Raw genomic sequence first — 922746 nt, 5'->3', positions numbered from 1 at the left:
TGGAGCTTATTTTTGCACCCGGCCACTCGCCTGCGCACTTATGTTTTTACGCCCGCGAAGAAAACTTTTTGGTGGGTGGCGATGTGCTTTTCAGAGGCAGCATAGGCCGCACTGATTTGCCTGGGGGAGATTTTAAAACCCTGATAGATAATATCGAACAAAAATTGTTTACCCTGCCGGATGATTGTATTGTTTATCCCGGCCACGGTGAAGAAACTACAATCGGCTTTGAAAAGGAGCACAATCCTTTTTTCATTTAATTTAAATCGACCATTGAATACATCAGTATATATAGCCCGGCGCTATCTTTTTTCAAGAAAGAGCACGCATGCTATTAACATTATTTCGGGCATATCGATGCTGGGTGTTTTTATTGGAAGCGCGGCGTTAATCGTCATTTTATCGGTATTTAATGGCTTTGAAAAGGTAATCCTGGCTCTTTATAACAACTTTAGCCCGGAGCTGAAAATTGAACCGGTACGGGGCAAAACCTTCGACCCTAATACGCCTTATTTTAATACCCTGCACAAAAATGCGGCCTTGTTTTCATTTGCCGAGGTTTTGGAAGAAAAAGCTTTGGTAAGATATGGGGACCGGCAGGTAATCAGTACCGTTAAGGGTGTAAGTACCGAATTTTTAAATAACCGGGGCCTTGATAGCACAATAATATCCGGATCTTTTACCCTGGAGTTGCATAAGCAAGCCGCGGCAGTCATCGGAACCATAGTACAGTCCAGTTTATCGGTCAATATCAAAGATGAGCTAACGCCGCTGCAAATCTATTCGCCGCGACGTGGCTTAGTGAATTCGGTTAACCCAATGGATGAGTTTATCCAGAAAAATATTTATCCATCGGGCGTATTCTCCATTCAACAGGACTTTGACGACATTGTGGTAACTCCGCTATCCTTTACCAGAGAACTGCTTGACGAACCGAATGAAGTATCTTCTATCGAACTGAATTTTAAGGATGGTACCGACCTTGATAAGGTACAGAATGAAATAAAGACTAAGATAGGCAATGCCTTTACCGTGAAAGACCGCTACGAGCAAAACACCTCCTTGTATCGAATCTTAAATTCGGAAAAGTGGGCGGTATTCAGTATCCTTACTTTCGTGCTGATTATAGCCATATTTAATATTGTTGGCTCTCTTACGATGCTGGTAATGGATAAACGGAAGGATATTGCTATCCTAAGCAGCCTTGGTGCAAGCAGAGGCTTAATAAAGCGTATATTTTTTGCCGAGGGCATGATGATATCACTGATAGGCTGCTTAGCCGGGGTTGTGATAGGTTTAGTGTTTTGCCTGCTTCAACTGCATTATGGCTGGGTAAAAATGGGCAGCCAAAGTAGCGTGATCGACGCTTACCCTATAGCCATCAACTTTACCGACTTTATACTGGTTTTTTTAACGGTCAGCGTTATCGCACTCATATCATCGGGAATAAGTGCAAGAGTTAGTGTGCAAGGATTGGACGAAATCAAACAGGATTTGTAAATTTGCAAAACCCATGAAAATAAATTCTATATTATTGGCCTGCGTTTTAGTGTTAGGTATATGCGGTTGTGGCGATTCGGATAAGAAGAATGCACCTGCTGTAGTATATAAAGGGGTTTACAGTTTAGGACCCGAAGTAAAATCGTTCAAGGATTGCGAAACCGGAAATGAGTTTTGGGTAACCGATAATTCATCAACCATGGAGAAAGAATATGCCGAACTCAATTTTCAAAAACCCTATGAGCCGGTTTACGTAGAAGTTGAAGGCAACAAGATCAAGGCCACCAAGGCCGATGCTCTCGACTCGCAATATGACAGTATCATTGTAGTTAAAAAGTTGATAAAAATAACAAAGGTGATACCGCAGGATATGTGTAATTGAAAAAATCCCTTTAAAGGATTATTTCAATCTATCGGGGCAGCAGGGTTTAATTTGAGTATTACAGTGTTTATTATTATTTCCACCATATTTAATAAAACCAGTAAACAAAGCATTATTGAAATAGCTTAAACAAAATAAAAAGCCACGGACGAGTAAACGCCGTGGCTCCAAATTTCATTCAACGTTTTAGTTTAGTATTGCCATAAGTTAAGTTCCCAATCCATTAACGATTTTTTGATGCGTTCTGATTCATAAAGTTTATCAATGCCTTGGGCATAATCTTTAATCCGCTCATCTTTTTCGTTGGATTCTTTGGTAATATAACTACTGAATATCCTTTTCAGGAACACCTGGTCGTAACTTAAATTAGTCGCGTCGTTGTTGCGCATAGATACTTCTTTAGCTGCCAGTATAGGCCGGGCTTCAGGGAAATAAATCCAGAAAGCCGGTTGATAGTCGAGTGTCTCCGCTCCTATTTTAATTTGGATCAACGGGGCTATACCGATAATTCTGGGCTCAAAAACAGATCGCTCTTTATCAAAGATCCAGTCTTCCTTAATCCTGAACTTAACGATACTATCAGGATTAAACTCGCCCATCCTCATTTCAGAGCTAATTTTATTCCCATCCTTATCTAACTTATCAACTAAAACGCTATCGGCCAGTTTGGCCATGGCCTGCTTTGATGTTAATGGAATTGCAAATTCATCGCCGTTAGGAAAGCCTTTACTTGGCGAGGCATCAAAAGCCCTCAACTCGTCGGCCTGTATTGCATCTACCAAAACATCTATTAACCTGGCTTTGGGCGATGCCATGTATTGGTTCATTTTCTCGCGCAAATCAATTTCACGCCAAATCCGCTTGGCAAAAATCACATCTGCCTGGCGCAACGTTGCATAAGCAACCGGCTGAGCACTTAAGGTATTCGTCTTTTTATAATAGCCGTCCAAAGGGCGATCCAAAACTGGCGCAACTACAGGCTTTTTATTGGTGTCAACCAAAGCGGTTTGTGTAACAGCAATAGTTGTATTGCTATTTGGCGCATTGTTGTTCACTGCCGCCGTTGTTGTTGCTTTTTTAGATCGTGTTCTGGCTTTCTTTTTTTGAGCGTAAGTTACACTTATAACACTCAAAAACAGTATAAGCAATAGTCCCTTTTTCATAACCACTATATCCTTTCTGTAAACAAAAATTATTGAGCCTTAAATATGATAGGATCTAAACCACGTTGAGCACCATCAGGGCCAACAGCTGTGATATCATCAAAGTAGATGGTTGTACCAGGAGTGATGGTTGCCAGGGCCGCGCGCTGCGTACCAGACAGTTCGCCACTTGAACTCGAAGAAACAACACCATCCTGGTGCGGTTTAGCCACAATCATTTTAAAGCTTCTGATCGTAAACTTAGCATCAAACTCAAAATTTTCGAGTTTTGCAAACAACCTGTCCTGCGACCTAAGGTTAACAGCACTGGTAGAGCCACCGCTTTTACCTGCAAACTGTGCTTTAGGATCCGGAATACGTTTGATACGGAATTCTGTTGAACCCAAAAGCTGAGTTTTACCAGGAGCAACCTCAGCACTGATAGATACTTTGGTGGTTCCGATAGAAGTTACTCTTGCTTCATAGTGACCTTTCGATCCGCTCAATGATCCATTCGACATCGATACTTTCAGCTTTTCAACAGCAATACCTGGCGCCGATACTGATAAGGGATTGGATACCCCGATATACAACACATTCATTTTATCAGGAGACACAACCGCTGACGGTTTGGCTACCTGGTAAGTTTGAGGTGGAGTTTCGTAGGTCTTCATGGTTCCGTCAGTCTGTTTAACACGAATTACACCCTTCCAGGTATAAACGCCTTCTTTACCGCTACCTCCAACGTAAGTACCCTGACCTTCTTTAGTAGGCAATTTACTTCCGTTTACAGATATATCCGGGTTTGAATGTGAATCAGAAGCGGTTAAAAATACCTGCGCTGTATAAGGCTGACCAACTACAACATAGCTGCTCGGCGCTACAGCCACAGCTGCAAATTTATCCAGGTTAACAACTGCCTGATCAAATTTGCTCAGGATCTTTTTGATTACTTCAGACTCTGCATTTTTCGCGTCGGATTGTATTTTGATCAAAGAGGTCATGGCAGCTCCCATTGGGATACCTTCGCCAAAGTAAGCCTGTTCCCAGCTTTTCTTCTCCGCATTCTTTGCAGGAATCGGATCTTCGGCAGTTAATGATACGTTAATACCGTTACGATCTTTAGGATCTAATAAAGCAATCAGCTTTTCGCGGGTATCATTGATATCCTTACGAAGCTCTGTTGCCTTTTTCTGATCAATCATGATATGGGGTGTTACGTCCATATTATCACGGCCGCGGTAATCACCGGTATTCTCATCCATACCACCGCTTTTTTCAATCAAGGTTTTCTTAAGTTCCTCAATTTTTGTGTTCAGCTTGCTGGCCAGTTCGCTTGCTTCCTTTGATTTGTTGTACAGAGGCTGCGCTTTAACGGGCTCATCTTTTAGGTGAGTTTTCTCAAAAGCCGAATAAGTATTGTTAATACCACTCTGCACATTTGATGTGGACGTGGCAAGGCTATCGCCTATTTTTTTAAATGCATCGAGCAAGCTATCAGGCACGTTGAGTGCTATTAAACCCAGTAATACCAGGTATAATATGTTGATCATCCGCTGCCTTGGGGTTTGTTTACCTCCAGCCATATGTTAAGGTTTTATTATTAAGGTTGAAAATTGGACACGTACTATTTAACAACCGGTTGGTTCATTGCAGTTAGCATATTGCCATAAACTGCGTTTAAAGAAGCAAGATTTTTTGACAAACGGCCAATCTCTTCTTTAAATTTCTTGGAATCATCCATCGACTCGTTAAAGTTCTGCATGGTTGCAGATAAATTCTGGTAAAATTTATTCATCGATTTTAAGTGCGTGCTTGAATCTTGTAACTCAAGTTCGTATACGGCATTTAAAGCAGATAAATTTTTAGCCAGCGATGTTACCTGATCATGATAAGCTTTTGAATCAACATTTGAATTTCCCAATTCAATTAAACCTGCAGATGCCTTGCTGAATGCAGTACTTAAGTTATCATAGCTTGCACTTGCAGCTTTGATTTTTGTTGTAAATTCTTGAGTGGCAGTACCAGCATCGGTAACTTTTGAAATAGTGCTTACTTTGTCACTAAAAGTTTTTAAACCTTCGCCCAGGCTGCTGATCAATTCCGGACCAATTTTAGCGTCAGTTATCATTTTGTCCAAACTAACAGCTGTAGATAATCCCGATTTAGTTGGTGCAACTACAGCCTTTGGCTCTGCTCCTTCACGCAATTCGGGGTATACCAGGGTCCAATCAACTTCTGTTGGCTCGTTTTGAAAACCAAGTAAAGCAAATAAGAACGCTTCCATACCAAGTCCGATAGTAATAAACCAAGTAGCGCCTTCCCAGTGTTGAATTTTAAATAATAAACCGATGATTACCACTGTTGCTCCCCAGGATACGATGTTGTTAATCCCGATTTTTAATTTCTGTTTGCCAGCCATACTGTTGTTGTTTTTAGTTTAAGTTTTTGTTGAAATGTGAACTATGTTATTTTGATTTGTGCCTGTAAAGAAAGCCCCGCTTAGTGCCTGTCTTTAATGTCGCGCCCTATAAAGCGGGTAACACAGCGGAAGCCAATATAGGCCTTGGCTGTGTCCTGATATTCATAAGAGCGGGTTGAATTTTGCAAAAAATAACCGATATCCTTAAATGATCCACCTCGTACAACTTTTCTTTTTTTAACCTCCGGATCGCTCGCCTTGGCATTATAGGTAAATGATGGGCTGAGATCGTTTACAAAGGAAGAGGATGCTTCATCGTACGATGATGAAGTCCACTCAGCAACATTGCCCGCCATATTGTATAAGCCGTAGTCGTTAGGCATATAAGCGTTTACTTTTACTGTAATAGCTCCTCCGTCATCAGTATAGTTACCGCGGCCCGGTTTAAAATTAGCCAGCAAACAGCCCTTGGCATTTTTAATATACGGGCCTCCCCAAGGATAGTTTGTTCCTATCCGGCCACCGCGGGCTGCATATTCAAACTCGGCCTCTGAGGGCAAATCGAATGGTAATCTCAATTGAGCAAGGTGCCTTGAATCGTTGGCTGCACCTTCATTTAAATGTGTACGCCAAACGGTAAAAGCCCGCGCCTGGCGCCAGGTAACTCCCACAACTGGATAATTCTGATAAGCCGGATGCGAAAAATAGCCCTGCGCATAGGGCTCATTAGCCGAATAAGAAAAGTTACGCAACCAAACTAAGGTATCGGGATAAATAGGAAGGCTATCACGAAGGATAAAATCAGAACGCTTTTTTGCTTTATTGGTATTGTTAGCCGCGTCGCGCAGCACCATAATGGCGTAGTTATATTTCAACAACCTTACATCCAATTCATTCCGGTCAAATACTTTATCATCACCCTGGTAATACATACCCTCCAGCTTACTTGCGTTGCTGCTCTGGCCTTTCTTGCCCCGCCAAGGAGAGTTTTTCGCAACGTAATCCCAATCGATATATTTCTTTCCACCAGAATTGTTGGTAGTTGCATTCTTGGGATGCATATAGTATTTATCATCATTCAGGTAAGTGGTAATGGCTATAGAGTCACGAACCCAATTTACAAACTGCTTATATTTGGCGTTGGACAGTTCCATCTCGTCCATGTAAAACGCAGGGATAGTTACCTGTTTGTTATCGCCTATTTGGGCAAATGTAATGTCGTGATCTACAGGGCCCATTAAAAAACTACCTGCGGGAATATAAGCCATGCCCAGCGGCACCTCCGATCGAAAAACACGTTGGTATACACCAACCACTTCACCCCGATGACTGCTTTGGCAACCAACTAAACCCATTCCCAAAAAAGCAAACACTATGAAATAGTAGAATTTCATTTATAATACATCCCCCTTTTTAATAACACAGCAACATAACGATCCGAATATAATGAAAACATTTAATCTTAACCAAAAGTTTTTACTATTCGCAGCGTTGTATTTTCCCTTATAACGGAATTTACTGACAAAGGTTATGCTTGAACGAAAATATTTGCTCGCCCGATAAATTGCTTTGTATATCACAAATAACAACTAATCGTTTCAATTTATTTATAATTAAATATTAAATAATAATGAATTAATTGTGTTATTTGTTAACAAGCTTAGTGTATTGTTCAATGGCCATCGTCATGGAGGGGGCTGCGGGCGTAGGTGCCACGATATCGATAATCAGTCCTGCATCTAAAGCTGCCTTATGGGTGGTAGCGCCAAATGCGGCTATACGGGTATTATTTTGTTTAAAATCTGGGAAATTTTTAAATAACGACTGAATACTTGAGGGGCTAAAGAAAACAATGATATCATAAAAAACATCGGCAAGATCAGACAGGTCACTGCAAACGGTACGGAATAATACGGCGGGTGTAAATTTATAACCATTATCCAGCAAAAATTTCTGCGTTTCTTCCGCTGCTACATCCGAGCAGGGATACAAGAACTTTTCAGCAGAATGTTTTTTTAGCACTTCGGCCAGATCAGCGGCTGTTTGCTTGCCAAAAAATATCTTACGCTTACGGTATTGAATATATTTCTGGAGATAAAGCGCAATGGTTTCCGACAGGCAGAAATATTTCATATCAGCAGGAACTTCAAAACGCATTTCTTCGCATATTCTGAAAAAATGATCGGCTGAATTACGGCTGGTAAAAATTACAGCGGTAAACTCGGCCAAATTAATCCTTTCTTTACGAAACTCTTTTGCGGTTACTCCTTCTACGTGTATGAAAGACCTGAAGTCGATTTTCAGATTATTCTTTTTAGCCAGTTCCGCGTAAGGATTTTTGTCTGTATCCGGTTTCGGTAAAGTAACAAGTATGCTCTTCACCTTTTTCTTTCTATCTTCCAATTTATACAGTTTTAATCAATTAAATCTTACAAATTTAGCGCCTTTACCAAAATCAAAACGGGGCAAATTTCGAGGGCACAAAGATAGATAAATAAATAGATTTTTGGAAAGGTAAAATTAGAAATGATACTTAAACTACTTCGCAGATATTGAATTGCGAAAACAATAAAAATCAAAACTACAGAAACCGTTAATAAATAAGGAGTTAACTTTGAAGGGAATAAGCTGAGACAAATTACCACGGGTAAAAAAACAAACGCCATATTGAAACAGGTTAGGTACAAAACATACACATATTCGCGTATTAACCGGCCGATATCAAAAATAAATCCAATAAAACGAAGCAGTATAATTTTCAAAATAAATATACCCAAAACATCAATTGAGCAGGTAATAAATAGCTGGAAACCATTAATGGAATAGCTCATCCGGTGATATAAAATTACCTGATAAACATATAAGCCCATGGTAAAACCAAATAATGCAAACAAGCATATAAAGGCCCAGGAGTTTAGTAAACTATCTTCGCGACTTAGTTTGGCCAGCGAGCGCTGGGCATAAAAAGCCTGGAAAACGTATACTATATCCTTGCCGATAAGCCGGTTTAAAACAGCAGTATAAATTAGTAAGACCAGTATAACGGCAATTACCCAGCGGGCGCGTAAAGGCCGCTCTTTTCCCATCTGTAAATGAGTTTTGGCGGTTACCGGATTTTTAAACAGAAAAGGATCAAAGGCGTATTGCTTCAGCAAAGTATCAATAAACTGGTTGTGCCTTAAAGAATCGGGCATCCTGATATAGGCCGATAATGTATCGGCAACAGGTTGAGGCTGGCTTAATGTTACCGGTTGAGAAAGGCGGGTAGTATCCGGCGACAATTTCAAGGTAGTATCACTTTGAGCCTTTATACCCGTACAAAAAACAGTAAAAAAAGCCAGGATAATTAAACGCATATTACTAAACCGCCTGTTTGAGCTGCAAATTTAGATGAATATATTGTTTTATGGCTATCGCATTAACGCTTTCATACTAAAATAATGATCAATAAACTGGTAAATGCAGTTGGTTGGCAGGGTTAAACAACTTGCCCTGCTAAACCTGGCGATATTTAAACCGCATAAATGCCCGTAAAGATCAAAAACGGGTCCGCCGCATTGATCAGCCTGAAGGATAGCATCGTGCGAGAAAACTTTTTCAAAGCCATCCCTTCTGATGCTCTTACCGCCGTTAAACAATTCTGCTGGATGATTAACTTTAGGGCTTGGCATTAACCCTAAAACAACTTTTTTTTCAAAAGCGGCGCCCCCTCTCCTCATTTGTAGCCTAACGGTATCGCCCGGCCAGTATTTTTGTAATACCTTACCATAATCCTCCGCCTTGCGCATCTCAATTCCATTGATAAATAATACCTCATCCGCTATTTGCAAGCCACTTTCGCTCGCCGGCGAATTGGGCTGGATACGGGTGAGTAACAAAGGGCCATCCTGGTAAGCGATGGCGGCTCCCAGAAAACCGTTACTTGATATTTTTGCAATACTAAACAGGTTACTGCCCGCTACACTGGCGATGCCCGCAGTATCAGGCAGAAGAGATAACAGGAATTTACCAGGCTTGATATCAGCAGGATCATGATCGATTGTTTTTAATTCGATGCCACCGTTAATTTCAATGTAAGGCCGAAGCAGCACAAGGTCATTTTGCTTGTCGCGTGTTAATACTTTTGCCTGAATCCTCTTATTACCGACTAATACAAACAGGGGCCCATAGCCTATCAACGAGTTTTTACCAACAATAACACTTTGATTTTTAACATTTTTGCTAAATGCCAAACCACTTAACGAAAACAATGTGCCCACTACCCGTTGTTGCTTTCCATTATCACTGACGGTAATGTAAATAGAGCTTTTTTTAAAGTGAGAAGATATGTCCGCAAAATTGGCATTCAGATGTTTAAGACCTGGTACTGTAAGGACTTTGCGTATAGGCCGTTCATCTTTAATCAGATCGGCGGTATCGGGCAGCCGGGTATAAATTTGGGGTTTGTTTAAGGCCGTCCAATACTTTTTATAAAGATCAACCGGGATCTCGTAATTCAAATCCTCGGGAACCTCGATAGCACTGTGCAAGGCTATTACCCGCCCTAATTCATCAAACAACGGCCCTCCCGAATCGCCCGGCTCCATTTTACAGGTAGATTGTACAAATCCTCTTTGATTAGTAGCCCGGGTAACCCATCCAAACCTTACCGTGGGCCGCGCCTGGTTCAGGCTTTCCGGATAAGCAATGCTGAGGCAAGGCTCGTATTCTTTTAGCGTAGATGAGATCCCCATCTCGGCATGCGGCCAGTTGCCTTTGGTAATGATTTTCATCAGGGCTACATCAGGGATGGTTTTATCATCGGCGTATTCGATCTTCCCCAATGCAACAGCAATGCACTTTCTACCGTCCGGAAACGTAACCTGATAAGTTTTACCGGGAATGGTAACGTGAGCAGCAGTAAGTATGTACCCCTCCTGAGTAACTACCACGCCGCTAAACTGGGCACTCATTTGCTGTTTAGATACGGTATCGAACCCCCAAATCCGCACACTGGCCGGATAGGCTTTGGCAATGGCTTTAAATACCGTTTGCTCCAATTGCCGCCCGCTGAATTGTTGGCTGTAAGCATCAGGATGAATAAATAGAAAAATTGTTAAGACAAATAACCGTGAAATATTCCGCATAAAGCCCCCTCTAAATCTCCCCCGGTAGGCATATGCGTCAACCTAAGGTAAAAAGGCAATATCGAAATCCTGTTCAAAATTGGGTCTGACTCTTTTATCGTAGGAGCAGTACCTGGCTAAAGTAATTAGATGATATCCTATCTTGCCCTTATAACTTTCTATGGCTTTAACGACCTGTATTATTTTAGAGGCATTTTTTATGAGATACCGGACTACTTTTATCATACTCAAGCCCCTTTTCTGATGTTTTTTGATGATCATTCTGGCAGGCGAAAAGATATACTGGATGTAAATGATGATCATGATAAATCTCGCATAAAGGATAAGTGACAGTTGTTTTTTCGAAACATTATGGATCTTAGAAAACTCCATGTTACTTTTCCAGGATTTGAATATGATTTCAATCCGCCACCTCAGGCTATATACTTTGAAAAGAAAGTTATAATCTGCGTCCTGTCTGGAAATGGTAGTCATAAAAATGGACCATGACATCAGGGCCAGGCACTCTTTACCCGGTTCCTTTTTGGCCTCTTTCTTAGCCTTCATCCTGCGCCTGTTTGCAATTTCGTCACTTACAGGCAAGGCGACTATCCTGATTTTTGTACCTTTTTCATTATTTAAAGTAACCTCAAAATCAAGCTGTTTTTTTGATTGTAATTCGGTGAGCAGGTTAATTCTTTCTTTTGTTTGGCTGTCTAAAAGTACTATATTACTCTGATGCCTGTATATGCAGTCCGCTTCTGCTGTCCAATGCCTCTCGATTTCTTTAAGGGTTAGATACCCCCTGTCCCGAATAACAAGGTCGCCCTTTTCTATCGTTAATTCGGGGGCGGCTTTCTGATCGTTCTTAGTATAAGAATCGATGGTAAAATAAATAAAGCTTTCAGTTATCAAATCGTAAACACACTGAATCCGGGCATTACAAACACTGGACTGGGCGTTGGAGACGCCCGAAAAAAAGCCAAACAACCTAAGGGGCAACTTAATGATTGTGCTGTCCTGCACTAAAACACGCTTAAATTTACCTGCCCTGCGCAATGAATCGATTTCTTCCTTTCCGATTCTACTGATAATAACAAGGGCCAGTATCTTTTTTAAAAAAAGCACACATGATTCTTTGCTTGTCTTTTTTGCAATTGCCTGCCTACTTACAGAAACAGTAGTTTCCGCATCTATTTTTGCCGCCAGATCATTAAAGCTAACCGTTCCATGCGTGGCCGCGCAGCAAATGGCATATAAAATATCGGCAGGCTCTATAAGACCTTTCCGTATCAGAAATCCGGTATCAATTGCTATTTTCTTTATTTGATCAGCACCAATGTTCATGGCATTTAGCAACGCTAAAAAATCGACCTTTTTCATTATGTCTTTTTGATTAATGGGTAAAATAATTTATATTTACATAGTATATATACTATGTAAATTAATCAAAAAAAATGGGATATAAAGTAAAAGTTCAAAAAGTTGAGCGAGGAGGCACCAAATCGTTTTATGTAAACTTCCCGGCAGCAGTTGCCGATGCTTGCCTGTTAGAAAAAGGCGAAGAAATGGAATGGTTGATAGAAGATAGAAATAGCTTCGTACTAAAACGTGTAAAGAAAGCCAAAACTAATCTTCCCAAACAAGAAAAAGACAAGTGAAATTAATCGCGCAAACATCTTCTCCAATAATGTAAGGTGTTAGGTTGACGCATATGCCCGGTAGGGGAGACTTTTTGTTTTTGTTTTGAATGTTGATTTAATTGTAAGTTTCTGCCCATGTAGTGTCAATCATAAAAGTCAGTTAGCCCCGAGTCAAAAGTAATTAATGCTCAATCGGGAACACCGAATTTGACTCAAGACTCCGGACTAAGTACTCTTGACTTAGCCCTACCGCCGTTCGTTGTAAACCTGAAATTCGGCAATAGATGGTTGTGCGGCATAAGCATCGATCAAGATCCGCACCCTGGTTCCTTTTACGCGTTCAAACCTGTGTACCTTAATCCTGTTTGAGTTTTGGCCGGCCAATATCGTTTTCCAGGCACCCTTTTGGTAAACTTCAAGGCGATAGCTTGAAATATTGGCCTTTTCTTCGGCAACCACAATGGTATTAAATGCCTGCTCCTGCTTAAAATCAATTTCGTACCAGGGCTTTTTTACCGTGGGATTTGAGATCCACGAAGTGCTAAAGTCGTCGTCGTTAGCAAAGTCCATAATATTTGAATCGTCGCTCCAACTCGAGTTGGCGGGTTGTCTTTTGGCAAGGTTATGCGAAATAATGGGCGCATCCAATTCGGGTAAAGTGGCCACCGGGCCGTCGTTATGCCAAAGTTCTCCTATCTTTGTGAGCGCCGCCAAGGCATTATCATCCATTAAGCCATCGCGGTTAGGGGCAACATTTAAAATAAAGTTACAGTCAACTTTGTTAAGCGGGATAATTTCTTCGTTCACCAACTTTACAGGATCCTTAACGGGCGTACCGGGATGGCTGATTTCCCAAAACCAGTTAGCCTGCAAAGGCAGGCAAGCCAATGCTGGCATGCGGTTACTTTGTTTAGATACCCGCTGCCCTGCCCCCATCTCATAAGTTTTAATATCGGTATAGTACATACCTTCCGCAGGGTATTTGGCTCCGTTTAAATCCATCAGCAGGCAGTTGGGTTGCAGCGATTTTACCAAACGGTAAATCTCCTCAAAAGGCACATCGTCATAAGAAATTCTGGACCATGGCGCATCCCATCCATCGATAATTAAAGCCTCGATATCGCCATAATGTGTCAATAACTCGGTGAGCTGGGCTTTAATCATTTTGATATGTTCGGGCGTTATACAGTTTGGCCTTAGGTGATGATGGGTATCCAGGATGGAATAATAAAGATATACTTTGAGGCCGTTGGCCCTGAAAGCGTCGGTAAACTCCTTCACTACGTCTCGTTTACAAGGGCTATTCATCACGCTGTAATCAGTAGTTTTAGTATCCCAGATGCAAAAACCACTGTGGTGCTTGGTGGTAATACAACCGTAGCTCATATTGGCAGACTTAGCGGCTTTAGCCCATTGATCGCAATTGAGTTTAGTGGGATTGAAAATGGCAGGCGATGCTTCTGGATCGGCCCAGTCCTGATTCATATAGGTGGGGATATTGAAGTGGATAAACATCCCGAAGCGCTGGTTAACAAACTGTTGCTGCAATTGAGCAAGATTACTTTTGTTTTGCGCTTTTAACAGAACAGGCAGCATGCAAAGAAGCAATGCTGTGGTAATTTTTAATTTATTGATATTTTTCATGATGATTGATCATTAAGAAGCTGATTATTAGCAAAGCACCTCTCTCCTACAGTCGTTGAGGAGGAACGACATTTGAAAGACATCTTAAACTATGTCATTGCGAGGTACGAAGCAATCTCTACTTAAGCAGGGCGACCGTGCAGTTTCGCCCTGTATAGCCTCAGCGATTGCAACGACACTTTTTTTTCAATACCCCCACACCGGCGGCTTATCCTCCGGCTTAGTTCCCCACGCTTTATTAGGCTTCGCGCCCATGGCAAATTCAAGCCTGCTTCCACTAACAATATCTCCTTGTGTGATATACGTTTTATGATAAGGCTTGCCATTAAGCTTAACAGATTGAATATAGGGATTGGCGGCCCCTGGGTTATTTACATCAACAGTGAATGTTTTCCCATCGGCCACGGGTATCTCCGCATGTTTTAGTACCGGCGAACCTATAGCGTAAACGCCATTAGCCGGGTTTACCGGATAAAACCCCATCGCGCTGAAAATGTACCAGGCCGACATCTGCCCACAATCCTCGTTCCCTGCGTAGCCGGATGACGAATTATTGTACAGGGTATTTAAAATCCGTGAAACATACATTTGTGTTTTCCAGGGCTGGCCCGAATAATCGTACAGGTAAGCAATGTGATGACTCGGCTCGTTACCGTGCGCGTACTGCCCAATAAAGCCTGAAGCATTGCCATTTTTTTCGGCACTTTTATCTTCGAGGGTAAAAAACTGGTCGAGTTTGGCATTGAATGCAGCATCACCCCCAACCAGGCCGATAAGGCCTTCTACGTTTTGGGGTACATACCAAAAGTATTGCCAGGCGTTACCTTCGGTATAGGGGTTGCCACCGTTGCCGCCGTATTGTAAAGGGTTAAATGGTTCCAGCCAGTTACCGTCTTTCTTCTTAGCCTGAAAAAAGCCGGTTTTGGTATTATACAGGTTTCTATAAAATTCCGACCGCTTTATAAAGCGGTTATAGTCGTCAGTTTTATTTAACTTTTTAGCCAGTTGGGCCACGCACCAATCATCATAAGCTGTTTCGAGTGTAATGGATACCGATTGCGACTGTATATCTTCGGGTATATACTGATATTTTTCCCAAGTGCTGAATGGCGAGCCGGGATGATCTGTAAGCAAAGAGGCTTTTACAGCCTGGTAAGCCTTTTCTACATCAAAACCCTTAATACCTTTAAATGCAGCGTCAACAATCACGGGAATAGCGTGATTGCCTATCATGCAGTAATTTTCATCGCCCCATAACTGCCAGATGGGTAAGTAGCCATAGCTGGTATACTGCCTCATCATGCTGTTGATAAAGGCCGCAGTTTTTTCGGACTGCACCAAAGTATATAAAGGATGTGCCGCGCGGTAAGTATCCCAAAGCGAAAACGTGGAGTAATGAGCTTTATCGGGCGCGTTGGCAATGCTAAGGTCGGTAGCCTGGTAATCGCCGTTTACATCAGCTATATTATTGGGCTGTGTAAAAGCGTGGTAAAGGCCAGTGTAAAATATCTCTTTCTGTGTTTGGGTACCGTCGATCTTTATTTTACTGAGTTCTGTTTCCCATTTGTTACTGCTTTGTGTACTTACCCGGTCAAAATCCCAGCCGGGCAGTTCGACGCTTAGGTTTTGCCTCGCGTTTTCCATACTCACCGGAGAAAGCGCCACTTTAACCAGCACCTGCTCATTATCCGTGGTGTTGAAATTCAGCGCGGCTTTTAAGTTGGAACCATTGATAACGGAAAGATCCCGGTGTTGGCTGCTGCCGCTAACGAGCGTAGCGCTATCAAAAGGTTTTGAAAACTCAGCGTGGAAGTACACCTTACGCAGTTTGGCCCAGCCGGTAATAATGCGGTATCCTTCGATGGTATGCTGATCAATAACCCGGATCTCCGCACCAATAATTTTACAGGCCCAGTAATCGCGTTTTTTATTCAGCGAGTGATTCAGGTCGATCAGAATATGCGACTGGCTATTTTGGGGGAAAGTATAACGGTGCATACCCACATGTACTGTCGACGTTAATTCAGCTTTTATACCGTAATCTTTAAGCATTACACTGTAATAGCCTGGCCCTGCGGTTTCTTCACCGTGGGTATAGGCAGAGCGGTATCCGCTGCCTTTTTGTTCGGCGTTGCCGGGTTCTGTTTTGAGTTCCCCGGTTGTTGGCATCAGCAATACATCGAACAAATCGGATACCCCGGTTCCGCTTAAATGCGTATGACTGAACCCAACAATGGTTTTATCATTATAATCGTAACCAGATGCCGGATCGTCAGGCCCATCCTGCGTATCCGGACTCAACTGCACAAAACCGAACGGCACAGTGGCGCCCGGGAAATTACTCCCCGAAAGGCTGTTTTTATCAACCGCCCCTGTGCCTATCAAGGGTTTTACATAGCTTACTAACCTGGCCGGACCGCTGTTTTGCGCGTAAGATAGCTGCTGCGATGCCGCTAAAATAACTAACAACGATTTTTTTATTACCCCGGCCAACTTGTTGTTTTTCATGATGTGTATTAATGTTTGAATATTTTTTTGAGTTGATCGTCGGTTTCTTCTTTGGCGGGGTTAATCGTTACTACCTTCCCTTCATCATCCAGCATCATTACAAACGGAACAGACGCTATCCCCAAAGATAACATTAAGGTGGAAGCATCCATCCCGGCATCGTAATGATCAATTACCTGGGGCCAGGGCATGGCTTCTTTAAGCATAGCGTTTTTCCAGGCCTTATTATTCTGATCGATGGATACGCTTAAAATTTCAAATCCATCGGCATGATACTTTTGATATAATTGTTTAAGATGCGGAATAGATGCCCTGCAAGGCATACACCACGATGCCCAGAAATCAACTAATACCACCTTACCTTTAACTGATGACATTTTGATAGCTGTGCCATCGGGCGTTTGCAAGGTAAATTGAGGAAGGGTTTTACCTATTGTGAGGTTAGGCTTGGTTAAGGTATCGGCCCCTATCGGGCCGGATGCTTTTGCCGCCTGGTTAATGTAAACAAAGGTGAAAACCAGCGATAAAATTCTGATGTATAATTTCATTTAAAGGATATTTTACCGACGATTATAAAACCTGCAATTCTACCATCTTTCTTTTAGGTGGAAAGCATTTGTTGTTATCACAAACCTGGTAATACAGCCCGCATTTAATTACCGAGCCTGCCTTTAATGCCGATGTACTGATCTCTGTTTTAAAGCTCGCCTGCTCTTCCCAAACAAACATGCCCTCGCCACCCGCAAAGGGAATACCGGCTGAACTTTGCCACTCGGGTAAACCTTTCGTCCCATCAGGCAGCTCCAATATCACTTCGGTTTGAATAAAAGGGCTGCCATCGGGCACGTAGGCGTAAATATGCCAGCCTTTTAAAATATGTGCATCAATTACAATCTTCTTTTTATCTTTTGTACTTCCTTCTTCCAGTTTAGCAGTCACAGCAACCGGGTCAGTAAGCGTGGGCCCTGCACTTACCGAAGCTATATTGGCCGGTGAAACCGGCCTTACCGCGGCCGTGGTATTTTTATTATAGGTGTTCACCATAAATTTAAAGCCGCCCGCTTCGGTATAAAATAAATTGGCTTTGTTTTTTGTGAGCCAGTTGCGCCATTCGGCAGCGCTGGCAAACTTTTCGGTAGTATAACGCTCCAATACCCTTTGGGCCAAAGCAGCATCTTCATTTTTTTCAAGCATCAGGATACATTTTTCCAGTATCTGCACTTTGCGGTTAGAGATACCCAATTTTTGCGCATCCGGATCTAACTGCAGCGAATAGGAACCTGAAGGATAGAAATATTCGTAATTATCGTGATAATATTGGTGATACAATTTGGTATTGGTGCCAAACCTGGCAAATAGTTCCTCGCCGTTGTAGCCTTTTAAGTAGTGCTCAAAGCTTTCCATATCGTTAGTTACGGGCATTTTTAGAAACATCTCGTTCCCATGGCCAATATCTTCGCCCTTGGCTTTTCTGTCTTTAAGCGCCTGTTGCAATTTAAGCAAACGGATGTTACCCTCCCGGCGGGAAACAAGGGCCTTTTGGTACAGCGCCTTATCCGTACGATACACCAGTTCGTCTATCAGTTCACGATTTTCAATCTGTACTTTTTTTACGATAGGCAACTGATGATCAAACTTCTTGATATAGCAAATGGCATTCACAAAAACATCCTTTGCCTCGTCCGTCATGTGATCGGGAGACGCCGAAAAGCCCCACATCAAATAATTGCCATGTCGGCCTAAGGCGACGGCCTCGGCATTTTTTAAACAAACCCCACCCGAGATGGCTTCCGCGTCGGGCGAATCATTAAAACCTTCACCATGGGCTACCATACCGATGATGTATTTCTCTTTTTCTCCGGGCTCTTCTTTAACCACTTTCCACATCGGCATTTGCTTAGGCGTAGTAGCACCCTGAAAACCGTTGTAGAACGAGCCGGGTGTTGGCCTGATTACCAGAGTAAGGTTTACCTTGTTTGGTGTGTTAAAAATCTCGTGTTTGGTGTTGATGTTTAGCGCGTCGTCTTCCAGGCACTGGCAGTACCAATCAAACTTGAGGCCAATGGGCATACCTACGTTAGGCGCCATTTCATGCAGTAATACCATAGGCCTGTCAAAATCAGCGGGTAACTTTACAGGCCCGGCATCTAAAATGGTTACGTCAAACTTGTCGGACATAGCCGCAGTATAATCCCTTACATCCACTACCTCGGCTTGAGCAAAGCGGGTTTCTAAAAAAGCCTTAAAATCGGCCATGCGCGTTTTATACGCTTTTTCAATTGCCCCGGCAGCGGTACTGTAATAATTGACATGAGCTGGCATAGGCTTTTCTGGGTTATAGCCTACATACAATACTTTAAGCGGCAATTTAGCGGCACCTGCTACAGGTGCCTTGTTAAATGCAACAGCCTGAGCCGTTGTAATTAACAATAGTAAAAACAAAAAAAATCTTCTCATCACATTAGGTTTTAGTTAAAAATTTCGGCAAGCTTTTTATTAAGCGGCTCGCCCCGTAGATCCTTCCCGATAATTTTGCCTTCGCGATCGATCAGGAAAAAAGCAGGCACGCCATTAACGCCATATACTCTGGCTGCCGCGTTGTTTGAGCCCTTCAGGTCCGACACCTGCAGCCAGGGTAAGCCGTCTTCTTCAATTGCCGCCAGCCACCGCTTTTTATCGGTGTCAACCGATACGGAAATGATCTCGAAGCCCTTATCCTTGTATAACTTATACTGGGTTTTCAGGTTCGGGCTTTCGGCACGGCAGGGCTCGCACCAGCTTGCCCAAAAATCAATCAGTACTACCTTACCTTTTAAATCGGCTAAAGAAACCGGCTTACCGCTAACATTATTCATGGTAAACAGGGGGGCCGTTTTGCCGAGAGACGTTATACTTACCGATTTTAAACGCTGGGCCAGCTTTACGCCTACATCCGTTGCCCTTAGTTTTTCATCTAAGGCATCATAAATGGGTTGCAGTTTAGCCACGTTAAAATGACCCGAAGCTTCAGATAGTGCTTCCAAGCCGAAATAAGAATGGGGATTGTTTTTTGCGAATTCAAATTGCTTTTTCGACCTTACCACCCAGATCTGGTTGTATTTATCACGCTGGGCCTTGATGTATGTGGTGTCTTTTTGTTGCTCTGGCGTACCGCGTGCAAATTCGGCATTAGCCGCCTTAATCAGGTCGATAAAATAACCTCCTATAGCCTTGTTGTAAGCCTGATAGTCCTCGTAAACTATCGAACCGCTAAATTTGGCGTTGCTCAACGAATCGTTTGAGCTGAGGGTTATCTTTTCTTTTCCAAAATCAAAATAAATAGCATCGGCATCACCCTTGTAAATGGCAGTATTTTTACCCTCACCCTGATGCGCCATCGCCATACGGGCGGTAGAAATGTATTTGATCGTTCCCGAAAAACTGAATGTGCCGTTAACAACAGCCGATGAATCTTCATGGCTAACGCCATTGTCCATATAATCCAGGTAAACCATTACAGGTTTATCCAGTTTGCCAATTTTACCAGTAAGGCTAAAATTGCTGGTTTGTGCCGCCGCCGCTATGGGCAGCAATACCGTAAATAATAAAATCCTGATTTTCATAGCTTCTGTTTTTAAGTTTTATGATTTTGTAAGCACCCTGTAATATGAGTATTGTATTTAGGAGCTGAAATGCGCCTTGCATCCTGGTTCTTACATCTTGATTCTTTTAGTAAGGGTATTTTACGTTTGGAAAATCCTCCTGCGCGTTTTTTAGTTCCTGCTCCCATGCCATATTCCAGCCGAAGGCTATCGTGGCCTGCGCCTTCAGGTTTACGCCTGCCGCGCCGCTCCAGAAGTGTATAAACTCACCAAATTTTAAATCGCGTGTGTACTCAAAACCATGAGCATTGGTTTTTTTAGGGAAATTTTGCGAAAGCAAAACAAAGTACTTGCTTAAAACTGCCGCTTTACCATATTGGTTATAGATGGGATAAAACCAGTTTTTAAACCATTGCGACCGCGAAGAAGGAAAATTATCATACTGCGTTTGCATCTGGTTAAAAACCTTAGCAGCCTCTTCGGGTCGGCCGATATTGATCAGTACATCATAGATGTAAATTTCCATGAACTTACTATCGCCCCAGATCACATCCGATGGCGAGCCTTTAACACCGTTATTGGCCCCGCATATAATGTGCCCGGTCTCGTGGATAGGAATATTCAGGTTATTATCAGATGCCACCGTCCAGTCCTGGCTGCCAACGTCAATCATATTGCGGTAATCGTGCGCGGCATCAAAATAAGATCCTGGGTGGCCTTCACCGGTATAAATACCCTGGTGCATGACCACATATAGCCTGGACGAATCGCCAAAGTTGCCATAAGTTTTTTTGGCGTAAGCCCATACTTTAGCAAAAACGGTATCGGGCCAGGTTACCTTACGATCCATCGCGTCATCATAATACAAAGCCTGGTTATTATCGTAAAAAACACGTTTTAACAGCGAGTTATGCTCAAACCAATGCTCCTGCCAGGTTGAAGGCGGCGGGCCGCCATAGGTGATAGCTGGCGAGGCGTTATTGGATTTACTACAAGCATTGAGCAGCATCATGATTAATAATCCCGATGCCAGGATGGTATATTGAAATGTCTTCATGGTTTTGTTTGAATGTTTTTTTAAGAAGGGTATCAAAAACAGCGCTAAGCCAAATGTTTCAATGATAACTTACAAACAGCTGTAATTAGAAATCATCATCTTAATCTTATTTGTGGGATAGCTAATAAAAAGCTAAAGCAACAGGCATGCAGCTGTAATTATAATCATACTATTGACCAAGGAGAGAAGCAGCCTCTATTCGCGGCTTCTCTCCTGATCATATCAATTTATTTCCTGATCACGATATCCACCGGCGTGCCTGGGATACCATTGATGGTTTGGGTGATCACTCCGTTTTTACCTACACTTACATCTAAGGTGATAACGCTTCCATCAACACCCGCCGTCAGGGTATTTCCGTCAACACTTAATTTTAACATGGTTACCTTTTTACCGCCAAAATTGGCATCAAGTGTACGCAGATCTTCATTTATAGGGTTGTAGCGGTATATTTTATCATTGGATGTGAAATAAAATATATCAACCGCCGACCGTTGCCATTTACTATCAGCCTGTACCAGGGCCGAGCCTTTAAATACGCGCTTGTATGTTGGCAGTATCTTTCGGGCGCTATAATCATCCATACTTAGCGTAAAGGCCAGCTCATAAATTGTTTCGCTGGCATCTCTAAAATAGGCATAAGATGTACCCGATACGGCCTGCATAAATACCAGGTCAGCCATCCCGATGTTTTTAGGATCGAAGGCGGAACCCACTACGGTATAATCGCTCCCCATATAGTTGCCGCCCCCATCAAACGATACAAAAGCTTTATATTTGGTATCAAACCCGAAGTAGAAATTAGCTGTATGTGTAAAATATTTAGACAAAGTGTAGTCGCCCGCCTGCGGGTTTGAAAACTTTCCAAAATCGGGAGCATACGGTGCTGTAGAAGTAATACTGATATAAAGCTTATTATTAATTACCCCAGTAGGCCACCCTGATGCACCTTCAAAGTAGGAAGGCACAATGGTTGCCGGCGGGCTAAAAAACTGCTCGTTAAAATATTTTTTTCTGAGCATGGTGCTGCCATTAATTATTACGCTGTTTTTTGTCGGATCCTGGCAAACTACCCAGTAATCATCAACCGTGTTGGGCTGATAAGCCAAAGGCTTTGCATAAAGTTGAACCGGGTTAGCTGGTAAATTTTCGCCATGTAAGGTGAAATATAAATTAGATAATACGGTTTTATCATCCGGTTTGATGAACGATAGCATGGTTACCCCATTTTGTACGCTTAATACGGTTTTTCCGGTTGAAAACTGCGTACCGCCCAAAATTTTAAACGGATAAAAATACTTGAGCCCGTTGCGGTTATCAGTAACGGTTAACTTGGCTGAACGAAGCCCAGGGCTTAGGTTATAAATCATTTTGAGCGGGTAACCGGTAATGCTCACGGTGCGCGCTTCTTCCGATACCGTTATTTCCCACAGGTAAGAAAGATCCTTCAGCGGGTCGGCATCAGCTATTTTAACCGTTGGCTTTAATATCAACGAGTCGCCTACCAGCGCGTTAAAGGTACTGTCGGTAAATTTGGTAACCACCGGTTCCGACGGGGGCGAGTAACTATAATTGCCAAGGTCCTTTTTGCAGCCATAAACAAAAGCCGCAAAAAGTATAAATATGAATATCCTGATATATTTCATGATCTTAGTTTTGATTTTTGATTATACATTGATCTGGTTTCCGTTCTCGTCGATGAAAACATACTTATTGGCCGCCTTAAAATATTTCAGATAAAACTTTTTGGTTGGCGTATTCACATTATAAAAATCATAATCGCCGGTACCGTCGTTTCGTGGAGTTAATACATAACCTTTAGCGGGGTTTTGTTGTACCCAATCAAACGGATAGTTTAAAAACACCCGCATGTTATCCACATAAAAAAGCGCGCGTGGTATTTGCAGATAGGCATCAGGCATGCTCAGGTCAACCAGGTTGGTAGTACCCGATGAGATTAAAAACAACTGATGCTTTACACGGCTATATTGCCCCAGCCAGTATTTCCACCAAGCGGGTTGCTCCAGGCGATTTGAAAAATAGATCTTCTTACTGCGAAGATCTTCAGGAAGACTTGAACCAAAATCGGTACCGCCTGATACCCGAACCACCAATACAACCGATTTGGAGGTAAGAGCGGTATCTGTATTTTTAATAATCACCGGGATATGTACCAAACCTGAATCCGCTGGCATGGTATACGATGGCTTTAAAGCCTCATAGTGCAGGTTACGAATAGCCGTACTGGAACCTTCAACTACGCTGAGCTGAAATTTCCGGTCGTGGTTTACCCGTTTGCCAGAGATGGTTATCGGGAGCCACACGGTATCCCTATCAACACCCTGTACGTATGCAAACGAATACACCAGGCTATCGGTAGTAGGATAATTAGGGTAATAAATGGCAATATTATCCTGAGAATTGTAAGTGAGCAGACTCTCTTTTTTACAACCAAACGCCAGGGCGCAAATTATAACGACAAAAAATATATTCCTTTTCATAAAATAACAATTAATTGTTTCTGTAAGCCAGTTCGTCGTTTGGCAGCGGAAATACGAATATTTGGTTACTTGGCGGCTGCACCTGCGTAACCGATATGGTAACCGCGTGGTTTAACCTCTTGTACATAAAAAATATCTGGCTCTCTCCGTAAAACTCCTTACGGGCATCGGTTAAAAGCAAATCGATAAACGTATTTCTATCAGTAACATTAGCTACTGTATAAGAGCCAATCCCCCTTTTTTGACGTAAGGTATTGAAGTAAGCAAGCGCTTGCGTAGGATTGGTATCAAAACTGGCTTCGGCCGCTATATAATACATTTCGCTCAAACGGATGGCGGGTGCAACTAATGGGTGCAGGTTGGTTGAAGGAGAAGTGTTTTTAATATACTTTTGTAAGATTGCCCGGTTAGGTGAATTATTTCCAGGTGACCTGGATAAAAACCATTGTCTAAGCCGCCAATCTTCAGAGCCCGCCTGGGCTTTTTCGTAAATATCATTTACCTGATCAACCGTAGCGCTTAAAGACGGGTTATCTCCGGTAAATAAGCCGATAAGCTCATTATTAATATCGTTATTATCAATATACCAGGCGGAGATGAGTTCCTTATAAAATATACGATCCACTAATGTTACATCGGTCGACAGGAAATCTTTGCTATCTGTGAACGGAAATTTTTGCGAGTTGATTACTTCCTGCGCATTTGCAAGGGCGTTTACCAGGTCGTTTTTGTAAAGATAGGCACGTGCCAATTCGCCGCATACTGTATAATAGTTCATGCGGTGGCGCCTGTTTTGCAAAAACAGATCGGAGTTTGTAGTTTCTGTAGACTTGGTATCAGCCGGAGCTGGGTAACCTACCACGTATGACGTGCTTAATATCGGGTCGGATGTTTTTAATAAAGCCTTGGCTGCAGTAAGGTCGGCTATAATTGAATTAAGCGCTACCGAAACCGTTGAGAACGGCGCGCTTTTAGTGCTGATCTCGGTAACATAAGGGATGCCCTTTAAGGTTGCTCCGTTTTTATAAGATGGCGCAAACATGCGGAGCAGATCAAAATGCAGGTAAGCCCGCACCGTTAAAGCCTCGCCTTTAATGAGCGCATAATTATTGCCTGTAAATAAGGCTTTATGCTGATCAATAGCGCCAAGAATGTAATTGCAGTTAGCTATACCGCGGTAGCCAGATCCCCAGATCTGGGCAATGGTATTCACAGTGGATGTTTGTGAATAGTCAAAATTGGCAATACTACGTGAGATCTGCAAATTGGAATCGCTGAATTCATAATTCTGACCAAGGATATCCAGCATGCCAAAAGTTAAATTACCTCCGTATAATGCCTGCGACGCACAATAAGTATAAACTCCGTTTAAGGCTTCCTTAAAGCCTTCCTCGGTACTAAACAACTGGTCGGCGTCAACTTGCGATTCGGGCTTTACATCTAAAAATTTGCTGCACGATGTAAGGGCCAGCATGGTTACGATGATGTATATATATTTCTTCATTTTGATTAAATTAAAATGTAGCATTTAAAGCACATGTTAAGCTGCGGGCATACGGATAATTAATGCCCCGCTCCATCTGCACGCTGGAAGCGTGGAAAATATCATTTGCCGTTAATGAAATCCTTAAGGACTGAAAGCCTATTTTTTTAGCCAATGGGCGTTTTAAATCGTAGGATAGATACAGCGATTGAAGCTCAATCAGGTTATCTTTTTCAACAAAGCGCGAGGTAGCATACGAAGTACCCAAATCGGCGATGTTTTTATACAAAGCAACATCACCCGCTTTTGTCCACCGTTGGCTAAGCGCCCGGCTATCCACGTTAAAGCGCGGATCGGCATTCTCAACCCTGTCAACCAAGGTTTGGTTAAACATATCGCCACCAAATTTGTAATGGAAACTAAAGCTGAATAAAAACTGCTTGTAGGTAATATTACTTCCAAAATACCCTTCTGCTTTGGGGGTAGCGTCGCCTACTGGTTGTGTATCGGCCACATCATATACATAAGTTAGCGTGCCATCCTTCTTCACTAATATTTCCTTTCCGTTTTCTGGATCAATCCCTAATGATTTTACAGCGTAAATGGTATTTAAAGATTGCCCTTCCTGAAAACGGAGCAACGGGGTTCCCTGCAGGTTGTTTTTGGTATTGGCCTGCGTTGTATCGGTTTTGTAGTTATAAGATTTTAAAGCATTGGATATTTTAACAATCTTGTTGGTATTATGCGCCAGGTTGGCTGTGATATTAATATTGATGTTCTTGGCTTTATAAGCGTTTGCAGTTAAATACAACTCATAACCCCTGTTTGCCATATCGCCCAGATTGGCTTTATAGGTACTATAACCGGTAGAAGGCGCTATGTTGATATCGGTAACTAAACCCTTGGTTAGCTTATAGTAGTACTTGGGAGTAAGTAAAATACGATCATGAAACAAACCAAGCTCAAGGCCCAAATCATAGCTGGTAGCTTTTTGCCATTGCAAATCCTCGTTACCATAAGCATCAACCAAAGCACCTAAACCGGTTGAATACCAGTTGGAAGTTTGGTAGGTATAAGTTGTTTTTGACAATGATGGCGGAAAATCTACCGACCCTGTTAAGCCAGCTGTAGCCGTTAACTTAAACCGTGATATGGCCGGGAATTGGTGCATAAATTCTTCTTTATGCATGTTCCAGCCTATGCCGCCCGACCAGAAAGGTGCAAATCTTTTATTTGCGCCAAAGGCCGACGAGCCATCAAGGCGGAAAGTTCCATCAAACAGGTATTTATCTTTATAGGAATAGCTGCCGCTGAAAAACGAACCAACCAGCCTGGTTAAAGTGATATCGCCCTGCGGCGCCGAATCAGGAGTGTAAGTTCTGGCGAAACCGATATTGGTAAATTCGTCATTAGCAAATCCGCGTGCCTGGAAAGCTTTATAATCGCTCCTGGTAGATGTAATATTTGATCCCAATAAGGCATTAATGGCATGGTCGCCAATCTGTTTATTAAAAACAAACCTCACGTTACCGTCTAATGCCAGCGTATTGGTGTTACTGTAATCGTAACTCCCCCTGTTTTGTATGTTTGAGTCAGTGTAATAGGTATTGCTGAAAGGTGAAACATACTTATCCGTCGAGTTTTTATTAATGTTAGCACTCATTAATCCTACAAAACGTAGCGCAGGTGTTATTTTCCAGTCTATCGAAAAAGCGTCAACAATTTCCAGGTAGGATGCTTTATCAAAATTGCCCAAACTTGCTTCGTAAAGCGGGTTATATACCGGTTCTGATTTATATTGCTGGGCTCCGCTTTGATGGGTATCCACTATCCAGTTGGCAAGCTCCCTAATCAGGTTTCCATTGGCGTCCCTGATGGGGTAATAAGGCTCCATCTTTACATAGGTTGAAAAATCGCCGTATTTTGAGTTTACCGAGTTTACCTGTGTAACAGTTACTTCGTTTTTAAATAAAAGGCTGCGGCTGGGGTTATAATTAAAGTTCATACCGCCGCTGTACCTATCGCGGGTAGAGCCCTTCATTACACCTGGGTTGGTTTGGTAGCGCAAATTAATGCCGTACCTAAACGAAGTATCGCCCCCTTCGGCATACAAAGAATGTTTTTGGCCGTAGGTATTTTGCAAGGGCTGTGCCAGCCAATACGTATTTACACCGCTTACCACGTTTTTTAACTTGGCGTTATATTCCTGATCTAAAACATCCTGGGTAGTACCGGCGCCGGCTTTGTATAAACCGGCCAGTTTTTCATACTGTAGCTTTTGAGTGGCATCCAATACGTGATAGTCGGACAGATCGGGCGCGGTAACGTTCAACTCATAATTGTAGGATAGCTGCAACTTACCGGCTACGGGAATTTTGGTGGTGATTACAATAACGCCGTTGGCCGCTCTTGAACCGTATACTGCCGTAGCGGCAGCATCTTTCAAAATGGTTACGCTGGCTATCCGGTTAATATCCAGATCGGTCACTTTTTGTAAAGTAACCTCAAAACCATCCAGGATAAACGTTGGCAAGTTATAGGTACTCGCCAGGTTATTACGGTCGATAAGATCGCCATTGAGGGATGGCAACGTAGTAGAACCGCGCACGCTGATTTTAGCAAGAGAATTAGGGTTAGATCCCGATAAGTTGTTATCCGCTATCCTGAAGGACGGATCGAACGACGCAATACTCTTGATGATATCGTTCGGGTTTAAGCGTTTTAAGTCGTCGCCTTTAATGGTGATGGCCGAACCTGTATAGTTGTCTTTTTTAATGGTTTGATAACCGGTAACCACTACATCGGCAATCACATTTACCTGCGGCGCAAGCCTCACCACGATTGGCTTGACATCAATCACCCTAACCTCTTTAGGCTTATAACCTACAAACGAGAATACCAGGATATCGCCGGGCTGGGCATCGATAGTAAATTCGCCTTTGCCGTTGGTTTGCGCGCCCGATGATGCTACATTCTTCACCCTGATGTTTACGCCTGGTATAGTGGCCAGGCTTACCGAATCCAATACCTTACCTGTTACCGGTATTTTGGCATTTACCGGATCGGTAAGCTTAGTATCGGGCACTTTATTTCTGATTACTACCGTTTTATCAATAATGGTATAAGTAAGATCATAATTTGATAAACAGGTATTGAGTGCCTCGGCCAGCGAAACATTATTCAATTTAACATTAACTGTTTTACCGGTGATATTTACTTTTCCGCTGTAAAAAAATACATATCCCGTTTGCTGTTTAATGTCTTTAAAGATGCTTTCCAGCGATGCATTTTTCCTGGAAATGGTTACATTTTGCGAATAAGTTGCCGCTGATAAATGCATAACGCCAACAAGCAATAAAATGGTAGTGAGTTTCATCACTAAGAGGAATTTGTACTTTACCCTCCGTATTGAGCATACGGCATTGTAAAGAAAAGTTAATTTCATACTTTTGAGTAAGATTGGGTTAATAAAATGCAGCGCTATGTCAACATCCTGCTGCCTTGACCTTTTTTGCGGCTGGAAGCGGTGAGAGGCTTCCGGCCTTTTTTGTCTTTTTAAATTATTGGCCTATTGTAGTTTTATTATCATAGTTATGGAGTTTTAAGGGGTTTAATAAATAGTTAATTAGTCAGTTAATTATTATAAGTTCAGATTATCAATCAGGGTTTGTTATAAGATACCTTTACCGTTTTGCCCTCAACATCAAACTTTACATTGTTGAGCTCCAATATTTCAAATACCCCGGCAAGGTTGCTGTTCCTCGGTATTTCGCCAAAGTACTTTTCGCTGGGCAAATTATCTGCGTAAACCACATTAATATCATACCAGCGGCAAACCTGGCGCATAACCGATTTGATATCATCATTATCGAACGAGAAAACTCCGTTTTTCCAGGCCGTTTCCTTATCCAGGTTGGCCTTACGTGTGATGATGGTGCCATTCCCGTTTCTATTGATAACAGCCTTTTCTCCCGGAACAATGATCCCTGAGTTTTTACCCGAAACAATTTTAACCGAGCCTTCCAATAAAGTTGTTTGAAGGGCGCTTTCATCCGCGTAAGCGTTCACATTAAAGTGAGTACCCAGCACCTCGATGGTTTGCAAGTCCGACTTTACCTTGAAAGGCATATCCGGGTTCCGGGCCACTTCAAAATAAGCTTCACCATTGAGCGTAACCAAACGCTCCTCACCATGAAACGATGCCGGATAACTTAAAGAAGACGCTGCGTTAAGCCATACCTTTGTACCATCGGGCAAAATCACTTTATATTGCCCGCCTCTTGGTGTTGTAATTGTATTTTGTAACCCGGCTGCGGTATTTTTATCGTCGGCCAATACGTTGTAAACAATCTGCCCGTCGGCCGTTTTGGTAATGCGTACACCGGCTTGTTGGGCAATCTCGCCTTGAGCTGCACCATCCAAAATGATTTTTTTTCCGCTGGCCAGCGTAAGCATAGCTTTATTTCCACCCGGTACAATGCCTTTATAAGCATTGGCCGCCATTTGCTTTTTAGCACTCTTGGGTACAAAAAAGAAAGCTGCGATTGAAAGAAAGATCAGAACCGAAGCCGCCGCCAAGTATTTTTGCCACATAGGCCTAGCCACCATATCAATTGATTTTTTTTGATATGGGCCTATCTGTACATCAATAATATCCTTAATCTGTTCTTTCAGGAAAAGGTAATCATCTTCATTTTCACTGGTAATCAGATCTTCATTTAGCTCAAACGTGTTATAGTATGTCTCTAAAAATTTAATCTCTTCTGTTGTGGCCGTACCTAAGCGGTATTTACTCAAAATTTGTATAAAGTATTGCCTTTGCGCGTAGTTCATTATAACCTCTTATACCTACATGAGTCAAAAAAATCAAAATAGCCCACGCTAATTAAAAATATTTTAACTTTTTTTTAACAAAAAGATATTTCAACCTTAATTAAGGTAACACTATGGCAATAAAATAGAAGAAACATTACATTCAGAACATATTAAACAAGCAATTGACAGAAGAAAAAGTCAATTTTTATTTTTGATGCAACAAAAACAGCAGATGCAACAAAATAAGCGAGTCTTTTAAGGTGGCGAGCGCCTTACCAATTTGATTCCGAACCGTTTTCGGGGAAATTTGCAACCTATCGGCAATTTCCTGGCTCGAAAGACCTTCATTAAACCGCAATTTAAATATAATAGCTTGCTGCGCGGGCAAAGCTGCTACCAACGCATCAAAAGCTTTTAAAAATTCCGCGTGCAACATTTTGGCATCCGGCCCACCGGCAGGGCTTTCCAGGTTGTTAACCGCATCGGGCAGGGCGGCATATTTGCCCTCTTTCTCCATGTACTTAAAAACCCCGTTACGGGCCGCCACAAACAAATAGGCCGGAAGGTTTTCTATCAACGATGCAGTACCCCTGATCCAGAGCTGAACAAAAATATCCTGCGCTATATCCTGCGCCTGCCCGGCATTGTTAAGCCGCTTATAGGCGGCATTATAAACCTGTTTCCAATATTTGCCATACAAAATATCAAAAGCCAGCTTATTGCCCCTACTTAATTGCAGCAAAAGTTCAGCCTCATCCGCGTTATCCAAATAATCCCGGCTCATGTAGCTTTAAATTGCTTGGATACCGAGCATAATATAGTAGCGTAAAATATCATGCAAATTAAATCAATGCTAAGTATCCGTAAAGATAATTATTTTATGACTGATTGCCGAAAGGGAATTAATGGGTTACCGATGGGCCTTACGTTACACAAGAAATACCATGCAGCGTTAGCAAAGTCCCATTGACGCTATGGCTGAAAAAACATAAATCATACGCTATCAAAACACTACAAACCATGTAAATATTGCATATATTTATCCGTATGAAGAAATTATACACCTTAATAACTTCATGATAACACTATAATTAACTTAACTTAATCATCAACAATAAAACCCCCTTATTCAATGAAAAAAATAATACTAATAGCCGCATTAATTATTAACGCAAACTTTGCCAGCGCTCAATGGACTACAGCGAGCACAACCGGTGATTATTGGCTCCCCACTGGTAATGCGGGTATTGGCATCTCCGCACCAACAACTAAACTACATGTTTTTGTTGAGAATAATGGCTTAAATATTATCGCGGGCTTGCAAAACCATACTGGCAACTCATCTGGTGGAAACGCTGTGGGAATTGGCTTTTTAAATGAAGTAGCCGGAAGCTATTGGAAGGCGGCCATTGTGCACGAAAGAACCGGCGGCTTTGGCGTTGGTAGCCTTAAATTTTTAGTAAGTAGCACTGTCGATGCCAGTATGGTTAGTTTAGCCGATACCAAAATGACTATATTACCATCGGGCAATGTGGGTATCGGTACAACAAGACCCCAAAGAAACCTTGATCTTTCAACTACAGGGCAGCTTACCTTTGGTGATAACCCGGTCACTAATTCCAACAGCGGTATGTATTGGAGTAGTGGCGATCGGTACGGCATATACCGCACAGCTGGCGAATGGCAAGGAAGCGCATTGCAGCAATTGCGCATTCAGTTTGACTCCGGTATTCAACTTGGTGCCGGAACTGGCAATAGCACCACCGAACACGACAAAAGTTATGTGGAAGTTGTAAATGGTAAAGGCCTTATGGTTTCTTCGGGCGGCCTTGGCATCGGCACCACTGCACCGTCAACCAAATTACATGTCTCAGTTAATAATAATGGCTTAAACATCGTCACAGGCTTGCAAAACCAAAACATCACCTCAAACGGTGGAAACGCCGTAGGAATCGGCTTTATAAATGAAGGCGCCGGCGCAACTTATTGGAAAGCGTCCATTGTGCATGAAAGAACCAATGCATACGGAGTTGGCAGCCTTAAATTTTTAGTAAGCAGCGCAACCGATCAAAGTACGGTTACTTTAGCCGATACAAAAATGACCATATTACCATCGGGCAATATTGGGGTTGGCACAACCGCCCCCGACCAAAAATTAACAGTAAACGGAACTATCCACTCCAAAGAAGTAAAGGTTGACCTGAGCGTGCCTGCTCCTGATTATGTATTTAATACCGGCTACAACCTGATAAACCTTAATGAATTAAAAAACTATGTAACCAAGTATCATCACTTACCTGAGATACCTTCGGCTGCGCAAATGACCAAAGATGGTATAGACCTTGGCGATATGAATACCAAGCTGTTAAAAAAGGTAGAAGAACTAACCTTATACCTGATTGAGAAAGAACAACAGGTTAAGGAGATTAAAGAAACGCAACAAATAGAGAATCAAAAACTACAGGAGCAGCTCAAAATAATGCAGGAGCAGCTTCGTAGTATCATTAGCAAAAAAAGCTAAGCATTAAAAAAGAAAGAGGTTTCACCCGCAGGTAAAACCTCTTTCTTTTTTTTAATACCATTCCTATTTACAAATTGAGGAACACTACTGCTGTAGATTAAAACGGCGGATAAGCTACATCTACTTTATAATAGCCGAATCTACTCTTATCACTCATAAACAAACTTATACCCAATACCCCTAACCGTTTGCAGGTATTGAGGCGAATCTGGATTGTTCTCTATTTTTTTTCGGAGCCTTACAATGTGCATATCCAGGGTACGGGTATTTACATCGGCGTTGTAACCCCAAACTTCCATCATCAGTTCTTCGCGGTTAATTACTTTGTTTTTATTCTTCAGGAAATAGAGCAAAATACGGTTCTCTAAAATGGTGAGCTCAATTTTACGGCCATCCCTTAACAAAGTATGCGTATTGGGATGATGCTCCATATTGGCAAACTTGTACGATTCGGATTTTTCGTTGTTCAGGGTAAACTTGATCTTGTTATCAATCATAGCCACCAAAACATCCATATTAAAGGGCTTGGTGATATAATCGGACACACCAAACTGGTAGGCTTCAATTTTATCCACGTCCTGCGCCTTCGCCGTCATCATAATTACCAATTTATCAAATCCCTTATCACGTATTGAGGTACATACTTCGGATCCCTGCTTCCCGGGCAGCATCCAGTCCAGCAAAACAATGTCGGGCATTTCTTCCATAATCATTTTTTCCGCCTTGTCACCATCTTCAGCCTCCAAAACTTTATAGCCTTCTAATTCCAACCGTTCCGCAACCAAAAATCTCAGATTTTCGTCGTCTTCTACTAAAGCAATTTTTATTTCCTTGTTCATATATCAGTTAATATGGCAGTACGATTTTAAACTCCGAACCCTCGTTAACCTTACTGCTTACGGATATTTCCCCGTTCATAAAATTAACAAGTTCCTTGCAGAAAGCCAAGCCTAAGCCCACGCTTCCATTCTGGTTATATTGGCTCTGTATCCTGTAAAACTTTTTAAATATGTTATCTATTTCGTTTTTGGGAATACCGATACCTTTATCCTTAAATAAAAATACGATATCTTTTCGTACGCGTTCCACCACAATATGCTGTTCCTTACGCTGAGGAGGCGAATATTTATATGCGTTCTCTATCATATTCTGAAAAATGCTCCCCAGCAATACCGGGTCCGATTCAAAACTTTTTACGTTTTTAACTTCGTAAGTCAGGTTAAAAGCGGGATATTTTATTTTAAAGGTATCAATATAACTCTGAACAAAAGGTTCAATCTCGATAGCTTCCTTTTTTAAATGTATCGATTTATTTTCAAGCTGCGTAAACGAGAGGAGCTTATTCATCAATTCGTTCAGCTTATCGGCCTCCTCATCCAAAATTTTACCGTAATGCATTCTTTGCCTGTCGGTAAGCTGAGTATCGCTACGCAAGTTTGACCCGGCAATTTTTATTACGCTAACCGGCGTTTTAAACTCATGTGTAAAATTATTTATAAAATCGTACTGCAGTTTAAATAGTTTGTGATTCACGTTCAGGTTGCGGTAAATAAGCCAGCCAATAACCACAATAAACAAATATACGGCCAAAACCAAACCTGTTACCGGTAAAAAACGACGAATAGTTTCTCTGGTGATAAAATTTTTGTCGGATTGGAAATAGAGTTTATAGTCGGAAAAGGTGCCAGGCAATGCAATCTCGGTAAACATCTCAGCGTCGTTATTGTCCAATGGATCATAAACCACCTGCCTGATGCTGATATGCTCATATAGTTCAGGATGGGTATTCTTAATCTGCAGACTAAATGGATTGAGATAAAAGGTCATCATATCCTGCTGGTAAATGGATGAGGGTGCCTTGCTGGTCAATAAATCTTTATAAATTTTAAGTTCTTCCCGTCGCGGGTTGTTGATATAGCTTATCTTATTGGGCTTAATATCATAAAAGGTTTTAAAAAGTTCGTCGGCGCTGTACACTCTTGATGTATCGGCCACTTTAATAAAGCTGCTCAGCTTTAGAGCCATCAATTTAAAATCCTCAATATTTTTGTCCGTATTAATCCTGGTACCTTTTAACTGATGATCAAGGCCAGGCGCAAAATTAAAAACACCCTTAACAGTGATACTTAAATTACCGCTTTTTACGGTAGCCTGCTTTTTATGATTGCTGATATCGAAATGATAAAAATCGATACTTTTTACAAACGGATAATTACTAAATACAGAATCGGCGTATTTGGATGCCGAGGCTTCGTTCAAAAAACCCTGATAAGCGGTAATTTCGGGAATCTTGTTTTGAAAAAAATCGTTATAAGGCAATATGGTTTTTTCCAGTACCTCAATTTTATTCGAATAAAATTCGTTTTCAACATATTTTCGGGTAAGGCCATAGGCTATCAACAAAGCTGCTATTAAAATAGCCGATATCAGCACAATAAATGCTATAATCAGCGAAAAGCTTTTACGGTATATACTTTCCTTTTTCGTCATCGGGCGGGCTGCCTCATTTCTTTCCGAGCAGGTTAATTTCCAAAAACTTCTCCAGTTCAGTATACATTTGCAACCTGTTACGCTCCCGCTGGCTATGATCGCCGTTCCTGGTATTGTTAACCAAGATGTAGTTTACGCTTACTTTTCGCTTTTTAAGTTCCCTTACAAACTGATTCAATTCGCTCATGTTAGCATGAGGGTCGCGGGCGCTTTGATAAATCAGCAGCGGAACTTTTATTTTATCGGTATTAAAAACCGGCGATATGGCCCTAAACATATCGGCATCAGTTTCGGGGTTACCTACTTTTTCGTATATCATGCTCAGGTATGGCTTCAGGTAAGGCGGAACATCCTTTACAAAGGTGAAAAAGTTAATAAGACCGTATTGAACAGCCGCGCAACTGTATAACCCGGGATTAAAGGATACACCGTACAGGGCAGAAAAACCGCCGAAAGCCGTTCCGAATATGCCGATCTGTTTAGGATTAGCTATTTTTTTAGCAATAAGCCATTTTACACCATCGGTTATATCTTGCTGCATTTTGCCACCAACCTGTTTAAAGCCTGCGCTGTAAAATTTTTTTCCATAGCCGGTTGAGCCACGATAGTTAACCTGAAAAACGCCGTATCCGCGGTTAGCTAAAAACTGCACCTCGGCGCTATACCCCCAGGTATTACGTCGCCAGGGGTCGGCGTGCGGTATAACTACAATAGGCAAATTTTCGGCGCGGCGCCCGGCAGGAAGTGTTAAATAACCATTAATTAAGGTACCGTCACTCGCCTTAAACGATATCGGCTTCATCTCGCAAAGGTCGGCCGGGTTAATCCGCGGGTCCCGGTCGTTCAATTTAACCAGTTTTTTATCCGCTACCGAGTACAAATAAAACAGGCCCGCATTGCGATCATTATAAGTACTGATTAAAAAATGGCTTTCCGAACTATCACGATCGATAATTCTGATTTCGTTGTCAGGCAACTGCTGCGAAACATCATCATATATCGCCTTAACTCCATCGTTTAAGAAGTGCTTTTGGGGCTTGGCTTCCGCCCAGGATACCATCTCAAGTCTGTGTTTTCTTTTAGAGTAAGATACATCTTCAATATCCGCATTGGCATTTTCATAAATTACCTTTTCCTCCTTACCATTTTCGGCATTAATTTCTACCAAAGCGGTTTTATCCCTGTTTACATTGGATAAAGCATAGAAGTAGTTTTTCGCCCCTGTAAAAGCCACAGGTTCAACCATATTTTTGAAATTATTTACAATGATCGACCTGAATTTCGAATCGTCATTTTCTCTGAAAAGTATGGTTTCGTTAACACCATCAGATGCTTTGGCCAGCCTGATCTTGCCATCTGCATCTGGAAACCACTCCGTGATGTTGCCAGGATTTTTGATGTACATTTTCAGCTCGCCGGTTTTAGTGTTCATCCGGTAAACGTCAATAGCCGACGAATCCCTCTTGTTCATGCTGATGGTAATGACATCCGGATTATTAGGATTTCGATTTAACAGCCTGAAATTAACTTTGCCGGTAGTGAGCAACGTGCTTTTTTGCAAGGTTGCCGCATTAATGGCGAACATTTGAAACTGGTTAAGCTCAAATATATTCTTGATGAGGATGATCTGGTTATTGTATGTCCAGAAATAATCGCGAACGGAGTAATCCAAAAACGATGTAGCCATACGTTCTGTCCCGTCGGCCAGGGTTTTGATATAAATGTTTTGCTTACCCTTAAAACGTTTTAGGTACGAAATGTATTTACCATCCGGCGAAATATGGAACACACTTTTATCCGGCGGATTAAAAAAATCGCCTATCGGTATTGGCGGCACCTTCTTATTATTGCATGAGCAAACAGCAATAATAACCGCAACACAAAAAAGCTTTTTAAAATGGTTTAACATTTAGATATACAATCCCCCCGTTTACTTTTACTAGATTTAGGTTAAATTATAAAATGTATTCGACTAAGTGCAAAATGTCACTACAATTTTACCGGTTTGCAATTTTATAATTTCTCCAAATACAAGCATACACAAAAAATCGTTTTAATACTTTATTTTTGATTATATGAAATATTCACTTGCCTTAATGCTTTGCTTATCATGAATATTTTATGCCGTACTATAGGTGCAGCTACCTATCAATTTTTATCCGGGGCCAATAAATTACTGCTTAGCATGGTTATTTTATTGAGCAGTTTAACGCTTTGTGCACAGGTTGAAGAGCTGCAACTGGCCCGGCAGTTTAGCCAAAACGGAGAGCCTCAAAAAGCGGCAGACATTTATCAAAAGCTTTATAAACAAAATAACGAGAGCTTTTATTCCTTTTACTACCAGAGCTTAATGAGCCTAAAAAAGTTTGACGAAGCCGAAAGCGTCACCAAAAAGATGATGCATAAGCATCCTGAGGATACTCAATATGCTATAGCGCTTGGAAGCTTGTATCATGAAAAAGGGAATCAGGATAAAGCGGATGCTATTTATAATGATGTGATTAAAAATCTGCCGGCAGATCAGTTCGCAATTAATAATACCGCCATGCAGTTTTACCAGGCCGAAAACATTGACTATGCCATCAAGGCCTTTTTACAAGGGCGAAAGATTTTGCATAATGATGATTTGTACAGTAACGAAATGGTGAGCCTCTACCGTTACAAGCATGATAAAGTAAACATGATTAACGAGTATCTGCGGCTGTTACTGAATCATCCCGATTATATCACACAGGCAAAAAACACCATGGCGATGTTGTTTGACGGCGCTACCGATTATGATATACTTAAAGTTGCCCTGTTAAAAGTCATACAACAATATCCGCAAGAAACCATATTTGCCGACCTGCTCACCTGGCAATATTTGCAACAAAAACAATTTGCCGCTGCCCTTAACCAGGCTTTGGGACTCAACCGTCGCCAAAATGACGGAGGTGCCAGCATATTTGACCTCTGCCAAACGCTGGTATCAAACATGGCTTATGATGAAGCTATACGCGGATACGAATACGTAATCAGCAAAGGCAGTAATCAGGAGTATTATATACCCGCAAAAATTGAATTGCTTAATACCAAAAATTTAAAAATAACCGAAGGCAAGTATACCGCAGCCGACCTCACCTCGCTTGAAAAGGACTACCTGGGTTTACTTACCGAATTTGGGCGCAACAGCAATACTGCATTTGCCATGCAAAGGTTGGCCAATTTACAGGCCTTTAAACTGCATCAATTAAACGATGCTCAAAAACTATTGGAAGAGACTGTTAATATACCCAACTTAAGGCCTAACCTGCTCGCCGCTTGTAAATTGGATCTGGGTGATGTTTACCTGCTGAACAACAGGCCATGGGATGCTACGTTAACCTACAGCCAGGTAGAAAAAGGCTATCCCGGCACTAATATTGGCCAGGAAGCACAATACCGTAATGCTAAACTGGCTTATTATACCGGCGACTTTACCTGGGCCAAAGGGCAACTTGATGTACTTAAAGCAGCCACATCACAATTAATTGCTAATGATGCCCTCAACTTATCCTTGTTAATTAGCGACCATACCGCTTTTGACAGCACAGGCAATGCCTTAAAAATGTATGCCCGTGCAGATTTGTTAATTTACAAGCAAGACCCCGACAAAGCAGTAATAACTTTGGATAGCATTGATAAAGTTTTTCCGGGTAATACTTTAACCGATGATATATTAATGGCCAAGGCCCGGATATTGATCCAAAAAAAGGATTACCAACTGGCTTTGGCACCATTACAAGATATTGAGAAAAACCATGCTTCGGGTTTATGGGCAGATGATGCTGTATTTATGCTGGGCGATATTTATGAGAATCATCTAAACGATAAAGCAAAGGCCCAAATCTGTTATCAAAAGATCATTACCGATTACCCTGGCAGCACCTGGCTGAATGAGGCCCGCAAACGCTTCAGAACATTACGTGGCGATTTGCCCGCAGGCTCTTAAAAATTTATATTTTTGCGCCATGATCATTTTAAATGAAACGATAATTATTGACCAGGATGTACATGCCGATTGGCTAAACTGGTTAAAAACCGTGCATATACCTGCGGTAATGGCAACCGGCCACTTTAATGGATACCGTATTTTAAATGTTTTAAACTCGCCTAACGAGGGGTTTACCTATTGCGTACAATATGATACCGATATGGAGCAGTATAATGTGTATCAACAAGCTGCCGCCAACCATTTCAAGAATATCCACCTTAAAAAATTTGAAAACAAATTGGTGCTGTTTGAAAGCATTATGCAAGTTGTAAACTAAATATATGAAAGTAACAAAAACCCCTATTGAGGGCTTGCTTATTATTGAACCGAGGGTATTTCCGGACGACCGCGGTTATTTTTATGAAAGCTATAACCAACAAAAATATATCGAAGCCGGTATAAACGTCAACTTTGTTCAGGACAATCAATCAAGCTCATCCAAAGGCACCTTACGGGGGTTGCATGCCCAGGCGCCACCTTACGGGCAGGATAAACTGGTGAGGGTAATTAAAGGCAGTGTAATTGATGTAGCTGTGGATATCCGTAAAGGCTCCCCTACTTACGGGCAATATTTAAAAATTAAACTGAGCGCCCAAAACAACCTGCAATTATGGATTCCGCAAGGATTTTTGCATGGTTTTTTCGCACTTGAAGATGACAGCATCTTTGCATACAAAATCACTAATTTTTATGATAAGGCATCTGAGATCGGTGTTAAAATTACCGACCCGGAACTGGGAATCGATTGGGGATTTCCGATAAGCGATATCACCCTATCGCCCAAAGACGAAGCGCTTCCTGATTTTAAATCATTTGTGAGCCCGTTTTAATTAGAGAGCAGATCCGGCCCGCCGGGGAAAAATAGGGTAACATTTTGAAGCTTATAGATTACCAGGTGCAGGTAGCTAAAGTGCGCAGAGAAAGTTGGAACTGGAATAGCGGGCACCCGGCGTATTTTACATACCATATTCGCTCGCAGAGGTCCCCACGCCGTGCTTCGACAGGCTTATAATGACGTCCATGTAAGTTATTGACTATCAGGCTGCTTTTTGAACGATCATACCGAGTTTAGCTGCATCTTTTTGCAGACGTGCTATTTTTCTTGCCTTTTGCTGTTCTATGTCTGGCTGTATCCGGGTGGCATCAAATGCTTGTTTATTAAGTACCATGTGATAAAAAATCACTGCCAGCTTGCGGGCGATAGCTTTGATCGCTTTTTTGCTCCCTTTTGTCGATGCTAATCTTCTGTACTGCTGCCCCATCGGACCTTTGCTTTGCCATAAACAATGCGCCGCCAACCGGAATGCTTGTGTTGCAGGATTATTGTTGTTACGTCTTTCATACCCTATTATTTTGCCTCCCGATATTTTGGGCCTCGGTGATAGATTTAACCAACTCACAAAATGTTCTGCCGTAGGCCATTTTTTCATATTCGTTCCCGTTACTGCAAGAATAGTTAAAAGCCCTATTTCATCCAGACCCTCTACCTCGGTAAGGTCTACTCCCAAAATTCCCAATAAATAATCTTTCAGATTAAAGCTGTACTGGTTCTTTCTTACCTTTTTTGTTTTCTGTTGGATAACTGTTGGCGCTTCGCCCTTACAAGCAAGAAGCTCCTTTAGGGTATGTTCAATATGACTTTCATAAACCTGCATTTGCTCCTTAAAAAAATCATAGCTTTTAAGCGTGATGGATAGAATATGAATATAATGTTGCTTATATTCTCCCTGTAGCGAGCTAAGCAGATCCTCCGGGCTGGCCTTTAATTTTGTTACATCAATGCGAGCCAGCAAGGTTTGCCCATCGCATATTCCTGAACTGATCGCCCGTAAAAGCTTCATACCTGCTACTCCCTCCACATCGCTGATTAAATGCTGAAACTTAATATTCATCAACGTCAGTGTTTTCTGCATTCGGTTAAGGCTATCGCTCTTATAGTTTTGGTATATTTCTCTTTCATGAAGATATTGCCTTAACTCCCGGTAAAGTTCAGGCGCTATGTGAGAATTGCGTATCAGGCCATGGGCCAGCAACTGATGCAGCCACTGTGCATCGTTGATATCCGTTTTCTGAGCCGATACATTCCGGTAATGACTTGGATTGACAAGGAACATCTCCATGCCATGCTTTTCCAAAATGTTGTAAAGTGATTCCCAATAAGGACCGGTTGCCTCCATGACTACCTTTTCAATGCCTTCTTTTTGCAGCAATTCCGCTAACTCATACAAACTGCTTGTAAAGCTGTCAAATTCACGCAAATTGATCATCCCTTCACGGTCGGTATAAGATACTACCATCAGCATGCTGCCGATATCTATGCCTGCTGAATGAGGATTTAACAATTCAAACCGTTCCATTTTTTTTGCGGTCTGCCCAGCGGTGGCACGCTTCTTTTTTTGCTATTTTTGCTCATGTTCTTATAATTATAAAAACTAGGCAAGCTCGGTCACTCTAAAGAATATTTAAGCTTAAAAGCATGGTAAACTCTTCCGGTCAGAATAGTTCCCGATAATGTTTTTTTCAAAGAGTGACAGTCCCAAACTCAACAGCGGGCTCTTAACGGCGCCAAAGCGTGAACGGGTTATGTAGCTTGCCTTGTTTTTTTGCAAAATGCAACTTTTTCAGCATAACTATCTTTATTGAAAAAACGTCATCCCTGTTTTTTCCGGAGCGACGCCCGGTGGGATACTCAGCATGACACCCTTAATTTGTGCGCGAAACTGAGTATCCGATCTGGCCAACCGGAAAAAAAGAGGGATGACGTTTGAAAGCTTACAGATTACCAGGTGCAGATAGCAAAAGTGCGCAGAGAAAGCTGGAAGTGGAACAGCGGGCACCCGGCATATTTTATTCACGGCATTCGCTCGCAGAGGCCACCACACCGTGCTTCGACAGGCTCAGCATGACACCCTTTATTTGTGCGCGAAAACTGAGTATCCGATCCGACCAGCCGGAAAAAACAGGGATGACGTTTGAAACTTATGGATTGTAAGGCGCAGGAAGAAAAGTGCGCAGAGGCCCGACTGCACGCCGGGCCGGGTTTGGCCTCGCGGGTGGAAGGATCGGGCAGTCTTGACTTTTTGGTCCCTTTTTGTCAAGAAAAAAGAACAAAGCCCTTCCCGCGGCGACTGAGCGGGCCGATGTTGTATATTAGGAATACTGTATATTAGAGCAAAATAAGCGATTGACAATCAGCGCACCCGATATACTGCATACTTATTGCGCGCAAAAGATCCCTCCCTCCGGTCGGGATGACATGATGGAGAGAGAAAGATTGATAATCAACAACTTACGAAGACATCATTATAAGAATGAAAATGGCTTGATCCCCACTTTGGGCACCTAACAAACAAAAAGAGGCTATTCAATAATGAAGTGAACCCCAAAAGTTAGACAAAAACTTTTGGGGTTTATTATTTATGTCAAAGCACACATTTGAAGAGAAACTTGATGTAGTTTCTCAAGTAAGAAAGGGAAAGCCGATTCTACGGATATCCCGCGAACGCCATATCCGTGAAGGCATGATATTGGAATGGGTTCGGAAATATGATCTTTATGGCGAAAGTGGGCTGCTCAAACAACCTAACGTCAAGCCCACGCCTGATTTCAAAGAAGAAGTTGTAAGGCTTGTCATAGAAAAAAAAGTACCTTTAAATCAGGTTGTTCTGGAATATAGATTAAGCAAGACTGCTTTAGAGCGCTGGGTAAGATCAGTACGGGTTGAGGGATATGCAGTACTATACCAGCAAAAGAATCCTGGACGACCACCTAAATGCATGGGAAGATCAAAGAAGCTTGAACCTGAAACAGAAGTAGAGAAGCTCCAGGCGGAAAATAGCCGTTTGCGGGCGGAGAACGCACTATTAAAAAAAGTCACGGCCTTAGTCAAGGAAAAAGAAGCCCGCGAACGCATGAGTGGGCAAAAGCCATCGAAGAACTAAGGCCCGAACATGATGTTTCAATTCTATTGGATTGCAAACAGATGGCTCGTTCTGTATTTTATTATCATCGCAAGCGCCTAAATGATGATAAATACAAGCATGAAAAAGAAGAGATCGCAAGTATATACCACTTGCATAAAGGCAGATATGGTTATCGGCGGGTCACCGCCGAAATGAAGAACCGGGGTTATAGCATAAATCACAAGACTGTCCAAAAATTGATGGGAACATTAGGCCTAAAATGCAATATCAGGAAAGTAAGTTATCGCTCATACAAAGGTGAGGTTGGTAAAATTGCCCCTAATGTACTTGAAAGGGATTTTGAGGCAAATCTGCCTAATCAGAAATGGGCTACGGATGTCACTCAGATGAACATTAAAGGGGAGAAGATCTATTTATCTCCTATAATTGACATGTTCAACGGGGAAGTCATTTCTTATAGTATTTCAAAATCTCCAAATATGCAGATGATAGATGAAATGTTATATGAGGCTTTTGATAAAGTGAAAGATATAAGGGGACTTATTTTTCACTCTGACCAAGGGTGGCAATATCAACATTATGGATATAGAAAGGCTTTGGAAAAACATGGAATTATTCAAAGCATGTCCAGAAAGGGAAACTGCTTGGATAATGCCTTGGCCGAAAGCTTCTTTGGGATCTTAAAGACAGAATTACTGTACAAACAGAGCTTTGAAACTGCGGAAGAATTTATAACTTCGTTAAAAGAATACATTCATTACTATAACAATGAAAGAATAAAAAACAGGTTAAATGGAAAGAGCCCGGTGGAATACCGAGCTCTCGTACAAAAAACTTAATTTTGTAAACTGTCCAACTTTTTGGGGTCACACCATAATGAACAGCCTCTTTTTTATTTTATTTAGAGATCAGGTTATACAACTCATCCAACCTTGGCGAGAGTACGATTTCTATCCTTCTGTTTTTAGCCCGAGCCTCGGGAGTGCCTGCCGGGTCAATCGGTTGGAACTGTCCCTTACCTGTAGCTGTTAAACGTACCGGATCAACCTTTTCCGTCTCGGTTAAATACCTGGTTACCGATGTGGCACGTAATACGCTTAAATCCCAGTTGTCTTTAATCTGCCCCAGGTTAATTACCTTTTTATCGTCGGTATGCCCTTCAACGGCTATATAGATGTCGGGTTCCTTATTTAACACAGCGGCCAATTGCTTTAAAGCCGATTTTCCTTTTTCGTCAATCACAATACTTCCGGAAGGAAAAAGCAATTTATCTGCCAACGACACATATACTTTTCCATTGCGGATATCAACCGTTAAGCCACTTTGCTGAAAGCCCAGCAAGGCCTTTTGTAATTTTTCTTTTAAGGCGTTGGTTGCCTCATCGCGCTTGCGCAAAATATCTTCTACCTCTTTCAAGCGGGCTTCCCGTTTTTGCAGATCTGTTGAAAGCTGGCTTACCTTTGATGAAGATGCCGTATACCTGCTATTGAGGCCGTTATACTTCTCATCGAGCGCGTTATAACGATCGTTCAATGAACTGAGGTTTGATTTCAGGTCGGCAATTTCGCGGTGCATACGTGCGCTATCCAACTTTAAAACCGAAAGTAAACCCTCTAAGTTAATGGCACGGTTGGTTAACGAATCCTGGGTAGCTAATAAGCCTTTATACTTCTTGGTAGACATTACCTGGCACGAGTGCATCGTTACACCTATTACCAATAAACACAGCAAATATTTCAATTTCATTTATAAGGGTTTGGGTTACACGTGCTCTAAAAGCTCTAAGTTAAGTAATAGCATTATTTAAAAAAACAGTAAGCGGGTAAATGTTAGCCAGTACGGCAGCAACGCGTTTGGGCGAATCATCTTTCAATAATTCCGCGTCGGTGAAACTGTGCATGGCAGCAAAACTTTTCAGTTTGATAAGGTCGATGTTATCGCCTGTCGGATCATATCCCCGGGGTACGCTTTTCAATTGCTCCTGGTTCCTAAACTCGCCGAAGAGCTTCTTAAAGCCGGGCTCATCGATAATCTTTTTCAGATCATCAGCATTATAATCAATTTCCTGGCGTATGGCTTTTAAATGCTCGGCTTGTGGCATCCAGTAACCACCGCCCGCAAACGAAGCTCCGGGTTGGATATGTACATAATAGCCTATCTCCTCGGATTTCACCCCCGAAGGCAATTTGCTGATGCCAAAGTTGTTTTTGTAGGGTGTTTTATCCAGGCTGAAACGAATATCCCGGTAAATACGCATTACGCATTTTTTGGGCTCAATATCGCTTGAAAGGGATGGGTCGGCGTTTTTTAATTCCTTAATCAATTCGCTGGTAAAAGCGATGACATTTTCTTTAGCAGCCTCAAAACGCTGCTTATTGTCCTGAAACCATTCCCTGTTATTATTCTGAGCAAGGTCCTTTAAAAAATCAAGAGTGGCTGACTGGATCATCTGTATCTAAATGTGGCTGATAATGTACTTTTGGAGATAACCAATAAAGCAGGAACACACGCGAGTACCGAAAGTTTATAGGCGACAGTAAAAAACATCCGCCTAATATAACAGATATATAAAGCCACGGCGATGTTGTATTGTGGGTTAGCATATAGGTAGCCGTCCAAAAAAAGCCAGCTTCGGCAACATTCAAGCTATAGCTCACATACATGGCCGCATAAAAGTATCCGGGTTCAATTTCAAAACGCATGCCGCAATGCGGACAGTACTCGTTGATCCGGTTTGGCCGTAAACTTAATAAGCTCCCGACAAACATATCGCCACGACGGCAACGCGGACATTTAGCATGGAGCATTGCCCAGGATTTGGGTGTTTGGGACATAGTTTAATCAGATAAAATAAAAAGTGCCCTTACCCTATTTTGTAAAGGATATTAATTAAGATGTAACTTCTCGCCACGCATTTTAATGCTCACGTTTTTACGGCGATATTTCTTATACCAAAGAAAACCAACAGCTGCAATAGCCAGATAAGGCGCTGCAAGCAGATACATAATGCCGTTGTTTAAGCCATTGGCTTGTGTACCTCCGTTTTTTGCATTGGTTTCTACATTGGTGCTGCAAACCGCACACTGCGCCATTACCGGGCTAATGGCACAAACAGATGTGCTGAGTATGATTAGAATTACTATGACTTTAAAGTATTTCATTGCTCAAATTTACCAAATAAAAATTAAAAACTGTAATATGGCGAAATCATCAAATACACAATTACACCTGTTACCGTAACATATAACCAGATAGGGAACGTCCATCGTACCAGTTTCCGGTGCTTTTCAACCTGCATCTGCAATCCACGGTAAAAACTCAATAATATCAACGGCAACACCCCTGCGGCCAGTATAATGTGGGTAATTAATATCACATAGTAAACATACCTCATGCTACCAGCGGCGGATACTTCTGTAGTTGATAATACCTTGTTACCGTCAAGATCGCCATACTTGGTTTCAGGAGCCAAATAATGGAAAAGGATGTACGATACCAGGAACAGCGACGACAGCACGAAGGTTAAAATATTAATGCGCTTGTGCATGGGGATATTGCCCTGCTTGATAAAGTAGAGCGACAAAAGCAGCAATACACTGCAAGTTCCGTTCAGTATGGCATTCAGCTTTGGTAAAAAATAAGTAAACGATGGTAATACGCTGGGTACGGGCAGTACCTTCATGCTTAAAACAACTACAACCAAAAACACAAATACCGATATGCCGGCAACGAAGCGAAAAATGAACTTATCTGTCATCATTATCAAAAGAATAATTTACTCAGCCCCCTTAATTTTACGAAGCTCTTCAGCAATCTGAACCTTGATTTCATCGTTCAGTTTAGTAATTTCCTTGCTATCGGTGCCTTCATAGTAGCCACGGATGCGCCCAACCGGATCAATCAATATCAACTTATCACTATAAATAAAATCATCCTTACCCGCCTTTAAAGCGTTTACCAAAAAGCTTTTACGGGCCAGGTTATATACCGTTGAAGTATCACCGGTTAAAAAACGCCATTTATCCGTTTTCAGTTCAAACTGTTTAGCATATTTCTTCAACACCGAAGCAGAATCCCTTTCAGGGTCAACCGTAATAGATACAAAGCTCAGCATTTTATTTTTGATGTAATTATGAGCAAGCAGGTCTACATTACTGTTAAGCTGCACACATACCGTAGGGCAATGCGTATAAAAAAAACTAACGATCAATATTTTACCTTCGAAAGTTTTTAAAGATACCTTTTGGCCATCCTGGTCGGTAAGGTTAAAGTCAGCTATATGATGGTAAATCGTATCCGGAATGGCCTTACCGTGGTATTTGTGGAAGGTATTAGCTACAACCTTCGGTCCATAGATAGCTAAAGGTTTGTACCTGTTTTTACCTTTGGCAGTAAGCAAATAATATAAAAATCCCGGTACTGCTAAGATGAGTACCAGGATTACAATTTTTTTGATGTTACCCATTAAAGGGAGCATTACAAGCCCAACAGATAGGCCCAGTGATGGCTTTCGTTTGTTAACACCAGTATCAAGCCTATGATAAAGATGATAGGAATGATGAGCGAGTAGATTAAGCCTAATCTCTCAAACTTAAGGTGCATAAAATAGGCTACGATATAAAAAGCTTTGGCCAACGTCAATACAATATATACTGGGTTAGCTGAATGATAGCTCATGTGATGCTGCGGTACCATATACAAAGCGATAAAAAATTCTACGCAAGTAATACCAAGTAATATTAAGAAGATTCGAACAATTGAACCACGGGTCATTGTTTCGGCATGAGCTTCGCCTTCGGCGTGAATATTTGATGGTTCTGATGACATAATAAAATCAGATTAGATAATTAAACTAAATAAAAGAATGTAAATACGAATACCCAAACCAGGTCTACAAAGTGCCAGTATAAACCAACCTTCTCCACCATTAAATAGCTGCCTCTTTTTTCGTAGGTGCCAGCCAAAACATTGATGAGGATAATGATATTGATAACAACTCCGGTAAACACGTGGAAACCGTGGAACCCAGTGATGGTAAAAAACAAGTTGGCAAATTGTTGCCCGTAAGTACCGTAGCTGGCTACTGTTCCGCCTTCCTCAAAAAACTCTTTCAGTTTTTCCATCGGAGGAACGCTGCCCCACCAAAAGCCTTCGCTATGTAAGTGGCTCCACTCTAATGCCTGGCAACCTAAGAACATAAAACCACCTATCACAGTTGCAACCATCCACCAGGCTACTTCTTTTTTGGCGTTACGGTGACCGGCCTCAACAGCTAATACCATAGTTACCGAGCTTAAGATCAGGATGAATGTCATGATGCCCACAAATACTAAAGGGGCGCCGCTTTCAATGGATGTTCCGGGAACAGACTGGAAAATCTTATCGGCTGCCGGCCAACTTGTAGAACTAAAACGTAGCGCTCCATAAGCGATCAATAGTGACGAAAAGGTGAACGCATCTGATAACAGGAAAAACCACATCATCAGTTTTCCGTACTCTACCGAGAAAGGTGACCTTCCACCCGCCCAGGGAGTTGTTTTAACTTCGTCAATTTGTGAAACTGCTGTACTCATTGCAATTAAAGTGTAAATTTTAGTATTGGTTCAAAAGTAAAAAAACATACAGATAAATCCATATAATATCGATAAAATGCCAAAAAATAGAAGCGAATTCCATTCTGAACAAATTTTTAACCTGCCCAATGTTTTTGTAGCTACCTGCGATAGCGTAAAACAATAAGCCAAGTCCGGCTACGATGTGCAACAGGTGCATACCCGTAAACACATAGATAAACGATTGCGATGCATTTGGATTTACAAAATGAACGCCCATGTTTACTAAAACACCCCAGGCGTAAATTTGGATAACAAAAAAGGCTATTCCCAGTAAAGCGGTAAGCCATAAAAATAACCGTTGCTGTGCAAACTCCAAACGCTTGGCTGCGCGCGCGGCCAGGTACAAAGTAACGCTGCTGATGATAATTACAAGCGTACTGTATTTAAACGCCTGTGGAAGAATAATTTTAATACCATGCGCGGTGCTGCCGCCGCTATAAACTATAAAGCCGCTTGTTAACGCCGCAAAAAACATAAATGAGGTAAAAACAAACAACCACATGTTAAATTTCCTGGGTGCCAGGTCAAGCTTATCTTTATCTTGCTGTAATTGAGCCATCATCCTATTAATTCTTTCCTATAAAATTGAACAATAAAACCATTTGTACTATGGGCAGGTAAAAAAACGAGCCGTACATCAACTGCTTTGCCGATTTAATTTCAAGGGTACGCACCAGACTAAAAGCCTGGTATAAAAATATTAAACTCATTACCGCCGAAACGCCACCCACTACATAACCACCAAACCCCATGAATGTTGGCAGTAAACTTACCGGCAACAAAATGAGCGTAAATATTAAAGCAAAAACAGCGCTTGTGCGGTTGCGGCTGCCGGTAGGCAATAACCTGAAACCTGCTAATTTATAATCATCATCCAGCACCCAGGCAATTGCCCAAAAATGCGGAAACTGCCAAACAAACTGAATGCCGAATAATACCAGGGCGATCTCGTCTATCTGTGGATGGGCGGCAACGTAGCCGATAAGCGTTGGAAACGCACCGGGTATAGCACCAACAAAAACGGCGATGGGGGATTTACGCTTTAGCGGTGTATAAGCAAACGCATACAACATAATGGAAAAAACAGATAAATAACCCGTTGTTAAATTCAGTTTGCCTAACAGGTAGGTACCGAATATACCCATGAACAAGCCAATAACCAACGCCTGCCCGGTTGTCATTTTCCCGGAAGGAATAGGGCGGTCCATGGTACGCTTCATCAGTTTATCCAGGTCCTTTTCTATAATCTCATTAAAAATATTAGCCGCGCCGGTCACCAAAAAACCACCTGCAATCAGCATTCCCCAGTTACTCCAATCAATTATGCCATTTACCTTACTTCCAATCAGAAAAGAAATGGACGCAGAAAATACCACCAGGAATGTTAGCCTGAATTTGATCAGCTTTGAAAAATCGCTCCACTTCATCCGTTACTTCCCCAAACTTTAGCACTCCTGTATAAATTAAGCATCAGGTAAAATTGTGCGCCAAAAACTAAACTTGCCAGCACAATATGTACCGCCTGCGCCGCCGGCGGCAAACTACCGTACGATAACACAATACCTGATACAATTTGCAGCATAATCATTAAAAAACTAAAACTCATTATCTGTTGCTGGATCGAATGCCTGTTAAATGTTTTACGTATCAACGCATATAAAACCACATTCACAAATAAAACAACCAACGCCAGATCCCGATGATTCGCAAAAACCATCCCCGCATCAGTTACCCAACTATCTCTCGACTGGCCTTGCAGCCTACCCGATATCGCATCGATCCGCTCCCTCACCTCCGTTCCGAAAGTGATCTGTATAATACTTAATACCAAAACAGCAATCATAATCAACCTGATTAGCGGCGTAGCAGCAACCTGGTTACTGTAATTATTAAGCCTTGCTGCGTGATAGGTATAAATACTCAAAGCCAAAATAGCCAAAGCCAACAGCATGTGTAAGGTTACTATCCAGGCAACCAGGTTAGTTGATACCACAATGCTACCCAGCCATCCCTGAAAGCCCACCAGTATCAAGTTAAAAATACTGGCTACAACTATCCTCTTCTTATCCTTTATATAAGCAAATGAATAAACGGCAGTTAGCAGCAATAAAATCCCGGATACAACCCCTACCAACCGGTTAATATACTCCGTCCATGTTTTGGCCGCGTTAAAATCCTCAGGCAGTAATATGGATTTATCGTTACGGATCCGGTTTGCTAAGTCGGTATAACCAAATATATCAAGCGTGTGGGCAAAACGTTTATTTTTCTCCAGCCGTTTGGTAACGTATTTTTCCTTGTAGTTCTTCGGTATCTGTGTGATGCTTGTTGGTGGCACATATTGGTCAAAACATTTAGGCCAATCCGGGCATCCCATCCCAGAACCAGTGCTACGTACTACTCCGCCCGCCAGTATCAAAACAAAAAGCACCATTACAGTTGCTGCATTTATCGTTTGAAACCTTTTTTTTTCGGGAGATACCTTCATTTAAAATATTGTTCTAAAAAGTTGGGGTATCTGTTTAGGAAAATTCCTGCTACAGATACCCCAAAAAATCAGACAGATTAAAATCTTATTTTACTTCTTCTCTGGGCGTGTTTGCTTTTTGCCATTGTGCATGAGCTTCCAAACCAGCTTCATTATCCTCAAAGTCATGTGGTAAATTTGAACTCATGGTTTGAGAGAAAGGTACAGTTTGAGGGATAAAATCCTCGTCATGACCAGGTTTGCTGTAATCATATGGCCAACGGTAAACGGTTGGAATCTCACCAGGCCAGTTACCATGGATGTGCTCAACAGGGGTAGTCCACTCTAAAGTGTTAGACTCCCAAGGATTTTGAGTTGCTTTTTTACCGAAGAATATAGAATAGAAAAAGTTGAACAAAAATGCTAACTGCGCTACAGCCGACATTATTGCCGCCCAGGTGATAAAGGTATTTACCGATAACCACTGTTTCATCGATTCAAACTCAGTGAAAGCGTAGTAACGACGCGGAACACCGTCCAGACCCATAAAGTGCATCGGGAAGAACACCAGGTAAGCACCGGCAAAAGTTAACCAGAAGTGCAGATAACCTAATTTTTCGTCCATCATACGACCGAACATTTTTGGAAACCAATGGTAAACACCAGCCAACATACCAAATATAGCAGCCGAACCCATTACAAGGTGAAAGTGAGCTACTACAAAGTAAGTATCGTGCAGGTTAATATCCAAAGCAGCATTACCCAAAAATATACCAGTTAAACCGCCGGAGATAAAGAAGGAAACCAAGCCGATGGCGAAAAGCATCGCTGGTGTAAAGCGAAGGTTACCGCGCCAAAGCGTAGCCAAATAGTTAAACGTTTTTACTGCCGATGGCACAGCGATAATCAACGTAGTGATCATAAACACGCCGCCCAGAAATGGATTCATCCCTGTTACAAACATGTGGTGACCCCATACAATGAAAGACAATACAGTAATACCTATCAGCGAGTAAACCATCGCATGGTAACCGAAGATTGGCTTACGGGAGTTAGTGGCAATAATCTCTGAAGAGATACCCAATGCAGGCATAATTACGATGTATACTTCAGGGTGGCCCAGGAACCAGAACAAATGCTGGAACAAGATAGGGCTACCACCTTCGTAAGGCATCACATGACCCGCTACAACAATATCTGACAAGTAAAAACTTGTACCGAAGCTACGGTCAAAGATCAATAATACCACGCCGGCAACTAACACAGGGAATGCTAATACACCTAAGATAGCGGTAAGGAAGAAAGCCCAGATTGTTAAAGGCATTTTCCAAAGGTCCATCCCTTTGGTACGCATGTTCAATACCGTACTTACATAGTTGATACCACCCATCAATGATGACGCAACAAACATCACCATACTGATTAACCACAAGGTCATACCCTCGCCGGAGCCGGGCATCGCTTTAGGTAAAGCAGATAAAGGAGGATAAATTGTCCATCCACCGCTGGCAGGTCCTTTTTGAACCATAAATGAACTTAACATCACAACGCTGGCTAAAAAGAACAACCAGTAAGAAAGCATGTTCATAAACGGAGATGCCATATCGCGGGCACCCAGTTGCAAAGGAATTAATAAGTTACTAAACGTTCCGCTCAAACCGGCTGTCAACACGAAGAATACCATGATGGTACCATGAATGGTTACCAGCGACAAGTAAAAATCGGGACTAATTTTTCCTTCAGGTGCAAAACGACCCAACAAAGTTTCCAACAAGGGGAACGATTTATCAGGATAAGCTAACTGAATACGGAACAGGATAGAAAGAATCATCGCGATAACCGCCATGGTAATACCTGTGATCAGGAATTGCTTGGCGATCATTTTATGATCCTGGCTAAAAATATATTTTGTTATAAACGTATCTTGGTGATGATGTTCGTGATCGTGATCTTGATGACCAACCTCATGACCGTGAACTGCTAATGTTGACATAATCGCTAATCTTTGTAAAATTAATTATTTAATGCTAATCTGTTTGGAGCCGCTTGCTTTGTCTGACCGTTGTCGGCCATCTTCAATTCCTTCTTCAACTGGTCATTTAGATAAGGCTTTTGCTTAGATAACCATTGGTTGTATTCAGCATCGGTAACAACGCGTACTACCTTTTGCATATTGTAATGGCCACCACCACAAATTTTATTGCAGTATAGCAGGTATTCAAATTTAGGGTTATCAACTTTGCTACGCATATCAGCAGTAGTAATTGTTGGGGTAAACTTAAAAAAAGTTGGCAATCCCGGAACAGCGTTCAACTGAAGGCGGAAGTGAGGCATGTAAACACTGTGAATTACATCCTGAGCCAGGATATTTAACCGGATTGATTTGTTAACCGGTATTACTAAAGTATCAGCGGCTAAATCATCAAAGCTATGTTTGTCCTGGTAATTTATACCTAACTTATTGGTGCCTGTAACTAATCTGTAGTTTTTTGCTCCTAACTTACCATCTTTACCAGGATACCTTAATTCCCAGGCAAACTGATGCCCGGTAACATCAATATCGATAGAGGCTGGCGAGCCTTTGGCGTCAACACTATTGGTGATCTCTTTCCAGGTGAAAAACCCGGTGATCACCAAGATGGTTAACACAATAGCCGGAACAACGGTCCAAATTTTCTCGATGGTGTTATTGTGAGGATAAAAATAAGCTTTACGTTTTCCGGTAGCGCGGTATCTGAACGAAAATCCAAATAAGAGGATCTGCGTAATTACAAATACGGTTACTGTGATTCCGAAAGTAACGTAGAACATGGTGTCTGTTTTAACACCGTGAATGGATGCTGCTTCGGGCAGCAACATAGCGCCTTGCACAGTAAACGACCAATAAGCGCCATATAATCCTACAATCAGGAATATAATGAACATGACACCCAAAATATTATTCCAGTTCATGGATTTTTTACCCTGGATCTGCTGCGTTAAATCGTACACACGAAGTATTTTACCAACTATGCCGATAATCACAGCTAATAATAAAACTAATAGCACGTAATAACCAACGCCTATCCACATCGCGCTTTTAGCCGCGTCATCTGTACTTAACGTGGTGGCTGTTTGCGCGGTATCCTGCGCCATCACCATGTTGGTTGTAAAAAGCAGCATAGCAGCAAACGCCGATGATAAAGTTTTAAAATTTATTAATTTTTTGAATGCCATTATATATTCTTTTTTGGTATTCTGATCAGGTGAATACAAAAGTAAACTAATTATTAAATGTGATGATGTAAGCTTTCCTGTAAAAACGGGTGATTTTTTGGTACCAGGTATTTAAACCTGCTTAACGAGGCTAACATCCCGAATACAAACAAACCACCAAATCCTATAGCTGTACCAATTTCAATTATTCCAAAATCACGGCCTTCACCACCTACTGTTCCCGGCATAATCATCATGTAATAATCCAACCAGTGGCCCAATAACAGTACGATACAAACGTATTTTAACCGGCTGGTTAAGCGCTTAGCATCGCGAGACATCAGCAGCAATACCGGCGTTCCAAAATTAATGATAATATTCAACCAAAACCATGGCTTAAATTCAGGTTCCCATCTTTTGTAAAAATATACAGCTTCTTCAGGTAGGTTGGCGTAGTAAATCAACAGGAACTGTGCGAACCATACATAAGTCCAGAATATCGAGAAACCGAAAATCAACTGACCTAAGTTATGTAAGTGATCTTGTGTGATCCAGCTAAAGTAGCCCGCCTGCCTTAACAAAATCAATACTAAAGTGATAGTAGCCAAACCGCTAACCCACATGGCAGCAAAGTTATACCAACCGAACATCGTAGAGAACCAGTGCGCCTCTAAAGACATGATTGTATCGAAAGCAAAAATAGGGCTGGTAAAACCAAGAATAACCAAAAAGATACAAGCCATTTTAAAGCTCTTCTCGTAGTTAGACATGCCGCCTATTTCATCTTCATTCTTGGAGTATTTAACAAGCAGGTAGCCAAATATGCTGTAGATGCCTAAAAAGCCTATTAAGCGGCCTAAAAAGAAAGGTATGTTTAAGAAAGAGTGTTTACCGGCTATAATAGCATCGTAAGTTTCGCTGCCCTTAACCTCAACACCTTTAATTGCCCACAATTTATATAAATAAGGCGCTACAACTTCTTTACCTTCTTCGTTTATAACTTTATGAGTCAGGCTTAAACCAGCTATGACAATCAGAACCAGTACTACCGCAGCGTAGGGTAATGTTTTAGCAAATGCCTGGGGGATGCGGATTAATGACGCTGACCACCCAGCCTGTGCCACATATTGCACAGCACAGAAAAATAAACCAGCCAAGCATACACAGGTAAAATAGTAACCCATCAGCAACAGGTTATCAAAGGTTCGTTCGGTATGGGTGTATAATCCAAATGCAACGCATATGATACCAATAACAATCGCAATTAAGCTGAAGGTTTTGGCCTTGCCCGCGAAAACGAACCCCTGGTCAAAATTATTATGAGTTTCCATCAATATAAATAATCTTATAAAGTTTGTAAATGGTGAATATACATCACTACTTTCCAGCGCTCATCAGGGTTAAGCTGTGATGCGTATGAACCCATCGCGTTTACGCCATAAGTGATAGTGTGGTATATTTTACCGTCGGTTAGATCTTTCATTGCTCCACCACGTGAAGATTGTCCTTTTGAATAAGAAGGAGGGTTTGGATAACCGTGTTGTGTCACCAGGCCATCACCCTGCCCCGTCTCTCCATGGCATGGTGAGCAATAGTGCATAAACAATACTTGCCCTTCAGCAAAGTTCTGTTTGGTTTGCGCCATTGGGCTTTTTACTTCCAAGCTTGCTTTTTCGTAGCCATCTTTGGTGTTGGGGTAATCAAACCTCACGAACCCTACAGGTATGGTACCTGCCGGCGGCACCTGGGCTGTTTTACCATCCTTAAAATTTGGATTTTTCTGATCCGGATCGTATGCAATATGTTCATACATATTAGGGGCATACTCCCATCCCGTGCTTCTTTTATCATGACCACATGAAGTGATCATCACAGAAGCAGCAATAGTTATAACTGTTGCACCTAATATTCTAAATTTATTCATAGCTAACATATTTTCTGTCGTTATGCTTAACTTCTACAGCACCTGCTTCTTTTAATATATTCGTAATATCCTCGTGAGGAACATTTCCCCTGGCATCAATAGCGATCACAAACCTGTCATCGGTAGCTCTCAGGTCCATTACCCTTGGTGCGCGACCCGGGAAAAGGTGTGTAGCATAAAAAAATGTTAACACCATACCAAATGCGGTGAACAATACAGTCCACTCAAAGGTGATCGGAACAAAATCCGGGATGGCGAAGTTGGGCTTACCTCCGATGTTATGCGGCCAATCCCAAACCAGCATGTAATAAAGCATGCTGAATGCTACCGTACCACCTGTACAGCCGAATATAAAGGCGGCGTAGCCTAAACGTGATTCTTTGATGCCCAATTTTGCTTCAATGCCGTGTATAGGCATTGGCGAATATACATCATAAATAGGAATGCTATTTTGTTGTAGTTTATGGATCCCGTCCAACATTTCGTCGGGATCTTCAAATAGGCCTAATATAAATTTTGTACTACTCATGTTTATATTTTTTCGTAATCTGCCAGTTCAACACTATCAAATTTCTCCAGTGCTTCTTTATAGAAGGCTGCTTGTTCAGGCTCAACATGTCCGCCAGCTAATACTTTCTTCTTGGCCTGCTCGCTTGAGCCTTTCAATAACAATTTCACCTCGGCCATAGCTACAGACGGTAACACACGGATGAACAGCAGGAACAAGGTAAAGAATACACCAATTGAACCGATAAAGATACTTACCTCAACCCAGGTTGGATAGAACATGGCCCAGCTTGAAGGAATATAATCGCGGTGCAGTGAGGTAACGATAATTACGAAACGCTCAAACCACATACCGATGTTCACGATGATGGAAAGGAACCAGGAGAAAGGAATGCTTAAACGCAATTTTCTGAACCAGAAAAGCTGAGGAGAGATTACGTTACACGACATCATGCTCCAGTATGCCCACCAGTATGGTCCGGTAGCACGGTTGATGAAAGCATATTGCTCATATTCAACACCAGAATACCAGGCTATAAAGAACTCAGTAATGTATGCCACACCTACAATTGAACCTGTTAAGATGATGATCTTATTCATTGATTCAATGTGGAACATGGTAATGTAATTTTCCAGACCTAATACTTTACGTGCTACAAGTAACAGCGTTTGCACCATGGCAAACCCGGAAAAGATAGCCCCCGCAACGAAGTAAGGAGGGAAAATGGTGGTATGCCATCCGGGCTCGAGCGATGTTGCAAAGTCCATAGATACAATGGTGTGTACCGAAAGTACCAGCGGGGTTGAGATACCTGCCAATATTAATGAAACAGTCTCAAAACGTTGCCAGGTTTTTACCGAACCTGTCCAGCCGAAAGACAGCACAGAGTAAATACGGCGGCGTAAACCAACGGCGCGGTCACGAATGGTAGCAATATCCGGCAATAAACCAGTGTACCAAAATACTAATGACACCGAAAAATAAGTTGATATCGCAAATACGTCCCAGATTAGCGGAGAGTTAAAGTTAACCCATAATGAGCCATATTGATTTGGTAAAGGTAAAGAGTAAACAGCCATCCAGGGGCGGCCCATGTGAGCCACAATGTATGTGGCCGCGCAGATTACCGCGAAGATCGTCATCGCCTCGGCCGACCGATTAATGGAGTTACGCCAGTTTTGGCGGAACAGTAACAATACGGCGGAGATCAGCGTTCCGGCGTGACCGATACCTACCCACCATACGAAACCCGTAATATCCCATGCCCATCCTACTGTTTTATTCAAACCCCAGGCTCCAATTCCAAACCAAAAAGTATAACTAACTGCAACCACCCAAAGTAAAGCGCCTAAAGAGGCTACGGTAAACCCGATCCACCATGCTTTGGTTGGTTTATTTTCAACAGGGAGTAACACGTCGTTAGTAATCTGGGCATAGGTGATATTCTTGCCTGTGATTAACGGTTCCCTTATTATCGACTCGCCATGAGATGCCATATTTTTATCTCTGTTATTTTGATGTATAAATTAAGCCTCTTGTTCTATTGTATTTCTAACCTTAACCTGGTAACCTATACCCGGTTGTACGTTTAATTCTTCTAATACGTAGTATGTTCTTTCACTTTTCAGTGCTTTTGCAACTTCAGATTCCGGATCATTTACGTTACCAAAAACGATAGCGTTTGTTGGGCAGGTTTGCTGACAGGCAACCTTAACGTCGCCATCTTTCAACGGGCGTTTTTCGATTTTTGCCTTTAACTTACCAGCTTGGATACGCTGAATACACATCGAGCATTTTTCCATCACCCCACGGAAACGGGTTACCACATCCGGGTTTAATACTAATTGTGTATGCTCGTTATTCAGGTAGTTATCAAAACGTGAATCGTTCCAGTAGTTAAACCAGTTGAAACGACGAACTTTATAAGGGCAGTTGTTAGCGCAGTAACGTGTACCGATGCAACGGTTATAAGCCATGTGGTTTAAACCTTCCGATGAGTGTACGGTAGCTAATACCGGGCAAACTGTTTCGCAAGGAGCATGATCACAGTGTTGGCATAACATCGGTTGGTACACCACGGATACGTTATCAAGGTTATCCATATGACTCTTGTCATCCTTCAACACATTGATCTCTTTTTCCTTGGTAACCGCACCATCAGCTTCGTTAAAACTGTAGTACCTGTCAATCCGGATCCAGTGCATTTCGCGACGACGGCGAACCTCGTCTTTACCAACAACCGGAACGTTATTTTCGGCGTTACAAGCAACTACGCAAGCTCCGCAACCTGTACAAGCGTTCAGGTCGATAGCCATTACCCAGTTGTATTGAGGGCGCTCATACTCATCCCACAAGGTATAAACCTTGTGTTCTTTAACACTACGGTTACCTGCTGCAGCGTCCTTTTTATATTTTTCGAAGGTGGTCTCCTGAATTACGCTACGACCTTCGTATGAGTGGTGTGTTTGTGTTTGAGCCAGGATAGATTTTTCACCTGTTTTTTCAAACGTAGCAACTGCCGATGTTTGAAAAGTTCCGTTACGGAAACTTTGGAAAGGGAAAGCATTTTGGCCTGCGGCATTACCTACCGGGCCTGCCAACGTGCGGCCATAACCAACAGCTACCGAAATAGTGCCTTGTGCTTGTCCTGGTTGAAATAACACGGGTAATTCAATGGTATAACCGTCAACGGTTACTTTAATCACCTGATTTTCTTCTATACCCAGCTTCTCGGCAAACTTAGGCGAAATGGCCGCAAAGTTTTCCCAGGTAACCTTCGAAACCGGATCTGGCAACTCTTGTAACCAGGGGTTGTTCGCTTTTTTACCATCACGTATTACCGAACTTTGATAAACCTGCAATTCAACTTGCGAATCGCCTTTTGCTGCCAACTGGCTGCTGTGGTTCAATATGGTTTGAGCTACTGCATTCAGATCTTTAGAGAAACTGTAAGTACCTGCTGGTTTTTCGGCTACCTTAACGAAACCTGTTTGTAATAAAGACTCCCATCCTGATTGACCTGAAAGACCACCTTTAGCTAATAAAGTTGTACTCCAGTTGTTACGCACGTAGCTGTAATAATCCTTAATAGCGTTATCGCTCCAAAGTAATAAGCTTTCTTCGGCCTGGCGTGTATTGTAAACCGGGTTAATTGTAGGCTGTACAATAGTATAGTAACCTTCAAGTACATTATCATCACCCCATGATTCCAGGTAATGATGATTTGGTGCTATTACATTACATAATGAAGATGTTTCGTCACCTATTACTGTAGATGATTCGCCATTTTTACCATGATCTGCGAAAGACACTCTCAATCTCACTTTAGCTAAAGCTGCACTGAATTCTTTTGCTTTAAAATAATCATACGCAGGGTTGGCATCCAGGAAGAAAACAGCGTCAACCTGACCGGCTTTCATATCGTTGATCAACTCAACCAGTTCAGAATCGTTACCGGCGTATTTGTTTGAAACATTATCCAGATCAATAGTACTACCGTAGCTACCCAATAAAGAGTTAATAGCGTTTACAAGTACTTGTGTGGCCACATCGTTTGAACCGGCAACAACCAAGGCCTTACCTTTAGCAGCCTGTAATTCTTTAGCTACTAAAAGGATTGATTTTTCGGCATTAGGATTAGCAGTCAGTTTTTGGCTTCCTGGTAATGTAGTACCTGCTATGGCATTGTATAAATTGATAATTGCAATACCTTCTTCTGATGGCTTAAGCGGTACGCGCACATCGGCGTTAGTACCTGTAAGGCTCATTCCGGTTTCAAACTGGATATGCCTTGACATTTTTTTATTAGCCAACGATTTTCCGTTCCGGTTAGAAACGTATTGGTTCATAAACTCAGCCTGTGATATCCATGAGCCTAAAAAGTCGGCGCCAAAGCTTACAATAACATCAGCCTTATCAAAACGGTAATGAGGTAAAACGGCTTTACCAAAGCTGTTTTGATTAGCCTGGATAATACCGGTATATGATACTGCATCGTAATTGATATGTTTGGTATTAGGGTATTGTTTGATAAAATCGTTTATAACAGCCAGTGTTGAAGGGCTGTGTACGGTTGAGGTTACCAAACGTATTTTTTTACCTCCTGCCTTAATAGCGGCAAGCTCAGATTTTACAAAGCTATCTATATCGCTCCATGATGACTCGCTGCCATCTTTCATCGGATTTTGCAGACGATTAACATCATACAATTCCAATACAGAAGCTTGGGCCTGGGCGTTCAAACCACCTTTAGATAATAAGTCGGCTGGGTTACCTTCAATTTTAATCGGGCGGCCTTCGCGTGTTTTTACCAAAATAGCATGACCATCATAACTTGAGGTGTAGTAATTAGCTATACCAGGAGTTACTTCTTCGGGCTTAATTAAGTAGGGGATAGATTTATGAACAGGAACTTTTTGACAGGCCGCTAATGAAACCGCACCAACGCCAAACCCTACCGCTTTTAAGAAACTACGACGAGGGGTTTTATTCATTAAACCGGTTCCGCTCAATATATCTTCAAATGGTATAGGCTCCGCAAACTCGTTTTTGTTTAATTCAACAAACTCCGGGCTATTGTTCAGCTCTTCTAAACCTTTCCAGTATTTCTTATTGCTTTCCATTTAAGCTATTAACTGTAATTGTAAGTTTAAATCTTTTTATTAATAATGACATTTACCGCACTCGATACCACCTAATGCTGCAGCGGTAACTTTCTCTCCGCGTTTTATCCTGTCGTGTACTTGTATCATGTTATCATAATACGCGTTGCCTTTGTAGTTAACTTCGGTACGTTTGTGGCACTGAATACACCATTTCATGGTTAGAGGCGAGTATTGCTTAACTTCCTGCATGGTTTCGATAGGGCCGTGGCAGGTTTGGCATTTAATACCGCCAACTTTTACGTGTTGTGAGTGGTTAAAGTAAGCCAGGTCGGGCAGGTTGTGTACCCTGATCCATTGGATTGGCCTTGCTTTGGTAGTATCATATTTTTGAGTTTGCGGATCGTAACCCAAAGCATCATAAATTTTATGAATTTCCGGCGATTCTGTTTTAACTACCTTATGGCAGTTCATACAAACGTTTAATGAAGGGATAGTTGCATTTTTAGATTTATAAGCACCACCATGGCAATACTGGCAATCAATCTTCATAGTACCGGCGTGTAACTGGTGCGAATATTTGATTGGTTGTACCGGTTGGTAACCTGTGTGCACGTTGGTGTTCCACAAGGTTGTCCATTGCCAGCTGGCTCCTGCTATAGTAAAGCTAAGTAAAAAAAAGAAAACCAGTTTCTTGTTTTTCAACAGCTTTTTAAAGGTAGCGGCACGCTCGGCAGCGGCTTTAGTAGTATCTTCCTCAGCTACTTCGGGTAATAATCCTTTTCTGTTCAGCAACAGGCGCTCTAAAGTTGCAATAACCCTGTTAAGCACCAGGATGATGATAAACGCAATAACGATTACGCCAAGCAAACCAAAGATAACCAGGTTGCTTGGGCCCGAATCAGCCGTTGCGCCACCGGTTTTTGAAGGATCTCCCTTCGGTGCAGCCTGCATGGTTTTCCAATCGGCACGCACGTAAGCAATGATATTGGCTACGTCACCGTCGGATAGCTCGGTAAACACAGTCATTGCAGCCTGGTTGTACTCGTTGTAGATTTTAACAGCCTTTGGATCTTTAGCGGTAATTAAAGCCTGGTTGTTTTGAATCCATTTGGTTAACCACTTGTCGTCGGTTTCCGATGTGATGGTTGGGCCCAAGGCGGGTCCGGTCATCCGGCTTTCGATTTTGTGACATGCGGTACATTTGGCTTTAAACAAAGCTTCACCTTTAGCAGCGTCTCCTTGTGCACGGGCAGAGAATCCCCAAACGGCAAGACCTGCAATAAGTAGTACCGACCTGGAAAATTGTTTAAGAATCAATGAGATATTTCTCATAAAGTGTATTTATGCTGAATAATATTTGTTTTAAAGATTTGAAATTGTTGAAAAGCGTATTCCATTATTTCAGTCCACAAAAGTATAATTTATTACATAATGGCTGACAAATAAATGACAGTTATATCTAATTTATAAACATTCTAAATTATTAGTAAAAACGCCGTAATTTTTATTAAAACGGCGTTTTTACTGGGATGGCTAATGTGATTGTTGTCACAATTGATAATTTTGGCATACAAAAACCAGCCTCCCATTTGGAAGTTATTTATTGTTTTAGTAGCCATGCAAAAATCAGCGGAGCTACAATTGTAGCATCTGATTCCACTATAAATTTGGGGGTGTTAATGTCCAGTTTACCCCATGTAATCTTTTCGTTTGGCACGGCTCCAGAGTACGAACCATAAGAGGTTGTTGAATCGGAGATCTGGCAGAAGTAGCTCCAGAAAGGGATATTTTCCATCTCCATATCCTGGTAAAGCATTGGTACTACGCAAATTGGGAAATCGCCGGCTATACCGCCGCCAATCTGGAAAAAGCCTACGCCTTTACCACCCGAGTTTTCAGGATACCAACCGGCAAGCCAGGCCATGTACTCAATACCACTCTTCATGGTTAAAGCCTTTATTTCTCCTTTAATCACGTATGATGCAAAAATGTTACCCATGGTAGAGTCTTCCCATCCCGGCACTATAATAGGCAGGTTTTTCTCAGCAGCAGCCAGCATCCAAGAGTTTTTAGGATCGATCTCGTAATATTGCTCCAACACGCCGCTCAACAACATTTTATACATGTATTCGTGCGGAAAGTAGCGTTCTCCAGCAGTATCTGCATCTTTCCATATTTTGTGGATATGCTTTTGCAACCTCCTGAAAGCTTCCTCCTCGGGGATACAGGTATCGGTTACGCGGTTGTAATGGTTTTCCAACAAGTCCCATTCGTCCTGCGGGCTCAGGTCGCGGTAGTGCGGTACGCGCTTGTAATGCGAGTGTGCTACCAAATTCATAATATCCTCTTCCAGGTTTGCGCCGGTACAGGATATGATGTGAATTTTATCCTGACGGATCATTTCGGCAAGAGAGATACCGAGCTCGGCGGTGCTCATGGCGCCACCCAGGGTAACCATCATTTTACCGCCTTCTAAAAGGTGGGTTTCATAGCCTTTAGCTGCATCCATCAATGCCGCAGCATTAAAATGCAGGTAATTTTTCTCTATAAACCGGGATATTGGTCCTCGTTCTGTAACGCTCATGGTATTATTAATTAATTTTTTCGATGCAAAAGTATGAAAATGTGCCGATGAGTAAATGGTACCGCCCTGCAAATTTTTGAAGGGAAGCAAACAAGCAATATTGAGATTTATTGATATTGATATTTTAACCCTCCATATTTTTTATAATTTTATTGCAACCAATTTACGTGTTATGAAATTTAAACGCTTGTTATCTGTACTCACTTTAATGGCAACCTCTCAATTTAGTATCGCTCAGCAAAAACCTATCGTACTGTATCCCGATGGGGTGCCGAATGCTAAAAAGGCACCTGCAAGTTACGTTGAGGAAATAGTAGACAACCGTGCCAGTAAAGTAACCGACCCGGTACTGATCCCCTATTTCCCGGATAAGGAGAAAGCCAACGGTACGGCCGTAATTATTTGCCCAGGCGGCGGATATGCCCGGTTAGCGATGGACCACGAAGGTTATGCCGTAGCCAAAAAATTTAACGAAATAGGTGTAACCGCCTTTGTATTGAAATACCGTTTGCCAAGCGACGAGATCATGGCTGATAAATCCATAGGGCCATTGCAAGACGCGCAACGATCGATACAATTGATCAGGCAGCGGGCCAGCGAATGGGGTATTAACCCCGCAAAGGTGGGCATCATGGGCTTTTCCGCAGGCGGGCACCTGGCCTCGACCGCCGGGACGCATTTTGATAAAGCGGTGATAGCCAACAAGGCCAACATCAACCTCCGGCCCGATTTTATGCTATTGCTATACCCGGTAATCAGCTTTGGCGAAATGGCGCATAAAGGATCAATGCATAATTTACTGGGCGCCAACCCCAGCCAGCAACAGCTGGACCTGTACTCGAACGAGAAACAAGTTACCGCCAACACGCCGATCACCTTTTTGATACAGGCCGAAGATGATAAAACCGTACCGGTACAAAACAGCCTGATGTTTTATAACGCGCTATTGGCGGCAAATGTAAAGGCCGAAATGCATATTTACCCCAACGGAGGCCATGGTTTTGGGCTCAATAATAAAACCACCAAAGATTATTGGTTTAACAGCGCCACCAACTGGATGGACGCGAATGGCTTGCTAAGTAAGGATTCGGTCGGCCCAAAAAAATAGGGATAACGATTGCAGTTCGCAGACTGTTAGGTGTAGAAAGAAAGGCGCAAAGGCCCGATTGCAAGCCGGGCCGGGTTTGTCCGGCAGTCTTGACTTTTTTCACCTGTTGTTTATTTTAAAGGTGTTAATGAACTCGGAATCAAAAAACACCTCGTACAGGGCCATGCCACACGTCCTTCGATAGGCTCAGGATGACTGCCTTTGCCCACTAAAAAAGCAACGGCATTAAAAGTAACGGATCCGACCAACCGCAAAAAAACAGTATGACGTTTGGAACTTCGGTAATTATTAAAGCACAGGTGAAAGTGGGCAAAGGCCCCGACTGCACGCCGGGCCGGGAGCTGGCCTCGCGGGCGGAAGGATCGGGCAGTCTTGATTTTTTTGGTTACTTTTTGTATCAAGACAAAAAGTAACAAGCCCTTCACGCGGCGTTTGAGCGTGCCGATGATGTAAATTAAGAATACTGATTGTCGGAGCAAAATAGCACATTGATAATCAGTGCACTCCACATGATGTATAAATACCGCTTTTAGAAGGTCCCTCCTGGCGTCGGGATGACATGATCGAGAGAAATTCAACGTCGTCAATCAACAACTTAACAGCACCTCATTATAAGCGGATAACGTATTGATTCGGAATGATAGAAGTTTTCCGGATACCCGAATCTGTTCCAAAATCCTATCATTCCTATCTCCTTAAAAATCAGGGCAAAGTGCTCTTAACTTACCCATATCAATCTATATCACCCAAAATCTCGTCAATCATGCCAAATGCTTTAGCTTCGGTGGCGGTCATCCAGTAATCACGGTCGGATGCATCGTGAACAGTTTGATAGTCTTGCTTACTGTGTTTTGAGATAATGTTATAAAGCTCTTTTTTTAGGATGAGCACCTGCCGGGCGGTAATTTCAATATCCGATGCCTGGCCCTGCACGCCGCCCAGGGGCTGGTGGATCATCACCCTGGAATGTTTCAATGCGGCGCGCTTACCTGCTGCCCCCGCACAAAGCAGTACAGCGCCGAAGGATAGGGCCATGCCGATACAAATGGTTGCTACATCGGGTCCGATGAGTTGCATGGTATCGTAAATGCCCAGGCCCGCGTAAACTGATCCGCCTGGCGAGTTAACATACAGTTGGATATCCTTTTTAGCATCAACCGACTGCAGGAATAACAATTGCGCCTGGATGATATTGGCTATCTTATCATCAACCGCTTCACCTAAAAAAATAATGCGGTCCATCATCAATCTCGAAAACACATCCATCTGGGCAACATTAAGCTGGCGTTCTTCGGTGATGTAGGGCGTCATCGAGGTAGGCAGGCTTGTGTTTTGAACCCTGGATATGAAACCATCCACATGCTGACTGTTTATGCGGTGATGCTTAACTGCATATTTGCGAAATTCGTGCTGATCGATATTCATTCTCGTTCTGTTTTACCTGTTTAAAAATATGTTCACCACCTTTTGCATAAAACCCTGATGCCTGGCATCGTTTAATAGCTGCTGATGAACGGCTTCTATTTCTTGTTTCAGTTGCAAGCGGCCGTATTGCCAAACTGTATGGTAGGCGCGTTGCTGCGCTGATATTTTATCACGCAATTGCGTGTCAAGTATGGCGCGGACCTCGAATAACAGAGTGTCGCCAATGTTATGGTGCCCCAGAAGATGATCTTCTATGGCTTTAATCTCATTCAAGGAAGTCCTCATAGGTCAATGATTTTTGTTTAACGGTATCTCTTACTTTTTCCAAACATTTGTATTTCTGCACGGTTGTCGAGTGGGGGCCCGAATAACCAAACAACTCGGTTACCTGCACAGCCGAAAGTTTATCGTAATAAAAAGCACGGAGCATATCCATGCATTTTTGCCCGGCAGTTTGCAGGTAAGTCATCAATTTAGCTGATGCATAATCCATTTCAATATCGCCGGTTATGGCATCAAGGTTAACTGCATCCAAAGGCAATTTTTTTGCGCCTTCGCGATAGGTTTTAAGCCACAAGTGTTTGGCTATACCCGACAAATAAGCCTTCTCGCTGCTTTTGAAAGTAATAGCCGATGTGAGCACCTTCTCATAATAAATCACGAGTGCATCCTGAAAAACATCCTTAGCTTCATCAAACGAGCCGCCCATTTTGCTGACATATTTTGCCACAGCAGGGAATGCCTTTTTATACAGGAAAATAAAAACCTGCTCCCTTTCTTCCTTAGTTTTGATCATGAGAGTTGCCGCCATAAAACTTAGTGTTTATTAGTAAGTGCGATTAAACAGCTATATATCACCCTAAAATTAAATTTTATTTTTTTGCTAACGCGATTTTTAAAATACTGTTGAAGAGCGCATTACAACTTCAAATAAAAGTTTAAAAGTAATGCCGATTGATTTGCTAACATCAATACTTTTAACAAAGTATGCTTCCGGCTCAAAAAAATCAGTATTTTGTTCTGGCAAACTACGGAGATAATTTATGAACAAAGGTCGTTTAGAAGCTTTTAGCGACGGTGTTATTGCTATCATCATCACTATTATGGTGCTGGAAATGAAGGTGCCGCATGGCGATACCATCGAATCAATCAAACCGCTTTTGCCTGTATTTTTAAGCTATATTCTCAGCTTTATATACATCGGCATTTACTGGAACAACCATCACCACATGCTGCAAGCCGCGCATACAGTTAACGGCGCTATTTTATGGGCTAACCTGCATTTGCTTTTCTGGCTATCGCTGGTACCTTTTGCCAGCGGCTGGCTTGGCGAAAATCATTTTACGGCATGGCCTGTGGCGCTGTATGGTATTGTACTTTTTATGAATGGTTTTGCTTACAGCATTTTAGCCTCGTTGTTAATACGGCACCATGGTAAAGATTCCTTTTTGGCCAGGGCCTTTGGTAAAGATTGGAAAGGCAGAATATCGGTTATTATTTACGCCATAGCCATTGGCACGGCCTGGCTATGGTCGTGGGTAAGCTTTGGCTTATACGTTGTTGTAGCGTTGATGTGGCTTGTTCCGGATAGAAGGATAGAGAGCAAATTACCTGTCGGTGGCTTAACGGAAGAATAAGGTTATAGCCGGGATACTAAGAGCGAAGTACGGCTTGAGCTAAGCTATTGTACTCATAAAAAAAGGTATGAAGTCAAAATTTCGGGGCACAATGCCTTCCAAAATTTTCCCTCATACCTTATCTATGTTTTAAATGTTAATTTTTCGGCCCGCCGAATTCCATTAAATAAGCTTTTAAAAACTCATCTAACTCACCATCCAATACCGCCTGGGCATTTGAGGTTTCGTAATCGGTACGTAAATCCTTAACCAGTTTATAAGGGTGCAACACGTAGTTACGTATCTGCGAACCCCATTCTATTTTCTTTTTGTTACCCTCAATGGCATCGCTTATCTCCATACGTTTGCGCATTTCGGCTTCATATAGCTGTGATTTTAATAAGCGGATAGCGTTCTCTTTATTTTGTAGTTGCGAACGCGATTCCTGGTTTTTGATAATGATACCCGATGGCTTGTGGTATAAACGAACGGCGGTTTCAACCTTGTTCACATTCTGTCCACCGGCACCGCCCGAACGGAAGGTTTCAAACTCAATATCAGCCGGGTTAACATCAATGTTAATCGTATCATCAACCAGCGGATAAACATATACCGAAGCAAACGAAGTATGGCGCTTGGCATTAGCATCAAAGGGCGAAACACGCACCAGGCGATGCACACCATTCTCGCCTTTCAGGTAGCCATAGCTAAAATCGCCGTCAAACTGTAACGTAACGGTTTTCACACCGGCCACATCACCTTCCTGATAATCAATTTCGGTAATTTTGTAGCCATTTTTTTGTGCCCACATCATGTACATGCGCATCAGCATACTGGCCCAGTCGCAGCTCTCGGTACCACCGGCACCGGCAGTAATTTGCAATACGGCACTCAGTTGGTCTTCTTCGGCCGAGAGCATATTTTTAAATTCCAGCTCCTCTGCTGCTTTAAGGGCGATATTGTATTGCTCCTGCACTTCCTCAGGGGTAGCGTCGCCACTCTGCTGAAATTCAAACATAATAGCGGTATCCTCTACAATATCTTCCAGCTTTTGGTAACCGTCGCTCCATACTTTTTTGGCTTTGATGGAAGCCAGTACTTTTTCCGCATCCTTGGGCCGGTCCCAAAAATCGGGACTCAGAGTTATGGCCTCTTCGGTGTGTAATTCATCAAGTTTCAGGTCAACGTCAAAGATGCCTCCTCAGGGAAGCTGTTCTATCCCTCAAATCCTGCAATTGTTCTTTAGTCATGCGGCAAAGATATAAAAAAAGCCTCACCTAAATCCTCTCCAAAGGAGAGGACTTTGAAAATCCACTGGCTTATCTCCTTCCACTCCCAAAGGAAAGGACTTTGAAAATCTACCGGCTTATCTCCTTCCACTCCCAAAGGAGAAGACTTTGAAAATCTACCGGCCTATCTCCTTCCACTCCCAAAGGAAAGGACTTTGAAAATCTACCGGCTTATCTCCTTTCACTCCCGAAGGAGGGGACTTTGAAAATCTACCGGCTTATCTTCTTCGCCTCCCGAAGGGGGCGACTTTGAAAATCCACTGGCTTATCTTCTTCCACTCCCGAAGGGGGCGACTTTGAAAATCTACCGGCTTATCTCCTTCCACTCCCAAAGGAGAGGACTTTGAAAATCCACTGGCTTATCTCCTTCCACTCCCAAAGGAAAGGACTTTGAAAATCTACCGGCTTATCTCCTTCCATTCCCAAAGGAGAGGACTTTGAAAATCCACTGGCTTATCTCCTTCCACTCCCGAAGGAGGGAACTTTGAAAATCCACTGGGTTATCTCCTTTCACTCCCGAAGGAGGGGACTTTGAAAATCCACTGGGTTATCTCCTTTCACTCCCGAAGGAGGGGACTTTGAAAATCCACTGGCTTATCTTAGGAAAAAGCCTCACCGCCGCATCTTCCTCCCTCTCCTTTGGAGAGGGCCGGGGTGAGGCCCAAACAAATATGGCTCATACATTAGCCCCTTGCGGAACCAAAGTATAAGCCATTATATACTGTAGCAATAAAAAGTTTAGCTTACGAAGCCAAAAGCATGTTGTTAACCAGCCCGCTCAGGTCGGCACGGTTGCCATTTAGTTTTGAGAACATGCTTCCCAAACCAAATTCTTTAGTTTCGCTTTTGCTTTGCTCTACCAACTGTATCATTACAGCGGGGATCAATTCATCGGCAACCACATAAGCTGAGTTTGGTGTAATACCGTAGTATTTATTTAGCCTGTTGGCAAATTTGTTAACCATACTGTTTACAATAGGGTTTTGAGCACCCGATAACTGGAAGAAGCTTACCAGGTCTTTCATTTTTCCCGTTTCAATCTGGCCTTTTAAAACATCAATGATGGTACTTGATGCTTCGGTAATAACAGCTTCGCGGTCTTTAGGTGCAATTTCAGGATTCTCGATAACAGCCTTTCCGGCATTGTTTTTTACGAGTAAAAAAAGTTTTTCAAACATTGCTAAACAGTTTAAAAGTGAATTTAAGAATTTTAGTGATTTTTGTCAATTTTTTTATTGATAACTCAAAGCTAACAAATATTTATTCTGAATATGTAAATATTTTGTAAGTTTTTTTAGAAAATTTTCAATTTGATGGTGTATGGTTTACACTAAGTTACAGGTGTATTTTAAACACTATCCTGAAATTTTTTTTCAATCTTTTTACCAATTCAATTGTATTAAGCTTAGGTTTACTTCATAAATTGGAACAAAACATTAACAAATATGCTGCCTAAAATAAATTTAACCGAAACCAAAGCTTACACCTACCTCTCGGACCATTTTGAAAAAATGATCGACACGGATTTGAAAGATCTATTTAAATCTGACAACGAGCGATTTAGTAAATTTTCCATCCTTTTTGAAGACATCCTGGTAGATTACTCCAAAAACCGGGTTGATGAAGAAACTATAGCTTTATTGATACAGGTGGCTAAAGAGTGTATGCTAAACGATGCAATTACGGCCATGTTTTCCGGAGAGAAAATCAACATGACCGAGGGGCGCCCTGTTTTACACATCGCTTTGCGCAACCAATCCAACACGCCTATTTATGTTGATGGCAAGGATGTGATGCCCGATGTAAACGCGGTGCTCAATCACATGCAGGAATTTTCGAACGATGTGATTTCGGGAACATGGAAAGGCTATACCGGCAAACCCATCAGCGATGTGGTGAATATCGGCATTGGCGGCTCAGACCTGGGCCCTGTGATGGTTACCGAGGCTTTAAAACCTTACAAAACTCACCTTAACCTGCACTTTGTATCCAACGTGGACGGCACCCACATTGCCGAAACTTTAAAAACACTGAATCCGGAAACTACGCTTTTCCTGATCGCCTCAAAAACCTTCACCACCCAGGAAACCATGGCTAACGCCCACTCCGCCCGCGACTGGTTTTTAGCCGCCGGAGCCAAAGAGGCTGATATTGCCAAACATTTTGCAGCGCTCTCAACCAACAGCAAAGGCGTAAGCGAGTTCGGCATCGATACCAAAAACATGTTTGAATTTTGGGATTGGGTTGGCGGCCGCTACTCGTTATGGAGCGCCATAGGTTTATCTATTTGCTTAAGCATCGGCTTTGATAACTTTAAAGAATTACTGGCCGGCGCACACGCCATGGATAACCACTTTAAAGAAACCGACCTGGAACAAAACATCCCTGTTATTTTAGCTTTGGTTGGTATTTGGTATAACGACTTTTTTGATGCCCAAACCCAGGCTATTTTACCTTACGACCAATATATGCACCGCTTTGCCGCCTATTTTCAACAAGGCGATATGGAAAGCAATGGCAAACATGTTGACCGTAACGGCAAGGATGTTGACTACGAAACCGGCCCAATCATCTGGGGCGAACCAGGCACCAACGGCCAGCACGCTTTTTATCAACTGATACACCAGGGCACCAAACTGATCCCTTGCGATTTTATAGCTCCTGCTCAAAGCCACAACCCGCTGGGCGAACACCATACCTTGCTGCTATCCAACTTCTTTGCCCAAACCGAAGCCTTAATGAATGGCAAAAGTTTAGATGTGGTTGTTGATGAGTTAAAATCATCAGGCAAAACACAGGAAGAGATTGACCAGATAGCACCGTTTAAAGTTTTTGAAGGTAACCGCCCAACCAACTCCATCCTGGTCAAAAAGATCACCCCGCGCAGCCTGGGTTCGCTTATCGCGATGTACGAACACAAAATATTTGTACAAGGCATTTTGTGGAACATTTACAGCTTTGACCAATGGGGCGTTGAATTAGGCAAACAATTAGCCGGAAAGATTTTACCTGAGCTAAGAAACGAAGATGAGGTTACCAGCCATGATGGATCAACCAATGGGTTGATTAATCGGTTTAAGAGCTGGAGGTAAGTTATATAATGCGCCAATTTAGCTTTGACAACTCTTCGAGAGTTGTCAAAGCTTTACGACGGTCTTGTAATCTACCTTATCTAATGAAGACACTCTGCCTTTTATTGTTCGTCTTTTTGGGGTTTAAATTTTCAGCCTTCGCTCAAGAAGATTTTAATTTTTCAAAACATTCTATAGAAGAGATACAACAGTTCGAAAATACAAAACATTCGACTTTCTTAACTACACTCCCGGATTTTGGCATTCTAAAAGATCCAATGCACAGTGTTTTTGAAATGAAAAAGTCAAAGGCGTTAATATTTAAACGCACTGATGATGACTTTGTGCCACAACTTCATCTTTGGTATTACTTTGATCAAAAAACAAATGGCTTGGTTGGAGTTCTGTATAATTGGGGGTTTTTCAATCCTGATTTCAATCCTACTAAAGAAAGAAAAAAGCTTGAAAAACTTACCCGCAAGGAACCTGCTTTCGTAGCGAAGTTTGACTCACTTCAAAATCATTTAACTAAATCATTAGGGCAACCTGTTAAAGTTGAAACGATTGCCGACAACGAAGCTAATTTGATAAAGGAGGTTTACTGGGACGATGATGATAAAGTAGTAACCCTATCAATAAACTTCCCAAGGAAACTGCATGAAATACGTGGGTTAATATTTAGCCGTTGTGAAATTCAAATAATGACTACATTTAAGTAAGTACCTACACATCAATAAGTAGATTGAGCCAGCCGAAAAAAAACAGGATAACGTTTTGAACCTCGTAGATTATTTGATACAAGATAAAGTGTGAAGAGGCCAGACTGCACGCCGGGCCGGGAGTTGGCCTTGCGGGCGGAAGGATCGGGCAGTCTTGACTTTTTTGGTTCTTTTTGTGTCAAGACAAAAAGAACAAAGCCCTTCACGCGGCGATTGAGCGTGCCGATGATTTAAATTAAGAATACTGATTAATGGAGCAAAGATAGCACGTTGATAATCAGCACGCCTAATATGATACTCACTGACCGCTTTTAGGAGATCCCTCCTCACGTCGGAATGACATGATATAGAGAATTAAGCATTGACAATCAATAACTTAGCAGACAGCAACTATAAGACCATCAAGCCCAGTTTAAAAAAAGGGCTTAATGGTCTTCAAAATCTTACTTCTTCACCCAACCATCCTTCAAAGTAACCGTCCGGTTAAACACCAGCTTATCAGCAGTTGAATACTTATCCAAACAGAAATACCCTTTGCGGATAAACTGAACGGCCTTACCGGTTGCCAAAGTCACCATATCGGGCTCAACATACGCGTTGATAACCTTTAAGCTATCGGGGTTCAGGTATTCTTTAAAGTCGCCATCTTCGTTTGATGGATCTTCTACCTTAAATAAACGATCGTACAAACGTACTTCGGCGGTTTTGGCATGCGCCACACTTACCCAGTGGATAGTTCCCTTCACGTTGATACCACTGGTATCACTTCCCGAACGGGATTCGGGGATGTACGAGCAATGGATCTCGGTAATATTGCCATCGGCATCCTTCACAAAATCCTCGCATTTAATGATATAGGCATTTTTCAACCTCACCATTAAACCCGGACCTAAACGGAAAAACTTTTTAGGAGCTACCTCCATAAAATCTTCGCGCTCAATCCAAATCTCCCTGCTAAACGGAATATCACGTCCACCATCTCCCCCTTCAACTTCGGGATTATTTTCGCCAAAATGGATCTCCTCCTGCCCTTCCGGAAAGTTGGTGATTACGCACTTCACCGGGTCGAGCACGGCCATGCGGCGCCAGGCGGTTTTATTCAGATCCTCGCGGATGCAAAATTCCAGCAAGCTCACGTCAATCATGTTTTCACGCTTGGCCACGCCAATCCGTTCGCAAAAATCACGGATGGAGTGCGGTGTATAACCACGGCGGCGCAAACCGCTAATGGTAGGCATACGCGGGTCGTCCCAGTCGTCAACCATTTTCTCGTTCACCAGTTGCAGCAACTTGCGCTTACTCATTACGGTATAAGTCATGTTCAAGCGTGCAAACTCGTATTGGTGCGAGGGGAATATATCCAGCTTCTCAATAAACCAATCGTACATGGCACGGTGGGGCACAAACTCCAGCGTACAAATAGAATGGGTTATCTGCTCTATCGAATCGCTTTGTCCGTGGGCAAAATCATACATCGGGTAAATACACCAGGTATCGCCCGTGCGGTGATGGTGAGCGTGTTTAATGCGGTACATAATCGGGTCGCGCATCAGCATGTTTGGCGATTCCAGGTCAACCTTGGCACGCAATACCTTGGCTCCATCAGGATATTTACCATCCTTCATTTCGGCAAACAACTGCAGGTTTTCGGCTACGCTGCGGCTCCGGTATTGGTTGGGTACACCCGGTTCGGTCGGCGTTCCTTTTTGGGCAGCAATCTCTTCGGCAGTGCTATCATCCACATAAGCTAATCCGGCCTCAATCAGTTTCAGTGCAAAACCATAAATGGTGTCAAAATAGTCCGACGCATATAACTCATTGGCCCAATCAAATCCTAACCAGCGCACATCAGCCTTAATACTCTCCACATACTCGGTATCCTCGGTTACCGGGTTGGTATCATCAAAACGCAAATTGGTTTTGCCATTGTACTTTTTAGCCAGCCCAAAATTTAAACAGATGGATTTGGCATGCCCGATATGTAAATACCCGTTAGGCTCGGGCGGGAAGCGCGTTAACACCCTGCCATCGTTTTTGCCGTTACGGATATCTTCTTCAACTATCTCTTCTATAAAATTTAATGATCGTTCTTCGCTCATAGTAGGCCAAAGGTAATAAATGTGAATAAACATGTAATATATTACTAACATATTACCTATTTATTCAAGTCCGGCAACAGGCCAATGTTGTTCATACTTAATTCTCAGTCCTTGTCTAAACCTTGGTCCCCTCGCATTTGGGCGTTCCCATGCGGGCCGGGCTATCCGCTCATACTACACAGGCATTAGCCACAGGCCGGTACCCGCTCCTATCCCTAACGCAATAAATTACTTATAATCAGCAATTTGGCATCTAACAGCAAACGGGCATAATAATGGCTGCAAAATTTCCCTTTAAAAAGATAATCCTTTTAAATTTTCCGCCTTTTACGCATATGCAGAATCTAACAATGCGTGCTATCCATGCATCATTCGTGAAATTCGCCTAAATTCGAATAATTAGTGCATAATCATTAGCTTCGAATAATTATACCTGCGTTATGAGTATCACTGAATTTAACCGCCCCATTCGCGTTCTGGTTGCCAAGGTGGGCCTTGACGGGCACGACCGTGGCGCACGCATTATAGCCACATCGCTGCGCGATGCCGGCATGGAAGTGATTTACACCGGCTTGCGCCAAACCCCCGAGATGGTGGTGAATACCGCTTTGCAGGAAGATGTGGATGCTATAGGCATCTCTATCCTATCAGGCGCCCACATGACGGTGTTTCCCAAGATCATTAACCTGATGAAGCAAAAAGGAATGGATGATGTTTTGGTTACCGGCGGTGGAATAATTCCGGAGCGCGATATGGAAGAATTGAATACAATGGGGGTAGGAAAATTATTTCCACCCGGCTCAAATACGCAGGATATTGCCCAATACATTAAAGATTGGGTTAAACTTAACCGTAATTTTTAACTATTCAATCCTTCAACATAATTTTTACGTATTTTGATGTTTAAACACTGGTTAAAGATAGACAGATACCTTTGCTAAAAATAAAACTATCCCTTTATTTTAAATTAATTTACCGACCATGACGAAAGGATTTAGAGTTGTAGAATACGCGGATGCCAGCGACGAAGTAAAAATTATTTATAACGAAACCATGAAAGAGCTTGGCGTTCCGTTTGTGCTCAACTGGTTTAAATGCCAGGGCAGCAACGCCACTATTTTACGCGGCAACTGGGAAAAACTCCGCTGTACCATGCTGTTAGGCAATATACCCTTTATTTTAAAGCAGCTTATTATTTACAATATATCTAAAATTAAAGGCAGCAAATATTGCGCTTATACCCACGGTGTTATTGCCAACAGCATGAGCAAAACCCTAACCGGCAACGATGATATTAAGCTTACCGAAAATATGGAGAGCGACTACGTTCCATCGGCATACAAAACGGCTATACAGGTGGTTACCAAATGCGCACTTGACCCTAAGGGAACAAGTGACAGCGATTTTGGAGCACTAAGGGATGAAGGATATTCCTTAGACGAGATCCAGGAGCTCATGGCCCTGGCCGACCTTACCAATATGCTCAACTCGCTTGCCGATATTGCGGGCATACAGATTGATAACGAACTAATGGAAGTACAATAAAGGTGGACCACAATTCTGAAATCTCACAAAATGCACAAAGGCTTCGGTATGAAGCCTTTTCGCGTTTTGCCACCAGCCTTAATAAGTGTACATCCTATCACGATATAGATAAGGTTTTATCGTCGCAGTTAAAATTCATAATTAATTTATTTATTTTCCGTGTTTACTATCAAAACGCCAGTTCGTGCATAGCCGTTCAGGGCTTTATAGGGCAGGATTTTTTCATTCAGCAGGATGGTGATATCATTTATAGTTTTGAAGAGCTGGCCCTCGCAAACGGCATTCCGGTGTCTTATCCGGTCAACGAGATCTTTTCCGACCCATTATTCGCCGATACCATATTCACCCATCAAAAAGTATTTTCCATCGTTACCATCCCGGTAATTTATACGGCCGAACACCGTATCGTGATGACTATCGCCACCACCGAGGATAAACAGCTCGCTAAGCAGGATTATAAATTTATTCAACTCATTAATGATTTGTTGGCCAATAAACTATCCCAGCTCATGGGTTTAGAGGCAATTGCCAAAAGCAACAAAATACTTGAAACAAACAACAAACAAATTACCCGCCTAAACCAATACCTTGACGCCACGGTTAAAAAACGCACGCAAGAGTTGATGGATGCCAACACCGAACTCAAAACCTTATTATACAGAACCACACACGATTTCAGGGCTCCCTTAGCCAATATTATGGGCCTATCCAACCTGGGTAAAACAATAACTGACGACCCTGAAATACTATTGCTTTTTGAACATAGTAAAAAAGTTGCCGATGGCATGGATAAAATGATCACCAAATTAAATGCCGCTATTTTAGTTGATGATGAGAACAACAAGCAGCAACCAATAGACTTTGTTGGTATAGTTGCCGGAATAAAGGATAAATACAGTGAGCAATTAAGGGCCTGGAACGGCAATATACTGGTTACCTGCCAGGTTGCCGAAACCTACTATTCCTATCAAAATATCCTGACCGTTATTTTGGATAACCTGGCTGATAATAGCTTAAACTTTAAAAGTCCGGAAAAAGCGCCTGAAATTACCATTGATATATTTACCGACACTGATTATTTAATTATTATTTTTAGTGATAACGGGCAAGGCATTGATGCCTTAACCCTGCCCCAAATATTTGATATGTATTATCGCGGTAATGCCACCTCTGATGGGCATGGGCTTGGCTTGTATATTGTTTTAAAGTTAATTAAATCGTTAAAAGGGGATATTACTGTTAAGAGTGCTTTAAATGAATATACTACATTTACTATAAAATTACCTTTACACTAAAATCTGCTGATATGAGCTTTCAAAACCTCCTGATAGACTATAAAGAAAGAATACAATACATTACCATTAACCGCGAAAGCAAGTTAAATGCCTTAAATATAGCAACACTGGCCGAGTTACATACAGCGTTAACGGAGGCATTTACCAACGCCGGAGTTGGCGGTATCATCATTACCGGCGCAGGTACAAAAGCATTTGTAGCGGGCGCGGACATATCCGAGTTTGCATCTTTCAATACAGAGCAGGGCCGCGAACTTGCCCGCGATGGGCATAAAAGCGTATTTAACCTGATAGCCGAAGGCCCTAAGCCAGTGATTGCCGCTATTAACGGCTTCGCCCTGGGTGGGGGTTTGGAACTGGCTATGGCCTGCCACATTCGTGTGGCGGCGGAGCATGCGCGTTTAGGTTTACCCGAGGTTACCCTGGGCCTGATTCCAGGTTATGGCGGCACCCAGCGTTTAACGCAACTGATTGGCCGCGGCAAAGCGTTAGAAATGATATTGTCAGCAGATATGGTTACCGCTGCCGATGCTTTTCAATCGGGTTTGGTAAACCATGTTGTTGCTGCTGAACAATTGCTGGCTAAAGCCGAAGAGATATTAAATAAAATTTTATTGCGTGCGCCATTAGCTATCGCATCGGCCATCACCGCCATTAATGCCTCGCTAAAAAACGATCAGAATGGTTTTGAAATCGAAATAAACGAGTTCGGGAAATGCTTTGGCACCGATGACTTGAAAGAAGGCGTAGCTGCATTCCTGGAAAAACGAAAACCAATATTTACAGGCAAGTAGACTGCGGTTTAAACCCATAACCGGAAAGGCATCATTAAATAAATGCCAATTATATTGGCGTTGAAATATTTTTTTCTCTTTTAAATGTGCCTTTCCGGGCTATTACCTGCTCTTATATCCTCACTAATTTGTTTTATTACATCAATTCGTTTTATGATTTCCCAGGCAAACTCACTTTGCCGTAACAGGAGCGTTCAACCTCATCTCCACTTCAAAACCGATCAGTTTTGTTAGATTTTTACACAGATCTGACTTTAATACCATATTGGTCAAAAATTAAAATACTGTTAATCAATCGATTGAATAGTGTTTACTTTTGGATGATAAATCGTATTGGATTTATGCTGTTAATTTGTTGCGTGATTTAAAAATAGCATCACAAATTAATCATCATTAACAAATGAAACCATCCGGAAAAATCGCTCAAGTTAAAACCCAAAGCAACCATCCGGATAGCTTCATCACAATTAAAACAAAAAATACAATGAAAACTACAATCAAAATCTCCGCCCTTGCCTTAGCATTTGCTGCATTTTCATTTGGCGCTAAAGCACAATCTACTACTGCTTCTACCACTACAAATTCTGGCGTACGTTTAAGTGTAGGTGTTGACGCCGGTATACCCGTAGGCAGTTTCAACGACACCCATAGCTGGACTCTTGGCGGCTCTGTTCAGGCAGATCTACCTGTTGCTAAACAGTTGTTTGTAACCGTAAATGCCGGATACGATAACTATTTTGGTAAAAGTATTTCAAACACCTCTTTAAACTATACCGATATTAAATTGATCCCGGTTAAAGCAGGTTTAAAATACTTCCTTGTTGAAAACCTTTACGTACAAGGTGAAGCCGGTGCATCTTTCCTTACTAACAAGAAAGACTTAGGCGCAACCAAATCAACCCTTTTTGCTTATGCTCCACAAGTGGGCGTACTGTTCCCTGTAGGCGGTAAAAGCTTTATAGACGCCGGTATACGCTTTGAAGGTAACAGCGCTTTAGTTGATAATGGCAAATCATTAAACCTGATTGGCTTACGTTTAGCTTATGCCTTTGGTTTATAATTTTTACAGACACACCTGATAATACGGGGGGAAAGGCGATGTCTTTTCCCCTTTTTTTATAAATAAATGATTAACAGATACGGCATTCTGGTATAAATATTATATTTTTAATAAATAGTGTAGAATTTATTTCCCAATTTACAAAGCATTCTGTAACTTCAAATAAATTTTCTACACTGTATGAAAAATATTTTAATCATTGACGATGAAGTTAATGTATCATTGTTATTGTCAAAATTTTTAACCCGTAACGGGTTTAACGTTACCACCGCCCCCTCGGGCTCTATTGCTTTTGAGCATCTCAAAAAAGAGTCCTTTAACCTTGTGCTTTGTGATTTCAGGCTGGAAGATACCGATGGAAGAGAAATACTTAAAAAAATAAAGAACGAATACCCGCAAACGGGAGTTATTATTATAACAGGCTATTCGGATATTAAAATGGCGGTAGAGCTGATTAAGCTTGGAGCTTACGATTATATTACCAAACCCTTATACCCCGACGAAATATTATCAACTATCAATAAGGCGCTCGAAATGCAATCAGCGCTGATGGACGATCCCTTCCAAACAAATTCGGCTACCACGCAGTCAAACGAACCCAAAACTTCAAAAAAACATTTTACCTCTCCGGATTTTGTTGTAGGCAGCAGCAGGGCATCAAAAGAACTTGTACATCAAATTGAATTGGTGGCGCCAACCAACTACAGCGTTATCATCATCGGCGAAAGCGGAACTGGCAAAGAGTCGGTTGCCAAAAGTATCCACCTCAACAGTAACCGCCGGGATAAGCCCTTTATAGCGATGGATTGTGGTTCGCTTACTAAAGAACTTGCAGGCAGCGAATTTTTCGGTCACGAAAAGGGATCGTTTACAGGTGCGCTCAATACTAAAATAGGCCATTTTGAAATGGCGAACGGCGGAACATTATTTCTGGATGAAATAGCCAACCTGTCGTACGATATCCAGGCCGCTCTGTTACGTACCGTGCAGGAACGCAAAGTAAGACGCATAGGTGGTACCAAAGAAATTGACCTGGATGTACGCATCATTGTAGCTACCAACGAAAACCTTCAGGATGCCATCCGCGCCGGAAAGTTCAGAGAAGACCTATACCACCGTTTCAACGAGTTTAGCATTCACCTGCCCCCTTTAAGAGACCGGGGTAAAGATATCCTGCTGATAGCAGATCACTTTTTGCAATTAGCCAACGAGGAATTGGGCCGTAATGTAACCCGGTTTTCGCCAGAGGTTATTGAGAGCCTGCTGAACTACAAATGGCAGGGCAATATTCGCGAATTAAAAAATGTGATCCGCAGGGCCACACTCTTAACTGAAGGCGAAGAGGTGCAGGCTAAAGCATTACCACTGGAAATTTCAACTTACACCAAACACACGCCCTACGAAAGCGCCCCAACAAATGCAACGGCGCCCGCAGCACCCCGTCACGATTTAAAAAACGCAGCAATGGAGGCCGAATACGAAACTATTTTGCGGGTACTGCGCGAAGTTAATTTCAACAAAACCAAAGCAGCCGAAATTTTAAAAATAGACCGTAAAACGTTATACAACAAAATGAAAGCAAATAACCTGGATAAATAGGCATGAGCAGTGATGAAAACGAAAAAGGCCCGGATATGCGCATGGTTAAACATGATATTAAAAACCAGCTCTCCAATATAACCCTGGCACTCGAACAACTTAAATATGAAATACCCGACCAAACCGATGATTGCCAGTATTATATAGAGACTATTTTTGCCAGCTGCAAAAACATCAACGCTTTAGTTAACAGTTTATAATTCCGCACAATAACCTGCTTTGAGAGCAAACATTAATGCTTAATTTTAGTTATCAAATATATCTCTAAAATTACCGCATGTCCATATTCGATTATAAGCAACGAAACCAAATCATACTGATCAGTATTATCATTTTGGGCTGCTTTTTAGTTTACGCCCTGCGCGGCCTGTCAAGCTCCATATTGGGAGCTATCGTTTTGTTCACCATCTTCAGGCCAGTATACTTGTATCTCGTGGAGAAAAAACACTGGAATAAGCCACTGGTAGCAATTATGATTATTTTAGTCTCGCTGATTGTTATAGTTATTCCATTTTTATCACTCAGCATACTGGTAGTCAATAAAATAAGCAGCTTAACGAGCGCCAATTTTCCTATACAAAAATGGTTGGCCGCAATTGATGCTTTTGCCGGCTCGCACCTTAACCAGCCGCATTTTGTTGATAACATCAATATCACTCAAAAAATAGGCACTTACGCCGCCGAACTTTTCCCATCTATATTAGGCAGCGCCGCCGATATTTTTCTGACCTTGCTGGTACTCTACTTTCTGCTTTATTTTATGTTTACGCAAAACAAAGAGTTTGAAGCCGGGCTGATTAAGTATGCACCTTTCAGGGAACAGCATGCACTAAAATTTGCCGATGAGTTGCGCATTTCAACTTACTCAAATGTGCTGGGGCAAGGTATTATCTCTATATCGCAAGGCATCATGTTCGCTATCGGACTACGGATAACAGGCGTTGAAGATCCGGTATTTTGGGGTGTTATAGGTACTTTTATTTCTTTTTTACCGGTAGTTGGCGTGCCAACGCTGGCCATTCCGTTCGGCATTATTTTACTACTGAATGATAAAACATGGCAAGGTGTTTTTTTATTAATCTATGGTGTTTTAATTATAGGATATATTGATAACTTTTTAAGATTTATCATTAACAAACGAATAGCTAACACACACCCGCTAATTACTGTGATTGGCGTCATTATTGGTATTCCATTATTTGGTATATTGGGCTTAGTATTCGGGCCGGTGCTACTTTCGTACTTTTTACTATTAGTTGAAATTTACGAAACCAACCGCCTGGCGGCAGATAGGCTGGAAAGGATACAAACGAGCATAGAATTGGAATAATTTTAAACAATATCCCTAATATAGGGTTTAACAAACAACCTGCTTTAAACTAAAAGTTAACATTATAATTTCAAAAACATGAACGATAACTCAAAAGTAGTAATAGCATTGCTTGCCGGACTGGCAGCAGGAGCAGCGCTGGGTATTTTATTTGCCCCCGACGCAGGAACAGAGACACGTGATAAATTAACAGAATCGTTAAAAAATCTGGGCGACTCTATTAAAGAAACGGCTGCAGCTGAGATCGACAATTTGACCGGTCTGAAGGATAAGGTGATCAATAACCTTAAAACAAAAATTAAAAGCGCCGAAGACGAGTACCAGGACGACGTAGAACACGCATAAAAATAGAATTGCATCCCGTAAACCTTACGGGATGCATTCCAATAACATCACTATGGAAAACAAAGAAGAGCAACCCGGGCTTACCGATCAGCTTAAACAATATATTGAAACCCGCATTAAGTTGGCCCGCTACCAGGCTATTGATAAGGGAACCTCATTTTTTGCAAACCTGGTAACCGAGGTTTTTGTGTTGCTATGCACAGCATTAACCTTCTTTTTCGCTACCCTTACCCTGGCTTTCTTATTAGGGCAGCTGTTAGGAGCAATATGGATGGGCTTTGGTTGTGTTACCTTGCTGTACTTGTTTTTGGCGATGATCGTTTCTGCTATTAAAGACAAGCACCTTGAGCCAAGGATCATCAACTTTTTGATCAAAAAAATATTTAAACCTAAAAAATAATGGATGCCGTTATTTACAACATCACAGATTTAAAAAATGAGATTGAGCGACTAAAAATAGCAAAACAAGAACAAGAGATTGTTCTTAAAAGTCATTTTAGCAGCCCATCGGCCATTTTTCATACGGTAACTTCGTTTTTTAAAGGCTCCTCTACTACCGAAAACGCGGGCGGCTTATTTGGCAATCAGGATATTGTGAGTCTTGTTTCAAGGTTTGTGGTGCCCTTTATATTGAATAAAACAATTTTCAGAAGTTCAAACTTTATCATTAAAGCCGCTGTGGGCCTGTTATCGCAAAAAGCCTCAGGGTTTATCAACGAGAACAGTGTTGTATCATTGTGGGATAAAATCAAATCGATCATCCCCCGAAAGAAAAATAAATCGCAAAAAAAAGCGGTAACCGCTGATTACGGTATACCGCCATATAGTGAAAGCTATTAGCAAGCAAAGCCTATTGCTTGCTTAAAAAATCCTGGTAAGCCAGTTGAATCCCTTCTGGCAGGTCTATCGTATGTTTCCAGCCCTTACTATGCAGCTTAGAAACATCCATTAATTTACGTGGTGTACCATCAGGCTTTGAGGTATCAAAGTTAATTTCGCCTTCATAGCCAATGGTTTTCTTAATCAATTCGGCCAATTCTTTAATTGATAAGTCTTCCCCTGTACCGATATTGATCAGGTTGGGTTCATCATAATTTTCCATCAAATAGTAGCAGGCAGCAGCCAGGTCATCGGCAAACAAAAACTCGCGTTTTGGCGACCCTGTTCCCCAGATGGTAACTGATGGTGTGCCATTAACCTTAGCTTCATGAAAGCGACGAATCAAAGCCGGCAGCACGTGCGAATTTTGAGGGTGATAATTATCGTTATACCCGTATAAGTTGGTAGGCATTACCGAGATATAGTTACAACCGTACTGTGCACGATAAGCATCGCACATTTTAATACCCGCAATTTTTGCGATGGCATAGGGCTCGTTGGTTTCTTCCAGCGTACCGGTTAACAAATAATCTTCTTTTAAAGGCTGTGGCGCCATTTTAGGATAGATACAGCTTGAGCCTAAAAACAATAATTTCTTTACCCCGTTTAAGTGTGATTGATGGATCACATTGTTTTGAATCTGCAGGTTATCGTACAAAAACTCTGCCCGGTAGGTATTATTGGCTACAATGCCACCTACTTTAGCGGCGGCCATAAAAACATAGTCGGGTTTTTCTTGCGCAAAAAAAACGGCAACTTGTTTTTGATCGCGCAGGTCGAGCGTATCCGACGTACGCGTTACAAAATTGGTGAATCCCTCTGCTACCAGTTTACGGTGAATAGCCGAACCGACCATCCCGCGGTGGCCTGCGATATAAATTTTAGCTTCTTTTTCCAAAATGAGATTATTTATTCAAATATATTCAATTTTACAATATCAGTAATAAATAAAAGTTATTTTTGCATTTTTAATAAAATTTGTGGGAAAAGATAAATTAAGACGTTTTGCTGAAATAGCAGAATTTGCAAATGTTTTGCAGTTGGACCAAGGTAAACCCATGTATGGCCAATGGAGTAAAGCCTTTTTTAAAAATGATAATCCGCTCGTATTGGAACTGGCCTGCGGTAAAGGTGAGTACACCGTTAACCTGGCTACCTTATTTCCGGATAAAAATTTTATAGGTATCGATTATAAGGGCAACCGCATTTGGCGCGGGGCCAAAACAGCCCTGGAAGAAAATATCGCCAACGTGGGCTTTCTGCGGATACAGATTGAAACCCTGCTTGACTACTTTGCCCCCGGCGAGATAGACGAGATCTGGATTACCTTTCCAGACCCTCAGCCCCAGTTAAGCCGTGAGAAAAAACGACTAACCTCGCCCCGCTTTTTGGATTTGTACAAACAAGTTTTAAAACCCGGCGGCATAGTTAATTTAAAAACCGACAACGATGGCCTACATGCCTATACTGTTGCCAAAGTTGATGAGCTGGGCTTAAAAAAACACATCCAAACAGAAGATCTTTACCATTCGGAATACGCAAACGAAGTACTATCCATCAAAACCTATTATGAACGGAAATACCTTAAGGATAACAAGAACATCAACTATGTTCAGTTTTCTTTTCTGTGATATTGACGCTCTATTTGGTAAATTTGATGTATGGCCGAAGAATCATTTTACGACAAAGTTTATGAGATAGCCCGGTTGATACCTTATGGCCGGGTAACATCGTACGGTGCCATAGCCAACGTACTGGGCACCAAAGGCACCGCCCGGATGGTGGGCTACGCCATGGGCCACTGCGGAGGCATTCACCCACCAGTACCCGCGCACCGGGTAGTAAACAGCCAGGGCATGTTAACCGGTCGATTTCATTTTCCATCGCCTAACCTGATGCAGCAAATGCTGGAAAACGAAGGCGTTGAAGTGGAAAACGACCGTGTAAAAAACTTCAAGAAGCTATTATGGGATCCAGCCAAAGAGTTATAATAAGCGCGGCAAACTTCTCCCATCAAAACAAATAACACATTAACCAATAAATCATTACACCATGGGAAAACTAATAGAGGATTTTGAAACCTATCGCACTAAAATGAACGACAGGATCATGGAATCGTCAAACACCAATATCAAACGTTTTTTCGCTTTAGATACTACTACCTACGCCGAGGGGCGCTGGACGTAAAAACCAAAGAAATGCTTGGCCTGGTAGCATCCATGGTACTCCGTTGCGACGATTGTATTAAATACCACTTAGGCAAATGCCATGAAGCGGGCGTAAAACATGATGAAATGAACGAGGTATTTATGATTGCCAACCTGGTGGGTGGCTCCATCGTTATTCCGCACTATCGCCGCGCTGTTGAATATTGGGCCGAGTTGAACGAGGCTTGACAAACTGATTAGTTTTTTATAGCTTTATATAAAACTAACATTGTGAATAAGTTACGACCATTACTTGTCAAAAATATAGCTGTTGATATGACGGCTATGTGCGATGTTGCAATGCTGTTACTTTGCTTTTTTATATTTACAGGCCGGTTTAAGCAATGGGAGCCAATGAAAATAAACATGCCTGTTGCCGCACCACGCATTTACGAACCCAACGATAACGTGGCCATTATCTACTTGGCCACTAATCGAGCGATGTTTCAGATTTTAGATAATAACGTACGCCAACAAACATTGTTAGCAATTGGCCGCAAGTATCATATTAAATTTTCAGCTGATGAACAAACCGAATTTTTAAATTCACCTATTATTGGAGCACCTATTTGCCAATTAAAACAATACGATTCGCAATACATGGATTGGGCAATCAGGCCAGATCGGCCAGGTATCCCATACGATGGTAACGATTGTCAGTTGTCCGATTGGATACTTGAGTCAAGGCGGGCACAACAGCAACTCAATAATCTTCCCCTTCGTATCATCATTAAAGCCGACAAGGATCTGGAATATCCTTTTCTAAAGAGGATAATTGCTATTTTACAAAATCAACAGGTAAACCATTTTTCGCTGCTGACCGCTTCCAATAACCGGGATATTTAACCCGCGGATTATCAATTAGCGTTTATCTTTGCGCTTTAATACCGATAGACTTATGGCGCAATCAAATACTGAGCTAAAACGTTGCAAATGGTGCGGAACAGATCCGCTTTACATGAAATACCACGATGAGGAGTGGGGCCGCGAAATTCATGATGATAAAACCCTGTTCGAGTTCCTGGTGTTAGAATCGGCCCAGGCTGGTTTAAGTTGGATCACCATTTTGCGCCGGCGCGAAGGGTACCGCAAGGCATTTGCCAACTTCGATGTTCATCAAGTAGCACAATTTACTACTGATGATGTGGAACGATTACTGCAGGACCAAGGCATCATCCGTAACCGTTTAAAAGTAATAGCCGCTATTAACAATGCCAAGCTGTTTATCGGTATACAAAAGGAGTTCGGCTCGTTCGATAAATATTTGTACAGTTTTATGCCCGATCAAAAACCGATCAATAACAGCCTGGATCAACATCATATCGTTCCCGCAAGAACCGAGATTTCCGATGCGATAAGCAAGGATATGAAAAAGCGCGGCTTTAAGTTTTTTGGCACCACCATTTGCTACGCGCACATGCAGGCCATGGGTATGGTTAACGATCATCACTTTGAATGCTTCTTTAAATAATCTGGATTACACCGATGTTTAAGTGATTTCACCGATTAAGATAGTTTGAGATTACACCGATATTGAATTGATTTCACTGATTTGGTTAATTTTCTTTATTACTTATTTTTTTTCGGACAGCTTTAATTTAGGAATGATCTTTTTGATTTTTTAGATAATGCTCATTTGTTAACTTTGGCAATGATGCACAATAGGTGAAATCATCATTTTGTTAGTGAAATGCACAACAATCAGTGAAATCACTTCAATATCGGTGAAATCCCAATAGAAAATTATGAAGAAACTATTCCTGTTAGACGGTATGGCCCTGATTTACCGGGCGCATTTTGCTTTAAGTAAAAATCCTCGTTTTACATCGTCGGGTTTCAACACTTCGGCTGTAATGGGCTTTACCAATACCCTGATGGAGGTTTTGCGTAAAGAGAAACCCACACACATGGCGGTGGTATTTGATACCGAGGCTCCAACCGAAAGGCATACCGACTTTGTAGCCTATAAAGCGCATCGGGAGGCTATGCCCGAAGATCTTTCGAAAGCCCTTCCGTATATTTTCAAATTAATTTTAGGTTTCAACATCCCCGTAATCACGTCGGATGGTTTTGAGGCCGATGATATTATAGGTACACTGGCTAAAAAGGCTGAACAAAAGGGCTACAAGGTATACTGCATGACCCCCGATAAGGATTTTGCCCAACTGGTATCTGATAACATCTTTATTTATAAACCCGCACGCATGGGCAATGATATGGAGATACTCGGCGTAAAGGAAGTATTAGCCAAATGGGAGGTTGAGCGTGTTGAACAGGTGATTGATATTTTGGGCCTTTGGGGAGATGCGGTAGATAACATCCCCGGAATACCCGGCGTAGGCGAAAAAACAGCCAAAAGCCTGATTAAGCAATACGGCTCAATGGAGAACATCATAGCCCACAGCCACGAATTAAAAGGCAAACTGCGCGAAAATATAGAAACCCATGCCCAGCAAGGCCTGATTTCGAAAAAACTGGCTACCATTATATTGGATGCTCCGGTTGAACTGGACGAAGCAGGTTTGGAAATGTGCGAACCAAGCCGCGAGCTATTAGAGCCCCTGTTTGCCGAACTGGAGTTCCGCACACTGGGCCGCCGTGTATTTGGCGATGGGTATAGCATCACGGAAATTAAAAACGTATCTATCCAACAGGACCTTTTCGGTAACGAAGTGGTTGATGGGCGTACCACCATGACGGTTGACGCGACAGACATTTACGAACCCGAGGTTGCTGCCGTAGCTAAAAACATTAATAATACCGAGCATCAATACCATTTAGCCGATACCTTTGAAAAGCGTGCCGAACTGATCAGGTTGTTAAGCACACAAAAAAGTATTTGCTTTGATACCGAAACTACCGGTACCGATGCCAACCAATGCGAATTAGTGGGTTTATCCTTCTCCATTAAAAAAGGCGAAGCCTGGTATGTTCCGGTGCCTGTAAACTGCGATGAGATACAGCCGATAGTTGACGAGTTTAAGCCGATATTTGAAAACCCTGCAATAGGTAAAATTGGCCAGAATATTAAGTTTGATATGCTGGTGCTCAAATATTACAACGTTACCATGCAGGGCGAGCTTTTTGACACCATGCTGGCCCATTATATTATAGACCCGGATACACGTCATAACATGGATATCCTGGCCGAAAATTACCTCGGCTACTCGCCCGTTTCTATCACCACGCTTATTGGCGCCAAAGGCAAGGGACAGGGCACCATGCGCGATGTAGAGATTGAAAAAATTAAAGATTATGCCGCCGAAGACGCCGATGTTACCCTGCAGCTTAAGGAGGTTTTTGAACCTAAATTACAACAGGTGGGCGGCACTAAACTGGCTACCGATATTGAGAACCCGCTGATATACGTTTTAGCAGATATTGAGTTTGAGGGTGTGAGGATAGACCATGATACGCTGAAAGAGTTTTCAAAAGATCTGGAAACCGATATCAGCAAATTAGAAAAAACGGTGTACGAAAAAGCCGGGGTTAAATTCAACATTGCATCGCCAAAGCAATTGGGCGAGGTGTTATTTGAAAAGCTGAACCTGGATGCCAAAGCAAAAAAAACCAAAACCGGCCAATACCAAACCGGCGAGGATGTGTTGCTGGCCCTGGCTAACAAGAGCGATATTGTGCGCGACATTTTAGATTTCCGCCAGCTGCAAAAATTAAAATCTACTTATGTTGATGCGCTTCCGCTTATGGTTAACCCCAAAACCGGCCGGGTACATACCTCATACAACCAGGCGGTAGCCGCTACAGGCAGGTTAAGCTCCAACAACCCTAACCTGCAAAACATCCCTATCCGTACCGAGCGTGGCCGCGAAGTGCGAAAGGCATTTATCCCACGTAATGATGACCACGTGATCGTATCGGCGGATTATTCACAGATCGAGTTGCGCATCATTGCCGAGATCAGCAAGGATGCCAACATGATGGACGCCTTTATACAGGGCATCGATATCCATACAGCTACTGCCGCCAAAGTTTACGGCAAAACGCTCGACGAGGTTGACGGTACCATGCGCCGCAATGCCAAAGCGGTAAATTTTGGTATTATCTACGGGCAGTCGGCTTTCGGTTTATCACAAAATTTAAATATCCCGCGTAAAGAAGCTGCCGACATTATCGACCAGTACTTTGCGCAATACCCGGGTATCAAAAATTACATGAGCGATACCATGAATTTTGCCCGCGAAAACGGCTTTGTACAAACCCTGATGGGCCGCCGCCGCTATCTGCGCGATATCAATTCGGCTAATGCTACTGTTCGCGGTTATGCAGAGCGAAATGCCATTAACGCCCCCATACAGGGCTCGGCTGCCGACATGATCAAAATAGCGATGATCAATATACACCGCGAGTTTAAAAAGCAAAAGCTGGATTCGCGCATGACGATGCAGGTACATGATGAGTTGGTATTTGATGTACACCAAAGTGAGATAGAAATAGTGAAACCCATTATTATGCAGAATATGCAGACTGCCTTTAAAACCGAAGTGCCCATTGTGGTAGAGATAGGCACCGGCGCCAACTGGCTCGAAGCTCATTAAAAACACACAGTAATGCCGTAAATATTTTACGGCATTATTTTTATTGTTAAATTAGCTTATACAATTAAGTTGTTATGCTAACCGATATACCCGCAACAGCAATCGACATTTACAGGATGCTGCCTGAAGGCACGAGGTGTGAAGTAGTTTTTAATGTACTAAGCATGTCGCCATCACCAACTTCGGAGCATCAGTTACTTTTGTCTGACCTCCATGCGCTGTTGTATAATTTTTTGAAGACGACAAAAGCGGGGAAAGTTATTCCCTCGCCTATGGATGTTTATATTCCCAATAGTTTGTCTGTCGTTCAGCCCGACCTGCTGATCATTTTAAATGAACATTTAAAACATATCAAATCAGACGGTGTATATGGCGCACCCGACATTGTGATCGAAATTTTGTCTCCCAATAACCGCTTGCACGATACCCAAAAGAAAAAAGCACTCTACGAGCAGGCTGGTGTAAGGGAATATTTTATTGTTGATCCCGAAAATAAGGAAGTGATCTTATTCACCTTAAACCCCTCCGGTATTTACGATCAATCCTATCAGCAAAAAAACAGCATCAAATCGGCATTATTAAACTGCACATTGGATTTTTAAGGCCGATCACCAATCGATACCAAACAAACAGTTAATATCTATTAGCTTAATAACTACACTAAGCTATTTGCGCAGCTATCAATAATCAAACAAAACCAGTAATATATTAAAGGGTTTCACGCTTAAAGAAGTATTTTTTTACGTCGAAAATAAAAATGCTTTTTAAAAACATTTTCGTTCAATTTGGTTATTAAGTTAAATTATGTTTTCCTAATTTAAGCCAATAATCCAAGCGATGAAGATTTTCCATTTAAGTGCCGAATGTTATCCGGTAGCCAAAGTTGGCGGATTGGGAGATGTGGTAGGTGCGCTTCCCAAATACCTCAACCAGGCCGGGCATCATGCCTCGGTTGTGATGCCTTTTTACGACAGAAAGTTTACCCGGGAGAACGAGTTCGACATTGTTTTTGAAGCATCGTCGCGGTTGGGAAACCACCGGTATGAGTTCCAGGTATTAAAAGAAAAAACCAATAAACTCGGTTTCGAATTATTCCTGATCAAAGTACCAGGGCTTATAGACCGGGAGGAGATTTACAGCTATCCTGACGAAACCGAGCAGTTTGTATTTTTCCAGCTGGCTTTTTTAGACTGGCTTAACTGGTCGCAGCAAACTGCCGATGTTATCCATTGCCATGACCACCACGCTGGCTTGATATCCTTTTTATTACAACACTCGGCGCTATACAGGCGCATATCAAAAATACCCACGGTATTAACCATACACAACGGGCAATACCATGGTGCCTTTGGATGGGATAAGTTTTATTACCTGCCAGAAATTGACGCTACCAAAACAGGCCTACTGGATTGGCGCGGCGGCATTAACCCGTTGGCAGCTGCAGTAAAATGCGCCTGGAAATATACGGCTGTATCCCCAAGCTACCTGCGCGAGCTCACCATTCAATCCAACGGATTAGAATATTTATTCTACCTTGAACAAGCTAAAGGCCAGGGTATCATCAACGGCATTGACACACAGGTTTGGGATCCGGAAACAGACCCCATGCTCCCTGCAAACTACGGCATCGAAAATGCCGAAGATGGCAAGCAGGCTAATAAAGAATTATTATGCGAGCGGTTCGGCTTATCCCCAGATAAACCATTGTTCACGTTTATAGGACGACTGGTGGTGGAGAAAGGAGCCGATCTTTTACCGTCAATCATCCGCCACTCTCTCAATGACCATCCTGGCGAGATCAACTTTTTAGTATTAGGTTCGGGAGATCGCCCGGTAGAACAGCAACTTACAGAACTAAAAAATCAGTTTGCAGGAAGATTTAATTCATTTATCGGTTATGACGAGGGACTTGCTCACCAGGTATACGCCGGGGCCGATTTTATATTGATGCCATCGCGCGTGGAGCCTTGCGGCTTAAACCAATTATATGCTTTGCGCTATGGCACCTTACCCATTGTACGGAGTACCGGGGGCTTAAAAGATACCGTGATAGACTTTGAAAGCGACCTTGGTTATGGCATTACTTTCAATAATAACACTATCGACGAAGCTTGCTATGCTATTTGGCGTGCATTAACACTTTATCAAAACACTGAGCTCTTGCAATTGTTACGTAAACGCATGATGGAGCTTGATTTCTCGTGGGATAAATCGGCAAACGACTACATCAAACTATATGAAAGCCTTAAAATATAAGATATGACCTCAAACGTAATCTGCATCGTACTTGGTGGTGGCCAGGGAAGCCGCCTTTTCCCGCTTACAGCCACCCGTTCAAAACCGGCTGTACCCATTGCCGGAAAGTATCGCCTGGTGGATATCCCGATATCAAACTGCCTCCATTCTGGCATTGACAGGATATTTGTATTAACGCAGTTCAATTCGGCTTCGTTAAACAAACACATTAAAAACACTTATCATTTCAGTAGTTTCAGCAGGGCTTTTGTTGATATTTTGGCTGCCGAGCAAACGCCAACCAGTGTTGCATGGTTTCAGGGAACAGCAGATGCCGTTAGGCAAAGCTTACACCACCTTGCGGTGCACGAGTTTGATTACGTGTTGATAGCTTCAGGCGATCAGTTGTACCAAATGGATTTTCAGGAAATGATCAACAACCACGAACACATGGGGGCAGATATTTCCATCGCCACTATACCGGTAGATGCAGCGGATGTTCCGGGGTTTGGTATTTTAAAAACCGATAGTGATAACTGGATAACGCAGTTTGTTGAAAAACCCAAAACAGACTTTGAATACCTTGCATCAGAGGTTAGCCCTGAAATGAAAGAACAAGGGCGAACCTATCTGGCCTCCATGGGGATTTATGTTTTCAATAGAAAAGTGCTTTTTGACCTTTTACAAGGTAACGAACGTACAGATTTCGGCAAGGAAATTATCCCGCAATCCATTGATGATCATAAGGTGTTAAGTTACCAATACGAAGGTTATTGGACAGATATTGGTACTATACCTTCGTTTTTTGATGCTAACCTTCAGCTCACAGACGATATACCCAAGTTTAACCTTTTCGACAAAAATCACATCTACACACGGTCGAGGATGTTACCACCATCCAAAATATCGGGGCCTAAGTTAACCAATACCATCATTGCCGACGGCTGCATTATTAACGCCAGCCAAATTACGCGCTCGGTTATCGGTATCCGTACCCGCATAGGCTTTGATACCATTATTGAAAACTGCTATATTATGGGCGGCGATAATTACCAAACCCTGGAGCAAATGGAGGAGTCGCGCCTGAACAACACGCCAATTATGGGTATTGGCGACAGATGCTGCATAAAAAATGCAATTGTTGATAAAAACTGTTATATAGGTAATGATGTTAAAATAAACTGCGGCGAACCACTGGCAAATGGTGATTACGACCGCTATACTGTAATGGACGGAATTGTGGTATTAAAGAAACGTGCTATCATACCTGATGGAACAGTAATTTAATTAAAACAAACCAATACGCTTTTAGTTAAATAATTATAGTACACTCAATTAAAAAAAACCTCTATGAAAAAAGTATGCTGCATGATTGCATTAGCTGCAATTACCCTTGGAAGTGTTTATGCTGAAGCGCCTGTAAAAAACAGCAGCTCGGTAACTGTTGGTGACACTACTAAAAAAGTGAAAGTGAAAAAGCATGTGATGAAAAAGAAAGTGAAGAAAGACACGACAACAACCAAAATGTAATGGTGTATTTCTAAAAAACTAAAGCCTCCTGGTATTAAATCAGGAGGCTTTTTATGTTTATATAGTCAATAATTAGAGCAATACACTCTCGCCGACAGCAGGTAACCTTAATACCAGTCCCGCTTTAATAAACTTCTCTTTAGCTTCTTCCTTATCTATTTTAATTACCGGGAAGGAATCATAATGCACACCCACTACGTTTTTGCAATTAAAAAACTGGGTAGCCCTAATGGCGTCATCAACGCCCATGGTATAATTATCGCCTATCGGCAAAATAGCCCAATCCAGGTTTTCGTCGGCCAGCAGTTTCATATCATAGGTGAGTGCGGTATCCCCGGCAAAGTAAATCTTTTTACCTTCAGCATAAATCACAAACCCGGCGGGGTTTCCGCCGTAAGATCCATCGGGCATACTGCTTGAGTGGACAGCGTTAACCATTTTAACACGGCCAAAATCGAAATTAAAGCCACCGCCAATGTTCATGCCATGTACATTGTCTACCCCCTTATTACCAAGCCAGGCTGCAATCTCGGCAATACAAATTACCTTGGCGCCACTATTTTTCTGAACGGTAAGCAAATCTGCTGTATGGTCGCCATGGCCATGCGATACTAAAATATAATCAGGCTTAAGGCTGTTAACATCGATATCCTTAGCCAATTGGTTATGCGTAATAAAAGGATCGAATAATAATTTTACTCCATCAATTTCAAGTTCAAGGCATGATTGCCCGTAATACGTTGCTTTCATCGGTGCTGATTAGTTTTTTACAACTAATAAACTACTTGTTTTTTAAATTGTTGAAAGCGGACGGAAGTTTTTTTAAAATATGACACAGCATAGAAACTTAATGTTTAAACATCAAATTAAAACAAAGAAAAAAAACTTGGGTAAACCCTATTGCAAAAACAGGTTTGCAGCATCACAGCTCGCCCAGGCAAACCAGGCTTTACTTGCCAAACAAATTCCCCATGTCGCCAAACATATTACGTGTCATGGCGGCCATTTCTGTTTGACTAATGTTTTCGGCTTGTTCAAGGGCCTGGTTTGTAGCTGTCAATATTACATCTTCCAGCATTTCAATATCACCTTCCTTTAAAACTACCGGATCAATCTTCACCGAGAGTATTTGTTTATTGCCATTAGCTGTAACAACAACTACGCCACCACCGGCAGAACCTGTTACAGTGATGCTATCTAACCGGCTTTTAACTTCGCCTGCCTTTTGTTGTGCCTCAAATAGTTTATCAAACATGGTATCGATATTTTATGAAAATAATATTATCCGCTTAAATTTTGCATAATGGCTAAGCACACGCAAAAATACAAATTAACCTGAACTAAGCTTAAAGTATGGTTACAGACGCTTATTTATTACTGATCTTCGTTTGTATCTCCGGCACCGTTGTAAGCGCTTTTACGCACAATAGGCATCCCGGCGGCTTTAAACAGATCGTCCAGTTTAAGTAAACTGCCATTCGCTAAATTAGATAACAATACAATGGTGACATCGTTTTTCAGATCGCGCAAATAAATATGCCTGAAACCATGCCACCAACCCGTATGATAAATAACCTGCTGGCCAGGTGCTTCAAACAGCCTCCAACCGTAGCCATAGCTAAAATGCCCGTGTAACAGTGGATTCCGCGGAACATAGGCCGAATCCATGGTAGCCTGTTTTAACAGCACACCCGAGCGCAAAGCATGGTCAAATAAATAAAGATCGCCTACTGTGCTGTAAATACCCTTATCGCCAACCGGCCCATCCAAAAAGTTTTGGGCTACCGAGTACTTCCACTGCCCCCTATCATGGCCAACCACATCCACCGGTATTTTATTATACACCGCTTTGGAGTAAACGGCGGTATGCTTCATCATGGCGGGGTCAAATACATTCTGCTTCATAAACTGGGCGTAGGGCATTCCGCTCACCTTTTCAACTATCGCCCCCAGTACCATAAAGTTGGAGTTATTATATAAAAACCGAACATCCGGTTTATTAAAGGGGCGCGGTTTGTATTGTGCTATCAGGTTCATCACATCCATATTGGTGATGCCTTTGCGCTGGTCGCGATGCTCTTTGCGCCATATGTCATCCACAAAATAAACGTAGTTCATCATCCCGGAGCGATGGGTAAGCAAAAGGCGGATGGTGATGCCATCGTAAGGAAAATTAGGAAAAAAATCTTTTACATCCTGGTTCAATTTCAGCTTCCCACGTTCCATCAGCATCAAAATAGCAGTGGATGTCATGGTTTTTGATATCGAGGCCAGCTCAAACTGCGAATTCAATTTCAAACTATCGCGGTGCAGGTAATCGGCCCAGCCTATCGCATTTTCATAAATTATTTTGCCTTTTTTTGCTACCAGCACGTTACCGTTAAAGCCACGTGTACGGTGCAATTCCTGCATTACAGCGTCGATACGTTTGTCGGCATTTTTAGAATCATACACTAAAATGGACGTATCCATTTTAACATGTTCGGGCGAACCAGGGGCGCTTTGCTTGCTGCCATGTGAACAGGATTCGAATAAAAAAACAACTATGCTGGAAATTAAAAAGCACTTGTAAAACAATTTCATAAATAAGAAAAATTCTATCCCGTAACGGGCCGTGAAACTATTAATTATCTATGGTATCAACATAAATAATTTCAAATAATTTCATTAGAGGAAATAAACTAAAGGATTGATTAAAGGCACGCGTATATCCAACGCTAGCTGGGAGATAGAATAAGTTGCCTGTAGCATTTGATATTGCTAACGCGACGAAACCGGTTCACTCCGACAGGAGTATCCTGTTTATAGCAATTTAGTGCAGAAATACAGGCCTCGTAGGCACCTCCTAACAGTTGACAATTAATTGACCTAACAGGCCTATTTGTTGTTTACCTATCAGAAAGGGCGAGTTTAAAATGCCCCTATGCCAAGTTATGATGTACTTTTTAATCGTCGGCAAAAAGCCTGGGCCAAAGCTTTATAACAATGCTAAAGCACGTGCGGACGCCTGGTCTTCCGGGATCAGGTTCGAAATCTGCTGTTTTTTTGATGCTACCTAATGAGTTGCCTTACGATACGACGTTACATCACCAAAGTTAAATTTAATCCCCACGCTAAACCCGCCAAAACGCTCAAAATCACGGTTGGTAAATTGCGGGTCAGAGTAACCGTCTAATCCGTAACCAAATACATAGTTCATCTGGTAACCAAGGTGAACCGATATGGATGGCTCATCATAAGAGTTATATATTTTAAATTGGTAGCCAACCCTAACTGGTACAAATACATTGTTGCTCCGGTCCGAGCCACCGTAAGTACGCGTTGAATCGGCATTAAACCTATTGACGGACGTTATATTATTATACAGCATACCAACACCGGTGCCTACGTACACATTTTTTACTACATTAGCTATAAAGCCGCCGTTTTCATAATCTATAAATTCGCCAAGCTGCACGTCGCCGTGTACAGCTATGCTCTGGTAGTTGTTATAATAATAACGCATGAACGGATCAATCATCTTATAAGCCACGGGTATTGCCGCGATAAGTAAAGGGTAATTAGCATCGGTAGCATTTAAGCCCTTTGAAGCTTTCTCATAAAAATCGCCGTAGCCGCCAGATAATCTTCCAAATTCGTACTCGAGCGAAAAGGTAGTGTAAGGCGTATAATTATAGTTAAAGTTAAAATTAACAGATGGATTTGACGTTTGATAAGGAACATCTGTTTTGGCTGTCACGTTAGTGTAACCAACACCCAAGCCATATTGGGCGTAATTGTAACCAAGTTGAGCTTTAGCAGTATAACCTAAAGCAGATAAAACCAGTAGCAGTAGTAATGTTTTTTTCAAAATAAAGTTAATTAGCCGGGCTGAAGTGTTTAAAAAGCATCAAACATTTTTTGCCTATGTTTACCAAAAATAAAGTTTCATTTGTTAATATCATGACTTCTTTTAAAAAATCTGATCTTAAATTTTCTGTTGTAGAACGTTTTTTGCGTTATGTAATTGTGGACACTCAATCTGATCCATCATCTTTAACACAGCCATCAACCCAAAAACAAAAAAACCTGGGCCAAATATTGGTCAATGAGCTTTTGGAGATAGGCGTTTCTGATGCGCATCTGGATGATTTTGGCTATGTGTACGCTACCATACCCGCTAATACTACCAAGCCAAATGTACCTATAATTTGCTTCTGCTCACACATGGATACTTCGCCTGATTGCAGCGGCGAAAATGTTAAACCCATCATCCATCAAAACTACCAGGGAGAAGACTTAGTATTGCCTGACGATAGTACACAGGTATTGCGTATGGCTGAGCATCCCGATTTAAAAAACCAGTTGGGGAACGATATTATTACCGCCAGCGGGACCACACTTTTAGGCGCTGATAATAAAGCCGGCGTAGCCGAAATTATGGATGCTTGCTACCAGTGGATGAACCATCCCGAAATAAAGCATGGCACCATCAGAATATTGTTTACGCCCGACGAGGAGATTGGCCGTGGCGTAGATAAAGTTGATATACTGAAATTAGGCGCTTATGCGGGCTATACCATTGATGGCGAAAGCGCCGGTACGATGGAGAATGAAACATTTTCGGCCGATGGCGCTAAACTGATCATCAGCGGCATCAGCGCCCATCCGGGTTTTGCTAAGGGCAAAATGCAAAGCGCAATTAAAATAGCAGGTGCAATTATAGCCGCGCTGCCTGATGATCTGTCGCCGGAAAGCACATCTGGCAAACAAGGTTTTGTACACCCTGTGGGGATTGAAGGCCACGTTGAACAGGCCACCATAGAATTTATTATCCGCGATTTTGAGGATGACCAACTGGAGCAACACGCCAACACGATCAGGCAAACTGCAGACAATATTTTAAAGCGGTACCCTAACGCCACCTATCGGCTACAGGTTAAACCGCAATACCGCAACATGAAGCAGGTGCTTGACAAGCACCCCCAAATAGTTGATTATGCCATGGAGGCTTTGCAACGTGCGGGTATGGAGGCCAGGTTACGCAGTATCCGCGGTGGCACCGATGGTTCCCGTTTATCATTTATGGGATTGCCATGTCCCAATATTTTTGCCGGCGAACATGCGTTTCATGGTAAACAGGAATGGGTATCGGTGCAGGATATGCAAAAGGCCGTTGAAACGATACTGCACCTGGCTGAAATATGGGAAGAGCGCAGTTAAGCAGATTGTAATACAGTAAAATCATTTTATCTGTGTATTTTGCGGGTAATGGCAAAATAGGATATCATTGTGCCACAGGTTTAAAATAAAATAACTTATTGCCTATATGGCATACTGATAAAAACTCTTAATTATTTATGGCTGATCGTATAGCAGAATCGGAACTGATCATTAACAACCGCGGGGCTATTTACCACCTGGACCTACGGCCCGAAGAACTGGCGACAGATATCATTACCGTGGGCGACCCAGACCGCGTTCAACAGGTGAGCCGGTATTTTGACCGCGTTGAATATCAACGCCAGCATCGCGAGTTTGTAACACATACCGGCTATATCGGCAAAAAAAGAATATCTGTAGTATCAACCGGAATAGGTACCGATAATATTGACATCGTGTTGAATGAATTGGACGCGCTGGTAAATATCAATTTTGAAACCCGCAGCATCAATACCGAACTTAAGCAATTAAACCTGATTCGGATAGGCACATCCGGATCATTACAAAAAACGGTGCCCGTTGATAGCTTCCTGGTATCCACCCACGGTTTAGGAATTGATAACCTGCTCAATTTCTATCAAAATTCTGCCAGCCAGGCCGAGCAGGAAATACTGGATGCGTTTACAGGCCAAACCCAATTAAACGTCAAGGTATCGGCCCCATACATCAGCGCTTGCCACGAGGGCTTGCTTCAGCATTTCCAGCAGGGCTTTCATCATGGTATCACTGTTACTTGCCCTGGCTTTTACGGGCCCCAGGGAAGGGTGTTACGTTTAGCGCTAAGCAATCCGGAATTTATCGAGAGCTTAACTCATTTTAGCTTCGGCACTCATATCATCAGCAATTTTGAAATGGAGACGGCTGGCTTGTACGGGCTTGGCAAGCTTTTGGGCCACAGGCTAATCAGTTTAAATGCTATTATGGCTAACCGCATTACAGGCGAGTTTTCAAAAAATGCTCAAGATACTATAGATAGCCTTATTGTTAAAACCTTAGGTATCCTGGATAATATTTGAAGATACATCTCTGGCCCGCTGCACGATAAGCGGAATTTACTTTACAAATAACTGGGGAACACGATGTATCGAATGGGCAAAATTATCCACAAAGTGGGGCATTTTACTTCTTATATCCCTTAAAAAACGCATTAGGGTATTATTATTTTAATTGGAACAACTTTTGTCCTTTAAATAACGTAATTCAATTATTTCGCTGAATATCGTAAATCATAACTTTACCCTCTAATGAAAAAAACACTGTTAGCTGCTGCTTTTTTGGGATTATTTGCAGTCACATCATGTAAAAAATCGGCCAACGGGCCCGATACCTCTACCAATACTGTCAATTCTATCAACGACATTGTAGTGCCTTCCGGTTTTAACTGGGAAAGCTCAAGAAACGTAACTTTTAATATCAGTGTTGCCGATACCCGTTTTGACACCCCAACAAAAAAAGCAACTTTTAAAATTGCCATTTATAATGCCGATCCATTTGCTGGTACTGCACTTACTCCGGTAGCTGTAGGATCAGCTTCTACTACTGCACCGTTTTCTACTAAACTTTATTTATCTACCCAGATCAATACGGTTTATATTATGAAAACCGCTCCCGACAATTCATCAATTGTTCAAAAACAAACTTTAACTTCTACCAGCGTTGCCCTAACGTTAGGCGCTGTTGATCCAACTTATGTGGTATCAAGCACTGCTGCCAGCAAACAAGTAACGGCTAACCCTACCAGCCCAGATTGCAGCAGCGGTAACCCCGTGAACATAACCGCCTCCAGAAGTGGATTAGATATGAACAGCGGCGATCTGTATTGCGTAACCGCGGATAACGTAACCATCGGTTTACAAAACGTAAACGGCGGAACATTAAGAATTTGTGGTAATAACGTTACCGTTACAGGTAACTTAGGAAGCAATGGCGCACTGGTAATTACCTCCGGACACAGTGCTACCTTCACCGGAAACCTAAACAGTAGCAACGCCTCGGTAACCAACTTCGGTACTTTAACTATACCTGGCAACAGGGCTGATGCAGGTGGTTTTTACAACTACGGCGTATGTAACATTGGCGGAGATTGCAACATGAATGGCGGCTCAACCTTTGTAAACGGCGGTACGCTTAATATTGGTGGCGGCTGGCAAGGCGGAACATCAAACACAGCTACCAACAATGGTACTATGGTTGTTAACACCAACTTCCAAACCAACGGAACTCCATTTATTAACAATTGCAGCTTATATGTTAAACAAAACTATTTACAAAGCTCAGCTACGGTTCAAAACTATAGCTTAATTAAAGTTGACGCTACAACCACTTTAAACGACAACGTTGAATTAGGCTTGTATAACGGTGCCATGCTTTTAACCAACAACATTATAGTTAATGGTAAAATAATTGGTTATGGTACTACATCATTAGTTAAAATAACAGGCACTACAGGCTTCCAAAATGGCGGCTCAGTGATTAGCAATGTACAAGTTTATGCAACACAGGATTTAAGCTCATACAGCAACAGGATTACAAGTGGAGCAACACTTGGTAACAGCGTTTATATTCCGGTAACGGGCTGTAACTCGGTAGGTAATGGTTCACCTGCGATAGTTGATACCGATGGCGACGGTGTTGCCGATAACCTGGATGCTTATCCTAACGACCCTACTAAAGCCTATAACATTACAGGCGCTACCGGTACCGTGGCTTTTGAAGACTTATGGCCATCAAAAGGTGATTTTGATATGAATGACTTAGTTATGGCTTACAATTATGCGCTTGTAACCAATGCAGCAAATAACGTGGTAACTGTTACTGGTAACTATACCTTGTTGGCTACAGGTGGTACATTCGGCAATGCGTTCGGTATTGAGTTCCCGGTTAGTGCGGCAAACGCAAGCGGTTTGAAAATAACCAACTCATCGGGCGTGCAAAGCTCTGGCTTATTTGAAGCCGGACAAAGCAAAGCTGTTGTAATTTTATTTACCAGCATGCGCAGCGAAATGCCGACATGGAATACCAAACCTGGTGATATTGTATCACCAGCTAAAACATACAGCATTACATTTAATGTAGCTAACGGAACATCAATCAGCTCATTTGGCCAGGATGCGTACAATCCGTTCATCTACAATACTACCCGCGGACACGAAATACACTTATCTGGCAAAACCCCAACTACACTGGCTGATGCAAGTTTGTTTGGAACAGCCGATGATAATACCAGTGTTGCGGCAAGCCGTTACTATGTAACCAAAACCGGCTTACCTTATGCTATTAACGTGCCTGCTACTTTCAACTATCCAACAGAAACTACAGATATTACTAAAGCATACTCGCACTTTGCCGACTGGGCAGTATCTGGTGGTGCATCGTATACAGACTGGTATAGCAATGTCGCTTCCGGTTACCGTGTTACTGGAAACATTTTCACCAAATAAATCAGAGGTTAATACCAATACAAAAAGGGGCCGGTTCAAAATTGAACCGGCCCCTTTTGTTTTATAGCAGTATGTTTAAATCCGCGGAACCATGACCCCCAAAATCAGGTTGCACACTTACTTAAAAAAGCGCTATCAATAAACACCCTTTTGTTTTAAAAGTGCTACTTCCTTAGATGTGATGTCCTCAATGGCATAGCCGGTAGCACCAGCTATATGTACTTCGTCTAATGTAGCAACCAGGTTATCATAAATTGAATGATCACTTGGCTTAATAATCACAAATAAATCTTTTCCGGTTGATGCAGTAACACGTTTAGCAGTTTCAATGATAGCCTGCCTGATGCCGCCTTTACCGTAGCCAGTAATCTGCGGATCGGTGAGCGGCTTATCCGTCATGCCGAGGTAAGACACTACCTGGTTGTTTTTGCCCAGGCAAATGGTCATCGTTCTTTTTTCTGAAATTGCTTCATCGCCAGGCTGGCTTTTATCTGGCATTGCCAGGCCAAACATTTGCGGTTTAAGTAAACTTGTGGTAACCATAAAAAAGGTAAGGAGCAGAAATGCAAGGTCGACCATTGCGGTAAGATCTACCTTGGCTGACAATTTTTTACGCGGAGTTCTTCCGGTAGCGTTTTTTTCGGGCGATGAGTTTAATTCGGCCATAGTTTTAAAGATTTTGGTTGATAAATTGGTTAGCAGAACTAATTGAAAGGGGACTCAATTATTTAACAACAACGCTATGCTGTGTAACTTTGTTGTTATTAACAATAAAATATTTATTTATTATTTTGCCTGTTCATCAGGCTGACCGCTTTAATTTGCAAGGTTGTTTATCAAAATTATTTGGACTCTTTACCCGTCAATTGGTCCAATATCAATTAAAAAGGCAATGCTGATTGATATAAGCTACCGGTTGATTTATCCAATTCATCACTCAAGCCAATAAAATATTCCGCCTTTATCTACATATTTACAAAACATTTAGTTGGAAGGTAAAATAAACTAACCTATATAAAGTACGTTTAATATATTAAACAAAAAGCAAATAAATTATAAAATGAATAATGGATTAAAAAAAATTGCACTTGTAATGCTTACGGGCATGATGGCAATTTCGTTGCAGGGCGAAGCACAACACCGCGGCGGTGGTGGTGGCGGCGGACATTCCAGTGGTGGTGGTGGACGCAGCAGTTTTGGAGGAGGTGGTGGTGGACGTAGCTTTGGCGGCGGCGGACGAAGCAGCTTTGGCGGTGGTGGTCACTCAGCGCGTTCTTTTTCTCCACGGCCATCTGGCGGAGGCGGTAGCCGTGCCGCAACGCACAGCAGCTTTGGCAGGCCATCGTCCATGGCCCATACCAATGGTTTCGGCAGGCCTTCATCATCCGTACACAGTAATGGTTTTGGCAGGCCTTCGTCTGTGGCACGTACCAATGGCTTCGGCAGGTCCTCATCTTCAATACACAGCAATGGTTTTGGCAGGCCATCGGTTGGTCGCGGCGGCTTTGGCAGGTCGGGCAACCGCACTATAGTTAATAACTACCACCGCACCACGGTTATTAACCGGGGTTACGTGCGCGGCGGCTATTACGGGCGCCCGCACATAAGCTATTACCACCCTGCACGGCCTGTATTTTTATTCGGGCATCCACATTATGGATACTTTTATCATCCCTACAGGCCCTATTACTGGGGCCCTACCTGGCATCCTGTTGGCTTTTTCTTAGGCTCACTGGCTTCGGCTGCCATTATTGTTTCACTTAACAACCACCCGTATCATTATTACAATGGTGTTTATTATGAGCCTTATAACGATGGCTACCGTGTTATACAGGCGCCTGTAGGCATTACAATTAATGATTTGCCGCCGGGCTATTCCGAAATTCCGGTTGAAGGTGTTAACTATTACTATTATGGTGGCACCTTTTATAAACGATATGGTTCAGAATACCAGGTTGTAGCAGCCCCTTACGGCGCCGTTGTATATAATTTACCCGAGGGAGCAGAGCAGGTTACCATTAACGGTAATCAATACATGTATTTTAACAATACCTATTATCAACCTTTTAATGATAATGGCCAGGATGCCTACGAAGTTGTTGACGTAAGGGAAAACTAATTTAATAACGTACATACATTAATTGAAAAACGGTTGAAGGTTATGCGCCTTCAGCCGTTTTTTTGTTAGTCCTTCACAGGCCAGGAGTACTAAAACTCGTAAATACCGCCGTCTTCAAACTGGTATAAAGTTTTAAGCTGTTTTTTATGTTGCTGTATCTGTGGTACGGTTAACAAAGCCGGATCGGGCAGGTTGTTAAACACCACTATATAACCATGCGGCTGTTGATCAAACTGCGCCATTTGTTTAGGTTCGGTAGGCTTCGGAATGTAAACAGAGCTTTTGCCCGTGAAAAAATAGAATGCCTCACAGGCGTTATTATAAATGGGATACCCGGGTTTAAACAGATCGGGGTGTGTTTTCATCACTTTAATCAGTTCTGATTTATTCCAGGTATCATCGGTATAGCCGGGTGTGCCATAATCGCTCTGATCGTCATAACGCTGCAAATCGGTGGTAACTTCCCCATAGCCAAAAAGCAGGGCAATCCCCAGGCTCAGTACCATCAAAATCCTGCGCAGCTTTTTATCCTGCTTCCGGATAACAGAAACTATCCAGTAAGTACATCCCAATAAAAGCGGTATAAACAACGGAGATAATAAACGATTGTTAATTCGCTCGTAGCGGGATATGGTGGCCGAGATGATCATGAAAAGGCCATAAACAATAAAAAAGGCTATAATGATGTTTTCATACGATCCGTATAGGCCACGCTTTTTAAAGGCGTGATACAGAAACGCGGCCACAAAACCAACAACCAGCAATAGCGTAATGGTAAAAGCCAGGTTATATTGATGGGGCGATAAGGTAAACCAATCGCACATTACGGTGCCAAAGTAGTGCATGTTTTCGCTTAGCGAGGTAAGCGATTTATAGCGTGGGCCGGTTCCGGTATGGGTAACCGCTGCGTTATGGATCAGGTTGGCGGCCAATAGGGAAATAGAGATCAAACCGAAAAGTAAAATCTGTCCTATTTTATTTTTAAGCTTCAGTTGCGGATCAAATAACAACAACATCCCACCGGTGCCTATCAGCGTTACACCGGCATAACGCGTTATACAAGCTAAAGCAGTAATACAGGCCACAATAATTAAAGCAACTACAGTATGGGTTTTGATATAATGCCTGTAGGCGATGATAAATACCAGAGTCCATACAATAAATAAGGTTTCGGACCATAGCATGGAATAGATCTCGAGCAATGAAGGGCTAAGCACAATAGCCAGCAGCACAAACCATTTATACCATTTGGAACGGAAAGTAAAGCGCTCTACCACAAAGCCTACCATCAAGATAAGCCCTGCAAATAATAACCCGTTTAATACAGGGCCGAGCACTACCGGGTCAATACCGGTAATAAATAAAAAGATGCCTAAAAATGTGGGATAAAAAAGCGGGAAGGCCACCAAAGGATCGTTATTGAAATAGGTGAAAGCCTTATGAGCGTTCATATTGCGTGCTCCGCTGATATACATCACGGAATCGGGCGAAATACCGATACCACTGTACCGTGTAAAAAACGTCAATACAAAAAAACCGGCGGCGGCCGCTATAAGTGAGTCTGCATGTTGTGCAAAAAAACCACGAAAGGTTAAGTTTTGGGGCATAGCATTCGAATATAGTTAACCTGAATGCGGCTAAGATAAATATTTTACTGTGTTAAACCCACAGCGATAGCAAACTGGGCTAATCATGGTTGACTATAACGTTGGTTTTAATCACCTAAAGATGAAACAATAAGATAATTTAATTTTCAATAATTACTGAAAATTAAATTTAAATCCGATATTTGTAGCGTCAATTGGAAATCAACAATCCATACTCATAGCAAAATAAACATCAATCAGCAAAGTCATGAAAACTTTAGCAAACCATACTATCCTTTACGATGCAGAATGCCCCATGTGCCATATTTATACTAAAGCATTTGTACGTACGGGTATGCTCGATGCCCATGGCAGGGAGGCTTATCAGCAAATGCCAGAAGACATTTGCCCTTATGTTGACAGGCAAAGGGCTGTTAACGAAATAGCACTGGTTGACAAAACCAGTGGCGAGGTAAGCTATGGCATTCAAAGCTTGTTTAAAATTATAGCATACTCTTTTCCATTATTTAAGCCCCTGTTACATTTTAAGCCATTTATATGGTTAATGAGCAAAGTATACGCTTTTATATCATACAACCGCCGAGTTATCATTCCTGTATCTTCAAATCATTCCGACATACAACCCACCTTTAAAAAGCATTATCGCATAGCTTATTTGTTGTTTACGTGGTTAATTACAAGTGTTATATTAAGCCATTATGCGCCCTTACTCAACGGCGTGGTTTCACCGGGGAATGGGTATCGCGAATATTTGATCTGCGGAGGCCAAATCATTTTCCAGGCTGCAATAATCAGCCTTGTAGCCCACAACAAATTATGGAAGTATCTGGGCAACCTGATGACGATATCTTTTGCAGGCAGCTTATTGTTACTGCCAGCCATCGCCGCGAGCAAGTGGTTGAACCATCAGCCACTGCTGTTTACAGGGTACTTTATGCTGATAGCGGCGATGATGTTTTTAGAACATATCCGCAGAAGCAAATTGTTAAATATCGGCTGGGGCTTAACCTGTACATGGGTAATTTATCGCTTACTGGTTTTAGTATTATTGTTGGTATAATTTGCCAGTAAATATTCAGCAACACGCATCGTGTTAAGTCAAGAGTACTTAGTCGGGAGTCCGGAGTCAAAATCGTAATTCCTGGTCAAGTGTTAATGCCTTTGATTAAATGATAACCGATATTTTATCGTTGACACGCCCCTAATGCAAATCATGGCAATAAATATTCTATGCCAGATAAGTTAAGTCAAGCCATTTCACTAAGTTAAATTTTCATCAAAAAACTATTAACTTTATCCCGACCTCTTTAAAAAATTAATTATCATTTATGAAAGTAAGTTCTTATTTATGGCTGGCAATTCCCTGCGTTATTGCCGCGTCATGCACTAACAAATCAACAAGCAGTTCGGCAGATGCGCCTGCGCGGACGGTGTTTTTTGATAAATCCGGAATGGATACTACCGTTAAGCCCGGCGATAACTTTTTCTTGTACACCAGCGGCGCCTGGATGAAAAAAACAGAGATTCCTGCTTCAGAAACCGGATGGGGATCCTTCTATACCCTGTACGACGAAAATCAAAAAAACCTGCGTAAAATATTGGAGGGCCTAACCACCGCTGATAGCCCGGCAGGAAGCAAAGAACAAAAGGTTGGCGACTTTTACGCCAGTGGCATGGATACTGTAGCTATCGAAAAATCAGGTTACGAACCCGTAAAACCTTTGTTAGCTAAAATAGACGCTGTAAAAGATTATAAACAATTAATTAGCCTTTCCGCTGAAGGATATAAAGACGGAGACGGTTTTTTATTGGGTTTTTATGTTTCTCCGGATGACAGGATCAGCACCAAGTATGCCGTTAATTTCACCCAGGCCGGTTTAGGTTTACCTAACCGCGACTACTATTTTAAAACTGACAGCGCCAGCCAAAACATCCGTAAACAGTATGTTAATTATATAGCCAAGCTATTTACCCTAACCGGCACCGATGCCGCTACTGCCGCTAAACAAGCCGACGATATTTTAAAACTGGAAACCGCTATTGCCGGTTCGCACTTAACCCCTGTTGAGCTACGCGACCCGGTAAAAAACTATAATAAATTTACCGTAAGCGATTTCCAAAAACAAATTCCAGACATCGATCTAAAGGCTATATTGGGCAAACTGGATGTAAAGGTAGATACCATTTTAGTAGGTCAGCCTAAATACTTCAAGGCTTTGGATGGTTTGCTTAAATCGCAGCCAATTGATGTATGGAAAAACAAATTAAAGTTTACCGCTTTAAGCGATGCATCAAACGCATTGAGTAAAAGTTTCAGAGATGCCAACTTTGAGTTTTTTGGCAAAACCTTAAGCGGACAAAAAAAGCAAAAGGAACGCTGGAAAAAAATGGCGACCAATGTGGATGGCAGCCTGGGCGAATTACTCGGACAGCTATATGTTGAGAAATACTTCACCGCAGATGCTAAAAAACGAATGCTCGACCTGGTTAATAACCTGCAAACTGTTTACCACTCGCGTATAGAAAAATTAGACTGGATGAGTGCGGATACAAAAAAACGCGCCATTGCTAAATTAGATGCCTTTACTAAAAAAATAGGCTATCCTGATAAATGGAAAAAATATGACGATGTTGAAATTAACAAAGGCACTTATTACAAAAATCTGCAATCGATAGCCAAACACGATTTTAAAGAGATGGTTGGTAAGTTAGGCAAGCCTGTGGATAAAACAGAATGGGGCATGACCCCGCCTACCGTGAATGCCTATTACAACCCGGCCTTCAACGAGATTGTATTTCCGGCAGGAATTTTACAGTTCCCTTTCTTTGATAAGGATGCCGACGATGCTATTAACTATGGCGCGATAGGCGCTGTAATTGGCCACGAAATGACTCACGGCTTTGACGACCAGGGCCGCCAATATGATAAGGACGGAAACCTGAAAGACTGGTGGACACCAGAAGATGCTGCCAAGTTTAAAACTAAAGTGCAAGTGGTAATTGACCAATACAATAAATATACCGTACTGAACGACCTGCATGTAAACGGAAGCCTTACACAGGGTGAAAACCTGGCCGATATTGGTGGTTTGGCTATTGCCTACCAAGCCTTTAAGAACACAGAGCAAGGTAAGAGCGATAAAAAGATTGACGGCTTCACGCCAGATCAACGCTTCTTTTTAGCCTTTGGCCAGGTATGGCGCATTAAAAACCGCGATGAACGCTTAAGAATGCGCATCAGTGTTGACCCACACTCACCTGAAATGTACCGCGTTAACGGGCCGTTATCTAATATGCCCGAATTTTACAAGGCATTTAACGTTAAGCCAGGCGATAAGCTTTACAGACCCGAAAACGAACGCGTTAAAGTTTGGTAGTTTAACCTGAGCGCAAGCACAAAAAAGCCTTGATCTGGATTCGGATCAAGGCTTTTTTTATAAAGCGAAATACATGCCGACAGATATTGGAAGTATCTGCTATTTTAGGAGTCAGAACGTAAAAATAAAAAGGCCGCCCCAATGAAGTGAACCCCAAAAGTTAGACAAAAACTTTTGGGGTTTATTATTTATGTCAAAGCACACATTTGAAGAGAAACTTGATGTAGTTTCTCAAGTAAGAAAGGGAAAGCCGATTCTACGGATATCCCGCGAACGCCATATCCGTGAAGGCATGATATTGGAATGGGTTCGGAAATATGATCTTTATGGCGAAAGTGGGCTGCTCAAACAACCTAACGTCAAGCCCACGCCTGATTTCAAAGAAGAAGTTGTAAGGCTTGTCATAGAAAAAAAAGTACCTTTAAATCAGGTTGTTCTGGAATATAGATTAAGCAAGACTGCTTTAGAGCGCTGGGTAAGATCAGTACGGGTTGAGGGATATGCAGTACTATACCAGCAAAAGAATCCTGGACGACCACCTAAATGCATGGGAAGATCAAAGAAGCTTGAACCTGAAACAGAAGTAGAGAAGCTCCAGGCGGAAAATAGCCGTTTGCGGGCGGAGAACGCACTATTAAAAAAAGTCACGGCCTTAGTCAAGGAAAAAGAAGCCCGCGAACGCATGAGTGGGCAAAAGCCATCGAAGAACTAAGGCCCGAACATGATGTTTCAATTCTATTGGATTGCAAACAGATGGCTCGTTCTGTATTTTATTATCATCGCAAGCGCCTAAATGATGATAAATACAAGCATGAAAAAGAAGAGATCGCAAGTATATACCACTTGCATAAAGGCAGATATGGTTATCGGCGGGTCACCGCCGAAATGAAGAACCGGGGTTATAGCATAAATCACAAGACTGTCCAAAAATTGATGGGAACATTAGGCCTAAAATGCAATATCAGGAAAGTAAGTTATCGCTCATACAAAGGTGAGGTTGGTAAAATTGCCCCTAATGTACTTGAAAGGGATTTTGAGGCAAATCTGCCTAATCAGAAATGGGCTACGGATGTCACTCAGATGAACGTTAAAGGGGAGAAGATCTATTTATCTCCTATAATTGACATGTTCAACGGGGAAGTCATTTCTTATAGTATTTCAAAATCTCCAAATATGCAGATGATAGATGAAATGTTATATGAGGCTTTTGATAAAGTGAAAGATATAAGGGGACTTATTTCTCACTCTGACCAAGGGTGGCAATATCAACATTATGGATATAGAAAGGCTTTGGAAAAACATGGAATTATTCAAAGCATGTCCAGAAAGGGAAACTGCTTGGATAATGCCTTGGCCGAAAGCTTCTTTGGGATCTTAAAGACAGAATTACTGTACAAACAGAGCTTTGAAACTGCGGAAGAATTTATAACTTCGTTAAAAGAATACATTCATTACTATAACAATGAAAGAATAAAAAACAGGTTAAATGGAAAGAGCCCGGTGGAATACCGAGCTCTCGTACAAAAAACTTAATTTTGTAAACTGTCCAACTTTTTGGGGTCACACCACAATGGGCAGCCTCAGTAAAGTTCAGCAAAAATTGCATTAAATAATCTCGAACGTTTTGGTTACGGTTTTCTTGGACAATGCGGTGGCTTTATCCGGCTGACTGCCACCAACGCTGATGGCTATCTTTCCAGACGCCTTTACCAGGTTACCGTTTAAATCCGTGATAGACAGATCAGCAGAAGAAAGCTTAAAAGTAATATCCTTGGTTTCGCCGGCTTTAATCAATGTACGCTCAAAACCTTTTAAAGCCCTTATGGCGGTTTTTTGTTTTATGCCGATGTGCGACAGGTATAACTCGGTAACTTCTTCGCCATCCATCTTACTCTTATTGGTTACCTTAACATGTACGGTTAATGCCTCACCTGCTTTTAAAGTTAAGGGTGCATCCAGTGGCGCATACTCAAATTTGGAATAGCTCAAACCATAGCCAAAGGCGTATAAAGGTTTTCCTTTAAAATAGCGATACGTGCGGTTATCCATCGAATAATCGGTAAACGAGGGCAAATCCTTATCGCTACCATAAAAAGTTACCGGAAGGCGACCGGCGGGGTTATAGTCGCCAAAAAGCACATCAGCAATAGCCGTCCCTGCGGCCTGTCCACCATACCAGGCATTTACAATGGCTGGCAGATTTTCTGCTTCCCATGGAGTGGCAATGGCCGATCCGGTCATCATCACAAAAACAACAGGTTTACCGGTGGCCTTAAGCGCTTTTAATAATTCGGTTTGCACGCCTGGCAATAAAATAGTACTGCGGTCGCCACCATGAAAGCCGGGCTTACTTACAGGCATCTCCTCCCCTTCCAGTTCCGGCGAGATACCGCCGATATAAATAATCGCGTCTGCATCTTTTACTTTAGCGGCCATAGCGGCATAATTATACCTGGCAGCCGAGTCGGCCACATAATCTACTGCTTTATCATAAATCACTTCGGTACCTGCTGGCAATTTGTTCTTGATACCCTGAAGCGCTGTTACTATACGCGATGGAGTGCCATTATAATTGCCCAGCACACTAACCGCGTTATCGGCATTTGGCCCTAATACGGCAATTTTTTTAAGGTTTTTACTTAATGGAAGCAGGTTACCCTCGTTTTTGAGCAATACGATTGACTGATGCGCCATTTTTAAAGCCTGCGCCCCATGTGCAGGAGCTTCCAAAGCATCTTTGCCAATCTGGTTGTACTTAACCGCATCGGCAGGATCAAACATTCCCAGTTTAAAACGCACCGAAAACAATCTTTTGAGCGATTGATCAATTTGTTTCTCGCTCAATTTGCCATCCTTAACAGCTTTCACTAATGATTTATAGGTTACATTTCCACATTCTACATCTGTGCCGTGCAGAACCGCATCGGCTGCGGCGCTCTCCGCATCCGGCTGTGTTTGATGTGTATTCTCCCTGTAAAAATCGTCAATACCACCGCAATCTGATGTAACATAACCTGTAAATTTCCACTTATCGTGCAAAATACTGTTCATCAACAAATCGCTTCCACAGCAAGGCTGGCCCTTAAACGCGTTATATGCACACATTACGCCGGTTACTTTGGCATCTACTACCAACTTGCGGAAAGCAGGGAGATAAGTATCCCAAAGGTCGTAGTCGCTGATATCAGTATTGAATTTATGTCTTAAATCTTCGGGGCCTGAATGTACCGCGTAATGTTTGGCACAACCAGCCGCTTTTAAATACCTCGGATCGTCGCCCTGAAGCCCCTTTACAAAAGCGCTCCCCATCTCGCCTGTTAAAAACGGGTCCTCGCCATAAGTTTCCTGGCCCCGGCCCCATCGCGGATCGCGGAAAATATTGATATTGGGTGTCCAGTAAGTTAGCCCCAGGTAAATGTCATGCTTATCATTTTTGATGCTCTCATTATACACAGCACGACCCTCTTCAGCCGTATAATCGCCCATCACATGCATCGATGTTTTATCCCAGGTAGCGGCCATAGCAATAGCCTGCGGATATACCGTTACTTTAAACGGTGTACGGGCAACACCGTGCAAACACTCGTTCCACCAATTGTAGGCGGGTACTCCAAGCCTTTCTATTGCCGGAGCCGAATTAAGCATCTGGCTTACTTTTTCTTCCAGCGTCATTCTGCCAACCAGGTCAGCAACCCGTTCGTCCATACTTAAAGCGGGGTTATTAAACGGATATTTGTAGGTATGATTTTGTGGTTTAAAGGAAAGAAATAGGATCAGTGTTAAAAAAAGCATGCCTAAACTCAGCGTGATTGATTTTTTCATTCTCATATAATGTTTGTTTCAATTGAATAGGTTGTTGGTTTATATCCGTAAAATAAAAGTTAAATACCCAGGCTGGTGCGGTATAACATGTTGCAGAAGTTTTTAGAAATTAATCCTTTAAGTACATTATGTCTTTGATTCGGGCGCAGCCCGATCAATAGTGCTTAGATCATCAGATGACGATAGCATAAACTTTGCGCTGGAATATTGCTCAGGTAAAACCGGCCGGGTAAGCTAAATTGCAAGGTAACTGCTCGGTAGCCTTACCGGTAAAAAAGGTTAGTATGAAACTGATTTGATGTGCAATTCCGGTAATCTTCCTAAACATTTTCTCGGTCTTTTTACTTATCTTTTTGCCAATGGAGGTTGGTTATCAACATTTAAACTCCACCAGTACAACTAATAGTTATTTATAATTGGTTTACAATTGACCAAAGCATTAACGCTGATCAATGAATAAATATACTACAATATTTAACAATGCAACCGATTTAAAAAATATTAAAGCCTGTTTTTCGACAAGGAAAAATGGTTATACTTTTTGACGATGCGGAAGAGGAAAACGGTTGGGGAAGTAAGATTGGCGCCTGGCGAGAGTTTTCAATAAGGTTGGCAACGGCCTTATTTATCGGGGTGTTGCCAACCGGGAATGCTTGGTATCGATTGCGCTATATGGTTGCAATGTAAAAAACTGCAATAAACCTGCTGATTTCCGAACGCAATGAGGGGCGCAGTTTAAATCATGTTGTTCAAGTAATCAATGCCGGTAGCATTTATGGTATCAATTCGTCTTTGCGCAACTGTTCAAACAGATCGTAAAACGACTCGTCTGTTTTTTGAAAAACTGTAAATCCAAGTTTGCGGCTCTTTGACATATCCGTCATTACCTCAATTGGCCGTCCAAGGTCCAGATCGGTGTGCCAGGCTGAGGCCAGCCGACTTAAATCAGCCTCTTTCAATTGGTATTTTTCGGCTATTTTTTTCCAGACCGGGCCATCGTTCGCAATTTCTTTTTCGAGTGGGCGGATTGTTCCTTCGTAGCCTATCGCTTCGATTCCAAAAAAAGCAGCCAATTGTTTCCATAACCAACTCCAGCGGAAAACATCACCATTAACCACATTGAATGCCTCATTACGCGCGGCCTCCGTAGTTGACGCCCAGATCAACTGTTCGGCCAGTACCCTGGCATCTGTAACATCTGATAAGCCATTCCACTGCGCTGCCGAGCCGGGCCAGATAAAAGGGCGGCCCGTTTCTTTACAAATTGTTGCGTACACCGCCAGGGTAGTACCCAGGTTCATCATATTGCCTACGGCCTTGCCAATAACAGTGTGCGGGCGATGAATGCTCCAGGTAAAGCCGTCGCGGGCAGCCGCGGCATATACCTCATCTTCCTGGGCATAGTAAAAGTTCTCTATGTTAAGCCTTGGATGCTCTTCGCGTAATGGGGTTTCGGGCAAAAAGCCTTCTTTGGCATAAGCTTCAAACGGACCCAGGTAGTGCTTTAAACCGGTAACCAGGGCAACATGTTGCACGGTATGCTTTGTGGATAATACGTTTAATAAATTACGGATCATCAAACTGTTCACCCTGATATTCTCAGCTTCGGTATCGTTCCGCATCCAGCTGGTGATATAAACATGAGTTGGATACACATCTGCCAAGGCGGCTTTAAGGCTATCTATATTTAAGAGATCGGCCGAAACCGGCTTTAAATCTTTGATGTCATGGTTGGGTTTCCGGGCCAAGCCGTAGGTTATCCATCCCTTGGCAATCAGGCTTTCGGCCAAATTACTCCCGGTAATACCGCTTGCCCCAACAACTAATGCTATTTGTTCCATAATGGTGCTTGTTAATTTTATTACGGACGCAAATTGCGTAATTAACCAGAACCGGCACAGGACATACCTCACAAAAACCGTGTGCGGTAGATCACACTGTTTTTTTATGCGCCTTGAGCAGCAATAGCATTACGTTTAACACTAATGTTCGGCCATACGGCTTAGCGTTTCCCGCGAAATACCTAAGTATGACGCTATCAGTGTTTTGGGCACACGTTGTGATAGCTGGGGATATAAATGTAAAAATTGATCGTATCGCTCTTTGGCCGTTTGGCTCATCAGCGATTGGATGCGCTTTTGGAGCGCAATGTATCCGGCTTGTGTTTTTTTCCTGAAAAAGAACTCCATCTTCCTCAACTCTGCACAAAGCTTTTCCCGGTTTTCTAATGTTATCATGTACACCTGAGTATCTTCCAGGCAGTCGATGTTCAGGGTTGCATTTCCGCCGTTGTGGTAGGCTTGCGGGTCGGATATCCACCAATCCTCCATCGCAAATTGTAAAATATGGCTCTTACCCGCTTCATCTAAATAAAACGACCTTAGCAAACCCTTCACAACAAAATGGTCGTTTAGTGTCGGATTTCCCGCCTGAACAACATATTGATGCTTTTTGAAACTCTTTATAGTAAAGTGCGACAATATAAAATGAAATTCATCATCCGTAAGTTCTACGATCTTCTCAATTTGTCTACGTAAAATTTCTTCTATCCCTTGCATCAGCAATAACGTTAGCCATAGTAAACATAAGTTTAAATCGGCAAAAAGTATAAATAAGATTGATTAGAGCATAGCTATCCTTTTATGATCAGCTTAACCAAACGATCTACTCTGTATATATGTCTCATGTGGTACACGAAGAATTAGAATTAACGCCACTGGCCCGGTTATAAGTCGGGCCAGCGGTGTCTCAATATTATTTGGTTGGATTTTAAAATTTGTAGCTCAGGCTGGCTATCACTTGCCTGAGCATCTGCGGATTAACCGTAGTATAACCTATCCAATACTCTTTATTGGTTAAATTGTTAACATTTACAGCCAAACGGTATTTTTCTTTATTATAGAAAACGCCAGTGTTCAACACCGTAAATGATGGCAGGGTAAATACCCCGTTATAAGCGTTATTAATCACCTGGTTATCGCCTGAGTAATTACCGCCAAAACCAAGGCCTAATCCCTTGGCATTTCCGGCTATTAGCGTATAGCTGGCCCAAAAGTTAGCCGAGTTAGCCGGGCCCGCCGTTTGCGGCCTGCGGCCATTATCATAAGTCGGGCTCGAATTAGTCATCAGGCTATTATTATGCGAATAACCGGCCACAATGTTAAGGCCTTTAACAGGGTTGGCAATTACCTCCGCCTCAAAGCCGCGGCTATATTGTGAGCCGTCCTGAATTGAAAAATTGGCATGGCTTGGATCGGCTTTGATAATATCCTTTACCTTAATATCATAATAGCTGATGGTGCTGCTTAGTTTGCCGTTAAACACATCCAGTTTAATACCACCCTCTAATTGGTTAGCCTGTTCTGGTTTAAAGCTTTTACCGTAAAAATCGGTTCCGGGCGTTGTATTGCTAAAACCGTTCATGTAATTGCCAAACAGCGAAACATGATTTTTCACCAATTGATAAACCAAACCAAACTTTGGCGACAAGGCTACCTGGTGGTAACTATTACTGCTGGAGCCCGTTGCCGGATTATCAATGGCTTTGCTATCAAAGTAATCAATCCTTAAACTGGCCATTGCCGATAGGTTATCGGTAATGTTCAATACATCCGATACATAGGCGCTATAGGTATAATTATTATAGCGGCTGTAAGTAGTTGATAAAGGCAAGTTTTGAAACAAAGAATCTACTTTGGCTTTATTAAAGTTATTATAGGTGGGTATAGGGCCTTTTAAATTAATCACATCAAAAGCATCAGAACCAGAATTAGGATCGCTGTATTTCAGGTTAGCGGTTTGCTTTAAAAAGTCGAGCCCTATTAGTAACCTGTTACGCAGGCCCGCAATTTTAAAATCACCTGCAAAATTTTGTTGTATTTGTAAAGTATTGACATTGCCGTCGATGGCCCAAACGTCGCGCGCGATTGAATTATTACCTGCCAACAGGTAGAAGTAAGGTTCATAGCCCGAGGAACTGCTATTGGTGGTAGAAAAAGAAGTTTGCGACTGCCAGCTATCGGAGATCTTGTAATCAACCTTACCGTAAAAATTTACATTGTCTGAAGTAGTGACCAGGTCATTGGCCTGATAGGCTCGTTTATAGTTGATATTTAATTGGTCGGCACTACTCACCCCCAGATCGGCAATGGTGGATGCAAAATAGAATATCGGCGGGGTTGTACCTGTTCCGTGGCTAATTTCGGCGTCAAAAGATAAGGTTAAGCGGTCGCTAACTTTATAGCTAAAGCTGGGGTCAAAAACAAAGTTTTTGTTAAAACCATTATCCTGAAAACTGCCGGTGCTGTTATACGCGCTATTGATACGTAACAGTGCTTTTTTAGCAGAGTCTATCGGGGTATTATAATCAACGCTGATACGGTTGAAGTTGTAACTGCCGCCTGCGTATGTAATTTCGCCTGCTGTATTTTCAAAAGGCTTTTTGGTAACCCTGTTAATTAAGCCCCCAAAAGAGATGAGACTGCTGCCGTAAAGCGTACCCGATGGGCCCTTAACTACTTCGAGTTTCTCCAAATTTGCAGCATCTACGGTATTTGTAACCAAGCCGCTAATGCCGTTTCGTAAAGAAGTTTGCACCGAAAAACCGCGTAACGTAAAATAACTCCCCCCATCACCGGCCCGGCCTGTAGGTGCCCACAATCTGGTTATACCCGGCACATTCCTGATCGCGTCGTCCGCAGAAAACACCGCTTGCTCCTGCAATAACTCTTTCCCCACACTGCTGTAAACCTGCGGATTCTCCAGGTTATCCAGCGGCATTTTAGCTACATCATCACTGCGCTTGCGTACAAACTTATTGGTTTTTTCGCCGTTAACGCTGATTTCGCGTAGTGAGCTTACATTTGCCGACACCACAATTACCGGAACTTGCGTAAGCCGCCCTGTAATTACGCTAACAGGCAATTCCTGGTTTCTGAGATTGACGTGGGATACTACCAGGGTATAACTCCCTGCCGGAACGCGGAACTGGAATTTACCGTCATCGTTAGTAACCGTACCGTAGTTGGTTCCTTTTAACACAACCGATACATTTTCGGCAGGTTCATTTTTATTCGTCACGATTCTTCCCCGAATAGTGCCCCGTACCTGTTGGCCGAGCGCGGTTAAAGAACAAACAAGCAGCAGAAGGAATGCCGATAAGGTTTTGAGGTAATTGTATTGCTTCATTTATTTAGACTAATTTTAAATAAGGCCAAAACTACAACCAGCAAACCTTAAAAACAAATTATTTTTATTTAAACTGGATACAATTAAAATTAACTGCCTTTTGCTTTAGTGACGCTACTTTTTTTTGCTCTTGGTCTCCACAACAAAATACATTGAGCTTTACAACAAAACCCACCCTTGCAAGCAGGCCTATCTTTGTGGTATAAAATTCAGATAATATGACAAAGATTTGGTTTATAACAGGCAGCTCCAGAGGATTGGGGCGCAGCCTTACAGAAGCAGTGCTGGCTAAGGGAGATCAGGTGGCGGCAACAGCCCGCAAGCCGGAACAATTAAATGACCTTGTTGAAAAATATCCGGGGCAAATTTATCCTATTCAATTGGATGTAACCCAGCACAACGAGATTGATCAAGCGGTAACCGACGCTATAGCCAAGTTTGGAAAAATTGATGTATTGGTAAATAACGCGGGCTTTGGTATCATTGGCGCGGCAGAAGCTTTTACAGATGACCAGGTAAAGAGCCAGTTGGAAACTAACCTGTACGCGCCTATCCAAGTTACCCGCGCGGTATTGCCCTATATGCGCAAGCAACGCTCAGGCCGCATTTTACAAATCAGTTCGATAGGTGGCCGGGTGGGCAACGCAGGCTTAACCATGTACCAGGCTGCCAAATTTGGATTGAGCGGATTTAGCGAAGCATTGGCCAAAGAGGTAGCGCCGCTTGGCATCCATGTAACCAGTGTTGAGCCGGGTGGTTTCCGCACCGATTGGGCCGGTGCATCCATGACTTATGCGCCACCGGTAGAAGGTTATGAATTAACAGTTGGCCAAAGAGCCGATTATATTTTGAGTGGTAAATTTGTACCGATGGGCGATCCGGAAAAGGCAGCCAAAGTTATTTTGGAACTGGCAAACCACCCTGAACCGCCGGTGCATTTGGTATTAGGCAGCGAAGCCATTGCCATACTAAAACAAGCCAATGCCGCCAGGCAGGCCGAGATGGAAAAATGGATGATGGTTAGCACATCCACGGATCATGATGAATCGTCAAACTTCTTGGAAACAGCATTGGGCAAGGCGATGTTGAAGTAGTATTGCGATGGGCGTATTGCGATGCCCATCGATTTGATCTATATGATGATTAACGTGCAGGTATTTTATACGATATATGGTTACCGGCAGAAAGCCGCCTTGATTATGTTATCTTTAAATATGCAAATGTCTCCATACTCCTATCTCAATACCCATATCTGATCACATGGAAGAATCGCCAAAAATCTTATATTCCTGCTATGCGCATATCAGCCGTGATGGTGAGCAGTTTATACCCAACCATGTGTTTAGCTACATCGTATCAGGAAGCCAGGAAATGCAGGTTGGCGATCAAAATTTTCACTTTAAAGCAGGGGATTTCAGATTTTTCAGAAAAAACCAGTTGTGCCGGTTTGAGAAGCAACCACCCCCAGGCGGGGAATTTATCTCGGTATCCATAGAGATGGACCAGGATACCTTACGCAGCTTCAGTGCCGAGCATAACCTGCATATGACAAATGCTTATACAGGAGAAAACACTTTGCTACTCCAGCCCAAACCGTTGTTAACAAACTACATCGACTCGTTAAGGCCTTACCTTCATCATACCGGCAAGCTCAACAAATTACTGACTACGCTGAAGGTTAAAGAATGTATTATGCTATTGCTGGAAACCAACCCGGCATTACAGGATGCTTTGTTTGATTTTAGTGAACCTGGTAAAATTAACCTGGAAGCCTATATGAACCAGAATTATAAGTTTAATGTTGATATTAATCGTTTTGCCTACCTCACCGGCAGGAGCCTGGCTACTTTTAAAAGAGATTTTGAGAAGATATTCCATATACCGCCCAACCGCTGGCTGCAACAAAAACGATTAGATGACGCCTACTATCTCATTAAAGAAAAAAAACGAAAATCGTCCGAAGTTTACCTTGAAGTGGGCTTCAAAGATTTCTCACATTTTTCGTTCGCATTTAAAAAGGCTTTCGGTATAGCACCGTCACGGCTAACAAGCCAACCTGTGGATAAGCGCTTTTAAAAAACAACCGCATAGCGCAGCGATGTACGTAGGTAAGAATAGCGCGAATTAACATCGTCCTGCAGTTTATACTTGCCGTTCAGCACAAAATATCCAGGTTCGGCACAAATAGAAAGCCCTTTAACAAACATATAGCTCAACTCGCCCGAAACGGTATGTAAAAAAGAATGGGACGAATTGCCATCAACGGTTTTGAGCCATCCGCCCCGGTAGTTGACGGTCATGAAAAGTTTATCGGCAAAGCTGATTCCACCGGTGCCGCTATAACTTAGGCCTGATCCGTAATCGTAATTTCGGCCTTTATAAAAATAAGGATCGGGCACGGCGGCCAATATAATTGGGCCTACTCCTACCGAAGTATTAACTTTCACTTTACTCGAGAGATTGAAGTTGGTAAACAGATTGAACTTAACACTTTGTCCGCTATAAAAAAACGAGCGATTGCGGATGTAATCGTAATTGGCAGATAATACCCCCACCTGCTGGTAATGATTATTTGAACCTATTTTCCAGCCAATCAACGAGCCGTACACGCTTATGATATTTACTTTTGAGCTATCATCTTTACCGAATTCTGTATTGATATAGATGTTGCTGAATGGCTCCTTATAGTTTTCGTAAGAGTTTCCGTACAAAAATTTAGCATGGCCGTACCAGCCGGGCTTACCATTATTACTTCCCTCTATACGCCTAAGCCCGGCATCAAATTCGGCGCTTATTTTGGTAGAATCTCGGCTTACGGGGTTAGCCGCTACCCTACCCCAACGGCCATCCAGCAAGCGCGATAAACCATTCATCGGATTAACCACAAAGCCCAAAACCTCGCTTACCTGCCTTTTAAAGCCCCGGGCACGGTTATTAATAATGCGGTTGGAAAGGCGATAGGTCATCTCGCCCAATACGATGCCGCCAAAACTGGTATTCACAAAATCATTGGGTGACGGTGCCTGGTTTTCGGCAGCTGTTTCCCAGATATAGCTCCCTACAAAAGCCGCAGGTGCGGCTTCCCAGAAAGTATAACCATTGGCCCTGAACGCGCTAAAAAAGTAACTACCATGGTAAGGGTGCCCAAACTGGTTAGTACCAAAAGGGTCATTATCAAACGCCCAGCTCCCGGGGTTTAGGTTATGCCCAACTGTTTTAAAAGAAATTTGGGCGTAATCGGCGTTCTTAATAAACTTATCAAATGTCCAGGGCAATACCTCCATTAACACTAAAAAACCCGCTGCCTTGGCAAATTTCTTTTGATGGGTAATGGTATCCGGCAAATCTGTTTTTAAAGCTCTTTTAGGCATGGTATCCATAGCCAACGGTTGCCCAATACCAATAATTTGCTGTGCAAAAAGTGCGGGGGGTGTACAAAAAATCAAACCTAATAAACAGGTTAGGGAGATTGCAATTAATTTAAATGTTTTTTGTTTAGTAAGGTGTAGCGCCATTCTCTTGATCAACAACTACAGTAACGATGTATAGCCATCGCCAACCGGTTGCTTATATTACACCATAAAGCAAGTTTTACAAAATTTTGTTTTGTAATTCTCGTCCATTAATCATGATTGAACCCATAATTGAATTATGGCTGTTATAAATCACATTATCTATGGTAGCTTATGGATTAACAGTCCGGCCATTTTAATCAGATAAGCAATTGATTAATAAACAATTAAAACAAAAACGGCTCTTATCACGAATAGTATGGGTAAATTGAAAAACAAACCAACAAATTACTGTTCATAATAACGAAATGCTAACTCATTGATTGTCAATGATAAATTCTCTAATTATGTCATCCCGACGGAAGGAGGGATCTTTTGCGCGCAGTAAGTCCACAGCATATCAGGTGCGCTGGTAATCAATGTGCTATTCTTGCTCCAACAATCAGTATTCTTAATTTTGAGCATCGGCACGCTCAGTCGCCGCGTGAAGGGCTGTTACGTTATTCACCTGTTGTTTGTTTTTGGTGTGAATGATTGCTAACGCAATTTGTCTTGACACAAAAGTAACCAAAACCGACCATAGGGAGCTCATGAACACCTTAAAAAAACAACCAACAGGTGAATAACGTCAAGACTGCCCGATCCTTCCGCCCACACGGCAACACCCGGCCCGGCGTGCAGTCTGGCCTTTGCGCACTTTGCCTGTGTACAAGAGAAGATCAAGGAGGTTCAAAACATCATCGCCATTTTTTTCGGCTGGCCGGGCTTGTTACTTATGAAGGTATAGGATATTGATAATCAATGGTTAAATTAAAAATAAGATCTTAAAAAAGTAGGGGAATTTCACGAAAAATATCATAGTAAAATATTGGCTTAGCCTATCACTTACAAATCGATTTTTTAGTACCCATACAAAGCGTCATAGAGTCACAAAAACATCCTCATAAACAATACTGTTTCAATGAGGATGTTTTTAAATTTAAAATAGCGAATAAGCTCGCCGTAAAACCTTACTCCGGTTTAACGTAAGCCCTTTAAGCGCTTATTTTTTAATGAGCCTTACTTCATATACACCGGCTGTCATAGAACCATCCGCCGCCTGGAACTTAACTTGAAGAACTCCATTGGATGATTTTAAAACATCTGCCGGGATAGGATAATCTTCGGTATAAAACCCATTGCCTTTACTGCCATCCGCGGTAACCTGTGCTACCTGCTGGTTGTTTACCAGGATAGAAAAGTGCCTGTCTATATCCCTGCCGAAATAAGTAACCCTAAGGCTGCCTGTCTCTTTATTTTTATCCTTGAGCTGATAACTGAACCAGCCCCTCGCATCGCGCCAATGGCGGTCGCGGTTAACGCCCGTGCCTGATTTTTCGCTTTCAATAAAATGGTCTGATTCTGGCTGTTGTTCCCCGGCGTTCACCATATCTATGGTTATAGCTGCAAGCCGCTGGGCGGCGGCATCTTCTTCGGCCATTTTTTTCTGTATACCGGCCAGACTTTCGGGTGTTTCCCTTTGCCAGTAAATCACATAACGGGCATCGTGAATTTTATAAAAAGGGATTAGTTTTAACGAACTGTAACGGGCCGGATAAATCAGCTTTTGTGCGCGGTAGGTTAATGGTTCTCCGGCAACGGGGTCAATTAATTCGGCATCATGCAGGCTGGCATTCACAAACATGGGCATATTTTGCAAGGGGTATAGTTTGCCTTGCGCTGCATGCCCCATCCTGCTGTCGTCGGCTAATAGCCCGCGCATGTTAGTGGTATCAAGCACAGCGGCCAAAACTATAGGGCCGTGCAAAACAGCCTCGTAATTTAAACCATCGGGCAATTGCTCGGTTGTAGTTTGCATGGGCAGGGTAACACCAATTACGTCTCCCTTTTTCCATACTCGGTTGATGCTTACATAGGCGGAAGATTTTGCACTTACTTTTATTGGTGTGCCATTAACCGTCACCTTGAGCGCTCCGGTGTGCACCCACGATGGATACCTGATATTGATGGCGAAGGCCCCTGGTCTAACCGCGTTAATGGTGATGGATGTTTTTTCCTCCTCCGGAAAATTGGTGTGCTGGGTAAGCACAAGTCCTTTTTGTTTCCAGTTTAAGGTAGATGGAATAAATAAATTAACAAACACGTTATTTTGATCGTGAGCGTAGATCATCTCGCCATACTTGGCATGGTTTTCCATGCCCGAGCCCACACAGCACCACATACTGGTTTGCGGCTGCGAGTACACCCGGTAATGACCGGGCCGCATTGGGGTGAAATAAACAAAGCCGCCGCCCGGCCGCTCTGTCGACAGGATATGGTTGTACAAAGCGCGCTCATAGTAATCGATATAACTAACCCTGGGATCCGATAGGTAAAGATCTTCGGTAAGCTTCAACATATTGTAAGTATTGCAGGTTTCGGGTCCCTGCTCAGTTGTTATCATCGACGAAAAATCGTTCGAGGGATTAAAATGCTCCCTGACGCTGTTACCGCCGATGGCCACTGTGCGGTGCTGCACTACCGTTTGCCAGAAAAATTGCGCCGCTTTGTTATAATTGCTGTCGGCAGTAACATCCGATATCCTTTTAAAACCGATCACCTTCGGGATTTGGGTATTGGCATGCAGGTTGTTTAATTTATCCTGCCCTTGCTCCAGCGGCTCCAGGATAGCCTGGTGCGAAAAACTATAAGCCGCGGTTAAATATTTTTTATCCCCGGTAAGGGCATACACATCTGCCAGTACTTCGTTAACACCGCCATGCTCTGTTTTTAACATTTCCTGCATTTTTTGCGGTGTGATACTGGTAGCGATCATTACAAACCAGTCGGCAAACTTAATCAGCATTACCTTAGCCGTTTCGTTCCCGGCATAGGTATAGGCATCACGAAGGCCGGCAAATGTTTTATGGATATTGTAAAATGGAACCCATTTTTTATTAATGGCGCCAACGTCGCCTTGCATTACCGCGGCCCAAAGCTCCTTACTACCCGGTACACCACCAACATAGCCATTGCCGTTTTTATCCTGGCATATCTTCAATTCGGCTATCATGTAATTAAGCCTGTCTAACGCTTGCTTATCACCAGTAGAGGCATACATCATGGCTAAGGCCGACAGGTAATGCCCACCAATATGACCGTCCAGACCGGAATTTTCCCAGTTGGTATAGCTCTCAGCCTTGGGTTTTAAGCCCGCTTCGCGAAGATAAGGAGCAAGCAATTTATCCGGCGATAACTGCATCATGTATTTAAGATCGGCATTTTCGGCATCGTTAAAAATACCGGGCAACAGCTTCACCTCCTGTAAACGAAATGTTTTAAGTTGGGCTGGTGATTGCGCGCAAAGCGAAACTGAAAGAAATAAATAGCCTGCAATCAAAGATAATCTCATACGCTTAATGGTTTATACTGCACAAATAATTTTTGAAGCTTTAGCCTGGCAAGCAAAGCATAAATTATAATTGGCTTTTGTGTGGCACTAATATCATAAACATTAATTGTAAAAACAACATTTAATATTATTTTAAAGATACTATAAGACTATATTTCGCAAAGTCAATTTGTCGCAGATTATTTATTTTGGGGGGGGGATTGTGACACATATGTAGAGCAGGTCATCATTTTGAGATAGCACACCTAACGGTTCAAAAGAATTGGGTTGTATTTGAATTAGGGATATCACCGCTTAGGGTCACTCTAAATTATGTTTTTTTGAATGGCATCGATTGACGTATTTGGCGCTCACATCACACTTGAGAATAATTAATTTAGTTTACTGTATAATTATTGTTGCCCTCAAGTTCAATTTGGTTCTGGTCGATGATTTTAAATGAATTGTAGCGGTAATATACGCTGAAGCCCAAAACTTCCGATTCGTACACTTTGGGTTAGAGGTTTTGTTCGCATCGCCAAAACTTACTTTCGGCGACTACCAGTACCTCATTAAGCCGTTTTAGCCCGTCATCAACTAAGATAATAAAACTATCTGCCCCAAATTCTCAGTAACCGATAAATAATTTTATTTTTACAGCCGTAAACAAAATACTACAATGGCATACAACTTATTAAAAGGTAAAAAAGGGATCATCTTTGGCGCGTTGGACGAAAATTCTATCGCCTGGAAAACCGCTCAAGCATGTCATGCTGAAGGCGCCGAACTGGTATTAACCAATGCACCTATCGCCCTGCGCATGGGTACTATCAATAAACTGGCTGAAGAAATTAACGCACCGGTTATCCCGGCAGACGTTACTATAACCGAAGATATTGAAAACCTGCTTACCAAAAGCATGGAACATTTTGGTGGCGGTGTAGATTTTATTTTACACTCCATAGGCATGAGCATCAATGTGCGTAAAGGCATTCACTATACCGAGAACAATTACGAGTTTACCCATAAGGGCCTTGATATATCGGCACTGAGCCTGCACCGTGTTTTAGCAACAGCCATGAAGATGGATGCCATTAACGAGTGGGGATCTGTAGTAGCCTTAACTTATATTGCTGCCCAGCGCGTATTCCCGGACTATAACGACATGACCGATAACAAAGCGTATTTAGAAAGTATTGCCCGCAACTTTGGCTACCAATATGGGGTTAAAAAGAATGTGCGCGTTAATACCATATCGCAATCGCCAACACGTACCACAGCAGGCTCGGGCGTTAAAGGCTTCGACGGCTTTATCAGCTATGCTGAAAAAATGAGCCCTCTTGGCAATGCCACCGCTCAAGAGTGTGCTAATTACTGCGTATCTCTATTTTCCGACCTTACCAAAATGGTAACTATGCAAAACCTCTTTCACGATGGTGGTTTCTCTTTTACCGGAGTTAGCCAGGCGGTTATTGAGCAAATGGAAAAATAGCTTAACAGCATACCACAAAAAAACCTCAGCCCATATCCGGCTGAGGTTTTTTTTGTGGTATAAACCCGGTTAATTTACAGAGCGGATGTTATCAAAACTATTTTAACAATAATTGAACCCGGCGGTGTAACGGTCGACACACCGTCAGAGGCCTGAATATCGATAGTAATTTTGCCTACGCTATGACTAAAACTGTAGGCAACACCGCTGTAAACTTCGGGTATTTGTTCGTAAGTTGTTCCGTCAAACGTAGCATAAACTAACACAGCTCCGTATTTATTAAAATAGTCATCAATTTCGGGCATGCTGATGGTGGTAGAATAAGTTTTACCGCTATCAGATGTAGCCCACGCACTACGTGCAATTGAAGTAACAATGGTTTGATTTGGAGTTACCTCTTGAACGGATTTGGTGCAGGATGAAAATAAAAGCAACAAGGGGATAAATAGAAATGATAAATAAAGCTTCATAGGTTTGATGGTTGCCGACTTATAAGCCGATTATGGAAAATGCCTCCGACAAAAATCAGAGGCATTTTATTTATTGATTAATATTTAAAAGCGATCAGTCCTTTTTCTCCTCTTCTTCCTGCTTCCGCTCGCCGCCGGTGTGTTTGCCAATTACTTTTATCTCGTTGGTTTCCTTGTCAAAATCAACATCCATAATTTCACCTTCAACTAATTCACCTTTCAAAATCTCTTCGGCAATCGGATCTTCCAGGTATTTCTGGATAGCACGTTTTAACGGACGAGCTCCAAATTGCGAATCGAAACCTTTTTCGGCAATAAATTCTTTGGCGTTCTCTGTCAGCTTAATATCGTAACCTAAAGCGTGTACTCTACCAAACAATGATGCTAACTCAATATCGATAATTTTGAATATCTCTTCTTTACCCAAAGAGTTAAACACGATGACATCATCAATACGATTTAAGAACTCGGGTGCAAAGGCACGTTTCAAAGCGCTTTCAATCACACCTCTTGAATGCGAATCAGCCTGATTTACCTTGGCAGCGGTGCTAAAACCAACGCCTTGCCCAAAATCTTTCAACTGGCGGGCACCAATGTTTGATGTCATAATCACGATGGTGTTTCTGAAATCAACCTTGCGACCTAAAGAATCAGTCAACTGGCCTTCGTCTAACACCTGCAACAGGATATTAAATACATCAGGGTGCGCTTTTTCAATCTCATCCAACAACACTACCGAGTATGGTTTTCTGCGTACCTTTTCGGTTAGCTGTCCGCCTTCTTCGTAACCTACATACCCCGGAGGCGCTCCTACCAAACGCGATACCGCAAATTTTTCCATGTATTCACTCATGTCAATCTGGATCAAAGCGTCTTCGGTATCAAACATAAAGCGGGCAAGCTCTTTAGCCAATTCCGTTTTACCAACACCTGTAGGTCCCAAAAATATAAAGCTACCTATTGGCTTCTTCGGATCTTTTAATCCGGCACGGGTACGCTGGATAGCTTTAGCTAATTTTTTAATGGCATCATCCTGGCCGATAATCTTATCGGCAACCTTTTCGGCCATGTTCAGCAGTTTCTGGCTGTCAGCCTGTCCAACACGCTGTACAGGTATACCTGTCATCATTGATACTACTTCGGCTACATTATCCTCGGTAACAGTATAACGTTTTGATTTGGTTTCGGCTTCCCAAACCGCTTTGGCTTGTTCAAGTTCTTCCAGTAAATGTTTTTCTGTATCGCGAAGCTTGGCGGCTTCCTCGTATTTTTGACTGCGGACTACTTTGTTTTTTTCGATCTTGATCTGTTCAATCTTCTGTTCAACATCCAATATATTTTGAGGCACATGGATATTGGTTAAGTGAACGCGTGATCCCGATTCGTCTAAGGCATCAATAGCCTTGTCAGGTAAAAACCTGTCGGTAATGTAACGGGCGGTTAAGGCAACACAAGCATTGATAGCTTCAGGAGTATAGGTAACACCATGGTGCTCTTCGTATTTTTCCTTAATGCGGTTCAATATTTCAATGGTTTCATCAGGTGTAGCTGGTTCAACCATCACTTTTTGAAAACGACGGTCTAAAGCGCCATCCTTTTCAATATACTGACGATATTCATCCAACGTAGTGGCACCGATGCATTGGATTTCTCCACGGGCTAAGGCCGGTTTAAACATATTTGATGCATCTAACGAACCAGAAGCTCCGCCAGCACCAACAATGGTATGAATCTCATCGATAAACAAAATTACATCCGGCGATTTTTCAAGCTCGTTCATTACGGCCTTCATTCTTTCCTCAAACTGGCCGCGGTATTTGGTACCGGCCACCAATGAAGCTAAATCAAGCGTAACTACACGTTTGTTAAATAATACCCTTGACACTTTACGTTGTACTATGCGTAAAGCTAATCCTTCGGCTATCGCCGATTTACCAACACCAGGTTCACCGATGAGGATAGGGTTATTCTTTTTACGACGGGATAGGATTTGCGATACCCTTTCAATTTCCTTCTCACGGCCAACAATCGGGTCAAGTTTGCCATCCTCGGCGGCCTTGGTTAAATCGCGGCCAAAGTTATCTAAAACCGGAGTTTTTGATTTAATGTCCGACACTTTCTTAGGCTGGCTGAACGATTCTTCCTCTCGGAAATCATCATCTCCGCCGGTTGAAGAACCAGGCATCTCGTCAGTAACGTCGTTTTTATGCGAATCCACTTCCCCTTTAAATATTTCGTAATTTACGTTAAACTGCATCAGTATTTGCGATGCAATATTATCTTCATCACGTAATATCGATAGCAGCAGATGCTCCGTACCAATCACGTCACTTTTAAAAATCTTAGCTTCCAGGTAAGTTATCTTCAATACCTTTTCAGCCTGTTTGGTTAAAGGTATACTGCCAATATTAACATTCGTTCCCGATGTTCCTTTTACAGCATCCTCTATTGCGCGGCGAAGGCGGGCGGTATCAACGGCCAAGCTTTTTAACAGCTTAATTGCAACACCATCACCATCGCGGATAAGCCCTAACAAAAGATGTTCTGTCCCTATATAATCATGGCCAAGGCGCAGGGCCTCTTCTCTGCTGTATGAGATGACATCTTTAACACGGGGCGAAAATTTAGCTTCCATATATAATACCTTTCAAGTGTTTGAACGTTCTAAGCTATAAAATAGTTTTTATTACCAGACCGTAATTTCTTTAACATATCAACAACGCTGCCAAGCTTTTTTGTGGTTTAAAAACAGACATTATAATGATATAACGTGCAATTATTACTAATTTAACCTTACAAACCAAATAAAAGCGGCCTACACGGTAAATATAAACAGGCATTTTGGTTAAAACAAGAAAGTGCGGCAACAATAATTTGATATAAAACAGCCTTTTATCAAGTAATCAGGGCCATTACAGGAAAATAAGTCACTATCTGCCAAATAGACAGGCCGACAAATAAACTTTAAAATCGCATCAAAATCAATTTAATTTACCTTTTATTAAATTAATTAAAACTTAAATATATCATTCTGAATAGCGTACAACACCAAGCCGGTTCTTGATTTGATCGTCAATTTCTGAAAAAGAGACTCACGATAATTATCAACAGTACGCGGGCTTACAAACATCAGGTCGGCTATTTCTTTATAAGTTAATTCGGAACAGGCTAATTTTAAAAATTCCATCTCCTTTTTAGTGATGTCTAAAACGGGTTCGTGTTGAGTAACCGAGCGAAGTAATTTTCCCGAAACGAGGTCGTTAATATACACTCCCTTTTGATGGATGGTTTTAATGGCCTCCAGCAAATCCCGCGGTTTAGACTCTTTTAAAACATAGCCGCCGGCACCGCATTTAATCATCTCAATTACAGCCTTATCGTCCTCAAACATACTTAGTGCAAGCACTTTAATTTCAGGATACCTCGCCCTTACCCACTTTGTGGCTTGATAGCCGTCCATCACCGGCATATTGATATCCATCAATATCACCTGGGGCAGTGGAGCCTTAGCCAGCATCTGTTGAAGCTGCTCGCCATTGCTGGCTTCAAAAACAACATGCAACTCATCAAACTCGCTCATTAAAGCGGCAACTCCTCGCCTAAAAAGGGTATGATCATCTACAATAGCGATATTAATCTGCTCAGTTTCCATTGCTTAAGGATATGGAATAAAAATAATAATTTGGGTACCTTCACCGGGTTGCGAAGTAATTTTTGCCTCACCCCCAACTATGGCCGCGCGCTTGTTGATATTCTGTAAACCCATGCCGGCCTGCTCTGCCGGTAAACTACCCGCGATAAATCCAATACCGTTGTCATTAATTTGCAACCTTAGCTGGCCGTCCAGGTAAGCCAGGCTGATATTAATTTGAGTAGCCCGTGCATGTTTGATAACATTGTTCAAGGTTTCCTGCAGGATGCGAAAAAGAACCAGGTTTTTGTTATGATCGCCGGATGCGGGAATGTCGCCGTTGCAAAGGTAAGTGATTTGATACATACCCGATTTTTCGAGCCAGTTAATCTGATGGCGGATGGCTTCAGGCAGGCCTAACATCATCAACTGATCGCCCTGTAGCAACTTGCCAAGTAACCTCATTTCCTTGATTGACTGTAGGGTGAGATCAAGAGCCGTATCGATTTTCTGCTGCGCCTTGCCGGGATTGATCAATTCGACCGAGCTTAATGTTAGCGAGGTCAGGCTTAACAACTGCCCGATGTTATCGTGAAGATCGGCACCGATGGTTTGCATGGTTTGTTCCTGAACTTCGCACTGGGTTTTTAGTATTTCGGCATCGAAAGCTATTTTCATCTGGGCTTTTTCTTCAAGATGTTTTTTTTTGCGATTATTATATACCAGAATATAAACGATGATAGAAGCCGGCGCCAATAAGAAGATGAGTGTTGTAATGATGATTAAACTTTTGATGTCAGCCATTTCCTGCAAATAAATGAGTAACTCCAGCAACCGTATAAAATCACATTAAGAACAATATAGATATAGTACGTTATGGCGTGCTTGGGCGTAATCATGATGCCTGCTAATTTTCCGCGAAACAAATTGATGGCCGTGTTGCCAAAATAAAAAAACAAAACGCCGCAAACCCACCAAAAATCAGCCGAATACTGGAGCCTGATATAGGTATCTTCTTGTAGTAATAAATAAAAATAAAAAAGAGAATAGACCGTAAAAAACACGGACATGGAATTGTAGCATAAAATATTAAATCGTAAAAAACCGTGTTGAAACAAGTCGTAAGCATAAAATAAAATTAAAACAACAAGCCCGCCGATTATCGGGGGCCTGTTGTTTTTATACTTACTTAACAGACTGGAAAACATAAAGCTCGTAAAAACGATATGGCAAACCAATAGAATGTTATACGGCCATTGGTTAGGCTGATGCTCCCGCTTTAAGTAAATTCCAATAAACTCAACTATACAAGTTATCAGAAGATAGATGGGTATAATCCTCCATGGCAACTCCATATCTCTCGACAAACAAAAGATCGCAACCAAAAAGCATTGTATCTCAAAAGCGGTAGAAAACGTAATATAATTTAACATTTTAATATTTGATAGTTGTTAATTGCAAACATCGGGGCATAGCTCCCCTTCGTCATATCCCCCACCATGAATGATAGGTGGAGGTGCAAATGCCTGAGTCTTCTGCATCTTCTCCTGTATGTTTTGAACCCCAAGTATCGTTTTGGTCTTCTGTACCTTTTTTGCCTTCTGTATTTGTGGCATCACCTGTACCTTTGCGGTATCACCGCAAAATCCATTAGGTAAATATTGTTCCAAACAGTCAGGGTAATCTCTATCCATTTGACCCGCGGATTGAGTGGGCATTAAAATAAAAACATCCCTGGGATTCTTTTTCTTCGCTTTTTTACTTACAAGGCCTTTGCCCTCGTAAATTCTTAAACCACTAAAATGATGACTGGCATCTGCAATTACACTAAAAAGTGAAGTTAAAAAACAATAGGGAAACCATTCGCTTTTAGTATTATAAACAGAGTCGTCTCTGTTACTATTATTCTCGCAACGGGCTTGTACCCATTTGTAAGCTAAACCGCTTGTAAGGAAGTGTCCGCTGGGATTTCCGCAAGTCCCCTCTGCTGGAGCATTGGCGTTATATAGAAAGCCGCCATGTTTCATAACCTGGGTTGCATTGCCATTAGATAATAAACCAGCTTCCACATTTAAAAAACTGGCCGTATGGGTATAATAATCCACATGTGTGCTAATAGTCGAATCGGTAAATGGCCTGCTAACTGTAGAAACCAGGAGTAATTTAGTTTTAAGTTTGGTAGTACCTGCTGCAGGTTTATCACAACCAAAATAAAAACGAACACCATCTGTATTTTTGCTGGCATGTTCAGCTATTAATAAGTTATTAATAGCACGTATTTGATCTACACTGTACCATACCGACAGGGACTTTGGACCAACATCCTTAAGATAATTACTATCAAAATTGGCAATCATTTGCCTGGCAGTTACTTCGTCAATGCCATTCAGCGTTTTGTTTACAGTTACTTGCCGGGTTTTTCTTTCCGGGGCGTTGTCAAAGCGCAGAAATAAAAACGCAACGCTAAGTAAAGCACACAATCCCAGTAATAGTTTTTTCATGGTGTTTAGGTTTAATAGTTAATTAATTGTGATTAAGTACCTCTAAAATCCGAATTAACATTCACAAATACAACGCGTTTACACTTATTTAATACCGTAAAAATACGGGTAAAAGAAAAGTTGGTTATACGGTGATTTGCTTTTGATATCGAACCGAAATTTGACGCTATCAACATTAAATAACCTTTAATCTCAAAACCATGAACACCAGCGAAATTCTAACCAACGCAAACAACATCAGCCTTGATACGGCAGCAATTGACCAAAACAAATTCTGCCAATTATGGCCGACAGTAAAAGAAGGCCTTGAAATACTTGCCGGATTAATCAAAAACCCGATTGTGAAATTAACTATTAACGGTATTATTGCCGCAGGCGACGCCATTATTGGAAAGATCTGTGGTTAACAATCACCCGGGTTTATTGCCTTAACAACGGCCACCTGCCCATGGCGTTATTCAATTACGATTTCTTGCAAAGGCGCTAACACACAATTTTATAAAGTTACTTTTTAGCGACTTACGCGCCTTTGCAAGAATTTAGGAAAGGTGATGTTTACCGGTCTGCATCGGTAAACATCACCTCCATTACTTTTAATCTTCAAGCGATCAATTTTCCGCCCTTTAACTAATCACTTATTTCCCGATATTTGAATCTCTCAAATATTGACTATGGCAGACGAAAAGATCATTTTTTCAATGGCAGGGGTAAACAAAATTTATCCGCCTCAAAAACAAGTTTTAAAAAATATCTACCTCTCTTTTTTTTACGGAGCTAAAATAGGCGTTATCGGTTTAAACGGCTCGGGTAAATCGTCCGTGTTAAAAATCATTGCCGGTTTAGATAAATCATACCAGGGCGAGGTTGTTTTTTCGCCGGGCTATACCGTAGGCTACCTGGCCCAGGAGCCAGAGCTCGATCCCAACAAAACAGTTAGAGAGGTGGTTGAGGAAGGTGTATCAGAAACCACTGCGGTTTTAAAGGAATACGAAGAGATTAACGAAAAATTTGGCTTACCCGAAGTTTACGAGGATGCCGATGCGATGGATAAGCTACTGGCGCGGCAGGGCGAGCTACAGGATATTATTGACGCTACCAATGCCTGGGAGCTGGATACCAAGCTGGAACGTGCTATGGATGCCCTGCGCTGCCCTGAGCCGGATGCCAAAATTTCGGTTTTATCGGGAGGAGAGCGCAGGCGCGTTGCTTTATGCCGCCTGTTGTTAAAAGAGCCCGATGTACTTTTGCTTGATGAGCCTACCAACCACCTGGATGCCGAATCGATCGACTGGCTGGAACAGCACTTAAAACAATATAAGGGTACAGTGATAGCGGTAACCCATGATCGTTACTTTTTGGATAATGTGGCTGGCTGGATTTTGGAGCTTGACCGCGGAGAAGGCATCCCCTGGAAAGGAAACTATTCGTCGTGGCTTGATCAGAAAGCCAAGCGACTGGCGCAGGAAGAGAAGACAGAAAGCAAACGCCAGAAAACTCTGGAGCGCGAGCTGGAATGGGTACGAATGGCGCCAAAGGCCCGCCATGCCAAATCAAAAGCACGTTTATCAAACTATGATAAATTAGCATCGGAGGATGGTAAGGAGCGCGAAGATAAACTGGAATTGTTCATCCCGCCAGGACCAAGGTTAGGTAACGTAGTTATTGAGGCTACCAATGTAAGCAAGGCTTACGGCGATAAAGTGTTATTTGATAACCTGAGCTTCTCGTTACCGCCAGCCGGTATTGTGGGTATCATTGGCCCTAACGGCGCGGGTAAAACAACCCTATTCCGCTTAATTACCGGCCAGGACCAACCCGATGCCGGAACTTTCCGCGTTGGCGAAACTGTGGCACTTGGCTATGTTGACCAGCTGCATGACGACCTGGATCCTAATAAATCGGTTTGGGAAAACATCACCGATGGCCTGGAAACCGTAATGCTGGGCAATCGGCCGCTTAACTCAAGGGCTTATGTATCCAAGTTTAACTTTAACGGCGCCGACCAGCAAAAAAAGGTGAATGTATTATCGGGCGGGGAACGTAACCGGGTGCATTTGGCTATCACGCTGAAAAAAGGTTCAAATGTGTTGTTACTGGATGAGCCCACCAATGATATCGACGTGAACACATTGCGCGCCTTGGAAGAGGCTTTGGAAAATTTTGCGGGCTGCGCAGTAGTGATCAGTCACGACCGTTGGTTTTTAGATAGGATATGTACCCACATTCTGGCCTTTGAAGGCGATTCGCAGGTTTACTTTTTTGAAGGCAATTATAGCGATTACGAAGAGAACCGTAAAAAACGACTTGGAGATATTGCTCCTAAAAGAATCAGATATAAAAAGCTGGCCGGGTAAAACAAAAAACAGCGATGAGAACAAAAATCTCATCGCTGTTTTATTTTAGCAATATATGATCAATGATAATGCCGGTTGGGTTGAGTCAATTCATTAATGCCAATGGAGAATATTACAATTCGGCTCAACAATCCGGAATATTTCCCTTGACCCAACATACAGCTATTCCTCTTACTTAACGCCAAAAGGCGCTACTAAAGCAACAACTTGTGCCATGGTTAAAGGCTCATCAAACGCCTCGGTGGCTGCATTTACAGATATGGTTGAACCTGCTGTGGCACCTGTTAGTTTGGTAATATCAACCGTAGCCTGTACAGTTAAATCCTCACCAGCGTAGTTGTTGGCAACGCCGGGAAAGCCCGTATCGTTGTTACCGGTAATCCATGATTTTGGCGTATTGCCACCGGCTAATTTTCTGCGCATAAAACGGATGTGCGACGCGTGACGAGCCTCAACCGAGTGAATATTAAGAGCGGCTTGCAAATAATCACTACCCATTAAGTTTGGAGCCTGCCCTTTGTAGGCGCGCACGCCTGTATCTTCAAAAGCGTTAGCAACAGTAAGAAAGGTTGCCCAATCTTTAGTCACAAAATAATTTGGCAAAGTGTTACCAGCGGTAAAGTCATAGATACCAGCGGTACCTTGCGAGGTTTGCGCTACAGCGCTGCTGCCCAATGCGCCTTTCAAAAAAGCTACGTGAGCGTTTTCGTGTGAGGCAATGGTGGCAATGGCTGCAGCATCTGCCGACGGTGCTATGCCTGTACTAACGCCCATGTTGTAAAACGCAGCTTCAAGATACTCGAGCTTTAAGGCAAAATTCAACACATCAATTACCCCTTGCGTAGGTGCTGCTCCGTAAGCCCGGTTAAACAAGTTACCTATAGCAAATGGCAAAGCGGCCAATGCTACTTTTGAGCCAAAGCTCGTTATATTTTTGATGGCGGCGCGGCGCGGGTTAAACCTGTCGTTCAATTCAGGATCAACCTTTTCTAATTCTTCTACTATACTGAAAATGTTCATGGCGATGTTGATTATTTAGGTAAACTGTTTGCAGAAATTTTTGTCTTTAAGTATCCATTAGCTATCACTACCACGGCTCCCGCGGTTAGTTGTTTATCAAGCGCATTCGAATCCAGGTTAGTGCTGTCGGCATAACTTCCGTAGCTGATCAAGTCGCGGATCAATGCAGCATGGCGAGCTTCAACTGAAACAATTTTACCCGCTATGGTTAAATAAGCAGCACTTGAAATTGACGAGCCTGCGCCATTGTAAGCAGATACACCTGTATCTTCAAAAGCTTTAGCAGCGCTTAAAATACCCAACCGGGTGTTAAAATCAATACTGCTAAAATCAGGAGTTAAAGCTGGGATAATACCGCTTGGCGCTGCTGCCGTAATAGCAGTTTTAAAAAATTCGCGGTGAGCAATTTCATGATCGCGGATATCTGTTAAATAAATCTGCTCCTGTGCCGAGAACAAGGTACTAAAACTTCCCATAGCAACAACCTGGGTGTAAAATGCTGCTTCTAATTGTTCCAAAGCATAGGCAAAATTCAAAATACCTACATCGCCGCTACCCACATCAATCGCAGATGGATCTGGAATTTCATCATGATGGCGTTTACAAGCTGCCAAAACCCCCACCGTGGCGGCGCCGGCACCAGCGTAACGCAAAAAGGACCTTCTTTGCATTTTAGCACTGAAAGTGCTGTTGTTTTCGATGAGCTGATCATCGTTTTTTGTTAAAGTTTCCATAGACGTTGTTTAATTTTTTTGAATAGATATTTTTTTAAATCCTGTTCAGTTAAATCAAATTACGTAGGAAATTTTAGCACGGTTTTTCAAATGCGTTAATTTTTTTAACAAATAATATAAACTTTTTAGTCAAATTTTTGTAAACATCGCGTAAAGCGCAAAACCAACACGCTCATTTTACCGTATAGCAACAAGAATATAAATTAAGTAAAACGCTAAAATACCTTTGCGGCTTTGACAAAAATTCGGCAAAAAAGCAAAGCTTGTGTTAGCTATTTTTACTATTTTCGCACAACAATTTCTATACAATTACGTTATAATCTCAATGTATATTTTAATTTTCTTTTTAGCCCATTGGTTTCTGTCGCTGTTCTTCCAGACTTTCTTTTTGCACAGGTATGCCTCTCATAAAATGTTCACTACCAGTAGGGTATTTGAGCGAATTATTTACTTATTAGACTACATCTGCTTAGGGTCTTCGTTTTTAAACCCGAGAGCTTACGCGCTGATGCATCGTGAACACCATGCTTATAGCGATACCGAAAAAGATCCGCATTCGCCACATTTTTTTACAGACGTATTCCAATTGATGTGGGCTACGGTGTTAACCTATGGCGACCATTTAAAAAGATTAAAAGAACCGGAATCACGGTTTACCGGAAATATTCCTGAATGGCCATTGATTGACCGCATTGGATCAAGCATTGCCTCGCGTATAGTTTTTGGACTTTTATACACCTGGTATTATGTTGCTTTTGCCACCGAGTGGTGGATGTATTTGTTATTGCCTATCCACTTTTTAATGGGCCCTATCCACGGAGCCATTGTAAACTGGTGTGGTCATAAATACGGATACGCCAACTTTGACAACAACGATAAATCAAAAAACAGTACTCCTTTCGATTTTTTAATGCTTGGCGAGTTGTTTCAAAACAACCACCACAAACATCCCAACAGCGCTAATTTTGCCAAACGTTGGTTTGAAATAGATCCGGTTTACCCCATCATGAAAGTTATGCATTGGGTTAGGCTAATTAAGTTAAGAAAAGCAGTTTAGCAGCAAAAATTGCAATATAATATACAAAAGGCAAGCAGCAATGTTTGCCTTTTTTGTTTAAGCTAATTAGCGGTAAACAGGTTAACCTTGTTCAACAAATCGTCTAATTCAAAGGGCTTTACAATATAATCATTAGCGCCGCATTCTTCATGAATTTTTTGAATATCCCTGTTCCCGGAGATCAGGATTACCGGAATGTGTTTCATATCGGGATGCGCTTTAAGCCATTTACAAATATCCCTCCGATCGGTGCCACTCAAACGAATGTCAAGTAAAATTAAATCGGGATGTTCAATAATGGGCGATTGAAATATTTCACCATCTACCGAACTCGATACATCAAATCCTTGCTCTTCAAGCACCATGCTTAATGCATCAACAATAAAGGCATCATCCTCAACAATCAAAATCCTTTTACGGCCCATATAAATAATCAATGTTAAAAAAGGCTGATCAATCATTTTGGGGAGGATTGATCAGCCTGGTTTCGCGCTAAGGTAACTAATTAATTAAACACATACCAGGAACGATAAATTTTCACAATATTGAAATACGCTCCAATGCCTTAGTTAAAACCAATATAAAAATTAAGGTTGTTGGCTATTAACCAAAGATGTCTGTAAAGCCCGACCGATGGCTTATTTTTTTTCGGGTGGAGTAGAAGTTATTTCGCCAAATTCATTAACATAAGCCATCATGCTATCTAAGTCGCCACCCGCAGAATTCTGCATGCGCTCTTGTTTGCGTTGTTCTTTATCTTCTTTCTTTTTTTGCCTGTTTTTTTCGAGTTGCTTCTTCATGAAGGTAGCCTGAGATTTAGCCATAATGCTGGTTTTTGATTAAAATATAAAACTTCTACAGTATTTGGCCCATCTGCTAAACATATCAGTTTAGGATTACTGAAAAAATTCGGATTGAATAATAGTTTTAAGTTCTTTACGCCTACGGTTTAGCAAAGAGAAAGAAAAATCCTGATCCAAAAAGCCTGTTAGCAGGCACCCAATGAGAGAAGTATGTAAAATACCGTACCATGCAAAGGTAAACAATTTAACTTTACAAATACTACCTGTATGTTTCGGTATTAATTTATAACTTGGTGTTATCTAACAATGATTTATGAAAACCTGCATCTTAGTTATGATTATAGGGGTGATTAACATCCTGGTAGCAACGGCTCAAACCATTTCAGCGCCCAGCAAAACAGATACAACGCATGTTATCCGGATAATCGATAAACCCTACCAGGGCCAGCATGCTCCTTTATATATCATCAGTTCACATAATAAACAATTCGCGTTAGACACCTTATTTGGCGCACAGCAAATCGACCCGAAGTGGATAGAATCCATCAATGTTTTAGTAGATCCCAAAGCCTGTAACACGTATGGCAGGCGTGCCAAAAATGGGGTGGTAATTATCACCATTAAAGAAGAAGAATACCCCGAAGCCTTTAAGGATTTAAAGAGGAACATGAAGCGAATAAAGCCCGCTAAAAAGCGTACCGGTAATTGACATCGAAAATAAATACCTGATGGCATAGTAGTTACCAGAAGCTATTGCAAGAATTTGCACTTTGATTTATTTGACGTGGTGCGAATACACTCCTGGATTATTGTACAGGATTATTGCTATAATAATACCAGCGATTAAGATACAGGCAAATGCTATTTTATAACGACTGAGCGGATAATTGCCTATCACTTCACCTGTGTTGGCATTGATGGTATATTGATAGGTCTTGTTATTGTAATTAAACGAACTTATCCAAACGGGTAGCAAAGTGTATTCAACAGAACTTTCAACGTACTCGGTATGTAAACCAGCTATTTTTTGTTCATCCCCACCAATATCCCGAAGAATTGAACGTTTCACATCAGCAGCTATTTCGGTTTCGGTAGCGCGGCGCCCATCCTCGGGGCTAAGCTGGTAGCTTTCGGCACCGAAACCGCTTAAATAGCACTCATCAAAAGGCACCATTGCCTCATAATCCCATGGCCCTAATTTATCAAGCGTTTTAGGGTTTAAGGATTGTGTGGCAGGTATTAACATGTTTTTGAAAGAATCGGTAACGGCCCCGGAAACGCTGGCCCAAGCTGTATGACGTTTACGCCTTGTTTTAGTTTGTTTATTGCTATCCACATACGTTTCGGTTGTCCAGTAATACTCTCCCCTGCTACCGCCGTACTGGCTCACAACCTGTGCATCAAAGATAAAATGCGGAAGATACCATCCTTGCAACAACGTGATTGAACTATTATTGATGGACTGAACCAGATCATCCGGTTTAAAAACAGACAAATGTTTTGCCCAATTATGAAATGCCGCCGCAGCATCCTCCCTATTTAAAGTGAAAGGTAAAATAGAATGCGGACGGATGTATCCGCGATGATGACGAAGATCCAGAACCAACGGAGATTGGCAAAACGGACATTGCTGCGCTATAATGTTTTGTGCCAGATCTGTAATGGAACCGCAACTTACACACTTAACAGCACCTGCATCCGCCGAATGCAAAAGAGCATTATTTTGTTTTACAAAGCTATCAAAGTTGTTTGAGATATCGGCATTTGAGGCTCCCGCCGGAATATCATTGACACAGCCACAGTAATCGCACTTTAGCTGGTGCCCGCCCGGAGCAAAATGGAGTTGGGCGCCGCAACCACTGCAAGCTAAGGATTTATTGATCACAGGCGCGTTTTTGCTTGGATTCATCGGCACAAATAATAGAGCATAAATAAGGTTGATACGATAGGTTACAATGGCAAGGGCGGCGGAATGTTATCAAAGATAGCTTTAAGCTCGGGCAGGGTATTTGCCGCAGCCCAGGCCGTCATGCCTTTTTTCCATACCATGCTATTGCTATCAATCATCCCGGTTAACTGGCCAATATTGTAAGGCCCCTCCGATTTACCGTTAACAGCCAGAAAATAATCAACCGCCACAGGTACCGGCGGAGGTGTTTGGGCCTGGTTTAAATTAGCTGTTTGGTTATTAAATTGTGTTGCTTGAAACGCGTTACTTAATTGGCCAGCCATTACCGCCCCCGCGCCAATAGCCATACCTGTAGCACCAAAGCCACCGGTGCCGGGGTTTGCTGCGGTTTCTTCAATAGCATTTGCTGCCTGATACTGTGTATAAGCGCCAAGGTTGCCTATAACACCCATTTCGCTGCGCTTATCAAGCGCCTGCTCAACTTCGGGTGGCAAAGAAATATTCTCGACTAAAAATTTCTTCAGGGTTAAGCCCAGCTCGGCAAAATCAGGCTGGATCTTTTCAGTGATCAGGTTGGACAGGGAGGTATAATTGGCAGTAAGGTCAAGCACTGCTATTTTTGATGCAGCGATAGCATCCATGCCTCTGGACATGGCAATGTTGCGCATTTGCTGGTTGATATCATCAGTTAAAAAATCGGGATTTGTTGCCGATATCTCTTTCAAAAACAACGCAGGATCGCTCACCGCAAATGAAAACGATCCAAAAGCCCTAAGCCTGACAGGTCCAAATTCGACATCGCGAATCATAACCGGATTCGGGGTTCCCCATTTTTGATTGGTAAACTGCCGGGTACTCACAAAATAAACGTCGGCCTTAAAGGGGCTGTGAAATCCGTAAACCCAGCCATTTAAAGTTGAAAGTAAAGGCATGTTTTGTGTTGTAAGCTGATACATACCAGGGCCATAAATATCGGCTATTTTGCCTTCGTTCATAAAAATGGCCATCTGCGACTCGCGCACGGTAAGCTTGGCGCCCATTTTTATTTCATTATCCGCTCTGGGAAATTTCCATACCAGGGTGTTGCTGGTATGGTCAACCCATTCAATAATATCTATATACTCGTTTATCAGCTTATCAAAAAGTCCCATAGGAATGCCTTGTGTTTATCAATAATTAAAAATATGAAATATTTTTAACCGGGATGCCTACCTCCGCGAAGATTATATTTATGAGTCTCGAATTCTTCGTTTAATTCCCAGAATAGCTTATCAATTGGATTGGCCGATAGTTTAAATTTAATCATACAATTAGTTATCGTTTTCTTTTTTATTAGAACCACTGCCAAGTGAAATTTCTTTTTTACTTATATGTTATTTGATTTGGCATTGGACATGGCCAGGCGACTATAAATAAACAAACGCCCAAAGACAAAATTCGGAGAGGAATGAGCTTTTCGCGGTATTACAGGCGTTTGAAAACCCAGATTGGACAGAGCCAAAAAACAAGGCATCGAACAAGATGAATATAATAAATCTTTAACCATCGCCAGTGAACTTAAAAAAGAAGGGCTGTCTATCGAATTTATTGCCAAAACTACTAAGCTATCTAAAGAAGAGATAGAAAGATTATCATAACTCCATTCCAACCAGGCGTAAATATGCGATCACTGCTTAAAACTTACTGACGGATACTTTAAAAGCTTTAGCTCCCCGCCAGTAATTCCTTTGCATTCTGCAATGCACTTTCGCCAGGATTGTTGCCACTTAACATTTTGGCTATCTCCACAACGCGCTCATTGTTTGATAATGGCTTAATACGGGTATAAGTTGTAGCCGCGCTATCATCCTTATAAATAAAATAATGGCTGTCGCCCTTGCTCGCTATTTGCGGTAAGTGCGTAATGGTAATTACCTGTAGGTTTTCAGCAAGTCTTTCCATTACCTGGCCTACCTTGTTGGCTACCTCGCCGGATACCCCTGTATCAATCTCGTCGAAAATAATGGTAGGCAGGGCGGTATTGCTTGCTATGAGCGATTTAATGCTGAGCATTAACCGGGAGAGTTCCCCTCCGGAGGCTACCTTGCTCATTTCGGATAAGGTATAGCCTTTGTTTGCCGAAAACAAAAAGCGGATGTGGTCTATCCCATTCTGATCAAAATTGCTTTCAGCCGAAATGGTATTTTCAATTTTCAGCGTGGCATTGGCCATTCCCATCTCGGCCAAGGTTTGCTGCACCTGCTTTTCAATAACAGGGATAGCCGCTGTACGGTTAACCGACAGTTGCTGGGCCAGTTTTTTCAATACTTCGGCCTGATGATTAATCTGCTGCTGCAATTCTTCGATCTCTTCGTCGCCAAATAATACCTGTTGTATCTTGTCCGATAGTTCTTGCTGAATCTGGAGCAATTCGGCATTGGTATTTACACGGTGCTTTTTTTGCAGGGCATAAATCAAGCTCAGGCGTTCGTTTATTTCAGCTACACGTTCCTCATTAATCAAAGTACGTTGCTCCATATTTTCAATTTCGGCGGCAATATCTCTTAGCTCAATAACCGTGCTGTTTAGGCGCTGGTTAAGTTCCTGTATCTGCGGGTTAAATTTTTCTAAGGCAGATAGCTGGTGGGCGGCATCGCGTAACTGGATCAATGCAGATGTTTCACCCTCTTGCATCAAATAATGAGCGCCTAATAAATTGCGTTTAATATCCCCTGCATTGTTTAAAGCGTATAGCTCCTGTTCCAGTTTTTCCTGCTCATCCTCACTCAGGTTGGCTTTCTCCAGCTCATCATACTGGAACTGGTGATAGTCTAATTCCGACTTAGCCTTCCCGCTTTCATCTTGTAGCTGTTTTAATTTGGCTGATGATGTTTTGAACAAGCGGTACGTAACCTGGTACTCATTTAAAAGCTCGGGATGTTTGGCAACAGAATCAATAACCAGCAACTGGAAAGCGGCATCATTAATTTCTAAAGTGGCATGCTGCGAGTGGATATCTATCAATCGCTCACCTAACTGTTTCAGCGTATTCAGGTTTACCGGTGTATCATTAACAAAAGCCCGCGATTTTCCATCTGCCGATATTTCCCTGCGCAATACGGTTTCAGCAGCATAATCAAGGTCGTTATCCTCAAAAAAAGCCTTGATATGGAACTCGCCGATGTGAAAAGTACCTTCGATAATGCATTTTTTTTGCTGATTAAAAAAGTAACGGCTTTCGGCACGCTGACCTAATATTAACGATAGCGCACCCAGGATAATGGATTTACCTGCGCCTGTTTCGCCCGTCAGGATGTTCAGGCCCCGGTTAAAGGTGATCTCCAGGTTATCAATCAGTGCGTAATTATTTATTTTGAGCTGTTGAAGCATAAAAAAGTATCCCCTTTATTGAGGATACTAAATTACAAATTCGGTGCTTACGCAAATCGTATATATTTTTAATTTTTTTGGAGCGCCTGGTATTTGTTCCCATTGGATGGGTCGGCTCCATTCAGAATATTATAGACCTTCATCTTAGTTTGAGGGTCGGCTACACTAAATACGGATACAAACTCATCGCTTTTAGCAGTAAAAAAAAGTTGTGGTAGCATAGTACCTAAACTTTGACGGTCAATTTGCGAGAGATCGGGCAATAAGGCAGCAATAGCCTTGCGGGCGTTTGCCGGATTATCCGCCATCAGGTCCAACCCGTTGCGGTGGTAGTTATAATTAAACTCGCGGATAATAAGGTAACGTTTGTTATTGAGGTTTTCGGCCAGCCAGTAGCGGTTATGGCTATTGTCAAAAGCGTTCCATCCTTTGTACGATGCCGATTGTGCCGCGTTAACAATGGTTTGGGCTTTGGCAAAATAAGGTGTGCCGGCATATTTAGAAAACGAATCATAATCCATGCCTATAATTACATAAGCGTAATAGGCTAATACCGATGTTAAATTGCTTTGAAAAGTTTGATCGTTATAATCCAATAACTGGCCCTCGGTATAGGTCCAGTCAAAATCTTTGTCGTTCACAGTTAACAGGGTACTGTTATAGGTTGATCCGTAAATGGGCCGGGTTGATTGTACCTGTAGTTCGCCGCTGTATTTGCTGCTTCCGTCCCAGGCGGTAATGTTTAAAACCAGGTTGCAATCAATCCTTTCCTGCGGTAAAATCTGGTCGGCGCTCCATTTGCGGTTATTCAAAAAATCTTTAATGGCATTTTCTAAAACCTGGAAAATCCGCTTATTGCTGGTTTGTATTTTAGGCGAAAGTACCTGTACCCGCGCATTTAAGTCCTGGGCTGCAACCAGGTTGGCCAGGATTAATAATATTACAATACAGGTAACAAGCTTCTTCATCCTTTTATCAGTTCAATAATCTTTTGGCAAATATCTGCGGCTACTTCCTCTTTGGTTTTAAGCTCAAAGCTTGTTTTACGTAGGTCACGGTCAATAATCGTTATTTTATTGGTGTCGGTTTTAAAACCCGCCCCGGCATCGTTCAAGGAGTTTAATACAATAAAATCCAGGTTTTTTTTCTGCAGTTTGTCTTCGGCATTTTTCTCCTCCTCGTTCGTCTCTAAGGCAAATCCAACCAGTAGTTGGCCCGGGCGCTTATCTGTCCCCAGCACCTTGAGTATATCAGTGGTTTTTTTGAGTTCGATGGTAAATCCGTCAGCCTGCTTTTTAATTTTTTGGTCGGCTACGGTTACCGGCGTATAATCGGCCACAGCCGCGCTCATTACACAAATTTGGGCGTCGCTAAAATACTGGCGGCAGGCATCCAACATTTGGGCGGCAGATGTAACGTTAACCCGTTTGATGGATTGGCGCCTGCTTTGTTGTGCCGATGGCCCCGAGATTAAAGTCACATCTGCGCCCAGCCTGGCCAGTTCGTCGGCAATGGCGAAGCCCATTTTTCCCGAAGAGTGGTTGCCCAAAAATCGAACGGGGTCAATGGCCTCATAAGTAGGCCCGGCAGTAACCAGCGCATTCTGTCCGTTTAGCGGAAGCGCCTTTTTCATTTCTTCTGAAAGATAGTTAACAATCTCTTCCGGTTCGGCCATGCGGCCCTCCCCAACTAAGCCGCTCGCCAGCTCGCCATAGCCGGGCTGTATAAATAAGTTACCGTATGATTTTAATTGATCAACATTTTGCAAGGTAGCGCCGTGTTTCCACATGTCCAGGTCCATCGCAGGGGCTATATACACAGGGCACCTGGCCGATAAGTAAACTGCTGTAAGTAAATTATCGCAAAGGCCCTTAGCCATCTTAGCCAGGGTGTTGGCAGTAGCCGGTGCTATGATCATCATATCGGCCCATAGGCCCAGGTCAACATGGTTGTTCCATTCGCCAGTAGCAGGTTCAAAATAATCAACCAATACCGGTTTTTTCGATAGTGTGGCTAATGTTAGGGGTGTTATAAATTGCACGGCACCGGGCGTCATTACTACCTGTACCTCGGCACCGGCTTTCACCAGCAAACGTACCAGGAATGCGGATTTATAAGCGGCAATGCTGCCGCAAACGCCCAGTACAATTTTTTTTCCTTCCAGCATAAAGCAAAAATATACTTTATCTGTCAATATATTGTTTCAATGTAAAGCCTTTACTTAATTTCAAAGGGCTTTTCTTTTTTATTATTAAAAGGCATCATCACATCCACTATGAGAATACCGTTTGAAATTTTACGTTCTGAATTTTTAAGAGTACTGCTGAAACTGAATATGAGCCAGGAACGTGCAGCACATTGCGCCAACATTTTTGCTGAAAATAGCCGCGACGGTGTTTATACGCACGGTTTAAACCGCTTTCCGGTTTTTGTTGAATTAATTAAGGATGGTTTGATCAAGGTTGATGCACAGCCTGCGCTGGCTAATCATATCGGTTTGATAGAGCAATGGGAGGGCAACCTTGCCCCCGGTATACTGAATGCCACCCATTGCATGCAAAGAGCCATTGACCTGGCTAAAGAGCACGGTATAGGCTGTGTTGCCATCCGTAACACCAACCATTGGATGCGCGGCGGTACATATGGCTGGCAGGCTGCCGAAGCAGGCTGTATAGGTATTTGTTTTACCAATACCATTGCTAATGTGCCACCCTGGGGCGGCATCGATCCGCGATTGGGTAACAACCCTTTAATTATCGCCGTTCCGCGTAAGGGAGGGCATGTGGTGCTGGATATGGCCATATCCCAATATTCGTTTGGCAAGCTTTTGCAATATCAATCCAATAACGAGGAATTGCCTTTGCCGGGAGGATATGATGATAGCGGAAAACTCAGCACCAATGCTACGGATATCATACAATCCAAACGGATATTGCCTATCGGTTTCTGGAAAGGTTCGGGTTTATCCCTGATGCTTGATTTATTGGTGACCATTTTGAGCCAGGGTCGATCTACCGAAAAGATTACCGAAAGCGGGAAAGAGGCCGGTGTATCACAGGTATTTATCTGCATTCATCAGCCAGATACGGATATTACCAGTCGCTTAATTGAGCAGATTATTGCCTATGCGAAAACCAGCCGACTCGAAAAAGAGGATGGAGCTATATCATATCCGGGAGAAAATACTTTAAAAACGCGAATAAAAAATATCAGGGAAGGCATCCCGGTGGATGAAGAAATCTGGAATAAGGTGTTAGCCCTATAAGCTGACAAACAAAAATGTTTGGAACGATGTATTTGTATAGCCGGAATTTACTTCCGGTTATTAACTGATTAAGCCATGTTACGTTACAAAAAACTAATAACAATAATTGGGCTGTTAACGTTCAGCAGTTCTTTGTTTTCTCAAAATCCAAAAAGATCATTCCCACAACATGTCCGTTATTTTGATGGGGTAATTAAGCCAAACCATGTTTCGCAAAAGGAGCTGGATAACAGCGTGCGCTCTTTTTATATTTTGTGGAAAGCGCGTTACATTAATACCAACTGTAATAACGGGCAGTATTACGTCTGGTTTGAAAAACCGGGCCAAAAGCAATCCGTATCAGAAGGGCAAGGCTACGGGATGATGATAGTTGCGCTGATGGCGGGTTATGATAAAAAAGCTAAAGCTACCTACGATGGCCTCTTTAAGTATTACAAGGCGCACCCCAGCAAACGCGACCCACATTTAATGGCCTGGGCACAAAATAATAACTGTAAGGATATCAGCGGAAGCAGCGCAACCGACGGTGATATGGATATTGCCTATTCGTTATTGCTGGCCGATAAACAATGGGGCAGTAAAGGCGATATCAATTATCATGACGAAGCCCGGCAGATGATCGCCTCCATCATGAAGCAGGAGATCAACCCCAAAACTTTCTCGGTTATATTGAGCAACTCGGTGGAGTATGATAGCCGGGATTATTTTGATACGCGCTCGTCAGATTTTATGCCTGCTCATTTCAGGGAATTTAAAACAGCCAGCAACAATGCAGGCTGGGATAAGGTGGTTGACCGTAACTACACGCTGTTTCAATTTTTGCAACATAAGTATAGCCCCGATGCGGGCCTGATTCCAGATTTTATCCAGCACATTAATAAAAAACCGGTGCCCGCCCGCGCCCACTACCTGGAATCGCCGTATGATGGTTACTATAACTATAATGCTTGCCGGGTGCCCTGGCGCATAGCTACAGATTATATTTTGTATGGCGATAAGCGATCAAAAGCCGTAGTGGATAAAATTAACACCTGGATACGCACTACAACCAACGGGAACCCGGATAACATATCGGCGGGTTATACCCTGCAAGGGAATGATTTAAAGGGGCGCTATTTTGAGGCCTTGAGTTTTATTGCCCCCTTCGCGGTGTCGGCCATGGTTGATCAAAAAAATCAGGTGTGGTTAAACCATGTATGGGATTACCTGCTGAAATTTGACATGGATGGCTTCGATTATTATGATAACAGCATCAAAATGATCAACATGATTATCTTATCGGGTAATTATTGGGCTCCGGGGAAATAGTTTTCTAAGTGGATCATAATCGAGTACTGTTAAGTTGTTGATTGTCAATGTTGAATTTCTCTCCATTATGTCATCCCGACGCGAGGAGGGAACTTCTAAAAGCGGCAAGTATGCATCATATTCGGTGCGCTGATTGTCAATGTGCTTATTTGCTCCGACAATCAGTATTCTTAATTTAGAGCATCGGCGCACCTCAGTCGCCGCGGGAAGGGGCTTGTTAAAGGCTGCCCAAATCATTGCCGCCTATAAAATTTACCACGGGCTACAGACCATCAACTATGGACTTTTTAATACTTTTGAAGAATGGAAACTATCACTTGGCACGATTTTGAAAAGGTTGAACTACGCGCGGGCACGATATTAACTGTGCTTGATTTCCCGGAGGCGCGGAAACCTGCTTACAAATTGCAGGTTGATTTTGGCGAGTTGGGCGTTAAATGGTCGAGCGCGCAAATCACAAGGCATTATACCAGGGAAGAGTTAGTTGGTAAACAAATTATGGGGGTCATTAATTTCCCTAAAAAACAAATAGCTACTTTTATGTCGGAGTTTTTGGTTACAGGCTTCGCCGACGAGAATGGGGATATTGTTTTAGCCTGTATTGATAAGCCTGTACCAAACGGGCATAAACTGATTTAACGGTTTAAAACAGCGGTTGCGATCTTATTAAAACTACGGCGCTTAAAACAGCAGCCTGATAACAAACAGCAATGAGATATTATAATTTTAGCGATGAGATACCTGCCATATCTCCCGACGACTTTTTTATGAAGGAGGCGCTTAAAGAAGCCAGGCTGGCATTGGCCGAAGACGAAATACCTATAGGTGCCCTTGTAGTTTGCAAGGGGCAGATCATCGGGCGCGGCCATAACCTTACCGAACGGCTGAACGATGTATCTGCACATGCCGAAATGCAGGCCCTTACGGCGGCCACCAATTACACTGGCGGTAAATATCTGCCCGATTGTACTTTATACGTTACCATGGAGCCTTGTGTAATGTGCGCGGGGGCATCGTATTGGTTCCAGGTGGGTAAAATAGTTTTTGGAGCTTATGATACCCGGCTGGGTTTTGGCAGACTGAACCAAAAGATAACCCATCCTAAAACTTTAATTACAGGCGGAATTATGGAAAATGAGTGTTCTGAGCTGGTTCGAGAGTTTTTTAGAAAGAAAAGGCTTAAAAGTTAACATTTATCTGAACAAAAAACGGTTTCATGCCTTTATATTTGTGTCGACACTTTGTCAAGACATTATTTAACCTTTAAAAATAAACTCACATGGCATTTGAATTACCAGCGTTACCTTACGCTACCGACGCTTTAGAACCACACATTGATAAATTGACCATGGAAATTCACCATGGCAAGCATCACCAGGCCTACGTTACTAATTTAAACAAGGCGCTTGAGGGCAAACCAGAGGCAAGCAGCACCATTGAAGATATCATCCACAATATATCAAAATTTCCGCCAGCGGTGCGTAACAATGGTGGCGGTCACTACAACCACACTTTTTTCTGGACCATTTTAACACCTAACGGTGGTGGCGAGCCAACAGGCGAATTAGAGGAAGCTATTAAGAGCACTTTCGGTTCGTTCTCTGAATTTAAAACCAAATTTTCCGAAGCCGGTGCAACCCGCTTTGGTTCTGGTTGGGCATGGTTAATTGTTACTCCTGATAAAAAACTGGCTATCACTTCAACCCCAAACCAGGACAATACCCTGATGGATATTGCTGAAGTAAAAGGTACCCCGGTTTTAGGTTTGGATGTTTGGGAACATGCTTACTACTTAAAATATCAAAACAAACGTCCGGATTATATTGCAGCTTTCTTTAATGTAATCAACTGGGCACACGTTGCCGATCTTTACAAAAAAGCAATAGCTTAAGCAATTAGTTTTTTTATTAAAACGGCAGAACTTTAAACTTCTGCCGTTTTTCTTTTTAAAACAGTTTTCTGTTAAGTATACATACAATGCCTTATCATTTGCCAATAGCATGGCAAATAACTCATAACCACTACCCATGAAAGCCATCGTACTCGAAGCTAACGAAAAAAACACCTTAAAGGAAGTTGAAAAACCTGTACTGCAAGCCGGTGAAGTGCTGGTTCAAATTAAAGCAGCCGCGCTAAACCGTCGCGATTACTGGATCACTATCGGTAAATACGCGGGCATTAAATACCCAACCATTTTAGGTTCGGATGGATCTGGAATAGTAAGCGAGGTTGGCCAAGGTGTTGATGCGGCCTGGATAGGCAAAGAGGTTATCCTTAACCCGAGCCATGATTATGGCGATAACCCCGATTTTCAGGGTAAAGATTTTAAGATACTTGGCCTGCCGGAGGACGGCACTTTTGCCGAATATGTAAAAACCAAGGCAGAATACTTATACACCAAGCCTGCACATTTAAGCTGGGAGCAGGCAGCGGCCATTCCGCTGGCGGGTTTAACAGCTTATCGTGCCCTGTTCACCAAAGGGCGATTAAAAGCGGGGGATAAGGTATTGATAGTTGGCGCGGGCAGCGGTACAGGTAGCTTTGCCATACAGTGGGCGGTTGCTGCGGGAGCTACTGTATACGTAACATCCAGCTCGGCCGAAAAGATAGCGCTGGCTAAAGGTTTAGGTGCCACCGCAGGCGTTAATTATAAAGATGCCGACTGGGCTGAGCAACTCCATGCCCTGGCCAGCGGCTTTGATGTGGTGATTGACAGTGCTTTGGGCGAAGGCTTTGCCAAACTCCCCGATATCTGTAATCCGGGCGCACGTATTGTAACTTTTGGCGGCACAGCAGGAGATTTCCCAGCGTTTAACGCGCGAAAGTTTTTTTACAAACAATTACAACTATTAGGGTCTATGATGGGCACAGCCGATGAGTTTAAGGCCATGCTCGATATGGTTGATACGCACCAGATAGTGCCCGTGGTTGATGAGGTATTCCCATTGGAACACGCTAACGAAGCGATAACCAAGATGGAAAAATCGAGCCAGTTTGGTAAAATAGTTTTAAAAGTTTCCTAACGTTTTATGCTCCAGCTCAAAGTAGAAGCCATTCGATGGGAAACCGGCGATACGGCAACTTTTTTTCTGAGTGAGCTTAACGGCGCCAGCATCACTTACCTGGCCGGACAGTTTATTACGCTCATTTTTGCTCATCATCAAAAAGAGATCCGGCGGTCGTATTCGCTGAGTTCGTCGCCGAACGAAAGTTTACTATCCATCACGGTAAAGCGAATGGAAAATGGCGAGATATCGCGTTTCTTGCTTAGCAAAACGCAGGTAGGCGATGTTTGGAATGCCTTAGCGCCAGCTGGTAAGTTTACGGTGACCGATTACATCGCGGCTAAAGATATCTTTTTTTTTGCGGCGGGTAGCGGTATCACGCCTTGCTACTCACAGATCAAGCATATTTTAGCACAGCCGGGAGATAGTCAGATCACCCTGGTATACAGCAGCCATCATTTAAGGTCGGCGTTGTTTTATGATGATCTTAACTTACTCGCTAATGCACATCCCAAGCGATTTAAAGTAATTTATCTTTTCAGCGTAAGCGAAAACAACTCTCCCGGCAAGCGTTTAAATAACGATGTTGTAGCACAACTGGTTGGTGAGCACCTGCATCATGAAGCGAACACGGCCGAGTTTTTAATTTGCGGCCCCTTCACCTATATGCGGATGATCAGGCTTACGCTGATTTATATGGGGTTTGATCCTATACAGATCCGTAAAGAAAACTTTGTGCTCGAAACTGTATCCGTAGTAGCCAACAGCCTCACTTTCCCACCCAGAACTATTAAGCTTGATATAAAAAAAACCACCTATGATTTAGTAGTGGGCGAAAATCAATCTATACTGCAAGCGGCGCTGCAAAATAATATCCAAATACCGTACAGTTGCCGTGCGGGTATCTGTTCTACATGCACGGCAATATGCCGCAGTGGCGAGGTAGTAATGTCTGCAAACGATGTATTGACAGATCAGGATTTGAATGCCGGATGGATTTTGACCTGTACGGGACACCCGGCGACTGACGATGTGGTGATTGAGTTTTTTTAGTTTCGCTTCGTAACTGTTTAGTCTTTTTGGTCTTCGATCCCTTGTTCACAGCGTTATCCAGCGGTTGGTCTGTAAGTTTCGCGAGGGTATAAGTTCACTGGGGCAACTTATCAATGACAAGAAAATCCTACTTTGACTCCTGGCTAAGTACTCTGGCCTTAGCATTCTAAACGGCAAGTTTCGCCCTTGGCTTTTTGTATCTTTTTTTATTGCGTTTACCCAGCCAGATAATAAAACCGGTTACGGGCAAACTTGCACAAATAAGGCTGGCCATAAAAGCGATTATTTTGCTGGTTAAGCCCAGTATTTGCCCAACGTGTAAATCGTAGTTCATGTTATTCATTTTCATACCTGGGCTTTTTTGAGTGTGAGGAAGCGCTTTGAGCAGTTGGCCGCTATATTGATCAAAAATGTAGGAGTCGCTCTTGTAAAAATGCATCGACTGGTGGTAGGCCGTTACCGATACTCCGCTCTTGGCTCGTTTACCTGCTTCGACAACAAAAAACATTTGGGCCTGTGGCGAATGTAATGCAGCATATTCAAAGGCCCTGTCGATAATCTGGCGGGTAGGGTCCATATTTTTTTTAAGTGAGTCCGATTTAACGATGCTGTTCTCAAAAGCGTGGGTTTTACCCAGGTTGGCGGTATAATAAATTCCTTTTTCAACCCAATCAAACGCCATGGAAAGCCCTGTTATGGCCAAAATAAGTGCTATACTGCAGGCATAAAACCCCAGCACATTATGCAAATCATAATTTACGCGGCGCCAGCGGCTCTTCCATTTAATGGTGAGGCTCCGTTTTCGGTCGGTTTTACGTTTGGGCCACCACAAGATGATACCGCTTATCAGCAGAAAAACAAATATTAAGATAGACACCCCTACAATGAGCCTGCCGATTGCCGGAGGCAGCAACAGGTAAAGGTGAATATATTCAACAACAATAAAAAAGTTACGGGCTACGTTTTCGTCGTGCAAAAACTGCCCGGTATAAGGATTCATAAATACATAGTGAGTGCCCAGTTTGGGTATGGCAACCATGGCAACGGCAGGCCTGTCATTGCCATAATAACCTATCAGGCTTACCTGGCCAAGCGGATACTGTTTAAGAGCCAGCTGTTTTACTTGCGAGGGTAATAGGTAGGGCTTTTGCTGTATCTCAACTTTTCGATAGCTGTAAAGCGCATCCTGTATCTCGTCCTGGAAAACAAAAATACATCCGGTAACGCTTACAATAAACACCACAAGCCCGGATATAAATCCGAGCCAGCGGTGCATAAATAGCATGGTTTTTTTAAATGACGACATCGCGTTTTTGTTGTCTATATCTTAGTTAAAACTTATAGGTAATATTAGCTACCATACTACGGGGTTGTTGTGGTTCAATCGTTGTCCAACCCTTGTAGTATTGCTTATCGGTTAGGTTATCAACCTTAATCCCTATCCTATACTTTTTTGTATTATAAAATGCGGTGGTATTCAACACGGTGTAGGCTGGTAAAGTAAACTCGCCAGTGGCAACGCTATTTGTTATGATGTTATCACTCGCGTAATTACCACCGAAACCTATGCCTACTCCGCTAAATTTACCTTTGGGCTGGGTGTAGCTTATCCACGCATTAACCAGGTTGGCCGGGCCTGCACTCACAGGTCTTCGGTCTAATACAGACGGATCTGACTTCGTCATTTTGCTATCGTTGTGGCTGTATCCAGTTACTATATTTAAGCCGTTAAAGGGGTTAGCTATCAAATCAAGCTCAAAGCCTTTGCTTTTTTGTGTGCCGTCTTGTATAGTTATATTATAGCTTTGACCGGATCGTACCAAAACATCGTTACGGGTCATGTTGTTTACGGATATATCATAATAACTTGCCGTAAAGGATAAATGATTTGTAAAAGCATCTACCTTAATACCACCTTCAATTTGATTAGCCTGTTGTGGTTTAAATACACCCGAAATATCCGCGAGCGGTTGTGTTACCGGGGCTACGTTTCGGAAACCATTCATATAGTTACCAAATATAGAAACCTGATTTTTAACCAGTTGGTATACTAAGCCAAATTTTGGTGATACTGCTGTTTGATTGTAATTACCTGTAGTAGCATTGGTTGCCATGGTATAGGTGCCTTTGTTATCAAAGCGATCAACACGTAAGCTTGCTGTTGCCAGTAATTGCTCTGTAATGTTTAATACGTCCGAAGCGTAAATACTGTAAACATTATTGATTGTTTCGTTTTTAGTGTAGGCAGCGGTAGATGCACCGATGCGTGCAAGTAGCGTGTTAGCATTAATGCCTGTGTAACGCGAATCATTACGGGAAGAGTTTACCTGATCAAACAAAATGTATGGCGAATTATCGTTATCTGTAATTTGGTTCAGAAAATCCAGGCCCACTACGAGGCGGTTACGCATATTGCCTATTTTAAAATCGCCTGTAAAATTTTGTTGCACATCAACAGATGTACTGGTTGAGTTGAGGATTGAAGCATATCTGTTTAGTAAAGTATCGCTCGCGCCGATGTACATAATATATTGGTAATAACCATCAGATTTTCGGTTACTGCTGGAAAAGCTGGTTTGCGATGTCCATTGATCTGACAATTTATAAGTAGCTAAACCACGTACATTGGTAGTAGGCGTTTTTAAGGTAAGATCATTACTTGTATAAGATCGTTTAAAATCAAAATTAAGTTCATCCGGTGTGCGGGCTATCAACTGTCGGCTACGGTTTAAAAACACCATTAAAGGGTTAGTGCCCTCGTAACTGTAAAACTCGGCATCTAAATTTAATTTCAATCTGTCGCTGGCGCGATATTCTAATGATGGAGCTATGAAGAACGATCTCCTGAAGCCTGCATCCTGAAAACTATTTTGGTAATGATAAGCGGCGTTAACGCGGGCCAAAAGCGTCTTGTCTTTATTAATAGGGCTATATATATCAGCGGTTAGGCGGCTCAAGCTAAAATTACCGGTAGAATAACCTATCTGTCCGCCTACGGTATCAATAGGGCGTTTTGTAATAACGTTTATTAAGCCGCCAAAATTAGTAAGTGCGCCACCAAATAAGGCGCCGGATGGGCCTTTGATCACTTCGATCCTTTCAATGTTAACAGGATCAAGGTCGCCGTTGGTTAAGCCGGCTATACCATTAATTAAGGTAGGCTGTATGGTAAAACCACGCAGTGAGTAGTAAGCTGCTCCATCGCCCGAACGACCGGTTGATGTCCAAAGTTTATCCAGTCCAGAGGTATTTTTTAAGGCATCATTAAAATTTGTATTAATTTGTTCAGTTAATAATTCTTTAGAAATAGTAGTGTAAACCTGTGGGTTTTCTAAATTATTGAGTGGCATTTTGGCAACATAACTACTTTGCTTTTTTGCAAACGGGTTTGTTTTGTTTTCGCTAACGGTAACTTCGCCCAGCGCGCTTGCAGATATACGATATATCCAGGGCTCCATTTTGGTGGTTTGCCCTACCTGTACGCTAACCTGCTTCACTTCGGTTTGGGCGCCAACATGCGATATCACAATGGTGTACGTTCCGGCGGGTACCTTGAAAGCATAGTTTCCATCTTCGTCTGATAGGGTACCATAGCGAGTGTCCTTTAACACTACGCTTACATTATCCACGGGTTGGTTATTGCTTGTTACAATTTTTCCTTTGATAACGCCGCGCGATGGTGACTGGGCAAGCGTTAAAAATGAGACAAACATCAGAAAAAATGATAATAATAAGCTGTAGTAACTGAGATGAGTTTTGGGTTGTTGTTTTTTCATATTTATTTAGACCGATTATAAACAGCGCAAAAATAGTAAAGCAAACCATTCTTGCCGAAATTATTTGTAATTAGTCTAAATAGCGGTGATTTATTGGATCTCCATCACCTCTTTCTTTTTCCTGCTGCGCATGCGTTTGGGTACAAACTCCAATATTTCAGTTTTCAGTGCCTCAATCATCCGGCGTTTTAAATAATTTTTTTGGATAATGATACTCACCTCCCGCACCGGTTCCGGCGATTTAAAATAACGCACTTTATCGAGTTGTTTTTCGCTCAGGTCAGATAGCGCCAACTCGGGCAATATTGTTGCTCCGCTATTCTGATCAACCATCCGTTTCAATGTTTCAACACTGCCGGTATTGTATTCAAAATGTTGAAAGCCTTTGGTTGAGCGCCTGCGCTGACAAATATTAAGCACCTGCTCGCGCATGCAATGCCCTTCGTTCAGTACCCAGATCTCTTCCATATCAATATCATCCGGACTGATGCTTTTCTTTTTAAACAGGCGGCTGGTTTTTGAGGCGTAGGCCACAAAGTTTTCATAAAAAACCGGTATCTCCAATAACGAGGCCTCATGCAAAGGTGTCGACAGTAAGCCACAATCAATCATCCCTAATTTTACCTGTTGGATAATCTGCTCGGTAGTCTGTTCCCAAACTATCAGTTTAACCTGAGGGTATTTTTCAATAAAGCGGTTAATTATCCTTGGCAATAAATAAGGAGAAATGGTAGGGATAATGCCAATCTTTAATTCGCCGGATAAATCCTTTTGCCTGTCGCTAATAATTTCCTTTATTTTTTGGCTCTCGCCTAATAATATCCTGGCTTGCTCAATAATCTCGATACCGATTTCAGTAGGTACAACGGGCTGCTTACTTCGGTCAAATATCTTTACACCCAATGTGTCTTCCAATTTTTGCACTTGCATGCTCAGTGTTGGCTGGGTAACAAAGCATTTTTCGGCAGCTGTTACAAAACTCCGGTAGCTATCAAGCGCTACAATATATTCCAGTTGTACTAATGTCATAAAATATAGATAAAATCTATACAAATATAATAATTATTGATTTTTTCTATAAATTAATTATTGCCAGATTTGATATAAACTAAAACCTCCTGTTATGGACGATCAAAAGAAAAAACTGACCACAGCTGCGGGTATCCCTTATGCAGAGAATGAAAATTCAATGACTATTGGTCCGCGCGGCCCCATTTTGCTTCAGGATTTTATCCTGCACGAAAAAATGGCTCATTTTAACCGTGAGCGTATCCCCGAGCGTGTTGTGCACGCCAAGGGATCGGGAGCCTATGGCACCTTCACCGTTACGCATGATATTACTAAGTATACCCGGGCTAAAATATTTAACACCATAGGCAAGCAAACCAAAGTGTTTTTAAGGTTTTCGACCGTTGGTGGCGAAAAGGGTTCGGCCGATACCGAGCGGGATCCACGGGGCTTTGCCATTAAATTTTATACCGAAGAGGGTAATTGGGATCTTGTTGGGAATAACACGCCGGTGTTTTTTGTGAAGGATCCTAAAAAGTTTGGCGATTTTATCCATACCCAAAAACGCGACCCTTATACCAATTGCAAGAGCGCAACCATGATGTGGGACTTCTGGTCGTTAAATCCTGAGAGTTTACACCAGGTTACCATTCTAATGTCCGACAGGGGCACACCCTACGGATACCGCCACATGGATGGCTTCGGCAGCCATACGTTTTCGTTCATCAACGCTGATAATGAGCGCTACTGGGTAAAGTTCCACTTTAAAACCCAACAGGGAATTAAAAACTTTACGGACGAAGAGGCAGGCGTAATGCGTGGTAAAGCACCTGATTTTGCGCAGCACGATCTGTTAACATCCATTGATAATGGCGATTTCCCTAAATGGAGCCTGAAAATTCAGATCATGACCGAGGAAGAAGCCCGCAACTACAAATTCAACCCATTCGATCTTACCAAAGTTTGGCCGCATGCCGATTTTCCGTTAATTGATGTGGGCGTACTGGAACTGAACGAAAATCCGGATAATTATTTTGCGCATGTTGAGCAAGCAGCCTTTGCCCCGGCCCATGTGGTTGATGGCATCAGCTATTCGCCTGATAAGATGTTGCAGGGGCGATTACTGTCATACCCTGATGCGCACCGTTACCGCTTAGGTGGCAACTACGAGCAGATCCCTGTAAATCGTTGCCCTTTTATGGTGAACAATTATCAGCGCGACGGGCAAATGCGGATAGATGGCAACCATGGCTCCAGCCCAAATTACTTCCCTAATAGTTTCGATGACATTGTTGCCGACCCAGCATATAAAGAACCCGCCTGGGACCTGCGCAACCAGGTGGCCGACTGGTACGACCGCAATGCCGAAGGAGAAAACGACCATTATACTCAACCCGGAAACCTGTACAGGTTAATGAGCGAAACAGCCAAACAGGATCTGATTAAAAACATTGTTAACTCAATGAGCGGTATTGATGGCCCTAAGAAGGAAATTATTGTAAACCGCCAGCTTTGCCACTGGTTTAGGGCCGATATGAATTTAGGAATGGCTATAGCGCAGGGGCTAAATTTAAACCTGCAGGAAACAATGAAGCATATGCCGGTGCAAGTTTAAGGTGTTAGCGATTTATTGCTTATAACTTATAAGGCGGCTATTAGCCGCCTTATTTTGTGAAATTTGGTTATTGGAACATGCAGACCGCAGCTTCTTCAAGCCATCACACCAACCTGTCATGCCGAGGTACGAGGGAACCTTTGCGGGTGCCAGATCAGCGGCGACCTTCTATTGTAAAGTTAGCATGTCATAGCGTGTAAGGCGGCCAATGGCCGACTTACTTTTTTAAAATGATTTGGATATCACATTACATATACGGTGTTGCCTTTAGCCAGCCGTTCATTACTTGAATCCGATTCCCCGTTTATTGTCACAGGATGCTAAGAACCTGGAATGGATTTAATAGCCCACCTTATAAATAGACGCAATGTTTATTTGAAAATATTTTTTAAATTTGATATATGAGATTTGTAGTGGAAGTTAAAGAAAGCAAGGCAGAAATGCTAATGGCTTTGCTGAATGACCTGCCGTACGTAAAGACTAAGCCGCTGACGCCTTATAAGGCTAAAGTATTGGAAGATATCAAGGAATCCGTAGAAGAGCTGAACCTGGTATTGGCTGGTAAGCTGGAAGCCAGAGATGCTGACGAACTATTAAATGAGCTATAGTGTTAAATTTATACCTAAATTTGAAAAGGAGCTAAAACGACTTGCCAAAAAGATCCTTCAATTAAGTCGGATTTTTCATTGCTTTTAGAGTCATTAAAACAAGATCCTACTCAAGGCATCCCATTAGGTAACGGATGCTATAAAATTCGGATGTCAATTACGAGCAAAGGGAAGGGGAAGTCGGGTCGAGGGTGATTACCTACTTTAAATACACCAGGGAAACGGTTTTTTTGTTAAATATTTTTGACAAGAGTGAGCAGGAAAATATTTCAAACAAAGAGTTAAACGAGTTACTTAAGTTTATCGACGATTAATTTTCTTCCTTTTTAATATCGCCTACCTGCTGTTTGAAGGTACTATGTGCATGAGGATTATGTATGCCTAAATTAACAGACGGATTTCAAGATGTAGATTTGAAACAGAAGCAGGCCTAAAAAGCATCCGCCCCTATCTCAAATCTGTCACCTCACATCTTCATATTACTCAACCGTAACCGATTTGGCCAGGTTACGAGGCTGATCTACATTGCAATTACGCATAACTGCAATATGGTAGGCCAATAATTGTAATGGTATAGTGGCAATCAATGGAACAAAGGCTTCATTGGTTTGTGGAATCTCGATCACATAATCAGCCATTTCTTTTACATCTATGTCACCCTCTGATACAATGGCAATTACCTTACCTTTGCGCGCCTTTACTTCCTGGATGTTGCTCACCACTTTTTCGTATGAGGAATTTTTGGTGGCGATAAACACAACCGGCATTTCCTCGTCAATCAGGGCGATAGGGCCATGCTTCATCTCGGCAGCCGGGTAACCTTCTGCGTGGATATACGAGATTTCCTTCAGCTTCAGGGCACCTTCCAAGGCAACAGGGAACGAGCTTCCGCGGCCTAAAAACAAGCAATTGTTGCTATCTTTAAACTTTTCGGCTATGCTTTTAACTTGCTCATTGCACTCCAAAGCGCGTTCAACCAGCTCAGGTATTTCGTTTAGTTCAGTAAGATACTCAATCAGTTTGCTTTGCGTAATTGCACCGCGTTGCTGGGCGGCATAAAATGCAATCAGGGTAAGCGCTGTAACTTGGGCAGTGAAGGCTTTGGTAGAGGCCACACCGATTTCGGGGCCCGCATGGGTATAAACACCCGCGTGGCTGGCCCTTGGTATAGAGGCACCTACCACATTACATACTCCGAAAATGGTTGCTCCTTTTTCTTTAGCCAGTTCAATAGCGGCCATCGTATCCGCGGTTTCGCCGGATTGCGATATGGCTATCACCAGGTCTTTTTCGGTTATTATGGGGTTGCGATACCTAAATTCGGATGCATATTCTACTTCAACAGGTATGCGTGCATACTCCTCAATCAGGTATTCGCCAACCAGCCCGGCATGCCATGATGTTCCGCAGGCCACAATGATAATACGGTCAATGTTTTTTAACTTCTCGGTATATTCTTTAATACCGCCAAGCTGTACTTTACCTGTTTTGGGGTATATCCTACCTCTTAAACAATCGCGTATGGAACGGGGTTGCTCATAGATCTCTTTGAGCATAAAATGATCATAACCGCCTTTCTCCAGCATTTCCAGCTTGATATCAAGCTCATGGATATACGGCGTTTGAATCGTATTGTCGATATTCTTAACCAGCAGATCGTCTTTGCGGATATAAGCTATTTCGTTATCATTTAAATAGATCACATTCCGGGTATACTCAACTATCGGTGTAGCGTCCGATGCTACAAAGTATTCGCCTTTACCAACCCCAATCACCAACGGGCTGCCTTTGCGCGCCGCTATTAGCTGATCTGGTTCATCGCTGCTCATAATTACTATGGCGTAAGCACCAACAACTTTGTTAAGTGCAACACGTACAGCTTCGCGCAGGTCCAGGCCTGTTTCATTTTGGATGTTTTCAATCAGGTGAACCAACACTTCGGTATCGGTATCGCTTTTAAACACATGGCCGCCGGCTATTAAAGCCTCCTTTATTACGGCGTAGTTCTCAATAATGCCATTATGTATAATAGTCAATTTACGATCGCCGGATGAATGCGGGTGCGAGTTACGGTCGCTCGGGGCGCCGTGTGTAGCCCAGCGCGTGTGGCCCATGCCTATCCTGCCTTTTAAATCAATGTCTTTAACAAAGTTTTCAAGATCACTAACTTTACCGGCTTTTTTGTAAACCTTTAAATCGGTATCAAACAGCGCAACGCCGGCACTGTCGTACCCCCGGTACTCCAACCTGTGAAGTCCTTTTATTACAATAGGATAAGCATCCCTGTAACCTATATAACCTACAATTCCGCACATAGAAATATTTTTATAATAAATAAAAAAAAAGCACCGCTTTTGTTGGACACAAAAGTGGTGCTAATATCTTAATTAAGACGAATAATTTATGATGATACTAACTACTATCTTTATTTTGATACTTTGTTATAGATGATGTTTAGCTTCATTTTATAAGCGGATGTTTTATCACCGCCTACAACTACCCGGGCGCCAACGTCGGCAGCATTAGACACACTGATTGTAGCGGAGCCCGATGATGATCCAACGGTATCTGTTGGTGCTATAAAAGTACCATAGTCAACCAATTTACTGCGCATCAGGTCTTCAATATAACCTGTAATTACATAATGATATGATTTGTGGTAGTTATCATAAAACCCACCGAAAGAGCCAACAGCAATATAATGCAAATCACCTGAATAAGCATCAGGTATTAACTGGCGCTGCAGGGCAATATCATACCTGTACATGGTTAAACGTGGCGTAGGCTGAAAAGGCACATAAGTACCCGTAACCGGGGTAACAACCAATTCCGCGCGGTTTAACACAATATCGGTGGTTGCGGTGGTTTGCGCCTTTAAAATATTTTTTAAATACGGGAAACTGATCTTCGCCCTTAAACCCGATAATCCTTGTAAATAAAGCGTACCATCAGATGGTTTGGGATTATCCAATTGAGCCTGTAAAGCTGTAGGATAAGTATGCTTGATTTGTACCGCATGCGGTGTACCCAAAGGCAGCACTATATGGGCAGTATCAATAGTACTGCCATTAACTACATGGTAGTAAACATCAAGGCTGGTAGAATCGCCCGCCATTTGGAAAAACATAATTCCGCCAACATTATTGGATTGATGCGCCTTATCCAAAGTTATATACAGCCCTTTGATGTAGTTTTGAAATACCGAGTTTGTATTTAACTGGTTGCTGGTGGCATTAAAAAACTTATTGGTAACAAACGATTTATCAAACGGGATACGTATTTGAGGCTTCACCCTCTTAGCTGTATCTGCGGCTCCGCTAACAATCTCATTTATCGTAATAGCTGTTTTTGGCCTTGGATAGAATGATAATGTCCCTAATAATGTTGAATTATAAGACCACACCTTTCTGTTGTAATACGATTTACTAAAAACGGGCTCTGCTAACTGATATACATTCACTTTATAATTGGTGTTTAACGAATCGCCGTAAAATCCGTCGGCATACTTCATAACGATCATGGCCGAATCAATAGTGATTGTTCCTGTAGGCAAGGTGTAAGCAGATGTGCTTGGCAAATTTAAGGCTGCCGCGATGTTGGTTTCGGTTGTACCCAAAATAGGATCCACAAAATACGCTAACGGTACCTTGGCTATATTGGTAGTCATTACACTATCATCCGGCACTGTGGTTGTAATAATTGTAGATGTATCGATCAGCGTGGTTTCCAACGCTTTGCTCGAGTCGATAGGCAAGCCTATACTATCAGGATTTTTACAACTGCCTAAAATAAAAAGACTTATTAACAGTGTCAATAAGTCTATTCTGAAAAATTTCATATATAGTTTTTTCTTATGCAACGTGTACCAATTCATCGTTGGTAATTTCGTCGTAAAAATTGTAATAATTTTCGAAATCTGAAGTGAATTCGTAATCTAAAGTCAATTTATTGCTGTTTTTAACATTATTTAACACCTCAGGGTCGATATTAGCACTACCTAAAACAATCCCGTCAGAATAATGGATGGCTCCGGCATATAATGATGAGTTTGTTCCCGGTTTATACACTTCGGTATTTGTCTCGGTCATATCGCTCATTACTGCTTTGCGTGCGAAATCAGAATCCAATGTTTCTTTAAAATCATTCTCATAAATAGAGTAAACTGTTTTTGAGTTTTTAAATGTTGGATCGTCTTTATAAGTTGTTTTTAAATAGGCGGGTACAAGCGCACTCATCCAACCGTGGCAATGTACAATATCGGGGGCCCAGCCTAATTTTTTAACGGTTTCCAGTGCGCCCTTGCAAAAGAAGATCATTCTCTCATCATTGTCGGCATAAAATTTACCATCCTTATCTCCAAACACTTGTTTGCGTTGGAAATACTCTTCGTTGTCTAAAAAGTACACCTGCATACGAGCTGCAGGTATAGAAGCAACTTTAATGATCAAAGGATTGTCATTATCGTTGATTATAATGTTCATACCCGATAACCGGATCACCTCGTGCAACCTGTTCCTGCGTTCATTAATATTACCGAAACGAGGCATCAGGATACGGATCTCAAATCCCTTATCCTGCATAGCTTGTGGCAGTTGCCTTGTAATTTCGGAAATTTTAGTGAGTTCTAAGAAAGGAGACATTTCATGAGTTATGAACAAAAGCTTAGATTTACCCATCTCTAGTCAGTATTAATTTTATGTAAAGAAGTCAAAAAATTTGAGTTTGCAAATATAAGCATTATCTTATGATATATCAACGATTTATGCAAGTAGTTTTGGTAATATTTAAGCAATTGTTAATCTTTGCCACCTTTTATAAAGTGTAGCCGTGAAAATCTTTACTACCAGGATCAGCCTTCAGGATTATTTGTCACAAAGGCATTCCGCCGGGAAAACATTTGGCCTTGTACCCACCATGGGAGCATTGCATAATGGGCATGTTTCGTTATTAGCCACTGCAAAAACTTATACCGATGAAGTGATTTGCAGCATCTTTGTTAACCCCACGCAGTTTAACGATCCGAAGGATCTGGAGAAGTACCCACGCCCAATTGAGAGTGATATTAAAAAGCTCAACGAGGCTGGTTGTGATGTGTTGTTTAACCCCACGGTTGACGAGATGTACGGCCCCGACGAGCACTGGCACCTGGATATAGGCCCACTTGAAAATATACTTGAAGGTAAATACCGCCCCGGGCATTACCAGGGTGTAACGCAGGTAGTTTACAAATTTTTCGATATCATCAAACCCGACTTTGCATTTTTTGGACAAAAAGATTATCAGCAAGTGATGGTGATCAGCCGGATGGTTGCACTGTTAAACCTGCCGGTTAAAATGGTGATGTGCCCCATCATTCGCGAGCCTGGCGGTTTGGCCATGAGTTCAAGAAACGTGCACCTGAGCGCGCAAGACCATGAGAACGCACAGGACTTGTCGGAAATTTTAACTCTTGTAAAGCAACAGTTTAGCCAGCACTCAACTGGCGAATTAAAGCAGATAGCTATTGATGCTTTAAAAGCCAACCCCAGCATACAGCTTGATTATTTTGAAATTGTTGACGCCGATACCTTGTTTGAGCCAAACCCTGATACCCAAAAATTGGTAGCCCTGGTAGCTGCAAAAGTAGGGAGCACCCGCCTGATAGATAACATTATTTTAGACTGACATTTGTATTAGGTTAAGCCAAGGCAATATTTATAATTTTGCAGCATGATAATTGAAGTTTTAAAATCGAAGATCCATCGGGTTAAAATAACACAGGCGGAGTTGAATTATGTGGGGAGTATTACGATTGATGAGGATCTGATAGAAGCAGCCAATATTATCCCGAATGAAAAGGTGCAGATTGTAAATAATAATAATGGGGCCCGTTTTGAAACCTACGTGATTAAAGGCGAACGTGGCACGGGTACCATCTGCCTTAACGGGGCTACGGCCAGGCTGGCACAGGTTGGCGATATTGTGATCATCATGTCGTACGCATACATGGAAATGGATGAGGCACGTCAATACCAACCGATATTAGTTTTCCCGGACGGGGATAATAGATTGATTAAATAAGTTTGTATTTTGGCATAAGTTATTTGTTCCTGCCATGTGTTTACGAATTTATTTTTTTCTCTTTTTTTTTCTATCTGTCTCATGGGCTGTTGCTCAAAATCAAAGTATTTTTTTTCTGAAAAATAATGGAGTCGAGGTTAAAACCCGCGATAGTGCTGATTTTATTAGAATAATAAGTGAGCCTGATTCGGGTACTACATTATTTAATATCAAAGAGTATTATGTCAATGGAAAAATTAAATTCATTGGAAAAGCTACTCAATTTGATAAAATTGTGTTAGAAGGCCCGTCTGTATCCTTTTATCCTTCTGGTAAAAGATCACAAATGGGTACGTATTATAGGGGTAATTTGGTTGGAGATGTTTACACCTATTATCCCAACGGAAAAATTTATAGAATTATTAATTATAACTACTTCAAGGCTCGCGGTCTCTTAATTTACAACGGCTGCCAAATTAAGACATCTAATGATTCTACTGGTAAAAATTTAGTTACTGAAGGTAACGGATATTCGATAACTTATGATGACGAATTCAAAAATATCTTTGAGGAAGGCCCTATCAAAAACGGTGTAAAAAACGGTATATGGAAAGGTAAAACTTTAGACAGTAATCAAATCAGTTATACGGAAAGTTACAGAGATGACAAATTAATCAGTGGCAAATCAACTGATAAAAACGGTAAATTTTATTCCTACAACATTCACTATAAATCAGCTACTCAAATTCATGATGATGGTTCTTTATTTAAAGCCCTTAATTTAGATAGTAAACAACCAATCAGTAAAAACCAAGGTGAAGTAACCTTTTATATAGATAAAGATGGGGCAGTACTTGACTTAAAAATAATCGGAAAATTAGATGATGTATCAAAGTCTGATATATTAACAGCTGTTAGCAGAAAATGGAGCCCTTGTCTATTATGTGGGGTGCCAATAAAAGCATTTATGTCATTTCCGATAAAATGTAAAGAAGATCATTAAATTACAAAAAAACTTTACAGCAAGCCATACAAAAACCTATCTTTGCATCCCGAATGCAAGAATCGGGAATTTCCCCCTTCAGCGCATAGCAATAAGTCCTCTGCTTTTTAACTGTTGACTTAGAACTTTAGACTTTTTTATAAAAAAGCCCTATGCCAAAAGACACCTCCATTAAATCAGTACTGATTATCGGTTCAGGACCAATTATTATTGGCCAGGCCTGCGAATTTGATTATGCCGGCTCACAAGCTGCACTTTCGTTAAAAGACGAAGGAATCTCCGTTTCAATCATCAACAGTAACCCGGCCACCATCATGACGGACAAGGTTATTGCCGATCATGTGTACCTGCTGCCGCTTGAACCTGAAAGTATTGAAAAAATTTTACAAGAACAAAAAATTGATGCCGTTTTGCCTACCATGGGTGGCCAAACAGCCCTTAACCTTTGCATTAGTGTAGCAGAACGGGGCATTTGGGAAAAATACGGCGTTAAAATTATTGGTGTTGATTTAGCTGCCATTGAAAAAACGGAAAACCGCGAGGCATTTCGTCAATTGATGGTTGACATTGGTGTAGGTGTAGCCACATCAAAAATTGCCAACTCTTTTTTAGAAGGTAAAGAGGCAGCCCAGCAAATCGGCTTCCCGTTGGTTATTCGCCCGAGCTATACGCTTGGTGGCAAAGGCGCGGGCTTTGTACACAAAAAAGAAGAATTTGATGCCGCTTTAAGCCGCGGCTTACAAGCCTCGCCAACACACGAAGTTTTGGTTGAGCAAGCTGTTTTAGGCTGGAAAGAATTTGAGCTCGAGCTGTTACGCGATGGTAACGATAACGTGATCATCATTTGCTCTATTGAAAACTTTGACCCAATGGGTATCCATACGGGCGACTCGATCACCGTGGCACCGGCCATGACATTGAGCGACCGTTGTTACCAGGATATGCGTAACCAGGCTATTAAAATGATGCGCGCCATTGGCAACTTTGCCGGCGGTTGTAACGTGCAGTTTTCGGTTAACCCGGTTAACGATGAAATTATCGCTATCGAAATTAACCCCCGCGTATCCCGCTCATCCGCGTTAGCGTCAAAAGCTACCGGATACCCTATCGCCAAAATTGCTGCCAAACTGGCCATAGGTTATAACCTTGACGAAATTGAAAACCAGATCACCAAAACCACATCAGCTTATTTTGAGCCTACCCTGGACTATGTGATTGTAAAAATCCCGCGCTGGAACTTTGATAAATTTAAAGGCGCCAACCGCGAGTTGGGTTTGCAAATGAAATCGGTAGGTGAGGTGATGGGCATTGGCCGCAGCTTTATCGAGGCTTTGCAAAAGGCTTGTCAAAGTTTAGAGATTGGCCGCGCCGGTATAGGCGCCGATGGCAGGCAAAGCCGCAACCTGGAAGAAATTATGCACAGCCTTGAAAAACCAAGCTGGGACAGGCTGTTCCATATCTATGATGCCATGAGTTTAGGCGTGCCGATAGAATCTATCCGTAAGGCTACCAAAATTGACAAATGGTTTTTAATCCAGATACAGGAACTGATTAACATAGAAGCCGAACTGCGCCGCTATTCGTTAAGCAACATACCCGAAGAGTTTTTCTTTACGCTGAAACAAAAGGGCTTCAGCGATATACAAATTGCATACATTTTAGGCAATACATCCGAAGAGGATGTTTACCAGCGCCGCAAGGCCTTGGGCATCAATAGGGTATACAAAATGGTTGATACCTGCGCCGCCGAGTTCCAGGCTAAAACACCATACTTCTACTCAACCTACGAGGGCGAAAACGAATCGATTGTTTCGGATAAAAAGAAGATCATCGTTTTAGGTTCGGGGCCTAACCGTATTGGCCAGGGTATTGAGTTTGATTACAGTTGTGTACATGGTTTACTTGCCGCTAAAGAGTCGGGGTTTGAGGCGATCATGATCAATTGCAACCCCGAAACAGTTTCTACCGATTTTAACATGGCTGACAAGCTGTACTTTGAGCCTGTTTTCTGGGAGCATGTACGCGAGATTATCGAACTGGAGAAACCCGAAGGTGTAATTGTACAATTAGGCGGCCAAACGGCCTTGAAGATGGCCGAAAAGCTGCATGAGCATGGCATCAAGATCATCGGTACATCTTATGACAATATGGATATCGCTGAGGATCGCGGACGTTTCTCGGATATGTTGAAAGACCTGGATATTCCTTACCCCAAATATGGGGTTGCCGAAAATGCTGAAGAAGCCATAGAGGTTGCTCATCATGTTGGGTACCCTGTTTTAGTTCGTCCCAGCTATGTTTTGGGTGGACAAGGTATGAGCATCGTAATTAACGATGAGGACCTGGAGACTGCCGTAGTTAACCTTTTGAAGAACCTTCCGGGCAACCGTGTACTGATCGATCACTTCTTGGACCGTGCCGAAGAGGCTGAGTCCGATTCGATCAGCGATGGGGAAGACGTGCACATCATCGGGATGATGGAGCATATTGAACCGGCCGGTATCCACTCGGGCGATTCTAACGCGGTATTACCGCCATTCAACCTGTCAGAGAACGTAACCAGGCAGATGGAAGAACATACGGTAAAGATTGCCAAGGCATTAAACGTTCGCGGCTTACTGAACATCCAATTCGCTATCAAAAACGAAATGGTTTATGTAATTGAGGCCAATCCACGCGCATCACGTACTGTTCCGTTTATAGCCAAGGCTTACGATGTTCCTTACATTAACATTGCAGCCAAAATAATGCTGGGTGTAAACAAATTAAAGGATTTTACCATCGAACGAAAACTGAAAGGTTACGCTATCAAGGAACCTGTATTCTCTTACGATAAATTCCCTGAAATAGAGAAAGAGTTAGGCCCCGAAATGAAATCAACCGGCGAAGCCATCCGTTTTATTCCGGATCTAAACGATCCTTATTTCAGGCACTTGTATAGCACTAAATCGATGTATTTGAGTAAATAAAGCATTGATCCGGGAGTTTTGAGTCCAAAGTGCGGAGTCGAGAGCCTTGAGTCAGGAGCCCATAGTCAGCAAATGATTATGGGCTCTTTTTTTTAATGGCGATGAAACTATGTTTATTCGCCGACTATAAATTATAAACCATGCTTAGCTACAATGAACCATCAATCATAAACTGAAAAACCATGTACTATGGTCTATCGACCATAGTACACCAACGACTTCCCTCACTCCTCTACCATCAGCCCTGTAGCCTCAAAAGTAAGGCGTTGCCGAGGATTAGTTTTTACCTGGTGTTGCTTCTTCCCTTTAACTGTGTCGCCGGCAAAGTGCTGCATATCATCTGCAATAAATTCCTTTTGGGCAACCCCCTCTATCATTACCGTTCTACCTTTTAAGGCGGTTGGTATGGTAATGTTATAATCTTTAAAATGTACCCGGATAATTTTGCCATTGCCTGCATCCATCCTGAACCATCCTCCTTTAGGATGATCAACCTTCAATACCTTGCCGGTTAATGTAGTAGATATGCGCGTTTTTTTACCCATAAAAGCTTCTACATTAGCTGCAGGTATATTCTGCCGCGAGTTAACCTGTTGCCCAAAGGTCATGCCATGAGGTAGTGGTGTATGTTTTTGCGCCAGTAAAATTACAGGCATCATTAACGTGGTGATTATACAAGCAATTTTCATTTCGTATCTTTAACATTAATTTGAAGTTTAAGTTTAGTTAAAAAGCGTTAAATTAATTGCAAATTCATCGAAAATTCATTTTTTATGGTGAGTTTTACACACGCGAGGTGCCTGTTAGGCATTGCAGATAAAAAGTAATGAAAAATAGAACTCAAGAAAATTCATTACAATTAAATAATTATATAAATGAAAAAACTATCTACCATTACAATTCTGTCCTTTATTTCGTTGATTGCCATTTTTGGTATCAGTTGTAACAAATCGAGCGATAGTGGTGTCACTGTACCTACTATTTCAACATATAGTGTAATAAGCGGAGTAACCACCACCGCCGCCCAGGCTTATGCAGCGGTAACAGGGTATGGCGGCGCTACGCTAACAGCTAACGGGCTTTGCTGGAGTTCAACCAACCAAACGCCAACCATATCTGATACTAAAAGCAGCAGCAGTGTTGATACCATTTTTTTCTCGGCTAATTTAACCAGCCTGACACCTAATACCACTTATTATGTAAGGGCCTATGCTACCAACAGTGCAGGCACTGGCTACGGAAATGTGGTGAAATTTAAAACCAATAGCGCTACGTTTGCCATAACAGCAACGGTAAGCACCTTTGCAGGAAATGCTAACGGTGGAGGTTTTGTTAATGGTACGGGAGTAAATGCCCAATTTCATAACCCGCAGGGTATTTGTACCGACGCACAAGGTAATATGTACGTTGCCGACTCGTATAACAACGTGATCAGGAAAATTACCGCCGCCGGCGTTACCACTACTTATGCCGGAACCGGAACTTTAGGCTATTTGGATGGCCCCGCAGCCACAGCCCAGTTTTACGCGCCAAAGGGCGTAGCCGCCGATGCGCAAGGCAATATTTATGTAGCCGATATGGGTAATAATATGATCAGGAAGATCAGTGCAGCTGGTGTGGTAACAACCCTTGCCGGAAAAGGTAGCGCGGGTTATGCTGATGGTACCGGAGCCGACGCAGTTTTCAAATCGCCGGCCGGACTGGCTGTAGATGCATCGGGTAATATTTACGTAGCAGACCAGGGAACTAATACCATACGCAAAGTGACATCGGCCGGTGTTGTAACAACATTAGCCGGTGCGGCAGCCTCCGGACAAGTTGATGCAACCACCAATACCGACGCACGATTTAGTTCGCCCAGCGGCGTAACTGTTGACGCCTCCGGAAACGTATATGTGGCAGACCTGGCTAATCATGCCATCCGTAAAGTAACTTCAGCTGGCGTAACAACAACAATAATAGGTAATCCTATACTTAGCAAAGTTGTCCCTTCTCCGTCAGGTATCTATGTTGATGCCTCCGGTAATTTATTTATAACTGATGCCAGCGGACAGGTGATGGAAATTAATGTCACCACCAATATCATCTATTCGTTAGCGGGTGTTGCTGGTACTTCCGGTTTTGCCAACGGAACAAACATCAATGCCTTGTTTAATGGGCCACAAGCCTTAACGCTGGACTCACAGGGGAATATTTACGTGGTTGACTACTATAATAACATGATCCGTAAAATCGTGGTAACAACACAGCAATAATCAATTAAACCGGGAGGTATGTAGATAAGCGCTTCCGGATACTGTTTATTTGCAATCAATAAAAAAATCACTTGTAACATGTTGGACACCACGGTAAAAAAGCCGGAGGATCCATGTGTTCCAAGTGATTTTTTAATGTGCAGCGCTTGCTTATAGCTTCTATTATAGCACTTGCAGCTTAATTACATTAATAGAATACGCATCAAAATTTTTAGTGAAGGTTTTACCCAGCCCGGTTATTTTAGATGTGTGCGGCACAATTTTATCCGGTTCTGTTATGGTATTGGTATCGCCGGGGCTGCTACCCTTTAAAGTGATCTGTACACCATCAGCAGATACTTTACTAATGCCTTTTAAATCAATTGTGATATCCTCCGCCTTGCCGGACGTATTCACTACCTTAATATAAAGCGTTCCGGTTTTGGTATCTTTACTCGCTACATAAAACAAAGCAGGGATAGGCTTAGGCATTGTACCGGCTATACTGTCCTTTTTGTTAGCGTTGCGTGTTTGGGTGGGGATATTTTCGCCGCTTACAGGCACCGTTTTATTGCCAATGTTGTTACCGAAAAGAACTTCGGCGTAATAAGATGGCGAGCCATAGCTCGATATAGCGTTGTAACCGATCAAGTCAGAACTCCATTGCATACCTCCCGGGTTAACGTTTACAAAAAGCGGTGCATAGCACGACATAATTACATGGTCGGCATTACGTTCCATCCCCGTCATCCAGGCGGCGTCGCCCAGGGCGGCATTCATATTAGGTGTTGGCGAGCCTTCGCGTGTGGCCCATTCGCCCACAAATATCTTGGGGCCTTTACGGTCGTAATCATCGTAATGGGCTGCATCTTCTTCCATCTCCCAGGCCGAGCGGTAATAATGTTCATCAATCACGTCGGGGCGGCGGGTTTTAATTTTAAACCTTTTACCCAGCCCATCGCGGCCACCGATGGTTGATATCAGTTGTAGTTTAGGATATTTGGCTTTAATAGCATCGTAAAACTGGGCAAAGCGGCCATCATAACTTCCGGATGCATCAAAACCATCTTCGTTACCAATTTCAATATAGTTTAGTTTAAAAGGTTTGGGGTGCCCGTCTTTGGCCCTTACCGCTCCCCATTTGGTATTAACATCGCCACTTACATATTCAATTTCTTCTAAAGCCTCATCAACAAAAGGTTTTAAAAAAGGCCCGGCTGGCAGGTAATCACCTTTTAAAACGTATCCGGCAAACACGGCCAAAACGGGTTCAATCTTTAAATCCTCGCACCATTCCAAATATTCCAATAAACCCATCCCGTCCGACGAGCGATAACCCCAGCAGCCGGGGTGGCCTGCGCGTTGGTCTATCGGCCCCAAAGTGGCTTTCCAGGGGAAACGGGTTGAAAACAGATCTCCCTCCAGGTAATTACCTCCAGGCAAACGCAAAAAAGCAGGTTTCATATCAGCCATCAGCTGCATAATATCCTGGCGGTTGCCGTTAGGCCTGTTGTTAAATGTTGGTGGGAATAAAGAAACCAGGTTAAACCAATAAGTGCCCGCACGGCTGGTTGATATTACAAAACGTGCCTGTGTTGTAGGTTTAACATCACTGGCAGTAGTAAGCGTCACCGAATACTTTTTCCAACCGCCTTTGCTTAGTACTACCTGTGCTGTGGCGTAGTTGGTAGCGCCATCATTGCTTTCAATGCTAACACTTAGCGGGCCAATTGCCGCATCCGTCCCTTTAGCGTAGAACGAGGCTTTATAGCTTGTTTGCGGTTTTACAGGTATTCCCCAGTAGCCTTCGTTAACTACGCCTGTTTGGCCTTCGCTTTTTTCAACCACTAACTTTAAGCAAACCGTAAGCGCATTGTTAACTGGGTTTTTAGTATCTAACTGGATATTACCTTTTCCGCCCGCCTGCTCCAAAACACTCCAGTTATTCGGGGCTTTGGGGTTATCTTTAAAAATCCGGTTCCTGATGAGTTCTGCATACAAGCCACCATCGTAGGAGTGGTTGATTTCTTCTGTCATAAGCCCAAACAGTTTCAGACTCACATCTGCACCCGGCTTGCTTAAATCGAGGGTAAGCTTGGGCGTTTGCGCTTTTAAAAAATTGGTGCTTAGCAATAGCACCAGTAGTGCAAGTTTTGTTTTCATAAAGGTTTAATCTGGTTAAAATGTCTGATTGACATTTATTAGCAATGGCTAATTTATATAAACAATACAGATATTGCAAATGCTTATTTTAGTGTACGATAGGTTAAATGTTTCTTCTAATAAAACAGGATCAGGAACGCTGCGGCGGAAACGGTAGCTTACGAAAAGCAGGCGTATATCCAGGCGGAACGCTGTGTGAACTTCCCACTCCCGACTAATCTTCGTAAATTTACGCTATGCAATCTGCACATCAAAAATACAACGCCAAATTTCAGGAGGCGCTCAATAATCTTAATCCGCAACAACTGGCCGCCGTAAATAAAATGGATGGGCCTGTGCTGGTAATTGCCGGCCCCGGAACCGGTAAAACGCAAATATTGGCCGCACGGATAGGTAAAATACTAACCGAAACCGATGCCCTCCCGCACGAAATTTTGTGCCTCACTTATACCGATGCTGGTGCCGTAGCCATGCGCAAGCGCTTATTCGATTTTATTGGCCCTGATGCCTACCGGGTAAATATTTATACCTTCCATGCATTTTGTAACGAAGTGATACAGGAAAACCTGGATTATTTTGGCAAGATGAACCTGGAGCCCCTGTCGGATCTGGATGCTGCCTTGCTTTTTCGCGAGCTGGTGGATGATTTGCCGAACGACCATGTATTGAAGCGTTTTACAGGCGACGTATACTACGATGTGCCACGGCTGAAGAGTTTGTTTTCAACCATGAAGCGTGAGGGCTGGGGCGTGGCAATGATACAGAAGGCTGTAGAAGAATATCTGACCGATATCCCTTTTCGCGATGAGTTTGTATACAAACGTGCCAATGCCAAAGCCGGTATTAAAATTGGCGACCCCAAGCAAAAGGATATTGACGCCGCTACCGAGAAGATGAAGAGTTTACTGGCAGCCGTAAGCGAATATCAAAATTACGATGCCAAGATGAAGCGCGACGGCAAGTATGATTATGATGACATGATTATCTGGGTATTGAAAGCTTTTAGGGAGGATGAGGAAATTTTGCGCCGGTACCAGGAACGTTATCAATACATCCTGGTTGATGAGTTTCAGGATACCAGCGGTTCGCAAAACGAGCTGTTAAAGTTTATGCTGGCGTATTGGGAAACACCTAACGTGTTTGTAGTTGGCGACGACGATCAATCGATATTTAAATTTCAGGGAGCCAACATGAAAAACATATTGGATTTTGCCAATGATTACGTAGCCACGCTTAATACCGTTGTTTTAAAGCATAACTACCGTTCTAACCAACATATTCTTGATATTTCAAGAGTGCTGATCGATAATAACAACGAGCGGCTAACCAAGCAGTTATCACTTGATAAAAACCTGCAGGCCGCACATCCCAGGTTTAAGGATCTGGTAGTTGAGCCAACTATCCAGGAGTATGCCAATCCCGATCAGGAAGTGGTAGATGTGGCTATGCAGATTGAAAAGCTGGTTAGCAAGGGCACAGAGCCTGGCGAAATAGCAGTAATTTACCGCAACCATAGCCAGGTAGATGAGCTGGTGCACTTTCTGGACCAAAAAAATATCGCGGTAAGCACCAAACGGAAAATTAATATCATTGAGGAGCCCTTCGGCGAAAAGATCATCAACATTTTGCGGTACCTGGCCATGGAGCTCGATTCGCCTTATAGCGGCGATGAGTTACTTTTCGAGATTATGCACTATGATTTTTTCAATATACCGCCCATTGAAATTGCCAAAGCAAGCATCAAGGTGTCTGAAGATAATTTCGGCACCTATAAAAGCGGCTTATCAAAAACATCCTTGCGCAGGCACATTGCCGAAATGCGCACACCTACGCAAACCGGTTTATTTGACCCGGTGCCCAACCTGGAAATGAAGTACCTGGTAAGCAATGTAGATTACTTGCTTAAAGCCGCTGTAAGCTTAACGCTGCAACAGTTCTTTCAGCAAATGATAGCCAAAACGGGCATCCTCAAATACATTATGCAGCAACCCAACAAAGGTTGGTATATGCAGATTCTCACCAGCATCTTCAACTTTTTGAAAGATGAGAGCCGCAAAAAACCGGATATCAGCGCTGCCGATTTTGTAGCCCTTATCGACCTGATGAAGAAAAATAAAATCAGCCTGGAATTGAACCAGGTAATCTTCACCGAAAACGGTGTTAACTTTATGACAGCCCACGGCTCTAAGGGATTAGAGTTTGAGCACGTTTTTTTAATTGGCTGCAGTAAAAAAATATGGGATGGCAAGGGCCGTAACATGGGCTTTAGCTATCCGGATACTTTAACGCAGGCCCCTGCAGATGATATCGCCCAAAAGGAAGAATCGCGAAGATTGTTTTATGTGGCGCTTACCCGTGCAAGGCAATGCCTGATGATATCGTACGCAGGTAAGGATAAAAACGGTAAAGACCAGGAAGCATCGCAATTTATAGGCGAAATATTAGCCGAAACGCATTTACAGGTAAAACACCCCCAGGTGGGCGAAGATGCTATGCTGGATTTTTATTCAACCCAGTTCAGCGAAGCCGATAAGCCTAAGGTAGAACTGATAGATAAAAACTATATTAACCAGTTGCTACAGGGTTATACTTTATCGGTAACGCACTTGAGCAATTACCTGGACTGCCCGCTAAGGTTTTATTTCCAGAACCTGATCCGGGTTCCATCGGGCAAAAGTCCGGCAGCTACCTTTGGGCAGGCGGTACACTGGGCTCTGAATAAGGCTTTCAGAAATCTGAAAGACAATAACGACGAATTCCCGCTAACTCAGGAATTTATGGACCACTACCGCTGGTATATGCGCCGCAACCGCGACTCGTTCACCAAAGAAGACTATAAGCTGAGGTTGGAATATGGAGAGCGCATATTACCTGTATATTACGAACAAAATATTGAGGTATGGAATAAAAACGCCATTACCGAAAAGGCTATAAAAAACGTGGAGATTGAAGGCATCCCGATTAAGGGTAACCTGGATAAGATTGAGTTTAACGGCAAGCAGGTAAACGTGGTAGATTATAAAACCGGCAAGTTTAAAAATGCCCGGTCGAAGTTTGACCGCCCTAACGGTGGTGACCCTAACGGCGGCGATTACTGGCGTCAGGCAGTTTTTTATAAGATATTGATAGACCATGACCTCACCAACGATTGGGACGTAATAAGTACCCAATTTGAATTTGTAGAACCCATTAGCGAAGGCGAATATCATAAAGAAAAGGTTGTGATAACGCCACAGGATGTACAACAGGTAGGGGAACAAATTAAAACAGTTTACCAGAAAATTTTAAACCATGAGTTTAGCGTAGGTTGCGGCAAAAAGGAATGCGACTGGTGCCATTTTGTAAGAAGTAATTTTGAACAGGTAGGCGATGTGATGCAGGAGGAGGAGGCATCTTAAAAAATTGTTTAAGCCAGTGGCCGAAAACATTGAACTCTGGGCTAAAGGCAATACAAACGATTAGTAATTAAGTCAGGAGTACTTAGTCCGGAGTCTTGAGTTAAAAAAATCGGAATTCCTGGTTAAGTATGAATGACTTTGATTAAATAATAACCAACATTTAGCCGAAGTTCAAAAAATCCATCGGATACTACTTCAACGATTTGGAGGGGGTGATGGAATCAGGGACATGGGCTTGTTTGAATCAGCCATTTCAAGACCCTATTCAACAAATAAAAATACCGGACTATTAATTCTATGTGATTGATATTGCTTGTTAATCTGATTTAGACTCCTTATTTTCTCATCACGCGCATATTTTCTGACTTAAAAAACAACTTTTATAAAACTAAAGCCGATAACTATAAGGCAATATAAACTTACTCTCCCCAGTTACTGCCATCCCTAAAATTGTATCAATTGGCCAGTTAATGACGATCGTCATATTTTAAGCCGCAGTATTTGCGGTTATTTGGCCATTTAATTTTCACTTAAATATGTGAATAAGGTTGAAAGGCCTTTAGGCAACTACCTTATCCAGACGAGCTATTTTTATGATCCTCTACAAACAGTTTACTTTCGATTCCGCTCATTTTTTATCGCGTGTACCTGATGGGCATAAATGCAAAGCCATTCACGGCCATACTTATCACCTCACGGTTTACGCCGAAGGTGATGTTAAGGAACAAGAGGGCTGGGTATTTGATTTTGGTGATATGACGAGTGTGGTTAAACCAATTATTGAAACCCTTGATCATGCCATGTTGAATAATATAGAGGGCTTAGAAAATCCTACTGCCGAATTATTGGCTGTATGGCTGTGGAAAAAAATCAAACCTGAACTCCCCGCTTTAAGTAAAATAGAGTTGAAGGAAACACCTACATCAGGAGTGATTTATGAGGGTGATTGAGGGGCAAGCTATTAGCCGAATTGACCGTTAATTTTTTGATTATTAAACGATACTGAAGGGGTATTGAACTAATGTTCGCTGAAAGGATGGAAGTTGTTGATAGCCATGCCCCTTAGTACCAAAAGATTCTACAGATGGATAAAAGCTACCCGGCTGCAAAACGTATGCCTTAAAAAAAATATTTCACATCATAGTCAGGCAAAGCAGCACTGGCAGATACTATCCCAAGATATTTATTGATAGAATTTTATATATAGTTAATGGTTAGGCGGCAAATTGCAGGAATCCCAAAACGCAAGTATCTGTAAATATGAATCTTACATATATCTCTATATATTAAAGATTAAATTAAAGCAGAACACATACAGTCTGGTATAGATTGTTTATTCGAATTACCCCCCTTAAAAGTACGAGTTAGCCCCCCGTTAACTCCATTTTGTTAGCTCATATTTGAATTATAATACCAATTATAATAAATAATTAGTTGTCGAATAAGATAGACTAAAAGATAACCAATACCGTAAAGACAAGGCTTAAGTTATTTGACTTCTTTGAGAATCATTCACTTGGAACTGGGATTTTTTGCCCAATCTGCTTAAGTGTCGATTTGACATATCGTCATCTAAACTATGGATACTTTGACCTTGTCAATTTTAAATAATGCAAACTTACCACACGCTTCGCGGTGGTTACTGATGCTTGTATAAAATTTAAAATGCGGTATAAAAAGGAATTATAACCACAAAACAATGTAAACCAATATAATATGAATGAAAATTCCTTAAAAATCCTCACAACTTCAAGGTTCATCACCCTAACAGCTTTTCAAAATCAAAGGCTTTTACAAACCACAACAATCATCCTATATCAATTATTAGCAACAGTATATAAGCCACACAAATAATTCCTTGCCAAGGGCCTATATCAAAACCTGATGCTAACGCATGTTAAAAGACAATAAGATAAGTTGAACGAAGAAAAACACCACATAGTATTCAACTGCACTATTATTTAAACCAATAACCATTATGAACAATTATTTAAAAAAAACAGGGATGGCTATAAGGTATGGCCTACTACCAGTTATTTTGATCTCGTTTATTTTCGCCTGTAAAAAAAGCGGAACAACGAGCAAAACTAAATACGATCCCAATTTACCTGTTCTGATCAATTCGTTTACGCCTGATTCGGGCGGCATCCGGACAAAAATTGTGATTTTCGGCTCCAACTTCGGCTCAGACAAATCTATCATCAAAGTTTTTTTTACCGACAATGAAAAAGACAGAGCCGCCACAATTGTCGGGGTAAACAATGAAATTATTTATTGCCTGGTACCTAAGCAAAACGGCGGAATCAATAATATTAAAGTAATTATTGGTACGAGTACAACTATTGCAAAAAAAACTTTCCAATACACAGTAGCGCAGAGTGTTTCTAATATAGTAGGTGTAACGGGTGTGGCCGGATCAATCAATGGCTCCCTTTCTGATGGCCGGATACAGCGAACATTTGGAATTGCTGCGCTGGGCAATGATGAATTAATCAGTTTTGAGACCCTCTCGAGCAGTGTGCGCTACATTTCTGTAACAGACAATAAGATCAGCACGTTACAAACAGGATTTGACGGTACACAACCTGCTCTTAACGCGGCCCGTACCAAAATGTACTCAATCGGCAGGGCCGCACCACATAAAGTTTATGCTTATAGCAAAAGCAACCTTTGGCAGCCCCAAATTCTATCAGCGCAGATTCCCGCAGCAGCAGGGTTAATTTTTTCGGCTGCTTTAGACGATACCGAACAGTGGTTGTATTTCAGAGATAAGAATGGAGTTTTTGGAAGGCTTGAAATTGCCAATCCAACAAATATCCAGGTGCTGAACCCTACCTGCGGTACCGCTGGCGGAACAGATTACTCCTACCTATGCTACAGCAAAACAGACGATTGCTTTTATCTTACAGTACAAAGTCTGAATGGGGTTTATAAGGTGAGCAAAGACGGTAAAACCGTAGAAACGTACGCCGGCTTTAACGGTTTGGGTCAGTTGGATGCAGCGAAAAACACAGCATCGTTTAATTCGATAGCCGGAATCTGCACGGATAGCGAGGGGAATATTTATGTGGTCGATTCAAACACTAATCTCGTCAGAAAAATAAACAGAAAATCTGGCTATGTATCTACTATAGCGGGTATTGCGGGTGTTTTCGGGGGCGCAAACGGTGTACCCAGGTTGTCGTCTTTCAATTATCCATACTGCATCCAGACAGACAATAACGATAACATCTTTATTGGAGAAAGTTGGGGATGTACCATCCGCAAGCTTGCAATTGAATAGTAGCAGGTACTTTAAAATCTAATAATATAAAACATTTAGCAAAAATGAATTCATGAAAAAAATAGTATACCTGATTTTTATTTTTTTAGTCAGTTTTAATGCCAGCTTATTGGCTCAAAATAGCTCCAAAATCACCATAACGGGAACTGTAATGGATGAACAGGGAAAAGAGCTTCCGGGCGTAACAATTTTCCTAAAAGCCAATCCGAAAACGGGAACCACCTCGGATATGGACGGTAGGTTCCGTATAGCGAATATTGACAAAAACAGCACCATTGTATTTACAATGATTAGCTATGAACGGTATGAGCTTACCCCTGGAGCATCCAAAGAAAAAGTTAAAATTGTACTTAAAGAAAAAATAACAAGCTTTAATGAGGTGCAGGTAGTGAGCTTAGGTACTCAGCGTAAAATTACTACTACAGGCGCAGTAAGTACCATTAATGTAAAAGATCTGCAAGTTCCGGCAACATCTTTGAGTAACATGCTCGGTGGCCGCGTTCCGGGCATTGTTTCAGTAACACGCAGTGGTGAACCGGGCAACGATTTTTCGGAGTTTTGGATACGAGGGATCAGCACCTTTGGAGCGAGTTCATCAGCATTGATCCTGATTGACGGTGTAGAAGGAAATCTGAATAATGTGGATCCATCAGATATCGAGAGCTTCTCCGTTCTAAAAGATGCATCTGCTACGGCGGTGTACGGTATCCGCGGAGCGAACGGCGTTGTGGTGATCAACACAAAAAGAGGAAAAGCAGGTAATTTAAAGCTCAACTTTAAGGCAAACAGCACCCTCACACAATCTGCCAGGATGCCTGATTATGTAGATGCAGGCACTTATGCACAACTTGCCAATGAGGCCCGGGTAGTTAGGGGTTTAACGCCGGTATATACCCCCACAGAGGTTACGCTTTTCAAAAGTGGTTTAGATCCCGATTTGTATCCCAATACCAATTGGCGCGACGTGATCCTGAAAGATTACTCCAGATATAGCCAATATAATTTAAACGCTTCGGGCGGCGGCACCAGTGCACGTTACTATATGAGCCTGGGATACATGAACAAGGAGGGGATCTTCAACCAGGACAAGTCGGCCAACAAATATGATGTAAACACCAATTATAATAAATACAACTTTCGTGCAAACATTGATATCGATTTAACCAAAACAACCAAATTGGCCCTGAATCTGGATGATGCCATCGTGCTGCAAAATGCTCCTGCCTATAGCTCTGACAATAGCTATTTATGGACATCACAAGCATCCATTACCCCTGTGAGCATACCGTTAAGGTACTCAAACGGCCAACTTGCTGCGTTTGGCAGCTCGGGCACCTCGCTTTCGCCCTACGCCTTGCTAAATTACACAGGTTTCAAAAAAACAAATTCCAATACCGTGAACGCGAAGTTAAGCCTACAGCAAGACCTTCAGTTTATAACACCTGGTTTAACAGCGAAGGGTTTATTCTCATGGACGTTTTATGGAACCAACACGGCCACTCACGGCAAAATAGGCGAAGCGGCTTATATTGCTAACGGCAGGGCAAACGATGGAAGCTTAATCACTACCAGAACGGTGGCCAGTTCTGATGCAGGCTATTCACAAAGTTCATTAATTACCCGCCAAATGTATATTGAGGGGCAGTTAAACTATAACAGAGTAGTTAACAAAGATCACACTTTTACCGGCTTGGTGCACGTTTACAGGCAAGAGGATATCACCTCTTCTGTTACAGCCTACGAGCTTCCTTACATGAGCATCATTCCACTGCGTTACCAGGCGCTTTCAGGGAGGGTAACTTATTCTTATAAAGACACCTATCTGTTCGAGGCAAACGCAGGCTATTCCGGGTCTGAAACTTTTAAGCCGGGTGATCAATATGGCTTTTTCCCAGCGCTATCCGCGGGATGGATCCCAACGCAATACGAATGGGTAAAAAACAACCTGCGGTTTATTGATTATTTTAAAATCAGGGGTTCATGGGGAAAAGTTGGTAACTCCCAGATAACCAACTCTAACGGGCTGCTGGTAAGATTTCCATACCAAACCATCTTAACTTCGGGCAGCAACGATTGGGGTACAACCCTTACCGAAAGTAAAGTTGGTACTGATGGGCTGAAATGGCAAACTTCAACCAAATACGATTTAGGGCTCGATGTAAAATTCCTGAAGGAAAAATTCGAATTAACAATTGACGGATTCCTGACTAAGGCCAAGGATATCTATCAACAAAGGGTAACTATTCCGAATGAGGTTGGGGTAGCGCAAGCCCCGTATCTTAATGTTGGCTCAATGGACAGCTGGGGCGCCGACGGTAACTTAAACTACCTGCAACCGCTGGGGAAAAATTTTACTTTGAATTTAAGGGGTAATTTTACTTTTGCCAGAAACAAGGTTACGCACTGGGAGCAAACAGGCATAAGCTACCCTTATCAATCGTACACCGATGTACCATACGGTGTACAGCGCGGGCTTATCGCTTTGGGTTTATTTAAAAATCAGGCAGATATAGCCAACAGCCCCATACAAACCTTCACCAACAATTATCAGCCCGGAGATATCAAATACAAGGATGTTAATGGCGATGGCGTAATTAATAACGACGATGTTGTCCCGTTGAACTATTCAAACGTACCGCGTGTAATTTATGGTTTCGCTGCTTCGTTAACCTGGAAAAAATGGACGTTTAATATCTTCTTTACCGGCCAAAACCAAGTTAGCTATTTCCTTGGCGGAGACGGTTATTATCCTTTTCAAGGTGGAACTACAGGAAATGTGCTCAGCATCGTAGCCGATCAAGGTAACAGGTGGACACCTGCTTCTTACTCAGGCACAACAGCCACCGAAAACCCGAATGCCCGTTTTCCAAGGCTAACTTATGGACAGAACCTCAACAATAACCAGGCATCAACTTTCTGGCAGGCGGATGCTTCGTTCCTGAGGCTCAAAAATGCAGAAATAGACTACCGTTGGGAAACACCATTCCTGAAACGTTATGGAATCAGTTCGGCTACCTTCAGTTTTGTTGGCGACAACCTGGCCGTTTGGGATAAAGTTAAACTTTGGGATCCGGAACAGGCATCCAGTAACGGCGCCGTTTACCCACTGCAAAGAATGTACACTTTGCAAATGTTTCTATCATTTTAAAAAGCACTCAGATGAAATCAAAACTCCACATACTATTCGCGCTCTTGTTTATAACAGGTATTATTTGCACCGGCTTAAACTCATGCAAGAAAGATTATCTTAATGTGAATGAATACCTATACGATATGACCAACATCGATAGTGTTTTTGTTGACCAGGATAAACTTTTAACGTATGTTAATGGTATCGCTTCCTATCTTCCTGATGAGGACAAGTTATGGACATCATCCTGGTCGCCATTCCAGGGGTCTTCAGATGAGAATTTTTCCTCCTGGGATGATGATCGTCATGCTGGTATTAAATTGTTGCTTGGCGAGATTACGCCATATACGGCCAACAGCTATTTCAACAATTATAGCACATGGTACAAAGGGATCAGGAAAGCCAATACGGTTATTGCCAAAATTGACCAGACAAGGGGCTTGTCTATCACATCAAAACGGCAGTATTTGGGCGAGATGTATTTCTTTAAAGGTTATTTTATGTACCTGCTGTTACAGGAATATGGCCCGGCTGTGATTCCGCCTGATAACGTTTTGGACGTTAGCTCCAACACCACAGAATTATCCCAGGAAAGAAACAGCTATGATGATTGTGTGAACTATGTAATTACGAATATGGAGTTGGCGGCCACTTATTTACCTGCAACAAAAGAGGCCTTGTCAGATATTTATCGTCCAACGTCTGGAGCTGCGCTTGCTACTCTTTCCCGTTTGCTATTGGAGGCGGCAAGCCCAATGTATAATGGCAATCAATCCTATTCGGGTTGGAAAAAATCGGATGGCACACCATTTATTTCGCAAACGAGGGATAATACCAAGTGGGGAAAGGCAGCTGTAATGGCAAAACGTATTATGCAAACAGGGCTTTACGAACTTTATACCTATCCAATTAGTGCCGACACCGACCCATTAGCTTACAACGTGCCTACGGCAGCCTACCCCAACGGTGCCGGTGGAATTGATCCGTATCGCTCCTATAAATATACTTTTATAGGTGAGGTACCGGCCAATAGTAACCGCGAAGTGATCTGGTGCACCAGGGTTAATCCAACCGCCGGCGATTCGCCCTTATGGCTGTCTACCCCTGCGCAATTGGGAGGCGGAAATGGCTTAAACCTAACCCAGGATCTTGTTGATTCATATAAAATGAAGGACGGCTTTGATATTAATAACTCAAGCACCACATTTCCTTACCCAGGCAGTAGCACCGCCTATCAGCCTATCGGAACTGCTAAAAACATCTCTGATGTACAATTAGTTTCAAACACGGCAAAAATGTACAATAACCGCGAGGCGCGTTTTTATGCCACTATCGGCTTTTGCCATTCTTATTGGAAGGGCACATCTTACACCGGATCCGGCGCCTACAAAAACCTCGAAGTAACTTACTACTCCGATGGCACTGCGGCTCCTACTGTTAACTATCCAAATGACTATAATCATACCGGATACACTTGTATCAAGTATAATCATCCGTTTGATAACATGCAGGCTACCGCTGCAATTACCAATAAAACTTTCCCGATTTTCAGATACGCGGAAATTCTTTTGAATTATGCTGAGGCGCTAAATGAATTGAACAGCTCATATACAGATGTAAACGCCAGCATTACAGTAGACAGAAATCTTGAAGAAATAAAATCTGCCTTTAACCGGGTTAGGTTTAGGGCCGGTTTGCCGGGATTATCTACAGCAGAGTTAGCCAGCCAGGAGAGCATCAGAAATGCGATTAAGTTAGAGAGGAAAGTTGAGTTTGCCTGCGAAGGCCGCCGCTATCACGATCTGAGACGATGGTTAGACGCGCCAACGGCCTATAGCAAACCGGTTACCGGTATGAATGTAAAAACAACAAGCACGCAAAGAGATAGGTTCTATACGCCAACCACGATAAGCGAACCGTTGACTTACAGGGCCTGGAGCTTTAAAATGTACTTCTGGCCCATACCTAAGGAATCAATTGACAAAAATGCCAAGTTAGTGCAAAACCCAGGCTGGTAATAGTTGCCACTGTAAGTTAATTAATTAAAAAAGCTGCTCAGGCAATGGCTCTATGAGCCTGGTATTTGCCGGTTAAAATCTATAGAAATGAAAAAATTAGACATCATCATAATCCCATTAATTGCCTTATCGGCAATTTTTAGTGGGTGCCAGAAAAAAAACCCACTCGACAACGAACAGTATATCAAACAGATATACATCGTAGGAGCAAACAATTCAAATAATGGGGGGCTTTCTATCATGACCCTACCCTATTCGCAAACGGCCGATCAGGAACAGATAGCCGATATCTCCGTAGCCACTTCGGGGAGCCAGAATATTGATCGTGATATAACCGCAACGCTGGCAGACGCCGGAACGGCTAATATAGCGAGATACAATTTTCTGTACCTTTATAAAACTACAGACATCAAGTATCAAAAGCTGGATCCTGCATTTTACAGCATACCCAACAAAACGGTGAAAGTTAATGCAGGCGAAACTTATGGCACTACTGCTTTAAGGGTTAAAACAGCTAATCTGCAACCCGACTCACTTTATGCGGTAACGGTTAAAATTTCATCGGTATCAGACCCCAATTATATTTCGATCAGGAAAACCGATACGGTGCTGATGATTTCATTCGCACTCACCAATGCCTATTCCAACACTTACCAGGTACAGGGGAAGTACTATAAATTGGGTACGAGCGGGCCCGGTGATACCGTAACCTTATCCCTTCCAAGAGTGATGAAGGCACTGGACTACAACACCGTTCGCTTCTATCATCTTTCAAATGCCGAAGCAGTAACCAATGCTATTCCGTATGGTGTAAAGGTAAAAGTTAATGACGACAATACCTTAACTATTACCCCTTATGGGACCTTGGTTTTAACAGGTGGCTCAGGGAAGTACGATCCGAAAACAGGCACTTTTACGATAACTTATAATTATACGGTTTCAGGAGTGGTTTATCAGTTTACCGGAACGTTTAAACGAAATAGCACGGGTAGTTAACCCTGGATTTACAATTTGTTGCTGGAACATAATTCGCAGCTACCTCTGTTAAACCAAGAACGCCAAAGCCCTGAATATGATGGGCTTTGGCGTTTTCAATATTAGATATTTCAAGATGTGATCTGATCAGAAAAAAAGGCATGGCTACTTACCTGGCCGACTGAGTAGGCCCAAGGATTCTTTTTTTACTCTTTATATTTTTTCAAACAAAACCTTTTGTGTGTTAAAAGTATAGGTAGCATCCATTAATTCCAGTAATTGTGGCCACTGAGCTACTTTCTCAAAATTATGGTTATATATCTTCGTTAATTTGATAGTTAACATATCACCTTTTACTCCTGCAACAACGGTAAATAAGCCTGCATCATTTTTACTGGTATGGTTCAATTCCTCAAAACCCTTAACCTGGTAACCTTTCGGGATGGAAATATTGATATCATAACTGAATGTACGGGCTGCTGGCATATAAACATCAACGCTTCTCTGCCTTTCTTTATCCTCTACTTTAGTGTAGGCGCCCATTAACTTGCCCGCCTCCAAAATATAATTATTGCCGGCGCGTTTTACAAAGTTATCCATCTCAAATGCTCCGGTATAGCTAAAAACAGGCGATGCACTGGTAACACCAACATTGGTTACTTTATAATCAGTTAAATTTTGTGGGTCCTGGCCAAACTCGCCCGATATTTCGTTCTTAAAGTTATCTGCCAGTTCCTCTCTTGCCTTAACGTTGGCATTGGCTCTTTCAATACTCAGTTTGGTTGTTTTTACCTTGTTCTCTTTTTTAACATCCGGAAAACACGCCGTTTTCAACACAGGCGAAATATCTGCAGTTAATAATAAATCGGCTTGGTTATCTCTCAAAGCTCCAGCTTCATTAACCGTGCGCTCAATTTTTACCTTTTGCATATTCGAGGGTAGCAATGAAACCATCAGCTTGCTACTCGAATAATTATCTTTACTTGGTGTTACCGGTATGGTAGTGTGGCTTAATTCAAAATTATCAAAGTTGCGTTTTTTGGGCGACAGCACTATAGCCTCCTCGCCCTGGTAAATCTCCGGGATTTCGTTAAACTGGGTAAATATGTCGTCAAAACACATGTACAGGTGTTTACTGCCATTATTGATCCTGATCATGGCATCCAGATCTCCTTCATTAAAAACGTTATCTAACGAACTGCTGTTGCGAGATGATGCTAAAAGTACATCAAAGTCTACCTCCATGTCAAACAAGGTATGCGCAATTTCCATTACGGCATACCGGTTAGGAAAACGGATCTTATTTCTCTCGGTGCCTACATATACCTGTTTGTCATTATCAACAGCAACAATGTACATGTTATATTTCCACTTATCGTACAGAATGCGCATCAGGCTATCTAAAGGAGCTGCTTTAAACTCTTTGGCTGAATCGTAATACTTTTTAAGGGCCGATTTGTAATCGGTATAAACGTACCTTTTACCCGTAGAAAAAAAAAGTTCATAGGTTTGCACAGCTTCATCTATTCTGGATATATCTTTTTTCTTGCTGAAAAATATTCCCCGATTTGTTTGAAGATTGGCGCTAAGCTCAATATACGGATATTGCCTCAGGGTAGAAGTCCAAAGTTGGCCTTCGTATTTAGGCAGATTAGTCATTTTTAAATTGTAAACTTTATCCCCGTTATCAGTTGTACTTTCTTTAAATTCAGGCGCTTTATTGGCACTAATATAATGCACGGTAACCTTACTGTTATATTGCAGGCTTAACTCGTAATTAAGAATGGGATATTCCCCCCTTAGCACAAACAAGTAATTGCTGTTGCCGCCCTTTGCGGCATAATCCTCAACAATTTCCACTTTGCAAACATAGTAATCCAGTATATCGCCAACTTCCAGACCCGGTATGGCCAATTTGCCTTGCTTATCTTTAGTTTCGTTTTTGGTAAGTACCTCTTCGCTGGTGTTAACTATAATCTCCCGTCCATCGGCCTTTATAATTTTAGCTCCTATGTAATTGTCTTTTTTGTCGTACGTTTTATTGATAAAACCTTGCGTTTTATCAAGGCTTTTTTGGTACGATAAAGTTGCATAATCCTCGAGCGCGGCTTTGTCGTTTATTTTTACCCGCTCGCGATAAGTGGTTACCCGGTTGGTGCGTGTTGCGCTGGTAGTCCTGGCAAAGGCAAATTTAAGGCGGCTGTTTGACGACTGCTCCACGTTTGTATATTTGGCAATGATAACCGCGCTTTCCTTTTCCATACCGGCAGGGATGGTTTTAATATCAAATGCAGGCTTTTGATCGCCCCATACTTTGGCATTAACATCTGCGGCCTTCTGCGCGTAAGTTAGATCTTTGTCTTTGTTTTGTGCAGATACCTGCATACAAACACCTAAGGAGAATAAAAATGATAAGGTAAAAATTTTCATGAAATTTTATTGGGCGGTTAAAACAAGTTGTTGGTTATAGGCTTCGGTAAGCTTGGCAATATCGTTGTTCCACAGGGCGAATTGCGATTTTGCAATACGCGTGTTTTTTAAAACGATGCTCTTTTTATAAAGCACTTTATCATTTTGTTTACTATATTGTATGGTAAACTCATAATTGTTGTTTTGTATAGCCAGGTTTGGTGGCAGGGATGTAACCCGGTATCCGGCAGGCACCGTTAGCTCTGTTTGGCGGCTGATGTTCATTTTATAATCAAACCAGTAATCGTTTGATCTCTGGGCGGTATCAATGTTCCAGCCGTTCAGCTCTTTCCTTTGATCCATATCAACATAATAATCCTTACCAAAGCGCGAAACACCATTTTTAAAAGATAAGGTGTAGCTGATGCTTAAATCCCGATCGATGTCGTTTAAATCCGATGTTATCAGGTTACTGATCACGTAATCACTATTGCGGTTTGACAGGTACTTATCCAGCGCCTCGCCCGATTTGTTTTTTTGCATATCGTTGAGATTTCCGAGCATGTATTCCTTTTCCTCACCCTTCCATACATGTTCTGCTATTCCCTGGATATCGGTACCGGCAATGCTGATGCGGCGCTTCTCACTATCCAGGTTCTGCGCAAAGGTTGTAGCGGGTACATGTGTCAGGATATATTGATCGCCGTTCTCAATTAAAACCTGGCGTCCCTGTATTCTTTCGGCGTACTCATCAAAACCGTTGTAAGTTTCGGTAGCATCCAAAAAGTATGTTTTCCCTTTAAAAATCAAAGCGCATATCATGTGATTGTCTACCGCGAGCGAGGGCGTACTATAATCATAAGCGATGTGGTTGGTGCCTATCCAGCACAGGCGGGCATCATAACCGAGGGCACATAACAACTCCTTAGTTAAATGTGCCATACCTTTACAGTCGCCATAATTTTTTCTTAACACTTCATCGGCTTTTTCGGGCTTAAAGCCTGCCATGCCATTTTCAAAAGCCAGGTAATGGATATTTTTCTGCATCCAGTAAAACACTGCCTTTATTTTATCCATATCGGCGGTTTTATCTTTTACTATCTCCAGAGCCTTAGCCTTTAGCACCGCTTTATCATTGCCCATATCTTTTGTAATTAAATGATACCAGGCATATTGATCTTTCAGCTCATTAAAATAGGTAACCTGATTACCGTTAGCCGACGACGATTTACATTGAATAAGCAGATGCGGTAAAACATAAGTTGGCCCCGGGCTATTATCTTCCTGTTCTTCGGCGGCAAGGTTATTGATGGTGAAGGTAATAACATCCGCATCGTTATGACTATCGTAACGGGTTGTTTTGGTAATATCTGCTCCGGCAAAGTTTAACTCCTTTATATCAACCTTCATCCAGCGCGGTATTTTAATCGTAACTTCTTTATGCAGCACCTTGTAATGTTCGGGGAAAAATATGCTCGTAAAGTATTTAGGGTCTTTAACGGTCTCTTCAAAAGTAACCTTGCCGGTAGCTCCTTTTTTTTCGAGTGCGAGGGGGAAGTAGCAAACGCGTTCGTCCGAGTAAAAAACATCCCTTATTTTGTAATAAGTGTATTCGGGCTTAATGGTTCTGTCGCGTCTGCCATCCACATTAAAATCTACATCGTCGATAGAAACCTGGTCGTTATACATCTCGGTTATGGGGATAACTTCCCTAAAACCATTACAATAGTAATTGGTAATTAATTTTTGTTTAATCTCAACTTGCTGGGTCTTAGCATTGAAAACAAACTCGTAACTCTGGTTGGAAGAAGAGATGGTAACGTTTTTATCTTTGGGTAAGCCAAGCACATTAAGCACCCCGAAAAAAAGAATAGTAGTTACCGCGAATGCAAGTTTAAACATTGTATTAAGGCAGATTGTAAGTTCCCTAATATAATAAAAGCATTATTTGAACTAAAATATATTTCAATATGATTTTGATAAACTGACCGGGGCCTAACGTACCACATTAAGTTATTTATTAAGCGAAAGCAGCGGATAGCATGAAAGCACAACAAAAACACTAATCACATTGCTGATTAGTTTAACATCTATGAGGAGAATTTAGAACGCAAAACAACTGATAACCCACAGCCCGACCGTATAATACCCATCGTAAGCTACAGGCTACCAGGAAAAATCAAGATGGATTATGCCTTACTGGGCATCATAAATAACCACCTTATCGAAAAACACACGGAACTCATCCAAAAAAGCTTTGTGCAATGGATGTACCTGATAAATATCGTGCGCGGCGAGATCGTCAAAAAACAAAATCAGGCTAAAGGTGTAGGTGGTATCTACAACGGCGCGCTCTATAGGTGCCGGTGTGCCGATATGGAATGTTTTAACAACTTCGACATTTTGAAGCGTTTGCAGGCTTTTATAAAATGCTGCTTTCTGCTCGCTGGAGGTATCGGCTTTTAGCCAGAATAAAACGTGGTGTGCTATCATTGAATTTATTTTCACCAAATATACAAATTGAGCCGTAACACTGTGAGGCTTGCTTTTACAAACAAATTTATTGGCGCAAACAGTCCTTTTAGCTTTCCGGTTTGTTACGCTCCTGCCAAAGTTTGCTGAATGATTTTGCTGCTACTTTGGGCATCTGCCTAAACTGCCCCCACGTTTTTTTGAAGAAGGTTTTAAGCAGCCAATTTTTAATTCCGCCACCCAAAAAGTCCGTTAGCTTCCGGCTCAGCATCGCCTTTTTCCATACGACCCAACCCCATTCTTCCTTTTGTTCGGCCAGTTTATCTTTCACCGCGTCTCGCCGGTTAAGCAGCAGCATTTTATGGATATCAATTTTTACGGGGCAAACTTCAGAGCAGCGTCCGCAAAGGCTCGATGCAAAGCTAAGATGTTTAAAATCTTCCATCCCACGCATGTGGGGCGTTATTACCGAGCCTATGGGGCCGCTGTAAGGTGTATTGTAAGTATGGCCACCTACATTTTTATAAATGGGGCATGCGTTTAAACAAGCACCACAACGGATGCAGTATAAACCCTGGCGCTGCTCTTTTTGAGCCAGCAACTTGGTGCGGCCATTGTCTAACAAGATTACATACATTTCGTCGGGCCCATCGGTTTCATCCGGCTGGCGCGGGCCGCTCAATATCGTGTTATATACCGTTAGGTTTTGCCCTGTTCCGTGGGTAGCCAGCATGGGCCAAAATAAATCAAGATCGGCAATAGAGGGGATAACCTTCTCAACACCTACGATGGCGATATGTATTTTAGGGAATGTAGTAGTTAAACGGGCATTACCTTCGTTCTCACTGATGGCGATGCTGCCGGTATCGGCTATTAAAAAATTGGCCCCGGTAATGCCGACATCCGCTTTTAAATATTTCTCTCTTAGCAGTTCGCGCGCTTTCAGTACAATCTGCTCTGATGTAGCATCTATGGGTGTGCCAAAACGCTCATTAAACAATTTGGCAATATCATCCTTAGACAGATGCATAGCCGGGGTAACAATATGATAAGGCTTTTGGCCCAGCAATTGTACAATATACTCGCCCAGGTCGGTTTCGAGCGATTCGATGCCGTTACTTTCTAAAAATTCGTTTAAATGAATTTCTTCGGTAACCATCGATTTTGATTTAACAACAGTTTTTGCTCCGGCCCTTTGCATTATAGCCAGAATTTCGCGCTGCGCTTCTTCGGCATCGTTCGCCCAGATCACTTTGCCGCCACGCTTTTGAAAATTGGCTTCAAAGTCTGGCAGAACCTTGTCGAGAGTTTCAATTACTTTCCATTTAATTACATGCGCCTTGCGTTTTGCATGCTCCAGGTTACTAAAAGCGGATAATCCCTTCTTAACAGCCACGTCATATTTGCCGATATTGTAATTAATAATACGGCGGTGATCTGTATCAAATACCTTATTCTCAGACGAAACTACAAATTCTTCCGCAATGGTTGTCATGTTAGCGAAATTAGCTATTATTTTTTATTGATTGGATGATTTATTATTGATCGGGATTTTAACGATTGCCGGGATCTATTTGATATCATCGGCTTTGATGATGAAATCCCTTTGCAAATTCAACAATACCAGCTATTCCTTCAATCCAATTAAAACTTTAGTCCCTTTGCCGGGCATGGTGTCAATATCCAATGTACCGTTATACACGCTTAACCTGTTTTTAATACTCGACAGTCCCGAACCAGTATAGGTTCTGTGGGTTTCAATATATATAAATCCCTTTCCGTCATCAATAACTTCAATAGCGATATGATTGTTTTTTTTTAGTAAGGTAATGTTGATAACGGTTGCCTGAGCATGTTTGATACTGTTGTTAACCAACTCCTGAACGATCCTGAAAATGCTGATTTCCATTGCCGGATCCAGCCTCTGCATTAGGCCGGCTAAGGTGGCTTTAATACTTAAAGTAGCCGTGCTTAACCGCTTGCACATCTCTTCGATAGTGATGGCTAAGCCAAAATCAGTTAAAACGGAAGGTGCCAGTTCAAAAGCGATATTACGGGTTTCTTGTATCGATAGCTCAATTAGTTGGTTAACCTTTTTTAACTGGTCGTTTTCCGGATGCTGGTTTTGAAGGTTCAGTTTAATGCCGTACAGCAACTGGCTCACACTATCGTGCAATGTTTCGCTTATCCTTTTTCTTTCGTTCTCCTGGGCTTGCAGCGTAGCTGCCATAATATTTTTTTGCTGACTCAGCCTGAGCTCGTCAGCCTCGTGCTCCAATTGCTTTTTCTGACTGATATCAATTAAAATGCCTACAAAATTACGCGTCTCAGTTTGTTCATTATAGCCCACGTGCCCTCGGGCGGCCACATAGCATATTTTATAGGCTTGACAAATTACGCGATACTCAATATCCAACTCTTTTTCCAGACTTAAAGCCTCCTGCAGTTTCTCTTCCACCATTTTACGGTCGTCGGGATAAATCGCGCTTAAAAAAGTTTCGGAGCGCCCGTCAAATTGTTCATCCTGAAAGCCGAAAATGTCCCTGCTAAAATTATCCAGAAATATTTCGCCGGTTTTAAGGTTAATTTCCCATGTGCCGGCGGCTGATGAGCTAAGCGCGATATTTAAACGCTCATTTGCGTTGCTCAGTTTTAACGCGGCATTAGTACGTTCGGTAATATCAAACAAAGCAATATAAAACCGGATATTTTCACCGGGATTTTTTGGTGTCGAGATCCCTTCCAGTTGCGCGTGAAACGTATCGCCACCATAGGTTTGTAAGGTTATCTGGCAGCTATGCTTGTAATCAGAAAAGCGCAGGCTCTGTAAAAAACTCGAAAATATTTCAGTCTCGTTTAAATAAACAAAATTTTGAAACCGCCTATTGATAACTAAATTTTTGGTAACGTTCAGCATCTGCAGCCCAATGGCATTTACTTCTTCAATGATACCAAAATGGTTCAATATAAAATAACCAACCGGGGCCAGGTCAAACAGCCCGGCAAATTTGGCTCTCTGAAGTTCAAGTTGCTCGTTTGATATCCGGAGCTCGTCGTTTTGCATCTCAAGCTCAATTTGCTGCACCTGTATGTTATGCAACAAATCGCTAACCTCCATCGACGAAAACTCGGGAGTCGGTATCCCACCCACTTTTGATATGGCTTTTTCGGCCTCTTTTCGCAATCGCGACAGGGCATCGCCAGCTTTATCATGAACCGTTTTTTTCGCCAAAATAATCCTCCTTCTAATTTTTTGTAAAAATTAAATTTACAAATATCTCTTTGCTGTTACGATCGGGGTAAGGAGATGCTGTTACAGTTAACTTTACGTTTTTTGCTTTGCCTGCACCATATTCAACCTCGGTGCTAACCGTTGTCTTGGTACATTGCTGTAACAGGTAGTCCATCTGTTTGCTTCGCCACTCAACTGGAATAACCTGGCTGAAAGGCAAGCCAACAATATCAGACTTATAGGCAGCCAGCATATCAACAGAGTGTTGATTAGCTCTAACAATAATCAAATTTTTATCAAGTATCACTACTCCATCTTCTATCACATCAATATAATGTTCCATATATTTCATAATCACATGCAAGGTGTTTTCCAGCTGCTTATATGGTGTAATACGGTTAATGGTTAAAACCGCGCCGTTAATAAAATTATCAATAGTGCGATAGGGCATTATCCGCAAGTTATACCACTCCTTTAATTTGGTTTTAATTTCCACCTCCTTAACCGTTAACCTTTCTATCACCTCGCGGATATCGCTTTCAATGGATGGATAGTCGGAATTAGATACAATATGGGTGATAGACCGGCCCACATCGCTGGGTATTACATTAAACAGCTTTTTTATTTGCGGGGTAAAACGCAATATATCCAGGTTGTTATCTAAAAAAATGGTACCTATTTCCGTATTGTCCAACATGTTTTTCATGTCGTTATTCAACAAAGTGAGTTGATCGGCCTTCATCTGGTATTGCATGTTGATGGTCATCAGTTCTTCGTTTAGCGACTGCATTTCCTCTTTAGTGGTTAAGGCCTCCTCATTAGTGCTTTGCAATTCTTCATTGGTACTCTGCAATTCCTCATTGGTTGATTTTAGTTCTTCAAGCGAGGTCTCCATCTGCTCTATGGTGGTATACAGCTGTTGTTTAGTATAAATCAGCTCCTTCTCCATTTCTTCCACCAGCGCATCGCGGCTGCTTAGCTTTTCCGGGGCATTTCGTTTGCTCTTTTTTAACTGGCCCTTATCCTCAAAAATCACTAATATTAAACCTTGTAGCGGCGTGTTTTCTAAAAAGTTAATTTTAATATTAACCAGCCTGATGTATTGCTCTTCTTTTAACTTAATATCGTTAATAGTAACAGGCCCTTTTTGTGTAACTGATTGATGAATAGCATTACTTAAAACGTATCTTAACTCCTCGCGGGCCATCTGATAGATATTCATCACGGCTTCGCCAGCAGGCAACTCAAGGTAACGGCCGGTTTTACCGTTGCTGTATACAATATCCCCTTTATCGTTAATTAATATCGATGTCGGTGTATAATGGTCTATCAGTACCTGATTAAATATTTCGCCTAATGTTTTTTTGCGGGGAGAGCTGTCAGTCATATCAACTTTATTGGGTATGATGGGCTGCCTGGCGGTATGAAAAGGAAAGTCGGCCATTTTGCCAAAAAAGGATGCGCCATCTTTGCGTTCAAATATCTTCCATTTAGAATCAATGGTTGTAAACATATCACTAAAACCGCCTAAGGTTTCAGCGGGGCCCATAAAATACAGCCCCTTTACGTTAAGCGAATAATGGAATACCGGAATAATTTTTTGCTGTAATTCGGCAGTAAGATAGATCATTACATTGCGGCAGCATAGCAAATCGAGCTTGGTAAATGGTGCGTCTTTTAAAATGTTATGCTGCGCAAAAACAATCATCTCACGCAGTTCTTTTTTTACAGTGTACCATTCCTCATTTTTAATAAAAAAGTTCTCAATCCGCTCGGGCGATACATCGGCCACGATATTGCTCCTGTAAATACCGGTACGGGCATGTTCAATGGCATTCATATCCAAATCGGTCGCAAAAATTTGCACTTTAGGGATGTGTACGCTGGTTAATGTTTTAATATATTCTGTAATCAGAATAGCTATCGAATAAGCTTCCTCGCCGGTTGAGCAGCCTGCTATCCAAACCCGGATTGGCTCGCCATCTGCTTTTCTGCTTAACAGCGGATGCAGGCTTTTTTGCAGGGCCTCATAAGCCTGTATATCCCTGAAAAACTTGGTAACACCTATTAATAGTTCGTGGAACAGAACATCAATTTCATGGGGGTTATCACGCAGGTAATTCACATATTGGCCATAGTTTGGCAGTTGATGAAAAGCTATGCGGCGATCAATGCGCCGCGTGATGGTACTTTTTTTATATAAAGAAAAATCGTGCCCGGTATGCGAGCGCAACAGCATCATAATCTTTTGTATCGAATTAGCATTTTTAATTTCGCTGATGGATTGCTCGTCAGAATCGTCGGCTAAAACCGGATGGTTGATATATTGTAAAAGCTTATCTGGCATTTCCTCTGGCGATAATACATAATCAACAAGGTTAGTTTCTATAGCGCTTACCGGCATGCTTGGGTATTGCGCCGTGTCCGGATCCTGCGCCATAGCCATACCCAATTTTTCTTTGATCATCCTTACACCGGTTTCCCCATCGGATCCCATACCCGAGAAAATAATAGCAACTGCCTTATTCCATTGATCTTCGGCAAGGCTCTGCAAAAAATAGTCTATAGGCATGCGGTACCCGCTAAGTTTTGCCGGTTTTAAAATCAATAATTTATGGTTGTGTATCCCCAAATCGGCATTCGGCGGAATAATGTAAACACTGTCGGGTTCAATAACCATCCCATCAACGGCCTCCAAAACGGGCATTGAGGTATAATTTTGAAATAATTGCACAATACTACCTTTTTGATTGGGGCCCAGATGCATAATGATAATAAATGCCATTCCGCTATCGGGGCGCATATGCTTAAAAAAGGTCTCGAACGCCTGGAAGGATCCAGCCGAACCGCCCATCCCGATAACCGGAAACAGCTTATTTTTATTTACTTTAGCCATGTAACCTATAGATATATTTCTTAAAATGATATTTTAATGTGCGTAAGTAAAATTATGTAAAACAATCAATAGGTTTGGATATTAATAGATAAAAGGCAGCAATTGATCAAAATAATTTTAGCTGAGGATCATAATATCGTACGGAACGGTATCAAATCCATTTTAGATAATGAAGCGGATATGGAAGTAGTTTTCGAGGCTAAAAATGGCAACGAGGTACTATCATGGCTTGCAGAGGGAAATAGTGCTACCCTGATACTAACCGACATGAACATGCCCGGGCTAAACGGCCTTGGCCTGATTAAAGAAATGAAAGCTAATATGCCTACCGTGATTCTGTCAATGCTTGATCATGAAAATTATGTAATCGAAGCCATTACCGCCGGGGCCCACGGCTACCTGCTTAAAAGCATCAATAAGGATGAGCTTTTGTTTGGGCTAAGGCATGTTGCCGACGGTGGCAAGTACATCTGTATGGAGCTTACTTTTAAATTGCTTGATAAACTCTCGGGATACTCACCCATTAACGAGCCTCATAAAACAATAATAGCTATAGAACTATCGGAAAGAGAGAAAGAGGTACTTGATTTAATATCAGAAGGTTATACAAACAACGAAATTGCCGATAAGCTATTTACCAGCAGGCGCACCGTAGAAGGGCACCGGCAAAACCTGATTGAAAAAACAGGCGTTAAAAACACGCCTTCACTAATCAGATTTGCCTTACAAAATGGTTTAATTAAATAACAAGAGGGGTTTAGATGCTAAAGAACGTCTTTAGGCGCCTTACTAAGCTTACGAATTTCTTCGTGGAGTAAAATCACCTGCTTTTGCAGGTTAAGTATCTGCTCCATATAGTTTTTAATACTCTCTTTGGCAGAGTCGAGCTCGTTAGCATCATTATTTCTAACAGACTTTTGAAATGATAGCAGCTCAACTATCGACATATCTAATATTTTAGCGATATTATTCAATCTTGATAAATGCAGATCAGTTAGTCCGTTTTCAATTTTTGAAAAAGCGGGTACAGATATACCTAACTTAGCTGCAAAATCACTTTGCGACCATCCTTTTTCGTGCCTTAGCAACTTAATGTTTTTACCCAGCTCCTGCATGGTTATGAAATTTAAGATTGGAATAGTACTTACCAAACGATAATTACCATTTGGTAAGATAAACATACTGATATATAACAAATATACAAAGTTAACCACGGGCTAAATATATTTCAGCAAGATATCATGTTGGTAAAAGGAGTAAGGACAGTTATTTTAAATACCCAGAAAGGCATCCAGAAAAGCTTTTTTGATTTCGATATTTAGTAACGACGTTAACTCATGACCACAAGCTTCACAGCTATGCTTTTCGGTAAGCAAGTTAACTTCAAAGGGCAAATCGGTAACTTTTGTTGTTCTCAGATAAAACACAGAACTTTTGCAATTACTATTAAAACAATAATAAGAAATTTTCCCGGCGGCTATTTGCATAACACTTTGTTTTATATAGATTATAAAACAAAAATGGGCGTATAGCTTTTACCTGTCAATGTAATTTATACGGATTTGCGGTGTTATAAATACGTGTTTTATATTATGGTGTAATACAGCTGCTGCCAAGCCCAACATCAGCTGTACTAACAAACCGTTTAGCTTCAAATCCTATCCAACGCGCAACTTTATTGCTTCCTGATCATGTAGCCCAAGCCAATATTAAAGGACACAAAAACTGCACTTTGTTTGTTACCGGGCCCGTTTGAAAGCGTGTAGCTATCTATTTTCCAATCGCCTGCCGAAGCATTAATATAGTAGCCGAGCCTTAAACCTACCGGGATACTCCTTTGGATCTGGAAACAATCCATTTGTTTGGTTTTCATCTTGATTAAATAATCAAAACCGGCACCCAGTTCAATACCAAAATTAGGCTGATAAAGGGTTTTGCTTGATGTACTGTTCAATAACTCCTGCGAAAAATCGTTTACATTTTCCTGGCGGGCCTTGTCCTGTATGTTAAGTACTGCCCCCGATAAATTAATGCCGGCAAAAGGGTACAATCTAAAATCTGCGTTTTTTGAGATATCATAACCCGCCCTAAAATATACCTGGTACTGGTTATATCTTGCCTTTATATTGTTAACTTCCGAGGTTGAAAGTGGTGTAAAGCCTATACCATCCTCAAATAGCCATTTTTGGTGAATATGGCTCATGGAAGCATTAATCCAGATGCTGTTTTCTGATAACGAAGGGAAACCATTTTTATTAAGCGCCGCATTTAACTGATTGAGGTTGCTTTTGCGGTAGGTTACCTGTATTTGTGCCGCTCCGGCTACGTTATGTTTAAACCAACTGTTGCTTTTTACGCTATCCGTACTTTGCGCTTTAGCTGCCAGCACCCCGGCAAGGGCGATGCTTAAAGTAAATATTAATTTTTTCATGGGTTTTACAATGTTTTGTACAAAATCATTAACAAAGCCTGATACACTTTGTTCTACCATCAATTACGTGCTAATAGCGTACTCTGGTTTTAATGCGGGCATAAAAAATAAAAGCCTTCAGATTTCTCTAAAAGCTTTTTCATTGTTAATTGGGTTTTGGGCTTGTGCTATCTTTGCTGCAATACAGAAAACTTACTGCTATAATCTTTCAACCGGGCATACAACTGTCCGCTTAATTGGGTTTCGTTATTATTTTTGGTGGTATCAACCATGGCGCTTAATAACGACATTGATATTTGTATATCCCGAATATTGAGCCCCTCCTGTTGATTATGCTGAAGCAGGGCGTAGTTATAATCCAGCTGATCGGTGATATAATCGTTAACACTTTTAATATACCTGCCGCCCAAGGCGGCATCATGCAGCCGGTAGGCAGTTTCGGCCAGAAAATATTTTTTGCTTGCCGTATCAATATCGGGATTAATATCTGGCATTTGCGCGTCAAATTGGTGCAAGGCATTGAGCGCCAGCTGCGGGTAGCCATCTTTAATCAACCCTTGCGCAAGGTTAATAAAGGTTGTTTCCATTACTTCGTAAAACTGCTGGGTTGATACATTATCGAGGTTACGGGCGTGCTTATAGTTACCGTATTTAAACTTACCCATCACGTTGTGATACATCACCAGGCTATTGGTTTTGCTATATTGATCTTGTACCGTGGTATCAGGCTTTAAGGGAATCAACCGGTAAGTAAAGCCCTCCTTATATAAATAGGGTTGCAGGCCTGCCATGCTCTCTGTGTTCATGGTTGCAGTAAAACAAATGGGCCTTTCCCAGTTATTATGCGCCAGTATATCCAATATGGCCAGGTTATCTTTGGTCAGGTAGTTTCCGTTAAACTTCCATTCCATCGTTTTAGCAAGCTTGTCTTTCTGATCCGGCTTAACTACGCCTTTTTTAATAAGTTCATCCGCGTTAATAGTCAGTTTTAAATTTTTGGTGGGCAGGTAATTCAGGCTCTCACCATTTTGGTATTCAACTTTAGTGCGGCTATCATCAGAGGTAATAAAATCAAAAACATCCTTCACCTCAACCGGCCCGGCTATGTGTGCATCGTTATAATAAATTACATCGCGTACGCCGTCCTTATACTGATCGAAGCTGAGGGTAATGGGTAGCGGGGCAGATTGATTCATTGTACCCTGCATCTGGTGAATATACCAATCACTACTAAACAAGCTCAGGCAAACAATGCGCACATCCGGCCTGATGCCTTCAACCTCCTGATCATACCACAACGAGTAGGTATCATTATCGCCATAGGTAAACAGGATTGCGTTTTGGGGGCACGATATTAAAAAATTATAGGCCATATCATGCGGTGTCATCTTGGTCGACCGGTCGTGACTGCGCCACTCTTTGGTAGCCAGCAATACGGGCACTATTAAACAAATTACAAAAGACCCCATTACCGCAAACCGTGCATTCATTTTTTTACGAAACATCTCGGCAAGTGCTATAACCCCCAGCCCTATCCAAATGGCGAAGGCGTAAAATGAACCTACGTAAGAGTAATCGCGTTCGCGCGGCTGCAAGGATGTTTGGTTAACATACAGCACTATGGCAATGCCCGTAAAAAAGTAAAGCAAGGCAATAATAAGCGCATCGCGTTTTTTCTGCCTGAAATGGTAAACCATCCCGAATATTCCCAACACAAACGGAACGGCATACAAAGGCGTATAGTTGATGCTATTGGTAACCGACCGGGGTAAATGTTTGCCGCCATCAAAAATACCACTGGTCCAGTTGCCGTTAATGGCCTTGGCATTCTGCTGCCCGTCCAGGTCGTTATAGCGCCCCACAAAGTTCCATAAAAAGTAGCGGGCATACATCTGGTAAAGTTGCCAGTTAAACAACCAGCTCATATTATCGGCAAATTTTGGCGATTGTCCATCGGCCATGCCCAAAAATTGTTTATAAAACTGTACGTTGGCAGCATACTGCGGGTCCTGCTCGGTGCTCCAGATGCGTGGCAGCAGGCTGATATGGTCGTAGGTATAGCTTACCCGTTTGCCAGCTTGCTCATATTTCGTTTTTCCCTTCCGGTAAATGGGGTTGCCTTCGGCCTGGTCAATAATCTTTGCGTCAAAGTATGGGCCCGATAACAGGGGTGTTTCGCCGTATTGTGTCCGGTTAAGGTAACTATACAAAGTAAAGGCATTATCCGGATGAGTATTGTTGAGGTTGGTATTGGCCGCCGCACGGATGGGAATATAGGCGAATGAACTGTATCCTAAATAGATAAACGCAATACATAATAAAGCCAGGTTTAGCATTGGTTTTTGGCGGCGGATGCTATACACAATACCGTATACTAATGCACCAATTAATAATACGAAAAAGGTAAGCGCGCCGCTGCCAAAAGCCATGCCGAGCGTATTTACGAAGAACAGATCGAAATAAGCCGCAATGTGGATAGTATACCCCCGCACACCAAACTGTACAAAGGCCAATATAGCAATACTGATTAAAAAAGCAACTACACCGCTTTTAAAATTAATCCGGCTGTACCTTCGGAAGTAATATACCATAGCGATAGCAGGGATAGTTAATAAATTAAGCAGATGTATACCGATGGATAATCCGATGATGTAAGCTATCAGGACAATCCATTTGTCAGAACCCGGCTCCGCGGCCTGAGCATCCCATTTTAAAATGGCCCAGAAAACTACCGCCGTGCAAAGCGACGACAATGCGAATACAATGGTCTCGACGGCCGAAAACCAAAAAGTATCGGTAAAGGTAAAAGCTCCTGCTCCTATCACACCGGCCCCCATAATCAGCATCGTATTAGTTTGACTTAGCCGGTGATTTTTTTCCAATATTAGTTTTTTTGCAAACGCCGTAATAGTCCAAAACAAGAACATAATGGTAGCGGCGCTGGCCAGCGCCGACATCAGATTGGTGCAATAAGCCACCTTGGTGCGGTCGCCCATAGAGAGCAGGGAAAAGGCTTTACCCAACATGGCGAACAGAGGGTATCCAGGCTGATGAGACACCTGTAATCTGAAGGCGCAGGAGATAAATTCGCCGCAATCCCAAAAGCTGACTGATGGTTCGAGCGTTAAAATGTAAGTAGCCGTAGCTATCGCAAAGCAAAGCCAGCCTAAGCCGTTGTTTATTTTTTTGTACCGCATTTTGGTTGAGCGTATAGTTTTACCATATTTTTATTGCAACCAATTTCAGTTTTATTCCGTTAAAGCACTTGATATTTAACACGTTTTAACAACATTTAACTAAAACCGGCCACCTTTTAACATTTGCACTATGCCCACATTAATAAGTAAAAAAAGTATTATTTATGTTGATAAGATGACAGTGTCATGGAAAAATCTTTTCCACAATTTACCATTTAATTTGTGTTGATAAATTAATTTATTAAACATACCTTTGCACCCACAAAACAATTTAGGATAGTTATACGTTAAACATACTAATTACATAAATTTTTAAAGCGCCCAATTCAGAAATTCAGCACGATTTTTCGCAGGGTTAATCAGGTAAGATTGTTTGTAAGCGGAGGGAATTATTCACGATTGTGTCAAATAGATAATAAGTGTTATTGGTTAAACAATTTTAATATAATTAATTCCGTTAATACTTCTATAATAAAAGTTATTTAGTACATTGTACAAACTATCAGGTACAATCAATTATTCATTTATTTTAACAAATGAGACAACTCAAAATATCCCAATCCATTACCAACCGCGAATCTCAGTCATTGGATAAATACCTGACCGAAATTGGCAAAGTAGATTTGATAACTGCTGATGAAGAAGTTATACTGGCACAAAAAATCAGGGAAGGGGACCAGGCGGCCTTAGAGCGCCTAACAAAAACTAACCTGCGCTTTGTTGTATCTGTAGCCAAGCAGTACCAAAACCAGGGCCTTACCCTGGGCGATTTAATTAACGAAGGTAACTTAGGTTTAATTAAGGCCGCCAAACGTTTTGATGAAACCAAAGGATTTAAATTTATTTCGTACGCTGTATGGTGGATCCGTCAGTCTATCCTTTCGGCCGTTGCCGAGCAATCGCGTATTGTGCGTTTACCATTAAACCAGATCGGATCATTAAACAAAATCCGTCAGGCATTCTCTAAGTTAGAGCAGCAATACGAACGTGAGCCATCGCAAGCCGAATTGGCCGATATATTGGAAACTACCGAAGATAAAATTTGCGATTCATTAAGCAACTCTGGCCGCCATGTGTCTATGGATGCGCCTTTTGTACAAGGTGAAGAAAATACCCTGCTGGATGTATTGCAAAACAACGAGCCTACAACCGATGATTACCTGATGGAAGAATCACTTTCACAAGAAATTATGCGCTCGCTGGTTACTTTAGCTGAGCGCGAACGCGAGGTTATTGTATTGTTCTTCGGTTTAGGTAATAACTACCCACTCTCGTTAGAGGAGATCGGCGAAAAATATAACCTTACCCGCGAACGTGTTCGCCAGATTAAAGATAAAGCCTTACAACGTTTGCGCCACACTTCAAGGAGCAACCTGTTGCAGTCGTATTTATAAATCAGTGATAACACAGATAAAAAAGAGCAGAAGAACATTCTGCTCTTTTTTTATGCACTGACCGTTAACCACTGATTTAAATGATTTGATATGATTACACTGATTGACTTGGCTTGCCGCATACTAATCTTAAACATCACAGGAATCAAAAATCAGCCTAATCAAATAAATCATTTAAAATCAGTGGTCAAAACATTCTGCTCTTTTTTATGTCCTGCTGATTGATTCGGCTTGTCGCACACTAATTTTAAACGTCATAACAATCAAAAAATCAGTGTAATCAAAATAATCATCCTCAAATCAGTGGTCATGGTTCATCAATTTTTAAAAAAACTGCTCGCCAAACCTATAGGCCGCTTAGCTGAGAAATATGATTCCAGGCCCGATGCCGGGCGTGTATTTACGGCATTAACCGAGCTCAAACAAAATATCCTCACCAATCCGGGAAAGAAAGGCCCTGTGATGAGTTTCGGCCCGCAGCAGCAGTTCATTATCTTCTCAGATCAACATAAAGGAACCAAAAATGGGTCGGATATTTTTGCGACGGCCGAACAAAACTACATTGCCGCACTGGAGTATTATAACCAAAACAATTTTACCTATATCAATTTAGGAGATGGCGAAGAACTATGGGAGAATAACATTGCCAAGGTAAAACGAAAAAACAGCCAGAGCTTTGCCCGCGAAAAAAACTTTGCAACCAGGAACGCCTTTGTGAAAATTTTTGGCAACCATGATCTTTATTGGGACAACGATCCGCTCGCACCCATCTTTCTCGAACGGATTTACGGGCAAAAAATAAACATTTACGAGGGCGCCATATTGCAAACCGATATTGATGGCAAACCGCTGCAGATATTTTTAACACATGGGCACCAGGGCGATTTGCAAAGCGATGGCAACTGGTTCAGTAAATGGTTTATTGCCAATGTGTGGGGCCCCTTGCAAATGTACCTGGAGCTAAACCTGAACACCCCATCCGTGGATGATCATCTAAAAACCATCCATAACAACATGATGTACCAATGGAGCGCCCGGCAACCCGGCTTGCTGCTTATTACAGGGCATACCCATCAACCGGTTTTTGAATCGTTAACACACTTGGAAAGGTTGTACAGGCAAATGGAACTGGCCCGGGCCAGCCACGATGTGGACGTAGTGAAAGAAATGGAGCAGGAGATTAACAAGCGCATCAGAAAAAATAGCCCGGCTCCCGATTTTTTGGGCTATAAGCCAGGTTACTTTAACAGCGGCTGCTGTTGTTTTGATGATGGCGATATTACCGGGATAGAAATAGCCGGAGGATACATCAGGCTGATTAAATGGGCATACCATAACCAGGTTCCGGTTAGGATAGTGTTGGAAGAGATTACGCTGAAAGAACTAATTGATTCGCTTTGAAGGAAGGCTTTTTCATTTCCATCCATCCATCCATCCCGATAACTTAGTCTCAACCAGAGAAATAAGATCGGTTTATACCAGCGATGATTTAAATGTCATTCGCTATCTTCGTTTATAAACATCTCCTCCCTTATGGATTTAAAAATACAATACAAAGTAGCCCTGGTATTAGCCGCCAGCAAAGGGCTTGGCCGTGCCATTGCAACTACTTTGGCCAACGAAGGCGCGAGTGTGGTAATTGGCTCACGCGATAAGCAGGAGCTGGAAAAAACAGCTGCCGAAATGTTTATACCAGCGATGATTTAAATGTCATTCGCTATCTTCGTTTATAAACATCTCCTCCCTTATGGATTTAAAAATACAATACAAAGTAGCCCTGGTATTAGCCGCCAGCAAAGGGCTTGGCCGTGCCATTGCAACTACTTTGGCCAACGAAGGCGCGAGTGTGGTAATTGGCTCACGCGATAAGCAGGAGCTGGAAAAAACAGCTGCCGAAATTATAGCTTCAACGCGGCAGGTTAACGTGATAGCCGTCCCGGTAGATGTAACTCAGCCCGATCAATTGCAAAATATAGTGATTGAAACCATTAAGGCATTTGGCACCATCGATATTTTGGTGAACAATGCAGGCGGGCCGCCCTTTAATAAATTTGAAAGCTTTGATGATGAGCAATGGCTGGCCACCTTTAACCAAAACCTGCTCAGTGTTGTACGTACCAGCCGCCTGGTAGTTCCGTACATGCGGCAGGCCGGTGGCGGGCGAATTATCAACATCATTAGCGCCTCGGTTAAATCGGTAATGGATAATTCGGTGCTCTCTACCAGTATGCGGATGGGCGTAGTGGGGATGGCCAAACTACTGGCCGACGAGGTTGCGCCTTATGGTATTACGGTAAATAATGTTGCACCCGGCCTTATCCTTACGGATCGCATCAAAGAAACCCTGCCCGCAGGTAACCCGGAAGAAGCCCTCAAACAAAAAACAAAAAATATCCCCGCCGGGCGCATAGGTAAGCCGGAAGAACTGGCCGCCGTGGTGGCTTTTTTAGCATCAGAACAAGCAGCTTATATTACCGGGACTACCATTCCGGTTGATGGTGGGAGTAATAGGGGGATTTATTAGGAGATGATACGGAACCTTTTACTCAGTTTGTTTTTGGGAATTAATACAACAATCAGTTTCGCACAAGATGAGCCTGTCAGGAAAATAAAGGTATACTTACCCGCATTTAACACTTATAAGATCGACAATATTTACACAGGTAAGGTAGCTACAATTGATTTTAAAAGCTATCCGAAAATGAAGCTTTACCGGACGGTGATCAGGAATGGTTATAAAAAGAACAAATTGAATTTTGCCGGGCACTATAGTTTTGTAGAGTGGGGATGCGGATCGGACTGCCGGGAAAGCGCGATCATTGATTTGGAAGATGGCAAAATTTATGATGCGCCATTCTCAAGTCGTGGTTGCAGTTTTAGAAGAAACAGTTTAATGGTGATTGTAAATCCACCACCCAAGGATCATTTACTGAATGATTACATGACGGCTACCACACCCGAAGTATGGGTGTTAAACGCGCAAACAAAAAAGTTTAAACAGAAAAAGGTCAGGTTTTATCCTAAGCCGCATTTTGGGCCCCGGGAAGAGTGAAATTATAACCCGGAATGACCAGAATTATCGTGATAAAAGGTTGTCGTGGGATTAGCATACTACAACCTCCGCCCCGCGTCTTTACGGAATTTTTGCAGTCGCTTGATGGGTAAAATGAGAAAGGGTACTGTTAGCCAAGGAGGCACCTCACGGAGCCTGGTTATATTGCGTTACTATAAACAGGATGCTCCTACGGAGCAAAAATCCAAAGTTCACTCCGTTAGGAGTGGCCTGTTTATAGCAAAAGGAAATTGTTTTTTTAAGCTCCGTGAGGTGCTCCCTATATACTACTTCTGTGGAACGGGTTAAAGCAAACTTGTAACGCAGGCGTCAAGCAATCGCACCTGAGCATTTCCGCTCTGTATAAATCGTTATTGGTTAATTTCTGTTATAACGCGTTTGCTTTATACTTTTTAAACCCGTCTCATTATTGCTTGGTTAAATGTGGCATCAGTATCCGGAGGGCATTTGGGTATTTTTCATCATTAATCGTAATAGCCATTCCCCCACCAACATACAACCCTGTTTTGCCTTTCGGATATATCATATCCACGCGGCTTACCCACAAAGGATTGATCAATTTAAGAAAATTCTTCCCTTTTTCGGTGGTATCCGCCAGGTATTCATTGTTGTATGATCTGATAATAATGACAAACCGATGTTTTTTTGTAGGCTTTGATGCATTAACGCTTTTTGAAACCAGCCCGGAACCAGCTGTTTTTTTACCTGACTGGGCAAAAGTTACTGAGCAAAGGGCCATTAAAGCTATAAGCATGACAACTATTTTCATTTAGGTAAGGTAAAATGTTGTACTTATTGTATAGCGATCCATCCCGGTAATCGCCTGTTTAAAATTCCTTTTATCCTAAACCTGATTTTTTTTCCGTGGCTTCAATATCACCGCTATCAGCCACAAAATTGAAAACAGCTGCACCAGCATACCCGCGCCAAATAATGTTCCGCCGGCGCTTACGGGCAACCAATGCATTACCTTGCAGGCCATACCGGCTACAACAGGTATAAAACTGGCTACAAATAAAATAAGCGGTTTGCGGTATTGGGGATTCATGGCGCAAAGGTAGTTTTTGGCGCCGAATTTAAAATATTCAATTTTGTTTTTGTTTTTGTATGCGGAGTTCTGCTTTTTTATTTCGTCTTCCTGCGTTAGGGATAGGAATGAGCCCGGAGCGGAGCGAGGACTTGTAATGGATAGCCCGGACCGAAGGCAACGCCCTAAACACTTTAATTGTTTGATAACCGATAAATGGTTAAGCCGTTGATGAACTATCGATCAATGAACCTGCAGACTGCCAAAAAACCATAAGCCGCACCAGCATAAACACCAAAAAACTTCCCCTTTTTATATTATATTCCTTAAATTTGCACCTCTTTAAATTTGACGTAAACGTATTGATGTACAAGGAATATAAGCAGCTAAATCTGTCGCAAATAGGTAACGAGGTTCTGGAATTTTGGAAACAGAACAACATATTCGAGAAAAGTATCAGTAGCAGGCCGGCCAGCAAGCCCTACACTTTTTATGAAGGTCCGCCGTCGGCCAATGGCATGCCGGGGATTCACCACGTTATGGCCCGTTCTATTAAAGATATTTTTTGCCGTTACAAAACGTTAAAGGGCTACCAGGTTAAACGTAAAGGCGGCTGGGACACCCACGGCTTGCCTATTGAGCTGGCTGTAGAAAAATCGTTAGGCATCACTAAGGACGATATCGGTAAAAAGATCTCTATCCACGATTATAATGAAGCCTGCCGTAAGGAGGTAATGCGCTATACCGACGTTTGGAACGACCTGACCGAAAAAATGGGTTATTGGGTTGACCTGAACGACCCGTATATTACTTACAAAAACGAATACATCGAATCGCTCTGGTGGATACTGAGCGAATTATATAAAAAAGGATGGCTGTATAAAGGCTATACGGTGCAGCCGTATTCGCCAAAATCGGGCACGGGGTTAAGCTCGCACGAACTAAACCAGCCCGGCACCTATAAAATGGTGAAGGATACCACCATTGTGGCTCAGTTCCATTTAAAGGCCGATCAGCAACATCCGCTGATGCCGGTATTGTTCAGCGAAGCCGACGAAGATACCGTGATATTGGCCTGGACCACTACACCGTGGACTTTGCCATCAAACTGTGCCTTGGCCGTTGGCGAAAACATCGACTATGTTAAAATAAAAACATTTAACCCTTATACCTACCTGCCCGTTAGCGTGGTATTGGCCAAGGTATTGGTGAGCAAATATTTTAAGGCCGAAGGCGAGAATGCGCCGTTTGCCGATTATAAGGATGGCGATAAAATTATCCCATGGACGGTTGAAGCTAATTTTAAAGGCAGCGACCTGGTTGGCTTACACTATCATCAGTTGATGCCTTATGTAACCAACGATGATCTGGAAAAAAATGCCTTCCGTGTTATACCCGCCGATTTTGTGACTACCGAAGATGGTACAGGTATAGTGCATACCGCTTCTGTTTTTGGCGCGGACGACTTTAGAGCCTGTAAAGAAAACAACGTACCATCGGTAATGGTGCACGACGAAACAGGCAAAGAAGTACCTTTGGTAAACAAGCAAGGCCGTTTTGTAGACGAAGTAACCGATTTTGCGGGCTTATACGTTAAAGAAGAATATTACACCAAAGAAGAACGCGAAGTTGCTGGATTTAAGCCGACTGATGTATTGATATCCATCAAGCTTAAAACCGATAACAAGGCTTTCGACGTTAAAAAATACGAGCACAGCTACCCGCACTCCTGGCGTACAGATGAGCCGATATTATACTATCCGCTGGATAGCTGGTTTATTAAAACTACCGCCGTTAAGGATAAGTTGGTTGAGTTGAACAAAACCATTAACTGGAAACCTGAAAGCACCGGAACAGGCCGCTTTGGTAACTGGTTGGAAAACCTGGTTGACTGGAACCTGTCGCGCTCACGGTACTGGGGAACCCCGCTGCCTATCTGGCGCGAGGAAAATGGGACGGAAGAGAAATGCATAGGCTCTATTGCCGAATTGAATAAAGAGATTGACGCTGCTGCGGATGCCGGTTTTATGCCGAAAGGATTCCGCCTGGAGGATATGCACCGCCCTTATGTGGATGATGTGATCCTGGTATCTTCAACCGGGCAAAAAATGTTCCGCGAGCCGGATCTGATCGATGTTTGGTTTGATAGCGGCGCCATGCCTTACGCGCAATGGCATTTCCCATTTGAAAACAAGGAGCAGTTTGCCGATGCCTACCCGGCAGATTTTATTGCCGAAGGTGTTGACCAAACCCGCGGCTGGTTTTTTACCCTGCACGCCATAGCGGTGATGCTGAGCGAAGCCAGCGATGAGGTAAAAGCGGTGAACACTCTGGTTGGCAACCCGGGCGTGGCCTTTAAAAATGTAGTATCGAACGGATTGGTGCTGGATAAAAACGGCAACAAAATGTCGAAACGTTTAGGCAACGCCGTTGATCCGTTTGAAACCATTAGCAAATATGGCGCTGATGCGGCCCGCTGGTACATGATTAGCAATGCCGCGCCCTGGGATAACCTGAAATTTAATTTAGAGGGATTGGATGAGGTGCGCCGTAAGTTTTTCGGCACGTTGTATAATACTTATTCTTTCTTTGCGCTTTACGCCAACATTGATAACTTCACGTACAGCGAAGCAGAAATAGCGCTGAACGACAGGCCCGAAATTGACCGTTGGATCATCTCCCTGCTCAACACTTTAACTAAAGAGGTTGACGACTTTTATGCCGATTTTGAACCTACCAAGGCAACACGGGCTATCCAGAATTTTGTGGATGAACATTTAAGCAATTGGTATGTACGTTTAAGCCGCCGCCGTTTCTGGAGGAGCGATAATTCGGCCGATAAGTTGTCAGCCTACCAAACCTTATATACCTGTTTGGTTACCATCTCCAAGCTGATGTCGCCGGTGGCGCCGTTTTTTGCCGAACGCTTATTTACCGATCTGAACAGCATCACCAAAAAGGAAACTGTGGAATCGGTACACTTAGCCGATTTTCCGGCTTATCAAAGCGATTTGGTTGATCAGGCGCTGGAAGAACGTATGCAGTTAGCGCAGGATGTATCATCGCTGGTATTATCGCTCCGCAAAAAAGTGGGCATCAATGTAAGGCAACCCTTAGGCCGGATTTTATTGCCTATATTAGATCAGAATTTTGAGCATCAGGTTGAATTGGTTAAAGAGTTGATCCTCTCGGAAACTAACATCAAAAACATAGCGTATATTAAAGATACTGCGGGTTTTGTTAAAAAGAAGATTAAGCCTAACTTTAAAGCATTAGGGCAAAAAGTGGGTAAGGATATGAAATTAGTAGCCGAAGCCATTAACAATTTCAGCGCCGAACAAATAGCAGAAATTGAGACCGAGGGTTCTATCGCAATACCCAATACGCAATACTCGATACTGTTAACTGATGTTGAGATTATTGCCGAAGACGTACCGGGATGGCAGGTTGCAAATTTAGGCAAACTAACCGTAGCTTTAGACGTTACTATAACAGACGAGTTAAAACAGGAAGGCACATCACGCGAATTAGTTAACCGGATACAGAATCTGCGTAAGGGAAAGAATTTTGAAGTAACGGATAAAATTAATGTTCGCTTAACAAACCACCCCCTGATCAGCGAAGCGGTGAAAAATAATTTATCCTATATTTGCGCCGAAATATTAGCTGACAGCTTAGTGCTTGATGATCAGATAAATGACGGCGACATCATCGTGATTGATGAAATTGAATTATTGATTGCTATAAGTAAAGTATAATGAAGACAGAAAACGAAAAAACCCGATATTCAGATTCGGAGCTGCAAGAGTTTAAACAACTGCTGCTGGATAAATTGAAGGGTGCCAAAGAAGAATTGAATAATTTAGCTTCATCGTTAAGTAACCCCAACTCTAACGGTACTGATGATACCGCCGGTACTTATAAAACCTTAGAAGATGGTTCGGCCACTTTAGAGAAAGAACAGATTAACCAGTTGGCAGCCCGCCAGAAAAAATTTATCGAACAACTGGAAGCCGCTTTGGTACGTATTGAAAACAAAACCTACGGTATTTGCCGCGAAACCGGCAAGTTAATACCTAAAGAACGTTTACGCGTAGTACCGCATACCACGTTAAGCATGGAAGCTAAACTTAAACAGTAATAAATGAAGGTAGCTTATATCAAACCTTTCTTTATTGCAGCCTTAATCATTCTGGCCGACCAGATCATCAAAATCTGGGTGAAGCACCATATGTATATAGGTGAAGAAATTAAGTTTATGGGCAACCGTGGCATGTTGCATTATACCGAAAATAATGGCATGGCCTGGGGGCTTGAACTGGGCGGCGACCTGGGTAAGCTGGCACTAACACTATTCCGCATTGTGGCTGTTTGCGGCATTGGCTATGGTGTGGTTCACCTGGTAAAGCATAAATACCACCGGGGCCTCATCATGAATGTATCGCTTATTTTTGCCGGTGCCATGGGCAACATTATCGATTCTACGTTTTACGGCGTTATTTATAATTACGCCCCTATTTTTCATGGCCGTGTAATTGATATGTTTTATTTCCCGCTCATCTCGGGGTACTTCCCAAAATGGCTGCCATTTTGGGGCGGCGAGGATTTTATATTTTTCAGGCCGATATTCAACCTGGCCGATTCGGCCATATCTATCGGTGTTATCCTGATCCTTCTGAATCAAAAACGCTACTTTAAACACGAAACGGTTGAAGAAAGCAGCATCAATAGTGAGATGGTAGAAGAATAATTGTTGTTGATATACAGATAACAATGTTTGAATACTTATTTATTGCTAATTGATTTACTCGTATATTAAAATTCGACAACCCTCTCAAGAGTTGTCGAATTTGTTTTCAAATTGCAGTTCATACGGGGCCTGTTACATTGGGGTTAGGTTTTCACCTTATTTTGAAAAGCTGAAAAATGACTATGCCGGATGCCTTACCGTAAAAACTCCGGTGGTTGCCCACGCTCCTATTCCCCTCTACCCTCTCCATAAAGTTGTTGTTTTTACCGCCAACCGTTAATTGTACCTGGAAGCTTTGGTGGCATAAAATCTATTAAAAATGCCGGGAACATTACCTCAAGCGAGTTCAAGGATGTGTAAGCAAAACAAATAACACCTCATTAGTATGTGAAAAACATAAAGTAATTTTACAAATACCATTAAAAGGTCTACTAAATATTTACAATTAAGCTAAGACCAATTCCGTTTTCAACCTTAAGTTGCTGCATGAACGCATCAAAGTTTGTGATTCTATCTTCCAGACTTTGAACGTAGCGGTTATGTCTTCTTTCACATATACCACCAAACTCATTCAATCGGATTGAGGTCCGGAGAGTAGGGCGGGAGATAGACGAGTTTTAAGCGATGCTTATTTCTTTCCAATATTGGCTTTAGTCTTTTGGCGTGATGATAAGGTACATCGTCCAAATCATAAAACACCTTTCGACCGTGATCCTGTTTGGCAACCAGTAACATGAAGCTAAAAAACTAACTACATTCCCTTTGTCTGCTTTGCCCGTAATAAGAATGGCTTTTCAAGTTCTATAAAGCCGAATAAAGTCTTTCTTTCTATTTTCAGTTGTTTTGATTTATTATTAGCTGCTTCCCTTTTCTAACCATATACAAAACCGTAGCTATATTTGATAAACTGCTATTGGATGACTATTTAGTATTATTTACCGTTACAACAAGCCATAAATAAATACCATCAGGGTCTTGGGCCTATGGCTTTCGAGATGCAGAGTAGCTTTACTAAAACAGCGCGACTTGGTAGGAGAATAGCCATTTACAATTGCCCCGAAAATCAAAACAAGACAGCGATAACCACTTGTTAATCAACAAAAAGCACACCCATCAGTTTTTCAGTATAAATAAACCGGCCCAAGGTTAATACACGATACGTTTAATAATGCTAAAACGAGTGATGTTTTGTTTAAACAGATTGCAAGCCCATCAGCAATTATTTTTTTTAAAATATTACTTTTTATTTACAAAAAATACCTAATTTAGTTCTTGCCTACACGGTAGGCTAAACCTAAATTATTTTATTAACCTAAATTATTTTATCACAATGGATGCTTTTATTGGAGAGATCCGGCCCTTTGCCTTTAATTGGGCCCCCCAAGATTGGTTGCTTTGTAACGGACAGCCTGTAAATCAGAATCAGTACATGCCTTTGTATAGTGTTATTGGCACCATATACGGTAGCGTACAAACTGGAAGTTTTAATTTGCCTAACTTAATGGGGCATGCCCTTATAGGGTCGGGCCAATCAACCGCCAGCGGCATAATTTACCAAATACCTACAAAGGAAGGTACCGAAGGCGTTACCTTATCTCAGTTGGAGATGCCAGCTCACACCCACACTTTTAATGGAGCCGTTGGTGGTGGAACGCTACGTAAAGATGCGCCTGTAGACAATACCTATTATCTTACCAATTATGCCCTTAAACCAACCGCTACAACCTTTACACCTGCGCAAGGATATGTTGCTAACCCTCCAAGTCCACCCAATATGCCTCTCAACCTCAATTCAATAAGCGTGGCAGGCGGAACCAATGGCATCACTGCGTCGCATGAAAATCGGCAGCCATTCCTCGGTATAGCATATTATATCTGTACTGTTGGATACTATCCTGTAAAGCCTTAAACTATACATTCAACCTAATTTATAAAATATTCTTATCATGACAGATAATTTTTTAGGGGAAATTCGTTTATTCTCCTGCAATTTTGCCCCTGATGGTTGGGCGCTTTGCAATGGTGCAATTCTTCAAATCCAGCAAAATACTGCATTATATTCTTTACTCGGTAAATCTTTTGGGGGTGATGGCATAAAAACATTTGGTTTGCCGGATTTACGTAGCCGGACACCTATTTGTACGGGCCAGAGTAGTGCTACAACTACAAACTATACAATGGGTCTTGCTGGCGGTGTTGAAACTGTTACACTCACCGCTCCTCAAATGCCCGCTCATAATCACTATTTTGCAGTGTATAATGGGCAAGGTTTAGTTAACGAGCCTAATGATATTTTGGCTATTCCACATAGTTCAGCTTCTCCGAGTGTTCAAATCAATACTTATAACAGCAATGCGACAACGCAAACAACTTTAAATACGGAGAGTATAGTAAACGTTGGAGGTAGTGAGGCTCATAACAATGTTCAGCCATTCCTTACATTAAACTTCTGTATTGCTATACAGGGGATTTATCCACCCAGACCATAAATTAAATACCTAACCTATCTAATCACTAATAAAAACTTACCAATATGGCAGATGCATATTTAGGAGAAATAAGGGCTTTCGCAGGTGCATACGCACCCCAGGACTGGTTAATATGCGATGGATCACTTTTGCAAATATCAAACTATAACGCTTTGTTTGCCTTAATAGGTACCACCTATGGTGGCGATGGAGTGCAAACCTTCAAGATACCCGATCTTAGGGGGCGCCTGGCAGTAGCCATGGGACAGGGTGCTGGTCTTACCAACAGGACAATCGGCTCCAATGGAGGTACTGAACAAGTGCAATTAACCACAGCTCAAATACCTGCCCACTCACATACCATGACGGTGAGTACCGTGACCAATCCACCTAGTGTAAACGTACCTTCAACAGTTACATATTTAGGTTCGGTTAGTTCCCCTACAGCTTCAGGGGTAGGTTATCTGCCTGGTAATGCGGCTGGTCTTACTGTTCAGGCATTAAATCAGTCTGCAATTACACCAGCAGGTAATTCGTCATTCCATAGTAATATAATGCCGGTTGCTGTTGTAAGCTACATGATATGTATGAACGGGTTATTTCCAACCCATTCATAGTTTGTATGTTTACACAGATAACCCCATTTAGTTATGCGTATAGGTGTTATTTCTAATACCGATTCCTTTATTCCTTTCGCTTATACACTTGCAGCCCAACAACTGCAAGTGTATGTTTTTTTTAGCCCACCTAAAGATGCTTTTGTTCATCAAAAGGTATTAGCCTTTGTTAAACAAGCTAAATTATCTTTTACAGAGGAAACGAATGCCAATAATGATCTGTACCATTGGTTGCAAGGGGGCAATTATGATATTTGCTTTATATTAGGTTATCCCCATCTTATCCGTTTGGATCGGCTAATAAAATGCCCTACGCTATTATTTAATATCCATTTTGGTCCGTTGCCTGGATTTAGGGGTCCCGTTCCTGTATTTTGGCAACTGAAAAACGGGATAGATAAAATAGGGCTGTCCATTCATAAATTGTCTTCTAAATTTGACGCAGGCCCGGTTGTCTGGGCAAAAGAAACTAACGATTTACCACATTATAATTATCAATTGGTTAATAAGCTGTTTAGTCAACTTTGTATAGAAGGCGTATTCTATATATTACAATTATTGGCACACCGGATGCCAATACCGGAAATTGATACAAGCAAATTAACGTCAGCCTATCATAAAAGGCCTGTATTAAGTGATGTATTAATCAATTGGCAAATAATGAGCTCCGTTGCAATATGCAACCTGGTGCGGGCTTGTAATCCGTGGAATAAAGGAGCTTTAACGTCTTTTAACGGACAGGAAATAAAATTGATAGATGCTACTATTGTTACTCAAGCAAGCAATTTAGCAACAAAAACTAAACCCGGCACTATTGTAGAAGCAGAACACAGGTTATTGATTTATTGTAAGGATGATAACCTTATTAATATTAACATGCTGTTTTATAATGAGTGCTTTATCCCTGGATACCAATGCAAATATTTAGGTTTAAATAAAGATACAGAATTAGGATAACTTATTAGCAAAATGCAAGTTTTGATGATCTTTGCTTTTAGGTTACCAGATACCAATCAGGTTTATGTTTTTATTAAAAAAACTGTTTTTTGCCCCCATATTTTATATAAAATAAATAAGCTATGAGTGCTATTTTTGGAATCATTGATAAAACAGGGCGCAATACAAATGATGAAACTATTGCAAAAATACAAAACACATTAGCCCATAGAGCAGTAAATAGTTCTGGTCAATATCACCAAGCCAATGTTTTTTTGCGCCACCATAACTTAATTACCAATATTTACCAGAAAAATGAGCAATTGCCTTTTGAAGATGAACGATTTGTTGTTGTTAGTGATGCGAAAATATATAACAGGCGTGCATTGTCTCACACGTTAGGTTATGAAAAGAAATATGCCTTTTTACACGACTCTAAGATAATTTTAGAATGTTACAAAAAGTGGCAGGAAAAATGCACTGATTATCTTGAGGGTGAGTTTGTATTTGTTATTTGGGATAAACTATCAAAGCAACTCTTTGCGGCCACAGACCACATGGGTTTTAGGTCGTTGTTTTATTACGATTCGCCACAGTTGTTCGTATTTTCATCAGAAATCAAAGGTATAGTTGATGCCAATTTCACCAAAAAGATATTTAATTCAGATTCAATTGTAAGGCATTTTAAAAGGGCATATAAGGGTGCTACATTTGATACCGAAATATTTGAATTAATAGCTGCAAGTCAACTTTCTGTAGGTGTAAATAGACCTTTGATAATAAAAAAATATTGGTTTGTAAAAGCTATAAATAAATACAAATTTAAGAAACATGATGACTGGAGTGATTGCTTAAGAGAGTTACTAACTCAGGCCGTTGCAAACAGGCTTGAAACAGATCAAAATGTAGGTGTGCTATTAAGTGGGGGCTTAGATTCTTCATTTGTTGCATCAATTGCTGCTAACATCCTTGCAAAGCAAAATAAAACGCTTTACTCTTTTTCTTCTGTACTCCCAGAGCATCACATAGGTCCCGAAAAGGATGAAAGGCACTATATAAAGATAATTGGTAAGCATTTTGAGAATATGGATCAAACTTTTGTTTGGCCCGATGCCAATATAGGCCCATTTAGCCATTTGGAAGACACTTTTAATAAATACTCAACCCCTCCGTTTCAATATCACTATTTAGATAACGCTTTATTTTCTGAAGTAAAGAAGAGAGACGTAAATATCTTATTGTCTGGCTTCGGAGGGGATATGACAGTGTCTAACAGAGGTATTGATTCAATATATGAATTTATCATACGTGGAAATCTATTAAAAGCGTATAAATACTTCAATTTAGAGAAGGGGAAAGGAAGTCTTTTTGAAATCACTAAATCTCGATCGTTGCTGCAAGCTATTAAAGCTGAGATACTGGATAATACCTTGTTTTTTAAACATGTTTATAACCCACTTCGTGCTGTTGTAAAAGATGAGTATGTGTTTAAAGACCACATTAATTTAAAAATCAATAATAAGTCGAGTTATGGGCATCCATATAGAAAAGATCTGATCAAAAATATAGACTCGGGGGTAATAGGCAAATTTTTTACTACGATGCATTCTTATGGAACTTATTATAATACTGAGTACAGCGCCCTGATGATGGACAAGGGGCTGACAGAATTCTTTTTCGACGTTCCTCCCGAACAGTTTATTCTTGATGGGCAAAGTCGTAGTTTGTTAAAAAGAGCCATGGAAGGAATTGTGCCTAACGAAATTATAACCCGTGATGATAAAAGGGCATACACGCCAGATTTTTTCAGGCGTTTTCTTTCACAAAGATCAATTGCAGAGCGCTTTATAAATAATACAGACGATGATAATGAACTCGATTTTATGTTTATTGACAAGAAAAAAATGAGTAATTGTAGTAAAGAGCTTTTTGCCACAGAGCCAGGTCTTCGTTTCCCTGTAAAAAGCTTGATGCTTGCACAAGCTATCATATTTGAAGAGCATACCCAGTGGTTGATAAAAAAAGGGTATCAATATTTTTAGTTTTCATACAATGAATATTAAAAAAAAACATTATTTTTGATTATAACCAATAAAGTAAAATTATGGAAAACACAACGGACAAAAAGAAAACCTGGGAATGCCCCCAAATTGTAAATATTGATAAAGAGTTGATCCAGCTTAATTCAGGTCCAGGATCTGACGCAGGGCCAGGAAGTACTCATAGTTAATATAAGCCATACTTAATTAACAATAGTTATACAACTTCATTAATTCTTCATTTTCATGAAGAATTTTTTGTATTTGGCTATTGTGTAAAATCTCTTTCCAGTTATCCTTCTTGCCATCATTGAAAAACATTTTGGCTTTGGCTGGTTTTTCTATAAAACCACTCGCCTGCTCTTGTTTTTTTAGTTTGAAAAAACTGCTTGCTTCAATAGCCTTGTTTATCTGTTCGTTTGTGAATTTTAAATCCAAAAGGTTTAATGCTCTTGAAAAGGTTTCCAGTGGCTTATCTAACATGTCTTCATATCTAACTACAGCTACCGGAAAATTTGGCAATCTGGTCCAGCTTTCTACATGCAATCGCCACGATTTTAATAATTGCTGAAACTGCGTTTTAACATTCAGGTTGTTTTTTTGTTCGGCAATAACATAATGATGATTATTCATCATTTCAATGCTTTCGTCAATGCTAAAATCATAGTGCCTGGCTAACGATATTGACACATCTAATGGATTCCGTATTAAATATATAGCTCCCATTGTTACTTGCTCCGGAACAATGGGTTCACCGAGCAAGTTAAATGTAAAGGCATCATGTATTTTAAAGTAGCTAATATCCGGCCTGTCTAACGCGTATTGCTGATACACCTCCGGTAAAAGGCATTTAATTTCTGAATCATAAAAATAATCAGGCGAAAAATCAGTCATTTTGCGAAAAAAGCCTTTATACGAGAAATTAGAACAAATTTCATTCAGCCTATTAATATCAACAGATACATCAGTTAATAACGCATATAAAAATGATCTGAACCAGGTGTTTCCGCTTTTTGGGTAGGAAGCAAGCCAAACTATATTTTTTTTCATAAATCAGCTGCAATTGATTTGATAAGCGCTACCATTCGGGTTGTTGTATTAAACTGAACAGACCGGACCATCTTATATACCGGCTTGTTCTCAGCCAGATATGCAGCAATAGGCAACAGGGTGGCTTTTTTATTCATACTCTGTAATTGAAACGGTCTATAGCAATTTCTTTGTATTTCTACAAAAGCCTGCATCTTATTAAGCTTGCTTAAATTGATCTCATCAAAACTATCTACGGTGTCTAATACAAAAATACCACGGATAGGATATGATTTTGTTTGAAACTTGTCGTGGTAAAAATTAGCATATTTAGGAAGTTCAGAACGAATTCTTAAAGAATTATCCGGTACATCAAGCCCAATCTTATCATAGCTATCCTCCCATAATTTCAGCATGGGATAAGATGAATAAGCTACAACATCATTACTTTTGCTCTTGTTTAAAACACAAATATCATCAGAGAAAATTTCAAAGCCATCTAAATTAAGCGCTTTTAACAAAGTAGATTTACCAGCTTTTGAATTCCCACAAATTAAAATAAGGCCGTCGTTAGCAATAATTGCAGAAGCATGCAAGGGTACAACACTACGTTGATGAAGTATAGCAGCAAAAGCATTACTTAACAAAAACAAACGAACGCTTTTTTCATCTACATCATCTAATGGCTCTATAATAATTTTGTTCCCGTTGGCGGCATAGTAACTGGCAATACCAAGCGTTTTTAATAAATATTCATTAGGGCTCATAGATACTCTTACCCTATGTACAACATCATCGCCTTGTAGTGTTTCAGGTGTTTTCCCAAAACGGATCGTAACATCAGGCACATCAAACTCAAAAGGCAATAATTCCGGAAATTCAATCTCCGATAGGATGTGTAGTCCAAATCCCCAGTAGTGATACATTTTATAATAGGTTAGTATTACAAATAAACAAATTAAAATATGATGATCGTATTAGTTTTTAAAGTTTATGATACTTTGAGGGTTGAAAACTATTATTAAGAATTATATTTGTTATCAACAATTATAAACTTTTTCTTGAATGCTCAACTTACAATCTATACTCAAAACGTAATGACGTCAATTTTTTAGCCAATCAATTGATAACAAAACCGAAATCATGGATATGAACACCCGTGATTATTTAGGCCTGAAGCAGGGCTGACGCACTAAAAAGGGAAAAATCGGAGGTTTTGCACAAGAAATATTGAAAGGAAGCAAAACTGAAAAGGGCTGAAAAGTATTGTCAAAATCGAATCAACCAAGGATGTTAACGAGAAAATCGGTCAGCAAACCCGCTATTATATCTCCAGCCTAACAGTTGATGCCGCCTTTTTTAACGAATCGATACGTAAACACTGGGACATTGAAAACAACCTGCATTGGCAACTCAATGTTAGTTTCGGTGAGGATTACACCAGGGCAAGGTCCGGACAAGATGCTGAGAATCTTGCCCTGGTCAGAAAAATGGCGCTTAATATCCTTAAGGCCGAAACATCAAGCAAAAGAAGCACCAAAGGAAAAAGGCTTAAAGCAGCTTGGGATAACGACTACCTTCTCAAATTATTAACTATTCACGATTTCTAATGCGTCAACTGCCTCCGGCCTTTATGCTTATACCACAATACGAAAATTTGTTTTACGTTTGGTGCTAATGATATTATCGCATGCGAATAGGCATTGTTTCTAACTCAGATTCTTTTATCCCAATGGCGTATACACTTGCAATGCAACAATTGCAGGTGCATATTTTTTTGAGCCCTGCCAAAGATGCTTTTGTGCAGCAGAAGGTAAAAGCTTTTGTGCAACAAACCAAACTACCCTTTACAGAAGAACGCAATGCTGATAAAGACCTCTATACCTGGCTGCAAAAGGGCAATTATGATATTGGCTTTATATTGGTCTACCCGCATCTGATACGGCTTGAACGGCTAAAAAACCACCCTGCCAGGCTATTCAATATACACTTTGGTGTTTTACCCGGCTTCAAAGGTCCGGTACCTGTATTCTGGCAATTAAAAAAAGGGCTTGATAAAATAGGGCTTACCATCCATCATCTGTCATCTAAAATTGACGATGGGCCAATGGCGTGGACTAAAACAACAGACAATCTCCCTCATTACAATTATCAACTGGCCAACCAGGTATTGAGCCAGTTATGTATAGAAGGCGTGGTCTTTGTATTGCATTTGTTCATAAACAAACTACCTATTCCGGAAATACCCACCAACCCCAATGATACAGCTTACCAGAAACGCCCGCAGTTGAATAATGTACTTATCAACCGGCAAACAATGAGCGCTATTGAGATCTGCAACCTGGTACGTGCCTGCAACCCATGGAACAAAGGTGCCCTTACCTGGTTTCAACAACAGGAAGTAAAGCTAATGGATGCCCAGGTTATCAGCGCTATTGATAGCGCTGATAACCTGCAGGCCGACACCATAATCAACGATGATCAATCTTTACATATCCTGTGTAAAGACGGTAAACTAATCAATGTAAACATGTTATTCCTGAATGACTGCTTCGTACCCGCCTATGATGCCAGGCAGTGGGGACTAAACAAAGGCATACAGTTTGGCTTGCAGGATTTAACTTTTAAACAATAACATGGGCGCGATATTTGGTATAATCAATAAGGATGGAAAACCCATAGAGCAGGCGGACATCAGCGACATGCAAACAGCAATGCAACACAGGGCTGTTGATGGCTCGGGTGTTTATCATAGCAAACAGGTAATAATAGGCCATCAACAACTCATCACCAATATTTTCCAAATAAATGAACATCTTCCCTATGAAGATGATACCTATGTGATTACGGCCGACGCGTGTATCGACAACCGCAAAGAGTTGGCGCGCATCCTGGACTATGCAGGCAAATACCCATCCCTGCACGATTCATTGATTATCCTGGAAGCTTATAAAAAATGGGGGCCACAATGTACAGATCGCCTGGATGGAGAATTTGCCTTCGCTATCTGGAATAAACAAACACAAACCTTATTCGCGGCCACTGATCATATTGGCTTTCGGCGTTTTCATTACTACGACACACCCAGCCAGTTTATTTTGGCCACTGAAATAAAAAGCATCCGTGCCGTTAAACAAACACCCGCTGTTTTTAATGAAGACGTATTGATAGAATCCTTCACCCGGCATCATTCCGGTATCACCTTTGATAAAGAAATATTTTTTTTACCTGCTGCCAGGTATCTCCTGTTGGAACCTGGCAAACCGCTTTTAAAAAAGCAATACTGGCAGATACAACCATCAGGGAAATATAAATTCACCAAAGCTGAAGACTGGGTTGAGTGCCTGCGCGAATTGCTTACTCAATCTATACAGAACAGGTTGCATACTGACCATGCAGTAGGTGTTACCCTCAGCGGCGGGCTCGATTCTTCATTTGTAACAGCCATCATGGCGGGCATATTGGCCAAACAAAACAAACCACTGTATGCATTTTCCGCTATTCAACCCAAAGGATATAATGGACCTGAGAAAGATGAAAAATTTTATATTGAGGCCATGGGCAAGCGGTATAATAATATTGTACAAACTTTTGTACGCCCTTCAGCAAGCATAGGGCCGCTGAATAATCTGGAAGCAGCCTTTGATCAAACAGAACAGATCGTTAATTCATTTCATTACTTAGACAAAGCCTTTTGTGAAGCTGCGCATGAAAAGCAGGTTCGTATCTTATTGAATGGCTTTGGAGGGGACATGAACATCTCGAACCCTGGTAAAGATGTCATCTATGCATTGCTCATGCAGGGGAAATTAAAAAAAGCCCTGCATTATCTTCAATGGAAACGTAGTGTAAAGAGAACACAATGGGATGTAAATTCCAAACCACTTTCGCTGGCACAGCTTATTAAAGCAGAAATACTTGCCAATACTCCGTTGCGCACCTTGCAACACCAGATAAAAGGCTTTAAAAAACAAGATATACCGTTAGCCGATCACTTGCTGCAAAAAGCCAAAGCGATAACCCCCAACCATTTAAGAGTATATCCCTATAACCGCTATTTTCAGCAACGGATCAACTCCGGTTCGTTAGGCTTTACCATCAATTCTTTTGCTGCCTTCAGCCCTTTTTATCAGCTGGAAACGCACATGCCCCTGCTTAATAAAAATATCAATGAATTCTATTTCGATCTGCCGGCAGAACAATTGATCCTGCAGGATCAGCAAAGAAGCCTCATTCGCAGAGCCATGAAAGGATTAGTACCTGACGAGATCATCAGCCGAACAGACAAGAAAGCGTATTCACCCGATTTTCTTAACCGCCTGATTACCCAGCAGGCCCATCTTGAAAGGTTTCTGAATTATCACAATAATAACGATTGTTTCAATATCAAAATATTACAAAAGCACTATAATGATATTATTGCCAATAACGACTTTGGGAAAAGAACAAATGCACTTTATCTTACTCAAGCAGGTATCGCCGATGCTTTCTTAAAATGGGCAAATGATTTATGAGGCTATACGACATATTCCAATCATTTTAGTTATTTTTACCTCATTAAAACACTCCTTATGGATTCAACTCAACAACAAGCAGAAACTACGACGGCTAAAAAAGAATGGCAAGCTCCCGAATTAAATACCATTTCTAAGAAAGATGTACAAGGGGGTAGCGGACAAAATTATGACGGGCACTCTGCCGCAAGCTAATTACTACTTTAAACTGTAACAACAGCCTCCTGTAATCTAAGCCCCAGTAATAGGGGCTTTCTTTTATGGATAGTACTGAAAGGTTTCCATGAGTTGGGCATGATGCTCCCGGATTGACTCAACCTGTCTTTCCGTCAGGGATTCCCTCCAACCACCGGGCTTGCCCTTGTTAAAAAAAGAATAGTTATTATGTACCTTCTCTACAAACCCTTTTCGCTGTTCCTGCTGCTTTAGTTGTGTAAAGCCAGATGCCTGTACAGCAAGCAATATTTCATCATCACTCACACTTGAATACCCTAAGAATGTAATCGCTTGTTTAAATGCCTTAAAGGTATCAGCATACATATCTTCGTACCTTAAAAACAGTACCGGAAAGGCACTAACCTCCATCCAACTTTGCAGATGTCCGCTCCACGAAAGTATTGCCTGTTGTAACTGGATACGCCAGCATTTATTAACACTGGGCCTTGATAGCTGGCAATCAGGGGTATTCAACATCACAATAGCTTCTTCTACCGTAAGACTATAATGATTGGCCAATGAGCTTACCACATCTAATGGGTTTCTGACAAAATAGATAGCGCCGACAGTACCCTCTGTAGGAATGATAGGCTTTTGCAGCCGGTTAAAACCATAGGCATCATGTACTTTTATAAAAAGTCTTTCTTTTGGATGCTCCACGGCCATTTGGTTAAAAACCTGTGGCTGCAGTATCTTCACCTCCTCATCTGTGAGCTCTGAAGACTCAAGGCCGGTATAGGCTTCAAAAAAGATCCTGGAAGAGAATATACCTTCTGTTTTCAGATCATTGATATCGACTACTCCTTTATTAAACAATGCCGACAGGAATGCCCGGAACCATGTATTGCCACTTTTAGGATAAGAGACCAACCATACTATCTTTTTAGGTATCTCCATTCTACATCAACCTGGAAGTAATTAATTCAATTAATTGTTTAACAGAATCATTATTATCCGGCCTGCTGATCTTATAGATCATGGTTGATGCTGCCAGCGAAGAAGTAAAAGAAAAATGAAGTTTCCTTTTACCCATGGCATCTATATGAGCAGGACGATATGCGTTAGCCTGAAGTTTCTCAAAAGCTTCCAATTTGCTTAACCCTGTCAATTCAGCATTAGTTATCTGGGCAGATCTCTCCAAAACAAAAACCGCCTTCACCGGCAATGAATCTGTAACAAAAGAGTCATGGAAAAAACGAGCGTATTTTGGCAGTTGTGGTCTTATCCTGTTTTCCTCTGTAGAAGTTATCCCTATTCGGGTAAGGCTGTCAGCCCATAATTTCGCCATCGGATAACTTGATGTCGCGTTAATGGAACCATCAGACTGTGGATATAAAACACAAACATCATCTGTGAAAATATGATGGCCTTGCTGCTGTAAAGCAGTGACCAGTGTAGATTTACCTGCACCACTCTGACCACAGAATAACACCACGCCATTTTTATGAAAAATACCGGAAGCATGCAACGGAATTAAATTCCGCTGATGCAACACTGCCGCCATGGCGCTGCTTAACATAAACAGCCGTACACTTTTTTCATCTGCGCCAGGAAATATTTCTACCAATACCTTCTTACCACCACTTACATAATAATTAGCTATATCATGAATTTTAAGCAAGTACTCATTAGGGCTCATGGATATTCTTACCCTATGTACCACGTCATCCCCTTCCAATGTTTCAGGTGTTTTCCCCAACCGGATCGTAACATCAGGCACATCAAACTCAAAAGGCAATAATTCCGGAAATTCAATCTCCGATAGGATGTGTAATCCAAATCCCCAGTAGTGATACATTTTATAATAGGTTAGTATTGCAAATAAACAAATTAAAATATGATGATTGTATTAGTTTTTAAAGTTTATAATACTTTGCGGGCTAAGAACTATAATTAAGAATTATATTTGTAATCAACAATTATAAACTTTTTCGCGAATGGTAAATCTACAATCTATACTCAAACGTAATGACGCTAATTTTTTAGCCAGTGAATTAGGTAACGAAACCGTAATAATGGATATAAATACAGGTGATTATTTAGGCCTGAACGAAGTTAGCACCGATATATGGAAGATGCTGCAACAGCCACTCGCCGCCAATGATGTTGTTGATAATTTACTGGCCTTATACAACGTAAGCAGGGGAGAATGTGAAAAACAAACACTTGCATTTCTTAATCAAATGCTTGAGCAGCACATGATCAGCATTTCTGTTTAACACTATGCTGATCAAAAAACTGGCACGGAAATACAAAACATTTGTTCAAGTACCATTGCATACAAAATGGCTGTTTATTGAAGCTTTATATACATCTGCGTGGGTTAAGCTAAGCCTTTGTTTTTTCCCGTTTAAAAGGGTAATGGCCTGGCTTGGCACTGTTAACATTGAAACCATAAACACCCCAGATGTGCAAACACTTAATACGCGCATGCAGGTAAAAAAGGCACTTGAGCTTTGCAACAAATATGCTTTATGGCCTACCGAGTGCTATACGCTGTCATTAACCGGCAAACTTTTGCTAAAACGCAGGCATATCGGCAGTACGCTGTATATCGGGTTTAAAAAAGATAATAGTATGTATAAGGGGCATGCCTGGTTGCGTGCTAAGGATACCTACATTACCGGCTTTAAGCAATCGATAGGTTTTACCATACATTCCAGATTTAGTTAATCAATTATTGACATACAAAAACAAACTTTAAACTGCTTAAGCAGGCAAACGCAATATTTCGGCTTTTGCGTATTAACCTTTCATCATGGTAATTATTTAAGCCAATGCTCGCAAGTTTGCTTGTGAAAGCAGTATATTGAATCCTTCTTTCGCACGACCCAAAAATGACCGAACAAGAAAAACCTCAAAATCAGGCCAATTTATTTTATCAAGCCAGTAAGGTTACCCGTAGGCAACGCGAAACGGTAAACCAAAACGCCGCGTTCACCATTTGGTTCACTGGGCTATCGGGGGCCGGAAAATCAACCATCGCGACCGAATTAGATAGTTGGTTATTTGATAACCATTACTATTCGTATGTATTGGATGGCGATAATACACGCATCGGCATCAACAAAGACCTGTCGTTTAGCAGGGCAGACAGGGGCGAGAATATCAGGCGGGTAGCCGAAATTTGCAAACTCTTTAACGATGCCGGTATAATTTGCATAGCTTCATTTATATCGCCCTTTGCAGACGACAGGCAGAAGGCGCGCGACATTATAGGCCCCGATAGCTTTATAGAGACTTTTATAGATACATCGATTGAGACTTGCAAGCAACGCGATACAAAAGGCCTTTATCAATTGGCCGAAAGCGGGATGCTACCTGACTTTACTGGCATCAGCAGCCCTTTTGATTTGCCTTTGAATCCAGACATCCATATCAAAACAGATTTGAAATCGGTTGATGAATGCGTGAACGAAATTATTATCACGCTTGCGCGGGTAAAAAAAATCAGAGAAATAAATTTGAAAACCTTACCAACAAGCGCTGATAAACATTAATTATAACACCAATGCTCTCAATCCCACAACTTCAAAAAATATATACAGCCGAAAAGGTTTTAGTGGTATTAATTTCTCGCGTTTATTTTAAAAATGCGGAAACAGAACAAGTACAAAACTTTATAGCCGAAGCTGATGTTGACTGGGATTTGCTTTATCGGATTATACGGGCACACCATATACGATCGTTTATCTACCACACCATCGCTACCCGGGGGCTAAAGGTTGACTCCGGCTTTGAAGCCCGGCTTAAAAAAGATTCGCTCGACATCAATGTTCAAAATCTGCATCAATTACATTTTACAAAACAACTGCTCAACGATTTTGCCTCACTTGGTGTAAAAGCTATACCTTATAAAGGGATTAATTTTGGTTCGAAGTATTACGAATCCATATCAATCAGGGAGAGCAGCGATATAGATATGCTGGTCGACAGAAATTCTGTAAAGCAAATGCGCAAATATTTTCATGAAAACAAATTCGTTGCAAAAGCAGATATACCTGATAGATATTTAAATTATGCCTTATTTTTCTTTAAAGAACTGGCTTTTAAAACACCTAAGGACAAACTTAACATCAATTGCTCTGTAGAAATACAATGGAGGCTGATCGATTTCTTTCTCGGCAAATTTGCGGGTTTTGATTATTTTGAGAAACAGTTAGGTAATAACGCGATAGATGCTTTAAAAGCACTCAATCCCACTAACGATATGATTTGTATGGCATCGCATCACTTCATCAGGGAGCCGCTTACCAGTTTTAAATATGTAATTGATGCAGCCTGCTTGTTGAAAACCAGCGCCCAGGAAATTGATCATGAAGAGATAACTAAACTATTGAAAAGATACAATTATCAAAACTTTTATGGGGTAGCACTCTTAACCATAAACGATCTGCTCGGCGTAGACATCAGTACAAAACCATATCAAACTGAATACAAAAATAATAAAGTCCTATTGAATAGCTGCCTGGCTTTCCCGCCGCTAAAAAAAGTGAGTTTACCCAATAAAGCTAACTTAATATTAATCTGGAACCGGCACAACCTTAAAGGTAAAGCAGATATGGCATTGAGGCTTTTTTTTTACGCTTTTTTACCATCGCCCTATGATCTAAATAAACTTAACTTACCTCTATTTTTACTACCGCTGGTTGTTATTTTTCGGCCTTTCAGGCTTTTAATTGGTTTTATAGCTAAAAAATAATACCAGGTAACATCTGTTCCGCCTACAACTTTTGCGCATCGTACATTTTTTTGAAGGGGCCGGTTCTGCTGATGAGCTCTTCAAAAGTCCCATCCTCGGCAATCTGGCCATTTTCCATCACAAATATCCTGTCGGCAATTTTCAGATTGTACAAGCGATGGGTTATCAATATAATCATTTGGCTATTGAGGCCATTTTTCAGGTTGTTAAACAACTCAAACTCGGCTGTTGGATCCAATGCGCTGGTGGGTTCATCAAGCACTATCAGCTGCCTGTCTTTATAAAACAACCTGGCCAAAGCTAATTTTTGCCATTGGCCGCCACTAATCTGTTCGCTCCCCTCAAAAAGCCTGCCCATGCGGGTTTGGTAACCTTTAGCTAATTTGATAATGAAGGGATGAGCCCCCGATAACCTGGCTGCATTTTCAACCGCTGGTGCTGCTGTATTGGTATGATCGTCACCTATCGTGATATTTTCGGAAATAGTTAAAAAATATTTCTCAAAATCCTGAAACAAGAAAACAGATTGCCGACGAAAATCATCAGCCAACAGATCGCCAATATTTTGCCCGTTGATTTGTATACTGCCGGTTTGAACGTTGTAAAGGCGGGCTAATAATTTAATTAGAGTTGATTTGCCCGAACCATTTTCGCCTACGATGGCAATAATTTCTCCTGGCTGGCAAGTAAGCGATATATTGTTTAATACCTGGCGGTTGGTTTGCGGGTAGGTAAACGATATATTGTTAACAACTAAGCCTTCGCCGGCAGATTGATAAGGCTTATCGCCGTTACCGGGCACCAAATGCTCAATATCGAAAAAAGCAAAAAGGTCTTTGAGGAAAATACGCTGCTGAACAAGTTGTACCATTGCCTGTAAGAAACCCCTTGATGTGCTTTGCAACCGCTGAAAGCCTTGTACATAAATAATAAACACACCTATTGTAATGCTTTTATCGAAAGCTGATTTTGCTAATAAACTAAAAATAGATACCATCGCTATAATTTCTACAGTCTCGGCAATTAAACTGTACCTGATTAACTTTGCGTGCAGTTTTGTTTTTTCGGTATGGATATGATGCCTTATAACGTTAAATTTATGAATAAACCTTTGCCCGAAATTAAACACCCTAACCTCTTTAGCATATCCTACACTGGTTAAGGTATGATGCAGGTAAAATGCTTCGCGCTCCAAGGGGGCAAATTTTTGTTCCATTCTTACAAGTGCAAAACCAGAATACCATTTAATAACCACCAATGGTATGGAGAGCAGCATGAACAACAATGCGAATACCGAGTGCAGTGTAAAAAAGAAAGCGATGAGAAACAGTAATGACAGCCCATTTAATAACATAGCGTTAAAGCTGGTTAATATGAGCGTTGCCTTGAATAAGGATTGCTGCTGGGCAAGGTGCAGGGTATCGTGATAGTCGGGGTTCTCATAATATTCATAATCAACCTCAATAGCCTTGCTTAAAACCTGTGCCGAAAGATGATCGGTAAGCGTTTGCTGGTGGATGGTGTTGATATAGCCGGCATATTGTGCTGCCAATGCCGATACAAATTGCACCAGGCCAAATTCAATCAATATAGTGATAACACTCCCGAAATGTTCATTGCCCTTTACCAGAGCCTCAACCAGAGCCTTTATAAAATACAACGATAACACAGGCAATAATGCCTGCACGAACTGCAACCCGATATTAATAAGCGCGGTTTGCTTATCGGCCTGCCATATCAGTTTCAGTATCCGTATCAGGTCGCGTTGCAGATAGGCTATTTTTCCTTTAAAATTCATGGAATAGCTAAGTTCGATATTTATACGGGTATGCTCCTAATAAAAAATTCAGGCTACCTATCCAGTACCCTTATCTTCATTTTCGCTATCTGTAAATTTTTATTTAGGCCAAAACCGTCAAGCAGACGTCCAATAGCTTTGTGAGCTTCAATTTCCATCAAAATGTTTCTCACACCAAATCTATTTTTCTTTCACCTCCATCCGGTTAAAATCCACAAAAAAGCATCGTGCAATAGTACTTCATAACGTGCTCAACAAAGCGAGAGCGAAACAATTAATATCTTAAAAAAATAATAACCAGCACTTTAACTTTTAAAATGAGCTTTAAAAGCGATCCCAAACACGCCTCTCCGTTTTTCACCCAGTTGATGTTTTTATTTAACTTTTACTTTACGTAGCTTGTTTAATTTTGGAGCATGCAACAATGTGACAATCCAACGGCCGACCCCGAACTTTTGGAAATGCTAAAGGAAGACAATACCATTGCTTTTGATGTATTGTTTAACCGTTATTGGAAGTTGCTTTTTGTTGCAGCACATACCCGCCTGAACGACGAGGAGGCCGCAAAAGACCTGGTACAAAACTTGTTAATTGAGGTATGGCAAAAGCGAAATGAATTGCAAATTAATACTACGCTCGAGCAGTATTTGTTTGGGGCTGTTAAACTTAAAGTATTACATCACTTCCGCTCAGAATCCATCCGGCAGAATGCCATGGATAACGCCTTGGCACGCATGGCCGACCTTATCGATGGAGCAGAAACGCTGTCTTCATATTTTGATCTGGAAAAAATTGTAAGCCAGGAGGTAGAGGAAATGCCGGTCAACATGAAACGCTCTTTCCTGTTGAGGAGTGATAGCTATACGGTAAAAGAGATAGCCGAAAACCTGAACCTTGCGGAGCAAACGGTATCAAACAATATTACCGAAGCACTCAAGCGTTTAAAACGCCGCCTTAAAATGGAGTATCCCGACCGTTATATGAACTGTTTTATTTGCCTCGCCATCTTGTTTACACAAACCTAACATAAACTTGATGTAAAATAGAAGTAGTAAAGGGGGTTTTGTGCAACATACCTGTAAATAGCACAGAACTGGATGGATTCTTCGGAGCTTAAAAATTTAATTGACCGCTACCTCAAAAATGATGTTACCGAAAAGGAGCGTGAGCTTCTGGACGCATGGTATAAATCGTATGATGATATTCATCAGCAACTACCTGCCGCAAAAGAACAACAGTTAAAAAGCGAAATTTACAGCTTTGTAAAAGAGCGCATAGATACCCGCCCACCAAAAGCAAGGGAATTAAATGTACTTCGATATGCAGCCGTTGCAGCCGTCGCTATTGTGCTGCTCGTTGCTGGCCTGTTTGTACGCAGGGATAATTGGCAAGAGCAAAAAACAGCATTCACCATTTTTAAAACTAACACCGGCCAGGTAAAAAAACTGGAACTGCCCGATGGATCTATCGTGTGGCTTAATGCCATGTCACGCGTCAGGATAAGCGAAGGTTTTGAAAAAAAAGCCACCCGCAATGTTTATTTAGACGAGGGAGAAGCATTTTTTGAGGTGAAAAGGAATCCTTCCCGTCCGTTCCTGGTGATTACCAATAGCATCACCACCCGCGTGCTGGGTACATCGTTTGATGTTAAAGCTTACAAACGGTTAAACTATGCCTCGGTAACGTTAAGAACCGGCCATGTGGCGGTAACAGACAGGCAAGGTAAAATGGCACTACTGCTGCCTAACCAAAGAGCCACCTATCTCATCAATGAACATACTTACCGCCTAAGTTCATACAATGGCGAAAAAAGTAAAAATTGGGTGGAAGGCCGAACCGTACTAAGCAATGCTTCCTTCCAGGAACTGGCGCTGGTTGTCGAAAATATTTACGGCGTAAAATTAACCAGCAACAACAAACTCACCAATACCTATAAATACAATATCGTGATCAGCCAGCAACACGCTGTTGACGAAACCTTGAAGTTGATCTGTTCAATCCACAAAAACAATTACAGGAGGAAAAACAATGACATAACCATTTATTAATAAAAAAGCCGGTCTGTAGCAGATCCGGCCATAGTTTGCGAAGCATAATAGATTGAGCCCTATTTGCTTATGCCCTTAGTTTCACTGTTAAAAATTCACTAAGAACCCAAAAGTATGAAAAAAAAACTACGTTGCTTAACTAAAGCCATGCGTATCACTTTTCTGATTTACACCATGATGATTGTCGGCGCGGGTGTATTGTTAGCCGCCCCAAGCACCGGACAGGTTTTTGAGAAACGCGTTAGCGTTTCCCTTTCAAACGAAACGCTGTTAAGTTCCATAAAAAAAATCGAAATAGCAGGCCATATTGATTTTGCCTACGACCCAAAATTGATTGCCCTTGCAGATGTTCAAATCAAAAATCAAAGTTTTAACAATGAGCGTTTAGCTGATGTATTAAAAAAACTGTTGAACAGCAGTATCATCGGCTTTAAAGAAGAGGTAGCAGGCACTGTTACCCTGTACAAAAAAGACTCGCAGCCCAAAGCGGTGCCCGGCAAAATTACCGGTAAAGTTGTTGACGAAAAAGGCGACCCGCTAATAGGGGCTACGATTATGTTGATGGAGACACGCCAAGGGACACAAACCGATGTAAATGGCGACTTCAGCATAGCTACCAACGAGGGTACCTATACCTTAACGGTAAGTTTCATTTCGTTCGAATCAAAGCGTATACCTGCCATTAAAGTAAAATCGGGCGAGAGCACATTGCTTAAACCGATTACGCTTGCGGCGCAATCGGGTACCATTAACGAGGTGCTTGTTGTTGGTTACGGAACACAAAAAAAGCAAAACCTGACGGGCGCTGTTGATCAGATTACTTCAAAGGTACTTGAAAACCGGTCGCTTCCTAATCTTACCCAAGGCTTGCAGGGGCTTCTACCCAACCTTAACCTTGTTCCGCTGGATGGTAAACCTATTCAATCCCCATCTTACAACATCCGGGGTACCACATCTATCGGCCAGGGTGGCAGCGCCCTTATTTTAGTTGATGGTGTTGAAGGCGACCCGAGCCGCATTAATCCTAACGATGTGGCTACGGTATCGGTACTTAAAGATGCTGCTTCGGCCTCCATTTACGGTGCAAGGGGTGCCTTCGGCGTTGTACTCATCACCACCAAAAATCCCACTAAAGAAAAAAACAGCGTTAGCTATTCTTTCAACGAATCTATTAAAAACCCAACCACGGTACCTCAATTTGTTACCGATGGCTACACCTTTGCAAAAATGTTTAACGAAGGATGGAGCGCCTGGAATGATTATGCACAAACACCGCAAAACATCAATAAAACGGTGAAGTTTTCGCAAGCCTATTTAGAGGAGTTGAGAAAACACGATGCCGATCCTTCCTTACCATCAGTAATAACCAACAGCGCCGGTGAGTACGAGTATTACGGCAATACCGACTGGTATAAGCTACTATACAAAGATCATAACAAAGCTCAGGAGCATAATCTGTCTGTATCGGGCAACAGCGGCAAAGCCGATTTCCTGATCACTGGCCGCTATTTTGCACAGGATGGCTTGTTCAGGTATAACTCCGATGATTACAACGTTTATAATTTAAGGGCTAAAGGCTCATTGCAGTTGTATCCATGGTTGAATATCTATAACAATGCCGATTACTCTAACGTGAAATACCATAACCCGCTAAACGTGGGTGAAGGCGGCAGCGTGTGGAGAAACCTACAGGACGAAGGCCACAATATGGTGCCTTTATTTAATCCTGATGGTACGTTAACTTATTCAGCCGCTTATTCGGTAGGCGATTTTTTTTACGGCAAAAACGGTATCAACTTTGATAACCGGGTATTTAGAAATACCACAGGTTTTGTAGCCCAGTTTTTTGATAACGTATTTCGTGTTAAGGGCGATTTTACTTTCCAAAATACCGATAACGGCCAAAACCGCAAGCGTGTGCAGGTACCTTATAGCCGCAAACCGGGCGTAATTGAGTATGTAGGTACTGCTTACAACGACCTGGAAATCTATAGCCAAAGCACACAGTATATTGCCACCAATACTTACGGCGAGTTTGAGCCTAAGTTAAGTAATGGCCATTACTTTAAGGCATTGGCTGGTTTTAACTTTGAGCAGTCGACATCAAAAAAGCTTGATGTGGTACGTAATGGATTAATTTCTGATGATGCTACTGACATCAACCTTGCTTTAGGTCAATCCATAACTACTGTCGGTGGTTGGGATCAATGGGATATTGTTGGTGGATTTTACCGTTTAAATTATTCATTTAAAGACAGGTACCTGGTTGAGGCCGACGGACGGTACGACGGGTCATCAAAATTTCCGGCCAATCAGCGTTACGCATTCTTTCCTTCAGTATCTGCAGGTTGGAAAATTTCGAACGAGCCGTTCTGGAAGATATCAAAAAGCCTGATCACCAATTTAAAAGTGAGGGCATCATACGGTTCATTGGGTAATGGCAGCATCGGTTCTTACGCGTTTCAGGAGAAATTCAGTATTTCCAAGTCAACCAGGATACTCAATGGGATACTACCTCAAAAAACCAATCAGCCAAGTGTGTTGCCTGATGGCTTAACCTGGGAAACTTCCACTACGCAAAATATCGGTTTGGATTTAGGCATGCTATCCAATCGCCTTACCATCTCCGGCGATGCGTACATCCGCAAAACAACCAATATGTTTACCACTGGGATGACATTGCCTGCCGTTTTTGGCACCAATGTTCCGAAAGGGAACTATGCCGATTTGAAAACCAAGGGCTGGGAAGTAAGCGTGGCTTGGCGCGACAGACTTAACTCCACCGGCAAGCCGTTTAACTATGGTTTAAGGCTAACCTTGGCCGATTATACAGCTAAAATTACCAAATACAACAACCCGGATAAAAGGCTAAATGATTATTACGCCGGACAAACCGTAGGCGAGATTTGGGGATTTGAAACAGCCGGTTATTTTACATCTGCCCAAGATATTGCTAACTCGCCAAAGCAAACTCTTATTAAGGCATCAACAAGCGGGCAGCTTTTACCGGGTGATATTAAATTTAAAGACCTGAATAACGATGGTGTGATTGACTACGGCGACCAAACCGTAAATAAACCCGGCGACAGGCGTGTAATTGGTAACTCCACCCCAAGATATACTTATGGCATAGGGCTGGATGCGGACTGGAACAATTTCTTTTTCTCGGCCTTTTTTCAGGGTGTAGCCAAACAGGATTGGTATCCGGGTTCGGAAGCCAGTGTTTTTTGGGGCCAGTACAACAGGCCATACAACAAGGTGCCTGTATCGCAATTGGGTAAAATATGGTCGGAGAGTAACCCTGATGCATACTTCCCAAGGTATCGTGGTTATGTAGCACAAAACGGATCGGGCGAGTTAACCCAGGCGCAAACCAAATACCTGCAAAACGCAGCCTACCTGCGGATGAAAAACGTACAGGTGGGTTACAATTTACCACTACAGTTGATACAAAAAATTAAGCTTGCTAATCTGCGCGTGTTTGTTTCGGGCGAAAACCTACTCACCTGGTCGCCACTTTACAAAGTCACCAAAGATATTGACCCTGAAAGCATCAATGGATCTGATAGGGTGCTTACGGATGGTAACAGCGGTAACGGTAACAACTACCCCATGTTAAAGAGCGTAACCTTAGGTATAACCGCCACATTTTAATCAACTACCATGACAAACAATTTAAAAAGCTTAAATATGTTTTCTCTAAAATCAACATACATCAATTTAGCGGTAATCATGCTTTTTTTGAGCATGATTACGGTTAGCTGTAAAAAATTAGACCAGGTACCGCAGGATACAGCCACCAATTCTGCAGTGTTTGGGAGCGTAAATGGCTTGCAACTTTATGCCAATTCCTTTTATACCATTCTGCCCGATTCCGGAACTGCCGTACGGGGCGATGCCATGTCTGATTTTGCCGCACGAACATCCGTTCCTGACTTTTTAAGGCCGGGCGCTTTTGGCCCGAGGCAAAGCAGCGGCTGGACCTGGACCGGCTTGCGCAACATTAACTATTTTATTGAAAACTGTAATAACCCTAACATTTCGCTCAGCCAGCGCCAGCACTTTATTGGCCTTGCGCGCTTTTTCAGGGCCTGGTTTTATTTCGATAAGCTGAAACGTTTTGGTGATGTACCCTGGATTGGTAAAACAATGAAGATTGATGACCCCGCGCTATACAACGGCCGGGATAAAAGAACACTGGTGGTCGACTCGATCATTGCCGATCTTGATTATGCCGCCCTTCATATCAATACCACAGATAACACCAGGAGCTTGATTACCAAATTTACCGCTTACGCTTTTAAATCGCGGGTTTGCTTGTTTGAGGGCACCTTCAGAAAGTATCATGACGAGTATGGCCTGCAGTCGTCCGTTAACGGCCTGCTTAACCAGGCTGTGGATGCTGCGCAAGCAGTAATAGCCGGAGGTGGTTTTAGCCTGAACGTAGCCGGCGGAACGGATAAAGCATACAGGCAACTATTCACCAGCCAGGTACCCGTAGCTTCGGAAGTAATCCTGGCCGTAGTAGTAGACCCAGCCCTGGGTATTTATAACGATTCGAACTGGTATTGGACCAGTGCCACATACGGCGATAGGGTGAGCTTGATCCGCACCTTTGTCAATACCTATCTTAATATCGATGGCACTCCTTTTACCGATAAGCCGGGGTACAAAACAATGCCTTTTGCACAAGAGGTAAAAGGCCGCGACATGCGCTTGCAACAAACCATCCGCATGGGTAATTACACCCGTTTAAACGGAGGAACCCAACAGGCGGCCCCGCCGGTTTTTTCATATACCTATACCGGCTACCAGCCCATCAAGTTAACGCAGGATGATGCATCAATGGATGGCGGAACACGCAATACCAACTCGATACCTATTATACGTTACGCCGAAGTGCTGTTAAACTACGCAGAAGCAAAGGCCGAATTAGGTACACTTACCGATGCCGATTGGAACATGACGATAGGCGCTTTACGCAGAAGGGCGGGCATAACCGGCAATACAAGCACCAAGCCTGTAATTGCAGATCAATACCTGCAAACCAACTACTTCCCGGCTATATCCGATCCGTCTTTACTCGAGATCAGGCGTGAGCGTGGTATTGAACTTGCCTTTGAGGGTTTTAGGTTTAATGATATTGTAAGATGGAAAAGAGGCGAACTGATGGATCAAATCTGGAATGGTTTTTATGTACCCGCCCTGAATGTTCCGCTTGATTTAAATGAAGATGGCGTACTCGATGTTTGTTTCTACACCACCCTGCCAACAAACCAGGTTGCTGGCGTCACCTATGTAAGCGTGGCCGAAACCCTTACCGGCGGAGCAGCAAACCCGCAGCGGCTTAGCAGCGCAAACGAGCTAACCTGGCTAACCACCATTACCCGTAAATGGGATGACAAATATTACCTTTACCCTATCCCTGAAACCGATAGGTTACAAAACCCCAAATTGGGTCAAAACCCTGGCTGGTAACAATTACAATTACATATATTATGAAAATCAAACTGCATTTATTTACCGCATTATTTGTTTTAATGGCTCTGCAAGGCATGGCTCAGCATTTAATTGTGGGCACTTTTAATTTAAGATTCGATAACCCTTCGGATACCGGTAATTTATGGGTTAACCGTGCACCGGTTGCTACGGCATTGATCCGCTTTCACCAATTTGATATTTTCGGCACCCAGGAGGGGTTAAAAAATCAGTTGAATGATATCAGCAATGCTTTGCCCGAATACCAGCGGTATGGTTTAGGACGGGATGATGGCAAGGACGGCGGGGAGCACTCGGCCATCTTCTTCAAAAAATATCGTTTCAAGCTTTTAAAAAAGGGAGATTTTTGGCTGTCGGAAACTCCGGATAAGCCCGGTTTAGGCTGGGATGCCACCTGCTGCAACCGGATCTGCTCGTGGGTATGCCTGCTGGATAAAGTGAGTAAAAAGAAATTCTACTTTTTTAACGCGCATTTTGATCACCAGGGAAAAATTGCCCGCCAGGAAAGCGCCAAACTGGTTTTGAAAATGATAAAGCAAATTGCCGGAAACGAAAAAGCGATATTTACCGGCGACCTGAACGGCGACCACGAGAGCAGCTGGTACCAGCTCTTAGCCTCCTCCAATTATTTGGTTGACACCTTTGCACAGGCTAAGCAGCCATACACGTTTAATGCTTCTTTTAATGGGTTTGGGAAAGAGCTTAACGGCAACGGTATCATCGACCATATTTTTACAACAGGTAAAGCAGATGTGAAAAGATGGGGCATTTTAACCGATAGCTATCATGGCAAATATCCTTCGGATCATTTCCCGGTACTGGCTGAAGTAAATTTGTAAAGTATTTAATTATTAAATGCAAAGGGAGCTTTTTAAAGGCTCCCTTTTTTGTTTTAGATATACCGAGAAAAATAGTTACATGCTGCTTGGTTTGGCACAAAAAATGGATAACCTGCTAATTAACATTAACAGTCACTGTTTGTCTTATATCGCGAGATGATGACCCAACCATTAGCTTATATTCACCGGGTTCAACTACCCATTCCTTTTTTTCTATGTTGTAATAGGCTAAATCTTTTACTTTCAAAGCCATTGCTACCTTACTGATTTTTCCGCTTTCAACGTTTACTTTGGTAAAAGCCTTAAGCTGTTTTTCGGGCATCATCACTTTAGCATTTGGCTTATTGACATATAACTGCACAGTTTCTTTCCCGGCTAAGAGCCCGCTATTTTTTAAATCAAGAGAAACTATAATTTTATCGTTCAGGTTATACTTTTTTTTGTCTGTTTTTAAACCGGCATAATTAAAATCAGTATAAGATAATCCGTAGCCAAAGCAGTACAAGGGTTCAATTTTCCTGGTATCAAACCAGCGGTAACCAACCAATATACTTTCCTTGTAGTTAGCGGTTAAGTCGTCGCCGGGATAAGTATTCAGGGCAAAAGCAGGTGAATCATTAAGCGAAGCAGGAAAAGTAAAAGGCAATTTACCTGATGGGTTTACTTTCCCGGTAAGCACATCGACCAGCGCATTACCACCCTCAGATCCATTAAACCACGACCATAGGATGGTTTGGTTGTTCTTTTTGATCTTGTTCAGGTCGTAAGGAGCCCCTCCTATCACCACGATAATGGTCTTGGCATTTGCAGCCGTAACGGCATCAACCAATTGCTGTTCGCCAAAAGGCAAATCAAGGTTTTTACGGTCGCCGCCTTCACTTTCGTACTCGCGGTTTGAGCCTATGAAAAGAATAGCGACATCTGCACTTTTGGCCACGGCAACCGCCTGGCTAATCAACGCGGTATCGGGCTTGTCCGATTGGGCATTCTGTTCGGGCGTATTAGCGGCCAGGTAATTGGCCTGGTAGCCTTGCGCATATTTGATATCGATGTTAGCATTCAGCTTACTCCTTAATCCGGCAAGCGCCGTAATCTCGTACTTCGCCTTTACCCCGGCGCCAAAGCCGCCTTGTGCAAATTTGCGTGTAGCATTGTCGCCAATAACGGCTATGCTTTTAATATTAGCTGTTTTTAGCGGAAGCATATTGGCTTCATTTTTTAAAAGTACGATGGATTCCGAGGCGATATTATACGCCGCCCGGGCATGCGCTGCCGTACCTATTTTTCCGTCTGGATGTTGGGTGCTCATGGAAGTATGATACATCACCCATAATATCCGCTTAACTTTATCATCAATCAATTTCTCATCCACCTGTTTATTTTTTACGGCAGCCAATAAAGGCGCAGCAAAGTACCATTGATTGTATGGTCCGGAGCTCCCCATTTCAATATCAAGGCCGGCTTTTGCCGCGTCAATGGTTGAGTGTACGCCTCCCCAATCAGAAATAACGGCGCCTTTAAAACCCCACTCCTTTTTCAATGTTTTATTTAGCAGGTAATCGTTTTCAGAACACCATTTGCCGTTTACCTTATTATAAGCCGACATGATGGTATAAGCGTTGCCCTGCTGTATGGAAGCCTTAAAGGCCGGGAGATAGATTTCGTGTAAGGCCCGTTCGTCAACTACAGAATTTACGGTGTTGCGGTTAGCCTCCTGGCTGTTTACCGCAAAGTGCTTTACGCAGGCGGCAACATGTTGGCTTTGTATACCTTTTACCGCCTGCACAGCCAGTTGAGCATTTAGCAGCGGGTCTTCGGAGTAATATTCATAGGTGCGGCCATTAAGCGGCACACGGCAGATGTTAAAGGCTGGCGCAAGCATCACTATTTTTTTCCGGGCATTTGCTTCTTCTCCTATCACGATGCCATATAATTTGGCCATAGCCGGATTCCAGGTGGCGGCTATGGCAGATCCATTAGGCATAAAGGTCGCGGAGTCGGTAGTCCAGTTGGCCGACTTCCAATCAAAACGCAACACTTCTTCGCGTACGCCGAGCGGCCCGTCGTCGCAGGTTAATTCGGGTATGTTTAAGCGCTTAACGCCAGCCGATGAAAACAAAGCATTGCCATGCAGCATCGCTATCTTTTCGGCCAGGGTCATTTTTTTTACTATCAGGCCGATCTTCTGATCAATTGCTGCTTCGTTTTTATTTTGGGCACTTGTTTGGTTTGATGCGCATAGCAAGGCCAGGCAGATCATCACGTAATTAACAGATTTTCCTTTGATCATTTTTATAACTCGTTATATAGGAGAGGCTTTTTAAATTTCTCCTAATATAGTTTCAGTTAGCATTGGCCACGGTGATGCAAATGTTACTGATTAGTGTTAAAAATGTTTCCAATTGATCAAAAACAGTCCGAATACGCTATTTTAAAAATGGTATGTTATTTCTCTGCCAGTTGAGCGTCTTTTTGTTTTTGGAGGGAACGGTAGTCGGTTGGAAGGGTGCTAAACTCTTGTTTAAAAGATTTGGCGAAATACTTAGGGTTATTGAAACCCACCTTATAAGCAATTTCAGCGATATTGAGATTGCTGTTTGCGAGCAATTGCGCCGCCTTTTTAAGCCTGCATAACTTAATAAACTCAACCGGGGTACGCTCTGTCATCAGCAATGTTTTCCGGTAAAGCGTTACCCTGCTCATAGCCATATCCGAACTTAACTCTTCAACAGAGTAATCGGGGTTATCAATATTTTTATCAATAAACTTCACAATATCAACCATAAACTTATCGTGATTGATATCAACAGAACTAACCGCAGTATCCAGGTCAATTTGTTTTTGATAGGTTTTTTTTAAAGTAGACTGCTGGCTAAGCTGATTCTTGATTTTTGATAACAGGATCTCAAAATTAAAGGGCTTGGTTAAATAATCGCTCGCACCGGTTTCCAGTCCCTTCAGCTGTTCTTTTTGGCCGGTTATGGCTGTCAGCAGTATCACCGGAATGTGCTTGGTACGGCTGTCGTTCTTTATTTTATGGCACAAATCAATGCCGTTCATACCGGGCATGCTGATATCGCTAACTATTAATGATGGATGTGTTGCCAATACCTTTTGCCACCCATCTATGCCGTCCACAGCTTCTGTTACCCGGTAATGTTCCTTTAAATTATCTTTCAAATAAAATCTAAAATCCTCATTATCCTCTATCAGTAAAACCAAGGGCTTTTTAATATCGCTCTGCTGCTTTTTTTCGGTTTGTTCATTATTGGTAACGGCAGTTTCGTCAATCAAAGCGCCGGCATCACGATTAATAAAAATATTTTTATCTGTATCCTGTAAAACATGGGCCGGGTTAACAGGTAACAAAACAACAAAAGTGCTTCCTTTATTTACCACACTTTTAACACTAATGGTCCCATGATGAAGGTTTACAAACTCTTTGGTTATAGCGAGGCCAATACCGCTGCCCTGGTTAACCATAGAGCCGGGCGTATCGTTTTGAAAAAAGCGATCAAATATCTTGTCAAGCTTGTCTGCCGGAATACCAATCCCATTGTCTGTCACTTCAATTTTTAACATTTTGTCCACCGCGAAAAAATCATCAAACGATAGTTTAACCTCTATTTTTCCGCCCTCATTGGTAAACTTAAAGGCGTTGGATAATAAATTAAATAATATCCTTTCAAACTTATCCTCATCAAAACTGGTGATGATTGATTCTATCTGTGTATTAAAGCAAAGTGTTACCTTTTTGCTTTCCGCGATATCAGAAAATGAATAAGCTGCATCTTCTATAAATTTAACAATGTCTGCCCTTTTACTGTGAAGCCTGAGCTCATTAACCTCCATTTTTCTGAAATCAAGCAGCTGATTTACCAAATTAAGCAAACGCTTGCCGTTGCGGTTAATCATGTGCAGGTGCTTGTTAATTTCCGCATCGGTACTTTGCTTCAAAAGTTTATCTACAGGCGCCAGTATCAGCGACAATGGTGTACGGAACTCGTGGCTAACGTTGGTAAAAAATTTAATCTTCATCAAATCAAGCTCACGCATTTGCTGTACTTCCTGCCGCTCCTGCTGTATCACAAAATCGGCCTTCAGCTTCCTGATACCGCGTTGCCTTATTAAAAGCAGGGTGCCAATACCCATTAATATATAAAGCAAACATGCCCATGCAGTACGCCATATTGGTGGTAAAACCGTTATTTTAAGTGTAAGCGGTTTTTCGGTCCACCTGCCGTCTTCGCCCGCCGCCCTGAGCTGAAATGTATAAGTACCGGGGTCAAGGTTGGTATAGCTTGCTTTTCGTACCCGGTTGTCGGCAATATTCCAGTTCTTGTCAAACCCGGCCAACTTATAGGCATGTTTAATTTTAGCAGGATTAAAAAAATTAACGGCGGCAAACTCAATTGAAAATACATTTTCGTTGTGGCGGAGCGTCAACTCGTGGGTTTCGGTTATCGAATGGTTAAGAATAACATGGCCTTCAATCTTTTCGCCCGAACTGATACTCTTATTGAATAATTGTAAATCAGTAAGCACCAATACAGGTTTTTCTCTTGTTGATTTTACATTATCGGGTTTAAACAGATTGAATCCATTGGCGCCGCCGAAAATCAATTCGCCACTACGGGTGCTTAAAGCAGCATCTTCATTAAATTCCTTTCCCTGGAGCCCATCGGTTTGGTCGTAATTTTTAAACTCAAAATTATAGCCACCTTTATTTTTAGGCGTAATAATCAGGTTTGAAAGCCCGTTGAGGGTACTCATCCACAAATTATGAGCCTTATCCTCAACAATGGTCAGCACGGCATTGTCTGGTAGCCCTTCGGCTTGCTGAAAATTTTTAAACTTACCAATTTTCGGATCAAACATGCTTAACCCTTCGTTAGTAGCCACCCAGATCAGGTTACGGCTATCTATCATCAGGTTTGATACGTTATCATTACTCAGGCTTTCCTTGTCGGCCTCGTTGTGTTTGTAATATACAAACTTGTTTGTTTTGTCAATCAACACAGCCAGGCCTCCGTAAGTGGCAACCCATATATTACCTTTATTATCCTCAACAAGGCCCGAGACATACTGGTGCGGTACTGAATTAGGCCTGCCTGGCAGGTAATGGGAAAAATTACGGTGTTCGCGGTTAAACAGGTTTAAACCGCCGGATAAAGTACCAATCCACAGCCGTTTTTTGGAGTCTTCCAGAATCTCCCAAACACTATTGTCCGACAAACTGTTATCGTCAGATTGGATATGTTTATAGTGTGTAAAGTTCTTTCCGTCAAAACAATCCAAACCACCAAAATAGGTACCTATCCAAAGCTTTTGTTCATGATCAAGGTAAAGGCTTGCTATCACGTTATTACATAAACTATTGGGGTTGGCATCATTATGCAGGTAGGTAGTAAAAGTTCCTGCAGCTCTGTCAAAATAAATTAATCCGCCGCCGTTGCTGCCAATCCAGATGTTTCCTTTTTTATCCTCAACAAACCGGTTAACATCATCGTAGCTTAAACTATTACTTGTAGACGATTGATGCCTGTACAATGGGAACTTGATAATATCGCGATGATAGTAGCTTACGCCTTTTTTAAAAGTTCCCAGCCAAATGATATTGGCGTTATCTTTAAAAAGCGATACAATACAATCCTGGCCCAGGCTCCGGTTATCATCAGGCCTGTTGGTAATGGCCTGTTTTACTGTGAAGGTTTTTTTATCTAACAGGTTTATTCCGCCATGGTCGGTAGCTATCCATATCAGCCCCTTATCGTCCTGAATGACGTTGAATACGATATCTGAACTGATTTTAATACCACCGGTAGCTTTACCAAGGTGCTTGCAAGCTACCTTATCGCAAACAAAAAACACGCCGTTTCCACGGAACGGAGCATAAGCCCATACATCATTTTGCTGGTCGACCGATAAATGATACTCAATGGTTTCGGTGGGATAAGCTTTATTTATTCCAAAAACGCGACTGGTTACCCGATGTGTACGATAGTCTAATTTTTCCAGTATGCCATCGCTGTAAACTACCCAGATATTGCCATTTCCGTCGGCGGCAAAGTCCGTGCCGTTACCCGCATGTACAGACGAGGTGTCTGCGGATGAATGCGTTAAATGTATTGATTGATTTACCGACGGCATATATTCGTATATACCCTTGTTGGCATGTAAAAACCAAAAATTCCCGAAACGATCTTTTGTGAGGGCCGTAATCATCGAATCGGGGATGTTGTAACGCTGCAACGCCGCTTTAATATGATGATCAAAGCCATCGGTTGACGGATCGTAAATATTAAAGCCGTTGCGGGTTTTCACCCATAGCTTCTGGTTAGGTCCGGTTGTTATGCTAATGATATAATCGTCGTTGATGGACGTTTGATTATTTAAATTGTGCTTAAAAACTTTAAACTTGTAACCATCATACCTGTTAAGGCCAGATTTGGTACCGAACCACATAAAGCCCCTTGCATCTTTGTAAATGCAGGTAACCCGGTTATTCGACAGGCCATTATCAATATTAAGGCGAGAAAACTGATACTGATCGCCCTGCGCCAATACCAAATTACAGATGCCCGAACACAATAAAGTTAGTACGGGTACAAGCGTTTTGATATATTTTTTCATTGTTGAAAACAACATAAATTATACAACGGCGGTAACGTGATTATTAAAAAATTAAAGTATTTTCAATTTATGGCGGGGAAAACCAGGTTTATTGAATTTATAACGGTATGTAAATTTAACATTATAAATTTCAATAACAAGTTGAAAACCAATTATTATTGTTTGATGGCCGTATCTAAGTATGGTTGAAATCTACAGTTTTAATTTTTTTATCATGTATTCCGTTACCTTTTTACCCTGATCGGCACCTGCATTTACACTGTTGATATAGTGAATACCGCCGTAGAAACGGCTTATGGATGCCTCGTTGGCTGCCTGTATAAAGGAGTTAAAGTGCCGCTGCATGCCTATGTAGTGCAGGTCGCTGGTATCCTGAAAAGCAAAATTTTCGCCGAACAAATGTGTCAACATTACCGCTGCCGACCGTGTAATAGTACTGTGACCGCTGGGATACTCCGGAAATGGCGGTGTTTGCAACATAGGCAGCCAGGTAGCATCAATTTTATCGTTAATTACGGTAACGGGGCGGATATATGATGACCGGTATTTTTCTTGCCAGCAACTTATAAAAGCATCAAACATAGCAACCGCAGTAAGCGCGTAAGCCTGGGCTGTTTTAACAGCATCGGCATGTGTTTTTTTACAGGCAATGGCTGTAATGCCAATCCAATGCCCGCCGGGCGTTATTTTTTTATTTGCAAACATCATGTGCCCCGAATGTTGCATCACAAACGGATTATCATCCCAATACCGGGCTATGTTTTTTTGCTCGGCAGTAAGGTGTTTACTTTGATCGTACACCCGGAAATTTTGCTGAAAATATTCGCTTTTTTTATCATTACTAAATGGTGGCGGCGGTGGTGGCGCAAATTGCGCGGACGAATCAAGCACCAGGGTTTTCATTGTTCCCCAGCAATATTCCACGCCATCTAAATAATCTGGAGGCGTAGGGTGCCATTTACCGGGCTCGCTACTCCCTAAAAACTTAGGTTTAGCCCGTGTTTGCGGGTAATTGTCGGTGCTGGCCCGCTTTAAAATAACCTTGCCTATTTTTTCGCCAAAGGCAACGGAGCGCGCGTATGTCGAATCATCAAGCTGGCTTTTAAACCGGCTATAAAGACCGTCTTCATAAGAATTTAAAGAATCAACAGAAAAAGTAACTTTCCGGACCACCGTAAAAAATGCCTTGATGGCCGAGAGCGTAAAATTATATTCTTTTCCTTTTATGGGAACAGGTGGCGCATTAAACCCTTTTAAATCAACAATTATTGATTTGTATTGCGGATTCTGAAAACGGATGGCTTCGTATGAAGCCAACGACGCGTAAGCATAGATACGGCTTGCCACCGGTGGTGTAAATACATCATAAATAATAAGGTGTGTAAGTTTATCCTCGTTTTCGTGAATGATGTCGCTATCTGCCGGCATGGAAACTTTGCGACTATCACAAGACATAATTAAACATGCCATTAAAAGCAAAAGAGATTGATGTGAACGGAGCATTTTGATATTTGGTTTAGTTTTTTTGAAGAACCGTTGATTAGTTATTAGCTGTATTACAGATGGCCACTGCGGGTTTATCAAAATCAAGCCTGATTAATTGATACGGAGTTAATTTGTCCACCCCTTCTTTAATTTTGATATTGTTACCCTTTTTGATGTTGTTAAAGTATTGTGTTTTGCCCGTAACGGGCCAGGTAATAGTGAGCGTATCAATCTGAAGCGCTTTACCTATCCCTATATGTTGCAACAACGGGTTAGAGCCAAAGCTGCCACCGGAATTGACTATCCTATAAACGCTTCGCCTTATTCCATTATCAGTAAACGTCAGTTTGAGCCGGGCACCAATGGCCAGTTTATTTGACGTTGTCCCTTCCAGCAAAATATTCACCCAATGGTTATCGTTATTTTGGCCGGGATTGATAAATAAAGCGTTTTGATAAGCATCGCCGGGATAAGCTCCCCCCTGGTTGATAAATATATCTTCGTTGCCGTCATTGTTTAAATCGGCAAAAGCCACTCCGTGGCCCTTTTGCAGGCTGCCTACGCGGGCCGGTATGGTAATGTCTGTAAACTTTTGGCCCGCCTCGTTTTTAAACAGCTTATTGGGTATCAATGATGAAAACAGCGGATTGCCTGTACCAAGGTAAAAATCCAAAAAACCGTCATTATCAATATCGCCAAAGTTTGCACCCATCGCAAAGCTTACGTTATTAAGCTGCACCTGTTGTGATACATCTTTAAAAGTACCGTTGTGTAAATTACGGTACAAAATAAGTTTGCCGTTACTGCCCTGGTACCGGTGTAAAGCTTCGGCCCCGGCAATGCGGGCGATGGGAATATTGTTGCCATAGCCGCAAATCAAAAGGTCTTGAAAACCGTCATTATCATAATCCCAAAACCAGGTGGTAAAGGTTCCGTAATTCCTGGTATCCAATTGCGCCTCGCGGGTAACATCTTTAAACTTTACCGGACCATTTTTCTGGGTGATGTTTTTGAGCAGGATATTATCCCCATTCATAGTAGAGATAAAGATGTCTGTGCGCCCGTCATTATCATAATCACCAGATGTTACTCCCTTTACAAACAGCTTGACAGCCGCCCCCGCGCTTAACGCCGACTCGGTAAATGTTCCGTTTTTGTTATTGATAAATAATTCACAGGCATTTACATCGCTGGCTGTACTTTCATTCCCTATAAACACATCAAGCCACCCGTCGTTATTAAAATCGGCCCAGGTTGCTGTTTGTGTAGGATGAAAGGATAGCAGTCCGCTCTGCTTGGTTACATCTGTAAAGGTTCCGTCGCCGTTGTTTCTCAATAACGAGTTTGGCTCTTTGCCAAACTTGCCTTTCCATGCACCGCGTAACACAAAAATATCTTTGAGCCCATCGTTGTTATAGTCGGTCTGCATGATATTTAAGCCTCCTGTAAACTGGCTTAAGCCTGCCTTTTGTGCTATGTCTGTAAAAGTTCCATTCTTATTATTTACAAAATAATGGAGCGGTTCTTTCAAATTGCTGCTACTCGTGATGATATCATCATAACCGTCATGATTAAAATCGTCAACAATACTGCCGCCTCCCATTTTTCTGATCGCTAAACCCAGATTCATGGCCACGTCTGTAAACGGTTTAACGCTGGTATGCACTATGGTATCGCCTATTTTTAGCAGGTACCGAGGGGGCACCTGCTGCGGATAACCGCCAACGGTCATGTAGGCAATGTTGAGCAACCACAGCGATTCATAATCGTCAGAATTATTTTTCAACAGCTGCTGGTACAAAGCTATCGCCCTCTCCGATCCATTTTTATCGGTATGGATACCCTTGCCCCGGATGGGAAAAATACAGGCTTCGGCAGCGTGGTTGTTGATGCAATTATAACGCTCGCCTAAACGCATGCAAGCAATTGCTAAACCTTTTATAAGTGCTTCGCGTTGCAAATAGTCAGGTATAAAGGTATGATTCAGGCTATCTAAAATAGCTACCGCTTTTTGTTCCTGCCCCAGTTGCAGCAAGGTTGTAGCCTTGTCCATATAAACCTGTAGCAGGACGATACCGGGTGCCGTATGCTCAATTATTGAATCCTGTTGCTGTAACACCGCTGCCGGGGCATACATATTGGCCGCATTATTTTCAAAGCGGTCCTGGTATTGTAACAGTTCAACCATTTCCTGGTTACTATCTGTTTGGTGCCTGCATGCGGCAAACAGCAACGCAACAACAAATAATATAGTGGCTATAATTTCCCTTCTCATAAGCTTATTTCAATTTCGCCTCGTAGCTGGTGCCGTCGTTGCGGAAGATGGTAATTGCAGATACATCTTTTTCTACGTTTATAAACCTGGCCGACTGTGATAAGAATGATGATCCGTAATAAAATTCCTGCTTTAAAGATGTCCCGTTGGCATAATGGATAAGCGCACTCTGGTCTGAAGATCCTGGGGTAAACGTGCGCGATTTGCTTTTCAATTCAAACAATTTCAATACATCGTTATGCTGACTGGCTGCTAACAGATATTTACCACTGTTACCATGCAGCTTAACCAGCGCCTTGCCATTGCCGGGAATATAAATACCGCTTTTAAGTATTGACAATGGTGTAAAGTTACCTTTGCCATCTCCTTTGAGCACCAAGCCATTTAGAGCGTCGTACCGGCCTATAGAAACATCCGTGCCATAATCGTTCCCGTTGATCATCACGTCCAGGTTACCATCATGATCATAGTCATCCACAGCCATGCCGTTAAGCGCCGATACCTGAGCCTCTTTGGGCAAGGGGAACATGGTAAACTTGCCGTTGCCATCGTTACGTAAATAACAGGATTGCTGTGTGTTTGCCTTTAACCGAATTGCACCTTTCAACTGCGCAGGCGTAAGCAAATCTTGTAAAGTTGCCGTGGCGTAAGATTTATAATTAGTAAACTTTTTACGCAGACTGATTAGTTGTTTTACGGCATCGTCCCTTACAAAAGCAGGGTACTCGTTTTTTCTTCCGTCCGTACCAGGTAAATACAGGGAGGGGAAAGCATCTAATCTTCCACGTTTGTCAAAATCGCCGGCTGTAATATAGGCGGGATATTGATCGCTCACCTGGTATAATGTATTCTGCCCTACATTTCCTACAATATAGTCCATGCGGCCTGTGTGCCTGAAATCGCCTGCTATAATACTATTCCACCAGCCAACTTTGTTGCTTAAACCTGTCGAAGCCGTTTCGTTGATATATTTGCCTCTGTTGTTTTTGAGAAAAGTTACCGGCATCCATTCCCCGGCAATGACCAGGTCGGGCCAGCCATCGTTGTTGTAATCGGTAAACAAGGCATCGCATACCAACCCGATATTTTTAAGTGCCGGTGCCACTTCGTTGGTTACATCGGTAAACTTCAGATGGCCTTTGTAGCTATCATTCCTTAAAATGGCGCTTGATACCGGCTTGGGGTAGCCCCAGGGCTCCACGCGCCCTGATATAAACAGGTCCAACTTGCCGTCTTTATTGTAGTCAACAGCCCTTACACATAGCTTGCTGGTAAAATTTGGAGGCAAAGCACCTGCGGCCAGTTTAAAGTTGCCTTTACCATCATTCAGGTATAGCCTATCCAGGTATGCGGAGCTTCCGGCTTCATTTTCAAAACCGCCACTGGCTATATATAAATCAAGTTTACCATCGCCATCCGCATCAAATAACAAAATGCCCTCATCTGTTATATTTCCAGTTTTAGTAGTTGCCGGAGGCAGCAGGTTGCGCTGCACAAATTTACCGTTGGCCTGTTGCAATAATAGTTGCGCAGGATACCTGGACGAGCCCCCTACTACAATATCATCTAAACCGTTGCCATCTACATCGCCAACGGCAAGCGCGGGTGAATATTCGGACAGCTTATGCGGCAGTAACTTTTGGATGTTAAAATCAACAAAATCATCTTCCTGATGCTTGTAATGAACACCAGCGGCTTTAGTTATCTCCCTAAAAAGGCCCTGTGTATTTTTAACCGGTTTTTCCCACGAATAGATATCATGGGCGTTCAGCACATTGGCTGATAATACCTGATCTGCCTTAACGCCGGTTAATGTTTGTTTTTTGTTGTTTGGCCAACGGATAATCACCGAGTCCAATTGCGTTGTTTTGCCAAGGCCGAAGTGGGCTATATTTTGTATGGACGACAGGTAGCCGCGGTAGGGGCTGTTTTCGTAAACCTGGTGTTTGCCATGATCGTAATAAATATCCGCCCAGGCACCAATTCCATTTTTGTTGTTGGCATCGCCCGCAAACTTAATCTGAAGAAAATGTGACGCATCTTTGTGGAGGCTACGGGCGGTATTTTTATAGATAAGAGCTTCATCATTGATGTTGTTGATGATTAAATCTAAACTGCCATCATTATTCAAATCGGCGTAAGCAGCCCCGTTTGAAAATGTAGGTATATCCAGTCCCCAGTTTGCCGTAACATTGCTAAAAGTGAGGTCGCCATTGTTTTTAAATCCGTAATTATGAAGTTTTACGGCGGGCAGTTGCTCTATGAGCTTTTTTTTGGATGCTGTTGAATAGGGATTATCACGAAAAGTAATAAAATCATGATCGGTTACGTCTTTAGGATAGCCGTTGGTTACAATTAAATCGCGGTAGCTGTTGTTATCAAAATCAGCTATCATAGGTGTCCAGCTCCAGTCTGTTTGTGCTACTCCGCTTAAAAATCCAATTTCGCTAAATGCCGGGCTGCCTATAGAATCATTTTGACCTACCCGCGGGCCCTGATTTATCTGCAACGTATTACGCGCATATTGATACTGATACCCGTAATGCTCAATGAGCTGAAAAGACTGGTAGCTGGTAGGCATCATCATCATTTTTTTCCGATAATTATCTTCCGGAGCCATATCCAGCTCAAATACATCAGCCAAGCCATCATTATTGATATCCTCAATATCCTGCCCCATTGCGTTAAACGAGGTATGTTTGAAATACTCTTTAGAGCGATCTGTAAAGGTGCCGTCGTGATTGTTGATATACAGTATATTGGCCGAGAGGAAATCGTTTGTTACATAAATATCTTTCCAGCCGTCGCGGTTAATATCTACAATACTTGCGGCATGGCCGTAGCCTTCAATCAATATCCCGGCCTGCCTCGATACATCCTTAAAAACCGGATGGCCGAGCCGGGCATCCCAAACATTTTTATATAAACGCCCCGTGCTTGGGCTGCTGCCATCCTTAATAATCGGCCTGAAATTATTAGCATAGAAAGAAGGATTAGGCTCATTCACGGTAAGGTACATATCCAGCCGACCATCATTATCAAAATCAAAAAAGCTGGCCATGGTAGAGTGGGCGTGTAAATCCAAACCATACTCATGAGCCTCTTCTTTAAAATGCGGCATGCCGTCATTGTCAATTCCGGTGTTAATGTATAAAAGGTTAGCCCTGCTTAACGAGTCTTTGAGTAAGGAGTTGCAAACATACAGATCAAGTAAACCGTCATTATTGATATCGATCACCGCAATACCCCGCCCCCAGCGCCCCATACCCCCTACACCAGCTTTTTCGGTAATATCCTCAAACTTAAAATCTCCTTTGTTCAGATACAGTTTATTGGATACCATGTTACCTGTAAAGTAAAGGTCGGGAAGGCCATCATTATTAAAATCGCCTACGCCAACCCCTCCCCCGTTGTAGATGTATGCATTGTCGATGGGATTAATGGAATCGTTTTCGGTAATTACGTTGTTAAAATGAATGCCCGAGTGAAAAGAAGATATTTTTTGGAACAAGAGCGGCTTATCATGGCGGCATGAAGATAGCGTGTAAACAAAAACGCCAAGTAAGATAAGGTAATTTTGTTTCATAAGGTTTAATATTGGCGCTTTACATATCCAAGCGGCTATTGTAGCAAAAGGCAGGTAACAAATTACTTGATGTAATTTATTACCTGCACGTTAAGGTACTGAAATGCAGCACAGAATTTACTTGCTGATATTATAACTTAGGATTATTATCAATTTCGGATTGCGGAATCGGTAAAAACTCAAGCGATGCGTTGTAATAAGGCAGCGGTTCGGTAGCGAAATAACCTTTGCGCCTCCAGCGTAAAATATCTACGTTACGTACCTCTTCGCAAGCCATTTCAGCGGTTTTTTCATGTATAATGGCCTTAACAACATCTGCTTTAGTTGTAACCGGAAACTGCGCGGTAGGATAAGCCGGCATAGCTACGCTTGGCCTTGCCCTTACCTGGTTTAAATAACCAACAGCGGGGCCGGTATTACCCAATTCATTTTCACACTCAGCCAGCATTAACAGTACTTCAGCATAGCGAAGTATCCGCTGGTTATTGCTGCCGGGATGGAAACTGGCAGTAGCCCTATCTTCTTTATAAATCAATTGAAATTTACGCCACCCTGTTTTTATTTTAACCCCATGTACAGTAGATGAATTGCCGTTTTGATCGGCATCAACCAATGTTGATGTGTTATTATTGAAAGTATCACCTGTTTGGTAAATTGTAAATGAATACCGGGGATCGGTTTTGGCTGCGCCGGTTACGGTACTTTCAAACTCGTTCAATACCCTGTCAGAAGGAATAAGGTTACGCCAGCCTATCGGGTTATACTCCTGGTTCCGTATGGTGGTTTGCTCAGCTGCGGCACCATCACCTGTACCGCTACCCCAGTTAAAGTTATTGTCGCCTTTATCGGCATAAATCATTTCGAAAATGGATTCATTGTTAAACTCGGTTTCCTCTTCAAAATTGTCAAGATACCGGGATGTAAGCGAATAACCGTCGACACCGGAGGTAGGTATTTTCAGCAAAGCGGCCTTAGCACCTGCATAATCTCCGGTTTGCATTAATACGCGCGCCAGCATGGCGTTTGCTGCCGATGCTGTTGCACGCCCGAGGTCTGTCGTGGATTTACCGGGTAATGCTGCAGCTGCGGCAGTAAGATCACTTACAGCCTGTGCGAAAACAGCGGCGACCGCCGATTTTGAACGATAGTCGTCCGGCGATTTCACCTGGGTAGTATAGATAGGAACACTACCCCACTGGCTTGCTAACTCATAATAGGCCCAACCCCTTAAGAAAAGAGCTTCGCCAACCCGGTTTTTAACAAGGGCGCTATTATCGGTAACGTTGGCTGCGTTATCGGTAACGGTACAGGCCCTGTGGATAACTACGTATAATGAATTCCATACAGCATTCATTACCGGGTTGGCCGGATCAACTACACCGATCAATATCTGATTTCGGGGTGCCTCTAACTGGCTGCCGCCGGTGGCTACGTCATCACTACGCAAGTCGTGTAAAAAAAACCATTCGCGCGCTACCAGGTTTGAAGCATGCCAGGCCGAGTACACCGCGTTGGTGGCCTCGGTTAACTGCGATGAGGTGTTAAAATAGCTGGAACTTGCTACCGAGTTAAGGTTAGTTTTATCTAAAGCGCTTTTGTTACAGGATATTGTTATTAAGGAGGCAAATGCAAATGTTGCTATGCCCGCAAAAACTATCTTTTTTTTCATGTTGCTCTGTTTAATATTTTACTTTTAAAAACCTGCCTGGATACCAAACTGGAATGACCTGGCAGTGGGGTATTGGCCAAAGTCGACACCATTTGTTAGTGTCCCGTTTTTAGATCCGATTTCCGGGTCTAAACCTTTATAGCCAGTTATGGTAAACAGGTTTTGTGATGATACGTATAAACGCAATGATTTAACGCCAACCTTTTGGATATTACTGATTACAGACGGAGATAATTTGTAACCAAGCATTACGTTTTTCAAACGTAAATACGATCCGTCTTCAATCCAACGTGAAGACAAACGGCCGTTACGGTTAGGGTCTGAATTGATGGCACGCGGCATATCTGTGCTGGTGTTAGATGGTGTCCAGGCGTTTAATACAGCTGTACCGGCGTTAAATAACCTCGGCATTCCTTCTAATATAATGCGTTCCGCGTTCAAAACTTTGTTTCCTTGTACCCCCTGGAAGAAGATTGCGACATCAAAATTTTTGTATGACGCGCTATAGTTTAAAGAATAGGTGAAGTTTGGCAGAAAACTACCCAGGTTGGTACGGTCATAGTTGTCAATAACTCCATCCGGTACGCCATTGGGGCCGCTGATATCTTTAAATTTAATATCGCCCGGAGCTGCGCCCACCTGTTTGGGGCTACTGGCCACCTGAGCTGCGTTTTGGAAAATACCATCAGTTACCCAGCCGTAAAAGTACTGGACGGATTGACCAGCAACGGTATTGGTAAAGGCGTCGCCACCACCAAAGTCGGGGTCGTTGCCCGAGGGGATTGAGGCGTTAGGCGTATTTAAAGATACTATTTTGTTACTAACAGCACTGATTAATCCCGTTACATCGTATTTAAAGTCGCCCTTGGTTTTATGATAACCTAATTGAAATTCAAAACCCGTATTGCGCATAGCGCCTATGTTTATTAATGCCCCGGTTCCTAAAAAGCCGAAACTTGTAGGTGTTGGCACATTTAAAATCAGGTTATCTGTTTGCCTACGGTAATACTCAGCAACGATGGTGAATTTATTTTCAAGTATACCTAAATCTAAGCCGATATTGGCCTGTTTGGTTCTTTCCCAGTTCAAATCAGGATTGGTTAACCCATTGGTGTACGAGCTGTTCGCGTTTCCTGATGCACTTGCGTTTCCGACAGGATAATAGGCCTGGTTAATTTGCACCAGCGATACAGAGGGATAATTACCTACCGAACTCGGATTAATCCCGGTAACGCCATACCCTCCTCTCAACTTGAATTCAGAAATATAACGGTTATCCTTTAAAAAATTCTCTTTATTAATATTCCACCCAACTGACACAGCAGGAAAGTTTGCAGATTTATGGGAAGGTGCCCATACCGACAAACCATCCCGGCGAATTGAGGCGTTAACGAGGTATTTCCCCTGGTAATCATAGGTAAGCCGGCCAACCAATGATTGTAAAAAATTGTCCTCATTGGTATTATTGGCAGCAATGTTACCCGCGCCGTTTAATGTTTGTACCTGGTTGGTATTTTGAGTGCCCGATTCAAGTTGATTGATGTAATGTAATGTTTGTTGCTCATAAACCGCCAGGGCTGTAATATGATGATTACCAAAGGTGTTGTCAAAAGTTAACTGTTGGGTTCCCAGCCTGGTGAAATAGTTTTGACGCTGGTAAGCTACAGAGGCCGATGAAGCATTTAATGTACCTCCATCATTGTAAATAGGTGTATAATTACTGGTGTAATTGCTGAGGTAGTTTGCGCCAAAAGTCGACCTGAACCTAAGCCAGGACACTATGTTAACATCAACATAAGCCGTACCGAATATATTGGTTGAATTGATCTGGTTATTACCTATCAAAGCGGCCTCTACCGGGTTGGTTGGATCTGAACCATCAAAACTACTGATAGGCCCCTGGAACCCTCCGGCCGTGGTTGGATCATGCAGAGGGATGTAAGGCAACATACGCACCACATTTGTAATTGGGGTACGGTTGCCCTGAGTGGCATCATAATGCTGCGTTGACCCGGCGATGTAAAGATTCTGGCCGAAGGTGAAATATTTACTAACTATATGGTCTGAATTAATGCGGTAGTTTAAACGTTCGAAGGTTTGCGCCTGGGCTATACCATTCTGTTTGTAATAACCTATGGCCGAATAAAATCTCGAAACATCATTGCCGCCACTTAACGAAAAACTATTGGTTGTTATTAACGCGTTTCTTACAAAATATTCGTGTTGCCAGTCGGTATTAGTTTGCGCGTAGGTTTGCGCCGCACCGGCATAAATCGGCGCGTTAAAATTAGCAGGCTGCAAACGTGGCGGCAGGTTAGTGCCATCAAGCGCGGTGGCGTATTGAACGTACTGGTTGGTGTTTAATAAGTTATAGTATTTTGCCGGGCTTTGAACACCTGCCGAGGCATCGAAATTGATACTTATCTTCCCATTCCTTGTCCCTTTTTTTGTAGAGATCAGTATCACGCCGTTTGTTGCCCTCGATCCGTAAATGGCCGCGGCACTCGCGTCTTTTAATACCTGTACGTTATCGACGTCTTTTGAATCGAAACCATTTAAACCTCCCGCCAACGGAAAGCCATCAACAACATATAGAGGATCACTGCCAAAACTGATTGAACTGATACCCCTGATAGACACCACCGGCGATGAACCCGGGCCACCGTTGCTGGTTACATTTAAACCTGCCACGCGGCCCTGCAATGCGCCGTCAATACTGGCTACCGGCAATGCAGTTAACGTAGCAGCGTTTACAGAGGATATTGCACCAGTGATGCTTGCACGCCTTTGTGTGCCGTAACCCACAACTACTACTTCGTTTAAGCTTTTGGAAGAAGGTTTAAGTTGCACTTTTAGTAACCTAAGACCGCGAAGAGGAACCTCCTGTACATCGTAACCGATAAAACTGAACACCAGAATACTGTTTGGATCGGTTACAGTTAATTTAAATTTGCCATTTCCGTCAGTGGTTTTAGCAACCGCGGTTCCTTTTACCTTAATAGTTACTCCAGGTAAAAGTATCCCGGCTTCGTCGGTAACGGAACCTGTCACAGTTATCTCCTGAATTTTAGTAACAATTGCCAACCGCGGCTCACCAACATTGCTGGCAATGATTGCATGCTGCCCGCCATCGGCAAATGCATGGCCTGCCATGCATAATACCGGAATTATTGGCAGCCGGTAAATTTTGATTGTTTTAAGTAAATGATACATCATAGAATGGTTTCTTGATTTTAGGTTGAGGGATGATTTATTGGTTAATTGCTATTTATTGTACTTGGTATTTACAGATGAGGTATCAACAGATCCATCTCGATGAGTAAGCTATTATTTCAATACCGCACACATCAATACAATCGGTTGCCTAACTGATATTAACTTTTATTATAATTGGTTTATTAGGGGAAGTATAATATTTACATCAGCTAATTTAGCCTGATAATAAATGGCCAAAGTATCACTGATGTTACAATTTAGTAGTTTAGATGTTGCTATTCCGCCACCAAACACCAACAATCGACTGTATACCATTTTTATGCGAAACATTAAAGCCCCTGTTGGGTATAATTTTATACTGTGATAATTGAGTATGACAGCTTACTCAATACAATACTCCAAGCACCCCTGACCGTGACGCAAAATTGAACAGTATTGACAATAAATTTCAATCGATAGCATTGACTTATGATGCTGATGATATTGTAATGAATTTGCCAAAATGCTTTTGGCCAGTGGATAGCCTTGTTAATATCAGGCAATAACCAAGAGATCAGATTTTAATGGCCGTGCACCCTATCGTTTTGAAATCCTTAGTGGACTGCAAAATATCATCTGCAAAAAGAGTTTCATGCAGACCCACGCAAAACAGGTCTTTTATTTTTTATGGCAATGGATACCGAAATCAAAAGGCAGGGACAGCATCAACCACCGTTTGCAAACATCCCGACAGAAAATTAACAAGGCTGGCCTGCTAACCACAGGGTTTACAGCTACACGAATAGTGGTATAAATAGTGCGTGGTATGCGGCGGAGGGGAATTGATGCGTCATTTGGCAGCAATGAGTTGGCGCGGAGTGGATGGCACCAAAAGCTATAAAGCATAAAACGAGATAAGCCGCCATAATCAGCAGCTTATCTCGTTTTACAGTATAGTAATTCAGAAATTTATTTTACCACTCCAGGAGTAGTGTAAGGAATGTTTTGTGGATCGTAAGATGCCCAACCTGTAGACCAATCAGTAGTTCCGAAAGCGCCTCTGTAAGCCACTTTTTCAAAAAATGAATCGGTGTATTTTGCGTTGGTAAACACAGCGCCGGTTAAAGCAACTGCACCCGATTTCAAAGTAAAGTTCGGCGTTCCGTAATTAGCATTTGTTGACGCTTTGAAGTCAGTTCCGTATTTTAACGGATCAGCTAACAAGTCAACAACTGATTTTGTAGCATCAAATGTATTTGTTGCACGCATTGCAGTTTCAAACGCAGCCTTGTTTTGACCTTTTACTTCGTTGCCTTTAGCATTACAGTTATAAATGATGTTATCTGTAAATACGATGCTTCCGCTTGTGTAATTAGTTGTAGTTGCACCAGCTGTAACAACTGTACCCTCATCAATATAAATACCTTCAAAATAATTGGTAAATAATGAGTTGGCAATGCTGATAGAAGAGTTACGACGGATTTGCGCCGCATGTTGAAAGTTAGCATTCAGGTTAGACAAGCTACCACCGGAAGCGGTAACTGCTAATATCGGGCCAACAATGGTCATGTTAGAAAAAACCGCTTTAGTTTGTGGTAAGTTATTTGAACCCGAACCATCGTTATCTGATTCAAAGCCGTTTGAACCCGAAAAATCGGCAACTACCTGTGCACGTTGGGCTAAACCAAACTGAACTTTACCTGAGTAACCAAAATCGGTATCAAAATCATCATCAGTAGTACCAATGGCCAATAAGTGCTTCGCGTTAACAGTACCGCCAAACCACTCGAAAGCGTCATCGCCAGAACGGTAAACCTCAATATAATCTAAAGTAGTACCAGAGCCAACACCGCCCATGGTTAAACCGTTGATCTCGTTATCTGGTGAAAAAGGGATACCTGCGTACTCAATGCGTACATAAGAAAGTGTACCTGAATTATCGGCAGCATCGGTACCACCGTATTGGATGTACTTAGCCACATCGCCGCCATTGGTTGGTACTAAACCACCCTCAATATTAGGTGTAGCAGTTGGATTTACAGGTGCTTTACCCAAAAGGATAACTCCACCCCAGTCACCGGCCGAACGGCCACCCGCTGCAACGTTAGATGTAAAAACAATAGGGTTAGTTGCGGTACCAACAGCCATAATTTTTGCGCCCCTGGTAACAACCAAGGTACCTTTTGTAGGTTTGTCACCTTTAACAATTGTACCTGCGTTAATGGTTAATGTAGCGCCATTAGTTACATAAACAAAGCCTTTTAATAAATAAATTTTGTCTGAAGTCCAGGTAACGCTGGCAGAAATATCGCCGGTAACCTCAACTACATTGGCGTTGTTTACAACAGGTGTTTCATCGTTGCTATTTTTTGTACACGCGGAAAAGAAAAGTGCCGCAATGAACATTACAATTAGTGAATGCTTTTTCATATTAATTTTCGTTTTTTTTTAAATTGATTTTGACCTTTTTATTACTTGATTTCGATATATGAATGGTTAAAAGGTATAGGAGTAGGATAAGGTAAATGTTGAGCCGGTTTTATAGCGGTTAAGAATGGATCCCTGGGCCAGGCTATAGGTAGCTACGCTCTCTTTATAATAAAATAAAGTATTTTGGTTAAGCAGGTCGCTGGCGTTGAGCTTAAACTCGCCTTTGTTTTTGAATACCTTATATGCTAACTGTACATCGAGCACATCTCGCGGGTTTTCATAAACGGAAGGGTATTGGATGCCTGCCGCAAAAATTCGCTTACCAACACGATTATATAAAACATTGGCACTTAATTTATTATTGAAAGCGGTTTGCAATAGCCCCATATTGATCACGTAAGGTGCCTGGCCAACCATAGGGCGGGAGCCGTTAGGAAGCTTGCTTTTATTATCGTCGATAACTTTTGAACTAATTAAAGCCAGATTGGTATAAAATGTTGTATTTTTTAGTGAAGGTGATATAAAATCGAGCGTTTTGCGCAATTCAAACTCCACCCCCAGATTGTTGGCCCGTTGCACGTTAAAATAACTGATAATTGGCGTAGATACCTGGTCGTCAATAGTTTGCTCAATTGCGTTGTTAAAGTTTTTATAAAAACCAGATATAGATATGATCTGCCCTGCGGATGGGTAAAGTTCGTACCTGATATCAAAATTTTGGATCTGGGTGCTTTTTAAAGTTTTTGAGCCTATTACAGTAGCTAATAATTCAAAGTCAAAATATCCGGTTTCTGATAACTCCCGCAGCTCAGGCCTTGCAACCGTGCGTGAGTATGACAGCCTGAAATTAGATTTTGGGGTAATATTATAAGTAAAGTTAGCTGATGGCAAAAAATTCAGGTCGTTAAGTCTTGTTTCGGTTGTGGTAGCATCTCTATCATTCAAATGCAGGTCAAATTTCTCCACACGTAATCCCCAAACCAATCTCGTTTTATCGCCAAACTTATTATCAAGCATGGCATAACCTGCGTTGGTGAGTGTATTTGCCGTATAAGCATCTTTTAAAGATGTGATCTCAGTTAGCTTATAGTAGCCTTTGTCTATTACGCTTTTACTGAATATTTGATTAAGTGGCAGGTCGCTGGTAGCTAAAGCTTCAGGATCACTGCTGTTGATATAAGGGCCGATAAATCTCGGCGTAAACGATCTATCGCGATATTGTGATGCTGCGCCTAATTTAAAAGTGGCTTTTTGTTTAAAAAAGTTAACCGGTAAACTGTAGTCTGCCTGGCCAGATATGATATTTTCATTCAGATCAGCAAAGTAACGCGCGTTTTGCTTACCTACAGAACCATTATCCGCCGAGTAAACATTACCTTTTAATGCATAGTTGGTTTTGCGTTGATCGGGCTGATTATTAGTGAAATTACTAAAACTTCCTACCCAGGTCAGTTTTGAATTTCCGGCTAAACCATGATCACCTTGCAGGGTACCTTTATATAACCCTTTTTCAACAAGGTCGAACGCAGTGAAGTGGTTATCCGGAAACGAAGTACTTTCATTGTACCCGGTGCGGTATAAATACAAATCGTCAAAAGTACGGTTGTATATATTTTTAAAGGTTATACGATTTTTGCCATAACTATAAGCGAAATTGGCCAAAGCACCTACACTGGTAGAAAACTTGTATTTAGTATCGTTGTACTGATAAACATTGTAATCGATTGTTCCATTCTGGATGGTTTGCAGCGAATTACGATAAGTTAGCGCAAAAATGGCACCGAAACGGTTTCCATTTTTACCTATATCCTTAACCAAGCCCGCTGATAACTGGTAATTTTGGTTAGGAGCGGCAGTTAAATGGTAAACATTAAAATTAGAATTAAGTGATTTTAAAGGTGCGATGCTCTGTTGATTACTTAAGCCGTTAGTGCTTGTTAAAGTAGCCGTTGATGGAAAGTTGGAAGGCAGCTTTCTGGAACCATTATCAAAGCCAAAATAATCAGAAAGATTTCGGTATCCGCTTTGAAAATCTTTAAAGGTAGTGTTGGTATTATAACCCAGGCCAGCGTTTATAGAAATGAAATTCTCATCGGGAATATCTTTGGTAACAATTTGTACCGCGCCGCCTGCAAAATCTCCGGGAAGGTTTGGTGTAGCGGTTTTATTGATAATAATATTATCGATCAGGTTAGCCGGAACGATATCAAATGAAAATGCTTTGCGATTGGGCTCGGTGCTGGGCAGTGATGTGCCATCCAGCATCGCGTTATTATAACGGTCGCTCAAACCACGCACTACAACAAACTTATTATCTTGAATGGTGGCGCCGCTAACCCTGCGTAACACTTCAGACGCACTTTTATCCGGTGAACGCTTAATGGTTTCAGCGGTTATACCATCGGTTACAGCTGCGTTATTTTTTTGGGCAGCATATAATGAGTTCACAGACTCCTGTTTAAAGGTTGCCCTGATGGTTACCTCATTTAAGGTTTGCGATTTTGATTCGGCTAATACAACATTCAAATTAGTTACTTTGCCTGCAGCAACTTTTACATCTGATATCAGCTTGTTTTGGTATCCAACATATTTAACCATTAAGGTGTAGGTGCCAGCTGGTAATGTTAAAATATATTCGCCATCAACATTAGCCGAGGCACCTTTGCTATTTAACTGTACTAAAACAGTGGCGCCTATTAAGCTTTCTCCCGATTTTTGATCGGTTATTTTCCCGGTAATTTTACCTGTATTTTGAGCGTAGCCTGCGTTATATATAAACACAGTAATTAGGAGAGCTACAATAATTAAGTATAGTTTTTTCACGCTTCTTTTGTTGGTGCAAAGTTACCCTGCCCTAAAGTTCGAAACGATTTTCGCGGGTTATGATACCAATATATGTTCCTTAAACCAGCATTACCAATAGTTGACTGATTGAACTATTGGTAATATTTATGCGTATTAATCAAAGCCCTGGTTCTTTATATGGTTAAAGTTTTCGCTTACCAGTTTCAATGCCCTAACACAATTATGCCGCTCCTGCCAGGTGAGGTGCTCGCCCATTGCTTCTGTAAATTTCTCCATCTGGTTGGTAAAACTATCGGCAATTTCTGTAGCCCGGGCTGTTAGGTTGATCTGGTTGCTGCGCCTGTCTTTATGGCTAACTCTTTTTAAGATGTAACCCTTTTGCACCAGTGCATCAATAATTTTAACCAGGTATGATTTTTCTATCTGCAGGCCTTCGCAAATTTGTTTTTGAGTGCAACTGCCGCCAATCCGGTTGATAAAAACAATGATCTGCAAGTGTTGATATACATCGATATCCTGAAATGATTTTAATAAAAACTGATGATAAGCTTTATGAACAAGCATAACCTGCAAGCTCAGATCTTCTCCAAAATTCATAATAACAATAAGTTACCGGCCCATCAATATCAATGGCAGCCGATGATGAATAAATTGACAACTAAGAGTGTTGATGGCTAAAGCCAGGAGAAGGAAAAAATCAGACGAGGATTGCCCGATGTAAAATGTATTTAAGATATACAGGTAATGGTTCGCTTTCTTTAATTGCGTACCCTATTTGCGAGCGAACACTTTTTACGCTTAGTACTAAAAACGAAAAAATAAACGCCAGTTGAACAACTGGCAATATCCGTACTTTGGTTGGAAGTGGTGGGCGCGAAAGTTGTTTGTTTTTTATAATGTCCCAGTGGTGCTTGAAAGTTTCATGATCGATATGTGACTGATGACAGGCATGTCCATTTTGAACTGAAAAATGATGTGTACGCCGTGGCGGTGAAAATGCATGCGGCCCGATAACCGGTGAGGATATAAGCAACATTACAGCTAAACCATATAAAAATTGCAGAACTCTATGCCCCATTTTCCAATTGATCACAAGTCAAATTTAATGGAATTTTAATGCGAAATATGCGTTGATTTATTTAGTTATAATTATTTAACCTATAATTAACACCAAAACCCTCTCTCACTTCGTAATGAAGCTGTACCTTGTATCATAACTCTCGTCCCCGGCATCTTTCCACGGATCTTTATTCTGTTCATATTTTAAGTTGCCTTAGCCAATATTCCTGTTAATCCCCTATTACTGTTACCGGATACCCTAATCCTTCAATAAAATGGCTGAGCAATCCCTTGTAAGTTTCAATCTGCCGAAAACGCAGTATGATGGGTAAATCAAACATCTCCCCAGGCTTTACCGCATTCATATCCCGGGCAATAATAACCTTATCGAAAATTTGTTCAGCTTTTTGTAACACATCATGGTGCTCTTGCTGAAAAGGATCAAAACTACCGGGATATACAGCAATGCGCGGCTGCCTGACACGTACATAATCCATCAGGTGAACAAGGGCCGGGTTATCTACCTGTTGGCTTAATTGCTGCAACACCTTTAAGCGGCCAGCCTGGTAAGCCAGAAAATCGGCGAACTGAAATTCTTTAAATATCTGGTGTTCGTATTCAAGCAAACGGTCGAGTGGTTGCCTCAATATATTCAGATCCATTTCGCTAAAAACCGCCGAAAGCGCCGTAGTCGGCTGATGTGTTTTGGTCTCGTTTATTATGCTTGTAATCTCCGCTCTTAATCCAGTACTTCCGTTAAAATGGCAATTGAATAAAGCGGCAGAATCCTCTTCGTTGGTTGCTGATTTAGGATCATAAATTGCATCGTGGTATACAACCGCCCACAATAAAGCATCCTCGTGCTGCAGGTTGCGCTTCACAATCTGCTGTAACAAATCATTTAAGTGATCTGTAGTGTGGTAAAAGCGGTGGGGTTCGTTATATCGCTCATATACCTCGCCGGGGATATTTAACCTGCTCAATATTTCCTTAAAACTTATATTCATCATTGACCTTGTTTTTATTGGTTAGCCATTATATGGAACGTGAAACAGATTGATCTTAAATTCTCATATCAAGTTCCATTCGTCTCTTAGTTAAGCAGGTAGTACGCGCCCTTCGTATTGGGATTTATGTTTTACGGATGATGCTTAAAAATACAGGTGTAATACCTAAATAGGAGGCAATGTGCTTCTGCGCTATTCTTTGTTCTAATTTGGGATATTGTTTCTCAAATAGCTCATACCGTTCTTTGGCCGTTTTTGAAAGGTTCAATGTAGTACGCCGCTGGTAAAGGTAGAATCCATTCTGCACCAGGATCCGGAAAAAGCGTTCCAACTTAGGTACCTCCGTATAAAGTTTCTCCAACACATGGTAACTTAAATAAAACACTTCGGTATCCTCCAGGGCCCCTATGGTATAAAAGGCTGGGGTTTGTTCTGAAAAACTGGCAATATCTACAGCCCACCAGTTTTCCGGGCAGAACAGAACATTGTGCTCTTCGCCCTCTTTGTCAGTATTAAAAACACGCAGGCATCCTTTGTTTACAAAATAAACGTTCCGGCATATCGCCCCTGCATGTAGCAATATCGAATTCTTTTTCACTGCTTTATGCTGCAATTCAGCTTTGATAAGCTCCGTTTCCGCCGTATCAAGGTTGATGTGCATTGCAAAATTGGTCAGAATGAGCTCGTACATTTTATGTTTTTGGTAAAGATAAAAATGTACAAGCTCATTTATCGGGCGCCGGCTCCAATTTATCTCAAGCCGGTATTAAACTTGTGCCGCCTATTTTAAGGGGCCAAAGAAGCTCACCAGTCGGGTAATCTTGTTTTCGTCGTTAAACTCAAAGTAATCAAAGCCTTCTTTGGTTTCTTCAGGCAAAACAACGTTCCAGGTGTAGCGGCCAACGTTGTGGTGGTAATCGGGCAGGGCCAGCACATTGAATGTGCGGACCGGAATTTTTCGTAAGGAACCCTGGGCAAGTTCGGCAATCCCATCCACACCTTTTACCAGCGCAAAATTGGGGTCGGTGTAAGTGGCATCAATAGCCCAGCACTTGGCAAATTCAGCCCTAAATTCGTCCAAGCCCTTCCCGTTCCAGGCGGCTACATACTGCTTAATCATTTCTTCAACTGATATTATCATTTTGATTGAGTTTAATTAATACAAAGGACGACCCCACAAGCCAGAATAAAATTAAAGTAGTTTAATAAATCGATCATTCTCTTTAACCTGGCTATACCTTTTTTGGCTGCAGGTTTTTTTTATTATTTTTGTATCGATACTCAAAGACACCGCTCTATGTGAAAAATAATTTCTTTCAGAAAAAATAAGCAAATGCCTTTATAACAGGTTTTTGCAATTATTCACTATTTAAAGAAAGAAATTAATGCTTATCCTTCAAGATATTACCTACGTACATCCCAACAGAGATTTATTGTTTGAGCATATCAATCTCGCCATCAATAAACAAGATAAAGTTGCTTTGATTGGCAATAACGGGGCCGGAAAATCCACCCTCCTGAAAATTTTATCCGGGAATTTAATTGCTGCAAACGGATTAATTAAAGCCGGTTCCAGCCCTTACTATGTGCCTCAGCTTTTTGGCCAGTACAATACTTATACTATTGCGCAAGCTCTTGGCATTGAGCATAAGCTAAGGGCCCTGTATGAAATTTTAGACGGCCATGTAAGCGATGATAACATCGCCTTAATTAACGACGACTGGGCAATTGAAGAACGCTGCCGGGAAGCATTTGCCAACTGGGAGCTTGATCTACCAGACCTATCAAAAAAAATGGAGACCCTTAGCGGCGGACAAAAAACAAAGGTTTTTTTGGCAGGAATCAGCATACACCAGCCCCAAATAGTTTTGCTGGACGAGCCGAGTAATCACCTGGATCAAGTTAGCCGGGATATTCTTTACCGCTATATCAAATCAGCCACTCATACTTTGGTAGTGGTTAGCCATGACAGAACCTTATTAAACCTGCTCGATACTGTTTTTGAACTGAGTAAAAGCGGCATCACCGTTTATGGCGGCAACTATGATTTTTACAAAGAACAAAAAGCCATTGAAAGCGATGCCTTAAGCCAGGATCTGAGAAACAAAGAAAAAGCCCTGCGCAAAGCCAAAGAAACGGCAAGGGAAACATTGGAACGGCAGCAAAAACTGGATGCCCGCGGAAAAAAGAAGCAGGAAAAGGCCGGCGTCCCCACCATCGTAATGAATACCTTGAGAAACAAGGCAGAAAAAAGTACGTCGCGTATAACAAACGCTCATGCCGAAAAAGTGGGCACTATTGCACGGGATCTGGGTGAGCTACGGACGGCCTTGCCTGATATGGGTAAAATGAAGATGGATCTCAATAATTCGACACTTCATAAAGGCAAAGTGCTGGTTACCGCCCGGGAAGTTAATTTTAGCTATCACGACCGGCTGCTTTGGAGCCAGAGCCTGAATTTACAGATTACCAGCGGCGAGCGTATTGCAATTAAGGGACCAAACGGCTGCGGTAAAACAACCTTAATCAAAATGCTGTTGGGGAAACTCACCCCAGGCCACGGAAGCATAGAGCGGGCCACCGCTAAAGCGATTTATATCGACCAGGATTACTCCATAATTGATAACCAGCTCACCGTTTATCAACAAGCCCAACAGTTTAACAATAATGCCCTGCAAGAACATGACATCAAAATCCGCCTAAACCGCTTTTTATTTTCCAAATCGCAGTGGGACAAGCCCTGTAGTGCTTTGAGCGGCGGAGAAAAAATGCGTTTGATACTTTGCTGCCTAACCATCAGCAACCAGGCACCCGACATGATGGTGTTAGATGAGCCTACCAACAACCTGGATATTCAAAACATCGAAATCCTAACTTCAGCCATCAATCAATACCAGGGTACACTCCTGGTTGTTTGCCACGACGAGTATTTTTTAAATCAGATTAATGTGCAGAGGGAGATTGTGTTTTGATGAGATGGCACTAATGTAGTATCTAAAAAAGTGGGAGAAATTGATTACTCCCACTTTTTAAATCTAAGATAAACAGTAACATTTATAGACTGGAGGCATTTTCCAAGCCCTACCGTTCAATCACCATCCGCGCCCCATTGCTATGAGCGCCAAACTCTGGTGCGTACATACTTTGCAGGGTAGTGATACCAGTGGCATAATTACCGGGCTGAACAGCACGGAGGCTGTATTCAAAAACGTAGTTACCTTTTTTAAGATGATCGAAAAAAAAGTTGATCGCTGCATCTTTTACTTCCTGGTAATAGTATAAACCGTCCTGGTATTTAAAGCTGGATAACGCATCGGCGGGCTCCGTACCCGACGGGCGCATATCTTTTAAATGGATATAATCAAAATCCCTGTCGGCCGCCATATAGATCACCACCTTGATAAGGTCGCCGGTTTTAGGGTGATGTTGCGCATCAACTGCAGTCAGCAAATCTCCGGCATCGGTATGTTTCAATATAAAATATTCGCGTTTTAGTTGCACGCTGGTATTCGACGATGTTATTTTATCCGGTTTTTCAGTATACTGCCAATACATAGCTCCCCAATTGATGGTTTTACTATGATTTGCTATCGTTATTTTACCCAACGAGGGCTTAATTTGCCCATCAACCCAACTGGTTTTAATATAGCCCGAACCTGCCTGCTCTGTTATATCCGGTTTTAACAGCGATAGAGGCCGACCATCAATAGTTATAGTTGCAGCCGGGGTACTTACCGGCAAAACCTCGGTTTTTGATAATAAGGCGTAACAAGCGGCAGTTGTTGCCTTAGTGGTACCCCAATTATTGGTTTGTTTATTACGAAGCAGCCAGATCTTCATCTCTTCGACGGCTTTAGGGTTACTTGCGGTTTCGGTAAACAATTCTATCATTAGCGCCTGCATTTCAACAGGCGACTGGTTCCAGTAATAGCCAGCCCGGTTTTCGGCCCAATACATGCCTAATTCGTCCGATTGGCGCGCTCTTTCCAAGAGTGATTTAACGATAGCTGCCGTTGTTTCCTTAATATGATAACGAAACAGGGTAAGCGCTATCATGCCCTGCTCATACACGGGGTGCGAGTACCACTGCTTTGCCGCCCTGGTTAAATAATCAGCGCGGGTAGCTTCAATATCGGCATCTTGTTTCGCCTGTTTAAAATAACTGCGCGCGTACCAGGCGTGTATCTCTAAGGAGTTGACAGGCCTTTCAAAATATCTTTTATTTATTTTTCTTGCGTCCAGCTCATCGTCATTCAGTTGTTTGTCCAGGTAAGCCAATGCGCTATTACTCATCTTATCTAATATCACATTATCTTTTGGGGCAATATTTAAAGCCATTAGCTGCCCTATGCCTGCCAGAATATGTTGGGTAATATACCTATCGGCGTACTGGCCCGCAAACCAGGGGAAGCCACCATTTGGCAATTGTTTTTTAAATAGTTTAAGCAGGTTTTGCTCCTGTTCGTCGCCCGTCTTTTTCAGGTCGAATAATAATGCAATGCGTTTTTTTTGCTCTGTTTGGCTGGCAGCGTCGCGTAACCAGGGGGTTTCTTCCAACAAAGCAGATTTTAACCCCGGATTAGTTTCCAGGTTGGATAACAGCGCCTCACTACCGGCATTTTTCCATTGCTCAAAAACCTGTTTTACCTGCGGGTAACGGCTTACAATAGCGGTGGCAAAACTGTTGGCATAATAACGGCTAAACACCTGCTCCGAACATTCGTACGGAAACTCCATCAGGTAGGGTAATGATTGTATGGCGCTCCAAACCGGGTATTGTGTGAACTCGAACGTTAAGGTTTTATTTTGGAGCGTAGTACTGTTTGGGTTCAACAATTTATCAAAGCTGAAGGTTTGGGTTTTGCCGGGCCGCAACATTACCGGCATGCTCTCGGTAACCAGCGTACTGTTGGGTAATACGGGCAGCGTATTTTCTTCACCATCGCTATGATTGCCGGCCACCGCGGTTAAGCGGTAAGTAAGGGCGTTAAGCCCAGGGGCAACAACCAGCTTGAAAAGCACGGTACCGCTTGCCTCGCTGGTAATACTAATTTCCTGTTCTGCCGTTTTGGGATCTGCCAGTAAGTTAACCGGCTGCATATTGAGCGCGTTAAATAATTGCAGCTTAACCCGTGCTTTTAAATTCGCGGTTGTTAAATTAACCGCCTTTGCCGTAAGGGTAACCGTATCGCCTTCACGCAAAAAACGTGGCGTATTGGCGCTGATCATAATTTCCTTTTGAGTAATTACCTCCCGTTCCAGGTAACCGGTTTTTACATCTTTGGTATGTGCAAAGGCCCTGAACTTCCATTGCGTGAGCGACTCGGGCATCGTAAAATTTATCACCACCTGCCCTTTTTCGTCGATATGCAGTTGTGGATCAAAGAACGCCGTTTCAGCAAAACTTTTCCGAATGGGTATAGGCTTAACATCTTCCCGCAATGAGTGAAAAGCTTTGTAGCCGTTGTAATGATCAGCTATTTCGTTATCGGGCTTTATAACAGGGGGTGGAAATCTCACTATTGCTTTCCTTGGACTAACGCTATCTTCTTGCACCTCTATGATATCCGCGCTGCCTGTGGGTTCATCTATTCTGATCTGACTATTCGGATCGCCCTTTTGCTCTTTTTGGCCTGGGTTGGCAAACATAAGCTCGCGTGTTGTAGCCGATGGCGGCCCATGCAATTGACGCGGCAACACTATAATCGGCTTTATCCCCTGCACAGCCATCGCTTCACCAATTACGAGCCCTTTAAAGCTGAATATCAATTTGGCATGGTACGGAACTTTTATTCTAAAATACCCAAACCAATTGGTTGCAGTGCTAATTTTAGTATGATCTATCCTGATGCCTATCTTGTCAAACAACCCGCCAGCAGAACTTACAACCCGGCCAACAACATCGAACCCATTTTTTACAAGTGCGGCATTTTTTGTGTAAAGATCAGCTAAGGCCCGGTCGCTTGCCAGGTGTTTTGTTCTTCCCGCAGTTTGAAGGGGATAATTTCGAAAGGCGCTGTTATAATCGCCGTAATAATCAAAATCATGCATATCAAGCTGTTCATAGCCACGCTCCTTTTTATCCGGATAACTGCGATCATCGTCCTCTGCGCCGGTAGATACCATTTTCGAAATTTCACCATTGTCCCATCCAAAATACAAAGGCACAACGGGTTGATCAAACAGGTCTAAATCCCATCTTCGGGCCGGTACAATGTTATCCAGCGAAGCATCGTACATACCGGCCAACATTTCGGCAGATTGCCTTTCGTTAGCACCGCTCACCTGCAGCTTCCATTGTTCCTTTTGGCCTGGCTGTAATTTATTCCTGAAAGTTAAAAACTTAACCCTTAATCCTTTTACGGTATCCCTAATGATGATGCGTTGCTGTAGCTTATATACCCGGCTACTGTTGATCATGATAAACTGCACATCAAAACTATTTTTCACGTGGGGCGGTACAGGTATAGTCACCCGTTTTTGCATATCGGCATCCAGCGGCAGCCACCTCGACGATAAAAGCTTTGCACCACTGTAGGTTTCGAGCAAAAAGGTACCGCTTTTGTTGATACCGATTAAAAACTCCGCCGAGCCCCCGGGCGCAAGCTCTGTATTTACCGGAACTATCCAGTTATCCCTTTTTTGCGCTGGTGCCTTACCATTTATATAATTTACATATTTGGTAGAAGATACCGTATCGCCATGCGCTGTTTTTGCGGTCAGTAAAATACGGTACATCCCCGAAGCCGAAGGAAGCAGTTCGCCTAAATCTATCCCTGCACTTCCCTCTTTTAAAGTAATGGCTGTTTCTATAATTTTTTTTACGGCTTCTAAATGGCCGTCCTCATCCTCGTCGCCATAGGCAAAAAAGGGAAAGCTACTTTTAAAGTCGGATTGGCTCATCAAAAACTGATCGGGCTTTAGCCACTTACGTTCTTTAAACACTCCCGGGCTTTTTAAAGCCGTTATCTGTATAGACAGGTTTCCATTTTGAGGCTCATTATTAAGATTACTAAGGCTAACTATAGTTTTTAAGCGCTTACCGGCCAATAGTGTTTCCGGTATTTCGGCAGTTAATTTTAGCGGATTAGCTGATAAGCTGATAATGGTTGATGATGATTGGGTTTCGTTATTCATATCGGTTACATCAACATTGATCGTGTAAACATCTGTTTCCTGCTGATCGAGCGGATTAACTTCTGACGCGCCAAATTTGATACTGAAGCCGCCATGCCCATCAGTTGTAAGGGTATCGGTTGCTATTTCGGTTATGCGTTCATTATTACCAATGTATTTCCTTCCTGTTTGGAAAGAATACACCTTTCTGCTTGTTGCTGTCCTGCTAATGTGATAGGCTACACGAGCGCCGGCCAGGCCATAACCTGAAAAAGCGCTTACATTACCCTTAATAGTTACACTATCATTCAATCTGTAATTCTTGGTAACCGGGGCAAAATCAATCTTAAAAGTGGGGCGCTTATACTCTTCAACCGAAATACCTGCTTCGCCATTAGGGCCGGAGATCAATAAATTACCATTCTGAATATTTTGCGGAATAACAAAGGATGATGCAACCGATCCAAACTCATTGGTTTTGAGCTTGATTACTCTCAATTGCTTTAAATTTTGATCCCGGAATATCAATGCTAATTCCTGATTGGGCACCACGCTGCTTTTACCATTAGCTTTTTCTATTTGCAGGGCTTTAAGGTATACGGTTTGCCCGGGGCGGTATAATTGCCTGTCGGTAAATATCAGCGTCTTCGTTGCTTTTTTATCAGCCGAATCGGTAGCGGTATCATTACTATAGGAGGTGTATTGATCATTAATTACGAGCTTATCACCGCTGGTTTTAAGGATGATATTAAAATCTGAAAACTGCGAAGTGGATACAAATTTACCCTCAGCATCTGTCACGCCCTTTATGGTGGCTTTTTTATTTTTTTTACCGGTATCGTTTCTGTTCAATGTAACCTCTACCCCTTTAAAAGGTTCGCCGGTTTCGCGGTCAATCACCCTGATTTCTTCGCGTTTACCAGGCACCGAACGCCTGATGCAAGCCAGCCCACTTACTGAAAAATCAGTTAATTGAGCCAGGCTATCGTTTTTGTCAGATGGTTTTACCAGTAGCAGATAAGTGCCCGGTTTTAACGGTGCAATTTTAAATTCGGCGTGATGCTTCCGGTAATCCGCAGAACCAGGCAGATTGAGCAATCCGGTTTGTAAGGGTACAATTGATTTGAGGTATTTGAGCGAAGCTTTATTGGACGTAATTTCCGCGTCATAGTTTCCCAGTTTTTGTAAACAGGCTTGTTGAGCATCAGTAAGCTGGTAAACCTGGTATGTGGCTTTATCAATATTGCGATAACCCAATAGCGCCAGGATAGGTTTATCCGGCACATTGATATCTTCCATCATACCATCAATTTCTTTGTGCAAAATATCCTTTATAGCCGACGCTGCATTTTTTGCACCAAAGCTTCCGGGATATTGTGTAACGGCACCTTGCAGATAGGCTATGGCCTTGGCTAAACTATCTTTTTCACTAAAATAGGAGGCCAATTCAACAAGGGCATCGGCCCTGATAGATTTTGCCGAGCTATCGGCAGCAATGCCGCCTAAACCAGCTAAATACAGGCTATCAGTATTCTTTAGTTTTACATTATGGTATAAAAAGCTGAACCTGATCAGGTTGAGATCGGCAAGCGCTTCGCCGTTGTGTTGCTGTAAATGAAAAGCGCTTGCCTGTTGCAAGTATTTGATTCCCCGGTATAGTGTAGATGCAGAATCCGTAGTTGCTACATTAAGCGCCGCAAACGTTTTGCCATCACTAAAAAACCGCTTATCATCCAGCGAAAATGATAGGCGGGGTTTGGTAATGGCAGGTTCTTCGGCCAAAAAATAACCAAGCGCGCGGTGCAATAACAAATCGTACAGCGTGGGCCTTAAAAACCGGTTCTTTTTATTACCTGATAATACCCCGTTTAAAACATCAATTGGGGTAGCCTGCTCCTTTTCTGCATCGGCTAACGATTGTTGATAAAGTGAAGTAGTTGCCGATATAATGGTTGATAAATCCCAGGTTCGGAAATCGATACCCGGTTGCGCAATTTTGCTGCGTTCGCTGATCTCATATCGTTTGTCTTGATCATATTGCCAGTACATATTGGCCAACAAGGACTGAAGGACAGGCTTTACCGGATAACCGGACCTGTTGATATCGTTCTGAAGTGTAGTAATTACGGATACCAGCGCATCATCTTCGATATAAGTTTGGAAGGTGAGCCGGTAGATCGTCGCCTTAACTATTTGTGCCGCATTATTCTCCTTACGGGCTAATTGGTCAAGCCTATCAACTTCTTTAAGTGCCGATTTAGGTAAGCCCACATTACTCAGCGAATCAATTTTGAAGGCTAAATTGTTGTATTTAACTTGTGCTAAGGCCTGCGCACAAGCTGTTAACATGGCCACGGTCAGCAAAACTCTAAAATGTTTAAGGCGCATAAAAACGTGATTGGTTTATAGCAGTAAGGTAGCAAATATTTGTATTTAATATTTAAACAGCATTCTTAATATTTTAGAGAAAAGTTGTTTAATATCGGTAGAGAGAGGGTACAAACTATGTTAATATTTCGTTCAATAATGGCATTTTGCTTAATTTTAGGCTTTACCGATATGAAATGACATTAGTAACCGACCTTTTTTCAGCCGACATTATTGACGAGCAGGACGCCGCAGAGTTACAACGGAACCTTAACAAACAAACTGGCGGGCCTGGAACACCGTTAGACGTTTTATATCTTTTTTTCGAAAGCAAAGTAATAACAAGGCCAAGCAACGGGGGCTTCTTTATTTCAATAGCTCCTTTGAGGGATTACCAGAGCCAACACACCGAAGCCGAGACATTGACCTACCGGCAACTTCTGGATATCCTGTTTAATAATGCCCTGATAACGGAGGTTGTTTATCAAAAGCTCAAACCCTTCCCACTGCCCGGCAACAAGTATGCCTATTTTGGTGCACTTTACCTCGCGAGCGAGCTAACATCCTTCTACCAGTATTTTACGATAGAAGCACAATTAGAATTTGCGCAGCGGCTTAACGGAAGGGACAAATACGGCTATGACGGCATGATTGACCACCGGAAAAAAGATAAATTACTACGGGATATCAAAGCGGGGAAACTCGAAACCTATCTTGATTTTTTTAAATATAGTTTTTGTTGCCGTTACATTAAATTGGATAGCTACCTGGCACAACCGCAAAAATTACTTAAAAAGCTCGCCGGAATATTTAACGAGCTTTGCTATAACGCCTTCGCCATTATTGAGATCAGGATGGTTGAAGATGACTTTGCCGGAGAGCCGACTTATGATAACAAACAAGCTACCTTATTGATAGATACCGGCGCACGCACGTATCAGCATACTTATACATTTTCTGTCGGCGAAGACCGCCAGGCCTATAAACTCTCGCTAATTCTGGATAATCTATTGACTTTAACCAATAAAATACTTGCCGACTACACCTGCAGCTACAGGTTCACCAGCATCTCGAGTTGGAGGTTACATGCAACGCTGTTTCCCAGCGCCAGTAACCGCTATGCCATCTGCCGCCTGGAGCAGGCCAATATCCATATTTTCGAGTTTTATGATATGGAACGGAAATTTTTACACACCAGCCTAATTCCGCCGGTTTACCGCTTTCCGCTTTCGTATCCACGTATTGAGTATGCTATTTTTCATTTTAAGGCTTGCGGACTGTTGGCCCACTTAAGTGCTGCACAACTGAACGAAATAACCGGCGGCATCTACACTAAAACTTATGATGCTATTGGCGATTTGCTTGTTGAATTTCCAGGCACCATAGCCATGGTTAAGCAAAATGTCGCTCCGGGCGAAAAACCCTATCTGAATTTTTTACAAGCGCTAAATCAAATCTGTAGGGGTGTACTGAACTTTACCGATATAATTGACGGGATCCCTGCAAACTTTGACGATGCTACTGAGGATAGTTTTAACGTACAGTTTATCTGCAACAACAAACAACATCAGGTAACCTGCAAACTGTCGTACAAATATTTTGATACCCAAATTATCTATTACGTGATCACCGAAATTATCAGAAAAGATTATCCCGGCTATCAATTGATACAATTAATAAGCGGCCAATACCACCATGATTATTTTTTATTCGCCAGCAAGCAACAAAATGATTACCTGCTCAAAATGAAGTTAAGGGAAGCTATAGACCGGTTTTAAGGAAATCGGGCTTACCGTTACTTATTCCCTTGGCAATGTTAGGCTTGTGGCTTACCTTGCAAACCACCGGCCTTTACTGTTTCCTCAAGGATCTTCATCTTCGCCTTGCAAACCCCATCAATTGCCAGCCTCAATACCTTTTGGCCGAAATCTGTGATTAAATCCTTTTTCTTAAGGATGGCATTCATATATAAATCGGCCGAGTCGATATCTCCGGTTTCGGTAAAATACCGGCACATGCAAGCGTAATAGCCCGCTACCTCGCTCTTATTGAATACTTTCTGGTCTGGATAAACCTGATCAAGGTCTGTCTTGTTGTGAAATACCGCTAATACTTGATCTAACTCGCCATTTGTAATAAGCTGATTACTGTAATGTATCTTGGCAAATAAATAATCCGGATATTGGGTGTACATTTCCTCAATTGCCCGGTTAGCTTCTTCGGGCTGGTCTTTAAAAACATAGGCAAACTGTAATATATTATAAAACTTAGGCTTCCCGGGGAACTTTTTTATCGCCTTTAATGTTCCTTTTATTGCCTTGGTATACTCGCCTTGTTCTAAAGCCAGGTCAAGTAGTTTGAAGTATTCATCTTCCTGCTCTTGGGTATCAAACTTATCATCATCAGATACCGAATTGCCGATTTTGTAACCCTTGCCAATTTTTGATTCCTTGAGCATTGCTTTGGCTTCAGGCGTACGAATGTATTCTTCGTAAGCCTTATTTATTTTTTTGAAAGCCTTGATATAGTTTTTAAAGGCTCTCTCTTCTTCCTCAACAACGTAATTTGCAAATTCATCGGTATCAAAGTCGTCATCATCAAGTTCATCATCGTCGAAATCATCGTCATACAAATCATCCTGGTTAATCGCGGCGAAATTGCCTTCGCCAACTGTACGTGTTAGGGTGTTAATAATGCGTTTTGTTTCGGTGGGGTTATCCTCCTCGTCAAATATATAGCAGGGCTTACCTTCAAAGCCAAACTCTATGTCAATCAGCTCTATCTTTTCGTCATCCTCTTCAAGTATAAATTGGGCAACAGCAAAATCCTTATGGGGTTTAAAACCTAAATCTTCGGCATAAGCTATACTCCCATAAACAATGTTATGCGCCAGGGGATATTTACACTTTTCCAGGTTAGGGATGCTCGATCTGAAATGCTGATATTCTTGATCCGAAATATTAAATTCGTAAAGGGTACCTTTTAAGCCCAGGCAATATAAGTCAACTAAATAAAGGCCAACCGTAAAGTTGCCGGTTTTATGCTTCCGCGCAATTATAATATTGCATATCCCGGTATCCTCCCAATCGTCGCTGATCAGGCATTCGGCAATGGGCAACGAGCGGGCATTGTTTTTAATGTAATTTTCCGGGCTCAATTGTGCCGGTTTTAAGGATACAACCTTTCCTTTTTTATTTTTTGACATAGAGCCAAAATTAAAAACCTTAAAGCAGAAAAAAAATATTATGACAGATAATGTACAGCAGCCGGGGTGCTCTTATACACAAAACGATTGAATGCACGGTTTAATATGCTACCGAAATCGTCAATAATAAATCCGTCAATCTATATATTTGGCCAGCTAAATAAAATCAAATGGATCCGTTAGACAGATTAAGATCAACAATAGGCAATATATCGGGCATGAGCCAGCAAGATTTTGATCTTTCAAAAGCGTACTGGCATCCTAAAGCCTACAAAAAAGGAGAGTTTTATAATGAGTATCGTAATGTATGTAAATACCTGGGCTTTATATTGACCGGTGTTTTCAGGATCTATCGTTTTGATGAACGTTCGGGCACCGAGAGAAATATGTTGTTCTTCACCAACGATCAGTTTATGAGCCCCTATAAAAGTTTTTTCAGCCAGATGAGTTGCGATTATTATACCGAAGCCATGACGGCGGCAGATATTTTATATATCCATTACGATCATCTGCAGCACCTATATAAAACATCACCGGCCTGGGAAAGGTTCGGGCGTATTTTTGCCGAGTCGGCCTTGCATTCCGTGATGTCAAACACTGAAGGTATGCTGTTTAAAAGCGCTGAAGAACGTTACCAGGAATTAGTCAGCATTCATCCCGATATCTTTGATGCAGTACCCTTGTATCATATCGCATCCTATTTAGGCATCGAAGGACCTTCCTTAAGCCGTATCAGAAAACGCCTGAAACAATAGATGACACTGTCGTGATAAACTATTTTTAACACTTTAACCCAGGTTAATATTTCCGGGTGTTTTGCAGGGTACTTTTGCTTCGTCTAATCACAAATACAAAAAAATAAAAATCATGAAAAGAACAGCAAATGCACATTGGAACGGAACACTGCAAGCAGGCCAAGGCGAAATCAGTACTCAAAGTACCGTACTTAATAAAACACAATATTCGTTTAAAACCCGTTTTGCCGAAGGTATTGGCACCAACCCCGAAGAATTGATAGCCGCCGCGCATGCGGGCTGTTTCACTATGGCTGTTGGCGCCGCTTTAACCCAAAACGGCTTTACACCCGGCGATTTAACTACCGACGCTATTCTTGACCTGGATATGGCGGCCTTAAGCATTACAGGTATTCATTTAGAATTAAAAGCCACTTTAATTGATGGCGTAAACGAAGACTTGTTTAAAACCATAGCCGAGGGCGCTAAAGCTAATTGCATTATCTCTAAAGCTTTAAACGTACCCATTACCTTAAATGTAACTTACGCGTAAGTAGAAAAACTTATCGACATCTTGAGTATCCCACCGGGCCTCACCCCGGAAAAAACAGGGATGACATTTGAAACCTGTAGGCTATTTTGCGCAGATAGGAAAAGTGCGCAAAAGCCTGACTGCACGCCGGGCCGGGAGCTGGCCTCGCGGGCGGAAGGATCGGGCAGTCTTGATTTTTTTGGTTACTTTTTGTATCAAGACAAAAAGTAACAAGCCCTTCACGCGGCGATTGAGCGTGCCGATGTTCTAAATTATGAATACTGATTATCTAAGCAAAGATAGCACATTGATAATCAGCGCACCGAATATGACGCATACTTACCGCTTTTAGGAGATCCCTCCTCAGGTCGAGATGACATGATGGAGAGAATTCAGCATTGACAATCAATAACTTACATAGATGCCATTATAAGGGACAGGTATCAACAACCTGTCCCTTTATGATAACTCCCGGCTTCCAAATTTATATGGAATGTCCCACCAATATACATTTCACCATCAGTAAAATAAAGAGCGCTCAAAGCTGATTATTTTGAAACGTTCCCGCTATTTTTGAACATACGTAGAGGACATACAATTCAATACGTTTTGGCTATGTATTTCAACAATTTATAAAATAATGGAAGATATTGTATTGCCCAGGGTAATATTTGGTACCAGTGGCTTAGGTAATTTATATGTGGCGCAAAGCGATGAGGCCAAATGTGCTATAGTGGAAGCATGTATGCAACACTCGCAAAAACCGGTTGTGTTTGATTCGGCCGGAAAATATGGTGCGGGCCTGGCTTTGGAATCGCTCGGAAAATGCCTCAAGCAGTTAGGCGTAGCACCCGAGGATGTGATGATCAGCAATAAATTAGGCTGGTTACGCACCGAACTTAAAACACCTGAGCCAACTTTTGAGCCCGGCGTATGGCGCGATTTAAAATTTGATGCGGAGCAACACATCAGCTACGACGGAATTATTGCCTGCTATGAGCAAGGTAACCAGTTGCTGAACGGCTACAAGGCAGAGCTGGTATCGGTACATGACCCTGACGAATACATCGCCAGGGGCGAATCAGATGCAGAAAAGGATAAGCTTTACCAGGATGTATTGGATGCTTACCGTGCGCTCCAGCACCTTAAACAGCAAAAGGAGGTGAAAGCCATTGGCATAGGATCAAAGGATTGGAGGATCATCGAAAAAGTTGCGGCAGAGGTTGACCTGGATTGGGTGATGATTGCCAACAGCCTTACCGTGCACAGCCATCCGGCCGAACTGCTTGGCTTTATGGAGAAACTAAAAGCAAAAGGTGTTGCCATTATCAACTCGGCCGTGTTTAATGGAGGTTTTTTGATCGGGGCGGATTATTACAACTACCAACCGGTATCAACTGAAAGCCACCCCGAGCTTTATCAATGGAGAGACCGATTTAGGCAGTTATGTACCAGTTACAACCTAAAGCCGGCCGAGGTATGCGCCGTTTTTGGTTTAAGCGGGCCGGGTGTGGTGAGCATAGCGTTAAACACTACCAATAAAGACAGGGTAGCCGGTAATGTGGCTATGGCCAGCGTTGAGATACCGGAGGAATTCTGGTCGGCCATGAAGGCTGAAGGTTTGATGGATCCCCTGTACAGTTATTTATAGGAACTGCTTAGTTAACGGCTCTATCAGCCGGATCGGAATAATGAACAGCTAACTTTAAGTTAGCCACAAGGCCTCGGATTGGTAATTCGAGGCCTTGTGGCTTATGCCGGTTGATCAGAGCGCGGCCTGCAATTCGTCCTTTAAATATTGAAAGCCGGGGCGGGCTAACACCCCGGGGACCATACATTGGTCTCTTAATTCGCCAAGCCTGATCAAATCAGGATGAGTAGTTGCCTCATCACATAACGAAAGCAGATCATCCAGCAGGCAACCATAAGCGCTTACTTCCAGCCGCTCCAACGCGGGCGCCAGTTCCGGATCGTTCTGATCATAAAAACAAGCTGCGCCAAAATCGCCGAACAGGGTATTCCCTTCATCATCAATCAGGGTATTATGCGCATACAAGTCGCTATGCATAATACCCCTGCTGTGCAGTTGCGCCGCAACCGAGGCAATGGTGCCTGCAATTTTAAGTACCTGCTGAGCTCTTAACTTCATCCCCTCAACAAATACATCGCGGGTGCAACTTTCCAAACTTGGCGGCAGGCCCAGGTTGAAAAATCCCGGAGGGATCAGTTCCATTACCAGGCCCCTTTTATTTTCGGGATGCCCGTCAATCTGGCCAATTACCCTCACCAATCCGGCATGTGAACCTGCGGTGATGCAGGTATTCATTTCATCTTCCGGAAGCCCATCGCTGGTAACAGCACCTTTAAAAACTTTAACAGCCACATGCCTGGTTTCGTCTGGCATGCACCAGGTAGCTTTAGAGATCACACCGGAAGCGCCTTCACCAAGCAGTTGTTTAATCTCCAACTCGCTCCAGCTAATCAGATCAAGAGATTCCACCGCATGATTCCTGCTAAACGGATTACCTGAAAATGCCAGCCACGAAAGTTTCGGCATAGTTAACAGCCACCCCGGTAATTGATTTAACCTATTGGCCGAAATACGCAGAAGCGCCAGGTTACGGCAATTGCTCAATTCTTCAGGCAGTTCCGTCAATTTGTTACCGGCGAGCATCAGCTTTTGCATGCGATGGCAATTACCTATTTCGGCAGGTAGCGCCCCCACCTTATTATCAGTTAGGATGAGCCAGCGCAGATGAGGATTAAGCGATTTTGCAGGTACGACTTCAATCCTGTTCGCCTTAAAGCCAACCATTTCCAACAAGGCGCAATCGGCCAGTACTTCGGGCAGCACGGTGAATAAGTTTTCGGAACAGAATAAGATCCTGAGTTTTTTTAAGCGGCCAAAATCCGCCGGCAAGGAACTTAATTTATTGCGGGAAAGATCAAGCACCTCGAGTGTGTCTGCCAGTTCAAATATTTCTTCGGGGAAGTTAGTAAGCCCTTCGGCGAGCTTCAATGAAGCAGAGCCTTTGAGTTTTCCAGTTTGTAATTGTTTTAAAGTTTGCATACCTGTTAATTGCCGTTGAAGATAGATGAAAGATGGTAGCTTGGCAAATCGGGTATAGCCAGCCATCGGCAGTCAAATGGCAAATTTGTCCTCATCGATAAGCCCGGAGTTGGATATCAGGGCAACTTTATCTAAGTTTACACACTGATATGATTTTATTATCTCCGCAAAAATTATCGGCCGACGGGATGGTTCTGGCATCTTTTGAAGTAGTTAAATCGCCCAAATCAATCGATTACAAAGTCACCGAGTTTAACAACGTAGAACTTCGCCGTCGCTTTGCAACACAACCCAAGGCAATCAAAGATATTTTACAGGTTTTTACCAAAACGGGAATTGCCGCGCTAAAAAGCCAGCTTATGGCAACTTATGCCGCCACGCAAACAGGCAAATCGTTTGAACATTACTTTGAACCGACATTTTTAAGGGAAATTCATCAGGCACTAAACATACTTCGCCCGTTTCTGGAAGAAACCAAATGCTACCATAAAATTAAAAACGCATCCGGAGGTATCAAAACATCGCCCTGCACGTTTCAAAATATCCGGCCGGGTATCCAATTTGAAGTGATCAGGAAATCGGGCAGGTTAAGCATGAACGCAGCCGTAACCCTGGGTAGTCATGCTTTCGCCCTGGGCGAAATTAACCGTTCTCATTTTTTACTGGAAAAGGACGACAGGTATTACCTGTTAGCTTATAAAGATTATCAAACCCTGGAGTGGCTCAACAGCAAACTGGTAACCGACGCGGGCAAGGATGAAGTTGCTTTCAGAAAAACAGTACTATCCAAACTGGAAGAAAACTACAAGATCAACCGGGCTATTTTGGGGGGCAATACCATCAGCTCGAAACCCGAAAGCCAGGTTATGGTTAACGAGCTGAATGATACTTTTTTAATGCTCACGCCGCAGTGGCTTTACGAGGGCTTTTTATTAGAAGGCGGGTTTAAGGATAGTTCGGAGGTCTTTAAAAATGGTGAATCATATACCATCAAGCGGGATCAGGTGGCCGAAGATGAGCTTCGCCAATTTCTTCGCGGCCTTCACCCCAGCTTTGAAAAGCAGAACAATGGTTATTTTTTTCTGCCCTTTGCAGAAGCTGGCAAAAAAAATTGGTTTCTGAAAGCCTACCGCAGCATGCTGGATATGAACATTGCGGTTACGGGGATGGATCTGCTGAAGCATTTCCGTTTTTCGGGACATCGGCCCGTAACAACAATGGAAATCAACAACGGCGAAAACGAGCATGAGATCTGCCTGCTGATGCGGGTGAGTTTTGGCGACGAAGCCATCCCTTTGTTAACCTTGCAACGCATCCTGCTGTCGGGTCAGCATATCATTTTATTAGCCGACGATAGCCTGGGTGTACTGGATGAAAACTGGCTGCAACAATATGGAGACGTTTTGAGGCTCGGCAGGATAAAGGATAACGAAATACGGATTGAGCGTTGGATGGCCGTTACCGAGCAACATAACACAGACCAAACCGCCCTGCTTAAACCTGCCTTAAGTGACGATTGGTGGAACCTGTGGGACCGCTGGCTGGCGGATGAGCAGCCTGTTTTTGAGCTACCCGCCACTATACAGGTTGAACAACTGCGCCCCTATCAGCAAAAAGGGTTTGAATGGCTGGTACTCCTATCGCGCTTGCGTGCCGGTGCCTGCCTTGCTGATGATATGGGTTTGGGCAAAACCTTGCAAACCATTTGTTTTTTGGCGCATCAGTTAGAGCAGTATCCGGGAATGAAGCATTTGGTAGCCGGCCCTGCTTCGCTGATTTATAACTGGCAGCAAGAGTTTAAAAAGTTTGCGCCCGGCCTGCGCATCCATGTGTATTATGGAAGCGCACGCAATGCAGGTGATTTGCAAGCCGGGGCGTACGATGTTGTGATTACCAGCTTAGGCACGCTGCGTGTAGATATTGACGAGCTCGAAAAACTTTCGTTTTGCGTGGCCGTGGTTGACGAAAGCCACCAGATTAAAAACCCTTATGCCTTAACCACCAAGGCCGTTAACCGGATCAGTGCTGTAACCAGGATAGCCCTGAGCGGAACGCCCATCATGAATAATACGGTTGATTTATACAGTCAGCTCAATTTTGTGGTTCCCGGAATGTTTGGCAGCCACGAGTTTTTTAAACACAATTTTGCCGAGCCGATAGACCGCGACCAGGACCCGGTAAAAATTAAATCGCTGCAAAAGCTTACTGCTCCGTTTATATTGAGGCGCACTAAAGAGCAAGTAGCTCCGGATCTGCCCGAAAAAACGGAACTCATCCTCTGGTGCGACATGGGCGCACAACAACGCGACCATTACGACCAGGTGCGGGAACAGATCAGAAGTTCAATTTTCCTGGAAATTGAGCAGGAAGGTTTTGATAAAAGTAAATTAACCATTATACAGGGCATCACCCGGTTAAGGCAGGTATGCAACTCGCCCCTGTTGCTACAACACGAAGGTTTTTGGTGCCCCGACTCGGTTAAAACAGAGGTACTTGTAGATGAGCTGCTCAATAACCTGAAGGGGCATAAGGTGCTTGTATTTTCGCAGTTTACTAAGATGCTTGATTTGCTGGCCAAGCAACTGGAAGAACTAAAGCTGGACTTTTTCCATTTTGACGGGCAAACGCCATCCAAACAGCGGATGGAAATGGTAAACAGTTTCCAGGAGGAAGGCAACACCACCAATATTTTCCTGATCAGCCTGATGGCGGGTAATATGGGTTTGAACCTGACCGCTGCTGATTACGTGATTTTATTTGACCCCTGGTGGAACACAGCTGTAGAACAGCAAGCTATAGACAGAACACACCGCATTGGCCAAACCAAAAAGGTATTTGCCTATAAGATGATTTGCCGCGACACCATTGAAGAGAAAATCATCAACCTGCAGGAAAAGAAAAAATCGCTGTCGGATAGTTTAATTGGTGGCGAAGACAGCTTTGTGAAAAACCTGACGATGACTGACCTGGAATATTTGCTCAAGTAGGAATTGTGGACACTATTCACCCAAATAATTCCGGTCCATTTCAAATACATTTGCTGGCCTGCTGATGCCATCCCTGTTTGCCAATATATCTTGCGATATTCTATAGGGAAACACAGTACCAAAAGCTATACCTCTCAAAGTCATATTTAGTGCATAATCACGTAATACCTTCATGGGTTTCGCTATGCTTACGGTCGCCTTTTTTATAGCACACAACTTCATCTCAATCCTATTATTCAACCCACTGTTTTATAAGCCAAAGTAAACAGTGAGCTTATCTGGCAAAAAAGCACTCATGGCTTTTGTGTTCACTTGCATAGTCACCATAGCACGCTCTATCAAACTAACAGTGCAATAATGCGTCTATTTCATAAAGGCACGTCAACAAATCAAATTAAAAACGGCAAATTCCCCTGTAAAGTAGTTTTTTATTTCCTACGGCCTCAATAGAGCTTTCACATCCATTGTAAATCTGTTATTTTAGCAAACATTCTACCATTTCCATGAATATTACCCGTTATTTCAACAATAAGTTTCAAGGGGTATTATCCCGAGAACAGGATACGCTCTCCAAAGCGAGGATCCGCATATTGGCTCAAGCCATATTAGCGTTCATGTTTTTATGCGTGGCTATCATCATCTTCAGTTTGATAACACACCGTATCACCGTGGCTATACGGATGGCTATCTTTTTAATTCTTTTTGCCACCACTTTGGGCCTCCTGTTATCCAAAGTACACTGGCGAATAACCGGGCATTTGTTTTTGGTTTGTATTACTTTGCTCATTTGGTCTAACGCGCTCATTTTTCGCCAGGGAGTTACGCTCATAACCGTGCAATATACTATCCTCGTTATCACCGGTGGCTATTACATTCTTGACGCAAAATGGGGACTTATTTATTCGTTAGCCAGCATTATCCCTGTTATAGTACTCATCATCCTCCAGTATTTTCTTGATTACCGGTTTCCCACACAAACCATAAATTCTAACCAGTATGCATTCGTTTTTGTACTGGTGTTTAATTTTATACTGTTGGTATTTATTCATTATCATTTTTTTAAGGCATTCAGAAAAAGCAACCTTCGGGAGCAAAAATTAAAACAACACCTGGAGCAGGCACTAAAAGCGGCAGAAGAACTGGCGGCCGCCAAAACCAATTTCCTCTCCACGATGTCGCATGAGTTGCGCACACCTTTGAATGCTGTAATTGGAATGACCAACATTTTATCTATCGAAAATAGACAGCCTGAGCAAATTGAGAACCTGGAGATCCTACGTTTTTCGGCGGCCAACCTGATGGCCATTATTAACGACATACTGGATTTTAATAAGATTGACGCCGGAAGCGTGAAGCTTGAAAACCACGAATTTAGCCCGGGCGAATTACTTAAAAATGTATTTGGCGCATTTAGGGCCAAGGCTGTAGCTAAGGAAATTGGTTTTAATTATTTACCCGATTTAACACTCAACACCATCATTTTAAAAGGCGACGCCATTCGCTTAACTCAAATTCTTTTCAACCTGCTCGAAAACGCGGTGAAATTTACTCAGAGCGGTTACATTAGCTTTCAGGTTGAAAGCAGTTATAACAAGCCAGCTATAGCCACCATCCGTTTTGTGGTTGCAGATACCGGCATAGGCATACCACTTGATAAACAGGCCAAAATTTTCGATCCTTTTGTGCAGGAATCTTCAGAAACCAGCAGGCAATATCATGGAACAGGACTGGGGCTAACTATTGTAAACAGATTGTTAGCACTGCATAACAGCAAACTCAATTTTACAAGCCAGGAAGGCCAGGGTACTACTTTTAGTTTTGAGCTGAATTATCCTATAGTTATCCCCGAAATTAACGGCATCGTTCAAACTGAAAAAAACAGCATCTCCATTGCGCGTATGAAGATTTTGATAGCAGAAGATAATGCCATTAATGTTATAGTATTAAAAAAACTGTTAAAAAACTGGGATATTTTTCCGGATGTTGCCGATAATGGACAGCAAGCCGTAGATGCCTACAGGCATAGCGATTATGATGTGATCCTGATGGACATCAACATGCCCGTGATGGACGGCTTTGAGGCGGCCAAAACAATTAAAGAGATGCACCTTGATAAAAGGGACCCTATCCCTATTATTGCCGTAACCGCATCGATAGGGACGGATGTTGAACGATTGAGTAGCAACCCATACCTGGATGATTACCTGTTTAAGCCATTTGAGCCAGAGAATTTAAAAGAAAAACTGGAAAACATTATGAGGGCTAAAAGTAAAAATAACTGAAGCTCAAGCGGATTTAAAATATAGTTCACAGGAACATTTGATATCACTATGCCATTCCGATCAAAAAATGAAACTTAGTGTTTTTGCCTATTGCTTTAAAGTTTGGCTCACAAGTGTACTTGTGGCTCCACTTTTATTTTTTAAGGTGACCGAAATATTAGGTCGCAACATGTTAGCTCGTGAGCGTTTTTTCGATATGTACCTGATAGCAGTCATCCTGTGCGGAGTGATGTCCATCATCACATTCATTATTTTTTGGCTTATTACACTGCGTTTGGCCAAGTTAAATCTCACTAAGATTAAGCGTTTAATTTGGGTGTTCGTTATTGGCGAAATACTAACAGTACTTACATTTGGTATTTTCTTTATGTTAATGCCACAACCCTCAACACTGATTATGATGTGGTGCGTTTGCCTCGTAATTGGCTGTGGCATTTTGATTTATAAATTGAACCCTAAAATAAATAACGAATCAGAAACAGATGATACAGCTGTCGTAACTGGGTAAAAACGCCGTTATATCGTTTGCCGACCTTTATTATTCATCGCAGGGATTGCCCATGCTATGTTTATTAGTTTATCTTTATGGCCTAAGATATTGTGACATGGGGCTACCATTAAGAATTACATTTAAAGACGAAGATTACGTTTATCAGATTAACGACAGTAATCAAATCAATCAAAATACAACCCAACTTGAACTATTAGTAAACGGGGAGACGGTTAAATTAAAAAAAGATTTGAAAATGAGTTGGGTGCAGGATGGAGGCGAAACACCGCTGGATCCCGAATTGGTTCAGGCATTGGGACGTTCGGTTTCATTACGTTTAAGAATGTAAAAAACAAAACGCCAGGCTTTTGGGCTTAGCATTTTGTTTTTCTACAACTTTTTTATAAAGTGTAAGGTTCTCGCTGAGGATCTGTTTTCGCAGATGCTTTACCTGAAATAAAGTCCTTAGCTTTCTGTACCAGATCGTTAGGATTGTTCTTGATATCACTCAATATTGAACTTCCGTCTGCTCTTGGCTTGGTTATCTTTTTAATTCCGTAGGTTACTGCTGCACCTATTATTAATGATCTGATTAGTCCCATTGCTTTTTTTAAGCAATTGATATCAATGATGATGCCATATTGCCCAATAGTTAAATTTAATAACCAGAATTATTTTTAGCGGTGTAACTAAAAAACGTTAAAAACCAATTGCAATGCTCCATATTTATGCTCGGGGCTAAACATGGCTGTTGCCGCAACCGGTAAATGATAGCTAAAGATCTTTAAATCCTTGTTCAACGTTATACCTGTATTCACGATGTTAGGTTTTGAGCCGTAAAAATTAACATCGCGGCCAAAAGCAAAACCACCGCCTGCAAAAATATGCAGATCCGATAGGCCGTCTTTCCAAAGCCGGTAGTCGAGCGCTACGTAATTTGAATACGCATTAGCCAGCTGGCCATCGCTTTTGGTATAAGTATCGCGGCCCTGTACAATAGTGCTCCAATTAATGCTTAAAGGGAACTTATTTCCAAACTGGTAACCGGCAGTTACATCAATAAAATGCGAAGTGCTTGCCGGGTTATAATTAAACAAATTGGCATCAGGGTAATTGGTGAAATTATTAATATCCCAAACCGAGAAATTGAACCCCGATGTTTTATAGCTTATATAGTAGTCAAACTCCTTGTAAACACCGTCGAAACTTTCGCCGCCCCACAGCCCGATAGCCAATTTGCCGTCGCGGGTACTGAAATGCAGGTCGGCATCTGAAATTGGGCTATCTGAAACCCTGAAACCCCGCCATATATACAGGTTACGTACCTGTAAGTTAACATCAAAGGGTTTATACTTTTTCGCATTTAAAGTGTCCGTTTTTCTTGCTGTAGTGTCCTGGGCCCAGCCATGCATACAAAGGCATAGCCCGAGTATAGCCAAAAGGCTAACCTTACCTATATTTTTCATGCTATTTTTCTATTTAGTTAAATATGGATCTGGAGATAAAGTAAAGCTGCAAGTGTTACCCCAACAAGCGGCCCCAGAATGGGGATCCACGAGTAGGCCCAGTCGCTGCTACCTTTGTTTTTCATCGGTAAAAGGGCATGGATAATGCGCGGCCCTAAATCACGGGCGGGGTTGATGGCATAACCTGTTGTACCACCTAATGATAAACCTATTACCCATACCAGCAAAGCTACCGGCAAGGCCCCAACCGAACCCAGGCCTATGGCGGTTTTGGTTGGCGTTATCTCGGCACCGGTAATGTAAAAAACGGTAAATATCAGTACAAAGGCACCTATAATTTCGCTGGCTATGTTTGATACATAATTGCGAACTGCGGGCCCTGTACAAAAAACGGCTAAAATAGAAGCCGGGTTATTAGTACGTTTAAAATGATCGTAATACATTACCCATACCAAAAACGCACCCAGAAAAGCGCCCAAAAACTGGGCTATAATATACGGTATTACTTGTGCCCAGGCAAACTTGCCTGCAATGGCCAGCCCTATGGTAATGGCTGGGTTTAAGTGCGCACCGCTGTAAGGGCCGGCAACGGTTACTCCTACAAAAACGGCCAAACCCCAGGCGGTGGTAATCACCATCCAGCCGCTGTTATTCCCTTTGGTATCATTCAAAACCACGTTGGCTACTACGCCATCGCCTAAGAGTATCATTAGCATGGTGCCAATCAACTCTGCAATAAATGGAGTCATGTTAATAAAATTAAAAGTGGAAATTAAACCAGGTCATCTTCCGGAACGTCGTCGGTCCAGCTTTGGGCAGCATGGATGGCCTTTTTCCATCCGTGTATCCCCTTTTTAATGTTTGAAAGATCATCCTTCGGAACAAATTCCTTTTCTGTTTTCCAAAGCTGCTGTATCTCCTCCACATTTTTCCAGAATCCAACGGCCAGTCCGGCCAGGTAAGCGGCACCCAGAGCTGTTGTTTCAACAATGGTGGGCCGTATTACTTTACAATTTAGTATATTGGATTGAAACTGCATCAACAGATCGTTAGCTGTAGCACCGCCATCAACCCTTAACTCTTTAATTTCCATACCCGAATCTGCTTCCATGGCTTTTAAAACATCCATGGTTTGGTAAGCGATAGATTCTGTTGCCGCGCGGGCGATATGGCCCGAGGTGGTACCGCGGCTTAAACCTACAATGGTACCACGTACATCGGGCTTCCAGTAAGGGGCACCCAGGCCCGCAAAAGCCGGCACAAAATAAACCCCTTGCGTATCTGGCACGCTTAATGCCAAATCTTCAACTTCCGATGATGATTTGATAATCCCCAAACCATCACGTAGCCATTGCACCACAGCGCCTCCAATAAATATGCTTCCCTCAAAAGCGTACTGAATCTTTCCGTTTATTTTCCAGGCAACAGTGGTCAATAAATTGTTTTTTGATTCGATAAACTCGTCGCCGATGTTCATCAGCATAAAACAGCCTGTACCGTAGGTATTTTTAACCATGGCCTTTTCAATACACATCTGGCCAAAAAGTGCGGCCGATTGATCGCCGGCTATGCCTGCGATAGGTATTTTTGAGGCAAATATAGTGGTGGCTGTTTCGCCGTATATTTCACTTGATTGCTTTACTTCGGGCAGCATACTTTTCGGAACATCCAGCAGGGCCAATAATTCATCGTCCCATTGCTGGGTACGGATATTAAAAAGCATGGTACGGCTGGCGTTGGTAATATCGGTAACATGTACATGGCCACGGGTAAATTTCCAAACCAACCAGCTATCCACGGTGCCAAACGCCAGTTCCCCTGCTTCGGCCCTTGCACGTGCGCCTTCTACATTGTCCAGTATCCATTTGATTTTGGTACCCGAGAAATAAGAATCAATCACCAGCCCGGTTTTTGAGCGGATCAAATCTTCTTTTCCATCTTTCTTCAATTCATCGCAAAAGGCTGCGGTTCGCCTGTCTTGCCAAACAATGGCATTGTAAACCGGCTCGCCGGTGGCTCTGTCCCAAACTATTGTTGTTTCGCGCTGATTGGTGATGCCTATGGCTTTGATATTGGTACCGTTAATTCCCATCTTAACAGTAGCTTCGGCCGCTACCCCAGCCTGGGTTGACCAGATCTCGTTCGGATCGTGTTCCACCCATCCGGATTGCGGAAAAATCTGTGTAAATTCCTTTTGAGCAACAGATCTTATTTTCCCGGTATGATCAAATACAATAGCACGGCTGCTCGTAGTGCCCTGATCGAGGGCTAAAATGTACTCTTCCATAATTTTAACGTTTATTAGTGTGTTTTATATAATAGGTTTAGTTCAGGTTGTTGGTTGGTATGGCTCTAACAAATAGGTTTGCGCCATTTTAATAAAACTGTTTACCTGTTCTTTTTTCCAGGTATCGTCTTTATTTAATTCAGGCGCCATCAAATCAGCAATCAGCGGTGCCATGTCAATAGCCGCGCGGGCATCTAAAAACAGGGCACGCACTCTTCTGGCTAAAATATCCTCCACGTTGCGGGCCATTTCATATCTTACGCCCCAAATTACTTCGGCCTTGATGTATGGCATGCGGGGGTGCAGCTTCTGTTTCCATTCGGGGTTTTCGTTGGCTAAAGCAAGTAATGCAGCCTCATCACTACCGTAAACATACAGGTGGTTGTTGCGGTCAACATCAGTTTTGCTGCCGTGTATCTGCAATGTTTTGGTTTTGGTTGCCCGGGGGCTTAAACCGCCAACCGCAATAGCTTTATCAACGGTATCCTCGCCCATGCGGCGGTAGGTGGTCCATTTGCCGCCAGTTATGGTAACCAAACCAGAATCAGAAACAATCAGTTTATGGCTGCGGGAGATCTCTTTGGTTTTTGAGGATCCGCTTTCCGGAGCAGCCAGCGGGCGCAGGCCCGCAAATACACTGAGCACATCTTTACGGGTAGGCGCTTTGGTTAAATATTTGGCAGCGGTACGCATAATAAAATCAATTTCTTCGGGCAAAGCCTTTGGTTCAAGGCTATGCTCATCAATAGGCGTATCGGTAGTACCTACCACCAGCTTATCATGCCATGGCACAGCAAAAAGTACACGGCCATCATCCGTTTTAGGAATCATTAAGGCATCTTCGCCCGGCATAAACGATCTGTCGAGCACAATGTGCACACCCTGGCTGGGCTTAACCATGGGCTTTCTTTCGGGTTTATCCATGTTTAAAATATCATCAACAAAAACCCCTGTAGCGTTAATTACAGTTTTGCCTTTGATGGCGTAGCTTACCCCGGTTTCTATATCAGTTGCAGTAACTCCGGTAATTTTATCCTTAACGCTTTTTAAAAGTTTAGATACTTTAAAATAGTTAAGTACCGTTGCACCCTGCTCTAAAGCGGTTTGGGCCAGGTTTATGGCCAAACGGGCATCATCAAACTGCCCATCGTGGTAAACTACGCCTCCATACAAGCTTTTTTGCTGAATAGTAGCCAGTTTGCTGATCACCTGTTTTTTTGAGATATGTTTGGCGCGGCCAAAACCTAATTTGCCGGCCAGCAAATCGTACATGGTTAAGCCTATGGTATAGAACGCTCCACCCCACCACTCGTAATTAGGGATAATAAACGATTCGTTTTTTACCAAATGGGCCGCGTTTTTCAGAAGCAGGCCTCTCTCGTATAAAGCTTCCCTAACCAATGCAATATCGCCCTGCGCCAGGTAACGTACACCGCCATGCACCAGCTTGGTACTGCGGCTTGAGGTACCCTTTGCAAAATCGGCCTGTTCAAGCAACAGGGTTTGATATCCGCGTGAGGCCGCATCAACGGCGGTACCCAGTCCGGTAGCGCCACCGCCTATCACAATGATATCCCACACTTTATCCGGGTCGACTAATGCAGTTACTATTTTATTTCTTTCGATTGTTGTCATGATCTTTTCAAATATTTAGCTTAACATATAAATTTGTTTCGCTTTGTTAATCAAAATTACAAAACGAAATATAACGAAACAATATCGAAACTAACTAAAAGTGATTTTTATCAGATATTCATTGTAACATTCATTTTATTTCATTATTTTAATAAAAACAAAGTCAACGTAACAAATAAGCAAGCAACTGAAACCATTTTTTAATTTCGTTGATATACCTATTTAAAAAATCAGCCGAAAAATTTTGCTTTATTGGTACTTTTGACTCCACAGTAAACCGTTTTGCATCAGCATATGAGAAGTATAACCGAAAGACATCAGCACATTTTAAAAAAGCTAAATGAAGCAGGCTATGTGAATGTGCAGGAACTGAGTGACGAAATGAAAGTTTCGCACGTTACCATTCGCAAGGATTTAAAATTACTTGAGGATAAAAAACTACTTTTCCGTACGCATGGCGGCGGATCAAAAACCAATCCGTATATCAGCGATCAGCCGGTTGAAGAGAAAGAACAATTGCATGCCAGCGAAAAACAACTGATTGCCCAAGCTGCGGCAAAAATGATAGGCGATAACGATTCGATCATCATCGCATCCGGCACCACCATGCTGGCGCTGGCCAGGGCCATCCACCCGAAAATTCATCACCTTACCGTAATTACTTCGGCATTAAACGTAGCGCTCGAACTCTCGCACCGTCAGCATGTAGAGGTACTGCAGCTTGGCGGCCAAATAAGGCCGAGCTCATCGTCGGTTATGGGCCCGTATGCCGAGCAGATTTTAAACGACGTATCGTGTAGTATACTTTTTTTGGGTGTGGATGGGATTGACCTGGAAACCGGGCTTACCACCACAAACCTGATGGAGGCACGCCTAAATCAGAAAATGATCGATGCCGCGCAGATCACAGTTGTACTGGCCGACAGCTCGAAATTTGGCCGCCGCGGATTGGGTAAAATATGCGGACTGGAACATGTGCAGCATATTATAACCGATGGCGGTATAGCCGCAGCTACCGTTAAGATACTGGAGGATAAAGGCGTAAATGTTACTATAGTGGCTTGATGAAATAAAACTCAGCTAAAAACCAAGAGCCCCCGACCAATGCAAATTATTAAGTAGCGGTAATGGGTTTGTATGGCTCTATCTTAGTTGCCACAGCTTCGTTGTCATCTCTTTCTGGATGAGTGTAGCACTTTCCATTTTACGATTCTAACCGCATCATAAAGCTAAAGTTTAGGCTTCACAACATTTTATCGTTGACAGGGCACCAAGCTAATGCAATTTGGGATGGAGTTAGGCTTGATATATAGATGCGGCATCCCGGCATACGGCATCAATATATTATAACAATTATTATTATAAAAAATTGTTAATAATCAATAAAAGCACCCCATTTAACCCCAAGCGCTTTTCCGCAAACAATTGATTATACATCAATTGATTAACACATAAAGTTATAGTAAAAAAACAAATTATCAATATCTAAACATAGGTAATTTTAAATTCATACCAATATGTCATTATTTAAAAACAACTAAAAATATAGAACAATAAAAGAAATAGCTTTACATCAATATCTAAAAACTTAACCTTTTACCAAATGAAAAAACAAAACAAACCCATTACTTTATGGGCGATTGCCATTCTGGCTACCGCTTTCACAGCTTGCCAAAAACCGGCTAAACTAAATCCTTCTACTTCGGCTGACGGAACCAAGTCTAATACCTTAACAACCCAAAGCCTTACCAACGGGTTAATAGCCTATTGGCCATTAGACGGCAATGCATCGGATGTTTCGGGCAACGGCCACAACGGAACTACGTATAACGTAACATCCGTTGCCGATAGATTTGGAAATGCCAATAGTGCTTATCATTTTAATGGATCAACAAGCTATATTTCTGTAGCTGATAATGCCGCACTACGCTTAAACGGCACCGACTTCACCATTAACGCATGGGTTAAACTTGACACTTACAATTCATCTTTTGGATCCGAGGTGGTTGATAAGCGGCTTCCGGGTGGTAATACAGGCTACACTTTTTCCATTAACGGTTATGCTAATACAGTATCGCCTTTAGGCACATTTGGTTGGGGCGGAGGCGCAACAAGCACAGTTGCGATTGATACAGCTCAATGGCATATGATTACGGTTGTATACACGGCATCAAGCCAAGAGATAAAACTTTACAAAGATGGTGTTTATAATAACACCACAAGCTCTATGGCATCACCACTTTCAACTAATAACGCTACGCTATACATTGGCTGCGACAATCCCACAATTTCGAGTCCGGGGTATTTCTTTAACGGCTCAATGGATGACATCAGGATTTACGGCAAAGCCCTTGATGCAAATACAATTGGTGATATATATGGTGCACCGAATGTTAATACTGGACTAATTGCCTATTGGGCATTTGATGGCAATGCCAATGACTTCTCAGGCAATAACAATAATGGTACGCTACACAATGTAACCCCGGTTGCCGACAGAAACGGAAATGCTAACAGCGCTTATCATTTTAATGGATCAAACAGTTTTATTTCTGTAGCTGATAATACTGCGTTGCGGCTAAGCGGTACAGACTTCACTATTAACGCATGGGTTAAACTTGATGATTACAACGCCTCATATGGATCCGAGGTTGTTGATAAGCGATTGCCGGGCGGTAATACGGGTTACACTTTTTCCATTAATGGTTATGCTAACACAGTATCGCCCCTGGGCACGTTTGGTTGGGGTGGAACAAGCACAGTTGCACTTGATACAACTCAATGGCACATGGTTACAGCTGTATACACTGTAGCAACCCAAGAGGTAAAACTTTACAAAGATGGTGTTTATAATAATACCACAAGCTCCATAGCATCACCACTTTCAACCAACAATGCCACATTATATATTGGATGCGACAATCCCATCATTTCAAGTCCGGGATACTTCTTTAACGGCGCAATGGATGATATCAGAATTTATAACAGAGCTCTTGATGCAACCGCAATTACGCAGCTGCACAATACAATAAATTAGGTTGTAAATATTAACCCCGACATAGGTATATGATTAAAGGCGGCAGTTGATGATGAGCAATTGCCGCCTTTATACCAATAATTGATCATAGCCAACTTTATCTTAATACTTATCCCTTTACCCGAGACAGATACATTAAAAATTCAATATTTTGATGAGATAATTCTGTCCAACGGAGCGCGTTCTTTTGATTACCAGATGCATGCCTTTCAAAACGCAACAGGAGTGCTTCTTTGCACGTTACTATCGCACAAAGCCTATAATTTAAATAGCCTTGCTTATTTTGGGGGCAGCAGCTTATTAGCATAACCTTTTAGCAGATAAGTAATATCGTCAGACAGGTTAAATAGATACGTACACCCACCGTACAGGATGGTAATAAAAGCACTGCGTACCAGCAAGTCAACAATAAAATTATCAAAATGAGGCACTATCCACACAGACAAGAAATAGATGGACACACCCATTAACAGAGTGTAAGCACTTTGAATAGTAAAGGGCTGCATTTTGTATACAATTAGTAAAAATACAAACCTAAACAGGTTAAAAATCAATAGCGACATACCGCTGGCTATAGCTGTCCCGGTAATACCATACAACGGTATAAATATCAGGTTGCTTATCACTACAATTACAATCAAAACCAGGTACGAGTAAAAATCGAACCTGAAATACTTCGAGCCAGAAATGATGACGTTGTTTACCCCGGCTGCTGAATCAATTAAGTATCCCAACCCGATAAAAAAGATGACGTATCTCCCGCTAGCATACTTAGCTGGTAACAAATGAAAAATGTTATCGATATTGGCCCATATCATGATAAACAGGAACAGGGAAGTTATTATTTGCGTTATACAGCTCTTTTTATAGATTGATTTGATCGTATCAAGATCGTTATCTTTCCAGGCATCGGTAATAATAACGCCACTGATACCATACAACGACCTTGCTGGCAGCGAAATTAAAGTGGCAAAATACGATGCAATGGCGTAAATACCCGTATCACTCAAACCTAATTTCAAATTAACAATATAAACATCAATATTATCTACCAATATAGATGCTGAGCCTGCCAGGATGAAGAAAAAGGAGATATTAACCAGTTTGCTCCTCAGCGGTTTATCGATAAATTTAAAATTAGGCTTAAAAAAGAAATGCTTATCACGAATTAGTACCCATAACATAATAAAAGTTGGGACGATATTAGCAAATAACCAAATGATTATAAAGGTGTGAAAATCAACAAGCTTAAAATAAATTGCCAGGACGGCAATTAAAACAAAAAGCCGCTTGGTAAACTCCCTCAATATCTTCCCCGAGATTGCATTGTATAAAACACGGGCATATAGTTCAAACACGTTAAAATAAAGAGTAAAAAAAGTAAGGGGAATCAGGCACCAGTAATACCTATTAAAGAGTATTTCTGAACTCGAGTCCGACCCTATCACCTCATCCTTAAATACGTAAGCGCCTATGGCAAATAGAAGCATACCAACGCCGGATACCAGGCAAGAGAGAAACAAATATCCGTGATGTTCTTTTTCCTTATCACGGAAATAAGGAAAATATCGGGCTGTTCCGTTAAAACCGAGTGCTGCAAACTGGGCGAATAACAAAGAAAAAGAGAGTAATATTCTAGTAAGCCCCACTTGCTCGGTGGTTAAAGCATGGGGCTGCAAAACGCTAATTGTGATAAAACCAATAAGAACACCTAAATATGAATAAAAAGTACCTTTTAAAGTCTGTTGTTGTATAATCCCCATTTTAGTTTGGCTATCGGGCCGGATATTTAAATGTTTGTAAAATAAAGTATATTTTTGGCAAAAATCATGACAAAAGCAAAATACAAAGTTAGTGTTGTTACTGTTACTTATGGTGAGCGTTGGGAGTTTTTAAGCCAGGTGATTAAAAGGTTATTAAGTTTTGATTTGATATACCGGATTGTAATTGTTGATAACGGCTCGTCATATGATTTAAAATCCAAGATAACCGAGTTAGCCGATGAACGTTTAATTTTAGTTGGCGAGGGCTATAATACAGGCTCAGCTGTAGGTTATAAAATAGGTATAGCCCATGCCTATCAGCATACCGATACCGACTTTATATGGCTGTTGGACGATGATAACCTACCTGATGAAAAGAGCCTTGATGTTTTACTGGAAAGCTGGAACGAGTTAAACGGAGATCAGCATAAAACAGCACTGTATTGCTTAAGGCCAGACAGAAATACGGATTTGAGGATTGCACAGGGCGACTCGCCTGGCAACTATTTTCTCATTCCGGACAGTATCCTGGGATTTTCAATTTTTCGTTTAGGCTACTTTCAACTACGGAAACTTAAAGATAAATTCGGCAAGCCTAAAGAATTCAAAAAATTGGCCACAATGCCCTTTGTTCCTTATGGGGGTTTTTTTTTTCCTAAAGCCATGGTTGCTATTATCGGCTATCCGGATGAGAAATATTTTTTATATATAGACGATGCTGATTATACTTACCGTGTTACGCAATCGGGCGGTAAAATTTGGCTGATACCGGGGGCAAGGATTGCCGACATTGAAACCTCACAAGGCACAGACTACAAGTACAGCAATTTCTCTTCAATTATTTTAGACCTTTGGAATTTCAGGATGTTTTACCGCGTACGAAACATGGTCTATTTTAATTCAAAAACTTCCGTAAAGAGCCCTTTTCTGTTTAAATTAAACAAATCCATATTTCTTAACAAGTTACGGTTAATCAGTATCATCAGTTCTAAACAAAAAGAATACAAGAAATTGGTAGTTGCTGTAAACGATGGATTGAACGGGAAGCTCGGAAAAGCAACTGAAGATAAATTTTAACGGCAAAGGTAAGAATGTACAATCTCTGCATTATTAAGCCCAATAAAAATGCTTTTTCCGAAACATTTATTCAGGAACATATCAACCGATTGGCTGGCAATAAGACAGTTTTATACGGCGGTGCCTTTCCTGTATATGATAACGAAGGTAAATTTTTAATCAAGTCAAAACTTGGCATCTTAAGCTATCTGATTCAAAAAAGAATATTAAAAAAAACCAGCATTAAGGTGCGGACCGATGCACTGGTAACTTATTTTAAAACTCAAAAAACCGACGTTGTGCTTGCCGAATACGGCATGGTCGGCGCAATGGTTACCGAAGCTTGCCAATTGGCCGGGGTTCCGCTGGTCATACATTTTCACGGCGCCGATGTGCACCATCGAGCCACCGTAGCATCTTATTTTGCCCTCTATCAAAAGGCATTTAAATACGCCAGTTATTTTGTTGCTGTATCAACAGATATGGTTGAAGCATTAAAACAATTAGGCGCGCCTCCCGATAAAATAATCCTGGCGCCATGCGGAGTTGATACCACCAAATTCACTCAGGTTGATGTTTTAAACGCAGGCCCTGCTTTTTTAGCAATTGGTCGCTTTGTAGAAAAAAAATCCCCTGATTCTGTAGTTAAAGCTTTTAAATTGGTGCATCAAAAATTCCCGGATGCTACGTTAACCATGGTTGGGCAAGGGCCATTGTTTGAAGCAATCCAAACTATGGTTGAGCAATTGGGGCTAAATCAAAGCGTCAACTTAACCGGGGTTTTGAAAACAGAACAAATCAGAGAACTGATGGCAAAATCGCGTTGCTTTGTACAACACTCTGTAACGGCTAAAAATGGAGACATGGAGGGCACCCCGGTAACCATTCTGGAGGCTGGCTCATCAGGCCTCCCTATTGTTAGCACCCTACACGCTGGCATTAAAGAAGCGGTAGTAAACGGAAAAACCGGATATCTGGTTGCGGAGCACGATATTGAAGGCATGGCAGAAAAGATGATGTTATTTGCGGCCAATGCCAAATTTGCCGAACAGGTTGGCAGTGCAGGGCGTGAGCACATCCTTAAAAATTATGATATTAGTTACAGTATTGCTAAATTGAATAAAGCACTCAAGAGAAGCATCACCGGCAATTAAAGAACCACATCAACACTTAAAAAAACAGATTATTTTCAAATAATATATCATACAAAGAAGTCCAATGAACGATTTAGAGGAGTATTTTAAAAAAAACACGTCAAGAGTAATAACTAAATGGAGCCAATATTTTGAGGTTTATGACCGGCATTTCAGCAAATACAGGGGCAAGGAAATTGTTTTGTTAGAAATTGGGACCTTTCATGGAGGCAGTTTGCAAATGTGGAAGGAATATTTTGGCGACAAAGCTAAAATTTACGGAATAGACATCAACCCCAACTGTAAGGAAGTGGAGGAAGACAATATTCAAATTTTTATCGGCTCTCAATCAGATCGTACATTTTTGAAAAAAGTAAAAAGCGAAATCCCTCCGATCGACATCCTGATTGATGATGGGGGACACACGATGTTGCAGCAAATCGTTTCTTTTGAAGAACTCTTTGATCATATCAAGCCTGACGGAGTTTATCTATGTGAAGATATGCATACTTCTTACTGGTTAGATTATGGTGGCGGCTACAAAAGGCGAGGCACCTTTGTGGAATATTCCAAAAACTTTATTGATTATATAAACGCGTATAACTCACATCAAAAATCTTTGCAAGTTAGCTCGTTCACAACATCGGTAAACTCTTTGCATTATTATGACAGCATGCTGGTGATCGAGAAGCGCCCCACTCCAAAACCCTTTTCTTCCAGAACGGGTACTATTGAAATACCTTTTAAAAAGGGTCAGGGTAAGTTGAGCATCGCAAAAAAATTCAAATATAATTACAACAAATTATTAAATTTTTTCAGGTTGCCATTAAAGAACGGAAATTTCGACTAATTCAAATATTAAGAACTTTTATAATTATATTAGGCCTTTAATATCTTTAATGAAATACATCTACCTTATCATTTTTTTATTTTGTTTAAATTTTAATACCGCGGCGGCTTTAGCGCCCGGTATTACAAGCTTCACGCCGACACAGGCGAGCAAAGGTGCCAGAATTACTATTAACGGCACAAATTTTTCCGATGCCACATCGGTAAGCTTCGGCGGAACAGCAGCCATGCGGTTCACCATAGTTTCTTCAACAACTATAGTAGCAACCGTAGATGCTGGCGCCTCTGGCAATATAGCCGTTACTACCCCGTCGGGCACGGCTGTACTTCAGGGCTTTACTTATATCAATGCGCCTAATATCTCCTACAATACACCTCAAAACTATGGTGTTGGCATAGCTATTACGCCTTTAGCACCTGCTAACAGTGGAGGGCCAGTACCGGCAACTATCTATGGGCAAACCAGTACTTATGCCGGCACCGGAAATTCTGGCTCAACAAATGGTTCAGCTCTTACTTCAACTTTTTACAGTCCTACCAGGGTAGCAGCAGATCTATCGGGCAATTTATATGTGGCGGACAGAGATAATAATTTAATACGGAAAATCTCATCCGGCGGCCTTGTAACAACATTTGCCAGTGGCTTTAACCAGCCTAACGGCGTTACTGTGGATTTAAATGGAAACGTATACGTCGCCGATGCGGCTACTAACTCCATCAAGAAAATAACACCTACCGGATCGGTAACAGTAGTTGCAGGTAACGGGTCTATGGGTAGTAATAATGGTATAGGTTCGGCTGCCAGCTTTTATTATCCGTTCAGCGTTACGGTTGATGGCGCAGGCAATTTATATGTATCCGACAATGGCAACAACTTGATCAGGAAGATTGACCTTGCTGGAGCAGTAACAACACTTGCAGGAAGTGGAATGGCCGCATTTGCCGATGGCACAGGCACTGCCGCGAGCTTTTACGGTCCCTGCGGCGGAACATTGGATGCTATGGGTAATTTATATATTGCCGATGGCGTCAATAATAGGGTAAGGAAAGTAACGCCATTGGGAGTAGTAACAACCGTAGCAGGTAATGGCACAAGGGCAACTATTAATGGTAACGGCACATCAGCAAGCTTAAATACCCCAACCGGTGCAACAATTGATATAGCAGGCATCGTTTATGTGGCAGAACTGGATGGTAACTGCATCCGGAAAGTAGACCCTTCGGGTAACGTAACCATCCTGGCAGGCAGTAATGTAGCAGGATCAGCCAATGGCATTGGTACCGCAGCAAGTTTTAGGCGACCCAATGACGTTCAGGCAGACCAATCCGGTTTTATTTATGTAACCGATTATGGTAACAACGTCATCCGTAAAATATTAACTACCGGCTATGCTATTGATAAAACATTACCCCCTGGATTAACCTTTGATCCAACAACTGGCATTATCAGCGGTACACCGACTGCAACATCTCCGTCAACCATATATACCATAACAGCCTATAACACTGCCGGAAGTAGCACAACAACGGTAACCATCAGCGTTAGCCTCGCAACGCCCCAAACTATTACCTTCCCTCCTCTAAACTCTGTTATTTACGGCGCTGCCGATTTTAGCGCAGGCGCCACCAGCACCAATAATACCATACCTATAACCTATACCAGCAGCAACCCGGCGGTAGCTACCGTGTCTGCTGACGGCAAGGTGCATGTTGTTGGCGTTGGGCAAACTACCATCACAGCATTACAGGCCGGAAATTCAATTTACAACGCGGCTACACCAGTAAGTCAAACATTAACGGTCACACCTGCTGCTTTAATTGTTACTATCAGCAATCAAACTAAAACTTACGGCGCGGCTAATCCAAATTTCACTTTTACCTATGCTGGCTTTGTTAATGGTGATGATGCCACTAAACTAAGCGCGCAGCCCGGCGTTGTAACCACTGCTTCCGCATCTTCGCCTGTAGGTGTTTATACAGTTACTGGTGGCAACGCGGCGTCCGCCAATTATACTTTAACCTACATCTCCGGAACTTTAACTATTTTGCCTGCTCCCTTAATCATCACAGCAAATAACCAAACACGCATTTATGGTATTGCCAACCCTGCATTGTCATTAACCTATACCAGTTTTGTAAACGGCGATGATGCCAGCAAGCTTACTGCTCAACCAACGGTTAGTACGATAGCCACGGCGACATCCGCAATCGGCACATATCCCATCACGGTATCAGGCGCAAGCAATGCCAACTACAATATCAGCTACCTGCCAGGCACGCTCACTATAACCGTAGCGCCCCGCATATTAACGTTTAACCCGATACCTGATAAAGTATCAGGAGATATTGATTTTGATCCGGGCGCCACCATCAATACAAACGATGCTATCACTTATGCCAGTTCAAATCCATCGGTGGCAACTATTGTGAACGGTAAAATCCATATCACCGGCGTGGGCTCTGTCACCATTACGGCCAGTGTAGCAGCAAAAGCTAATTACCAGGATGTTTCACCCAAGGCGCAGCAATTACTTGTTACAGACATCAATAATAATGATTTAGCTATTCACCCAGTGGTAACACCAAATGGCGATGGCATCAATGATGTGCTGCGTATTGATGGAATCAAAAAATATCCTGACAATAAACTAACCCTTGTTAACGTGAACGGCATCAAAGTTTTTGAGGCCAGCGGCTATGATAATGTGAAAAATGTTTTCGATGGCCATTCAAATATTACCGGGGCGTTCCAGCCGCAAGGCACTTATTTTTATTCGTTGCAGTACCATGAGAATGGACAGTCGAAAAGAAAAGTAGGATACGTGGTGCTCAAATACTAAATACACTCAGACCTGAATTAATTATGTTGAAGCGTAAAAGCACTAAATATATATTTTCCGTTTTGTTGACAGTTATAACGTTTATAGCCAAGGCGCAGCCAGCTTTAACGTATACGCAATACATGGATAACCTTACTCCAATAAACCCCGCGGCCTCTTTAACCCGTACTGACGGCACCGCCAATATAATGGCGCGCAACCAGTGGATTGGCATAAAGGGCTCTCCTATTCTGTTCCTTTTCAATGGGAGCGTCCCATTAAAAAGCATCAACGCATCCGCAGGAATAATTGCCTCTGATAACGAACTGGGTGTTGAGCAAGCCACCGAATTTAACGGCTTTTTTGCAAAGGCTATCCAACTCAACGAAACATTGAACCTGGGCGTGTCTTTAAATGCAGGCTTCAGGTATTATACAAGCGACTACGCCTCGCTAGACCCGAACGATCCGGCCATTCAAACCGATGTGCGGGAATTTAAACCCAATGTTGGCTTCGGCGTAATGCTGTATAGCGATGACTATTTTGTTGGCCTATCACTACCTCAACTAACTATCCGTAATTTAGGTAACGGCTCTTTACTCGATAACAACAATTTCAGAAATCATTATTACCTCTCGGCCGGGTTTAGTACCCAACTTGATGAAGACTTTAAACTCAAACCGGCTACCTTGCTTTATTATTCAAGAGGGGTGCCTTTCACGGCGGATGTTTCCAGCAAATTATATATTAAAGAGACTTTGGGCTTAGGCGTAAATTACCGGACCACCAAAGAAGTAGCCGCACTATTTTCGCTTGATCTGGATTTATTTCATGTAGGCTATAGTTACCAATTCGGTACATCAGCCGCCAACATCGGCCAGTTAAGCAATGCTACACACGAAATTATGTTGACCTTTATTTTTGGAAAAGGGCACCAGGTGCCAATTAGTCCGGGGAACAGGTAACGATTAAATACCTCTTCTGAATCCGTACCGGCAACTCATCAACTCTGGTTATAACAAAACAGAAGAAGTAGCAGACCTTTAGTTTAAGAATTATTTTACTTTTGTTTTGGTAAAATAAATCAGGTTTGGCTGATATTTAATTATCATTAATTATAAAAACTTAATGCAGCATCTTGCTCCCATTGCCCTTTTTGTATATAATCGCCCAGAGCACACCCGCCGTACACTGGTTTATCTTAAAAAAAACCATTTGGCTGATGAGTCCCGTTTATATATTTTTTCGGATGCTCCAAAAAATAATGCCGATGCCGCTAAGGTGGACGAAGTAAGGCAATTAATTAAACAGGCAGATGGCTTTAAATCCATTAAAGTTATTGAGCGCAAACAAAACCTTGGCCTGGCAAATTCTATCATAGCAGGGGTTACACAACTGGTTAATGAATATGGCAAGGTTATAGTTTTTGAGGACGATTTACTTACCTCGCCTTATACCTTAACCTATTTCAACCAGGCCCTTGATCGTTACGCACTCGATGAGCAAGTAATGCATATCGGTGCCTATATGTATCCTTTAAAAGAAGCCGCCGACTTACCAGAAACCTTTTTTTATCGCGCAGCCTCAAGTTGGGGTTGGGCCACATGGGCCAGAGCCTGGAAGTATTTTGAACCGGACGTGAATAAATTAATAGCTGAATTTGATCAAGCCAGTATTCTTCAATTTTCTATAGAAGGTAATATGAATTTCTGGAAACAGATACAGGAATTTAAATCCGGAAAAAACAATTCGTGGGCGATACGTTGGTATGCCTCCATATTTTTACGTAACGGATTAACACTAAATCCAGCCAAATCGCTAATAGAAAACATTGGCAACGATGGTAGTGGAATTCACTCTAATAACGAAGATATTTACAAAGTGCAAATATCAAAACAAGCTGTAACGCAATTCCCTACGGAGATCAGTGAACACCAAACAGCATACCGTGCTATTAAGCATTTTTTAAAACATCGGAAAGGCAGTCTATGGCAAAGAGGTATACGTTATTTAAAACAATTGCAACAAAAGCTAAACAAGTAAAACCACTGACTATCAACACTCTAATACTTACATTATAGCTAAATAACACGCCTGTGTGTAATTGCCGCGGAGCGGCATCAGAAGAAAAATTTGCTGGTAACTTAAACTATCCAATTCAACATACTTGCATCATACTTGTTAGCACACTAAATATTAATGTATTTTTGGGCCATGTTAAAAGTGGTGCATTTAAATACTTACGATGGCAACGGCGGCGCGGGGCGTGCCTGTATCAGGCTTAACCGGGCTTTGCTGTCAAAGGGTATTGATTCTAAAATAGTTGTGCATTACAAGTTTGGCAGCGATGCCCGGATACTAACCTTTAACACCAACCTGATACAAAAGGCCTATACGGCGGCAACCATTGTATTGGAACGCATTTTAGCCAAACGTTATTTAAAACCAGTAAAAACGCCGTTTTCGTTCGCGTGGTTCGGCCGATCGGTAATTCATCATCCGGATGTTAAGAATGCCGACATTATCCATTTACACTGGGTAAACCACAGTTTTTTAAACCCTAAGCACCTGGCCGAAATTGCCCGGCTAAATAAACCCGTGGTATGGACATTTCATGACAGTAATGCCTTTACGGGAGGATGCCATGTGCGTTACACCTGCGATCATTTTCACCGCGAGTGCGGCGATTGCCCATTGCTAAGCAAGCCGGGGCCTCACGATGTATCGCACCAGATCTGGAAAGAGAAGCAAAATGCTTACAACCAACTGAATTTTTCGATCATATCGCCAAGCGGATGGATGCGTAAATCGGTATCGGAAAGCAGCCTGATGAAGGGTAAAAGCATTATACAAATACCCAACACGCTTGAAACAGACCTCTTCAGGCCGATGGAACAGCAGTCGGCCCGTGAGCAATTGGGCTTGCCAACGGATAAACTGATATTTTTAACGGGCTTTATGCCATCGCGCAAGGATATGCACAAAGGTACCGGCTACTTAATGCAAAGCCTGGAGCTGTTGGCACAACGGCAGGGCATAAATACCGGCCAGATAGAGTTGGTTGTTTTTGGTAACCGCAACGAAAAGGATGTCCCTGTATTTCCGTTTAAAACCACTTTTTTAGGTACCATTAGCAACGATGAAAAGCTGGCGCAATGCTATGCCGCCGCCGATGCCTTTTTAATACCATCGTTGGAAGACAATTTGCCTTATACCGTGATGGAAAGTTTGGCCTGCGGCACACCGGTAGTAGCGTTTACCACAGGTGGTATTCCGGATATGGTACAACATCAACACAATGGTTACTTAGCTACATACCGCTCTGCCGAAAGTTTTACCGATGGTATGGAATGGATCATTAACCATCCCGATCATCACAGTTTACGCGAGCAGGCCAGGCAAACCGTAATGGACAATTTTTCGGAAGAGATAATCGCCCAAAAACATCTGGAAGTTTATCAGCAATTGGTTAAAAAACAATAAGCATGTTCAAACCAAGGTTAAGCATCATTACTATCGTATATAACAACGTTCGGCATATTGAGCGCACCATACTAAGCGTGCTGAACCAAACCTATAAAAATATTGAATACATCGTGATTGATGGACTCTCAACCGATGGCACGCTCGATGTGATCAATAGATACCGGGACAGCATAGCGGTGGTTGTAAGCGAAAAGGATAAAGGCATTTACGATGCCATGAATAAGGGTATTGAAATCGCCACAGGCGACTATATCCTGTTTATGAATTCGGGGGATGAGTTGTTCGCTGCAGATACTGTCGAGAAAGTTTTTGCCACCGAACCGGATGCCGATATTTATTACGGCGAAACAGAGGTTATTAACGATGACGGCGAAAGTATGGGCCGGCGCCGACACAAAGCTCCCGAAAAATTTACCTGGCGGGGTTTTAATCTCGGCATGAGTATCAGCCACCAGGCCATTTACATTAAAAAGAGTATCATTGAGCCGTATGATAGCCGGTATCAGTTAAGTGCCGATATCGACTGGATTATCAGCGCCGCAAAAAAGGCAAAAAAAATAGTGAACACCCGTCAATATGTTGCCAAATATCTGTTTGGCGGTATGTCGAAAAAAAAGCATAAGCAAAGTTTAGCTGAGCGTTTCCATATTATGCGCAGGCATTACGGCCTTTTGCCTACGCTGTTTAATCATGGCATTATTGCAGTTAACTTAACCTGGTATTACGTTTTGCATCGAAAAACTAACGATTAATTTTTATCGTGTCAGGGCGTATATATGTTCGTCCGAAAATTGGCCAAACTTATATAAAGCTTTTTTCGCTATCCCTTCTTTTATAAATCCGGCTTTCTCTAACACCCGCATTGATGCCGGGTTGCTATCAAATACACCGGCCTGGATCCGCGCCAGGTCAAAGTTTTCAAAACTGTAATCCACCATCAGGCGCACAACTTCCGTCATGATACCTTTTCCCCAGAAGGGCTCACCAAGCCAATAACCAAGTAGTGCCGTTTTACGAAAAATATCCTGCCTAAATTCGATACCGATACCGCCAACCAATTCGCCATCAATATCGATAACCAAATTATCAATTACCGTTTTTTGCGTTTGGTGGTTAAGCCATTGCTGCGCATACTCCGCAGTATAAGGGTACGCGAAACGGTCGCTCAAAAATTGCGATACCTTGGGGTTGTCGGCATACCTGATCAGTGAGGCCTCATCGCTCAATAACCATTCGCGTAAGCAAAACCCCGAACCTTTAATTTGAATCATAGCGTAAAAATGGGCTAAATAATTTTCCAAACTATATATCACCCGCTAAATTGATTAAACTTTGAGAAACTGATTTCAATTTTTTGATTATTTTTAGCGGGTATGCATTTTAACAGATCTATAAAACAAGTACCCCGGTTTTTATTGCTTGGTTTAATTGCCTTAGCCTATGCGGCCTGCAAACCCAAACCTGCACCCGTTAAGCAAAAGCCATCGTTTAAATTAGTGCATGGCATTGGCTTTACCGAAGTTAGGCGTGCATTTAAATCGGGCATATCTTTTAGCGACCAGGGTTTTCAACTGGAACCCGACTGGCGGTTAACCTTCCTGTCGGACGATTCGGTGAATATTTATAGTCCCGAGAAAAAGAAGTTTTTTAATTGCCCGGTTATTTTTGATCACGATTCTATTTTTAACGTAGCCTGGGCATGGATGCGCTTAAAAAAGGTAACTAAAGACAGTATCAAATTCCAGGTATTGGAAGTTGAGGACAAGGCGATTATGGATGATAAGTCGGTAGTTTACATGACCCTCTATTCCGATCATTACATTAAGGATGTTTTACATTCCGACTCGGCCACTTTAGTAAAACCCAGCCGTCAGGATACTTTGTTTATCAAACATAAAACGCAACTGGCAGATAGCGATCCAAAGTATGCTTTTTCGGCACGCATCCCGGCATCATTAAAAAGCAAAAGCCCGATGCTCACCGTGCAAAAAACAAGCGTTACCAAGGATGTAGCCAACAATATCACCATTGCCGATGATTATTTAACCCCCCGGTTCAATATCGTGATCCGTAAAGCTTATGATGACTTCAATTATCCATTTGTGATACTGGTAGATTCTAAAGGTCAGCTACACTTTAGTAAATCATCCATCGATATGTCGATGTCGCCAGAGTTTGCCGAACCTCAAAACCGGGTAATGAAGGCTATTACTGATGGCTACCTTAAACATTACCTTGACGTTACGCCCGGAACAACGCTGGGCATACCCCATGCTACCAAAATTATGGTGAATGTTAAAGGGATTAAGGGGTAGTTGTGATTTCCGTAGTATCGGCTATGGCAGATGATTCATCATCAGGCTCGTTAAAAGGCGAAGGCGGCAGTTTATAATACATTAATGCCAAGCCTATAGTAATAGCGTAAGGTGGCCATAGCGTATAGCAGTCAGAAAGCATGTGTGCGCTAACCAATAAAAAAAACACGGTACACCCTAATAATAGTTCGGCTAAAATCAGGATCAGGTAACGCTTTTGCTTTAACGTCCAGTGGTGCTTGTTGATACGATAGGCCGCTATTGCCAAAATTCCAAATACAGGCGCACTATAGCCGAAGCCGGTAAACAAAATAAATTTGTAAGTATCCAGAAGGAACTGTGTGTTAAAATTATGAATATTCCTGAACAGGATAATGAGGGTGATAATTAGTGGAGCTATAAGTACGGAGCTAAACCATGATCTAACGGCATATCTCACCTCGGGATAATTAACATACGTTTTATCCTTAAAAAAATATAAGCCTGCATTCCCCATCATCAAAATAACGAAAGCGAAAAAAAAGATTGGGCTCGCCTCGGCATTATCAAACAATTTAAGATAGATCCCTGTAAGACATACAATCACCATTAAGATCAAAAAATGCAGATATTGAAACTTCTCGTTTTTGCCCGATCTCGGTTCGCTCATGGGCCCGGCCTGAATCAGATCGGAATACTTTTGCGAAGGATTCTTTTTGAAAATGTTATTAGCCATTAGTTGGGGCCATACACCCAAAATTGTGCTCACCAAAAACATAATTGCCAACAGCAATTTATAAATAGCTTCCTCTGTCATAATAATTTATTATTTCAACCAATATTAAATTAGGTACCCAGCTCAAAAAAGCGATAATCAAATAGTTGTTTTCAAAGGCAACTCCGTTGCCTAAAACCGTGAACAGCCATATATATAACCGCAGCGTAACCGCGGCAAATGCCAGCGCATAGCTGCGGCGCATCATGCAAACATGTAGCTTAACACGCCCGTTTATTGCAAAGCGCCAGGCTGTAATAGTAGCAATTATCCACAAGGTATTTTGCAGCAAAAAAGAAATCAATACCCCGTTGCCACGATGAATAAAAAACGTCATTACATAGGCGCCGGGAGCCGCAAACAGTAATACACCAAACACATATATCTTCCCTAAGCGCCGGTGCAGGGGCCTGTTATTATATATCCTTTTTGAAAATTGCGCAAAACCAACCAGCAATATCACGCTGCTGCCAAAAATGTGGCTGTAAAAAGCAGGCAGATATGTTCCCGTTTGGATAGCAAATTGCTTTAACTGTAAAAAACCTTCGTTGGTTTTAAAGTTGCCGTATAAATAAAAGGTACCCAGGCTCAGCACTAAAATCCAGAACAATGCCAGGTACCTCAGCAGTTTACCAGCAATACTCATTTGGCGGCCAGCGTATTGGGCTTTTGCGCCTTTAGTTTTTGATTAATCCAGTTGATGTTATATTTATCAATAACCGTTAAAGAATCGTCTACATTAGCGTTATTGGGTTTTAAGTCTGATGTTTTAGCATCAAATTCTGATGTGAGGTACAGAAAAATATCTTGCCATCGCTTATCTTTAAATGCATATCGATAATCGGCATATATTTCGTTTTTCATGTAACGAAGTATTTCTGGCGTAAGGTGGTCAAAAGTTTTTGTTTTAGAATTGGGCCTCCACATTTCGAAACACCCGTATAAATATGAATCATCCATCTTAACATATTTGGTAAAACCAAAGCTGCGCCTATTGGGTAATTCAACAAATTGATTATCCTTAATCGTTAAATAATGATAGTAAGGGCCACCTACAATACTTTTTGTGGAATCATATAATTCGATGCTAAGTGTCGCCCCGGTTTTTATTTCAATTAGGGAGTCAGCTAATATCTTGACATTGTTGATGTCACAAGAACCGGAATATGAATCGCCTTCGTCTTTACCGTAGTCGGTACCAAACTGTTGAGTCAATATCCTATCGTTTTTCTTATCTAACATAACAACATTTTTTGTGTCGTAAAATTCAGCTCTTCCTCCCAAAAAATAATCCCTTATTGAATAAAAGCTGGCTGTCAACCAGTCGCCTGTATCTATTCTGTCTTTATCCGAAAACCGTATTTCATAATTTTTATGCACATCAAAATATTCAACTTTGCGCAAAGGGTTTTGAAAATCTATTTGTGCGCCGTGAATAATATTCAAATCCGAGAGATAAGATGGGCCGATATAAATGGCCCCGTGCTGCTCATGGGAGTTATATTCGGTAAGTACGGGCAATGACAGAGCCTTGGGGTACAAATCAAAAGAAGAATTTAAATATTTAATCTTCGAAAAAAAATCATTTAGTTTGAGCTCTACCTTTTCAGATATACTCATATCCTTTTTCAGATAAAAATAATCTGCTCCATTTTTTAAAACCGCTGCATTGGTATCATCGTTAATTGGGAATATCTGATCATAACTAACAGGCACAATAATTTTTCCGTTAATATCATAAAATCCTCTTTTGTGTTCTTTTTCCACTTCTATCATGCCGGGGAAAGTGGCTCCAATGGTATGGATCAAGTCATATTGAGGCGATATAATCTCTTTCAATTGGGGGTTCAGCAGGCCCATTTTATATGGAGTAGTGGCAGAGTCTTTTGCACCAGGGCGATCACTTTCATTACCCCACTTGCCTTTCACTACATAAAAATAAGTTTGATTGTCAATATGCGCAAACCATATCACACTATCATACCTGGTTTTTAATTGCTCGGCTGTAGCAAAAGCCTTAAGTGTAATAGGCGCATAAATATCTTCAGGCCGTCGATTTCTCGTTCTGATATTGTTCTCATAAACCATAAAATCGCCTGCAAATTTACGGGCATCTATTTGCACAATCTTAAACTGACCAGCGGATACTTTACGCAGCTTAATCAGCAGAGTAGTTTGTTTCAGGTTAGCGCCGTTCTCTTTAAACTGAACAGGCACCTGAGCATCAGTTAACTCAGCATTAATTATTTTAATTTCGCTATCGTCACTTAACAAATTAACATCAAATAATGGTTTATCCTTGCCATTCAAACTGGTTTTGTTGGAAATTAAACCCAATAATTTTTTTATCTGCTTAACGTTTTGTCTGCCATCAAAATAATCGAGTAAGGTATCGGTATTGCCTTTTTTCAGATCGGCATTAAAGCGATCTAAAAAAACAATCACATCTTTTTTATCAGGTTTAACTAAGTATTTGCTCCGGACAAAAGCAAAAACACATACAACGGCTACTAAAATGCTTGCAATAATAAGGATAGGTTTCTTTTTCATTATGATGCAATATATTAATTATTCTATTCGGAACAACAAAACAAGTTATTCATAAAAACAATAATCAACAATCATCATTATAGACAAATTCTATATCCTATCAATTATTAGAATTTATATCCTAAAAGCATTATAACTATATTTGTATCAACAAAAACTTAAAAAAATACAATTATGTTAACTATAGGACAAAAATTCCCTGCATTCTCTAAAACAGCGGTAGTAAGTATCGAAAAAGGAAAAGAGTTTGAAACATTAACTTCTGATTTCCTGGTGAACGACGATAACGTTTGGACAGTAATGTTTTGGTGGCCAAAGGATTTTACCTTTGTTTGCCCTACAGAAATTGCTGAATTTAACAGAAGCTACGGCGAATTCCGCGATCGTGATGCACGTTTAATTGGCGCATCTACCGATTCTGAATTTGTACACGCTGCCTGGAGAAGAGATCACGACGATTTGCGCGATTTAAAATTCCCGATGCTGGCTGATACTTCAAAATCATTGGCCGAAGACCTGGGTATTTTAGAGCCTACAGAAAAAATTGCTTACCGTGCTACTTTTATTATCGACCCTACAGGTATTATCCGTTGGGTATGTGTTAACGATTTAAGCGTTGGCCGTAACGTTAAAGAAGTTTTACGTGTACTGGATGGTTTACAAACCGACGAACTTTGCCCTTGCAACTGGGAAAAAGGACAAGAAACTTTAACTGCATAATTGCCCTGCATAATAGCTTATATAGCCCTCACAGTCCATTGCGATTGTGAGGGCTTCTTTTAAGAAGTATACCTGGTAATCTACCTGGTAGTAACTTAACAACTCAATAACCAATAACTCATTAACTACACCATGAGCGAAACTACTGATATCATAACCGAAATACTTGAAAGTGTTGGCCTTGGCGCCGATTACAGAACAGCCAGCCTGAGCTTGCTTGAAAGCGGCGAGTCACGCTACCTGCGCGATTTAAAACTGAACTTTACCAGCACCCTAACATCCGCTCATCTGAGCGAAAAAGAGTGTGCTTTATTAGGTTTAAGTACAGCTGTTAATAACAATAACAAACCGCTAACCGCTTTTTTTACCCAATATGCCGAACAGCACGGTGCAAGCGCCGCTGATATTGCCGAAGCCGTGGCTTGTGCATCGTTACTGGCATCAAACAATATATTTTACCGTTTCAGGCACTTTACCCAAAAAGAAAAGTATACCCAGATACCTGCCCGCATCCGCATGCAAATTATGGCTAAACCTGTAACCGGAAAAGAATTTTTTGAACTGATGAGCCTGGCCGTATCGGCCGTTAACGGCTGCGAGATGTGCGTAAACGCGCACGAAGATTCGTTAATTAAAATGGCAACTACCGAAGAGCGTATTTTTGATGCCGTGCGTATCGCATCGCTGGTAACCTCTTTCGGCAAGATTGTTTTTTAAGCAAAGCAAGCCCCCTCTAAATCTCCCCCGGTAGGGGAGACTTGAACGGGTAGACTTAAAAATAACTTTTTAAAAGCCCTCCCTACCGGGGAGGGTTTGGGTGGGGCTATTAAAACGGCAGGTCATCATCCTCACCTGGCGCAGCGCTCAGGTTAACAGGCGCAGCATACTCGGGCGCTGTTGCTGATGTACCGGCGCTTAAAGCGTTAACTTTCCACAGTTGTAGCGAGTTAAAATAAGTTTTCTTCCCGGTTTTGTCCGTCCAGGGCCTGCCCTTCAGGTTAAAAAATACTTCCACATCGTCGCCAGTCTTCACATTATCTAACAACGCGCAGCGATCCTGAATAGCTTCGAACTTTAAATATTCGGGATATTGAGGATTTTCTATATATTCAAGTATCAGTTCTCTCTTTTTAAGCGATTCTGTAACCTGCATAGTTGCAGATACTTCGTGTACTTTACCTTTGATCTCCATAATTATTAAATTAAAAATGTAAAGTTAAGCGATATCAAATAAAAACGGGAGTATTTAATCCTTAAATTCGCAAACTTAACTATGCAAGTTTTCCACACTCCAAGTAAAATCATCCTAACCTGTAATAAAAGGTTATCACCCTATTTAAAGGATGAGGTAGAAGCGCTGGGCTTCGAGATCAAACGGATATTCCCTACCGGCCTTGAGCTGCTGGGCACCGTAAACGATTGTATCCCCCTTAACATCAACCTGCGCTGTGTAAGCCAGATACTTTATTCGCTTGGCACCTTTAAGGCCGAAAACCCCAAGGAGCTGTACGATCACCTGGTTACCATTGAATGGGAAAAGCTGATTGATTTTTCGGGCTACTTCTCGGTAACGTCCAACGTTAATAACGAGCACATCTTAACCCCCTTGTTTGCCAACGTAAAGGTTAAAGATGCCATTGCAGATAGGATAAAGAGTATTAAGGGCATCCGCCCCAACTCTGGCCCCGAGCTTAATAAAACAGTGGTTCACCTGTACTGGCAGGAAGATCAGGCCGAAATCTTCATCGATACATCGGGCGAAACACTGGCCAAACACAGTTACCGCAAAATTCCGGGCAAGGCACCTATGCTCGAGGCCCTGGCAGCGTCAACCATTATGGCTACGGGCTGGGATAAAAAAAGTCCGTTTGTAAACCCCATGTGCGGATCGGGCACCTTGGCCATCGAAGCTGCTTTGCTGGCTACCGATAAGCCACCGGGCTTTTTCAGGATGAACTATGCCTTTATGCACATTTTAGGTTACGACGAGCAGATATTTTTTAACGAGCGCAGGATAATCAAAGACAAAGCGATTAAACAACTCGATTTTAAAATCGTAGCCACTGATCTGTCTGACGATGCAGTTGATATAGCCCGTAAAAATGCCAAAACTGCCGGGGTTGACCATTTAATTGATTTTGCCGTTTGCGATTTTGCTGAAACCGTAGTACCTGAGCAAGCGGGTGTGGTATTTTTTAACCCGGAATATGGCGAACGCCTGGGCGTGCATAGCAAGCTGGAAGCCACCTACAAACGCATAGGCGACTTTATGAAGCAGGAATGCAAAGGCTATAAAGGCTATATTTTTACCGGAAACCCCGATCTGGCTAAGAAAATAGGGCTAAAGGCATCGCGCAAAATTGAGTTTTATAACGGTAAATTAGATTGCCGCCTGTTAGAGTACGAATTGTATGACGGCAGTAAAAGGGAACCCAAATTGGAGTAAAAATGAAAAGGATAATTTTTATAATAGCTTTAATATCATTATACAGTTGTGCATTTGCTCAGAAAAAGGATGCGGGTACTAAAGCACAACCTAAAAGAGAACTGCCTGCTCCATTTAAAGGCGGCATTGATACGCTATTTCAGTTTTTTAAGGATAACTTAACGGTAAGCCCGCAAATAATTAAAGCCAAAGCTACCGGCTTAGCCATGTTTAAATTAACAGTGGATAGCAAGGGCATGATAACCAGCATTGTAGTTTATTATGCTGATGACTACCTGCTTACACAACCGGCTATTGACGCGTTAAGAAGAACGAATGGCAAATGGGTGATACCCAGCGAAGTAAGTTCTTACGATTTTATTGTTCAGTTTTCCTTTAATTATAAGCCGGATACGTCTATCCGGCCCGCTGCTTTAAAAGCCATTTTGGATTATTATCAGCACCATTCGCCGATTAACGCTACCGACCAAGTTCCGTTAAACTACGCTACCCTGCTGCCAACCATTATTGTAAACTACGAATAATTGATTTATGCTGATAGAGGATGGGCAATTGATTGATAAAACTGCCGAATATGTACGCCAAACCTTGCAAGGCGCCGAAGCCGGACACGATTGGTGGCACATTCAGCGGGTTTGGAACAATGCCAAACTAATTGGGCGGCAAGAGGCCGTTGATATGCTGGTTGTTGAACTGGCCGCTTTACTGCACGATATTGCCGATAGTAAGTTTTATGGAGGCGATGAAGAAATAGGCCCCGAAATGGCAGGTCTGTTTTTGCGAAGTATTGACACTGATGCCGCTATTGTTGAGCATGTACAGCAAATTATCCGCAACATGTCGTTCAAGGCAAGTTTCGAAAAGCTCAGCTTTACCTCCCCGGAACTACAGGTAGTACAAGACGCCGACCGGCTTGATGCCATTGGCGCCATTGGCATTGCCCGGGCATTTACCTATGGTGGTTTCAAAAACCGCGAAATGCATAATCCGGATATAGCCCCTAACCTCAATATGAGCAAAGAGGAATACAAAAACACCTCGGCACCCACCATCAACCATTTTCACGAAAAATTACTCTTGCTCAAAGACCGCATGAATACTTCTACCGGGAAAATGATTGCGCAACAACGCCATGCCTTTATGGAGCAATACCTGGAGCAGTTTTATGCCGAGTGGGAAGGGTTGAAGTAGTTATTGGCTACTTGGTTATTGAGTTATTGGTTGCTTCATTTATGTAAAGATTCTTATGTTATTCAGAGTAACGGAACCTGCCGTCCGGAAAAAATAGTGATGACGTTTGACTCTTCATGAGCTCCCTACGGTCGGTTTTTGCTTACTTTTTGTATCAAGACAAACGTGACAAGCCCCTTCCCGCGGCGTTTGAGCGGGACGATGCTATAAATTAAGAATACTGATTATACGAGTAATGACATACAAATTGACAATCAGCAACTTAAGCAAGCGAAATAATAAGCCGCATCGAAAAACACCTCGTACGGGGCCATGCCGCACGTCCTTCGACAGGCTCAGGAGGACAGCTTTCGCGCACAGAAAAAGAACGTCATTACAAGTAATGGACCCGGCCAACCGGAAAAAAACAGGGATGACGTTTGAACCTTATAGATTACCAAGCGCAGAAAGAAAGCGCGCAAAAGCCAGACTGCACGCCGGGCCGGGAGCTGGCCCCGCGGGCGGAAGGATCGGGCAGTCTTGACTTTTTTGGTTCTTTTTGTGTCAAGACAAAAAGAACAAAGCCCTTCGCGCGGCGATTGAGCGGGCCGATGTTCTAAGTTAAGAATACTGGTTGTCGGAGCAAAGATAACACATTGATAATCAGTGCACCTCATATGGCTGCATACTTATCGCGCGCAAAAGGTCGTATGTATGAAATGGTTCGATAGATGATGTAAAAGAGTTCTTGAAAAAAAGGTTGTAGCTTAATAGTGAACCATTAACAAACACTTTAAACCAAGAACTCATGAAACAAGGTACACAATTAGATTTTAGCGGACAAACTATTTTTGTTGGCATAGATGTACACAAGAAGTCCTGGAAGGTCAGCCTTCGCAGCACCCATATGGAGCTAAAGACGTTTTCCCAGGAACCTTCACCTAAGGCCTTAAGCGGGCATCTACAACAGAACTATCCTTCGGCCGATTACAGGCTCGTTTACGAAGCCGGTTTTTGCGGCTTTGGCTATCAGCGACAGTTTAGTGAGCTGGGGATGTCCTGCATCGTCGTAAATCCTGCCGATGTCCCGCTGACAGACAAGGAAAAGCAGCGCAAATCAGATACGGTCGATTGCCGGAAACTCAGTAAAACATTAAGTGAAGGAGCCCTGAAAGGTATCTTCGTGCCTGGCATCGAGCAACAGGATGACCGCGGTATTATCCGTGTTTACCAGCAAATGATCAAAGATCAGACACGCTATAAGAACCAAATAAAAGGATGGCTCAACTTCCAGGATCAGTCAGTGGCGGTAGACACGGATAAATACTGGTCGAATCACTATATCTGCCTGCTCAAGGCCCTTTGCTTACCTCCATCGGCCCGGATCAACCTGGATATTCTGCTACAGGGATACCAGCAGACACGTATCATGGTACTCACAGCCACCAGGGAAGTCAGAGCCTTATCCCGGCAGCCACGTTATCAACAAATCATAGAACTGATCCGTACCATCCCCGGTATAGGCGAGATTACCGCCTTATTATTGGTTACAGAGATCGGCGACATTGAACGCTTTGATTCCCTGGATGCCTTGTGTGGATATGTGGGGCTGGTGCCGGATATACATAGTTCCGGCGATCAAAAAATCATATTGGGGCTCACTAAAAGAGCCCATCACCAATTACGGGAGAAGCTTATCGAGGCCTCTTGGATAGCTGTCAGGCTCGACCCGGCCATGACGCTGGCTTTCAATAACCTTTGCAAAAGAATGAAAAAGAATAAGGCCATCATCAGGATAGCTAAAAAAATGCTCAACCGGATACGTTTCGTTATGAAGAATCAAAAACCTTACGTAACTTCGGTTGTCAAATAAGTCCAAAAGGACGAATGCCTGATAAAGCCGGTTTGGTTTTTTTATGAAATGGGCAAACCGAAGCGAGGGATCTGCGGCCCGAAAGGTGTCTGCTATACAAAAGGTTACGGTTGCCCTTTTATCCAAATAATTTGAACGCGATCCTGCAGCCTGCAAAGTGTCTGCTTATAGGAGGTTAGCTGGTCATTTATCAACGCATTAAAATAAAAATTCGTGAAGGTTTTTTTAGCCATTCAGTGAACAGGATAAATAAAAAGCCTCCTTTGACAGAGGCCTTTATCCGTGGTTCAGCAAATCATATTGCTGGCAGGTTGCTCCTCAGCAGCGCCTGTTTCCTCTTTTGATTTGCACTGGAAAGTTAAACAAACAGGGCCATGCTTTGACCAAAAACATTTAAGCAATACGTGTTATAACCCCTTTTTAAGCCCTTTTGCCTCGTTTACCTTGCATATTTCATCATAGGAGGTCCCTCCTCACGTCGATGACATAGTGGAGAGATATTTAGTATTGATAATCAACAACTTACATAGACGTCATTATAAGTAACAGACCCGGCCAACCGGAAAAAAATAGGGATGACGTTTGAAACCTGTAGGCTATTTTGCGCAGAAAGAAATGTGCGCAAAGGCCAGACTGCACGCCGGGCCGGGTTTGGCCTGCGGGTGGAAGGATCGGGCAGTCTTGACTTTTTGGTTCTTTTTTGTCAAGAAAAAAGAACAAAGCCTTTCCCGCGGCGACTGAGCGGGCCGATGCTTTAAATTAAGAATACTGTATATTAGAGCAATAATATACAGTATGACAATCAGTATCTTATGCAATCGAAATGATAAGCCGCATCAAAAAAAGACCTCGTACAGGGCCATGCCGCACGTCCTTCGACAGGCTCAGGATGACCGCTTTCGCGCACAAAAAAAGGCGTGTCATACTGAGTAAGGCTCCGGCTCTAAATTAAGATACTAATTTTTTACAGAAAAAATACGCACTGATAATCAATGACTTAAGTAGACTTCATTACAAGGAGATACGACGAAGCAACTTCTGCTATACAGTGTGAACCTGCACAAGCCGCTCTGCCTATGTAGAGATTGCTTCGTACCTCGCAATGACGATTAATCATTAACAATCAGCAACTTATATAGATTCCATTATAAAATATCCTTCTTATACTTCCTGAGCATGCCCCTCCTTAATCACCCACAAAAAAAAGACTGCCCCCACAAACAGAAGCAGCCTATTCAAAAAACAACAACACTTATCTAAAACACATTAACTTTATCTTATGGCTTGGTTAATTATAATCATATGACCCCTACTTTGCACCAGGGTTTAATGCGAAAATACATATAAGCGGCAATTAAACCATTGCATACTTAATTCGTCAAACCAGTCCTCAATTAATTAAACCCTATTGCAAATGACGGCTGTTTACAAATTTCCGGCTATAGCTCTGCTATGCTTATTGGTTTCTTACTCCTATGCACAAACTGATACATCATCTCAAAAAAAAGCTTCCCTTAAAATAGGGCTAAACTATCTCAGCAACAATGTATACTTGGGGCGTACAGATACCGTATCAACACCGGGACTATCACCCAACATCACCTATTCGTTAAAATCAGGAATTTATTTTTCAGGCAGCCTTGATTTTATCACCAACCGGAAAAAAAACAAGCTTGATGGTGGCAATATAGAAGCAGGGTACAACTATACCATTGGCCAAAATATGGAAGGCGGGGTATCATTTACCAAATTGTTTTATAACGCAACCAGCACCCAGGTTTCATCATCATTCAGCAGCATCATAAATACTTATCTTGATTATGACCTGGCCGGCATCATTACCCCAGCCATGAGCCTCAATTATATTATCAACAAAAGCGGCATCTCCAGTGATATTCTGCTCAATCCAAGTTTATCACACGATTTTACAATTGAAACCCCGTTTTCTGCTCACGATGACTTACAGGTCAGCCCTCAAGCGGGATTAAACGCAGGCTCCCAACACTTTTTTGGCGGATACCTGCAACGTAAAGGCAAGCTCAATAAAAAAGTAGCCAGCACTGCGGTTACCAGTTACAATAATAGCCTGGGCGACTTCAAATTGCTGGACTATGAAATTTCCGTTCCTGTAGAATATAAATCGGGCTGTTTCAGGTTCACCTTTACACCTACTTATGCTTTTGCACAAAATAGCCTGCCGCAAAGCACAGCTGCCGAAAAGCAGATAACCAGTAATCTCGAAATCAGTTCGCCCTATAAACCAAGTATTTTTTACTTCGAAACCAGTATAGCCTTTCGTTTTTAAGCTTTAAACGCCCAGGTTAAAAACTTAGGCATGGCTGCAGCCCAGGTAGGCATATCATGTTTGCCTCCAACCACTTCAACGTATTGAATATCGGCGGGGCGTTGATAGCCTTTAAGCTCCAACGCAGCTATCAGGTCGATGGTGTCGTCTATAGAATCAATAATTCCATTTTGGTTGCGGTCGGCAGTTTCGTCGTGCGTGCCGGTTTGCAGCCAGAATTTCAGTTCCGGTTTTCCGGGTGTATCCTTCACAAGGCGATGCATAATACGATCATTGTCGCTATAGCCCTCGTCAAGCCCTTTGCTTCTCCACCAAAATGATCCTGAAAATACGCCAACCTTATCAAATACTTCTGGGTTATGCCATGCCACATCAAAGGCGGTAAGTCCTCCTAACGAAAAACCGGCAAAAGCTGTTGTACCAAAACTTTTAATACCTACGTATTGATGCAAAAAAGGTAAAAGCTCATCTAAAATAAATTGGTTATAATCGCTCGCCTTGCTGCCGCGATTTTTATAGTCAGCCTGGCTTGCCGTACCATACTCCTGTAACCGGTCTTCGTTAGCGTGTATGGCTGCAACCAATAGCGGTTTTATTTTTGATGTGTTGTATAATTGCTGCAAGGCTGGTATTAATTGCAAATTTTCAACCTCCTGCCCATCGTTTAGCAACAACAGGTTCAGCGCCTCGGTTTTATTGTAATCGACAGGCATTAGCAGACTACAGGTTACATCCCGCCCCAACAATTTAGAGTTTATAGTTATTGTCTCTTCTGTGATAGTCATTTCAGCAATAGGCCAGCTCATGTACATCCTTATTCCAAATTAAATTAAAGGCAACAAAGGTAACTGATGTTTGCTAATCAGACGGTAAACATTGCAATTATGTTTAGCCTGTTGCCGCTCATTTTAATTAGCATTTGCCTTTTTAAAACAAACACCCTATATTACAATAAATTAAGCTACCGTGACTGAACAATACAAACGCTGGTACTCACGCAACTTAAGCAGGGATTTGGATATGCTGATCTTTGGCGATCGTGGCTATCCGCTTATCCTGTTCCCTACCTCCATGGGGCGCTATTATCAAAACAAGGATTTTCATTTAATTGATAGTGCACGCTGGTTTATAGATAATGGCCTGGTAAAAATATACTGTATCGATTCTATCGACGGGCAGAGCTGGTACAATAAAAACATTCACCCGGCAGATAGGGCCCGCACGCATATAGCGTACGATAAAATGCTAAATGAAGAATTGGCACCATGGGCCATGCACGAAACCGGCGTTAACCGCGTGGCCGTTGCCGGATGCAGCTTTGGTGGCTATCATGCGGCAAACTTCGCCTTTAAGCATCCCGAAAAGGTTGGGCACCTGTTTTCAATGGGCGGTGTTTTTGACATTAAGCGGTTTACCGACGGCTTTTATAACAACGATATTTTTTATAATAACCCTGTTGATTTTTTGCCAGGCGATAATCACCCTGACCTGTGGCGCATGAATATCATTTTAGGTACAGCCGATCACGATTTTTGTAAGGATGAAAACATCAGGCTTTCCAATATCTTAAAGCAGAAACACATCAACCACTGGCTCGACATCCGTAACGGAACGCACGATTGGCCGGTATGGCGCCAAATGTTTCCTCATTATTTATCCACTATTAAATAATCATAACATACTGTTTATATACGATATAAGTTTAACTTTTTTCTTTGTTTTGATTAACATAGCATATTTACAACAATCAGCTTAGCACAATGGCATTTAGTTTGAAAGCTGCATACAGCATCAATTTTATTAAACAAAATAAGTAATAGGATTTTATAAGCTAAGCACTTATTTTATATCAGAACATATTGCAACTATGAAAAAAATTGGCATTCTATTTGGGCAGGAAAACACATTTCCGCAGGCCTTTGTTGACAGGGTTAATGAAAAGGCAGAAAAAGGAATTACTGCCGAATTTATACGTATTGATAAAGTAATGCAGGCAGAACCGCTGGATTATGCTGTTATTATAGACAGGATATCACAAGATGTACCTTTTTATCGCGCCAGCTTAAAAAATGCGGCCATTTGCGGCACTGCAGTAATTAATAACCCTTTTTGGTGGAGTGCCGACGAAAAGTTTTTCAACAACGCGCTGGCCGTAAAAATTGGCGTCCCGGTACCTAAAACGGTAATACTGCCGTCTAAAGAACTGCCCGACGATACCACATCAACCTCATTCCGTAATATGGCCTACCCTTTAGATTGGAAAGGCATATTTGAGTATGTTGGCTTCCCGGCCTATATGAAGCCTTTTGACGGCGGCGGCTGGAAAGAAGTTTACCGCGTAACCGACGAAAAAGACTTTTTCAGCAAATACGATAAAACCAAACAATACGTGATGATGCTGCAGGAAGAAATAACCTTCGACGACTATTTCCGTTGCTACTGCATTGGCGGCGAGCATGTACGCATTATGCAGTACGAACCCCGCAACCCGCATCACTTACGTTATGAACACGGCAAAGCCCCGGCCTCAAAAAAACTATTAGACCAGGTAAAAGATTATGTGATTAAATTGAACCAATACTTGGGTTATGATTTTAACACTGTTGAATTTGCCATACGCAATGGCATACCATACGCCATCGATTTTTGCAATCCGGCTCCCGATGCCGATATTAAAAGCGTAGGTGAAGAGAATTTTGAGTGGGTGGTTGAAACAGCTGCAAATTACGCCATTGAAAGGGCTAAAAAGCAAAAAGACGGACAGGATAACTTAACCTGGGGCAAGTTTATCAAAACATCGGCAGCAGGTTTGCCGTTGATAACCGCCGAACCTAAAAAAACAATTAAGGCTGACGTTACCGTAGGGCTGGCTATTGCAGAACCTGCGCCAAAGCCTAAAAAAGAGAAAGTAGCCAAGCTTGAAAAAGAAGAAAGCAAAGCTGAAGCAGCAGCTAAGCCGGTTATGACTGAGCCGTTAGCAAAACCGAAAAAAGGAAAAGAGACGAAGGTTACGGCAGCTAAAGTGGAAAAAGAAGCTAAGCCTAAAAAAGCAGGTAAAAAATAGCGAAGAACAGAGTTAAAATATTGATAACTATCGATTTAAAATAGCGCCACTGTAGGAATTTTAAATCGATGGTCGCAGAAGGATGAGATGACAACAGAATGCCGCTTGTAGAGGTCCACACACCGTGCTTCGACTACTGAGCCTGACGAAGTATCAGCATGACACCCTTTTTTGTGTACGCGAAAGCGATCATCATGGATAAGGATCCCGTCAGCCCCAAAAAAAGGGGATGACGTTTGAAAGCTGTTGGCTGTTGGACGAAAAAAGGAAAGCGCGCATAGGCCCGACTGCACGCCGGGCCGGGTTTGGCCTCGCGGGTGGAAGGATCGGGCAGTCCAAAGCCCCCTCTAAATCTCCCCCGGTAGGCATATGCGTCAACCTAACACCTTACATTATTGGAGAAGATGTTTGCGCGATTAATTTCACTTGTCTTTTTCTTGTTTGGGAAGATTAGTTTTGGCTTTCTTTACACGTTTTAGTACGAAGCTATTTCTATCTTCTATCAACCATTCCATTTCTTCGCCTTTTTCTAACAGGCAAGCATCGGCAACTGCTGCCGGGAAGTTTACATAAAACGATTTGGTGCCTCCTCGCTCAACTTTTTGAACTTTTACTTTATATCCCATTTTTTTTGATTAATTTACATAGTATATATACTATGTAAATATAAATTATTTTACCCATTAATCAAAAAGACATAATGAAAAAGGTCGATTTTTTAGCGTTGCTAAATGCCATGAACATTGGTGCTGATCAAATAAAGAAAATAGCAATTGATACCGGATTTCTGATACGGAAAGGTCTTATAGAGCCTGCCGATATTTTATATGCCATTTGCTGCGCGGCCACGCATGGAACGGTTAGCTTTAATGATCTGGCGGCAAAAATAGATGCGGAAACTACTGTTTCTGTAAGTAGGCAGGCAATTGCAAAAAAGACAAGCAAAGAATCATGTGTGCTTTTTTTAAAAAAGATACTGGCCCTTGTTATTATCAGTAGAATCGGAAAGGAAGAAATCGATTCATTGCGCAGGGCAGGTAAATTTAAGCGTGTTTTAGTGCAGGACAGCACAATCATTAAGTTGCCCCTTAGGTTGTTTGGCTTTTTTTCGGGCGTCTCCAACGCCCAGTCCAGTGTTTGTAATGCCCGGATTCAGTGTGTTTACGATTTGATAACTGAAAGCTTTATTTATTTTACCATCGATTCTTATACTAAGAACGATCAGAAAGCCGCCCCCGAATTAACGATAGAAAAGGGCGACCTTGTTATTCGGGACAGGGGGTATCTAACCCTTAAAGAAATCGAGAGGCATTGGACAGCAGAAGCGGACTGCATATACAGGCATCAGAGTAATATAGTACTTTTAGACAGCCAAACAAAAGAAAGAATTAACCTGCTCACCGAATTACAATCAAAAAAACAGCTTGATTTTGAGGTTACTTTAAATAATGAAAAAGGTACAAAAATCAGGATAGTCGCCTTGCCTGTAAGTGACGAAATTGCAAACAGGCGCAGGATGAAGGCTAAGAAAGAGGCCAAAAAGGAACCGGGTAAAGAGTGCCTGGCCCTGATGTCATGGTCCATTTTTATGACTACCATTTCCAGACAGGACGCAGATTATAACTTTCTTTTCAAAGTATATAGCCTGAGGTGGCGGATTGAAATCATATTCAAATCCTGGAAAAGTAACATGGAGTTTTCTAAGATCCATAATGTTTCGAAAAAACAACTGTCACTTATCCTTTATGCGAGATTTATCATGATCATCATTTACATCCAGTATATCTTTTCGCCTGCCAGAATGATCATCAAAAAACATCAGAAAAGGGGCTTGAGTATGATAAAAGTAGTCCGGTATCTCATAAAAAATGCCTCTAAAATAATACAGGTCGTTAAAGCCATAGAAAGTTATAAGGGCAAGATAGGATATCATCTAATTACTTTAGCCAGGTACTGCTCCTACGATAAAAGAGTCAGACCCAATTTTGAACAGGATTTCGATATTGCCTTTTTACCTTAGGTTGACGCATATGCCCGGTAGGGGAGACTTTTTAAGCCCTCCCTACCGGGGAGGGTTGGGTGGGGCTTCTTCCCGCGGCGTTTGAGCGGGCCGATGCTGTAAATTAAGAATACTGACAATCAGGGCAAAAAATACGTTGACAATCAACGACTTAAAAGACGTAATATTAAGGAGAACGACGAGTCAATGTTTATTATGCACAGAGAGAACCTTTAGAGCCGCTCTGCCTGTGTAGAGATTGCTTCGTTCCTCGCAATGACGCTGGTGAGATAAGTATCATTGACAATCGAGTGCTTTAAATAGGCAGATACAATGAAGTAATGGCGTTCGGTGAGATAAAACAATACTGGAATAAGCATTTTACAATAACAAGTCTATATCATTAATACACCCAGCAATGAACGAGTTTACCTTAGGTGTTGAAGAAGAGTTTATGGTGATTGATCCTGTAACGCGGGAACTCAAATCGCACGAGCAAAAAATTGTAGATGGTGCCCAGAAAATTCTGGAAGACCAGGTAAAGGCCGAAATGCACCAGGCCGTGGTAGAAGTAGGCACACACATTTGCCACAATACCACCGAGGCGCGTAAAGAGGTAACCAAGCTAAGGCGCACAGTAGCGGGCTTAGCCGGTGATTTAGGCTTGCGGATAGGCGCTGCCGGCACTCACCCCTTCTCGCACTGGCAACATCAGCTGATTACCGATCATCCACGCTATTTTGAAATTGTGGACGAGATGCAGGAAGCCGCCCGCTCCAACTTGATTTTTGGCTTACATGTGCATGTAGGTATCCAGTCGCGCGAGATGGCCATCCATATTGCCAACCAGGTACGCTATTTTTTACCGCACGTATTTGCGCTCTCGGCTAACTCGCCTTTTTGGGAGGGCAGAAACACTGGGTTTAAATCATTCAGAACCAAGGTTTTTGATAAGTTTCCACGTACCGGCATACCCGACCATTTTAGCAGCATAGAGGAATACGATAGCTACATTAAGCTGCTGGTTAAAACCAACTGCATCGATAATGCAAAAAAAATATGGTGGGATATTCGGGTACACCCTTTCTTCGAAACCATCGAATTCCGGATTTGTGACTGCCCTATGCTGATTAACGAGACAATGGCCTTTGTGGCGCTATTTCAGGCCTTATGCGCCAAGCTGTATAAGCTGCGCTTACAGAACATGAATTTCATCACCTACTCCCGGGCCTTAATTAACGAAAACAAGTGGCGTGCCGCGCGCTATGGCATCGATGGCAAAATGATCGACTTTGGCAAGCAGCTTGAAGTAAACACCCGCGCGCTCATCCTTGAGCTGCTGGATTTTGTGGACGACGTTGTAGACGATTTGGGCTGCCGCGATGACCTGCAATATGTACACAAAATATTAGAGCACGGCACAGGCGCCGACAGGCAATTAGAAATTTACAAGCAAAAGGAAAATTTTATTGATGTGGTTGATTTTATTACTTCGCAAACTTTATTGGGAACGTAAATACAGCTATCTGATTTTTGTTTATATTTATAATTTTGCGCTAAACAAAGAATATCAGCAAATTACATACGATGCAGACAGATAAACCCGAAATAAAGGCAGCCATTATAGATTTATATGAAGACTACCCTAATCAGGGCATGCGCAGTTTTCAGGATCTGCTTAAACAATATAAAGCCAAACATAACGTCAATTTAACTTACCAGATTTTTGATCTGCGCGGCAAAAATGAAGTGCCGTCCCTTGATTTCGATGTATACATATCAAGTGGGGGTCCGGGAAGCCCGATCGATTCCGAGGGTACCGAATGGGAGCGCCAATACTGGGATCTGATTGATGCTATCGACACACATAACCAATCAGATGCCATTCAAAAAAAACACGTGCTTTTTGTTTGCCATTCCTTCCAACTGATGTGCCGCCGCTTAAAGTTGGGCGATGTTAACATGCGGAATGCCGAGTCGTTTGGTATTTTCCCCACCCACCTTACCGAAGACGGCAAAAACGAAGTTCTGTTTGAAGGCCTGGCCGATCCTTTTTATATCGTGGATTCGCGCGAATGGCAAGTAATTAACCCAAACGAACAACGTTTTGAAGAAACTGGTGCACAATTACTTTCGCTCGAAAAAGAGCGTCCACATGTTCCGCTACCACGCGCCATGATGGCTATCCGTTTTAACAAATATTTTTTTGGAACACAGTTTCACCCCGAGGCTGATCCGGAAGGGATGAAGATCCATTTTGCCGATGATGAGAAAAAAGAACTCATTATCAACGAATACGGGCAGGCGCGCTATGATGATATGTTGAATAGCCTTGCCCATCCGGATAAAATAGTACTTACCCATCAAACTATCATCCCTAACTTTTTATACCAGGCTTTGCAAAGCCTGCAGGAGGAATGATGCCATGGTACCATCAGCAAGAACCGCGTTTAACGCCAATTTCGCAAACGCAAAATACCAGTCGTTTTTAAGGGAGCTCAATGCCGGCCTTTCAAGGCCAATTGAATTCAGGGTGGCAGAAACGCCGGTTTTTATTGACGAGGCTTTCAAAAATAAACTGATAGTTGCGGGCAATGATATTATAGACACTATATTACGCCCCGATTTTAAAAACTTAACGGAAAAAGCCATACCCCAAAACTGGAAAGTTGCCAAAGAGAACGACCATCCACATTTTATTGCGCTCGATTTTGGGGTATGTAAAAACCCCGAAGGCGAACTGGTACCCAAACTGATTGAATTGCAAGGCTTCCCGTCTTTGTTCGGCTTCCAGGTGCATCTGGCAGAGCATTATCAGCAAACCTTCCAAATTCCGGACAGGGACTGGACGATTTACTTTAGCGGATTGGATAAAGAGGCTTACATCGCTTTGCTAAAAAAAACAATCGTTGGCCCTTACCAGCCCGAAGAAGTGGTTTTAATGGATGTAAGCGCTTACGATCAAAAAACGGTTGTAGACTTCCTAATCACACAACAATACCTGCATATCCCCATAATTGCCCTGCAGGATTTAAAACAGCTGGGCAACCAATTATTTTATGAAGTAAACGGCCAGCTAAAACAGATTAAAAGAATTTATAACCGCCTGATATTTGACGAGATTGAAAACGACCATAAGCTTTTAAACGCGATGGTTGATATACGACAACCACTTGACGTAGAGTGGATAACGCACCCCAACTGGTTTTACCGCATTAGTAAATACACCATGCCTTTTTTAAATGGCGATTATGTACCGAAAACTTATTTTGTTGATCAGTTGGGCGAAATCCCCGCCGATTTGGAAAATTTTGTATTGAAACCGCTCTTTTCATTTGCGGGGCAAGGGGTTATTATCGACGTCAAAAAAAACGATATTGAAAGCCTCAGCGATAAGCATAACTGGATATTGCAACAAAAAGTAAATTACGAACCCGCCATACAAGCCCCTGATGGAGGGGTTAAAGCTGAAATAAGATTGTTGTATCTTTGGCCAGATGGAGACCGAAAGCCCACCCTTGCTATCAACCTTACGCGGCTAAGTAAGGGTAAAATGATTGGTGTGCGTTATAACCAGGATTTTGACTGGGTGGGAGGCACTGTAGCCTTTATAAAAAATAAAATGGAATAGCGTACGTTTGTTATATAATACGAATAGTGCTACATTTAATAATTATTGTTTTGATTAATGAGGATTAGATTTTTATATCGCCTCGGCGGAATTTAAAGGCAAAAAAATTATTTAAGTTTGCATCATGAATTTTCAGATCGTTATTATTTTATTACTTTTTGCAGCAGCCCTGTTTTACCTGGGCCGGATGGTATATCATAGTATCTCTGCAAAAAAGAGCTGTGGCTCAAACTGTAAATGTGGCGTCGATTTTTCAAACATCGATCAAATTAAACCTGGCAAATAAATCAGGACGATATTTAACCCCATTTTCTTACCAATTAATTTTCCCTAAATTTAAAAGTATTGATGTCGTCTAATAAACAAGTTTTTCAGGCAGACACTCCCGGAAGATGGACACGCTTTAAGTGGCTCAGCCGATTGTTAGTTGTTGTTTTAATATGCGGTGTAGTGGGTGCTGTGATCACCATAACATCAAAAGAGTATCCCCTGCTGCCTAATTTAACTGAAGCACCCAAAAAAATTTCGAAAGAAGAGTTAGAGGCCTTAAAGCATTCAACCAAGTACAAGGATTTTAAATTACAGAAAGCGCAGATCCAGGAGCTCAGGCACAACTTACGCTTGCACCAGTTAAAGCACCCGAGCAACAAGGACCGTATCAATGCAGCCTTTTATGTAAACTGGGATACACAATCATTCAATTCGCTTGCAGATCATATCGGAAAGCTGGATATGATTGTGAGCGAATGGTTTTTTATAGCCCCTAACGCCGATACCGTTAATGCTAAAATTGATACGGCATTAATGCGTCTCAATAAAAAGTATAAAAAGCCCATCATCGCCCAGATCTCCAATTATGTAAACGTAAATAACGTTAAAGGCGGCTGGGATACTAAAGATGTTGAGCGTATTATAGCCAGCAAAAAAGCTCGTACAACCTTTATCAACAGCGTTATTGCCAAATTGGTTAAATATAATTTACAGGGGGTAAATGTTGATTTTGAAGACCTGAAAGACCGCAATAGCGCCAATTTTATCACCTTTCAGAAAGAGCTTTACGCAGCCCTGCACCCCAGGGGTTTATTAGTGACCCAGGATATTGTACCTCAGAATGATGAATACGACGTTGAAGAGCTGGTAAAATATAACGATTACCTGTTTGTAATGGCTTATGATCAGCATACCGAATCAAGCAACGATGGCGATATCTCCCACCAGCACTGGGTTGAAGCGATTTTGGATGATATTTGCGAAAAAATACCCAGCAGCAAAGTAATATTAGTTGTTGGAGCTTATGGTTATGACTGGCCCGAAAACAGCATCGGTAAAAACATCACCTATCAACAAGCTATCAGTACCGCTTATGAGCATAAAAGCAAGATTATTTTTAATCCCGAATCTGCCAATTTGCATTATAAGTATACCGACCTTAATAGCATGCCTCACTCGGTATATTTTACCGATGCAATAACTAATTTCAACATTATCCGCATGGCCGATGATTGGGCCACAGCTGGCATAGCCCTTTGGCGCTTAGGCTCTGAAGATCCTCGCCTGTGGAGTTTTTTCGACAAGAACCTTTCGCTCGATTCGCTACACAAAACCGGTGTTGATACCGCTAAACTAACCACAGTAGGCTTAAATAACCGGATTGACTACGCGGGTGATGGCGAGGTACTCGACCTGGTTTCAACACCATCCCCCGGTAAAATCAAAATATCCATTGATCCTAAAACGTTCACCATCACCAATCAGGATTATATTAAACTGCCTACCAAGTACGTAATACGGAAATACGGTTATGCGCCTAAAAAGGTGGTATTAACGTTTGACGATGGTCCCGATCCGGATTACACGCCCCAGATACTTGAAATATTAAAACGGGAAAAGGTACCCGCAGCGTTTTTCGTAGTAGGGTCGATGGTTGAAAAAAACATCCCCTTGCTACGGCAGGAGTACGAAGCAGGGTACGAAATTGGCAATCATACCTTCTTCCATCCCGATATATCAACGGTAAGCCTTCAGCGGGTTACCCTCGAGTTAAATGCCACACGGCGGCTCATCGAATCAATCACCGGGCGCAGCACCATCCTGTTCAGGGCGCCCTTTAATGCCGATGCCGAGCCGCAAACTATTGCCGAGGTAATTCCGGTAGCGTTAAGCCGCCAGCAAAGCTATATCAACATCGGCGAATCCATCGATCCGCACGACTGGGAACCCGGCGTAACAGCAGATAGTATTATAGCAAGGGTTAAAGCCCAGGCAGATGCAGGCTCCATGATATTGCTGCACGATGCAGGTGGTGATACCCGCGAAGAAACCGTAAAGGCCCTTCCCGAAATTATTCACTTTTTTAAAAGCAAGGGCTACCAGTTTACAACCATTGCCGATGTGTTGGGTAAAACTAAAAACGACTTGATGCCGCCCATCACCGACGATGCCGATAGCGGCATAGTAGGCAGCCTGTACAACATGTTTATACTATCGGTTTTTTATGGCAACTGGTTTTTATTATACCTGTTTTTCTCGGCCATATTTTTGGCGATGGGCAGGGTAATATTAATTGGCATTTTGGCTTTAAGGCAGTTTTTTGAAGATAAAAAAGAAGTTGCCGAGCGCTTGGCTAACGTTAACCTGCCACCGGTGAGCATCATTGTACCTGCATATAACGAGGAGGTGACGGCTACAAAAACGATCCAGAGCTTACTGGAAACCAAATACAAAGAATTCGAGATCATTTTTGTAGACGATGGCTCAAAGGATAAAACCTTCGAGATTGTTAAAGCCGCTTACGAAGGAAACCCACGTGTTAAAATACTAACCAAACCCAACGGTGGAAAAGCATCGGCATTAAACTTTGGCATCAGCCAGGCCAGCCACGAGTTTGTGATCTGTATTGATGCCGATACGCAATTAAAAGACGACGCGGTTTATCATTTAATGACTTATTTTACCGATGAGGAAATAGGGGCCGTTGCCGGGACAGTTAAAGTTGGTAACGAAAACAACATGATCACCAGATGGCAGTCCATCGAATACATTACAGCCCAGAATATGGACCGCCGCGCGTTCGATCTGCTGAACAGCATCACCGTTGTTCCGGGTGCTATTGGTGCCTTTCGCAAAGCGGCTATCACCAAGGCAGGAGGTTTTACTTACGATACCCTTGCCGAAGATTGCGATTTAACTATGCGCATTCTGAAGCAGGATTATATTATCAAGAACTGCGCCGAAGCGATTGCCTATACCGAGGCGCCCGAATCAATCAACATGTTGCTTAAGCAACGTTTTAGATGGAGCTTTGGCGTAATGCAAAGTTTCTGGAAAAACAGAGACGCCCTGTTTAACAAAAAGTATAAGTTTTTTGGGATGGTGGGTATGCCCAACATCCTGATCTTCCAGATTATACTGCCGCTATTTTCACCTCTGGCCGACTTGATGATGATACTCGGCTTATTTGGCGATCATCGCGAAAAAATCCTGATTTATTACGTAGCCTTTGTGGTTGTGGATCTGATTGTAGGTGTAATTGCCTTCCGGCTGGAAAGAGAGAATTATAAAAAATTGATATACATTATTCCACAGCGTTTTATATGGCGCCAGTTAATGTATTATGTACTTTTTAAATCCATCCGCCGTGCGGTAAAAGGCGAATTAAGCGGTTGGGGGGTTTTAAAACGTACTGGAAACGTTACCGTTAAGGATACACCCACGAATACCTGAAATATTTAGAATATTTAGGCATAAGCATGGTGAGCAGGAGTTGCATTATTAAGTTTACTCATTATATTTGCAGACGCTAAAACACTTGATTTAACAACAGGAATGAGAGAAATACAATTCAGAGAAGCACTTCGCGAAGCAATGAACGAAGAAATGCGCAAGGACGAAACAATTTATCTGATGGGTGAAGAAGTTGCCGAATATAACGGTGCTTATAAAGTAAGCCAGGGTATGTTAGATGAATTTGGCGCAAAACGTGTTATCGACACACCAATATCTGAGTTGGGCTTCGCCGGTATCGCTATTGGTTCTGCCATGAACGGCTTAAAACCAATTGTCGAGTTCATGACGTTCAACTTCTCATTGGTAGCCATTGACCAGGTTATTAACGGCGCGGCCAAAATCATGTCGATGAGTGGTGGGCAATTTTCTGTGCCTATCGTATTCCGTGGCCCAACAGGTAACGCGGGTATGTTAAGCTCGCAACACAGCCAATGCTTTGAAAACTGGTATGCTAACTGCCCCGGTTTAAAGGTTGTTGTTCCGTCAAACCCGGCAGATGCCAAAGGTTTATTAAAATCAGCAATTATTGATCCGGATCCCGTTATCTTCATGGAATCGGAATTAATGTATGGCGATAAAGGCGAAGTACCAGAAGAGACTTACTATATTGAAATTGGCAAAGCCAAGGTTGTTAGCGAAGGTAGCGATGTTACTTTAGTTGGCTTTGGTAAAATAATGAAAGTTGTTATAGCAGCCGCCCAGGAACTGGCCAAAGAAGGTATTAAAGCTGAAGTAATTGATTTACGTACTGTACGCCCAATTGATTATGATACTGTAATAGCTTCGGTTAAAAAAACAAACCGTTTGGTTATTGTTGAAGAAAGCTGGCCATTAGGTTCAATAGCTACCGAAGTTGCCTTTAAAGTACAAAAGGATGCTTTTGATTATTTAGATGCGCCTATCCTGCGTATTATGGGTGGTGATGTTCCATTGCCTTACGCGCCTACTTTGATCCAGGAATACTTACCAAATCCTGAAAAAGTGGTTAAAGCGGTAAAAGAAGTAATGTACGTTAGAAAATAATTTGTTGAATTAAAAATATAAAGGCTCTGAGATAATCGGGGCCTTTTTTGTTTAATAACAATACGCAAATGACAGAAAAAGAAAAAATGGTAGCCGGGCTGCCCTACCGCGCCAACGATGCCGAATTGATCGAACTGCGTACCCAGGTTCGAAAGATATTAGGTCCCTACAACCAGGTTGGCATGCATGAAACCGAAGCCCAAACAGCCATGCTCGGGCAGATACTTGGCAAAAAAGGCGAAGGGAGTTGGATTGAGCCTCCATTTTATTGCGACTATGGCTTCAATATCTCGGTAGGTAAAGATTTCTACATGAATTTTGATGGTGTTATTTTAGATGTTGCAGCGGTAACTATAGGCGATAATGTTATGTGCGGCCCCAAAGTGCAGATCCTTGCAGCCACCCACAGCATCGATCCTACGGAACGAAACTTTTCGGGTACCGAACTGGGTAAGCCGGTTACCATCGGTCACCGCGTATGGCTGGGCGCCGGTGTAATTATTTGCCCCGGCGTAACTATCGGCGATGAAGCCGTAATAGGCGCAGGAAGCGTGGTAACCCGTGATATTCCCAGCCGTGTATTTGCCGCAGGTAACCCTTGCCGGGTAATCAAAGTGATATAATATCGTTTAAAAGAATCTACCCATCCCTCGTCGAAATGGCTTTTATGGCAATACTCACCTTGATGTCATTTCGACCAGCGGGAGAAATCTTTTGCGCAAAGCCAGGTCTGCTGTTACTTTGAATATCAGCCCGACTCACTCGCAGCCTTCAACACTGCTATATCCAGCTTCACCATCGCCATCATCGCCTGCATTACCCGCTGCGATTTTGCCGGATCCGGGTTACTGAGTAGCTCTCCTAAAGCCGGTGGCACAATTTGCCAAGGTAAGCCAAACTTATCCTTCAGCCAACCGCATTTAATTTCCTGTCCGTCGGCAGATAGTTTATCCCAATAATAATCAATCTCTTCCTGGGTTTCGCACTTCACAAAAAAAGAAACACCTTGTGTAAAGCTATACATCGGGCCGCCGTTTAACCCCATAAACTCTTGTCCCTCCAACTCAAACGTGGCCGTAAGCATCTTGCCTTTACCGCCGGGTGCACCGTCGGGCAAGCGGCTAACATGGCTAACTTTCGAATTTTTAAATATCGTAGTATAAAAATCAAGAGCCTCTTCCAGGTTATTATCAAACCATAAAAACGGGGTTATTTTTTGCATCTTATTTATATTTGGTGTTATAATCGGTTGCCTGCTCAGGTAAAGTTAGCTATTCCAATCCCAAATAAAAACGGCAAAAAGGGCCAATTACAGGGGCTATTCGAGACAGAAAAGCAAACTTTGCCAGGCAATCAACAAATAAATTAAACGCATTCGGCAATTATCATTAATTTTAGATTATGGACTCCGAGTTAAAAAAGAAGCTACTTATTCCCTTCCTGGTATTCGTTGGCTTGCTTGCACTAAACGCCAACAGCATTATAAACGCTATCAACCAGCACCAAACATCACGCGTCATCATCGCTTCAGCCTCCAGTGTATTTATCATCATCGCTTTTATCGTGGTTATCCGTTCGGTCAAAAAAAACAACAATAAAACATTTTAAGTCTTAATCACCCTCAAAATTTGCACGTTTTGTTGATAAGCAGTTTTTTGATTTTTATATAAATACACGCAACTTCGCAACCTCAATTTTTGTTTAAAATGATATCCCACTATAAAAAAATTGCCGACGAACTTTCTATAACCGAAAAACAGGTTAACGCCACCATCGGTTTATTAGACGAAGGCGCCACGGTACCCTTTATATCCCGTTACCGCAAAGAGTTAACCGGTAGCCTTGATGAAGTGCAGGTAGCCGCCATTCGTGATCGCATGCAGCAGCTACGCGAACTGGATAAACGTCGCGAAGCTATTTTAAAATCGTTAACCGAGTTAGGTAAATTAACGCCCCAACTGGAACAGGCTGTAAATGCCGCCGAAAGCATGACTATCCTCGAAGATATTTATCTTCCTTATCGTCCTAAACGTAAAACACGTGCCTCTGTAGCCCGCGAAAAGGGCTTGCAGCCTTTAGCCGACGTAATTTTATTACAAGGCAAACTTGATTTACAGGCCGAAGCCGAAAAATATATCGACCTGGAGAAGGGCGTTTCCACATTAGACGAAGCCTTAGCCGGCGCACGTGATATTATAGCCGAACATATTGCCGAAAATGCCGAACTGCGCACACAAATACGACAAGTATTTTTAGAGAAAGGCGAATTTCAAACCAAGGTGATTGCCGGTAAAGAAGAAGAAGGGATTAAATACAAGGATTACTTTGACTGGAAGGAACCCCTTAAAACAGCTCCATCTCACCGGATACTGGCGATGCGCCGTGCCGAGAAGGAAGAAATTTTATGGCTGGATGTATTGCCTCCCGAAGAAAATGCACTCCAAATTATAGAAAATCAATTTGTAAAAGGCAATAACAATTGTACCGAGCAGGTTAAGTTGGCTGTAGCCGATGGTTATAAACGCCTTTTAAAACCATCTATGGAAACCGAGGTAAGGCTGCTTACCAAAAAGAAGGCAGACGAGGAAGCGATCAGGGTGTTTGCTGAAAACATTCGCCAGTTATTACTTGGTGCGCCACTCGGCCAGAAAAGAGTATTGGCCATTGATCCGGGCTTTCGTACGGGCTGCAAAGTGGTTTGCTTAGATGAACAAGGACAGTTATTGGAGAATACTGCCATTTACCCACATACCGGTGCAGGAAATTTAAAAGACGCGGAGAAAACGATTAAGCACTTGTGTACCCAATTCAATATCGAGGCTATTGCGATAGGGAACGGTACCGCCGGGCGCGAAACAGAAACCTTTATAAGGGGCTTAAACTTGGCAGGCGTAGCCATTGTAATGGTAAACGAAAGCGGAGCATCGGTATACTCCGCTTCGGAAATTGCACGCGAAGAGTTTCCGGATAAAGATATCACCGTTCGCGGAGCGGTATCAATCGGTCGGCGACTAATGGACCCATTAGCGGAATTGGTCAAGATAGATCCTAAATCAATCGGAGTGGGGCAGTACCAGCACGATGTAGATCAAAATAAATTACAGCTTGCCCTTGATGATACCGTAATGAGCTCAGTAAACGCGGTGGGTGTAGAGCTGAACACGGCATCGAAACAAATTTTAGCTTACATTTCGGGTTTAGGCCCGCAATTGGCTCAAAATATTATTGACTACCGTAACAAAAACGGAGCGTTTAAAAGGCGCGGCGATTTAAGGCAGGTTGCCCGCTTAGGCGATAAGGCCTTTGAACAGGCAGCAGGCTTTTTACGCATCCGTAATGCAGACAACCCACTCGACTCGAGCGGTGTGCATCCCGAAAGATATGCGCTGGTTGAGCAAATGGCTAAAGATTTAAATTGCAACGTAAAGGATTTGATGCAGGACGAACAATTGCGCAAAAAAATCTCGTTACAAAAATACGTTACCGACCAGGTAGGCTTGCCAACACTTAACGACATTATGGCTGAGCTGGCTAAACCCGGTCGCGATCCGCGCGAGCAGTTCGAGGCCTTTAGCTTTACCGAAGGCGTTAATCAGATAAGCGACCTAAAGATAGGCATGCAATTGCCCGGCATTGTTACCAATATTACCAATTTTGGAGCCTTTGTTGATATTGGTGTGCACCAGGATGGATTGGTGCACTTAAGCCAGATTACTAACCGCTATATTAAAGACCCAAACGAAGTATTAAAGGTGCATCAGAAGGTAAAGGTTACGGTTACCGATGTAGATGAAAGTAGGAAAAGGATTGCATTATCGATGAAGGATAACGAAACCAAAGATACTACAAAACAAACCGGCAAAATGATGCCAAAGCAACGGAACAATCAAACCGAACTGAGAAGCCCGGTTAAACAACGCGATGAAGAAACCGATATGCAAGCTAAATTAGCAGCATTAAAAAGCAAGTTCAAGTAAAATTAATCCAGCGTAATTTGCCTTTTGATGCTCTCTTCAAGAGATATAAAAGTTTCTGTGCGCTGGATACCTTTTACGCTTTGAATCTGCTCGTTCAATACTTCGCGCAGGTGGTTGGTATCGTGGCATACAATTTTTGCAAAGATACTCCAGCTACCCGTTGTATAGTGCAGCTCTACAATTTCCTTAATTGATTTAAGCTGCTTAACGGCTTCGTTGTATTGCGAACCCTTTTCAAGGTAGATACCTAAAAAAGCACAGATGTCATATCCCAGTTTTTGCGGGTCAACCTCAAGATTGGCGCCCTTGATCACTCCCATCTCTTCAAGCTTTTTCATCCGTACATGGATAGTTCCGCCGGATACGATTAAATCCTTAGCTATCTCGGTGTAAGGGGTAGTCGCATTTTTCATCAATATTGATAAAATTTGGATATCCAAATTATCAATTTCTAAATTTTGGGCTTTTTTGTGAGACATAAATTTATAAATATTTATCTAAATACAAGTTTAATTAAAAATTGTATAAAAATGCAAATAATTTGTTGAAATATTTGCAAAGAATGGATAAGCGTGTTAAATTTGTATCAAGCAAAAAACCTAAAAGCTAATCTTGTTCTTTTAAATAATAATGTTGGGTGGTGAAATTTTTGGCAGACACACCTCCTTGTCCCGGTGGCGGAGATCATGGAAAACCCGAAGCGGGCTAACCACTCTTTGAAGGTTCGAATCCTTCCCCAACAGCAATTCAAATTCCGGTTAATTCCATAGTTTGAATTATATCCTGTAGGATGGTGAAATTTTTGGCAGACACACCTCCTTGTCGCGGTGGCGAAGATATTGGGAAACTCTCAGCAATGAGAATAACCACTTCGTGAAGGTTCGACTCCTTCTCCTACAGCTCTTCTCATAATTTAGGTTTATAATTGGTTAGTAAAGGCCCCTGCCCATCAGGGGCTTTGCTGTTTTATAACAATTTGTAAATCGTTAATCTTTAAAAATCGGTATCTGGAATCAGCCTAAAAAAACTGGGGAAAAAAGGAAAGCATTTGGTTTAGCGATAGCTCACTATCGTAGCCGCCAGATACGTCGTCATTATAAGTGACGGACCCGGCGGGCCGGAAAAAAACAGGGATGACGTTGGGAACCTGTAGGCTGTTTTGCGCAGAAAGAAAAGTGCGCAAAAGCCTGACTGCACGCCGGGCCGGGTGTTGGCCTGTGGGCGGAAGGATCGGGCAGTCTTGATTTTATTCACCTGTGTTTGTTTTTTTAAGGTGTGGCTGAGCTCCCTACGGTCGGTTTATTCATTATTGTTTGTTTTTCAATGTATTCATGAGGTTGCTCTCGCTTAGTTTTGGTTACTTTTTGTATAAAGACAAAACTGCGTAGCAATCATTCATACCAAAAACAAACAATAGTGAATAACGTGACAAGCCCCTTCCCGGGGCAATTGAGCGGGACGATGTTCTAAGTTAAGAACACCGATTATCAACGCAATAAAAACACGCTAATAATCAACAACTTGGGTAATCCAAATGATAAGCCACATCAAAAAAACGTACAGAGCCATGCCGCACGTCCTTCGACAGGCTCAGGATGACCGCTTCCGCGCGCAAAAAAAGGGCGTGTCATACTGACCAAGGCTCCGGCTCTAAATTAAGAATACTGATTTTAGGAGAAAAAATACACCTTGATAATCAATAGCTTATACATCGTCATTATAATTAACAACGTGAGTAACCACAAAAAAACCGCAAATTAATCGGAGTATCTTAGTAGATTTCCCACAGAAACCCATTGTAACATTCTATTACTTTCTAATTTCGTAACATAGGCCCACCATGCCACTTTTATACGCTGTTACATCTTTTAGATGCAATGCATGTTCTTGCTCTATCAGATCAAGGAACGGCGTTCCATCGCCTAAAATAACAGGTAAAATCGAAAGCCTTATTTCATCAGCTAAGTTTAAGCGAATAAAATCTTTGGTCAGCTTAGCGCCGCCTATAAGCCAAACATTTTTGTAGCTGGGTTTAAGCCTTTCATTTACCAGTTTGACCAGGTCGCCAGAATAAGTTTCGATATTCTGCCGTTCAAGCGGAAGCTCTCCGTGGGTTAATACAATAGTTGGCACGGCTCCGTAAACCCACCCATAATCTTTAGAGAGTTCCAGTGCATGCTCATAAGTGGTGGCACCCATTATGTAGCAGTCTATCTTTTTAAGAAATTCCGCCGTTTCTTGTTCAGTAACGTGAACTCCTTTCTCATAGTTATCAGGTGTTTCAAACCACGAAACGCTATTATCTTTTTTAGCAATATATCCGTCAAGACTTGAAACCATGTGTATGGTTACTTTAAATTTATCTGTCTCCATTGATGTTGTGAATAGGTGTTGTTGAACTGATATTTACACATCTAAATTACGTACCTGAAAACCGATAACTAATCGTCAAGGTGTCTTTTCTTTAACATTTGTTTATAAGCGGTAACAATGTTATCGGTTTTGTTGAAATTTATCAACCACGTGAGGAAGAGTCAAGAGTTTAGATTCAAGAAGCATGAGTTTAGCTGCGAGAAGCAAGAGAAGAGAAAAAGCATATTTCATAAAAAAACCCCACTAACAAAGTTAGCGAGGTTAATTTAAGATTGGGCACCGACCTACTCTCCCACGTTTTACCGCAGTACCATCGGCTCTGGCGGGCTTGACTTCTCTGTTCGGAATGGGAAGAGGTAGACACCGCCGATATAGGCACCTGAATTTCTTGTAGATTCGAGTATCGCGTTATGTGTATGGCCCATTGCATATTGAGATTTTTATCTCTTTCTGCTATAGCACCAATTACTTGCTATACTGTCATCTGATATTTTATTTGTTTGTTAGTGGTAGCTTAGAGCTTACACCCAAACAATGACATATTATTGAAAGAAGTAACTTTCAGAGAAAACAACAGCTTTGTGTTGAGTGAACAGATTCAAGAGTTAAGAGTCAGGAAGCACGACCGAAGTCTTGTTTCTTTTTTCTTGTTTCTTTCCTCTGCTCACCGTTATTACCTGCTATGAGAAAGCTTCGGGTTATTAGTATTACTTGGCTATGATGTCACCACCTTTACACCGGTAACCTATCAACGTAGTAGTCTGCTACGACCCTCTATGGAAGTCTCATCTTGTGGCTAGTTTCGCACTTAGATGCTTTCAGCGCTTATCTATTCCGAACGTAGCTACTCTGCAGTACAGCTGGCGCCATAACAGATTCACTAGAGGTTCGTCCAACCCGGTCCTCTCGTACTAAGGTCAGCCCCACTCAAACTTCCAACGCCCACAACAGATAGGGACCGAACTGTCTCGCGACGTTCTGAACCCAGCTCGCGTGCCACTTTAATGAGCGAACAGCTCAACCCTTGGGACCTTCTCCAGCCCCAGGATGTGACGAGCCGACATCGAGGTGCCAAACCTCCCCGTCGATATGAGCTCTTGGGGGAGATCAGCCTGTTATCCCCAGCGTACCTTTTATCCTTTGAGCGATGGCCCTTCCATGCAGAACCACCGGATCACTATATCCGTCTTTCGACCCAGCTCGACTTGTCTGTCTCACTGTCAAGCAAGCTTATGCTATTGCACTCCACGTACGGTTACCAAGCGTACTGAGCTTACCTTTGAAAGCCTCCGTTACCTTTTTGGAGGCGACCACCCCAGTCAAACTACCCGCCAAACAATGTCCTCGATATTATCGAGTTAGACACCAAATACAGAAAGGGTGGTATTTCAACGTTGACTAACTGACTCCTAGCGAAGCCAGATCACAGTCTCCCACCTATCCTACACATCCTGTACCCGATATCAATGTTAAGCTATAGTGAAGGTGCATGGGGTCTTTCCGTCCCGTTGCGGGTAACCGGCGTCTTCACCGATACCACAATTTCACCGAGCTCATGGCTGAGACAGCGCCCAGATCGTTACACCATTCGTGCAGGTCGGAACTTACCCGACAAGGAATTTCGCTACCTTAGGACCGTTATAGTTACGGCCGCCGTTTACTGGGGCTTCAATTCAATGCTTCGCCTTGCGACTAACATCCCCTTTTAACCTTCCAGCACCGGGCAGGTGTCAGGCCTTATACTTCATCTTTCGATTTTGCAAAGCCATGTGTTTTTGTTAAACAGTCGCCTGGGCCTTTTCACTGCGGCTGACATTACTGCCAGCGCCCCTTCTCCCGAAGTTACAGGGCCATTTTGCCGAGTTCCTTAGCCATGATTCACTCGAGCACCTTAGGATTCTCTCCTCGACTACCTGTGTCGGTTTACGGTACGGGTTTTTATAACCTGAAGCTTAGCGGGTTTTCTTGGAAGTCTGGTTACCTGCTCTATCTGCTTACCCGAAGGCTCGCAGTACTATTGGGTTTCAGCAAAGCTTGCGGACTTACCTACATGCTCTATACCTACGCCTTTTAACGATCTATTCCGTCAGATCGCGGCAGTTTCACTACTCCGTCACCGCATCGCAGTTACAAAAAGTACAGGATTATTAACCTGTTATCCATCGGCTACGCCCTTCGGCTTCACCTTAGGCCCCGACTAACCCTGATCCGATTAGCGTTGATCAGGAAACCTTAGTCTTTCGGTGGGCGGGTTTCTCTCCCGCCTTATCGTTACTTATGCCTACATTTGCTTTTCTAAAACCTCCACAGTAACTTACGTATCTGCTTCACCGGTGTTAGAATGCTCCCCTACCAGATGCATTGCTGCAAATCCATAGCTTCGGTATACCACTTGATGCCCGTTTATTATCCATGCCCGATCGCTCGACTAGTGAGCTGTTACGCACTCTTTAAATGAATGGCTGCTTCCAAGCCAACATCCTAGCTGTCTGTGCAATCGGACCTCGTTAGTTCAACTTAGTGGTAATTTAGGGACCTTAGCTGATGGTCTGGGTTCTTTCCCTCTCGGCCCTGGACCTTAGCACCCAGAGCCTCACTCCAGCGTATATTATATAGCATTCGGAGTTTATCTGGATTTGGTAGGATTTGACTCCCCCGCACCCAATTAGTAGCTCTACCTCTATATAACTCAACCGCCAGGCTGTTCCTAAAAACATTTCGGGGAGTACGAGCTATTTCCCAGTTTGATTAGCCTTTCACCCCTACCCACAGATCATCCGGAAACTTTTCAACGTTTATCGGTTCGGTCCTCCAGTACCTGTTACGGCACCTTCAACCTGTCCATGGGTAGATCACAAGGTTTCGCGTCTACCCCCTCTGACTGCACGCCCTATTCAGACTCGCTTTCGCTTCGGCTGCGTGGCTGAACCACTTAACCTTGCCAGAGAGGAGTAACTCGTAGGCTCATTATGCAAAAGGCACGCCGTCACAGCTTGCGCTGCTCCGACCGCTTGTAAGTACACGGTTTCAGGTTCTATTTCACTCCCCTGTTCGGGGTTCTTTTCACCTTTCCCTCACGGTACTGGTTCACTATCGGTCTCTCAGGAGTATTTAGCCTTACCGGATGGTGCCGGCAAATTCCCACAAGGCGTCTCCGACCTCGCGGTACTCAGGATTCCACTATCCTAACCTAACTTACACTTACGCAGCTCTCATGCTCTATGGCCAGGTTTCCCACCCTGTTCAGTTTCATTCAGTTATTCATGTTGTGGTCCTATAACCCCAGGTATGCCGTAACATACCTGGTTTGGGCTTCTTCCCTTTCGCTCGCCACTACTCAGGAAATCACTATTGTTTTCTCTTCCTCTGCTTACTTAGATGTTTCAGTTCAGCAGGTTTGCGCATATTATGCATCCATTCTTCAAATGGATAGGTTTCCCCATTCGGAAATCCGCGGATTAATTCATATTTGCTAATCCCCGCGGCTTATCGCAGCTTATCACGTCCTTCATCGCCTCTGAGAGCCAAGGCATCCCCCGTGTACCCTTTCTTACTTTCTTCTACTATACCGCCTTTTGCTCGGTATGTATGCTTTTTTGATGGTTGCCTGTTTATTAGTATGGAGTAGTGCGTATTGAGTATTGAGATTTAAACCCCTTTCCTCTTTATTTACTATTTCCGTACTTCTAAAGCCTGACAACGTCTCTACTGTTGTTTTCTCTTTAATTTACTTCTTCCAATATGTCAAAGAACTTTTACCCCGGTCTTCCGTTGCGGATCGCCTTTTTCAATATCCTTACCTTGTTAGGTAAACTGGTGGGTATCGTGGAGAATAACGGATTCGAACCGTTGACCCCCTGCGTGCAAGGCAGGTGCTCTAGCCAGCTGAGCTAATCCCCCTTAAGACAGCTTTTAAGCTTGAAGTTTCTGGCCCGAAGCTTTTTGTTCTTGCTTCTTGCCTCTTACTTCCTGCTCTTGCTTCACCTTGTAGTCCGGAGCAGATTTGAACTGCTGACCCCTACATTATCAGTGTAGTGCTCTAACCAAACTGAGCTACCGGACTTTTTAGTCTGCAGTCCTGAGTAATTAGTCTTGAGTCGGCTTGTTCTCCGTTAGCTGTTTTGCTAACTGCTAACTTCTGACTTGCGACTGATGACTTCAGACTTTCTTGAACTGCCAACTGTTGGTCCTGTACCTATTATTAGTTACAGCCACTGATTGGCTTGTCTTTTGGGTGTTTTTTTATAAAAAGAAATAAACATGTGCGTAGCGGTTCTTTTGTTGTGATCGTCGAGCTTGTGTATCTGCTCCAGAAAGGAGGTATTCCAGCCGCACCTTCCGGTACGGCTACCTTGTTACGACTTAGCCCCAGTTACCGACTTTACCCTAGGACGCTCCTTGCGGTTACGCACTTCAGGTACTTCCAGCTTCCATGGCTTGACGGGCGGTGTGTACAAGGCCCGGGAACGTATTCACCGCGTCATTGCTGATACGCGATTACTAGCGAATCCAACTTCACGGGGTCGAGTTGCAGACCCCGATCCGAACTGTGATCAGCTTTTGGAGATTGGCATCCTGTTGCCAGGTAGCAGCCCTCTGTACTGACCATTGTAGCACGTGTGTAGCCCCGGACGTAAGGGCCATGATGACTTGACGTCGTCCCCTCCTTCCTCTCTACTTGCGTAGGCAGTCTGTTTAGAGTCCCCACCTTGACGTGCTGGCAACTAAACATAGGGGTTGCGCTCGTTGCGGGACTTAACCCAACACCTCACGGCACGAGCTGACGACAGCCATGCAGCACCTAGTTTCGTGTCCCGAAGGACTGATCCGTCTCTGAATCATTCACTAACTTTCAAGCCCGGGTAAGGTTCCTCGCGTATCATCGAATTAAACCACATGCTCCTCCGCTTGTGCGGGCCCCCGTCAATTCCTTTGAGTTTCACCCTTGCGGGCGTACTCCCCAGGTGGAACACTTAACGCTTTCGCTTAGACGCTAACTGTATATCGCTAACATCGAGTGTTCATCGTTTAGGGCGTGGACTACCAGGGTATCTAATCCTGTTTGATCCCCACGCTTTCGTGCCTCAGCGTCAATCGAACTATAGTAAGCTGCCTTCGCAATTGGTGTTCTGTGACATATCTATGCATTTCACCGCTACTTGTCACATTCCGCCTACCTCTAGTTCATTCAAGCTCTTCAGTATCAAAGGCACTGCGATAGTTAAGCTACCGTCTTTCACCCCTGACTTAAAAAGCCGCCTACGCACCCTTTAAACCCAATAAATCCGGATAACGCTTGGATCCTCCGTATTACCGCGGCTGCTGGCACGGAGTTAGCCGATCCTTATTCTCAGAGTACATTCAACCTGGTATACATACCAGGGTTTATTCCCCTGCAAAAGCAGTTTACAACCCGTAGGGCCGTCTTCCTGCACGCGGCATGGCTGGTTCAGGCTTCCGCCCATTGACCAATATTCCTTACTGCTGCCTCCCGTAGGAGTCTGGTCCGTGTCTCAGTACCAGTGTGGGGGGTCATCCTCTCAGATCCCCTAGACATCGTCGCCTTGGTGGGCCGTTACCCACACCAACTAGCTAATGTCCCGCATGCCCATCTTATCCCTATAAATATTTGATTATTAAACAATGCTGTTCAATAATGTTATGCGGTCTTAATCTCTCTTTCGAGAGGCTATCCCCCTGGATAAGGTAGGTTACATACGTGTTACGCACCCGTGCGCCACTCTCAAGAAAAGCAAGCTCTCCTATCCCGTCCGACTTGCATGTATTAGGCCTGCCGCTAGCGTTCATCCTGAGCCAGGATCAAACTCTCCATTGTAAATTTTAAGTTTTTAAATCTCTGACCCTACTTTATTATTTGTAGAATCTGTATTATATATCTTTATACAGATACTCTCTTCTTCTCACGGTTCGAATCTCCCTTAGGTTATTCTCCCCGCTACGCTACATGTTACTTCTTTTTAAAGAACTTGATCGGATCCGCCTCACGCTTTTCCTTTTATATTTTTCACCGGTTGCCCGGCTCAAATCTTCTTGTTTTGTTAGTCCCAAAATTGCTTTGGAAATTTTCCCTTTTTCAGAAACTTAAACCGTTTCTTTTGGGACTGCAAAGGTAGAGATTTATTTACAAAGTCAAAATTTATTTTCACTTTCATTACCCGAAAAGCTATTTCAATAGTTTAATTACCTGCTATAGAGAGTTTTAAAACTAAAATAATTTAAATTTATTTTTCGATGAGGCATAAAATGCCGGTTGTTAATAAAACGAAGCATGTTAACACACGCACACATGGTTAACAAAATGTTAATTTAAGGTATTCGCTATATTAACTACCTTTGTGGCGTGACAAAAAACACCTTACCTACTTACGCCATTGTTGAATTATTAATCAGGCTATCTCAATATGATCCCCTTATTGGCGATTATAAAGGGCATGCGGTTAACCATCATGACGTGATCGTAAAAACCACTCAAGGAAGTATTGCATTCTCACTGGAATTGATCAAACGTCAGTTTGAAGCCCCTGAAAGTATTACAGACGAAACTTTTATAGGTTTGGCTAAACTTTTTAAGCCACTAAGATAATTTGGAATTGCAATGCGGTTCTTGCGGAAGCACTTAAAAGTGTGAGCTCCATTTAAAATTACCCTACCAGTAACACGGGGCCATTGCTGGTAGGGTTAATATTTATTACGGTAATGCCGTTAAAATTGAGCTAAAAGAAAATGTTAAATATAAGAAAAGAGGAAAACCGTGGTAATACTCCCTTATTAAAACAGGTAACTATCTTTTAAAACCGCCGCCACCACCGCTGCCGCCTTTGTAACCGCCACCGCTACCACCGCGGTTGTAACCGCCACCACCACCACCGCCACGGCTGTAACCGCCGCCACCTGATGGCCTGTCTTTCTTCTCTTCAGCCTGGTTTACAACGATGGTTCTGCCATAAAGTTCAGCACCGTTTACTTCTGATATCGCTTTTTGAGCTGCCTCATCATCTGGCATCTCAATAAAGCCAAAACCTTTGCTTCTGCCTGTTTCCCTGTCAGTGATAATCTTTACCGTAGTAACTTCACCAAATTCTTCAAAAACCTCTTTTAACTCACTTTCTTCAACTTTAAACGGAAGACTACCTACAAAAATGTTCATGTTTGTTATTAATTAAATTTTAATGTTTTAGCAAAAGTATATTAAATAAAATTAGTTGCACAATAACAGGAAAGAAATTGATATATAAATAATGAAAAAGCGGGATTAAAAATAAATCTGCACCATTTTTCTCCAAAATTTTGCTTTATGCGCTTCACCATCCCAAATATACAACGCGTTCCAGATCTGTTTACTCCACAAAATACTACTCAAACTCTTACTATCCTCTAAAAATGCATCCTCAATTCCTATAGCAATAATAATCTCTAATTGTTTTAATTGATTTAAAATATCCGGATCTTTTAAATTGGAAAGGTATTGATTTGGCATGTTAAAATAAACATCTTCATCACTATAACCATCAAACAGATCTAAAAAAACACCTCGTGCCACGGTAAGGTCATACCTACCGCTCATACCGACTACTTTGGTGAACAAATGCGGATGCCTAAATGCGATATTTACAGCATGGTAAGCACCAAGGCTGCAACCGGCCACAAACAAAGATGAGCCGGGATTATTTTCCTCTGAAAACGGCAATACTTCCTGGGTAATATATTGCTCGTATTGCATATGCCTGCGTATCCTCTCGGCCGGGAAGATGCTGCGGTTGTAAAAGCTTTGATGATCTACGCTGTCAACACAAATAATTTGCATTTCGCCTGCTTCAATTCTATCTTTTATGGCATCAATAACCTTCCAGTTCTCGTAATCATAAAAACGGGCCGCCCGGGTAGGAAAAAACAATACACGGGTACCCGCGTGGCCAAACACCAGCAGTTCCATGTCTTTTTTCAATACCGGACTAAACCATTTAAAATATGCCCTTTGCATGATCCGATTCAAATCTAATCAGTAAATCTACGCTGTATGTAAACAAATGATTAAGCGTATTATAAATTTTGTAAATACTTTAATACAGTACTACGCCATATATCGTAACCTTTGGCATTTAAATGGAGGCCGTCGGCCATAAAAAGCTCTCGCTTCGGATATCCTGCTTCGTCAGTCATTTGCGAATAAATATCTAAAAACTGAGCATTGTTATGCTTTTTAATTTCATCAGCTATCAATTGATTGGTGTATTTGATCCTATCGTTAATACCCCATCTTAATATGCTCGGTTTAACCGAAATATATGCGAAAGGAATATCGCCAAAATTTTGCTGAATGCGAACCATTAATTGCTGAAAAAATATAAAAACTTCTTCTGCGTTTCTTCCGTCGCCAAGATCGTTATCGCCGGCGTAAAAAACGATGCGCCGGGGCTTCAAAGGGGTAATCAATCTATCAAAAAACCAAACACAGGCTGCGAGTGTTGATCCGCCAAAGCCCAGGTTTGCTGGTTTGTAATCGCTAAAATCTGTTGACAAGGTTTCCCATAGCCTTATGGACGAACTCCCGTAAAATATTGTTTCCGGAGGGTACGCGTATTCTGATCTTTTTTCTTCCAGGCTTTTTACCTCATCTTCATACCAGGTCATAAAATGTTTTGTTATTATTAGGTTTTAAATATAGTAGTATCTGTTAGATAATTTAAGATTGATTAAAAACCATTGCTTGTACTAAAAATTAGCTTTATATTTAAAGCATATCTCTGATTAATCGCCCCGTAATGAACTGGAAGCTCATTTTTCAATTATCCTTATTAGGCCTCATCATGGCCTTCGGAACAATTTCACTCATCCCTGATTATGCAGAGCCTTTTTTTTGGCTGCCTATTTTTGTCATCTGCGCCTATCTTATAGCCAAAGTTTGTGCCACAAAATATTTTGCCCATGGTTTTTTTGTAAGCGTACTCAACAGCGTATGGCTTACGGCATCGCATACCATCTTCTACCCATCGTATGCGGCCCATCATCCCGAAATGATTAAAATGATGCCGATGAAAGAGCACATTGTTTTAGCGATGATAGTAACAGGAATACTTTCGGGCATTTTGTTTGGGTTGGTACAGGGTTTATTTGCATTTATAGCATCCCGCATTGTAAAGAAAAACGTAGCAGCTTAACCATCCCCAGACTTATTGAGCAATAGCTGCAGCAACGCCATTATGGCGAATTAATTTAATACAGCTCTTAGTTTTGTATAAAAAAGCCCCGCCAGAAAGCGGGGCTCCATTCACATTTAATTTATATAAAGCTGGCTTAGCTCCGTTGTTTAACTACACCCCATACTATTGCCACAGTTTAAACACTTATAGCAGGTACCTGAGCGTAAGGTGGTATGGCCGCAAACATTGCAGCTTGGTGCATCGCTTTGCACTCCCATACTCAAATCAACACTTAACTGCAATTTACCATTTGTTGCCGGGTTAGATTGAACCGGTTCGTAAACATTGGTTACATCAGTATTAAAATCACTGTCTTCCATCTGCGGATTGCCCGTAATGCCATTCTGCTCTGTGATAACATGTACCAGGTCGGTACGGTTTTGATACTCGTACCCTAACATTCTGAAGATATAATCAATAATAGAGGTTGAACTTTTAATATTAGCATGGCCTACCACCATACCGGCAGGCTCAAAACGTGTAAAGGTAAATTTCTCTACATATTCTTCCAGCGGCACACCATATTGCAAACCAACCGATACGGCTATGGCAAAACAGTTCATTAGCGAGCGGAAGGTTGCACCCTCTTTGTGCATATCCACAAATATTTCGCCCAGGGTACCGTCTTCATACTCACCGGTGCGTACAAATACGGTTTGCCCATCAATACTTGCTTTTTGAGTAAAGCCGCGGCGTTTGTAAGGCAGGTTCTTTTTTTGTACCACACGCGATAACTGGCGCATAAAGGCCGTATCTTTTGATTTCTCCATAATGGCGATAGCCGCTTCCAAAACCTGATCGGGAGTTAAATCGCTCAATTTTACATTGGCGGCCTGGCCTAATACTTCCTCTACGGTATCCAGTTTATCATCGGCTTCTTCCTTCTGGTCAGACTTGGTTGATAGCGGTTGGGATAACTTACAACCATCCCTGTAAAGGGCATTTGCCTTTAAACCTAATTGCCATGATAGTTGGTAGCAATCCTTAATCTCGTCAACCTTGGCTTCGTGTGGCAGATTAATGGTTTTAGAAATAGCGCCTGATAAAAACGGCTGTGCCGATGCCATCATTTTAATATGGCCATGGGCATGGATGTAACGCTCACCTTTAGCACCGCATTTATTGGCACAGTCAAATATAGGGTAATGTTCTGTTTTAAGATAAGGTGCGCCCTCAACGGTCATGTTGCCGCAGATGTATTCGTTAGCTTCCGCAATTTGCTTTTTGCTATAACCCAATGCGCGCAATAAATTAAAATCCGGTGCATTATACTGTTCCGCTGTCAGGCCCAAACGTTTCAGGCAATCTTCACCCAACGTCCAGATATTGAATGCAAAACTGATCTCGAATGCTGATACCACCGCTTTATCCAGTTTTTCGAGCTCACTATCCGTTAAGCCTTTTGCTTTAAGCGAATTCAAATTAACATGTGGAGCGCCGTTTAAAGTAGCTGTTCCTTTAGCATAGTTAATGATGGCTGTAACTTCGTGTTCTTTATAACCCAGGTTTTTTAAAGCCGCAGGCACCGCCTGGTTAATAATTTTGAAATAGCCTCCACCAGATAATTTTTTAAATTTCACCAGCGCAAAATCCGGCTCAATCCCTGTGGTATCGCAATCCATCACCAGGCCAATGGTTCCGGTGGGCGCAATAACCGTGGTTTGTGCATTACGGTACCCATATTGCTCGCCCATTTCAACCGCCTTATCCCAGGCATTGCAGGCAGCAGAGAGTAAATAATCCGGACAATATTTCTGATCAATTCCCGGAGGCGCAATCTCCAGCCCTTCGTAATTCTCGGTAGAGTTATAGGCCGCATAGCGGTGGTTGCGCATTACGCGCAGCATATGTTCTTTATTTTCGGCATACTTGCTAAACGTCCCCATCTCGCGGGCCATTTCGGCCGAAGTAGCATAGGCAGTGCCCGTCATGATAGCAGTAATGGCGCCACCTATGGCCCGTGCTTTATCACTATCATAAGGGATTCCGTTCACCATCAATGCCGATCCTAAATTAGCGTAACCCAAACCCAGGGTACGGTAATCGTAAGATAACTGGGCTACATCTTTAGAGGGGAATTGCGCCATTAACACAGATATTTCTAATACAATAGTCCAGATGCGGCAAGTATGTTCAAAGCCCTTTACATCAAATACGCGTGTATCCGCATCAAAATAATGAGCCAGGTTAATAGAGGCCAGGTTACAGGCTGTATTATCCAGGAACATATACTCTGAGCATGGGTTTGATGCGTTGATTCTGCCACCTTCGGGGCAGGTATGCCATTCGTTAATTGTAGTATCGTATTGTACCCCAGGATCGGCACAGGCCCAGGCCGCGAAAGCAATATCGTCCCAAAGTTTTTGCGCCGATACTGACTTAATAACACGGCCATTCATACGGCCTGTTAAATCCCATTGTTTTCCTTCCTTCAATGCATTGAAAAAACTATTAGGAATCCGCACGGAGTTGTTTGAGTTCTGCCCAGAAACAGTGCGGTAGGCTTCGCCCTCATAATCCGAAGAGTATCCTGCGGCTATTAAAGCTGCCACCTTTTTTTCCTCTTCAACCTTCCAATTCACAAAACTTTCTATTTCGGGGTGGTCCAGATCAAGGCAAACCATTTTGGCGGCCCTGCGGGTAGTACCACCTGACTTGATGGCCCCGGCGGCGCGATCGCCTATTTTAAGGAAAGACATCAGGCCGGATGAATAACCGCCGCCCGAAAGCTTTTCGCTTTCGCCACGTATTTTAGAGAAGTTTGTACCTACACCCGATCCATATTTAAAGATACGGGCTTCGCGAACCCAAAGATCCATAATGCCCCCCTCGTTCACTAAATCATCGTCAACAGAAAGTATAAAGCAGGCATGTGGTTGAGGGCGCTCATAAGCAGATGTTGATTTCTCCAGCTTTGCCGTCACCGGGTCAACATAATAATGCCCTTGCGGTTTACCGCTGATACCGTAGGAGCTATATAAACCCGTGTTAAACCACTGAGGCGAGTTGGGCGCAGCCAACTGCCCAACCAGGGTATAAACTAATTCATCGTAAAATATATCTGCGTCTTTAGGGGTGGCAAAATAGCCATAACGCATGCCCCAATCTTTCCAGCAATTGGCCATACGGTGGGCTACCTGCTTAATGCTTTTCTCATACCCGGTTGTGCCATCGGGCTGAGGCACGCCTGCTTTACGAAAGTATTTTTGAGCCAATATATCCGTTGCCACCTGCGACCAGGCCTGCGGAACTTCAACATCATTCATTTCAAAAACGGCGTCGCCCGAGGGATTTCGTATCACCGACGATCGTTTTTCATAGTTAAACTGGTTATACACATTTACACCTTCTTTACTGAAGTATCTGTCAATTTTCAGCCCTTTACCGCTGATGCCGTTTTTTTTTGAAATATCTTTAGTCATATATACGTGTGTTTGAAGTTTTTAGAAAAATAAAAACCTTAGGGGATTGGGTAACGAATTTAACCTATAGGGTACTATTTTTAATTTATAGTTTTCAACAACCTGTGAACTATCGGGGTCTGCTGGCACCGGAAACTGCCAAACTGCTGAAATATAAATTAATATCATGTTGGTAACTATGAAAAAATGGATGTCTGATTTTACAGAGACTGGCATTTGTTAAAATGTAAAACGGGCGGGCTAATACAACAAAAACCATAAATCGGAGTTTTAATCCAGATTAAACTATCTAAATTATTGAAAGTCAAAAGTATGTTATGGAAAAATTAAAAAGCATGATAAGGATCATTATTTTATGTTGGAACTATTACTTCGGTAACCTTGACAGGCTATTTATAAAGGTTTGTACGGCCGAAGTGTTTTAAATAATTTAGTTTTTTTAATGATTTAAAACAACATCAGCCGGTGTTTTAGCAACTGGTTTTTTATGGCCATACCACATAAAAAAAGGCTTTGTCCATTTTGAAGTGAACCCCAAAAGTTAGACAAAAACTTTTGGGGTTTATTATTTATGTCAAAGCACACATTTGAAGAGAAACTTGATGTAGTTTCTCAAGTAAGAAAGGGAAAGCCGATTCTACGGATATCCCGCGAACGCCATATCCGTGAAGGCATGATATTGGAATGGGTTCGGAAATATGATCTTTATGGCGAAAGTGGGCTGCTCAAACAACCTAACGTCAAGCCCACGCCTGATTTCAAAGAAGAAGTTGTAAGGCTTGTCATAGAAAAAAAAGTACCTTTAAATCAGGTTGTTCTGGAATATAGATTAAGCAAGACTGCTTTAGAGCGCTGGGTAAGATCAGTACGGGTTGAGGGATATGCAGTACTATACCAGCAAAAGAATCCTGGACGACCACCTAAATGCATGGGAAGATCAAAGAAGCTTGAACCTGAAACAGAAGTAGAGAAGCTCCAGGCGGAAAATAGCCGTTTGCGGGCGGAGAACGCACTATTAAAAAAAGTCACGGCCTTAGTCAAGGAAAAAGAAGCCCGCGAACGCATGAGTGGGCAAAAGCCATCGAAGAACTAAGGCCCGAACATGATGTTTCAATTCTATTGGATTGCAAACAGATGGCTCGTTCTGTATTTTATTATCATCGCAAGCGCCTAAATGATGATAAATACAAGCATGAAAAAGAAGAGATCGCAAGTATATACCACTTGCATAAAGGCAGATATGGTTATCGGCGGGTCACCGCCGAAATGAAGAACCGGGGTTATAGCATAAATCACAAGACTGTCCAAAAATTGATGGGAACATTAGGCCTAAAATGCAATATCAGGAAAGTAAGTTATCGCTCATACAAAGGTGAGGTTGGTAAAATTGCCCCTAATGTACTTGAAAGGGATTTTGAGGCAAATCTGCCTAATCAGAAATGGGCTACGGATGTCACTCAGATGAACATTAAAGGGGAGAAGATCTATTTATCTCCTATAATTGACATGTTCAACGGGGAAGTCATTTCTTATAGTATTTCAAAATCTCCAAATATGCAGATGATAGATGAAATGTTATATGAGGCTTTTGATAAAGTGAAAGATATAAGGGGACTTATTTTTCACTCTGACCAAGGGTGGCAATATCAACATTATGGATATAGAAAGGCTTTGGAAAAACATGGAATTATTCAAAGCATGTCCAGAAAGGGAAACTGCTTGGATAATGCCTTGGCCGAAAGCTTCTTTGGGATCTTAAAGACAGAATTACTGTACAAACAGAGCTTTGAAACTGCGGAAGAATTTATAACTTCGTTAAAAGAATACATTCATTACTATAACAATGAAAGAATAAAAAACAGGTTAAATGGAAAGAGCCCGGTGGAATACCGAGCTCTCGTACAAAAAACTTAATTTTGTAAACTGTCCAACTTTTTGGGGTCACACCATTTTGACACGGCCTCGCTTTTGTTTGCTGTTAGTTATCGCTTATTCAACAACGGTCACTTTTAGCATATTGGTTTTGCCTTGCTTGGCAATTGGGATAGCAGCGGTATTAATCACGATATCGCCATTTTCAATTAAGCTTTCAGATTTTAATATGTTATTTACGTCGCTAATGGTTTTATCAGTACTTTCCAGTTTGTCGTAGTAGAAAGCCTTTACACCCCAAACTAAACTCATCGCATTTAATAGATTGCGGTTTGACGTAAAGATATAGGTTGCTGCCTTAGGGCGGTGACTTGAAATTTCGAAAGCGGTATAACCTGAAACTGTCATGGAAACGATACCCACGGCATTAGTTTGTTCAGATAAAAACACGGCCGAACTGCAAACAGCATCGCCGATAATATTAGCCGGGTTAATTGGCGAATCTTTTGGCGAGTTAAAAGGATAGCCTAATTCTTCTACATTATGAACAATTTTAGCCATGGTTTCAATAACGATCAGCGGAAATTCGCCTACCGAAGTTTCGCCACTAAGCATCACGGCGTCGGCGCCGTCCAGTACAGAGTTGGCAACATCGTTTACTTCGGCGCGGGTAGGGCGTGGCGTAGTGATCATTGATTCGAGCATCTGGGTAGCAATAATCACCGGTTTTGAAGCTGCGCGACACTTGCGGGCAATCATTTTTTGCAGCAACGGAACTTCTTCTAAAGGCATTTCAACACCTAAATCGCCACGTGCAACCATCACACCGTCTGTAGCGGCAATAATAGCATCAATGTTTAATATCGCTTCGGGTTTTTCAATCTTGGCAATCACTCTTGATGATTTACCACTACGGTTGATGATACGTTTCAGGTCGATAATATCCTCGGCAGTACGTACAAACGATAAGCCTATCCATTCTACATCATTTTGCAATGCAAAATTAAGGTTTACCAAATCCTCTTCTGTTAAGCTTGGGATAGAAACCTTAGTATTAGGCAAGTTAACACCTTTACGCGATGTTAAAATACCGCCATGCACTACTTCGCAAACTACGGTATCTTTACGGTTAGTGGTAACTACCTTCATCTGGATCTTACCATCGTCAAGCAAAATAATTTCGCCGGCGTGTACATCCTGTGGAAAAGTGTCGTAAGTAATGTAAATCTGGTTATCATCGCCAATACACTCCTTAGTCGTCATGTTGATGCGTGTACCATTTACCAGGTGGATTCCACCGTCTTTAACGAGGCCTATCCTGATTTTGGGGCCTTGTAAATCGGCCAGGATACCTACATTTATTTTATACTTCTCGTTAATTTCACGAATAGTATCAATCGCTTTTTGGTGGTCTTCAGCCTTTCCATGCGAAAAGTTGAGGCGGCAAACGTTCACCCCAGCCTTAATCATTGATAATAAAACGTCTTTTTTTACGGATGCGGGCCCCAATGTTGCCACAATTTTAGTCCGGTTGTTTGAAACTTTCATAATATTTAGGTTATCTATAACTTTCAGTCATATAGTGTACTTATTACACCATGCAAATATGCCGCTAAAATAGCAGATTTTCTCGTGATTTTATTTTTTTTGGATCAACCTTCACCGCCGCTACAATTTCGGGGATACGATTAAGACGTAAAACAATGTCTTCCAGATCGTTAACATCGATATAATTTTTAATCATCAGCAAATAATCCGTTTTGTTCATCTCCGGAATAAGATATCCTTCCGATCCCTTATTGGATATCAGGTAAAATTCAGTCTCGCTGCTCTCCCAGCAATATTTATAAAATGAGAAATACGAGGGCGCTTCGCCGTGCAACGGATGAAGAAAAAGATCTTCTGATTTAACGAAATTGAAATTAAGATCCCTGTTAACCATGTAACAAAGCCGGTAATCTTTCAATGATGATGTGATGGCGAGGAGCACAAAATCAAGATCGATCTCAAATTTCAGTACTTTTTTATTCAAAACTCAATACATTAAGTGGCAATAAAAGTACGAATGAAACCTTGATGTATCATCATTTAAAAATATAAATGCGTTAAAAACGCGCCATAACCTATTAGCATTGTGCTGATAATAAGGTTAAAGCGGCTTTAAAGCGATATTGTGGAAAAATAAATTGCTGAATAGCTGCCCAGACAAAACTTCGTGAGTACCTTTAGCAAAAAATCCGCAAAATAAATTAATGGAATTGATCAACCTTTGGCACACAATTATGTTATTATGTGGCTAAAAGATTTTAGATTTGATAATTGACAGAATTTATTTTTCTTTGCACAGAATTTATTAATCATTAAATCATAAAAGACTATGTCTGATATCGCTTCAAGAGTAAAAGCTATTATCGTAGAAAAATTAGGTGTTGACGAAAGTGAAGTTACACCAGAAGCAAGTTTCACAAACGACCTTGGTGCTGACTCATTAGACACCGTGGAATTAATCATGGAGTTTGAAAAAGAATTTAACGTTGCCATCCCTGACGATCAGGCAGAAACAATTGGTACTGTAGGTCAAGCTATCGCTTACCTTGAAAAAAACGTTAAATAAACTCCGCCACTACAATTAGTATGGAGTTCAAAAGAGTTGTAGTAACCGGGCTCGGCGCACTTACACCTATTGGCAACAATGTACCAGATTACTGGAACTCGTTGATCAAGGGGGTGAGTGGCGCTGATATAATCAAGAGTTTTGACATCTCAAAGTTCAAAACAAAATTTGCCTGCGAAGTAAAAAACTTTGATGCCGACGGTTACTTAGGAAGAAAAGAAGCACGAAAGCTCGATCCTTTCGTGCAGTATGCGTTATTTGCGACCGATGAGGCCGTAGTTGATGCAGGGCTTGATTTTGACAAGCTCGATACTAACCGCATAGGTGTAATCTGGGGATCTGGTATTGGTGGCTTAAAAACCTTTATGGACGAAGTGATTAACTTTGCCAAAGGTGATGGTACACCACGTTTCAATCCGTTTTTTATTCCTAAAATGATAGCGGATATTGCTCCAGGCCATATCTCTATCAAATATGGTTTACGCGGACCCAATTTTTCAACCGTTTCCGCCTGTGCGTCATCTACTAATGCACTCATTGATGCCTTCAACTATTTGAGGTTGGGTATCAGCGATATCATCATTTCCGGCGGCTCAGAAGCTATTATTAACGAGGCAGGCATGGGTGGCTTCAATGCTATGCATGCCTTATCTACACGTAATGATGACCCAGCAACCGCTTCGCGGCCTTTCGATAAGGATCGTGATGGCTTTGTGGCCGGCGAAGGCGCGGGCACCATCATACTGGAAGAACTGGAACACGCTAAAGCCCGTGGTGCTAAAATTTATGCCGAAATTGTTGGCGGAGGTATGAGTGCCGATGCTAATCATATTACGGCTCCGCATCCGGAAGGCTTAGGCGCGCGTTTGGTAATGACAGGTGCTTTGAGAGATGCCAACCTTAAAACAAGCGATATTGATTATATCAATGTTCATGGAACATCAACCCCGCTGGGCGACCTTAGCGAAACCAAGGCTATCGTTAACCTTTTTGGCGAGGATGCTTATAAACTGAATATCAGCTCAACCAAATCAATGACGGGGCACCTGCTGGGTGCAGCCGGAGCTATTGAAGCCATTGCGGCCATTTTAGCGGTAAAACACAACATTGTACCGCCTACCATCAACCATTTTACCGACGATCCGGAATTTGACCCTCGATTGAATTTTACCTTCAATAAGGCCCAGGAACGTTTAGTTACAACAGCACAAAGCAATACATTTGGCTTTGGCGGTCATAACGCGTCGGTTATTTTTACTAAATACCAGGATTAATCGTTTTGGATGCCAATTCTCCGGGTTTATAAACTTTATTTTTCTCCTAACAGAAAATACGTAAAAGCGTTAAAAAACTTGCTCGGCTTTGTGCCGGGCAATTTGTCTTTATACCGATTAGCCTTCAGGCATAAATCGGTGGCTCAAAACGTAAAAAAAGGCGTAAAAAATAGTAACGAGCGCCTTGAGTTTTTAGGCGATGCGATTTTGGGTTGTGTTGTGGCCGAGGTTCTCTTTAAACTTTATCCCTACGAAGACGAAGGCTTTTTAACCGAATTGCGATCAAAAATAGTAAGCCGGGTAAATCTTAACCAATTAGCCCGAAAATTAGGCTTTGAACAATTGATAGAGTATGATAGCCGCATGGTTGGTTCAACCCGCCAGGGCTCATTACTGGGCGACGCTTTTGAAGCCTTGGTAGGAGCGGTTTACTTAGATAAAGGCTACGATTTCACTAAAAACTTTTTGGTGAACCACATCATTAAATCGCATATCGATATCCATAAGCTGGAGCAAACCGAAAGCAACTTTAAAAGTAAGCTGATTGAATGGTGCCAGCGCCATAGTAAAGATGTATCCTTTGATCTGGTTGAAAATAAAGAAGGGGAAAGCCCCAAATTGTTTACGATACAGGCCAGTATTGATGGCGAAGTTTTAGGGGTTGGCAAAGAGTTTAACAAAAAGAATGCTGAAAAATTAGCTGCTGAAAAGGCTTGCGAAGCGCTGAGTATTTAAAAAAAACTCTCAGTACCCTGATATTGCTGGAGACACCAGCGAGTTTAAACAAACAAGCGTAATTAATACATAGCGCAGAAACACCCGTCCAACCCTCTCCAACGGCTATTAAGTTAAGGAATTTTGCCCGCAAAGACGCTAAGGCGCAAAGTTTTATGTCTGGTTTACGATGGCAAACAGGCGAAATTAATACAAGTTCAGTATATCCCTGACTGGCCAGATCGGGGAGCTTTTTGTAAGCAACTTCTCAAATCCTAACAATACAACCTTATCGGCTTTAATTTAATTTCTGTAAACCGGGGCGCAGGCCATTGTCCTGGTAATCTTTAAACGATTTTTTGATGTAATTAATCAGGTCGTAATCGTTCCATCCTTTCAGGTCGGGGTAGGATGGCTTGTATGATTCTACAAATTTAGTTAGTTCTTCGTCTTTAAGCCCCGTTATTTTCCCAACGATGCTTTTATTAAAACGCTTGTCAACCTCGGCATTTTCCAGTTCGCTGGATGAGTATCGTTGAAACCTTCTGGCATGTTTAGGCCCGCCACCCAATAAATCGTACAATCCGTTCAGCGGGCTCGAAACAACTGATCCAACAGTTGCCTTTCCGTTGTTGTAAATTCCCTGGCTGTTGTACTGTTTCATTACCTCCTGCATTTCCTGCTTTTTGGTAACTCCTTTAATGTCAACCTGGTTCAGGTTAATTACCGATTGCATGTACACCATTAAGGTATTCTCGGTAATAATGCCTATTTTCTGGTCAGCAAAATCTTTCTGCCTGAATAATAATGAGTCGCCCTTTACGCATTTGATCTGGAAAATTCCAAGATCATCCGTTGTTACAATAGCGCCATTATTAAGGTTAGCCACCAATACCTTGCTGATCCTCTGGTTAGATCCGCTTTTTAACACCACCCCTTTTAATACAAAGTCCTGGTTTTGAGCTTTTGCCAACAGAGCAACACAACATAACAGTATTGCAACCACCGCGCAGGTGCATTTATATAAGCCGATTTGTTTTTTATAACTATCCAATTTTTCAAAAATAACTATTTCTATGTCAAAAATTGTTAAATGGTTGTTAAATATCACTTTAAAGGGTATTTAGGTATCCTGAATAAATTTCTATCTTTGCACATGATAAAATCCATGACAGGGTATGGACTTGCCAGCTATGATTCGGGCAGCACAAAATATACCGTTGAAATTAAATCCCTGAACAGTAAATTTCTTGAATTAACTCTAAGGATCCCCAGATCGTTTTCTGATAAAGAATTTCAGTTACGCAACGATTGCAGCAAGCAATTGGAGCGTGGCAAGGTTAGCTTATCCATCAATATAGAACAAGTTAGCCAGGCTGTTAAAGCGGCCGGTATTGATACCGTGTTGTTAAAGCACTACTTCCAACAGCTTAAAACCGTTAGTGATGAGCTTAACGAACCAACTTCTAACCTGCTGCAGCTGGCACTGGGTTTACCGGAAGTGGTTAAGTATGATGATGATGCCGTATCCGACGAGGAATGGAAAATTGTTGAGCAAACTTTTCAAAAAGCTGTAGCTGCTTTCCAGCAGTTCAGGTTAGATGAGGGGAATGTTTTGGAGCAGGATATTAAGGCCCGTATAGGCATTATTATGGATAACCTTAAAAAGGTTGAAATTGAGGAGCCTAAGCGTGTGCCTGTAATCCGTGAAAGGCTGAACCAATTTTTAGCAGATAGCGTGGGCCGCGAAAACCTGGACCAAAACCGTTTTGAGCAGGAGCTGATCTATTACATCGATAAACTTGATATCACCGAGGAAAAGATACGCCTTAAAACCCACTGCGAATATTTTATCGAAACACTTAAAAATGCCGATGCCAATGGCAAAAAGCTGGGTTTTATTTCGCAGGAGATTGGCCGGGAGATCAATACCATAGGCTCAAAAGCAAACGATGCCAACATCCAGAAATTAGTTGTAGGCATGAAAGAAGAGCTGGAAAAAATAAAAGAACAACTGTTGAACGTGCTGTAGTTTTTTAGTTAGCAGTTATTGGTTATTAGGTTATTGGCTTAAGCAAACCCGGATAGTAATAACCTATAACTCATTAACTTAATAACTAATACCCAAAAACCCAATACCGAATACATGACCCAAGGTAAACTCATCATATTTTCAGCGCCTTCCGGAGCTGGTAAAACTACTATTGTACATCACCTGTTAGGCCATATACCCGACCTGGAATTTTCCATCTCGGCAACTACGCGTAAGCCCCGTGGCGATGAGCGGGACGGAGTAGACTACTACTTTATCTCGAACGAGGAGTTTTTACACCGGATTGCCAAAAAACAGTTTGTTGAGTTTGAGGAAGTTTATACGGGCACCTTTTATGGCACCCTGCGATCGGAGATCCAACGGATATGGGATAAAGGCAAGCATGTGATTTTTGACATCGACGTAGAAGGGGGCCTGCACTTAAAAAGGAAATACGAAGAGCATGCCCTGGCCATATTTGTACAGCCACCATCGTTAGAGGTATTGATTGAACGTTTAACAGGCCGCGGCACCGATAGTAAAGAAAAACTGCAGGAACGCTTTGTAAAAGCCGAAAAAGAACTGAATTATGCCCCTCAATTTGATATAATCCTAAAAAATTACGATCTTGAAACGGCTTGCGCGGAAGCCAGGCAGTTAGTTACTGATTTTTTAAAAACATAAAACAGCAACAGGCACAATGAAGATCGGTTTACTATTTGGTTCGTTCAATCCAATACATATCGGCCATTTAATTATAGCCAATTATATGGCCAACCATACCGATCTGGATAAAGTATGGCTGGTAGTATCACCCCAAAATCCGCTAAAAAAATACGGCGACCTGATTAACACTTACGACCGGTTAGAAATGGCCCGCCTGGCTACCGACAATAGCGAAAACCTAAGCGTTAGCGATATTGAACTAAAACTGCCACAGCCATCGTACACCATCGATACGCTCACCCTGCTTAAAGAAAAACATCCCGAGCATACCTTTGCCCTGATTATGGGATCAGACAACCTGGTATCGCTGCATAAGTGGAAAAATTATAAACTCATCCTGCGCGACTACCAGATCTACGTATACCCGCGTCCGGGATATGAAAACACTGATCTGGCTACGCACCCCTCCGTACATATCACCATGACGCCCTTAATGGAGCTATCGGCAACATTTATCCGTAAATCAATCGCCGAAAAAAAGAATGTCCAGTTTTTTGTTCCCGACCCGGTGCTAAAATTTATTGAGAGTAAGGGTTTATACAGGTAAGTAAAACATCCTTATTGATGTTCTCTGCAAGACACTTCTTGTCTTCATAACTAACTCCTATCTTTGCTCTCGTGAGCGAGAAAACCATCCTAAAACTGCAATTACCTACCGACCCGCTATGGGTTAAAAACGTTGTGGAAAGCAATATTGAAGAGCTACTAACCGACCATGCTTATTGCGAGCAAAAGGCCGCCAGCAACGCCATTACATTAATTGTACAAAACCCCAACTACCCCGACCTGGTGCAGGAGATGGCTTTGCTTGTACAGGAAGAAATGGACCACTTTAAACGCGTACACGATATTATCATCAAACGCGGATACAATTTAGGCAAAGAACGGAAAGATGATTACGTGGGCGAACTTTACAAGTTTTTAAAGCACGGCGGAACCCGCCAAAGCCAAATGGTTGACAGGTTGTTGTTTTCGGCCATGATAGAGGCCCGGAGCTGCGAACGCTTTAAAGTATTGTCCGAAAATATCAATGATGATGAGCTGTCCATTTTTTACCACGAACTGATGATCAGCGAAGCCACCCACTATACCATGTTTTTGCGACTGGCTAAAAAGTACGCCGGCGATATTGATGTAGACGGAAGATGGAAAGATTTTTTAGCCTACGAAGCAAATGTGGTAAAGAATTATGGGAAGAAGGAAACTATACATGGGTAAATTCAGGATAGTGGAGTTTTAAAAGAATTTGAAAGGCCCGACTATACGCCGGCCGGTAATTACTAACAATCAGCTCTTTACCCCCAACTTACCCCATCGTCATTGCGAGGAGGAACGACGAAGCAATCTCTAAACTATACAGAGCGAACTTGCATGGCCGATCTGCCTAAGTAGAGATTGCTTCGTACTTGGCAACGACACGCAGATATGGCATAAGTTCATTAATATCAGCCTCTTATCCCATCGACATTGCGAGTATCCGATCCGGCCAGCCCGGAAAAAAACAGGGATGACATTCGAAACCTGTAAGCTATTTTGCGCAAAAAGAAAAGTGCGCAAAAGCCTGACTGCACGCCGGGCCTGGAGTTGGCCCGTGGGCGGAAGGATCGGGCAGTCTTGATTTTTTTGGTTCTTTTTGTACCAAGACAAAAGTAACAGCCCTTCACGCGGCGATTGAGCGTGCCGATGCTTTAAATTAAGAATACTGTGTCTAGTCCTGAAATAGGTTTACACATTAAATAAACCAAAAATGGAATATAAAAATGTGTCAGCAATCCTTTATGATCATAATGAAGGAGGATTAGGTTACCGTATATTAGCAGCGAAGTACGGAATAAGCCGTGATCAAGTACATCGTATTGTGATGTCAAAACATAATAAGCCAAAAAAAGCCAGAGAAATAGTCCGGGTGGTGAAGGAAGAATTACCGATACCTGATGACATAAATCTACTGAAAAAGGAATTACGCGAGGCGCGGCTAAAGATCGAGTTGCAGGATTTTATGCTCGATATATCCAGTAAGGAGCTCGGCATCGACCTGCGAAAAAAACATGGCACCAGGCAGTCCAAATGAAAATGCAAAGTTGCCCACGCGGTCTTCGTGGGTTTTGCAGACTGCTTGGTCATTCACCGCAGGCGTACTATCAGCACCAGAAATTGTCAGGCAAAAAATCGCTTGAGGAGGACCTGCTTATCCAGCAAGTACTCTATCACCGTACTTTTCAGCCTCGGCTTGGATGCCGGAAACTGCATGTGATGATGGAACCATTTATGGAAGGTCATGACATGTATATATGCAGGGATCTGCTTTTTGACTTGTTGCGGGAAAATGATTTACTGATTGTAAAGAGAAGGCGCAGTCAGCCCCAAACAACAGATTCCAATCACTGGATGAAGAAATATCCCGACCTTATAAAGGACATCAGGTTAAGCCGCGCAGATGAGTTATGGGTAAGTGATATTACCTACATACGTCTGAGAAAGAAGAAGTTCGCTTACCTGAGCCTGATAACGGATGCTTATAGCCGTAAGATTGTTGGCTTCTGTATGCATATTGATTTGTCGGCAGAGGGGCCGCTGACAGCCTTGGAAATGGCGTTAAAAGGGAGGGCAAGCGATAAGCCATTAATACATCATTCCGATCGTGGCTCACAATACTGTAGCGACGGCTATGTAACCTTATTAAAATCTAATACTATCAATATCAGCATGACCCAAAGCGGCAACCCCAAAGACAACGCTATTGCAGAAAGAGTGAACGGGATACTTAAACAGGAGCTGCTTGAAGATGCTTATTCGAATAGTAATCAAGCGCAGTGTTCGGCAAAAATAGCCATCGATATTTACAACCGGATGAGGCCGCACAGCAGCGTGGATATGATGACACCGGAAAAGGCGCACACGCAAACCGGCCCGATCAAGCGCCGGTGGAGAAATCTGCTTAACCATCCGACAGCAAAAGTGATGGCATAGCTTTTAAACAAAAAGAAAGGAGATAACAAAAAGAAAAAAAGAAGCAAAAAAAGAAAAACGTGTTGGAATATGGAAAACTGAAGGAGTTTCCCACATTCCAACACTACAAGCAAACAACAACAGTTATTCTTTATCTTTATAAAACTGTAAACCCATTACAGGACTAAAATAAAGTGTAAACTTGAAACAGGATTAATCAGTAAAATGTGTAAACCTTTTTCAGGACGTGACACTGTATATTAGAGCAATAATTTACGCATTGACAATCAGTGGCTTATGCAATCGAAATGATAAGCCGCATCAAAAAAACACCTCGTACAGGGCCATGCCGCACGTCCTTCTACAGGCTCGGGATGACCGCTTTCGCGCACAAAAAAAGGGCGTGTCATACTGAGTAAGGCTCCGGCTCTAAATTAAGAATACTGATTTTTTGCAGAAAAAAAATACGCAGTGATAATCAATAACTTAAGAAGACATCATTATAAGATTTAGCCTGTGAAGACAAAACAACAACAGTATGCGCTCGCAGAGGCCACCGCACCTTGCTTCGACTACTGAGCCTGACGAAGTACCAGCATGACACCCATACTGATAATCAACAACTTAAGCAAGAATCAGTATCAGCAGATACGGTAAAGTGATCTCTATACAATTGGGCAAACTTCCAAATCGAACCTGGCAATGTAGTGCAGGCCTTGGTAAGGCTATCTATTTGATCAAGCAAGTTTGCATTTATGTTCAACATATCCCACTCACTTCACCATCCCCACCACATTCTTCATATAACTATCAATCTTAACCATATCAACGCCATCATTGATAAACCCAATGTACATATCCGGGCGCACAATCAATGTTTTTTGCTGCCTGGCGGTAACTTCGAACTCATTAAAAACATGCCGGTTTTTGTTGCTTGGCGGCAGGTAAAAAAAGTTAAGGGTACCGGGATAGTTTTGGGTTATCCATCGCGCCAGCCTGAATAACTCCCCTTCGGATAACTGCCCCATCGCTATAAAAGTAAAACCCGGCTTACTGCACCATTCGTGCAGGTCGGTTTCAATCAATTTTTTTTCGTCAAAAACCGTAAGATACGGCAGCCTGTCACCCGCTTTTATTTTGGTGGACTGGCTTAAATGCAGGTTTATTTTGCTGTCGCGATAATTGATTCCTATTTGCGATATTTTAGTAAAAAAGGTTTTACGCAATTTGGCGTTACCCCATACTTTTTTTAAAATACTCGGCAACAACCATTTTTTGAGTATCCCAGCCCAAAAGCCATCAGATAAAATAAAGTTAAAAGCGCGATCTGTGGTTTTCAATAACTCCCTGGCAACAGGCATCCGCTCGGCGGCATAGCTATCTAATAGTGCAGGGTTATACTGCCCATTAATGGCACCTGCCAGTTTCCAGGCTAAATTATACGCGTCCTGCAGGCCCGTATTCATACCTTGCCCACCCACCGGCGAATGGATATGCGCAGAATCTCCTATTAAAAAACTCCGCTGGTTATTAAAACTCCCGGCCATGCGGTGATGCAGGCGATAAGTTGTAAACCAATGGCATTCGGTAATACCCAGTTTGTTTTTTGTAATATTTTTGAGGTGCGGCTCAATATCGCCGAGAGTTAGTTTTTCTATCGATGATAATTCGGGGGGCAGGCTGCCTACTATTCTGTAGCGCCTATCTTCGGGCATTAAAAAAAATGCCGCGAAGCCACTATCCGATAAAAAAAGATGGATATGGTCATCTTCCTGATGCTCCAAAGTAATATCAGCCAGGTAAAACCCATGCTGGTAAGTATCGCCATTAAACGGAATACCAAGTTGTTTACGTACCGTGCTGTGCGCGCCATCCGCGCCGATAAGCCAATCACAGCTAAGGCCAATTTCTTCACCGGCATTTTTCAGTACTACGTCAATATGTTTTTCTTGCTGATTAAAAGAGATAAGAGATGTATCCCAATAGACAGGGCAGCAGTTTTGAGTAAGAAAATCAAGCAAAAGTCGTTCGTTTTTGCTTTGAGGATACATCAGCAAAAACGGGAACAGGGTTTGCTGATCGCCCATATCGCTTAGCGACAGCCCGGCCATCAGCTTACCTTCCTGGCTAAAATCAACCCCTAAAGCTTTTTTTCCCTCGTTTAAAACCCTGTCTGAAACGCCCATTTGACGATAAATTTCGAGCGAGCGGGCCTGTACAGCTAAAGCACGCGACTGATCCGTAGGTCCTTTTTTATCGTCGATGATAATTGGCTGGATGCCATAACGTAATAATTGAGCCGCCATCATCAGCCCCGAAGGGCCTGCACCTACAATTAAAACAGAGGTATGTTGCGTGGCAAGTTTCATTTGTTATGAACGAAACAGCAGAAAAATAGTTGGCCTTTTATGCAAATCAGGGATTTGTTTTTTCCAATTGGCAACCGGCATGGTTTTAATCAGTTCGGTATCCGCTGTAATATCGCAAGCAATGCACAGCCTGGTTTTAGGGTTACAGCTCTTTAAAACCTCTTCGAGCAATGAATTATTACGGAACGGCGTTTCAATAAAAATTTGGGTTTGGTTATTCCGCTCTGCCAACATCTCCAGCTCTTTGATCCGTTTACTGCGTTCAGCCTTATCTATGGGCAGGTAGCCGTTAAATGTAAAGCTTTGCCCGTTAAAGCCCGACGCCATTAAGGCGAGCAAAATAGAGCTCGGGCCGGTAAGTGGCACCACTTTAATGCTCCGTTTATGCGCCTCGGCAACAATATCGGCTCCCGGATCGGCCACGCCGGGGCAACCGGCTTCGCTCATCAACCCAACAGATTTTCCGGATTCAAGCCCCACAAAAAACTCGCCTAAGCCGCTGCTCCGGTTGTGTTTTCCATAATCATGAATAAGCAACTCGCTTTGCGGTGTTTTTAATCCGGCCTCTTTGAGGCAGCGCCGGGCTGTTTTTTCGTTTTCTACAATGTATTCGTTTATGCTGTTGATGGTATCAACCAGGTACGGCGTAAGTGATTTGGCTACCGCGTTTTCGGCAAGCGGAACCGGAATTAAAAATAGTGTTCCTTTGGGCATATGCAAAAGTGGCCTTTTTTTTGTAATTTAAACTCCGGAAAGGAGCTACAAAAATGAAATCGTTAGGAATTAATTGGTTTGTGGAGGGCTACATAGATTTTGAGCATAAAAAATATGTACTGCTCGACTATTTACAGGAGATTAACCGGCATTTTGATAAGAGCCGTTTATATCCCAATTTAACTGATTTGATATTTCACTACAACAACCTGGTATGTTTTAAGGAGAATAAAACACACCTGCAACAAGCTTTTCCGCAAAGGTTAACCAAGGCCGATATTGACGCCGTAAAACTTACCTACAAAAAAATAGTGCAGGATGATAGCTCGATGCTCGAAATTGAGCAGATTATAGCTTATGCCATTAATAAAATGGACCCCACAATTAAAACGGGTAAAGAAATCTATGATTTTGTGGAGCGAAATCTCAATATTGATCCGGTTGGGTTAATTCCGCTCATCCCTTATCATGGTTATTTCTCGTTACGCAACGGCAGCCAGAAGGGCAATTGGGTTTATGAGTACCAGATTACCATTTTTGAAACCAAAGACGATAAATACCGCGGCATTAATACCCGCCTGGTGGATGTATATGAGCAAAACCTGGTAAACACACCTGAAGCTATTAAAAGCGATTTGATTTACCGCTACAAGCATTTGCCCAACCCGGCTGTTTACCATGTAGAAAGTGGAGTAACTTTTCCGCTGGAACAAACCCTGTTACCCGTAGCTAAAAAAAGCCTGGTAAAGTATATCTCTAAAGTAGCTTAGTGAGAAGAAGCAAGAGGTAAGAAGCGAGAAGCAAGAAGCGAGATGTAAGAAACAAGAGGCTACAAGTAAGAGCCAGAAGAAAAGGCATCACCTCTTACTTCCTGATTCTTACTTCTTGACTCTCTACTCTCTTCCCCTCCACCCTCTTACTTCCTGATTCTCACTTCTTGCCTCTTCTAAAACTATAACTTAGCTAACGCAGTTTTAATCCTCGGGATCATCTGCTGAATCTCTTCAAGAGCGCATGCGCCTACCGACGCGCGGAACCAGGTGAGATCGTCATCAGTACCGAAGGCCGAGAATGGCACCAATGCACATCCAGCCTCTTTAATCAGGTAAAAATTAACATCTGCCGAGTTTTTGATCAGGTTACCATCGGGTGTGGTTTTACCGGTATAATCAATTTTTACGGTAAGGTATATCGCACCCATTGGTTCAATCGCATCAACCGAAAATCCTTCGCCCTTCAGCGCCATAAAGCCGTTATATAATGCTTGCAAGCTGGCCTGAATGCGCTCTTTCAGTGCGTCCAGGTAATTGGTAACACTTGGCCTGTCCTTTAAAAACGAAGCCATGGCAACCTGCTCCGCTTTTGGCGCCCATGCGCCCATGTGGCCTACAATGGCCTTCATGTTGTTGATAATTTCTGCCGGGCCAAAACCCCAGCCTACCCTAACACCGGTGGCGGCAAAACATTTGGACGATCCATCGATAAATACAACGTAATCTTTCAGCTCGGGGCGTAAAGAAACCGGATCGTAATGTTTGTGTACCCCAAAGGTTAATTGCGAATAGATCTGATCGTACAAAACGTACAAAGGCTTTTCATCGGCGCTCCGGCTCTTATTTTCTTCGATAACCAGGTCGCATATTTCTTCCAAAGCTTTTTTGGTGAACATGGTACCGGTTGGGTTAAGCGGCGAACACAGGGCCAACATAACAGCCCCTTTTAAATGCGGACGAATTTCATCGGCCGTAGGCATAAAATTATTTTCGGGGCTGGTTTGTACTATGGTAGCTTCCGCAGTTAACAAATCGCAGTAGTGATTATTGTTCCACGATGGTGCCGGGAATACCACCTTTTCGCCAGGATCAACCAGGGCCAGGTAAGTGGCATAGATGAGCGGCCTTGAACCGCCCGAAATCAGGATCTGGTTTGGTTTATAGTCCAAATGATATTCTGAAGTGATAAAGCCGGATACACTTTCGCGCAAACTTAATACGCCATCAGCAGGCGGATAATTAGTTTGATTGGCATGATAAGCATCAACAATACCTTGCTTAAGCTCGTCCGGAATAGGATAGATATTTGAATCAAAATCGCCTATGGTTAAATTGGCAATATTCTGTCCTTGTCTTTTTAATTCATTGATCTCGCCCGCGATCTTAATAATTTCAGATCCCCGCAGGTTTTGAGCCAACTTTGATACCATCATGATTTTTATAATTTAAGAGGTGCAAATATAGAGGATTATAAACAAATACCTTACTATACCTTTAGCTGCAAAAGCGGGTTTAATAACTTGCCTGCTTAATAAATATTTCAGGCCCTTCAGCCCCCTCCCGAGCACTATTAAGTTAAAGGATTTGCACACAAAGGCGCAAAGTTTTTATGTCTCGTTTCTTAGCGTCCTGGCGCCTTTGAGTGACTCTTTTATAATTTTCGGGTTGTGTGTTTGCTTAACATCACTTGCAGCTCCTCAATCAGCGGAAACTGTGCCGGGTTTATCTTATCTCGTGCCCCGTCTACAGTAAACCAGGCTGCCCGGTCAATTTCTGGAAATGCTTGTATCCTACCCGATGATGGCGGCCATTGTATCTCAAAAGTATTGCTCACGATGGCACCGGCATCAATATCGCCTTTTACTGCCCAGGTATGTATATTTTTCCCGCTTTTTAACTTAACGGGCTTTAGTTTTAAAAAATCGCCGGTGATATCAAAGCCGGTTTCTTCCTTAAACTCGCGCCGGGCAGCCAGCAGAGCATCTTCATCATCCAAAAATTCGCCTTTCGGTATACTCCAACTGCCCAAATCCTTATTTTTAAAAAACGGCCCACCGGGATGAACCAATAACACTTCAAGGCTGTTGCTTATCAACCTGAATAACAGTATGCCCGCGCTTTGTTTAGCCATATTTTTAACTATATAAAAATAGTTCATACCTATAATTACAGGCATGAACCATTTAAAAAATCCGAACTCCGAAATTACGCTACTTTAACCGGGGTTTTAAAAAGGCCAGAGTATGTGCGTAAGCATCTTTGCCAGCTGTGCTGTTGTAGTTAGGTCCGCTTGGGTTTGCAAAGGCGTGGTCGGCATCGTAACTATAAACAGTTAGCTTTTTACCAGCTTTCTTCATATTCTCTTCAAAAGTGGCAACTACCTTCGGATTTATCCACTGGTCCTTATTACCAAAAAGGCCAAGCACATCTGTATTCAAAGTTTTTAATTTGTCCACATCCTGTTCTGGCATACCGTAGTACATTACGCAGCCCACCGCTTGTTTGCCTGCAAGCAAAGTGGTTTGCAAACTCCAGCCACCGCCAAAGCACCAGCCAATGGTAGCAATACGCGCTTTGCTACCAGCATAAGCAATGGCACCTTTAACAATAGCCTGTGCGCGGTCTTCTTTAACGGACTGCATTAATTTAGCTGCTTCATTGCGGTCAGCGGTTACTTTACCGTCGTATAAGTCGAGGGCTATAACATTCACGTTGCCCAGGTCGTTATACAATTTTTCAGATACCTGTTTAATATAATCGTTTAGCCCAAAGTACTCATGTACCACCAGCAAATAATTATTAGTTGTTTTTTTGGCTTTCAACTCATAAGCAACAGCGGTTTTGCCATCGGGGGTTTTATAAGTGATGGCTTTAGCTATAGCACTTTGAAAGCGGAAAGGCAATGGATTAGGATGTGCCTTAACAAATTTAGGATTGTTTGCCAGCATGGCAAAGCGTTGCGTGGCTGTTGGATAGCAACAAGCTACAGGTCCTTTGTTTTGGCTGTACGCCATTGAGCCTGTTAAAATAACGGCAATAAGTAGTAATAACTTTTTCATGGTTTTATTTGGGTTGTTGTGGTTTAAAGTTAACCAATTATATAACCTGTTTGTTTAATAATAACAACAAAGTCCCTTCCGAAATTAACGAAAGGGACTTTGCTTATTTATGAGTATTAAAGTTTCGAGGACACAACATTGAGTACTCAAAGCTTTAGGCTCAACACTATTAATTTACAGCTACTTGTTTAGCCTGATTCTTCATCTGGTCGTTAGCAACAATTACAATTTCAACACGGCGGTTTTGCGTACGGCCATCAACTGTAGTATTGTCGGCAATAGGCTCGGTATCGCCTTTACCCTGTGTTGTTAAACGAGATGCATCAACACCGGCAGCAATAGCGTAAGCTTTTACCGCTTCGGCCCTGCGGACAGACAGGTCCATGTTGTGCGCCGCGGTACCGGTATTATCGGTATGGCCCACAATCAAAATATTGGTTTCCGGATTCTTTTTTAACGAGGCCGATAATTGATCAATATTTGTTTTAGCAACAGGCTTAAGAGCTGTTTTATCAATATCGAACAAAATACCTGAGTCAAATTTAACAATGATACCCTCGCCTTCGCGTACTACTTGCGCTCCGGGTACGGTATTTTTTATTTCGGCTGCTTGCTTGTCCATATTACGACCAATAAAAGCTCCTGCCGTGCCACCCAAAGCACCACCAATAATAGCACCCAAGGCCGTATTGCCTGCCCTTTTACCTATCAAAGCGCCTATGGTACCACCAGCACCGGCACCTATTGCTGTACCTTTTTGAGTTTTTGTTAACGAATTGCAACTTGTACCTAACATTGATGCCATAGCCAATGCGATGCTAAATGTTGCCAACTTTAATTTGAACGCTTTCATATCAATTATAATGGATTGTATTTTTTGATAAATATACAAAGGAAGTGCCAAAAAATTTAAATGATACCTTTGCATTTTAAATACAAATTTTGGATAAAAATATAAGCATTTTAGGTTGCGGATGGCTTGGCTTTCCGTTAGCTATTCAACTGGTAGCCAGTGGGTGGAGGGTTAAAGGCTCTACCACCACTATTGATAAAATTAATTTATTATCGGCTAACGAAATTGATCCTTATTTAGTACATCTGCAAGAAATAAAAGATTCGGATACGAATTTATTTTTAAACAGCGAAACGTTGCTGTTTAATGTGCCACCATCTTTAAAAAAACGGAGTGAAACAGAATATCTTGAACAAGTGGCCAACCTGGTAAACTTTGCCCGGTCCTCGCCGATTAAAAAGGTAATTTTCATCAGTTCAACTTCCGTTTATCCCGAACTTAACAAACCCATTATCGACACTGATGATGTTGACGAAAATACAGTGGTGTTTAAATCCGAAAAATTATTTACCCAGTGTTCATCCTTTAAAACTACCGTTATCCGTTTTGCCGGATTAATTGGCCCTGGCAGGCATCCATCCCGGTTTTTTGCCGGCAAAAAAAACATCCCTAATGGCAAAGCCCCTGTAAACCTCATCCACCTGGATGATTGTATTGCCGTAATTAAAACTGTATTAAATGCGGAATTGACGGCCCCAATTTATCACGCAGCCGCGCCATCGCATCCCACCCGTGCGGCTTTTTACACAGCCGCCGCCCAACAGGCCGGATTACCTTTACCCGAATTTATTGATGAACTGGCAGGATGGAAAATGATTGACTCAGTTCAGCTTGAAAAGGATCTGGGCTATCGTTTTATTTATCCCGACCTGATAGATTCGTTGAATCATTGGAAATAACAAAACAACTATTCAAAACTTACTGACAGGAAAGCTCGGATTCAAAAATCCGGGCTTTAAATCCTGGTGTATTCCCTTTGATAGCCTAATGGGCTTTTCCCGGTAATCAGTTTAAAATATTTATGAAAACCAACCAGGTTGTTAAACCCGCATTCAAAACAAATCTGTTTGATACTCAACCTGTCTTCAATAAGCAGCTTACAGGCATCCCCTACCCTGATCTCGATTAAAAACTGGGAATAGGTTTTGCGCGTTCGCGATTTGAAGTAACGGCAAAACGAGTTTTCACTGATGCGGGCAACCTCGGCAATCTCCTTTAACTGTATTTTTTTTCTGAAATTGGCTAACGAATAATCATAGATGGCGTTGATGCGTTCGTTCTCTATATCGTTAAAATCGTGCCTGAAACCTATCGACGATAAAAACACAAGATTGTTGCATGCTGCAATTTCTGATAGTAACTCAATCAGGGTAATAATTCTGTACATCCCCTCGCTAAGTAACAGCTTTTTAATTAACAACCGTGCCGCTTTGGCAGTTTCTGCTGGTATATAAATGCCTCTTTTGGCCTTCTCGAGCAAGTTTTTGATAGACTTGCTTTCGGGCAAATTTAAAAACTGATCGCCCAAAAAGTTTTCCGAAAAATGAATCACGGCAGCATCTGCATGAACTTCTGCATTTTCCCTGAAATAGGTATCATCATATCTCCAGTAATGGGGCAAATGGGCGCCAATTAAAACTACATCGCCTTCGTTAAACCGCTTAATATTATCCCCTATAAACTGGGTGCCGCCACCCCGGCGGATGTGAATTAACTCTACTTCGGGATGATAATGCCAATGGTTATTGATGTACGGGAAAGTATCCTGCCTGATACTAAATGAGTGAGCCGGGCCATTGGTAACTTTAAGCAGTTGTGGTTTCATTAAACTAAAAACTCGTCGATATGAATAAAATTGTTATTTATATGCCAAAATAGTTTATTACTTAAGCAAATCAAAAAAATTAATATATGCCAAAACCTTCTTTCTTTGTATAAACCAATTTATATTTCTTAATCCGGAAAAACCTATGCAGCCAATTGCGCCCCCAACGGTACAACAAGAAGGAAAAAAGAACGGACAAACGTTTGCCGTTATTCTGATCACAACCCTGTTTTTTTTATGGGGATTTGCCTTGAATCTTAATCCTATCCTTATCCCACACCTAAAAAAAGCCTGTCAGTTAACAGATGTACAGTCGGCCTTTATCGATTCGGCGTCATACATAGCTTACTTTTTAATGGCCATACCTGCCGGGCTATTTATAAAAAAGTATGGTTATAAGGGCGGCATAACCATGGGCTTATTGCTTTTTGCCATTGGCGCATTTTTGTTTTATCCAGCCGCCCAGACACTGCAATACGCATTTTTTCTTATCGCTCTATTTATTATCGCCAGCGGCCTTACTTTTTTAGAAACCGCTGCCAACCCTTACATTACAGTATTAGGCGATCCTGAAGGTGCTACACAGCGTATTAACTTTGCTCAGTCATTTAACGGCTTGGCGGCTACCATGGCTCCCTTTATTGGTGGTAAAATCATCCTGTCGGGTAAAACACTATCCGATTCAGAAAAAGGCTCCATGAGTGCCGAGCAATTAAGTAATTATTTCCATACTGAGGCTTCGTCTGTAAAGCTACCTTATATTATTATCGGTTTAGTTGTGCTAAGTATCGCCATTATGATATGGAAAACCACCTTGCCAGAAATTAAAGAACCGGCCGATCCGGAAATGGAAGCTAAAGATTCCATATTTAAAGAGGGTAACTTAATGCGAGGCGTGTTAGCGCAGTTTTTTTATGTTGGGGCACAAGTATGTGTAAGTAGTTTTTTTATCCGGTTTTCGCAACGGGTGGCAGGCATTGAAGAAGTATCAGCATCGCAATACCTGGCAGCGGCTCTGTTTGGTTTTATGGTTGGCCGTTTCTTCGGTACGTTTATTATGAGGTTTATCTCGCCTTCAAAGCTATTGGCTTTATACAGTGTAATCAATATTTTATTGTTGGCATTAGCAGTGCTATCGCATGGCAAAATATCAGTATATGCACTGTTTGGTGTTGAGTTTTTTATGTCAATTATGTTCCCAACCATTTTCTCGTTAAGTATTCGCGGTTTGGGCTCTAAAACAAAACAAGGATCGTCCTTAGTGATTATGTCTATTGTAGGGGGAGCCATTTTCCCGGTTATCATGGGTAAGGTATCTGATGCTACTAATATACAAACAGCATACGTTGTACCAGCAATCTGTTTCCTGGTTATACTATACTTTGCAATCAAAAACTTTGCTGTTCAAAAAATAACGCTATCTGTATCACACTAAATAGAATGGCAAATCAATATTGTTTAGCACTCGATCTGGTTGATGATGTCACTCTGATTGCCGCATACGAAGCATACCACACGCAGGTATGGCCCGAAATAATCAGGAGCATTACAGACTCGGGGATAACCAGCATGGAAATATATCGTTTTGGCAACCGTTTATGTATGACCATCGAAACCAACGATACTTTTACTTTTGAACGTAAGGGAGCAATGGATGAGGCGAATCCAAAAGTACAGGAATGGGAAAAACTGATGTGGAAATATCAGCGGGCTTTGCCCGGTGCAAAACCCGGAGAGAAATGGGTTTTTATGAACAAGATTTTTCAATTATAGTAAATTAAAAATTTAAAAGCATCGCCCTTACGGCGAATGGATTTTAAAAAGGCTTATGTTAAACTTAAAAGGAAAAATAGCTGCTGTTACCGGCGGCGGAAGCGGCATTGGTAAAGCGGTAGCCAAGGTATTTGCCAAACAGGGTGCAGATGTTCATATTTTAGATCTGAGCCTACAGTCAGGCGAAACAACCGTTGACGAGATTAAGGCGGATGGCGGCATTGCTTACGCACATGCTTGCAATGTGAGCGACCAGCAACAGGTGAGCGCCATATTTGATTATATCGGCATTGTGAACATACTGGTTAATAATGCCGGGATAGCCCATATTGGCCGCGCCGACACCACTAACGAAGAGGATTTTGACAGGGTTTACAGCATCAACGTAAAAGGGGTTTACAACTGCCTCCATGCGGCACTGCCCATCATGAAAGCCAACGGCGGCGGAGCCATTTTAAACCTGTCATCAATTGGCGCCATAGTAGGTATTTCCGACAGGTTTGCCTACTCCATGAGCAAGGGAGCCGTACACGGCATGACTTTATCAACCGCCCGCGACTATATGGCCTATGGTATCCGTTGTAACTCGGTATCCCCGGCAAGGGTACACACCCCATTTGTAGATGGCTTTATTGCCAAAACCTATCCCGGCCGGGAAGAGGAAATGTTTGAAAAACTATCCAAATCGCAACCGATAGGCCGGATGGGCACACCCGAAGAGGTAGCCAACCTGATCTTATACCTGTGCTCGGATGAGGCATCGTTTATCACCGGCTGCGATTACCCTATTGATGGCGGATTTATTAAACTGAATAATTAGGAGCCCCACCCGGCCTCCCCTGAAGGGGAGGTGAGCATTGGCGGCTATTGTAATAATATAATAAAAATTAAAAAGTCCTCCCTACCGGGGAGGATTGAGGAGGGGCTTATGAAACTGATACGATACGGAGAAATTAACCAGGAAAAAACCGGCGTTGTGCTGAATGATCAATACTATGATACATCGGCATTTGGCGAGGATTATAATGAGCTATTTTTTGAAACTGATGGCTTAGCCCGTTTAAAGGCATTTTTAGATGCCAACCAGGCCTCGCTTATGCCTATACCTGACGGCGTGCGCCTGAGCAGCCCGGTGGCAAGGCCATCAAAAATTGTTTGCATCGGGCTAAACTATGCCGACCATGCCAAAGAAACCGGCGCGGCTATTCCGCCTGAGCCTGTTGTTTTCATGAAAAGCACTACCGCTTTAGCCGGCCCTTATGATGATATCATCATTCCAAAAAACTCGGTTAAAACCGACTGGGAGGTTGAGCTGGCCGTGGTAATTGGCAAAAAAGCCAGTTATGTGGAAGAAGCGGACGCGCATCATTATATTGCCGGATATGCTTTGCATAACGATGTATCTGAGCGCGAGTTCCAGATTGAGCGTGGTGGTACCTGGGACAAAGGCAAGGGTTGTGATACCTTTGCTCCTATCGGCCCATTTTTGGCAACGCCTGACGAAATTGCTGATGTGGATAACCTGCGAATATGGTTAACCGTAAACGGCGAAAGTATGCAGAACGGCACAACCTCCAACCTGATATTTAAAATACCTTTCCTTATTTCGTACCTCAGCCAGTTTATGACACTGCTTCCGGGCGACGTCATCTCTACCGGTACGCCTGCCGGTGTTGGCCTGGGCTTTAAGCCTCCAATTTATTTAAAGGCCGGTGATGTGGTTGAATTAGGTATTGATGGTTTAGGCACTTCAAAACAAACCGTAAAAGCTTATGCCGCGCATTGATGCACATCAGCATTTCTGGATTTTTGATCCGGTTAGGGATAGCTGGATCAACGATGACATGTCGGTTATCCAACGTGATTTTTTACCGGCCGATCTGCGCCCTGTATTAACAGCAAACGGTATGGATGGCTGCATTGCCGTACAGGCCGATCAATCGGAGACACAGAATGATTTTTTACTGTCGTTAGCCGATAATAACGATTTTATCCGGGGCATTGTGGGCTGGGTTGACCTGCGCGCCGAAAACATCGCCGACAGGCTGGAATATTATAGTCAGTTTAAATTGATGAAAGGTTTTCGCCATGTGCTACAGGGCGAAGAGGACCGGGCGCTGATGCTAAAGCCTCAATTTATGAACGGCATCGGTAAATTAAAAGATTACGGATTTACGTATGATATTTTAATCTTTCCGGACCAGCTCCAATATGTGAGTGAGTTTGTAGAGGATTTCCCCGACCAAAAATTTGTAATAGACCATTTAGCCAAACCCTATATCAAGGATAAAAAAATTGATGAGTGGGCAAGGGATATCAATACCGTTGCGCAGCATGATAATGTATGGTGCAAGGTATCGGGCATGGTTACGGAAGCGGACTGGAAAAATTGGAAAGCTGAAGATTTTTTTCCGTACCTGGATGTTGCCTTTGAAGCCTTTGGCGCCGATAGGTTGATGTTCGGTTCCGATTGGCCCGTATGCCAGGTTGCGGCAAGCTATGCCGAGATGAAAGGCATTGTTGAACAATATACATCTGCCTTATCAGTTGATGAGCAGGCGATGTTTTGGGGCGGCAATGCGGCCGGTTTTTATCATGCATAATATAAAACTCACAAAGGGGGACAGGGATATGAATTTACAGCTGAATAATAAGGTGATCATTGTAACAGGTGGCGCTAAAGGTATTGGTGAGGGTATTTGCAAAGTATTGGCCAACGAAGGGGCCATCCCGGTAGTTGTAGGCCGCAAAAAAGTGGATAATGATATTGTTGTTGCTCAAATTGAGGCGGCTGGCGGCAAAGCTTTCCAGGTTGCCGCAGAATTATCCATACCCGGCGAATGCCAGAAAGCGGTAGATACTGTTGTTGCTCAGTTTGGGCGGATAGATGGCCTGGTAAATAACGCCGGCATTAACGACGGCGTTGGCCTTGAGGATGGTAATTACGAAGGGTTTATGGCATCCTTGCATAAAAACATGGTTCATTATTATTTAATGGCCCATTATGCTTTGCCCGAGTTAAAAAAAGTAAGGGGTTCTATCGTAAACATCACCTCTAAAACTGCCGAAACCGGCCAGGGGCATACCTCGGGCTATGCTGCGGCCAATGGTGCCCGTAACGCCTTGACCCGAGAGTGGGCAGTTGAGCTGTTAAAATATAGTATCCGTGTAAACGCCATTGTTGTTGCCGAATGCTGGACACCCGCTTATGATGCCTGGATACACGGCCTTGACAACCCGGATGAAAAGCTGGAAAAGATCGTATCGCTGATCCCGTTTGAAAACCGGATGACAACCGCCGAAGAAATAGCAAACACAGCGGCTTTTTTGCTTTCAGAGAAGTCGAGCCATACAACCGGGCAGATACTGCATGTTGATGGTGGCTATGTGCATCTGGATAGGGCTCTGGCTAACGCGTAAACAGGATTTTTCAATATCCGATTTAAGCGGGGAAAAGGATAATCAACCGCTTAAAAATACGTCATTATAAGTGAAAGACCGGGCGGGCCGGAAAAAAACACGGATGACGTTTAAAATATCTTAAGCTATGTGATTGCGAGATTTAAAACACGCGGTCTCTGTCGGATGAAATGCCAAGGGAATACTGCTTTAAGAGGCCACCACACCGTGCTTCGACAGGCTCAGCATGACACCCTTTTTATGTGCAAAAACTGTCATCCTAAACCCGTCGAAGGACATCCTGAGTAAGGATGTCGGCCAGCGGAAAAAAAATAGGGAATGACGTTTGATCCTTATGGATTAACAAACGCAGATAGAAAATGTGCGCAAAGGCCTGACTGCACGCCGGGCCGGGTTGGGCCTGCGGGCGGAAGGATCGGGCAGTCTTGATTTTTTTGGTTACTTTTTGTATCAAGACAAAAAGTAACAAGCTCTTCCGCGGCGAATGAGCGGGCCGATGCTATCAATTAAAGAATACTGATTATCGGAGCAAAAATAGCACATTGATAATCAGCGGGCCGAATATGATGCATACTTACCGCTTTTAAAAGATCCCTCCTCGCGTCGGGATGACATGATGGAGAGAGATTTAGCAGTGCTTTTTTAATTAAATAATTCTCAAATTAACATTTCAAAAATATGAAAACATTAGTATGTACCACTCCCGGACACTTTGAATACCAGGAAGGTATAATGCCCCAGCTTACTCCCGGGCATGCTATCATTAAAATAAACCGGATAGGCATCTGCGGTACCGACCTGCACGCCTTTGAAGGTACACAACCCTTTTTTAGCTATCCACGCATACTGGGGCATGAGCTGGGCGGCGAGCTGGTAGATTTTGACGACGCCCCTGGTTTTACCAAAGGCGAAGCGGTTACCTTTATCCCCTACTTTAACGATGGCACCTGCATTGCCTGCCGAATGGGCAAACCAAACTGCTGTACCCATATCAAAGTATTTGGCGTACATATTGACGGTGGCATGGCCGAATATGTTTCCATACCATCGTACGCGTTAATTCACGGTGAAGGTTTGAGCGCTGATGAGTTGGCCCTTGTTGAACCTTTAGCCATTGGCGCGCACGGTGTTCGCCGGGCGGATGTGCAACCAGGGGAATTTGTGCTGGTTGTTGGCGCAGGCCCAATAGGTCTCGGCATTATGGAGTTTGCCCGCATTGCAGGCGCTCAGGTTATTGCCATGGATGTTAACCAAAACCGCCTTAACTTTTGTAAAGACAAGTTGAAGGTTCATCATACCATTAACGCCGCTTCGGACGATGTGGATGCTGCTTTAAGAGAAATTACCAGTGGCGATTACCCTACGGTTGTAATTGACGCTACCGGTAACCTTAAAGCCATTACAAATGCTTTTCAATATATGGCACATGGCGCACGATATGTGTTGGTAGGTTTACAAAAAGGCGAGATCAGCTTTAGCCACCCGGAATTCCACAAGCGCGAAGCTACCTTAATGAGCAGCCGTAACGCCACCCGTGCTGATTTTGAGCACGTGATAGCGTCTATGAAAAAAGGATTGGTTGACCCGACCAATTACATTACCCACCGCGTTGGCTTTGATGGTGTAAAAGATGATTTTGAAGGTTGGCTTAACCCGGCCAATGGCGTAATTAAAGCTATGGTATCGCTTTAACTATTAATTATAACTGGGGTTGGTTAAATCAAGCAAATGAGCCGAAAGTAACCAACCCCTATTATTGTTAAAAAAATTCGGTGCAATAGTCAAAAGGCATGAGTACCTGCTATATTAAAATGTCGACTTCTTTTCAATTTCGGGTAAGGCTTGATCTATGCGTTTGGATAACTCCGGAAGTTTGATAGTTGGCACCGCCGGGAATAGATGATGTTCCAGGTGATAAAACATGCTGAATGTTATTTTATTTTTCCATTTTTCTCTTTGCGTTCTTGCAAATTCAGGAGAATCGTGTGTATCATGGTGTACGGTCCAAACAGCAAAAAAAGCCATTAAAAATTCGCCGATGATCATCACAAGGCTATGATAAATAAGAAAATAAATATGGAAGTAAAAAATCACAAAAAGAAACAGCGAGATAGAAGCTAATTCGACAAGCACATTACGTACATAGTTTTTGTTGCCTAATTGCAAGGTTACTTTATGGATCAAAAAAATATGAATAGGCCCATATAATATAGCTCCATACCATGTCATCGCTGCTGATTTACCTTCATAATCCTCCTCGTTCAAGCAATATTTATGATGCCTGATGTGGTTAAATTTAACCGCGTGGATAGATACCATCATCAAAACACTATTGCTGTATAAGGTAAACCATGTTAAAAACTTATTGGTACCTAATGAATTATGAAACCCATTATGCACCTGCCTTAAACCGGTTAAAAAGAAAAAGGCTGAAAACGGCAGGGCAAAAATATAATAACCATAATAAGCCAGAACCCAAGAAATGATGGCCCAAGGGATAGTCAAGTTGTTCTCTATCAGCAATTCGCGAATACTGAGACTTCGTAAATCCTTCCATTCAACTTTTTTTAGTATTTCGGCATGTGTCATTGTCGGTGAAATTTTGCACAGGAAATATAGGAAAATATTATCAAAGCAGTTTTATAGATTAACTCACTATAATTTTTTAGTTATCAATTAAATATAATTGAAGTAATATCAGGAAAATTGTATTTTAGGGCATCCTTATCACCTATGTATCTTAAAACAGCATTAGCATTTTTCCTTTTTATATTATTTGTATCAACCGCCTTCCCTGCAACCATTGTAGTAACATCCAATGCAGACTTGGGGCCGGGCACTTTGCGCGAAGCATTAACCACCGCGGCTAACAATGGCACTACCGAACAAGATATCATCACTTTCAATTTACCGGGATCGTTGATATCCGACCGTATCATCCGTTTAAAAACACAACTGCCTTTAATTACGGCCAATGTAGTGATCGATGGTACAACACAATCAAGTAGCGCATTTGGCGTGTCTGACAGTAAGGTAATTATAGAACCCGAAACCTCTCCCGCCTATTTTAGCGGATTGGTGATCACCGGCGACTATACCACAACTAACATTACCCAGGGAGTTGAAATTTACGGACTATACATTCGTAATTTCGCCAAAATTACCAATCTGGTTAATTATGATGGCCAGCAAGGTTCGGGTATTTACATCCAGGGAAACGCCTCCGGAATCAAGATAGGGGCACCAGGCAAGGGCAACGTGATTTGCGGCAATATTAACGGTATTTACAACGGCACTAATTATTATTACAACTACTACTCGGGCGATATTAGTATCCAAAGTAACATTATTGGTTTATCAGACGATGGTATAACCCCCATCAGTAACATTAACGGCATCAGCATTAACTCGTTTACCACCAATACTATCGGCGGCGATAATGCAAACATGGGTAATACCATAGGCGCCTGTGCTTCGGGGATAACCATCAACCGGTCAAACTACTATTACAATACCTTACAACAAACAATCAGCATCAAAAACAATAAAATAGGGACCGATTATTCGGGCACAATGGATTACAAACAAAGCCCTATTTTTCTGGCGTCTTCATTTCTAAAAACCTATGGCATCAACATCAGCTCTCAGAATACCAATGTTGATATATCTGCCAATCTGATTTCGGGGCAGATAGGCTACGGGATTTTTATTGCTTCATCTACCTATACCATCACTAACAATAAAATTGGCACCGACATTACCGGCACACAAAACCTGGGCAACTATGAGGCTATCCGGTCTGACGCGAGCGCCAAAGGCATTATCGGCGGCACAGGCGCTACCGATAAAAACTATATCGGGTTTAATACTTATGGCATCGAGGTATATAACAGCAACCAGGCAACTATTACTCAAAACAGCATTTTTTGCAACAGCAACCTTGGCATCAGCGTCTCGTCAGTCAATTACCAAACGCCGTTTGTCCAAATCCTTACTTTTCGCAGCGATAAGGTGGCCGGTATTGCCACGCCCAACTCGGCGATAGAATTGTTCTACTCGGACGATTGCGGCAATGTAAATTGCCAGGGTAAGGAATACCTGGCCACAGTACAGTCTGACGGTTCGGGCAAATGGTCATATTCCGGAACAATCAGCCACACGGTGGTGGCTACGGCAACCAACAGTTCAAAAAACACCTCACCTTTCTCGTCGCTTAATTTGATGGATAACGAAGCGGTGCTTAAAAACTATACCTGTGCCTACAATGGCAGCATTACCATTCCGCAACAACGGGATGGAATTTTATTTCATTGGGACAAAAAGGAGCCAAGCGGAACAACACTTACCCCTTTGAGCGATACGCAAAATATTGATAACCTGCAGCCCGGAACTTATGTGTTAACTATTCAGTACCCCGGCGGTTGCCAAAAAGTAACGCAACGATTTACCATTAACGATCAACGCATTAAAAACATACAGATTAAACCACCTGTACCAGAGTGCAGGAAAAAAAGCTTCCCGGTAAGTGCTACAATCACGGGTGGTACAGGTAACATAGTATTTAAATGGGTTAATGATAAGAATGAGGTAGTTAGCACTGGCAATTATACAAATGTCCCGGGCGGCAAATACGTATTACACGTTACAGATGATGCCGGTTGCGATGTAACATCCGACCCAATAACGATAGTACCCCTGCCCGGGCCGGAATTTGATCTCAGCAGGATGGTCCGCCCAAATGCCCACTGCGGTGAGAAAGACGGCTCCATCACAGGCATCATTGCTACCCCTGGTGTCGGTCAACTCAGATATTCCTGGACAAACAACAATAATGAGGAGATCAGAACAACACTGGACCTAACCGGTGTTCCAAGTGGGTATTATACACTTACCCTGAAGGATGATAGTCAATGCAGCAATTGGAGTACCGGGCCGCTTTACGTAGGTGAAGATCTCTCCGTTTTTATTGGTGAAGCCAACAGTATTACCCCGGTTACCTGTGATGCATCAAATGGTGCAATCAATGCCATAGGCACGGTTAGCAATGCATCACAGTTTAGCTGGTTCAAAGATGGTGGCCCTGAACTTGTGCAATATAGAGATAAGTTACTTCTAAACGGACTATCGCCCGGTAACTATAGACTGCATGCTGTAAATCCAGGCAATGGGTGTGATAATTACCGCACCTATACAGTTCCGCGCATCCCACCCGATGTATTTTCCGCAAGCTATACTAAAGCCGACGTAACCTGCGGCCTGGGAGACAACGGCAGCATCATGGTCAATTTCAACACAACCACAACTCCCGCAACTTATACCTGGACAAACGAAAGCGGACAAATTGTACGAACTACCAAAGACATATTAAATGCGGTACCGGGCAAATATACCCTTACGGTTACCGATAGAGTTGCAGGCTGTACCTCTATACTTTTTAAAGATATTGAAGTGCTGAATATCCCCTTATTGGCCTTTGACCCATCAAATAATCCGACACCACAACCCGACCAATGCGACCAGCAAATGGGCAGCATAACCGGTGTGGTGGTTACTGGCGGCGTACCGCCGTATACCTACCACTGGACGGATAGCGATGGCAAAGCGGTTGGAGGCAATACCGCTTCTTTAACTAATATCGGTTCCGGAACTTACCATTTAACGGTTACCGATGCCACGCCTTGCGGCAGTCTGATCGACGCAACAGCTCATCTGGTAGAAAATGCTAAATATCTTCCGCCCGCGCCTATTCTTGGCAATCAGCAAATATGTACACCCGGACCGGTAACCTTGTACGTTAAAAATGTACAACCGCAAGGGCTATATAAGCTATACGAGCATTATGATGATGTTGTACCGGCCCAAACCAGCGCTAATGGGCAGTTCAATATAGATGTAAAGCAGAGCGGCGATTATTTCGTAAGTTACAATGTTGGCTCGTGCGAAAGCTATCGGTTTAAGGTACATGTAGAAGTGATTCTGGTTGATGTTAGCTTCGGCAACGCCTTTACCCCCAACGGCGACAACATTAACGATTACTGGAAAATTACCGGGCTCGAGAAATTTCCGGGCGCTACGGTACAGGTATTTAACCGCTTTGGCCGGTTGGTGTTTGAGTCGAAAAATTATCCCAAGCCTTTCGACGGCACATTAAAGGGCAAACCTCTTCCGGCTGGTGTATACTATTATATAATCAACATCAATATGCCATGTAATCTTATTACCGGGAATTTAACCTTGCTGCGTTAGGGAAGTGCTTGAAAGCAAGAGGGTACATAACCGCTTTATTGCGGGTAACGGATCATCAGCGGAAAAAACGGGGATGACGTTTGAACCTTATAATTAGATATAGGAAATGTGCGCAAAAGCCTGACTGCACGCCGGGCCGGGAGCTGGCCTGCGGGCGGAAGGATCGGGCAGTCTTGACTTTTTTGGTTCTTTTTGTGTCAAGACAAAAAGAACAAAGCCCTTCCCGCGGCGTTTGAGCGGGCCGATGCTCTAAATTAAAGAATACTGACTATCAACGCAAAATATACGTACTGACAATCAACAACTTGAAACCTAAAGAGCCGCTCTGCATAGCTTAGAGATTGCTTCGTACCTCGCAATGACGTCTTCTTAAGTCATTGACATACAGCAAAAAACCATCATTGCGAAGCAGCCGAGAACTAAGCAGAGCGAACATACCTCCGTGCGATTGCTTCGTTCCTCAATGACATAGTTTAAGATGCCTTTCAAAAGTTATTCCTGTTTTTTTCGGGCTGGCCGGATTGGTTCATCGATGACATAGCTTACTATGCTTTTGAAATGTTATCCTTCTTTTTCCGGACGCCCGGTGGAATACTTAGCATGGCTGGGAAGCCCTACCTTAATCCTTATTCTTCACCTCAGGCTTGGTAGAGGCTATTGTGATCTGTGGTTTGCCAATAATTTTGTAGCTACCCTCGCCTTTTAAAATAGAAGCCACCATGTTTTTATCCTGCAATACCTTAACACTCTGGGCCAGTTCCCTATCGTATTTAAAATTGCATTCGTAACGGCCTTTTTCAAAATAGTATCTGGAAACTATTTCGTTTTCAAGCACCTGTTTTATTTCCGCTTTATGTTGCTCAAAGTCATTCTCTTTCGAGTTCGTTAATTTAGCTTGCAGGGCGTCATATTCTGCTTTAATATCACTAAACTCTTTGTCTTTGGTGGCTTGCGCTTTTAAGTCTTTTAATATCTTCTCGGATGGATTACTGTAATTATAATCTTTACCGGCCAGGTATTTTACAAAATCGTTGTAATCAGCATCGCTTAAAGTAAACGTTTTGGGATCGGGTAGCTTAACGTGCGCATTACGGTAAACCGTGGCATAATCAAACACAAACAATTTGCCTACCAAAACCTGGGTAATATTGGCAAAGCGTTCTTGCTTAACCACTAAATCAGGGTAAATGGCGCTGCCATCATAAACAGAACGGCCATCCCTGGTTTTAAACTCATGCATGGTAGAATCGGCAACCCTGTCAACCGTACCATCAGCATTGCGGTGCGTATAATCTAACGACTGGATACACCTGCCCGAAGGGGTGTAATATTTGGCGATAGTAATTTTAACCAGGCTGTTATAAGGCAGGTTAAACGTTTGCTGCACCAGGCCCTTACCATAACTACGTTGCCCGATGATAACGGCTCGGTCCAGGTCTTGCAGGGAGCCGGCCACAATCTCAGAGGCCGAAGCCGAATGGTTATTCACCAAAACCACCAAAGGCAAAGCAGGCTCGATGGGGTTGTTGTTGGTACGATAGGTATAATTTTTTTCTTTTACTTTTCCTTTTTGCGACACTACTTCCACATCCTTGGGCACAAACAGGTTCACAATTTTCACTGCTTCCTGCAAAATGCCGCCACCGTTTGACCGCAGATCCAGGATGATACCATTAGGGTTATTTTTTTTTAGCGTAACCAAGGCATTGGTTACCTCATCGCTGGAGTTCTCTAAAAACTTATCCAGCTTAATATAACCCATATTGCCATTTACCATACCAAAGTAAGATACATTGGGCTGCTTAATCTCGTCGCGAATCAGATCTTTAAGTATTGGGGTGGCTACTCCATCGCGCTTAATCAATAACTTAATGGCTGCGCCTTTGGATCCTTTGAGTAATTGGCTCACCTGGTCGCTGTTTTTTGTAGTCAGGTCGATGTCGTTGATCTTTACAAACTCGTCTCCCGCTCTTATATCTGCTTTCTGCGCTGGGAAGCCTTCAGCAACTTCGGATACAACAACTTTTTTGTTTTTGGTGAATATGCTTGCGCCTATGCCGCCATATTGTGTACTTACGTACTTAAGCTTATAATCTTCTATTTCAGACTCGGGTACAAACTCGGTATAAGGATCGAGTCCGTCAAGCATCGCATCAACACCGGTTTTAACCAGTTTGGCAGGGTCTACCTCATCTACATAATTAATGTTGATCTCTTTATAAACCGAGGCAAAAACGTCCAGATTTTTTGAGATCTGGAATAAGTCGTCATTGAAACTCCACAAAACCAACGCCAACGAAAATACCCCGGCACCTATCCCTATCCGTTTATAAGTTTTGCTCAACACAACGCGCCTTTCCATGTTACTATACTGTTATAAAAACATAAAAGTAATAAAAAAGCCTTTGTGTTTGCGGTGTAGTTAAAATTATTACAACCGGTTGTTATCAATATTTACCAGTGCTTTTTTTAAGGTAAAAACAACGTACTTACGGTCGCGGTTAACTAAGGCCATTAAGCGCGTAATCAGGTCGTCCTCCTGCCCTTCTGCATAAGCCAACTGCTCGTTGGTAATATGGTTGTATTTACGCTGTACTTTAATTTTTACTCTTTCCCAATCCTTGTTACTAATATTGATCTCGGCCATTGTGTGAGTTTATTTGGAACAAAAATAAAAAAAATCAGTTCTATATACGGTTTTATTAATTTTGTGAATCAATTGTTTTAATCACATCAATTTATAACCCCCAATTTAAATTTACTCAGATGAAGAAGTATCTATTAAGCTTAGCCATATTAACGCTGATAACCGTAGCTGCCAGGGCACAATTTACCTTAGGATTAAAAGGCGGTGTCAATATTTCAAAGATTAATACCGATAATTTATCAGAATCAACCATTGCAGGTTACCAGTTTGGCGCTTGGGCACGCCTTGGCAAAAGCACCTACATCCAGCCCGAAATGTATATAGGCAGCAAAGGCGGCCAGTTTAATTTTGATAGCAACGGAAGCAACGCTGGCGGTTCGGCCAAAGTTAAATTCACCACGCTGGATGTTCCGGTGTTGATTGGCGAATCATTCGGCGTAAGCCATCTTAACTTCCGCATTATGGCGGGGCCGGTTTACTCGTACATTTTAAGCAAGGACGAAAGCTTTTCAAGCAACCTCGGCTCGGCTTATCGCGATTTTGGAAACTACAATAACAGCACCTTGGGTTACCAGGTCGGCGCCGGGGTAGACCTGGGTAATATATCCATTGATGCCCGGTACGAGGGAGGCTTAACCAGGCTTAACGAAAAATATGGCCAACGGGCCAGCTTGTTCCATATCAGTTTAGGGTTTAAAATACTTTAACCAAGCAAAACATCATGACGATCACGGAGCCTGTATTACAGGCTTTTTTTTATTTATGGCTTGGTGCTTAATAACATTATTACCGGTAAAAAACCAGGATACCTAAACCTTGGCTTCTTAAAAACTAAACAATATTACCATAAGCATAAGCTATCTTAACAGTTAAACAACATCATGCTTAAATATTTAATAATTTTCGCCAAATTACTAAACCAGGTATGATGCTAAACCGGTTATCTCGGGAACGATTGCACAACTTTTTTCCCTATAAATGGTTAGTTTCTACTTAAAACTCCTTAAAATTGCTTGGAGAAATATATCAAACCTAAAAACTCAACATATACAACCCCACTTATGCAAATACAAAAATTATTTGATCTTTCGGGTAAAACAGCTATCGTAACCGGATGCAACCGCGGCATTGGCAAAGCTATGGCCTTAGCCCTGGCTAATGCCGGGGCCGATATTATCGGCGTTTCAGCTTCTATCGCCCTAAGCGGAAGTGAGGTTGAACAGGAAGTCACATCGCTGGGCCGTAAGTTTAAAGCCTACCAGTGCGATTTTGGTAACCGTGTATCCCTGGAAGCTTTTGCAAAACAAGTGCTGGCCGAAAATCAGCAAATAGATATCCTGGTGAACAATGCGGGTACCATTATGCGCAAACCCGCTGTAGAGCACCCTAATGATTATTGGGACACTGTTTTAAACATTAACCTGGATGCTCCTTTTATTTTAAGCCGAGAAGTGGGCAAACGGATGATTGAGCAGGGTTCGGGCAAAATTATTTTCACGGCATCATTATTAACTTTCCAGGGCGGTATCAACGTACCCGGCTACGCGGCAAGTAAAGGCGCTATAGGCAGCTTAACCAAAGCCTTTGCTAACGAATGGGCCTCAAAAGGGATTAATGTAAACGCCATAGCACCAGGATACATTGCCACAGATAATACCGAGGCACTGAGAGGCGATCCGGACAGGAGCAGATCCATCCTTGAGCGTATCCCTGCGGCACGCTGGGGTCAAGCCGATGACCTGGGCGGCGCAACCGTTTTCCTGGCCTCATCAGCCTCTGATTATGTTAACGGCGTCATACTGCCGGTGGATGGTGGGTGGCTGGGCCGCTAAAAAACAAACATTATCGGTGAAATCAAAACTCATCGGCGAAATCAAAACACTAAAATCAAATCGGTGAAATCAAAACCCATCGGTGTAATCAAAATTAAAATATATAATGGAACAACGATATCATAATAGCGCAAAAGAAGTGAGCACCATGACCACTGCTGAATTGCGCGGTAATTTTTTAGTAGATAGCCTGATGAAGGCAGACGAGATCAGCTTTGTATACAGCCATTACGACCGTGTAATTGTAGGCAGCGCTGTACCGGCTAACGGGCCCATCAGCTTACCCAACTACCCTGAACTACGTGCCGAATATTTTTTAGAGCGCCGCGAATTGGGAATTATCAACATTGGCGGTCCTGGTGAAGTTGTAATTGACGCTCAAACCTTCGCCATTAATAAACTGGATTGCGTTTTTGCAGGCAAGGGCTCAAAGGAAGTAACCTTTAAGAGCTTAGACGCTACCAACCCGGCAAAATATTATTTACTATCGGCCCCGGCACATAAAGAATATCCGGCCAGCCTGATGAAAAAGGAAGATGCCACACCGGTAAGCATCGGCTCTGCCGAAACGTCAAACGCGCGTACCATTTACAAATACATCCATTTAGATGGTATCCGCAGCAGCCAACTGGTAATGGGCCTTACCGTTTTAAGCACCGGCAGCGTTTGGAATACGATGCCATCGCACACGCACGATCGCCGGATGGAAATGTATTTCTACTTTGATGTAACTCCAGGCCAGGTTGTGTTACACCTGATGGGCGAGCCACAGCAAACCAAACACCTGGTGATGAAGAATAACGAAGCCGTTATTTCTCCGCCATGGTCAATTCACTCGGGTTGCGGCACGGCCAATTATTCGTTCATCTGGGGTATGGCCGGCGAAAACCAGGTTTACAGCGATATGGATCCTGTGGCCATCGACGAATTAAAATAACTACAAAACCAGGTAATGAATAAAGTATTAAAGTTAAGTTTCGGCCTGTTGGCAATAAGTACCTGTGCACTTGCACAGTTTCCTGGCATTAACCTGCCCAAGGTAAAACAACCGGCCTTTAAAACCGATACCTTTAATATTAAACAGTTTGATGCCAAAGGCGATGGTCTTACCCTGAACACCAACAGCATTAACGATGCTATTACCTCCTGCAGCGAAAAAGGCGGCGGCGTAGTGCTTGTTCCGGGTGGTGTATGGCTAACCGGCCCTATCGACCTGAAAAGCAACGTTAACCTGCACATTGACCGTGACGGGATATTGCTGTTCACCAAAGATTTTAACCAGTACCCTATTGTTGAAGGATCGTACGAAGGTTTACCGGCTGGCAGATGTAAATCGCCCATATCCGGTAAAGACCTTCAGAATATAGCCATCACCGGTACAGGTATTATTGATGGTAACGGCGATGCCTGGCGCATGGTAAAAAAAGACAAACTTACCGCAACGCAATGGCAGGATAAAATAGCATCGGGCGGATTGCTGAGCGCCGATAAAAAAACCTGGTACCCAACCGAAAAATCATTAAAAGGATCACAGGCTAAAGATCCGGGGATTTTAAAGGAAGGCCGCTCCATACAGGACTTTGAAGTATACAAGGATTTTTTACGACCCAACATGGTTGTACTGAACAACTGTAAACGGATATTACTGGAGGGCGTTACCTTTCAAAATTCGCCGGCATGGAATCTGCATCCCTTTTTATGTTCAGACCTTACCCTGCGTGGCGTCAATGTTAAAAACCCTTGGTACGCCCAAAACGGAGACGGCATTGATCTTGAATCGAGCACCAACACGCTGATCGAGAACAGTACGTTTGACGTGGGTGATGACGGCATCTGCATTAAATCGGGACGGGACGAGGCCGGGCGCAAGCTGGGCAAACCTACCGAAAATGTAATTGTACGTAATTGCGTGGTTTACCATGCCCATGGCGGCTTTGTAATAGGCAGCGAGATGAGCGGCGGAGCAAAAAATATTTTTGTGTATAACTGCTCGTTTTTGGGTACCGATGTTGGCCTGCGCTTTAAAACAACCCGCGGGCGTGGCGGCGTAGTACAGAATATTTATGTCACCAATATTAACATGAAAGACATTGGGGCCGAGGCCATTTTGTTTGATATGTATTATATGGCTAAAGATCCGGTTGCGCTATCCGGCGAAAAGCGCGATGCCCCCAAGGTTGAGGTGCTGCCGGTAACCGAGGCAACACCACAGTTTAAGGATTTTCATATCAGCAATATTGTTTGTAACGGAGCTGCAACTGCTTTGTTTATACGAGGCCTGCCCGAGATGAACATTTTAGGGCTATACCTTAACGATATGGTGATCAAAGCTAAAAAAGGAATGGTATGTACCGAGGCTACCGGCGTATACATTAAAAACTTCCGGATGATTACCGATGATACCAACCCGGTTGTTAGCATTGATAACAGCCAGAGTATCTACCTGGATCATATCGCCTATAAACCCGGAAGCGATTTACTGTTTAAAATATCCGGAAGCAAAACATCGGATATTGCGGTAACCAATACCCCTGCTTCGGCGGCCAAAAGTAAATTGTTACTTACAGATGGCGCTACACAAAAATCAATTCATATTAAATAAACATTGATGAAAAAAGGTATTCAATTAAGTATCCTCACGCTATCGTTGTTTTCGGCCGGGCTAAATGTTTACGCTCAGGAAAAACCGATGTCGCAAAGAATAGCCGCCACGATCATGAAGAATATGCCTTCAGATACCTCGGCAGCGGCCGGTGGCAAGCCATTTAAAAAATGGAACTATGACGAAGGGGTAATACTGAAAGGGATTGAAGGTGTATGGCTGCAAACTGCCGACAGGAGCTACTTTAAATACATTCAGCAAAGCATGGATAACCTGATCAATGCTGATGGCACCGAAATTAAAGGCTATAAAAGCGACGATTACACCCTTGATAATATTTTGTGCGGGCGCAATATGCTGATGCTGTATAATACATTAGGTACTGCAAAATACCTTACCGTAGCCAACACCCTGTATGATCAGCTTAAAAAACAGCCCCGCACACCCGAGGGCGGCTTTTGGCACAAAAAGCGATATGTTGACCAGATGTGGCTCGATGGCTTGTATATGGCCGAATCTTTTTATGCCGAATACGCTGCTGAATTTCACCATGAAGCCGATTTTGATGATATAGCCAAGCAATATATCCTGATGGAGCAGCATGCGCGAGATGCTAAAACAGGCTTATTGTACCACGGCTGGGACTACAGCAAAAAAGAAAAATGGGCCGACCCAAAAACCGGCTTGTCGGCCAATTTCTGGGCCCGGGCCGATGGCTGGTACGCCATGGCCTTAGTTGATGTACTGGATTACCTACCCGCTAACCATCCCAAAAGACCGGAGATCATCGCAATACTAAACCGTTTGGCTACTGCCATCCAAAAATACCAGGACCCTAAGAGCGGTGTTTGGTACGATATATTAGACAAAGCAGGCGAAAAAGGTAATTACCTGGAATCGTCAGCATCATCTATGTTTGTTTATGCCCTGGCCAAAGGTGTCAGGTTCGGTTATTTGCCCGAAAGCTTTTTGGCTGTTGCCGATAAAGGTTATAAGGGAATTATTAAAGAATTTGTTGAAGTTGATGCCAACGGCCTTACCAATTTAAAAGGAACGGTTAGCGTATCAGGCCTGGGCGGCCAGCCCTACCGCGATGGCAGTTATGCTTATTATCTGAGCGAGAAAGTGGTAACCAACGACCCTAAAGGCATCGGCGCCTTTTTACAGGCTGCCGTTGAAATGGAACGCCTGGCTAACCGCAACTTAGGCAAGGGCAAAACCGTTATACTCGATTCCTATTTTAACGATGAGCATAAAAAAGATGTTACCGGCGCTTCTATCTCTTACCATTATAAATGGGATGAGCAGGATAACAACGGCTTTACCTTTTTTGGCAATGTATTTCAAAACTACGGAGTTAAAACCACTACCTTATACCAGGCGCCTACTGCCGCGAACCTTAAAAAGGGCGATATTTATATCATCGTTGATCCGGACATCCCGAAAGAAAACCCAAACACAAAATACATCGAAGAGGCTCATGTTAAAGCCATCAGCGATTGGGTGAAGGCAGGCGGCATGCTGATTGTTTTAAATAACGATACAGGCAACGCCGAGTTTAAGCACCTCAACAAACTCATGGCTAAATTTGGTATTCAATTTAACGAGGATAGCCGCAACCACGTAACCACACCTCATTTTGAAACCGGCGCAATCAACATCCCTACCACCGATCCTATATTTAAAACCGCTAAAAAGATCTACATCAAAGAAATCTCGACCTTTAAAGTAAACCCTCCGGCAGTTGCCGAATTAGTTGACGGGAAAGATACCATCATCGCCACGGCCAAATACGGTAAGGGAACAGTTTTTGCAGTAGGTGACCCGTGGTTTTATAACGAATATACCGATGGACGCAAGCTACCGGCTGATTATGATAATTACAAAGCCGCCAATGATTTAGTAAAATGGGCGCTTAAACAAATTCAGAAATAACCAGGTAACGCGTCGTGAGCAAGGCATCTAAGTATATTAACTTATGTATTGCAGCAGGTTTAACCTGGTATGGTACTGCTCATGCGCAAAAAACAGATGCCATTACCAAAAACTAATAGATAAGCCTATCCCGACTGGGCTAAAAAAACACTTAACAAAATAACACACCCATATGATACTTTCACAAAATAACCTTAAAAACATTGCCGTTCCCGGATTGGTGGTGCCCGACGAGAAATTGTTTGATTTGCCCGAAAGGGTACTACAGTTTGGTACAGGGGTTTTACTAAGGGGCCTGCCCGACTATTTTATTGATAAGGCTAATCGTCAGGGTATTTTTAATGGCCGTGTGGTAGTGGTTAAATCAACCGATACAGGCTCCGCTACCGATTTTGACCAGCAGAATGGCTTGTACACTCTTTCTATTAAAGGTATCGATAACGGCCAAAGGGTTGAAGAAAACATCATATGCTCTGCCATTAGCCGTGTATTAACTGCCGGTAACGATTGGGCCGCCATTATGGAGTTTGCCCGCAATCCCGAGTTGCAGGTGGTGATATCAAATACTACCGAAGTTGGCATTCAATTGGTTGAAGACGATATTCATAATACGCCACCTGTATCTTTTCCGGGTAAATTATTGGCGATACTGCATGAGCGTTACAAAGCCTTAGGCGGAACCGAAGCCAGTGGCCTGGTTATTGTACCCGCCGAATTGATTGTTGATAATGGTAAAAAACTTAAAAATATTGTTTTAGAACTGGCTGCAAACAATAACCTGAGCAGCGACTTCATCAACTGGTTAAACAAATACAATCATTTTTGCAATTCGATGGTTGACAGGATTGTACCCGGAAAGCCGGATGCTAAAACTATCGAAATTTTAGAATCTGTTGATGGTTATAAAGATGATTTGCGTATCGTATCAGAGGTTTACAGCCTTTGGGCCATTGAGGGCGATGAAAAGGTAAAATCGGTTTTATCTTTTTGCCAGGTTGATGACGGAGTGATCATAACACCTGATATTGAAATTTTTCGCGAATTAAAATTGCGCCTGCTTAACGGAACACATACTTTAAGCTGTGCGGTGGCCTTTTTATCTGGTTTTAAAACGGTAAAAACAGCTATGGACGACCCTTTGTTTGCTGATTTTTTATCACAATTGATGATCCATGATATATCCCCGGCTATCCCCTACAGCATAAACGAATCGATGAAGCATACTTTTGCAAACACCGTGCTTGACAGGTTCCGCAATCCGCATATTGAGCATCAATGGATCAGTATATCGGCTCAATATTCATCTAAAATAAAAATGCGCGTATTGCCCCTGCTTTTACAGCACTACAGGCTAAGCAGCGAAGTGCCCGAATATATAGCCCTGGGTTTTGCCGCGTTTATCCGCTTTATGAAAGTTGAGAAAAATGCGAAAGGCGAATACATTGGCAACAATAACGGCGTTGAATATAAAGTGACCGATGATAATGCTGCGATATTTGAGGAAGCCTGGAAATTGGATAACGTTAACGATGTTACAAACAGCATCCTGTCCAACGAAAACCTTTGGGATGGCCCTAACCTGACTATATTACCTGGCTTTGAAGATGCCGTTGCCAGTAAATTAGCGGCTATTATGCAACATGGCGTTTTAGAACTGATTAGCAAAAAGTGAATTAGAAAATTATTATAATGAAGCAGAAAATATTAAAAGTACACCCAGCCGATAATGTAGTAGTAGCACTAACGGATTTGCACCCCGGCGAAACGGTTGAGTACGCGGGAAGAACATACACCGTAAAAGAATTTATTGCAGCCAAGCACAAATTTGCTGAAGACCTGATTGCCCAGGAGCAACAGATTATAATGTACGGGGTATTGGTTGGCAAGGCGCAAAGCGATATACAAGCTGGCGGTTTATTAAGCACCGCTAATGTAAAACATGCCGCGAGTGGTTTTTTAACCGCGCAGCATCACGATAGCTGGCAACAGCCTGATACCTCAAAATGGGCAGGCAAAACCTTTATGGGCTTTCACCGCGAGGATGGCAGCGTGGGTACAGGCAATTACTGGCTGGTTATACCTATGGTATTTTGCGAAAACCGTAACCTTGAAGTATTGCAGGATGCCCTGGTAAAACCATTGGGCTACGGCAGGCATAATAGCTACGAAACCAAAGCGCAGCAACTGATTAACCTGGTAAAAGAAGGCGGCAGCGTCGATCAGGTTTTATATACCGAAGTGAAAGATGGTACCGCTGTTGCTAAGGCTAACCGTGTTTTCCCTAATGTAGATGGCATTAAGTTTTTAACGCACAACGGCGGTTGCGGCGGTACCCGCCAGGATGCTACCGCGCTTTGCGGCTTACTGGCCGGTTATATTACCCACCCTAACGTTGCGGGCGCTACCGTAATGAGCTTAGGCTGCCAAAACGCACAGGTATCCATTTTAGAAGAAGAAATTAAAAAGCGTTCGCCCAACTTTAGCAAGCCGTTGTATGTATTAGATCAGCAAAAGGTTGGTAAGGAGTCGGATTTATTAGATCTGGCCATCCGCCAAACTATGGCCGGGCTTATCGAAGCTAATAATAATGTACGCCAGCCTGCACCTTTAAGCAAAATCACTATTGGCCTGGAGTGCGGCGGGTCCGACGGATTTTCGGGCATTTCAGCTAACCCCGCTATCGGTTATACATCCGATCTGCTGGTGAGCCTGGGCGGCTCGGTTATCTTAGCCGAATTCCCGGAGCTTTGCGGTGTTGAGCAAAACCTGATAGACCGCTGCGTGGATAAGGAAAAGGCCGACCGCTTTAGCTACCTGGTAAAAACTTATGCCCAACGCGCCGAAGAAGTAGGATCGGGCTTTGATATGAACCCTTCGCCGGGTAATATTAAGGATGGTTTAATTACCGACGCCATCAAATCTGCCGGAGCGGCGAAAAAAGGCGGTACGTCACCGGTGGTTGATGTGTTGGATTATCCCGAAAAGGTAACCAAACCGGGCTTAAATTTATTATGTACTCCCGGTAACGATGTGGAATCAACCACAGCCGAAGTAGCATCGGGCGCCAACGTGGTATTGTTTACCACCGGCCTGGGCACGCCAACAGGCAACCCTATTACCCCGGTAATCAAAATATCAACCAATACCAAGCTCTTCAATAAAATGAGCGATATTATTGATATCGACACCGGTTCGATCATTGATGGAGACGAAACGATTGAACAAGCCGGCGAGCGGATTTTGGATTACGTGATCAAAGTTGCCAGTGGCGAAATTGAAGTAAGCGCGGTACGCCACGGGCAGGATGACTTTATTCCGTGGAAGCGCGGGATATCGTTATAAAATAAACCTCGCCCATTTATTTGTCATTTCGACGAGGAACGAGGAGAAATCTTTTACAAGCTGTATATACGAGGCGCAAAAGATTTCTCCTTCCAGTCGAAATGACAAAGTTTATAAATAAAAAATCGGTGTAATCCCAAATCCAAAAATCAGTGTAATCAAAAAGAATCCTGATACAATCACAATATAATGAAGAAGTTCTTAAACGAAAATTTTTTACTGCAAAACGCAACGGCAGAAAAGCTTTACCATGACTATGCTAAGCAGATGCCGATCATCGACTATCATTGCCACCTGCCGCCCGACCAGATTGCCAATGATATCAATTTTGAAAACCTTACCCAGATCTGGCTCTACGGCGATCATTATAAATGGCGTGCCATGCGTGCCAACGGCATCAACGAGCATTTTATCACTGGTAAGGCCAGCGATTACGAAAAGTTTGAAAAATGGGCGGAAACGGTTCCGTATACTTTACGCAACCCGCTTTACCACTGGACGCACCTGGAGCTTCAACGTTATTTTGGAGTAGACGCCATTCTATCAAAAACTAACGGTAAAGATGTTTACGAAAATTGCACGGCCCAGCTTCAAACCAAAGAATTTTCTGTTCAAGGTATCATCAAAAAAATGAATGTCAAGGTGATCTGCACCACAGACGATCCGATTGATAACCTGGAGCATCATCAAAAAATTGTAAAGGATGGTGCCGAAGTAAAGGTAGCTCCGGCTTTCCGCCCCGATAAGGCAATGAACGCTGATGATGTTGCGGGCCTTAACGCGTACATTGACAAAGTTGAAGCCGTTACCAATATTTCTATCCACAGTTTTGATGCCTACCTTTCGGCCTTAAAACAACGTCATGATTATTTTGCCGCCAACGGATGCAAAGTATCTGACCATGGTTTGGAACAGATTTATGCTGAGGATTATACCGATGCCGAGATTAACGCTATCTTCCAAAAGATACGTAACAACCAGGCTTTAACCCATACCGAGGTGCTGAAGTTTAAATCGGCCATGTTGTATCATTTCGCCATTTGGGATCATGAAAAAGGCTGGGTTCAGCAATATCACCTGGGTGCTTTGCGCAATAACAACGCCCGCGCCCTTAGCAACTTAGGCCCCGATACCGGATGGGACTCGATAGGCGATTTTAGCCAGGGGGTAGCCTTATCTAAGTTTTTAAACAGATTAGATACCACTGACCAGTTAGCAAAAACCATACTTTACAACCTGAACCCCCGAGATAACGAGTTAATGGCTACCATGATTGGTAACTTTAACGATGGCTCTGTTGCCGGTAAAATTCAGTTTGGATCGGGATGGTGGTTCTTAGATCAAAAGGACGGCATGACCAAACAGTTAAATACCCTATCAAATATGGGCTTATTAAGCCGCATGGTGGGTATGTTAACCGACTCACGCAGCTTTTTATCTTTCCCGCGCCACGAGTATTTCAGAAGGATAGTTTGTAACCTGTTTGGCGAAGATGTAGAGAATGGTGAGTTACCTAACGATATCGAGTGGTTAGGTCAGGTTATCCAGAATATTAGTTATAACAACGCCCAACAATATTTTAACTGGTGATAAGTAAAGTTTTGTGTTTCGGTGAATTATTGCTGCGCGTTTCACCCGCGTCGTTAGATGCTGACGCCGAAAAACATCCCTTTTATTTATACATGGGCGGTGCCGAGGCTAACGTGGCCACGGCTTTGGCCGGATGGAATGTTCCGGTAAAATATTGTACTGTTTTACCGGACAATTTCATGTCTCGCCATGTGATCGATTATCTGGAGTATAAAGGCATTTTCACCTCGTCTATTTTGTTTGCCGGTAACCGGATAGGGATCTATTACCTGGAACGTGGTGCCGACTTAAAGGGCAGCATGGTTTATGATCGTGATCGCTCTTCCTTTTCGGAACTCAAGCCCGGCATGATTGATTGGGATAAAATATTGCGCGATGTATCGTGGTTTAATTTTACGGCCATCAGCCCAGCGCTTAATCAAAACGTTGCGGATGTTTGCTTAGAAGCCCTGGAAGCTGCCTCACGCAAAAAGATCACCATCTCGGTGGATTTAAATTACCGTTCGCGCTTATGGAAATATGGTAAACAGCCTATTGAAATAATGCCCAAATTGGTTGAGCATTGCGATGTGGTAATGGGCAACATCTGGAGTGCCAACAGCTTATTGGGTACCACCATAGACGAGCATATCCATGATAAGCGAAGCAAGCAGGCTTACCTTGACCACGCCGAAGCTACATCCTTAGAGATGATGCGCCGATTCCCTAAATGTAAAACGGTTGCCAACACCTTTAGGTTTGACAGTGATAAAGATGACTTGAAATACTATACCGCCCTGTATACCCAGGGGAAACCGTATCACTCGCACGAGTTTAGCTGCTCGGGCGTTGTTGATCGCTCCGGAAGCGGCGATTGTTTTATGGCGGGCCTTATATACGGCCTGTATAACAATCACGAACCACAAGAATTACTCAACTATGCCACAGCAGCGGCTTTTGGTAAATTACAGGAACAAGGCGACGCTACCGGCCAGGATGTGCTTACCGTAAAAAAAGTAAAGGCAACTGATTAAACGCCTTTACTTTTTTTTAATTTAATACCTTGCGTATAAGCCAGAATAAGTTACCGGTTAACTTATTATTTCAGCAAATTTGTTATAGCCGATTTAATGTCTGGATATTCAAATTGAAACCCAGCCGCCGTTAACCTTTCGGGTATTACCCAACGGCTTTTTAAGATCAGTTCTGTTTCCGTTTTGATCAATACAGCACCCATTTTAAGTAGCCATACCGGCGAAGGCAGGCCGAATTTCATATTCATACTTTCGCGCAGGGTTTGCATCAACTTTTGATTATCAACCGGATTTGGCGATGAACAATTAACTACCCCCGCAAGTTGACTATTGTTTTTAATAAAAAGAATGATATTCAACACATCCTTGATATGGATCCAGCTGAATTTTTGCCTGCCATTGCCTTGTTTGCCACCCAGGCCAAATTTCACCAGGTTTTTAAATGGCCCCATCACCCCTCCTGCTTTACCCAGTACAATAGCCATCCGCAAGGCAACCTGCCGTGTGCGTGGCGTATTGAACGAAAAAAACATCTGCTCCCACTGTGTGGCTACATCTACCGAAAAACCGCCCCCAATTTCGCCGGTGCTCTCCGTCATGGCCCTATCCTCGGCATGCCTGTAAATGGTGCCTGTGCTTGAATTAATCCAGAGCTCGGGCGGGTTGCTGCACTTTAATATAGCCTCGCCCAATATTTTGGTAGTTTGCAATCTCGAACTAAAAATCTCGGCCTTGTTTTGATCATTATACCTGCAATTAACGGATTTGCCTGCAAGGTTGATCAGCATGTCGGCATTATTCAGAGCTTCCATTATCGCTTTATCATCCTGCCATTGGATATGGCCTGGTTGCCGGGAGATGATCAAAACCTGATAACCACTATCGCGCAATTGCGCAGCCAAAAACTGGCCAACAAAGCCAGTTCCCCCAGCTAAAACGACTTTCTTATTCATAATTGATAAAGGTATTAATGTATTACGGTTTCAGTTTGAGCCCACAAAGCAATGAAAAAGATATTGGCTTTAAAATCACGCAATGATTAGCTGTTAAGATACTGATTTTCAATACTTAACATCTCTACATCATGTCATCCCGACGCGAGGAGGGATCTTCTAAAAGCGGTAAGTATGCATCATATTAGGTGCATTGATTATCAATGTGCTGCCTTTGCTCCGACAATCAGTATCCTTAATTTAGAGCATCGGCACGCTCAATCGCCGCGTGAAGGGGCTTGCCACGTTATTCACTGTTGTTTGTTTTTGGTGTGAATGATTGCTAACGCAGTTTTGTCTTGATACAAAAAGTAACCCAAAACCGACCGTAGGGAGCTTATAATGATGTCTTCTTAAATCATTGACAGCCAGTATAAAAATATCATTGCGAGGTACGAAGCAATCGCGAACTATGCAGTGCGAACATGCCTCCGTGCGATTGCTTCGTACCTCGCATGACATAGTTTAAGATGTTTTTCAAACGTCATCCGTATTTCTTTCCGGCTGGCCGGGTTCTTACTTATAATGACTTGTGTCCAATCTTATCTTCATTGTCAAAGCCACGGGATTGTTAACATTTTTACGCCAATACTTGGCGAATGCAAGCACTCGCCAAGCTTAATATCACTTTAATTATTGGCTTTTTCGGCCTGTTCCTTCAATTGTTGCTGGGCCCTATTGCGTAACTTAAAGAAAACAATCAGATTCAAAAAATGCATACCACCTAAAATTAAAATGATCCAGCCCAATTTACGGCTTAATACTTCTACCACTACCTGCGTATCCGGGATGGCGCCAACTTCTTTAAGTGCGAGGCTCATGTAGCCGATGTTGACCAGGTAGAAGCCAACTACCAAAAGTTTATTGACAGAATCGGCCAGCAGCGTATTGCCATGGAAGATATCCACTAAAAATATCCGGCCGTTTTTAAAAAGAACCTTAGCTACCCAAACGGTAAGGGCGATACTGATAATGAGGTAAAAAGTGTAGGTTAAGATGAAGTAGTTCATGATATTGATTGTTTAAGTAATTAATTTTTCAGAAACCAATGAAACATGTATCGAGATGATTTCCTAATTCCATATACAAATGTAGATCATTGTTTTTAAACTTTCAAATATTATTGAAAGTTTTATTTTCAATAACCCGGAGTTAGAAGAACAGTAATCATCCTAACATATTTTGAATACCAGTTTATCAGCTGGGTATTAAATAAAAAAAGCCTGCTCAATTATCTTAAGCAGGCCTTTTTTTATAAGGGTAGTTATTATGCTATCCTTACTTTTACTACTAATTTTTTGATCAGCCCCTCGCCCATCATTGGCGCGTGAACATCTTCTGGATAAAAAATGGCAAACTGACCGCCTTTTAATTTGAAGGTGGTATCGGCAGCGTCGTTGTAAAACAGCACGTCTTTCTCGTCGTTATATTCGCCTCTGGGGTCAATACAATCTGTGCGGGGTCTCCATGCGATGGTTTCGGTACCGCGGATACATAATTGAATATCGATATTTTTATTATGGCACTCAAACTTGCCTGCCGCAACCTCGGGAGTAACACCTTCCTTATCGGTTACAAAAGCCACAACACCATCGGCAATTTCGTATTTGCCAACTTCCAGGTTAAGTAAATCCTGAGCCTTCAGGTATTCAAATGCTACCTGGTAGTTTTTATGCAGGCTGTAATATTTATCAGCTTCTGCTAATTTATCTATAATCATGATTGAGTTTTTTAGTCCATAGTCCATGGTCGATAGTCCATAGCTAAACCTACTATATTTAATTAGTTATCTATGGTCCATGGACTATCGACCATGGACCATAGTATAACTACCTACTAACGTTGAACGCGGCCTGAGCCGTCACCCTTAACCAGCTCCTGAACTTCGCTTAAAGTAGCGTGGTTCAAGTCACCTGGGATGGTGTGTTTAATAGCCGAGGCAGCAACACCAAACTCGGCGGCATCAGCCATTGGCAAGCCGGTAACTAAACCGAAAATGAAACCGCTGGCAAACGAGTCGCCGCTACCTACACGGTCAACAATACGTACATTGTATTCTTTAGTGTGGTAAAATTCGTTACCATCGTACACTAAGGCGCTCCATCCGTTATCAGATGCGCTATGGCTTTCGCGTAAGGTTGAAGCAATATATTTAAACCCGAATTTTTCTTTCATTTGTTTAAATACATCTTTATAGCCGTCAAGGTTCAATTCGCCCTTGGTAACATCAGTACCAGCGCTTTTAAAACCTAAAGTGGTATCAGCGTCTTCTTCGTTACCAATACAAACGTCAACATATTTACAAAGCTCGGTCATTACTTCGCGGGCTTTTTCTTTGCTCCATAATTTTTTACGGTAGTTAAGGTCGATGCTGGTTGTAATACCTTTTTCTTTAGCGGCTTTTAATGCGGCTAAAGTAAGCGCCGCAGCTTTATCGCTCAAGGCCGGGGTAATACCGGTTGTATGGAACCAATCAGCACCTTCAAAAATTTTGTCAAAATCAAACTCGCTGGCATCAACTTCAGATATAGAAGCATCGGCACGGTCATAAACCACCTGCGAGGCACGCATAGAAGCACCTGTTTCTAAAAAGTAAATACCTAAACGTTTGCCACCGCGGGCAACATACTGTGTATCTACACCGTAACGGCGTAAGTGGTTAATAGCAGCCTGACCGATAGGATTTGCAGGAACCTTGGACACAAATGTTCCGTTTAATCCATAGTTGCAAAGCGCTGCTGCAACGTTTGCTTCACCGCCACCATAAGTAACATCAAAGGTGTCGCTTTGAACAAATCTTTTAAAATCAGGAGTTGATAATCTTAACATGATCTCTCCCAGCGTTACGACTTTTTTAGACATCGTTTAGTATGATTTAAATTTGATAAATAAGTGATTGGTATTGTACCCGCAAAAGCAGGGTTGCCAAAATTACACTAAACATAACTAATTACTAAGTTTTTATAAAAAAATCTACGGGAACGATTGCGTAAATAATTGTACTAAATGCCTGTTACGCCATCATCTTTATCTTATTTCTTTCTACTTTAGCCCAAAATGTATTGAGGCATTAAATTATACTATTACCATGGACAAAAAATCAACTCTTTTAAAATTAATACCGGAGCAAGGTATTTTACCCTTGTTTTTTAACAAGGATGCGGAAGTAAGTGTGAAGCTTTTATATGCGCTTTACGAAGCAGGTATAAAAACTATTGAATACACTAACCGTGGCGAGGCCGCTTTTAAGAATTTTGAAAAATTGCGCAAAGTTTGCGATACAGAGCTTAAAGATATGTACCTGGGCATAGGCACTATTAAAGATGGTGAAACCGCGCAGAAATTTATTGACGCCGGTGCTGATTATATTATTAGCCCCGGATTGGTTGAAGATGTAGTACCTGTGGCTGATAAACATGATATATTATGGTTTCCGGGTTGCATGACGCCATCTGAAATTATCCGTGCCGAAAAGCTGGGCGCTAAGGTAATCAAGCTGTTTCCGGGCAATATCCTGGGCCCCTCGTTTTTATCGGGTATCAAAGAGCTTTTCCCTAACTTATTGTTTATGCCTACAGGTGGGGTGGACATGACAAAAGAAAGTATCTCCGGATGGTTCAAAGCCGGTGTTTGCGCAGTTGGGATGGGAAGTAAACTGGTAAGCAAAGATGTGATGGAAAACCAAAAATATGCTGAATTAACTGCTGCAACTAAAGAGGCCATTGAAATAGTGAAGGCCTGCAGAAGTTAATTGCTACTTACCAATATCTAAATCGTAAAAATTATGACCGAAGCTAAATTGGGAAGATACAGGTGGACCATTGCCGCCTTGCTTCTCTTTTCTACTACAATTAACTACATGGACCGCCAGGTGGTTAGTTATTTGAAGGAGTACTTTTGTACTCCCGTTGAGCAGGGCGGATTTGGCTGGACTAACATTGACTACGGAAATCTGATATCCTGGTTTACCTTTTTTTATGCTTTTGTAACAATCATAAGCGGATGGGTTATTGATAAGATAGGCACCAAGCTGGGCCTGGCATTATCGTTGATAACCTGGTCGTCATTCGGTATTTTAAATGCTTTTGTCGGTCGCACCGTAGCGTTGAATATTGCTGTAAGAAGTTTGTTCGGCATAGGCGAGGCAGGTAACTTTCCGGCCTCTATTAAAACCGTTGCCGAGTGGTTCCCCAAAAAAGAAAGAGCTTTGGCTACTGGTATATTCAACAGCGGCTCAAACATCGGGGCTATGGTAGCTTCCTTATTTGTGCCCTGGTGTATGCTTTATTTCGGGCCTGCATTAGGCTGGAAAATGGCTTTCATCTTAACCGGGGCAATCGGGTTTATATGGCTCATCTTCTGGTTTATCCTGTATGATGCTCCATCAAAACATAAATTTCTTACCAAGCAGGAATATGATTACATACATAGCGATGATGTAGTTGTACATGTGGCTCCCTCTGAAGATGTTTCGTTACTTGAAGACAAGGCTAAAGTTTCGTGGTTTAAATTATTACGTTATCCGCAAACCTGGGCCTTTTTTGTAGGCAAGTTCATGACGGATGGTGTTTGGTGGTTCCTGTTGTTCTGGTTACCCGATTATTTGAAAAAACAATTCGGCATGAACACACACGATGTACGCTGGCCTACATTTATAGTATATGGTATTGCCATTTTAGGCAGTGTATACGGTGGCCGTATCCCCATGTTGTTTATGAACCGGGGTATGGAAGCCTATAAGGCGCGTATGCGTTCCATGCTGATCATTGCGGTTTTACCACTGGCATTACTGTCAACCCAATATTTTGGCGATAAAGCAAGATTTGGCGATAATGCATCGCTGCTTGCCATTGCGGTTATCTGTTTAGGTGCCGCTGCTCACCAGGCATGGTCGGCTAATTTGTTCACTACCGTAAGCGACATGTTCCCTAAAATTGCTGTAGGCTCCGTTACAGGTATTGGCGGTGCAGCCGGTGGTTTGGGCGGGGTACTTATCCAGCAACTTGCGGGTAGGTTAACCCAGCATTATATTGAAACACCGCAAACAGCGTATCTGATTATGTTTTGCACCTGCGCGCTGGCCTATGTAATTGCCTGGAGTGTAATGAAGATCCTGGTGCCTAAATTTAGCCCGATAAGCTCGGAAGAATTACTTTAACAGCAACCATTGATAAAAGCGGGCCTGGTACCAGGCTCGCTTTATTATTAAAATAAATAACGAAATCAATTACATGAGTTTTGAAGATCAACTAAAATCCTTATTTATTGAGGAAAGCCAGATCCCGCAGGAATTTCAATTGGGTGAGGAGGTTCACCAAAGGGAATATCTGAGCAACGGCGAAATGAAAAAATGGGATGGGCCGGTGAGCGAAGTATATTCGCCGGTATGTTTCCCGGGACCCGACGGTTTAAAAAGAAAGCTGATTGGAAGTTATCCCTTAGGTACCGAAAAAGAAGCCATGGAAGCGCTTGACGCTGCAACCGCCGCCTATGATAACGGCCGCGGCGAATGGCCAACCCTGAGCGTTGCCGACCGCATTGCCTGTGTGGAACAGTTTACCTTTAAAATGCTGGAACAGCGCGATAAGGTAATTAAGTTAATTATGTGGGAGATTGGCAAATCCATTGCTGATTCTACCAAAGAATTTGACCGCACCGTTGAGTACATCAATCTAACAATTGATGCCTTAAAGGACATTGACCGTCAATCCTCACGTTTTGAAATTGAGCAAGGCATTGTTGCGCAATCGCGCCGCTCGCCTTTAGGTGTGGTATTATGTATGGGCCCATTCAACTATCCATTGAACGAAACCTTCACTACCCTGATACCCGCCCTGATTATGGGAAACACCATACTGTTTAAACCACCAAAGCATGGTACCTTAGTACATTACCCGCTATTGGAAGCCTTTAGAGATTGTTTCCCCAAAGGTGTAGTGAATACGGTGTATGGCCGTGGTGCCAACACCGTACCGGGACTGATGCAATCGGGCAAAATTAATGTACTTACGCTGATCGGTTCGAGCAAGGTGGCCAATGAACTTAAAAAAATGCACCCTAAGGTTAACCGCCTGCGTGCCATTTTAAGTTTAGATGCCAAAAATGCCGCTATTGTAACCAAAAGCGCTGATTTGCAAATGGCTGTTACCGAAATCGTTTTGGGCTCGCTATCCTTTAACGGACAAAGGTGTACCGCATTGAAGATCACTTTTGTACATAAAGACATCGTTGACGAATTTTTGGAATTGCTTAGTGCGGAAATCAGCAAGCTAAAATTAGGGATGCCCTGGCTTAAAGGCGTTAACATTACTCCTTTAGCAGAGCCACAAAAACCCGAATACCTTAAAGAGTGCATTGAAGACGCCCAAGCTCACGGGGGTAAGGTAATTAACGATCATGGTGGAGCTACCGCTGCATCGTTAGTGTTCCCGGCCATTGTATATCCGGTAAACAGCCAAATGAAATTGTATCGCGAAGAGCAGTTTGGCCCCATCATCCCGGTTGTGCCTTATGAATCTATTGAAGAGCCTATCCAGTACCAGATTGATTCTGTACATGGCCAGCAGGTTAGTATCTTCAGTAATGATGCGAAAGAAATTTCGGCCCTGATAGATCCTTTTGTTAACCTGGTGAGCCGTGTAAACATCAACAGCCAATGCCAGCGCGGCCCTGATGTGTTTCCGTTCACCGGCCGCAAAGATAGCGCCGAAGGTACATTATCTGTTGTAGATGCCTTGCGTAGCTTTTCTATCCGCTCATTGGTGGCTACCAAGCTTAACGAAACCAATAAGCAACTGCTTAACGAAATAGTTAATAATCATGATTCGAATTTTTTAAGTACCAAGTATATTTTTTAAATCCGTAATTTAAACAAACCTAAAAGCCGCCTGCAAAACAGGCGGCTTTTTTTATGCCCCTTTTGTAAAAAATGATTTACCGATTACTGACAGGTTAGCCATTGGCACATAAATTGTATGATAATGTTGTTGCTTTAGATATATAAAGGCGTTGTATAACACTATCTATATTAAAACAACGCATTAAAACCTAAATGGAGGGGTATTCGAAAGAATTTTAGTAATTGTAAGCAGGATGTCAGCTAATCGTAACTATTCTGTAACAGGTTAAACCTATCGCAATTTATCAGTCTATTATTCTAAACAAACAGTTTAAAACAACTGGAACTAATCAATCAAAATCATGAAAACTACATTAAAATATTTAACATCCGTTTTATTAACAGTTATTTTCTCTCTTTCAATACACTCGTTAACTTACGCCCAGCGGGGTGGAGGCTCTCGCGGTGGCGGCGGAGGAGGGTTCCATGGCGGGGGTGGCGGAGGCTTCCATAGCGGTGGCGGCGGTTTCCATAGCGGCGGTTCTTTTGGCGGAAACCGGGGCTCTTTTTCAGGTGGACAAAGGCCTTCAGTTCAAGGAAATGCAAATAGCGGCCCAAGAGCAAATGCGGTACCGCAAGCCAATGGCGGCTCGAGGTCTTATGCTAACCCGGGTTCAAATTACAGGAGCCAGCAACGTGCCTATGCGGGAGTATCAAGGGGTTATAACCATGGTGGCTATTACCGCGGTGGATACCGTGGCGGCTTCCATCATTATTATGGTGGCGGTTATTACAACAGGTTTTATGCTCCACGCATAGGTTTAAGAATTAATGTATTGCCTTATGGCTACTACCCCTTCTTTTATGGTGACGACCAGTTTTATTATAACAATGGCCTGTTTTATCAGCAATATGACGATGGCGGTAGCTCTTATACTGTAGTAGCTCCACCAATGGGTGCAGTAGTGCCACAATTACCAGAGGATGCCAAGAGCATTACCATTGACGGCCAGCAATACTATGAACTAAACGGGGTATACTATCAACCGGTTACCAACGATGATGGCTCAGTTGCCTACAAAATTGTTGGGAAAGACGGTGAGTTAAATACCGATCAAAATGGTGATCAAAACCAGGACGGATCTTATACTCCGGACAGTAATACTTCTAATTAAATAACTTTCGGCTTTGCTTTCCAGGTAATTGCTGTAAGCCACTATTATGTTGCCGATCAGTCTCAACATTTAACCTGGAATCTTAAATAAGGAAAAGATAGCCCTCAAGCTATCTTTTCTTTTTGCTTGAATTTGCAAAGTGCGTTAATCCGTTTAATCTTTTTCCAATTAAAGGCCTTCGGTCCTACTATTCATTATCGGGCCGGAAAGGCCTAAAACATTAACCTATCCATTAAAGTAAATTACGGTTGTGCACTATTTCTTTAGCATGACCCATTTATTAAGGGTGTTGCTTGGCGCTTCAATAATAATTTTATAAAATGCAGAAGGATAATTTTTCAGGTCGCCAAAGTAATGCTGTTGGCTCAGGTCAACCTCTGCTAATAAATGGTAAGTATCTTTGCCGCCGGTTTTAAAATCGTTGGTGGTGGCCAGCCATATTTTGGCTTTGCCTTGTTTTTCGAGAGCTTTCCAGCTCAGGTCAAGATGATCCTGTATATAGTTAACTTTAAGGGCGGTTACCGATACCGGGCCAATAAAAGGCGTACCATCAATTTCCTGTGTAACGCTTTCGGGTAGCTTCACATCCAGGTAGCGGGCTATCGAGGGCATAATATCTACAATGGCCAGGTCAAAATACTGCGCGTAGGTATTGAGGTTTTTGTAATTGCTCACCATCCAGGTAGTCCGCTGCCTTTCGGACTGCCCGCCGTGGCCCCGGCCGGTTTTTTCATCCCGGCCATGATCGGTTGTGATCACAATTAGCCAGTCCTCCTTAAAGTTTTTCTGGCGGTAATTGATGGCATCCCAGATCTTACCCACCTGTTTATCCAGCAGATCAATTGCTTTATCAAATTCGGGGCTATCACCATAGCGGTGCCCCATATCATCTGTATACTCTAAATATATCCACGACAGATCCGGCGCGCTGGTTTGTATGGTATTGGCGGCCTGCTTAACAACCTCTTCGTCAATCAGGTGCATATAATCAGATTTTTTATCATGCTTAAAGCGAACAGTATCCAGCTCATAGCCATCAAAAGCGTAGTCGGGCTTAAAATTACCGGTAGCGGGCAAGCCATCACCCAATAGTTTAGTACGGTTATCTGTCCAGCTGGAAAAAATAGCCGTCTTCTTGTCAGGGTACTGGTTTTTGAAGATCTCAAAAATATGCCGGTAGTTGTAGTTTGGCGCAGTGATGCTATTATCGGGCACGTTGTGTTTATTTACCCAGGTACCGGTTAATAAACTGTTATAACCTACTGCCGATATGGTTGGCGTTTCGTTATAGGTGCCCTTATCACCGCCCACATGCATCCGCGAGTATGATCCGGCTTTGATAATTTTGTTAAAATTGGGGATATCCGCACGCTCCATCACATCGGCCGGGATGCCATCAGCTATTATATAAACCACCTTTTTTTGCCTTTGCTGGGCATATCCAGCGATTGATAAAAACAGACAGGCTACGAAGCAAATTATTGTTTTAAACATTGTTGTTGTTTTAAATTTGAATTAAAATGTATGCGGGAAATATTCGTTTTCCACGGTTCCGTCCGCGTAAAGCTTCAGGATAGCATATCCGGGAGGGGTTTCTAAGTAATACCCCGGCCCTGCTGATTCTGTATCGCCTTTACCCCACCAGAAACCGCTCATGGCGCCGTTACAGCAGTACAGCACATCGTTGTACACGGTATGATCTGATAAATGGTTATGGCCGCTTAAGCAGATCCTTACTTTATCCTTGTGTTTATAAAACAGGTCTTTAAGTTTCTTACAATCCGAATGCCCACCTCCTACCAGCACCTGCGTGGTACCCAGGATAGGATAGTGCGACATCAACAGGACAGGCGTGTGCGAAGGCAGCTTTTCAAGCTCCTGCTGCAACCAGCTATACTGTTCAGCATCCAGCGAAATATTGCTGTTATTACCATCAAGGACAATAAAATGCCAGTTGTTTTTTGAAAAGCTGTAATAACAGCCCGGTATTTTAAGCCGTTTTACTACATAATCTTTCCCGTACATTTCATCGGTTTTTGCGGGAGCTTTCCACCAGGGGTCGTGGTTGCCAATGCAGCTATGTACCTCGTACTTATTTAACAATTGCAGGCAATCATCCCAAATGGCCCATTGCCGGGTAACGTCATCTCGTACCACATTATCGTAAGAAGCATCGTTAATAGAATCGCCGCCGTTTAAAAAGAAATCGGGCTTGTGTTGGCTGACGATGTGCTTCAAACAACTTTTAAATCTTTCGGGAGCGTTATCGCCAGGCCTGATGTGTACATCCGTAATATGCGCCACGGTAAGTACAGGTTTCCGGTTTTTCCGTTCGTTCTCCTCGGGTGCTAAGGCCAGGGCGGGTATGGCGCCTGTAGCTGCCATACCCGCGGCTAAACCCGCGGCCTTTAATAAGGTTCTTCGTTTGATATCCATGTGTTTTACCAGCCAAAAATTTGTTTCAAGTTAGGGTTTAATACAATTTGCTGCTGCGGTATAGGGCGGTAATAAAACTTAGGTTCTTCAAAATTCCTCACTATATTTTCTGTTACAATATTACCGCCGTTATTACCGTTTTTCAGGTAAACGGTGGCATCGGTGCCAATAGTTCCGGCACGGTAGTAAACCAACTTTACTCCAAGGGAATTACTCTCTTTCTGATCCTCCGCCGGGATGGTTGCCGCCCTGTCAATCAAAATAATGTCATCCACACCATCTCCGGTAAGGTCGTATTTACCTAAGCCTTTAAAGTACATGCCTTCCGGGCTTTTGGCAAGCAGTTTGCCCACTTTCCAGCGCATCAAGTCGTCATATCTCATATTCTCGAAGGCAAACTCCACCCTGCGTTCACGCCTGATCTCCAGGATGACGCCCACATTGGAGCTTACGTTAGGATATTGCAGCTGTAAAGCCGGGTCGGGATTACTATTGGCTACGGCCAGGTTAAGATCGGGCAAACCGACTCTTCTTCGCAGTAAGTTAAGTGATTGATCTAATTGCGACTGTGTTAAAGAGCCCAGTTCGGCAAGGGCTTCTGCATAAGTGAGCAATACTTCGGCATAGCGGTATACCGGGAAATCAACACCGTTTAAAATATTGTTATCTGTACTGTTTACATATCCCTTTAATTGGTGGTAGCCTGTAAAGTTTTTATTTAACCGCTGAATGTAAGGCGTAGCATCGGGCACTCGTACCCAACCTGGATAAACCATAGTTTGCGACAGGCGCGGATCGCGGTTTTTAAATTCGTCAACAAAGCCCATTTGCGCGTAGTTGGCTATGTCAGTAAAACGGCTCCCGTCATTCATCAGGTAGGTTAATATCAAATCTTTAGCGGGGGCCTGCTCATAATCTCCAAACACTGTTGAGTTAACGTTTTGGCCCTTGCCTTTACTTAAATCAAAAATGTTATCCAGTATAACTTCGCTGTTGCTGGTAAGGTCCTGGCTCGAAAATAAGGCGGCATAGTCCTGGTCGGGATGGCCGGTGTTGTAAATATTGAATTTTGTGCTGGCCATAATCTCCCCGGCAACCCTGGCCGCTGTTTGCAGAAAAGTGTTTGCGGATTCCTTTAAACCCAATTCGTCATGATATTTACGGTAAGTACCTTCATACAGCGCAGCGCGGGCATATAAGGTTGCTACCGCCCATTTACCGGGCGTACCTGTCGGTACGGTTTCACGTACGTTTTTGTAAGCAAAATCCAGATCGGCCATAATACTGTCGGCAATGAGCTTGCGCGGATCGCGGGCTTTATACAAATCCTGGTCTCCGGGATTAAGCGTACCCGAATACCAGGGCACATCAGAAAAACGTTTTATTTTATCCAGGTAAAAGTCTGCCCGGTAGTACCTGGCCAAACCGGCATAATGGTTTTTAACAGCCTGGGTAACGTTTGCTTTTTGATAGCTTTGCAAAAAGTAATTGATGTTGCGCAACCTTGTCCAGGTCCACCCTGCAGTGATGTTTTGCGCGTTGGCGTTTCCGGCCATAATATTTTTCACTTCAACCGATGCCGTAGTAGCTACGTTATCGCTGCTTTGGTCGTTAAGGTAAGTACTACGGTCGGGCTGGGATAACAAACCGTTTACATACAATGCCAAGTCTTCTTCCGTATTAAAAAAAAGATCGGGGGAAATAGAGGTTTGGGGGAAACGATCGAGCCCGCCCTTTTTACAGGCCGCCAATGTACTTACCGCCGCTATAAATAATATATATAGATACTTTTTCATTTGACTGTGATTTGATATGCGATGAAACATCATGTGGTTAAAAGTCGAGGTTTACACCAAAAGCGTACCGGCGTTGAAAAGGATATGCCCAGGCACTTGCCCCCTGGTTAACAGCTTCAGGATCGATGTATTTTTTAATAGCCGAAAACTCATACAAATTTTCGCCGGTTGCATAAAAACGCAGGCGGCTCAAACCGATTTTTTTGATCCACTTGCCCGGAATGGTATAACCAACTGATACGTTTTTGATACGCAGATAGGCACCGTTCAACAGGTATTTGGTTTGCGGAATATCGAGCCCGCTGCCATAATTGGCATCGGCAAGCCACGACTGCAATACCGGGTACTCTGAATTGGTATTGGCATCGGCAAGGCCGGCGGCTATATAGGATGCCGAGTGCTTGGCCCTTTGTTCGGGCGAATCGGCCGTGCCACGGTAATAGTTCAGGTTCCATGGGTATACGTTGGCATAAGGCTGCTGATATGGCCCCCAGAACAAGTAATTATGCGGATAAAAATCGCGCTTTAAAACTCCTTGAAGAAATACGGCCATGTCGATCCCACGCCAGTCCATATTGATATTGGCCCCAACGGTATAGTGGTCGGCGCTGTTTCCTATTATTTTTAAATCTTTAGGATCTTTGGAACTTAAGCCCCGTTCTATCTTGCCATTTCCGTCCAGGTCCTTGTATTTGGGCCATCCTTCTACAATAGCTAAAGCGCCCCATGGAACAATGGCCGATTCGTTAAGAGCGGCAATTTCTGATTTGCTGCGAAATAGTCCATCGTTTTCCAAGCCCCATATTTCTCCAATCTCCTGCCCTTCACGGTAATTGGAGAACAACATCTGGTCGTTTTTAAACTTGGTGATCTTGGTCCTTGAGTCGGCTATAAATATTTTAGCGTCAAAGCTGAATGGTTTAGACCCGAGATTGAACCTGTCCCGATACGATACCGATAATTCCCAGCCTTTAGTGCGCAGGTCGGCGGCGTTTTGGTTTGGCACGCCGGTGCCCAACACTGCAGGCAGTTCCTGTCCGCCGGTTAGCATACCCTTGGTATCCCGTATATAGTAATCAAATGTGAAAGAGAGTTTATCGTTAAACAAGCCTATATCGGTTCCAAAGTTGCGGGTTGATACCCTTTCCCAGGTATAAGTTTGCGGATCTACACCGAGGCCGGGAGCGCCTGTAATAACCTGGTTTTGGCCGGTACCTCCTATCAGGTAACCGGATGTTCCGGTGGACAGCGACTGGATATAGCCAAAATCGCCCACGTTCTGGTTGCCCAGGTCGCCATAAGAAGATCTCAGTTTAAATGTTGACACCGTTGGCGCCAGCGGCTTGAAAAAATCTTCTGCGCTTACAATCCAGGCTGCTGAAGCCGATGGGAAAAAGCCCCACCTCCTTGATACCGGAAAACGGGATGAACCATCATACCTGCCTGTTCCCTCCAAGATATACTTGCCTTTATAAGTGTAGTTAAGCCTCGAAAAAACACTGTTTGTTGCATAAGCCGAATATCCGCCGCTCGCGGTAGCCGTACCACTGGTAAGCGATAAATAAGGTAACGAAGAAGAGATAAGCACATCTTTACTGGCATTTACCGTGGAGTAGCTGTAATCTTCGCTATTGAAACCAACCATGGCGCTGAAAAAATGATCGCCAAGTGTTTTTTTGTAGGTTGAATAAACGTTAAATGCGTTGTTATACAGATAACCATTGTTTTCAGTTACAGACCCGGTACCACCTTCCTCACGGATATCATTGGGCCCGTAGCCAATTTTGTATTTTTTTGTATCGGTGTGTGTTTTCCACAACTCCCTTTTAAATGATGCATCACCGTTGATCTGCAGATCGCCATTTAAAAACAAAGCGGTGGCGCTGGTGATATTCTGAAAGCCGAACATGTCTTGCTTGCTCTTTCCTCCATCTACCAGCTTAGCGGCGAGCCGGCCGGCTGATGTATTGGCCCAGGTGCCATCAGGATTGGTGGCTACGTCGGTGGGCATCAGGTAGTACAGGTCGGTAATATTTGAGTTTGGCAGCGCGCGGCCGGTTTGATAAATATTCAGGTTATTATCAAGCTTAAGCCATGAAACAGGCGAAAAACCTACTTTAGACCGTAGTCCGTACCGGCTCCAATAATCATCCGTTAGTTTGTTTAAGCCATTATCTTTGGCATAATCGGCCGAAAGATAATAAGTAAGAGGTTTGTTATTGACTACAGCCCCACCGGAGAATGATAAGGTATGGCTTTTAGACAGGCTGGCGTTATTAAAAAAGTATTTATACCAATCGTTACTGCCCATGTACTGCCATTTTGTAGGGTCCGACGGATTTAAGCGGGTATCGGCAATTGACGGGTTATCCGATCTTTCTTTCGCCCAGCGGTAATACTCATCAGAATAATTAACATAATCCCAGGGAGTATTATCTGTAGAAGTTTCCAGCACCCGCGAGAAAATGTAAGGGTCGGTTACCGGTTTAGGCAGCAGTGTTGGTTTAGCCCATGAGCTGAAGGCATTATAGCTAATTACATTACTGCCTGCAATACCCTGTTTGGTTGTGATCAGGATTACACCAAATGCTGCCCGTGCACCATAAATGGCGGCCGAAGCCGCATCGCGCAAAACGGTAAACGATGTAATATCAGTAGGTGTTAACCGGAGCATATCATCGTTGCTTGTTGCCGGGATACCGTCTATCACAATCAGTGGTGAGCCGCCGTTTATCGATGTATAGCCTCTGATATTGATGGTTGGTACCGTACCTGGCGAACCACCGGGATAGGTGATATTTAAACCGGGGCTCAACCCCTGCAAAGCCTGCATTACGTTAGTTACCGGCCTTGATTCCAGTTCTTTTCCGGAAATCTGATCTATCGCGCCTGCAATATTGATCTTTTTCTTGGTACCAAACCCAACTACCACAACTTCGTCCAGGTTAGCATAATCTTCAGACAAGGATATGTCAACCTTTGTCCTCCCGTTCAGCGGGGTTGTTACCGGCTTATAGCCCATAAAAGAGAAAACCAGCACGGCGTCTGGCTTAAGGTCACTGAGGGTATACGCGCCCTTGCTGTTGGTGGCCATGCGTACATTTGTACCCTTTACATTAATGTTTGCACCGGGAATTACCTCCCTCGTTTTTGCGTCAGTCACCACCCCTGTTACGGTGATTCCCTGGGCAAAGCCGCTCGTTGAAATAAACAAGAGCAGGAAAAACTTAAGTAGCTTTTTTTTCATGTGTTGGTAGTTTTTTTAATAAACGATGGTTGTTTTTAACCGCCAACTAAATTGTCTAACTGATATTAAGGCGAGGTTAAGGGAGAATTAATAAATTGATTGAACAATCAATCAATTTATTAATAATTTGATAATACAATTTTCTTTTTGGTAGTTTGCGGAAAAAATAAATAAAAAATGGGGCGGAAAAGTCTTAAAGAAGTAAGGCAACAGGAGATCATTAAGATGTTTTATGAAGTGGCCAAAAAGGAAGGCTATGAAAACACATCCATAGCCAAAATTGCGAAGGTGATGGATATTAACCCCAGTTTGATTTTACATTATTTTGAAACTAAAGAAGACCTCACCTACGCACTAATTGACCATATACTGGAAAGCTATTTATTGATTTTTACCATTAAAGACAAGGAACAGGCAACCTTAGCCAACCTTCGGCACACTATCGAAATGTTATTTTCGAAAGAATGGAACCTGCTTTTTGATGATGGGCTTTTTTATACTTTTTATGCTCTTGCTTTCCGCGAAGAAAAAATTAAGGTGAAATACAAGATCATCCTTGATTCGTTACGGCATGGTTTAGCTGCTATTATTGAGCAATGCAATGAAAAGGGGCTAACTTCGGTTAAGTCTCCGCAAACGGCAGCCGATTTTATTTTTGTATTGGTGGATGGAGCCTATTTTTATCTTTCCCTGGAAAACGATATAGAGGCCTATACCGAACGGCTTAATTATTATAAACAAAAAGCCTATGAAATTTTAGAAATATCCGAATTAGCGTTTCTGCAGGTGCCTGCCCAAGGCATATATTCCAATAAACATCCAGAGTAGATTTGCCGCAGCATTGGGTATATCTTGAGAGTTAACGGCTGTGGCTGCTAAGCAAAGACCGCCAACAATGTTGAGTATCTGAAAAATCAAGGATTCGGCCCTGATCCACTTCATACTCAACAATAGGTAACCAACAGTGCATAAAACCACGCCCAACCAACCTATAGCTGTAAATAACATCGTCGACATACCCTGTATGGGATTAGTTTCCGGTATTTATGTAATCACCCAGGCCTTAACAAATGCTAAAATAAAAAAGCGATTACCGATAACGAAACAAACAGGTGTGCGAAGATACTTTTTATAGCTTAAAAGCACAGCCATGATTACAAAAGATGGTATGCCTGTTAAGGTAGATTTTGCTACCTACCGGGGCTTTTTAATTTCATCGCTCCAAATAAAAACCCGAGTTAATTAAATTTCGTAACTTAGTCAATTAATTGTAAATCTCAGAAAAAATGATCAATGCAACGCTTTTGTTTTTAAGTGGACCAGATATGATAATCATCGCTGTTATAGCGCTTTTTTTATTTGGAGGAAGAAAGATACCCGAATTTGCCCGCGGACTTGGCCAAAGTATCCGCCATTTTAAAGAAGGTAGCGAAGGTAAGGACGAGGACGCCAACAAGGAAAAGAAGTAAAAGTGTGACTATTTAGTGGAAAGTACTGAGTTCCGGAGTATTGAGTTAAGTCGGCGTTTTATCTTGACTGAGCAGCAATCAATTTTAATGTGAGGTCAACAGTTGTTGGACACGAAATTCTTAAGCCTTAGAAATTGTAGGTAAACCTGAAGCCCTGCAAAACCGGCAGGTTGCGCCCATAAGAAAAACCGTAATCTAATCTTACTATACTTCGTTTTAATCCCACATAGTACTCTTTATAACCCGGCAATAGCTCCTGGGTTAAAAATGATCCTCCTATTATTTCTTCAATATTCAGGCTCCTGATGTAAGGTAATTTCCCCAAAAAGAAACCCGCGAAGTTATGCTCATAGTGAGCCTCAAAGTATCTTTTATCAGTGCTGTAGGTATAGTAGTCCAAAAAGTGAAAGCTGCCTAAACTTGAGTCGAAGAAGAAACTCTGCCCCCCGCGAAACTGCTTATAGTCGGGATAATACAAATTTTTACTGTTAAAAAACTTTCCTGCCGATATAAAATAAGAAGCATAACCGTAAATGCCGCATTTAAGTTGATCCTGAAAAAAATCGGCCGATAAAAAATCATAATCTACAACCGAACCAAAACGCGGGATGCCTTTACGGTAATTGACACGCAATCTGGGGTATTTGGTAGGCTCGATAAATTTACCATCGGGGTTGATGGTATACTGCTGATTAAAGGTTATCGTAGCCGAACCGCGGATAGAGAGCGCAACATGGTTAGGAAAAAGGGGCACATTGCTGTTTGGATCTAAGGGGTTAGGGTGCGGGTTTCGCGGATCGTTAGAGGTTAGCTGCGTACTATCTTTACCAATAGCAAATAACGTGGTATTGATCACTGTTTCGCGTTGTGCATACTCTATCTGGCCGTTGAGTAAAATGCCATTGCAAATTTCGCCCTGCGTACCGGCTGAAGCAAACTCTGCCTTGTAAAGCTTTAAATAGTTATTGCCTGTAAATAAGGTGCTCAACGAGTTGAGGAATAAGCTAAGCGTACCGGAGTTATTTAAATCCAAAAAATCAGATCCGAAACTACCATATACTGCACCCTGCTTCAGCGGGTTATAACGATAGTTAACATAGGTATTAAACGTGAATATTTTATTAGAACTACCATAACGCGCCTCGGGCTCAACGGTTAAAGTTTTATTCCGGTCGTACTCCTTAAAAAATTGTGGCTTAATATCCACACTCGCACCTTCTACCGTGTTATAAAAAACCACCTTGGTTGGCGATGGAACCGATATGGTTATCTTTTTAAAAGGATCGTGATATTTGTAATTTTTAAGCACGTAAGGGATCAGCCTGAATTTATTATTATTACTTTTTACAGAATCCCGGGCGTGGTTCGCGTTATTCTTTTTTTCGGCAGCCTCAAACAAATGATAATATCGCTTTTCGTCGTCCAGTAAGGGCACAGCCCTGTAGTTGTTCCAGAAAACCGAATCTTTTTTATTGATGTTTTTTCCAACTTCAAATACCTCTCCGTTAAAGTATCCCGGCTTAAAATCGGGCTCAATGTTGTAATTATTGACTACCCCTAAAAAATAGCCTACATATTTAAACCCAAGAATTTTACCCGTAAAACTAAAATTTAATGATAATGGCATCCAGATACTATCCCTTACGGGGATGTATTGTTCGCGAATGTTAAGGGTATCAACAAAATCAATATGTGCCCTTTTGTACAGATGCAAATCGGCGCTGTAAAGCCGCCAATCGTTTTCAATAACATAAATCACCCCATGAAAAACATGTTCGTTTTCGTGCCTTGGTTTTACCTCAATTACATCTATCGTTTTATCGTCATCCGTAAAACGCTGTAGCAGCCTGTAGTGGTAAAAACGTAGCGCGTTATCAGCAATAGGCGATACATAGCTCCGCATACTCATCCCTCCCCACGACAACAGATTTTCGTATAGATTAACCTGCAAGTCGGTAGCCCTGTTAAAGCCGAATGGATTTTCGCCGCCGGCCGCCTTCAGGCCGAGCATTACCTCTTTCACCTTACCCGGCTTACGCACGTTAAACTGCGATACCGATTCGAATAAACTGATAATTCCCCGCCGGTTAGGGTCGAGGTTCAATACCTTAGCAACATCCTCCTTTAAAAACGTTTGTGGCGCATTGAGTAATTTCTGGTCTGCCTTTAAATAAACCTGACACGAATATTCCTTCACCTGGTTTAAATAAAATTTGCGCTTTGCAATCACCTTCTGCATGATGATATAGGTGCTATCCACCTCCGTATCTTGAGGCAGATACGATTCGAGCGTGTAGCTTTCGGGCTCGAGCTTCATATTGAGCTTTACGTTCTGATCAACAATTACCACCTGCTCCGTTTGCTGCTCATACCCTATCACCCTAAATACCACGGTGTACGTTCCGGGCTGAAGCCTGAGTTTATAAACACCAACCTCGTTAGCAATAGTACCATTGGTTGTCCCTTTAACATACACGGGCACAAAGGCCAGTGGTAAACCATGTACATCGGTTACCTTACCTTCCACGGCATAGCCCTGTGCCATGGCTCCATAGCTCATACATAACACCAATAAGCTTACAATAATTGTCCGCATAAAAGGTTAGCCCCTATAACATCAACAATAAAAATACTACACATCGCCGGTTATGTGGTAAGTTAGATTGAGTTTTAACAAAATTATCATGTAATAGTTACACAACACTCGCTATTTAACGTATGTATACATAGCAGCCGATATTTAAGTATCACAATATCGGCCTAAATTTTTAATTTCACGCTCTGATGAAAAAAATCCATTACTTAGGCCTGCTTGTAACGGCTGTAACTTTAAACAGCTGTTTTTCGATAGTAGGATCTGTCTTCCGGCTGGGTTTCCGTATGGGGATCTATTCGGTTTTTATTATAATCGGACTGTTGATCTGGGTGATTAGCAAGAGGGGGAAGAGGAAGTAGAGATAGTGTTGCCGTTCATCAGGCAGCATTTATCGCTTTAACACGGCGAATAATAACCATCCTGATGCCCACATAAGCAACAGCCAATAGCAGCAAACCCTTTAAGCCCAATGAAAGGGACCCGCCAATAATGCTGTAAATTACCAATACATTAACTAATAACTGCACAACTCCATATCCGAAAGAAACAACCCGGTGATCGAGTTTTTGCTCATTAGCCAACAACTGGTATAAATGTAGGCGATGTGCCTGAAATATGTTTTCGCCGAGGCCTAACCTGATTGCGATAGTGAACACAGCATCAATACCATAAACAGCCAGCAGCAAAATGTAAAGGAGCTGGTCGGTTTGTAATATCAATTTAAACAATAAAAAAACAACAACAAATGCTAATGACACACTACCCACATCACCTGCAAAACATTTGGCTCGTTTCCTAAAATTAAAAAAGTTAAAAATAAGTACACTTATAATTAAGGTTACTATCAACCCGGGGTTTACAAATTGAACCTGATATTGGTTAATCCACCATAGGGTGGCAAACAATACAAGGCTATAAATGCCTGTAATGCCATTAATGCCATCCATAAAGTTGTAAGCATTGATGATACCCACAACCATAATGTATGAAGCTATAACGATGTACCAGTGAAGAGCAAAAATATTTAGCGAATAAAAAGCAAGCGATACGGCTATCAAATGAAACAACAGGCGTATACTTCTGGATATGTCTTTTAAGTCGTCAACAAAGCTAATTGAGGTGATTAAAACCAAACCTAATACGACCAAAGGATATTGAAAGCCAAAGAAAGGGAACCACAAAATCACCGACAGCGGAAATATCACCCCTCCTCCCCTGATCGTTATTTCCTGATGTGAACTACGATGATTGGGCTTATCGATAATGTTATAAAGATCGGCAATACGAAAGTACGCTAATTCAGCGCCTATTAAAATAATCAGAAACAGAATATAGAGCATAGGCATCAGTAAAAACACAAAGATGAGTAATGAAAATTTATCCTGCAAATCTGGTGCCATCATGTAATGAAAAAAAATCAAAACAAATAGAGCATTTAAGGGTTAATATCTTCCCAAGTTTAAAGGAAGTTTGTTGCTTTAAGCTTAATATTAAAATTAGATACATCATTTAAAAAAACTATACATTTGCAAACATTTACTATTGAACGAACGATAATAGCCGAAAGTTACAGCGAGTTATTTTATAACTTCAAGTAAATACATTAAAGAAGTAGGACACGCATTATATATAATCCCCTTGGACAAGCCCGTAAATATTCAAGAAACAAAAAACACCAAAGACGACGAGATATCTTTAAAAGAGTTGATTCTGAAATTCCAAGAATGGTGGCGATATCTGCTATCTAAATGGGTAACAATTTTAATAGCAGGCATTATTGGCGGGGCATTGGGCTTTACTTATGCCTATTTTAAAAAACCAATTTATAAAGCTGAGTTAAGTTTTGCCTTGGAAGATGACAAAGCGGGTGGCCTTGGTGGCGCGGCTGGGTTAGCGAGTCAGTTTGGTTTTGATTTGGGTGGTAGCGGCGGTGGCGCATTTTCTGGTGATAATTTACTGGAATTAATGAAGTCTCGGTCAATGGTTGAGAAAACGCTTTTAACCCCAGTAAATATCAAAGGTAAGGATGAAACTTTGGCCGAATTATATATATCTTTTAATAAATTAAGGAAAGGCTGGGAAAATAAGCCTGAATTAAAAAAGATACAATTTACACCGGGGGCTAATCGCGCAGAATTTTCTCTGCAACAAGATAGTGTGTTGGGCACATTTTATAATGCTATCACTAAAAGTAACTTGTCAGTAGCCAAAACAGATAAAAAATTAAGTATCGTTAATATCGCGGTAAACTCCGAGAACGAGTTATTCTCAAAATACTTTGTCGAAATCCTTGCAAAAACGGTGTCAGATTTTTATATAGCTACAAAAACTAAAAAATCTGTACAAAATGTTTCAATTTTGCAGCATCAAACAGATTCTGTCCGGCGTGAGTTGAATGCTGCCATTTATGGGGTGGCTTCATCTATTGATGCAACTCCAAATGCTAACCCAGGGCGTCAAATATTGCGCACACCTTCTCAACACCGGCAGGTGGACGTGCAGGCAAATCAGGCAATATTGACGGAATTAGTGAAGAATTTAGAAGTATCTAAGGTATCGCTAAGAAAGGAAACACCATTGATACAGGTGATTGACAGGCCGATTTTGCCGCTAGAAAAAGAGAAATCTGGTAAGCTTAAAGGACTTTTAATAGGCGGAATCACATTATCTTTTCTTACAGTATTAGTATTACTTGTCAAAAGGTTATTTAAAACTATAATGTCATAAGCGTATGTTAAGCTACACGCTAAAAGTTGTTGCTATAATTAAAGAAACTCAGGACGCCTCCACCATCTGTTTTAAGCAACCCGCTTTAAAAAAAATAACATACGTCCCAGGTCAATATATTACGTTAATTGTTACAATTAATAATAGAAAATATAAAAGGCCATACTCATTGTCCTCAGCACCAGGCATTGATAATACACTCAACATTACAGTAAAACGTGTAAATCATGGCATAGTTTCAAACCATATTATTGATACGTTCAAAGAAGGAACCATGGTTGAAGTTATTGAACCAATGGGGAATTTTGTTGCTCCAAAAGATCACTCCCGAAGTGATATTTATTTATGGGGGGCAGGTAGTGGGATAACGCCATTAATGTCAATATTGAAATATGCCTTGAAAAACAATATCGGAACAGTAACGTTATCTTATTGTAATCCAAACAAAGAGCAAACTATTTTCTATGATCAATTATTAGCCCTTAACCATGATTATCCGAACAGTTTTTTTTTAAACCTGTTCTATACAAAAGAAGTTAATGAGAATAGTTGGTATGGAAGACTTAATGCTGAACAAATTATCCAAATCATAAAAAAATCACCCGATTTTTTGCAAACCACTCACTATGTTTGTGGTCCAAAAGGCTTAAAGGAAACTGTCAGCATGACTATCAAATCACATGGTTTGTCATCAACTCATATATTTACTGAAGATTTTGAACATATTGTGAGTGAGGACGAATTGAAAGATATACATACACAAGTAGTCAAATTAGTAAAAAACGAAAAACAATTTAATGTTGAAGTTGTAAAAGGAAAAAGTATTCTTGAAGCGGGCTTAGATTTGCAGTTAGATTTGTTGTATTCGTGTCAGACAGGTGCGTGCACTCTTTGTAAAGCAAAACTATTTTCAGGCAAGGTAAAAACGATTGGTGATATCTCAAGAAAGGGGCTGAATGATGATGAATACCTTTTATGTTGCAGCTACCCTTACACGGAGGACGTCAAGTTTAAGATTGATTAATATATATTTATGAAGGTTGTATTATTAGCGGGTGGATTAGGAACTCGCCTGTCAGAAGAAACTGTTTTAAAACCAAAACCTATGGTTGAAATAGGCGGTATGCCGATATTATGGCATATTATGAAAATTTATTCGGCACATGGCTTTAACGAGTTTGTGGTTTGTTTAGGATACAAAGGCTATATTATTAAAGAGTTTTTCTCTAACTATTTTCTTCATAAATCAGATGTCACCATAGATTTAAGGAACAATTCAGTTGAGGTACATGACTCTCAAGCTGAGCCTTGGAAAATCACATTAGTCGATACCGGCATTAACTCTATGACAGGTGGAAGAATAAAGAGAATACAGGCACATACAAATAATGAACCTTTTTTATTAACCTATGGCGATGGCGTTTCCGATGTCGATATTAGAGAATTAGTTAAATATCATCAGGATAATAAAAAATTATTGACGGTTACTGCTATACAACCATCAGGTAAGTTTGGGGCATTAAACTTAAGTAAAAATGATGAGGTTAGTTCATTTACTGAAAAGCCGAAGGGTGATGGCGCTTGGATAAATGGTGGTTTTTTTGTATGCCAGCCTGAAATCTTTAACTATATAGAATCAGGAGATTCCACTATTTGGGAAAGAGAACCTTTGGAGCAAATTGCATCAGAACACCAGATGCAAGCCTATAAGCATCACGGATTTTGGAAACCGATGGATACCTTGCGTGATAAGCATGAATTGGAAGAGGAGTGGGCTTCAGGCAACGCACGCTGGAAAAAATGGTAATTGATATGTGGACACAATTAAAATCTGTTTATAATGGAAAAAGGATTTTTCTAACTGGGCACACTGGTTTTAAAGGGTCTTGGTTGTTAAAAATATTCTCGATGCTTGGTGCCGAAGTTAAAGGTTATGCCTTGGCTCCAGAAAACAATTTTGATCTTTATTATTTATTAAATGGTGATAACCTATGTAATTCCGTAATTGCTGATGTACGCGATAGAACTACACTTACAACCGCAATTATTGAATTTCAACCAGATTTTATATTTCACTTAGCCGCACAACCTTTGGTGAGGCTTTCGTATCAGATACCGGCAGAAACATTTGAGGTAAACGCTATAGGAACCGCCAATATTTTAGATGGCATTAGGCTATTAACTAAACCATGCTATGCTGTTTTAATTACTACAGATAAAGTTTATCATAACAACGAATGGGTATACCCATACAGAGAAACTGATAAACTTGGTGGTTATGATCCTTACAGTGCGAGTAAAGCCTGTACTGAATTGATTATCGACTCTTACAGAAATTCTTTTTTTAACACTAAGCAATTTAGTGAACATCAAAAAGCTATAGCGGTAGGACGAGCGGGAAATGTTATTGGCGGTGGTGACTGGGCAAAAGACAGGTTAATTCCAGACATTGTTAGAGCGTTATCAAAGAATAAAAAAATAGAAATAAGAAATCCATTGGCAATAAGACCGTGGCAGCACGTATTGGAACCACTATCAGGATATTTATTACTTGGAGCAAAGCTATATAAGGAGCCAAATCAATTTGGTCAAGCATATAATTTTGGACCTCATTTTGATGATGCATTACCTGTAAATCAAATGGCAGATATTGCATTAAATTTTTGGGGTAGTGGTGAATATTTTGTTAATCAGACCAATGACCAACCACATGAAGCCGGCTTGCTAAAATTAGATATTAGTAAAGCTTTAAGCGAATTAGGCTGGACACCAAAACTCAATGCTCATAAAGCTATTTCTAACACCATACAATGGTACAAACAATATTTCAGTAACCAACCCGATATAATTAATTTCACTGAAAATCAAATAAGAGATTTCATCAATGAGTGATACCAAAGTATTTATCACCGGAGGAGCCGGCTTTTTAGGCTCAGCTATAATTGCTAAACTTATTGAGGGGGATTTTAAAATACTAGCTTCAAGGCGAACACAAACAAACCTATGGCGATGTAAAGATTTCAACACCGCTGTTACATGGATTGATACTGAAGAAAGTACATTTACACAACGTGTTATCGACTTTCAACCGGACATAATATTACATTCGGCCTGGAATGGTGTAACATCCCAAGACAGAGAGGATTGGAATTTACAATTACAAAACTTCGAGTTTTTGCGAACATTATTACAAATAGTAAAAAAAACTAAGCCCAAAAAATTTATACTTTTGGGTTCACAGGCGGAATACGGTAATATTAAAAAAAGAGTTGCAGAGACAGATGAGGTAGCGGCAAACAGTGCTTATGCTATATGTAAGTTAACAAGTCAGCAAATTGTTAAAACGTTTTGTGAGCAAAATCATATTAATTGGTATTGGCTGAGAGTATTTTCTGTTTTCGGCCCAAAAGAAGATAACAAATGGTTTATTCCCACTATAATTATGAACCATTTAAATGAACTTGATTGCAATTTAACCTATTGCGAGCAACAATATGATTATCTTTATATTGACGACTTTGCTGCGATGATTCTCAGAATTTTCACAAGTGAAAACTCTGAATCAGGAATTTATAATATATGTTCGAGTAAGGCAGTTCCTCTAAAAAATATTGTTGACCTTATCAGTCAATTTAGTGGCAATAAAAGCAAACTTAACTTTGGAGTACTGCCTTATAGAAAAGATCAATCCATGCTCATCGAAGGAGATAATAGCAAATTTAATAACACATTTGGAAAAGTTCAAACTATAGCTTTAAGTGAAGCTATAAAAAAAACAATAAATTATTATAATTCGGTTAGATAATACAACTAAATGAAAGTATCAGATTTTATTGCGGGTTTTCTGGAGAAAAAAGGCGTAGGTTGTATTTTTGAACTATCCGGTGGAATGATTACACATCTTTTAGATTCAATCAGTCAAAATACAACTATCAATATAGTTACGATGCATCATGAGCAGTCAGCCGCATTTGCTGCTGATGCCTATGGGAGAGTTACAGGGTTACCGGGGGTGGCACTCGCGACTAGTGGTCCGGGGGCAACAAACTTATTAACCGGCATTGGTAGTTGCTATTTTGATTCATCGCCAGCAATATTCATTACCGGACAGGTAAATAGGCATGAACAAAAAAGAGATAAGACAATCAGACAATTGGGTTTCCAGGAAACTGATATAGTGGCTATGGCTAAACCCATTACCAAAGCGGCATATCTGGTTAATAATGCAGAGGATATTCCATATATTTTTGAGGAGGCATTCAGGATTGCTATGGAAGGAAGACCAGGTCCTGTATTGATTGATATCCCGATGGATGTGCAAAGGGCTCAAATTGACACAAATTATATCAGTTCAGCTGTTGAAGAACAAGTTAACATCATATCCGAAAAAGATCTAAAAGACCTAATTTCAGATATACAAAATGCCCAAAGACCACTTATTTTAGCTGGCAGGGGCGTTAAAGCCGCACAGTGCCAAGATTATTTTGACAAATTTATACAGAAAACAAAAACTCCAGTTATAACGACGCTTTTAGCCTTAGATACCATTGCTTTTGATGATCCAATGAGAGTAGGCTTTATCGGTAGTTACGGTAATAGATGGGCGAATATTGCTTTTGGAGAATGCGATTTACTTATTGTTTTAGGTAGCAGATTAGATGTCCGTCAAACTGGGGCAGACACTAAATTTATAGAAAATAGAAAAATTTACCATGTTGATTGTGATTCCTGTGAAATAAACAATAGAATTAAGGGATGCGTACCAATAGTAACAACGCTCGATGTATTTTTTAAGCAATTTGACATTGCAGCACAAAACACCTTTTTTAATAATAACACAAATTGGTTAATTCACATCAACAATCTTAAAAGTAAGTGGCCGGATACTTCGGAATTAAACCCTAGCGGAATTAACCCTAATAAATTTATGCATCGATTAGCCGCAATTAGTCAAAAGGCATTTGCCTACTTAGCTGATGTGGGAAGTCACCAGATGTGGGCGGCACAATCATTACAATTAAACAAAGGCCAACTATTTCTAACATCTGGAGGAATGGGCGCAATGGGCTTTTCATTACCAGCCGCCATTGGAGCCAGCATTACAGCAAATAAAAAACCTGCTGTGGTTTTGATTGGCGACGGATGTATGCAACTTAATATACAGGAATTACAAACTGTAGTAAGAAATGATTTACCTATCAAAATAATTGTATTAAATAACAGAACACTTGGAATGATAAGACAATTCCAAGACAGTTATTTTGAATCAAGGTATCAATCTACTTATTGGGGATATAGCGCGCCAGATTTTGAAAAAATCGCTATTGCATATGGCATAAACGCAAAAACTATAGATCATCCAGAAGAAGTAGAGAACGCTGTAGCATGGCTATGGGAAGGTGAAAATGAGAATAGACCTTTGGTATTACAGGTTATGATAGATCCACAGACGAATACTTACCCCAAAATTGCATTTGGAAAACCCATTACGGAGATGGAACCATTTTCTGCTCCGATTGGAATGGAAAGCACTTAATATAAATACACAAAGTAGATAATAATGGCGTTAAAAAACATTACAGATATATCCCTTGAAACTAGTTTGAGGAATATTGCAAAGGCACAAACATCACAAAACATTATTCCAGGTAAAAGCTATATCCCGGTGACAGGAAAAGTTTTGGATGAGGACGATATCCTTTTAGGGGTTGATGCTGCCCTAGACGGCTGGCTTACTGCAGGCAGGTTTGCAAATGATTTTGAAAAGAACTTTGCAGCTTATTTTGGAGCCCCTAAAGTTTTGCTTGTAAATTCAGGTTCATCAGCAAATTTGATAGCGTTTTATGCTTTAACCTCTACAAAACTCGGTGACCGCGCTATAAAACCTGGAGATGAGGTAATTACTGTCGCTGCTGGTTTCCCCACAACTGTAAACCCAATGATTCAGTTTGGTGCTATTCCAGTATTTGTGGATGTAGATATTGCAACGCATAATGTAAAAGCTGAAGATATTGAAGCGGCGGTGTCGCCAAAAACGAAAGCGATTATGATAGCACATTCACTTGGCAATCCATTTAACTTAGACGAAGTAATGCGAGTTGCAAAGAAATATAACCTCTGGCTTGTTGAGGATGATTGCGATTCATTAGGAGCTACATATCGTGGAAAAAAGACAGGTACATTTGGAGATATTTCTACTTTTTCATTTTATCCAGCGCATCACATAACCATGGGAGAAGGAGGAGCTGTATTAATTAATAATTTACAATTAGCCAAAATAGCTGAGAGCTTCCGAGATTGGGGACGAGATTGTTATTGTGAGCCCGGCAGAGACAATACTTGCGGATGCAGGTTCTCTCAACAAATAGGCACTCTCCCTTATGGGTACGATCATAAATACACCTATTCACATATCGGTTTTAATTTAAAAGTTACTGATATGCAAGCTGCGTTTGGTGTATCTCAACTAAAAAAAGTAGATCATTTTGTTAACCGAAGAAGAGAAAACTATAAAGCATTGTATGAACGGATGAAAGAATTTGAAGAAATTTTCATTTTACCCGAAGCCACAGAGCACAGCGACCCTTCGTGGTTTGGCTTTTTGCTCACCCTTCGTGAAGGCGATGCTGCAGATAGGCACATGTTAGTACAACACTTGGAAGAAAAAAAAATTGGCACACGGTTACTATTTGGCGGTAATTTATTACGTCAACCGGCTTACGCAAACATAAAACACCGAACCATTGGCGACCTATCGAATACAGACATTATAATGAATCAATCCTTTTGGCTTGGTGTATGGCCGGGTCTTAACGAAAGCCATTATGATTATATCCATGAAATCATTAAGAACTATATAAATACTTAATCTATTTCATATCGATCAGCCTAACAGAGATCGTTTAATTAAAGTTGAATAAAGGATAAATCAGCAAAAATATTAATTTAATACATTTAATTATAATATATGAGATTAACAAATGACAAATAAAGTACATTTTGCTAATTTAAATCCATTGCGTTTTATAGCGGCTTTTGTAGTTATTATAGCGCATACTGAACAAATCAAATCGGCTAAAGGACTTACAAATGTATATGATATTCCCGCTATCAACATAATGGGGAGTCTGAGCGTAGACTTGTTTTTCGTATTAAGTGGTTTTTTAATTACCTCTCTATTATTTATCGAAAAAGCATCTGTTTTTAACATATCTATAAAAAAGTTTATTATCAGACGTTTGTTGCGCATATGGCCATTATACTTTGTGATAATGATTTTAGGATTTTTTATCATGCCTTTGTTTCCGGTTTTTCAAATTGGAGACCCTTTTGTAAATGTAAATGATCATCTGTTAAGCAATTCTATATTATATTTTCTGTTTCTTCCCCATATACAGTCAATAGCAATTGGTCCAATTTTATATTGTGCGCAGTCCTGGTCAATCGGTATAGAAGAAGAATTTTATATAGTTTGGCCATTTATCGTTAAAAAATTCAATCAGAAAAAGATCGTCTATTTTGTGATCATCTATATTATAATTTATTTACTTTGTTGTATTTTAACAACCATTGCAACTCACAACAAATTGCTTGTTAGCAAGTTTTCTTATGATACTTTATTTAAAGTAATGATAATAGTTAGACAACGCCTAAAGTTTGACTGTTTATTAATAGGCGGGTTATTCGCAATTTTAAATAATAAAATTAGCGATAGAAGCTTCTTTTTGACAAATTCCTTTCAGTTATGTGTCTATTTGGTAGAGTTTATACTATTATTAACTGGTTTTGATTTTCATGGATTTTTTTGGGAGGTGCATGCAGTTTTATATGGATTCATTATACTTAATCTTGTTAGAACGCAAACCAGTATAATAAATCTTGATTATCCAGTTTTTGATTATCTAGGTAAGATATCATATGGAATTTATATGTACCATGTATTCGCTATTAATTTAGTAATTATCGGGTTAAATAAATTTCATTTAATGATAATAGCTTACCCTGTTATTTTTGTTTTGGTAATTTGCCTTTCTGCCTTTTCTTATAAGTTTATTGAGCGGTATTTTTTAACAAAAAAGAATTCCTTTTCTGTAATATCTACTGGATAATTTATTACAAATAATTTCGATTCAACTTTGTAATAAGTGCTATATATATAATGATTATGACGTGTTAAATATCTCTGCCCCATTAAGCCCATTAATAAGTATTTGCATTCCAACTTTTAACCGATGTGATAAGGTTTATAAGTTAGTGAATGACATCTTGATGTATCCGGGAAACGAAATTAATATTTTAGTACTTGATAATTGTTCAACAGATGAAACCAAAAAGTTATTAAGCACAATCACCGACCCAAGATTTTCTTTTGTACAAAATGAAAGTAATATAGGTGGAGTACCAAACTTACTTAAGTGTTTGAGTTTGCCATCGGGGAAGTTTGCATTTCTATGTTTGGATAAAGACTATCTGAACTACCAAAGTGTTGAAAAATTAATAGAACGCTGTAAGAGTGATCCAGAAGTAGTTTTCGGGCATTGCGCATTGAATATTCAACAAGAGACGCCTGATATTGTTTATGATAAACAATATCAATCAATTGTAAATATGGCTTATTTATCAAAGCATCCAACTGGAGTTTTTTACAAAACAGATATTTATGCTAACCTCACTTCGTTGAAAACAATGTTGATTGAACAATCAAACTTCCCATTTTGCGCAGATGTAATTAATGCCGATATGGCCATGCTTGGCAAATCAAAATTAATTAATTTACCCGCTTTTTATACTGAAAAAACAGATGAGGCAAGACATAAGCCATCTTTTACATATAATGCAAGCAACATTTATTTTTCTCCGGCTAAGCGATTATTAGAGTTTGAAACTTACCTGAACAGCGCTCAACAGCTTGGCTTATCTAATTATGAAACATTAAAATTAATAGGAAAAATATATAGTCGAGAGTTGATGTTGTCAACATTCGTCTATAAAAAAATGATGAGCGATCATGCTGTTTGTGACCATCACAGAATCAATACAAGAAAAATTGGTTACTCAGAGATCTTTAAATTGAGTTTCGTCTTCACATTGCACTTCCTGAAAAAAGACATAAGTATAAATTTACTTGATAAAACAATCATTGTTTTATATGGATATATCAAATTTATAGCAAGAATAGTTTTATTAAAATAAATAAAGTCATTTTATTGAGTTTTCCTTGAAGTACCAATAGATTATAATATTGAATATGCTATAACGATCACAAAATTAAAAATGGAAGTAGACAGGGTTATTTAAAATGGAGAATAACAAAGAATCATATAAACAGATATTCAAATCAACCACTATTGTTGGCGGATCACAGATAATAAATATTGCGATCGGTATCATTAGAAATAAAGTTATAGCAATATTGCTAGGTCCGGCTGGCGTAGGTGTTTCAGGTATTTTTCAAACAATAATTGATCTAGTTAGAAATGGGACCGGTTTAGGCATTAATTTTAGTGGAGTAAAAAATGTTGCCGAAAATAATACAGACCCACATCGGGTTGCAAAGACAATACTAATTTTGAGGCGTTGGGAATTTGGCACCGGCTTAGTCGGTATGATTGTGATTATCGTATTGTGTAAGTTTTTTAGTAACTACTCATTTGGGAGTGACGCTTATACCTTCAGCATAGCAATAATGTCAGTAACATTATTAATTACTGCTGTATCTGCAGGGCAACTGGCCATTTTACAAGGCCTTAGGCGAATAGGTGAGATGGCAAAAGCTAACCTATTGGGTTCTGTTTTAGGAACTGTAATTTCATTACCGCTTTTTTGGTGGTTAGGCATATCAGGAGTAGTACCTTCAATGATTCTCACTGCACTTGGGGCATTAACCATTTCCTGGCTATACGCCAGAAGAGTAATTACAGAACCTGTACAGCTATCACTATCCCAAACCTTTACAGAAGGCTTAGGCATGGCAAAATTAGGTTTTTTCATTGTAGTTAATGGGTTTGTTGCCACCGCGTCTTTATATCTAATCAGAATATTGATCAGATCGCACTTAGGCCTAGATTCTGTCGGCTATTTTCAAGCTGTGTGGACAATATCTACAATGTACATTAATATCTTACTTAACTCAATGTTGGCTGATTATTTCCCTCGGTTAAGCGTTATTAAGGACGATAAGATTGCCAGTAACAAATTAATCAATGAACAACTTGAAATGACCCTTTTGGTTGGTACTCCGATGCTTCTACTAATGATTGCATTTTCATCATTAGCCATAAGTATCTTATATTCCAGTTCATTTCATGTAGCAATATCTGTTTTAAAATGGCAAATGATGGCTTCATTTTTTACTTTTATTAGTTGGACAATGGGTGTTCTTTATCTTTCAAAAAACAAAGGGTGGTATGCAATAATTGCTGAAACCATAAGACAAGCAGTTTACATTTCTTTCATTTTCGCAGGATGGAGATATTTTGGATTTAATGTTTTAGGTATTGGATTTTTGGCTGGAAATTTAGCTTGTTTATTTTTTGTAATTTATAGCACCAAACGCCTTAATGCATTTAGTTTTTCGTTCATAAATGTAAAATCTATTTTCTTTTTGGGTGGTTCTGTACTAGCAACTTTGAGCAGTTCATTGTATCTTAATGGTATTTTTCAATATTTTACAAATGGCTTTCTTATACTTTTAACTTTTATTTTTTGTTTATATAGATTGGATAAAATACTTGATATCAGAACTTGGTTCAAAACGCGTTATAAATCATTTAGGAGAATTCAGTGATGTTAGTCGTAAATTACTATACAAGTATTAAATATTATAAATTTTACATCATTAACGCTTAATATTAAATATGCTGTCAGCAATTATCAGCTTTTTACGTAGATACAAACTAAAAATTCTACTTAAAAAAATAAAGAACCATGTACAAATTGGTAACTCCAATTTTTTTGAGATGTTTTCGATTAATTTAATTAAACCTATAAAAAATAAAAAATATGTCAAAATAGGTGATAATACAATTTTAGATTGTCAAATCTTATTTGAATCCTCAGAAGGAGAAGTTACCATAGGTAATAATGTTTTTATAGGGCGAAGTTCCTTGATTTGCAGAAGTAAAATTGAAATAGAAGACAATGTATTCATGGCTTGGGGAAGCTACGTCTACGATCATAATTCTCATTCCCTTGATTATAAGGAGCGGGAAAAGGATATTATTCAACAATTGCAGGATTATAGAAATGGCGCAATTTTTATCGAAAATAAAAATTGGGATGTTGTAGAAACCAAACCTATTAAAATTTGTTCAAACGCTTGGATTGGGATGAATTGTATTATATTAAAAGGCGTAACGATTGGTGAGGGAGCAATAGTTGGTGCAGGAAGCGTTGTGACCAAAGACGTACCTGCATGGACGGTTGTTGGCGGCAACCCAGCGACAGTAATTAAAGAACTTAATGGTAACCTAAAAAGATAAAGTGAAACAAGTTTTAGTAACAGGCACGTATGGTTTTTTGGGACGCCATACAGCTAAAATATTTAAAGAGAATGGCTATCATGTTGTTGGCCTGGGACACGGCAAATGGCATCCCGAAGATTATATTCAATGGGGCGTAGATGAGTGGTTTGAATCAACTATAACTTTTGAATCATTAATGACCATCGATGTGAAGTTTGATGCTATTGTTCATTGCGGAGGAAGTGGATCAGTTGGCTTCTCTTATTCAAATCCTTATGAAGATTTTCAAAAAAGTGTACAAAGCACACTTTCAATATTGGAGTATATAAGATTACGAGTACCAAACTGTAAATTTATATATCCGTCCAGTCCTGCTGTTCAAGGACAGCTTCCCGATAGACCAATTTTAGAAAATGTAATCTCTTCGCCGATTTCACCATATGGTTTTCATAAAAAAAGTGCCGAAGAATTATGTCTATCGTACCATAGAAACTATAACGTCACTGTTGGCATTATCCGTTTTTTTTCTATTTATGGGCCCGGTCTTCAAAAGCAACTGCTTTATGACGCATGCAACAAAATTAAAAATTCAACAGGAAATGAAATTGTATTTTTTGGCACCGGCAAGGAAACACGTGATTGGATAAATATTGATGATGCTACTAGTTTGATTTATTCTTTTACCGAAAATCTAAATCAGTGGGATGTTATAAATGGAGCAAGTGGTGTCAGGATGGAAATCAAAGATACACTTGAACTACTTGCGAGCAATTTTGATAAAAATATAAAAATCAATTTTAACGGCTTTGTAAGGCAAGGCGACCCAATTTATTTTTGGGCAGATGTAACCAAAGCAAAAGCATATGGTTGGGAACCTCAGATACCAATGAACAAAGGTCTCCAAGCTTTTTTTGAGTATTTTAAAAAATTAAAAAATGGTTAGAGTTGCATTTTTGCTTAATTATCCCACGCACTATAAAGGAGCAATTAACTATTTCCGTAATCTGTTTTTTGCAATAGATAAAAATTTAAAACATGAAGTAAAAATTTTTCTATTTGTGCCAGATAATCTTTCACAAGAATATATTGATATTTTTAGTCCGTTCGCTCAAATAATTAAAACCAATATCCTCACGCGCAATTCAACCAAATGGGTAATTGACAAAATTGGAGAAAAGCTTCTTGACAAAAATATTTTATTGGATAGATTGCTATCAAATTATAAAATTGACGTTGTAAGCCACTCAAGTTTTATATCCAAAAAGATAAAAACTGTAAATTGGGTAATGGATTTTCAACATCTTCATTTCCCAGATTTATGGACGAAGAAGGAATTAAAATTAACGAAACAGTTTTTGAACAGGCTTATCACAAAATCTGACAGAATATTTTTAAGTAGTGCCTCTGCTTTTGACGACTTTAAAATGGAATATGATCATCTTACCGATAAAGTAAATATACTACATTTTGTTTGCCAACCGGAAGAGGGCTTAAAAATCGATCTCGATGAAAGAACAAAAAAAGACTTGCTTTCTAAGTACGACATTAACCGCGCCTTTTTTTACTTACCGAATCAATTTTGGTCACATAAAAACCATGAAGTTACCTTTAAGGCAGTGAAAATACTTAAAGATAAAGGGTATTCTCCACTATTAGTCACCTCAGGCCTAATGAATGATTTTCGAAGTAAAAAAGATCATATTCAAGGCCTATTGAATTATATTAAGGAAAACGATTTATCAAGTAATATCTTATTGCTTGGGCTTATTCCCTACAAGGATGTACTTAATCTAATGATACTCAGCCAATGTATAATTAACCCTTCATTTTTTGAAGGATGGAGTTCTACAGTTGAAGAATCTAAAACGATAGGAAAACCCTTGATTTTATCAGATATAAAAGTTCATAAAGAGCAAAAGCCAGAATTTGGAATGTATTTTGACCCTAATAATGTAAATGAGTTATCCATAATAATGGAAAAAGTTATAAACGAAAGCGTAAACCATTACAGTATAGAAGTTGAACAGCTTAAAAAGACTTTGGAAAATAGAACGACTGCCTTTGCTATAGATTTCGCTAAGGGTATAAAATTTTAGACCCAACTATAATATTTATCAATTAAATGGCAAACCAAATGTAAATGCTGCATTCTGTAATAAAATTCTTTTCCAAATTTTTAATATTTGTTCTAATTATAGACCCAGGTGATTTAATTTTTCGTCTTAAAACACCTTTGTTTATAATGATTTTTATTTCTTGGTTTTTACTTAAAACATTCCAGCCAATTGCAATTAACAAGGACACCTTATTTGCCTGTCTTATTTTTTTAATTATTCCAGTATTTGGAATTTGCAGTGCAATTGTTCAAAACACATTTGCAGATCCGACATTCGCACTTGGATTTACTAAATCTTTTCTCATTATAACCTTGCTTATAGTTGTAGTGGACTTGGAAATTCCTTTAGCAAATTATTTAAATCGGCTTTGCATACTTATTCCCCTAATCATAATTCCTATATATATTTCTTTCTCTACAAACCCTAATCTTGCCTTACAAATAGACAGTTACTTAGATGCGAAAGACGTTGCTAAATTTTCTAATAGAAATTATTATGGGTATGAAGTTCTGATGTTGTATTATAGGACGTCACCTTTGCTGCTATTTCCATTAGCATATTACAGTGACAAGCTTTTTGATAGAAAAAAATTCACAGACCTTGTGTTAGTTTTCTTATTTCTGTTTACATTAATATTATCTGGCACAAGAGCGAATATGCTATCAGCCGTAGTCATAGTGGTATACTTTTTGTTTGTTTTTCTTCTCAAAAAGAAAAACAAACTACCGTTGTTTATGGGATGTATAATAGTAGTCCTCGCATTATTATACTTTTTTAAAACGCTATCTTTTGCGGAAACAGATGAATCTTCCACAATTAAATCCGGACACCTTGATTCCTACGTACTCCTCTTTAGACAGCATCCACAATATCTGATTTGGGGCAGCGGTTTAGGCAGCACATTTTACACATCAGGAACAAAAGCTGTTGCCAGCCAAACAGAACTTACTTATTTAGATTTGATTAGGTGGTTCGGCATTCCTTTAACAATCGTTATTTTTGTTATCCTATTATACCCTGTACTTCAAATGTATTTTAGTAGAACGCGTCATTTAAACAACAGATATATAATTATAGCATATTGGGGATATTTGTTTATTGTAGGTACCAATCCGTTATTAGTAAGTTCTACAGGAATGTTGGTGATTGTGATAATGTACTCGTTGTTGGGGAAAAAGCGGATCACGGAAGCACAAGGAAATTCACCTGGATACGTGGCTTAATAAATTACAATAGGCAATAACTAATAACATAATAGAGAAAACTATCAAATGATTCAGAAAAAACATTGCGAGATATCAATTATCATTGTTTTATATAATAGCGAAAAGGTTATAATGGAATGCCTGCAATCCATTACTCAACACATTGATATCGATCCAAACGAGATTGAAATTATATTGGTTGATAATTACCCTGATACTACATTTGAAAATATTATAACACCATTTCAAGAAGAAAGCATTATTAATATCAAATACATTAAAAACCCCAAAAATGGCGGCTTTGGCCAAGGGAATAATCTGGGAGTAAATTATGCAATAGGTAAAATATTGTTTTTTTTAAACCCTGATACAATCCTTACCAAAGGTTTTTCTTTTAAAAAGATCGTAAAAACTACAAATCTAAATCCGAAAATAATATTGGGATTTAGGTTAATTGACTTAGAGGGCAAAGAAAACAACTCGTACAGTAACTTTCCCGAATACTCTTGCCTATCATTCTTCTATAACCTAATTAGAAAAAAAGCTTTTCTTTTACCTAACTTCGTAAAGTTCTTAAATAAAGCAATATGGCCATGGGGCGCTGCATTTGTAATACATCGAGAAACTTTTTTGGAAATAGGCCGATTTGATGAAGATATTTTTCTTTGCAATGAAGAGCCTGATTTAATGAAACGCTTGCCTGATCGTAAAATTGTATTGCTAAATATGAATATCGTTCATCTAGAAGGCCATACAACCATATCTAATGACTTTAGATATAAAGCTTATTTAGACAGCGCTGTTTATTATATTAAAAAGCACAAATTCAACAAATCTTTTTTCTTAAAATCTGTCATTTTCCGTGAAAAACTAAAATATTTTCTAACTAAAAATGAGACAGCAAAAGCAAAATTGAAAATATTGCGAACATACATATAAATTTTAGTAGATTACAATAAGTAAAATGAAAATAAGCATTGCGGTACCAAATTACAATTATGAAAAATTTCTTTCAATTTGCTTAAGTAGCATCAAAAACCAAACCTATACTAACTTTGAGGTTTTAATAGCCGACGGCGGATCTACTGATAATTCGGTACAAATTATTAAATCTTATTGTGAGATGGACAGTCGTTTTAAATTTGTTAGCGACAATGACACAGGACAGGCTGACGCTATTGTAAGAGCTTTTAAATTTGCTACAGGTGATATCTTCTGCTTTTTAAATGCTGATGATCATTACTTGTGCACAGATGTTCTTACTTCTGTTATATCTTCATTTCAAAACTACAAAGATGTAGATTTAATAAGTTATAAAGGCTATTACACCGATGTTGATGGGAAGTATATTAAACCGATTAATTTACGATATCACCCACTGGATTCAATTTCCTTGATGAGACATAGAACTGCAGTTTTACAACCGGCAACGTTTTGGACCAAAGCGGTTTACGAAGCAGTACCTATTGATACAAGCTTCCATTATTTATTTGACGCTATATTTTTTTTTAAAGCCTATTTAATATTTAGCTGGTTGGAACTTGACAAACCCGTTGCGGGTTATAGACTTCATGGCATCAATAAATCATTACAAATAATTCCAAAAAGAATTTTTGAAATTGCGAAGTCAGAGGAGATAAAATGGGGAAAAAATTCATTTAGAGCTTTATATATAAAATTTATTGGACATATAATTTCAATGTTTGTAAAAATACCTTTAGTAGGGAAACCCCTGTGTCGTTTAGTATATAATATAGTCAATTCTATTGCATTTTTGACTTTTTATCGCTTACCTAGTATTTAAGCTAATTTATCATTACCGCGGCAAGAATCTAACTATATCATGAGTTTACATAAGTATTTTTAATTTAAGTTAATTATGCTCTCTTTGACATTTCATTAATGAAAATATCAGTTATTACTGTTGCCTATAACTCTGAGAGATTTATTTCAACATGTATTCAATCAGTTCTAAACCAATCCTATAATAATATTGAGTATATTATTATTGATGGGGCCTCAAGTGATAATACGTTAAATATTATAAAAAAGTATGACAGAATCACTCATTGGGTTTCTGAGCCTGATCGGGGTATCTATGATGCGATAAATAAGGGAATAAGATTAGCAACGGGTGATCTTATTGGAATACTCAATTCCGACGACTTTTTTGCGGATGACGATGTGCTAAATAGAATTGCAGCGCAATTTGCAAACAATGATTTAGAAGCAGTTTATTCTGATATATGTTTTGTAACCTCTGATGATTTACTAAAACCAACCAGGTATTATTCTTCCAAACAGTTTAAGCCCTGGATGTTTAGATACGGGTTTCAACCTGCACATCCAACTTTTTATGTAAAGAGAGAAGTTTTTAAAAAATACGGGATGTACCGAATTGATTGGAAAATATCAGGTGACTTTGAGTTATTAATGAGATTGTTGCTTATAAATAAAATCAAATACAAATACGTAAAGGATATATGGGTTAAAATGCGTACTGGTGGTATTAGTACGTCAGGATTAAAGAGCGTATTTAAAGTTAATAATGAAATTCTAGCTGCTTGTAAAGCCAATAGTATATATACTAACAAAGCTATGATATATTCAAAATACTTTATTAAATGGTGGGGGTTTATATTTAAAAAATGAATGTAAAAATAACAGGATACTCGGGTTTTGTAGGCTGCAATTTAATTAAATATTTAAAGCCATATAGTATCAATATAGGATACATCAGCCGAGGTGAACTTACAAGCAATATTGATCGTAATATACTTAGTTGTGATGCGATTATTCATTTGGCCGGAAAAGCCCACGATCTAAAAAAAACATCTAATCCCGACGATTATTATCAAGTCAATTATCAAATCACCAAAAATCTGTATGATGCCTTCATAGAATCAGATGCTAACAAATTTATATTCATTAGCACCGTTAAGGCTGTTTCAGACCATTTAAACGAGTGTCTGACAGAAGACATCATACCTAGCCCCCAAACCCATTACGGCAAGTCAAAATTAATGGCTGAAGAATACATTCAATCTAAACATCTTCCACCAGGCAAAAGTTATTATATTCTGCGCCCATGCATGATTCATGGTCCGGGTAACAAAGGTAACTTAAACTTATTATATAACTTTGTATCAAAAGGCTTGCCATACCCTTTAGCAGCTTTCGAAAATAACCGATCCTTTTTAAGTGTAGATAATCTTTGCTTTATCATTAAAGAGATTATCGAAAGAGAAGACATTTTGGGGGGCATTTATAATGTTGCCGATGACGGCCCACTTTCGACTACTGAGGTAGTTTCGTTAATATCGCAATTAAGTAATAAAACTCCGAGGTTACTTTCAATTCCTAAAAAAGTGATCGTTTTTTTAGCCACCATAGGGGACACATTCAAATTGCCGTTAAATACAGAACGGCTTGGAAAACTAACAGAAAACTATATTATTAGTAACCAAAAGATTAAAAACGCGCTGAAGAAACAATTACCACTAACATCAAAGGAGGGAATCGTTAAAACAATAAATTCCTTTAAAACAAATATTAAACTTAAATAAGAATTAATTTGTTACAATCTCCTTAACCTCAATTTCCTCCACATCATATTCCTCATACACAGAATTATTACTCTTAAATTCCGGAACAATCTGCTTCATTTTTTTAACAACCAATATATCGTTAAACGACTGGGAGAATCCCAGCAACTGATTGATATTTTCGTTTACGGTGTTAAATGAGTATTCCCTGGTTTTAGCCACCATTATTTTCTCGTGATGTGTTGGCATGGTGTTTTCGGCGTCGTTCAGCAGCTCTTCGTAGAGTTTTTCGCCGGGGCGTAAACCTGAATAAGTGATCTTGATATCCTTATCTACTACAAATCCCGATAGCTTAATCATTTTTTTAGCTAAATCAACTATCTTAACCGATTTGCCCATATCGAAGATAAATATTTCTCCTCCATTGCCCATCGAGCCGGCTTCCAGCACCAAGCGACACGCTTCGGGGATAGTCATGAAATAACGGGTGATGTCCGGATGGGTCACAGTGATAGGGCCGCCTTTTTCTATCTGCGCTTTAAAACGCGGTATAACAGAACCGTTTGAGCCGAGTACATTTCCAAACCTGGTTGTAATAAAGCCAGTTTGTACTTTAGTATAATGATTCTTTAAAAGCGACCTCGGGTTTTTATATAATTTATTTTCTATAGAAGAAGAGTTAAACAACGATTGAACGTAGATCTCGGCAATCCTCTTGGATGCCCCCATTACATTTGTTGGGTTAACCGCTTTATCGGTAGAAATCATTACAAACTTTTTAACACCGTGAATAACCGATAAGTCTGCAACCGTCTTTGTTCCTAACACGTTGGTATTAATAGCTTCACATGGGTTGTTTTCCATCATCGGCACATGTTTATAAGCGGCGGCATGGTAAACATATTCTGGTTTGTAAGTTTCAAATAATAAACTCATACGCTCCATGTTTCTAACGTCACCAATAAAGGGAACAAATTTACAACCCGGGAATTTTTCTTCTAATTCCAATTGCAAGTTGTGTAAAGGAGTTTCAGCCAGATCATTCAAAACCAATAAACCAGGATTAAACTTGATCAATTGCCTAACCAGCTCAGAGCCTATTGACCCAGCTGCTCCAGTAACCAAAATAGTTTCGCCTTTCAATTGGTCACCAATTAAATCATTGCTTATATGGATTGGATCGCGTTCAAGTACGTCCTCAATCTTGATGCTCTTAATATTCTTTGCTTGAAATTGGCCGTTAACCCAATCGGTAACAGGGGGAACGTTTAACACATGTACATTATGGGCTAAACAAACATCAACCAGCGTATTTTTTTGTTCAATATTGATCTCGGTTTTAGCAATGATCACATCGCTGATATTCAAAGAAGCAATTAACCGCTCAATTTCTTTTACGTTATATATCTTTACATTATCAACAATTTTACCGCACTTGCGCATGTCATCATCCACAAAAGCAACGATGGTCATGTTCAAGTCGGCCTCGTGGTCAAGCGTACGTTTGGTAGTTACACCTGTTTCGTTGGCACCATATATAATAACTTTCCTTTTATCCAGCTTCAGATTTTTAAAATACATAAATATGTATTTCACCATAATTCGATAGGTCATTAACGAAAGGAAACACATCAAAGCGTTAATAATCAATATAATTACCGGAATATGGGATACAACGCTATTCTTTACCATAAAATAGCCCGCAAAGAATAAAATTAAATTGCTTACGGTTACCGAGAGACTTATTCTAAAGCCATCCTGAATCCCGGTGTAACGCACTATGCCGGCATAAGTTTTAAAGGCTGCAAATACAAAACAATTGATCAATAAAAAAATCAACAAATCTTGTTTTAAGAGACCAAGATTTAATTTCTCCAGGTGGAAATTATATTGAATAAGGTTAGCGAACGCGAGAGAAATGCTGCAAACCCCAAGATCAAGTAATACGATTACCCATCTTGGTACAATATTAATTTTTGTAAACATTATGTAGACGTTTTTTATAGATAGTTTTTGTCAATCAAATTAAAATATGCTGTCACTTAAAAGAATTAGACAGATTAACCGTAAAAAGGTTTTATAATTTTTTACAGTTTCATTTTCAATTTGACAAACACTAGAATAAATTGTTTGCGAAATTACAAATTAAACATTGAATTAAGCATATTCTCATATTATATAACAATAGTGTAATTGTATCATAATACTAAAACACCGAATATCTTTATCAAGATTTTAAATTTTTCAACCCTTAAATTCGAAATTAGTGCAATTTGCCTATCTTTTAAAATAGAGATCGGAGTACTTAAGTTGTTCAAATAACAAGTAGAGCTATCAATTAAAATAGCTATTAGCAAGTACGCTAATTGATGGTGTATAAAATATATCCACAACTTTGGGGCATGGCTTGCATCGCCGCTAACGCCATAAACAACATCCTAAAATACGCCTTAACAATTTGAAATGTCAAATATCAACCAGAGGGTTAATTGTTAGCTTACAATCCGTGGGTAGGCTACTATGTAACAACAGCCACACAAATCCTTCCCAAAACTGTACTACTTTCCAAAATATAGAAAAAAGCAACTATCCTAAAAACACAAACAATCTAATAATCAACAACTTAAATCCATGGCACAGCATTAGCAATTACCCTTGCAATTACAAGCTATAAAAAAATATGAAAAGGGTAATTGCAGTAAAAATCTCAAACAAATACGGCGAAGATGCCGAAATTTTTAATCAATCGTTGATAAGTTTGGTGAAAGATGGTTTCCACGTTGATTTGATCACGAGCGAGCCCAGCAATACCCTGAGGTTCTCGGATAAAGTAAAAAAACACCTGGTGCGTAACCATCAAACAAACAACGGCTTTCTTAAAGTTATCTATTATTTGATATCACAGCTACAGTTATTTTTTATGGTGCTTAAAATGTCAAAGCCTGGTGACACTGTTTATGTCAGTTCCACCAGTCCGTTTATTGCAGCGCTTGCTGCTAAAATCAACAGCGCTAAAGTTTTTTACCATATCCAGAACACTCCCGTACATCCCGACCTGAAAGATAAATTTCTGATTTACATGACTAACATTACCGCCAACCATGTCATTTTTACTTCGGCCAGCCTTAAACTCCGTTTGAATTTAACGGTAAAAAAACAGACCGTTATTTACCATACGCCTTCGGCTGACTTTATCAGAAACAGGATTGCGCCCGAAACTAATTACACCAATAAGCCTTTTGCCGTAGTAATGATAACGCCCCTAAAGGCCTACAAAGGTATTGCCGAATTTGTAAAACTGGCTAAACAATTACCTGATATGTTATTTGAGTTGGTTATTACCAGTGATTTTGACCAGGTAAAAAACTTCGAACCGCTAAATACCAAACTACCTAACTTGTATATTTTTAACAAAACGGCAAACTTCCAATCGTTTTTTGATTTAGCAAGTGTGGTTATTAATCTGTCCGACACCGATCAGTATCTGGAATCGTTTGATGTTAACATTCTGCGCGCAATGTACTACGGCAAACCTGTTATTGTGCCGGAACATGGCGGCTTGATAGAATTGATTAATCCTAAAAAACATGGTATAGCGATGGATAGTAAAAATCTGGATGTGATAGCCCATGCCCTAAGAGTGTTAAGTACAGACCAACTACTATACAATCAAATATCAACGGCATGTTTGAAGCATGCCGCATTATTTACTCCCGACAGGTTCAATAAACAAATTTCATCATTGTTCAATGGCCATATGCAGGTGGTTTATAGTAACCTGGATCAATTATTCGGCAATAAATTTTTATCTACTGCTTCATTAAATTAAAAACCCTAATTCCCCTTATATTTAAATTGACGCGGTTAATTACATTAACCGCGTTTTTTCCATTTACGAGCTTTAATCTCATTTCTCTCTTACTATCAAATGCAGCTTTGCTATCAGGTCAAAAGCTATGCCTAAGTTTGAAATTTTGAATCCAGGTACAGGTACTGATCAACCTAACATCACCTCTTGGTTATGCTATTGCTTGGCTAAATCGGCCTCTATCACATTGATAACCTCCCGCAATTTATCCTGAAGTATTTTCACAATCCTGGTAAGCTCATCGTTTGCCCCACCTTCCCAGTTCTGCACTTTCAATATCCATTGGCTTAAGCCATGCATTTTAAGGTAGTTTACACTTGGCTTTATTTTATGGGCAAGCGCCTTTAATCTAACTAAATCTTTTTCGTTTAAGGCCTCATCAATCTGAGCTAAACTTTCGTTGCCTTGTTTAATAAACATTAACAGCATCCGGTTTACAAATGCCGAATCGGCTCCTGCTGTTTGTTTTAGAGTTTCCAAACTATAAAGTTCCCCTTCGGCACGTTTTATTTCTGTAGCACCTCTTTGGTTAGCAGGCTTATTTTTTAGCACCGAGCATATCAGGTTAATTAAATATTTTTCTTCAAAAGGCTTGGTAATATACTCATTCATACCGGCCTCGTAGCATTTAATATCCTCACCTTTAATGGCATTGGCCGTAAGCGCAATAATGGGTACTGCCGACTTTAATGTTTGCCTGATATACCTGCTCGCCTCAAATCCATTCATTACAGGCATTTGCACGTCCATAACAATCAAATCGAAGTTTTTCTCCTGTACCATCTGGGTAGCTATCTTTCCGTTCCAGGCTTCGGTAACAACGGCCCCATAGGTGTTAAGTATCGTACTGGCCAGTAAACGGTTAAATTCATTATCTTCTACTAATAAAATTTCACGGTTAATAAGCGCCCTGTAATTTTGTTTAACCTCAACGCTGCCATCGCTTAGCTGTGATACAGACTCAATTTTACCAGTAGGCAACAATAGCGTGAAAGAGATTACTGTGCCTAAACCCTTTGTACTCTCAACATGTATTTTACCGCCCATTAACTCAACCAGTTGCCTTGATATGCTCAAACCAAGCCCGGTTCCACCATGTTTACGCGTTATACTGGCATCCTCCTGGCTAAAATTTGTGAAAATATGTTTAAGATACTCGGGTTCCATACCAACGCCTGTATCTTTTACCGTAAATTGTATTTCATTTACATCTTTTTGTTGATCAACTAATTTACACCACACTTCTATACCGCCTTTTTCTGTAAATTTAATGGCATTGCCTACTAAATTTAATAGTACCTGGTTTATCCGATATGGGTCGCCCATTAATACCGGCGGTACATGAACGCTCGTGGTGGCATCAAACTCCAAGCCCTTTTCTTCTGTTTTATATCTCAGTACGCCCTCTAATTGTTTGATTAAATCGGCAAGATTAAACTCTATATTTTCTATTTGTATCTGTCCGGCTTCAATTTTAGTAAGGTCGAGGATATCATTGATAATAACGATCAGGTTTTCAGCGGATTTAATAATTGCCTCGGTATATGTTCTTTGCTGACTATTTTGTGTGGTTTTTGTTAATAACCTGCTTAAACCCAATATGGCGTTTATAGGCGTCCTGATTTCGTGGCTCATGTTAGCCAAAAATATTTCTTTAGCCCTGGATGATTCTTCAGCTATTTTTTTGGCTTCGATCAAATCACTCTCCAGGCGTTTTTGCCCGGTAATGTCAAGGTGTATGCCGATGGATCCGGTTAATTTTTTTTGATCATCATATAAGGGCGCCCCGCTAATCAGCATCCATTTATGATCACCAGCTTTAGTTTTAATTTTCAATTCATAAGCATCAGATATACCTTGTTTACGAAGCTCTCTTTTTTCCTTCATCGATTCCTCGTCCCGGTTTCCCAGAAATAGTTTGGCGGCATTTACACCAATCAGCTCGTTAGGTAAAAATCCGGTAATATCACAAAAACTTTGGTTGGCAAAAATGATGCATTCCTCGGTATCAACTTCCAGCAGGCCCAGATTCATGTTTTCAATAATCCTTCTGTATTTTTCTTCACGGCGCCTTATGGCATCCTGGGCAATTTTTTGTTCTGTTATATCCAGGTATTTCCATAGGTGGCCAATGTAGTTGCCGGCAATATTGATGGGGATAAAATCTCTGTTCAAAATACGCCCGTCTTTCAATTCAAGCACATCGCCAACAGCGGTCTTTCTATCTTTCAACAAGTTCTCAATACGCACAACAAACCCGGCCTCGTCTTTAAAATGAAACTTTGACTCCTCGGCAGACCCTCTGCAATCAAGTCCAACAAGGCTCTGCGGATCGGCTTTCAAGTTGAACATTTTGCAAAACGAAGCATTAGCCAACACTATTTTCCGGTTTTCATCTTCCAGCAAAACAGCCTCGTTTAAGTTTGAAATAGTGGCCGAAAGCCTGAAAACGGTTTCAGCGAGATGGCTATCTGCATCACGCTTATCGCCTAACCCGTTGCAGGCGGGCAAACCAGAATTTTTTGCAAGGGCAAGCTCCTGGTTTAACCTGGTAATTTCCAACTGCTGACGATCAATTTGTTTTTTTAGTAGGCTGATATCATCGGTTTCCATAAACAAAGGGATTATAGCTCCTGTTGCTGTATCATTTTATAAATGGTAGATTTACCTATATCCAGTTTACGGGCAACTATAGCAATATTTTCGTCATACTTATTGAGGTAATATTGTATAATTTGCTGTGTATACTCTTTAAGGGTTTTTTCTTGTGCTAAAAAATCACCATTTTTCACGGTCGGCAAAAAGGTGATATCTGTTTCCTTAATTTCCGGGCCGTCGCACATAATAGCTGCAAGCTCGATAATGGTTTTTAACTCCCGAATATTACCTGGGTAACTATAGGATGACAGCTTTTGCCTGGCTCCTGCGGAGATGGATTTTGAAGGCATTTTATTTTCTTTACAAAACTGGTCAAGAAAAAATTTAGATAAGAACATGATGTCTCCACCTCTTGACCGTAGCGGCGGCAGAGCAATGGGCAAACCAATAACGCGATAATAAAGATCTTCCCTAAACTTGCCTTTGGCCACCTCTTCGGCTAAATCTTTATGGGTAGCAACAATGATGCGTACATCAAGAATTATTTTTTCGCTTCCGCCAACCCGCTGCAGTGTGCGCTCCTGTAAAACCCTCAGCAATTTACTTTGAACGGCCATGTCCAACTCCCCTATCTCATCTAAAAAAAGCGTCCCGTGGTTAGCCTCCTCAAATTTGCCTGTTTTACGGCCAATAGCTCCTGTAAAAGCGCCCTTTTCGTGTCCAAATAATTCGCTCTCCATCAGCTCAGTTGGAATAGCAGCCATGTTGATGGCTACAAACGGCTTTTCACGCCTGTCCGAGTTCATGTGGATGGCTTTGGCCACCAGCTCTTTGCCTGTACCAGTTTCGCCTGTTATCGAAACGTTGATCACCGTTTTAGCCGCCTTTTCCATCAGCGCAAATATTTTTAATATAGCGGGACTGTTTCCTTTAATCAGGTTAGTAAAGTCATACTTATCTACCAGTTGGGCGCGCAGTACCCTGATTTCTTCCTTAAGCGATATGTTTTCACGAATTTTGATAATGGCATTCCATAGCAACTCCTTGGTATTGTCGTCTTTAATAAAATAATCGGAAATGCCCATCTTGAGCAGCTCAACCGCGGTAGCTATCTTTTCCTGGGCGCTTATCACGATTACAGGCACGTAAGGCGCCGTGACACGTATTTCTTTAAAAAGCTTATCACCACTCATATCCGGTAACGAAAAATCGATGGTGATTAAATCGGGCCGTTGATAAAGGTTGTCAAGGCATTCTTTACCCGTCATGAAAACTTTAACATCATAGTCGGGGTTCATTGATAAATGATAGTGCAGTATCTGTCCATACCACTCATCATCTTCAACAATAAAAATCGTTAGCTTATTATTCATTGGGTTTAAATAACAATTGGCATACTATGTAACTTATACGGCAACGTATAAGTTATGTTGGGTTTAATACTGCTAAATTACTTATAGCGAGCGGGATTAACCCTTAATATTTCAGATATCTTTTATAATTTGATAAAAGATATGGTAATTTACTCCACTACAATAACCTACCGGTGTAAACGCCGTTTTACCATAGCTATAAATCCCGGGTACAATAAGGCAAGCATTTTAAAAATAAATGCAACCGGCTTTTTTCCATTTTATAGAAGCTTTTCTCAAAAATAGACAATAAAAAACAAATAAACAACTAATAATCAATGCTTTAAATACTGGCACATTTAATGAATATATCGCCATAAATAACCTGAAAAAATGCTCAATACTATGCAACCCGTAGCCACCACACCAAGCTTCAACTTTTTTTTGACTGCAGAAGTGCAACAAAATCCCAATTACGGTTATATCGAGCCAACCCCCTTAAGGGTATTACCTAAGCAGCCTGCACGTACAGTTGAAGCAGACAATGTTACCTTAGCTCAACAATATGCCTCAAGAATAAACATCATCAGGCTCATAGCTATAGCTTCGGTAGTTTGGGGGCATTGCCTATATAGCATAGAGCATAAAGTATTTTTTAAACAGAATGAACAAATTATCCAAACAGTTTTACTCGAAACCGGCAGAATTGGCACCGTGATGTTCTTTATAATTTCAGGATTTTTAATTAACGACAAGTTATCCCGGTTTAATCCCCTTGGTTATCTCCGTTACCGCCTGTTTTCTCTCATACTCCCCTGGGCTATTTTTTTATCGTCATTCACGTTTATCCAAACCATGCGCGAGTTAGGTCTGCAACAAATGGTACATAATCCCCATCATACAATAGTTGTTATGCTGGGTTTATTCAGAATATTCCTTTTCCACTCGGCCTATTGGTTTATACCGGTGTCCATTTTATCTGTTATGGTTTTGGTGATGTTTAAACAATATGTTAAAAACCTCTGGTTTGGCGTGCTGCTTGCCTGCGTTACTTTATTTTACGGCGTTAACCTTTATTATGCATGGATACCCGTTGATCATACCAAGGCATTTATAGGCTATATCTTTTTTTTATGGTTAGGGATGCAAATAAAAACCCACTCTGCTACAGTGCAAAATATATTAAATCATCTTTCCTGGCCGGTGTTATCGGGTTTATTGGCCTTGTTTTTTATCGCAGCTTGTTTTGAGGCCATCAAATTAAACAGCATAGGTTGTGCAGATCCTTATGCATCAATCAAAATATCCAATTCAATTCTGTCGGTAATTGCTTTCTTAACACTATTAAAATCCAGCCGGATGAAACGCCTTAACCGTTTAAATCCTCAAAATTATGTTTACGGCATTTACCTGATGCATTGCATAATTATTACCGAATTAATGCCCTATGTCAATACTTTTATAGCTCACTACAAATTCAACAATAATTTACCGGCTATGGCTCTTATACTGGGTATTGCTTTTAGCATCACCATAACCATCAATTACTTAATTATCATGATCTTAAAACGTTCGGCCCTTAGTTTTATACTGGGTATAACTCGTTAAATAAAAGTAGTACTTAGCTAATAGCCCAAGCCAATTTTGGAATACAAGGCTATTTTGCGGTATAACTCATCGGGGTTAAATGGCTTACTAATATAGTCGTTCATTCCAACCACAAATGCCTGATCTTTGATATCAAGCATAGCCGATGCAGTGAGCGCTATAATGGGTAATGTTTTAAATTTCTCATCGGGCAAGTTCCTTATCGCCACGGTAGTTTGATAGCCATCCATTTCTGGCATTTGCAGGTCCATCAAAATCATGTGATAATCGGTTGTTTGTACCAGCATCAATGCAATTTCGCCATTTTCGGCCACATCGCATTCAACATCCCACAACTGCATGTATTGTTTAGCCAATATCACGTTAATCTGGTTGTCCTCAGCTATCAATAACTTAACCCCTTTCAGGCTTTTGGTTTCAGTTTTGAGTTGGTTATTCGTGCTGTTGACCAACTTAACAGTGCTGTTTCTCATTTTCAAACTAAAATAAAAAACCGACCCCTTTCCAGGTTCGCTTTTCACCTTAATCTCGCTGTTCATTAACTCGAGCAGCCTTTTTGTTATGGTGAGCCCTAAACCTGTACCGCCAAACTTACGGGTAGTATCTGATGCGGCTTGCGTAAAGCTATCAAATATGTCGTCTAATTTATTGGCCGCTATCCCAATGCCCGTATCGATCACCTCAAAATCAACTATAGTATAATCGTCGTACTTTTTGTGGAGCGATGCAACAATGGTTACTTTACCCTCTTTGGTAAACTTCACCGCATTACTAATCAGGTTGGTTAATATCTGCCCAATCCTTACCGGGTCGCCCTTAACCACATCGGGCAGATCATGATCCATCAGGAGTTTAAGCTGGATATTTTTCTCATTGGCCTTTTGCAGCAAAGCAAGCCGAATATTGCTCACCAGATCCTTAATGCTGAAATCGGCCTCCTCAAATTCAACCCTTCCGGCCTCAATCTTACTAAAATCCAATATATCGTTAATCAGCACTAAAAGGTTTTCTGCCGAAAACTTTAACAGCTTAAGATACTCCATCTGTTCGGGCCGCGGAGAAAGTTGTAACAGCAAATGAGTGAAACCTATCACGGCGTTCATTGGCGTACGAATCTCGTGGCTCATGGTTGATAAAAACTGCGATTTAGTTAATGCAGCCTTTACAGCAATATCTTTCGATAAAATCAGTTGAGTTTCCAGCTCTTTAGCCTTATCAATCTGCTGGTGTAGAAAACCGATGATATGGATCAGGTCGTAATCGGAATCAAGTTCGGGCAACAAAGAATCGGGCGACAAAGAACTGATCGCCTTTTTTATTTCGGATATGGATTCTTGTTTTATTTCGTTCTCGCGGCGCAGGTAGCTATTAACTTCCTGGTATTCGCGCTCGCTGATCGTAAATGCATGCTCGGATATTTTTTTTGCCCTGTCAAAAGCGTGATACGAATTACTTACGCTATCTAAGAAGCTCAGTATTGCTTGGTCCTCTAAATAGCGCTCCGGAAGTAACTTTTTAATTTGTTTATTTAAAACACTATGATACTCCATAAATTATCAGATCTCTGTTAGTGTTGTAATCGTCATGGTTTGGTTGTGCAGTTCGCATTTTGACTCTGCGCTAAATGGCGATATCTCTCCGTAAGAGTAAAAGCCTGTTATGGTAACTTTACTGCCAAGCACTTCTCTGGCGGCTATCACTTCCTCGTCAGTCCGCTCCTGGAGTATCAGCTTCCGGCCAACACAGCTAACCAGTATAGCCAAATCAGGTTCATGGTGTTGGCTCCCGATGCTGCTGTAAGAGTTTGTTGCTGCAATTGACGAGGCATCTATCAGTTTATCAAAGTTGGCTTTCATTAATCTTACTTTGCTGCCTTCGGGCAGGTTACCAGCAAACGTCATTGATTTGGCTTCTTCATTAACGCTCAATATCGTTCTCACCAAATTCTCTTCGGAGCCATTGATTTTGATGGAGAGCGGGAAAAGCAAGGCCGAACCCGGTAGCTCATTCACATAATCACCCAGGTACTGCTTGTAAAGATCGAGTGCGTTTTTATGATCTATTTCGTATAATACATTTTTATCAGACCGGGTTATCGTACGCTCATGTCCAAACTCGTCCCAGCCGCCAAATGATCCATGCCCAACCAATAAACCAGAACCATAAAAACCAACAGCTATCACATTACCTTGTGACGGAATCTCGTTGAGGCCGGTAAATGTTTTTTCAAACCGGTCTGCATCACCTGCCAAACCGCCCGTAACAGGTACGTTCAGATGATTAGCTTCATTAAACCCGTTAACCAGTTCGCTACCGTTTACAAAGGTTCCGTCAGAAATTATAAAGATGCAGCGTAAATCATCCTGTGCTAACTGCTTCATCAAGAAGTTGCCGGCTTCAAAGCTGTTGTTATGTTGGTTAATGTTAGTTTTTACACATCTAACCTTGTTTTTCTCCAGCTCGACAGCCGTTGCTGCCACACTATGATCATAAACCGAGTCGTTCATTATTTCGCCTGCAGTTGACGAAAAAACAATATCTGCCTGGGGGTAGCTTGCTTTTAAATATTGGAATACCTCTGGCTTTACAATACTCTCGGACGACCCGAATGCCAAAACCAACTGGCATTTACCGGCATTTAACCCTGAGGGAGCATCATCCCATACACTATTCAAAAAAAGATGTTGTCTTGTTTGCATAACAGGCTGTCAACGGTTCAATTAAGGAACAATAAAAGTGAATAAATTTATTGATTATTAAAATAATGTTCTAATCAATAACCAATTTATATTTACCAAGTACCTTGCCATTATAGCTGTAGTTGCTGTTATTAAAGAAATAAAAAAAGCGACATAATGATTATGCCGCTTTTTCTCCTCTTAATTCAATAGTTTATTTTATCCGAGATCAGTTGGTATTAAATCTTTATACTAAACAAGCTATTAAGCCTATTCTACAACAATTTCTTTTTTTGCGCTAAAACAGCTAAAAGCTTTATCCATAGCAACGGTAAGTAAACCGTTTTTGTAATGAGCCTTAATGTTATCTTCAACTACATTATCAGGAAGAGTAAACGTACGGCTAAAAGCAGCACGCGAAAACTCTTGCCGTGCATAATTTCCATTAACTTCACTTTTCTCGTCACTGGTTTCGGCAATTATTGTCATCAGGCCATTTTCGGTAGTAATTTTAAAATCCTCTTTTTCAAAGCCGGGTGCAGCTATTTCAAGCTCATAGGTTTTTTTCGAGTCGCGGATGTTAACAGGCGGAAACCATTGGTCGGCATGGGCCGCGCCTGTAAAAACCTTGTCAGTATTCCAAAAATCCTCCATTCTGGCTCCATGAGGTGAAGTGCCGTTTGATTTTATTAAAGTTGACATAGCAGTTGATTTTATTTTGTGATATAAAGGTCTGTTATTTAAAAATGAGCTATCATGACAATAATCAACACGAACTATGATCCTCGTCACAAACACAAACTCGGCTGTAATTTGCTTTTTTCTTTGCTATGGGGAACGATATGGTAAACACAGATCCCTGGTTTTCAACACTTTCAAACCTAACAAAGCCATTCATCATATCGGCATAACGCTTAACTATATTTAAGCCTAAACCGGTGCCCTGGATACCGGTTGTATTTTGAGCCCTAAAAAAAGCCTCAAAAAGGTTAGCCTGATCGTTCGCAGGTATACCTATGCCATTATCGCGCACGCGCAAATGGTACATTTTAGAGTTGATAATGGTTTCGATATGAATAAAAGCATCTTCGCCCGAATATTTGATAGCGTTTGTAAGCAAATTAATCAGGCAATGCCTTAATAGCGTGCAATCAAGAGAAACTGTTGTGGTATCACCCTTATGCTTGTATCTTATCTTTTGTTTGGGTTTGGATTGGGTGCCTACTTCGGCCATAACCTCCAAACACATCTCGCGGATATCAAATTCCTTAAAACACGACTTTAATTTACCGGCTTCTATTTTTTCCACAGATAAAAAATCATCCAAAATCGCGGTCAATTCGCCCACCGAAACTTTAATTTTTTTTAAATGGCTCAATACCTTTTGCTTATCCTGGCGGTTATAATAATACTCAATTAACGAAGCCGAAAGCTGTATGCCGCTTAAAGGCGTTCTAAACTCGTGCGAAGCCATTGAAACAAACCTCGTTTTTAAGCGATTAACTTCCCTCTCCTTCTGTAGCGAAATATTTACCTCATCTTTAGCCTGCTCCAGTGTATGCACTATATTTTTCAGAAATCCGGTTCGCTCTTCAACTACAGCCTCCAGTTTATTGGTGTATTTTTGCAATTTTTCTTCGGCTTCTTTTTCCAGGCTCAGATCGTGAATGATACCAATATATACCTGTTGATCCTCGTGGCTGGCCTCGCCTACTGCGAGCCTTGCCGGAAAAACGATACCGCCTTTTTTTACCGCTTTAACCTCCCTGCCCTTTCCTATAATAGCGGCTTGCCCTGTTAGCTCGTAGCGCTCTACATATCCGGCATGCCGAGCACCTTCAGGCGCTTGCATCAGCATACTCACATTCTTTCCGCACAGCTCATCGCTGGTGTATCCGAATAACAAACAAGCCGAGGGGTTAACACACCTGATCAAACCATTTTTATTGATGACGACAATGCCATCAACCACGTTTTCAATAACGGCCTTAAATAAAGCTGCGTCTTTCATAATTGGAGTCAAATTGCTGTGCTGAGAAACCATGATGCATTTACTTGTGTTTAAAAGCCTCATGTGGCCTACTAATTGCCGAGCCATCAATACCGGAGCCATTATTTAACAAGTTTTTCCGGTATTCTCTCGAAATACTTAACGGTACCCCACCAGGGATTTATACACTGACTAACCCCGGCCAATGATTGTATGTGTAAAAAACAACCAGCTGCCAAGCCTCACCAACACTACAGTATACATGCTTGTGGGCCCAAAAGGTTTTCAACATCAATTTTCACACGAAAATATGCGGGTATCCCCCTTTAAAAAATGATAACTTCAACGTAAAAAGGTGATGCCCATCATTCAACTGTTTTACTACAACAAACCGCGTAAAACGGGTAGTTAAAAACATTTAAGTATATTTAAACTAAAATATTGAACATAAAAGTGAGCAATGTCACTTTCTACCTTGAAAATAATTACATTCTGTATGCTCTACATTTTTGATATTTGCCAAAGGATATTATTGTCAACATATTACCAGTTATGGAAAATGCCGCCCTGCTAACCGCTATTATACAAAATGCTATTGATGGCATTATTACCATTGATGAAAGGGGGCGCATAGAGTCTATAAATCCTGCAGCTTGCAAACTCTTTCAGCATGTGCCAGAAGATGTGATTGGTAAAAATATATCCATGTTAATGCCCCCGCCGGACAGCGAGCGCCACGACGACTATCTCAATCGTTACAACAATACGGGCAAACCCCATATTATCGGTATCGGGCGCGAGGTAAAGGGCTTGCGCAAGGATGGCACAGAGTTTCCGTTCAGATTAGGAGTTAGCGAGGTGCAGTACTCCGGGCGAAAAATTTATACTGGTATTATTCACGATCTGAGCCGCGAAAAAGAGGCTGAAGAAACCTTAAGAGAATATGCCATGCGCCTGGAAGAGCTTGTGGAGATACGTACACAATCATTAAAAAAAACCGTTGAGGCCTTACAGCAAGCTAAAGAGGAAGTAAGCTTATCGCTCGAAAAGGAGAAAGAACTGAGCCAACTCAAAAGCCGCTTTGTGTCTATGGCTTCGCACGAGTTTAGAACGCCTTTAAGCGCAGTACAGCTATCGGCCTCGTTGATAGATAAATATGCGCAGCCGTTTGATAATCCCAACATAGCTAAGCATGTTGCCAAAATAAAAAATGCTGTAGGGAATTTAACAACGATATTAAACGATTTCCTGTCGTTGGAGAAACTGGAGGCTGGCAAGGTTGAACCATCGTTCCATAATTTTGACCTGGTTAAACTTTCCGAAGAAATAACTGAAGAAATGCAGATGGTAGCCAAGCAAAACCAAAACATCATCTACCAGCATACCGGCATATCAAGCACCGTTAAGTTAGATCCTAACCTGTTAAAAAACTGCATTATTAATCTTATCGCCAACGCGATCAAATATTCTGGAGAGAATACTTTTATTGAGTTCAATACCGAGATAAATGATCATCATTGCATAGTAACTATCAAAGATAATGGGATAGGTATCCCTGAAGCTGATCAAAAACATTTGTTTGAGGCATTTTTCAGGGCGCATAACACAGGCAACATACCAGGCACAGGCCTGGGTTTAAATATTATAGCCCGTTATACCGATTTGATGAAGGGCAAAATTAACTTTAAAAGCAGCGTTAACCAGGGCACATCGTTTACTATCTTATTTCCACAAAATGAATAAAAAAGTACTGATCATTGAAGATAATAATGACATTCGGGAGAATGTAGTAGAAATACTGGAATTAGCTAACTACGAGGTTTACGAAGCCAATAATGGCAAAAAAGGCGTAGATCTGGCAGTTAAAAACTTGCCTGACATTATTTTGTGCGATATTATGATGCCCGAGCTGGATGGTTACGGTGTACTATACATGTTGAATAAAAACCCCGAAACTGCAACTATACCCTTTATATTTTTAACCGCCAAAGCCGAGCGCGTTGACCTGCGCAAAGGCATGGAAATGGGTGCCGATGATTACCTTACCAAACCGTTTGATGATATGGATCTTTTAAATGCCATTGAAAGCAGGTTAAAGAAAAAGGTAATTCAAAAAAACTTCTATAGTAAATCATTGGATAACTTAAGCACACTGGTTTCTAAAAACAATGGCCTTGCCGAATTGAAGAAGATTATCCAGGAGCGTAAATACCGCCAGTTTAAAAAAAACCAGGTAATATATTATGAGGGCGATAAAGGCAATGGCCTTTACCTGATATTGAGCGGCAGGGTAAAAACCATTAAACTGGCCGAAGACGGACGTGAACTGATGACAGGCATTTACGTGGCCGACAATTACCTTGGTATACATGCCATGCTGGCTAATGAAGCCTACTCTGATACGGCAACCGCTTTAGAGGATAGTTCGCTTTGCCTGATACCAAAGGATTTGCTTGAGCCGTTATTAAATTTATATCCCGATGTGGCACGCGAGTTTATCAAACTGCTTGCAAGTGATATCCGCGAAAAAGAAGATCAATTACTGCAGTTAGCCTACCACTCGGTACGAAAAAGAATGGCCGAAGCGATGCTCAGGCTACACAAACAGCATGATGGAAACATTGAAAGCTTTAAAATAACGAGGGAAGACCTGGCCGCAATGGCCGGTATGGCCACCGAAACAGTTAGCCGTACCCTTTCGGATTTTAAAGACGAAGGGCTGATTGATAAAAAAGGGAGCACGATTACGATACTGGATGCGGTACGACTTTCTAAAATGAAAAACTGACATAGATCACTTTTCTTACTGACACTGCTCACGCCGTGGCAAAGCCATTACCGATAACTTTGCTATACAAAAAAATTGCGGATGAAAGCGGTAGCATACAGTATAAAACCTTTTGAGAAGGAATTTTTGGCCAAGGCCAATCAAAAAAAACACGATATTACCTTAATATCAAACCCATTGAGCCTTGATACCGTTTCCTTTGCCGAAGGTAAAAATGCTGTAATTGTGTTTAGTAATGATGATGTTTCGGCGCCGGTAATTGAAAAATTAGCGGCGTTGGGCATTAAATATATTGCTACCCGCACTGCAGATACCGAACATATTGATACCGCATCAGCTACCCGTTTGGGCATAAAAATATCAAACGTACCCAGCTATCCGCCAGATGCTATTGCCGAGCATGCCGTAGCGCTTGCCTTTGCCCTTAACCGCCATTTAATTACTGCCGATCAGCATAGCCATCTTTTCGATTTCAGGAACGACGATTTGGTAGGCTTCAACTTCGCTGATAAAACAGTTGGCATTATAGGTATGGGTAATATCGGGCAGTTGGTATCCAAAATATTTAGTGGCTTAGGCTGCAAAGTATTAGGTTACGATATACACTACCCCGAAACAGCTCAATATGCCGAACGCGTAACACTGGCTAACCTGCTCACCTCGGCTGATATTATTTCGTTACATGTGCCGCTTACTCCGTTTACAAGGCATATCATCAATAAAGACACACTTGACCAAATGAAGGATGGCGTGATGCTCATCAACACATCTAAAGGGGCCGTAATTGATACCATAGATGTGATGGAAGCATTAGATAGCGGCAAAATCGGTTACCTGGGCCTCGATGTTTATGAGTACGAAAATGGTTTGTTTTTTGAAGATCACGAGGATGATACCATAAAAGATACCGTGCTGCAAACTTTAATGCGGCATAAAAATGTATTGGTTACGCCACACCAGGCTTACTTAACTAAAGAAACCCTGCAAACTATTGCAAACCAAACCATCAGCAACCTGGATTTATGGCAGCAAAATAAATGTGTGGGCGATGCCTGTGTTTGTTCAAAAAACTGCCAGGCTATCCCGGTAAATAAAAAAGAATAATACGGTAATTATGGTGGATCAATATTTGGCCGGCAAATACAATGTAGCGGCTCCGCGTTATACCAGTTACCCTACTATGCCTTATTGGGATACGGCTGCATTTAGCCTAACGGGCTGGGAAGATTCTGTTAAACTATCTTTTAAAGAGAGCAATGGCACCGACGGACTGAGCTTGTACATACACCTGCCCTTTTGCGAAAGCCTTTGCACTTATTGCGGTTGCAACACCCGCATTACCAAAAACCATACTGTTGAAATACCCTATATTGACGCGGTATTAACGGAATGGGCTATGTATCTGCAAATGATGGACGAAAAACCGGTTATCCGCGAGATCCATTTAGGCGGAGGCACACCAACTTTTTTTAGCGCCGATAATTTAAACGATCTGATTAAAGGCCTGCTGAAGGATAGCGTAGTACATCCCAGGGCTGAGTTTAGTTTTGAGGCCCATCCGGCTAATACTTCTTTCGACCATCTGCAAACCCTATACGAGCTTGGCTTTACCCGTTTAAGCCTGGGCATACAGGATTTTGACCCGAAGGTGCAGTTCATCATCAATCGCGATCAAAGTGTGGAGCAGGTAACCGCCATAACGCAGCAGGCGAGGCAAATAGGATATACCTCAATTAATTACGACCTGATTTACGGCCTGCCCTTACAAACGGTGGAGGGCCTGATCAATACACTTGAAATCGTATCGAAATTAATGCCCGACCGGATAGCATTTTACAGCTATGCGCATGTACCCTGGATAAAACCCGGGCAAAGGCGTTTTACAGAACAAGACCTCCCCAACGCCGAAGCCAAAACCAGGCTACACAAAATTGGCGTTAGCCTGTTCAAAAGCTATGGCTATCATGAAATAGGGATGGACCACTTTGCCTTACCAGACGATGAGCTTTTTATGGCCGAAAAGTCGGGTAATTTGCATCGTAACTTTATGGGTTATACCCAACAGCATACCCGGCTATTAATCGGTTTGGGGGTATCATCAATCAGTGATTCATACAACGCGTTTGCTCAAAATGTTAAAACTGTTGAAGAGTACCTGCAACTGGTAAATAGCGGCAAGCTACCTGTTTTTAAAGGGCATTTGCTCACCGATGACGACTTGATTATCCGCCAGCATATTCTGGATATCATGTGTAAGGGCCATACCGAATGGCATCATTTAGCAGTTCCAAGCCATGCTGTAGCCGAAGGCATACAGCGGTTGCAGGTCCTGGCCAATGACGGGCTGATTGAGCTAAGCCCCGGCGGCCTTACCGTAACACCGCTGGGTAAAGGCTTCCTGCGCAATATTTGCATGGCGCTTGATGCGCGGTTGTGGGCCAATGTACCTACCACACAGCTCTTCAGCATGGCTGTGTAAGGTTTGACTGCGGTTAATGTGCAGTTCCCCCAATCTGTATCGGGATGGTTTGATGGGTTAGTTACCTTAATAATTTGATATACCCTTAGGTTTAACGCTCAAACCGGTTCAATGCCTTTGCAAAACCTTGAAATATTAATGCATATTGTTAGGGAATATTTTGAAGAGATCTTAAACCCTTCCCCTATAGTTCAGCCAACCGCCGCAAAACTTTGCAAATAAAAAAGCGAAGCTGATACAATCAGCCTCACTTCATTATTAAAAAACAACACAGCAATAAAAACTCTTTGCGGATAGATACCAGCTACCCGGTATTAAAATATTTTCTCCACAGAAGTATTTATCGCCATGTTTACCTGCATTGGCTTATAATATAAACACCAGCAGCATAATTAAATGCGTTATAATGCTCAGAGCAAATAGCGAAAGTGTTGTGCGTATATTTGAACCGCCCATACCGGCTATAAAGTTTGCAAAAAATAAGCCGAGTGTTATAGCTAACACATAAATAGGAGCATCAAAATAGTACATCAATAAAGCCGGAATCGGTAAAAAAAGTACACCTTGCCCCATCAATGCAACCATAAACCACATGGTTTTTTTGGATGCCTGGCTATCGGCAAAAGCAAGCCACTTATTCCACAGATTGCTTTCTTGTTCTTTTTTCCCTTCTTGAGTTGTCCACTGGGCGTGTTGTGTTGTTAAAGTAGCCATGATTGTTTCTTTTTGTTATACAAATATCCCGCGATTATCCGGCCTGAACCATGATCTGTATTTCAAAAAAAAGTGATCCGTCTCACATTTTAAAAAGCTAATCAAGCTATAAAATAACCTGCTATTACGCTTCAACTATCGTATTTTATTTCTTTAAATCACCATCATCAAGATAGTCAATACGCTTGCTGTATTTCCACCAAAGTCAATCAATGTTTTTTAAACGGATTATGCAATTGCCGGTAATACCACTTTACCCTAATCCTGAAAACATCAGATAAAAGTGTAAGGGCCAGGATAGCCACCGGGATCAAAAAGGAGTGATAACTAAACCGGCGAAATAAATAAGCACCGGCTAATGCCCCGCTCATAAAAAAAACGATAATAACCAACCTAAGCTTAATGCGCGAGGCAAGTGCGGGCCGGTCTTCCCGTTTCTTTTGAACAACCTGCCCTAATTCTATTCCCAAATCGGTAAAAGTTCCGGTTAGGTGCGTTGTCCGGACTACAGAGCCCGAAACAAGTGATACCAGCGAGTTTTGAAGCCCCATAGCAAAAAGCAGGCTCCCGGCATACAGTTCTTTGGCAACCAGGCTATGATCGTACCGGTAACCCGACAGGGCCACCACAAGCAGGATAACGATCTCGATAAGGATAGGGATAACATACGAGTATCGTTGGTTGCGGCCAATCCACGACACGATGAGGCTGCAAAAAAAGCTACCTGCTAAAAAAAGAAACATCCAAAGGGCAACCACACGGGCGGTTTTCCAATCCTGTAAAGCAATACGTTCGGCAAATAAGGCCGCATGCCCGGTTACATTGGTGGTAAGCACAGCAAAAGCCAAAAAACCCGAGGCATTTACAAATCCGGCGGTTAAGCCCAGCAACGAGGCCAATTTAACATTGTGCCCATACGTTCGTTTGGTACCCAGATGTCTTAGCATAGCTGTAATTTAACAAAAGCATTTTATAGATTGCCACCTTTAGGCAAACCATAAATATCGGCATTATTATTTAGCTCTGAATACCCTAATGGCAAATATTGCTACCTGAAATTGATTTTGAGGGACTTAAATAAGGAATATCCAGATTCATGCCGCGAAGGATAAACCAAAAGCCGATGCAAACCATTAAATAAGGCATGGCCCTATTGATACGCCTGCGCACAAGCGGCCCCATAAAACCCGAGCCTACGGTAGCCGCAAGCATCAGGGGGAAAGTACCTGCGCCAAACCAAAACATGTATTGGGCGGCGCCCCATGGCGACGGGGTATTTATAGCGCCTACCAGTGCCAGGTAAACAAAGCCACAGGGTAAAAATCCGTTCAGCACGCCTATCATCAAATGCCCTGCCTGATGTTGCAGAGCATATTGTAATAAGCGGTTAACCGGCTGTAATAACGACGAAAATACAGGATGATGCACCAGCCTTATTTTTAAAAGCCGGGATAAGCCGGCCATAATAATCAGCATCCCACTTACCATGCTTACACCCTGCTGCAAGCCAGATAGCCATAGCTGCCTTCCTATCAAGCCCATCAGCAAGCCTAAAAAAGTGTAACTTAACATCCGGCCTACGTTGTAGGTTACCTTATCGGCAACAAGCAGCCACCAATTATTTTTTACAACCGGAACCGCGAAGGCCAGCGGACCGCACATGCCGATGCAATGCACACTCCCAAACAGGCCTATAAAAAACGCGATCTCGTTATTGCTCATTTGATATATAGTTCCTGGTGATACAAGTACGATTTTTGATTGCTTTGCCATTCAACGGTTAGCTGCCACTCCCCTGCCGGAATTTCCAGCCGGGGTAAATCAGCATCTATACCTTTATCGGTATTAAATTGGTAAGTGGCATCTAAGGCTGTATTGGCCGGCCGCATAAACTTTACCTTGCCCTTTGCCGGAGCCGTGAAATGAAAGTTAATGTTTTGATCTGTCAGCCTCACCAATGGTTGGGCATGGTCTTTAGTTACCTGTTCTTCCCGGTTATAGTCGTGGTTAAAGGTTAAACCTTTTTCATAATATTGATGATCGTAATCATCCGTAGGAGCCATAAACATGTAAATGCTCATCGCCAGAATAAAAAGCATGAAAGTGATCATACCCGTAATAATTGCCTTTCCCCAGTTCATTTTATCAATCGTTTATTGGTCCTATAAAAGCAGTGTTCACGGTTTGTATAACCCTTTGCCCACTTATTAGCTGCAGATGGATATCTGTTTTTGCAGCATGTATTTTTGATTCGGGCACGAGGATAAAAAATACCGCCTTAACCGCCCCCCCGCTGGCAATTGTGCCTGGCGCTTGTATATATTTTATTTGAATTGACGGATCATCAGCTCGGATAGCGATAGTGCGGCTTTTATCCGTTTTATTGATGATCTCGGCATTATAAATATTACTGATATAGCCGCCCGGCTGCTGCTGGTAAAGCATACCCGCGCTACGCATCACGGTGATGTCCATATCGCTCCTGCTTAAAACAAAGTAACTCAAAACGCCAAGCAACACAGTTATTACTGCTGTGTAGGCCATCATACGGGTGTTAAAGCTCGGTTTTTCGCCGCGGCGGATCATATTTTCGGAAAAGAAACCGATCAGTTTGCGGGGTTTATGGATCTTATCCATCACCTCGTCGCAGGCATCGATACACACGGTACAGTTGATGCAATCAATCTGCGTACCCTTGCGGATATCTATGCCCGTTGGGCAAACAGCCACACACAAACCGCAGTCAACACAATCCCCTTTGGGGTTTAACAGATTGGGTACTCTTTCAAGCTTACCCCTGGGCTCGCCGCGTACATCATTATAAGCCACCACCAGGGTATGCTGATCTATCAATACGCTTTGTAACCTGCCGTAAGGACAAATCAGGGTGCAAACTAATTCGCGCACCTGGCTGTACACCAGGTAAAAAACAATGGTAAATACCCAGATGCTAAAAAAACCTACCCAATGTTTATTGATGGGCTCAGTGATAATGCGGATCAATCCCTGGCTACCGATGATATAGGCCAGAAAAGTATTGGCGATTAAAAAAGACACCACAATAAACAGCTGATGTTTAACTGTCTTTTTAATAATTTTCTCTTTGGTCCAGGGCCCGGCATCCAGCTTTTTGCGTTTGTTGGCATCACCCTCTATCCAGATCTCTATCTTACGGAATACCATTTCCATAAATATGGTTTGCGGGCAAATCCAGCCACAAAATATTCGGCCGAAAGCGATAGTGAATAAAACAATACAAACCAAAAACACCAGCGATGCCAGCATGAATAGAAAAATATCCTGAGGCCAGAATACCTGGCCCAGCAAAACAAACTGGCGGTCCACAAAATTCAGCATTAACAGCGGCTGGCCGTCAATACGTAAAAAAGGGCCCGTGAAAAAGAAGATCAGATAAACGTAACTCAACAAGTTGCGCCACTTATAATAAGTACCCTTACGAACAAGCGGATACATCCATCTCCGTTTTCCACTTTCCTCCGCAACTAATAATCCGCTCATCTGTTCAGGTTTATTTTGAAGCCAGTTTTGTTGAGGCTGCTTCGTCAACCTCTTTTACCCCTTGCGGCTCTTTGGCTCCGGCAGGATGTGTGTCGTGGATTGATTTGATATAGTTGGCCACATCGGATATTTGTTTGGGCGATAATTGTTTTTCCCATGTAGGCATGCCCTTAGCAGCTACACCATATTTAATGGTTTTAAACAAATCGCTTATTTTGCTGCCATGTAACCAGTAATCATCGGTTAGGTTAGGCCCTACAACACCCTGCCCATGTTCGCCGTGGCAAGGCGAGCAGGTTTGTTTGAATATGGCCTGTCCCGACGCCAGTACAGCCGGATCAGAAACCAGTTTCACGGTATTTTCGTCAACGCGGTTAGCCGCTTTGCTCAGATATTCCTTTTTGGCAATATCCGCCTGGGCCACCTCGGTTTTATACTCATCATACTGCAACTGGCCTATACCCAAAACGTGATAAACCAGCAAGTATCCTACGGCAAATGTGATAGTGCCATAAAAAAGCACCATAAACCAGGTTGGCGTAGGGTTATCCAGCTCTTGTATACCGTCATAATCGTGCTCAATCAGGATTTCCTTTTCTTCCGATAAAGGCCTTAAAGAGAGTAATTTATTCCATACTTCTCCTGTGGGCTTTTTCTCCTTTTTAGCTGGCGCCATTTCCGCAGCTATCTGCTCCTCAGTATAGCCGTCCATTTTTAAAATGATGCGGGTAAGCACCTTAAATGTGCGCAACAACATCAGCATCACGGCCAAAAATAGTATTAGGGCTAAAATGATGGCCACATAACCAATCGCATTCATCACATCTCCGGGCAACAGGCTGTCATTGGCGGCAAGAGCCGGTTGTGCAAACAACAGCAAAGGCAATAAAATAGCTATCCGGTAAAATTTCATGATTGTGATTTTTGAGATGGGTTAATCAGGTTATCTTGCAGGGGCAGGTCGCTCATGTGATCCACGTGTGATTTGTGAAGGCGCATCAGCAAAACGGTTACTACGATAAAAAATACGAGGAATATACCCAACGAGGAAAGCAAATAGATCTGGTTTCCCGATATGTTTTCTGTAAACTGCTTAAACATGGCTATTTTATTTATTGGCTGTTTTATTTGCTTTAATATCTGTACCTAAGCGTTGCAGGTAAGCAATAATGGCTATGATCTCTTTATTGCTTTTTACCTTCATGTGGTCTTTAGCCAGGTTGTCGGCAATTTCCTTAGCCTGCTTGTCCAGGTCCTGGTTGGCCTTCTTTTCATATCCTATGGCGTAAGGAACACCCAATGTACGCATGGCGTTTATTTTAGCTACGGTTGTTGTAGTATCCAGTTTTTGAGTGATCAGCCAGTCGTAATTAGGCATGATACTGCCCGGCGACATCAGGCGCGGATCCATCAGGTGATTATAGTGCCAGGCGTTTCCGTATTTACCGCCTTCGCGGGCCAGATCGGGCCCGGTACGTTTGGATCCCCATAAAAAGGGGTGATCATACACAAATTCGCCGGCCTTGCTGTATTCGCCGTAACGCTCTGTTTCCGACCGGAACGGCCTTACCGTTTGCGAGTGGCAGTTTGAACAGCCCTCTCTGATGTAAAGATCACGACCCTGCAATTCGAGCGGCGTATATGGTTTTACACTGGCTATCGTTGGGATGTTTGATGATATGGTTAAGGTAGGCATCAGCTCCACAAAAGTTCCGATAAGGATAACCAGCAAGGCGGCAATCATTAACTTGATGGGCTTGCGTTCCAGCCTGCGGTGCCAACTGCTTTCGGGTACTAAAGTATGCACCGGCTCAAGCGGCATAGCCTGCGCGGCTTCGTTAGCCACCAGGCTGCCCTGCAGCATGGTGCGCGTTAAGTTATAGGCCATCACAATTACACCTAACAGATACATACCACCACCGATAGAGCGCATCACGTGCATAGGTATAATCCGCAGTGTAGTTTCCAAAAAGCTGGGGTACTTCAGCATCCCTTCGGCTGTAAACTCTTTCAGCATTAAGCCTTGAGTAAAGCCTGCCCAATACATCGGCACCGCGTAAAACAATATACCCAAAGTGCCGATCCAGAAATGGAAAGACGCCATTTTTTTGGAGAAGAGTTCGGTTTTATAGATGCGCGGAATCAGCCAGTATAAAATGGCGAAGGTTAAAAAGCCATTCCAGCCCAATGCCCCTACGTGTACGTGCGCAATAATCCAGTCGGTAAAGTGGGCCACGGCGTTAATTTGTTTTAACGATAACATGGGCCCTTCAAAAGTAGCCATACCATAAGCGGTAAGGCCAACTACCATAAATTTAAGCACTACATCATCCCGTACTTTATCCCATGCGCCGCGTAAGGTTAGCAAACCGTTGATCATCCCGCCCCAGCTTGGCGCTATCAGCATAATGGAAAACGCTACACCTAATGATTGTGCCCATCCGGGTAAGGTGGTATATAACAAGTGGTGCGGACCTGCCCAGATATAAATAAATATCAATGCCCAAAAATGCAGGATACTTAATTTATAGGAATAGATGGGCCGGTTAGCCATTTTGGGCAAAAAGTAATACATCATGCCCAGGTAAGGTGTTGTCAGGAAAAATGCTACCGCGTTATGCCCGTACCACCATTGTACCAAAGCATCCTGCACACCGGCATATACCATATAGCTTTTCCAGGCAGAAACAGGCAGCTCAACCGAGTTAACGATATGCAATACAGCAATGGTTACAAACGTGGCGATGTAAAACCAAATGGCAACATACAGGTGCCTTTCGCGGCGCTTAAATATGGTACCGAACATGTTGATACCGAATACAACCCAAATCAGCGTAATAGCAATATCGATGGGCCATTCCAGTTCAGCATATTCATGCGATGTTGTTAGCCCTAATGGAAGTGTAATCACTGCCGAAATAATAATAAGCTGCCAGCCCCAGAAATGGATCTTGCTTAAAACATCGCTAAACATGCGGGCCTTGAGCAAGCGCTGTAAGGAGTAATATACACCCATAAAAATAGCGTTGCCAACAAAGGCAAATATTACCGCGTTGGTGTGCAGCGGCCTGATGCGGCCAAAGGTGGTGTACTGGTTACCCATGTTCATTCCGGGCCGGTACAATTGTATTGCTACCAGTAGGCCAACTGTCATGCCTATGATGCCCCAAACTACGGTTGCTATACCAAAGTTCCGGACGATCTTGTTGTCATAGTAAAATTTTTCGGGTTGCATAAAATGGATTCTGTTTATGGTGTAAAATTATCGCGCTCGGTTGACCGATAGAATGATAAGAGTTGCACAAAAATGTGACTGAGATCACTTTTGTGGAGTGGTGGGTTCATCATCATCCAACAAGATCCGCATGGATGGTGTGTACAAATCATCATTTTGCCCGGTGCGTTGCGCCCAAAAAAAGGCGCCCAGAAATATCAGGGCCAGCAAAACGCTACAGCCGATCAGGAAATAAATAATGTTCATGTCAATTTTCTTTTTCTTGCCGCTATATGCGTGGCTAAGCTGGTGAACGAAATAATGGTTACGGTGCTTAATGGCATCAATACGGCGGCTACCAGGGGCGATAAATTGCCCGTTACAGCGTAGCTTAAGCCGATTAAATTGTAAGTAAGCGATATAAGGAATGAAAAGTGGATGATATGTACTGTATCTTTAGAAAACCGTAAAAAAGCTGGCAATTTAGAAAATGAGCAACCATCCAGGATGGCATCGCTACCAGGGGAAAAGTTATTTACATTATCGGTAACGGCTATACCCAGATCGCTTTGCTTTAACGCGCCCGAATCATTCAGCCCATCGCCCATCATCATTACCTTACCGCCTTTTTGTTGCAGGGATTGTATAAAATCGAGTTTCTCCTGCGGAGATTTGCTGAACTTCATACGGGCATCATCTTTAAAAAAGCGAATTAGCTCGTGCCGTTCATGATCCTGATCTCCTGAAAGTAAAAAGGTATCGTACTGTAAACCTAATTCAGGAATCATCTCCATACCCTCGCGATAATGGTGCGCCAAAGCAAAATATCCTACATACAAGTTATCAATAGTAACATATACCTTGGTTATATTGGCCACCCGGTCATCCTCATCAAATACCAATCTCGAATTGCCAATGCTGAGGTGATGAGCGCCAATCCGGGCCATGATGCCCTTTCCGGGAACCTCCATATAACCTGTTATTTCGAGCCTGGGCATGCTTCCCAACTTTTGGCATATCATTCGGCTCAAAGGATGATTTGAGTTAACACATACGCTGTAAATCAGTTGTTTTTCTTCTTCGCTTAATATGGCTTCTATTTTAACACTTGTGCCATCCCCCGTAGTAATCGTTCCTGTTTTATCAAATACAATGGTATCAATATTGGCTAATTGCTCCACCACTGCTGTATTTTTCAAATAAAAGCGGTTTCGATCAAAAATGCTTAACGCCGCCGACATGGTAAAGGGCGTACTTAATGCCAGCGCACATGGGCAGGCCACAATAAGCACAGCTGTAAAAGCTGCAAATCCTCTTTTTATATCCGATGGGAGCCAAAAAAGTAATGAGCCGAATGCTACTACCAACAGTACCACGGTAAAATATTTACTAACCTTCTCGTTAAAGGTTTTCATGCGGTTATCCTGCTGGCGGGTAAAAGCCTCGTTGTTCCACAACTGTGTAAGGTAACTTTGCGATACCGGCTTAACCACTTCCATTTCTATCGCTTCGCTGGTTTGGCGCCCGCCCGCGTAAATAATCTCTCCCAGGGTTTTGGTAACCGGCAGAGCTTCCCCTGTTACAAAACTGAAATCTATCAGGGCTTCTCCTTTAAGCAGAATCGCATCGGCAGGAATGATCTCGTTATGGCGGATAATCATCCGGTGGCGGGTATGCAATTGAGAAAGTGGTATTGGCTTCTCCTGCCCTTCGCTGATAATATGAACAGCTACCGGAAAAAACGACCGGTAATCGCGCTCGAAGGAAAGGTGGTGGTAGGTTTTCTTCTGAACAAATTTCCCTATCAATAAAAAAAACACTAATCCGCATAGCGTATCGGCAAAGCCGGCGCCACTATGGCTTACAATTTCAAATACAGTTCGTAAAAACAAAACTGCGATACCCAGGGCCAGCGGAAAATCAATATTTAAAACACGGTTACGCAAACTTTGCCAGGCCGAAACAAAATACTCCCGGCCGCTATAAAATGCTACTGGTACAGCAAACAGGATATTGAGCCAGCCAAAAAAATGTTTAAAGGTTTGCTCGTAGATGGACAAGCCAAAATATTCGGGGAAACTCAACAGCATCACGTTGCCAAAACAAAAGCCCGCAACAGCAATACGCTGAACCAGGTTATCTTTAGTGGCCTCGTTTTGCTTTTTTATTATATCGTGCAGGCTGATGAGGGGCTCATAGCCAATATCGTACAGTAGCTCAACCAGGTGCTGCAGGCTCAGTTTTTGATGATCAAAGCGAATATTGAGCTGTTTCTTTAAAAAATCAACCCGGCAATAATGCACAGCCGGGTTAATTTTATTTAACTGCTCCAACAGCCACAGGCAAGAGCTGCAATGGATATGGGGGATATAAAAAGTAACGATGCTGATCTGCGTGTCGGTATAATCTACCAGTTCGCTGATGATGGAAGGTTCGCTTAAATAATCAAAACGCTTATCGGTACGGGTACGGGTGGCTCCGGGATGATCGTTATAGTTGTAATAACTGCAAAGTTGATTGGCCGATAAAATCTGGAAAACGCTTTGGCACCCATGGCAGCAAAAGTGCTTGTCGTCAACAACATAAGCCGTTGTTTGGCAATCGTCGCCACAGTGGTAACATACCGTTTTTTCAATCAATCTGGTTCCAGTCATTGTGCATCCTGCTTTATCAACTCAAAGTTGCTTTTTAGCGGATGAATAAAGAATGATGAATAGTTGCTGAAAAGGTGACGGGCGTCACTTTTTTATTTGAGGATAAATAGGATGAGGATCACAATAATCAGGAAGGCGGGGCATCCGAAGAGATACCATCTTGCCCCATTTCCTCCCAGGTTAAGCCATAAGGCGCGCCGCCGCTTGTATAACCTGCAATATAAGCGAAAACATCGTCATGGACTGGTTCACCATCCTGCTCATTTTTTTGCCTTTCACTTTTTAACTGTTTCTTTTCCATAGCCGCAACAGTGGTTTTAATGCCATTTTCATAAGCAATACTCACCTCCACATCCAACAAACGCAGCTCTTTGATAGCGCAAAGCAAATCAACCCTGAAGTGTTTGGCATATCCGCGCACCTTATTTTTGCCCCCGTAAACGGCAAGCCATTGTTTTGCTAATAACAGGCGTTGGGGCCGTTTTGGTGTTTGTTTATGAGTGGACTTTTTTTTCACAGGTATGTGTATCAGAACTACAAATGTAAAAAAGTGAATAAAAAATTAGTGGTTAGATGCCGGCTTTTATCCCGTTGTCGGTGTCCTCACCGATGGCTACCGCGGAGGGTCTGCATAATTGTCGGTGAGGACACCGACAACGGGACAAAGGATACCGACAACGGAAAAAATTCATCATACTACCCTGTTAAAGCGTCCTACTTACTCCTTTGCTTAAACAACCAAGCAAACAAATCAGGCTCATCATAAGCTTTTAACCAGGAATTATGTTTAACACCCGGATACTCGGTATAGATAGGCGTTCCTCCATTCTTTTTCAGGGCTTCTATCATCATCCTCGAATATTTAACGTCATTAACATCATCCTGATCGCCATGGAACGCCCAAATTGGAATCCGGGAGATCAGCCCGGCTTTTGCCGTATCCGCAACAGAGCATACCGGAATGGCAGCGGCAAACAATTCCGGTCGGCGGGTTAAAAAATCGAACGCTCCCTCGCCACCCATCGAGTAGCCGGTGATATAAATTCGCCTGGTATCGATTAACCTCTGTTTGATTAAACGGTCAACCAGTTCAAGTGTTGACCTGGCGCTTTTAGTGGGTTGGGGAGTTGCCTGCAAGCTCTGCGGGAAGTGAGGAAATTTAACCCATACGTCCTTTCTGGCACACTGGGGTACTAAAATAAAACACGGATATTTTGCAAGCCCGGCGACATCAATCAGAGCTTTAGGCACACCTGCCAGTTGCGCCTCGTTATCAGTCCCCCGTTGGCCCGCCCCATGCAAAAAAAGTACAAGCGGGTATTTTTTGTATTTATGATAATGTGCCGGATACATTAGTCGATAGGGTAATGTATCTGTACCCGACAGATATTCTCCTTTACGGAAAACGGATTTATCCTGTGCTATCAAACTCAACTGAAAGGCTAAGTTAAGGATAAGGATGATTGTTAATTTTTTCAATGGAATTGTTTGCCGGCAAGATAACTAATCACCAAATTATTTTTTTAAATATTTGCGCAACCGTTCAATTGCATATATATTTGCAATCGAATGGTTGCAAATATAAAAAGAAGGATCTTTTATGTGATAACAGGGCGCTTTAAACTGCCGCCCGCCGATGGTAAAATATATCCGGATCTTGCCAAACATGGTAGCAGCCCCAAACTGGCAAGAAATTTATTATCATTTTAGCTCAACCAAAGAGATAAACCAATTAGCTCATATAAAAAACATTAAAACAAACCAGATGATACACAACACAGCAATCTCAAAAGACCTGGCTAACAAAAAACTTCACGTTATACGTGAGTTTGACGCCCCGGTTGAAAAAGTATGGAAAGCCTGGACCGAAAGCAGTTTATTAGATAAATGGTGGGCGCCCAAACCCTGGAAGACCGAAACCAAATTGATGGATTTTACTGAAGGCGGCTTATGGCTCTACTGCATGGCTGGGCCTAACGGCGAAAAGGCCTATTGCCGGGTAGATTTTAAAACGATAAACCCCGGACAAAGCTTTAGCGCGGTAAGCAGTTTTTGTGATGAGGATGGCAATGCCGATGACAACTTCCCGCGCATGTATTGGTTAAATGAGTTTATAGCAACCACAACCGGTGCAAAAGTTGAAGTGGCCATAAGCTTTGATAGCGAAGCTGATTTACAAAAAATAGTTGAAATGGGCTTTGAAGGCGGCTTTAACATGGGCCTTGGTAACCTGGACGAATTGCTACAAACAGAAGAGTTTTAAGAGTAGCCTGTTAATATAAGGGCGGCTTTAATAAGCGGCCCTTTTATCATTCTAAATCATTATTGCATTACCTAATTACCAAAGCTATTAGGTACAGATTGAAAATACACTACAAATTCGGAGCCTCCATCCGGCTCGCTTTTCACCTCTATGTAACCCTTATTTTCTTCAACGAACTGCTTGATAAGAAATAAGCCCAAGCCCGAACCAAGCTCCTGGTCGGTACCTTTTTCGGATATGGAACGCCCCGATGATATAAAAAGCTGTTTCAATTTCGCGGGCGGCATTCCTTTGCCACTGTCTTTGATATGAATGCCGGTAAAGCCGTCTTTCATTGTGTAAAAAACATTTATTTCCCCTCCTCTCGGCGTAAATTTGATGGCATTGCTAATAATATTTTGCAAAATGATCCTGATGTGTTGCTGATCACCGCTCACAAACATCCTCACATCGAAAGAATGCGATATCCGTTGTTGTTTTGAAGTATACACCGAATAGTAAAGTGCCAATACCTCTGTTGTAACATCGGTGAGCTCTACTGTTTCTGTTTGGAGTGTAGCGCCTGAGTGCTGACTGTTGGCCCAGTTTAGCAGGTTATTGGTTAACCCTGCAACAAGGGTCAACTGCTGATGGAAACTCTGCATAACCTCTTTCTGTTCGGCTTCATCCAACTCATCACTATCCATCAATTCAAGCGCCTGGAGCACCGATGCAAAGGGGCTTCTCAGATCATGGCCAATAATGGCAAGTACGCGGTCTTTGGTTTGATTAAGCGCTATAAGCTCACCCTGCTGGGCTTGTATTTCAGCTTTTTGCATGGCGATAGCCTGGTTGCTCGCCTGCAATTCGAGGTTAAGCTTGTTTTTAAGCTTAATATTACGCCTCAGCGAAAACAATACGCCAACTAACAGCAAAGCAAATGCAGCCACCAGGCTCGTAATAACCCTATTACTTTTTATAACCTGCCTGTTATATTCATTTTCTTTGACGAGTTTCAGGTTCTCGGCGTTTTTATCGCGCAAATGCAGGTAGTTAATCTCTTTTTCACTACGTTCATTGGTGAGGCTATCAGCGTAAGCTCGAGACATGGCCTGGTAGTGATAGGCTTTTTCATAATCGTTTAAGGCTGCGTAACACTGCGCCATTATCTTAACGGCGCGCTCAGTATCCCAGGGGGCGTTCAATTGTTTAGCTACTATAAAGCCTTTGTTGGCATTCTCCAGCGCCTGGCGGTAATCGCCCATAACATATTGAACTTCGGCGATGCCCGAATAAGCAAAGGTTTTTTCCCAATTATCCTGATAGTTGCGAAAATTAAGAGCCGCTTTGAAAAAAGACAATGCCTTCGGGTAGTTTTTAAGGTGGTAATAAACTTCGCCAAGGCGATTTAAAGCCATTTGAATCATGTGGTTGTCTTTGCATTGCTGGGCAATGTGGAGCGATTTTTGCAGATACTCAAACGCTTGTTTCCTCCGGTTGAGTTCATCATTACAAAGGCCAATGTTAAAATAGTTAGCAGACATTCTGGAACTGTCTTTCAATTTGGTATTATAAACCAGGGCCTGTTGAAACTCCGGTATGGCATCGGCAAACCGATTTTGGCCCAGGTAGATCAACCCGCGGGTATTAATGGCGCCAGCTAAGCCGGGAATGTAATTGATCTGCCCACTCAAGGCTACAGCTGAATCTGCATAGGTGAGCGATTGAAAAAAAGCTCCTCCTATATACTTTACTTTGGCAATATTAGCCATAGCTCTCGCCCTCTCTGTTTGTAGCTTAAGCTTTTTAGCGCCCGTTAAAGCGGCCTGCGCAAATGTAAGAGCGCTATCGGTTGATGAAAAGAAAAATTTCTCGGCTAACCGGTTACATATCGATACCTCATCAGCATTTTCAGGCTTCCCTTTAAAATGCTGATATTGTTTCAGCAAATCCATAGTATTTGATTGAGCAAGCGCATGACCTTGTGAAGCCATTAGTATAACTAAACCTATTATGGCAATCAGGATCGGGTTGCAACTGAAATGTTTAAACATCTGTTAGGGAATGCCGGTTAAAATTAAGCATTCGTTCTGTACTTTTTTCAAACGCGAACATTTTTTAATCGTTACGCCAAAAAAAGTTCAAACAAGTAAATCGGCAAAAATAGTTTCCTGAGATCTAACAATTTGTGTGATTTTTTGGCCATCTTTTATACTAATTGGGCGTAGTTAATTTTAAATGCAAAATCAAAAAGAGTTTATTGAAATTATTCAGCAAAATCAGGGCCTTATTTATAAGGTAGCCAAGGTATACACCAATAGCAAAGAAGACGAGCAGGATTTGTATCAGGAAATTGTTTACCAGGTTTGGAAATCCTTCGGCTCGTTTAAACGCGGTTCTAAAATAAGTACATGGATGTATCGTATAGCTTTGAATACCGCCATAGTTCATTTAAATAGAGAAAAACGAAAAGGAAGCCAGGTGCCCATTGATGAGGAATTATTAAATATGACCGATACGGCAGGCTCTTTAGAGGATGAACGAAGCGTGGCCTTATTTAACCACATCAAAACGCTGAACGAAGTGGAAAAAGGGATTATACTGCTTTACCTGGATGGAAATAGCTACGAAGACATTGCAAATATAACAGGGTTTACCCCAACCAATATCGGCACCCGTTTAGGCAGAATTAAACTGAAATTGAAATCAAAAATTACTTAACAGCATGGAACTGGAAGAAATGGAACACCTGTGGGCAGAAATGTCTGTCAGGATGGAAACGCAAAAAAAAATAAGCGATTCATTAATCATCAAAATGACACAGCTAAATTACCGGAACAAGATCAATAAAATATGGATACCTGAAGCAGCAGGATACCTGGTTTGTTTTGCCGAACTGGTATTTATAGTGCTCAATTTTCAAAAATTAACCACATGGTACCTTGTTGCATGCGGCTTTATATCGGCTTTAATTTTATTGATATTGCCGGTGCTATCGATCAGGGCAATTCGCACTATGCTATCCGTAAACATTGCAGCTAACAATTACAAACAATCATTAATAGCCTACTCAAAAGGAAAAACGCAATTGTTATTCGCTCAAAAGTCAAGCTTTTTTTTGGGGGCAGTGCTGTTGCTGGTGATATTTCCTGTTATGGGCATGCTCATTGGCGGCAAAGATGTTTTTAAGTCAATCAGGGTATGGTACTGGTATATTATTGTTTATCCTTTTTTTTATGCTTTTGCCGGGTGGGTTTTTAAACGTTACATGAAGATGGCTACGGATGCTGAGCATATTTTGAAGGAACTGGAACTTTAAGTTATCCGTCATTCCCTTTAACTACCGCCCAAGGGTTGCTATCTTCTCTTTAGCCGAATACTAAAAAAATTAGTCGTCATAAACTAACAAGAGTTGGATAAAGAAATTATCTTTGCCTATATGTCAAGGATATATACTTCAATAGAGATATGCGCTGGTGCCGGCGGTCAGGCCATCGGGTTGGACCAAGCCGGTTTTGAGCACCTGGCTTTAGTGGAACTCGAAAATCTTGCCTGTCAAACTTTGAGATTCAACAAGCCACAATGGAATGTTATTGAGAAAGATGTTAGAAATTTTTCTGCTACCAAATATGAAGGCGTCGACCTTTTTGCGGGAGGAGTACCTTGTCCGCCATTTTCGATAGCCGGCAAACAATTAGGTAAAGATGATGAGCGAGACTTATTTCCCGAAGCGTTAAGGTTAGTTAGAGAATGCTCCCCCAAGGCAGTTATGCTGGAAAACGTAAAAGGAATTCTTTCAGCCAAATTTGAAGGATACAGAAATCAGATTATTGCCGAATTAAATAGTTTGGGGTATCAATGTACATGGAAATTAATTAACTCTTCTGATTATGGGGTTTCGCAATTGCGGCCGAGAGCTATCCTTGTTGCATTAAAAAAAGAATATTTCGATTTGTTCACCTGGCCAGAAAAAAACCAACTTTTTGTGCCTTCAGTAGGCCAGCTTTTATTTGAAGAAATTACCTCGTTGGGATGGGACGCTTCGAATTGGGTTAACAAAGCGGCTCGGATAGCACCCACTTTGGTGGGAGGCTCAAAAAAGCATGGAGGTGCAGATCTGGGGCCAACCAGAGCAAAACAAGCGTGGGCAGAAATGGGCATTTGTGGAAAAGGACTTGCTGACGCCCCGCCTGCGGCCGATTTTACCGGCCTCCCCCGCCTGACACTGAAAATGACAGCACTAATCCAAGGCTTCCCTTCTTCGTGGAAATTTGTTGGAAAAAAAACGCCGGCCTACCGCCAGGTTGGAAATGCCTTTCCGCCACCTGTAGCAAAAGCCGTTGGAGAATCGATTATCAGAGCATTAAAATTACATGAACAAAAAAGCGCCAAGAGTACAAGGATCGAGATCGAAGCTGCGTGATTACTTTACTGAAAATGTAGGCGTAGTTTTGGATTCAAATACGTTAAGAGAAATTGCAGGAACCAGTGAATGGGCGCGACGTGTACGTGAATTACGCAACGAAGAAGGAATGAATATAGTTACCCATAACGACCGCAGCACCCTTAAGCCTGGTGAGTACATGCTTGTTAATCTTAAGCCTGTTCCTTCATTTGAAAGAGGAATCTCCAAAGAAACCCGAGCTTTTGTATTAGACAGAAACGGATTTACATGCCAAATGTGTGGTGCTGCTGCAGGAGAACCCAATCCATTCGATGCCAATAGAAAAACCAGATTACATATTGGACATATTATTGATAAATCAATGGGAGGAAGCGATGACCCTGGAAACTTACGCGCAATTTGCTCTGTTTGTAATGAAGGTGCATCCAATCTTACCCTTAACCGCCCCCAGGCTATCAAATTACTCGCACAAATAAGAAGAGCTCCATCATCAGATCAGCTCGATGTATTAAATTGGCTCATTCAAAAATTCCCGTTACAGGCTAAAACACTTACGGAAGATAAATAGCCGTCATTTCCCTCAACTACCGCCCAAGGGTTGCTATCTTCTCTTTAGCCGAATCATTCGACGGATCCAATTCTACCGATCTTTTGTAATTGATCAATGCTTTGGCCTTGTCTCCCTTGGTTTCGTACGCTTCGGCCAGGCTATCAAAAACATTTCCGGATTTGGGGAATAAAGTTGTATTGTATTCAAAAATAGCAATCGCCGCCTCATAGTTCTTTTTGTTCAGCAAGGCATAGCCAACGGTATTGAGCGCTGTTTCGGTATCAAAATTATAATCATCAGGGTATTTTATTTTCAGCTGCTGGTAGTCAGTCAGCAAGCCGGTGCCGGTGGCGTTATCCAGTTTATCCTGCAAGGCAGTAATCACTTGCTTTTTGGGTTGCACGTAAGGCTTGCCATCCAGTATGTTTTGTATGGCACCATTTATATCGTACAGAACATTCTGTTTGTTATTGGTCATCAAAATAACAGTTCGCCCTATTTTAGCATTGGCAGTGAGCAGGGCCTGGTAATTAAGCGCTGTGCCATCGTGCGTATGCCCTGCCAGTTGATTGCCATTCATTTCGCCGCCGCCCAGTCCGCATTGCCTGTCTGGCGCAAACGGAGTAAGCAACTCTCCGGTAGAGGCGGGACTGATGAGGCGGAAATGTTCCAGGCTTTGTTCCCACTTATAAAAATCATCAAGGGTAAGAGCCGTCCATCCGGATATTGACGTTGCCATTGGCGATTGTACTCCACTGTTATTGTACGATTTGGCCATTAACGGCGTATTCTCGTCGGGATCAACCAGGGCAGTTGTCATTTTTAACGGTTGCAATATTTTTTTCGTCACAAAGGCTGTGAAGCTCATGCCTGTTATCTTGGCTACAATCTGGCGTTGCAAAAACGTGTTACTGTTATTATAAGTATATTGGGTACCGGGCTCAAAATCCAGCTTCGCTATCTTTTTAAGCGAATCCATAGCAGCGGCATCGTTTTGGATATTTTTCCATTTTAATTCGGGCAGGCCGCTGGTGTATTGCAGCAGGTTTTTGATACTGATGGTTTGCGCCCATGCAGGCAAGCCGGTGATGTATTTGGAAATTTTATCGTCAACGGCCAGCTTTCCTTGTTCTTTGAGCATCATTATGGCAGTGGCATTAAACTCCTTGGCGATGGAACCAATATGGAAACGGTACCTGTCTGTAAGTAATGTTTGCCGGGTAGCATCTGTATAGCCAATCGCTTTGCGATAAACTTCTTTTCCCTGGTCAATAATCAAAACATTCCCGTTAAATAAGCCGAGCTGATTTGACCTGTTGATCAAAGCATCGATAGCGGTGTATTTGGTTTGCGCTTTAGCCTGGGCCGCAGCGATGATCAAAACTACAAAAAAGATATTTTTCTTGTTGATGAATGGCATACACTTATAGAATTATACAGTAGACCATTTTTTTGACCTGATGTTACAATACAATTTATATTTATGCCTTTATTTTAAAGTGCGGCCAATATTGGTGCTCCTATTTATGATATTTATAAAAAAGAATTTCTTAATATTTTCGAGTACCCTCAACCGTCGTTTCCTATCCGACAAAACATAGCTTTACGTATTCAAAGCGTATTGGTGATCAAACTATTGTGAGAAGAATTAGAAAAATTCAGCCGTTAAATAATCTTCTTTACACCTGGAATCAGCACAAAAAGCGCCCCTATTAAAAAGCTGCTCAATACAGCTAAGGGAGCCACCAACAATAGTTTAATAGCAGGATCGGCCGACCAGGTTCTTACCGAGAGCGATAATGAAATAATGGCCAGGGGATGAAGTATGTAAACGCCGTAGGAGCAACGGGCCAATTTGCCAAGCAGGGGCGATGATGAATTCCAATATCGTTTGCCGGTACTTAATAGGGCCGTCAGGATAGATAGCCCGACCCATTGTTCCCATACCGCATATAATAACGACTGCCAATGCAAGCCGCCCGAGTACCAGCCTATTGGCATATTAAGCTTTAGCTTGATAATAAAAAATACGGGGAAGAACAATAAGCATAGCCATGCCGATAGGGCAAGACGTTTACCTGTCCGTTCGGACAACGTGTTAAACCATTGATTACGGTAGGCCAGCAATCCAACGATGAACAATGCGATGTATTGAGGGAAATGCCCCAACTGGAAACCTAAAGGTTTAAGCACCCATCCTACCGGAAATAATATCCTGACCAAAAAACTGATGACGCCCAGCAGTACTGCAAACAGCAAAATTACACCCGCAGTTGGTACAGGTAAAGCGCTTTTGAATGTGGTTTTAATAAAGCGCCGCGTTACTACATAAATCATGGTGAAAACCAATAAGGCTGCAACAAACCACATGACACCAAATTCAATCCAATTGTTATAACCGCCCAGATACTGGAAGTAAGTAATATGCCTACCCTGGGCAAAATAATAAACCATGTAGCTAAGCAAAGGTGAAAAGATAAAGGAATAGAACAGCAATGGGATGCCCAGCCTAATAAGCCGGTCTGCAATAAATTTGCCCGCGCCCTTTCTGTCGTAAGAAGGGGGTGTGAAATAGGCCGACAACATGAAGAAAGACCCCATAAAAAAGGACTGGTTAATACTCACAAACAATGTCATAGGAAGGAGCGCGCCAATATGAGTTGCTTTTTGCGTGTAATACCAGCCACCAGGCGCCCCATAGGTAACCAATGTGTGATGAAGAATAACCAGTATAGTTAACAGCACCTTAATATTATCGATATAAAATAATTTACTGGGCTGCCCGGAATGGGGTTGAAACGATGTTGTATTAGATGGCATGGCTGATGTGTTGATGGTGTAAGCATACCTAATGCAGGTAATGATGGCAAACCTACAACAACAAAAACACCTGCCCTAAGGGGATGTTACCAGCAACAAACCTTTGTGATGAGCAACAATTAAATACTATACACCTGCTTAAGTTGTTGATAACGCGTATTGAAAATATCCAACTGAGTTCTCGAAACGGGCACCTTTGCTTCGGCAGTACCCAAAGTAAGCAGGTATCCCTGTGAGTTACCCGATACTTTTTCAACATGCCGCATGTTCACCAAATACGCCCTGTGGCACCGCAAGAAATACGGGTATGCAGCAAGCTGTGCTTCAAATTGTGTTAGCGAAATTCGTTTGAGCTCGTTATTGACAAGTCCGTCTTTACAGGTTGTCAATTCGATATAGTTGCCATCTGCTTTCACAAAAAGCAGATCTTTTAAATACAAGCTAAAATCATCTTGCTTAACTTGTGTTTTGATGAAGAGCTTTTGCGGTTGATCCTCTTTCACCGGCTCACTATCCAACGGGATAAATTGAACAACAAATGGCGAGCCTTTTTGGGATTGAAAATAAAAATCGCCCAGCCTCAAAAGCACATAAAACAAAGTGCCCGCTACAAAGCAGTTTCTTATCTCTTCCCACAAGTAGCGTACCGACCAATTATCCTCGTTCCGGTAAATCAAATCGCGCATTAAAAAGCTGGATGTACCCGTTAAAAGCAGCACAAAGCCTATATGCCCATACTCGCGAAGCAAAGTCCATTTTCTAAACAGCTTCCTTTTTTCTTTTAAATAGTTAAGAGTTCCAAAGTATGCATAGGTGATGATTGCGGGCGACGAGGCGTGAAAACAACAAATTAAAAAATAATTCATCTTTTGCTCCGGCTCATAAACACCAAATGGTTTAAACAACAAAAGAAACAGCAAAACAGCGCCCCAAATAACAGCAGCAGTTTTAGTCAAATTTTCTGACCGGTATCGCCGCGGATATTCAATCTCGTTAAGTAAATGCTCCTGGTTCAGATAAATTCGCATGCTAAACTAACCTTGGCTTTGCATCAAATTTATTAAATTTCCCGTCCTTAAAATGGATTTTCGCGAAACATATAGTTCAAATGCTAAATGCTATAATTGTTTACCATCAGGATGCTTTAATCCATTTATGTTCATACCGATAATGCTATATTGCTGTTGCAATGCAAACCCATTAACTATAGTGTTAGGTTGGCCAAGCACTTGTAATTATTCGTAAACAACAACCCCATCATAAAGAATTTACTGCAAAATATTTCCCATACATTCCGGTCCTTTTCATTTCAGTTGGATAGGTGTTAAATCATTATTGCTAAATAATTCATTTTTTTTAACCAGGAACAACTACATATATGAAGCAAAATTAATTTCCATTTCATACCCGCTTCAGTTCGTCAGGGTAGTTTTGAATCATTAAATCATTAGTAATTCAAAATTTAAAATAGGAGCAAAAATGAAAACGCAAATTAAAAAATTAGCAGCCGCAGCTTTACTGATAGGTAGCTGCGCTTATGTTTCCGCACAAGTACCTCCGGCAGTTAACATTCCCCCGGCACCCATAGGCCCTCCAGGTGTGGCAACGCCCCCGCCGCTGGCTAACGGACCTTTGTTACCAAACGCCGCCGGACCACAGCCATTACCGCAGCAACAATTGCAAAGCCTGACTACCATTAGCGGAAAAATTGCCGGCTACCTTACAAACGACCGTTATGCATACAATGCTTTTACACTCCAGGCAAGTAGCAACACAACTACTGTTATGTTTCCCGAGCATCTTGGTCAGCAACTGATGAACGCTGCAAAAAAAGGAGCAACAATAACCGTGAAGGGCTTTACCGCTACCGGGCCTGATGGTGTTAGCACTTTTCAGTTGGTAACCGCCACCGCCGCTGGTGTGCAGATTAACGATATGCCGCCGGTTCCACCGGCACAGCCTATTATTACTGAAGCAAAAACTTATTCGGGAAATATCAGCGACTTCAGGCGTGACCCGCAGGGCATGGTTAACGGTTTGAACCTCGATAACAAGGTGATGGTAGATCTTCCGCCACCAGCAACGGTACAATTGCAATCGTTGTTAAAGAAAGGTGACCAATTAGAGGTTTCGGGATTCAAAGACACGCCGCCTGCTGGTGTGGTGCTGGCATCAAATGCACCATTACTTATTCATCCGCAAACCATCACGTTAAAAGGCCAAACCTACCTGATCAGATAAATCCATATATCCCGGAAGGATTTTCTAACCGGGATATATTTCGCATTTAAAATCTTTTTTGTTCAACTACTTTATTAAATTGACGTTATCTAATAAAGCTTAAAATAAAAGATTGGCAACGCAGGAAAATGGTTCACACAATTGCTCCAATGATCAGGAGCGGGCTGCAAAACAAACCCGCACACTAATTGCGGTAATCATACTGCTACTGCTGGTGATCATCTGGCTTTGGGTTAAACCGCCGGTTCCACCTCTTCCTGCCTGGCGAACGCCTGCGCCACCACCGCCGCAAGGCCCGGGAATGGATGGCCCGCAAAAACAACGAACAGATAGTGGCGTCATTACCGCTTACCGGTATAATCCTCATTTGGATATCAATGCCATACAGCTTAAAACAAAGCATGCAGGCACAATCAGCATTGATTTTCGCCCGCATACGGCCAAAGCAGTGATGAGCATCGGCGGGTTAGGGCAAGATGTTACGGTTGATTATATTCTGCATCCAAATGATGAGGTTGTAGGATACCAGTTGATCAGCATTAAAAATAACCGGACCGGCGACAGTAAGGTTATGGAAGACCTTCCACCGCCCCCCGACGTTCCAAGCCACATCACCAGGAATTTCAGGATAGATAACCCGCTCCTGATCACAGATGAATACGGGGGCATTGTTGCCTTACGAAAGGATTCGCTGCTGTTTCATTTCAAGCCCGGCTTGGTTGATAATATTGCACCCCTGATTAAAGATAGCCATACGTTTGGCTTAATGGCAGTACGGCGAGACGATGACCTTGGTTTCGTAAACGTCCGTCACGACAAGGTGTATATCGTTGTTAGTGTTACTATTGATAACAAAACTTTTTTAGTAAGATGAAAATATTATTGGTTGAAGACGAAGCGAAATTAGCGGGCTTTATTGCCGACGCCCTCAACCAGGCAGGTCATAACTGTGATCATTTGGATGATGGAACCAAGGGCATGGAAGCTGCAATGGTAAATGATTACGATCTCCTCTTACTCGACCTGATGCTGCCATCTATGAATGGCTTTGAGGTAATTAAGGCCTTGCGAAGTTTTAATAATGAAACTCCTGTTATCATTCTAAGCGCACTTAACGACACCGAAAATGTTATAAAAGGACTTGACCTCGGCGCAATCGATTATCTTAAAAAGCCCTTTGACCTTGAAGAATTATTGGCAAGGGTACGCGCTGTACTGCGCCGAAGTTTAGCCCAGGGAAGCCTCAAATTACAAGTAGAAGACTTAAAAGTTGACCTGCTCAGCAGGGAAGTATCCCGTAATAATGTAAACATCATATTAAGCAATCGTGAGTTTGCTTTGTTGGAATATTTGCTGTCAAACCCCAATAAGGTGGTTACCAAATCGCAAATATTGGAAAAAGTCTGGGATATCAACTTCGATCCGGGCAGCAATGTTGTTGAAGTTCATTTATACCAGTTGAGAAAAAAAATGGATCGTGGTTTCGCTGTGGAATTGATACATACCGTAATTGGCCGGGGATATGTATTAAAAGGAGAAGTTACAAAAGGATAACACCAGCATATGTACAGAAAAAACTTCGGCATTAAATTAAAAATCACGATAGCATTTAGCCTGATCTTTATTTTGCTGAGTTTTTCGTTCAATCTATATTGTTACCGGCAGATCAGAAGCTTGATGATTGCCGATAATGATGCGGGCTTGCTTGCCCGGGCAAATGCATTGTTGAGCAAGATCGAGATTTCGCCGGTCATCATTCCATTGCCCGATAACAATACTGATATCAGGGTTTTCTACCATTCGGGCAGCAAAATCATCACTGTTTTTGAGTCGCCTGGAATTATAAAAAAAATCAAAACCCCTTTAAAAACGGGCGTAACTGATACGTTAGGCATGCGGGTTGCCTATGTTGTTAACAATAATGAGGAAAACCCGGCAGAACTGATATTAGTAAAAAGTGGGAAGCATCTGGAGGACAACCTGCGCTATTTACTTTTTTTACTTTTTGCCTGTAGCCTGATCAGCGTTTGTTTGGCCGGGCTAATTGCCTATGTTGTTGCGTTCTACCTATTACAACCTGTTCAACGTATCATCAATGCGGCAAGGGTGATTAATACCAATCAGCTTCGCGATGTTATTCCTGTTAAAAACACCAATGATGAACTACAAGAATTAACCGAAACCATTAATAGTATGCTGGTGCGTATAGACGAATCACTACAGCAACAACAAAACTTTTTTGCATCCGCATCGCACGAATTGAAGACGCCGCTGGCCATCATGAGGGCGGAAATTGAGGTGGAACTGATGAAAGCTAATGCCGACCATCACTTTACAGCACTGTTAAAAAGCCAACTCAACGAGATCAACCGGCTTCAACAGGTAGTGCAGGAGTTTCTGCTGGTAAGCCAGCTGAAGAGCGGCGGCATATCACTTTATAAAGAGCCTGTCGATCTGTCTTCTGTTATTTTAAAGCTCTTTAACCGGATATCACCGTTGTTAACTCCTAAAAAGCTGAAAGCAAATATAGATTTTGACCAGGAAACGGAAAGCTTTATGATCAATGCAGACCTTGACAAGCTGTTCATCATCCTACTGAATCTAACCGAAAACGCTATTAAATATAGCCCCGAAGGAAAGCTGATCAACTGCCATATCCAGGAAACTGCTGATAAACGTTTTATGCAGTTGAGCATTGCCAACACCATCTCAGAGGAAAACATTCCCACAACGAAGCTGCCAACCGCCTTTTACCGCCAGGATTTGCGCCAGAACGGCGCAGGGTTAGGTTTATGGTTATGTAAGGAAATTATTGAATTACATGAAGGGGAACTCGAAATTTCAAGCGTCGGTTATCAATTTACTGCTGTACTTACTTTACCAAAGCTTTAACAGTTTTGAATAAAACCTTATCGGCAATCAACAAATCGTTTTGCCCGTCAATATGAAGAAAAATTAATTTTCTGAATTTTACCATATCTATCGCAATATCAATTACTTAAATACAAACACCAATTATTGCTTCTTAAACAAAGTCTGAATGACTGATGTTGGAAATTCAATATGAGCGATAAACAAAACAACGTTACGGTAGATAAAAGGGTCATCTGGCCCTTACAATCTGTCAATTTCTTTATGGCAGACCTACAGGCGGGCGTGGGGCCTTTCCTTGGTATTTTCTTACTGGCCCACGGCTGGAAAAGCGGAATGATCGGTTCTGTTATGACCATCGGCGGCGTAGCCGGCATGATCATGACTATCCCGGCCGGGGCACTTATTGACGCTACTAAACGCAAACGGTTCTACGTAGTTATTTCTGCCATCTTCACCATCATTGCCTCCTGCATTATATTGATCACTCAGGATTTCTGGCTGGTCAGTATCTCGCAGGTAGCCACGGCAATTGCTGGCTCTGCCATCGGGCCTGCTATCATTGGCATCACGTTAGGCATTGTCAAACAAAAAGGGTTTAACCGGCAAAATGGCTATAATCAGGCTTACAACCATGCTGGCAACGTTGTTGGTGCTGCCTTGTCCGGATATCTCGGATATAAATTTGGAATGACCGCAATATTCATCCTTTCCGGATTATTTGGCGTTTTAGCCATTATATGTACCCTGTTGATACCGGGCAAAGCTATAGACGACAGGGCGGCCAGGGGAATGAAAGATGATGGAGATGATGCCAAAGCCAATGGCTTAAAAGTTTTATTGCAATGTAAGCCACTTTTGATCCTTGCGGGTGCGCTGGCTTTTTTTCATCTCGGTAACGGAGCCATGCTACCCTTATATGGAATTGCCGCTGCTGCAAACCATCAGGGTAATGCTTCCGTTTTTGTGGCGATGACTATTGTAATTGCACAAGTGGTAATGATAGCTACTTCATTACTGGCGATGCGTATGGCAGAAAGCAAGGGCTATTGGCTGGTGTTATTGATTTCATTTCTTTCGCTTCCGGTACGGGGCTTCATAGCGGCTCACATGATCAGCCATACAGGTTTATACCCTGTTCAAATATTAGACGGTATAGGAGCCGGTTTACAAAGCGTTGCTGTGCCGGGTCTGGTTGCTCATATATTAAACGGAACAGGAAGGGTGAATATCGGGCAGGGAGCAGTAATGACGGTACAGGGTTTAGGCGCCGCATTAAGTCCGGCTATCGGTGGCTGGATTGCACAAAGTATCGGTTATAGCACAACCTTTATGGTGCTGGGCGCCTTCGCCATTGGTTCTGTTTTACTTTGGTTGGTGTTCTCAAAAATGTTAAAAGAAGCTTGCTAAAAGCTGCTTGGGTATTAATTTTTCTTCATATGGACCAACTTAAAGAACAACGGAGAAGTCAATTAAGTTAAACGATCAATAAATAGTTAAATATGGAAACATTAGCAAAAGAACAAATAGCCCTGAGCGGTAGCGTAATGGGCTTCAAAGCAAATAAGCATGGAGATATTGATGCACTTGAAGTTGAAAATTCAGGTCAAATTCTGGCAATTAAATTTCCTCCGCATACGGCTGGTGCAATTATGCAAGAATTTACCACTGGCGAATCCGTGTCGCTTAGTTATCAAGAGGAAACACCAGGGCATGATCCTAAGGGCAATAAAAAAACCAAACTAAGATTGCTGACTTTAAGCAAAACAGATGGCATAAACTTGGTGATCGATGATATTAAACCTCAAAAAGCTTCCGGCGATACCGTTCCAGAAAATCTTTATTTCGATCATTTTGAACTTATAAAAGGTAAAAAGGGCGAACTGACTGGCATCAGGTCGGGCAAAAAGCTTATCCATGTCCACAAAGAAAACGAGAAGATAGGTGATGTTATCAGTGAGGGGGCTCAGCTTGAAATCATAGCGTTAAAAAGGGCCGACCAAGGTTTCATCAATAAAAACCAGGATGAGGTATATCATATCTAAAGCATTAAGGTTGATGGAAAAGAGTATTCCACAAAAAGGGTTAAATAATGTCTTCAGCTCCACTCATCTTCGCCCACATCGGCGATTTACACATCACTAAAGCCAGGGAGCAAAATTATATTGATCTGCTCTCCATTGTGGCCCAGATCGAGACTGAGTTAAGCAACCAGCTCGACTTCGTGCTGTTACCAGGCGACAATGCCGATAACGGCCTGCCGGAACAGTATAAGCTTGTGGCAACTGCTTTAAAAATGCTGAGCATCCCGGTTTACCTGCTTGCCGGCGACCACGACATGGAGCAGGGTGGCCTTGATTATTTTTACCAGATGCCTGTAGCGCGCCAACTGCCACTATCCGTTGCGATTAAAGGAAAACGATGCTTGTTTATTGATGTATGCGGCAGCGGTAGCGGCGGGCCAGATTTCAGGATCGGCAACCAGCAGTTTGCGTGGTTGCAAAAAGAACTGGATGACTCTAAAAATCAAGATGAAGAAATCTTGCTTTTTATGCATACCTTCCCGTCAGATCTTAAAGATAAGGATGAACAAGTGAAGCTTAACAGGCTGCTCGAAACATACAGAGTTGTTTTGGTAGATATGGGACATACCCATTATAATGAGATTACAAATAACGGCCAGACCGTATTTACTGCCACCCGGTCTACCGGCCAGATTGAGGAAGGGCCGGTAGGCTACAGCATTATCAGCATAAACCAGGGAATTGTAAGCTGGCGATTTAAACACCTGGCCGATCCGTTCCCCTTTGTGCTGATCACTGCTCCGGCTGACTATCGTTTAATCAACAACCCCAATCAGTTTGTCAGCGGGAAATATAGGGTATCAGCAACGGTTTTCGGGTCGAAGCAAATCGAGCGGGCTGAATTCCAGGATGCCCAGGATGAATGGACCGAAATGATTTTCAACAATTCGCAGAAGACCTGGTCAGCAGAGATTGACGCTGCAAACCAGCCTCTTAATAGTGTGACCGTAAAGGCCACCGACCAAACGGGGCGCCCCGGACAATGGACGATACATCCGGCAACGACACAGTATAAACTACCCGAACGTGTTAAAGACGGTAGCGACGTAGACACCATAGGTGCCTGGACCGAAAACGGCGTGTTCGGCACCCAGCTTGGTCCAAACAGAAACGGAAAACCTTCCTGACAACAGAAAATACATGAATAACACCCTTATCTGGATTATTTCCTTCCTGGCTATTGCTGGGGTTATCATCCGCCCGTTTAAAATAACCGAGGCCGTTTACGCGGTTGCGGGCGCCGCTTTGCTGCTCTTATTTCAAGTTATTAAGCCCGGCGATGCGCTCTCCGGAGTATCAAAGGGCTTAGACGTATACCTTTTTCTAACCGGCATGATGCTGCTGGCCGAAACAGCAAGGGAAGAAAAGTTATTTGATTGGCTGGCAGCCCACGCTACCCTGATGGCCAAAGGTTCATCTAACCGGCTATTTTTGCTCATTTACCTGGTTGGCGTGGTGGTTACTACTTTTCTTTCAAATGATGCTACAGCCGTTGTATTAACGCCTGCAGTAGCAGCTGCGGTAAAAGCAGCAGAGGTAAAAAAGCCCTTACCCTATTTACTGATCTGTGCATTTATAGCCAACGCGGCATCTTTCATGTTGCCGATATCAAACCCGGCCAACCTGGTTATCTACGGCAGCCACATGCCTGCTTTAATGCATTGGCTGAGCCTGTATTTTATACCATCTGTTTGTGCCATAGTGGTAACCTATTTGATGCTGCGCTTTACCCAGCGCAATTGTTTTAAAGAAAAAATTAAAACAGATATCGATTTGCCCCGGCTGAGCCAGGAAGGTAAAACGGCCTTCATCGGTATCGGAGCAACAGCAATCATCCTGCTCATCTCTTCGGCAATGGATATTCAACTGGGCTTGCCTACGGCCATCACAGGTATAATCACGACAGTAATTGTCCTTTTAAAAGCTAAAAAAAGTCCGTTGATCATTATTAAAGGTATATCATGGGCAGTACTTCCGCTGGTAGCCGGGCTGTTTGTGATTGTTGAAGCGCTCAACAAAACCGGCATGATCCAAAGTTTGACTTCAGCATTAAATTATAGCATCTCGCACTCGGTATCTGGCGCAGCCTGGCTCAGTGGCGCTGCAGTAGCGGTTACTTGTAACTTAATGAACAACCTGCCTGCAGGCTTGATAGCCGGAAATATTTTACAAAGCGGCCACACGCCGGAAATGGTTAAAAGCGCTGTTCTCATCGGCATAGACCTTGGACCAAATCTTTCTATAACCGGCTCCCTGGCTACAATTCTGTGGCTGGTTGCTTTACGGCGGGAAGATCAGGAGGTGAGCGCCTGGACCTTTTTGAAATTAGGCGGGGTGATCATGACTACGGCATTAATTGCTGCGTTAGCCGCGTTATGGATATGAAAAGCAAAAATAATTGGCAGGGACTCACATCAGGCTAATTCAACGCTGATCAAATCTTAGCCTGCTGGCATTACTGTTTAAAGGGCCGGGTGTTTTGATGAGCCAATCTCAAACTAATTCTTGCCTGATTTGTTCAAACCTGTTAAAGTCGGGAATCAACTCTATGATTTGGAGTTTGCCGATGAAGGCTTAAAATATGACGGTCATGATCAATCAATTCCCGAAATACTTAATAATGCCTACCAGGCTATTCAATTAAAGTACGGAGAGCCGGATAACTCGCATCCGTTATCGTCATGGACGGAAGGAGAAAACTTCACCGCATACAAATGGCTAATAGGCGAAAAAATTATTGAAATTACTGTAAACAGGATAAATATACAATTTGGCGTTAAAATATCAATTTATAAGCCATCAATCAAAGCGACTTCAATACCATAGCGTATTCCTGTCAGTCAGCCTCCTCTAAGTGTTAAAGTTATATTTTAAAATGAGATAATTAGGCGATCAATTGTATATAGCTTTTATAATACAACAAAGCGTTTACGTTAACCTTAACCAACTGTTCTACAACACATAGGAGATTTGTAATTCCACCGGAACATCTTTAACCCTATTACAAGAGTGATCAAATTCCATAAACCGTTTCTTCAAATTGAACTTGAAAATATTGAGTTCCTTGAAAATCTTCAAAATGTAAACTATCTGTTACATTTTTTGTCTTTTTGTGCATGCAAATGGAATTTTAAGCCAATCGGTACGTTAAGCTTTAATCCGTTTACCAAATAATTCCTTAACATTGAGACTTTGTAGATCTTATATCCTTATTTATGAGCCAATATAGATCCTTTACTGACGTTGAATTAATTCTAAAACTCAGACAAGGAGATGTTGCAGCCTTTACAGAAATCCATACCCGTTATTATGGCTTACTTTACCGGCACGCATTACAACGTTTAGGGGATAGTGAAGAAATACAAGATATTTTACAGGAACTTTTTTCGTATCTATGGGATAACAGGGAGACAAATCAATTTGAAACAAGCTTGCCTGCATATCTTTATACTGCCGTACGCAACCGCATCCTTAATGTATACAGGCGTAATAAACTAAAATATAACTATTTTGATTCCCTGCAATCATTCATAAACAACAACTCTTCCGAACCAGACGAAAACATTCGCATAAAACAGCTTTCTGCATTGATTGAAGCAGAAATAGCAAAATTACCATCACAAATGCGTATGGTATTTGAAATGAGCCGAAAATCAAATCTTTCGCACCAGGAAATTGCCGATAAGCTCGGCATTAGCGTTTTAACTGTGCGAAAACAGGTACAAAATTCTCTCAAAATTCTAAAAGTCAAACTCAAATCTTATTTTTTTATCACTTTTTTATAATTCCATCTACTCTATAACGGCTTTTTATTTGTCTTTAACACAATCAATAGCAAATTTGATTGTGTTATGAATAAAAAGGACGCCGAAGATCTGATTGAAAGATACCATACAGGTAATGTTTCCGATGAGGAAAGGGCCATTATCGAAACATGGTATCTATCCTTCCGTGCAAACAACCAAGCTCCCCCTATTGCTGATGAGACCTTTCTGCAGTATCAACAGGAAAGCATGGGCAATCTGCTTGAGCATACCCGGAAGGGCAGGTTAGGAAACACCAATCTCTGGCGGCGTATGGCAGCGGCAGCATCGGTAATCTTTGTTATGTCGTTAGGTATATACCTGTTCATTAAACGTAAACCCCTGGACTTACCTCCCAGGAAAACGATTGCTGCTGATCTGCTCCCGGGGGCTAACAAAGTTACGCTAACCTTGTCAAATGGCAGCCAGGTTGTACTTACTGGCGCTAAAAACGGACGGGTGGCCAGCGATGCAGGTGTGGCTATCAATAAAACGGCAGATGGCAGTGTTTCATACGCTCACAAATTAGCCGGTGAGCAAAACGACGATCAATTATTTAATGTAGCTACCACCCCGCGTGGCGGCCAATACCAGTTTACCCTTTCTGACGGTACCAAGGTTTGGCTCAACGCTGCTACCACCTTGAAATTCCCGGTAGCATTTAAAGGTAACGAGCGCAAGGTTGAGCTTAATGGCGAGGCTTACTTTGAAGTTGCACACGATGCAGGCAGGCCGTTCCGCGTGGTTTCAAAAGATCAAACTGCAGAGGTTTTAGGCACACACTTCAACATCAACTCATATGAAGATGAAAGCGTACTGAGCACTACCCTTTTGGAGGGCAGTATAAAAGTAGTTTATAAAGGGAACAGCAAAATTATTAAGCCGGGAGAACAAGCCCGGTTAAAAGCTAACCAGTTTGACATTGTTAAAGCTAATACCGAACAGGTTATAGCCTGGAAAAACGGATTATTCTACTTTCAGGATGCCAATCTCAACGAAGTTATGCGCCAGCTGAGCCGCTGGTATGATGTAGATGTGAAATTTGAAGGCAATATCCCGCCAAGGGAATTTTCGGGAGGGATTTCCCGCAATGTTAAAGCATCACAAATCCTTGACATTTTAAGCTTTAAAAAAATCCATTATAAAATACAGGGCAGAACTATAATTATTACCCCTTAAACAAAACCCATTGATATATTAAACTAACAATTTAAAACCTTAAAAAAATGAAGAAAAAACTACAACGCAGCCCTTAGTGGCAATCACTCTCAAAGGTTGTTAATTTAAAAACGTACCCCGACGGCAATCGGGGTACGAAATATTTGAGTTAACCCCTTTCCATTTCCGGAAAAACGAATTAATTGAAGCTAATCGTGTATTAACCCAAACTCATCAAAAGTATGAATTATAATGCTTTTTCTGTTGCCATACATCCAAAATGGCTCACTAAAAAAATCCTCCTGGTTATGAAGTTGACCACCATTTTTTTAATAGCAGGTGCGCTTCATTGCAGCGCCAAAGCTTTCAGTCAAAAAATCAATCTCAATGAAACCAACAGTTCGTTGGAGAGTGTGCTTGGCAGTATCAGCCAGCAAAGCGGATACGTATTTTTCTATGATTCAAAAGATGTGAAAAATAAAAAAGTTACCGTGAAGCTGGCAGGTGCCTCTCTTTCGGAGGCACTTGAAAAATGCTTGGAAAACACGCTGTTAAGTTACAAACTTATGGATAAAACCATCATCCTACAGGAAAAAACAAGCAGTAATACCCAACAGAAAATCCAGGCTGCCATACCTATAAGCGGGCAGGTAACCGACGACAAAAACCTCCCCCTACCAGGTGTTACTGTAAAAATAAAAGGGAGTGTAACAATTACCGTTACTGATGCCGATGGTAAGTTTAAGATAGATGCACCAAATAGCAATGCAGTACTGGTTTTCTCATTTATCGGGTTTACCACTGTAGAACTGCCGGCCACCACCGGATCAGCTATGAATGTTCATCTTGTTCCTGACGATAACAAATTGAATGAAGTGGTTGTAGTAGCATACGGCACACAGAAAAAGGTAAATCTTACAGGTTCAGTAACCTCGGTGAGCGGGAATGACTTAAACTGGAAACCGGTAGGCCAGGTATCAACGGCACTGCAAGGTATGGCTTCGGGCGTTACAGTTACGCAAAGCCAGGGTCAGCCGGGAAGCGACCAGAGTACCATACGCATCAGGGGTATTGGTACATTGAACAATAGCAACCCACTGGTTTTGGTTGATGGCGTTCAAACCGATATCAACAATGTAGACGCTAACGACATTGCCTCTGTTTCGGTGTTGAAAGACGCGGCTGCCTCTTCAATTTATGGTGTAAGGGCTGCTAACGGCGTAATTTTAATCACTACCAAAAGAGGTGCAAATGGCAAAACAGCGGTTACGTATTCTAATTATTTCGGATGGCAGAGCCCAACCCGCCTTTCAAAATTTGTAGGCGCACAGGAGTTTATGCGTTTAGCAAACCTGATGTATACTAATTCGGGCTCAGGGGCTGTTTATTCTGATGCGCAGATAGCTCAGTACGACAATCCAAACCGCGACCAAAATTTATATCCAGACAACTACTGGCTTAAAAAAATACTTACAGGCAGCGGCTTTCAACAGCAACATAGCTTAGCGGTATCTGGCGGCGGCGAGAAAAACACGTACCGGTTTTCTACCAACTATTTTAACCAGGACGGTTTGATCAAAAACATGAATTACGACAGGCTTACCGTAAGGTTGAATACAGATACAAAGATCACCAAACGCCTGGACTTCAGCGCCGACATATCGGCCAATATATCTAATCAAGTGGAACCACAAGGGGTTTCAGGCTCGGCCTGGTATCAATTTGGGCAGGGAGCTGTAGCCAACCCGTTAAATGTTGACAAATATACTGATGGCACCTGGGCTACACTGCGCGGTGGACAGAACCCTTTAAGGCTTCAGGATGAAGGTGGTGTTTATAGTTACAAAAAGAACCTGTTTATCGGAAACTTTAAACTGAACTACCAGATTATCGATGGCTTAACCCTTACCGGAACCGCATCTGATAATTACCAGAGTTCATACAACAGCTTGCATAATAAGGCATTTGACTATATTCAGTATGATACAAAAAAAACACTAACCATTGGCCAAAATGATATTACCAAACAATATACAGGCTACTGGTTCCAGAATTACCAGGGGCTTATCAACTACAAAAAAACTTTTGGCAAACATAACCTTAGCTTTTTGGCGGGCGCTTCCCGGTTAAGCGAAAACTACGATTACCTGACTGCATATAGAAAGGATATTCCTGATGGCGACTTGTCGGAGATCAATGCAGGTTCGGCCAATACCTCAACCAATAGCGGCACCGCTACCGAATATCTCTTGATATCCTATTTCGGAAGATTCAACTATTCTTATGACGACAAATATTTGTTTGAGGCCAATATTCGCCGCGATGGTTCTTCCCGTTTTCCTAAAGGGTCAAATTACGGTTGGTTCCCGTCATTCTCTGCCGGCTGGAATCTTGCCAAAGAAGAGTTCATGCAGGATTTTTCGGGCATCCAGGAATTAAAACTAAGGGGATCATGGGGTAAACTTGGCAATGATAATCCGCTTTCTACTTCAAGCGCCGTAGTTAATTACCCATACCAGTCAACCTTCAGCTATAACAACAGTTACCCTTTTGGCGGTACGCTGAATACCGCAGCCAGCCAAAGTGTTTATGTGAACAACGGGCTAACCTGGGAGACTACCACGATGGCTGATATCGGCTTCGATTTAGGTATCTTGAATAATCAACTGACCTTTACTTTTGATTACTACAACAAAAATACCGACAACATTTTATACGCGCTGCCTATACCAGCTTCTGTAGGCTTTACTGCCGCATACCAAAACGCGGGCAGCATGAACAATAAGGGTTATGAATTCAGTGTGAATTACAAGGGCAAAATCGGCTCAGATTTTAAATACTCAGTAGGGGGTAATATCTCTGATGTGAAAAACAAGATCACCGACCTGAAAGGCACTGATTATTTAACAACCGACAATAACAACAATACTTTTGGATATGTAACAGGGCAACCTATCGGGTCTTACTACGGTTACCAGGTTGAAGGTATCTTCCAGTCGGCGGCACAGGTAGCTTCCCATGCCAAGCAAACTACAGGTACCGCAGCAGGCGATCTGATCTACAAAGACCAGAACGGTGATGGTGTGATCGATTCTAAAGACCGTGTTTATTTAGGCAGCAATATCCCCCGTTATACTTTTGGCTTTAATTTAAGTGCCAATTATAAAGGTTTCGACTTTGCAACCTTATTACAGGGCGTTGGTAAGGTTGATGTAAGTACCCTGGTTATGGAAAGAGCGCCAACAAGTACCGATGGTAACTTCAAAGCCAGTCAAGAAGATAGCTGGACGCCAACCAATACCGATGCTAGCTATCCGCGCCTAACCACCTCGACACAAAATTACCAGGCCTCTTCTTTCTGGATCAAAAGCGGATCGTACTTAAGGGTAAAAAGCATGCAGCTGGGTTATAACTTTGAACCGGCCCTGATCAGCAAACTGCATCTATCTAAATTGAGATTTTACGTATCAGGACAAAATATGTTTACGTTCAGTAAACTACCAAATGATATCGATCCTGAATCGCCAAATGATAATCGTTACTATCCGCAGGTTAAAACCTACACCTTTGGTATAAACGCAAACTTTTAAAGCAACAGAGATGAAAAAAATTCAATATATAATTTTAATACTGGCTGTTATAACTGTGAGTTTTACGGCCTGTAAAAAAAACGAGCTTGATAAACAACCTTTAGATGCTTCTTCAGCGGCCAATTTTTGGAAAACAGAAACCAATGCCGTACAAGCCGTTAATAATATCTATCGCTATTTAGGCGATTTTACCGACAGGATATTCCTGTCATGCGCTACAGACGATAGTTACTCATGGAGCAACTGGCCAGATGATATCCAGTATGCAGGTAACGGAACCGGTACAGCCAGCAACGGGGTATTCAGCCACTACTGGTCAAACTTTTACACCATGATAGGTGCCGCCAACAACGTACTCGACAATATCAACAAGGTTACCGGCATGACCGATGACAAGCGTAAGCGCCTCATCGGCGAATCGCGCTTTTTAAGGGCCTATGCCTACCAGCAATTAATTGGCATGTACGGCGATGTGCCACTGATTACCCATGTGCAGGCAATTAGTGAATTTGATGTAGCAAGAACGTCAAAAGCCACAGTATCTAAATTTATCGTAGCCGAACTGGATACCATAGCCACATACCTCCCCTTAACCTATGCCACTGCCGACCAGGGAAGGATAACCCGCGGGGCCGCTATGGCTTTAAAAGCCAGGACTTTGCTTTACAATGCACAATATACCGAAGCCGCCACTGCGGCAAAAGCGGTGATGGATTTAAGCCAATACAGTATAGATGGCGATTACCTGAGCTTATTTAATGGGAGCAATAAAACCAGCCCCGAAATTATTTTGGCCGGCCAGTACCTGGCTAACACTTACACTAACGCAACAGCCACCTGGGTTGGCGGCCCCACGCTTGGCGGCTGGTCGCAAGTGGTGCCATTGCAAAAACTGGTTGACGATTATGAATGTACCGATGGGAATACCATTGATCAATCGGCCTTGTATAATCCGGCCAAGCCTTTTGACAACCGCGACCCCAGGCTTAAGTTAACGGTTGTGGTGCCGGGAACGACTGTCAACGGCAACGTGATTGATGTGACAAGCCCAAATTCGATTGATGCTTTAGGTAAAAATAACGCCTCGTTTACCGGCTACTATTATAAAAAGTATATCCCGACTGTGATTTCAGGAAATTGGGATTCCAACTCCTATAATGATATCGTACTGATCAGGTATGCAGAAGTACTGCTTACTTATGCTGAGGCTAAAATTGAAGCCGGTAGCATTGATCAGTCTGTTTATGATGCCATTAACAAAGTTAGACAAAGGCCCGGAGTTAATATGCCCGCACTTACCGCCGCAACAGCATCAACGCAGGTACAATTACGTGCCGCTGTAAGGAGAGAAAGGCATGTGGAGTTCCCGATGGAAGACAACCGGTTGTTTGATATCCGCAGATGGAAGATTGCCGAAACGGTGATGCCCGGTAACGCCTATGGCATTCTTAACTATTTCAATACAGCAAGGGCAGATTACGGCCAACACGTTCTGGTTGAAAAACGCCAGTTCAATGTAAGCCGCGATTACTTATGGCCAATTCCGCAAAACGAGATTGATCTGAATAAACAGCTCGTGCAAAACCCGGGTTGGTAATTAAAAATTTCCGGGACGGCGGCATTGCCCGTCCCGGAAATTTTATTTTATATGAAGTATGCGCATTGGCTTAGTGCATAAAATTTTAAAGCCGAACCCTCATCATAATTCCCGGTTCAACAGAGGAATAGTGGTTCGCTACGAGCGAATGCTTAGATGATGAATGCCAGGCGGATCTGGGTTTTAATATTATCATCGCCCATAAATCCACCGTCGCGCTCTTTGGCATGATACTACTTTATTTTTACCTTTTTATTGATATAAAATTGTTCATTTACCAGAAATTGAAACATCCATGAAAAAGTTTTTCCTGATCATTTCTTTCATCTTATCATCGGGATTGGCTATATCCCAACAAAAACATGTTTTTTCTTTAGGTAAAAGCGCTTTTTTGCTGGATGGGAAACCCTTTCAAATAATCAGCGGCGAACTGCACCCGGCCCGTATCCCCAAAATGTACTGGCGGCACCGCATTCAAATGGCCAAGGCTATGGGCTGCAATACCATTGCAGCATATATTTTCTGGAACTACCACGAACAGCAAAAGGGTGTATTTGATTTTACAACAGAAAACAGAAATATAGTCGATTTTATACGCATGTGCCAGGAAGAAGGCATGTGGGTGTTGCTAAGGCCGGGTCCATACGTATGTGCCGAATGGGATTTTGGCGGCCTGCCCCCTTACCTGTTAAGCATTCCGGATATTAAACTCAGGTGTATGGACCCGCGATATATAGCCGAGGTAACCAGGTATGTGGATGTGCTATCACAACAGGTTAAAAATTTACAATGCACCAGCGGCGGGCCTATAATAATGGTACAGGTTGAAAATGAGTACGGCAGTTATGCCAACGACCGGGAGTATATTAAAACCTTAAGAGGGCTTTGGGTAAAGAATGGTATTAACGTACCTTTTTACACCGCAGATGGCCCTGCTGCGTTTATGCTGGAAGCTGGTGGTGTTGACGGCGCCGCAATAGGGTTGGATAGCGGTTCGGGAGATGCTGATTTTGAACTTGCGGCCAAACAGAATCCCGATGTTCCGTCTTTCAGCAGTGAAAGCTATCCGGGATGGTTAACCCATTGGAAAGAGAAATGGCAAAAACCAGGAACCGACGGTATTTTAAAAGATGTTACTTACCTGCTTGAACATCAAAAATCGTTCAATTTATATGTTATAAATGGCGGTACCAATTTTGGCTATAATGCGGGTGCCAATGCTTTTACCCCAACGCAATTTCAGCCCGATGTTACCAGCTATGATTACGATGCTCCAATTAATGAACGGGGAGAGCCCACACCCAAATACTATGCCCTACGTAACCTGATAGCTAAATACGTAAAGTATAAAATCCCCGAAGTTCCTAAATCGATACCAATAACCGATGTTCCAGCTTTTGATATGAAGCCCGTTAATACCATCTGGAACGTACTGCCTACTGCTGTTCAATCGGCCCAACCGGTGCCCATGGAAAGCCTCGGACAATACAGCGGTTTTATTATGTACCGAACTAAGTTAATAGGCCGTAAAAGCGGCAACCTAACCATTACTGAACCACATGATTATGCCCTGGTATTATTAAACGGCAAATTAGTGGATACCATTTACCGCGACGGAGGCAAATGGACCATACCACTGCCTAAAACTGATGTTAAAGACCCGGTGCTGGATATCCTGGTTGAAAATATGGGACATATTAATTTTGCCCAGTACATGGTTGACAGGAAAGGGATTACCGATAGAGTTACCCTTGAGGGTATGACGCTCACCAACTGGCAAATATTCAGGCTGCCACTGGATGATCAGTTTATAACAACACTCCGAACTACAACTGGTACTGATTTTCATGATGGTGTTTTTTTCAAAGGCAGCTTCCGATTAAAAACGGTAGCCGACACCTATCTTGACCTGAGTAATTTTAAAAAGGGTGTGATTTGGGTTAATGGCCATAACCTGGGCCGTTACTGGAACGTGGGACCTCAATTCCATTTATATTGCCCGGCCAACTGGTTGCAAAAGGGAGAAAATAACGTCACCATTTTTGATTTGCATCAGCAAACAGGCGCAACCATCAAAGGAGTGAAAACCCTCGAGTAGAAAAAGAAGTTCGAGAAATGCGCACCATAACTGATCTGAAAGGAATGAGGTTGGAAGTGGAATGATATTCCAAGAATTAAAGAGCGCCAACCTGCTATTTGGCTGAACCGTAAATTTTGAGATTACAGAGCAATAGCTATGCTCTGTTTTTGATGAATTACGGCATTCGGTAATGGGTAAGAACAAGTGACTGCCTACAAATGGCTGGTTCGAGTATATTTCTCCATTTGACTACAAAAATCGAACTCTTTTATAGGTTATTTGTAATTTGCAGCGGGTTGGAAAGATGATAGCTATATGCCGCTAACTCTTTTTCTTGCCAAATACGTTGCAAGTGCACTGCCGATTAGTCCGCAAAGAGCCCCAAACCCAGTCACGAATATGATGGTTATAATCCAAACAGCAATAGTGGGCTCATTTTTGATATTACCAGTATTTGCTTTTAAAAACATTGAAATCTTCCAACCGATTGTTGAATCAAAAAAGCCAACAGCGGCTGCAATTAAAACTGCTGTTCTTGAGTTTATTTGTTTAGAACCCCAAAAACCAACAACGCAGTATATAACCAACGAGCCCGAACCCCAATAAGCGTAATTAAAACCCAACTTCCTGGAAGCTATCGAGGCTAAAGCATCGAATAATCCTATTGCAAGAAATCCGGTTAAAAGCAATTTGTATTCAGGTTTCATAATTTTATGGAGGTGATTAAATTTAAACCAAATTAGAAAATATCTGCAAATAAAAAGCCCTCAGACTTTCATCTAAAGACCTTTCAATTATCTTTTCCTACAGCTTGCGAATTGGCTAAATGTATATTTAAACTCCCATACCATTTCAGCGGCTTTAAAAGATCTTTAACTGAACTAATTGATGCTTGATCAAATAATGCATTGACTCTTTTAAAACCTCGTCGGTATTTGTGGGATTAAAACCTAATTCTTTTCTCGATTTTGTTAAGTCGAAATCTTGTTGCAATCCTGAGAACATGGCAATGTCTTTAACGCTCAACAATGGTGCTTTCCCATTTATTTTACTTGCTAATTCCATAAACCAGGCCATAACAAACAAAACAGGCTTTGGCACCGCTAACGGTAATTTGATTTTCAACTCAGGAAAAAGCTGCTGCGCAATTTTAGTAGTATCTTTAATAGATGTACATGTTTCATTTGCCAGGATATACCGCTCTCCGCTCATCCCCTTTGTTGCTGCTAAATAACAACCTTCGGCAACATCCTTTACATCTACCCAATTAAGCGCTATATCAGTTTCTACCGGGATTTGTTTTTGCAGAATTAACCTGAGAATATTGTACGATACGTTTAATGGCGCAAAAGCTTCTCCCCCTATCATAGCCGATGGCAATACAGCTACCAGCTCTATGTTAAATTCCTTTGCAAGTTTAAAAGCCAGTTGTTCGCCGTCATTTTTTGAGTTGTAATACATATCCCTCCGATCCGGATTATAACCATAACTTTCCTTTGCCGGGATGGTAGTATAATTTAAGGCGGCTATTGAACTCACATATACAATCCTTTTAACGCCGGCCTCTGCGGCTGCTTCTATCATGCTCCGGGTACCCCTGATGTTTACGTCATAAATCTCTTTCTGGGGATCTTTGGCCCAAAGCTTAAACACTGCCCCTACGGCATAAAAGGTATCTACACCCTGCAGCGCCCTTACTAAGGATTGCTTATCGGCAATGTCTGATTGAACCACCTCACAATCCAGGCCTTCAAAAGGTTTTTTATTACCAATGCTCCTTACCGAGGCACGTACCCGAAGGCCTTTGCTGATAAGCAACCGCACTAAATTGTTGCCGAGGTGCCCGTTTGCACCGTTAACCAATGATAGTTGTTGATTTTCCATTTTGTAATTAATTAATGGTTCAAATCTGCCAACTATAAAAGTTAATCCACTTGACAAATGTTAGGAATGCATCCGTTTGCGTATACGGCTCAAACTTTCAGGCTTCATGCCCAAAAAGGATGCGATGTACTGCACCGGCACATGCTGGATAATAGCCGGATAGTTTTCGATCATTTTTTTATACCGCCGTTCTGCCGTTAAGGTAGCCAGCTCTTTTGAACGGTTTTCGTTATAAGCTATAGACTGCTGAAATACTTCAATACTAAAATTTTTAAACGCCTGGCTTTCATTGGTTAACCGGTCTAAATTAGGTTTAGTGATCCTAAGCAATTTGCATTCGGTAATGCATTCCACATACTCATCAGCTTTAGTTTGATTGATAAAATGAAAGTAAGAAGTTAAAAAGCCCGGTGGACAATTAATATGAGTTGTTACTTCGTCGCCACCATCATTGTAATGAAAAATACGCATAAAGCCTTTTACAACAAAATATAAGTACCGGGGTATATATCCGGCTTGTTCAACAATTCTGTTTTTAGGCAACAACACCGACTCAAAACATGCCGTACATAAATTATGATCAGCTTCGGTTAGCTCCCCCTTTTGAGATATGATATTTAGCAAGTGCTCGTACATACCAGCAAGTTATTAATAAATAACAGGAGTAAAAAAACCTTCAGATTTCTATCTCAAGGTTTTTGAATAACATTTCGATGATTGCATATCCTGAGTTTTTTATTGGCCCTTAAACTATCCGACCAGGGCTCTTTTATGGGTGATTTGCATGGTACGGTTGGTTTATGATTTTTAAACCGCCTATATACCAAGCGTTAATATACACTTAAATTTCAATTAATATCACTGCCGTTACTTTGCGCGTATAAAAAAGGCTTGTGAAACAATACCCGGATGCTCAACTTTTACTGGAACTTCAAAGCAGTAACCACGGGGCATTTCAGGAAATTTATGAGCGTTATGCCGATAAACTCATATCGTTGGCGCTAAGAAAAACGCAAAACGAAGATGAGGCCATGGATATGGTACAGGAGCTCTTCCTGTCAATATGGAAAAATCGTTACACTATACAAGTAAATGGGGCGCTGGAGGCTTACCTGGTTGTGTCTGTAAACTATATGGCTTATAAATGGTTTAAAAAACAAAGTAAACAGCCACAGCCATTAAATGATTGGATGGAGTTACCCGATATAACCGAGGATACTACCGCCCAAAAACTATCCTTTGCCGAACTAAGCCTTTTAATAAACCGCGAAATTGACGATATGCCCGAAAAAATGAGGCAGGTTTATCTGTGCAGCCGCGAACACGATATGAACGGACAGCAAATAGCTGCCGAATTGGGCCTATCGCACCAAACGGTGCGCAACCAGATTAGCAGTGCGCTTGGCCGGCTAAAAAAAGTAGTTCATTACTATTATAACGTCGTCCCGCCCGATAACGTTAGCGAATTTTTGCTGCTGCTGATTTTTTTACGTTTGTTATAGTACACATCCCACCTTACTGTCACTTGTTAAGTATAAAGGCTTACAGTGAAAGAAAAGGAAATAAAAAAACTGCTTGATAAATTTAACGAAGACAAATGCACCGGCGAAGAATTAGCTGATTTGCAAGCGCTGATGCAGGAGTTAAGCCATCCGCAGGATACCGCGCAACCCGTGGGGCATTTAAAGCAGGCGCTTTGGCAAAAAATACAAAAGCAAACCATTAACCAGCCCCGCATAGCAAGGTTAAACACCAGCTGGCTAAAAATAGCTGCCCTATTTTTGATCACCCTTTTTGCAGGCATTTGGGGTTACCGGATGTTTGCAGACTCTAAAACTGCCGATGTAATAGCCTGCCAGATTATTACTGCACCCAAAGGGCAGATAAAACAGATACTGCTGCCCGATAGCACCTTTGTACAATTAAACGCGGGCAGTACCATAAGTTTCCCTATTAAATTTAGCGCCGCCACAAGGGAAGTAACCCTGCTAAACGGAGAGGCTTTTTTTGAAGTAAAGCACGATGCTGCAAAACCTTTTCGGGTGCATACAGGTGAGCTTACTACGCAGGTGTTAGGCACATCATTCAATATTAAGTTTTACCGCGAGCTGCCAACCATACAGATGTTTGTAAACAGCGGCAAAGTTGAAGTGCATAACAGGCAGCATACCTTGGGTATGTACACACCGCAACAGCAGGTAACTTACAATAAGCAAAATCAAAGTTTTTCAAGGCAAACCATCACAGGCAGCCATGCGCTAAGCTGGATGCATGACGAGCTTATTTTGGATAATGTTGAATTTAAGGAGGTGGCCGTTTACCTGCAAAACAGGTATAACGTCAACTTTAAATATCCGGGCAAAAATTTAAACAGACAGCACTACTCGGTTAGGTTTTCAAATAAGTTAACCATTAGCCAGGTGCTTGATATTCTACAATTTATTGATGGCCATAAATACCGGCTTAACGGAGATATGATAACTATTAAATAGCATAAGAAAAACCAATGCTTGCTACCAACAAGCACTGGCTTAATTAGGTGTAACTGCTAAAACTAAACACGCACAAGCAGTTACCAAACACTTTAAAAAACAAATATATGGAAAAATCTTTATCCCTGATTTCGGGAAAGTTAACGACCGCAATTTTATTGCTCTTAACAATTTTCGCAACGTTGATGCCGGGCCAATCCCGCGCCGAACAGAAAACACCCTTGATTGACCAGCCGGTAACCGTAAGGTTTGCCGACGAAACAATGGATGCATCGCTCGAAAAATTAAAAAAGGCGCTTAACAATGTGGCCTTCAATTACAATTTAGATGATGTGGCGGCAGTAAAAGTAAAGGCAAGCACCTTTATAGGCAAGCCGCTCAGGGATGTGCTAAATGCTTTAACCGTTAACACCGTGCTGGAGTACCGCGAAAAGTACAACACCATTATCATTTCGCGAAAAAAAGTGGTAAAAATACCGGTAAAAATAGTAATAACCGGTACGGTGAAGGATAAAGATGGCCCTATTGCCGGTGTTACCATCCGCAGCAAATTATCGCAGGCTGTTACCACTACCGATGTGAGCGGTAATTATAAAATATCGGTTGAGCAAAACGAGGTGCTTGTGTTTTCTTTTATCGGGTATAAAACCCTGGAAGTAGTTGCCGGCCATTCGCCGCTTGACGTGGTTTTAAGCGCAGATGTAACTGGTTTATCGGCCGTAGTTGTGGTGGGCTATGGTACGCAAAAAAGATCGGACGTAACAGGCGCCGTGGGATCGTTGAAGGTATCGAATGTTAAAGACCGTTCGGTAGGTTCGGTAACCGAAATGTTGCAGGGGCAAATTGCCGGGGTAACTGTTTTAAACGAAGGCGGCGACCCGACCTCATTACCCACCATCAGGCTAAGGGGCCAAAGTTCGTTTAACACCGAAGGCCCTTTAACAGTGGTTGACGGAACCATTTACAACGGCGGACCTATTGATCCTAACGACATCGAATCTATCGATGTATTGAAAGATTCGTACGCGGCCATTTATGGGGCCAAGGCTGCGGGTGGTGTTATCCTAATAACCACCAAACGTGGTAAGCAAGGTAAAACCAATTTGAATATTTCGGTTAAAGGTGGTAATCAAGATGCTTTAAAAATATTACAGGCCTTAAATGCCGCCGACTATGCCGATGCAATTAATACGGCTTATGATAACGCTGGCAAAACCCGCCTGCCAGCCTTTGACGCTACTATAAACCCGGATTCGCGGATTACCCGCACAAACTGGACGGATGCTTTGTTCAGAACCGGCCATGTACAGGATTATAGCCTTAATATTAGCGGTGGCGACGATAAATCAACGTTTTATGTGTCGGGGGGATATCGAAAAAACGATGCTATCCTTTTAAATACAAACTCCATCCGCTATAATTTCAGGGTAAATTCCGACCATCAGATCAAAAGCTGGCTTAAAATGGGAGAAAGTATGTCATTCTCTTACAACAATGGCCAGGGCGCAAATACCACAAGCGCCTATACCGGCGCTATTTTATCGGCCATATTTTATCCCCCTAATGCATCTGTTTACAATGCCGACGGCAGTTTTGGCGGTGTGCCTGCGCAGTATGCCGGTTCATACGGCGACGTTATCAACCCAGTTGCCTATTTACAACGTTTAGATAACAGTGATGCCGTTAATAGCTTTACCATCAACCCCTATGTGGAAATAAGCCTGCTTAAGGGTTTAAAATTCCGCTCTAACTTAGGAGTTACCAAACAACTTGAAACCATTAAAAACTTTAGTACCAGGATACTCGAACCCGGTAAAAAGTTTTTTGATAACTCCCTGTTCCAGGAACAAAATAATTTAATGACGGTACTTGCCGAGCAAACCTTAAACTTTGACAGAACATTCGGGCAGCACCATCACGTAACTGCATTGGCAGGCTATACCTACCAGGATGATACTCAGGAGTTTTTTAGTGTAAATACAGACAACTATCTGAGCGAAGACCCTGCCTACCGCTACCTTATAAACGGCACTTTATACCCCACCGGTATTCCTTTACAGGGCAATAAAAACGAAAGCGCCCTTATCTCTTACCTGGGTAGGGTTGGGTACGATTATAAAGGCAAATACTTTGTAAACGGCATTATCAGGCGCGATGCTACTTCCATGTTGAGTAGTAAAAACCGTACAGAAAATTATCCTGGCGTATCGGCAGGCTGGTTATTGAGTAAAGAATCCTTTTTTCCGGCGAATAGTTTGGTTTCGTTGGCAAAATTACGGGCAAGTTACGGCCAGTCTGGTAACCTTGCCGGTTTACCTAACTTCCCTACATCTGTATCCTTAGCTAAAACCGCCGGATACCTTGGCAGCCCCGCAACAGCAATCACCGGATCGGCAATTGATGGCCTGGCCAACCTTGATCTCAGGTGGGAAAAAGCAACCCAAACAGACTTTGGTTTTGACTTAGGCTTAATGAACGACCGGTTGAACGTGACTGGCGATGTGTTTTTGAAAAAAAACACCCAGTTTTTATTTAAGCCACCGGTAGCAGCAGTTTTTGGTGTATCCAACCCGCCGTTTGTAAACGGGGGCGAGATACAGAACAAAGGCATTGAGTTAGGGATTAAGTACCAGGGCAACATTGGCAAACTGCATTATAACCTTGCTGCCAATGGATCATACATAGAGAACAAGATACTTGATATTTTACCCGGGCAGCAAACCATTCTATCAACACCAACCGTAAGGGATAACCTGGTGCCTGTGCAGCTAAGCCAAGGGTATCCTTTGTACTCTTTTTTCGGATACAAAACTGCGGGCTTGTTCCAAACCCAGGATCAGGTTAATAGTTATACCAATGCATCGGGGGCACTTATACAGCCAAATGCAAAGCCCGGCGACCTTAAATTTGTCGATCTCAATGGCGATGGTAAACTTACCGATGCCGATAAAACATATTTAGGCACACCTTTCCCTAAATTCAATTATGGGTTTACCGCTAATTTCAATTACGGCAATTTCGATTTGAGTGTGTTTTTGCAGGGTATAGCAGGCAATAAAATTTTCAACGCGGTTAAGTATACCGGTTTAAACGCTTCTATCCAAAACTACAACCTGTTGGCTGATGCTAAAAATGCGTGGTCGCCTACCAACACTAACACCAGTATACCGCGACTTTCGGCGAGTGACGCCAATGGCAACTTTGGTAACGTATCTGATTTTTATGTAGAAAACGGTTCGTATATGCGCATTAAAAATGTAACGCTCGGTTATACCCTACCCCAAATGTTGATGTCGAAAATTGCCGTACGCAGCGCCAGGGTTTTTGTCAATGCACAAAACCTGGCCACATTTACCAAATATACAGGGCTTGATCCAGAGGTCGGCATTAATCAAAACGGTGTCGATTTAGGCCTTTACCCTCAATCAAGAATCATTTTAGTAGGTATTAACGTTGGCTTATAACAACCGCGCATTTATAATTTAAGGAGACAATTAAGATGAAGTTAAAAAATATAGTGAAGTGTTTGTTAGGTGTAATGGTAATTATACTTGTACAAAGTTGTGGCAAAAACACGTTAGACAGTATTAAACCCACCGGAACGCCCACCAGTTCCAATTTTTGGAAAAATGCCGATGATGCCCAGGCTGCGGCTAACGGCTTATACGAGAAACAAAGCAACAGCGAGGATTTGTATGGCCGGGGCTTTTTCTGGTTTATCAACGCAAGCGACGATATGGTTGTTGGCCGCACATCTGCCGACAGGGAAAATATAAAAAACTTTGTTTGTACTGGCAACGAAAGCAGTATTTATGCACCCTGGTCGTTACATTTTGTGGTAATGAAAAGGGCAAATGATATTATTGCCAACGTACCTGGTATCGATATGAACCAGGCCACAAAAAACTTTATATTAGGGCAGGCCTATTTTGTACATGCTGTAATGCACCTGGAAATAGCCGACCTATACGGTACCAACAAACAGGGCGCACCGCTTCAAAACCGCGATAATCCGATTGCATTCCCCGCACAGCCGACGTCTGTTAAAGACAATTACGCCTACATCGAGGCCGATTTAAAGAAAGCGGCATCATTGCTGCCTTATTTTGATCAGCTTGCGGCTTCAGATAAGGGCCGCGCCCACAAAACAGCGGCCTGGGCGTACCTGGCCAAAACCTACCTGCACGCTAAGGATTACGCCAATGCCGAAAAATATGCCGATTCGGTTATTTTAAGCGGCAAACATGCTTTATTAACCAATTACGCCGATGTGTTTAAAATAGCAAACAATTACAGTTCAGAGTATTTATGGTCTGTAGCGAGCAGCTTAAACGGGCAAAGCATTTTACCGGGTGCCATGCTCGAGAACAAAGGCTGGGGCTTGTACAATGGCTTTGGCTATTACCAACCTACAAAAGAACTGGTTGACGAATTTGAATCCGGTGATAAAAGGCTGGCGGCAACCATTCTTAAAAACGGCGATACGTTTCAATATTTTGGCCAAACCTATACTTACCCTATTGGTGGTAAAAGCAATAGTTTAACAGGCTACCAGTTTAATAAATACATGGAGCCGTTTAGCTACGCAAACGGCATACACGTAAGCCCCAACGGCGACGAGCCCTCAACCGATTTAAATGTTCCGTTGTTACGTTATGCCGAAATTTTGCTGATCAAAGCCGAGGCGCAATTGATGCAGGGTAAAAATGGCGACGCTGCCTTAAACCAGGTACGTGTACGCGCCGGGCTGGCCCCCAAAACTGGCGCTACCATGGCCGATTTAAAGCATGAGCGCCGGGTAGAACTGGCAGGCGAATGGAGCGACCGCAACTTTGACCTGGTGCGCTGGGGCGATGCGCAGGCTACCTACGCCAAGCCATTACATGGCGCCGATGGGTCGGTAGTTTGGAAAGCCCGTAACTTTGATCCGGCCAGGGATAATGTATGGCCAATTCCGCCAAAGGATATCCAGATAAGCCAGGGCCAGCTTAAACAAAATGCAGGCTGGTAAATCATTGAAATTTAAACCGGGCAATGCCCGGTTTTTTACATGAAGATAAAATGAAAAACACCACTTTAACTATCGGGCTCACAGCATTACTGCTGAACGCTACAACGGCTGCCATCGCACAAATCAAAACATATACCGTGGCCGACGCACACTCGCATAACGACTATAAAAACAATATTCCCTTTTATCGCGCTTACGAAAAAGGTTTTGGATCGATAGAAGCGGATGTTTATGCCGTAAATGGCCAGCTGATGGTAGCGCACAATAAATCAGAGATTAGTGCCAGCCGATCATTAAAAACTTTGTACATCGATCCTTTAATTGAAAAATTTAACCGGGATGGGCAAAGAAACTTGAGGTTGTTAATTGAAATAAAGGAAGATTATAAAGCCGTATTGCCCCTGATAATTAAAGAACTTAAACCGCTCGAAAAATATTTTTCGTATCCGGGCCATCCGGGCAGGCTATCCATCGTGATGACCGGTGCCGTGCCGCCCGCCGCCCAACTCAACAACTATCCCGACTGGATTTTATTTGACGTTGACCATTTAAATGGATTTACCGCCGCGCAATGGAAAAAGGTAGGCCTGGTGAGTTTTCCTTTCGGCAAATATGTGCGTTGGAATGGTAAGGGTGTGTTAAACGCCGAAGAGATAGGCAAAGTAAAAGGAGCCATAGACAGTGTACATCATACCGGCAAATTAGTACGTTTTTGGGAAACGCCTGATACTAAAAGCAGTTGGCTGGCCATAATGCGCCTGGGAGTTGACATTATTGGTACAGATAAAATTGAAGAGCTTGGAGATTTTTTGAATAAAAAGGAAAAATCAGAATATACCGAACTGCAACCTTATAGTATCTACCATCCCACCTATAAATCTGACGGGGAAGTAAAGAAAGTTAAAAACATTATTTTATGTATAGGCGATGGCATGGGTTTATCGCAACTGTATGCCACCTACAGCGCCAACAGAGGGCAACTCAATATTTTCCAGATGCTGAACGCCGGTTTTTCTGTTACCTATTCGGCTGATGCCTACATCACAGACTCTGCCGCCGGGGCTACCGCCTTTGCCTCCGGACAAAAAACAAACGACAGGGCCATAGGTGTTGATGCCGCCGGTAAACCTTTACGGTCGCTGGCCGACTACAGTGCCGATGCCGGAAAAAAAATTGCCGATATTGTGCTTTGTGAATTAACAGATGCCACGCCCGCTGCCTTTTATGCACATGAGGCTGAACGGAGCCACGCAACCGCCATCGCCAACCAAATCGTATCATCGCCGGTTGATCTGTTTTTAGGATCGGGCTATAACGATTTTACGCAGCAGCTAAATGGCCAAACGCCTGTCGATCAAATGAAACAACGCGGGTATACCATTATCCGTAATTTTGACGAGTTTTTAAATACCCCTTCAACAAAGGTACTGGCATTAATGGATGATAGCGTAACCAGGCCCAAAATGCAGGGCCGCGGAAACTATCTGCCGCTTGCATTTAAAAAAGTAACTCAAACTTTTAAAGATGCGCCAAAGGGTTTTTTTATGATGATAGAAGGGTCGCAGATTGATCATGGTGGGCATGCCAATAACCTGAAACAGGTTATTACCGAAAATACCGATTTTGACCGCATGGTTGGCGATGCCCTGCGCTTTGCCGATGAGGATGGTGAAACATTAGTTATTGTTACTGCCGACCATGAAACCGGCGGCTTAACCTTACTTGACGGCAATATTGGCAAAGGTTATGTATGGGGAGATTTTAGCACAAACGACCACACAGGAACGCCCGTACCGGTATTTGCCTATGGCCCTCACTCGCTTGATTTTAGGGGCGTTTTTAACAATACCGAAATTTTTAATAAAATAAGGGCCCTGATAAAATAAAGATTGGTTACCGGTAATAAAAAAGAGATTGCTTTCTGATAGCCGATACGGCTATTTTGCAGCATCATTCTTAACAATTTTCACGTCAAAAAACACTATCGTCAAGCCCTAATGGGATTGGCGATAAATAAAAAAGCCTCCAGATCTTCATCTGGAGGCTTTTTTATTTTCTTCTCATGCTTAGCTGGTCTCAAAGGTTCCGATTTCTAATAATTTGATAGAGGAATTACAACTATTAATTGACCAGGCATCACAATAAAAGGTTGATTTCAAAAATGGCGACGAGAGGTATTTCAAACTGTTTTAAAAACCATACATACCACCCGAAACTGAAATTTGCTCACCTGTAATCCACGCGGCATCATCAGAAGCCAAAAATACCACAGCTTTTGCAATATCCTGCGGCTGACCTCTGCGGCCAAGCGGTGTATTGGCAATAAACATTTTTTCATACTCACTGCCAACAGTAACACCCGCACTGGCTGCACCTTCTGTTTCGGTAGCGCCGGGCAAAATAGAATTGATACGAATATTTTTTGCACCCAGTTCTTTCGATAAAGCAATGGTGAAGGCATCTAATGCCGCTTTAGTTGCAGAGTACAACGAGGCTCCCGGAAGAGGGTATTTGCTTGCACCCGAACTGATATTGATAATATTGCCACCTTGATCACCAAATAATTTTAAAGCTGCCTGGATAGTCAATACAGGCCCCAAAACATTGACGTTGAAACTCTGATGAAAAGCCGCTACCGATATCTGTTCTACAGGTGCGTATCCCTGAGCAACCGCGTTGTTGACCAAAATATTTAACCCTCCGAAAGCTTTCTGGGTTTCTTCAAACAGTCTGGTTACATCGGCTTCTTTCGATACATCCGCCTGAACCGCAATAGCTATGCCTCCATTCTCGGTTATCTCCTTAACCACTTGATCAGCGGCTTCTTTGCTCGAGGCATAATTCACAACTACCTTGGCACCTTCTGCCGCAAAGTGTTTGGCTATAGATGCGCCTATTCCTTTTGCTGCACCGGTAACTACCGCTACTTTGTTTTTCAGTTTACTCATGAGTTCTATTTATTAATTTATTGTTGATATTCATTGAATCGTTCGAACTTCAAATTCTTCGTGATTTTCCGTTCTGAATTATATCCAAAGATGCTGTGCTTTAACCAACTGCGTGTTGACATGAATCACTAAATACGCTTGACGTAGGTCAATTCAAGGTGATGACCTATATCAAGCCAATCCAATAAGTAATTGTAAATTAGAAACTTACAACAAAGAAAAAAGACCAGAATATCAGAAAGCCAGTCCGGTCACAACGTCAGATATTGCATAGGCAAGCACTTTTTTGCATTCAGCAAGATATACTGATGAGGGCTTCTGCAGCGGTAATAGAAAGCCGGCCGCTTTGTGGAAAAGCTGTATTAAAGCGTGTTTTTGCGGGGGCTTATTATGGGATGTTCCCATTCGGGTTACCGAATTTCATCCTTGCATAAAGATCTATTTAAAAGAGTTTTTTCTTATCCTGCTCAAAGTTTCGGGGGATAAACCCAGATAAGAAGCAATCATGTTTTGCGGGAACCGCTGTAGAAAATGCGGATAATTGCTGATCAAATCCTCGTAACGCTCTTCAGCCGTATAGCTTATAGCGGCCTGCATTCTTTTTTGGTTTGCAATGGTGTAATTTTGACTGATTACGTTCGCCATCGCCGAAAAGGCAGGTATATGCTTAAGATGCTCCTCAATTTGAGCATTGGTTGATTGCAGAACCTCCAGATTCTCGAGCGCTTCAATATTAAAGCGACTTGGCGTTAACAGGTAAAAACTTTCAAAATCGGCCAGCCACCAGTTTTCCAAAGATAATTTCAGGATATGTTCGTGCCCTTTTTCATCTACGGTAAACGTCCTGGCAGATCCTTTTACAATAAACCCGATATATTTGCATACGTCTCCTTCCTGTAAAAAGTATTGCCGTTTTCGAAGTTTTTTGGGTTTGAAATGCTGCATCAACAAATGCTTATCATCTTCTGAAAGCAGTTTGCCTGATATTTCTTGAATGTAATGGAAAAGCGCTTCAAAACTGGGCATTGTTCAAGTATATAATAACTCGCAATTTACTCAAGCTGCCGGATAAAAAATAAAAAAACATCGTAAATCACTCCATATGCTTGACGGCATAGATAACAATCTACTTTTGGCAAAGTTAATTGAAGCATAAAAATCCCTGCTTCATGAAGAAACAGGGATTAACAGACGCTTATAATCGAAAGTGTTTTTGCTTTGTCTAAAAGTCAGGATCGCATTGCAATTTGCCATGCCAATTCATCAGTCGAATTTGACCATATCCTGAAAGATGAGTTTACCCCAGGTATTTCCGTGCGCCTGCACAAGTAGGCCACCTTCAGAAAGCCCGCCAAGTTTAACTGGCGCGAAACCGAGAGTTTCGGCAAGCGCGCCAATCTCCGCGGCCGCAGCGGTGTCGTCGCTCGTCAGGAACACAACTCTCCTGCCACCATGTACGGCCGGATCCTGATCAAGAATGGCGGCAACTAAATGGTTGAAGCCTTTAACCAATTTACCATCAGTAAAAGCCTGCGCCACGAACCTGGCAGAAGGCTGTCCTCCCATTTTCTCAGAGGGTACGCCGTAGGCATTGGTCACGTCAACAATGGTTTTTCCCTGCCAGCTGGGCAACGCCTTCGCAACATCCGCGTGCGATTCGAAACGCACCGCCAAAAAGATGACATCCGCCTTGACAGCCTCCGCCAGTGTTGTGGGAATGATCTCCGGGCCTATCGCAGCCGCGGCAGATGCAAAGCTTTCCGGTTGGCGCGTGGTTGCAACGGATACTTTGATGCCTTTGCGGGCAAACGCCTTGGCCAGAGCCTTGCCGATACTACCGAAGCCGATAATTGCGTAGCTCGCTACTTTATTTTCTGATTTACTCATTTTTATTTTTTTTATTACTTAACGGTACGTGTATCAACTTGCGCCGCTGTAGGGTTAATTATTTAGACAAATAGGTCATACCGCCATCAACGAGGATTTCGGCGCCAAGCATAAACGAAGAATCATCAGAAGCCAGGAACACCGCTGTTTTACCGATGTCAGAAGGTTGGCCAATTCTGCCTATCGGCATTTGATCTGCGAAGTGCTTTTTTACGGCGTCAATTTGTTCCGCGGGAACAAACTTGTCAAATGCAGGTGTATCTGTTGTACCCGGTGTTATCACATTTGCCCTGATCTTTCTATCTAAAAGGTCGCTTGAAAATCCTTTGGCCAAATAGATCACGGCTGCTTTTGCAGCACCATACAGCGTAAAATTAGGATATGCCCGGTGCGCAGCATTTGACCCGATCAAAATAATAGAGCCACCGTCATTGATATGGGGCAATGCTTTTTGAACAGTGAAGTAAACACTTTTCAGGTTCAGATCAATTGCCTTGTCAAAGTCGGCTTCGTCAAAAGTTGCCACAGTTCCTACCGTTCCGGCACCCGCATTGGCTACAACCACGTCTATTTTGCCAAATTTTTCAGTTGTTGCTGCAAACACCCTTTCAAGGTCGGCAAGGTTGGTTACATCAGCATTGATGCCTATAAAACTACCACCAAGTTGAGCCACAGCACGATCTAAAGTTTCCTGGTTTCTGCCCACAATAGCTCCTTTAGCACCTTCATTTTTAAATTCGTGAGCAATGCCCAAACCGATACCGCTATTACCACCTGTAATAACTACTACTTTATTTTCTAATTTACTCATGAGTCCTTTTTTTTAAAGATTTAGCGACAAAGGTAGACCATTAAGTTATTTTTAGTAACTTTGTACTGATAAATAACAGTAACATCGGTGTAACCAAGTAACATAATGAGGTGTAAAGTAACAGAGTTCCAACAGGAACAAAAGAAAAGGATGAGGTCTGTTCAGGACGCTATGGACGCGTTGAACGGGAAATGGAAAATCGCTATTATTTCGTCGATTTGCTGTTACGGCAAAAGAAGATTTTCTGATATTCTGAATGATGTTGAAGGGGTTTCCAACAGAATGTTGAGCAAAGAATTAAAGGAATTGGAAATAAACCAGTTGGTAAAACGAACCGTTTTAGATACGCAACCCATAACGGTTCAATATGAATTGACGGAACATGGCAATACCCTACAAACCATCATCAGCGAACTTTCAGGCTGGGGAATTGTACACCGGGAGAAAATTGTCGGGAAATAATGTTCGTTCTTTTGGGCTGTCGTTCTGCCGTTGCTGCCAATAACTTTGTACAAGCCGTTTAATAGCCCAATAAAAAATATCCAACCATAAGATTGAACGAAGCAACCAGATTAATACATCAGATTAACAAGGATTTACATCAAAACACAAACGGAGTTGTCTCAAAGGCTCCTATTCCCAATAATTTCATGGAAGATTTGCAGTTATTAATTGGCCTGACGACATAATAAAGCCGATTTAACTATGGTGACGGGAAGTGCTTCAAAACCAAACCTCAGCACCCCTTTAGTTACATATCCAAACTTAAGATCCTAACTTTAGATAGATGAAGTTTGAAGTCCACGTAGCCGAACACATTACCGGTGACGCACATTGATTTTTTAGATATTGGCAAGTCCGGTTAGTGGGCGCTTATTCTACAAAACTTGAACATTTTAATGGCGGAATTAAATGATGTGCCGGGTTTGGGAAATTTACTGTGATTAATTCTCCCGAATAATTTTGTTCATTCCATTGCTTTTAAATAGTTTCCCACACTTGGCATACGGTGGTTCCTTTTGTAGTGCTTCGACCTCTTCCATTCATTGCTGAAGACATATATTTCAGGAAACTGACTAACTCAAAAAGGCAGATGTATGAACGCTCATCGTGAATCTCCTGGAAAGAAGGCTGGCATTATCAACATCATAATCACCCAAATTGATACGAACCTCTTAATTGGCGAAGAAGGACTACTTTGCTGTGTTTTATCCAACTCTTGTAACACCCTAACAGACTGTAAATAAGTAACAAATGAACATTTATTGTACAAATTTTGCGATTACTGGCCGTGTTCCAGTTCTAAATATGTTTTTTTTGCTTTCCTAAACCAATATACTCTTATGAGAAAACAAAATTCACTAACAAGTGTAACCAGGAAGGTTACTTTTGTTGCGGCCGCAACCATGTTGCTTGCAAGCTCTACATTGTTAACAAGCTGTAAAAAAAACACCAAGACCGAGCCTGAGCCAGAGGTAGTTGCTCCTTTGCTTCCTTCCGTCAAAGCTAGAGCCCTGTCCTACCAATCGGGTACAAATAACGGCTTCTTTTGGTCGCTTTGGAAGAGCGACGGCGCTACAGGTACAGTCAATTACGCAAATGGTAGTGCTGGAAATTATAGCGTGAACTGGAACGGGTTTAATGGCAATTTTACTTGTGGTAAAGGTTATACTGCAGGTTCAACAACCTATAAAATCGGATATAACCTAAGTACTTATTCAAATTCCGGAGGTGGTACTTTTGGCTGGTACGGATGGAGCAGAAGCCCTTATTATGAGTATTACGTAAATGAAACCTGGGGTGCGGTTTCACCTCATACGGGTACTTTCCTGGGGACATTTAATAGCGATGGTGCAGCTTATAACGTGTGGACCCGTTTGATGACAGGTAAAAATATCGATGGCGGCGACGGTTTCAGGCAGATTTATAGCTCCAGGGTTACAAAAACTTCTACCGGACAAAACCACGTCATTACTTTTGCCAATCACTACAACCAATGGAAAAGTTACGGATACACGCTTGGTCAGCTAAATATTGCTGCGATTATGGTTTCAGAAACATGGGGCACTAATACCAATGGCAATATTAACTGTACCATTTGGGCACAGTAAACATTTGTTTAAACCTTATCACAACCCACGTACTGCCAGGCAATAAGCCTGGCAGTATTTACTTCAGGTACTTCCGATTACTTACCTGGGCTAAAATGCTTTTAATATTATCTAACAATTAGTTACCATGAGATCCATACTTTGTTTTCTTGCTTTTTTCATTTTTGCCCTTTCTGCATGCCATTCACCCAATGCTACAAACATAGATGGAAATAAAAAATTGCTAATCGGAAAATGGCATAGATTTTCCATGTCAAATGGATATACTGAATTCAATATTGATTCGCAATATGTAGTATTCTATAATCAGAAGGTGGGGCGGTTCAAGCTTCCTTATAAAATAGAAAATGACTCCTTAAAATACCTTACCAAACTATATGCAGCTAAAATTACGAACTACGGAGACTCAGTAGTTTTGGATGGCAACGATAGTACTCAAGCCGTTTTGCACAGGTTTAAAGAACCACATATTCCTTTTAAAACAATTCCTGAACAAAAAGATTCGTTATCATTTGCATCATATATCGGAGATTTCGAGAAAAGATTGGTCAGCGAGTTTGAGAAAGCCGGAATCAAGATTTCTGATGGTACTGAAAAGCCTGAGGGGCCAGCATACGAAGAGCTGTTAAAAAGAAGATCGATAAGTAAATGATATTTAACGGTACTGAATAGCTTTGTTTTGGGCGGTATTGGGCGTGTACCTGTTTCATTGTTTCCGGATTTGCAATACACGGTGTATTTGGATGATGATATAACTACCATTAATAGCAGCCATTGCCTAAAACATGTTTGATTATTAAGGCCCAAATGATAAAGAAAATAACCTTTTGTTTCTATATTGCATTTAGATAACCAATTTGTACAATACAATGAAACCTGGGTTTATTCTCGTTGCCTTATTTTATTCAATAAGTGGCTATTCGCAAGCTCTAAGACTTAACATATCTCTTCCACAACCCCGACTGGGGCAAAGCTTTTATTTATCCTTTACTTCCGATACGCTGAGTAAGCAAATATTTAATCTTGCGCCTCGCAAATTCAAAGTGAAATCGTATACCGCTTTCACCGGCCAAGAAACATGCTTCAGTGCGCAATTAGAGGCGTTAAAAATTGGACAAAATGAAATTGGACCTTTAATCTTTAATTTTAACGGTAATACTTATAAAACTAACATCATCAAATTTACGGTAGCCGATTCTTTACCGAATACTAATCAGGGTATTTGGATAAGAAAAGTTCCTGTTAATGACACAAGTATTTATATACTGATTGATCAACGCATACCAACGCATACCAACGCATAACCATATCGCAAAAAATGGTAGTAACACGATCACCATGTCTGCCGAAAACAATGACGATGAAAAAGAGGTAACGTTAAAATCTGAAGATTTAGAAAACTTCAAAATTGAAGACTGGGGTTCGTCAAGTGAAACAACTCCCGATTTTACTGGCAAAGGATCAAGCTATGCTTCGTTTTATAAATGTTATAAGATTACTGTAAAACTAAAAGGCAAACCCATTATCCTTGAAAAACAGGCATTTGATAACCTTCCCGATTATTACAGGTTTCAAACCATAACCATTAATTAACTTCTATTATTCATTTTATTGTTTTTGATTTTCCGATGGCTGTAATATCGAATGGTTATTGCTATCAAGAATAGGATGCCTCCAGATTTCATGGATGAATCTAATAGGGATATCAGGCTATAAAACCCGAATGCCTTTGTGGTTGATTGGCCGATTTCTTATACACTTTAGTCCTTAATACATCTTACCGAAAAACCATACTGCCGGTAATATAGTTCCCGGTCTACATCCGCAAACCCGTAGAATAAACGTGAACTCCAGTTGTAAAGCTCAAAAGTGAAATTCCCGGTCCAGAAATAAGTATTACTTTTTAAGCTGTGGAAAGAACCATCTCTATGCCGGTATCCTGCCGGAAGCGCATTAAAACCTGAAGCGCCAACTGTCTCCATAATTGCAGGAAGCCAGTGTTTATTCCCAGGTTCTTTAAGAAAAGCCGCAGCCAGCGTGTCCGATCCGATGGTGTTTTTTAATAAGGTATCGAGCTCCATTTTGGTTGGGATATGCCAACCTTTGGGGGCCAATCCCCGGCTGTCATTTACCGCATACCAATTATAAAGAGGCCCGTATGTTTTACCTTTTTCTTTGTCGTTATCATAAAAACAAAATGCCGGGGCAGTTGATCGTTCCCATGCCTTGTTATTGCTGATCTGGCTTATTGGATTACCATTGCTGAAGTGGGTTGTTCTGAGATTTTCAGCCATCCATATCTGGTTGCCAATTTTAACGGTATGGTAAATATTGCCGTCAATATCCTTTAAGGTGCCCGGAACATTACAGGTAGCTAAGAAGCCTGACATAATGATCAGCAGTTTCACAAAATTATTACCACGTGCGGCCGATTGCCTTAACTGATTAGTGATGTGTACCTTTTTCAGACATCGTAAAAACTTTAAACGTTTGGTCTTCATAATAATATATTCGATCATGTAGTTCATAATGGTTAACCATTATTGCATTATTTTTCAGATACAAGGTTTTTGCCTCGGGATGAACAGCATCAATTTGAGCTGGTGGTTGAATGCTCAATCCGTATGACAGCCCATTTTCTTCCGCTTTCAAACTCAAGTCGGGTACCAGCCAATGTTTAAATGACGAGCCGCTTCCGAGCATGATCACCAATACCATTTTTTTGCCGTTGCTGATGATGGTTGCGTAGTCTGCTACTCCATCATTATTAAAATCAGAGCTAACCAAATAAGGTATGTCGTTTTTATTATAAAAAGACCACCACAGGGCTGCGAAATCGCGCTTACCGATCAAATGGTATCCGGGAAATTTATTTTGCAGGTATTGAACAACCATGATTGGCTTTGCGTTGTAATAAACACGGGGCGGCTTCCACTTTTCGGATTTACTGCCGATTGGTTTACAGGCCTCCAATAAAAGCATTAATAAAAATAACCCTAAAAACTTTTGTTGTTGCCAACTCATATTTTATTCCACATTTAAAAAGGGACGATACACCCATTAAAGGCGCATCGTCTCGCAGCTACCAAATATTTTAAGTTGATTTGTGATTACCAGGTGCCGTAGGTGGCGGTATAGGTATTGCCATTAACCTTAGTAATGCAGTTAACCGCATTTTGATGTTGTACATTGGGGTGTCCACCTGTTACTGTACCACCGTTAACATAGGTATTTGTAGCATCCTGTAGAAATATCCCCTGTATAGCCGTGTTGGCAATATCTACTGTACCTACGGTGCATCCATTACTTCCGGTTACGCTGAAAAAACCGCGGCCGCTTCCGCGCGAGTATACCTTGGTACATGTTACGTTGGGGCCGTTGCTATTGGCACAGCGAAAAGTAGCGTAGCCGGTTACCGAACCCGTTGTGCTGTTGTTTGTGCCGGTAACTGTGCCAACAGAACCATTCTTGGATTGATTTAATAATACACCGCATGCGGCATTGTTGCTCGAAGTTACGTTGCCAATACTGAAACCATCTACGCCATAGGTTTCGATGGAATTATCGCCACCGGTAATGTTGATGTTACCGCTAATCGTCAGGTTTGAAGTTGCAGCAGTGCTATTGTCAACACGGATCCCCAAGCCCAGGTCAGTAGCGGGTATGGTAATATTCATTGTAATATTGCTGATATTCATTACCGTACATCCTTTAAACCAAATACCGTAGCGCGGGTTCCCGGTAACATTCAAATTCTTAACCTCAATATTGGTTTTGCGGTCGGCTAATACCGGCACAATCAGCGCATCCCCGCTGTTGCAGTTAAAGGTTACGTTGCTAAAATCGATACCGGTATAGCTTGGCAAGTTTACGTATTTGAGTGAACCACCCGAACTGCCCGAAGAGCCAGAATTTTTAACCGTTACCCATTCCTTTGTAGTGCGGCCAGCGGTCAGATTGTTAGCCGCTGCCTGTATAGCAGCAATGTAATCAGAACCGGTGTATTTGGTTACCCCGTTTACTTTAGCCGTAAACGTGCCCCCGCTGCCTGTTACTTCGCCCGATGAAACTGTGGTAGCCGCCAGGGAAGTGGTCACATTTAATCCATCTGAATTAATGGCCGCAGTTGAAGACACTGCTACATTTTGATTTTTTTGACAGGAAAAAATTGCAGTAAAAGATAACAGCACAATGGCTACAAAATAACCCTGTGGTAATTTAATTTTTTTCATGATTGAAATTTATAAAGTTTGGTTTGATAACTGGTTTGGCAAGTGTAACAATCCAATTAAAGAAAAGCATCCTGCACCTACCTGATTGATACATTGGCTTTTACAAAGAACACCTTATACCAAACTCATGCAATCTTCAAAACTAAATTCAGTTCTTCTTTTAGAGAGCTGCAATCATTTACTTCATGAGAATATGTTGGGATCGTTAAAAATTATCTGAGCTTTTATATGTAATAGCATCAATAAAATAAACCGGTTGAAGTTAACAGGAGAGGCCCTGATGAAGCTTGGGTGTTACATTCTAAATAAAATATCGCTATGCATAACTCAGACTCTTTTATGGCTGATTTGTATTGTGCGGCGGATTTGTCCTACCTTAGTATTAACCTTAAATCACATGAAACAATATCTGACACTTTTACTCTTAATAGCTTTTTTATCATCTTGTGATAAACACTGGCAAAGACAAAACGAAATCACTAAAATTGAAATAGCTACTGGTGGGTGCTTTGGACCTTGCCAATCAACTATTGTAAGTATAGATAGTTCCCTTGACTATAAATATTTCGGTGGGGATACCTATTTCACTTTACCTCCTGATGCCGAAAACAATGGAAAACTTAAAGGATATTATTCTACAAGGATTAGTGCTGAATTTTGGGATACATTAAATATCAAGTTAGAAAGTATAAATTATAAAAAACTTGATACTTTATATCAACATTCAGTTGACGACCAAAGCTTGGAAGTATTTATTCATTACAATAATAAAATAAAGCATATTAAAGCGCAATCTGCAAGTTTACCAGATAGCGTTGCGCATGTGTTTTACTACTTAAGTAACAGCTATAAATTTATAAAACCCAAATCAACTAAGGATATTTTCCGCTTTGAGTCCGAAAGCCAAAGGCCTCGCCCAATGCCCAATGTGCATAACTTTAAATTCCCTCCCCCATCAAAAAAGTCGTTGAAAAATTAACTACAAAAAAAGTCTCCGGATTTCCATCTGAAGGCTTTTCAATAATCTTTCCCATGTTGTTCCCATGGATGTAAATGTGGTCCTTAGGGCTACAAAACTCGAACTCTTTTATGGTTGATTTGCACAATGCAGCGGGTTTGGAGGATAATTAATACGTTTGGAAGAATAGCTTTACTGTAAGTAGGATACATTCGGTAGCGAGGGACTTTCGTTATATTTTGACCATCAAAAACATATTTAATTTAGGATCATTTGATATCAAAAAGAATAAGTCTATTGGCATATTTTTCTATTGGCTACTAAAACTATTTAATTTAGTTTTGCCCAGTTTCGTTTGAATTTCTGATTTTTAATTGTTCGATATCATTAATATCTTTTGATCTGCCGTTTTCCTGTTTTTCATTTAACAAATCTTCGTAACTTATGTACCAAATTTCGATGCCGTTTAGATTCACAATCTCTTTTTTTCTGAAGGCACTCCCAAACTTCTTTAAACTTAATAGCTCTGGCAGAAAGTCAAACGAAAAATCATCTGTTTCAAATTGGAAGTAAGATTTTTTCGGGTTTGGAGATTTCTCTTTTTTAAAACCATTGGCGTCAAAACCTAATTCTGCCAACGCATTAAGAAGAAGGAAGTAATTTTTATACGTTGGATTATACCAAATATCAAGATCGTGTTTATCATTTGGCGTTCCGTCAATATTCATCGTAATTCGGAAATAGCCATGTAACGCTACTGCAGTTCCGCCGACAATTAAATATTCAATGCCGTAATTTTTGAGTACTTCGCAAACCCTAACAAGGTCAGCAATCAATTTATTTTCCATGGCCGAGCACCTACCTATCTTATATGAATTTGCTTTACTAAGTGCTTTCTTAATGATTCAAAAAAAGATTCTAATTTTTTGACCTTTTCCAAATCAATAATATTTGATTTACGATTAGACTTTGCAGCCAGTTTCAAGCTATTAAAATCAGTATAACGTTTTAACTCCGCCATAACATTCCTTATTTTCAGTATAATGCTAAAGAAAATGATTGTTAAATTTTCTATACTCAAATATATAAACATTTAGTAGGGAACTAAAGTTTTTGGTCATAGGATACCTTAGTTGAAACCATTAGGCCGATGATAACAAACTTTTGCCTTTAAATAAGATTAAAAAAGTTCAAATAAAAAACACTTGTTGGCCCTTTAAAGATAAAGCAAAGACTTCAATTTTTACTGTTTCCGCAAGGCTTAAGATTTAACAAGTTATTGAACCCAAATATCAAAGGATTTTTTTGCCTTAATCAGCACAATATCAGACAGTTTTAACATATTAAAACAAAAACAAACTACTGTAACCCCGCTATCCGAAGTTTCCAAACTTCGAATAACTATGCTCGTAGTCTCAGACTACAGTAAACAAAAAATCCCTCAAAAATCAACCTGAAGGCTTTTGTTGTGGTGCAGGCTTTAATTATAACACACCATTTTTTTACAAAAAAACGGCTGGCAGGTTTAGACCCAAATTAAAAATGGTTCAATTATGTTTTATACCACTTAAATCTGACATCGAATTACAACTAAAAGCGGTACATTTAAACCATGGATTGGCGATATAACACGATTTGGTTTGAGCAACTTAAAGATGGTAATTACCTTAATCAAGACTTTAAGAAAAGGTCGAAAATAGACGATAATTTTATAAATGTTGAGTATGTTATTCTTTGGCATTTAAAACATAAGGAAAGTTCATTTGACAATCTACCCAGTTCCAATAAGCTATCCTATTTAGAACTCAACTGGGCAAATCTAAAAGACCTTCAAGGCGTTGATAAGTTTAGAAATCTAAAAAGACTTGAATTACACTACTGCACCAAACTTGAAAACGATTTAGGATTATCTCAATTAAGTGGGAGTCTTCAATATTTACATATCAACCAATCAAAGAAGTTTACTTTTACTGATGAGTTGCTAAGTTTAAAAGAGCTAAAGGTTCTTTGTTTAAACGCTTGCGGATCAATCGCTGATCTATCATTCTTAAAACACTTCCCCAATTTGATAGATTTTAGATTCGTTGATACAAATGTCATTGATGGAAATTTAGCACCGATAATAGAACACCCTACTATAAGAACTGTTGGCTTTCTAAATAAACGACATTATAATTTAAAAGACGACCAAGTCGACAGGGAGTTAGCCGCAAAGGCTGATAATGAATATCGTCATTTTGCATATAAAGGCCAATATTACACAGAAAGATATGATTATTGATACATATCCTGGTATTTAAAGCCGTTTTAATTTCAAAAAAAAAGCCATCAGAAATCAGTCTGAAGGCTTGTTAAAACTTCTTTAATATTTTCACACAATCATAACACAGTGTAATTTCCCCGTGGTCTTTAGACTACAAAACTCGAACTCTTTTATGGCTGATTTGCATTGTGCGGCGGGCTTGGAGGATAAATATTGATTATATTCGATCTCATAAGAAATGGTAATGCTTACAAAGACATATTCAGCAATTGATCTTCTTGATAAAGTCTTAGAGTTCATCGAAATGACTCCAAACTCAAACGAATGGAATTTACAATCCCTTAAGTCAAATCTTCCGAGGCAAATTAGATTCCGCCAAATTGAAGCTCTATTAAATGCTTTTTTTGCTAAAAACGCCAGCGCGAGCCTTCTAAACAAAGCAACATCAATATTTTCAAACCAAAGAAAAATATCTATCAACTTCCTCTTAAGTGGAAAGTTCTTAAATGATCGAGCAATAGATGACTATGCAAATCTTTTAGATCTTATTAAAAGTTTTGTCGCGAAAGAAAGTGGCAATGTCGATCAATCAAAACAAATTAGAGTAGAACAGTTAACTTTTATCTTTCCCAAACTAATTGATTTTAAAAGACAGATCCGAAACCTGTTGACATTCAATTCAGGATGGTTAGAAGCAAGTTCTACAACTTCAGTATTTTCAATTTTTCTCACAAATTCCATCTCAAATAACCTGATAGGAAAATATGATGAGTTGGATAAAGTGCTCGAATTATTTATCAATCCCAAAAGCTTGATATTTACTGAAGAAGAGTTAATTGCGAAGTTTAACTTTCCAACGGAGGATTTGAGTAGCGTTGACGCCGACTTTATGTAAAAATCCCCATGCTTGGCATAAGTCGGTCATTTTGTGGCCCCTATACTACACAAACCGAACTCATTTAATGATTGATTTGCATTGTGCGGCAGGTTTGGGCATAATTTATCTTCATTTTGAATGTATTTACTCCAATACGTTGAATATTGCATAAGGCATCGGTGTTCCATAAAGTTCCATCTTTAGCTCGGGGAAATAATATCCCATTCCCCTATTCCAAGTGTACTTTGGATAGACTTTAATAATATCTTTTTCATAGTTCACTTTTAGATCTATAATTTCAAGTTTCATATATCTGCCTCCGGTAAAAGCTTTTTCCATGCTATGCTTTTTACGGACCATGAAAATGGTATTCAAGCACATCATAATATTAATGTGATCGCTGTCTGCGATTGCCGCCAATTTCTTCGTTTTAAGAAGTTCGGCGGCTCTATCAACCCGGTGATTAAACTCGATTAAACTAATTGTTTTGGATGAATCTCTATTAAAACTCTTATCTGCATCTTGCCCAAAGGATTTGCTAAACTGCAAAAAGCCTGTCCATATCAAATACAATACAACATATTTTCTAATCGAATGCATTAGGAGCTTTATTTAAAATATCATAACTAACTAATTGGCTAAATAGAATTTGTCAACGTTAAACATAGTAAAAGCATTATATTAAAGGCCGCTATATAGAATTCGGAAGGCTTTGATGTACGGACCGTTTGGAGAATAATTTTCTATTTTTGAATGAGTGTTTGTCAGGTTTTAAATGATAAAACATTCTATCTAATTTAAGCAAGCATCACAAAATATTATTAATTTAGGTAATAAACCTCAAGTCATGAAACGCAATATATACTTGTTGTTGCTTTTACCTCTGTTTACTTATATTGCTTTAGCGCAAGAAAAGAAAACATCGAATTTTGTCTTGAAAGGAACATATATCGGCAAGCACGCACACGCAATATTTTTAACTTACAAGGAAAGTAGCGGCAAAAAAACACAACGTAAGGTTTATCTAAAAAATGGTATTTTCTCATTCAAGGGATTTATCAGTAGCCCTGTTTATGCGGGAGTTACCAGTGATATAAAAATAACTCCAAACGGCCCAGATGTATCAAATTATGTTGATATATTCTTAAGTCCTGGCAATATGACTATATCACTAACGGAAAACGATTTTGAGCATGCGGTATTATCAGGTTCGCCTGTGCAGGATGAATGGATGAAAATGCAAACATTGTATAAACCGATTAATAAAATAAGGGATTCATTGTATAGAGTAACATTTGCGATTTCCAGCGCTGGCAATACGCCTAAAAATCATATTGCAGTCGTGGCCGTAGGAGCAAAAATCGATAAATGCAATCTGCAAATTGATCAGGTAGATTACCGCTATATCAGTTCTCATCCACAGTCCTATCTAAGTGCCTATTTACTAAATAATTTTGCAGAAGGAGATATGCGGCTGGATTCGATAGAAATGTTCTACAACAAGTTTTCTCAGCCGGTAAAAAAAAGCGTAGATGGTGAAGAGATTAATAAAGTAATAGCAAACCGCAAAGCTTCAATAGTTGGACGTGTTGTTAGAATGCCATTAGGAACTAACATAGACGGTAGCAGGTTTAATCCACAGACCTTTAAAATAAATAATTATGTATTATTTTACTTTTGGGCAGGTTGGGCGAATGATAACGCTGATTTAAAGCCAGTTTATAACAAATATAAATCCCGGGGTTTAAAGATTCTTGCTGTTTCGACAGAGCCATTTAAGAAAATTTGGCGAGACTCGGTAAAAAAGGAAAAAATTGAGGCGTGGTATAATATATTTTCGGCCCCAGTTGCTAACCTTGACACATTTTATAGCATACGCCAAATGGCCCCTTCCCTGGTTTTACTTATAGACAAAAACCATAAAATTATAGGACGCTATCGAGGCCGCAACAAGTTTTATAAAATGGATTATAGTGAAGAACCCATAAGAGAACTGGATAAAAAATTGGCGAAATTGATCTATTGATAATAAGTTCAGACTAATTTCTATTGGCTGTGGCTTTAATAAAAAAGCCTCCAGATTTACATCTAAAGGCTTTTCAATTTTATTCCCATACTTGGCATAAGATGGGTCATTTAGTGGTCCTTAGACTACAAAACTCGAACTCTTTTATAGAGGATTTGCACAATGCGGTGGGGCTGGAAAAGAATTTGGGCTACTATTAGTCTAGACAAACCGAAAAATCAAACCTTGCTGGTGCTAACTGCCGATACATCAATTTAAGATCAGTTAAACGACTGTCGATAGGCTAAAGGTGATAAATTGGTTTTGCTTTTAAATAATTTAGTAAACGATTGCGGATGTTCAAAACCTAATGCATAGGCAATTTCGGAAATAGAAAAATCTGTTACAGATAATTTTTCTTTGGCTTTTTCAATCAGTTTATCATGTATGAGCTGTTGCGTATTTTGTCCTGTTAATACTTTAAGCAAACCTCGCAAATAGTTTGGTGATACATTTAGTGCGTCTGTAATATACTGAACAGTAGGCACACCTTTTATTACCAACTCATTGCTGCTAAAATAATCATCCAATAATGTTTCCAGTTTTTCCAATAGCTGATGATTGGTTTTTTCCCTTGTAATAAACTGGCGGTGATAAAAACGGTCTGCATAAGTCAGTAAGCTTTCTATCTGTGCAATGATAATCTGTTTACTGAAGCGGTCAATATTCGCATGATACTCCTGCTGTATATTTTTAAAGATATGAATGAGCGTGGCTTCTTCTTTTACTGAAAGAAATAACGACTCATGGACCGAATAGTCCCAGAAATCATATTTCCTGATTGATTTAGCTAATGGCGTATTCCATAAAAAATCAGAGTGAATGAGCAGCAGCCACCCCGATTGTGTGGTTTCTTGTTTTGTGTCAACAGAAAGGCTTAGTAACTGATTGGGTGCCACGAAAGATAAAATCCCTTCGTTGAAGTCAAACGGCTGCTGCCCGTACCTGAAATTAATGTGGTTTGAGAAGGAAACTCTTTTCATACCTATAGCATAAAAATCGTAACACCAGTTCATGGATTCTTTATTCACCGTTTGCTTCACCAGATCGATTTCAGTCACACTGATCAGGGGATGTTCCGGCGCAGGTAGGTGCCGGAACTGGTGAAACTCACTAATAGTTTTGATCCGCTTCATTTTATGTTAATTCTCTTTTCTAATTTCCAATACAATCTTACCCCGGACGTGTTTTGTTTCCAATTCGGTATGTGACTCAGCTACTTTTTCCATTGGGTAAACTTTGCTAACAATAATGCTTACCTTGCCTTCTTCAATTAGTTTTGCAATATCGGTAAGTGACAGTGCAACATCAAGTTCCCGCCTAATCATTTTTGCTTCACCGTGTTTTTTTGCAAGTATATTAAGAAACTCTTCGCTGAAAGGATACGGGAGCTGAACAGAAACAAACCTGCCGCCATCTTTTAATGCAACTGCCATAATTATTCTAGCATCTTCATTAAATACTGGCGAGGCGTCAAAAACAACGTCAATATCGCGCAGCAAGCTTGCAAAGTTTTCGTCCTTATAATCAATCACTTCATCTGCGCCCAGTTGTTTTAAAAAACCAAAATTGCGTTGGGAGGCTGTACCAATCACATATGCCCCTTTTGCTTTAGCAAATTGCACTGCAAGGTTGCCTATTCCGCCGCCGGCTCCATTGATCAACACTCTTTGACCCGCGCCCACTTTACCAAGATCCATTCCGTTCCAGGCCATTAATGCGCAGGATGGAATAGAACCGGCTTCATTAAAGCTTACGTTGTTTGGCATTATAGCAAACTGGGTGGCTTTGGCAGCAATAAACTCTGCATAGGTACCACCCAAAAAATTAGGAATACCGTAAACCTTATCGCCTTTCTTAAAGCCTTTTACATCGCTTCCCATTGCTTCTATTTCGCCAGCTCCATCCAGGCCAAGCCCCAGTGGCAGTTTCAGGAACGGTTTCAAAATCTCGTTGCCACCCTGCCGGACAACATAATCTGCCGGATTAACCCCGCTGGCGTACATTTTTATCAATATTTCATCGGCCTGAGGCACAGGGTGTTCTACCTCTTCCAATTTCATCACTTCCGTATCGCCAAATTCATGAATTTTTATTGCTTTCATTTTGTCTGATTTTTTTGATAGTACAAAGGTCAGCGTAATTTCAAAAACGAATTAAGCCAAAACGCCTTTTGTCTTAGTCTAAAATAAAATCAGGTTATGTAAAATTTGCGCGTTCTATATTCTTCGGTAAAAGGGCTTTAAGGCTAAAGCTGATATTTGGGGGACATCATCCTATTAACATACGGCAACAAAAAGCCTCCAGATTTTCATCTAAAGGCTCTTAAATAATCTTTCCCATCCCGTTCCCATGGATGGGTTTAATAGTGGTCCCGACGAGAATCGAACTCATATCTAGAGTTTAGGAAACTCCTATTCTATCCGTTGAACTACGGGACCTTGGATTTGGAAGTGCAAATGTGCGAATTATTAGCGATATGTGTGAATTTTAAAATCAAATTCATTTGCGCATCCGCACATGTACTCATTTGCCCATTTATCGCACTACCGATCCGTTGGGCATCCAGTTAAGGGGTGAAATAAAGTTCAGCTTGCCTTCGGCATTCTCGGCCATCAGGATCATCCCTTGCGACATGATGCCTTTGATCTCTCTTGGCTCTAAGTTAACCAGTATGCTTACCTGCTGGCCAATAATGCCTTCGGGCTCGTAATGCTCGGCAATGCCCGATACTACGGTGCGCTGGTCGATGCCGGTATCAATGGTGAGCTTGAGCAGTTTTTTTGTTTTGGCTACCTTTTCGGCTGTCAATATGGTACCTACCCGCACATCCATCGCCGCGAATTGGTCGAAGCTGATGTTATCTTTAGCCGGAATCACGGGCACCTCCTCTACTACTGCCGGGCCTTCGATGGCTGCTTTTTTATCTACCAGTTTTTGAATTTGCCGCGCTATCAGGTCGTCCTCAATTTTTTCAAATAATAAGGATGACGGATTTAACTGATGGCCATTGGCAAAAAACACTTCCTCGTCAAAGGCAATTACATCTTTGGGCCAGTTCAGCATGTGCAATATCTTTTTGGCTGTACCGGGTAAAAATGGCTGCAAGCACGTTGCCAGGTGGACTATTAAAACGAGGCAATTATGCAAAGCAGCCTTAGCATCATCCGGGTTGGTTTTAATACTTTTCCAGGGCTCCTTTTCGGTGAGGTAGCGGTTACCTAAACGGGCTATTTCCATCATGGTTTGTTGCGCCTGCCTGAATTTATAGCCCTCAAAGTTGGCCTGCAACTCATCATAAAACTGGCCTATCTGGGCCTTCAGACTTTCATCTGTCAAATCAATAGTCGCCGTTTCAGCCTCTACCCTGCCATCATAAAATTTATGCATCAGTATCATCACCCGGTTCACAAAATTCCCCAGTATGGCTACCAATTCATTATTTACGCGGGCCTGGTAATCTTTCCAGGTAAACTCGCTGTCGCTGGTTTCGGGCGCAATGGCGGTCAGGTAATAACGCAGCTCGTCTACTTTGGCCGGCAGGTCTTCCAGGTACTCGTGCATCTCTACACTCCAGCCACGGCTGGTACTCATTTTATCGCCCTCCAGGTTCATAAACTCGTTGGCGGGTACGTTATCCGGCAAAATAAAATCGCCGTGGGCCTTCAGCATCACCGGGAACACAATACAATGGAAAACAATGTTATCCTTGCCTATAAAATGCACCAGCTTGCTTTCCTCGTCCTGCCAGTAAAGTTTCCAATCCTTGTCGTTATCGAGGGCCCATTGCTTGGTGGCCGAGATATAGCCGATGGGCGCGTCGAACCAAACGTATAAAACTTTACCATCGGCACCTGGCACGGGCACTTTAATACCCCAGTCCAGGTCTCGGGTTACGGCTCGCGGGTGCAGGCCACCATCTATCCAGCTTTTGCATTGCCCGTATACGGTTGCGCGCCAGTCTTTGGCATGGTCTTTCAGTATCCATTCCTTCAACCAGTCTTCATATTGATCTAAAGGCAAATACCAATGCTTGGTTGGCTTTAATATGGGCTTGTTGCCGCTTAAAGTTGACCGTGGATGAATTAACTCTTCGGGACTGAGCGATGTACCGCACTTTTCGCATTGATCGCCATAGGCGTTCTCGTTGCCGCAATTAGGGCAGGTGCCAATAATGTACCGGTCGGCTAAAAATGCGCCGGCATGCTCGTCGTAATATTGCTCTTCTTCCTTTTCAACAAAAATGCCTTTATCATTCAGGTTGGTAAAAAAATCCTGCGCGGTTTGGTGATGTATCGGATCGCTGGTGCGATGGTAAATATCAAACGAGATGCCGATCTGCTCAAACGAAACCTTAATTAACTCGTGGTATTTGTCAATAATGGCCCGCGGGGTGGTGTGTTCCTTCATGGCCTGGTTGGCTATGGCGGTGCCATGCTCATCGCTGCCGCAAACAAAAACAACATCACGTTTTTGCAGGCGCAGGTAACGCGCGTATAAGTCGGCTGGTATATAGGCTCCGGCTAAGTGCCCCAAATGCTTAGGCCCGTTGGCATAAGGCAGAGCGGCGGTAATGGTATATCGTTTATAAGTTTTCGGTTCCAATGATTTATACAGTATTTTTATAGTTTTGGCAAAGATAATTATTTTGAATGGTTCGGGAGGATGGAAAGATAAAGGGGAGTCTTGAGCCTGGAGTCGGGAGTCTTGAGTCGCGGTTTTGAGGGTTGAACCAAGGAGCCGTGTTTATTGTATCTGCCGATACTGAATTTTTCTTCACATTAACAACAAAAACACATGAGCATAAGCCCACCCTATTTAAAAAAAGGCGACAAAGTTGCCATTACCTGCCCGGCAAAAAAACTGCCTGCGCCAATGACCGACGCCATTGCCTTGCTTGAATCGTGGGGTTTAGAGGTTGTTATCGGCGAAACTGTTAGCGCTTCGTACCACCAATTTGCCGGCGACGATGATTTACGGGCCAGGGACATGCAACGTTTTTTGGACGACGACAGCATCAAAGCCATTATTGCCGCTCGTGGAGGCTATGGTACTATCCGCATGATTGACAAACTCGACTTTACACATTTTGCCCAGCATCCCAAATGGCTTGTCGGCTTTAGCGATATTACTGTTCTGCATACCCATATCTATGCCAATTACGGCATTCAGACCATCCACGGGCAAATGCCTGTCAATATTAAGGATGGTTCGGCAACATCGTTGGAGACCTTAAGAAAGAGCCTTTTTGGCGAGGAACTGAATTACGAATTTAACTCGCATGCTGATAACCGGCCGGGTGAGGCCAAAGGTGAATTAATTGGCGGAAACTTAAGTTTGCTGGTTGCGGTATCGGGTTCGGTATCCGATTATGATTATGACGGTAAAATTTTATTCATCGAGGATGTGGGTGAGTATTTGTATGCCATCGACCGGATGCTTTATCATCTAAAGCGTGCCCATAAACTTAAAAATCTGGCGGGTTTAGTAGTTGGTGGTTTCACCGATGTTAAAGATAACGATATCCCCTTCGGCCAAACGGTAGAACAAATCATCATGAGCATCGTTCAGGAATATACTTACCCGGTATGCTTCGATTTTCCCGCAGGGCACATCCCGGATAACCGGGCTTTAATATTCGGGAAAAAAGTCAGTTTATCTGTAAATCAACACTTCACCTCCATTAAACCCATATAACGATGGCTATCTTATCAAATCTCGGAAAATACAAAAACACAGGCCTGCTGATGATGCGGGTAGGTTTAGGGATCCTGTTTTTATATCACGGCTATCCCAAACTGTTAGGCGGACCGGCAAAATGGACCGAAATTGGTCATGCTACCAAATATGTTGGCATTCATTTTCTGCCTACTTTCTGGGGATTGATGGCAGCCTGTACCGAAACCTTCGGCGGATTTTTACTGGTAATTGGTTTAGCTTTCAGGCCAGTATGCTTGCTATTAACAATCAACCTGGTTGTTGCGGCATTTATGCACTTTGGTACCGGCGGTGGCTTAACCGAGGCGGCTCATGCTATTGAGGATGCTGTTGTTTTTGCGGGTTTGATTTTTGTTGGCCCGGGGAGGTATAGCGTGGATGGGAAATGAGGTAGAGACATTTAAACAAAAGGCGCCTTATCGACAATTGATAAAGCGCCCTTGATATTATAAATAAGCTAAATTATTACTTTGCCCACCAAACAGGTGTACTATAAGACACAGTACCCGGATAGTTTGCATTTGTAGTTTGTTCAGAGTTAGGATACAGTAAACGTTCCGGCAGCGGTGAGGTAGGAGCCGGAGCCCCTACGGAAACAACCAAGAAAGTAGGGTAACCTGTTCTTCTCCATTCTGTCCAGGCCTCAAAGCCCTGGAAACCACACATCGCAAAATATTTTTGTGTGATAATTGCTTGAAGCTGATTGGTAGCTAAGGCCGGTAATCCGGCTGGCGATGCAATATACCCTGTAGGGTCTCCTGCACCTGTAGCGGTAAAACTCGCTGATATACCAGCTTTATATAAGGCTATTACGTCCCCAGAGCTGTTCGTCCAACCTCTGGAAACGGCCTCGGCTTGCAAAAAATAGCTTTCGGCGGCAGAAAGCAGTTTAACAGGAGCCGTAGCAGAGGCCGGCTTCTTGGCATTACCGCCAGTTAATGCAGATGGGGGAGAAACCGATTTGCCAACATAGTTAGCAAAACTTCCCTGTGGTATGGACACAAGATTGTTGACGGCTGGAGGTAACAAATCATAAAGCAAAGGCAAGCGAGGGTCGCTGTTCGCATTAAAAGCATTTACTGCAGTTGAACTTGCCACCACATTTTGAGTTTTCCCTAATGTAGGACTTGCCGCTTCGTTATAAAACGGATTTTCATTACCTCCGGTAGATGTATATTTAATTGATGCATCTACAGTTAGAAATGTTGGAGCAGGATTAGTTGCATATAATGCCCTTATGCCACTTGCAGCGTTTACTGGATCAGCCTTAGACAAGCGTAAGTATGCTCTCAGTTTAAGGGTATTTGCAAAAGCGATCCACTTGGTCGTATCTCCCTGAAATATCATATCCTGCGCTCCTGGCGAAGCAGCGCCTTGTCTATGGAGCAAGACCAACGCTTTATTAATGTAGGCAAATATGCTATCATAAACTACCTTTTGAGCCTCATATTTAGGATTTGGATTGATATTACTCCCCTGCAACGCCTGTGTGAGAGGCACGTCACCAAAGGCATCGGTTGCTAATTGAAACCCATAAGCCTTCATCAGGTAGGCAATGCCTTTAGTAGCTTGCAATTGCTGGTTGCTTTTTAATATCAAGTCCGAATTTACTAACGCAACGCGGTATATATTAAGCCATGGATTGTCAAAATCTGTGTTTTTTGAAAGGTACTGATCAATTGTTTTATATTGTGACGATTGTGGATTTTGAGTCCAATACTGAGCATACATACTGCCGAATACCTGGAAGGAATTGCCAACAACTTGACTAATTGCGGCCTGAGTTGTAGGTAAAAGCAATGAAGGATCAACGACTTCGGGGTTATTTGGATTTTGATTTATGTCCAAAAACTTTTTGCAGCCCGAAAAGCCCACTCCTGCCACAAGCCCTATAAACAGGGTTTGCCTTAAACTAAATTTATATTTTCTGATCATGATGATAATTGTTAAAATGAAACTTTCACGTTAATACCATAGTTACGGACCGATGGATTTGCTGCAAAATCAAAGCCCTGTTCGTTTCCAGCTCCACTTGAGTTAACTTCGGGATCCACAAACTGGTTTGCTTTTGGCGTCCATAAAAACAGGTTATTACCAAACAAGCCTACTGTTAACGCACCAAACGGCAAGGTCCTCAATTGTTTTTTGGTCAAAGTATAAGATATTGTGGCACTGCGCATTTTTATATACGATGCATCTACTATATTTATACCAGGATTGTTTTCTGGAGTATAATAAGCATATTTAGAGTAGGGGATGGTTGTATTAACAACGCTATTGCCTGCAGCATCAAGGTAAACCGAATTGGGGAACGGCTCACCAAAGCGGGTTCCACCGCTTTCAGCAGAAGTTCCTACGAAATCTGTAATTTCTTTTGTTTTTGAATAGAATACGCCACCATGTTTAACATCAAACAATACACCTATATCAAAACCTTTGTATCTTACATCTGTACCAAATGATGCCTGAAATTTCGGGTTATATGAACCCAGGTATTGTGGTGCTGTTGTGAGCAAGGGTAGCCCGGTAGTTTTGCTTACGATGGTTCTTCCCTGTGCATCTGTCTGCTTTGTTATACCATAAAATTCGCCATAGGGTTGTCCCTTAGCCGCAACTATTGACATACCACTGTATCCGCCTATTATTACTTGTGAAACACCTGCCGGTAAACTAACCACCTCGCTGTTGTTTTTGCTAAATGTACCATACAAATTCCAAGTTAAGCCATAGCCGGTTTTAATTGGTGTTCCGCTAAGGGCTAACTCTATACCTTTGTTCTTAATTTCCCCTGCGTTGACAACCTGAGAACCATATCCCGTTGAATTAGGAACAGGGGCCGATAATATCTGTTTTTTTGAGTCATTAGTATAATAACTGAAGTCGACTGAAAACCTGCTTTGGAAAAATGATAACTCGGTACCAATTTCGAACGCGCTCGTTTGCTCCGGTGAAAGTTGATTATTGCCTTGCATTGATCCAATCTGTAAGCCAGGAACGTTTCCGAATGGAAATTTAGTATTGCCAAAACTTCCATTAACTGTTGCACTGCTATAAGTGGTTGTTAATTGATAAGGGCTGGTATCGCTACCTACCTGTGCATAGCTTGACCGGAGTTTACCGTAATTTAAAATCTCAGCAATACCGGAGTTTTTAAATAATTCGCTAAATACAAATGAACCGTTTATACTTGGATACCAATACGAGTAGTTACTTAAAGGTAGTGTTGAAGATCTGTCGTTTCTTATGGTACCATCCAAAAACAGGTAATTCTTATAAGAAAGACTTAAATCAGCATAAAAACCTACTAACCTTCTTATCGAAATATTGTCGTATATTATATTTACCGGTCCATTACTATTTTGAAGATCATACCAGCCAGGTACTATCAAACCACCGCTGGTGTTTGTACTTGTTTGATTTGAAGTTGTAGAACGTGCACGAATATTGTTACCTAACAGCAATGACCCGACAAAATCCTTAGTAAAGTTATGGGTTGCGGTAACCATTAAATCATGTATTACTTCGTTCACATTAAATTGATCTATTTCGTAAGACCCATTGGAGGAGGCAACATTCTGATCCCAAAGTCCGCTGCCGGATTCGTCAGCAGGAGTGAATGCGTATTTAGGGTTAATAAGCTTTCTGCGGTCCGAGTACGAATCCGCACCTACACGTTCTACGATGTTTAACCAGCTAAGCGGCTTATAAGCCAGATTAAAAGAACCGGTAACGCGGTTAACATCATCAAGATTAGTATAGTTTTGAATAACCCAATAAGGGTTCAAAGCAAAAGCACCATAAAAACCAAATTTATTGGTAAGTGGATTATAACCATTATACTTATTGCTAAGGTCACCCATCTCATTAATAGGAATATCCCTTGGTGTCTGCATTAAGTTTATCCAGATAGAGTTTGCACCCTGTCCGCCGGCGGGCTGATTTGACTGTATTTTATTATAGTCGAAGTTGACACTTGCGGTAAAATTGTTAGCAAGTATCGTCTTCCCATTAAACCTTACCCCATATTTATCATAAGTGTCTTTATCACCCGGATATATGCTATTAGAGTTTAAAGAGCTTAAGGCTAAATAAAAGCTACTTTTATCATTACCAGATGAAATGCCTAGGTTATTGTTAGAGGAAAAGCCAGTTTTAAAAAAGTTTTTGACGTTGTTTGGTAAAGCCGAGTACGGTTTAGTTTGAGTAGCATTGTCAATTTTTTGCCCCCATGGCTCTACCTTTCCGGTAAAGGGAGCCCCCCAGCTAAAGTTATCGCTGGCATCGTCTATACCTGTATAGTAATTAGGTTTGGTAGCAAGTGGGCCATCCTGAGCTCCCTGACCATATTCATTTTGCCAATCTGGCAATTTCAAAATAGATGAGAAGGTATTGCTGGAGCTAAGTGTTATCTCTGTTTTTTGAGCCCGGTTTGCACCTGATTTGGTTGTGATCATGATAGCGCCATTGGATGCTCTTGAACCGTAAAGGGCTGCGGCGGCAGGTCCTTTCAAAACTGTAACGGATTCCACGTCATCTGGGTTAATGTCATTGCCCCTGTTTCCGAAATCAACAGCTGCTAAACTGCTTGGAACGCCGCTTGAAGAAGAACTACTTGAAGATATAATACTTGAATTATCAATAGGTATTCCATCAACAACCATTAACGCCTGATTATTACCGGTTATTGATGAGCCACCACGAAGCACAATACGTGTTGAGCTACCAGGTGTATTAGATGTTGAAGTAATATTAACACCTGCAACCCGGCCTGTTAGTGATGAAAGCACGCTTGGATTGCCCCCTTCGGTTAACTCCCTGTTGCTTACCGTTGGTGCCGAATATCCTAAGGTTCTTTTTTCTCTTTTAATGTTGTTAGCTGTTACAACAACCTCAGCTAACTCGCTGCTCGAAATTGTCAGGACGGCATTAATGATATCACCGTTAACGGGTTTTTCAAGTGGGGCATAGCCAATAAAAGTAAAGACTAAGATTTTTTTGCCTGACTGTGGCACGCTGATAGAATACTTACCGTCTGAACCGGTAACGGTACCTACGGTTGTACCTTTTAATCTAACAGCAACGCCTGGAATCGGTCCCCCGTCTTCCTTGGCGGTCACAGTACCTGTTACGGTACGATTCTGTGCGAAAATCTGCATGGAGTACAGCAGAAAGCACAAACTTACGAGTAGAAGTTTTTTCATTTCGTTAATAAATAAGATCAGTTAATAGTTAATTAATTATAAATGTAGTGTTACATTTTCAACTTGTCAATTAAAAAGTGAAAAAAAGTGTTTTTCGATAAAAAAAACCTACTTACTGGTTAGGAATTTTATTTAGTACTATGTATTGCATAATACAATCTAAAACATATATCTTTGCATTATGATTGTAGAAAACACACAAACCCAAATGCGGAAGGGGATACTGGAATACTGCATCCTTTCCATCATATCAAAAGGCGAAACCTATGCGTCAGATATCATCGCTGATCTTAAAAAATCGCAAATGCTGGTGGTTGAGGGCACTTTATATCCCTTGCTTACCCGGCTAAAAAACAATGGCCTTTTAACTTATAACTGGGTGGAATCAACATCGGGCCCCCCACGCAAATATTACGTACTCTCGCCCGAAGGCCGCTCGGTGCTGAGCCAATTGGATAAAACCTGGGAAGAATTATCATTAGCGGTGCAAACAGCACTTGAAAACAGAAAATAAAAACTCAACCACTATCATCAACATATCATGAATAAAACGATCATCATCAACATCAACGGAATTGTTTTCCATATCGAGGAAGACGCTTACGAAGTGTTAAGAAATTATATGACCGGTGTTAAGCGCCACTTTGCCAACGAAGAAGACAGCATAGAAATAACCACCGATATTGAAAACCGTATTGCAGAAATGTTTACCGAGATACTGAATCGTGAGGCCAGGCAGGTTATTGTTACTCCGGACGTCAATATGGTGATCAGCCAGATGGGTACCATTGAAGACTTTGAAAGCACCAACGCCGAACAAAAAAGCGATTATAACGCCTATCAAACGTTTACCGATAACCGTAAGCTCTTCCGCGATCCGGACGATCATCTATTGGGCGGTGTTTGTGCCGGTATTGCCAATTACTTTGATGTGGAAACGGTATGGATCCGTTTAGCATTCGCGATAGCTACCGCTTTCGGCGGCACAGGCTTTATGGCCTACATCATTCTATGGATCATTGTACCCAAAGCTGCCACCCGGGCCGACAGGATGGCCATGAAGGGCGAGCGGCTGGATTTAAAGGGCTTTGTTAAAAATTTTGAAGAGGAAGTTAAAAACGTTCACCAATCCCTGAGCAATGCCAGCAACAACGCCCGGCCCTTTGTTTATAAGGCTCGGGATTTTGTGGGCGATTTTTTTGATCACCTGGGCCATTTTATAGGCGGCGCCGGAAAGGTGTTTTTAAAATTGGTCGGTATACTCATTATGCTCTCCTGCTTTGGGTTTTTAGTTTCGGCGGTGGTAGCTTTGGCTTTTATTGCGGCGCAGGGGCACGATGTTTTCCACTTGTTCCCGTTCAGTATTATTAATTACGCGTATAGCGACATTATCTATGTGAGCGCTTTTGCGGTTGTGGTTATCCCCCTACTGGCTATTATTCTGCTCACATTAAGGGTAATATTTAACAGCGCCGTGATGGGCCGTTCTACCAGTTATACCATGCTGATCATATGGATTGTGGCTTTTAGTCTTTTTGGTTTTTACTCGTCAAAAGTTGCTTCACAATTTAAAGAGGAAGCTTCATTTAGCCAAACCATCGATCTTAAACCCACTTTAAACCATACCTATTATTTAAAACTGAACGACATCAAGTACCTGAGTAAAGAAGATAGCGTAAGGCTCAACATCAACGACCGGTTTAAGGGAGCCATTATTTTAAACGATGAAGATGACAACCATCATTATGAACGCCCGCAAAATGTGAATATCTCGATCGAAAAAGGCGACGTATCTCATCCTGTATTGGTGGAATCGTTCAGCGCCAGGGGCAATAGCTACCAGGATGCTTTGCTTAATTCAAGAAACACCACTTATTATTTTAATCAGCAGGACTCTGTGTTAACCTTCGACAGGCTATTAAGAACTCCTTTTAACAGCTTATGGCGTAACCAGGAAATTAAAATAACCCTAAAAGTGCCTTTAAATAGTTTTATCGTTATTGATAAAAAGATGGAAAGATATGTTGACAATGTATCCCTCTATGATTGTAACGAAAAGAATAAAAAGGAAGATGCCCCTTCGGCCACCTTCATCATGACGGATAATGGCATTCAATGCAAAGTTGACACCCTACAAACCAGCCTGGCCGAATAATGAAAACCAAGTTGATGATTTACTCAAGCCTACTCCTATTGGGTGGGCTTGGGTTTAAGCCATACCAGGGCAAACGATATATTAACAACACCGGCAATACCAGGGTTGAAACAAGCCCGGGCTTTTCAAGCTACTGGTTAAAACGGAGCCGGAAAGAACTGCTGAGAGATAGCCGCCCTATTAACCCCATTTGTAAGGCGATAGAGGATTCTATGTATTTTATTTCGCGTGGATTTACCGGTAAATCATTCCTGTTTTAAAGCACTTACTGCCCTGCCATAAATACGGCGTTGCTAAATAAAAGCTTCCCGTTTTCCCAGAAACTCCTGAACAAAGGGTCGTCCGCCAGGTAAATTATGGTACCCCGGCCTGATGATTGCGCACCAAACAACAGGCCTTCGTTTAATTTTTCCCTGGTTTTCTGCCCCACAAAACCCGAAACGTAGGCGTCCTTTTTAATGGTGCCCACATTCCAGCCGTCATCCCCCAGGTAATCATAAACCTGGTCGCTCAGTTTCAGGGTATAATAAGTTTTGGTTAACCCAAAACCCAAAGGATGGGTATTATCTATAGTTACCTTATATATAGCACCGGGTATGCTGCTTTTTAAGGCATCGCGGTCGCGCGCTTCATAAATTTTGATGCTGGCGCTTTTTTTATCCGCCTTATCGTCTTTTTTTGTCTCCTTTTGCTTGATCGAAAATCCCTTTTTATCAACCAAATCATTAATAGCGCTCTCCATAGCTATCAGTTTGCCGCCATCGCGCACCCAGCCCTGTAATTTATCAACCGGAACCTGGTCATAGCTTCCATCCGGAAAAATTGCCACATCAAAGTCGCTCCATTTAATGCGGCCAAGGTCCTGCGAGCGTACTATGGTTACCGGGTAACCTATTTGCTGTTCAAATAACTGCCATACTTCGCCCATGCTGCCCGAAGATACGCCATCGCCAGCCACCAGCATAATAGATGGTTTGCTGATATACCTGATTAAGGACGATCCGAGATCTGCTCCTTTGTCCACAAAGCCGGAAGACAGCGCAGCCAGTTCGCGGCCAAACTTCCGAGCGGTTTGCCATATGATACGGTCAAAGTCCGACCGCCGGTTTCCATTCCTCGCGATGATCAGCGACCCGGCATCAAACTTTTTGCCACCCGATTCAAACGCGGTTTCAGAGTACCTAACCTTGACGTCCTGCTTCAGCAAGGCAGCCAGGAACTGAACATCCGCCATTGATTTCCATGCGCACACGTAAGCATAAGCATCGGTGTTAACCTCGGTATTTACGGCATGTAAAGGCATCTGTTTATCGGTGGGTTTGATGCTTTGCTTCAGTCCGTAGGTTTTTAGGCCATAAGCATAAGGCAGCGCCCAGGCCGTAATATCATAGGTATTAGAGTCGGCAATAAATGTTTTGGGCTCAAACAATACATTTAATAAAACCGCTTTAGGCTGATGGGCATCAATTACCATATCAGTTGGCCCAATTTTGACACCCTCGTTTATACCCGAAAAATAATCATAGCCCTTCACATTTGTTGCTGCACTCCCATAGCCATATTGAATGCCATTTTTATCGAGCAGCTTAGCCAGTAAGGCTACTTTATCCATATTATCGTTTTTTACCACATACCCCTTAAATTCTCCGGGCGGGTTGCTCCGGCTGCTATCGTAAAACTTTTTAAACTCACTTAATAATTTGGGCGCATTGCCTGACGCCATTTCAATGGTACTTAAACCAGTAGTATAATGGTGGGCAATCCTGTCGTCAAGGGTTAAGGTATCGCCGTCAACGGTCAACACAGCCAGGCCTCCCCTTATCCCCCCTTGCTCGTAGGTCATCCCGATAGAGCCATTGTATAAAGGATAGGTATCTCCGTATGATGGGTAAAGCAAATCAAACTCTTGTTTGGTAAAATACAGCCATCCGTTGCGGTCAAAATATTTGGCGTTATTCCGGCCAATCAGTGTTTGAAATTCTTTTTGCCACAACGTTATATCGCGGTGAAAGGGTTCGGCAGCGGGGGCAAAATAATAAGGTGAGTTATACCCCTGTTCGTGATAATCCACATGGATTTGCGGCAGCCATTGGTTATACAAGCCAAGCCTGGCTTTTGATTCCATTTGCGTTTGCCAGGCCCAGTCGCGGTTCAGGTCAAAATAATAATGATTCACTCTTCCGCCCGGCCATGGTTCCATATGCTCCCGCGATGAGGGGTTAACATCCGGAGCCAGGCTGCGTACCGGGTTATAAAAATTAACGTACCTATCGCGCCCGTCGGGGTTCAGGCAGGGATCAATCACTACAAGCGTGTTTGCAAGCCATTTTTGAGTCTGTGCGTTATCCGGATTAACCAGTTCGTATAGCGTTAACATAGCTGCCTCGCTCGAACTCGGTTCATTGCCATGTACATTATAACTCAACCATACAATTACCGGGTTATTGGCATCAGCATTTCCGCCTTCAATACCGGTTAAACGCAGGTTGTTATGCCGGATATCTTCCAGGCGGTTAACATTCTCGTCCGAAGCGACAAAGGCTGCCAATAGCGGCCGTCCTTCGTTAGTGGTTCCATATTGCTGAAGCTTTACATTTTTTGAGTTTTGTGCTATATATCTAAAGTAATCAACAATACGGTAATGGTAGGTGAACTGATCGCCCAACTTATAGCCTAAAAACTCCGATGGCGATTGGAGCTTTTGTGCAACGGCGTTAAAAAAAAAGCAGGCAAGGATAACCGAAACAAAGAATTTTTTCATGGATGTTATTATGATAGGCTAAGCTAAAAAAGAATTATGAAAAACTGCTATTATAGTTCATGGTTGATGGTTCACGGTTAATAGTTGATTGATTATGGTGTTGGGTAAACGATAAGATGCAGTTAGCGCGGAGGCCTATTTATTGATGATCAGTCAAAACATCGTTTGACTACAGGCTGCCACTGACAACTCTGTAACTAATTGGTTATCAATAGCAAAAAAATTATCATCTCCAATGAAATTATTTGCGCGCAAATAGAAAGCCCTTAGCCTGACAGGCCTTTGCGCACAGAGGTGGAGTTAAGGGAGAAATCAAAAAGAAAGGGGATGTCATGCTGAGGCCCCTCGAAGCACGTGCGGTGGGCATCTGCATCATGCTCTCAACCCGTGCAAAGTAACGCAGAAGGGCATACCGTATGGCCCTTCGCTCGGTGCTTCGACATGCTTATAATGACGAATTGTTAAGTTGTTGATTATCAGAGCGTCTGTTTTTGCTCTGATAATCAGTATTCTTAATTTTGAGCATCGGCGCGCTCAATCGCCGCGCGAAGGGCTTTGTTCTTTTTGTCTTGACACAAAAAGAACCAAAAAAGTCAAGACTGCCCGATCCTTCCGCCCACAGGCCAGCTCCCGGCCCGGCGTGCAGTCGGGCTTTTGCGCACTTTTCCTATCTGCGCAAAATAGCCTACAGGGTTCAAACGTCATCCCTGTTTTTTCGGGTGAGGCCCGGTGGGTTACTCAGCATGGCAGGCCTTTGCGCACAACATCAGGGTGGTAAATCAAATCAAAAGAAAGGGGATGTCATGCTGAGGCCCCTCGAAGCACGTGCGGTGGGCATCTGCATCATGCTCTCAACTCCTGCAAAGTAACTCATAAAGACATACCGTGTATGGCCCTCGCCCGGTGCTTCGACAGGCTGCCATTGACAACCCTGTAACTAATTGGTTATCAATAGCAAAAAATCATCATCTCCAATGAAATTATTTGCGCGCAAATAGAAAACCCTCAACAAGGCACATTTTGCTGCGGCAAAATTTTCTTCCCTGCCGATTCTTATCTCTTGATTTGCATTAGTAACTTTACTTTTTTAGCAAAAGCACTCCATGACTACCCACGAAGCACTGCATAAATACTTTGGCTACCGCGAATTCAGGCACGAGCAGGAAGCCATTGTCGATCACGTTTTAAATCAAAAAGATGCGATGGTGCTGATGCCTACCGGGGGCGGTAAATCAATTTGTTACCAGTTACCTGCTGTTATTTTTGATGGCCTCACGGTGGTGATATCGCCGCTTATCGCGCTAATGAAAGACCAGGTAGATGCTTTAAACATCAACGGTATTAATGCTGCTTTTTTAAATTCGTCGCAATCGGATAATGAGCAGCGCGAAATTATCAAACAACTCAAGGCCAACCAGATCAAACTACTTTACCTGGCGCCGGAGCGTTTGTTTAGTTCGGAGAGCCGCCTGATTGATTTTTTAAAAACCTTAAAGGTATCCCTCATCGCCATTGATGAAGCTCATTGTATTTCGCATTGGGGGCACGATTTCAGGCCCGAATATCTGATGCTGGCCGGTTTAAAGATAGCCTTTCCGAATATCCCGGTGATTGCGTTAACCGCTACCGCCGATAAAATAACGCGCAAGGATATCCTGGATAAATTAAACCTAAATCAACCCCGGGAGTTTGTTTCATCGTTTGACCGGAAAAATATCAACTATCGCATAGCGCCCAAAAAAAATAGTTTTACCCAGCTCATTGCTTTTTTAAAGGAACATCAGGACGATTCGGGCATTATTTATTGCCTCTCGCGCCAGTCAACCGAAGATCTGGCCACGGCTTTACAAGCTCAGGGTTACTCGGCTCAGGCCTACCATGCCGGGCTCGAAAAAAAAATTAAGGATCAGAACCAGGAACGTTTTCTGCGTGATGAAATTAAGATCATTGTAGCCACCATAGCTTTTGGCATGGGCATCAATAAATCAAACGTGCGGTTTGTGGTTCACATGGATCTGCCTAAAAACATTGAAGGTTATTACCAGGAAACCGGTCGCGCGGGCAGGGATGGTTTACCCAGCAAAGCGTTATTGTTTTACTCGTACGCCGATGTGCAAAAATTGCAAAGCTTCGCCAGGGTGGAAGGCAACGAGGCGCAAAGCAAGATTATGCTGAAAAAACTGGACGACATGGTACGCTTTTGTCAATTGCAAACCTGCCGCCGCCAGTATTTATTGAAGTATTTTGATGAGGATGCCCCAGCTAATTGCGGATCATGCGATGTATGCCTGAGCGATTACGAAAGAATTGATGGCACCATCATTGCACAAAAGCTATTTTCGGCAATCACCCGGCTGAACGAAAGCTTTGGCATTACCTACCTGGTTGACTTTTTACGCGGGTCAAAAAACGAAAAGATCCGCGAAGCGCATAAACAGCTTAAAACTTATGGTATTGGTGCCGACCTCAGCAAAGCCGAGTGGCAGCAATATATCCGCGAGTTGATAGCGCAGGGTTTTATCCGCACCGAGGGCGACCCCTACCCTGTTCTCAAATTAACACCACAAAGTGCAGAGGTATTGAAGGGCCAGAAAAAGGTTCAGCTTATTAAATCGCAAACCGTGCATGAGGAGCAAGTGGCCGAAGTTGTACCTTATGAAGCCGGTTTGTTAATGAGCCTTAAAGAAACCCGTTTAGGTATAGCCATCCGCGAAAATGTGCCGGCCTATGTTATTTTATCTGATGCCACTTTATTGGAGATAGCTACTTATCTACCCGCCAGCTTGCTTGAGTTAAGGCAGGTATCGGGCTTTGGCGATGTTAAGCTTCAGCGTTACGGGCAAGAGTTTATGGATATTGTAGCAACGTACTGCCAGCAACATCAGCTTTCATCCCGCATGAGCAAAAAATCACCTAAGCGGGAAAGAAAACCCAAAGCCCCTGGTGCAAATAATACGCAGGTTGAAACTTTCAATTTATTTAGGGCCGGCTTAGATGTGAAACAAATAGCCGAAGAAAGAAAATTGTCGCCCCTCACGGTGGAATCGCATCTGGCCCGGTTTATTCAAACCGGCGAGCTGGACGTGTCCGAGTTGGTAAGCGAGAACAAAATATCAACAATTAAGGATGCGGTTGAAAGTTACGGACACGACAGGCTGGCCCCGCTGAAGGAAATTTTGGGGGACGACTTTACCTATACCGAAATTAAGGCCGTAATAGCATGGATGCAACGCGCCACGGCTTAATGATACAAGGCTATTTTTTCGGTAATATTGCCTATGCCGAAAGGTACCGAATGATTGGTTTTTTCGGTAGGCTTACTGGCATGGCTAAAGCCCAACTGGTGGCACCACTCGTGCGCCAAATGGCTGGTGTAACCTGCTAACGACAAGTTATTAAACCAATTACGATAGGTATAAATACGTTGCGTATCCGGGTTGGTATAGCCCAGTTGCTCAACATCCCCGCCGGGCAACATTTCAAGATGAAGGTCAACCTGCTTAACATCCGCGCCGGTACTGGCCGAACCTTGGGTTAAAATTTCGTAGACCTCCCGGTTGGAGTGAGGCCTATCTATCCACTTACCTAAAAATGTACGCCGGTAATGGAACCTAAAGAGCCCATCGGTTGTGAAATACAAAACCTGATCCTTAAAATTCTCGTTATTTAAAATCTTATTCAAAGCATTTTGTGCAGTATGCACTTTTTTCAACTCCTCGGTACTGAAACCTTTTGTTGTAGCAATGTTGACCTTTATCATTGTCGTAAGTTTTAAGTAAATACCTAAATATCTGCGTTTTACTAATTTAAGCATCACATTTAAAGACCGCGCTGACGAAAACGTATTTTTTTTGAAAAATATTTTATGATATCTTTCAAAACATTGCCAGAAATATAAAATTGAGGCTCCTTTTTTATCAAAACACTATTTTATTAAGAAAACCGCTCTTCGATTGCAACAGGCAACAAAAATTTTATCAGATTTATCTTTAACTAAAAGACCCGGCCAGCCGGAAAAAAAACAGGGATGACGTTTGAATCTCGTAGACTATTAGGTGCAGAAAGAAAGTGCGCAAAGGCCCCGACTACGCCTGCCGGTTTGGCCTGTTGGTGGAAGGATCGGGCAGTCTTGACGTTATTCACCTCTTATTTGTTTTTTAAGGTGTTATAAGTGTCCTACCTGGCGAGATGACGTTTGAAACCCGTAGGCTATTTTGCGCAGATAGGAAAAGTGCGCAAAAGCCTGACTGCACGCCGGGCCGGGAGCTGGCCTGTGGGCGGAAGGATCTGGCAGTCTTGACGTTATTCACCTTTTGTTTGTTTTTTAAGGTGTTCATGAGCTCCCTACGGTCGGTTTATTCATTATTGTTTGTTTTTCAAGGTATTCATGAGGTCGCTGCCGCTTAGTTTTGGTTACTTTTTGTATCAAGACAAAACTGCGTTAGCAATCATTCACACCAAAAACAAGCAATAGTGAATAACGTGACAAGCCCCTTCCCGCCGCGATTAAGCGGGGCGATGCCGTCAGTTAAGAATACTGGTTATTAACGCACAAAAAAAATCGCATTGATAATCAATTACTTAAATAGACGTCATTATAAGTAACGGACCCTGCCAACCGGGAAAAAATAGGGATGACGTTTATCGTAAAAAAAGGCTAAACTTGAAAAAAGAACAAGGCAAGCTACACACCCCGCATGATACTTTGGGGCCGACCAGAGCCCGTTTATAAGTTTGGGACTGTCACTCTTTGCAAAAAATATTTATGGGAACCCTCTTTTCGGAGAAGGCTCACCGCGCTTATAAGCTTAAACACCTTTAGAGTGGCAGAGCTTGCCCTGTTTCTTAAAAAAAACAATGAGCAAAGCTAAGAAAAACAAGAAGAAAACCCTACCGCAAGGCGGTGCCGGGATCAAGATGAAACGTTTCGAGCTGATATATCCGCGTTCGGCAGGGGTCGATGTAGGCAGCATGCTGATGGTAGTCTCTTATACGGATAGAGAAGGATTGTCGCATGTGAGGCCATTTGACAGCTTTACCGATAGCCTTCATGAACTCGCTGCCCTGTTAAAAACAGCAGGCGTACAGGAAGTGGGGATGGAGGCCACAGGCAGTTACTGGATGACACTGTTCACTATCCTGGAGGATTTCGGCATGCGTGTCACCCTGATTAACCCTAGCCATTATCGTAACGTAGCTCAAAAAACAGATGTAAATGATGCTCAGTGGCTGCATCAACTCCTCTCTTACGGGATGCTGCGCCATTCCCATATCGCCGATGAGCCTTACCGTGAACTGCGGCAATATATTCATGGAAGGGACACCTGTAAGGATCAGAAAAGCGATACACTGAACCGGATACAAAAAAACCTCACCCAAATGAATGTGAAATTCCAGCACCTGATCAGTGATATAGAAGGGGTGGCTGGTATGAAATTGTTGCGCCTGATAGCCGCCGGGGCAACCGATCCTGATACGTTATTGGCCCAGGTCAATCATGCGCTATTGAAAGCCAGCCCTGAGGATCTGCTTAGTTCACTCAAAGGAGATTACCGACCTCATTTGGTCACGATGCTCCGATTGAACCTGGAGGCCTTCGACTTTCAAAAAAAACAGATGCTGGCTTACGAAACCTATATTGAAGGAACTCTTCAAAGGCTGGTGCATCAAAAGGATGATGCTTTGACCAAACCCATCGAAAAAAAAAAGGGCTTGGTGAGGAAGAACCAATATCATTTCAATCTGAAGGATTATCTGCTGGCTATCCTGGGGGTTGACCTGACGGAGGTAGATGGGCTGGATGAGATCGGACTGCTCACGATACTCTCGGTCACAGGAACCGATATGAGTAAATGGCCTACAGCCAATCAATTCGCCAGTTGGCTGAACCTCTCTCCACGTCAAAGGATAACCGGCGGGCGGGTTGTAGGTCATGAAAAGCGGGTAACCCATAATCCTGCTTCGCAGGCATTCCGGCTAGCGGCATTCAGTTTATGGCAAAACAAAGGCCCTTTAGGCCAACAATACAGAAAGCTGGCAGGAACGCGGGGAAAGAAAAAAGCCATCAAGGCCATAGCCAGAAAGCTAGCCGTCATCTTTTACCATATGGTACTTAAACAACAGCCTTATGATCCGAAGAAAATAGCACAGGATCCAGAGAAACAATTGGCCAGGAAGATCGCGCGACTGCAAAAAGATGCAGCTAAATTAGGTTGGACACTCCAAAAAGTATCTTAATAATCAACAACTTAGCACCACGTCATTATAAGTAATGGACCCGGCCAGCCGTAAAAAAATAGGGATGACGTTTGCACCTCGCAGACTGCTATGTGCAGAAAGAAAGTGCGCAAAGGCCTGACTGCACGCCGGGCCGGGTTTGGCCTTGTGGGGGGAAGGATCGGGCAGTCTTGACGTTATTCACCTGTTGTTTGTTTTTTTAAGGTGTTCATGAGCTCCCTACGGTCGGGTTTGGTTACTTTTGTGTCAAGACAAAAGTAACAGCCCTTCACGCGGCGATTGAGCGTGCCGATGTCGTAAATTAAGAATACTGATTATAGGAGCAATAATAAGCACTGATAATAAGTGCAGCTAATATGATGCATACTTAACGCTTTTAAAAGGTCGTATGTATGAAATGGTTCGATAGATGATGTAAAAGAGTTCTTGAAAAAAAGGTTGTAGCTTAATAGTGAACCATTAACAAACACTTTAAACCAAGAACTCATGAAACAAGGTACACAATTAGATTTTAGCGGACAAACTATTTTTGTTGGCATAGATGTACACAAGAAGTCCTGGAAGGTCAGCCTTCGCAGCACCCATATGGAGCTAAAGACGTTTTCCCAGGAACCTTCACCTAAGGCCTTAAGCGGGCATCTACAACAGAACTATCCTTCGGCCGATTACAGGCTCGTTTACGAAGCCGGTTTTTGCGGCTTTGGCTATCAGCGACAGTTTAGTGAGCTGGGGATGTCCTGCATCGTCGTAAATCCTGCCGATGTCCCGCTGACAGACAAGGAAAAGCAGCGCAAATCAGATACGGTCGATTGCCGGAAACTCAGTAAAACATTAAGTGAAGGAGCCCTGAAAGGTATCTTCGTGCCTGGCATCGAGCAACAGGATGACCGCGGTATTATCCGTGTTTACCAGCAAATGATCAAAGATCAGACACGCTATAAGAACCGAATAAAAGGATGGCTTAACTTCCAGGACCAGTCGGTGACGGTAGACACCGATAAATACTGGTCGAATCATTATATCTGCCTGCTCAAGGCCCTTTGCTTGCCTTCATCAGCACGGATCAACCTGGATATTCTGCTACAGGGATACCAGCAGACCCGTATCATGGTACTCACAGCCACCAGGGAAGTCAGAGCCCTATCCAGGCAGCCACGTTATCAACAAATTATAAAACTGATCCGGACCATCCCCGGTATAGGCGAGATTACCGCCTTATTATTTGTCACAGAGATCGGCGACATTGAACGCTTTGATTCCCTGGATGCCTTGTGTGGATATATAGGCTTGGTACCGGATATGCATAGTTCCGGCGATCAAAAAATCATATTGGGGCTCACTAAAAGAGCTCATCATCAATTACGGGAGAAGCTTATCGAGGCCTCTTGGATAGCTGTCAGGCTCGACCCGGCCATGACGCTGGCTTTCAATAACCTTTGCAAAAAAATGAAAAAGAATAAGGCCATCATCAGGATAGCTAAAAAAATGCTCAACCGGATACGGTTCGTTATGAAGAATCAAAAACCTTACGTAACTTCGGTTGTCAAATAAGTCCACAAGGACAAATGCCTGATAAAGCCGGTTTGGTTTTTTTATGAAATGGGCAAACCGAAGCGAGGGATCTGCGGCCCGAAAGGTGTCTGCTATACAAAAGGTTACGGTTGCCCTTTTATCCAAATAATTTGAACGCGATCCTGCAGCCTGCAAAGTGTCTGCTTATAGGAGGTTAGCTGGTCATTTATCAACGCATTAAAATAAAAATTCGTGAAGGTTTTTTTAGCCATTCAGTGAACAGGATAAATAAAAAGCCTCCTTTGACAGAGGCCTTTATCCGTGGTTCAGCAAATCATATTGCTGGCAGGTTGCTCCTCAGCAGCGCCTGTTTCCTCTTTTGATTTGCACTGGAAAGTTAAACAAACAGGGCCATGCTTTGACCAAAAATATTTAAAACATTTAAGCAATACGTGTTATAACCCCTTTTTAAGCCCTTTTGCCTCGTTTACCTTGCATATTTCATCATAGGAGATCCCTCCTCGCGTCGGGATGACATGATGAAGAGATAAACAGCATTGATAATCAACAACTTATATAGACACCATTATAAGATTTATTTAACAGTAAATTTTTAAACTTGCAGTATAACAACAACCATGAATATCGAGCAGCTTTACCAAACTTACCTGCAACACCCGGTAATTAGTACCGACACCCGTAAAATTATCCCGGGCAGTATCTTTTTTGCCCTAAAGGGCGATAAGTTTGATGCCAACACCTTTGCACAGCAAGCCCTTGATGCAGGCGCAGCATACGCCGTGATTGACAATGGCGACTACAACGTAAGCCAAAAATGCATTTTGGTAGATGATGTTTTAAGCTGTTTACAAAACCTGGCCCGATATCACCGTAAGCAGTTGAACATTCCTTTTGTAGGCCTTACCGGTTCTAACGGTAAAACCACAACCAAAGAGCTGATCAGGGCTGTACTATCGCAACATTTTAATACCTATGCCACATACGGCAACCTCAATAACCACATTGGCGTACCGCTAACCATCCTGGCTATTGATCAAACCGTTGAAATGGCCGTGATAGAAATGGGAGCTAATCACCAAAAAGAAATTGAATTGCTTTGCAGCATTGCGCAGCCCACTCACGGCCTGATTACCAACGTAGGTAAGGCACACTTAGAGGGTTTTGGCGGTGCCGAAGGTGTAAAAAAAGGCAAGGGCGAATTATATGATTACCTAAAAACCAGCAAAGGTGTCATATTTGTTAACCAGGATAGCAAAGTATTAACCGATATGGTTGCCGAACGAGCTTTAACCGATGTGCAGTATTACGGCAGCGATATAGGCAATAACATATCGGGCGAATTGTTAGAAAACTCGCCCTACCTTAAACTCCGTTGGAAAATAAAAAACGAAGCATACCATACCGTACAATCTCAGTTAACGGGCGCATACAATATGGATAACCTATTGGCGGCTATTTGCATTGGCCACTACTTTAAGTTATCCCCGGACGAGATCAATACGGGCTTAAGCGGCTATCAACCGCACAATAACCGTTCGCAAATCGTAAAAACTGCATCCAACACACTGATATGTGATTATTACAATGCCAACCCGAGCAGCATGTTTGTAGCGATAGAAAACATTGGCAAATTGCCCGCCGGGCGGAAAGTGGTAATACTGGGCGATATGTTTGAACTGGGCGAAGAATCTGCCGTGGAACATGAATCGGTTATTCAAAAGGCAATGCAAACCGCCATTGACGAACGGATTTTTATTGGAGCCGAATTTTATAAACAGAGCGAATTAGTAAACGCAACCTTTTACCGAAGTGTTGAAGATGCTATCGGGGCCTTTAAATCGCGACCGGTTAAAAACGCCACCATTTTAATCAAAGGCTCGCGCGGTATGGCGCTGGAGCGGTTGGTAGATTTGTTTTAAGCTACATGCCGATGGACCAAAATACCCTTAAAAGAAAAAAGGCAATTGAGCTAAGATTACAGAGTTGTGGAATTAAAGACTACAAGATAAGCCATCTGCCATATCTGGATTTCGATCCTGAAACATTTGCTACCCCATATGAAGTTGGATGCAGAATAATGATTTTGCAATCGCTTACTTATGCTGTACATCATGATGAACATCGTAAAGCAATAATTGGATGGTTAAAAAAAGAAAATATATGGGACTATGTAAGCCCGAAAGAGCGGACATTTCTCGAAAATGGATCTTTTGACCAAAGGGTTCTTAGCGACGTCTCTTGGAAAATTGAAGCTGCCTATGTTTTAGCTTGGGCGCTCGGTCTGATAACCGACCTTTCCGAATCCTGCCAGCCCATGTCAGATGATCAATATGATCAATTCGAAACCAAAGTCCCACGGGTAGGCGATGAGCTTGCAGTATTTTTAGCAAGCTTGCAATATATAAGCAAAAGCAATATCATTGACGAAAATCTTTTCAATGAATTGGCCACTACCTATTTTAGAGACATTTATTATAGTCAAATGAAGAGTACTTCAAACATTGATAAAAAAGTATCTTTTGAGCGCCATGTAGCCTTAAATTGGGTTCGTCGATTTATGGATATTGCAGATTGGGATGATACAGATACGTCCACATAGTCGTGATTAGCTTCTTAAAGCCAGTTCGGCCACTTCCTCGCCAACCAAACTGCCCATGGCCACGCCCATGCCATTACAACGCACGGCGCAAAATATATTGGGTTCTACTTGCCTGGTGATCGGTTTAATATCCTCGCCAAAACCCATGATACCGCTCCACCAATAGTCGATCTCAACAGGCTGGCCGGGTAAAATTACCTCTTGCAGGTATTGGGTTAATTGCTGCTTTACTTTTTCGGTATGGCCAAAATCCCAGGTTTGCTCCGCGTTAAAATCCAGATTGCGGCCTCCACCAAAAAGCACGCGCCCATTAATATTTCTGAAATAATAATAGCCTTCTTTAAAATGATAGGTGCCCTGTAGCTTTAAGCCCTTTATTGTCTTGGTAACCAATACCTGCCCACGGCCCGGCACTACATCCAATTGCGGAAAAAGCTGCTGGGCAAATGCATTGGTTGCAATAATGGCTTTATCGCATTTAAAATTACCCTGAGCAGTATTAATGGTAATTGAGCCGGCGTTGGTGTCAATTCGTTCAACCTGGCAACTGTTTAAAACCAGAACACCCATACGCTGAACTTTGTTGAGCAAAGCCCGCATCATTTTGCCGGTATCTATCTGCCCTTCACAGCTATTGTAGATCATCCGGCTTACGCTGTTGAAACCAAAACCTGCTATTTTAGCATTAGCCACTGCATAAATGTCAGCTACACCAATTATTTTCTGTAACAATTTATTAAGATATGGTAGCTTGTCGGTACACGCTTCAGCTTGTTCAATCTCGTCCTTAAAAAACAACTCGTAACCTCCATGCTGCTGATAATCGATTTGGCTATCACCAAGGTTGGCACGTAAAAGTTTCAAACCTCGCCATTTATAGTCTGCCAGTTTTACAACCTCGTCTTCAGATGTGGTTTCCAGGTAGCTCAACTGCTCAGAAACCGCCCCAAAGCAGGCAAAACCCGCATTTTTTGTGCTGGCACCACTCGGTAAAAAACCGCGCTCCAATACCATCACTTTAAGTTGCGGTTGCCGTGTTTTTAATTGCAGGGCGGCATTTAAACCAACAATGCCGCTGCCAACAATAATTACATCGGCATTGTTTAAAAATGAGATTTGTTCCCAGTACGAAAAAGTATTTGGTGCCAATAGCGTGAATGTTTTTACGTTAATATTAGGAATACTTTTTGAATGTACTATAAAAAATTTAAGACATGAACCACTTACTTTTAATTACAGGATATATTCCCTACAACTCCGGTTGGCTATTGATGATAGCGGTTGCCGTTGTAAGCTTTTTTGTGCAGATGCGGTTCAGGAGTAAATTTAAGCAATACTCTGAGATCGGTTTATTATCTGGCCTTTCCGGCAAAGAGGTAGCAGAAAAAATGCTGCTGGATAACCAGATTTACGATGTGCAGGTAATTTCGGTTGAGGGCCAGTTGACAGATCATTACAACCCCGAAAATAAAACGGTAAATCTTAGCCCGGATGTTTACCACAGCCGTAGTGTTGCCTCTGCTGCTATAGCTGCCCACGAATGCGGCCATGCCGTACAGCATGCCAAAGCCTATAGCTGGCTAAGCTTCCGCTCGGCTATGGTGCCTATTGTAAATACCGCATCAACATTAACCACCTGGACGCTGATGATTGGCATGCTACTGCTTTTCTTTTCGGGCAGCCCGTATGTGCTTGCCATAGGTGTTGTTGCATTGGGCGTAGTAACTACTTTTAGCTTTATTACCTTACCAGTGGAATTTGATGCCAGCAATCGGGCCCTGCTTTGGCTCAGCAACAACTATAGCGTGATGCGCACAGATGCAGAACAAGAACAAGCCAAGGACGCCCTTTGGTGGGCCGCTATGACTTACGTGGTTGCTGCCCTCGGTTCGCTGGCTACGCTGTTATATTACGCCTCGTTCTTGTTTAACAGGCGAAACTAAATTTCCCAGATGGTCAAATAACAAAACCCGCCTTCCCGCGGGTTTTGTTATTTTTAGCCAATACGCAAAAAATGCGGTTAAACTTTGGCAGCTTATTTTATAGCGATATATTTAAACCAACAACTATACTATGAAAAAAGCCAAAACCCTCGCGTTTATCCTGTTTATAATAACACTTGGCTCGTGCCGAAAACAGGACGGGTACTTCGTTACCCCCACCAGCAGCAATATTTTCTCTCTCAAGGTTGATGGGGTAACAAAAACAGCAACCACAAACTTTGCCACCATCTACCAAACGAACAATGGATTGCAAATTATAGCGCAATTACCCGGAACAGAAATGCTTAACATAATGGTAAACAATGTTGCCGTTGGTACCTTTGATGTGGTTAACAGTGGCACAGTATTAAGCTATAGTACCGACTCTACATACGCCAATTCATACCTGGGCGGAACGGGAACGGTAACTATTACCTCAATAACCAATGATACTATAGCAGGCACCTTTCAGTTTGTGGCTACCAACCCAAACGGCTTAAACAAAATAATTAGTGAGGGTGTTTTTAAATGTAAGTATGGAAAGATTTAGAAGCCACAGGTAACCGAAGTAACCTTTTGCGTTGAAATCGAAATTGGTAAGGCTAACGCATCCCAGCTCAACTTTTAGTCGGCAGTAGTAAGGCCTTTTGCAAGTGATACGTTCGTACCAGGTCAGTACCGCGTCAAAAATCCATCTTCGTTACACATCCAAACTACAAGACGTTAAAATTGATATCACCTATGGCAAGGCATTCAAATAAAAAAACCGCTTTCGGCGGGTTCAATATCTCAATTCAATTCAGCTTATAAGGCGCAATCAAATAAAACTCCGGTATCTTTACATCAAACAGCACATGGTCCATCAAACGCAGCATTTGATATTCGCCTTTCATGCTGCCCATATCTGTTTTCAGATTACAACCTGAAACATATTCGTGCGATTGGCCCGGCTCAATAATGGGTTGTAGGCCAACCACACCTTCGCCCTCTACTTCGCGCTGAGTACCGTTGGAATCAAAAATAGACCAATGCCTGCGCATCAACTGCACCGCATGGTTACCTACATTTTCAATATTGATTTTATAGGCAAACATAAAATGATCATTAGCTGGGTTTGAATACTCCGGCTGGTATATGGTTTCTACCGAAACCTTAACTCCATCTGTAATTGTATTAATCATATCAAATGCGTTTCAATCCAAACTTAAATAATTTTTTCACACTATTTTAAAACATGAAGTGAAAATTTTTATTTCCTTAACGATAAGAAAACATTAATCTATTAGATAATACTCAATAATTAAGCCAGTTCTGTAGTGTATTTGTCGTTAATTGTTTGCAGCAGGTCGTATATTTCTTCTACATCCTCCGTTCCCACCAGTTGCATGCGGTATTCTTTAAAATGATCAAGCCCTTTAAAATAGTTAGAATAGTGCCTTCGCATTTCAAAAATGCCGGTTCTGCGGCCTTTCCATTCGATAGATTTTTCCAGGTGCGTTTTACAAACATCTACCCGCTCGGCAATAGTGGGTTTATCGCGGTGCTCGCCTGTTTCAAAAAAATGCTTGATCTCCCGGAATATCCAGGGATAACCTATCGCTGCACGGCCAATCATCATACCGTCAACACCGTATTCCAAACGCCAGTTGGCTGCTTTTTCGGGCGAGTCGATATCACCATTTCCAAAAATCGGAATTTCAATATTAGGATTTTTCTTGATCTCGGCTATCAATCTCCAATCGGCTTCGCCCTTATACATCTGCGCACGCGTGCGGCCGTGTATGGTTAAAGCTTTAATTCCTACTTCCTGTAGGCGTTCGGCCACTTCGTACACATTTTTGGTATTATCATCCCAGCCCAAACGTGTTTTAACGGTCACCGGTAGGTGTGTCGATTCAACAACAGCCCTCGTCATGGCCACCATTTTATCAATATCCTGCAATAAACTGGCGCCTGCACCACGGCAAGCCACTTGTTTTACAGGACAGCCATAGTTAATGTCCATCAAATCGGGTTCGGCCTTGGTAGCTATCCGGGTAGCTTCGCGCATACTTTCAATATCGCTACCGAAGATCTGGATGCCGATAGGGCGCTCATAACCAAAAATATCCAGTTTTTTACGGCTCTTGGCGGCATCACGAATCAAGCCTTCCGACGAAATAAATTCGGTATACATCATATCCGCACCGTTTTGTTTACACACATAACGGAAGGGCGGATCGCTCACATCCTCCATCGGCGCAAGCAACAGTGGGAATTTACCTAAATCAATATTTCCAATTTGAACAGACATCAGTATCTTTAAACGCTGCAAAAGTACAAATATTAACTAATATGACAGAAGAAGCTCAGAGCTCAATGCACCCCAGCCTGCAATTTTTACTTTTAATTGTCACTTTGATCGTCCTGATTTTCATGGGCGTGGCAATTGGTGGCGGTGTAGTAACCGTGCTTTATGGGTTTGATACTATAACGCAGGTGATGGCTTTCAACACCTCGGCACCAAATGTAATTACATCCATCTGGATTTTACAGATCCTCAGCACCACTATACCGCTGTTTTTAACTGCGGTTGTTTTTGCACGCTTTATGGTAAAACAACCCCAAACTTATTTAAAACCACGCATCAACGTTCCGGTTGCATTATTTCTATTGGTGTTGGTAATTATGTTTTTTTCGTCGCCGGCGATGGACTACCTGATCAATATCAATCAAAAAATGACGTTTCCGGGCTTTCTCAAATCGGTAGAGCAATGGATGCGACAAAAAGAAGACGCGGCATTAAAGGAAACGCAAGTGCTGCTGCAGATGAAAACCGTGGGAAGCATGTTGTTTGATTTGCTGGTAATTGGCTTGTTAACAGCCATAGCCGAGGAGTTTTTATTCCGCGGCTGCGTGCAGGCTATCTTCACCCGTTGGACCAACAACCCGCATGGCGGCATCTGGATAGCGGCCATCCTGTTCAGCGCGTTTCATATGCAGTTTTTTGGCTTTTTACCCCGCATGTTTCTCGGAGTTTTCTTCGGCTACTTTGTGCTTTATAGCAACAGCATCTGGACATCAGTTTGGGCACATTTTATTAACAACGGAACAGCGGTAGTGGTTACTTACCTTTATCAGCAAAAAAAAATAGCGATTAATCCCGACGATCAGCATGTTTTTAATTATAGTGCGTATGCGTTCAGTTTGATAATTACCGTACTTTTGTTCCTTGTTTATAAAAACACAGCGTTATCTAAAAAACAGTTGCCCGAATTATAATGGAAAAGAACTGGGTTAAGATTTTCACGTCTACCAATTATTACCAATCGGAAATTGTGAAACAGATGCTCACCGAACATCAGATAACCAGCGTGTTGATTAACAAACAAGACTCGGCCCACCGTACGTTCGGCAATATTGAGGTGTATATTCATCAGGAAGATTTCAGCAAAGCCATTGAAGTGATCATCCTGAATCAAGCTCCCAATTTGTAAACGCTGTGAGTTAATAATTACAAAAGGATAGTATACCTTATGAAAACCCGTGCTATAACAGGCTTCTTTTTTGTTGCCATCATGCTGGCCTCGTTAGTGAACGGCCCTTATATTTTTACCGCTTTTTTAGGCTTACTGAGTTTTTTATGCCTCAACGAGTTTTATACCCTGGTAAAATCGCCCGATATTTCGCCCAACCGCGTGGCAGGGCTGATAGGTGGCCTGTGCATATTTGCAGGCAATAATTTACACTATATCCTCAACATCGATCCTAAGTTTTTATTGATCAGTATACCGGTATTATTAAGCATTTTTATCGCAGAACTTTATAAAAAATCAGAACATCCGTTCAACAACATCGCTTATACTTGCCTGGGTTTTATTTTTTCAGTCTCTCCATTTTGCTTTTTGTTTGCGCTGGCCTTTATTACCGGTAAGTTTGCTTACCATTTCCCATTAGGCTTTTTATTGCTGCTTTGGGCAAATGATACCGGTGCCTACGTGGTAGGCCTCAAGTTTGGCAAAACAAAGTTGTTTGAAAGGCATTCTCCTAAAAAAACATGGGAAGGCTTCTTTGGAGGGATGTTGTTCACCATGGCCATATCGCTTTTAGTTTGCCATTATTTTCCGGATATCAACTGGAGGCAGTGGATGACGATAGCCGTACTGATATCCAGCTTCGGCACCATGGGCGATTTAATAGAATCCATGCTTAAGCGCAGCTTTAACGCCAAAGACTCGGGCACCCTGCTACCCGGACATGGCGGCTTACTTGATAGGTTTGATGGTTTATTGCTGGCCGCCCCTGCCGTTTTTGTTTACCTGTACTTAATTTCAAATTAGTATTTTTGTATTATAAATTATCATTTACCCCATGACCATCCATAAAGAAGGATATACATCAATTGCGCTGTGCATACTTTTCATTTTTGTGTTAAATGCACTGATCCAGTTTTATTTCCCGCAGGCTCACGCCTTCAAATGGTTTATTTACATCCTTTCGTTTTTACTGTTCGTTATTATCCTGCAGTTTTTCCGTAGCCCTAATTTTGATATCGCTACCGATGAAAAAATGGTGCTTTGCCCTGCCGATGGCAAAGTTGTAGTAATTGAGGAAGTTGAAGAAACCGAATTTTTAAAAGATAAACGCATCCAGGTATCGGTTTTTATGTCGCCTATCAACGTGCATGTTAACCGCAACCCAATCAGGGGTGTTGTTAAATACTTTAAATACCACCCGGGTAAATACCTGGTAGCATGGCACCCAAAATCGTCAACAGAAAACGAGCGCACCACTATAGCTATCGAAAACAGTGCCGGTATAACCGTATTGTTCCGCCAGATTGCCGGAGCATTGGCGCGCCGCATTGTATGGTACGTAAAAGAAGGTGATGTGGTAGAGCAAGGGGCGCAGTTCGGCTTTATTAAATTCGGCTCGCGGGTAGATATTTTTTTACCACTCGGCACCAAAATTAACGTTGAGCTGGGCGAAGTTGTTAAAGGCGGGCGTACCATCCTGGCCGAATTACAAGCTTAATAGCTAAGTAACCTAACCGGGGCTTTAAGTGAAATTGGTTGTGCCTCCGACTCGTTATTTTGGCCGCGAATACCCGGTATTATAAGTGCTGGACCCGACAAACCGAAAAAAAAACAGGGATGACGTTTGAACCTTATAGATTACCAAGCGCAGAAAGAAAGTGCGCAAAAGCCCGACTGCACGCCGGGCCGGGAGCTGGCCCCGTGGGCGGAAGGATCGGGCAGTCTTGACTTTTTGGTTACTTTTGTGTCAAGACAAAAGTAACAGCCCTTCACGCGGCGATTGAGCGTGCCGATGTTGTAAATTAAGAATACTGAATAATTAACGCAAAATAAGCGATTGACAATCAGCGCCCCCCGATATGCTGCATACTTATCGCGCGCAAAAGGTCCCTCCTCGCGTCGGGATGACATGATGGAGAGAGATTCAGTATTGACAATCAACAACTTAACGGAACGTTATTATAATCGCAAACGCGACACTGATATAAAAATTAAAGGATAATGTTTACAGCTTATTTCGCGCTGTAAACATTATCCTTTTTATTGATATCCACATCATAAAGAGTTCCTAAAACTATCCTGTCTATTTTTTTTGCTGCCGTAAAGTTGACTGCAATGGCGTGGTTGCCATTCTCCCAGCACGAAATATCTTTGTGGATTAGTTTGGTTTGCCCATCGGTATAATAAACCGTCAAATCAACCGGAACCATTTTTGTCCCCTTGTTGGTAACTATAACCTGGTAATCAGCGCTATGGTGGCTAACCTTGCTAATGGCTTGATCGGGGAAGCCCCTGTCGAGAAACCAATTCTTCCAAAACCAATTCAAATTTTTTCCCGAAGCGGTATTGATGCAATTGAAAAAGTCGTATGGCATAGGATGCTTTCCGTGCCATTGTTCGATGTAATAATGCAGCGCTTTGATAAACAATGCATCCCCAAGCATATCTTTAACATACAAATAGCCCAGGCCGGGTTTGTAATAAGAATTGTTTACAAAGCTCACGCCTGATAGCTGTGTGGTTAAAGTAGTAACCGGTACATCATCCTCCTTGCCGGCATTGTTTTCATAAGTGGCTAAACCATCCTTGTCAATCACTCTCGAATCGATCAGAGGGCTCAGCATCCACTCCCCGATGGTTGCCCAGCCCTCATCCATCCAACCGTATTTGGTTTCGTTAATGCCCATATAAAAGGGGAACATGGTATGAAATATCTCGTGATCGGTTAATTCAATTTCATCTTCAAATTTTTCCAGCGGATTATCGTTGGCCATCATAGGATATTCCATCTGATCTAAGCCATCAACCACCGTTTCGTGCGGATAAGGGAACGGCCATTTAGGGAACTTAAAGCTCATCGCTTCTACAGTTTTACGGGCATAGTTAACCACGTTAAAATAATCCTTATGGATAGGGTTAAAAACCGCGTCAACACGGGTACGCCTTGCGGTAAGCGAGTCGACCACCAGGCTGGTAGCCTGCCACATATAGTGGTTACTGGTAGCAAAGGCTAAATCGGTTACGTTATCTGCTTCAAACTTCCAGGTATTATTTTCGCCGTTTTTTCGGGTTACATTGCCCGCTTGTAAATCGGCCTCGCCAATAATGGTTGTTACACTGTCGGCTTTCCCGGCAGTTTCTATCCTTTTTGCAATCTCGTCGGTATATACTTCGCCTGTGTTCTTTAAATCGCCTGTAGCCCAAACTGTGTAGTTGGACGGCACAGTTATTTCGGCATTAAAATGGCAAAAATCGTTATAAAACTCTTCGCTGCCTAAATAAGGGTACTTGTTCCAGCCGTCAATATCGTCGTAAACGGCAATCCGGGGAAAGAAATAGGCAATAAAATAAGAGCCCGAATCGATTTGGCCGGTGCGCACATGGGATGTTTTATTGAGCTCGTACGAATAAGTAACAGCAACATGCACTTTGCCTTTAGGTAACAGTGGGTTGATGCCGACAGCCATATTGGTATACTCTATATCAAGCTTTGATACATCCAGATCGGTTTGATTAATACTTAATTTTTGGATGCGCACACCTTCGTTCATATCCACCGGATCAAGCCGGTAATTACGCATAGCTCCTTCCTTGTAAAAATTGGGATAAAGCTTAAAGTCTATCTCTTTAAGTGTATCTGGGCTATTATTGGTATAATCGATATCAACCGTACCCGCCAGGTTCCTGGTTTTGGGATCAAACTTAACCCTGATGGCATATTTGGCTGTATTTTGCCAGTAAGCGTTTCCGGGTTTGCCGTTTAACGTACGCGTACCTTTAAGGTAAGTTGCCTCTAAATTTGACGGGGGATGTAAAATAATTTGAGCAAAGCCATAAAAGCCGCAAAGTGAAAAAAATGCTAATAGAGTGCCGTATCTGATCATCAATAGATTAACTAATTAAATTATGTGCATAAGCCACAATTTAACATTTTGTTTTATAATTTAATTACCCAGGTGTAAATATTGTATTAATTTATCTATAAAAAAGGCCCCTTAAATAAAGGAGCCGGTGTATTTCATTAAAAACAGCTTGTATAGTCAACTTTTACCGGGGAGTTTTATCATCCCTTCCGGTAGTCAATTACAATTCCTTTGTAATTTCGGGCGATAATGGTGTAGTACCCGAGCGGTAGCGGTGAATTAATTTACCGTTTTCGTCGATCAGGAATTTCTCAAAATTCCATTTGATATCACCTGTAAAGTCAGGATTGGGTGCCGATGTTAAAAATTTAAACAAAGGAGATATATCGTCACCCTTCACACTTACTTTTTCGCTTAAGGGGAAAGTAACTCCATAATTTTTCGAACAAAACTCCTTAATCAGTGAATTTGCACCAGGCTCCTGCCCTCCAAAGTTATTTGCCGGAAAGCCAATTACCACGAGCTTGTCTTTATATTGATCAGCCAGTTTTTGAAGTTCGGCATACTGGGGAGTATAACCACATTTTGAAGCGGTGTTAACAATTAGTAATTTTTTCCCTTTATACTTTGCCAGGTTAAAATCCTTGCCTTCAATTGTTTTCAATTTAAAGTCGTAAACCGAAGCCGGACCTGCAAACAGCAGGGCAATTATTAAAATGGATAGCGTTTTCATCTCGTTTTTATTTTTAGTTACAGCAATTGTAAGCAGATTTTGTTTAACATCTGTTTACACTATATAAATTTTACACAGAAAGCTGAGAAAGATATAGGTTTTCTTTACTGGTCATCAAGGCTTTATCACTTTTAGTTTTATCCTTATAACCCAGCAAATGCAAAACACCATGAATAATTACCCGGTGCAACTCCTCTGCTTCGCTTACCGAAAACAGTGAGGCATTTTCCTTTATCCGTTCCACAGAAATAAAAATATCGCCTATAACGATACCTTCTGACTCGGAATTATCAAACGTAATAATATCGGTATAAGTATCGTGATTAAGGTACTGTTGGTTCAACTCAATCAGATATCGGTCAGAACAAAAAATGTAATTCAACTCTTTAAGCTTGTAGCCTTCCGCAATAACGGCCGCCTTAATCCAATCCCTTAAACGGGTTTTATTTTTAGGCTTGAATTGAATATCCTCTTCGAAAAAAAAAACAGGTACAGGCATTATTAAATTTTAAAATGCAATTCAATTTCGTTCCCGGCTTTATTAAATACACATTGGTCGGCAAGTTGTTTAACAATATATACCCCCCGTCCGGTTAGGTTTTCCAGGTTTTCGGGTGCGGTAGGATCGGGCAGATTATTAAAATCAAACCCGGTACCTTCATCGGTAATGGTCCATACAATGCGTCGCTTATCTACGTCGGCGTTAATAATCACTTTTTTATTAGCATCCAGTTTATTGCCATGTACAATAGCGTTAACAAATGCCTCATTTAAACAAGTCATCATATTTGCAAAGGTATCCTCACCTATCTGATACTTATCTGCCAGTTCCTCAATTAAATTTTCGAGCGAAGTAAGGCTCTCCATTTCCGACGGCAATTGCAACGTAAATAATTCGCCGGTTCTTATGTTGGCCTGTTCCATACTATCTACCATTAATTTGATCAAAATATACTTTTATTTTGGACTTATAATAATAATTTAACGTGGGCGAAACGGTATGTATTTGTTCAGTTTGCTGGTTTTTCATCTGCTGGTACATTTGCAGCGCTTTGATATACCCAGGTGGCGTATCCTTACCGGCTTTGCTATCCCTTTGCTGGTCTTGCTCACGTTCCTGATCTGCCTTTTCGGCCTCCAGCAAACGGGTCTTTATCTGCTGCTGCCGCTTAATGGTTTCGTCCAGTATTTTCCTGTTTACGAGATCCTTTTCCGTTTGTTCCATTTCTTTGGAAATATTGTCCAGATTTCCTAAGCCTTTTCGTCCATCTTTATTATCACTTTCGTTAATTTGCTGCAAACCCTGCCTAATTAGCTGCTGCTCTCTTGCCATTTTAGCAAATTGCTCGCTCATCTGTCCCTGTTCGCTTTGCTGGCCCTTGTTACCTTTTTGCTGCATTTGCTCACGCATTTTTTGCATATTCTGGTTAAGCTTTTGCTGCATCTGGCTCAACTGCGATAAGGACTGCTGCTTCTTTTTACCCTTTCCGGCTTTACTGTTCTTGCTGGCATTCTGTAACTGATCCAACGCTTCTGCCAACATTAATGCCAAATTATTCATAGATGTCATGGCGTATTGCTGGTTCCGGTTAGCCTCAGCTGTCCGCCGGTCTCCTAAACTGTTTAAAGCATCGTCAATATTACTATTAATTATTGCAACTTCCTTATTTACCGTTGATTGTATTTGCGGAACGCGCTTACTTAATGAATATAAGCTATCTTCCACATTTTTCATATTATCCTTAATGTCCTTTTGCTTTTGCGTCCAGCTAATATAAGCAGGGTCGGCGTTATTTAAACCGCGTAATGCCTGCATTGTTTTTTCCTGATCGAAGGAGTTATTGACCAGATTTTTTATCAATTCCCTTAACTGCTGCGTATTCACCTGGTTTTCCTGCTCTTCACCATCCTGCTGCATTTGCTGAAGCTTTTGCGCCAGGGCTTGCATTTGTTTACCGGCCTGCTGTTGTGATTGTGATGCCTTCGCCTTATTGTTTTTACTTAAATCGTCGGCACTTTTATCCATGTGCTCGTTAATTTTTTGTTCATCGGCCTTCGGATCTTCAAAATTGTTTTTCTTATCCAATTCCTCATTTTTTTGCTTTACATCATCAAGTGATTTCTCTACATCCTTAAAGTCCTTCTTGATATCATTTTGCTGTTTTTGCAATGATTTTTGATCAGCATTGCCCTTTCTGCTCTCATCTGCTAATTTCTGCTGCTTATCAGCCAGCTTATTCAATTGATCAATATTTTCCTTTAACTTTTGCTCAATCTCCAGTTGTTTATAAAGCTCCAGCATCCGGTCGAGTTCTTTTTTGAGCGATTTATTGTCTGTCTGCATTTTAGATACCTCATCCTGAACCGGGTCCTTCTGATTTTGCTCCAGCATCTGCTGCAGGTTTTTCAACAGTTCGCGGGTTTTTTCGTCCAGCACATTATTAAACAGGTTTTCTATCTGCTTTTGTTTATCCAGTATCTCTTTTTCCTCCTGTTTGTTTTCCTGGCGGTTTGTTAAATTCTGTTTGTTCTCTTTTTTGATATCCTGCACCAGGCTTTCCAGGTCCTTGCGCTTTTGCATCAGGTCCTCTATCTGTTTTTTCTCATCAAAAGACAGAGAATTCTTGTTCAGCAGCAACTCATTCAGCTTTTTAGCATCTTTCTCCAACTGACTTGCAAGCTTAATGGCCGATTGCATTTTCTGTTTTACAGATTGCGTACCGGCATCCAGCTGCGCATTTAATTCCTTGTCGGTAGGCACGTGGAGAGTATGTTCGGCCGAACGGACCTTCTGCGGGCCTGTAACCGTGTTGTTATCGGCAACCTCAAAATAATAGGTAACCTCTTCTCCCGGTTTGGCATCCAGCTCTTTCAGGTTCCAGAAGTAAAAAAAATCAGCCTGACTGGCAGCCAGATCGGCTTTTACTGTTTTTGTAAATAACCGTGGCTTTTCGCCCTGATGAGATGCTATGGCGTAATGAAAACTGAGACTTGAAAAGCCGTAGTCGTCTTGTATCTTCCCGTTAAAATAGATCGCTTTTGAGCTTATCGAATCAGGCTTTTCATTCACCTCGATACCGGGCGGCTGGTCGGCAATCACGTTAATGCGGTAGGTGGCGGAATCGCCATTGGCAACATTGGGGTTAATGGCTTTAATGGTATAGGTGCCGGGCTTCAGTATCTTTTCGTTATGTAAAAACGTATTGTTGTTACTTAATAGTTGCTCCGCGTGGCCATTCATTTCAAAGCGCACACCGTTGGCGTTTTGCGTATGTAAGGCCCAATGCACATTGGTGCCCAGGGGTATGGTTAAATCGCCGGCGTTGTTAAGCTGCTCGTTTTTTTTATGAATATATGCAGGATATTGCAAGCTGACATCGAAGTGCAGAAGCGATGGTTTGAGGTTTACGCTGATCTCGTACTCGGGCGAAGAAAAATCGTTACCCAGTAGTCTGAATTTCAAATTCTGTTGTAAATTAGAAAACAGGTAATGGAAACGGCTAATATTTTCTTTATCTAATTTAAAGGTGATTTTCCCGGTTTCAAGGTAAATATCATTCGGAAACTTATCGCCGGTAAGCCTTAGCTCCAGCTTAAAATCTTCGCCCTGTACTGCTGAAAGCCTGGAATTAACAATAACAAACTGGAAGGGCGATTTTGGTGCGAAATATTGGTTGTGCTTAATTAACCGCTCTGTACTATCCTTCAGCATTGCGGGGGCTGTAAATGCCAATATAACGATAATGCCTAACGGTGCCAGCGCCCATTTTAAATGCTTTAAATTTTCTTTGATGCGGATAGCCGACGGGAAACTGACGGGCGTGAGCGAAACTATTTTTTGATCGATACTGGCTTCAATCAACAAGCGATGTTCAGGGTTTTCGTCAGACAGTTTTTTGAGTTGAAGGGTATTGAGCAACTTGTCCTGAACATCAGTAAAATGAGTCCCGATGATCTGCGCGGCCTCTGCATGTGTAATACCGCTACCCAACTTAAAATAGGCTAATAAGGGCGGTAAAACCAACCAGCCAAACACGGCTATATTAAGTACGATGTAACCAAAAAATAAAACACCACGCCACAGGGTACTAAAGTTGCCCCAATATTCGCTTAACGTAACAACTACAAATCCCGAAAATAAGATAGCACCTAAAAAAATCACGCCACGCAACAGCTTATTTAAATAATACCTGCGTATAAACGTATCTATCTTCTCTATCAGTAAATTGTAATTACTAACTGCCTTCATGGTTTATTAAGCTAATGTAATAAACATTGCGTTATAAACGGACTATAGGCGTTATAATTATGTTAACCGAACCTTTAAAAAGGCTTTGACTGCGGATGATACTAATCCAAGCCCGGCGCCAACAGATCCGGATTGACCGTTCCGTCATTAGCTTCTGTTATTTTACTTAAATTATATCGCACAGCGCTGCTACTCTCCTCTCCCTTTAGCAACCCCTTTTCATATAAATCACCCAATACAGACGCTACCACAGCTTTAAAAGCCTGCACATCAATGGACGGGTCTAATTCGTGAAGTTTAATTGCAACATCATCTGCCGTACCCTCGCCCAACTGCGCCAGGACATATACAATTTTATTTTCATCACTATCGCCAGCATCATAATGGGCTGGAATATGAAGCGGCTTAAAAGCCTCGCGAAAAGATTGATCAGACATACTCATAAAAAGATAAAGCATTTACATTCAAAATGTTTTAAAAGCTTTATTTTAGTGTAATGCATACCAATACGTTAATTTACCTCCAATATATCCGCGACATCATTTCGGCCATGCCCGGAACAAGGGAAGGTATTTGCTATGGTACCGAAGGCTTTTATGTTCAGAAAAAACTACTGGCCCGGATGAAAGAAGACGGCGAAACCTTGGTGATCCATACCAAAACAAGAGAAACCTGGATGGATATTGACCCTGAAACATTTTTTATTACCGATCATTACCTTAACTCCGATTATATTTTAGTAACACTGGCTCGGGTGCAACCAGAGGATTTGAAAAAGCTTTTAGGCGATGCCTGGCTGGCAAGAGCGCCTAAAACTTTACTGAAGCAGTATCTGGGATAATGATAGCTTAAAATCACAAAAAAAAGCGCCCAATCATTAATCAGGCGCTTTCTATATCGGGTAGTAGATTTTTACTATTCTTCGTGGTGAGTAATTTCTTCCTGGCGGAATAACTTGGCACTCAGATAATCATTATTCATGCGGCCAATGTTAACCAGGCTGATCTCTTTAGGACATTCCGCTTCGCAGGCACCGGTATTGGTACAGCTTCCAAAGCCTTCGGCATCCATTTGAGCAACCATAGATTGTGCCCTGCGATAACGCTCCGGCTGCCCTTGCGGCAATAAAGCGAACTGCGATATTTTGGCAGACACAAACAGCATAGCCGATGCATTTTTACATGCTGCAACACAAGCACCGCAACCTATACAGGTAGCTGAGTTGAATGCCTCATCGGCAATTACCTTAGGGATGGCTATCGCGTTAGCATCAGGCACGCCACCTGTATTTACAGAAACGTAGCCACCTGCCTGCTGGATCCTGTCGAAAGCAGAACGGTCTGTAGCCAGATCCTTGACAACCGGGAAAGCTGCCGCGCGCCAAGGCTCAATGGTAATGGTTTGCCCGTCATGAAAGCTACGCATGTGTAACTGGCACGTGGTGATAGCTCTTTTGGGGCCATGGGGCTGTCCGTTAATGTATAATGAGCACATACCGCAGATACCTTCGCGGCAATCATGATCAAAGTGAATAGGATCTTCACCTTTGTGGATCAGGCTCTCATTAACCACATCAAGCATTTCCAGGAACGACATGTCCGGAGAAATACCATCAGCTTTGTAGGTAACCAGTTTGCCCGGTGTTTCCGAGTTTTTTTGACGCCATACTTTAAGCGTCAGGTTCATATTTCCGTTAGTACTCATGTTTTTAGTATTGAGTATTGCGTAACGCGTATTGAGATATTTTAAGCCCTCTCGGCACGCTTAGCAATTCTAATTTAATTATTTAATTATTGCATAGGGGGTATCAAGATTATCATCGCACATCTCAATACGCACTACGCAATACTACTTATAACTTCTCTGCGTTAATTTAACATTTTCATAAATCAGCTCTTCCTTGTTCAATACTTCGGGCTGATTTTCGCCTTTGTATTCCCAGGCGGCAACAAAAGCAAAGTGCTCGTCGTCGCGTAAAGCTTCACCTTCTTCCGTTTGCGACTCTACCCTGAAGTGGCCACCGCACGATTCATGACGCATTAAAGCATCATCAACCATCAGTTCGCCCAGTTCAATAAAATCAGCTACTCGACCGGCTTTTTCTAAAGATGAGTTAAACTCCTCATTTTCTCCAAGTACGATAGCGTTTTTCCAGAAATCAGCCTTTAGCGTTTGGATCAAACCTTTTGCCTTAGTTAAGCCTTCGGCAGTACGGGCCATTCCGCAATATTCCCACATAATGTGGCCCAATTCCCGGTGATATTCGTCAACCGTTTTGGTGCCTTTAAGGGCAAGTAATTTTTCAATCCGCTCTAAAACCTCCTTCTTGGTTTGCTCAAAAGCCGGATGGTTTTTATCAACAGGTTTAGGGCCAATGGTAGCCAGGTAATCTCCCAAAGTATAAGGGATCACAAAATAACCGTCGGATAATCCCTGCATCAGTGCTGAAGCACCTAAGCGGTTTGCACCGTGATCAGAAAAATTAGCCTCACCTAAACAATATAAACCAGGTATAGTGGTCATTAAGTTATAATCAACCCAAAGCCCGCCCATAGTATAGTGTACCGCCGGATAGATTCGCATCGGTATTTTGTAAGGGTTTTCGTCGGTAATCTGGTAATACATATCGAACAAGTTACCGTATCTCGCCCTTACCTCGTCTTCGCCTAAACGAGCTATCGCATCGGCAAAATCAAGGTACACGGCCACCCCGGATGCGCCTACACCCTTACCCTCGTCAACGACTTCTTTAGCATTACGCGAAGCTACGTCGCGCGGTACCAGGTTACCAAAAGATGGATATTTTCTTTCCAGGAAATAATCCCTGTCTTCTTCTTTTAAGTCGATTACCTTTAATTCGCCTTTACGCAGTTTTTGAGCCAGCTCAACTGTTTTTGGCGCCCAAACGCGGCCATCGTTACGTAAAGATTCGGACATCAAAGTCAGTTTAGACTGATGATCGCCCGAAACCGGGATACAGGTAGGGTGAATTTGAGTATAGCAAGGGTTTCCAAAAAACGCACCGCGTTTGTGTGCCCTCCAGGCTGCGGTTACATTACAGCCCATAGCATTTGTTGAAAGGTAGAACACGTTACCATAGCCACCGGTGCATAACAATACGGCATGGCCAGTGTGTGTTTCAATAGCGCCGCTTTTTAAGTTACGCGTAACTATACCTTGTGCTTTGCCATCAACCACTACCACATCCAGCATTTCGGTACGGGTATACATTTTCACTTTACCTAAGTGAATCTGGCGGTTTAGGGCAGAGTAAGCACCTAACAACAATTGTTGTCCGGTTTGGCCGCGGGCATAAAACGTTCTGGACACCTGCGCGCCACCAAAAGAACGGGTATCTAACAAGCCGCCGTATTCGCGTGCAAAAGGAACACCTTGTGCAACGCATTGGTCGATAATGTTAACCGATACCTCGGCCAAGCGGTAAACGTTTGCCTCGCGGGCGCGGTAATCACCTCCTTTAATTGTATCATAAAACAAACGGTAAACGCTGTCGCCATCATTACGATAGTTTTTTGCGGCGTTAATACCTCCCTGTGCTGCAATGGAGTGTGCCCTGCGCGGACTATCCTGAAAGCAAAATGCTTTTACATTATAGCCAAGCTCAGCCAGTGAAGCCGCTGCCGAAGCACCCGCCAAACCAGTACCTACTACAATAACATCATATTTACGCTTGTTTGCAGGGTTAACCAGTTTAAGGTTAAACTTATGCTTGCTCCATTTTTCGGCTAATGGGCCTGCTGGAATTTTAGCGTCTAAGATCATATTTTATATATAATTTATAGTCTTACACCTTAAGGTTTATGCCTTCAGGTTTATAATTATTGTTTGGTGAAGAAATATACAATTGGCATGGCCGCAAACCCTAACGGGATAATAACGGCAAAAAGCCAGGTACCTATAAAGTATACAACAGGGGTATATTTACGGTGTACCCACCCCATGGTGCGGAAGGCGCTCTGGAAGCCGTGAAGCAAGTGGAACGCTAAGGCTCCCATAGCGATCACATAAATAATAACATACCAGATGTTGCTGAAACTTTCTGAAACCTTGGCATGGATGTTTTTAACCCTTACAATTTCTACATTGTTTTCGGTAGAAACAGAGTGTTCAAAATCGGCAGCCTCCGGTTTAAAATCTGCGGCGGTGGTTTTACCGCTTGATAAGTCGGTACGGTACTCTTTAAAGCCTATTGTATCAGTGTACTTGTATTTATACCAGAAATCGCTCATGTGAATCACCAGGAACAAAAACAAAATGGAGCCTAATAAACCCATGTTTTGTGATGACCACGACGTTGGCGACTTTGGCCTTGAAGCATAAGACACCGGCCTTGCCCTGCGGTTTTGAATGGTAAGGATAGTGGCATAAAGTGCGTGTACCAATATACTAATGTATAGTATATAAGCTATGACTTCAATTGGAGGGAAATGCGTTAAAAAGTTAGCATACACATTAAAACTATACCCGTTATCATTATTAAACAATAGCAGGTTACCCCCCAGATGCACTATTAAAAAAGTACAAAGAAACAATCCTGTTAAAGCCATGATCAGCTTTTTGCCCAATGAAGAGTTAAAGGTTTGTTTAAATTCGCTCATTACGTGTTGTGTTAGATTTATTTCTGGCAAAAGTATTTATTAAATAGCAAAAGATATAAATGGATTCGGCTTATTAACGTTTTATGATTTATTTAGAAACATTCTAATATAACTTTGAGGAAATACAGGATATGAGGTAAAAATTTATATTAGCTGCATCAAACTAACTATGAAAAAGCATTACACCTTGGGCCTGCTTGCTGTGGCCTTGTTATCAGCCTGCTCCAACCCGAAGGCTATTGAGTTTAGCGTAGCCACGCCGGGCATAAGCAACGCGGTTTTTGTGGTGAAAGACCAGGGTAGGCAAACCCTTTTCGGGGAAAACATCAAAGACGGTAAATGCGATGTAAAGGGGATGCTGGAACAGCCGGGCTTTTACCTGATGGATATTGTAAAAGATAACGATAAAGAGCATTTGCCTTTCGAGGTTTATCTGGAGCCCGGCAAGTATACCGTTACAACCGAAGGTGGTGATTTGCAACGCTACCCTAAAATTGAAACCGACTCGAAAAAGCAGCAGGAAATTAACAACTATAACGCCATTTACCAACAATTAGGCGGTGCGGCAACCGAACAAAAGATAAGGCTTAACAGCGAGTTGGAAGCCAAATCGCGTAGTTTATCCAAAGAGGCTTATAAATTACTGCTCATTAAGATAGCCGATGCCGAAGCTAAAGAACATAACCTGCAGTACCAGGCGCTGGAGCAGTACATCAAAAAATATCCTGAAAGTGAGCTGGCAGCCCATTTTATGAGCAAGCAAAACTATGCCGATAACCCCGAGAGTTACCTTAAATTATACAAGCAACTGAGCCCCGCTGCAAAAAATAGCGATGATGGTAAAGAGTTGTCCAAAAGCCTACAGATTGTGGGGCAGTTGCAACCAGGTAAAAAAGCGCCGGAGATTGCCGGAAAAACCTTCGACGGAAAACCGTTTAGCTCGATAACCGCCGGTAAGAAACTTTTTTTAATTGATTTCTGGCGATCTGCCAACCAGTTGAGCCGTACCAACCACGAAAAGATCATGGAGATCTATTCCAACCTCAATAAGCGCGGCTTCCAGGTAATCAGCGTTTCGCTGGATAGTAAACCGCTGTGGTGGAGCACCGCCGTAAAAGATGATAAACTGCCCTGGCCGCAAATGAGCGACCTGAAGGGTAACGATTCGCCAAATGCGCTAAACTGGGCCATCAGCACGCTTCCAACCTATTACCTGGTGGATGCCGACTGGAAGGTTTATAAAAAAGACATCACGCTATCAAGCATCGCGTTAGAGGCAACGCAGTATTTAGAAAAACATCGTTGAGGTTAGCGGGGAGTTTATTTGAAGCTCCCCACTTCCATTTACGCCACACCAATCCTCATGCTAAGTAAGCGCCCCGGCAAACCGAAAAAAACAGGGATGGCGTCAAGGTGGGCGTATAAACCCCTTCCTGCACCTTCCCAAGGGAAGGAATCGCACAAGGCCGCCGCTTTTTTTAACCCCAACACAGTACTTTGGGAGATTATGCACGCTGGTTTATTAGGACCAATTTTTAAAGGCCTTCTATCGAGCTACCGGGGAGTGTTTGGATAGGGCTTAGATGATCAAAATTAACCGGCCAACGGAAAAAAACAGGAATGACGTTTGGAACTTCGTGATTACCAAACGCAGATAGGAAAAGCGCGTAAAGGCCAGACTGCACGCCGGGCCGGGTGTTGGCCTGTGGGCGGAAGGATCGGGCAGTCTTGATTTTTTTGGTTACTTTTTGTATCAAGACAAAAAGTAACAAGCCCTTCACGCGGCGATTGAGCGTGCCGATGATCTAAATTAAGTACTACTGATTATCGGAGCAAAAATAGCACATTGATAATCAGCGCACCTAATATGATGCACACTTAACGCTTTTAGAAGATCCCTCCTCGCGTCGGGATGACATGATCGAGAGTGTCTTCACACTGATAGCCAACAACTTAAGAAGACGCCATTTTAAATTTGAAGCGGCAAAACTCAAACCCTAACCACTTTATCACTCAGCACCCCGAACACCTGGTCGGTTTGCTGGTGCTGGATGGCCACACGTCCGGTAAATCGTCCGAATGAAGGTAGTATAGCCTGCTTATCCGCGAAAGCGAAACAAGGTAAAGTAATGGATTGCCTGCCACGGCCACGCAATAGTACGCCCGGATGAATATGCCCGCATAATACATAGCCGGAAGCCTGCTCCAGCTTTAACGGAGGCAAGGGATGATGCAGCATCAGGAAGGGGCCGATCTGCATTTGCTCATGAAGCGAAATATGGAGTTGCTGATAGTGGCTATCATGGATCACATCGTGGTTACCACGGATCAGGATGATCTCCAGTTTGGGGAATTGTTCGCGCCACAGTGCAAACCAATCCCAATCGGTATTGATATCGCTATGAAATAAATCGCCCAAAAAAATAAGCTTTTCCGGGTGGTGCTCACGGATCAGGTCCGATAGTACCGCCAGGTCATCCTGCGCCAGCTCACGCGGAACGGCTATCCCGGCCTTGCGAAAATGGCCGCCTTTCCCTAAATGCACATCAGCTGCTATTAATGCTTTTTCCTCTTCCCAATATATCGCTTTCTGGCAAAGCAATAGTAATGTTTGGTCTAAAAACGGGAACACTAATCTATCACATATCATCGGCACAAATTTATAAAAAATAGTACACTATGTTTTTTGTACACAAAAGCTAATACGGAAATTACCAATATGATATTGCAGTCCAAGAATCCCTTCGCCAAATTTCAACTTGTGGTAAACTGAATTCATTATTGCCGGGGGCACAAAAAAAGCGGCTGTCCAAAAAACTGAAGTGAACCCCAAAAGTTAGACAAAAACTTTTGGGGTTTATTATTTATGTCAAAGCACACATTTGAAGAGAAACTTGATGTAGTTTCTCAAGTAAGAAAGGGAAAGCCGATTCTACGGATATCCCGCGAACGCCATATCCGTGAAGGCATGATATTGGAATGGGTTCGGAAATATGATCTTTATGGCGAAAGTGGGCTGCTCAAACAACCTAACGTCAAGCCCACGCCTGATTTCAAAGAAGAAGTTGTAAGGCTTGTCATAGAAAAAAAAGTACCTTTAAAATCAGGTTGTTCTGGAATATAGATTAAGCAAGACTGCTTTAGAGCGCTGGGTAAGATCAGTACGGGTTGAGGGATATGCAGTACTATACCAGCAAAAGAATCCTGGACGACCACCTAAATGCATGGGAAGATCAAAGAAGCTTGAACCTGAAACAGAAGTAGAGAAGCTCCAGGCGGAAAATAGCCGTTTGCGGGCGGAGAACGCACTATTAAAAAAAGTCACGGCCTTAGTCAAGGAAAAAGAAGCCCGCGAACGCATGAGTGGGCAAAAGCCATCGAAGAACTAAGGCCCGAACATGATGTTTCAATTCTATTGGATTGCAAACAGATGGCTCGTTCCGTATTTTATTATCATCGCAAGCGCCTAAATGATGATAAATACAAGCATGAAAAAGAAGAGATCGCAAGTATATACCACTTGCATAAAGGCAGATATGGTTATCGGCGGGGGGCCGCCGAAATGAAGAACCGGGGTTATAGCATAAATCACAAGACTGTCCAAAAATTGATGGGAACATTAGGCCTAAAATGCAATATCAGGAAAGTAAGTTATCGCTCATACAAAGGTGAGGTTGGTAAAATTGCCCCTAATGTACTTGAAAGGGATTTTGAGGCAAATCTGCCTAATCAGAAATGGGCTACGGATGTCACTCAGATGAACATTAAAGGGGAGAAGATCTATTTATCTCCTATAATTGACATGTTCAACGGGGAAGTCATTTCTTATAGTATTTCAAAATCTCCAAATATGCAGATGATAGATGAAATGTTATATGAGGCTTTTGATAAAGTGAAAGATATAAGGGGACTTATTTTTCACTCTGACCAAGGGTGGCAATATCAACATTATGGATATAGAAAGGCTTTGGAAAAACATGGAATTATTCAAAGCATGTCCAGAAAGGGAAACTGCTTGGATAATGCCTTGGCCGAAAGCTTCTTTGGGATCTTAAAGACAGAATTACTGTACAAACAGAGCTTTGAAACTGCGGAAGAATTTATAACTTCGTTAAAAGAATACATTCATTACTATAACAATGAAAGAATAAAAAACAGGTTAAATGGAAAGAGCCCGGTGGAATACCGAGCTCTCGTACAAAAAACTTAATTTTGTAAACTGTCCAACTTTTTGGGGTCACACCAAACATGAACAGCCGCCTATTAAAAACAAATTAACCTAATTAATTATCGCACAGTATACACATTGTTAAATGCTGCGCCTTGCGGATCGATACCTGATATTTTAAGGTTACCATTTTTTAAGTTGGTAAGTGCTTTATCAATGTCGGCCGGGCTGTTGATAGGCATGTTGTTGATGCTGGTAATTACCGAACCAACTTCAACGCCTAAATCATCAAACATTTTGCCTGGGCGAACCTGCGTTACTACCACGCCAGATTTTACACCATACTTCGCTTTCTGATCACCACTTAAAGCTTGGAAACCAGCACCTAACTTATTGTACAATTCCTCTGCCGATTTGGTTGCAGCCAACCTATTTCCAGCCGACTCTGGCTTTAAAGTTACGGTGAAGTTTTTCTCACTTCCATCACGTAAAACAGTCAGGTTAATTTTATCACCAGGCTGTAAGCGGCCAACGGTTTCCTGCAAATCAGATGATTCGGTTACGGTATGTCCGTTAACTTTAGAGATGATATCACCTTTATGCAAACCAGCCAGTTCGGCACCGCCGCCGACTACCAGATCGTTCACATACAAACCAACGGTATTATTAATACCTAACTGTTGCGCTGCATCGGGGTTAAGCTCGGTAAAGCTAACACCAACCAAACCACGTTTTACCGAACCATATTTTTGAATATCGTTCAATACTTTTTTAGCCAAATTTACCGGGATAGCAAAGCCATAGCCTTCGTACGATCCGGTTTGCGAAGCTATCGCAGCGTTAATACCAATTAATTCGCCCTTGGTATTTACCAAAGCGCCTCCACTGTTACCGGGGTTAATAGCGGCATCAGTCTGGATGAACGATTCAATACCTTTCTTAGGCAGGTTTTGCTGCATGCGGGTGCGGCTGCCAAACGGGTTGCTGCTGTTATCATCGCTTTCGCTGCCGATAATGCCTATATTACGGCCCTTGGCACTAATAATACCTGCAGTTACTGTAGAGGTTAAATTAAAGGGATTACCTACGGCCAGCACCCACTCGCCAACACGGGTATCATCAGAGTTACCTAATTTTACTATCGGCATGTTGGTTGCGCTGATCTTGATCAGGGCCAGGTCGGTATTCGGGTCGGTACCAATAACCTTGGCCTGGAAGGTACGCTTGTCGTTTGTGGTAACTTCTATTTTATCGGCTTTTTCAACTACGTGGTTGTTGGTTACGATATAACCATCGGTAGAGATGATCACACCCGAACCTGACGCTCTTTGCGGACCTTGAGGGCGTACACGCTGGCCAAACATCTGACCAAACATTTGCTCCATCTCATCTTGCCCACTACCACCGGTTGCCGAATAGGTGGTACGGATATAAACTACTGCCGGGGTTACTGCGGCGGCGGCCTCTGTAAAATCAACATTTCCGGTTGAGGCTACTACCGGTTCGCGGTTACTTGCAAAATAAACTTTCTGGCGATCCTCAAACGACATGTTTTTTTCTGTATTGTTTTCAATCACCTTGTAAGCGCCTATCGCCATAGCGCCACCTAAAAAGGCTGTTAAAACTGTTAAACCAAATCTTTTCATGTTTTTTTCTTTTTCTCCTATCAATTGTATTTCAAATTTAATACCATATAGACTATGAAGTCAATAGATAGTAACGGCATATTGTGTTAAAAAATGTTAATTATTTTATGCCTATTAAATATACCTGACTATTACGACCAACCAATCGTACAAACCTTATGGTTAAAATGAATATTTTTGTGTTCATAATTTAAATACCGTGAATATTCAGTTTTATAAGTACCAGGGGGCCGGGAACGATTTTATATTGGTTGATAACCGTAAAAACGGCGTAAATCATCATAATCCGGCATGGATAGCTCAGATATGCGACCGCCGATTTGGTGTGGGCGGCGACGGGATGATGTTTTTGCAGGATAAGGAAGGTTACGATTTTGAGATGATCTACTACAATGCCGATGGGCAGCCGAGCAGCATGTGCGGCAACGGCGGGCGCTGCATTGTAGCTTTTGCCAAATACCTGGGCATTATTGATAGCGAGACAAAATTTCAGGCTGTAGACGGCGAGCATTATGCCAAAATTTCAGCAGAGGGCGATTGGGTAAGCTTGCAAATGATTGATGTAGCACAGATTAACCGCGACGGCGAAGCCTATGTGCTCAATACCGGCTCACCCCATTATGTAAAATTAGTAGAAGACCTGAAACATAAAAACGTATACCAGGAAGGCCATGCCATCCGCAACAACGCTACTTACCGTAAAAAAGGCATTAACATCAACTTTGTTGAACCTATGGCCGAAGGCTACTTTGTACGCACCTTTGAGCGCGGCGTTGAAGATGAAACTTACGCCTGTGGAACCGGTGTTACAGCGGTTGCCTTAGCTATGGCACAGCATAACCAACAAAGCGGACATATTACCACACCTGTTAAAGTATTAGGAGGCGATTTAAATATCCGTTTTGATTACGATGGTGAAAGGTTTACCAATATATTTTTGGAAGGGCCGGCGAAATTGGTTTTTGAAGGAAAAATTGGCCCCCTAACCCCCTGAAGGGGGAACTGATGGTGGCTACCCTGTCGCTTTGATAAATTTATTCACTTAAAGCAATCATGATCAAAGGCTTATACGAAACACACCTGTTTGTGGAAGACCTGCAAAGGTCGGTAGACTTTTATCAACAAGTTTTGGGCCTGGAGCTATGTCATGAAGATGCCGAACGGAAAATTGCTTTCTTTTGGATAGGCCAACCGAAAGGGGCCATGCTTGGCCTTTGGGAAAAACCCAAGGACGAGATTGATAAACGGCACTTTGCCTTTCGTTGTGATGTGGACGATGTATTAAATAAGTCGGTTGATTATCTGAAGAGCCGTGGCCTTAAACCTTACAATTTTTTAAAGGACGCAAGCGAAAAGCCAATGGTTTTTGCCTGGATGCCAGCAATCGCTATTTATTTTACTGACCCCGATGGGCATTACCTGGAATTTATCGCAATTTTGGATGGGGATGCCAAACCGGAATTAGGAGTAATTAGTTACGAAGAGTGGCTTAAAGTTAAAGGTTAGGGCAATAGGTTAACCTCTACAGAGCCGCTCTGCCTATGTAAAGATTGCTTCGTCCCTCGCAATGACGCGTGGAGAGAAGATATATACTTGATAAACAACACCAAAACGTCATTGCGAGGAGGGACGACGAAGCAATCTCTATGCTATACAGGGCAAACCTGCAGAGCCGCTTTACCTAAGTAGAGATTGCTTCGTTTCCTTGCAATGACGCGTGGACAGAAGAGGCGCCCCTGCAGGGCGCGCTGCCTGAACTCCAAAGATAAAGCATCCGCCCAGCCAACGCGACCACCGAAACATTACCTATCGCTCCCGATAAAAGGAGCCTTCCGGATATATTGCCTATCACTGATCTGACTGATCAGAAAATACGCCAGATCGGTGGTGCTGATCTTCCCTCCGGGGCAATCATGCAGATCAACCACCGGATGCCAGCGCTCGTCGGTTGTTTCAATATAAGGCAGGCGCACTATCGTCCAATCAATATCGCTTTTGTCTAAAATAGCGGCTACGCTTTGTTTATCGGCAACAATTTCAGGGTAGGTTTGCTTCATATAATCAGTGAGCTGCCGGATATATTCCGTTTTGTTATCGCCTGGCATATCCAGGGTTAAGCCGGTAATTAAAATATAGCGTTTAATATTAAACTCGCGCATGGCGCAGAGTATGTTAGTAGTTGCCAGGCTTGATATTAAGGTTTCACCTTTTATCTGGCCTATAGTGCTGATCACCACATCGCAGCCCTGCAACAATAAGTGCGCTGTTTGGGGATCTTTAATATCCCCTTTTACTACCTCCATCAAGGTAGGCGATACCGGGTAAACCTCGGGCCTACGGATAAGCGACCGTACTTTAAATCCGTGTGATAACAATTGATAAGTTAAATAGCTACCGGTCTTACCGGTGCCCCCTAATAAGGCTACGGTTATATTTTGTGTCATAAAAAAATTCTTAATAATATTTGATTGTTATTAATGGTGGCCTGCCACTCAGGGGCAACGCAGCATAAGCGGCAATACATTGAGTATCCGCGGCATATCAGAAGCTGCTATTTTATAAAGAGAGTACGATGCCCTAAATATACCTTTTTAAGTTTTACCTACTAAATATTTATTGCATTGATGCATATTACAACCCGATAAATATTATTCGCCTCATTTTTTTTTGATTTGCTAAATATTCTGACTACGTTTGAATTTTTTGTTCATGTAACTTCTATAAATTTTTTATAGAACCTATGTTACGTGTAGACAGCAGTAAGCCTTGCCAAATAGTTTATGCCATTTGTAAGCATGAATACCTGTCGTACGTAATTGAACCACACATTGTACAGCTTAATCCCAACGGCGAATTCTCATTAACACATCAGCGCTTATTTTCAAATACAGCCAAAGAGTTTAGCAACTGCATCGACGAAACAGACGTTAAACTGGTCAAAATGCTGGAAGACCTGGAGCAAGGCGCCATCATTCGCAAGTATCATAAAAAAGCCATCCGCCCTATTGAGTTTTTTTCCAAAACTTTTAACGAGCAATTTTTTGAAACCATTCGCCCAAAAATGGAAAAACGAATGGTTGAGGCGCTGGGGCTGATGCGCAATAAAGAGGTTTACCAGATGAGCAAGGAAGGCTATCCTGCCGGTAAAAAACTGCAAATAGCCACAGAAGAAGCCTCGGTACTGTTCCATTTCAGGCGGAATGAAACGGAGATCAGGTATTTCCCAACCATCAAATACCAGGGATTGCGCATTGAGTTTATGTTTAAAAATGCCGAAATCATCAGCAACCATCCCGCCTGGATGTTGCTGGACGATACGCTGTATTATTTTGATAAGGATATAGAAGGCAAAAAACTACTTCCGTTTTTAAATAAACGGTATATTGCCATACCACGCTCGTCCGAGCAATCATATTTTGAAAAATTTGTTGCCCCGCTTATTGAAAAACATCATGTATATGCCGAAGGCTTTAAAATAAACAACGAAAAGCATGAGGCCACGCCGGTACTGAAACCTATTTATGTAGAGGGAGGCATCTCACAACTCCAGCTCTATTTTAAATATGCCGATTATGTTTTCCCTTTCGGGGATGGCAGGCAAGTATCTGTGCGAATAGAGAAAAACGGCGACGAGTATACCTTCCATCGCGTTAAGCGCTCTATTTCCTGGGAAAAAGGCCAGTTGCAGTTGCTGGAAAACATGGGTTTAAAAATGGTAACCAGTTTATTCCAAAACCTGGAAGTCAATACTGCCGAAGAAGAGGTTGATCATTCATTCTCTGTATTTGAGTGGCTCAACCAGCACCACGACGAACTGATAGCCAAGGGCTTTGAACTGGAACAACCAGAAGGCCAAAAACGCTACCTGTTTGGCAGCAGTAAAATTGACCTGGAGGTTAAGGAGGGTAACGACTGGTTTGATATCCATGCCGTAGTGCACTTTGGCCCTTACCAAATACCGTTTATAGAACTCAGAAACCATATCCTCAATCGTAAAAAGGAGTTCATACTCCCATCCGGCGAGATTGCTGTGATACCCGAAAAATGGTTCTCGCAATACGGTAACCTGCTGGCCTTTGCCGAACATGACAAAAATTTAAAGTTGCGCAAACACCACATTGGGCTCATTAACGATCTGGATGACGGCGCCATGGCAGGTGTTGCTATTAACCGTAAGCTGCAAAGGCTAACGGATTTTGAGCAGATGGACGAAGTAGATATGCCGGTGAATTTTACCGGAACCTTGCGCCACTATCAAAAAGCCGGCTACAACTGGTTTCACTTTTTAAAAGATTATAATTTTGGCGGTTGCCTTGCGGATGATATGGGTTTAGGTAAAACCATACAAACCCTGGCGCTACTGCAAAAAAACAAGGAGGAGGCAGAATTGGCCGGAGGCAAGGCTACATCCCTAATTATTATGCCTACCTCGCTTATTTATAACTGGCTTAACGAGGCTACTAAGTTTGCGCCACAGCTTAAGCTAATGATCCATACCGGGGCTTTGCGCAATAAAATTGCCGGGCACTTTGAACATTATGATGTGGTGATCACCACTTATGGCATCAGCCGCATTGATATTGATGTATTAAAGGGCTTCTACTTTGATTATATCATTCTCGACGAAAGCCAGAATATCAAAAACCCATCGTCCAAATCGTTCAAATCTGTTAAACTTCTTAAATCCCGTTTTAAACTAATATTGAGCGGTACACCGGTAGAAAATTCGGTAAACGACTTGTGGACGCAAATGTCGTTCATTAACCCGGGCTTGCTGGGTAGTCAGCAGTTTTTCATCAACGAGTTTGTAACGCCGATAGAGAAAAAGAAAGACGAAGAAAAAGCACGCAAACTACAAGCCCTGATTAAGCCCTTTGTTTTACGCCGCACCAAAGAACAGGTAGCTACCGAGCTACCACCTAAAACCGAGAATCTGTTTTACAGCAAGATGAGCGATGAGCAGGCGGAGGTTTACGAAAACGTAAAATCGGAATACCGCAACGAATTGCTGAAGAGCCTGGAAGACGGCACCTTTGCTAAATCGCAAATGCAGGTATTGCAGGGGCTGATTAAGCTAAGGCAGATAGCCAATCACCCATCCATGATAGACGATAACTACGAAGGTGATTCGGGCAAGTTTGAGGATGTTACCCACACCCTGAACAACGTTTTGGATGGAGGCCATAAGGTGTTGATCTTTTCGCAATTTGTAAAGCAGCTCACCATCTACAGGCAGCATTTTGAGAAAGAGCATATCCCCTACTTATACTTAGACGGGAGTACTCAAAACCGGGGCGAAATAGTGAAGAAGTTCCAGGAGGATGAAAAAACCAGGGTGTTCCTGATCTCGATCAAAGCCGGTGGCGTGGGCCTGAACTTAACCGAGGCCGACTATGTTTTTATCCTCGACCCCTGGTGGAACCCCGCCGTTGAGCAACAGGCTATTGATCGAACGCACCGGATAGGCCAAACCAAAAATGTGTTTATTTATAAATTCATCACCAAAGATTCGGTTGAAGAAAAAATACTGGCGCTGCAGCAGCGCAAACTCAAGCTATCCAGCGCCCTCATCACCACCGAAGAGAGCTTCATTAAATCATTATCGCCCGAAGATATTAAAGAGATATTGGGATAGTGGTTAGCCTATAGTTCTGAGCCTGAAGAAAGTCCGGAGTCTTGAGTTCTGAGTCAGGAGTCTAAAGCCGGGAGTCTTTTCTAAGCGCAGATATGGCCCATCCGAAAAAAATAGCGATGACGTTTTGAACCTGCTAAATTTATTTGATGCACAGCCAAAAGTGGCAAAGGCCCAGACTGCACGCCGGGTCGGTTTTGGCCTGTGAAGATAAAACAACAACTGTATGCGCTCGCAGAGGCCACCGCACCGTGCTTCGACAAGCTTATAATGACGTGGTGCTAAGTTGTTGATTATTAAGATACTTTTTGGAGTGTCCAACCTAATTTAGCTGCATCTTTTTGCAGTCGCGCGATCTTCCTGGCCAATTGTTTCTCTGGATCCTGTGCTATTTTCTTCGGATCATAAGGCTGTTGTTTAAGTACCATATGGTAAAAGATGACGGCTAGCTTTCTGGCTATGGCCTTGATGGCTTTTTTCTTTCCCCGCGTTCCTGCCAGCTTTCTGTATTGTTGGCCTAAAGGGCCTTTGTTTTGCCATAAACTGAATGCCGCTAGCCGGAATGCCTGCGAAGCAGGATTATGGGTTACCCGCTTTTCATGACCTACAACCCGCCCGCCGGTTATCCTTTGACGTGGAGAGAGGTTCAGCCAACTGGCGAATTGATTGGCTGTAGGCCATTTACTCATATCGGTTCCTGTGACCGAGAGTATCGTGAGCAGTCCGATCTCATCCAGCCCATCTACCTCCGTCAGGTCAACCCCCAGGATAGCCAGCAGATAATCCTTCAGATTGAAATGATATTGGTTCTTCCTCACCAAGCCCTTTTTTTTTTCGATGGGTTTGGTCAAAGCATCATCCTTTTGATGCACCAGCCTTTGAAGAGTTCCTTCAATATAGGTTTCGTAAGCCAGCATCTGTTTTTTTTGAAAGTCGAAGGCCTCCAGGTTCAATCGGAGCATCGTGACCAAATGAGGTCGGTAATCTCCTTTGAGTGAACTAAGCAGATCCTCAGGGCTGGCTTTCAATAGCGCATGATTGACCTGGGCCAATAACGTATCAGGATCGGTTGCCCCGGCGGCTATCAGGCGCAACAATTTCATACCAGCCACCCCTTCTATATCACTGATCAGGTGCTGGAATTTCACATTCATTTGGGTGAGGTTTTTTTGTATCCGGTTCAGTGTATCGCTTTTCTGATCCTTACAGGTGTCCCTTCCATGAATATATTGCCGCAGTTCACGGTAAGGCTCATCGGCGATATGGGAATGGCGCAGCATCCCGTAAGAGAGGAGTTGATGCAGCCACTGAGCATCATTTACATCTGTTTTTTGAGCTACGTTACGATAATGGCTAGGGTTAATCAGGGTGACACGCATGCCGAAATCCTCCAGGATAGTGAACAGTGTCATCCAGTAACTGCCTGTGGCCTCCATCCCCACTTCCTGTACGCCTGCTGTTTTTAACAGGGCAGCGAGTTCATGAAGGCTATCGGTAAAGCTGTCAAATGGCCTCACATGCGACAATCCTTCTCTATCCGTATAAGAGACTACCAACAGCATGCTGCCTACATCGACCCCTGCCGAACGCGGATATATCAGCTCGAAACGTTTCATCTTGATCCCGGCACCGCCTTGCGGTAGGGTTTTCTTCTTGTTTTTCTTAGCTTTGCTCATTGTTTTTTTTAAGAAACAGGGCAAGCTCTGCCACTCTAAAGGTGTTTAAGCTTATAAGCGCGGTGAGCCTTCTCCGAAAAGAGGGTTCCCATAAATATTTTTTGCAAAGAGTGACAGTCCCAAACTTATAAACGGGCTCTGGTCGGCCCCAAAGTATCATGCGGGGTGTGTAGCTTGCCTTGTTCTTTTTTCAAGTTTAGCCTTTTTTTACGATAAACGTCATCCCTATTTTTTCCCGGTTGGCAGGGTCCGTTACTTATAATGACGTCCATGTAAGTTATTGACTATCAGGCTGCTTTTTGAACGATCATACCGAGTTTAGCTGCATCTTTTTGCAGACGTGCTATTTTTCTTGCCTTTTGCTGTTCTATGTCTGGCTGTATCCGGGTGGCATCAAATGCTTGTTTATTAAGTACCATGTGATAAAAAATCACTGCCAGCTTGCGGGCGATAGCTTTGATCGCTTTTTTGCTCCCTTTTGTCGATGCTAATCTTCTGTACTGCTGCCCCATCGGACCTTTGCTTTGCCATAAACAATGCGCCGCCAACCGGAATGCTTGTGTTGCAGGATTATTGTTGTTACGTCTTTCATACCCTATTATTTTGCCTCCCGATATTTTGGGCCTCGGTGATAGATTTAACCAACTCACAAAATGTTCTGCCGTAGGCCATTTTTTCATATTCGTTCCCGTTACTGCAAGAATAGTTAAAAGCCCTATTTCATCCAGACCCTCTACCTCGGTAAGGTCTACTCCCAAAATTCCCAATAAATAATCTTTCAGATTAAAGCTGTACTGGTTCTTTCTTACCTTTTTTGTTTTCTGTTGGATAACTGTTGGCGCTTCGCCCTTACAAGCAAGAAGCTCCTTTAGGGTATGTTCAATATGACTTTCATAAACCTGCATTTGCTCCTTAAAAAAATCATAGCTTTTAAGCGTGATGGATAGAATATGAATATAATGTTGCTTATATTCTCCCTGTAGCGAGCTAAGCAGATCCTCCGGGCTGGCCTTTAATTTTGTTACATCAATGCGAGCCAGCAAGGTTTGCCCATCGCATATTCCTGAACTGATCGCCCGTAAAAGCTTCATACCTGCTACTCCCTCCACATCGCTGATTAAATGCTGAAACTTAATATTCATCAACGTCAGTGTTTTCTGCATTCGGTTAAGGCTATCGCTCTTATAGTTTTGGTATATTTCTCTTTCATGAAGATATTGCCTTAACTCCCGGTAAAGTTCAGGCGCTATGTGAGAATTGCGTATCAGGCCATGGGCCAGCAACTGATGCAGCCACTGTGCATCGTTGATATCCGTTTTCTGAGCCGATACATTCCGGTAATGACTTGGATTGACAAGGAACATCTCCATGCCATGCTTTTCCAAAATGTTGTAAAGTGATTCCCAATAAGGACCGGTTGCCTCCATGACTACCTTTTCAATGCCTTCTTTTTGCAGCAATTCCGCTAACTCATACAAACTGCTTGTAAAGCTGTCAAATTCACGCAAATTGATCATCCCTTCACGGTCGGTATAAGATACTACCATCAGCATGCTGCCGATATCTATGCCTGCTGAATGAGGATTTAACAATTCAAACCGTTCCATTTTTTTTGCGGTCTGCCCAGCGGTGGCACGCTTCTTTTTTTTGCTATTTTTGCTCATGTTCTTATAATTATAAAAACTAGGCAAGCTCGGTCACTCTAAAGAATATTTAAGCTTAAAAGCATGGTAAACTCTTCCGGTCAGAATAGTTCCCGATAATGTTTTTTTCAAAGAGTGACAGTCCCAAACTCAACAGCGGGCTCTTAACGGCGCCAAAGCGTGAACGGGTTATGTAGCTTGCCTTGTTTTTTTGCAAAATGCAACTTTTTCAGCATAACTATCTTTATTGAAAAAACGTCATCCCTGTTTTTTCCGGAGCGACGCCCGGTGGGATACTCAGCATGACACCCACATTGATAATCAATAAATACGAAGACATCATTAGAAGTAATGGACCCGGCCAACCGGAAAAAAACAGGGATGACGTTTGGAACTTCGGTAATTATTGAAGCACAGGCAAAAGCGGGCGAAGGCCAGACTGCACGCCGGGCCGGGAGCTGGCCTGTGGGCGGAAGGATCGGGCAGTCTTGACTTTTTTGGTTCTTTTTGTGTCAAGACAAAAAGAACAAAGCCCTTCACGCGGCGATTGAGCGTGCCGATGTTGTAAATTTAGAATAATGATTATCGGAGAAAAGATAGCACATTGATAATCAGCGCACCTAATACGATGCAGACTTACCGTTTTTAGAAGATCCCTCCTCACGTCGGGATGACATGACGGAGAGAGTTTAGCTTTGATAATCAACAACTTAACAAGGCATAATTATAAATCTCAAATCAGGCTCATTTCTCATTTACTCCCCTTATACTCAGCACACCCGACTCAGAACTCAAGTCTGAAGCCATTCCAAATACATCTCTCTGCTAATCATCCCTGCACCTAACGAAGCCAGATGATTGGTATAAACCTGGCAGTCTATCATCTGATATTTACCGGTTTGGCAAAGTGTGATGAGTGCGAGTTTGGATGCGTTGCTCACCTTGCTAAACATGCTTTCGCCGCAAAATACATTCCCAACCTCTACACCGTATAAGCCACCGGCTAATTCATCACCAAGCCATACCTCTACGGAATGTGCGTGCCCCAACTGGTGTAATTTGATATAAGCCTGCTGCATGTCGTTAGTGATCCAGGTGCCATCCTGATCAATGCGTTCAGCATTGGCGCAATTGACTATCACATCCGCGAAAGCGGTATCAAACTTAACCTTGAATTTGCCGGAGCGGATCACCTGCCGCATGCTTTTGGATACCTTTAGCTCGTTCGGAAAAAGCACAAAGCGCTCGTGGGGCGAATACCACAGGATAGGTGTCTCATCACTGTACCACGGAAAGATCCCGCTCCGGTAAGCCAGCAACAGCCTGTCCGGCGAAAGATCACCTCCTACGGCCAGTAAACCATCCTCTTCGGCCAGTTGCGGATCAGGAAATAATATGCGCTCATCAAGCCTGAATATCATCCCGGCAAAATTAAGCCTTCTTGCGGATCACCAATTTTTTATTTTGAACTTTGGCTATGTTATCCATATACTCCTGCATCTCGTTGTATTTGGCAGCAGGGATAGCATACCGGGTTAAGTTAAATTTGGCCGTACTTATTATTTGATTTTTTGCGGCATCGTAAACATAATTTACCTCGTAGTTGCCGTAGCTAAATTTAAGGCTCGCATTGGCAGGCATGGTTTCAACTTCAAACCCCTGTGGCAAATCAATGGTAGTAACACAGGTTTTTTGCATGGGGAATTCAAAATAGTAATCGCTTTTGCGCTTCTCTAAAACGGGTAAGGTTAACTGCCATAGGTTAAATACCCTTGGCTTATAAAACCTTTTATCGCCCGAAATAATATCGCAAAAGCGGTCGTACTCCATGTCAACATCCACTTCTTTAGTGCCTTCTTTATCCTCAACTGGCTTTAATTCAAGCGCAGACGGTTGCTTTAAGCCAAAATGCTGAATCAGCATTTTCTTTTGATCGTCTGCTTTCTCCTGATCTAAACCCAAAAACTCATCCCGGTATCCGCCGGTTACCCACAATTGCATTTTTGCCTTGGCTCCCCCATCGGCATCCAAAACTAAATGCACCTCACTTTTAAAGTGATTATCATCAATTGTGCTTTTGGGTGTATTCACCAATTTGCCGCCATCTTCGGTAATTAACAGGGCATTCCGGTTTTCGGTAAACGTACCTAATTTACCAAATGGCTTAAGTGTGTTGGTACATTCAAGCCAGGTGGTATCCCCTTTTAAAGGCACACATAATATAATGTGATTAAACGGATCGGCAGGAAACTCAGGATCCGCAGGCTCTTTATTCTCACCTCCGCGTACTATGGCATAATAACTCGGAATACCAACCGCTTTAAGTAAGGCAAACATATAGTTGGAAAGCGCCTTACAATCGCCATATTTTTTTTGATCAACAAAGGTTGCCGGGAATGGCTTTAAGCCACCGATACCTAACTGAATACTTACATAACGTACATTATGCTGCAGGTACTCATACAAAAATTTCACTTTCTCTTTGTCGGCCTTTAGGCCTGCTACCATTTGCCTTATCTCTTCTGCACGGGCCGGCGTAAGCGAATTTACATCGGCATTTAAACCCAATTGCCATTTTCCGTAATTTTTCCACGAGCTGATATCGCCGGGAATACCACCGTACTCAAAAGAATTGGCAGCAAAGAAGATGCCGGGTAAAACCTGCCAGTCTACTGCATCATCTTCCAATTTGATGGCTTTCAGGTTTTTTACTTGCCAAGTATATGAATCCATATCCCCTTTGCTAATCTCCGGTCTGATACTGGTGTGCTTGTTTTTGAATCTAAACCCAACAGCGGGATTAACTATAATACGATAAACAGAGTTTTGAACAGCTATATCAGGCTCTTGTATTTGCCATTCTCCTAAGTCCAGAAAGCTATTGCTACTCATTTCGGTGATTTTCTCAACTGTAACGGGATAACTTACAATGGTATGCCGTGTACTGATTATCCGATCGTCAGTAATAATCGACATATCATCATATGCTGCCCTATCATACATATCTCCTTTCCGGTATTTTTTAATAAGCTTCCCATCGGCATCATATACCATCATTTCAATAGTGTTTACGCTATTGAACTTGGGCTCATACCCTAAGCCGACCGAGGCCTCGCCTTCGGCCTTTTCGTTCAATATCGTTATGATACGATGCGATCTGGCAACTTTTCTTCCCGGCCCTTTTACGGTAACCTCTTTTAAGCTATAACGCACTACCGCGTTAGCGTCTTTCTTTAACGAGTCGGGTATGGTTGAAGCCTTATACAATTCGGCAGGGATATCTTTGCTTTGGCTAAAAGCATTATTAAAAAAGATGCCCAGGGTACCTATCAGCAAACAAACAAACGATTTTTTACACATATCAGGATTTTTTCAGCACAATCTGCTCGTTCAACATTTCGTACATTTTTTTATAAAATTCGCGTAGTTCGGCATAATTCTCTTTAAAAAAGATACTTTTTTTAAAGCTGATCATGTACGATATCTGGATCAAACCATCCTCTTCGCCTACCAGCCGTCTGAAACTGATGCTCTGATCGGGCATCATTAAGGTCGTATTTTTAGGGAGCCCCTCTGTTTTATAACCGGCCGGAATTTTATAATTGCCGTTGACGGAATATAGGCTGCGGTATCCAAAATCAATATCCGAAGCTCGTTTTTCACTCAGGAAGGGATTACTGCGCATGGATAAAAACATGTTCGGGTTGAAATAGATATAATCGCCATCAGAACCGGTAAGGGTTAACTTAAAGTCGATCTTTTGACTGAGTGGCAAGCTATCCACATCCATGTTTTCAAACTTCAGGGATGAAATGCTAAGGTTATTATCGTTATCCTTTAAAAAGGTTTTGTATTTATCCTCACCGTCCCTTTTATACTTTTCTACAGTACTAAGCTTCTGGTAACTAAAATTATTGATCTCGGCAGTGCCCTCCATTTTACCGTCAGCCAGAATATTGGCTTGAAGGAATACCGATTTCCTGGCAGGTTGTGTTTTATCGATAAACAACATACCGTATTGTTTATCATCCTTATTGATTTGGAAACCGTAGGAATTAAGCAACTCATCCGGCACTTCGTTATAAACGTTATACCTGTTTGAAGCATCCAAAATATAACGCTTTGTACTATCAACCGGGATATAGGCCACAGCGCGGTTAAACTGGTTTAAATTAGGGTAATAAGGATTTACACGCCCGTTATCACGTGTACTCACCATCATAGGGTAAGCTTTTAAACCGGCTTGTTTAAGTAAATGATACAATACCAAGTTAATCTCGGTTGAATTTCCACTTTGCTTTTCCCAGGCTTTGGATGTGCCATCGTTGGTATACCACCGGTCAACGTCGTTCCACTTCATTCGGTTCTTAACTGCATTAAAAACGTACGCTATTTTTTCATCATCCGTTTTTAACGTTTTAGCTTTCGCAATAATTAATTCTTCGTCTTTAAGTTTCCTTTTAAATTGTGAGCCAAAATCTTCATCCTCACATACGGTATTGCCTATTTTGTCCCATGTTTCGTTATAGTTACGAACGAAGCCCCCTATCGGCCTGATACTGGTTAACTGAAAATAAAGCCCCTGCAGGTTATCGGCTCTGGAGCGCATATAAGGCTCATCTTGTAAGGAGGGTATATTGGCTATGCCGCGCACCTGGTTATCAACACTATAGCTAACAACATCCTGCCCGCTACCAATACTTTTTGAATCGGAGCTCGATGTGTGTTTTACATAGGCTGCAGCCGTGCGGGTTTGTGTTTTATAGAAAAAGATATCGGGTACCTGGGTGCTTAGCTCGCTGTAGCGCGTTGGTATGTTATCCTGAAAAATCCAATCCGGAAAATTCCATACATAATCGGTTTGCCAACGGTATTTAAATTCGATAACCGATCCGGGTTTTACATTAGGAAAGGCAAAAACAATAGCCGTGTGCACCTTATCAAGGTTTTCGGTATAGATCAGCTTTTTCTCCAATTTGGTAATTTCGGGCTTTCCGTTAACCTCATTGATCGTTTCAACCTGGATATCGGTTATACTTTCAAGGCGATTACCGCCAAAAAACGGTATCCTGATATTGGCTTCATCCTTTCCTTTATCATTAAAAATTTTGATACGCTTATGGCGCTCCATTACAATACTAAAATTCTGATCAAAATACACATCGCCCTTATCAAAAAGAACCATTGCGTTGGCATCTTTTTCAAAATCACAATTTTTTAATTCAAGGTCGGCAACGTCAATTTTTCCAAAAGCCTGTGTTTGAGCATGTAACCGATGGAAATAGCACAAGCAAACCAGGAATAAAACAAGAGTAGATATTTTTTTCATGAGCGGATATTTTGCCGGAAATTAGATAAAATATCAATCAAAAAATATCTTTTTGAGCATAAAAAAACGAACAATATCTACATTAACAGCTAATTAATATTTCAGGCATCCGGTTAATTATTAGTTACAATTATATCTGCAAATAATTTAAAACCAGATTAAACCTTTAAAAAGACTGGCAGTCAAATTACCGAGTAGCGTCATTTATTTGAATAACATTTCTCAATTTTTTATATTTTAGTTTAGGTATGGGTCCCGGCTGGTTACCGGGACCTTTTTTATGCAGTTAAAAACAACTCGTTTTTTATTGGGGGGATAATATTTTTCTCCTGGGCTTTATCAAAAAGCAAACGGATAGCCTTACGGCCCTCAACACCCAGCTCAACCGAATATTGGTTAACATACAGGTCTATATGCTTATACATCACTTCTTCGCTCATTTCCTGGGAGTGCGAGCGGATAAAATCCAATCCCGATTTTGGATTGGCAAAAGCAAACTCAACCGATCGCCTTAAAACCCGGTTCACTTTCAATTGCACATCCAACGGTAAATTACGATTAATTACAATGCCGCCCAGCGGTATGGCGCAGCCGGTTTGTTTCTCCCAATAATCGCCCATGTCCATTAGTTTAGTTAAACCCTTGTCCTGGTAAGTAAAACGGTTTTCGTGGATGATGAGTCCAAAATCAATACTGCCTTCAATCAAGGCATTCTCAATTTCGTTAAATTTCATTTCAATTTTGTTAACCGCGTCGGGGAAAGCCAGGCTTAGTAAAAAGTTTGCTGTAGTATACTTGCCGGGTATACCTATTTTAAGTTTAGAAACCACAGCAGCTAAATCAGCCTGATTTTTTGCCCTGGTATCAGCATCTGTGGCTGTGTAACCCGCCTCCATAAAAAAACGTTCAAGCGGCCCTTTGTATATCAATAAGGGGCCAACGCCAAAACCCAGCGCACTGCCCGAATCCATCAGTACATATTGATCGGCAACATAGGCAAAGGCATGGTAGCTCAGTTTGGTAATATCTAAAGTATTGTTAAACGCCTTTTGGTTTAGCGTTTCCACATCGTCAAAATAAACATCAAACTCCAAACCTTCTGTATCAATTTTATGATGGATAAGCGCATCAAAAATAAAGGTATCGTTTGGGCAGGGCGAAAAACCGAGGGAAAGTTTCATCATTAAAAATATTAAGCCTGGTTTGCCAGGACATTGATCAAATTGATGGCAAAGTTATTTAGATTTTTAACAGCCAGCCCTATCTTCCAATTGTCGCGGTTGCGCTTTTCTACGTAATTTGACACAGCCCTGATTTGCAAACCAACAACACCGGCTTTTTCGCAAGCATAAAAAAATGCCGCACCCTCCATGCTCTCTAACTGCGGGGCCGATTGCTTTATTACCTTTGCAATAGATGCATCACTACCATGAACTGTATTAACCGTTATTGCGGTTGTTTTTTTTAATGCAGTCTTTTCTAAGTACTGATCAAGCGTAGCCGATGCAAAATACCGGCTCTTGCCGAAGCCCAATTTTTCGATAGGGATAAAGTCCTGGTCATCCTCGGCACCTAATTCGGCAAGGTCATCATCCACCACCTCAACCACCTCGCCTAAACTGATGCTTCGGTCAAAACTACCTGCAATACCCAAATTAATCACCAGGTCGTGTTGATTAAGCGTAAAATAATTACCCAGGGCATATGCGGTAGGTACCATGCCCACACCGGTAATTAATACATCAAATGACCGTTTTTTATCAAAATGGCTAAGTAATGGCTCAATTTCGGGCTGTGTTGCGGCAACAATTAATAGCTTTATCATATTTTTCATCACTAAGTTATAAACTATTAGGCTGTTTTTGTTTTATATATTTGCACCAACAATTGCTATGATGATTTATATTACACGGAAAGAACATTTTAACGCGGCTCACCGGATGTATCGCGAAGAATGGAGCGCCGAAAAGAATGAGGAGATGTTTGGCAAATGCGCCAACCCTAACTGGCACGGCCACAATTACAACCTTTTTGTAACTGTAAAGGGCGAGGTAACCCATGCTACAGGCTATTTGATGGACCTGAAGGATTTAAAGGTAATTATTAACGACTGCGTGATTGAGAAGCTTGATCATAAGAACATCAATCTGGATGTACCTTTTATGAAAGGCAAAATGGCATCGACCGAATTGCTTTGCATTGAAATATTTAACCAGCTTAAAGCTCCTATTGAAGCTTACCAGGGTGTGTTTTTGCATTCTGTAAAGCTATACGAAACCGAAAATAACTCAGCCGAATATTTTGGCGACTAAAGCCCATGAGCAACATACCTTACGATTACGACGATGATGAGGAAATTGACGGCTATGTAAAAATTGACCGTTATAATCCTGAATTGATTCAAAATATATCTACCCATTACACTGATATTTTAAAACAATTGGGCGAAGACCCGGAACGTGAGGGCCTGGTTAAAACACCAGAACGTGTGGCTAAAGCTTTACTGTATTTAACGCATGGTTATGATTTAAACCCACAGGAGATACTGGAATCGGCTAAGTTTAAAGAGGACTATAGTCAGATGGTGGTAGTGAAAGATATTGAAGTATACTCTATGTGTGAGCATCATATGCTCCCCTTTTTCGGCAAGGCACATATTGCCTATATCCCGAACGGGCATGTAGTAGGGCTGAGTAAAATACCCCGTGTGGTTGACGCTTTTGCACGTCGTTTACAGGTACAGGAGCGCTTAACTAACCAGATTCGCGATTGCATCCACGAAACCCTGCAACCAATTGGTGTTGCCGTTGTAATAGAGTGCCGACACCTGTGTATGTGTATGCGCGGTGTTCAAAAACAAAATTCGGTAACTACAACATCGGCCTTTACGGGCGAGTTTATTAAGGAAAAAACAAGGGCAGAATTTTTGCAGCTGATATCATCAAAATTAAGTTAATTTGATTTCATTTGTGAGCGCCAGGCTATCAGTGCATGGCAGGCCAATTAAAACTTATCCGAAATAACTTTATCAATGTTTACATGAAAGGTAAGTACTGATAACAAACCAGAACAACAACCAATAACTCATTAACAATTAACTAACAACCAATTGAAAGCATATATTTTCCCCGGTCAAGGCGCACAATTTGTAGGTATGGGTAAGGATCTTTACGATCAATCAGTACAAGCCCGCGAACTTTTTGAAAAAGCCAATGATATATTAGGTTTCCGTATTACCGATATCATGTTCAACGGTACCGACGAAGACCTGAAGCAAACCAAGGTAACTCAACCCGCTATTTTTTTGCACTCTGTTATTCTGGCCAAAACCCTGGGTAACCGCTTTCAACCCGAGATGGTTGCAGGCCATTCTTTAGGCGAATTTTCAGCATTGGTTTCTGCTGATGCGCTGTCATTTGAGGATGGCTTACGTTTGGTTGCAGCCCGGGCCAACGCGATGCAAAAAGCCTGCGAGATACAACCGTCAACCATGGCCGCCATATTAGGGCTTGACGACTATACCGTGGAAGAAATTTGTCACCGTATCAGCAATGTGGTTGTTCCGGCTAATTATAACTGCCCCGGCCAACTGGTTATTTCGGGCACCATTGCCGGTGTTGACGAGGCTTGCGAAAAACTACTGGCTGCAGGAGCAAAAAGAGCGTTAAAATTAAACGTAGGCGGCGCGTTCCACTCACCTTTAATGGAACTAGCTAAGGTAGAACTGGAGGCAGCCATTGTTGCTACAGAAATTAAAAGCCCGGTTTGCCCGGTTTATCAAAATATTGATGCCAAACCCTATACCGATCCGCAATCAATCAAAGCTAATTTGATTTCGCAGTTAACAGGCCCCGTTCGCTGGACACAAACCATGCAACGCATGCTACAAGACGGCGCCACTTCTTTTACCGAGGTTGGCCCGGGCAATGTTTTGCAAGGCCTGGTTAAAAAGGTTGATCGCGGGGTAAAAACCGAAAGTGCCGCTCTGTAAAACAATTTAAGCGGTATTTACTTTTATTGAGTGTTAATTTACACCTAAAATTTTCAATTTGAATGCTGCCGCCAAAATACGCTGGTTACTTGCGCTTATCTGCGTAAGTTTGTTTTTAACAGCCATTATTGCCAAAAACTCATACAGCCCGCGTAATAACCTGGACAGTAGCGCAAAAACGCTCGAATCACGCCTACATCAAAAAGAAATGTTTGCACGTAGTTTTATCGACGATAAAACTACGTTTATCAAGCTTAAAAACATTGATAACAACGAGCAGTATGCGCTTGATCTGATCGATCTGCTGAAGACGGAAAAACTATACATCACCACTTACCGGAATAACGAATTAACCTATTGGAACGGCGTAAGGATTTTACCTAACAATGTTGAACGCATCAAAGAAGGAAGTTCGTTCATAAAAGAATCAAACGGTTATTACGAAGCGATTAAAAAAACCGAGGGCAATTTTTGCGCTATCCTTTTCATCCCGGTTAAAAATAGCTACAGCTATCAAAACGAGTACCTGCAAAACACCTTTTCTCCTGAATTATTGCACGATAACAATATCGATATAGCCGATTTCACCGATCAAAACGTGTATGCCATTCACACCTGCAATAACAGCTATTTATTTTCGGTAAAGTTAAAAGCCAATAACCTAAACCGTTTATTCATTTTTGTTCAGCTATTGTTGTGGATAAGCGGTATACTATTATTGTGCGTGCTCATCAACAGCCTGGCCAATTATGTTGCCGGTAAAGGCTACCCCTTAGGCTCTTTTGCCATTATAATTGCCTTTATTGGCGTTCTTCGTTTTATTAATCTGCACTATCACTGGCCCGATATTTACCAGGGAATAAGTTTATTTAACCCGGCATATTACTCCTGGAACGAGGCCTTTCCGTCGCTTGGCGATTTTGTTGTCAATTTAGTTTTATTGGTATGGCTCGCTCTGTTTGTTTACAACACCCGTAGCCAAATTATCGTCAAACCTGTAGAAAGTAAATTTTTAAGCTACACTATATTATTAGCATGCACACTGTTTTTATTGGCGCTCTCGTATGCCCTGCTAAATATTTTTGGCAGCCTGGTACTGCATTCAAACATCAACTTTGATGTAAACAACGTGCTTAACCTAACCAGCTTTAGCATAGTAGGCGTTGTATTATTGTGCCTGGGCTTTTTTGTTTTTATTTTGTTTGCCGAAACCTGCCTGGTTATCAGTTCTAACCTTAATCTTTCTAAGCAGAGTAAAATATCAATGTTTGCCGCGTTAATCATCCTGGCAACCTTAATTGAGGCTTATTTTTATAAAGATATTTCTGGCTTTTACATTCTATGGGGATTGATCATCCTTATCCGCGGATATGCCATCGCTTATGATAAAGGCAAATTTAGCCCTTTAATGTACATTGCCATTATTGTGGTTTGTTCTACCATATCGTCTATTAAGCTTTATTCATACCAATCCGTTAAAGAAAAAGACACTCGTAAAATACTGGTTAAAAAGCTGGAATCGGCAGAGGATCAATCGGCCGAATATTTATTTAAACAGATAGAGGAGCAATTGGTTAATGCCCGGTTTTTGATCGATTATTTTGATAATACAACGCGCAATCATAATTATCTAAAAAGCCGGTTCCAAAAATTATATTTTAACGGATATCTCTCTAAGTACGACTTTAAAACTTATGAGTATGATAAAGATAATAAGCCGCTATCAGGAAACGGTGAATTTGATTTGAATAACTTTAAAGATATGGTGCTTTACAGTGCCTTTAAAGTAGGCGGAACAAAATATTTTTATAAAATAAACAGCGCCTTTGGCTTCCAAAGTTATTTTGCCATCATCCCCATCAGTTCAGACACAGACAGGCTGGGCACTATCGTCATTGAACTTAAATCAAAGCCGCTTAAAAGCGCCGAGCCTTTTCCCGAATTGCTGATCGAAGACAGGCCCCTGGCAAACGATCAGTTTAAAGGTTATTCGTACGCATTTTACAGCGATGGCAAATTATTGAATCAAAGTGGAAAATACACCTATAGCCTTGCCAATTACGAGTTTGCCGGCAAGCTTAAACAGTATATTTATAAAACAAGTGTGGGCAAACCCAGTTACAGCCATTTGATTTACCAGCCTACCGACCGTAAATTAATTGTGGTAAGTAAAGAGGATGACAAAATTTATATTATCGTTACCTCATTAACCTTCTTCTTTTTAGTGTACCTGGCTTTTGTTTTTATACTCTTAGGTATCGAATGGCTGTGGCTGGCTTACAAAAACTTTGATAAGGTAAAATCGTGGAGTTGGAATTTTTGGGAGAGTTTTGATAAAGTACTCTATAAAACAAGGATACAGCTCTCGATGGTATTTGCGGTGGTAATTACATTGTTGATTATCGGGGTACTTACCTTCCTCTCGGTAAGCTCGCAGTACCAAAACCAGCAGGACGATTTTATTCACGATAAAATTTCGCGTATAGCAGTTGCTTTCGAAAAAATTAATTTCGAAAAAAATCTCATTACCTCTAACGAGGATATGCAATTAAACTTCAACAGCTTTGCTGATACTTACTCATCCGATCTGACGCTTTTTGATAAGGATGGGATACCGATTTTCACCACCCAGCCTAAGCTATACGAAACCGGCTTGATAGCGCCCCGCATGAATGCCAGAGCGTTTATTTACTTAAATAAGCTGCAAAAATCAAACTATGTTAACGAAGAAACCATTGGCTCTTTAAATTACAAGGCCGCTTATGCCCCCGTCAGGAGTTCTAAAAACGATGTGATAGGCTTTTTACAGCTCCCCTATTTCTCTAACGAAACCGAATACAGGGAACGTATAGGCGCTTTTTTAAACACCATGATCAATGTATATGCCCTGGTATTTATTGCTATTGGTTTGTTTGCTATATTGGTTGCCCGGCAAATAACCACTCCGTTAACGCTCATTCAGCAAAGCTTAAGCAAAACCATTTATGGCCGTAAAAACGAACCGATAAAATGGCAGCATAACGATGAGATAGGATCGCTGATTAAGGAATATAACAATATGATTGCCGCCTTAGAGAATAGTGCCCAAAAACTGGCACAGTCTGAGCGGGAAAATGCCTGGCGCGAAATGGCTAAACAGGTAGCCCACGAAATTAAAAACCCCTTAACCCCTTTAAAGTTAGGTTTGCAATTGCTCGAAAAATCGTGGAAAGATAAAGACCCTAAGTTTGATGCTAAGTTTGAGCGGTTCAGCAAATCGTTTGTTGAACAAATTGACAGCCTCTCAAAAATAGCATCGGAGTTTTCAAATTTTGCTAAAATGCCCGAAACCCGCCTTGAGCGGTTCAACATTTTTGAAATAATAAGCCAGGCTACAACTATTTTCAAGCAGACAGATAACTTCAGAATTATTTTCAACAATCCTAACCATCAATTTTTTGTTTTGGCTGATAAGGATCAGATCTTACGAAGCTTTAATAACCTGTTAAAAAATGCAATAGAAGCCGTTCCGGCTGATCGGCAAGGCGTTGTAGAAATTAGCCACCATAACGACGGTAAACACGTTTACATCACAATTAAAGATAATGGAAACGGTATTCCAGAGGCTCTACGCGAACGGATTTTTGTGCCTAATTTTACTACAAAAAGCTCCGGCACAGGCCTGGGTTTAGCCCTGGTAAAAAATGCCATTGAGTATGCAGGCGGAAGCATATCTTTTGATACTGAACTACAGGTTGGCACTACGTTTTATATCAGCTTTCCGGCTGCATCCTGAGGCAGGCAACTCATTTATTGTAAATAAGAGCTAACGGTGTGAAATTTTTATATTCCTGCTGACATAGGGCTGTCATCTGCCCTGATTTCCTTTGTGCAAACAAAATCAAAAAGCTATGTCAATTATCCAAATGTTAGTTAAAGAAATGGAGCAAGAGGCTCAAACCACCCTTAAAATGCTGGAACGTGTTCCAGACGACAAATATCAATGGAGCCCGCACGAAAAAAGCATGAATATACAGCAACTGGCCACCCATATTGCCGAACTGCCTACCTGGGTACCTCTGGTACTCAATACCACCGAGCTGGATTTTGCCGTAAATGCTTACAAACCCATCCCAATTACCAACACAGCCGATTTATTAACCTCGTTTGAAAAGGCATTTTCTGAGAGCAAAGCGCAGTTGGAAAAAGCATCAGACGCCGACCTGCTCCCGGATTGGACCATGCGAAACGGCGAAGTGATCTATTTTGTTTGTACCAAAGGCGAAGTGATCCGTACTACATTCAGCCAGATAGTACACCACAGGGCACAACTTGGCGTTTACCTGCGTTTGCTCAATATCCCTATCCCCGGCAGCTATGGGCCGAGCGCCGATGAGCAGGGATTTTAATAGAAGGCTTTAGTCAGCATTTTTTACTTACCCCTCTAACGTTAGGAACCTATACCCATAAAAAAAGACCAGTTTCCCGGTCTTTTTTTATGGGTATAGAAAACGGTTTTATAACGGATGGTGCCCATTAGCTTCTGGTGTCGCTGGCACGGTTGCAGCTTTTGGCATATCATCCTGAGGTTTACCCCCCGAGGTGGCGTCCTTAAATTCTTTAATCCCCGAGCCTAAGCCGCGGGCCAGTTCCGGTAGTTTCTTCCCGCCAAAAAGCACTAAAGCCACTACCAATATAATAGTGATATCAGGTGCACTTAAAAATAACAGAGTTGCGTTTAACATAATGTTTAATTTAAAAAGTAATAGATAGATGGTATTTCTTTAATATACGATGGCCGATGCGTTTCAGTTTTCAATTAGTGTTGGGTTTACTCAACAAATTAACAAAAAGCCTGAATGCCCCGGGCACCCCTGCAGGCGACTGCCCTGCCGTAGTCTCTTGATAAACATCACAATTCATACTACAAGTATTGCCAATGCGTCACAAACTTTTGTGATGGGTATTATCTATTTCCTGGGGTGATAATACACACGTTTGTGTACAGAATCGTAACACAGCTACAACAAAAAATTGCTTATTTTTTAAAGCCCTGCAGGGGGCCTCCAGCAATGTTTTAATACTTTACAATATTAAAATAAACATATGTTATATATAATTATACATATGAAGTAGATAATGTCAAAGATCAAGCAGATATTTGACATTATAAATATCGGGGTAAAATAGATTCTTCCCGGCATACTCAAGGGAAGCCAAACCAATTATAATCAAAACTATAAATACTTGAGGTCAAGTATCGCTAAATTGAAAAAGAGAAATTACACCTGCTGTCTTTGTAGAAAAATCAAGTACGATAAGTATATATAATACGACAAATATACAAGATACCAAAGCACTCAATTGACTATGAGAATGCTATTGGATTATCATACAAAATAAAATGCATAAGGTTTAATAATAATATCGTAACTAACAATTAAAAGCGGATGAAAGTCATAACAGTAGCGTCGGATTTAAAAAATACAAGTTACTTAAGTTTTTTAAAAGCATCCTGTGAATTTTATCATCTTGATGCCACTACGTTATACTATAGCGATGTTTACTTTTCCAATCGTATTAAGGATGCGTTACTTAATACTCATTTAACACAGTTCGCTGATGACGAAATTATTCTTTTTACCGATGCAATAGATGCAGTTTTTGTAGCTGAACAAAAGGAAATCATTGACAAATTCAATCATTTCAATTGCCCATTACTTTTTTCAGCAGAAGTGAACTGTTGGCCAGACAAAAGTATGGAAAAAAACTATCCAGCTCCGTCTGTGCATTTTAGGTACTTAAATAGCGGTGCTTTCATTGGTCGCGCGGGGTATTTAAAATATTTATATGAGAAATATCCGATTTTTGAAATCGGTAAAAATCCCGCTTATTTTTGGAGTAACCAATACTACTGGAACCTTGTTTTTCAAAATGAATCCGCGAACATACAATTGGACCATAGTGGTGAGCTATTTTTTAATACGTCGATAACGATATCAAATATTGACGAGTTCAAAAGGGACATTAAAGACCCAGAAAAACTTAAAATGATGTGTGTTCAAGAAAAAGCAAGATTGGACAAAGAGATTAGTTTTTCTGAAGATAGGATAATAAACAACTTAACAGGCAGTAAGCCTTGCCATATCCATTTTCCCGGAACGGTATCAAAAAAATTGATGGATGGGGGATATTTCGATAGGCTAAAAAAATATTCAAGTGTAATTTGCTGATAAAGCTTCTTGTATTTAACACAAGTCCAAACCATTGTTTAGAGGATAACCTATACTAATTAAAAGTGATGAATACTATAACGCAAGTCAACTTGCCTTTAAACGTTTCGCCTGCTGAAGTACATTTATTTGAACCATTCTTAACGTACAGATTACCTCACTTAAAGGTACGGCGCTTCAAGAATGCATTTATAACCAGCTGTGGATTAGTTTGTTCAAAAAATGGATTCCAAAAAGCATTGTCACGTCCTGAAAAAGGTTTACACATTTTACTGATTAATCCTGTTTCAAGTTTACACTTTATTTTAGTCCTGTAATGGGTTTACAGTTTTATAAAGATAAAGAATAACTGTTGTTGTTTGCTTGTAGTGTTGGAATGTGGGAAACTCCTTCAGTTTTCCATATTCCAACACGTTTTTCTTTTTTTGCTTCTTTTTTTCTTTTTGTTATCTCCTTTCTTTTTGTTTAAAAGCTATGCCATCACTTTTGCTGTCGGATGGTTAAGCAGATTTCTCCACCGGCGCTTGATCGGGCCGGTTTGCGTGTGCGCCTTTTCCGGTGTCATCATATCCACGCTGCTGTGCGGCCTCATCCGGTTGTAAATATCGATGGCTATTTTTGCCGAACACTGCGCTTGATTACTATTCGAATAAGCATCTTCAAGCAGCTCCTGTTTAAGTATCCCGTTCACTCTTTCTGCAATAGCGTTGTCTTTGGGGTTGCCGCTTTGGGTCATGCTGATATTGATAGTATTAGATTTTAATAAGGTTACATAGCCGTCGCTACAGTATTGTGAGCCACGATCGGAATGATGTATTAATGGCTTATCGCTTGCCCTCCCTTTTAACGCCATTTCCAAGGCTGTCAGCGGCCCCTCTGCCGACAAATCAATATGCATACAGAAGCCAACAATCTTACGGCTATAAGCATCCGTTATCAGGCTCAGGTAAGCGAACTTCTTCTTTCTCAGACGTATGTAGGTAATATCACTTACCCATAACTCATCCGCGCGGCTTAACCTGATGTCCTTTATAAGGTCGGGATATTTCTTCATCCAGTGATTGGAATCTGTTGTTTGGGGCTGACTGCGCCTTCTCTTTACAATCAGTAAATCATTTTCCCGCAACAAGTCAAAAAGCAGATCCCTGCATATATACATGTCATGACCTTCCATAAATGGTTCCATCATCACATGCAGTTTCCGGCATCCAAGCCGAGGCTGAAAAGTACGGTGATAGAGTACTTGCTGGATAAGCAGGTCCTCCTCAAGCGATTTTTTGCCTGACAATTTCTGGTGCTGATAGTACGCCTGCGGTGAATGACCAAGCAGTCTGCAAAACCCACGAAGACCGCGTGGGCAACTTTGCATTTTCATTTGGACTGCCTGGTGCCATGTTTTTTTCGCAGGTCGATGCCGAGCTCCTTACTGGATATATCGAGCATAAAATCCTGCAACTCGATCTTTAGCCGCGCCTCGCGTAATTCCTTTTTCAGTAGATTTATGTCATCAGGTATCGGTAATTCTTCCTTCACCACCCGGACTATTTCTCTGGCTTTTTTTGGCTTATTATGTTTTGACATCACAATACGATGTACTTGATCACGGCTTATTCCGTACTTCGCTGCTAATATACGGTAACCTAATCCTCCTTCATTATGATCATAAAGGATTGCTGACACATTTTTATATTCCATTTTTGGTTTATTTAATGTGTAAACCTATTTCAGGACTAGACACATGTTGTCACCATACTATGGAACATCAATTTCAAGTGCATTTGAATATTGCATCTCAGTACTATCATTCTGCAAAAGAAGATCCTAATAATTTAATAACATTAGATGACGATGAAAAATATTTGGTCATACATCATCCCTGGTTCAGAAACTATTATCATTGGATTACCGAGGCAATTCCCCGTTTATGGATGGTCAGGCAAGAATCCTCCAGTATGATCTTGTTATTACCGCCTCTGGGTGAACTTCCCGTTTCTGCGTTAAAATCATTAGAAGCTTTTAATTTAAAAGGAGTATTTCATATTCCGTCTGGGAAAAGCGTGTTGGTTAACAATTTATTCATGCCTGAATTAAAACCAACAATGGCCAGTTTTAACAGGGCAACTCTCTTTTCATTAAAAAATATCTTCACGGAATATACTAAAACGATCAAAATTAATGTCGACTTAGGAGACAGGATTTTACTTAGTCGACGAAAGTCTCGACGTAGAAAAATAATAAATGAAGATCAGGTAATAGCAGAATTGGCGCGATATAATTTCACTGTGGTTTACAACGAAGATTATACATTCTTAGAACAGATCTCCATTTATTCTAATGCTAAGTGCTTGATCAGCACTCATGGTGCCGGGATGACCAATATGCTTTTTATGCCCAAGGGCTCAACAATTTTTGAATTTCACAAACGAAAAACTAACGCAGGGGACAAGCAAAGCTTCGTGTTTTGGTATATGTCCAATAGTTTGTGCCACAACTATTACCATCAAATATGCGACCCATTAGACGCTGACGAACATTTTTTTACTGCCGATATGTTGGTGGATATTGAATTGTTTAAGAAAAATCTAAAACTGATGCTTTTGTATTAGCCCGGTATCCACAATCAAAAATATTCATATATGAATCGATGTCCGAAACTTTAAACTTTTGAACCTACCACCAGACCTAATTCCCATCAACAAGTACCCGACCTTACCAACGCACAATTAAATTAATATGAACCAGGACAATGTAAAAGAAATAATTATAGCGCTTTTAAAAGAGTTAAAAATTCCTGTTACGCGACAAACCATTGAAGAAGAGATAGGTAGACATCCTGAATACAATAGTTTATTGGCAATCAGCGACTTATTGACATCTTGGAATACGCCTAACGCAGCTTATCACTTAGCTTTTGACGAATTGAGAGCGGCCCATATCCCTACTCCCTTCATCGCATATACTATTCGGGAGGAGTTTGTATTAATTACCGGTTTTAACGAACAAAATGTCAAATTATCTTCAAACGGAAAAATCTTTGAAACCTTAAGTATCGAAAATTTTCAGTTGATATATGGTGGTACTATTCTGATAGCAGAAAAGGAAATTAACTCAGGAGAGAAAGAGAATATTCAACGGAAAAAATTGGAATTAGTAAACAGTTTAAGAATGCCGCTTGCTCTATGTGCAACATTACTCGTTATAATCGCTCTATTGGATTGGCATACAAATATCTTTTCAACTTTTGCATTACCTATTTTGTCACTCGCGATTTTTAAGACCTCTGGTCTTTGCATATGCATTATATTACTTACGCAAAATCTCAATATATCCAATCCACTCACAGAAATATTTTGTAGTAATAATGACAAAAATAATTGTAATGCAATTTTAACATCTGAGGCTGCGAAGATCTCAGAGTACTTAAGTTGGTCGGAAATAGGTTTTTTTTATTTTGCCGGGTCTTGGCTGGCTTTGTTATTTAATAGTGATAATAATGACTTGGTATCCATATTGGCCCTTATAAATATAATTAGTCTACCCTATACATTTTATTCGATTTTTCACCAATGGCGAGTTGCAAAACAATGGTGCAGGCTCTGTTGTACAATACAAGCACTATTATGGCTTGAATTCTTTTCTTTTATGCCTTATTTAAGAATAGGGAATTATAGAAACGTTTTTTCTGTATTTCAGCCATTATCTATCAGTTTTTCTTTACCTATTTTGCTATGGGTATTTGTCAAACCATTATTGAAAATGTCTCAGCAATTACGGCCTGTCAAAAATCAATTAAGGTCATTTAAATACAATACTGCTGTTTTTAATAAATTATTGTCAGACGAAGGTAGGTACGGTCTATTGGATAAAAACAACTCTATTATTATAGGAGAACCCTTAGCAAAAACGACAATTACGATCGTCTCCAATCCATTTTGCCAGCCTTGCGCAAAAGCCCACAGAGAGTTTGATCAGTGGCTGCCTGATAGAAGCGATATAAAATTACAGATCATATTTTCTGTCGGCGAAGATAAAGAAGATCCTAAGTTACATTTTGCCAAACATCTGCTATCGTTACAAAAAAGCGATGATGACACGCCTATATTGAAAAAAGCAGTTGACGACTGGTACAATGGTAGTCAAAAGGATCTTCAAGCTTGGGCACGAAAACACCCGGCTGGTGAAATAGTACAGTCAGATAAAGCACTGGACGCTCAAAGAGAATGGTGTGCTACAGCCGAAATTACTGCCACACCTGCAATATTTATTAACGGGTATAGGCTTCCTCGAAACTATCAACCTTTCGACTTAAAATACCTTGTTTAAGTGGTATACACGATGACATCAAAAAATTGTTTGGCCAACAATGAAGATGCCTGTCTTCGGTAAAACAGGAACGGGGAAAGCCAAACCCGATAATAGAGGCAAATTTAATGAAAATCAATGAAAAAGGTACAATTAAGCCTAGAAGGTATTTCAGGAATGCTAACTAAGGAGCAAATGAAAAAGATCACTGGTGGTTATGGGGGAAGCGGAACTTCTTGTTCTGCCGGTTGTCCATCTGGTCAATCAGCGTCAATTACTAACTGTGACGGTACTTGTACAGGTTATCAGGGTTATTGTGAATGCGTTGGAACTCACAACAGTCTCAAAAAGACCTGTGCTTAATTAAAATGCAAAGGAGGGTGTCTTAAAAAGCAGCCTCCTTGCACTCATTTATACTAAAAAAAATTCACAATGAAATTATATAGTGGCATTTTAATAGCCATACTTTTAAACGCACTTTCAAGCAAAGCTCAACTTCAATACTCTATTAAAGTTAACATTTCGAATTCTAACGGTGAATTTGTATACCTCGCAGATGCTCCGGGTGGCGCTTTAGACAGATCAAGAATAGTTAGGGTAGACTCGACTAAATTGGTTAACGGAAAATGTATCTTCAAAGGTAAATTCACTGATTTAATGTATTATTCAATTGCTTTTAGATCAAAAAAAAACTATGCAAGTTTTATAGTTGATACAGGAGAGATCATGATCACTGCCGACGGGAGTGATTACCTATATAAAACATTAAAAGTCGAGTCAAAACAAAATCAATGGTTGACTCTTGCAAAAGGAAAAATTGATTCGATAGAAGTTGTCAGAGAACGTTTTCAGGATAGCCTTCTTAAATATGAAAATAAGAATGAAAGGTTAACGCATAAATATTCAAAATTGATGGATATACAGGACTCCTGCTCTGCCATGTCCCTCTTTTTTTTTATAAAAAATTATCCCGATTCATATTATACATTTTTAACCCTAAAACAACTTTATAAGTATACACCTCAAGTATTTGAAATGGCAAAAAAGATTTTTCCATTTTTCTCCAACAGGCTAAAGAACTCTGAGGAAGGCAAAAATTTCCAATCCCTATTATTTCGAACATCATTCGAGAAGACATTAATGCCACGCATAGTTCTATATGATGGACATAAAAAAATGCAAACTATAAGGTTCAAAAAAAACATTTATCTTATTGACTATTGGGCTTCCTGGCGTGGACCATGTGTCGCAAAATTACCTTATATGCGGTCATTACAGGCGAAGTATAAGAGTAAAGGTTTTAAATTGCTCTCAATTTCTCTAGACAATGATTACAATAAGTGGGTTCATGCAGTAAAAAAACACAAGGTCAATTGGCCGAGTTATCTTGATCTAAAAGCCTTTGAATCAAAAGATGTTAAATTTTTTGACATCACCGGCATCCCATTCACAATTTTAGTCAACAAAATAGGACAAATTATAAAGCTCAACCCTTCAGACCAGTATTTGGAGAAATACTTACAAGAAACGCAACCATGACTTTCATAGATTTCGTACAGGGTCCATGCGCTTTAAAAAATGTCGCATCCGAGAATTAAAACGATTCCAAAGTAGGTATTATAATTACTTGTAATATATGAAACACAGTTTGATCTGGTTAAACATTTCCTTGTTCTGCTGTATAACCCAGTGGTCAAGGCTCTTTAAAGATGGCATAATGCCCTATTTATCCAATGATCAGGGTACAAATAATTTTATAATAGCTTTTAATGTCGAATTCAATTATTTGAGTGGATCAAATATCCGATTAGCTCTACTGACAAGAAATACCCAAGCTTACCGTTTGGCTAAAGATACGGATAGCTATTTCAAAAATTATTTTGGGCTTACCGAGTCAAGCAACAAAAGAAACACCTTAGGTCCTAATAGATTGTTTATGCCTTTCCCGGTTAATTCGATAAAATATGGGCTTTACAATCATTTGCCTACTACACAGCTAGATGACTTTTTTAAACGAGAATTTTCAAAAATCATTCTTGATGCCATGTTTAACGAAAAAATTGATAATGAATTGATTTTGACACTTGCATTTTATTTGAATGTTGGTTTCATCAAAGCCTTGAATCTCGCTCAACAGTTTAATGGTCGTTTGCCTTTGCGTGCTTATCCAGAAGTTTCATGTATAAAAGCAAAGTTCCTCGAATCGGAGATTGCACTTAATGAAATTACTCGGGAAATCATGAATGGTACACATGTTACCTTTCCGAAGTGGCTTATGAACTGGGTGGACCTTTGTGAGGATTTCATATCTAAACAACTTGAACAAGTTAATAATTTTTTCGAAGTCCAATACAAAGTTGAGCGCTTCATAAACCAAAGTTTGTCACTTACTCCCGAGGAGGTAGATCTCCTGAGATATATTGTTGAACAATCGTTAAGAAAATACCATGATGAAAAAGAAATTTAAAATCTCGATTTGCATAGTATCGATGAACCGGTTACACCACTTAAAACAAACTTTGCTACAAAATATTATTGATAACTCTGATTATCAAATGCTCGAATATATACTATTGGATTATAACTCCAATGACGGGATGGAAAAGTGGGTAAAAGAGAACTTTCAGAAGTATATTTCTGATGGGATCCTAAAATATTATAGAACTGTTGAACCTACTCAATGGAATCCGAGCCACGCCAAAAATCTTGCTTTTAATTTGGCTCAAGGAGAAATCTTGTGTAATATATGGGCAGACTATTATGCCGGTCCACAATTTGCCACCTATGTTAACGAGCAGTTTAACGAAGATGAAAATATAGTACTGACACCAATTAAATCTCAAAGAGAAAGCCTGCTTTGCGCAGCGAAACCGGACGTATTAGCTAAAGTTTGTGTTAGGACAGCTGATTTTAAGGCCGTAAACGGCTTTGATGAAAAAATGGATAGGCATGGTTTTGAAGATCATGATTTTGTCAATAGATTGGAACTAATCGGTGTAAAAAGAACTCTGATAGAAGACCTCAGTTTCTTAAACTTCATTTCTCATTCTGACGATGAGCGATTTGAAGAAAACGCTGATGATCTTAAAGTTTATATTAATTATAAGTCACCTTTTGAATCGGAAATATTATTTCTTTATAATAATGGAGATTACAAAAAGGCATCAATTATTGATAATTACGCTGCTGTATCAGGACGGTTCGTATCGTCTTACATACCAAATAAAAGTTTATTTGAATATACGGTTAGGACTCCCGGGTGGCAATTTGGCGTTTGGAACGAGCAAAATGACATTATTCGTCTTTCTGGATCAAGAGGCTTTTTCGCTCGTCTAGTAAAGACGAGAATAAATGGCCATTACGGTTTTCAATCAAAAAAAGGTTCGATTTTTTATATTATTGATGACCAACAACTTTTAAAAGAGCTATTAACATTTGATCATTTTTTTTACACAAGATCGATAATGGAAGAGAATATGAGAAAAAAAGTGGTGGTTGTCAATTCAGAGGGATACGGTCAAGTTCGAAAATTCGAGATTTGCACTAAATGACGTAAGTATAATATAGATCTTCATGCAATATCAAAGATATATTTCTGATAAATATTAATAAATAAGCCCTTGAAAGCATTTCCTTTCTACAAACAGCACGATCAAATGGATTGCGGCCCGACATGTCTAAGAATGTTGGCCAAATATTATGGTCGCAATTATTCAATTCAACGGTTAAGAGAATATTCTAACATTAATAAAATCGGTGTTTCATTATTGGGTGTTAGCGAGGCGGCTGAAAAAATAGGTTTTCGAACTCTTGGAGCCAAAGTCAACATAGAGCAACTTAATACAGCGGTCTTACCTTGTATTCTTCATTGGCAGCAACGACATTTCGTTATATTATACAAAAAAAAGAAGGGTAAATACCATATAGCTGATCCCGCCCTCGGTGTTATAAAATTTACTGCTCAAGAATTTGTCGATAGTTGGTTCGGTAAGACACAACAAAATAGCGGGATCGCTCTTTTTATTTCGCCCACCCCACAATTTTATGAGGGAGAAGATGACAAAAAAACAGGCCTTAATTGGACAGTACTATTCAATTACCGACGCGCATATACAAGACTCATAATACAGTTGTTTTTTGGTTTGGCTATAGGAAGCATCCTTCAGTTAATTGCTCCATTATTGACTCAACAGATTGTTGATACAGGTATAAATACCCGCAATTTAAGTTTTGTCAACATTATACTCATTGCTCAAATAATGTTGTTCTTGGGGACCATGAGTGTTGGATTTATAAGATCGTGGATAATGCTACATATGACAACTAGAATAAATATATCCATTCTTACAAACTTCCTTGCGAAATTAATGCGACTGCCAATGGGCTTTTTTGAAAGTAAACGTACCGGTGATATTATGCAGAGGATGAATGACCATAAACGCATAGAATCTTTTTTAACTGGAACGACGCTCAATACTTTATTTTCGCTTTTGAATTTAGCTTTATACATCGTTGTTGTTGCTTTTTACAATACTCAGATCCTACTCATTTTTCTTGTTAGTACCATCCTTTATACCTCGGCTATCCTAATATTCATGAAACGCCGCCGAGAACTCGATCAAAGACAATTTACTAATTCTGCCAATAATCAAAGTAATATGGTTGAGTTAATTACCGGAATTCAAGAAATTAAACTACATAATTGCGAACAACAGAAACGATGGCATTGGGAGAGTATACAAGCACGTTTATTCAGATATAGTGTGAAAAGCTTGGCCTTGAGTCAATATCAGCAAGCAGGATCTAGTTTCATAAATCAGGGGAAAAATATTTTGATAACCTTTATAAGCGCTAAAGCGGTGATTGAAGGTAATCTGACTTTGGGGGGTATGATGGCGGTTCAATATATGGCAAGCCAATTAAATTCACCTATTGAACAATTGCTCGGCCTAATGCAAGGCTATCAAGATGCGAAAATAAGTTTAGAAAGGTTGAATGAAGTTCACGGATTGGATGATGAAGAGTCAGTTGATAAACATTGGGTGTACGATCTTCCAAGTAATAAAAGTATTTCAATTTCTAACTTAACATTTAGATATCCTGGTGCTGGTAACGATCCTATATTGGAAAATGTAAACCTTCAAGTTCCTGAAGGTAAAACCACAGCGATAGTAGGCATGAGTGGCAGCGGAAAAACTACTATTTTAAAATTGCTTTTACGCTTTTACCAAGCAGAAAAAGGTGAGATCAAAGTAGGTGACACTAATTTAAACCAGATAAGTTTTAAAGAATGGCGCAAAACCTGTGGAGTAGTCATGCAGGATGGCTTCATTTTTTCAGATACGATTGCTGGGAATATCGCCGTAGGGGATGATCACCCCAACCCAGAGCAGATCGAAAGGGCTATCAAGGTCGCAAACATTCAAGAATTTATCGAAGCCTTACCATTAGGCTTAAACACAAAGATTGGGTCTGGTGGGAATGGCATTAGTCAAGGTCAAAGGCAAAGATTACTTATTGCCCGAGCTGTATATAAAGATCCGCATTATATTTTTTTTGATGAGGCCACAAATTCTCTCGATGCGAACAACGAAAAGGTCATCATGGACAACCTTAAAGATTTTTTCACTGGGCGAACGGTGATAGTGGTCGCTCATCGTTTGAGTACGGTGAGAAATGCGGATAATATTATCGTATTGTCTAAGGGGCGAATAATAGAACAAGGAACACATATGGAATTAAATAATATTAAAGGAGAATATCACGGTCTCGTTAAAAACCAACTTGAATTAGGATCCTAAATTCATAGTCATGAAAACTGAATCTGATAACATTCTTTCCCATCACAGCGAGGAAATAGACGAAATAATCGCAGCGCCCCCCTCATGGTTAATACGGTGGGGCATGATCGTATTTTTTGCAATTTTAGTTTTAATACTTGCTCTGTCTGAATTCATTAGCTATCCAGATGTCATCATAAGCAAGTTGAAAATTAATTCCTTGAACGCACCAAAATCGATTTCACCGAGGGTTTCGGGTAAATTAATAAAGCTTCTTGTAAAAGAAAATGAAGATGTAATTAGTGGTCAACCCCTCGGATATATTGAAAGCACAGCGGATCATAAAAGTGTTCTCCAACTTTTAAGCGAGCTCAAGGTCGCACAGAAGAATGCATTAGTAACTCGATATTTCACATTTTTGGCTTTGCCAGATTCGGAAGTATATCAATTAGGCGAATTGCAAAAAAATTATGAGATATTTTATCAGTCATATTTAACATATAAAGCTTCAACTGGAAATGGATTTTATTTAAAACAAAGATCCCTTTTGCAAAAGGATCTTTCAGATATTTTAAAGGAACGCGAGAACTTAACCAGTCAAAAGGCACTACAAGATAAACAAGTTTCTTTAGCGACTCAAGAATATGAAATGCATAAAAGGCTTTTTGAACAAAAAGTAGAAGCTAAAATGGAGTTAAACCGACAGGAAGCTATATTCTTTTCTAGCCAAGTTCCAGTAGCTCAAATAAAATCCTCAATTCTCACAAACTATTCTGATTATTCTACTAAGCAAAAAGAGATTTTGGAGATAGATCGCCATATTGGCGAGTCAAAAACACTTTTTTTGCAAAGTCTTAATAGCTTAATAAGTGACATTGAAAACTGGAAAAGCCAATATATATTATGTGCGCCAGAGTCCGGAAAAGTTATTTTTTCACTGGCTTTACAGGAAAATCAATTTGTAAATCCAAGTCAAGAATTATTATATATTCATTCTGGCAGCCAGGATTTTTTTGGCGAAATGCCAATACCTCAATTTAATATGGGAAAGGTAGAAGCTGGTCAGGATGTTCTAATAAAGTTAAAAGGTTATCCCTATCAAGAATATGGTATTGTGCGAGGGAAAATATACTTTATAACTGACGTTCCATTGAAGGATAGTATTTTCATGTCCACAGTTAAATTCAAGATTCAAAATTTGCCAAAACATAAGTCAATTACTATAAAAAATGGGATGGAAGCTGATGCCGAAATAATAACAAGTAACACAAGCTTGTTATCTAGAATATTAAAAAATCTCTCACCAACTTTAAAATAGTATGAAACGATTTGTAGAATGGAGAGCACAATGAGGTACGAACACGTTTTTTACAACCAGCCGAAGACGGGCTGGGCTTATTTAAGGGGATAAAGTGGCAATCAATTTCTATAACCAGGAAAGGAGGCACAAGTCATTGGAACACCGGACTCCGGTAGAAAGTTAAACACATTGGCGGCTTGAGGTAAAAGAAAAAAGAAGCAAAAAAGAAAAGATGCGGAAATATGGAAAACGCTGAAGGGAGTATAGAAAACAAGTTTACAACGGATGGTGCTCATTGGCCTCCGGCACCGCTGGTAAGGCGGCGGCCTTAGGGATATCATATAGAGGCTTAACACCCGAAGTAGCGTCCTTAAATTCTTTGATCCCCGAGCCTAAGCCGCGGGCCAGTTCGGGAAGTTTTTTTCCGCCAAAGAGTACCAACGCGATAACCAGTATAATAGTAATATCGGGCGCGCTTAAAAACAAAAGAGTTGCGTTTAACGTGATGTTTAATTTTATGGTTATAGATAGACGTTATTACTCGACATACGATGCCAAAGGTATTTCAGTTTTTAATATTTTAATTAATGTTGGGTTTACTCAATAAATTAACAAATAGCCTGAATGCCCCGGGCACCCCAGCAGGCAACTGCCTGAAAAACGAAAGCGAGGTATAGGTAAAGCGCCCTTTGCCATAGTTGGTTGTAATGAGCGATCCGGCATTTGGCGTTTCGCCCGGGTCGTTCATTTGCAGTACCGCCTGATATTGGGCATCGGCCCCGCTTACAAAATACAGGCCCCGCTCCTGCACCCAACCGTCAAAATCGTTTCCAGTTATTTTATTGGGATAATTTAACAAGGCGCTTTTAGGCTCGAGGATGGTAACTTTGGCATTTTCGTCGGTAACGCGCTGGTTAACTACTTTAAACGGATAAGGGCCAATGTTATTAAGTACCAAGCCAGCGTTGTTATTGTACTGGATCACCAGGTTGCCGCCATTTTTTACATACTCCATTAGCCTGGGCTGCTCTACAATTAAACGATCATTGATGTTATAAGCCCTAACGCCGGTAACAATAGCATCGTAACTGGATAAGTCGCCTTTCATCATATCTTCTTCATGCAGCAAGGTTACCTTATAGCCAACCTGCCTTAAAGCATCGGGTACCATATCGCCGGCTCCGGCTATGTAGCCGATGTTTTTGCCCGGCGTTTGCAGATCAAGCTTTACCAGCTTGGCTTGCGCCGGCGGAAACAGGGTTATAACCGGGATGTGCTCATAGCTAATACGCTGCAAAGCCATGCTGTAGTCTTTCCCGTTACAGGTGGTTACCACCTGTAAAACATCAGTTTTAGGCTGAGTTTCCGCAGGTGTTATCGCGAAGGATTCGGTCCATTCGTCGCCCTTTTTCTTTCCTGTGAAATTGATTTTCTCAGGAGAGATCTTCCACCCCGCCGGTGCTCTTAACGCTATGCTGCCAGCTGCCTGGGTAAAGCTCTTAATTTTCACCAAAATATTCTGTGGCTGGTTATCTTTAAAAATATAAACCGGATTATCAATATTAGCCGTTACGGGCGGTGCAATTTCAATAGGGCGGTATACTTCGCCGCGCACCGGATCAACATATTTATAAACTATGCGGCGTTCCAGCCGGATGGGCTTGCCTTCAACAATAAATTCAACTTCAACTTTTGGCAGATCCGGATTTTCAGGGTTACCCACCAGTTGCTGCGAAGCAATATGGTACGACCCTAAGCTCCGTGGCATTTCTAACCAATAAGGCTGTGTTAATTTACCGGCGATAGTTTTGCTATCAAATGTTTGCAGCTGGTTTGCCGGAACAACAGTGGCCAAAGTTTGCGTAGTACCGGCTATGCTGATACTGTTAATTTTTACCCGGTTGCTATAACGGTTTATGATTTGCGACCGGATGCTAATGCTATCACCAAGGGCATAACTTGCCTCGGTGCTGTAGGCTTCAAACCATAATCCCGCGCAGGCGGCAATTAAATTTTTCAACTCTTTGGTTTTTTGTTCGCGCCAGTAGCTGCCGGATATTTTTTCAACCCTGGCCAATACCTTCACTAAAGCCGGTACCGACTTCTCGGGTGCGTTTTCATCAAACTCTTTGTTGATGATCTGGATATTGGCATCAATACCCTCAACTCCGCTAACCCGTTTCCATGTAGTGGTAATGCCATCCATCAGGTCGGTATGCGGCGCATCGCCCAGTATGGTTTTAAAATATTCTATCGCCTCGCCGCGTTGCCTGGCCGAGCCAAAGCCTTGGCTTTTATGGTTAGACCGGCTCTCGGCTGCAATTTCGCCATAGCCTTTGCCCAATAATGAATTATAAACACCTACATCTATTTTAAACTGGTCGGCCGCGGTGGTATTGGCGGCACCAAAATTAAAGGTGTTCCATAACAGGCGTTTGGCCTGCCAGGGTTGCACGTATGCCAGTTGCTCCGGAAAACGTTTGGGGTCGGCGGCAGCCGTAAAGGCTTCCTGGGCCAGTATAGCCGACGATGTATGGTGCCCGTGCCCGCCTTCGCCAGTAGTGGGGAAACGGCAGATGATGACATCGGGTTTAAACCTGCGGATCACCCAAACAACATCTCCCAGTACCTCTTCCCTATCCCAAATTTTTAAAGTTTCATCGGGGCCTTTTGAAAAGCCAAAATCATTAGCCCGGCTAAAAAACTGTTCGGCACCGTCCATGCGGCGTGCAGCTAAAAGTTCCTGCGTACGTATCAGGCCTAAAAGTTCACTCTGCTCGTTACCAATCAGGTTTTGCCCGCCATCGCCCCGGGTTAATGATAAATAACCGGTGCGGTAATGCTTCTCCTGGGCAAGGTAAGCCAGCAAACGGGTATTTTCGTCGTCCGGATGGGCGGCCACATACAATACACTGCCTAAAACATTCAGTTTTTTAAATGCCTGTTTAATATCGGCAATGCCCGCCCGTGGCGCCGTTTGTGCCCAGGCTGCCGACGTAAGCAGCAAAAACACACATACTATTTTATATAACCTCATATTTATTAATAAAATGATGAAAGGTAATAAAAACTGTTTGTAACCGCTGATTTTACTTATGTAACATGTGTGTGAATTACAGTAAGGCATTTAGAATTACCGGTTAAATCCGTTATAAAAATGCCAAAATCGCAAACAATTGACCTATTTGTTGAAAAATAGATAACCCACAAAACAAATGACTATATAGTTAATAATGCTTTTACATAATAATGACATTCAGGTAATTGAATTAATCAATCGTTTGATTAATTTTGTGGTGGATATTAGCAATGGATAAAGATAAAATAGATAAGAAAGACCACATCATCGATGTAGCGGAGAAAGTTTTCTCTGAACTTGGTTATGATGGAGCCTCAACCCGGATGATCTCGGGCGAAGCAGGTGTAAACATGGCTATGCTTAATTATTATTTCGGCTCAAAAGAAGGACTATACCTGGCCGTATTTGAACGTAAAATATCAGCTTTCAGAACTTTACTGCAAAATATTGGAAATGATGACAGTATTACGGCCTGGGATAAGATGGAACGCTGTATAGATAATTATGTTGACCGTATTATTACCAACAGTTGTTTTCAAAAACTGATCAACAGGGAGCTCTCGTTAAACAAACGGACAGACCTGACCGATAAAATGACCAGTATATTGATGACCAATATACTCGAATTTAAAAAAATAATTCAGGAAGGCGTTGATAATGGGTTATTTGATGCGGACACCGATCAGGAATTTACGATCATGACCATATTCGGAACCAAAAATTATATTATTAATTGGCCCCATATCGCTTCGCTGATGATTGGGCATGATATTAGCGACGAGGCCTTTTTAGAAGGGAATATCAAGCCGAGGATGAAAGTATATATGAAAAAACTTATAAAATCTTACTTAGTAACAGAACAATGATAAACAACATCAATCAAACCACAAACCACTATTTATTCAAAAATAGGGTTCAAACCTTAAAAAGGTATGGTGTTTTATTGCTGTTTTTTGGCTTGCTCCTATCCCGGGAGGCCAAAGCGCAGGATAAAACCCTTACCATCAACGAAGCTATTAAGTTAGGTATCGAAAATAGCAAAACGCTTAAGTTATCTCAATCAAAAATCGACAGGGCTGTATCTCAATACAACCAGGCTAAAGATAAAGCGCTGCCAACCGGTAACTTAAGCTATGGCTACTCGCACGCCGAAATACCGGCCAATAGATTAAGCCTTGGCCCAACCAACCTGACTTTACCCAGCCGCGCCGATGCTTACATAGGTACAGTTGCCATACAAGAAACGATTTTTGGTGGCGGGCGCCTTAAATATGCACAGCAATCAACCGAGTTACTTACGCAGGTGGCCCGTTTAGATGCCGAAAAAGATAAGGACCAGATAGTTTACGATGTAATTAGCGCTTATTATAATTTATACAAGGTATTGCAAAGCCAGAAAGTTGTAGCGCAGAACATTACATCGGTAGATCAGCAATTAACCCAGGCACAACGTTTCTTCGACCAGGGCATTGTTACTAAAAACGATGTTTTACGTTTCCAGCTGCAAAAATCAAATATCCAGCTGAACGGGATCGACCTGGAAAGCAATCGCAAAATCATCAATTATAACCTGGATATTTTATTAGGGCTGCCCGAAAGTACCGAAATTAAAATTGACGACATTAACGAAGCCAACCATACCTTGTTACCGTTAAGCGGTTATTTGGATACCGCTATGGTCACCCGCCAGGAATTGAGACAACTTGATTTGCAAAACAGGGTTGCCGAAATCAACATTAAAAACATCAGGGCAGAAAAATTGCCTACCTTAGGTGTTGGCGCCAATATGTATTATATCGATGCTGTTGCCAATCCAATCCCGCAAAGCGGAAGCTTTATTGATCCTGTTACCATAGGCGCAACGCTATCATGGAACTTTGGCTCGTTATGGAACAATAAAAACAAGGTAACCGAAGCCCGCATCCAACGCGAAGAAACGTTGATCAACAAATCTGTAACCGTAGATAATTTGAAAAACGAGGTTAACCGTAACTACCAAAATTATCTATCAGCACAGGATAAGATCAAATTGTTAGAAACATCAATTGCACAAGCTACTGAGAATAATAAAATTCTCGAATCAAAATACAAAAGTAATGTGGCCTCGGTAACCGACCGTGTGGATGCGCAAACCTTACTATACCAGGCGCAAATTAACCTGGAACTGGCTAAAGCCGACGCTGGCCTGGCTTATTATACTCTATTGAAATCAACCGGAAAACTGAACAAATAAAATAAACAACACAATGGCACAAGAAGTAGAACAAACAACCACAAAAAAACCAAACAGGGTAATGCCCATTATATTAGGCTTATTATTAATTGCCGGTATAGTATTTGGTGTAAAAGAATATATATACTTCAGCAAGCACGAGGATACTGATGATGCCCAGATTGACGGCGATATCAGCCCGGTAGTTGCCCGCGTTGGCGGATATGTGGATAGCATACTATTTGAAGAAAACGAACACGTAAAACAAGGACAGTTATTGGTTAAGATTGACCCTCGCGATTACCAGGTAAAATTAGAGCAGGCGATGGCCGCTCAAAAAGGCGCGAGCGCTACCATTGGCGTGTCTCAATCGCAGATTTACACAACGGCTGCTAACTCATCAAGCGCTAAGGCTAATGTTGAAACCGCTAAAGTAAAATTATTACAGTCAAAACGCGATTACGACCGTTATGCTAACCTGGTAAAGGATGGCTCGATAACACAACAACAATTTGAGCAGGCGCAAGTTACCCGCGATGCCGCACAGGCAGCCTACCAGGCAGCTCAAGACCAGTACAAAGCAGCTTTAGAGCAAGTAAAAGGCACACGTAACCAGTTAAACGTAACCAACACAGGTGTTACCGCTAAACAGGCCGATGTTGATTTTGCCAAATTACAGTTAAGCTATACTGATATCACCTCACCTGCTTCGGGTATCGTATCTAAAAAGAATGTGCAAAAAGGCCAATTGGTTCAGGCTGGCCAAACCTTGTTCTCTGTAGTTAATGATAACAGCTTATACATCACAGCTAACTTTAAAGAAACCCAGCTTGCGCACCTAAGGAGCGGCGAAAAGGTTGAAGTTGAAGTTGATGGTTTACCCGGCGAAAAAATTGAAGGCGAAGTATATAATTTTTCGCCTGCTACAGGTGCAAAGTTTTCGTTATTGCCGCCAGATAATGCTACCGGTAACTACGTAAAGGTTGTACAACGTATCCCTGTTAAAATCAAAATTAAAACCACTCCCGAGATTATGGCAAGATTACGCCCCGGCATGAGTGTAACAGCATCTGTAATATATAAAAATTAAGTAAAATGGCAGAAACAGGTTTTAAGAAGTGGATCATCACCATCACGGTTATCATTGCGGCTCTGCTTGAGCTTATTGATACCACGATTGTGAACGTATCCCTTCCCCAGATTCAAGGTAACCTGGGAGCCACTCTCGAAGATGTTGCATGGGTTGTAACAGGTTACTCCGTAGCCAACGTAATTGTATTGCCTATGTCGGGCTGGTTAGGCAGCCGGTTTGGCAGAAAAAATTACTTCCTGGCATCCATCATTATATTTACCATTACCTCGTTTTTGTGCGGTAATGCTACAAGTTTAGATGAGCTGGTAATATTCCGTATCATACAGGGTATTGCAGGTGGTGGTTTGATATCAACCGGGCAGGCTATACTCATAGAAACCTGGCCACGTGAAGAAGTTGGTACAGCTACCGCGCTTTTTGGCTTGGGCGCTGTATTTGGCCCAACTGTTGGCCCAACCATCGGTGGTTACATTACCGACCATTTTGCATGGCCGTGGATATTTTATGTAAACATTCCGGTGGGAGCCCTGGCAGCTTTCCTTACTGTAACTTTTGTTAAAGAAACACCTAAAGATGCTAAAGGCAAACCTGTAGATTGGTGGGGTATTGGCTTACTTGCCGTTGCGGTAGGTAGCTTACAAACCATTTTAGAAAAAGGCGAAAGTGAAGATTGGTTTGCCAAAACCTATATCCTGATACTTACCATTGCGGCCATATTTGGCTTGTTCTTCTTTTTATGGAGAGAGCTTACGTTTGAGTTCCCGATAGTTAATTTCAAGATTATGCGGCACCGGAGCTTCGCAGTGGGTATGTTTACGTCCTTTGTGCTCGGGTTCGGGCTCTATGGATCTGTATTTGTATTCCCCATATTTTGTCAGAACCTGTTAGGATTCTCGGCGCAGCAAACCGGGTTAATTTTATTTCCGGGCGGTATTTGTACTATTGTGATGATGCCTTTTATTGGCAAAGCGTTAAAGGCGGGTATTCCTGCGCAGTTTATGGCAACAGGCGGTATGATCTTGTTCTTTGTATTTACAACCATGCTAAGCCACTCAACCCTGGCATCGGGTACCGGCGATTTCTTTTGGCCTTTAGTTATCCGCGGCGTTGGTATGGCGCTGTTATTTGTGCCTTTAACAACCTTAGCCATCCAAGACCTTAAGGGCCCCGAATTAGGGCAGGGAACAGGTTTAAATAATATGATGAGACAACTGGGCGGTTCGTTCGGTATAGCGGCTTTAACAACACTTATACATGTACGCCAAGGCTACCACCGTACCAGTTTAATTGCTAATATAAACCCGTACAACACACCATTTGTTCAGCAAAGGCAAGCGTTGATCAATGGGTTTATGGCCAAAGGCAGCAGTATGCTTGATGCATCGCGTATGGCTATGCAGGCCATGGAAGGCAAGGTAATTAAACAAACCTTATTGTTAACTTATAACGACGCTTACTGGATTGCCGGTTTAATTATGCTTTTCAGCATACCGCTTATTTATTTGCAACCATTTAAGAAAAACGTGGAGTTACCTGTAGACGCCCACTAACACGACCAACAAATAAAAGCCGCCTGGTTTTTCACCGGGCGGCTTTCCCCAAAAAAATTAACAATTAAATCTTATTAAACCTTAAACTTTAAACAGGTAACCTTTTAGCTGGTACTTATAGGTATTACCTGATTCAAGCCTTTAAGCTTATCATATAAAATTACTTTTATTGCATTAATTATCAAAATTTAATTTACAAAAATATTTATTTCTTTAAAATATAGCGGTCTGAATTTTTGAAGAAAAGTTTTTGTTATAGCTAAAGGTTTTTCAGTCCCTTTGTTCTGATTATAATAGCCCCGTTTTGAATCGCATTTTCGCCAAACTGCCTGGCCGACTCACCTTTAAAAACACATATATTCTCAATATTTTCGGGCTTTATACTATTCATTTCTGCTTTGGTTAATGGCTTTCCGTCCAATAAAATAATTGGCTCGTGACTGGATATTACTTCTGCTGAAACATATTGCCGTGCTGCTCCGCCGGTGTTTAACGAATCTCTGCGGGCTTTGTAGGTCATTACCTTCTGCGAGCTGGTTTTAAAACGGGCCGGTACCGTATCCGAAGCTGGCGCAACACGAGCTTCTGCAGGCTGCCCACCTGCTACGGTCAATGTTTGTATACCGTTTTGGCTTCCCTCCCTTTCAACTTCCTGAATCACAGACTGGACCTGAGTTGTCTGGCTTTGCCCGGGCTTGGTTTGGCCATGCTGGAAATCCGGGTTTATTACAATTAAACCTTTAGTTTTTAAGATGCCTTTACTACTGCGCAACGCCTGTTTGCTTATTGAGGACCCGGCGATAGATACAGTACTTTCGCCACCGGATATCTGATGGCCAATCTGTCGGGCATTAATTGAAAAAGCCTGCTCGGTTTTCTTATTGATCACGCCGATCAATTTACTGTGGTTAATTGTTGCTGCTGAAAAAATAAGCATGATTGCAAAAAGCGGCGCCGATAAACCATATTTTAATAAGGCTCTTCGTTTTGAATCATCTTGGTTCAGCATCATAATCCGCTCTTTCAGCAGGCTATGGTTTAAAAAATTACTGGTGAGTTGGTGGGCATCCACCCCAAAGCTTTGACTTAATAGCATTAAGGCATAATCGGCCGTGGGTGTTCCGGCTTCTATGGCCTTCCTATCGGCAATAAATTCGTGCACGTGTTTAATAGCACGGCGATACAGGTACACTACCGGGTTAAACCAGTTGATGATCATCACCATCTCAATAAACAAAACATCGGCGGAGTGCCATTGCCGGGTGTGTACTTTTTCATGTTCAAAAATAGTGTGCCGGTTAGCCAGCTCTTCCGATACGTGTATTTTTTTAAAAAAAGAAAACGCCGGGGCATCTTGCGCATGGTGTCCAAGTTTTTTGAGCAACGATAACTGAAAAATCAATCTGATTGATAAAATAGCAGCGCCTGCTATATAAATGGCAATAAAAATATTCCCAAGGGTGATTACCGTATTTTCACCCGCTTTAACCTGGTATATCAATTGAGGATTAACAGCCGCATAAATGGTTTGATGTACCCTTTGGGTGATAAAAAGCCTGCGCAGCCACTCCGATTGAACGAGAGGAATAATAAAAGATAACAGCGATGATGCAATTAGATAGACCCGGTTTAGCTGGAAAAATGTTTCCCTTAGCAAAAGCGCTTTATAAAAGCCCCAAAATAGTGCAAGGTAAAGGTTTACCAACAGTAAATAGTGCCACCAGGTCATCATCCTGCTTATTTGTTTTTTAGTTTTTCAATCAGCTTTATAATTTCGTCGGCCTCTTTCAAATCAATTTTTTCCTTTTTAACAAAGTACGAAAACATATGCTTTACCGAATTATCAAAATAACCGTTCAGTAGTTTCTCTGTGGCAAAGTTCTGATATTCTTCTTTGCTGATGATTGGAAAATACTCGTGGCTCTTACCATAAGCTTTATGGCCGATAAAGCCCTTCGTTTCGAGTATCCTGATAATGGTTGAAACTGTATTATATGCCGGTTTGGGTTCAGGTAACTCATCAATTACATCTCTTACATACCCTTTTTTTAACTGCCATAGTATCTGCATCAGTTGCTCCTCGGCACGGGTCAGTTCTTTAATCTGCGTCATCATCACATGAAGTTAAAACTAATACATTAGTTTTACAAATTTAAATTAGCCAGTCGCCCAAATTTATTGTATCTCACAGGTTAAGATGGCCACCTATCGGTACTAAACCATTTTAGCGGGATAATCAACTTGCCTATCCCCTATTCTGTTAAATTCGTTAATAAGCGCATAAATTTATATTTTGTGCTTAATACACTTAGCTATCGAGCAATAAGGCACAATTTATTCCAGGCAAATGAAAAAGAACATCATACTTACAGTTTTACTTATTGCACTTGGTTTTTACGGCCAAGCCCAAACCACCACTATAAAACAAGACGCAGCAATAAAACAAATGGTTGACGAGGTATCGGGTAAAAACATTGAAGCTATTGTACGTAAACTGGTAAGCTTTAAAACCCGGCATACTTTAAGCGATACGACCAGCAAAACCGAGGGCATCGGCGCCGCGCGTAACTGGATTAAAACCGAGATGGAAAAATACGCAGCCGCATCTACCGGGAGGATGAATGTCCAGTTTGATAGTTTTATACAATCTGCCGGTGGCCGAGTTGATAAACCTACCCAGCTTAAAAATATACTTGCTATACTCAAAGGTACCGATCCAGCCGATAACCGGGTTTACATCGTTTCGGGACATTATGATTCGCGCGTTAATAACATTATGGATGCCAACTCTTTTGAGCCTGGCGCTGTTGATGATGCCTCGGGCACAGCCGTTTCGATGGAAATTGCGCGGGTAATGGCCAGCCACCAGTTTCCGGCAACTATTATATTTATGGCTGTAGCCGGTGAAGAGCAAGGGTTGAACGGATCGGCCCATGTTGCCCAACACGCCAAAGATGAAAATTGGAATGTGGATGCCATGCTGAACAATGATATTGTTGGCAATACGCACGGCATGGAGAACGACCTGAAGGATAATACCCATATCCGCGTTTTTAGCGAAGGCGTACCATCTGTTGACCTGGCTCCCGAAAAGGACACCTTAGCCACACGCCGTGCCAGCCTGGCCATCAGGAAGCTGGTTAATAACGGCGGCGAAAACGATAGCCCATCGCGCCAGTTGGCCCGCTATGTTAAAGAAACCGGCGAGCGTTATGTTGATCAGCTTGATGTAAAACTGATTTACCGCCGCGACCGCTTTTTACGCGGTGGCGATCATGTACCGTTTTTACAACAGGGTTTTGCCGCGGTAAGATTTACCGAAATGAATGAAGACTTTAACCGGCAGCATCAAACCGTACGTAAAGAGAATGGCGTAGAATATGGCGACTTGCCTGATTTTGCCGACTATAATTATATCCAGAAAGTGGCCCGGATGAATTTATCGGTATTGGCCAACCTGGCTTTGGCGCCCGGCCAACCTCAACATGTAACCGTACTAACCACCGAACTAACCAACAGAACAAAATTAAAATGGACCGCGCCAAAAGGTAATAAACCTGCAGGCTACTACATTTTAATGCGCGAAACCACAAGCCCCTACTGGGAAAAGAAATTTTACGTAACCGGCACCCAGGCTCCGCTTGAATATTCAAAGGATAATTATTTTTTTGCGGTGCAAGCCGTTGATGCCGACGGGCACGAGAGCCTGGCGGTATTTCCTAAACCAGAATAAGGTAGCGTTTGTATTACCTTATTCTGGTTTTACGCAGGATGTTTTGAAAAAATTAAACAAGGCCATAAACTCGTTTGATATCTTGATGAAAATAGCTTCATTAATACTGTAATAAATTTTACGGTTATAATGCTTCTCCTTAATTATCTTTAAAAGCACCATGGCCTTTAAATGCCTGTCGATAGTTACGGTGCCCAATTGCAACTCGGCAAAAACATCCGGCGCTACCCAAGTGCCATTGATGATCAAAATGCGGATAATGGCTATTCTAACGGGTATTGCCAGCGCCCTCGCAAAGTTGGATAGTTCGCTGTCGCTTTCTACTATAGTTAATTTTTCAAAGTTCATCTCTATGGTAATTTGTATCGCCTGGTTTTTATTTACAAGGCGAAATTTGAAATATCCGCGCTATGGTTAAAATCCAGCTCCTTACATTTTAGTTAATTAAACTACTCCTATTCGGCGCGGAATATACGCCGGCACAACTTTATAACGCAGGTAATTCACTATTCTGCGTTATGCCATAAAATAAAACGCACGGATTGAGCAGCCTACTTTAAGCAGCTTTAGTATTGTAGTAATGGAGGTAGGGAAGATTTCAAATTCGCCGGTTACCCAGAAATAGGATGAGATTAGAAAAACAGAGCGATTTAGATGTGAGAAAATAATAGAAAAAATGATGATCGGTTTGATGAAAGATTACAAACCAGATACCCAAAACAACAAAAACCGCAGGTACCGAAACAGATTTGTTGGTATTGGAAATTACGCGTGGCCGGGATAAAAATCTTCCTGAATCAGAATCGGAAGTTGATTTGGCTTTAACCATAGCAACTGAGCCTTTTTTATGGCTGAACGAAAACCCGTAATCAGCTTTCCGGCATTTTATAATGTAACTGCACGAAAAAATGAGATAGATAAAAGCAATGAGTAATACTAAAAAATTGTTAAGGACATTTTTATTGGCCATACCCACGGAATCGACAGAACGTAGTTAAAGGTTTTAATCGCAAACTTCATTTATCAGTGTTAACCTATTGAGTTATTAATATTATCAATTTGTTAACAAACGCTAAACCGCCAGCGCGCCCGGTTTGCAAACCAAATTAGCTGCGCACAAATTTACCGAAATGGTTTCCGCGTTATCAAATTGACTCGTCCGGTGTCTAGTCCTGAAATAGGTTTACACATTAAATAAACCAAAAATGGAATATAAAAATGTGTCAGCAATCCTTTATGATCATAATGAAGGAGGATTAGGTTACCGTATATTAGCAGCGAAGTACGGAATAAGCCGTGATCAAGTACATCGTATTGTGATGTCAAAACATAATAAGCCAAAAAAAGCCAGAGAAATAGTCCGGGTGGTGAAGGAAGAATTACCGATACCTGATGACATAAATCTACTGAAAAAGGAATTACGCGAGGCGCGGCTAAAGATCGAGTTGCAGGATTTTATGCTCGATATATCCAGTAAGGAGCTCGGCATCGACCTGCGAAAAAAACATGGCACCAGGCAGTCCAAATGAAAATGCAAAGTTGCCCACGCGGTCTTCGTGGGTTTTGCAGACTGCTTGGTCATTCACCGCAGGCGTACTATCAGCACCAGAAATTGTCAGGCAAAAAATCGCTTGAGGAGGACCTGCTTATCCAGCAAGTACTCTATCACCGTACTTTTCAGCCTCGGCTTGGATGCCGGAAACTGCATGTGATGATGGAACCATTTATGGAAGGTCATGACATGTATATATGCAGGGATCTGCTTTTTGACTTGTTGCGGGAAAATGATTTACTGATTGTAAAGAGAAGGCGCAGTCAGCCCCAAACAACAGATTCCAATCACTGGATGAAGAAATATCCCGACCTTATAAAGGACATCAGGTTAAGCCGCGCAGATGAGTTATGGGTAAGTGATATTACCTACATACGTCTGAGAAAGAAGAAGTTCGCTTACCTGAGCCTGATAACGGATGCTTATAGCCGTAAGATTGTTGGCTTCTGTATGCATATTGATTTGTCGGCAGAGGGGCCGCTGACAGCCTTGGAAATGGCGTTAAAAGGGAGGGCAAGCGATAAGCCATTAATACATCATTCCGATCGTGGCTCACAATACTGTAGCGACGGCTATGTAACCTTATTAAAATCTAATACTATCAATATCAGCATGACCCAAAGCGGCAACCCCAAAGACAACGCTATTGCAGAAAGAGTGAACGGGATACTTAAACAGGAGCTGCTTGAAGATGCTTATTCGAATAGTAATCAAGCGCAGTGTTCGGCAAAAATAGCCATCGATATTTACAACCGGATGAGGCCGCACAGCAGCGTGGATATGATGACACCGGAAAAGGCGCACACGCAAACCGGCCCGATCAAGCGCCGGTGGAGAAATCTGCTTAACCATCCGACAGCAAAAGTGATGGCATAGCTTTTAAACAAAAAGAAAGGAGATAACAAAAAGAAAAAAAGAAGCAAAAAAAGAAAAACGTGTTGGAATATGGAAAACTGAAGGAGTTTCCCACATTCCAACACTACAAGCAAACAACAACAGTTATTCTTTATCTTTATAAAACTGTAAACCCATTACAGGACTAAAATAAAGTGTAAACTTGAAACAGGATTAATCAGTAAAATGTGTAAACCTTTTTCAGGACGTGACACGGTAGTGTACGATGGCTGTACGGTATCGAACAGTTTAAAAATCAAGCGCAAATCAAATACCTCACAATCAGAACATTAAAAAAATGGTATTAGTATTGGCATGCCTTGTAAAACATTACAGACATGATTACTACCGCTAACAACCGTTTAAAAACCATTTGGGAAGGATGTTTAACTAACGACAGGAAATGCCAGGAGTTATTATACAAGTTACTTAGCCCAGGTATGATGGCCGTATGCCTCCGGTATGCCACTGATAAGGATGAGGCCCAGGATATATTGCAGGAAGGATTTATCAAAGTATTTAAAAACATGAATAACTACCGTGGTGAAGGAAGCCTTGAAGGATGGATCCGCCGTATTATGGTGCATGCCGCCATATCACGTTACCGTAAACTGAAGCCGATGGTTTTGGTTGAAGACTTTACCGCCGACGAAAGCGCCTGGCTAAGCCGGTCGTATAATGAGCATGGCCTCGAAGTTCAGGATTTGATGAACCTCATACACAAACTGCCTAAAAACTATCGTTCTGTTTTTAATTTGTACGCTATCGAGGGGTACTCACACCAGGAAATAGGCCAGTCGCTCGGCATGAGCGAATTACTATCACGCACAACCCTGCACCGGGCCCGCGGCATTTTAAAAGATATGATTGGCAGCATTACAACACGGGAAGAGCACTGCCTGGCGGGCTAACCCTACGCCATTATGTAGCATTACTGATTCGCCGGCCTGAAGCCGCCAGTTCAGTGTTTCAATCCAGTTTATAAAATTAATTATGACGATAAAATTATTGTAGATTTTATTTTTTTTAATTGCTTGCAACATCTTACAAATCAAATTAAAAAGGATGAAGCGAGTGTTTTCTATATTGCTATTAGCATTGCTTTTCCTGCTCTCTATATCGCCTTTCTGGCTGCTGTACATTATTGCCGATGTACTTTATATCGTACTTTACTATATTGTTAATTATCGGCGCAAGGTTGTTGATCTCAATTTATTGAATGCCTTTCCTGAAAAATCAGCTAAAGAACGCGCATTGATCAGAAAAAAGTACTTCCGTTATTTAGCCGATTTGGTTGTAGAAACCGTAAAGCTGCTCACCATATCACACAGGCAAATAGCGAAAAGAGTTTTTGCGCCAAACCCGGAGTTAATTCAGGAAATCTTCAACAAAGGGCAAAGCGTTATCGGCATACTGGGCCATTACGGAAACTGGGAGATGAACGGGCTTAGATTTAGCCAACTGTATGATGAGCAGCGGGTAATTGTTTATAAGCCAATGTCGAACATTTACTTTGACACTGCTTTTATCAGGATGCGGTCAAGGTTTGGCGCTACACTGGTAAGCATGAAAAACACCGCGCGTAAACTGGTAGAATACCGCAATGAGCGCTCGGTAACGGTACTGGTGGGCGACCAAACACCGGCCAGATCGGAGATACAATATTTCACCAATTTTTTAAATCAGCCAACCGCTGTGTTTTTAGGTGTGGAAAAACTGGCCAAGCTAACCAACACCGCCGTAGTATTTTGCGATATCAGGAGGGTGAAACGCGGCTATTACCAATGCGCCTTTATACCGCTATACCTTGAACCCAAACTATCCGCCATACACGAAATCACCAACGCACATGTGCAATATCTTGAACAACGGATAAGGCAGGAGCTCCAGTATTGGCTATGGTCGCACAGGAGGTGGAAGTTTAAACCTGAAGATATTACCGAAAACGGGTATTAATCGGTTGGTGTAATAGGGTGTTTGTAAAACTTTAAAGTTTTAATTGCAGTTAATAATTCCTGTTGTTTTTCTTTACTCAGGTTATAGCTGTTTAGCTGAAATCTGTCTTTATCACTGCCCGCTACCCATAAGCTATCGAAATATACGCCGGTGGTACCTTGACCAGCCTTTTTTGCAATAACCAGCTTAGCCTTATGGTTGTTTATCGTTGTATATTTAACATCGCTAAGCCTAAGCTTCTGCAAGTTAGTACTATCTGCTTTCCCATAATAAAGCCAAACAGCGGTACCCTTCTTCTCCCTCGTCGCACCAGTGGTATCGGCAATGTAAACATCCCCTTTTTCAATCATATAACGGTCGCACTCTTTATCTTCGTCCAGGCTGTTAGAATACCATCCAAAATCGAAAGAAATTACGGTAGAAGAGTCTATATGAATCTCTCCTGTAAATGAATCTATTGATTTCGTAGCCACAGGTTGCCAGCTTACGGGCACTTCTATCGTGAAATAACCGTAGTTAAGCAGTTTGGTGCCATCGGCCCATTCGCCGGGCGGACTTTGATGACACGCCACAAATAAGCATGCCACGGTTACTATAATGGGGCATAGCCTCACAGCGTAAATACCAACGGCCATTGGGGCGAACAACCTCATCACTTATTTGCCTGTTTTAGCAAGGCTTTCTCTAAAGCCCATACACGTTCGTTTTGCTGTTTAGTCATTTTGGTCTGTTATACCTTTTTATGCTTTTCACTAAAATAGAAAGTTAACGCTTCCATCTAAAACAAGAAATGTTGTTTTTATCCTTAACTCGTTGCATTTATACGTAACTTAGCCGTTGCCAAACCAAGGGTAAATTTAAAAAATCATTGCATAGTATTTTCAACAATTGCGTTAACCTGTTGTTGTTTTATCAATATGACCGAACGCCAAATATACAAAGCCCTAAAGCTCATCCAAAAGAGGACCATGAAGCCAGAGAAACTTAAACGAATTTGTGAAAAACTTATTGATTTAGGCTTGGCCGGCCCGGTTGATTCGGCGGGTACGGAAAATGTGGAACTTACTATAAAAGGCAAGATATTTATTTGGGACTATGAGAACTGGAAGCTCACGTCGTAGTTCTAAAAAAGCCCTTCCATTGTTATTCCCTCCGATGTTATTAAATCCGGGGAACTGCCCCAAGTAAATCCGGGCTTGTTTATCGTCTTTACATCTTATTTATTTTAAAAGTTCAAAATCATCTGATAGCCTGATGTCGTTTGATGCGCTGCCGATCATCACATCAAACATACCTGGCTCGGTGCCCCATTGCATGCTTTGATTATAGAAGCAAAGTTTTTGTTTATCAATAACGAAGCTTACCGTTTTGCTTTCAGAAGGCATTAATTTTATTTTTTTGAAATCTTTGAGTTCCTTAACGGGGCGGGTTACACTTGCCACCCTATTACGTAAGTACAGTTGCACTACTTCTTCGCCGGTATATTTCCCGCTATTGGTTATGGTGAACGAACAGGTTATGGTTTGCGTATTGTTGATTTTTTTCGAACTCAATTTCAAGTCGCTGTACTTAAAATGAGTATAGCTCAACCCGTAGCCAAAAGCAAAGCGAGGCGTATTCAGCTCGTCGATATAGGCCGATTTGTAGGCCACATCATTTACATCTACTAAGGGTCTTCCTGTATTTTTTGAGGCATAATACACAGGGATCTGTCCCTCTGAGCGCGGGAAAGTTATGGGTAGCTTTGCCGAAGGATTATAATCGCCAAACAGTACATCTGCCATGGCATTGCCGCCCTCAACGCCCAGCCACCAGGTAAATAATATAGCCGGCACATGGTCGGCGGTCCAATTAAAAATTAGCGGCCTTCCGCCCATTACCAATACTACCGTAGGTTTACCGGTTGCCTGTATGGCTTTTACCAACTCCTCTTGCACCCCGGGCAAGTGGATGTTTGCACGACTTTTAGCTTCGCCGCTCATATTGTAAGCTTCGCCAATGGCCATTACAACCACATCGGCATTCTGGGCAACCCGCGCAGCTTCGGCAAAACCGGCGCGCGAAGTATCATTGACGTTGCAGCCCTTTGCATACCATACATTCTTTTTATCCCCAACTTTAGCTTGTATACCTTCAAACAACGATACCGGCTCGCTTTCGTCTGCAATTCCCCAGGGCAAGGCCCAAAAGCCGTTCATATCTTTTTTGGCTTTTGCCAAGGGGCCTATTACAGCTATCGACTTCGCGTTGCGCGACAAGGGCAAAAGTTCACCTTCGTTCTTCAAAAGTACAATGCTTTTCTGGGCCATCATTTTGGCTACCTCATGGTTTCGGGGCGAGTTAACAATTTCCTTCTCGCGTTTTTCATCGCTAAAGCGGTAAGGATCATCAAATAAACCCAATTCAAATTTTTTAGTGAGCACGCGCCTCACCGCATCATCCACCAAAGTGATGGATACCTTCCCGCTCCTTACCAGTTGGGGCAAGTATTCGATATAGCTGCGCCCTTCCATATCCATATCAGAGCCTGCGTTGAGCGCAACCCGGGCGGCTTCGTTTTTATCCTTAACAAAGCCATGGTTCACCATTTCGGCTATCGAACCCCAATCGCTAACTACAAAACCCTTAAAGCCCCACTTCCCTTTCAGTACTTTGCGCTGTAGGTAGCTATTACCAGTTGCCGGTATGCCATTCAGTTCGTTAAACGAGTTCATAAAGGTGGCAGCCCCTGCATCCAAAGCGGCTTTAAACGGAGGGAGATAAACCTCCCAAAGCATACGGTCGCTCATGTCAACAGCATTGTAATCGCGCCCGGCAATGGCCGCCCCGTAAGCGGCAAAGTGCTTGGCACAGGCCATAACCGCATCTAAACTACCCAAGCCATCGCCCTGGAAACCTTTTACGCGAGCTATCGCTATTTGCGACCCAAGGTAAGGGTCTTCCCCTGCGCCTTCCATTACCCTGCCCCAACGCGGGTCGCGGCTGATGTCCACCATGGGGGCAAACGTCCAGTGTATGCCCGAAGCAGCAGCCTCGGTAGCGGCAATACGGGCCGATAAACGGATGGCATCCATATCCCAGCTGGCCGCTTCGGCCAATGGTATTGGAAAAGTGGTGCGATAACCGTGTATCACATCTTCGCCAAAAAGCAAAGGTATTTTAAGGCGCGATTGCATGGCTGCCTGCTGGTAAATACGAGTATCAACAGCTCCGTTCACCTTTAATATCGATCCAACCCTGCCTTGCTTTATCTCATCTACCATGTTACCCGTATTGCTGATGGGCCCGGTGGCATTTTTATAACTGGCATACTGGTTTAGCTGGCCAATCTTTTCTTCGAGGGTCATTTTAGCAAGCAGGTTATTAACCTTTTGTGCAATGCCTGCAGCCGATGGTTTATTTTGCGCAGGCAGACTAAGCCCCAGGAACAGTGAAAGTGCTGTTAATAACAAGCAGCGGTTAGTGTGTTTATTGGTAAAAAGCATTTGATTGATAGCGTAATAACATACCCTGCCAAATTAGGGCAGGATATGCTGAGTAAGGAAAAAAAGGCCGGATGGCCTGTGCTTATTTATAAACTCTGATATAGTCTACCTCCATAGTGGCACTATTGAAAGCAGGGTCAACCGAACCACCAAAAGTACCGCCGATAGCCAGGTTCATGATGAAGAAAAAATCATGATTGAACGGGATACCTGATGAATTGGCAACCGTTTGGAACAGCTGGTTATCTACGTAGATTTTTATTGCCGATGGCGACCAATCCAAAGAGTATACATGGAAAGCGGTTGTGGCATTACTAATGATAAGGGTGTTACCATTACCGTTAGCGCCCGAGTGCCCCGGGTAATGAAGCGTTCCGTATATTTTATTGGAATTGGCGCCATTTGCTTCCATAATATCCATTTCGCCACAGGCAGGCCAGCCAGCGGTATCAATATTGCTGCCCAGCATCCACAGAGCAGGCCATGGCCCTTGCCCGGATGGTAGCTTAGCCCTGATATCAATATGCCCATAAGTGAAGGCGTACTTGTTTTTTGAAAGCAACTTTGCAGAGGTATATGCACTGCCGCTATAATTTTCTTTTAAAGCCACAATTTTTAGCGTACCACCCTGCACATAAGCGTTTTGCGCCCGGTTGGTATAATACTCCAATTCCGAGTTTCCCCATCCGCCAGATCCGGTGCCAATATCGTAGCCCCATTTGTTCGGGTCGGGAGCGCCATCTACATTAAACTCGTCCGACCAAACCAGACTTACCTTAATAGCCACCGTTACGTTAGTGTTTGCAGACAGGGTTTGCCCTGATGCACTTTTTGCTACAACGTTAATGGTATAAGTTCCGGCAGCGGTATACTTATACGTAGTACTTCCGGAAGGCACCGTTTGTATAACTCCGTTGCCGAAATCAATATCATAAGTTGTAGCATTGCTCGCCTTGGCGGTAATGCTTACATTGCCGCTGCTATCTTGGGCCGCAACAGCGTTAACCGTTAGGTTGGTTGGTGGCAGGGCCGAGTTATCGCTACTTGAACTCGCTTTACTACAGGCCATTAAAAAGAGGCTCAGCAAGATGCATCCTCTGGCAAAATTCCTCATGGTGTTGTGATATATATTAAAGTTGAGCATAAAACTTTTGTTATTTGGCTTTTAATATCTGATACCAGGCGTTTCCGTCGCTGCCTATATTCCGGAGTACCATTACCGTAGTACTCAGCGAGATGATCTCGTAAGTGCTGCCGCCGGTACCAAAGTTTACAAGGCCGTTACCGGGAACATTAAACTGCACGCCTGTTGAATTAGATGTGCTTGACCCGCTGTTGGCGCCCGAGAAACCAAGTGTTTTAGTGCCCCCGGTATTAACTACATAACATCCGTCGCCGCCTGACTGTCCGTAAAAAGCCGTAGAAGCACCGGTTAAAAATGATGAATTAAGATTATTATCTATCATTGATATGGTGTTGGCATTTACCTGGGTAAAGGTAATGGTACCCGCATAAGCGCAAGAGGGTTTTTCGTTAGGTGCGGCTTTATACCAATCGGGCGTGAAACTTGTTATTGGGCCTACGCCAAAATGGCCCACGGTATCTTTAGCCACCATCCAATTTTTAGACGAACCATTGGTTAACAAGGCTATGATATTCGTTGGTATCTGGTATTTGTACAAAACCTTGATTTGCTTGCTTAGCGTAGCTGTTGCCCCGCCTGTGCCGATAGCATTTGCGGTAACCGTATAAGTATTGGTATCCAGCTTGGTATACTTATAACTGATTTGCCCCGATGATGTTAACACAGAATCGCCGTTGCCCAAAAATATTTTGTAAGTAATAGCATTCGCGGCCGAAACACTGATCAAAACATTACCCGAGCCATCGCCTGTGGGGTTAGCGGTATTAGCTCCCTGTATGGTGGGCGTTAAGCTAAGATTGGTAGGCGCAGCTATACTGCCAAACGAATATTTAGCTTTTGTACATGCAGTTATCGCTACGGTGGCGATAACTGCAAATAATATGATATACTTTAAATTCTTTTCCATGATTTAATTTTAAATGATTTATAAAAATGTCACGCTATCCCAATAGAATACAGAACCGCTACCGGCATTCCCAAAATCAAAGAATATGGAAGCCTTATCATAGTGATACGAATAGTTTACTGCCGTTGTTCCTGATGCCTGGTTACTAAAATCGAATGTTAAGGTTTCCCACTGGTTGGCTACAGTAGTCAACGCTTCCGTTTCTACCGATTTACTGCCGTCGGTATGGTCTTCTATCTTTAATCTGATGTGCAGGCCCGCAGCAGGCGAATATACTTTAACACTCATTTTGGTATGTGAAGCCGATACAGGTATCATTGACGAGAAGCCAAGTGCTGTACCAATAGTGGTACCGGCCCATACCTGCGCCCCTGATGTTTTAATCGATTTGATAACATGGTTACTGCTGTTTACCGGATCGGTAACTAAGGCTGAAGTGTTGCCACCAAAATCAGTAACGGTATAGTCAACAGTAGCGTCATCAAAAGTAGTTGGCAAACTAATTTGGGATAAAGATGGCGGCGCCATCATCAGGTTATCAAAATAGAAGGTTGAGCCTGTTCCGTTATTGCCAAAATCAAAGAAGATAGAAGCCAGATCGTAAGTATTGGAGGCCGACCAGGCAGCTGTACCCGAGGCGGGTTTACTAAAATCGAAAGTAAGGGTTTCCCATTGGTTGGCTACAGTGCTTTTTACGTCCGTTTCTACCGAAAGGCCGTTATTTGCATTGGCGTGATTATCCAGTTTCAGCTTAATATCCAGGCCCGCAGCTGGCGAGTATACCATAACAGTCATTTTTAGATTAGCCGCATTTAAAGGTATTACCGAAGCAAAACCTGCCGCCGTGCCTATTGTAGTGCCAGCCCATGTTTGTGCACCCGCTGTTTTTATCGATTTCATGACATGGTTAGCGGCATTTTGGGGATCAATAGCTAACGACGATGCATTGCCTCCAAAATCAGACATGGTATAATTGGCATTGGCATCTTCAAAAGTAACCGGCAGGTTTATTTGTTTAGATACCTTAATGGTGTCCAGATGCTGTGTAGTAGCCGCGCCTCCACTTAAAGCAATCACTTTAACAATATACGTACCGGCGCTAACATAATTATGGGTTATGGTTACACCTGGCAGCATATTGGTTGATGGTATGGGTGTGATGTTGGTTGAATCGCCAAAGTATACTTTGAAGAGCGTAGCATATTTAGCTGTTGCCGAAACGTTAACAGTTAAATTACTGGTGCTCACTTTGGTTGCCAGGTTTTGCGGTGCTAAAAACGATACCACTAAAGGCTGGGTAATAGTTAATGTACCGCCCTTCATATCGTGCCCTACTATTTTTACCTGGTAATTGCCTTCGGCATAGGTATGGGTAATACTTTGCCCCGAAGGGACAGAAGCCGGCGACACCGTAGCATCGCCATAGTAAACATCATAAGTTACCGCGCCTGTACCATTAGGGGTAATGGTTACTAAGCCTGTATTGTCGTGCGTAATGTTAAACATCACCGAAACATTACTTATCGGCGTTGCCGATGTTACAAACGACGTATCGGTAAACTGCTCCCTTTTACAGCCCGCTATGATAACTAAAGGAAGTAAGAGCAGCGAAAGATATTTTAATATTTTCATCATGATTGAGTTTAAGGATAAATACTAATAATTAGGATTTTGGGTTAAACCCGAAACATTAACCTCCTGTTGCGGTATAGGGAACAGCTCGTTCTTACCTGCCTTAAAAGCCGGCAATACTGTTGCCGCCTGCCCTGTGCGCACCAGGTCGAAAAAGCGATCGCCTTCCATAGCCAATTCTAATCTGCGTTCGTTTAAAATGGCGGTGTACAAGGCCGAACCTGTAGCGGTAACATCATGGCTGGCATCGCTTACCTGGAATGCCCGGCGACGTACCATGTTTAAATAAAGCTGTGCTTTTGAATCGTTTGAACTTGCACTTTTGTTGTAAGCTTCCGCTGCCATCAGTAAAACATCGGCATAACGGATAATTCTGTAATTATTGAGGTAGTTTAACTCTTGCTGGCCGCTGGTTTCGCCTTTGCGTGGCAGATACTTTTGGTTGTACAAGCCAGTGTTTTTGTATGGCGCAACCTGGTACGTAATATTGAACGAGGGGTTAGCCGCTTTATAAGCCTCAATATCAAGTACAGTAACGGCTTTGCGCTGATCACCAGCCGAATAAGCGGCGGCCAGGTTTTGTGTAGGCAGGTTAGTGCTCCATCCGGCGGCATAAGGCATTGCCGATGATCCGTTCAGGTTGCGAACACCGCATTGCTGTACAGCATAGTTGCCCTGGCCCTGTAACACGTTTGACCACTGGTAATATGGCGAAGCATTGGTGTATTGAATTTCGAAAACCGATTCGGAGCCATTCTCTCCCGATGCCAAAAATATCGAAGCAAAATTATTCACCAAAACAAAGGAGTTTGAGTTGATTACATTTTGTAATACGGTAGCAGCCTGGTCAAACTTCTTTTCGTACAAATAAACTTTGCCTAACAGGGCCTGGGCAGCATATTTGGTAATACGGCCGGCTTGTACCTGCACCGTAGGCAATACGGATATGGCATTATTCAGGTCGGCCTCTATTTGCTGGTAAACCAATGATTTTGCCGCTCGCGACAATTTGCCCGAGCTTGAAATATCCAGGCGCTTATCGGTAAACAAGGGCACATCGCCAAACATTTTAACCAGGGTAAAATAATAATAGGCCCTTAAAAAGTATACCTCGCCATACAGGGCATCTTTACCTGGAAAATTCACCGCCGTGCCCGATGGGTTAGCCGCCTTGTACTGGGTTAAATAATTAGCTCTGTTAATACCCTCGTAAGCATATTGAAATATATTGGCAAGGGTTCCGTTTACAGGATTTACGGTAAAATCATCTATCTGCTGAAAATCAAGCACATCCGAGGCACTTTCGCCACCAGCCACCGCATTATCCGAGGCGATTTCTCCAATAGGCACAACCTGATTTAGCCATTGCAAAGGCGTATACACACTCACTTCCATGGTACGATAGTCCGCCTCGGTTTGCAGGTAATCCAGTGCGGTTACCTGGTACGAATCGTGCGGGTTATAGTCAACAAACTTTTGGCATGATGTTGTAATAGCTATCAAACTAAAAACACTAACCATTTTTAAATATCTTTTCATTTTAATTGCTGATTTAAGGATGATTAAAATTTTAAGTCGAGGCCGAATGAATAAGTTCTGGCTTGCGGATAGGCACCATAATCTACACCCGAGTTAAGGATACCACCCGATATCTCGGGATCGTAACCGGTATACTTGGTAAAGGTGTAAGCATTTTTTACCTGTGCATAAACGCGGATGCTGTTAAACACATTCCGGGCAAACGATTTAGGAAAAGTATAGCCCAACTGCAGGTTCTTGATCTTCACAAACGAACCATCCTCAACAAACCTGTCGGATACGCGGGCGTTGTTATTTACGTCGGTAAAAGTATAACGCGGCGTTTTGGCATCATTGGTAGATCCGGGCCCGGTCCAGCGGCCCAAAACATTCCTTACATTGTTGGTAAAATTGGCATTACGCAGGTAGGCGATGTATATATCGTTACCAACAGAGGCATAAACAAACGAGGTAAAATCGAAATTTTTGTAAGCCAGGTTAAGGTTCCAACCCATGGTGAATTTAGGGAAAGGGTCGCCTATTTTAGTTTGGTCTTTACTGTCAATCACCCCATCGCCATTGATGTCTTTAAACTTGATATCGCCGGGCTGAGCACCGGGCTGCGATGGTGAGCTTGCTATTTGTGCTGCGGTTTGGAACAGGCCATCGGTTTTGTAGCCATAAAAATATCCGGGAGTTTGATTATATTCAAACACGGTTACCGACTGCGATTGACCATTAAAATAATACCCGCCAATATATTTAGCTGTATTATCGGAGTTAGTTGCTGTTACTAAGTTTTTTGATGTGGTAAAGGTTAAAGAAGTATTGATCCTGAAATCTTTCCCGTACTTATCATTATATCCCAGGGTAGCATCAAAGCCCTTGCTGGTTGTTGTACCTATATTGGCCAATGGCGCAGGTACCGTACCCAGGTATAAGGATTGCGATGGTGTGAACAATAAGCCGTTTACGTTTTTCCGGAAGTAATCTGCCGTTAACGAGAACTTGTTTTTATAAACATTGATATCAAAACCGGCATCAAATTGTTTTTGTACTTCCCAGGCCAGATTGGGATTGGCCTGCGAGCCAATGGTTGAACCCGGTGTAAACACGTTACCAAAATTGTATCCGTTGCTATTCCCAATGTTGTTGTATGGGCCGCCTGTTATAATACTTGATGTTTGCGGGCTGGTGTTACCATCGTTACCCGTTGTACCGTAGCTGGCCCTTAACTTTAAGAAATTGACAAAGTTGGAGTGGAAGAAGTTTTCCTGCGATACCACCCATCCCAATGAGCCTGCAAAAAAGTTACCGAACTTATTATCGGCACCGAAAGCGTAAGAGCCATCCCTCCGTGCACTAAACGATAACAGGTATTTCTCTTTATAGTCATAATTGATGCGGCTAAAGTAGGAGATATTTTTTGCCTGATACTCATAATAACTCCCGGTTTGCGCATTGGTATTGGTGGCTGTATTTACGCCTGTTGCGGCGGTATAATCGGCAAAGGTCCACGAGTTAAAGGGTACATCCTGCCGGCTTACGCTGGTTTGGTTACCGGTGTTCTCTAAAAAGGTAATACCTAAAACAGTTTCAAAATGGTGGTCAACCTTGTAGTTGAAGTTGTAATTAGCAAATGACTCCCATCTCCAGTTAAAGTTACTACTCTTGGTAGACGAAACAGAGTTATGGTCGCCGGTAACGGTGGTGCCATCGGCGTTCATTGTATTATCCACGTTTAACGGACCATAAAAAACGAGCGGGTTGAATGATTTTGCGTTTGAATTATAATCGGTATAACCGAAACGGGTAGTTACCTTCAGGTTCTTCAGCACATCATACTGGAATTCAAATTTGCCATAAATTTTATTGCCCAGGTTTTTATTATACGTGTTGGCCAGTGCCGTTAAAGGGTTATGAACCTCTTGCAGGATGTGGTTACTGAAACCAAAATCGCCCACCGTATTAGGCACATTATTGAACACCGGAACTGTGGGATCAAAGTTCAGCGCGCTGCCTATAATACTGTTGAATGAATTTTCTGCAACACCTTTTGTGTTTAGGATAACTCCCGTTGTGTTGAGCACAAATTTTAATTTAGGTGTTAGCTGAAAGTTGAGGTTGGCTGTAAAATTACCCCGCTGATAATTGGATTTATCAATACCACCCACAATACCTGCCTGATCGGTATAGCTCGCTGACAGGAAATAAGACAACTTATCAGAACCTCCGCTTGCCGACAATGAATGAGATTGCAAAGGCGCTTTTTTAAATATCTGGTCCTGCCAGTTGGTACCTACGCCCAACGATGATAAATTTGGAAAAAGAATAGGCCCGCCAGATGTGGTACTACCTTCGTTTTTTATTGCAGCATATTCAGACGCGTTCAATACGTCAATTGTTTTGGCTACTTCCTGTATGCCATAATTGCCGCTCAAACTAAACTGAGTTTTTGAGTTATTTTTACCAGTTTTGGTGGTAATTACAATTACACCATTGCCGCCTTTAACACCATAAATTGCAGTGGTAGCGGCATCTTTTAGTACGGTGATAGATTCTACATCTGATGGGCTTAAGGAGTTAAAGTCAACCAATGCTTGCTGAACACCATCAATAACCACCAATGGGTCTGACCCGGCGTAAGAAGGGATACCCCTTATTAATACAGTTGGTGTAGTACCCGGCGATCCGCTCTGGATGATGTTCACCCCCGAGGCACGGCCTTGTATGGCATCTTCAACGCGTACAGCATTTACCTTTTCAATGTCGGCGCTTTTGATCACATCAACCGCGCCCGATACCTTTGAAGCTTTTTGCGTACCATAGCCTACAACCACCACATCGTTCAGGGTTTTAATGTCGTCCTGCATTACCACGTCAATATCAGTACGGCTGTTAACGGGTATACTCTGTGTGGTGTACCCAATAAATGAAAATATTAATGTTGCATCTGCAGAGGCCCTGATTGTATATTTTCCGTTTGCGTCTGTTGATGCGGCTAATGCAGCACCTTTAACCTTGACGGTAACACCGGGAAGCGATTGCCCGCTTTTATCGGTAACTCTGCCTGTTATTTTTACACCCTGTGCAAAAATTAACGAACTTTCAAAAAGCAAAAGCAGAATTAATAAAGTAAATTTTCTTCTCATTGATACTTGATTTAAATAGGTTTTAATAATTGATTATGGCAGCAAGCGTTGCCAAATAGCATGTCTAAACAAAAAACACCATGGAGCCTAACCATAGGCCTTCAAAAAATATTTCATACTGTGTATTTATAATTGGTTATATGCTCAGACGCCCAGAACAGCCGTGTTGAACAATACAAACATGGGTATTAAATTATAAAAGCCAACTATTATTAACCCCTACATAAACCATACAAAAACTTAAATACCTACTCTTTTTAAGCCTTTTATGCTTTATAACACCCATACAAAGTTTTAAAGCGTCGTTTTTTTTAGATAAATTAGCTCATGGATACTTGCATTAGTGAGCATCCCTTTTTAAACCAATTATAATAGTACAGCTTAATTTACTATTGAATTTTACAGACCACCGAATTAACATCTCACGCAATTTTGCTATGAAATACTTTTACTTTTTTTTATTGGTGTTTGCATATATATTTTGCGCCCGTGCGCAAAACCCGGTAGGACTGCAACAAATTGTAAATTTCACCAATGCTGATTACAAGGGCGGGAACCAAAACTGGGATATCCAGCAAGACCAACAGGGGATCATGTATTTCGCAAATAACGAGGGCTTGCTAACCTATAACGGGCAGAGTTGGAAAATTTACAGTATACCAAGCAAAACGGTAGTCCGTTCAATCCATATCGATGGCAGCGGAAAGATTTACATTGGTGCGCAAGATGATATAGGCTATTTTTTTCCGGATGGAGCCGGGATTTTAAAATACACTTCATTAAAACATCTTATCCCCAAAAAAGAAAGCTCATTTACAGATGTATGGAATATAGTTCCATTTGAAGGGAAAACTTTTTTCAGAACCAACGAAAAGATATTCGAGCTTAACGATGGCTCGGTAAAAACCTATAATTCATATCCCGGCTGGCTGTTTTTGGGCGAATGCAATAACAGGCTTTTCGCACAGCAAAGAACCAACCAGTTAATGGAGTACTATAATGGCCAATGGAAGCCAGTTTGCCCATTACCTGGCAGAGCACTAATTACAGCAATCTTAAACTTCGATAAAAACACTTTGCTTATTGCCACGCTAAAGGATGGCTTGTTTTTATTAAGCGGCAATCAATTACAAAAGCTAAACACATCAATGGATAAGCAGTTTTCTGCCGTACGTATCAATACCGCTCTATCGCTAAGTGCCGACAGGATTGCCATTGGCTCGGCTTTTGGCGGCTGTTATATTATTGACCATCGGGGCAGGCTCGTTCAAAACATATCAAATTCGCAAACGCTGCAAAAAAACTATGTACGTAGCTTATACTCCGATCGAAACAAAAACATCTGGCTGGGCCTTGATGATGGCATTAGTTTTATTGCTTACAATAGCCCTATTAAACAAATATATCCCGACGCCAATAAACAGTCATCAACTTATGCAGTAAAGTTGTTCAATAATACGCTATATGTAGGCACGTCTGATGCCGTGTTTAACCTACCCATAAACGATTCGATAAAAGACATGAGCTACAGCCCCGGTACGTTTACCGAAGTACCCGGCACTAAAGGCCAGGTATGGAACCTGAATGAAGTAAACGGGCACCTGTTACTCGGTAATGAAGACGGGGCTTATACTATTGATCACAATACAACCAGGCTGATCTATTCCTTTCCGGGTACGTGGTTGTTTAAACCCTTATCGCCGGGAAATATTTCAGGCGATATTATATCTGGCACGTATAATGGCCTGCATCTGTTAAAATATGAAAACAATAGCTTTAAAGACCAGGGAGCATTAAAAGGGCTTGATGAATCGCTACGGTTTATGACTGTTGACTATGGGCGCAACGTGGTATGGTCGTCACACCCCTATCGCGGGGTCTATAAAATAAGCCTGTCGGCTGATCATCAAAGGATCAATGGTTGGGTGGTTTATCATAAAAGTAGCGGCTTGCCATCATCGCTGCACAATTATGTATTTAAAATTAAGGGACGAAATGTTGTAGCTACCGAAAATGGAATATATGAATATAACGAACGGGAAGACAAGTTCCACCAATCGACTTACTTTTTACCTCTATTTGGCCATGCCGAAATACAATACCTTAATGAAGACCCGGATGGCAATATCTGGTTTATAGGGAATAAAAAAGTAGGGGTGATAGATTTCTCCAACGCCACAAAAGATAAACCATTCCACACCGTTTATTTTCCCGAATTAAACGGCAAGATATTACCGGGTTTTGAAAATATTTACGCCTATAACAGTCAAAATATTTTTATAGGCTCAAGCAGGGGCTTTTTTCATATCAATTATAAAAAGTATCTGGCTAACGCTCAAAAGTTAAATATTTTACTGGACCAGGTAAAAATAATTGGCGAAAAGGATAGCATTATATTTGACGGGTACTTTAAAAATGGTAATCATACCGGGCTTTCGCAGGATAAAGGCAGGGTTTTAAAAATGCCGCATAATTTCAACTCCTTTCATTTCGAATTTTCGTCAACACTGTATGAGCAACACAGCAATATCGAGTTTAGTTACCAGTTAACCGGTTATGATACGCGCTGTTCGGCATGGGCGGCTAAAAGCGAGAAGGAGTATACTAATTTAGGATATGGCACATACACATTTAAAGTTAAGGCCCGCAACAATTTGGGCAACGAATCGGAGCCGGTAAGTTATACGTTCATTATTGAACCTGCTTGGTACGAAACCGGATGGAGCCATGCACTATATGTACTGTTGCTGGCTGGGTTTATTTACTGTATTGTAATTATTCAGCAAAAAAAACATAAAAAGGCCGAGCAGCACCTCAGGTATATGCACCAACTGGAGTTGGATCATAACGAAAAAGAGATCGTATCGTTAAAGAACGAGAAGCTGGAGAACGAAGTAATGTTTAAAAACAAAGAATTGGCTACTACCACCATGCACCTTGTACAGCGGGGCAAATTGATGTCGAAAATAAAAGAGGGCTTGATAGAGATACAAGAAGCCGCTGATGCCAACAAAAACAAAGAGCTCACCAAGGTTTTGAAGTTGATAAACGAGGCTGAAAAAAACGACTCTGACTGGGATCATTTCGCCATACATTTCGACCAGGTACACTCCAACTTTCTGTCAAACCTGAAAACCAAGTTTCCGAACCTGAGCGCTACCGACCTTAAAATATGCGCATATTTAAAAATGAACCTCACATCAAAAGAAATTGCCCAGCTAATGAGTGTAACTATTGGCGCAGTAGAGGTAAGCCGTTACCGGCTGAGAAAAAAACTTAACCTACCGCAGAATGTAAACTTATTTGATCACCTGGTACAGGCTACAAGTAAAACGCTGTAACATTGCTAATCAAATTCATGGCAATGTACAGCGTTTTTGGATAGGTTTGGCTTTAAAATAGGTTTATAATTGGTATTTTGCTGTTAGCGCTTAACTGGTCCGGAAAAACTGAGGCGACGATATGTTTAAGCGGCTAAGCTTATATTTTTAATTTTTAAGTCTCCGGAAACTTTCGCATTATTTAATCCATAATCAAATCAGTTTGCAGAATGCGCATACTTGCAATGCCTTCATCTTTGGATAGGATGAGCTTTAAAATAGGTTTATAATCGGCATCGCGCTGTTGGGTGCTTAACTGTGCTCCGGGACGCAAGATCAGGCCATCCTTTTTAAGCAGCTAAGCTTTTGTTTTAAATCTCCGGAAACTTAACACATCAAGCTATACCCGTACTTGTTTTTTTACATTTCACACAGCCTAATTTACAACACTGCAATTTTCTGTAATGATAGAATTGCGGGTTGCGAAATACGATGCGTTATGAAATGTTTGATAACCAGATGTGAAATCTTTTATCTTTCTTTCCACTATTATTCCTGTCTTATTGTCAACAACATAACTGCCTGTTGAATGTGTATTTAACGACTGGCTATTGATTGTTTTGCTAAAGGCCATTGTTGTTGCCGTATCGGAGCGGCTTAGCAACCAAAACTCGGTCACGTTATCGCCATTGGCAGTAAGCGTTGGTACTGTCCATTTTTGCCCCACGTTAGTGCTTTTTAAAGATCTTACGTCCGATATTAGCGGGAATTTTTTTCCTACCGATAGCTCTTCCGGCTCAAAGCCAGTAAAGTTAAAAACGGTATCAACATCAAGTATAGGATTATTTGCATTAACCGAGGTTATCACACCGCTGCTATCAATCTGAAACACATAGGCTTTACCAACAATGGCAGCAATTGAGGAAGCCAGTTTACTGCTTGAGTCAACAGGTTTGTTCGAGTCAAAATAAAATTTGTCTTTTCCTGAGCTAATGGTATCCGTTATTTTATTGATTACAACAGTCACATTAAAATTGCCGTTTAAGCCAGCATCTACCTTATAACTTTTTGAAACGGTTGATGTTGAAGTTACGTTTACCGTAGCCTTACCGTTTTGCAATTGCGCTTCTGATTTAACAACAATTACCTTTGAGTATGTTTTACCACTTTCAATAGGCAATTTTATGGCACCCTGCTGGGCATTTGTTTTAAAACAAGCCAAAAGCATCAACATGATAAAAATTGGCTTACACTGATTTATTGTTATTATTTTCATTCTGTCTGGATATGGTTTGAGGATGGTTATTGAAAATTCATTTTCATGGTTTTTCTCCATTAGCTTTCGGCTGATTATTAACCGACGAGCTGGTATCCACACTGCACGGGCAATACCTGATATATCTAACTGAACGGTGCTTAACAGGCCGGTGTTTAACCACTTTGGGTTTTAGGGCAGCGTTTACACTTACCTTTGGTTTTAAAGGTTTATGTGGTACTGGCTTAACTTTCCGGATATGCGAGCTTGACAAAATCTTTCCTTTGGGCCTCAACTTGGCTGGTTTACGAACACCTACCGGAGGGCAGCAGCAACAGCAGCAGCATGGACGAACTATTGGCTTGGGTTGTGGATTGTCCTGGCGGTGGCCCGTACGGCTACTGTTTTCGCCCTCCAAACCGGTCTCTCTTGTCAAATCAGCAGGAATGCTCAATGGCTCAACTGGCGGTATCGGAGGCAGAACAGCTAACAATTTCGGAAGTCTGATCACCCTAAACCCCAGATCGTATTTTGAAGGAATTGGAGGAGGAACCTTCCAATCGGAATTATTGGGCGTGAGTGGCGGCGGCACATGCCAATCGGAATTATTGCTTTGTGCATCAGCCCGTTTTGCACCGATTATAAAAAAGGTAAGTGATAAAAAAATGATAAGATTTCTCATAAATATTTTCTGTATTAATTGAACCAATTGCCTGCAGTAACGCCAGCTTAAGTACCTATTTTGCAGCTGACCTTTTTACTGATAACGGATACCCGATAGTGAATACCATACTTGCATGATCGCCTGAATATTGGGTTAAATTATCCACTCCTACTGAGATAGAAAGAGGGTTTGCAAACGGCCTTACCCCTGCAGATATGCCGAGGTTGGTGCCATACCACTCTGTATTAATATTGACGTTGCGAATAATCTCGTACGAAACATTAGCAAATACAGCGGTAGCGTACTGGCCTTTTCCTGCTTTAATATCGGCAGGGCTTTTGTATAAGAAGCGTCCGCTGCCAATACCAAGACTATAGGTTAACGCCGAGGCACCAGGCGTTTTAGAGGGCAGCCATTGTACTGCGTGGCTAAAAACCAAATAAAAGGTTGTCCCCTTTGAGTCAGTTTGTGCTGAATTGGTAAACAATTGAAAGGTACCAATGGCAACGCTGTTTCCAGCTGGCAACTGGCGGCTGATATTCAAGTTTGTTGAGAAATCGCTAAAGCGGTGAACGTCGGTCATATTTAGTCCTATTGCCACATTCACGGCCTTTACCGGGTTCCCGAAAGACAAGCCTCCGAATGCAATCAGGTCAGTCTTGTTTTTTGCATACAGCTCCGGGTAAGTACCGCCCAGGCCGCCATATACATAGGTGCCGCTTCCGCCAAAACCAGTTGGAGACATCATACTGAGTGGAGCATAGTCACTATAAAGTACAACCTTGCTATCTGACGAGCTTCCGTTTTTTAGCAGCGAATCAATTTTATTCGCCATTGCCTGTTCAAAGGTAGTTTGAGCATTAACGCTACTTGAAGCCAGGCAAAAAATTGCCAGTGCGATGGCTATTATATAATTCGATAATTTAGAATTCTTAACGATGAAAAATTGAATTTCCGGTAATACTTTAAAATTACCTGAATCAGGCCAACTGTATTTTCGGCATAGCACGGCTAATCTCTCGTCTTTCTTTAGGTTGTTCATGATTGTGATTCGGTGTTGTGACGACAAAAGTATTGAGCCGGGCAATGAAATAAACTAAGCCCCAGGGGTAAATATGTGCCATTTTCAGAAGTTAGGACAACATCTAAGGCTGTTTTGAGGGGCAAAAAGGCATCATTTACCAATGGTTAAATTAACAAACCAATGGTTATAAAATTAAACAGAACACGGTTTCGCGCTCTGTAATTTTATCTCATTAAATACATCGGGTTATCGTTTCAACATGGGGTTAACCTACCCAAAAAGTTACTCGGAAAACAAATCGGCAATGTTAGCCAGCCGCTGTATCAGCTTTCTTTTTTAAAGAAGTGATATAATCCGTTGGGCTCACACCTGTGTTTTTTTTAAAAGCGGAAAAAAAGGTACTCCGCGACGAAAAACCTGCGTCCATGGCTAAACTTTCTAAGGTTAACACTTTGAAGTCGCCATGGACTACTAATTTTTTAAAATAGGCAATCCGGTAGGTATTAATGTAATCAGTAAAACGCTGATTGTAGTGCTGATTGATCACTTGTGAAAGCGTACGCGATGGTATCTTCAGATCAACGGCAAGCTCATTGATGCTAAGCCCCCGCTTACGGAACACTTCTGATGTAGTGATATGACCTTCTATCTGCCTGATGTATTCGTTCAGTTGTTCCGGGCTCAATTCGGCACCCTTCTCGGCTACAAACAACTGGTTATCTAAATTCAGGCTATCTAAAATTACCTCATTTTGAGTTTTATCAGTATGGTCCTCAAGTTCATATGACACCTGGTATGTAAGCGGTGCACCGTATAGAACGGTGGGTGTAAACAACAGGATAAGGCTCAAAAGAAAAAACAACACACTTTCCCAAACCATGGGTGTTTTTGTTGTAGTAACAAAATTAAATTTGAGAGAAAGGTTACAATAAGCAATTACGGTTAATATCAATACTGTGGTGTTGATGATACCCTGAACCGAGACGAAACTGAGCAACCAATTGGTTACTTTTTTTTGCCGCCGTTGTTTTTTCAAACCTAAAGCCGCAGGCTTAAAAACTAATAAATAAACCAGTCGGCATTGCAAAACCTGATAAATCATGCTTTGCAATGGGCGGCAAATAAAATACCAAATCGGTGGAATTAAACCTGTTTTGTAATAGTAAACATAATTAAGATTTCCCGTTATGGCATTTACCGCTTTCACCTTCTCGGCGCCGTCGCCAAAATAAAAGGGCAACATCGCAACCAGGCAGATCATGCTGGGAATAAAATGCAGATAGTGTTGCTTTTTGAGCCCGGATTGCCGGTAAATACTTCCTTTTACATATAGATAAGCGAATGGAGGCACTAAAGGATATAGCGGTATACCATATCCGTACCACCACGGAACAAGCTTCATCAATCCACTTAAAAGCAACATGTAGTTAAAGGTTGATAAGCCAACAATTACCAAAACCCCACTCAACAATTTACTTAAATAAGCTTCGGGCTGGGGTTTGCGAAAAAAAAATAAAATAGCACCGGTTAAAACAAAGCATAGTGCACCGCCTACAATAAATAAGATACTGAAATCTACCATGTAACTCCCTTAAAAATATCCGGTTTATTAAAAACGCAGCCCTGAGGCCATTATGTATTCAATAAGGCCAGCACCAATATTTGCCCATTACCAATTGCTATTTATTTTACAAAGGAGCTAACGGATTAGCAGACCAAATAGTACGGGTATACTATTAGCTCCTTGCTTGTTTTTCTTGCAAATTTACCGCCAATGTAGGGATTCTCAAAAAAAGTAATGATGCCTTTATCGGCTTGTTTTTTTATAGACGAAGCTGGAAACGGATAATCAATTGAGGGTGAAGCATAACACATCTCCTATAAAGTTAAACTTATTTTAAGTTATATAAAAAAATCTTCATGCTGGTTTTTAAAATACCCCAATTCGGTGCTTTTATGCTCCCCATTACTTTTGCCTGCTCAGTTTGCGCTTCTATACACGCTCGGCGATTTTCCGGTCTTTGATTTGAATATTTTTGTAAAATGCGATGGATGTTCAAAGCCAAGCACATATGCAATCTCACTGATAGAACTGTTGGTGCCCCACAATAGCGATTTCGCTTTGTCTGTAAGTTCAAGGTGTATATGCTCTTGTGTAGTTTTGCCTGTAAATTTGCTTAAAAGATCCGACAAATAATTAGGCGACAAATTAAGCCGGGAAGCAAAATATTTAACACTGGGAAGGCCTGTTTCGATCAGGTTACCATGCGAAAAATAATCTTTTAATAATTTTTCAAATTTTTGTACTACATCTGAATTAACTTTTGCCCTGGTGTAAAATTGCCGGTCGTAAAAACGGTTGCAGTAGTTGAGCAGGAGCTCAATATTACTGACGATGAGGCCTTGTGAATGCTTATCAATATTTTGCGAATATTCTCTTTCAATCTTTGCTACGCAATCTTTAATAGTTAGTTTTTCTTCTTCAGAGATATGCAGGGCTTCGTTAGCCTCGTAATTAAAAAAAGTATACTGGTGTATCTTCCTCCCCAACTCGGTACCATGGATCAGGTCGGGATGGAAAAATAATGCCCAGCCCTCATCAACCGTAACATTCGGGCCCGGTGCTATAACCTGCCCCGGGGCAGTAAACAATAGCGAGCCTTCACTAAAGTCGTAATATCTCTTACCGTATTTTAACAAGCCCTCAAATTTTTTGCAGGAAACAGTATAAAAACCAAAGCGGTAAGTCATGTCTTCTTTAGGGCGCTTTGAGTAAAAGTCTGCATGATCGATCACACTGATCAGGGGGTGTTTCGGCGGAGCGTATCGCACCAGCTTATGCAAATCGCTTACAGAGTAAAGATCAAGGTATTTATCGGGCATCATTTTAATTGTAATAAAGATACTATAAAATATGGCTACCTGTTTTGGGTAGCCATATTTTTAGATGCCTGTTTGAACGGTCATCATTTTTTTGAAATTCACATCGTCCATTTGCTGCCTGGTCTGTATCAATTGGGCGGCGTCAAGGCCTACCGGGTAACGCAATTGTTCTGTGCCATCGGTTGCCGCTTCGTAAATCACACCGGCTACTTCGCCAATATTTTCCGACATCGGCCAATGATCCAACATTTCCATAAACTTATCAAACGCAGCCTGATAATCGTCAAGGCCTTCATTGCTGAAAAGTGTCATAGAACGCCCGGCAAACTCCGTCTTGTAACCACCGGGTTCAACTATCTTTAAATAAATACCCAACGGATTTAGTTCGTATTGTATCGATTCTGTCAAACCTTCAACAGCAAATTTGGTGGCGTGATAAAGAGATGAGAAGGGGAAAGTAACCCTTCCGCCAACTGATGATATGTTGATGATGATACCTGATTTTTGTTGACGCATAACCGGCAACACCGCCTTTGTTACGGCAATTAAACCGAAAAAATTGACATCGAACTGTTGTTTGGTCTGGTCTGCGGTTGCGGCCTCCAGCGCACCCAATGCACCATAGCCCGCATTGTTCACCAATACATCTATCCGGCCAAATTTCTCAATGCCCGCTGCTACCGCGCTTTCTATGCTGAGCTGATCAGTAACATCCAATTTGCAGATCAAAACATCAGTCAACGCGGACAGTTCAACTTCTTTTTCCGGCGAACGCATCGTAGCGATCACATTCCATCCATTAATGTGAAATAATTTAGCGGCCTCTTTACCAAACCCGGATGAAGCACCTGTTATTAATATTGTCTTTTTCATTGCTATATATTTATAAAACAAAGGTGTGGTTAAGAGCTTTGGCCTGTTTATATGTTTCTACTGATCTCTTATACTTTTTACGGTTGGAGATGATAAGATTGGTTTGCGGTGCCGAATATTAACGAGGTACCGCCAACATCATTGGCTTAAAGAAAACATAAATTAACAAGGGCAATCTATAGGGAGATAACAAAGGCATCAACACTCCTTTTTGCATGCATTTTTGCAATTGCCCCTAAGTTCAGTATAGCTATTTGGTTCTTAAACTTTCCAAACAAACCCTAAATAGATTTATGTGAAGTTATAATTGAAACAGACTTAATAAAAAAGGACAGAATGGATGTATTTCCATTCTGTCCAGTTAAGTCGGGATGGCAGGATGATTATCCTACCCCTTAAAGGGTTGATTATGTTAAAGTTATCAAGTGCAATTTTGGCAATGGTAACCGAATGGGTCTCATTTTTTTAAACCTCGTTTAACTTGGTTTGGTCATTTACAGGCACTTATAACAGATCGTCAATGAACTTTGGTATAACAAATATAGGGATTTGGCATCGAAAATTCCAAAAAATGGCATTAATATTTATCTCAAAATAGCGCATGATTATGGGTATTATGTGCAAGCCGACAACTTATTCTATTAGCATAAATTAATATATCCGATCAAAATGGTGTTCATATTTACCAGACGTTTCCCAATAACTAAAATAAGTAAAAGGTGCCAAAACGTTTTTAATCGGCAATCCTGACTTATCATATAAATTAAACAGTTGTTCAACGTCATTTTCGCCTTTCACCCAGATCACTGGCTGTAAGAAATATTCATAAAGCGGATTTATGAATTTCATTTTTATTTTATTATTTAACTTTGATTCAATGAGACGTCTGATCCTTTCATGATCGTCTATGTCTATTTCTTGAAAGTGAAGATTGACAACTTCGACCAAAATGTTCGTATCATCATGCTTCCTTAAAATTAAAAAATCAGCAGTAGTGTTGTTTTCCTTTTGTATTTGTTCTTCAATATTTATTAAGTCGTAACCCTCCTGTTTTTTGATTTCATTTAATACTGCCAGTTCACCTATGAAATTCAAATAATTTTTGTCAGGCTCGATTAAGAGGTTATATATTGAATGATGTATTAATGCTTTCTCAACAGGATTTAAATTTGATGATAAGGATTGGAAAAGTGTACTGTACCAGTCGAACATCCCGTCACCTTCGCCTGTTTTATAGTGCTTACTCATAAGAACACTATAAAATGTGGCCTCTTTGAATATAGGCTTTTGAGTTAATGTTAACTCATCTTTGATTCTTTGTAGTTTTTTACCGAAATTTTTATTTATGGTTTTCCAGCTTATGTTTTGTGTTCCAAGCAAATCTAATAGGCCGGGCATTTTAATTTTCAGAAACGGCCTTACATCATATTTCATAATTTTTTTATTGTATAGGCCGAATATCTGTTCAAGGTTTCCGACTAAGCATATAACCCTCTATTTTGATTTTGGATATTGGTCTTCTTTTCTTTTTAATCTCAATAAAAAATTCATCATCAAACCCTAAACCTGTGTAATACAAATCATCAAAAACCTCTTGGTTCTCGGGCGAAAATGTCATAGATGCCTCCGGATTATCTGTAATTTTGAAATAAAGGTTTTTATTAGATAGGAAAGTACCGCATATATCCATTTCGTCGGTAGCATACATTCTACCATGTATTTTTCGCCGGGATGTCAGAAATTGCATGAAATTAGACACCGGATTATTAAATTGTTTTTTTAAGGCTAAGATGAACGTTTCAAGGTCATCAATATAAACTGACCAGGGAAATTCTTCGTCGGGCTCTTTTTTTAATAAAAGATTCAAATCTGTTTGAACTGGGCCCCACCGCTCCAATGTTACAATGATAGAATGCACATAATTAAATCGTTTGGGGTTAACTGTATGAGCAACTTTATCGTTTTCAATAATATCAAATTGTTCTTCACCATAAAACATATCCTCGACCCGTAAACATTGATCGTAACCATATTGTATAGCGTCTTTAAAGTCTGCTCGTATGCGTTCAAATCCTTTCTCCGAATTTCTATATGGTTCTCTAAATTTAGATGCTTTTACTTCAATAATCAGTGCTATATCCTTATATAAAACAAGTATATCCTGTTCTGTATTGTGCTTTACGCGGTAATTTGTATAGAAAAAGGCTTCTTTCGCTTGTGCAAATAATTTCTTGAAAACTTCGAGTGTTTTTACTTCTAAGACATGATCTCTATGTTTGCGAAGCTTATCTGCTACTTTAGGCTCCTGTAGTAGAAATTGATAGAGAAAACTACCAAAGGCAATGGGGAGCTGTTTCTGATAAATATGTAAATACTCGTTGCTCGGCAACCACATAATGGGATTTTGTTCAATAGGATTTGCCTGGGCATAAAATAGGAACTTGGGATCTGACTCGGGGAACATCGTTACCATTGCCAATAAATGAATAATAGGTTCCTCTGTGAATTGCTCATGAAACTCCTCTCTTCTAAATTTAAAGGATGCATGAGTGCATAACTGAAATGTATCTAATGCTTCACGTATAGCAACAGGCAATCTTGAAATTCTTTGCTCAAATGTTTTGTCGCCATGACTATTTATTAAGAATGCCTGAAATTCCTTTGTATTCTGATAGGCATTAAGTTCGCGATCTTTATGCTGACTTAATTCTTCGGCAAATTTTATCCACTTAATAATAACTTCGATGGTTACCCCAAATCGTTTTTCTATGATTTCGTCAAACCGAGTAAAGACACGCTTTAGCCGGTCTATATCCTGCTCCATGTAACTTAGCGCGCCATTATCAAAAAATGTCTGAAATGACGCCTGGTGTATAAATCTATTTAATAAATCGCGTGCTGTATCAATATCGCCTAAACTTTGTTGCTGATATAATTCTTTTATTTTGTTTAAGTCATCAGCCCAACCTGATATAAGATCATTATGTTCTAAGCTGAACACTTCATTACCACGCTCTTCCGCGGTAGCATTTAACGCAATTAAATATTGCCAATCTTTTAACTTGGAACCATATTTATTTAAAATATGCTCCCCCGATTTATCGGGGCGCTGTTTAATAAAATAGGTGAAAAATCCTGCAAAACTTTCCAGTTCAAACCGGGCCACTTCTTTCTTGATCTTGTGACTAAGCTGTTCGATTTCAAGTTCAATTTCAGTCATTCTTAAGTTAAAATAGTTTATGCAGGATTATCTTGAAGGCATCCCACCCGGTTACAATTGTTATAATGGCGCTAAAAAACGAAATAAATCCAACCAACCCAGAAACAATTTTAAAAAAACTATTAGCTGTAATTTTGTCAACAGTGCTGTTACTTATTATGCCGAACCAGTATAAAATACGAATGGGTAAACTTAAACACCATTTAACGCCATATTGAAACCATTTTAAAGGATTTTTCAATTCAGATTGCAATTCGATTTTAATTTCATCAAAAGCACCTAAACATCTCGTTAAAATATCGTCTACCAAATTAATTTCTTCATCTCGAAGATGGCCATCCCTGATTTTTGGTATGGTGTTTACTATAAATTGGTAATTCCTTATTTTATAGATCTGAAAGGGTGCAATAAATTCACCAACACCGAACATGCCCACCTCTCGCTGTGCCTTTGCAGATTTAGAAACGAGCCATGAGTATAATTCGGGGTCAAACTGTCGTGCAACACGATAACCGCTGCTATTCAGATAGGAGTTAATTAGTTTAATATAGTTGTCCCTGTATTCATCCAAAAAAAGCATGTTTTTTTTTATATCGCGTATTGCGACAATAATTCTTACTAAACCAATAGTAGTAACCAGCGCAATGCCAGCAATGATTTGATATTTATAGAACATTAATTATAACTTATTATCTGAAATGGATTCCATCTAAATAATTCATCAGCTTAGTATTGATCAACAAATACTCCCCGTAGTTTTTAAATAGCGTATTATTAGATAATTCAAACTCATCTTTTTTCTCTTCCGCCTCTTTGATCTTTCTGTGTACAATAGTTTCCCTTTTGTACATGCTTTTCATTCTCCAGGCAAATCGCCCCAACGGTGTCCAATTATCACCCGACTGGGATATAAAAGCGAGTGAGAAAGTATATTCAAAATAGTCAAAATAATTGATATAGTCGCTTTCATTGGGGATGAGTGGCTCGAATATTGGCTTAAGTTTATTGAATAAAAATTCACTAAATGGTGTATGATGATTTGTTTTATTCATTTGGTTAAACCAATCCTTTTCAATTACTTTTTCGGCATAAATATCCTCAAGCAAGGGTTCATCTTTTTCGGAGTATTTAGACCATTTTTTCATGAAAAGTATATCATGCAGCAAGCTAAAATCTCCCGCTACCAATGCCGAGAGTCCAATTACATAGGTCAAATACAGCAATGGGAATTTTTGAAAATTCGACCACATTGAATAACTTCTCGCGTTGTCTGGCGGGTATAGAAATTTGCTAAAGGCTTTCGTCCAAATAAATCTATGCTGACTCTTGCCCCAATATATCCCATTTACCAATAAAATGCTTAACGTATTCATTTTAGTAATACCTACCTCCAGTTCGATTTTAAGCGCATCTAATGTTGGCTGAGGATATTGTAGTTGATTTAGATACATCGAAGAATCGTTGGCTTCTGTTAAAATAAGGTCATGCAATGAAATACGAAATTCATCTTTTGCTACGAACTTTTTTAATTTCGCTAAAGCTAAATCTGCTGTAAGCGGATGTTGCAGCTGTAATGATTCGAGAGCCTCAATATTCTCATTTAATTCTTGAAAAAACTTATCGGCATCAGTTATTTGTAACAAAACACCTTTTCTGAAAGCAGATAATGATTCGAGTTCTTTGGTAGCCTTACCCTTAAAAGTGAAGTAATTACCATAGCGAAATTTATTCGACGACTTTAATAAGTCTACTATTGCCACATCCCAGGCCGCTGACCAGCCACTTGTGATTAACCCGAAATTTTCAAACACATAGCGAACTAAGTTTTCCATTTGAGCATCATAAGAAGATAGCTCACTCTTAATATTTAAAAACTTTGTGTCAAGGTAGTCACCATTAATTTTTATGACGGTTATAGGATTATGAATTAGAGGTTGGACATTATCGATATGATTCGGATTAGAAATGACAACGGGTTCAATACCTTCATCTTTTAGCGCATTTTCAATTAGTCGATCAAAATTAGTAGTAACGATCACCTTGATTATGCCCTTTTTTACCAATTGAGCAATTTGGCGATGTGCTATTGTTGGCTGTTTAAGCTTTTCTTCAAATTCCTCATTATTGGGCTCGAAATAAGGCCGCAACGCGTTAACTCTTTCCTCCTGTGTATGGGTAATGGCTTCTAAAATTTCAGAGTAATCCGGCTCTTTTTTGTATTTTTCCCTATACCAATCCTCGGCGGTTCCGCTAATTGATTCTTTATTTAATGCTGCCAGTTGACTGATTTGATCAACAACTATCTCCCAGCCAGTTGGGATGCCAGCGTTTCTTGATATTCCTGATCCTAAAAAAAGGGCATACACACCCTTATTATGATAAAGTGAATATGATAAGGTGGTTAGATTCTCAATCATGGCTTATTGTTAATTCAGATGTAGATATGATGTTACAGTAAAATAATTACGGTTGTTAATTTCATCTTATTTTGTGAAGAAATATTTAACTCTTTCTTTATTCATACTTTCATTGAGGTTCTTTTGTAATTTCATAAAGGTTTCATCGGTATTTAGCGAAGCGGTGCCCGTTTCGACTATATCATGTATTGCCATCTTTAATATAAGAACTTCCTTAGTATCTCCCGCTACCGGCATACAGGTATTTATAATTGTCCCAAATAGTTCCGTATCCTTTTCCCAAATAAATTTGCTGTACTCGGCAAAATCGGTAACAATCTTTCTTTTGTCAAAAAGGAACTTTTGCCGTATCTCATATTTTAATAAGACAATATCCAAACAGTTAATAAATAGATTGGTAAAAGCATTTTCTAATGTATTTTCAGGGTCTGTTATGGAATCGGCTTCGTCAAATTTTAATAGTTTATTTCTCTTATCAATACCCAGTGCTTCTGCCGCGTAAAGAAAAGAAGCACAATGAATGTTATGTAGGAATTGATTTCTAAATTCCATCAATAATAAAAACTGTTCATTTTCAGCCTTAGTGAGCACGTCAAGATCAAATAACAGGTCAATTTTATTCCTAAAAGAAAGACTTGTGCTTTTATTACCCATCGTCTTAGTCCCTTCTTTGTCAATTTGTAAATATGTAAGGAGTATATTAGTCATGGCGTCCTCAATATTTAAGGCCATTTCCAAAATTTTCGTCCTAAGTGGCATGTTTAAGTTCTCATTCATATTTTAATCGCATATTAAACAGATAGTTTACGGCTTACACCTAAACCCAAATGCAAGGGACATAATTTACCAATAGTGAAATACTCTAACAATGCCCTTGTCCTGTTATCGGCAACCACTATGAACTTAAATGTATAACCATTTCTTAGGTTGTTTTTATCACTATTTAGAAACTCACGAACAAAAGATGAATTTCCAGCCAAATGATCATTTAACCGCTGGCATATACCTTTTTTTCCTGATAGGGAGCGGCCAACATGGATTACAGTCCTTGCTTGGTTAAAAATAATATAAACTCCTAATGCATAAGTAATGTCCATTCTTCCTTTAGGCGGGAAATTATAACTTTCTGCATTTACCAACTCATCGAATAGACAAACAATCATCTCATTTTCCGACATAATCAAATCGATTTTTTATAGGAGCAGCTATAATGGGATTTACAAATATAACTTCCAGATATCCTGAATAAGTCGTTTTAAAATATCTTGTCGCTCATTTATTGCCAGGGTATTCCATCTGTCGAATGATTTTAATCTTTCCGTTGCAAATCCGTTAAATTTAGTCTGCTCACCGATTTGAATCTGCGAAAAGGTACGTGTGAGCAGAATATTGGAATTTAGATAAGCTGTTCGCTTCACTACAAACCATTCATCAGATGAAATATCGTTTGAGTAATTAAGGCTTTGATTGATGGGCGCTTCCAATAATGTTAAATTTCCAAGCCGGTAAACTGCATTGCTATAATCATAGGATTGCGGATAATCCTGTTCTGGTATATTAGTTCCGGTTTGTGGAAGTATATGCTCCAGTTGCTGACTTTGATAAAACGAAAAATTCGCCGATGGGAAATTTACTTTTTGTCTGATATACTCCTCTACCTTGCCTAAAATGTACTTTATCCGATATTGCGGATTTAGATCACCCTGACTTTTATTAGAAAATTGACCATCAAACTTTGCCTGTTGTTCAGTTAGTTCCTTATTAAAATCATCATTTAAAAATGCTTTTAAATCATCCAATGATTTGACCAAACGTAGTTTATTAGCCCAATTTGCAAATAAGGCTTCATAGGATTTTGTTAATGTCCTGTTAATCGCATAATAAAACACTAAGCTTTCAATATTCTTAGCTAATAGTTTGGTAATCTCGGTGGAAATATTGTCTGGCAGCGCCATTAAGAGGACGAGGTGCTGCCTTGAGGTTTTTTTGCTTAAATAACCGATCCCGGTGATGTTAGGAAATGTACTATCGGCATCCCATGAATTAGTTGCCTTTACAAAATTTGCATAAGTGTAAGCCGCAGCTTTCAGCTCCTTAACAAAAGATATTGGATCGCTTTGATATTTGATTTTTTCCTTACCTGTAGATGAAATCATCCATTTATAAATTTCATCTTCTCTAATTACACCGTTATGGTAACGAGCAATTAGAAAATACCTTAAAAACCTTAGTGGTTTATCACCTTCTTTACTTTCATCCAAGCCTTTAAGCATTTCACGCCAGGTATTTTTGATAACTTCAAAATCATCCTCTTTTGCATGACTGAAAAGTAGGTTTTTCAATAAGTCCATCGCGTTTAGTCCTACGCCACGCTCATTTATTGTTTCAAATATTTTCAGTGCGCTACCTAAATCATCCGGCCTAATGATTACCATTTCCACGTTTGCCAGAAAATAGCTTATGAAATTTAAAAGGGTTTCGGGATCATCGCCTTTTAATTCAATAAGATACTCACTAACCGTATCGTATGCCTCAATCATCTTTCTAATAGAGGGTGTTTTGGTATCCGTGAATGACTTTTCAGAGATTAATTTATTTAAATAATCCTTGCTTTCTTCATATTGTAGAGATAAGCGGGGTGTATGTTTTTTGGTGGAGATGTCGTATTTATACAAAAGTTCTTTAACCACCTTGTATAATTCACTTTTTACAGTGTCCAGTTCATCTGTCAGGTCGTCCAAATTTTTAAGAATATCCCTTATAGCACACAATGCAATCACAATAGTGGTCAGACGCTGTTGCCCGTCAACTACATCATAGGCCCCGTCTTCCCTTTTTACAATGATGGTTGATCCAATAAAATAATTACTTTGTTTACGGGCGGTGGGTGAAAATTCATCTGATATATCCTGTAAAAAACGCGCTACATGAATATCGCCTGCCCATACATATTCCCTTTGATAATCGGGGACAACGAAAAAATAATCCTTTAGCTTTTCAATTGATTTTACTTCAGCTTTAATTTCCATGTGCGGTAATAGGTTTAAGATTTACCGTGCAAATTAACCCCTTTTTATCATTGTTAAGCATTCTTTAATAATTTTCACTATTATTTATGACCTAAACAAGAACGCCCTCCTCTTTTAAGGAAACAGTAGGCGAAAACAGGATTCTGTAAGATATAGCAACAAGATTTTAAATTCATATATCAGAACTTATCAGGCACTTAGCCAGAAATTTCAAAAAGAAGAGCCTTGTATTTTTAAACACAAGGCTCTTCTTTTTAAACACAAGGCTCTTCAACAGTATTAGGAGCATTTAAGCGTCAAACAACAAATCTACGGCCTTTCTAAATTTGCTGTTTTCATCCAACTTTAAGGCGTATTTCGCTACGCGGTCATTCACAAAGATCACCGTATAATCATAAGCGTGAAACAACTGCTCGGAAAATACCTTACTGCTTTTGCACATTTGTGTGCGATACTTAGTAATAACGGTTGTTGCCTTTTCCGCAAGCGATAGCCACATCTCAAAAGTCATCAAACCGAAGTCCCATGTTTTTTCATAGGCTTCTTTATTGGCTTTAAAATTAGCACAAACCGCCTGTATATCATCTAAAAGAGCGGGTATTTCATCGGGAAAAAGATCATGCAAAAGCCTGGCTTTTGCGATATTATCAAAATTTGCTAATAATTTCATGGTTGTAAAATTTAAGGGGCAAAATTTAAGGGCTGCCCCGTGTAATTAATTCAATGCTTTGATACCGTGTTTGGCAAACTGATTGCAGAGGTCGAATGCGGTTTGGCTACGCTGTAGCCCTGTGCCGTACATAATGGACCTAAATTTACTTTCATCGTCCCTGTAATTGCGCACGTTTTGAAAGTAGCCGGTAACGGCATTGTACGCCCCGTACAAAGTGCCTTTTGTGGTGGCTTCTTGCTGTGTCGGGTGGGTCAATGCAAAATCCATTACACTGCTCACCATGTTATTGTACGTAGTAGATAATTCGTCCTGCCTGCCGTTTTGCAGGCTTTGCAATACTTCCTTATTGGGTGCCATTGCTACCTGTACCAGCTTTTTTACCTCGTTATCGGTAATTCGCACCCTTGACCATTTATTAAACACCTGCTCCAACTCGCCCGCCAATTGGTTGGTAATGCCTAACAGCGTATGCGCCTGTTTTAATCGGTCGTTTGCGCTGGCGGTGTGGCGTATCTTAATTGAATTGCTATGATTGCGCATAGCAGCGTTAAGCGTATTCTGGCAAACTACACGTATGGGTGTAAACGCTGCGGTGATACTGCCGAAACCATCATGCGAAGTGGTTAAAAAGATATACTGCTCGATCAGGTCGTTCCTGCCGACCTTTATATAATCAGGCAACTTTGCTGTAATAAAAATACGCTCTCCCGCGTTGCCCAAAGCCCCGGCAGTTTCATATAAAATACCATCTTTACCACCTACGATATTGTCAAAAAATTCAAAGACGTTCACATTCTGCACCACCTCGTAATCATTACCCACCACGCCTAAAACCTGCTCGGTATCGGTGCGGATGGTGGCAAAATAATTAGGCACTTCGATTTCAGGAATAATAATGTCCGTAGCGGGGTCGCCTGTAAAGTTCTCTGTATCATAGGTAAACAGGGGGCGTTTTTCAACGGTATAGTTTAATCCCGCATGTTTAATGGCTTCTGCGCTGGTCGGGTAATCGCTGATAATTTGCCCTAAACCGTGCCATGCTTTCTCTTTGACGCTAAAAAAGCTGTGCTTTTGTGTCTGCTCGTTATAATTAATGTTGTGTGCCATGATTTTAATTTTTAGTGTATAAGTCTACGATCTTAATTTGCTGTACCTGCACGTTGGCGTTGCTGCTGACACGCACACGGGTATCGTCCTGCAATTCCCGTATGGCATCATGTATGTTTCTGTGCTTCGTATTTACCACTACCTGAATGAATAAATACACGGTGTCGTTCGGCATAACTTTAGCATTGATAGGAATTAAGAAAATCGTTAAACTCCATTTGAAACCCTGCGGGGTTTTCCTGTGCCAATTGTTGGGCGTAACCATCCCAAAATATTTGGTTGGTCAATTCGATAAAAATCTCTAACATTGCCGTAGATTTTAAGATTAGAAAATGTCTTAAATAACGCCCCCTGTGCTACACTTACAGGGGGCGTTCCCATTTATTAATTAAGCAGGGATTACAATTTCTGCTTCGATCTCCGCCAGTTTCTCTACGCAAAGGGCGTTAACGTACTGCGTTACATGGTCGATGATATAGGCGTTCTTGGTTACAAACTCGTTACCGGCATCGTCGTGTAACACCAGTTCGCAACGGTAAAATTTGTTACTGCCTGTTACATCGCCATCCTCGTTAGATGCGATGGTAAAGGTGTCGAGGTTGTCGATAGTCGCTTTTAACTTGTCCCTTTGGGTGATTTTCTTTCCTAACTCACTTACCAGTTTCACCGTTGCATCCAGGTTAAAGACAGGTTTTAAATTCAACTGCTCTTTGATCTCCTTTTTGGTCGGCTCTACCTGTGGTTGTGGATCTGCGCCGGTTTTCAGTTCTTCGGCTTTGGGAGCATCTGCAAGGTTAGCGGATTGGTTATCCACTGCAACGGGGCTACCGGTCTTAACCTCTGTAGTTTCGGTGTTATTGTTTTCCTCACTCTGCGGAACATCGGCAGGGGCATTATCGTTAAGGGTTTCATTTTTGGCTTCCTTTCCTGTTAAGCTTGGACGGATAGTGGTTTTTACTTCGTTGTTATTTTTAGCTTTATCGCTTCCGATTACTTTAGTTTTCATGACTTTTAATTTTTATGTGTATAAATAGATATTCTGTACTTGCTGATTAATTGAGATGACAGGTCGGCGGTCGGCACTTGTCTGTGTGGCGGGGCTTTGTTTTTTGGCTCTTTCATACTGCGTTGCTTTTTATCCGTTTTGTTTTAAGTGCTGCTCGCATAGCGCTCGCTGGCTTTTTATTAAGCAACTCACCTGAAAGAGCCGGGCATAACGGCAAGCCTTTTGGAAAAAAAATACGCTCTCCAACACCCGCCGCGATAGCGGCATCCAATGAAAAAATGAGAGGAAGATTTTTTTTACAAAACCCGCAGGGCTCGGGCTTGACGATATGCCCGGCGGATCAGAAATTTGTTTAATAAAAGGCCGAAGAAGTGCACTTAAAGGATGACTTTAAAAAGCGAAGCCGTAAAAAGAAAACGGGCAGGCGCAGGAACGGAGCCAGTGCGTTTAAAGGCGGGAAGCGACTGAATGTAGGAACGAAATGAAGCGGCTGTACCGCTGACCTGATACAAAAAAAGCCACCCTTTTTCAAGAGTGGCTTTGCATTAGTAATGATAATGACTTATTCGGCTTGGTGCTTTATTTCACTTACTTCCTTGCGGATTTCCTGCGAATGAGCTTTCACCTGCAACATTGCTTTACGAAGCCTGGTTCCGGCTGCGCTGTTGCCTTTTTCATAGAATTTTACGGCATCCGCTTCGGCAGCCGCGATCAGTTCTTTCAATGCCTGATAGTTTTTCATGATTTTTAATTTTAATGATTACTGATATTTATATGGATTAATTAGTGGCTGTTTAAAGCGGTCAGACTTTCATCCCGCGGCTTTCTTCCAGTTCTTTTTCCTTGCCTTTGCCCTGGCCCCGGCCTTGTGAAAGGTTATTGATGAGCGGTTTTTCAAACTGCTCCCGCTTTTGCCTTACGCCGCTGTCATTAAAGAAATCCAGCTTGCTGTAACGGGGAACGGCCTCGGCCATCACTTTGACTTCTTTGTTCTCCTTGTTCAGCGCGGTTACCTGAACGCGGTCGCCCTGGCGCATGGCATCCATGATCTCTGATTTTTTAGCCGGGTCTGCCAGTTCTTTGATCTTATAGGCATTTAGTGTTTTCTCCAGGTCGAAACCGAAAGTCGGGTGATGGAACTGTTTGAACCTGTGGTTGCCCCAGTCATCTTTCTTTTGATCGAAGTCCAGCCTTACCCAAGCCTTATAGGGTTCTCCGTCACGGGTCATCATGTTATCCCGGAAAACGGTGCGGTCCTGCACCATATTGGCGGCCTGTCTCGCGTTAAAGCCCTGTCCGTCTTTAAGATAGAAGGTCTGCTTGATCGCGGGCCGGAAATAAGCCGAACGGAAATCTTTGTTGATATAGTTTTCTTTCCCGTTCTCCTTACTGGCGAGGATCTGTTTGCTGTCGGGGCTTTCACCCAATGCCAGTTCGCTGTTCCCTTTTTGTTTCTTAAAGAAGTCTATAGCTTCGTTCGGGCTTTCAAACGTCCTCACCAATGGTTTTTCTTTGTTGTCTTTATTCTCCGTTAGTACCATGTACTGCTGGTTCTCTACGGTTGGCGGCACTTTGCCGGACGCCACTTCATATTTATTCAGGTTATACGTATCGGACTGGCCTGATTTATGAAAATGCAGGGTCATATCCACTACACCCCGGTCGCCAGGGAACTGGTCTTTGATGGTAAAGTGCCCCGGTAAGGGCTTCATATTCTTTTCCAGTTCATCGGCCACTTTAGGATTAAAGCCTAAGTCTTTGACCTCTTTTTTAAGGTCTTCCAGATTGTTCAGATTCATGTGCTTTATGATTTAAATGATAAAAAACAGTAGTTACTATTAGTGCCCCGGCTGGTTATTGCGCAGTAACACTCCCTCTCCGTCCTTCAGTTTCACCCTGATTCTTTTTACCTTTTTGCTGAACAGGGTTTTGGCGGCGCTGATACCCGCACTGGCCACCTGGGTGGTTAAGGACTGATCATAAGGCAGAAACTCCATGCTCTGCACGGCGTTTGCCGCCCCATTGCCGCCCGCATCGGCCAATTCGGCTTCCGGCGCAGGCAGTCCCGGCATCCCATCCGTATAGTAGACGGTCAAATCAACCGGGATAATGGATGTGCCGAGCCGGATGCTTTTGATCTGCAATAACAACCGCTGGTTGGTAATGGCGCAATTGCCGTAGAGGTTAAAGCCTTTGGGCAGAGTAATGCCTTTGAGGGTAACCGTGTCCTGCAAGCGCAGCTTGACCGCGCTGCCTTGGGCCACATTCTGGTTACCGTCGATCATGGCGGGTATCGCTTTAAACAGGCTATCGGTTGCCGGTTTTGCCTGTTTTCCCTGCTGCTGTAGCTGTGCCGCGACCATTTCAGGATGTTGAATTTGAATAATTTTGTCGATCATGCCTTCCAATTGCTTCATTTCGGGATCGTCGCCGTTCTTGGTATTCATGTTTTTCATGAGGTTTTCCAGGCGGTCAACATCTGCGGTATTGGTTACCGGCTGCTGTTTTGGTGCCGTTACCTGATTGGCTGTAACCATAGGTTCCGGCGCTTTGTTGATCTCCTGTTTCAGTTGGGCCAGCTTCTGGCTCAATTTCACCTCGTTGGCATCGGCTGTGCTTTGACCCTGCAGAACAGATCGGCTGCTGTCTTGCTTTAACGTAAATACCGGGTTGGCAGAATGACTGGTTGCGGTAACCGAGTCCCTTGCCGCCTGGTCGTACAGGCTCAATTTATCCTGCGGCTGGTCTTTATTGAATTTCGCTTCCGGCAGATCGGTATTAATGCCCTTGTAATGGGCAGCCTGTTCATTCGCGCCGCCCTTGCCGCCACCCAATGCCCAAAAGGCCATTGTCATAAAAGGCAGGATAAGAAGGGGCAGCACCAATAGAAACTTTTTCAGCTTTTCCTGCTGCTGTTGCTGTTCGATCGTTTGTTCTTTCATTGTTTTTTTGTTTATGCGTTTATCATTTGGTTAATTACATGCCTGGATAAGCAACCAGAGGCTGAACCCGCCCAATACCGTGCAGATGACCAGTAACAGGATGAGTTTTGAGGCCCGGTTCCAATGCTGTGTCCTCCGGTTGAGTTCATCCGCTATTAGCTTTTGTTTGCGGCTGATGGATAATTCGACCTGGCTTAACAGCCGTTCCCGCCTTGCCCTTTGTTTTTGTTTGCTGAATAATTGCATGGTCATTTCTTTTGAGGTAAATCCTTGTTTTCCAATGTTTCCCATTTCTCGATCAGGAAGCCATGCGGGTTATTGTCCGAGCGGTTGACGTTCCGTAAATAGCCCTGCGTGACCAGGCTGCGGCTGATCGTCGATGTGGAGCGTATCAGCTTTTCGGTAGCGAAGCATTTGAAGTAAAAGGGATATTGGTTAATGTCCACCTGAACGCTGTCCACCCTGATCTGCTGGCTGATATTGCCGCTCACGATGTTGTTGAAATAACTGGCCTCTTTCAGATCATCGTAAGCTTTTTTGGCGCTGCCGTCCGCGAGGTAAAGCGCCTGTGTGATACCCGCCTGTATCTGTTTATCATCCGGGTCAAGACTAAAAAAGTAATGGTGAAACATTTTAACATGATCCCTGATCTCTACCGGGATATTATCTTTGCGGTCTGCGGCGAATGCTTCCAGCGCTTTGCCATTGGCCAGGATATAAATATGCGCCTTATCGTTGGCCGAACTTTCGTAGCTTTTATAAACCGCAAAGCAGGAAATAGCCACGCAAGCCGCAATCAGGAAATAGCTGAACAGTTTAATATGCTTAAACGCGGTGTCGATGTTTTTGAGTTGTTGGAACATATGGCCCCCTAACCCCCTAAAGGGGGAATTATAAAGTGAATAAATTGGTTAACTGCTTTTACCAGATAGCCGGTCTTTCTGGTGGTTGCTGCCGCCGGCTCCTGCGCTATTCCAGCCTTTCATAAAGTCGCCAGGCGCATTAGCGATGTTTTTTGCGCCTTGTGCCATTCGCTCACCTGTGGCTGAGCCAACTGCTGCACTTGTGCTGATCACCGTGCTGGTTGTCCCCGTCGCTATATTGTTCACTCTTTGCAACATACCGTTGCCGCCATGCGCGTGGACGATGAAATTAGCCACTGTCGGCACTGAGAAATAGCCGACAATACCGATCAAAAGAAAGATGAGGTAAGCTGTATCGGTGGAACTAAAGAAAGTGTCCCCCTGGCTTTGGATCTGCGAAATATCCAGTTTCAGCATGTTCTCCTGAACCTTGCCGATAATGCTGCCGAAGATATTGGCGATGGGCAGCCAGAGAAAGATATTGATATACCGGGCGAGCCATTGGTGTAAACTATGCTGGAAACCATCAAAGACGGACAGGCCGAATACGAGCGGCCCCAATATGGCCAGTACGATCAGGAAAAACGCGCGAATGGTATTGATACACAACGAAGCCGCGGCATAAACCACCTCTAAAACCTCCGACATCCACTGCTTGATGCTGTTGCGGAAATTGTAGCTCTGTTTGTCCATCCAGAATTTAATATCGTTGCCGATACCATCGATTAAGCCCTGGTTATCGCCGTTCGGGTCGTCCGGGTGGGTGTACTTATACCACTTGCTCTGGTCGCCGCTGCCGGTATCACCCACGTACATTTGGTAGGCTGATGAATTTTTAACGGCATCTTCCTTTTGCTTGAGCAGTTGGGTAATGGCCGCATTGCTGTTCTGTACCATGCTGCCCGTTGCGCTGACCACCGGCTGTAATACACCGTTCATCAGGCCAATGACCGCCGGGAACGCCAGTATCGCCATGCCCAAAGCGAATGGCCGGAGCAAAGGATAAAAGTCGAGCGGTTCGGCGGTGGCGATCTGCCGCCATACCCGTGAGCCGATATACCAAAGCGCCGCAAACCCGGCGATACCGCGGGCCGCGCCGATGAGCTGGCTGCAAAGCGGAAGCATCTGGCTGTACACGTTGTCGAGTACAGGCTGCATTCCCTGCAAGTCATCGGCCAGGCCATCCGCTTTGCTCAAAAGTGGGAATAGCAGGAGAAACAATAGGCCCCCCAAGCCTCTAAAGGGGGCGCTTTTGATTACTTTACTGAATTTCATTATTGTAGGTTTTTAAGCGTTCGTGTGTCACTAAGTTCCTTTTGCCGTTGCAGGCGGAGCAAAGCGGTTTGGTTATTGAAATGCCGCAGGAATGACAGTTTATCGGAGGTGTCGGCATAAATGCGGTCGATCTCCCGCAGGCGTTCATCATCTGACATTCGCAGTTTTGATGCGGTAATGACCGTCATCAGGTCGTCGAGATTACGCAATGCCTGGCCGGTGATGTTGCTGTAGACACTGCCCAAATAATCCAGTTCCTGTACGCTGAAGCTGCCGCTGCCTTTGGCCCGGTTATAGGCCGACTTGTATTCCGAAAGGATGCTGCTCTCCGCGCTGATGATATCCGCTACCCGCTGATACTTTTTGATGTTCGGGTTAACCGCCATCAGGCCATCTAAAAAGACCTCATGCAAACTAAAGTTGCCTTGCGCAATGTTCTTGACCGTGCCGTAGCCCTGGCTGAGCATGACATAACCCTGTTCCATATCGGAAAGGATGCTTTTGAATTGGGACAGCTTTTCAACATCCAGTAATAATTGCTGGATCTCATAGGATTGGGCTTTTGCCGGTTGAGGCGCAAAGCAGAAAATAGCAATACAAAGACAAATAAGCCCTGCAGGCTTGATCTTAATTGATTCCATAGTACCTCCTTAATGTTTGCGTGTTCTGTGAATCCTCATTGCGCTGTAGTAAAAGCGTTTTGACCTGGTTGCAAAAAGTCATCGTAAAGGCGTACTTGTCTTTCATCCTTTGGCTGATCTGGTCAAGCCGCTTCAGCCGTTCATCGTCCGTCATTTCAGCATAGCCGGAAGTCATGACCAATTCCAGTTCGGTGATGTCGGCATCACATTCGGCCAGTAGATTGTTTTTGACCGATGCAATGTATTTGCGGCTGCCCGCATCCAAACCGTTTAAGGTGTTTAGCCGGTCAAATTGCGACGGAATGGCTGAAGCATAGGCTGCAATGGCAGCGGCCTGCGGATTATCTTTGATCGCCGGGTTCACCGTTTTTAGTGAATTGTAATAGATGCTGTGCAGGTTCTTTTCATCCCCGGTAAACCCTGAAATGGCTCTCAACCCATTATGAGCAATATTGTATCCCTGCTTTACATAACTGCCGTATTGCTCTAATGCCGCTATTTGCAAGCCCAGGTATTTGATCTGCGTTTTCTTCTGGAACCACCATTCAGAGAATGTTTGAGCCTGTGCAGGCTGAAAACAGCAAATAAAAAGCATAAAGCAGAGGCCCCCCAACCCCCTGAAGGGGGAGCTCTTGATCAGCTTACTGAATACCATAATACTTTTTTAATGTGATGACCTCGTTCTCATCTTTGGCCCTTTGCAAACTGAGCAGGGCGTTTTGCGCGTTGAATTGCCTCAGGTCGCTGTAATTGGTGTCAATGCGATTTGCCGAAGCGTTAATCAATTCGAGCCGTTTTTCATCGGTCATTTGCGTTTTAAATGAGCTGACCACTAACAACAGTTCATCCACATTCTTTACACTTTCCTCTAAGATCCCCTTGTACACCTTGGCCATATAATTGAGTTCATCGGGACTGAAGTGTTTATCCTGCTGTAACAATGCCCAGGCATGATGATAGGAATTGACCACCGCGGCCTGCTTTTCGGTCATTTCTTTGATCCGCTCGTACATGGCAATGACCGATTTGATCTCCTGCAATTCCTGGTAATATTTGCTGAACAGGTCTTTTTGCTGCTGTGTCCAGTCGCTGATCTCACCCAATTTGGTTTTGGATAAAGTATTTTCGAGCGTTTTTTGCGCATTCTGCAACCAGATCGTTTGATTCTGCAAGCGCTGTATTTGCAGGTCTATCGCTTTGATCACTTTGGTGATGGCCGCTTTAATGACCTCGGCGATTGCGATCTGCGCATTGGCCTCTTTGGGTAAGGCCACAAACAGCGTTATGGCCGATAATGGCAGGATCACCATATATTTTTTTATTGCATTCATATCATCTAGATTGGTTAAGACTTCGGAGTTTTTCATAAAAAGGCCCCCTTACCCCCTAAAGGGGGCACATTAATGGTTAATAAATGCTTGTTAATTATTCAGGCAGTTCCTTAATCCCCCTTTAGGTGGTTAGGGGCAATTACAACTTGCCGTATTCGGTGCTGCCATTGAGCAAACTGCCTTTGTCGGGATAGAATAGCAGGAAATTACCGGTCTGCATGATCTGTAAAATTTGCTTCTGCTCATCCCATTCGCCCGACCAATGTTTAACCTGGTGCTGCAAAGGCTGGAGTTTACCATCGGTAATACGGCGGTAGCCGGTCTTGCGGGTAATCAGGTAAATGTTCTCGGTATTTTTACCTGCCTCGATCACCAGCGTATCGTTGGCGATGCTGTACTCGCTGCGGGCCTGGCTGACATAGGTGCCGGGTATAAAGTCCTTTGTACTGCTGCTGTTTCCGCTATGGCAGGCGGCTAATCCTAAAACCGCTATGACCATTAAAAAAATGTAGTTTTTCATATTGCTGCTATTTAGTTTGATTGTTTGTTTACCATCGCGGCAATCCCTTTTCCCATACTACCATACCGCTCCGCATATTCCAGCACTTTTGCTTTCTCGGCTGCTTCGGTGGTATAGGCGTAATATTCAGATGGTGATACCTCGGTGCGGTACACTTTAGAGCTTTGCCCGCCCAGGCTGATAAATACTTCTTTGTACTTGTAGGAAGGGTGGTTGGCCTTATTCATACTAAGGATAAGTGCCTTTTCTTTTTCGGTGAGGCCCAACAGTTCCTGCACATCGTCAAATTTGTTCTGGTACTTGCTTTGGTCTAATAGGATCTTGCAATCGCTGTTATTAACGATAGCCTGTTTGATGATCGGGCTGCTTAAAATATCTTCGACTTCCTGCGTTACGACAATGGCTTCGCCAAAGAATTTACGCACGGTTTTGAACAAATATTTGATGTACTCGGCCATGCCGTCTTTGGCAATAGCTTTCCACGCTTCCTCTATCAAGATCACTTTCCGGACGTTCTTCGGCAGCTTTCGCATCTTGGAAATGAATACCTCCATAATGATGATCGTCACCACCGGGAACAAAATTTCGTGGCTCTTGATATTGTCTAACTCGAACACAATGAAGCGTTCATTCAGCAGGTCAAGGTTCTCCGTTGCGTTCAGCAAATAATCAAATTCGCCGCCTTTATAGTAGGGATTGAGCACATACAGCAGGTTCGCGATGTCAAAATCCTTTTCCTTGACCTTGCCGTTTTCCAACACCACTAAATATTCTTCCATTAAGAAATCATAGAAAGAATTAAAGCCGGGAAAGATATTCGGGTGTTTGGCCAAATGCCGGTAATACAGCGTAATGGCATTGGAGATCGCCACATATTCAGACCTTGCAAAGTTCTCGTTCTCCTTTTTCCATAAGGCTAAAAGCAACGTTTTCAAACTTTCCTTTTTCTCAATGTCCAGTACCTCGCCCTTAGCGATATAAAAAGGATTAAAGCGGATCGGGTTGTTTTCCTCGTAAGTAAAGTAATAGCCGCCAACCAGGTCGCAGAGCCCTTTGTAGCTATGGCCTACATCCACCAAAACGATGTGCGAACCTTGTTCATAATAGGAATTGACCATGTGATTGGTAAAGAAAGATTTACCCGAACCTGATGGGCCTAAGATCATCTTGTTACGGTTGGTAATAAAGCCTTTCTTCATCGGCTCATCGGAAATGTCAGCCCGGACGGGTTTGCCGGATAGCCGGTCGCCTAAACGGATGCCAAAGCCGCTTTGTGCACTGCGGTAGTTACTTTCGAGGTTTAAAAAGCAGGTAGCCTGTTCTAAGAAAGTATCAAACGTATCATTCATCGGAAAGTCGGCAGCATTGCCGGGCAAGCCTGCCCACCAGATCTGAGGTGCACCGTCGGTTTCCTGCTTACCCGACGCATCCATCTGCGCCATTGCGGAACCTACCTTGTTCCTGATCTCCTGTATCTGCTTCGGGTCGCTTGTCCAGGTCATCACATTAAAGTGGGCCTTAACAGGCAATCGTTGCTCGGCTATGGCTTCGTTCAGAAAGTCGCTTGTCGCATCCCTTGCAATAGCGTTTTCCCGCGAATAAGCAGACAGGGATTGCAGCCTTAATCGCTTTTTCTCTAACCCTTTAAGCGTTTTCTGCGCATCACCGATAAAGATGAACTGGTTATAGATGTGGTTACAGTCCAGTAATAAACCTAAAGGCGATGCAAAGCCGATACTGAATTTGGTTTTATCGGTGCTGTATTTGTCGTAGTTGACCCGGCTGCCGCAAAGCGATGGCAGGTCCTCTACATCCGAAAGGGTAAATAACTGGCAATGGTTATCGCCGATCCTGATCTCGTCTTTTAGGTGAACATCTTTAATTACGGGCCTTTCGTTTTCACCTTGTAAAAAGCAATACTGCTCAATGATCCCAGACTGGGATTTTGTTCCGGCCAGTTCATCATCGGTCAGGCGCTGCATACTTATAAAACCACTATCGGTTAAAATGCGCTCAAAGGCCCCGGCTTTTTCCATAAAGTCGCTGTAAAGCTGCTCGTTCAGAGCCTGCCCCGGAACCGGCGACTTACGCATTAAACCTGAATAGCCGCTGCTGGCTGCCTTGCGGTTACCTGGCTGTATGGTGAGCAGGATATAACAGGTATGCTCCAGGTAAGGGCGACCCTCAAAGTACGCTTCGCTGGCTTCAGCTAAGAAGCTGGCGGATTGGCCCGGTTTTCCATGATAACCCGCCCTGATAAAAATATCCCGTTTATGCACAATACTATGGCGTGGCAGTACTTTGATCGCTTTGATCCAGGCATGATGCAGGGCTTCGTATTCCTGGCCTGACTGGGTGAAAATATCGGGCAGCCCCAGTTTATAGATGATCGTAATATCTCCCCGCCTGGACAGGATAGCTTTATTTTCAACTTTATATACCGGCAATATATCTTCAATATTTATCATAGCCCCTCCCTAAATCCCTCCCCAAAGGAGAGGGACTTGTATATTTTAAATGAATAAATAGTTTTCTTGACCGGAATTTCAAGTAGTCCGGCAGGCTGCGTTTGGCATTTTTCTTTTGTAGCCCGTATTGTCCGTACTTATGGCTTAAGCGGAAAATGGTCGTTATTAAGCCCGTGCCTGCGCCGCCGATCAGGATCAGGCAAATCCAGGTATTCACCCCGCTGATATACAAGACTGCATACATCAGCAACAAGCCGACCAGGCCAGCGGCCAGGTAGCCGATGTACTGCGCTTTCAGGCCCCGAAATTCTATCGCTTTATTAATGCCTTTATTGATCTGATATACGCTGCTCATAAGCTGGTTCCCCTCTAAATCTCCCCCGGTAGGGGGAGACTACTTTTAATTGTTTATAGTCCAAAGAATGATTTAAGTACGGTTGCCACGACGACTAAAAAAATACAAGAGCCGAACCATGCAGCGGCTACCTTGTTGGTGTCCGGCTCCCCGGCATTCCACTTATTGAATACTTTAATTGCACCTATTATGCCGACCACTGCGCCTATGGCATACATCAGGTTACAGCCGCTGTCAAAGTAACCTTTGACCTGTGTGGTTGCCGAAGTAATGCCCGCGTTGCCGTCCTGCCCGAAACAATAATTGATTGTTACCAGTAGGACAGCGAACATTAATGTTTTTAATAAAGCCTGTTGTTTCGGGGTATATGGGATGTGATTTTTCATGTTATGATCTGTTTTTTTGGGTATGAAAGAACCCTGCGGGGCTTTTCATGATGTAATTTTTGAGAAATGAATGAGTAACTGTTCCTTCAGCGTTTAGCGCCAAATGTTGCTTTATAATGATCCCGGCTCCTGGTCAGTTTGTCGGCCAGTTCCGTCACACTGACATCAAACTCCAGTTCCGAAAGCGCCCGCTCGGAGATATCCGCTAAGATCATCGGGAGCAATTCGCTGTCAACCAGTCGCCTGTAAGACATGATCGCGCCAATTACTTTATTGACAAAGCGATCACGTTCTCCGGGTTCATGTTTGCCGAAATAATGAAATACGGCCTTCACATCTTCCAGCAGGTCAGGTAGTTCGGCCTGCAATAATTCCTGTTCGTCTGCATTGGTTTCAGTTTCTCCGGGCAAGGAAGGTCTTTGTTCTTCCTTATCGTCATCCTTTTCAAAATTTCGATCTTCCTCCAAGTCAGTTTCCTCCGGTTCATTCGGCCCGAAAAACAGATCGTCACTTCCTGCGGTGCTGACCCCGTATTCTTCGGCGGCTTCGCCTAACAGACCGTCATCTTCCGGTATTTCATCAGTTTCCGGCTGTGGTTTCAAAGTGTTTCGGCGGTTCAGCAATTTGCCCGTTTTACCCCGGTAAAAGGTCAGCCAGATGATGGCGTAATAGATCAGCAAGGCCGCCGCTATAAACAGCAGGTAAGCTTGCCAAGTGATTTGATGTAACATAGATCTGCTTTTTAAACCTGCCGCACCATTGCGGCAGGTTTTGTAAAAGCAAAATTGGCCCGGCCAGCCTCCCCGGAATGGCAGTCTAAAACGCTTCCGAAAGTTTGCGTGTAACCAACTGTCTTTTAACCGGTTGAAAAATCACTTTTTCCACTATGATTGTTTGGACCTGGTGTTTGACCGTTTGGCCCGGCGGCGTTTCATGGGCTGCAAACCGTTCAGGTCGTCGATATAGCGGCGTACCGATTCCCGTACCCCGTCGAAAAAGCGGGTCGGGCTCAGGATTTTCCGCTCCTTAATTTCCTCGAAGCGGGTGGTATGTTTGCTAAGGTCGACGTCCAGGCTCTCGCTGAGCCAGTACATAATATCGGCCAGCGCGGCTTCACCGCCGTTAAGCTGCTCGGAAACCCACAATCCGTAGCCCAATTCTACCGCGTTGATCTGTTCGCCTGTCCATTTCAGCGGCTGCCGCCTGCCACCGGGCCGGAGATAGACCGTCCTTTCGGGTTTGCCGATATTGGCCAAGGCGTGAGCGATATGCTCCTGCAACATTTCAAAAGCCTTGAATTTGGCAAACAGGTAATCACCGCTGGTGGAGAAGGTTTTATCCAACTCCGGCACTTCGGGTATCAGTACGCTTTGTACCTCTACGCCGCGCACAAAATAAAGCTCGTCCAGATCATCCGCACCCAGGCGGTAATACTGGTAAAGAAAGGCATGCTGCCGGAGTTCCCGCTGTATAAAGCGGAGCTCATCCAAGTAGTGCGCCCGCAACTGCTCAACATCTCCGCCCGGCAGCCCTGAACGCAAATTGAACAGCGCCACCTCGAAAATATAATGCGCGTAGAATTGAGGCTTGGTGAATTTAAAGAAATGAGCTTCTTCCTTTTTGTCCTCAAAAGGATGCTCTTCAAGCAGTTTGGACAATTCGTTCAGACTGTCGCGAATTAACCGCATGGCCGCGGTCATCCGTTTGAAAGGATCGGTTTGGTTTTTGGCAACCTGTTGTAAACCATCCTCCATACGCAGGTATTCCTGCTTCGCCAACACTTGTAGCATAGATCAACACATTTGGTAAAATCGCCCTTTGACCACCGCGACCGAGCGGCAGTTTCAACAAAGCAGCGAATGTGTATCAATGTTCCATATCTGTCCTCCTTTAACCGGTTTCGTATCGACCGGCTGAAGGCAAATGTGCTACGCAAATTGTATTATTTAAATAAGTGATGGTACGTATTTTATTATGTGAAAGGCACGTATTTGTAATTAATCGAATATAAACTATTGATTAACCATGTCATTTTAATTAACTGAAACTTAAAGTCCGTTTAATTTGCGGGCGAGTTCAACCCGGTTGGTTACGCCCACCTTTTCAAAGATATTTTCGATATGCTTATCTACCGTTCGCGGGGAGATAAACAGCTTATCGGCAATGTCCCGGTAGATCATGCCCTGGCAGACCATGCCGGAAATTTCGGTTTCCTTTCGGGTCAGGTTGTGGCGTTTGCAGTTTGCTTCCACTTTTACCAGATCGTTCTGAAAAGGGGCCTGGCCCCAATAAAGGCGTTTCTCCAGGCGGTGCAGCAAGATCGATCTGCGGATAAACATGGCGGAAATAAATAAAAAGCCAGTATTTGTACAGAGCACCTCGGTTAGTTGGGAAACCTGGAACCATGAAAGCACGGTCATGGCCGCCCAGGGCGATACTGCGCAGTAGACCGCCAGTTCTTCGATATAGTAACTTCGGTCGCGGTTTTCCCTGTAATGTTTACGGATGGCGCGTAACATCACCCAAAGCAAAACTAATGAATAAATAAAAGGCGCAATTACACCATAGCGAATATCTTTCTCCAAATCCTCGTTGATCGCGTACATGATCACGAAAAACAGCAGGTAGGGCAGCATTAGGAATAAAGGCACCCCAAACAGCGCATGCCAGCGCAGCGATTTGAGGTCAAAGGCTTTGTAAAAGTAAAAGGGAAAATAGGATGCCATTAAAAAGCCGGTACCGTAGGCGATCATTTCCTGCAAAGAGATGGAGATATTGATCTTGGGATCGGGAAATAATCCCCCGGTAACGTTGTAAAGCAGTAATAGGGTCAGCAGTACCAGATACCAGCCACGCCTTTTATCGGGTGCGATGGCATAAATGACCGATTCGATCAAAAACAAAATCCCCTCGGCAATCATAAAAAGGAAGGTAACGATATGTACCTGTGTTCCAAAAACCAACATATATAGCCTCCTTATTTAATATGTTCATGTTTCAGGAAATGCAGGGTATAGGTCAACTCCAGTGTGTCGTATTCAACAAACCCATATTTTTTATACCAGGGCAGGTTGCGTTCAGTGGATGTTTCGAGGAAAACGGGCAGATTTTGCAGCTTTGCAGCGGCTATGACCTGTTTTAATAACCGGCTGCCTGTGCCCTGGTGCTGATAAAGCGGACTGACGCCGATAAACCATAAATAAACCATCGGCTCGTTTGGCTGTTTGGCTTTTATCTTTGCTTCACGGTCGAACGCTTTTTTGATGCCACCTAAACCGATGGCTTTAAAGATCAGCATCAAGTCCAGCCAAATGACCGATAAATCAGTTTTCTTTTGGTGAGGATACAGCACCAATGCGCAGGCTTTTCGATCTTCGGACAGCCAGACCATGCCAAAGCGATAGCAGACCTCAAAAGAATAGTCCATCAGCGCATGGATGCGCTGTTTGCGCTTTTCGTCTTGGCGGGCGATAAAGTTCACACTTAAATTGTCATTAAAGGCAGCGGATAACAGGTCGGTTACCAGCAGCTTATCGGTTCTTTTTGCACATATCATAGGCTTCTCAAATAAAAGGTTTAGGTCAGTTAAATGCGAAAGCGCGGGAATGACCTGAACCGTCTGAGAGGTACGACTAAATACCCAAAAAACAGAACAAGCCAGCCCGCACTTTCGCAGGCGTAAACTTGCTCCTGTTTTTTATTCAAAAATTTAGTCGTTTTCTCAGACAGGAAGCGTGTAGACGCAGAATGTGTATATTTTGTTATAGTTTAAATTGTAAAATTGCATCATAGGCATTTAATTAATAATTGCTGTGTTTTTAATAGTGCTATTCTTTTTTCCAATCATCCCAAAAACGTTTTTCCCTCCGGGTGTCATTGATGATGGCGATAATGACACCGATCAAAAAAACGATCAACATTCCAAAACCGATTATCGTTGCAGTTTCCATAGTTTAGCTTTATTGTAACGGCATTAATTGCGTTTATCTTATTTATGCCCTAAACATACCCAGGCAAAACCAATCAGGGTATAGATGAATAAGCCGCCACCTGCGGCAACTATACCTAATGGTATCAGGTTAGGGTTGTCAATCGGCTCTTTCTTTTGTTTCATTACCATTTCTAAAAAGGGTACGTAATACCGCCTGTCAAACCAGCGGGCCAGAAGTAAAACCGCGATGTCCAGAACCAGTAAAATCGAAACGGCGATATAGGTGCTTTGCATAATCATACTTTTAAAAAGGGCAGGCATTGCTGCGCTGCCCTTGATCACAATTATATATTCAAGTTTCGGCTAAGTACCATAAGCTAAGCGGATGTTTTGCACCAGCACCGGGAAACCCGGCATCTCCACCGAAATTTCTTTTTTCAGTTCTTTCAGCTTTTTGCCCAGGAACTGAATTTTAACATGGCTGTACATCACCTCATAATTTGTGATTTGCCGAGCCAATTCTTCCAGCAATCGTTCATAGTTACTGTGCATACTTTCCAGTTCCACCCGATATTCCGTCGCCTGCTGCAAACATTCGCATTCTTTACCTAAAAGCTGTTCCAACTGAAGCAGGGCATCCATCAAATGCACATGCCTCGATTTTGAGATGCCCTGCATAAATGCCTGTTGTTAATAGTAGAATACGATCTTATCAAATAGTATCGGGGCGGCATTTGGGCTTCCTGTAAATGGCCGTGATGCGTTGTAGATCCGGAACTGAGGATTAGCTATAAAGGCAGTCGCCCTGTCAGCACTCACACCTTTCGCAATCAGTTCGTCTTTAGTCGGTATTGTATATTCAAAGGTAAAGAACTTGCCTTTTTGATTATAAGCTGGAGAAAGTGCCAGAATGGGTTTAACGGCGTCGTAGCTCATGTTATCGCCAGCATCTATTAAAGGCATGTTATCAGGCAAAATGGGCAGTACGGCTATCTTTACTGAATCTGTAGTACCAAATGTAAATGCATATTCTCTTTGACTAAGTACAGTAACCACTTTTTCGGCAGAGGTTGCAGCAAACGAGATCGCTACCTTTTTAAGTCCCTGGTTGTTTGTGAAGTTTGATCGCAAACTTGCACCTGTGGTATTTACACTGGTATTGAATGCATATAGATAAGTTCTCGTCGGTGTAGTGAAAGTTGCATCATAGGTCGCGCCAGGGTAGAAATTAAATGATTGGACGGTTGACAACCATTGTCCTACAGCCGTAGTGAACGGCGCATTAGCTGTAGATGGGACCACGATGGCTGACCCATCGCTAACTTTTTTCAAGTTTTGGAAATCTTCAGTTACGATACGTGAATACGGGCCGGATGCGAGGTCTGCCGTAGTTCTGATGTCTACCCTAAGATTGCTTCCGTCTATCCGCAAAATACCAGTGATATTACTTACGCTAACCGGGTAATCTGTGTTTTCAAAGGTTGCTCCGGAAAGAACTTTCGAACCGAATATTTGGTTACCTTTTTGAACTACCAGATTGCCTGTAAACTTTCCATTACCACCTGTTAACCCGTCAACAGGCAGGCTCACTAACATACCGTTCCAGGCGGTTTGATTGGTTACCAGATCAGCCGCCGTAGTCACTTTGGCAGTAATGGCTCCCGTTCCGGTTTTTTTAGCGTTAGCAACCGGGATCTTGTCAAGTATGATCTCGCCATTTACCTGGCTTAACTGCTGTTTCGAGATCGTAACCTCTACTTCGTCGTTTAAAGCGAAGTTGTGCGCGCCATCGAAATTAATGATGATACCGGGTTTATCAGTCGCTTCCTGTAACACGATACTTTTGGCATCGATGTTTTTGGCTGAGGCGTCCGAAATAACAATACCCTTGATCTTTCTGCCATCCGGCACAGTTACCGATGCGGCAGTACTTAACTTTTTCAGATCGGAGACAGCGATATTATCTACCGGAACCGGCGCGGTATTATCGTTTCCATTGTTCTTTTTACACGAGGTCATGCCCAAAGCCAGTAATAAAACCAGCCCGGCGGCTCTAAAAGTAATTTTCGTTTTCATTGTTTTTGTTTTATGGCCCTTTTACCGGCCGGTTTTTATGTGTTTTTAATTGTTATTCTTTTTTTTGACAAAGGCATAGCCTAAGCATACCTCTCCGGCATCTTTATTTATGTCTTATTTCTACTTTTTTATTGATCCATAGGCTTAATAGCTCCGCCTAAGATTGGCCCGGAAGTTGGGCTGAACAGTTAAAGTTTCATATACAGGGCTACCATCGGCATTATGGCCGGTAAGTATCCGTCTTGATGTTGTCTGCCTAAAGCCTTGAATTAACACGACGAAAGAACCGTTAGGTTCGGCTGGTACTGCTGCCGAAAGAATCACATTGTTCGGAGCATTCGTTTCACTTATTTTCAGAATGACGTTACCTGAATTTCTGGCTGCGCCCACGGTGTCAATCTCCGTATAACCGGAAAAAGAACCAAATGCAAGGTCTTGTGGCAGCCCGGCTGTTTTGAGATTTCCTGTCGCATCCAACTGTTTAACCATCAAATTTTGACTATCACTTCCTAAATGGACAATCCTGATCCTGACTTTTCCGGGAGTGCCCTGATATTCTTCCGGTACCTTTACGATCCGGTAAGCATCCACAGCATCCGGGCTTTCGACAAGGTAAAATGATTGTAACTCATTCCTTGCAACTAAAGTCGTTTGTATGTCTTTAAGAAATACTTTGTCCGTGCCTGAAAAAATGAATTTATAATTACCCAAAGCAACGGGCATGTAATACATATACTGGTAACCTGTAGGTACAAAGCCGGGATTAGGAAATATAGTGCCTGTGGCATTATATGGGTATTGCCGCAAATCGCTGGTTTATCCTGATACTTAGGAAAAAGGCGAAATGGGCCATTAGGAACGCTATCGTTAATAAATACCAAGTTGTTTTTCCGCAAAGATTGGCGGCTGTTCAATACTTCTGAACCATTGTAGAAGTTTACGCCTCCGCTTATATTTCCCGGCAAAATTTCTTTTACCTCTTTTTTGCAGGATACTACCAATAAGATTGGCAGAAGGCTGCAAATAAATATCGATTTAATATTTCTGATCATTTTTCTACAGTTTTTACGATTACGGTTTTATTGTTGGCGGTGCTGTAAATCATACCTTCTTCATCATAATTCAGCAACTGATCCTGACCCGAATCACCGCTGAACATTTTGTAACTACCTGTTTCAACGGCACCTGGCGCATAACGGTCGCCACGTTTTTTTATAAAATCCATTGTGCCAAATGCTGGAAAACGATGATCGGAAAATGAAGCCGCTCTTTGTTGATAGTAGTAGATTAGTATGCGCCCTCCCGGTAAAGGCATAAAACCAAAAAGGTCGGGGGTATCGAATGAACCGGCATTATACACGGCCGTTAGTGTATTGAACACCCCAGCTATATAGGGTTTATCATTATTAGGCGGCATGTTTAATTTTGAGTATTTATATAAGGTCACATTGTTCTCCAGGTCGTACTGTAAAATATCGGTTAAGGCATTTATATTGCCCGAAGGAGCAAGTGCGTAACAATACATCCGCTGTTCGTCCGGCATGATATTACCCTGATTATAAATAATGCCAGTACCAGGAATTTTAAGGATTGAGGCGTTATATTCAGTTTGCAGGTTAGAATCATAATTAGGCGCAAGGGTTGTTTTAAACAGATACTTTATTGAACCGTTACTATTTAACAATGCAGTCGCGTAGTTATTGGCAAATGCGTAACCTCCACTGATGATAGTTTTACCAAGCCTTAGGTAGACATTGCCCTTACTGTCGGGATAAATTCCTGAAACGTCCATCAGGTTAACATGGTTTATTGTTCCCTCTAACGGCAGAGCAGTGGGAATAACCGGTAATGCCATTGATTTTGGATAAAGCGTTTTATTTAACGTCGTGATGGTTTTGGTTTTTAAGTCAATTTTACAGAGCCGATAGATATAGCTGGCGCTACTGTTGGCCGAACCGTCCGTGGTCAGGGCCGAGAAATACAAACTGGATTCCTGGGGATCAGTTCCACCCGAATTAAAACCGGCGATGGCGAACGGGCCGTCTGCGTCACTAAAGTTCGCCGTATTGGCTACCGTTTGAACATTTGCAGATTTATCGATTTTAACGATCTGTCCTCTGGCGTTCGAATAAACATAAACGCTCCCTTTGCCGTTCAGGCAATACAAAACAACATCATTAGCTTGCGGAACAAAGTGGCTTTGCAGCTTTAATTGAGCAGCAATAACTCCCGGAGACAAGATCTCGATAGACGGGCAATCAATTGTATTACCGGCAGAAGTAACCTTAACCGGCCTATTTTCGCCAATTCCCATCGCACTGGTAATGGTGATCGTCGCCTGGTCGCCTTCATACGGGTCCGACTGCGTTCCCCCAACGGTTACTTTTTTCAGGCTTACAATTTTTGCCTCAATACCGCCGATCTCAATTTTAAGGCCTTTCTCCGGATTTAGTCTTCCGGTAATAACCATTGTACTGTCTACCTCGTATGCCTTGTTATAGTTGTTCACTACTTCTGGCATGTCTACCAACTTTTGATAAAAATCCTGTGATTTCTTACATGCAGCTAAAGCGGATATAAGCATCAGGATAAGTACGATCTGACTTGATTTTTTGAATTTATATATCATTGTGCGCTTTATTAAAATGAATAAGAAAATGACAATACATAATGCCTGCCCGGATTGTATCTTGATGCGATATTGTCTCCTTCAACTTTGGTAACGCCATCAGTTACCACGGTTTTTACAGGTTCATATTTCGAAGTAAAATTGTAATCTTCCGCCATTTCGATTGGCTTATTCAATAGGTTTTGAACCGAAAATCTGGCCTGGATGGTTTTCACGATACGTTGTGTTACCGAAATATCAACCACATGCCGCGGCAGTTCCATCAGGCTTCCCCGGAATTGAGATCCATTTAAAGTTGGGTCAGCAGCAAACCCTCTTCCCGCCGCGTAGATGCGGGTGCCCACGATATTGTAAATGCCTGATATTTTCGTGCCTGTCGATGCGTTATCATAGTATAAGCCGACGTTTACAATATAGGGTGCCTGGCCCTGTAGCGGGCGTTTGATGATAAAATTACCTATCCGCTTATCAGGTTGATCTTTTTGCTCATTGGCTACGTCGGCGCTGTCTTTAATGGCTTCGCTTCTGATCAGCGTAAGGTTGCCGATAACCGATAAACGCTTGAACAAGTTACCCGGAATGAAGTCCAGATTTTTTCGCAATTCAAATTCTACCCCTTTAATGGAAGCCCTTGCGGCGTTCTGAAAAGTAATTAATGCTGGGTTATTTAAAATACGATCACTGGCGTTGATCCGTTCAATCGGATTTTGCAGGGTCTTGTAAAAAGCGCCAATTGAGATGGTTTCCCCATATTGGTTCTTACGGGGATAAAACTCCAGCCTAAGATCGTAATTAGATGCGGTTGCCGGGCGCAAATAGGGATTACCTTGTCTTCTGGTATTGTTTTCCAGGTCGTAATCATTAAACGGAGAGATTTCCGTGAACTCGGGACGGTTAACCGTTTTGCCGTAAGCGGCCCTGAGCACCCAATTATCATGCGGACGATAGCTTGCATTAACGGATGGCAATATATCCAGTTTGGAAATATTGACCAGCACTGGACGATTGATTCCACCCTGATCGGTAGGTTGAACCGCCGCGCCTACCCGCTGACGATCATATTCAATTCTAACGCCGCCGTAAACTTCAAATTTCCGGTGAGCAGGTGTAAAGCTCATAAGCGCGTAACCGCTGTTGTTCTGTTCAGTAGCCGTGTAAGCGTCGCTACCTTGTGTATTATCGACAACCAATAAGCCGGTCTTGTCATCCCGCAGATAATTGGCAGACCAGAGTCTGCTGAGATCTTGTTGCTTGAACGCTGTAAGGGCGGGGTCAACGTATGTGCCATATCCCCCCGGTGCCGTTATGTAATCGCTGTAAGTGCCTGTAAAGTCACCTTCGTGTACGGTATAAACCCTTCTGAAAACTTTTCGCTCCTTCCATTGCTGAAACGTTCCAGCTTTAAGGAACAGCCAGGGCTTAAACTTGTAAGTATAATCCAGTGAAGCATTGTAAATCCCTTCGTTATTGCGCGTCCAGGTGCGGGAAATCATACCCTGGTTGATCCTGCTTTGATTTTCGGAATCTTCCGGATCACCCTTTCTGCCCCTTGCGAACCAGTAAAGGTTGGGGTCGCCGGTTGTAAAAGCAGTTAGCGGAGCCTGCAACCGGATTACCCGCTGATCCGGAAGTTCCTGGCTGCTGTAGGTTAAGCCACCATTCCAGTCAAAACGATGTTTACCGCCGCCGTAATAGTGTGTTCCGCCGACATTACCTGCATATAAAAAACGCTGGCTGTAGGAAAGAACGATATCTTTATTATCGAAAGCCCGTTGATCAGCCATCGCCCGGCGGTGAAATACTTTTTCTATGGTTGTTGACACACCTTGTTGTAACAAGAAGTTTTTAAACTGTAAGTTACTGCTATCCCGCAGCCTGTAAGTGAAGTTTTGCAGCAGGTTTAATTGAGCGCTCTCCCGGTTATTATTTTCGAAGGTTATCGCGTCATTCGGTATGGTACTTTTAAAGGCATCATCTATACCTTGCTGGCGATAAATATTGGCTTGCTGATCTTCGTGTTTGTAACTGAAAGAAGTTAGCATCGACAACGGTTTCCCAAACAACTTGTAGCTATCATAGTAATTTGTTGTTATCTGAATGGTAGGTAATGCCTGTTTTTGCCCCAAATACAAATAAGGGGAAAAGCCTTTAGCATATTGCTGCTGGGAGATGGTAGCTTTTTGTAAACTACCGTAGGCTGGTACTACAGTTGGTAGTTTGCGCGTTCCGTCGTCAAAACCTAAAAAATCAAATTTTCCGCCCTGATAGGTAAGCACATTTTTAAAGGTTGTACCCTCTCGCAAGCCAGTCTGCACTTCGATGTCGAAATGCTTTAAATTTTTTGCATCCTTGGTGTAGATCTTGACCACGCCGCCTGTGGCATCGCCCTGGTTTTCGGGTGATGGAGATTTGAAGACCAATATTTTATCAATGATCCTGCTTGGTATCAGGTCGAGCGCGAAAGCCCGGCTATATAACTCGGTACTTGGCGCTACGTTATCATTAAGATATGTTAAATTATACCTTTGATTCAATCCGCGAACAATGACAAATTTGTCATCTACAGTAGTTACCCCCGATACGCGTTGCATAACTTCAGCGGCATTTCTGTCGGCAGATTTGCTGATCTGTTCAGAGGAAATGGCCGATACCACCATTGATGCCTGCTTGACTTCTTCCAATACCTGGCGTTCAGAGGTATGTGAAACGGGGGCACGGCTTTTTTTGACACTGCTGATCACTACCTCTTTTAATGAGTTAGATCCCTGCAATTTAATATCATAGGTCGCTTCTTTGCCTGGCTTGACTTCTACAATTACTTTTTCTGTTGCGAAGCTGACATATGATACCTGAACCGTATATTTACCAGATGGAATATTGGTGAAGCTATAATATCCATCGATATTGGACTGCATACCTTTTTGTAGTTCAACAATGTATACTGACGCCCCAGGCAGGGGCTGCGAGGTTTCAAATTCTACAACGCGACCTTTAAGGGTGCCGGGGCCGCCGCCGGCTGATGCGTTTGGGCTTTTATAGATCAGTATGCTTCCGCTCTCATTTTTAAATGAAAAACCAGCATTTGTCAATAAGAATTTTAGAATTTCCGTTAAATCGGTATTTGTAAATGTTTTAGCCTTAACGGTAATAACCGAGGTCGCTTTGGGATCATACGCCATTGTTACACCGGAAGCTTCCTCCAGTCTTTTTAATGCATGATCAAGTTTTTCTCCTGCATTAAATGTGATCGTTATTTTTTTATCATCATTGGCTGCTTTAGCAGGCGAGCTGCTGATACCTAAAAGTAGTAAGAGAATAAATCCTGTCTTTTTTAAAATAAAATTAAGAGGGAACGTAAGTACACACGTTCTGTATTTTTCCATATTTTTGAAAACTTAGTGGTCTGTCCATTATTTATTTGTTGCCTGTCGTAAGCAGGCAATTTGCAAGACCTGTCGTAAGCAGGTCTTGTTTTTTTCCGGGCCTTTGCCCGATCACACCTGTTATTTGTATAACTCTATTACATTACTTTCAATTCTCCTATACTTTAATTGGTGTATACCTGCGATTAATTTAAGATTGTCGTCCACTGATAATTTTCTATCCAGTGATAAGCGGAACTGTAAGTTGTTAATTTCTTTATCCTTACTTACCAGTTTCACATTTAAGGTATTACTGAAGATCTCTGCCAATTCACGAAACGAAGCATCGTTAACCAATGTCCGGCCATCACGCCATGCGATCATCAGTTCAGGATTTTCGTCGGTTACCGTTACTTGGTGGTTCGTCCTATTATAGTGCAGCGATTTGCCCGGCAGCAGGGTTGCCAATAAGGCTTGCGGATTGCTCACGCTTACTTTTCCTGTTCTAACTGTTACTTCCAGCTGATTTAAAACCGGGTAGGCAGAAATATTAAAGGATGTACCCAATACCTGTGTTTTGATACCTTGCGTGGCTATGATGAATGGATGCCTCTGGTCGTGTTTTACATCAAAGTAAGCTTCCCCGGTTAGTTTTATCTGACGGGTTTCTTTAGCATATTCTGGTAATACCTCCATCGTTGAGTTGGCATTCAGCCAAACCGCTGTGCTGTCTTTCAGCAGGATCTTTTGGGTCTGGCCTTTAAGGGTATGGTAAACGACAGCATGTTGCAAAGGTGAATTACCCTCGTGGCGGGTGTAGAGTACAAGCAATGATGCAGATAGGAGTGCCAAACAACCGGCGATCTGATAGCCAGGGCGATAATACCATGCCTTAGTTAGCCTCTGAAACTTTATCTTGCCAAAGATCCGTTGTGCTGTTTCACCGGCTGCCAGGTCATCCTCCAAGCCGGGTATCTGATCATGATCGGCAAAAGAATCATACCAGCGGTCAACGATAAAACGTTCCGCCTGGTTTGCGGTCCCGTTATGGTAGCGCTTCAACAGTCTTTTTAAAATTCTTTGTTTCACTTTTTCTGCGTTTATACAGGTTAAGTGACATAACAGGCCAAATGGTACCTCAATAAACCGTTATTAAACCGTTAACTTTATGTTAACAGCTCGAATGAATTTCAATCGTGGGAATTACTTGGATTTTAATAGGACGACAACCAACAGGGTATAAAAAGAATTGGTCACATCGGGATGCTCCTTGTGCAGTACCATTTTTAGCCGCCGTAAAGATTCCGTCACATTATTTTTTACGGTCTGTTCAGCCAGTCCCAAAGCTTCGGCAATTTCTTTGATGGTGTAATCTTCACTGCGGAGCGTAAATACCTTGCGCATATTTTCCGGAAACGAACTGATCGCTTGTGATAAGGTACGTTCCACATCTGATGTTGCCAATACATCCAGTATGGTCGTTTCCATTTCCGACATCCGGTACAATAAATGCTCCAATGCTTTTTTGTGTAGGTTGGCGCGACTAAGCATCCGGATCATCCGGAATTTGAGCGAACTATGCAGGTAGTTTTTTAAAGAGGTGTTGATCTCCAGGCTGTATCTTCTTTCCCATATATCGGTGAAAATATCCTGAACCATATCTTCCGCTTCGGATTGATCACTCAGACGGTTATAGGCAGCCCTGTATAAATCTTTCCAATAGAGGGTGAATAAAAGCGGGAATACAGCGGGATCATCATTTTGCAATCTTGCTATGAGGCTCTCATCCGTATGTAATTCCTTTACCTGCATCCGCTCAAAGGTAGGCAAAGAACATTAAGTTAAAATTAATTTTATATTATGGGGATAGAGCTGAATTTAAGAGAACAGGTATTTAGATCGTTTTGGCTAACTTTTCAAGTATGGTTATTTATCATTCGGTGATTCTTTGTAACAAAGATTTTGCAAGAGAGAGCCCTTTCATAAAGACCTATCAATAACCTGATATTCAGGTGTACTTGGCTAATTGTTTTGATTGTGAAGAACTTACTATGGAATTTTTTATCTTTAACCTAATTACCGAAACTTAAATTAATATTCAATACGATGGAATTACACGCGACCACTTTAGACATTATCGACTATATTATTCATTATGATTTTTATGATACACTAACTTCTGATGAGATCAGCAAAAGAGCCGGTTCCCATGATGAACTCAATAAAATACGCGCAAAAAGCAAAGAACATCTTGCCCAATTTTTTGTCGATGCGAATTTTTATAATAAGAAAAACCAGTTACTGCCACTGGCCGAACTCAAGGAAATTATCACCGCTAAGATCAGTGGATTTAAAGAAAAAGAACTGGATGAATTTGTAAAGAAGCTGAAAAAGGACGCTAAAAAGATCAAAGCCTTGCACAAGGAAGTTACCAAGTAAGGAGGCAAAAAAGGAGAACCTTGCAGTTCTCCTTTTCTTTCTAACTATTAACTGATCTTATTTATGAATAAAGAACAAAATGCTATTCATGAATATGATGCAAAGTTGTAAGGGTAATATGAGTAGCATATTACCCGCATGTTATCATACATGTTATTTCTCCCTTATCACATTTATAGTGATTTTTGCTTTTTTATATTCTATTAACATTTTCTGTAGTGGTATTTAAACTTAAAGACCATTCAACTTTCGGGCCAGTTCAACCCTGTTCGATACGCCCACCTTATCGAATATATTCTCAATATGTTTATCTACGGTTCTCAGTGATATGAACAGCTTGTCCGCAATCTCTCGGTAGATCATGCCCTGGCAGACCATGCCGGAAATTTCGGTTTCCTTTCGGGTCAGGTTGTGGCGTTTGCAGTTTGCTTCCACTTTTACCGGATCGTTCTGAAAAGGAGCCTGACCCAAATAAAGGCGTTTCTCCAGGCGGTGCAGCAAGATCGACCTGCGGATAAACACGGCAGAAATAAATAAAAAGCCAGTATTTGTACAGAGCACCTCGGTTAGTTGGGAAACCTGGAACCATGAAAGCACGGTCATGGCCGCCCAGGGCGATACCGCACAGTAGACCGCCAGTTCTTCGATATAGTAACTTCGGTCTCGGTTTTCCCTGTAATGTTTACGGATGGCGCGTAACATCACCCAAAGCAAAACTAATGAATAAATAAAAGGCGCAATTACACCATAGCGAATATCTTTCTCCAAATCCTCGTTGATCGCGTACATGATCACGAAAAACAGCAGGTAGGGCAGCATCAGGAATAAAGGCACCCCGAACAAGGCGTGCCAGCGCAGCGATTTAAGGTCAAAGGCTTTGTAAAAGTAAAAGGGAAAATAGTATGCCATTAAAAAGCCGGTACCGTAGGCGATCATTTCCTGCAAGGAAATAGAGATGGGGATTTTGGGATCGGGAAAAAGTCCTCCCGTAACATTATAAAGCAGTAACAAGGTTAACAGCACCAGGTACCAGCCTCGCCGTTTATCAGGCCAAATACTGTATATAACCGCCTCGATGAAAAACATGAGCCCCTCGGCTATAATAAATAAAAAGGTGACAATATGCACCTGTGTTCCGAACACTAACATATAGCACCTCCTTACTTAACAGTTTCATGTTTTAGAAAATACAGCGTATAGCTTAAATCGAACTTTTCATATTCGGTAAAGCCGTGCTGTTCGTACCAGGGCAGGTTACGTTCGGTCGATGTTTCAAAGTAAACGGGCAAATCCTGCTGCTCCGCATCGGCTATGATCTGCTTTAAGAGCCTGCCGCCGCTGCCCTGGTGCTGATAAAGCGGACTGACGCCGATAAACCATAAATAGGCCATTGGTTCTTTTGGCTGTTTGGCCTTGATCATTGTTTCACGGTCGAGCGCCTTTTTGATGCCGCCTAGACCGATGGCTTTAAAGATCAGCTTGAAGTCCAGCAAAATCGCTTCCAAATCAGTTTTCCTTTGATGAGGATATAGCACCAGTGCGCAGGCTTTTCGATCTTCGGACAGCCAGACCTTACCAAAGCGATAGCAGACCTCAAAAGAATAATCCATCAGCGCACGGATACGTTGTTTGCGTTTATCGTCCTGCCGGACGATATAGTTAACGCTTAAATTGTCATTAAAGGCGGCGGATAACAGGTCGGTTACCAGCGGTTTATCGGTTCTTTTTGCACATATCATAGGCTTCTCAAATAAAAGGTTTAGGTCAGTTAAATGCGAAAGCGCGGGAATGACCTGAACCGTCTGAGAGGTACGACTAAATACCCAAAAAACAGAACAAGCCAGCCCGCACTTTCGCAGGCGTAAACTTGCTCCTGTTTTTTATTCAAAAATTTAGTCGTTTTCTCAGACAGGAAGCGTGTAGACGCAGAATATTTTAATTTCTTAGTTTAAATTGTAAAATTACATCATAGGCTATCATTTATAATTGTTGTTTTTAAATGGTTATTCTTTTTTCCAATCATCCCAAAAACGTTTTTCCCTCCGGGTGTCATTGATGATGGCTATAATGACACCGATCAAAAAAACGATCAACATTCCAAAACCGATCATCGTCGCTGTTTCCATAGTTTAGCTTTATTGTAATGGCATTAATTGGGTTTATCTATGTTATGCGTTAAACATACCCAGGCAAAGCCGATCAGGGCATAGATCAATAGCCCACCGCCAGCGGCCATGATACCCAAGGGTATCAGGTTTGGGTTGCAAACCGGCTCTTTCTTTTGTTTCATGACCGTTTCTAAAAATGGCAAATAATACCGCCTGTCAAACCATCTGGCGATTAACAAAACCGCTATATCCAGTACCAGTAAAATTGAGATGGCCAAATATGAAGTTCGCATCAAAAGGAGTTTTAAAAAGGGCAGGCGTTGCTGCACAGCCCTCGATTACAATCAATATATTAGGAGGATCGGCTAAGTACCGTAAGCTATCCTAATGTTTTGCACCAGCACCGGGAAACCCGGCATCTCCACCGAAATTTCCTTTTCAGTTCTTTCAACTTTTTGCCCAGGAACCGGATCTTCACCTCATCATACAATACGCTATAATCCGTGATGACTTTCGCCAGTTCGCCCAGCAAACGCTCATAATCACTATGCATGGTTGCCAGTTCTGCCCTGTATTCACCTGCCTGTTGCAAACATCCGCATTCCTTACCTAAAAGGTATTCCAACTGAAGCAGGGCATCCATCAAATGCACATGCCTCGATTTTGAGATGCCCTGCATGTTTAATTATGGTGCCCAGGTTGGTTTTACATCGAAACCGAAATCGATTTTTTCAATGACAGCCGGAAACATTCCCCCAATATTTGTTGATATTGTAGTTGAAACCCTGAAAATGAAGTTCGGATTTTGCATAAAATAATCAATTTGATCCTGAGTCCAGCCTTTGGAAAGCAGGTCTGCGGCAGTTGGAATCTTGATCGTAATCGTATGGAAGCTTCCCTGGTCATTAAAAGTAACATCATCTATTAAAGCGCCCGAGGCAGAGCTTGAAATAGGATTTGCTTCTCTTTTTAGACCTAAAACATTTACAATGTATGAATTGGTAGTCGGGTCGAAGGTTGTGCCATTGTTATTGCTGACATCCAGAGAACCAGCAATTTTAATGGTGATTTTTTTAACGCCTGATAGCTTGTTGCCAAATTTGGTTATGATCCTATGTAATTTTGCTACATCACCATACAGGTATATATATTTTCTGCCGGCTGTCAGAAATCCTCCATCACCTGTTTTTGGGGTCGAGAAATCGTAATAAATATTGGCATTCATCCAGTTACCCGTGGTTAACGGCCAAATTTGACCTGAAGCAGCTTTATAATCCGTAGTATTTACACCGCTTTGAAAATCTTCTGTATAGGTGTATACGATAGCGCCATCTGCCTTAACCGCATCAGCTTCACCGCGCATATCCACCCTGATCGCGTTCCCGTTAACCCGTACAATACCTGTAAATGATTTTAATTCGGAGATATATGTTTTATTTTCAAAAGTAGCGCCGGACGTTATAAGAGAACTTACATTACCTTTAGTATCCGTGAATTCAAGCGTACCCGCGTATTTTCCATTTCCGCCGGTCAGTAAACCGCTTGATAACGAAATTAAGGTACCATCCCATGATGCCGCGTTTTTAATAACCTCATCGGCTGTCGTCGCTCTGGCAGCAATCGTTTTTCCGCTGTTTAATTTTTTTGCTTTAGTTAAGGGGATCTTATCCAAGACAATTTCACCGTTAATTTGGGCAAGGGTTTGTTTTGAAATATCAATCTCTACTTCATCGCCAACTGCAAAAGTTTGTGCTGCGTCAAAGTTGATAATGATACCCGATTTGTCCGCAGCTTCCTGGATCACTACTGTTTTCGCATCAATATTTTTGGCAGTTGCATCTGAGATAACGATACCGCTGATCTTTTTCCCGTCGGGTACAGAAACTGTTGCGCCGGTACTTAATTTCTTCAAGTCGTCGATCGAGATGCTCACTACCGGTACCGGCTCCGGAGTGGGAGTTTCTGTTTTCTTGTCTTTTTTACAGCTTGCCATTCCCAGCGCCAGTAACAATACCAGCCCCGTGTTTTTTAACATAGTTTTTGTTTTCATTTTTCTTTTTTGGATTTTGTTGTCAAGAATTTTAGACAAAGGCGTGGCCTTTACCGAAGTATTAATTAAATTAAAGTGTTGATTATTAGTTTTTTGCTATTTTTTTCCTATCAGTAGGTCCGGCGTAAATTAATCCTAAAATTGGGTGAAATATTTACGGTTTGATATGTTGTATTGCCATTTGCGTAGCCGGTTGGTATTCTTCTTGTAGTTGTCTGCCGGAAACCCTGAATAAGCACTACGAAAGAACCGTTCGGTTCCGCCGGAACGGCCGTTGACAAAACTTGCTTTGACGGATCAGCGACATCATAAATTTTAAATACAAAATTTTTAGAAGTAGCGGATGTTCCGGCAGTATCCAGTTCCACGTAGTCGGAGAAACCACCGAAAGGTAAATTCTTAGGCAGATCGGCAGCTATATCCTGTCCATTCGCATCGGCTCGTTTAATGACGAACTCCTTACTGTCGGTACCCAAGTGTACAAAGCGTATCCTGACCTTACCGGGTGTGCCTTTGTAGGCTTCCGGAACATTGACTACGCGGTAGGCATTATCTGCTTCCGGACTTTCAACCAAATACAACGCGTTCAGTTCGTCTCTTTCGTTTAGTGTAACGCTCATATCTTTTAGAAATATCTTATTCGGCCCGCTGTAGATAAACTTGTAAGTTCCTAAAGCTATCGGCATGTAGTATACATATTGGTAGCGGTCGGATATGACGCCGGATTGATTAAAGATGGTACCTGTTCGATTATACGGATACTGTCTCAGATCGCTTAATGGAGTGTATACATCAGCATACTTAGGAAATTGCTTAAACACTCCGTTAGCTACAGAATCATTTATAAATACGTAGTTATCTTTTCTCAGATCAGCCGCCGAATTCATCACTTCTGAAGCATTGTAGAAATTGATACCCGCAGCTTCCGGCCCTGGTAAATACTCTTTGACCTGTTTTTTACATGAACACAACAGCATAACGATCAAGACCGGGAATAAACGGTTTATCTTTTTGACATTTTTTAATTTCATTGCTTTTGTGTTTTTAAGATCAAAGTTTTACTGTTAGCTGTGGTATAAATCATACCCTCTTCGTCGTAATTGAGCATGACATCGTCTTCATTCATTTTGTAATTATTTGTTTTTACAGCTCCCGGCGCATAGCGGTCACCCCGTTGCTCGTTAAAATTCATTGTACCGAATGCGGGGAAGCGTTTATCATCAAATTGCAGCGTCCGTTCCTGGTAGTATAAGATCATCAGTTTTGCGCCGGGCATGGGCATTAAACCAAAAAGCGTAGGCGTATTATAGAATCCGCCGGTACTTACTGCGGTAAGAATATTAAATGACCCTGAAATATAAGGTTTAGTGAAATTGATATTGGGTTTTGTGTAGTTGTAAAGCGTGGTCTGATTTAACAGGTCGTATTGAAGTATCCTGGTAGGTAAACCATTCATTTGCCCGTCACCGAGTGCCAGGCTATACATCCTGTTCTCATCCGGCATAATCGGGCCTTGTTTATAGCTCATGCCAACGCCCGGCACCAAAGTAATTGATGCGGTGTATTCCCGTTGCTGGGAGGCACGAATACCCGGCGGTACTGTACTCTTGTACAAATATTTTAACTCCCCGTTAGTTGTTAACCTGGCTGTGGCGTAAGAATTTTCAATTTTAACACTTCCAGAGACAATGATATTTCCCAGCCGAAGGTAGAGATTGCCCTTGCTATCGGGGTAAACACCGGTCAGTTCCATGAGGTTTACCTGTGAGATATTGCCCTCCAGTAATCCGGCAGTTGGAATAAGCGGCTTTGTGGCCGATTTTAAAAATAGTGTGCGATTAAGGGTGGTTAATTGACTCGTTTTGATGTTGTATCTGCAAAAGCGGTAGATCAGGTTTGCAGCATTATCTGCTGATGCATCTGTTGTAACAGCCGAGAAATAAAGGTTTTCTTCCTGGGGATCAACGCCACCGGCGTTAAAAGCTGTAATGGCAAATGTTCCATACGTGTCTTTCAGGGAGGCTGGTGTGACCACCTGAACTGTAGTACCGCCCTTTGCTATTTTTTTGATGCTGTTAGTTGGCCCGTCGTAGAGGTAAACACTCCCTTTACCATTGATTCCATATAATGGTAGGCTACCTGTCGGCAAAGTGCTGTAACTAACCAGTTGCAAGGAATCGGCCAAATCACCAGATGAAAAAATTTCGATGGGCGGCCCGTCAATGGTATTACCCGCGGACGTGATCTTAACGGGGCGGTTGGGGCCGATGCCCATTTCTTTGGTAATAGTTAATGTTGCCTGGTCAACATAATAGGGTGCGTATTGGGTACCGCCTCCCACCACTTTGGTTAAACCGGTGATCTTTGCTGTTATACCTCCGATCTCTATTTTCAATCCGTTGTCAGGGTTGAGGCGACCAGTAATGATCATCTGGCTTCCTACCTCATAGGCATTATCATAGATCTTCCTGATCTCAGGCAAATCTACCAGGCTTTGGTAAAAATTTTCTGATTTTTTACACGCCGCTGTTAGTAATAACATTGTTCCTGTAAAAACAAGCACACTATATTTTCTAAATTTTTTCATTGCTTTTGATATTAGAATGAATAAGAAACCGATAAAATAAAATACCTACCGGGCTTATACCGGGATGAAATGTTGTCGCCTTCCGTAACGGTCTTTCCATCAGTTCCTGTAACCTTGGTTTCCGGTTCGTATTTATAAGTATAGTTGTAATCTTCGGCCATCATAATGGACTGGTTCAATAGATTTTGTACTGCCAGCTTGGCCTGAACACTTTTTACTACACGCTGCGAAACCGACACATCTACCAGATGGCGGGGGAGTTCCAATAAACTTCCCCGGTATTCAGAGCCATTGATAAACGAATTAGGAACATATCCCTGTCCGGCAGCATAAATACGGGTTCCTACCACATTATAAATGGCGGAAATTTTAGTTCCGGACGCTGCGTTATCATAATACAGGCCTGCATTAATGATATAAGGAGCCTGGCCCTGTAGTGGCCGTTTAACTGTGTAGTCAGCTACGCGGGTATCCGGCTTGTCTCCCTGTTCCGCGGCTATTGAAGCGCTGTCTTTCACAGCCTGGCTTTTGATAAACGAGAAATTGGCGATAACAGATAAACGTTTAAAAAAGCCGATAGGGACGAAGTCAAGATTTTTCCTGATCTCGATCTCTACACCCTTTATCGTAGCCTTTGAGGCGTTCTGGAAAGAAATACTTGCGGGCGTGTTAAGAATGCGGTTACTGGTGTTGATACGTTCGATGGGATTATTGATTTCCTTATAAAAAGCGCCAACACTGATCGTTTCACCCTGACGGTTCGCGCGTGGATAAAATTCTGTCCGCAGATCGTAGTTCCATGCCGATGCTGGCCGTAAGTATGGATTACCCCTTAATGCAGTATTGTTTTCCAGGTCAAGATCGCTAAACGGGGATATTTCTGTAAACTCAGGGCGGTTAAGTGTTTTGCCCACGGCGGCCCTAACTACCCAGCTATTACCCGGACGATAGCTTATATTCAGTGACGGTAATACTTCCAACTTTTTGATGTCTACCAATACCGGCTGATTGATCCCGGTGCTTATATCGGTTGGTTGTATCGCTGCCCCAACGCGTTGTCTGTCGTATTCTACACGTACACCGCCGTATATTTCATATTTCCGATGGGCTGGTGTAAAACTAAAAGCGGCGTAGCCACTGTTCGTTTGCTCTGTTGCCACATAAGCATCGCTGCCTTGTGTTTTATCCACCACTAATAATCCGCTCTTGTCATCACGCAGATACTGGGGCGACCAGATCCTGCTTAGATCCTGCTGTCTGAAAGTATAAAGTGCAGGATCTACATAAGTGCCGTATCCGCCTGGTGCGGTATAGTAATCGCTAAAATTACCCGTATAATCACCCTCTTGTACCGTATAAACTCTCCGGAAAACATGGCGCTCTTTCCATTGCTGATAGGTGCCCGCTTTAAAAGATAACCACGGTTTATATTGAAATAAATAATCAATGGATCCGTTGTAGACACTTTCCTTGTTGTTCGTCCACGTACGCGATATCATACCCTGTGCTATCCGGTTGGTGTTATCTACACTTTCCGCATCTCCTGTCCGTGACCTTGCATACCAGTAAAGTTCCGGATCGCCTGTTGCAAAGTTACCAACAGGGCCTTGCAACCTTATCACCCGCTGGTCTGGTAACTGCTGGCTACTTATCGTAAGCCCGCCGTTCCAGTCAATACGGTGCCTGCCGTTCTTGTAATAATGTCTTCCGCTTAAATTACCTGCGTACAAAAAACGTTGATTGTAGGATAATACAATATCCTTATTATTAGTTGACCGCTCGTCGGCGAAAAGTCTTCTGTAGAATATTTTTTCTATGGCAGTAGATTGGCCCTGTTGCAGCAAAAAGTTTTTGAACTGGATACTACTGCTGTCTCTCAACGAAAAAGTAAAGTTTTGCAGTAAATTCAATTGCGCGTTTTGCCGGTTATTGTTTTCCAAAGTAATGTTATCATTCACTTGCATTCCGGCAAAGCCGTCATCGATGCCTTGCTGACGGTAAATATCAGCGTGCTGGTTTTCGAGTTTATATCCAAAAGATGTAAGCGAGCTGAGTGGTTTCCCGAATAACTTAAAGCTGTCGTAATAATTGGCCGTCAGTTGCGTATTGGGAGCCGCTTTCATTTGCGACAAATATAAATAAGGTGAAAAAGCAGTAGCGTACTGCTGCTGGCTGATAGCTGTTTTTTGCAGGCTGCCATAACCTGGTACAATAGACGGCAATTTGCGTGTGCCATCATCAAAACCCAGGAAATCAAACTTACCGCCCTGATAAGTAAGCATATTTTTAAAGGTGGTGCCCTCGCGCCAGCCGCCCTGTACCTCGATGTCAAAATGCTTTACATTTTTGGCATCCTTGGTGTATATTTTAACTACCCCGCCCGTTGCATCGCCCTGATTTTCAGGTGAGGGGGACTTATAGACCATGATTCGGTCAATAATGCGGCTTGGTATCAGGTCGAGCGCGAAAGCCCTGCTATATAATTCGGTACTGGGGGCTACGTTATCGTTTAAATAAGTAAGATTGTAGCGTTGATTTAATCCCCTAACAATAATAAATTTGTCATCCACGGTCGTCACGCCCGAAATTCGTTGAACAACCTCGGCCGCGTTACGATCGGCAGATTTACTGATCTGTTCAGATGAAATGGCTGAAACAACAAGAGAAGACTGTTTGACTTCTTCCAGCACCTGTCTTTCAGAAGTATGCGCAACAGGGGGGCGGCTTTTTCGGACTGAACTTACAACAACTTCCTGCAAGGAATTAGAACCCTGCATTTTCACGTCGTAATTTTCCTCTTTATCCGTTTTCACTTCCACCTGCACACTTTCCGTTTTATAGCTGATGTAGCTGACTTTAAGCGTGTACTTCCCGGCAGGAACGTTGCTGAATTTATAATAACCGTCGGCGTTGGACTGCATTCCCTTTTGGAGTTCCACGAGATATACTGTAGCACCCGGCAAGGGCTGCGAGGTTTCAAATTCAACAATGCGGCCTTTAAGAGTGCCGGGGCCGCCGCCGGCTGATGCGTTTGGGGATGCTTCCTTATATATAACAACCGTTGCTCCCTGACCTTTGTAAGTTAAGCCAGTGCCCTTTAGTATAGCAAGTAATATTTTTGATAAGGTTTCCTGCTTGAAACTTTGTTCATTTAGTTCGAACGCTCCTGTAACTGCGGGGTCATAAGAAAATTTGATCTTTGTTACCGTCCGTAGTTCCTCAATTGCTTTTGCGAGTGTTTGTCCTTTTGAAAAATGGATGTCGTATTTCGTTTCTAACGACTGTGCCTGGCTATAGGCGGGCGAAAAAACATTAACAATACTGACAATAACGAATGTTATAAGAATTAAGGTGTTCTTAAAAGGCGTAACTGTTTGGGTTACCTTTTTTTTCATATTTTTAGCACGTTTACTTTGTAAATCAAAAGCAGATCATCATTTCTATACAAGGAAGCTGGAATTTTCTGTTAAAATGATGGCTGCACATTTATCAGCATCCGGTAAAACGGGTGCTGATTCATCTATGTAAGGATTAAACTTATCTCATTAATATGACCTCCTTATCCTTGATCTCGTAATTCAGGCCATGGATCAGTTTTAACTGTTCCAAAATATCCCGGATGTTATCTTTTTTATTGAATTGCGTCGTTATCCGCAATTTTTCCAAGTTGCCTGATCTCATCACTACATTCACACCATACAGATTTTTAAGTGTCGCTGCTAGTTCCTCAATCGGCACGTCATTTAAAAGATAGTCGCCCGACTTCCAGTTATTAATCCAGTCGGCACTGATCTTATCCAATGTGCTGTTGTGATTCTTTTTATTATACGTGATCTCCTGAAGCGGTGTCAACATTCCAAGTAACGAAGCTTCATGTTTTACAGCGACCTTGCCTGTGATCAGGCTTACCTGAATAGTTGAGGCAGCACGGTAATTGCGAATAACGAACGAAGTTCCTAATACCTGCGTACTGATGCCAGCGGCATCTACCACGAAAGGGTGACGGGTATCGTGTTTGACCGTAAAGTAGGCTTCGCCCTCGGTTAATTTAACGGTACGTGTTGATTGGGTAAACGCGGTCGGAGCATAAAGGGATGTTCCAGGCCTTAGATAGATCACCGAACTGTCCGGCAGTGTGACGGTTTTAAATTCACCTGCGCCGGATCTATAAACCTGCCAAACCAACTGCTCATTTTTTGCGTGCTGGTCGCTAATTAAACGATAGGTGGTTATGCTGATGGCCGCAATAAGCAATGAAGCAGCTATTTTCATAAAGAAATAGGCCCTGCTTTTTTTATGCTGAATATCTGCCTGGATGCGGGTAAATATGTCATCACCGATCCGCCTTTTATTTTCGGAGTTGCCAAAAGCATCGAAAGGCAGCCGGTCATCTACCCGGTCAAACCAGGCATTGGCCTGCTGATCTAATTTTTCCTTATCCTTAGCGGATTTGTTTTTGTCGCCCATATACTAACTCATCCTCGCCAAAGTCAAAAAGTACTTTACCGAATAGTTATTAGTATGTTAAATTTTTGTTAATAAAACCAAAAGGACGCCTGCAAGATTCGCAGGTTCAGCATAGAAGTTTTGAGTTTTTTTTCGAAGCCTGTCAAGTGCCTGCGAAATATTGTTCTTGATGGTTTGTTCGGAGAGGGAAAGTTCTACAGCGATCTCGCGGATCGACTTATTTTCCTGACGGCTTAACACAAATGTTTTGCGCATGGTGTCCGGCATTTTGGCGATCTCGTCATTAATGACCGTTTCCAACTCTTTAGCTTCGAGGGTAAATTCGGGTGAATATTGAACCTGGCTATCCTGAAAGTCGGTGTCTCGAATCAGCGTTGCCACGTTCTTTTTGTAAAAAGTGATGGCCTTATTCCGCGCGGCGCGGTTAAGATATGGGGCTAATGAACTTTCTATAAAAATCTCTTTTCTCGAAGTCCAGAGATTTACAAATATGTTTTGAACGATATCTTTTGCTGCCTCTTCGTCGCCCAGCCTGCGGTAAACCATGGTGTAGACTTCGGGCCAGTAGCGTTCGTACAACACCTGAAATGCCTTTTCATCACCCTTTCTAAGCGCGGCAAGTAATAAATCGTCGGTGTCTGAAACAACATGCATATCCAATAACAAAGGTACGCCATATTATATTAAGTTAATATTAACATGGAATTATGTACAGCAGTATTACAGATGCACGATGAGATTCAGATAGTTACTATATTCGCATCCTATTATGAATGAGTTATTTACAATAAATCCTGATTTAAACACTACATCGACATGGCCGGCCCGCCTGTCTGATCTTCATGGTTTTCCTGCCCGCTTTCAGACACTTCATTAGTTGATTGCGCTTCCTCCGAAACATCATTAACTTTTAATAAGGCTAATTCGGCAGTTACGAGTTCTTCGACTTCCCTTTTGATCTTCAAATAATTTTCTTCAATTTCTTCGGCAGTTATGTTTTTGATCACCGGGATCGGCCTGTAGGCTTCCTCTTCCTTTTTAATGGCGTCATGGTCGTTCTGTATCTCATTGTGAAAAACCTTGAGTTCAATTTTATTACCGGGATCATCTGCCACCATCCCCACAAACTGGCCGGACGACAGCGAAGCGATCTTTGAGGCGGGTATGGCGTAATCCAATTGGGTTGACCGGCTGGTCGAAGTGTCCTCGCTGTTGATGGAAACACTATGGCGGTCCTGCATGATCTTGCCAAAACGTTCGGACAACAATTTAGCCGTATCACCCATGACCTGCCCGCAGATCACGTTACCCGTGATATTCATAATTACCTCGGCCTGATCATGGCCATAGTCCTTTTTTAGCTGGCTGTAATCCTGGACCGCAAAAGTAGTCGCAACTAAATTGGAACGCCCGGTAGCGATAATGGTATCGGGGTTATTAAAATAAATGGTCGGAAATTCGTCGATCACTAAACTGCATTTCTGCTGCCGTTTCCGGTTGATCAGCTTGAGGGCTTTTGAGCAATATAGCGATAGTACCGCGCCATAGGTCTGCAGTTTCTGCGGGTTGTTCCCAATACAAACGATCTTGGGTTCGTCAGGGTTGTTAATGTCCAGCGTAAAATCATTGCCGGATAGTACGTAATACAGTTGCGGGGATGATAATCGGGCCAAACCTATTTTGGCACTGGCGATCTGTCCCTCTAATTGTTCCTTTGCCTTATTCTTAAAGGCACTTACAAAGGGATTGATCAGCACCTTGATCTCTTCCTGTTCCTGCAATACAGCAAACAGGGGGTCATAATCCATCTGCATCAATTCTATTACATGGGGCAGAGTGCAATAACGTCCATCTTTATATTTGCGCAGGTACCAGATAATAGCGGTAATAAAGTTAATGGGGCTTTCGACGAAAAAATCGCCCTGTTTTTTGATCCAGTCACGGTTTAAGCCTAACATGATCGTTCTTGCCGCTTCGGTCGCATCGGTAATATCATCCATACTATCCGGGTCGAGAGGGTTGCAGCGGTGCGTCCTTGCCAGATCATCAAAATTGATGATATAGAATTTGGGTTTGATCTTGTAATTACCTTTGTATTTTAAAAGCGTGTTGTAAGCTATTTTGGTTAAGTCGTCATACTTAAAATCATAAAGGAACATGGTAAAACCCTTTCTGATATGCTGCGTAATGATATGCCGGATGACAAAATAAGATTTACCAGCACCCGGCGTACCGATCACTAACAAGCCGCGAAACGGGTTAATAAAGTTGATCCAGCTTTTACGCGCCTTTCCTTTCAGGTTATAAATGGCTGGCAGGTTAACCGAGTATTCATTTTCAAGCAGGCGTTCTTCCTGGGGGAACGTTTCGTTTTCCGTATTAAAAATGTCGCTTTGCATCCCGATTTTGATCAAGCGCGATAACAGTGTGCCGCCTGTTAAGATCAGCAAATAACCTATTGCAGTGATACCTAAATATAAGGCGGTAATAACAGTCGCCGGTTCCGACAGGTAAAAGCACAACTGGCTGATAAAGTATAAGAGCAAACCACTGATGATATAGGCGGTAATGGCCCGCTTGTTGATCTTTTCCTCTTTTTTGCCTTTGGCACCAATCAGTGAGATGAAAAGAAATAACAAAGCGGCCAGCTTCGGCTTCCAAATGTTATTGAACAAGCCTGTTTTAGCAATATTAGTTACAATGCGGGTGGTGATAGTCGCGGTCCAGTGCCATTGCTGAAATGCTGCAAAGCAGGCAATGTAAATATGTATGGCCAATATAAAAATGCTGATCAGGCGTGTAAAATCAATGATTTTACGTAGGCCTTGTATGTCCTCTCCAGTTTGCATAGCCCCTCTTAAACCCTCCACGGTAGGGAGGGCATTATTTTAATGGTTAATAATTCTGTTAGCTTATAATTGCATCCCCTGTTCCTGTTTCTTTCGCTTTTTGCGGCGTGGGGTAAGCGGCGTGCCGTCACCCTGATTTTTGCCCATCAAGGCTTGCAGCGTTTTATCCAATGCACCCGTTTTTAAATAGTCGGTGGCCGGTGCGGTTTTCAGATAGGTTTGTTTTGGCGCGGCAGTTTTAAAGTGTGTGGCCGGTTTCAACGGTTGGTCTGCCTGACCGAAACGCTCTGTCAACGCTTTTGCACCATAAGCTTTGCCCAGGTCGCTGCCTTTGAATACAGCCATATTGGTATTATCCACGAACGTTACACCGTAAGTTAATCCCTGATCATTCTGCCGGAATATGGCTTGAATGTTCTGACTTTGGAGTTCTTTGATAAAAGTGGCTTTGGTAATCTGCCGGTAGTTTTTAAAAACGTTTTCAATTTCCGCTTTCAGATCGTCCCGGTATTCCTTGCGGTTCTCCGCGTTCTTTACAAACTTCTTTTCCAGGTTCGCTAAAGTTGGTTTGCTATAAAATGCACTGGCTTTGATCGGGATGCCGATGGGCTGGCCGTTCTTATCCAGTAAAGAATAGATCAACCCTTTCTTCTGGAACATCATCGTGTCCTCTTTGCCACGGTCAGCCTGTACATTAAACTGCCTTAAAGCAGCGTTAAACTCCGCTAAGGATGTGAAGCTATATTGGTTCATCACTGCACCCACCACATTACTGATAGCCCTTTTGGTCGGAAGATGGCCATAAACCGCTTTTTCGATGTCGGCGGGTTTGACGGCCGCGTGCTGTTTGAACGTTTTGCTTTCCGCGCGGACGAGGTTAAACTCCTGCTCGATCTGCTTTCGCGCCGGTTCGGATTTGAGCAGGCCGATATTGTGCAGGGGAATGCGTTTGCCATCCGGCTGTATATTGGTGGTAACGATATGCACATGGCTATGCCCCGCGTCGGTATGCCGGTAAACGAGAAAGGGCTGGTCGCCAAAACCTATCTTATCCATATAGGTTTTAGCGATAGCCTGTAAGCGTGCATTGTCCAGTTTTTCACTGGCATCAAAGTTCAGGGAGATATGCAGGGCATTGGTAACCACCTTACTATTGGTCATGATCAAGTTTTCAAAACGTTTCAGTTTGTTATCAAAGCTCATGCGGTCGATCTCACCGGCAAAGCCGCTGGCCATGATCAACTGCGCCTGTCCTGCGGTCACCTTGTTCTCATTATAATGCAGGATGCCCCGTATATACTTGCCGCTCACGATCTTTGCAACCATTTTTCAGCCAATTGGGAAACGATCACCAATAGTTCATCTACTTTGGCCCCAACAGTTTCATAGCGGTTAGCTATTTTCAGCGCATAAAATGCCCTGGTATCATCACTGGTGCTGCTATGAAAGGCTTTGGTTAGCTGGTTGATATTCACACCGATGGCCTTTAACTCTTTCCGTATGAGCGCCAGTTCCTCCATTGCCGTATTGAGCGAAGCGTCAACCTGGAACACTTTGATCTGCTCCCCTGAAAGAATCTTTCGGCTGACTTCACCGATGCTATGGCAGTCGCCTTTTTCGATCAGCTTTTCCAGCCGTTCATAAACGGCCCGGGTTACCCGTGTCCTGACCGGGCGGGTAAAACGTTCATCGGTTTTTAGGGTCTTATTTGCTTCCATAATCCAGGTATTTCAGGCACGTAAAAGGGGTGAGTTCCGAACCCCGGTAAGCCCCTGCGGCAGGCAGCAAAGATCCGTTTGTGGACAAACGTACATCTTTGCTGAACGCAGGTGCGTTCAGAACGCGCCCTTACGGTCGTTGGTAAAACTTCGTTTTGTGTCTTTATATTGCGCCTTTCGGCGGCTGTTATTTGTCTGCCTTTGCAATGCCTTTTGCCTGGGGCAAAGGCTCGAACGAACGGAGCAGTTTCCTGATCTGGTGCCGGGGCTGCGCTTTGATGCGTCTGATCTGCGGCCTGTATTGCCCGGCTGTTTTTCTAATAATGGTGCTTTGCTTCATGGCTGTTGGGATTAAAGGCTAATAAGATCACCGCAGGTTATTTTCAAGCAGCTTGTTAATGTCCTCTGTCTTATAATAGAGAATGCCACCGATTTTAGTATAATGAAGTGTGCCGTTGATGCGCAGGTTTTGCAGGGTGCCGGGTGAGATGTTAAGCAGTTTCCGCACTTCGTAACTTTTGATCCATTCTTTATTTTGTATAGCAGGGCCTTGTGACCTGATACCCATTCTTCGGAGTTCTGCGAACAGTTCGTTTTTGAATTGCTCCAGATCGTCTTTGCTGATTAATTCGATTGCTGGCATAATGAAATAGTTTATTTACAGCAAAGCAACGGGTATCTGCTTACTTCAATTCCCGGTCTAAATGGCTTCCGAAAGATTGTTTGTTGGGTGTTGATTTATAATTAGTTAGAAGTAGGTGTACAAAAAAAGCCGCTTGATGCAGCGGCTTGATCTGGTTGGTCGGATTGGCGTATTTATTTGCATCCAGCTTGTACATTTATAAAAGCCTGTTTATTTTATCTGAGATTTGCCGAAGGTCTTTTTCGATCTGACTTTGCAGCAAAGGATGGTCGTTAAGTATCGTCCGGTTATCATACTGTGCTTTTAGTTGCACTGGCATATCAATCATCCCACGGATGTTAAAGTCACCCCGGATCGGCCCTTGCCTTACCACAAAGTCCATTGAAATAAGATTGGCGTCAAGACCTGTTACTGCGCCAGTATAGGTATATTGCAAATCGCTAAATTCAGCCAATTCATCAACAATTAACTTCATGATTTTCTGCCTCCTGTCCATGCTGCGAAGATATTAAGAAAATTTCTACCTATCTACGTAGTCTTTCGGTAAGTCTTGCCATGTCGTCGCTTAATTTGCTTTCTACTACTTTGGCATAAACCTGTGTGGTGCTTAGTTTAGTGTGGCCAAGCATCTTGCTCACCGATTCTATCGGTACGCCATTGGTTAAAGTGATCGTGGTAGCGAAAGTATGCCGGGCGATATGAAAGGTCAATGGTTTCAGAATGGCGCACATATCGGCTATCTCTTTTAAATAGCTGTTGAGTTTCTGATTGGTCAATACCGGCAGTAATTTGCCCTCGGCTATGGCCTGCGGGTGGCCTTTATATTTGTCAATAATTTCCAGTGCCTTTGGTAGTAAAGGGACTTTGACGGCTGTGTTTGTCTTTTGCCTGCTGGTCATGATCCATAAATTACCATCCTGCCCTTTAACCAGGTTAGCAGGTGTGAGATTATATACGTCGACGTAGGCTAAGCCGGTATAGCAGCTAAAAACAAATAAGTCCTGAACAACCTGTAAACGAACAATGTGAAATTCTTTGCTTTCTATCCGCTCCAGTTCGTCTTTAGTTAGGTAATCCCTGTTCACCTTATCAAATTTTAATTGGTAGGCATGAAAAGGATTACGGACGATCCATTCCAGCCGTACAGCCATATTAACCATTTTGCAAAACCTTTCAAGGTGTTTCATCAGGCCATTGGTGGTCAGTTTCTTTTGACCCTTTTCGGGTTTACGGTTTCGCAGATAATACTCAAAGTCGGTGATAAATTTATAGCTCAACTCTGACAGGTATTTATCTGAGGTTTTGAACCGCACCTTTAAAAACTCTTTGAGGTACTTTTCTGTAGTATAGTAATTTTTCATCGTCCCGGGTTCCAATATTTGGCCTTGTTCCTGATTATGGTATTCTATCAGTTTACAAAGTGTAAACTCGGCCTGATCCATGCCGGTAACCTTTGCTTTTAATAATTCTGCCGTTATCCATTTCTTTTGCAGTAACAATTCCTGGTAGGTTTCAACAACACCTGACTTATATTGGTCGAGGTATTTGTTAAGTTTTACGATCTCCTCGCGGCTGCCCCTGGCTACCCCTTTGAAGGGATTCCAATTTTCTTCCTCTATGGAACGTTTAATAGAAATTTCGATACGCTTGCCGTTCACGGTGATACGGGCATAGATAGGCGACTTGCCTAACTGTGTGGTTTTCTGCTTTTTAAGATAAAAAGCAACGCCAAATGTGTTGTTTGGTGCATTCATAGCAATTTAATTAAATGGTTAAAAAAGCATTGATTTGGCGTGCTTTATTGAGACCTATTGAAATGGGTCACCGGATTAGGTGAAAAAGGGCTTTCAAATGGCCTCAAAACGCGACAAATTAAATTACCTAATTAATTGACGTTCAATTATTTACAATGCTTCTGGTGACCTAAGGTAAAAAGTCAAAATGGGTCACCGAATAGGTCTCATTTTCCTTGATTTTCCTTGAATAACTTGGGTTGGATTAAAAAGAAAAACCCCTTAAATCATACGATTTAAGGGGTTTTCGACTCGATTGGTATCGCTTAAGTCGGGATGGCGGGATTCGAACCCACGACCTCCAGCACCCCATGCCTTTAAGTCAGCTATTTTCATTAACTAAAAACCGCATGTCATAGCTAAAATTGCCATTTTTCATTTTTGCGATTATGTATTTTTAGGTTATTTTTTGCTATTTTTGACTAAAATGTTAGACCTATGTTAGACCTAAAAAGTTGCATTTTACCTTAAGAATGAGCCTTTTAATCGTTAAATTTACAAAATGTTAGACCTAATATGGCAATTACGACGAAATTAATGTTGAGAATCAACAAAACGCTTCCCTCTGGCGAGCATCCGATCATGTTTCGGATAACAGAAAATCGGAACAACTACGAGGTGTCGACGAAGGTTAGTTCTACGAAAGAGAATTGGAATAAGGCGTCACAATGCGTGCTGGATTCGCATATCAATCATAAATCTATCAATGCGCTGCTTAATAATATTAAGGTTAAGGCCACATTCTATTTTGCCAATGTTCCCGACGACCGGTCACCACGGGTCAGTGAAATTAAATCCCTTGTTGAAAAGCTGACAGGTGCAGTTAAAACAACCCCTAAATTGATGCTTTTGGAGTTTTTTGACAGCGAGGTCGCCCGCTTAAAATCAATGGAACGATATGGTTATGCCGGCGTTCATATTGTGACCCGCAGCCGCCTTAACAAGTTTATGAAAGAAAAAGACATGAACTTCGAAGATATTGATGTTAATTTTTTGCGCCGGTTTGAAGATTGGCTGATCAAGAACAATATTGCAATCACTACGCGAAGCATCGATTTTCGGACATTCCGCACCGTTTGGCGTAATGCAATGAAAGAAAAGATCTGCCGGGAAAACCACTATCCATTTAAAGATTTTTCCTATTCGAAATATAATGCCCCAAAGACCAAAAAACGCGCAATTAGTGTCGAGCAGATCAATAAAATAGTGGAATTAAACCTCGAAAACGACAAGCTGATCAATTCGCGCAATTATTTCCTGTTCAGCTATTATTGCCGCGGACTAAATTTTGCTGACCTTGCCAGTCTTAAATGGACGTATAATTTCATCATTTTTAGGCGAAGCCTCTATGAGCGCATCTCTGGTTTTCTGGTCGATAATAAAGGCATCGTTGTACCCCGTTAATATACCTCGGTAGATATTGATATCCCAATCTTTTAAAGGTGTTCCTGCCGCTTCAATCTTGTTTTTTATGGTGGCCTCTAATGGCGAAAGTATAACCCACCCGCCGTCTGGTTTAAAGCCCCCCTGTGTGGTAACTGACTGTCTAATAAAATCGCTCATTTTTTCTAAACTACCCAGGCTTTTATCTAGCAAGCATGTTTGTGTTTTGCCGGTATTTTCAGCCTTTTGGGAAATGAGCATATTCGTGTCGACAGTTGCCGATTCAAACACCTGGTAACCACCAAAATCAACCAATAAAAGTGGATTAGTTTCCCCCAAAAAGAACTTACGGGTCGCAACTCCATAATTTGCCCGCATCCATTTGTTAGAAGTTATAAAACCAAAATAGTAGTTAGGCCTAAGTAAACGAATGGCTTGTTCGTAGAACAAACAATAAATATCACCGGTACGGGTAAAGGTATTGTAATCGCCTTTTTGCAAAGCATCTGCATCCTCCCCCATTTTTTGCAACTGGATATATGGCGGATTCCCTATCACGACTTCAAAGCCTTCAAAATCACCGCTTTCATTTAAGACCTCCGGAAATTCAAACCGCCATTCAAAAGCATTTCGGTAAGTGATGTCGTTTTTTGCAGCTTCAATACTCTTTGAAAGCTCTTCAATTTCTTTTTCCAATAATCCCCGTTGAGCTACTTGCTTATTATCGTCGTTCCGCTCGAACAATTGTATAGCTTTATATTTTAAGATATATTCCTCGTTCTTCTTAATAAATAGCTTTTCAAATTTTGTTATTCGGGGATCTTGGCGCTTGAACTCATTAATGAAAAGTTCTATGTTGCCTTTTAACTCTTCCTTGAAGTTTTTGTCATTGGTGTCTTTATATTTTTTTACCCAGCTTTTATAATTATCGAGCTTTTTTATAAAGGAGGGTATTCTTTCAAATATTTCATCTTTAACCTTAAATCGACTGATTAATGAATTACCATGTTTGATATTAATATCAATATTAGGTAATGTCTCCAATTGCGTGTAGTTCTCATCTGATTTATAATAGGCGTGTTTTAAAAGTTCTATCCACAATCTTAACTGGCAGATCTTTACAGAGTTAGGGTTAATGTCAACCCCAAACAAACTCCCCTCTATAAGTTTGCGTTTTTCATTAAATAAGGTTTCCTGAATACGCTGAATTTCCGGCGCAATGATGTGACCGCCGGATACAGTTGTTGTAACAGCATATTCAAAAAATGAGGAGTTACGATAGGTAACGACCAACTCATCATTGGCTATACTAACATCAACATCACTCAGACGGCTTCCTTCGCTATCCGCCAGTATCCCTAATTGCGCTTTGATGGCAATTAATTCATTTAAGCTTGATACCAGGAAATGGCCGGAACCGACAGCTGGGTCAACAATACGAATGGACTCAATCAGTAAGTTAAATTCTAAAATATCTTTGCGATTCTTACGATCAGCCAGATAATTTTTCAGGTCATTTATATCTTCACATTTCCACCCATATGCGTCGTTGAATTTTTGAACCACTGCTTTACGAATGGTTTCCTGGCATAAAAACATAGTGACGGCACCCGGGGTGTATATTGAACCATCGCGGTAGCCATTCATTTTCTCAAATACCAGACCTAATACTGCAGCATTAATAATCGTCTTGTTTTCTTCCTGGACTTCTTCTTTACCGATAGAAGCAAAATCGTACGCCTCTAAAAACTCAAAAAAATAATGCAATGTGTTCATTGCGGTTAAATCTTTACTTTTTAGGCGTTTCCGGGTAAGAATTGAATTACTATATAAATCTATATCTAAATTGTCATCCAGGCCATTAACCTTTAAGCTGACATCCTCCAATGGAGAAATTTCAAATAAAGAACTGTTCAAATATGGGATATGACTATATTTCTGTTGAATGGCGGAGGTTCGACTGGCGGATTGTCTGGCAAGTACCTGAAAAAAGAGTTTATGCAGCTCATCATAATCGTTGACTGTTTGCACATTCAGAAACTTGAACCTTTCATTACCGTTATGGTATTTAATTAACTGAGCCTCTAATAATTTTAAAAAAAGTATTCGGTTCACCCAGGTGATGCTCAACTCAAGCCCTAAATTGAACAGCTGTTCCTCTGTTGTTTTGCCATTTAAAAACTTAGCCGGGACCTTTCGTAAAACTTCATCAACTTCCAGCATGTTGATGGTGTTTTCAATTAAGGAGGCTGGTTGTCTTTTAGTAACCGGTAACCGCTGTATTATTTTTCGGCTGCCATCTTTTACTTCTTCTAATCCAATAATATGCAATAGCTCTTTAAAAAAACCGGTATCTAATGAGTTGCTATCATTTATAAAAGGTAATTTCAATAAATTAACAGGGGAGAAAAACTTATATAAGGGTATAAGTTTGTTGTCGTCCTTTTCTTTATTCCCTTGCAAATATTTCAGGTACTCTCTGATATCAACGTGGGTAAATGTCATTTCTTCCTGCAAGTCATGGAGAAAAGGCCTGGCGATTTCATTGTAAAACAACTCTGTTTTTACACTAACCTTTTGTCCTGCTTCCCATTCTCTATAAGCTTTTTGTAGTTGTGTATTTTTGGCAAATACACGTTCAAACAATGAGGCGTCAAAAACAAACCACTCATAGATATTAGTTATTACTAAGTGGGTAAGGGAAATATTTTTATGGTTGACGCGCTCGCGAAGAAAATAGAGGATAAGCTCATGCATGGCTTTTGCATTGAGATTATCCTTAGTAACCATATCGTGTTTATTTGAAGGCTTTTTAACTTCAAGCAATACACCTACATGCGATTTGGCATCTTTTTCCAGATGGATAACCAAATCCGCACGCCCCTTGGTAGCAATTAAATGATTAGGATCGTAATAAGTTGATTTTAAGAAGTCTGCTAAATGCCCTTTAACATTTTCCTCGCTTTCTTTCTCATCAATGCGTTCAAGTAATTTGCTGAAGTTAACCTTGAAAAAATCTAAATCTTCACGACGTGGCTTTATTAGCCGATACGCTTTATTAATACTTTCAACAAGAGAGATAAAGGAAATGGTCATATTATACTATCGAGGATTAGTAAAGCATAAACTTAAGAAAATGGAAGGCAATGAAGATAAAAACATATTATTATTTGCAATTTCAAAAACAAAATCGTTGGTTTTATCACGATAAATTGTGACAAATGGTTAAAATATAGTCGTTTTTCTATCAAAAATGGCCGTAAAAATCTTTATTTTAGGTGTTGTATATTATGGAGATAGTGACCACCCTGTTTCGGGCCAAATTGACCCAGGGGTTAGCTGACTTTTGGGTTGCAGCAAATGCTATAAAAGCATGTACAAAAATAGTTATTTAAAAGGTAATTTCATTAATGGCTGTTTTCCGGTTCAACACTACGTTTTCTTCTCATAGATTCTCCCTTTAGCTCGATACGGTGTGCATCATGAACGATCCGGTCCAGGATAGCATCAGCAACCGTTTTTTCACCGATCACTTCAAACCATTTACTGACTGGTAGCTGCGAAGTAATGATCAGCGAGGTCTTACCATGCCTGTCCTCAATGATCTCCATTAGTGCCGCCCTGCTTTGTGCATCAAAAGGCTGGATACCAAAGTCGTCGAGTATGAGCAGTTGCTGGCGTTCGATCTTAGCCAGCTCTTTCATGTAGGAGCCATCCGCCTTGGCCATCTTGAGCTTGGCAAATAGTTTGGGCGTACTGGTGTACAATACCCTGTAGCCCAATACACAGGCCTGGTAGCCCACAGCAGAAGCAATATAGCTTTTACCGATACCGGTACTCCCGGTGATCAGCAGGTTCTCGAAGCGGTCAACAAACGTACAATCCGCCAGGCGCATGATCTGGTTGCGGTCAATACTTCGGTCGGCATGATAATGAACATCTTCAATTGAAGCTTTATAGCGGAACCGGGCATATAGGATTGTGCGTTCAATACGCCTGTTCTGCCGGTCGTCCCATTCTGCATCTACCAGGTGGGCCAGCAGTTCATCTGCCGTGTAATCGTTTGTTTTACCGGTTTCCATGCTGCTTTTAAAGGCATGAAACATGCCGAAGAACTTCATCTTCCGCAGTTTGTCTAAGGTGCTTGTGTTCATGTTATTGTTGTTTTAAATGGTTATTTGTAATAGTCTTTTCCCCGGATATTATCATGGTTAGGCATGGGTAGCTCATCGGCAAATATGCTTTCCTCATAGTTGTCCATCTTGTTTTCCAATATGGTTTGTATCGTTTTATAGCTATAAAGGCCATAACTGAGCCCTCGCTGACAGGCCATTATTAACCGGTCGTTCCCTGCCTTTTTTGCAAAGCCAAGTACCCCCAGGCAGGATTTGTAAGCCTGTTCGGGGTGTTGTTTACGCTCCAGTATTTGAAGGATATATAGCCTGACATCTTCATGGATGGAGGCCGCCCAATTGAGGAACATATCTGGCGTCCAGTCACTTTTGAAGCGGTGAGCGCTGGCCATATGTTCTTTGTCGGTAGTATACCCGTAGGGGTTCTTTTCGCGCGGGTGCAAAGCGATACGCTCATAATTGGAGTAGATCTCTACAATAGTGCGGGAGTATAATAGCTTAACCCGCTTGCCGATGAAGCGGTAAGGCACACTGTAATAGTGCTTATCAGGGCCGAGATTGACATGGCCATTCTTGATCACCCTGGCATAGAAGTGCTTTTTGAACTGGTAACGCAACACAGGCAGCGGTGCCAGTGTCCCACGCTCTATCTCTTCAAACTGTAGTATCCTGCTGTAATTGCGCCCCTTGAGCAACTGGCTGTTATGGACTTCCAGGGCTTGCCAGATCGCCGTATTGAGTTCTGTTAAAGAATGGTAGATATGCTTGTTTAAAGGGGCGTATACCTTGGTATAAATGATCTTAACGGCGCCTTCTACCAATGCTTTGTCACGCGGGCGGTACGCCCGCGCTGGTAATATGGTAGTGCCATAATGATCGGCGAAGTCTTCAAATGTTTCGTTAAGGGTTGGTTCATAGCGGCTGCTTTTGGTTACAGCCGCCTTCAGGTTATCCGGCACAATGGCGGCAGGAACGCCCCCGATGAAGTGCAGGGTATTCTCGCAGGCTGCAATAAAGTCTTCCTTTTGCTGGCTCATAACAGCCTCTACATAGGTGAGCTGGCTGGCCCCAAGGATTGCTACAAAGACTTCTACTTCAATAACTTCACCGGTTTCCTTGTCCGTATAGCTCATCTTTTCACCCGCAAAATCAACGTATAGCTTGTCTCCGGCCTTGTGATCCATGTGCATGGTCGGGTTGACCCTGGTCTTCCATTGGTTGTAATACGTGCAAAACTGGGTGTACTTATAGCCGTCGGGAAACTCTTTGATATAGGCTTCCCACAGGAGCTGCCGGTTCATACCGGTCTTTTTGAGCTCTTTATCGACATGTGGGAAGCAGCGCAGCATGGATTGCATACGGCTGCTTGGCTGGTTGTTTTCCCTGGTCTTACCGAAAAGATCTTCCAGCTCCTTATCATTCAGGCTATTAACTTCTTCAAAGGTAAAGCCGCTTTTCTTAAGGGCGGCCAGGTACTTTCTTACGGTATTCCGGGATGAATCAATCTGGGCAGCTATAAATCGCGTGCTGCGACCCTGACTGTTCATCCTTAAAATCTTTCTAATCTTACTCATGCTGATTGTCAAATTGGCCATCTTAGACAGGTCTTTTGCCCTCAAAAGATGGTTACTTCTACAGCATTTGCTACGCGTTTTGGTGGGTCAGTTTGCCCCGAAATACCATGGTCGGTTTGCCCCGAAACAGTGGGTCAGCTTGCGCCGAAATGGTGTGGTCTCATTCATCATAATCTCCACCGGACATACCATTTATACGTTTGACTGGATGTACGAGATAGAAGATCGTGTGGCACCAGATATGTGGGAACTTTGGGCTGTTCTTATGCCCGTGTTTTTCAAGCATTTGCCAACATTGGTTAGAATAAACACGAACCGGTTTATAATGACTTTTCAAGAATCGCAAGTAGAGAACAATACGCTAATTCGCATCCTTCATGCGTTTATTGATTGGGTGGTAGCCCATATATCCGATAAGGGATATCACACGTCCCTTGCCGAAATTCCAGTGTGGTTTTTTTCCTACAAAATCGATGCAATTACGAGTACAGACCGAATAGCTCTTATTCACAAGTTTCTATCCGTTGAGAACAAAGTTTTTCAGGCAACTTTTTGGCGCTATGTTATTTCAAACTGGAAAAAGCTCGAAACTTCAGAACATAATGTCCTAATCCATGAGTTGTCAAATGTTTCTAGTTTGATCAAAAGCGTTGTACTTACAACCAAAGATATTCCTGAAGAACTTGAACAGCACATTTTGGGTTTCTCACTAAGTAACAGATCAGCAACTCAAATTTTGATTGAAGTTCCTGAAGAAATATTTATCGCTTCTTTAGCCACATTGTATTTATTGCCGCCCTTTGATGATTTGCCGGCTAAAAACACTTCTTTATGGGATGGGGTTTTAGGCGAACTTTTAAAAAGGCCTGATCATAGTGGCTTCTCTATTGCACTAACTGTTTTTTTTGATGATGTATTACTCCTGCGTAGTACTCGGGATGGGATGTGGAACAAGCCCGAACAGTTGTTTAAAAATATTTTAAAAATTGGGACTTCACAAACCCGAGCCAATATATTTTCGAAATTGCTTCTCGACTTCATGGGGACCAGTAGTTCGCGGGCGAAAGTGTATTTAGAGTTGCTTATTTCTAAATCCACGCAAAAAGAAATTGAAGGATATGGTGAGGAATTTGCATTGAATATAGAAGCTATTGCAAACGTCCGAAACGTCTTCCTAATACCTCATTCAATATCTGCTAAAGTCGAAAGGAAACTAACGTTTGACACGATGCTTTTGAAAATGCTTGGAAAGCGTTGGATAGATGAATGGGATTCAGATACGCAGTTAAATTTTGCAAAACTGTCAGTTTATACCTTGCGGGAACGAGAAGTCAAAACGATACAGGGAATTGATCTTTTAAGAAATTGGGCGAGATCAAATCCTGGCTTTTTCACTGAAGCCGAATTGAAGATAGTAGAGGGCTATATGGCCATCCTTCAAGATATTTCGGGTGAACAAAATCGCGCTAAGGAGATTGCTTACAATCAAAAAATTAGAAGTATGGTCGAAGAATATTAAGTGCTGAATTCCACAAGATACTAATTTATGTCCGGTATCTTCTCAAATTGCAATTTCGCCCTTTTGTAAACTGATTTGGAATAGATATAGGGATGGCGCTTTACATCGGAAATGATTTCAGGTATACTTAAAGCTTGGTATCGTTCATCAGTTAAAGCGGTTCTATCTGTGGCTGAGAGGCGGCAGAATGCGATAAGGGATTTCAGTTCATCTGTTGTAAAAGACATAGTATTTCCACCAGTAGGTAAATACATATTAACGTAATCGAAATGCAGTTTTTCCCTCGTGCCCTTGAAAACAAAGTGGCGTTTCATATGCGATGGGTCATATGGGTCAGCTTTTAACCTCGCGGCGTGCTCAGGGTAATTGATGTGGGTATCTTCGACAAATCCATAAGTTAATAAAATGTCGATCAATTCCTGGGATGCTTTAAAGGTTTTCATGATGGGATTGGTTTAAGGTAAATATACAGAAAAATACTATCGAATATACTTTTCACACTTAAGAAAATTTAGCTTTTACATTGCACTTTATTGATGCCTTAACTTCTTCAGAGGTATAATAACAGCCGTTTGTTGAAAGCAGGAAATCCGCTACGACATGGCGACCTGCTTGTATTGCTGATAATTATCCTGGAATTTTTGGGCTAGTTTTTTTGCGGTTTCGTCGTAGGCGATCGGATCGGTCCAGGTATTTCGTGGATTAAGTAATTCGGCGGGTACGCCCTCACATTGTTGGGGAACGCTTAAGCCGAAAACCGGGTCTTTGTTATAATCTACGCGGTCAAGCTCATTGTTTAGAGCGGCATTGATCATAGCCCTGGTGTATTTGATCGCGATGCGGCAACCGGTGCCGTAACTCCCTCCCGTCCATCCGGTATTAACCAGCCAGACCTTTACCAGGTAAAGGTCCAGGTATTCACCAAGCAACGCTGCGTAGTGACTTGGATGCAATGGTAAAAAAGGTGCACCAAAACAGGTGCTGAAGGTTACTTGCGGTTCGGTTACTCCTTCTTCGGTCCCGGCGATCTTTGCGGTGTAGCCACTTAAGAAATGGAACATGGCCTGCTCTTTGGTCAGTTTGCTGATAGGCGGAATCACGCCGTAAGCATCGCAGGTTAAAAAGAATATATTTTGTGGTACTCCGGTCACCGACTGGGACTTCGCATTTCGAATATGGCTGATCGGGTAACTGACCCTGGTATTTTCTGTTAAGGAGCGATCGGCAAAATCTATTTTATTGGAATCTTTAACGAAAGAGGCGTTTTCTACCAATGCACCGGGCCGGATAGCCTGGAAGATCTCGGGTTCAAACTCAGCTGACAGGTCTATGATCTTAGCGTAACAGCCACCCTCAAAATTAAATACGCCCTGTTCGTTCCAGCCATGCTCGTCATCGCCGATTAGTTTACGGCCGGCGTCAGAACTCAAGGTGGTTTTGCCTGTACCGCTCAAACCAAAAAATATCGCTGTGTCGCCTTTGGGGCCCTCATTGGCGCTGCAATGCATGGATAGTACTCTTTTTTGAAAGGGCAGGATAAAATTCAGGACCGTGAAGATCCCTTTTTTGATCTCTCCGGTGTACCCGGTGCCTCCGATCAATATGGTTTTGTAAGCGAACGAAATCACTGTAAAATTTGCCTGGCGTGTGCCATCTTTTTCAGGATCGGCTTTAAAACCCGGGGCCTGGATCACGAGCCATTCAGGTTCAAAACCTTCGAGCTCTCTTGCGGTCGGCTCTAAGAACATATTGGCCACAAAATGATTGCACCATGGATGCTCATTGATCACCCGTATGTTTAAGCGGTGGGCAGGATCGGCGCAGGCATAGGCGTCCCTCAACCAAAGTTCGGGTAGCTTATTAAGGTATGCCAACATTTGCTCTTTCAGTCCGAAGAAATATTTTTCATCAATGGGCGTGTTGAACTTATTCCAGTTGACAGCCGTTTCGGCTAAGCTATCGCGCACGATAAATTTATCTTGGGGGCTGCGCCCGGTAAAGGCACCGGTTTTCACCAGCAGCGCACCGGTGTCGTTCAAAACACCTTCACCTCGCATCAGTGTCTGCTTAACCAATTCCTGAACAGGTAATTGCGTGTGCACTTTAGTACTAAAGATTAATTGCTCCATACTTTTTATAATGAGATCATTTATATCCAACCCTGAAAATCATCGTCATACTCTTTTTCAGCCTTATGGTAGCGTTTTACCACCAGGACCAATAAAAAGGCGATCACCACACCGAGTGGTATTAAGGTTTCAGGACTATTAAAGGGTTTCATAAGTCTGTATTTATGTTATTGGTTGTTGAGGGCATTGGCATTGCTGATCCGCGAAGTAAAGGTTGGGTGTTTTGGTCTTTGTTACTATACATGCTATTGATTTTAGAAAACATGACCATGAGCCATACCTTAAATAGTTGTTAAAACTAATTGAAGGTTAAAAACGACCCTTTCTTGGTAAAATAGCACTCTGCAATGAACAAAAATCGGGTTACAATACACTAAGCAACCCGTCAGGAAATAGAATTTAGCTTGTCATTTATCTCTAATATCAATACTTTAGCACTACCAATTATTCGTCCTTATATTGTATTTTATACACTAAGGCCCGTCATTATATTAAATTATTGAACGATATGAGTCACCAGTTTGACCAAACCGATATGGGTATCTTACAGCTGCTGCAGGAAGATGCGCGGCTTACACACAAGGAGCTGGCACATCGCCTGCACAAATCTGTTACCCCTATTCATATCCGTGTTCGCCGCTTGCAGGAAGAGGGTTACATTAAACGCTATGCTGCCATACTCAACCAGGATAAAATAGGCAAGAGCCTGACAGCTTTCACACAGGTACAGGTCAAAGAACACTCACAAGAGGGCTTGCTTGCGTTTAAAGAAGAGATCATTAAAATAACCGAGGTCATGGAATGTTACCATATGACGGGTTCCTTCGATTTTTTGCTCCGCATCGTGATCCGGGATATGAAAGAATACAATGATGTTCTGATCGACAAGCTGGCCAAGGTAAAAGATATCGGGCACGTAGAAAGCTTTTTTGTCATATCAGAGATCAAGCACGAGACTGCGTTCAGTTTGCATACAAAAACATAGCTGCGTAGCCGCGAGATCAGGCCGAAACTTTTGAGGTGTGTGGCCCAGCGACATCAACCACTTGCTTGATCACCAGGTCCAGCTCATTGACGGCTTTTTCCATTAATATTAAACATTCACGGTCGGGCTGATAATTATCGGCCCTGATCAATTCGAACAGGCCAAGGATCGAGGCGACGGGTCTTCGGTATTGGTGTGACTGAATATAGGCGATGTTCGATAGCGCTTTGTTCTGAGCTGAGATCTCAGGCAACTGCATCTTTCGATCATTAATATTGGTGGCATTGTAAGCGATGCTGGTAACTTGACCAGCCTCATTTGTTACCGGGTCCAGGGAAACTTCCCACCACTTGGAAACACCTGCATCATTTTTGATCAATACTTCCTGCTTGATGTGCTCCCCGCCAACAGCCTTTTTAAAATATAAACTAAACAGAACCCTGAATGTCTTGCTCAGGTAATTCCTGATATTTTTGCCGACCTGCAAGCGCAGATCGTGTGTATCTTTGATAAAGGTTGCTGCTGCGATATTAAAATCGAGTATCCTGAAGTTAGGGCTGATCAGCGTATGGCAGAGCGGTGAGCGTTCAAAAAAAGCTCTGAGTTTCCGTTCTAACGAAGCTTTCTTTGTTCCCCAGTTGGCCAAATGATTGATGCGTTTGTCCGCCAGGATAACTGCAAGCTCCAGTTCCATGATATGCATGACCTGGGTCGCAAGGATACCTAATATCTGTTGCCGGCTTTTGGTAAATATGTGAGGGATCTGGTCGTACACACAAAGAGAGCCTATATGGTAACCGGCATTGCTGATCAAGGGGGCGCCCGCATAAAATCGAATATCCGGATAACTTACCACGGCAGGGTTGTTCATAAAGCGATCATCAACTAATGTATCTGGAACGACGAGTACCTCTTTACTGTCCAGTAGATATTTGCAGAAGGACGTTTCGCGGCTACCTTCGTCAACATCCAGGCCGATGTTTGATTTAATGAACTGGGTGTCCTTACCCATAAGGGAGATCGTTACCATCGGTACGTTTGCTGTTTCTGCAGCCAGTTTTAAAACATCATTGATCTTTTGACTTTGACTAAAATTGAGTGCGCTAAAGAGTTTGACTATTTTAGCCTTTTGGATTCTGATAAATTCATGATACGGATCGGGAAATATGTGTAAATAAGGCAATTGCACTATAAGTCATACAACAATAGAGCCGCGATCGCAAAATCGGCATTCCTGCCTTTAAAGCGGGTTTAGACTATCTTGAAGCGGGATAAACGCCTTCTATTCAGGTCGTATTGTTTTAATTCATTGACATATTAGCTTAATAGCATACACGGGGCTTTTTATTGGACGGAGAAGCGGGGCGCCTTCAATCGTAAAAGTCCTCATTATTGAAACGGAAGCAGACGTTCATCTCATGCTAACGAGAAAGATAGCTGGGAAACTGATCCTGTTGGCGGCGTATATTTATTTGCTGCTAACGGAATAAAAAAATAGAAACGCCCTCCTGTCCCAAAACACAGGAGAGCGTTATAAAGGCCTCTGGCCTTTGCTGGTGCTAATTTAAAGACTCCTATCGGGATTCGGGTCATTTCATCAAAATATCTTCGTGGTACTTGTTAATCCGAAACCAATATGTTAATTTTGGATTGAAATCCAAATTCACTATGTAATTTAAGGATTGAAATCCAAAATGATTATACGCAGTTTACAAAGTACGATAGAAGAAAGGCTTTTTAAGGGGAAGGCCATTTTGTTATTCGGACCTCGGCAATCGGGTAAGTCAACTTTGGTTGAGGAGATCCTAAGAGACAAGGATCATTTATATTTAAATGGCGATGATGCCGATGTCAGGGATATTTTGACGAATACCACAGCGACAAAACTCAGGGCCGTGGTTGGTCAGAAAAAAATAGTATTCATCGATGAGGCGCAGCGTATCCCTAACATTGGGCTTACCCTGAAATTATTTACCGATCAGATCAAAGATGTTCAGGTCATTGCTACGGGTTCATCCGCGTTTGAGTTGTCAAGCCAGGTCAATGAGCCTTTAACGGGGAGGAAGTATGAATATATGCTTTACCCATTGAGTTTTGAAGAACTGGTCGGGGCGAACGGGCTTGTCCAGGAGAAACGCATGATCGAGCAGCGCATGATCTTCGGGTATTATCCGGAGATCGTGACCAAGGTCGGGGAAGAGAAAGAGCTGTTGAAGTTATTGGCAGGGAGTTATTTGTATAAGGACTTATTGATGCTGGAGCAGGTTAAAAAACCCTTGTTGCTGGAGAAACTTTTGAAGGCGCTCGCCTTGCAGGTAGGAAGTGAGGTGAGTTTTCATGAATTGGGCCAGACGATCGGGAGCGATAGTAAAACCATCGATAAATACATCGACCTGTTGGAAAAGACCTTTGTGGTTTTCAGGTTACCTGCATTCAGCCGCAATGTCAGGAACGAGATCAAAAAGGGAAAGAAGATCTATTTCTATGATTGCGGGATCCGGAACGCCATTATCAATAATTTTAAACCATTAGGTTCAAGGACGGATACGGGTGCGTTATGGGAGAACTATGTGATCTCGGAACGAATGAAATACCTGAAATACCACGATATCGATGTCGTTTCTTTTTTCTGGAGAACCAACCAGCAGCAGGAGATCGATCTGATCGAGGAAGATGGGGAACAGTTGGCCGCTTATGAATTTAAATGGTCGTCTAAAGGAACCGTTCGCTTTCCGCAAACATTTACAGATAATTATCCGGGGTCTAAGACTTTGGTCATATCACCCGATAATATCGAAGACTTCTTATTAAAGCACAGATGTTTTTACGTTTAAATTTAACGACCAGCATGCTGAAAGCGGGTTTCGGGAAGTGACCGGCAGGGCGAGTTTATATCGCAAAGAAGATAACCTGCATGTCAAGATCACGGAAAAAAGGGAGGAGCTTTTTGTCGCACCGGCCATACTGGATCAGCTGACCGATAAGGAAAAGGACCGCTTGCTCAATGACAAGATCTCCAGCGAATACCGCTGGGTCTATAAAGACAAGCTGGAGACCGAAGGTGGTAAGTCGATTGACAAGGTTTACATCTTCCCGGATAACCAGACCAATACCCTGGTGTTCGTGGATGCGAACAAGATCAAGCTGGGGAAGATCCGTGGTAATGAGCTTTCTGAAAAACAGCAAACCGCGCTGATGAACGGCGCCACTCTTGATCTGATCCTGACAGCGACCAACAGCGACAAAAAGTATAAAGGCGAGGTCAGGCTCGATCCTTCTGCGATGGTCAAAGACATGGATAGCAGTTTCGTACAGATCAAAGTGGCTGAACGGAAACAAAAGGAGGAGGTGACCCAGGAACCGGCGGAGCAAAAGGAAAATGTAGTATCTGCTACAACAAAAAAATCCGACGGCGAAAGCTTTACCGAGATCTCTACGGATAGTCATTCCGAAAAAACAGAAAAGGCCAAAAAAGAAACGAAAAATGATGCGGTTACGGAAGAGGATGCTCCACGTACACGCAGGGGCAGGTAGGAGATAGGCTATCGTATGAACGATAATAAGAAACCTGATTTTCTGATCCTGATGGTACTTGCTATTTCACTGGTTTTGATCGCCGGGGAAGCCATATTGTTTAATTACCATCTTCTTAACCATTACAGCCCGGGGGATGGAACCATCTCCCGGATGCTGATTTTTATCTTTTCCAAACCAAAGTTCTGGATGAAAGGGGGCCTTTATTTCAGGGGCCTTTTTTTAGCGGTATGTGGTGCGATGGCCTACGTGGTTACCGTTACCGGTATCCCCGATAAAAAAAGCTATGCACCGTATATCATGGCCTGCATTTCCATGGCTTATATCTTACTGGTCAGAAATGTTTACGAAATAGCCTCCCGTCCTTTGCACCTGATCCTGATCGATGTAGCTTACCTGGCTGCTGTTTTTATATTCCCGTTCGCCTTACTTGATATCAAACGGCAGCTTGGAGAGATCGAAGGATACGAGTTCAACCAAAATAAAAAGCTGGTAGAAACCGCCACGTCGGTCAACTGGAAGACCGTTCATGGTTATGTCAACGTTTTGAACCCCTTCAGGGGGATCAGTATTGTGGGAGGTCCGGGCGCCGGGAAAAGCTATACCCTGATCGAGCCCATCATCGAGCAGCTTTTGCTCAAAAATTTTACAGCTTTCGTTTATGATTTCAAATTTTCTACCCTGGGGGACTTCACCTACAATGTGTTATTACGCAAAGCCAGGGAACAGGGGATCAAAACCGTGCCCAAAATGTTTTATATCAATTTCCTTGACGTCCGCTACTCACACCGGTGTAACCCGATTCGTGCCCAAAATCTGAACAATAAAGCTTTGAGCGATGAAGTATCTACGACCGTACTATTCAACCTTAACCGCAGCTGGATACAGAAAAGAGGTTTTTTTGAAGACAGCGCCATTATCACCTTCGCCGCGATGATCTGGTGGCTGAAAAAGTACCAGGACCTTACCGGTAAAAATGTATGCAGCCTGCCTCATGCGGTGGTTTTCGCGACCCAGTTAACGGAACGGATCGTACCCATCCTCATGGACGACTATGAAGTTAAAGCCGCCGCCGCCCCTATCAATGAAGCTTTGCAAAAGGGGGCAATGGAGCAGTTAGCAGGGGTGATGGCCACACTGCAAAATTCAGTCGGTAAATTGAATATCAAAGAGATGTTCTGGGTCATGACGGAAAGCGACTTTGATCTGGATATCAACAACCCGGCGGATCCGAAGGTGGTGGTCGTGGGGAATGATGATCAGTACAAACAGGTTTTCGCACCGGCGCTTTCCTTATATGCCTCTATGATTTCCGGTAAGATCAATCAGAAGGGTAAATTGCCCTGCCTCTTCTGCGTAGATGAGGTGCCGACGATCTTTATTCCCAAACTGGATAACCTGCCGAATACGGGCAGAAGCAATAAGATCGCCACGGTGCTGGCCATGCAGGATTATGGCCAGTTAGATAGGGATTATGGCAAAGATGAAGCACGCGTCTTAAAAGCGGGCTTAGGGACAGTCTTTGTAGGGGAGGTTGCAGATGAAAACACAGCCAAGTACGCTTCTGCCATTTTTGGTAGACGGCACATGAAAAAAGTTTCATCGACCTATAGCCGTAATGATACCTCGCAATCCATATCTGCGCAAATGGAAGACTTGATGCCGACCAATAGGATAATGAACCTGAACCAGGGCGAATTTGTCGGGAAGGTTACCGAAACCGGGAATAAAAGCGCAACACTCGCTACCAAAGATGAAAAGCCCGATGAAAAGATCTTCGCGACCAAATTCATAGTTGATAAAGATCCGGGATACTGCCACAAGTTACCGAAGGTTACGGTATTTGATGATTCAAGTGAAGAGAATGACCTGCTGGCGATGAAAGAGAAATTGAACAGCCATATGCTGAAAGTAACCCGTGAAATGGAGGAGATCGTTGAAACAGAATACTGGCTGGCCATGCTCAAAAAGGAGATCAAGACCAGGCAGCCTGCTCTTTTCATCCGGATGGAAATGCTCCGGAATTTCAGGGCTAAATTGCTTCCCCAGGTTGAGGTCATCCAACAGGCTTTTCAGCTTAAGCTGGTTGAGCTGAATAATGAAAAAAAGGCAAAGGAAGAGGCCCTAGCAGCATTCCAGATCGACCCTGAATCCCTAACGTCTTGAAAGCTCAACTATGGATAACGAATTATTACAGCGGCTTCAAAGTCACCTCCTGGAATATTTTCCTCATTTGACCCGCGTCTGGGAAAGAGACAGCTGGGACGATTTTATAACTACCAACTCAGCAGTGTTATCTGAAATTGTCGATTTGATGAATGACAGCGGTTCTTGTTACCTTGGAAATGAAGAGCGGATCAACGCTATTCTGTTTGATCGCAAAGCTTTTTCTCCCTTTATACAGGTTAAGTCAGTTATTGAGCATCAATTTCCGCGTTTCCACCAAAAGTTAACCGAGCAGGACCCCGTAGTGCGGCTAAATATTTTAATCGATCTGACAATATTCTGTAGTCAATCCCGTTTTACTATTGAGAATTTAAGCGAGGGTACGGACCTTGAGAATTTTAGAAGCGACTTAGCTCTAACCATTGCCAGTTACTTGCACCAATTCCTTTGAAACCTAATGTGATAATTTAGGCGGTGCTTTAATCCGTAAGGTAAAGCAACCATCATCTCTTCTAAAAAGCACCACCATTAAGCTTCAGCTTCAAATTTTTTAGGGTGAGCAGGAAAATTTGTCATTTGTTAAATAGCAGGTAAACTTATCAAGCTTAGTTTTTGTTTAAATTCGTTGCGGTTCTAAATTGAAAAATTTAAATAGGCGAGTTGTCTGACTTTGTAAATTCAAAAGGTGCGATTTAAGATCACGACATGGATTTCGTTCTTTCCATTTTCCAAATAAGTCAAGTAAATAAAGGACAAATGATCTTGAAAAGCAGGCGAATCTACCATCAATATTTTTGTATAAACTCCGTACAATTTGTTTTTTTGACGAGTTTAATAAGAAAATAAGGCATATATAGCTTCTTAGCATGAAATTTTTACCTCGATTTTCAGTCTCAACTCACAGACCGATCCGGTTTAACCGGAGCTATTAATTCAGATTTTAAAACCCTATTGAATTACCGCCGTCAACGGGCAGTATTACGCCGGTAATGTACTTGGCTCCATCAGATGATAGAAAGTATACCGCTTCGGCAATATCGAAAGGTTCACCTAATTTACCCATCGGCGTGCGCGACATCACTTTTTGTTTGCGCTCGGGATCGCTATCCAATGCTTTAGACGACATATTGGTTTTGATAAAGCCAGGAGCCACGCAGTTTACCCGGATACCTTTTGGAGATAATTCAACAGCCATGGCTTTCGTCATGCCTTCAATTCCGGTCTTGGCGGCAGTATAGGCAATCACATACGGGATGCCATAATGTGCAGCCATTGAACTTATATTGATAATACAGCCCCCGCCTTTAGCCAGCATGCATTTGGTAACTTCACGGCTAATGGTAAAAACCGAGTTCAGATTAGTTTGAACAACGCGTTGAAACTCGTCGTCTGAAACCTCTGTGAAATCCTTTTTAAGGTTAATGCCGGCATTATTGACCAGGATATCAATCTGCGAATACTCGTTTTCAATTTCGGCGATCAACGCGGGAATGCCTGCCTGATTATCCATATTCATAACCTTATAGGTACATAGCGAACCTAATTCAGCGGCCATGATTTTTAGATTTTCTTCGGTTCTGCCTATCATAATAGTTTTTATACCGCTCGCGATAAACCTTTTTGTAATGGCCAAGCCCAAGCCAGATGCACCGCCCGTTACTATTGCAATTTTAGATGTCATGGTTCAATATTGTTATTATAATCGTTATTAAAACCTGCCTGTTTTAAGGGAAGATTCCCTGATGATCAGTTCGTGCCTTAGTACCAGGCTATGCGTCAATTGTATATCGTAATTGTTAGTTAAATGGTTGATGAGCAAATTAGCCGCAACTTCGCCCATTTCGTAACCCCGGTAATCAATCGTAGTTAAATTAGGGTCAATAATACGACAGGATGGATCGTTATTAAAACCTGCAACGGCAATGTCCTGCGGTACTTTAAGCCCTGCATTTTTGAGGGCCATAATGCAGTTGATGGCGCATACATCATTCGCCGAAAAAATGCCATCGGGCAATATTGGTAATTGCAATATTTGTTTAGCCGCTTCGGTACCAGAGTCCGCGCTCAGATTGTTGATGATGAGCATATCATCGGAAAAGCCAATTCCGTAATTGCTCAAGGCAGACTTGTAACCTCTAAAGCGTTCTTGGTAGACATTTTGGACCCCTGTTGCAGTAATATGTATTATTTTTTTACAGCCCTGTTTTATTAAGTGTTCGGTTATATCGTAACCGGCTTGAAAATTGTTGATATGGATGTTGGGACAGCTTTTATGTTCGTAAATGCGATCAAAAAATATAACAGGAATATCGCGTTTGATGAAATTTTCGAAATGATCGATATTGGTGGTGTCGTAAGCCAGTGAAACCAGTAAGCCATCAACTCTATTGTTAAACATGGTTTGGATGTTGTTGTTTTCCTTTTTCATAGTTTCAAGAGATTGGCTGATGATGAGATTGAAGTTGCTATTATTAGCCACCTTCTCGATACCGGCAATCACATCCGACATGAAGCTACTGTTCAGCCTAGGCACAATAACTCCGATTGTGTTGCTGCGCTTAGTGCGCAGATTGGCAGCAAAAGCATTAGAGCTGTAACCCATTTCGCGCGCAGTATCTACAATTTTCTTTTTTGTGCTTTTATTAACACCTGGAAAATCATTAAGGCTCCTGCTTACAGTAGCTGCCGAAACATTTAACTTTTTGGCTATGTCATAAATAGTAACTACACTTTTGCTATTTTTCACCTGCTAATTTCTGTACTTAATCGATTTCAAATATCAGGTAAAATTTCTGAATTGTGATTGACTGATTTAATAATTATAGAAATGATCGATTTGACAATTGCCATTAATTGATTATTTGGAGCCATTTCTGTTTGGTGCGAGGTTTTGCTTGCCTTGATGAATAATCTTTAAATTTATTGTAATCGATTGCAATTACCAATTATTGTTTTTAATTTCACACCCGTGAACGGATGACGATTTTTAGCATAATTTCCTTGTATATTATCTAAATTAGGTTAACAGCTTAAAATTATGAATAAAATTTAATTTATTATTCGTGATACTATCCTGCGAAAAAACAATTTGTATTCCTATAACAGCGAAAGATTAGATTACAGATGCGATATATATTAAGTGTGGTGTTGTTTACAATTCTTATAACGGTCAAGGCCTAGCCCCGGTTAATATATGTAGACATCGCGAAAACTAAAGGTGTGTTAAATCACAGCTATCGCCAATGTGTTGGAGCCGGACGGGCTACTGAAGGCTTGCGTGCTGATTGGCAAAGGCAGTTAAAGTATATTAAAGAAGAATGTGGTTTTGAATACATCCGTTTTCATGGTTTATTAGGCGATGATATGGGCGTTTATACCGAAGATAAACAGGGCAGTGCTATATACAATTGGCAGTATATCGATGAGCTATTTGATTATTTATTGAGTATCAGGATGAAGCCATTTGTTGAACTAGGCTTTATGCCAGCCGGTTTAGCAAGTGGCAAACAGACCGTTTTTTGGTGGAAGGGGAATATAACTCCACCTAAAGATTACTATAAATGGGATGGACTGATAAAAAAATTGATTGAACATTGGACAGAGCGGTACGGACATACCGAAGTAGCAAGCTGGTATTTTGAGGTGTGGAATGAGCCTAACTTAAAAAATTTATTCTTTAGTGGCGATCAGCCGGATTATTTCAAGCTTTATCAGCGAACAGCAACAGCTATAAAAGCTATATCAAATGATTACCGTGTTGGCGGCCCCGCTACCGCAGGTAATGCCTGGATAATAGAGATGATTAATTTTTGCGCGGATAGCAAAACTCCAATAGATTTTATAAGTACACATGATTATGGTGTTAAGCAAGGCTTTTTAGATCAAAGCGGAGATATTGGTGTAATCGTGAGCCAAAACAAAGCGGCTGTTTATGGAAGCATGATCAATACTAAGAAACTAATCCAGGCTTCGGTCATGCCAAATCTGGAGCTGCATTATACGGAGTGGAGTTCGTCGTACACTCCAACCGACCCAATACATGATACTTATTACCAGGCCGCTTATATTCTGGACAAAATTAAGCACGCTTCGAAGTATGTTAATTCCATGTCTTACTGGACGTTCACGGATATTTTTGAAGAGCTTGGCCCGCGAAGTACACCTTTTCACGGCGGTTTCGGTTTACTCAATTATCAGAATATTAAGAAACCGGCATTTTATGCCTATCAGTTTTTAAACAAGCTAGGCAACATTGAATTAAAAAGCAAAGATACAAGCGCTATTGCCTGTAAAAGTGCGAACGGTGATGTGCAGATTTTAATGTGGGATTTTACCATCACCCATCCGGGTGATTCAGTTAACGACCAAATTTACTATAAGCGAGATAACCCATCAAAAGGTATTGAACCGGTTAAAATAAATGTTTCGCACCTTGCCCGCGGTCAATATCAGTTAGATGTATATAAGGTGGGTTATCGCATTAACGATGCTTATAGTACCTATTTTGATATGCAGTTGCCAAGCCAGTTAAGCAAAGGGCAGGTGGCGGCTATTAATCAAAAAAATAGTGGTGCGCCAATTATCACCTCGAAAATTAATGTAGCAATAACCGGTTCATTTAAGGCGGAGTTGCCTATGCGGGAAAATGATGTTTATCTTGTTACCTTACAGCGATTAAAAAATTAAGATCTAAATAACTAACTATGTTCAGCAATTTAGAACAAACCTTTCGCTGGTTCGGTCCTAACGATCCAGTCTTATCGGCGGACATCCGGCAAACGGGCGCGACGGGTATTGTAACGGCTCTGCATCATATACCTGCAGGTGAGGTGTGGGGCATAGAAGAGATCGATCTGCGCAAGCGAACTATCGCCAAAGCGGGCTTAAGCTGGTCGGTAGTGGAGAGCTTAAATATCCACGAAAGCAAAAAAACTGCGAGTATTGAACGCGATGAATATCTGGCAAAATACATTAACAGCTTAAAAAATTTGGGTAAAGCCGGTTTGAAAACCGTTTGCTATAATTTTATGCCCGTGCTGGATTGGTCACGCACCAACCTTGATTACAGGTTGACAAATAATGCTTCGGCGCTGCGTTATCATGCCCCGGCGGTTGCCGCTTTTGATCTTTATATTTTAAAGCGTGAAGGTGCCGAAAACGATTTTACAACACAGCAAAAGCATGAGGCCAGGGCTTTTTTGGAAAGCATTACTGCTGACGAAAAAACTATCTCACCAATACTATTATGGCCGGTTACCATGTATGGATGAAGTATTTACTATCGCCGAATTTAAGGAACATTTGGCGCGTTACGCCGAAACCAATGCCGCTAAGCTGAAACAGAACTTGGCTGATTTTTTACAGGCTATTGTACCTGAAGCAGAGAAGGCAGGTATTAAAATGTGTATTCATCCTGATGATCCGCCTTTCCCTATTTTGGGTTTGCCCCGTGTAGTATCGACTGAGCAGGACCTTAGCGATCTGCTTAATTATTGCCCTTCACCATCAAACGGGATAACATTATGCACCGGATCGTTAGGTGCCCGTGCGGATAATGATTTGCCTGGTATTGTGAGCCGGCTAGGGGAGAACATCCACTTTATTCACCTGCGCAATGTACAGCGTGAGCCCGATGGCGGTTTTTACGAAGCTGACCATTTAGGTGAAGCACAGATATATATAACGTAATGAAGAACATTGTTGTAGAACAAAAGAAACGGTTTGATGTCGCCAGGGATGATGTAGCGATACCGATGCGCCCGGACCATGGCCACAAAATATTGGATGATTTTAATTACGATACTTATCCCGGGTATTCGGCCATTGGCCGTTTGAAAGGCCTTGCCGAAATGCGAGGTTTAGAAATGGGTATTAAGTACACGCTTTATCAAGAATAAACTGTCTGATTTAAAAATCTTCTTATATGTATAACAAAAACCTGAAGCTGTTTTTAATTGCAGCACTTATTGTGACATCTGCGAAAGCGCAAAAAAACACCCCCACTGTAAAGGGGTTAAAAGATTATTATAAAAACTATTTCCCTATCGGGGGAGCGGTAGCAGTAAATACGCTAAATGGCGCTAATGTCAACCTTGTCATCTCACAATTTAACAGCCTTACGCCTGAGAACGCCATGAAAATGGGGCCGATCCATCCTCAGGAGAACAGGTATAACTGGCGCGATGCAGATTCGATCGTCAACTTTGCACAGGCGCATAGCCTGCGGGTTCGCGGCCATAATTTATGCTGGCACGAGCAAACACCTTACTGGTTGTTTAAAGATTCGGTAGGTGGCCGGGTTACTAAGGCTGTTTTATTAAAGCGCTTACACGATCATATCAATACCGTTGTGAACCGCTACAAAGGAAAGATCTATGCCTGGGACGTAGTGAACGAAGCCATTGACGACGACAGCACCAAATTTTTGCGTAACTCGTTATGGTACCAGATATGCGGCGACGATTTTATTATCAAAGCTTTTGAATATGCCCACGAAGCCGACCCCAAAGCGCAGTTGTTTTATAATGATTATAATACCGAGCGCCCGCAAAAGCGCGACCGGGTTTATAAATTGCTCAAAATGCTTGTTGACAGGGGAGTGCCCGTTAATGGCGTAGGCATACAGGCTCATTGGTCGGTTTACGAACCATCGGCTCAGGATCTGCGTGCCACTATCGAAAAATTTTCGTCCTTAGGATTAAAGGTTCAGGTTACCGAACTGGATGTGTCGATATACCCCTGGGAGAAAAATCCGCGGCAGCTAAAGCCAGGCGAATCGGATAAGCTTACGCCGGAGCTAGAGCAAAAGCAACTGGAAAAATATACCGAGGTGTTTAAAATATTCCGCGAGTACAAAAAGGTGATCACCGGCGTTACTTTTTGGAACGTATGCGATCAGTATACCTGGCTTGACGAATATCCTGTAAAAGGCAGAAAGAATTATCCACTATTATTCGATCAAAACCAGCAACCTAAAAAAGCTTACTGGAGCGTTGTAGATTTTAAATAGAATAAAGCTAACCTATGAAGACATATATCGTTCGTGTTTTATTGATAGTGGTGGTATCAACCATCAGCCGGTTTACAGCCAATGCTGGCGACGAACCCAAATACGTATCTGCACAAAGTACGCCAGGTAGTTTTGCCCTATCCGTTGCGGGTAAACCTGCAGCCATCTATGGCGGCAACGACGATTATCCGGGAGTGATAAGAGCGATGAAAGACCTGCAAACAGATATTACTTCAGTTACAGGGAATAGACCTCAACTGTTTACCAATAACGAAATGCCCGAAAAACAAGTTGTGTTGATAGGCACTATTGGTAAAAGCACATTGATCGACGGATTGATTAAATCGCATAAGCTGGATGTTTCCGGAATCGCAGGTAAATGGGAAAACTTTATCCTGCAAACCGTAAAAAAACCTATGCCCGGTGTGAGCACTGCGCTGGTAATTGCCGGGAGCGATAAACGCGGAACGATATATGGCATTTACGATCTTTCGGCACAAATCGGCGTATCGCCCTGGTACTGGTGGGCCGATGTGCCGGTTAAAAAACAGGCTAACCTATATGTGCTGCCCGGCAGGCATACACAAGGCACCCCGGCTGTAAAATACCGCGGTATATTTATTAACGATGAGGCGCCTGCCTTTTCGGGATGGACGAAAGAGAAATTTGGCGGGGTTAACCATTTGGCTTACGAAAAAGTATTTGAGCTGATCCTTCGCCTGAAAGGCAACTACCTGTGGCCGGCAATGTGGAACAATGCTTTTAACGATGATGATAAATCGAACCCGGTTTTGGCCGATGAATATGGTATTGTGATGGGCACATCGCACCATGAGCCTATGGACAGGGCACAGCAGGAATGGAAACGTTATGGCAACGGGATATGGGATTATGAAAAAAATGCCGATGTACTGAAAGCCTTCTGGAAAAAAGGCATCGAAAACATGGGCAGCAAAGAAACCCTGGTTACCGTAGGCATGCGCGGCGATGGCGATATGGCCATGACCGAAGGCAGCAACGTGGCTTTGCTGGAGAAAATAGTAAAAGATCAACGCCAAATTATAGCCGACGTTACGGGCAAGGACGCATCAAAAACGCCGCAAATGTGGGCGCTATATAAAGAAGTGCAGGATTATTACGATAAAGGCTTGCGCGTACCTGATGATGTTACTTTGTTATTGTGCGATGATAATTGGGGTAATAACCGCAAACTGCCTAAACTGGGAGAACCTAAACGGGCAGGCGGTTACGGTATTTATTATCACTTTGATTACGTGGGCGATCCGCGAAATTACAAGTGGTTAAACACCAATCCAATATCAAAAACATGGGAGCAAATGCACCTGGCTTATGAGTATGGTGCCAACCAGGTTTGGATAGTGAACGTGGGTGACATCAAACCAATGGAATTCCCGATATCGTTCTTTTTGGATTATGCCTGGAACCCGAGTAAGATCCCCGCAAACGGTTTACAAAAATATACCGAAGAATGGGCAGCGCAACAATTTGCTAAAACGCATGCAGTACAAATTGCCAATATCCTATCAAAATATACCAAATACAACGGTAGGCGCAAACCCGAGCTGCTGAATGAGAATACCTATAGCATAACAAATTACCGGGAGTTTGAAACCGTAGCAGCCGACTATAATAACCTGGCAACCGAAGCTGAGCAGCTTTGGAAAAAACTACCGTCGGAATATAAAGACGCTTACTTTGAATTGGTATTACATCCAGTAAAGGCATGCGCCAACTTAAATCAGCTGTATTTTACGGTTGCCAAAAACAAGCTATATGCTCAACAGGGCAGGGCAGCGACCAACGAAACGGCTAACGAAGTAAAAGCTTTGTACGCCAAAGATGCCGAGATATCCGATTACTATAATCATACTCTGGCTAATGGTAAATGGGATCATATGATGGATCAAACACATATTGGTTATACTTACTGGCAGCAGCCGCTGGTTAACAAAATGCCCGAGGTTAAACAAATCGATCTGCCCGAAGCTGCTGATATGGGCGTAGCGGTTGAAGGATCGGATGAGGCTGGTAGTAATACTTTGCCTGCATTTAATTCGATAGATAAAGGCAACCGTTACATCGAGATATTTAACAAAGGCAAAGCCGCATTTACGTACACTATTCAAGCCGAACCGTTTATCAATATCACCAATGTGGCCGATAAAGTCGGCCAGCAAAAACGCCTAATGGTGAGCGTCGATTGGCAGAAAGCGCCAAAGGGTAATCACGAATATCCCATCGCCATTAAAGGACCAAGCGGCAAAGAGGTTGCGGTTAAGGTTTGGATAAATAACCAGCCTGCAAACATTAAAGGTTTTGCGGAGACCAACGGATATGTTTCAATAGAGGCTGTGCATTATACCAAAGCGGTAAATGCCGAGGGTATCAAATGGGGTATTTTGCCCGATCACGGCCGTACTTTATCGGCTGTAACAACATTCCCGGTTGTTATAGCTGTACAAACATTAAGTGGCGCGACGCCCCATCTGGAATATCAGGTTAACCTGAGCAAGAGCGGTGAATTTAAACTGATGACCTATGTATCACCCTCGCTCGATTTTAATAACCTGGGCGGCTTAAAGTTTGCCGTTTCGATTGACGGTGAAGAGCCACAGGTGATGAACCTGCAAGGCGATAATTCACAAAAGGCCTGGGGTAAACACGTAAGCGATAACGTTAACATTTTAACGTCGACACATACCGTTGCAAAACCTGGCGTACATACCATTAAATATTGGATGATCAGTCTTGGCGTGGTATTGCAGAAATTGGTGCTTGATTGCGGCGGATTAAAACCAAGCTATTTAGGCCCGCCGGAAAGCGCGAGGTTGTAGAAGGCTGACGGATGAGAAATAAAGCGTTAGCGATTGCAGCGGATACCGTCCCGTGACTAAGGCCTGTAGGCGTATGAGCGGAAAGCGCGGCCCGCAGGGAAACGCCCAAGCTATTGACAAATAATTAAAGAGTTACTTTCCCTGCTCTGCGTTGATGTCCTTAGCCACATCAATCATGGGCGCTACCCAGATGTCGCTTTCGTGAGCTTTAAGGTAACGTAGTAGTTTAGTGTGTTCGCTACGATCTTCGTTAATACTATGGCCACCGCCAATGCCATGAAAAAGAAATACCAGTAGCGTATGTGTTTCCTGCGCTTTTTTGACCAGGTTGATCATATAATCTGCCGGCTGGTTTTGGATCATGTACGAATCAATATTATCCAGGTCTACCTGTGCCGCGGTTTGTAAGCCGCCGGTTACACCGCGCGCTCCAGCAAAATCTTTTCGCAGGGCAGTATAGAAATCTACACCGCCAATTTTTAAATCCCCGCAAGGGTAGGCAAACGTGCGATCGGTCTTTCCATCAATAGCTTTTAATAAAATGTTGTTGGCTCGTATCTCGTCAACCGCGCGGCCAATGGTATACTTACTCAGATCGTGATCGGGCGATACCCAGCTGCGGCCCGGCTGGCTACCATCGCAGGGATGAAACAAGGCATGATTACCTAACTCATGACCATTTTTAGCTGCTGCCCGCCACTGATCAAGCCGGTTGTTCACTGTAGGCGATGAACCGATGATATAAAAAGTACCCTTCAGCTTTACCGAATCGAGCGCAGGGATAACATTGTCCAGATCGATATCCACGGCATCATCGTAAGTTAACACCACCGCGCATTGCTTGTTGTTCCAAACCTTAATGCCTTGTTGTGGTATTGCCGATATATTGGTGAGCATCAAAGCTGAAGCCAACAGGCCAATGGATATCTTTTTCATAAACGGGTAATTTAGGTTTTGCTAAGATATTTATTTACCGTCGGTTCTGAACGGCGACGCCGGTAAATCTTCCTTGTTGTATAAATTGGCACCATCCGGGTTATCGGCCCAGGCGTAGCGCACGTACATTGGATTTGTTACATCCGGGTTGGATACGATGACCTTGTCGCCATCAATAACCGCTTTTGCCCAAACAAACTTTTTATCCGCACCGGCAATAGCAAACTGATTGAGTTCGCCACCGCCTTTGGCTATTAAACCGCCGCCGATGTTGCTAAAAGTGATGGTGATCTTACCGCCTTCTACTTTTGCCGATTGATAAATTGGCCCGGATGCTACGATGTTATTGTCGCCATAGGCCAGCTTCTCTGCTGCAAGCGCCAGGCGTTCGCCTATTGGTTTTTTACTTAGGGGGTGTATATCGTTCCATTCGCCGGCGTCGATGGCAACAGCCATGCCCGTATTGGGCACCGATAGCGAATTTAATTCTGCTTCGCGTAACTCGGCCCACTGGCTTTCGGATGGTAAGTATTGTACTTCCATAAAGTTGGGTAACTGCGCATATAAAAAAGGTAATGTACCCTCGTTCCATTTGGCGCGCCAGTCGGCAATTAACGCCGGCAGTAATTGATTGTATTCAGCAGCCCTGCCGGTATTCGCCTCGCCCTGGTACCAAACAAAACCTTTTATGGTATAATTAATGGCCGGTGCCACCATGGTATTGTATAAACCTGTCGGTTCGTTTTGTGCCGAAAATCCGCCACCAAAAGGGATATCACCCGGCGCATAGGCTTGACCAACTTTATATTGACAATCGCCCCGGAGGTCAATTTTTTGATCGTCTACTATAAGGTTATACGGCTTATCAGGCACAAAGCCACCTTTCCCGATGGTATTGGTTATGCGTACCACAATAATATTTTTACCGGCTTTTAAAAGGTTTGCCGGGATCGTATAACGACGAGGGGGGTACTGGTAAGTGGTATTGCCAACCAATACGCCATTCACATAAACCTGATCGGCATCAACAATACGGCCCATCAACAATTTAGCCGGTTGGCCCGTCATACCTGCTGGTACCTCTATTTCTTTACGGAACCACACCACGCCATTTAAACCTTTAATGCCCTGGTCTGCCCAGTAGCCCGGCAACCAGAAGTGGTGCCAGTCTTTCGGTACATAATTAACGTCGAACCATTTTATATCGCCGTTAAGGCCTTTATCTAATTGTTTAAATGGTTTTGGTGTAGGACGCATCGGTTTCATTATCTTGTTAAGATAAGCTGTATCCTGAAACTGCTCCAACCGCTTTGCATATTGTGGGATTTGTTTAATACCTTCGGCGCTTATCCATGCCTGTATAGGTGTGCCGCCTACACTCGAGTTGATAATACCAATCGGCACATGATATTTGAGGTATAGGTGTTTAGCAAAAAACCAGCTTACTGCACCAAAATCGCCCACGTTTTTGGGACTAGCTTCCATCCATTTGCCGGGAGGGAGATCGTTGTGGATCTTGGAAACATCAGACGCTGTCGGGATGAGAAAATTACGGATCTGCGGGTAATTTGCCGAGGCAATCTCGTCAGGATATTTTTCTTTAACACGCTCCACCTTGACCACCATGTTCGATTGACCTGAGCAAAACCAGACATCGCCAACTAAAATATTATGGAGAGTAACGCGGTTGCTTCCGCTGATATCCATAGTATACGGGCCTCCGGTTTTCATCGCCGGTAAGGCATAGATCCATTTACCGTCGACCCCTGTAGTGGTTTTGTAGGTTTTGCCATTAAAGGCGATGCTTACCTTTTCGGCAGGCGCTGCCCAGCCCCAAATGTTTACTTTGCTATCGCGTTGCAGCACCATACCATCGCTAACCAGGTAAGGCAGGCGTATTTGCGCGTTTATAGTGGTAAATAAAAGCAGTAAAATGCCTGTCAGCAGCGTGGTTAGTGATCTCATACTAAAGCTATTTATCTTATTTACTTTTTAAACGGGTCAATCATAGCGATACTGCCATCGGCATTGTGATGCAGCTCGGTTACTTTAATATTACGCAGGTGAGTTTTGCCAGATAGTTCGGTATCATGATAGAAAATATACCACTTACCTTTAAACTCAACAATAGAGTGGTGGGTTGTCCAGCCTTGTACGGGTTTCATAAATATGCCCTGGTATACAAACGGGCCAAATGGCTTGTCGCCAATGGCATATTCCAAATAATGAGTATCACCTGTTGAGTACGAAAAGTAGTACTTGCCGTGATATTTATGCATCCACGAGCCTTCAAAAAAGCGATGGTCGTGATCCTTAGTCAGTAATTGCTTGCCTTGTTTATCCAATATGATGACATCTTTAACCTTACCGTCAAAATGCAGCATATCCTTACTCATTTTTACCACTTTACAGCTTAGGGCAGGTTCATTGTCTTTACCTAAGTCGGTTTTTGAACCATTGGCATCGTACTTGCCGGTTGCCCAGCGTTGCAGTTGTCCGCCCCATATGCCACCAAAGTACATGTACGACGAACCATTCGTATCGGTAAACACAGCAGGATCGATACTGAAGCTGCCCGGTATAGGTCGTGGTTGTGCCTTAAATGGCCCTGCCGGATTTTTTGAAGTAGCCACACCGATATGGAACACGTCACTTTTATCTTTTACGGGGAAGTATAAAAAGTAAGTGCCGTTTTTATACGCGGCATCGGGAGCCCATAGCTGGCGACCTGCCCACGGTATATCTTCAATATCAATTGCTACACCATGGTCGGTAACTTTGCCGCCAATTTTATCCATCGATAGAATATGATAATCGCGCATGGCAAAATGATCGCCGTTATCGTTTTCGGGGATGCCCGCGTCAATATCATGCGATGGGTAAATGTATATCTTGCCGTTAAAAACGTGGGCCGATGGATCGGCGGTATAGATTGATCTGATAAGCGGTTCAGCTAGTGTCACGTCAAGTTAAAATTGTCGGGTAAAGGCGTTTGAGTTTAATCCTTGCATCGTCATTTGTAAATTGCCAGTTAATGGTAGCTTCTTTATTGTTTCGGTGGGTTTGCCAGGCCAACACTTCTTTTTGCATCTTTTTGATATTGTCAATCCTTCGGTTTAGACATTGTCCCATCAAAACATTTAACTCTATTTCTGCCATGTTCAACCAACTGCCATGCTTTGGGGTGTAAACAAATTCAAACCTGTCCCTTAGTCGTTTGGCTTCTTTCGGCTCAAAGGCCTCGTACAACGCTGCTGGTTTATGTGTGCCAAGGTTATCCATTACCAAGGTTATTTTAGTGACTTTCGGGTACCAATCGTCGGCTATTTGTTTGATGAATTTTGCCCAGTCTGTTTTTGTTTTCCGTTCTGTCACCTCCACATATCTTTTCCCGTTCAATGGCTCTGATGCCAAGAATATATTGGCTACCCCGCAACGCGCATATTCAAAATCTTCCCGAGCATCTTGTCCGGGTTTCATTGGGATGGGCAACCGTGTTTCTGTAATCAGCTGTTTTGGGGACTCATCCATACAAACGACCGGAAACTCTTGGCTATAAGGTCGTTTATATACATCCAGCAAATGCTCCATATTAGCAACAAAATCACTGCTTTGGTGCGGTGGTATTACCCAGCCTTTTACTTTCCAGGGTTTTAACTCGTTTTTTTTAACGTCTTTCTTATCGTTTCATAGGAAATATCTTCTACATATTTCAACTCAACCATTTTATCAGCCAATAAACGTAGCGACCATTTTGAAAAGCCTTCGGGTGCTTTGCCACAACTTAATGCTATTAAATGCGCCTCGGCTTCCCCGTCTATTTTTTTTGCTTTTGTCTTGATTATAGGCTTACGGTCCAGGCACGCTTCAAAACCGTCTTCAACAAAACGCTGTTTGACCCGGTCAATCATTCGCATGCTTACTTTTAAAACACGGCTGACTTCTTCGTTGATGATCTTTTCCCCAAGTCCACTTTCATCGCAATTCAATAAAATATAAGCATTGCGATACTGTTGGGCACTGTGAGAACCCTTGCTGATTATTGCACTTAGCCGCCCCCGCTCTTCTTCTGTTAACGTTACTCTATACTTTATCATATCCGTTTTGGATGATAAAGGTATAATAAATATACGACAATATCAAATTGACGCGACACTAGATAAGTCTGTTTTTTTTGTTGTGCAAAAGTTTGACTGATCGATAGGCAGCCTGTAATGGCTAGGGCAAGAGGTTTAAATATTTTCATTTCGATTCAAAATAATTTATGAGTAATTTATTGATTTACAGGCTTTTAATTTAATAAATCAGAAGGTTTTACCACAAATTACCGATGCCGGATTGGCTTATTACAATCTACCGAAGAAGTCCTTACTGGTTTATTAAATAAATATACGTAATAATTTACTTTTTACAATCGATTGTAATTATTGGTTTATAATGATTGTAATTACGACGACCACGAATCAGAAAAAACAATAATGTTGTACTTTGATGAACTTTTTCTGAAATAACATGTCCAGTCGTAAAGGAATTTGAAAATTCAATGCCTGGCGACCATTTATAATTTGGGCTCGATTGCAAAAGATTGAGGCAAAGCGGTAGAAAAAGTCCACGCCGTCATAGTAATTGGCCTTATGCTCACTTTAAATTAATGAAACCGATTGTATTGCACATCTCAGTTTTAATTTTTTAATGTTTTAGCAATTGCGGGATCGAATTTATTAGCTGGTTTGAATAATTTGCATCATTCAAATCGGCTAATAATTGTTTAAACAGGCATTATTTCAATTTCATGATGGCCAGATATTCGCAGAAAATAAATTTAATTAAATATTAGCAATCGATTGCATTTATTAATAATTAAATTTATTTTAGTCCCCGATTATAAGCCTCCGGCTAATTTCGGAATAGACCAACCATTTTATTAACCTTTTATTAATTCACTTAAACGTATTCTTATGCGAATGACAGTTTACTCACAAAAAAAGGTAATTAGGTATAGTGAATCTAGCTTTAAAAGCATCTTTATTTTAGCTTTTATTGTATTACTATCTCTTTCTTCCTTATCGCTTTATGCGCAAAACATCAAAATTCAAGGACGGGTTCTGGATCCTGCCGGTCAATCGGTACCCGGAGCCTCCATTCGGGTGAAAGGGACTCAAAACGGCGTGACAACGGATGCCAACGGTAATTTCCAGCTCTCTGCACCCGGTAATTCAACGCTTGAAGTATCTTTTATTGGTTATGCCACACAGGAGAAAGCGGTCAATAACCAAACAAAAATCACGATTACCTTGGTTTCTGACACCAAAACCTTACAGGACGTGGTGGTGATCGGCTATGGCAGTCAGCGCAGGGAATCTGTCACCGGTTCAGTGGCTTCCATTAGCGGAGCTAATTTGAATGCCGTTCCTTCCGCTAACATCGCCCAGGCTTTGCAGGGCCGTTTAGCTGGCGTAGATGTTCAGCAAAGCTCCACCAAGCCTGGTGCTACCGCGCAGATCCGTATCCGCGGCACCCGCTCTATTAATGCATCAAATGATCCGCTGATCGTATTGGACGGTATCCCTTTCGCAGGAACAATTGCTGATATCAGTCCGGACGATATTAAAAGCGTTGATATTCTTAAAGATGCTTCTGCCACTGCGATCTATGGGTCCCGGGGTTCAAACGGAGTTGTCCTGATTACGACCCGTAAAGGTAGCACAGGGCAGGCGCCCCAAATTTCTTACAACGGTTATGGTATGGTAAAAGACGTAATGAAGTATCAGATGATGCAGTCTGAGCAATACCTTGCCCTTAGGAAAAGAGCCGGTTTATACACCGCTCCAGGTACGGATGAGGACGCCACGGGAAATACGAATACCGATTGGCAGGACCTGTTTTACAGAAAGCCGGCAACTACGCAAAACCATGATATCAATGTAACTGGTGCCACTTCCAGCAAAGGAACTTACAAATTTGGTGTTGGTTATTACAGGGACGAAGCCCCTATACCTTTATCTCAGTATAACCGTATTTCGTTGCGCGGATCTGTTGATCAGGAAATCGGCAAATATTTTCGTATCGGATTTACGACAAATGATAACTACAGCATTACGGATGGTGCCAACCTGGGCATGTACGGTGTTTTGAACATGTCGCCGCTGGCTAACCCTTTCAATTCCGACGGGTCCACGAAGAGACTCGTTGTTTTGCCGGCAGACCAGCCTTGGGTATATACCAGAGAAACGCTGGCTGCTTTGGGCGATAAATACGTCAATACAACTAAAGACCTGGCTTCTTATAACTCTGCTTACGTTGATATGAAGATCCCGGGAGTAGAGGGCTTGAGGTATCATCTTAATCTGGGAGGGAACATCCGTACGAGTAATTCAGGCAGCTATACAGGCGTGGGCGTATTTAACACTGATCCCAACAATCCTAATACTGCCTCGATAGGTAATTCGCGGACAACGCAATGGACGGTTGAGAATTTGCTTTTTTATGACAAGACTTTTGCTCAAAAACACAACCTGAACGTAACGGCGTTATACTCATCAGAGCAGACAACCTATAATGCGTCAAATATCAGCAGAAAGAATATCGCAGGCGATAGCTTTCAATTCTACAATTTAGGACAAACTTCAAGCGGCAGCAACGATGATATTACGATCGATCCTAATAATCAAGCGTACAACCAAAGCGGATTAATGTCTTTGATGGGCCGTATCATCTATACTTATGACGATAGATATTTACTTACCGCAACTTACCGCCGTGATGCTTCCTCCAGACTAGCTACAGGACATAAGTGGCATGACTATCCGGCTGTTTCCATTGGTTGGAATATCAATAAAGAGTCATTTATGCAAAATCTCAGTTGGGTAAATAGTTTGAAGCTTAGGGTCGGTTATGGGGAAACATCCAATCAATCAGTAGCACCTTATGCGACACTAGGTCAGTTAAGTGTACGACCTTACAACTTTGGTGCAACCAACGCCAACGGTTACTACGTTACCCAGCTACCTAATCCTGATCTTGGCTGGGAATATTCTAAGACCAAGAACCTGGGCCTGGATTTCTCTTTATTCAATAATCGACTCACCGGTACCGCTGAAGCCTATATCACCGAAACGGATAACCTTTTACTAAGTGTCGGCTTGCCTGCAACATCAGGAGTAAGCAGTTATACAGGTAACGTAGGTTCGACATCGAACAAAGGTTTTGAGATCACTTTGAATGGCGTGATCATCAACAACAAGAATGGATGGACCTGGGAAGCAGGTGTTAACTTTTACCGTAATGTTAACCGTATAACTGCACTGGCATCCGGACAGCAACAAGATGTAAACAATTGGTTGTTTGTTGGACATCCGCTTAACGTGATATATGACTACAAGAAAATTGGCATATGGCAAGCAAGCGAAGCTGCTACCGTAAAGCAGTATGAAGGACCTGCGGGCGTTCCCGGAATGGTTAAAGTGCTCTATACCGGAACATATAATCCTGATGGCTCTCCTACCCGAAACATCAGTGCTGCTGATCAACAGGTGCTGGATGCTGATCCCGACTTTCAGGGAGGTTTTAATACCCGGGTTGCCTACAAAGCGTTCGACTTTTCGATAGTCGGCGCCTTTGTACATGGAGGTATTTTAAACAGCACCTTATACGGCGCAAACGGTTACCTGAACTTGGAGTCTGGTAGGGCCGGTCAGATCAATATCGACTATTGGACACCAGATAACCCGAACGCCCAGTTCCCTGATCCTGCCAGTCCGAAAAGCAGTAACAATCCTAAATATGGGTCTACTTCAGGTTATTTCGACGCCTCTTACATGAAGATACGTGCCATAACCTTAGGCTATAATGTTGCTGGCAAATGGTTGAAGTCAGCCGGAATCAAAAAGCTGCATGTTTATACTACCGCTCAGAATCCGTTTATCTTCTTCTCGCCCTATTACAAACTTTCTAAACAGGACCCCGAGCCTAACAGCTACGCTAACGATAGCTCAAATATGGCAGTTGCTTACGGTAGCGGACAAAGTCGGTTGCTGACCGTAGGTTATAATACGCCGAGTACACGTAACTATTTATTAGGATTAAACGTAACATTTTAAAATACACGAATATGAAACGAGTATATAGAAAGTTCTTTCAAGTATCAGTGTTAACTGCATTCGCCCTAACCGGGTGCAAGAAGATCCTGGACGAAACGCCGCGCGCTACTTTTACGCCGGATTTCTTTAAAACACAAGCAGGAGTCCAGGGAGGTATCACCTCTCTTTATGGTCACCTGCGTTATATGTACGGCAACGGCTATTTTATTAATTCGAATGAAGCCGGTACAGACGAGGAAACTTGGGCTCAACTTGCCGACCTGAACACCAAGAACATCGATTTTTCGGGTGTAGGAACGGTAAATCCTCAAACCGACAATTCGGGCATTGTATGGAACAATAACTTTCCTGATATCAATACGGCCAGTGGCGTAATTGAAAACGGTGCAGCGGTCGGTATTTCGGATGCACTGATCGCAGAAGCCAGATTTTTTAGATCTTTCGATTATTTCCTCTTGGTGCAAACATTTGGCGGTGTGCCACTTGACCTGGGTGCGGGAGAATTAAAATTCAATACTTCTACAGCAAGGACGTCTAAACGAAATACCGTACCCGAAGTGTATACTAAGGCCATTTTTCCAGATCTCCTGATAGCGATCGACAAACTGCCCACTGCGCCACGCGTTGTCGGTGGTGTAACTAAGAACGTTGCTCGTCTCTATCTTGCCAAAGCTTATTTGACTTATGGCTGGTGGCTGCAAAATCCCAATAATATCCCAACTTATCCGGATGTAGCTAGGACCGACCCTGCCGGGCACGATGCTGCATATTACTTCAACCAAGCCTATACGGTTGCCGCAGCGGGTATAGAATCGCCAACTCCTTATAGTTTGCAAGCCAGTTTTTATGATGTAAACGTCGCCACAAACGACCGGAACAATGAAGTGATGTTGTTCGCGGATCACACACAATCCAGCGCGCAATATAATGGAGGCGACTTGAGCTACAGTTCAGGAGGATTTAGTACTGACAATTTTGCTTCATGGTTTCAGCAATGGAACTATACTACGATTACAAGCAGTAAAACAAATAGCAGCTGGAGCGGTTATAGTTCAGTGCAGCGTGCGGCAACACAACCTTTAGGTCGCCCATGGACCCTTTTGGCACCTCCTCAAGGTGTATTTAAAGTGACCTTTGCGGACAAGCTTAATGATTCGCGATATGATGGAACCTTTGTTACCCGGTATCGCTGTAATTTAAAAGAGGCTGGTTACACGGGTACTACGCTCTACAATGCTAATTACCTGCCAATAGGCGAAGGTGATGCTGTTCTCAGCTTTTTGAATGATGATGTGGGTGGTGTAGATTACACCAATTCCGTGTATAAAAGTTCTGTAGGTGCAGGTGTTTTACCTGGCAGGGCAGATTTTGTCATTGAGCCAAGTAATATTAGTCGGATATGTTACCCTGGCAACTTTAAACTGGGACCTTACCGTACCGACAATAACGGTGGTTTAGGTTCGCCAAACGGTAGCAGTACACGTCCGTTCCCGGTGGCTAAGTTCTCGGAGTTGTTTTTTATTGCCGCAGAAGCCGCTGTGAAGGGTGCCGCTACCAGGGCAATCAGTGGATCATATGCTAACGATGGAACCGCAAGAGGGCTAATTAATGTTATCCGCGCCCGTGCAGGCCGATGGCGCTTTGACAATGGGAACCAGGTAGCTAAAGTCCAGGACAACAGTGCGGCAATTATAGCAGCCACACCTGCTTCAATTGATATCAACTATATTCTTGCCGAAAGGAGCCGTGAATACTTCGGTGAAGGTTACCGCTGGTTCGATTTAGTCCGCACACAAAAATGGACAGAGTTAAGCAGCTCTTTCGTAATCGCAGGTAAAACCAACCCTAACGATTGGAACGATCACACCGTTGGAACATTTACACGTACAATCCTACCAATGAATTACCTCAAACCAATTCCTCAATCACAGTTAGACGGATTGGATATGAGTCCTGTAGATAAAAAGGCCTATCAAAATCCGGGTTACAATTAACGTTTTTAAAAAGTTCATTATTGTTTTTAAAAGGAGAGATAAGCATATCTCTCCTTTTTTTACTATAAATCTATAATACTTTTCTTAATGAAATCTTCGACCTTAAAACCATTGATTCTAAATACTTTTCTTATCCAACTTATTTCTACGAGAAATAGGATTGGGGCAAGGGTCTTGCTATTGGTTATGATATTGCTCCGTTTTCCATGTGATGCACAAAAAAAAGCGATCATAACAAACGAGGGCAGAGAAAGGATCAGTTTAAATCATGGCTGGAGATTCATGCGTTATCAAGACAAAGGTGATGAACTGATCTATGATGAACGCCCTGTTGTTTTTGATCGCAAAGATGACGTTGTGGCCGATAGTAAACCATCACAAAAACCTCTCCTTGCGGGTACTTCCGAAAAAGTATTAAAGAAGTGGATACTCCCCACCGCAAACGATTTTATTAAAGACGAGTCAAAGCATTACGTAAGGCCGGCGGGTGATCCAGGGAGCAATTTCCCCTTTGTACAGCTGGGATTTAATGACAAAAGCTGGGAGAAAGTAGATCTTCCTCATGACTGGGCTGTTAAAGGACCATTCTACAAAGAAGCCAATGCGATAGTGGGCGGAGGAATGGGAAGATTACCAATCCAAGGTATTGCCTGGTATAGGAGGAAGATCGGCATACCAATAGCTGATCGTGGAAAAAATATTTATCTGGAAATAGAAGGAGCAATGTCTTATGCTATGGTTTGGTTAAACGGACACCTGGTCGGCGGGTGGCCTTACGGTTACAATTCTTTCAGACTCGACTTAACTCCTTACATCAAATTTGGATTAGACAACCAAATCGCAATAAGACTGGATAATCCGCCCAACTCATCAAGATGGTATCCCGGCAGCGGATTGTATAGAAATGTTTGGCTTACTAAAACTAATGCTGTTCAGATAGCTCAGTGGGGCACTTGTATCACTACATCGGATATTTCTAAATCTTCGGCCGTTGTCAATCTGGATGTGAACATTGAAAATAAGGCTGATTATGATGAACAAGTAAAAGTATTAACTGATATTTATAGTTTGGATAATCAGTATCAAAAGGTGAAAAAGATAAGCAGTTTCCCTTTGTCGATTGTTAATGTGAACCATCATAATAAGTATTTGGTTAAAAGCGAATTGTTGCTGAACAACCCCGCTTTATGGCAGCCTTTACCCACACAAAAACCCAACTTATATGCGGCTGTTACCCGTTTATACACAAATAATAGGTTGGTTGATACCTACGAAACGCGGTTCGGAATCAGAGACATCAGGTTTGATCCTGTTAAAGGTGTAATTGTAAATGGAAAAGCTGTAAAAATACAGGGAGTTAATCAGCATCACGATCTTGGAGCTCTTGGAGCAGCATTTAATTACAGGGCGGCTGAAAGGCAACTGGAATTACTACGTGAAATGGGATGTAACGCGATCAGGTTATCTCATAATCCTCCGGCCCCCGAGCTATTGGACATCACTGACAAAATGGGCTTTTTAGTCATAAATGAAATTTTTGACTGTTGGGAACAAGGCAAAACGCCATTAGATTTTCACCTGATCTTCCCGGATTGGTCTGAGGCGGATACAAGGTCGTTTATCAGAAGAGATAAAAATCACCCTTCAATTATTGCCTGGAGCTTTGGTAATGAGGTTGGCGAGCAGTACACGGCAACAGAAGGTGCAACAATAGCCCGGAGATTGAGTGCTATAGTTAAAGACGAGGACCCGACCAGGCCAGCTACCGCTTCGATGAATTATGCCAAACCGGATATGCCATTCCCCGCCGTTATGGATATTCTTTCACTAAATTACCAGGGCGAAGGGATCAGGGATGCACCGGCCTATGCCAAGCTAAAGGGAATTAGAACAGCCCCCTTATATCCAGCATTTCATGATAAATTCCCGGGAAAACTAATCATCAGTAGTGAAACGGCATCCACGCTAAGTACACGCGGAACATATATATTTCCAGTAACTAGTGATTTTAGCGCACCTGTAAGTGATACTACCGGAGGTGATGCTCAAAACCAATATGTAAGTGCCTATGAATTGTATACAGCTCAATTTGGGGCTTCGCCCGATAAAGTATTTGCGTCACAGGATAAGCACCCTTTTGTATGTGGAGAGTTTGTTTGGTCCGGCTGGGATTATTTAGGTGAGCCGACCCCGTATTACGGGGCCAGAAGTTCTTATTCCGGTATCATAGATCTTGCCGGTTTTAAAAAAGACAGATTTTACCTCTATCAGGCGCGCTGGCGGCCCGATCTTCGTTTCGCTCATATTTTACCTCATTGGAATTGGCTAGGAAGGGAAGGTAAAATCACTCCCGTGCATATTTTTTCTTCGGCCGATGAAGCCGAATTGTTTCTTAACGGTAGATCATTGGGGCGTAAAAAAAGAGTGGAATATCAATACCGGTTCAGATGGGATGACGTTAAATATGAACCTGGTGAACTCAAAGTGTTAACTTATAAGCATAGGTTGCTTTGGGCAACCGAAACCCTAAAAACCGCAGGGCAGCCGGTTCGTTTAGGACTAAGGGCTGACCGAAGGAAAATAAAGGATGATGGCGCTGACCTTGCTTTTATCACTGTAAAAGTTTTGGATAAGGATGGGAACATCGTACCTATAGCCAATAATAAAATTGTTTTCTCTATATCCGGACCAGCAGAAATCGTTGCAACAGATAACGGTGATCCAGCTGACCTCGTCGCCTTCCCGTCAAAGGAACGAAAAGCATTAAGCGGCATGGCGTTGGTTATAGTAAGATCATTAAAAAAAGCGGCAGGCAAGTTTGAATTGAAGGCGGAAGCTGAAAATCTGGGTTCAGCTAAGATCGTCTTATCAACAAGCGCTAATTTACTAGATGTAAGACATCAAAAAATAACTAAGGGAATTAAGAGGTAATAAAACCGTATTCTTGCACTAAAAAGAAAAGCCCCTGTCTATGTTTTTAACCTTAATTCGCAAGTAAAACCAACCGAAACGTGCAATAAATATGTAAAACAATCAAATTAATTCTTTAACATACACTGTGCTTTTAACTTTTATTGTCCTTAACACGCTCGGAATCAGACATGAGTTTGATGATTAGATAAGTCAATGCAGTGCGGGTGAAACGCTATCTGTTATGGAGAACGACAGCCTCACCTAACCTGTGATAACCCTTACATGAATCATATCTGGGACTTTATCTTACGTGTTAATAACCTGGTTTACGTAAGGTAAGAATGCTTACCGCGCACTGATATATGCAACTCATTTGATAAGGATGATGCGCTTTTTAAACGTTGCTGCTTCATTTAGGGGATTGGTAATAGCAACTCCACTACAAGCGTGCCCATTTATTATAAAAACATTATCACAATTTATCAGCGCCGATTACTGTCTTATCCCGATACTAAATCGATGGCGCTAAAATTCCTCTATTACGGGCTCTCCGTTTATGTAATCAATCATATTGATAACTAGGTAGTTCCAGTTTTGGAAACCTTTGTTTAATATCGGTTCGCCTGTGTCTGGTTCGTAATACTCATGAAGGGCTGCGTTCTTTTTATAATCCTTTCCAAAAAGCATAATTGTTTTGAATGCCAGCTGTTTTGCCTGATCTTTAAATCCGTATTTGACCAGTCCCCGGAAGGTCATATAATTGGAAATACCCCAAATCGGTCCCAACCAGTTAGATGGGTTGTTACTGGCCCGAACACTGTACATTTTTTCCAGCTTAGATAGCGTACGTATACCGTACTGCGCGTTAAAAGTTCGCTTGTCTTCCAAGTTTTCTACAACCATACGTTTAGCCTGCTCTGGAGTGGCAATTCCGGCCCACATCGCCATAAAGCCTGACCATGTGCCTATTCTTTGTATCAGGCAATCATAATTACGCGGAAATCCGCTGTGTAAAATCATCTCTTGTCCAAAAATTGTTGTAGGTTGTTCTGTCACGGGTTTCAAATTCAAGTCAACAGAATAAAAATAACCGTCCTTTTCATCCCAGCAGTTTTTTTGGACGGCTAGTTTAAGGTTTTCTGCATCTTTACTATATTCTGCTGCGATATCGGTCAGTTTCAAGCAACCGGCCAAGTAGACCATCGCATTCAACTCCTTATACATCAGGCAATTCAAGAAGATTGAACCCGAGCTTCCGTTAGGCCTGAAAAATGTTGAAGGGTCATTGTCTGTTCCGATAGCAAGGTCGTCCTGCCAGTAATATAAGCCGGTTGCGCGATTACGGTGATGGGATTCATAATTATTAATAAAGGCTTGCATCAGACTAAACTTTTCACGGAGCCACTCCGCGTCGCCATGGTTAATTTTGGTCAGAAATGCCGCGTGCTGTGCGATCACAGGTTTATGCATATTAGTCCTGTAAATATTTGCCGGCTTCATTTTAGCGGGATCGGAATTTTTGGCGATCAGGATCGGCATGTAACCGTCAAACCCGGTGTTATCAAGATAATTAAGGATACAACCCCGTTCGTACATAACAGCCTCGCTTTTATCACCTGCAGAACCGTGATCCTCTAAAATTTGTCGTAACGCAATATTACTTAGCCAGGAGTCCCAATCCCAGAGATCGTTAGCATAGGCATTACTCCCCGGAGTAATAAACGGTTGATGCAGTATGCCAACCGGTTTTCTAAACATCCCCTTATAATCACTAAAGACTTGCTGCCGAATGATCGAGATATTAGTTTTGATACTGTCAGGGATCTGAGCGAAAGTAACTCCTGTATATAAGAGCAGACAGAAAGAGCTTAAAAAATTTCTGATAGATTTCATGATCGTTATTTAATTAAAATATTTAAATGGAATCGAGAACAAGCACCCAGTCGTTGCCATTTCTTTTTTCACCGGGAGGCTTAAAATGCATTGAAGTTTGTTTACTGAAGACACCAATGTTTATCGTTTCACCTGTTCTGGGGTTAAACCACGCAGCACGTAACTTTTGTCCCAGAAGTTTATCTCCATTGATGAGCATCTCCCTGCCATTATAAGTGTAGATGAAAGCAAATTTTTTACCACGTGTAGCCAAAAGATGATCATATTGCAGTCCTTGCTGTCCCGCAATCATAGACTGATCAGGTACGCGTTCTTCGTATGGCCTGGATAGGATCAGTTTCTTTAAGAAGATCATTTGCTGGGCTCCGGGGCTATTGATGGAGGTGTACCAATATTCTTTTGAACCATAGGCCGGTTTTTTATCTCCGGGAAGATGCATTTGCATCACGTCGTTGTTTCCGTACGTATACCCACAGGCACCCGCAAAAACCGACCAATATCCGTACCTCCGGACGTCCGCGTCTGTCCATTTGGGTAGTTTCGTATCATGTAAACCATACGGGATATTTTCATAAGACGGCTCTGCATCAAGCGTCGGCTTAACAGGTGTTTTTTCGTAATCTGCTTTTACATACCGCCAGTTGTCTTCACCATATTTTAGATCTTCTTTGGATACATCCTGCGAATAAGTTCGGTGTCCAGACTGGAAACAGTTAAAACTCAACCAGTCTGCATCCTGAAACCAGGTTGAGGATTGTGTCCGTCCTCTGGGATGAAATGTAATCAAATGATTGGGATCGGCTTCGTGCAGTGCTGATCCAATTGCTCTCCAGGTATTTTCATAAATATTTCCTGCAATATCCCCTCCGTTCATCCAAATGATATTTGGCCTGCTTCCAAACCTTTTAGCCAGGAAGTCAGCGTAATTACGTCCTTGCTCGGGCGTAATGCGTTTACCCTTTACCACACCTCCCCATATCGGTACTAAAGCAACATACAAACCTTTTTCTTGTGCTTTACTGATGATCCAGTCTATGTGATCCCAATAATCATATTCTTTGTTTTTATTAAAATCGTTACCCGGAGTAATCTTGGGATGCGCAATTTTTTGATCAATTAAGGCAGAGTCGCCATAGCAATTTACTTCGGCGATATCATGTATTACCATTGCCTGAATAACATTAAACCCCTGTTTGCTCCTTGTTTCCAAATATTGCTCCGCACTTGCACGATCCAGTTTTGAAAATAATAACCAACCGGTATCCCCAAGCCAGAAAAAAGGCTTTCCGTCTGTACGAAAGTATCTGTGGTTAGGTGAAATGGTGAGTGGGCTAACCGCGAATTGCGCACGGGCGGTCAGCGTAGTCAGCATAATAAAGGTCAACCAACCTGTCAACGCTCTTTTCTTCATGTTTTTTGCGAGTTTAATTTGTTAAAGTCCGTAACATTATTTTTATAGTTCGGTATAGGTAATATTATAGGCTTTATCCTTAGTGATTATTAGTTCATATATATGATTACCTTTTGATATAACAGAAGCGTCTTTACAGCTTGGTTTCGATTTGCTTTTTATACGTAAAGTTCCTGTGCCATTTTCTCCTTTAATTTTAATATGCGTGTTACTGCAATACATTTTGATGTTTCCTTCTGGTGTCGGCACAGTGCCTTCCATCCATTTCAAACCACCTAAATTAGGTTCGGCTACCCATGTGGAGTATCCTGCCGTTAAAGGCTTTACACCCAGATAATATTTACCTAACAGGTATATTGGGCTTGCACCCCATGCATGACAAAGGCTTTTACCGAACGGACGACCATACATAGCGTAAACCTCAGCGCCCTTTTTATCCGGATTATACTCTTCCCAAAAAGACGTAGCACCAAGCTTTAACATACCGCCCCAGTAATCTTTCATTTGCTTTAATACATAACCCTGCTCGCCCATTGCGCAAAGCGCCTCAAGCTCGTAAAAGCGCATGTACGGTGTTGTTATCTTCTGGATATTATTGTTCAGCAACACGTTTTTCTTTACATCCTGCTTTTGCTGCTCGTTAAAGTAGTTAAAAAAAATGGCAAACATGTTAGTATAACGGGTAACGTTATCGCTTTGCTTATCATCAATTAAGCTATGCACCAACGCATGTTTTTGCTCGTTCCAGTACAGTTTAAATATCTTAGCTTTCAACTCATCAGCTAAGGCCTGGTATTTAGCGGCTCCTTCGTTATCGTTGTTGAGCTTGGCGCAGATAGCCATAGTTTCTAAACTACGGCAGAATAACAACTGCTCAAAACTCAACTCCCCTTGTTTGCTTAAACCATCTGCCCAGTCAATAAACAGCCAATCACCTGGTAAGCCGGCCATCATGCCATTTTTATCCCGCCGCGATAAGCAATAATCCATTAGCGTTTGCATACGCGGGTAAAACTGCTTAATAAAGGTTTTATCGCCTGTATACTGGTAATAATCGTTAATGCTCAAAAACCAATAAAAAGTATAATCCATTATGGTATTGATATGGCTCGTTACAGGATCTTTTCCGCGCAAAGCCAAAATAGTACGGGTTACTGTTGGCGAATCAAAAAATGAATAGTAATTCATCGCATAACTCTGGTAAGCATCGCCCGACCATATCCACCGATCCCTTTTTATCCCATCGATAAAAAACTCGCGTGTGGCTAACTGAAGGGTGTACTTAGAAATATCATAGATCTTATTGATTTCCTCATCAGAGCATCTGAAAGCCCCGCGTTGGGTTAACGGCGCATACTCATAAAGCATTGATACAGAATCAACAGAAACACCTGAATCAAACTGAACATTTACATATCGTAATGCTTTTGACAACTCCATTACAGAATCCTTTTTGGCAGATTCGTTAATCATCAATTCATCCAAAGTTTCGCAATGATCCACCGACTGTGCTTCTTCCTTCGACTCACCGTAATAAATATGCAGCTTACCTTTCCCTTTTAAACCATGTAATTTAACAAAGCCAAAAGTTTCTTTACCAAAATCTAAAAAGAACGAGTTGGCTTTTTTATCGCTACTCATGGCATGTTGCGGTACAGTTGGCAAACTGAATTTAGACGGGGGTGATAAAGGATCGTTAAAATTCCATGCACCAGCGTTCAGGTAAGTTGTTCCCGATTTATCAGATACCTTGCCCGTGGCATCAATCCACTCTTTATCTTCAAAAGTAACCAGCCAACTATCGTCGGATACTATAGTTTTCCCTTGAACAAATATTGCTGGTACCCTATCCTGACAATAAACTTTTAAACTCACCTTGTGATGACCTGAAGGAACAGTGATACTCTTAGGATAGCCCACAAAGGCCTGTCCATCAACCTTTACATTATACATTCCTTCAACATAAAGTTTAACCTCTTCTGTTGCTGGTACGTCAAAATCTTTATGGAACTCTACCAAAACATAATGGCTATCCATTTTCCAAAGCACTGGTAAAAACGCACCACGATCTGTACGTCGGTTCTGCATCTTGTTGCCCAGCCAAATATCAAAATCGCCGGGGTAGTATATCCATGTGGCTTTTTGAGCAAGAGCGCTATCAGTAATTAAAAGGATAATGAAGAATACGATCAAGGTAAATGTCCTTTTCATGTTCTTATAGTAATATATGCCATTCATATTAATTAGTTTTATTTTATTAAATGTATTCGAAATGCCAGATAAGAATCATCAGGTAAGCTTACCAAGCTATGGTTTTTATCATAAATTCGATAACCATCGGCTTTACTGGTCTCGAAAACCTGATTAATGGGCGTTACGGACATTTTCCATGTGTCAATCAGGTCAACCTTGTATTTTGTGCCTACGGGTGGCCCACCTTTTTTAGGCAAGCTGAACATCCATTCCTTTTGCTTTGGTTTGCCAAGATAGATGAGGTAATACGTGCTATCTGTTTGCGCGGTTTGATTATCCTTCCAGTTATCAGCGAGATGTAAAGGACCGGGGCCGTTTTCTAATAAGGTCCTGAGAAAAGCGATTCGGGCTGGGCTTTCGCCCTTTAATATGCCGCCCTTGGCCCAAAATATTGTATCTCCATTGCCTTTGATACTTTCACCATGTGTGACATATGTTCCGGCTATTATGCCCTGCCAGACCGCAGCTGTCATTTCCTGACCTGTAAGACGCCCCCATCTTTGAGGAAGATTTCCTTCATAACAAACCTCATCATAAATCACGGGTTTGAAATACACATCGCGTAATAAACCAGCACGGCCGAAATCTTCGACAGGTGCGCCGTTTTGTATGCTAACATGGGTAAAATACGGCTTCCAGTTATCGTAATACACACTGCCATTATGGATCGAGCACAGATGGCGGTAGGGGTCATGCCCCACTACAGCCGCTGCATAATCATCCCATACCGCACGGGGCTTACTTTTGATGTAATCAAATTCGTTGGCCATCGACCACCAGACGTTCCTGAAAGCCGAAAGGCGTGCCGCAAGATATTTAATATACAATAGATCATTTTCCTTACCCATACTGTCAAACCCCCAATGCCCTTTATCATAAGGGTGGAAAATGATCAGATCAGCCTCTATTCCAAGCGCGTTTAAATCATCGATCCGTTTTTCCAGATGCCTGAAAAAGGCAGGGTTAAACCGCTTAAAGTTCCACCTGTTTTTTCCATCTCCTTTTTCGTAAGGATAGAAAAGGGGTTCATTAGTTACATAAGTATAATATTTAGGGAGAATGCACATCCTGATTTTGTTAAAAGCGGAGCTTTTAAGTGTGGTCAATGTCGCTTCCTCAAGTTCTGGCCCCTGATGGATCCAAGCGTAAGCGGTGGTACCAAAAGGATAATATGGCTTACCGTCTTCGTATCTGAAATGATACGTGTCCGCAACGCGTATCATGCCATGATTTGCGTTGTTTGGAGCTACGCAGGTAAATAATCCAGACCGATGGTTTAATGCAGCAATATTACTTACTGTGATGTAATTCCACTTACCAAGTTCCATTGGCATAAATCTTATTAGATAGTTACCTTCGCCGTCATAAAAACCATCAACACTGACACGTTTGGAGTTATTCGAAAATATAGCGGAAAAATGATTTTCTGTAAAAGGATTACCTGTTACAGGGCCTTTCAAACTTATCTCGAACCGGTTCCAGCGTTCTACTTTCACTTGCGCATGTGCGCCAAATAAAAAAAGGAACACCAATAAAACTACAAAGACAAAAAATAAGAAAAATGTTTTGTTTGTCTGCATAAGAGATTGTATCATTTATCTGTATAGGTTCTGTTTACGTGAGCTAACCATGTATGGTAGTTTACCTGAACCGAGGTTGGGTTTATTGTTGGCATCACGGTAGATTTAGGCTTAGCCAATGCCTTGATCTCTTCAAGGCTTTCAAAAAGTCCGGCCTGCAAACCCGCTAGCATAGCAGCACCCAAGCCAGACGCATCCGATATTCCGTAATACAAGGGTTTGTTTAAAAGATCGGTAAGAAAACCTAAAACAAAGTTGTTAGAGATTATACCGCCATTGACAATCAACATGCGTAGGTCCAGTTGCGCGGCATTTTCCATTGCGTCGATCACAGACCGGATCTGGTAAGCGATTGACTCCAAACCAGCCCTGACGATGTGGTTTTTGGAGGTGTTAAAAGTTAAGCCAAGAAGCTCCCCTTTTCTGTCCATCTGCCAATACGGTGCACCCATGCCGCTGAATGCCGGGATAATATAAACACCGTTATTATCAAGCACGCTATTGGCCATATCCTGCGTTTGCTTGATATCACTAAAAAGAGTGAGCTCCCTGCGCAGCCACTCCATCGTCGAACCACAGGAAACGATCACACCCTCAAGCCCATAATCCACTCTCGTTGATGTACTCCAACATATTGTCGTAACAACCCCCTCGCTACCGGAAGGCAAATCCGTACCGGCATTCATCATAATGGAACAGCCTGTTCCCAATGTTGCTTTCGCCTGGCCTTGCTCAAAACAACCTTCGCCAAATGCCGCGGCATGGGAATCGCCGATCATCGCCCCGATCGGTATCTCCCGGTCAAATGACCCACCAAAGTCGCTTGCGCCAAAATCAGACGAAGAGGCAATTACTTCCGGTAGATTTATCTTATCTAAACCGAAAGTTGCCAAAAGATAGGTGTCCCAGTTTAATGTTGATAAGTTAAAAAGCATTGTCCGTGAAGCATTTGTGTGATCAGTGAGATAGCGCTTGCCCCCTGTCAGTTTAAATAAAAGCCAGGTGTCAATCGTGCCAAAATAAGCATTGCCAGTGTCTATGGCCGCCCTGACTTTATCTTTATTTTGATATAACCATATCAATTTTGATGCAGAGAAGTAGGGGTCGATGATCAGCCCTGTACGTTCTTTTACCGTTTTTTTAAACCCGCCATTAATCAATTGGTTGCAGATATCGATCGAACGTTTGCATTGCCACACAACAGCATTGTGCAAGGGATCTCCGTTAGCGTCCCATACGACAAAGGTTTCCCGCTGATTGGATATCCCAATGCTTAAGATGGATCCTGTATCTTTACCTGTTCGGCGAAAAGCCTCAAGGCAAAGGGAAACAGATGCCAACACATTTTCAAATATCCCTAAAGGATCTTGTTCTACCATTCCTCCATCTAAAAACTGCGTAGCCAAGTCCACCTGGCCCCGTGCGATGGCATTACCCTTTTCATCAAAAATAGTCGACTTGGTGCTGCTGGTGCCCTGGTCTATCGCCAGTATATATTTTTGATCCATCATCACTCGGATTTAGAATTAGCCTTGTCAATAATCACGGCGAGTAAAATTACGCCGCCTTTAACCACCTGCTGCCAAAAAGGCGATACGTTAAGCAATACCAGTCCATTGTTAAGCACACCAATGATAACTGCGCCAAGCACGGTTCCCCAAATGGTGCCTTTGCCTCCCGATAAGGAAGTGCCGCCAATCACCACAGCTGCGATAGCGTCCAGTTCGTAACTAATACCGGCATTTGGCTGAGCAGAATCCAATCTTGAAGTGACGATCAAACCACCCACGGCGGCCAGTGCTCCGGCCATGCTGTAAACGATGATCTTGACTTTGCTGATGTTGATGCCTGATAATTTAGCCGCATTTTCGTTACCGCCAATGGCATAAATATATCGGCCCAACGGAGTTTTCATCGTGATAACAACCGCTGTTAAAACAACAATAGCCGAGATCCAAACCGGAACCGGTATACCTAAAAACCAGCCGGTACCGATGTAACCGAATTTTTCGCCGAATACAGAGATCGGAAAGCCCTGTGTCCATAACAAGGTTAAGCCCCTTGCAATAGTGAGCATGGCCAGTGTAGCCACAAATGGTGGCACTTTGAAACGTGTGATGGCAAAGCCGTTAAATGCGCCCACACCTGCGCCGGTAAATAATCCCGCAAGGATAGCGCCCAACAATGTGAAACCGATGTAGAGGTTACTCGAATGCACTTCAATACCATTTTTCATCAGTCCTGCCGTAATAGCGCCGCAAAGGGCCAATACCGATCCTACGGATAAGTCGATTCCCGAGGTTAATACAACCAGTGTCATCCCTACGGCTATACAAATGTTAACAGATATTTGGCGCATTACGTTCCAGCCGTTATCTACGGTTAGGAACTTATCCGACAGGCAACTCAATACGATGCACAAAACCACAAGCGCTATAAGCGATTGGAATTTGGCGAAATGTTGGCGATTCAAGGTCATTTAAGTTTGTTATAGGTTTTTAGGAATGGCTGCTTTCAGGATGTTATCTTCGGATGCATCGGCGGCTTTAAATTCGGCAGTAATGCTGCCTTCGGCCATTACCAGGATGCGATCGGATATGGCGAGTATCTCCGGCAATTCGGATGATACCATAATGATGCCCATACCCGCTGCAGCCAGTTCTAATATCAGTTTGTAAATCTCGTTTTTGGCGTTGATATCAATACCACGCGTTGGCTCGTCCAGCATCAGCACAATAGGCTGGGTAGCCAGGCATTTAGCCAGTACTATTTTTTGCTGGTTACCACCACTCAGGTTTTTGGTGATCTGATTAGCCGACGGTGTTTTGATCTTGAGCGAATCGATATATCTTTTCGCCAGTTCCTGTTCTTTACCATCGCTCAGCAAACCCATGCTTTGCAGATTATCCAATGTGGTAATGCTAATATTGGTTTTTACATCCAACCCCAATACCAGGCCGTCTTTCTTGCGGTCTTCGGGTACCAAAGCTATTCCGGCTTTCATAGCCTCGCCCGGCGATCTAAATTTTGTTGCCTGCTGTTGGATACTGATAGTACCGGTATGAGCCTTATGCAAACCGAAAATGGTTTCCAATAATTCGGTACGCCCGGCGCCCATTAAACCGAAAATGCCCAAAACCTCACCGGGGCAAAGTTGCAGTGATACGTTCTTTAACAGATCACGTTTTTGGTTTTCAGGATGTTTTAGGTTAATATTTTGTACAGTAAGTACAGGCCCGGCGGTGGCTTTGTAGCCTTTGTTGCGAATGACGTTGATCTCGCGGCCAACCATTTTATGGATCAGCGTATCGTGGTTAATATCTTTCATCTCGCCCGATTCGATGGTTTTGCCATCGCGAAGCACAATGTAACGGTCGGCTATTTTAAAAAGCTCATCCAGCTTATGCGATATGTATACGATCACCTTATTCTCATCGCGAAGTTCTTTGATGATATCGAACAATACCTCAACCTCGCTCTCGGTAATGGCCGAAGTTGGTTCATCCATAATCAGAACCTGGCAATCGGTTAGCAGGGCCTTGGCAATTTCAACCACCTGCTGCTGACCAACCTTTAAATCAAAGATCAACGTATCCGGACTAACCTTCAGCTTCAGTTTATCTAAAAGGTATTGGGTGCGGTTTTTCATGGCCTTGCCATCCAGCATGCCCCAGTTATTGGTTAACTCGCGTCCTAAAAATATATTCTCGGTGATATTGAGGTGGGGCACTAAATTTAGCTCCTGGTGAATAATGCCGATGCCCGCGCCCTGTGCTTCGCGCGGATTAGCAAAGTTTACCTCGGTATCCTGTAATAAAATGCGGCCTTCGTATTCAGAATAAACGCCTGATAGGATTTTCATCAGCGTAGATTTACCCGCGCCGTTCTCGCCCAGTATCGCATTTACCTTGCCGGGATGCAGCTCCATGTAAACATCCTGCAAAGCAATAACGCCGGGGAATTTTTTGGTGATATGATCTGCTATCAACATAACCTTAAGGAATTATTTTTAGAGATACAGGGAGCATCTCAATATCGTTTAGGTTTAGATGTGCCTGATTAAGTTCTACGGCGCCTGTAAACTCAATCTTATCGCCTTTTTTAGCTGCCGATTTAAATGGTGGGATCACCTTAGCGCGGATGATCTTATTGATTTCCGAAGAAATATTGCTCAGATCTACTGTATTGGTAAAATCGTTCAGATCAACCAAACCCGAGGCATCACGAATGGCATTGCCAAATACAAACTCGGTAGCTATTTGGAAATCGTTATGTGCTATGGTTGAAAGCTTCACATCGCTATCGTCCATATCAGTAATGGTGCCCGTGCCTTTCACCATGAAAAATTTGGTGCTGCCTATAGAGAGGACATGACCGTTTTCGGCAAAAGTGTTAGCCGGTGATACTTTAAGTTGCGTAATTAATTCATCAAGCGTAATAGCCTTTTCTGTAACGGCGGGTAGTTTATTAGTCAGCAGGTCTTGCGCGTAAGCAACAGCGTTAAATGTTTTTCCGGTGGCTTTTAACTCGCTCAACTTACGGAAATAAACCGAGTTATAACCTATAAAAATAATGATCACGAACCAGATGGCATATTTGATTTCCTTTCTCATGGCTTAATTCTTTTTACCGTAGGCTATGTAATCAGATACGTTTTTACCGGTTACCATCTCTACTCCAACCTGAATCTTTTTCGGGAAGTCTCGCTTACCCTTAAAATATTCATCGGCGTAATTGGCAGCAGTTTGCGCCATCACCTTAGGGAACTGCATCGCGGTAGCCAATATCTTTCCATCCTTAATGCCTTGTATAGCATCTTCAGCGCCATCAAAACCCATTACTTTTACTTTGTTAGCTTTGCCTGCTGCAGCTAAAGCCTGGTAGGCACCCATGGCCATGGCATCGTTCCCGCAGAACACACCATCGATATCAGGGTGTGCCTGTAAGATGGATTCCATTACTTCCAGACCTTTATTGCGGTCAAAATCGGCACTTTGCTGGGCTACCATTTGTAAGCCGGGGTAATAATCAACCACGCTGTGGAATCCTTTAGAGCGATTCCAGGTGTTGTTATCGGCAACAATGCCTAGTATCTCAACATATTTGCCTTTTTTGCGCATTTGCTTCACAAAGTATTTACCAAGGTTCACACAGCCTGAATAACTATCAGATAAGATCTGCGATGTTGGTCCGGTGGCAGAGTTCACCTCCCTGTCCATGCAAAAAACTGCTACACCGGCTGCTTTGGCTTTATTTACATTGACTACAGAGCCATTGGCATCTGTAGGATTGAACAGGATAGCGCCATAGCCAGCGGCGATGGCATTTTCAAAGTTATCGGTTTCGGTAGCGGTGTTGTTTTGCGAATCAAAGATCTTGGTTTCGTAACCCAAACTTTTAGCTTGCGCCGAAGCTGTTTGCGCTAAAAACACAAACCAGGGATTATTGAGTGTAGATACAATAACCGCTACCTTTTTGGCTTTGGCCGATTTTGAATTATCCTTACAGCCGGCAAAAGCCAGCATAAATAACAATAACAGTGTTAATCTTCTCATTCAAATGATATAATCTAAGTTTCATTATTGGTATTCTTCTTTGTTTATCAGTTTCCTTATGATAGTAGTTTAATGGCTTGATCGGCAATCCCATCTGCCGAAATTCCGTAGTGGTTCAATATCTCAACCTGAGAGCCCGTAACGGTGTACTCGTCAGGGATGCCCATGATTTTAAAAGGCTTTTTGTGTCCACTTTGTAATAAGTAGGATGCGCAGGCCTCACCTAAACCGCCATTGATCATGTGCTCCTCCACCGTTATAATGGCTTTTGTTTCAGAAGCTAACTGTGCAATCAATGTTACGTCTAAAGGTTTAATGGTATGCATGCTCACTACCGTTGCCAATATGCCCGATTCTTCCAGCTTTTGCGCGGCTAACAGGGCTGGGTAAACGGTTTCGCCGTTGGCGATGATTGTTATATCGCCGCCATTTTTCACCACCCTGCCTTTGCCAAACTCAAAACCAATATTCTCATCTTCGGTTAAAAGAGGCATTGGTTTTTTACCGAAGCGCAGGTAAACTGGCTTGGTGCTTTGTGCAGCCAATTTTACAGCTTGCTCGGTTTCAAAATTATCGGCAGGTACTACAATGGTAATATTATTGATGGCGCGCAGTACGGCAAAATCGTGCAGACTGTGGTGCGTTGTTCCCAATGCTCCGTAACTTACACCGGCGCTAATGCCAATTAACCTTACAGGATTATCTGAGTAACAAACATCGTTTTTGATCTGCTCCAAAGCTCTAGCGGTTAAAAAACAAGCTGGTGATACCGCGAATGCTTTTTTACCTGCCGAAGCCAATCCGGCGGCAACGCCTACCAGGTTTTGCTCGGCAATGCCTATCTCTACAATCTGCTCGGGCAATTGCTGCCCGAATGCAACCAGCTTGCCCGAACCGCGCGAATCGCTGGTAACGGCAATAATATCTTTATCAGTTTCGGCAAGCTTTAATAAGGTAGCCGCAAAAACATCCTGGTTTGGTTTGGCGTTAGCCGAAGTATTTTTTATAACTGTTCCCAAGTTCGTGGTATTAAATGTTGGTGAGTGCCACATCCAGTTCGGTCATGGCGCTTTGATATTGTTCGTGGTTAGGTACACCGTGGTGCCACTTTACCGAGTTTTCCATAAAGCTGATGCCTTTACCTTTAATGGTATGGGCTATAATCAGGTTAGGTTTTCCCGGCTCAAAAGGCATACTGGCAAATGCCTCGCGCAACGCATGAATATCGTGTCCGTCAACCTGTTTTACGGCCCATCCAAAGCTTTCAAACTTGGCGTCAAGCGGGTCAGTATTACATACCTCGGCATTAGTACCTGTAATTTGCAGTTTATTGTTATCGATGATGGCGCAAAGGTTATCCAACTTGTAATGCGAAGCTGTTAAAGCCGCCTCCCAGTTTGAACCTTCGGGCAGTTCACCGTCCCCCAAAAGGGTAAAAACACGATAGTCTTTTTTATCCAGTTTCGCGGCAAGCGCAACACCGGCAGCAATTGGTAACCCGTGCCCCAAAGCGCCTGTATTTTGCTCAACGCCATGTACCTTTTTAGTAGGATGGCCTATGTAATGGGATTTATATTTGCATAATGTTTCAAGATCCGTTTCCGGGAAGAAGCCTTTGTCGGCCAGTACCACAAAAAGCGCTTCAACACAATGGCCCTTGCTCTGGATGTAACGGTCGCGATCCGGCGAAGTAAAATTATCCGGACTCACATTCAGCACATCGTTATACAAAACGTTCAACACATCAATGCACGATAGGCTGCCACCCGTGTGCCCGGCATTGGCGCCTACAATATATTTGAGGATCTTTTTACGATACCCAACTGATTTTTCTTTTAACTCTTTGTCTGTCATTTTACTTGTGTTCGTAAATTTCCCAGCCCATGTAATTGCCTAATGCCTCTTTTAATATGCCGGCTGTTTTTGAAGCGTTCATTACCACGTGGTGCTCAAAACCGTTGCGGCAAACGTATTGCATCAAACTTTGCAGATCAGGTATCTCCGCTACAGCGCGGTTACCAAAGGTGTTTAACGCGTCGTCGGTCAGTTCGCCTTCGCCAAGGTAAACTTTGATGATGCCTTTAGGATCATCGGTACTGATTCGGCCGTAGGTTAACGGCGATGCCGGGGTGCGGCCATCCAGAGCGCCGTAAGTATTTTCTACACCAACGGTAGTACCCAAAATAGGGGCGGTGCTGATCTGAATATCCGGCAGAAAAGATTTTGCCCAGTTACCGCAATGAAACAGCACACATTTATTAGGGTCATCAGCATAGTTGTTATTCCAATCTACCAGCGCACTTGGCGAACCCGATGCCAGTTGCATGGCATACATGGTTAATGTTCCGGTAACATCAACCTCGCAGGCACTTGGCAGCATATTCTCGCTCATAATGCTCATGCTGGTACAAACGTTGCAGCCGTAATTTTGCTGTAGCGATGTCCAGCATTGTATGGCTGTTGCATCCAATGCATGCTCGTCCATAAACTGGTTAAGCACTACGTCCAGTTTGGCTATTTGTATCATCGCATCGTCGGGCGTGAGGCCTTTAGGCGCATAAGCATTTATCTTATTTAAGTGCGCCTGTACTTCGGGGTGTTCTGCCGTTAACTTGTCGGCTTTGCCTAAAATCTCACTCAGGTCGGCAGTGGTTACGGTAATGCCGTTACGCTGTAATATCTTCTCGCTGTAGCGAACGGTATTAAAAGCTCCCGGCCTGGCACCAATAGCGCCAATGCGAACACTGCGTAAACCTTTAACTACGCGGCAAATGGCCACAAAATCTTTTAGGTTGGCGATAAATTGGGGGTCGCTCGGATGAGTGACGTGATCATCGGTTAGGGTGTATTTGATGCCGTACTGGTAAAGGTTGTTGCAAACCGAAATTTTACCGCACCATGAATCGCGGCGGCGTGCTACATCCAGTTTATTCAGATCATCGGGGTAGGCCTGAATCAGCACCGGAACGTTTAATCCTGACAATTTAATGGTATCTGCAACACCTTTTTCATCGCCAAAATTTGGCAGGAATACCATGATACCTGTAATCTCTTCACGATGTTTTTTGAATAAATCGGCACATTTCTGGGCATCTTTAAAGGTTTCAACACCGCCAAGTTTTGATTCGGTATCGCCCAGCATAATGGCATTAATGTTCAGTTGGGTAAAAAGGGCAATAATATCGGCACGGGCTTCAGAAACCAACCTGTCCGGAAAAAAATCACGATTACCTATAATTACCCCTAATGTTGCTTTATTACTCATATTTTTAATATTTCTGATCGTTTTGTAAAAATCTGAACAACGCGGTTCAGTATAGTTCGGGTTGAATAGTTTTTTTGATGTTTATGCAACTTGTAAATACCATTATAATCATTTACAGGGCTAAAATAGAAAATAAAAGAAGAAATAGATAAATACTGACAAATTTAAATGGGACTAAGAGTTTCATATTTTGGAAGTTTTTAGCTATTTAAGTCTGCTTTTGTCTTTATTTTTTTCTTTTCTGATAAATTATCCACTCATTATTTATCATTTAAGCAGACAATTTCTTGATTTTTTTTATAATTCTAAAAAATACAATCGGTTGCATTTGTTGGGTTTACGATTACTTATGTTTGTAACAATAAAACTAAAGTTATTTCAAGTGAACCAAAATTAAACTTATGAGATCAATCAAAAACTTACTAACATGCATTTTACTTTCGCAAATGCTGCTGTTTGTTCTTCCCAAACAATCAGTGGCGCAAACATCCGCAAATGCTAAACAGTTGATTAGAATAGCCGGAATTGTGTTGGATGAAAAAGGGGCCCCCCTTCCCGGTGTATCTGTCAAGCTAAAGGGTACAAGCAATGGAGTTGCAACTGATGTAGGCGGAAACTTCTCCATCAACGTACCTGGAATGGGAGCTATATTAGTATACAGTTTTATTGGATATGAACCACTTGAACAAAGTATTGGTGGTAAAACAACACTCAAAATCACATTGACACCCTCTGTGAAATCTTTAGAACAAGTAATTATCGTTGGATATGGAACAGTTCGTAAAAGAGACCTTACCGGATCTGTCGTTTCCGTTAAAGGTGACGAAATTACAAAAGTTGCAGCATCCAACCCTATGGAGGCCTTACAGGGGAAGGTTGCTGGCGTGGATATTACCCGGACTAGCGGCGCAGCCGGAGCCGGAGTCGGTGTAACGGTTAGAGGAAACCGCTCATTAAATGCCAGTAACAGCCCTTTATACATCGTCGATGGAATCATTTATTCTAACTATGAAGATATAAACCAAAACGACATCGCATCCATGGAATTTTTGAAGGATGCATCTTCTACAGCGATTTACGGTTCACGTGGTGCAAACGGAGTTATTATTATCACCACTAAAAGAGGGGGTGAAGGTAAGCCGAAGGTAAGTGCAGGAAGCTATTACGGCGTCAGCGAGATTACCGGTTATCCTGTGCCGATGACAGGTCCTCAATACGCCAATTTGAAACGGGAGGGCTATCGCACTATAGGTACCTGGAATTCGACAGCCGACGACCCGAAAGTTTTTACAAGTTCCGGGGATCTTGCAGCAGTTCAAAACGGCGATTCTTATTATTGGCCGGGATATTTTTTGCATAAAGGCTCGCAACAGGACTATAATGCCAGTGTTTCAGGCGGCAATGATAAAACAAAAGCTTACTTTTCTTTTGACTATTTCAAAGAAAAAGGTTTGTATACCAATGATTATTCGAGCCGTTACAGCCTGCGTTTAAATGTTGATCATGAACTTTTTAAGGATTTTAAAGTTGGCTTACAAAGTCAGCTTGCTTATTACGATCAAAATTTAAGAAGTGATAACGTATTGTCTGTCGCTAACAAGATCATTCCATATTTTAATCCCTACAGTGCGGACGGCAGTCTGGCTAAGTTTCCGGGTAACGGAAATCAGGTTAACCCGCTTTATGATGAGGAGGCAGGGCAATATGTTAATAAAAATAATATAACACATTTGCTTTCCACTGCCTACGCGGAATGGAAACCGGCAGACGGCCTTACCATACGGTCGAATTTAGGTGTGACTTTGTCCAGTTCAAGAAATGGGCATTTCGAAGGTACCAATACATTAAACCGGGCGCTTTCATCGGGTTCTCTTTCTTCTGAAACCAATTCAACCGATAATAATTTAATATGGGAGAATATTATTACCTACCAGAGAAAAATAAACCATCATAACTTTACGTTAACGGGTGTAACCAGTTACCAATCAAGCGTTTCAGATCAGGCATCGGCGTCAGGTACGGGACAATTGTTATCAGACCAATCTTTCTATGCCTTACAAAACAATCCTGCCAATCTCAAGATATCAAGTAATTATGTTGGGCAAAATCTTGAATCGGGGGCATTGCGCTTAAATTATTCTTTCAAAGAAAGATATTTGTTGACCCTGACAGGGCGAGCTGATGGTTCATCGGTTTTAGCCAAAGGAAATAAATGGGCATTCTTTCCTTCTGCAGCAGCTGCCTGGAGAATTATTGACGAACCATTTATGAAAAGCCAAAGCGTAGTATCCGAGTTAAAGGCACGTTTAAGTTATGGCGTAGCTGGTAATGCAGCTGTTAAACCCTATCAAACCCAAAGTGGTCTGATCTTAGTGCCCTATTCTTATAATGATATCACCGCACTGGCCTATGAACTGGACCCCAACATCGGAAATCAAAAATTAAAGTGGGAGTTGACGGGAACATTAAATGCGGGGATAGATTTTGGTGTATTCCGGGATAGAATTTCTGGAAGTATCGATTATTATGACTCTCAAACCCGGGACTTGTTATTGAGTCAGAAGCTTCCGTCTTCGACAGGAGCCCTTACAACATTGGCTAATGTGGGCAGGAGCCGGAATACAGGTATTGAGCTTACCGTACGAACCAATAATATCAAAACAAATAAATTCTCCTGGTCGTCAAATATTACCTATACTCGTAATAAAGAACGTATTACCTATTTGCCTAACGGCGTAAACGACTTAGGCAATAACTGGTTTATAGGCTATCCTGTGGTTTCCTATTTCGATTACCAAAAGCTAGGCATCTGGCAGACATCGGAAGCTGCTCAGGCTGCCGTTTACGGCTATAAGCCCGGCGATATCAAAGTCGCCGATATTGACGGTAGCGGGACAATCACTGCCGCCGGAGACCGGGTTGTGCTCGGTTCAGCTGTCCCAAAATATAGTTTTGGATTCAGCAATGATTTTAAATACAAGAGCTTTGATTTGAACGTATTAGTTTATGGAAGAATTGGTCAGATGTTCGTTTCACAATACGCATTAAAATATGAACCGAATGCAATAGAAAACGGCGCTAATGTTGATTATTGGACTCCTGAAAATCCAACAAATGACTATCCTAGGCCGAATGCGAATATCTCTAAATCAGCTACTCCATTTGCTTCTACTCTAGGTTACAAAGATGGATCATTCGTGAAAATAAGAAGTGCAAGCCTGGGTTATAATTTCTCACCGGGGATAACCAAAGCCCTTCATGTTTCTAATTTAAGGTTATATATAAGCGCTAAAAATTTTCTAACCTTTTCTAAAATTAAAGACTACGATCCTGAAGGCGGTGGATCTTTCGACAGGCCGTTAACTAAATTATTTTTGGCAGGTCTTAATGTTTCATTATAAAAATTATTAATCAGAGCATCATGAAAAAAATTATTTATACCGGGATTTTAATCCTTTTGGCTGGCATATTGATGTTTAGCTCATGCACAAAGAAACTTGACGAATATAATCCAAGTGGTTTTACGGCTTCTACATTTTATACCAAGGCAGTAGGCTTTGAAACATTGGTTAATGCAGCGTATACTTTTTCCAGGTTTTGGTATGGTAAGGAAGAAGGCTATCTTGCAGCAGAAATGGGAACAGATATCTGGACAAGTGGAGCAGGGGACCCATATCCTATGTTCACGCAATATTACAATTTACAAGGGACAGCTGACCCGCTGCCATTATTGTGGAACAATCTTTATGCAGGGGTAAATTTGTGTAATACCGGCATTGCCGGTATCGGTAACGTCACGGATTATACTGCAGCTCAAAAAACGACCAGGGAAGCAGAATTACGATTCCTAAGGGCATTTTATTATTGGCATATCGTAGAAACGTGGGGAGGTGTAAACTTTACGACCACACCTACCGACGGAGCAGTTACAACGGCTAACAGAACACCTGTTGAAACATTTTATACGCAGATATTTACTGACCTAAAATTTGCTGTGGCAAATTTACCTGTAAGTACGACAGATTACGGCCGTGCGACGATTCCGGTTGCCAAAGCGTTCTTAGCCCGCATGTACTTAACAAGAGGTATGAATGCTGAAGCTTTCGCCTTGGCGGATGATGTCATAAAAAACTACGGTTATGCGCTGCAACCCCGGTTTGTTGACCTATGGAACATGGGCAATCTCAAAAACAAAGAAGTCATATGGGCAATTGACTACTCTACCAATTTGGCTAATAACGATTTAAGTTCATCAACCTATCCCTATGGTCATTATCGCGGATCCAATAACGGGCACATGATGTATCTAATGGTTTACGATCAGGTCAACTCTGCTTTGCTTGCCCGCGATATTCCAAACGGCCGTCCCTTTAATCGATATATGCCGACACTGGCTTATCTGAATTTGTTCGATCAAGCGAACGATTCCCGTTACAGTGGTTCGTTCCAGAACGTATGGTATGCTAACAAAGCAGGAAACTATAACGGTAACGCTATTAAAGTTGGAGATACTATTTGTTATACTCCAAATGCTACTATTCCCTTAGCATCGCAAAGCAAAAAATATATCACTTATGATCTTCCAAAAGTTTACGATATGGCCACAAGCATACCGATTCAACGTAAGTTTGTCATTTCTTTATCAAAGTTCAAAGATTCAACGCGCGCTAGCGTTGCTGAAGCTCAAAGTGCAAGAGATGTCTTTGTAATAAGACTAGCAGAAATGTACCTTGTTGCAGCCGAAGCGAAGTTTAATCTTGGAGATCCGGGCACTGCTGCTACTTATATTAACGTAATCAGAACCCGTGCTGCTAAGCCCGGAAAAGTAGCACAAATGCAGATCACACCAGCTCAAGTTTCGATTGATTTCATTTTGGATGAAAGAGCTAGAGAGTTGGGCGGAGAACAGTTAAGATGGTTCGATCTGAAAAGGACGGGTAAGTTAGCCAGCAGAATCCAGACAATGAATCCCGATGCTGCGGCAAATTTTAAATCTTATCATCTGGTCAGGCCTATACCACAGGCCAGCCAGCTTGACCCGACTACGAATAAAGACGTCTTTACGCAAAACCCAGGATACAATTAAGGTAAAAGAAAGGGCTGGAGAAATCTAGCCCTTTCTTTTACTTCGTTTTTATGTTATTTTTGTCAGTATTTATAATTATTTAAAATGCTCGCATATCAACGTCGTGAAAAAATTCTGGAATTACTTCAGGAAGATGGCACCGCAAAAGTAATCAATCTGGCAAAAATCTTTAAAGTTACGGAAGTTACCATTCGGCAGGATTTAGAAAAGCTGGAGAAAGAAGGCTTGCTAGTTAAAGAGCATGGCGGAGCTTATTTGAAGAATATTCAGGACCAGGTTAGTTCATTTTCATTAGCTAACCATGAGAATCTGGATAAGAAAGAAATTATTGCGATCAAATGTCTTGAATTTATTCAAAATGGGGATACTATAATTCTGGATTCCGGTTCAACTACCACAGAAATTGCCCGGAAACTTAAAGGAAATCGGAAGGTAACTGTCATTACTAATGCTTTGAATATAGCGTTGATGTTAGGCGCAGAACCTGGCATTGAGGTGATCATGACCGGAGGTGAATTTAAACCCCCAACTTTATCGCTTACAGGCCAAAAAGCGGCAGATTTTTTTAAAGGCATTAATATCCAAAAGTTGTTTCTGGCTACAGCAGGACTTTCCTTAAAATCTGGTTTAACATATCCAAGTATCAGCGATATCGTCGTAAAAAAAGCAATGATAGATGCGGCTGAGACCACTTATCTTGTGGCAGATTCAACTAAGTTCGGGAAAAGCGCTTTTGCAAGCCTCGGTGCCCTATCACTCATCAGCTACATTATTACAGACAGCGGTATCGAGGAAAAGCATAAGGACATGTTCCGCAATCAAGAAATTGAAATCATAATTGCCGGTTAAGATATTTCGATTCATTGTCCTATATTACAACGGAAGGATTTACTCTTTAATTCGATCTCTTCATTATCTGCCGGGAATAACCATTTCATTAACCTATAGTTAGGCAGTGGATTAAGGTCGATGATTTGCTACTTTTATATGTTTAGGAACGGGGTTTAATAAAAAAAAGAAAATTATAGTAATTAAAAATCCCGGTAATGGACTAAAAATAGGTAACAAACGAAAATTTTACCCTAATTCTTTTATCAAGAATCTTATCGGACTGCCCCAAATCGTCCTTTATGTTTGATCAAATATTCAATATTGTTCCACTTAAATTATTAATTTTATATATTTATCAATTATTTTTTATAATACACGCAATTTGCAACCGATTTTTTAAAATTATTTGTATATATAGCGAATCTCTCGCTATATTAGTAAAGGGAATTTTTCAATATTATCCCATCCAAATAAAACCAAAAATACCGATCTGGTTATAATTCAGATTCGAAACAAGCAGTTATCTATACTTTTCGCCGGACTTAAAAAATCAAGGCGTGAATGCTTTCAATTGGAATTAAAACTGTCGGTATGTTTTATCATATGAAATGGCTAAAGCAAAGATCAATTATAATAATACTGTGCCACTGGTAGAGCAAATTGTGATGACTATAAGCCGGGATATTGAAAAGGGTGTGTATAAAAGGAATCAGCAACTGCTTTCCATCAATACTTACAGTAGACAATACGGCGTAGCGAGAGATACCATTGAAAAGGCCTATACCCGTTTGCGAACAGCTGGTTATATCAGCTCCGTTAAAGGCAAAGGTTACTTCGTTAATGTCAAGTCCAATAAAACGATCAATGTTCTTCTGATCTTTAATGAACTCAGTTCCCATAAAAAGATCGTTTTTGATTCAATCGTCTCATCGCTCGGGGCAAAGGTAAAAGTTGACCTTAGGATCCATCATGGTGATTTGGCTTTACTGGATGAAATCATTGACCAATCGCTCAGCTTATACCACTATTATGTTATCCTTCCCTTGTTCAGAGAGGGAATCAATGAAAGTGTTTGCATCAGCACATTACGTAAAGTGCCTGATAGCCAACTTATTTTATTGGACAAAACCATAACCGGTTTCAAGCCAGCTTATTCTGTTTGCCAAGATTATACCAACGACATTTTAAATGTGCTCAGAAAAAATTCGGCGCGTTTGGCCAAGTATGAAAAGCTGATTTTACTCATCCCCTCAACAGGCCACCAGCAGGGAATCATCGAGGGCTTAATGCGATTTGCGACTGAATCATCACTTGGCTTGGAAATCAGGAATATGGTGGAGAAAAATGGGCCGTATAAAGGCGAAGTTTACCTGACGCTGGACGAATCGGAACTCATCATTTTATTAAAGAAAATAAAAGAAAATGGTCTGCTGGCCGGCAACGAGATTGGACTGATATCTTACCATGATACACCCTTCAAAGAATTGCTCGGTATTACGGTACTTACTACTGATTTAGAAGCGATGGGGAAAATGACCGCGAAAATGATACTGGAAAACAAGCCCGCCCAAATCATAAACCCATTTAAGATCATTATCAGGCAATCCCTTTAAACGAAATGGGCTACAATTGTGCGAGTCATACCAGCTAATTCAGATCAGATAAAATAAATCTCAACATTGTCAATCTTATCACAAATAGGAGCCGAATTTTATGAAGACAGAGATGAAAGCAAATGTTTGCAGTATATTACATAGGGTCTCAACTGCTAAAAATAAACCTATCTTACCAAGGACTTAACTTTCCGGGATGCTTATAAAATTTAATTTATCCAGGATAAAATGTACTGCAATATTACATCTATTCTGCATTTTTGCCCCTTGCTTTTCGTTTGCCCAGTTGAAATGCCGGATCACCCATTATTCTACCCAGGATGGCCTGTCACATGACAAGGTGACCTCTATAATCAAAGACAGGGAAGGATTTATGTGGTTCGGTACCTGGGATGGCATCAACCGTTTCGATGGGCAGACTTTTACCACGTTTAAATCTTATGCTGGTGACAGTTCCAGCCTGAACAGCAACCGGATCAATGATATCGTCGAAGATGACAACGGGTATTTATGGGTTAAAACCGATGGCAATCAGGTTTATAGATTTGATAAAAGAACTGGAAAATTCCTTTATGTATTGAAAAGACTGAAAAAGGTCGCGGGAAAAAGATTTTCCTGTACGGGTATTCTGCCGTCAGGAAAAAACCTGGTCTGGCTTTTGAGTTCGGATCAAGGCCTTATCGCATTGTCTAAACCCGGATCGCCGGAACCTGTTATCACCAGATATGCACAGGATCAGGTTGGGCGCTTTAATCTTCCTTCTGATAAGATTAATTTCTTCCGGATAGACAACCAGGGAAAAATCTGGATAGGAACCGTAGGCGGTATATCAATACTCAGGCCCGACGCCTCTGGATATTATTCAAGCAAGCCCCTGGATCTTGATGTTTTAAACAAGTGCAATTTCAAATCCGTGGCAGAAGATAAAGTCAATATCGCTTTCACGACACAGGATGGTTATTTAATCATTCATAATAAGCAGAACGGGAGGTTCCTTAAAAAGAAAATCTTACCTGATATGCAATTAAATTCGGTATGTCTTGCCTCAAAACGCGATTTAGTATATTGCTCAACGGCTAAAGGCGAGCTAATAATACTAAACAAGGCCGATCTGAGCCTTCGCGCAACTGTCAGAATCGACCAGCACCCGATCTTATCTATCTTGGAAGACAAGTCGGGCTGCTTGTGGCTCGAACCTAGTGAGAACGGTGTATTCCGGTATGACCCCTGGCGGGGCAACCTCCGGCGTTTCACGCAGCCGGATTATTCTTTGATCAATACGGGTACACCATACGAGGTATTCGAAGATATAAATGGCAGAGTTTGGGTCAATATGAAAGGGCATGGTTTCGGTTATTATAACGAGGCCACAGGCACAATTGATCGCTTCTACAACGATCCACGATTTGACGACTATAGATTTAACAATAGGGTTGTTCATCACTTTTACGACAGTGAGGGAATCCTATGGTTGAATACGGACCAAAAGGGATTGGAAAAAGTAGTGATCCTAAATGATGACTTCCATCAGCATCTTTTAGTGGACCACACCTATGTACAATCGGAAAATGAGGTCCGAGCCTTATATTCTGATCATCAGCAGCGACTATGGATCGCAACTAAAAGAAAACTTTCGGTCTTCAAAGGGGGAAAAAAAATCCAAGGGATGTTCACCAATGAGCCCCCCGGCGGACTTGGCTGGGTTTATACGATATGCGAAGACCGGAAAGGAAATATCTGGCTCGGGACTAAGGGCAAAGGACTTTTTAAGGCAGAACCACTTGATCAGAATCATACCAGGTATCGCCTGGCCCAATATACAAACGACCCAAAGGACACGACCAGTATTAGTGGTAACGCTGTGTATTCCGTTGTGGAGGATGAGAAGGGACGGATCTGGACGGGTACAATAGGCGGCGGTTTAAATCAAGTGGTGAGCATCAAAGGAAAAACGAAGTTTTACAACATCAGAAATGGGTTTTCCAATCACCCAAGGGGCGCTTATAACGGAGTCCGGCACCTGGCGATCGGTCCAAAAGGAAACATATGGGTGGGGACCACGGACGGCTTACTCATCGTCGATGCTACCGATGAACAACCCCAAGACTACCGGTTTTTCGAATACAACAAAATACCAGGTGATCCGCAAAGTTTAGGAAATAATGATATTCAGTTCATATTAAAGGACAGGCAGCAACGTATGTGGCTATGCACAGCCGGGGGCGGATTTGACAGGGCGGTCGGGAAGGATTCTCAGAAAGGGTTAAAGTTCCGTAACTATACAATCGGGGACGGGTTGGCCAATGATTTTACACTAAGTTGCGTAGAAGATAATTTCGGTAAAATTTGGCTGGCCACCCAAAAGGGCCTTTCACAATTTGATCCCGAAATACAACATTTCAAAAATTATTACGCGATCGAGGGATTGCCAAAATTCGGTTTTTCGGAAAGTGCCTGCCTAAAACAGCCTTGTGGAAACATAGTCTTCGGAGAATTCCAGGGATACCTTTCCTTCAATCCCGCAATGATCAGTCACCACAAGACCAATGCGCATATAGCTATAACCGGCCTGCAGGTGAATGGCAGAGATATTGACATTTCGGACCATAAGCAATCTGTTTTGAAATCAGATATTAACTACTTGACCGAACTAGTATTAAAATATGACGAAGATGACCTGAGTTTTACCTTCAATGTCCTGGACTATCGCAATGGGGACAGGCAAAATTACGCGTATCGGTTATTGGGCATGGATTCAGTCTGGATACAAAGCGATCCTAATCAGCGGAAGGCAACCTACTCAAACCTACCTCCCGGCAGCTATATTTTCCAGGTTAAAACGGTGGGACAGGATCAATATCTTGAAGTACCGTTCAAACAACTTTCGGTTAAGATCCTACCACCGCCCTGGCGAACAGGATGGGCAAAAATAGCTTACATCTTATTCATCGCGGTCTTGCTGCGGATGACCTGGCGTATCATTTCGACCATGTTTAAACTTCGCCAGCGCATACAAGTTGAACAGGAGCTTACGGAACTAAAGCTGAATTTCTTTACCAATATTTCGCATGAATTACGCACCCCTTTAACTTTGATTATGAGCCCTGTTGAAGCACTCTTGTCCAAGGAAGACCTATCTGAAAGAGGAAGAAGGTATATTGAGATCATCAAGAGGAATACCGAGCGTATGGAAAGGTTCGTCAGCCAGTTACTGGATTTACGGAAAGTGCAAACAGGGAACGCGCAGTTAAATATTTCCCGCGTCAGCCTGGTTTCTCTGATCGATAAAGTCGCCGGCTATTTTACTGAGGCCTTTCGTGAGAAAAATATCCGGTTCAGCATAGTCCCGGATAACCTGGTCTTGGAGATTTGCGCTGATCCAGAAAAGATGGAAACAGTTTTTTATAATATTCTTGCCAACGCCCTGAAATACAGTCCTCAAGATGGAGTGATAGAGATCTCGGTCAATTTCAAAGAGAATGGATCTGTATGCGCAATCGCCATCCGTGACGAGGGACCCGGTGTCGATGAAACGCAACTTACTGATATATTCCGGCTTTATTACGAAGGTCAAATAGGCGGAGCAGGACAATTAAAAGGTACTGGGATCGGCCTTTCGGTTTCCAGTGAATTCGTACGACTTCACGGAGGTAAGATTTATGCCGAAAATAGTGCAGATACAAATGGGCTGATCGTTACGATTGAACTCGGAACAAGTTTAGAACTCTGCCAGTTCCAAAAAAAACCGGGCACGATGCGAACGCAAACAGCTATATCAGAGGTTAAATCGCCGGAGCAAGATACTACGGAAAAAGGAAGGGCACAGGAAACGGGCTATAAAGTTCTGAAAGCGCCATTACTGTTGTTAGTTGACGACAACTCCGACCTGCGTGTTTTTCTGTCAGGGGAACTTGGGGGGCATTATCGCATTGAGTTAGCGGAAAACGGGGAGGAAGGATTTTCCAAAGCCATGCATTTATATCCGGATCTGATCATATCTGATGTCATGATGCCAGTAATGGATGGTATTACCATGCTGGATAAATTAAAAAGTCATAACGAAACGAGCCATATCCCGGTTATTTTGCTAACGGCAAAAGCTTCTGTAGAAAACAAGATCGATGCTTTGAACTTTGGTGCCGATCAATATCTGACCAAGCCTTTCCGCACCGAGATGCTGCTTGCTGCTGTCAGCAATCTTCTGGAACAAAGAAACAGGATGTTCTGGCAACTTTTCAACCGCCCTAATTCAGCGCAAAAAGAAAGAGGCGATCTTCTCATAACCTCACATGATGAATTATTCCTTAACAAAATAATTCAATTTATCAGTGCAGAAATGTCAGACCCCTCCCTGAGCATTGAATCTATGGCAGCTAACGCGAATATGAGCCGCTCACCATTTTACCGGAAATTTAAGGGCCTGACCAATATGGCCCCAGTTGAATTCTTACGTGAAATGCGGCTTAGAAAAGCAAAAATACTTTTTGATTCAGGAGAGCAAAGTATTACCGAGGTCGCTTACCGGGTGGGATTCGAAAGTCAAGCGTACTTCAGCACCTGTTTCAAGCATTACTCCGGCCAAAACCCGTCTGAATATATAAAAAACCTGCAATAAAGGGTCTTAGACAGCGTGATAATACGAAAATGAATTCCGAACATCGAACTACCCTTTTTCTATGAGGCAAAAATAATCATCGCAGAGGCTTTAGCTCTTTATCAATAAACGTTTTCTTAAAAGTAAATAAAGTTGGCGATGTAGAATCACCGGGGAGTACTACGGTCGATGCCCCCAAATCTTTATTTCTCCTAATCTTTCCATCAAGAATACAAAAATATCGACTTGAACGGCTTCAGGGAATATGATCTTTTTTTTTCTAAATGAAACCCATTAAATAGCCTTTAAAACGCTCTAAAACTCATAAAGGTCAATTTTTGAATGCAATAGACTAATTTTTATTCACCCCATGCAGATCACTTCAAATAGATTTGTGTGACAATAACCAATTGTAAAGTGGCTTCCGGTCATGCTAATTTCCTGGAGCGAAATCTTTTTACTTAATAAAATTATGAAGAAATTATCCGCTCTTTCAAAACCCCTGTTATTAACGCTCCCGGAGGTCAGCAAAGGTTTATACCTATTCTGCAGGCATTGATCATTTATTTTTTGATCTCGGCTTTGTAGCCCGATCAAGGTATACAGCGAATCAAAAAGTGAGGCCGTCGTCAAAACAAATATTATTCACAATCCATAAGCTTAAAAATATGTAAAAACTTTACACTCCTATCTCCTGGTTGCCCCAGGTAAATCACGGTTAGAATTAACCGTCCCAATAATTTATTGAAAATTTATAAAATATTATGAATAAATACATTACCTCCATCGTATGTATACTGGCCATGACAAGCATTTTCAGCTCATGTCAGAAAAAAATGTTTGACGACTATTATGCCCGCCCTGATGGCTTGGCTCAACCTATCTACCAGGAACTGCAGAAAAAAGGGAACTTTACCACGGCCTTGGCCCTCATAGACAAAGCGGGTTACAAAACTATTTTGGGTACAGCGGGTTATTGGACCTTTTTTGTGCCAAATGACAACGCTTTCCAAGGTTACTTCCAGGAAAATGGTATCAGCGGCGTGGCGGCTCTGGATTCAGCAAAAGCAGCCGGAATTATAACCTATAGTCTTGTCGCCAATGCTTATCGAAAAGACCAATTGGGGATTTTACAGACCGCGAAAGGTGCTGTTGCCGACAATGCTTACAGAAGGAAAACTGCCTATTATGACTTCACTTTTGTTGACCCGAATCATTCCGGGGTTTCTGTGGCCAACAACCGTAATGCGACCTACGTGGCCAACGATAATAACAACAAATACATCCCTTATTTTTTGAGCGGCTATTTCGGGATAAATGCCCTTACTGCTTCTGACTATAATGCTTTTTATCCCACCTCCACCTTCACCGGCTTTAACGTCGCCGGCGCCAAGGTTATCACCGCTGATATTCCGGCTGAGAACGGCATTATGCATGAAATTGATAAAGTTATCCCGCCGATACCTAGCATAGATCAATACATCTCTCAGAATCCGGATTATAGTGAATTCATGCGGCTTCTGGATAAACTCGCTATCTACACAGCTAACATTGCACTGACGAGCCGGTATAAAGTGCTAACGGGGAAATCGGATATTGTTTATGTTAAAAGTTATCCGGCTACGCTCGCCTTCGCACCGAACAATGAGGGTTATCTCGCCCTTACGCAAACTGATGCCCAGGCAAACGGGTGGACAATGGTCGTGCCCAAGAACTCAGCGCTTCTGGCTTACGAAAAAGATATCCTGGCCAATTTCGGCACATTCGACGCAGCTCCGCCAAGCGTTTTAACCGACCTGATTAATGCACATATGTGGCTTTCTACCATCTGGCCGAGAGATATTCTGACCAGCAATAATAATCTTCAGGTGCAATCTGCAACCTTCGTGGCTTCGGACATCATCGATACTAAAATGTTGAGTAACGGAAACTTTTACGGTACAAAAGCGGTCCAGCAGGCCAATGTCTTTCGCACTGTGTATGGTAAAGCCTACCTCGACCCCAAATACAGCCTGATGACCAGGATATTTGGTCAGACAGATCTCAAAGTTGGCTCGACGAACACGAACTTCAAATATACCTTGTTTATGATGTCCGATCTCGAGGTCAAAAAAGCAGGGTATGATTATATTCCCGATCAATCTGTTTGGACGTATACTGACCCGAACGCGTCTGGGTCATCCCCCTCGACCAGCGCATTACAGGAAAGGCTGGCCAGAATAGCTGCAAATTCCCTACTTTATACCGCCTACGGGCAGTTCGATAATTTGTCCGGGGAAGGTATAGCTGAATCTTTTGGAGGGGAATACGTCAAATTTAAGAATAACAAAGTTTTTGCAGCAGGAAACGTTGTGAAGGGAACTGCTGTGACGATAGACAGCGTGAAAACCGCCTTCAATGGAAGGGTCTATTATACCAAGGGCTTGCTGCAATTTGCAGAAAATACGGAAACACTGGGTCAGAGCATCGAACGACTCGGCCTTTCCACAGACCCTGTAGTGGCTGCTAACTTCAACTACTTTTACCAATACCTGATTAATTGCGGAACACTTTGGATACCACTTACCAAAGACATCATCGGAGCTGCGGTAGGTGGGCAATATACAGCTTTTATCCCTACAAATGCCGCGATCATGCAGGCGGTCCGTAACAACCTTCTTCCCGGCAACTCTGTCACGGGGCAGCCAACCTTCAGCCCCACAACAACCCTCGACCAGGCAAAAGTAATAAATTTCCTGCTATACCACATTGTCGAAAGAAATACCATAGCCGCCGACGGTATAAAAAACGGGATTTTTCCTACGCTATTAAAAGACATCAATGGCAATGCTAAAACGTTGACAGTTTTCTATCCCGGTACAGATCCGACCCGGTATGTTCCCGCTCAAATGGAAGTCAGGGATGGTAAATTTACCAGCGGAACAGGCGCCACCATCAATCTGGCAGGCAGCAACAATCTTGCCAACAGAGCCCTGATTCACTCTATTAATCAGGTGCTTAATTCTAACTAACCTGTTCTATGAAAAAATACATTTTAAGGATAACTTGCTTTTTGCTGATCGTTTTTTCGGTTAATTCAGTACGCCTCAAAGCACAGGTCCCTGAGAAAGTGACCGTCCGTGGGAAGGTGACCGATAAAAAAGATAAATCGACCGTGATTGGTGCATCAGTTGTCGAACTGGATAAAGATAAACGTGTGATCAATGGTCAGTCGACCGACATTAACGGAAATTATGCGCTTCGAGTAGCCAGTACCCAAAACCAGATCCAGGTTTCCGCCATTGGCTATAAAACCCTAACCCTTGACATGAGCAAACGGACGGTGATCGATATTCAGCTGATGCCTAACGGCAGGGAGCTTAATGAAATATCCATCCAGGCCAAAACCCAGAGCAACAACGGAACGGGGATGAATATCGACAAGCGAGATGTAACTACTGCAACAAGTACTATCAGCGCAAAGGATTTGGAAGAACTGTCGGCCACCTCTATTGACCAGGCCTTACAGGGACGCCTGCCGGGTGTTGACATCAGCGCCACTTCCGGCGATCCTGGCGCGGGTATGTCCATCAGAATACGGGGTACCAGCAGCCTGAATGGTTCATCAAACCCATTGATTATTTTAGATGGTATGCCCTACGAAACCCAAGTGCCTGATGACTTTAACTTCGGTACAGCAGATGAACAGGGTTACGCGCAGCTACTTAACATTGCCCCGACAGACATTAAAGATATCACGGTCTTAAAGGACGCGGCATCCACCGCTCTTTGGGGATCACGTGCTGCGAACGGCGTACTGATTATTACAACCAAGCGCGGCGTCATCGGGAAGCCAATCCTGAGCTATAATTTTAAAGGAACTCGTTCAAAGCAACCCAATGCAATACCCCTGTTGACCGGTGACCAGTATTCGATGCTAATTCCCGAGGAGATCGCCAATAAAGGAGGTTACCCGATCAATACGCTTGTTTACCCTGAGTTCAATTACGATCCACGGGACGTTTTTAATTTTTACAATTACAGCAATAACACTAATTGGATCAACGAGATTACACAAACAGGATACATTCAAGACCATAATGTATCCATGCAGGGTGGGGGCGAAAAAGCGAGGTACTATGCCTCTGTCGGGTTTCTTAATCAAAGAGGGACAACTGTCGGCACCGCATTAAGCCGGATTACCACAAAAATTAATCTGGATTACAATGTATCAAACCGGATTCGCTTTCGTTCAGATTTCTCTTATACGCATATAAACAATGACCTGAGCTATTCTTCCACTATCCGGGATATCGCATACAACAAAATGCCTAACATGAGCGTATACAGATACGATGAATTTGGGCGCCTAACACCTGTTTTCTTCTCCCCGGCATCCAATATACAGGGACAGTTTTCGCTCACTTCCAGTGGGGCCGCTTCTGGAACCGCTAATCCGCTTGCCCTGGCTGAATCTGCTTTCAGCAAGCAAACGGGGGAGCGTATTACCCCGCATTTCAACGTCCAGTATGATATTAAACCAAACATCCTGCTGGCTACATTTGATATCCAGTTCGACATCAACACAACGAAATCAAAGAATTTTCTTCCGCAAATTGCGACGGGCCGTCCGGCTTCGGAAAGCGTTGTTAACCGAGCGACAGATAACGACGGGGATACTTACGGAATAGACAGTAAGTTCAACCTGATCTATACACCCCAGTTTAAATCTGATAAACATAGGCTACAAACCCTGGTTTCCATTCAAACACATGACTCCCGTTCCATTGCGCAGAATATAACTACGGCAAACTCCGCCTCCTCTAATCTAACGGACGTTTCGGATCCCGCCAGGATCCAAAGCGGTGATTTCGTTCTCCGGTCATCAGATAACCAGAACCGGAGCATCGGGGTGGTGCTTTCCAATCAATATGCATTTTTAGACCGTTACATTATCAATGTCGGCGGCCGCCTGGATGGCAACTCGAACCTGAGCACCAATAACCGCTTTGGCGTATTTCCGGCGGTTTCTGCAAGATGGCGTGTTTCTGGCGAACCTTTCATGAAAAAGCTGAAATTCCTGGATGACCTGAGTATGAGGGCCAGTTACGGTCTGTCTGGTCGCTCACCAGACGCCAACTACACTTTTTATAACACCTATAATCCAACAGGTTCTTCTTATGCCGGTGAGTCAGCCGTAGTCCCAGGAAATATCGGCTTGGATAACTTGAGGTGGGAACGTAAAACCGGCAGAAATCTTGGTCTTAACCTTTGGACGCTTAAGAATCGCTTGATGGTCGATATTGAAGTTTACAACGATAAAACAACAGATCTTCTATTCAATAACCTCAAGACCCCTGCCTATACCGGTTACCCCACCGTAACGGCCAATATAGGAACAATTGTGAACAAAGGTTTTGAGATCGGTGTCAACACTATCCCTTATAAATCAAAGAACCTGGTCGTAGGGTTCGACTTTAATTTTTCTAAAAATCAGAACACAATGACTGAAGTGTCTGACCAGTTCCCTAAAACAGATGGGAAGAAAATAAATACCAACGGGATTTACCGTACTTATCTCCAGGTGGGCAACCCTTTTGGTTCGTTCTATGGTTTTAGGTATAAGGGAGTGTACTCGGATCTAAATGCAACGGTTGCCAAAGACGTTCATGGCAAAGCGGTGATCGGCCCTGGCGGGCAACCCGTGTATATGCGCTTCAACTATCCTGCAACAGATTATACATTTCAGCCAGGTGATGCCATCTATGAAGATATTAACCATGACGGTAACATCAACGAAGATGATATCGTGTACCTGGGCAATAGTATACCTAAAATTTCAGGTGGGTTCGGACCTAGCATAACCTGGAAAGGAGCATTGAAGATTTCTGCGTTTTTCGTATTTAAAAGTGATTTTGATATCATCAACGAAACCGATATGAAAACAAGCAATATGTATAGTTATAACAACCAGAGCACGGTGGTGCTGAGGCGGTGGAGAAACCCGGGTGATATCACTGACGTTCCCCGTGCGCTACAAGGTGCAGGATATAACTGGCTAGGCTCAGACCGTTATGTGTCTGATGCGTCTTTTCTAAGATGGCAGTCTGTGACGGCTAGATATACAATCGGGAAAGTACTTCTAAATAGGCTAAAGGTTAAAAATGCGAGCATTTATATTACTGCGGAGAATGTTTACACTTGGACCAATTACCTGGGGGTGAACCCAGATGTTTCGAACCGGGGCAACACCAACCCGTTCAGCTATATCTCGGACCAGGCCCTTACACCACCATCTAAAAATATAACAGTTGGAATTACAGTCGGCTTTTAAAATATCATCATGAAAATCAATATGAAACTGAAATTTTCGCTCGTTCTATGCCTGTTGACCTTCGTTTCCTGTAGCAAATGGCTGGATTTAAAACCACAAGACGGTTCTGTCCGTGAAGATTACTGGAAAACCAAACAGCAAATAGAAGCTGCGGTCGTAGGGTGTTATTTTTCGCTGGCCAATGGGACACTAGTGCAAAACCTTTTCATTTGGGGTGAGTTGCGGGCAGACATGGTCATTCCCACAGTGAGCGCTACTACCGAAGAAAATGACTTGGTATCCGGGAATATTTTGTCGACCAGTTCACTGACCAAGTGGAACAGCATCTACTCGGTGATCAACAATTGTAATACCATTATCGAATATGCTCCGCTGGTTTTGCAGTCTGACAAGACACTTACACAGGGCCAACTTGATAATTATCTCGCAGAAGCTCGGGGCCTGAGAGCACTAATGTATTTTAACCTTGTTCGAGCCTTCGGAGAGGTACCTCTTCAGCTTAAAGCTGTATCAAGTGATTCCAGGCAAGAGCTTCTGACGAAGAGCAGCCAGGAAGACGTTTTGAAACAGGTCATCGACGATCTTGCTTTTGCCGACGAGCACGCGATGCTGAACTTTGGAGCGGATGCCGCAAAAAATAAAGGAAGGATAACAAGATACGGGATAAACGCCATACAGGCTGATGTTTACTTATGGATGGCCGGAAGCGATCATCCGGAATACTATACACAATGCATTAAAGCCTGTGATAAGATAATCAACTCCGGTAATTTTGGGCTGATCGATGGTAGTAAACAAGCAGATTGGTTCAATACGGTTTTTTTTACAGGAAACTCGAATGAGAGCATTTTTGAGATCCAGTTTGATGCCCAATTGCTGAACCCTTTTTATACGATGTTTATCAACCTGAGTGGAAAGCATTTTTTAGCTGCCCCGAGGGTGACCGACGTAGTCTACGGCAACGATCCCAATCCCCTGAATAAAGACATCAGGGGAGATGGGGGGGCTGTTCGAGCGACAGATTATGTCATCTGGAAGTTTGCTGGAACGCCAGGGAACAGTTCATTAAGAGCCCCCGGAGAATCCTACGCACATTGGTTTTTTTACCGGTACGCGGATATCCTGCTTCTGAAAGCAGAAGCCCTGACCTTTTCAAATAATACCACTGGTGCTTTGGCACTCGTTAAGACCGTCCGCGCCCGCGCCCGGGCCATAGCCGCCACAGAAGAAAACCCGGACCCTAACAATGTTCAGGATGTAGCCGATTATATACTGAGAGAACGGAGGCGCGAGTTTGCTTTCGAAGGAAAAAGATGGTTCGACGTACTCCGGAATGCTAAACGTGATAAATATACCCGTATAGACCTTATCCTTAATATGATAGGTGAAATTGCCCCCGGAGATAAGGTGCAATTGATCGTTGGAAAGTATTCAGACAGGCGGAGCCATTACCTACCTATAAATCTCGATGAGCTGCTGGCTGACAAAAATTTAGTTCAAAACCCTTTTTACCAATAACTATTATGAAAAAAACTCAAGGCCTTCAACTGGCGACAGTGATTACCGGTTTTTTTATTGCACTTTTTTTCGCGAAATGCAAACAAGAGCCTTTGGTGATCAACACCAGCAGTAATGTCAACATTACCTCTTATCTTGATAAATATCCGGAGCAGTTTTCACTATTCAGAAAAATGATTGAGCGGGCGGGAACCGACGGCTTTTTGCAGGCCTATGGAAAGTACACGCTTTTTCTTCCTACTAATGATGGGGTTAAGGCCTACTTGGCCAAAGCAGGCAAGAATTCCGTGGACGACATTGATTTAGGAGAACTAAAGGACGTTGTCAATTTTCATATCCTGAATGATACCATTTCTACCTCTAAATTCAGTGATGGTAAGATAAGTGCTCTAACTCTTCAGGGTCAATACCTTACCACAGGAGTAACTCTGGCTGCTGGGATCACCAAGCTAACAGTCAATAAGCAGGGAGATATACTTACCTCCAATGTACGTGTCGGCAACGGGATTATCCACGTGATCAGCCAGGTACTCTTACCCGCGAAAAATACTTTGGCAAAAATGATAGAGAGTGATCCCAATTATTCAGTTTTTACTCAGGCTCTTAAAGCAACTGGTTGGTATGATTCGCTTAACGTCATCCCGTCGAATAATCCTATTGCCACACGAAAATTCCTGACTGTTCTGGCGGAAAGCAATAGCGTACTGAATGCTGCAGGATTTCCGGATTTCATCAGCCTTAAAGCCCGCCTTTCCCCGGGTAGCGGAGATCCTAAGAATGTAATGGATAGCCTGCATACCTTTATTGGTTACCACATCATACCTGGTGCAAACTATCTGGCAGATTTTGCTACCCTGACCTCGCTAAACACACTGGCCCCGCCAGATATCCTGAATATTTCCAGGAGTGCAGGTAATATCCTCATTAATGATATTGTTTTTAACGGTATATATGAACCCGGGAGTTTAATCTCAAGGTCATCAAGCGATCTTTCTGCCTCTAACGGGGTACTGCACGCTATGGCACCTTATTCTTCTACAGCCGGAATAACTACGGGGCATTTCGCTATCAAGATCCGTAAACCGGTCCCTGTATACTGGGATGTTTGTGACTTCCCGGAAATCAGGGCTATCCCTAGCATTTTCAGACAGGCTGGGTCGGCTTCGACCTACTTTTCGAAATATTCCGCAACAGATCAGCCGATCAGTGGCTGGGACTGGGAAAGGAAGTCTTCAGGCACGCCAACTGCGCCTAATAACAAATATGATCAGCGATACCTGAACTATACGGGCGCTTGCTACAACGACGTGCTGAATCCATCCATTAGTATTCCAACAGCGGCCAACAGCGGAGCCGGGCTCAACTCTTGGATCTATATGAAGACCCCGGTCATTGTAAAAGGCAGGTATAAAGTTTGGATCTGTTACTCAAGGGATTCACAGGGCGGCGGCGATTACCCGTTGGGCAGACGTGTTCAATGCAGGGTGCTGGTCGACGGCGTTACAATGGCTAAACCTTTCGATTTTTCTGAGCCCCCGCCGATTGTTCCAACCATGTCGGAATTGGAATCCCAAGGCTGGAAATATTACATGTCCAATCCAGTCGTTGCCACGGCCCCCTCATCGAAGCCTTTTATTGGCAAACTGGTCGGCATTGTCGATATCGCCGTGACCAATGTGCATCAGGTACGCCTTGAAGTGATACAGGGCAACCAGTCGCTGGACAGAAACAAGTTGGATATGATACATTTTATCCCAACCGACTGGCCCTCGCAGGTATTGCCAAGATTCAGACCTGACGGCACTCAAGATTTTACACCAATACCATAACCCATTGATCTATAAATACCAGGCGGTGTTTATAGATCAAGTTTAAATTTTACGGCATGATATTAAAAATACGGCATTTTACATATTTACTAGTACTGATCACGCTTTCTTGTTCCTGTAACAAGAAATGGGATAATTATAACAACTTAAGAGACTCAGCACTGTCCCAAAGTCTTTTAGAGCGGATCAATAGAAACCCGGACCTCAGCCAGTTTTACAGTCTTCTTGTAAAAACGGGGTACGATAAAGTTATCGCTTCTTCCAAATCATTTACGGTATGGGCGCCGAATAACGTGGCCATCCAGAAAGTTGATTTGGCGATTATGCAGGATAGTGTACGGCTAAAACAATTTGTAGGGAACCATATCGCAAATCAGTCCTACCTGGCCTCAACGATCAGTGGGCAGCTTTATATCAAAACCTTGAACGGGAAAAATGTAACTTTTAAAAGGGCGTCGGTTGATGATTCGCCGATCATCGTGGCTGATCAATATACCGGCAACGGCGTGTTACATGTGATCGGGGATGCGATCATTCCTAAGCCGAGTATCTGGGAATACCTGATGTCGACCACGACATTGCAGAAACAGGAGCTCATTTCGCTGAATTATCTGGCCTTTGACCGGTCTTCAGCTATACAGACGGGTGTGAATCCCAATACAGGCGCACCGATCTATAAACCCGGGACAGGCTATACGACGCTCAATAGGTTCAATAATCTGGCCGATATTAGTAATGAAGATTCTCTCTATACCTATATTGTGCTCATCGATCCCCTGTTCGTTGCCCAACAAAGTTCACTATTTAAATACTTTGTTACGACAAATCTTTCCAAATCGGATAGCCTGACCAAATTCAATGTGATCAGCATGCTTGCTTTCAAAGGTGTCCTGAATTCAGAAGCATTTCCAGATACAGTGTATTCCGCTGTTGACAGTGTCAAATTCCATTTAAGAAAGAGTGACATCGTGGAGAGCCGCAAAGTTAGCAATGGTATAGTTTACGTGATGAACAACATTAGTTACAAGTTGTTGGGGGAAAGGAACGATAGCTATGCAAGGATCAAACCGATCACGCTCCAAGGAGAAAATATAGACAGTATGCTGGTCACGAAAACCTATAGTGTACGAACCCGGAGGAACCCGAATAACACCATATACCAGGACATGCTCTTGGAAAATCATGGTACAGCTTCAATGTGGGTTAATTATCGGACAAACGCCAACTCCGTTAAATACAGGGTTTATTGGCGGGTCGTGCGTGATAATGCATTAGCCCTGACGGGTTCAGCTACTGACCTGACCTATTTTCCTATGAGACTGGCTTTCAATACGCCGACCAATGTCTCCTTTACGCAGGCCAAGCCAGGCGTGGTCGACAATGGTGTCGACCCGGTGACCGGAAAACACACTTTTTCACCCAATTATAATGATGTATTATTGGGTGACTTTGTCAGTCCCTTCTATTTCTCGAAAGCTGCCGGTTTCGGCTCATTAAATTTATTTCTTCTTGGAAATACGGTAACAACCAATGGGGCAAATACATTGCTTTTAGATTATATCAAACTGGTCCCCATCCCCTAATTAAAATTCGAAATAATTTTATGAATTACGTATTGAATACATCACTAAAAAACATCATACTGATCCTACTGGTTATTGGATTTACACCCATGTGTATAAAGGCGCAGATCGGTTCCCTTAAGCCGGATTCCGCCAGTAAAAAAAGAAACGTGGCGGACAATTTTCTAACCGGTAGTGTAAGGGATGCCGGAACAGGGAAAACACTGCCGGGTATCAGCATTGCTTCCGGCACCGAACTTGCGACAATCACTGATGAGAAAGGTGAGTTCCGGATTGAGGTAAGCGATCATTATGCAGTGATTAATGTATCCGGTCAGGGCTACCAGCAAAAGGAAATCGTTTTAAAAGGCAGAAAAACGATCGTTATTGATCTTTACCCCGACACCTACAAATCATTTTACAGCGAGGTAAAACTTCCTTATTCTGTAAACTCAAAATTACATACTGCATATGCTGTAGAAACAGTGAGTAGTTATGATAATTGGCAGCGCACCGCGGAAAGTTCGGATACCTATTTACAGGGACGGGTCGCCGGCCTAAACGTTACCCGCCGGTCGGGTACACCCGGTGTAGGCGGAAACTTATTGCTTAATGGTTTCAGCTCATTGTACTCAACTAATCAACCCCTTATCGTTGTCGATGGAATGATCTATGATAATTTCAGCTATGGTACCTCAACCATCGCGGGACATATTTCTAATCCCTTATCCAATATCGATATCAAAGACGTGGATTCATACACCATTATTAAAGACGGAACGGCTTTTTATGGGACAAGAGGTGCTAACGGTGTTATTTTGATTACGACGAACCGGGCCAAAAGCCAGGTGACCAATATTGACTTTGCAGCCTATGGTGGTTATAATTATAAACCTGGAAATTTGCCGGTCATGAACGACCGGAATTACCGTATTTTCCTTTCTGACCTTTTGGTCACGGTTCCGGGTGAAACGCCTGCTAACATTCAACTTAAGCCATATATCAACGATTCTGCGAATCCATTATATTACCAGTACCACAATACGACGAACTGGCAGGACCAGGTAATGAAAAACAGCTATAACCAGAATTATTACATGAAGATCACTGGCGGTGACAATATCGCCACTTATGGCTTGTCAGTGGGGTACCTCGGGGAAAAAGGCATCACCAGGAACACGGATCATCAACGTAATCAAACCCGCTTTAACGCCGATCTGAACCTCACAAAAAAACTTTCTGCGCAAGCGAATCTTTCTTTTGTGAATAACCAGCAAAACTTGAAAAGCCAGGGAATAGCTCCCAAAACCAATGTATTATACCTCGGCCTGGTAAAAGCGCCAATCTTAGCGCCGCTCCAGAAAAGTTCAACCAACGAAACCGCTCCCATAGCGGCGGATGTCGATGCCTTCAATATTTCCAATCCTTACGCGCTAACGGAAGACATGGTGGGGATCAACAAAAATTACAGGTTTGTTGGGTCTGTTAGTTTTTTCATGAAACTTAATGAAAAATTGAAGCTCCAAACCCTGATCGGAGTGAACTATGATAAGGTCCGGGAGAATTTCTTTATACCGGGATTAGGTGTCGTTCCTGACACACTTGCAACAGGGATATCTACAAATAGTTCGGGCACCAGCACTAAAAGCCTGTATTCGGTCTACAATGATTCGAGGATTTCTTACGCCTCCAGGTTTAGAAACGATCAAAAACTTGCTGTTAACTTTGGTGCTAGGTACAGCTACAGCGAACGCGAAGCTGATGCTGGGTTAGGCTATAGTTCAGCGACCGATGATTATGTTAGTGTCGGCGCAGGTCTTCCTGCACTCAGGTCAAATACCGGCTATAACAGTAAATGGAACTGGATGGATGTTTATGGGAATGTGGACTATGAATTAAAGAACAAATATTTTGCTTCGTTGAATATCGCTGCTGACGCGTCTTCACGCTTTGGGAAAAACGCCAGCACATCTTTTGCTCTCAATGGCAATAAATTAGCCCTGATGCCCTCAATCGGGCTTGGTTGGCTTGTTTCGAGTGAGGGTTTTATGAAAAGTGTCAGGTTTATCGATATACTGAAGTTTCGTGCGGGTTACGGTATGACCGGAAATGATGATATTGGTGATTATACCACTGCCCAGTTTTATAGTTCTCAAAACCTGCTTGGTAGCCAGGGCTTGGTACGTGGCAATATCGCCAATCCTTCTTTGAAATGGGAAACCGTTAAAAAAGCTAATTTGGGTATGGATATTTCATTATTTAAGGAAAGGCTGAACCTGAGCGTGGATTACTTTAACCATCATACTACGGATATGATTACCTATGAACCGACAGGGACCATCTCGGGCTTTAGTTATGCCATCACTAATAATGGTGCGATGGAAACAAAGGGCCTTACTTTTGCAGCAAGCGGACGTTTGCTGAATACCAGGGTAAAATTCGACATCGGTGGAAACATTTCCTTTTACAAAAATAAGCTCACCATGATCCCTGACGATAAGCTACTGACGACATTCGCTGGCGGCACGATCATCAGCCAGGTCGGCCAGACAGCTAACTTGTTCTATGGCTTTAAAACCAATGGTGTTTTCGCTTCCGAAGCTGAGGCTGCTGCATCGGGATTAAAGAACCTGAGGGCGGACGGCACCATAACCAATTTCAGGGGCGGAGATATGCGCTACATCGACAACAATCATGACGGGATTATCGATGATAACGACAGGCAAGTTATTGGTGACCCTAATCCGGCCTTCACCGGCTCTTTTATAACATCGGGATCTTATAAGCGATGGTCAATGGATGCGGTCGTCACTTTTACCAGTGGAAATGATATTTATAATTATACCCGCAGGCAGCTTTCCTCCATGAGCGGGTACGAAAATCAGTTGGATTATGCCATCAATAGGTGGAAAATTCCTGGCCAGGTCACCAATGTGCCTCGGGCGGAATATGGAGATCCGGCGGGAAATTCCCGTTTTTCCGACAGGTGGATCGAGAGCGGGGCATACCTCCGGTTAAGAACTATTTCCGTTACCTATGCTATTCTGAAAACTGGTAGCACCATCAAATCAGCTAAATTATTTTTAACCGCGGATAACCTCTTCACTATTACAAATTACCTGGGTTATGACCCTGAATTTAGCGCCTCAGGGAACCTGTTCAGCCAGGGAACCGATATTGGCCTTGAGCCGCAATTCCGCACTATGCAGATCGGTATAAGACTCGGTTTATAAGAATCAGAATAAAAGAAAAATGAAAATGAATATAACAAAGTTAATTAAGCGGAATATTTTGCTTTTATTTTTTATGATAAGTGTTTTTTCCTGTAAAAAAACCTTTGATTACCAGCCCGAGAACGTACTTGATATCACGAAAAATTACCAGGACGTAAATGACGCCGATGCTGTTATCCTGGGTTTATATGGGAAATTCGCAAAGGTCATGGATAAATATATCGTATTGAATGAATTGCAGGGCGACCTGATGGATGTAACACCGAATGCGGATAAATATCTTAAGGAAATCAATGAGCATAGTGCGACAACCGATAACCCCTGGGCGGATCCGAAGCCCTTTTATGCTCTGGTCATTGACTGCAATGATATCATGTACAATTTCAAAGAGATGTTGAGAACCAGAAGAATGACTCAGGCAGAATTTGATATCAGGTATTCTGAGGTCACTACAGTTTGGGTATGGGTATACCTTCAACTTGGTATTCAATATGGATCAGTGCCGTTTGTGACCGACCCATTGGCAACGATCGATGCCGTAAAGGACCCATCAAAATCGCCCACCGTAAGTTTTGACGTGCTAATCGATAATCTGATTGCAATGATCAGAACGGTTCCGGTGCTGAACCCCATAGCCCTGACGGACGAAACACATACACCAATCATCGTGACGGCGGGTTCATCATTGATCCGTGTAATCGATGGCTACAGTACATCGAGAATGTTCCTAAACAGGTACTTTCTTTTTGGCGATGTCTTTTTATGGAAAGGAAGTTACGCAGAGGCGGCGCATTACTACCGGGCTGCGATGGATCTATCTGAATACGTAAAAATTTCTTCTGGGTCGGGGTCATATCCCGATTTTTTCAGGGTGACCGGCAGTAAAGGAGAGGCGACAGGTCCTACCTGGGACAGCGATTTTATATCCCCTTTCGATGGCGATATCAAAAGTGATATCATCAGCCAGGTGCCCTTTGATAAAAAATTCCAACCTGGCAATCCTTTCATCAGTCTTTTTTCGCACGCGGGAAAATACCTGCTGAAGCCATCTGCCAAATCCATTAACAACTGGGATATACAGTACCGATCTGATAATTCACCCATCGACATTTATAGGGGGCCTGACAAATCGTACTCTATGGGTCCGGAGCCGGAAGTAAAGAAGCTAATCGCGGGCTTTAATAAACTCAACCCTTTGGAAACAACAGGAAAATTTATTATTCAGCGATCAAGAGGACTTCACCTTCGTTTTTTGGAAGCGGCCAACAGGGACGGCCGTGACCAATTAGCCTACGCCTTGTTAAACAATGGCTTAAAAGCGGCCTATACCGGTCCTCCTCCTGTTCCCGCTAATGTGGTGAACATTATGCAAAGCTTTGATGCGAACCCGGATTATTATTTCGATGCCAGAGCTGGGCAGTTTCCTCCTTACGTAGGGATATGGAGCGGTAATATTGGTATTAGGGGAAATGCCAGCCTCGTACCCGTTAAAGTTGATTCTGTAAAGTACTTTGATATGTCGGTACCGGCACTATGGGATAAACCTGTCAAGGATGCCAAAGGTCTGGCGATCGCCCAGGAGGATCTCATTCTGAAGGAAAACGCACTTGAAATGGCTTTTGAAGGGGTACGATGGACTGACCTTGTCCGGGTCGGGCTAAGACGGGAAAAGGAAATACCGGGGTCTGGGCTGGCGTTCATGCAGGCAACTGTTGCTGCGAAGTTCATAGCCGCTGGGAAATCAGTGCCTCCGGGTGTGGCCCAACTCGGGTCTAGTGTAGCGAACTGGTACCTGCCCTTTAAAAGATAGTTTCTTTGGAGATCAAATTAGTGAAAGTCACCAAAATAAACTGTCGAGAAATTAAACCTGGTCCGGTAGCATATGTTACCGGTCGTTTTAAGAAATAAACATGAAAAAATGTCTAACATGCAAACACGTTTTTTTAAAAGCCTGCTGAGTTTGGCCGCGATATTTTTTGTCGCCCGTCTCTGCGCGCAAGATCTTCGGGCAGACAATATGCTTCGTTTTCAAAGGCCCTCAGGCGGATGGTTTAAACAGTTTCGGGGAAAGGCTTTTAGCTACAACCAGGAGTTCTCAGCAACAGATAAAACGGATATAGCCTTTGAGGTTCTAGAAGGTGCGGCGACCATCGACAATAACGCCACAAACATGGAGATTAGGTATCTTGTAAAAATATACAAATCCATACCAAACCCCCTTTACCTTGCCTCTGCTGAAAGGGGCATACGTTATCTGTTAAAAGCCCAATACCCGAACGGGGGGTTTCCTCAGTATTATCCGGATCATGGCCTTTACCGTAACGAGATAACTTACAATGACAATGCGATGATCAACGCACTTAATCTTCTCATGGACGTCGCACTTGGCCGGAATGGCCTGGATGTGATCGACCGGAAATTAATAGATTCCTGCAGGAATGGTGTGGACAGAGGGATTAGATGCATCTTAAACACCCAGATCATTCAAAGCGGAAGATTAACGGGGTGGTGCCAGCAATATGACGAACGTACTTTGCAGCCAGCAAAAGCCCGTGCCTACGAACTGCCTTCGGTAAGCGGATCGGAAAGCGTTGGCATAATCCGATTTTTAATGGATCAACCTTATCCTACACAGGAAATGAAAGCCTCTGTTAAGGCAGCCGTCCAATGGTTGAACGATGTAAAAATCGTCGGCTATAAGGTGGTGAGTGTTCCGGCTCCCGGGACGGAGAAAGGAACAGATAAAAAAATGGCAGTTGATCCTACCTCGATTATGTGGGCAAGATATTATGAAATAGGAACGGACAGGCCTTTTTTTTGTAACCGGGATGGTATAAAAGTTTATACCTTACAGGAACTTTCTTACGAACGGCGCAACGGCTATGCCTGGTATGGGAATTGGCCTGAGCAATTGTTGGCAAAAGATTATCCCGATTGGCTCAGGAAATGGAATTGATTAGTATTAAATGCTATTAATGCACCTAGGAATATGAATAAACATAAAATCTTATTATTAACCTTACTATTGTCGGTTACATCTGTAAGAGCTCAAAACGCATATCTTGACCCCTTTAACCCCACAGACGTACGCGTTCGAGACCTGATTTCCAAACTTACACTTGAAGAGAAAGTTCACCAAATGATGGATGTAAGCCCATCGGTGCCACGCTTAAATTTGCCGAAATATAATTGGTGGAACGAGGCCCTACACGGTGTAGCACGCTCCGGTGTCGCTACAATTTTTCCTCAGGCTATCGCCCTTGGGGCAACTTTTGATCAGGATCTGGCGAAACGTGAATCGACGGCGATATCCGACGAAGCTCGTGCTATGTACAACGCAGCTATGGTTAACGGGTATAATGAGAAGTATGGAGGTTTAACTTTCTGGACACCCAATATAAACATTTTTCGTGATCCGCGTTGGGGACGTGGACAGGAAACTTACGGCGAAGATCCATTTTTAACTTCACAAATAGGTGTAGCCTTTATCCAGGGCTTACAAGGTGACGACCCGGAGCATTTAAAAGTAGCGGCCTGCGCCAAGCATTTTGCCGTACATAGTGGGCCGGAACGGTTACGCCACTCTTTCAATGCCATAGCATCACCAAAAGACTTACGAGAAACCTATCTACCGGCTTTTAAAGCATTAGTTAATGCCAGGGTTGAAGCAGTGATGTGCGCTTATAACCGTACCAATAGCGAGGTTTGCTGTGGCAGTAATTTATTGCTGGATCAGATTTTACGGGATGAATGGCATTTTACAGGGCATGTAGTATCGGATTGTGGTGCTATAGTGGATTTTTATATGGGGCATAAGGTGGTCCCTGGACAGCCGGAAGCTGTAGCGCTTGCTGTTAAACATGGTGTAGACCTCAACTGTGGCGATGAATACCCCGCATTGATTGAGGCCGTAAAACGCGGTTTGATTACTGAAAAGGAAATTGATAAGGCTTTGGCGACATTGCTTAAAACCCGCTTTAAATTAGGTCTATTTGACCCTAAACAAAACAGCCCTTACAACAATATCCCCGTAAGTGTGATCAATAGTACAGATCACCGTGCATTGGCGAAAGAAGTAGCTTTAAAATCTATTGTACTATTAAAAAACGAAAAGTGCCTGCCGTTGAAAAACAACTTATCTAAATACTACATTACCGGTCCGAATGCTGCTAGTGTAGATGCCTTAATGGGTAATTATTACGGTGTTAACCCACATATGAGTACTATTTTAGAAGGTATAGCAGGTGCTATTCAACCAGGTAGTCAGATGCAATACAAACCTGGCATTTTACTGGACAGAGATAATAATAATCCAATAGACTGGACTACCGGCGATGCTAAAGCATCCGATGTGACTTTTGTAGTGATGGGTATTACTGGTTTGCTGGAAGGCGAAGAAGGCGAAGCCATAGCATCGCCAAATTACGGAGACAGACTGGATTACAATTTGCCAAAAAACCAGATTGATTTTCTGCGTAAGATTAGAAAAGGGAACAAAAACAAAGTAGTAGCCATTATTACAGGCGGTAGTCCGATGAATCTCTCGGAAGTACACGAACTGGCTGACGCCGTTTTATTAGCCTGGTATCCAGGTGAAGAAGGAGGCAACGCTGTAGCGGATATCTTATTCGGTAAAGTATCCCCATCGGGCAGATTACCGGTAACTTTTCCAAAATCATTTGCGCAATTACCGCCTTACGAAGATTATTCGATGAAAGGGCGCACTTACCGTTACATGACAGCCGAACCGATGTACACCTTTGGTTATGGCTTAAGTTATTCAACTTATACTTATTCGTCGTTAACTTTATCTGAAAAACAGATTAAAAAGAATATGACAATTATCGCTGAAACCATGGTAACCAATACAGGAAAAATGGAAGGTGAAGAAGTTGTTCAGTTATACATCACGGTTCCCCAAACCGAGAAGAACCCTCAATACTCGTTAAAAGGTTTCAAAAGGGTTAATCTCAAAGCAGGCGAATCGAGAAAGGTACAATTTCAAATTACACCCGATTTAATGAAAAGCGTTGATGCTAACGGAAGTGAGGTATTGTTATCCGGCAGCTATGTGGTCAGAATAGGGGGGGCGTCGCCTTCAAAACGAAGTTTGTCTTTAGGTGCTGCAATCCCAACTCAAGGAAAGTTTATTGTCAGATAGATTCTTAATAAGAGATTATATTAGTCTTATATTTTGTACGGGGAATGATTTTAACACTTCAGACATTACTGTATACACCCCCACGCATAACGCTTAGCAGATGAATGAGCATTGAGGTAAACAGCTGTTAGCGTTATCCGTTTGGTTTTAACATAGTTCTGTGATGCTAAAAAATCTCACGCACATTAAGGCAAAGACTTTTGTGATACACTTATACGTAAAAACCTTATTTCAAAAGCGCCCTGACATAAATTTTATAATTATATTAGGTCTTTATTGCAACAGATTCGGTAAGGCTGTCAAAAGAACCGTCATGTAAATGGAAGAATTGGTCATGATATTATGATTATTACCATAGTAAGGCCGCGATACTACGAGCAGGAACAATCCGGAGATTGCATTATTAATTTATACCAAGGATAGTCTCCCGGTAATTTTCCTCAAAACAGAAAAAAAACCGGAATTTCATAATCTTTTTTGGAAAATTTCGGAGTCACTTACGAGTAAAAGCAAAATCCTTCGTAGCCTTCCTATAGTAGCATTAATAACGGTGCGATTTCAACGGTTTGATCTTTAATAAGACCCAACGGATACTTGAATTGAAAGTCATTTTTTGAACTGTGGTATTTTGCTTAAAAAGGCTTATATAAGTTCGGAGATGGCAACATCTGTCGTCTACCTGTATTGACTCACCATTGTCGGTTAGGTACGTATATCCTGCTGATTAAAGTCCTGATAACGTGATCAGTTATTAGTATAACATTAAAAAGTTAGCGGGCCAGGAGCCACAGATGAGTCTGAAAAAAACTTCTCTATCTGAAATAAATTTTAGCAACAGGGAAAGAAGGTACTTCAAGAAATAAACTCAAGACTTCCGCACCAATATCAGCGGATTATAGCTAACTTCGTAAAGTGAAGTATTTTGTCCTCTTATTATGCGTCTATATGACCATCCTTGCTCTGATGCCTTGCCGGGACAAAGAGGACAAAGAACCCCATTCTTCCATTACAAACTTGACTAAAGCCAAAACCTGCGGTAGCCATGCCAACCAGGAGTCTTGCCCGCCTTTTTGCACATGCAATTGCTGTTCTAGTGCAAGGTATCTCCGTTCAAATCCTTTGATAGTAGTTTTCGCCGAAGTATCGATCACTGATTATCCTGATTATGTCATACCCGCCATTCAGAATCAGCCGATCAAGATCTGGCAGCCTCCGCAGATCAGTTAATACGACATTCTTAGTTTTCGCCTGCATTTTTACCTTGCATGGCTTTTCCGTATCGTATTAATTTTTACATTTATGTTTGATCAAATTATCGCGTTCTCGATCAGGAACAAGGTAACTATCGGGATCATGACACTGGTGTTAGTGCTGGTGGGCATTTATTCTGCGTATAACCTACCGGTTGACGCGCAGCCCGATATTACCAATAACCAGGTACAGATCATTACACAGGCACCAAGCCTTGGTGCACAGGAAGTAGAGCAGTTTATTACTGCACCTATAGAACTATCCATGGCCAATATCGCCGGGATCATTGAAAAACGTTCCATATCCCGTTCGGGTATCTCTGTTATTACCATTGTTTTTAAAGACAACGTGGATATTTACTGGGCCAGGCAACAGGTCAATGCCCAGATAAAAGAAGCTGAAAATAGTATTCCAAAAGGATTAGGTGAACCCTCCCTGGCACCTATCACCACCGGACTTGGTGAAATATACCAGTATGTGATTCACGCTAAAAAGGGGTACGAAAATAAATATTCGGCTACCGACCTTCGGACGATCCAGGACTGGATCGTCCGAACCCAATTATCGGGAACAGTCGGGTTAGCCGAAGTCAGTGGCTGGGGCGGCTATGTCAAACAGTACGAGGTCGCTTTAGACAACGATAAGTTGAATTCCTTAGGCATTACCATACCACAGGTCTATGAAGCCCTCCAAAAAAACAATGAGAACACCGGCGGATCCTACATTGAGCAGCAACGCAATGCTTACTTTATTCGTGGTTTGGGGCAGGTGAAAAATCTGGACGACATCCGCCGGATCGTGGTGGCTAACACCAAAGGTTCACACATACTTGTCCGGGATATCGCAACCGTACAATTTGGCAGCGCGACCCGCTACGGTGCGGTTACCCGTAATGGCGAAGGCGAAGTAGTTGCCGGTGTAGCCCTGATGCTGAAGGGTGAGAACTTTGGCGATGTCATAAAGAACGTTAAGGCGCGTATGGTGCAGGTGCAAAAGTCATTGCCGGAGGGTGTGGTGATCGAGCCATTTATTGACCGTACAGAGTTGGTTGGCCGAGCAATAGGTACGGTTAAGCGAAATCTATTAGAAGGTGCTTTAATTGTGATATTTGTTTTGGTATTGCTATTAGGGAATTTAAGGGCCGGATTAGTAGTGGCCTCGGTTATTCCGCTGGCGATGCTATTCGCATTTTCCATGATGAAATTGTTCGGCGTCTCAGGTAACCTGATGAGTTTAGGTGCCATTGATTTCGGACTGATCGTGGATGGTGCCGTGATCATTGTCGAAAGTGTGGTCCATCATATCACTACAGGCAGCTATCGGCAAAAAGGTGTAGAGAAACTGACCTCCGAACAAATGGATGTCGAAGTGCGGGATAGCGCCAGCAAACTGATGAAGTCTGCCGCATTCGGACAGATCATTATTCTGATCGTTTATTTGCCTTTATTATCCTTAGTTGGCATTGAAGGCAAAATGTTCAGGCCAATGGCCGAAACCGTTGCCTTTGCGATTTTAGGTGCATTTATTCTTTCGTTGACCTATGTTCCCATGGCAAGTGCCTTATTTCTAAGTAAGCAAACTTCCCATAAACGCAATATATCAGACCGCATTATTGAATTTCTACAAAGGATATATCAGCGCGCATTGATAGCCGTGTTAAAAGTAAAGATCATTACAGTAACCATTGTCTTTATAGTATTTGGCCTGGCCATATGGGCATTCGGCCGCATGGGCGGTGAGTTCATTCCAACTTTGGAGGAAGGCGATCTGACGGTGGAAATATCTATGATACAGGGAACATCGCTTAGTGAAGTGGTCAAAACTTTTGGCAAAGCAGAAAAATTACTGAAAGACAAATTTCCGGAGATTAAACAGGCCGTTACCCGCATCGGTAGTTCCGAGATCCCGACCGACCCCATGCCCATGGAAAAGGGAGATATGATGCTGGCGATGAAGCCAAAAGATGACTGGAGATCAGCTGAAACCAAAGAGGAAATGATTGAAAAGATGGAAGAAACGCTGTCAGTTATCCCGGGTATTAACGTCGAGATATCCCAGCCAATGCAAATGCGTTTCAATGAGCTTATGACCGGTATCCGGCAAGACGTAGCTATCAAGATCTACGGTGATGACCTGGATGCTTTAGCCATTCAGGCTGAAAAGCTGGCCAAACTGATCGCACCGGTTAAAGGGGTAAGCGAACCCTACATCGAAAAAGTAAGCGGATTGCCGCAGATACGGGTAGCCTATAACCGGGATAAGATGGCACAGTATGGCCTGACTGTAAGCGATGTGAATATGATCCTAAAAACCGCGTTTGCCGGGAGTGTGACCGGAGTAGTGTTCGAGGGCGAGAAACGTTTTGATATGGTTGTTCGCCTGAACCGTGATCTGCGGGAGAATATATCAGGCGTAGAAAACCTGCTGGTGCCATTGACATCGGGTAATAAAGTACCATTAAGCCAGGTAGCAGATATTTCTTTTCAGGACGCGCCCGCGCAGGTATCCCGTGAAGATGGAAAAAGACGCATTTATGTCGGCTTCAACGTGCAGGGCCGTGACGTAGAGACCACGGTAAAAGAGATCCAGGCTAAACTGGCTACCACTCTGAAATTGCCTGCAGGTTATTACCTGACCTACGGCGGGCAGTTTCAAAACCTGCAAGCAGCAAAGGCGAGGTTAATGATCGCTGTACCGGCAGCGCTATTATTTATCCTGGTGCTGCTTTATGTGACCTTCCGTTCGGTGAAAGAAAGCCTGCTGATATTCACAGCTGTACCGCTGGCTTCCATGGGCGGGGTTGCCGCCTTATTACTACGCAGCATGCCGTTCAGCATTTCCGCGGGCGTTGGCTTTATTGCCTTGTTTGGCGTGGCCGTTTTAAATGGGATTGTTTGATCGGCTATTTCAACCAGTTGAAAGAAGAAGGAATGACTAATATCTACGACCGCGTTTTGGAAGGCACCAAGACAAGGTTGAGACCTGTCTTAATGACTGCTTCGGTCGCTTCTTTAGGTTTTCTGCCAATGGCTTTATCAGCCAGTGCAGGGGCAGAAGTTCAAAGGCCTTTAGCCACAGTTGTAATAGGCGGATTAATTAGCGCCACTTTTTTAACCCTATTTGTTTTACCATGCCTTTACCTGCTGTTCAATCGTCAAGAAGCTAAAAAGATCAAGGTGCCCAAAGCATTGGTCGCCCTTTTGGTTATTGCAGGGCTTAACGTTTTTCAGCCAAATACCGCGCGAGCACAGAACAACGAGCCATTAACTTTAGACAGCGCCATTAGTAAGGCTATAACAAACAACCTGAATATCCGCTCTGCGGGTTTGTCTGTAGCGCAGGCAAGGGCCTTACAAAGGTCGGGTACGGATATTCCCAAGACTGAAATCATGGTTACCCAAGACCCTACCAGTGGGGGGAACATGGATAATGCCATAGGCATTACGCAAACTATCGCCTGGCCCGGCTTATACAAGAATCAGCGCCGGCTGCTTAACCAGCAAACCTTGTTAGCTGAACGCTCAGATCATTTGATCCGTGCAGAGATCACTAGGCAGGTAAGAAGCGCCTGGTACGCCTATTTGCTGAACAGGGAAATGCTGCATGTTCTGAATTACCAGGACAGTGTTTATAAGGGTTTTGTAAAAAAGGCGGAGATCAGGTTTAAGACAGGTGAAACATCTAACCTCGAACTAATCAGCGCGAGGAATAAATACCAGGAAACGATCAACCTGAAAATAGGTGTTCAGGCGGATCTGGCGAGTAATGAATTGAGTTTACAGCAATTGCTCAATACATCAGGGCCAATTGTGATCGCAGAAAATAAGTTATCACTGATGCTTACTATACAAACCGATAGCATCAACGTTGCCAATAATCCGCAGGTGAATGTTGACCTGCAAAATATCGAGGTAGCGAACGCACGGATCGCGGTAGAAAGATCGAAAGGTTTACCGGACCTGACTTTAGGCTATAACCAACAATTTGTGATCGCCGCCTTTGATCCGGCGAATATCAACCGCGGGTATAGCCCCGGAACGCGTATTGCCGGGATTCAGGTGGGTGTCGCCCTGCCATTGTTCAATGGCGCTAACCGTGCAAGGGTAAAGGCTGAACGCTTGTCAGCTCAGGTCGCTCAAACCAATTATCAGCTAACGCAATCACAGATACTTTTGCAATACCAGCAGGAATGGCAGCAATATCTCAAGTTTAAACAGTCGGCCGACTATTATTTAGCGGGCGGACTTAAACAGGCGGATGAGCAACTTCGCATTGCGCAGGTGTCATTTAACCTGGGTGAGATCGGCTATGTTGAATACATCCAGAATATGTCAGCCGCCGTACAGGTCAAGGTGGCCTATATCGAAGCGTTAAGCCGCTTGAACCAGTCAGCTATCCAATTACAATTTATCAAAGGAGAATAACAGATGAACCATCATAAATATAAATACATCGCAATCGCCCTTTTTATAGGGGTCGCTTTTGCCTCTTGCTCGGCATAGCCGTCAATTTAAGTAGCTGTACTCATATATTGTTGATTTTCAGTTATTTAATTTTTAGGCGCGGTTTGCCCGCATGGGCAAACCTATGTATTTTTACTCTCATATTTTTCGTTTTTTAAGGCGGGGAGGTTTAGATGACCCCGCCTTTCTTATTTTTGTTTAACTATCTAAATATAGTATTTAAATATCTAATAATCAAATACTTATTACAATTTCTTCTATTTTTAACCTATGTTTTCTGTGCTCTTTTGAAAGGTGCTTTAAGTTTAATTTCTCCAACAGAGCTAACCACTTTGAGCATATCCCTAAAAGCTGCGCTCGCAATTCTTCTTTCGTAGAAGCGATTAGTCGATGCACCTTTAAAACACTAATTTGACCTATCTTACCGATAGCCATGCATATTTTCCAACTCAAAACTGCCCAGATCAACTTACTGTATAATATACTGGTTATACGATCCGAACTTCCTTTGGGGAACGTGTGTATCTTTAAAAACGACTTCCATGCTTTAAAAACCAATTCTATCTGCCATCGCAGGTGATATAACTTTTGGATCAATTCAGCGCTATATTTTTCGCTCACCAGGTTGGTAACAATAAAGTTAAACCCTGCCCGCTCTTTGAATCCCTTACTGGTGGTACTGCCTTTCTTTTTATTGTACTTTTCAGTATTGGCTATCCGCCTTGCCTTGAGCTCTTCACTTACCGGTTCTATTATTATCCTTACCGGCATCTTATCAGCTCCGATATATACCTGTTGATCAAATACGCCGGTTATGCCTTGTAGTTTCGACAACTCTAACTTTTGGTATTGGTCGTCCTTTAATAGATAAATCGTTGTTTTCGGACATAATTTATTAATAAAGAAAGCTTTGACTTTGTTAATATTGTTCATATAACTCAAGTGAGTGTAACCCAGATCTCTCATATATAATACCCCCGGCTGAATTGATGCCTTGTCCAGATGACTCTCACCCTGGTCATTTGCGTTGGCCGGAGTTACTTTGATATCGCTTTTACCACTTTTGATTTCAAATTCAAATTGTACAGATGCTCCCGCTTTCATCCCACTTCCTTTTGTTCCGGGGAATGTCTCTGCAATAACTTCCGGCAACGCGAAACGGGTAGAATCTTTGATACGGATCTCCAAGCCCTGTGTTTGCTCTTGCGGTAACTCAACTGCTATTAATTGCTCAAAAACGGCTTGTACAAACTTTGTCATATTGCTGTGATGTCTTTGATGCAATGCCTGCTTCGAAATATCAAGCCCATCCCTCCGCATTAACTGCATACTCATGCCGTTAAACGATTGATCTCCATCAAATAACGCCATATCCAATAGTTCCTTGCCTCCCACTTTTCGTTTGCGTTGTATAGCCTCTGTTTTACGGGCCAGGCCATCTAACACCGTTGGTTCAAATAGTTCCGAACTCATTCGCTCGAATAATGACTGCAATTTTGCAGTTCCGATTCTTGCTCTAAAAAAATTTTATCCCTTTTTTTTCTAAAGTTGACGGCTATGCTCTTGCTCGGGGGATGCAGGTACCGAAGCAAGTTCAGATACGGCAAAAGCCAAAACGGAAAAACCGGATGGCCTGGAACTTACACCGGAGCAGATGCAAACTGTTGGCATCGTGGTCGGCCCGGTCACGCAAAAGAATCTGGACTCGGTGATCAAAGCCAACGGGCAATTAGCTGTTCCGCCACAGAATAAAGCAGACGTCAGTATTCTTTCAGGCGGGATCATTGATCACATCAGCGTAATTGAAGGGCAGCAGGTCAAACGCGGACAGTTGCTGGCCACCATCAAGAACCAGGACCTGATCAGGATCCAACAGGATTATTTAGCGGCCAAAAATAATTTCACTTACGTCCAGGCTGAATATAGCCGGCAAAAGCAATTGCAGGAAGCAGGTGCCGGAACAGGAAAATCCTTTCAGTTATCAGAAGCTACTTACAATGCGGAACACTCCCGTCTTACCGCTTACGAAAGCCAGTTGAGTCAATTGGGCATATCACCTGGTAAAATTGCCAGCGGTCGTATCGTTTCTCAATTTCCGGTGCTGTCACCCATTGGTGGAACAGTGGGACAGATCACGGCCAATACCGGCGCGTTCGTCCAGCCTGGGACTTCCATTATGGAAGTGGTAGATAATTCTAAAATTCACTGCGATCTCACCGTATTTGAAAAAGACCTGATGCATGTTAAAGTAGGCCAGAAAGTAAGTTTCCAGCTGACCAACCAGGAAAATGAGCTCATTACCGGGACGATCAATGGGGTAAATAAATCTTTTGAGAATGAAAGCAAGGGGGTTACAGTACATGCGGTGATCAATAATAAGCAACAAAAGAACCTGATTCCCGGTATGTATGTTACCGCGCTGATCAGTACCGGCAGCAGGCTTATGCCAGCAGTGCCGGTGGACGCGGTAGTCAGGTCGGAAGGCAAACAGTTCATTTTTGCGGTCGTGCCGTCAGATGAGAAAAGCGGTACCGTGAAATTCAAAAAAGCTGAAGTCGCAACGGGTGTAACGGAACTGGGATTTGTGCAGATCAAACCGCTTCAAGATTTGCCTGCATCGGTAAAAGTGGCATTAAAAGGCGCATTTTATTTACAGTCTAAAGCTGCCGGTGGCGCAGAGGACAAATAATCATAATCACTATGAAAAAACAAACACCGGCTAAAGCGGCTGATAAAAAACAACCACGGGTTGATATCTCAACCGCCAGAGATAAAGAGGAAAAACATGATCTTCATGAGAATGAACCAGGTCATGACCATGAACACGGTGACCTATTCGGTAAAAATACGGAATTGATATTTGCCATTCTATCGGGAGTCTTTTTGGCTCTAGGTTTTGGACTTTCTTTTATCCATTCCCTGCCACCGCTAACCAGCACGATAGTATTCGGGATCGGCTACTTCTTTGGTGGATTCTTTACCACGAAGGAAGCTTATGAAGCCGTCAGTAAAGGACAGTTCGAGATCGACTTCCTAATGCTGGTTGCTGCTGTTGGCGCTGCATTCCTTGGCGAATGGGCAGAAGGCACATTACTGCTGTTCCTGTTCAGTTTCGGTCATTCCCTGGAGCATTATGCGATGGGAAAAGCGACCAGGTCCATCGCTGCCTTAGCAGACTTCGCACCTAAAACAGCGATCGTTCGCCGTGACGGAAAAGAAACAGAAGTGCCAATCGAAGAACTGGTGATCGGCGATATCATCATTATCAAACCGAACAGCAAGATCTCTGCGGATGGCGCAATAATTAAAGGGGAAAGCAGTGTGAACCAGGCACCGATAACCGGGGAAAGCGTACCGGTTGATAAGTCACCGGTAGCGGATCCAGACAAAGAACACGATGACAAAACCCTCAAAGCAGAAAATAAGGTATTCGCCGGAACGATCAACGGCAGCCAGGTATTGGAAGTGAAAGTAACCAAACTGGCGGCTGATTCTACCCTGTCGAGATTGGTTAAGCTGGTCAACGATACCGAGGCACAGAAATCGCCTACCCAATTATTTACGGATAAGCTTCAAATGATATATGTGCCGGTTGTACTGATCTTAGTGGTGCTTCTGCTATTTGCGTACCTGGTCATTGATGAACCTTTCAGCAAAAGTTTTTACAGGGCGATGGCGGTATTGGTGGCGGCAAGTCCCTGTGCCCTGGCTATTTCTACGCCTAGTGCGGTACTCAGTGCCATTGCGCGCGCCGCAAGAGGCGGCGTACTGATCAAAGGCGGCGGACCTTTGGAAGAACTCGGCGGATTAACAGCGATTGCTTTTGATAAGACAGGGACGCTAACCGAGGGCAAACCAGCTTTAACCGGTGTAGTCGCTTTAGCCAAATTTTCGGAAGATGAGGTTTTAGAGATCGCAATCGCCGTTGAAAAATTAAGCGATCACCCTTTGGCTGCCGCGATAGTTAAAGGCGGCCTGGAACGGTTGAAACAAAAAGATATTCCATCAGCAAAAAACCTTCAAGCAGTTACCGGGCATGGCGTTAAAGCCACGGTAGGCAGCAAAAAGGTTGTTATCGGTAATCGCAGCCTGTTTGACAAACTTTCTGAAGATATACACGCCCGGGTTGAAAAACTGGAGAAGGGAGGAAATACTACTATGCTGGTAGAACAGGAAGGCGAAATGATTGGCCTGATCTCTCTGATGGATGTTCCCCGCAAGGAAGCCAAAAGAACATTAAAGGAATTGAAAGACCTGGGTATCAAGCGCATGATCATGCTTACGGGTGATAACCAGCAGGTAGCGGAAGCTGTAGCCAAACAGATCGGGATAACTGATGCCATGGGTGGCTTATTACCCGAGCACAAAGTAAAAGCTGTGCAGGACCTGATCAAAAAAGAAAAGAAAGTAGCGATGATCGGTGACGGTGTAAATGACGCCCCCGCAATGGCTAAAAGTACCGTAGGCATAGCCATGGGTGCGGCAGGATCTGATGTGGCCCTGGAAACCGCGGATATAGCCTTAATGGCCGACAGGCTTGATCACCTGCCGTTTGCCATCGGGCTAAGCCGCCAGTCCCGCCGGATCATCAGGCAAAATCTGGTGATCAGTTTAGGGATGGTCGCTGTTCTTATACCTTTGACCATTTTGGGTATTTCCGGCATCGGCCCGGCGGTTATCGGCCATGAGGGGTCAACCCTGGTGGTTGTTTTTAATGGGTTACGTTTATTGATTTACCAGAATAATCGAAAATAGACATGAATCATAGATACGCGGATGGAATGCAAACGTTTTTAAGCCTGTAAATTATAGTCAAAAAGCTATTATTTCACTACAGGCAAAAATAGCTGAAACTTGCCGCTGCAGTGCAAAAGGCTCATCAGGTAGAGTAACCCGCCATAATATCGATCACCGATATTATGCGGTACCGGTAAATCCCAAAGTGCTTCTACGAATTCTTTGGATTTAGGGTGTTCGGAAGCCAAACTGGCGACAGCGTTCGTAGAGACCAACCCTGCAGGATGGCCCGCTCTGATCAGTTCGCCTTCTTTGGTGTAGACGCTTCCATAAGTTTGGATGCCCTGCCGGTAGAAAAATGCTTGTATCCTGTAACTTAGTTCTTTTTCACGAACATCCTTGTGCCACCAGTTCCAGTCAACGCTCCAATTCATAACTGTTCGCCAGGCATCATAAGCAAAGTGATCAGCATCTGGGTTATAACTGGTGTGAACAGGTTTACCGTCGAAGTCAGCATAATCACTTGACAAGCCGGTTGAAGGATTTGTTGTTTTTTGAAAATAAGCCCGGCTGGTATCAGCAGCAGCGGCCCAAAAGCTACGATCCGCTTTTGGGCCGCAAAGCGCCCATAACTCGTAGAAGGCAGGTAAATGATAAGAAGGGTCCGAAAATGCAGCGTTTTTAGTTTGGGGTACAAACAGGATCATTTTCTTTTCCTCATTGATCATGGTGTGTATTGGATGGTGCCGCATTTGGTTAAGGATCTTGTCAGCCCAAGCTTGGTAGTTGTAGATTCCCGTACCATTGCCCCAGCGCCCGGCGGCCATATATAAGGCCGTGACAATATATTCCTCACCATCGGGTGCCGGCCCTTCAGCGTTGCGGACACCGTTTTGTTGTACAGACCAGGCAAAATATCCTTCAGCGGGATGTCCCGGCTTTTCGATGTACATATGGGTCATCGAAAAGTTCCAAAGCGCATCGAATTCAGCCTTTTTGTTGAGCTGTAGTGTGATCATCAACCCATAAGACATACCTTCGCTCCGGACATCCTGATGCAGGACATCCAGTACATAAGCTAAGTTTCCAAGATGATTAACACCTGCTTCAAAGTAGATAGCCTGGCTTGAACGATCTCCATAAAAGAGCTGGTCAAATGCCTTGTTTATCTTAAAGCTTATTTCCCTGCCGGTATGCCCGTTAATTTTAAATAAATTGGTATAAACACCTTTAACAAAAGCCCCATTTCTTTTCAGGGAATGGGGCTTTTATTGCGCCGTGGCTTGGCTACCTAAGACGAACAGTAAGAAGATGAGGCAATAAGCTTTGTGCTTCATGAAGGAATTTTAGCGTTAAATTAATCAATCCCAGAACATCGAAATAAACTTAAGCAAATCAGTTACCTAAACGAAAGTCCTTAACGCTTTGCTGGTCCAGGCTGATGTCTTCGAAGTGGCTAACCGTGCCGTTATCGATTGGGCATTGTGCGCTGAAGCCTACCCATATTTTTGCCGGATAGTTATTTTTGTATAATCGCACCAGGTGCCAGGTTTTTTTGTCTGTTGAGTAATAGCTGGCTACGGTGCGGGTATCAGATGAGATCTTCATGTAAACGGAAAGATCGGTTACGACATCATGATTATTATCATCGGAGGTTCCGATCGTGCGGACAGAGACGATCCGGTGATTGCCTCGCTCATCCTGCTCAAAGCATAGTTTTTGCCAGAAATTGTCATGAACATAAATATATAGTACCCCCGCATTGTATAAGCCCTTCTCAGTAAATCCGGGAGCTACTTTGGAGATGAAAGTAAATGCCTTCGTATTGTCCACTTCCGATAGTAGTATTGGGGCGGTGTTGTTAGAAAGCTTATCGTCATTCGGGTCGCAGAAGTAATCTTTTTTTGCGCCGACGCTGAAAGTGACCTTGCCGTTCGCGTCAACTTTGGTCAGGCTGTCGGCATTATTGACCGATTTGGTAAAGTGTACCCCGGAAATTGTTTTGTCGCAGGGGGTGCCTTTGACTTGCGCTGAATCCTTTTTAGCACTGGTTTCCGCCGTCGCTGTTTCGGTAGACGGTGACTTTTTTTGTTCGCAGCTGGAAATCGTTATCATAAGGCTCATTAAAATAATGGATGGCAAAAGAGATTTCATACAATACGCTTTAAGTAATATCAAAGAATAGGTTAATTTTGACAAGCAAATGTAACGGCTTTTCAAGCTTTTGCAATGGTTATAATTAGCCATTTTTTTGAGGTCATCTATGAACAACCTATCCTCTTATGCCGAGCTCTGTTCCCAAATGCTGGATCAAACATTTGCGGCTCCCCCGCAAGAGGGGGCTTTACTGGCGCAATACCAGCAAATGGTCAAAGCTTATGTACATGTAGAGAATAGCGTAGCTGTTCTTTCTGACCTGAAAGCAGACTGCAGCTATATTTATGCCGGAAACTTCGGCTTGTTTTGGGGGTTGCCATCAAACGACTTTGTGATCGATTCCGCTTTTGAAGAGCTGATCTTTAATAAGATCCATCCGGATGACTTAATGGAGCGGCATGTTTTCGAACTGCGTTATTTTCAGTTTCAAAAAGAACTGCCGATCGATGAACGTGTAAAATACAGCACGATCAGCCGACTCAGGGCAAAAGACCCGCAGGGCAAATATGTTTTTATTACGCACCGGACCATTTATCAGAAGAGTTTTTCGGATGGCAGTATCTGGCTGGCTACCTGTATTTACTCACCATCGGCAGATCAGCAACCACATCCGGGTATAGCAGGGAAAATTATCAATAACGAAACCGGTGACATCGTTAGCAGCGATATCTACCGGGACTACGACAAAAGCCTGCTTAGCAGGCGGGAACTTGAACTGCTTACACTTGTTGCACGGGGCCTGATCAGTAAAACAATTGCAGACAATCTGCATATCTCAATAAATACGGTCCATCGCCACCGGCAAAACATCATCAGGAAAATGAAAGTGGTGAATATCACGGAAGCGGTAAAAACGGCTTTCCTGATGGGGATAATCAGCTAAGCGGAAGGCATCAGACCTTATAGGCATAACGGCACATCTTGATTAATTAGCCATAAAAACGCCTAATTGACATTCTGTTCATCCGAAGGCAAATAGAAACTACCGCGTGCCGCGGCCTAATTCACTTTCTAATTCGATCTTTCCGCCATTGGCTTCCGAGAATTCCTTGCATAACATCAGGCCAATGCTATTCCCCTTTTCTTGGGCAGTGCCTTCCTGGCTTTGATTATTCCTTTCAAAAATAAGCTGCTGTGCGCCCTTTGCAATGCCCACGCCATTATCTTGCACATGGATCGCATTAAATCCGGCTGGCTGGTTCAAGCTGGCCGAGAACCTGATTTCGCCACCACGTTGAGTGTATTTGATCGCATTAGCCAGTAAATTCCGGATAATAAAATCTACCTGCGTACTGTCCCCAAAGATGCTTATCTCATTAGGCGTTTCATCAGTTACCTTGATCATCTTCTGCAAGGCAGGGTTCTTGTAAAGTTCGACATTTTTCAAGATCATTTCTTTGGCATTAAAAACAGAACGGTTGTATTTGGTTCCTTTTAACTGTGATTTTCCCCAGATCAGGAGTTTATCCAGGATCTCTAGGGTAGCTTTACTCTGATCTTTTAACTGGGGTATCAAAGCGATAAAGTCTTCAGCGGATAAATCGTTTTCCTCCGCTGCTTCCATCAAATTCACGATGGTCGCGATAGGTGACCGGAGGTCGTGGCCGATAATAGAAAAAAGCTTGTTCTTGAATTCATTCTGCTAATCGAGCGCTTCCTTTTGCTGCCTTAAAATGTCTTTACGTTTCAACAGTTGCCGGTTTAAATTACGCATCTTCAGGTAAAACATAATTAAGGTTAACGTAATGAATACCAAGGTCACTCCAGCGGCCAGTATAACATTTCGGTGATTGCGCATCTGCTGGTTGTTTATCTCAGACCGCTGCAACTTTATCGTTGCATTGGCCAGGTCATAGTAAGATTGCAAGCCTGCGATATCTTTGGCTTTTTTCAAGGTAAAGAGGCTATCCTGTAACTTGATCTTCCTTTCCAGCGTATATTCAGCTTCCTTATACTTTCCTTGTTGTTTATAGAGATCGACCATCCCTTGATAAACTTCCATCATCAGGTAACGTTGGTTGATCTCCCGGCTGATCCTAAGGACCTGGTTCAACAAAAGCCTGCTGCTGTCCGGCTTGTCCCTGCTTAATACCGAAGCCAGGCTGATCAGCGTGTTAATTTCGTACTCCTTCAAGTGACGTTCCCGGATCAGTACCAGTGCTTCGCTTTCCAGCCTGGCCGCGGCTTTAAAATTCCCTAACTTTTCATAAGCGGCCCCCGCATTGTCCCTGGCTGCCTCGAAAGTCTTTAAAGCCGTTAAAAATTGCTTTGTTGCCTCGGGGTAGTCTCCCTGTTTGATCGCCCAGGCCCCGAGTCCGTTATGGACCGAGGCGATATCCTTTTTTCGCCCGGTTTGCTCAAACAAGATCATGGCAGTACCGAATTTTTGCTTCGCTGCGTCCATCTTTCCCTCGTTGAGGTCCAGCTCCGCTAAAAAACGGCTGAATGCAGCTTTACCGTAAACAAAATTTAATTTTTCAGAAAGTTGCAATCCCTGGCGTGCGTAAATCCCTGCTGAATCCGGTTTAATATTCCTGTAATATTCCGTAATGGATTGGATAATTAGCGCTTTAATGGTGTCTGCCGGTGCTTTTTTCAGCTTTACCAATAATGAAGGAAGCTTGTTTTGCGCCATCATTTGAAAGCTGCCGAAAAGGCACAGTAGCAGAAGTATTTTTGTTTTCATATCACGTTTTGTATACGTGCGAAACTTTCCGAATATAACTAAACGAAACAATTATCATAACGCTTATTTTGGCAGCAGGGGGAACCTCCTCAATATAAGAATAATTAATTTGGAATGAATCTAAATAGCGATACTGCGGAAACTATTTGCAATTAGCTTTACCTTTGCGTCAATGTCCAAACGGTTTGCCGCCATGTTGCTCCTTGTAACGCTGATTAGTTCCAACTTCTCAGTGTTTATGGTATATGCCGGATTTCAAATGAACCAGAAGTACATTGCCGAAACGCTTTGTGTCAACCGATCCCGTCCCTGGATGCACTGTAATGGTAAGTGCTATTTCATGAAGAAGATCCACCAGGCCGAAGAAAGCGAAAAAAAGCAGGAAGCAAAAGACAACTTGAACCGCCTGGAAGTTTCCTTTTTTCAAGAGCCATTTCAGTTTTCATCTGTTGCTCCCACTATTTTAGAAACGGTAAAAAGTAGTTTTCCCGCTTATACTTATCAATACAGCAGCCGCGATATTGAAACCATCTTCAGACCGCCCAAGCAGCAGATCGCTTAACCTCCATCTATTTTAATGTATCGTTACGAACAGTTTTGAACTGTCTCTGCGATTCGACTATTTATTTGGCTTTCGGCAATGCCTGCATTTTATGCTGTGCATGTCCCTATGCTATTACAGTGATCTGATGAAATTTTTATATACTTTTTTAATCTTATTATTTACTTTACCCGCCATTGGGCAAACCATTAAAGGCAACATAATATCCTCTGATGGAGAGCCTTTAAGCAATATCAGCGTTAAACTGGAAGGAACCAGTAACGGCACCCGAACCGAAGAGAACGGAGATTTTGTATTGCGTAATATCAAACCGGGCACTTATACCCTAATTGCTTCAGGCATCGGCTACACCGCCAGCAAACAAAACCTGATCGTAATTTCCGGGAAGAATAATTTTCTAACCCTTGAACTGAACAAGGCCACGCAGCAGCTTTCGGAAGTTGTTATCGGTAGCCGCAAGAACCGCCAGCGGGATAAGGCCAGCAGCATTACTTCAAAGTTGCCCTTGAGCAATATTGAGAATCCGCAGGTCATCAATACCGTCTCAAATCAGGTCATCACCGAGCAGGCTGCTACCGACCTGAACAGCATCGTCAAAAACATTCCCGGTGTGGTGAAAGGCTGGTCATCGGTATCAGCATATTATACGAGCCGTGGGTTTAATACCCGTAATTATATCCGTAACGGGGTGGCAGGCTACGTAACCGCCGATATGGACATGGCCAACGTCGAGCAATTGGTTGCCGTAAAAGGCCCATCAGGGACTTTATTCGGTAGTACTTTGGTTTCTTTTGGTGGCTTACTCAACCGCATTACTAAAAAGCCTTTTGATACGACCCATGTGGAGATCGGCTACCAGGCAGGCAGCTATGACCTGAACCGTTTTACAGCCGATATCAATACGCCGCTGAACAAGGACAAAACGGTCTTATTACGCGTAAACGCTGCCCAGCATTACGAGGGTAGTTTCCAGGATGCAGGATTTATCCGCAGCACCTTTATCGCACCAAGCCTTTTTTATAAAGCCAGCGACCGCCTGAGCTTTTCGCTCGACGCGGAGTTTTATAACCGTGAGAGCACTTCTTTACCGCAGATCACACCAGTCGGCCCGATCCAGGCAGGTTCAACTAAAACATGGGCCAGTAACCCGTCACAATTGCCTTTGGAATACAAGCGTTCTTATGGCAATAACAGCGTAACGCTGAAAGATCCGAACCGCAGCATCTACGGACAGGTGAATTATAAAATCAGTGACCAGTGGACTTCTCAAACTAACCTGATCCGTACCAGCGCGGAGAACACAGACAACTACTTAACTTTTACGCTGCTGAAAGGTGACAGTTCCTTAGTGCGCAATGTGTCCAATTATCCGACCAGCTTGTTTACCATCAGCCAGGTTCAGCAAAACTTTATCGGCGATTTTAGTATCGGCAAGGTTCGTAACCGCCTGGTCGTTGGTTTAGAGTTCTATCAGAATGCATCCGCCTTTTCATCCAATGCCCTGAATGGCAGAGCTGGCCGGAAAGCGTTTGACACGTTAAGCATCAAGCATGCGATGCCGAATTATGAACTGATCAGCCCGGCAAGTATTGCTAATAAACTGAACGGCCTTGCCGCAACGTATTCCTCATCAAAACTGAATACCTACGCGGCCTATGCTTCGGATGTAGTAAATATTACTGACCGCTTATCGGCTATGCTTAGTCTAAGGGTTGACCGTTTCAATAATAGCGGAACAACCAATATAACGACTAACGTAACCACCGGCAATTATGACCAGATGGCTTTCGCGCCGAAGTTTGGCTTAGTTTACCAAGTCGTGAAAGACCGGGTATCCCTGTTTGGAAACTACAATAACGGATTTCAGAATGTGGCACCGACAACCCAGCCGGACGGAACCATTTCAACGTTCAAACCGCAGTATGCAAATCAGCTCGAAGGCGGTATCAAAGCGGAACTGGCGCATGACCTGTTAAGTGCTACCGTCAGCTATTACAGCATCAAGGTAGAAAACACGTTAAGGCCGGACGTAACCCGCCCGACCTTTACCGTACAGGAAGGTTCGCAATTCAGCAAAGGCGTGGAAATAGACCTGTATTCAAGGCCCATAACGGGCTTATTGATCAATGCAGGGTTTGCTTACAACGACAGCCAGTTAACTTCTGCCGATGGTACGGTGAATGGGTTACGTCCCGTTAATTCAGGGCCGGATAAAACGGTTAACTTTTACGCCAGTTACAGCCTACCGTTCTCAGACCTGCAAGGTTTGGGTGTTGGCTTTGGCGGTAACTATGCCAGCCGTAACCTGATCGTCAATAACACCACCAACGGGCAATTTTACCTGAACAGCTATACGCTGCTTAACAGCGCCGTGTTTTATAACCGTCCGCGCTACCGTTTTGGCCTTAATGTAGATAACCTGGCGAACAAGCAATTCTACAACGGCGGCTTCGGTACGATCACGCCGGGTATGCTGCGCAGGTATATCGCCACTTTAACCCTTAAATTTTAATTAACCCATGAAAAAGATATGCTTATTGAGCCTGTTCATCAGCCTCTCGCTGATCGTTAATGCACAGATGACTACTCCAACCTTTACCAAAAGATTGAATGTGGCGGTATTTGTTTACCCCGGCGTTGGGTTGGGCGACCTGCAAGGGCCGGTAGATATTTTTACCAAAGCCAATGGTATTACCAAAGGACAATACCATGTTTACACGGTTGCCCTTAAAGCAGGTGTGGTAACTACTCAGGGCGGCACACTGAAATTCACACCCGATTATACGGCAACTGATATGCCCAAACCGGATATTTTGGTGATCCCCGGCGGTACGGTCGGATTAGCGGATTCCATGCGGCACGATCAGCAGGTCATTGGATTTATTCAGCAATACCGCGATAAAGTAGATGTACTCATGTCTATCTGTACAGCGGCTTACTTTGTAGGGCAAACCGGCGCATTTGATGGTCACAAAGTGACTACCCATTTTTTCCAGGCCGATGACTTGCAGCTACAATTCCCTAAATCAACCGTTATCAGGGATGTGCGCTTTGTGGATGAAGGCAAATTGGTTACCGCATCTGGCGTAACCTCCGGAATTGATGCATCGCTGCACCTGGTCGCCCGCTTTAGCGGTGAACGTGTCGAAAAAATGGTCGAAGGCGCGATCCAATATACCATGCACGAACAGGATAAATGGCCCGAAGCATTGGGCGGAATGAAATTCGACCGCGCCAGGCGTGAAAAAATGGGATTGCTCAGGCCGGTAAACAACTAACCTTATTTCAAATCATGAAAACAACTTTAAAACTACTTACGATCATATTAAGCTTCTTTACTGTCACTTCATTTGCACAATCAGCAAAAGTACAGGGTGTTGTTACAACCACCAGCGGAGAAGCCATTGTTAAAACAACGGTTAAATTATTGAATACCAATTATGGCGATATAACAGACAACCAGGGTAGATATAGCATCAACAATTTAGCGGGTGGAAATTATACCATCAGTATTTCAGCAGTAGGGTATGCTTCGCAATTAAAATCCTTTGAACTGAAAAAAGGGCAAGTGCTGACCCTCGATTTTAGGCTGACTGAAAGCAGCAGTCAATTAAATGAGGTGACAGTATCCTCAGAAAAGCGCCAGGAGGCTATCCAGAAAATACCGGCCGCGATCACTTCTTTAGATGCCAAACAGATCAAGGAGTACCGTTTATGGGATATTACGAACCTGACGGCAATCGCACCGAATTTATTTGTGGTGGAGCACGGTAACAGCACCAGTTCCAATTTCTTCAACATTCGCGGAGTGATGGGCTTTTCCAATGAGCAGGCCGTCGCTACTTATGTGGATGGTGTTTACCAGTTTGATTATTTTTCTGCCCCGCCCTTGTTCAACGATGTACAAAGCATCGAGATCCTGCGCGGGCCGCAGGGAACCTTATATGGTCGTAACGCCTATGGGGGGGGTGGTGAACATCACCACTAAGCAACCTGGCAACACGCCGTCCGGTTATGCAGAAATGACTTTCGGTAATTACGGACAGCAGCGTTATACGGTCAGCCTTTCAGAACCTCTAATAAAAGATAAACTGTTTGCCAGCGGTTCATTTACCTATAACCACCGTGGCTCAATTTACTATAATGAATTCACCAAAAGCGGTTTCGACCGCAGAGAGGATTACTCCGGTAACTTTAATTTACGCTATCTGCCATCAGCCCAATGGTCGCTCGCGCTAAACGTGAAAACCGAGAATGACAATGACAAAGGTAGTTTTCCCTGGGTAGGATCAATTGATGATGTCTTTTCCAAACCTTACCAGGTGAACACCAACAATACTAATGTAGAACGCCGGAACAACTTCAACACCTCGCTGGCCGCCAATTACTATGGCAAGGATTTTAACTTTACTTCCGTATCATCCTATATCAACTGGCATGAATATTACGAAGGAAGAGGCGTAGATTATGATTTCAGTCCTTTAGACGCTTTGAGTACCGCCCCTGATCAGCGCCAACATATCTTCGCACAGGAGATCCGTCTTTCTTCACCGTCCGCAAGTGCAAGCAAGTTAAAATGGGTAGCCGGGGCTTATGGGTTTACGCAAAATCTGCACATGATCACGCCGACATTTTATGGACCGGATTACGTGCAATTTGACCCGACTTCCGGTGCGCCATTTACCACCATCGGCAACAGTCACGGCAACAATAAAGGCTATGCATTCTTCGGGCAGGCTACCTATTCGCTAACTAAACAATTAGACTTCACCGCAGGCATACGTTACGATCACGAAAATCGTGGACTTAGCCAATATACCGATTATCAGAAAGATCCTGCCCCTGCAACCTTGTTAACCCCGAACGCAGATTACAGGGCTAGCTTTAACGCGGTCACCCCCAAATTCGTGTTGAGCTATAAGATACAGGATAACATGCTGCTTTACGGTTCGTATGCAAGGGGCTTCCGTGCAGGAGGATTAAATACCAATGCGACCGATCCTGCGCAAGTGCCTTACCAGCCGGAACATTCGGATAATTACGAGATCGGCTGGAAAAACATGCTGTTTAACAACAAGCTGAAATTCAATCTGACCGCATTTTATCTCGAACAGCATAACCAGCAGATCAGTACCGCCATGGACGGTATTAACGCCTTGATCCTGAATGTTGGTGAAATGCACAATAAAGGTTTGGAACTGGAAGTAACGGCCCTGCCCGTAAAAGGCCTGCAAATTGACTGGAACGCCAGCTATTCCCATGCACGTTATGCTTCGCTGTTGTTGTATAGCGCAGAGGCCAAGGCTGTAGTGAATTACAAAGGCGACCAGCCTATTAATACACCGCCAGTCAGTTCCATGCTGGCTGCCCAATACACGTATGATCTTGCGGGTAGCAAACAGAAATTAGCCGCATTCGTCCGGGGTGAATATCGTTATTTAGACAAGTACTACTTTGATTTTGTGAATGGCTTAAGCCAGCCAGCTTATAGTTTGTTCAACGCTAAAGCAGGTATCAGCAGTAAGAACTTTGAACTGAACTTCTGGGCGCGGAATATTACTGATAAAAAGTACGTCGCTTACGGCTCATTCGGTACTTTCCTTTTGGGAAGCCCGAAAACTTACGGAACGACTTTAATAGCGAAATTTTAAATAAAAGATCTGATGAAAAGACTATTTTTTGCAGCAACTCTCATTTTGATGGTGGCCGCGTGTAAAGACAAATCAAAAGACACAGCAACGGCCACGACAAAAAACCATGAGCAACAAATGGCAGATATACTTCCTGAACCTAAAGTGCAGATCAAGACAATAGGCATCCTCCTTTATGATAACTATGCGGTTTTGGATGCGATGGGGCCTTACCATGTATTGAGTGAACTCATGGGCGCTAAAGTGTTCTTTGTGGGTCGTCATAAAGGATTGATCACCACCGGTGGCGGTATGAAGGTGCAATGTGATACCTCCATTAACGAAGTCAAGCAATTGGATATCCTGGTTATACCCGGCGGCCTGAATGAAACCTTTACCGCCACGAAAGATACCGCTTTGCTGAACTGGATAAAGGCGATAGATGTCCACTCCAAATACACCACCAGCGTTTGTACAGGTGCCTGGATACTGGCCTCGACTGGTTTACTTAAAGGTCATGAAGCCACTACGCATTGGTTCGGTAAGCAGATTTTAAAAGATCAGTTCGGTATCACCGCAGAAGATAAACGTTATGTTCAAAGCGGTAAGTATTGGACAAGTGCAGGAGTTTCTGCGGGAATCGATATGAGCCTCGGATTGATCAATGAAATCATGGGTGAAAAGTACACCCAAACCGTGATGCTTGACCTGGAGTACGATCCTCAACCACCGGTCAAAGGCGGCAGTGAGCATAACACGGATAAAGCGATAGTTGAAAGTGTACGCACCATGTATAACAGTGCTTTACAACCTTTGCTGCACCCAGAAACCGTTTCCGCAAAAGCTAAAATTGACAATGATAAAGACCCGGTTTGTGGAATGGCCCTGGCCGGTTATGCCGATACGGTTCATTACAAAGGAAAGATCATCGGCTTTTGTTCAGCACGTTGCAAAGCAGGTTTCCAGAGAAATCCGACCGCTTACGAAATTCATACAATTAAATAATTAACGGGACTTAAATCATTAAACAATATGAAAAAATTAATCACCCTGCTAATGCTGGCAATCACCGGCTTAACGGTAAGTGCTAAACCAAACCCCGGTGACCCTAAAAAGGCTGCTAAAACTGGTACAGTTGCGGTTCATTTCAAAAACGTAATGGACGGCAAAGCCCTGAAATTGAATGACAGTTTATCGCTGTATCAAAACGCTAATGGTGATGATCTTAAGATCACCACGTTTAAATACTATATCAGCAACGTTAGCCTCATCGCAAAGAATGGCGATAAGATAGCGATACCTGATTCTTATTTTTTGGTGAACGCGGCGGATTCCACTACGCTAAACCAGCAGATCACCAATATTCCCGAAGGAAAATACACGGGCATCACGTTTACTATTGGCGTGGACAGCTTGCGTAATTTCGCTGGTGCGCAAACCGGTGTACTTGACCCGGCCAAAGGGATGTTCTGGAGCTGGAACAGCGGATACATCTTTGTAAAACTGGAGGGGGAATCTCCGAAATCTACGGCTAAGAAGAATCGCTTGACCTTTCATATCGGTGGTGCCAAAGCCCCCAACAATACGATCCGCACCTTTACACAAAAGCTTCCGAAGACCTTAAAGATCAATGACGGCAAACTACCGGAACTTGAACTGATCGCTAATGCAGGCGCTTTGTTCCAGGGTAAAACTACCGTAGATTTTGCCAAACTGAACTTCACGATGGGCGGGCCAAATTCAGTTGTCGTTGCGGATAATTACGCGGATGGGCTTTTTAAGATCACCAAAGTAAAGAACTGATATGAAAGCTAAGGGAATTGTCTTTTTCGTGCTGCTTACATTTATCACTGTCAATACGGCATTCAATTATGGGTTTAAGGGAATTAATTATGGCATCGCAGCCGATAGCGTTCGCTTCGCCGTGCCTGCCAATTTCCCTAGACCTGTATATGATTTTAAAGACAATTCCATAACCAGCAATGGATTTAAGTTGGGCAGAATATTATTCTACGATCCGATCATATCCAAAGACAAGTCCATTTCCTGCGCGAATTGCCACCAGTCTTTTGCCGCTTTTGCAAACCTCGACCATGCCGTTAGTCATGGTGTTGATGAATGCATGGGTACAAGAAATGCGCCGCCTTTATTTAACCTGGCCTGGCAAAAGGAATTTATGTGGGATGGCGGTGTACATCATATCGAAGTGTCGCCCATGAACGCGATGACCAACCCCTGCGAAATGGCGACCGACCTGAATACTATTGTCAGCAGATTACAGCAAACGACGGCTTACCCGGTTTTATTTAAAGCCGCCTTTGGAACAACGGAGATCAATTCACAGCGCACGTTCAGGGCATTGGCACAGTTCACCAGTATGCTTGTTTCCGCAAATTCAAAGTATGATAAGTATATCAGGAAAGAAAAAGGCGGCGATTTTACCGAGGACGAAACGGCGGGTTATGCATTATTCAAACAAAAATGCAGCACCTGTCACCAGGAACCGTTATTTACTGACTTGTCTTACCGCAGTAACGGCCTTGACCTGAAACCTGATGATATTGGCCGGGACAGCATCACTCACCTGGAAACAGACCGGGGTAAATTCCGTGTTCCGTCCCTGCGCAACATCGAACTGACCAGCCCTTACATGCACGACGGCAGGTTTGAGACATTAAAAGAAGTATTAGCCCATTATAATTCTGGGGTAAAGCCGGCTGCAAATCTTGACCCCGCTTTACATCAAAACAATGTTTACGGTATCAGTCTGACGACACTTGAACAACACCAGCTGATCGCCTTTCTTAAAACCTTAACCGACCGGGACTTTGTAAACGATAAGCGTTTCCAGGCACCGGAATAACAACATCAAAAATTAACCATTTAAAAACTAGAGACATGAAAACGTTAAAAACAACAGCTTTATTTTTAGCAATGGCAGTGCTATCCATCCTAACCGTTAAAGCACAAAACGCCCAAACAAAACCCATCAATACGGTGATTACCAATTACCTTTCGCTGAAAGATGCCTTAGTAAGTGGTGATGGCACGGTGGCCGAGGCTAAAGCTAAAACTTTGCTGGCATCAATTGGCGAAGTGCCTAAAACAGGTCTAAGCGCTGATGAAGCCGCCTTACTACCCAAACTGGAGTTTGACAGCAGGCATATCAGCGAAGTGAACAAGATCGATCATCAGCGCGAACACTTCGCCAGCCTTTCCAACAACCTGTACACTTTGGTTAAAAAACTGAAAGTTAATAATAGCGTGCTTTACCGCCAGTACTGCACCATGACCAAACGTTATTTCCTAAGTGATTCTGATAAAGGAAAAGATCCCTACATGGGTATGGCTAATTGCAGCAAGGTCACCGAAACTTTGCCTGCGGCTAAAAAATAGATTTGAAAACGCTTAAATTTATGTGGTGAAAAAAACGCTCCTTATCCTGTTAAGGCTACTTTATCAATGACCTGGTTCTGAATTACACGAAGCGTAAATACGAGATCAGCCTAACGATCAATAATTATTCAATATCAAATGGAAAGAAGCGCAATTTGAAACAGTTATCAGGTTAAAGGCCAGTCGGCGGTAGATGGTATCGCTTTTACGCCTGGCGCGAAGTTCACAGCTTTATTGCATGTAGCTTTTTTCTTTTAGTACCTTTACAATTAGGCTCAATACTACACCATGTATAGAATATTGGTAATAAAATTTATTCATATTTCCTGATAACTATTAATTTAACCTAAGTATTATGATTCGAAAAACATCCGGGCTCATAAAAATGTAGTTCATAGATAATCAAAGGAGGATATTTATGAAACAGCAAGTTATTGAAGATGTAAACATTATGCCTCAATTAGACAAAGCTTGTGGTCTTGACATGCACAAAGATAAGATCGTCGGCTTTATCTCCGGGAAAGATGGTAGCAATCAGGAGTTTATGGAGTTCGGCACTTATACCTGTGAACTCAAAAAGATCAGAGATTGGTTACAAGAGAATGATATTCACCACTGCCTGATGGAAAGCACGGGCATTTATTGGATGAGCTTACATGCCATACTTACAGAAGCAGGTATCGAAGTCATTGTTGCAAATCCTGTTCACATTAAGCAAATACCTAAGCGAAAAACTGATCGCAAGGATGCCAAATGGCTTTGTACATTATTACTACACGGTTTAATTAGACCAAGTTTTATGCCTGATAGTACCCAGCGCATAATCAGAGATTATTGCGGTAATCGCCTTTTTTATACATGGCAGCTCAACCAAATAAGGAACCGCCTACTGAAGATACTGGAAAGCAATAACATCAAACTTCGCTCTGTTATCAGTTCGATTCATACTTTATCAGCTATGGATATGATACGACTGTTGGCAAAAGGTGTCACAGATCAGGAACAATTGCTAAGTTGTGCCAGAGGCAAAGTAATTAAAAAGAAAGAACAGTTGATCAAAGCATTAGATGTTACGTTGCAAACCTATCATCATACTCAACTGCAAATGTTATTAGAAGATTATGATCATGTTCAAAAGCAAGTCGACTTTTTAGATAAGTCAATTACTGAAATTATCATTGAGCATTATGCACAAGCATTCGAATGCCTTGATAGCATCAGCGGCATTGGTGTTAAATCAGCCGAAATCATTATTAGCGAAACAGGAAAAGATATGAGCCGTTGTCCAACAGCTGATCATTTTACCGCCTGGTGCGGTATAGCTCCCGGTAACAACGAGAGTGCAGGTAAGCGAAAAAACACTGCAATAAAAAAAGGTAACAGTTATTTAAGAGTTGCAATTGTTGGTGCGGCTTGGGCCGCTGTTCGAATGAAAGAATCTTACTGGCATGCTTTGTTTGATAAATTACGGAAACGAATGAAAGCGCAGAAAGCTATAGTTGCCGTCGCAAGAAGGTTGCTTAAAGTTGTGTATAATACATTAGAAACGCTAACTATTTACAAAGAGAAGGGCATTGCTCACTTCGTAGACTTGCAGGCTAAAGCAGCTTTGTATAATAACGCGAAGCTGTCGTGGCCTCAAAGCAATATTGATTAACAAACTAAAAGGACGGAAAAGGTTATAGAATAAAGAGTCTGAAACCTAAGCTGCCAAAACTGTAGATAGCACCCAGGCTTGTTCCATGAGAACGCAGAGGAAACTTATTTTTCAAAGCCTGAGGTCAACGATTATGTCTGAATAGGTACTATTTAAGATCATCCATTTTTTTAATAAGTTCATTTTCAAGGTCCTTACTATAGCCTTCAAATGTCGCGGCTATCATACCGTTTTTGTCTATGAGATAAAAACTGGGGTATGCTGAAATCTGAAAGCTTTTGGCCACTTTACTTCCGTTTAGTAGTACCGTATAATTAATATCGTTTTTTTTAGTAAAAGCAATAACAGACTGTTTGGTGTCTGAAGTGTTTACAGTCATAATGTTAACATCGCTTCCTTTATACTTTTCATGCAGCTTTTTTAAGGTAGGTATTGAAAGCATACAGGCAGCGCAAGCGTTAAATGAAAAATCAATTAAGGTAACTTTTCCTTTTAGCTGAGCATTGGTCACAATATTTCCCTGTAAATCATGCAGTTCCCAATCGGGCGCACTATTGCCCGTTGTAATCATTGCGACCTTTTTCTCAGTATGAAAGTTTGTCGGGATGGTTAAGTTCTTAACATCAATAAAATTCTGAGCATTAACACTGTAATCGGTGTAGCTGCTTTCGTTAACCATTAATGCTATATCATTACTGGTCATATCTCCTTTTCCAAAATTCCCCTGCAAATATTGTTTTATATAAACAGGTAAATAGGTAGTCTTATTTAAACATAAATCATATATTTCCTTACTGGAAGCAGAATCAGTCATTACGACTTTTATATGAAAACAAGCTACATTATTAATAATAGTATCCGGCTTACTTTTAATTTTTTCAGGTGATGTGGCTAATTTCGTTTGTATAAATTGCGCCCAATAGTATGGTGTTTTATAAGGCTCATCCCCGGTTCCTTGCTTAAGCTCATAGGTTTTATTGTTTAAATCCAAATCTATTCTTGTAGAGCCATTGTATATATATTTATATCCTCTGCTTTCCAACATAACATAGAGTTCAGATTTGTCATTTTCGCTTATACGGCTTACTGATGATTTAACATTAAATGAGATCCAGTCACCGCTGAAAGGGTTCTTTTGACGTTCGACTTGTGAATAACTAACATTACGATATCGGTTAATTATTTCAACAGCTTTATTCAGAGTACTTATCTGAGCAATTGTCTGGTTACTGATTAATAAGCAAATAGCACAAAACCAAATAAGTTTGTTTGTCATGTAGCTAAGATAGGCATGATAATGAGAATCAAAAATTAATCTCCAAATATCGCGAAGTAAAATTATAAGGACACAGTTATTTTTAGAGGAACAAACTATTATTAACTTAAATAGACGATTACTCGATAAACTGGACTATTATTTGCGGACAACTTAACATGGCGAAAAGAATACTCTTAATTGACGACGATGAAGACATTTTGGAGATATTGAATGTTGTCTTCCAGGAGAACGGTTATGAAGCCGTATTATCCAACACCAGTGAAGCGGCTGAACATATAAGGATTATACAACCTGATATGGTTTTACTTGATGTTCGTATTGTCGGCTATGCTAAAAGCGGACCGGAAATATGTAAGGAGATCAAATCAAAATTAGAAACCAGGCAACTTCCTGTAATGCTCGTCTCGGGTGAAACTGATTTGGCCGTACTCGCTAAGGAATGCGGCGCTAATTCGTTTATTGCTAAGCCATTTGATATTTTCGACTTGTTATCTCACGTAAAAGAGTACTTATCTTAGCATTAAACAATTACCGATGTCAGAACTATCCGATAAATCATCTTCTCCGAAAAAAATAAAGTTAGGTTCTGAAAAATTAAAGATTTTTTTTGTTAACCACCTCAACCGTATCTATTATGCAAAGGCGCACTTGGTCAACTGGCTGCCGCAATTAAAGAACGAAGTTTATTTTAATGACTTGCAGTTAGCCATTACGGAAACCGTCAACGATGTTGAAAAGCAATTAGCAAGAATGGAGGTAATCTATGAATTGCTTGATGCACAAATATCGAAAGGGAGTATAAACGGTTTGACGGGACTAGTGGACGATGCTTATAATGCTATAAAGGAACAAACTGGCCAAGCAGAACTTCGTGATATGTCAATTATATTCTATCTTCAAAATATTGAAAGCGTAGAAATGGCTTCTTTCCAAGTGCTGCAAATGGCGGCTGTTAAACTTAAAAACAAACAGATTAAACAGCTTCTAAAAGAAAATTACGATGAAGCCAAGGCAGACCGAACTCTGCTACTTTTAATCGCTGCAAAATATATTACGAAGTGATATGATAGTCGATTCATACTACTGCGAGTGGACATGGTTGACTTTTAAAATTCGATTTGCGCGTGTTCATTGCTCTTTAATGCGAAAAAAACGTAATCCTTTTCAATTAAGAAACAAAACTATCAGTACGAAAATTCTACTTATTTAAATCATAAGCCGGGTAAGTTATCAGGTGTTTCATTATTAACCCATCCACGCATCCCCTCATCCATATACTGAGTCAGCAAATCAGCTGACGCTAGATCTGGCTCCGGGAAGCTTTAATAACAAACACATTCTTATTGGCCCAATTAGTCCTGGCTGAAAGAAAACCAAGCCAAATCAGCAAGCCAATTTGGCTATTTTCTTACCCAATATCTGCTTTATAACCGAAATCGTTGAAGAAGTTTTCAAAGACCTCCGGCATCCAGTACCAGCTCGGTCCCGTATCAAAAGTGTACCCACCGGCTTGCAGGCTCCTCGCGCGCCCCCCGATATGCTCATTTTTTTCATAAACACTTACATTGCATCCTGACTTCGCAAGGTATGCCGCGGCACTAAAGCCGACAAATCCGGATCCAATAACGGCAGCGGAAAACCTGTTAACTGATTTACACGGAGGCAAATTAATTGACATAGTCATAGAAATGGATTTTTTTCTAGCACAAATGTGATACAGTAATGTACTATAATTAAATAATTGTCTCAATTATCTACAATGATTATTTTATAACTTACATGGGATATGGGTTATTAATGTGTATCAAATGGAGCACCCATTCCGTTGATACGGGGAGATCAAAATAAAAAGTACAACCAAATTACAAAACCCGCTACATTTTTAATTTTTCATTAGAAATTATGTGCTACACTAAATGTAGGCGTTACATCAGCAGTTCCATGATGGATTCGGGCTCATATTTAACCAGCTGCTGGTAAAATAAAAGTGGCAGTAAGAGATGCGGATGCAAATGTTCCTCACCAAATAGCATCGCTGGTAATATAGATTTTACAGTGATTAAACTAAACGTTGATACCACAAGGAAGGAAACATCCCAATAATTTACCCCGGAATGGTTACCCGAAAAACTGATATCTGTTTCGCTTGAAGGTAAAGGCTGCAATGCCAGTATATTGCCATAGAACGTAATATTTTTAACGAGTATGTGCTGAATGTTAGTGCCGCCTGAAAGTAATTCCCAATCAAATTTTAACTGGATATTTCACAATGTAGCGTCCCCGCCGCTCGCTCCTTAAATGGTGGTGTTATTCCATGTAGTACTTGAAAACGTAAACGTTAAAGGTACGGAGCCGCCAAATATATTATAACTTATAATAATATGATGACTACCATTGTTAAGGCTGGTTGAAGCTGACTTAAAGTGGTAACAGTAACCACAACAAGTGAACCAGCACCTTTAGCCGTTGAATACCCGCCGCTATTTGTAGTTGCCAGGCGTTACCTTGATCAGCCAAATTTAAATCGGGGCAGGAGCTATCATCCACTTTTTTAAGCCATTAAGAAGAGATAGTGAACAAAATTAAAGTGCAAAATAAATTAACCTGCTCTGATTTTTTAAATACAAAAAGTTCTTTCCATAGAACTTACCATTAATGGTTGGTATATATTGATTTAAGTTTATCGATAGCAAAGTAGGTAATATGGGTTTATAATACTTCAAACTGCATTTGTTGCTGAAGCTGACAATTTGGCAAGAATCATACTTGGTATAGAGGAATTAACTTCCGCATACCTCAGATTATTGCTGCTTATAACTGCCAAAACAATAAACAGGCTCATTTTAATACAAAAGCTACGAATATATGAGTAAACACCAAGTTACCTTGCTGTTAATGCAATGTACTCGTGTTAATTTATTATTTTTGATCAATTAGCCGTTTTAAATGAATTCCCCGACTGATAATTTAGACGAAGATTTAATATCAATGCTGAAAAACGGCAGCCGGGATGCTTTTACCGAACTTTATAACAGATACAAAGGAATTTTAATACTCCACGCTTACAAAAAGCTGGGCAATTTTGAAGAAGCGAAAGAAATTGTGCAGGAAGTGTTCTCGATGATGTGGCTTAACCATGCCAGTCTTCCTGAGGTTAAAAATACCGGCGCGTATTTATACACTCTTGTTCGTAACAAAGTACTTAATTTTATAGAGCACCGCGGTGTAGAAGCGCGTTATGCCGCCTCTTTCAAAGATTTTATCAGCGATCAGCATTATGTAACCGATCTGCAAATGCGCGAGAAGGAAATGCAGGCGATGATAGACCGCGAAATTGAAGCCCTCCCCCCCAAAATGCGTGAAGTTTTTCTGCTAAGCCGCAAGGAGCACCTCAGCCATAAACAAATTGCTGAAAAGCTTGAAATATCAGAGTTTACGGTAAAAAATCATATTAAAGCTGCCTTAAAAATACTCCGCATGAAGTTAGGTTTACTGGTGCTCATTATGACACATTACCTGTAGCCAACAATTATTTAATTTTTTTTTAACATGCAATAGCCCTTGGGTATATGGTTACCTGCCATACAATAAATACCATCAAGGGGAGAAATGGATAATTCGTTTAAAGAGTTACTGCATAAATACAATTCGGGTACCTGTACGCCTCAGGAACAGGCCATAATTGAAGCCTGGTACCAGCAAATGGAAGCTGCCGACCTTGCGCCGGTTACCGAAGAACAGCTGAACAACATAGCCGGGCTTAAACTGGTAATACCGGGCAACGCAAAAGTGCGGCGCTTAAGCGCATGGTTATCTGCTGCGGCAGCTGTTATCCTGATGGCAGGCGCGGCTTCATATTTTTTATATAAGGCTGCTCCTCATGTGCAACAAACGGTAAAGCTGCATAACGATGCGCTTCCGGGTTCAAACAAAGCGGTACTTACGCTGGCTAACGGCCATAAGATATTTTTAGGGGGCGTGCAAAACGGACCGATAGCCCACCAGGGTGAAGCGGTGGTAGAAAAAAAGGCCGACGGCGAACTGAGCTATAAAACAGACGAACCTGCTCCGGCACGGGTCAATATGCCTACTGTTTTTAACAGCGTAAGTACGCCGCGCGGAGGTCAGCATCACCTGATACTCTCTGATGGTACCGGCGTATGGCTCAATGCTTCCTCATCCATCAAGTATCCAACTGTTTTTAACGGCCCTGAACGCAGGATTGAAATTACCGGGGAGGCGTACTTTGAAGTTGCCCACAACGCGGATAAACCTTTTAAGGTAACGTGCGGGGAACAAACGGTTGAGGTACTGGGTACGCATTTCAACATTAATGCCTATGCGGACGAACCATTAATCAATACCACACTGCTGCAAGGCTTGGTGCGCGTTAGCGCCGGTACAAATATGGCTTTACTTAAACCCGGTGAGCAGTCGCTGGTAAGTTCAGCAAACAACATCAAGGTTACACAGGCCGATGTAGAGGCTGCTGTGGATTGGAAGGAAGGAGATTTTGTATTTAAAAGCCAAACCCTGCCGGCCATCATGCGCAAACTTGCCCGCTGGTACGATGTGGATATCAATTACGGCAGCTACAGCAACAGCAAGCTTACTTTTAGCGGCGTAGTGTCCCGTTCGCGCAATTTATCTGCGGTGTTAAAAATGCTCGAATCAAGCGCTACAGTAAAGTTTACGGTGCATGATAAAGTTTTAACCATCGTTAACAAATAAAATTCAATTAAAGTTAAACACATTAACCCCAATCAAGTATGACAGAACTGTACAAACCACATTAACCCTGCTCTTTATAGCCGGGCAAAAAATAACCGGAAGTGGTGGAACACTACCGGTTAAAATGTAAGCCTGGCAGGTAAGCCAAACAAATTAATTAAGAATCATTCGCGCTGCGGGCTAATTGCTTGGAGGCAGGTCCGCAACGTGAATTAACCTCAACAAATGTATGAATTTTTGTCCTGAAAAATTAGGCAGGCCCCCGGCCTGCGCGCTAAAACTGTTGCGCGTTATGAAATTGATAATACTGATACTCACCGCGGCCATTATTCAGGTAAGTGCTGCAAGTTATGCCCAGCGCGTTACCCTTAACCTGGAAAAAGCACCGCTTGCACAGGTTTTTAAAGAGATCAGAAAGCAAACCGGCATCGACTTTTTTTATACTGACGACCTGCTATCGCAGTCGAAGCCTGTTAGCGTCCATATTAAAGATGCCGAACTTAAAGACGCGCTTGCCAGGTGCCTTAACAAGCAAGCCTTAAGCTTTACTATCGAAAACAATATTATTGTTATTCATTCCAGGCAGCCGCAGGATTTACCGGCAGAAAAAGCTCCGCCGCGGATAGTTACAGGTAAAGTTGTTGATGAACAGAACATGTTTTTACCGGGTGTAACCATTAAAGTAAAAGGCAATCCGCGTTATACAGTAATCACTAACGAAAAGGGAGAGTTTGTTATTACAGTGCCGGATGATAATGCAATATTACAGGTATCTTATATCGGTTTCACCAGCATTGAACTTCCTGTGAGTGCAATGAAAAAGTCGGCGGTTATTTCGATGAAACCCGACATCAACAACCTGGACCAGGTACAGGTAATTGCCTACGGAACCACCACCAAACGTCTTAATACCGGCGATGTAACTACCATAACAGGCGCTGAGATTGAAAAGAACCCGGTGAGTAACGTGCTGGAGGCTATGCAGGGCAAAGTACCCGGCTTGTTTATACAGCAAGCTACCGGCCAGCCCGGAGGCGCATTCTCTTTAAGGCTGCGCGATGCCGCTAACTTTAGCAGCGCCAATGGAGCTCCTGCTCCGCTGGTAGTAGTTGATGGTGTAACTTATCCAGGCGCAAAACTACCGATGGAAAACAACACGCTATATGGCACGGGCAATTTTATACAGGGTGGCAACGGTCTTAACTTTTTAAACCCTAATGATATAGAAAGCATCAGTGTACTGAAAGATGCGGACGCCACTTCGTTATACGGCGCCTCAGGTGCCTATGGCGTGGTGCTGATCACCACAAAAAAAGCCAAGCCCGGCCCTGCTACCTTAACGGTTAATATCTACAATGGGGTATCCTTGCTGGGTCAGACAGTGCAGCCGATGAACACAGATCAATACCTGATGCTGAGAAGGGAGGCGTTAAAGAATGACGGAACTCCGGTTGGCGCAAGCGACAAAGATTTAAACGGCACCTTCCCTACCAACCGTAACGTTGATTTTAAAAAGGAACTGCTGGGCGGCCTGGCACAAACCGGCAACCTTAACCTCACCTATGGTGGCGGTACGTTAAATAGCAGCTACCTGGTTGGCGGCAGTTTACGCAACAACGGGAATATTCAACGGCACAAGGGCTCAAATATTGACGGATCGTTAAGGTTTTCGATTAATACTAACAGTGCCGATAATAAGTTCAGCTATAACATTGCAGGTACCTACCTTTCTAACGTGAATACGATGGTTCCTTATGATTTCAGCAGGCTGATGTCGTTGACGCCGCCTAATGCGCCCGACCCGTTTTTACCTGACGGCAGCGTAAATTGGGATAGCAATATTGTAAACTTTACGGGCGATTTTAACCGCACCTACAGGGCGGTAACCAATAACCTCTTGGCCAATACCAGCCTGATATACCGGCCTGTTAAGGGCTTATCACTGCGCGCCAACGTGGGCTATAACAACATCAGCGGCGAGGAACTGATGGGTTATCCTACTACAACCATGCCGCCATCAACAGCCAACGCGGCCGCCTCAACACACAGCATTTTCCACCACTACCAGGTTCGTAATATCACCATAGAACCTTATGCCGAATATGCCAGCACTTTTTTTAACAAAGGCGATTTTAGTTTTAAACTGGGTGGCAAAATTGATAATAACCTGAATACCGTAGATGAAATATCAGGTACGGGCTTTGCTTCCGATGCTTTGCTCAGTAATCCTTCCGCGGGCACTAACATCACCACAACCTATGGCAGGACCCCTTATCGCGATCTGGGCGCATACGCCATCATGAAGCTGGTTTGGAATCAAAAGTACATCGTCAACTTAAACGGAAGGCGCGATGGGTCCACCCGCTTTGGCCCCAACAAGAAATTCGGGAATTTCGGTTCGGTAGCCGCCGCCTGGATATTTAGCGAGGAAGATCTTATTAAAAACAACCTCCGCTTTTTAAGTTATGGTAAGATACGCGCCAGCACAGGTATATTAGGTGGCGATGCCATAAACGATTTTGCCTATCTAAGCAAATATACGGCGTCCTCGGGTACTTACGCGGGTAAAACCATTTTAAACCCATCCGGGCTGGCCAATCCCGAATTGAGCTGGGAACATAACAAAAATAAGGAAATAGGCATTGAACTGGGCTTTCTGAAAGACAGAATTTATGTTGAGGGCAATTACTACCGTAATATTGCAAGCAATCAGCTCATCAACATTCCCCTGTCCGCCGTTACCGGGGTGGGCAGCTATCCCGTAAATACTGATGCGGTTATCCGCACCAGCGGCTGGGAGATGAGCTTAAGCACCAACAATATCAGGACCAAAAGCTTAAGCTGGACAACACGCTTCAATATGTCTATCCCAACAAGCAAACTGCTTAAACTGCCTACTTATTATTCGTTAGGGCCTAATTACATTATTGATAAACCCGTTACGGGCACTTTGCTATATAATTTTGCCGGCGTAAACCCGCAAACCGGTAATCCCTCCTATACCAATGCAAAAGGAATTACCGCAGATGATCCGAGCTTGGGTAGTGCAGATAAAACAGAATTCAGGGATCTTTCGCCCAAGTACTATGGTGGTTTTCAAAATACCGTCACTTACAAACAACTTTCGCTGGATTTCTCCTTTACTTTCACCAGTCGTTTGTCACTCAACGCGGTAGCCCAAAATGGCTTCCCGGTAGGTTACAACGGCGTTAACGGCGGTACGGTTTGGCTTAACCGCTGGCAAAACCCGGGCGATATAACCACTGTACCTAAAGTTAGCGCAACCATAACCAATCTGCTGAATTTTTCGCAGGTCTACACTAACAGCACGGCTGCTTACAGCAATGCTACTTACGCCAGGCTGCAAAATGCCAGCCTCAGGTATAACTTTGCAGGCAATATGCTTTCTAAAATGCATGTAAAGGCGTTGTCAGTTTATGCACAGGGCCAGAACCTGTTAACCATCTCCAACCTGGGCGGCCTTGATCCTGAAAATCTAAGTATCACCGTTATTCCACCTATGCGCGTAATTACCGCGGGGTTAAACGTCTCTTTTTAAATAATTAATCAGATTAAAAATGAAGATCAAAAATACACATATCAAGGCTGTGGCAATGGTGCTGACATCTTCGCTGCTGCTCACAGGCTGTCAAAAATATTTAAATAACAGCGAGTTGCCGGCAGGTACCATTGCCGGTACCGACGCCTATGTTTCGGATAACTCGGTGGCGTCTATAGTAACAGGCTCCTTAAACGCTCTGAACAGCAGCGGCCCGTCAAACTTTGCACAGTTTACCGGCTTTTATACTGATGAGCTGGCCGTAATGCCAAACTCAACATCCAATACCCCTGTTCAGCAAGCTTATGCCAACAGCATTTTAGCAGCGAATATTAATTATTGGTCGCCCACCTACTCAAAAATATACGCTTTGAATTTGGCTATAGAGGGTATAAACACTACACCTTCCAAACTCTATTTTAAAAACCAATGGCTGGGCGAATGCTATTTTTTACGTGCCTTTGATTATTATTATTTGACCAGCCTTTACGGCGATGCAGCCCTGGCTTTAACCTCCGATTTTAATGTAACCTCCAAACTATCGCGGGCACCGCAAAGCCAGGTTTACGGACAGATTATTTCAGATTTGCTTAAAGCCAAGTCATTATTGCCAACCGACTTTATGAACGGCTACGGCACTGCCACATCAGACCGGGCGCGGCCTAACCGTTATGCAGCAGAAGCCATGCTGGCCAAAATGTACCTGACCACCCGCGACTGGACGAACGCTGCGGCAATGGCCGATTCCGTGATCAGCAATACCACGTTGTTTAAAATGGTAGCTCCAGCAAGCGTATTTTTAACCAACAGTGCAGAAACTATATGGGCTATGGCCACCACCAACGACGTTCCGACCAACGAATATACCATATACAACAATGCCATGCCGGCGATAACGGCTACCGATCCCGTTAAGCTGAACGTATTCGGGCAGCTAACCAATTCATTGCGGCTGAGTTTTGAGGCTAATGATGCGCGCTATACCAATTGGGTAAGATCAACAACCTATACCGGCATCACACCTAACGCTACCTACTACTTCCCGAATAAGTACAAATCGAATGTGATAGGTAACGAACGCTCCGTGATATTAAGGCTGGCCGAGATGTACCTGATCCGTGCAGAGGCACGCGCTCAGCTGAAAAACATAACCGGAGCCCAGGCGGATATCAATGTAGTAAGAACCCGGGCCGGGCTGCCTAACACTACCGCAGGTATGCAAACGGATTTACTTACTGCCGTTGCGCAAGAGCGCCGCGTGGAGTTATTTACCGAAATGGGCAACCGCTTTTTTGACCTGCGCCGCACCGGCACGCTTGATGCCACTATGCTGGCGCTGAAGGGTAGCGGCGTGTGGGCAAGCTACAAGCAATTCTGGCCAATCCCTTTAACCGAAATGAGCTATAACCCTAACATGGTACAAACTCCGGGTTACTGATTAATACAGACCAGGTGTGCCCAACAGCACACCTGGATTAATAATTGAATAATGAAAAAATATATTGTTACCGGCCTGGTTATGATGTTATGCATCTGCAGCCTTGCACAAACCCGGCCCTGCCAAATAAACATCAAGTTGAATGGCTTAAAAGTGCCGGCCAAAGCTTACCTGATTACACAATATGGCTGGACCGACAGCCGGGTGATTGATTCGGCTGTATTTAAAAACGGCGACGTTAAATTTAAAAGCCAAACTGCCGAGCCGTTTAAGGCTCAGCTGCTTGTTGGTAATAGCCCTAAATGGAGTAAAACCAATGATGCCTTACTGCTATACGTTGATCAGGGTAATATTGCGGTGAATGGTACCGATTCTGTAAAAAATGCAGTTATCAGCGGTTCAGAAATAAACAAACAATACCTGCGCTACCGGGCAACCGTATTAGCCCCTGTAGAAAAAACATCAAAGGAAGTAAACGCAGCCTTTACAGCAGCAGGAGCGGAAAAGAAAAAGGGCAGTCAATTTATGGCTGAGATGACGGCTAAATTAAAGCAGGCCGTTAAGGTGTCCGACTCGCTTAAATACATTTATATCCGGCAAAACCCATCGTCATTTTTAAGTTTGGAAGCGTTAAGTGAACTTGCCGGTAAAAACCCGAACATTACGCTGATTGAGCCTTTATTTAAAAAACTGGATGTAAGCTTACGCAATATGCCGAAAGGAAAAAAACTCGCGGAGATATTGTACGACAACGGCTCTACAGGTATAGGCGCCCTTGCCCCGGTATTTACCGAGCCTGATGTAAATGGTAACAACGTAAGCCTGACCGATTTTAGAGGTAAATATGTATTACTTGATTTTTGGGCATCCTGGTGCGGCCCCTGCCGTGCGGAAAACCCTAACGTACTAAAGGTCTATAACAAATATAAGGATAAAAATTTCACCGTATTGGGCATATCACTTGACCAGCCGGGGAAAAAAAATGCCTGGCTTGCCGCGATAAAACAAGACGGATTGCCATGGACGCAGGTGTCTGACCTTAACTATTGGAACAACGCCGCTGCCAGGCTTTACGGCGTTCAGGCCATCCCTCAAAATTTTCTGATTGATCCATCCGGAAAAATAATCGCCAAAAACCTGCGCGGCGATGCACTGGAAATTACGCTGGCTAAATTTATCCGCTAATATGAAAATCGTTTTCAAAATTATTCCGGCTATATTTCTATTAACGGCAGCCATCCGCGTTAACGCGCAAAACAAACGCCAATGGCAGGATATTGATACCTCCGGCTTCCACACGCGCAGCCAGAACAGTAAGAACGGCTTTACATTGATCACGATCAATAAAGATTCACTGTTCTCAGCCGAAACCTTACAGCGTATAAAAAATGCATTTTGGCAGATCTACCCTCGGGAAGTTAAACGATACAATAAAAAAGCTTTGCGCACCGTAACAATCTTAATTGGTAACGACTATAAAGGTGTAGCGGCCACGCTGAACGGTGTGGTTAAAATTGATCAGGATTGGCTAACTAAAAATCCCGAAGATATTGACGTGTTCACGCATGAGTTGATGCATATTGTGCAGGGTTACACCTACAATGTACCTGATAACTGGCTTACCGATGGCATTGCCGATTACGCCCGTTATACATTTGGTGTAAACAATTCAAAATCCGGATGGGCTTTGCCGGCCTTCCAAAACGGACAAAGTTATAAAAACTCCTACAGGGTGGCGGCGCGCTTCCTGGTGTGGGTAGAGCAATACAAAAACAAGAACATCGTAAAAAAGCTGGATGAAGCATTGCGGCAAGGTAATTATCAACCCGCTATATGGCAGAAGCTCACCGGCAGCAAACTTGATGAACTCTGGACTGCTTACGCAGCCAACCCCATGCTTAAAACCCAGTAGTATCTAAATTAAGCAGCAGGTGTGCGGTAAACCAATTCACTTTACTTTAAACTATCACCCTGCTGCCTAATTTCACATTTATCAGGATTGATGCTGTAGAGATTACTCCTTTCTGCAGTACAAATGGTCCTATCCGTAAAAGGCGAAAGGCTGGCATCTGATTAAAAAGTATAAATCAACATTTAGTAAATATTTTAAAATCAACCAGATATAAAAATAGCAAAACAACGACACTTATCGACAAGCAGCTGAAAGTCATATGGTTACGAATGTTGGGCTATTCTTCGACGGTTTTGCACAGATAGTAAACTTTTTTGCCGCAAATACTTGGGTTTAATATGAATATTTTAGGAAACACGTCCCAATTGGTATCTTTATATCATAGCAATTGCAGCTAAAACGTAGTCAAAAGCAGTGAGCGACTCATGGAGTAAGGAAACTCGATGCTTGTAATGCGCTGAAAATATGATAGTTGCCGATTAGGCTCGATTCTCGTCGGAATCCCCGACGAACCACTATCATTGCTTTGTGCCATAACATTAGATGACAAGCTTAACGTAAATTACCAAATGATACCCCGAACGGTTAAAAGGCGGGCTGTTCCAGAACTATGTGCTTCGCAGGTCTCTCACTATAGAACTAGGCTGGAACGTAATTTAATCAATAGGTATATGCTTTTACATGCTGGATGTTATACTCATAAACAGGTATCCGGACATGCCTTCCCTGGTGATCCTGATCGCCATTCATTATTCTGCCCGGGATCCATTTGCTAAGTTTAAAATGCCCTTCATCTACACTTAATAACCCGGCTTTTTTACTATTACCCAACGGCTCATAAGTAACTACGATGCCTGTCCCGGCAACATAAAATTCATCCGGCGCAACGCAAATGATGATGCCCCCGGTTTGCGGCCAGGTATCGTCCTTAGACCCTGGCGACCAGCCCAGCGCATACTCATGCTTAATCGTCAGTAGATAGTTGCCCAGTTTAACCTTTTTTGTAACCGAATCTTTATCAAACAAGAAGCCTTTTACGGTGCCCATTGGGGCGTATTTTGCAATCAACGGGGTTAATTGTCCTAAGATGTGGTAGGCTTTGCCAATCGGCTCTTTTTGCGGCGTTTCGGTAGATTCAATAGAAAAAGGAGAAAATGAAAGGCAATTATAATTTCCAAACGCGAAAAACGCTTTTGCATCATCGCCTCTTTCAAATTTTATTTCGGGGATAAATAAAGGGTTGGCGGTACGGGTGTACAGGTCTGCCCAATGCTGGAAATTGGGAAAATAAAAGTCGGGCGCTAATATATCAATAGCCGGTGCGCCTGCTTTCCAGATATCCATGATATGCGGGAGGGGGCCGCCGCTTGGATACGCACCCGGGTCAACATTGGGTCGGTTAAGCGCGGCATTTAAGTACATAGGCAAATGATATTGAGCCTTACCCGCCGATGTAATCTCATTGACATAAACAGCAAAATACCATGCTGTAAATATTTCATCCGTAACCAGCCCTTTGCCAAATATATCTTCCCAATTGCCTGCCGTTTTATAGCCATTTCGTTGCCAGATAGCTTTAATTTCGGGCAGTAATATCTCCTTGTTTTTTTGAAGATAGTTCATAAACTGTGCAGGTACCGCTTGCTGAAAAGAACGGTTAGCGGCATCGTCATAACTGCGCGCATTCGGTAACATCCCTATTTCATTTTCGACCTGAACTGCGATAACGGTATGTTGTACATCCGTTTTTTTTAAATGCTGCATCAGTTTAACAAAAGCGCTTTTATCTGCTTTGAGATTGTCTTTGTTGAAAGGCGTCAGTATCTCCTGCGGTTTGCCTATTTTATCTTTTGTTCTTGGAAAACGGGCTTCGTTAGTTTTAACCCACCTGGGAGCATAACACGACATACTGTTTTTCCAGGAACCAAACCAGAGTAGTACCAGTTTCAAATGGTTTTCGCGGGCAGCTTTGATATGGTAATCAACCAGTGTGAAATTAAACTTTCCTTCCTCCGGCTCCATCAGTTCCCAATAAACCGGGACGATAACGGTGTTTAAATTCATCTTTTTCAGCTTAGCCCATATGGGTTTCATATAAGTTTTGCTCGATGCGCTTGAATTGCCCAACTCACCACCCAAAATAAGGTAGGGTTTATGATCAACCAACAGCTGAAAATAATTGCCCTTTTTTACCAGCCTCGGCATATCAGGTGTTTGCGCATTTGCATTAAACAGGCAGCAAACGGCAGCCACTACTATTAAAGATCTAATTCTAATCATAATGGAAGACGTAAATTCATTAGCGGGCAGTATTGGCTGCTACGGACGTGCGGTTCATGTTTTTATCTGCCCAAGCAATAAAATATTTCATATTGGCATGATCCTCATGCCCCTGGTCGTGCTGGCGCCAGGCTAACTGTCCGTCAAGCAAGCCTGTATTTACCGGCGGCATTTTTTCGGTATGGTAGTCGTTTGATACACCTATATCTTTTACGCCTAACAGCTTAAATACAGATCCCGCAGCGACCGTTGCCATATAGCTGCCCTGGTGGTCAAGCCAGTGCGCATCGCCTTTTCCAGGGATACCGTAACTGATAAAAGTAAGGCGAGGCGCACAAAGGGCGATCAATTCATGGGCGTCAACCGGTAGATCACCTGGATTCATACTGCCAAATTTAGATTCTGCCGCCGCATATTTCATAAAATTACCTGCCATCCAGTAATGCGCGCCACCGCTAAGGCTTTCTACCATTTCGCCCCAGTTGCGGCGGCTAAGTTTCGCGCCGCCCTCGCCGGATGAACCAACCAGTACCATATAAAAACGCTGGTCATAAGCCATGGTTACCAATGCGGCTTTACCATAACGCGAAACGCCCTCGATACCCACGTGCTTGGCATCGACCATAGGTTCGTTGGTTTCCAAATAATCCAGTCCACGGCCGGCACCCCATCCCCAGGCGCGCAATGCGCCCCAGTCATCGGGTTTTCGGGGCTGGCCTTTGTTAACTAATCCAATAATACCCCGGGTTGTCTCCGCGCCATTATCTGCCTGTATACTTTTTGGATTGATTTGCGCGTAACCCCATCCATCAGCGATCAGCTGATCAGTCGAAGGCTGGTCATAATTTTCCCCGGCCACACCTGGGATATTTGGGCTGATCTTAGGTGCCGGCTGCCGCGCAAAGGCGAAGGGGTTAGGAGGATCGGGCACGGTATACGGATTGTACAAAGGGTGTTCTTCAAACACCGCCTTTAAAGACGGGTCGGTTTTTAATAGTACTGCTTTTAAGGCTTCATTAATCTTTATCACCTGGTCGCGGTTGGGCTGTGATGGTGCCGGGAAACGGCCCGGACTGAACATCATTAAAAGCGGCACGGGGCCTTTAGCGTTGGCCGGCATGACCAATGTCATGGTAATATTGACGTTTATCAGGGGATATTCAGTATTGTCCACGTGCGCGACCAGTTCTTTGACAGTAACCGGCGCACGCCCCACCATTTCATGGTCTATGGTTTTAACCGTCCAGGTGACTTTGGGCGTGCTTTTAGGTACACGGCCATACATTTCGCGTTCAAAGTCTTCTACGATTTCAGGCCGGCGCTGGTTGAACCACATGGCAGGCGTAGTCACTTTTTTGCCGTTCTTTAGCACCAACGGGTCCGGAAGGTTAGGGTACGGGTTAGCCAATGCTTCATCTGTATTGGCATGATTAGGCGCTTTTTCGTCCCCGCTCGGTCCCGGACGCAAAGCCTTAATGCCGAGCTGATCCATCATGTTTTGTTTATCCTGCTCTTGCGTAAATATAACCGGCGGCGGATAATTTCCGGCAGGCACGATAACCTGCTGGGCTGATGCTTGAGCAACGGTCAGCAGGCATAAATAAAAATACATCTTCATATTACTACTTCGTATTTTGGTCAATAAATGCAATGAGTTGGTCGGCCATTTTTTTATGCTCGGCAACACTTGAGTGTTCAAAGGGGCTGGTGCTTGTATTGTAGGGAAAGATCAGCGAATATCCATCTTTGCTTTTTATCTTTTTCACCGTGTTTGCCACATAGCCTGGTCATAGAGATCCCTCTTTAGATGCATCCATGCTGCCTAAGCCTACAATCATTTTAGCCTTAGGATACCTGCTCCGGATAGTATTTATAAAACCAACATAACCGTTAACGATTACATCCACGGTAGCCCCGGTAGCGCCAAACCATGCTTGATACTGCTCGTTAGCGGGCTGCTTCACTATCCATAAATCATTTTGGCCGAGGTCAGTGATAACAATATCGAGCGCATATTTAGAAAAATCCCATTTACTATTTGGGTCCGTTTCATCCAGCCTGTCATATATATCAGCGATAATTCCCGCGAACCAGCTCACCACAATACTTATTCCGATACGTGCAATGCAAGAATACTTCTCGTCAAAATGCTTGGCTGTCAACCCACCATAAGAAAGATAGTTGTTTTCATCGCCGTTCCCTCCTTTCACCGTATCAGCTATCGCGAGGCCGCATGTAATGGAGTTGCCATACATTTCCATTCTACGTTTTTTTGTCAACGGGGCAGCCAGCAGTTTTGCACCCGTATTCAGCACAAACCTGTTAAAACAGGTCTTGCCATTTTCGGCTTCGGTACGTTTAAATAATTCAACCGAGTGGTTTCCTGCGGGAAGGTTTTCCGCTAAAACATATTGCCTCCCAGATTTATCCAGCAGGATGATCTTAGTTACCTTATCATCGACTATAACATTAAAAAAGTTGCCGCCTTTTTCATCGTTCAGCAAAACTTTGACGCTGGTGCTATTGAAATTAGATTTGGCCGATGTGCCTGAACATTGCAATTGGGCCTTACCGTCTTTAAGTTGTACACGGCCCATACAATGAATGTGAGGATCATCACCGTTAAGGATAGTCTGGGCATTACTTATGCCTGCAAGCAGTAGAAAGCAAATTAACTTAGCGCAAAATTTATACACCATGTTGGTTTATGACGGATTAACCGTATTATATAAATATCAGGCAAACAATCGGTGAATGCAAAAAATCATAAACTTTTAATTGTTTGATTAACATGAATTTAGAAGTTAGAAATGATTGGCGTAAAGGATAGCTGCGGATCGCCAGTTGGCACCAGCTCATCAGGTCTTTTTTATTTTAAATTTCCGCCATGTGAAATAGTAGTCTAAGAGTGTTTAGAACCGATAATCTAAAGTGAGTATACGATAACTGATCCACAGACTTATATCAAAAGCTTTCATTTTATAATGGAAGTTTTAACGAAGCCCTAATCAATCTTCTTAGGCTGGGATTGGTATTTAACTTTGTTAAAAGTTTTCATCACTGATTTCATCAACGCATTTCTCGATATCGGCATCTAATATATACTTAGGCTTACCTTTGATTGATAAAAGATCGCTTCAGTAGCATTATCGACTGATCCCCAGTCCCCTAACCCATAGCCATTGGGTTCAAACCTCTCTTCCCATTCGGGTTCAAGGGCTAATTTATCCAACGCCTGTGCAGCACGGTCTTTCATAACGGTATGCCCAAAGGGCGTATTTCATTACTGTTTCGGAATCCATATTCGGTGAGTTGGTTTTACCTTTACCTTCAATAAGTCTTTGTTGCTAAGTTTCATCCGTTGCGCCGGAGTTAGTTTTCTTGCACCATCAACCCCCGCTGTTTTCTTCCTTTGATCGTCCTGCGTTAGTTTCCTAACCGCCAATAGCTTGGCGGCATTAGATTTCGATAACAGTTTTTGTAATTTGCGCGTAGATATTATAGTTCCGCACATGCATTCCTGTAAATTCGTTTATGCAGCTTGAAAACATTACGCTGACTTCTCGTCCAGTTAATTGTGTTCCATTGATACATCGGTCGTATTGCCGCGTTGGCCGTCTTAAACGGCTACTTACTAAACTTATCATTAACGTCGCGGGTAAGTCTGCTTATCCTTTGGCTTTCCCAAAGGCATTTGCTTTTTTCCCAATCTTTTTTCGCTAAGGCATAAGGATGGCTTACCACGGCGATTTCATAGCCTTTATAACATTACCTTATTCCGATTACTTGTACGGTTTTAATTCAATAAGTTTTAACTTCCTACTATTCAACGTATTAATTTCTTTTGAACGATTGATGGGCGACATTACCACCAAGACTGTCACCATACCCTTTTGTGGCAAGCCTTACAACCGTAGTTGAATAATCTGAGTAGACTTGTTGATCGCGATGGTGATTCAAACATAGGTTCGTTACCTACGCATACCAAAATACTTAGAAAGGATTGAATGTTATATTCAATTCTTACTTGCTTTCTTCCCTGCTGTACTCATGCAGATGGCACCTGAATCAATTAGGAAGGTGTTTTCATCTGTTCAAATAGAGAGAATGGTGTATCCATTCATCAGATAATCAGTTATTACAAAAGAACATTTGTAATGTCCGCTTACTTAACTCAAGGACAACAAGTCACACATGCCGGTGCTATCCCTGATGGTCATGGCTACATGTTCAATTCAAGTCCGGCTGGTTTTGCGCTCACCTTTGTTGCCGTGTTTTTCTTGCCCGGGGATTGTTCTCTTCCACAAGCTGATCCACACGGTGATAAAATTCATGACTTCCGATTTCCATAACATGATCGGCTCAAGCGATGCCATAGCCGAATTTTTCAATAAGCAGGCTCGCGAGCTGCGGCGTTTCTCCTCCATCTATGATACGCTTTTTCCGTACTGCGGCATAATTTTCCAGTTACTGCTAAAATCTTCTTTGGTAACGCAATACGGTTGCTCTTGTCAGTTCAGGCATGGCGGATAGTTTATGATATTAAATTAAGAATCTTCCGCAAAAATTATGAGTGCTGAACAATTTCCAGCGACGTTATCCCGCCGCGCATCGAAAAAATATTAAAATTCTTCCTGCATTTTTTCAAGACGAGGGTTAAAAAGGACGCGAAGTTGGGCCTGATGCCTGAAGACCACACAGGCTGAAAAAGTGTTCGGCATAACTCCGCCTGGGGATCGTTCCTCAACCCGCTACGGCCTTTGGCACTTATTCCGCTTCCTTTTGCACCCTGAGATCCGCCCCACTTCCATTGGCTACCTTTTTAACCCATCGTCTTTCAAAAAAAATCCTTGGAAGAGTTTCGGTTGAGGAGGTACGAAATAATTTTTAACTCATTAATAAAGAAAAAGATGGAAATCACAAGCACAGGAGTTTTGACAGGCAAGGCCGAGGTCCGAGAAGTTAAGGGTGGCAAAACGGTAACCAATTTTACCATTGCCGTCAACCGTACCTACAAAAAGGACGGCGAGTTGAAAAGGGAAACCACGTTCGTAGATTGTGCGTGGTGGCTTAATGCCGGGGTGGCCGAATACCTGACCAAGGGAACAGTCGTGGAACTGTATGGCCGGATAGGTGCGAGGGCGTGGATCAACCGGGACGGTGACGCCATCGCTAACCTGACCTTAACCGTGCTGAACCTGAAATTATTGGGGCATGCCGGGAAACAGGGCACACAAAGAGCGGACACTGAACCCGTGCAGACCATGACCCTTGTGGTGGACGGCAAACCGGGAGAGGATGACGACCTGCCGTTTTAAACCACCTGCCTGAACCTTATCACTTTTTCAATGCAATTCATTTCAAATTAAAAAATTACAGTCATGGCACATAACCTCAATTTCAACGACCAAACCAATCAGCATAGTTTTTTCAGCGTAAAGGAAAAGGCATGGCACGGTTTAGGGCAAGTCGTGGAACAATACCCAACCTCCGCACAAGCCATTCAGTTTGCGGGTTTAGATTACTTCGTGGAGAAACGCCCGTTGTTCACCAATGGCATCAGCAATGATTTAGCGGAGTTAACCGCAGGGATAGAACCGGCGAAAATCAGTGTTCCGGCTTTTTTTGCGACCGTCCGAAATGATAACGATGCCGTTTTGGGCGTGGTAGGCAAGGACTACAAAGTCGTGCAGAATGCCGAGGCCTTTACTTTTTTTGATGCCATCGTGGGTGGTGGTGATGGTATTTTATACGAGACTGCCGGGGCGTTGGGTAATGGTGAACGCATTTTTATTACCGCTAAACTGCCGGGTTATATCAAAGTTGGCAAGCAGGATATGATAGAGCAGTACCTATTCCTGACCACTTCGCATGATGGTTTTGGAAGTATTACCGCAGCTTTTACGCCTATCCGCATCGTATGCAACAATACTTTGAACGCCGCTTTAAAGAACCACAGCGGGGCGATCAAGATACGACATACCGCCAGTGCCAACGACCGATTGAAACAGGCGCATACCTTAATGGGCATCACCAATTCGTTGGGTGCGGAACTGGAAGAACTATTCAACCATTGGGCGACCGTACGCATCACCGATAAGGAAGTTAAAAAATTGATACAGGTGGCGATGTCTCCCAACAAGGAAGTCCTTAAAAACTTAGCCGGGGGCAAAACGGACGATTTGTCAAGCACCTTTAAGAACATCGTGGAAAGCGTGGAGGCCTATGCTTTGGGCAACCCGACACAGCAGACCGAGACAACCGCAGGGACGGTATTTGGAGCCTATAACGCCGTGACAGGCTATTTTCAAAATGTCCGTGGCTTTAAGGACGAGGAGGCCAAATTCAAATCCATCATGGACGGAACGGCCAAACAAAGGGCGCAGGTGGCTTTTGACCTTTGCAAAAACTTCGCTAGTCACGGAGCGGATGCCCTGAAACTGAATTAATCATTGATAAGGGGGGAGCAATACCCCTCATTTTAAAGACAGCAACAAAATGAAACCATTGGAACTGATGGACAACGTGCAGAAAGCAAGGCTATTGCACGGTTTAATGGCAAATGAGGTACCCGGATTTTTAACCTATATGGCCGAAGTCGCCCAAACCATTTACGATGAACAGGAAGCGATGCGAAAAAACTGGAAAGACCAATTACTGGCCTTTGACTTTTGGTTTGACCTCGCCCGGGGAACAGGGGAACTGATCGAAAAGCACCGGGAGGAACTCACGAATGTCCGTAAGGTTTTCAGCGAAGTTTTATTCGGTGGCTATATGTGCGTGTTCGCTATTCATTGCCTGCATAACTATGTCGGTACAGGCAGGTACGCCGACCCCAAAATGGAACATGCGGTCAATCTCTTATTCACTTAATTACCCGGCTATGAAAACGATACAAGTTGAACTGTATGTATTCAGCGAACTGGAAAGCAAGATCAGGGATAAGGTGCTGATAGACCATTTATATATCAATGTAGAGGATAATTGGTGGGAAGCCGTTCAACAAAATAAAGGGGTTAATTGAGGCAAAATATTGAAAAAATTGCTTCGGAATTAGGTCAACGAAACAATACAGAAGACAAGGTTCCAACACTATCACAGCCGGTCTTTTCTGTAAGGCCCAAAGCAAACTTTATAAAGTTTGCTATCTTGCGGGCAGCAAATAATATTGCAAATATAATAAATCCGGCTAAAAAACATCAGCTACAATTATTGTAATGGTAAATTTTGTGTCAATTTATTTTAATATCGTTCCAATTTAAAATAGATATAAATAAGTCGTTTTTAAAAAGTCAGGTCAAATAATCGATCCCCATAATGGTTTTAAAACCCATTTTTCTAATTTTGGACCGATATGATTCTACAATACTGCTCCGACCTACATTTAGAGTTTCCCCAAAATGAAGCTTATATAAAAGCACACCCAATTCAACCCGTCGGAGAGATTTTGATATTAGCAGGTGACATTACTTTGTTTAATCGGATAGACTATCAAAAAGACTTCTTTAATTACGTTAGCGATCATTTCAGGGAAACCTATTGGATACCGGGTAATCACGAGTACTATCAAAGCGATATTTCAAACCGGTCAGGTTCATTTGAAGAAAAGATCAGAGACAATGTGTCCCTGGTCAATAATGTTGTTAAAAATTTTGGTACACATCAGCTACTATTTTCCACCTTGTGGTCGTCAATCAGTCTTTTAAATGGCTGGCGAATAGAAAGGGGCTTAAATGATTTCTATCAAATCAGTTACAACGGAAAGCGCTTTCAAATTCCTGATTATAATGACTTTCACGCAAAATGTGTCGATTTTCTGCGCGATGCTTTAGAAAAAGAAATAAATGGCAAAAAAGTTGTTATCACACATCACGTTCCTACTTTTAAACACTATCCGCCCGAATATAAAAGTGATTATTTAAACGAAGCTTTTGCAACCGTGCTGGATTATTTGATTTTGGATACCACGCCGGATTATTGGGTCTATGGGCATCATCACCGGAATATTCCAGAATTTAAAATAGGCCATACCAAAATGCTGACAAATCAACTTGGCTACGTTCAACACAATGAAAATCTAAACTATAGTAATGCTAAGTTTATCGAATTATAGCAAGAATTTGTTCCTGCCACTATCTTCAATAGCACAAAATAACTTAATGTGATTTTCTTTAGCAATAAAAAAACGTACTAAAACACACGCAAACTGTTAGACCTATGTTAGACCCAATAAAAAAGGACTCAGATTTTTCAATCATAAGTCCTTGATTTTCAAGTCGGGATGAGAAGATTCGAACTTCCGACCTCCAGCACCCCATGCTGGCGCGATACCGGGCTACGCTACATCCCGAAGATGATTTGTTAATCTACAGGTAACAAATCAGGGTGCAAATATAAGTGATACATTAATAATTCAAAATCAATCATTCCGTGAGTTTATTTTTTTCAATAAAAGCACCAAATTCGCCATTCCATTAAGATAAACGCAAAAAAAGTAAAATTTAATTTAAATCGGGTTGTTAAACCGCATAATAATGGTGTGCGATATGAACAATCAAGGTACTTACAATGCTTTAAAGCAGATGCAAAAGGGAACAATCCGATTCAACAGGCTTAAATTAGTATGTAAAAAATTGGAACAAATGGGGCTGGTGTCAACCATACCGAAGAGGGTATAACCAAAGGTTATAAATTAACCATCAAAGGAAAAATATTTATCTGGGATTATAAACATGGCAAACTGAATAGCCCGATCAGGCCGTCTTTGACGGGCACCGTAAAACGTAAGCTATTTTCCAAAAAATCTTTTATGCAAAATATCACCGGCAGAATTCCAGCCCCGGTATCTGGGAGCTCTAATTAACGTCTGTTATTATCGGCAACACGATTACTTATTTATAATTTTTTGTGCCACAGCCGCCTCTACCTGAAGAGAGCCTTAATATAGTTATCTTGATCTGGCAAAGATTTTAATCGTTAGGTTCAAAAAGCAAGGTTGTTAACACCGCGGGATCAAAAATCTCGTTGCTAATGGCCAGCATTTCTTCGGCTGTTGCGGCATTTATCTTGGCGAATATCTCTTCAAGGGTATCTATCCTGTCAAAGTCGAGCAAACTTTTGGCCATCGCTATAATAAGGCCTATTTTGTTTTCCTCGCCCAGGGCAATCTGCCCTATAAATTTTCTTTTGGCTTGTTGCAGTTGCAAGACGCCCAGCTTTTCTTCACGCAATTTTTTTAGCTCTTTATGGATCAGCCGTATGGCCCGTTCGGCTTTTTCGCTATCTGTGCCAAAGTAAATGGTAAATAATCCAGTGTCCGAAAATGCCATATAGTTTGATTCGATGCTATAGGCAATGCCGTACTTTTCGCGGATCTGCAAATTTAGCCTGGAACTCATACCAATACCCCCCAAAATATTATTGAGCAGCAGCAGTCCGTTTTTTTGAGGGTTTGATGAAGCATAAGCCTGGCTGCCGATAACCCCATGAGTTTGCGAAATAGGCCGGGATAGCTTAACCAATTCCCCCGGCTTAACAATAGGCTTGATCCGGTTTTTAACAGCAGTATTGGCTTTAATATCGCCAAAATATCTTTCGGCAAGCTTAACTAATTTTTTAAAATCATATTCGCCCAATACGGCAAACACCATTTGATGCGTGTTGTAATTCTGAGCAATAAAATGGCTGATGTCTTTTTTATTAAGCTGATTTACCGATTCTACAGTGCCTAAAATATTGCGGCCCAGCGGGTGTCCTTTAAATAAAACATCCTCAAAATCGTCCTGAATAGCCTCATCCGGCTGGTCAAGGTAGGATGCAATCTCGTCCAGTATCACACTCTTCTCTTTCACCAGTTCTTCTTCGGGGAAGGTGGAATGAAAAACCAGATCTTCGGTGAGGTCGATGGCCCGCTCCAGGTGTTCTTTCAAAAACGACGCATGGATGCACGTATATTCTTTGGTGGTATAAGCGTTTAAATCGGCTCCAACTAACTCCAGGTGATTTAAAATCTGGTTGGTATTGCGCCGCTCAGTGGCCTTAAAAAGCAAGTGCTCTATAAAATGAGCCAGCCCGTCCTTCCCTGCTTCCTCGTCGCGGGCACCGGCGTTAACCAAAAAACAGCAATGCGCAATTGTTGATACGGCGTGTTTGTGCAATAATCTGATGCCGTTAGGCAGTGTGTAAACCTGATAATCCATTAAGCAGCAAAGATAATGAATATTCCCGCTTTAGTTTTTTGGCAATGCAACAAGGTAATTGTTAATTTAGCCTGATGAAAATCCAGATAGCCGACCTTGAATTTGAGAAAATGATTGTATACGAGTCCATTGAGAAACGGGCTATGCAAATAGGCGAGCAGTTAACCGAAGAATACCGGGGCAGGCTGCCTGTTTTTATCGGCGTGCTTAATGGCAGCTTTATGTTTATTGCCGAGCTGTTAAAAAACGTAACCATACAGTGCGAGGTTGCCTTTATGAAGCTTTCATCATACCACGGCGGACTGGAGACCAGCCGAACCATTACCGATGAGTTTGATTTAAATGTAGATATTACCGACCGGGATGTTATTTTGGTAGAGGATATTGTGGATACCGGCAATACTTTACGTTACCTCATTGATAAGCTAAAATCCCGCAACCCGGCATCGATAACTACCTGCTCATTGCTGTACAAACCACAGGCCATGGAGCATGTAATACCCGAACTAAAGTATATCGGCTTTGAAATTGAAAATAAATTTGTAGTTGGCTTCGGCCTGGATTACCAGGACCTGGGCCGCAATTTGAAGGATGTTTATCAGTTGGTGATTGGTCTTCAGCCCGAAGCTTAATGAGTTTGATTGGGGATTACTTCATGATTTAATACGCTCTTATTATGAGTAAGTTTTTTAACAGCATTCAAAATCAACATAAAGCCTTTATCGAAAAACAGAAAATGTTTTTTGTTGCATCGGCTCCCTTAAGCGCGGATGGGCATGTTAATCTTTCGCCAAAGGGATTGGACTGCTTCCGGGTACTGTCAGACAACCGGGTGATGTACATGGATATCATCGGCAGCGGCAACGAAACCTCGGCCCACATTTTGGAGAATGGCCGTATCACGCTGATGTTTTGCGCGTTTGACGGCCCCCCGCTCATCCTTCGGCTTTACGGCAAAGGTTATACGGTATTACCCCACGATGAGGAATGGCCCACTTTAGCCAAACATTTTGATCTGCTGCTTTCAACCCGGCAGATTATTGTTGCCGATATTGAACAGGTGCAAACATCGTGTGGTTTTAGCGTACCTTTATATAACTACGCGGGTGAAAGGGACCATGCTATTAAATGGGCCGAGAACAAAGGTGCTGAAGGACTTGAAAAGTATAAAGAAGAGAAGAACAGATTGAGTATGGATGGATTACCTACAGCTTTGTATTAAACTTTACCACAATGCATTATCCTGTTAATTGCAACAATCTATCACCTAAAACTGAATTTTATGAAGAAGTTACAACCTTGTATGTCACCGCGACCAACTACCTGAAAAGTTTCCATTGGTGTAACCAAATAAAAGACGCCTTTTTATACACAAACATTGGCCGGGTATTTTGTATTTTTCTTTTTGATATCGACAACTTATCAAGCGATGAAGACAACCTTTTATGGATAATCGTTGGCGATATTCCATCCATGTATTTGGATACCCAGGGGCCGCAAACTACCAGAGAAGTGGTTGAGGATTATATCAGGCTATCTCAAAACTGGATAAAAAACATTAAAACAGGAAGTTCCCTCGAATTCTGTTTTCCGTTCCGCGCAGAGCCCACTTTGGAGTTAGCCGGGCTTTTGGAGAAAAAGATAGCCTTTATGAAAGCTACGCTGATTAACGATATAGACAATCTTTCCTTATCGGCTATAAACTAAACGAGATCGGCTATCGGGCATTTCCGGCATCCCCCGTCACTATCTTATCCCGTTAAACCACATCTTCACCAGCGGCACTTATTCCTACCGAAAAGTATTGTTCCAGTTCGGCTAATGTGGATGAGTTGGTAGCAATGTCTTTAATGATTTTTCCTTTTTCCATTAACAAAATCCGGTCGCAAACATCGGTTACATGGTTAAGGTCATGGCTGGATACGATGGTTGTCATACCTCGGGATTTATTCAGCTCCTTGATCAGGTTTTTTAGCCTGATCTGTGTAGTTGGATCGATATTGGCAAAGGGCTCGTCGAGCATCAGCAATTCGGGATTTTGTAACAGGCACGCGGCAACACCAACCTTACACTGATTACCTTTAGACAGATCGCGGATGTATTTGCCACGTTTAAGTATTTCGCCGTTAAAAAAATCGCCGAAGCCTGCTAAAAATTCGTCTACCTGTGCGCGGCCCTGCTGGTGCAGCCCGCCTATAAAATAAAAGTATTCTTCGGGTGTAAGGTAATCTATTAAAAAGCCCTCATCCAAATACGAGGCGGTGTAGTTTTTCCAATTTTCGCTATGCGCCACATTCTCGCCATTAGAAAGCACCTCTCCTTTTTCAGGGCGGATCAGGTCGAGCATCATCCTGAAAAGGGTGGTTTTACCGGCGCCGTTATTGCCTACCAGGCCAATGCTCTCGCCCTTATGGATCTCCAGGTACGGCACATCTACCACAACAACACCGGCATAAATTTTTTTAAGGTCTTTTATTGCTATCATCATCTATTTATTTCTAAAGCCTTCGGCTATGGTATATCTTTTTTCGTTAAAATCGGCTTCCAGTTTTTCAATCCAATAGCCCCGGGTAAGTATACAAAACAAGCCTATTGCGGCCAGCAAACCCAGAGCTACATCAGGATGCCCCAACCAGGCCAGCGGGCTGTAAAATACAAACGGCAACAAAAACAGCGGCAAACTTAACAGTAACTGCGTAGCCCCCACCCCTTCCCAGTTAAAGGATGCACCTTTGGTTAAGTCGATGCGTTTGTAATTGCGGTTGGCAAAAAACAACACGACAGATGTATTAACACCGATATTCCAAATGTACATCACAAAGTGCACCACTATAATATGCCAGCCAAAATAGGCATAGGGCAAGGTTAATAAAAATGCCACAGTTGATACGCCGGTAAACAGCAGGTACTTGGCCTTCAAAAAATCGCTAAACTTAACTTTGCTTACCAGCAGGCCATCAAAATGCCCGGCCTGCCAGCCAAACATAAACTGCCCGTAGTTGATAATGAAGATACCCGTCATAAACATGCCGCAAAAAACTTTCCACCCGTCACCATAATGCTTGTTGGTATAAAACAACAAGCCATACAGCAGGAACATCACCGTCATCACCAGGGCCGACCGGGGGCGCTTGTTACGCAGGATGAGTTTAACCTCATTACCCACCAAATCGCCAACGCTGCCAAAACGATTTAATACCGGAATCTCTGTACTGCTTTTGTAAGCCGTTTTACGCGATCCCAGTTCTTCCAGGTAAAGGTTTTGTTTGAGGTATAAAAAGTTAATATAATACATGCCAGCAGCCAGCACTACCGGCAAAAGCAACCATAAGGGGCGCGTATGCAGATGCCCAAAAAACCATTGGGATGGCTGGCGCATGGAAATGATATGCCATGTAAAATCGGAGGCCATGATCAGCGCCATAGCTATGGCGAAACCTACGGATACCCACCCGTTTAAATTGGAACGCCGTTTTATATACAGGCTGAGATAGTTATTAAATACCGTTAAAGCCATAATGGCAACAAAAAACACCAGTGCTGTTGTTAAGCCAAGTTCGGGGCGGATAACCTTTAGCAGGATAGGGGTAAAAAGCAGGATGGGCCACAAGTTAAAAAACGACTGCAGCGAGGCGAACGACAAATAACGCACCACCGTATTTTTTTTTATAGGTAGATGCAAATACGGTTGCACGCGGAGCGTAGGCAGCTCTTGTAACTGGAAGCGCAATAACAAGTCTATTAAAAAATAATACAGCAAAATTCCTGAAAATGAAGTAACCACGCTTTCGTCAGGAAAAGCATGGTCAAGTATCTTATCCATCAGGTATGCTACAACAAGCACATTTAAAAACAGGTATAATATTAATATACCCATAATAATGCGCACCGCTACGGCCTTGCCCGTATTTTTAGATCGCCAAAAGGCCTTTAATTCGTGCCGGATAAAGGTTGATGTCATTCAGGATGTTCAATTAATCAGTTTTTGTGCATTTATGCCTTTGCAAAGAGCGATTTAGTATTTGTACCTGTCGCCCCAGAGTTTCTTTAGCTTCTCTTTAGATTCGAGTTCGCGCGCATTGTTACCGGGCTGGTATAACTTTGTTCCGCGGATAGCTTCGGGCAAAAAATCCTGGTCGGCAAAATTACCTTCAAAACTGTGCGCGTATTTGTAATTTTTGCCATAGCCAATATTTTTCATCAGCTTGGTTGGGGCATTACGTAAATGTAAGGGTACGGGCAGGTCGCCGGTTTCGCGCACCATGGCTATTGCCGCACCGATGGCCGTGGTGGCTGAATTGCTTTTAGCTGAAGTTGCCAAATAAATAGCCGTTTGCGACAGGATCAGCTGCGACTCGGGCATACCGATCACGTTTACCGCGTTAAAACAGCTTTGCGCCAAAAGCAAAGCGTTGGGGTTGGCATTGCCAATATCTTCCGAAGCTAAAATGAGCATCCGCCGGGCAATAAACAAAGGGTCCTCGCCGCCAACTATCATCCGGGCCAGCCAGTATACGGCGCCGTTGGGATCGGTCCCCCGCATGGATTTAATAAAGGCCGATATAATATCATAATGCTGCTCGCCTGCCTTATCATACAGCGCCAGGTTTTGCTGCACATGCTCCAATACAAGTTCGTTGGTAATGGTGATGCTTTCTCCATCCAGCGAGTTGATCAGCAATTCAAAAATATTGAGCAGCTTGCGTGCATCTCCACCTGATAAGCGTATCAGCGCCTCATAGTCTTCAATAGTAATGTTCCGCTTCTTTAAAACTTCGTCTTGCTGCTGCGACGTTTGTAGCAGGTGAATCAAGTCGTCCTCGCTCAAAGGTTTTAAAATATAAACCTGGCAGCGGGAAAGCAAAGCCGAGATTACCTCGAAGGAAGGATTTTCGGTAGTAGCGCCAATTAAGGTAACTATACCCCGCTCCACTGCCCCCAATAAGGAATCCTGTTGTGATTTAGAGAAGCGATGAATTTCATCAATAAACAACACAGGCAAGGTAGCGTCTTGCTGCTTTAACAGGGATGCTTTTTCAATTACTTCGCGAACATCCTTCACGCCCGAGTTAATGGCGCTCAGGGAGAAAAAAGGCCTGTCTAACGATTGAGAGATAATATAAGCCAGCGTAGTTTTACCAACACCAGGCGGCCCCCAGAAAATCATGGACGGTAACGAACCCGATTCTATCGCCTTGCGCAATACAGCCCCCGGCCCTACTAAATGCTTTTGCCCAACATATTCGTCCAGATTTTTTGGGCGCATACGTTCGGCCAATGGTGGTAGCGTACTCATAAAAGTAAATTTAGGAAAATCTGAAACTTAAATCCTAATTTTGTTAGCAAAAGATGTTTTGCCTATATAGTTTTTGTTTCAATGATGAGAAAAGAAAAGTTAACCATAACAGATAAAAACTATTACAAAACAATGAGAGCCATTTATGATTTAATGAATCAAGGCGAAGATCATTTGACGGAAGCAGATGTGGAAAAACTAAAGGAAATGACTGTTGCCGCTGAACGTTACGAGGACGAGATACTGAAGCTTAAACCAGTTCAACAACCCCAGTCGCTAACTGAAATTGTTGAACTGTTTATGTATGAAAATAAACTTTCACAGGCCAAGTTGGCCGATAAATTGGGTATTGGAAAGCCGAAATTATCCCAAATACTTACAGGCAAGCGGCAGCCGGATATTTTTTTCTTAAAGGCTCTTTATAATAAGTTAAATATCGATCCTCGATTTATTTTGGAGCATATTTGATCGAGTAAGCTAATCTACCTACAACTTATACTTCTCCCGCAATACTCAACCCGCTGACGGTACAAATCACCAATACTTAAAGCTATGGTAACGAACCTGGTTCTATTGAGTTTTGCGATACCGCTGCCAGCCCTACCAAATGCTTTTGCCCAATATACTCGTCCAGATTTTCTGGGCGCATACGTTCGGCCAATGGTGGTAGCGTGCTCATAAAAGTAAATTTAGGAAAATCTAAAACTTAAATCCTGATTTTGTTGGTAAAAGATGTTCCATTAATAAGCTATGAATTTCTGTGATACTATTTTGAATTGGTTAATTTTTAGTATTTTAGAGTTATGATAGCAGTTAAAGAGTTTATCACCATTGATCAGGATATTCTATTTGGAAAACCTGTTTTTAAAGGAACACGGGTACCGGTAGAATCATTAATCGATCATCTCGAAAACGGGATTACGCTGGATGAGTTTTTGGAGGATTTTCCTTCGGTAAAAAAGGAGCAGGCCATTGCCATACTTGAAATAGCCAATACCATACTGATGTCGAGCAATATTGAAAAACTATATGAAGCTGTTGCTTGATGAGAATCTTCCTAAAAGATTGAAAGCTGACTTAACACCACACGAAGTTTATACCGTTCGGGATCTGGGTTGGAACGGTATAAAAAACGGCGAATTATTGAAGTTAATGCAAAAAGATGAATTTGATGTGTTATTAACATTTGATAAGAATATTCAATATCAGCAAAACTTTCAAAAATATCCCTTACCTGTTTTAGTTTTAAATGCCAGGGATAATACCTACTTAACCCTATCTCAATTAGTTCCTCAAATAATCGCAGTTTTGAATGGCACACTTCAACCTGGGGGCACTATAGTTAATATATAAACTGTTTGTCCGGAAACCACATTTCGCACTTGTATAATTCTAATCAACCTATAACTTATACTTCTCACGCAACTGTTCGCTCATCGCGTAAGCATCCGCAATAACCGATTCGGGATAGCCTAAACCGGCCATAATAGCAATGGCGTTTTTGTGTTTCAGGATGCCTGGCTTTATTTTATAATCAAAAACCAAGCGCGTATCCGCCACCTTTTCTTCAAAGCAATAAACAGCATATTCGGTTCCCAATAATTCGGCCAATTCCAAATCGTGAGTGGAAACAAAAACAAAACTTTGGTTAGCTGTAAAATACGATAATATTGCTTTGGCGCCCGCCACCCGCTCTATGGTATTGGTTCCGCGGAAAATCTCGTCGATAATTACCAAACTTTTAACTGGCCGGGACTTGCTCTGGGTCATGATGTTGAGCACAGATAAGGCCTCGGCCTGGAAATAACTTTTATGCTCTTCCATATCATCGTTGATGCGGATACTGGTAAAAAGCTGCACAAACGGAGCCTGGTATTTACGTGTGCACGATGTAAATAAAGTTTGCGAAAGCAGCGCGTTAACAGCCATTGCCCGGATAAACGTGGTTTTGCCCGACATGTTGGAGCCCGTAACCAACACACCCTGGCTATCCAGCGTAACCAGGCTATTCGGTACACAATGCTCAACCAGCGGATGGTATAAATCGGTAACACTCAACGTATGATAATCGCTTATAAAATCGGGCTTGCTGTAATAAGGTAAGCTGAGCCTGAACGATTGTACGGAGATTGCCATATCAATTTGGCCGATATATTTAAACAACGCTTCAATATCCTCTCGGCCTGCGGCTACTTTATCAATAGACGCAATAAACATGGCCGGCTCAATAAGCAAGGTAGTTTTAAAAAGCTCCCAAAACGCATAAATTAAATCGGTAGGGTCGTTACTGGCTACACGGTCTTCAAAGTTCACAAAGCGGAGCGACCTTTTCAGGCTATTCAGCTTTTGTAAATGTTGTGGAATGGCTTCGTTACCGGCAAACTCAACCCTTTGGGTCATATTTTTCGCAACTTGAATTAACACATAAAGCTGCGGCAGCGAATGCACATAGCTCAGTATATTTTTTTTGTTGCTGTAATGCAGATAGAAATTAAACAAGGTTAAACCCAACGCCAATAAAAAAAGCAATTGAGCGTGCGTAATGATAGTTAAAACCAGGGTCACGATCCACAGGAACCAGGCAAAGCGAATGTACTGGATCAGTAAAGCGCTGTAAAATGGAATATGCCTGCCATTAAAAAGCTCGTGCAGGTAATAGGCATTTTTATGATTTAATCTGGATAGTTCCAGTTGTATCGCTGTGCGTGTTTCTTCATCTGCGGTTAACTGCTCAGTCAACTGGTCCAGCTTTTGCAGATTTTCAGCATCGGTTTCCGGCGAGCGCAATTGATGATATAAACATTGCTGACCGATTTTAGAGCTTGTTCTGTCGGCATAATAAAAAACACTTTCCAGGTCGATATCAGCCGCGATTGAATCGGATACCGCGCTTTCGGTTTTTAAATAATGATGATAGGATGCTATCAGGTTAATATCACGGTAGTTATCAAGGGGCTTGGCCCAGGCTTCGTTGATATCCTCCGTTAAGGCCTGCCGCTTACCAATAGCCCTGTACCCGGAGTACAGGTAAAGCGATAAAATTAAAACGATTAATACGAGCACAACTATCATCAACTAAAAGTATAATTATTTAATTAATTTAACCCCATGTTTAGCCAGTTTAACCGGGATAACTATCACCAGCTTTGCGACAGGCTTGCCGCCCAGGATGCGGACTTATACGCCATCATCCGGCAATACGGCTACCCGCCATTCTGGTCGCGCCCTAATACATTCGAGTCGCTGGTGCATATTATCCTGGAGCAGCAGGTATCATTGGCTTCAGCTCTTGCAACATTAAATAAGCTGAAGGAAAAGATACAGGAGATCACTCCGGCGCGGGTGATGTTATTGACCGATGAAGAGCTCAAAGCCTGTTACTTTAGCCGGCAAAAAACCGTTTACATACGCCACCTCGCCGAAAACATATTGAACGGCAACCTATCGCTCGAAGAATTAGAATTAATGCCCGACGAGCACATCCGCCAAAAGCTGACCTCCATTAAAGGCATAGGCAACTGGACGGTAGATATCTACCTGATATTTATTGTTCATCATGGTGATGTATTTCCCATCGGCGACCTGGCGGCGGTAAACGCCTTAAAAAAGGTTAAAAATATCCCCTTAGCAACCCGGGAAGAGGTTTTAGCTATAGCCAGGCAATGGAAACCAAACCAAACCATTGCCACCATGCTATTATGGCATTTTTATTTGGAGAGCCGAAAAAAATAAATTTACCTTTAAACAGAGATATGAAGTTACTAAGCCCATTGTTGATTGCGATTTTTATGATAGCTTGCAACCAAATTAACTCACCAATGAAAGTTAATGCAAACGCTAAACAGAAGCTTGATAAGTTTATTGCGAAGTCAAAATTTAATGAAGAACCCGCCACGCTATATAACGGATTAGGGAACCCGAAGCTAAAACCAGAGTTAACGGGTTTGATCAATGAGGCGGCCAAGGATTTTCTACATACAACAGGCAACCATCCTACGGAAGAAAAATTCCAGAGTAACATTGCCACTGGCTTAGCCAGATTCGACAGATTATATCTTGAACTCGATACTGAAGACAGGGAAAGGATATGCCATTATTTTGAGGAATTAATGGACTGTGTAGGCCTTAAAAGCTCAAACGGACAACTCAACAATTGGATGTACTGCTTTGACCCAAGTAAGAAAAAATAAACTGCCATCAATGTGCAAAATGGTAAATTAAATGAGGAAAAATGCAAAGCACATTTCCTCATTTAAAAATATCAACACTGATTTTTCATTTGCACATCTGCACATTCACTCATTTGCACATTAAAAACTTCCGTCTCTTTCCATTTCCTGGTAAAGCTGTACCGTTTCAATGGCATTATCAATTACATCGCTCAAGGCGGTTATAAAGGTTCCGGGCTTGGCTAAAGTCATGGCGTGTTTAATGGCATCCACTTCTTTCGGGATGGCTTCATAGCTGGCGTTGGGGTTAACAGATAGTATCCCCTCTATCAACAAACCTAAAATATTGGCTTCTGTTCGGCCACGCAGGTGTTTTTCCTGGCGGAGGATGATATGGTCGAACATTTCTGCCGAGATCTTGCCCAACTCGCGGATATCCTCATCCCTCCTATCACCGGTTCCGGCTATGATACCGATCTTCATCGGCGAATCGAGGGTTTTTAAAAACTCCTTAATACCATTGTAGCCATCCGGGTTATGCGCGAAGTCGATCATAAAACGGAAATCCTTAAACTCAAAAATATTCATCCGGCCCGGGGTTTGCGCCGCCGAAGGGATAAAGGTTTCGAGCGAGGTTTTAATATCTTCGGTTTTAAAGCCCCATACAAACGCTGCTAATGTAGCCGCCAGTACGTTCTCAATCATAAACGGCACCGTGCCGCCAAAGGTTAAAGGTATCAAGCCAACACGCTGTACACGAATCTTCCAGTCGCCCTTTTTAATAGTAATAAAACCGTTTTCGCAAACGCAGGCAATGCCGCCATTTTTGGCGTGCTTTAAAATAACCGGATTGTTTTCGTGCCTGCTAAAATAAGCAATGTTGCAATCCGCTTTTTTACCTATCCGCACGCAGTGTTCGTTATCGGCATTTAAAATACCCCATCCGTCTTTTTTTACGGCATTAATCACAATAGCCTTTACGCGCGTTAAATCGTCCAGGTTATAAATATCCGATAGGCCCAAGTGGTCTTCCTGGATGTTGGTGATTACGCCGATATCGCACTGACTAAAACCTAAGCCCGAACGCAACATGCCACCGCGGGCGGTTTCGAGCACGGCAAAATCAACCGTAGGGTCTTTTAAAATAAATTCGGCACTTACGGGGCCTGTGGTATCTCCCTTCAGCATCATCGTGTTTTGCACATAGATCCCGTCGGACGTGGTGAAGCCCACCCTATGCCCATTGTTTTTTACAATGTGGGCTATTAAGCGGGTGGTAGTGGTTTTGCCGTTAGTCCCGGTGATGGCAATGATGGGTATCCTTACCGATTTGCCCGGAGGATACAGCATATCAATTACCGGCGCGGCTACGTTGCGTGGCAAGCCCTCGCTTGGAGCCAGGTGCATCCGGAAGCCCGGGGCTGCGTTCACTTCCAAAATTACACCGCCGTTTTCGGTAAGAGGCTCAGTTAAGTTCTGGGCCATAATGTCGATACCGCAAATATCCAAACCGATAATCCGGGAGATGCGCTCGCAGGTAAACACGTTTTGCGGATGCACCATATCGGTTACATCGATGGATGTGCCGCCCGTACTTAAATTGGCTGTCGACTTTAAATATACTACCTCGTCTTTAGCAGGTATGGTATCTAAGGAACAATTTAACTTTTCCAGCAAATCAAGGGTATCACGGTCGATGGTAATCTCGGTCAGCACATTTTCGTGACCGTATCCGCGGCGTGGGTCTTTATTTACAGTATCAATCAGCTGTGCTATCGTCGATATTCCATCACCTTTAATATTAGCCGGCACACGGAGGGCAGCTGCAACCATCTTATGGTCAATCACCAACACCCTGAAATCATAGCCGGTTATAAATTTTTCAACAATAACCTTGCGGGATATTTTAGCGGCATGCTCATAAGCGGCAATAGCTTCTTCCTGAGTTTTAACATTAATGGTTGCCCCGCGGCCGTGGTTCCCGTCCAGTGGTTTAAAAACTACCGGAAAGCCAACATAGTCAATCGCTTTTTTAACCTCATCAACAGATGAGATGGTTAAGCCCTTGGCAACCGGTATGGCTTGCTCCTGCAGCATCCGTTTGGTTTCATCCTTGTTTCCAGCAATATCAACTGCTATGCTGCTGGTTTTATCCGTCATGGTGGCACGGAAGCGAACCTGGTTTTTACCATAGCCCAATTGCACCAGCGACTGGCTGTTTAACCTGATCCAGGGGATATCGCGGGCAATGGCTTCTTCCACAATAGCACCTGTGCTGGGCCCTAAGCGGGTTTTCTCGCGTATTTCCTTCATTTGCTGAATATCCGGATCCAGATCGTAAGGTGTACCGTCTATCAGCGCCTGTACAATCCGCACGGCAGCCTCGGCAGCATAAACGCCCACTTTTTCTTCCAGGTAGTTAAATACCACATTATAAGTTCCTGGCGTTTTAGTTTCGCGGGTGCGGCCATAACCGGTGTTCATCCCCGCAAGGGTTTGTAGTTCAAGTGCTACGTGTTCAATTACATGCCCCATCCAGGTACCGGCAACAACACGCTGAAAAAAGCCTCCGGGTATGCCCGGAGAACAACGGTGTTCGTACATTCCAGGGAACATGTCTTTCAGGCGTTCATAAAAACCATCAATGGCGTTACTGGGTTTATGCTCCAGTTCTTCCAGGTTTAACCGCATCTGGATTAATTTTTTCCGGTTTGTGCTCCAGATGTTGGGTCCCCTTAGTATTTGTATACCTTCAATTTTCATTAGTATATTATTCCTTTTTTTGTTTAAATTTTAAATGGACACCGCTTTAGGCGGTATAACAAATTTGATATTTAGCTATTTATTTTAGCGTAAGCTTTAAGGCCTCATCCGTATAAATCACTGATTTTTAAATGGATGCTTGCTGATTTTTTTTTGTTAATTATAAATCTGTAACAAGTAAAAGCATTTTTTGTGGAGAGTTTTAAAAAATAAGGCTAATGATACGAACTTTTTATGGTTATACCTTGCGGCAACACCCTTTTTACAGAAAAAAAAGCCTCATAAACTCCATTAGTTCATTTTAATGAAATTCAAAGGAAAAAAATTTATGTATGTTTGAAAATCGGTATTAATAAGTGATAAATGATAGTTCCCAAAGGTAAATTAGTAATAATTGGAGGTGCGGTTGATTTAGGCAGTACAGTGAGTGCCCAGGAAAGTGTTAAACAATTAAACTACCTCAAATTTTTCGAGCGAGGCATATTAAAACGTATCATTATTGAATCGGCTCAAAAAGAGGCTTCTGTTGTTGAGGTAATTACTACAGCCTCGCAAATACCCGACCTGGTGGGCGACGAATATATCAGGGCATTTAAACAACTCGATGTTGAGCATATCAATGTGCTGGATATTCGTAATCGCGAAGATGCGGGTAAAAAAGAATATCTGGACAGGATCAGGAAAGCCGATGTGGTGATGTTTAGCGGCGGCGACCAATTGCGCCTGAGCGCTATTTTTGGCGGAACGGAATTTTTACAGATCCTGAAAAAGCGTTATCACGAAGAACCCTTTATCATAGCGGGTACATCTGCCGGTGCCGCTGCCGCTTCGGTAAACATGATCTATCGCGGCCAGAGTAATGAGGCCCTGGTAAAAGGCGAAGTGCAGATAACCGCCGGCTTAGGCTTTATCGACTCAGTAATTATCGATACACACTTTGTACAACGCGGCCGCATTGGCCGTTTATTTTATGCTGTAGCTACGAATCCCGGAATGCTGGGGATAGGCTTGGGCGAGGATGCCGGCTTATTGATAACCGAGGGCCAGACGATGGAAGCCATAGGCTCTGGCTTGACGATTGTAGTTGACGGACGAAGCATTATTGAAACCAATATATACGATGTGGAGATAGGCACTCCCATCTCTATCGAAAACCTGAAGGTGCATGTGATGTCTATTTATGATAAATTTGATTTGAAGCATTATAAGCTAATGATCAAAAAAACCGTTAAAGTAGAGGATGGTATCTTTTTAAAAGTGCCGGATGGAGATAAATAATTGTGCTTTGCAAAGGGCGAACTTAAAACAGAATAAGGATGAAGCTGATTATTCATGGCGGTTTTTTTAGCGAATCGTTAACCAACCAGGAGGTAAAAAGGGCCAAACAGGATGCCCTTGCAACCATTGCAGAGCGGGCGCACCAATTTTTAAAGCAACATACCGCCTTAGAAACAGTGATCTACACCGTATCCCTGCTCGAAGACTGCGACCTTTTTAATGCCGGGACCGGATCGCAAATACAAAGCGATGGTAAAATACGCATGAGCGCCTCAGTTATGGATGGCAAAACCATGCGCTTTGCAGGTGTGATCAATATTGAGGATGTTAAGAACCCCATACTCGTTGCCGAAAAATTATTGATGTTTGATGATAAGGTATTAAGCGGAAGCGGGGCCTTATCATTTGCCAGGGAGAACGGCTTCGGCTTTTACAATCCCGAAATACCCCAACGCCGCCAGGAATACGAAAAAAAGCTCAGCGATTCTATCCGGCTCGGAACGGTGGGCTGTGTAGCGCTCGATATTTACGGTAACCTTGCATCAGCCACATCCACTGGCGGCAAAGGCTTTGAGATCCCTTGCCGCGTGAGCGATTCGGCAACAGTGGCTGGTAACTATGCCAATCAATACGCAGCGGTATCGTGCACCGGTGTTGGCGAGGATATTGTTAGCGGCGCCGTAGCAACTAAAATCAGTACCCGTGTTACCGATGGTTTTACTCTGCAAAACGCCTGTATAAAAACCATGGACGAACTGAAACCATACGACGGCTTTGCCGGTGTAATAGGCTTATCGGCCAAGGGCGAAATATACCATGCAGATACACACCCCTATATGGTATGGGCAAGCTTTGACGAAAAAGTTGAAACTTTTGCCTGATATTTGCGTAAAAACCGCAAATTTTTTAATTATAAGTGTATATTTGACATTGTGATGAAATGGAATATGATTAAAGTTTTCTGTCTGCTTTTACTTAGTACTTTTATCAGTTTTTCTGCAAATGCCCAGTGGTGGAAAAAAAAACAAACTCGTTTGCCCCTGTTGGAAGTTAGCAACAAGTCGAATGCTTTTACAGAAGCGAACAGGCTGAAACCCGTTAATTTGCAGCCCATTACATTTTCGCGCAGCCGCTATAGTTATGATACTCAGGAAGCCTATATCATGAAAGAGTTGTACCACAACCTTCGTTTCCGTATCACTCCCGAAATACTCAAAGGATTTAATAGCCTGGTAGCCTTATATATCGAAGAAAGCCGCTACTCGGAAGCTAAATGGTATTTATTGCAATGCAATTATTTAGGGCATAAAAACAACGATACGAATGTTATTATTTCATCCCTTGTTGCTTTAGGCATGCTTAAAGCAGACATTGGTGAATATGACCAGGCCAAACAAGACCTGGAAGAAGCACATACCATTTGCAAGGCTCAGGGGCGAATGGCAGATATAGCCGAGATTGATAAAAAATTAAAATTGGTTGAAGCCAAGCGCTTTGCCAATATTAAAAATGATATCCGCTATGCCGAAGTTGCTGAAGACAAAAAAGGATAGTTTAACGCACCTTCGCCATGGCTGACGCCAAACTCAAAATATTTATTGTTGACGATCATTACCTTATTTTACAAGGCTTAAGTTCGCTTTTATTAGACGAACCTGGCTTCGAAATCAGCGGCGTTACAAACGACTCCACACAAGTACTGGCTATGCTTGATAAATGCCCAACGGATATTCTACTTACTGATATCAGCATGCCAAATATGTCGGGCGCCGAACTTACAGCTTCGGTCGTCAAAAAGTTCCCTCACATCAAGGTGATCGCCCTATCTATGTTTAACGATCCGGTTATAGTTAACCAAATGATGGAAGTTGGCGTATCCGGATATATCCTTAAGGCGACAAGCAAGGCTGAATTAATTAAAGCGTTAAATACCGTTGCAAACGGCCGAACCTATTTTTCTTCATTACTACCAGATGAATTTGAAAAAAATGATGCGCTATCGCGATTTACCACTCGCGAAATAGAAATTTTCCGTTTAATTGTAAAGGAATTTAACAACAAACAAATTGCCCAAAAACTTTTCATCAGTGAGCGGACTGTGGAAACCCATCGTAGAAATATCTTAAGAAAAGCCGACGCCGTTAATATTGTTGGCCTGGTTAAATACGCTTACGAGAATAAAATCGTTTAATACAATGCATCCCACACAAAAGTCATTTTACGGTGGGCCGCCAAACAATTAAAGTACATTATTCGTAATATTGTTATTGTAATTGTGAAACAGCTGTTTGGCTGTTTCTCTTTTTATATACATTAGCGCAATAATAATAGATAAAATTTGATGCCCGGTTATAAAATTGATTTAAATAGTGTAAAGGATATGTTTAAAAAAGTGTATTTATTTATGTTGCTTGGCGCTGCCCTGGCATGTAAAGCGGCTCCCTCGCACCCGGTAAAAGTTCCGGGATCCAACGATCTGCAGCCAGATGAGAAGCAAATGATAGTGAGCCGGTATATCGCTCAGATGATTACTACACAAAACTATAAAAAAGTTGAGCTGAACGATTCTCTGTCGTTGGTGATCTACAATAAATACCTTAAAATGCTGGATGAAAATCACAACTACCTGCTCGCTTCGGATGTGCAGAGTTTTGAGCAATTTAAAACCAAACTGGACGACGATATGAAAACCGGCGACCTGAACGACGTATTTTACATATTTAATGTTTACCAAAAAAGATATGTAGAGCGTGTTAAATACTCGCTTACGCAGATTGATAACAACTTTGATTTTACCAAAAACGAAGTGTTTACCTTTGACCGTGAAACGCTACCCTTTGAAAAATCGGAAGCGGATATAAACGAGTTATGGACCAAGCGCGTTAAATACGACCTGCTTAACCTAAAACTTGCCAGCCCCGATATGGCTAAAAACAGGGAAACGCTCAGGAAGCGTTATCAAAATTTGTTGAGCCAATCCAATAAATTAACTAACCAGGATGTTTTTCAAACATTTATGGATGCCTTTACTACATCGGTTGATCCGCATACCAACTATTTTAATCCGTTTAACGCTGCGCAGTTTAACATGGAAATGTCGCGCTCGCTGGAAGGAATCGGAGCTACCCTACAATCGGAGAACGAATACGTTACTATCAAAACCATTGTACCTGGCGGCCCTGCTTACAAAAGCAAGCTGATTAGCGCTGAAGATCGTATTATTGGCGTTGCACAAGGTAAAGACGGCGAATTTCAGGATATTATCGGTTGGCGCCTTGACAATGCGATAGCTTTGATCCGCGGCCCTAAGGGAACCGTAGTTAAGTTGAAAATTCTATCCAAAGCTTCCGACAAACCCAAAGTGATCGAGATCGTTCGCGAAAAGATCATCTTACAGGAACAATCTGCTAAAAAAGAAATCCGCACTTATAACTCCAATGGTAGAACCATTAAGATCGGCATTATCAACATCCCTGCCTTTTATATGGATTTTGCCGCTTACAGAGCTGGCGATGCCAATTACAAAAGCACAACACGCGATGTAAAATTAATACTGGACACCTTAAAAAGAATGAATGTTGACGGCGTGGTGATCGATCTTCGCCAAAATGGTGGCGGCTCTTTACCCGAAGCTATTAATTTAACCGGCTTGTTTATTAAATCGGGTCCGGTGGTACAGGTACGCGATACCCGTAACCGTGTTGAAGTAGAAGAAGATGAAGATCCTACCGTGTCTTATGCTGGTCCGCTGGCCGTTATGGTTGACCGCTTTAGCGCTTCAGCATCCGAAATTTTCTCGGGAGCTATCCAGGATTATGGCCGTGGTTTAATTATCGGTTCGCAAACCTATGGTAAAGGCTCTGTACAAAGCGAAATTGAACTTGACAGGGTAATTCCAACCAGTATTAAAGATAAAATTTTGTCGCTGGTATCTCAAACTCCTGCAAAAGCACCGGCGGGTAACGTAAGTACTTTTGGCCAGATCAATTTAACAATGGCTAAGTTTTACCGCATCAACGGTAGCTCTACACAACACAAAGGAGTAACACCTGATATTAAATTCCCATCCTTGATACCGATGGATAAATATGGCGAAGATACCGAGCCATCTGCCATGCCTTGGGACACTATTGCCAAAAGCAATTACACTAAAGCAGGTAGCTTTACAGCTGTACTACCTACGTTGATTAAGCTACACGATGACCGTGCCGCCAATAGCCCTGGTTTTAAATATCAATTAAAGGTGATAGCCGATTATAAAAAACGCGACGCTGAAAAAGAAGTAACTTTAAATGAGCAGGCGCTTAAAAAGCAACGTGACGAAGATGAAGCGAAAGCGCTGGAAGAAAGCAATACCGCCCGCGCCGCTTTAGGACTACCCGTTTTGAAAAAAGGCCAGGCCAAACCCAAAAATGAAGACCTGGATTTTAATAAAATTGAAGCCGGACAAATTTTAACCGACTACATTTTAATGGATAACAAGTTAAGCAGCAATAAAAAAGCCGAATAAAACTTTAAGCTATAAATAACAAACCCTGGCCGTAAGCCGGGGTTTGTTATTTTATAAAAAGAGCAACTCTCAATTAGAGCTTAAGAAACATACCCGTTATTCCGGCTACGCAATTGAAGATTCAGCTTATCGTTCACAATATCCTTAAGTTGACTTTTGAGTTTGGCTACACGTTGTTTGTAAAATATACTGCGATAGGGCTTTACCTCGTCCAATAATTCCATTGCTTCCTTGGCCCAATCTTTCAATTCTATTAACTTATTTTCGTTATCAACCTCTGCCATAATCAGTAATTTTGAAATACAATTTTACTAAAAAAATTAGCAAATAAAAAACCAATCTCAATATTTCACATCAAAAAACATGCAAAATAACTTACAAGATCTGTATGGTAACATCGATATTTACTTGTTTGACCAATTGTTGAAAGGCACTTATAACGATTGTAAAACCGTACTTGATGTAGGCTGTGGAGGAGGCCGAAACCTGGTCTACTTTTTAAGAAACGGATACCAGGTTTTCGGGATAGACCCTAATATACAAGCCATCGAAGCCGTTAAAGAGCTTTCCTCACAACTGGCCCCGGCTAACCCAAAAGATAACTTTACATTGGCCAATGCCGAAGATATGCCCTTTCCAGATAACTCATTCAACTTGGCCATCTGTAGCGCGGTATTGCATTTCGCAAAAAACGAAGTGCATTTTGATGCCATGCTCCGCTCCATCTGGCGGGTACTAAAACCTGGTGGTTATTTATTTGCCAGGCTGGCATCGGATATTGGCATTGAGCCGCTGGTCCATCATTTAGGAGACGGCAGATACCTTTTACCCGATGGCTCCGAGCGATTTTTAGTTAACGAGCAAACATTGCTAAGATATACCCGCGAGCTAAATGGACACCTACACGAACCCATTAAAACAACCAACGTACAAAACCTTCGCTGCATGACCACCTGGTGCCTGCGTAAATGTTAGTTCAAGATCAAAAAATCAGTGTAATCAAATTAATCATCCTTTAATCAGTGGTCAAATAAAATCAGCGGTCAAACAACCCTTCAACCCTATCTGCCGTAACCTCTATAAAACGGCCCGCATTGAAACATCTCCTTTCCCTCATATTTAAAATATTAAATTCGGTCGAAAAAAAAGCCTTTAACCGGCTCATCTTTTTTGATATTATCATCAGCGCACTCGATATCGCCTTTTTAGGCTTACTGTTATTCATCGTCACCTTTTACACCCAACAAAATGTAAATGCGCCACATGTTGCCTATCTACCTAAACAACTCTTTAATAAAAACTCGCTGCTATTAATTTTCCTGTTCTTAGCTCTTTTCTGTTGCAAAAACTGGCTTGGCTTTATCATATTCCGGGCTCAGTACCAATTTATATACGGCGCCGCTTCGCGTATATCAAAAAGCAATTTGCTTAATTATCTTAAAGGCGATTACATCAACTATATTAATGCCGATTCGTCGGTTCATATCCGCAAAATCAGCCAGCAACCTATCGAGTTTAGCCACTATATTTTATCGGGTGTACAGCAAATAATCGCGCAAGCAGTATTAATCTTGCTTACCTTATTGGCCATTGTTATTTATAAGCCCTTTTTGTTTCTGTTACTGTTTGTATTGTTACTACCTCCGGTGATATTCATCGCCTATATTATTAAAAAGCAATTGAAAGCTGTTAGATTAGGCACCAAACAAGCACACGAAAAAAACCTGCAGTATTTAAACGAAGCCTTGGCGGGATATGTAGAGAGCAATGTTTACAACAAGAGCGACTTTTTTGTCAATCGCTATGACCGCTACCAGCAGGAACAAAACAAACACCTCGCTCAGCAACAAATATTGCAAGGCCTGCCATCGCGGTTGATTGAAGTTTTTGCCGTATTGGGCTTTTTTATTCTGATTGTGCTCCATCAATGGCTTGGCAAAAACGCCTCGCTCGATTTCATCACCATCGGTGCCTTTTTAGCCGCTTCGTACAAAATTATACCGGGCATTGTTAAGATTTTAAATTGCAGCGGGCAAATCAAAACTTATGAATTTACGCTGCCCGATCTGACTAACACCATCGCTACCGACGACGATACCGAACCTACAGAAAATCACATCGAATCAATTACTTTTAAACAGGTATCTTTCAGTTATAAAAATCGCTTTATATTAAACGGGTTGAGCTTTGATATCAAACGGGGTGATATTACTGCCCTTTCCGCAAATTCTGGGAAAGGGAAAACAACGGCGATCAACTTATTGCTCGGCTTTTTAAAGCCTGACGAAGGTGATATTTTATTCAACGGCATCTCAACCAGCTCTGCCGGGCGTAAAATTTACTGGAACAGAATTTCGTACCTCAAACAACAAACCTTCTTTATCCATGATACTATTTTAAAAAACATTACTTTAAGCGATGACAAACCGGATGAAAAGAAGTTAACAGACGCGCTTAAGATCAGCGGCTTTGAGGCCGAAGTTAATAAACGGCCGGATGGGCTCAATTATATCATTAACCAGGATGGTAAAAATTTAAGCGGCGGCCAACGGCAACGATTATCCCTGGCTCGCGCCTTATATCACGACTTTGATTTGCTGATACTGGACGAACCATTCAGCGAGTTGGATGAGCAGGCGGAGACAGCCATCTTGAAGCACCTGCAAAGCCTCGCGCAAGCAGGAAAGGCAATTATCCTGATCACCCATCATACGGCCAGCCTGGCTTATTGCAATAAAATAATCGGCTTAGATGAACCACACTATGCATAAGCCTGAAACTTTGGTGATCTTGTCGCCCGGTTTTCCGGTGAATGAGGAAGATAGCGTGTGTTTGCCTTTACAACAGATCTTTATCCGTTCGTTAGCCAACCTTTATCCAAAACTTAACATCGTCGTTTTAGCTTTTGAATATCCCTTCGCAAAAAAAACATACTGGTGGTTTGGTATTCAAGTGATTGCTTTTGGCGGCCAAAACAAAAACAGGTTGTACCGTTTATTGAACTGGGTACGGGTATGGCAACAACTGCGTAAACTCAAAAAACAAAACCACGTTATTGGCCTGCTGAGTTTTTGGGTTGACGAGTGCGCCTTTATAGGCCACTATTTTGCCAGGCGGCATCATTTGAAGCATTTCAGTTGGATACTGGGCCAGGATGCGAAAGCGGGCAACCGTTATTTTAAGCTAATTCGGTTCAGGCCCCAATCGTTAATTGCCATTTCTGATTTTACGCGCAAGCTCGTGCATAAAAACTACGGCGTAATGCCTGCACATACCATTACATCGGGTATTGATACCGGTATGTTTATGCCATACAACGGCATTCGCGATATTGACATTTTAGGAGCAGGATCATTAATAGCGCTTAAACAATACGATATGTTTATTGATGTGGTTAAAGCCGTTGCCCGGCAGATGCCCAACGTCAGGGCGGCTATTTGTGGTAAAGGCCCGGAGAAAGAAAAGCTATTACAATTAATAGCGCAAAACAACTTAGAAAAAAACATTGTGCTTTTGTACGAAGTTCCGCACACGCAGGTGGTAGCACTGATGCAACGTAGCCGTGTCTTTTTACATCCTTCGGCATATGAGGGCTTTTCGGCGGTGATGTTAGAGGCTTTATATGCCGGTGCGCAGGTGATATCTTTTGTAAAACCGATGGACCAGTCTTTCGATCATCACTACGTGGTTAACGATACCGAACAAATGCAGAAAAAAGCTTTAGCTATTCTTGATGATCGGGACTGTGACCATGAGCCCGTTTTGGCATATCCTATCCAACAGGTTGCAAGCAGCATCATGCAGTTATATCGTTAAATTGAGGTTACAACACGTTCAATGCCCTGCGCAATAGCTTGGAATGAAAGATTTGATTGGAAATACTTTATCGACTTTTTCTTACCTTCCTCAATGTCCATTTCCTGGGTTTTTTGAAGTGCCGATAATAAAGCGGCCTCGCTGCCGGGTTCGTACAGCAACCCGCAATTACCGTTATTAGTCATCATCCGAAACGAAGAAATATCGGTTAAAACCGGGATGCAACCGCACGACATTGCTTCGCAAACAGCCACTCCCGCAGCTTCATAAAACGATCCGGAAATTAAAAAATCGGCACTGTTAAACCAGTATAACAAGTCGGGACGAGATACTTTGCCTACCAGTGTAACTAAATTACAAGGCGCTTTTTGCTCATCCAGCAGGGCCAATACTTCGGGTAACAGCTCTTCGGTCTGGTAAATCATGTATAGTCGTGCCGAAATGTTAACTTCAGCGAATTTTAAAAACGCTTTAACCACATTTAACGGGTCTTTATTTTGATTGAGGCGGCCCACCCACAAAAAAATGGGCGCTCCATTAATCCCGGTTTTTGCTAAGGCTATATCCTTATCAACAGGATAAAATACAGATGATACTTCCATTACGCCTTGAATTTTATCGGCCTTTTGCAGATTCCCTTTTTCCACCCATTCCATGCCCAATTCGCGCGAAGCAAATAAGTAAGCGTCTACACCACGGTCGGCCAGTTGCTGCAAGAGTTTTTTAACGCCGGTAAAGGGTTGCTCTGCATGATGCTGCACGATGATCCTGGTAGCTGAGCCCAGGCAAAGCTTAAACTGGATCAATTGAAGCGGAAAATGCAGGCCATGGATAAATACGATATCGGGCTCCAACCCTTTAATAAATTGGTGCATTTGCAATGGGAATATCAAGCCGATTTTGGAGAAGCGCTTAAAATGATAGTGCACGCCCTTGTTTAAGTACTCACCCTCGTAATCAATTTGCTCTATGCTAATTACCTGCTGTTTGGCAGCAAGGGCTTCCAGGATGCCGGTGTAAAAATTGATGCGGTTGAGCCAACTTTCAGGATTGCTAAATCCGGGAGAGTAAACGTAGCTGGCGAAAACAATTTTCATAAGCTGCCGAAGATAATTATTGCTGAAATGTGCCGATTGGAAACCGGGCTTCCGGATAGTATTGCCAAATTTGCTCAATTAAGCCCGGCAAATCACCTTGTACATATTTAACAACACCATTCATCTTGATCTTGTTAAAACTGCTTAAATCAATATGCGTCAATTGCCCAAACAGTATCTCATCAAACAGCCGGATCTCTCCCTGGTGCATCACCATTAAAATAGCCTCAGGCTCAATTTTAAAAAAAGACGTTAAATCATCCCCATCACTTTGGTCAACCACTACAATATCCGCCAGTTTACCCCTGGCAATGTTGCCCGAATTGATATTCCATATTTTTGCAGCCGTAGATGTTAATGATTGATATAGTTCATCGTCGGTTAAAAAGGCTGTTTTTTTTGTCATCCGGATATGATCCCAAATATCCCAGTTCGCGGTCAAGGTAGAATCGGTACCAAACAAGATAGGCACAGTGGCTTTAAGCTTGTTAACCGACGCCGTCCTATTGAGCAAAAAATAATTGGTTTGCAGGCACCATACCAGCGCTTTAAAATGCTGCGCCTGCTGTTCATTCATGGCTACTCCATGTACTCCTATGATTTTACGACGTAATTTATTCTGGCAAATCAGCTCATCTATTTCATCGGCAGAAGCCTGGTCCGTCCCCTCGCCTATATGGATCACTGCCGGAACATTCATTTTAAACGGGTTATTAAGCCTGAGCCGCCACCGCTTTTCAAGCTTAACAGAATGCAGGCTCTGGCACCGGTCAAAAACGGTAATCAAAGGCCGGTCTTTATATTGCTTTTTTCCATGATCTACTACCGTTGTCACTCCGCAAAGCAGGTTCTTATAGATGCCCCATTGTGCCCTCAGCGCTGCCGGAACTTTTAATACTTTATTAATTTGTTCTTTATGGTGCAGATGAATGGTTTCGCCCCATTCAACATAGTTCGAATAGATTTGATCACCTAATTGAGGGAATAAGTTAAAATCCAGATGATCGTGAGAATTGATCAATCCAGGCAAAGCCATCGCGTTAGCAAATATGATCTCATGATCTCCGGCGAAACCGTTAAGCGAATCAGACACTTCCGATATGAGCTTTCCCCGGGTCTGTATATTTAAAACGCCCTTGTAACCCATCAACTTTAAACCGCTTAAAACCATTACACTTTCTTTAAATGCAAGCCATAAATCATCGGTGTGCCTCTAAACTTCTGGTACACGTGCATGGCATCCTGCTTGATATAATAGTGCATTACACTGTTGTCTATAATCTTTTCTATATCCTGAACAACTAACAAGCCCTGCCTTTCAAAAAACGCTTTAATCAACCCGGTTGAATGAACAAAGTTTTGAATTGGGATATGCCTGTTTTGGTATTGAAAAGTACGTTTGCCGCCCGCTGCCAGTGCCGTTGGGTGAAAATCGGTAATTATCATATCGCCCCCGGGCTTTAATACCCGGCACCATTCCAGCAGCGCTTCTTCAATATTTTCAATATGGGCAACCGTAAGGGTAGATATGATCAGGTGGTAAGTATGGTCGGGGATAGCGTTTAAAAAATTGTCCTTGATTTGAACCGTGTTTGCATCGGGGAATTTAAGCTTCAGGCGTTTGAGCATTCCTTCAGAAACATCGTAACCAGTTAAACTTGCCGGTTGGTTTTGAAATAAGCGGGGCCAATGCCTGCCGGTTCCGCAGCCTATATCCGCAATAACCCTACCTTTAACGGGCACCTGCTCCATCAACTGTCCAAACACCATATGGTCCAGGTGAAACATCAGGTTGTCGGGTTGGTCATCGTAATTATCGGCCCACAGGTTGTATGCTTCCCGAGGCTCTCTGTCGGGAATATGAAGGGCCTTGTATCTAATTAAATTTCTGATGGTTTGTAACATGGCTGCAGCATATTGATTATACGATATATCAGCAATACGGCCCATTTTTAACAAGGGTTGCCCACCCAATTATTATTTATACCAGGCAACCACACTTCAAACTGCTGCGTAATGAATAATACAAGCAACATCGATTTAATTACTCAGATCTATGAATAAGGTTTTACTGTTCAATCCGCGAAGCGCCAATGCCACCTTCCGCATACCTAATTCTATCTTAAACATCGCGGCATCTATTGATGGCTGTTATGATTGGGTGATTGTGGATGGCAACCGCGAAACCGATCCGCAGCAAACTATCCTCAATTATCTGGCCAGCGGCGAGTTTAAATATTTAGGCTTCTCGGTTATGCCCGGCCCGCAATTAAGGCAGGCCATCCCCATTGCCAAGGCTGTTAAACAACAGTTTAAAGAAACCACCATGATTTGGGGCGGTTATTTCCCGTCAAACCACTCCAAAGTTGTGCTCGACTCGGGCTATGTAGATTTTATTATCAACGGCCCCGGAGATCATTGCTTCCCCAAGCTATTGGACGCGTTGGAAAATTTTTTACCTTACGAGTTTATTAAAAACCTGATTTATAAAGCAAACGGGCAAATAGTTAAAAATGCTAAAGAAGACCTGATTGACCAAGATGCGTTGCCGCCGCTCCCCTACTCTAAACTGAACCGGTTTTATCCGATGGAAAAATACCTGGGTAAAACTTACTTAGGCGAACGCACATTTGCTTACCACTCCAGCATTGGCTGCCCCTTTACCTGTTCGTTTTGTGCCGTAGTGCCTATTTACGAAGCACGCTGGAAAGCCAAATCGGCCAGGTTTGTTTATCAGGACGTTAAATACATTAAGGATAATTTTGGCGCCGACGCGATTGAGTTTCACGATAATAACTTTTTTGTGTCCGAAAAACGGGCCGTTGAGTTTTCAAACCTGGTAAAAAACGAAAACATGACCTGGTGGGGAATGGCCCGGATTGATACGATGGATAAGTTTAAAGATGCCTCGCTGGCCGCCATACGCGAAGCCGGGTGCAAGGTGATTTTTTTTGGTGCCGAAAGCGGCAACGATAAGGTTTTAGCGCAAATGGACAAAGGCGGCACCCAATCGGGCGAGCAAATTATCCGCTTTGCCGAACGGATGAAAAAGTTCGATATCATTCCCGAATACTCTTTTGTATTAGGTACACCCGCCCCCAGCCCCCAACAGGTACAGCAACAAATTGATTTTGATATCAATTTTATTAAACAGGTAAAAAGGGTAAACCCCCAAACCGAAATTGTGATATATACCTACAGCCCTGTACCCACCGAAGGTTCGGCAATGTATGAAGATGTGCTTGCCCAGGGTTTTAAATTCCCGGCTACGCTGGAAGACTGGATAAGCCCGGCCTGGGAAAGCTTCGACCTGCGTAAAAACCCGCTGACACCCTGGTTAACACCGGAAATGATAGACAGGATAAGAAACTTTGAAACCGTGCTGAATGGCCTTTACCCCACGGTTACAGACATCCGGATGAACGAACTGAAAAGAAAGGCCATCAAATTGATGTCGGGTATCAGGTATAAAGTGAACCTTTACAATTACCCCTACGAAATTAAGTTATTACAAAAGATGTGGAAATACCGGCAGCCGGAAATACAAGGATTTTAAACAGTGTTACACCCGAGCCAAACTTACCTGATTGTATGAGCAAGATCCTTTTCACCCATTCATACTTTTTACAATTCGACCCCAAACAAAGGGAACTGGGACAGCCCTACCCTCCGCTTGGAACGCTTTACGCCGCAGCGCTGATGCGCCAGAACGGTTATAACGTAAGCTTATTTGATACCATGTTTTCGCAATCTGCCCAGGAGCTTAAGCAAGCTATTGAAAAAGACAGGCCCCGTTTTTTTGTGATTTATGATGATGGGTTTAACTACCTCACCAAAATGTGCCTGACCAACATGCGCGAGGCCGCGTTTGAAATGTGTAAGCTTGCCCGTGAATTGGGCTGTACCGTCATCGTTTCCAGTTCGGACTCTACCGACCATTATGAAACGTATTTACACGAAGGCGCCGACTTTGTTTTGATAGGCGAAGCCGAAGCTACGCTGCTGGAGCTGATCAACACGATTCAAAACGATGCCGACGCATACCAAAATATTGATGGAATAGCTTTTCTGCAAAACGGATCGGTTAAAAAAACTCCCGCCCGCAGTGTTTTAAAAAATCTGGACGAGTTGCCCTTGCCTGCCTGGGACCTGGTTGATATGGAAAGTTACCGCCAAAGCTGGTTAAAAAGCAAGGGGTATTTTTCGCTGAATATGAGCACTACCCGGGGTTGCCCCTTTAAATGCAACTGGTGCGCCAAACCTATTTATGGCAGCCGCTACAATTCGCGGAGCCCGGAGCATGTGGTTAAAGAGCTGAAACTGCTCAGGGACCAGTATCAGATGGACCATATTTGGTTCTGTGATGATATTTTCGGTTTAAAACCAGGCTGGCTAATTGAATTTGCCAGGTTGGTTAAGCAGGAAGATTTAAACTTTAGCTACAAGATACAAACCCGTGCCGATTTGCTGTTACAGGACGACCAGATTAAAGCCCTGGCCGCGTCGGGATGCGATAATGCCTGGATAGGCGCCGAAAGTGGGTCGCAACGGATATTGGATGCCATGGACAAAGGGACTACCATTGAACAGATTTATACCGCTACCCGGCTCTTAAAAAAGAATGGTATTAAGCCCTCGTTCTTTATCCAGTTTGGTTACTTGGGCGAAACCAGGGAAGATATAGCCTTAACCATTCAAATGATCAATGAGTTGTTACCATACGAGATCGGTATCTCGGTTTCATACCCGCTGCCCGGAACCGTTTTTTACCAGAAAGTAAAAGCGGCTATGCAAAGCAAAACCAACTGGACAGACTCCGACGAGATGGCACTGATGTTCAGCAATACTTACCCGCCTGCTTTTTACAAGCAACTGCACAGGTATGTACATCAAAACTATCATAAACACCTGGCCAAAAACAGTTTGATGAAGCTTTTTACCGATCCGCTGCATATCACCGCAAATACCGTTAAAAAGGCTTTATCAATTTTATATTACACCCCGGTAACCTTTGTTGAGAAGCTGAAACTATCGCAATTGGAAAGGGCGACCTCATGACAAAGGTGGCAAGTCCAGTTAACGAACAATTTTCGGCGGAGGCATTCAGCAAACAGTCGGGCATATTTGATCAGCTTTATCAGCCTAATACCATCATCGGCTACAAAAGGGAACGCGTAAGGTCTCACGTCTCCAATTATCTGAAAGCCGGCAGCTCTATCCTTGAGCTTAACAGCGGAACCGGCGAGGATGCCGTTTTTTTTGCCCGGGAGGGCCACCGCGTTCATACCACCGATATATCTGCCGGGATGCAGCATGAGTTAAAAAAGAAAGCTGAAGCCAATGGCTTAGCAAACCGCATCAGTACCGAGCTCTGCTCTTACACTTGCCTAAGCCAGTTACAGAACAAGGGGCCTTACGATATGATTTTCTCCAACTTCGCCGGGCTAAATTGTACAGATGGACTGGAAGGTGTTTTACTATCGTTATCACCCTTACTCAAAACAGGAGGAACAGCTACGCTGGTTATACTGCCCAAGTTTTGCCTGTGGGAAACCCTACTTATCTTTAAAGGAAAATTTAAAACAGCCACCAGGCGTTTTTTTAGCGACAAGGGTGCAAGCGCGCATATTGAGGGTACGTACTTTAAATGCTGGTACTATAACCCATCGTTTGTTATTGATACGCTGAAAAACTCGTTCGATGTATTATGTGTTGAGGGCTTATGCAGCCTGGTTCCGCCATCGTACATAGAGGGCTTTGCGGAGAAACATCCGCGGATGTACCGCTTCTTAATCAAGCACGAAGAGCGGTTAAGGTACAGCTGGCCCTGGCGGTTTATAGGCGACTACTACATCATTACGCTCCAAAAAAAATAACATTAAACCTGCGCCATGCTATCTTGGTGCTCCTTTAAAAGTTGCTGTACCTTGTTTTGATATCTTTTTACCAGGTTTTGCTGAAAGTTTCCGGGATCAGGCTTTGCATAGTGCTTAGAGGCTTTCATACCCATAATGAGGCCTTTGGCATTCAATTTTTTACGCTGTGTTTTTTTTAACCAGCGGGCTCCGGTAATTTTACAGAGCAAACTATCTAAGGCATCCCCCACCCGATGATCCAGAATTGTTTCTGCCAGGGTTTTTATAAAAGATTTTTTTAGCGGATTGGCGGTTGATACCCGCATATAATTATTGGGCAGATAAGCCATTGTCCAGGCATTGGCCGAATAAAAGTGCTCAAACGCAATATCGCCCTCTAAGGGTATCAGGGTAACAATTTCGGTGGCGGTATAAATATTTTTTTCAACAATTTCCAGTTCCTGTTCGTCTATAAAATAGTTCATGCAAAAAAAGTGTTCCTTGTTTACCAAAAAGGTTAACTTTTTAAATAAATGCATCAGGGTGCGGGCAAGCCAAAGCCGGTTTGGCGCCGTAATAATAAACAGGTCGATATCTGATTGCTCGTCGGCAAAGTTTTTCGATAATGATCCCGAAATAGCAATCCCCCGCACAAACGGGAAACGGATGAGCAATTTGCAAACCTTTGCAGCTACCGGCATCATCTGGTTGGCTTTTAAATTGCCGTTACGCCTCCTGATGGCTATTTGCGGATCATCCCTCAGGGTATAAAAAGTATCGAAGCAATAAATACAGTTGTGCGCCAACAGATAAGCCAGGCCATCGGTAAATAAATTATGATCACATTTTTCCCCAAGAAATAAAAATATTTCGGCCTGTGTTAACGGATAATTAAACACATCAAAATACGCCAGGGCGGCTATGATATTTTTATTGATCGATGGCAAGTTCTGATGTTTTAACTGGTAGTTTTTCAAGCTATTATAGTATTTAGGCCTTTATATATAACACGCATAAACAGATAAAATGGTTGCCCTAAAAAACAATTAATTATATAGTTATGGCATTCAACGGCCTTCCTTTCGCGTAAGCGAAAAATGAAAAAAAGAAGCCATAAAATAGGGTTCCTTTGTCAACATCGAGCAAATTTTCAGAGATGCCAACCGTGGCTACTAACAACATAAAGGAAAAAAAGATCACATCTTTTGATCTGATAGAATTATTAAAGCCGTAAGCCAGGGTGGCGAGGTAAATAAGCAAGCCAACGATACCCGTTTTTAATAAAAAACTTAAATATTCATCGTGTGCGTTAAGCCCGTTAAGGTAGGCACTATAGAGCTTTTTATTGAAGTAAGCATCTTTAAGCAAAGCGATCTCCGAGCCGGAACCATGGCCAATAACGGGCGATTGGGCTATCAACCCAACGGCGGTTTCCCAGCGTGCCAGGCGCGGATCTGTCGATTCATTTTTCTGCGCCTGCGATAAGTCTTTCTCCAGATCGGTAAAATATCGCTCTCTGAACGTGGCTGATTTGGATATTGCCCAAACGGAAGTGCCCGCTATAACCAGGCATGCGGATATAAACATAACGCGCCTTTTTCCGCTTAACATAAAAAATGGTATGGCAATACTCACAGCGATGAGCAAGGCGGCCAAAACAGATTTGGAGCTAAGCTGAATGAGCCCCGCAAAAAGCAGCATGCAACAAGCGGCATAAAACAGCTTATACACAGCCTTGCCAGGTTTAATAAGCGTATAAAGTAAATAAACCAGGGCCAAACCAACCTGCAAGGCAAAAAAGGTGGCATGCATGCCAATCGGGTCCGAAAAATTATGGTTGGTAAATAATGGGCTCCAAAGTGTGTTTAAGGGATACCTATAAAACCGGATAACCCTTAAAGCATCCAGGTATAAAAACGCAACGGTTAAGGTGCAACACAGGGCAAATACCATCAGTAAGCGATCACGATATTTTTCCAGGTTGAGCGTTGTTAAACAAAAAAGCACGGGCATCAGCACGATGACCAGTTGCCGGCCTAACTCAACCCCAGCCTCATTTTTGTTGGCGCTGTAGAGCATGCCCAAGAGCGTCACAAAAAAAACCGACTGCAATACCAGCGTCCTGGTGTGAAGAAGCATTTTTAAACGCTCCTTTTTTACATGCAACAAGGTGTGTACAGCAAAGCTGATGATGATGAGATGGCTGTAAAAAAAATCGAAGGGTAAACTGGCCAGCAAAAACAATAAGTGGTAATAACTTATTTTATTGGTCAGGCTGTCGTCAATAAAAAAAAGCTTTTTCATTAGCCGTGTGCTTGGTTAAACTTTAGGATAAACCGGTATGGCCGCTTACTACGGTGTTAAGCCGGGAGTGGTAAAAGCAATCTAAAATATACTCTTCGTACTGGTCTATAATTTTTTCCCAGTTAAACTGGTTCTGTATTTTATAGAGGTTGTTTTTTACCATGGCGGTTTCGTGCGCCTGGCGTTGTACGGTTTCAACAATATGCTTTACTTCGCCAGCGTCAGAAAAATAAAAGGCATCGTTAGTTAACACCGCCTGGTTAAAGGGATTATTATGAGCGGCTATGAGGGCCTCGCTGGCCATAGCCTCCAATAAGGACGGATTGGTACCACCCACGCTATGCCCGTGAAAATACAGGTACGAATTATTCTGCATAGCCCTTACCCGCACATTATCAAAAATTGGCCCCTGGAATTGTATACGCTCGTCGTTATTAAATTTATTGGTGATAAACTTGCCAAAGCGGTTGCCGGTATCACCAATAACCTTAAAGTTTTTATCCGAGTTACTGCTGTTAAAGCCCTCTAAAATAGTTTCTATATTATTTTCGGGCTCCATTCTGGCCATCAGTAAAAAATAATCGGGGTTTACATTAGCATTCCGTTGCTGTTCTCCCCTTTCCTCGTCGCCTATCAAATCGGCCCCATACGGAATATATTTACTGTCAATCTCATATTTTTCGCCCAGGTACGATTTAATGGCCACCGAATCGGATATATAGTAATCGCTGTATTTTACGGCCAGCTTTTCGGCAAATTTTAAAAACTGCTGCACTTTTTTGGAGTACTTCGAGCGTTTCCACTCCAGCCCATCCATGTTGGTAATGATCACGCTTTTTTGCGGATAAAGCAGCCCCCATACCGAACTGCTGGTATAGCCCATAATCAGCACCACATCAAACTTTTTGCGGCGTGCATCCATAATGCAGTTAAAATCGTAAACAAACTGTCCGGCAGCGCCAATAGCATACTCAGGGTCGTAACAATGCACAATGTCAACACCGTTCCAGGTATCCTCCTGATAAGGGTGATTGTGCGAATTATATACCGATACCGAATGCCCCCTTTGTACCAACCCAGCAGAAACATATTCAGATATATGTTCAAAGCCACCGTAATGGTTGGGTATTCCGCGGGTTCCTAAAATTGCGATCTTGAGTTTCATCTCTGTATCATTTAGTGTTTAATTGTAAATGGGGTGAGCCATATCCGCATAGTCGGGGTATGGTCGCTTCGCTTTTTAAGCTATCAGCTAATAAATTGTTAAACAGGCTGGCGCTTTGCTGCCACTGGTACCGGTTTAATACCACCTGGCTTATATTTTCAAGAAAGCTCTCCGTCGGTGGGTTGGAGATGACAGCCTTCAGTTTCGCTTCAAAATCAGCCTCATTATCCGGATGGAACGTGTAGGGCGCAAAAAAATCAAAATCGCCCATCGCGGTAGCCGACGAACACAAAACGGGTACTTGGCAAACCGCGGCCTCCAACGGCGGAATGCCGAACCCTTCGGCTGCGGATGGATAAACAAATAAGCGGCAGGCCGCATAAAAAGCTTGCAGATCGGCCTGCTCCACCTGCCTAAACCAGTAAAAATTGGAAGCTTGTTCGGCTGATAAATTTTGTATAGCCCTGTTTAGCGCCTCAACGGCGATAGATTGCTGGCCGATAAATACCAGCGGGATATTATTTTTATAAAGCTGCAGTTTAAGGTATTGGTTAAGCAGCAGCGCGTGGTTTTTACGCGGCTCAACCCGGCTTACAAACAATACAAAATTTTCTATCCCAAACTTGGCCTTAATGAGTTGCCGGGCCCTGGTTTTTGAAAACACGGGCTTGCTTACACCGTTAGGTATCACTTTGATTTGCCGTTGAGGTATATTATAGTGATGGGCAATCCGTTCCTTCGAATAATTAGACACGGTAGTTTTAACAGCGGCTCCTTTAATGCTCCTGGCAAACAAGATGTTTCTGCTCACGCGATAAGCGGAAGAAAAAGCAGTAGGAAAATCGTTAAAAAGCACATCGTGTGTAGTTACAATATACCGGCAGCCACGTTGGGGCAAGGGCGTTAAGTATTGAAAATGTGCAAAATCAAACCGGTACTGTTTAATATAGGCTGGTATATCAAATATAAAGCGCAGCATATTAATTCGGTGCTTTTTGTACGGCAATATATTGGCCTGCTTTACGGTTGGAAACAGCTCCATCAGCCTTTCGGTATGTTGTACCCCCCAATAAATATCAAGGCCGGGGTAGGTTAAAAGTTGGGTATAAAGCTCCCTGATAAAGGTTTGTGTCCCCTGGAAACCGGCATCAAAGGAGTGCGCGTCAACAAATAACTTAACAGGCTTAGTTTTCATGCTCAAGCCCTCCCATAGCTTTAAACTTGCCAACGTTATATAATTTGAGCAAGGCATTGGCCGGCAAAAACGATAATAAAAACAGGATGTAGCTCTTCCAGTCCAGGCGGTTAATTACAATTACCTTTTTTAAGTTTTCGCGGGCCTTTAATGGCTGGTGGTTGTTCCACAAAAACTTTTTGCCCAGCAGCGCGTGGTATGCCCCGTGTTTAATGGTATCATTGCCCTGCATTTTGCCTATCGCTTTTAGCTGCTGCCCCTCCTCTGCCGAGATGTAGCCATTTTTTAGCGCCGTGTATTTAATTCGCCTGAACTCGCGGCTCCTCCATTTTTCGTCAATCGTAATCGATTCGGGATTTAGCCGAACTTTAATCAGCGGTTGCGAAAAATTAAATGCCTTTACGCTCCTTAATATATTGCGCCATAACAGGTGGTCTTCAAAGCTATACGCGCTTTTATCGTAACCGCCGAAACCAATGATCACCTCTTTTTTATAGAAAACGCTGGAATGTATAAACGGACAAACGGTATAATTTAATTGCCGGATCTGCTCGTTGCTGTAGGCCGGCGGCTGAAAATTGAAAACATGCTGGCCGTGCATATCGGTATAATCAACCGCGGAGCCCAGTATATCATATTCCGGGTTTGATACCATGAAATCATACTGGGTTTCCAGTCTTTTTGGATAGCAAATATCATCGGCATCAAACCGGGCTATATAGGGTGCCCGTGCGTAAATAAGGCCGGTGTTCAGGGCGCATGCAACCCCGCCGTTTGGTTGTGTAATTACAACAATCCGCTGATCATCAAAGGTGTTTATTACGGCTAAAGTGTCATCGGTAGAGCCATCGTTAATAATCAGCAACTCAAAATCAATAAAGGTTTGGTCCAGTACCGATTGGATAGCCGGGGCAATGTAGTCGGCGGCGTTATAAGCCGGCATTAAAACGGTGATCTGCGGGTTACTGGTTTCCATTATCTTCAGTTTTAAGTGATGATGCCTCTTTCATGTTAACCAGTAACAGCAGTTCAAATAGCACAACTACTGATAATTGCTCAAACCAATATTCCAGCAGAAAAGCGCCTGCCATCATCATAAGTAAGGGAATGCCATAGGTAAGCTTTTTATAATCGCGCAAAAAATAACCGAGGTAATAAATCAAAAACGCCCCGAGGCCAATCAGGCCATACTCGCCCAAAAGCTGATCGTAAACCGAGTTTGGCGAATTAACAAGCGAGTGCAGGCCATCTGCCCGACTAAAAAAGTTGAGGTAAATATCCAGGTGGCCGGTCAAAAAATCGCCACTGATATAAGCAAACCTCGGTGGATATTTACCCGCGAAGCCTAAGCCGGTAGCCCTGAAAGCCGTTTTGGACGAAAAATTGCCAACCCCATCTCCCGTTAAAAGCTTTTGCGGATGCGTTTTTAAAAAATGCTCCGTTTGTGCTATCGCTATCAGTTTACCGGGTAAGGTTTCTTGTTGATCCTTATTTTTTGAGAATGGCAGGTTTGCTTTGTGCGCGCTGATAAAATTTAAAAGCGTTAATGACTCTGAAGTGCTGGTGTCTACGTGTTGAAACGGTTTTGAATCAATATCCGGGCCAGGTATAAAGTGTTTGTCTTCTACCGGTGCAGCCGTTGTTGTAATGGTTGATGTTTTATTTTTGATAGTAAGCCGGTATAAGCTATCCAGATAAAGCTGCGCAATTTTCCTTTTTTGTGCTTCAGGATCCTGGGAATTATCCAAACTGCCTGTAACTGGCCGGGCAGGTATGCTTACAACTGGTTTAGCGGGTAGCTCATGATGAAATGCCTTGGCATATAATTTTAATACATATTCGTTATTTTGAGGAGATACCTTCAAAATGAAGACAACCCAAAACAGAATACATACTACGATGAGGCTTTTTTGATCTTTACTGGTTTTGAATATAAATAATAGAAGCAAGATCGCCATCAGCATTAAATCAACCGCATTACTCCCGGTAAGCAACAGTACCGCCATACACAAAAGCGCCATCGGTGCGTGCTTTTTAACCAGGAAATAAATCACACCGAAAGCATTGATTACCGCGTTGGTTGTAGAAATATCAAAGGTTAATCCCCTGATATAATCGCCCGTGCCGATGAAATATTTTTGGTATTGACCCTGGTACAGGTATGGATTAACCGTATGGATCTCCATGATGATGCTCAGCAGGTTAAAAATTGAAACAGCGGCATTGAGCGCAAAAAAAACCAGAACAGTGCGATGGATTACACCGGGCTCGTTCCTGTTAACGGCAAGCTTAATTTGGTGGAGAGCTAATATGCATAGCAGCCAAAATATCACCCCGGTAAAAAACACGAGGTTATAATTAAGCTGATTATTATTGATGCTGATGACCCGGTTGATAACAGCGATGCCGATTATGATGGGATAAAAAAGCGGCAGGGTAGATTTTTTGAACTTAAAGCCAAATTTAAAATCAAACTCCAGCAGGTAGATCAGCACAATGGCGAAAATTTTAACCCCTATCTTCACATTCAAAAAAAGAATTAAAAAGGCAAGCAATTTCCAGTCGACGGTTGCCACATGCTTTTTCAATTTAAAAAAGATAGTATTGCTGTTGAGTTCCATATTGTATTCATCACCCGGAAAAAATTCCTGATTTTAACCGCTAACCGGTATCCCTGTAATGGGTTTGGTTAGTGTTTGATATTGGCAATACGGCGTAAAAAATGAAACGGTTGCCTAAGCAAAATCGAGAATGCAAATACCGGTTAGCGAAACAGCCCGGTAATGCTGCGGTAATCGCTTATCCGGAGCTGCCTGGTAATAAACAACGCTATAAAATAAATACCTGTTGCGGATAAAAGGATCAGCCCGGTATCGGTAAATAGCAGCACAGCAATAAAGCCGCTTGCCAAAGCGCAAAGCGTGCTGCTTAATAAAGGCACCCACACCCGGCGCAGGCCTTCAACATCGTTCAGTTTAATAAACAATCCGCATTGAACCAGCATGGCCACCAGGTAGGCTAAAGCCGCGCCTTCGTTCTTAAAAAAAGGGATCAGCAAAATGTCCCCGGCAAGGTTAACAATAACGCAGATCATCATCACCCGGAATATCATCTTCAATTTACCTTGGGCAAAACTGATGCTCCACAAAAAATTGTTGAGGTATAAAACGGGCATACCAAGCGACAGGATAAAAATCGTTTTTGAATTTACCTCGCCATATTTGTAGTGCGTAATCCAATCCATCAATGGTGCCCAGCATAAACATAATAGCAACGAGATGAGGGCTGCTACAATCATTTCCATCCGGACGAGCAGCTGCAGGCTGGCCACAGGGATATGGCCGCTTTTAATTAAACGCGTAAACCAGGGCACCAGTAAAGGGGCCAGGGCCAGCAGAGGAAGGGTACTCATTTCAATAACTTTATAAGCAAAACTATACTCCGCCAGTTTGGCTGCCGAAACCATTGTCCCGATAAATATCCAATCAAACCGGGCCAGCGCCGACGAAAAAATAACAACACCCACCTGCGGGAGCGACTCTTTGACCAATTGAAAGTATTGCTTTTTATTCCAACTAATAACAAGGGGAATTTTAAGCTTCCGTTTGAATAAAATAACGCTAACTACTAATTCGGCAACATCGCCCAATATAAATATGGCTACCACGTTATTAAGCGTTACATGATGCAGCCACGCCAAAAGTAAAAGCGCCAGGCCACGAAGGATATTGGACACCACCAACATTGCCGATAATAATTTAAACCGCTCAAAACCGGCGGCAAATTGTTTAAACGGAGTTGAAAAAAAGATCATCAGTTTACCGATGCCAATGAGCAGCAAAAGCCTGTAAGAAACCATTGCCTGCGGTAATATATCATTGAGCAGAAGCAGAACGGCATAAAATACAATCCCGCTTAATACCACATGAAACAGATAAACCGAAAGTAAAGTCCCGGGGGCGCTGTCTGTAGAAGCAATCTTACGGACTACAACCGGCTCCATCCCAAAAGATAAAATATTTAAAACGGTTAACAGAATGGCGAGAACGAGGTTAATTTGACCGAAACTGTTTTTATCCAGGCCGGTAGAGAGCACAAAGAAAATAATTAAGCCGAAACACTGGTTAACAATGAGTTGAATGGCATTTACAGAAAGATTTTTGATGAATTTAATTTTCACTATTCAGTACATTCACTCAAGTTAGTCATAATTATAGTTTATAACTATAACTTTTCAAAATAAAATAGACAAAATCAATAATCAATAACGAGCGATTCATCCGCATAAACAATTTCGTTTTTTTTATCGGTGCATTCCATCTCTTTCAGGAGTTTATATTTAAGCCGGGTGTGTTTTACGGTCATTTTAGCGATCTGTAATCCGGCCATGCCATCTATAAATCCCAAAAACAAAATGTAGTTTTTGATGAAGCTAAATACAGGAGACACATGCCGTTTAATTAAGGTTGATTTTTTTCCGCTTAGATGATATTTCTCCGCGCTCAGGACGGCATAGTTTTCAGATTTTTGATTGAAATCGTGGATATCCTTAACCGAAAAATGATGCAGGCTGCCTTTAAGCTTGCTGCGTTTTACATCGGCAGGTAAACACAGGGTTTCGTGCACGGGCGATTCGGACCAACTTACATAGCTGCGATGGAATAAACGGATATGATGATCGCGCCCCCATTTTCCAAAACGGATCTGCTTTTCGCCAAAGTATGATTTGAATTTGATATCGTATACCACCATCGGATTATCAAACGGTAGCTGCTGTAGCGCTTGTATCAATTCATTATCGGGCACTTCGTCGGCGTCCAGGCTCAATATCCAATGATATTTGGCCAGTTTAATCCCTTTATTTTTGTTAGCCGCGTAACCGTCCCATTTTTTTTGGAATACACGACAACCGGCCTCCGTAGCTATCTGCACCGTGCCGTCGGTACTGCCGTTGTCAATTATAACAATATCGTCCGTTATCAGCCTGGCTTTAGCAACACAGCAAGCAATAATTTCAGCTTCGTTTTTAGTGATAATGACAACCGAAACAGGCACCATAGCGTATCGTATAAGTAAATAATATAAAGCCATCACGTGCATTGGAGCCAATTGGTTGCTTTAAAAGGTAAATATTTGGTGCCCTCATTTTTACCGCTATTGTACAAAGCCAGCCATTATAAATTAAATTATTATCAATCAGTCTTTTATATATAAATTTATTTTTTGTTGATGCAGGAGGCAACCTTTAGCCCCTATACTACGTGATATAGTTTGAAATGGTAATTATTTAGAAAACGGCAGGTTATATATTAACCCAATATGGGCGAAGAAGAGCTACATCAATTGATCGGCGGCTGTATAAAGCAAGACAGAAAGAGTCAGAAAATGCTGTACAAAGCATTCTATGGCTTTGCTATGGGTATTTGCCTTCGGTATGCCGGTAACCGGGATGAAGCAGCGGATGTAATGAACCAGGGATTTTTTAAAGTATTTACCCATATTACCAAATATGATGCAAACAGGCCCTTTAAAGCCTGGCTCGGCAAAATAATGATGAATACCTCTATTGATTATTACCGCGCCAATTTAAAAATGGCTTATACCGATGATTTAGATAAAGCAGAAAACCTGAGTGATGGCGAATTGCCGGACAGGAAACTAAACTATGACGATTTACTCAGAATGATACAGCAACTGCCAAACGCTTACAGAACCGTGTTCAACCTTTTTGCAATTGAGGGTTATACACACGAAGAGATAGGTGTTATGCTGGATATCAATCCGGGCACATCCAAATCAAATTTACATAAGGCCAGGCAAAAACTGAAGGAAATGCTGCTGGCAGCAGATACAACAATTGCAACTAATACAAAATACAAAGGACTGGACTACTCTTCAATCGTAGCAATAAGCACTACCGAGGTGAGAAGTTTTTTTAATAATGGTATCCGGGGATGAAAACAGATAGAGAAAAGGAATTAGACGAACTATTCAGGAAGGGCTTAGAAGACCCTACCCGGAATGCTAATTTCCGTGAGGATGACTGGGATGCTATGGAGGCGCTGTTGGATCAGGATCAAAGGCGCGCCGGAATTATTTACTGGCTGCCTGTGGCAGGGGGCATAGCCGCTGCTTTATTATTGTTTTTAGGCTGGCTTTGGCTCAGGCCTAACGAGCAACCGGTAATAGTGAAAAGCAAACCGGTAAAGCAAGTACCACAACTAACGCAAGGCCAAAGCGGCAACGCAGTTACTTACGGGCAGCAATTGGCTTCCGGGATTTCAGCAGCAAAAAAATCAAGTAGCAGTACAAGCAACGCTGCCATACCAAAACAACCGGCCCATTCAACAACCGGCCAGTTGGCTAATGCTAACTTTGCGCGTAACCTTAGCTCCAAAACTAAGCCTCATCAAAAGTTAAATTTTGATGGTGTTGCTCATGGCCGTCAAAATTTGGGCAGCGCAAGTGAAAGCACAATTTCAAATAGTAACTTGCTTACGGCCAACCTGCCACCGGTTAATGTGGCTGATTTGGATGCGAATTTAGTGTCTACCGATATTTTTCCGTCAATGGGTAAATCTGTATTGGCCGCGCCCATCAATAGCAAAAAAATCAAGAGCAACAAAACAGGATTCAAACGTCCTAACCTGGCTATCACAGTTTTGGCTTCGCCCGATATAAACGGGGTAAATAGTTTTCAAAACAGCAAAGTGGGTACCAACGCCGGCTTAATGTTCTCTATCGGGATAAGCAAAAAATTCACTATCAGTACAGGCGCGGTATATGCCAAAAAACCGTATTTAACCAGTTTTGACAATTACCATTCCAATTATAAATTTAAAACCAACCCCGAAAACGTAACTGCCGACTGCCGCGTGCTGGATATACCGCTTAACTTAGATTACCAGCTTTATAGCAGAGCAAAAAATAAGTTCAGTATAGGTTCGGGGCTGTCGTCTTATATCATGCTGAGCGAAAAATACCATTATAACTATGAATATCCGGGTACTGTGGGCCCAACTGATTACAATATCATTAACCGCAACCAACATATTTTAGGAGTGCTTAACCTTAATGCTACTTACCAACGCCAGCTCAACTCAAAAATAAGTATCGGGGTTGAACCTTATCTTAAAATTCCGCTCACCAATATTGGTGCCAGCCAGGTAAAACTACAATCTACCGGAGTGGCCGTGGGCGTTACGTGGAACATCAATTCACCGCCAAAAAAATAATAAAATGAAGTACTTAAGTATACTATTACTTGCCTGGATAAGCACAATTAACCAGGCGGGACAGGACCTCTACGTCTGTAAAAATGCTAAAATCAGCCTGTATTCCAGCGCTCCGGTTGAGGATATTAAAGCCTCTACCACCTCGGGGGTATCGGTGTATAAGGTTTCTACCGGCGAGTTAAATTTCAGCGTACCGATCAGATCTTTTCAGTTTGAAAAATCTTTAATGCAAGAGCATTTTAACGGCGATTATATGGAGAGTGATAAATTCCCCAAGGCTTCCTTTAAAGGCAAGATACAGGAGCATGTTGATGTCAGCAAAGACGGAACCTTCCCTATTACCGTTACCGGCGATCTAACAGTTCACGGGGTTACGCAAAAAAGAACCATTCCTGGCAGCCTGACCATGAAGGATGGATTGATCAGCATGACGGCCGAATTCCAGGTAAAATGCGCCGACCACCATATCGAGATCCCACGTATTGTTTTTCACAACATTGCCGAAACTATAAAAATGAACGTGTCGGCCAGCTACACGCCCAATAAATAATCAAACCATTAGTCACTATGAAAAAATACCTTATCCTATCCTGTTTTTTACTCAGCTGCGCCGGCTTAATGGCACAAAAAGCCGATACCACAAAAAAAGCGGATAGCGGAACATCAACCGATTCACTATTAAATTCGTTAAACAGCGATACCAAGAAAGAACCCATCGCCATTTTTAAATCATCAAGGCTGGTTTTATCACAAACTACAGAAACCGTAAAAAAGAAAAATTTAAATTTCCTGGTCATTCACCGTTTTGGTGACTTTGCCGGTAGAGATGGCGGCGGACAAACTTATTTCGGTCTGGATGCCGTTGCCGATGTTTACCTGGGCTTTGAGTATGGTTTAACCGATAATTTAAACATCGACATTGGGCGCACTACCATTGGCGGCCTTGCCGATGGCGAAATAAAATATGCCATGATCCACCAAACCACCAATGGCGGCAGCCCGGTAGCCGTAACCCTGCTTGGTGAGGCCGGTATAAGGCCTTATGGCTACATTTCTTATAATACCTTTCGCGACAGGATCTCGTACCTGGCGCAGATCATGGTGGCTCACCAGTTCTCGCCTGGGTTTGATCTACAGATAACGCCAACTTATGTGAGTAATAATTCACAAACTACCCTGGCCCCGAGCCCGGAGTTGAGATACATGTCGATACTGGCCGCAGCCAGGATCAAGATATCCAAACCCATGGGCCTTATTATCGATTACGCTCACCCTTTTTCGTCATTCCGTAATACCGGAAACGGCTTTTACGATCCCTTAGGTATTGGCCTTGAAATTGAAACCGGTGGCCACGTATTCACCATGAATATTACCAATGCCAAGGCTATTGATGAGATTAATTATCTCAATGATACGCAATCAAATTTTTCAAAAGGACAATTCCGGCTGGGGTTCACCATTTCGAGAATATTTGATTTTAACCACAGACATAAGAGCACCGAAAAATAAACCCAAAAACTCATCGCCATGGAAAGAAATGAATTTTTATCAAAGTTAGGTATAGGCCTTGTTGCCGTATGTGCGGGCTGCGCTTTATCATCATGCGGCAGCGGTGCCAAAAACAATGACCCATCGCCGCAAAACAATCCACCGGCTACTGGCAGCGGGGCTATTTTTACTGCCAACCTGGGTACCGAACTATTAACGGTGGGGCAATCCAAAACATCCAATGGCATTATCCTCGTCCGTACGGCTACAGGCAATGCCACAAGCTCGTTTACTGCCGTACAGGTGGCCTGTACCCACCAGGGTACGGCTATTAACTACAATACAGCACAGGGTATTTTTATATGCCCAAATCACGGCAGCGAGTTTAGCACATCGGGCTCTGTATTATTAGGCCCGGCGGTTCAATCATTACAAAAATACACCATCAGTATTGCCGGCAATACCCTGACCGTTTCCGCATAATGACCCCAAATTTTATTCGGAATAGGGAAAATTTTTAAAGAAATCAGAAATTGCGAGGGTTCAGCTTAAGTAAATAGTCCTAACCTGGGTTGAGGATTATTTACTTTTTTATACTGTTTTGGATATACCACTCTAAAGTAAGTTCCTTGATATTCTCGTTAACCCTGGCAAAAACTTCTGTTTTATCTTCTTCCTTTAAATGCGACAATATCTCAACCTGGAGTTGCAATATCACATCCATTTTAGCACTATTTAAAGCCAGTTCCTTAATTACAATCGCACTGATGTTAAATTCTTCGGCGGCAGTTATATTTTCGTTTTCCATTAGTTTTTTTTATTGATAAGCAGATAAAGGGCGCCGTTGTTTTATTTTATTGCACGCGCATTCATTAATCGGCTATATTTATGGCTCAAGCTCAACACTTTTATTGGGACGGAGGAACAAAAATATGGATAAGCCGGTTATTCAAGTTAATCACCTGGAAAACATATGCTGGAATAATCCCGTTAGCGATTTAAAAGTCCATCAGTCAACCGATGTCTGGCGTCTTCGCGTCAGTTCGTATTTGGAAGATATAGCTGATCTATGGCTTATACTCCATCCCGCTGAGCAGCAAAGGGCCAATAGATACCGCCGCGAGCAAGACAAGCAAAGGTTTATCATAGCCCACGCCTATCTCAGGATATTGTTAGGAAAATACATGTGCATTAGCCCAAAGGATATTTTACTCGAAACCGGAGACAACGGAAAGCCCATAATGAAAAGCGTTGAAGAAAAAGTTTTACATTTCAATATCTCGCACTCAGGAGACTATGTTTTAATTGCCATAAGCGATAGTGAAACCGGTGTTGACGTGGAAAAAACAAATAAAGAGATGCATTTTGATGAGGTAATGGACATTAGTTTCAGTAAGGCCGAAATTGCATTTGTAAAAACATCGGGTAATCCTACCCTAAGCTTTTATCGCTTATGGACGCGTAAAGAAGCCTTATTGAAAGCAACAGCCCAGGGGATTGACGACCATTTAAAGTTTATCCCTGCCCTGAACGGCAGCCACAACGTTTCAAACGACATCATGGCATCGCCAAAAAATTGGCAGGTAAGCAGTTTTGTTGTTGATAAAGACTATACGGCAGCCGTTGCCTACAATAACTCAAACGTTAATTTTAATGAAATACTTACCTTATAATTAAGATTTAATCGGGCAGGTAAAAGTTTAAAAATATTAGAATATTGTTAAACTTTTAGCCCAAACATTGCGTATAACGCAAAAAACACGCCTGTGCAATTACATTATACAAACGAAATGCCGTTATGCAAACGGTGTAAAATCGAATTCGAATCCCGGGTAAGACGAGGTTTCCTTTTTAAAATTCTACTATTCTGGCTACCTGTTAAAAGATACCAATGTACTAAATGTCTTAAAAAATACTACGTGTTTTTTCCTCGCGCTAAAGATCAACAATCATCTACCGGAAAAGTTTAATTGACTTCGGCTTTTTACCCGTCCAATAGAAATACAAACAACTCCTTTGGCCCATGTGCACCTATAACTAATGTTTTTTCGATGTCTGCGGTTCGGCTGGGGCCAGTTATGTTAGACACCATGGAAGGCAGGGTATTACCGTACTTAGTTTTAAGAAGTTTAAATCCATCTTTAAGATCCATAACCAACTGAGATGTATAAGCTAATACGATATGTACATTGGGGTAGATGCTTAACCGGCGACCGGCCATACTGCCGTTAGATACCAGGATACTGCCGTTACGGGCAATCAAAGCTTCGCATAAAGTAAAACCCACGTCGGCTTGTTCAAAATCGCGGTCTGTTTCAAAAAAAGGGTATTCGTATTGTTTTAACATTTGCTGTAAAGGCGGCTCCCAGCAGTATATTTTTCGCCAGTTACGCTCTTCCGCAAGGTTTAAAAGGCTTTCGATAAACTGGATTTCATCTTCACAAAAAATAAACCTCCCAGCAACCGCGCTAAAGGCTTCGGCAAATACAACCTCCGGCATTTCGTCGGTTGATGGATATAAGGGCTGATCTTCCAGGTTAGGGTATGGATTATCTCTCCTTTCTAATAAAGCCTTTCTTATTTTTTTTAATAACCGCTCTTTGCTTGTCGTATTCTCCTTCATTTATATACCAACCTTCCAGTGTGCATAGGCACAAAAACAAAGATGAATAAAAATCGCCTAAAGAAGATTTATTAACATTAAAAAAATTAACTGTACAAAAAAGCCACGATGAAAATTCATCGTGGCCATAGCAAAAATTTATTTTTTAGGCTACTGGAGCATCACCGTTGATGTTATCCTTTGCCGGGTTAGTTAACGATTCTGGTATAGCGTTGTTATCAACACCTGGGTTCAATGCAGCTTCGCCATTAACAAACTTATCATACGTGGTACGCTCGTCGAACGGGCGCTTGCCTAATATCTCTTCCAGGTCCGACTGGAACAGAACCTCTTTCTCTAATAACTTGGCAGCTAATTTTTCAAGGCCTTCACGTTTAGCGTTCAATAACTCTTTTGTAGTAATGTAAACACTGTCTACTAATTTACGTACTTCGTTATCTATCATTTCGGCCGTTGTGTCAGAGTATGGCTTGTTAAACTGATATTCGCCCTGCGGATCGTAAAACGAAACATTACCTACATTACTGTTCATACCGTAAATCTTAGTCATGGCATAAGCAAGCTTGGTAATACGTTCCAAATCGCTTAAAGCGCCGGTTGATATTTTTCCAAACACAATATCTTCGGCAACACGGCCACCCATCGAAACACTCATCTCATCAAGCAATTGCTCGGTAGTGTATAAAAATTGTTCTTTAGGTAAATATTGTGCGTAACCTAATGCTGCAACCCCACGCGGCACGATAGATACCTTTACCAACGGATCGGCATGTTCTAAAAACCAGCCAGCAATAGCGTGTCCTGCTTCATGATAAGCAACGATACGTTTTTCTTCCGGAGAAATAATCTTGTTCTTCTTTTCTAAACCGCCAATAACACGGTCAATTGCATCCTGGAAATCCTGCATGTCAACAGCTTCCTTATCTTTACGGGCAGCTATTAATGCGGCCTCGTTGCACACATTAGCAATTTCGGCACCGGCAAAACCTGGGGTTTGGGCAGAAAGCTTTTTGGCATCCACTTCGGGCGACGTTTTCACGGGACCCAAATGCACCTTAAATATTTGTTCGCGACCAATTAAATCTGGTTTATCGATAGATATTTGTCTGTCAAAACGTCCGGGACGAAGCAATGCCGAATCCAGTACATCCGGACGGTTAGTAGCAGCAAGGATAATAATACCAGAGTCGGTACCAAAACCATCCATTTCAACCAGCAATTGGTTCAGGGTATTTTCGCGCTCATCGTTACCGCCAACCATATTGTTTTTACCACGGGCACGGCCAATGGCATCAATCTCATCAATAAAAATGATACAAGGCGCTTTATCCTTAGCTTGGCGGAACAGATCACGAACACGCGATGCACCCACCCCTACAAACATTTCCACAAAGTCTGAACCAGATAAGGAGAAGAAAGGCACCTGTGCTTCGCCGGCAACAGCTTTAGCCAACAAAGTTTTACCAGTACCTGGTGAGCCTACCAATAAAGCACCTTTAGGTATCTTACCACCCAGGTTAGTATATTTTTTGGGGTTCTTCAGGAAATCTACAATCTCCATTACCTCGTATTTGGCTTCTTCTAAACCGGCAACATCGTTAAAAGTTACCGATACCTGCGCCTCCTTATCAAACAGCGTAGCTTTTGATTTACCGATATTAAAGATTTGCCCGCCCGGCCCGCCGCCAGATCCGCCAGACATACGGCGCATAATGAATACCCACATACCTGCAAACAGTACTACCATAATTACGGTTTGTACCAACCAGCTGGACCAGATACTTTCGTGCGGTTCAAACGAAATAGAAGTTTTTTGATTATCGGGAAGGCCTGCTTCAGCATCATTTACCGATTTCTTCAAACTCTCGAAAGAAGCATCAGAAAATATGTACTGCGGGTTAGTTCCTCCGGAAAAGTTAAAAGTACCTTTATCCTGCAAATCATTGTATTCTGGTTTCTTTAAACTATCTTTTTTAATATAAACTTCGGCAAAAACAAGGTCGCCGCTTTTGTAGGCAACTAAATGGTCAACATCGTGCTGTTTAAGCATTTTGCCTTCAAAGCGCTGCCAGTTAATTAACTTGCCACCGCTTCCGCCTAAAACAACCGGTACTACCAATAAAGCCAGTACAACAACGGCATAAAGCCACATGATATTAAATTTTGGCGTTTTAGGGCTAATTTTCTTATTGGGATTTCTCCGGATGGAGGGTTTTTTATCAGATCTATTATCTTTCATTAGAGTTGTTTTTAACTGTAATGAAGCTATCGTGGGCACGATTTGTTTTTAAGCCACAATAGTTTCACCTATAGAAGCACATGTTATGTGTTATGTTATTTATACTGAAACCGTTATTTTGTTAAGCGCTTTTATAATATTTAATCTCGGCATCTCCCCACAAATCTTCCACACCATAATATTCGCGCTTATCTGTTCTAAAGATGTGGATTACGACATCAAAATAATCCAGCAGTATCCATTCTGCATGTTCCAATCCTTCTTTGTGCCTGGGTTCTTGCTTGGTTGCTTTATAAATCTCTTCTTCAACACTATTTGCAATCGCTTTAACCTGTGTGGTAGAGTCCGCATGGCATATCACAAAATAATCGGCTACCGAACTGTGTATGTTCCTAAGATCTAACCTGATGATTTCATTACCTTTTTTTTCCTGTATTCCATGTACAGCCAGTTCAGAAATGTAGGACGATTCGTTAATTGCTTTACTTTTTACCATCAAAAAGATTTAGTTTTGGACTATTAATTAATATTAATTTGACTTTGCAAAATAACACATTTTCAGGATTATTTGTTGGACAAAATTTGATCACTTTAACCGAAGTTGATTCAACTAACAATTTCCTTAAACAAGCATTGGCAAATTCCACGCCATTAACTGAAGGTACGGTCATTATGGCAGAAAGCCAATACGCCGGTCGCGGGCAGCAACAAAACCGCTGGCACAGCGAACCCGGAAAAAACCTAACTTTTAGTATATTACTTAAGCCCTCTTTTTTACCCCTCAATCAACAGTTCAATTTAAACGTAGCGGTAAGTGTTGGTATTATTAAAGTTCTGGAAAAAGTTTTGGGCCCTACAGCCAGGATAAAATGGCCCAATGATATTTATTATGGCGATTATAAACTGGGCGGTGTTTTAATTGAAAACATGGTTCAGGGCGGCCAGATAAAAAATGCTATAATAGGTATTGGATTAAACGTTAACCAGGATAGCTTTCACCCAGACGTATCGAATGCTACTTCCATTAGACATATTTTACAACGTGACTATGATTTAAAAGCTTTATTAGCAGAAATCTGTGGAAGTATAGAAGCAGCCTATTTAAGTTTGCGGGCACAAAACTTTGAACAATTAAAAACATACTATCTGCAAAAGTTATACTGGCTTGATGAGCTAAAATCGTTTAAAGCCAATGGAATCCGTTTTGACGGTACAATTAAAACGGTTGATGCCAACGGGCAGTTATGTATAAGTGTAGATGGCACTTTAAAGCATTACGATTTTAAAGAAATAGAATTTTTAAATAAATAGCCTTTAACTTACATGACAGTTATCCCACAAACGTGAACAATAGCTGCCCGTAGAAAAATTATTACGTTTTCTACAATAGAAGCACCAACGTTACCTGGAAAGCAATAGCACCACCCCGGCTTCCAGGCTTTAAAAAACGTTGAAAATGATATTAGGCATTTTGAAAAAATTCATCTAAAGCAACCAATGCATAAGGGGATGCAAAGGCAAAGTGTACGGCAAACCGGAATACACGACCTGAACCCCACAGTGCCTACAAGCCTGCCCAAGTGCGAGCCCCAATTTAAAAACTTCTAAAAAAATAATTTGGTGCTGCTTTGTTATGCCTTGATGATAAAATGAGCCGTTAAAAAAATGAACAATTTATATCTTCATATACTGGTAAAAAAATTACAACTTTGGGCGCAAAATGGAGCGAGTTCCAGGCATCTGAATTTAACTCGAATTTAAAGCCCGAGTATGTGCTTGTTAATAGTAAAAGGTAAGTATGATTACCGCCCCCAAAGCGTGAATGACGAACCTGTAAACAATGTTAAATTTTTAGAGGCCGGGAAAGCCGAATATCAAAAAAACAATGGCTCAAATTAAAAACATAGGTGTTTTTACTTCCGGAGGGGATGCACCGGGTATGAATGCTGCCATAAGGGCAGTTGTACGTACCGCATTATACTATGACCTTGAAGTAACCGGCATACGCCGCGGGTACGAAGGCATGATTAAGGGCGAAATGATCCCGATGGATCGTAAGTCTGTGTCAAACATTATACAGCGTGGGGGTACAATTTTGAAAACCGCCCGCAGTGATGAGTTCAGAACTCCCGAAGGACGGCAGATAGCATACAATCAGTTAAAGAAAAACGGTGTAGATGCACTGGTAGGCATAGGCGGCGACGGTACATTTACAGGCGCGCGTATTTTCGGCGAGGAGTTTGATATCCCGATTGTTGGTTTACCCGGCACCATTGATAATGATTTACAGGGAACTGACTTTACTATTGGCTACGACACTGCGATCAATACGGTAATTGACGCGGTTGACAAGATCAGGGATACGGCAGAATCACACGACAGGCTATTTATAGTTGAAGTAATGGGCCGCGACTCGGGCCTGATTGCCCTGCGTACAGGCATAGCCGCCGGAGCCGAAGCCATTTTAATTCCCGAAACCAAAACCAACGAAAACGCCTTGTTTGACAGGCTTGAACGTGGCCGAAAAGATAAATCATCGAAAATTGTAATTGTAGCCGAAGCAGAGGAAGCAGGTGGTGCGTTTGAAATTGCCCGGCAGGTGAGAGAGAAATATCCTAACTACGATACCCGGATATCGATATTGGGTCATATCCAGCGAGGCGGCCGCCCAAGTTGCATGGATAGGGTTTTGGCAAGCCGCGTAGGGGTAGCATCGGTGGAAGCCTTATTAGCAGGGCATCGCAATGAGTTGATAGGTGTGGTGAATAACGAAATTGCTTATACACCATTTGACCATGCCATTAAGCATCATAGTGATATCAATCCCAATTTATTAAAGATAGTAGAGATACTTTCGTTATAAATTTTTGCCCAGAGCATCTCGGTTTTCCATCTCTTGCTGGTATTTTACTTGTGCGGTAACGTCGGTAGCAACAATAATACGGCAAGAGGTGTTATTGTATTTAAATTCGTAACCGGTTATTTCGGCGTAAATGATCTCTCCGGCCTTATTTTGATGCCTCCAGATGCCACCGGTATTGTACCCATGCATGGTTCCCCTGGTAATCCCTTTCCGAAATAGATATTCATTAAATGCCGCCAGATCGAATTTGGGCCGCACGTCCCTGATGGTCATGGTTAGAAACTCCTCGTTACTGTAGCCATAATGCTCGGTTGCCGCCTTATTTACTTTTATAATTCGTAACGACGGCATCTCATAAATCCACATCGGGTTATGGCTGCCATCAAATAATATCCGAAAATCGCCAAGGGAATTGTTTAAATTATAATTTACGGTGTTCTGGTCGGTAACATCCTTAATTACCGATAATACGATCTCATCGTTAGTGTCGGTATCTAAAAAGCGGGTGCGTTTTTCAAATATCCATTTAATCTCATCATTCGTACTAACACGGTAATATATCTGCGCCCATTCATCAAGATCGGGTTCTGCCTCGCTTATTAAACGGCGGTCGTCGGCCAAAATCATATTTTGCCAAAGCTCTTTATCCGCGCTAAGTGCCTCTGCTGTAATTCCTAAATTCGATTGGATATTAGGGCTGATGAAAACATACTTTTGCGCGTTCTGGTTATATGCCCAGGCACAATCGTTTATAGCCGACAGTAGTTTTTTAAGCATTAGTGAGAGGTATACTTATTTCAAAAGTACCTAATTATGGTCATACAATAAAATATCTGCCTATAAAACAAGCTTTTAAAAAGATGTTTTTTATTAAAAGTATTTTATTAACTTTGCAGCCCCGCAGATAGAACTCCGGGAAATATGTTGAATACATAAAAAATTAAAAATGGCAACTAAAATCAGACTGCAAAGACACGGTAAAAAAGGAAAACCTTTTTATTATATCGTGGTGGCGGATTCCCGTGCTCCAAGAGACGGTCGTTTCATCGAGCGTTTAGGATCTTATAATCCTAACACAAACCCGGCAACTATTGACATTAATTTTGATAAAACTCTGCAATGGGTAAACACTGGCGCTCAGCCAACAGATACCTGCCGTGCAATTTTATCATACAAAGGTGTTTTATACAAAAAACACTTACAAGGTGGTATCGCTAAAGGCGCCTTAACCGAAGAGCAAGCTGAAGAAAAATTTGCTGCATGGCTTGATCAAAAGGATGGTAAAATCACTGGTAAAAAATCTTCGTTAACTACAGCTAAAGAAGAAGCTAAAAAAGCCGCTTTAATTGCTGAAGCCAAAAAGAAAGAAGATAAAGCTGCAGCTATCGCTGCTAAAAACGCACCTCCTGCTGTTGAAGAAGAAGCTCCTGCTACAGAAGAAGCAACTGAAGAAGGCGCAGAATAAATTATTGTTTTATTACCCATATTATAGCGAAGAATCGGTCAGATCTCTTCGCTATACTTTTTTAAAGCCAAAATATAAATGAAGATAGAAGAATGCTTCCGCATAGGCACCGTTACTAAAACCCGCGGACTAAAGGGTGAGTTGCAGGCTTTTATTGATTTTGATGTGCCCGAAAAGCTGAACTTTGATGCTTTGTTTATCGAATCGGCAGGCAGGCTTATACCCTATTTTGTGGAATCGTTTAAGATGCCTCAAAAAAACATTGCTTTTATTTACCTCGAAGATATTGATCATATCGATAAGGCATCGCCATTGGCAAAAAAAGATATTTACCTGCCCAATAAGCTTAAGCCAAAAAAGGATGAGAGTGATTTTGGACTGAGAGACCTGATGGGTTTTACAGCTATTGACGAGGATGAGGGTGAATTAGGCGAAATTATTGAGATACAAGAGCTCCCTCAGCAATTGATTGCCACCGTTGTTTATAAAGACCGCGAAGTACTGTTCCCATTAAGCGAAGGCATTATTACAGGGATAGATATTGTAAAGGAAATTGTTTACGTAGATCTGCCGGAAGGCTTATTGGATATTTATCTTGATTAATTAATTTGTCAAAAATACTTGACATAAGTAAAATTTGTTTTACATTTGGTAAAACAAATTTTACTTATCATGCAAACACAATTTTTATTTCCAAACCAGTACAGACGATTTGGTTATTGTTTATTAGTCATCGGGCTATTACTGGCTATCGCAGGCAATATTTACTCGAATATAATTACCGAATGGACGGTTGAGCAGATCCGTTTAGGCCGAAACATCAACTATGAAACATGTAATAATGATATCACCTTATTAACTATAATTACAGGCTTACTGTTAATCGGCTTTAGTAAAGAAAAAATTGAAGATGAACTGATTGCACAACTGCGGTTAGACTCCTTGCAGTGGGCTATTTACCTCAACTATATTATTTTAATAATCTGCGTGGTTTGTATCAATGGATTTAGTTTCTTTTCGGTAATGGTATATAATATGTTTACACCCCTGCTGTTCTTTATTTTGCGTTTCAGATTGAAAGTGATGATGAATAATCGCTTATTTAGAGTGGAAGGTGGTTTATGAAAAATTCACTTCGTATTGAACGCGCCATTAAAAATATAACCCAGGCTGAATTAGCCGATTTAATAGGTGTTTCGCGACAAACCATCAACACTATTGAAAGCAATAAATACGTACCTTCTACCGTACTGGCGCTTAAAATTGCCCGTGTGTTTGGAAAACCTGTGGAGGATATTTTTATATTAGAAGATACCGATTAGCTTATCTACTTACCATAAGCGCTCTATTCGCCATTCATCTCTTAACACCTTTAAAAAGTTATCTTTGTACATGCGTTTTGATATTATCACTGTTTTACCCGGTTTATTAGAGAGCCCCTTTGCCCACTCAATTTTACAACGTGCGCAGAAAAAGGGAATTGCCGAAATACACGTACATAATCTGCGCGACTATTCGAGCCAGAAACAAAAAAGTGTTGACGATTATCCCTACGGCGGCGGCAGCGGTATGGTAATGACTATTGAACCATTTGCCAAGTGTATTACAGCACTTAAGACCGAACGTGACTACGATGAGGTAATATTTATGTCGCCGGATGGTGAAACATTTAACCAGAAAATTGCCAACCAGCTATCTATCCAAACCAACGTAATTATTCTTTGCGGCCACTATAAAGGTATTGATCAGCGTATCCGCGATATTTTTGTTACCAGAGAAATATCCATCGGTGATTATGTATTATCCGGAGGTGAACTGCCTGCAGCCGTTTTGGTTGATGCGATTGTGCGGCTGATACCTGGTGTGTTAAGTGACGAAACATCGGCCCTATCAGATTCTTTCCAGGATGACATGCTCGATGCGCCGGTATACACCCGCCCCGCAGACTGGAACGGCCATAAAGTACCTGATATACTGTTAAGCGGCAATACGCCAGAGGTAGAAAAATGGCGCTTTGAACAGGCCCTTGAGCGTACCAGGCAAAGGCGGCCCGATCTTTTAAAATAAGATATCAAAACCAACTTTTCAACTTATAATAGTGCCCGCATATTGTTAATAAATTACAAATGTGGAAAATTTTAAATTAGGCTTTTTTAAACAAAAAAATATCCCTATACTTGCATTCCGATTTTTACGGGTTAAAAATCGACTTTAAGAGCTAAAAATCATGGATTTAGTAAAATTTGTTGAAGAACAATCAATAGAAAAAAAGGTATATCCAACTTTCAAATCAGGAGATACCATTAGTGTTCACTATAAAATCAGAGAAGGTAACAAGGAACGTATCCAGGTTTACCAAGGTGTTGTTATCCAACGTAACAGCAATGGCAATACAGAAACTTTTACCGTACGTAAAGTATCTAACGGCATTGGTGTTGAGCGTATCTTCCCGATCAACTCCCCAAACATTGATAAAATAGAGTTGAACAGCCAGGGTAAAGTACGTCGTGCTAAATTATACTACCTGCGCGAATTAACAGGTAAGGCTGCTCGTATCAAATCAAAAAGAGTTTAATTATCTTACATATTTAAAAAGCCTTCCTGTTTTTGCAGGGAGGTTTTTTTGTTTGTACGCTACTAAACGAAAGTATAATTTAGCAGCCAATTAAATTTGATTTGCTACGCAATGAATACCGCCTTTTTTAATAACATCATTTGGGGCAATAGCATTAAAAGTTATTTGCTTTTTGCTGGCATTCTGCTGCTCTGGCTATTTTTTAGAAAACTATTTTCAAGGTTATTCAGCCATTTGTTACTGGCGCTATTTGGCCGTTTTGGTAAAGAGCTAAATGCAGCAGTTTTTGTTGACCTGCTGATTAAACCTGTTCAGTTTTTTATCAGTCTATGGCTCATTTACCTGGCTGTAAATCAATTAAATTATCCCTTAAACGAGGCCATTTATAGCCGATCAAAGCTTGTTAATAAAGCAGAAGTTATCAATACCATCACGCTTATCCAGGTAATTGATAAACTGTTTTTATTGTTGATGATCATTTCATTATTCTGGATCGCCCTGCGTATTGTTGATTTTATAGCACATGTATTTGCTTACCGGGCATCCATAACAGCATCTAAAGAAGACGACCAGTTAGTGCCGTTTGTTAAGGAGTTAGTTAAAATAACCACCGTTAGCATCGCTTTTTTTGTGATACTGGGATATGTTTTCGAGATTAATGTTTTAACGTTGATTACCGGCCTGGGTATTGGCGGTATAGCCATTGCGCTTGCTGCCAAAGAGAGTTTGGAGAACCTGCTGGGCTCGTTCACTATTTTTGTGGATAGGCCCTTTATTGTGGGCGATTTTGTAAAAGTGAATGGTATTGAAGGTACGGTTGAGAAAGTAGGTTTCAGAAGCACACGTATACGTACAGCCGAGAAAAGCCTGGTTACTATGCCCAATAAAAAGATGATTGATACACCGCTCGAAAACATGACGGTGCGAAACTACCGGCGGATTAAATTTGATATAGGCCTAACCTATAATACCCCGATACAAGAGATCAGGGTTATAGCTCAAAAAATCACTGATTACATTAACGAACACCCCAAAACAAATAACGATGCCATTGTCACGTTTGAGAATTTTGGAAGTTCGTCGTTAGATTTGCAGGTATTGTATTACATCGAAATGATGGATTATAATCCCTATTTGAAGATTAAGGAAGAAATAAACTTCAAAATAATCGAAATAGTTCAGCAAAGCAGCGGCGATTTTGCCTTCCCAACTCAAACGGTTATTCATCAGTACGATGCGCCGGCCGGTGGTACCGAATCTCAATAAGTGTAGCTTCAGATAATTTGTACACCCATAAAAAAAGTGCCTTGGACTTAACCAAGGCACTTTTTTTATCAAGTTGCTTGTTACTATTCTTTTTTGCCTATGCCCAAAAAGCCTCTACGTTTTTTCTTTGTAGTGGTATCTGACACCGCTTTTTTGGCTTTTTCAATCGAATCCTTTTTTGCCTGGGCAGCCTTTTGTTTCTTTTTGAAGAAGCCCTTTAGCAGAAAATTACTTTGGGCCGCTTTTAAATCTTCATTAAGCGTCCCTGTGGTTGTTTTTACAGAACTCATGGTTTTTTTAGCTTCACTTACCGTGTGCTCCATATCCTTGGCCATTTTATCGTTATTTAATAAGCGCCCTATACTTCCTTTACCCTGGTTAACTTTCCCTACAATTTCGGATAAGTCGCCGGTAAGGGTTGCCGCGTTATCAATAATCTTAGTGGCCCTGGCAATCAGTTTATCAGTATCAAAAGGAGGCACGGTAGCTAATTGTTGTCCTTCCTGGGCGATTTGGGTTGTGGTTGCACCGCCCGGTGAAATAGTGATCAGCTTATCACCGATGAAGCCATCAGTACCTATGGAAAGTTTAGCATCCGTTTTAACAAACTTTTGAACGCTTGTATTCAACGTAAGATCTACCCGGACTGAAGTATCCGTCAGGATCTGGATCCCCTCTACAACGCCCACGTTAATACCAGCCAGCCGTACGTTGTTACCAACCTGTAAGCCGCCCACGTTTTTAAACACCCCATGTACCCGGTATGTTGAACTAAACAAATTTTTCTGGCTTCCTATTAAAAATATGGCTACAAACAGGATCAATATTCCGATGGCTGTGAATATCCCTATTTTTAGTTTCTGTCCGGTAGTGGTTTTCATGTTATTTATTTAAAAAATGATCTTACAAATTCTGACTCTGATTTTTCAAGTTCCTGGTACGTTCCCTCAGCAACATATTCCCCATCCTGCAACACCAGGATACGGTCGGCGGTTATTTGGGCGCATTCCATATCGTGAGTAATAATAATGGATGAAGTTTTATACTTTTTCTGCATCTGCAGTATCAACTCGCTTATTTCGCGCGAAGTAATAGGGTCAAGCCCTGTAGTAGGTTCATCATAAAGCATTATCTCTGGTTTTACTATCAAGGTGCGTGCCAGTCCAATCCGTTTACGCATACCGCCTGATAAATCAGAAGGCATTTTATCTATCGCGTCGGCTAATCCTACAGATTCCAGCACATCATTAACCCCCTGGTCTAATTCGGCCTGGTCATGCTGTTTTAGTACCCTAATTAATGGAAACTCCAAATTATCGCGCACACTCATAGAATCATACAATGCGCCGCTCTGAAAAAGGAAGCCCACTTTGGTACGAAGTTCCTTTAACTGAACCGAATCCATTTCTGAAACCTCATCTCCAAACACCTTGCACTCACCCTCGTCCTGGGTTAATAAACCTACAATACATTTGATAGTAACTGATTTACCCGAACCGGAACGACCTAATACAACCAGGTTCTCACCCCGTTTTAAAGTGAGGTTGATGTTCTTTAATATTTCTTTTGAGCCGAATCCCTTTTTTAGATTCTTAATTTCGATAACCAACTCATCACCGTTGCCGACAGATTTTTCATCTGCAGATTTTACTATTTTTTCAGGCTGTTCTTTTATTTTTTCGTCTTTTTCCATTGCTTAATAAAAAAATAATTGGGTGATCTGAACGGCAATAACATCTAAAAAGAAGATCCATAAGGAAGCGCTTACAACGGCCGAATTAGCGGCAATACCCACACTTTCGGTACCTCTGTTGGAGTTAAAGCCTTTATAACAACCTATAAACCCTACCGCAAACCCAAAAAACACGGTTTTAATTACTGCGGGCAATAAATCGCTAAAATCAACAGAGCTAACACACTTATTAAAATACAGTTGCCAACTGGTATGATCGGCAAAATGCACGGCTAAAAATCCGCCAAAAAGGCCAAGGACATCGCCCATCAGGGTTAATATCGGTATCATAATGGTAGTGGCCAATATCCGGGTAACTACCAGGTATTGCATTGGGTTTGCTCCCGAAACTTCCATAGCATCAATTTGCTCTGTCACCTTCATACTCCCCAGTTCGGCACCAATGCCTGATGATATCTTACCTGCGCAAATAATAGCTGTGATAACCGGACCTATCTCGCGTATAATGGACACACATACCATGAAGGGCAACATGCTGCTCGCTCCAAATTTAACCAGTGTAGGGCGCGATTGAAGGGTTAAAACAACCCCCATGATGAATGACGTAATACCAACCAGGGTGATTGACCTGTAACCTATTTCATAACATTGGCGAACAAATTCAGACCATTCGAAACCGCCTGTAAAAAGATTCCTGAAAAAACCGGTAAAAAAGGTGGCCTGCTCACCCACTTCTTCCATCAACTTCTTCCATCCTGTTAATTCTTGTTCTGCCATGTGTTTAATCAATTTATTATCCTTACAACAAATTTAATGCGTATTGTTTGCGCAAACCTCCGATTTCCAATTATATAAGGGATCGTCTTTATTAGCAGGCGGCTATCCGGCCAGTCATCAAGAAGATAGATTAGCTATAATTCAGGTGAGCTTGCGGTTATAAACATCTTACATTTATAATTGTTTGGTAACCTGATAACTTAGTTTTATACGAAGTATGTCATTGGCATTACACGTCAACCATTTAAGTATCATCGGTCAATTTAAAAATCCGTACTTTTGCAAAAATTTTGTTAATAATGTTGAAAAAGGCAGTTATTGTTGGAGCAAGTGGACTAATTGGCGGGGAACTGCTGAATATTCTATTGCAAAATACTGACTACCAAGAAGTTATATCCATATCACGAAAAGAATTACCTATCAATCATACTAAATTGGTACAGTTAGTGATCAGCTTTGATGAACTTGATAAGTGGTCGGCATCCATCAACGGACATGTTTTATTTTGTTGCTTAGGCACAACAGCCAAAAAAACACCCGATTTAATCGAATACCGCAAAATAGATCATGATCACCCGGTTAAACTTGCTCAGTTGGCACACCTTAACGGCATTAAACAATATCATTTAGTTTCGGCTCTTGGAGCAAACGCCAACTCAGCTGGCTTTTACCTTAAAACAAAGGGAGAAACTGAACGCGATATTGAAAAAATACCATTTAAAACCGTTCAAATTTATCAACCTTCATTATTAACCGGCAATCGTCAGGAAAAAAGATTAATGGAACGCATTGCCATAGCAGCAATGAAAGTAATTGATCCGTTATTAATTGGCGGATTATCGAAATACAGAAGCATCCCTGCAATTACGGTTGCCAGGGCCATGTTTAAACAATCATTAAAAAACGAGGTGGGCATATTTATCCATCCTTCAGATAAAATAAAACAATTAGCGTGAGTACGTATATTTCAGCAGAAAATCTTGGCCATTCATTTAATGATACCTGGCTATTTCGTCAATTAACGTTTGGTATTAACCGCGGCCGAAGGGTTGCCCTGGTAGGTGTAAACGGTGCAGGTAAATCAACCCTGTTAAAATTATTAGCCGGAAAGTTTTTACCAGTAGAGGGCAAAGTAGTTAGAAGCAAAGAGCTCAAGCTGGGCTACCTGGAGCAGGATCCTCAATTTGTAAAGGGAGCTACCATCAGCGATTTTATATTTCAATCAGATAACATCCAACAACAATTAATCAGGCAATATGAAGAGTTGTTAGAGAATGATCCTGAAAACTACAAAGCTATAGAAAAGGTAACTGAGGAAATTAGCAACCTGGAGGCATGGGAGTATGAGCACAAAATTAAAACTATTTTGGGTCGGCTGGATATCCATCACCTGGAACAAAAAATAGAAACCCTTTCTGGCGGACAAAAGAAGAGGTTAGCATTAGCACAATTATTGATTGCAGATCCGGAGATATATGTTTTAGATGAGCCAACCAACCATTTAGATATCGACACGATAGAATGGTTAGAAAGTTTATTAACAGAAAGAAATAAAACCATTTTGCTGGTTACTCACGACCGGTACTTCTTAGATAATATCTGCAACGAGATCATCGAGATTGACCGTGGTAAGATTAACAACTATTCGGGCAGTTATTTATATTATCTCGAAAAAAAGGCCGACCGTGAGGCAGCCGAAACAGCACAGTTTGCAAAAAACTCTAACTTATTACGCAAAGAATTAGATTGGATGCGCAGGCAACCACAAGCCCGCGGTACCAAATCAAAAGCACGTATTGATGCCTTTTACGACCTGGAAGAAAAAACCAAAGATGGAGGGCCTAAAGAAAAGGTACAGTTAAGCCTAAAATCGGCAAGGCAGGGTAATAAGATTATGGAGATTGAACATTTAAGCAAAGGCTTTGATGGACGAATCCTTATTGATGATTTTAGCTATACTTTTAAGAAAGGCGACCGTATAGGCTTAGCGGGTAAAAACGGAACAGGCAAATCAACCTATCTTAACATTATTACCGGATCATTACAACCCGACAAGGGCAAGGTAGATAAAGGTGAAACAACAGTAATGGGTTATTTCCATCAGAGCGGTATTACATTTAAAGATAACGAACGCGTGATTGACGTAGTTAAAAACGTTGCCGAATTTATCACGATGGCTGATGGCAAAACGATAACTGCTTCAAATCTGCTTACCCAATTCCTCTTCCCTCCTGCCAAGCAGTACGGTTTTATATCGAACCTGAGCGGTGGCGAAAAGAAAAGGCTGCAATTAATGCATATCCTGATGATGAATCCGAACTTTTTGATTCTGGATGAGCCCACCAATGATTTGGATATAGATACCTTAAACGTATTAGAAGAATTTTTAATAGGTTATGCCGGTGTATTGGTATTAGTTACCCACGATAGGTATTTATTGGACAAGTTAACCGATCAGCTTTTTATATTAGAAGGCAATGGTAAAGTCCGGATATACAATGGCAACTACTCTTCCTATCGCATTGAACAGGAAGAAATAAAAGCTGATGCCAAAAAAGCCTCAAAAGCAATAGCAGCACAGCCCGCCGTAGCGCAAAGCCCTGCACCTAAGAAGAGCAAACTGGGTTTTAAAGAACAAAAAGAGCTTCAGGACCTTGAAAAAGATATAGCTCATTTAGAACAAGAAATCAAATCATTTACCGTTCAATTAAATTCAGGAATAACCAGTCACGAAGAACTGGCTTATCTGGCTGATAAGATACAAGATATGAATGATTCATTAAATGAAAAAACCTTTCGTTGGCTTGAATTAACAGAACTAAACGAAGCATGAAGTTATCAGATATTATAGCATCTGTAGGCGTAATTATATTACTAATAGCTTTCTTTCTTAATCTCAACCAAAAGATAAAGTCGGATAGCAAGTTATACATTTGGTGTAATATCATAGGTGCCGGAATGAACTGTTATGCCTCTTATATGATTAGCTTCTACCCTTTTTTTGTATTGGAAGCCATATGGACTGGTGTAGCTATATTCTCGTTATTTAAGAATGTTCCACGTGGAACATCGAATGATTAATTGTAAACTAATTTAAATGTTCCACGTGGAACATTCCATAAACAATGTTTAAAAAGTATAATGTAATTGTAGTGGGTGCCGGACATGCCGGGTGCGAGGCAGCAGCAGCAGCAGCTAACCTTGGCTCATCGGTATTGCTCATTACCATGAATATGGGTACCATTGCACAGATGAGCTGCAACCCGGCTATGGGTGGCGTAGCCAAGGGACAAATAGTGCGCGAAATAGATGCGTTGGGCGGATACTCGGGTATTATATCGGATAAAACAAGCATCCAATTCAGGATGCTCAACTTATCAAAGGGACCGGCGATGTGGAGCCCAAGAACTCAAAACGATAGAATGCGCTTTGCAGAAGAATGGAGGTTAGCCTTAGAAAGAACACCCAATGTAGACTTTTGGCAAGATACAGTTACTTCGTTATTGATAAAGGGCAATACAGTTTCGGGTGTTAAAACATCCTTAGGGGTTGAGATAGAATCGGACGCGGTGGTGTTAACTAACGGTACATTTTTAAATGGAGTGATCCATATTGGCGAAAAGAAATTTGGCGGAGGCCGCACCGGCGAGAAAGCTGCCACCGGTTTAACAGAACAATTGGTTACTTTAGGCTTTGAAGCGGGACGTATGAAAACCGGAACTCCACCACGCGTTGACGGAAGATCGTTAAACTATACGTTGATGGAAGAGCAGTGGGGCGATGAAAAACGCGGTCGTTTCTCGTATACCGATGTGAAGCTGATGGAAGAGCAGCGTTGTTGCTGGATTACTTATACCAACAACAAAGTACACGAAACTCTGAAGGAAGGGTTTGAAAAATCGCCGATGTTTACCGGCAGAATCAAAGGTTTAGGCCCAAGATACTGCCCATCTATTGAGGATAAAATCAACCGTTTTGCAGAGCGCGACAGGCATCAGATTTTTGTTGAACCAGAAGGTGCGCATACTGTTGAGATATACGTTAATGGTTTTTCAACCTCTTTACCCGAAGATGTACAATACAAAGCTTTAATACAAATTCCAGGATTTGAAAATGTACGCATGTTTAGACCCGGTTATGCCATCGAGTACGACTACTTCCCTCCTATCCAGCTCGGCTTAACTTTAGAAACGAAACTCATTTCAAACTTGTTTTTCGCAGGTCAGATTAACGGTACAACAGGTTACGAAGAAGCAGCATCACAGGGATTAATTGCTGGTATCAACGCTCACCAAAAAGTACACGATAAACATGAACTGATTATGAAAAGATCAGAATCATACATTGGTGTATTGATAGATGATTTGGTAACTAAAGGTACCGAGGAACCTTACCGTATGTTTACATCAAGGGCAGAGCATCGCTTACTATTAAGACAGGACAACGCCGATATACGTTTAAGCCCTATTGGTTTTAACTTAGGTTTAATCAGTCAGGAAAGATTAGATAAGGTAAATCAAAAAATCACCAACTCTGATGTAATCGTCAACTTTGTTAAAAATAAATCCATCGATGCCTCGGATGTAAATTCGTTATTGGAAGAATTAGGTACCAGTCCGCTAAATCAAAATGTAAAAATGGTAAGTTTGATAGGCAGGCCGCAAGTAGGATTTAACGATTTAAGAAAAGTTGACCAATCGTTAAACGACCTATTGGCAAATTACGACAACGAAACTGTTGAGCAGGCAGAAATCAAAATAAAATATGAAAGTTATTTTGAGAAAGAAATGGACATTGTAAACCGGATGAAAAAAATGGAGGATAAAGAAATTAACCCCGAATTCAATTATCATCAGTTGGTATCCTTGTCAAAAGAAGCCCGCGAAAAACTGATGCGTATTAAACCACGCACGTTAGGTCAGGCTTCGCGCATTTCGGGAGTGTCGCCATCGGATATTTCGGTTTTAATGGTTCATGTGAGCAGATAAAGATGTAAATTGTTTATTTTCAATACTTTATAAAAAATTACATTAAAGCCAATATTTTTAAATTTTAATAGTACGGTTCATTAAAATACAAAAGTGTCTTATAACGCCTAAAAATGACCTTAAATAAAAAATCGCCTTTTTCAGCTCAAAATTTACTGCTATTGATACCTGTTTTGATCATTTTTGGCTGTGCAAGTATACAAAGACCAATGGGTGGCCCCCGCGATAAAACTCCGCCAAAAGTTTTAAAGTCGACACCTGTAAATCCGACACGTAATTTTGTTGCAAAAACTATCCAGATAGATTTTGACGAATATTTTAAACTTAATAATGTTTACCAGGAAATTACTGTTAGCCCGGATATGGTAAAGGCACCTGAGTACAACATCAAACAAAAAAGTTTAGTAATTAAATTAAAAGATACTTTATCAAAAAACACAACTTATGTTATCAATTTCGGTAAGGCTATTGTTGATGTAACGGAAGGAAACATTCTTAAAAATTTTACTTATGTTTTTTCAACCGGCCAACACATTGATTCGCTCAACGTTTCTGGGATGGTGAGTAATAACCAGCAAGGGAAAGAAAAGGATGTAACTGTTATGCTTATTCCGCTCAAACAGGATTCAATTTATTTCGGAAAAAAGAAGCCGGCAATTTATACCACTACAGACACAGCAGGTAATTTTAAATTAAGCAATTTGCACGACGGGGATTATAAAATTTATGCGCTGAAAGAAACCGGCCCGAATAAAATTTATGATAATGAAGAGGAACTCATTGGTTTCACCAAAAATATCATCCACTTAAAAAAAGATACAGCCAATATTCAACTGGTTCTATTTAAACAGATACCTGCCAAATTACGGCCGTTGGATAGAAAAATTGATCAGGACGGCAAATTATTATTCACCTTTAATAAAGGGATAGATAATCCTGGCGTTAAAATTTTAACACCGGCATTGGACGCTGAAAAAATAGTAGAATTTAGTAAAAAAGCCGATACTGCCACTATCTATTTAAAAACCCTGACTTTCGATTCTGTTAAGGTATCCTTTTTATCAGGGGATAAACCTTTAGACACTATTACCTTACGCAGGGGGCAAAGGGAAACCTATAAACGTAAGGTAACCCTGGATTATAATCTGAGTTCCGAAAAATTAAGACCCGGCACAGAGTTATTAATCAAAGCCAGCTATCCGATAGAAAATATAGACCCTACAAGGATTACATTAACAGAAGACTCGGTGGAAGTAAATGACTTTAATTTTCAACGTGACGTAAACGACGCCAAAAAATTTACCGTTAAATACAAATGGCGGCCTGGTAAGCAGTATAATTTGGCATTTAATGAGGGCACATTTACTACCATATATGGTGATAAAAATACCCGCCTGGTGAAACACTTTGAGCTTGAAAAACCTGAGAGTTTCGGTATGTTCACCCTTAGAATGACTGTACCGGATACCGGGCAATACGTGGTTCAATTGTTAAATTCAAACGATATAGAGCTCCGTAGTGATATCATTACCAAAAACACATCGCTGGTATACAAAAATTTTTATACAGGTAAATACCACCTTAAAGTAATTTACGATGCCAACCACAACGGAAAATGGGATACCGGTAGCATTAAAAAGTTGACGCAACCAGAAAATATCTGGATTTATAAAAAAGATATCACTTTAAGACCAAACTGGGAAGACACTATAGATATTGAAATACCAAAAGAAATCAGGCATCCTTAAACCAACTGGAGTACATAATGTAATTATTGGGTAAACGTTTAAGCATTTCGCGCTGTTCGTCGGTTATCGGTTTGATTTTCTTTGCAGGAGTTCCTGCGTATAAATAACCCGATTCGCATACGGTATTCTCCAGCACAACAGACCCTGCCCCTATAATAACAAATTCCTGAACATCGGCATGATCCATTACAATAGCACCCATGCCCACCAACACATTATTGTGCAGCCTACAGCCATGAACCAAAGCGTTATGGCCTATTGATACATTGTGGCCAATGGTTGTAGCAGCGCGCAGATAAGTAGCATGTATTACAGCGCCATCTTGTATATTGGTATTATGACCAATAGTAATGGTATTAACATCGCCACGTATCACAGCATTAAACCAAACGGAACAATTATCGCCCATAATCACATCGCCAACTATGGTTGCATTTTCGGCAATGAAACAATCATTTCCCCATGTTGGATTTTTATCGTTTACCGGTAATATAAGTGGCATTATTTTATTTAATTTTTATAATTTAGTGCATTAATTAAGCGGGAATAGCTCAGCTGGTAGAGCATCAGTTTCCCAAACTGAAGGCCGTGGGTTCGAATCCCGTTTCCCGCTCTTTAATTACATTATTTACCTCAATACAGTATCCTCTACTATTCCCTGATGTTCCGGATAATCGGTAGTAAAATGTAGTCCCCTACTCTCTTTACGCAGCATGGCCGACTTTACAACAATGTATGATACCTGGATCAGGTTACGCAATTCACACAGCTTAACAGATAATTTGGTTTTCTTATAAAAATCTTCTGTTTCTTCGTACAATAAACCTAATCGCCGCATGGCCCTTTCAAGCCGGAAATCTGAACGTACAATGCCCACATAATCATTCATCAACTTTTGCATTTCGCGTATGTTGTGGGTAACCAGGATATCCTCATTTAAAAGTTGAACGCCTTTCTCATCCCAATCGGGTATGTTATCGGGTATAACGTTGCTTTCAAATTGTTTAACGGCATCTTCATAAATACGATGGGCAAATACCAAAGCCTCTAATAACGAATTAGAAGCCAGCCTATTAGCCCCATGTAAGCCAGTTGAAGAACACTCGCCGCAGGCATACAATCTTCTGATAGAGGATCTGCCGTCATGATCAACCATTACCCCACCACACATATAATGGCAAGCCGGCGAAACCGGGATCATATCCCTGGTCATGTCGATACCAATATCCAAACATTTAGCATAAATATTAGGAAAATGAGCCAGTATATCGGCCTTATTGCGATGACGAATATCCAGGTAAACAAAATCCTCACCTGATTTTTTAATTTCATTATCAATGGCCCGGGCTACAATATCCCTTGGTGCCAATGATTTACGCGGATCATACTCCTGCATAAATTCTTCGCCGTTGCGCCTCTTCAACACACCGCCAAAACCGCGTACCGCTTCCGAAATTAAAAAAGAGGGATATTCGCCCGGGTTATACAAAGCCGTAGGATGAAATTGAATAAATTCCATATTTCTAACTTTTCCCTTAGCCCTGTAAACCATCGCTACACCATCGCCTGTAGCTATTGTAGGGTTGGTAGTTATCGAATAAATATGGCCAGCCCCACCAGAAGCCATTACTGTTACCTTAGAGAGGATTTTTTCAACAGAGTTGGTTTCAGTATTAAAGGCATAGATACCATAAGTGGTAATATCCGACGATGACTTATCTACAAATTCACCCAAATGGTGTTGAGTAATTAAATCAACAGCAAAATAATGTGTCAATATCTCAATATTAGGATTTTGATGGATCTGCTCAAGTAAAGCCCTTTCAATTTCAAAACCTGTGATATCCTTATAATGTAACACCCTGAATTCGGAGTGGCCCCCCTCCTTAGCCAGGTCAAAAAGACCTTTATTGGTCTTATCAAAATTGGTTCCGTAGTCAATAATCTCTTGTATCCGTTCAGGTCCCTCCTTCACTACAATTTCCACAACCTCTTTATCACATAAGCCGTCGCCTGCTATCAGGGTATCTTCAATGTGTTTTTCAAAAGAATCCTCTTTTTTATCCACAACCACCGCAACACCTCCCTGGGCATACTTAGTGTTAGATTCATCCTCGTTACTCTTTGTAACTATCAGTACCTTACCATGCTTTGCAGCCTTAAGGGCAAAACTCAGCCCGGCTATACCCGACCCGATCACTAAGAAATCAACACTCCTGGTCATATAAAATCAATAAAACGTTTAAAAATAAGCAATATGTTAATAACCCTTATAAAGATGTTAATTTTGTGTCTGTAAAAAAGTAAAAAAAAGTAAAATAGTGGATAAGTGTTGAAAACCATCAAAAATTATAAAACTTGTATCTAAATTTTAAGCCACTTAACCCGAGTAATTAACATTTTTACACACAAGAATTAATTAACATAAAAGTTTGTGATTATTTATTTGCAAAATAAAACGATCAGTTAATCAGTCAGATAAAGTCAATTTTATATTAATAAAATGTTAATAAATAATTACAATCTATTTTAAAAAAGAAAAATGACATTACTTTTTAACAAAACTAACACACTAATAAACTATAATATATTTTACTTAAAAAGTAATTGTTATTTATTGTAACGTTGATAATGGATACATTTGAAGAAATGAAAACGATGGGTTTTGTAGACGAAGAAATTGATCCGGCACTCGATCTGTTCGACGAAATAGAAAAGTTAAAAAAACAAAAAAATGCAGTGTTGCTGGCTCATTACTACCAGGAACCTGATATTCAGGATGTTGCAGACTATATTGGAGATAGTTTAGGGCTATCACAACAAGCAGCTAAAACTGACGCAGATATTATTGTTTTTGCCGGTGTGCATTTTATGGCCGAAACAGCCAAGATTTTATCGCCCAATAAAAAAGTTTTGCTGCCCGATTTAAAGGCAGGCTGCTCATTGGCTGATAGTTGTCCGCCGCATTTATTTAAAAAGTTTAAGGAGCAATATCCAGATCACCTGGTAATCACTTATGTAAACTGTACGGCCGAATTAAAAGCTTTAAGTGATATTGTTTGTACATCAAGTAACGCTGTACAAATTGTGGAAAGCTTGCCGAAAGATCAGAAGATCATCTTCGGCCCGGATAAAAACTTAGGCAGGTACGTGGCTAAAAAAACCGGTCGTGATCTGGTTTTATGGAACGGAGCCTGTATGGTGCATGAGATTTTTTCGAGGGAGAAGATCACCAAGCTCAAATCGCGCTACCCGGAAGCTAAATTATTGGCTCACCCCGAGTGTGAGGATGTGATTTTAGAAATGGCCGATTATATAGGCTCAACCACAGGCTTGTTAAAATACAGCACCAATAGCCCAGCCAGTGAGTTTATTGTAGCAACAGAATCGGGCATTATACACCAGATGCAAAAGGATAACCCTTTTAAAACTTTTATCCCTGCACCTCCTAATAACAATTGTGCTTGCAACGATTGCCCGCACATGAAACGGAATACGCTTGAAAAGTTATACCTGTGTATGAAAAATGAGTGGCCTGAAATTACAGTACCGGCTGATATCATTGTAAGAGCTGTTAAACCAATTGAAAGAATGCTTGAAATTTCGGCTTCGCTGGGATTATGATTGATTAGGTAATTATGATTGCACCGATTTAGTGATTGATTACACCGATTAATTTTTAAATTGATTTAGCTGATAGGATGGTTTTGAGTTGATTTTAAATTGAGTAAATTCCATTAAAGTCTGTGAAATCATTTGCATATCTGTTAAATAAAAAAAAAATCGGTGAAATCCCAAATAAAAAATCGGTGAAATCTAAAAAATAAGATATGTTTGATAATAAAGAAAAAACGGAAATAGCGCGCTTAGGTGAATTTGGCTTGATAGATCATTTAACCAAAAATATTAAATTGACCCATGCCAGCACTATAAAGGGTGCGGGCGATGATGCCGCTGTTTTGGATTTTAAAGATAAAAAAATATTGGTATCAACCGATATGCTGCTGGAGGGCATCCATTTTGATTTGGCTTACTGCCCGCTAAAGCATTTGGGTTATAAAGCCATACAGGTTAACCTGAGTGATATTTATGCCATGAATGGCACGGCTACCCAGGTAACCGTATCCCTCGGATTTTCGAGCAAATTTCCGTTAGAAGCCGTTGAAGAGCTTTACGATGGCATGTTGCTGGCCTGCGAAAAATATAAAATAGACTTAATTGGCGGCGATACCACATCATCAAAACAAGGTTTGGTAATTAGCATAACCAGTATTGGCTATGCCGATGAAAAGGATATTGTATACCGTGATACAGCTCAGGAAGGTGATTTATTATGTGTATCCGGCGATTTAGGGGGTGCTTATACCGGTTTACAATTGCTGGAACGCGAAAAACTGGTTTACCTGGAAAACCCTAACGTGCAGCCGGATTTGGAAGGTAAAGATTATATTATAGAACGCCAGTTAAAACCTGAAGCACGGTGGGATATTGTTGAACTATTGAGAGACATTAACGTAGTACCAACATCAATGATTGATGTATCAGATGGTTTGGCATCGGAGGTTTTACATATTTGTAAAAAAAGTAACAAGGGCTGTAACGTGTATGAGGAAAAAATACCTATCGACCCGATGACCTACGATACCGCCCGCGAATTTAACCTCGACCCTACTGTTTGCGCACTAAGTGGCGGCGAAGATTATGAACTGCTTTTTACCATCAAACAAGCCGATTACGATAAAATTAAATTTAATACCGACATCAGTGTTATT

At 42.2% G+C, this 922746-nt stretch carries 759 protein-coding genes, 6 tRNA genes, 3 rRNA genes and 2 pseudogenes (2 of these 770 cut by a window edge); 391 read left to right on the top strand and 379 right to left on the bottom strand.

Going from position 1 to position 922746, the window contains the following annotated elements; translation table 11 throughout:
• The 3 genes in view from MUCPA_RS19630 to MUCPA_RS19620 are tightly spaced (at most 13 nt apart) and all read left to right on the top strand, a layout consistent with a single transcriptional unit that may run on beyond the window.
• Window positions 1-260 carry the final stretch of an MBL fold metallo-hydrolase gene (locus MUCPA_RS19630; protein ID WP_008508817.1) on the top strand. 379 nt of this gene lie to the left of the window's left edge, so only the last 260 of its 639 coding nucleotides appear in the window; its start codon lies off the left edge, out of view; the stop codon is at window positions 258-260.
• Between the two features lie 13 nt (window positions 261-273).
• Window positions 274-1500: an FtsX-like permease family protein gene (locus tag MUCPA_RS19625; RefSeq protein ID WP_008508816.1), complete on the top strand. Its 1227-nt coding sequence runs from the start codon at window positions 274-276 to the stop codon at window positions 1498-1500.
• A 13-nt stretch (window positions 1501-1513) separates the two neighbouring features.
• Window positions 1514-1882: a hypothetical protein gene (locus MUCPA_RS19620; RefSeq protein ID WP_008508815.1), complete on the top strand. Its 369-nt coding sequence runs from the start codon at window positions 1514-1516 to the stop codon at window positions 1880-1882.
• Window positions 1883-2073: 191 nt separating this feature from the next.
• On the opposite strand, the gene porN is transcribed toward MUCPA_RS19620, so the two are convergent.
• The 8 genes from porN to MUCPA_RS19580 all read right to left on the bottom strand — a co-directional run bounded on the left by porN (window position 2074) and on the right by MUCPA_RS19580 (window position 11934).
• Window positions 2074-3045 carry a type IX secretion system ring subunit PorN/GldN gene (gene porN / locus MUCPA_RS19615; RefSeq protein WP_008508814.1) on the bottom strand — a complete coding sequence of 324 codons (972 nt, stop codon included), beginning with the start codon at window positions 3043-3045 and terminating at the stop codon, window positions 2074-2076.
• 29 nt (window positions 3046-3074) lie between these two features.
• A complete protein-coding gene (gene porM / locus MUCPA_RS19610) occupies window positions 3075-4610 on the bottom strand; it encodes a type IX secretion system motor protein PorM/GldM (RefSeq protein WP_008508813.1) in 1536 nt (511 codons plus the stop codon).
• 41 nt (window positions 4611-4651) lie between these two features.
• A complete protein-coding gene (gene porL, locus MUCPA_RS19605; protein WP_008508812.1) occupies window positions 4652-5446 on the bottom strand; it encodes a type IX secretion system motor protein PorL/GldL in 795 nt (264 codons plus the stop codon).
• 80 nt (window positions 5447-5526) lie between these two features.
• The gene (locus tag MUCPA_RS19600; protein ID WP_008508811.1) at window positions 5527-6840 is read right to left on the bottom strand and encodes a gliding motility-associated lipoprotein; all 1314 of its coding nucleotides are present in this window, start codon (window positions 6838-6840) and stop codon (window positions 5527-5529) included.
• A 250-nt stretch (window positions 6841-7090) separates the two neighbouring features.
• Entirely contained in the window at window positions 7091-7849 is a 759-nt protein-coding gene (locus tag MUCPA_RS19595; protein ID WP_008508810.1) for a uroporphyrinogen-III synthase, read from the bottom strand.
• A 26-nt stretch (window positions 7850-7875) separates the two neighbouring features.
• Entirely contained in the window at window positions 7876-8802 is a 927-nt protein-coding gene (locus tag MUCPA_RS19590; RefSeq protein ID WP_008508809.1) for a DUF4271 domain-containing protein, read from the bottom strand.
• A gap of 54 nt (window positions 8803-8856) precedes the next feature.
• Window positions 8857-10572, bottom strand: coding sequence for a S1C family serine protease (locus MUCPA_RS19585; protein WP_008508808.1), 1716 nt, complete (start codon window positions 10570-10572; stop codon window positions 8857-8859).
• A gap of 42 nt (window positions 10573-10614) precedes the next feature.
• Window positions 10615-11934, bottom strand: coding sequence for an IS4 family transposase (locus tag MUCPA_RS19580; RefSeq protein ID WP_008504096.1), 1320 nt, complete (start codon window positions 11932-11934; stop codon window positions 10615-10617).
• A gap of 74 nt (window positions 11935-12008) precedes the next feature.
• Here MUCPA_RS19580 and MUCPA_RS19575 point away from each other — a divergent pair, with 74 nt between their 5' ends.
• The gene (locus tag MUCPA_RS19575) at window positions 12009-12212 is read left to right on the top strand and encodes a hypothetical protein (protein ID WP_008504097.1); all 204 of its coding nucleotides are present in this window, start codon (window positions 12009-12011) and stop codon (window positions 12210-12212) included.
• 228 nt (window positions 12213-12440) lie between these two features.
• Here MUCPA_RS19575 and MUCPA_RS19570 read toward each other — a convergent pair whose 3' ends face one another.
• The 12 genes from MUCPA_RS19570 to MUCPA_RS19515 form a co-directional block, all read right to left on the bottom strand.
• The gene (locus MUCPA_RS19570) at window positions 12441-13838 is read right to left on the bottom strand and encodes an alpha-L-fucosidase (protein ID WP_008508807.1); all 1398 of its coding nucleotides are present in this window, start codon (window positions 13836-13838) and stop codon (window positions 12441-12443) included.
• Window positions 13839-14024: 186 nt separating this feature from the next.
• Window positions 14025-16346, bottom strand: coding sequence for a GH92 family glycosyl hydrolase (locus MUCPA_RS19565; RefSeq protein WP_008508806.1), 2322 nt, complete (start codon window positions 16344-16346; stop codon window positions 14025-14027).
• A gap of 8 nt (window positions 16347-16354) precedes the next feature.
• On the bottom strand, window positions 16355-16894 hold the full coding sequence (locus MUCPA_RS19560; RefSeq protein WP_008508805.1) for a TlpA family protein disulfide reductase: 540 nt from the start codon (window positions 16892-16894) through the stop codon (window positions 16355-16357).
• Between the two features lie 22 nt (window positions 16895-16916).
• Window positions 16917-18803, bottom strand: coding sequence for a protein-disulfide reductase DsbD domain-containing protein (locus MUCPA_RS19555; protein WP_008508804.1), 1887 nt, complete (start codon window positions 18801-18803; stop codon window positions 16917-16919).
• Window positions 18804-18814: 11 nt separating this feature from the next.
• Window positions 18815-19948: a TlpA disulfide reductase family protein gene (locus MUCPA_RS19550; protein WP_008508803.1), complete on the bottom strand. Its 1134-nt coding sequence runs from the start codon at window positions 19946-19948 to the stop codon at window positions 18815-18817.
• 106 nt (window positions 19949-20054) lie between these two features.
• On the bottom strand, window positions 20055-20984 hold the full coding sequence (locus tag MUCPA_RS19545; RefSeq protein ID WP_008508801.1) for a hypothetical protein: 930 nt from the start codon (window positions 20982-20984) through the stop codon (window positions 20055-20057).
• Window positions 20985-21211: 227 nt separating this feature from the next.
• Entirely contained in the window at window positions 21212-22630 is a 1419-nt protein-coding gene (locus MUCPA_RS19540) for a PKD-like family lipoprotein (protein ID WP_008508799.1), read from the bottom strand.
• A 21-nt stretch (window positions 22631-22651) separates the two neighbouring features.
• On the bottom strand, window positions 22652-23485 hold the full coding sequence (locus tag MUCPA_RS19535) for a DUF4843 domain-containing protein (RefSeq protein WP_008508797.1): 834 nt from the start codon (window positions 23483-23485) through the stop codon (window positions 22652-22654).
• 10 nt (window positions 23486-23495) lie between these two features.
• Entirely contained in the window at window positions 23496-24989 is a 1494-nt protein-coding gene (locus MUCPA_RS19530; protein WP_008508796.1) for a RagB/SusD family nutrient uptake outer membrane protein, read from the bottom strand.
• A 10-nt stretch (window positions 24990-24999) separates the two neighbouring features.
• Window positions 25000-28413 (bottom strand): SusC/RagA family TonB-linked outer membrane protein, encoded by a 3414-nt coding sequence (locus MUCPA_RS19525; RefSeq protein WP_008508794.1) that lies wholly within the window; start codon window positions 28411-28413, stop codon window positions 25000-25002.
• 215 nt (window positions 28414-28628) lie between these two features.
• Window positions 28629-29801 carry a FecR family protein gene (locus MUCPA_RS19520; RefSeq protein WP_008508792.1) on the bottom strand — a complete coding sequence of 391 codons (1173 nt, stop codon included), beginning with the start codon at window positions 29799-29801 and terminating at the stop codon, window positions 28629-28631.
• Window positions 29802-29988: 187 nt separating this feature from the next.
• Window positions 29989-30567, bottom strand: coding sequence for an RNA polymerase sigma factor (locus tag MUCPA_RS19515; RefSeq protein ID WP_008508791.1), 579 nt, complete (start codon window positions 30565-30567; stop codon window positions 29989-29991).
• 348 nt (window positions 30568-30915) lie between these two features.
• Between MUCPA_RS19515 and MUCPA_RS36275 the strand changes: the two genes are divergently transcribed.
• Complete coding sequence (locus tag MUCPA_RS36275; protein WP_008508789.1) at window positions 30916-32304, top strand: tail fiber protein; 1389 nt, start codon at window positions 30916-30918, stop codon at window positions 32302-32304.
• Window positions 32305-32453: 149 nt separating this feature from the next.
• Here the strand turns inward: MUCPA_RS36275 and MUCPA_RS19505 are convergent, their stop codons facing one another.
• From MUCPA_RS19505 to MUCPA_RS19495, 3 genes are read right to left on the bottom strand one after another with little or no spacing between them, the layout of a single operon-like run.
• Window positions 32454-33143 (bottom strand): response regulator transcription factor, encoded by a 690-nt coding sequence (locus MUCPA_RS19505; RefSeq protein ID WP_008508787.1) that lies wholly within the window; start codon window positions 33141-33143, stop codon window positions 32454-32456.
• Window positions 33144-33150: 7 nt separating this feature from the next.
• Window positions 33151-34794, bottom strand: a complete 1644-nt coding sequence (locus MUCPA_RS19500) for a sensor histidine kinase (protein ID WP_008508784.1) — start codon at window positions 34792-34794, stop codon at window positions 33151-33153.
• Window positions 34795-34807: 13 nt separating this feature from the next.
• On the bottom strand, window positions 34808-36703 hold the full coding sequence (locus MUCPA_RS19495; RefSeq protein ID WP_008508783.1) for a S9 family peptidase: 1896 nt from the start codon (window positions 36701-36703) through the stop codon (window positions 34808-34810).
• 201 nt (window positions 36704-36904) lie between these two features.
• On the opposite strand from MUCPA_RS19495, the gene MUCPA_RS19490 reads away from it, so the two are divergent.
• From MUCPA_RS19490 to rfbC, 3 genes are read left to right on the top strand one after another with little or no spacing between them, the layout of a single operon-like run.
• Window positions 36905-38764 (top strand): tetratricopeptide repeat protein, encoded by a 1860-nt coding sequence (locus tag MUCPA_RS19490; RefSeq protein WP_008508781.1) that lies wholly within the window; start codon window positions 36905-36907, stop codon window positions 38762-38764.
• A 19-nt stretch (window positions 38765-38783) separates the two neighbouring features.
• Window positions 38784-39083 carry a DUF4286 family protein gene (locus MUCPA_RS19485; protein ID WP_008508779.1) on the top strand — a complete coding sequence of 100 codons (300 nt, stop codon included), beginning with the start codon at window positions 38784-38786 and terminating at the stop codon, window positions 39081-39083.
• Between the two features lie 4 nt (window positions 39084-39087).
• Complete coding sequence (gene rfbC / locus MUCPA_RS19480) at window positions 39088-39636, top strand: dTDP-4-dehydrorhamnose 3,5-epimerase (protein WP_008508778.1); 549 nt, start codon at window positions 39088-39090, stop codon at window positions 39634-39636.
• Window positions 39637-39843: 207 nt separating this feature from the next.
• Here the strand turns inward: rfbC and MUCPA_RS19475 are convergent, their stop codons facing one another.
• Window positions 39844-41163: an IS110 family RNA-guided transposase gene (locus MUCPA_RS19475; RefSeq protein WP_008508775.1), complete on the bottom strand. Its 1320-nt coding sequence runs from the start codon at window positions 41161-41163 to the stop codon at window positions 39844-39846.
• A gap of 407 nt (window positions 41164-41570) precedes the next feature.
• On the opposite strand from MUCPA_RS19475, the gene MUCPA_RS38680 reads away from it, so the two are divergent.
• The 3 genes from MUCPA_RS38680 (at window position 41571) to MUCPA_RS19465 (ending at window position 43568) form a co-directional block, all read left to right on the top strand.
• Entirely contained in the window at window positions 41571-41798 is a 228-nt protein-coding gene (locus MUCPA_RS38680) for a hypothetical protein (RefSeq protein WP_217220272.1), read from the top strand.
• 427 nt (window positions 41799-42225) lie between these two features.
• Window positions 42226-42747: a helix-turn-helix domain-containing protein gene (locus tag MUCPA_RS19470; protein WP_008503751.1), complete on the top strand. Its 522-nt coding sequence runs from the start codon at window positions 42226-42228 to the stop codon at window positions 42745-42747.
• Window positions 42669-43568 (top strand): IS3 family transposase, encoded by a 900-nt coding sequence (locus MUCPA_RS19465; RefSeq protein ID WP_157544057.1) that lies wholly within the window; start codon window positions 42669-42671, stop codon window positions 43566-43568. Before MUCPA_RS19470 ends, MUCPA_RS19465 begins: the two co-directional genes overlap by 79 nt.
• A gap of 58 nt (window positions 43569-43626) precedes the next feature.
• Here the strand turns inward: MUCPA_RS19465 and MUCPA_RS19460 are convergent, their stop codons facing one another.
• The 20 genes from MUCPA_RS19460 to MUCPA_RS19365 all read right to left on the bottom strand — a co-directional run bounded on the left by MUCPA_RS19460 (window position 43627) and on the right by MUCPA_RS19365 (window position 63626).
• The gene (locus MUCPA_RS19460; RefSeq protein WP_040626156.1) at window positions 43627-44475 is read right to left on the bottom strand and encodes an OmpA family protein; all 849 of its coding nucleotides are present in this window, start codon (window positions 44473-44475) and stop codon (window positions 43627-43629) included.
• A gap of 40 nt (window positions 44476-44515) precedes the next feature.
• Window positions 44516-45178, bottom strand: a complete 663-nt coding sequence (locus tag MUCPA_RS19455) for a DUF2461 domain-containing protein (protein WP_008508770.1) — start codon at window positions 45176-45178, stop codon at window positions 44516-44518.
• Window positions 45156-45563, bottom strand: a complete 408-nt coding sequence (locus MUCPA_RS19450) for a hypothetical protein (RefSeq protein WP_008508768.1) — start codon at window positions 45561-45563, stop codon at window positions 45156-45158. The genes MUCPA_RS19455 and MUCPA_RS19450 overlap by 23 nt, the downstream gene beginning before the upstream one ends.
• A gap of 51 nt (window positions 45564-45614) precedes the next feature.
• On the bottom strand, window positions 45615-45890 hold the full coding sequence (locus MUCPA_RS19445) for a hypothetical protein (protein ID WP_008508766.1): 276 nt from the start codon (window positions 45888-45890) through the stop codon (window positions 45615-45617).
• A 23-nt stretch (window positions 45891-45913) separates the two neighbouring features.
• The gene (locus MUCPA_RS19440) at window positions 45914-46486 is read right to left on the bottom strand and encodes a DUF420 domain-containing protein (protein WP_040626154.1); all 573 of its coding nucleotides are present in this window, start codon (window positions 46484-46486) and stop codon (window positions 45914-45916) included.
• An 18-nt stretch (window positions 46487-46504) separates the two neighbouring features.
• Window positions 46505-47194, bottom strand: coding sequence for an SCO family protein (locus tag MUCPA_RS19435; RefSeq protein WP_008508762.1), 690 nt, complete (start codon window positions 47192-47194; stop codon window positions 46505-46507).
• Window positions 47195-47205: 11 nt separating this feature from the next.
• Window positions 47206-47556 carry a cytochrome C oxidase subunit IV family protein gene (locus tag MUCPA_RS19430; RefSeq protein WP_008508760.1) on the bottom strand — a complete coding sequence of 117 codons (351 nt, stop codon included), beginning with the start codon at window positions 47554-47556 and terminating at the stop codon, window positions 47206-47208.
• Between the two features lie 20 nt (window positions 47557-47576).
• Window positions 47577-48302 (bottom strand): cytochrome c oxidase subunit 3, encoded by a 726-nt coding sequence (locus MUCPA_RS19425; protein ID WP_008508759.1) that lies wholly within the window; start codon window positions 48300-48302, stop codon window positions 47577-47579.
• Window positions 48303-48321: 19 nt separating this feature from the next.
• Window positions 48322-48906: a cytochrome c oxidase subunit 3 gene (locus MUCPA_RS19420; RefSeq protein ID WP_157543948.1), complete on the bottom strand. Its 585-nt coding sequence runs from the start codon at window positions 48904-48906 to the stop codon at window positions 48322-48324.
• Between the two features lie 4 nt (window positions 48907-48910).
• Window positions 48911-49771: a heme o synthase gene (gene cyoE, locus MUCPA_RS19415; protein ID WP_008508754.1), complete on the bottom strand. Its 861-nt coding sequence runs from the start codon at window positions 49769-49771 to the stop codon at window positions 48911-48913.
• Window positions 49768-50832: a COX15/CtaA family protein gene (locus MUCPA_RS19410; protein WP_008508753.1), complete on the bottom strand. Its 1065-nt coding sequence runs from the start codon at window positions 50830-50832 to the stop codon at window positions 49768-49770. Before MUCPA_RS19410 ends, cyoE begins: the two co-directional genes overlap by 4 nt.
• An 85-nt stretch (window positions 50833-50917) precedes the next feature.
• A complete protein-coding gene (locus MUCPA_RS19405; protein ID WP_008508751.1) occupies window positions 50918-52804 on the bottom strand; it encodes a cytochrome c oxidase subunit I in 1887 nt (628 codons plus the stop codon).
• A 20-nt stretch (window positions 52805-52824) separates the two neighbouring features.
• Entirely contained in the window at window positions 52825-54027 is a 1203-nt protein-coding gene (locus MUCPA_RS19400) for a cytochrome c oxidase subunit II (RefSeq protein ID WP_040626153.1), read from the bottom strand.
• A 53-nt stretch (window positions 54028-54080) separates the two neighbouring features.
• A complete protein-coding gene (locus tag MUCPA_RS19395) occupies window positions 54081-55337 on the bottom strand; it encodes a hypothetical protein (protein ID WP_008508748.1) in 1257 nt (418 codons plus the stop codon).
• A gap of 14 nt (window positions 55338-55351) precedes the next feature.
• Window positions 55352-55939 (bottom strand): c-type cytochrome, encoded by a 588-nt coding sequence (locus tag MUCPA_RS19390; protein WP_008508747.1) that lies wholly within the window; start codon window positions 55937-55939, stop codon window positions 55352-55354.
• Window positions 55923-56459 (bottom strand): DUF3341 domain-containing protein, encoded by a 537-nt coding sequence (locus MUCPA_RS19385; RefSeq protein ID WP_008508746.1) that lies wholly within the window; start codon window positions 56457-56459, stop codon window positions 55923-55925. Before MUCPA_RS19385 ends, MUCPA_RS19390 begins: the two co-directional genes overlap by 17 nt.
• 2 nt (window positions 56460-56461) lie before the next feature.
• Window positions 56462-57934: an NrfD/PsrC family molybdoenzyme membrane anchor subunit gene (nrfD, locus tag MUCPA_RS19380; RefSeq protein ID WP_008508745.1), complete on the bottom strand. Its 1473-nt coding sequence runs from the start codon at window positions 57932-57934 to the stop codon at window positions 56462-56464.
• Between the two features lie 30 nt (window positions 57935-57964).
• On the bottom strand, window positions 57965-61060 hold the full coding sequence (locus MUCPA_RS19375; RefSeq protein ID WP_008508743.1) for a TAT-variant-translocated molybdopterin oxidoreductase: 3096 nt from the start codon (window positions 61058-61060) through the stop codon (window positions 57965-57967).
• Between the two features lie 39 nt (window positions 61061-61099).
• A complete protein-coding gene (locus MUCPA_RS19370; RefSeq protein WP_008508740.1) occupies window positions 61100-62374 on the bottom strand; it encodes a cytochrome c3 family protein in 1275 nt (424 codons plus the stop codon).
• A 268-nt stretch (window positions 62375-62642) separates the two neighbouring features.
• Window positions 62643-63626: a deoxyhypusine synthase family protein gene (locus MUCPA_RS19365; RefSeq protein WP_008508738.1), complete on the bottom strand. Its 984-nt coding sequence runs from the start codon at window positions 63624-63626 to the stop codon at window positions 62643-62645.
• Between the two features lie 172 nt (window positions 63627-63798).
• Here MUCPA_RS19365 and MUCPA_RS19360 point away from each other — a divergent pair, with 172 nt between their 5' ends.
• The gene (locus MUCPA_RS19360; protein ID WP_040627706.1) at window positions 63799-64734 is read left to right on the top strand and encodes an alpha/beta hydrolase; all 936 of its coding nucleotides are present in this window, start codon (window positions 63799-63801) and stop codon (window positions 64732-64734) included.
• A 263-nt stretch (window positions 64735-64997) separates the two neighbouring features.
• The gene (locus tag MUCPA_RS37835; RefSeq protein ID WP_008508736.1) at window positions 64998-65147 is read left to right on the top strand and encodes a hypothetical protein; all 150 of its coding nucleotides are present in this window, start codon (window positions 64998-65000) and stop codon (window positions 65145-65147) included.
• A 319-nt stretch (window positions 65148-65466) separates the two neighbouring features.
• Here MUCPA_RS37835 and MUCPA_RS19355 read toward each other — a convergent pair whose 3' ends face one another.
• From MUCPA_RS19355 to MUCPA_RS19345, 3 genes are read right to left on the bottom strand one after another with little or no spacing between them, the layout of a single operon-like run.
• The gene (locus tag MUCPA_RS19355) at window positions 65467-66159 is read right to left on the bottom strand and encodes an ATP-dependent Clp protease proteolytic subunit (RefSeq protein WP_008508735.1); all 693 of its coding nucleotides are present in this window, start codon (window positions 66157-66159) and stop codon (window positions 65467-65469) included.
• Between the two features lie 12 nt (window positions 66160-66171).
• On the bottom strand, window positions 66172-66444 hold the full coding sequence (locus tag MUCPA_RS19350; RefSeq protein ID WP_008508734.1) for a hypothetical protein: 273 nt from the start codon (window positions 66442-66444) through the stop codon (window positions 66172-66174).
• The gene (locus tag MUCPA_RS19345) at window positions 66425-66970 is read right to left on the bottom strand and encodes an RNA polymerase sigma factor (RefSeq protein WP_008508733.1); all 546 of its coding nucleotides are present in this window, start codon (window positions 66968-66970) and stop codon (window positions 66425-66427) included. The genes MUCPA_RS19350 and MUCPA_RS19345 overlap by 20 nt, the downstream gene beginning before the upstream one ends.
• A gap of 232 nt (window positions 66971-67202) precedes the next feature.
• Here MUCPA_RS19345 and MUCPA_RS19340 point away from each other — a divergent pair, with 232 nt between their 5' ends.
• Window positions 67203-67796, top strand: a complete 594-nt coding sequence (locus MUCPA_RS19340; RefSeq protein ID WP_008508732.1) for a TMEM175 family protein — start codon at window positions 67203-67205, stop codon at window positions 67794-67796.
• A gap of 136 nt (window positions 67797-67932) precedes the next feature.
• Here MUCPA_RS19340 and prfB read toward each other — a convergent pair.
• Both prfB and MUCPA_RS19330 read right to left on the bottom strand, forming a co-directional pair.
• Window positions 67933-69025 (bottom strand): peptide chain release factor 2 gene (gene prfB / locus MUCPA_RS19335; RefSeq protein WP_008508731.1). Its coding sequence is split into 2 segments (ribosomal slippage): window positions 67933-68964 and window positions 68966-69025, totalling 1092 coding nucleotides; the frame shifts between segments, so codons are not numbered across the junction.
• 782 nt (window positions 69026-69807) lie between these two features.
• Window positions 69808-70242 (bottom strand): hypothetical protein, encoded by a 435-nt coding sequence (locus tag MUCPA_RS19330; protein WP_008508730.1) that lies wholly within the window; start codon window positions 70240-70242, stop codon window positions 69808-69810.
• 267 nt (window positions 70243-70509) lie between these two features.
• On the opposite strand from MUCPA_RS19330, the gene pgi reads away from it, so the two are divergent.
• Window positions 70510-72156 (top strand): glucose-6-phosphate isomerase, encoded by a 1647-nt coding sequence (gene pgi, locus MUCPA_RS19325; RefSeq protein WP_008508729.1) that lies wholly within the window; start codon window positions 70510-70512, stop codon window positions 72154-72156.
• Between the two features lie 83 nt (window positions 72157-72239).
• Complete coding sequence (locus MUCPA_RS19320) at window positions 72240-72854, top strand: hypothetical protein (RefSeq protein ID WP_008508728.1); 615 nt, start codon at window positions 72240-72242, stop codon at window positions 72852-72854.
• 443 nt (window positions 72855-73297) lie between these two features.
• On the opposite strand, the gene MUCPA_RS19315 is transcribed toward MUCPA_RS19320, so the two are convergent.
• The gene (locus tag MUCPA_RS19315; RefSeq protein ID WP_040626151.1) at window positions 73298-74953 is read right to left on the bottom strand and encodes a glutamine--tRNA ligase/YqeY domain fusion protein; all 1656 of its coding nucleotides are present in this window, start codon (window positions 74951-74953) and stop codon (window positions 73298-73300) included.
• 440 nt (window positions 74954-75393) lie between these two features.
• On the opposite strand from MUCPA_RS19315, the gene MUCPA_RS19310 reads away from it, so the two are divergent.
• The 11 genes from MUCPA_RS19310 to MUCPA_RS36270 all read left to right on the top strand — a co-directional run bounded on the left by MUCPA_RS19310 (window position 75394) and on the right by MUCPA_RS36270 (window position 83761).
• Window positions 75394-75816, top strand: coding sequence for a cobalamin B12-binding domain-containing protein (locus MUCPA_RS19310; RefSeq protein WP_008508726.1), 423 nt, complete (start codon window positions 75394-75396; stop codon window positions 75814-75816).
• A 118-nt stretch (window positions 75817-75934) separates the two neighbouring features.
• On the top strand, window positions 75935-76498 hold the full coding sequence (locus tag MUCPA_RS19305) for a carboxymuconolactone decarboxylase family protein (RefSeq protein ID WP_008508725.1): 564 nt from the start codon (window positions 75935-75937) through the stop codon (window positions 76496-76498).
• Between the two features lie 2 nt (window positions 76499-76500).
• Window positions 76501-77793 carry a sensor histidine kinase gene (locus MUCPA_RS19300; protein ID WP_008508724.1) on the top strand — a complete coding sequence of 431 codons (1293 nt, stop codon included), beginning with the start codon at window positions 76501-76503 and terminating at the stop codon, window positions 77791-77793.
• An 11-nt stretch (window positions 77794-77804) separates the two neighbouring features.
• Window positions 77805-78587, top strand: a complete 783-nt coding sequence (locus tag MUCPA_RS19295; RefSeq protein ID WP_008508723.1) for an enoyl-CoA hydratase/isomerase family protein — start codon at window positions 77805-77807, stop codon at window positions 78585-78587.
• A 484-nt stretch (window positions 78588-79071) separates the two neighbouring features.
• Complete coding sequence (locus MUCPA_RS19290) at window positions 79072-79647, top strand: hypothetical protein (protein WP_040627702.1); 576 nt, start codon at window positions 79072-79074, stop codon at window positions 79645-79647.
• A gap of 180 nt (window positions 79648-79827) precedes the next feature.
• A complete protein-coding gene (locus MUCPA_RS19285) occupies window positions 79828-81246 on the top strand; it encodes a sigma-54-dependent transcriptional regulator (RefSeq protein WP_008508720.1) in 1419 nt (472 codons plus the stop codon).
• Window positions 81247-81248: 2 nt separating this feature from the next.
• Window positions 81249-81446 (top strand): hypothetical protein, encoded by a 198-nt coding sequence (locus tag MUCPA_RS19280; protein WP_040626149.1) that lies wholly within the window; start codon window positions 81249-81251, stop codon window positions 81444-81446.
• A gap of 77 nt (window positions 81447-81523) precedes the next feature.
• On the top strand, window positions 81524-82576 hold the full coding sequence (locus MUCPA_RS19275) for an AI-2E family transporter (RefSeq protein WP_008508719.1): 1053 nt from the start codon (window positions 81524-81526) through the stop codon (window positions 82574-82576).
• Between the two features lie 78 nt (window positions 82577-82654).
• A complete protein-coding gene (locus MUCPA_RS19270) occupies window positions 82655-82921 on the top strand; it encodes a YtxH domain-containing protein (RefSeq protein WP_008508718.1) in 267 nt (88 codons plus the stop codon).
• A 52-nt stretch (window positions 82922-82973) separates the two neighbouring features.
• Window positions 82974-83321, top strand: coding sequence for a phage holin family protein (locus MUCPA_RS19265; protein WP_040627700.1), 348 nt, complete (start codon window positions 82974-82976; stop codon window positions 83319-83321).
• Window positions 83321-83761, top strand: coding sequence for a hypothetical protein (locus MUCPA_RS36270; RefSeq protein WP_008508716.1), 441 nt, complete (start codon window positions 83321-83323; stop codon window positions 83759-83761). Before MUCPA_RS19265 ends, MUCPA_RS36270 begins: the two co-directional genes overlap by 1 nt.
• 10 nt (window positions 83762-83771) lie before the next feature.
• On the opposite strand, the gene fcl is transcribed toward MUCPA_RS36270, so the two are convergent.
• Complete coding sequence (gene fcl, locus MUCPA_RS19255) at window positions 83772-84698, bottom strand: GDP-L-fucose synthase (protein WP_008508715.1); 927 nt, start codon at window positions 84696-84698, stop codon at window positions 83772-83774.
• An 82-nt stretch (window positions 84699-84780) separates the two neighbouring features.
• Between fcl and trmB the strand changes: the two genes are divergently transcribed.
• From trmB to MUCPA_RS19205, 11 genes are all read left to right on the top strand, one after another.
• Complete coding sequence (gene trmB / locus MUCPA_RS19250) at window positions 84781-85431, top strand: tRNA (guanosine(46)-N7)-methyltransferase TrmB (protein WP_008508713.1); 651 nt, start codon at window positions 84781-84783, stop codon at window positions 85429-85431.
• Window positions 85432-85461: 30 nt separating this feature from the next.
• Window positions 85462-85791, top strand: coding sequence for an MGMT family protein (locus MUCPA_RS19245; RefSeq protein WP_008508711.1), 330 nt, complete (start codon window positions 85462-85464; stop codon window positions 85789-85791).
• Window positions 85792-85852: 61 nt separating this feature from the next.
• Window positions 85853-85987, top strand: coding sequence for a hypothetical protein (locus MUCPA_RS39705; RefSeq protein ID WP_262492951.1), 135 nt, complete (start codon window positions 85853-85855; stop codon window positions 85985-85987).
• Window positions 85978-86196 (top strand): carboxymuconolactone decarboxylase family protein, encoded by a 219-nt coding sequence (locus tag MUCPA_RS39700; protein ID WP_233276896.1) that lies wholly within the window; start codon window positions 85978-85980, stop codon window positions 86194-86196. Before MUCPA_RS39705 ends, MUCPA_RS39700 begins: the two co-directional genes overlap by 10 nt.
• Window positions 86197-86238: 42 nt before the next feature.
• A complete protein-coding gene (locus MUCPA_RS19235; RefSeq protein WP_008508707.1) occupies window positions 86239-86853 on the top strand; it encodes a biopolymer transporter ExbD in 615 nt (204 codons plus the stop codon).
• A 52-nt stretch (window positions 86854-86905) separates the two neighbouring features.
• Entirely contained in the window at window positions 86906-87478 is a 573-nt protein-coding gene (locus MUCPA_RS19230) for a DNA-3-methyladenine glycosylase I (protein WP_008508706.1), read from the top strand.
• A 274-nt stretch (window positions 87479-87752) separates the two neighbouring features.
• The gene (polA, locus tag MUCPA_RS19225) at window positions 87753-90563 is read left to right on the top strand and encodes a DNA polymerase I (protein ID WP_008508704.1); all 2811 of its coding nucleotides are present in this window, start codon (window positions 87753-87755) and stop codon (window positions 90561-90563) included.
• A gap of 74 nt (window positions 90564-90637) precedes the next feature.
• Entirely contained in the window at window positions 90638-91165 is a 528-nt protein-coding gene (locus MUCPA_RS19220; protein ID WP_008508703.1) for a Uma2 family endonuclease, read from the top strand.
• A gap of 235 nt (window positions 91166-91400) precedes the next feature.
• Window positions 91401-92819: a glycogen synthase gene (locus MUCPA_RS19215; RefSeq protein ID WP_008508701.1), complete on the top strand. Its 1419-nt coding sequence runs from the start codon at window positions 91401-91403 to the stop codon at window positions 92817-92819.
• Between the two features lie 3 nt (window positions 92820-92822).
• A complete protein-coding gene (locus MUCPA_RS19210; RefSeq protein WP_008508700.1) occupies window positions 92823-94085 on the top strand; it encodes a glucose-1-phosphate adenylyltransferase in 1263 nt (420 codons plus the stop codon).
• Window positions 94086-94148: 63 nt separating this feature from the next.
• Complete coding sequence (locus MUCPA_RS19205; protein ID WP_008508698.1) at window positions 94149-94328, top strand: hypothetical protein; 180 nt, start codon at window positions 94149-94151, stop codon at window positions 94326-94328.
• 72 nt (window positions 94329-94400) lie between these two features.
• Here MUCPA_RS19205 and MUCPA_RS19200 read toward each other — a convergent pair whose 3' ends face one another.
• From MUCPA_RS19200 to MUCPA_RS19185, 4 genes are all read right to left on the bottom strand, one after another.
• The gene (locus MUCPA_RS19200; protein WP_008508696.1) at window positions 94401-95078 is read right to left on the bottom strand and encodes a metal-dependent hydrolase; all 678 of its coding nucleotides are present in this window, start codon (window positions 95076-95078) and stop codon (window positions 94401-94403) included.
• A 199-nt stretch (window positions 95079-95277) separates the two neighbouring features.
• The gene (locus tag MUCPA_RS19195; RefSeq protein WP_008508694.1) at window positions 95278-95583 is read right to left on the bottom strand and encodes a YbaB/EbfC family nucleoid-associated protein; all 306 of its coding nucleotides are present in this window, start codon (window positions 95581-95583) and stop codon (window positions 95278-95280) included.
• Between the two features lie 119 nt (window positions 95584-95702).
• On the bottom strand, window positions 95703-96911 hold the full coding sequence (locus MUCPA_RS19190) for a serine hydrolase domain-containing protein (RefSeq protein ID WP_008508692.1): 1209 nt from the start codon (window positions 96909-96911) through the stop codon (window positions 95703-95705).
• Window positions 96912-97383: 472 nt separating this feature from the next.
• Window positions 97384-98178 (bottom strand): hypothetical protein, encoded by a 795-nt coding sequence (locus tag MUCPA_RS19185; protein ID WP_008508690.1) that lies wholly within the window; start codon window positions 98176-98178, stop codon window positions 97384-97386.
• 92 nt (window positions 98179-98270) lie between these two features.
• Here MUCPA_RS19185 and pepT point away from each other — a divergent pair, with 92 nt between their 5' ends.
• The 3 genes from pepT (at window position 98271) to MUCPA_RS36265 (ending at window position 102970) form a co-directional block, all read left to right on the top strand.
• On the top strand, window positions 98271-99530 hold the full coding sequence (gene pepT, locus MUCPA_RS19180) for a peptidase T (protein WP_040627697.1): 1260 nt from the start codon (window positions 98271-98273) through the stop codon (window positions 99528-99530).
• Between the two features lie 137 nt (window positions 99531-99667).
• The gene (locus MUCPA_RS19175; RefSeq protein ID WP_008508688.1) at window positions 99668-100546 is read left to right on the top strand and encodes a nucleoside phosphorylase; all 879 of its coding nucleotides are present in this window, start codon (window positions 99668-99670) and stop codon (window positions 100544-100546) included.
• 228 nt (window positions 100547-100774) lie between these two features.
• Window positions 100775-102970 (top strand): LruC domain-containing protein, encoded by a 2196-nt coding sequence (locus tag MUCPA_RS36265; protein ID WP_008508687.1) that lies wholly within the window; start codon window positions 100775-100777, stop codon window positions 102968-102970.
• A gap of 135 nt (window positions 102971-103105) precedes the next feature.
• On the opposite strand, the gene MUCPA_RS19165 is transcribed toward MUCPA_RS36265, so the two are convergent.
• The gene (locus MUCPA_RS19165; protein ID WP_008508686.1) at window positions 103106-103636 is read right to left on the bottom strand and encodes an ExbD/TolR family protein; all 531 of its coding nucleotides are present in this window, start codon (window positions 103634-103636) and stop codon (window positions 103106-103108) included.
• Window positions 103637-104030: 394 nt separating this feature from the next.
• Here MUCPA_RS19165 and MUCPA_RS36260 point away from each other — a divergent pair, with 394 nt between their 5' ends.
• Window positions 104031-105089: a DUF6515 family protein gene (locus MUCPA_RS36260; protein ID WP_008508684.1), complete on the top strand. Its 1059-nt coding sequence runs from the start codon at window positions 104031-104033 to the stop codon at window positions 105087-105089.
• Window positions 105090-105178: 89 nt separating this feature from the next.
• On the opposite strand, the gene MUCPA_RS19155 is transcribed toward MUCPA_RS36260, so the two are convergent.
• The gene (locus MUCPA_RS19155) at window positions 105179-106696 is read right to left on the bottom strand and encodes a hypothetical protein (protein ID WP_008508681.1); all 1518 of its coding nucleotides are present in this window, start codon (window positions 106694-106696) and stop codon (window positions 105179-105181) included.
• Window positions 106697-106943: 247 nt separating this feature from the next.
• Between MUCPA_RS19155 and MUCPA_RS19150 the strand changes: the two genes are divergently transcribed.
• From MUCPA_RS19150 to MUCPA_RS19135, 4 genes are all read left to right on the top strand, one after another.
• On the top strand, window positions 106944-107756 hold the full coding sequence (locus tag MUCPA_RS19150) for a thiol-disulfide oxidoreductase DCC family protein (protein ID WP_008508679.1): 813 nt from the start codon (window positions 106944-106946) through the stop codon (window positions 107754-107756).
• Window positions 107757-108024: 268 nt separating this feature from the next.
• Complete coding sequence (locus MUCPA_RS19145; RefSeq protein ID WP_008508677.1) at window positions 108025-110073, top strand: M13 family metallopeptidase; 2049 nt, start codon at window positions 108025-108027, stop codon at window positions 110071-110073.
• Window positions 110074-110263: 190 nt separating this feature from the next.
• Window positions 110264-110785: a helix-turn-helix domain-containing protein gene (locus MUCPA_RS19140; RefSeq protein WP_008503751.1), complete on the top strand. Its 522-nt coding sequence runs from the start codon at window positions 110264-110266 to the stop codon at window positions 110783-110785.
• On the top strand, window positions 110707-111606 hold the full coding sequence (locus MUCPA_RS19135; protein WP_157544163.1) for an IS3 family transposase: 900 nt from the start codon (window positions 110707-110709) through the stop codon (window positions 111604-111606). Before MUCPA_RS19140 ends, MUCPA_RS19135 begins: the two co-directional genes overlap by 79 nt.
• A gap of 72 nt (window positions 111607-111678) precedes the next feature.
• Here the strand turns inward: MUCPA_RS19135 and MUCPA_RS19130 are convergent, their stop codons facing one another.
• The 4 genes from MUCPA_RS19130 to MUCPA_RS19115 form a co-directional block, all read right to left on the bottom strand.
• On the bottom strand, window positions 111679-113895 hold the full coding sequence (locus MUCPA_RS19130) for a glycoside hydrolase family 3 C-terminal domain-containing protein (protein ID WP_008508674.1): 2217 nt from the start codon (window positions 113893-113895) through the stop codon (window positions 111679-111681).
• 773 nt (window positions 113896-114668) lie between these two features.
• Entirely contained in the window at window positions 114669-115736 is a 1068-nt protein-coding gene (locus tag MUCPA_RS19125) for an SDR family oxidoreductase (RefSeq protein WP_008508672.1), read from the bottom strand.
• A gap of 141 nt (window positions 115737-115877) precedes the next feature.
• The gene (locus MUCPA_RS19120) at window positions 115878-116453 is read right to left on the bottom strand and encodes a Crp/Fnr family transcriptional regulator (protein WP_008508670.1); all 576 of its coding nucleotides are present in this window, start codon (window positions 116451-116453) and stop codon (window positions 115878-115880) included.
• Window positions 116454-116664: 211 nt separating this feature from the next.
• Window positions 116665-119082, bottom strand: coding sequence for a TonB-dependent receptor (locus MUCPA_RS19115; RefSeq protein ID WP_008508668.1), 2418 nt, complete (start codon window positions 119080-119082; stop codon window positions 116665-116667).
• Between the two features lie 218 nt (window positions 119083-119300).
• On the opposite strand from MUCPA_RS19115, the gene MUCPA_RS19110 reads away from it, so the two are divergent.
• Window positions 119301-120176: an oxidoreductase gene (locus MUCPA_RS19110; RefSeq protein ID WP_008508667.1), complete on the top strand. Its 876-nt coding sequence runs from the start codon at window positions 119301-119303 to the stop codon at window positions 120174-120176.
• Between the two features lie 166 nt (window positions 120177-120342).
• Window positions 120343-121158 (top strand): helix-turn-helix domain-containing protein, encoded by an 816-nt coding sequence (locus MUCPA_RS19105; protein WP_008508665.1) that lies wholly within the window; start codon window positions 120343-120345, stop codon window positions 121156-121158.
• On the opposite strand, the gene MUCPA_RS19100 is transcribed toward MUCPA_RS19105, so the two are convergent.
• Together MUCPA_RS19100 and MUCPA_RS19095 are read right to left on the bottom strand one after the other, a co-directional pair.
• Window positions 121155-122453 carry a DUF3943 domain-containing protein gene (locus tag MUCPA_RS19100; protein WP_169316188.1) on the bottom strand — a complete coding sequence of 433 codons (1299 nt, stop codon included), beginning with the start codon at window positions 122451-122453 and terminating at the stop codon, window positions 121155-121157. The genes MUCPA_RS19105 and MUCPA_RS19100 overlap by 4 nt on opposite strands.
• A 1183-nt stretch (window positions 122454-123636) precedes the next feature.
• A complete protein-coding gene (locus MUCPA_RS19095) occupies window positions 123637-125985 on the bottom strand; it encodes a glycoside hydrolase family 127 protein (RefSeq protein WP_008508659.1) in 2349 nt (782 codons plus the stop codon).
• Window positions 125986-126643: 658 nt separating this feature from the next.
• On the opposite strand from MUCPA_RS19095, the gene MUCPA_RS19090 reads away from it, so the two are divergent.
• Complete coding sequence (locus tag MUCPA_RS19090; RefSeq protein ID WP_008508657.1) at window positions 126644-127456, top strand: enoyl-ACP reductase FabI; 813 nt, start codon at window positions 126644-126646, stop codon at window positions 127454-127456.
• A gap of 74 nt (window positions 127457-127530) precedes the next feature.
• Here MUCPA_RS19090 and MUCPA_RS19085 read toward each other — a convergent pair whose 3' ends face one another.
• The 5 genes from MUCPA_RS19085 to MUCPA_RS19060 form a co-directional block, all read right to left on the bottom strand.
• Window positions 127531-127926 carry a hypothetical protein gene (locus MUCPA_RS19085; RefSeq protein ID WP_008508655.1) on the bottom strand — a complete coding sequence of 132 codons (396 nt, stop codon included), beginning with the start codon at window positions 127924-127926 and terminating at the stop codon, window positions 127531-127533.
• Between the two features lie 94 nt (window positions 127927-128020).
• Window positions 128021-130561 (bottom strand): ATP-dependent Clp protease ATP-binding subunit, encoded by a 2541-nt coding sequence (locus MUCPA_RS19080; protein WP_008508654.1) that lies wholly within the window; start codon window positions 130559-130561, stop codon window positions 128021-128023.
• A gap of 375 nt (window positions 130562-130936) precedes the next feature.
• Window positions 130937-131578, bottom strand: a complete 642-nt coding sequence (locus MUCPA_RS19075; RefSeq protein ID WP_008508653.1) for a response regulator transcription factor — start codon at window positions 131576-131578, stop codon at window positions 130937-130939.
• Window positions 131579-131581: 3 nt separating this feature from the next.
• On the bottom strand, window positions 131582-132361 hold the full coding sequence (locus tag MUCPA_RS19070; RefSeq protein ID WP_008508652.1) for a sensor histidine kinase: 780 nt from the start codon (window positions 132359-132361) through the stop codon (window positions 131582-131584).
• Between the two features lie 647 nt (window positions 132362-133008).
• Window positions 133009-134058 carry a hypothetical protein gene (locus MUCPA_RS19060; RefSeq protein ID WP_008508647.1) on the bottom strand — a complete coding sequence of 350 codons (1050 nt, stop codon included), beginning with the start codon at window positions 134056-134058 and terminating at the stop codon, window positions 133009-133011.
• A 200-nt stretch (window positions 134059-134258) separates the two neighbouring features.
• Here MUCPA_RS19060 and MUCPA_RS19055 point away from each other — a divergent pair, with 200 nt between their 5' ends.
• Both MUCPA_RS19055 and ettA read left to right on the top strand, forming a co-directional pair.
• A complete protein-coding gene (locus MUCPA_RS19055; protein ID WP_008508644.1) occupies window positions 134259-134465 on the top strand; it encodes a hypothetical protein in 207 nt (68 codons plus the stop codon).
• Window positions 134466-134729: 264 nt separating this feature from the next.
• Window positions 134730-136412, top strand: coding sequence for an energy-dependent translational throttle protein EttA (gene ettA, locus MUCPA_RS19050; protein ID WP_008508641.1), 1683 nt, complete (start codon window positions 134730-134732; stop codon window positions 136410-136412).
• A gap of 171 nt (window positions 136413-136583) precedes the next feature.
• Here the strand turns inward: ettA and MUCPA_RS19045 are convergent, their stop codons facing one another.
• Together MUCPA_RS19045 and MUCPA_RS19040 are read right to left on the bottom strand one after the other, a co-directional pair.
• Window positions 136584-137432, bottom strand: coding sequence for a ferritin-like domain-containing protein (locus MUCPA_RS19045; RefSeq protein WP_008508639.1), 849 nt, complete (start codon window positions 137430-137432; stop codon window positions 136584-136586).
• An 11-nt stretch (window positions 137433-137443) separates the two neighbouring features.
• On the bottom strand, window positions 137444-138166 hold the full coding sequence (locus tag MUCPA_RS19040; RefSeq protein ID WP_008508638.1) for a ferritin-like domain-containing protein: 723 nt from the start codon (window positions 138164-138166) through the stop codon (window positions 137444-137446).
• A 325-nt stretch (window positions 138167-138491) separates the two neighbouring features.
• On the opposite strand from MUCPA_RS19040, the gene MUCPA_RS19035 reads away from it, so the two are divergent.
• Entirely contained in the window at window positions 138492-139223 is a 732-nt protein-coding gene (locus MUCPA_RS19035; RefSeq protein WP_008508637.1) for an acyl-CoA desaturase, read from the top strand.
• Between the two features lie 62 nt (window positions 139224-139285).
• On the opposite strand, the gene MUCPA_RS19030 is transcribed toward MUCPA_RS19035, so the two are convergent.
• Window positions 139286-139684, bottom strand: coding sequence for a response regulator (locus MUCPA_RS19030; protein WP_008508636.1), 399 nt, complete (start codon window positions 139682-139684; stop codon window positions 139286-139288).
• Window positions 139685-139861: 177 nt separating this feature from the next.
• Window positions 139862-140047 carry a hypothetical protein gene (locus MUCPA_RS19025; RefSeq protein ID WP_008508635.1) on the bottom strand — a complete coding sequence of 62 codons (186 nt, stop codon included), beginning with the start codon at window positions 140045-140047 and terminating at the stop codon, window positions 139862-139864.
• 292 nt (window positions 140048-140339) lie between these two features.
• Here MUCPA_RS19025 and MUCPA_RS19020 point away from each other — a divergent pair, with 292 nt between their 5' ends.
• The gene (locus MUCPA_RS19020; protein WP_040626145.1) at window positions 140340-140735 is read left to right on the top strand and encodes a hypothetical protein; all 396 of its coding nucleotides are present in this window, start codon (window positions 140340-140342) and stop codon (window positions 140733-140735) included.
• A gap of 66 nt (window positions 140736-140801) precedes the next feature.
• Here MUCPA_RS19020 and MUCPA_RS19015 read toward each other — a convergent pair whose 3' ends face one another.
• Both MUCPA_RS19015 and MUCPA_RS19010 read right to left on the bottom strand, forming a co-directional pair.
• Entirely contained in the window at window positions 140802-141935 is a 1134-nt protein-coding gene (locus MUCPA_RS19015; RefSeq protein WP_008508634.1) for a zinc finger domain-containing protein, read from the bottom strand.
• Between the two features lie 41 nt (window positions 141936-141976).
• The gene (locus MUCPA_RS19010) at window positions 141977-143086 is read right to left on the bottom strand and encodes an SPFH domain-containing protein (RefSeq protein WP_008508632.1); all 1110 of its coding nucleotides are present in this window, start codon (window positions 143084-143086) and stop codon (window positions 141977-141979) included.
• 336 nt (window positions 143087-143422) lie between these two features.
• Here MUCPA_RS19010 and MUCPA_RS37830 point away from each other — a divergent pair, with 336 nt between their 5' ends.
• Entirely contained in the window at window positions 143423-143572 is a 150-nt protein-coding gene (locus MUCPA_RS37830) for a hypothetical protein (protein ID WP_157543945.1), read from the top strand.
• Window positions 143573-143639: 67 nt separating this feature from the next.
• Here the strand turns inward: MUCPA_RS37830 and recN are convergent, their stop codons facing one another.
• From recN to coaBC, 3 genes are all read right to left on the bottom strand, one after another.
• A complete protein-coding gene (gene recN, locus MUCPA_RS19005) occupies window positions 143640-145304 on the bottom strand; it encodes a DNA repair protein RecN (RefSeq protein ID WP_008508630.1) in 1665 nt (554 codons plus the stop codon).
• Between the two features lie 68 nt (window positions 145305-145372).
• On the bottom strand, window positions 145373-146272 hold the full coding sequence (gene porD, locus MUCPA_RS19000) for a type IX secretion system protein PorD (RefSeq protein WP_008508629.1): 900 nt from the start codon (window positions 146270-146272) through the stop codon (window positions 145373-145375).
• A complete protein-coding gene (gene coaBC, locus MUCPA_RS18995) occupies window positions 146269-147471 on the bottom strand; it encodes a bifunctional phosphopantothenoylcysteine decarboxylase/phosphopantothenate--cysteine ligase CoaBC (protein ID WP_008508627.1) in 1203 nt (400 codons plus the stop codon). Before coaBC ends, porD begins: the two co-directional genes overlap by 4 nt.
• A gap of 108 nt (window positions 147472-147579) precedes the next feature.
• On the opposite strand from coaBC, the gene yiaK reads away from it, so the two are divergent.
• The 7 genes from yiaK to MUCPA_RS18960 all read left to right on the top strand — a co-directional run bounded on the left by yiaK (window position 147580) and on the right by MUCPA_RS18960 (window position 153935).
• Window positions 147580-148569, top strand: a complete 990-nt coding sequence (gene yiaK / locus MUCPA_RS18990) for a 3-dehydro-L-gulonate 2-dehydrogenase (RefSeq protein WP_008508625.1) — start codon at window positions 147580-147582, stop codon at window positions 148567-148569.
• Window positions 148570-148644: 75 nt separating this feature from the next.
• A complete protein-coding gene (locus tag MUCPA_RS18985; RefSeq protein WP_008508622.1) occupies window positions 148645-149877 on the top strand; it encodes a glycosyl hydrolase family 8 in 1233 nt (410 codons plus the stop codon).
• Window positions 149878-150180: 303 nt separating this feature from the next.
• Entirely contained in the window at window positions 150181-150516 is a 336-nt protein-coding gene (locus MUCPA_RS18980; RefSeq protein ID WP_008508620.1) for a tRNA-binding protein, read from the top strand.
• A 71-nt stretch (window positions 150517-150587) separates the two neighbouring features.
• A complete protein-coding gene (locus tag MUCPA_RS18975) occupies window positions 150588-151067 on the top strand; it encodes a nucleoside deaminase (RefSeq protein WP_008508618.1) in 480 nt (159 codons plus the stop codon).
• 89 nt (window positions 151068-151156) lie between these two features.
• A complete protein-coding gene (locus MUCPA_RS18970) occupies window positions 151157-151768 on the top strand; it encodes a superoxide dismutase (RefSeq protein ID WP_008508616.1) in 612 nt (203 codons plus the stop codon).
• A gap of 136 nt (window positions 151769-151904) precedes the next feature.
• Window positions 151905-152900: a quinone oxidoreductase family protein gene (locus MUCPA_RS18965; protein ID WP_008508614.1), complete on the top strand. Its 996-nt coding sequence runs from the start codon at window positions 151905-151907 to the stop codon at window positions 152898-152900.
• A 6-nt stretch (window positions 152901-152906) separates the two neighbouring features.
• Complete coding sequence (locus tag MUCPA_RS18960) at window positions 152907-153935, top strand: ferredoxin--NADP reductase (protein ID WP_008508612.1); 1029 nt, start codon at window positions 152907-152909, stop codon at window positions 153933-153935.
• 166 nt (window positions 153936-154101) lie between these two features.
• On the opposite strand, the gene MUCPA_RS18955 is transcribed toward MUCPA_RS18960, so the two are convergent.
• The 3 genes from MUCPA_RS18955 to MUCPA_RS18945 all read right to left on the bottom strand — a co-directional run bounded on the left by MUCPA_RS18955 (window position 154102) and on the right by MUCPA_RS18945 (window position 158740).
• Window positions 154102-155241 carry a PepSY-associated TM helix domain-containing protein gene (locus tag MUCPA_RS18955; protein WP_008508609.1) on the bottom strand — a complete coding sequence of 380 codons (1140 nt, stop codon included), beginning with the start codon at window positions 155239-155241 and terminating at the stop codon, window positions 154102-154104.
• 25 nt (window positions 155242-155266) lie between these two features.
• The gene (locus MUCPA_RS18950) at window positions 155267-157711 is read right to left on the bottom strand and encodes a TonB-dependent receptor (protein ID WP_008508608.1); all 2445 of its coding nucleotides are present in this window, start codon (window positions 157709-157711) and stop codon (window positions 155267-155269) included.
• A gap of 90 nt (window positions 157712-157801) precedes the next feature.
• The gene (locus MUCPA_RS18945) at window positions 157802-158740 is read right to left on the bottom strand and encodes a hydrogen peroxide-inducible genes activator (protein ID WP_008508607.1); all 939 of its coding nucleotides are present in this window, start codon (window positions 158738-158740) and stop codon (window positions 157802-157804) included.
• Window positions 158741-158834: 94 nt separating this feature from the next.
• On the opposite strand from MUCPA_RS18945, the gene MUCPA_RS18940 reads away from it, so the two are divergent.
• Window positions 158835-160334 carry a catalase gene (locus MUCPA_RS18940; RefSeq protein ID WP_008508605.1) on the top strand — a complete coding sequence of 500 codons (1500 nt, stop codon included), beginning with the start codon at window positions 158835-158837 and terminating at the stop codon, window positions 160332-160334.
• 401 nt (window positions 160335-160735) lie between these two features.
• Window positions 160736-160942, top strand: a complete 207-nt coding sequence (locus tag MUCPA_RS18935; protein WP_008508604.1) for a hypothetical protein — start codon at window positions 160736-160738, stop codon at window positions 160940-160942.
• Window positions 160943-161421: 479 nt separating this feature from the next.
• Here the strand turns inward: MUCPA_RS18935 and glmS are convergent, their stop codons facing one another.
• From glmS to MUCPA_RS18915, 3 genes are all read right to left on the bottom strand, one after another.
• Complete coding sequence (gene glmS / locus MUCPA_RS18925; RefSeq protein WP_008508602.1) at window positions 161422-163257, bottom strand: glutamine--fructose-6-phosphate transaminase (isomerizing); 1836 nt, start codon at window positions 163255-163257, stop codon at window positions 161422-161424.
• A gap of 110 nt (window positions 163258-163367) precedes the next feature.
• On the bottom strand, window positions 163368-164780 hold the full coding sequence (locus tag MUCPA_RS18920; protein WP_157543944.1) for a DUF4270 family protein: 1413 nt from the start codon (window positions 164778-164780) through the stop codon (window positions 163368-163370).
• A gap of 13 nt (window positions 164781-164793) precedes the next feature.
• Window positions 164794-165618, bottom strand: coding sequence for a glycogen/starch synthase (locus tag MUCPA_RS18915; RefSeq protein WP_008508598.1), 825 nt, complete (start codon window positions 165616-165618; stop codon window positions 164794-164796).
• 151 nt (window positions 165619-165769) lie between these two features.
• On the opposite strand from MUCPA_RS18915, the gene panC reads away from it, so the two are divergent.
• The 4 genes from panC to carB all read left to right on the top strand — a co-directional run bounded on the left by panC (window position 165770) and on the right by carB (window position 170953).
• Window positions 165770-166606, top strand: coding sequence for a pantoate--beta-alanine ligase (gene panC / locus MUCPA_RS18910; RefSeq protein WP_008508596.1), 837 nt, complete (start codon window positions 165770-165772; stop codon window positions 166604-166606).
• 45 nt (window positions 166607-166651) lie between these two features.
• Window positions 166652-167002 (top strand): aspartate 1-decarboxylase, encoded by a 351-nt coding sequence (panD, locus tag MUCPA_RS18905; RefSeq protein ID WP_008508594.1) that lies wholly within the window; start codon window positions 166652-166654, stop codon window positions 167000-167002.
• A gap of 34 nt (window positions 167003-167036) precedes the next feature.
• A complete protein-coding gene (locus MUCPA_RS18900) occupies window positions 167037-167984 on the top strand; it encodes a toxin-antitoxin system YwqK family antitoxin (RefSeq protein WP_008508592.1) in 948 nt (315 codons plus the stop codon).
• A gap of 152 nt (window positions 167985-168136) precedes the next feature.
• A complete protein-coding gene (carB, locus tag MUCPA_RS18895; protein ID WP_008508590.1) occupies window positions 168137-170953 on the top strand; it encodes a carbamoyl-phosphate synthase large subunit in 2817 nt (938 codons plus the stop codon).
• 224 nt (window positions 170954-171177) lie between these two features.
• On the opposite strand, the gene MUCPA_RS18890 is transcribed toward carB, so the two are convergent.
• A complete protein-coding gene (locus MUCPA_RS18890; protein WP_008508588.1) occupies window positions 171178-171642 on the bottom strand; it encodes a DUF4920 domain-containing protein in 465 nt (154 codons plus the stop codon).
• Window positions 171643-171828: 186 nt separating this feature from the next.
• Between MUCPA_RS18890 and MUCPA_RS36255 the strand changes: the two genes are divergently transcribed.
• On the top strand, window positions 171829-173208 hold the full coding sequence (locus tag MUCPA_RS36255) for an NHL repeat-containing protein (RefSeq protein WP_008508587.1): 1380 nt from the start codon (window positions 171829-171831) through the stop codon (window positions 173206-173208).
• A 162-nt stretch (window positions 173209-173370) separates the two neighbouring features.
• On the opposite strand, the gene MUCPA_RS18880 is transcribed toward MUCPA_RS36255, so the two are convergent.
• Window positions 173371-175350, bottom strand: coding sequence for an alpha-L-arabinofuranosidase C-terminal domain-containing protein (locus MUCPA_RS18880; protein ID WP_008508585.1), 1980 nt, complete (start codon window positions 175348-175350; stop codon window positions 173371-173373).
• Between the two features lie 236 nt (window positions 175351-175586).
• On the opposite strand from MUCPA_RS18880, the gene MUCPA_RS18875 reads away from it, so the two are divergent.
• The 6 genes from MUCPA_RS18875 (at window position 175587) to MUCPA_RS18845 (ending at window position 188175) form a co-directional block, all read left to right on the top strand.
• Window positions 175587-178748 carry an ATP-dependent helicase gene (locus MUCPA_RS18875; RefSeq protein WP_008508583.1) on the top strand — a complete coding sequence of 1054 codons (3162 nt, stop codon included), beginning with the start codon at window positions 175587-175589 and terminating at the stop codon, window positions 178746-178748.
• Between the two features lie 593 nt (window positions 178749-179341).
• A complete protein-coding gene (queD, locus tag MUCPA_RS18870; protein ID WP_008508581.1) occupies window positions 179342-179698 on the top strand; it encodes a 6-carboxytetrahydropterin synthase QueD in 357 nt (118 codons plus the stop codon).
• 1028 nt (window positions 179699-180726) lie between these two features.
• Window positions 180727-182031 (top strand): IPT/TIG domain-containing protein, encoded by a 1305-nt coding sequence (locus MUCPA_RS18860; protein WP_008508579.1) that lies wholly within the window; start codon window positions 180727-180729, stop codon window positions 182029-182031.
• Window positions 182032-182083: 52 nt separating this feature from the next.
• Complete coding sequence (locus MUCPA_RS18855; protein ID WP_008508577.1) at window positions 182084-185179, top strand: SusC/RagA family TonB-linked outer membrane protein; 3096 nt, start codon at window positions 182084-182086, stop codon at window positions 185177-185179.
• Between the two features lie 11 nt (window positions 185180-185190).
• Window positions 185191-187179: a RagB/SusD family nutrient uptake outer membrane protein gene (locus tag MUCPA_RS18850; RefSeq protein WP_008508574.1), complete on the top strand. Its 1989-nt coding sequence runs from the start codon at window positions 185191-185193 to the stop codon at window positions 187177-187179.
• A gap of 87 nt (window positions 187180-187266) precedes the next feature.
• Entirely contained in the window at window positions 187267-188175 is a 909-nt protein-coding gene (locus MUCPA_RS18845; RefSeq protein ID WP_008508572.1) for a BT_3044 domain-containing protein, read from the top strand.
• Window positions 188176-188367: 192 nt separating this feature from the next.
• Here the strand turns inward: MUCPA_RS18845 and MUCPA_RS18840 are convergent, their stop codons facing one another.
• The 6 genes from MUCPA_RS18840 to MUCPA_RS18815 all read right to left on the bottom strand — a co-directional run bounded on the left by MUCPA_RS18840 (window position 188368) and on the right by MUCPA_RS18815 (window position 199163).
• Window positions 188368-190584, bottom strand: coding sequence for a DUF3857 domain-containing protein (locus MUCPA_RS18840; RefSeq protein ID WP_008508571.1), 2217 nt, complete (start codon window positions 190582-190584; stop codon window positions 188368-188370).
• Between the two features lie 6 nt (window positions 190585-190590).
• Window positions 190591-192465, bottom strand: coding sequence for a transglutaminase-like domain-containing protein (locus MUCPA_RS18835; protein WP_008508569.1), 1875 nt, complete (start codon window positions 192463-192465; stop codon window positions 190591-190593).
• A gap of 294 nt (window positions 192466-192759) precedes the next feature.
• A complete protein-coding gene (locus MUCPA_RS18830) occupies window positions 192760-193056 on the bottom strand; it encodes a Dabb family protein (protein ID WP_008508567.1) in 297 nt (98 codons plus the stop codon).
• An 88-nt stretch (window positions 193057-193144) separates the two neighbouring features.
• Window positions 193145-194530 (bottom strand): LutB/LldF family L-lactate oxidation iron-sulfur protein, encoded by a 1386-nt coding sequence (locus MUCPA_RS18825; protein WP_008508565.1) that lies wholly within the window; start codon window positions 194528-194530, stop codon window positions 193145-193147.
• Window positions 194531-194662: 132 nt separating this feature from the next.
• Entirely contained in the window at window positions 194663-196267 is a 1605-nt protein-coding gene (locus tag MUCPA_RS36250) for a PAS domain-containing protein (protein ID WP_008508564.1), read from the bottom strand.
• Window positions 196268-196280: 13 nt separating this feature from the next.
• The gene (locus MUCPA_RS18815; protein ID WP_008508563.1) at window positions 196281-199163 is read right to left on the bottom strand and encodes a CheR family methyltransferase; all 2883 of its coding nucleotides are present in this window, start codon (window positions 199161-199163) and stop codon (window positions 196281-196283) included.
• Between the two features lie 102 nt (window positions 199164-199265).
• Between MUCPA_RS18815 and MUCPA_RS18810 the strand changes: the two genes are divergently transcribed.
• Window positions 199266-199910, top strand: coding sequence for a response regulator transcription factor (locus MUCPA_RS18810; RefSeq protein ID WP_008508562.1), 645 nt, complete (start codon window positions 199266-199268; stop codon window positions 199908-199910).
• A 17-nt stretch (window positions 199911-199927) separates the two neighbouring features.
• Here the strand turns inward: MUCPA_RS18810 and MUCPA_RS18805 are convergent, their stop codons facing one another.
• From MUCPA_RS18805 to MUCPA_RS18790, 4 genes are all read right to left on the bottom strand, one after another.
• Complete coding sequence (locus tag MUCPA_RS18805) at window positions 199928-200344, bottom strand: helix-turn-helix domain-containing protein (RefSeq protein WP_233276770.1); 417 nt, start codon at window positions 200342-200344, stop codon at window positions 199928-199930.
• Window positions 200345-200434: 90 nt separating this feature from the next.
• Entirely contained in the window at window positions 200435-200650 is a 216-nt protein-coding gene (locus MUCPA_RS18800; RefSeq protein WP_008508559.1) for a hypothetical protein, read from the bottom strand.
• Between the two features lie 188 nt (window positions 200651-200838).
• The gene (locus MUCPA_RS18795; protein ID WP_157543943.1) at window positions 200839-201594 is read right to left on the bottom strand and encodes a hypothetical protein; all 756 of its coding nucleotides are present in this window, start codon (window positions 201592-201594) and stop codon (window positions 200839-200841) included.
• Between the two features lie 167 nt (window positions 201595-201761).
• Entirely contained in the window at window positions 201762-204791 is a 3030-nt protein-coding gene (locus tag MUCPA_RS18790; protein WP_008508554.1) for a glycosyltransferase family 117 protein, read from the bottom strand.
• 536 nt (window positions 204792-205327) lie between these two features.
• On the opposite strand from MUCPA_RS18790, the gene MUCPA_RS18785 reads away from it, so the two are divergent.
• From MUCPA_RS18785 to MUCPA_RS36245, 5 genes are all read left to right on the top strand, one after another.
• Complete coding sequence (locus MUCPA_RS18785) at window positions 205328-206185, top strand: sigma-70 family RNA polymerase sigma factor (protein ID WP_008508553.1); 858 nt, start codon at window positions 205328-205330, stop codon at window positions 206183-206185.
• A 309-nt stretch (window positions 206186-206494) separates the two neighbouring features.
• Window positions 206495-207586, top strand: a complete 1092-nt coding sequence (locus MUCPA_RS18780) for a metallophosphoesterase (protein WP_008508551.1) — start codon at window positions 206495-206497, stop codon at window positions 207584-207586.
• 132 nt (window positions 207587-207718) lie between these two features.
• The gene (locus MUCPA_RS37130) at window positions 207719-207892 is read left to right on the top strand and encodes an SDR family NAD(P)-dependent oxidoreductase (protein WP_008508550.1); all 174 of its coding nucleotides are present in this window, start codon (window positions 207719-207721) and stop codon (window positions 207890-207892) included.
• A gap of 40 nt (window positions 207893-207932) precedes the next feature.
• Window positions 207933-208709, top strand: coding sequence for an SDR family oxidoreductase (locus MUCPA_RS18775; protein WP_008508547.1), 777 nt, complete (start codon window positions 207933-207935; stop codon window positions 208707-208709).
• 3 nt (window positions 208710-208712) lie between these two features.
• Window positions 208713-209237 carry a hypothetical protein gene (locus MUCPA_RS36245; protein WP_008508545.1) on the top strand — a complete coding sequence of 175 codons (525 nt, stop codon included), beginning with the start codon at window positions 208713-208715 and terminating at the stop codon, window positions 209235-209237.
• Window positions 209238-209664: 427 nt separating this feature from the next.
• Here the strand turns inward: MUCPA_RS36245 and MUCPA_RS18760 are convergent, their stop codons facing one another.
• Both MUCPA_RS18760 and MUCPA_RS18755 read right to left on the bottom strand, forming a co-directional pair.
• Complete coding sequence (locus tag MUCPA_RS18760) at window positions 209665-210027, bottom strand: hypothetical protein (RefSeq protein WP_157543942.1); 363 nt, start codon at window positions 210025-210027, stop codon at window positions 209665-209667.
• A gap of 75 nt (window positions 210028-210102) precedes the next feature.
• A complete protein-coding gene (locus MUCPA_RS18755; RefSeq protein ID WP_008508541.1) occupies window positions 210103-210306 on the bottom strand; it encodes a hypothetical protein in 204 nt (67 codons plus the stop codon).
• 344 nt (window positions 210307-210650) lie between these two features.
• Here MUCPA_RS18755 and ileS point away from each other — a divergent pair, with 344 nt between their 5' ends.
• Genes ileS through MUCPA_RS18740 form a run of 3 tightly spaced genes read left to right on the top strand, consistent with a single transcriptional unit; the run spans window position 210651 to window position 215035 of the window.
• The gene (gene ileS / locus MUCPA_RS18750; RefSeq protein WP_008508539.1) at window positions 210651-214043 is read left to right on the top strand and encodes an isoleucine--tRNA ligase; all 3393 of its coding nucleotides are present in this window, start codon (window positions 210651-210653) and stop codon (window positions 214041-214043) included.
• The gene (locus MUCPA_RS18745) at window positions 214043-214426 is read left to right on the top strand and encodes a TraR/DksA family transcriptional regulator (protein ID WP_008508538.1); all 384 of its coding nucleotides are present in this window, start codon (window positions 214043-214045) and stop codon (window positions 214424-214426) included. The genes ileS and MUCPA_RS18745 overlap by 1 nt, the downstream gene beginning before the upstream one ends.
• Window positions 214427-214429: 3 nt before the next feature.
• Window positions 214430-215035, top strand: a complete 606-nt coding sequence (locus tag MUCPA_RS18740; protein WP_008508536.1) for a lipoprotein signal peptidase — start codon at window positions 214430-214432, stop codon at window positions 215033-215035.
• A 567-nt stretch (window positions 215036-215602) separates the two neighbouring features.
• Here the strand turns inward: MUCPA_RS18740 and MUCPA_RS39580 are convergent.
• Window positions 215603-215770, bottom strand: coding sequence for a transposase (locus MUCPA_RS39580; RefSeq protein ID WP_083839360.1), 168 nt, complete (start codon window positions 215768-215770; stop codon window positions 215603-215605).
• 595 nt (window positions 215771-216365) lie between these two features.
• Here MUCPA_RS39580 and MUCPA_RS36240 point away from each other — a divergent pair.
• From MUCPA_RS36240 to MUCPA_RS39290, 6 genes are all read left to right on the top strand, one after another.
• Window positions 216366-216944, top strand: a complete 579-nt coding sequence (locus tag MUCPA_RS36240) for a phage tail protein (RefSeq protein WP_008508535.1) — start codon at window positions 216366-216368, stop codon at window positions 216942-216944.
• A 37-nt stretch (window positions 216945-216981) separates the two neighbouring features.
• On the top strand, window positions 216982-217524 hold the full coding sequence (locus MUCPA_RS18730) for a phage tail protein (RefSeq protein WP_008508533.1): 543 nt from the start codon (window positions 216982-216984) through the stop codon (window positions 217522-217524).
• 44 nt (window positions 217525-217568) lie between these two features.
• On the top strand, window positions 217569-218120 hold the full coding sequence (locus MUCPA_RS18725) for a phage tail protein (protein WP_008508531.1): 552 nt from the start codon (window positions 217569-217571) through the stop codon (window positions 218118-218120).
• Window positions 218121-218153: 33 nt separating this feature from the next.
• Window positions 218154-219077 carry a methionyl-tRNA formyltransferase gene (locus MUCPA_RS18720; protein WP_008508529.1) on the top strand — a complete coding sequence of 308 codons (924 nt, stop codon included), beginning with the start codon at window positions 218154-218156 and terminating at the stop codon, window positions 219075-219077.
• Between the two features lie 122 nt (window positions 219078-219199).
• The gene (locus MUCPA_RS18715; protein ID WP_008508528.1) at window positions 219200-221098 is read left to right on the top strand and encodes an asparagine synthase-related protein; all 1899 of its coding nucleotides are present in this window, start codon (window positions 219200-219202) and stop codon (window positions 221096-221098) included.
• Between the two features lie 62 nt (window positions 221099-221160).
• A complete protein-coding gene (locus tag MUCPA_RS39290) occupies window positions 221161-221286 on the top strand; it encodes a hypothetical protein (protein WP_008508526.1) in 126 nt (41 codons plus the stop codon).
• A 16-nt stretch (window positions 221287-221302) separates the two neighbouring features.
• Here the strand turns inward: MUCPA_RS39290 and MUCPA_RS18710 are convergent, their stop codons facing one another.
• Together MUCPA_RS18710 and MUCPA_RS18705 are read right to left on the bottom strand one after the other, a co-directional pair.
• On the bottom strand, window positions 221303-222145 hold the full coding sequence (locus MUCPA_RS18710) for a sulfotransferase domain-containing protein (protein WP_008508523.1): 843 nt from the start codon (window positions 222143-222145) through the stop codon (window positions 221303-221305).
• The gene (locus MUCPA_RS18705) at window positions 222142-223050 is read right to left on the bottom strand and encodes an HPr kinase (protein WP_008508521.1); all 909 of its coding nucleotides are present in this window, start codon (window positions 223048-223050) and stop codon (window positions 222142-222144) included. Before MUCPA_RS18705 ends, MUCPA_RS18710 begins: the two co-directional genes overlap by 4 nt.
• Window positions 223051-223380: 330 nt before the next feature.
• Between MUCPA_RS18705 and MUCPA_RS39575 the strand changes: the two genes are divergently transcribed.
• The 4 genes from MUCPA_RS39575 (at window position 223381) to MUCPA_RS37825 (ending at window position 226833) form a co-directional block, all read left to right on the top strand.
• Window positions 223381-223734, top strand: coding sequence for an ISAs1 family transposase (locus tag MUCPA_RS39575; RefSeq protein WP_083839359.1), 354 nt, complete (start codon window positions 223381-223383; stop codon window positions 223732-223734).
• Window positions 223735-223856: 122 nt separating this feature from the next.
• Window positions 223857-224759, top strand: coding sequence for a formyltransferase family protein (locus MUCPA_RS18695; protein ID WP_233276769.1), 903 nt, complete (start codon window positions 223857-223859; stop codon window positions 224757-224759).
• A gap of 1 nt (window position 224760) precedes the next feature.
• A complete protein-coding gene (locus tag MUCPA_RS18690; RefSeq protein ID WP_008508517.1) occupies window positions 224761-226638 on the top strand; it encodes an asparagine synthase-related protein in 1878 nt (625 codons plus the stop codon).
• A 57-nt stretch (window positions 226639-226695) separates the two neighbouring features.
• Window positions 226696-226833: a hypothetical protein gene (locus tag MUCPA_RS37825; RefSeq protein WP_008508516.1), complete on the top strand. Its 138-nt coding sequence runs from the start codon at window positions 226696-226698 to the stop codon at window positions 226831-226833.
• A 63-nt stretch (window positions 226834-226896) separates the two neighbouring features.
• Here the strand turns inward: MUCPA_RS37825 and MUCPA_RS18685 are convergent, their stop codons facing one another.
• Together MUCPA_RS18685 and MUCPA_RS18680 are read right to left on the bottom strand one after the other, a co-directional pair.
• Window positions 226897-227751, bottom strand: a complete 855-nt coding sequence (locus MUCPA_RS18685; protein WP_008508514.1) for a sulfotransferase domain-containing protein — start codon at window positions 227749-227751, stop codon at window positions 226897-226899.
• A 1-nt stretch (window position 227752) separates the two neighbouring features.
• The gene (locus MUCPA_RS18680) at window positions 227753-228652 is read right to left on the bottom strand and encodes an HPr kinase (protein WP_008508512.1); all 900 of its coding nucleotides are present in this window, start codon (window positions 228650-228652) and stop codon (window positions 227753-227755) included.
• Between the two features lie 139 nt (window positions 228653-228791).
• Here MUCPA_RS18680 and MUCPA_RS18675 point away from each other — a divergent pair, with 139 nt between their 5' ends.
• From MUCPA_RS18675 to MUCPA_RS18660, 4 genes are all read left to right on the top strand, one after another.
• Window positions 228792-229073: a PqqD family peptide modification chaperone gene (locus MUCPA_RS18675; protein WP_008508509.1), complete on the top strand. Its 282-nt coding sequence runs from the start codon at window positions 228792-228794 to the stop codon at window positions 229071-229073.
• A gap of 4 nt (window positions 229074-229077) precedes the next feature.
• Window positions 229078-229527, top strand: coding sequence for a lasso peptide biosynthesis B2 protein (locus MUCPA_RS18670; RefSeq protein WP_008508508.1), 450 nt, complete (start codon window positions 229078-229080; stop codon window positions 229525-229527).
• A 164-nt stretch (window positions 229528-229691) separates the two neighbouring features.
• Entirely contained in the window at window positions 229692-230354 is a 663-nt protein-coding gene (gene cysC, locus MUCPA_RS18665; RefSeq protein WP_008508505.1) for an adenylyl-sulfate kinase, read from the top strand.
• A gap of 11 nt (window positions 230355-230365) precedes the next feature.
• Entirely contained in the window at window positions 230366-231556 is a 1191-nt protein-coding gene (locus MUCPA_RS18660) for a nucleotidyltransferase family protein (protein WP_008508503.1), read from the top strand.
• A 22-nt stretch (window positions 231557-231578) separates the two neighbouring features.
• Here MUCPA_RS18660 and MUCPA_RS18655 read toward each other — a convergent pair whose 3' ends face one another.
• The gene (locus tag MUCPA_RS18655; RefSeq protein ID WP_008508501.1) at window positions 231579-233354 is read right to left on the bottom strand and encodes an ABC transporter ATP-binding protein; all 1776 of its coding nucleotides are present in this window, start codon (window positions 233352-233354) and stop codon (window positions 231579-231581) included.
• Between the two features lie 416 nt (window positions 233355-233770).
• On the opposite strand from MUCPA_RS18655, the gene MUCPA_RS18650 reads away from it, so the two are divergent.
• The 5 genes from MUCPA_RS18650 (at window position 233771) to MUCPA_RS18630 (ending at window position 241740) form a co-directional block, all read left to right on the top strand.
• Window positions 233771-234379: an RNA polymerase sigma factor gene (locus MUCPA_RS18650; RefSeq protein ID WP_008508499.1), complete on the top strand. Its 609-nt coding sequence runs from the start codon at window positions 233771-233773 to the stop codon at window positions 234377-234379.
• 72 nt (window positions 234380-234451) lie between these two features.
• Window positions 234452-235402, top strand: coding sequence for a FecR family protein (locus tag MUCPA_RS36235; protein WP_008508498.1), 951 nt, complete (start codon window positions 234452-234454; stop codon window positions 235400-235402).
• Window positions 235403-235516: 114 nt separating this feature from the next.
• The gene (locus tag MUCPA_RS18640) at window positions 235517-239056 is read left to right on the top strand and encodes a SusC/RagA family TonB-linked outer membrane protein (RefSeq protein WP_008508496.1); all 3540 of its coding nucleotides are present in this window, start codon (window positions 235517-235519) and stop codon (window positions 239054-239056) included.
• Between the two features lie 9 nt (window positions 239057-239065).
• On the top strand, window positions 239066-240880 hold the full coding sequence (locus MUCPA_RS18635; protein ID WP_233276768.1) for a RagB/SusD family nutrient uptake outer membrane protein: 1815 nt from the start codon (window positions 239066-239068) through the stop codon (window positions 240878-240880).
• Window positions 240881-240900: 20 nt separating this feature from the next.
• Entirely contained in the window at window positions 240901-241740 is an 840-nt protein-coding gene (locus tag MUCPA_RS18630; protein ID WP_008508494.1) for an endonuclease/exonuclease/phosphatase family protein, read from the top strand.
• Window positions 241741-241855: 115 nt separating this feature from the next.
• Here MUCPA_RS18630 and MUCPA_RS18625 read toward each other — a convergent pair whose 3' ends face one another.
• The 7 genes from MUCPA_RS18625 to MUCPA_RS18595 form a co-directional block, all read right to left on the bottom strand.
• Window positions 241856-244030, bottom strand: coding sequence for a glycoside hydrolase family 3 C-terminal domain-containing protein (locus tag MUCPA_RS18625; RefSeq protein WP_008508493.1), 2175 nt, complete (start codon window positions 244028-244030; stop codon window positions 241856-241858).
• A 155-nt stretch (window positions 244031-244185) separates the two neighbouring features.
• Window positions 244186-248373: a hybrid sensor histidine kinase/response regulator transcription factor gene (locus MUCPA_RS18620; RefSeq protein WP_040626130.1), complete on the bottom strand. Its 4188-nt coding sequence runs from the start codon at window positions 248371-248373 to the stop codon at window positions 244186-244188.
• Window positions 248374-248565: 192 nt separating this feature from the next.
• The gene (locus tag MUCPA_RS18615) at window positions 248566-249828 is read right to left on the bottom strand and encodes a vanadium-dependent haloperoxidase (RefSeq protein ID WP_157543941.1); all 1263 of its coding nucleotides are present in this window, start codon (window positions 249826-249828) and stop codon (window positions 248566-248568) included.
• 85 nt (window positions 249829-249913) lie between these two features.
• Window positions 249914-252133: a CRTAC1 family protein gene (locus tag MUCPA_RS18610; RefSeq protein ID WP_008508488.1), complete on the bottom strand. Its 2220-nt coding sequence runs from the start codon at window positions 252131-252133 to the stop codon at window positions 249914-249916.
• Window positions 252134-252137: 4 nt separating this feature from the next.
• Complete coding sequence (locus MUCPA_RS18605) at window positions 252138-255719, bottom strand: VCBS repeat-containing protein (RefSeq protein WP_008508487.1); 3582 nt, start codon at window positions 255717-255719, stop codon at window positions 252138-252140.
• Window positions 255720-255849: 130 nt separating this feature from the next.
• The gene (locus tag MUCPA_RS18600) at window positions 255850-257388 is read right to left on the bottom strand and encodes a RagB/SusD family nutrient uptake outer membrane protein (RefSeq protein ID WP_008508486.1); all 1539 of its coding nucleotides are present in this window, start codon (window positions 257386-257388) and stop codon (window positions 255850-255852) included.
• Between the two features lie 24 nt (window positions 257389-257412).
• Window positions 257413-260604: a SusC/RagA family TonB-linked outer membrane protein gene (locus MUCPA_RS18595; protein ID WP_008508485.1), complete on the bottom strand. Its 3192-nt coding sequence runs from the start codon at window positions 260602-260604 to the stop codon at window positions 257413-257415.
• A gap of 631 nt (window positions 260605-261235) precedes the next feature.
• Between MUCPA_RS18595 and MUCPA_RS38310 the strand changes: the two genes are divergently transcribed.
• Window positions 261236-261397 (top strand): hypothetical protein, encoded by a 162-nt coding sequence (locus MUCPA_RS38310; protein WP_169316187.1) that lies wholly within the window; start codon window positions 261236-261238, stop codon window positions 261395-261397.
• A gap of 155 nt (window positions 261398-261552) precedes the next feature.
• On the opposite strand, the gene MUCPA_RS18590 is transcribed toward MUCPA_RS38310, so the two are convergent.
• From MUCPA_RS18590 to MUCPA_RS18565, 6 genes are all read right to left on the bottom strand, one after another.
• Complete coding sequence (locus MUCPA_RS18590) at window positions 261553-263013, bottom strand: hypothetical protein (RefSeq protein WP_008508483.1); 1461 nt, start codon at window positions 263011-263013, stop codon at window positions 261553-261555.
• 66 nt (window positions 263014-263079) lie between these two features.
• Entirely contained in the window at window positions 263080-265836 is a 2757-nt protein-coding gene (locus MUCPA_RS18585; RefSeq protein WP_233276767.1) for a TonB-dependent receptor, read from the bottom strand.
• 135 nt (window positions 265837-265971) lie between these two features.
• Window positions 265972-266415, bottom strand: coding sequence for a MarR family winged helix-turn-helix transcriptional regulator (locus MUCPA_RS18580; protein ID WP_008508481.1), 444 nt, complete (start codon window positions 266413-266415; stop codon window positions 265972-265974).
• Between the two features lie 692 nt (window positions 266416-267107).
• Window positions 267108-267887, bottom strand: coding sequence for a cytidyltransferase-related domain protein (locus MUCPA_RS36230; RefSeq protein WP_008508479.1), 780 nt, complete (start codon window positions 267885-267887; stop codon window positions 267108-267110).
• A 121-nt stretch (window positions 267888-268008) separates the two neighbouring features.
• Entirely contained in the window at window positions 268009-268575 is a 567-nt protein-coding gene (locus MUCPA_RS18570; protein ID WP_008508477.1) for a Crp/Fnr family transcriptional regulator, read from the bottom strand.
• Between the two features lie 90 nt (window positions 268576-268665).
• Window positions 268666-269025 carry a nuclear transport factor 2 family protein gene (locus tag MUCPA_RS18565; protein WP_008508474.1) on the bottom strand — a complete coding sequence of 120 codons (360 nt, stop codon included), beginning with the start codon at window positions 269023-269025 and terminating at the stop codon, window positions 268666-268668.
• 244 nt (window positions 269026-269269) lie between these two features.
• Here MUCPA_RS18565 and abc-f point away from each other — a divergent pair, with 244 nt between their 5' ends.
• On the top strand, window positions 269270-270856 hold the full coding sequence (gene abc-f, locus MUCPA_RS18560) for a ribosomal protection-like ABC-F family protein (protein WP_008508472.1): 1587 nt from the start codon (window positions 269270-269272) through the stop codon (window positions 270854-270856).
• Window positions 270857-270965: 109 nt separating this feature from the next.
• On the opposite strand, the gene MUCPA_RS36225 is transcribed toward abc-f, so the two are convergent.
• Window positions 270966-277388 carry an alpha-2-macroglobulin family protein gene (locus tag MUCPA_RS36225; protein WP_008508469.1) on the bottom strand — a complete coding sequence of 2141 codons (6423 nt, stop codon included), beginning with the start codon at window positions 277386-277388 and terminating at the stop codon, window positions 270966-270968.
• Window positions 277389-277564: 176 nt separating this feature from the next.
• On the opposite strand from MUCPA_RS36225, the gene MUCPA_RS18550 reads away from it, so the two are divergent.
• Window positions 277565-279145: a hypothetical protein gene (locus MUCPA_RS18550; protein WP_008508468.1), complete on the top strand. Its 1581-nt coding sequence runs from the start codon at window positions 277565-277567 to the stop codon at window positions 279143-279145.
• 38 nt (window positions 279146-279183) lie between these two features.
• Here MUCPA_RS18550 and MUCPA_RS36220 read toward each other — a convergent pair whose 3' ends face one another.
• Window positions 279184-280572: a tetratricopeptide repeat protein gene (locus MUCPA_RS36220; RefSeq protein ID WP_008508466.1), complete on the bottom strand. Its 1389-nt coding sequence runs from the start codon at window positions 280570-280572 to the stop codon at window positions 279184-279186.
• A 170-nt stretch (window positions 280573-280742) separates the two neighbouring features.
• Between MUCPA_RS36220 and MUCPA_RS18540 the strand changes: the two genes are divergently transcribed.
• From MUCPA_RS18540 to MUCPA_RS18530, 3 genes are all read left to right on the top strand, one after another.
• A complete protein-coding gene (locus MUCPA_RS18540) occupies window positions 280743-281327 on the top strand; it encodes a Crp/Fnr family transcriptional regulator (protein ID WP_008508464.1) in 585 nt (194 codons plus the stop codon).
• Window positions 281328-281439: 112 nt separating this feature from the next.
• Window positions 281440-281859 carry an OsmC family protein gene (locus MUCPA_RS18535; RefSeq protein WP_008508462.1) on the top strand — a complete coding sequence of 140 codons (420 nt, stop codon included), beginning with the start codon at window positions 281440-281442 and terminating at the stop codon, window positions 281857-281859.
• A 619-nt stretch (window positions 281860-282478) separates the two neighbouring features.
• Entirely contained in the window at window positions 282479-283489 is a 1011-nt protein-coding gene (locus tag MUCPA_RS18530; RefSeq protein ID WP_008508459.1) for an aldo/keto reductase, read from the top strand.
• Between the two features lie 114 nt (window positions 283490-283603).
• Here MUCPA_RS18530 and MUCPA_RS18525 read toward each other — a convergent pair whose 3' ends face one another.
• Window positions 283604-284908, bottom strand: a complete 1305-nt coding sequence (locus MUCPA_RS18525) for a leucine-rich repeat-containing protein kinase family protein (RefSeq protein ID WP_008508456.1) — start codon at window positions 284906-284908, stop codon at window positions 283604-283606.
• 149 nt (window positions 284909-285057) lie between these two features.
• On the opposite strand from MUCPA_RS18525, the gene MUCPA_RS18520 reads away from it, so the two are divergent.
• The 4 genes from MUCPA_RS18520 to MUCPA_RS18500 all read left to right on the top strand — a co-directional run bounded on the left by MUCPA_RS18520 (window position 285058) and on the right by MUCPA_RS18500 (window position 291016).
• Complete coding sequence (locus tag MUCPA_RS18520; protein WP_008508455.1) at window positions 285058-287895, top strand: DEAD/DEAH box helicase; 2838 nt, start codon at window positions 285058-285060, stop codon at window positions 287893-287895.
• 503 nt (window positions 287896-288398) lie between these two features.
• Entirely contained in the window at window positions 288399-290177 is a 1779-nt protein-coding gene (locus MUCPA_RS18510) for an ATP-binding protein (protein WP_008508453.1), read from the top strand.
• A gap of 67 nt (window positions 290178-290244) precedes the next feature.
• Window positions 290245-290685, top strand: a complete 441-nt coding sequence (locus MUCPA_RS18505; protein ID WP_008508452.1) for a hypothetical protein — start codon at window positions 290245-290247, stop codon at window positions 290683-290685.
• A gap of 97 nt (window positions 290686-290782) precedes the next feature.
• Window positions 290783-291016, top strand: coding sequence for a hypothetical protein (locus MUCPA_RS18500; protein WP_008508451.1), 234 nt, complete (start codon window positions 290783-290785; stop codon window positions 291014-291016).
• A gap of 52 nt (window positions 291017-291068) precedes the next feature.
• Here MUCPA_RS18500 and MUCPA_RS18495 read toward each other — a convergent pair whose 3' ends face one another.
• The 5 genes from MUCPA_RS18495 to MUCPA_RS18475 all read right to left on the bottom strand — a co-directional run bounded on the left by MUCPA_RS18495 (window position 291069) and on the right by MUCPA_RS18475 (window position 296055).
• Window positions 291069-291269 carry a hypothetical protein gene (locus MUCPA_RS18495; protein ID WP_008508450.1) on the bottom strand — a complete coding sequence of 67 codons (201 nt, stop codon included), beginning with the start codon at window positions 291267-291269 and terminating at the stop codon, window positions 291069-291071.
• Window positions 291270-291356: 87 nt separating this feature from the next.
• A complete protein-coding gene (locus MUCPA_RS18490; protein ID WP_008508449.1) occupies window positions 291357-292133 on the bottom strand; it encodes a hypothetical protein in 777 nt (258 codons plus the stop codon).
• Window positions 292134-292150: 17 nt separating this feature from the next.
• Window positions 292151-292882: an MIP/aquaporin family protein gene (locus MUCPA_RS18485; protein ID WP_008508448.1), complete on the bottom strand. Its 732-nt coding sequence runs from the start codon at window positions 292880-292882 to the stop codon at window positions 292151-292153.
• A gap of 23 nt (window positions 292883-292905) precedes the next feature.
• Entirely contained in the window at window positions 292906-294420 is a 1515-nt protein-coding gene (gene glpK / locus MUCPA_RS18480) for a glycerol kinase GlpK (RefSeq protein WP_008508447.1), read from the bottom strand.
• 42 nt (window positions 294421-294462) lie between these two features.
• Window positions 294463-296055: a glycerol-3-phosphate dehydrogenase/oxidase gene (locus MUCPA_RS18475; protein WP_008508446.1), complete on the bottom strand. Its 1593-nt coding sequence runs from the start codon at window positions 296053-296055 to the stop codon at window positions 294463-294465.
• Between the two features lie 294 nt (window positions 296056-296349).
• On the opposite strand from MUCPA_RS18475, the gene MUCPA_RS18470 reads away from it, so the two are divergent.
• Entirely contained in the window at window positions 296350-297120 is a 771-nt protein-coding gene (locus MUCPA_RS18470; protein WP_008508445.1) for a DeoR/GlpR family DNA-binding transcription regulator, read from the top strand.
• A gap of 538 nt (window positions 297121-297658) precedes the next feature.
• On the top strand, window positions 297659-299092 hold the full coding sequence (locus MUCPA_RS18465; protein WP_008508444.1) for a LamG domain-containing protein: 1434 nt from the start codon (window positions 297659-297661) through the stop codon (window positions 299090-299092).
• Window positions 299093-299370: 278 nt separating this feature from the next.
• On the opposite strand, the gene MUCPA_RS18460 is transcribed toward MUCPA_RS18465, so the two are convergent.
• Entirely contained in the window at window positions 299371-300855 is a 1485-nt protein-coding gene (locus MUCPA_RS18460; protein WP_008508443.1) for a lipopolysaccharide biosynthesis protein, read from the bottom strand.
• A 66-nt stretch (window positions 300856-300921) separates the two neighbouring features.
• Here MUCPA_RS18460 and MUCPA_RS18455 point away from each other — a divergent pair, with 66 nt between their 5' ends.
• From MUCPA_RS18455 to MUCPA_RS18420, 8 genes are all read left to right on the top strand, one after another.
• Window positions 300922-301932: a glycosyltransferase gene (locus MUCPA_RS18455; protein ID WP_008508441.1), complete on the top strand. Its 1011-nt coding sequence runs from the start codon at window positions 300922-300924 to the stop codon at window positions 301930-301932.
• Between the two features lie 14 nt (window positions 301933-301946).
• Window positions 301947-303065 (top strand): glycosyltransferase, encoded by a 1119-nt coding sequence (locus tag MUCPA_RS18450; protein WP_008508440.1) that lies wholly within the window; start codon window positions 301947-301949, stop codon window positions 303063-303065.
• A gap of 64 nt (window positions 303066-303129) precedes the next feature.
• Entirely contained in the window at window positions 303130-303894 is a 765-nt protein-coding gene (locus MUCPA_RS18445; protein WP_008508438.1) for a class I SAM-dependent methyltransferase, read from the top strand.
• Window positions 303895-303943: 49 nt separating this feature from the next.
• The gene (locus MUCPA_RS36215; protein WP_008508437.1) at window positions 303944-306733 is read left to right on the top strand and encodes an MBG domain-containing protein; all 2790 of its coding nucleotides are present in this window, start codon (window positions 303944-303946) and stop codon (window positions 306731-306733) included.
• Window positions 306734-306756: 23 nt separating this feature from the next.
• Complete coding sequence (locus MUCPA_RS18435; RefSeq protein ID WP_008508434.1) at window positions 306757-307677, top strand: PorP/SprF family type IX secretion system membrane protein; 921 nt, start codon at window positions 306757-306759, stop codon at window positions 307675-307677.
• Window positions 307678-307840: 163 nt separating this feature from the next.
• Complete coding sequence (locus MUCPA_RS18430; RefSeq protein WP_008508432.1) at window positions 307841-308755, top strand: glycosyltransferase family protein; 915 nt, start codon at window positions 307841-307843, stop codon at window positions 308753-308755.
• Between the two features lie 171 nt (window positions 308756-308926).
• On the top strand, window positions 308927-310195 hold the full coding sequence (locus MUCPA_RS18425) for a glycosyltransferase family 4 protein (RefSeq protein WP_157543940.1): 1269 nt from the start codon (window positions 308927-308929) through the stop codon (window positions 310193-310195).
• A 2-nt stretch (window positions 310196-310197) separates the two neighbouring features.
• Complete coding sequence (locus tag MUCPA_RS18420) at window positions 310198-310950, top strand: glycosyltransferase family 2 protein (RefSeq protein ID WP_008508429.1); 753 nt, start codon at window positions 310198-310200, stop codon at window positions 310948-310950.
• Between the two features lie 3 nt (window positions 310951-310953).
• Here MUCPA_RS18420 and MUCPA_RS18415 read toward each other — a convergent pair whose 3' ends face one another.
• Complete coding sequence (locus MUCPA_RS18415) at window positions 310954-311469, bottom strand: GNAT family N-acetyltransferase (protein ID WP_040627657.1); 516 nt, start codon at window positions 311467-311469, stop codon at window positions 310954-310956.
• A gap of 102 nt (window positions 311470-311571) precedes the next feature.
• On the opposite strand from MUCPA_RS18415, the gene MUCPA_RS18410 reads away from it, so the two are divergent.
• A complete protein-coding gene (locus MUCPA_RS18410; protein ID WP_008508427.1) occupies window positions 311572-312513 on the top strand; it encodes a hypothetical protein in 942 nt (313 codons plus the stop codon).
• Here the strand turns inward: MUCPA_RS18410 and MUCPA_RS18405 are convergent.
• The 3 genes from MUCPA_RS18405 to MUCPA_RS18395 are packed head-to-tail and all read right to left on the bottom strand — an operon-like array spanning window position 312503 to window position 315817.
• Window positions 312503-313309 (bottom strand): hypothetical protein, encoded by an 807-nt coding sequence (locus tag MUCPA_RS18405; RefSeq protein WP_008508426.1) that lies wholly within the window; start codon window positions 313307-313309, stop codon window positions 312503-312505. The two genes, MUCPA_RS18410 and MUCPA_RS18405, sit on opposite strands and share 11 nt — an antisense overlap.
• The gene (locus MUCPA_RS18400; protein ID WP_008508425.1) at window positions 313287-313913 is read right to left on the bottom strand and encodes a DUF2306 domain-containing protein; all 627 of its coding nucleotides are present in this window, start codon (window positions 313911-313913) and stop codon (window positions 313287-313289) included. The genes MUCPA_RS18405 and MUCPA_RS18400 overlap by 23 nt, the downstream gene beginning before the upstream one ends.
• The gene (locus tag MUCPA_RS18395; protein WP_008508424.1) at window positions 313910-315817 is read right to left on the bottom strand and encodes a WG repeat-containing protein; all 1908 of its coding nucleotides are present in this window, start codon (window positions 315815-315817) and stop codon (window positions 313910-313912) included. Before MUCPA_RS18395 ends, MUCPA_RS18400 begins: the two co-directional genes overlap by 4 nt.
• A gap of 174 nt (window positions 315818-315991) precedes the next feature.
• Between MUCPA_RS18395 and MUCPA_RS18390 the strand changes: the two genes are divergently transcribed.
• Both MUCPA_RS18390 and MUCPA_RS18385 read left to right on the top strand, forming a co-directional pair.
• The gene (locus MUCPA_RS18390) at window positions 315992-316537 is read left to right on the top strand and encodes a peroxiredoxin (RefSeq protein WP_008508423.1); all 546 of its coding nucleotides are present in this window, start codon (window positions 315992-315994) and stop codon (window positions 316535-316537) included.
• Window positions 316538-316669: 132 nt separating this feature from the next.
• Window positions 316670-317254 (top strand): carboxymuconolactone decarboxylase family protein, encoded by a 585-nt coding sequence (locus MUCPA_RS18385; protein WP_008508422.1) that lies wholly within the window; start codon window positions 316670-316672, stop codon window positions 317252-317254.
• 109 nt (window positions 317255-317363) lie between these two features.
• Here MUCPA_RS18385 and MUCPA_RS18380 read toward each other — a convergent pair whose 3' ends face one another.
• The gene (locus MUCPA_RS18380) at window positions 317364-317729 is read right to left on the bottom strand and encodes a DUF3127 domain-containing protein (RefSeq protein WP_008508421.1); all 366 of its coding nucleotides are present in this window, start codon (window positions 317727-317729) and stop codon (window positions 317364-317366) included.
• A gap of 81 nt (window positions 317730-317810) precedes the next feature.
• On the opposite strand from MUCPA_RS18380, the gene MUCPA_RS18375 reads away from it, so the two are divergent.
• The 5 genes from MUCPA_RS18375 (at window position 317811) to MUCPA_RS18355 (ending at window position 324331) form a co-directional block, all read left to right on the top strand.
• The gene (locus MUCPA_RS18375) at window positions 317811-318983 is read left to right on the top strand and encodes a THUMP domain-containing class I SAM-dependent RNA methyltransferase (RefSeq protein ID WP_008508420.1); all 1173 of its coding nucleotides are present in this window, start codon (window positions 317811-317813) and stop codon (window positions 318981-318983) included.
• Between the two features lie 2 nt (window positions 318984-318985).
• Window positions 318986-319507: a hypothetical protein gene (locus tag MUCPA_RS18370; RefSeq protein ID WP_008508418.1), complete on the top strand. Its 522-nt coding sequence runs from the start codon at window positions 318986-318988 to the stop codon at window positions 319505-319507.
• A gap of 7 nt (window positions 319508-319514) precedes the next feature.
• Window positions 319515-320174 carry an HD domain-containing protein gene (locus tag MUCPA_RS18365; protein WP_008508417.1) on the top strand — a complete coding sequence of 220 codons (660 nt, stop codon included), beginning with the start codon at window positions 319515-319517 and terminating at the stop codon, window positions 320172-320174.
• A gap of 787 nt (window positions 320175-320961) precedes the next feature.
• On the top strand, window positions 320962-322026 hold the full coding sequence (locus MUCPA_RS18360) for an IS110 family RNA-guided transposase (RefSeq protein WP_008508416.1): 1065 nt from the start codon (window positions 320962-320964) through the stop codon (window positions 322024-322026).
• 1414 nt (window positions 322027-323440) lie between these two features.
• Window positions 323441-324331, top strand: coding sequence for a hypothetical protein (locus tag MUCPA_RS18355; protein WP_008508415.1), 891 nt, complete (start codon window positions 323441-323443; stop codon window positions 324329-324331).
• Here MUCPA_RS18355 and MUCPA_RS18350 read toward each other — a convergent pair.
• On the bottom strand, window positions 324328-325116 hold the full coding sequence (locus MUCPA_RS18350; protein WP_233276766.1) for an alpha/beta hydrolase: 789 nt from the start codon (window positions 325114-325116) through the stop codon (window positions 324328-324330). The two genes, MUCPA_RS18355 and MUCPA_RS18350, sit on opposite strands and share 4 nt — an antisense overlap.
• A gap of 181 nt (window positions 325117-325297) precedes the next feature.
• Here MUCPA_RS18350 and MUCPA_RS18345 point away from each other — a divergent pair, with 181 nt between their 5' ends.
• Together MUCPA_RS18345 and MUCPA_RS18340 are read left to right on the top strand one after the other, a co-directional pair.
• A complete protein-coding gene (locus MUCPA_RS18345) occupies window positions 325298-326002 on the top strand; it encodes an esterase family protein (RefSeq protein WP_008508413.1) in 705 nt (234 codons plus the stop codon).
• A 196-nt stretch (window positions 326003-326198) separates the two neighbouring features.
• Complete coding sequence (locus MUCPA_RS18340; RefSeq protein WP_008508412.1) at window positions 326199-327395, top strand: hypothetical protein; 1197 nt, start codon at window positions 326199-326201, stop codon at window positions 327393-327395.
• Between the two features lie 422 nt (window positions 327396-327817).
• Here MUCPA_RS18340 and MUCPA_RS18335 read toward each other — a convergent pair whose 3' ends face one another.
• Window positions 327818-328021, bottom strand: a complete 204-nt coding sequence (locus MUCPA_RS18335; RefSeq protein ID WP_008504097.1) for a hypothetical protein — start codon at window positions 328019-328021, stop codon at window positions 327818-327820.
• A 74-nt stretch (window positions 328022-328095) separates the two neighbouring features.
• Here MUCPA_RS18335 and MUCPA_RS18330 point away from each other — a divergent pair, with 74 nt between their 5' ends.
• The 8 genes from MUCPA_RS18330 (at window position 328096) to MUCPA_RS18300 (ending at window position 338457) form a co-directional block, all read left to right on the top strand.
• A complete protein-coding gene (locus MUCPA_RS18330) occupies window positions 328096-329415 on the top strand; it encodes an IS4 family transposase (RefSeq protein WP_008504096.1) in 1320 nt (439 codons plus the stop codon).
• Between the two features lie 397 nt (window positions 329416-329812).
• Entirely contained in the window at window positions 329813-330910 is a 1098-nt protein-coding gene (locus tag MUCPA_RS18325; protein ID WP_008508411.1) for a carboxylate-amine ligase, read from the top strand.
• A gap of 71 nt (window positions 330911-330981) precedes the next feature.
• On the top strand, window positions 330982-331815 hold the full coding sequence (locus MUCPA_RS18320) for a type 1 glutamine amidotransferase (RefSeq protein WP_008508410.1): 834 nt from the start codon (window positions 330982-330984) through the stop codon (window positions 331813-331815).
• A gap of 4 nt (window positions 331816-331819) precedes the next feature.
• A complete protein-coding gene (locus MUCPA_RS18315; RefSeq protein ID WP_008508409.1) occupies window positions 331820-333025 on the top strand; it encodes an ATP-grasp domain-containing protein in 1206 nt (401 codons plus the stop codon).
• A 124-nt stretch (window positions 333026-333149) separates the two neighbouring features.
• Complete coding sequence (locus tag MUCPA_RS37115) at window positions 333150-333311, top strand: FeoB-associated Cys-rich membrane protein (RefSeq protein WP_008508408.1); 162 nt, start codon at window positions 333150-333152, stop codon at window positions 333309-333311.
• 62 nt (window positions 333312-333373) lie between these two features.
• Window positions 333374-336748 (top strand): glycosyltransferase, encoded by a 3375-nt coding sequence (locus MUCPA_RS18310; protein WP_008508407.1) that lies wholly within the window; start codon window positions 333374-333376, stop codon window positions 336746-336748.
• A gap of 63 nt (window positions 336749-336811) precedes the next feature.
• Window positions 336812-337834, top strand: a complete 1023-nt coding sequence (locus MUCPA_RS18305; RefSeq protein ID WP_262493010.1) for a pyruvate dehydrogenase complex E1 component subunit beta — start codon at window positions 336812-336814, stop codon at window positions 337832-337834.
• 68 nt (window positions 337835-337902) lie between these two features.
• Window positions 337903-338457, top strand: coding sequence for a sugar O-acetyltransferase (locus MUCPA_RS18300; protein WP_050982131.1), 555 nt, complete (start codon window positions 337903-337905; stop codon window positions 338455-338457).
• 125 nt (window positions 338458-338582) lie between these two features.
• On the opposite strand, the gene MUCPA_RS18295 is transcribed toward MUCPA_RS18300, so the two are convergent.
• Window positions 338583-339056: a VOC family protein gene (locus tag MUCPA_RS18295; RefSeq protein WP_008508404.1), complete on the bottom strand. Its 474-nt coding sequence runs from the start codon at window positions 339054-339056 to the stop codon at window positions 338583-338585.
• A gap of 179 nt (window positions 339057-339235) precedes the next feature.
• Between MUCPA_RS18295 and MUCPA_RS18290 the strand changes: the two genes are divergently transcribed.
• Window positions 339236-339442 carry a hypothetical protein gene (locus MUCPA_RS18290; protein ID WP_008508403.1) on the top strand — a complete coding sequence of 69 codons (207 nt, stop codon included), beginning with the start codon at window positions 339236-339238 and terminating at the stop codon, window positions 339440-339442.
• 98 nt (window positions 339443-339540) lie between these two features.
• Entirely contained in the window at window positions 339541-341811 is a 2271-nt protein-coding gene (locus MUCPA_RS18285) for a Tex family protein (RefSeq protein WP_008508402.1), read from the top strand.
• 2 nt (window positions 341812-341813) lie between these two features.
• Here MUCPA_RS18285 and MUCPA_RS18280 read toward each other — a convergent pair whose 3' ends face one another.
• A complete protein-coding gene (locus tag MUCPA_RS18280; RefSeq protein ID WP_008508401.1) occupies window positions 341814-342290 on the bottom strand; it encodes an Lrp/AsnC ligand binding domain-containing protein in 477 nt (158 codons plus the stop codon).
• A gap of 152 nt (window positions 342291-342442) precedes the next feature.
• Here MUCPA_RS18280 and MUCPA_RS37820 point away from each other — a divergent pair.
• Window positions 342443-342554: transfer RNA gene (locus MUCPA_RS37820), tRNA-Asp, on the top strand.
• A 1066-nt stretch (window positions 342555-343620) separates the two neighbouring features.
• Here the strand turns inward: MUCPA_RS37820 and MUCPA_RS18275 are convergent.
• The 6 genes from MUCPA_RS18275 to MUCPA_RS18250 form a co-directional block, all read right to left on the bottom strand.
• Window positions 343621-344184 carry a dihydrofolate reductase family protein gene (locus tag MUCPA_RS18275; protein WP_008508400.1) on the bottom strand — a complete coding sequence of 188 codons (564 nt, stop codon included), beginning with the start codon at window positions 344182-344184 and terminating at the stop codon, window positions 343621-343623.
• Window positions 344185-344455: 271 nt separating this feature from the next.
• Window positions 344456-344567, bottom strand: a 5S ribosomal RNA gene (gene rrf / locus MUCPA_RS18270).
• 299 nt (window positions 344568-344866) lie between these two features.
• Window positions 344867-347744: ribosomal RNA gene (locus MUCPA_RS18265) — 23S ribosomal RNA — on the bottom strand.
• 266 nt (window positions 347745-348010) lie between these two features.
• A tRNA-Ala gene (locus MUCPA_RS18260) sits at window positions 348011-348084 on the bottom strand.
• 88 nt (window positions 348085-348172) lie between these two features.
• Window positions 348173-348247, bottom strand: a tRNA-Ile gene (locus tag MUCPA_RS18255).
• A 250-nt stretch (window positions 348248-348497) separates the two neighbouring features.
• Window positions 348498-350020: ribosomal RNA gene (locus MUCPA_RS18250) — 16S ribosomal RNA — on the bottom strand.
• Together the 16S, 23S and 5S rRNA genes with 2 tRNA genes alongside form the textbook arrangement of a ribosomal RNA operon.
• A 525-nt stretch (window positions 350021-350545) precedes the next feature.
• On the opposite strand from MUCPA_RS18250, the gene MUCPA_RS18245 reads away from it, so the two are divergent.
• On the top strand, window positions 350546-350788 hold the full coding sequence (locus MUCPA_RS18245; RefSeq protein WP_008508399.1) for a hypothetical protein: 243 nt from the start codon (window positions 350546-350548) through the stop codon (window positions 350786-350788).
• 198 nt (window positions 350789-350986) lie between these two features.
• Here MUCPA_RS18245 and MUCPA_RS18240 read toward each other — a convergent pair whose 3' ends face one another.
• The 3 genes from MUCPA_RS18240 to MUCPA_RS18230 all read right to left on the bottom strand — a co-directional run bounded on the left by MUCPA_RS18240 (window position 350987) and on the right by MUCPA_RS18230 (window position 352836).
• Window positions 350987-351352 (bottom strand): RNA recognition motif domain-containing protein, encoded by a 366-nt coding sequence (locus tag MUCPA_RS18240; protein WP_008508397.1) that lies wholly within the window; start codon window positions 351350-351352, stop codon window positions 350987-350989.
• Between the two features lie 105 nt (window positions 351353-351457).
• Complete coding sequence (locus tag MUCPA_RS18235; protein ID WP_008508395.1) at window positions 351458-352186, bottom strand: esterase family protein; 729 nt, start codon at window positions 352184-352186, stop codon at window positions 351458-351460.
• A 59-nt stretch (window positions 352187-352245) separates the two neighbouring features.
• Entirely contained in the window at window positions 352246-352836 is a 591-nt protein-coding gene (locus MUCPA_RS18230; protein ID WP_008508394.1) for an SGNH/GDSL hydrolase family protein, read from the bottom strand.
• Between the two features lie 131 nt (window positions 352837-352967).
• Between MUCPA_RS18230 and MUCPA_RS18225 the strand changes: the two genes are divergently transcribed.
• The gene (locus tag MUCPA_RS18225; RefSeq protein WP_008508393.1) at window positions 352968-353363 is read left to right on the top strand and encodes a hypothetical protein; all 396 of its coding nucleotides are present in this window, start codon (window positions 352968-352970) and stop codon (window positions 353361-353363) included.
• 149 nt (window positions 353364-353512) lie between these two features.
• On the opposite strand, the gene MUCPA_RS18220 is transcribed toward MUCPA_RS18225, so the two are convergent.
• Window positions 353513-356827, bottom strand: coding sequence for a vitamin B12-dependent ribonucleotide reductase (locus tag MUCPA_RS18220; RefSeq protein ID WP_008508391.1), 3315 nt, complete (start codon window positions 356825-356827; stop codon window positions 353513-353515).
• 571 nt (window positions 356828-357398) lie between these two features.
• On the opposite strand from MUCPA_RS18220, the gene MUCPA_RS18210 reads away from it, so the two are divergent.
• Together MUCPA_RS18210 and MUCPA_RS18205 are read left to right on the top strand one after the other, a co-directional pair.
• Entirely contained in the window at window positions 357399-357920 is a 522-nt protein-coding gene (locus MUCPA_RS18210) for a helix-turn-helix domain-containing protein (protein WP_008503751.1), read from the top strand.
• Window positions 357842-358741 (top strand): IS3 family transposase, encoded by a 900-nt coding sequence (locus MUCPA_RS18205; protein ID WP_157544057.1) that lies wholly within the window; start codon window positions 357842-357844, stop codon window positions 358739-358741. Before MUCPA_RS18210 ends, MUCPA_RS18205 begins: the two co-directional genes overlap by 79 nt.
• Window positions 358742-358816: 75 nt before the next feature.
• On the opposite strand, the gene pyk is transcribed toward MUCPA_RS18205, so the two are convergent.
• Both pyk and MUCPA_RS18195 read right to left on the bottom strand, forming a co-directional pair.
• Window positions 358817-360247 carry a pyruvate kinase gene (gene pyk, locus MUCPA_RS18200; protein ID WP_008508388.1) on the bottom strand — a complete coding sequence of 477 codons (1431 nt, stop codon included), beginning with the start codon at window positions 360245-360247 and terminating at the stop codon, window positions 358817-358819.
• Window positions 360248-360311: 64 nt separating this feature from the next.
• Window positions 360312-360731, bottom strand: coding sequence for an IPExxxVDY family protein (locus tag MUCPA_RS18195; protein WP_008508387.1), 420 nt, complete (start codon window positions 360729-360731; stop codon window positions 360312-360314).
• Between the two features lie 345 nt (window positions 360732-361076).
• Here MUCPA_RS18195 and MUCPA_RS18190 point away from each other — a divergent pair, with 345 nt between their 5' ends.
• From MUCPA_RS18190 to rnc, 3 genes are read left to right on the top strand one after another with little or no spacing between them, the layout of a single operon-like run.
• On the top strand, window positions 361077-361313 hold the full coding sequence (locus MUCPA_RS18190; RefSeq protein ID WP_008508386.1) for an acyl carrier protein: 237 nt from the start codon (window positions 361077-361079) through the stop codon (window positions 361311-361313).
• 20 nt (window positions 361314-361333) lie between these two features.
• Entirely contained in the window at window positions 361334-362587 is a 1254-nt protein-coding gene (gene fabF, locus MUCPA_RS18185; protein WP_008508384.1) for a beta-ketoacyl-ACP synthase II, read from the top strand.
• A gap of 9 nt (window positions 362588-362596) precedes the next feature.
• Window positions 362597-363322 (top strand): ribonuclease III, encoded by a 726-nt coding sequence (gene rnc / locus MUCPA_RS18180; protein ID WP_008508383.1) that lies wholly within the window; start codon window positions 362597-362599, stop codon window positions 363320-363322.
• 277 nt (window positions 363323-363599) lie between these two features.
• Here the strand turns inward: rnc and MUCPA_RS18175 are convergent, their stop codons facing one another.
• Complete coding sequence (locus MUCPA_RS18175; RefSeq protein WP_169316186.1) at window positions 363600-364355, bottom strand: hypothetical protein; 756 nt, start codon at window positions 364353-364355, stop codon at window positions 363600-363602.
• Between the two features lie 114 nt (window positions 364356-364469).
• On the opposite strand from MUCPA_RS18175, the gene MUCPA_RS18170 reads away from it, so the two are divergent.
• The 6 genes from MUCPA_RS18170 to MUCPA_RS18145 all read left to right on the top strand — a co-directional run bounded on the left by MUCPA_RS18170 (window position 364470) and on the right by MUCPA_RS18145 (window position 369029).
• The gene (locus MUCPA_RS18170; protein ID WP_040627648.1) at window positions 364470-365333 is read left to right on the top strand and encodes a YicC/YloC family endoribonuclease; all 864 of its coding nucleotides are present in this window, start codon (window positions 364470-364472) and stop codon (window positions 365331-365333) included.
• Between the two features lie 114 nt (window positions 365334-365447).
• Window positions 365448-366017, top strand: a complete 570-nt coding sequence (gene gmk, locus MUCPA_RS18165; protein ID WP_008508377.1) for a guanylate kinase — start codon at window positions 365448-365450, stop codon at window positions 366015-366017.
• Between the two features lie 16 nt (window positions 366018-366033).
• Window positions 366034-366606: a nicotinate (nicotinamide) nucleotide adenylyltransferase gene (gene nadD / locus MUCPA_RS18160; protein WP_008508375.1), complete on the top strand. Its 573-nt coding sequence runs from the start codon at window positions 366034-366036 to the stop codon at window positions 366604-366606.
• 71 nt (window positions 366607-366677) lie between these two features.
• The gene (gene miaE / locus MUCPA_RS18155) at window positions 366678-367277 is read left to right on the top strand and encodes a tRNA-(ms[2]io[6]A)-hydroxylase (protein WP_008508373.1); all 600 of its coding nucleotides are present in this window, start codon (window positions 366678-366680) and stop codon (window positions 367275-367277) included.
• 529 nt (window positions 367278-367806) lie between these two features.
• Window positions 367807-368130 (top strand): hypothetical protein, encoded by a 324-nt coding sequence (locus MUCPA_RS18150; RefSeq protein ID WP_008503961.1) that lies wholly within the window; start codon window positions 367807-367809, stop codon window positions 368128-368130.
• On the top strand, window positions 368127-369029 hold the full coding sequence (locus MUCPA_RS18145; protein ID WP_008503962.1) for an IS3 family transposase: 903 nt from the start codon (window positions 368127-368129) through the stop codon (window positions 369027-369029). Before MUCPA_RS18150 ends, MUCPA_RS18145 begins: the two co-directional genes overlap by 4 nt.
• Window positions 369030-369781: 752 nt before the next feature.
• Here the strand turns inward: MUCPA_RS18145 and MUCPA_RS18140 are convergent.
• A complete protein-coding gene (locus tag MUCPA_RS18140) occupies window positions 369782-371377 on the bottom strand; it encodes an FAD-dependent monooxygenase (RefSeq protein WP_008508372.1) in 1596 nt (531 codons plus the stop codon).
• A 3-nt stretch (window positions 371378-371380) separates the two neighbouring features.
• Complete coding sequence (locus MUCPA_RS18135) at window positions 371381-372091, bottom strand: SAM-dependent methyltransferase (RefSeq protein WP_008508371.1); 711 nt, start codon at window positions 372089-372091, stop codon at window positions 371381-371383.
• Between the two features lie 53 nt (window positions 372092-372144).
• Here MUCPA_RS18135 and MUCPA_RS18130 point away from each other — a divergent pair, with 53 nt between their 5' ends.
• Window positions 372145-372861 (top strand): hypothetical protein, encoded by a 717-nt coding sequence (locus MUCPA_RS18130; protein ID WP_008508370.1) that lies wholly within the window; start codon window positions 372145-372147, stop codon window positions 372859-372861.
• 182 nt (window positions 372862-373043) lie between these two features.
• On the opposite strand, the gene MUCPA_RS18125 is transcribed toward MUCPA_RS18130, so the two are convergent.
• The 4 genes from MUCPA_RS18125 to MUCPA_RS18110 form a co-directional block, all read right to left on the bottom strand.
• Window positions 373044-374297, bottom strand: coding sequence for a pyridoxal phosphate-dependent aminotransferase (locus tag MUCPA_RS18125; protein ID WP_008508368.1), 1254 nt, complete (start codon window positions 374295-374297; stop codon window positions 373044-373046).
• A gap of 218 nt (window positions 374298-374515) precedes the next feature.
• Window positions 374516-374995 carry an NUDIX hydrolase gene (locus tag MUCPA_RS18120; RefSeq protein ID WP_040627643.1) on the bottom strand — a complete coding sequence of 160 codons (480 nt, stop codon included), beginning with the start codon at window positions 374993-374995 and terminating at the stop codon, window positions 374516-374518.
• 79 nt (window positions 374996-375074) lie between these two features.
• The gene (locus MUCPA_RS18115) at window positions 375075-375923 is read right to left on the bottom strand and encodes a dienelactone hydrolase family protein (RefSeq protein ID WP_008508365.1); all 849 of its coding nucleotides are present in this window, start codon (window positions 375921-375923) and stop codon (window positions 375075-375077) included.
• Between the two features lie 169 nt (window positions 375924-376092).
• Complete coding sequence (locus MUCPA_RS18110; RefSeq protein ID WP_174316912.1) at window positions 376093-376776, bottom strand: OmpA family protein; 684 nt, start codon at window positions 376774-376776, stop codon at window positions 376093-376095.
• A gap of 89 nt (window positions 376777-376865) precedes the next feature.
• Between MUCPA_RS18110 and MUCPA_RS18105 the strand changes: the two genes are divergently transcribed.
• Window positions 376866-377675 carry a Rossmann-fold NAD(P)-binding domain-containing protein gene (locus tag MUCPA_RS18105; protein ID WP_008508361.1) on the top strand — a complete coding sequence of 270 codons (810 nt, stop codon included), beginning with the start codon at window positions 376866-376868 and terminating at the stop codon, window positions 377673-377675.
• Between the two features lie 56 nt (window positions 377676-377731).
• On the opposite strand, the gene MUCPA_RS18100 is transcribed toward MUCPA_RS18105, so the two are convergent.
• On the bottom strand, window positions 377732-378601 hold the full coding sequence (locus tag MUCPA_RS18100; RefSeq protein WP_008508359.1) for an AraC family transcriptional regulator: 870 nt from the start codon (window positions 378599-378601) through the stop codon (window positions 377732-377734).
• 145 nt (window positions 378602-378746) lie between these two features.
• On the opposite strand from MUCPA_RS18100, the gene fucP reads away from it, so the two are divergent.
• The 7 genes from fucP (at window position 378747) to MUCPA_RS18065 (ending at window position 385486) form a co-directional block, all read left to right on the top strand.
• A complete protein-coding gene (fucP, locus tag MUCPA_RS18095) occupies window positions 378747-380036 on the top strand; it encodes an L-fucose:H+ symporter permease (RefSeq protein ID WP_008508357.1) in 1290 nt (429 codons plus the stop codon).
• 5 nt (window positions 380037-380041) lie between these two features.
• Entirely contained in the window at window positions 380042-380374 is a 333-nt protein-coding gene (locus MUCPA_RS18090) for an L-rhamnose mutarotase (RefSeq protein ID WP_008508356.1), read from the top strand.
• Between the two features lie 55 nt (window positions 380375-380429).
• A complete protein-coding gene (locus tag MUCPA_RS18085; RefSeq protein WP_008508355.1) occupies window positions 380430-381194 on the top strand; it encodes an SDR family NAD(P)-dependent oxidoreductase in 765 nt (254 codons plus the stop codon).
• Window positions 381195-381302: 108 nt separating this feature from the next.
• Window positions 381303-382160: a fumarylacetoacetate hydrolase family protein gene (locus MUCPA_RS18080; RefSeq protein WP_008508354.1), complete on the top strand. Its 858-nt coding sequence runs from the start codon at window positions 381303-381305 to the stop codon at window positions 382158-382160.
• Complete coding sequence (locus MUCPA_RS18075) at window positions 382147-382977, top strand: amidohydrolase family protein (RefSeq protein ID WP_008508353.1); 831 nt, start codon at window positions 382147-382149, stop codon at window positions 382975-382977. The genes MUCPA_RS18080 and MUCPA_RS18075 overlap by 14 nt, the downstream gene beginning before the upstream one ends.
• Window positions 382978-383005: 28 nt before the next feature.
• Window positions 383006-383794, top strand: coding sequence for an SDR family oxidoreductase (locus tag MUCPA_RS18070; protein WP_008508352.1), 789 nt, complete (start codon window positions 383006-383008; stop codon window positions 383792-383794).
• A 678-nt stretch (window positions 383795-384472) separates the two neighbouring features.
• Window positions 384473-385486 carry a zinc-binding alcohol dehydrogenase family protein gene (locus MUCPA_RS18065; protein ID WP_008508350.1) on the top strand — a complete coding sequence of 338 codons (1014 nt, stop codon included), beginning with the start codon at window positions 384473-384475 and terminating at the stop codon, window positions 385484-385486.
• Between the two features lie 114 nt (window positions 385487-385600).
• On the opposite strand, the gene MUCPA_RS18060 is transcribed toward MUCPA_RS18065, so the two are convergent.
• The gene (locus MUCPA_RS18060; RefSeq protein WP_008508348.1) at window positions 385601-386383 is read right to left on the bottom strand and encodes a fatty acid desaturase family protein; all 783 of its coding nucleotides are present in this window, start codon (window positions 386381-386383) and stop codon (window positions 385601-385603) included.
• Window positions 386384-386527: 144 nt separating this feature from the next.
• Here MUCPA_RS18060 and MUCPA_RS18055 point away from each other — a divergent pair, with 144 nt between their 5' ends.
• Window positions 386528-390040 (top strand): gliding motility-associated C-terminal domain-containing protein, encoded by a 3513-nt coding sequence (locus MUCPA_RS18055; protein WP_008508346.1) that lies wholly within the window; start codon window positions 386528-386530, stop codon window positions 390038-390040.
• 619 nt (window positions 390041-390659) lie between these two features.
• On the opposite strand, the gene MUCPA_RS18050 is transcribed toward MUCPA_RS18055, so the two are convergent.
• A complete protein-coding gene (locus MUCPA_RS18050) occupies window positions 390660-392402 on the bottom strand; it encodes a S41 family peptidase (protein WP_008508345.1) in 1743 nt (580 codons plus the stop codon).
• Between the two features lie 69 nt (window positions 392403-392471).
• Window positions 392472-392687, bottom strand: a complete 216-nt coding sequence (locus MUCPA_RS18045; protein ID WP_008508343.1) for a hypothetical protein — start codon at window positions 392685-392687, stop codon at window positions 392472-392474.
• Between the two features lie 119 nt (window positions 392688-392806).
• Here MUCPA_RS18045 and MUCPA_RS18040 point away from each other — a divergent pair, with 119 nt between their 5' ends.
• The 9 genes from MUCPA_RS18040 (at window position 392807) to MUCPA_RS18000 (ending at window position 405001) form a co-directional block, all read left to right on the top strand.
• Window positions 392807-393394 carry a porin family protein gene (locus tag MUCPA_RS18040; RefSeq protein ID WP_008508342.1) on the top strand — a complete coding sequence of 196 codons (588 nt, stop codon included), beginning with the start codon at window positions 392807-392809 and terminating at the stop codon, window positions 393392-393394.
• A gap of 354 nt (window positions 393395-393748) precedes the next feature.
• Window positions 393749-394519: a 2-dehydro-3-deoxy-D-gluconate 5-dehydrogenase KduD gene (kduD, locus tag MUCPA_RS18035; RefSeq protein ID WP_008508339.1), complete on the top strand. Its 771-nt coding sequence runs from the start codon at window positions 393749-393751 to the stop codon at window positions 394517-394519.
• A gap of 106 nt (window positions 394520-394625) precedes the next feature.
• The gene (gene kduI / locus MUCPA_RS18030; protein WP_008508338.1) at window positions 394626-395456 is read left to right on the top strand and encodes a 5-dehydro-4-deoxy-D-glucuronate isomerase; all 831 of its coding nucleotides are present in this window, start codon (window positions 394626-394628) and stop codon (window positions 395454-395456) included.
• A 15-nt stretch (window positions 395457-395471) separates the two neighbouring features.
• Window positions 395472-397121 carry a glycoside hydrolase family 28 protein gene (locus MUCPA_RS18025; protein ID WP_008508336.1) on the top strand — a complete coding sequence of 550 codons (1650 nt, stop codon included), beginning with the start codon at window positions 395472-395474 and terminating at the stop codon, window positions 397119-397121.
• A 6-nt stretch (window positions 397122-397127) separates the two neighbouring features.
• Window positions 397128-399056, top strand: coding sequence for a glycoside hydrolase family 88 protein (locus MUCPA_RS18020; protein ID WP_008508334.1), 1929 nt, complete (start codon window positions 397128-397130; stop codon window positions 399054-399056).
• A gap of 172 nt (window positions 399057-399228) precedes the next feature.
• Window positions 399229-400728, top strand: coding sequence for a tagaturonate reductase (locus MUCPA_RS18015; protein WP_008508333.1), 1500 nt, complete (start codon window positions 399229-399231; stop codon window positions 400726-400728).
• Window positions 400729-400745: 17 nt separating this feature from the next.
• Window positions 400746-402398 (top strand): UxaA family hydrolase, encoded by a 1653-nt coding sequence (locus MUCPA_RS18010; protein WP_008508330.1) that lies wholly within the window; start codon window positions 400746-400748, stop codon window positions 402396-402398.
• A gap of 189 nt (window positions 402399-402587) precedes the next feature.
• On the top strand, window positions 402588-403988 hold the full coding sequence (gene uxaC / locus MUCPA_RS18005; RefSeq protein WP_008508329.1) for a glucuronate isomerase: 1401 nt from the start codon (window positions 402588-402590) through the stop codon (window positions 403986-403988).
• Window positions 403985-405001, top strand: coding sequence for a sugar kinase (locus tag MUCPA_RS18000; RefSeq protein ID WP_008508328.1), 1017 nt, complete (start codon window positions 403985-403987; stop codon window positions 404999-405001). The genes uxaC and MUCPA_RS18000 overlap by 4 nt, the downstream gene beginning before the upstream one ends.
• A 65-nt stretch (window positions 405002-405066) precedes the next feature.
• On the opposite strand, the gene MUCPA_RS17995 is transcribed toward MUCPA_RS18000, so the two are convergent.
• The 4 genes from MUCPA_RS17995 to MUCPA_RS17980 all read right to left on the bottom strand — a co-directional run bounded on the left by MUCPA_RS17995 (window position 405067) and on the right by MUCPA_RS17980 (window position 408855).
• Window positions 405067-405954, bottom strand: coding sequence for a TIGR01777 family oxidoreductase (locus MUCPA_RS17995; protein ID WP_008508326.1), 888 nt, complete (start codon window positions 405952-405954; stop codon window positions 405067-405069).
• A gap of 668 nt (window positions 405955-406622) precedes the next feature.
• Window positions 406623-407003, bottom strand: a complete 381-nt coding sequence (locus MUCPA_RS17990; RefSeq protein ID WP_008508324.1) for a hypothetical protein — start codon at window positions 407001-407003, stop codon at window positions 406623-406625.
• Between the two features lie 257 nt (window positions 407004-407260).
• Window positions 407261-407713, bottom strand: a complete 453-nt coding sequence (locus MUCPA_RS17985) for a YhcH/YjgK/YiaL family protein (RefSeq protein WP_008508322.1) — start codon at window positions 407711-407713, stop codon at window positions 407261-407263.
• A 116-nt stretch (window positions 407714-407829) separates the two neighbouring features.
• Window positions 407830-408855, bottom strand: a complete 1026-nt coding sequence (locus tag MUCPA_RS17980; protein ID WP_008508320.1) for a sugar kinase — start codon at window positions 408853-408855, stop codon at window positions 407830-407832.
• Window positions 408856-409081: 226 nt separating this feature from the next.
• Between MUCPA_RS17980 and MUCPA_RS17975 the strand changes: the two genes are divergently transcribed.
• From MUCPA_RS17975 to MUCPA_RS37815, 4 genes are all read left to right on the top strand, one after another.
• Entirely contained in the window at window positions 409082-409744 is a 663-nt protein-coding gene (locus tag MUCPA_RS17975; RefSeq protein WP_008508318.1) for a beta/alpha barrel domain-containing protein, read from the top strand.
• Window positions 409745-409777: 33 nt separating this feature from the next.
• Window positions 409778-411151: an MFS transporter gene (locus tag MUCPA_RS17970; protein ID WP_008508316.1), complete on the top strand. Its 1374-nt coding sequence runs from the start codon at window positions 409778-409780 to the stop codon at window positions 411149-411151.
• 73 nt (window positions 411152-411224) lie between these two features.
• Window positions 411225-412850 (top strand): NADP-dependent glyceraldehyde-3-phosphate dehydrogenase, encoded by a 1626-nt coding sequence (locus MUCPA_RS17965; RefSeq protein ID WP_008508315.1) that lies wholly within the window; start codon window positions 411225-411227, stop codon window positions 412848-412850.
• Window positions 412851-413193: 343 nt separating this feature from the next.
• Window positions 413194-414006: a DUF6515 family protein gene (locus MUCPA_RS37815; protein WP_008508313.1), complete on the top strand. Its 813-nt coding sequence runs from the start codon at window positions 413194-413196 to the stop codon at window positions 414004-414006.
• 255 nt (window positions 414007-414261) lie between these two features.
• Here the strand turns inward: MUCPA_RS37815 and MUCPA_RS17950 are convergent, their stop codons facing one another.
• From MUCPA_RS17950 to MUCPA_RS17935, 4 genes are read right to left on the bottom strand one after another with little or no spacing between them, the layout of a single operon-like run.
• Complete coding sequence (locus tag MUCPA_RS17950) at window positions 414262-415500, bottom strand: alkaline phosphatase family protein (protein WP_008508311.1); 1239 nt, start codon at window positions 415498-415500, stop codon at window positions 414262-414264.
• 21 nt (window positions 415501-415521) lie between these two features.
• Entirely contained in the window at window positions 415522-416442 is a 921-nt protein-coding gene (locus tag MUCPA_RS17945; RefSeq protein ID WP_008508308.1) for a metallophosphoesterase family protein, read from the bottom strand.
• 5 nt (window positions 416443-416447) lie between these two features.
• On the bottom strand, window positions 416448-418238 hold the full coding sequence (locus tag MUCPA_RS17940; RefSeq protein WP_008508307.1) for a RagB/SusD family nutrient uptake outer membrane protein: 1791 nt from the start codon (window positions 418236-418238) through the stop codon (window positions 416448-416450).
• Between the two features lie 37 nt (window positions 418239-418275).
• Window positions 418276-421485, bottom strand: a complete 3210-nt coding sequence (locus tag MUCPA_RS17935; protein WP_008508306.1) for a SusC/RagA family TonB-linked outer membrane protein — start codon at window positions 421483-421485, stop codon at window positions 418276-418278.
• 177 nt (window positions 421486-421662) lie between these two features.
• Between MUCPA_RS17935 and MUCPA_RS17930 the strand changes: the two genes are divergently transcribed.
• Window positions 421663-422313, top strand: a complete 651-nt coding sequence (locus tag MUCPA_RS17930) for a TetR family transcriptional regulator (protein WP_008508305.1) — start codon at window positions 421663-421665, stop codon at window positions 422311-422313.
• Here the strand turns inward: MUCPA_RS17930 and MUCPA_RS39695 are convergent.
• The gene (locus MUCPA_RS39695; protein ID WP_456237891.1) at window positions 422257-422427 is read right to left on the bottom strand and encodes a CBU_0592 family membrane protein; all 171 of its coding nucleotides are present in this window, start codon (window positions 422425-422427) and stop codon (window positions 422257-422259) included. The genes MUCPA_RS17930 and MUCPA_RS39695 overlap by 57 nt on opposite strands.
• Before the next feature lie 344 nt (window positions 422428-422771).
• On the opposite strand from MUCPA_RS39695, the gene MUCPA_RS17925 reads away from it, so the two are divergent.
• Window positions 422772-422954: a Sec-independent protein translocase subunit TatA/TatB gene (locus tag MUCPA_RS17925; protein ID WP_008508301.1), complete on the top strand. Its 183-nt coding sequence runs from the start codon at window positions 422772-422774 to the stop codon at window positions 422952-422954.
• 127 nt (window positions 422955-423081) lie between these two features.
• On the opposite strand, the gene MUCPA_RS17920 is transcribed toward MUCPA_RS17925, so the two are convergent.
• Window positions 423082-425550 carry a DUF5686 and carboxypeptidase regulatory-like domain-containing protein gene (locus MUCPA_RS17920; RefSeq protein WP_008508299.1) on the bottom strand — a complete coding sequence of 823 codons (2469 nt, stop codon included), beginning with the start codon at window positions 425548-425550 and terminating at the stop codon, window positions 423082-423084.
• A 377-nt stretch (window positions 425551-425927) separates the two neighbouring features.
• Window positions 425928-426953: an MraY family glycosyltransferase gene (locus MUCPA_RS17915; protein ID WP_233276765.1), complete on the bottom strand. Its 1026-nt coding sequence runs from the start codon at window positions 426951-426953 to the stop codon at window positions 425928-425930.
• 235 nt (window positions 426954-427188) lie between these two features.
• Between MUCPA_RS17915 and MUCPA_RS17910 the strand changes: the two genes are divergently transcribed.
• The 18 genes from MUCPA_RS17910 (at window position 427189) to MUCPA_RS17825 (ending at window position 446627) form a co-directional block, all read left to right on the top strand.
• Entirely contained in the window at window positions 427189-428277 is a 1089-nt protein-coding gene (locus MUCPA_RS17910; RefSeq protein WP_008508295.1) for a Wzz/FepE/Etk N-terminal domain-containing protein, read from the top strand.
• Window positions 428278-428281: 4 nt separating this feature from the next.
• Entirely contained in the window at window positions 428282-429301 is a 1020-nt protein-coding gene (locus MUCPA_RS17905) for a flavin reductase family protein (RefSeq protein WP_008508294.1), read from the top strand.
• A gap of 9 nt (window positions 429302-429310) precedes the next feature.
• The gene (gene rfbF / locus MUCPA_RS17900; RefSeq protein WP_008508292.1) at window positions 429311-430084 is read left to right on the top strand and encodes a glucose-1-phosphate cytidylyltransferase; all 774 of its coding nucleotides are present in this window, start codon (window positions 429311-429313) and stop codon (window positions 430082-430084) included.
• A gap of 5 nt (window positions 430085-430089) precedes the next feature.
• Window positions 430090-431169, top strand: a complete 1080-nt coding sequence (gene rfbG, locus MUCPA_RS17895; protein ID WP_063747537.1) for a CDP-glucose 4,6-dehydratase — start codon at window positions 430090-430092, stop codon at window positions 431167-431169.
• Window positions 431162-432082 (top strand): NAD-dependent epimerase/dehydratase family protein, encoded by a 921-nt coding sequence (locus MUCPA_RS17890; protein ID WP_008508290.1) that lies wholly within the window; start codon window positions 431162-431164, stop codon window positions 432080-432082. The genes rfbG and MUCPA_RS17890 overlap by 8 nt, the downstream gene beginning before the upstream one ends.
• Before the next feature lie 9 nt (window positions 432083-432091).
• A complete protein-coding gene (locus MUCPA_RS17885) occupies window positions 432092-433813 on the top strand; it encodes a thiamine pyrophosphate-binding protein (RefSeq protein ID WP_008508289.1) in 1722 nt (573 codons plus the stop codon).
• A gap of 24 nt (window positions 433814-433837) precedes the next feature.
• Entirely contained in the window at window positions 433838-435145 is a 1308-nt protein-coding gene (gene rfbH / locus MUCPA_RS17880) for a lipopolysaccharide biosynthesis protein RfbH (RefSeq protein ID WP_008508288.1), read from the top strand.
• A gap of 112 nt (window positions 435146-435257) precedes the next feature.
• Complete coding sequence (locus MUCPA_RS17875; protein WP_008508286.1) at window positions 435258-436385, top strand: acyltransferase family protein; 1128 nt, start codon at window positions 435258-435260, stop codon at window positions 436383-436385.
• A 61-nt stretch (window positions 436386-436446) separates the two neighbouring features.
• Window positions 436447-437469: a glycosyltransferase family 2 protein gene (locus tag MUCPA_RS17870; RefSeq protein ID WP_008508284.1), complete on the top strand. Its 1023-nt coding sequence runs from the start codon at window positions 436447-436449 to the stop codon at window positions 437467-437469.
• Window positions 437470-437575: 106 nt separating this feature from the next.
• Window positions 437576-439063: an oligosaccharide flippase family protein gene (locus MUCPA_RS17865; RefSeq protein WP_008508282.1), complete on the top strand. Its 1488-nt coding sequence runs from the start codon at window positions 437576-437578 to the stop codon at window positions 439061-439063.
• Between the two features lie 70 nt (window positions 439064-439133).
• Window positions 439134-439757: an acyltransferase gene (locus MUCPA_RS39285; RefSeq protein ID WP_008508280.1), complete on the top strand. Its 624-nt coding sequence runs from the start codon at window positions 439134-439136 to the stop codon at window positions 439755-439757.
• A gap of 1 nt (window position 439758) precedes the next feature.
• Entirely contained in the window at window positions 439759-440682 is a 924-nt protein-coding gene (locus MUCPA_RS17855) for an NAD-dependent epimerase/dehydratase family protein (protein WP_008508279.1), read from the top strand.
• A complete protein-coding gene (locus tag MUCPA_RS17850) occupies window positions 440675-441835 on the top strand; it encodes a glycosyltransferase (RefSeq protein WP_008508278.1) in 1161 nt (386 codons plus the stop codon). Before MUCPA_RS17855 ends, MUCPA_RS17850 begins: the two co-directional genes overlap by 8 nt.
• Window positions 441836-441879: 44 nt before the next feature.
• Entirely contained in the window at window positions 441880-443079 is a 1200-nt protein-coding gene (locus MUCPA_RS17845; RefSeq protein ID WP_008508277.1) for an O-antigen ligase family protein, read from the top strand.
• Between the two features lie 48 nt (window positions 443080-443127).
• Complete coding sequence (locus MUCPA_RS17840) at window positions 443128-444000, top strand: glycosyltransferase family 2 protein (protein ID WP_008508276.1); 873 nt, start codon at window positions 443128-443130, stop codon at window positions 443998-444000.
• Between the two features lie 25 nt (window positions 444001-444025).
• Window positions 444026-444865, top strand: coding sequence for a glycosyltransferase (locus MUCPA_RS17835; protein WP_008508275.1), 840 nt, complete (start codon window positions 444026-444028; stop codon window positions 444863-444865).
• A 98-nt stretch (window positions 444866-444963) separates the two neighbouring features.
• Entirely contained in the window at window positions 444964-445713 is a 750-nt protein-coding gene (locus tag MUCPA_RS17830; protein ID WP_008508274.1) for a glycosyltransferase family 2 protein, read from the top strand.
• Entirely contained in the window at window positions 445710-446627 is a 918-nt protein-coding gene (locus MUCPA_RS17825) for an NAD-dependent epimerase/dehydratase family protein (protein WP_008508273.1), read from the top strand. Before MUCPA_RS17830 ends, MUCPA_RS17825 begins: the two co-directional genes overlap by 4 nt.
• A gap of 3 nt (window positions 446628-446630) precedes the next feature.
• Here the strand turns inward: MUCPA_RS17825 and MUCPA_RS17820 are convergent, their stop codons facing one another.
• Window positions 446631-448592 carry a polysaccharide biosynthesis protein gene (locus MUCPA_RS17820; RefSeq protein ID WP_008508272.1) on the bottom strand — a complete coding sequence of 654 codons (1962 nt, stop codon included), beginning with the start codon at window positions 448590-448592 and terminating at the stop codon, window positions 446631-446633.
• Between the two features lie 694 nt (window positions 448593-449286).
• Between MUCPA_RS17820 and MUCPA_RS17815 the strand changes: the two genes are divergently transcribed.
• Entirely contained in the window at window positions 449287-450435 is a 1149-nt protein-coding gene (locus tag MUCPA_RS17815; RefSeq protein ID WP_008508271.1) for a glycosyltransferase family 4 protein, read from the top strand.
• Window positions 450436-450630: 195 nt separating this feature from the next.
• Here MUCPA_RS17815 and MUCPA_RS17810 read toward each other — a convergent pair whose 3' ends face one another.
• Both MUCPA_RS17810 and MUCPA_RS17805 read right to left on the bottom strand, forming a co-directional pair.
• Window positions 450631-453087 (bottom strand): ATP-binding protein, encoded by a 2457-nt coding sequence (locus MUCPA_RS17810; protein ID WP_008508270.1) that lies wholly within the window; start codon window positions 453085-453087, stop codon window positions 450631-450633.
• 11 nt (window positions 453088-453098) lie between these two features.
• On the bottom strand, window positions 453099-454445 hold the full coding sequence (locus MUCPA_RS17805; protein ID WP_008508269.1) for a sigma-54-dependent transcriptional regulator: 1347 nt from the start codon (window positions 454443-454445) through the stop codon (window positions 453099-453101).
• Window positions 454446-454817: 372 nt separating this feature from the next.
• On the opposite strand from MUCPA_RS17805, the gene MUCPA_RS17800 reads away from it, so the two are divergent.
• Window positions 454818-456032, top strand: coding sequence for an acyltransferase family protein (locus MUCPA_RS17800; protein ID WP_008508267.1), 1215 nt, complete (start codon window positions 454818-454820; stop codon window positions 456030-456032).
• A 17-nt stretch (window positions 456033-456049) separates the two neighbouring features.
• Here the strand turns inward: MUCPA_RS17800 and MUCPA_RS17795 are convergent, their stop codons facing one another.
• The 4 genes from MUCPA_RS17795 to MUCPA_RS17780 form a co-directional block, all read right to left on the bottom strand.
• Window positions 456050-457582 carry an ATP-binding protein gene (locus MUCPA_RS17795; RefSeq protein WP_008508266.1) on the bottom strand — a complete coding sequence of 511 codons (1533 nt, stop codon included), beginning with the start codon at window positions 457580-457582 and terminating at the stop codon, window positions 456050-456052.
• Between the two features lie 6 nt (window positions 457583-457588).
• Window positions 457589-458731 (bottom strand): FIST signal transduction protein, encoded by a 1143-nt coding sequence (locus MUCPA_RS17790; protein ID WP_008508265.1) that lies wholly within the window; start codon window positions 458729-458731, stop codon window positions 457589-457591.
• Between the two features lie 249 nt (window positions 458732-458980).
• Window positions 458981-459412 carry an Hsp20/alpha crystallin family protein gene (locus MUCPA_RS17785; protein ID WP_008508263.1) on the bottom strand — a complete coding sequence of 144 codons (432 nt, stop codon included), beginning with the start codon at window positions 459410-459412 and terminating at the stop codon, window positions 458981-458983.
• Between the two features lie 64 nt (window positions 459413-459476).
• Entirely contained in the window at window positions 459477-460721 is a 1245-nt protein-coding gene (locus MUCPA_RS17780) for a PAS domain-containing sensor histidine kinase (protein ID WP_040626121.1), read from the bottom strand.
• Window positions 460722-461252: 531 nt separating this feature from the next.
• Here MUCPA_RS17780 and MUCPA_RS17775 point away from each other — a divergent pair.
• From MUCPA_RS17775 to hemN, 4 genes are all read left to right on the top strand, one after another.
• Window positions 461253-462443 (top strand): PAS domain-containing sensor histidine kinase, encoded by a 1191-nt coding sequence (locus MUCPA_RS17775; protein ID WP_040626119.1) that lies wholly within the window; start codon window positions 461253-461255, stop codon window positions 462441-462443.
• On the top strand, window positions 462436-463488 hold the full coding sequence (locus MUCPA_RS17770) for a response regulator (RefSeq protein ID WP_008508260.1): 1053 nt from the start codon (window positions 462436-462438) through the stop codon (window positions 463486-463488). Before MUCPA_RS17775 ends, MUCPA_RS17770 begins: the two co-directional genes overlap by 8 nt.
• Window positions 463489-463569: 81 nt before the next feature.
• Window positions 463570-464592: a 2-hydroxyacid dehydrogenase gene (locus tag MUCPA_RS17765; protein ID WP_008508259.1), complete on the top strand. Its 1023-nt coding sequence runs from the start codon at window positions 463570-463572 to the stop codon at window positions 464590-464592.
• 10 nt (window positions 464593-464602) lie between these two features.
• Window positions 464603-465967 carry an oxygen-independent coproporphyrinogen III oxidase gene (gene hemN / locus MUCPA_RS17760; RefSeq protein ID WP_008508258.1) on the top strand — a complete coding sequence of 455 codons (1365 nt, stop codon included), beginning with the start codon at window positions 464603-464605 and terminating at the stop codon, window positions 465965-465967.
• Between the two features lie 366 nt (window positions 465968-466333).
• Here hemN and MUCPA_RS17755 read toward each other — a convergent pair whose 3' ends face one another.
• The 12 genes from MUCPA_RS17755 to MUCPA_RS17700 all read right to left on the bottom strand — a co-directional run bounded on the left by MUCPA_RS17755 (window position 466334) and on the right by MUCPA_RS17700 (window position 477547).
• Window positions 466334-466681 (bottom strand): hypothetical protein, encoded by a 348-nt coding sequence (locus tag MUCPA_RS17755; protein WP_008508256.1) that lies wholly within the window; start codon window positions 466679-466681, stop codon window positions 466334-466336.
• 209 nt (window positions 466682-466890) lie between these two features.
• Window positions 466891-467628, bottom strand: coding sequence for a YoaK family protein (locus tag MUCPA_RS17750; protein ID WP_008508255.1), 738 nt, complete (start codon window positions 467626-467628; stop codon window positions 466891-466893).
• An 85-nt stretch (window positions 467629-467713) separates the two neighbouring features.
• Window positions 467714-468403, bottom strand: coding sequence for a sulfite exporter TauE/SafE family protein (locus tag MUCPA_RS17745; RefSeq protein ID WP_008508254.1), 690 nt, complete (start codon window positions 468401-468403; stop codon window positions 467714-467716).
• Complete coding sequence (locus tag MUCPA_RS17740) at window positions 468400-468822, bottom strand: FixH family protein (RefSeq protein WP_008508253.1); 423 nt, start codon at window positions 468820-468822, stop codon at window positions 468400-468402. The genes MUCPA_RS17745 and MUCPA_RS17740 overlap by 4 nt, the downstream gene beginning before the upstream one ends.
• Before the next feature lie 4 nt (window positions 468823-468826).
• The gene (gene ccoG / locus MUCPA_RS17735) at window positions 468827-470200 is read right to left on the bottom strand and encodes a cytochrome c oxidase accessory protein CcoG (protein ID WP_008508252.1); all 1374 of its coding nucleotides are present in this window, start codon (window positions 470198-470200) and stop codon (window positions 468827-468829) included.
• Between the two features lie 10 nt (window positions 470201-470210).
• Window positions 470211-471113: a cbb3-type cytochrome c oxidase N-terminal domain-containing protein gene (locus MUCPA_RS17730; protein ID WP_008508251.1), complete on the bottom strand. Its 903-nt coding sequence runs from the start codon at window positions 471111-471113 to the stop codon at window positions 470211-470213.
• The gene (locus MUCPA_RS17725; RefSeq protein WP_008508248.1) at window positions 471110-471301 is read right to left on the bottom strand and encodes a hypothetical protein; all 192 of its coding nucleotides are present in this window, start codon (window positions 471299-471301) and stop codon (window positions 471110-471112) included. Before MUCPA_RS17725 ends, MUCPA_RS17730 begins: the two co-directional genes overlap by 4 nt.
• A gap of 7 nt (window positions 471302-471308) precedes the next feature.
• On the bottom strand, window positions 471309-473435 hold the full coding sequence (gene ccoN, locus MUCPA_RS17720; protein WP_008508247.1) for a cytochrome-c oxidase, cbb3-type subunit I: 2127 nt from the start codon (window positions 473433-473435) through the stop codon (window positions 471309-471311).
• A gap of 84 nt (window positions 473436-473519) precedes the next feature.
• The gene (gene ccoS, locus MUCPA_RS17715; RefSeq protein WP_008508244.1) at window positions 473520-473681 is read right to left on the bottom strand and encodes a cbb3-type cytochrome oxidase assembly protein CcoS; all 162 of its coding nucleotides are present in this window, start codon (window positions 473679-473681) and stop codon (window positions 473520-473522) included.
• Window positions 473678-476068 (bottom strand): heavy metal translocating P-type ATPase, encoded by a 2391-nt coding sequence (locus MUCPA_RS17710; RefSeq protein WP_008508242.1) that lies wholly within the window; start codon window positions 476066-476068, stop codon window positions 473678-473680. The genes ccoS and MUCPA_RS17710 overlap by 4 nt, the downstream gene beginning before the upstream one ends.
• A 127-nt stretch (window positions 476069-476195) precedes the next feature.
• Window positions 476196-476585: a hypothetical protein gene (locus MUCPA_RS17705; RefSeq protein ID WP_008508241.1), complete on the bottom strand. Its 390-nt coding sequence runs from the start codon at window positions 476583-476585 to the stop codon at window positions 476196-476198.
• Window positions 476586-476782: 197 nt separating this feature from the next.
• Window positions 476783-477547: a carboxylesterase family protein gene (locus MUCPA_RS17700; RefSeq protein ID WP_008508239.1), complete on the bottom strand. Its 765-nt coding sequence runs from the start codon at window positions 477545-477547 to the stop codon at window positions 476783-476785.
• A gap of 286 nt (window positions 477548-477833) precedes the next feature.
• Here MUCPA_RS17700 and MUCPA_RS17695 point away from each other — a divergent pair, with 286 nt between their 5' ends.
• Window positions 477834-478331, top strand: a complete 498-nt coding sequence (locus tag MUCPA_RS17695; protein ID WP_040627621.1) for an SRPBCC family protein — start codon at window positions 477834-477836, stop codon at window positions 478329-478331.
• 71 nt (window positions 478332-478402) lie between these two features.
• Here MUCPA_RS17695 and MUCPA_RS17690 read toward each other — a convergent pair whose 3' ends face one another.
• Window positions 478403-480265: a tetratricopeptide repeat-containing sensor histidine kinase gene (locus MUCPA_RS17690; RefSeq protein ID WP_169316185.1), complete on the bottom strand. Its 1863-nt coding sequence runs from the start codon at window positions 480263-480265 to the stop codon at window positions 478403-478405.
• 283 nt (window positions 480266-480548) lie between these two features.
• On the opposite strand from MUCPA_RS17690, the gene MUCPA_RS17685 reads away from it, so the two are divergent.
• The 4 genes from MUCPA_RS17685 (at window position 480549) to MUCPA_RS17670 (ending at window position 483283) form a co-directional block, all read left to right on the top strand.
• Window positions 480549-481031, top strand: a complete 483-nt coding sequence (locus MUCPA_RS17685) for an RNA polymerase sigma factor (RefSeq protein WP_008508234.1) — start codon at window positions 480549-480551, stop codon at window positions 481029-481031.
• A 4-nt stretch (window positions 481032-481035) separates the two neighbouring features.
• Window positions 481036-481629 carry a hypothetical protein gene (locus tag MUCPA_RS17680; RefSeq protein WP_008508232.1) on the top strand — a complete coding sequence of 198 codons (594 nt, stop codon included), beginning with the start codon at window positions 481036-481038 and terminating at the stop codon, window positions 481627-481629.
• Between the two features lie 93 nt (window positions 481630-481722).
• Window positions 481723-482733, top strand: a complete 1011-nt coding sequence (locus tag MUCPA_RS17675; protein ID WP_008508230.1) for a DNA cytosine methyltransferase — start codon at window positions 481723-481725, stop codon at window positions 482731-482733.
• Window positions 482684-483283, top strand: coding sequence for an HNH endonuclease (locus MUCPA_RS17670; RefSeq protein ID WP_008508228.1), 600 nt, complete (start codon window positions 482684-482686; stop codon window positions 483281-483283). Before MUCPA_RS17675 ends, MUCPA_RS17670 begins: the two co-directional genes overlap by 50 nt.
• Before the next feature lie 16 nt (window positions 483284-483299).
• Here MUCPA_RS17670 and MUCPA_RS17665 read toward each other — a convergent pair whose 3' ends face one another.
• The 3 genes from MUCPA_RS17665 to MUCPA_RS17655 all read right to left on the bottom strand — a co-directional run bounded on the left by MUCPA_RS17665 (window position 483300) and on the right by MUCPA_RS17655 (window position 487113).
• The gene (locus MUCPA_RS17665; protein ID WP_008508226.1) at window positions 483300-484685 is read right to left on the bottom strand and encodes a serine hydrolase; all 1386 of its coding nucleotides are present in this window, start codon (window positions 484683-484685) and stop codon (window positions 483300-483302) included.
• 245 nt (window positions 484686-484930) lie between these two features.
• Complete coding sequence (locus MUCPA_RS17660) at window positions 484931-486085, bottom strand: acyltransferase family protein (RefSeq protein ID WP_008508225.1); 1155 nt, start codon at window positions 486083-486085, stop codon at window positions 484931-484933.
• Between the two features lie 119 nt (window positions 486086-486204).
• Complete coding sequence (locus tag MUCPA_RS17655; protein WP_008508223.1) at window positions 486205-487113, bottom strand: LytR/AlgR family response regulator transcription factor; 909 nt, start codon at window positions 487111-487113, stop codon at window positions 486205-486207.
• A 451-nt stretch (window positions 487114-487564) separates the two neighbouring features.
• Here MUCPA_RS17655 and MUCPA_RS36210 point away from each other — a divergent pair, with 451 nt between their 5' ends.
• The 14 genes from MUCPA_RS36210 (at window position 487565) to MUCPA_RS17585 (ending at window position 505527) form a co-directional block, all read left to right on the top strand.
• Complete coding sequence (locus MUCPA_RS36210; RefSeq protein WP_008508222.1) at window positions 487565-488326, top strand: hypothetical protein; 762 nt, start codon at window positions 487565-487567, stop codon at window positions 488324-488326.
• Between the two features lie 112 nt (window positions 488327-488438).
• Window positions 488439-489200 (top strand): hypothetical protein, encoded by a 762-nt coding sequence (locus MUCPA_RS17645; RefSeq protein WP_008508221.1) that lies wholly within the window; start codon window positions 488439-488441, stop codon window positions 489198-489200.
• Window positions 489197-489880, top strand: a complete 684-nt coding sequence (locus MUCPA_RS17640) for a response regulator transcription factor (protein WP_008508220.1) — start codon at window positions 489197-489199, stop codon at window positions 489878-489880. Before MUCPA_RS17645 ends, MUCPA_RS17640 begins: the two co-directional genes overlap by 4 nt.
• A gap of 9 nt (window positions 489881-489889) precedes the next feature.
• Entirely contained in the window at window positions 489890-491218 is a 1329-nt protein-coding gene (locus MUCPA_RS17635; RefSeq protein ID WP_008508218.1) for a sensor histidine kinase, read from the top strand.
• 171 nt (window positions 491219-491389) lie between these two features.
• On the top strand, window positions 491390-492607 hold the full coding sequence (locus MUCPA_RS17630; RefSeq protein WP_008508217.1) for an MFS transporter: 1218 nt from the start codon (window positions 491390-491392) through the stop codon (window positions 492605-492607).
• Between the two features lie 92 nt (window positions 492608-492699).
• A complete protein-coding gene (locus MUCPA_RS17625) occupies window positions 492700-493242 on the top strand; it encodes a hypothetical protein (protein WP_008508216.1) in 543 nt (180 codons plus the stop codon).
• Between the two features lie 47 nt (window positions 493243-493289).
• Window positions 493290-494408 (top strand): metallophosphoesterase family protein, encoded by a 1119-nt coding sequence (locus tag MUCPA_RS17620; RefSeq protein ID WP_008508215.1) that lies wholly within the window; start codon window positions 493290-493292, stop codon window positions 494406-494408.
• A 13-nt stretch (window positions 494409-494421) separates the two neighbouring features.
• The gene (locus tag MUCPA_RS17615; RefSeq protein WP_008508214.1) at window positions 494422-495666 is read left to right on the top strand and encodes an arsenic transporter; all 1245 of its coding nucleotides are present in this window, start codon (window positions 494422-494424) and stop codon (window positions 495664-495666) included.
• A gap of 129 nt (window positions 495667-495795) precedes the next feature.
• Complete coding sequence (locus tag MUCPA_RS17610) at window positions 495796-496107, top strand: hypothetical protein (RefSeq protein WP_008508213.1); 312 nt, start codon at window positions 495796-495798, stop codon at window positions 496105-496107.
• Between the two features lie 389 nt (window positions 496108-496496).
• A complete protein-coding gene (locus MUCPA_RS17605; RefSeq protein ID WP_008508212.1) occupies window positions 496497-497066 on the top strand; it encodes an RNA polymerase sigma factor in 570 nt (189 codons plus the stop codon).
• A gap of 66 nt (window positions 497067-497132) precedes the next feature.
• Window positions 497133-498263 (top strand): FecR family protein, encoded by a 1131-nt coding sequence (locus tag MUCPA_RS17600; RefSeq protein WP_008508211.1) that lies wholly within the window; start codon window positions 497133-497135, stop codon window positions 498261-498263.
• 287 nt (window positions 498264-498550) lie between these two features.
• Entirely contained in the window at window positions 498551-501832 is a 3282-nt protein-coding gene (locus MUCPA_RS17595) for a TonB-dependent receptor (protein ID WP_233276881.1), read from the top strand.
• Window positions 501833-501842: 10 nt separating this feature from the next.
• A complete protein-coding gene (locus tag MUCPA_RS17590; protein WP_008508209.1) occupies window positions 501843-503429 on the top strand; it encodes a RagB/SusD family nutrient uptake outer membrane protein in 1587 nt (528 codons plus the stop codon).
• 295 nt (window positions 503430-503724) lie between these two features.
• Window positions 503725-505527, top strand: coding sequence for a glycoside hydrolase family 35 protein (locus tag MUCPA_RS17585; RefSeq protein ID WP_008508208.1), 1803 nt, complete (start codon window positions 503725-503727; stop codon window positions 505525-505527).
• A 293-nt stretch (window positions 505528-505820) separates the two neighbouring features.
• Here MUCPA_RS17585 and MUCPA_RS17580 read toward each other — a convergent pair whose 3' ends face one another.
• The 3 genes from MUCPA_RS17580 to MUCPA_RS17570 all read right to left on the bottom strand — a co-directional run bounded on the left by MUCPA_RS17580 (window position 505821) and on the right by MUCPA_RS17570 (window position 508029).
• Window positions 505821-506216 (bottom strand): hypothetical protein, encoded by a 396-nt coding sequence (locus MUCPA_RS17580; protein WP_008508207.1) that lies wholly within the window; start codon window positions 506214-506216, stop codon window positions 505821-505823.
• A 154-nt stretch (window positions 506217-506370) separates the two neighbouring features.
• On the bottom strand, window positions 506371-507393 hold the full coding sequence (locus MUCPA_RS17575) for an NAD-dependent epimerase/dehydratase family protein (protein WP_008508206.1): 1023 nt from the start codon (window positions 507391-507393) through the stop codon (window positions 506371-506373).
• A 60-nt stretch (window positions 507394-507453) separates the two neighbouring features.
• Complete coding sequence (locus MUCPA_RS17570; RefSeq protein WP_008508205.1) at window positions 507454-508029, bottom strand: Crp/Fnr family transcriptional regulator; 576 nt, start codon at window positions 508027-508029, stop codon at window positions 507454-507456.
• A gap of 257 nt (window positions 508030-508286) precedes the next feature.
• Here MUCPA_RS17570 and MUCPA_RS17565 point away from each other — a divergent pair, with 257 nt between their 5' ends.
• From MUCPA_RS17565 to MUCPA_RS17545, 5 genes are all read left to right on the top strand, one after another.
• Window positions 508287-508895 (top strand): RNA polymerase sigma factor, encoded by a 609-nt coding sequence (locus tag MUCPA_RS17565; protein ID WP_008508204.1) that lies wholly within the window; start codon window positions 508287-508289, stop codon window positions 508893-508895.
• Between the two features lie 45 nt (window positions 508896-508940).
• Window positions 508941-509885, top strand: a complete 945-nt coding sequence (locus MUCPA_RS36205; RefSeq protein ID WP_008508203.1) for a FecR family protein — start codon at window positions 508941-508943, stop codon at window positions 509883-509885.
• 107 nt (window positions 509886-509992) lie between these two features.
• On the top strand, window positions 509993-513349 hold the full coding sequence (locus tag MUCPA_RS17555; protein WP_008508202.1) for a SusC/RagA family TonB-linked outer membrane protein: 3357 nt from the start codon (window positions 509993-509995) through the stop codon (window positions 513347-513349).
• Between the two features lie 35 nt (window positions 513350-513384).
• A complete protein-coding gene (locus MUCPA_RS17550; RefSeq protein WP_008508201.1) occupies window positions 513385-514896 on the top strand; it encodes a RagB/SusD family nutrient uptake outer membrane protein in 1512 nt (503 codons plus the stop codon).
• Window positions 514897-514946: 50 nt separating this feature from the next.
• The gene (locus tag MUCPA_RS17545) at window positions 514947-516782 is read left to right on the top strand and encodes an alkaline phosphatase (RefSeq protein ID WP_040627613.1); all 1836 of its coding nucleotides are present in this window, start codon (window positions 514947-514949) and stop codon (window positions 516780-516782) included.
• A 303-nt stretch (window positions 516783-517085) separates the two neighbouring features.
• On the opposite strand, the gene MUCPA_RS17540 is transcribed toward MUCPA_RS17545, so the two are convergent.
• From MUCPA_RS17540 to MUCPA_RS17525, 4 genes are all read right to left on the bottom strand, one after another.
• On the bottom strand, window positions 517086-517844 hold the full coding sequence (locus MUCPA_RS17540) for an SDR family NAD(P)-dependent oxidoreductase (RefSeq protein ID WP_008508199.1): 759 nt from the start codon (window positions 517842-517844) through the stop codon (window positions 517086-517088).
• A gap of 438 nt (window positions 517845-518282) precedes the next feature.
• Window positions 518283-518870: a Crp/Fnr family transcriptional regulator gene (locus MUCPA_RS17535; RefSeq protein WP_008508197.1), complete on the bottom strand. Its 588-nt coding sequence runs from the start codon at window positions 518868-518870 to the stop codon at window positions 518283-518285.
• 237 nt (window positions 518871-519107) lie between these two features.
• Entirely contained in the window at window positions 519108-519731 is a 624-nt protein-coding gene (locus MUCPA_RS17530) for an NADPH-dependent F420 reductase (RefSeq protein WP_008508196.1), read from the bottom strand.
• A 58-nt stretch (window positions 519732-519789) separates the two neighbouring features.
• Entirely contained in the window at window positions 519790-520542 is a 753-nt protein-coding gene (locus MUCPA_RS17525) for an SDR family NAD(P)-dependent oxidoreductase (protein WP_008508194.1), read from the bottom strand.
• A gap of 105 nt (window positions 520543-520647) precedes the next feature.
• Here MUCPA_RS17525 and MUCPA_RS17520 point away from each other — a divergent pair, with 105 nt between their 5' ends.
• The 5 genes from MUCPA_RS17520 (at window position 520648) to MUCPA_RS17500 (ending at window position 524246) form a co-directional block, all read left to right on the top strand.
• Window positions 520648-521004: a winged helix-turn-helix transcriptional regulator gene (locus MUCPA_RS17520; RefSeq protein WP_008508192.1), complete on the top strand. Its 357-nt coding sequence runs from the start codon at window positions 520648-520650 to the stop codon at window positions 521002-521004.
• A gap of 881 nt (window positions 521005-521885) precedes the next feature.
• Window positions 521886-522653 (top strand): glycoside hydrolase family 11 protein, encoded by a 768-nt coding sequence (locus MUCPA_RS17515; RefSeq protein ID WP_008508190.1) that lies wholly within the window; start codon window positions 521886-521888, stop codon window positions 522651-522653.
• A 127-nt stretch (window positions 522654-522780) separates the two neighbouring features.
• Window positions 522781-523305, top strand: a complete 525-nt coding sequence (locus MUCPA_RS17510) for a hypothetical protein (RefSeq protein WP_008508189.1) — start codon at window positions 522781-522783, stop codon at window positions 523303-523305.
• A 217-nt stretch (window positions 523306-523522) separates the two neighbouring features.
• Window positions 523523-523957 (top strand): BatD family protein, encoded by a 435-nt coding sequence (locus MUCPA_RS17505; protein ID WP_008508187.1) that lies wholly within the window; start codon window positions 523523-523525, stop codon window positions 523955-523957.
• A 34-nt stretch (window positions 523958-523991) separates the two neighbouring features.
• Window positions 523992-524246 carry a hypothetical protein gene (locus tag MUCPA_RS17500; RefSeq protein ID WP_008508185.1) on the top strand — a complete coding sequence of 85 codons (255 nt, stop codon included), beginning with the start codon at window positions 523992-523994 and terminating at the stop codon, window positions 524244-524246.
• A 167-nt stretch (window positions 524247-524413) separates the two neighbouring features.
• Here MUCPA_RS17500 and MUCPA_RS17495 read toward each other — a convergent pair whose 3' ends face one another.
• The 3 genes from MUCPA_RS17495 to MUCPA_RS17485 form a co-directional block, all read right to left on the bottom strand.
• On the bottom strand, window positions 524414-525154 hold the full coding sequence (locus MUCPA_RS17495; RefSeq protein WP_008508184.1) for a fibrobacter succinogenes major paralogous domain-containing protein: 741 nt from the start codon (window positions 525152-525154) through the stop codon (window positions 524414-524416).
• Window positions 525099-525677 (bottom strand): hypothetical protein, encoded by a 579-nt coding sequence (locus MUCPA_RS17490; RefSeq protein WP_008508183.1) that lies wholly within the window; start codon window positions 525675-525677, stop codon window positions 525099-525101. Before MUCPA_RS17490 ends, MUCPA_RS17495 begins: the two co-directional genes overlap by 56 nt.
• 86 nt (window positions 525678-525763) lie before the next feature.
• A complete protein-coding gene (locus MUCPA_RS17485) occupies window positions 525764-526885 on the bottom strand; it encodes a hypothetical protein (RefSeq protein WP_008508182.1) in 1122 nt (373 codons plus the stop codon).
• Between the two features lie 397 nt (window positions 526886-527282).
• On the opposite strand from MUCPA_RS17485, the gene MUCPA_RS17480 reads away from it, so the two are divergent.
• Window positions 527283-527864: a DUF6438 domain-containing protein gene (locus tag MUCPA_RS17480; RefSeq protein WP_008508181.1), complete on the top strand. Its 582-nt coding sequence runs from the start codon at window positions 527283-527285 to the stop codon at window positions 527862-527864.
• A gap of 314 nt (window positions 527865-528178) precedes the next feature.
• On the opposite strand, the gene MUCPA_RS17475 is transcribed toward MUCPA_RS17480, so the two are convergent.
• Complete coding sequence (locus MUCPA_RS17475) at window positions 528179-528691, bottom strand: nucleotidyltransferase (RefSeq protein ID WP_008508180.1); 513 nt, start codon at window positions 528689-528691, stop codon at window positions 528179-528181.
• Window positions 528692-529455: 764 nt separating this feature from the next.
• Between MUCPA_RS17475 and MUCPA_RS17465 the strand changes: the two genes are divergently transcribed.
• A complete protein-coding gene (locus MUCPA_RS17465; RefSeq protein WP_008508178.1) occupies window positions 529456-530124 on the top strand; it encodes a leucine-rich repeat domain-containing protein in 669 nt (222 codons plus the stop codon).
• A 226-nt stretch (window positions 530125-530350) separates the two neighbouring features.
• Window positions 530351-531001 (top strand): hypothetical protein, encoded by a 651-nt coding sequence (locus tag MUCPA_RS17460; RefSeq protein WP_157543935.1) that lies wholly within the window; start codon window positions 530351-530353, stop codon window positions 530999-531001.
• 126 nt (window positions 531002-531127) lie between these two features.
• Here MUCPA_RS17460 and MUCPA_RS17455 read toward each other — a convergent pair whose 3' ends face one another.
• On the bottom strand, window positions 531128-531583 hold the full coding sequence (locus tag MUCPA_RS17455) for a hypothetical protein (RefSeq protein WP_008508175.1): 456 nt from the start codon (window positions 531581-531583) through the stop codon (window positions 531128-531130).
• A gap of 247 nt (window positions 531584-531830) precedes the next feature.
• On the opposite strand from MUCPA_RS17455, the gene MUCPA_RS17450 reads away from it, so the two are divergent.
• On the top strand, window positions 531831-533009 hold the full coding sequence (locus MUCPA_RS17450; protein ID WP_008508174.1) for a DUF4369 domain-containing protein: 1179 nt from the start codon (window positions 531831-531833) through the stop codon (window positions 533007-533009).
• A 260-nt stretch (window positions 533010-533269) separates the two neighbouring features.
• Here MUCPA_RS17450 and MUCPA_RS17445 read toward each other — a convergent pair whose 3' ends face one another.
• The 4 genes from MUCPA_RS17445 to metG all read right to left on the bottom strand — a co-directional run bounded on the left by MUCPA_RS17445 (window position 533270) and on the right by metG (window position 537653).
• Entirely contained in the window at window positions 533270-534184 is a 915-nt protein-coding gene (locus tag MUCPA_RS17445; protein WP_008508172.1) for a helix-turn-helix domain-containing protein, read from the bottom strand.
• Window positions 534185-534190: 6 nt separating this feature from the next.
• Entirely contained in the window at window positions 534191-535153 is a 963-nt protein-coding gene (locus tag MUCPA_RS17440) for an NADP-dependent oxidoreductase (protein ID WP_008508170.1), read from the bottom strand.
• A 264-nt stretch (window positions 535154-535417) separates the two neighbouring features.
• Window positions 535418-535489 (bottom strand) — tRNA-Arg (locus MUCPA_RS17435).
• 97 nt (window positions 535490-535586) lie between these two features.
• Window positions 535587-537653 carry a methionine--tRNA ligase gene (metG, locus tag MUCPA_RS17430; protein WP_008508169.1) on the bottom strand — a complete coding sequence of 689 codons (2067 nt, stop codon included), beginning with the start codon at window positions 537651-537653 and terminating at the stop codon, window positions 535587-535589.
• A gap of 192 nt (window positions 537654-537845) precedes the next feature.
• Between metG and MUCPA_RS17425 the strand changes: the two genes are divergently transcribed.
• Together MUCPA_RS17425 and MUCPA_RS17420 are read left to right on the top strand one after the other, a co-directional pair.
• Window positions 537846-538745: a S66 peptidase family protein gene (locus MUCPA_RS17425; RefSeq protein WP_008508168.1), complete on the top strand. Its 900-nt coding sequence runs from the start codon at window positions 537846-537848 to the stop codon at window positions 538743-538745.
• A 2-nt stretch (window positions 538746-538747) separates the two neighbouring features.
• Window positions 538748-539155, top strand: a complete 408-nt coding sequence (locus tag MUCPA_RS17420; RefSeq protein WP_008508167.1) for a DoxX family protein — start codon at window positions 538748-538750, stop codon at window positions 539153-539155.
• 76 nt (window positions 539156-539231) lie between these two features.
• On the opposite strand, the gene MUCPA_RS17415 is transcribed toward MUCPA_RS17420, so the two are convergent.
• A complete protein-coding gene (locus MUCPA_RS17415) occupies window positions 539232-540701 on the bottom strand; it encodes a SusD/RagB family nutrient-binding outer membrane lipoprotein (RefSeq protein ID WP_008508166.1) in 1470 nt (489 codons plus the stop codon).
• Window positions 540702-540712: 11 nt separating this feature from the next.
• Window positions 540713-543967 (bottom strand): SusC/RagA family TonB-linked outer membrane protein, encoded by a 3255-nt coding sequence (locus MUCPA_RS17410; RefSeq protein WP_008508165.1) that lies wholly within the window; start codon window positions 543965-543967, stop codon window positions 540713-540715.
• Window positions 543968-544148: 181 nt separating this feature from the next.
• Between MUCPA_RS17410 and MUCPA_RS17405 the strand changes: the two genes are divergently transcribed.
• From MUCPA_RS17405 to MUCPA_RS17395, 3 genes are read left to right on the top strand one after another with little or no spacing between them, the layout of a single operon-like run.
• A complete protein-coding gene (locus MUCPA_RS17405; RefSeq protein ID WP_008508164.1) occupies window positions 544149-544481 on the top strand; it encodes a PadR family transcriptional regulator in 333 nt (110 codons plus the stop codon).
• Between the two features lie 27 nt (window positions 544482-544508).
• Window positions 544509-546122, top strand: coding sequence for a PspC domain-containing protein (locus tag MUCPA_RS17400; protein WP_008508162.1), 1614 nt, complete (start codon window positions 544509-544511; stop codon window positions 546120-546122).
• Window positions 546122-546382, top strand: coding sequence for a hypothetical protein (locus tag MUCPA_RS17395; protein ID WP_040626109.1), 261 nt, complete (start codon window positions 546122-546124; stop codon window positions 546380-546382). Before MUCPA_RS17400 ends, MUCPA_RS17395 begins: the two co-directional genes overlap by 1 nt.
• Window positions 546383-546387: 5 nt before the next feature.
• On the opposite strand, the gene MUCPA_RS17390 is transcribed toward MUCPA_RS17395, so the two are convergent.
• Entirely contained in the window at window positions 546388-548883 is a 2496-nt protein-coding gene (locus MUCPA_RS17390; RefSeq protein ID WP_008508159.1) for a M14 metallopeptidase family protein, read from the bottom strand.
• Between the two features lie 1103 nt (window positions 548884-549986).
• Between MUCPA_RS17390 and recQ the strand changes: the two genes are divergently transcribed.
• On the top strand, window positions 549987-552128 hold the full coding sequence (recQ, locus tag MUCPA_RS17380; RefSeq protein WP_008508157.1) for a DNA helicase RecQ: 2142 nt from the start codon (window positions 549987-549989) through the stop codon (window positions 552126-552128).
• Here the strand turns inward: recQ and MUCPA_RS17375 are convergent.
• A complete protein-coding gene (locus MUCPA_RS17375) occupies window positions 552125-552643 on the bottom strand; it encodes a hypothetical protein (protein ID WP_008508155.1) in 519 nt (172 codons plus the stop codon). The genes recQ and MUCPA_RS17375 overlap by 4 nt on opposite strands.
• A 1097-nt stretch (window positions 552644-553740) precedes the next feature.
• Here MUCPA_RS17375 and MUCPA_RS17370 point away from each other — a divergent pair.
• The 4 genes from MUCPA_RS17370 to MUCPA_RS17350 all read left to right on the top strand — a co-directional run bounded on the left by MUCPA_RS17370 (window position 553741) and on the right by MUCPA_RS17350 (window position 559252).
• A complete protein-coding gene (locus tag MUCPA_RS17370) occupies window positions 553741-555120 on the top strand; it encodes an IS110 family RNA-guided transposase (RefSeq protein ID WP_008508154.1) in 1380 nt (459 codons plus the stop codon).
• Between the two features lie 486 nt (window positions 555121-555606).
• A complete protein-coding gene (locus MUCPA_RS17365; RefSeq protein WP_008503956.1) occupies window positions 555607-556671 on the top strand; it encodes an IS110 family RNA-guided transposase in 1065 nt (354 codons plus the stop codon).
• A 599-nt stretch (window positions 556672-557270) separates the two neighbouring features.
• Window positions 557271-558572 (top strand): UDP-N-acetylmuramoyl-tripeptide--D-alanyl-D-alanine ligase, encoded by a 1302-nt coding sequence (locus MUCPA_RS17355; RefSeq protein WP_008508152.1) that lies wholly within the window; start codon window positions 557271-557273, stop codon window positions 558570-558572.
• 11 nt (window positions 558573-558583) lie between these two features.
• Window positions 558584-559252 carry a DUF4272 domain-containing protein gene (locus MUCPA_RS17350; protein ID WP_008508151.1) on the top strand — a complete coding sequence of 223 codons (669 nt, stop codon included), beginning with the start codon at window positions 558584-558586 and terminating at the stop codon, window positions 559250-559252.
• Between the two features lie 6 nt (window positions 559253-559258).
• Here MUCPA_RS17350 and MUCPA_RS17345 read toward each other — a convergent pair whose 3' ends face one another.
• The gene (locus tag MUCPA_RS17345) at window positions 559259-560401 is read right to left on the bottom strand and encodes an NAD(P)/FAD-dependent oxidoreductase (RefSeq protein WP_008508150.1); all 1143 of its coding nucleotides are present in this window, start codon (window positions 560399-560401) and stop codon (window positions 559259-559261) included.
• A gap of 65 nt (window positions 560402-560466) precedes the next feature.
• Between MUCPA_RS17345 and MUCPA_RS17340 the strand changes: the two genes are divergently transcribed.
• Together MUCPA_RS17340 and MUCPA_RS17335 are read left to right on the top strand one after the other, a co-directional pair.
• Window positions 560467-561195 (top strand): zinc metallopeptidase, encoded by a 729-nt coding sequence (locus MUCPA_RS17340; protein ID WP_008508149.1) that lies wholly within the window; start codon window positions 560467-560469, stop codon window positions 561193-561195.
• 130 nt (window positions 561196-561325) lie between these two features.
• Window positions 561326-561784 (top strand): DUF6252 family protein, encoded by a 459-nt coding sequence (locus tag MUCPA_RS17335; protein ID WP_008508148.1) that lies wholly within the window; start codon window positions 561326-561328, stop codon window positions 561782-561784.
• Window positions 561785-562028: 244 nt separating this feature from the next.
• Here the strand turns inward: MUCPA_RS17335 and apaG are convergent, their stop codons facing one another.
• Window positions 562029-562415 carry a Co2+/Mg2+ efflux protein ApaG gene (apaG, locus tag MUCPA_RS17330; RefSeq protein WP_008508147.1) on the bottom strand — a complete coding sequence of 129 codons (387 nt, stop codon included), beginning with the start codon at window positions 562413-562415 and terminating at the stop codon, window positions 562029-562031.
• Window positions 562416-562534: 119 nt separating this feature from the next.
• Window positions 562535-563527: a tRNA dihydrouridine synthase DusB gene (gene dusB / locus MUCPA_RS17325; RefSeq protein ID WP_008508146.1), complete on the bottom strand. Its 993-nt coding sequence runs from the start codon at window positions 563525-563527 to the stop codon at window positions 562535-562537.
• A 41-nt stretch (window positions 563528-563568) separates the two neighbouring features.
• On the opposite strand from dusB, the gene MUCPA_RS36200 reads away from it, so the two are divergent.
• The 4 genes from MUCPA_RS36200 to MUCPA_RS17305 are packed head-to-tail and all read left to right on the top strand — an operon-like array spanning window position 563569 to window position 566247.
• Window positions 563569-564495 carry a CPBP family intramembrane glutamic endopeptidase gene (locus MUCPA_RS36200; protein ID WP_008508145.1) on the top strand — a complete coding sequence of 309 codons (927 nt, stop codon included), beginning with the start codon at window positions 563569-563571 and terminating at the stop codon, window positions 564493-564495.
• Window positions 564495-564710 (top strand): putative signal transducing protein, encoded by a 216-nt coding sequence (locus MUCPA_RS17315; RefSeq protein WP_008508142.1) that lies wholly within the window; start codon window positions 564495-564497, stop codon window positions 564708-564710. Before MUCPA_RS36200 ends, MUCPA_RS17315 begins: the two co-directional genes overlap by 1 nt.
• 39 nt (window positions 564711-564749) lie before the next feature.
• Window positions 564750-565553: a phosphatidate cytidylyltransferase gene (locus MUCPA_RS17310; protein WP_008508140.1), complete on the top strand. Its 804-nt coding sequence runs from the start codon at window positions 564750-564752 to the stop codon at window positions 565551-565553.
• A 31-nt stretch (window positions 565554-565584) separates the two neighbouring features.
• The gene (locus MUCPA_RS17305; RefSeq protein WP_008508139.1) at window positions 565585-566247 is read left to right on the top strand and encodes a phosphatidylserine decarboxylase family protein; all 663 of its coding nucleotides are present in this window, start codon (window positions 565585-565587) and stop codon (window positions 566245-566247) included.
• A gap of 514 nt (window positions 566248-566761) precedes the next feature.
• Here the strand turns inward: MUCPA_RS17305 and MUCPA_RS17300 are convergent.
• The 6 genes from MUCPA_RS17300 to MUCPA_RS17275 form a co-directional block, all read right to left on the bottom strand.
• Window positions 566762-568633, bottom strand: coding sequence for a M1 family metallopeptidase (locus MUCPA_RS17300; RefSeq protein ID WP_008508138.1), 1872 nt, complete (start codon window positions 568631-568633; stop codon window positions 566762-566764).
• A gap of 199 nt (window positions 568634-568832) precedes the next feature.
• On the bottom strand, window positions 568833-569345 hold the full coding sequence (locus MUCPA_RS17295) for a glutathione peroxidase (protein WP_008508137.1): 513 nt from the start codon (window positions 569343-569345) through the stop codon (window positions 568833-568835).
• A 70-nt stretch (window positions 569346-569415) separates the two neighbouring features.
• The gene (gene ybeY / locus MUCPA_RS17290; RefSeq protein WP_008508135.1) at window positions 569416-569844 is read right to left on the bottom strand and encodes an rRNA maturation RNase YbeY; all 429 of its coding nucleotides are present in this window, start codon (window positions 569842-569844) and stop codon (window positions 569416-569418) included.
• Between the two features lie 2 nt (window positions 569845-569846).
• Entirely contained in the window at window positions 569847-570269 is a 423-nt protein-coding gene (locus MUCPA_RS17285) for an ATP-binding protein (RefSeq protein ID WP_008508133.1), read from the bottom strand.
• Between the two features lies 1 nt (window position 570270).
• Window positions 570271-573594 (bottom strand): DUF4175 family protein, encoded by a 3324-nt coding sequence (locus tag MUCPA_RS17280; protein ID WP_008508131.1) that lies wholly within the window; start codon window positions 573592-573594, stop codon window positions 570271-570273.
• A 101-nt stretch (window positions 573595-573695) separates the two neighbouring features.
• Window positions 573696-574031 carry a hypothetical protein gene (locus MUCPA_RS17275; protein WP_233276880.1) on the bottom strand — a complete coding sequence of 112 codons (336 nt, stop codon included), beginning with the start codon at window positions 574029-574031 and terminating at the stop codon, window positions 573696-573698.
• 59 nt (window positions 574032-574090) lie between these two features.
• Between MUCPA_RS17275 and MUCPA_RS17270 the strand changes: the two genes are divergently transcribed.
• Window positions 574091-574435 (top strand): MmcQ/YjbR family DNA-binding protein, encoded by a 345-nt coding sequence (locus MUCPA_RS17270; protein WP_008508127.1) that lies wholly within the window; start codon window positions 574091-574093, stop codon window positions 574433-574435.
• 74 nt (window positions 574436-574509) lie between these two features.
• On the opposite strand, the gene MUCPA_RS17265 is transcribed toward MUCPA_RS17270, so the two are convergent.
• From MUCPA_RS17265 to MUCPA_RS17255, 3 genes are all read right to left on the bottom strand, one after another.
• Window positions 574510-575298: a succinate dehydrogenase/fumarate reductase iron-sulfur subunit gene (locus MUCPA_RS17265; RefSeq protein ID WP_008508125.1), complete on the bottom strand. Its 789-nt coding sequence runs from the start codon at window positions 575296-575298 to the stop codon at window positions 574510-574512.
• Between the two features lie 144 nt (window positions 575299-575442).
• Window positions 575443-577377 (bottom strand): fumarate reductase/succinate dehydrogenase flavoprotein subunit, encoded by a 1935-nt coding sequence (locus MUCPA_RS17260; protein WP_008508122.1) that lies wholly within the window; start codon window positions 577375-577377, stop codon window positions 575443-575445.
• 56 nt (window positions 577378-577433) lie between these two features.
• Window positions 577434-578213 carry a succinate dehydrogenase cytochrome b subunit gene (locus tag MUCPA_RS17255; RefSeq protein WP_008508120.1) on the bottom strand — a complete coding sequence of 260 codons (780 nt, stop codon included), beginning with the start codon at window positions 578211-578213 and terminating at the stop codon, window positions 577434-577436.
• Between the two features lie 169 nt (window positions 578214-578382).
• Between MUCPA_RS17255 and MUCPA_RS17250 the strand changes: the two genes are divergently transcribed.
• Window positions 578383-579519, top strand: coding sequence for a redoxin domain-containing protein (locus tag MUCPA_RS17250; protein WP_008508117.1), 1137 nt, complete (start codon window positions 578383-578385; stop codon window positions 579517-579519).
• 229 nt (window positions 579520-579748) lie between these two features.
• On the opposite strand, the gene MUCPA_RS38305 is transcribed toward MUCPA_RS17250, so the two are convergent.
• Window positions 579749-579970 carry a hypothetical protein gene (locus tag MUCPA_RS38305; protein WP_169316184.1) on the bottom strand — a complete coding sequence of 74 codons (222 nt, stop codon included), beginning with the start codon at window positions 579968-579970 and terminating at the stop codon, window positions 579749-579751.
• 233 nt (window positions 579971-580203) lie between these two features.
• The gene (pdeM, locus tag MUCPA_RS17240) at window positions 580204-580863 is read right to left on the bottom strand and encodes a ligase-associated DNA damage response endonuclease PdeM (protein ID WP_008508116.1); all 660 of its coding nucleotides are present in this window, start codon (window positions 580861-580863) and stop codon (window positions 580204-580206) included.
• A gap of 216 nt (window positions 580864-581079) precedes the next feature.
• Here pdeM and MUCPA_RS37810 point away from each other — a divergent pair, with 216 nt between their 5' ends.
• From MUCPA_RS37810 to MUCPA_RS17230, 3 genes are all read left to right on the top strand, one after another.
• Window positions 581080-581337 (top strand): helix-turn-helix domain-containing protein, encoded by a 258-nt coding sequence (locus tag MUCPA_RS37810; RefSeq protein ID WP_040626099.1) that lies wholly within the window; start codon window positions 581080-581082, stop codon window positions 581335-581337.
• A gap of 100 nt (window positions 581338-581437) precedes the next feature.
• A complete protein-coding gene (locus MUCPA_RS38300; RefSeq protein WP_169316183.1) occupies window positions 581438-581602 on the top strand; it encodes a hypothetical protein in 165 nt (54 codons plus the stop codon).
• Window positions 581524-582423: an IS3 family transposase gene (locus MUCPA_RS17230; RefSeq protein ID WP_157544149.1), complete on the top strand. Its 900-nt coding sequence runs from the start codon at window positions 581524-581526 to the stop codon at window positions 582421-582423. The genes MUCPA_RS38300 and MUCPA_RS17230 overlap by 79 nt, the downstream gene beginning before the upstream one ends.
• A 77-nt stretch (window positions 582424-582500) precedes the next feature.
• On the opposite strand, the gene MUCPA_RS17225 is transcribed toward MUCPA_RS17230, so the two are convergent.
• Entirely contained in the window at window positions 582501-584027 is a 1527-nt protein-coding gene (locus MUCPA_RS17225) for a trypsin-like peptidase domain-containing protein (protein ID WP_040626097.1), read from the bottom strand.
• 199 nt (window positions 584028-584226) lie between these two features.
• On the opposite strand from MUCPA_RS17225, the gene dapF reads away from it, so the two are divergent.
• The gene (gene dapF / locus MUCPA_RS17220; protein WP_008508113.1) at window positions 584227-585021 is read left to right on the top strand and encodes a diaminopimelate epimerase; all 795 of its coding nucleotides are present in this window, start codon (window positions 584227-584229) and stop codon (window positions 585019-585021) included.
• 59 nt (window positions 585022-585080) lie between these two features.
• Window positions 585081-585533 carry a VOC family protein gene (locus MUCPA_RS17215; RefSeq protein ID WP_008508112.1) on the top strand — a complete coding sequence of 151 codons (453 nt, stop codon included), beginning with the start codon at window positions 585081-585083 and terminating at the stop codon, window positions 585531-585533.
• 296 nt (window positions 585534-585829) lie between these two features.
• Here the strand turns inward: MUCPA_RS17215 and MUCPA_RS17210 are convergent, their stop codons facing one another.
• Window positions 585830-586471, bottom strand: coding sequence for an NAD(P)-dependent oxidoreductase (locus MUCPA_RS17210; RefSeq protein ID WP_008508111.1), 642 nt, complete (start codon window positions 586469-586471; stop codon window positions 585830-585832).
• 296 nt (window positions 586472-586767) lie between these two features.
• Here MUCPA_RS17210 and MUCPA_RS17205 point away from each other — a divergent pair, with 296 nt between their 5' ends.
• Entirely contained in the window at window positions 586768-589662 is a 2895-nt protein-coding gene (locus tag MUCPA_RS17205) for a DEAD/DEAH box helicase (protein WP_008508110.1), read from the top strand.
• Window positions 589663-589955: 293 nt separating this feature from the next.
• Here the strand turns inward: MUCPA_RS17205 and MUCPA_RS17200 are convergent, their stop codons facing one another.
• Entirely contained in the window at window positions 589956-591335 is a 1380-nt protein-coding gene (locus tag MUCPA_RS17200) for an IS110 family RNA-guided transposase (protein WP_008508109.1), read from the bottom strand.
• A 287-nt stretch (window positions 591336-591622) separates the two neighbouring features.
• Entirely contained in the window at window positions 591623-592942 is a 1320-nt protein-coding gene (locus MUCPA_RS17195) for an IS110 family RNA-guided transposase (protein ID WP_008508775.1), read from the bottom strand.
• 387 nt (window positions 592943-593329) lie between these two features.
• On the opposite strand from MUCPA_RS17195, the gene MUCPA_RS37805 reads away from it, so the two are divergent.
• A complete protein-coding gene (locus MUCPA_RS37805) occupies window positions 593330-593470 on the top strand; it encodes a hypothetical protein (RefSeq protein ID WP_008508107.1) in 141 nt (46 codons plus the stop codon).
• Window positions 593471-593769: 299 nt separating this feature from the next.
• Here MUCPA_RS37805 and aat read toward each other — a convergent pair whose 3' ends face one another.
• The 5 genes from aat to mqnB all read right to left on the bottom strand — a co-directional run bounded on the left by aat (window position 593770) and on the right by mqnB (window position 600141).
• Entirely contained in the window at window positions 593770-594399 is a 630-nt protein-coding gene (gene aat / locus MUCPA_RS17190; RefSeq protein WP_008508106.1) for a leucyl/phenylalanyl-tRNA--protein transferase, read from the bottom strand.
• Between the two features lie 10 nt (window positions 594400-594409).
• Window positions 594410-596338 carry a DUF3857 domain-containing protein gene (locus MUCPA_RS17185; RefSeq protein ID WP_008508104.1) on the bottom strand — a complete coding sequence of 643 codons (1929 nt, stop codon included), beginning with the start codon at window positions 596336-596338 and terminating at the stop codon, window positions 594410-594412.
• A gap of 1 nt (window position 596339) precedes the next feature.
• Window positions 596340-598307, bottom strand: a complete 1968-nt coding sequence (locus tag MUCPA_RS17180) for a DUF3857 domain-containing protein (RefSeq protein WP_008508101.1) — start codon at window positions 598305-598307, stop codon at window positions 596340-596342.
• Between the two features lie 278 nt (window positions 598308-598585).
• Window positions 598586-599488, bottom strand: a complete 903-nt coding sequence (locus MUCPA_RS17175; RefSeq protein WP_008508100.1) for a menaquinone biosynthesis family protein — start codon at window positions 599486-599488, stop codon at window positions 598586-598588.
• An 11-nt stretch (window positions 599489-599499) separates the two neighbouring features.
• Window positions 599500-600141, bottom strand: a complete 642-nt coding sequence (mqnB, locus tag MUCPA_RS17170) for a futalosine hydrolase (RefSeq protein WP_008508097.1) — start codon at window positions 600139-600141, stop codon at window positions 599500-599502.
• A 61-nt stretch (window positions 600142-600202) separates the two neighbouring features.
• Between mqnB and MUCPA_RS17165 the strand changes: the two genes are divergently transcribed.
• The 5 genes from MUCPA_RS17165 (at window position 600203) to MUCPA_RS17145 (ending at window position 606686) form a co-directional block, all read left to right on the top strand.
• Window positions 600203-600619, top strand: coding sequence for a 6-pyruvoyl trahydropterin synthase family protein (locus MUCPA_RS17165; RefSeq protein ID WP_008508096.1), 417 nt, complete (start codon window positions 600203-600205; stop codon window positions 600617-600619).
• Between the two features lie 5 nt (window positions 600620-600624).
• Window positions 600625-601263 carry a GTP cyclohydrolase I FolE gene (gene folE, locus MUCPA_RS17160; protein WP_008508095.1) on the top strand — a complete coding sequence of 213 codons (639 nt, stop codon included), beginning with the start codon at window positions 600625-600627 and terminating at the stop codon, window positions 601261-601263.
• Between the two features lie 153 nt (window positions 601264-601416).
• Window positions 601417-602298, top strand: coding sequence for an ACP S-malonyltransferase (gene fabD, locus MUCPA_RS17155; RefSeq protein ID WP_008508094.1), 882 nt, complete (start codon window positions 601417-601419; stop codon window positions 602296-602298).
• 58 nt (window positions 602299-602356) lie between these two features.
• Window positions 602357-606073 (top strand): sensor histidine kinase, encoded by a 3717-nt coding sequence (locus MUCPA_RS17150; RefSeq protein WP_008508093.1) that lies wholly within the window; start codon window positions 602357-602359, stop codon window positions 606071-606073.
• A 115-nt stretch (window positions 606074-606188) separates the two neighbouring features.
• Window positions 606189-606686: a DinB family protein gene (locus MUCPA_RS17145; protein ID WP_008508091.1), complete on the top strand. Its 498-nt coding sequence runs from the start codon at window positions 606189-606191 to the stop codon at window positions 606684-606686.
• Window positions 606687-606794: 108 nt separating this feature from the next.
• On the opposite strand, the gene MUCPA_RS17140 is transcribed toward MUCPA_RS17145, so the two are convergent.
• Complete coding sequence (locus MUCPA_RS17140) at window positions 606795-607022, bottom strand: Sec-independent protein translocase subunit TatA/TatB (protein WP_008508090.1); 228 nt, start codon at window positions 607020-607022, stop codon at window positions 606795-606797.
• Between the two features lie 705 nt (window positions 607023-607727).
• Here MUCPA_RS17140 and MUCPA_RS17135 point away from each other — a divergent pair.
• Window positions 607728-608510: a glycosyltransferase domain-containing protein gene (locus tag MUCPA_RS17135; RefSeq protein WP_008508086.1), complete on the top strand. Its 783-nt coding sequence runs from the start codon at window positions 607728-607730 to the stop codon at window positions 608508-608510.
• Window positions 608511-608982: 472 nt separating this feature from the next.
• Here the strand turns inward: MUCPA_RS17135 and MUCPA_RS17130 are convergent, their stop codons facing one another.
• Window positions 608983-609885, bottom strand: coding sequence for an IS3 family transposase (locus tag MUCPA_RS17130; protein ID WP_008503962.1), 903 nt, complete (start codon window positions 609883-609885; stop codon window positions 608983-608985).
• A complete protein-coding gene (locus tag MUCPA_RS17125) occupies window positions 609882-610205 on the bottom strand; it encodes a hypothetical protein (RefSeq protein ID WP_008503961.1) in 324 nt (107 codons plus the stop codon). Before MUCPA_RS17125 ends, MUCPA_RS17130 begins: the two co-directional genes overlap by 4 nt.
• Window positions 610206-610264: 59 nt before the next feature.
• Between MUCPA_RS17125 and MUCPA_RS17120 the strand changes: the two genes are divergently transcribed.
• From MUCPA_RS17120 to MUCPA_RS17090, 8 genes are all read left to right on the top strand, one after another.
• Window positions 610265-611116 carry a glycosyltransferase family 61 protein gene (locus MUCPA_RS17120; protein WP_008508084.1) on the top strand — a complete coding sequence of 284 codons (852 nt, stop codon included), beginning with the start codon at window positions 610265-610267 and terminating at the stop codon, window positions 611114-611116.
• A gap of 127 nt (window positions 611117-611243) precedes the next feature.
• Window positions 611244-612833 (top strand): vitamin K epoxide reductase family protein, encoded by a 1590-nt coding sequence (locus MUCPA_RS17115; RefSeq protein ID WP_008508083.1) that lies wholly within the window; start codon window positions 611244-611246, stop codon window positions 612831-612833.
• A 117-nt stretch (window positions 612834-612950) separates the two neighbouring features.
• A complete protein-coding gene (locus tag MUCPA_RS37800; protein WP_157543934.1) occupies window positions 612951-613175 on the top strand; it encodes a hypothetical protein in 225 nt (74 codons plus the stop codon).
• Between the two features lie 69 nt (window positions 613176-613244).
• On the top strand, window positions 613245-614351 hold the full coding sequence (locus MUCPA_RS17110; RefSeq protein WP_008508081.1) for a TlpA disulfide reductase family protein: 1107 nt from the start codon (window positions 613245-613247) through the stop codon (window positions 614349-614351).
• Between the two features lie 178 nt (window positions 614352-614529).
• Window positions 614530-615279 (top strand): hypothetical protein, encoded by a 750-nt coding sequence (locus MUCPA_RS17105; protein WP_040626095.1) that lies wholly within the window; start codon window positions 614530-614532, stop codon window positions 615277-615279.
• Entirely contained in the window at window positions 615260-616363 is a 1104-nt protein-coding gene (locus MUCPA_RS17100; RefSeq protein ID WP_040626091.1) for a glycosyltransferase family 2 protein, read from the top strand. The genes MUCPA_RS17105 and MUCPA_RS17100 overlap by 20 nt, the downstream gene beginning before the upstream one ends.
• A gap of 69 nt (window positions 616364-616432) precedes the next feature.
• Window positions 616433-618613 (top strand): peptidase domain-containing ABC transporter, encoded by a 2181-nt coding sequence (locus MUCPA_RS17095; RefSeq protein WP_008508076.1) that lies wholly within the window; start codon window positions 616433-616435, stop codon window positions 618611-618613.
• A 10-nt stretch (window positions 618614-618623) separates the two neighbouring features.
• Complete coding sequence (locus tag MUCPA_RS17090; protein ID WP_008508074.1) at window positions 618624-619910, top strand: HlyD family secretion protein; 1287 nt, start codon at window positions 618624-618626, stop codon at window positions 619908-619910.
• Window positions 619911-620168: 258 nt separating this feature from the next.
• Here MUCPA_RS17090 and MUCPA_RS37095 read toward each other — a convergent pair whose 3' ends face one another.
• Both MUCPA_RS37095 and MUCPA_RS17080 read right to left on the bottom strand, forming a co-directional pair.
• Window positions 620169-620378: a Sec-independent protein translocase subunit TatA/TatB gene (locus MUCPA_RS37095; protein ID WP_008508072.1), complete on the bottom strand. Its 210-nt coding sequence runs from the start codon at window positions 620376-620378 to the stop codon at window positions 620169-620171.
• A 94-nt stretch (window positions 620379-620472) separates the two neighbouring features.
• On the bottom strand, window positions 620473-622929 hold the full coding sequence (locus MUCPA_RS17080; RefSeq protein WP_040627595.1) for a PIG-L family deacetylase: 2457 nt from the start codon (window positions 622927-622929) through the stop codon (window positions 620473-620475).
• 272 nt (window positions 622930-623201) lie between these two features.
• Between MUCPA_RS17080 and MUCPA_RS17075 the strand changes: the two genes are divergently transcribed.
• From MUCPA_RS17075 to MUCPA_RS17060, 4 genes are read left to right on the top strand one after another with little or no spacing between them, the layout of a single operon-like run.
• Window positions 623202-623837: a TetR/AcrR family transcriptional regulator gene (locus tag MUCPA_RS17075; protein ID WP_008508069.1), complete on the top strand. Its 636-nt coding sequence runs from the start codon at window positions 623202-623204 to the stop codon at window positions 623835-623837.
• Window positions 623834-625204: a TolC family protein gene (locus MUCPA_RS17070; RefSeq protein ID WP_008508067.1), complete on the top strand. Its 1371-nt coding sequence runs from the start codon at window positions 623834-623836 to the stop codon at window positions 625202-625204. Before MUCPA_RS17075 ends, MUCPA_RS17070 begins: the two co-directional genes overlap by 4 nt.
• A gap of 13 nt (window positions 625205-625217) precedes the next feature.
• Window positions 625218-626273, top strand: a complete 1056-nt coding sequence (locus tag MUCPA_RS17065; protein ID WP_008508065.1) for an HlyD family secretion protein — start codon at window positions 625218-625220, stop codon at window positions 626271-626273.
• Between the two features lie 5 nt (window positions 626274-626278).
• Window positions 626279-627826: a DHA2 family efflux MFS transporter permease subunit gene (locus tag MUCPA_RS17060; protein WP_008508063.1), complete on the top strand. Its 1548-nt coding sequence runs from the start codon at window positions 626279-626281 to the stop codon at window positions 627824-627826.
• 259 nt (window positions 627827-628085) lie between these two features.
• Here MUCPA_RS17060 and MUCPA_RS17055 read toward each other — a convergent pair whose 3' ends face one another.
• A complete protein-coding gene (locus MUCPA_RS17055) occupies window positions 628086-629558 on the bottom strand; it encodes a M56 family metallopeptidase (RefSeq protein ID WP_083839353.1) in 1473 nt (490 codons plus the stop codon).
• Window positions 629559-629563: 5 nt separating this feature from the next.
• A complete protein-coding gene (locus MUCPA_RS17050; RefSeq protein WP_008508060.1) occupies window positions 629564-629938 on the bottom strand; it encodes a BlaI/MecI/CopY family transcriptional regulator in 375 nt (124 codons plus the stop codon).
• 235 nt (window positions 629939-630173) lie between these two features.
• Between MUCPA_RS17050 and MUCPA_RS17045 the strand changes: the two genes are divergently transcribed.
• Entirely contained in the window at window positions 630174-631559 is a 1386-nt protein-coding gene (locus MUCPA_RS17045) for a M20/M25/M40 family metallo-hydrolase (protein WP_008508058.1), read from the top strand.
• An 18-nt stretch (window positions 631560-631577) separates the two neighbouring features.
• Here MUCPA_RS17045 and MUCPA_RS17040 read toward each other — a convergent pair whose 3' ends face one another.
• Window positions 631578-631907 carry an ArsR family transcriptional regulator gene (locus MUCPA_RS17040; protein WP_008508057.1) on the bottom strand — a complete coding sequence of 110 codons (330 nt, stop codon included), beginning with the start codon at window positions 631905-631907 and terminating at the stop codon, window positions 631578-631580.
• Between the two features lie 857 nt (window positions 631908-632764).
• Between MUCPA_RS17040 and MUCPA_RS17030 the strand changes: the two genes are divergently transcribed.
• The 4 genes from MUCPA_RS17030 (at window position 632765) to MUCPA_RS17015 (ending at window position 635961) form a co-directional block, all read left to right on the top strand.
• Complete coding sequence (locus MUCPA_RS17030; protein WP_008503961.1) at window positions 632765-633088, top strand: hypothetical protein; 324 nt, start codon at window positions 632765-632767, stop codon at window positions 633086-633088.
• Window positions 633085-633987, top strand: a complete 903-nt coding sequence (locus tag MUCPA_RS17025) for an IS3 family transposase (protein WP_008503962.1) — start codon at window positions 633085-633087, stop codon at window positions 633985-633987. The genes MUCPA_RS17030 and MUCPA_RS17025 overlap by 4 nt, the downstream gene beginning before the upstream one ends.
• Before the next feature lie 356 nt (window positions 633988-634343).
• A complete protein-coding gene (locus MUCPA_RS17020) occupies window positions 634344-634916 on the top strand; it encodes an RNA polymerase sigma factor (RefSeq protein ID WP_008508055.1) in 573 nt (190 codons plus the stop codon).
• A 154-nt stretch (window positions 634917-635070) separates the two neighbouring features.
• Window positions 635071-635961, top strand: coding sequence for a lysophospholipid acyltransferase family protein (locus tag MUCPA_RS17015; RefSeq protein ID WP_008508054.1), 891 nt, complete (start codon window positions 635071-635073; stop codon window positions 635959-635961).
• Here MUCPA_RS17015 and MUCPA_RS17010 read toward each other — a convergent pair.
• On the bottom strand, window positions 635958-636614 hold the full coding sequence (locus MUCPA_RS17010; RefSeq protein WP_008508053.1) for a hypothetical protein: 657 nt from the start codon (window positions 636612-636614) through the stop codon (window positions 635958-635960). The genes MUCPA_RS17015 and MUCPA_RS17010 overlap by 4 nt on opposite strands.
• 264 nt (window positions 636615-636878) lie before the next feature.
• On the opposite strand from MUCPA_RS17010, the gene MUCPA_RS17005 reads away from it, so the two are divergent.
• Window positions 636879-637082 (top strand): hypothetical protein, encoded by a 204-nt coding sequence (locus tag MUCPA_RS17005; protein ID WP_008508052.1) that lies wholly within the window; start codon window positions 636879-636881, stop codon window positions 637080-637082.
• A 99-nt stretch (window positions 637083-637181) separates the two neighbouring features.
• On the opposite strand, the gene MUCPA_RS17000 is transcribed toward MUCPA_RS17005, so the two are convergent.
• The 6 genes from MUCPA_RS17000 to MUCPA_RS16975 form a co-directional block, all read right to left on the bottom strand.
• The gene (locus MUCPA_RS17000) at window positions 637182-639446 is read right to left on the bottom strand and encodes a glycoside hydrolase family 3 N-terminal domain-containing protein (RefSeq protein ID WP_008508050.1); all 2265 of its coding nucleotides are present in this window, start codon (window positions 639444-639446) and stop codon (window positions 637182-637184) included.
• 82 nt (window positions 639447-639528) lie between these two features.
• Complete coding sequence (locus MUCPA_RS16995; protein WP_040626086.1) at window positions 639529-640560, bottom strand: family 16 glycosylhydrolase; 1032 nt, start codon at window positions 640558-640560, stop codon at window positions 639529-639531.
• 40 nt (window positions 640561-640600) lie between these two features.
• On the bottom strand, window positions 640601-641497 hold the full coding sequence (locus tag MUCPA_RS16990) for a hypothetical protein (RefSeq protein WP_008508046.1): 897 nt from the start codon (window positions 641495-641497) through the stop codon (window positions 640601-640603).
• A gap of 18 nt (window positions 641498-641515) precedes the next feature.
• Entirely contained in the window at window positions 641516-643132 is a 1617-nt protein-coding gene (locus MUCPA_RS16985) for a hypothetical protein (protein WP_157543932.1), read from the bottom strand.
• Between the two features lie 21 nt (window positions 643133-643153).
• On the bottom strand, window positions 643154-644668 hold the full coding sequence (locus MUCPA_RS16980; protein ID WP_008508044.1) for a RagB/SusD family nutrient uptake outer membrane protein: 1515 nt from the start codon (window positions 644666-644668) through the stop codon (window positions 643154-643156).
• A 23-nt stretch (window positions 644669-644691) separates the two neighbouring features.
• Window positions 644692-647799: a SusC/RagA family TonB-linked outer membrane protein gene (locus MUCPA_RS16975; protein ID WP_008508043.1), complete on the bottom strand. Its 3108-nt coding sequence runs from the start codon at window positions 647797-647799 to the stop codon at window positions 644692-644694.
• 437 nt (window positions 647800-648236) lie between these two features.
• Here MUCPA_RS16975 and MUCPA_RS16970 point away from each other — a divergent pair, with 437 nt between their 5' ends.
• Window positions 648237-651140 carry a triple tyrosine motif-containing protein gene (locus tag MUCPA_RS16970; protein WP_040626082.1) on the top strand — a complete coding sequence of 968 codons (2904 nt, stop codon included), beginning with the start codon at window positions 648237-648239 and terminating at the stop codon, window positions 651138-651140.
• A gap of 181 nt (window positions 651141-651321) precedes the next feature.
• Here MUCPA_RS16970 and MUCPA_RS39280 read toward each other — a convergent pair whose 3' ends face one another.
• The 44 genes from MUCPA_RS39280 to MUCPA_RS16755 all read right to left on the bottom strand — a co-directional run bounded on the left by MUCPA_RS39280 (window position 651322) and on the right by MUCPA_RS16755 (window position 693861).
• Window positions 651322-651453 carry a hypothetical protein gene (locus MUCPA_RS39280; protein WP_262492998.1) on the bottom strand — a complete coding sequence of 44 codons (132 nt, stop codon included), beginning with the start codon at window positions 651451-651453 and terminating at the stop codon, window positions 651322-651324.
• 102 nt (window positions 651454-651555) lie between these two features.
• The gene (locus MUCPA_RS16965; protein WP_157543931.1) at window positions 651556-652353 is read right to left on the bottom strand and encodes a hypothetical protein; all 798 of its coding nucleotides are present in this window, start codon (window positions 652351-652353) and stop codon (window positions 651556-651558) included.
• Between the two features lie 758 nt (window positions 652354-653111).
• Window positions 653112-654080 carry a hypothetical protein gene (locus tag MUCPA_RS16955; RefSeq protein WP_008508037.1) on the bottom strand — a complete coding sequence of 323 codons (969 nt, stop codon included), beginning with the start codon at window positions 654078-654080 and terminating at the stop codon, window positions 653112-653114.
• A 289-nt stretch (window positions 654081-654369) separates the two neighbouring features.
• On the bottom strand, window positions 654370-655644 hold the full coding sequence (locus tag MUCPA_RS16950; protein ID WP_008508035.1) for a helix-turn-helix domain-containing protein: 1275 nt from the start codon (window positions 655642-655644) through the stop codon (window positions 654370-654372).
• A gap of 398 nt (window positions 655645-656042) precedes the next feature.
• Window positions 656043-656948: a helix-turn-helix domain-containing protein gene (locus tag MUCPA_RS16945; protein ID WP_233276879.1), complete on the bottom strand. Its 906-nt coding sequence runs from the start codon at window positions 656946-656948 to the stop codon at window positions 656043-656045.
• Window positions 656949-657005: 57 nt separating this feature from the next.
• Window positions 657006-657818 carry an SDR family oxidoreductase gene (locus MUCPA_RS16940; RefSeq protein WP_008508030.1) on the bottom strand — a complete coding sequence of 271 codons (813 nt, stop codon included), beginning with the start codon at window positions 657816-657818 and terminating at the stop codon, window positions 657006-657008.
• 651 nt (window positions 657819-658469) lie between these two features.
• Entirely contained in the window at window positions 658470-659252 is a 783-nt protein-coding gene (locus MUCPA_RS16935; protein ID WP_008508028.1) for a hypothetical protein, read from the bottom strand.
• Window positions 659253-659283: 31 nt separating this feature from the next.
• Window positions 659284-661038, bottom strand: coding sequence for a hypothetical protein (locus tag MUCPA_RS16930; protein WP_008508026.1), 1755 nt, complete (start codon window positions 661036-661038; stop codon window positions 659284-659286).
• 7 nt (window positions 661039-661045) lie between these two features.
• The gene (locus tag MUCPA_RS16925; protein ID WP_008508025.1) at window positions 661046-661714 is read right to left on the bottom strand and encodes a hypothetical protein; all 669 of its coding nucleotides are present in this window, start codon (window positions 661712-661714) and stop codon (window positions 661046-661048) included.
• A gap of 13 nt (window positions 661715-661727) precedes the next feature.
• Entirely contained in the window at window positions 661728-663455 is a 1728-nt protein-coding gene (locus MUCPA_RS36195) for an SIR2 family protein (RefSeq protein ID WP_008508024.1), read from the bottom strand.
• 66 nt (window positions 663456-663521) lie between these two features.
• Window positions 663522-664232 (bottom strand): hypothetical protein, encoded by a 711-nt coding sequence (locus MUCPA_RS16915; protein WP_008508023.1) that lies wholly within the window; start codon window positions 664230-664232, stop codon window positions 663522-663524.
• Window positions 664233-664246: 14 nt separating this feature from the next.
• Window positions 664247-664633, bottom strand: coding sequence for a GIY-YIG nuclease family protein (locus tag MUCPA_RS16910; RefSeq protein ID WP_008508022.1), 387 nt, complete (start codon window positions 664631-664633; stop codon window positions 664247-664249).
• A gap of 39 nt (window positions 664634-664672) precedes the next feature.
• A complete protein-coding gene (locus MUCPA_RS16905) occupies window positions 664673-666484 on the bottom strand; it encodes a DUF262 domain-containing protein (RefSeq protein WP_008508021.1) in 1812 nt (603 codons plus the stop codon).
• 289 nt (window positions 666485-666773) lie between these two features.
• Window positions 666774-667154, bottom strand: a complete 381-nt coding sequence (locus MUCPA_RS16900; RefSeq protein ID WP_008508020.1) for a hypothetical protein — start codon at window positions 667152-667154, stop codon at window positions 666774-666776.
• Window positions 667155-667199: 45 nt separating this feature from the next.
• Window positions 667200-668264, bottom strand: a complete 1065-nt coding sequence (locus MUCPA_RS16895; protein WP_008508019.1) for a DUF932 domain-containing protein — start codon at window positions 668262-668264, stop codon at window positions 667200-667202.
• A 4-nt stretch (window positions 668265-668268) separates the two neighbouring features.
• The gene (locus MUCPA_RS38295) at window positions 668269-668439 is read right to left on the bottom strand and encodes a hypothetical protein (RefSeq protein ID WP_008508018.1); all 171 of its coding nucleotides are present in this window, start codon (window positions 668437-668439) and stop codon (window positions 668269-668271) included.
• 4 nt (window positions 668440-668443) lie between these two features.
• Entirely contained in the window at window positions 668444-668572 is a 129-nt protein-coding gene (locus MUCPA_RS39275; RefSeq protein WP_008508017.1) for a hypothetical protein, read from the bottom strand.
• Between the two features lie 80 nt (window positions 668573-668652).
• On the bottom strand, window positions 668653-669270 hold the full coding sequence (locus MUCPA_RS16885; protein WP_008508016.1) for a hypothetical protein: 618 nt from the start codon (window positions 669268-669270) through the stop codon (window positions 668653-668655).
• 562 nt (window positions 669271-669832) lie between these two features.
• Window positions 669833-670012 carry a hypothetical protein gene (locus MUCPA_RS16875; RefSeq protein WP_008508014.1) on the bottom strand — a complete coding sequence of 60 codons (180 nt, stop codon included), beginning with the start codon at window positions 670010-670012 and terminating at the stop codon, window positions 669833-669835.
• A gap of 61 nt (window positions 670013-670073) precedes the next feature.
• Window positions 670074-671069 carry a hypothetical protein gene (locus MUCPA_RS16870; protein WP_008508013.1) on the bottom strand — a complete coding sequence of 332 codons (996 nt, stop codon included), beginning with the start codon at window positions 671067-671069 and terminating at the stop codon, window positions 670074-670076.
• A 39-nt stretch (window positions 671070-671108) separates the two neighbouring features.
• Window positions 671109-672212: a conjugative transposon protein TraM gene (locus tag MUCPA_RS16865; RefSeq protein WP_008508012.1), complete on the bottom strand. Its 1104-nt coding sequence runs from the start codon at window positions 672210-672212 to the stop codon at window positions 671109-671111.
• Between the two features lie 30 nt (window positions 672213-672242).
• Window positions 672243-672464 carry a hypothetical protein gene (locus tag MUCPA_RS16860; RefSeq protein ID WP_008508011.1) on the bottom strand — a complete coding sequence of 74 codons (222 nt, stop codon included), beginning with the start codon at window positions 672462-672464 and terminating at the stop codon, window positions 672243-672245.
• The gene (traK, locus tag MUCPA_RS16855) at window positions 672461-673075 is read right to left on the bottom strand and encodes a conjugative transposon protein TraK (protein WP_008508010.1); all 615 of its coding nucleotides are present in this window, start codon (window positions 673073-673075) and stop codon (window positions 672461-672463) included. The genes MUCPA_RS16860 and traK overlap by 4 nt, the downstream gene beginning before the upstream one ends.
• A gap of 48 nt (window positions 673076-673123) precedes the next feature.
• Entirely contained in the window at window positions 673124-674350 is a 1227-nt protein-coding gene (gene traJ / locus MUCPA_RS16850) for a conjugative transposon protein TraJ (RefSeq protein ID WP_008508009.1), read from the bottom strand.
• Window positions 674350-674991, bottom strand: a complete 642-nt coding sequence (locus MUCPA_RS16845) for a hypothetical protein (RefSeq protein WP_008508008.1) — start codon at window positions 674989-674991, stop codon at window positions 674350-674352. Before MUCPA_RS16845 ends, traJ begins: the two co-directional genes overlap by 1 nt.
• On the bottom strand, window positions 674978-675646 hold the full coding sequence (locus MUCPA_RS16840; RefSeq protein ID WP_008508006.1) for a hypothetical protein: 669 nt from the start codon (window positions 675644-675646) through the stop codon (window positions 674978-674980). Before MUCPA_RS16840 ends, MUCPA_RS16845 begins: the two co-directional genes overlap by 14 nt.
• Window positions 675633-676322 carry a conjugal transfer protein TraI gene (locus tag MUCPA_RS16835; RefSeq protein WP_157543929.1) on the bottom strand — a complete coding sequence of 230 codons (690 nt, stop codon included), beginning with the start codon at window positions 676320-676322 and terminating at the stop codon, window positions 675633-675635. The genes MUCPA_RS16840 and MUCPA_RS16835 overlap by 14 nt, the downstream gene beginning before the upstream one ends.
• Before the next feature lie 139 nt (window positions 676323-676461).
• A complete protein-coding gene (locus tag MUCPA_RS16830; RefSeq protein ID WP_008508002.1) occupies window positions 676462-676842 on the bottom strand; it encodes a hypothetical protein in 381 nt (126 codons plus the stop codon).
• 11 nt (window positions 676843-676853) lie between these two features.
• Window positions 676854-679310: a TraG family conjugative transposon ATPase gene (locus tag MUCPA_RS16825; RefSeq protein WP_008508000.1), complete on the bottom strand. Its 2457-nt coding sequence runs from the start codon at window positions 679308-679310 to the stop codon at window positions 676854-676856.
• Complete coding sequence (locus MUCPA_RS16820; protein WP_008507998.1) at window positions 679297-679665, bottom strand: DUF4133 domain-containing protein; 369 nt, start codon at window positions 679663-679665, stop codon at window positions 679297-679299. The genes MUCPA_RS16825 and MUCPA_RS16820 overlap by 14 nt, the downstream gene beginning before the upstream one ends.
• 53 nt (window positions 679666-679718) lie before the next feature.
• Window positions 679719-680051: a DUF4134 domain-containing protein gene (locus tag MUCPA_RS16815; protein WP_008507997.1), complete on the bottom strand. Its 333-nt coding sequence runs from the start codon at window positions 680049-680051 to the stop codon at window positions 679719-679721.
• 86 nt (window positions 680052-680137) lie between these two features.
• Entirely contained in the window at window positions 680138-680782 is a 645-nt protein-coding gene (locus MUCPA_RS16810; RefSeq protein ID WP_008507994.1) for a hypothetical protein, read from the bottom strand.
• A 153-nt stretch (window positions 680783-680935) separates the two neighbouring features.
• Complete coding sequence (locus tag MUCPA_RS16805) at window positions 680936-681841, bottom strand: RteC domain-containing protein (protein ID WP_008507992.1); 906 nt, start codon at window positions 681839-681841, stop codon at window positions 680936-680938.
• A gap of 258 nt (window positions 681842-682099) precedes the next feature.
• A complete protein-coding gene (locus MUCPA_RS16800; protein WP_008507990.1) occupies window positions 682100-683017 on the bottom strand; it encodes a helix-turn-helix domain-containing protein in 918 nt (305 codons plus the stop codon).
• An 11-nt stretch (window positions 683018-683028) separates the two neighbouring features.
• Window positions 683029-683607: a GNAT family N-acetyltransferase gene (locus MUCPA_RS16795; RefSeq protein ID WP_008507989.1), complete on the bottom strand. Its 579-nt coding sequence runs from the start codon at window positions 683605-683607 to the stop codon at window positions 683029-683031.
• A gap of 271 nt (window positions 683608-683878) precedes the next feature.
• Complete coding sequence (locus MUCPA_RS39270) at window positions 683879-684001, bottom strand: hypothetical protein (RefSeq protein ID WP_008507988.1); 123 nt, start codon at window positions 683999-684001, stop codon at window positions 683879-683881.
• A 38-nt stretch (window positions 684002-684039) separates the two neighbouring features.
• Window positions 684040-684276, bottom strand: a complete 237-nt coding sequence (locus MUCPA_RS16790; RefSeq protein ID WP_008507987.1) for a hypothetical protein — start codon at window positions 684274-684276, stop codon at window positions 684040-684042.
• A 69-nt stretch (window positions 684277-684345) separates the two neighbouring features.
• Entirely contained in the window at window positions 684346-684660 is a 315-nt protein-coding gene (locus MUCPA_RS16785; RefSeq protein WP_008507986.1) for a hypothetical protein, read from the bottom strand.
• Between the two features lie 12 nt (window positions 684661-684672).
• Window positions 684673-686058 (bottom strand): DUF5689 domain-containing protein, encoded by a 1386-nt coding sequence (locus MUCPA_RS16780; RefSeq protein WP_008507985.1) that lies wholly within the window; start codon window positions 686056-686058, stop codon window positions 684673-684675.
• Between the two features lie 144 nt (window positions 686059-686202).
• Window positions 686203-686865: a hypothetical protein gene (locus MUCPA_RS16775; RefSeq protein WP_008507984.1), complete on the bottom strand. Its 663-nt coding sequence runs from the start codon at window positions 686863-686865 to the stop codon at window positions 686203-686205.
• A gap of 241 nt (window positions 686866-687106) precedes the next feature.
• Window positions 687107-688687, bottom strand: a complete 1581-nt coding sequence (locus MUCPA_RS16770) for a hypothetical protein (protein ID WP_008507983.1) — start codon at window positions 688685-688687, stop codon at window positions 687107-687109.
• A gap of 11 nt (window positions 688688-688698) precedes the next feature.
• On the bottom strand, window positions 688699-692070 hold the full coding sequence (locus tag MUCPA_RS16765) for a TonB-dependent receptor (protein ID WP_008507982.1): 3372 nt from the start codon (window positions 692068-692070) through the stop codon (window positions 688699-688701).
• A 120-nt stretch (window positions 692071-692190) separates the two neighbouring features.
• Window positions 692191-693138, bottom strand: a complete 948-nt coding sequence (locus tag MUCPA_RS16760) for a FecR family protein (protein WP_008507981.1) — start codon at window positions 693136-693138, stop codon at window positions 692191-692193.
• A gap of 114 nt (window positions 693139-693252) precedes the next feature.
• On the bottom strand, window positions 693253-693861 hold the full coding sequence (locus MUCPA_RS16755) for an RNA polymerase sigma factor (protein ID WP_063747536.1): 609 nt from the start codon (window positions 693859-693861) through the stop codon (window positions 693253-693255).
• Window positions 693862-694155: 294 nt separating this feature from the next.
• On the opposite strand from MUCPA_RS16755, the gene MUCPA_RS16750 reads away from it, so the two are divergent.
• Window positions 694156-694488: a hypothetical protein gene (locus MUCPA_RS16750; RefSeq protein ID WP_008507978.1), complete on the top strand. Its 333-nt coding sequence runs from the start codon at window positions 694156-694158 to the stop codon at window positions 694486-694488.
• 231 nt (window positions 694489-694719) lie between these two features.
• On the opposite strand, the gene MUCPA_RS16745 is transcribed toward MUCPA_RS16750, so the two are convergent.
• The 18 genes from MUCPA_RS16745 to MUCPA_RS16670 all read right to left on the bottom strand — a co-directional run bounded on the left by MUCPA_RS16745 (window position 694720) and on the right by MUCPA_RS16670 (window position 712664).
• The gene (locus MUCPA_RS16745) at window positions 694720-695637 is read right to left on the bottom strand and encodes a helix-turn-helix domain-containing protein (protein ID WP_008507977.1); all 918 of its coding nucleotides are present in this window, start codon (window positions 695635-695637) and stop codon (window positions 694720-694722) included.
• A gap of 11 nt (window positions 695638-695648) precedes the next feature.
• Entirely contained in the window at window positions 695649-696227 is a 579-nt protein-coding gene (locus MUCPA_RS16740; protein WP_008507974.1) for a GNAT family N-acetyltransferase, read from the bottom strand.
• A 264-nt stretch (window positions 696228-696491) separates the two neighbouring features.
• Complete coding sequence (locus tag MUCPA_RS38915; protein ID WP_008507972.1) at window positions 696492-696614, bottom strand: putative holin-like toxin; 123 nt, start codon at window positions 696612-696614, stop codon at window positions 696492-696494.
• 23 nt (window positions 696615-696637) lie between these two features.
• On the bottom strand, window positions 696638-696889 hold the full coding sequence (locus MUCPA_RS16735) for a hypothetical protein (protein WP_008507970.1): 252 nt from the start codon (window positions 696887-696889) through the stop codon (window positions 696638-696640).
• An 86-nt stretch (window positions 696890-696975) separates the two neighbouring features.
• Window positions 696976-697275 carry a hypothetical protein gene (locus MUCPA_RS16730; protein WP_008507967.1) on the bottom strand — a complete coding sequence of 100 codons (300 nt, stop codon included), beginning with the start codon at window positions 697273-697275 and terminating at the stop codon, window positions 696976-696978.
• Window positions 697276-697281: 6 nt separating this feature from the next.
• Window positions 697282-698646, bottom strand: coding sequence for a DUF5689 domain-containing protein (locus MUCPA_RS16725; RefSeq protein WP_040626066.1), 1365 nt, complete (start codon window positions 698644-698646; stop codon window positions 697282-697284).
• A gap of 110 nt (window positions 698647-698756) precedes the next feature.
• Window positions 698757-699677: a hypothetical protein gene (locus tag MUCPA_RS16720; protein WP_008507964.1), complete on the bottom strand. Its 921-nt coding sequence runs from the start codon at window positions 699675-699677 to the stop codon at window positions 698757-698759.
• Window positions 699674-701233: a hypothetical protein gene (locus MUCPA_RS16715; protein ID WP_008507963.1), complete on the bottom strand. Its 1560-nt coding sequence runs from the start codon at window positions 701231-701233 to the stop codon at window positions 699674-699676. Before MUCPA_RS16715 ends, MUCPA_RS16720 begins: the two co-directional genes overlap by 4 nt.
• An 11-nt stretch (window positions 701234-701244) precedes the next feature.
• Window positions 701245-704628 carry a TonB-dependent receptor gene (locus MUCPA_RS16710; protein ID WP_008507961.1) on the bottom strand — a complete coding sequence of 1128 codons (3384 nt, stop codon included), beginning with the start codon at window positions 704626-704628 and terminating at the stop codon, window positions 701245-701247.
• A gap of 142 nt (window positions 704629-704770) precedes the next feature.
• Window positions 704771-705700, bottom strand: coding sequence for a FecR family protein (locus tag MUCPA_RS36190; RefSeq protein WP_008507960.1), 930 nt, complete (start codon window positions 705698-705700; stop codon window positions 704771-704773).
• Window positions 705701-705757: 57 nt separating this feature from the next.
• A complete protein-coding gene (locus tag MUCPA_RS16700; protein ID WP_008507958.1) occupies window positions 705758-706354 on the bottom strand; it encodes an RNA polymerase sigma factor in 597 nt (198 codons plus the stop codon).
• A gap of 152 nt (window positions 706355-706506) precedes the next feature.
• Window positions 706507-708549, bottom strand: a complete 2043-nt coding sequence (gene mobC, locus MUCPA_RS16695; protein WP_040626062.1) for a conjugal transfer protein MobC — start codon at window positions 708547-708549, stop codon at window positions 706507-706509.
• A 63-nt stretch (window positions 708550-708612) separates the two neighbouring features.
• Window positions 708613-709875, bottom strand: coding sequence for a relaxase/mobilization nuclease domain-containing protein (locus MUCPA_RS16690; RefSeq protein WP_008507956.1), 1263 nt, complete (start codon window positions 709873-709875; stop codon window positions 708613-708615).
• A complete protein-coding gene (locus MUCPA_RS16685; protein ID WP_008507955.1) occupies window positions 709857-710267 on the bottom strand; it encodes a plasmid mobilization protein in 411 nt (136 codons plus the stop codon). The genes MUCPA_RS16690 and MUCPA_RS16685 overlap by 19 nt, the downstream gene beginning before the upstream one ends.
• Window positions 710268-710454: 187 nt before the next feature.
• On the bottom strand, window positions 710455-710607 hold the full coding sequence (locus tag MUCPA_RS37795; protein WP_008507954.1) for a hypothetical protein: 153 nt from the start codon (window positions 710605-710607) through the stop codon (window positions 710455-710457).
• 27 nt (window positions 710608-710634) lie between these two features.
• Window positions 710635-710910 carry a helix-turn-helix domain-containing protein gene (locus tag MUCPA_RS16680; protein ID WP_008507953.1) on the bottom strand — a complete coding sequence of 92 codons (276 nt, stop codon included), beginning with the start codon at window positions 710908-710910 and terminating at the stop codon, window positions 710635-710637.
• 196 nt (window positions 710911-711106) lie between these two features.
• Entirely contained in the window at window positions 711107-711385 is a 279-nt protein-coding gene (locus MUCPA_RS16675; RefSeq protein WP_157543928.1) for a hypothetical protein, read from the bottom strand.
• 49 nt (window positions 711386-711434) lie between these two features.
• The gene (locus MUCPA_RS16670; protein WP_008507950.1) at window positions 711435-712664 is read right to left on the bottom strand and encodes a site-specific integrase; all 1230 of its coding nucleotides are present in this window, start codon (window positions 712662-712664) and stop codon (window positions 711435-711437) included.
• A 555-nt stretch (window positions 712665-713219) separates the two neighbouring features.
• On the opposite strand from MUCPA_RS16670, the pseudogene MUCPA_RS38910 reads away from it, so the two are divergent.
• Window positions 713220-713822 (top strand): annotated as a pseudogene (locus MUCPA_RS38910) (phage integrase SAM-like domain and Arm DNA-binding domain-containing protein); the annotation flags it as partial.
• A gap of 162 nt (window positions 713823-713984) precedes the next feature.
• Here MUCPA_RS38910 and MUCPA_RS38905 read toward each other — a convergent pair.
• From MUCPA_RS38905 to istA, 3 genes are all read right to left on the bottom strand, one after another.
• Window positions 713985-717182: a DUF7149 domain-containing protein gene (locus MUCPA_RS38905; RefSeq protein ID WP_008507947.1), complete on the bottom strand. Its 3198-nt coding sequence runs from the start codon at window positions 717180-717182 to the stop codon at window positions 713985-713987.
• A 311-nt stretch (window positions 717183-717493) separates the two neighbouring features.
• Window positions 717494-718240, bottom strand: coding sequence for an IS21-like element helper ATPase IstB (gene istB / locus MUCPA_RS16655; RefSeq protein ID WP_008507945.1), 747 nt, complete (start codon window positions 718238-718240; stop codon window positions 717494-717496).
• A gap of 20 nt (window positions 718241-718260) precedes the next feature.
• Window positions 718261-719793: an IS21 family transposase gene (istA, locus tag MUCPA_RS16650; protein ID WP_233276878.1), complete on the bottom strand. Its 1533-nt coding sequence runs from the start codon at window positions 719791-719793 to the stop codon at window positions 718261-718263.
• Between istA and MUCPA_RS16645 the strand changes: the two genes are divergently transcribed.
• Window positions 719792-721312, top strand: coding sequence for a hypothetical protein (locus MUCPA_RS16645; protein WP_008507942.1), 1521 nt, complete (start codon window positions 719792-719794; stop codon window positions 721310-721312). The genes istA and MUCPA_RS16645 overlap by 2 nt on opposite strands.
• 20 nt (window positions 721313-721332) lie before the next feature.
• On the opposite strand, the gene MUCPA_RS16640 is transcribed toward MUCPA_RS16645, so the two are convergent.
• The 3 genes from MUCPA_RS16640 to MUCPA_RS39265 form a co-directional block, all read right to left on the bottom strand.
• Window positions 721333-721755, bottom strand: a complete 423-nt coding sequence (locus MUCPA_RS16640) for a hypothetical protein (RefSeq protein ID WP_008507940.1) — start codon at window positions 721753-721755, stop codon at window positions 721333-721335.
• A 150-nt stretch (window positions 721756-721905) separates the two neighbouring features.
• Complete coding sequence (pckA, locus tag MUCPA_RS16635; RefSeq protein WP_008507938.1) at window positions 721906-723441, bottom strand: phosphoenolpyruvate carboxykinase (ATP); 1536 nt, start codon at window positions 723439-723441, stop codon at window positions 721906-721908.
• A 20-nt stretch (window positions 723442-723461) separates the two neighbouring features.
• Window positions 723462-723593 carry a hypothetical protein gene (locus MUCPA_RS39265; RefSeq protein WP_008507937.1) on the bottom strand — a complete coding sequence of 44 codons (132 nt, stop codon included), beginning with the start codon at window positions 723591-723593 and terminating at the stop codon, window positions 723462-723464.
• A 356-nt stretch (window positions 723594-723949) separates the two neighbouring features.
• Here MUCPA_RS39265 and MUCPA_RS16630 point away from each other — a divergent pair, with 356 nt between their 5' ends.
• Window positions 723950-724426, top strand: a complete 477-nt coding sequence (locus MUCPA_RS16630; protein ID WP_008507936.1) for an Lrp/AsnC family transcriptional regulator — start codon at window positions 723950-723952, stop codon at window positions 724424-724426.
• 16 nt (window positions 724427-724442) lie between these two features.
• Here MUCPA_RS16630 and MUCPA_RS36185 read toward each other — a convergent pair whose 3' ends face one another.
• Window positions 724443-725615 (bottom strand): GAF domain-containing protein, encoded by a 1173-nt coding sequence (locus MUCPA_RS36185; protein WP_050982124.1) that lies wholly within the window; start codon window positions 725613-725615, stop codon window positions 724443-724445.
• Window positions 725616-726120: 505 nt separating this feature from the next.
• On the opposite strand from MUCPA_RS36185, the gene MUCPA_RS16620 reads away from it, so the two are divergent.
• The 4 genes from MUCPA_RS16620 to MUCPA_RS16605 are packed head-to-tail and all read left to right on the top strand — an operon-like array spanning window position 726121 to window position 730577.
• Window positions 726121-727260 (top strand): ATP-binding protein, encoded by a 1140-nt coding sequence (locus MUCPA_RS16620; RefSeq protein WP_008507934.1) that lies wholly within the window; start codon window positions 726121-726123, stop codon window positions 727258-727260.
• A gap of 37 nt (window positions 727261-727297) precedes the next feature.
• Complete coding sequence (locus MUCPA_RS16615; RefSeq protein WP_008507932.1) at window positions 727298-727960, top strand: hypothetical protein; 663 nt, start codon at window positions 727298-727300, stop codon at window positions 727958-727960.
• A 15-nt stretch (window positions 727961-727975) separates the two neighbouring features.
• The gene (locus MUCPA_RS16610) at window positions 727976-730126 is read left to right on the top strand and encodes a TraM recognition domain-containing protein (protein WP_008507930.1); all 2151 of its coding nucleotides are present in this window, start codon (window positions 727976-727978) and stop codon (window positions 730124-730126) included.
• A 10-nt stretch (window positions 730127-730136) separates the two neighbouring features.
• Window positions 730137-730577 (top strand): hypothetical protein, encoded by a 441-nt coding sequence (locus tag MUCPA_RS16605; RefSeq protein WP_008507929.1) that lies wholly within the window; start codon window positions 730137-730139, stop codon window positions 730575-730577.
• A 489-nt stretch (window positions 730578-731066) separates the two neighbouring features.
• On the opposite strand, the gene MUCPA_RS16600 is transcribed toward MUCPA_RS16605, so the two are convergent.
• Together MUCPA_RS16600 and MUCPA_RS16595 are read right to left on the bottom strand one after the other, a co-directional pair.
• Window positions 731067-731807, bottom strand: a complete 741-nt coding sequence (locus MUCPA_RS16600; protein ID WP_008507927.1) for an SDR family NAD(P)-dependent oxidoreductase — start codon at window positions 731805-731807, stop codon at window positions 731067-731069.
• Window positions 731808-731834: 27 nt separating this feature from the next.
• Window positions 731835-732872 carry a LacI family DNA-binding transcriptional regulator gene (locus MUCPA_RS16595; protein ID WP_008507925.1) on the bottom strand — a complete coding sequence of 346 codons (1038 nt, stop codon included), beginning with the start codon at window positions 732870-732872 and terminating at the stop codon, window positions 731835-731837.
• A 443-nt stretch (window positions 732873-733315) separates the two neighbouring features.
• Between MUCPA_RS16595 and MUCPA_RS16590 the strand changes: the two genes are divergently transcribed.
• Genes MUCPA_RS16590 through MUCPA_RS16575 form a run of 6 tightly spaced genes read left to right on the top strand, consistent with a single transcriptional unit; the run spans window position 733316 to window position 739990 of the window.
• Window positions 733316-734812, top strand: a complete 1497-nt coding sequence (locus MUCPA_RS16590) for a GH39 family glycosyl hydrolase (protein ID WP_121196780.1) — start codon at window positions 733316-733318, stop codon at window positions 734810-734812.
• A gap of 17 nt (window positions 734813-734829) precedes the next feature.
• Entirely contained in the window at window positions 734830-735396 is a 567-nt protein-coding gene (uxuA, locus tag MUCPA_RS39420; RefSeq protein WP_316928936.1) for a mannonate dehydratase, read from the top strand.
• Window positions 735389-735814: a mannonate dehydratase gene (locus tag MUCPA_RS39415; RefSeq protein WP_316928935.1), complete on the top strand. Its 426-nt coding sequence runs from the start codon at window positions 735389-735391 to the stop codon at window positions 735812-735814. The genes uxuA and MUCPA_RS39415 overlap by 8 nt, the downstream gene beginning before the upstream one ends.
• Window positions 735814-736023, top strand: coding sequence for a mannonate dehydratase (locus tag MUCPA_RS39410; RefSeq protein WP_316928934.1), 210 nt, complete (start codon window positions 735814-735816; stop codon window positions 736021-736023). Before MUCPA_RS39415 ends, MUCPA_RS39410 begins: the two co-directional genes overlap by 1 nt.
• 26 nt (window positions 736024-736049) lie before the next feature.
• The gene (locus MUCPA_RS16580; RefSeq protein WP_008507923.1) at window positions 736050-737135 is read left to right on the top strand and encodes an endo-1,4-beta-xylanase; all 1086 of its coding nucleotides are present in this window, start codon (window positions 736050-736052) and stop codon (window positions 737133-737135) included.
• Window positions 737136-737149: 14 nt separating this feature from the next.
• Entirely contained in the window at window positions 737150-739990 is a 2841-nt protein-coding gene (locus MUCPA_RS16575) for a glycosyl hydrolase 115 family protein (protein WP_008507922.1), read from the top strand.
• Window positions 739991-740122: 132 nt separating this feature from the next.
• Here MUCPA_RS16575 and MUCPA_RS16570 read toward each other — a convergent pair whose 3' ends face one another.
• From MUCPA_RS16570 to MUCPA_RS37085, 4 genes are all read right to left on the bottom strand, one after another.
• Window positions 740123-740926 (bottom strand): polysaccharide deacetylase family protein, encoded by an 804-nt coding sequence (locus MUCPA_RS16570; RefSeq protein WP_008507920.1) that lies wholly within the window; start codon window positions 740924-740926, stop codon window positions 740123-740125.
• A 30-nt stretch (window positions 740927-740956) separates the two neighbouring features.
• The gene (locus MUCPA_RS16565; RefSeq protein WP_008507918.1) at window positions 740957-742891 is read right to left on the bottom strand and encodes a sialate O-acetylesterase; all 1935 of its coding nucleotides are present in this window, start codon (window positions 742889-742891) and stop codon (window positions 740957-740959) included.
• A 20-nt stretch (window positions 742892-742911) separates the two neighbouring features.
• Window positions 742912-743889: a glycoside hydrolase family 43 protein gene (locus MUCPA_RS16560; protein ID WP_008507917.1), complete on the bottom strand. Its 978-nt coding sequence runs from the start codon at window positions 743887-743889 to the stop codon at window positions 742912-742914.
• A gap of 1 nt (window position 743890) precedes the next feature.
• Window positions 743891-745023 (bottom strand): IS630 family transposase gene (locus MUCPA_RS37085; protein ID WP_085983319.1). Its coding sequence is split into 2 segments (ribosomal slippage): window positions 743891-744597 and window positions 744597-745023, totalling 1134 coding nucleotides; the frame shifts between segments, so codons are not numbered across the junction.
• 867 nt (window positions 745024-745890) lie between these two features.
• Here MUCPA_RS37085 and MUCPA_RS16545 point away from each other — a divergent pair.
• From MUCPA_RS16545 to galB, 3 genes are all read left to right on the top strand, one after another.
• Entirely contained in the window at window positions 745891-749025 is a 3135-nt protein-coding gene (locus MUCPA_RS16545; RefSeq protein WP_121196778.1) for a SusC/RagA family TonB-linked outer membrane protein, read from the top strand.
• Window positions 749026-749036: 11 nt separating this feature from the next.
• On the top strand, window positions 749037-751019 hold the full coding sequence (locus MUCPA_RS16540) for a RagB/SusD family nutrient uptake outer membrane protein (protein WP_008507914.1): 1983 nt from the start codon (window positions 749037-749039) through the stop codon (window positions 751017-751019).
• Between the two features lie 87 nt (window positions 751020-751106).
• Window positions 751107-753950: a beta-galactosidase GalB gene (gene galB, locus MUCPA_RS16535; protein ID WP_008507913.1), complete on the top strand. Its 2844-nt coding sequence runs from the start codon at window positions 751107-751109 to the stop codon at window positions 753948-753950.
• Window positions 753951-754457: 507 nt separating this feature from the next.
• Here galB and MUCPA_RS16530 read toward each other — a convergent pair.
• The 12 genes from MUCPA_RS16530 to MUCPA_RS16475 are packed head-to-tail and all read right to left on the bottom strand — an operon-like array spanning window position 754458 to window position 769889.
• Window positions 754458-755825 carry an MGH1-like glycoside hydrolase domain-containing protein gene (locus tag MUCPA_RS16530; RefSeq protein WP_008507912.1) on the bottom strand — a complete coding sequence of 456 codons (1368 nt, stop codon included), beginning with the start codon at window positions 755823-755825 and terminating at the stop codon, window positions 754458-754460.
• 22 nt (window positions 755826-755847) lie between these two features.
• Complete coding sequence (locus MUCPA_RS16525) at window positions 755848-757236, bottom strand: glycoside hydrolase family 140 protein (RefSeq protein ID WP_008507911.1); 1389 nt, start codon at window positions 757234-757236, stop codon at window positions 755848-755850.
• Between the two features lie 42 nt (window positions 757237-757278).
• Window positions 757279-759447 carry an alpha-L-rhamnosidase-related protein gene (locus MUCPA_RS16520; RefSeq protein WP_121201891.1) on the bottom strand — a complete coding sequence of 723 codons (2169 nt, stop codon included), beginning with the start codon at window positions 759445-759447 and terminating at the stop codon, window positions 757279-757281.
• Between the two features lie 38 nt (window positions 759448-759485).
• The gene (locus MUCPA_RS16515; protein ID WP_217220505.1) at window positions 759486-761084 is read right to left on the bottom strand and encodes a DUF5060 domain-containing protein; all 1599 of its coding nucleotides are present in this window, start codon (window positions 761082-761084) and stop codon (window positions 759486-759488) included.
• Entirely contained in the window at window positions 761081-762580 is a 1500-nt protein-coding gene (locus tag MUCPA_RS16510) for an FGGY family carbohydrate kinase (RefSeq protein ID WP_008507907.1), read from the bottom strand. The genes MUCPA_RS16515 and MUCPA_RS16510 overlap by 4 nt, the downstream gene beginning before the upstream one ends.
• Window positions 762580-763548, bottom strand: coding sequence for an ABC transporter permease (locus tag MUCPA_RS16505; protein WP_008507906.1), 969 nt, complete (start codon window positions 763546-763548; stop codon window positions 762580-762582). Before MUCPA_RS16505 ends, MUCPA_RS16510 begins: the two co-directional genes overlap by 1 nt.
• Window positions 763549-763557: 9 nt before the next feature.
• The gene (locus MUCPA_RS16500) at window positions 763558-765060 is read right to left on the bottom strand and encodes a sugar ABC transporter ATP-binding protein (RefSeq protein ID WP_008507905.1); all 1503 of its coding nucleotides are present in this window, start codon (window positions 765058-765060) and stop codon (window positions 763558-763560) included.
• A gap of 4 nt (window positions 765061-765064) precedes the next feature.
• A complete protein-coding gene (locus MUCPA_RS16495; protein WP_008507904.1) occupies window positions 765065-765682 on the bottom strand; it encodes a DUF2291 domain-containing protein in 618 nt (205 codons plus the stop codon).
• Window positions 765683-765685: 3 nt separating this feature from the next.
• Complete coding sequence (locus MUCPA_RS16490; RefSeq protein ID WP_008507903.1) at window positions 765686-766624, bottom strand: D-ribose ABC transporter substrate-binding protein; 939 nt, start codon at window positions 766622-766624, stop codon at window positions 765686-765688.
• A 56-nt stretch (window positions 766625-766680) separates the two neighbouring features.
• Window positions 766681-767643, bottom strand: coding sequence for a transketolase family protein (locus MUCPA_RS16485; protein WP_008507902.1), 963 nt, complete (start codon window positions 767641-767643; stop codon window positions 766681-766683).
• Between the two features lie 10 nt (window positions 767644-767653).
• Window positions 767654-768478 carry a transketolase gene (locus MUCPA_RS16480; RefSeq protein ID WP_008507901.1) on the bottom strand — a complete coding sequence of 275 codons (825 nt, stop codon included), beginning with the start codon at window positions 768476-768478 and terminating at the stop codon, window positions 767654-767656.
• A gap of 1 nt (window position 768479) precedes the next feature.
• Window positions 768480-769889 carry an L-fucose/L-arabinose isomerase family protein gene (locus MUCPA_RS16475; protein ID WP_008507900.1) on the bottom strand — a complete coding sequence of 470 codons (1410 nt, stop codon included), beginning with the start codon at window positions 769887-769889 and terminating at the stop codon, window positions 768480-768482.
• A 401-nt stretch (window positions 769890-770290) separates the two neighbouring features.
• Between MUCPA_RS16475 and MUCPA_RS16470 the strand changes: the two genes are divergently transcribed.
• The 16 genes and pseudogenes from MUCPA_RS16470 to MUCPA_RS39690 all read left to right on the top strand — a co-directional run bounded on the left by MUCPA_RS16470 (window position 770291) and on the right by MUCPA_RS39690 (window position 807304).
• Window positions 770291-773290: a SusC/RagA family TonB-linked outer membrane protein gene (locus tag MUCPA_RS16470; protein WP_008507899.1), complete on the top strand. Its 3000-nt coding sequence runs from the start codon at window positions 770291-770293 to the stop codon at window positions 773288-773290.
• A 20-nt stretch (window positions 773291-773310) separates the two neighbouring features.
• Entirely contained in the window at window positions 773311-774975 is a 1665-nt protein-coding gene (locus tag MUCPA_RS16465; RefSeq protein WP_008507898.1) for a RagB/SusD family nutrient uptake outer membrane protein, read from the top strand.
• A gap of 84 nt (window positions 774976-775059) precedes the next feature.
• The gene (locus MUCPA_RS16460) at window positions 775060-775824 is read left to right on the top strand and encodes a DeoR/GlpR family DNA-binding transcription regulator (RefSeq protein WP_008507897.1); all 765 of its coding nucleotides are present in this window, start codon (window positions 775060-775062) and stop codon (window positions 775822-775824) included.
• A gap of 590 nt (window positions 775825-776414) precedes the next feature.
• Entirely contained in the window at window positions 776415-777419 is a 1005-nt protein-coding gene (locus MUCPA_RS16455; RefSeq protein ID WP_008507896.1) for a GntR family transcriptional regulator, read from the top strand.
• Window positions 777420-777615: 196 nt separating this feature from the next.
• The gene (locus MUCPA_RS16450) at window positions 777616-782034 is read left to right on the top strand and encodes a hybrid sensor histidine kinase/response regulator transcription factor (protein WP_008507895.1); all 4419 of its coding nucleotides are present in this window, start codon (window positions 777616-777618) and stop codon (window positions 782032-782034) included.
• A gap of 743 nt (window positions 782035-782777) precedes the next feature.
• Window positions 782778-785024: a fasciclin domain-containing protein gene (locus MUCPA_RS16445; RefSeq protein ID WP_008507894.1), complete on the top strand. Its 2247-nt coding sequence runs from the start codon at window positions 782778-782780 to the stop codon at window positions 785022-785024.
• Between the two features lie 8 nt (window positions 785025-785032).
• The gene (locus tag MUCPA_RS16440) at window positions 785033-788326 is read left to right on the top strand and encodes a SusC/RagA family TonB-linked outer membrane protein (RefSeq protein WP_008507893.1); all 3294 of its coding nucleotides are present in this window, start codon (window positions 785033-785035) and stop codon (window positions 788324-788326) included.
• Between the two features lie 9 nt (window positions 788327-788335).
• Complete coding sequence (locus MUCPA_RS16435; protein ID WP_008507892.1) at window positions 788336-789844, top strand: RagB/SusD family nutrient uptake outer membrane protein; 1509 nt, start codon at window positions 788336-788338, stop codon at window positions 789842-789844.
• Between the two features lie 5 nt (window positions 789845-789849).
• The gene (locus tag MUCPA_RS16430) at window positions 789850-791673 is read left to right on the top strand and encodes a fasciclin domain-containing protein (RefSeq protein WP_008507891.1); all 1824 of its coding nucleotides are present in this window, start codon (window positions 789850-789852) and stop codon (window positions 791671-791673) included.
• Between the two features lie 56 nt (window positions 791674-791729).
• On the top strand, window positions 791730-793256 hold the full coding sequence (locus MUCPA_RS16425; protein WP_008507890.1) for a fasciclin domain-containing protein: 1527 nt from the start codon (window positions 791730-791732) through the stop codon (window positions 793254-793256).
• A gap of 20 nt (window positions 793257-793276) precedes the next feature.
• Entirely contained in the window at window positions 793277-796468 is a 3192-nt protein-coding gene (locus MUCPA_RS16420; RefSeq protein ID WP_008507889.1) for a SusC/RagA family TonB-linked outer membrane protein, read from the top strand.
• A gap of 73 nt (window positions 796469-796541) precedes the next feature.
• Complete coding sequence (locus MUCPA_RS16415; protein ID WP_157543926.1) at window positions 796542-798278, top strand: RagB/SusD family nutrient uptake outer membrane protein; 1737 nt, start codon at window positions 796542-796544, stop codon at window positions 798276-798278.
• 117 nt (window positions 798279-798395) lie between these two features.
• A complete protein-coding gene (pelA, locus tag MUCPA_RS16410) occupies window positions 798396-799424 on the top strand; it encodes a pectate lyase (protein ID WP_040627566.1) in 1029 nt (342 codons plus the stop codon).
• A gap of 33 nt (window positions 799425-799457) precedes the next feature.
• Complete coding sequence (locus tag MUCPA_RS16405; RefSeq protein ID WP_008507884.1) at window positions 799458-801629, top strand: glycoside hydrolase family 3 C-terminal domain-containing protein; 2172 nt, start codon at window positions 799458-799460, stop codon at window positions 801627-801629.
• 1299 nt (window positions 801630-802928) lie between these two features.
• Window positions 802929-806614: pseudogene (locus tag MUCPA_RS16400) on the top strand (CusA/CzcA family heavy metal efflux RND transporter); the annotation flags it as partial.
• A 102-nt stretch (window positions 806615-806716) separates the two neighbouring features.
• Window positions 806717-807304, top strand: a complete 588-nt coding sequence (locus MUCPA_RS39690) for a TolC family protein (RefSeq protein WP_316928941.1) — start codon at window positions 806717-806719, stop codon at window positions 807302-807304.
• Window positions 807305-807577: 273 nt separating this feature from the next.
• Here the strand turns inward: MUCPA_RS39690 and MUCPA_RS16395 are convergent, their stop codons facing one another.
• Window positions 807578-808816, bottom strand: a complete 1239-nt coding sequence (locus MUCPA_RS16395; RefSeq protein ID WP_008503844.1) for an IS4 family transposase — start codon at window positions 808814-808816, stop codon at window positions 807578-807580.
• Window positions 808817-808997: 181 nt separating this feature from the next.
• Here MUCPA_RS16395 and MUCPA_RS16390 point away from each other — a divergent pair, with 181 nt between their 5' ends.
• Window positions 808998-810032 (top strand): efflux RND transporter periplasmic adaptor subunit, encoded by a 1035-nt coding sequence (locus tag MUCPA_RS16390; RefSeq protein WP_083839349.1) that lies wholly within the window; start codon window positions 808998-809000, stop codon window positions 810030-810032.
• An 11-nt stretch (window positions 810033-810043) separates the two neighbouring features.
• Window positions 810044-812098, top strand: coding sequence for a heavy metal translocating P-type ATPase (locus MUCPA_RS16385; protein ID WP_008507881.1), 2055 nt, complete (start codon window positions 810044-810046; stop codon window positions 812096-812098).
• A 68-nt stretch (window positions 812099-812166) separates the two neighbouring features.
• On the opposite strand, the gene MUCPA_RS16380 is transcribed toward MUCPA_RS16385, so the two are convergent.
• Together MUCPA_RS16380 and MUCPA_RS16375 are read right to left on the bottom strand one after the other, a co-directional pair.
• Window positions 812167-813141 (bottom strand): glycosyl hydrolase family 8, encoded by a 975-nt coding sequence (locus MUCPA_RS16380; protein ID WP_262493009.1) that lies wholly within the window; start codon window positions 813139-813141, stop codon window positions 812167-812169.
• 334 nt (window positions 813142-813475) lie between these two features.
• Entirely contained in the window at window positions 813476-814195 is a 720-nt protein-coding gene (locus tag MUCPA_RS16375) for a DUF1349 domain-containing protein (protein ID WP_008507879.1), read from the bottom strand.
• A 148-nt stretch (window positions 814196-814343) separates the two neighbouring features.
• Between MUCPA_RS16375 and MUCPA_RS16370 the strand changes: the two genes are divergently transcribed.
• On the top strand, window positions 814344-815120 hold the full coding sequence (locus MUCPA_RS16370) for a response regulator transcription factor (RefSeq protein ID WP_008507877.1): 777 nt from the start codon (window positions 814344-814346) through the stop codon (window positions 815118-815120).
• A 99-nt stretch (window positions 815121-815219) separates the two neighbouring features.
• On the opposite strand, the gene MUCPA_RS16365 is transcribed toward MUCPA_RS16370, so the two are convergent.
• Window positions 815220-815801, bottom strand: a complete 582-nt coding sequence (locus MUCPA_RS16365) for a sensor histidine kinase (RefSeq protein WP_121196771.1) — start codon at window positions 815799-815801, stop codon at window positions 815220-815222.
• A gap of 78 nt (window positions 815802-815879) precedes the next feature.
• Complete coding sequence (locus MUCPA_RS36180; protein WP_050982122.1) at window positions 815880-816923, bottom strand: tetratricopeptide repeat protein; 1044 nt, start codon at window positions 816921-816923, stop codon at window positions 815880-815882.
• Window positions 816924-817095: 172 nt separating this feature from the next.
• On the opposite strand from MUCPA_RS36180, the gene MUCPA_RS36175 reads away from it, so the two are divergent.
• The 10 genes from MUCPA_RS36175 to MUCPA_RS16315 all read left to right on the top strand — a co-directional run bounded on the left by MUCPA_RS36175 (window position 817096) and on the right by MUCPA_RS16315 (window position 828168).
• On the top strand, window positions 817096-817485 hold the full coding sequence (locus MUCPA_RS36175; protein WP_050982121.1) for a hypothetical protein: 390 nt from the start codon (window positions 817096-817098) through the stop codon (window positions 817483-817485).
• 127 nt (window positions 817486-817612) lie between these two features.
• A complete protein-coding gene (locus tag MUCPA_RS16355; protein WP_040626049.1) occupies window positions 817613-819997 on the top strand; it encodes a TonB-dependent receptor in 2385 nt (794 codons plus the stop codon).
• A gap of 7 nt (window positions 819998-820004) precedes the next feature.
• Window positions 820005-820763 (top strand): DJ-1/PfpI family protein, encoded by a 759-nt coding sequence (locus MUCPA_RS16350; RefSeq protein WP_008507872.1) that lies wholly within the window; start codon window positions 820005-820007, stop codon window positions 820761-820763.
• Between the two features lie 14 nt (window positions 820764-820777).
• The gene (locus MUCPA_RS38900) at window positions 820778-821473 is read left to right on the top strand and encodes a carboxypeptidase-like regulatory domain-containing protein (RefSeq protein ID WP_040626047.1); all 696 of its coding nucleotides are present in this window, start codon (window positions 820778-820780) and stop codon (window positions 821471-821473) included.
• On the top strand, window positions 821430-823136 hold the full coding sequence (locus MUCPA_RS16340; protein WP_233276876.1) for a TonB-dependent receptor: 1707 nt from the start codon (window positions 821430-821432) through the stop codon (window positions 823134-823136). The genes MUCPA_RS38900 and MUCPA_RS16340 overlap by 44 nt, the downstream gene beginning before the upstream one ends.
• 12 nt (window positions 823137-823148) lie before the next feature.
• Window positions 823149-824120: a DJ-1/PfpI family protein gene (locus MUCPA_RS16335; protein WP_008507868.1), complete on the top strand. Its 972-nt coding sequence runs from the start codon at window positions 823149-823151 to the stop codon at window positions 824118-824120.
• A gap of 27 nt (window positions 824121-824147) precedes the next feature.
• Window positions 824148-824918: an MbnP family protein gene (locus tag MUCPA_RS16330; protein ID WP_008507866.1), complete on the top strand. Its 771-nt coding sequence runs from the start codon at window positions 824148-824150 to the stop codon at window positions 824916-824918.
• 1 nt (window position 824919) lies between these two features.
• Window positions 824920-825978: a cytochrome-c peroxidase gene (locus tag MUCPA_RS16325; RefSeq protein ID WP_008507864.1), complete on the top strand. Its 1059-nt coding sequence runs from the start codon at window positions 824920-824922 to the stop codon at window positions 825976-825978.
• Window positions 825979-826013: 35 nt separating this feature from the next.
• The gene (locus tag MUCPA_RS16320) at window positions 826014-826511 is read left to right on the top strand and encodes a DUF3347 domain-containing protein (RefSeq protein ID WP_008507862.1); all 498 of its coding nucleotides are present in this window, start codon (window positions 826014-826016) and stop codon (window positions 826509-826511) included.
• A 418-nt stretch (window positions 826512-826929) separates the two neighbouring features.
• The gene (locus MUCPA_RS16315) at window positions 826930-828168 is read left to right on the top strand and encodes an IS110 family RNA-guided transposase (protein ID WP_008507860.1); all 1239 of its coding nucleotides are present in this window, start codon (window positions 826930-826932) and stop codon (window positions 828166-828168) included.
• Between the two features lie 148 nt (window positions 828169-828316).
• Here MUCPA_RS16315 and MUCPA_RS16310 read toward each other — a convergent pair whose 3' ends face one another.
• Window positions 828317-829444: a TlpA family protein disulfide reductase gene (locus tag MUCPA_RS16310; RefSeq protein ID WP_008507858.1), complete on the bottom strand. Its 1128-nt coding sequence runs from the start codon at window positions 829442-829444 to the stop codon at window positions 828317-828319.
• A gap of 158 nt (window positions 829445-829602) precedes the next feature.
• On the opposite strand from MUCPA_RS16310, the gene MUCPA_RS16305 reads away from it, so the two are divergent.
• Entirely contained in the window at window positions 829603-829965 is a 363-nt protein-coding gene (locus MUCPA_RS16305) for a response regulator (RefSeq protein WP_008507856.1), read from the top strand.
• A gap of 16 nt (window positions 829966-829981) precedes the next feature.
• On the top strand, window positions 829982-830509 hold the full coding sequence (locus MUCPA_RS16300; protein ID WP_008507855.1) for a DUF892 family protein: 528 nt from the start codon (window positions 829982-829984) through the stop codon (window positions 830507-830509).
• 346 nt (window positions 830510-830855) lie between these two features.
• On the opposite strand, the gene MUCPA_RS16295 is transcribed toward MUCPA_RS16300, so the two are convergent.
• Window positions 830856-831125, bottom strand: coding sequence for a phytoene desaturase family protein (locus MUCPA_RS16295; RefSeq protein ID WP_083839420.1), 270 nt, complete (start codon window positions 831123-831125; stop codon window positions 830856-830858).
• A gap of 1268 nt (window positions 831126-832393) precedes the next feature.
• On the opposite strand from MUCPA_RS16295, the gene MUCPA_RS16285 reads away from it, so the two are divergent.
• The 6 genes from MUCPA_RS16285 (at window position 832394) to MUCPA_RS16260 (ending at window position 841087) form a co-directional block, all read left to right on the top strand.
• Entirely contained in the window at window positions 832394-832969 is a 576-nt protein-coding gene (locus tag MUCPA_RS16285) for an RNA polymerase sigma-70 factor (RefSeq protein ID WP_008507850.1), read from the top strand.
• A gap of 87 nt (window positions 832970-833056) precedes the next feature.
• Window positions 833057-834178 carry a FecR family protein gene (locus tag MUCPA_RS16280; protein WP_008507848.1) on the top strand — a complete coding sequence of 374 codons (1122 nt, stop codon included), beginning with the start codon at window positions 833057-833059 and terminating at the stop codon, window positions 834176-834178.
• A 292-nt stretch (window positions 834179-834470) separates the two neighbouring features.
• Window positions 834471-837737 carry a SusC/RagA family TonB-linked outer membrane protein gene (locus MUCPA_RS16275; RefSeq protein WP_162846988.1) on the top strand — a complete coding sequence of 1089 codons (3267 nt, stop codon included), beginning with the start codon at window positions 834471-834473 and terminating at the stop codon, window positions 837735-837737.
• 19 nt (window positions 837738-837756) lie between these two features.
• The gene (locus tag MUCPA_RS16270) at window positions 837757-839175 is read left to right on the top strand and encodes a RagB/SusD family nutrient uptake outer membrane protein (protein WP_008507843.1); all 1419 of its coding nucleotides are present in this window, start codon (window positions 837757-837759) and stop codon (window positions 839173-839175) included.
• 51 nt (window positions 839176-839226) lie between these two features.
• The gene (locus MUCPA_RS16265) at window positions 839227-840360 is read left to right on the top strand and encodes a TlpA disulfide reductase family protein (protein ID WP_008507841.1); all 1134 of its coding nucleotides are present in this window, start codon (window positions 839227-839229) and stop codon (window positions 840358-840360) included.
• Between the two features lies 1 nt (window position 840361).
• Window positions 840362-841087 carry a basic secretory protein-like protein gene (locus MUCPA_RS16260; protein WP_008507839.1) on the top strand — a complete coding sequence of 242 codons (726 nt, stop codon included), beginning with the start codon at window positions 840362-840364 and terminating at the stop codon, window positions 841085-841087.
• A gap of 660 nt (window positions 841088-841747) precedes the next feature.
• Here the strand turns inward: MUCPA_RS16260 and MUCPA_RS16255 are convergent.
• The 6 genes from MUCPA_RS16255 to MUCPA_RS39570 form a co-directional block, all read right to left on the bottom strand.
• Window positions 841748-843367, bottom strand: a complete 1620-nt coding sequence (locus MUCPA_RS16255; protein ID WP_008507838.1) for a GH35 family beta-galactosidase — start codon at window positions 843365-843367, stop codon at window positions 841748-841750.
• 19 nt (window positions 843368-843386) lie between these two features.
• A complete protein-coding gene (locus MUCPA_RS16250) occupies window positions 843387-844985 on the bottom strand; it encodes a glucuronyl esterase domain-containing protein (RefSeq protein ID WP_040626038.1) in 1599 nt (532 codons plus the stop codon).
• 4 nt (window positions 844986-844989) lie between these two features.
• Complete coding sequence (locus MUCPA_RS37790) at window positions 844990-845133, bottom strand: hypothetical protein (RefSeq protein WP_157543924.1); 144 nt, start codon at window positions 845131-845133, stop codon at window positions 844990-844992.
• 21 nt (window positions 845134-845154) lie between these two features.
• Window positions 845155-846066, bottom strand: a complete 912-nt coding sequence (locus MUCPA_RS16245) for an SGNH/GDSL hydrolase family protein (RefSeq protein ID WP_008507836.1) — start codon at window positions 846064-846066, stop codon at window positions 845155-845157.
• A gap of 395 nt (window positions 846067-846461) precedes the next feature.
• On the bottom strand, window positions 846462-846623 hold the full coding sequence (locus MUCPA_RS37785; RefSeq protein ID WP_157543923.1) for a hypothetical protein: 162 nt from the start codon (window positions 846621-846623) through the stop codon (window positions 846462-846464).
• A 27-nt stretch (window positions 846624-846650) separates the two neighbouring features.
• The gene (locus MUCPA_RS39570; protein WP_050982119.1) at window positions 846651-846881 is read right to left on the bottom strand and encodes a reverse transcriptase N-terminal domain-containing protein; all 231 of its coding nucleotides are present in this window, start codon (window positions 846879-846881) and stop codon (window positions 846651-846653) included.
• A gap of 643 nt (window positions 846882-847524) precedes the next feature.
• Between MUCPA_RS39570 and MUCPA_RS38290 the strand changes: the two genes are divergently transcribed.
• From MUCPA_RS38290 to MUCPA_RS16205, 6 genes are all read left to right on the top strand, one after another.
• Complete coding sequence (locus MUCPA_RS38290; RefSeq protein WP_169316181.1) at window positions 847525-847719, top strand: hypothetical protein; 195 nt, start codon at window positions 847525-847527, stop codon at window positions 847717-847719.
• 513 nt (window positions 847720-848232) lie between these two features.
• Window positions 848233-848685 carry a single-stranded DNA-binding protein gene (locus MUCPA_RS16225; RefSeq protein WP_217220501.1) on the top strand — a complete coding sequence of 151 codons (453 nt, stop codon included), beginning with the start codon at window positions 848233-848235 and terminating at the stop codon, window positions 848683-848685.
• A gap of 63 nt (window positions 848686-848748) precedes the next feature.
• Entirely contained in the window at window positions 848749-849816 is a 1068-nt protein-coding gene (locus tag MUCPA_RS16220; protein WP_008507833.1) for a DUF932 domain-containing protein, read from the top strand.
• Between the two features lie 49 nt (window positions 849817-849865).
• Window positions 849866-850240 carry a hypothetical protein gene (locus MUCPA_RS16215; RefSeq protein ID WP_008507832.1) on the top strand — a complete coding sequence of 125 codons (375 nt, stop codon included), beginning with the start codon at window positions 849866-849868 and terminating at the stop codon, window positions 850238-850240.
• A 10-nt stretch (window positions 850241-850250) separates the two neighbouring features.
• On the top strand, window positions 850251-850391 hold the full coding sequence (locus MUCPA_RS37775; RefSeq protein WP_008507831.1) for a hypothetical protein: 141 nt from the start codon (window positions 850251-850253) through the stop codon (window positions 850389-850391).
• 330 nt (window positions 850392-850721) lie between these two features.
• On the top strand, window positions 850722-851480 hold the full coding sequence (locus tag MUCPA_RS16205) for a metallophosphoesterase (RefSeq protein WP_008507830.1): 759 nt from the start codon (window positions 850722-850724) through the stop codon (window positions 851478-851480).
• Between the two features lie 163 nt (window positions 851481-851643).
• Here the strand turns inward: MUCPA_RS16205 and MUCPA_RS16200 are convergent.
• Window positions 851644-851717 (bottom strand) — tRNA-Pro (locus tag MUCPA_RS16200).
• A 619-nt stretch (window positions 851718-852336) separates the two neighbouring features.
• The gene (locus tag MUCPA_RS16195; RefSeq protein WP_008507827.1) at window positions 852337-853566 is read right to left on the bottom strand and encodes a M16 family metallopeptidase; all 1230 of its coding nucleotides are present in this window, start codon (window positions 853564-853566) and stop codon (window positions 852337-852339) included.
• Between the two features lie 74 nt (window positions 853567-853640).
• Between MUCPA_RS16195 and hpt the strand changes: the two genes are divergently transcribed.
• The 3 genes from hpt to MUCPA_RS16180 are packed head-to-tail and all read left to right on the top strand — an operon-like array spanning window position 853641 to window position 855273.
• Complete coding sequence (hpt, locus tag MUCPA_RS16190; RefSeq protein WP_008507826.1) at window positions 853641-854198, top strand: hypoxanthine phosphoribosyltransferase; 558 nt, start codon at window positions 853641-853643, stop codon at window positions 854196-854198.
• Window positions 854199-854242: 44 nt separating this feature from the next.
• Complete coding sequence (locus MUCPA_RS16185) at window positions 854243-854788, top strand: pyridoxamine 5'-phosphate oxidase family protein (RefSeq protein WP_008507825.1); 546 nt, start codon at window positions 854243-854245, stop codon at window positions 854786-854788.
• An 11-nt stretch (window positions 854789-854799) separates the two neighbouring features.
• Window positions 854800-855273, top strand: coding sequence for a hypothetical protein (locus MUCPA_RS16180; protein WP_008507824.1), 474 nt, complete (start codon window positions 854800-854802; stop codon window positions 855271-855273).
• A gap of 52 nt (window positions 855274-855325) precedes the next feature.
• Here MUCPA_RS16180 and MUCPA_RS16175 read toward each other — a convergent pair whose 3' ends face one another.
• The 3 genes from MUCPA_RS16175 to MUCPA_RS16165 are packed head-to-tail and all read right to left on the bottom strand — an operon-like array spanning window position 855326 to window position 858862.
• Window positions 855326-856054: an ABC transporter ATP-binding protein gene (locus tag MUCPA_RS16175; protein ID WP_157543922.1), complete on the bottom strand. Its 729-nt coding sequence runs from the start codon at window positions 856052-856054 to the stop codon at window positions 855326-855328.
• Complete coding sequence (locus MUCPA_RS16170) at window positions 856055-857527, bottom strand: DUF5687 family protein (protein WP_008507822.1); 1473 nt, start codon at window positions 857525-857527, stop codon at window positions 856055-856057. It abuts the gene before it with no gap.
• Window positions 857528-857581: 54 nt separating this feature from the next.
• Window positions 857582-858862, bottom strand: a complete 1281-nt coding sequence (locus tag MUCPA_RS16165) for a replication-associated recombination protein A (RefSeq protein ID WP_008507821.1) — start codon at window positions 858860-858862, stop codon at window positions 857582-857584.
• An 81-nt stretch (window positions 858863-858943) separates the two neighbouring features.
• On the opposite strand from MUCPA_RS16165, the gene MUCPA_RS16160 reads away from it, so the two are divergent.
• Window positions 858944-859330, top strand: a complete 387-nt coding sequence (locus tag MUCPA_RS16160; protein ID WP_008507820.1) for a helix-turn-helix domain-containing protein — start codon at window positions 858944-858946, stop codon at window positions 859328-859330.
• Between the two features lie 82 nt (window positions 859331-859412).
• Here the strand turns inward: MUCPA_RS16160 and MUCPA_RS39260 are convergent, their stop codons facing one another.
• Window positions 859413-859541: a hypothetical protein gene (locus MUCPA_RS39260; RefSeq protein WP_008507819.1), complete on the bottom strand. Its 129-nt coding sequence runs from the start codon at window positions 859539-859541 to the stop codon at window positions 859413-859415.
• Window positions 859542-859665: 124 nt separating this feature from the next.
• Here MUCPA_RS39260 and MUCPA_RS16155 point away from each other — a divergent pair, with 124 nt between their 5' ends.
• Entirely contained in the window at window positions 859666-859908 is a 243-nt protein-coding gene (locus MUCPA_RS16155) for a DUF433 domain-containing protein (protein WP_008507818.1), read from the top strand.
• Window positions 859892-860215, top strand: a complete 324-nt coding sequence (locus MUCPA_RS16150; RefSeq protein ID WP_008507817.1) for a DUF5615 family PIN-like protein — start codon at window positions 859892-859894, stop codon at window positions 860213-860215. Before MUCPA_RS16155 ends, MUCPA_RS16150 begins: the two co-directional genes overlap by 17 nt.
• A gap of 48 nt (window positions 860216-860263) precedes the next feature.
• Here MUCPA_RS16150 and MUCPA_RS16145 read toward each other — a convergent pair whose 3' ends face one another.
• A complete protein-coding gene (locus MUCPA_RS16145; protein ID WP_008507816.1) occupies window positions 860264-861934 on the bottom strand; it encodes a MutS-related protein in 1671 nt (556 codons plus the stop codon).
• Window positions 861935-861970: 36 nt separating this feature from the next.
• On the opposite strand from MUCPA_RS16145, the gene MUCPA_RS16140 reads away from it, so the two are divergent.
• Both MUCPA_RS16140 and MUCPA_RS16135 read left to right on the top strand, forming a co-directional pair.
• Entirely contained in the window at window positions 861971-862594 is a 624-nt protein-coding gene (locus MUCPA_RS16140) for a DNA-3-methyladenine glycosylase family protein (protein ID WP_008507814.1), read from the top strand.
• The gene (locus MUCPA_RS16135) at window positions 862525-863052 is read left to right on the top strand and encodes a DUF4844 domain-containing protein (RefSeq protein ID WP_083839348.1); all 528 of its coding nucleotides are present in this window, start codon (window positions 862525-862527) and stop codon (window positions 863050-863052) included. Before MUCPA_RS16140 ends, MUCPA_RS16135 begins: the two co-directional genes overlap by 70 nt.
• A gap of 120 nt (window positions 863053-863172) precedes the next feature.
• Here the strand turns inward: MUCPA_RS16135 and cphA are convergent, their stop codons facing one another.
• Window positions 863173-865794 (bottom strand): cyanophycin synthetase, encoded by a 2622-nt coding sequence (gene cphA, locus MUCPA_RS16130; RefSeq protein WP_008507811.1) that lies wholly within the window; start codon window positions 865792-865794, stop codon window positions 863173-863175.
• Window positions 865795-866157: 363 nt separating this feature from the next.
• Between cphA and MUCPA_RS16125 the strand changes: the two genes are divergently transcribed.
• The 5 genes from MUCPA_RS16125 (at window position 866158) to MUCPA_RS16105 (ending at window position 871582) form a co-directional block, all read left to right on the top strand.
• Window positions 866158-867072 carry a cyanophycinase gene (locus MUCPA_RS16125; RefSeq protein WP_008507809.1) on the top strand — a complete coding sequence of 305 codons (915 nt, stop codon included), beginning with the start codon at window positions 866158-866160 and terminating at the stop codon, window positions 867070-867072.
• A 38-nt stretch (window positions 867073-867110) separates the two neighbouring features.
• Window positions 867111-867953: an isoaspartyl peptidase/L-asparaginase gene (locus MUCPA_RS16120; protein WP_008507808.1), complete on the top strand. Its 843-nt coding sequence runs from the start codon at window positions 867111-867113 to the stop codon at window positions 867951-867953.
• A gap of 54 nt (window positions 867954-868007) precedes the next feature.
• Complete coding sequence (locus tag MUCPA_RS16115; protein ID WP_008507806.1) at window positions 868008-868625, top strand: hypothetical protein; 618 nt, start codon at window positions 868008-868010, stop codon at window positions 868623-868625.
• Window positions 868626-868642: 17 nt separating this feature from the next.
• The gene (locus MUCPA_RS16110) at window positions 868643-869263 is read left to right on the top strand and encodes a response regulator (protein ID WP_008507804.1); all 621 of its coding nucleotides are present in this window, start codon (window positions 868643-868645) and stop codon (window positions 869261-869263) included.
• A gap of 150 nt (window positions 869264-869413) precedes the next feature.
• On the top strand, window positions 869414-871582 hold the full coding sequence (locus MUCPA_RS16105) for a carboxy terminal-processing peptidase (RefSeq protein ID WP_008507802.1): 2169 nt from the start codon (window positions 869414-869416) through the stop codon (window positions 871580-871582).
• An 80-nt stretch (window positions 871583-871662) separates the two neighbouring features.
• Here the strand turns inward: MUCPA_RS16105 and MUCPA_RS16100 are convergent, their stop codons facing one another.
• Complete coding sequence (locus MUCPA_RS16100) at window positions 871663-871866, bottom strand: hypothetical protein (protein WP_008507801.1); 204 nt, start codon at window positions 871864-871866, stop codon at window positions 871663-871665.
• A 79-nt stretch (window positions 871867-871945) separates the two neighbouring features.
• Between MUCPA_RS16100 and MUCPA_RS16095 the strand changes: the two genes are divergently transcribed.
• From MUCPA_RS16095 to MUCPA_RS16085, 3 genes are all read left to right on the top strand, one after another.
• Complete coding sequence (locus tag MUCPA_RS16095; protein ID WP_008507800.1) at window positions 871946-872557, top strand: class I SAM-dependent methyltransferase; 612 nt, start codon at window positions 871946-871948, stop codon at window positions 872555-872557.
• A 119-nt stretch (window positions 872558-872676) separates the two neighbouring features.
• On the top strand, window positions 872677-874353 hold the full coding sequence (locus tag MUCPA_RS16090) for an ATP-binding cassette domain-containing protein (RefSeq protein WP_008507798.1): 1677 nt from the start codon (window positions 872677-872679) through the stop codon (window positions 874351-874353).
• Window positions 874346-875398, top strand: coding sequence for a glycosyltransferase family 4 protein (locus MUCPA_RS16085; protein ID WP_040626030.1), 1053 nt, complete (start codon window positions 874346-874348; stop codon window positions 875396-875398). The genes MUCPA_RS16090 and MUCPA_RS16085 overlap by 8 nt, the downstream gene beginning before the upstream one ends.
• Here MUCPA_RS16085 and MUCPA_RS16080 read toward each other — a convergent pair.
• Genes MUCPA_RS16080 through MUCPA_RS16070 form a run of 3 tightly spaced genes read right to left on the bottom strand, consistent with a single transcriptional unit; the run spans window position 875395 to window position 878445 of the window.
• On the bottom strand, window positions 875395-876495 hold the full coding sequence (locus MUCPA_RS16080) for a glycosyltransferase family 4 protein (protein WP_008507796.1): 1101 nt from the start codon (window positions 876493-876495) through the stop codon (window positions 875395-875397). The two genes, MUCPA_RS16085 and MUCPA_RS16080, sit on opposite strands and share 4 nt — an antisense overlap.
• Before the next feature lie 16 nt (window positions 876496-876511).
• A complete protein-coding gene (locus tag MUCPA_RS16075; RefSeq protein ID WP_008507795.1) occupies window positions 876512-877666 on the bottom strand; it encodes an amidohydrolase family protein in 1155 nt (384 codons plus the stop codon).
• Complete coding sequence (locus tag MUCPA_RS16070; protein ID WP_008507794.1) at window positions 877666-878445, bottom strand: class I SAM-dependent methyltransferase; 780 nt, start codon at window positions 878443-878445, stop codon at window positions 877666-877668. Before MUCPA_RS16070 ends, MUCPA_RS16075 begins: the two co-directional genes overlap by 1 nt.
• Before the next feature lie 106 nt (window positions 878446-878551).
• Between MUCPA_RS16070 and MUCPA_RS16065 the strand changes: the two genes are divergently transcribed.
• Genes MUCPA_RS16065 through MUCPA_RS16055 form a run of 3 tightly spaced genes read left to right on the top strand, consistent with a single transcriptional unit; the run spans window position 878552 to window position 882371 of the window.
• Entirely contained in the window at window positions 878552-880051 is a 1500-nt protein-coding gene (locus tag MUCPA_RS16065) for a B12-binding domain-containing radical SAM protein (protein ID WP_008507793.1), read from the top strand.
• A 35-nt stretch (window positions 880052-880086) separates the two neighbouring features.
• On the top strand, window positions 880087-881553 hold the full coding sequence (locus MUCPA_RS16060; protein WP_040626027.1) for a B12-binding domain-containing radical SAM protein: 1467 nt from the start codon (window positions 880087-880089) through the stop codon (window positions 881551-881553).
• Window positions 881550-882371, top strand: coding sequence for an SAM-dependent methyltransferase (locus tag MUCPA_RS16055; protein WP_008507791.1), 822 nt, complete (start codon window positions 881550-881552; stop codon window positions 882369-882371). Before MUCPA_RS16060 ends, MUCPA_RS16055 begins: the two co-directional genes overlap by 4 nt.
• Before the next feature lie 2 nt (window positions 882372-882373).
• Here the strand turns inward: MUCPA_RS16055 and MUCPA_RS16050 are convergent, their stop codons facing one another.
• From MUCPA_RS16050 to MUCPA_RS16015, 8 genes are all read right to left on the bottom strand, one after another.
• The gene (locus MUCPA_RS16050; RefSeq protein ID WP_008507790.1) at window positions 882374-883327 is read right to left on the bottom strand and encodes a nucleotidyltransferase domain-containing protein; all 954 of its coding nucleotides are present in this window, start codon (window positions 883325-883327) and stop codon (window positions 882374-882376) included.
• A 73-nt stretch (window positions 883328-883400) separates the two neighbouring features.
• On the bottom strand, window positions 883401-884654 hold the full coding sequence (locus MUCPA_RS16045) for an O-antigen ligase family protein (protein WP_008507788.1): 1254 nt from the start codon (window positions 884652-884654) through the stop codon (window positions 883401-883403).
• Window positions 884655-884676: 22 nt separating this feature from the next.
• The gene (locus MUCPA_RS16040; protein WP_008507787.1) at window positions 884677-885819 is read right to left on the bottom strand and encodes a DUF1972 domain-containing protein; all 1143 of its coding nucleotides are present in this window, start codon (window positions 885817-885819) and stop codon (window positions 884677-884679) included.
• Window positions 885820-885826: 7 nt separating this feature from the next.
• Entirely contained in the window at window positions 885827-887014 is a 1188-nt protein-coding gene (locus MUCPA_RS16035; RefSeq protein ID WP_008507786.1) for a glycosyltransferase family 4 protein, read from the bottom strand.
• Entirely contained in the window at window positions 887004-887990 is a 987-nt protein-coding gene (locus tag MUCPA_RS36165; RefSeq protein WP_008507785.1) for a glycosyltransferase family 2 protein, read from the bottom strand. Before MUCPA_RS36165 ends, MUCPA_RS16035 begins: the two co-directional genes overlap by 11 nt.
• Window positions 887977-889635, bottom strand: coding sequence for a hypothetical protein (locus MUCPA_RS16025; protein ID WP_008507784.1), 1659 nt, complete (start codon window positions 889633-889635; stop codon window positions 887977-887979). Before MUCPA_RS16025 ends, MUCPA_RS36165 begins: the two co-directional genes overlap by 14 nt.
• A gap of 143 nt (window positions 889636-889778) precedes the next feature.
• Entirely contained in the window at window positions 889779-891194 is a 1416-nt protein-coding gene (locus tag MUCPA_RS16020; RefSeq protein ID WP_008507783.1) for an oligosaccharide flippase family protein, read from the bottom strand.
• Window positions 891195-891268: 74 nt separating this feature from the next.
• Complete coding sequence (locus MUCPA_RS16015; RefSeq protein ID WP_063747572.1) at window positions 891269-892072, bottom strand: glycosyltransferase family 2 protein; 804 nt, start codon at window positions 892070-892072, stop codon at window positions 891269-891271.
• Between the two features lie 261 nt (window positions 892073-892333).
• On the opposite strand from MUCPA_RS16015, the gene MUCPA_RS16010 reads away from it, so the two are divergent.
• From MUCPA_RS16010 to MUCPA_RS15990, 5 genes are read left to right on the top strand one after another with little or no spacing between them, the layout of a single operon-like run.
• Window positions 892334-892972 carry an RNA polymerase sigma factor gene (locus MUCPA_RS16010; RefSeq protein ID WP_008507781.1) on the top strand — a complete coding sequence of 213 codons (639 nt, stop codon included), beginning with the start codon at window positions 892334-892336 and terminating at the stop codon, window positions 892970-892972.
• Entirely contained in the window at window positions 892969-894249 is a 1281-nt protein-coding gene (locus tag MUCPA_RS16005) for a porin family protein (RefSeq protein WP_008507779.1), read from the top strand. The genes MUCPA_RS16010 and MUCPA_RS16005 overlap by 4 nt, the downstream gene beginning before the upstream one ends.
• 4 nt (window positions 894250-894253) lie before the next feature.
• On the top strand, window positions 894254-894799 hold the full coding sequence (locus tag MUCPA_RS16000; RefSeq protein ID WP_008507778.1) for a YceI family protein: 546 nt from the start codon (window positions 894254-894256) through the stop codon (window positions 894797-894799).
• Between the two features lie 17 nt (window positions 894800-894816).
• Window positions 894817-895758, top strand: a complete 942-nt coding sequence (locus MUCPA_RS15995; RefSeq protein ID WP_008507776.1) for a DUF5777 family beta-barrel protein — start codon at window positions 894817-894819, stop codon at window positions 895756-895758.
• 18 nt (window positions 895759-895776) lie between these two features.
• Entirely contained in the window at window positions 895777-896220 is a 444-nt protein-coding gene (locus tag MUCPA_RS15990; RefSeq protein ID WP_008507775.1) for a QcrA and Rieske domain-containing protein, read from the top strand.
• A 100-nt stretch (window positions 896221-896320) separates the two neighbouring features.
• Here MUCPA_RS15990 and MUCPA_RS15985 read toward each other — a convergent pair whose 3' ends face one another.
• Window positions 896321-896545, bottom strand: coding sequence for a hypothetical protein (locus tag MUCPA_RS15985; protein ID WP_008507773.1), 225 nt, complete (start codon window positions 896543-896545; stop codon window positions 896321-896323).
• Window positions 896546-896669: 124 nt separating this feature from the next.
• Here MUCPA_RS15985 and MUCPA_RS15980 point away from each other — a divergent pair, with 124 nt between their 5' ends.
• Window positions 896670-897410: a 4'-phosphopantetheinyl transferase family protein gene (locus MUCPA_RS15980; RefSeq protein WP_008507771.1), complete on the top strand. Its 741-nt coding sequence runs from the start codon at window positions 896670-896672 to the stop codon at window positions 897408-897410.
• Between the two features lie 311 nt (window positions 897411-897721).
• On the opposite strand, the gene MUCPA_RS15975 is transcribed toward MUCPA_RS15980, so the two are convergent.
• The 3 genes from MUCPA_RS15975 to rsfS all read right to left on the bottom strand — a co-directional run bounded on the left by MUCPA_RS15975 (window position 897722) and on the right by rsfS (window position 901095).
• On the bottom strand, window positions 897722-898360 hold the full coding sequence (locus tag MUCPA_RS15975) for a LutC/YkgG family protein (RefSeq protein ID WP_008507769.1): 639 nt from the start codon (window positions 898358-898360) through the stop codon (window positions 897722-897724).
• A gap of 145 nt (window positions 898361-898505) precedes the next feature.
• Window positions 898506-900599 (bottom strand): ATP-dependent zinc metalloprotease FtsH, encoded by a 2094-nt coding sequence (ftsH, locus tag MUCPA_RS15970; protein WP_008507768.1) that lies wholly within the window; start codon window positions 900597-900599, stop codon window positions 898506-898508.
• Between the two features lie 121 nt (window positions 900600-900720).
• Window positions 900721-901095 carry a ribosome silencing factor gene (gene rsfS, locus MUCPA_RS15965; RefSeq protein WP_008507767.1) on the bottom strand — a complete coding sequence of 125 codons (375 nt, stop codon included), beginning with the start codon at window positions 901093-901095 and terminating at the stop codon, window positions 900721-900723.
• A gap of 44 nt (window positions 901096-901139) precedes the next feature.
• Between rsfS and MUCPA_RS15960 the strand changes: the two genes are divergently transcribed.
• The 3 genes from MUCPA_RS15960 to pfkA all read left to right on the top strand — a co-directional run bounded on the left by MUCPA_RS15960 (window position 901140) and on the right by pfkA (window position 903462).
• Window positions 901140-901910, top strand: coding sequence for a biotin--[acetyl-CoA-carboxylase] ligase (locus MUCPA_RS15960; RefSeq protein WP_040627533.1), 771 nt, complete (start codon window positions 901140-901142; stop codon window positions 901908-901910).
• 459 nt (window positions 901911-902369) lie between these two features.
• Window positions 902370-902498: a hypothetical protein gene (locus MUCPA_RS39255; protein WP_008507763.1), complete on the top strand. Its 129-nt coding sequence runs from the start codon at window positions 902370-902372 to the stop codon at window positions 902496-902498.
• On the top strand, window positions 902485-903462 hold the full coding sequence (pfkA, locus tag MUCPA_RS15955; protein WP_008507761.1) for a 6-phosphofructokinase: 978 nt from the start codon (window positions 902485-902487) through the stop codon (window positions 903460-903462). The genes MUCPA_RS39255 and pfkA overlap by 14 nt, the downstream gene beginning before the upstream one ends.
• Here pfkA and MUCPA_RS15950 read toward each other — a convergent pair.
• Window positions 903457-904239, bottom strand: coding sequence for a PAS domain-containing protein (locus tag MUCPA_RS15950; protein WP_008507758.1), 783 nt, complete (start codon window positions 904237-904239; stop codon window positions 903457-903459). The two genes, pfkA and MUCPA_RS15950, sit on opposite strands and share 6 nt — an antisense overlap.
• Window positions 904240-904408: 169 nt before the next feature.
• On the opposite strand from MUCPA_RS15950, the gene MUCPA_RS15945 reads away from it, so the two are divergent.
• The 7 genes from MUCPA_RS15945 (at window position 904409) to MUCPA_RS15915 (ending at window position 908768) form a co-directional block, all read left to right on the top strand.
• The gene (locus MUCPA_RS15945) at window positions 904409-904927 is read left to right on the top strand and encodes a 30S ribosomal protein S16 (RefSeq protein WP_008507757.1); all 519 of its coding nucleotides are present in this window, start codon (window positions 904409-904411) and stop codon (window positions 904925-904927) included.
• A gap of 78 nt (window positions 904928-905005) precedes the next feature.
• On the top strand, window positions 905006-905530 hold the full coding sequence (gene rimM / locus MUCPA_RS15940; protein ID WP_008507756.1) for a ribosome maturation factor RimM: 525 nt from the start codon (window positions 905006-905008) through the stop codon (window positions 905528-905530).
• A 69-nt stretch (window positions 905531-905599) separates the two neighbouring features.
• The gene (locus tag MUCPA_RS15935; RefSeq protein ID WP_008507754.1) at window positions 905600-906052 is read left to right on the top strand and encodes a hypothetical protein; all 453 of its coding nucleotides are present in this window, start codon (window positions 905600-905602) and stop codon (window positions 906050-906052) included.
• Window positions 906049-906249 (top strand): helix-turn-helix transcriptional regulator, encoded by a 201-nt coding sequence (locus MUCPA_RS15930; protein WP_008507752.1) that lies wholly within the window; start codon window positions 906049-906051, stop codon window positions 906247-906249. Before MUCPA_RS15935 ends, MUCPA_RS15930 begins: the two co-directional genes overlap by 4 nt.
• A 70-nt stretch (window positions 906250-906319) precedes the next feature.
• Window positions 906320-906994: a tRNA (guanosine(37)-N1)-methyltransferase TrmD gene (gene trmD / locus MUCPA_RS15925; RefSeq protein WP_008507751.1), complete on the top strand. Its 675-nt coding sequence runs from the start codon at window positions 906320-906322 to the stop codon at window positions 906992-906994.
• Window positions 906995-907154: 160 nt separating this feature from the next.
• Complete coding sequence (gene rplS / locus MUCPA_RS15920) at window positions 907155-907502, top strand: 50S ribosomal protein L19 (RefSeq protein ID WP_008507750.1); 348 nt, start codon at window positions 907155-907157, stop codon at window positions 907500-907502.
• Window positions 907503-907613: 111 nt separating this feature from the next.
• On the top strand, window positions 907614-908768 hold the full coding sequence (locus tag MUCPA_RS15915; RefSeq protein ID WP_008507749.1) for a mechanosensitive ion channel family protein: 1155 nt from the start codon (window positions 907614-907616) through the stop codon (window positions 908766-908768).
• Window positions 908769-908851: 83 nt separating this feature from the next.
• Here the strand turns inward: MUCPA_RS15915 and MUCPA_RS15910 are convergent, their stop codons facing one another.
• From MUCPA_RS15910 to MUCPA_RS15900, 3 genes are read right to left on the bottom strand one after another with little or no spacing between them, the layout of a single operon-like run.
• Complete coding sequence (locus tag MUCPA_RS15910) at window positions 908852-909649, bottom strand: MlaD family protein (protein WP_008507747.1); 798 nt, start codon at window positions 909647-909649, stop codon at window positions 908852-908854.
• 5 nt (window positions 909650-909654) lie between these two features.
• The gene (locus MUCPA_RS15905; protein WP_008507745.1) at window positions 909655-910461 is read right to left on the bottom strand and encodes an ABC transporter ATP-binding protein; all 807 of its coding nucleotides are present in this window, start codon (window positions 910459-910461) and stop codon (window positions 909655-909657) included.
• 3 nt (window positions 910462-910464) lie between these two features.
• Complete coding sequence (locus MUCPA_RS15900; protein ID WP_008507743.1) at window positions 910465-911238, bottom strand: MlaE family ABC transporter permease; 774 nt, start codon at window positions 911236-911238, stop codon at window positions 910465-910467.
• A 299-nt stretch (window positions 911239-911537) separates the two neighbouring features.
• Here MUCPA_RS15900 and MUCPA_RS15895 point away from each other — a divergent pair, with 299 nt between their 5' ends.
• The 5 genes from MUCPA_RS15895 to MUCPA_RS15875 all read left to right on the top strand — a co-directional run bounded on the left by MUCPA_RS15895 (window position 911538) and on the right by MUCPA_RS15875 (window position 917974).
• Complete coding sequence (locus MUCPA_RS15895) at window positions 911538-912194, top strand: NAD-dependent epimerase/dehydratase family protein (RefSeq protein ID WP_008507741.1); 657 nt, start codon at window positions 911538-911540, stop codon at window positions 912192-912194.
• Window positions 912191-914071: an ABC-F family ATP-binding cassette domain-containing protein gene (locus tag MUCPA_RS15890; RefSeq protein WP_008507739.1), complete on the top strand. Its 1881-nt coding sequence runs from the start codon at window positions 912191-912193 to the stop codon at window positions 914069-914071. The genes MUCPA_RS15895 and MUCPA_RS15890 overlap by 4 nt, the downstream gene beginning before the upstream one ends.
• The gene (locus MUCPA_RS39685; RefSeq protein WP_008507738.1) at window positions 914068-914319 is read left to right on the top strand and encodes a CBU_0592 family membrane protein; all 252 of its coding nucleotides are present in this window, start codon (window positions 914068-914070) and stop codon (window positions 914317-914319) included. The genes MUCPA_RS15890 and MUCPA_RS39685 overlap by 4 nt, the downstream gene beginning before the upstream one ends.
• Window positions 914320-914363: 44 nt before the next feature.
• Window positions 914364-916226 (top strand): tRNA uridine-5-carboxymethylaminomethyl(34) synthesis enzyme MnmG, encoded by a 1863-nt coding sequence (gene mnmG / locus MUCPA_RS15880; RefSeq protein WP_008507737.1) that lies wholly within the window; start codon window positions 914364-914366, stop codon window positions 916224-916226.
• A gap of 113 nt (window positions 916227-916339) precedes the next feature.
• Window positions 916340-917974, top strand: a complete 1635-nt coding sequence (locus MUCPA_RS15875) for an Ig-like domain-containing protein (RefSeq protein ID WP_008507735.1) — start codon at window positions 916340-916342, stop codon at window positions 917972-917974.
• On the opposite strand, the gene MUCPA_RS15870 is transcribed toward MUCPA_RS15875, so the two are convergent.
• Window positions 917961-918476, bottom strand: coding sequence for a gamma carbonic anhydrase family protein (locus tag MUCPA_RS15870; protein ID WP_008507733.1), 516 nt, complete (start codon window positions 918474-918476; stop codon window positions 917961-917963). The two genes, MUCPA_RS15875 and MUCPA_RS15870, sit on opposite strands and share 14 nt — an antisense overlap.
• Before the next feature lie 38 nt (window positions 918477-918514).
• Here MUCPA_RS15870 and MUCPA_RS15865 point away from each other — a divergent pair.
• Window positions 918515-918587: transfer RNA gene (locus tag MUCPA_RS15865), tRNA-Gly, on the top strand.
• Between the two features lie 15 nt (window positions 918588-918602).
• Here MUCPA_RS15865 and nadB read toward each other — a convergent pair.
• Entirely contained in the window at window positions 918603-920198 is a 1596-nt protein-coding gene (nadB, locus tag MUCPA_RS15860) for an L-aspartate oxidase (protein WP_008507731.1), read from the bottom strand.
• A gap of 407 nt (window positions 920199-920605) precedes the next feature.
• On the opposite strand from nadB, the gene nadA reads away from it, so the two are divergent.
• Entirely contained in the window at window positions 920606-921598 is a 993-nt protein-coding gene (gene nadA / locus MUCPA_RS15855; protein ID WP_040626024.1) for a quinolinate synthase NadA, read from the top strand.
• A 206-nt stretch (window positions 921599-921804) separates the two neighbouring features.
• On the top strand, window positions 921805-922746 hold the 5' portion of the coding sequence (gene thiL, locus MUCPA_RS15850; RefSeq protein WP_008507726.1) for a thiamine-phosphate kinase. It continues 99 nt past the right edge of the window; only the first 942 of its 1041 coding nucleotides appear in the window; its start codon is at window positions 921805-921807; its stop codon lies beyond the right edge, outside the window.

Origin of the sequence: Mucilaginibacter paludis DSM 18603, assembly GCF_000166195.2 — a bacterium.
GTDB classification, from domain to species: domain Bacteria; phylum Bacteroidota; class Bacteroidia; order Sphingobacteriales; family Sphingobacteriaceae; genus Mucilaginibacter; species Mucilaginibacter paludis.
This window is presented reverse-complemented; position numbering and strand designations above follow the sequence as displayed.

Bases quoted from the DNA above. Each gene is read 5' to 3' on its own strand.
- MUCPA_RS36245 (WP_008508545.1), top strand. From the start codon at position 208,713: ATGATACGGAACCTTTTACTCAGTTTGTTTTTGGGAATTAATACAACA.
- nadB (WP_008507731.1), bottom strand. From the start codon at position 920,198: ATGACCAGGAGTGTTGATTTCTTAGTGATCGGGTCGGGTATAGCCGGG.
- MUCPA_RS17615 (WP_008508214.1), top strand. From the start codon at position 494,422: ATGAATAACACCCTTATCTGGATTATTTCCTTCCTGGCTATTGCTGGG.
- MUCPA_RS37800 (WP_157543934.1), top strand. From the start codon at position 612,951: ATGAAAAAGGTACAATTAAGCCTAGAAGGTATTTCAGGAATGCTAACT.
- MUCPA_RS17195 (WP_008508775.1), bottom strand. From the start codon at position 592,942: ATGGAACGGTTTGAATTGTTAAATCCTCATTCAGCAGGCATAGATATC.
- MUCPA_RS17980 (WP_008508320.1), bottom strand. From the start codon at position 408,855: ATGTCTAAAAAAGTCGTAACGCTGGGAGAGATCATGTTAAGATTATCA.
- MUCPA_RS19080 (WP_008508654.1), bottom strand. From the start codon at position 130,561: ATGGAAGCTAAATTTTCGCCCCGTGTTAAAGATGTCATCTCATACAGC.
- MUCPA_RS15985 (WP_008507773.1), bottom strand. From the start codon at position 896,545: ATGGAAAACGAAAATATAACTGCCGCCGAAGAATTTAACATCAGTGCG.
- MUCPA_RS16440 (WP_008507893.1), top strand. From the start codon at position 785,033: ATGAAAAAATACATTTTAAGGATAACTTGCTTTTTGCTGATCGTTTTT.
- MUCPA_RS19395 (WP_008508748.1), bottom strand. From the start codon at position 55,337: ATGGAAACTCATAATAATTTTGACCAGGGGTTCGTTTTCGCGGGCAAG.
- MUCPA_RS15980 (WP_008507771.1), top strand. From the start codon at position 896,670: ATGGATAAGCCGGTTATTCAAGTTAATCACCTGGAAAACATATGCTGG.
- MUCPA_RS18275 (WP_008508400.1), bottom strand. From the start codon at position 344,184: ATGGAGACAGATAAATTTAAAGTAACCATACACATGGTTTCAAGTCTT.
- MUCPA_RS18855 (WP_008508577.1), top strand. From the start codon at position 182,084: ATGAAAAAAATAGTATACCTGATTTTTATTTTTTTAGTCAGTTTTAAT.
- MUCPA_RS18490 (WP_008508449.1), bottom strand. From the start codon at position 292,133: ATGAAAAATATAGGTAAGGTTAGCCTTTTGGCTATACTCGGGCTATGC.
- MUCPA_RS36225 (WP_008508469.1), bottom strand. From the start codon at position 277,388: ATGCGCCTTAAACATTTTAGAGTTTTGCTGACCGTGGCCATGTTAACA.
- MUCPA_RS16365 (WP_121196771.1), bottom strand. From the start codon at position 815,801: ATGGAAGCAGCGGAGGAAAACGATTTATCCGCTGAAGACTTTATCGCT.
- MUCPA_RS16715 (WP_008507963.1), bottom strand. From the start codon at position 701,233: ATGAAAAAATTTAGAAAATATAGTGTGCTTGTTTTTACAGGAACAATG.
- MUCPA_RS18145 (WP_008503962.1), top strand. From the start codon at position 368,127: ATGAAAATGCAAAGTTGCCCACGCGGTCTTCGTGGGTTTTGCAGACTG.
- MUCPA_RS17180 (WP_008508101.1), bottom strand. From the start codon at position 598,307: ATGAAAAAAATATCTACTCTTGTTTTATTCCTGGTTTGCTTGTGCTAT.
- MUCPA_RS18040 (WP_008508342.1), top strand. From the start codon at position 392,807: ATGAAGAAGTATCTATTAAGCTTAGCCATATTAACGCTGATAACCGTA.
- MUCPA_RS19195 (WP_008508694.1), bottom strand. From the start codon at position 95,583: ATGTTTGATAAACTATTTGAGGCACAACAAAAGGCAGGCGAAGTTAAA.
- MUCPA_RS17030 (WP_008503961.1), top strand. From the start codon at position 632,765: ATGGAATATAAAAATGTGTCAGCAATCCTTTATGATCATAATGAAGGA.
- MUCPA_RS18360 (WP_008508416.1), top strand. From the start codon at position 320,962: ATGAAACAAGGTACACAATTAGATTTTAGCGGACAAACTATTTTTGTT.
- MUCPA_RS17695 (WP_040627621.1), top strand. From the start codon at position 477,834: ATGATACACAACACAGCAATCTCAAAAGACCTGGCTAACAAAAAACTT.
- MUCPA_RS16405 (WP_008507884.1), top strand. From the start codon at position 799,458: ATGAATAAACATAAAATCTTATTATTAACCTTACTATTGTCGGTTACA.
- MUCPA_RS38905 (WP_008507947.1), bottom strand. From the start codon at position 717,182: ATGACCATTTCCTTTATCTCTCTTGTTGAAAGTATTAATAAAGCGTAT.
- MUCPA_RS16540 (WP_008507914.1), top strand. From the start codon at position 749,037: ATGAAACGAGTATATAGAAAGTTCTTTCAAGTATCAGTGTTAACTGCA.
- MUCPA_RS19315 (WP_040626151.1), bottom strand. From the start codon at position 74,953: ATGAGCGAAGAACGATCATTAAATTTTATAGAAGAGATAGTTGAAGAA.
- MUCPA_RS16710 (WP_008507961.1), bottom strand. From the start codon at position 704,628: ATGAAAAAAAAGGTAACCCAAACAGTTACGCCTTTTAAGAACACCTTA.
- pfkA (WP_008507761.1), top strand. From the start codon at position 902,485: ATGGCTCAAATTAAAAACATAGGTGTTTTTACTTCCGGAGGGGATGCA.
- MUCPA_RS16295 (WP_083839420.1), bottom strand. From the start codon at position 831,125: ATGTCAATTAATTTGCCTCCGTGTAAATCAGTTAACAGGTTTTCCGCT.
- MUCPA_RS18340 (WP_008508412.1), top strand. From the start codon at position 326,199: ATGAAAAAAATTGGCATTCTATTTGGGCAGGAAAACACATTTCCGCAG.
- MUCPA_RS19275 (WP_008508719.1), top strand. From the start codon at position 81,524: ATGTCCATATTCGATTATAAGCAACGAAACCAAATCATACTGATCAGT.
- MUCPA_RS16215 (WP_008507832.1), top strand. From the start codon at position 849,866: ATGAAACCATTGGAACTGATGGACAACGTGCAGAAAGCAAGGCTATTG.
- MUCPA_RS18485 (WP_008508448.1), bottom strand. From the start codon at position 292,882: ATGACTCCATTTATTGCAGAGTTGATTGGCACCATGCTAATGATACTC.
- MUCPA_RS17450 (WP_008508174.1), top strand. From the start codon at position 531,831: ATGAAACGCAATATATACTTGTTGTTGCTTTTACCTCTGTTTACTTAT.
- MUCPA_RS18635 (WP_233276768.1), top strand. From the start codon at position 239,066: ATGACAAACAATTTAAAAAGCTTAAATATGTTTTCTCTAAAATCAACA.
- MUCPA_RS17570 (WP_008508205.1), bottom strand. From the start codon at position 508,029: ATGTACGAGCACTTGCTAAATATCATATCTCAAAAGGGGGAGCTAACC.
- MUCPA_RS16470 (WP_008507899.1), top strand. From the start codon at position 770,291: ATGAGATCAATCAAAAACTTACTAACATGCATTTTACTTTCGCAAATG.
- MUCPA_RS17935 (WP_008508306.1), bottom strand. From the start codon at position 421,485: ATGAAAAAAAAGCTACTTAAGTTTTTCCTGCTCTTGTTTATTTCAACG.
- MUCPA_RS16745 (WP_008507977.1), bottom strand. From the start codon at position 695,637: ATGTTAGTGTTCGGAACACAGGTGCATATTGTCACCTTTTTATTTATT.
- MUCPA_RS18840 (WP_008508571.1), bottom strand. From the start codon at position 190,584: ATGAAAATTTTTACCTTATCATTTTTATTCTCCTTAGGTGTTTGTATG.
- MUCPA_RS16335 (WP_008507868.1), top strand. From the start codon at position 823,149: ATGAAAAGACTATTTTTTGCAGCAACTCTCATTTTGATGGTGGCCGCG.
- MUCPA_RS18110 (WP_174316912.1), bottom strand. From the start codon at position 376,776: ATGAAAGCGTTCAAATTAAAGTTGGCAACATTTAGCATCGCATTGGCT.
- MUCPA_RS17945 (WP_008508308.1), bottom strand. From the start codon at position 416,442: ATGGATATCAAACGAAGAACCTTATTAAAGGCCGCGGGTTTAGCCGCG.
- porN (WP_008508814.1), bottom strand. From the start codon at position 3,045: ATGAAAAAGGGACTATTGCTTATACTGTTTTTGAGTGTTATAAGTGTA.
- MUCPA_RS19110 (WP_008508667.1), top strand. From the start codon at position 119,301: ATGACAAAGATTTGGTTTATAACAGGCAGCTCCAGAGGATTGGGGCGC.
- MUCPA_RS16245 (WP_008507836.1), bottom strand. From the start codon at position 846,066: ATGGTGTATAAATTTTGCGCTAAGTTAATTTGCTTTCTACTGCTTGCA.
- MUCPA_RS39705 (WP_262492951.1), top strand. From the start codon at position 85,853: ATGGGAAAACTAATAGAGGATTTTGAAACCTATCGCACTAAAATGAAC.
- MUCPA_RS19370 (WP_008508740.1), bottom strand. From the start codon at position 62,374: ATGAGAAATATCTCATTGATTCTTAAACAATTTTCCAGGTCGGTACTA.
- MUCPA_RS37785 (WP_157543923.1), bottom strand. From the start codon at position 846,623: ATGAAAGACCGTGCTGCACAGGCGTTGGATAAATTAGCCCTTGAACCC.
- MUCPA_RS16450 (WP_008507895.1), top strand. From the start codon at position 777,616: ATGCTTATAAAATTTAATTTATCCAGGATAAAATGTACTGCAATATTA.
- rfbC (WP_008508778.1), top strand. From the start codon at position 39,088: ATGAAAGTAACAAAAACCCCTATTGAGGGCTTGCTTATTATTGAACCG.
- MUCPA_RS18730 (WP_008508533.1), top strand. From the start codon at position 216,982: ATGACAGATAATTTTTTAGGGGAAATTCGTTTATTCTCCTGCAATTTT.
- ileS (WP_008508539.1), top strand. From the start codon at position 210,651: ATGTACAAGGAATATAAGCAGCTAAATCTGTCGCAAATAGGTAACGAG.
- MUCPA_RS17795 (WP_008508266.1), bottom strand. From the start codon at position 457,582: ATGGAGTATCATAGTGTTTTAAATAAACAAATTAAAAAGTTACTTCCG.
- MUCPA_RS16445 (WP_008507894.1), top strand. From the start codon at position 782,778: ATGAATAAATACATTACCTCCATCGTATGTATACTGGCCATGACAAGC.
- MUCPA_RS16500 (WP_008507905.1), bottom strand. From the start codon at position 765,060: ATGTTGATAGCAGATCATATCACCAAAAAATTCCCCGGCGTTATTGCT.
- MUCPA_RS36275 (WP_008508789.1), top strand. From the start codon at position 30,916: ATGAAAAAAATAATACTAATAGCCGCATTAATTATTAACGCAAACTTT.
- MUCPA_RS19060 (WP_008508647.1), bottom strand. From the start codon at position 134,058: ATGAAAAAACTATTACTGGGATTGTGTGCTTTACTTAGCGTTGCGTTT.
- MUCPA_RS19140 (WP_008503751.1), top strand. From the start codon at position 110,264: ATGTCAAAGCACACATTTGAAGAGAAACTTGATGTAGTTTCTCAAGTA.
- MUCPA_RS19125 (WP_008508672.1), bottom strand. From the start codon at position 115,736: ATGGAACAAATAGCATTAGTTGTTGGGGCAAGCGGTATTACCGGGAGT.
- MUCPA_RS18240 (WP_008508397.1), bottom strand. From the start codon at position 351,352: ATGAACATTTTTGTAGGTAGTCTTCCGTTTAAAGTTGAAGAAAGTGAG.
- MUCPA_RS39270 (WP_008507988.1), bottom strand. From the start codon at position 684,001: ATGGAAACTGCAACGATAATCGGTTTTGGAATGTTGATCGTTTTTTTG.
- MUCPA_RS15905 (WP_008507745.1), bottom strand. From the start codon at position 910,461: ATGGAAAAAGACGAAAAAATAAAAGAACAGCCTGAAAAAATAGTAAAA.
- MUCPA_RS17605 (WP_008508212.1), top strand. From the start codon at position 496,497: ATGAGCCAATATAGATCCTTTACTGACGTTGAATTAATTCTAAAACTC.
- rfbF (WP_008508292.1), top strand. From the start codon at position 429,311: ATGAAGGTTGTATTATTAGCGGGTGGATTAGGAACTCGCCTGTCAGAA.
- MUCPA_RS17025 (WP_008503962.1), top strand. From the start codon at position 633,085: ATGAAAATGCAAAGTTGCCCACGCGGTCTTCGTGGGTTTTGCAGACTG.
- MUCPA_RS16140 (WP_008507814.1), top strand. From the start codon at position 861,971: ATGTTTAGCCAGTTTAACCGGGATAACTATCACCAGCTTTGCGACAGG.
- MUCPA_RS16580 (WP_008507923.1), top strand. From the start codon at position 736,050: ATGTATAACAAAAACCTGAAGCTGTTTTTAATTGCAGCACTTATTGTG.
- mqnB (WP_008508097.1), bottom strand. From the start codon at position 600,141: ATGAAAAATATGATAAAGCTATTAATTGTTGCCGCAACACAGCCCGAA.
- MUCPA_RS16935 (WP_008508028.1), bottom strand. From the start codon at position 659,252: ATGAAATATGATGTAAGGCCGTTTCTGAAAATTAAAATGCCCGGCCTA.
- porD (WP_008508629.1), bottom strand. From the start codon at position 146,272: ATGAAGAAGCTTGTTACCTGTATTGTAATATTATTAATCCTGGCCAAC.
- MUCPA_RS18945 (WP_008508607.1), bottom strand. From the start codon at position 158,740: ATGACATTAGTACAACTGGAATATATTGTAGCGCTTGATAGCTACCGG.
- MUCPA_RS16075 (WP_008507795.1), bottom strand. From the start codon at position 877,666: ATGGTTTTAAGCGGTTTAAAGTTGATGGGTTACAAGGGCGTTTTAAAT.
- MUCPA_RS19220 (WP_008508703.1), top strand. From the start codon at position 90,638: ATGCTAACCGATATACCCGCAACAGCAATCGACATTTACAGGATGCTG.
- MUCPA_RS16830 (WP_008508002.1), bottom strand. From the start codon at position 676,842: ATGAAAAACTACATTTTTTTAATGGTCATAGCGGTTTTAGGATTAGCC.
- MUCPA_RS19310 (WP_008508726.1), top strand. From the start codon at position 75,394: ATGAGTATCACTGAATTTAACCGCCCCATTCGCGTTCTGGTTGCCAAG.
- MUCPA_RS16875 (WP_008508014.1), bottom strand. From the start codon at position 670,012: ATGAAAAACTATCAGGCATTGAAAGAACTGATCGCGGCTGCCGAAGCG.
- MUCPA_RS17915 (WP_233276765.1), bottom strand. From the start codon at position 426,953: ATGATGGCACCAGATTTGCAGGATAAATTTTCATTACTCATCTTTGTG.
- MUCPA_RS16645 (WP_008507942.1), top strand. From the start codon at position 719,792: ATGCTGATTGTCAAATTGGCCATCTTAGACAGGTCTTTTGCCCTCAAA.
- MUCPA_RS19495 (WP_008508783.1), bottom strand. From the start codon at position 36,703: ATGTTAAACCATTTTAAAAAGCTTTTTTGTGTTGCGGTTATTATTGCT.
- uxuA (WP_316928936.1), top strand. From the start codon at position 734,830: ATGTTCAGCAATTTAGAACAAACCTTTCGCTGGTTCGGTCCTAACGAT.
- MUCPA_RS16990 (WP_008508046.1), bottom strand. From the start codon at position 641,497: ATGGAAAAGAATTTAAAGTATATCATATTATTTGCAGTTATCGCCACC.
- MUCPA_RS17185 (WP_008508104.1), bottom strand. From the start codon at position 596,338: ATGTGTAAAAAATCGTTTGTTTGTTTGCTGATAGGTACCCTGGGCATC.
- MUCPA_RS17740 (WP_008508253.1), bottom strand. From the start codon at position 468,822: ATGAACTGGGGAAAGGCAATTATTACGGGTATGATCACTTTCATGCTT.
- MUCPA_RS19570 (WP_008508807.1), bottom strand. From the start codon at position 13,838: ATGAAAAATATCAATAAATTAAAAATTACCACAGCATTGCTTCTTTGC.
- MUCPA_RS18015 (WP_008508333.1), top strand. From the start codon at position 399,229: ATGATACTTTCACAAAATAACCTTAAAAACATTGCCGTTCCCGGATTG.
- MUCPA_RS17165 (WP_008508096.1), top strand. From the start codon at position 600,203: ATGATTTATATTACACGGAAAGAACATTTTAACGCGGCTCACCGGATG.
- fabF (WP_008508384.1), top strand. From the start codon at position 361,334: ATGGAGTTCAAAAGAGTTGTAGTAACCGGGCTCGGCGCACTTACACCT.
- MUCPA_RS18625 (WP_008508493.1), bottom strand. From the start codon at position 244,030: ATGATCAAAGGAAAATCTGTTAATTACGTGATGATCTGCCTGGCCTTG.
- MUCPA_RS19350 (WP_008508734.1), bottom strand. From the start codon at position 66,444: ATGAGGACTTCCTTGAATGAGATTAAAGCCATAGAAGATCATCTTCTG.
- MUCPA_RS16060 (WP_040626027.1), top strand. From the start codon at position 880,087: ATGAGCAAGATCCTTTTCACCCATTCATACTTTTTACAATTCGACCCC.
- MUCPA_RS36180 (WP_050982122.1), bottom strand. From the start codon at position 816,923: ATGAAAACAAAAATACTTCTGCTACTGTGCCTTTTCGGCAGCTTTCAA.
- MUCPA_RS16885 (WP_008508016.1), bottom strand. From the start codon at position 669,270: ATGAAAACTAAAGTAATCGGAAGCGATAAAGCTAAAAATAACAACGAA.
- MUCPA_RS36215 (WP_008508437.1), top strand. From the start codon at position 303,944: ATGAAATACATCTACCTTATCATTTTTTTATTTTGTTTAAATTTTAAT.
- MUCPA_RS36220 (WP_008508466.1), bottom strand. From the start codon at position 280,572: ATGTCAAAAAATAAAAAAGGAAAGGTTGTATCCTTAAAACCGGCACAA.
- MUCPA_RS18550 (WP_008508468.1), top strand. From the start codon at position 277,565: ATGACATTAGTAACCGACCTTTTTTCAGCCGACATTATTGACGAGCAG.
- panD (WP_008508594.1), top strand. From the start codon at position 166,652: ATGATAATTGAAGTTTTAAAATCGAAGATCCATCGGGTTAAAATAACA.
- MUCPA_RS16165 (WP_008507821.1), bottom strand. From the start codon at position 858,862: ATGAGTACGCTACCACCATTGGCCGAACGTATGCGCCCAAAAAATCTG.
- coaBC (WP_008508627.1), bottom strand. From the start codon at position 147,471: ATGCTGGAAGGAAAAAAAATTGTACTGGGCGTTTGCGGCAGCATTGCC.
- MUCPA_RS16765 (WP_008507982.1), bottom strand. From the start codon at position 692,070: ATGGAAAAATACAGAACGTGTGTACTTACGTTCCCTCTTAATTTTATT.
- MUCPA_RS19385 (WP_008508746.1), bottom strand. From the start codon at position 56,459: ATGAGTAGTACAAAATTTATATTAGGCCTATTTGAAGATCCCGACGAA.
- MUCPA_RS39570 (WP_050982119.1), bottom strand. From the start codon at position 846,881: ATGTGCGGAACTATAATATCTACGCGCAAATTACAAAAACTGTTATCG.
- MUCPA_RS16825 (WP_008508000.1), bottom strand. From the start codon at position 679,310: ATGATAAATATTGAAGATATATTGCCGGTATATAAAGTTGAAAATAAA.
- MUCPA_RS16270 (WP_008507843.1), top strand. From the start codon at position 837,757: ATGAAGATCAAAAATACACATATCAAGGCTGTGGCAATGGTGCTGACA.
- MUCPA_RS17530 (WP_008508196.1), bottom strand. From the start codon at position 519,731: ATGAGTAAATCAGAAAATAAAGTAGCGAGCTACGCAATTATCGGCTTC.
- MUCPA_RS19130 (WP_008508674.1), bottom strand. From the start codon at position 113,895: ATGAAAAAATCAATCACGCTGAGTTTAGGCATGCTTTTTTTAACACTG.
- MUCPA_RS18430 (WP_008508432.1), top strand. From the start codon at position 307,841: ATGCAGCATCTTGCTCCCATTGCCCTTTTTGTATATAATCGCCCAGAG.
- MUCPA_RS18020 (WP_008508334.1), top strand. From the start codon at position 397,128: ATGAAAAAAGGTATTCAATTAAGTATCCTCACGCTATCGTTGTTTTCG.
- MUCPA_RS16320 (WP_008507862.1), top strand. From the start codon at position 826,014: ATGAAAACGTTAAAAACAACAGCTTTATTTTTAGCAATGGCAGTGCTA.
- MUCPA_RS18225 (WP_008508393.1), top strand. From the start codon at position 352,968: ATGAACTGGAAGCTCATTTTTCAATTATCCTTATTAGGCCTCATCATG.
- MUCPA_RS19550 (WP_008508803.1), bottom strand. From the start codon at position 19,948: ATGAAAATCAGGATTTTATTATTTACGGTATTGCTGCCCATAGCGGCG.
- MUCPA_RS17625 (WP_008508216.1), top strand. From the start codon at position 492,700: ATGGAAACATTAGCAAAAGAACAAATAGCCCTGAGCGGTAGCGTAATG.
- MUCPA_RS18220 (WP_008508391.1), bottom strand. From the start codon at position 356,827: ATGACTAAAGATATTTCAAAAAAAAACGGCATCAGCGGTAAAGGGCTG.
- MUCPA_RS19165 (WP_008508686.1), bottom strand. From the start codon at position 103,636: ATGGCCGAATTAAACTCATCGCCCGAAAAAAACGCTACCGGAAGAACT.
- MUCPA_RS19010 (WP_008508632.1), bottom strand. From the start codon at position 143,086: ATGGGACTTTTTGATAAGCTGATAAACGAGTATATAGATATTATTGAA.
- MUCPA_RS18650 (WP_008508499.1), top strand. From the start codon at position 233,771: ATGCAACAATGTGACAATCCAACGGCCGACCCCGAACTTTTGGAAATG.
- MUCPA_RS16805 (WP_008507992.1), bottom strand. From the start codon at position 681,841: ATGCTACAAGTGTTGGCGAAGCAGGAATACCTGCGTATGGAGGATGGT.
- MUCPA_RS16010 (WP_008507781.1), top strand. From the start codon at position 892,334: ATGGGCGAAGAAGAGCTACATCAATTGATCGGCGGCTGTATAAAGCAA.
- cysC (WP_008508505.1), top strand. From the start codon at position 229,692: ATGACCGAACAAGAAAAACCTCAAAATCAGGCCAATTTATTTTATCAA.
- MUCPA_RS19525 (WP_008508794.1), bottom strand. From the start codon at position 28,413: ATGAAATTAACTTTTCTTTACAATGCCGTATGCTCAATACGGAGGGTA.
- MUCPA_RS17275 (WP_233276880.1), bottom strand. From the start codon at position 574,031: ATGTCTGATCAATCTTTTCGCGAGGCTTTTAAGCCGCTTCATATTCCA.
- MUCPA_RS18520 (WP_008508455.1), top strand. From the start codon at position 285,058: ATGATTTTATTATCTCCGCAAAAATTATCGGCCGACGGGATGGTTCTG.
- MUCPA_RS18850 (WP_008508574.1), top strand. From the start codon at position 185,191: ATGAAATCAAAACTCCACATACTATTCGCGCTCTTGTTTATAACAGGT.
- MUCPA_RS16840 (WP_008508006.1), bottom strand. From the start codon at position 675,646: ATGGTATTCAGTAAGCTGATCAAGAGCTCCCCCTTCAGGGGGTTGGGG.
- MUCPA_RS16000 (WP_008507778.1), top strand. From the start codon at position 894,254: ATGAAGTACTTAAGTATACTATTACTTGCCTGGATAAGCACAATTAAC.
- MUCPA_RS18285 (WP_008508402.1), top strand. From the start codon at position 339,541: ATGATATCCCACTATAAAAAAATTGCCGACGAACTTTCTATAACCGAA.
- MUCPA_RS18740 (WP_008508536.1), top strand. From the start codon at position 214,430: ATGAAGGTAGCTTATATCAAACCTTTCTTTATTGCAGCCTTAATCATT.
- MUCPA_RS17135 (WP_008508086.1), top strand. From the start codon at position 607,728: ATGAAAGTCATAACAGTAGCGTCGGATTTAAAAAATACAAGTTACTTA.
- MUCPA_RS17505 (WP_008508187.1), top strand. From the start codon at position 523,523: ATGAAACCTGGGTTTATTCTCGTTGCCTTATTTTATTCAATAAGTGGC.
- MUCPA_RS39410 (WP_316928934.1), top strand. From the start codon at position 735,814: ATGAAGAACATTGTTGTAGAACAAAAGAAACGGTTTGATGTCGCCAGG.
- MUCPA_RS18605 (WP_008508487.1), bottom strand. From the start codon at position 255,719: ATGAAACAAAATTACCTTATCTTACTTGGCGTTTTTGTTTACACGCTA.
- MUCPA_RS16915 (WP_008508023.1), bottom strand. From the start codon at position 664,232: ATGAATGAGAACTTAAACATGCCACTTAGGACGAAAATTTTGGAAATG.
- MUCPA_RS17310 (WP_008508140.1), top strand. From the start codon at position 564,750: ATGAAAACCCGTGCTATAACAGGCTTCTTTTTTGTTGCCATCATGCTG.
- MUCPA_RS17340 (WP_008508149.1), top strand. From the start codon at position 560,467: ATGAACCACTTACTTTTAATTACAGGATATATTCCCTACAACTCCGGT.
- MUCPA_RS18060 (WP_008508348.1), bottom strand. From the start codon at position 386,383: ATGACACATGCCGAAATACTAAAAAAAGTTGAATGGAAGGATTTACGA.
- rnc (WP_008508383.1), top strand. From the start codon at position 362,597: ATGCCAATTCTCCGGGTTTATAAACTTTATTTTTCTCCTAACAGAAAA.
- MUCPA_RS19085 (WP_008508655.1), bottom strand. From the start codon at position 127,926: ATGAAGCTTTATTTATCATTTCTATTTATCCCCTTGTTGCTTTTATTT.
- MUCPA_RS17395 (WP_040626109.1), top strand. From the start codon at position 546,122: ATGAAAACCAAGTTGATGATTTACTCAAGCCTACTCCTATTGGGTGGG.
- MUCPA_RS19100 (WP_169316188.1), bottom strand. From the start codon at position 122,453: ATGCCTAAAAGAGCTTTAAAAACAGATTTGCCGGATACCATTACCCAT.
- MUCPA_RS19190 (WP_008508692.1), bottom strand. From the start codon at position 96,911: ATGAAATTGTTTTACAAGTGCTTTTTAATTTCCAGCATAGTTGTTTTT.
- abc-f (WP_008508472.1), top strand. From the start codon at position 269,270: ATGCTTATCCTTCAAGATATTACCTACGTACATCCCAACAGAGATTTA.
- MUCPA_RS16385 (WP_008507881.1), top strand. From the start codon at position 810,044: ATGAAAAAACAAACACCGGCTAAAGCGGCTGATAAAAAACAACCACGG.
- MUCPA_RS16195 (WP_008507827.1), bottom strand. From the start codon at position 853,566: ATGGATTATCAGGTTTACACACTGCCTAACGGCATCAGATTATTGCAC.
- MUCPA_RS17725 (WP_008508248.1), bottom strand. From the start codon at position 471,301: ATGTTTAAGCAGTTTACAGAAAACATATCGGGAAACCAGATCTATTTG.
- MUCPA_RS17620 (WP_008508215.1), top strand. From the start codon at position 493,290: ATGTCTTCAGCTCCACTCATCTTCGCCCACATCGGCGATTTACACATC.
- MUCPA_RS17480 (WP_008508181.1), top strand. From the start codon at position 527,283: ATGAAACAATATCTGACACTTTTACTCTTAATAGCTTTTTTATCATCT.
- MUCPA_RS38915 (WP_008507972.1), bottom strand. From the start codon at position 696,614: ATGGAAACAGCGACGATGATCGGTTTTGGAATGTTGATCGTTTTTTTG.
- MUCPA_RS19530 (WP_008508796.1), bottom strand. From the start codon at position 24,989: ATGAAGAAATATATATACATCATCGTAACCATGCTGGCCCTTACATCG.
- MUCPA_RS16300 (WP_008507855.1), top strand. From the start codon at position 829,982: ATGTCAGAACTATCCGATAAATCATCTTCTCCGAAAAAAATAAAGTTA.
- MUCPA_RS17790 (WP_008508265.1), bottom strand. From the start codon at position 458,731: ATGCAAACAAGACAACATCTTTTTTTGAATAGTGTATGGGATGATGCT.
- MUCPA_RS17365 (WP_008503956.1), top strand. From the start codon at position 555,607: ATGAAACAAGGTACACAATTAGATTTTAGCGGACAAACTATTTTTGTT.
- MUCPA_RS16895 (WP_008508019.1), bottom strand. From the start codon at position 668,264: ATGGCACACAACATTAATTATAACGAGCAGACACAAAAGCACAGCTTT.
- MUCPA_RS16925 (WP_008508025.1), bottom strand. From the start codon at position 661,714: ATGTTCTATAAATATCAAATCATTGCTGGCATTGCGCTGGTTACTACT.
- MUCPA_RS16900 (WP_008508020.1), bottom strand. From the start codon at position 667,154: ATGAAATTATTAGCAAATTTTGATAATATCGCAAAAGCCAGGCTTTTG.
- MUCPA_RS17770 (WP_008508260.1), top strand. From the start codon at position 462,436: ATGAATAAAAAAGTACTGATCATTGAAGATAATAATGACATTCGGGAG.
- MUCPA_RS18530 (WP_008508459.1), top strand. From the start codon at position 282,479: ATGGAAGATATTGTATTGCCCAGGGTAATATTTGGTACCAGTGGCTTA.
- MUCPA_RS18755 (WP_008508541.1), bottom strand. From the start codon at position 210,306: ATGAATCCCCAATACCGCAAACCGCTTATTTTATTTGTAGCCAGTTTT.
- MUCPA_RS36270 (WP_008508716.1), top strand. From the start codon at position 83,321: ATGGATGCCGTTATTTACAACATCACAGATTTAAAAAATGAGATTGAG.
- hemN (WP_008508258.1), top strand. From the start codon at position 464,603: ATGGTGGATCAATATTTGGCCGGCAAATACAATGTAGCGGCTCCGCGT.
- porL (WP_008508812.1), bottom strand. From the start codon at position 5,446: ATGGCTGGCAAACAGAAATTAAAAATCGGGATTAACAACATCGTATCC.
- MUCPA_RS17455 (WP_008508175.1), bottom strand. From the start codon at position 531,583: ATGCATTCGATTAGAAAATATGTTGTATTGTATTTGATATGGACAGGC.
- MUCPA_RS17090 (WP_008508074.1), top strand. From the start codon at position 618,624: ATGAAAACTGAATCTGATAACATTCTTTCCCATCACAGCGAGGAAATA.
- MUCPA_RS16430 (WP_008507891.1), top strand. From the start codon at position 789,850: ATGAAAAAAACTCAAGGCCTTCAACTGGCGACAGTGATTACCGGTTTT.
- MUCPA_RS16785 (WP_008507986.1), bottom strand. From the start codon at position 684,660: ATGCAGGGCATCTCAAAATCGAGGCATGTGCATTTGATGGATGCCCTG.
- MUCPA_RS17065 (WP_008508065.1), top strand. From the start codon at position 625,218: ATGGCACAAGAAGTAGAACAAACAACCACAAAAAAACCAAACAGGGTA.
- MUCPA_RS16120 (WP_008507808.1), top strand. From the start codon at position 867,111: ATGAAGCTGATTATTCATGGCGGTTTTTTTAGCGAATCGTTAACCAAC.
- MUCPA_RS16415 (WP_157543926.1), top strand. From the start codon at position 796,542: ATGATAAGTGTTTTTTCCTGTAAAAAAACCTTTGATTACCAGCCCGAG.
- rimM (WP_008507756.1), top strand. From the start codon at position 905,006: ATGAAGATAGAAGAATGCTTCCGCATAGGCACCGTTACTAAAACCCGC.
- MUCPA_RS17075 (WP_008508069.1), top strand. From the start codon at position 623,202: ATGGATAAAGATAAAATAGATAAGAAAGACCACATCATCGATGTAGCG.
- ettA (WP_008508641.1), top strand. From the start codon at position 134,730: ATGGCAGACGAAAAGATCATTTTTTCAATGGCAGGGGTAAACAAAATT.
- MUCPA_RS39580 (WP_083839360.1), bottom strand. From the start codon at position 215,770: ATGTTACTGGTTGCCAAACAGGATCACGGTCGAAAGGTGTTTTATGAT.
- MUCPA_RS17000 (WP_008508050.1), bottom strand. From the start codon at position 639,446: ATGCTTTTTACCAATAAACACACTAACCGCTGCTTGTTATTAACAGCA.
- MUCPA_RS16495 (WP_008507904.1), bottom strand. From the start codon at position 765,682: ATGAGAAAGGAAATCAAATATGCCATCTGGTTCGTGATCATTATTTTT.
- MUCPA_RS16800 (WP_008507990.1), bottom strand. From the start codon at position 683,017: ATGTTGGTTTTTGGAACACAGGTACATATCGTTACCTTCCTTTTTATG.
- galB (WP_008507913.1), top strand. From the start codon at position 751,107: ATGAAATCTTCGACCTTAAAACCATTGATTCTAAATACTTTTCTTATC.
- polA (WP_008508704.1), top strand. From the start codon at position 87,753: ATGAAGAAACTATTCCTGTTAGACGGTATGGCCCTGATTTACCGGGCG.
- MUCPA_RS16310 (WP_008507858.1), bottom strand. From the start codon at position 829,444: ATGACAAACAAACTTATTTGGTTTTGTGCTATTTGCTTATTAATCAGT.
- rfbG (WP_063747537.1), top strand. From the start codon at position 430,090: ATGTGGACACAATTAAAATCTGTTTATAATGGAAAAAGGATTTTTCTA.
- MUCPA_RS17255 (WP_008508120.1), bottom strand. From the start codon at position 578,213: ATGAGCGAATTTAAACAAACCTTTAACTCTTCATTGGGCAAAAAGCTG.
- MUCPA_RS15945 (WP_008507757.1), top strand. From the start codon at position 904,409: ATGGCAACTAAAATCAGACTGCAAAGACACGGTAAAAAAGGAAAACCT.
- glmS (WP_008508602.1), bottom strand. From the start codon at position 163,257: ATGTGCGGAATTGTAGGTTATATAGGTTACAGGGATGCTTATCCTATT.
- MUCPA_RS19055 (WP_008508644.1), top strand. From the start codon at position 134,259: ATGAACACCAGCGAAATTCTAACCAACGCAAACAACATCAGCCTTGAT.
- MUCPA_RS18075 (WP_008508353.1), top strand. From the start codon at position 382,147: ATGCCGCGCATTGATGCACATCAGCATTTCTGGATTTTTGATCCGGTT.
- MUCPA_RS17295 (WP_008508137.1), bottom strand. From the start codon at position 569,345: ATGAAAACGCTATCCATTTTAATAATTGCCCTGCTGTTTGCAGGTCCG.
- MUCPA_RS19565 (WP_008508806.1), bottom strand. From the start codon at position 16,346: ATGAAAAACAACAAGTTGGCCGGGGTAATAAAAAAATCGTTGTTAGTT.
- MUCPA_RS19280 (WP_040626149.1), top strand. From the start codon at position 81,249: ATGAGCAGTGATGAAAACGAAAAAGGCCCGGATATGCGCATGGTTAAA.
- MUCPA_RS37810 (WP_040626099.1), top strand. From the start codon at position 581,080: ATGTCAAAGCACACATTTGAAGAGAAACTTGATGTAGTTTCTCAAGTA.
- MUCPA_RS39685 (WP_008507738.1), top strand. From the start codon at position 914,068: ATGAAGTTATCAGATATTATAGCATCTGTAGGCGTAATTATATTACTA.
- MUCPA_RS17305 (WP_008508139.1), top strand. From the start codon at position 565,585: ATGACCATCCATAAAGAAGGATATACATCAATTGCGCTGTGCATACTT.
- MUCPA_RS19175 (WP_008508688.1), top strand. From the start codon at position 99,668: ATGGCTGATCGTATAGCAGAATCGGAACTGATCATTAACAACCGCGGG.
- MUCPA_RS16870 (WP_008508013.1), bottom strand. From the start codon at position 671,069: ATGAATCTGAACAATCTGGAAGACCTTAAAAAAGAGGTCAAAGACTTA.
- MUCPA_RS17970 (WP_008508316.1), top strand. From the start codon at position 409,778: ATGACCGAAGCTAAATTGGGAAGATACAGGTGGACCATTGCCGCCTTG.
- uxaC (WP_008508329.1), top strand. From the start codon at position 402,588: ATGAAGAAGTTCTTAAACGAAAATTTTTTACTGCAAAACGCAACGGCA.
- MUCPA_RS17115 (WP_008508083.1), top strand. From the start codon at position 611,244: ATGAACCAGGACAATGTAAAAGAAATAATTATAGCGCTTTTAAAAGAG.
- MUCPA_RS16510 (WP_008507907.1), bottom strand. From the start codon at position 762,580: ATGATGGATCAAAAATATATACTGGCGATAGACCAGGGCACCAGCAGC.
- MUCPA_RS19600 (WP_008508811.1), bottom strand. From the start codon at position 6,840: ATGAAATTCTACTATTTCATAGTGTTTGCTTTTTTGGGAATGGGTTTA.
- MUCPA_RS17685 (WP_008508234.1), top strand. From the start codon at position 480,549: ATGCAAAATCAAAAAGAGTTTATTGAAATTATTCAGCAAAATCAGGGC.
- MUCPA_RS19500 (WP_008508784.1), bottom strand. From the start codon at position 34,794: ATGACGAAAAAGGAAAGTATATACCGTAAAAGCTTTTCGCTGATTATA.
- MUCPA_RS17015 (WP_008508054.1), top strand. From the start codon at position 635,071: ATGAAGCGAGTGTTTTCTATATTGCTATTAGCATTGCTTTTCCTGCTC.
- MUCPA_RS18445 (WP_008508438.1), top strand. From the start codon at position 303,130: ATGAACGATTTAGAGGAGTATTTTAAAAAAAACACGTCAAGAGTAATA.
- MUCPA_RS18395 (WP_008508424.1), bottom strand. From the start codon at position 315,817: ATGAAAAAGAAACCTATCCTTATTATTGCAAGCATTTTAGTAGCCGTT.
- MUCPA_RS17555 (WP_008508202.1), top strand. From the start codon at position 509,993: ATGGAAAAATCTTTATCCCTGATTTCGGGAAAGTTAACGACCGCAATT.
- MUCPA_RS16905 (WP_008508021.1), bottom strand. From the start codon at position 666,484: ATGGAAATTAAAGCTGAAGTAAAATCAATTGAAAAGCTAAAGGATTAT.
- MUCPA_RS18295 (WP_008508404.1), bottom strand. From the start codon at position 339,056: ATGCAAAAAATAACCCCGTTTTTATGGTTTGATAATAACCTGGAAGAG.
- MUCPA_RS17600 (WP_008508211.1), top strand. From the start codon at position 497,133: ATGAATAAAAAGGACGCCGAAGATCTGATTGAAAGATACCATACAGGT.
- MUCPA_RS17140 (WP_008508090.1), bottom strand. From the start codon at position 607,022: ATGTTAAACGCAACTCTGTTATTTTTAAGTGCACCTGATATCACTATT.
- MUCPA_RS17250 (WP_008508117.1), top strand. From the start codon at position 578,383: ATGAAAAAGCATTACACCTTGGGCCTGCTTGCTGTGGCCTTGTTATCA.
- MUCPA_RS17925 (WP_008508301.1), top strand. From the start codon at position 422,772: ATGATCAATGCAACGCTTTTGTTTTTAAGTGGACCAGATATGATAATC.
- MUCPA_RS16820 (WP_008507998.1), bottom strand. From the start codon at position 679,665: ATGAGCAGCGTATATCAGATCAATAAAGGCATTAATAAAGCGATAGAA.
- MUCPA_RS18745 (WP_008508538.1), top strand. From the start codon at position 214,043: ATGAAGACAGAAAACGAAAAAACCCGATATTCAGATTCGGAGCTGCAA.
- fucP (WP_008508357.1), top strand. From the start codon at position 378,747: ATGCAGCCAATTGCGCCCCCAACGGTACAACAAGAAGGAAAAAAGAAC.
- MUCPA_RS39255 (WP_008507763.1), top strand. From the start codon at position 902,370: ATGTGCTTGTTAATAGTAAAAGGTAAGTATGATTACCGCCCCCAAAGC.
- MUCPA_RS16395 (WP_008503844.1), bottom strand. From the start codon at position 808,816: ATGAGTTCGGAACTATTTGAACCAACGGTGTTAGATGGCCTGGCCCGT.
- MUCPA_RS18670 (WP_008508508.1), top strand. From the start codon at position 229,078: ATGCTGATCAAAAAACTGGCACGGAAATACAAAACATTTGTTCAAGTA.
- MUCPA_RS17515 (WP_008508190.1), top strand. From the start codon at position 521,886: ATGAGAAAACAAAATTCACTAACAAGTGTAACCAGGAAGGTTACTTTT.
- MUCPA_RS17820 (WP_008508272.1), bottom strand. From the start codon at position 448,592: ATGTTTACAAAAATTAATATTGTACCAAGATGGGTAATCGTATTACTT.
- MUCPA_RS19105 (WP_008508665.1), top strand. From the start codon at position 120,343: ATGGAAGAATCGCCAAAAATCTTATATTCCTGCTATGCGCATATCAGC.
- yiaK (WP_008508625.1), top strand. From the start codon at position 147,580: ATGAGAATACCGTTTGAAATTTTACGTTCTGAATTTTTAAGAGTACTG.
- MUCPA_RS18630 (WP_008508494.1), top strand. From the start codon at position 240,901: ATGAAAATCAAACTGCATTTATTTACCGCATTATTTGTTTTAATGGCT.
- MUCPA_RS16940 (WP_008508030.1), bottom strand. From the start codon at position 657,818: ATGAAAAAGACAATATTAATAACAGGTGCTTCATCCGGGTTTGGTAAA.
- MUCPA_RS19290 (WP_040627702.1), top strand. From the start codon at position 79,072: ATGAAAACTACAATCAAAATCTCCGCCCTTGCCTTAGCATTTGCTGCA.
- MUCPA_RS19475 (WP_008508775.1), bottom strand. From the start codon at position 41,163: ATGGAACGGTTTGAATTGTTAAATCCTCATTCAGCAGGCATAGATATC.
- MUCPA_RS19295 (WP_008508723.1), top strand. From the start codon at position 77,805: ATGAGCTTTCAAAACCTCCTGATAGACTATAAAGAAAGAATACAATAC.
- MUCPA_RS16205 (WP_008507830.1), top strand. From the start codon at position 850,722: ATGATTCTACAATACTGCTCCGACCTACATTTAGAGTTTCCCCAAAAT.
- MUCPA_RS18125 (WP_008508368.1), bottom strand. From the start codon at position 374,297: ATGATGGTATCAAAGTTGGCTCAAAACCTGCGGGGATCTGAAATTATT.
- MUCPA_RS39275 (WP_008508017.1), bottom strand. From the start codon at position 668,572: ATGTTAGAGATTTTTATCGAATTGACCAACCAAATATTTTGGGATGGT.
- MUCPA_RS39690 (WP_316928941.1), top strand. From the start codon at position 806,717: ATGCTTACTATACAAACCGATAGCATCAACGTTGCCAATAATCCGCAG.
- MUCPA_RS17265 (WP_008508125.1), bottom strand. From the start codon at position 575,298: ATGAGTACTAACGGAAATATGAACCTGACGCTTAAAGTATGGCGTCAA.
- MUCPA_RS18975 (WP_008508618.1), top strand. From the start codon at position 150,588: ATGAGATATTATAATTTTAGCGATGAGATACCTGCCATATCTCCCGAC.
- MUCPA_RS18980 (WP_008508620.1), top strand. From the start codon at position 150,181: ATGGAAACTATCACTTGGCACGATTTTGAAAAGGTTGAACTACGCGCG.
- MUCPA_RS15900 (WP_008507743.1), bottom strand. From the start codon at position 911,238: ATGGCAGAACAAGAATTAACAGGATGGAAGAAGTTGATGGAAGAAGTG.
- MUCPA_RS19040 (WP_008508638.1), bottom strand. From the start codon at position 138,166: ATGGAAACTTTAACAAAAAACGATGATCAGCTCATCGAAAACAACAGC.
- MUCPA_RS16845 (WP_008508008.1), bottom strand. From the start codon at position 674,991: ATGGAATCAATTAAGATCAAGCCTGCAGGGCTTATTTGTCTTTGTATT.
- MUCPA_RS16980 (WP_008508044.1), bottom strand. From the start codon at position 644,668: ATGAAAAGATATTTAAAAATGGTTAGTGTTTTTAGTTTGATAGCTATT.
- MUCPA_RS16690 (WP_008507956.1), bottom strand. From the start codon at position 709,875: ATGGTTGCAAAGATCGTGAGCGGCAAGTATATACGGGGCATCCTGCAT.
- MUCPA_RS19420 (WP_157543948.1), bottom strand. From the start codon at position 48,906: ATGATGGCTCAATTACAGCAAGATAAAGATAAGCTTGACCTGGCACCC.
- MUCPA_RS19360 (WP_040627706.1), top strand. From the start codon at position 63,799: ATGAAATTTAAACGCTTGTTATCTGTACTCACTTTAATGGCAACCTCT.
- aat (WP_008508106.1), bottom strand. From the start codon at position 594,399: ATGATATTCAGGCTTGATGAGCGCATATTATTTCCTGATCCGCAACTG.
- MUCPA_RS18985 (WP_008508622.1), top strand. From the start codon at position 148,645: ATGTTACGTTACAAAAAACTAATAACAATAATTGGGCTGTTAACGTTC.
- MUCPA_RS18875 (WP_008508583.1), top strand. From the start codon at position 175,587: ATGCAATCTGCACATCAAAAATACAACGCCAAATTTCAGGAGGCGCTC.
- MUCPA_RS17595 (WP_233276881.1), top strand. From the start codon at position 498,551: ATGAAGTTGACCACCATTTTTTTAATAGCAGGTGCGCTTCATTGCAGC.
- MUCPA_RS18725 (WP_008508531.1), top strand. From the start codon at position 217,569: ATGGCAGATGCATATTTAGGAGAAATAAGGGCTTTCGCAGGTGCATAC.
- carB (WP_008508590.1), top strand. From the start codon at position 168,137: ATGCCAAAAGACACCTCCATTAAATCAGTACTGATTATCGGTTCAGGA.
- pgi (WP_008508729.1), top strand. From the start codon at position 70,510: ATGCTGCCTAAAATAAATTTAACCGAAACCAAAGCTTACACCTACCTC.
- MUCPA_RS17750 (WP_008508255.1), bottom strand. From the start codon at position 467,628: ATGCTAAGACATCTGGGTACCAAACGAACGTATGGGCACAATGTTAAA.
- MUCPA_RS18800 (WP_008508559.1), bottom strand. From the start codon at position 200,650: ATGCAAATAGCCGCCGGGAAAATTTCTTATTATTGTTTTAATAGTAAT.
- MUCPA_RS18830 (WP_008508567.1), bottom strand. From the start codon at position 193,056: ATGATAGCACACCACGTTTTATTCTGGCTAAAAGCCGATACCTCCAGC.
- MUCPA_RS19150 (WP_008508679.1), top strand. From the start codon at position 106,944: ATGAAAACTTTAGCAAACCATACTATCCTTTACGATGCAGAATGCCCC.
- MUCPA_RS16280 (WP_008507848.1), top strand. From the start codon at position 833,057: ATGGATAATTCGTTTAAAGAGTTACTGCATAAATACAATTCGGGTACC.
- MUCPA_RS19340 (WP_008508732.1), top strand. From the start codon at position 67,203: ATGAACAAAGGTCGTTTAGAAGCTTTTAGCGACGGTGTTATTGCTATC.
- MUCPA_RS16350 (WP_008507872.1), top strand. From the start codon at position 820,005: ATGAAAAAGATATGCTTATTGAGCCTGTTCATCAGCCTCTCGCTGATC.
- MUCPA_RS16460 (WP_008507897.1), top strand. From the start codon at position 775,060: ATGCTCGCATATCAACGTCGTGAAAAAATTCTGGAATTACTTCAGGAA.
- MUCPA_RS16780 (WP_008507985.1), bottom strand. From the start codon at position 686,058: ATGAAAACGAAAATTACTTTTAGAGCCGCCGGGCTGGTTTTATTACTG.
- ccoS (WP_008508244.1), bottom strand. From the start codon at position 473,681: ATGAACATTATTTATTTCCTGATCGGCTGTAGCGTTTTGCTGGCCCTG.
- MUCPA_RS17890 (WP_008508290.1), top strand. From the start codon at position 431,162: ATGAGTGATACCAAAGTATTTATCACCGGAGGAGCCGGCTTTTTAGGC.
- MUCPA_RS18950 (WP_008508608.1), bottom strand. From the start codon at position 157,711: ATGAAAAAACAACAACCCAAAACTCATCTCAGTTACTACAGCTTATTA.
- MUCPA_RS17050 (WP_008508060.1), bottom strand. From the start codon at position 629,938: ATGACGCAGATTAAAGAACTGACCCGTGCCGAGGAGCAACTGATGCAG.
- MUCPA_RS36235 (WP_008508498.1), top strand. From the start codon at position 234,452: ATGGATTCTTCGGAGCTTAAAAATTTAATTGACCGCTACCTCAAAAAT.
- MUCPA_RS18050 (WP_008508345.1), bottom strand. From the start codon at position 392,402: ATGGAAAGGCGCGTTGTGTTGAGCAAAACTTATAAACGGATAGGGATA.
- MUCPA_RS19435 (WP_008508762.1), bottom strand. From the start codon at position 47,194: ATGGGTAACATCAAAAAAATTGTAATCCTGGTACTCATCTTAGCAGTA.
- MUCPA_RS18230 (WP_008508394.1), bottom strand. From the start codon at position 352,836: ATGACCTGGTATGAAGATGAGGTAAAAAGCCTGGAAGAAAAAAGATCA.
- MUCPA_RS38290 (WP_169316181.1), top strand. From the start codon at position 847,525: ATGTCCGCTTACTTAACTCAAGGACAACAAGTCACACATGCCGGTGCT.
- MUCPA_RS17520 (WP_008508192.1), top strand. From the start codon at position 520,648: ATGAGGTGTAAAGTAACAGAGTTCCAACAGGAACAAAAGAAAAGGATG.
- nadD (WP_008508375.1), top strand. From the start codon at position 366,034: ATGAAGATCGGTTTACTATTTGGTTCGTTCAATCCAATACATATCGGC.
- MUCPA_RS17930 (WP_008508305.1), top strand. From the start codon at position 421,663: ATGGGGCGGAAAAGTCTTAAAGAAGTAAGGCAACAGGAGATCATTAAG.
- MUCPA_RS19390 (WP_008508747.1), bottom strand. From the start codon at position 55,939: ATGTTAGCTATGAATAAATTTAGAATATTAGGTGCAACAGTTATAACT.
- MUCPA_RS16355 (WP_040626049.1), top strand. From the start codon at position 817,613: ATGAAATTTTTATATACTTTTTTAATCTTATTATTTACTTTACCCGCC.
- MUCPA_RS16425 (WP_008507890.1), top strand. From the start codon at position 791,730: ATGATATTAAAAATACGGCATTTTACATATTTACTAGTACTGATCACG.
- porM (WP_008508813.1), bottom strand. From the start codon at position 4,610: ATGGCTGGAGGTAAACAAACCCCAAGGCAGCGGATGATCAACATATTA.
- rfbH (WP_008508288.1), top strand. From the start codon at position 433,838: ATGGCGTTAAAAAACATTACAGATATATCCCTTGAAACTAGTTTGAGG.
- MUCPA_RS18320 (WP_008508410.1), top strand. From the start codon at position 330,982: ATGCAGACAGATAAACCCGAAATAAAGGCAGCCATTATAGATTTATAT.
- MUCPA_RS15990 (WP_008507775.1), top strand. From the start codon at position 895,777: ATGGAAAGAAATGAATTTTTATCAAAGTTAGGTATAGGCCTTGTTGCC.
- MUCPA_RS19330 (WP_008508730.1), bottom strand. From the start codon at position 70,242: ATGTTTGAAAAACTTTTTTTACTCGTAAAAAACAATGCCGGAAAGGCT.
- MUCPA_RS18085 (WP_008508355.1), top strand. From the start codon at position 380,430: ATGTTAAACTTAAAAGGAAAAATAGCTGCTGTTACCGGCGGCGGAAGC.
- MUCPA_RS18010 (WP_008508330.1), top strand. From the start codon at position 400,746: ATGAAGCAGAAAATATTAAAAGTACACCCAGCCGATAATGTAGTAGTA.
- MUCPA_RS16435 (WP_008507892.1), top strand. From the start codon at position 788,336: ATGAAAATCAATATGAAACTGAAATTTTCGCTCGTTCTATGCCTGTTG.
- MUCPA_RS18565 (WP_008508474.1), bottom strand. From the start codon at position 269,025: ATGATAATATCAGTTGAAGAAATGATTAAGCAGTATGTAGCCGCCTGG.
- MUCPA_RS18080 (WP_008508354.1), top strand. From the start codon at position 381,303: ATGAAACTGATACGATACGGAGAAATTAACCAGGAAAAAACCGGCGTT.
- MUCPA_RS17905 (WP_008508294.1), top strand. From the start codon at position 428,282: ATGTTAAGCTACACGCTAAAAGTTGTTGCTATAATTAAAGAAACTCAG.
- MUCPA_RS18135 (WP_008508371.1), bottom strand. From the start codon at position 372,091: ATGCCCAAAGGAACACTATTTTTAATTCCGGTTCCGCTTGCCGAAAAC.
- MUCPA_RS16455 (WP_008507896.1), top strand. From the start codon at position 776,415: ATGGCTAAAGCAAAGATCAATTATAATAATACTGTGCCACTGGTAGAG.
- MUCPA_RS17690 (WP_169316185.1), bottom strand. From the start codon at position 480,265: ATGGATTTGCTGAAACAATATCAGCATTTTAAAGGGAAGCCTGAAAAT.
- MUCPA_RS18390 (WP_008508423.1), top strand. From the start codon at position 315,992: ATGTTAACTATAGGACAAAAATTCCCTGCATTCTCTAAAACAGCGGTA.
- MUCPA_RS16985 (WP_157543932.1), bottom strand. From the start codon at position 643,132: ATGATGAAAATATTAAAATATCTTTCGCTGCTCTTACTTCCTTTAGTT.
- MUCPA_RS19115 (WP_008508668.1), bottom strand. From the start codon at position 119,082: ATGAAGCAATACAATTACCTCAAAACCTTATCGGCATTCCTTCTGCTG.
- MUCPA_RS17585 (WP_008508208.1), top strand. From the start codon at position 503,725: ATGAAAAAGTTTTTCCTGATCATTTCTTTCATCTTATCATCGGGATTG.
- MUCPA_RS18970 (WP_008508616.1), top strand. From the start codon at position 151,157: ATGGCATTTGAATTACCAGCGTTACCTTACGCTACCGACGCTTTAGAA.
- recQ (WP_008508157.1), top strand. From the start codon at position 549,987: ATGACTACCCACGAAGCACTGCATAAATACTTTGGCTACCGCGAATTC.
- istB (WP_008507945.1), bottom strand. From the start codon at position 718,240: ATGAACACAAGCACCTTAGACAAACTGCGGAAGATGAAGTTCTTCGGC.
- MUCPA_RS18335 (WP_008504097.1), bottom strand. From the start codon at position 328,021: ATGGGATATAAAGTAAAAGTTCAAAAAGTTGAGCGAGGAGGCACCAAA.
- MUCPA_RS18720 (WP_008508529.1), top strand. From the start codon at position 218,154: ATGCGTATAGGTGTTATTTCTAATACCGATTCCTTTATTCCTTTCGCT.
- MUCPA_RS15875 (WP_008507735.1), top strand. From the start codon at position 916,340: ATGACCTTAAATAAAAAATCGCCTTTTTCAGCTCAAAATTTACTGCTA.
- MUCPA_RS19265 (WP_040627700.1), top strand. From the start codon at position 82,974: ATGGAAAACAAAGAAGAGCAACCCGGGCTTACCGATCAGCTTAAACAA.
- MUCPA_RS18795 (WP_157543943.1), bottom strand. From the start codon at position 201,594: ATGAAAAAATTAATATTTACTTTAAGCATCGCCCTTGCCGGGGTGCTG.
- MUCPA_RS16810 (WP_008507994.1), bottom strand. From the start codon at position 680,782: ATGTTACATCAAATCACTTGGCAAGCTTACCTGCTGTTTATAGCGGCG.
- MUCPA_RS16965 (WP_157543931.1), bottom strand. From the start codon at position 652,353: ATGTTGATGCTTTTGGCTTGTTTTAAAACAAATGCCCAGCAGGGTGCC.
- MUCPA_RS18655 (WP_008508501.1), bottom strand. From the start codon at position 233,354: ATGAATTTTAAAGGAAAAATAGCCTATCTGCAACGCGACCTGATACGG.
- MUCPA_RS19545 (WP_008508801.1), bottom strand. From the start codon at position 20,984: ATGAAGACATTTCAATATACCATCCTGGCATCGGGATTATTAATCATG.
- MUCPA_RS18500 (WP_008508451.1), top strand. From the start codon at position 290,783: ATGGGGCTACCATTAAGAATTACATTTAAAGACGAAGATTACGTTTAT.
- MUCPA_RS17500 (WP_008508185.1), top strand. From the start codon at position 523,992: ATGTCTGCCGAAAACAATGACGATGAAAAAGAGGTAACGTTAAAATCT.
- MUCPA_RS16220 (WP_008507833.1), top strand. From the start codon at position 848,749: ATGGCACATAACCTCAATTTCAACGACCAAACCAATCAGCATAGTTTT.
- MUCPA_RS18690 (WP_008508517.1), top strand. From the start codon at position 224,761: ATGGGCGCGATATTTGGTATAATCAATAAGGATGGAAAACCCATAGAG.
- MUCPA_RS18685 (WP_008508514.1), bottom strand. From the start codon at position 227,751: ATGGAGATACCTAAAAAGATAGTATGGTTGGTCTCTTATCCTAAAAGT.
- MUCPA_RS16070 (WP_008507794.1), bottom strand. From the start codon at position 878,445: ATGGGCCGTATTGCTGATATATCGTATAATCAATATGCTGCAGCCATG.
- MUCPA_RS16025 (WP_008507784.1), bottom strand. From the start codon at position 889,635: ATGGAACTCAACAGCAATACTATCTTTTTTAAATTGAAAAAGCATGTG.
- MUCPA_RS16945 (WP_233276879.1), bottom strand. From the start codon at position 656,948: ATGATGCCCGATAAATACCTTGATCTTTACTCTGTAAGCGATTTGCAT.
- MUCPA_RS18610 (WP_008508488.1), bottom strand. From the start codon at position 252,133: ATGAGAAGGGAAATTATAGCCACTATATTATTTGTTGTTGCGTTGCTG.
- MUCPA_RS16680 (WP_008507953.1), bottom strand. From the start codon at position 710,910: ATGCCAGCAATCGAATTAATCAGCAAAGACGATCTGGAGCAATTCAAA.
- MUCPA_RS17010 (WP_008508053.1), bottom strand. From the start codon at position 636,614: ATGAGGTTGTTCGCCCCAATGGCCGTTGGTATTTACGCTGTGAGGCTA.
- MUCPA_RS16740 (WP_008507974.1), bottom strand. From the start codon at position 696,227: ATGATATGTGCAAAAAGAACCGATAAACCGCTGGTAACCGACCTGTTA.
- MUCPA_RS18900 (WP_008508592.1), top strand. From the start codon at position 167,037: ATGTGTTTACGAATTTATTTTTTTCTCTTTTTTTTTCTATCTGTCTCA.
- MUCPA_RS15930 (WP_008507752.1), top strand. From the start codon at position 906,049: ATGAAAAATTCACTTCGTATTGAACGCGCCATTAAAAATATAACCCAG.
- MUCPA_RS18660 (WP_008508503.1), top strand. From the start codon at position 230,366: ATGCTCTCAATCCCACAACTTCAAAAAATATATACAGCCGAAAAGGTT.
- MUCPA_RS18470 (WP_008508445.1), top strand. From the start codon at position 296,350: ATGAGAAGTATAACCGAAAGACATCAGCACATTTTAAAAAAGCTAAAT.
- MUCPA_RS38310 (WP_169316187.1), top strand. From the start codon at position 261,236: ATGCAGACCCACGCAAAACAGGTCTTTTATTTTTTATGGCAATGGATA.
- MUCPA_RS17260 (WP_008508122.1), bottom strand. From the start codon at position 577,377: ATGATCTTAGACGCTAAAATTCCAGCAGGCCCATTAGCCGAAAAATGG.
- MUCPA_RS16315 (WP_008507860.1), top strand. From the start codon at position 826,930: ATGAAACAGCAAGTTATTGAAGATGTAAACATTATGCCTCAATTAGAC.
- MUCPA_RS16115 (WP_008507806.1), top strand. From the start codon at position 868,008: ATGAAATGGAATATGATTAAAGTTTTCTGTCTGCTTTTACTTAGTACT.
- MUCPA_RS19205 (WP_008508698.1), top strand. From the start codon at position 94,149: ATGAAAAAAGTATGCTGCATGATTGCATTAGCTGCAATTACCCTTGGA.
- MUCPA_RS18455 (WP_008508441.1), top strand. From the start codon at position 300,922: ATGACAAAAGCAAAATACAAAGTTAGTGTTGTTACTGTTACTTATGGT.
- MUCPA_RS17630 (WP_008508217.1), top strand. From the start codon at position 491,390: ATGAGCGATAAACAAAACAACGTTACGGTAGATAAAAGGGTCATCTGG.
- MUCPA_RS17125 (WP_008503961.1), bottom strand. From the start codon at position 610,205: ATGGAATATAAAAATGTGTCAGCAATCCTTTATGATCATAATGAAGGA.
- MUCPA_RS36260 (WP_008508684.1), top strand. From the start codon at position 104,031: ATGAATAATGGATTAAAAAAAATTGCACTTGTAATGCTTACGGGCATG.
- MUCPA_RS17775 (WP_040626119.1), top strand. From the start codon at position 461,253: ATGGAAAATGCCGCCCTGCTAACCGCTATTATACAAAATGCTATTGAT.
- MUCPA_RS16170 (WP_008507822.1), bottom strand. From the start codon at position 857,527: ATGACATCAACCTTTATCCGGCACGAATTAAAGGCCTTTTGGCGATCT.
- MUCPA_RS36190 (WP_008507960.1), bottom strand. From the start codon at position 705,700: ATGGGCGACAAAAACAAATCCGCTAAGGATAAGGAAAAATTAGATCAG.
- MUCPA_RS16275 (WP_162846988.1), top strand. From the start codon at position 834,471: ATGAAATTGATAATACTGATACTCACCGCGGCCATTATTCAGGTAAGT.
- MUCPA_RS18090 (WP_008508356.1), top strand. From the start codon at position 380,042: ATGGCAAATCAATATTGTTTAGCACTCGATCTGGTTGATGATGTCACT.
- MUCPA_RS39290 (WP_008508526.1), top strand. From the start codon at position 221,161: ATGGAAAACACAACGGACAAAAAGAAAACCTGGGAATGCCCCCAAATT.
- MUCPA_RS17425 (WP_008508168.1), top strand. From the start codon at position 537,846: ATGAGCATAAGCCCACCCTATTTAAAAAAAGGCGACAAAGTTGCCATT.
- MUCPA_RS18805 (WP_233276770.1), bottom strand. From the start codon at position 200,344: ATGTTTATCTTACCAAATGGTAATTATCGTTTGGTAAGTACTATTCCA.
- MUCPA_RS19070 (WP_008508652.1), bottom strand. From the start codon at position 132,361: ATGGCTGACATCAAAAGTTTAATCATCATTACAACACTCATCTTCTTA.
- MUCPA_RS19210 (WP_008508700.1), top strand. From the start codon at position 92,823: ATGACCTCAAACGTAATCTGCATCGTACTTGGTGGTGGCCAGGGAAGC.
- MUCPA_RS39265 (WP_008507937.1), bottom strand. From the start codon at position 723,593: ATGAAACCCTTTAATAGTCCTGAAACCTTAATACCACTCGGTGTGGTG.
- MUCPA_RS17765 (WP_008508259.1), top strand. From the start codon at position 463,570: ATGAAAGCGGTAGCATACAGTATAAAACCTTTTGAGAAGGAATTTTTG.
- MUCPA_RS16475 (WP_008507900.1), bottom strand. From the start codon at position 769,889: ATGAGTAATAAAGCAACATTAGGGGTAATTATAGGTAATCGTGATTTT.
- MUCPA_RS19490 (WP_008508781.1), top strand. From the start codon at position 36,905: ATGAATATTTTATGCCGTACTATAGGTGCAGCTACCTATCAATTTTTA.
- MUCPA_RS17060 (WP_008508063.1), top strand. From the start codon at position 626,279: ATGGCAGAAACAGGTTTTAAGAAGTGGATCATCACCATCACGGTTATC.
- MUCPA_RS18600 (WP_008508486.1), bottom strand. From the start codon at position 257,388: ATGAAAAAAAAGATAGTTTTTGCGGGCATAGCAACATTTGCATTTGCC.
- MUCPA_RS17580 (WP_008508207.1), bottom strand. From the start codon at position 506,216: ATGAAACCTGAATACAAATTGCTTTTAACCGGATTTCTTGCAATAGGA.
- MUCPA_RS16005 (WP_008507779.1), top strand. From the start codon at position 892,969: ATGAAAACAGATAGAGAAAAGGAATTAGACGAACTATTCAGGAAGGGC.
- MUCPA_RS17830 (WP_008508274.1), top strand. From the start codon at position 444,964: ATGAAAATATCAGTTATTACTGTTGCCTATAACTCTGAGAGATTTATT.
- MUCPA_RS17020 (WP_008508055.1), top strand. From the start codon at position 634,344: ATGATTACTACCGCTAACAACCGTTTAAAAACCATTTGGGAAGGATGT.
- MUCPA_RS18425 (WP_157543940.1), top strand. From the start codon at position 308,927: ATGTTAAAAGTGGTGCATTTAAATACTTACGATGGCAACGGCGGCGCG.
- MUCPA_RS17315 (WP_008508142.1), top strand. From the start codon at position 564,495: ATGGAAAAGAACTGGGTTAAGATTTTCACGTCTACCAATTATTACCAA.
- MUCPA_RS19560 (WP_008508805.1), bottom strand. From the start codon at position 16,894: ATGAAATTATACATCAGAATTTTATCGCTGGTTTTCACCTTTGTTTAC.
- MUCPA_RS16795 (WP_008507989.1), bottom strand. From the start codon at position 683,607: ATGATATGTGCAAAAAGAACCGATAAGCTGCTGGTAACCGACCTGTTA.
- MUCPA_RS16865 (WP_008508012.1), bottom strand. From the start codon at position 672,212: ATGAAAGAACAAACGATCGAACAGCAACAGCAGCAGGAAAAGCTGAAA.
- kduD (WP_008508339.1), top strand. From the start codon at position 393,749: ATGCAAATACAAAAATTATTTGATCTTTCGGGTAAAACAGCTATCGTA.
- MUCPA_RS17210 (WP_008508111.1), bottom strand. From the start codon at position 586,471: ATGACACAAAATATAACCGTAGCCTTATTAGGGGGCACCGGTAAGACC.
- MUCPA_RS16175 (WP_157543922.1), bottom strand. From the start codon at position 856,054: ATGATGATAGCAATAAAAGACCTTAAAAAAATTTATGCCGGTGTTGTT.
- MUCPA_RS16370 (WP_008507877.1), top strand. From the start codon at position 814,344: ATGAACAACCTATCCTCTTATGCCGAGCTCTGTTCCCAAATGCTGGAT.
- MUCPA_RS17070 (WP_008508067.1), top strand. From the start codon at position 623,834: ATGATAAACAACATCAATCAAACCACAAACCACTATTTATTCAAAAAT.
- MUCPA_RS18615 (WP_157543941.1), bottom strand. From the start codon at position 249,828: ATGTCTTGTGATAGTCGCAAAGTTTCCATGCCGGCAGATAGCGACATC.
- MUCPA_RS18935 (WP_008508604.1), top strand. From the start codon at position 160,736: ATGAGATTTGTAGTGGAAGTTAAAGAAAGCAAGGCAGAAATGCTAATG.
- pyk (WP_008508388.1), bottom strand. From the start codon at position 360,247: ATGAAAGTTTCAAACAACCGGACTAAAATTGTGGCAACATTGGGGCCC.
- MUCPA_RS17040 (WP_008508057.1), bottom strand. From the start codon at position 631,907: ATGAACTTTGAAAAATTAACTATAGTAGAAAGCGACAGCGAACTATCC.
- MUCPA_RS17835 (WP_008508275.1), top strand. From the start codon at position 444,026: ATGAAAATAAGCATTGCGGTACCAAATTACAATTATGAAAAATTTCTT.
- mnmG (WP_008507737.1), top strand. From the start codon at position 914,364: ATGTTTAAAAAGTATAATGTAATTGTAGTGGGTGCCGGACATGCCGGG.
- MUCPA_RS37795 (WP_008507954.1), bottom strand. From the start codon at position 710,607: ATGAAGCAAAGCACCATTATTAGAAAAACAGCCGGGCAATACAGGCCG.
- MUCPA_RS17005 (WP_008508052.1), top strand. From the start codon at position 636,879: ATGACCGAACGCCAAATATACAAAGCCCTAAAGCTCATCCAAAAGAGG.
- MUCPA_RS17535 (WP_008508197.1), bottom strand. From the start codon at position 518,870: ATGCCCAGTTTTGAAGCGCTTTTCCATTACATTCAAGAAATATCAGGC.
- pdeM (WP_008508116.1), bottom strand. From the start codon at position 580,863: ATGATATGTGATAGATTAGTGTTCCCGTTTTTAGACCAAACATTACTA.
- queD (WP_008508581.1), top strand. From the start codon at position 179,342: ATGATCCTCTACAAACAGTTTACTTTCGATTCCGCTCATTTTTTATCG.
- MUCPA_RS19540 (WP_008508799.1), bottom strand. From the start codon at position 22,630: ATGAAATATATCAGGATATTCATATTTATACTTTTTGCGGCTTTTGTT.
- MUCPA_RS19505 (WP_008508787.1), bottom strand. From the start codon at position 33,143: ATGAACAAGGAAATAAAAATTGCTTTAGTAGAAGACGACGAAAATCTG.
- MUCPA_RS16340 (WP_233276876.1), top strand. From the start codon at position 821,430: ATGGTCGTAACGCCTATGGGGGGGGTGGTGAACATCACCACTAAGCAA.
- MUCPA_RS18940 (WP_008508605.1), top strand. From the start codon at position 158,835: ATGGACGATCAAAAGAAAAAACTGACCACAGCTGCGGGTATCCCTTAT.
- MUCPA_RS19450 (WP_008508768.1), bottom strand. From the start codon at position 45,563: ATGTCCCAAACACCCAAATCCTGGGCAATGCTCCATGCTAAATGTCCG.
- MUCPA_RS17445 (WP_008508172.1), bottom strand. From the start codon at position 534,184: ATGAAGCGGATCAAAACTATTAGTGAGTTTCACCAGTTCCGGCACCTA.
- MUCPA_RS18825 (WP_008508565.1), bottom strand. From the start codon at position 194,530: ATGACAACCATTGCGGAAGAATTTGTAGTTTCGTCTGAGAATAAGGTA.
- MUCPA_RS17590 (WP_008508209.1), top strand. From the start codon at position 501,843: ATGAAAAAAATTCAATATATAATTTTAATACTGGCTGTTATAACTGTG.
- MUCPA_RS19460 (WP_040626156.1), bottom strand. From the start codon at position 44,475: ATGAAATTGAAATATTTGCTGTGTTTATTGGTAATAGGTGTAACGATG.
- MUCPA_RS36230 (WP_008508479.1), bottom strand. From the start codon at position 267,887: ATGATGAATATAAGTTTTAAGGAAATATTGAGCAGGTTAAATATCCCC.
- MUCPA_RS16685 (WP_008507955.1), bottom strand. From the start codon at position 710,267: ATGGAAGCAAATAAGACCCTAAAAACCGATGAACGTTTTACCCGCCCG.
- MUCPA_RS17440 (WP_008508170.1), bottom strand. From the start codon at position 535,153: ATGAAAGCAATAAAAATTCATGAATTTGGCGATACGGAAGTGATGAAA.
- MUCPA_RS17815 (WP_008508271.1), top strand. From the start codon at position 449,287: ATGAAAAGGGTAATTGCAGTAAAAATCTCAAACAAATACGGCGAAGAT.
- MUCPA_RS17990 (WP_008508324.1), bottom strand. From the start codon at position 407,003: ATGAACTACTTCATCTTAACCTACACTTTTTACCTCATTATCAGTATC.
- MUCPA_RS17375 (WP_008508155.1), bottom strand. From the start codon at position 552,643: ATGATAAAGGTCAACATTGCTACAACAAAAGGTTTCAGTACCGAGGAG.
- MUCPA_RS18025 (WP_008508336.1), top strand. From the start codon at position 395,472: ATGAATAAAGTATTAAAGTTAAGTTTCGGCCTGTTGGCAATAAGTACC.
- MUCPA_RS17800 (WP_008508267.1), top strand. From the start codon at position 454,818: ATGCTCAATACTATGCAACCCGTAGCCACCACACCAAGCTTCAACTTT.
- MUCPA_RS16325 (WP_008507864.1), top strand. From the start codon at position 824,920: ATGAAAGCTAAGGGAATTGTCTTTTTCGTGCTGCTTACATTTATCACT.
- MUCPA_RS17490 (WP_008508183.1), bottom strand. From the start codon at position 525,677: ATGAGTTGGCAACAACAAAAGTTTTTAGGGTTATTTTTATTAATGCTT.
- MUCPA_RS17975 (WP_008508318.1), top strand. From the start codon at position 409,082: ATGGACAAAAAATCAACTCTTTTAAAATTAATACCGGAGCAAGGTATT.
- MUCPA_RS19575 (WP_008504097.1), top strand. From the start codon at position 12,009: ATGGGATATAAAGTAAAAGTTCAAAAAGTTGAGCGAGGAGGCACCAAA.
- MUCPA_RS18845 (WP_008508572.1), top strand. From the start codon at position 187,267: ATGAAAAAATTAGACATCATCATAATCCCATTAATTGCCTTATCGGCA.
- MUCPA_RS17300 (WP_008508138.1), bottom strand. From the start codon at position 568,633: ATGATCAGATACGGCACTCTATTAGCATTTTTTTCACTTTGCGGCTTT.
- MUCPA_RS17875 (WP_008508286.1), top strand. From the start codon at position 435,258: ATGACAAATAAAGTACATTTTGCTAATTTAAATCCATTGCGTTTTATA.
- MUCPA_RS16910 (WP_008508022.1), bottom strand. From the start codon at position 664,633: ATGTCGGAAAATGAGATGATTGTTTGTCTATTCGATGAGTTGGTAAAT.
- MUCPA_RS16600 (WP_008507927.1), bottom strand. From the start codon at position 731,807: ATGACATCTAAAATTGCAATAGTAACGGGCGGTGCATCTGGCTTGGGC.
- MUCPA_RS36165 (WP_008507785.1), bottom strand. From the start codon at position 887,990: ATGGAAACCAGTAACCCGCAGATCACCGTTTTAATGCCGGCTTATAAC.
- rplS (WP_008507750.1), top strand. From the start codon at position 907,155: ATGGATTTAGTAAAATTTGTTGAAGAACAATCAATAGAAAAAAAGGTA.
- MUCPA_RS17965 (WP_008508315.1), top strand. From the start codon at position 411,225: ATGAGTTTTGAAGATCAACTAAAATCCTTATTTATTGAGGAAAGCCAG.
- MUCPA_RS16125 (WP_008507809.1), top strand. From the start codon at position 866,158: ATGATAGTTCCCAAAGGTAAATTAGTAATAATTGGAGGTGCGGTTGAT.
- MUCPA_RS18595 (WP_008508485.1), bottom strand. From the start codon at position 260,604: ATGATGTATCATTTACTTAAAACAATCAAAATTTACCGGCTGCCAATA.
- MUCPA_RS15950 (WP_008507758.1), bottom strand. From the start codon at position 904,239: ATGCTTAAAAAACTACTGTCGGCTATAAACGATTGTGCCTGGGCATAT.
- MUCPA_RS18365 (WP_008508417.1), top strand. From the start codon at position 319,515: ATGCTGATAGAGGATGGGCAATTGATTGATAAAACTGCCGAATATGTA.
- MUCPA_RS18760 (WP_157543942.1), bottom strand. From the start codon at position 210,027: ATGAAAATAGTTGTCATGCTTATAGCTTTAATGGCCCTTTGCTCAGTA.
- MUCPA_RS18540 (WP_008508464.1), top strand. From the start codon at position 280,743: ATGGATCCGTTAGACAGATTAAGATCAACAATAGGCAATATATCGGGC.
- MUCPA_RS17080 (WP_040627595.1), bottom strand. From the start codon at position 622,929: ATGAGGTTATATAAAATAGTATGTGTGTTTTTGCTGCTTACGTCGGCA.
- MUCPA_RS18130 (WP_008508370.1), top strand. From the start codon at position 372,145: ATGAAATCGTTAGGAATTAATTGGTTTGTGGAGGGCTACATAGATTTT.
- MUCPA_RS17745 (WP_008508254.1), bottom strand. From the start codon at position 468,403: ATGAGCAATAACGAGATCGCGTTTTTTATAGGCCTGTTTGGGAGTGTG.
- MUCPA_RS17200 (WP_008508109.1), bottom strand. From the start codon at position 591,335: ATGAGCAAAGCTAAGAAAAACAAGAAGAAAACCCTACCGCAAGGCGGT.
- MUCPA_RS18580 (WP_008508481.1), bottom strand. From the start codon at position 266,415: ATGAATTTTGGAGAAGATCTGAGCTTGCAGGTTATGCTTGTTCATAAA.
- MUCPA_RS17665 (WP_008508226.1), bottom strand. From the start codon at position 484,685: ATGCCATTCATCAACAAGAAAAATATCTTTTTTGTAGTTTTGATCATC.
- MUCPA_RS17145 (WP_008508091.1), top strand. From the start codon at position 606,189: ATGTCAATTATCCAAATGTTAGTTAAAGAAATGGAGCAAGAGGCTCAA.
- MUCPA_RS16135 (WP_083839348.1), top strand. From the start codon at position 862,525: ATGGAAACCAAACCAAACCATTGCCACCATGCTATTATGGCATTTTTA.
- MUCPA_RS16490 (WP_008507903.1), bottom strand. From the start codon at position 766,624: ATGAGAAGATTAACACTGTTATTGTTATTTATGCTGGCTTTTGCCGGC.
- MUCPA_RS19020 (WP_040626145.1), top strand. From the start codon at position 140,340: ATGAAAACCTGCATCTTAGTTATGATTATAGGGGTGATTAACATCCTG.
- MUCPA_RS19155 (WP_008508681.1), bottom strand. From the start codon at position 106,696: ATGCCCCAAAACTTAACCTTTCGTGGTTTTTTTGCACAACATGCAGAC.
- MUCPA_RS16260 (WP_008507839.1), top strand. From the start codon at position 840,362: ATGAAAATCGTTTTCAAAATTATTCCGGCTATATTTCTATTAACGGCA.
- MUCPA_RS17130 (WP_008503962.1), bottom strand. From the start codon at position 609,885: ATGAAAATGCAAAGTTGCCCACGCGGTCTTCGTGGGTTTTGCAGACTG.
- MUCPA_RS16835 (WP_157543929.1), bottom strand. From the start codon at position 676,322: ATGAATGCAATAAAAAAATATATGGTGATCCTGCCATTATCGGCCATA.
- MUCPA_RS17410 (WP_008508165.1), bottom strand. From the start codon at position 543,967: ATGAAAAAACTTCTACTCGTAAGTTTGTGCTTTCTGCTGTACTCCATG.
- MUCPA_RS16670 (WP_008507950.1), bottom strand. From the start codon at position 712,664: ATGAATGCACCAAACAACACATTTGGCGTTGCTTTTTATCTTAAAAAG.
- MUCPA_RS17985 (WP_008508322.1), bottom strand. From the start codon at position 407,713: ATGATTATAGATAAATTAGCAGAAGCTGATAAATATTACAGCCTGCAT.
- MUCPA_RS18385 (WP_008508422.1), top strand. From the start codon at position 316,670: ATGAGCGAAACTACTGATATCATAACCGAAATACTTGAAAGTGTTGGC.
- MUCPA_RS16095 (WP_008507800.1), top strand. From the start codon at position 871,946: ATGCAAAATAACTTACAAGATCTGTATGGTAACATCGATATTTACTTG.
- MUCPA_RS15935 (WP_008507754.1), top strand. From the start codon at position 905,600: ATGCAAACACAATTTTTATTTCCAAACCAGTACAGACGATTTGGTTAT.
- MUCPA_RS15910 (WP_008507747.1), bottom strand. From the start codon at position 909,649: ATGAAAACCACTACCGGACAGAAACTAAAAATAGGGATATTCACAGCC.
- MUCPA_RS16255 (WP_008507838.1), bottom strand. From the start codon at position 843,367: ATGATTAGAATTAGATCTTTAATAGTAGTGGCTGCCGTTTGCTGCCTG.
- MUCPA_RS38300 (WP_169316183.1), top strand. From the start codon at position 581,438: ATGGGAAGATCAAAGAAGCTTGAACCTGAAACAGAAGTAGAGAAGCTC.
- MUCPA_RS16530 (WP_008507912.1), bottom strand. From the start codon at position 755,825: ATGAAATCTATCAGAAATTTTTTAAGCTCTTTCTGTCTGCTCTTATAT.
- MUCPA_RS19425 (WP_008508759.1), bottom strand. From the start codon at position 48,302: ATGAGTACAGCAGTTTCACAAATTGACGAAGTTAAAACAACTCCCTGG.
- MUCPA_RS18235 (WP_008508395.1), bottom strand. From the start codon at position 352,186: ATGCAAAGGGCATATTTTAAATGGTTTAGTCCGGTATTGAAAAAAGAC.
- MUCPA_RS19470 (WP_008503751.1), top strand. From the start codon at position 42,226: ATGTCAAAGCACACATTTGAAGAGAAACTTGATGTAGTTTCTCAAGTA.
- MUCPA_RS36200 (WP_008508145.1), top strand. From the start codon at position 563,569: ATGACAGAAGAAGCTCAGAGCTCAATGCACCCCAGCCTGCAATTTTTA.
- MUCPA_RS36240 (WP_008508535.1), top strand. From the start codon at position 216,366: ATGGATGCTTTTATTGGAGAGATCCGGCCCTTTGCCTTTAATTGGGCC.
- MUCPA_RS18680 (WP_008508512.1), bottom strand. From the start codon at position 228,652: ATGTATCACTACTGGGGATTTGGATTACACATCCTATCGGAGATTGAA.
- MUCPA_RS17850 (WP_008508278.1), top strand. From the start codon at position 440,675: ATGGTTAGAGTTGCATTTTTGCTTAATTATCCCACGCACTATAAAGGA.
- MUCPA_RS16110 (WP_008507804.1), top strand. From the start codon at position 868,643: ATGGCTGACGCCAAACTCAAAATATTTATTGTTGACGATCATTACCTT.
- MUCPA_RS16790 (WP_008507987.1), bottom strand. From the start codon at position 684,276: ATGCAAAGCACCTATATCGCCGTTTCGATTTTACTGGTTCTGGACATC.
- pckA (WP_008507938.1), bottom strand. From the start codon at position 723,441: ATGGAGCAATTAATCTTTAGTACTAAAGTGCACACGCAATTACCTGTT.
- glpK (WP_008508447.1), bottom strand. From the start codon at position 294,420: ATGGAAGAGTACATTTTAGCCCTCGATCAGGGCACTACGAGCAGCCGT.
- MUCPA_RS16080 (WP_008507796.1), bottom strand. From the start codon at position 876,495: ATGAAAATTGTTTTCGCCAGCTACGTTTACTCTCCCGGATTTAGCAAT.
- MUCPA_RS18535 (WP_008508462.1), top strand. From the start codon at position 281,440: ATGAAAAGAACAGCAAATGCACATTGGAACGGAACACTGCAAGCAGGC.
- MUCPA_RS18775 (WP_008508547.1), top strand. From the start codon at position 207,933: ATGGATTTAAAAATACAATACAAAGTAGCCCTGGTATTAGCCGCCAGC.
- MUCPA_RS17055 (WP_083839353.1), bottom strand. From the start codon at position 629,558: ATGATGACCTGGTGGCACTATTTACTGTTGGTAAACCTTTACCTTGCA.
- MUCPA_RS19620 (WP_008508815.1), top strand. From the start codon at position 1,514: ATGAAAATAAATTCTATATTATTGGCCTGCGTTTTAGTGTTAGGTATA.
- gmk (WP_008508377.1), top strand. From the start codon at position 365,448: ATGACCCAAGGTAAACTCATCATATTTTCAGCGCCTTCCGGAGCTGGT.
- nadA (WP_040626024.1), top strand. From the start codon at position 920,606: ATGGATACATTTGAAGAAATGAAAACGATGGGTTTTGTAGACGAAGAA.
- MUCPA_RS18460 (WP_008508443.1), bottom strand. From the start codon at position 300,855: ATGGGGATTATACAACAACAGACTTTAAAAGGTACTTTTTATTCATAT.
- MUCPA_RS17575 (WP_008508206.1), bottom strand. From the start codon at position 507,393: ATGGAAAATCAACAACTATCATTGGTTAACGGTGCAAACGGGCACCTC.
- MUCPA_RS17635 (WP_008508218.1), top strand. From the start codon at position 489,890: ATGTACAGAAAAAACTTCGGCATTAAATTAAAAATCACGATAGCATTT.
- MUCPA_RS38295 (WP_008508018.1), bottom strand. From the start codon at position 668,439: ATGCCGAACGACACCGTGTATTTATTCATTCAGGTAGTGGTAAATACG.
- MUCPA_RS16720 (WP_008507964.1), bottom strand. From the start codon at position 699,677: ATGAAATTAAAAAATGTCAAAAAGATAAACCGTTTATTCCCGGTCTTG.
- MUCPA_RS16770 (WP_008507983.1), bottom strand. From the start codon at position 688,687: ATGATATATAAATTCAAAAAATCAAGTCAGATCGTACTTATCCTGATG.
- MUCPA_RS18640 (WP_008508496.1), top strand. From the start codon at position 235,517: ATGAAAAAAAAACTACGTTGCTTAACTAAAGCCATGCGTATCACTTTT.
- MUCPA_RS15975 (WP_008507769.1), bottom strand. From the start codon at position 898,360: ATGAAGGAGAATACGACAAGCAAAGAGCGGTTATTAAAAAAAATAAGA.
- MUCPA_RS16040 (WP_008507787.1), bottom strand. From the start codon at position 885,819: ATGAAACTCAAGATCGCAATTTTAGGAACCCGCGGAATACCCAACCAT.
- MUCPA_RS18495 (WP_008508450.1), bottom strand. From the start codon at position 291,269: ATGGGACTAATCAGATCATTAATAATAGGTGCAGCAGTAACCTACGGA.
- MUCPA_RS16330 (WP_008507866.1), top strand. From the start codon at position 824,148: ATGAAAAAATTAATCACCCTGCTAATGCTGGCAATCACCGGCTTAACG.
- MUCPA_RS19555 (WP_008508804.1), bottom strand. From the start codon at position 18,803: ATGAGAAGATTTTTTTTGTTTTTACTATTGTTAATTACAACGGCTCAG.
- MUCPA_RS17465 (WP_008508178.1), top strand. From the start codon at position 529,456: ATGGATTGGCGATATAACACGATTTGGTTTGAGCAACTTAAAGATGGT.
- MUCPA_RS19320 (WP_008508728.1), top strand. From the start codon at position 72,240: ATGAAGACACTCTGCCTTTTATTGTTCGTCTTTTTGGGGTTTAAATTT.
- MUCPA_RS37805 (WP_008508107.1), top strand. From the start codon at position 593,330: ATGGACCCGGCCAACCGGAAAAAAACAGGGATGACGTTTGGAACTTCG.
- MUCPA_RS16065 (WP_008507793.1), top strand. From the start codon at position 878,552: ATGAATAAGGTTTTACTGTTCAATCCGCGAAGCGCCAATGCCACCTTC.
- dusB (WP_008508146.1), bottom strand. From the start codon at position 563,527: ATGTCTGTTCAAATTGGAAATATTGATTTAGGTAAATTCCCACTGTTG.
- MUCPA_RS18100 (WP_008508359.1), bottom strand. From the start codon at position 378,601: ATGAAACCACAACTGCTTAAAGTTACCAATGGCCCGGCTCACTCATTT.
- MUCPA_RS18190 (WP_008508386.1), top strand. From the start codon at position 361,077: ATGTCTGATATCGCTTCAAGAGTAAAAGCTATTATCGTAGAAAAATTA.
- MUCPA_RS18675 (WP_008508509.1), top strand. From the start codon at position 228,792: ATGGTAAATCTACAATCTATACTCAAACGTAATGACGCTAATTTTTTA.
- MUCPA_RS18890 (WP_008508588.1), bottom strand. From the start codon at position 171,642: ATGAAAATTGCTTGTATAATCACCACGTTAATGATGCCTGTAATTTTA.
- MUCPA_RS16375 (WP_008507879.1), bottom strand. From the start codon at position 814,195: ATGATAACGATTTCCAGCTGCGAACAAAAAAAGTCACCGTCTACCGAA.
- MUCPA_RS36175 (WP_050982121.1), top strand. From the start codon at position 817,096: ATGTCCAAACGGTTTGCCGCCATGTTGCTCCTTGTAACGCTGATTAGT.
- MUCPA_RS37115 (WP_008508408.1), top strand. From the start codon at position 333,150: ATGAATTTTCAGATCGTTATTATTTTATTACTTTTTGCAGCAGCCCTG.
- MUCPA_RS19535 (WP_008508797.1), bottom strand. From the start codon at position 23,485: ATGAAAAGGAATATATTTTTTGTCGTTATAATTTGCGCCCTGGCGTTT.
- MUCPA_RS18780 (WP_008508551.1), top strand. From the start codon at position 206,495: ATGGTTCATCAATTTTTAAAAAAACTGCTCGCCAAACCTATAGGCCGC.
- MUCPA_RS18465 (WP_008508444.1), top strand. From the start codon at position 297,659: ATGAAAAAACAAAACAAACCCATTACTTTATGGGCGATTGCCATTCTG.
- MUCPA_RS18785 (WP_008508553.1), top strand. From the start codon at position 205,328: ATGAGACAACTCAAAATATCCCAATCCATTACCAACCGCGAATCTCAG.
- mobC (WP_040626062.1), bottom strand. From the start codon at position 708,549: ATGCAAACTGGAGAGGACATACAAGGCCTACGTAAAATCATTGATTTT.
- kduI (WP_008508338.1), top strand. From the start codon at position 394,626: ATGGAACAACGATATCATAATAGCGCAAAAGAAGTGAGCACCATGACC.
- MUCPA_RS17920 (WP_008508299.1), bottom strand. From the start codon at position 425,550: ATGCGGACAATTATTGTAAGCTTATTGGTGTTATGTATGAGCTATGGA.
- MUCPA_RS17100 (WP_040626091.1), top strand. From the start codon at position 615,260: ATGATGAAAAAGAAATTTAAAATCTCGATTTGCATAGTATCGATGAAC.
- MUCPA_RS19410 (WP_008508753.1), bottom strand. From the start codon at position 50,832: ATGAAGGTATCTCCCGAAAAAAAAAGGTTTCAAACGATAAATGCAGCA.
- MUCPA_RS16055 (WP_008507791.1), top strand. From the start codon at position 881,550: ATGACAAAGGTGGCAAGTCCAGTTAACGAACAATTTTCGGCGGAGGCA.
- MUCPA_RS37835 (WP_008508736.1), top strand. From the start codon at position 64,998: ATGACGTTTGGAACTTCGGTAATTATTAAAGCACAGGTGAAAGTGGGC.
- MUCPA_RS19345 (WP_008508733.1), bottom strand. From the start codon at position 66,970: ATGGCGGCAACTCTCATGATCAAAACTAAGGAAGAAAGGGAGCAGGTT.
- MUCPA_RS16860 (WP_008508011.1), bottom strand. From the start codon at position 672,464: ATGACCATGCAATTATTCAGCAAACAAAAACAAAGGGCAAGGCGGGAA.
- MUCPA_RS19585 (WP_008508808.1), bottom strand. From the start codon at position 10,572: ATGCGGAATATTTCACGGTTATTTGTCTTAACAATTTTTCTATTTATT.
- MUCPA_RS19305 (WP_008508725.1), top strand. From the start codon at position 75,935: ATGACGAAAGGATTTAGAGTTGTAGAATACGCGGATGCCAGCGACGAA.
- MUCPA_RS16285 (WP_008507850.1), top strand. From the start codon at position 832,394: ATGAATTCCCCGACTGATAATTTAGACGAAGATTTAATATCAATGCTG.
- MUCPA_RS18410 (WP_008508427.1), top strand. From the start codon at position 311,572: ATGCATTTTAACAGATCTATAAAACAAGTACCCCGGTTTTTATTGCTT.
- MUCPA_RS18955 (WP_008508609.1), bottom strand. From the start codon at position 155,241: ATGTCGTCATTTAAAAAAACCATGCTATTTATGCACCGCTGGCTCGGA.
- MUCPA_RS19015 (WP_008508634.1), bottom strand. From the start codon at position 141,935: ATGAATCCAAGCAAAAACGCGCCTGTGATCAATAAATCCTTAGCTTGC.
- MUCPA_RS17350 (WP_008508151.1), top strand. From the start codon at position 558,584: ATGGACCAAAATACCCTTAAAAGAAAAAAGGCAATTGAGCTAAGATTA.
- trmD (WP_008507751.1), top strand. From the start codon at position 906,320: ATGCGTTTTGATATTATCACTGTTTTACCCGGTTTATTAGAGAGCCCC.
- MUCPA_RS17280 (WP_008508131.1), bottom strand. From the start codon at position 573,594: ATGAAGGCAGTTAGTAATTACAATTTACTGATAGAGAAGATAGATACG.
- MUCPA_RS18475 (WP_008508446.1), bottom strand. From the start codon at position 296,055: ATGACAACAATCGAAAGAAATAAAATAGTAACTGCATTAGTCGACCCG.
- MUCPA_RS19215 (WP_008508701.1), top strand. From the start codon at position 91,401: ATGAAGATTTTCCATTTAAGTGCCGAATGTTATCCGGTAGCCAAAGTT.
- MUCPA_RS16995 (WP_040626086.1), bottom strand. From the start codon at position 640,560: ATGAGGAATTTTGCCAGAGGATGCATCTTGCTGAGCCTCTTTTTAATG.
- MUCPA_RS18380 (WP_008508421.1), bottom strand. From the start codon at position 317,729: ATGGAGATCAAAGGTAAAGTACACGAAGTATCTGCAACTATGCAGGTT.
- MUCPA_RS19035 (WP_008508637.1), top strand. From the start codon at position 138,492: ATGTATATTTTAATTTTCTTTTTAGCCCATTGGTTTCTGTCGCTGTTC.
- MUCPA_RS17655 (WP_008508223.1), bottom strand. From the start codon at position 487,113: ATGCGAATTTATCTGAACCAGGAGCATTTACTTAACGAGATTGAATAT.
- MUCPA_RS17840 (WP_008508276.1), top strand. From the start codon at position 443,128: ATGATTCAGAAAAAACATTGCGAGATATCAATTATCATTGTTTTATAT.
- MUCPA_RS16150 (WP_008507817.1), top strand. From the start codon at position 859,892: ATGAAGCTGTTGCTTGATGAGAATCTTCCTAAAAGATTGAAAGCTGAC.
- MUCPA_RS16565 (WP_008507918.1), bottom strand. From the start codon at position 742,891: ATGAGATCACTAACCACGCTGCTGACAGGCATTTTACTGCTTTTATTT.
- MUCPA_RS17660 (WP_008508225.1), bottom strand. From the start codon at position 486,085: ATGCCATCTAATACAACATCGTTTCAACCCCATTCCGGGCAGCCCAGT.
- ftsH (WP_008507768.1), bottom strand. From the start codon at position 900,599: ATGAAAGATAATAGATCTGATAAAAAACCCTCCATCCGGAGAAATCCC.
- MUCPA_RS19200 (WP_008508696.1), bottom strand. From the start codon at position 95,078: ATGAAAGCAACGTATTACGGGCAATCATGCCTTGAACTTGAAATTGAT.
- MUCPA_RS19445 (WP_008508766.1), bottom strand. From the start codon at position 45,890: ATGAAATACTTTAAAGTCATAGTAATTCTAATCATACTCAGCACATCT.
- MUCPA_RS16145 (WP_008507816.1), bottom strand. From the start codon at position 861,934: ATGATAGTTGTGCTCGTATTAATCGTTTTAATTTTATCGCTTTACCTG.
- MUCPA_RS19030 (WP_008508636.1), bottom strand. From the start codon at position 139,684: ATGATTGATCAGCCTTTTTTAACATTGATTATTTATATGGGCCGTAAA.
- MUCPA_RS18355 (WP_008508415.1), top strand. From the start codon at position 323,441: ATGACGGCTGTTTACAAATTTCCGGCTATAGCTCTGCTATGCTTATTG.
- MUCPA_RS16390 (WP_083839349.1), top strand. From the start codon at position 808,998: ATGCAAACTGTTGGCATCGTGGTCGGCCCGGTCACGCAAAAGAATCTG.
- MUCPA_RS37775 (WP_008507831.1), top strand. From the start codon at position 850,251: ATGAAAACGATACAAGTTGAACTGTATGTATTCAGCGAACTGGAAAGC.
- MUCPA_RS18510 (WP_008508453.1), top strand. From the start codon at position 288,399: ATGAATATTACCCGTTATTTCAACAATAAGTTTCAAGGGGTATTATCC.
- MUCPA_RS19120 (WP_008508670.1), bottom strand. From the start codon at position 116,453: ATGCAAGGGATAGAAGAAATTTTACGTAGACAAATTGAGAAGATCGTA.
- MUCPA_RS18350 (WP_233276766.1), bottom strand. From the start codon at position 325,116: ATGACTATCACAGAAGAGACAATAACTATAAACTCTAAATTGTTGGGG.
- MUCPA_RS18210 (WP_008503751.1), top strand. From the start codon at position 357,399: ATGTCAAAGCACACATTTGAAGAGAAACTTGATGTAGTTTCTCAAGTA.
- MUCPA_RS19355 (WP_008508735.1), bottom strand. From the start codon at position 66,159: ATGAATATCGATCAGCACGAATTTCGCAAATATGCAGTTAAGCATCAC.
- MUCPA_RS19025 (WP_008508635.1), bottom strand. From the start codon at position 140,047: ATGGCTAAATCTCAGGCTACCTTCATGAAGAAGCAACTCGAAAAAAAC.
- MUCPA_RS16610 (WP_008507930.1), top strand. From the start codon at position 727,976: ATGAACGATAATAAGAAACCTGATTTTCTGATCCTGATGGTACTTGCT.
- MUCPA_RS18860 (WP_008508579.1), top strand. From the start codon at position 180,727: ATGAACAATTATTTAAAAAAAACAGGGATGGCTATAAGGTATGGCCTA.
- MUCPA_RS19090 (WP_008508657.1), top strand. From the start codon at position 126,644: ATGGCATACAACTTATTAAAAGGTAAAAAAGGGATCATCTTTGGCGCG.
- MUCPA_RS17845 (WP_008508277.1), top strand. From the start codon at position 441,880: ATGCTGCATTCTGTAATAAAATTCTTTTCCAAATTTTTAATATTTGTT.
- MUCPA_RS17225 (WP_040626097.1), bottom strand. From the start codon at position 584,027: ATGAAAAGATTTGGTTTAACAGTTTTAACAGCCTTTTTAGGTGGCGCT.
- MUCPA_RS16185 (WP_008507825.1), top strand. From the start codon at position 854,243: ATGAGTAAGTTTTTTAACAGCATTCAAAATCAACATAAAGCCTTTATC.
- MUCPA_RS16620 (WP_008507934.1), top strand. From the start codon at position 726,121: ATGATTATACGCAGTTTACAAAGTACGATAGAAGAAAGGCTTTTTAAG.
- MUCPA_RS18325 (WP_008508411.1), top strand. From the start codon at position 329,813: ATGAACGAGTTTACCTTAGGTGTTGAAGAAGAGTTTATGGTGATTGAT.
- MUCPA_RS37815 (WP_008508313.1), top strand. From the start codon at position 413,194: ATGAAAACTACATTAAAATATTTAACATCCGTTTTATTAACAGTTATT.
- MUCPA_RS16570 (WP_008507920.1), bottom strand. From the start codon at position 740,926: ATGAAAAAGATATCCATTGGCCTGTTGGCTTCAGCTTTGATGCTCACC.
- MUCPA_RS17335 (WP_008508148.1), top strand. From the start codon at position 561,326: ATGAAAAAAGCCAAAACCCTCGCGTTTATCCTGTTTATAATAACACTT.
- MUCPA_RS17810 (WP_008508270.1), bottom strand. From the start codon at position 453,087: ATGGAAACCGATGATATCAGCCTACTAAAAAAACAAATTGATCGTCAG.
- MUCPA_RS17780 (WP_040626121.1), bottom strand. From the start codon at position 460,721: ATGAAAGACGCAGCTTTATTTAAGGCCGTTATTGAAAACGTGGTTGAT.
- MUCPA_RS17670 (WP_008508228.1), top strand. From the start codon at position 482,684: ATGAACAAAAAAGCGCCAAGAGTACAAGGATCGAGATCGAAGCTGCGT.
- MUCPA_RS18315 (WP_008508409.1), top strand. From the start codon at position 331,820: ATGGTACCATCAGCAAGAACCGCGTTTAACGCCAATTTCGCAAACGCA.
- MUCPA_RS18290 (WP_008508403.1), top strand. From the start codon at position 339,236: ATGGACTCCGAGTTAAAAAAGAAGCTACTTATTCCCTTCCTGGTATTC.
- MUCPA_RS18815 (WP_008508563.1), bottom strand. From the start codon at position 199,163: ATGGCTAAAGTAAATAAAAATAAGCTGTTTCCGGTTATCGGGATGGGC.
- MUCPA_RS18505 (WP_008508452.1), top strand. From the start codon at position 290,245: ATGAAACTTAGTGTTTTTGCCTATTGCTTTAAAGTTTGGCTCACAAGT.
- MUCPA_RS19515 (WP_008508791.1), bottom strand. From the start codon at position 30,567: ATGAGCCGGGATTATTTGGATAACGCGGATGAGGCTGAACTTTTGCTG.
- MUCPA_RS17460 (WP_157543935.1), top strand. From the start codon at position 530,351: ATGCTTACAAAGACATATTCAGCAATTGATCTTCTTGATAAAGTCTTA.
- MUCPA_RS16755 (WP_063747536.1), bottom strand. From the start codon at position 693,861: ATGCAGGTAAAGGAATTACATACGGATGAGAGCCTCATAGCAAGATTG.
- MUCPA_RS19520 (WP_008508792.1), bottom strand. From the start codon at position 29,801: ATGAACTACGCGCAAAGGCAATACTTTATACAAATTTTGAGTAAATAC.
- MUCPA_RS16100 (WP_008507801.1), bottom strand. From the start codon at position 871,866: ATGGCAGAGGTTGATAACGAAAATAAGTTAATAGAATTGAAAGATTGG.
- MUCPA_RS19440 (WP_040626154.1), bottom strand. From the start codon at position 46,486: ATGACAGATAAGTTCATTTTTCGCTTCGTTGCCGGCATATCGGTATTT.
- MUCPA_RS17805 (WP_008508269.1), bottom strand. From the start codon at position 454,445: ATGAATAATAAGCTAACGATTTTTATTGTTGAAGATGATGAGTGGTAT.
- MUCPA_RS15995 (WP_008507776.1), top strand. From the start codon at position 894,817: ATGAAAAAATACCTTATCCTATCCTGTTTTTTACTCAGCTGCGCCGGC.
- istA (WP_233276878.1), bottom strand. From the start codon at position 719,793: ATGAGTAAGATTAGAAAGATTTTAAGGATGAACAGTCAGGGTCGCAGC.
- MUCPA_RS19245 (WP_008508711.1), top strand. From the start codon at position 85,462: ATGGCCGAAGAATCATTTTACGACAAAGTTTATGAGATAGCCCGGTTG.
- MUCPA_RS37825 (WP_008508516.1), top strand. From the start codon at position 226,696: ATGGATTCAACTCAACAACAAGCAGAAACTACGACGGCTAAAAAAGAA.
- MUCPA_RS16630 (WP_008507936.1), top strand. From the start codon at position 723,950: ATGAGTCACCAGTTTGACCAAACCGATATGGGTATCTTACAGCTGCTG.
- ybeY (WP_008508135.1), bottom strand. From the start codon at position 569,844: ATGCCTGTACCTGTTTTTTTTTTCGAAGAGGATATTCAATTCAAGCCT.
- MUCPA_RS16930 (WP_008508026.1), bottom strand. From the start codon at position 661,038: ATGACTGAAATTGAACTTGAAATCGAACAGCTTAGTCACAAGATCAAG.
- MUCPA_RS16420 (WP_008507889.1), top strand. From the start codon at position 793,277: ATGAATTACGTATTGAATACATCACTAAAAAACATCATACTGATCCTA.
- MUCPA_RS18920 (WP_157543944.1), bottom strand. From the start codon at position 164,780: ATGAAATTTTTCAGAATAGACTTATTGACACTGTTAATAAGTCTTTTT.
- MUCPA_RS18170 (WP_040627648.1), top strand. From the start codon at position 364,470: ATGACAGGGTATGGACTTGCCAGCTATGATTCGGGCAGCACAAAATAT.
- MUCPA_RS16015 (WP_063747572.1), bottom strand. From the start codon at position 892,072: ATGGTGCCTGTTTCGGTTGTCATTATCACTAAAAACGAAGCTGAAATT.
- MUCPA_RS17105 (WP_040626095.1), top strand. From the start codon at position 614,530: ATGCCCTATTTATCCAATGATCAGGGTACAAATAATTTTATAATAGCT.
- ccoN (WP_008508247.1), bottom strand. From the start codon at position 473,435: ATGCAACCCGAAAAATTTTACTATGACAACAAGATCGTCCGGAACTTT.
- MUCPA_RS18620 (WP_040626130.1), bottom strand. From the start codon at position 248,373: ATGAAAAAATATATCAAAACGCTTGTACCCGTACTAACTTTATTGTGT.
- MUCPA_RS37130 (WP_008508550.1), top strand. From the start codon at position 207,719: ATGGATTTAAAAATACAATACAAAGTAGCCCTGGTATTAGCCGCCAGC.
- MUCPA_RS18055 (WP_008508346.1), top strand. From the start codon at position 386,528: ATGTATCTTAAAACAGCATTAGCATTTTTCCTTTTTATATTATTTGTA.
- MUCPA_RS18705 (WP_008508521.1), bottom strand. From the start codon at position 223,050: ATGTATCACTACTGGGGATTTGGACTACACATCCTATCGGAGATTGAA.
- MUCPA_RS36210 (WP_008508222.1), top strand. From the start codon at position 487,565: ATGAAAACGCAAATTAAAAAATTAGCAGCCGCAGCTTTACTGATAGGT.
- MUCPA_RS16725 (WP_040626066.1), bottom strand. From the start codon at position 698,646: ATGAAAACAAAAACTATGTTAAAAAACACGGGGCTGGTATTGTTACTG.
- MUCPA_RS16520 (WP_121201891.1), bottom strand. From the start codon at position 759,447: ATGAAAAGGACATTTACCTTGATCGTATTCTTCATTATCCTTTTAATT.
- MUCPA_RS16605 (WP_008507929.1), top strand. From the start codon at position 730,137: ATGGATAACGAATTATTACAGCGGCTTCAAAGTCACCTCCTGGAATAT.
- MUCPA_RS17205 (WP_008508110.1), top strand. From the start codon at position 586,768: ATGTTACGTGTAGACAGCAGTAAGCCTTGCCAAATAGTTTATGCCATT.
- MUCPA_RS18915 (WP_008508598.1), bottom strand. From the start codon at position 165,618: ATGGGTAAATCTAAGCTTTTGTTCATAACTCATGAAATGTCTCCTTTC.
- MUCPA_RS16750 (WP_008507978.1), top strand. From the start codon at position 694,156: ATGGAATTACACGCGACCACTTTAGACATTATCGACTATATTATTCAT.
- MUCPA_RS19365 (WP_008508738.1), bottom strand. From the start codon at position 63,626: ATGAGCGTTACAGAACGAGGACCAATATCCCGGTTTATAGAGAAAAAT.
- MUCPA_RS19580 (WP_008504096.1), bottom strand. From the start codon at position 11,934: ATGAAAAAGGTCGATTTTTTAGCGTTGCTAAATGCCATGAACATTGGT.
- MUCPA_RS36195 (WP_008508024.1), bottom strand. From the start codon at position 663,455: ATGATTGAGAATCTAACCACCTTATCATATTCACTTTATCATAATAAG.
- MUCPA_RS17730 (WP_008508251.1), bottom strand. From the start codon at position 471,113: ATGAAATTTTACCGGATAGCTATTTTATTGCCTTTGCTGTTGTTTGCA.
- MUCPA_RS19045 (WP_008508639.1), bottom strand. From the start codon at position 137,432: ATGAACATTTTCAGTATAGTAGAAGAATTAGAAAAGGTTGATCCTGAA.
- MUCPA_RS18435 (WP_008508434.1), top strand. From the start codon at position 306,757: ATGTTGAAGCGTAAAAGCACTAAATATATATTTTCCGTTTTGTTGACA.
- MUCPA_RS19455 (WP_008508770.1), bottom strand. From the start codon at position 45,178: ATGATCCAGTCAGCCACTCTTGATTTTTTAAAGGACCTTGCTCAGAAT.
- MUCPA_RS38900 (WP_040626047.1), top strand. From the start codon at position 820,778: ATGAAAACAACTTTAAAACTACTTACGATCATATTAAGCTTCTTTACT.
- MUCPA_RS16700 (WP_008507958.1), bottom strand. From the start codon at position 706,354: ATGCATGTTGTTTCAGACACCGACGATTTATTACTTGCCGCGCTTAGA.
- MUCPA_RS17415 (WP_008508166.1), bottom strand. From the start codon at position 540,701: ATGATCAGAAAATATAAATTTAGTTTAAGGCAAACCCTGTTTATAGGG.
- MUCPA_RS16465 (WP_008507898.1), top strand. From the start codon at position 773,311: ATGAAAAAAATTATTTATACCGGGATTTTAATCCTTTTGGCTGGCATA.
- MUCPA_RS16265 (WP_008507841.1), top strand. From the start codon at position 839,227: ATGAAAAAATATATTGTTACCGGCCTGGTTATGATGTTATGCATCTGC.
- MUCPA_RS18045 (WP_008508343.1), bottom strand. From the start codon at position 392,687: ATGGCCGAGATCAATATTAGTAACAAGGATTGGGAAAGAGTAAAAATT.
- MUCPA_RS18300 (WP_050982131.1), top strand. From the start codon at position 337,903: ATGACAGAAAAAGAAAAAATGGTAGCCGGGCTGCCCTACCGCGCCAAC.
- MUCPA_RS16155 (WP_008507818.1), top strand. From the start codon at position 859,666: ATGATAGCAGTTAAAGAGTTTATCACCATTGATCAGGATATTCTATTT.
- folE (WP_008508095.1), top strand. From the start codon at position 600,625: ATGAGCAACATACCTTACGATTACGACGATGATGAGGAAATTGACGGC.
- MUCPA_RS17420 (WP_008508167.1), top strand. From the start codon at position 538,748: ATGGCTATCTTATCAAATCTCGGAAAATACAAAAACACAGGCCTGCTG.
- MUCPA_RS17390 (WP_008508159.1), bottom strand. From the start codon at position 548,883: ATGAAAAAATTCTTTGTTTCGGTTATCCTTGCCTGCTTTTTTTTTAAC.
- MUCPA_RS16640 (WP_008507940.1), bottom strand. From the start codon at position 721,755: ATGAAAACCTTTAAAGCATCCCAGGAATTGATCGACATTTTATTAACT.
- MUCPA_RS16180 (WP_008507824.1), top strand. From the start codon at position 854,800: ATGCATTATCCTGTTAATTGCAACAATCTATCACCTAAAACTGAATTT.
- MUCPA_RS19145 (WP_008508677.1), top strand. From the start codon at position 108,025: ATGAAAGTAAGTTCTTATTTATGGCTGGCAATTCCCTGCGTTATTGCC.
- MUCPA_RS15870 (WP_008507733.1), bottom strand. From the start codon at position 918,476: ATGCCACTTATATTACCGGTAAACGATAAAAATCCAACATGGGGAAAT.
- MUCPA_RS18115 (WP_008508365.1), bottom strand. From the start codon at position 375,923: ATGAAAAAGTTATTACTACTTATTGCCGTTATTTTAACAGGCTCAATG.
- MUCPA_RS17215 (WP_008508112.1), top strand. From the start codon at position 585,081: ATGATCAAAGGCTTATACGAAACACACCTGTTTGTGGAAGACCTGCAA.
- MUCPA_RS17405 (WP_008508164.1), top strand. From the start codon at position 544,149: ATGATTGTAGAAAACACACAAACCCAAATGCGGAAGGGGATACTGGAA.
- MUCPA_RS16480 (WP_008507901.1), bottom strand. From the start codon at position 768,478: ATGACAGACAAAGAGTTAAAAGAAAAATCAGTTGGGTATCGTAAAAAG.
- MUCPA_RS16085 (WP_040626030.1), top strand. From the start codon at position 874,346: ATGCATAAGCCTGAAACTTTGGTGATCTTGTCGCCCGGTTTTCCGGTG.
- MUCPA_RS17550 (WP_008508201.1), top strand. From the start codon at position 513,385: ATGAAGTTAAAAAATATAGTGAAGTGTTTGTTAGGTGTAATGGTAATT.
- MUCPA_RS17495 (WP_008508184.1), bottom strand. From the start codon at position 525,154: ATGAAGACCAAACGTTTAAAGTTTTTACGATGTCTGAAAAAGGTACAC.
- MUCPA_RS16525 (WP_008507911.1), bottom strand. From the start codon at position 757,236: ATGAAGAAAAGAGCGTTGACAGGTTGGTTGACCTTTATTATGCTGACT.
- nrfD (WP_008508745.1), bottom strand. From the start codon at position 57,934: ATGGCATCTCATGGCGAGTCGATAATAAGGGAACCGTTAATCACAGGC.
- MUCPA_RS17485 (WP_008508182.1), bottom strand. From the start codon at position 526,885: ATGAAAAAAATTAAATTACCACAGGGTTATTTTGTAGCCATTGTGCTG.
- MUCPA_RS16955 (WP_008508037.1), bottom strand. From the start codon at position 654,080: ATGAACAACCTAAAGAAAGACGAGAGATTAGCCGTGCTATGCCGAAAA.
- MUCPA_RS17545 (WP_040627613.1), top strand. From the start codon at position 514,947: ATGAAAAACACCACTTTAACTATCGGGCTCACAGCATTACTGCTGAAC.
- MUCPA_RS39415 (WP_316928935.1), top strand. From the start codon at position 735,389: ATGGATGAAGTATTTACTATCGCCGAATTTAAGGAACATTTGGCGCGT.
- MUCPA_RS18065 (WP_008508350.1), top strand. From the start codon at position 384,473: ATGAAAACATTAGTATGTACCACTCCCGGACACTTTGAATACCAGGAA.
- MUCPA_RS16975 (WP_008508043.1), bottom strand. From the start codon at position 647,799: ATGAGAAGAAAATTTACTTTATTAATTCTGCTTTTGCTTTTTGAAAGT.
- hpt (WP_008507826.1), top strand. From the start codon at position 853,641: ATGAAAATCCAGATAGCCGACCTTGAATTTGAGAAAATGATTGTATAC.
- MUCPA_RS18790 (WP_008508554.1), bottom strand. From the start codon at position 204,791: ATGCGGTACAAAAAAATAAACAACGGCTTAGGCTGGCTTTGCTTTGCG.
- recN (WP_008508630.1), bottom strand. From the start codon at position 145,304: ATGCTTCAACAGCTCAAAATAAATAATTACGCACTGATTGATAACCTG.
- MUCPA_RS15895 (WP_008507741.1), top strand. From the start codon at position 911,538: ATGTTGAAAAAGGCAGTTATTGTTGGAGCAAGTGGACTAATTGGCGGG.
- MUCPA_RS19285 (WP_008508720.1), top strand. From the start codon at position 79,828: ATGAAAAATATTTTAATCATTGACGATGAAGTTAATGTATCATTGTTA.
- MUCPA_RS17110 (WP_008508081.1), top strand. From the start codon at position 613,245: ATGAAATTATATAGTGGCATTTTAATAGCCATACTTTTAAACGCACTT.
- MUCPA_RS17510 (WP_008508189.1), top strand. From the start codon at position 522,781: ATGAGATCCATACTTTGTTTTCTTGCTTTTTTCATTTTTGCCCTTTCT.
- MUCPA_RS18420 (WP_008508429.1), top strand. From the start codon at position 310,198: ATGTTCAAACCAAGGTTAAGCATCATTACTATCGTATATAACAACGTT.
- MUCPA_RS19430 (WP_008508760.1), bottom strand. From the start codon at position 47,556: ATGTCATCAGAACCATCAAATATTCACGCCGAAGGCGAAGCTCATGCC.
- MUCPA_RS18880 (WP_008508585.1), bottom strand. From the start codon at position 175,350: ATGAAAACAAAACTTGCACTACTGGTGCTATTGCTAAGCACCAATTTT.
- MUCPA_RS17270 (WP_008508127.1), top strand. From the start codon at position 574,091: ATGCATACCAATACGTTAATTTACCTCCAATATATCCGCGACATCATT.
- MUCPA_RS18280 (WP_008508401.1), bottom strand. From the start codon at position 342,290: ATGTCTCACAAAAAAGCCCAAAATTTAGAAATTGATAATTTGGATATC.
- MUCPA_RS18570 (WP_008508477.1), bottom strand. From the start codon at position 268,575: ATGTACGAGCTCATTCTGACCAATTTTGCAATGCACATCAACCTTGAT.
- MUCPA_RS17995 (WP_008508326.1), bottom strand. From the start codon at position 405,954: ATGAATAAGAAAGTCGTTTTAGCTGGGGGAACTGGCTTTGTTGGCCAG.
- MUCPA_RS18070 (WP_008508352.1), top strand. From the start codon at position 383,006: ATGAATTTACAGCTGAATAATAAGGTGATCATTGTAACAGGTGGCGCT.
- MUCPA_RS19485 (WP_008508779.1), top strand. From the start codon at position 38,784: ATGATCATTTTAAATGAAACGATAATTATTGACCAGGATGTACATGCC.
- MUCPA_RS18140 (WP_008508372.1), bottom strand. From the start codon at position 371,377: ATGAAACTTGCCACGCAACATACCTCTGTTTTAATTGTAGGTGCAGGC.
- MUCPA_RS16160 (WP_008507820.1), top strand. From the start codon at position 858,944: ATGATGAGAAAAGAAAAGTTAACCATAACAGATAAAAACTATTACAAA.
- MUCPA_RS18695 (WP_233276769.1), top strand. From the start codon at position 223,857: ATGGCGTATACACTTGCAATGCAACAATTGCAGGTGCATATTTTTTTG.
- MUCPA_RS18415 (WP_040627657.1), bottom strand. From the start codon at position 311,469: ATGATTCAAATTAAAGGTTCGGGGTTTTGCTTACGCGAATGGTTATTG.
- MUCPA_RS18310 (WP_008508407.1), top strand. From the start codon at position 333,374: ATGTCGTCTAATAAACAAGTTTTTCAGGCAGACACTCCCGGAAGATGG.
- MUCPA_RS18120 (WP_040627643.1), bottom strand. From the start codon at position 374,995: ATGGCTAAACAAAGCGCGGGCATACTGTTATTCAGGTTGATAAGCAAC.
- MUCPA_RS17825 (WP_008508273.1), top strand. From the start codon at position 445,710: ATGAATGTAAAAATAACAGGATACTCGGGTTTTGTAGGCTGCAATTTA.
- MUCPA_RS17045 (WP_008508058.1), top strand. From the start codon at position 630,174: ATGAAAAAGAACATCATACTTACAGTTTTACTTATTGCACTTGGTTTT.
- ccoG (WP_008508252.1), bottom strand. From the start codon at position 470,200: ATGAGCGGATTATTAGTTGCGGAGGAAAGTGGAAAACGGAGATGGATG.
- MUCPA_RS19230 (WP_008508706.1), top strand. From the start codon at position 86,906: ATGGCGCAATCAAATACTGAGCTAAAACGTTGCAAATGGTGCGGAACA.
- MUCPA_RS17755 (WP_008508256.1), bottom strand. From the start codon at position 466,681: ATGGCTACTTTAACAACACAACACGCCCAGTGGACAACTCAAGAAGGG.
- MUCPA_RS18370 (WP_008508418.1), top strand. From the start codon at position 318,986: ATGAAAAGGATAATTTTTATAATAGCTTTAATATCATTATACAGTTGT.
- MUCPA_RS16505 (WP_008507906.1), bottom strand. From the start codon at position 763,548: ATGACCTTGAATCGCCAACATTTCGCCAAATTCCAATCGCTTATAGCG.
- MUCPA_RS18525 (WP_008508456.1), bottom strand. From the start codon at position 284,908: ATGCAAACTTTAAAACAATTACAAACTGGAAAACTCAAAGGCTCTGCT.
- MUCPA_RS17540 (WP_008508199.1), bottom strand. From the start codon at position 517,844: ATGAGTAAACTGAAAAACAAAGTAGCGGTAGTTACCGGTGCAGCAAAA.
- cphA (WP_008507811.1), bottom strand. From the start codon at position 865,794: ATGAAAATTGAAGGTATACAAATACTAAGGGGACCCAACATCTGGAGC.
- MUCPA_RS15915 (WP_008507749.1), top strand. From the start codon at position 907,614: ATGAATACCGCCTTTTTTAATAACATCATTTGGGGCAATAGCATTAAA.
- MUCPA_RS19405 (WP_008508751.1), bottom strand. From the start codon at position 52,804: ATGTCAACATTAGCAGTTCACGGTCATGAGGTTGGTCATCAAGATCAC.
- MUCPA_RS36265 (WP_008508687.1), top strand. From the start codon at position 100,775: ATGAAAAAAACACTGTTAGCTGCTGCTTTTTTGGGATTATTTGCAGTC.
- rsfS (WP_008507767.1), bottom strand. From the start codon at position 901,095: ATGGTAAAAAGTAAAGCAATTAACGAATCGTCCTACATTTCTGAACTG.
- MUCPA_RS36255 (WP_008508587.1), top strand. From the start codon at position 171,829: ATGAAAAAACTATCTACCATTACAATTCTGTCCTTTATTTCGTTGATT.
- MUCPA_RS17475 (WP_008508180.1), bottom strand. From the start codon at position 528,691: ATGGAAAATAAATTGATTGCTGACCTTGTTAGGGTTTGCGAAGTACTC.
- MUCPA_RS17640 (WP_008508220.1), top strand. From the start codon at position 489,197: ATGAAAATATTATTGGTTGAAGACGAAGCGAAATTAGCGGGCTTTATT.
- traJ (WP_008508009.1), bottom strand. From the start codon at position 674,350: ATGAAATTCAGTAAAGTAATCAAAAGCGCCCCCTTTAGAGGCTTGGGG.
- MUCPA_RS19075 (WP_008508653.1), bottom strand. From the start codon at position 131,578: ATGGAAACTGAGCAGATTAATATCGCTATTGTAGATGATCATACCCTT.
- MUCPA_RS16950 (WP_008508035.1), bottom strand. From the start codon at position 655,644: ATGGTAGATTTCAGTATCTTATTTATTGTAGGCGGTGCACTATGCTTT.
- MUCPA_RS18710 (WP_008508523.1), bottom strand. From the start codon at position 222,145: ATGAAAAAAAATATAGTTTGGCTTGCTTCCTACCCAAAAAGCGGAAAC.
- MUCPA_RS39285 (WP_008508280.1), top strand. From the start codon at position 439,134: ATGCTGTCAGCAATTATCAGCTTTTTACGTAGATACAAACTAAAAATT.
- MUCPA_RS18960 (WP_008508612.1), top strand. From the start codon at position 152,907: ATGCTCCAGCTCAAAGTAGAAGCCATTCGATGGGAAACCGGCGATACG.
- MUCPA_RS17400 (WP_008508162.1), top strand. From the start codon at position 544,509: ATGAATAAAACGATCATCATCAACATCAACGGAATTGTTTTCCATATC.
- MUCPA_RS18590 (WP_008508483.1), bottom strand. From the start codon at position 263,013: ATGAAAAAGCATTCACTAATTGTAATGTTCATTGCGGCACTTTTCTTT.
- MUCPA_RS39695 (WP_456237891.1), bottom strand. From the start codon at position 422,427: ATGAAGTGGATCAGGGCCGAATCCTTGATTTTTCAGATACTCAACATT.
- MUCPA_RS16545 (WP_121196778.1), top strand. From the start codon at position 745,891: ATGACAGTTTACTCACAAAAAAAGGTAATTAGGTATAGTGAATCTAGC.
- MUCPA_RS16035 (WP_008507786.1), bottom strand. From the start codon at position 887,014: ATGAAAACTAAGCCTGTTAAGTTATTTGTTGACGCGCACTCCTTTGAT.
- MUCPA_RS17680 (WP_008508232.1), top strand. From the start codon at position 481,036: ATGGAACTGGAAGAAATGGAACACCTGTGGGCAGAAATGTCTGTCAGG.
- MUCPA_RS19095 (WP_008508659.1), bottom strand. From the start codon at position 125,985: ATGAGATTATCTTTGATTGCAGGCTATTTATTTCTTTCAGTTTCGCTT.
- MUCPA_RS18450 (WP_008508440.1), top strand. From the start codon at position 301,947: ATGTACAATCTCTGCATTATTAAGCCCAATAAAAATGCTTTTTCCGAA.
- MUCPA_RS17175 (WP_008508100.1), bottom strand. From the start codon at position 599,488: ATGAAACTTTCCCTCGGTTTTTCGCCCTGCCCAAACGATACCTTTATT.
- MUCPA_RS18965 (WP_008508614.1), top strand. From the start codon at position 151,905: ATGAAAGCCATCGTACTCGAAGCTAACGAAAAAAACACCTTAAAGGAA.
- MUCPA_RS16815 (WP_008507997.1), bottom strand. From the start codon at position 680,051: ATGAAAAATCACATCCCATATACCCCGAAACAACAGGCTTTATTAAAA.
- MUCPA_RS16675 (WP_157543928.1), bottom strand. From the start codon at position 711,385: ATGAAGTTAATTGTTGATGAATTGGCTGAATTTAGCGATTTGCAATAT.
- MUCPA_RS18330 (WP_008504096.1), top strand. From the start codon at position 328,096: ATGAAAAAGGTCGATTTTTTAGCGTTGCTAAATGCCATGAACATTGGT.
- MUCPA_RS17120 (WP_008508084.1), top strand. From the start codon at position 610,265: ATGGAACATCAATTTCAAGTGCATTTGAATATTGCATCTCAGTACTAT.
- MUCPA_RS16515 (WP_217220505.1), bottom strand. From the start codon at position 761,084: ATGATACAATCTCTTATGCAGACAAACAAAACATTTTTCTTATTTTTT.
- traK (WP_008508010.1), bottom strand. From the start codon at position 673,075: ATGTTCCAACAACTCAAAAACATCGACACCGCGTTTAAGCATATTAAA.
- pepT (WP_040627697.1), top strand. From the start codon at position 98,271: ATGACTTCTTTTAAAAAATCTGATCTTAAATTTTCTGTTGTAGAACGT.
- MUCPA_RS19375 (WP_008508743.1), bottom strand. From the start codon at position 61,060: ATGGAAAGCAATAAGAAATACTGGAAAGGTTTAGAAGAGCTGAACAAT.
- MUCPA_RS17785 (WP_008508263.1), bottom strand. From the start codon at position 459,412: ATGTCAACTTTAATAAAATCAAACGGCACTTCACCTCATGGAGCCAGA.
- MUCPA_RS16250 (WP_040626038.1), bottom strand. From the start codon at position 844,985: ATGAAGATGTATTTTTATTTATGCCTGCTGACCGTTGCTCAAGCATCA.
- pelA (WP_040627566.1), top strand. From the start codon at position 798,396: ATGCAAACACGTTTTTTTAAAAGCCTGCTGAGTTTGGCCGCGATATTT.
- MUCPA_RS18375 (WP_008508420.1), top strand. From the start codon at position 317,811: ATGCAAGTTTTCCACACTCCAAGTAAAATCATCCTAACCTGTAATAAA.
- cyoE (WP_008508754.1), bottom strand. From the start codon at position 49,771: ATGAAGTGGAGCGATTTTTCAAAGCTGATCAAATTCAGGCTAACATTC.
- MUCPA_RS17525 (WP_008508194.1), bottom strand. From the start codon at position 520,542: ATGAGTAAATTAGAAAATAAAGTAGTAGTTATTACAGGTGGTAATAGC.
- MUCPA_RS16305 (WP_008507856.1), top strand. From the start codon at position 829,603: ATGGCGAAAAGAATACTCTTAATTGACGACGATGAAGACATTTTGGAG.
- MUCPA_RS16730 (WP_008507967.1), bottom strand. From the start codon at position 697,275: ATGCAGGGCATCTCAAAATCGAGGCATGTGCATTTGATGGATGCCCTG.
- MUCPA_RS17370 (WP_008508154.1), top strand. From the start codon at position 553,741: ATGAGCAAAGCTAAGAAAAACAAGAAGAAAACCCTACCGCAAGGCGGT.
- MUCPA_RS19270 (WP_008508718.1), top strand. From the start codon at position 82,655: ATGAACGATAACTCAAAAGTAGTAATAGCATTGCTTGCCGGACTGGCA.
- MUCPA_RS17285 (WP_008508133.1), bottom strand. From the start codon at position 570,269: ATGGAACAGGCCAACATAAGAACCGGCGAATTATTTACGTTGCAATTG.
- MUCPA_RS16045 (WP_008507788.1), bottom strand. From the start codon at position 884,654: ATGAAAAAGCTTTTTTTTATTGACGACAGCCTGACCAATAAAATAAGT.
- MUCPA_RS16105 (WP_008507802.1), top strand. From the start codon at position 869,414: ATGCCCGGTTATAAAATTGATTTAAATAGTGTAAAGGATATGTTTAAA.
- apaG (WP_008508147.1), bottom strand. From the start codon at position 562,415: ATGATTAATACAATTACAGATGGAGTTAAGGTTTCGGTAGAAACCATA.
- MUCPA_RS17355 (WP_008508152.1), top strand. From the start codon at position 557,271: ATGAATATCGAGCAGCTTTACCAAACTTACCTGCAACACCCGGTAATT.
- MUCPA_RS17885 (WP_008508289.1), top strand. From the start codon at position 432,092: ATGAAAGTATCAGATTTTATTGCGGGTTTTCTGGAGAAAAAAGGCGTA.
- MUCPA_RS17865 (WP_008508282.1), top strand. From the start codon at position 437,576: ATGGAGAATAACAAAGAATCATATAAACAGATATTCAAATCAACCACT.
- MUCPA_RS18400 (WP_008508425.1), bottom strand. From the start codon at position 313,913: ATGAGTATTGCTGGTAAACTGCTGAGGTACCTGGCATTGTTCTGGATT.
- MUCPA_RS16735 (WP_008507970.1), bottom strand. From the start codon at position 696,889: ATGCGAACTTCATATTTGGCCATCTCAATTTTACTGGTACTGGATATA.
- MUCPA_RS17950 (WP_008508311.1), bottom strand. From the start codon at position 415,500: ATGTTTAAAACAATAATTTGCTTCGTAGCCTGTCTGTTTTTATCAATC.
- MUCPA_RS19590 (WP_008508809.1), bottom strand. From the start codon at position 8,802: ATGCGTTTAATTATCCTGGCTTTTTTTACTGTTTTTTGTACGGGTATA.
- MUCPA_RS39260 (WP_008507819.1), bottom strand. From the start codon at position 859,541: ATGAGCACGCTACCACCATTGGCCGAACGTATGCGCCCAGAAAATCTG.
- MUCPA_RS17710 (WP_008508242.1), bottom strand. From the start codon at position 476,068: ATGACTGGAACCAGATTGATTGAAAAAACGGTATGTTACCACTGTGGC.
- MUCPA_RS18150 (WP_008503961.1), top strand. From the start codon at position 367,807: ATGGAATATAAAAATGTGTCAGCAATCCTTTATGATCATAATGAAGGA.
- MUCPA_RS17940 (WP_008508307.1), bottom strand. From the start codon at position 418,238: ATGAAAAAGTATCTATATATATTATTTATAGCGGCGGTAAGTACATTG.
- MUCPA_RS19400 (WP_040626153.1), bottom strand. From the start codon at position 54,027: ATGGCATTCAAAAAATTAATAAATTTTAAAACTTTATCATCGGCGTTT.
- MUCPA_RS16575 (WP_008507922.1), top strand. From the start codon at position 737,150: ATGAAGACATATATCGTTCGTGTTTTATTGATAGTGGTGGTATCAACC.
- MUCPA_RS16970 (WP_040626082.1), top strand. From the start codon at position 648,237: ATGAAATACTTTTACTTTTTTTTATTGGTGTTTGCATATATATTTTGC.
- MUCPA_RS18715 (WP_008508528.1), top strand. From the start codon at position 219,200: ATGAGTGCTATTTTTGGAATCATTGATAAAACAGGGCGCAATACAAAT.
- MUCPA_RS18405 (WP_008508426.1), bottom strand. From the start codon at position 313,309: ATGACAGAGGAAGCTATTTATAAATTGCTGTTGGCAATTATGTTTTTG.
- MUCPA_RS18835 (WP_008508569.1), bottom strand. From the start codon at position 192,465: ATGTTTAAACTTGCATTCGCGGTAACTACTATTCTTTTTTTCGGGGTG.